Consider the following 922,746-nt stretch of genomic DNA (forward strand, 5'->3'; position numbering starts at 1 on the left):
AAAACAAAGAGCCTTTTGTTTCGAAAGAATGGAAGCTAATTTTAACATATAAATATTTGAGAAATTCATTAGTTCACGAGAATGGAAAAATAGAAAAACTAAAAGGAGAACACCCCAAAGGCCTTGTACTCACGGAACACGAGCTATATGATAAAAAAATCGGTAAATACAAAAAGTCTAAATACACGTTCTATTTTGATGAAACTTTTATCAACCACATGTTTGACACTTACACTGGTTTCATTAAGCGCTTAAATCCAAAATAGAATAGATTGTGGTAAAATAGAGTGCTTTAAAAGGAGCTCTCCTTTTTTTCAATCTCTTCGACCTTATTAAGGATGAGATCATTTATTTCTTCAGGAGATATGTTTGAAAGTTTGTCTAAATTATCTTGTAACATCTTTGTTGCTTCATTAAGTTTCTTTATGCTCTCTTCAGGAAAGCTGCTTAGAATCAGAGGGAAAAATTCGGAATCTACAAGATTGTGAAACCATTTGACTCGATTCTTAATATCATTTGGGATTCCTAAATCCGCAAATTCTTTAATAAGTGAAAAAGCTATCCAATCAACAAAATTGATTTTCTTAAAGTCAATCCCTTTTTCTTCAGCTTGTTTTTGGTCAGAAAGTATCTGTTTAAACAAGTTGGATAAACGAGAAGGGGAGAAGTAAGGGTAAATAAAAACATGAACGTCATCAGTAAGTTGCACTTTTTCTTTCTTGTCGTATTTGCTTACACTTTCTTCGATCAATCCGAGATTTAATTTTTTAGATGTCATTTAATTTCTCCTTTGTTTTCGTAAGGCTTGCCTACAATTTCTTCATACTGTTCGGGTGTAATCCAGTCTATTTCAACATACGTCCTTATATCGTCGTCATCATAGCACTTCCAGTCATAGAACTGCTTAATATCTGCAAATTCGGGGTATGAAGCCATTTACTTACCTTCCTTCAAGTCAGTAATATCTTTTTGTAGTTGTGCGATTAATAGAGCTGTATCAGCTTCTCTTTGTCTTCGTTGAGCATTTTCCTTTTCAGCAGCTGCCACTTGCAATGATAATTTAGCATTCTGCATTTTCAAAAGGTCAACTGGTGATGAAACCCGCCCATTTTCAATTTGTTTTTCTAGTTCCTCTTTTTCTTCCTCCGTTGCGGCTTCTGTCCATAACTTATCTGATGGATGATACATCGCCTTTATGAAAGAAGGAGGCTGAATGACCGTGCAATTCTCAGGGATTGAATAGTCTCCTTCTTCATCCGGTTCAATAATAACGGGTTTGGTCAAAATGAAATTTTCATCATATTCATAAACCTGAATCATGTTATGTCTCCTTCTTGAAAGCCCACTTCTACATCAAGGTAATAACCTCCGCCCATCTTGTTTGAGTCAGCTGGGTCTGGGTATTTTATTTTCAAATCACCATTATCGTAAATTATCAGATTGGCTGTCCCACCTGTTCCGCTGAGCGGTACTGATTTTACTGCACCGCCAAATGGTACTAATTCTGCAGGTATTGAGCCGAACACAATCTCTGGTTCAGTTCTAACATGACCTCTTAAAACTAACAGCGCTCCCCATTTTGCGTAAATGGGCGTTCGTGTGCCTACTGTAGCTCCATTTTTTAGCATGATGTTGGCATATTTGACGGCTCCATTCCATCTATCTTTATCAGTTTTTGTTACGTGAATATCTGTATTATCCGAGTGAGCTGCTAAACGCTTAATTGATCCCTGTTCTGTTTCATAATTTGTCCAATCAGACCATACGCCGCTCGATAAAGACTTTCTCCATAAGCTTCCATCATTACCGAAAGCTGTAGCTTCTCCATTCGTTGAGGAAGAGTAGAGGTACATTCCACGGGTTGGTACGGGTGGTGTATTAATACCTGTTTCAGCCGTATAGAAGGTAAATGTCTTTCTCTGGCCTATTGCGACACTCTGAAAATCAACTCCTTGGGATACATTGATTAGAACAGAACCGTTATCCTTGGTTATTTTAGAGAGTTGAGCAGCGTCCCATCTATCCCGATCAGATTTGTTGATATGGACATTGGTGTCATTCAGATGATTATCAAAATCACTTTTAGTAGCTTGTTTTACATTGTCTACATTCTCAAGTCCAACCTGTTCAGCAGTTACCTTGTGAGGATTTGAAGTATCTGAGGTGTGTTTGTCAAAATCTGCTTTCTTTGCTTGCACATCGTTAGTGACGGCTGATAACCCTATTTGTGCTTTTGTTACACCATGTGGGTTGTCTTTATCTTCTAAATGAGCGTCAAAATCAGTTTTTGCTGCTTGCTGAATGTTATCAACTTTAGACAAACCAACCTGGCTTTTTGTAACTGCATGAGGATTTTCCTTATCGTCAAGGTGACTATCAAAATCTACTTTTGTAGCTTGCTCTTCATTTATTACATTTGATAATCCGACTTGTTCTTTAGTGACATGATGTGGATTCTCATTGTTTTGAATATGCATTTTTAAATCAAAATTCTGCTTCTCCATGAAATCATCAACTTTTTCAGATAAACGGTTTTCGTGAGCAGACATATGAGCTTCAGTTCTGTAAAATTGATCTTTAAGGTTATTGATTTGTATATTGTTTTGTTTAAGCTGACCTATAAATTGTGAATTAGACATAATCATTCCTTTGAGTTAGTTAATTTAAAAAGCTCCGATTAAATAACGTTTGCATATTTCTTTTCTTTTAATATTTCTGAAACCGCTCTATATGACTTATTAAATGTGACACTAATAAACCGTGCTACATTGAAAAAGTCTTCCGGGTCAAACATGTTATAGCCCTCATTTTCAAATTGTTGTCTAAGTGAGATGATTTTCTTTGCAGTATCTAATCTGTTTTGAAGTTTCTTTCTCTGTATAGTGATTTTTTCACAAAGGTTGTCTTTCCTTGAAAGGCTTGTGAGGTTAGCGGGGTTATTATTGAATGTAAAACCGTCAATATGATGAATATCAAGATTATTTTCTTTTAAATAAGAGAGCGGCATATTTTCTTTAGCACTCCAGATCACTTTATGTAAAGCAACATTGATGACCTTCTTATTATCATCAATTAAATTAACGTAAACGTAACCTGTGTTGTTTGGGAAATGGGATAAGTACATTTTTGTTTTAAGGGAGTACACCCTACCGTAACCTGAAAAGTCAACACGGTAACCTGAAAACGTGGAGTTTCCAGTGGGTGGGATTGGGTGTAAATCGGGGGAGTTTGAGATAGGAGTATTCATTTTTATTCTCCTAAATTCCAGTCGTATCTTTATTTAAGTTGACCAAGGCGTTTTCAACTTCAGCAGATACATTACACTTTCCATTGAAATATCTTGAGATAAGGGAAGGGGTGCGATAAACTGATGCTGCAATTTCTTTAATTTTCATTTTTCTTTGTTTTGTAAGTTGCATATGAAGCAAATAACGTTCCTCAATATTTAGCAAATTTAAATCCTCCTATTTAAATTAAATTTATGAATGTAATTAATTTAATGAAAAAAAGGTGATCAGCAACCCCAAGCTTAAAGTTGCTGATCGAGCCAAGCCCTTGAATGCACCTCTAAGACCTAAAGGTGATAGTGCTTCCTATTATTGACTAGAGATCGAGAACTGGAAAGACAAGCGATTAACCAGTATAAAGAGCAGCTTCAAAAAGACGAAGATTCAAAACGCTCTCATTAGATGAAGAACAAGAATACCTTCAAGCTGTTATAGCAAGTGGAAACGCAAAGGTTAGAGACAGTGTCCTCTCAATTTACTCAACAATTGCAAATGCTCAAGACTGTTCAAGACGCTTATAAAATGAAGTCTGAGCTTGAAGACAACAAGAAAAAGGTATACGACGAAGATTTGTCATCAACTACTTTACCTGAAACAGGAACGCCAATAATAGGAAGCTAGGGGGGAGCGAAGCATTCTCCCCTTACGTCCATTATCTCGGCTATATATCCAAGTGGAAAAGCTAGTCATACCAAGGGTTTTCTCATTTGAATAAATTTAAAATAGCTAATTAACCGTGACATTTTTTAAAATTTCTACTTTTGTTTTTTCTCCTTCTGTTCATTTTTGTATCATGAGCTTTCTTGCAGGCTTGGCATCTCGACTGGTTTCTCTGAGGGTTCTCAATCGCACAGCCACAATCCAGACAAGATGTGATATTTAGAACATTCCTATTTAAATTCCGTAAAAGCACATTACCAAAGCTGCGCCAAAGGGTTAATTTATAAGGCGCTTTTTCCTTTGTAGAGTATAGATAGGTTACAAGCGTATTCACAACAAAATCAATATCTTTATTATGCTCATTACCTTTATCCAAAAGCTTTTCCTTAATATGATTGTAAAAGAACTGATTCATTTCGCTTTTCTTCTTATCTCTATATTCTTTATTCTTCCGCTTGTCTTTAAGATACCTCCTTTTGCTGTCTTTGAGTTCACAATAAAGGCTTACAATTTCCTGCGCTGCTTGTATATCTTCCTGTGAATTAGAACCCTTCTGAACGTTTAAAAGGTTTTTGTAATCCAGTTTCTTTTTAATATCCCTAAAGTAGATACGTGAAGGGTTAATAATTTGCCTTAAACGGTTTACCACAGAACTATTTAATGGCTCAACTTCATCTTTCGCTTTTCCTTTTGCATACACGAAGAAATGGGGAAGATCCAGTTTTGTATATCCACTTATTTTATTTTTAGCCTTATGAGGTCTTTCAGGCATCCATAAGGTTTTAGCGTAATCAATAGTTGCATTTGATTCCATGCATAAGAATTTGACTACATCCAGTTTTTCAGCGTCAAGCGCCGCCCTTTCTTCATCAGTGGCATTTTCTTGAGCAACATAGTTCCAAACCTTGCTTATCTCATTTGATACAATGCCTATTTGCTTTGAATAGGCAGCAACTAAACCATCATAGATATTCTGTTTATTTAATTCCTGTGACTTTGCCACAGAAAGCTCATACTCAAGCGGAACAATCCCTTTCATATGTCTTTTAGCAATATCAATAAAGCGCCTATTGCTAACAATTAAAGCATCGTCTCCGTCTACATCAAACATTAATAACTTTGAGATTAAATCATGGATACTGGTGTAAATGCTTTTAGAGACGAACCACTTTGCTTTCTCTTCACCCAATGTGTTTTTTCTTATAGCGTGTTCTCTGTATAGGTGAGGGGAGCGGAGGACGTCTAACTCCTGTTCTTCAAAGAGGCTACAATAAACTTCACCATTCTTTAAAAGGCCGGCCGGTTCCTGTTGTTTTAAGAATAGCCATTGGGCAAAAGCAAATACATCAGGAGCAATATAGGTTCTTTTTGAATTTTTAAGTTTAATTTTACCCGCTCTAGCATTATTGACCATACTTCTTTTAGAGTCTTTGATGATCTGTTTTGAATATTCATCTGAAAGCAGAGGGGGATATATTGCTATTGCGCTTTGATAAAAATCCTTTTTTTCATTTGAATCATCAGCCCGTAAAAAACGGAGCATTGTTTCTTCTGATTCACCAATTTTGGACAATTCATCGTTTGTATTTTGAGCAAAATACGTTAAATCTTCATCACTCATGTCACCTAAAGTCTGTAACACTTGGTAGTTGAGCGGTTGATCTTTGAATTTATCGGGTTCAACATCACATTTTGAAGCTTCACAGCCCTCACTAATAAATGTGTTTTTGTAATGCTGCCATGAATCATAATACTTCCACATTTTAAACTGGCTTTTAGTAAAGATGATTTGGATACCATCTTTGATAATGTCCCATTCTTTACCGTATATATCTTTGACTAAACATGAATCTTCCTCGACATACTCAGCTATAAAGTCATCAAAAGGGAAGGGGACAAGCAATCCTTTAAAAAAGGGCAATCTAAACTGAAAGCATTTATTATTCTCAGTCACTTTGGGCAGCATTATTCCCGCTCCATCCATATGTTCAATAGCAATGTCCATGCGCTTTCTTTGAATACTATACTGCTTATCTATGTAATCGACATTTCTGCCTTTTAGGACTGTTTTAAAGTCATCAACAACAATGCACTTGTTAATATCAAAACCCTGCCAGACAGTGCTTGCAGTAAGGCAAAGGGCTAAATAGGCGTTGAACTTGTTTACATTCATTCCGCCTTTATTATTAATAACATCTTCATTAAGACCACACATTATTTTATTTTTATGCTTATTTAAAACAGAGGAGCGGATGAAGATATTCTTTTTATTGCGAATCATTCCAGCACTTGATGTGAAATATTCATATTTTTGATTATTGTACTTGAACCCTTTAGTGACAATATCCTTGAATACCGCATAACTGAATACCTCAACAGATATGATATCCTTTGTAATTTCGTTTTCTTTAATACCTAATGTCCGTATTAAGGAGGAATCAAATTGGTTTATAATACTCTTCATGTTAAGGGCATCAGGACGAAGAGAGCGGATTTTCTTGTTCTTTGGATAACATTCTTTTAACTTTTTAGTGCAAGCATCAATTGCAGTTTCGCACACCTCAAAATACTTGTACAGACGGGAATTGGGATTGGGAACAAGTTTTCTCTTGTCTAAACTGCAAATAACGTACTCAAGAAAAATCTCGCTGTACTTTCTATGATTAAAGGTTTTTTTCTGGAGGCCATGAAGTAGTTGTTTCTCTTGTTTAGTTAATTTATTTTTACTCTCAATAATACTATTGTATTCCCAAATAAACTTGTCTAACCGCTTCTTATACTTCTTAATTCTGCCTTTCATGTTCAAATACGCATCTTTTTTTACTTGATACTCCTGTTCTTCAGGCGTGTGAAATGCTTCGGTTTTTACAGCATACATGTAAATTTGCTTAGAGAGGTTTTGAGTTGTTTTATTCAAGGGCTTGGCTCGACTCCTTATTTTTTATTTTTATGGATAAACAATACACATACAACCAAAACAAGAAAGTTGGCGAACAATTTTAATTGTGAGACAGGACAGCAATTTTTAATTGTTGGCCAGAAGATTCTTTAGAATCTTCTAAAGGGTATTCTTAAATTTTTCTAAAGGCTATTATTTAAACTATTCTAAAGTGTATTATTAAGTTATTATAGCGAGTCACGACCCCCCTTGAACCTTAGAGTCCCATGGGGTTGAAAACCCATCAAAAAAATTGAATTCACATTTTAAATAATCGGTTTCTGATTTTTGAAATTAGGTTCTTCATTAAAAAAACTGAATTCTTAAAAAGGCAAATCAACTTCTTCTAATAAAATATCATCTTCCTTATTATAAAAACTGACTTCCTCTTTTTCTAACTTCAGTTCCCCCATGGTTTTTATATTAAAGTCTGGAATGAACTTGGACGAGGTTTCATGTCCCGATTCCATTTGTATTTGATAGTTATTAGGGTACATCTGTCGGATTAGCTGAGCACCGTCAATATTTAATGATTTCAATTTTTCAATATGATCTTGTGTTGTCTGCGGTAATTTCCTGCGTGTTTTTGAAGCGATAAGGCTATATCTCATCCACACCTGGTCTTTGTCTTTTTTGCCATATGCATATGTTTTTAATAAAAATAAGTATGTAATGAACTCTGTGCGGCTCAATTGTCCTTGCGTGAACAAATTAAGGTCTTTTAATGATACGAGAAAGAAATTTACAGGTACGGGCTTATCCTTGCCTTTTTTATGATCTGGAATTAAATTGGGATACCAATGTTTTACTTTCTGATTGCTTTTTGTAGAAGGGTTATAAACAACTTGATTTTTTTCAGTTATCAGGCTTACTATTCTTCCCTCTCCATTATCTGTTAGAAACACTTTCGATTCATAAGGAGAGTAGCGACAGTTGCACGATACTTTGTATTCTTTCAGTCTATTAATTACTACTCTTATTTGCTTTTCGCTACAGCCAATCCAAGAAGCCAATTCTTTTGCGCTTAAAGTAATCTTGTTTAGCATCATGATTTGAAGATGAATATATGTGATTAAGTCTAACTCTGACATTTTGAGCTCTTCATTAACATATAGTTCATCAAATATCTTATTGTTGACCAAGAGGTACTTAATGCCGCTTGACTCTATAATTTTTTGAATTTCTTCTTTCCCCTTAATATGTTTTCGCTTTGATTTCAATAAACATTCTCCTTTTGTGCTTATTATTCTGGTGCTTAGACTTCCTTGTGGGAGCTTCTAGTAATCACATTTCATTTAGTACCCTTTGAACAGTTTCGTCTTTCTCATAAAGCCAGAACCGCTTATTTCGAGTGCTTAAAGCTTCACAGATTGATGACGCTCCTGCTGCTCTCAACTTTCGGTGTAAGTTTACCGAGTAGCAATAGAAATACTTCGATTGCTTCATATTGTCACCCCTTTCTGTATTTTATTTTTACTCTTAATAGATATGAAGTTGTCAAGGAGCGGGGCAGGGATAAGAGATATTTGCTTTAAATAGAAAAAACTCAACATAAACTATTTTAAATTTACTCTAAAAATAGTTACAGTGATTCCTGCCTAATTGAATTATAGCACCTTTTAGATGACGATAAAAGTGAAAAATAAGGATTTTTAGAATAAAAATAAAATAACTTATTGACTCTGAGCGAGAGTCTGAGGTATATTGTTAACAGAGACAAAAACAAAAAATAAGGATGGTAAAACGAAGAGATAAATTTATATTGAGAATCAAAAAAAATTGCTACTGACCTTGTATGAGCCTTTGGAAAAAAGAGAAGAGGGGCGTTACAATTGATCAAAGAGAAACAAGCAAGCCTTATAAATGTACATCATGGTGTTGAGCATTTCATCAAACAGAACCGCAATAATAATTCTAAGTACGAGCTGTTTTCCACATACGCAAAGGCTTTAAAGCCCGATTCTTATTACATATTAGAAGCATTAGAATATGCTGATACAAATAATTGGCACGACATATTTGATTTATTAATTGAAAGAGCAACCAACAAAGAATGGACAGAGCTTTATAAACTGAAGAAGCGATCTCAGTCATTGTCAATTGGAGAGATGGAATTTCAAATCAAAAAAATCAATCCAAAGTCAGACGAAATGAAAATATTCTCTAAGCTTATTATGGTTTATAAAACTTGTGATACAACTAATTTTAAATTGATGAATAAGTATGCTGACAGCATTGATACAGAAGAAATGGAAGATGGTTTTATCAAAAGTTCATTTAGATCAAGGCTGCTGGTTCTCTTGGCAAACACTTTCCTGTTTGAGGGAAATCTTTACGCAGCAAGATATTATGCAAGTCTTGCAATCATAGAGTCAAATATTGATAGGTTTTCAGCGTTCGGATATCTTCACATTGGTAACTCATACATGCTGACAGATTACAAAACAGCTAAGGATAACTTTTTAAGCGGTTTAAAATTTGCTAAGCCAGGGGACAACCATTATAAGCAATTAATACGGTCATTAAGCTTCTTGGAAAACTATTGGGAAAATGATCACAAATACACTGATTTTCAAAGTGGTTGCACGGAGGATGTACATGAACAAGCGTTCTATTGGATTAAGAGAAATGAGCACGAAAAGGCTCTGAACTTATTGAATGGAATAGATAGAAGTGCCTTATCAAATGGACAACTTGCATTTCATTATTTTTATAGAGGCTTAATTTCTTCTGATAAGTCTGATTTTTATAATTCTATAAAATACTTTAAATTATCTGGAGATAAATTCTTTGTCGAATGTCCTTTAAGAGAGTTGAACAAGCTTGGAGAGGATAGAAAAATTGTAGACATCTTTGCGATTTAATAAAGAAAACTTGAGGGGAGGTGAGCACATGAAGAAAAAAATAACTATGTCAGTAATAGTATTAGCGGCTATCGTAACAGTCGTGTTAGGGTCTGTCCAACATCAAGAAGCAAAATCACATACAGTTAATCAGTTAGCTGACCCAGGTCGAGGGGGATAAGCTACATAGTGTATCCAACTAAGTACCGGAGGGCTATTTCTTAGCTCTCCCCTTTATTACATCTTTTTAGAATAAAAATAAAATAACGATTTTATTTAAAAATGAAATAAGAGGAGCGGAAAATATGAGTGAAAATAAAGTAAAAGACCTTATTGGTGAATACGATGATCCCTATGCCCAATTAGACAGATACGATGAATTTCTTGAAAGTTTCGTGAAGTGTTATGGACTTGAAGAACATCTGTTATCATTCCTAACAGCATACGAACAAAACGGTTTGCTGGATGAACGTGACCGAGCAACGATGTGGGATTGGATGCATACAATTGCACCGCACTTATTTAAAGATGTGGAAAACAAAAAGGAAGTTTAAAGTGCTTTGAAGGTGGGTTACAAGACAACTTAAGAGTGAATTATTCACTCTTAAGTTGTGTTAGAATCCATCCAAGAGGCGATATCTAACAATAAACAAGAGGAGTGCTTGCAATGAAAAATGTCTTTGAATTAAAGCTGCGGTTACTTAAAGAATGCAATAAATTAGATAGCCTAATCCAGAAAGGTAAAGAGTTTTTAGAAATAGTTCCTGATTTGGAGTCGGAATTATTGAAACTTTATAAAAAACTTCACGAAAGCCATATAGCAACGGCAGGTATCAACATGAAAGGAATCATGGAGGGATTTTTGAACAGCGATTTCACAGATGAAGACTTGGACTCATTAAGACAACGATTCACAGAACTAAAAAAGAAAAACATAACCAGCTACTCTCCATTCAATCTTTTGCCTACTTATAAACGTTTTTTTCGAGGATATCAACTAATCAGAAATAATGATTTACCATGGGAAATTGAAAGAGCATCAAATAAAGTGGGCGCTACGATGATTGAACTTGAGCGGTTAATTAGTTATTCAGACAAGGATGTCGATGAGTTGTCATCCGAGGCGGATAAAGTGTTCGATGAATTAATTAAGTACAGACCTGTGTTTGTATCTGTGATGCCGTATATTAACACGATCTTTGCTATACATGATAATAAAGTGAAGAAGCATGATATTTTAAATTTTCTTTCCATTGATAAAAGCCCTAATACATTAAAAGCAATTAATGAGTACCCCGATTACATTACATTAGAAGATTTTGAAAATATGATTTTTGTTGATTACATTGAGTGTGAAAAAGAAGCATATGTGCATGAAAGTATGACAAAAGAGGCTATGAGAGAGATAAAAAACAACAAAGAACTGCGTGAAAAAGTATATGAAGCAACAGGAATTAACCGAATACCAACATATTCAATCTATCAAGACGTTGAGGGGAACACTTACGTTAAACAAAATCCGCCAAATTTAAAGTTAGTTAAACAATAATAATGAGTTGATTTATGTTGATTAATACAAAAAAGATCGCTAAGGAATTTGGATTTGTCCAAAGTACAGTTGAAAACACTTTCTACAATGAATCTTTGAAAGCACAAATGATCTTTACACACAAATATCCTGGGACACATGTTGCAATAATTAAAGAACTTGGCGACAAAAGGGTAACCATTGATATGCCGTACAACTTAAAACACGGAGTATGCAAGAAAATAAAATATAGACATAATGAAGAAAATCTCAAAAAAGACATTAAAGGAATGTTGAGCGCCCTTAATTCCTTTACTGAAGATGGTTTTCACGAAATGGAGTTATGGCAATTGGGCAAAAACAAGGATTATGGATTTGTGAGGTCTGAATATTGCCCTAAAGCTTTTTTGGATAAAAATAAAATTAGTGAAGAATTAATGGGTGAGATAAAAAGGGATGGGCATTATCAGAAGAAGTTGTTATGTAAAGTTGAAATAGATGAAACCGATCAACCTTATGTGGCTGCAACAAAATAGCATTAAAACAAAAGGAGCTAATAAAAAATGAAAAAAAATATTGAACAAGACTTTTGGGACAAACTTAGCAAAAGAGAAATTTCCCTTCAAAAAGAACTCGGAGAAGAAAAAAATAAGAACATGCTTTTAACACAATCAAACCTAGAGAACTCAAAGCAATTAGAAATAGAAACAAATAAAAATAAACTTCTGATTCATTTTCTCGCATGTGTGAATTTGGAAGATGTCTTCAAGCATTTTTTGGGTCATATTGAACTTAACGAAGAGCGGGCGGGCTACATTAAAGCACTAGATGCTTTAAAAGATGAAGTTTCGCCACATTTATATGATTCTTACGGAAGAATTCGAGATGAAGAAGGGTATAGTAAGAACGATCCAGAATATTACAAGCCGTTTAGAGGCGGGGATTACGAAGGCCTTAAAAAGCAAGAAGCGGAGTATGAAGTGCTTAACTTGATTCGTGGGAATTTCATTTGCGAAGAAGACTACAGCAGTAAATATGTTGAAAAGTTAAGGGAGATGCTAGATGACGAAGTTTGGGAGAGTCATCAAGGTGCAATTGAATATGAAATCCATAGATTTGATGAAGAGTTTGATGAGGAGTTTGATAAGGAGTCATCGGAACCGTTTAAATATATTGTAGCCTTTAACTATGTCACTCATGAGTGGGAGCTCTCCACTACAAATTTTAAAAAAGTTTTTTGTGCTTTTCCCAAATCTCATTTTGTTAAAGCTTTAAGACATTTACAAAAAAGAGTTTACTACCCTAATAGATGTAAAGGGGTAATCGTTAAAGAGGGTACATCAACATTTGAGTATGACTCAGAAGAATTTCGTGAATTGAATCTTGATCAGTTTGACACTAAAAAATAAGGAGAGGAATACACTAGATCAGGCATTATTATGTGCTTATCAATCAAATGGATTTTATAAATATAAATAGAGTAAAAATAACATTAAAGGGATTGGTAATGATTATTCCACAGATTAAAACAAAAGAAGAGCGTAATAAATATAAGAATAAAATTAATGTTCTGCGTAAAGTGAAAGACTACACTCTGTTAAATGATGGGGAAAGCATGACATTAGAGATGGTTAGCGAATATTATGAAGCGGACAAGGTGGATATTGGAAAAATTGTATCTGGGTATAGGAATGAACTAACTGAGGATGGGATGGAGTTTTTAAAAGGAAAGGGTCTCAATGCTTACAAACTTACATATTTAAAAGAAAACAAGAAGTACGAAGGGATACAATCCCTTGCAATTATGCCTTTGGAGGCTGTGTTGAAAATTGGAATGTTGCTAGAAAACTCTATAATTGCTAACCAAATTAGAAATGCCTTAATTGGTGAAAATAATTTTCCTATTGTGCGTTTTATAAGAGACAAAGCAGGATTAAGAATAGATTGGTATAAAGAGCTTGAAGACTTCGTGTTTTGTTACACAGATAAAGGAATCAAAGAGTGTAAATCTCTTAAACAACTTCATAAGGAGTTAGCAAGTTTACTGTTAATAGAACCTAATCTCATTTCCAACAGGTGGTATAACCCAACAAAAGAAGGGGCTCCATTGAGAGATAGACTTGATAAGGACACTCTAGTGGCTGTATCTAAGGGAGAGCATTTACGCAAAAATCATGATATGGAGCAGCGAGTGAAAAAATTAGAAGATGAGATTTATACTTTAAAATCTTTTATTAGAGAAAAATTAGTAGACCATGACATTCTAGTTCTGAGACGTGAGGAATTAAAGGAACAAATCACAGGAGTAAAACGGTCGATCTCTAATCATCCAGAAAGCCAGCATGATAAATGGGCACTCTAATTAATTTACATAAGAAAACACTTGAAAATAAACAAGCAGCTCTCAAGGATTTGCAAAAACAAATAGACGAAGAATATGAATTAGAGCCAAGAATCCCGCTCGAACAAAAAGAAGCTGTATTGAAACGGGAAATTGAAGACCTAAAACAATTGATTAAAGGTGAAAACAGAACTGTGTTAGATATTGTAATAAGCGGCATGCTTGATGGCCAATACTACGAGAACATGAAAAAAGTTGCTGGCTACACAGTGGATTACATAATTAATGACTGTTTTATCATGGAATATGTAAAACAAACACCTGCAGATGACGTGGAAAGAATCCAGGCTGTCAAGAAAGAACTATGGAGCAAAATCCTTGAAGATTCGCCATTTATGGAGAGGAGCGGAATTGATAAACATGTATTTTATATCCCAGTGCAAAAAGGGTATGAGGGTGAAGGGATAAGAAAATTTATTAGCATTTATGAAAATGAAATCGGCAATGAGATTACAATTTTATTTAAAAAGGAGCTACATAATGAACACAACATTGATTGAGAAAGAGTTTAAAGAAGTTATGATTGAGAACCACGATTTGAAGAAGAATGAAAAGTTTTGGAAAACAAGGTTCAATACAATTGAAGACCAGCTTTTCACCTCGTATGAAATTGTTAGAGACTTCATGAAAGCCAAAGGTATCACCGATGAATTTAAAAGCTATGTTAAAACAATGATTTTATCCAATAAATTAGATGAGAGATATCGAGATTTCTTTGAAGCGATGCTGGACGATTTTTCTGCGGGACAATCGAACGCAAAACAAAACGGAGAGAATCTGGAAGGTGCTTTAAGATGGCTCCAGGAAAAGAAAGCTCATTTATTGATGGAATTGAATAACGCATCGGATATAGGGCGGATAAATAATATTGGAAACGATCTTGTGCTTGTTATCAAAGAAATAGTGAAGATCAGAGATAAGACTGAATAAGACAGCCGCTCGTTCGGCATGAGTTATAAACTTCATCTTTAGACTAAGTGAGGTGAACAAATGGGAGGAGTCCGAAATAGACCGAAAATGGGGGAGATTATCTATAGTGATAATGAGAACGAGAAATATGAACAGTTCGTTAAACAAGTCAGCAGAATGGTTATTGATTACATAGATAAAAAACAAAATAATGAAGGGTAAGCTTTAATGGCTGCCCTTTTTAATATTATATAATACGTGTAGTTAAATTTTGGGGTGGGGTTAAATTGACTGACATTAAAGACGTTTTTAAATATCATAAAAGTCGTGTCGATAAAATTGACACAATAGAGGAAAAGACAAAGAAAGACACTTACGGTGTTCTAATTAGGGTTTCTGATGTTAAACAGGTAACTAAGGATTCAATACCGATGCAGAGAGAAAGAGCCTACAAGTTTATCAAGGAACGTGATGGTATTCTTTATAAAGAGTATATTGAAGAAGCGGTATCCGCATCAAAGAATTCCATTAAACAAAGGCCAGTGCTTCAGGAACTTCTTAAAGATATAGAAGATGGAAAGATTAATAAAGTAATTGCGTATAAAAGGGACAGGCTATCCAGAATACAAAAAGATTGGCTTACAATCCTTGATACAATCTTTAAAAATAATTGTGACATTGAATTTACATCAGCGGAAGAACAGCCGATTTCCTCAAACCCAATGGTAAGGGGGATAATGGAACCAGTTTTAGGTTTCTTGGCAAACATGGAGTCAAACAATACCTCAATGCGGGTAAAAGAGACAAGGGCTAGTATAGCAGCAAAAGGAAGATGGACAGGCGGAACATTACCATATGGATATGATTTAAATAAAAACAAGGAAATTGTAGTCATAAAAGAAGTTATCCCTTCATTAATTGAAATTGAGGATCTTTATTTAAATGGTATTGGAGTAGGGTCAATTACAAGGTATATGAACGGGCACGAAGTGAAGCATTTGGGTAAAAGAAAGAAAGGGGCTGATATAAAAAGAGTTGTATATAAGGGGAGAAAAACGTACTGGACTGAGAGTGCAGTTGAAGGTGTTCTTTTCAACCCTTTTTATGCTGGTATCATAGAGTATTCAAAAGAAGGCAATAAACACCTACAGTATGACCAAGATAAATTTGTTCGGGAAAAAGGATTCCATGAGGCGATAAGAACACTGGACAAACAAGAAAAGATTTATGAAATGAAATCTAAGAAATCAATATCAGCTCCCCGTAAATTTAGTACAACTTTTTTACTAACTGGATTAGTATATTGCTCCGAATGCGGAAGCCCTATACAATCAAGAACTGTTTTAAAAAAAGAACGGAACAATGAGAAGTATTGCTATTATGTCTGTGCTTCTAAACAGAATAAAGACAAAACAAGCAGAAATGAAATATGTCCAAGTAAGAATTTTAAACAGAATATCCTTGAGGATTTTGTTGTCAGTAAATTACTTGAAATGTTTGACGGCTTTAATAAGGACAATTTAAAAGAAGAAATACTAAAAGGGATAGACCAGGGAAAAAGCACAATTGAAACGGATATCGTCTCCGCTCAAGCTGAGTTAAAAGAGCTTCAAAGTGAGCTTGTTTCAATAATGAACTTGATGAAAAGGGTAAGCCCAGAGAGTCCACTTTATGAAGAAATAATAACTGATTACGAAAAGAGTTACACTGAAACACTTTTAAAGAAAAAAGAAATTGAAGAAAAGCTGGAGTCTCTACAACAATCAATAAAAGAGAACAATGATAAAGAGATTGAACAAAATATTGTTTTAGATGCATTAAAGAATTTTTCTATTGTGTTTAAGGAAGCTAGTCAAGTTCAACGGAAAATATTGCTGGATTCGATAATTAAGCGAATAGACATATCGCAAGATGGGAAACTAAATATATTGTGCAATTTTGAAATACCCAAAGATGAAAAAAGTTATGTTCATTCCATTAACCGGCGACCCGTTTAATTCTATGATTAAGCTTGAGACAGTGAATCCGGGCAAGCCTTTAAATCCGATGATTAATGCGGGAGCTCTCGTCGTTACGAGTTTAATTAAGGGGCATTCGCCGAAAGACCGGCTGAATTATCTGCTCGGATTCATCAGAAGACTTGCGAATAATCAGGAAATTACATACTGCAGACATGTCGCAGAATCGGAATTCAGTTCATCCATGATCAATCGGGCAATGTGTTATTACATGAAGCAATATGGCATTTTTAAAGGCGATGTTGAAGAGGTTATGGATTTGTATACAAAACAGTGCGCGATTAAGATGAGCAGTCTTGATTTAGCCAAAATCGGCTGCGTATTCGCACTTGACGGCAAGCATCCGGAAACCGGGGAGCAGGTCATTAAAAAAGATGTGGCGAGAATCTGCAAGACGTTTATGGTGACATGCGGTATGTACAATGCGAGCGGTGAATTCGCAATCAAGGTCGGCATTCCAGCCAAAAGCGGCGTTTCGGGAGGCATCATGGGCATTTCGCCGTATAATTTCGGAATCGGTATATTCGGCCCGGCGCTTGATGAAAAAGGCAACAGCATCGCGGGTGTGAAGCTTTTGGAAATCATGTCTGAGAAATACAGGCTGAGTATTTTTTGAAACATTTTTATCATAACATCTGCTTAAATCCTCTTGCAATTTCACCTGATACCCTTTATGATAAATAGAAGAATTAGGTACTCGCCTGGGGAACGGAGGGATACTTTTGGCTTCAGAGATTATAGTTGACCATCAGCAGAAGGCATTCGAGCTGTTGAAGCTGGATGCTGAGAAGATTTTGAAGCTGATCCGAGTACAAATGGATAACTTAACGATGCCTCAATGTCCTCTGTACGAAGAGGTCTTGGATACTCAGATGTTCGGACTGTCGAGGGAAATCGATTTTGCTGTCCGCCTGGGATTAGTTGATGAAAACGACGGAAAAGAACTGCTGGACAGACTTGAAAGAGAACTGTCTGCTTTGCATGACGCGTTTACAGGAAAATAAATGATCAAACTCAAACTATTTAACGGTTTGGGTTTTTTTATAACCGTAAACCGTTATTTTTGCATCTTCTTTTCGTAAGACGGTCTCTTAATCTGCATTTCATCCGAAAAACTATAAAGAAACTGCGTAAATTGTTTATGAATTATAGTAAAATATAATACGCAATAAGTATTAAACGTAAGCTTTAAGCAGGAAAGAGGATGTTATGTTTAAAAGAATGTTAAAATCTTACGATTATTCATTGATATGCGCTATCATTCTGCTGTGCAGTTTCGGATTGGTAATGGTATACAGCTCAAGCATGATTACCGCCGTTATGCGTTACGGCGTGAGCAGCGACTATTTTTTTAAACGGCAGCTGTTCGCCGTCATTGCAGGGCTCGTGCTGTTTATCATCGCGGCCGTTTTTCCGTACAAAGTGTTTGCCCATCAAAAGATTCAGAAAATAATACTGCTTGCGTCAGTGGCTGCGCTGTGCGCGCTGTTTGTTTTCGGACATGTTGCCGGAAACGCGCAAAGCTGGTTTAAAATCGGCGGAATGGCCATTCAGCCGGGGGAATTTGTCAAGCTGACCCTGATTCTGTATCTTGCCGCGGTGTACGCGAAGAAACAAAGCTACATCGATCAGCTTTTGACAGGAGTTGCGCCGCCGGTGATCGTTACCGTCGTCATTTGTGCGCTTATCGCCATTCAGCCTGACTTCGGAACGGCGATGATTATCGGTCTAATCGCGTTTTGCGTCATTATGTGCTCGGGATTCAGCGGAAAGACGCTGCTGAAACTGGTTCTCCTGGCGGGAATCGTATTACTCCTTGTCAGCCCGATCATCTATCTGAAATGGGATGATATTTTGACACCCGGGCGCATGAGCCGGTTTGAAAGCCTTGAAAATCCGTTTAAATACGCCAGCACATCAGGCCTGCAGATTATAAATTCGTATTATGCGATCGGCTCAGGCGGCTTTTTCGGCCTCGGTCTCGGAGAAAGCATTCAAAAATACGGATATCTGCCGGAGTCGCATACAGACTTTATTATGGCGGTTATTTCAGAGGAGCTCGGTATATTCGGCGTCCTGTTCGTCATTGTGCTGCTTGCTTTTATCGTGTTAAAAGGCTTTTATATTGCGAGAAAATGTGAAGATCCGTTCGGGAGCCTCTTGGCAATCGGGATTTCCAGCATGATTGCGATACAGACTTTCATCAATCTCGGCGGTGTCAGCGGTTTAATTCCGATCACAGGTGTTCCGCTGCCGTTTATCAGCTACGGAGGCTCGTCAATGTTCTTGTTATTAACGAGCGCCGGTATTTTGGTGAATGTGAGTATGCATGTCAAGTACTCGGAAAAGAAGAAAAAGAGGGAACCGATTCCGTCTAAGGGGGTAAAAAGACGGCAGGCGGAAAAAACTGTGTATCTGTAAAAAACAAGTGTATACACAGGGCGGATATTCCTTTATTATAAACTACATATTTATTAGGCCAAGGGGGAGAAAAGTTTGTCACAACAATCCATCCAAAAAGTGTTAGTAGCAAACAGGGGAGAAATTGCGATCCGGATTTTCCGGGCGTGCACAGAATTGAACATCAGAACGGTAGCCGTTTATTCAAAAGAAGATTCAGGTTCCTACCACCGCTATAAAGCGGATGAAGCCTATCTTGTCGGAGAAGGCAAAAAACCGATTGACGCGTATCTTGATATTGAAGGGATTATTGAGATCGCGAAAAGAAACGGCGTTGATGCCATTCATCCGGGCTATGGATTTCTGTCTGAAAATATCCAATTTGCGAGACGCTGTGAAGAAGAGGGCATCGTATTTATCGGACCGACGTCAGCGCATTTGGATATGTTCGGAGATAAGGTCAAGGCCAGAGAGCAGGCGGAAAAAGCCGGCATCCCCGTTATTCCGGGGAGTGACGGGCCTGCCGAAACATTAAAAGATGTCGAACAATTCGCAAAAGTACACGGATTTCCGTTTATTATTAAAGCGTCGCTCGGAGGCGGCGGCCGCGGAATGAGAATCGTCAGGAACGAAAACGAATTGAAAGATTCGTTTGAGCGGGCCAAATCCGAAGCGAAAGCCGCATTCGGAAACGACGAAGTGTATGTTGAAAAACTGATCGAAAATCCTAAGCATATTGAAGTTCAGGTGATCGGAGATAAAGAAGGAAATGTCGTCCATCTGTATGAGCGGGACTGTTCCGTTCAAAGACGGCATCAAAAGGTCATTGAGGTGGCGCCGAGCGTGTCCTTACAGCCTGAATTAAGAGACGAGATCTGTGAAGCGGCTGTCGCACTTGCGAAAAATGTCGGCTATATCAACGCTGGAACAGTGGAATTTCTCGTAGCGGACGGTGAATTTTACTTTATTGAAGTGAATCCGCGCGTACAAGTGGAGCATACGATTACGGAAATGATTACGGGGGTTGATATCGTTCAGACGCAAATCCTCGTCGCGCAGGGCCACGGTCTGCACAGCCGTGCCGTCAACATCCCTCATCAGAAAGACATTTTTACAAACGGGTATGCGATACAGTCACGCGTGACCACTGAAGATCCGCTGAATGACTTTATGCCTGACACGGGTAAAATTATGGCTTACCGCTCAGGCGGCGGCTTCGGCGTGCGTCTTGATACTGGGAACAGCTTCCAAGGCGCCGTCATCACGCCTTATTATGATTCACTGCTCGTCAAGCTGTCGACATGGGCGCTGACGTTTGAACAGGCATCCGCAAAAATGGTCCGCAACCTGCAGGAATTCAGAATCAGGGGCATTAAGACCAATATCCCGTTTCTTGAAAACGTGGCAAAGCATGAAAAATTCCTGACGGGACAATACGATACATCGTTTATCGACACAACGCCTGAGCTGTTTGTTTTTCCTAAACAGAAGGACCGCGGAACAAAAATGCTTTCCTATATCGGCAATGTAACGGTGAACGGTTTTCCGGGAATCGGAAAAAAAGAAAAACCTGCGTTTGATAAGCCCCAGACTGTTACGTTAGGTATCGGCGAAAAGCCGGCAAGCGGCACGAAGCAGATTCTTGATGAAAGAGGCGCTGAAGGGCTTGCTGACTGGGTGAAAGAGCAGAAATCCGTACTTCTGACCGATACAACGTTCAGGGATGCCCATCAGTCCCTGCTTGCAACCCGGATCAGATCCAATGACTTGAAAAAAATCGCAAACCCTACGGCTGCTCTGTGGCCTGAACTGTTCAGCCTTGAAATGTGGGGTGGGGCGACATTTGATGTAGCGTACCGTTTCTTAAAGGAAGATCCTTGGAAACGCCTTGAAGATCTCCGCAAGGAAGTGCCGAACACATTGTTCCAGATGCTGCTTCGTTCATCAAATGCCGTCGGCTATACAAACTATCCGGACAATGTCATTCAAAAATTTGTCCGGCAGTCAGCAGCATCAGGTATTGACGTATTCCGGATCTTTGACAGCCTGAACTGGGTGAAAGGGATGACGCTGGCCATCGATGCCGTCCGTGAAACCGGAAAAGTGGCGGAGGCTGCGATTTGTTATACGGGAGATATTCTTGATAAGAGCCGGACGAAGTATGATCTGAAATACTATCTTTCTATGGCAAAAGAGCTTGAGGCATCGGGAGCGCATATTCTCGGCATTAAAGACATGGCCGGTCTTTTGAAACCTCAAGCCGCATACGAACTTGTCTCAGCGCTGAAGGAAACGATTGATATTCCCGTTCATCTTCACACGCATGATACGAGCGGCAACGGCGTCTTTCTCTATGCCAAAGCCGTTGAAGCGGGTGTGGATATCGTAGATGTCGCCGTCAGCTCAATGGCGGGTCTGACTTCACAGCCGAGTGCAAGCGGATTTTATCATGCGCTTGAAGGAAACAGCCGCCGTCCTGAAATGGATGTCCGGCAGGTTGAAAGACTGTCACAATATTGGGAATCCGTCCGTCAATATTACAGTGAATTTGAAAGCGGGATGAAGTCTCCGCATACTGAGATTTATAATCACGAAATGCCGGGCGGACAGTACAGCAATCTGCAGCAGCAGGCAAAAGGAGTCGGCCTCGGCGACCGCTGGAATGAAGTGAAAGACATGTACAGCGTCGTCAACCGCATGTTCGGCGACGTCGTTAAAGTAACGCCTTCTTCCAAAGTCGTCGGAGATATGGCGCTTTACATGGTGCAAAACAATTTAACGGAACAAGATGTTTATGATAAAGGCGAAACTCTTGATTTTCCGGATTCTGTTGTTGAGCTCTTTAAAGGACAGATCGGCCAGCCGCACGGCGGATTTCCGGAAAAACTGCAAAAGCTCGTTCTAAAAGGACAGACGCCGATTAAGGTAAGACCGGGTGAACTGCTTGAACCGGTATCTTTTGAAGGCATCAAAGAAGAATGGAAAGAAACTCATCAGATGGAATTGAGTGATCAGGACGCAATCGCGTATGCTCTTTATCCGAAGGTATTCACTGAATACGTTAAAACGGCTGAACGCTTCGGTGATATTTCCGTATTGGACACACCGACTTTCTTCTACGGCATGAGGCTCGGTGAAGAAATCGAAGTGGAAATCGAGCGAGGAAAAACGCTGATCGTAAAGCTTGTGTCTATCGGTGAACCGCAGCCTGATGCGACACGTGTCGTTTATTTTGAGTTGAACGGCCAGCCTCGTGAGGTGGTCATTAAAGATGAAAGCATTAAATCATCCGTACAGGAAAAATTAAAGGCCGATCGGACAAACCCAAGCCACATCGCAGCATCAATGCCGGGAACCGTTATTAAATTGTTAACGCAAACCGGTGCGAAGGTGAACAAAGGGGATCATCTGATGATTAATGAAGCGATGAAAATGGAGACGACGGTGCAGGCGCCGTTCTCCGGGACGATTCAGCAGATTCATGTGAAAAACGGTGAACCGATTCAGACAGGCGATTTACTGATTGAGATTGAAAAAGCGTAGAATTTAAAAAAACCTGATCCGCACCATTGCGGTCAGGTTTTTTGTATGTAAAAAGGCCGAAGCTCTAACGCTTCGGCCTTCTCATGTACCTCAGATGTTCCGCTGTTTTGATTCGTAACGGAAGCGGGCGATTAATAATAAGAAATAGCATAAGACGCCGAACAAGCCGGCAATAAAGAGTGAATGGGCGAGTGCAAAGCCGGTGGCCATTTCTGAATAAACAACCATGATTCCGGAAAGCGCCTGTAATAAAACAAAGGCAAGAGCCGCTATCCAGCCTCCGAGAATCTGTTTTTGGTCTTTGTAGGAGCGCACAGCATGCGCGAAAGCGATAAGAATCCAGACAAACAGAAGCAGGGCTGCCGTTCTGTGGCCCATCTGCACCCACTCCTGAAATTGGGACGGAAGCCCGTGGTGCAGCCTGCTGCAAAGCGGAACGTCAGGACAGGCAAGGCTTGATTTCGTATGACGCACATAAGCACCCGTATAAACGACGATATACGTGTAAATCGAAAGGCCGATCATATGAAACTGCATTTTTCTGCCGATTCTGAGCGGCTTGACGAGCTTTTTGTCTGATTTATCAGCTTCAAATATGAGCAGCGTCAAAATCAGAACCGAAGCGAAAGAGATCAGCGATATGCCGAAATGAAGCGCCATAACGAGCGCATTTGATCCGAAGACAACCGCTAGTGCGCCGAGAAGCGCCTGTAAAAATAAAAAGATAATGGACATAATGGCGAGAAAGGTTGTTTCACGGAATACAGGCGTGACTTTTCTCCATGCCCAAAAAGCGAGACTCAGCACGAGAACGATTGAGACACCGCTTGCGAGTCTGTGGCTCCATTCAATGATAGAAGCGGCGTTAAGCTCCGGGAAAAAACGGCCGTGGCAAAGCGGCCACTGTCTTCCGCATCCGAGACCTGACCCTGTCTTTGTGACAAGAGCCCCGCCGATCAGCACGACGAGCATGACAAATGTCGTCAGCACACCGAGCGCTTTTAAAGCTTTATTCATTTTACATTCACCTTCTTAACAAACTGGACAAAATGATATACGTACCAAGTGTAAGCGAATATGTGTTTTGTGGCAATTCTCAATTCTGTTTGTTCACAAAAATATAATAGAATTAAGACTTCTTAGATAATGGGGTTGATTATTCCAAATGGGTCTGATAGAAATAAAGTAACCGCTTTATTACGAAATCGGCGGAGATGGTAAAATTCATAAAAAGTTCACAAATAAATTCCTGTTTCTCGTTTAATATTTAAGAGGATGTTTTTTTACAGGTCATTATCTTGTATGATAGAGTTGCAGGTCTTAAAAAACCTGCTTTAGGTTTGTAAGGGAGGTTTGCGTTATGGCTAATTCCAGAATTTTAAATGATACAGCTATAGACGGACAGATTGAAGAGACGACGGCGTGGAAGGATTTTCTTTCACTTATCAAAATAGGAATCGTCAATTCGAATTTAATTACGACTTTTACCGGCATGTGGCTTGCGTTACATATATCCGGTCTGAGTTTTTTAGGCAATTTAAACACTGTGCTTCTTACATTAATAGGGTCTTCTTTGATCATCGCCGGTTCTTGTGCGATTAACAACTATTACGACCGTGATATTGATCATTTAATGGAACGCACGAAAGTAAGACCGACGGTTACCGGAAAGATTCAGCCGAATCAAGCGCTGTGGTCAGGAATTTTACTCATTGCTTTAGGACTTATCATGCTTTTGATGACCACCGTGATGGCTGCAGTCATCGGTTTTATCGGCGTGTTTACGTACGTTGTTCTTTATACAATGTGGACGAAACGCCGCTATACGATTAATACGGTTGTCGGAAGCGTATCAGGCGCCGTGCCGCCGTTAATCGGCTGGACAGCGGTTGAAGGGCACATCGGTGTTGTCGCATGGGTATTATTCATGATTTTATTCATCTGGCAGATTCCGCACTTTTTAGCGCTTGCGATTAAGAAGACGGAAGATTACAGAGCAGCGAATATTCCGATGCTTCCGGTCGTGCACGGCTTTGAAGTGACGAAAAGACAGATTATTGTCTGGGTTGCATGTCTGCTGCCGCTTCCGTTTTTCCTCGGCAGTCTCGGTCTTCCGATCGTGATTCTCGGCACTCTGCTGAATGTCGGATGGCTTGTTCTCGGACTGATGGGATTCCGTATGAAAAACATCATGAAGTGGGCAACTCTTATGTTTGTCTATTCGCTTAATTACATGACCATTTATTTTGTAGCGATGGTGGTCTTCACGCTGTTTTAATTGAATAATGAGCTTGTTTGATCGCCAAAACAAACAATGACAACTAGTAAACGCCGCCTTGACCTTTTGTTTAATCAGGCGGCTTTGCTTTTATACATAGATGGAATTTTAAGTAAAAAATCTCATATTTTAAGTAATGAGGAAATGAAGTATTTCAGCTGGAAGCAGATTTACTGCTTGTGCATCTTGTACTGATTCAAAAAAGGGGTTGGGTGAAATGTTAAAGCGTTGGCGTCTTTTATCATTATTAGCCTTAGTGCCGCTTTTATTGAGCGGCTGTGGAAAACCGTTTCTGTCCACACTCAAGCCTGCCGGCGAAGTGGCTGATAAACAGTATGATCTGACGGTGCTCAGCACACTTATCATGGTTGTCGTCGTTGCGGTCGTAGCAGTTATTTTCTTTTACGTCATTGTGAGATTCAGACGGTCGCGTGTCGGAGAAGACACGATACCGAAACAGGTGGAGGGGAACCGTTTTTTAGAAATCACCTGGACCGTTATTCCGATCCTGCTTCTGATTATTCTTGTCATCCCGGTTGTCATCCAGACATTGGCGCTGGCGGATACGTCGCCGATGGATAAGAAAAACCGTAAAGCAGAGGATGCGCTCGTGATTAATGTAAGGGCGAATTTATACTGGTGGGAATTCGAGTATCCTGATTACGGATTTGTGACAAGTCAGGAGCTGATCGTTCCCACAGATGAACGCGTTTATTTCAAGCTGAAGTCATCCGATGTGAAACACTCTTTCTGGATTCCGTCAGCCGGAGGAAAAATCGATACGAATACGGATAACGACAATACTTTCTTTTTGACCTTTGATTCTAAACGCAGCAAAGAAGCGGGAGAATACTTCTTCGGGAAATGCGCGGAGCTGTGCGGACCTTCACATGCGCTAATGGATTTCAAAGTGAAACCGCTGCCGTCAAAAGAATTTAAACAATGGACGAAAGCGATGAAGAATTATAAGCATACAACAGATTCCGGTTTAGCCGCGCAAGGAGAAGAGCTGTTTAAGGAAAAAAACTGCCTGAGCTGTCATGCGGTTGAGCCTAATGACAAACGGGCTGAAGCGGCAAGAACGGCTCCGAACCTGGCTACCTTCGGCGAACGTGTCAAAGTGGCCGGCATTAAGGATGCGAATAAAGAGAATATAAAAGCCTGGCTGAAAAATCCGGACAGCATTAAACCGGGCAATAAAATGACAGGCACGTATCCGAAGCTCTCGGACGCTGAAACGGATGCGCTGTATGAATATTTAAAAGGTCTGAAAGCGGAGAACAAGTAAGGACAGGGAGATATCAGGGGGGAGGTCGCAAATGATGAATACGCTTACAGGACAGCAGAGAAAAGGCTCTTTGCTTTGGGATTATTTGACGACGGTTGACCATAAGAAAATCGCGATTTTATACATGATCGCCGGGGGATTTTTCTTCGTCGTCGGCGGACTTGAGGCCATGCTTATCAGGATTCAACTCTTGAGGCCAGGGAACGATTTTGTAGGTGCGCAGCAGTTTAATGAAATTATGACGATGCACGGGACGACAATGATCTTCCTGGCGGCAATGCCGCTGTTATTCGGGCTCATGAACGCGGTTGTCCCGCTTCAGATCGGGGCGCGTGACGTATCATTTCCATTTCTGAATGCGCTTGGGTTCTGGCTGTTTTTCTTCGGGGGAATCTTTTTGAATCTGAGCTGGTTTTTAGGAGGGGCTCCCGATGCAGGCTGGACGTCATATGCGTCGCTTGCGCTGAATTCAAAAGGGCACGGCATTGACTTTTTCGTGCTCGGGCTGCAAATATCGGGCTTAGGAACGCTGATTGCGGGGATCAACTTTCTCGCAACCATTATTAACATGAGGGCGCCCGGTTTGACATATATGAGACTGCCGCTGTTTACATGGACGACATTTGTGGCGTCGGCACTCATTTTATTCGCATTTCCTCCGCTCACCGTCGGTTTGGCGCTGATGATGCTGGACCGTTTGTTCGGAACGAATTTCTTCAATCCTGAATTGGGCGGAAATACGATTATCTGGGAGCATCTGTTTTGGATTTTCGGGCATCCGGAAGTATACATTTTAATTCTTCCTGCCTTTGGGATTTTTTCGGAAGTCATTCCCGTATTTGCGAGAAAGCGCCTGTTCGGTTATTCCTCAATGGTCTTTGCGATTGTTTTGATCGGCTTTCTCGGATTCATGGTATGGGTTCACCACATGTTTACGACGGGACTCGGACCGATTGCCAATGCGATATTTGCGGTTGCGACGATGGCGATTGCGGTGCCTACGGGCATTAAGATTTTCAACTGGCTATTGACCATCTGGGGAGGAAATGTCAAATTCACGACGCCTATGCTGTATGCCGTCGCCTTTATTCCTTCTTTCGTGCTCGGAGGAGTGACGGGTGTCATGCTGGCGGCCGCTGCGGCGGATTATCAGTTCCACGATACGTATTTTGTCGTTGCGCATTTCCATTACGTCATTATCGGCGGCGTTGTGTTCGGCATCCTGGCGGGCGTGCATTTCTGGTGGCCGAAAATGTTTGGAAAGGTGCTTCATGAAACGATGGGGAAAATTTCGTTCGTCTTATTTTTCATCGGGTTTCATCTTACCTTCTTCATCCAGCATTTCCTGGGCTTGATGGGAATGCCGCGGCGCGTTTACACATATCTGCCCGGCCAGGGGCTTGATACCGGCAACCTGATCAGTTCAATCGGTGCGTTTTTCATGGCGGGCGCGGCTGTTTTACTCGTCGTCAATATTGTTTATACCTCTATAAAAGGGAAATACGTCGGGAACGACCCGTGGCTGGACGGACGTACGCTCGAATGGGCGGTCTCTTCGCCGCCGCCTGAATATAATTTTAAACAGCTTCCGTTTGTACGGGGACTTGATCCGCTGTGGATCGAAAAGCAGGCCGGAAATGAAGGGATGGCGCCTGCAGAGCCAGTAGAGGACATTCATATGCCGAACGGCTCCATCATGCCGCTTATCATATCCTTCGGGCTCTTTGTCGCAGCGTTCGGGTTTTTATACCACTCCGATTATTCATGGGGGCTTCCGGTTATCTTTATAGGGCTCGGAATCACATTCTTTACTATGCTGCTTCGCTCTGTGGTCGATGATTACGGCTATCATATTCACAAAGAAGATCTGCCGAATGATGATAAAGGGGTGAAGGCGTAATGCAGCTGCAGGAAAAAATGACTGCTGAAACCTTTCCGGCTTCTCCTGAAAAAGCAACGCTGGAGGGGAAAAATAAGTTTTTAGGATTTTGGCTGTTTCTCGGCGGGGAAACGGTTCTGTTCGCCTCGCTTTTTGCGACATTCCTTGCTTTGCGGGAATCAAAAGCAGGAGGGCCGTCAACGGCTGATATGTTTGAGCTGCCGATCGTGTTTATCGCCACGATGCTTCTTTTAACGAGCAGCTTAACGAGTGTGTATGCGATGTATCATATGAAAAATTTCTCCTTTAAAAAAATGCAGGTGTGGCTTTTGATTACCGTTTTATTGGGAGCCGGATTTTTAGGGGTTGAAATCTATGAATTTAAGCATTACACTCACGAGTTCGGATTTACGATCACAAGCTCTGCGCTCGGCTCAGCGTTTTATACGCTTGTCGGCACACACGGAGCACACGTGGCCTTCGGGCTGTTATGGATCAGCGCTCTGATGATCCGGAATGCTAAAAGAGGGCTCAGCCTTTATAACGCGCCGAAATATTATGTGGCCAGTCTATATTGGCATTTTATCGATGTCGTGTGGGTCTTTATCTTTACCGTTGTATATTTGATGGGGATGGTGGGATAACGATGGACGATAACAAAAACAGAGGGACTGTCAGTACGGATCTCGAATATCGGAAAAAGAAAAATGCCGAGGAGATGAAATATCAGGTCATATCCTTCGGTTTAATGATCGGCCTTACGCTCGTCGCGTTTTTGACGGTGGCTGCTGACGGCATTGCCGGGTGGTTTACGATGCCGTTTCTTATCCTGCTTGCGGTCATCCAGGTCATTTTTCAGCTGTTTTACTTTATGCATATGAGCCAGAAAGGGCATGAAGCGCCGTCACTATTTCTGTATTCGGGAATATTTGTCGCGTTTATCACCGTGCTTGCATTTGTCACGATTATTTGGTGGTAATCGGGGCGGCGGGGAGTGAGAGAGTTGATTAATTTGGAAATGTTCGGGTTTCGCGCAATGTGGAGCCCTTATCTGTTTTGTATAACTGCCGTGATAACAGGTATTTACTTTTACTGGTGCAGCCGGCATAAAGGGCGTGTGTCCGCTAAGGAGAAGGTGCTGTTTGTGCTTTCCGCGTTATTTTTTTACGCGGCTGCTGGAAGTCCCGTTGATTTATTGGGGCATGTGATGTTCAGCGCCCATATGGCGCAAATGGCGGTTTTGTTTTTAGTCGTACCGCCGCTGTTGATTTCCGGAATTCCCGGCTGGGCATGGAAAAAAGTGATTTTCCGTCCCGTCGTAAAGCCGCTGTTTTCGTTCTTTTCACTGCCGCTTATCGCTTTGCTGCTGTTTAACGGCATTTTTTCACTGTATCATATCCCGTTTATATTTGATGCCGTCAAAACGGATTCGCTGTATCACACGCTGATGAACGGACTCATCTTTGTAACGGCGTTTTTTATGTGGTGGCCGCTTGTGCATCAGGTGGAAGGTCTGCCCCGTCTCAGCGGTTTAATGAAGCTGGGGTACATTATGGCAGACGGGATTCTGTTAACGCCGGCCTGCGCGCTCATTATGTTCAGCGGGGCGCCCATGTATGCCACGTATACAGACCCGGCGGCTTGGGCCGAAGCAATGAAGCTTTGTGTTCCTTTAGATCTGCTGGAACAGATCCCTTTATCCGGACCGGAGATGTTTAACACGCTTCCTCCTTTGGAAGATCAGCAGCTTGGGGCAGTGCTGATGAAAATCATTCAAGAGGCGGTTTACGGAACATATTTGGCTGTCATCTTTTTTCAGTGGGTCAGAACGGAACGGGAAAAAGATACGCCGTCAGAGCCGCCGTATATCGAGCATACCGTCTCATAAAAAAAGTACAGCAGAATATGCTGTACTTTTTATTACATTTGCACTGTTTTTAAAGACTCTGCCAATTCAAGCAGTAACGCCTTGCTTTCTGCGACGACATGTTCCGGAAATTCTTCAGCGCTGCCGTATTCTACCCCGTGCGGATAATAATGCTTTCCTAAAAGAGGGGCCTTCAGCTGAATTACGGCACGGCTGCCGCCTACATCGCCCTCTTGTGCCGTTCCTTGAATCCGCAGATAAAATGTTCCCTCAGGAACTGAAAACTTTTTGTCGTAAGTCACTCTTTCATAATCCCATTGTCCCGCCAGAATGAGCCCTTTGCTTTCCATCAGATCATTCAAGCGGCTGAGCTCCGCTGTTACCCCTTCAAGACCGCTGTTTTCAAACTTCAAACCTTCCCCCTCCTTTTAAAATTTACCTTTCCTGACAATCATAGTATGAAAGCGTTACACTTTCAATGATTCATACGGTGAAAGTATGCAAAAAGAAAAATTTGACGACAATAGTAGCAGAAAAAAGGAGGAATTCCGCAATGACAAAGATCAATAAGCTCATGACGTCAAACTTGCAATATTGTACAGTATTAGATAATGTATATGAAGCTGCGGTGAAGATGAAAGACGCGGATGTCGGCGCCATTCCGATTGTGGATGAAGACGGCGAAACACTTGTCGGGATCGTGACAGACAGAGATCTCGTATTACGGGGAATTGCTTCAAAAAGGCCGAACTCTCAAAAAATAACAGACGCAATGACTGAGCGGGTTATCAGTGCAGAAGAAGACGCTTCTGTGGAAGAAGTGCTCCATATGATGGCTGAGCATCAGCTCAGAAGAATCCCCGTCACAAGGGATAAAAAACTGGTCGGCATTGTCACGCTCGGCGATCTTTCCTTGGCTGAGCAATCAAATGAGCAAGCAGGCCGGGCGCTGTCTGACATTTCTGAAGACGGAGGTCCGGAGGGGTTTATTCATTAAACATAAACCACGGACGTTACAAATAGGCTGTACTGTATAAGAATAAACAATAACTGAACGGTTTGATTTCATGGGGGTGAGAGGTTGAAAAATATCGCCAGGGCTCTCGTTATCCTTTTGCTTATTTACGGAGCGTATGTTCTGATTATACAATATGGATCGGCTCCTCAGAAAAAGACGAATCAGGAGGAGCCTCATGCTGCCAATGAAGAAGCGAGCGGAAAACGGCTGAAAATCCCGTCATCCGGACTGCTTTCTCTCATGGGGAAATCTGCTGCCGATGTGAAAAAGAAACTTGGGGAACCGTCCCGGAAAGATCCTTCTGCCTATGATTATGAATGGTGGGTGTACAACCAGGGGAAAGACCAATATGTACAAGTCGGTATTCTGAATGATAAAGCCGTGACATTATATGCTTCGGGAAGCGGCATCAACGCAAAACCGTTTAAGATCGGCGAATCGACAGGCGAAGTTTTTAAAACGACGCAGGTTGCCCCGTTTGTCAATGTGACTGACAAGGGAAACACGTACCGGTTTGAGTTTTCTGAAGAAGATATCAATACCCGTCCCACTGTTAAGATAGGCGGTATGTATGTTCAGCTGTATATGGACAAATTTGACGGGAATCTGTCAAGCATCAGGGCATTTGATGCCGAAACGCTTGTAAAACAAAGGCCGTATGAGGTCATGTACAGAGGAAGACTGACAGAACCCGAGCCTGTTTCCGATAAAAAATGGGACGACATTGAACGAGCGAGTGAGCAGCAGATTCTCGATATTACAAATGTCATTCGCGTGAAACACGGACTTGCAAGGTTGAAATGGGACGAAGGCGCTGCAAAAGTGGCATTCGGCCACAGCAAGGACATGAAAGACAACAAGTATTTCTCCCATGTCTCAAAGAAATACGGGACTCTGAAAGACCGCTTGAAAAAAGGCGATGTGAAATATCAGGAGGCCGGTGAAAATATTGCGTACAACTATGTGGACGGTCCTGCAGCCGTGGAGGGCTGGCTGAACAGCGAAGGACACAGAAAGGCGCTGTTAAGCCCGGATTACACGCACCTCGGTGTCGGCGTGGACCGGAAATATTATACGCAGAACTTTATTAAGCCTTGGGAGTAAAAAAACGCAGAGGGGCGCGTCCCCCGCGGTTTTTTTGTTTTTCGCGGGCGGGCTCCTGCCGGAATCAATAAATTTTACACATACCTGCTTTTTTTCGTAATTTAGGCGAACATTAAGGCGCCTGAACCGATACATTATAGCAGGCAAAACTTTTCGGAGGGGGTGAGAATTGTGGCGAATCAGCAATCACGGCAATCAATCGATGATTTTAAACAATTCGTAAAAAAGCATCCCAAACTGATTCAAAATGTTCGCAAGGAACAAAGAAGCTGGCAGGAAGTCTATGAAAATTGGGTTCTCCTCGGTGAGGACGATTCGATGTGGGAGCCTTTTAAAGACGAGACCGTTCAGCCTTCTTCTGAAGCGGAAACCAAAAAGGAATCAGCTGAAAAAAACGATTTCGTTTCAAAAATGGTCACTGCCGTCAAAAAGATGGATATAAACCAAATGAATGAGCAGATCAATAAAATGAGCCAGTCCATTTCATCATTGCAAAGCCTTTTAAGCCAATTTTCGGGCAGCAGCACAAAGCAGCCCCGGCAAGGCTCCGGACAACATCCTTTTTCGTTCAGGAAGGATTAAAGAAGGGGATCGTGTATGCGAAAAGAGGTTCAGGAATTCATATCTGCAGATGAGGAACGAAAACGGTTTATACGGCAGCGCCCCGTCTGGTACCGCAGACTTGCGAGAAAACCGGACGATCTCAATTCCTTTCAGCTGGACATGATGAATTTTTACGAAAAAACGATACCGCATCGGGTAAGCCAATTCTCAAACGGGATTCAGATGGCGCAGATGATGATGCAGATGGTTCACGCCATGCGTTCGCAGGATTAAAAGGCATTTTAACGCCCGCATTTTCCAATTGGCTGGTTTCATGGTAAACTAACAACTGGAGGTGCGTATTGATGTATGCAACAGTTGAGTCCGTCAGGCTTCAAAGTGAAGCGGAGCAGCTTGCCGGCATGATTCTGCAGTCTGAGACGGCTGAAAATTACCGCGATTGTTACAAGCGTCTCCATGAAGATGAAGAGGCACGGCGGATTATTCGTTCTTTTATGAGCATTAAAGAGCAGTATGAGGATGTGCAGCGCTTTGGCAAATATCATCCTGACTATAGAGAGATTTCCCGCAAAATGAGAGAAATGAAGCGGGAGCTGGATTTAAATGATAAGGTGGCCGAATTTAAAAAAGCGGAGACTGAGCTTCAGTCGCTGCTTGACGAGATCAGCATTGAACTCGGAACGGCCGTCTCGGAGCATGTAAAAGTTCCGACGGGGAATCCTTATTTTGACGGCCTGTCATCCTGCGGCGGCGGCTGCGGTTCCGGCGGCGGGTGCGGATGCAAAGTTTCCTGACGAGACGGCCGTCTCGTCTTTTACATAAAATGAACAGAAAGTCAGGCGGGTGATCATGATGGAAAGCAAGCGCCAAGGCATAATCGTATATCTGCATTCTTTAAAACACAGTAAAATGCTGAGAAAATTCGGCAACGTTCATTATGTTTCCAAACGGCTGAAATACGTTGTGCTGTATTGCGATATGGAGCTGATCGAAAAAACGATGGAAAAGATTTCATCTTATTCATACGTGAAGAAAGTAGAGCCTTCTTATAAGCCTTTTTTAAAGCTGGAATTTGAATCAAAGCTTGATAAAGCGAAAGAGTACGATTATAAGATCGGCATATAAAAAAATCCCCGCAGATACCTGCGGGGTCCTTCTATTCCTTAACAAGTTAAGGAGAAGGCAAAGGGAGAGGAGAAACCGGAGGAAGAACTTATGGGGAAACGTAAGTCTTCTCCGCGGTTGGCAACAACATCATTCATTGATGCTGTTACACGTAGTCTTGACAGGAATGTGAGTATGTATACATGATTTCGCGTTCATTGTTTGAAAGAATGCTTTATGTTAAGATAAGGATTGTTTTTGTACATAACGGCTCAGCCGAAGCGAAACATCAAAGTTTTCAGAAAAAGTGGTGTGAAAAATGAGAGTAATTTCCGGTTCGAGAAAAGGACGAGCCTTAAAGGCTGTGCCGGGCACATCAACAAGGCCGACGACGGATAAAGTAAAAGAGTCTATTTTTAATATGATCGGCCCGTATTTTGACGGAGGAACGGGGCTGGATTTGTTTGCGGGGAGCGGCGGTCTCGGGATTGAAGCGCTGTCGCGAGGATTTGACCGCTGTATCTTTGTGGATCGTGATTTCAAAGCCATCCAGACGGTAAAAGCGAATATAAAAGCGCTTGATCTCCTGTCTTCAGCGGAGGTATACCGCAATGATGCAGAGCGGGCTCTCTATGCCGCGGCGAAACGGGAAAAAGGTTTTGACGGAATTTTCTTAGATCCTCCGTATAAGGAACAAAAGCTGAAAGCGCTTATCGAAATGATTGATGAGCAGAACATGCTGAATGAAGACGGTTTTGTCGTAGCGGAGCATGATAAAGCCGTTGCGCTTCCTGAAGCTGTCGGCGCGCTTTCCGTAACAAGAAGGGAAATTTACGGGCTTACAGGAGTGACGATATACCGAAATAGGGGGTAATGATGTGGCAAGTATAGCTGTATGTCCCGGAAGTTTTGACCCCGTCACCTACGGACATCTGGACATTATCAGACGGGGAGCAAACGTGTTTGAGCAGGTGTACGTATGCGTGCTCAATAATTCTTCGAAGCAGCCGCTGTTTACAGTCGAGGAACGCTGTGAGCTGTTAAGAGAAGTGACAAAAGACATACCGAATATTACGGTCGAGACGTCACAGGGACTGTTGATCGACTATGCGAAAAAAAAGCAGGCGAAGGCGATTATCAGGGGGCTCAGAGCCGTTTCTGACTTCGAGTATGAGATGCAGGGGACTTCTGTCAACCGCGTGCTTGACGAATCAATAGAAACCTTTTTTATGATGACGAACAATCAGTACTCTTTTTTAAGTTCAAGCATCGTAAAAGAGGTCGCAAAATATAACGGGCCTGTTTCAGAGTTTGTTCCTCCGGAAGTCGAACAGGCGCTGCAGCAAAAATTTAAAGGATGAGAACGCTGTTTAGCGTCTCATCCTTTTTTTATCCGTGCAGACAGCCTGTAACAATAAATCAGTGCGTATACGGACAGAGCCGCCAGCGTTACGGTGGGACCGATTTCGATCAGTGTGTTCCACCCGCTAACTGCAGCCGTGGCCGCGTTTTGATCACGGAAAGGCAGGAATACCGACTGATAAGGTTCGTCCAATGCGAGGTAAAGCGGCTTCCACAGTAAAAGAACAAATAGAGCGGCATAAATGCCCTGAAGGATACGCGCCGTAAAAAACGGTTTAAATCGGATATCTGTTTCCGATAAAATGCCGGCTACCTGCGCCTGTACGGAAAGGCCGCTGAACCCGAGAATAAAACTCACAATCATTGCTTTCGGCAGCAAGGCGGCATCCGCTTCACTGACCAGCTTGCTCCCAAGCGTAATTTCAAACATTCCGCTGATAAGAGGAATGTCCAGGCTTACAGGAAGATGGAAGAGCGAAAGCAGCGCGTTTGTAAATACAGAAAGTACATCCATGACTTGTACGATTGATAACAAGCGGCTGAAAACCGAAAACAATATAATAAAACCGCCCACCATCAGCAAGGTTTGTACAGAAGAGGTGACGGCGTCGCCCAAAATTTTACCGAGCGGCCGCTTTTCCGAAAGCCGCGCCTTGTGGAGGGCCAGAAATGCTTCTTTCAGCGAAGGAAGCACGATCGTCTTTTTACCGGTATACGCCGCTTCTTCTTTCCGTCCGTATGAACGCATCGTCAAACCGACGGCGATGTTTCCGAGATAGTGAGCCGATGCCAAAAGAATGCCGAGTGACGCGTTATGAAAAAAGCCGACCGCCACAGCCGCGAATATAAATAACGGATTGGATGAATTGGTAAAAGAGACGAGGCGTTCAGCCTCTACTCTGGAGATTTGTTTTTCCTGGCGCAGCCGTGCAGTCAGCTTTGCGCCGGCCGGATTGCCTGAAGCCATGCCCATAGCCAGTACAAATCCGCCGACCCCCGGCACTCTGAAAATCGGGCGCATAAAGGGTTCGAGTAAAAGGCCGACAAACCTGACGATGCCGAATCCGATTAAAAGCTCAGAAAGAATAAAAAACGGAAGCAAAGAAGGAAAAACTACCTCCCACCACATGGAAAGACCGGTTTTGGAGGCTTCGAATGAGGCCTGCGGGTGTGAAATAACCGTCGCCGTCAAAAAAATAAAAAACAATGAAATCAAAAATGTATGAAACTTAGACAAATTCATTCTTACCTCCCCGATGCTAAAATTGCGCACTGATATTTATATCATGATAAAATATAGAACAGACCTTAGGACGGCCGGGCAAGTACCTATTCGTCATCCTGTACTAATATACGAGCATAGGGGTTCAATTTAGACCATAGAATTCATGTATAGGATTTCTATAGGGGGTTCATCGCGTTGGCCAAACCTACAATCGGGTTAGCGTTAGGTTCGGGAGGGGCAAGAGGCATTGCTCATCTCGGAGTGTTATCCAGTTTACATAAGCATCAGATTCCAATTGATATGATTGCCGGCAGCAGCATGGGGGCGTTAGTCGGCAGCTTTTATGCGGCCGGGCATGATGTGGCCACGATGAAAAAAGTCGCCAAAGCATTTAAGCGGCGGCTGTACGCGGATTATACGATGCCGAAGCTCGGATTTTTAAAAGGGGACCGCATCAGGCAGCTCGTTCATGCGTATACGTTCGGCAAGCCGATAGAAGAACTCCGGATCCCGCTCGGCATCGTGGCCTGCGACCTCCAGACCGGAGAAAAACTCGTTTTTACGAAAGGCTCCGTATCCGAAGCCGTCCGCGCGAGCATCAGCATACCGGGCGTTTTCGTCCCGCAAAAAATGAACGGGCGTATTTTAGTCGACGGCGCGGTAGTCGACAGAATCCCGGTTTCCGCCGTAAAGGATATGGGCGCTGATATCGTCATCGCCTCTGACGTATCCAGGGTGAAAAAAACGGAAAAAGCGGCACATATTTTTGATGTAATCATGCAAAGTATGGATATACTGCAAAATGAATTGGTCCGTCACCAGACCATTGCCGCAGACGTCATGATCCGCCCTTCTCTCGAATCATTCAGCTCAAGCTCTTTTGCCAACATTGATCATATGATCACAGCAGGCGAAGAGGCCGCAGATCGGATGATCGGCCGGATTAAACAAGAAATAGAGAACTGGGAGGGCTAACTCATATGAAAGCAAAACATTTTCGCTGGGTGTTTATCATCCTGATCTTATTAATCGCTATTACATTTATTAAGCTTCCGTATTACATTACACAGCCGGGAGAAGCATCAGAGCTGAGACCGCTGATTAAGGTGGACGGAGGCTACCCTGAAAAAGGAAGCCTTTCCTTGATGACTGTCAAAGTAGGCCCCGCCAATCCGTATACATATCTTTGGGCGAAGGTGCATCCTTACGATGAAATCGTCCCTGATGAAAGCATAAAAGAAGAGGGCGAAACTGATTCAGACTATATGAAGCGCCAACTGCAGATGATGAAAAGCTCTCAAGAAAACGCGGTCATTGCCGCTTATCAAAAAGCCGGCAAACAGGTAAAATACTCATTTAACGGCATTTACGCCAGCTCAGTCGTCTCCAATATGCCGGCAAAAGGAAAAATAAAGGTCGGTGATAAAATCATCAGCGCGGACGGGAAAAAATATGAATCCGCTGAAAAGCTGATTGATTATATCAGCAGCAAAAAAGCGGGAGAAAAAGTAACGTTTAACATTGAACGTGACACGAAAGAAAAGACAGTTACCCTTAAGCTGAAATCATTCCCGGACGATCCGAAAAGAGCCGGAATCGGCGTAGCATTATATACGGACCGGAACGTGAAAGTGAAGCCGGATCTTCATTTCAGTATTGAAAACATCGGCGGGCCTTCTGCCGGTCTCATGATGTCTTTGGAAATTTACAATCAGCTGACAAAACCTGACGAAACAAAAGGCTACAATATAGCCGGAACGGGAACAATCGACGTTGACGGCAAGGTCGGACCGATTGGCGGAATCGATCAGAAAGTCGTCGCCGCAGACAAAGCGGGAAAAGATATTTTCTTTGCGCCGAACCAAAACGGAGCTGAAAACTCTGATTATAAAAATGCAGTAAAAACGGCGAAAGCGATTAAGTCCGATATGAAAATCGTTCCTGTCGATACGATGCAGGACGCACTTGATTATTTGGATAAGCTGAAAGTAAAAAGCACCTGATACAGTCAGGTGCTTTTTTTCTATGCATTTAAAAAACGTTTTTCGTCTTCATCATAGCGGATCGGTGCTTGTGAAAATTCCTGCTTCTCAAACAGTGTGCGTTCAGGTTCTTTTATCGGCAGGCTGTAAATCCGTCCCGCTGATATGTCCAAATCCAGAGCGGGATGAGAGAAAGAAGAGAGCTTGCTGACAAGCGGTGCGGTAAGCTCTTTTTTCTTTGCTGACAGGTATGCCTGTCCTTTTTTAGTCATTCCGAGAAGACGGATATAAGGAGCGCTTGAAGGCTTTAAGAGCCGGTGCATATCTTCTTTTTTTGTCCGTGTCAGAATATGCGTGTTCATCCTCTGCAATCTCGTCCACGTATAGCGTTTTGTTTTCAATAATTCCATCATTTCGCGGTAGGACAGGGCTTGTCTGATGGTGCGCAGAATTCTGTGCTCTAAGCCTTCTTCCACTTCATAGATTCGGCTTAATTCTTCTGCGGACAAAGTGCTGAGGCTGTATTTTACATATGAAAAATAGTCTTCAGTGCTGTGCCATAATCCGTATGAGTTTTTGTATGCGTCCAGCTCGCGCACAGACGCTTCGGGGAGAAAGTTCTTAGCGGCCGCCGTTCCTTTTTCTATCAGCGCCTTTCGGATGCTTGTGGCGCTGGCTATCCGGCTGTTATCTCCGGGAAGCTCGGCGTCATGATACCCGGAAGCGATTCTGGCTGTCGTATAAGGCTTCATGGCAGACCCGGAGGCTTGTATGGCTTTGACGTAGTGAAAACCGAGAATATTGTTCGGCTTAGACAGGTCAAGCATGTCCTCACCTTTGAATACGTGTGAAAATGCTTTTGAGGCGGCGGCCGGATAGCTGAGCCCTTTTTTTAATTCCTCTTTCAGAATCACGGTGCAGTCAGCTTCCTTTCGGCTGAACGCTTCAGTCGCTTCAATAAATGGTTCGATCCGGCCGTTTTCACTTCCGAAAAACAAGCTGCTGCATCCTAATTGATGAAGAAGCGAAACACTGCCGCGCGCAAATAATTCCGCTTTTTGCACAGCATACATATAAGGGAGCTCAATGACGATATCCACGCCGTTTTCAAGCGCCATTTTTGTCCGGGCCCACTTTGAGACGGCGGCCGGTTCCCCGCGCTGCAAAAAAGGGCCGCTCATCACCGCCGCCGCAACGCTGCTGTCCGTATTGATTTTTGCTTGTTCCGCATGATAGCGGTGTCCGTTATGAAAGGGATTATATTCAACAACCAGGCCGACTGCTTTCATATTTGTCCCGCCTTTCTTGCTATGTTTTGCTTCGTGTGGTACATTTGCAAATGAAGTGCATTTTGCGTCCGTTTTGTTTAGTGTATGCATAGCCCATCCGGCTGTCAACGATTGCATGACGGCGGCATTATGCTGTAAAGAAAAAATATTGACAAAAACATTCTGAAAAGCTATAATCATGTTTGTTGCTTTCCTGAGGTGATACAAATGAAATGGACGATTTATCAGCTTCATCAAATGGCGAAAAAGAGCTTTGAATTTGATGAAACAGTTGAGTTGAATGAGCTGACAAAATTGAATTCTGACATCCGCCGCATTTCTCCCGTCCGGGTAAAGGGCCGCGCGGAGATTGAATCCAAGCAGGTTTCGTTTGACTTTACGATTTCAGGCGAAATGGTTTTGCCGTGCTCAAGAACTTTAGTTGATGTGCCGTATCCATTTACAATCGCGACAAAAGAACTGTTTAGATTTCATAAGACGGATGATATAGAAGATGAGGACGTTCATATTGCTGAAGACGATACCGTCGACTTAACTCCGATCGTAAAAGAAGAGATTCTTTTAGAAATTCCTATGCAAATCTTTTGTGAAACTGAACAAAAAAAAGGAGCCGCTCCCCAAGTGGGTAAGGATTGGCAAGTGATTTCTGAGGAAGACAAGAAAAATCAGATCGACCCAAGACTTGCGGATCTGAAAAAGCTCTTAACACAAGATGATGAATCTTAACTCTTTAAGGAGGTGGGAATAATGGCTGTACCTTTTAGAAGAACTTCTAAAATGAAAAAAAGATTGCGCCGTACACATTTCAAACTAAATGTACCTGGTATGACAGAATGCCCGTCATGCGGAGAGATGAAATTGTCTCACCGTGTATGTAAAGCATGCGGATCATACAACGGCAAAGACATAAATGTAAAAAGCAATTAATGTATGAAGAAAAGCGCGGGAATCTCGGTTCCTGCGCTTTTCTTTTTTTCTCCCTCCGGCCTGCTTCCGGCGAAAAAATTGTGAGCGCCAATAGTCTATCTAATCTACCAGCGGCATATGTATGAGGTAAATGAGCAAATATGGAGGGAGATACGATTGACGATAACGAGACAAGACGCGTGGACGCAAGATGAAGATTTGCTGCTGGCTGAAGTCGTGCTCAGGCACATTCGGGAAGGCGGGACCCAGCTTTCCGCTTTTGAAGAAGTGGGCAGAGCACTGACGAGAACGGCTGCCGCCTGCGGATTCAGATGGAATTCTTATGTCAGGAAACAATATCAGTCAGGGATAGAACTGGCGAAAAAACAGCGGAAGGAATTAAGAAAGCAGATCGGGGTGCATTCCGCCAATCTGCCGGGAACCGTCAAGCAGCCTCCGATCCGCAGGACGGAAGGAGAAAAAGAGCTGTCCATTGATGATGTGATTTTGTTTCTGCAGCAATTTAAAGAGTCGCCAGCCGCAGCGGATGTGCGTCATGAAAAAGAAAAACTCGCAGAGCAGCTGACCGCGCTGCAAAAAGAAGTCGAGGATCTGCGTGAGGAAAACGAAAGCTTGAGAAACAAGCTGGAGATGACAGAAGAAGATTACAAAGCATTAATTGACATCATGGACAGGGCGAGAAGGATGGTCAATTCGAAAGATGACGAAAGAAAATCGGCGCAGGGCCTGTAAGATCAACCGGCCTGAGGGCAGTGTCCCGGCCGGTTTTTTATTATGCTGTTTCCCCGGAAGTCATTTCACCGTCCATATCAGGATGCCAGATATAAGGATTTTCTCCTTTATCACGCGCCATATCATATTTAACGGGCTCAAAATTCATCTTATCCCAGAATTCTGCTGATTTCATGCGTGAATTTGTCCTGATCGGCATTCTGAAGGATTTGGCAAAATCAACAAGCGCTTTGCCGTACCCGTTGTTTTGATAGCCCGGAAGAACTTCAAGCTTCCAAAGTTCCAAAAAGTCCTGACGCTGATCAAAATACGGATTCGCACTTCCGTTTACCTGATATAAACTCATTCTCGCCACTAGTTTATCCCCGAAGTAAATCCCGTAAAAAGGCGAGGTGCTGTCATTTTCAATGATATTATCCTGAAGATCTTCAAGCATCGACAATTCCTGCATCCCGTATTCCTTAAACCTTTTAAATTCTTCGAGTGTTTTAAAGTTGATGAGCAGGCGCTCTATTTTCAACACAAACTCCCCCTTTGTTGTGTTCTACCATTATTTTAAACGCTTTAATTGAAAATTCCAACTATAATATGTTTGTCTGTCTTATTGCTCAAAACGAAATTGAAGTAATTTGGAGCGGCTTCTGCTATGATAATATGGAAAAATGCAGATATAGGGTGTGACAGTGTGAAAATCGGAATTATCGGCGGCGGAGCGGTGGGCCTTTTATGTGCTTGCTACTTATCGTCCCGCCATCAGGTAACGGTCATAACGCGGCGGACGGAGCAGGCTGATGCGATTAACACGTGCGGTATACGGCTTGTGAAAGACGGAAAAGAATTTACGGCGTCATGCAGAGCGCAAACAGGCATCACTTCCGGATACGACCTCTTAATCGCAGCTGTGAAACAGCATCAGCTCAGCGTCGTTTTGCCGGATCTTGAGACAATAAAAGGGACGAATGTGTTGTTTTTGCAAAACGGCATGGGACACATACACGACATCAAGGAATGGCGTACGGATCATTCACTTTATGTCGGCACGGTTGAGCACGGGGCGAAAAGAATATCGGATCATGCCGTTGAACATACAGGAGCCGGAGCCGTAAGATGGAGTGTATTCCGCGCGTCCCGTCCGGAAACGCTCAAAAGCATCTTTTCCGGCATGCACCGGGATTTTCCCGTATATGATGAAAACGACTGGTATCGTCTTCTAACGGGAAAACTGATCATAAATGTGTGCATCAACCCGTTAACTGCATTGCTGCGCGTGCAAAACGGAGAGCTGCTGACAAATGCCGCTTACAAAAAATATATGAGAAACGTGTTTGAAGAAGCGGAGGCAATACTTGGCCTTGCCGATAAAGAGGAAGCGTGGAACAGGGTTTGCGAAGTTTGCGGCCTGACGGAAAAAAATCATTCTTCCATGCTTGTTGATATCATGGCAGGAAGACGGACAGAAGCTGACGCGATTATCGGCTACCTTGTAAAAGAAGCGGAAAACCGCGGATTGCCGGCCGTTCATCTCCCGTTTTTACACCGCAGCATAAAAGCGTTAGAAAGAAACTGAAACAAAGTCTTTTGAGGTTTTCCGGTAACATGCTATACTCATTTCGGAAACCTAACTATTTATTGGAGAAAGGAAGTTCCAGACAGATGCAGCTAACTGAACTTTCCATCAAAAGTCAAAATACGTTTGTGCAGCACTATATAGATGGAGAAAACATGTCTTCATTTTTTGATTATGATATTCATTCTGAGGATGTATGGCAAGAGCGGCTTCGTGACCTGTCTTCACGGCCGTTTGCCAGAGAGGAATTAGCGGATTACCTATCCTCCTATCACGAAAAATTTCACTCCGCAGCCATGCAGGCCTCCATCGAAAAACTAAGAGATCCAAAAAGCACAGCGGTTGTAGGCGGGCAGCAGGCCGGTCTTTTAACGGGGCCTCTTTACACCATACATAAAATTATCTCCATTATCGTACTTGCCAGACAGCAGGAAGAGGCGTTACAGATACCTGTCGTTCCGATTTTCTGGGTGGCGGGTGAAGATCACGATCTGGAAGAAATTAATTATGTGCACACGTCAACAGAGAAAAAAGGGCCGGTGAAACAGAAACTTCCGCAGTCTTACTGGAAAAAAACATCGGCGGCTAAAACCCCGCTTGATCAGGAAAAATGTGCGGCGTGGATTGAAGAAGTGTTCGCTGCGTTTGAGGAAACGGATCATACAAACGCGCTCCTTCAAAATGTGATGCGATGTTTACGCTCATCAGAGACGTTCACGGACTTTTTTGAGCTGTTGATCGCCGACTTGTTTCAAGAAGAAGGCCTTATCCTGTTGAATTCGGGAGATCCCGGGATTAAAAAGCTGGAAACGGGAATGTTTCAGCAGATTTTAAAACACAATAATGAACTTGCCAAAGCCGTGTCAGATCAGCAGCGTCTTATGCGGGAAGCCGGTTATCACCCGATTATTGAATCAGACAAAGAACAAGCCAACCTGTTTTACGAACATGAGGGAGAGCGCTTCTTAATTGAAAAAGAAAATGGCGTTTTTGTCATTAAGGAGCTTGACCTGAAGTGGACGAATGACGAACTTCATACCCATATGGAAGAAAAACCGGAATGTTTCAGCAATAACGTTGTGACAAGGCCGCTTATGCAGGAGTTTCTCATCCCGACTCTTGCGTTTATCGCAGGACCGGGAGAAGTCAATTATTGGGGCGAGCTGAAGCAGGCTTTCTCATTAATGGGCTTCGCCATGACACCGGTAGTGCCGAGACTAAACATTACGATCCTTGAGCGCCATATTGAAAAGAAGCTTTCAGAACGGAATATCCCGCTTCAGGAAGCGATCGAACACGGCACCGGACACCTGAAAGACACTTATTTTGAAAAGCAGATTCCGGAAGAGTTTTCTACTGTGATGGAGCAGGCGAAGTCGCAGATTGAAGCTGTCCATAAAAGTGTAAGGAACGAAGCGCTTAAGGTCGATTCAAGCCTTGAGCCGCTCTTACAGAAGAATGCCGCTTTCATTCAAGATCAGCTCTTGTTTTTGGAACGGACGGTAACGAAAAGAATTGAAGAAAAAGAAGGTTTTGTGCTGCGAGACTATGAAAGAATCCAAAACAGCATCAGACCGCTCGGCGCACCGCAGGAGCGGATCTGGAATGTGATGTATTATTTGAACCGCTATGGTCCAAAATTCTTCACAACCTTCAAACATCTGCCATTTTCTTTTCAAAACCAACATCAGATTGTCAAACTTTGAAATAAAGTTTTAAAGAACCCTGAATAGTTCAGGGTTTTTTTTTATGTTTAAACAGTGTAAAATGAGGTTGTGGAGAGAAGTGGCGGATAGTGGTGAGTTTAGGGGAGAAAGTGGGGGTCCTTATCATGTTTATGGGTGAATACCAGCATACTATTGATGCAAAGGGCCGCATGATCGTACCCGCAAAATTCAGAGAAGGCCTCGGTGAGCAATTTGTGCTGACCAGAGGGCTTGACCAATGCCTTTTCGGATATCCGATGAATGAATGGAAGCTGATTGAAGAAAAGCTGAAGGCTCTGCCGCTCACCAAAAAAGACGCCCGCGCGTTTACCCGTTTCTTTTTTTCCGGTGCGACCGAATGCGAACTGGACAAGCAGGGAAGGGTTAATATTGCGTCATCTCTTCTGAATTACGCAAAACTGGAAAAAGAATGTGTTGTCATCGGGGTTTCCAATCGAATTGAATTGTGGAGCAAGGTAATCTGGGAACAATACACAGAAGAGCAAGAAGATTCATTCGCTGAAATTGCTGAAAACATGATTGGATTTGATATATAATGGATCTTCGTGCATCACAACAACAACTGACAATTCAATTCATTCCTGATAAAGGTGGGACCGACACAAATGTTTCAGCATAAGACAGTACTTCTTCGTGAAACCGTCGACGGTTTAAATATCAAACCGGACGGAACCTATGTGGACTGCACCCTGGGGGGCGCCGGGCACAGTACATATTTATTGCAGCAATTATCGGAAAAAGGACGCCTGATCGCCTTTGACCAAGATGACACAGCGCTTGAGAACGCAAAGCAGACATTGTCCGAATATAAGGGACAGCTCATCTTGGTGAAAAGTAATTTTCGTTATTTAAAAGAATGTTTACATGAACACGGCATTACGAGTGTCGACGGGATTTTATTTGATTTAGGAGTATCCTCTCCGCAGCTTGATACACCGGAACGGGGATTCAGCTATCATCATGACGCACCGCTGGACATGAGGATGGACCAGTCGGCCGCCCTTACGGCGAAAGAAGTCGTAAATGAATGGCGGTATGAGGACCTTGTACGGATTTTCTTTAAATACGGAGAAGAGAAATTCAGCAAGCAAATCGCCAGAAAAATTGAAGAGGCAAGAGAGAAATCGCCTATTCAAACAACCGGCCAACTGGTCGATCTAATAAAGGACGCGATACCGGCTCCGGCCAGAAGAAGCGGAGGCCATCCGGCCAAACGCGTATTCCAGGCTATTCGAATCGCCGTAAACGACGAGCTTCAAGTATTTGAAGAGGCCCTCTTGCAAGCGATAGAGGTGCTGAAGCCGGGCGGAAGGGTATCTGTGATCACTTTTCACTCGCTGGAAGACAGAATGTGCAAGACGACATTCAAGGAAAAATCATCACTTCCCGAACTGCCTCCGGGTCTTCCTGTGATACCGGAAGAATTTGAGCCGGAATTAAAACTGATTACGAGAAAACCCATTACGGCATCAAAAGAGGAGCTTGAAGAAAATAACCGCGCCCGCTCAGCGAAGCTCCGCATTGCGGAAAAACGAAAATAACGGGCAGCAAATGACAAGATTAAAGGAGGTCATCAGCCTATGAGCAACTTAGCTTACCAGCAGGAAAAACAACAACGGCCAGTGATAAGCCCCGAAAAAAAGGTGATTGTCAAAAAGAGGGCTTCCATTACACTTGGGGAAAAGGTGCTGCTCGTCCTATTTGCCATTGCCGTTCTCTCCACTTCGATGTTTATCGTATCAAAGGCATATGCGGCATACCAATCCAATATTGAGGTGCAAAAACTGGAAGAGAAAGTATCTGAGAAGAATAAGCAGATCGCTGATCTCGAAAAAACGGCGGCTGACTTGAGCCAGCCTCAGCGCCTGATGGATATCGCCAAAAAGCACGGTTTGAATCTGAAAGATAAAAAAGTGAAAAACATACAGGAATGATAACCCATGCCTAAAAAAAATAAGTTTATGAACAGAGGAGCAGCGATACTGAGTATTTGTTTCGCTCTCTTTTTCTTTGTCATTCTCGGGAGAATGGCGTACATTCAATTAACCGGTAAAGCAAACGGGGTAGAACTTGCAACAAAAGCGACCGAGCAGCACGAAAAAAAGCGGACGATAGAAGCGAGCCGCGGCTCCATTCTTGACCGGAACGGCAAAGTGCTGGCTGAGGACACGGCGACATATAAGCTCATTGCCATACTTGATAAAAAGATGAAGCCTCAGTATGTCAAGGATAAAGAGAAAACAGCGGAAAAGCTGGCGAGTGTTATTAATCTTGATAAAAGCGAGATTCTGGACATCTTAAACAGGGATGGCGCGAAGCAGGTGGAATTCGGTTCAGCCGGCCGTGATATCTCTTATGCGAAAAAACAAAAGATCGAAAAAATGAATCTTCCGGGTATTTCTTTCTTAAGAGATACGAAGCGCTATTATCCGAATGGCGTATTTTTGTCAAATGTTCTCGGCTATGCCGATGTGAACGAAAAAACAAACCAGATCCAAGGCTCTTTAGGGCTTGAAAAAATACTGAACAACTATCTGACGGAACGCGACGGGTCCGTCACTTACGAAAGTGATAAATCCGGCTGGAAACTTCCGAACAGCAAAGAAAAAATCACCGCACCTAAAAATGGTGACAATGTATATTTAACCATTGATCAGAAAATTCAAACCTTTTTAGAAGACAGCATGACAAAAGTGGCGGAAAAATATAAACCGAAAAAAATCATGGCGGCTGTCGTAGAACCGAAAACAGGCAAAGTGCTTGCGATGGGGCAGCGCCCGAGTTTTGACCCGAATATCAGAAACGTCACCAATTATTATAACGACTTAGTGTCGTACGCGTATGAACCGGGTTCGACGATGAAGATTTTCACCCTTGCCGCGGCGATGCAGGAAAATGTGTTTTCTGCAAACGAGAAATACAAATCAGGAACCTATAAAGTGGGCGGCAAACATGTTAAAGATTGGAACAACGGTGCCGGCTGGGGCATGACAAGTTTTCATGACGGTCTCATGAGGTCGTCAAATGTCGCCTTCGCCAAACTGGCAAACGAAAAACTCGGATTTGACCGGTTTAATGAGTATCTGCACAAATTTGGACTTTATCAAAAAACAGGGATTGATCTGCCTGGTGAAGTTTCAAGCAAAATTAACTTCAAATATGATTTTGATAAAGCGTCTACGGCTTACGGCCAAGCATCGGCGATAACGCCGATCCAGCAGCTTCAGGCGGTCACTGCGATTGCCAATAACGGAAAAATGATGAAGCCTTACGTCATTGATCATATTGTTGACCCTGATACGAAAAAAGTCGTCAAGCAGACAAAGCCCGAACAAGTAGGCACGCCGATCTCAGCCGATACGGCCAAACAAGTCCGAAACCTGCTCGGAGAAGTCGTGACGTCAGACATCGGAACGGGAAAACCTTATAAAATTGAAGGTTTTGATGTCGCGGGGAAAACGGGAACCGCGCAAATCGCCGGAACGGGCGGATATTTATCGGGAACGAGCAACTATGTGTTTTCATTCATGGGCATGGCGCCGAAAAATGATCCTAAGCTCGTCATTTATGTAGCCGTTCAGCAGCCGCAATTAAAAGAGGGTCAAAGCAGTTCTGATCCTGTCGCGGAAATTTTTAACCCGACGATGAAAAACAGCCTGCACTACCTGAACATCGAACCGACGGAAAAGTCAGATGCCGGTCAGGAGGAAACGAAAAGCCAAAAAATGCCTGACCTGACAGACAAGACAGTTACAAATGCTGAGAAGGAAGCGAAAAATGAACATCTCACACCGATTGTCATCGGCAGCGATGTTGCCGTAAAAGAGCAGTATCCGAAAGCCGGGGAAGATGTGATCACCAATCAGAAAATCTTCTTAAAAACAGACGGGAAGGTGACGATGCCGGATATGTCCGGATGGTCGAGACGTGAAGTGCTTCAATTCAGCAAAGTATCAGGCATTCACATTGATGTGAGCGGCGAAGGTTACGCTGCAAGCCAAAGTGTCAAAAAAGGTAAAGAACTGAAAGAAAATACCGTGATTAAGGTGAAATTTAAAAATCCTGATTAACGGAACAGAGAAGCCCGCAGCTGCTGCGGGCTTCTTTTTTATGCTCCGCCGTTCTATGTGTCCAAGCTGAGGCATAAATTGAAACAAGCCTAAATAAGGAGTGGACGGTCCCTTGCGCGTTTCAAATGTAACGGTTCGAAAACGTTTATTACTGGTTTTGCTTTTTGGCGTGATCATTTTTTTGATCATTGACAGCAGATTAGGCTATGTCCAATTTGTAATGGGAGAAAAGCTGACTTCGCTGGCTAAGGATTCTTGGAGCCGGAATCTGCCGTTTGAGCCTGAACGGGGAGAGATCCTTGATCGGAACGGCGTGAAGCTGGCAACTAATAAGAGCGCGCCGACCGTCTTTGTCGTACCGCGCCAGATCCAAAATCCCATCAAAACGGGCAAGCTCCTTGCGTCAGTTTTAAATATGTCGGAAGAGAAGGTCTACAAACACATTACAAAGAAAACCTCTATAGAAAAAATCTCACCTGAGGGCCGGAAAATTTCTAATAAAAAAGCGAAAGAAATCAAAGCGCTCAACTTAAAAGGTGTTTATGTGGCTGAAGACAGCATCCGCCATTACCCGTACGGAAGCTTTTTGTCCCATGTTCTCGGTTTTGCCGGTATTGATAATCAGGGCCTTCTCGGATTGGAGGCTTATTATGATGATGACTTAAAAGGTGTAAAGGGATCTGTGAAATTTTATACAGATGCCAAGGGGAAGAAAATGCCGGATGAAGCAGATGATTACACCCCTCCGAAAGACGGACTTGATATGAAATTGACGATTGACGCCAAAGTTCAGACGATTATAGAAAGAGAGCTCGACAATGCAGCGGCGAAATACAACCCGGACGGAATGATTGCGGTCGCGATGAATCCAAAAAACGGGGAAGTGCTCGGAATGTCAAGCCGTCCTGATTTTGATCCGGCCGACTATCAATCAGTGGATCCGTCCGTTTACAACCGGAATCTGCCGGTGTGGAGCACGTATGAACCGGGTTCGACCTTTAAGATCATTACGCTTGCGGCAGCGCTGCAGGAGCAAAAAGTAAACCTGCAAAGAGACCACTTTTATGACAGAGGATTCGCCGAGGTGGACGGCGCCCGCCTCAGATGCTGGAAAAAGGGCGGCCATGGTTCGCAGTCTTATCTTGAAGTCGTCCAAAATTCCTGCAACCCGGGGTTTGTAGAGCTTGGGGAGCGGCTCGGAAAACAAAAGCTGTTTCAATATATTAAGGACTTCGGCTTTGGAAAGAAAACAGGCATCGATCTGCAAGGGGAAGGAACGGGAATCTTATTTCCGCTTGACAGAGTAGGTCCGGTCGAACAGGCGACAACCGCTTTCGGACAAGGGGTTTCCGTCACGCCGATTCAGCAGGTGGCAGCCGTATCCGCAGCAATAAACGGCGGAACGCTTTACACGCCGTTTATCGCCAAAGAGTGGGTTGATCCCGTTACGAAAAAAACCGTTAAGAAACAATCACCGATTGCGAAAAGGCAAGTTATTTCCCAGGAAACGTCAAAGCAGATCAGATACGCTTTAGAAAGCGTCGTCGCTCAGGGAACGGGACGGAATGCCTTTGTGGAAGGATATCGCGTCGGCGGTAAAACAGGTACGGCACAAAAAGTCAAAGACGGCAAATATCTCGAAAACAACCACATTGTCTCCTTTATCGGCTTTGCGCCGGCTGATGACCCCAGCCTTGTCGTATATGTCGCGGTTGATAATCCGAAAGGCACAATTCAATTCGGGGGAACCGTCGCCGCGCCGATTGTCGGAAATATAATGAGAGACAGTCTGCCGGAGCTCGGCATTAAACCGCGAAAAAATCAAATCGAGAAAAAATATCAATGGAACGACACAAAAACAATAGAGGTTCCGAATGTTGTAGGGATGTCTGTCTCTGATCTTGAGTCGCTGCTTGTCAATTTGAATATTGACTCCTCAGGAAAAGGCAGCAAAATTGTAAAACAATCACCTGCAGCCGGAACGAAAGTAAAAGAAGGCTCTAAGATCCGGGTTTACTTGAGTGAAGAATGAGTCTTTTTGAGGCAGCCGATTGTTTTCGGCTGCCTCTTATCATAAAGAGAAAAAAAGAAGATAACTTTTAAGATTAACTGGATGTATCCTTTTATTTACGCTAAAATATGAACTGTATGTTTAAAAGCCATTCTGACTTTTATAAACGGTTATCATGATAAAAGAATGAATAGAATTTCTGAGAGGTTTGATACAATGAAACTTACAAAGCTGCTTACATATTTAATGACCGAACCTGTTCAAAATGACTTTCATGACCCTGACATAACTTCAATCGAGATGGACTCCAGGGAAGTGAGAAAAGGGAGTCTTTTTGTGTGTATAAAGGGGTATACGGTAGACGGGCATGATTTCGCCCAAAAAGCCGCAGAAAACGGCGCAGCGGCCATCGTCGCCGAGAAAGAGCTTGACGTCGATGTTCCTGTCATTATCGTCCGCCGGTCACAGCGGGCGCTCAGCGTTCTTTCTGACGCGTTTTACGGGCAGCCGACAAAGCAGCTTCAGCTTATCGGCATCACCGGCACAAACGGCAAAACATCAACGACGCATATGGTGGACGAGATTTTCAAAAAAGCGGGAAGACAGACCGGTTTAATCGGAACGATGTACATCAAAATCGGCGATGAGACATTCCCGGTCAAAAATACAACGCCCGAAAGCGTCACACTGCAAAAAACGTTCAAGAAAATGAATGATGAGCATGTTGACACAGCTATTATGGAAGTGTCTTCTCACGCTCTGTCACTCGGCAGGGTTCACGGCTGCGATTATGATATCGCCGTGTTCACGAACCTGACGCAGGACCATTTAGACTATCACAAGACGATGGAAGACTACAGACAGGCTAAAAGCCTCCTGTTTTCCCAGCTGGGCGGTTCCTTCAACCATGAAAAGCCGAAGCGGGCCGTCTTAAACGCAGATGACAAAGCCAGTGCTTACTTTGAAAGAGTGACGGCGGCGCACATCCTTACATACGGAATCGAAAACGATGCCGATGTCATGGCGAAACAAATTGAGATCTCTGCGCAAGGCACAAGCTTTGAACTCGTTACGCCAAAAGGAACAAAGCAGATTACGGTTTCACTCGTCGGCCGGTTCAATGTGTATAACGTACTGGCTGCAGCGGCGACAGCGATCGCAGCGGGTCTGCCGTTTGATACGATCACAAGCGCTCTTGAAGAGCTGCAAGGTGTCAGAGGCCGTTTTGAATTGGTGAACCACAATCAGCCGTTTCCTGTCGTCGTCGATTACGCGCACACGCCCGACAGTCTGGAAAACGTCCTGAATACATGCAAAGACATGACAGAGGGCAAGCTTTTCGTCGTCGTCGGCTGCGGCGGTGACCGGGACAAAACGAAACGCCCGAAAATGGCGGAAATTGCGGTGCGGATTGCCGACGAACCGATCTTTACTTCAGATAACCCGAGAAGCGAGGACCCGCTGGCCATATTAAGAGATATGGAAAGAGGAGTAGAAGGAACCTACTATCACAGTATCGCAAACCGCGAGCAGGCCATCTTTTTCGCTATTGCAAACGCGAAAAAGGGAGATGTGGTCCTGATTGCCGGAAAAGGGCATGAAACTTATCAGCAGATCGGCAATGAAACATTCGATTTTGATGACGCCGAAGTAGCGGGAAGAGCTATTGTTGAGCTGAATAAAAAGTAAAACAGGAAAGAGTGTTAGAATGAGGGAAATGAAAAGAATTACGGGGAAACAATGTGAATATGATAACTACGTATGTCGTTTGAACGAAACGGGAGGAGAAAAGAGCAATGCTTGAGCAAGTGATTTTATTTACAATAATAATGGGATTTTTAATCAGTGTTCTGATATCTCCGATTCTTATCCCGTTTTTAAGACGCTTAAAATTCGGCCAGAGTATCAGGGAAGAGGGGCCGAAATCACATATGAAAAAATCAGGGACGCCGACGATGGGCGGGGTCATGATTATCGTATCCATCGCCATTACAGCAATTGTGATGACGCAGAAATTTTCGCAGCTGAGCGCGGAAATGTTTCTTCTGCTGTTTGTCACAATCGGGTACGGCCTGCTGGGCTTTCTTGATGATTATATTAAAGTGGTAATGAAACGGAATCTCGGATTAACATCGAAGCAGAAATTGATCGGCCAAATCATTATCGCCATTGTATTTTATGGAGTATATCATTATTGCCATTTTTCAACCGGCATCAGAGTGCCGGGCACACATCTGTCAATCGATCTCGGCTGGGGGTACTTTATCCTCGTTCTCTTTATGCTTGTCGGAGGTTCAAATGCCGTCAACCTGACAGACGGTCTGGACGGTCTCTTGTCCGGTACCGCGGCTATCGCATTCGGCGCTTTTGCGATCCTTGCGTGGAATCAGTCACAATATGATGTTGCGATTTTCTCGGTTGCCGTTGTCGGCGCCGTTCTCGGTTTTCTTGTATTCAACGCCCATCCCGCAAAAGTATTTATGGGGGATACCGGTTCGCTTGCGCTCGGGGGAGCGATCGTGACCGTTGCCATTCTGACGAAGCTTGAAATTCTGCTCGTCATTATCGGCGGAGTATTTGTTATTGAGACATTATCTGTTATCTTACAAGTTATCAGCTTTAAAACGACAGGAAAACGAATCTTTAAAATGAGTCCGCTTCACCACCATTACGAATTGGTCGGATGGTCTGAATGGAGAGTTGTCGTCACATTCTGGACTGCGGGACTGCTGCTTGCCGTTTTAGGAATTTACATCGAGGTGTGGTTATAAGTGGAAAACGAACTTTTTTTGCAAAAACAAAACTTTCTGGTCCTCGGACTGGCGAAAAGCGGATATGCGGCTGCGTCAATTCTTCATGAAAAAGGCATTAACGTCGTCGTGAATGATCAAAAAGCCTTTGAAGAAAACGAACCTGCCCAGAGGCTTTCAGAAAGAGGAATTGAGGTCATCTGCGGTGAGCATCCGACATCACTTTTTGACAAGCATGACATTACCATTCTGATCAAAAATCCCGGAATCCCGTATGAAAATATCATGGTGGAGGAAGCGCAAAGAAGAGGCATCCCGGTCTGGACGGAAATCGAGCTTGCGTATTATATCACCAATGCTAAATTCATCGGCATTACAGGCTCGAACGGGAAAACAACAACGACGACCCTGGTCTACGAAATGCTGAAGGCTGACTCGATAAAGGCGCTGATCGCAGGAAATATCGGCACTGTCGCCAGTGAAGTGGCTTATCATGCTGACGGTGATGAATGGATCGTCACGGAGCTTTCTTCGTTCCAGCTGATGGGGACCCATGCGTTCAGACCTGAAATCGGCCTGATTTTAAATGTGTTTGACGCTCATTTGGATTACCACCACAGCCGTGAAAATTACGAAAAAGCAAAGCAGAAGGTGTATCTGCATCAGCTTGAGAGCGATACGGCCATCGTGAACCAAAGCGATGAAACAGTCGTGCGGCTTGCCGAAGGCGGAAAAGCCGGCACTGTTCCGTTTTCAGTTTCTCAGGAGCTGTCAAGCGGCGCATTCATTAAAGACGGAATGCTGATGTTTGGCGATGAAGCGATTCTGCCTGTTGATGACATCGTACTGCCGGGCGCGCACAATTTAGAAAATATTTTGGCCGCTGTGGCCGCGGCAAAAACGGCGGGTGCGTCTAATAAAGCGATTCAGAAGGTGCTGACAAGCTTTACAGGTGTCAAACACCGTCTGCAGTATGTGACTGCGATTCAGAATCGTAAATTTTATAATGACAGCAAAGCGACGAATATTTTAGCCACAAGCAAAGCGCTCTCCGCTTTCAAAGCACCGGTTATTCTGCTTGCAGGCGGACTTGACCGCGGCAACGGGTTTGACGATCTGAAACCGTATATGGACAATGTCAAAGCGGTTCTTACGTTCGGACAGACAGCGCCGAAGATAGAAAAACTGGGCAATGAGCTGGGAATACAACATGTCAAACGTGTCGATAATGTTGAACAAGCAGTATCTGCGGCGTTTGCGCTCTCAAATGAAGGAGACGTCATCCTCTTGTCACCTGCGTGTGCAAGCTGGGATCAATTCAAAACATTTGAAGAACGCGGTGACATGTTTATAGATGCCGTGCATATGCTTAAGTAAGGGCTTGTCTCTGTTTATCCGGCAGCCCTAAATGACTTATGCTTGGGGTGTCGATTGCTTTGACTACTAAAAAAACATCGCCTGATTTGTTATTAGTTATCATTACGTTATTGCTTTTAACAATAGGATTAATTATGGTTTACAGTGCAAGTGCGGTTTGGGCGGATTATAAATTTGACGATTCGTTTTTCTTTGCGAAACGGCAGTTGCTGTTTGCGGGAATCGGCGTCATTGCCATGTTTTTCATTATGAATGTAGATTATTGGACATGGCGCACATGGTCGAAGCTGCTTCTGATCATTTGTTTTTTTCTGCTCGTGCTTGTGCTGATTCCGGGAGTCGGAATGGTGCGGAACGGTTCAAGAAGCTGGATCGGAGTGGGAGCGTTCAGCATTCAGCCTTCGGAGTTTATGAAACTCGCGATGATTGCGTTTCTGGCTAAATTTCTTTCTGAAAAACAGAAGAACATTACGTCATTCAGACGCGGATTCGTTCCCGCGCTCGGAATCGTGTTTTCTGCATTTATTATTATCATGTGCCAGCCCGACCTTGGAACGGGGACGGTGATGGTGGGCACGTGCATCGTGATGATTTTTGTTTCCGGTGCGCGAATCGCTCATTTCGCGTTTCTCGGACTCATCGGTTTAAGCGGATTTGCGGCGCTTGTTCTGTCCGCTCCTTATCGGATTAAACGGATCACCTCTTACTTAAACCCGTGGGAGGATCCGCTTGGAAGCGGGTTTCAGATCATTCAGTCGCTCTATGCCGTAGGTCCGGGCGGCCTGTTCGGGATGGGGCTCGGCCAAAGCCGGCAAAAGTTTTTTTATCTGCCGGAGCCGCAAACCGATTTCATTTTTGCTATTTTATCTGAGGAACTCGGCTTTATCGGAGGCTCGCTCATATTGCTGCTGTTCAGTATTTTATTATGGCGCGGCGTCAGGATCGCGCTCGGCGCTCCGGATTTATACGGCAGCTTTGTCGCCATCGGTATTATTTCTATGATTGCTATTCAAGTCATGATTAATATCGGCGTTGTGACGGGGCTGATCCCTGTAACAGGAATCACGCTGCCGTTTTTAAGCTACGGAGGCTCATCATTGACGCTGATGCTCGCAGCGGTCGGCGTGCTTTTAAATGTAAGCCGGTACTCGAGGTATTGATCTTGTATCTTGCCTCATCACTCATGATCTATTCGTTATTTATAAAAAAACAGACAACATCAATAACCCTGTCCTAAAAAACAGGGTTATCGCTATGTGATTAAGGGGGACATACAAATGCGTATTGCAGTAAGCGGGGGCGGAACCGGAGGACACATTTATCCGGCTCTTGCTTTTATTAAAGAAGTTCAGCGCCGGCATCCGGATGTGGAATTTTTGTATATCGGAACAGAGAACGGTCTTGAGAAAAAAATTGTTGAACGGGAAAATATTCCGTTTCGCGCCATTGAAATTACTGGTTTCAAACGAAAGCTTTCTTTTGAAAATGTAAAAACCGTCATGCGTTTCTTAAAAGGCGTGAAGAAAAGCAAATCGTATTTAAAAGAATTTAAACCTGATGCTGTTATCGGTACAGGCGGCTATGTATGCGGACCGGTTGTATACGCGGCGGCAAAAATGGGGATTCCGACGATCATTCATGAGCAAAACAGCCTTCCCGGCATCACAAATAAGTTTCTCTCGAAATATGTTAATAAGGTGGCGATTTGCTTTGAAGAGGCAAAATCGCATTTTCCTGCTGAAAAAGTTGTTTTTACGGGAAACCCGAGAGCCTCTGAAGTCGTCTCAATTAAGACAGGCCGCTCATTAACTGAATTCGGGCTGAAAGACAATCAAAAAACGGTGCTCATTTTCGGCGGAAGTAGAGGTGCGGCTCCTATTAACCGTGCCGTTATCGATATGCAGGAAGAGTTGAAAACGAGACCTTACCAAGTGCTTTATATTACCGGGGAAGTGCATTACGAGAAAGTAACGGCTGAGCTGAAAGGCGGAAAAGCCGCTGATAATATGGTGACAAAACCGTTTTTGCATCAAATGCCGGAGTACTTACAGTCAATTGATGTCATTGTGGCAAGAGCCGGAGCGACAACGATTGCGGAAATCACCGCACTCGGCATTCCGAGTGTGCTCATTCCGAGTCCGTATGTGACAGCCAATCACCAGGAAGTCAATGCACAGGCGCTCAGCCAGCATGACGCTGCGATCGTACTGAAGGAAACCGAGCTCAGCGGAGAAAAACTGATCGCTGCGCTGGACAAAATCGTAATGAATGACGAAACGTTAAAAGACATGAGTGAGCGGACAAAATCACTCGGTGTTCCGGATGCGGCAGCCAGACTGTACAGTATCATGGAAGACATTAAAAAATAGAGCAAATGGAATGCGGAGGTTTACGATGGAGAACGTAATTCAGGAATTAAGAGACCGCGAAGTCGGCAAAGTGCTGGAACAAGAACCGCTCGCGAATCATACAACGATGAAAATCGGCGGACCGGCGGATATTTTGATCATCCCAAACCGTGTGGAAGCGGTCAAAGATATTATGAATATTGTGAAAAAATATGATCTGCCATGGACGGTTATCGGCCGGGGTTCAAATCTGCTCGTCCTTGATGAAGGCATAAGAGGAGTTGTCATCAAGCTGGGAGCGGGTCTCGATCATTTGGAGATTGACGGCGATCAGGTGACGGTCGGAGGCGGTTATTCAGTCGTCCGCCTTGCGACTTCCATGAGTAAAAAAGGAATGTCCGGTCTCGAATTTGCAGCAGGCATTCCCGGGTCAATCGGCGGAGCCGTCTATATGAATGCCGGGGCGCACGGATCTGATATGAGTGAGATTCTTGTGAAAGCCCGTATCTTATTTGAAGACGGCACAATCGAATGGCTGACGAACGACGAGATGGATTTCAGCTACAGAACGTCTGTGCTGCAGAAAAAACGTCCCGGCGTGTGTCTCGAGGCAGTTCTTAAGCTTGAGCAAAAGGAACGGGAAGCCATCACGGCGCAGATGCAGCAAAACAAAGATTACAGAAAAAATACTCAGCCGTACTCCAGCCCTTGCGCAGGAAGCATATTCAGAAATCCGCTGCCGAATCATGCCGGCAATCTCGTTGAAAAAGCGGGATTAAAAGGACATCAGATCGGCGGAGCGAAAGTGTCCGAAATGCACGGGAATTTTATCGTCAATGCCGGAGGAGCGACTGCCAAGGACGTCCTCGATCTGATTGAATATGTGAAAAAGACAATCCGTGAGCAGTATGATGTCGAAATGCATACAGAAGTTGAAATCATCGGCGGGAATCGTTAAAAGGTTCTCTGATTTACATGAGCTCATGTGATATACTTTTAACAAATGTCAAACGGCATCACAGCATGCCGTTTGTTTTTCAATCAGACGAATGTCAAGCTGTTTCATTCTTAGTGAGGTGGACAGGCAGTGAACCCAAATCATGAAAGAGAAAAAATCGTAAATATTGAAGAACGGATTCCGAAAATCAAAGAGCAGCGGAAACAAAAAGCAAACCGCCGGCTGATTTCATTCATTGTGCTCTTTTTTATGATGGTGCTGATCATCGTGTACTTGCAGATGCCGATCAGCAAAGTCTCTTCTGTCACCGTTTCCGGAAACGAAAACGTATCTGAAAAAAAGATCACCGAGCTTTCTGATATACATAACGGACAAACCGAGTTCTGGAGTCTGAACAAGAAAAAAACAGAAGAAATGATTGAGCAGAACAAGCTGGTGAAAAAGGCGGACCTTTCAAAAGCATTTCCTAACAAAGTCAAAATTCACATTGAAGAATATAAGACCATCGCGTATCTGCAGCGAAACGATGTGTATTATGAAGTGCTGGAGAACGGGACCGTGCTGCCGAACGAAGTCACGCCGGATGACGCGGGCCCGATTTTAGTTGACTGGACAAACGCGAAAAAGCGGGTCAAAATGGCGGAACAGCTTGATAAGCTTTCCGGTTCGTTAAAACAGTCGATTTCTGAAATCTACTACACTCCGGTAAAAATGGATCAGGACCGGATCAAGCTGTATATGAACGACGGATATGTAGTTACAGCTTCCATTAAAACGTTTGCCAGCCGGATGAAGACCTATCCTTCTATCGTTTCTCAGCTGGACGGCGGGAAAAAGGGAATTATCCACTTAGAAGTCGCTACGTATTTTGAAGAATTTAACAAAGGTAAATCTGACAAGAAAAAAGAAACTGAATAGTTCTAAAGAACTATTTTCAAGGTGATTCAAAAGAATCTATTGCAATCAGCGGGGCAGCCGATATAACCGATAGCGGAATAATTATGACTATGTTTGTTTCTGCCGGGGATATGGCTGCCGAACAAGCGGAAAATTCTCAATGCAATGGGCGTGTTTTCTGCAGTGAGCATTGCATTTGGAATTTTCCTCCTGTTTCTTCTTTTTTCGGATGTTTCTGGCAATATCTATAGCTTTTCTGAAGATTCATCTTAGTGTAGACTAGTGGAAAGCGGGTATATTTGCATCTGAATTGCACAGTGTGATCCGTGACAAGAAATTTTACGGTAAGGTGGGCCGTCTCTAAAAAAAATAAAAAAAATGCGATATAAAAGAGGATATACATAGAATATAACGAATAGTTTCATTAAACATAAATTGTGAGAAATCAGATAAGAATTTGTTGATGCTGTTGTTTTTGTTACACACTTGTAAAGCCACATTCATTGTATTGTTGTTCCGCAAATAATAGAATAGAATTGATCGAAATGTGAGGAGGTGCCATAGAATGAACAACAATGAACTTTACGTCAGTCTTGACATCGGTACGTCCAATACAAAAGTGATCGTCGGAGAAATGACAGATGATTCCCTTAACATTATCGGAGTGGGAAATGTACCGTCTGAAGGGTTGAAAAAAGGCTCAATCGTTGATATAGATGAAACCGTTCATTCTATAAGAAAAGCGTTTGACCAAGCTGAAAGAATGGTAGGTTTTCCGCTGAAAAAAGCCATTGTCGGCGTTAATGGAAATTATATTCATATTCAAGATACGAACGGCGTTGTCGCTGTTTCCAGTGAAAACAAAGAAATTCACGTTGAAGACGTCCGCAGGGTGATGGAAGCGGCACAGGTCGTGTCAGTGCCGCATGAGCAGCTGATCGTTGACGTCATTCCTAAACAGTTTATCGTTGACGGAAGAGATGAAATTACCGATCCGAAAAAAATGCTCGGAGTGCGCCTGGAAGTAGAAGGCACGCTGATTACCGGCTCCAAAACGATCTTACATAATTTACTTCGCTGTGTGGAGAGAGCGGGCGTTGAAATTACTGATATCTGCCTGCAGCCGCTTGCGGCCGGTTCGGCGGCTTTGTCAAAAGACGAAAAAAACCTCGGAGTCGCCATGATTGATATCGGCGGCGGCTCGACGACGGTGGCGGTATTTGAACAGGGGCACCTGAAGGAGACAGCCGTCATTCCGCTCGGAGGCGAAAACATCACTAAAGATGTATCGATCGGATTGCGCACTTCCACCGAAGAGGCTGAAAGAGTAAAAAAACAATTCGGACATGCATTCTACGATGAGGCTTCAGAAGATGAAGTATTCGAAGTCACCGTCATAGGAACGAATCAAAAGCAATCTTTTACACAGCAGGAAATTGCGAATATTATTGAAGCAAGAGTGGAAGAGATTCTGGAGATTGCCGCAACCGAAATTGAGCATATGGGAATTACAGATCTGCCCGGCGGCTTTGTGCTGACCGGCGGACAGGCCGCAATGCCCGGAGTGCTTTCATTGGCACAGGAAGTGCTGAGGCACAATGTAAGGGTCGCAAGCCCGAATTATATCGGTGTAAGAGACCCTCAGTATATGACGGGTGTCGGCCTGATACAATTTGCCTGCCGAAATGCCAGAATTCAGGGGAGAAAAATAGGCTTTCATATGCCGGAAGAAGCCGTGCAGGAAATCGCGGTCTCTTACGAAGAAGAACATCATCAGCGGCCAGAGGCGCAGCAGCGTCCAAAAGCAAAACAAAAAACACAAGCCGAACACAACAAACCGAGCAAAATGAAAAAACTATTAAGCATGTTTTGGGAATAGATTGATAGTCATTCGGCAGATTAGGAGGATTTAGCATGTTGGATTTCGAAACAAACATAGACGGCTTAGCATCAATTAAAGTAATCGGAGTAGGAGGCGGCGGTAATAACGCGGTCAACCGAATGATTGAAAACGAAGTACAGGGTGTAGAGTATATCGCGGTAAATACCGATGCCCAAGCTCTTAACCTGTCAAAAGCGGAAGTGAAAATGCAGATCGGAGAAAAGCTGACCCGCGGTCTCGGAGCGGGAGCGAATCCGGAAGTCGGCAAAAAAGCCGCTGAAGAAAGTAAAGAACAAATCGAAGAAGCGTTAAAAGGCGCTGACATGGTGTTCGTTACAGCCGGAATGGGAGGCGGTACCGGAACGGGAGCCGCACCGGTTATTGCGCAAATCGCCAAGGACTTAGGAGCTTTGACTGTCGGAGTCGTAACAAGACCGTTTACATTTGAAGGGCGAAAACGCCAGCTGCAGGCTGCAGGCGGTATCACGGCAATGAAAGAAGCCGTTGACACGCTGATCGTTATCCCGAATGACCGCATTCTGGAAATTGTCGATAAAAACACACCGATGCTTGAAGCATTCCGTGAAGCTGATAATGTGCTTCGCCAAGGGGTGCAAGGTATCTCTGACCTTATCGCGACACCTGGTTTAATCAACCTGGATTTTGCCGATGTCAAAACCATCATGTCCAACAAAGGTTCAGCATTGATGGGGATCGGGATTGCTACAGGCGAAAGCCGTGCTGCGGAAGCTGCCAAAAAGGCAATCTCCAGCCCGTTACTGGAAGCGGCAATCGACGGCGCGCAAGGTGTTCTAATGAACATTACGGGAGGTACAAACCTAAGCCTCTACGAAGTGCAGGAAGCAGCCGATATCGTCGCTTCTGCGTCTGACCCTGATGTAAATATGATTTTCGGTTCAGTTATCAATGAAAATCTGAAAGATGAAATCGTCGTCACCGTCATCGCGACCGGTTTTATCGAACAGGAAAAAGATGACTCAAAACCGCAGCGTCCGACTTTGAACCAAGGATTGAAGTCTCAAAGTCAGCCTGCTGCGAAACGTGAGCCGAAACGAGAAGAAACACAGCATCAAAATACGGTGAACCGTCATACGTCACAGCCGGCTGATGATGCCCTCGATATTCCTACATTTTTAAGAAACCGCAACAAACGCGGATAATGCAAAAAGGACAAGACCACATGGTTTTGTCCTTTTTCTTTTTCACGACCAGTCTTCCTTCCTATCCCCAATGATTCATACAGCGGAAAAAGAAACTTTATTCCTACGACGATTTGATTGTTTTTTGATTTCGGGTGACCATCTGACAGAATGTGACAATATCTGAATAGAAGATTGTCTACATTTAACGTACAACATCGAAATTACAAACGATTCCAATTATGAGGGGGGATACCAATTTAATATTGCGTTTCCAGATAAGGGGGGATACGATTGAAGAAAAAAACGAGAAAAAGATGGACAGGCTCCGTTTTAAGCGCGATTGTCGTCAGTTCACTGCTGTTTCCGGGTACGGCCGGAGCGAACAGCACACCGGGAGCGGTTTCTTTCACCAAAGATCTTTCTGCCTCTAAGAGCATTCAGCATAAGATTTCCGATTCAGTCAAAAAGCGTTTTGAAAAAAGTGATAAAGTCACGTTTCTCATCAAATTTAAAGAGAAAGCCAATACGAAAAAAGCAGTTAAAGAAGCAGAAAAAAACGCCAAGTCTCAATCGCTTTCCGTGGCAAAAACCGAATATCAAAAGCGGTCAGCCGTCATCTCTTCTTTAAAAGTGGCGGCTCATGATGCGCAGCAAAATATGAAAACATATTTGGAAAAACAAAAAAAGAAAGGCAAGGCGGATCATATCCATTCCTATTATATTGTCAACGGAATGGCAGTCACTGCTTCGAAAGAGGTAATGGAAAAAGCCGCCTCATTTCCTGAAGTAGAAAAAGTTCTTCCGAATGAAAAGCGTCAGCTTACTCAATCAAAAGCTCCTTTTCAAATGAAGAAAAAACAAAAAGAGATCAAAGCAAAGGGAGGCATTGAATGGAACATCAGTCAAATTGACGCGCCGAAGGCATGGGCCTCAGGGTACGACGGCACCGGTACGGTTGTCGCCTCCATTGATACAGGGGTTCAGTGGGATCATCCGGCGCTTAAGGAAAAATACCGGGGGTACGATCCTAAAAACCCCGCAGTGCCGAACCATGAAATGAACTGGTATGATGCCGTGGCTAAAAAAGACGCGCCCTACGATGACCTTGAACATGGCACTCATGTAACAGGCACCATGACGGGTTCAGAACCTGACGGCTCAAATCAAATCGGTGTGGCCCCTGGCGCGAAATGGATCGCAGTAAAAGCATTTTCGGATGATGGAGGAACCGATGCCGACATTTTGGATGCCGGTGAATGGGTGCTTGCGCCAAAAGATAAAAACGGTACTCCTCATCCCGAGATGGCGCCGGATGTTGTCAATAATTCCTGGGCAGGCGGCTCAGGAATCGATGAGTGGTACCGCGATATGGTGAATGCATGGAGAGCAGCAGGGATTTTTCCGGAATTCTCTGCGGGAAATGTAGACTTGTTTACACCGGGGGGGCCCGGTTCAATCGCAAATCCGGCCAATTATCCGGAAGCATTTGCGACAGGTGCGACCGACAGCCAAAAGAAACTCGCTGATTTCTCACTTCAAGGCCCCTCACCGTATCATGAAACAAAACCGGATATTTCGGCACCGGGAGTGAATATCCGTTCCTCTATTCCTGGGGGAACATATGAAGGCGGCTGGAACGGAACTTCAATGGCCGGACCGCATGTGGCAGCGACGGCGGCTTTGCTACGGCAGGCGAACGCTTCTATTACGGTCGATGAAATGGAAGACGTTTTGACGCGCACCGCCGAAAAGCTGACAGACTCCGATTTTCCGGAATCACCGAATAACGGTTACGGCCACGGCTTAGTCAATGCTTTTGACGCTGTTTCTGCTGTAACAGATGGAATAGGAAGCATAGAAGGCAAGGTATCCTCTGCGGGTGAAGATCACAATCCGCCCAGCTGGCATCATGAACCCGTCTCAGAAGCTTACAAAGGTGCAAACCTCCCGTTAACGGTTACGGCGGAAGATGATGTAAGTGTGACGGAGGTGTTACTTTCCTATCAGTTTGATAAAGGAGAGTGGAAAACGATCGCCGCCGTTCGAAAAAGCGGTGATGAAAAAAAGGGAACATACCAGGCGGACATTCCGCACGTAACGGGCAGCACGGTAAGTTATAAATGGACAATAAAAGATTTCGGAGGTCATTCCGCAGAATCTGATACGTACCGGGCTGACGTAAAACCAAGCATTACGGCGGGGTACAAAGAGGATTTTGAATCACAGCCGGCCGGCTGGTTCAGTTACGGGACACATGACCAATGGGAATGGGGAATCCCGAGTTCAGGGCCAGGCGCTGCATTTTCCGGAGATAAAGTATATGCGACGAACCTGTCCGGACCTTATGCCGATTCAGCCAATATGAATTTGGTGATGCCTCCGATCCAGGTTCCGGATTCAGGAAGGTTGTTTTTGCAATTTAAAAGCTGGCACAAGCTCGAAGAATTCTTTGATTACGGGTATGTGTTCGTTCTTCCGGAAGGAAAATCAAATTGGGAGCAGGCGGCTGTTTACAATGGTGACTCCGCCGGATGGAACGATGAAGAAGCAGATTTATCTGCGTATAAAGGCCAAAACATAAAGCTTATGTTTAATATGCAGTCAGACGAAGTACTCAATGAAGACGGATGGTATATCGATGATGTCCGGCTTTCAAGCAGCTCTCTCGGCAAAGCAGCCGAAAAAAGGAAATCCAATAGACAAACAACGCCCGGTCATCTGAAGAAAAAAGCTGTCAGTCCGAAAGAGGCTAAACCGGCGGTGAAATCACCCGAGAAAACGGTGAAACGTGAAACCAATCTCCTGCCGCTCAGAGCGCAAATCAGTGTCGCCGAGACGGGGAAATCCGTGTATTCCGACCCTGCAACCGGAAGCTACAGCCTGTCTCATAAAGCGGGAAACTACACGCTGAAAGCTGAGGCTTACGGATTTAAGCCAGCTGTGAAACAAGTTTCCATTCAATCAGACAAAACCGCACAGGCAGACTTTACCTTGGAGCAAATGCCGTCCGGTACGTTAAAAGGAACCATCACCAATCAGTCAACAGGCGAACCGGTGGAAGGGGCTGTGCTTTATGTTGTAGAGGATGCCGCAATTGAGCCGGCGGTGACAAATGATAAAGGGGAATATTCGCTTCAGGCGTACGAGGGCTCCTATACAATCAAAGCAGCCGCAAAAGGCTTTTACAACAGTGAATTTTCTGTTGATATCAAAGGAGATGCTGAAAAAAACGCCAAGCTTAAGCCGTATATCGGCTATGAAGGGGAAATTGCCTATGATAACGGGACCGAAGAAGCCGCGCTGTCATATTTTAAGGCAGGCAGCAAATCCGCGGTCAAGATGACGCTTAAAGACGGAAAAGAACACGGTATGCTGACAGGAGGCCTCTTTAAATTTTGGGGCGCGGACTGGCCTGATCCGGGCGGCACCGAATTTCAAGCGGAAGTTTACGATGCATCCGGACCTGACGGGGCCCCGGGCAGCAAAATTGCCGGCCCGTTCCAAGCTGAAGCGCTTCGAAACGGAGAATGGACGAAAGTGGATCTCAGCTCAAAAGGAATCGCAGTCGGAAAGGATTTTTATCTAGTGTTCCGCCAGACGAAACCCAATCCTTATTCACCGGCCCTGTCATCTGATGACGGCAGTCCGTATTCGAACAGAAATTGGGAATATCTCGACGGCAGCTGGTCAAAAGCCGATAAATCAGACGGAAACTTTATGATCCGGGCTCTGGTCAACTACGAAGCTATTGTGCCTGACATTACGTCACCTGATGACCGGTCGTTTACAAACAAGAAGACAATCACGGTAAAAGGAACGGCCTCTCCGGGAACCGCTGTCCGCCTTACCAATAACGGTAAAACCGCCGCTGAAACGAAAGCCGGTGCAGACGGCAATTTCCAGGCGGATGTCACACTCCGTAAAGATGCCAATCGGCTGACGGCGGCATCTGTGACAGACAGGGGATCAACAGATGAGTCACGCCCTGTCACGGTCATATTGGACCAGGATAAGCCGGATGTGACGATTGACAGTCCGGCAAACGGAGATAAAACAAATAAAGAAGCAGTGACCGTAAAAGGAAAAGCTTATGACGCCCATTTAAAAGAGGTAAAGGTGAACGGCAAAAAAGCAGAAGTGAATAACGGCTCTTATCAAGCAAGAATCCTTCTGGAAAACGGCAGCAATGAGATCAAGGTTACGGCCTCAGACGAAGCGGGTAACAAAACAACGAAAAAGACGGTAATCGATGTCAATTACAACGCTCCCGTCATTTCGGGGCTGGTTCCCGGAGCGGATAAAGAATTAAAAGCCGGAGAATCAGTGAAAATCGCCTTTTCAAGCGGGAAGAAATTAGACGCAACCTTCGTTATCCGTCTGCCTCTGACAAACGCGCGGGCGGGGAGCCAAAACGCAACGGAGCTTCCGCTGAGAGAAATTTCTCCGGGAAGATATGAGAGTTACTGGACGGCGACCTCTTCTATCAAAGCAAGCGGAGCAAAAATTGACGTTATCGTAAGAGATGACTACGGAAATGAAACGAGACAGACGGCAAAAGGAAAACTTTATATTAACGATTAAAACAGAGCGCTGCCAAGACACGGCAGCGCTTTTTTTGTTGCGGCGGTCAATAGGAATCAATCCTCCCGGCCCTCGACAAATAAAACGATTATCCCTTAAAAATTGTACTTTCCCCTCAACATTAATTGACAGACTTTCCCACAGAGCTTGCTTTATACTTATGAAACAAGAGAGAGAAACAGATATGTAAGACAAAAGAGGAAAGGGGTCAGATGTGAAAATCTATCTGGATGTCATTTGGCTGTTGAACTTTTGTTTTGATTCTCTTTTGCTTTTATTAACCGCCTTTATTTTAAAACGCCAGGTAAAAAAAAGAAGAGTGGCCGCCGGCGGTTTCATCGGGTCAACCATTGTACTTCTGATGTTTACGCCTGTTTCTCCCTTTGTGGAGCATCCGGCGGGAAAAATGGCATTTTCAGTTGTGATCGTGCTTACGGCTTTTGGCTTTAAACGGTTTCGGTACTTTTTTCAAAATTTGTTCGCCTTTTATTTCGCGACCTTTCTCGTCGGCGGGGGAATGATCGGCGTACATTCCCTGCTGCAGACAGAATCAATTGTGCAAAACGGCGTTATGGTCACGAGCCAGACCGGCTTCGGCGACCCGATCAGCTGGATGTTTGTTGTCATCGGATTTCCGGCTGTATGGTTTTTTTCAAAAAAGAGAATCGAAGACATCGAGACGAAGTCCATTCAGTACGATGAACTTGTCATGGTTCAGGCAGAATTCAGCGGACAGACAATCCGCGCGAAAGGTTTGGTGGATTCCGGAAATCAGCTGTATGATCCGCTGACGAAAACGCCGGTCATGATTCTCCACATTGACAAATTCGCTCCGATTCTCAGCGAAAAGGAAACGGACATCATCAATTCCGCCGGTCCGCTTGAAGTGATAGAGCAGCTTGATGAATCGTTCCGGCATGCGGATAAGCTGAGGCTGATTCCATACAGGGGCGTCGGCCAGGATAATCAATTTTTACTCTGTTTAAAGCCGGATTACGTCACGATTTTAACAAAAGACGAGATGATCGCATGTGAAAAATGCCTGATCGGCATCAGCACGAAACCACTATCAGCGGACGGTGAATTTGACGGAATCGTTCATCCGAAGATGCTGACCGGAAAGGCTGTGAAACATGTATCCTGACGAAAAGTCTGTTATTCATCATACTCAAAACGCGTTGTATTTAGAAGGGGGAGGAAGATGAAAAAACTTAAGCTGCGTCTGACATATTTGTGGTATAAATGGCTGATGAAACTCGGACTGAAAAGTGATGAAGTGTATTACATAGGAGGAAGTGAGGCGCTGCCGCCGCCTTTGTCTAAAGAAGAGGAGCAGGTGCTCTTATTAAAGCTGCCGAGCGGGGATCAGGCGGCGCGGGCCATCCTGATTGAAAGAAACTTACGCCTTGTCGTTTACATTGCCCGCAAATTCGAAAACACGGGCATCAATATCGAGGACTTAATCAGCATCGGCACCATCGGTTTGATCAAAGCGGTAAACACTTTTAATCCTGAGAAGAAAATAAAACTTGCGACGTATGCGTCACGATGTATTGAAAACGAAATTTTAATGTACTTGCGCCGAAATAATAAAATCCGTTCAGAGGTGTCTTTTGATGAACCGCTGAACATTGATTGGGACGGAAACGAACTGCTCCTTTCGGATGTGCTCGGTACAGATGATGATATTATTACAAAAGACATTGAAGCCAATGTGGATAAAAAACTTCTGAAAAAAGCGCTTGAGCAATTAAACGATAGAGAAAAGCAGATCATGGAACTGCGTTTCGGACTTATCGGAGAAGAAGAAAAAACCCAAAAAGATGTAGCCGACATGATGGGCATTTCACAATCTTATATCTCACGGCTCGAAAAGCGGATTATCAAAAGACTGCGAAAAGAGTTTAACAAAATGGTGTAAAATTTTTTCCATCTGACGGCCCTTACTGCTGCAAGGATTGTCGGAGGCGGATGTTTATTTCTGTAAAAAGCCGGTGCATATTTTTCCCACCCGAGGAGATACTTAACGTTGTACAGCAGCTCCTAGTGGGAGGGAAAAACGTGTCAAGAAATAAAGTCGAAATTTGCGGGGTTGATACCTCCAAATTACCGGTGCTCAAGAATGAAGAGATGAGAAAGCTGTTTAAGCAATTGCAGGATGAGGGCGATGATTCAGCGAGGGAAAAGCTTGTAAACGGCAATCTGCGCCTTGTCTTAAGCGTCATTCAGAGGTTTAACAACAGAGGAGAGTATGTTGATGACTTATTTCAGGTCGGCTGCATCGGACTAATGAAATCCATTGATAATTTTGACCTCAGCCATAATGTTAAGTTTTCAACATACGCTGTACCGATGATCATCGGAGAAATCCGCAGATATTTGCGGGATAACAATCCGATCCGCGTCTCGAGGTCGCTTCGCGATATCGCATATAAAGCGCTTCAAGTAAGAGAGCGGTTAATCAGTGAGACAAGCAGGGAGCCGACAGCAGAGGAAATCGCCAAAGTTCTTGAAGTGCCCCATGAAGAAATTGTGTTTGCCCTTGACGCCATCCAAGATCCGGTATCACTGTTTGAGCCGATTTATAATGACGGCGGCGATCCGATCTACGTGATGGACCAGATCAGTGATGAGCGCAATAAGGATACACAATGGATTGAGGAGCTGGCTCTGAAAGAAGGCATGAGACGACTGAACGAACGGGAAAAAATGATTTTGCGAAAACGCTTTTTCCAGGGGAAAACCCAAATGGAAGTCGCAGAAGAAATCGGCATATCCCAAGCTCAGGTCTCAAGGCTTGAAAAGGCAGCCATTAAACAAATGAATAAGAATATCCATCAATAACGGAAAAAGCCTTTAAACATTGTGTTAAAGGCTTTTTTCATGCGCCGGTTTACGTCTGCAAAAAAGTAATGTATTCTAATATGAAAAGTTTTAAGAAAATTTGAATAAATAAACGGGGGAAAGCGCAATGATTTTACATCTGGACAATGTATCATTAAAAAGAAACGGCAAATGGATCTTGAAAGATATCAACTGGCGCGTTGAGAAAAACGAAAATTGGGTGCTGTACGGATTAAACGGAGCCGGAAAAACCGCTTTGCTGAATATGTTATGCTCATATTACTTCCCCACTTCAGGAGAGATGCAGGTGCTCGGCCACCATTTCGGCAAAACAGAGCTCGGTGACAGACTCAGAAGGAAAATCGGCCTTGTTTCAGCAGGACTTCAGCACAAATTATATGCCGCGGATTCCGCTTTTGAAATCGCCCTGAGCGGCGCGTACGCCTCAATCGGGCTGTACGAAACCCCGAGTGAACAGGTGAGGGAAAAAGCGATCGGTCTTCTGAAGGATTTAGGCGCCATCAGTTACGCCGACAGAAGGTATGAGACGTTATCACAGGGGGAAAGGCAAAGAGCGCTGATTGCGCGGGCGCTTATGGCTGATCCGGAACTGCTGATTTTGGACGAGCCCGTGACGGGTCTGGATTTTATGGCAAGAGAGCAGCTGCTGGACACGATTACGTCTATCGCTGAAAAAGAAAATGCGCCGTCCATCCTTTATGTCACCCATCATGCTGAAGAAATTCTGCCGGTATTTGATCAGGCGCTGCTTTTAAAACAAGGCGAGGTGTTCGCATCAGGGAAAATCAGAGACATGCTTTCTGATGAGCGGCTTACAGCGTTTTTCGATATGCCTGTCAATGTCATATGGAACAACGGCCGCCCGTTTTTAACACGTGCAAAAGCGGCATCATCCGTAAAATAACATAACGTTCACCCTGGGGGTGCTGCCATGCAGCTGAGAGAGACGTTTGTCTCAACCCTTAACGGACCTGATCCGGATCATGCCGGCGGAGGGAAGCGGTGAAAAAAGCGGAGGAAGATCCGTTTTTTACCCGTTTCATTTGATGAAACGGTTTTTTTGATACAGCCAAAGGAGAGATTTTCAATGAATCAGCTTGACATGCTGCTGCACCAGGCGGAAAAACGGCGGGACGACTTAATACATATTGCTGAAAGGTTGATAGCCTTTCCGACTCCGGCCCCGCCGGCAAGAAATACGGCAGAAGCTCAGAAGTGGGTCGCCGGATTTTTAAAAGAAACCGGCTGCTCGGTCGATATGTGGGATGTGTATCCGGAAGATCCGAACGTAGTCGGCGTTTTAAAAGGGACGGATTCATACCGGCATCAAAGCCTGATTTTAAACGGACACATTGACGTGGCCGAGGTTCAGGGTGAAGACTGGGATACTGACCCGTTTCAGCCGCTCGTAAAAGACGGCATGCTGATCGGAAGGGGCGCTGCTGATATGAAAGGGGGATTGGCGTGTGTTCTTTTTGCTCTGCAGCTGATACATGATGCGGGCATTAAGCTTGCGGGCGACCTTATTGTACAGTCTGTGATCGGAGAAGAAGTCGGTGAGGCGGGGACGCTGGAATGCTGCAAACGCGGCTATTACGCGGATTTTGCGGTTGTCGCCGATACGAGCAGCCTGCATATTCAAGGGCAGGGCGGTGTAATCACCGGCTGGATAGAATTGAAAAGCAAAAAAACATTTCATGACGGCATGAGGCGCAATCTGATTCATGCGGGCGGTGGCGCATTCGGAGCGAGCGCAATCGAAAAAATGGCGAAAATCATCACTGCCTTGGGTGAGCTGGAGCGCCACTGGGCGGTAACGAAAAGCTATCCCGGCTTTGCGCCCGGCACCAATACAATCAACCCCGCCGTCATTGAAGGGGGAAGGCACGCAGCGTTTGTCGCCGATGAATGCAGATTATGGATTACCGTCCACTTTTATCCGAACGAAACACACGAACAAGCAGCCGCTGAAATCGAAGACTATATAAATCGTGTCTCTGACAGCGATCTGTGGCTCAGGGAGAACAGGCCGGTGTTCAAATGGGGCGGCTCTTCCATGATTGAAGACAGAGGCGAGGTGTTCCCGGCGCTTGAAATCGACCCGGAGCATCCGGCAGTTTCTGTCCTGGCGGCCTCACACTCAGCCGTCAAAAAACAGGAGCCGGTCATTGATGTTTCCCAAACCGTAACTGACGGAGGGTGGCTTTATAATGCCGGGATTCCGAGTGTAATATACGGGCCCGGTGATTTAAAAAACGCCCACTCCGTAAACGAGGAAGTGTCCGTTGATGAGCTTATAGACTATACGAAAGTCATGCTGAGCTTTATCCTCACCTGGTGCAGCCGCAAAAAAGATTGCCCGATGTGACAAGGTTCAGCCCGGCCGTTCATATAATAGGAAAAAGAATGGGCGAAGGGCGTGATACGAATGATCAGCATATCTGAATTTCAAATAAAAGATGTGGTAAACGTGTCGAACGGAAAAAAACTCGGCAGCATCGGTGATATTGATATTAACGTGACAACGGGGAAAATTCAGGCGATTATTTTAGGCGGGAGCGGAAAAGTTCTCGGTTTTTTCGGAAAAGAAGAGGAAATGATCATTCCTTGGCGAAATATAGTTAAAATTGGGGAAGATGTCATCTTAGTGCGTGTAAACGAACCAAAGGGGGGAGCGTAATCCTCCCTTTACTTGTAAAATTCCGGAAATCTCAATGTTTCCGGCACATTTATTTATCCGATTTTTCAATCAGCCGCTAAACGTATGCTTGAAATTGTGTTAAAATGAGTGGGAAATTACGCTTTTTTAATGTTTGTCGAAAGGTTGGATCCTCATGAATACATATCACCCGTTTAGTTTTACCACCCCCTCGGCACTCATGATAGAAGACTGGAATCATGTGAATCAGCATAACACAAAGGTCATCGCCGGATTCACAACCAAAAACGGAGGTGTCAGCAATCCTCCGTATGAGTCATTAAATACCGGATTGCACGTCCGGGACGAAGCTCATGATGTTGTGAAAAACCGTGAAGTCATAGCGTCCTTATGCGGTACTGATCTGGATTCCTGGGTATTCGCAGATCAGACACATGAAAACCGCGTCCGACACGTGACGGCCGGGGATAAAGGAAAAGGGGCGAGAGACTATTCCTCCGCATTCCGCGGGACGGACGGGCTCTATACGAAAGATACGAATCTTTTTTTGGCCCTGTGTTTTGCAGACTGTGTGCCCTTGTATTTTTATGACCCGGTAAATTCCATTATCGGCGCTGCCCATGCCGGATGGAAGGGGACGGTCAGACAAATCGGGCGCATCATGACGGAACGCTGGGTAAACGAAGAAGGCTCACGCTTAACAGATATTCAGGCTGTCATCGGTCCGTCTATCAGTGCAGTAAGCTATACCGTCGACGACCGCGTCATTAATGAAGTCCGGGCGCTGCCTTTTTCGGCTGAATCCGCCATATGTGAAACGGAAAAAGGCCAGTATCAGCTTGATTTAAAAGAGGTAAACCGCCTTCTTCTGATACATTGCGGCATTCCGGAAGAAAACATTTCAGTCAGCGGTTTATGCACTGAACGAGAGCATGAATTATTCTTTTCACACCGCCGCGACAAAGGGAAAACGGGACGCATGATGTCCTTTATCGGAATGAAGGAGGCATAAGTTATCTTGCGTGTTGCTGATCAATTACGACATATAAACGAAAGAATAAACGAAGCATGTAACAGATCGGGCCGAAGCCCCGAAGATGTAACCGTCATCGCGGTTACAAAATACGTATCAGCCGAAAGGGCTCAAGAGGCCGTCGATGCTGGTATTACAAGTCTGGGAGAAAACCGGGATACGGAGCTTATCCGCAAGCAGGATGTCATCAAAGGCAGCCCGGAGTGGCACTTTATCGGCAGTCTTCAGACCAGAAAGGTGAAGGCGGTCGTTGACCGTGTATCTTATATTCATTCCTTAGACAGACTGTCATTGGCAAAAGAGATTGAAAAACGGGCGCCGCATGCGGTTCGCTGTTTTGTGCAGGTGAATACTTCGCGTGAGCCGTCTAAGCACGGTTTGAAAACAGAGGAGGTCATCCCCTTTATCAGAGAGCTTTCTGACTTTAGAAACATTTCTGTAGAGGGCCTGATGACGATGGCTCCCCTGACAGACGATACAGAAACGATCAGAGCCTGCTTCCGGCAATTGCGTGATCTGAGGGATCAGGTGCAGCAGCTGAATCAGACAAACGCACCGTGCCGGGAACTTTCAATGGGCATGTCAAATGATTATGAAATCGCTGTTGAAGAGGGCGCTACTTTTATCCGAATCGGCTCTTCATTAGTCGGAAATGAAACGGGGGGTGTAAACAAATGAGCATGAAAAATAAATTGAAAAACTTTTTCTCAATGGATGAGGAGGAGTACGAGTACGAATACATTGAAACAGAGAAGGATCATCCGGAAGAACACGAACAGCAGAAAGATAAACAGCCTGCCTACGCCCAGAAGCCGGCGGGGAAGCAGAACGTAGTAAGCTTGCAAAGTGTTCAGAAATCCTCTAAAGTGGTGTTGAGTGAACCTCGTGTATATGCGGAAGCGCAGGAAATCGCCGATCATTTAAAGAACAGGCGGGCGGTTGTCGTCAATCTTCAGCGCATCCAGCATGATCAGGCGAAAAGAATCGTCGACTTTTTAAGCGGAACCGTCTATGCTATCGGCGGCGACATTCAAAGAATCGGTTCGGATATTTTTCTGTGCACGCCTGATAATGTCGATGTTTCCGGCACGATTTCGGAGCTCATAAATGAAGACGAACATCAGAGGTGGTAAAGCAGGATGATTCTTTATCAAATTTTTTCCGTTCTGAGTTATTTAATTTACATCTACTCGTTTGCCCTGATTATCTATATCTTTATGTCATGGGTGCCGAGTACGAGAGAAACGGCGGTCGGACGGTTTCTCGCAGCGATTTGCGAACCGTACCTAGAACCGTTCAGAAGGATCATTCCGCCCATTGCCATGCTGGATATATCCCCGATTGTAGCGATTATCGTGCTTCGATTTGCCACGACGGGACTTTGGGGCCTGTACCGCATGATCGCAATGTATACTTGAATGTGACAGTTTGATACGGGCTTGGCACCAGCCAAGCCTCTTTACATAGAAAGGAAAGAACATGAGCGATATTTACCAGCACTTCAGACAAGACGAGCGGCCTTTTATTGATCAGGTGCTTGAATGGAAACAGATTGTCCAGGACCAGTACCGGATGAAGCTGACTGATTTCTTAGATCCCCGGGAACAGGTGATTGTAAAAGCCGTTATCGGTGATGCCTGCGGCCTTGCGTTTTTCGGAGGCTATGACAGGGCTGAACGCAAACGCGCGATTTTATACCCCGAATATATGGAACCTGAACAGGATGATTTTGAGCTCCGGGCTTTTGAAGTTCAATACGCTGAAAAATTCGTCAGCATCGACCACCGCTCTCTTCTCGGGTCATTAATGGGAATCGGCTTAAAGCGGCAGAAATACGGTGATCTGATTTTCTCAGAGGAAGCCGTGCAGCTTATCGTCTCAGGTGAAATCGCCGATTTTGTCGGCACCCAGCTGACCAAAGCGGGCAAAGCGCCGGTAAAGCTTGAGAAAATCGAGCTTTCCGCACTTCACATTCCCGCTTCAGATGTCGAAATAAGGGAAGACACGGTTTCTTCATTACGCCTTGACGCCGTCTGCGCTTTAATGAGCAGGCAATCCCGGCAGAAAGCGCAGGCGCTTGTGAAAAACGGGCTCGTTAAGGTGAATTGGAAAGCCGTTGAGGATCCTTCCTATCAGGTTGCTGAAGGGGACATGCTTTCGATTCGGGGCTTCGGACGATGCAGTTTGACAAAAGTTGACGGAAAAACGAAAAAAGACAAATGGAAAGTTACGTTTGAACGGCAAAAATAAGTCGTTTTTTCAGTTTTTTTCTCCATCTGTGCCGTATTTGTTTTATAATGTGAACTAGATAACCGTACTGAAATGTAAAAATGGAGGTGGCAATATGCCATTAACGCCGAATGATATCCATAACAAAACGTTTACAAAAGGTTTTCGCGGATATGATGAAGATGAAGTAAATGAATTTTTAATGCAGGTCAGAAAAGATTACGAAATTGCACTCCGTAAAAAAACGGAGCTTGAGGCGAAAGTGAACGAGCTGGACGAAAAAATCGGCCACTTTGCCAATATTGAAGAAACGCTGAATAAATCAATTCTCGTAGCCCAGGAAGCGGCAGAAGACGTAAAGCGCAACTCGCAGAAAGAAGCGAAGCTGATCGTCCGTGAAGCTGAAAAAAATGCCGACCGCATTATCAATGAGTCGCTTTCCAAATCAAGAAAAATCGCAATGGAAATTGAAGAGCTGAAGAAACAGTCTAAAGTGTTCAGAACGCGTTTCCAAATGCTGATTGAAGCGCAGCTCGACCTGCTGAAAAACGATGATTGGGATCATCTGTTAGAATACGAAGTCGACGCGGTATTTGAGGAAAAAGAATAATTTTCTGATTTTCTTGACATTCTCCGGCCCGTTCGAATATAATACGTTCATAAATTCAGATGAAAAGACGATTGAAAGGGACCGGCATGACTCAAAACAGGCTATAAAGCGAACCGGGGAAGGTGAAAGCCCGGGATGGCCGGAAGCATGCAGATCAGCCCTTTAGTTTCCTTTCTGAACCGCCAGTAGGAAAGGACGTTCCATCACGTTACGATGTTCGAGAGGAAAGGACGGCTGACCGTTTTTTCTAAAAGGGTGGTACCGCGAGATAAGCTTTCTCGTCCCTTATGGGATGAGAGGGCTTTTTTTATTTTCTGAAAAATGTTGTGGAGGAATGAAAATGGATTACAAAGATACGCTGTTAATGCCGAAAACAGATTTTCCGATGCGCGGAAATCTTCCGAACCGTGAGCCGGACATGCAAAAAGATTGGGAGGAGCAGGACATTTACCGTCTTGTTCAAGAACGGACGAAAGACCGCCCGAAATTCGTACTGCATGACGGACCTCCTTATGCAAACGGAGACATCCACATGGGCCATGCCCTGAACAAAATCCTGAAAGATTTTATCGTCCGCTATAAATCAATGAGCGGCTATAACGCACCGTATGTGCCTGGCTGGGATACACACGGCCTGCCGATTGAAACGGCGCTGACGAAAAACAAAAAAGTAAACCGGAAAGAAATGTCCGTAGCCGATTTCCGCAAGCTTTGCGAAGAATATGCATGGCAGCAGATCGAAAGACAGCGCGAACAATTTAAGCGTCTCGGCGTCAGAGGCGATTGGGAAAACCCATATGTGACCCTTCAGCCTGAATTTGAAGCGCAGCAGATCCGCGTTTTCGGCGAAATGGCGAAAAGAGGCTATATTTATAAAGGCCTGAAGCCTGTCAACTGGTCGCCTTCCAGTGAATCTGCCTTAGCAGAAGCGGAAATTGAATATCAGGACAAACGTTCCGCGTCTATTTATGTTGCATTTAAGGTGAAAGACGGCAAAGGTGTTCTGGAAAACGGTGAAAGCTTTATTATCTGGACGACGACGCCGTGGACGATCCCTGCCAACCTCGGAATTTCCGTTCATCCTGACCTTGAATACAATGTCATCAAGGTTGGAGACAAGCGTTACGTAGTGGCGGCTGAATTAATCGAAAGCGTCGCGCAGGCATGCGGATTTGAAAATCCGGAAGTTGTCGCATCATATAAAGGCAGAGAATTAGAATACATCACTGCAGAACATCCACTGTACGGCAGAGATTCACTCGTCATGCTTGGTGACCACGTCACAACCGATGCCGGAACAGGCTGTGTTCATACTGCTCCGGGCCACGGGGAAGATGACTTTATCGTCGGCCAAAAGTACGGCTTAGAAGTACTGTGCCCTGTTGATGAAAAAGGTAACATGACTGACGAAGCGCCGGGCTTTGAAGGAATGTTTTACGATAAAGCCAATAAACCGATCACGGAGAAGCTTGAAGAAAACGGCGCGCTCTTGAAGCTCGAGTTTATTACACACTCCTATCCGCATGACTGGAGAACAAAAAAACCGACCATCTTCAGAGCGACAGCGCAATGGTTTGCATCAATTAAAGATTTCAGATCCGATCTGCTTGATGCCATCCAACAAACGAAGTGGGTGCCGGAGTGGGGCGAACAGCGCCTTTACAACATGGTGCGCGACCGCGGTGACTGGTGTATTTCAAGACAGCGCGTCTGGGGCGTTCCGATCCCGGTATTTTATGCTGAAAACGGTGAGCCGGTCATCACTGACGAAACGATTGAACACGTTTCTGAGCTGTTCAAAAAACACGGCTCAAACGTCTGGTTTGAAAGAGAGGCAAAAGACCTCCTGCCGGAAGGGTTTACACATCCGGGAAGCCCGAACGGTATTTTCACGAAAGAACAAGACATTATGGATGTATGGTTTGATTCAGGATCTTCTCATCAGGCCGTTCTTGAAGAACGTGATGATCTCGTCCGCCCGGCTGATTTATACCTTGAAGGCTCTGACCAATACCGCGGCTGGTTTAACTCATCTCTTTCAACCGCTGTTGCAGTCACTGGCCAAGCACCGTATAAAGGCGTATTAAGCCACGGATTTACACTTGATGCAAACGGCCGTAAAATGAGTAAATCACTCGGCAATACGATTGACCCGACAAAAATCGCAAAACAGCTTGGAGCAGAAATTCTGCGTTTATGGGTATCTTCCGTAAACTATCAGGCCGACCACCCGGTTTCTGAAGACATTCTGAAGCAGGTCGCTGAAGTATACCGGAAAGTCCGCAACACGTTCCGCTTCCTTCACGGCAACCTGTTTGACTTCGATCCAAGTGTCAATGCCGTTGCTGTTAAAGATCTTCGCGAAGTGGATCAATATATGCTGATCAAGCTCAATAAGCTGATCGATAAGGTGAAAAAAGCGTACGATGAATACGAATTTGCGGTTGTTTATCACAGCATTCACAATTTCTGCACGATCGAGCTCAGCTCTTTCTATCTTGATTTCGCAAAAGATGTTGTGTACATCGAGCATGCGGATCATCCGGACCGCCGCAGCATGCAGACCGTCTTTTATGAAACGCTGCTGGCGTTAGTGAAGCTGACGGCGCCGATTCTCCCGCATACAGCGGATGAAATGTGGTCTCACTTATCATTTGTTGAAGAAGCGAGCGTACAGCTGACAGATATGCCGGAAACCATCTCTGTTCCGGACAGTCAAGCGACAGAAGAAAAATTCGACCGCTTCATGGAGCTTCGCAACGACGTGCTGAAGGCTTTGGAAACAGCCCGTAACGAGAAAATTATCGGAAGATCATTGGAAGCGAGCCTGACTTTGTATCCGAACAAAGAAAACCGCGACCTTTTGTCATCCATTAAAGAAAATATCGCGCAGCTGTTTATCGTCTCAGAACTGACAGTAAAAGACGAAAGTGAAGCGCCGGAAACAGCGCAAAGCTTCACGACAGGAAAAATGACCGTAGAAAAAGCGGAAGGCCAGATGTGTGAGCGGTCCCGCGTGATTTCTAAAGATGTCGGAGCCAATCCGAAGTATCCGACATTATCACTGCGAAATGCGGAAATCGTTGAAAAATATTATCAAAAATAATGAATGAGAAAGCGCCCGGTCAGCCGGGCGCTTTTTTACATGCCAGCAATGTCATCGATTAGAACGATAGGAAAAATCTTATGGGCTTCAAATGACGCAGCCGGGGCAACAATAAAGCTATAACATCAAGAGCAGGAGTTGTGATGAATGAATGAATGATCAACTGACCGCAATCCACACGGAGCTTCTCATGATGAAAGAAGAACTTCAATCAAGATTATTCGAATATTCTTGCTTTCACATGTCAGCATCTGTTGAACCTTCAATGAACGACCAAGAAGCAACTCTGATCTATCATATAAAAGAAGAACTTCAGGACGTTCTTCTTGCCCTGTCTAAGTTTGAAAACAATACGTACGGTTATTGTGAAAAAACAGGCGCCCCCATTCCGATTGACAAGCTTGCGGTTTTGCCGACGGCCAGAACCGCTGATGATTTTTATTATCCCGCTCAATTTGAAAAGAAAACCCTTCCATACTGGGTACCCGGAGATTATGCATATGATCAGGCGCTGTATGAGTGACAGCGTCTGTCTGCATGCGCTTATGATCTGCCTTTACTCCGCCATCTTTTACTGATAAAATTCATAAAGGATAAAAGTAACTGTATACTGGAGGAACGTGTGTGCTTTATTATCTTATCGCTCTTTTTATTATTATTGCCGACCAATTGACCAAATGGCTTGTCGTCAGCCATATGGAATTGGGACAAAGCATACCTGTCATCGATCAGGTGCTTTATATCACTTCTCATCGCAACACGGGAGCGGCATGGGGGATTTTAGCCGGGCAAATGTGGTTTTTCTACGTCATTACCATCGCCGTGATTATCGGAATCGTTTATTACATACAGCGTTATGCAAAAGGGCAGATGTTACTCGGGATTTCTCTCGGCTTAATGCTGGGAGGTGCGGCCGGAAACTTTATTGACCGGGCGGCGCGCCAGGAAGTGGTGGATTTTATTCATGTCATCATCGTGAATTATCAATATCCGATTTTTAATATCGCGGATTCATCACTGTGCGTCGGTGTGATACTTTTATTTATTCATATGCTGTTTGACAGCGGGAAAAAGAAGGAGCAATAACATGAATCAATTTGAGATAACCGTTCAGCCTGAACAAAAAAGCGAACGGATTGATAAATTTTTGGCTTCAACAGGAGAAAACTGGTCACGCACTCAAGTGCAGCAATGGGTAAAAGAGGGATTGGTATCCGTTAACGGCAAATCCGTCAAAGCCAATTATAAAATGCAGCCCGGCGATCAGGTAAACGTCACCATTCCTGAACCGGAAGAACTGGACGTGCTTGCAGAGCCGATGGACTTGGACATTTACTATGAGGACCAGGATGTCTTGGTTGTGAACAAACCGCGGGGGATGGTCGTACACCCGGCGCCCGGCCATGTGACAGGGACGCTTGTAAACGGGCTGATGGCTCACTGCAATGACCTTTCCGGTATTAACGGCGTAATGCGCCCGGGAATCGTCCACCGGATTGATAAGGATACTTCCGGCCTGTTAATGGTCGCCAAAAACGATATGGCGCATGAGTCACTCGTTAACCAGCTCGTCAATAAAACCGTGACCAGAAAGTACACAGCGGTTGTTCACGGAGTGATTTCACACGATGACGGAACGATTGACGCTCCGATCGGAAGGGATAAAAAAGACCGTCAAAGCATGACCGTAACAAGAGAAGGCAGCAAAAACGCCGTCACGCATTTCCACGTGCTTGAGCGTTTTCAAGATTTCACGCTCGTAGAGTGCCGTCTTGAGACTGGGAGAACGCATCAGATCCGCGTCCATATGAAATATATCGGATTTCCTTTGGCGGGCGATCCGAAGTACGGGCCGAGAAAAACGGTTGATTTCAACGGCCAGGCGCTGCATGCCGGAATATTAGGCTTTGATCATCCGCGGACGGGCGAATACATGGAGTTTGAAGCGCCCCTTCCTGAAGATATGAAAAAACTCATTGAACTTTTGAGAAATAGTCATTGACAGCGAGTTTCTTTTCTGAAATAATAAAAACAAGCTGAATAGATTCTTTAACACAGTCCAGAGAGGCTGAGAAGGATAACGGATAGGACAGAAGAGATACGTGTGTGTCTTCGTCCTGGAAAGGAACCCCTCTATGCTCTGGCAGGAGGGGTTTTTTCTTCTTATATACGAATGGAGAGGTGTCACGAGTGAATCAAAAAGCTGTTATTCTCGACGAACAGGCCATCAGACGGGCGCTGACAAGGATAGCCCATGAAATGATTGAACGGAATAAAGGAATGAATGACTGCATTCTTGTAGGGATTAAAACAAGAGGCATTTATTTAGCAAAGCGGCTGGCCGAACGGATTGAGCAGATTGAAGGGAATCCGGTCACCGTGGGAGAAATCGATATTACCCTTTACCGTGACGATCTGACGAAAAAAACGAGCAATGAAGAACCGCTTGTAAAAGGTGCGGACATTCCGGCCGATATTACAGATCAAAAGGTCATTGTGGTTGATGATGTGCTTTATACCGGCCGGACGGTGAGAGCGGCGATGGATGCACTCGTTGATGTCGGGCGGCCGTCATCGATACAGCTTGCCGTGCTTGTCGACAGAGGGCACCGGGAGCTGCCGATCAGAGCGGACTATATCGGGAAAAACATTCCGACCTCAAAAGCTGAAAAAGTGATGGTTCAGCTGAGCGAAGTTGATCAGACTGATATGGTCGCCATTTACGAAAATGAATAATCACCCTTTTTAAATGCATTCCAGAGAGTTTGCGAAGAGGATTTTAAAACACAAAGCCGGGCGGATCGACGCGGCCGGGTTTTGTATGCCTCTTTGCAATAAAAGCAAAGAGGTTTTTTTATACCATTTGAAAGTCAACCGGGAGGAAACACGCCATGAGTAAGAAAAAAGTAAACCTGGGAGTCAGGGACGTCCCCAATCCATTGTCTTGGCTGTCATTCAGCCTGCAGCATTTATTCGCCATGTTCGGCTCAACCATTCTCGTGCCGAAACTGGTCGGGATGAGCCCGGCAGTCGCGCTTGTCACAAGCGGAATCGGAACACTCGCTTACCTCTTGGTGACAAAAGGCCGGATTCCCGCTTATCTCGGCTCATCATTCGCTTTTATCTCACCGATTATCTTGGTGAAAGCGACGGGGGGACCGGGGGCTGCCATGGTCGGCGCTTTCCTGGCGGGAATTGTGTACGGGCTGATCGCGCTCCTTATCAGGCAGCTTGGAACGGGGTGGCTGATGAAGCTGCTGCCGCCGGTGGTCGTAGGGCCGGTCATCATCGTCATCGGACTCGGACTGGCAAGCACAGCCGTCAATATGGCAATGTATGCCGATCCGAATGCGAAAGAACTCGTCTACAGTCTGAGGCATTTCAGTGTAGCCGGTGTCACCTTGGCAATCACCATTATCTGCGCCATCTTTTTACGGGGATTTTTAAGCCTGATCCCGGTATTGATCGGCATTATAGGCGGCTATCTGTTTGCGCTGACACAGGGAATCGTCAATTTCCAGCCGGTCATTGATGCAAAATGGTTCGCCGTTCCTGAATTTATCATACCTTTCAAAGACTATACGCCGTCAGTGACATTGGGCATTGCGGCTGCGATGGTGCCGGTCGCTTTCGTGACGATGTCAGAGCATATCGGCCATCAAATGGTGCTGAGTAAAGTTGTCGGACAGGATTTCATTAAAAAGCCGGGGCTGCACCGCTCCATAATGGGGGACAGTGTTGCGACGATCATCGCTTCGTTAATCGGCGGCCCGCCGACGACAACGTACGGCGAAAACATCGGTGTACTGGCAATTACAAGGGTTTTCAGCGTCTTTGTCATCGGCGGCGCGGGTGTGATTGCGCTGTGCTTCGGATTTATCGGCAAAGTTTCAGCGCTGATCAGCTCTGTTCCGTCCGCAGTTATGGGCGGCGTTTCCTTCCTGCTCTTCGGAATCATCGCCTCCAGCGGCTTGAGAATGCTGATTGACAACAACATTGATTATGAAAACAAGAGAAATTTAATTATCACATCCGTCATCCTCGTGATCGGCGTCGGCGGTGCTTTCATTCAAGTATCAAAAGGCGGGTTTCAAATATCCGGCATGGCGCTTGCGGCAATCGTGGGAGTCATCCTGAACCTTATCCTGCCGCACACAAATGATGAAGACGCGGACGCAGCAGAACAACAAAATCATATGTAAACCTTTTAAAGAAAGTCCAGAGAGGCTTGGAAGGGTTATAACGGGAAGAAGCTGTACGCTGCTTCTCTCTTTAACCGCACCCCGAGTCTGTAGGCCGGGGTGTTTTTTTACGGCCTTCAATCGGAAACGGAGGAGAAAAAAACATGAATCATTTAACGGCGATGTCTGAACTGAGCACGGCTGAAATTACAGAATTGCTGCGTGAGGCAAAAGCGATAAAAGAGGGAACAGAGTGCCCCGATCTCTCGGGAAAATTCGTTGCGAATCTGTTTTTTGAACCAAGCACGAGAACGCGGTTCAGCTTTGAAGTGGCGGAAAAAAAGCTCGGTATGAACGTGCTCAATTTAGACGGCACGAGTACAAGCGTTCAAAAAGGCGAGTCTTTATACGACACGATCAAAACACTGGAAGCAATCGGAGCGGACGCCTGCGTCATCAGGCACAGCACGGATGAATATTACAAGGATCTGACTGGCAAAGTAAATATTCCGATCTTAAATGCGGGCGACGGCTGCGGCCAGCATCCGACCCAATCATTGCTCGATCTAATGACGATTCAAGAGGAATTTGAGAATTTTCAGGGTCTGACCGTTTCCATTCATGGCGATATCAAACACAGCAGGGTGGCAAGGTCAAATGCCGAGGTGCTGACAAGGCTCGGCGCACGCGTGCTGTTTTCTGGTCCGCCGCAATGGCAGGATGAGAACAACTCCTTCGGCACCTGTGTTCAGACGGATGAAGCCATACAAGCTTCAGATGTCGTCATGCTGCTCCGCATTCAAAATGAAAGACATCAGACAGAAGCGGACCAAAAAGGCTACCTGGAAGCATACGGGCTGACCGCAAAGCGTGCGGAAAGCATGAAGCGGCATGCCATCATCATGCATCCCGCACCGGTAAACAGAGGGGTCGAAATTGACACAATATTAGTGGAATCCGGAAAATCACGAATATTTAAACAAATGGAAAATGGTGTGTATATCAGAATGGCAGTCTTAAAAAGAGCACTGCAAACCAATGCGAAAAGGGGAGAAGCGGCTTATGTCTTATCTCATTAAAAACGGCTGGATGTTAAATGAACAGGGAGAAAAAGTGGCGCAGGATATCCGGGTAACAGGAGAAATCATTGCGGAAACCGGCATACTGACGGCAAAAGACGGGGAAACCGTGATCGACGCTTCCGGTCTGTTCGTCTCACCGGGGCTCGTAGACCTTCATGTACACTTCAGAGAACCGGGCGGTGAGAAAAAAGAAACGATTGAAACGGGCTCTAAAGCTGCGGCGCGGGGCGGTTTTACCACTGTCGCCGCCATGCCGAATACAAGGCCCGTGCCGGATACGAAGGAGCAGATGGAATGGCTGCAAAACCGGATCAAAGAAACCTCATCTGTCCGGGTTCTTCCTTACGCTTCGATCACGATCAGACAAACCGGCGAACAAATGACAGATTTTGAGGTGCTTCATGAAGCCGGCGCATTTGCTTTCACCGATGACGGCGTCGGCGTTCAGACTGCCGGAATGATGTATGAAGCAATGAAACGGGCGGCTTCAATGAATAAAGCGATTGTCGCTCATTGTGAGGATAACTCACTGATTTACGGCGGAAGCGTACATGAAGGTGCTTTTTCAAAAGCGAACGGCCTGAATGGCATACCTTCCATTTGTGAAGCGGTACATATCGCTCGTGACGTGCTGCTGGCGGAAGCGGCGGGCTGCCATTACCATGTGTGTCATATCAGCACGAAAGAATCCGTCAGAGCCGTAAGAGACGCAAAAAAAGCGGGAATTCGCGTGACAGCCGAAGTGTCGCCGCACCATCTGCTGCTTTGTGACGAAGATATCCCAGGGCTTGATACCAATTTTAAAATGAATCCGCCGCTTCGCAGCAAAGAGGACAGAGCGGCACTGATTGAAGGGCTATTGGAAGGCACGATTGATTTCATCGCCACTGACCATGCGCCGCATACCGAAGAAGAGAAAAACACGGACATGAAGCTTGCGCCTTTCGGTATCGTCGGTTTAGAAACAGCCTTCCCGCTTCTGTACACACACTTTGTGAAAAGCGGATCGTGGACGCTGAAGCAGCTGGTTGACTTCATGACGAAAAAACCTTGCGAGGCGTTCGGTCTTCCGTACGGAACGCTTGCACCGGGCGCGCCGGCTGACATTACCCTGATCGACCTGGAAAAAGAAGCGGCAATTGACAAAGATACATTTTTATCTAAAGGAAAAAATACGCCATTCAACAAGATGAAGTGCTTCGGCTGGCCTGTCGCAACGATGGCTGGCGGGAAGCTTGCATACGAAGAAGGGAGACTCGTCAAATGAAAAGAAGACTAGTGCTGGAAAATGGAGCGGTATTTGAGGGGGAAGCATTCGGGAGCCTTGAGCATACCGCCGGTGAAGTCGTATTCAATACGGGAATGACCGGTTATCAGGAAATTTTATCAGACCCTTCCTACTGCGGGCAGATCGTGACGCTGACGTATCCTCTGATCGGCAACTACGGGATTAACAGAGATGACTTTGAATCCATTACTCCTTTTGTAAAAGGGCTGATCGTAAAAGAATTGTGCGAGCTGCCATCCAACTGGAGATCGGCTTACACGCTTGATGAGTATTTGAAGATGAAAAATATCCCCGGCTTACAAGGGATTGACACGAGAAAGCTTACAAGAATGATCCGCACGGCAGGTGCATTAAAAGGAACGTTTGCATCATGTGAGGAGAATGTCGAAGCGGTTCTTGCACTTCTGAAAGAAACGGAACTTCCGAGAAATCAAGTCGCTCAAGTATCAGCGAAAACGGCATATCCGAGTCCGGGCCGCGGAAAACGCATCGTACTCGTTGATTTCGGCATGAAGCATGGCATCTTAAGAGAATTAAACAAACGAAAATGTGATGTCATCGTTGTGCCGTACAATGTAACGGCGGAAGAAGTGCTCCAGCTGAAGCCTGACGGCATTATGCTTTCTAACGGACCCGGAGATCCGAAAGATGTGCCGGAAGCCATTGAGATGATAAAAGGCATACTCGGGAAGGTGCCGTTATTCGGAATCTGCCTCGGCCACCAATTATTTGCACTGGCATCAGGAGCGGATACGGAAAAAATGAAATTCGGACACAGGGGCTCCAACCATCCGGTTAAAGAGCTTGCGACCGGGAAAGTCGCTTTAACCGCCCAAAACCACGGATATACAGTCTCTTCTATAGACGAAACAGAGCTTGAAGTGACACATATTGCGATCAATGATCAAACGATCGAAGGACTCAAACATAAAACATTGCCGGCATTTACCGTTCAGTACCACCCTGAAGCTTCACCGGGGCCGGAAGATGCCAATCATTTATTTGACAGATTCATCGACTTGATCGAAACAACTGAGAAAGAAGGGGAAGCGGCATGCCAAAACGCGTAGACATTAAAAAGATATTAGTGATCGGATCAGGCCCGATTATTATCGGACAGGCGGCGGAATTTGATTATGCGGGCACACAAGCGTGTCTGGCTTTAAAAGAAGAAGGTTATGAAGTCATTCTCGTCAATTCAAATCCGGCAACGATTATGACGGATACGGAAATGGCCGACCGGGTATATATCGAACCGCTGACGCCGGAATTTCTCACGCGTATTATCAGAAAAGAACGGCCGGACGCCATCCTGCCGACTTTGGGAGGACAGACAGGGCTGAATCTTGCGGTCGAGCTGTCTGATCTCGGAGTTCTTGCAGAATGCGGAGTGGAAGTGCTCGGCACAAAGCTGTCAGCCATCCAGCAGGCGGAAGATCGCGACTTGTTCCGTACGCTGATGAATGAGCTGAATGAACCGGTGCCCGAAAGTGAGATTATCCGCACTTTGCAGGAAGCCGAGGAATTTGTCAGCCGGATCGGGTTTCCGGTTATCGTCCGCCCCGCTTACACATTAGGCGGAACGGGCGGCGGCATCTGCTCAAATGAAGCGGAATTGAAGGAGATCGTCGAAAACGGATTAAAACTAAGCCCCGTTCATCAATGCCTTTTGGAAAAAAGCATCGCCGGTTACAAAGAGATCGAATATGAAGTCATGAGAGACAGCAGAGATCATGCGATCGTCGTCTGTAACATGGAAAATATCGATCCGGTCGGCATCCATACGGGCGACAGCATCGTCGTTGCTCCGAGTCAGACGTTGAGCGACAGGGAATATCAGCTTTTGCGCAATGTTTCATTAAAGCTGATCCGCGCACTCGGCATAGAAGGCGGCTGTAATGTTCAGCTCGCGCTGGATCCCGACAGCTTCCAATACTACATTATCGAAGTGAATCCGCGGGTGAGCCGCTCATCTGCCCTCGCTTCAAAAGCAACGGGTTACCCGATCGCAAAACTTGCGGCGAAAATCGCAGTCGGGCTTTCTCTTGATGAAATGATGAACCCCGTAACGGGAAAAACATATGCGGCTTTTGAGCCCGCGCTTGACTATGTCGTTTCTAAGATCCCGCGCTGGCCGTTTGATAAATTTGAATCGGCAAACCGCAGACTCGGAACACAAATGAAAGCGACCGGAGAGGTCATGGCCATCGGACGCACCCTTGAAGAATCACTGTTAAAGGCAGTCCGCTCACTGGAAGCCGATGTCTATCATCTCGAACTGAAGGATGCGGAAGAGATTTCTGACGGGCTTTTGGAAAAACGGATCAGAAAGGCCGGAGACGAACGGCTGTTTTACCTCGCTGAAGCTTTCAGAAGAGGCTACACGGTAGAGCAGCTTCATGAGTTTTCCGCAATTGACGTTTTCTTTTTGCACAAGCTCTATAAGCTGGTCGCCTTTGAAACAAAGCTGAAAGCGGAAAAAGGCAGCCTCGCCGTCCTTCAGACAGCGAAGGAACTCGGCTTTTCCGACAAATATATCAGCCGGGAATGGAACATGCCGGAACAAGAGCTGTATCAAATGCGAAAAGAAGCAGCCATCAAGCCTGTATATAAAATGGTGGACACATGCGCGGCGGAATTCGAATCAGAAACTCCGTACTTCTACAGCACATATGAGGAAGAAAATGAGTCTGAGGTTACACCAAGAAAAAGTGTCGTCGTCCTAGGCTCAGGTCCGATCCGCATCGGACAGGGCGTCGAATTTGACTATGCGACCGTTCATTCTGTCTGGGCGATCAAGCAGGCAGGCTATGAAGCGATTATTATCAACAACAACCCTGAGACGGTGTCCACTGATTTCAGCATATCAGACAAGCTGTATTTTGAACCGCTGACGGTTGAAGATGTCATGCACATCATCGATTTGGAACAGCCGGAAGGAGTTGTCGTCCAATTCGGCGGCCAGACGGCGATCAACCTTGCGGAAGAATTAAGCGCCCGCGGCGTCAAAATCCTCGGCACATCACTTGAGGATTTAGACCGTGCGGAAGACAGGGATAAGTTTGAGCAGGCGCTTGAGGCGCTGAATGTGCCGCAGCCGCTCGGAAAAACCGCTGTATCGGTGAGCGAAGCGGTCAAAATTGCCGCATCCATCGGCTATCCGGTTCTTGTCCGCCCTTCATACGTGCTCGGCGGCCGGGCGATGGAAATCGTCTATCATGAAGAAGAGCTGCTTCACTATATGAAAAACGCGGTCAAAATCAACCCGCAGCATCCGGTGTTAATCGACCGTTATCTGACGGGAAAAGAAATCGAAGTCGATGCCGTATCTGACGGCGAAACAGTCGTCATCCCGGGAATTATGGAGCATATCGAGCGGGCCGGCGTCCATTCAGGAGATTCAATTGCCGTCTATCCGCCTCAGTCTTTAAGCGAAGACATTAAGAAAAAAATCGAACAATACACTGTAGCTTTGGCAAAAGGACTCAACATCATCGGCTTGCTGAACATCCAGTTCGTACTGTCGCAAGGTGAAGTGTACGTGCTCGAAGTAAATCCGCGGTCAAGCAGAACCGTGCCGTTCTTAAGCAAAATCACAAAGATTCCGATGGCGAATCTGGCGACAAAGGTCATTCTCGGCCAAAAGCTTGCTGATTTCGGCTACAAAGAAGGGCTGCAGCCTGAACAGCAGGGGGTATTCGTGAAAGCGCCTGTCTTCTCATTCGCGAAGCTGAGAAGAGTGGATATTACATTAGGGCCTGAAATGAAATCGACGGGAGAGGTCATGGGCAAAGATTCAACCCTGGAAAAAGCGCTCTACAAAGCGCTGATTGCCTCTGGCATTCAAATCCCGAATTACGGCTCAGTGCTATTGACCGTTGCCGATAAAGATAAAGAAGAAGGACTTATGATCGCGAAGCGGTTCCACGCAATCGGCTATAACATCTTGGCGACGGAAGGAACGGCGGCTTATTTGAAAGACGCCCGGATTCCGGCTCAGGTCGTCGGGAAAATCGGCGAAGAAGGAAAAAATCTCATCGACGTCATCAGAAACGGTGAAGCGCAATTTGTCATCAATACGCTGACAAAAGGCAAACAGCCGGCCAGAGACGGCTTCAGAATCCGCCGTGAATCCGTTGAGAACGGAGTCGCCTGCCTGACATCTTTAGATACGGCCGAAGCCATTTTGCGGGTATTGGAAAGCATGACTTTCTGTGCGGATCATATGCCTGCATCTGAAACCAATCAAAAGGCGGCTGTCACGATATGAAAAAAGCGCATTTGACTGTTCAATCCAATTCGGAAATTGCCGACCAGATCTATAAGATGGTGCTGAAAGGAGAACTTGTCCGGCACTTTACCGAGCCGGGACAATTTCTTCATTTAAAGGTGAGTGACGCGGTCACGCCGCTTTTAAGAAGGCCGCTCAGCATTGCGGACGTCGATTTCGCCGTGAATGAAGTATCCGTTATCTACAGAACTGACGGTGAGGGAACGCGTCTTTTGTCCGAGAAAAAAGAGGGCAGCATGATTGACGTTCTCGGCCCTCTCGGCAACGGATTCCCCGTCCGGCGGATTGAACCCGGCAAAACCGCGCTGTTAGTCGGAGGCGGAGTCGGGGTTCCGCCTTTGCAGGAACTGTCAAAGCGCCTGACGGAAAAAGGCGTAAACGTCATTCACGTGCTTGGGTTTCAATCAGCAAAGGATGTTTTTTATGAACAGGAATGTCTCGCGTACGGAGACACCTATGTGGCAACGGCTGACGGGACATATGGAGAAAAAGGATTTGTCACTGACATCATCCGCGAAAAGCAGCTCGAATTCGATGTCCTGCTCAGCTGCGGTCCGACACCGATGCTGAAAGCACTGAAGCAGCAGTACGGCCATAAAGAGGTTTATCTCTCGATGGAGGAGCGGATGGGCTGCGGCATAGGGGCCTGCTTCGCCTGCGTGTGCCGTACGGGCGAAAGCGATACATCATATGTGAAAGTCTGCCTTGACGGGCCGGTATTTAAAGCTGAGGAGGTGGCGCTGTAATGTTAGAGGTGAATTTGCCGGGTCTCCGATTGAAAAACCCGATCATCCCCGCTTCCGGATGTTTCGGTTTCGGAAAGGAATATGCCGGATTTTATGATTTATCATGCCTCGGAGGCATCATGATTAAAGCCACTACGAACGAAGCGCGTTTCGGAAATCCGACACCGAGAGTGGCGGAGACAAGCGCGGGAATGCTGAATGCCATCGGCCTGCAAAATCCCGGACTTGAGCATGTACTCAAACATGAGCTGCCTTGGCTTGAACAGTTTGACACGCCGATTATCGCAAACGTCGCCGGTTCTCAGGTGGAAGACTATAAAGAAGTGGCCGAGCACATCAGCAAAGCGCCGAATGTGCATGCGCTTGAACTTAACATTTCGTGTCCGAATGTCAAAACGGGCGGGATTGCTTTTGGCACTGATCCCGCCATGGCGGCCGATCTGACAAAAGCGGTGAAAGAAGTTTCCGCAGTGCCTGTATATGTGAAGCTTTCGCCTAATGTCGCCAACATAACCGAAATTGCCAAGGCGATTGAAGCAGCCGGTGCTGACGGCCTGACGATGATTAATACACTCGTCGGGATGAGGCTCGATCTTAAGACAGGACGGCCGATTTTAGCAAATAAAACGGGCGGACTGTCAGGCCCGGCAATCAAACCGGTCGCCATCCGGATGGTATACGAAGTCAGCCAGGCCGTTCAAATTCCGATTATCGGGATGGGCGGCGTCCAGACCGCGGAGGATGCACTGGAATTTCTTCTTGCCGGGGCGAGTGCTGTTGCAGTCGGCACGGCAAACTTCGTCAATCCGTTTGTCTGCCCGGAAATCATAGAACAGCTCCCTCGTGTGCTGCGCCAATACGGCTTTCAATCTGTAAGTGAATGCATCGGAAGGAGCTGGAAGCATGAAAAACAACCTGCCCATCATCGCGCTTGATTTTGCATCAGGGGAAGAGACTTTAGCGTTTTTAGATTTGTTTGAAAAGGAAAGGCTGTTTGTCAAAACGGGGATGGAACTTTTTTATCAGGAAGGCCCGGCCATCATTCACCAATTAAAAGAACGGAATTGTGACATATTTTTAGATTTGAAGCTTCACGATATTCCGACTACAGTCAATAAAGCGATGAAACGGCTTGCCGGCCTCGGCGTTGATCTCGTCAATGTCCATGCAGCGGGAGGCGCACGGATGATGCGCGCGGCTCTAGAAGGGCTTGAAGAGGGCACGCCGAGAGGCAAAAAACGCCCGTCTTTAATTGCAGTCACCCAGCTGACCAGCACTTCAGAGCAGATGGCGAAGGAAGAGCTTCTGCTGCAAAAGCCGCTTTTAGAAACGGTTGTTCATTACGGAAAAATGGCGGAAGAGTGCGGGCTGGACGGAGTGGTATGTTCGGTTCATGAAACAAAAGCCATTTATGAAGCGGTCCGGCCGTCATTTCTGACAGTCACGCCCGGCATCCGCACCGCTAGTGACGCATCTGACGATCAAGTCCGGACGGCGACTCCGTCATTTGCGAAAGAAAACGGCTCGTCAGCCATTGTCGTGGGCCGCTCAATTACAAAAGCGGAAAATCCCGTTAAAGCATATGAAGCAATTAAACTGGAATGGGAGGGTGTTCGCCGATGAAACAAGCTATCGCAAAACATCTATTACACATTGAAGCTGTCTTTTTACGTCCGAATGAGCCATTTACTTGGGCGAGCGGCATTTTATCACCGATCTATTGTGACAACCGTCTGACATTGTCGTATCCGGAAGTGAGAAATGACGTGGCGGACGGGCTCAGCAAACTGCTGAAAGAGCATTTCCCCGAAGCGGAGATGATCGCCGGAACTGCAACGGCAGGCATTCCGCACGCTGCGCTTCTCGCAGACCGTACTGGCGCGCCGATGTGCTACGTCAGAAGCAAGCCGAAAGCGCACGGCAAAGGAAATCAAATAGAAGGCGCCGTTAAAAAAGGGCAAAAAACAGTCGTGATTGAAGACTTGATTTCTACCGGAGGCAGCGTGCTCGAAGCTGCGGCGGCCCTTCAAAAAGAGGGTGCGGAAGTCCTCGGCGTCATCTCCATTTTTACATACGGACTGCCGAAAGCAAGAGAAGCCTTTAAAAAAGCGGGTCTGCCGTATTACTCATTAACGGATTATGACACGCTGATTGAAGTGGCGCTAGAAAACGGAACGATTCATTCAGATGACGTTGAGAAACTGAAATCATGGAAACAGAATCCCGAGTCAAAAGATTGGTTTAAAAAATAATAATAATAAAAACAGGCCTCAGGGCCTGTTTTTATTATTCCTATCAAAAAACTCGGGTTGACTTCTGTTAGAATTGTGCTAAAATTTAGTACAAATCTAAAAAGCTTATCAAGAGCGGCTGAGGGACTGGACCGATGACGCCCGGCAACCTGCATGTATTGCAAGGTGCCGCATCCAGAAAAATGCACAGCATTTTGAAGATAAGGGCTATATCGGGTCACTGTCTTTCATTCCGCTGGATTGAAAGTTTTTTTATGAAAAAAAGATTGAGGGATAAGACAACCGGCAGAAAACAACAGCTGTTTGATTGTCTCCGGGAGGAGGAAAGAAAAAATGCTAACGTATGACACATGGGAAGAACCGGCGATTACATTTCCGGAAGACGATTCCTATAAAGGCGCGCTATCCGTTTTAAAATGGGCGTACGGCCACTACGGAGACCAGCTTGTTTACGCGTGCAGCTTCGGGATTGAGGGCATCGTCCTGATCGATTTGATTTCTAAAGTGAAAAAAGACGCGGAAATCGTGTTTCTCGATACGGGCCTTCACTTTAAAGAAACCTATGAAACGATCGAAAAAGTGAAAGAACGTTATCCGGGACTTAACATCATCCTGAAACAGCCCGGCCTTACGCTTGAGGAACAGGCCGAGGCTCACGGGGATAAACTATGGGAAAGAGAACCGAACCAGTGCTGCTTCATCAGAAAAATTCTGCCGTTAAGAGAAGCGCTCGCCGGGCGTCCGGCATGGCTGTCAGGCCTTCGCCGCGATCAAGGGCCGAGCCGGGCGAATACGAATTTCCTGAATAAAGACGACAAGTTTCAATCAATTAAAGTCTGCCCGCTGATCCATTGGACATGGAAAGACATCTGGAGATATACATCCAAGCATGAGCTGGATTACAATATCCTTCATGATCAGGGCTATCCGAGCATCGGCTGTGAACCGTGCACTTCACCTGCGTTTACCGCAGAAGATTTGCGCAGCGGCAGATGGAACGGCATGGCGAAAACAGAATGCGGACTGCATGAATAAAGGAGCTGCAAGATGGAATTAGCCGCTATTTTATTCAGCCTGTTTTTTGCCATGAATATCGGAGCCAGCGGAGCCGCAGCTTCAATGGGAGTCGCTTACGGGTCAGGCGCCGTTAAAAAGAAAACGTATGCGCTGATCATCTGCGCAGCCGGCGTCCTGTCAGGGGCGGTTATCGGCGGCGGAGAAGTCGTTAAGACGATCAGCGGCGGAATCATTCCCGAACAGACAATTACGCTCACCATCGTCTGCATTATTATCGGGGCGGCGGCGCTATCGTTATTCACGGCGAATGTGCTCGGCATTCCGCTGTCGACGAGTGAGGTCACTGTCGGAGCGATTGTCGGTGTCGGCGTCGCATACAAAGTGTTGTTTTTACAGCATCTTCTGGTGATCGTGATCTTTTGGGTGCTTGTTCCGTTTGTCGCATTCTGTTTCACGTTTCTCGTATCGAAGGTATTCAGTTATCTGAATATTCGGGTCGTTTCGAATCGGAAACAGAAGATTTTGGGGATTGTGCTGCTTGTTGCGGGGTTTTGGGAAGCTTTTTCAGCCGGAATGAACAACGTCGCAAATGCGGTAGGCCCGTTGGTTGCGGCCGGCGTGCTCAGCGTGTCCAAAGGGACGCTGTACGGAGGCGTATTTGTCGCTCTCGGCGCTCTGCTATTAGGACGCAAAGTGCTTGAAACCAACGGAAAAAAGATTACGAGATTTTCAGCCGGCGAAGGCATCCTGCTTTCCGGAACCGGCGCGGGGCTTGTCATTATCAGTTCCGTCTTCGGTCTGCCTGTCCCTTTGGCGCAGGTGACATCATCATCAATTATCGGTATCGGAATGGCCAAAAACGGGCCGAACGTTTTTCATAAAGAAGTCGTAAAAACGATGCTCAAAGTATGGGTCGTTTCCCCGTTCTTGTCACTGTCGATTTCGTATCTGCTTGTCTCACTGCTGTTAAAAGGAGATTACTATTCCATCTTTATGATGGCCAGCGTGCTTTTGGCATTTGGCGGAGCCGCCAGTCTGATGAAAGCCATCCGAAAAGAGAAACGCTCTGTCCATGAACAAGGCGGGGGCATCTAACTATTAATCTGAGTTTATTTATCTGTTAACTGGGAGGAATAATGAATTATGAGTTTAGCACCGCACGGAGGCACATTAATTAATCGGGTGAATGAGCAGTATGATCTTACATCCGTTCAAAAAGAAATTGAGCTTGATTTGATTTCGTTCGCTGATTTAGAACTGATCGGAATCGGGGGCTACAGCCCGATTGAAGGATTTTTCACAGAAAAAGATTACGTGTCAGTCGTAGAAAATATGCGATTGGCATCCGGTGCCGTCTGGTCTTTGCCGATCACGCTTCCGGTCGATTCGGAAAAAGCGGCTGAGCTTGCCGTCGGAGACACCGTGAAACTGACTTACGGCGGAGAAACATACGGCGTCGTGGACATCGAAGATATTTATACGCCGGATAAACAAAAAGAAGCCGTTCACGTATATAAAACCAATGATGCCGCGCACCCCGGCGTGAAAAAACTATTTTCACGCGGCGATACGTATGTCGGCGGGCCGATCACATTAATTAAAAAAGCGTCAAAGCAGTTTCCGGAGTTTACGTTTGAACCTGCTGAAACGAGACGAAGCTTCGAAGAAAAAGGCTGGAAAACCATCGTCGGTTTCCAAACGAGAAATCCGGTTCACCGCGCTCACGAATATATCCAGAAAACCGCTCTTGAGACGGTTGACGGCTTGTTTTTGAACCCGCTCGTCGGTGAAACAAAATCAGATGACATTCCGGCGGATGTCAGAATGGAAAGCTACCAGGTGCTGCTCGATCATTATTATCCGAAAGACCGCGTTTTCCTCGGCGTATTTTTGGCGGCCATGCGGTATGCGGGACCGAGAGAAGCCATTTTCCACGCGCTTGTCCGCAAAAACTACGGCTGTACGCATTTTATCGTCGGCCGCGATCACGCCGGCGTCGGTGATTACTACGGCACATATGAAGCGCAAGAGCTGTTTGATCAATTTACAGCGGAGGAGCTCGGGATTACACCGATGAAATTCGAGCACAGCTTCTTCTGCCAAAAATGCGGCAACATGGGAACGGCCAAAACATGTCCGCATGACAGAGAAGACCACGTCATTCTGTCAGGAACAAAGGTCAGAGAAATGCTGAGAAGCGGCGTCATGCCGCCGGCGGAATTCAGCCGTCCCGAAGTTGTCGAGGTGTTAATTAAAGGGATGAAAACGAAAGAAGAAGCAGGCGTTTCTTAAGGAGGAAAAAAGAGTGACAAATCGTGATATCGTATGGCATGAAGCTTCAATAACGAAAGAAGAATACCAGCAGAAAAATAAGCATAAAAGCTCTATCCTCTGGCTGACGGGTTTGAGCGGCTCAGGGAAATCCACGATTGCAAACGCAGCAGCGCGCGAACTGTTTGAACAAGGCTATCAGGTCATTGTGCTTGATGGCGATAACATCCGCCACGGTTTAAACAAGGACTTAGGCTTTTCTGATGATGACCGCAAGGAAAATATACGCCGAATCGGGGAAGTGGCAAAGCTTTTCGTTCAGCAGGGCACCATTGTCATTACAGCCTTTATTTCTCCGTTCCGTGAGGACAGAGATCAGGTGAGAGAGCTCGTGGCAGAAGGCGAATTTAATGAAATTTACGTGAAATGCGACCTCGATATATGTGAAAAGCGCGATCCGAAAGGTTTATATAAAAAAGCAAGAAACGGTGAAATCCCGTTCTTTACGGGGATCGACTCACCGTATGAAGAGCCGAAAGCGCCTGAGCTGGTACTTGATTCAGGCAAATATGAACGTGAGGAATGCACCGGCAGACTGATTGATTTTGTGAAAAACAGCTTAGCATAATAAGTCCAAAAAGGCCGCGCAATCAGCCGGATATCCCCGCGAATGGCGGGATATGGTAAAATAGCTGAAGTGCGGCCTCGCGGCTGTTCTGAGAAGATGTCAAAACGGATCGGGGAGACATGCTATGGGGAAAGTATTTATCGTTGGAGCCGGTCCGGGAGATCCGGACTTATTAACGGTGAAGGCAATGAAAGCCATACAGAAAGCGGACGTTATTTTATATGACAGATTGGTAAACAAAGAGATTTTACAGTATGCAAGAGAAGGAGCGGACCTGATTTACTGCGGCAAGCTCCCGGATTTTCACATAATGAAGCAGGATACGATCAACCGTTTCCTCGTGAAGTATGCGAAAAAGGGAAAAACCGTTGTAAGGCTCAAGGGGGGCGACCCGTTTGTTTTCGGCCGCGGGGGCGAAGAAGCGGAGGCTCTCGCGCAAAACGCCATTCCGTTTGAGATCGTTCCCGGCATTACATCAGGAATTGCGGCAGCTGCTTACGCCGGCATACCAGTGACGCACAGGGAGGCGAGCTCCAATGTCGCTTTCGTTACAGGACATTATAAACAAGAAGACGACTTTGAAGAAAAATGGAAAGCGCTGGCGACGGGCATTGATACGCTGGTGATTTATATGGGAATTAAAAATATCCGGCAGATTGAAAGAATGCTGCTGGAAAACGGCAGAGACGGCGGCACCCCGGCAGCCTTTATTCACTGGGGGACGACGGACAGGCAAAAAACAGTCGTCTGCACCGTCAGCACACTTTCAGACACAGTGATAAAAGAAGAGATCAAAAACCCGAGCTTAATTGTCATCGGTGATGTCGTCAATTATCACTGTAAGCTGGACTGGTTTGAATCTGAACTGAAAAATCTGGATCTGAGCGAGGCGTTGTAAATGAAGCAGGCGATTTTATACATCGGGCACGGAAGCCGGCTGAAAGAAGCGCAGACAGAGTCGGCGGCATTTTTAAAAGGGTGCAGGCCGCACGCAGACGCTCCCATTCAGGAAATCTGTTTTTTAGAACTGCAGGAACCGTCTATTGAAGCGGGATTTGAAGCATGTGTCAAACAAGGCGCCACTCATATTGCCGCAGTGCCTTTGCTCTTGTTGACCGCTGCCCACGCAAAACATGATATCCCGGCTGAAATCGCCCGCGCAGCGGCCCGGAATCCCGATATAAAAGTGACATACGGCGTTCCGATCGGAGTGGATGATGAAGTCGTAAAAGCGGTCCATCATCGCATTGAGGATACCGGAGTGCCGATTGAGCAGGCGAAAGTGGTGCTGATCGGAAGAGGAAGCAGAGATCCGGCGGTTAAACATGCCGTCAGTGAGATTGCCGGAAAACTTGAGGCGATCACATCTGTTAAAGAAGTCATTCCTTGTTTTTTAACAGCCTGTGATCCGCACTATAAAGAAGTGTTTACCAGCCTTAGAGTCGATGACGGAGCACCCGTTTTTATCGTCCCGTATCTTTTGTTTACCGGGCTTTTGATGACTGAGATTGAACGGGAAGTCCAAAAGCTTCAAGCGGTCAATCGGAATGTGCATCTCGCTTCATACTTAGGTTTTCACCCGCATATTAAGCAGGCGTTTTTGAACCGTGTGACAGAAGCTGTTCGAAACCCCGGCGGGCGGTTTGATTTTAAGGGGGGACAGTATGCTGCCTCTTCACATTAATCTCAGCGGAAAAAGAATCATCATTGCTGGCGGGGGCAATGTTGCATTAAGAAGGCTGAAAACGGTGCTTCCGGAAGGCGCTGATATTACCGTGATCAGTCCTGAGGCCCTGCCTGAAATTAAAAAGCTGGCGGATGAAGGACGCATCCGCTGGATTCCCCGGAGAATTGAAATGAAAGATCTCAAGCCCGCTTTTTTCATTATTGCCGCGACAAATGACCGAGGCGTGAATCAGGAGATAGCCGCAAACGCTTCTGAAACGCAGCTGGTCAACTGTGTAAGCAAGGCTGAACAAGGCAGCGTATATATGCCGAAGATCATCCGCAAAGGGCGCATTCAAGTATCAGTATCAACAAGCGGGGCAAGCCCCGCACATACGAAAAGACTGGCTGAAAACATTGAGCCTTTGATGACTGATGATTTGGCTGAAGAAGTGGATCGATTGTTTGAGAAAAGAAGAAGACCATAAAAATACCTTGTCTGTCATCAGACAGGGTATTTTTTATGCTGTCCAGACTGTCCGCTGTGTAAAAAATAGGAATAAAGGGGGGTTGTTATTATTTTACTGATATGTAAAATATAATTTGTATAAGAAAATGAGAGGGAGAGAAAAATGATTCAAAAACGAAAGCGGACAGTTTCGTTCAGACTTGTGCTTATGTGCACGCTGTTATTTGTCAGTTTGCCGATTACAAAAACATCAGCCGTAAATGGCACGCTGATGCAGTATTTTGAATGGTATACGCCGAACGACGGCCAGCATTGGAAACGATTGCAGAATGATGCGGAACATTTATCGGATATCGGAATCACTGCCGTCTGGATTCCTCCCGCATACAAAGGAACGAGCCAATCCGATAACGGATACGGACCTTATGATTTGTATGATTTAGGAGAATTCCAGCAAAAAGGGACGGTCAGAACGAAATACGGCACAAAATCAGAGCTTCAAGATGCGATCGGCTCACTGCATTCCCGGAACGTCCAAGTATACGGAGATGTGGTTTTGAATCATAAGGCTGGTGCTGATGCAACAGAAGATGTAACTGCCGTCGAAGTCAATCCGGCCAATAGAAATCAGGAAACTTCGGGGGAATATCAAATCAAAGCGTGGACGGATTTTCGTTTTCCGGGCCGTGGAAACACGTACAGTGATTTTAAATGGCATTGGTATCATTTCGACGGAGCGGACTGGGATGAATCCCGGAAGATCAGCCGCATCTTTAAGTTTCGTGGGGAAGGAAAAGCGTGGGATTGGGAAGTATCAAGTGAAAACGGCAACTATGACTATTTAATGTATGCTGATGTTGACTACGACCACCCTGATGTCGTGGCAGAGACAAAAAAATGGGGTATCTGGTATGCGAATGAACTGTCATTAGACGGCTTCCGTATTGATGCCGCCAAACATATTAAATTTTCATTTCTGCGTGATTGGGTTCAGGCGGTCAGACAGGCGACGGGAAAAGAAATGTTTACGGTTGCGGAGTATTGGCAGAATAATGCCGGGAAACTCGAAAACTACTTGAATAAAACAAGCTTTAATCAATCCGTGTTTGATGTTCCGCTTCATTTCAATTTACAGGCGGCTTCCTCACAAGGAGGCGGATATGATATGAGGCGTTTGCTGGACGGTACCGTTGTGTCCGAGCATCCGGAAAAGGCGGTTACATTTGTTGAAAATCATGACACACAGCCGGGACAGTCATTGGAATCGACAGTCCAAACTTGGTTTAAACCGCTTGCATACGCCTTTATTTTGACAAGAGAATCCGGTTATCCTCAGGTGTTCTATGGGGATATGTACGGGACAAAAGGGACATCGCCAAAGGAAATTCCCTCACTGAAAGATAAGATAGAGCCGATTTTAAAAGCGCGTAAGGAGTACGCATACGGGCCCCAGCACGATTATATTGACCACCCGGATGTGATCGGATGGACGAGGGAAGGTGACAGCTCCGCCGCCAAATCAGGTTTGGCCGCTTTAATCACGGACGGACCCGGCGGATCAAAGCGGATGTATGCCGGCCTGAAAAATGCCGGCGAGACATGGTATGACATAACGGGCAACCGTTCAGATACTGTAAAAATCGGATCTGACGGCTGGGGAGAGTTTCATGTAAACGGAGGGTCCGTCTCCATTTATGTTCAGAAATAAGGTAATAAAAAAACACCTCCAAGCTGAGTGCGGGTATCAGCTTGGAGGTGCGTTTATTTTTTCAGCCGTATGACAAGGTCGGCATCAGGTGTGACAAATACGGTATGCTGGCTGTCATAGGTGACAAATCCGGGTTTTGCGCCGTTTGGCTTTTTCACATGTCTGATTTTTGTATAATCAACAGGCACGGAGCCGGAATCTTTCGCCTTGGAAAAATAAGCGGCGATCGCAGCTGCTTCCAATATGGATTGTTCATCGGGATCGCTGCTTTTAATCACAACGTGGGATCCCGGTATGTCTTTCGTGTGGAACCATACATCATCCCTTGCGGCGGCTTTTGTCGTTAAATACTCATTTTGTTTATTGTTTTTGCCGACCAGGATCGTCAATCCCTGTGAAGATTCATACTGCTCCAAAACAGGAACGTGCTGTTTCTGTTTTTTCTGTCCTCTCTGCTGTTTCGGACGCAGATATTTGCCTTCAACAAGCTCCTCCCTTATTTCGTGAATATCCTTTGTGGAAGCGGAGGAAAGCTGCTGAATCAGCTGGTCGAAATAAGCGATTTCCTCCTCGGCCAGACGGATCTGTTCTTTTACAACCTCAACGGAATTTTTCGCTTTTTGATACTTTGTAAAATACATCTGCGCGTTTTCTGACGGTGTTTTGTTCGGATTTAAAGGGATGGCCACCGTCGGACTCTCTTCATCATAATAATTGATGACATTCGCTTCTTTGTCACCTTTTTTCAGCATATACAAATTCGCCGTCAGCAGCTCGCCGTATAACTGAAATTCTTTCGCGTTCTCTGAGTAGTCCAGCGTCTTTTCCAGCTTTTTAATCTTATTGGCGTTCTTTTTCCGTTCATTTGCGACAAACCGCTCGAGATCTTGAGCCTGCTGTTTGACGCGGTCGCGCTCCGCTTTGCCGAAATAAAACCGGTCTAACAGCTCACTCAGTGAGTGAAAGGTGCGCTCCTCTCCATTTACATGCGTGAGAGACAGAAGATAAAAGTATTCCTTTCCGGCTGCTGTCGTAATGTTCGGTGTAAACCTGCAATCCTTCACGGCATGGAACATGTCTGTCAGCGTCTTTGGCAGCGTTATTTTGTTCGCGAGGCCCGCTCTGTGAACGGCTTCTTTTGCAAACAGCGGAGAAACCCCGGAGAAATGTCTGACAATCTGCTGGTCAAGCCGTCCTTCCTGAAAACTGAGATAACGCAAAATGTCCTCTTCGTCCGCGGCCAGCGGTGAAATTTTTTCCTGAGCGGGAGGGAGCTTGTAATCATAGCCCGGCAGAACGGTCCGGTAGCTGTTCATCGATGGAGATAAATGCTTCAGCCCGTCGATGATGGCTCCTTCTCCGTCAGTCAGAATAATATTGCTGTGCCGTCCCATAATTTCAACATACAGCGTTCTTACGGTCTCGTCGCCGATTTCATTTCTGCTTTTTATGCGGAATATCATAATCCGGTCTAATCCGGCCTGTTCTATTTTCTCAATAAATCCGCCTTCTATATGCTTTCTGAGCAGCATACAAAACATCGGGGGCTCGCTCGGATTCTCATAGGCCTGATTCGTCATGTGCACCCGTGAATAGCTCGGATGCGCCGATAATAATAATTTATGGTTTTTTCCGTTAGCGCGGATATGGAATATCACATCGTGCTTAAAAGGCTGATGGACTCTCGTAATCCGGCCTCCGGCGATCCGGCTGTTTAATTCATGTGTCATTCCGTATGTAAACATGCCATCAAAAGACATATAAAACACCCTTTCCTTCTTCCTGCATTCGATAATTATAGCATGAAAAGGGACGAGTCAGAATAAGCTTGTTTGTAGAGTGACATCTCTAAAGCGAGCAGGGGGAGTGGACGAGAAGAATGAAGTTTCATGAAATGGGACAAACCGATTTACTGAAAGCAACAAATACGTCCATTAAACAGGGATTGACCGAAAAAGAGGTGAAAAAACGCCTTGAAAAGCACGGACCGAACGAGCTTCAGGAGGGCAAGAGGACACCGGCGATCGTCGTGTTTTTCGCCCAATTTAAGGATTTTATGGTGCTCGTGCTGTTGGTGGCAACCTTAATTTCCGGGTTTTTAGGCGAATATGTAGATGCCATAGCTATTATGGCGATTGTATTTGTCAATGGGGTGCTCGGTTTTTTCCAAGAGAGGCGGGCGGAAAAATCTTTACATGCATTAAAAGAATTGTCAACGCCGTATGTGTCAGCATTACGGGACGGGAGCTGGAAGAAAATTCAGTCCAAGGAGCTCGTTCCCGGCGATATCGTGAAATTTACAAGCGGCGACCGGATTGGCGCGGATGTGAGGATCGTTGAAGCGAAGAGCCTTGAAATTGAAGAATCGGCGCTGACCGGGGAATCAATTCCGGTTGTCAAACAAGCTGATAAGCTGAGAAAACCGGATGTTTCTTTAGGCGATATTAATAATATGGCGTTTATGGGTACGATCGTGACGCGCGGCAGCGGTGTCGGCGTCGTCGTCGGTACAGGAATGAATACGGCAATGGGGAAAATCGCCGATATGCTGGAATCCGCAGGCAACCTTTCAACACCGCTGCAGCGAAGACTTGAAGAGCTCGGCAAAATTTTAATCATCATCGCGCTGCTTTTGACGGTATTGGTCGTTGCGGTCGGCGTCTTACAGGGACATGAGCTTTACAGTATGTTTTTGGCCGGGGTGTCATTGGCGGTCGCTGCGATTCCGGAAGGGCTTCCCGCTATTGTCACGGTGGCTTTATCAATCGGCGTCCAGCGCATGATTAAACAAAAATCAATTGTCAGAAAGCTCCCGGCAGTTGAAACATTGGGCTGCGCCTCTGTCATTTGTTCTGACAAAACCGGCACGCTGACACAAAACAAAATGACCGTCACCCATATGTGGTCAGGCGGAAAAACATTTAAAGTGTCAGGCATCGGCTATGAGCCAGCGGGTGAGTTCACGTGTGATGAGCGGGAAATCAAGCCGAAAGATGAGAAGATTCTTGAACAGATGCTGGTTTTTGGCGCATTATGCAATACGTCAGAAATTGAACTGAAAGACGGTCATTATGTGCTTGACGGCGATCCGACAGAAGGTGCGCTGCTGACGGCTGCGAGAAAAGGCGGCTATTCAAACGACTGGCTCAGTGAACAATACCGGGTGGTTGCCGAGTTTCCGTTTGACTCCGTCCGCAAAATGATGACCGTCATCGTAGAAGATAAAGAAAAAAAGCAGTTCGTCATTACCAAAGGAGCGCCCGATGTGCTGATTGACCGTTCGTCACATATGATGCACGGCGGCAGAAGCGCGCCTTTTTCAGGAGAAATGAAAACAGAAACAGAAACGATCCTGAAAGAGCTGGCATCGCAAGCCCTCCGGACGATCGCGATTGCTTATAAACCGCTTAAGTCCGGCGAAAAGCCGACAATGGAGCAGGCGGAAAAAAATCTGACGATGCTCGGTTTGTCAGGCATGATTGATCCGCCGCGTCCGGAGGTCAGACAGGCCATTAAAGAATGCCGTGAAGCAGGCATTAAAACGGTAATGATTACAGGTGATCACGTCGAAACGGCAAAGGCAATTGCAAAAGATTTGCGGCTTCTTCCGAAAAAAGGACGTGTGATGGACGGCAAGACGCTGAATAAGCTTTCGGAGAAAGAGCTTATCGAGACGGTCGATGATATCTACGTATTCGCCCGTGTGTCACCTGAACATAAATTAAAAATCGTCAAAGCGTTCCAGGAAAACGGACACGTCGTCGCCATGACGGGTGACGGGGTAAATGACGCACCAGCCATAAAGCAGGCTGATATCGGCGTTGCCATGGGCGTGACGGGAACGGATGTGGCGAAGGAAGCCTCCTCTCTCATTCTTGTAGATGATAACTTCGCCACAATTAAATCAGCCATAAAAGAGGGGAGAAATATCTATGAAAATATAAGAAAATTCGTCCGGTATTTGCTCGCCTCCAACGTCGGTGAAATTTTAGTCATGCTGTTTGCGATGCTTCTCGCTCTGCCGCTGCCGCTCGTTCCGATTCAGATCTTGTGGGTGAACTTAGTGACTGACGGGCTGCCGGCGATGGCGCTCGGTATGGATCAGCCGGAAGATGACCTGATGAGGCGGAAGCCGCGGCATCCGAAAGAAGGGGTATTTGCGAGAAAACTGGGCTGGAAAGTCGTCTCAAGAGGGTTTTTGATCGGGGCCGCAACCATTTTAGCGTTTATCATCGTCTATCACCGCAACCCTGAAAATCTGCCGTATGCACAGACCGTCGCATTCGCGACTCTTGTCCTCGCTCAGCTTATACACGTGTTTGACTGCCGGAGCGAAACATCTGTTTTTTCCCGGAATCCGTTTGAAAATATCTATCTGCTCGGCGCCATCGTTTCTTCTATTTTCCTGATGGTCATCGTCATCTATTATCCGCCGCTGCAGCCTATTTTCAAAACAGTGCCGATTACGCCGGGCGATTGGATGCTTATTGTCGGTATGTCGGGCATACCTACTTTTTTGCTGGCGGGTTCACTTTTGACAAGAAAAAAATAATTCCATATGATATAATCTTAGGGGTAATAGCATGTCTATTGCCCTTTTATTTTGATAACGGGAAAGAATTGGGTGTTTCATATGATACGGAGTATGACAGGCTTCGGCAGCGCAAGCAGCACAAAAGGCGATCTCTCGGCAACCGTTGAATTGAAATCCGTCAATTACCGGTTCAAAGAAGTGAACGCCCGTCTGCCACGGCCTTTGCTATATGTAGAGGATAAGCTGAAACAAATGATATTGCAGCATATACAGCGCGGAAGAGTAGAGCTGTTTCTCACTGTAAACAGTGACGCGCTCATAAAAAGAAGCCTGAAAATTGATTGGGAGCTCCTTGATGAATATGTGAGCGCCGCACGTGTCATGAAAGAGCGCTACAGTCTGGCCGCGGAACCCGATGCAATGGATTTCTTTACTTTTGAACATATTGCGCAGATTCACGAAGAGCAGATGCGTGATGACAAGCTTGAAGAAGTCATCAGGGAAGCCGCTGAACTTGCGGTAAAGGAACTTTGTGACATGAGGGAAAAAGAAGGCCGGCTTTTGGCGGAAGACTGTTTTCTGCACATTGGGCGGCTTGAGACGCTGTCCGAACAGGTGAAAGACCGCGCTTCGGCCGTTGTTATGCATTACCGCGAGCGCCTTTACGCCCGCATGAAGGAATGGACGGAGGACGCACTCGACGAAAGCAGGCTGGTCACGGAATGCGCCATTTTCGCCGACCGTTCTGATATTACGGAAGAAATTACCAGATTGAAGAGCCATTTTGTTCAATTCCGTGATATATTAAAAGAAGGCGGGGCAGTCGGACGCAAACTTGATTTCCTCGTGCAGGAGCTTAACCGCGAAGCGAACACGATCGGCTCAAAAGCCAATGATCATCAAATCACAAAGCTTGTCGTGGAAATGAAAAGTTCTATTGAAAAATTGAAGGAACAAGTGCAAAATATAGAATAGCGACTGTGCGTATTGTTTACAGACGGTCTCTTCGGGTTACACTAGAGACGTCTATTTTACAGGGGGAACGTAGAAGATGACGATTAAACTGATTAATATCGGATTTGGCAATATCATCTCCGCCAATCGGATGATTTCGATTGTCAGCCCGGAGTCTGCGCCAATAAAGCGAATGATTCAGGATGCAAGAGACCGCGGAATGCTAATAGACGCTACATACGGACGAAGAACCCGTGCAGTTGTCGTCATGGATAGTGATCACATTATCTTATCTGCCGTCCAGCCTGAGACAGTTGCACACAGACTTTCTGTGAAAGAAGAAATTATGGATGAAGGGCAGGGGTAATTGCCGCATGAAAGAAAGAGGGTTATTAATCGTTCTCTCAGGTCCCTCAGGAGTTGGAAAAGGAACGGTTCGGCAAGCAATATTTTCACAAGAAGACACGAAATTTGAATACTCAATTTCAGTCACGACGAGAAACCCGAGAGAGGGCGAGGTCGACGGCGTCGATTATTTCTTTAAATCAAGAGATGAATTCGAACGCATGATTGAAAACAACAAACTGCTTGAGTGGGCGGAATATGTCGGCAACTATTACGGAACGCCCGTCGATTATGTCGAACAGACGCTTCAAGAAGGAAAAGACGTCTTCTTAGAGATTGAAGTGCAGGGCGCGCTCCAAGTGCGGAATGCATTTCCGGAAGGCCTGTTTATCTTCTTAGCGCCGCCGAGTCTTTCTGAGCTGAAAAACAGAATCGTGACAAGAGGAACTGAAACCGACGATTTAATTGAAAACAGAATGAAGGCCGCAAAAGCTGAAATCGAAATGATGGACGCGTATGATTATGTCGTGGAAAACGATGATATCCAAACGGCTTGTGATAAGGTTAACGCAATTGTTCTCGCCGAGCACTTAAAGCGTGAACGCGTTGCTCCGAGATATAAGAAAATGCTGGAGGTAGAATAACTTATGTTAGATCCGTCAATTGACTCTTTAATGAATAAATTAGATTCTAAATATACGCTGGTCACTGTGTCTGCAAGACGCGCGCGCGAAATGCAGATCAAAAAAGACCAGCAGATTGAACATACTATTTCTCACAAATATGTAGGCAAAGCTTTGGAAGAAATTGACGCGGGCCTGCTTTCGTTTGAAAGAGAAGACAGCGAATAACAAGCACACGTAGCAACCTATCTCTACATAGGTTGTTATTTTTTTCCGTTTAGGATTTGTCCAATGTTTTCATAAAGGGGAGAAGACTTCATGAAAAACCGAAACATTCTGCTATGCGTCAGCGGAGGGATTGCCGTTTATAAAGCTTCTGCGCTTACCAGCAAACTGGTTCAGGCCGGTGCGAACGTAAAAGTGATTATGACTGAGTCCGCGCGTGAGTTTGTTTCTCCGCTGACATTTCAGGCGCTGAGCCGGAATGAAGTGTATACAGATACATTTAAAGAACAAAATCCGAAGGTTATTTCGCATATAGATGCCGCTGACTGGGCGGATTTAATCATTGTCGCACCCGCTACGGCAAACGTCATCGGCAAGCTTGCCAACGGAATTGCCGACGATATGCTCACAACGACGGTGCTGGCAGCGGAGGCCCCGGTCTGGGTGGCGCCTGCGATGAATGTCCATATGTATGATCATCCGGCGGTGAAGCGGAACATCTCCGTGCTTTATCAGGACGGCGTCCGCTTTATCGAGCCGAGTGAAGGCTATTTGGCATGCGGATATGTCGGCAAAGGAAGATTAGAGGAGCCGGAGCTTATTGTTGAGCGTGTCAGAGAGCATTTTAAGAAACCTGAAGACGATGCGCCGCTGAAAGGAAAACATATTGTCATTACAGCCGGCCCGACGCGCGAAGCAGTGGACCCCGTCCGTTTTTTCACAAATAAATCCACCGGCAAAATGGGCTATGCCGCTGCCGAAGCTGCCGTCCGTCTCGGTGCGCGGGTGACGCTGATTTCAGGCCCGGTGTCGTTAGAGCCGCCTCGGGGGCTGTATCAGTTCCTTCCGGTGCAATCAGCAGCAGATATGAGAGAAGCCGTGCTTTCTGTGTTTGATTCATGCGACATCGTGATTAAGACGGCGGCCGTGGCCGATTTTACGCCGGCGGCTGTTTCTGATCACAAAATGAAGAAGAAAGACGGTTCACTCGTGATCGAATTCAACCGTACGGCAGACATACTGAAAGAACTGGGCGAACGGAAAACACACCAGCTTCTGGTCGGATTCGCGGCTGAAACGCAAGACGTCGAACGCTATGCGCGCAGAAAACTCGAACAGAAAAACCTTGATATGATCGTTGCGAATGATGTGAAAGCCGAAGGAGCGGGGTTTGGCACAGATACGAATGTCGTCACCTTCTATTTCCGGGACGGAAGAAAACGGGAGCTTGCGCTTATGTCTAAACTTGACGTTTCCTTTGAAATGCTGAAGGAAATGACCGCTTTGAAAGCAGAGGACCAAAAACCCGTATGAATGTGGCAGAAGTCATTGTCGATGTCAGCTCCAAAAACATTGACAGGCCCTTTGATTACAAAATTCCCGATCATTTAAGAGGGATGATCGAAGTCGGCATGCGGGTGATTGTCCCGTTCGGCCCGCGCAAGCTTCAAGGGTTCGTGACCGGTTTGAAAGATTCGTCTGAATTAAACGGCGGGCAAATGAAGGAAGTCGAGAAGCTTCTTGATTTGACACCCGTTCTGACGGAAGAGCTGATGCAGCTGTCTTCATGGCTTTCTGACAAAACGCTATCGTTTAAAATCACGGCACTACAGGCAATGCTGCCGGCCGCACTGAAGGCGAAGTACGAGAAAGAGCTGAAAGTCGTTGACGAAGAAGCGCTGACACCGGACATCAGGCAGCTTTTCAGAAATCAGAAGAGCCTTCTGTACTCAGATATTACCGATGAACGTATTCTTTCGGCACTGCAAAAATTCGTGCGCAAAGGAAGCATTGATGTCACCTATAAAGTCGCCCAGAAAACGAATAAAAAAATGATCCGCATGATTGAGGCGGGGGCAGACAAAGAAGAACTCGCCCGGCACGCAGATTCATTGACAAAACAGGCTTTTAAACAGCTTGCCGTGCTTACTTATTTTATTGACGGGGGAGCAAAAATTTCCGCGGCTGACCTTTGCCAAAAGACCGATTCCAGTTCAGCGACGCTGAAAACGCTTCTTAAAAAGGGGCTTCTTACGGAAAGCTTTGAGGAGGTTTACCGCGATCCTTATCAGGACAGAATGTTCAAAAAAACAGAGCCTCTCTCTCTTACTGAAGAGCAGCATGCCGCTTTTGAGCCGATTAAGAAGGCCGTAGCCGATCATGTTCATCACGTCTTTCTGCTTCACGGTGTGACAGGGAGCGGCAAAACGGAAATTTACCTGCAGTCTATCGAAAAGGTGCTGGCTAAAGGAAAAGAAGCCATCGTGCTTGTTCCGGAAATCTCATTGACGCCGCAAATGGTCAATCGTTTTAAAGGCCGCTTCGGCTCACAGGTTGCGGTCATGCACAGCGGATTATCAACAGGTGAAAAATACGATGAATGGCGCAAAATTCAGCGTAAGGAAGTAAAGCTCGTCGTCGGAGCCAGATCGGCTATCTTTGCCCCATTTGAAAATCTCGGCATGATCATTATTGATGAAGAGCACGAATCCTCCTATAAGCAGGAGGAAATGCCGCGGTACCATGCAAAAGACGTAGCCATCCGCAGGGCCGAGCATCACAGCTGTCCGGTCGTCCTCGGGAGCGCCACGCCGACATTGGAGTCATTTGCACGGGCCAAAAAAGGCGTTTATGAGCTGCTTCCGTTAAAACACCGCGTAAATCGCCAGCTCATGCCGGATGTATCTCTCGTTGATATGAGAGAAGAACTGCGAAACGGCAACAGATCGATGTTTTCAAAAGAGCTGATGGAACAGCTGGAGGAGAAGCTTGCGAAAAAAGAGCAGGCCGTTCTCTTTCTGAATAAACGGGGATATTCTTCGTTTGTGATGTGCCGGGACTGCGGTTATGTGCCCCAATGTCCGCATTGCGACATTTCAATGACCTATCACCGCTACGGACAAAGGCTGAAATGCCATTACTGCGGCCATGAGGAGCCTGTTCCGGGAACGTGCCCGGAATGCGGCAGTGAGCATATCCGCTTTTTCGGCACGGGAACGCAGCGTGTAGAGGAGGAGCTTACCAAAGTGCTGCCTCAGGCGCGCGTGATCAGGATGGATGTGGACACGACCTCAAGAAAAGGCGCTCATGAAAAGCTATTGTCAGCTTTCGGTGAAGGAAAAGCGGATATCCTGCTCGGTACGCAAATGATCGCAAAAGGGCTTGATTTTCCGAACGTGACGCTCGTCGGAGTATTAAGCGCAGATACGACGCTTCACATCCCTGATTTCAGGGCGGCGGAGAAGACATTTCAGCTGTTGACGCAGGTAAGCGGACGGGCCGGGCGGCATGAAAAGCCGGGAACGGTAGTCATACAAACGTACACACCGTCTCATTACAGCATTCAGCTGACGAAAACGCATGACTATGAAACTTTCTTTCAGCAGGAGATGGCGCACAGGCGGGCCCAGTCATATCCGCCTTATTATTACGTGGCGCTGGTGACCGTTTCTCATGAAGAAGCCGCAAAAGCCGCGGTCACCGCTGAAAAGATTACAAACTATTTAAGAGCGGGATGCGGACCGGACACGAAAATTCTCGGGCCGGCGGCTTCCCCGATTGCCAGGATCAAAGATAGATATCGCTATCAATGCGTGATAAAATACAGACAGGAAAACGAGTTGCAGATTCAGTTGAAAAAAATTCTGGAGCATTATAAACGCGACATTGCGCAAAAGCATGTAATGATTTCAATTGATATGAATCCGTACATGCTGATGTAACATTAGTTTTGGAGGGCAAAATTTTGGCTGTGAAAAAAATCGTCACACACCCGGCGGAGGTTCTGGAAACACCTGCCGAAGAAGTGACAGTGTTTGATAAAAAATTAAAAAAACTGCTTGATGACATGTACGATACGATGCTCGAAATGGATGGCGTCGGCCTTGCCGCGCCGCAAATCGGCATTTTAAAAAGAGCGGCCGTCGTGGATATCGGTGAAGAAAGCGGCCGGATCGATCTTGTAAATCCGGTCATTCTTGAAAAGAGCGGTGAACAGATCGGAGTCGAGGGCTGCTTAAGCTTTCCGGGAGTATACGGTGAGGTCACCCGCCCCGATTACGTAAAGGTGAAAGCTTATGACCGTAAAGGAAAACCGTTTATTGTAGAAGCGGAAGGTTTTTTGGCCAGGGCCATCCAGCATGAAATGGATCATTTAGAAGGCATTTTATTCACATCAAAAATCACGGCTTACTACACTGAAGAAGAACTGGCAGAAATGGAAGGATGATTGGATGACAAGGATCGTTTTTATGGGAACACCCGACTTTTCAGTTCCCGTGCTGCGCACACTTATTGAAGACGGATATGAAGTGGCAGGGGTCGTTACGCAGCCTGACCGCCCGAAAGGCAGAAAAAAAATCATGACGCCTCCTCCTGTAAAGGCTGAAGCTGAACGCCACGGTATTCCCGTGCTTCAGCCCGAAAAAGTAAGGCTTGAAGAAGAAATAGAAAAAGTGCTCAGCCTGAAGCCGGACCTGATTGTTACGGCGGCATTCGGACAGATTTTGCCCAAGCAGCTGCTGGACGGCCCGAAATACGGCTGTATCAACGTGCACGCTTCACTTCTGCCTGAATTAAGAGGCGGAGCGCCGATACATTATTCGATTCTTCAAGGCAAAAAGAAAACGGGCGTGACGATCATGTATATGGTTGAAAAGCTTGATGCGGGCGATATGATTTCTAAAATCGAAGTGGAAATTGATGAAACAGATAACGTCGGCACGCTCCACGACAAATTAAGCGTAGCGGGGGCGAAGCTTTTGTCAGAGACCGTTCCGAACGTCATTTCCGGAAATATTAAACCGATCAGGCAGGACGAATCAAAAGCGACTTACGCGCCTAACATTAAGCGCGAGCAGGAGCGGATTGATTGGACAAAGCCCGGAGAAGACATTTACAACCAGATCAGAGGCTTAAACCCTTGGCCTGTCGCCTATACAACGTTGAACGGACAAAACATCAAAGTGTGGGCATCTGAAAAAGTTGCGGCCAATACTGAAGCAGCGCCGGGAACTGTCATCCGTGCGGAGCAAAACGGCATTGTCGTTGCATCAGGAAACGGCACCGCCCTTTTGATCACAGAGCTGCAGCCGGCGGGAAAAAAACGGATGAAGGGCGAGGATTTTGTAAGAGGCAAAAATGTGCAGTCCGGTGACGTGTTAGGAGCAGCAGATGAAGAAAATTAATGTCCGGGAGCTTGCCCTTGAAGCGCTTGAAAAGCTTGAGCAAAATCAGGCATACAGCAACCTGCTTCTTACATCGGTTATCAAAACGAACACGCTCAGCGATCAGGACCGAGGACTGCTGACAGAGCTTGTCTACGGAACGCTGCAAAATAAAATCGCTTTAGACTATATGCTGAAGCCTTTTATCCGCAAGCCGAATAAGGTGAAGCCATGGGTGATTCAGCTGCTGCGTCTGTCCGCATATCAAATGGAGTATTTAGAAAAAATTCCGGACCGCGCCGCAATCCATGAAGCGGTTGAAATCGCCAAAAAACGCGGGCATAAGGGCATCGCATCCTTTGTCAACGGCATCCTCCGCTCTCTGCAGCGTGAGGGGGCGCCGTCATTCGCTGAAATCGAAGACCCGGTTCTCCGTCTTTCAACAGAGACGAGCCATCCCGAATGGCTCGTAAAAGAGTGGGTCGAAGCGTACGGCTTTGAGACGGCTGAAAAGATCTGCCGGATTCATCTCGTTCCGCCGAAACAGACGCTCCGTGTCAACCGGATCAAGGCTGACAAGGAAACGCTGCTGAATGAGATGGAGAATGCTGGTCTGGAAGCGGAAGCCGGAGACCTTTCTCCTGATGCGATTAAGCTTTTAAAAGGAAGCATCGCGAGCACGGAATTTTTCCAAAACGGGCAAGTATCCATTCAGGATGAGAGCTCAATGCTTGTCGCGCGGGCGCTGGATCCGAAACCGGGGGAAACCGTGCTTGACGCATGCGCCGCACCGGGAGGAAAGTCGGCTCACATCGCGGAACTGATGAAGAACGAAGGCAGCCTGACGTCACTTGATCTTCACCGACATAAAGTGAAGCTGATTCAAGAGGGAGCAGAACGGCTCGGACTTACGATCATCGACGCGCAAACGATGGATGCAAGGAAAGCGGGGGACGCTTTTGGCGCAGAACGGTTTGACCGGATTCTCGTTGATGCCCCGTGCTCAGGCTTCGGAGTTATCAGAAGAAAACCCGATATGAAATATACGAAGACGCCGGAGGACAGCAGACGGCTGTCAGAGATCCAGCTCGGCATTTTAAGGGAAATCGCCCCATTAGTAAAAAAAGGTGGCACACTCGTATACAGTACGTGTACAATGGATCGGACAGAAAATGAAGAAGTTATGCATGCGTTTATACAAGAACACCCTGAGTTTGAACCCGATTTGTCTCTTGAAAAGCGGCTGCCTGAAAAGGCGAGACCCTTTGTTCAGGATGGAAGCCTTCAAATTCTTCCGCATTATTTCGGAACAGACGGTTTCTTTATTAGCAGCATGAGAAAGAAGGGATAAAAAATGACACAATTAAAAAAGACAAGCGTACGGAAAGAGCTGCGGACTGAGCAGCCGTCCATTTACTCTTTTGAATTAGATGAAATCAAACAATGGCTGACCGAGAATGGCGAAAAACCGTTCCGAGCAGCACAGATTTTTGAATGGCTGTATGAAAAACGGGTGTCTTCATTTGATGAAATGACAAACCTTTCAAAAAGCCTGCGTGAAAAACTCGAGAGCAATTTTGTGATGACAACGCTGAAAACGGCTGTAAAGCAGACGTCACAAGACGGCACAATGAAATTTTTATTTGAGCTTCATGACGGTTATACAATTGAAACGGTTTTAATGAGACATGAGTATGGCAATTCTGTATGTGTAACGACACAGGTCGGCTGCCGCATCGGCTGCACATTTTGTGCGTCAACGCTCGGCGGATTGAAACGGAATCTTGAAGCGGGAGAAATCGTCGCTCAAGTCGTGAAAGTGCAAAAGGCGCTTGATGAAACGGATGAACGCGTCAGCTCAGTCGTTATCATGGGTATCGGAGAGCCGTTTGATAATTTCAATGAAATGCTCGCTTTCTTAAAAATCATTAACCATGATAAAGGGCTGAACATCGGAGCGCGTCATATTACGGTTTCCACAAGCGGCATCATTCCGAAGATATACGATTTCGCAGATCAAAAAATGCAGATCAATTTCGCGATTTCTCTGCATGCCCCGAATACGGAGATCAGAAGCCGCCTGATGCCGATTAACAAAGCTTATAAGCTTCCTGACCTTATGGAAGCTGTCAAATATTATATTGAGAAAACAGGCAGACGGATCAGCTTTGAATACGGCTTGTTCGGAGGCGTAAATGATCAGGTCGAACACGCAGAAGAGCTTGCAGAACTGTTAAAAGGCGTTAAATGCCATGTCAACTTAATTCCTGTAAACTATGTGCCTGAACGGGATTACGTCCGCACACCGAGAGATCAGATTTTCGCATTCGAAAAAACGTTAAAATCCCGCGGTGTAAATGTCACGATCAGAAGAGAGCAAGGCCATGACATTGACGCGGCCTGCGGTCAGCTTCGCGCGAAGGAGCGTCAAGACGAGACGAGGTGAAGAGGTTGATTACAGCCTTGAAAACAGATACAGGTAAAGTCCGCCAGCATAATGAAGATGCGGCGGGCATTTTCACAAAAGAAGAAGCGGCGCTTGCGGTTGTCGCCGACGGCATGGGCGGTCACCTAGCCGGAGATGTGGCGAGCAGGATGGCGGTTGCAGCGATGGAAGAGCAGTGGAACCAAGCTGAAACGGTTCCTTCACTGCCATCTGATTGCGAGGTTTGGCTGAAAGACCGGATTCATGAGGCGAATGCCAAGGTATATGACCACGCTAAAGCGAATGAAGAATGCCGGGGAATGGGCACAACCGTTGTCTGCGCCTTATTCACGGGGAAATTTGTCACTGTCGCCCATATCGGAGACAGCCGGTGCTACCTGCTTCAAGACGGGGAATTCACTCAGCTGACTGAAGACCATTCGCTTGTGAATGAGCTGGTCAAGACGGGAGAAATTTCAAAAGAGGACGCCGAGCATCATCCGCGGAAAAATGTACTGACGAGAGCGCTGGGGACTGATGAAACCATCAGCCCCGACGCCCGTTCGTTTGAGCTTTCTGACGGCGATCAGCTGCTTTTATGCTCTGACGGACTGTCAAATAAAATAGAAGATCACGAGATCAAACAAATGCTTCAAGCCGAATCTGCGCCTCAGGAAAAGGTAGACCTTCTCATCAGCAAAGCGAATCAAAACGGCGGCGAGGACAACATCACGGCTGTATTGATTGAGCTTTCCGCAGATGCAAAAGAGGGTGAAGACAAGTGCTAACCGGCAAGCGGATCAGCGGGCGTTATCATATCCTCCGGCCCATTGGCGGCGGCGGAATGGCGAACGTTTTTTTAGCTGAGGACATCATTCTCGAACGTGAAGTCGCAATTAAGATTCTGCGGTTTGACTTTGTGAATGACATTGATTTTATCAGGCGTTTCAGAAGAGAAGCACAGTCGGCATCAAGCCTTGATCATCCGAATATCGTCAGTATTTACGATATCGGGGAGGAAGGCGACATTTATTATATTGTCATGGAATATGTGGAAGGCATGACGTTAAAGGAATACATAACCGCACACGGACCGCTTCATCCGAAAGAAGCGCTGTCTGTTATGGAGCAGATCGTCTCAGCCATCGCCCATGCCCATCATAACCATATCGTGCACCGGGATATCAAACCGCACAATATTTTGATAGATCATTTAGGACATATTAAGGTGACGGATTTCGGCATCGCCACAGCTCTCACTTCGACGACAATCACACATACGAATTCTGTGCTCGGCTCGGTTCATTATTTGTCTCCGGAGCAGGCGAGAGGCGGTCTGGCAACGAAAAAATCGGATATTTACGCGCTCGGCATCGTGCTGTTTGAGCTTTTAACAGGCAAAATGCCTTTTGACGGAGAATCAGCCGTCAGCATTGCGTTAAAGCACCTGCAAGCAGAAACGCCTTCCGCCAGAAAGTGGAACCCTTCCATTCCGCAGAGCGTGGAAAACATTATTTTAAAGGCAACCGCCAAAGACCCGTTTCACCGCTATGAAAGCGCAGAGGACATGGAAGCGGACATCAGAACGGCTTTTGACGCCGGCAGGCTGAATGAACAAAAATTCTCCGTGCAGGATGATGAGGAAATGACGAAAGCGATTCCCGTTATTACTGACGGTGCGATAGCCGCGCCGCAGGCGGAAACGCCGGCAGAGACGGATGATAAAGAACAGCCGTCCGCCAAAAAGAAGAAACGGAAATGGCCGTGGGTTTTGCTGGCTGTCTGCTTTATTTTCATAATGGCGGCTGTTCTTGCGGTCACCGTGTTCCCGTCTTTGTTTATGCCAAAAGAGGTAAGCGTCCCCGATGTACGGGGCATGAAGTACGAAAAAGCGGAAGCCCTGCTTGAAAAGAACGGCCTCCAAGCGGATCCTGATATGACGGACATTGAAGATGAAAAAATCGAAGAGGGATTAATGGTCAAAACTGATCCGAAAGCGGGTTCTGCCGTTAAAGAAGGCTCTTCTGTAAAACTGTACAAAAGCATCGGGAAACCGAAAACCCGGCTGATTGACGTGAAAGGCCGGCCGATCGATGATGCGAAAAAAACGCTTAAGGATAAAGGCTTCAAACATGTCAATGTAAAAGAAGAGAACGATGACAGTGCGGCTGGCACTGTAATTGATCAGAACCCATCAGCCGGCACCGACATGGTCGCAAGTGATGATGAAGTCAGCTTAACAGTCAGCCTCGGACCGGCGGACGTTACGCTGAGAGACTTAAAAACATACAGCAAAGAAGCGGCTTCCGGGTATCTTGAAGATAACGGCCTGCAGCTTGTTGAAAAGGAAGCTCACTCAGATGACGTGCCTGAGGGACAGGTCATGAAGCAAGAGCCGTCAGCCGGCACTGCGGTTAAGCCGGGAAGTGATGTTGAAGTAACGTTTTCGCTCGGGCCTGAAGAAAAACCGGCCAAAACGGTAAAAGAAAAAATCAGCATCCCCTACGAACCCGAACATGAAGGGGACGAGCTCGAAGTGCAAATCGCCATCGATGATAAAGACCACAGCATCTCTGATACGTATGATTCGTTTAAAATAAAAGAACCGACTGAAAAAACAATTGAACTGAAGATTGATCAGGGACAGAAGGGGTATTATCAAGTGATGGTCGATCATAAAGTCGTCAGCTACAAAACGATTGAATACCCGAAAGATAATGACTGACAAGGAGGGACCGTATGCCTGAGGGCAAAATTATTAAAGCGTTAAGCGGATTCTATTATGTCCTGGATGAATCACAGGACAAGATCATTCAATGCAGAGGCCGGGGCATTTTCAGAAAGAATAAAATAACGCCTCTGGTCGGCGATTATGCCGTTTATCAGGCTGAAAATGATAAAGAAGGCTACCTGTTGGAAATCAAAGAACGAACAAACGAGCTGGTCAGGCCGCCGATATCAAATGTGGACCAGGCCGTTCTCGTCTTTTCCGCCGTTCAGCCGGCGTTCAGCACGTCCTTATTGGACCGGTTTCTCGTTCTTGTGGAAGCCAACGGCATTCACCCGATCATCTGCATAACAAAAATGGACTTAGCTTCAGACGGGGAATCGAAAGAGAAGATTCTATCTTACATGAAAGACTATCAGGCGATCGGTTATGACGTATATGTGACGTCGTCAAAAGAAAACAGCGGCTTAACAGGCATTGTGAAACACTTCGCGAATAAAACCACGGTGTTTGCCGGGCAGTCCGGAGTCGGAAAATCTTCGCTTTTAAATGCGATCAGCCCGGAGCTTGAGCTGAAAACAAACGAGATTTCCACTCATTTAGGACGCGGGAAACATACGACACGCCATGTAGAGCTCATTCATACATCAGGCGGTCTTGTGGCGGATACTCCGGGGTTCAGTTCGCTTGAATTCACCGGCATTGAGAAAGAAGAGCTGGGCAGCACGTTCCCTGAGATCAGAGAAATAAGCGCCTCATGCAAATTCAGAGGCTGTCTGCATCTGAAGGAGCCGAAATGCGCGGTAAAGCAAGCGGTGGAAGAAGGAGACATTCAGCCGTACCGCTATGAGCATTACAAAGAATTTATGCAGGAAATAAAAGAGAGAAAGCCGAGGTATTAATATGATTAAGGTTGCGCCATCAATTCTTTCCGCCGATTTTGCTTCACTGGGCGAGGAAATTAAAGACGTGGAAAAAGGAGGAGCGGACTATATCCATATTGATGTCATGGATGGCCATTTCGTCCCTAACATTACAATCGGACCGCTTATCGTTGAAGCCGTCCGTCCAGTGACTGATCTGCCGCTGGATGTCCATCTTATGATTGAAAACCCGGACCGCTACATCCCAGCATTTGCAAAAGCCGGTGCGGACATCCTTTCCGTTCACGCTGAGGCGTGTCCGCATCTTCACCGGACCATTCAATTGATAAAAGAGCAGGGGATAAAAGCGGGAGTTGTGCTCAATCCGCATACGCCCGTTCAAATCATTGAACATGTGATCGATGAGTTGGACCTTGTGCTGTTAATGACGGTGAACCCCGGTTTTGGAGGTCAGCGCTTTATTCACTCGGTTCTTCCGAAAATCCGTCAAGTCAAACAGATGGCAGAGGAGAAAGGCCTCTCTGAACTTTTAATCGAGGTGGACGGGGGCGTTAATAAAGAAACAGCTCCTTTATGCGCTGAAGCGGGCGCTAATCTGCTTGTTGCCGGGTCCGCCGTATATAATCAGCCGGATCGGAAAAAAGCCATCGCTGAGATCCGAAACGCAGAATAAACATGCTGATAAAGAGCCCGGTGAAAGCCGCCGGCTCTTTTCGCGTCTGAGAGGGAAAGGAAAACATATGAAGACAATCAATATCGTTGCGGGCGGCCCTCGGGAGTTTATTCCCGATCTGTCCGAGTACACAGACGGAGATACGACGTGGGTCGGAGTGGATAAAGGGACGGTCGCTCTTTTGGAGGCCGGAATCGTTCCGCAGGAAGCTTTCGGTGATTTTGACAGCATTACGGAAGAAGAGCTCCTGCAGATTCAAAAAGCGGCGCCGGCCCTCCATGTGTATCAGGCGGAAAAAGATTATACCGATCTTGAACTCGCTCTTGACTGGGCTTTACAAAAAGAACCGGAGAACATTCGGATATTCGGTGTGACGGGCGGAAGAGCAGATCACTTTTTAGGGAACATTCAGCTTTTGTATAAAGCTTTAAATAAGGATACGGTTGTCAAGCTGATCGACCGGCAGAATGAGATTCAGATGTTCGAACCCGGCCGCTATACAATTGAAGAAAAAGTGCGCAGACGCTATATTTCTTTTATTCCGTTTTCGGAAGCCGCAGACGGCCTGACACTCATCGGTTTTAAATATCCCCTGGATAATTGTCATATTCCCCTGGGTTCCACACTATGTATTAGTAACGAACTCATTCATTCACGAGGTACTTTTTCGTTTGCAAAAGGCATATTAATAATGGTAAGGAGCGCGGATTAGAAAAGCGGCTTCTGCCATATGCGGAAAAAACCATGAATCCTAAAGTGATGAACGCAGCGGATACGGGACTTATAGGAGGGGACAAAATGAAATTTTATACCATTAAATTGCCGAAGTTTTTAGGAGGAATTGTCCGGGCGATGCTGGGCTCATTTAGAAAAGAGTAAGCCCAAGAAGCTGAATTGCCCTCTTTGAACGCATAAAAAACGCCTGCCGCATAAAAGGGCAGGCGTTCATTTTTGCTTATACACGCTCAACTTTACCGGATTTTAAAGCCCGGGCAGATACATACACTTTTTTAGGTTTGCCGTCAACGAGGATGCGGACCTTTTGAAGGTTGGCGCCCCAAGTACGCTTAGAAGCGTTCATTGCGTGAGAACGGTTGTTTCCGGCTTTTGTTTTTTTACCTGTAATAAAACATTTACGTGCCATTTGTTTCCCTCCTAACTGCGCGAAACATCTTTTCAAACATAGTGTCTCAGATGCTTTCGTTATACAATACTTTAAATAATTTACCACAGCTAAAAACCGTTTGCAACTATTGTTTCCCTTACTTTCAAGAAAAATCACTTGACATGTAAAACCAATCACATCTCCCGCGCTGAAGCGCCGCTTCTGTATCTTTTCTTTTCATAATGGGATACATATAGTAGAATAATGATAACTCTATGCACCTGAAGGAGGAACCTGTGTGTCCATTGAAATGAAGACAAAATACGGACAGATTGATATATCCAACGAAGTCATCGCAATGGTTGCCGGAGGCGCTGCCATTGACTGTTACGGAATAGTGGGGATGGCCTCCAAAAACCAGATTAAAGACGGTTTGTCTGAAATCCTCCGGAAAGAGAACTTCGCAAGAGGCGTACATGTCCGTCAGGAATCAGAACAAATACATATCGACATGTACATTATTGTCAGCTACGGCACTAAAATATCCGAAGTAGCTCACAATGTTCAGACGAAGGTAAAATACACAGTAAATCAAACAATCGGACTTGCAGTTGATTCTGTAAATATTTATGTCCAAGGCGTACGAGTAACGAACCCGTAGTGAGGAGGATGAGTATTGTCTAGACGAAACTTAGATGGGAGAGCTTTTGCGGCAATGATTCTGGCGGGGGCTGAGACATTGTCTCAAAACGCATCCGCGGTGGATGCGCTGAATGTGTTTCCCGTGCCGGACGGCGATACCGGAACAAACATGAATTTATCGATGTCATCAGGTGCAAGAGAGGTAGAGCACCTTGACTCACCTGACATCGGCAAAGTCGGCATCGCCCTGTCAAAAGGCCTGCTTATGGGAGCGAGAGGAAACTCAGGGGTGATCTTGTCCCAATTATTCAGAGGCTTCACAAAGAGCATTGAAAACAAAAAAGAAATAAACGCCCAAGAATTTGCCGCTGCACTCCAAGCGGGAGTGGATATGGCATATAAGGCGGTCATGAAACCGGTTGAAGGAACGATTTTAACCGTGGCGAAGGATGCGGCTAAAAAAGCGGTCGCCTCGGCCAAAGAAGAAACCGATATCATTGCGGTCATGGAGACTGTTATTGAAGAAGCGGAAGCGTCGCTGAACCGCACGCCGGACCTGCTGCCTGTTTTAAAGGACGTCGGTGTCGTTGACAGCGGCGGAAAAGGTCTGCTTTGTGTATATGAAGGCTTTTTGGCCTCCTTAAAAGGAGAGTCCGTACCGAAAAAAGCGGTTCTTCCGGCTCTGGATGATATGGTGAATGCCGAGCATCATAAAAGCGCGCAGAGCATGCTGAGTACAGAAGACATTGAATTCGGATTCTGTACGGAAGTGATGGTAAGGCTGGATCAAGATAAACGGACGTTCAAGGAAGAAACGTTCAGAAACGAACTGAGCCGTTACGGCGATTCATTGCTGGTTGTAGCTGATGATACGCTGGCGAAAGTTCACATTCATGCCGAAGAACCCGGGAACGTGCTCAATCTTGCACAGCGTTACGGCGATTTAATTAAAATCAAAATTGAAAACATGAGGGAGCAGCATACTTCCATTATCAGCCAAGAACATGATGAAAAAAAGCCGGCCGGCGTTATGAAAGAAGCCCGCAAGCCTTTTGGAATCGTGACCGTGGCAATGGGAGAAGGCATTTCTGAACTGTTTACGAGCATCGGCGCTTCACACGTAATCGAAGGCGGCCAGACAATGAATCCGAGCACGGAAGATATTGTGGAAGCCGTTCAGTCTGTCAATGCGGAAACGGTTTTCATTCTTCCGAACAATTCAAATATTGTGATGGCTGCCAATCAAGCGGCGAGTGTGGCTGAAGAAAATGTAATTGTCATTCCGGCAAAAACGGTGCCGCAAGGTATGACCGCCCTGCTTGCGTTTAACCCTGACCAGCCGGCTGATGTAAATGAAGCCAATATGCTTGAGGCCATCCGGAATGTGAAAAGCGGACAGGTGACATATTCAGTCAGAGACACCCATATTGACGGAAAGGATATTAAAAAAGGTGATTTTATCGGCATTTTAAACAGTTCGATTATCGGCAGCGCCGAAGATCGGATAAGTGCGGCGAAATTGCTGCTGGATGAAATGATCGGGGAAGAAGATGAAATCGTCACCATCCTGTACGGAGAAGACGCGCCGGAAGAAGAAGCTGAGAAACTCGCAGAATATATTACAAGCGTCTGTGAAGATATCGAGGTTGAAATCCATAACGGCAGACAGCCTCTGTACCCATATATAATTGCGGCAGAATAGAAGGGCTTATCAGGCCCTTCTATTCTTATGCCTATATTTACCTGCGGCAGTGCGGCAGTGCGCCTGCTTGCCAATTTATAAATGTTCAATTAGTCTAAAGAAAAGCGCTGAATCAAGTGATGTTAAGGAGGAACAAACCAGCATGAAATATAGAAGCGTTTTTGATATTATCGGCCCGGTAATGATCGGTCCGTCCAGTTCACATACCGCAGGCGCCGCCCGTATCGGCAGAGTGGCCAGAAGCTTATTCAGGCGGGAGCCCCGCCGGATTGTTGTGTCTTTTTACGGATCATTTGCAGAAACGTATAAGGGCCACGGCACTGATGTCGCGATTATCGGCGGCCTGCTTGATTTTGATACATTTGATGAGCGGATTAAAACAGCGATTCAAATTGCTGAAGACAAGGGCATATATATAGAGTTCCGCACAGAGGATGCTGTGCCCGTTCATCCGAATACGGCGCGTATCGTCATTTCTGATGATGAAGGGGAGCTTGCCCTTACCGGTATTTCAATCGGCGGCGGAAAAATAGAAATTACGGAGCTTAACGGTTTTGAGCTGCGTCTTTCCGGAAACCATCCGGCTATTTTAGTCGTTCATAATGATAAATTCGGCACGATTGCAGGCGTTGCCAATGTGCTTGCGAAATTCTCCATCAACGTCGGACATATGGAAGTGGCGCGCAAGGATGTCGGACAGCTTGCGCTGATGACGATTGAAGTCGATCAGAATATTGAAGAAGAAGTGCTGGACGAACTTTCAACACTTCCGAATATTATACAGGTTACTAAGATAGCTGACTAAAAAGTCAGGAGGAAAATGACATGTTTCGTAATGTAAAAGAATTAATAGAAATCACTCAAGAAAAACAGATTCCGATTTCAGAAGTAATGATCACTCAAGAGATGGAAGTGACGCAAAAAACACGGGAAGAAATCTTTCAAGGAATGGAGCGTAATCTCTCCGTCATGGAAGCTGCGGTTGAAAAAGGGCTGAAGGGTGTCACGAGCCAGACCGGTTTAACAGGCGGAGACGCCGTGAAACTTCAGGCATACATCCAATCGGGTAAAAGCCTGTCAGGCAATCTGATTTTAGACGCCGTTTCTAAAGCTGTGGCGACAAATGAAGTCAATGCGGCGATGGGAACGATCTGCGCCACGCCGACCGCCGGTTCTGCCGGGGTTGTGCCGGGAACGTTATTCGCCGTAAAGCATAAGCTGAACCCCACGACGGAACAAATGATCCGATTTCTGTTTACGGCCGGAGCGTTCGGTTTTGTCGTAGCAAATAATGCGAGTATTTCAGGAGCTGCCGGAGGCTGTCAGGCGGAAGTCGGATCAGCATCAGGTATGGCGGCCGCTGCGATTGTGGAAATGGCGGGCGGAACGCCTCAGCAATCAGCAGAAGCAATGGCGATTACGCTTAAAAATATGCTCGGTCTCGTATGTGATCCGGTCGCCGGCTTGGTAGAAGTGCCGTGTGTCAAACGAAACGCAATGGGAGCATCCAACGCAATGATCGCGGCAGATATGGCGCTGGCCGGAATTACAAGCCGAATTCCTTGCGATGAAGTAATTGACGCGATGTACAAAATCGGCCAGACGATGCCGACAGCATTGCGTGAAACGGGACAAGGCGGTTTAGCCGCGACACCGACGGGAAGAGAATTAGAGAAGAAAATTTTCGGAGGAGCGCTGAAATCAAGTGAAACACCATCAGCAAACTAGTATAGCGGAGATTAAGGGCATTGGGCCGGAAACAGAAAAAACATTGCAAGAATTGGGTATCTATGACATTTCTGATCTTCTGAATTATTTCCCTTACCGTTATGATGACTATGAGCTGAGGGATTTGGAAGAAGTTAAACATGAAGAAAGAGTTACAGTAGAAGGGAAGGTTCATTCAGAACCTTCTCTTACCTATTACGGCAAAAAACGAAACAGGCTGACATTCAGGGTGCTTGTCGGCAATTATTTAATTACCGCGGTCTGCTTTAACCGTCCGTACTTAAAAAAGAAACTGACGCTCGGTTCTGTCGTCACGATATCCGGGAAATGGGATAAACACAGGCAGACCGTTTCTGTGCAGGAATTAAAAAACGGGCCTCATCAAGAAGATAAAAGCATTGAGCCTGTTTATTCCGTTAAAGAAAACGTCACCGTTAAAATGATGAGGCGGTTTATTAAGGAAGCTTTGAAGCACCATTTGGACAATATTGCCGATCCGCTTCCTGAAAAATTGAGAATCAGTTACAAGCTGCCTGATTACAAACAAGCCCTGCAGACGATGCACCAGCCGGAAACGAGGGAATCGTTACAGCAGGCAAGACGCAGGTTTGTTTACGAAGAATTCTTATTATTTCAGCTGAAAATGCAGGCGTTCCGTAAAGCGGAAAGAGAACAGTCAAAAGGCATCAGCCATGTGTTTCCGGCTGAAAAGCTCGCCGCTTTTACAGCCAGCCTTCCGTTTTCGCTCACGAACGCACAGATGCGCGTGCTCCGTGAAATTACCGCTGATTTGACATCTCCTTACCGTATGAACCGTCTGCTGCAAGGCGATGTCGGGTCAGGGAAAACGGCCGTCGCCGCCATCGCTTTGTACGCTGCGATCCTGTCGGGGTATCAGGGGGCTTTAATGGTGCCGACTGAAATTCTGGCCGAACAGCATGCCGACTCTCTCGTATCGTTATTTGCAAATGAAGATGTGAACATCGCGCTTTTGACGAGTTCTGTTAAAGGAAAGCGGCGCAGAGAGCTTTTGGAGCGGCTTGCTCTCGGAGAAATTGATATTTTAGTAGGGACCCATGCTTTAATCCAGGATGAAGTGGAATTTAAAGCGCTGAGCCTTGTCATTACGGACGAGCAGCATCGGTTCGGGGTCGACCAGCGCAAAAAACTCAGGAATAAAGGCCAGGACCCGGATGTGCTGTTTATGACAGCCACCCCGATACCGAGAACATTAGCCATTACCGTCTTCGGAGAAATGGATGTTTCCGTTATAGATGAAATGCCCGCGGGACGAAAACAAATCGAAACGTATTGGGTGAAACACGACATGCTGGAGCGGATTTTGGCTTTTATTGAAAAAGAGCTGAAGCAGGGAAGGCAGGCCTATATTATCTGCCCGCTCATTGAAGAGTCGGATAAGCTGGATGTTCAGAATGCGATTGACGTATATAACATGCTGTCTGAGGTTTACCGCGGCAAATGGAATGTCGGTCTGATGCACGGGAAGCTCCATTCTGATGAAAAAGATCAGGTGATGAGAGAATTCAGCGCCAATCAATGTCAGGTTCTTGTGTCAACAACTGTCGTAGAAGTCGGGGTGAACGTGCCGAATGCGACGATTATGGTCATCTATGACGCCGACCGTTTCGGGCTGTCTCAGCTCCATCAGCTCCGCGGCCGGGTCGGACGGGGAGACCATCAGTCTTTCTGCATCTTGATGGCCGATCCGAAATCCGAAACCGGGAAAGAACGGATGAGAATCATGTCGGAGACAAACGACGGCTTTGAACTGTCTGAAAAGGACCTTGAGCTGCGCGGTCCCGGCGATTTCTTCGGGAAAAAACAGAGCGGTATGCCCGAGTTCAAGGTGGCGGATATGGTTCATGACTACAGAGCTTTGGAAACGGCCCGCCAGGATGCGGCCAATCTGGTGTCATCAGAGGCTTTTTGGAAAGATGACGAGTACCGCATGCTCCGCGCTCAACTGCTCTCAAGCGGTGTCTTAGAAGGGGAGAAATTAAGCTGATTCTGCAAAATTGGGCGGCTTTCAAAAAACAATCATTGCATTCCAATCTATGAAATTATATACTACTATTAGTACCTAGTCTTAATTGTCCGGATGGTGTTTACAGATGAGAAGAAGCAAGAAAGAACGCCAAAAATTATTGCAGCAGACGATCAAATCGACACCCTTCATCACAGATGAAGAATTAGCGGGGAATTTCGGCGTCAGCATTCAGACGATCCGCTTAGACCGCTTGGAGCTCTCAATACCGGAGCTGAGAGAAAGAATTAAAAACGTGGCAGAACAAACGCTTGATGATGAAGTGAAATCACTGTCGTTAGATGAAGTGATCGGTGAAATCATTGATCTGGAGCTTGACGGCCAGGCCATTTCTATATTAGAAGTAAGACGCGAACATGTTTTCAGCCGCAATCAAATTGCGCGGGGGCATCATTTGTTTGCGCAGGCGAACTCACTCGCCGTAGCCGTCATTGATGATGAGCTGGCGCTGACCGCAAGCGCAAATATCCGCTTTACAAGACAGGTGAAAGAAGGCGAGCGCGTCGTTGCGAAAGCCAAAGTGACGGCAGTCGAAAAAGAAAAAGGCAGAACGGTAGTTGAAGTCAACAGCTATGTGGGAGAAGAAGTCGTGTTCTCCGGCATCTTTGACATGTACCGTTCAAAACAATCATAAAGGTGGAGCATGCATGAGAATAGCTGTAGATGCAATGGGAGGAGACAACGCACCCAAAGCTGTTATTGACGGAGTAATGAAGAGTATTGAGGCTTTTGACGATATTCATATTACGCTGGTCGGTGACAAGACAACGATAGAATCACACTTGCCAACAACATCAGACCGCATCACCGTATTGCACGCCGATGAAGTGATTGAACCGACGGATGAACCGGTCCGCGCCGTACGCAGAAAGAAAAACTCTTCTATGGTGCTGATGGCGCAGGAAGTGGCTGAAAACAGAGCGGACGCCTGCATCTCAGCGGGGAATACGGGCGCTCTCATGACAGCGGGACTGTTTATCGTCGGCAGAATTAAAGGAATCGACCGGCCGGCTCTTGCGCCGACGCTTCCGACCGTATCAGGGGACGGTTTCCTTCTTTTGGACGTGGGAGCCAATGTCGATGCCAAACCGGAACACCTTGTCCAGTACGGAATTATGGGATCTGTATATGCACGGCAGGTTCTCGGAATCAGCTCGCCCCGCGTCGGCTTGTTAAATGTCGGCACAGAAGAAAAGAAAGGAAACGACCTGACAAAAAAGACGTTTGAATTATTAAAAGAAACAAACGTGAATTTTGTCGGAAACGTTGAGGCGAGAGACTTGCTGGAAGGCGCTGCTGACGTCATAGTCACAGACGGCTTTACGGGCAACGTCACTCTGAAAACATTGGAAGGTTCAGCGTTATCGATTTTCAAAATGCTGAAAGATACACTGACGTCAAGCTTTGTTTCTAAGCTGGCAGCGGGAGTGCTAAAGCCGAAGCTGATGGAAATGAAACTGAAAATGGACTATTCTGAGTACGGCGGAGCGAGTCTTTTCGGACTGAAAGCGCCTGTGATTAAAGCGCACGGCTCTTCTGACGCACGCGCTGTTTACCACGCGGTGCGCCAGGCGAGAGAAATGGTGAGCCAAAACGTGGCCGCATTTATAGAAGAAGAAGTAAAAGAAGAAAAAACAGATGAGTAGTCTGGAGGTTACCGCATCATGAGTAAGATTGCATTTTTATTTCCCGGACAGGGATCACAATATATCGGTATGGGAAAAGACCTGTACGAACGTGAAGAAGCGTCAAAACGTATTTTTGATGAAGCGGATGAAACGCTTGAAACAAAGCTGAGCTCGCTCATTTTTGAAGGTGACGCTGAGGAATTAACCCTTACATACAATGCGCAGCCTGCGCTGTTGACAACAAGCATTGCCGTATTGGAAAAGTTTAAAGAATCCGGCATCACACCGGATTTCACAGCCGGACACAGTCTCGGAGAATATTCGGCGCTTGTTGCGGCGGGAGCGATGACATTTAAAGATGCCGTTTACACGGTAAGAAAACGGGGAGAATTCATGAATGAAGCCGTGCCTGCGGGAGAAGGCGCAATGGCCGCTATTCTGGGGATGGATGCGGAGTCCTTGAAAAAGGTGACGGATCAAGTGACAGAAAACGGCCATCTCGTACAGCTTGCAAACCTGAACTGTCCCGGCCAGATCGTGATTTCCGGAACGGCAAAAGGCGTGGAGCTGGCTTCAGAAGAAGCGAAGAACAACGGCGCAAAACGGGCGATCCCATTAGAAGTAAGCGGACCGTTCCATTCTGAATTAATGAAGCCCGCGGCGCAAAAACTTGAAGACGTGCTCAGTGCCTGTGATGTAAAGAATGCGGCTGTTCCCGTTATTTCAAACGTTTCGGCTGACGTCATGACAGACAAAGACGATATCAAAAAGAAACTGATCGAACAGCTGTATTCACCTGTACGCTTTGAAGAAACGATTAACAAACTGATTGACGAAGGCGTCACGACGTTTGTTGAAATTGGGCCCGGCAAAGTGCTTTCAGGCCTTGTGAAAAAAGTGAACCGCCGCCTTAAAACAATCGCGGTTTCTGACCAAGAAACCATTGAACTGGCGATTCAAACGCTGAAGGAGGAGAATCAGGATGCTTAATGAAAAAACAGCAGTGGTAACAGGAGCGTCCCGCGGAATCGGGCGGGCGATCGCGCTTGATCTTGCGAAAAACGGCTGCAACGTAGTAGTCAACTATTCCGGAAATGAAGCGAAAGCGAACGAAGTCGTAGATGAGATCAAATCTATGGGCCGAAACGCGATCGCGGTAAAAGCTGATGTATCAAATTCCGAAGAAGTACAAAACATGATGAAAGAGGCTGTCGCTGAATTTTCTTCAATCGACATTCTCGTCAACAATGCGGGGATTACAAAAGACAATCTTCTCATGAGAATGAAAGAAAATGAATGGGATGACGTCATCAACATTAACCTGAAAGGTGTTTTCAACTGCACGAAAGCCGTGACAAGACAGATGATGAAACAGCGCTCCGGCCGGATTATCAACGTATCATCAATCGTCGGCGTCAGCGGAAACCCCGGTCAGGCGAACTATGTGGCGGCCAAAGCCGGTGTGATCGGCTTGACAAAATCATCAGCCAAAGAGCTTGCAAGCCGCAATATTACGGTCAATGCGATTGCTCCGGGCTTTATTTCCACGGATATGACGGACAAGCTTTCTAAAGAAGTCCAAGATGAAATGCTGAAGCAGATTCCGCTCGCGCGTTTCGGGGAACCTTCCGATATCAGCAGCGTTGTCACGTTCCTTGCTTCTGAAGGATCGCGTTATATGACGGGCCAAACCCTTCATATTGACGGCGGAATGGTGATGTAAAGATTTGTTTTTAAAATTTCATCCTAGTTTCTCTAGTTTTTTAAAAACGAATCCACTATAATACTTGAGGGGAGGTGAATTGCTATGGCAGATACATTAGAGCGTGTAACGAAAATCATCGTAGACCGCCTTGGCGTTGATGAAGCTGACGTCAAACTTGAAGCTTCTTTCAAGGAAGACTTAGGTGCTGATTCCCTAGATGTAGTTGAGCTTGTTATGGAACTTGAAGACGAGTTTGATATGGAGATTTCTGACGAAGATGCTGAAAAGATTGCAACAGTCGGCGACGCTGTGAACTACATACAAAACCAGCAATAAGCTGATGCTAAAAGTCCCGCCTGACAGCGGGGCTTTAGCCCTTTAATCGTGCGGTTACCGGCGTCTGACGCTGTACGCGCTGCCGATTCCGTTTACGGCGGGGAGCGCGGTGAACCTGATGTGCCTATGGAGGTTACTATGTCAAAACACTCACATTTTAAAGATAAAAAAAAGTTCTATAAAAAAATAGAGCAGTTTAAAGAGTTCCAAGAACGGATTTCGGTTCATTTTCAAAACGAGAAACTTTTGTATCAAGCATTTACACATTCATCTTATGTGAATGAGCATCGGAAAAAGCCGTATGAAGACAATGAAAGGCTTGAATTTTTAGGTGACGCTGTTTTGGAACTGACGATCTCCCAATTCTTATTTGCCAAATATCCGGCCATGAGTGAAGGAGATTTGACGAAGCTGAGAGCCGCTATCGTATGCGAGCCGTCACTCGTCTCCCTTGCCCACGAATTGTCATTCGGCGATCTTGTTCTCTTGGGTAAAGGAGAAGAAATGACGGGCGGCAGAAAGCGTCCTGCGCTTTTAGCGGATGTGTTTGAAGCGTTTATCGGCGCACTGTATCTGGATCAGGGCCTTGAGCCGGTTCAGCAATTCCTGAAAGTGTACGTGTTCCCTAAAATAAACGATGGTGCTTTTTCTCATGTGATGGATTTCAAAAGCCAGCTTCAAGAATTTGTACAGCGGGACGGGAAAGGATCGCTTGAGTACAAAATTCTCAATGAAAAAGGGCCCGCCCACAACCGGGAATTCGAGGCGCTTGTCTCTCTTAAAGGTGAGGCGCTCGGTATCGGGAACGGACGTTCCAAAAAAGAAGCCGAGCAGCATGCGGCACAGGAAGCTCTTGCAAAATTGCAAAAACACCATACGAAACAATAAAATCCCCCTGTACCCCTAGGGGGATTTCAATATGTATGCGCCTGATATAAGCGGTTGATTATGATAATATTGAGATACTTATACGATAAGGAGGATCTGGGATGTTCCTCAAACGTTTAGACGTTATAGGATTTAAATCATTTGCAGAACGGATATCCGTTGACTTTGTAAAAGGCGTCACGGCCGTTGTCGGGCCAAACGGCAGCGGAAAAAGCAACATCACCGAAGCCATCCGCTGGGTGCTCGGCGAACAATCAGCCCGCTCGCTTCGGGGCGGAAAAATGGAAGATATCATTTTTGCAGGAAGTGACTCACGCAAGCGGCTGAATCTTGCCGAAGTCACTTTAACACTTGATAATGAAGATCATTTTCTCCCGATCGATTATCACGAAGTCAGCGTGACGAGACGGGTATACCGTTCCGGAGAAAGTGAATTTCTCATCAACAATCAGCAGTGCCGCCTGAAAGACATCATTGACTTATTCATGGACTCCGGGCTCGGAAAAGAAGCGTTTTCCATTATCAGCCAGGGGAAAGTCGAAGAGATTCTCAGCAGCAAAGCGGAAGACCGCCGCAGTATTTTTGAAGAAGCGGCCGGCGTGCTGAAATATAAAACAAGAAAGAAAAAAGCGGAAAACAAGCTGTTTGAGACGCAGGATAACTTAAACAGGGTGGAAGATATTCTCCACGAGCTTGAAGATCAGGTCGAACCGCTTAAAATCCAGGCATCAATCGCCAAAGACTACTTAGAAAAAAAGAAAGAGCTTGAGCATGTCGAAATCGCCCTTACCGCTTTTGATATCGAAGAACTGCATGGCAGATGGTCGGGTTTAAAAGAAAAGGTGCAGGCGGCAAAAGAAGAAGAATTGGCGGAATCATCGGCGATATCTGCTAAAGAAGCGATGATAGAAGAGACGAGAGATAAAATTCACGCGCTTGATGAATCCGTCAACGAGCTGCAGCAGGTTCTGCTCGTGACCAGTGAAGAGCTTGAAAAGCTGGAAGGCCGGAAAGAAGTGCTCAAAGAGCGCAAAAAAAACGCCGCGCAAAACCGGGAACAGCTTGAGGAATCCGTTACACATTACACGAACAAAGAAGCCGAACTGAAAGCGGACATCGAAAAACAGTCTGCCGTCTTTGATAAGCTGCGTGCGGAAGTGAAACGGTTAGATGCTCAGGTGAAAGAAAAGCAGCAGGCTCTCAGTCTGCATAATGAAAACGTAGAAGAGAAAATCGAACAATTAAAAAGCGATTACTTTGAATTGTTAAACAGCCAGGCGTCGATCCGCAACGAGCTGCAGCTTTTAGATGACCAGATGTCCCAATCTGCCGTTCAGCAGGCGAGACTGACCGCAAACAATGAAAAATATCTTCAGGAACGAAATGATATTTCCGTCCGCAAAGCGGCGTGCGAAGAAGAATTGGCCGCCGTTGAAGCGGACATTCACAATCAGGTCGGCCGCTACCGCGAAGTCCAGACCGCATATGAACAGAAAAAACGCCAGTATGAAAAGAAAGAATCAGCGCTGTATCAAGCGTATCAATTTGTACAGCAGGCCAGATCCAAAAAAGATATGCTTGAAACGATGCAGGGCGATTTTTCAGGGTTTTACCAAGGTGTAAAAGAAGTGCTGAAACAGAAAGAGCAGCTTGGCGGCATCCGCGGCGCCGTTCTCGAACTGATTTCCACCGAACAAAAATATGAAACGGCGATCGAAATTGCACTCGGCGCAGCGGCGCAGCACGTTGTCACAGACGATGAGCAGGCGGCGCGGAAAGCGATTCAATATTTAAAACAGAATTCCTTCGGCCGCGCGACGTTCCTGCCGCTTACGGTCATGAAGCCGCGCCAGCTCCAAACCCGTGATGAACAGACGGCTTCGAAGCATCCTTCTTTTCTCGGCACAGCGAGCGGGCTTGTCACGTATGATGCGGCATATCGAAATGTCATTCAAAACCTTCTCGGCACCGTGCTGATCACTGAAGATTTAAAAGGCGCGAATGAACTGGCCAAGCTTCTCGGTCACCGCTACCGCATCGTGACGCTTGAGGGCGATGTCGTTAATCCGGGCGGATCAATGACGGGCGGCGCAGTCAAAAAGAAAAACAATTCTCTGCTCGGCAGAAGCCGGGAGCTTGAGACGGTAACTGCGCGGCTTGCTGAAATGGAAGAAAAAACAGCTCTGCTTGAAAAAGAGGTCAAAACACTGAAACAGGCTATTCAAGAGCTTGAACATACGCTGAGCAGTCTCCGGGAAGACGGTGAAGCTTTCAGAACAAAGCAGCAGGATGTAAAAGGCAGGCTGTATGAACTCGAAGTCGCTGAAAAGAACATCAATACCCACCTGGAGCTTTACGATCAGGAGAAAGCATCACTAACGGAAAGCAGCCGGGACAAAGAGACGCGTAAATCAGCGCTGGAAGAACAGCTGAGTGAGGCATCAGGCCAGCTGAAAGAACTTGAGGAAGAGATGGACAGGCTGACAAAACAAAAGCAGACCCTATCCTCAACAAAAGAAACGCTCTCTCATGAACTGACAGAATGTAAAATTGCCGCAGCGAAAAAAGAACAGGCGTGCTCGAGTGAAGAAGACAATCTCAAGAGGCTGAGAAAAGAGCTTGAAGAAACGCAGCTCGCTCTGAAAGAAACACGGGAAGATTTAAGCCTGCTGACCTCAGAGATGACGTCCAGCACAAGCGGCGAGGAGCAGCTTGAAGAAGCGGCTCAACACAAGCTTCACGATAAAACGAGAACGATCGAATTGATTGCCAGCCGGCGCGACCAGCGCGTAAAGCTCCAGCGGGCTCTTGATACGAATGAGCTTGAGCTGAAAGAGATGAAGCGGCTGTACAAGCAAAAAACAGAAATTCTGAAAGATGAAGAGGTAAAACTCGGCCGGATGGAAGTTGAGCTTGATAATCTGCTGCAATATTTACGCGAGGAGTACAGCTTATCTTTTGAAGGGGCAAAAGAAAAATATCAGCTCGAAATCGAGCCTGAAGAGGCGAGAAAACGGGTCAAACTGATCAAACTTTCAATTGAAGAGCTTGGCGCGGTCAATCTCGGCAGCATCGATGAATTTGAAAGAGTGAACGAACGGTATCAGTTTTTAACAGAGCAGAAAAATGATCTGACGGAAGCGAAAAATACACTGTTTCAAGTCATTGAAGAAATGGATTCTGAAATGTCGAAGCGATTCCATGAAACGTTTATACAGATCCGTTCGCAATTCAACGACGTGTTCCGTTCCCTGTTCGGAGGAGGACGAGCTGAATTGAAGCTGACCGAACCGAATGACCTTCTCAACTCCGGCGTGGACATTATCGCGCAGCCTCCGGGCAAAAAACTGCAAAACTTAAATCTTTTGTCAGGGGGAGAACGGGCGCTGACGGCCATTGCCCTTTTATTCTCCATTTTGAAAGTAAGGCCAGTGCCGTTCTGCGTGCTTGATGAAGTGGAAGCTGCGCTTGATGAAGCCAATGTATTCAGGTTTGCGCAATACTTAAAAAAATACAGCGGCGACAGCCAGTTTATCGTCATCACCCACAGAAAAGGCACCATGGAGGAAGCGGATGTCCTTTACGGTGTTACAATGCAGGAATCCGGCGTTTCCCGAATGGTGTCGGTCAAACTGGAAGAAACAAAAGAATTCGTTCAGTAACGAGGAAAGAGGTTGAAAGATGAGCTTTTTTAAAAAATTAAAAGAGAAAATCACGAAACAGACAGACTCCGTCTCTGAAAAATTTAAAGATGGCCTTGAAAAAACAAGAAATTCCTTCTCAAATAGAGTGAACGAACTCGTCTCCCGCTACCGAAAAGTCGACGAAGATTTCTTCGAAGAGCTTGAGGAAGTCCTGATTGGCGCTGACGTCGGTTTTACAACGGTCATGGAGCTGATTGACGAGCTCAAAAAAGAAGTGAAGCTGAAAAACATCCAGGACCCTCAGGAAGTGCAGTCCGTCATTTCTGAAAAACTCGTCGAAATTTATAACAGCGGCAACGAAGAGATTTCTGAATTGAATATTCAGGACGGGCGCTTAAACGTTATTCTGCTTGTCGGCGTAAACGGCGTCGGAAAAACGACAACGATCGGAAAACTTGCCCATAAGCTGAAGAATGAAGGTAAATCCGTTGTGCTTGCTGCCGGAGACACCTTCAGAGCCGGAGCGATTGAACAGCTTGAAGTGTGGGGAGAGCGTACAGGCGTGCCTGTCATTAAGCAGGCTGCCGGAAGCGACCCTGCGGCGGTTATTTACGATGCCGTACACGCGGCTAAAGCAAGAGGCGCGGATGTGCTGATTTGTGATACGGCCGGCCGCCTTCAGAATAAAGTAAACTTAATGAAAGAGCTTGAAAAGGTCAAACGCGTCATCGAACGCGAAGTGCCTGAGGCTCCGCATGAGGTTCTGCTCGCGCTCGACGCGACGACTGGCCAGAACGCGATGGCGCAGGCGAAAGAATTCTCCAAAGCGACGAATGTGACGGGTATCGCGTTAACGAAGCTTGACGGCACCGCAAAAGGCGGAATTGTTTTGGCGATCCGCAATGAGCTTCATATTCCCGTGAAACTGGTCGGCCTCGGAGAAAAGGTTGACGATCTGCAGCGGTTTGATGCAGAATCTTACGTATACGGTCTCTTTTCGGATTTAGTTGAAAAAGCGGAAGAATAGACAGTCTGTTTCAGCCGGGCGCAAAAAAGCGCTCCGGCTGTTCGCTTATAAAAGCGGCGGAAAACACCAGCAAACTGACAGGGCGAATACCTGCATTCATTGACAAGATAAAAACTTGACAGACGCTCTGAAACCATGTAAACTATGTTTTTGTAAAGGGATTTGACTTAACAAAGGGGAGAGCTCAAATGTCGCTCGAAAAAACGACGAGAATGAACTATTTGTTTGACTTCTATCAGTCGTTGCTGACGTCAAAACAAAAGAGCTATATGTCGCTTTATTATCTGGACGATTTCTCCCTTGGTGAAATAGCCGAAGAGTATGACGTTTCAAGGCAAGCCGTTTATGATAACATCAAACGGACAGAAGCGATGCTTGAACAATATGAAGAAAAACTGCTCCTTTTTAAAAAGTTTCAGGAGCGTAAAGAAATGTTTACAAAGCTGAAAGAGCTTGCTTCCGGCTTGCAGGAAGAAGAAAAAATGACGGCTCTGATTGAAGCGCTTGAGAAATTAGATTAGGAGGCGGCAAACAATGGCATTTGAAGGATTAGCCGACCGACTGCAAAAGACGATTTCAAAAATCCGCGGAAAAGGAAAAGTCAGCGAACAAGACGTAAAAGAGATGATGCGTGAAGTTCGTCTTGCGCTTCTTGAGGCTGACGTTAACTTTAAAGTCGTAAAGGATTTTGTGAAAAAAGTAAGTGAACGGGCTGTCGGACAGGACGTCATGAAGAGTCTGACACCCGGCCAGCAGGTTATTAAAGTCGTAAAAGAAGAGCTTACCGAGCTGATGGGCGGCGAAGAAAGCAAAATTGCCGTCGCCAAACGCCCGCCGACCGTTATTATGATGGTCGGGCTCCAAGGTGCCGGTAAAACGACAACCACGGGGAAGCTTGCCAACCTGCTGCGCAAAAAACATAACCGCAAACCGCTGCTCGTGGCTGCGGATATTTACCGCCCCGCTGCGATTAAGCAGCTGGAAACACTGGGGAAACAGCTTGATATGCCGGTCTTTTCTCTTGGCGATCAGGTCAGCCCGGTGGAAATCGCCAGACAGGCGATTGAAAAAGCGAAGGAAGAGCATCATGATTACGTGATTTTAGATACCGCCGGACGGCTGCACATCGATCACGAACTGATGGATGAGCTCTCCGGCGTAAAAGAAGTCGCAAATCCTGAGGAAATTTTCCTTGTCGTCGACTCGATGACCGGTCAGGATGCGGTAAACGTCGCCAAAAGCTTTAATGACCAGCTCGGTTTAACGGGTGTTGTTTTAACAAAGCTTGACGGGGATACCCGCGGAGGTGCGGCGCTTTCTATCCGCGCAGTCACTGAAACGCCGATTAAATTCGCCGGAATGGGAGAAAAACTCGACGCTTTAGAAGCGTTCCATCCTGAGCGGATGGCATCCCGGATTCTCGGAATGGGTGACGTGTTAACCTTGATTGAAAAAGCTCAGGCGACTGTTGATGAAGACAAAGCCAAAGAGCTTGAGCAGAAAATGAGAACGATGAGCTTCACATTGGATGATTTTCTGGAGCAGCTCGGTCAGGTCCGAAACATGGGGCCTCTTGACGAACTGCTGCAAATGATGCCCGGCGCAGGCAAAATGAAAGGCTTAAAAAACATCCAAGTGGATGAAAAACAGCTGAATCATGTGGAAGCGATCATCAAATCAATGACTGTTCTTGAAAAAGAACAGCCGGATATCATCAACGCCAGCCGGCGGAAGCGGATCGCTAAAGGAAGCGGAACATCCGTTCAGGAAGTCAACCGTCTTTTAAAGCAGTTCGAGGAAATGAAAAAAATGATGAAGCAGATGACAAACATGTCAAAAGGGAAGAAAAAAGGCTTTAAATTACCTTTTATGTAATCGGTTATACATGATAAAACCGTTGTTAAGAAAAAACACTTTACAAACACTTTTATCATTGTTAATATACTATCTTGTTGAAATATTTTCGGAGGTGCTAGTAAAATGGCAGTAAAAATTCGTTTAAAACGTATGGGAGCAAAAAAATCTCCTTTCTATCGTATTGTTGTAGCAGATTCTCGTTCACCGCGTGACGGCCGTTTCATCGAAACAGTCGGCACATACAACCCGGTTGCAAAGCCGGCTGAAGTGAAAATCAACGAAGAGCTTGCTCTTAAATGGCTGCAAACAGGAGCTAAACCTTCTGATACAGTCCGCAACTTGTTCTCAAGCCAAGGAATTATGGAAAAATTCCACAACGCTAAACAAGGCAAGTAATGACTGATCAGAACTTGGAAGATTTGATTGTCAGCATTGTGGCTCCGCTTGTCGACCATCCGGAAGACATAACGGTCACAAAAGAAGAGACCGATCAAAAGATTGCGCTGCGCTTATCTGTCAATAAGTCAGATACCGGTAAAATTATCGGAAAGCAAGGCCGGACTGCAAGAGCGATTCGAACCGTCGTTTTTGCAGCTGGCGCACAGTCTTCTAAGAAAGTTCAATTTGAAATATTTGACTGAAAGGGAGAGGGCCGGCACCTCCCCTTTTTTTACACGTAAAAAAAGCAAATGAACAGAAATATGTTGGAAGAGTGGGGAGTCTGGTGCTATGCAGATTATTCACAGGGTAACCGTTATGCAGGTTCTGACCGAGCAAAGTAAAGAAAAGCTTTTGGCCTCTTTTGCAGAAAAAAAGCAAACGCTTGAACGAGAATGCAGCCAGCTCTATTTTCAGCTTAGAAAACATGAAAAAGATCAGCAGAATCCCGATGTGGCGGAATCTTTTAAAAAAGCCATTGAAAAGAGACAAGACAAAATCAAAATGATCGATTTCCAAATAAGCCAGACACACTCGCTCCCGCTCGGAAGCGAAGTGAAGGAAAAGGAGATCGATGCGCTGCTTTCAATTGACGTCGGTGATAACTGGCATGAAAAAACAGCGGCAAATACCATCGTCATAAAAGACGGGGTAGTGATTGAAATTCGCCCGAGGTGATAATATGACAAACAGATGGTTTAATGTAGGCAAAATTGTAAATACCCACGGCATTAAAGGCGAAGTGCGGGTTATTTCTAAAACGGACTTTGCCGAAGAACGGTACAAGCCCGGCAATACGCTCTATTTGTTTGCGGAAGGAGCCGCGGAGCCTGTTAAAGTAACGGTCAACACCCACAGGCTTCACAAACAGTTTCATCTGCTGCAATTCAAAGAAATGCCGAGCCTCAATGAAGTCGAGCACCTAAGAAACATGATCATCAAAGTCCCTGAAGAAGACTTGGGAGAGCTTGAAGAAGACGAATTTTATTTTCATGAAATCATCGGCTGCGAAGTTGTATCAGAGGACGGGGAACTGATCGGCACAGTAAAGGAAATCTTGACGCCCGGAGCTAATGACGTATGGGTAGTTGCGAGAAAAGGAAAAAAAGATGCGCTCATTCCGTATATTGCTTCTGTGGTAAAGGATATTAATATAAATGAGAAGAAAATTATGATTCATGTAATGGAAGGGTTAATAGACGAATGAAAATCGACTTTTTAACACTGTTTCCCGAAATGTTTCAAGGGGTGCTCGGCTCATCCATCCTGCAAAAAGCACAGGAAAAAGAGGCGGTTCGTTTTGACGTCATCAATTTCCGCGCTTTTTCGGATAATAAACACCAAACGGTTGATGATTACCCGTACGGCGGGGGAGCCGGGATGGTGTTAAAGCCGCAGCCCGTATTTGATGCCGTTGAAAAGCTGACAGCCGATACGGACGCCAAACCGCGCATTATTCTCGTCTGCCCGCAGGGTGAACGTTTTACTCAGAAGAAAGCCGAGGAGCTGGCGGAAGAGGAACATTTGATGTTTATCTGCGGACATTACGAAGGGTATGATGAACGGATCCGGGAACACCTTGTCACTGATGAAATCTCCATCGGGGATTTTGTGCTGACCGGGGGAGAGCTCCCCGCGATGATGATTGCCGACAGCGTTGTCAGGCTTTTGCCGGGCGTCCTGGGAAAAGAAGCATCTCACATGGAGGATTCCTTCAGCACGGGGCTTTTAGAGCATCCGCATTATACAAGGCCGGCAGATTATAAAGGCTTAAAAGTGCCTGAGACCCTTCTGTCCGGAAACCATGCCAAAATAAACGAATGGCGCAATAAAGAATCAATCAGAAGAACCTTTTTAAGACGTCCGGATCTTCTTGAAAACTATCCTCTTACTGATGAGCAAAGAAAATGGATTTCCGAGTGGGAAAACGAATAGATTCTATTGCGCGGGCAGTGAAGATATGATAAGATACTACTTGTGGCTTAAGAGGGCTTATCCTTCAAAAGCTTGAAAACGATGTTCCGCTGTGCCTTGCAGTTGTGGCTAAGAGCATCTGTTGGAAGGAGTTGAAAACGATGCAAAAACTAATTCAAGATATCACAAAAGAACAGCTTCGCACTGATCTTCCTGCGTTCCGTCCTGGTGACACTTTACGTGTACACGTAAAAGTTGTTGAGGGTAACCGTGAGCGTATCCAGATCTTTGAAGGTGTTGTGATCAAGCGTCGTGGTGGTGGAATCAGCGAAACGTTCACAGTTCGTAAGATTTCTTACGGTGTTGGCGTTGAACGTACATTCCCTGTACACACACCAAAAATCGCGAAAATCGAAGTTGTACGTTACGGTAAAGTACGTCGCGCTAAGCTTTACTACCTGCGTGAACTTCGCGGAAAAGCGGCTCGTATTAAAGAAATCAGACGATAATGATAACGAACGAAAAGAGCTTGTTACCCGTAACAGGCTCTTTTTTTATATGAAATTTGTAAAAGCAGAACAAGCAACGTAAAATACATAAGAGATCACCGGAACATACGGTTCCGGCAAATAAGGCAGGTGTCTAAGTCACATGACCATTCAATGGTTCCCGGGCCATATGGCTAAAGCGAGACGGGAAGTAACAGAGAAACTGAAATTAATTGATATCGTATACGAATTGGTGGATGCAAGAATACCGATGTCATCGAGAAATCCGATGATTGAGGAGATTTTAAAAGATAAGCCGCGCATTATGCTTTTAAACAAAGCCGATAAGGCGGATGCGGCTGTGACTGCCCAGTGGAAGGACCATTTTCAGGAACAGGGCATTCCCTCTCTTTCAATAAACTCCGTTAACGGGCAGGGACTGCATCAAATCGTCCCGTCCTCGAAAGAGCTTCTGAAAGATAAGTTCGATAAAATGAAAGCAAAAGGCATAAGGCCAAGAGCCATCCGCGCATTAATCATCGGTATTCCGAACGTAGGGAAATCTACGCTCATCAACCGGCTGGCCAAAAAAAACATTGCCAAGACGGGAGACAGGCCCGGCATTACCACTTCACAGCAGTGGGTAAAGGTAGGCAAGGAATTAGAGCTGCTCGATACACCGGGAATTTTATGGCCTAAATTTGAAGATGAGCTTGTTGGCTTGCGCCTGGCGATCACCGGGGCGATTAAAGATACTATTATCAACCTGCAGGATGTGGCCGTCTTCGGACTGCGCTTTCTGGAAGAGCATTATCCTGACCGCTTAAAGGAGCGCTACGGACTTCAGGAAATCCCTGAAGACATTGCCGCCCTATTTGACGCGATCGGTGAAAAACGCGGCTGTTTGATGGGCGGCGGGCTGGTTGACTATGATAAAACCACAGAAGTCATCATTCGGGACATCCGGACGGAAAAATTCGGCAGGCTTTCGTTTGAAACACCATCAGAATAAAGACGCGCAGCGATGCGGGTCTTTATTTTTTCCGCAGAATACCGATATACATAATGTAAGGGAGAAGAGAACGTGAATACATTAACCGTAAAAAGCGTAAAAGAACGCCTGCAAGAGGTCAGGGACGAAAGCGACCCTTTCCTTGCCCAATGTGAAAAAGATCCGAGAAAAAGCGTACAGACGCTTTTAGAGCAATGGCTGAAAAAGCATGCGAAGGAAAAAGCTCTTAAAGAGCAGTGGCTGAACATGACGGCATACGAAAGACTGTCATACAAAAAGGGCTTCCGCCTGATTGCTGGTGTTGACGAAGCGGGAAGAGGGCCGCTTGCCGGACCGGTTGTCGCCGGCGCTGTCATTTTGCCGGCACAGTGCGAAATTCTCGGTCTCACGGACTCGAAGAAATTATCGGAAAAGAAGCTCGAGGAGTATTACACCCGGATCACGGAAGAAGCGGCGGCTATAGGAGTCGGCATTGTCCATGCGGATGTTATTGACCGAATCAACATTTATGAGGCGGCAAGACTGGCGATGGTAAAAGCGGTCAATGCTTTAGCGGAAACACCAGATTATCTGCTTGCAGATGCCATGACGCTTCCGCTTGACATTCCGCAGTCATCTGTCATAAAAGGGGATGCCAAAAGCGTATCAATTGCCGCCGGAGCCTGCATAGCAAAAGTAACGCGGGATCGTCTCATGGCTGAATACGCCAAAACCTATCCCATGTACGGCTTTGAAAAAAATAAAGGCTACGGAACGAAAGAACATCTTGAAGCTCTTCAGGCATACGGACCGACAAATATTCACCGAAAAACGTTCGCTCCCGTTCAATCTTATTGTTAGAAAAGAGGCGTAAGACATGAACATAAGCGGCGAAATCCAAGCGGCTTTCAGACAGCTGATAACAGAAACCTCTCCGGAAAGGCAAGACGGCAGCAAAGACAGCGGTACCCAAAGGCTGCTGTTAGGGAAGGTTCTCCGCTTGTTGGATGATCAAAGCGCCCTTATCCAAATCGGCGGCCGGACGATGCAGGGAAAGCTTGAAACTGCCCTCCGGCCGCAGGCGTATTACTGGTTTTCTTATGAAAAGCAGCCGGCTGAAAAAACGGGCCGGCTTCATGTCGTTGACCAATTCGAAGGAAGCCCGAAAACCGTTCAAGAAGCGGCGGGAAGACTGCTGAACGCCCTTTCCGTCAAACCGGGACCGGTGTCTCAGCATATTGCCGAAACGTTTATGCATCAGAAACTGCCGATGACGGAAAACAGCCTCAAAGCCTGTATCCGCTGGGCTGAATCGCTCCCGGCAGCCGAATTGAAAAAAGCGGCAGAAACTATTGTATTTGCACTTAAACGGGAACTGCCCGCGCATCCGGAAGTCTTGTCAGCCATTCATGCCGTCAAATACCCGTTTCCGACCCGCCGCCTTCTATCAGGACTGCTTCAGGCAATCAATCAGGCTCCGCAATCGGCAAAAGAGCTGTCTGTGCTTAAAGAGGCGGTTTCTGACGTGTTAGACGCGGAAACAGATCTTCATGCAGAACGTCTCTTGAAGAAGCTTGCTTCGGCCGCGCGCATGCCGATTTCAGAAACCGGGCTGACAGAAGAAGGAGAAGGGACAGAATTAAAACAATCACCATTTGTCCGAGTGACTCGTGAAAACGGAAAGACAGCCCCGAGCCAGCCTTCTCTTCCGAATGCCAGGACGGATACGGAACTGCCTGAAAAAGAGGCAAAACAGATTATCGAAAAATTAATGGCATCAGCCGAAAAGAATGAAAACCGCCCCGTAAAAGAAACGGCGGACATCATCAAGGCTTTTATTTCGCAAGAAAAAACATCCAAAACAGCACCTGTTCTTCAAAAAGCACAACTGACAGAACAGGAGACGGCTGTTTTCGAAAAAGCTGTCCAGCTTACCGAACTGAAATATACGGAAAAACATGATGTATTAAGCCTTTTGCAGAGAATCAAAAAAGGGCTGGGCACCCGTGATGAATTATCATTCATTACAGCGCTTGAAAAGGGAATGTCTCCGCAGCCGGAGAAACAAGCGCTGAAAACGGCCCTCCAGGCTGTCCGGACGCTTCAAGAAGCACCCCAAGCCGTTAAACAAGAGGCAGAACCGCTTATTCATAAATTAAACGGCCAACTGTTTATTGAGCAGCATAACCCTTCTTTTACGCAGATGGTGCTGTCATTTCCATTGGGAGCGTCCGCATATGAGAATGATATTACAGTTCTTTTTAAAGGACGGAAGAAGCCGGACGGAAAACTCGATCCGTCACATTGCAGGCTCCTGTTTTTACTGCATCTTGAAACGCTGCAAGAAACCGTCGTGGACTGTATGATTCAGCAAAATGTAATGACCATTACAGTTGAGACCGATTTTGAACTTCAGGCGGCCATCGACCCTCTCGTGCCGGCTTTGAAAGAAGCCGTAAAAGAAACGGGCTTCAGCCTGTCAGGCATCACGGCAAAAAAACGGCGTCCGAAAGACCAGAGCGCTCTTGTGGATGAGTTTATGGAAAAAGACGGCGGACGAAAAGTGGATGTGAAAGTATGAAAGAGCAGACTCGGTTAAGAAGAGCTGTCGCCCTGCATTACGACCGGCAGAAAGATCAAGCCCCGAAGGTTATCGCAACAGGCAGGGGGCATGTGGCGGAAAATATCATAAAAGAAGCTGAGAAGGCGGGGGTCCCGATTCAGGAAGACAGGACCCTTGTCGAATTAATGCGGCATTTGACGGTCGACGATCAGATACCGGAAGCGCTTTATGAAACCGTCGCTGAAATTTTTTCATTTGTTTACCGGCTGGATGAAAGCCTGAAAAACGAAAAATAAGGATCAATCATTTCCCAGACTCCGTTTAAATTTATATTTTCAATAAAATAAAAGTTAGAATGTTTGGAAGGATATAAAGATTTTGTTTTGAACCCTAGACAATTCTTCCAGTATTATATAGAATGAAAGCGCAGTCTATTTTTAGTTTTGCTACATAAGTTAGGAGGATGGGAAATGAATATCCATGAGTACCAGGGAAAAGAAGTCCTCAGAAAATACGGGGTGTCTGTTCCTGAAGGTAAAGTGGCTTTTACAGCAGAGGAAGCAGTTGAAAAAGCAGAGAGCCTGTCAAGCTCGGTTTATGTCGTAAAGGCGCAAATCCATGCTGGCGGCCGCGGCAAAGCTGGTGGGGTAAAGATTGCAAAAACAACGGATGAAGTGAAGGAGTATGCCGAAGAACTGTTAGGCAAGACGCTCGTCACACATCAAACGGGTCCGGACGGACAAGTAATAAAACGCTTACTTATTGAAGAAGGCTGCGATATTAAAAAGGAATACTACGTCGGGCTTGTACTTGACCGCGCCACTTCAAGAATCGTTTTAATGGCGTCTGAAGAAGGCGGAACGGAAATTGAAGAAGTAGCGGAAAAAACACCTGAAAAAATTAAAAAAGCGGTTATTGATCCGGCTGTAGGCCTTCAGGGCTATCAAGCGAGGGAGATTGCATTCGCAATTAACATCCCGAAAGAGCTTGTCGGCAAAGCCGCTAAATTTATGCTCGGACTATATAAAGCATTTGTTGAGAAGGACTGCTCCATCGCCGAGATCAACCCTCTCGTCGTCACGGGAGACGGAAACGTCATGGCGCTTGATGCTAAGCTGAACTTCGACAGTAATGCGTTATACAGACAAAAAGACATTATGGAATACAGAGATTTAGATGAAGAAGATCCGAAAGAAATCGAAGCCTCAAAATACGATTTAAGCTACATTTCCCTTGATGGAAATATCGGCTGTATGGTAAACGGCGCGGGTCTTGCAATGTCTACAATGGATATCATTAAACACTACGGCGGAGAACCTGCAAACTTCCTGGATGTCGGGGGCGGCGCAACCGCTGAAAAAGTTACGGAAGCTTTTAAAATCATTCTTTCCGATCAAAACGTAAAAGGAATTTTCGTTAATATTTTCGGCGGCATCATGAAGTGTGATGTCATTGCCGAAGGCGTTGTTGAAGCGACGAGACAAGTCGGATTGACATTGCCGCTGGTCGTGCGCCTTGAAGGGACAAACGTAGATTTAGGAAAGAAAATCCTGAATGAATCAGGCTTAAATATCACATCTGCGGAATCAATGGCAGACGGCGCGCAGAAAATCGTATCCTTAGTTTAGGAAAGAATGAAAGGCAGGGGACCAGATAATGAGTGTTTTTATCAATAAAGATACAAGAGTTATTGTACAGGGGATTACAGGTTCTACCGCTTTATTTCATACAAAGCAGATGCTGGAATACGGCACGAATATCGTTGGCGGTGTAACACCTGGAAAAGGCGGAACTGAAGCGGAAGGCGTGCCGGTATTCAATACGGTCGCAGAAGCGGTTCACACAACGGGCGCTGATGCGTCAGTCATTTATGTGCCGGCTCCGTTTGCGGCAGACGCAATTATGGAAGCGGTTGACGCGGAAATTGATCTTGTCATTTGTATCACTGAGCACATTCCGGTTTTGGACATGGTGAAAGTGAAACGCTTTATGGAAGGCAAGAAAACGAGATTAATAGGGCCGAACTGCCCGGGTGTTATTACGCCTGAAGAATGTAAGATCGGCATTATGCCGGGATACATTCATAAGAAGGGGCATGTAGGCGTTGTATCCCGTTCAGGAACATTGACATACGAGGCTGTCCATCAGCTTTCAGAAGCCGGCGTAGGCCAATCTACCGCTGTAGGTATCGGCGGCGACCCGGTCAACGGCACGAACTTTATTGACGTGTTAAAAGCATTCAATGAAGATCCTGAAACACACGCCGTCATCATGATCGGAGAAATCGGCGGCACAGCTGAAGAGGAAGCGGCTGAGTGGGTGAAAGCGAACATGACAAAGCCTGTTGTCGGCTTTATCGGCGGTAAAACTGCCCCTCCTGGAAAACGCATGGGCCATGCGGGCGCCATCATCTCCGGAGGAAAAGGCACGGCAGAAGAAAAAGTCAAAACGATGAACGCCTGCGGGATTGAAGTGGCGGAAACCCCTTCTGTAATGGGTGAAACACTGATTAAGGTGTTGAAAGAAAAAGGCTTATTTGAAACGTGCAAAACTCACTGATCAAAGCAGGGGCAGCCGTAACGGCTGTTCCTGTTTTTGCTGTACAAAAGAGGAGGTTGCCAGATTTGGATCAAGCGTCGCGCTGTTTAATGGTCTGCAGTATCAATCAAATCATTTCCCCGTCTCTTCTATTAAAATGGTGGAAAGCTGATCACTCTCTGTCTTTTTTACGAGATCCGCATCCATTAACTGTTTTGTCAGAAGGGAAAACAGCTCCGAAAGCAATTTTTCGAGAAATAGAGCGCAAGGAACCGGAACTTGATAAAGTTCTGTCCGATTACCGCCGAGAAGGCAGTACTGTCATCCCGATTTCATCAAGCCGCTATCCTTCATGGCTTAAAACAATTTATGATCCGCCGGCTGTCTTGTTTGCAAAAGGGCATACGTCACTTCTTGAAAAAGGCAGAAAAATAGGGATTGTAGGAACGCGGAAACCGACGGAAGACGGAATAAAAGCGGTTGGGCATCTTACCGCTGAACTCTCAAAAAAAGGCTGGGTCATAGTAAGCGGGCTGGCATCCGGCATAGACGGATTGTCTCATAAGGCGAGCATCAGGGCAAAAGGGCTTACGATCGGCGTAATAGCCGGCGGATTCCATCATATCTATCCCCGGGAAAATCTCCTGTTAGCAGAATATATGGCTGAACATCATCTCCTACTCTCAGAACATCCTCCTGAAACAAAGCCGAAAAAGTGGCATTTTCCGATGAGAAACCGCATAATCAGCGGATTAAGTGAAGGAATTGTAGTTGTGCAGGGAAAAGAAAAAAGCGGTTCATTAATCACGGCTTATCAAGCCCTTGATCAAGGGAGAGAGGTATTTGCCGTTCCCGGTTCCATTTTTAATCCATATTCCGGAGGACCTATAAAACTCATTCAAGAAGGGGCGAAAGCGGTATTATGCGCAGAGGATATTGACGGAGAGCTGACCGCCCGAGGCGTTCAGTATACGGAACCCTTTTGAAATATCGTTTGACAAACGGTATTGTAATATTTAATAATAGTGAGGATTTAAAGTTGCACATTATTTTCATGTATAAAATGACGTTCATCATAAAGAATGAAATGTTGAAAGCCATAAAAAGGCAGCTCTAAAATGAATTGATACTTGAAAAGAGAGAGAACACCTCTTGAGGGGGATGAAAATGTCTGATTATCTAGTCATCGTGGAATCGCCGGCAAAGGCGAAAACGATTGAACGTTATTTAGGGAAAAAATATAAAGTCAAAGCTTCAATGGGACATGTCCGGGATCTTCCAAAAAGTCAAATGGGAGTTGACATCGAACAGAACTTTGAACCGAAATATATTACGATCCGCGGGAAAGGCCCTGTTTTAAAAGAATTAAAAACAGCGGCCAAGAAAGCAAAAAAAGTCTATCTCGCGGCCGACCCCGACAGAGAAGGGGAAGCGATTGCATGGCATCTCGCGCACAGCCTTGATCTGGATCTAAGCTCGGACTGCCGGGTCGTCTTTAATGAAATAACAAAAGACGCCATTAAAGAATCATTTAAACATCCGCGCATGATCAATATGGATCTTGTCGATGCGCAGCAGGCGCGCCGCATATTAGACAGACTCGTCGGATACAAAATCAGTCCGATTCTTTGGAAAAAAGTAAAAAAAGGCCTCAGTGCGGGCCGTGTGCAATCCGTTGCGCTCCGGCTGATCATCGACCGGGAAAAGGAAATCAACGACTTTAAACCTGAAGAGTACTGGACGATTACCGGCTCATTTTTAAAAGGAAAAGAGACGTTTGAAGCCGGCTTTTTCGGAAAAAACGGCAAAAAGCTTCCTTTAAAAAGCGAAGAAGACGTGAAAGCTGTTCTTGCTGAGCTGAAAGGCAATAAGTATACGGTAGACAAGGTTACGAAAAAAGAACGTAAACGAAATCCCGCTCTGCCGTTTACAACGTCCACCCTGCAGCAGGAGGCTGCAAGGAAACTGAATTTCAGAGCGAAGAAAACGATGATGATCGCTCAGCAGTTATATGAAGGAATTGATCTCGGCAAAGAAGGAACAGTCGGGCTCATCACGTATATGAGAACGGACTCAACGCGGATTTCCAACACAGCCGTTGAAGAAGCGTCAGCTTTTATTGATCAGGCATACGGAAAAGAGTACTTAGCGGGAAAACGGAAAGCGGCAAAGAAAAATGAAAACGCACAAGATGCCCACGAAGCGATCCGTCCGACTTCAGTACTCAGAAAACCTGCCGAGTTAAAAGCGGTGCTTGGAAGAGACCAGCTCAGATTATACAAGCTGATTTGGGAGCGCTTTGTTGCAAGTCAGATGGCGCCAGCCGTTCTGGATACGATGAGTGTTGATCTCAGCAATAACGGATTGACATTCCGGGCAAACGGCAGTAAAGTCAAATTCGCCGGCTTCATGAAAGTCTATGTAGAGGGTAAAGACGATCAGCTGGAAGAAAAAGACCGCATGCTTCCGGACCTTAAAGAGGGAGACACGGTTTTATCCAAAGATATTGAGCCTGAGCAGCACTTTACTCAGCCGCCTCCGCGTTACACAGAGGCGCGCTTGGTTAAAACCCTTGAAGAACTGGGTATCGGCCGTCCTTCAACGTATGCGCCGACTCTTGACACCATCCAGCGCCGCGGTTACGTGGCACTAGACAATAAACGGTTTGTGCCGACTGAGCTAGGGCAGATCGTGCTGGATCTGATCATGGAGTTTTTCCCGGAAATCATAAACGTTGAATTCACGGCAAAAATGGAAAGAGATCTTGACCATGTTGAAGACGGCGAGACAGAATGGGTTCAAATCATTGACAGCTTCTATACCGACTTTGAAAAGCGCGTGAAAAAAGCGGAAGCCGAAATGAAAGAAGTGGAAATTGAACCTGAATACGCGGATGAAGATTGTGAGTTATGCGGCTCCCGGATGGTTTACAAAATGGGCCGGTACGGGAAATTCATGGCGTGCTCCAACTTCCCTGACTGCCGGAATACCAAGCCGATAGTCAAACAAATCGGCGTTAAATGTCCTAAATGCCATGAAGGAAACATTGTCGAACGAAAATCAAAAAAGAAACGCGTTTTTTACGGCTGTGACCGTTATCCAGAATGCGACTTCGTATCTTGGGACAAACCGATTGAACGAAAATGCCCGAAATGTGAAAATATGCTCGTAGAGAAAAAGCTTAAAAAAGGCATACAAGTCCAATGCGTCGAATGCGATTATAAGGAAGAACCACAGAAGTAGCGGTGAGCAGAGCCTTGCTCACCTTCTTTGTGTGGAAGGGACAAACAACAGGAGATGAAAAGAAATGAACCAGCAAACAGTAAATGTAATCGGAGCGGGCCTAGCCGGAAGTGAAGCGGCATGGCAGCTTGCAAAACGAGGAATTCAAGTAAAGCTATATGAAATGCGGCCCGTAAAGCAGACGGCAGCCCATCATACTGACAAATTCGCGGAACTGGTATGCAGCAACTCATTGCGTTCAAATACGCTCGCCAATGCGGTAGGCGTATTAAAAGAAGAAATGCGGGCGCTTGACTCAGCAATCATTCAATCTGCTGATAAGTGCTCGGTTCCGGCAGGGGGAGCGCTTGCCGTTGACCGCCATGAATTTGCGCAAAGCGTGACGGATCTTGTGAAAAACCATCCGAACGTAACGGTTCTTCACGAGGAAGTAACTGAGATTCCGGAAGGCCCGACAGTTATCGCGACCGGTCCGCTTACGTCAGAATCGCTTTCACAGCAGCTGAAAGAGCTCACAGGAGAAGAATATCTGTATTTTTATGACGCGGCGGCGCCGATTGTTGAAAAAGACAGCCTTGATATGGATAAAGTGTACTTAAAATCCCGTTATGACAAGGGAGAAGCGGCATACTTAAACTGCCCGATGACTGAGGAAGAGTTTGACCGTTTCCATGAAGCGCTGACGACGGCTGAGACGGTTCCGTTAAAAGAATTCGAGAAAGAAATCTTCTTTGAAGGCTGCATGCCGATTGAAGTCATGGCGAAAAGAGGCAAGAAAACGATGCTGTTCGGACCGATGAAACCGGTCGGACTGGAAGATCCTAAAACAGGCAAGCGGCCTTATGCAGTCGTTCAGCTCAGACAGGACGACGCGGCGGGAACGCTTTATAATATTGTAGGTTTTCAGACACATTTAAAATGGGGAGATCAAAAAGAAGTGCTTAAACTGATCCCGGGCCTTGAAAATGTTGACATCGTCAGATACGGCGTTATGCACAGAAACACATTTATCAACTCGCCGAGCCTCTTGAATCCGACATATCAATTTAAACAGCGGAACGACCTGTTTTTCGCGGGCCAAATGACCGGCGTAGAGGGTTATGTTGAATCTGCTGCGTCAGGTCTTGTAGCGGGAATCAATGCGGCCAAACTTGTTCTCGGTCAGGACCTTGTGACATTCCCGCAGGAGACGGCGATCGGAAGCATGGCTCACTACATTACGACGACAAACCAGAAGAACTTCCAGCCGATGAATGCAAACTTCGGCTTATTAAAAGAATTGCCTGTTAAAATTAAAAACAAAAAAGAACGAAACGAAGAATACGCTAAACGCGCAATTGAGACTATTCAAACTATTTCGAAAACGATATAGCTTTTCATTGCAACTTCAATGCATAATATGATACCATTTAAAAGCCCTTCGGAGAGGGAGGTCTTCATAATGGCTGAGAATGTTAACTTTTTTTTAAAGTTATTCGTTGAATATTTACAAATTGAAAAAAATTATTCACAATATACTATTGTGAATTATGTTAATTCGATTGAAGAATTTGGGATGTTTCTGCATGCTCAAAATATAAATGGATTGAATGAAGCTGCATATCATGATGTGAGAATATTTTTGACAGAAGCTTATGAAAAAGGCCTGTCAAGAAAAACAATCAGCAAGAAAATTTCAGCTTTGAGAAGCTTCTATAAATTTTTAATGAGGGAAAAGCTTGTTGAAGAGAATCCGTTTCAGCTTGTTCATCTGCCGAAACAAGAGAAACGGATTCCGAAGTTTCTTTATGAAAAAGAACTTGAGGAACTATTCGCTGTTTCAGACAGAAGTCAGCCGTCAGGGATGCGCGATCAGGCCTTGCTTGAGCTTCTTTATGCGACCGGAATGAGGGTCAGTGAGTGCTGTACGCTCACTGTCAGTGATCTTGACCTGTTCATGGATACGGTGCTCGTTCACGGGAAAGGCAGGAAGCAGCGCTACATCCCGTTCGGCTCATATGCCCGTGATGCGCTGGAGCTGTATATCAACAGCGGCAGACAGTGCCTGCTTGAAAAAGCAAAAGAGCCTCATGATGTGCTGTTTGTCAATCAAAGAGGCGGTCCGCTTACCGCCAGAGGAATCCGGTATATTTTAAGCGGGCTTGTAAAAAAGGCATCCGGCACTTTACATATACACCCGCATATGCTTCGGCACACGTTTGCGACCCATCTGCTGAATGAAGGGGCTGATTTAAGAAGCGTTCAGGAACTTCTGGGCCATTCCAATCTGTCTTCTACACAGATATACACGCATGTATCGAAGGAAATGCTGAGAAACACATATATGTCCCACCATCCGAGAGCTTTTAAAGAAAATTAAAAGGAGGCCCTTCTCATGTCATCTTTTCATGCGACAACGATTTTTGCCGTCCAGCATAAAGGAAAAAGCGCTATGTCAGGAGACGGCCAGGTCACATTCGGTCAGGCTGTAGTCATGAAGCATACTGCCAGAAAAGTGAGAAAGCTGTTTAACGGAAAGGTTCTTGCCGGCTTTGCAGGATCTGTTGCAGACGCTTTCACACTTTTTGAAATGTTTGAGGCGAAGCTTGAAGAATACAACGGCAATTTAAAACGTGCGTCGGTTGAGCTTGCGAAAGAATGGCGCAGCGATAAAGTGCTGCGCAAGCTGGAAGCCATGCTGATTGTCATGAACCAGGATACCTTGCTTCTCGTATCGGGAACAGGTGAAGTGATTGAGCCGGATGACGGCATTATGGCGATCGGCTCCGGCGGAAACTACGCCCTGTCAGCAGGAAGAGCGCTGAAAACCTATGCCGGAGAGAACCTGTCCGCCAAAGATATTGCACATGCCGCTTTGAAAATCGCGGGCGAGATTTGTGTGTACACAAACGATCAGATCATTTTGGAAGAACTTGAATAGAAAGGACTTGAGGCGCATGGAAAACAAACCGTTAACACCGAGACAAATTGTAGATCGGTTGGATCAATACATTGTAGGACAGCAGGATGCGAAAAAAGCTGTCGCCGTGGCATTAAGAAACCGCTATCGCAGAAGTCTTCTTGATGAAAAACTGAGAGATGAGATCGTTCCCAAAAACATTCTGATGATGGGCCCGACCGGGGTGGGGAAAACAGAGATCGCCAGACGGATCGCCAAGCTTACCGGTGCGCCATTTATAAAAATTGAAGCGACAAAATTTACAGAAGTCGGCTATGTAGGCAGAGATGTCGAATCAATGGTCAGAGACCTCGTTGAGACATCAGTGCGGCTCATTAAAGAAGAAAAAATCAGCGAAGTAAAAGAACAGGCTGAAGAAAATGCAAACAAACGTATTGTGCGGCTTCTCGTACCGGGAAAGAAAAAACAAGCGGGAGTGAAAAACCCGTTTGAAATGCTTTTCGGGGGAGGCCAGCCGACAAACGATGATGAAGCCGATCAGCAGGAAGAAGCTAGTCTTGAAGAAAAAAGAAAACGCATGGCGCATCAGCTCGCATTGGGAGAGCTCGAAGACCATTACGTTTCCGTAGAGGTGGAAGAGCAGCAGCCGTCGATGTTTGACATGCTGCAAGGCTCGGGTATGGAGCAGATGGGCATGAATATGCAGGATGCGCTGAGCAATCTGGTGCCCAAAAAGAAAAAGCGCCGTAAAATGACGGTCAGAGAGGCTAGGAAGGTTCTGACCAATGAAGAGGCAGGCAAATTAATTGATATGGATGAAGTCAGCCAGGAGGCTGTGTTAAGAGCTGAAGAGGGCGGCATCATCTTTATTGACGAAATAGATAAGATTGCTAAAAACGGAGGAGCTTCTTCCTCAGCCGATGTATCGAGAGAGGGTGTGCAAAGGGATATCCTCCCGATTGTCGAAGGTTCTACCGTCGTCACGAAATACGGCTCCGTCAAAACAGATCACGTGCTGTTTATAGCCGCCGGAGCATTCCATATGGCCAAACCGTCCGATCTGATTCCGGAGCTGCAGGGCCGCTTTCCGATTCGTGTAGAATTGAGCAAGCTGACGGTGGATGATTTTGTGAAGATTCTCGTGGAACCCGATAACGCGCTGTTAAAACAATATCAGGCTTTATTGCAGACAGAAGGTATATCTCTTGAATTTTCTGACGAAGCTATTCGTAAGATCGCCGAAGTGGCTTATCATGTGAATCAGGATACGGATAACATCGGAGCGAGAAGGCTTCACACGATATTGGAAAGGCTGTTGGAAGACCTGTCGTTTGAAGCGCCGGACGTGACGATGGAAAAAGTCGCCATCACGCCGCAATACGTTGAAGAAAAGCTCGGAACGATTGCAAACAACAAAGATCTAAGTCAATTTATATTGTGAAAATTTAATAAGAGGAATTCTAGGAGGATTATTTAACATGGCTTTACTACAAAAAACACGAATTATTAACAGCATGTTGCAGGCTGCGGCAGGCAAACCCGTAAACTTTAAAGAAATGGCTGAAACGCTTCGTGACGTCATTGATTCTAATATTTTCGTCGTCAGCCGCAGAGGAAAGCTTTTAGGCTACTCTATTAATCAGCAGATCGAAAATGACCGCATGAAAAAAATGCTGGAAGACCGCCAGTTCCCGGAAGAGTACACGAAAAATCTGTTCAACGTTCCGGAGACGTCTTCAAACCTTGATATCAACAGTGAATACACGGCATTTCCTGTTGAAAACAGAGACCTGTTCCAGGCAGGCTTAACGACGATTGTCCCGATTATCGGCGGAGGCGAGCGTCTGGGCACATTGATTCTGTCCCGTCTGCAGGATCAATTTGAAGATGATGATCTCATTCTTGCTGAATACGGAGCAACCGTTGTAGGAATGGAGATTTTAAGAGAAAAAGCGGAAGAAATCGAAGAAGAAGCACGAAGCAAAGCAGTCGTTCAAATGGCGATCAGTTCTCTGTCTTACAGTGAACTTGAAGCGATTGAGCATATCTTTGAAGAACTTGACGGAAACGAAGGCTTGCTTGTGGCAAGTAAGATTGCGGACCGTGTGGGCATTACGCGTTCAGTAATCGTTAACGCGCTGAGAAAGCTGGAAAGCGCCGGCGTCATTGAATCCAGATCACTGGGAATGAAGGGAACTTACATTAAAGTTCTGAACAACAAATTCCTTATTGAATTGGAAAATCTTAAATCACATTAAACCAAAAGCAGGATCCCCTGAAAATGGGGGTCCTGCTTTTTTTATGAACAATGGGTGAAAAGTTGCAATTTAAAGTTGATTATTGGAATCTGATCTGAGATAATCCATCTTGCTGTGTGAAAAAAGGGGAAAATACAGAAATTGAGCTATTTTCAGTCTTATATTAAACAAATGCTTGTAGTACAAATACTCTAGGACTTAATACCTACTTACAAAATAGATATAATTGAGCACTTTTTTTTAGCCTAACTTCATAGACTTTAAGCCTGTTATTTCTTACAATAAGCATATGGTTTTACAATTATCGACAAGGATTTTTAGGAGAAAAATATCTGAAATGGAGGTAAGTGGATTTGGACTTATTTTCTGGAACTATACAAAATCTTGAGAATGCCTTGGGGAGAGCGGACATTAAGCAAAAAGTCATAACTAACAATATCGCCAATATAGATACACCGAACTATAAGGCAAAAAAAGTCTCTTTCCGAAATTTGTTAGATCAGGAAACATCTAATCTTGAGGCTGTAAAAACCGACTATCGGCACGTTGACTTTACGGATTCGGGGGCCGATTATTCCATTGTGTCCAGCGGTGATACATCGTACCAGCAAAACGGAAACAATGTGGATATAGACAAAGAAATGACAGATTTAGCCGAAAACCAAATTAATTATCAGGCTTTGGTTGAAAGAATGAGCGGCAAATTCAATTCCCTGAAAACCGTCTTGACAGGAGGAAAATAATGAGTGGCTTTCAAAGCTTAAATATTTCCGGCTCTGCTTTAACCGCACAGCGTGTCCGGATGGACGTCGTATCGTCCAATCTGGCCAATATGGATACAACGAGAGCGAAGCAGGTAAATGGCGAGTGGGTGCCTTACAGAAGAAAGCTCGTATCTCTCCAATCCGGAGGCGAATCATTTTCGTCCCTTTTAAATTCCAAGATGAACGGAATCGGAAGCGCGGGAAATGGCGTAAAAGTATCCGCGGTTACGGAAGACCCATCCGCTTTTAATCTTGTTTACGACCCGGAAAATCCGGATGCGAATAAAGACGGATATGTACAAAAACCAAATGTAGACCCATTAAAGGAAATGGTGGATCTTGTCAGCAGCACGAGATCATATGAAGCAAACGTGACGGCATTGAACGCCTCCAAAGGCATGCTTTTAAAGGCTTTAGAAATCGGAAAGTAAGGTGATGTAAGTGGTTAACGCTATTACTCCTTTTCAGCTTCAACAAACGCAAAACACTCAAAACGTAACGAATCAATTAAACCAAACGCAAAAAACTGATTCTTCAAACCAAACAAGCTTTTCGGAGCTTTTAAAAAACTCAATTGATTCGTTAAATGAGTCACAAGTAAAATCTGACCAAATAACGAACGAACTGGCTGCAGGAAAGGATGTAAACCTTGACGAGGTCATGATCGCTGCCCAAAAAGCAAATATTTCTCTGACGGCCGCTACCGAATTCCGCAATAAAGCCGTGGAAGCCTATCAGGAAATCATGAGAATGCAGATGTAGTGGTCAGATTGAAGAGAATGACTGGAATGACCGGGGGTTAACATGAATCGTACTCTAATGCAAATGAAAACCAAAACGTCAGCGTTTTGGAATAACAGATCAAAAACACAGAAGATACTCATGGTAAGCGGCTTGGCCGCATTCATAATTTTACTCATCGTCGTTATTATTTTTACTTCGTCTGAAAAGATGGTGCCTCTTTATAAAGATTTGTCCGCGGAAGAAGCGGGGCAGATTAAAGAGGAGCTCGATACGAAAAAAGTGTCTTCTGAACTTGCAGACGGCGGCACGGTCATTATGGTTCCTGAGAGCCAAGTGGATTCGCTTAAAGTCCAGCTTGCCGCGGAAGGCCTGCCGAAAACGGGATCAATTGATTATTCGTTTTTCGGAAAAAATGCAGGCTTCGGCCTGACAGATAATGAGTTTGACGTTTTAAAGGTTGATGCGACTCAGACTGAATTGTCAAACCTGATAAATGAAATGGACGGTATTAAAAGCTCGAAAGTCATGATCAATATGCCGAAAGAAGCCGTGTTTGTCGGTGAAGATCAGCCGGAAGCATCCGCATCGATCGTTTTGCAGATAAAACCGGGCTACTCACTTGATCAAAGCCAGATCAACGGGCTGTACCATCTTGTTTCTAAAAGCGTCCCGAACTTAAAAGAAGATAATATCGTCATAATGGACCAAAACTCTACATACTATGACAAAAGTGACAGCGGTGCAGGGTCCGTTTCTGACAGTTATGCTTCTCAGCAGGGTATTAAGTCGCAGGTCGAAAAGGACATTCAAAAACATGTTCAGTCACTGCTCGGCACAATGATGGGGCAGGATAAAGTCGTTGTATCCGTTACGGCTGATATTGACTTTACGAAAGAAAAACGCACTGAAGACATCGTCGAGCCTGTCGATAAAGATAACATGGAAGGCATAGCGATAAGCGCCGAAAAAGTGGCGGAAACGTATAAAGGCGACGGAGCAGCCAACGGCGGCACGGCCGGAACGGGAAGCAATGACACCGCAAACTATGCAGCGGCCAACGGCGGTTCAAACAGCGGAGACTACGAAAAAAGCAGCAATAAAATCAACTATGAAGTCAACCGCATTCATAAAGAAATTGCGGAAAGCCCATATAAAGTGCGCGATTTAGGCATTCAGGTCATGGTGGAGCCGCCGAATCCGAAAAATGCCGCGTCTTTAACAGCTCAAAGACAGGCTGATATTCAAAAGATTTTAGGAACCGTCGTCAGAACGTCTCTTGATAAAAATGAGGCGCAAAATCAAAAACTGACGAACAATGATATCAACAACAAAATCGTCGTATCGGTTCAGCCGTTTGACGGAAAAGTCAGCACGAATACTGCGTCGGCAAACTCATCAGGTCTCCCGATCTGGGTATACATTACAGGCGGCGTACTGCTTGCGGCCATTATTCTGCTTATTATTCTTCTCATCAGAAAGAAACGCTCACAAGAAGATGAGTATGAAGAATACGAATATGAAACACCGCCGGAGCCGGTTCGATTGCCTGATATTAACGAAGAGCAAAATGAAACGGAAGAAACAGTCAGACGAAAACAGCTTGAAAAAATGGCTAAAGAAAAACCGGAAGACTTTGCAAAATTGCTTCGAAGCTGGCTGGACGAGGATTAGGGGGAATGGAAAATGGCGAAACGTGATCAGAACAAGCTTACAGGAAAACAAAAAGCAGCCATCCTCATGATTTCCTTAGGTCTTGATGTATCAGCCTCTGTTTACAAGCATTTGTCTGAAGAAGAAATTGAAAGATTGACACTTGAGATTTCGGGAGTCAGAAGCGTCGATCATCAGAGAAAAGATGAAATCATTGAAGAATTTCATAATATCGCAATCGCTCAGGACTATATTTCTCAAGGCGGTTTAAATTACGCCCGCCAAGTGCTTGAAAAAGCGCTCGGAGAAGACAAAGCGGTAAGCATTTTAAACAGGCTGACCTCTTCTTTGCAGGTAAAGCCGTTTGACTTTGCGAGAAAAGCGGAGCCCGAACAGATTTTAAATTTCATTCAGCAGGAACATCCGCAAACGATGGCGCTGATTTTATCCTACCTTGATCCGGTGCAGGCCGGACAAATTTTGTCTGAGCTGAACCCGGACGTTCAGGCTGAGGTGGCAAGAAGGATTGCGGTTATGGACAGGACGTCTCCTGAAATCATCAATGAAGTGGAGCGGGTCCTTGAACAAAAGCTGTCCTCCTCCTTTACGCAGGATTATACGCAGACCGGCGGCATAGAAGCCGTTGTTGAAGTATTAAACGGCGTAGACAGAGGAACGGAGAAAACAATCCTTGATTCATTAGAAATACAAGATCCTGAATTGGCGGATGAAATCAAAAAACGGATGTTTGTCTTTGAAGATATTGTCACCCTTGATAACCGTGCGATTCAGCGCGTCATCAGGGACGTTGAAAACGACGACCTTCTGCTTTCATTGAAGGTTGCGAGCGAGGAAGTCAAGGAGATCGTCTTCAGCAATATGTCACAGCGTATGGTTGAAACGTTTAAAGAGGAAATGGAAATTATGGGGCCTGTGCGTTTGCGTGATGTGGAAGAGGCGCAATCAAGAATCGTGGGCGTCATCCGCAAGCTTGAAGAAGCCGGTGAAATTGTAATCGCGCGAGGCGGAGGAGACGATATTATTGTCTAATGTCATTAAACAGCAATCATCATTTTCTCCTGAACAGAAACGTCGTAAGCTTTCCTTGCAGGAAGTCAGAAATACGCATCCCCAGTTTGACCTGGAGAAAGCCGAAAACCCTGAGGCTCTCATGGCTTTTGCCAAGGCCGAAGCCGACCGGGTGTCTGAAGAAGCGAAAAATCAATTGGAGTATACTCTTCTGCAGATTGAAGAAGAGAAAAGCCGCTGGGCGGAAGAAAAACAAAGACTGATGGAAGAAGCAAAGGCAGAAGGTTATCAAGAAGGCATGGCTTTGGGAAAAGCCGAGGCTGAAACCCAATACGCAAATCTCATCAGCCGCGCCAATGCGGTTACGGAAATGGCGAGACAGTCAGTCGAGGAAAAACTGGAAAGCGCTGAGGAAGAAATCATTGAGCTTTCCGTTGCGCTCGCCAAAAAAGTATGGCAGCAAAAAAGCGATGATAAAGAAGCTTTCCTTCTGCTGGTCAAACAGGTAATAGCCGAAGTGAAAGATTATGATGACATCTCCATCTATGTAGATCCTGAATATTATGAAACGGTTCATCAGCATATGGACGAAATTCAGCAGCTGTTATACAAAGAATGCAGGTTAAGCTTATATGCCGATGAAAAAGCTGCAAGGGGAACGTGCTCGATAGAAACTCCGTTCGGTCGGGTAGATGCCGGTATAGACACCCAGCTGATGCAATTAAAACAAAAGCTTTTAACGGCGCTTGAGGCGGGAGCGGAGCAATGAAGACACAGTATTTAATAGACTCGATTGAAACAGCCGATCCGTACAAACGCTATGGCAAGGTTAAGCGTGTCATCGGGCTGATGATTGAATCAAAAGGGCCCGAAAGCTCGATCGGAGATGTTTGTCTCATTTATCCGAAAGGCCATGCGAAAAAAGCAATTAAAGCTGAGGTTGTAGGCTTCCAGGATGAAAACATTCTGTTAATGCCTTATCTGGAAGCGGCCAGCATCGCACCGGGCAGCATAGTAGAGGCTACTGGCGAGTCGCTCCGCATCAAAGTAGGCGCAGGTTTAATCGGACAAGTTGTCGACGCGTTCGGCGAACCGCTTGACGGCCGGGCGCTTCCGAAAGGTTTGTCTCCCGTTTCGACGGAACAGCCGCCGCCAAACCCGATGAAACGGCCGCCGATACGGGAAAAGATGGGTGTCGGTGTCAGGTCGATTGACAGTCTGCTGACAGTGGGAAAAGGGCAGAGAATCGGAATTTTTGCCGGGAGCGGAGTCGGAAAAAGCACCTTGATGGGCATGATCGCAAAGCAGACCGAAGCCGATTTAAACATTATCGCACTCGTCGGCGAACGGGGGCGCGAGGTGCGTGAATTTATCGAGAAGGATTTAGGTGAAGAAGGCCTGAAACGTTCGATTGTCGTAGTCGCGACCTCTGATCAGCCCGCATTAATGCGCTTGAAAGCGGCATATACGGCCACCGCCATTGCGGAATATTTCCGTGATAAAGGCCGGAATGTCATGTTCATGATGGACTCCGTCACGAGGGTCGCGATGGCCCAGCGGGAAATAGGGCTGGCAGCGGGTGAACCGCCGACAACAAAAGGATATACACCTTCTGTGTTCGCTATTTTACCCCGTTTGCTAGAAAGAACGGGTGCGAATGAACAAGGGACGATAACAGCTTTTTATACCGTTCTCGTTGACGGAGACGATATGAACGAACCGATTGCCGATACGGTGCGCGGAATATTAGACGGACACATCGTTCTCGATCGGGCGCTTGCCAACAAAGGGCAGTTCCCGGCGGTGAATATTCTGAAAAGCATCAGCAGGGTCATGTCTAATATTTCAGACCCAGCCCATATAAAGGCGGCCAACAAATTCCGCGATCTTCTGTCAACTTATCAAAACTCTGAAGATCTCATTAATATCGGAGCTTACAAAAGAGGGTCATCGAGAGAAATTGATGAAGCGATTCAGTTTTATCCGCAGCTTATTCAATTTTTAAAACAAGGAACGGAAGAACCCGCTCAATTGGAAAATAGTATTGCGGCATTGACGAGTCTGACAGGAAAAGAGGAATAACATCGTGGCGTACCAATTCAGATTTCAAAAGCTGCTGGAATTAAAAGAAAATGAAAAAGACCAAACATTGACTGAATACAGACAGTCGGTTTCCGAATTTGAAACAGTAGCTGAAAAACTATATGAAAATATGAGCAAAAAAGAATTGCTCGAAAAAGACAAAGAATCAAAGCTGAAATGCGGGATGAGCGTTCAGGAAATGAGACATTATCAGCAATTCGTTTCCAATCTTGAGAACACCATCTATCATTATCAAAAGCTTGTCATCATGAAACGAAATGAAATGAATGAGAAGCAGGAACAGCTCACCGAAAAAAACATCGAAGTAAAGAAATTCGAAAAAATGCGGGAAAAACAATTTAATATGTTCGCACTTGAAGACAAAGCTGCAGAAATGAGAGAAATGGACGATATTTCAATCAAGCAGTTTATGATTCAGGGGCATTAGGAGCGAATGAAATGGCCGATAAAGAAAAGGGATCTGGAAAGTTCGGTTCAATCCTGCTTTTTATCATTATCCCGCTGATTTTTCTGATCATCGTCGCAAGCATCGTCCTTTGGGCTGCCGGCGTAGATGTGATGAAACCGATTCAGGAAACAGCAGCTAAAACGCCTGTTTTAAAAGAATTGGTTCCTGAAACGAAAGAAACGAAAAGCGCGGCGGAAAAGCAGAAGGAAGACAGAACGGCTTCTCTTGAAAAGACCATAAAGGAACAAAAAAGTGAAATTAACATTTTGAATAAAGATTTGGACACAAGCAAATCCGAAATCGACAATCTGAATCAGAAAATCCGTTCACTGAAACAGGAAGCTGAACAGCAGCAGAAAACGGATGAGACGAAAAAAGCCGCTTCGGATTCAGCCGGAAAAGATAAAATGATCAACATCTATAAAAGTATGGACAGCGGTAAAGCGGCAAGCATTATCGTAAAGCTGAAAGAAAAAGAAGCCCTCGATATTTTAAACGGATTAAGTAAAAAGCAGCTTGCTGACATCTTGACGAAATTGACTCCTGAACAAGCGGCTAAGTATACAGAAAAACTATCCGCTGACGGAAATAAGGAGTGATGTAAGTTGAAGCTGCTTGAAATAACGGGGAATCGTACACAGACTGCGCAAAACAGCAATGTGAAGTTGAATGTAAACAGCTTAGGCCTATTTCAGAACTGGCTTCTGTCGGAAATCAGTTCTCAACAGCAGCCCGGAGATGAAGCAAAAACAAGTGATGCAAAGCTGAATGAAGCTCTTTCGAAAATCGGTGATTGGCTGAAGGCCGGCCCCGAAGATCAAGAACTGCAGCTGAAACAGCTGCTTGAGGCGGTAAAAGCCCTTGAAGGGAAGCAAACGACTGAAACAGCCCTTCCTTTATTGAAACAGCTTGCTGAATCTGTTCAAGACATGTTAGCCGGCAAACGGCATGGGGTGAAGCCTGAAAAAAATGAGCCGAATTCTTCCGCAAAGGATGAGAATTCCGCCCGCGATGCGCTGGAGACGGGTCTTCTATTCATTCAAGAAGCTGTAGCCCGGCTCTTCACGCATCAAGAGGAGCTGCCGGACAGCGCACAGGCAAAGGCAGTTTACCAGGAAGGCACCCGTTTATTAGATGCGTTGAAAAAACAAGGCGTACCGGACCGTGTGATTCAAGATCTGCGGCAGACGCTGTTTCCGAAAAACGAATCTGCATCTAAGCTTTACTCCATGTCGGCCGCTGAGCTGAAGAGCTTTCAAAGCGTCACTGAGCAGCTTGCGGGCCTTTCTCAAAAAGGGACAAAGGAATGGAACATGGCTGAAACTGAGCTGAAAGCTTTTGTGTTATCTCAATCATCTGAATCGTCCCAAGAGTCAGCCGGGAAAACCGATCAGCAAAACGGCGGCACAGTTTCTCACGTAAAGGCGCCTGACAGCAAATTGTCTGCGCATATCCTGTTTTCGGGAACGAGAAGCATTGCCGGCATTCAGCAAGCGTCCGCAGGAGCTGAACAGCAGCCGGCAGAAAATAAACCGTTAACGGAACAGGTCATCAGCGGCTGGAAACAGATGAAATATACGCCTTTCGGGAAAACAACCGGAAGCTTTACGATTCGTCTTAATCCCGAGAACCTCGGATTTGTCACAATTAAGGTGACAAACGAAAACGGGATGTTTCAAAGCAAAATCATCGCATCAAGCCAGTCTGCGAAAGAGCTGCTGGAACAGCATCTTCCTCAGCTGAAACAGTCGCTTCCGAATATGTCGGTCCAGATCGACCGTTTTACCGTCCCGCTTCAAAGCGGGGATCAGCAGCCGGTTTACGGGCAGACGGCCGACCACAATAAACAGCAGCATCAGGGACAGAGAGAGCAGAAGAACCAGCAGCAGTCAGGGGATTTCGGAGATATGCTGGAGGAGCTTTCTCTCAATGAAATGGAGGAAGAATAGTTGACATCAGTAAACTCGGATTATGCCGCGGCGGGTGCTTCAAGCACGAAGAGCACCGCCGCCGTGAACAGCAGCACGAATTTAGGAAAAGACGAATTTCTAAAGATCTTAATGACGCAGGTTCAGAACCAGGACCCGCTCAATCCGGTTGATGACAAAGAATTCATCAGCCAGATGGCGACATTTTCTTCATTGGAACAAATGATGAACCTGAATACGACGATGACAAAATATGTCGAAAATCAAGATCCGTTTACGATGTATGTGAACTGGATCGGCAAAAGTGTCACATTCAGCGACAGCGACGGGAAGGATCAGACAAGCCCCGTCAATTCAGTAAAACACTCAAACGGCAATTATATGCTCGTGCTTGAAAACGGCAAAGAGGTCAGTCCGTGGAATGTCACGGCAGTCAGCGAAACATCTAAATAAAAAGAAACCCAGGGGGAATTTAACATGTTACGTTCATTATATTCCGGTATCAGCGGCATGAAAAACTTTCAGACAAAACTAGATGTAATCGGCAATAACATCGCCAATGTCAACACAGTGGGATTTAAGAAAAGCCGCGTTACGTTTAAAGATATGATCAGCCAGACAGTCGCCGGCGGTTCAAACGTGACCAATTCAAAACAAATCGGCTTGGGTGCCGCGACTTCTTCCATTGATGTCGTTCATTCTACCGGCGCGCCGCAGGCTACACAGAATAAAAGCGACCTTGCCATTGACGGAGACGGCTATTTTCAGATTAATACAGGTTCGGGAATCGTTTACACACGGGCAGGGAATTTCGGAAAAGACAATAAAGGCAACCTTGTTACAACTGACGGATACTATCTTGAAAAAATCGGCGGCGGCAAAATCAACATTCCGACTGATGCGAAAGATTACAGTATCGGTGCGGACGGAACCGTTACATACACTGATGCAGGGGATGCGGTTCATAATGCCGGGCAAATCGGTCTTGTCACGTTCCCTAACAGCTCCGGTCTGGAAAAAATCGGAGGAAACCTTTACAGAGAATCGTTAAGTTCAGGAGCTGCGAGCGCTGTTACCACTCCGGGCGAAAATGGCACGGGTAAGCTTTTGGCGGGCTATCTTGAAATGTCAAACGTTGATCTGACAGATGAATTCACCGAAATGATCGTTGCACAGCGCGGTTTCCAATCAAACTCAAAAATCATTACGACTTCAGATGAAATCCTTCAGGAGCTGGTTAATCTGAAACGGTAAGGAGGGAGGAGAAGCGGCTAGGCCGCTTCTCCGGATAGCATGATTCAAGTCACCCGTTTAAACGGCCAGCCTTTTACGCTGAACGCGCTGTTTATCGAACAGATTGAGTGCTTCCCCGACACGACGATTACACTGTCAAACGGCAAAAAGTTCGTAGTGAAAGAACCGGAAGAAGCAGTTCTCGAAAAAGTCATATCGTTTTACCATAGCATACAAATATTTTCACTGGATCAGGGAATAGAGGAAGAAGAATGAAGAAAAAATTAGTCATCATTATGCTGATTATTTTAATTGTCATCGCCGGCCTCGGAACGGCAGCGTATTTTGTCGTCAGCGGAAATTCCGATAAAGACAAAAAGCCGACAATCGACGAAGTCGTTGCAGCCACTGTGTCTGTCGACGATATCACGACAAATCTAAAATCTGACAGCATCATCCGCATCGGCATCAAACTTGAGACCGACTCGGCTAAAGCGAAGGAAGAACTTGAAAAACGCGATTTTCAAGTGAAAGACAACATTATTTCCATTTTAGCCGATACAAGCGCCGGAGAGATTGAGGGAGATAAAGGAAGAGAAGCGTTTAAACAATCATTAAAAGAAAAAGTAAACAGCTATCTCCAAGAAGGAAAAGTTCAGAAAGTGTACATTACCTCCTTTAATCTGCAATAAAAACAAATTTGACAGAATACGGAGGTGAAGAAGATGTCAGGAGAAGTTCTCTCCCAAAATGAAATAGACGCACTGCTTTCCGCCATTTCGACGGGTGAGGCGGATGCGGAAGAGCTGAAAAAGGAAGTTAAAGAGAAAAAAGTAAAGGTATATGATTTTAAACGGGCGCTCAGGTTTTCGAAAGATCAGATACGAAGTTTAACCCGGATACATGATAACTTTGCGAGGCTTCTCACAACACATTTTTCCGCCAAGCTCAGAACGTATATTCATATATCTGTCAGCTCAGTCGACCAGGTGCCGTATGAAGAATTTATCCGCTCCATACCGAACATGACGATCCTGAATTTATTCGATGTTCATCCGATGGAAGGCAGAATCATGATGGAGGTTAATCCCACCATCGCCTACGCCATGCTTGACCGCGTCATGGGAGGCATCGGCATCACGCATAACAAAGCTGACAATCTTACGGAAATTGAAACAAACATTATTTCTAACTTATTTGAAAATGCACTGGGCAACTACAAAGAAGCTTGGCAATCCATTGCTGATATTGACCCTGAAATGACTGAATTCGAAGTGAATCCTCAGTTTGTACAGATGGTTTCGCCAAATGAAACAGTCGTGGTCATTTCTCTCAATACGCAGATCGGTGAAATCAGCGGTGTCATTAATCTTTGTATTCCCCATGTCGTGCTTGAGCCGATTATCCCTAAGCTTTCCGTACACTATTGGATGCAATCAGACCGGAATGAAGCGAAGCCCGAAGAAACGAAGTCGCTTGAAAAGCGCATCATGACGGCTCAAATTCCCGTTGTGGCTCTCTTGGGCGCTTCTGAACTGACAATAGAAGAATTTTTAAGTTTGGAAGTCGGGGACTGTATAACTCTGGACAAATCAGTGACTGATCCTCTTACTGTATTGGTCGGAAACAAACCGAAGTTTTTAGGGCAGGCCGGCCGGGTGAATCGAAGACAGGCAGTGCAAATTTTAGATCACGACATAAGAGGTGAACAAGATGAACAATAGATTATCTCAAGATGAAATCGATGCTCTTCTTAATGGCACAGGCAGTCACTCAGAGGATACAGAACAGCCTCAAGAAGCGAACTTGTCTGAACTTGAGCGTGATGCGATCGGAGAAATCGGGAATATTTCGTTCGGCAGCTCGGCTACGGCGCTGTCCACTCTTTTAAATCAAAAAGTGGACATTACGACGCCGAGTGTGACCGTCATTTCAAAAAGCAAAATCAGTGATGAATTTCCTCATCCGTATGTTGCCATTGAAGTGAACTACACAGAAGGATTTGACGGCAGCAATTTGCTCGTCGTAGAACAAAGCGACGCGGCTATCATCGCGGATTTGATGATCGGGGGGGACGGCCAAGGCGCCGATCCGTCACTCGGTGAGATCCACCTGAGCGCCGTGCAGGAAGCAATGAATCAAATGATGGGCTCGGCTGCTACGTCAATGTCGACCGTATTCAGTAAAAAGATCGACATTTCTCCGCCAAGGGTTGAACTTCTGGATGTGACGGAAGAAAAAGGGACAGACAGAATACCTGAGGATGACCTGCTTGTAAAAGTTTCATTCCGTTTGAAAGTCGGTGAACTCATCGATTCGAGCATCATGCAGCTTTATCCGATCACATTTGCGAAAGATCTGATCGCAGAGCTGATGGATACAGATCAGCCTGAGGCCGATGAAACCGTATCAGAACCGCGGGAAACATACGAAACGCCGCAGCCGGAACCTGCCATTCAGCAGGAGCCGCAGGCAAAACCCGAGCTTCCGAAGAGACAGGGAACTGCTAAAAAAGCCGCTCCTGTTCAAGTCGCTCCGGTGGAGTTCCAGGCGTTTGATCAAAACGCAGCGGATGGGCACGGTTCAAGGAATAACCTTGATATGCTGATGGATATCCCGCTTTCCGTTACGGTCGAGCTCGGCAGAACGAAGAGAAGCGTTAAAGAAATCCTGGAACTTTCTGCGGGAAGCATTATTGAACTTGATAAGCTGGCGGGTGAACCCGTTGACATTCTGGTCAATCAGCGGATCGTAGCAAAGGGCGAGGTCGTTGTCATAGAAGAAAACTTCGGCGTGAGAGTCACTGATATTTTAAGTCAGGCAGACCGCCTTAACAATTTAAAATAAGCGAACATAGAGGAGAGAAACAGATTATGGCACACAGAATTTTAATTGTAGACGATGCAGCATTTATGAGAATGATGATCAAGGATATTTTAGTGAAGAACGGTTTTGACGTTGTAGCTGAAGCTTCGGACGGAGCACAGGCAGTCGAAAAATTCAAAGAGCATTCACCCGACCTTGTGACAATGGATATTACAATGCCTGAAATGGACGGGATTACCGCATTAAAGGAAATTAAACAAATCGATCCGCAGGCGAAAATCATCATGTGTTCGGCTATGGGGCAGCAGTCAATGGTTATTGACGCGATTCAAGCCGGCGCAAAAGACTTTATCGTGAAGCCATTCCAAGCAGACCGCGTGCTTGAAGCCATTAATAAAACATTAAGCTAAAGGGTGTACGACTGTTGAAAAAGAGTCATGGTTTACTAGCTTTGATTTGTTGTTTCGTTTTACTCAATGTACATCCGTTCCCTGCTTTTGCAGCGGAGTCTGACAATTCCACTGTCAACGAATGGTTTGACAAACAATCAACAAACAAAACAGAGAAAAAAAGCGATACATCGAAACAAACGGCTGATCAAGAGATAGGGGATGCTTCTGCATCTTCTGTCTCCGCTTTTGATTTTGTAAAGATGATTGGGGCGTTATTATTTGTCATTCTGCTGATCTACGGAGTTGTCAAACTGATGAATAAAAGAAACCGCCTTCTGAAGCCGTTTCAATACGTAGAAAATATCGGCGGAACGTCAGTCGGCCAAAACCGCTCCGTGCAGCTGATTAAAGTGGGAAACAGCGTTCTCGTAGTCGGTGTCGGCGAGACGATACAGCTTTTAAAAGAAATTGAAGATGAAAAAGAGCGCGAGGCGATTCTGAGCCAATACGAAGAGGCGATGTCCTCAAAAGTGGAATGGACCAAACTCGTAAATCCGCGTAAGGATGGAGAAAAGAAGCCGCAAACGATGCTTCCGTCGTTTTCAAAAGCGCTGAAAGAACAGCTGAACGAGCTGAAACAAAGCCGTTCTGAAGGAAAGAAGAAAGGCCCGTATCATCATGAATGAATTCATTAATCTTTTTAATTCAAGCAGTCCGACCGAAGTCAGCTCCACTGTTAAATTACTGCTGCTTTTGACTGTCTTTTCAGTGGCGCCGGGGATTCTGATTTTGATGACCTGCTTTACGAGAATCGTCATCGTCCTGTCCTTTGTGAGAACTTCACTGGCGACGCAGAACATGCCTCCGAATCAGGTTTTAATCGGTCTTGCGCTGTTCTTGACGTTTTTTATCATGGCTCCGACTTTTTCAGAGATTAATAAGGATGCCTTAACGCCGTTGATGGACAACAAAATCAGTCTCGATGAAGCATATACAAAAGCCGAGAAACCGATTAAAGAGTATATGAGCAAGCATACAAGGCAGAAGGATCTGGCGCTGTTTATGAACTATGCCAAAATGAAAAAACCCGAATCGATTCAGGATATTCCTTTGACGACGATGGTGCCCGCTTATGCGATCTCAGAACTCAAAACCGCTTTTCAAATGGGCTTTATGATTTTTATTCCGTTTTTAATTATCGATATGGTCGTGGCGAGCGTCTTAATGTCAATGGGAATGATGATGCTTCCGCCGGTTATGATCTCTCTGCCCTTTAAAATATTGCTTTTCGTTTTGGTCGATGGATGGTATTTAATCGTGAAATCTTTGCTTGACAGCTTTTAGGGTAGGTGCTAATTGTGAGTTCAGAATTTGTAATTTCCATGGCGGAAAAAGCCGTATATGTAACACTTATGATCTGCGGGCCGTTACTTGCGATCGCGCTGATCGTCGGTTTGCTCGTCAGTATCTTTCAAGCGACAACTCAAATCCAGGAACAGACGCTTGCGTTCATTCCGAAAATCGTGGCGGTGATGCTCGGACTGATCTTTTTCGGTCCTTGGATGCTGTCGACGATTCTTTCGTTTACAACTGATCTGTTCTCTCATCTGAACCGATTTGCAGGGTAGAATCAAATGAATTCCATCATTGATTTATTTCCCGCTTTTTTATTGGTTTTTATCAGAATTTCTGCTTTTTTTGTAACGGTGCCGGTGTTCGGGCACCGGAATCTGCCGGCGGTTCACCGAATCGGCTTTGCTTTTTTTCTTTCGGTGATCTGCTTCAGCACACTGAAACATGCGCCGGCAATTGACATAGGGGAACAGTATATGCTGCTTGTCATAAAAGAGGCCGTTGTGGGCTTGAGCCTTGGGCTGATTGCTTTCATGATGATGGCAGCGATCCAGATAGCGGGTTCCTTTATTGATTTTCAAATGGGCTTTTCCATCGCCAATGTAATTGATCCGCAATCAGGCACGCAAAGCCCGCTGATCGGCCAATTCGTTTATACGCTGGCGCTGTTATTTATGCTCAGTGTAAACGCCCATTATCTTTTATTGGACGGGATTTATTACAGCTTTCAGTATATCCCGCTTGATCAGGCATTTCCGTCGTTTGGAAATGATCGCTTTGGACTTTTTATCGCAAAAAGCTTCAATGCCATGTTCATTATCGCTTTTCAAATGTCTGCGCCGGTTGTGGCCAGTCTGTTTTTAGTTGATTTGGCGCTCGGCATTGTGGCGCGAACAGTGCCGCAGCTGAACGTTTTCGTGGTCGGGCTTCCCCTGAAAATAGCTGTGAGCTTTATTATGCTGATCGTTTGTATGGCGGTGATGTTTGTCATCGTCCGCAATATCTTCAGCCTTACCGTTGAAACAATGCGGAATCTATTGGCATTGGTCGGTGTGACATGATGAGACTCAGACTGAATCTGCAATTCTTTGCCGGTGAAAAAACGGAAAAAGCCACCCCGAAAAAACGGAAGGATACAAGAAAGAAAGGACAGGTCGCGAAAAGTACGGATGTAAATACAGCCGTTTCTTTACTGATTATCTTTCTTTCGCTGATCGCGCTCGGACCTTATATGCGGGACAGGCTGCTGTCCTTTATTAAAACGTTTTATACGAAATCGATAGCATTAGAATTGTCTGAATCTAACGTGCATGAGCTTTTCGTGGATACAGTGAAAGATATCAGCCTCATCCTTGCGCCGATTATGCTGGTCGCACTTTTGGCAGGAATCGTGTCCAATTACATGCAGGTCGGTTTTCTGTTTTCCGCGGAAGTCCTCAAGCCTGACCTGAACAAGCTCAGTCCCTTGAAAGGATTTAAGCGGATTTACAGCATGAGGGCGATAGTTGAACTGGTCAAATCGATTTTGAAGATTACCGTGGTCGGTTTTGCCGCTTTTATGGTGCTCTGGCTGCATTATGGCGATATTCTCCGCCTTCCGCTTTTAACGCCTGCGGAAGTGCTCACTTTCGTTTCTAAACTCACTCTTTGGATGGGGCTTGCGGGCTCGGGGGCTTTAATGCTGCTGGCCGGGCTTGATTACTTATACCAGCGTTTTGACTATGAGAAAAATATCAGAATGTCAAAGCAGGATATAAAAGATGAATATAAAAAATCGGAGGGTGATCCGATTATCAAGTCCAAAATTAAGCAGAAGCAGCGGGAAATGGCAATGAGGCGAATGATGCAGGAAGTGCCGAAAGCCGACGTCATCATTACCAACCCGACCCACTATGCGATTGCTTTAAAATATGATGAAAAGAAAATGGACGCCCCCTACATTGTTGCTAAAGGGGTCGATCATCTCGCATTAAAAATCAGGCAGATCGCCAAAGAGCACGATGTCATGACGATAGAAAACAGGCCGCTCGCGCGTGCGTTATATGATCAGGTTGACATTGACCAGGCCGTGCCGGAAGAGTTTTTCAAAGTCATTGCGGAAATTTTGGCTTATGTATATAAAACGAAACAAAAAGTATAGTGAATTTCAGATTCAAAAGGAGAGAAAAACAGCATGTCAACAAGAGATTTATCGGTTTTAATAAGTGTTGTCCTCATTGTGGCAATGCTGGTGATTCCATTCCCTCCATGGTTGTTAAGTATTTTGATCATCATTAATATCTCTCTTGCGTTGATCGTGCTTCTCACCACAATGAATATGCAAGAACCGCTGCAATTCTCGATCTTCCCGTCATTGCTGCTGTTATTGACGCTTTTTCGCCTTGCGCTCAATGTGTCGACGACACGTTCGATTCTTTCTCATGGAGAAGGGGGAAAGGTTGTTGAGACATTCGGGAATTTCGTTGTCGGCGGAAATGTGCTGGTAGGGCTTGTTGTCTTCATTATCTTGATTATTATTCAGTTTATCGTCATTACAAAAGGCGCCGAGAGGGTATCGGAAGTCGCGGCGAGATTTACGCTCGATGCGATGCCCGGAAAACAAATGAGTATTGACGCGGATTTAAACGCCGGCATGATTACGGAGCAGGACGCAAAGCACAGACGTGAAAAAGTCGCCCGGGAAGCGGATTTTTACGGTGCCATGGACGGTGCGAGCAAATTCGTCAAAGGGGATGCCATCGCGGGTATCATCATCGTGATGATCAATATTATTTTCGGGATCGTAATCGGCATGCTGCAGCAGGGGATGAGCATACAAGAAGCTGCTTCTCACTTTACAATGCTGACGGTCGGTGACGGTATCGTTTCTCAAATGCCGGCCTTGCTCATTTCTACGGCTACGGGGATTGTCGTGACGAGAGCGGCATCTGAAGGAAACCTCGGTCATGATATTACAGGCCAGCTGTTCGCTTATCCGAAGCTCTTGTATGTAGCCGCGGGAACTGTTCTTTTGCTTGGTCTTCTTACACCGATCGGCATTCTGCTGACGGGGCCGATTGCCGGCCTGCTTGCATTCGGCGCCTACACGCTGTCCAAAACGGATAAGCCGAGCGAAGAAGAGGAAGAAATTCTTGAAGAAGAGGCTCAGGCGGATGAACTGAAAAGCCCGGAAAGCGTTGTACAGCTTCTACATATTGATCCGATTGAATTTGAGTTCGGATACGGGCTTGTGCCGCTTGCAGACGCAGGGCAGGGCGGTGATCTTCTTGACCGCATCGTCATGATCAGACGTCAGCTTGCGCTTGAATTGGGGCTTGTCATTCCGGTTGTGCGCATCAGAGATAACATCGCGCTTCAGCCGAATGAATACAGATTGAAAATTAAAGGCAACGAAGTCGCTAAAGGAGAGCTTCTGCTTGATCATTACTTAGCGATGTCGCCTACGCCTGAAGATGATGTCATTGAAGGAATTGAAACGATTGAGCCGTCGTTCGGACTGCCCGCAAAATGGATCAGTGAAGCAGCGAAGGATGAAGCGGACATGCTGGGGTATACCGTTGTTGATCCGGCGTCTGTCGTATCCACGCATATTACAGAAAAGATTAAGCAGCATGCCCATGAACTGGTCGGCAGACAGGAAACAAAGCAGCTGATCGATCATCTGAAGGAAAATTATCCTGTGCTTGTTGAGGAAGTCACGCCAAACCCTCTTTCTGTCGGCGATATTCAAAAGGTGCTTGCCAAATTGCTGAGAGAAAAAGTTTCAATCAGAAACTTGGTGACCATTTTTGAAACACTTGCCGATTACGGAAGATTAACAACAGATTCAGACCTTTTGACAGAATACGCGAGACAGTCGCTTGCCAAACAAATCACGGCTCAATATGCGAGAGAGCATGAAACGCTAAAAGTCATGACATGCTCAGGCCGGGTGGAAAAAGCAATTGCAGACGGGGTTCAGCAGACTGAACAAGGCAATTACTTGTCGCTCGATCCCGAGGTTTCAGACAGTATCATCCGTTCTGTCGCTAAAGAGGCCGAGCAGCTTTCCATCCGGCAGGAGACGGCAATTCTTCTTTGCTCGCCCGCTGTCAGAATGTATGTAAAACAGCTGTTAGAACGCTATTTCCCTGATCTGCCGGTTCTTTCTTATAATGAGCTGGAAGCAAACGTTGAAGTACAGAGCATTGGAGTGGTGGATATTTAATGAAGATAAAAAAATTTACAGCCGCTTCAATGCAGGATGCCGCGAAGCAAATCAAAAAGGAACTCGGTAACGATGCCGTTATTTTACATTCAAAACAAGTAAAGAAACGAAAATGGCTGGGGCTGCGGTCACAGCAAGCCGTTGAAGTGATAGCCGTTTTAGATCGTGACGTCAGGGAAGCGAGAAAAACTCCGCCTGCTGCCGGTGAAGAAATGAAAAAGACGGAAAAGGCGGAGAAAGCTGAGCCCGTTCAGCCGCCGCGTCTTTCTGATCACAGTACTTCAGACGATCTGGCACATTACAAAGAGGTGCTCCCTGAACCATTAAAAAAAGCCGAGAGACTATTGAAGCAAGCCGGGCTTCCTGATCATACGCAAAACGCCGTGCTGAGTGAATTGCTCCGTTCTTCAATTGCTTCCGGCGATTTAACTGATGAAAATGTCAACTCGAAACTGCAGGATTTGTTAGTGAAAAAACTCCCTTCAGCAGACAGGTGGCAGGAAGGAATTCAATCAAAATATGTCGTGCTTTTCGGTTCAACCGGAGCCGGCAAAACGACTACACTTGCAAAACTCGCAGCCTCATCAATGCTGACAGAGCATAAAAAAATTGCATTTATGACGACGGATACGTACCGTATTGCCGCGGTTGAACAGCTGAAGACGTATGCTGAGCTGCTTCAGGCTCCTCTTGAAGTATGTTATTCAAAAGAAGAATGTCTGAAGGCGCAGGAAAAATTCGCTGAATATGACCATGTTTTCATTGATACAGCCGGAAGAAATTTCAAAGAAGAGCAGTATATTACGGAATTACAAGAGATGATTCCGTTTGACTCAGGTTTACAATCCTTTCTCGTATTATCGGCATCTGCAAAATATGAAGATATGAAACAGGTGCTGAAACAGTTTTCCGGTGTGCCGGTCAATCAATTCATTTTTACGAAAGCGGATGAAACCGCCTCGCTCGGTTCCGTGTTTCAACTGCTGTCGGAATCAAGAATCGGCGCGGCCTATCTGACAAATGGACAGGATGTGCCTGAAGACATCCTTTCGGTTTCACCAAAAGAGTTTGTAAGGATGCTTTTGACATGAAACCCGATCAGGCAGAGTCATTAAGAAGGAAAATGAGGCAGCGGCAATTGATCAAGCCGGAGCTTTATGAAAAAAAAGCGAAGACATTGGCCGTCATCAGCGGTAAAGGCGGCGTCGGAAAATCTAATTTAACATTAAACATGGCAGTTGCCCTGCAGGAAAAAGGGAAAAAAGCACTCATCATTGATCTTGACATCGGAATGGGCAACATTGATGTGCTGATCGGCGCTGCTTCTTCCCGCACCATTATTGATGTGATGGAGAATCGGTATGCGCTCGCTCATTCACTGTCCTCCGGTCCGAAAGGCCTTCGCTACATATCCGGAGGAACAGGGCTTGAGGCGATTTATCAAGCTGACAGAGAGAAGTGGTCGGCTTTTATGAACGGTCTTTCCGCTGTATTAAGCGATTTTGATTACGTCCTGTTTGATATGGGAGCGGGACTTTCAAAAGAACAGCTGCCGTTTATTTTATCGGCGGAAGATATTCTCGCCGTGACAACGCCTGAGCCGACGGCAATTATGGATGCCTACAGCGCGATCAAACATCTCTTTCTCGCGGATGAGCGGCTGACCGTAAATATTGCCGTCAATCGCGCCCGCGCCCAAAAACATGCGCTGGACACGTACACCCGCCTTTCTCACGCGATTCATACGTTTTTAGGCGCGGAGGTGCGTTTCGCCGGCTCCATACCCGATGATCCGCTAGTAAGTCAAGCTGTCATTGACCAGGTGCCTTTTTTAATAAAAAGTCCTCAAGCAAAAGCCAGCAGGTCCGTCCGTCTTTTGACGGATGTCTTGTTTCAAACGGAAGAAAACAAACCAAGAGAAGAGAAACCGGCATTTATTGAGAGATTATCTTCTTTTTTAATGAGGAGGACTTTACAGTGATTCGTGTGCTTGTCGTTGATGACTCAGCTTTTATGAGAAAGATGATTACCGATTTTCTGGCTGCGGAAGGGCAGATAGAAGTCATCGGGACAGCCAGAAACGGAGAAGAGGCGCTGAAAAAAATAGAGCTTCTTAAGCCGGATGTTGTCACGCTTGATATTGAAATGCCGGTCATGAACGGAACGGATACATTGCGGAAAATCATCAGCATATATAAACTTCCCGTAATCATGGTATCGAGCCAGACGCAGCAAGGAAAAGACCGGACGATCAACTGTTTGGAAATGGGCGCTTTTGATTTTATCACCAAGCCTTCCGGAGCGATTTCACTTGATCTTTATAAAATTAAAGAACAGCTGATTGAAAGGGTGATTGCCGCCGGACTGTCCCGCGCAAAAAAAACTGAGGCGGCAGTAAAAGAGCCTCTCACCCCGGAACGTCCGGCTGCGGCGGGATTTGAAAGGCCGAAAGCAAAATCCGCTAAGCAGGCCGTATTCATTGCGACTTCTACAGGCGGACCGCGGGCTCTGCAAAAGGTGATTCCGAAGCTGCCGAAGGATTTAAAAGCGCCTGTATTTGTCGTGCAGCACATGCCTGAAGGCTTTACCGCTTCACTTGCAGACAGGCTGAACCATTTGTCGGACATTCAGGTGAAGGAAGCGGAAAACGGTGAAGAGGCTAAAGACGGATGGGTGTACATCGCGCCCGGCGGAAAGAATATGACGGTTGCAGAGGACGGCGGAAGACTCCGCATCATTCTAGACGTTCATGATACGGAAAGCCGGCATAAACCGTCAGCCGATTATTTGTTTCGTTCGGCAAGCCGATTGTCCGATTATGAAAAGGTAGCCGTCATTATGACCGGCATGGGCAGTGACGGAACCGAAGGCGTCAAAGAAATGCTCAGAACAGGCGGCGTAAAAACGATTGCGGAATCCGACGAATCCTGTGTTGTGTTCGGAATGCCGAAGTCAGCGATCAAAGCGGGCCTCATTCATGAGATTAAACATGTGGAAGAAATCGCGGCATCCATCACCGGATGTGTGAAAAAAGAGAGGGTGTGAATCAATTGGATATGAATCAATATTTAGATGTCTTTATTGATGAAAGTAAAGAGCACTTACAGACATGTAACGAAAAGCTGCTGCTGTTGGAAAAAGATCCGTCAGACCTTCAGATTGTGCATGACATCTTCAGAGCCGCCCATACGCTGAAAGGCATGAGCGCAACGATGGGATATACAGATCTGGCGCATTTAACCCACCTGATGGAAAATGTGCTGGACGCAATCCGCAACGGAGAAATGCCGGTTACATCAGACTGGCTGGATGTGCTGTTTGAAGCGCTTGATCATCTTGAAGAGATGGTGCAGTCCATTATTGACGGAGGAGACGGCAAGCGCGACATTTCTGAAGTGAGCGCGAAGCTCGACGTAAACGCGGTGCATGAGACTGCCGCTTCAGCTGAAACGGCAGAGCCGCCGGGCTCAACGCAACAGGCTTCAGCTGAATGGAATTATGATGAGTTCGAACGGACTGTCATTGAAGAGGCAGAAGAGCAGGGGTTCAGCCGCTATGAAATAACGGTTTCCCTGAATGAAAACTGCATGCTCAAAGCCGTCCGCGTGTATATGATCTTTGAAAAGCTGAATGAAGCCGGTGAAGTCGCAAAAACGATACCTGCCGCGGAAGTGCTTGAGACGGAAGATTTCGGAACGGATTTTCAGGTGTGTTTCCTGACGAAGCAGCCTGCTGAAGAAATTAAAGAGCTTATCAGCGGCATTTCAGAAGTGGAGAAGGTCGAGCTTTCTGTCGGCGCGCCGTTAAAAACGGCTGAAAAACCGCAAGCGCCTGAACCGGTGAAAGAAGTTCCGGCTAAAACAGCCGAGAAACAGCCAAAGCCGCAAGCGAAAGCGGAAGAACAGCCGAAGCACCACAGCGGATCGAAAACGATTCGTGTCAACATTGAGAGACTGGATTCTTCGATGAACCTTTTTGAAGAACTTGTCATTGACCGCGGACGCCTTGAGCAGATCGCCAAAGAGCTTGATCACAATGAACTGACTGAAACCGTTGAACGCCTGACAAGAATCTCCGGGGACCTTCAGTCTATTATTCTTAATATGCGGATGGTGCCGGTAGAAACCGTCTTTAACCGTTTCCCGAGAATGATCCGCCAGCTTCAAAAGGAATTAAACAAGAAAATTGAATTGTCCATCATCGGTGCTGAAACGGAGCTGGACCGCACGGTGATTGATGAAATCGGCGATCCGCTTGTCCATTTAATCAGAAACAGCATCGATCACGGCATTGAATCACCTGAAGTGCGGGTGAATAAAGGAAAACCGGAATCAGGTCATGTCGTGCTTAAAGCGTATCACAGCGGGAACCATGTCTTTATTGAGGTTGAAGATGACGGGGCAGGCCTGAACAGAAAGAAAATTCTTGAAAAAGCGCTTGAACGGAACGTAATCACTGAACGTGATGCTGAAACGCTTGAAGATAATGAGATTTACGAGCTTATTTTTGCACCGGGCTTTTCGACTGCCGATCAAATTTCTGACATTTCAGGGCGGGGTGTCGGCCTGGATGTTGTGAAAAATAAACTCGAGTCCCTCGGCGGCTCTGTCAGTGTCAAATCCGCGGAAGGCCAAGGTTCTCTTTTCAGTATTCAGCTTCCGCTGACACTTTCAATTATATCCGTCCTTCTCATTAAACTTGAAGAAGAGACTTTTGCGATTCCGATTTCTTCTATTATAGAGACTGCTGTGATTGATAAGAAAGATATCCTGCAGACGCATGACAGAGAAGTGATTGATTTCAGAGGGCAGATCGTCCCGATCGTCTATCTGAAAAAAGAATTCGGCATTACGGATTCAAAACAGGATGCGGATCAGTTCCATGTGATCGTCGTGAAAAAGGGCGATAAATCTACTGCTTTTGTCGTGGACTCTTTTATCGGCCAGCAGGAAGTCGTACTGAAATCACTCGGTGACTATTTAACGAACGTCTTTGCGATTTCCGGCGCTACGATTCTTGGAAACGGAGAAGTGGCGCTGATTATTGATTGCAATGCGCTGATCTACTAAAACGACATGAGGAGGTGCCCGCATGACTGCTGAAATCAAAACAGGTGAAAAAATGATTGTGTTTATGATAAACGGAAAAGAATACGCTATTTCAGTTTCCCAGGTAAAATCAATTGAAAAGTGGCAAAAACCGACGAGAGTCCCTGGAGTGGAATCTTATATCCGCGGTGTTATCAACCTGCGCGGGGTGATTACGCCGGTTCTTGATTTAAGAAAACGTCTGAATCAGCCTGAACAGGACATTACAGAAGAGACACGGATAATAATCATTTCTTACCGTGACGCCGATGTCGGCTGGGTCGTGGATGAGGCCAATGACGTCATCACCGTGCATGAAAATGAAATTGAATCCGCGCCAGAAAGCCAGACAAAGGAAGCGGATGTGTGGATTAAACAGATCGTAAAGCAAGATAACAGGCTCCTCAATATTATCGATGCGCATGCGGTGCTGGATAAAGGTGCTTCGGCATCTGCGTCCGGAGAACCGAATGCTTAAAGGGGATAAGACAACATGAGTAAGTTTGAAGCGATCAAAGAAGAGCAGATGGATATTTTGCGGGAAGTCGGAAATATCGGGGCTGGTCATTCAGCTTCTGCCATGGCTCAGCTGCTGAACAGAAAGATTGATATGGAAGTGCCGTTTGCGACTTTATTGACATTTGATGAGCTTGCTGATTTTTTCGGCGGTGCCGAAACGCCGGTCGCCAGTATCTTTTTAAGAATGGAAGGCGACATGACCGGTTCTATCTTTCTCATCATGCCTTTTCATCAAGCGGAACAGTTTATCAGAGAGCTGATCGGAAATCCGAATTTTGATATTGACCAGTTGGGCGAAGATCATTTGAGTTCTTCTGCTTTACATGAGTTCGGCAATATTTTAGCAGGTTCCTATTTAACGGCATTGGCTGATTTGACGAAGCTTGAGATTTACCCGAGCGTGCCGGAAATCTCGCTTGATATGTTCGGCGCGGTTATCAGCGAAGGACTGATGGAGCTCAGCCAAGTCGGAGAACATGCCATTGTCGTGGATACTTCTATTTTTGACCAGGGCAGCCGGCAGGAGCTCAAAGCCCATATGTTTATGCTCCCGGACTATGATTCTTTTGAAAAGCTCTTCGTCTCATTGGGTGCGGCTTTATGAGCCGTGCGGAAGCCGCAGTCGTTAAAGTGGGGATTGCGGATGTTCAAGTCGCGCGTTACCCGGATAAAATCCGGACTTCGGGACTCGGTTCATGTGTGGGGCTGGTTTTATACGATAAAGACAAACAAACGGCAGGACTTGTTCACGTCATGCTGCCGGACTCCGGTTTATCGAAAACGGCGGAGCTTAACCGTGCAAAATACGCAGACACGGCCGTTAAGACGACGATTGACATGCTTTTGAAAGCCGGATGCCGCAAGTTTGCCCTGAAAGCAAAACTCGCCGGGGGAGCGGAGATGTTTAAGTTCAAAATGACAAACGATCTGATGAAAATCGGCCCAAGGAACGTAGCGGCCATCAAAGAGCAGCTTTCAATGTATAACATCCCGGTCATCAGTGAAGATACCGGCGGCTCAAGCGGCCGGACGATTGAATTTGAGCCAAAGTCCTGCATGCTGCACATCCGAACTGTTAAACAAGGTGAAACAACGATTTAATAAAGGTATGAGGTAGGGGGATAACGATGCAATCCTTGAATTATGAAGATCAGGTGCTGTGGTCGCGCTGGAAAGAGTGGAAAGATCCTAAAGCCGGTGATGATTTAATGCGCCGTTACATGCCGCTGGTCACATATCATGTCGGCAGAATTTCCGTCGGACTGCCGAAATCGGTGCATAAAGACGATCTAATGAGCCTTGGTATGCTCGGTTTATACGATGCCCTAGAAAAATTCGACCCCGGCCGGGATTTAAAGTTTGATACCTATGCCTCGTTTAGAATTCGCGGTGCAATCATCGACGGGCTGCGTAAAGAAGATTGGCTGCCCAGAACTTCACGGGAGAAGACAAAAAAAGTCGAAGCGGCGATCGAAAAACTTGAACAGCGCTACCTACGGAATGTGACGCCTTCAGAGATCGCCGAAGAGCTGGGGATGACGGAGCAGGACGTAGTATCAACGATGAATGAAGGCTTTTTTGCCAATCTCTTATCAATTGATGAAAAGCTTCACGACCAGGATGACGGTGAGAATATTCAAGTGATGATCAGAGATGACAAAAATGTGCCGCCGGAAGAAAAAATTATGAAGGACGAGCTGATCGCCCAGCTTGCAGGCAAAATCCACGAGCTTTCTGAAAAAGAACAGCTTGTCGTCAGTTTATTTTATAAAGAAGAACTGACTCTGACCGAAATCGGACAAGTCCTGAACCTTTCGACCTCACGGATTTCGCAGATTCATTCAAAGGCGCTGTTTAAATTAAAGCATCTGCTTGAAAAAGTAATTCAATAATGAACTCATGGTTAGCGAGTGAAAAACATGTCAACACTATTATGGCTTTTAAGCTTTGTGCTTCACGGCGTACTGCTTTATGCCGTCATTATTCTGTACACGAGGTTTTCAGCCCTCAAGGAGACGGAGCGTCAGCAGAAGAAGATTCTTGAGGAGACGGAAAACACCCTTGCTGCGTTTCTGCTTGAATTAAAAGAAGAAAATGAAAGACTTGAAGATACAAAAAGCCGGGCTGATCAAGACCCGGGTGCAGAAGACGCACGGCCTAGGCCAGAACCGCAAAAAGAGCCTGATATTCCGGACCACATGGAAAAGCTCATCAGTGCAACGGAACGGGCTGAAAGCGAGGAAAACAGCGGGGCGCCTTCGTTTGAAGAACGTGTTTCGGAATTATATGAACAGGGGCTCACTCCCGCGGAAATTGCCAGACGGATGAAGAGCGGAAAGACCGAAATCGAGCTGTTTTTAAAATTTCGCGGCAAAGCTGTAAAGGATTCTTGATTGTCGCATAAAGCTGTGTTATATTATGTCTTGGTGTTAAATACACACGCTTAACGATTTATGCAGAGGGTGCTGCAGGCGGCAGTTCTGCACAAAAATGACCTAAGCGGAGGGAAAAAACCATTTTATTAGGAGGAAATCACATGTCAGTTATTTCTATGAAGCAATTGCTTGAAGCTGGTGTTCACTTCGGCCACCAAACACGCCGCTGGAACCCAAAAATGAAGCGTTACATTTTCACGGAGCGTAACGGAATCTACATCATTGACCTTCAAAAAACAGTGAAAAAAGTAGAGGAAGCTTACAACTTCACGAAAAACCTTGCTGCTGAAGGCGGAAAAATCCTTTTCGTCGGCACAAAAAAACAAGCTCAGGATTCTGTTAAAGAAGAAGCTGTACGCTCTGGCATGTACTATGTCAACCAACGCTGGTTGGGCGGTACACTGACAAACTTCGAAACAATCCAAAAACGCATTAAGCGTCTGAAAGACATCGAAAAAATGCAAGAAAACGGTACGTTTGAAGTACTTCCGAAAAAAGAAGTTGTTCAATTGAAAAAAGAATTAGAGCGTCTTGAAAAATTCCTCGGCGGAATTAAAGACATGAAGGATCTTCCTGATGCATTATTCATCATCGATCCTCGCAAAGAGCGCATCGCTGTTGCGGAAGCTCGCAAATTGAACATTCCTATCATCGGAATTGTAGATACAAACTGTGATCCTGATGAAATTGATGTCGTAATCCCTGCAAACGATGACGCAATCCGCGCTGTCAAACTTCTTACTTCTAAAATGGCAGATGCTATTCTTGAAGCGAAGCAAGGCGAAGAAGAAGCGGAAGCTGCTGAAGAGACTGCACCTGAAACAGAAACGACAACTGCGTAACCTAATCAAAAGGTGATAAGAGGGACTGCCTTTTATCACCTTTTTTTAAGAAAAATGTATCTATACATATCTTGTTTACACATATAAGGAGGAATTCAAATGGCTATTACTGCACAGCAGGTAAAAGAACTGCGTCAAAAAACAGGCGCTGGTATGATGGACTGTAAAAAAGCGTTGACTGAAACTGACGGAGATATGGACAAAGCAATCGACCTTCTAAGAGAAAAAGGGATTGCGAAAGCGGCTAAAAAAGCTGACCGTATCGCTGCTGAAGGTTCTACTCTTATTAAAACTGACGGCAACAAAGGCGTTATCCTGGAAGTAAACTCTGAAACTGATTTCGTTGCGAAAAACGAAGGCTTCAAAGAGCTTCTGAACACACTTGCTGACCACCTTCTTGCAAACGCTCCTGCTGATCTTGAAGAAGCAATGGGTCAAAAGATGGAAAACGGTTCTACTGTTGAAGAATACATCACAAGCAACGTTGCTAAAATCGGAGAGAAAATCACTCTTCGCCGTTTTGCTGTTATTACAAAAGAAGACAGCGAAGCGTTCGGTGCTTACCTTCATATGGGAGGCCGCATCGGCGTATTATCTGTTCTTAGCGGAACAACTGACGAAGATCTTGCAAAAGACATCGCGATGCATGTTGCAGCGGTAAATCCTCGTTACATTTCACGTGACCAAGTGTCTGAAGAAGAAGCAAACCATGAGCGTCAGATCCTGACTCAGCAAGCTCTTCAAGAAGGCAAACCGGAAAACATCGTAGCGAAAATGGTTGAAGGCCGTCTGAACAAATTCTTCGAAGAAATTTGCTTATTAGACCAAGCTTTCGTTAAAAACCCAGACGAAAAAGTGAAACAAGTTGTGGCTGCGAAAAACGCATCTGTTAAAACTTACGTCCGCTACGAAGTTGGAGAAGGTATTGAAAAACGCCAAGAAAACTTTGCTGAAGAAGTTATGAACCAAGTGAAAAAATAATGGCGGAAAGCCTTGGCGAATCTTTCGCGGCTTTTCAGGCAGTATAGGGGACACTACTTGTGTTCCCTATTTTTAAAACTATATTTACAAACCTTTTTTTCTCTTGCATAATAGGAAACGGCAATGTTTACACTTGGAGGTTATTATGGAAAAACCAAAATACAATCGTATCGTTTTAAAGCTTAGCGGAGAAGCACTGGCAGGAGAGCAGGGAAACGGGATTAATCCGACTGTCATCCAATCCATCGCTAAACAGGTAAAAGAAATCGCTGAGCTTGACGTCGAAGTGGCCGTAGTCGTAGGCGGCGGCAACTTATGGCGCGGAAAAACAGGCAGTGACTTAGGAATGGACCGTGCGACGGCCGATTATATGGGCATGCTTGCTACTGTCATGAACTCACTTGCCCTGCAGGACAGCCTTGAAACTCTCGGAATTCAGTCCAGAGTGCAGACATCAATTGAAATGCGTCAGGTCGCTGAGCCTTACATCAGAAGAAAAGCCATCCGCCACTTGGAGAAAAAACGCGTTGTGATTTTTGCCGCGGGAACAGGAAACCCTTATTTCTCTACGGACACAACCGCAGCGTTGCGTGCCGCTGAAATCGAAGCGGATGTGATCTTAATGGCGAAAAATAATGTCGACGGTGTGTATAATGCTGATCCGAGAAAAGATGAGACAGCCGTTAAATACGAAAAATTATCTTATCTCGATGTGTTAAAAGACGGGCTGGAAGTCATGGATTCTACGGCTTCTTCACTATGTATGGATAATGATATTCCGCTGATCGTCTTTTCTATTATGGAAGAAGGAAATATTAAGCGTGCCGTAATCGGCGAATCAATCGGAACGATCGTAAGGGGGAAATAACGTTGTCAAACGAAGTATTAACTCAAACAAAAGAACGCATGGAAAAAGCGGTTGCCGCTTATTCACGCGAATTGGCGTCAGTACGCGCGGGACGTGCCAACCCGTCTCTATTGGATAAAGTGACAGTAGAATACTACGGTGCCCAAACACCTTTAAACCAGCTGTCTTCTATCAATGTGCCTGAAGCGCGTATGCTTGTTGTCACACCGTATGACAAAACAGCAATCGGTGATATTGAAAAAGCGATTCTGAAAGCTGATCTTGGCGTAACTCCGACAAGTGACGGCACAATTATCCGCATCGCGATTCCTGCTCTGACGGAAGAAAGACGTAAAGAACTTGTCAAAGTCGTGAAAAAATACGCGGAAGAAGCGAAAGTAGCAGTTCGTAATGTCCGCCGTGACAGCAACGATGAACTCAAAAAGCTTGAGAAAAACGGAGACATTACAGAAGACGAGCTTCGTGCTTCCAGTGAAGACGTTCAAAAGCTGACAGATGAATTTGTGTCAAAAATTGACAGTGTTACAAAGGACAAAGAAAAAGAAATCATGGAAGTTTAATGAAAAACTATGTACAATAGATAATGTGAAAAGACCCTCTCATGTTTACAGGGGGTTTTTTTGTTAATACTGTTGATTACATTGATCATCAGCAACGCAACCTTTTTGGGTGACGGAGGAATCTCATGCTCAACATACTCAAAAATTGGAAGAATCAGCAGAATGCGGCTTCCAACTTAGAACGGTATACAAAAGAAGACATACTGAAGGGTGAAATTCCCGCACACATCGCCATTATTATGGACGGTAACGGACGCTGGGCGAAGAAGCGCTCACTTCCGCGGATTGCCGGACATCATGAAGGAATGAAAGTGGTAAAAAGAGTGACAAAGCTCGCAAATCAGCTCGGCGTCAAAGTTCTGACTCTTTACGCGTTTTCCACGGAGAACTGGAAGCGCCCGAAGATGGAAGTCGACTTTTTGATGAAGCTTCCGGAAGAGTTCCTGAATACGTATCTTCCTGAATTGATAGAGGAGAATGTACGTGTGAAAATAATCGGAGATGAATCCGCGCTCCCTTCTCATACGTATAAGGCGATTGAGAAGGCCGTAAAAGATACAGAACAAAATGACGGGCTGATTCTCAATTTCGCTTTGAACTACGGCGGACGCACGGAAATCGTCAATGCGGCAAAAGCATTGGCCGAACAGGTGAAAAGCGGTACGCTGAATATCGAAGACATTGATGAAGCGCTCTTTTCCAAGCATTTAATGACAGAATCAATCCAGGACCCGGAGCTGCTCATAAGAACGAGCGGAGAAATCAGACTGAGCAACTTTATGCTTTGGCAGGTGGCTTACAGTGAATTTGTTTTTACAGATGTCCTGTGGCCCGATTTTAAAGAAGATCACTTTCTGAAGGCAGTGGGAGAATTTCAGCAGCGGGGCCGGAGGTTTGGCGGAATTTAGAGGATGGTGGAAATGAAACAAAGATTGTTAACGGGTGTTCTGGCAGCGGCACTATTTTTATTTTTGGTTATTTTCGGAGGATTGCCGTTCACCGTATTTGTTTATGTGATGGGCAGTATAGCGCTTTTTGAGCTTTTGCGGATGAAAAAGCTCAAGTTTTTTTCTTTTCCGGGTCTGATCAGCCTCCTGTTATTATGGCTGTATATGATGCCGGACAAATATCATTTTTTTGACGCGAAAATGGAAGTAACGATTTTCGCCGTTTTGATATTGCTCAGCTATACGGTGCTTGTGAAAAACACCTTTACGTTTGATGAAGTCGGGTTTATCGTCCTAGCGACGGTATATATCGGACTGTGTTTTCATTATTTTATCGAAATCAGAAACATTGAAACAAACGGGCTTTTGTATATTTTTTATGCCTGCGTTGTCATATGGTCAACGGATTCGGGCGCATATTTTGTAGGAAAGTCGCTCGGAAAGCGGAAGCTGTGGCCTGAAATCAGTCCTAACAAAACGGTGGAAGGGTTTCTCGGCGGTATTGCCATCGCCCTTATTTTCACGGCTGTTTTTCAGCTGTTTGCCGGTCTTCCGATTTCATACCCGGTTCTTTTGGTCATCACACTTGTTCTGTCTGTTTTCGGACAGATCGGGGATTTGGTGGAATCAGCGCTGAAACGGCACTATGATGTGAAGGATTCGGGGAAAATCCTTCCGGGGCATGGCGGCATTTTAGATCGATTTGACAGCTTTTTGTTTGTCATGCCGTTCTTGTACTTTCTGCTTGCGCTTTTTTCATGAGAAAGGCTAATATGAAAATAAGACCGATCTGGACGCATAGAATGGGAGTGGCATTTTGAAGAATATTTGTCTTTTAGGAGCAACGGGATCAATAGGGGAGCAGACATTGGATGTATTGCGCATGCATGAAGACCAATTCCGTCTCGTCTCGATGACTTTCGGTAAAAACGCCGAAAAAGCAATCCCGTTGATCAGAACGTTTCAGCCGAAATATGTAGCAGTCGGCGACATGGATACATATCGAAAAGTGAAAGAAGCGTCTTTTTCTCATGAGTGTCAAATCGGCATCGGAGAAGAAGGCCTGATCGAAGCGGCGGTCATGGATGAAGTGGATATCGTGGTCAACGCGCTGCTCGGAAGCGTCGGTTTAATCCCGACTTTGAAAGCGATTGAACAGAAAAAAACAATTGCGCTTGCAAATAAGGAAACTCTTGTCACTGCCGGGCATATAGTGAAAGGACACGCAAAACAATACGGCGTGCCCCTTCTTCCGGTCGACAGCGAACATTCCGCTATTTTTCAGGCGCTGCAAGGAGAACAGAGCAAAAATATCGAGCGTCTGATCATTACGGCATCAGGCGGCAGTTTCAGGGATAAAACACGGCAGGAGCTTCAGTCTGTAACGATTGCCGACGCCCTTAACCACCCGAACTGGTCGATGGGTGCAAAGATTACGATTGATTCGGCTACAATGATGAATAAAGGGCTTGAAGTCATTGAAGCGCACTGGCTGTTTGACATTCCGTATGAACAGATTGACGTTGTTTTACATAAGGAGAGCATCATTCATTCGATGGTTGAATTTCACGACAGAAGCGTCATTGCCCAGCTCGGAAATCCGGACATGAGGGTGCCGATTCAATACGCGCTGACATACCCGGACCGGCTGCCTCTGCCTGAAACAAAAAGGCTTGAATTATGGGAGATCGGAAGCCTTCATTTTGCGAAAGCTGACTTTGAAAGGTTCCGCTGCTTACAATTTGCCTTTGAATCAGGTAAAATAGGGGGAACGATGCCGACGGTTTTAAATGCAGCCAATGAAGAAGCCGTCGCCGCTTTTCTTGCCGGACGGATTTCGTTCTTATCGATTGAGGATCTGATTGAAAAAGCATTGAACCGCCACAGCGTAATTCAGGATCCGAGTCTTGCGGATATCCAAGAAGTGGACAAAGACACCCGGGGATACGTTAATTCAATACTCACATAAGGTGGTATGTTCGTGAATACAGTTATCGCGTTTATTATTATTTTCGGAACGCTCGTTTTTTTCCATGAGCTGGGGCATTTACTGCTCGCCCAAAGAGCGGGAATCCTTTGCCGTGAATTTGCGATCGGCTTCGGGCCCAAAATCTTTTCATTTAAAAAGAATGAAACCGTGTATACAATCAGGCTCCTTCCGGTCGGCGGGTTCGTCCGCATGGCCGGTGAAGACCCGGAGATGATTGAAGTCAAACCCGGTTATACCGTCGGGCTTCTTTTTAATAAAGACGACGAAGTGGAAAAAGTCATCATTAATCAAAAGGAAAAATACCCCGACGCTTTAATTGTCGAGGTGGAGACGGCTGATCTTGAGCACGAAATGAAGATTACAGGGTATGAGCAGGGGAAAGAAGATGAACTGTCGGGCTTTACTGTCAGTCAGACCTCTTTTTTCATCGTAGACGGAGAAGAAGTGCAGATTGCGCCTTACAACCGCCAATTCGGGTCAAAACCTGTATGGCAGCGGATTAAGGCGATTGCTGCCGGTCCGATTATGAACTTCATCTTAGCATATGTCATTCTCGTCATGCTTGGATTCATTCAAGGCGTGCCTTCGAATCAGCCTGAGCTCGGAAAACTGACAGACAATGGACGCGCAGCGGCTGCCGGTTTAAAAGAAGGCGACTATATCCAGAGCATTAACGGTGAAAAGATGCGGTCATGGACTGACATCGTGACAGCGGTAAAAGACAATCCCGGGAAAAAAATCGATGTCGCCGTGAAACGTGACGGCAAATCGTTTCATATCTCGGTTACCCCTGAAGCCGTAAAAGATGAAAACAAAAAAACAATCGGCCGCTTCGGCTCTTATGCGCCGACTGAAAAAGGCGCGTTTGTTGCGATCGCTTACGGCGCGACATCTACGGTTGATGTCACAAAGGCGATCTTGACCAATCTGAGCAAAATCGTGACAGGCCAGTTTAAGCTTGATATGCTTTCAGGCCCTGTCGGAATTTATGATATGACGGATCAGGTTGCAAAAACCGGTATTATCAACCTATTCCAGTTTGCGGCGTTTTTAAGCATCAACCTTGGAATCGTCAACCTGCTGCCGATCCCGGCGCTTGACGGCGGAAGACTGCTGTTTTTATTTATTGAAGCAATCCGCGGCAAGCCGATTAACCGTGACAAGGAAGCATTTGTCGTATTTATCGGCGTCGCTTTCTTAATGCTTCTTATGCTGGTTGTCACATGGAACGATATCCAGCGTTTATTCTTATAATTGACTAGTAAAAAAATCAGAGGTGCGAAGACATGAGACAAAGTTTGACGCTTATTCCGACCCTGAGAGAAGTGCCGGCTGATGCTGAAGCAAAAAGCCATAAGCTTCTGCTGAGAGCGGGATTTATCAGACAAAATACGAGCGGGGTTTACAGCTACATGCCCCTGGCTTACAGGGTCATTCAAAACATTCAGAAGATCGTGCGTGAAGAAATGGAAAAAATCAACGCGGTGGAAATGCTGATGCCGGCCCTTCAGCAGGCTGAAACTTGGCAGGAATCAGGCAGATGGTATACGTACGGGCCTGAATTGATGCGTCTGAAAGACCGTCACGGCCGCGAATTTGCTTTAGGCGCGACACATGAAGAAGTCATTACTTCTCTCGTGCGCGATGAGGTGAAATCTTATAAGCGTCTGCCGCTCACTCTTTACCAGATCCAGTCTAAATTCAGAGATGAAAAACGCCCGCGTTTCGGGTTATTGCGGGGACGCGAATTCATCATGAAAGATGCGTACTCTTTCCATGCCTCTGAAGAAAGTCTGGAAGAAACGTACCAAAACATGTACGGCGCATACAGCAGCATTTTCGCACGCTGCGAATTAAATGTCCGTCCCGTTATTGCCGACTCAGGCGCAATGGGCGGAAAAGACACGCATGAATTTATGGCTCTTTCCGAAATAGGGGAAGATACCATCGCATATTCCGATGGGTCCTCTTACGCAGCTAACACGGAAATGGCGGAAGTTGTCATGAACACCGAGCCGTCAGATGAAAAACCTGAGGCGCTGGAAAAAATTGATACGCCGAATGTTAAAAGCATTGAAGAGCTGGCTTCTTTCTTGCAGATCGAGCCGAGCGCCTGCATCAAATCAATGCTGTTTAAAGCGGATGACCGATTTGTTCTCGTGTTAGTAAGAGGCGATCATGAGGTCAATGACGTAAAAGTGAAAAACCTTCTGAACGCGGAAGTGGTTGAGCTTGCGTCTCATGAAGAAGTAGCGGAGAAGCTTGGCACGGAGCCGGGATTTGCGGGGCCGATCGGCGCTGCCGGCGACATTGAGATTTATGCCGACCAGGCTGTCAAAGTGATGGTAAACGCCGTAAGCGGCGCGAATGAAAAAGACCGCCATTACCGAAACGTAAACATCGAACGCGATGCGTCTGTAAAAGCATATGCCGATCTTCGAATCATTCAGGAAGGCGATCCGTCACCTGACGGAAAAGGCACGATCCGTTTCGCTGAGGGAATTGAAGTCGGACAAGTCTTTAAGCTCGGCACGCGTTACTCAGAAGCTATGAATGCGACATACCTTGATGAAAACGGGCGGGCGCAGCCGATGCTGATGGGATGTTACGGAATCGGCGTGTCCAGAACGCTTTCAGCAATCGCTGAACAGCATCACGACGAAAAAGGCCTGATCTGGCCGAAAAGCGTTGCTCCGTATGATCTTCATATTTTGGCGCTGAATATGAAAAACGAAGCGCAAAAAGAGCTTGCTGAGAAGCTTTACGGCAAATTCCAAGCGGAAGGTTATGAGGTGTTATACGATGACCGCGCAGAACGCGCAGGCGTGAAATTTGCTGATTCTGACCTGATCGGCCTTCCGATCCGCATCACTGTCGGTAAACGTGCCGATGAAGGCATCGTAGAAGTGAAAATCCGCAAAACCGGTGAATCCGCCGAAGTTTCAGTGGATGAGCTTTCTGAATTTATCAAGACGAAGTAATCGCCATAACGAATCGTACAAAATCATGTTAAAATAGAGAAAAAAGAAGGTACCTCATCACCTGCGGAGGTACCTTCACTTATGATGTTTTAAGGGAGGGATACTGTCTGAATGGAACAGTTATCAGTAAACAGAAGACAGTTTCAGATTCTTCTGCAGCAGCTTAATATGACAGATGATACCTTCATGACATACTTTGAAGATGGAGAGATTGATAAACTGACAATCCATAAAGCAGAAAAGGCCTGGCATTTCCAATTTCGCTTCAAGGCTCTTTTGCCGTATCAAATATATGATTCATTCATGATGAGGTTAACACAATCGTTTGCTCACATCGCCCGTGTCACATCATCCATTCAAGTCATTGACCCTAGCGTGTCAGAGGAGCTTGTACAGGATTATTGGACGCGCTGTATCGAAGAGCTTGAAGGAACCTCGCCGCCGATGGTGGCCCTTTTGAATCAGCAGAAGCCGAAGCTCAAGGGAAACAAGCTGATCGTGAAAACAAAGACGGATACAGAAGCATCGGCGCTCAAAAATAAATACAGCGCACTGATTCAGCACAGCTATCGCCAATTCGGCTTTCCTGAACTGCAGCTGGATACCGAAATTTTCGTGTCTGACCAAGAAGTTCAGAAATTCCGCGAGCAAAAGCTTGCTGAAGATCAGGAGCGGGCGATGCAGGCGCTTATCGAAATGGAGAAGAAGGAAAAAGAGGGCGATGAGGATCAGACGCCATCCGGACCGCTTGTCATCGGCTATCAAATTAAAGAGAACGAAGAAATCCGGACGCTTGACAGCATCATGGATGAAGAAAGAAGAATCACGGTGCAGGGCTATGTGTTTGATGCTGAAACACGCGAGCTGAAAAGCGGACGGACGCTCTGTATTTTCAAAATTACGGATTATACAAACAGTATTCTAGTGAAAATGTTTGCAAGAGAAAAAGAAGACGCCGCCCTCATGAAAACACTGAAAAAAGGCATGTGGGTGAAAGCGCGGGGAAGCATCCAAAACGATACATTCGTCAGAGACCTCGTCATGATTGCAAATGACGTGAATGAAATAAAAGCCAAAACCCGGGAAGACACCGCTCCTGAAGGCGAAAAACGGGTAGAGCTTCATCTGCATTCTCCGATGAGCCAAATGGACGCCGTAACGGGCATCGGAAAGCTTGTCGAACAGGCGAAAAAATGGGGACACGAAGCGATTGCGTTAACTGATCATGCCGTCGTGCAGTCCTTCCCGGATGCATATTCCGCCGCGAAAAAGCACGGTATTAAAATGATTTACGGAATGGAAGCCAATATCGTAGATGACGGCGTTCCGATCGCATACAATCCCGCTCACCGTCTTCTGGAAGAAGACACATATGTCGTCTTTGACGTTGAAACGACGGGTCTGTCAGCAGTGTATGACACCATCATTGAGCTTGCGGCAGTCAAAATAAGAGGCGGAGAAATCATTGATAAATTCGAAGCGTTCGCCAATCCGCACCACCCTCTGTCAGCAACGACGATAGAGCTCACCGGAATTACGGATGACATGGTCCGCGACGCGCCCGATGTCGTTGACGTTGTCAGGGATTTTAAAGAATGGATCGGCGATGATGTGCTAGTGGCTCACAACGCCAGCTTTGATATGGGATTTTTAAATGTAGCGTATAAGCGCCTTTTGAAAACCGAAAAAGCGAAAAATCCGGTCATTGATACGCTGGAACTCGCGCGTTTCCTGTATCCTGAATTTAAAAATCACCGCTTAAATACGTTATGTAAGAAGTTTGATATCGAATTAACCCAGCACCACCGAGCGGTCTTTGACGCTGAAGCAACAGGATATCTGCTGTTAAAAATGCTCAAAGACGCGGCTGAAAAAGATATTTTTTATCATGATCAGCTGAATGAGAATATGGGACAATCCAATGCTTACCAAAGATCAAGGCCTTATCACGCTACATTGCTTGCCGTGAATGAGACCGGCTTGAAAAATCTGTTTAAGCTCGTGTCCATTTCTCATATTCAATATTTCTACAGAGTGCCGCGCATTCCAAGGTCGCAGCTTGATAAATACAGAGAAGGCCTGTTAATCGGTTCTGCCTGTGACAGGGGAGAGGTCTTTGAAGGCATGATGCAAAAATCACCTGAAGAGGTTGAAGATATCGCATCTTTCTATGACTATCTTGAAGTGCAGCCGCCGGAAGTATACAGGCACCTTCTGCAGCTTGAGCTCGTCCGGGATGAAAAAGCGCTGAAAGAAATTATCACAAACATTACGAAGCTCGGGGAAAAACTGAATAAGCCGGTCGTTGCGACAGGAAATGTCCACTATTTAAACGATGAGGATAAAATTTACCGGAAGATCTTAGTTTCTTCTCAAGGCGGCGCCAACCCGTTAAACAGACATGAACTGCCTAAAGTGCATTTCAGAACGACAGATGAAATGCTGGATGCTTTCTCCTTTCTGGGTGCGGAAAAAGCGAAAGAAATCGTGGTTGAGAATACACAAAAAGTCGCTTCCATGATCGAAGAGATCAAACCGATTAAAGACGACCTGTACACGCCGAAAATTGACGGAGCCGATGAAGAAATCCGTGAAATGAGCTATCAGCGCGCCAGAAGCATTTACGGTGAAGAGCTTCCTGAAATTGTTGAAGCGAGAATAGAGAAAGAATTAAAAAGCATCATCGGCCATGGATTCGCCGTTATATATCTCATTTCTCATAAGCTTGTAAAACGGTCTCTGGATGACGGCTATCTCGTCGGCTCCCGGGGATCCGTCGGTTCATCACTTGTGGCGACTTTAACGGAAATCACTGAAGTGAACCCGCTCGCTCCGCACTATGTGTGCCCGAGCTGCCGGTATTCCGAATTCTTTAATGACGGATCCGTCGGTTCCGGTTTTGACCTTCCGGATAAAAGCTGCCCGTCTTGCGGCACTCCTTTGAAAAAGGACGGACACGATATCCCGTTTGAAACGTTCTTAGGCTTCAAAGGCGATAAAGTACCCGATATCGACTTGAACTTCTCAGGTGAGTATCAGCCGCATGCGCATAACTACACGAAAGTGCTGTTCGGTGAAGATAATGTTTACCGTGCGGGAACGATCGGCACCGTTGCGGAAAAGACGGCTTACGGATATGTGAAAGGCTATGCGGGCGACCACAACCTTCACATGCGCGGCGCTGAAATCGACCGCCTCGTACAGGGCTGCACCGGTGTTAAGAGAACGACCGGCCAGCACCCGGGGGGCATTATCGTTGTGCCTGATTATATGGATATTTACGATTTTTCACCGATTCAATTCCCGGCTGATGCGACGGGTTCTGAATGGAAAACAACTCACTTTGACTTCCACTCCATTCATGACAACCTGCTGAAGCTTGATATATTAGGACACGATGATCCGACAGTCATCCGGATGCTCCAGGATTTAAGCGGAATTGATCCGAAGACGATTCCGACGGATGATCCTGAGGTTATGAAGATTTTCCAAGGGACAGAATCACTCGGCGTCACTGAAGAGCAGATCGGCTGCAAAACGGGGACGCTCGGCATTCCTGAATTCGGGACGCGATTTGTGCGGCAGATGCTCGAAGATACGAAGCCGACGACGTTCTCTGAGCTTGTTCAGATTTCCGGGCTTTCTCACGGGACTGACGTATGGCTCGGCAATGCGCAGGAACTGATACACAACAATACGTGTGAACTGAGCGAAGTGATCGGCTGCCGCGATGACATCATGGTTTATTTGATCTATCAGGGCCTTGAGCCTTCACTGGCCTTTAAAATCATGGAATTTGTCCGTAAAGGCAAAGGCCTGACGCCGGAATGGGAAGAAGAAATGAAAAAGAACAATGTGCCGAACTGGTATATTGATTCATGCAAAAAAATCAAATACATGTTCCCGAAAGCCCACGCCGCCGCATATGTGTTAATGGCGGTACGGATTGCATACTTTAAAGTGCATCACGCGCTTTTATACTATGCTGCGTATTTTACCGTACGTGCCGATGACTTTGACATTGATACGATGATTAAAGGCTCGACTGCCATCAGGGCGGTTATGGATGATATCAGCTCTAAAGGGCTTGATGCTTCGCCGAAGGAAAAAAACCTCCTTACCGTGTTAGAGCTTGCGCTTGAAATGTGTGAACGCGGCTATTCCTTCCAGAAGGTCGATCTATACCGTTCAAGCGCTTCGGAATTTATCATTGACGGCAACAGTCTGATCCCGCCGTTCAACTCAATTCCGGGTCTCGGAACCAACGCCGCTCTCAATATTGTAAAAGCGCGGGAAGAAGGAGAGTTCCTTTCAAAAGAAGACCTTCAAAAACGCGGAAAAGTGTCAAAAACCATTTTAGAGTATTTAGACCGCCACGGCTGTCTGGAGTCGCTTCCGGACCAAAACCAGCTGTCACTGTTTTAAGCTTTGGCAGCAAGCCTTTTAGGCGGAGTTTGATTTGCATTAAATATATGGTTATGGTATAGTTTTATTGGAAATGCTAACGATTACCGAGGCCAAAGAGTGGGGAAACCCGCTCTTTTGTATTGAACAGGCAATTTTGCCTCGACATGTCCATCGTTTTCTCAAAGCCCCTGCTCTTTAGAAGCAGGGTTTTTATGCAGAGGAACGGCTGATATGATATCGACAGCACAAGGAGGAAAAACATGAGCAAAAAAGTGACTGATACCGTTCAAGAAATGGCTCAGCCCATACTAGATGACCTTCAGCTTGAACTCGTAGACATTGAATTTGTCAAAGAGGGTCAAAACTGGTTCCTTCGCGTGTTTATTGATTCCGATAACGGTGTTGATATTGAGGAGTGCGCCAAAGTCAGCGAAGCGTTAAGCGAAAAGCTGGATGAGGCCGATCCGATCACTCAAAACTACTTTCTTGAAGTATCTTCTCCTGGAGCCGAGCGTCCATTAAAGAAAAAAGCCGACTTCGAAAAATCACTGGGCAAAAATGTGTACATGAAAACGTACGAACCGATTGACGGTTTAAAAGTGTTTGAAGGCAAATTGGCTGAATTTGATGGACAAACTGCTACAATAGAGATGACGATTAAAACAAGAAAGAAACGGGTCAATATTCCGTATGAAAAAATAGCTAACGCAAGATTAGCTGTAACTTTTTAATGAATGAAGTATTAGTGTTTAAGGGGGGAGACCGCTAACATGAGCAGTGAACTATTAGATGCCCTCACGATTCTTGAAAAAGAAAAAGGCATCAGTAAAGACATTATCATCGAAGCAATTGAAGCTGCCTTAATTTCTGCGTATAAGCGAAATTTTAACCAGGCGCAAAACGTACGGGTCGATCTGAACCGTGAGACGGGCACCATCCGCGTGTTCGCAAGAAAAGATGTCGTAGACGAGGTATACGATTCAAGGCTTGAAATCTCGCTTGACGACGCCCAGCACATCCATCCGAACTACCTTGTCGGAGATGTCGTTGAAATAGAAGTAACGCCGAAAGACTTCGGCCGCATTGCTGCGCAGACAGCAAAACAAGTTGTGACGCAGCGTGTCCGTGAAGCTGAGCGCGGCGTGATTTATTCAGAATTTATCGATCGTGAAGAAGACATCATGACGGGAATTGTACAGCGTTTAGACAGCAAATTTATTTACGTGTCTCTCGGCAAGATTGAAGCGCTGCTGCCCGTTAATGAACAAATGCCGAATGAGAGCTATAAACCTCACGATCGTATTAAAGTATTCATTACAAAAGTCGAAAAAACGACAAAAGGGCCGCAAATCTATGTATCAAGAACACATCCCGGTCTTTTGAAGCGTCTTTTTGAAATCGAAGTGCCGGAAATTTATGACGGAACGGTCGAACTGAAATCCGTTGCCAGAGAAGCGGGCGACCGCTCTAAAATCTCCGTCCGCACTGATGATCCTGACGTCGATCCTGTCGGTTCATGCGTCGGTCCTAAAGGCCAGCGCGTACAGGCGATCGTCAATGAACTGAAAGGCGAAAAAATTGATATTGTCAACTGGTCTGACGATCCGGTTGAATTTGTTGCCAATGCGCTCAGCCCATCTAAAGTGCTGGATGTCATCGTCAACGAAGAAGAAAAAGCCACGACTGTCATCGTTCCTGATTACCAGCTTTCTCTGGCAATCGGAAAAAGAGGGCAAAACGCCCGCTTAGCCGCGAAACTGACAGGATGGAAAATTGATATCAAAAGTGAAACGGATGCAAGAGACATTGGCATCTTTCCGAGAGAGCATGAAGAAGATGACGATTTAGAGCCGCTCTTTATGGAGCCTGAAACAGCCGAATCGGATGAATAAGAGGTGACTTTAGGTGAATAAGCGAAAAAAAATTCCTCTGCGCAAATGTGTGGTAACGGGGGAAATGAAGCCTAAAAAGGAACTGATCCGAATTGTCCGTTCAAAAGAAGGAGAGATTTCAGTCGATCCGACAGGCAAGAAGAACGGGCGGGGTGCCTATATCACCCTTGAGAAAGAATGCATCTTAGCTGCGAAAAAGAAAAACACATTGCAAAATCAATTTCAATCACAAATCGATGACCAGATTTTCGAAGAATTGCTGGAACTGGCGGAAAAGGTGAAAAAATAACATGTCTGGAATGGAATGGTTTCCCTTGCTGGGTCTGGCCAATCGAGCTCGTAAGGTCGTGTCGGGCGAGGACTTGGTTATAAAAGAAATTAGAAATGCGCGTGCAAAACTTGTTCTGCTGACAGAAGATGCATCTGCGAATACTGCAAAAAAAGTATCCGATAAATGCAATTATTATAAAGTACCTTATAAAAAAGTCGAAAGCCGCGCGGATCTCGGCCGCTCTATCGGCAAGGAATCACGTGTCGTTGTCGCCGTCACTGACCAAGGTTTTGCGAATAAGCTGATCAGCTTGCTCGATTAATATTTTTGGGGGTGAACGAATGGCTAAAATGAGAGTATACGAATATGCAAAAGCCATCAATGTTTCAAGTAAGGAAATTTTGACGGCGCTGAAAAACATGGATATAGTAGTAAATAACCATATGGCAACGCTTGAAGAAAAGACCATTAAGCAGCTTGATGCGAAATTTAAAAAAGGCGGCGCCGGCGTTAAATCTCAAAAGCCTGCGGAAACGAACAAAAACAAGCAGCCGCAAGGGGTTAATCAGCAGCCTGCTGGGAATCAACCAAACAAAATTCGAGACGGAAAGAAGAATGACGTGCAGAATAATCAATTTAACAAAAACAAGAAGAATAACAACAACAACAAAAACAAAAACAAACGCAATCATAACAACAAAAATCAGCATCAGCAAAAACCGCTGAAGCCGAAAAAAGAGCTTCCTGAGAAAATTACGTTTTCCGGCTCTTTAACAGTCGGAGCCTTAGCCGAAGAACTGGGCAAAGAACCGTCTGAAATCATTAAAAAGCTGATGCTTCTGGGCGTAATGGCTACGATTAACCAGGAGCTTGACAAAGACACAATCGAACTGATCGCATCTGAATACGGTGTAGAAACAGAAGAAGTGATTGTGCTTGAAGAAACTGAGCTTGAAAAATATGAAGAGGCTGACAAAGAAGAAGATCTTCAAATCCGTCCGCCTGTCGTAACGATCATGGGCCACGTTGACCACGGGAAAACGACCCTTCTTGACAGCATCAGAAAGACTAAAGTTGTTGAAGGAGAAGCCGGCGGAATCACCCAGCATATCGGGGCTTACCAGATCGAAGAAAACGGCAAAAAAATCACTTTCCTTGATACACCCGGACACGCAGCGTTCACAACGATGCGCGCACGCGGAGCGGAAGTAACCGATATTACCATTTTAGTCGTAGCGGCTGATGACGGCGTTATGCCGCAAACAGTCGAAGCCATCAACCATGCGAAAGCGGCTGAGGTTCCGATTATCGTTGCCGTGAATAAAGTGGATAAAGAAAGCGCGAACCCTGACCGTGTTATGCAGGAACTGACTGAATACGGACTCGTTCCGGAAGCATGGGGAGGAGAAACGATTTTCGTTCCTCTGTCCGCTCTTACAGGTAAGGGAATTGACGAGCTTGTCGAAATGATTCTGCTTGTCAGTGAAGTAGAAGAGCTGAAAGCCAATCCGAACCGTCAGGCAAAAGGAACGGTTATTGAAGCTGAGCTCGATAAAGGAAGAGGATCTGTTGCGACACTTCTCGTTCAAACGGGAACATTGCAAGTCGGAGATCCGATCGTTGTCGGAAATACATTCGGCCGCGTGCGGGCCATGGTCAATGATCTCGGCCGCCGCGTGAAAACAGCCGGACCGTCCACACCTGTGGAAATCACGGGCTTAAATGACGTACCGCAAGCTGGCGATCAATTCCTCGTCTTTAAAGACGAAAAAACAGCCCGTTCTGTCGGTGAAGCGCGTGCTTCCAAGCAATTGGAAGAACAGCGCAGCGACAAAGCGAAGCTGAGCCTTGATGATCTGTTTGAGCAAATTAAACAAGGCGATGTCAAAGATATCAACTTAATCGTAAAAGCGGACGTTCAAGGTTCTGCCGAAGCGTTAACGGCCGCTCTTCAAAAAATTGAAGTAGAAGGCGTAAAAGTGAAAATCATTCACACAGGCGTCGGTGCGATTACGGAATCAGACATCATTCTCGCATCTGCTTCAAATGCAATCGTTATCGGGTTTAATGTGCGCCCAGACGGAAATGCTAAGAGCACGGCTGAAGCTGAAAATGTAGATATCCGTCTTCACCGTATCATTTACAAAGTCATCGAAGAAATTGAAGCGGCGATGAAAGGAATGCTTGATCCTGAATACGAAGAAAAAGTCATCGGTCAGGTTGAAGTGCGCCAAACATTCAAAGTGTCGAAAATCGGCACGATTGCCGGCGGATATGTAACAGACGGCCACATTACACGTGACAGCGGACTTCGCTTGATCCGTGACGGCGTGGTAATCTTCGAAGGGGAAGTAGATGTTCTGAAACGCTTCAAAGATGATGTGAAAGAAGTTTCACAAGGGTATGAATGTGGTATTACGATTAAGAAATACAATGACATCCGCGAAGGTGACATCCTTGAAGCGTATGTCATGCAGGAAATCGAAAGAAAGTGATCGGATTTGCGGAATGTGAATGCATCATTTACGATGCGGGATCATTAAAGGAGAAACGAGCCGTTCTGAAGCGGATTATGACGAGGGTTCAGAATAAGTTCAACGTGTCGGCAGCTGAAATCGGCTATCAGGACACTTGGCAGCGGACCAGCTTCGGAATCGCCGTCGTCTCCTCCTCTCACGTTCAGGCGGGAAAGGAGATTCAGCGCGTACTCGCGTTTATTGACTCCTTTCCCGAAATAGAACGGACGATCACTAGAACAGAGTGGTTTTAACTTAGAGGTGATTGAATTGAGTATGAGAGCAAACCGTGTCGGAGAACAGATGAAAAAAGAGCTTGGGGATATTATCAGCCGAAAGCTGAAAGACCCGAGAATCGGATTTCTGACTGTAACAGACGTACGTGTTTCAGGTGATTTGCAAATAGCGAAGGTGTATATCTCCGTTCTCGGCGGAGAGAAAAAGAAAGAGGAGGCGCTGAAAGGCCTTGAGAAAGCGAAGGGATTTATCCGTTCCGAAATCGGCAGCCGAATCAGACTCCGTAAAACGCCTGAGCTTGAATTTGAATTTGATGAATCAATTGAATACGGCAACCGTATTGAAACATTGATTCACGAACTGCATTCAGATAAACCGTCTGAATAACGGGAAAAGAGGATGGGCGTTGTCGTCTGTCCTCTTTTCTGCGTTTTACGGGATACAAATGATAACAAAGGAGCGAAAGACAGATGGTTAACGGAGTTCTCCTTTTACATAAACCGGTCGGCATGACTTCTCACGACTGTGTAATGAAAATAAGAAAACTGTTAAAAACAAAGAAAGTCGGTCATACGGGCACACTTGATCCGGAAGTGTCAGGCGTACTGCCGATCTGTGTCGGACGGGCCACAAAGATCGTTGAGTACGTTACCGACAAGTCAAAAACGTACGATGCTGAGATCACTCTCGGCTTCTCCACCTCGACTGAAGATCAGACGGGGGAAACCGTCAGCGTAAAACCTGTCAAGGAGCCGATAAATGAAACGGACATCAAAGCCGTTTTAGACGAACTAAAGGGACCGCAGGAGCAAGTGCCGCCGATGTATTCCGCGGTGAAGGTGAACGGGAAAAAGCTCTATGAATACGCCCGAGCGGGTATTGAAGTGGAGCGGCCGAAGCGGAATATCACGATTGAAGATATCTCCCTCACTTCACCTGTCACTTATACGGATGATACAGCGTCATTCCGCTTCACAGTCACGTGCTCAAAAGGGACTTACGTCAGAACATTGGCAGTGACAATCGGTGAAAAGCTCGGCTATCCCGCGCATATGTCGCATCTTATCCGGACTGCTTCCGGCGATTTCAGCCTTGATGAGTGTTTCACGTTTGATGAGCTTGAGCAGCAGGCTTCAGACGGCACGGTTGCAGAGCATGCGGTGCCGATTGAAAGAGCGCTCAATCATTTGCCGAAATGGGTCATAAGTGATACATTAGCTAAGAAAGCTGAAAACGGGTCAGTGTTTGACATCCCGGCTGAATTTTCTGCAATGACAGCTGACGCCCGTATAGCGGTCTGTACCGAAGCCGGAGAATGTGTGGCCATTTATATGCCGCACCCTTCAAAAAAAGGACTGCTGAAACCGGCTAAAGTGCTGATGCAAAAAAGCGAACAATAAGAAAAAAGGTGACCGTTCTGTGAAGACGATACATATTTCTCATCCGCATCATTTACAAAAAGAAGAGCAGCCGGCGTCTGTCATGGCGCTCGGCTACTTTGACGGCGTTCATTTAGGGCACCGGAAAGTAATCGGAACAGCCAGACAAATTGCCGAAGAAAAAGGCCTGTCGCTGGCCGTCATGACGTTTCATCCCCACCCTTCCCATGTTTTGGGCAGGGACAAAGAGCCAAAGGATCTGATTACGCCGCTTGAAGATAAAATCAGCCAGATCGGACGTTTAGGCGCCGATGTGCTGTATATCGTAAAGTTTGATGAAGCGTTTGCGGCTTTGTCTCCAAAACAGTTTGCCGAGGATTATATTTTAGGATTAAACGCTCAGCATGCTGTGGGAGGCTTTGATTTTACGTACGGAAAATACGGAAAAGGCACGATGGCCACACTGCCGGACGATTTAAACGGCAAGGCTGAATGCACGACTGTCGAAAAACAGACCGAGCAGGACAGAAAGATCAGTTCCACTTACATCAGGTCAGCGCTGCAGGATGGCGACGTTGAGCTGGCACACACTCTCCTCGGCCAGCCGTATTTTATCCGGGGCACTGTGATTCACGGAGACAAAAGAGGCCGCACCATCGGCTTTCCGACGGCCAATATCGGCCTCAACAACAGTTATATCGTGCCGCCGACAGGCGTTTATGCCGTGAAAGCCGAAATAAAAGGCGAGAAGTATGAAGGCGTCTGCAATATCGGCTATAAACCTACCTTTTATGAAAAGCGTCCCGATCAGCCGTCAATTGAAATTCATTTATTTGATTTTCAACAGGATGTATACGGGGAAGACGTTAAAATCGAGTGGTACAAACGCATCCGCAGCGAACGGAAGTTTAACGGCATCGATGAACTGACGGCCCAGATCGAGAAAGACAAACAAGAAGCGATCCGTTTTTTCAGCAAATAACGGAAAAATCATCAAAAGTACACAAATTTTATTCTAAAAGATTTGCATATGGGCGCGATTTTTAGTATCATATGTTTCGTAGTCTTAAAACCATTGCTTGGCAATCCGAAGTCACCGACGGTTGCTAGGTAACTGGGGCTAATTATGATATGGAGGTGAAACAGGATGGCAATTACTCAAGAGCGTAAAAACCAACTCATCAGCGAGTTCAAAACACACGAATCTGATACTGGATCTCCAGAAGTTCAGATCGCTATCCTAACAGACTCAATTAACAACTTGAACGAGCATTTGCGTACTCACAAGAAAGATCACCACTCACGTCGCGGTCTTCTTAAAATGGTAGGTAAACGTCGTAATCTTCTTACGTATCTGCGTAATAAAGACGTAACTCGTTACCGTGAGTTAATTAACAAACTAGGCTTACGTCGATAATCGTAAAAAGCGGGAGGATTCCCGCTTTTTTATCGTATTAAAGCGAAAAAATAATGATAAAAAACAATGAAATCCTTTTACATACTACTTTGACATTGATATGTTCAATTCATTTCGTTCATAATAGGAGTAATTGATTATTTCACACATTAAGAGAGGAGCTCGTAATCGAATGGGACAAGAGAAACATGTCTTTACCATAGATTGGGCCGGCAGACAGCTTACAGTAGAAACCGGCCAGCTTGCCAAACAGGCAAACGGCGCTGTTATGGTCCGCTACGGCGATACCGCAGTGCTCAGCACAGCAACCGCATCAAAAGAACCGAAACCGCTAGATTTTTTCCCGCTTACCGTTAATTACGAAGAAAGATTATATGCAGTAGGTAAAATTCCCGGCGGCTTTATTAAAAGAGAAGGCCGTCCGAGTGAAAAGGCCGTATTAGCCAGCCGTCTGATCGACCGTCCGATCCGTCCGCTTTTCGCCGACGGATTCCGTAACGAAGTACAGGTTATCAGTATTGTCATGAGTGTTGATCAGAACTGCTCATCTGAAATGGCTGCAATGTTCGGTTCATCACTTGCTCTTTGCGTTTCCGATATTCCGTTTGAAGGTCCGATTGCGGGTGTGACGGTAGGCCGCATTGACGGACAGTTCATCATCAATCCGACGGTTGACCAGCTTGAAAAAAGTGATATCAACCTCATCGTTGCAGGCACAAAAGACGCCATCAACATGGTGGAAGCGGGAGCGGATGAAGTTCCTGAGGAAATCATGCTTGAGGCGATAATGTTCGGCCACGAAGAAATTAAGCGCCTGATCGCATTCCAAGAAGAAATTGTGGCGGCAGTCGGCAAAGAAAAAACCGAAATTGAACTGTATGAAATTGATGCAGAGCTCAGCGAAAAAGTAAAAAGTCTTGCGGAGCCGGATCTTCTCAGCGCCATTCAGGTTCACGAAAAGCATGCGCGTGAAGATGCGATCAATAAAGTGAAAGATGCAGTCGTCGCGAAATTTGAAGAAGAAGAGCACGATGAAGATACGATCAAAAAAGTGAAACAGACACTGTCTAAACTTGTGAAAAACGAAGTGCGCCGTTTGATCACAGAAGAAAAAGTCCGTCCTGACGGCCGCGGTGTCGATCAAATCCGCCCGCTTTCTTCAGAAGTCGGCCTTCTGCCGAGAACGCATGGCTCCGGGCTGTTTACGAGAGGACAGACGCAGGCGCTCAGTGTTTGTACATTAGGTGCTCTTGGCGACGTTCAGATTCTTGACGGTTTAGGCGTGGAAGAATCAAAACGGTTTATGCATCATTATAACTTCCCGCAATTCAGCGTAGGGGAGACAGGCCCGATGCGCGGACCGGGACGCCGTGAGATCGGTCACGGGGCTCTTGGAGAGCGTGCGCTTGAGCCGGTCATTCCGAATGAAAAAGACTTCCCGTATACGGTTCGTCTCGTATCTGAAGTGCTTGAATCAAACGGTTCCACTTCACAGGCCAGCATTTGCGCGAGCACGCTTGCCATGATGGACGCCGGTGTTCCGATTAAAGCGCCTGTTGCGGGTATCGCGATGGGACTTGTGAAATCAGGCGAGTACTATACGGTATTAACGGATATTCAAGGGATGGAAGATGCCCTCGGTGACATGGACTTTAAAGTAGCCGGCACGGAAAAAGGCGTGACAGCGCTGCAAATGGACATTAAAATTGAAGGCCTTTCAAGAGAAATTCTTGAAGAAGCGCTTCAGCAGGCGAAAAAAGGAAGAATGGAAATCTTGAACAGCATGCTCAGCACGCTTGGTGAATCAAGAAAAGAACTTTCTCAATATGCGCCGAAAATCTTAACGATGACAATTAATCCGGATAAAATCCGTGACGTTATCGGACCGAGCGGCAAACAAATCAACAAAATCATTGAAGATACCGGTGTTAAAATTGACATTGAACAAGACGGCACCATCTTTATTTCTTCTACTGATGAAAGCAGCAACCAAAAAGCGAAAAAAATCATCGAAGATCTTGTCAGAGAAGTCGAAGTCGGCCAGCTTTACCTCGGTAAAGTCAAGCGGATTGAGAAATTCGGCGCTTTCGTTGAAATCTTCAGCGGAAAAGACGGTCTCGTTCACATCTCTGAACTTGCGCTCGAACGGGTCGGCAAAGTTGAGGATGTTGTGAAAATCGGTGACGAAATCCTTGTGAAGGTAACTGAAATCGACAAACAGGGACGAGTCAACCTGTCGCGTAAAGCAGTGCTGCGCGAAGAGAAAGAAAAAGAACAAGAACAACAACAATCTTAAATGAAAACCTAACAAGGAGCCTGGGAGACCCGGCTTCTTTATTTTGAGAAAGACAACAGCGGGTTCTACCTTGTCCTCCTCATACATAATGTGTGATGAGGGGGGAAGGACATGTTGAAAAAATTCGTGCCGTTTGCCGTTTTTTTATTTCTTTTTTTTGTTTCGTTTGAGATGTTAAAAAACCCGTATACAGTTGATTACATAGACGCAATGAAAAAAGACGCAGTGACTGTGTCAGCATCAAAAGATCCGCTTTATGAGGAATTGCTCCAAAAAGCGCCGGAGTATGAAGTGAAGCCGCAAGATGCGAGGATTGATAAAATATGGAAGGCGATACCTGGTTATAACGGTTTAAAGGTCAATGTGGAAAAATCCTATAAGCAAATGAAAAAGGATGGAGAATTTCACGAAGATGACCTTGTCTATGAACAGGTAAAACCGAAAGTCCATCTCGATTCTCTTGCGCCCGAACCCATTTATAAAGGAAATCCCGACAAGCCGATGGTCGCTTTCCTGATAAATGTAGCTTGGGGAAATGAATACGTGGAGCAAATGCTGCCTATTCTGAAGCAGCATCAGGTCAAAGCAACTTTCTTTCTTGAAGGAAAATGGCTCAAAAACAATCAGGAACTTGGGAAAAAAATAGCGGCAGACGGACATGAAATCGGAAATCATTCATACAATCACCCTGATATGAGCAAACTGACATCAGGAAGCATTTCCGAACAGCTTGACAAAACCAATGCACAAATCAGCGAGACGCTCGGCATGAAGCCGAAATGGTTTGCGCCGCCAAGCGGCAGCTTCAGAAAAGCCGTGGTCGACCTTGCGGCGGAAAAAGGAATGGGCACCATCATGTGGACCGTTGACACCATTGACTGGCAAAAACCGTCTCCGGCTGTTTTACAAACAAGGGTGTTGAGCAAAATACATAACGGAGCCATGATTTTAATGCATCCGACTGATCCGACTGCGAAAAGCCTGGAAACGCTGATTACAAAAATCAAAGAAAAAGGCTATGCGCTCGGCTCAGTGTCTGACTTAATGGATGAAAACAGGCTGATGAAGTAGCAGGCGGTAGTTTGCCTGTCTTTGAATAGGAGGAACAAACTTGATAAAACGCTATACATGCCAAAACGGTGTAAGAGTTGTGCTTGAAAATAATCCAACGGTGCGGTCCGTGGCAATCGGCGTCTGGATCGGAACGGGATCACGCCATGAAACGCCGGATACAAACGGTATTTCGCACTTTCTTGAGCATATGTTTTTTAAAGGAACAAATACGAGATCCGCACGGGAAATCGCAGAATCCTTCGATCGGATAGGCGGTCAAGTGAATGCCTTCACTTCAAAAGAATATACGTGCTATTACGCCAAAGTGCTGGATGAACATGCAAACTACGCACTTGACGTGCTGGCCGATATGTTCTTTCATTCTGCTTTTGATGAAGATGAACTCAAAAAAGAAAAGAACGTCGTATATGAAGAAATTAAGATGTATGAAGACGCGCCGGATGACATTGTCCACGATCTGCTGAGCAAAGCGACATACGGAAATCATTCGCTCGGCTACCCGATACTCGGGACGGAGGAAACGCTTTCTGCTTTTAACGGTGATTCTCTCAGACAGCATATGGATAACTTTTACACACCGGACCGCGTCGTCATTTCTGTCGCCGGAAATGTAACAGAACAATTTATTAAAGACGTGGAGAAATGGTTCGGTACATACGAAGCAAAGGGCAAGGCAAGCGGTATCAGCCAGCCTGAGTTTCATTATGAAAAGCTGACCAGAAAAAAAGACACCGAACAGGCGCATCTCTGCCTCGGTTTTAAAGGCCTGAAAGTCGGAGACCCGGACATCTACGATTTAATCGTCTTAAACAACGTGCTGGGCGGAAGCATGAGCAGCCGTCTTTTCCAGGATGTGCGTGAAGATAAAGGACTGGCCTATTCTGTATACAGCTATCACAGTTCCTATGAAGACAGCGGTATGCTGACGATTTATGGAGGCACCGGCGCTAATCAGCTCGGGCTTCTGTCTGAAACCATTCAAGAAACGTTATCGGTTCTAAAACGTGACGGCATTACCCCGAAAGAACTGGAAAACAGCAAAGAGCAAATGAAGGGAAGTTTAATGCTCAGCTTAGAAAGCACAAACAGCAAAATGAGCCGGAACGGGAAAAACGAACTCCTGCTCGGAAAGCATAAGACGATGGATGAAATTATCGCTGAATTAAATGCAGTCAGCCTGGAGAGCGTCAACGGCCTGAGCCGCCGCTTATTTACGGATGATTACGCATTATCGCTCATCAGTCCGACCGGCAATATGCCGGCCTCATCTTAAGCGGGAAGTCTGCCTCTGTACGGGGCAGGCATTTTTTTTTGCTCAGGGTCATATAGTACAAGGGGGTGGCTATCATGAGGCTCAGTGAACTGTCAGGTAAAGAAATTGTAGACATTAAACGGGCAGAGCGACTCGGCGTGCTCGGCCAGACCGATTTGGAAATTAATGAACAGGACGGACAAATTACCGCGCTGTTGATACCGACGGTAAAATGGTTCGGGTTGAGAAAACAAGGCCACGACATCCGTGTTCCCTGGAATCATATTCAAAAAATCGGGTCAGACATGATCATTTTAGATGTTCCCGGGGAGATCACTCCTCCAGAAGAGTAGACCGTATTCATTTTTCGCAAGCACCGGCTCAAACAGCCGGTGCTTTTTTTATGAAAAAAACGCTGTACATTCACCGCCCTTTCTCTTCGCACATACGATGAAGAGGAGGATGACACTTATAAGATCCAGTAACTGTAAAGAAGGTGAACGTTTCAAATGTTAACCGGATTGACAATTGCGATCATTGGCGGTGACGCAAGACAGCTTGAGATTATAAGAAAACTGACAGAACAGCATGCCGATATTTATCTTGCAGGGTTTGACCAATTGGATGACGGTTTTACGGGAACCGTCAAATGCAAAATTGATGAGATTCCATTTCCGAAAATAGACAGTATCATCCTGCCTGTATCGGCAACGACCGGAGAAGGCGTTGTTTCCACGGTTTTTTCAAATGAAGAAGTGGTATTAAAGCAAAGCTATCTCGAGCAGACACCGGAGCATTGCGTTATTTATTCCGGCATCTCTAACGCATACCTCGAGGGCATCGCCAGCGAAGCCGGCCGCAAGCTTGTTAAATTATTTGAGCGGGACGACATCGCGATATTCAACTCGATTCCCACTGTCGAAGGTACAATCATGATGGCGATTCAGCATACGGATTATACCATTCACGGGTCAAATGTCGCCGTTCTCGGCATGGGGCGCACCGGTATGACAATCGCCCGGACGTTTGCAGCGTTAGGGGCGAAGGTAAAAGTGGGAGCGCGGAGTTCGTCTCATTTGGCCCGTATATCGGAAATGGGGCTTTTTCCTTTTCAAATTGAAGAGATTACTGATCATGTAAATGATATCGATATCTGCATTAACACCGTACCGAGCCTGATTCTGAATCAAAGGGTTTTATCGCGTATGACGCCGAGGACCTTGATTTTGGATTTAGCATCCCGTCCGGGCGGAACGGATTTCAAATATGCTGAAAAGCAAGGCATTAAAGCGCTGCTTGCTCCGGGGCTTCCGGGGATTGTGGCTCCGAAAACAGCGGGACAGATTATTGCGAACGTACTGAGCAAGCTTTTGGCAGACTTAAAGAAAGAGGGGAGATAGCCATGTCTTTGAAAGGGAAAAGAATCGGATTCGGATTAACCGGCTCTCATTGCACATATGAAGAGGTTTTTCCGCAAATAGAAGCGCTTGTCAGTCAGGGGGCTGAAGTCCGGCCGATTGTGACGTCGACGGTCCAATCGACCGATACGCGCTTTGGAGAGGGGGAAGATTGGGTCAGAAAAATTGAAGAAGCAACAGGTTTTGAGGTCATTGATTCCATCGTAAAAGCGGAGCCTCTCGGGCCGAAACTTCCGCTCGACTGCATGGTCATCGCCCCCTTAACCGGAAACTCAATGAGCAAGCTCGCAAATGCGATGACTGACAGCCCTGTCCTTATGGCGGCGAAAGCCACGATCCGCAACAGCCGGCCGGTCGTGCTCGGAATTTCGACAAATGACGGCCTTGGTTTAAACGGAACGAATTTAATGAGGCTGATGTCCGCAAAACATATATTTTTCATCCCGTTCGGCCAGGATGACCATGTGAAAAAACCGACATCGCTTGTCGCCAGAATGGATCTCCTTCCGATTACGGTGGAAAAAGCTCTTTTGCATCAGCAGGTTCAGCCGGTGCTCGTACAGCATCAAGAATAAAAAATCATGATAGAGAAAATCATTCCGGAATAAAAAAATTCGGTCAATCCGTGACTATTCTATGGTAAAATAAAACGTAAAATGCAAAGTCAATTCAACAAATGATGCTTAATTGGCGGAAGGAGTTTTACAGATGGGAAGAGGATTACACGTAGCAGTTGTCGGAGCGACGGGAGCCGTAGGACAGCAAATGCTGGAAACATTGGAAGACAGAAACTTTGAAATCGAAACACTCACACTACTATCCTCAAAGCGTTCTGCTGGTACGAAAGTAACGTTTAAAGACGAAGAATATACAGTGCAGGAAGCTGTTCCGGAAAGCTTCGAAGGCGTTCATATCGCGTTATTCAGCGCCGGCGGGAGCGTATCACAAAGCCTGGCGCCTGAGGCTGTAAAACGGGGAGCCATCGTGATTGACAATACCAGCGCATTCCGTATGGACGAAAATACACCGCTTGTAGTGCCTGAGGTGAACGAAGCTGATCTGCATCAACATAACGGCATTATCGCCAACCCTAACTGTTCAACGATTCAGATGGTGGCGGCGATTGAACCGATCCGCAAAGCATACGGTTTGAAAAAAGTCATTGTATCTACTTACCAAGCTGTGTCCGGGGCCGGCAATGAAGCGGCGAAAGAGCTGTACAGCCAGACAAAGGCGATTTTAAACAATGAACCTATAGAACCGTCCATTATGCCGGTTAAAGGGGACAAAAAGCACTATCAAATCGCTTTTAACGCCATTCCGCAAATTGATAAATTCCAAGATAACGGCTACACGTTTGAGGAAATGAAAATGATTAATGAAACGAAAAAAATCATGCATATGCCGAAGCTGGAAGTGGCTGCGACATGTGTCAGACTGCCGATTGAAACAGGCCACTCAGAATCTGTTTACATTGAGCTTGACCGTGATGACGCAACCGTTGAAGACATTAAACAGCTTTTAAAAGAGGCTCCGGGTGTTACGCTTCAGGATGATCCGGCGGAGCAGCTTTACCCGATGCCTGCTGATTGCGTCGGTAAACGTGATGTATTTGTAGGAAGAATCCGTAAAGATTTGGACAGAGCAAACGGTTTTCATTTGTGGGTTGTTTCTGATAACCTGTTAAAAGGCGCCGCTTGGAACTCAGTTCAAATTGCGGAAAGCCTGCAAAAACTGAACCTCGTATAAAACAAACGTATTTTCTATAGGCGATCAGAAGAGAGTAAGGCTCTGCCTGCTCTCTTCTGTTACGTCAGACTAATTTGGAGTGAAAATAGTGAAGATCATTGTTCAAAAATTCGGCGGAACATCCGTAAAAGATGACAAAGGCCGCAAGCTTGCGTTAGCACACATTAAAGATGCCATCAGTGAAGGTTATAAAGTTATCGTTGTCGTATCGGCGATGGGAAGAAAAGGAGACCCGTACGCGACAGATTCTTTGATCGGGCTTCTTTACGGCAGCCAGTCCGATATTTCTCCGAGAGAGCAGGATATGCTTTTGTCTTGCGGAGAAACGATTTCGTCTGTTGTTTTTACCAGCATGCTGAAGGAAAACGGCATAAAAGCCGCAGCTTTAACAGGAGCCCAGGCAGGGTTTTTAACAAACGCCCAGCATACTGACGCCAAAATTATAGAAATGAAAACAGAGCGGCTGTTCGAGACACTCGCCAGCCATGATGCCGTCGTTGTCGCAGGATTTCAGGGAGCGACTGAAAAAGGCGACACGACGACGATCGGCAGAGGAGGAAGCGATACATCAGCAGCGGCGATCGGCGCTGCGGTTGATGCGGAATTTATCGACATTTTTACGGACGTGGAAGGCGTCATGACGGCCGACCCGAGAATCGTGGAAAATGCTAAGCCGCTTCCGAATGTCACATATACGGAAATCTGCAATCTTGCCTATCAAGGAGCGAAAGTCATTCATCCGCGCGCGGTGGAGATCGCCATGCAGGCAAAGGTGCCGATCCGAGTGCGCTCCACTTATTCAAAAGACAAAGGCACTTTGGTGACGTCTCATCATTCGTCCAAGGTCGGCAGCGATGTGTTCGAACGGCTGATCACGGGGATCGCCCATGTAAAAGATGTGACGCAATTTAAGGTTCCAGCCAAAATGGGGCAATACAATGTTCAGACAGAAGTCTTTAAAGCAATGGCGAATGCCGGCATCAGCGTGGATTTCTTTAACATTACGCCGAGTGAAATCGTATATACCGTAGCCGGCAGTAAAACGGAAGCCGCGCGCGGCATTTTGGCCGAATTAGGCTATGAGCCGACAGTGACGGAAAGCTGTGCGAAAGTGTCAGCGGTCGGTGCCGGAATAATGGGTGTGCCGGGCGTGACGTCAAAAATCGTCTCAGCACTTTCGGATAAAGGCATTCCGATTCTGCAATCTGCCGACAGCCATACGACGATCTGGGTGCTCGTTCATGAAAAAGATATGGTAACAGCCGTAAATGCGCTGCATGAAGTGTTTGAACTTTCAAAGTAAATGTGATTGAATCATGATGAGGTGAAAAAAATGAATGTCGGAAATATATCTACAGCGATGATTACCCCCTTTGACAGTAAAGGGAATGTAGACTTTCAAAAACTGTCTACATTAATCGACTATTTGTTGAAAAACGGCACGGATTCTTTAGTCGTCGCAGGAACGACCGGCGAATCTCCGACACTTTCAACGGAAGAAAAAATTGCACTCTTTGAATTTACAGTCAAAGAAGTGAACGGACGAGTGCCTGTTATTGCGGGTACGGGAAGCAACAATACGAAAGACTCCATCAAACTGACAAAAAAAGCTGAAGAAGCCGGCGTTGATTGTGTGATGCTTGTCACGCCGTATTATAATAAGCCTTCACAAGAGGGCATGTACCGTCATTTTAAGGCGATAGCTGAAGAAACGTCTCTTCCTGTTATGCTTTACAACGTGCCGGGCAGAACGGTCGCTTCACTTGCGCCGGAAACGGCCATCAGACTTGCGGAGATTCCGAATATCTCTGCGATTAAAGAAGCAAGCGGCGATCTTGATGCCATTACGAAAATCATTGCCGAAACGCCGGAAGATTTTTATGTCTATTCAGGTGATGACGGGTTAACGCTTCCTATTCTTGCAGTCGGCGGAAGAGGGGTCGTGTCAGTGGCCAGCCATATCGTAGGTTCTGACATGCAGCAGATGATTAAAAACTATACGAACGGGCAGACGGCAACCGCGGCACTGATTCATCAGAAGCTTCTGCCGATCATGAAGGAGCTCTTTAAAGCGCCGAACCCGGCTCCGGTCAAAACGGCGCTTCAGCTGAAGGGACTTGATGTCGGATCTGTGCGTCTTCCTCTTATCCCGCTGAATGAAGATGAACGTCTGAGCCTGAGCAGCGTCATCAGCGAACTGTAAGAAAAATTTATACAGTTAAAATACGCGGTCATTCTCATTTTTATCGTGAGTTTGACCGTTTTGTCTACATATTGGTTTTCCCTAAACCTTCCGCTTCTTCTTGTTTTCTAAAATTGATATCAGTTATAATAGGAACAAGTGATGATGGACGGGTATGAGACTAGGAGGATACAGATTTTGAAAAAGAAAAATACAGAAAACGTCAGAATTATCGCCCTTGGCGGTGTCGGAGAAATTGGGAAGAACCTATATGTCATTGAAATTGACTCAGACATATTTGTAGTAGATGCGGGGCTGATGCACCCTGAAAATGAAATGCTCGGTATTGATGTCGTCATTCCGGATATTTCCTACTTAGTAGAACGGGCTGACCGCGTGAAGGCCATCTTTCTGACACACGGACACGATGAAAACATCGGAGGCGTCTTTTATTTATTGAACAAGCTGTCGGTACCGGTATACGGAACGAAGCTTACGCTTGCTTTGCTGAGAGAAAAACTCAAGCAGTACGGGCATAATCGAAAAGCTGATTTACGTGAAGTTCATTCTAAATCAGTCATTACATTTGAATCAACAAAAGTATCGTTCTTTAAAACGATTCACAGCATTCCGGATTCAGTGGGAGTCAGCTTCAAAACATCACTTGGCTCTATTGTATGCACGGGAGACTTCAAATTTGACCAGACGCCTGCATATCACCAATCATGTGATATTGGCGAAATCGCTAAAATCGGAAACAGCGGTGTGCTTGCCCTGCTTTCTGACAGTGCCAATGCGGAGCGCCCGGGATACACTCCGTCAGAAGCAGATGTAAGCGGTGAAATTTCCGATGCGATGTACATTTCAGAAAATCGCGTCATCGTTGCCGTATTCGCGTCTAATATCAACCGGATCCAGCAAGTGATTCAGGCTGCCGCACAGAATGGCCGCAAACTTGCAATCGCCGGAAAAAATCTGCAAAACGTACTTCAGCTTGCACGAAAGCTCGGCTATATTGAAGCCGATGATGAACTGTTTATTCCGGTGCAGGATGTGAAAAAATATCCGAAGCGCGAAGTGGCAATTGTTACGGCAGGAAGCCATGGTGAGCCGTTAGCCGCTCTTACGCGGATGGCGAAGCAGGCGCACAAGCAGCTTAACATTGAAGAAGGAGATACCGTTGTCATTGCATCAACACCGATCCCGGGGCATGAATTGGTATATTCCAAAACCGTCAACCAGCTTGTCCGCGCCGGCGCTCAAGTCATTTTCGCCCAAAAACGCGTGCATGTGTCCGGCCACGGTTCACAGGAAGAATTAAAACTAATGCTTAATTTGCTAAAACCGAAATATTTAATTCCGGTAAACGGTGAATTCAGAATGCAAAAAGCGCATTCCAAAATCGCTGAAGAAATCGGCATGAAACGCAGCGACATTTTCTTAATTGAAAAAGGCGACGTCGTTGAATTCCGCGGCCAGAATGTGAAAATCGGGGATAAGGTCACATACGGAAATGTCCTGATTGACGGCCTCGGTGTCGGCGACATCGGCAACATCGTGCTGAGAGACCGCCGCCTGCTGTCACAAGACGGCATTCTCATCGTCGTGATTACGCTTGATAAGCAGAAAAAGAACCTCGTATCGGGTCCTGAAATCATTACGCGCGGTTTCGTATATGTCAGAGAATCAGAAGGTTTAATTGTACAAGCTACTGAGCTCGTCCGCTCCATCGTGACTGAAGCGACGGAAACATCTGCAGTGGAATGGTCCACGCTGAAACAAGCCATGCGCGATGCGCTGAACCAATTCCTTTATGAAAAAACAAAACGCAAGCCGATGATCATTCCGATCATTATGGAAGTATAATATACACAAAAGCCGGAGCGCATGATGCTGCGGCTTTTGTTTTTGTTCATCTCCGGATGGAAATCCGCATCTTTGTTCATAATACAAAGAGACATTCGGAAAGGGTGAAAAATAAAATGGATCATCGTATGGAAAACACCGAAGAACAGCAGCCCGAAAAATCAGATGCGAAAGACAGCCTTATGAGCAAAATTCAGCAGCTGGGAGAGACATCTCTGCCGCAAATGTCTCAGGATACCAATATTCACTGTCTGACAATCATCGGCCAAATTGAGGGGCATGTCCAGCTCCCGCCGCAAAATAAAACAACCAAATATGAACACGTCATTCCGCAAATCGTCGCCATTGAGCAAAATCCGAAAATTGAAGGCCTTCTGATCATTTTAAACACCGTCGGCGGCGATGTGGAAGCAGGTCTTGCGATTGCGGAAATGCTCGCATCCTTGTCAAAACCCACCGTCTCAATCGTACTTGGCGGAGGCCACTCTATAGGTGTGCCGATTGCCGTGTCATGTGATCATAGCTTTATCGCGGAAACAGCGACAATGACCATTCACCCCGTTCGGCTGACAGGTCTGGTTATCGGCGTCCCGCAAACGTTTGAATACTTGGACAAAATGCAGGAGCGGGTCGTCAACTTTGTGACCAATCATTCCAATATTTCCGAAGAAAAATTCAAAGAACTGATGTTTTCAAAAGGAAACCTTACCCGGGATATCGGAACGAACGTAGTCGGCAAAGATGCGGCTGATTACGGCTTAATTGACGCCGTCGGCGGCGTCGGACAGGCGATAAAAAAGCTGAATCAGCTGATTGAGGAACGAAAGGGCGAGGAAGGAAGGATGATTCAATGATCCTTTATACCGTCATGCCCCAAGAAGTCGTTTACGGTCATGAAGCAGAACAAAGCGTGCATGAACAGGTAGATTACGCCGGTGTGCCGCTGTTAGTTGAAATGAAGGGAAATGAAGCTGAAGTCGTACAGATTCTAAGTACGAACCCGATGGATTTTCTGAATCCGGACATCGCTCCGGGACAAAAAATTAAGTTGAAAATCTAACCGGCATTCAGTCCGTTTCTCAGGGGCAAAATATGCTATAATAGGGGAATCCTACAGAAAAATGCAGCCGGTAAAAGGCTGCTTTTCTTCATGATGTATGGTTTTACATTTTTTAACGCAGTAAGGTGATGAGTGTGGCAAAGAAAAAACGGAAATCTAAAAAGAAACAAGAGAGTAAGCTCAATATAAAATACGAGCTAAGCGGACTGCTCTGTGTTGCAATCTCGATTATTGCTGTTTTGCAGCTCGGCGTTGTGGGACAGACATTTGTGTACCTGTTCCGTTTTTTTGCCGGAGAGTGGTTTATTTTATGCTTACTGGCGCTGTTCCTTCTGGGAATTTCGCTGTTTTGGAAAAAGAAGAGTCCGAGTCTTTTAACGAGAAGAAAGGCGGGATTGTACTGTATTATCGCCAGTATTTTGCTGCTGTCTCACGTACAGCTCTTTAAAAATCTGTCCCATCATGGGTCGATTCAGTCGGCAAGTGTCATCGGCAACACGTGGGAGCTGTTTATGATCGATATGAAACAGCAGGCTGCCTCACCTGACTTGGGGGGCGGTATGATCGGCGCGGTACTGTTTGCAGCTGCCCACTTTTTATTTGCATCAACGGGTTCACAGATTATGGCGATCGTGCTGATCTTAATGGGACTGATTCTTGTAACGGGCCGTTCGTTGCAGGAAACGCTCAAAAAGTGGACGAGCCCCGTCGGCGGGTTTATCCGCGGGCAATGGCAGGCATTTCTTGAAGATATGAAAACAGTCAGAACGAATATGTCTTCGCCGAAAACGAAAACAAAAAAACGTGTTCAAAAGAAAAAAGAAGAGCCTGAACCGGAGGAAGAGGATGAGGAAATCATTTCGCCGATCATCCATTCAGAGCCGATTATTTCAAGCTTTTCAGATCGTGAGGAGCAGCGCGACGAGCCGCTGATTCCTGAAAAGACGCAGGAGACGGCACAAGCGGCACAAGAAGAGCCTTCCGGCGGCGTCCAAGACAGTGACGAAACGCCCGCGGCTCCGCCGATGACGTTTACAGAGCTGGAAAATAAGGATTATCAAATGCCTTCCTTGGACATACTGGCTGACCCGAAACATACCGGCCAGCAGACAGATAAGAAAAACATTTACGAGAATGCAAGAAAACTCGAGCGCACCTTTCAAAGCTTCGGCGTAAAGGCGAAAGTGACGCAGGTTCATCTCGGTCCGGCCGTCACAAAATATGAAGTATATCCGGACGTCGGGGTCAAAGTCAGCAAAATCGTCAATCTGAGCGATGACCTCGCGCTCGCGCTGGCCGCGAAAGATATCCGGATAGAAGCGCCGATTCCGGGCAAATCAGCAATCGGCATCGAGGTGCCGAATGCTGAAGTTGCGATGGTTTCCTTAAAAGAAGTGCTTGAATCCAAGCTCAACGACAAGCCGGATGCGAAGCTTCTGATCGGCTTGGGGCGAAATATTTCCGGAGAAGCCGTGCTTGCCGAACTGAACAAAATGCCCCACCTGCTTGTAGCGGGAGCAACGGGAAGCGGGAAAAGCGTATGTGTCAACGGAATTATTACGAGCATCCTGATGAGAGCCAAACCGCATGAAGTGAAAATGATGATGATTGACCCGAAAATGGTTGAGCTGAATGTATATAACGGCATTCCTCATCTGCTTGCGCCGGTCGTGACAGATCCGAAAAAGGCCTCACAGGCTTTGAAAAAGGTCGTCAATGAGATGGAGCGCCGCTATGAGCTGTTCTCCCATACGGGCACGAGAAATATAGAAGGCTATAATGATCATATCAAGCGGTCAAATGCCTCAGAAGAAGTAAAGCAGCCTGAGCTGCCGTACATCGTCGTGATCGTTGACGAGCTTGCCGATCTGATGATGGTCGCTTCTTCCGACGTGGAAGATTCGATTACGAGACTTTCCCAGATGGCACGGGCGGCAGGCATTCATTTGATTATCGCGACACAGCGGCCTTCAGTCGACGTCATTACCGGAGTGATTAAAGCCAACATCCCGTCGAGAATCGCCTTCAGTGTCTCATCTCAGACCGATTCACGGACGATTTTAGACATGGGCGGCGCTGAAAAGCTTCTGGGGCGCGGAGATATGCTGTTTCTGCCCGTAGGCGCGAATAAGCCGGTTCGGGTGCAGGGGGCATTCTTATCGGATGAAGAGGTTGAGCATGTCGTAGATCATGTCATCACACAGCAAAAAGCGCAGTATCAAGAAGAAATGATTCCGGAAGAAACTGCGGAAACACACAGTGAAGTAACGGATGATCTGTATGATGAAGCGGTCGATTTGATTATCGGCATGCAGACGGCTTCTGTCTCTATGCTTCAAAGACGGTTCAGAATCGGTTACACGAGGGCTGCCCGTCTGATTGACGCAATGGAGGAGCGGGGCGTCGTCGGGCCGTATGAAGGAAGCAAACCGAGGGAAGTACTATTATCAAAAGAACAATACGATGAGCTCTCTTCTTAAAAAGAAGAGGGCTTTCACTTAAAATAATACTGTCAAAATCATCCCTGTTTATTTTTTTATCAAAACATGATATAGTTGTCCCAATTGTTCAATAATTTAAGAAAGTGGTTTACGGAGGGGAAACATGTCTACAAAAGCTGACAATCGTCACTTGTATTTAAAAGTGATTGAGCGAATCAAAGAGGATATAAAAAACGGAATTTACACCGAAAAGGAAAAGCTTCCTTCTGAATTTGAGCTTTCAAAATCGATGGGTGTCAGCCGGGCGACTCTGCGTGAAGCTTTACGTATCCTTGAAGAGGAGCATGTGATTATCAGAAGGCACGGTGTGGGCACTTTCGTCCATACAAAACCGCTGTTTCTTTCAGGTATTGAACAGCTCAACAGCGTGACGAAAATGATTCAGCAAGCGAACATGGTGCCGGGTACGATTTTTTTGTCGTCCCAGGTCATTACACCGTCTGATGAAGATATTGCAAGATTCCGGCTTGAGCCTGAGCAGGAGCTTTTTTATTTGGAGCGCGTGAGAACGGCAAGCGGCACTCCGGTCGTTTACTGTTTAGATACGATTCCGATGGACATTCTGCCGAATTCTTTCTGTCATGAACAGGAGTCCATTTTTGATCTCTTGGAAAAAAACTCGGGATCGGTGATCAGCTATGCCGTTGCTGATATTGAACCGATCGGATATCACGATACGATTTCACCCGTTTTGGAATGTGAGCCGGAGACGTCGCTTTTATTATTGAAACAAACCCACTATAATCAGCATGATGAACCTGTATTATATTCATTAAATTATTTCCGCGCTGATAAGTTCCGCTTTCATGTTGTAAGAAAACGTTTTTAAAACAGACGCGTCATGTGTCTGTTTTTTTATTTGCGCCGTTCGTACATACTTTGTTTGCCGCAAGGCACAATAAAACAGGAAACAACCAAGTATAGTGAATGGGTGAATAAGTTGAGTAAGAAGAAAAATGGAACGAAAAATATCATTGCTTTGGCTTCTGTACCGCTCGTCATGACACTCGGGAATTCCATGCTGATTCCAGTGCTTCCGATGATTGAAAAGAAGCTGTCCATATCGTCTTTTCAAGTATCGTTAATTATAACGGTCTATTCGATTGTGGCGATTATTTGTATTCCGATTGCCGGATATCTGTCCGATAAATTCGGAAGAAAAAAGGTTCTTCTGCCTTGTCTTCTCATAGCCGGTGCGGGCGGTGCGCTTGCCGCAATAGCTTCCACCGCGTTCAAGCATCCATATCCCATTATCTTGGCGGGACGGGTGCTTCAGGGAATCGGTTCGGCAGGGGCGGCTCCTGTGGTGATGCCGTTTATCGGTGATTTGTTCAAGGGGGATGATGAGCGGATTACCGCGGGGCTCGGCGACATTGAGACGTCTAACACCGCCGGGAAAGTATTAAGCCCGATTATCGGGTCGCTCTTGGCCGCTTGGTTTTGGTTTATGCCATTTTGGTTCATTCCGTTTTTTTCGCTCATCAGTTTTTTTCTCGTTTTGTTTTTGGTGGCAAAGCCGGAGGAACAAAAAGAAGCGCCTTCTATTTCTGAATTTGTGAAAAATGTGGGCCGCATATTTAAGCGTGACGGACGCTGGCTCTTTACGGTGTTTATTATCGGCTGCGTGATTATGTTTTTGCTGTTCGGGGTTCTGTTTTATTTATCAGACTCGCTGGAGAAGAAATACGGAATTGACGGTGTGGCTAAAGGAGCGCTTTTGGCAATCCCGCTTTTATTTCTATCCGTCAGTTCATATATATCAGGCAGAAAAATCGGGAAAGACCAAGGCAAAATGAAGTTTTGCATCGTTTTCGGAATGAGTGCCGTGACACTGTCATTTATCGGCCTGTGGTGGAATCACAGTTTTTATTTATTATTTATCTTCTTGTGTGTCAGCGGTATCGGAATCGGAATGGCATTACCGGCTTTAGACGCTGTCATCACAGAAGGTGTAAACAACGAAGAATCGGGAACCATCACCTCATTTTATAACAGCATGCGGTTTATCGGAGTAGCGGCGGGACCGCCAATATTTGCTGCGCTGATGTCAAATGCGGGCTGGCTGATTTTTATTTTATCCGCTTTTTGCGGCATTGTATCAGTATTCTTAGCGCTGTTAAATATCTCTTCTCAAGCAAAAGAAAAAAAGGAATCATTAAAGACGGTGTAATCTGCACTTTCTTTTTTTATTTTATTTTGAATATTGACATGATACCGTCTGCTCGTTATCCTTTAATAGTTAAACATATTAACTATTAAAGGAGGGGGAAAAGAGTGCACGAAGAAAAAGTAAAACAGCTGATTCAGCGTTATTCTGATGTATACCTGCACGTCTTAAAAAAAATTGACAGCATTATCGCCGAGAAAGTGAACAAAGAGCTTACATTGGATCAATATTACATACTCCGCTATATTATGCTCAATCCCGATTGCAAATCAATTGAACTTGCCGCCGTGTGCCACGTCAACAAAAGCGCCATTACCTCTATGACGAACCGCCTGCATGAAAAAGGATACATCAAAAGAGAACGGAGCCAAAGCGACCGCCGGAGCATCCTGTTAAACGTCACGGAAAAGGGGACGGAAGTATTTCACCGTGTGGAGCGGCGGATTGAGGATCTCGTCCGTTCATATATTATGTATTTTGATGAAGACGAGGCGGAAATGTTCGTTAATACATACGAAAAATTATACAGATTGATGATGGCAGAGGAGGATCAGCAGACATAATGAAAAAAATTATCCAAGCCCGCTGGATCATCGCCGCGGCATGGATCGCCGCAACGGTGATATTTATGCTTACAGCGCCTGATATGGCTGAATTGACACGGGAGAAAGGCCAGATTTCCGTACCGGACGGATATTCCTCTTCAGACGCCCGCAAACTGATTGATGACATGTCTGATTCAGATGCACCGTCTTCTTCCGCCGTCATCGTCTTTCACGAAAAAGGCTTAATGACAGACAAAAAAGATCGTTTACAGAAAGCCGTCAGCACTTTGTCTGAACATAAAGAAGCGCTTCATATTAAAACGGTGACCTCATATTTCGGGGAAAAAAATGACGACATCAAAAAACAGCTGCTGTCAAAAGACAAACAAACGATGCTTGTTCAGCTGCAGCTTGATACATCAAAAAACAATATCATTGCAATAAAAAATAAAATTGATAAAGAGCTCAAACCGTACGGCGTATCATACGGCATTACAGGCCAGTCGCTGATTGACGAAGATGTGTTAAAAAGCTCTCAGGACGGCTTGAAAAAGACTGAATATATAACGGTTGCCTTTATCCTGATCGTGCTGATCCTTGTATTCCGGTCAGTGGTCGCGCCGTTTGTGCCGCTATTATCAGTATTAATCTCTTATTTAGTCAGCCAATCCATTGTCGCTTTTTTAGTCGATCAGCTGGATTTTCCGCTTTCAACCTTTACTCAGATTTTTATGGTTGCGATTATGTTCGGAATCGGCACAGACTACTGCATTCTGCTTCTCAGCCGGTTTAAAGAAGAACTGTCTCACGGCGCTGATATTAGAGAAGCGATCGTTGTGACCTACAAAACGGCCGGAAAGACGGTTTTGTACAGCGGCGGAGCGGTGCTGATCGGATTTGCCTGCATCGGATTTGCGACATTTAAGCTGTATCAGTCGGCAGCCGCCGTTGCAGTCGGTGTCGCAGTGCTGCTGCTTGCACTCATGACGATTGTGCCGTTTTTTATGGCTGTTTTAGGAAAAAGGTTGTTTTGGCCTGTCAGAGGCGATATTTCCCATCCTCAAAGCAAAGCATGGGAAACAGCAGGAACGTTCTCGTTTAAGCGGCCGCTTATCAGTCTGGCAATCGTCGCGGTATTTACCGTCCCGCCGATCCTTCTTTACAAAGGCGCGCTATCTTACAACAGCCTTGACGAGATCGGGGATAAATATGAATCCGTCCGCGCCTTCAATACGATTTCAGATGCATTCGGACCGGGAGAACTTCTTCCGGCAACAGTCGTCATAAAAAATGACGAGGCATTAAATAGCGAAAAACACCTGATTGATATCGAAAAAATCAGCAGGGAACTTGAAAAGACAGAGGGTGTGAAAACGGTCAGAAGCGCCACGCGCCCTACAGGGAACGGATTGAATCAATTATTTGTCACAAATCAGGCAAAACAGCTCCAAGAAGGTCTAGGCAAAGGCAATACAGGGCTTGAAAAAATAACAGACGGATTAGGGAATGCCGCAAAGTCGTTAGCTGATTCACAGCCGCAGATCGAAGAGTCGGGGAAAAGCGTCAATCAGCTTATTGACGGGACATTGTCTCTGAAATCCGGGCTTTCTGATATAGGAGAGAACCTGAATAAGCTGCAGGCTGGCGTGAACAAGAATAAAGCCGGTGTCGCTCAAATGAGAAAGCAGATTGAAGAGCAGAAACAAATGCTGTCTGCGCAGCTCAGTCAAAGCAGCGGTCTCGCATCAGAAACGCAAAACGCTTTAAAACTGGTAAAAACCCTTCTGCCGATGAAAAATGAAGCCAGCAGGCAGCTTGCCGATCTGAACAAGCAGCTTGACCGGCTGCCGTTTGCAAAATTGGAAGCGTCGGTACCGGCAGTAAAAACCGATCCCTCCTATCAAGAGATCAAATCGGCTTTTACAAGCGTTCAGTCAGCCGTTTCCAAAGCAAATGCAGACGCAGAAGCGTTTTCTAAACAGGTCGACAGTCAAAAGGATAATCTGCAGCAAGCGGAAAAACAATTTGCCCGGCTGTCAGCCGCTCAACAGAAGATTGACACTCAAATTAACGCAATGATCAACGGCCTGACCAGAATTGAAAACGGCCTTCAGCAAGTATCAGACGGACAGGGGGCTCTCGCCGGACAAATGCCGCGTCTTGAATCGGCGGCAGGACAGCTTGCGGAGGGCCAGAAAAAAATGCAAAGCGGCCTCGGTGATTTTTCTTCCCAGCTCAGTGATCTTTCTTCCGGGCTTAACGATAGTGTAAAAGGGCTTAAGAAGGTTTCAAGCGGCATGATGGGGGCGAATGATTATCTGGGTGAACTTCATAAGGCGTCAGACAAAGAAATGGCGGGCTGGTTCGTGCCGCAAGACGCATTGAAAAGCAGTGATTTCAAAAGCGTGTTTAATACGTACATGTCAGAAGACAGAAAAACGACAGAATTGACCGTCGTTCTTGATAACAATCCTTATTCAAATACGGCCATTCAAGATATTCAAGCGATCAAAGCGAGCGTAAAAAGGGTCATTCCGAATACGGATTTGAAGAATGCCTCTTTCGGCGTCTCCGGGGTCTCGAGCATGAATGCCGATTTAAAAGAAGTATCGGATTCAGACTTCAAACGGACGGCGATGTTTATGCTGGCGGGCATTTTTCTGATTCTCATCGTCATGCTGCGTTCCCTCATTATGCCTGTTTATTTAGTGGCTTCGCTCGTCCTGACGTATTTCGCATCCATCGGCGTGACGGAGTACATCTTTACACACTTTTTCGGGTATCCGGGGGTGAACTGGGCCGTGCCGTTCTTCGGCTTTGTCATTCTGATGGCTCTGGGCGTGGATTATTCCATCTTCCTGATGGACCGTTTTAATGAGCTGAAAAAAGAAGGAACGGAAGCGGCAATGATCAGCAGTATGAAAAATATGGGCTCAGTCATCATTTCTGCGGCAATTATTTTAGCGGGAACCTTTGCGGCCATGCTGCCGTCAGGCGTTCTTTCCCTTTTGCAGATCGCAACCGTGGTATTAACCGGCCTTCTCATGTACGCAATTGTTGTCCTTCCGTTTTTTGTACCGGTCATGGTGAAAATATTCGGAAGAGCCAACTGGTGGCCTTTCAATTTGAAAAAATAACGTACAATGCCTCTGCCTGGTTTTCGGGCAGAGGTTTTTTGTTTCCTTATAAATCCTCCAGTTGATATAATTACATCTGCGCACTCTTTTTTGCGAATGCTGAAATTTGGTCATAATACATAATATGAAAGAATGAACGAAGGAGGTTTCACATGACTTACGTAAATGAAATGAAGTCAAAACACGGCGGAATCACCGCCCACATCGTAAAGACTGAAAAATTTAAAACCGTTTCACTGACGTTTAAAATGCTGGCTCCTTTAACGAAAGAGCTTGTAACAAAAAGGGCGCTGTTTCCGCATGTGCTTCTCCGCGGGACAGAAAGCCGGCCGAAAACGGCTGATTTGCGTTCTTATTTTGATGAACTGTACGGCACATCCGTTTCCGCTGATTTGACAAAAAAGGGAGAACGTCATGTTATTACGTTCCGGCTTGAGATTCCCAATGAAAAGTATCTGAAGGACCGCACACCGTTATTGGAAAAAGGTCTTCAGCTTTTATCAGAGCTTGTCTTTTCGCCTGCTTTGGAAAACGGCGCCTTCCTGCCCCTTTATGTCACGCAGGAAAAACGGACCCTGAAACAGCGGATTCAAGCCGTATATGACGATAAGATGAGATATTCTAATCTTCGTCTCGTTCAGGAAATGTGCAAAAGCGAACCATATGCCCTTCACGTCAACGGTGAGTTCGATGATGTTGAACACATTACTCCGGAAGACCTGTATGAAGCCTATCAAAAAGCCATACGCGAAGATCAGCTGGACCTGTATGTCATCGGCGACGTTGACACAGATCAGGTGAAAACAGCCGTTGATACGTATTTTAAAACGGACGAACGGGCGCAGCAGCCTTTAGAAAGAAGCATGGCGAATGAACAGCCTGATCCGAAGGAAGTTATTGATGAAGAGGACGTCAAACAGGGCAAGCTGAATATCGGATTCCGGACCAATACGACATACACAGACCCGGACTATCCTGCATTGCAAGTGTTTAACGGGCTCTTTGGAGGTTTCTCTCATTCAAAACTGTTTATGAATGTCCGTGAAAAAGCGAGTCTCGCATATTATGCAGCCTCAAGGGTGGAAAGCTTCAAAGGGCTCTTGATGGTCATGTCGGGTATTGAAGTGAAAAATTACAAGCAGGCCGTCACCATTATTGAAGAACAGTTTCAGGCGATGCAGAACGGTGACTTTTCAGAAGACGATATCGCCCAGACAAAAGCCGTTATTAAAAACCAAGTATTAGAAACGATCGATACGGCATACGGCTTAGCGGAATTTCTGTACCAGCAGGCCTCAGCCCAAGTGGAGATACCGATCGAAACATTCCTTGACAATATTGAGAAAGTGACAAAAGAGGACATTGTCAATGTCGGAAAGAACATTAAGCTGGATACGACTTATTTCTTAAAAGGGACGGGGGGAGCATCTTGACTAAACCGATAAACTTCGAACAGCTTCAAGAAACGCTGTATCATGAAAAAATGGCAAACGGCCTTGATGTCTATGTGCTGCCGAAACAGGGCTTTAATAAAACATACGCCGTGTTTACGACAAAGTACGGTTCCATTGACAATCAATTCGTTCCTTTAAAAAAGGAAGAAATGGTTCACGTCCCTGACGGAATCGCGCATTTTCTTGAGCATAAACTGTTTGAAAAAGCGGACGGCGACGTGTTTCAGGACTTCAGCAAGCAGGGGGCATCGGCAAATGCCTTTACGTCATTTACACGAACCGCTTATCTGTTCTCCAGTACCTCAAATGTAGAGCAAAACCTGGAAACGCTCGTGGATTTTGTCCAGGACCCGTATTTCACGGAAAAATCAGTGGAAAAAGAAAAAGGCATCATCGGCCAAGAAATTAACATGTATGATGATAATCCGGATTGGCGGCTGTTTTTCGGCCTCATCGAAAATATGTATAAAGACCACCCTGTGAAAATTGACATTGCCGGAACGGTGGAAAGCATCTCTCATATTACGAAAGATCTTCTGTATGAGTGCTACGAAACGTTTTATCATCCGAGCAATATGCTGCTCTTTATCGTCGGCCCTGTAGATCCTGAAGCGATCATCAGCCAGGTGCGGAAAAACCAGGAGAAAAAGCCGTTTACAGATCAGCCTGAAATCAAACGTGAAGAAGTTCGGGAGCAGGAAGCGGTTTTCCGCCGGGAGCAGGAATTAAAAATGAACGTCCAAGGCTCAAAATGTCTGGTTGGCCTAAAGGCGAAAGACCCATATAAAACGGGACGGGAGCTATTGAAGCACGAGCTCAGCATGAACCTCATGCTTGAGTGTCTTTTCGGAAAAAGCTCACCGCATTACGGCGACCTATACGACAAAGGCTACATTGATGAAACCTTCAGCTTTGATTATACGGCTGAATACGGATTCGGTTTTGCCTCTGTCGGAGGAGATACACCGGAGCCGGATAAGCTCGCTGACGAATTAAAACAGATGCTGCTTGATGCAGGATCTGCCGTGACCGAGGAAAAACTTGACCTGGCGAGAAAAAAGAAGATCGGGTCATTTTTAAAAGCGCTGAATTCGCCTGAATATATCGCCAACCAATTCACACGCTACGCCTTTTTAGACATGAGTCTGTTTGATGTCGTAACCGTATTGGAGCAGATTACGCCGGAAGACGTGGAGCGGGTCATCAAAGAAGAAATATCAGAAGACAGGCTGACAGTCTGCAAAGTCGTGCCGAAATCATAACAAAACATCCCTCGCGCCCTGAGGGATGTTTTTCTGGGGAAAGAAGGAATGTTGATTGATGAAACAGACAGCGCTTGTAACCGGAGCAAGCGGCGGAATCGGACAAAGTATAAGCGAAGTCCTCGCAAAAAACGGATATGACGTACTTTTGCATTATCATTCTAATAAAGAAGCAGCAGCCGGGCTTGCGGAAAGACTGAGCGCATCATTCGGAGTAAAAGCTTCCGTTATTCAGGCGGATCTGTCCTCACCAGACGGCGCGAAAACACTCAGCCGCTCCGTCAAACAGCCTGTGGACGCTCTGATATTAAACAGCGGCAAAAGTCATTTCGGCCTGATTACGGACGTTACGGATGACACGGCGCGGGAGATGGTTCAGCTGCATGTGACGAGCCCCTTTCTTCTGGCGCGTAATCTGGTGCCCGGCATGATCCGGAAAAAAAGCGGGGGCATCGTCGCGATCGGCTCCGTCTGGGGTGAAACAGGCGCGTCGTGCGAAGTATTATACAGCATGGTTAAAGGAGCGCAACATTCGTTCGTCAAAGCGCTTGCCAAGGAGCTTGCTCCGAGCGGCGTCCGGGTGAATGCAGTCTCACCGGGCGCCGTTGATACGAATATGCTTGATCAGTTCACGTCTGATGAAAAAGAAGCATTAGCAGAGGAAATTCCCGCGGGCAGGCTGGCAAGGCCGGAGGAAATCGCCGAAGCGGCGGCCTTTTTATTGTCGGACAAGGCCTCTTATATTACGGGGCATATATTATCCGTAAACGGCGGCTGGCACTGCTGAAAAAAATGTATGTATAGTTTACATCTGCACGGACAAAATAATTTTGTAACAACAGATGAAATGGAGGAAGCCAACATGTCAGTATTAGAAAACTGGGATAATTGGAAGAATTTCCTTGGCGACAGATTGAACTATGCACAGGAAAAAGGGATGAGTGATGAAACGATCACTGACCTCGCTACAGAAATCGGCGGTTACCTTGCAAACGAAGTCGACTCGAAAAACCATCAGGAAAAAGTGCTTGCTGATCTTTGGAGCGTTGCTTCTGAAGATGAACAGCGCGCCATCGCAAATATGATGGTGAAGCTTGTTGAAAATAACAGCACTCATTAAGAGGGGGGATTTCTCCTCTCTTTTTTTATGTTTTCCTCTATAGAGCAACATTCTTCTTTCTAATTAGAGAAAAATGTTTTATGATAAAGGAAGGTAAAAATTTGCCACAATGGAGGGGGTATATCATTTGGCAAAGCTCGAATGGTATTTTGAATATGAAATTCAAGTGAACCGCCCCGGCCTGCTCGGGGATATTTCATCTCTTCTCGGGATGCTGTCAATTAATATTGTCACAATTAACGGTGTCGACCTTTCCAGAAGGGGAATGCTGCTCAGATGCCGGCATATAGATCAAATTAAACGACTGGAATCAATTTTAAAAACAATGGAGACCATTAAAGTAACGAAGCTGAGAGAACCGAGGCTTCGCGACCGTCTCGCAGTCCGCCACGGAAGATACATTCAGCGTGATGCCGATGACAAAAAAACCTTCCGTTTTGAAAGGGACGAGCTTGGTCTTTTGGTTGACTTTATGGCCGAGCTGTTTAAAAAAGAAGGACACAAACTGATCGGAATCCGGGGAATGCCGCGGGTCGGAAAAACGGAGTCCATCGTTGCGTCAAGCGTCTGTGCCAGCAAAAGATGGCTTTTCGTATCATCAACGCTGTTAAAACAAACGATCCGGAGCCAGCTGGTTGCTGATGAATACAGCACGGAAAACGTGTTTATCCTCGATGGCATCGTTTCGACAAGACGCGGATCTGAGCGCCATCTTCAGCTCGTCAGTGAAATTATGAGGCTTCCGGCGACAAAGGTCGTGGAGCACCCCGATATTTTTGTGCAGAATACGGAGTATACGCTCGATGATTTCGATTATATTATCGAACTCAGAAATGATCCTGATGAAGTCATTACATATGAACATGCAGAAGAACCGCAAATGTTTGATCAGGCCGGTTTTTCAAGCTTTGATTTTTAATATTGGAAGGTGTTTGTTGTGACAGAATTAGCAATCCGGCTTAAAGAAGCCAGAGAGGAAAAAGGGATGTCATTGGATGAACTCCAGGCGGCGACCAAAATTCAGAAAAGATACTTAACCGCTCTGGAAGAAGGCTCTTATGACGTCATTCCCGGCAATTTTTATGTACGGGCGTTTATCAAGCAATACGCTGAGGCTGTCGGGCTTGATTCAGACCAATTATTTGAAGAATATAAAAAAGACATCCCTAACACGTATCATGACGATGTGTCGGAAAAAATCTCCGGCCTCGCCATGCAAAGGGAACTGCCTAAGTCCGCTTCAAAGGCGGCAGAATGGCTTCCGACCGTCCTTATTGTCATCGGTGTCATTATCGTCATTGCGATCGTGTATGCGATTATTCAGCTCGGAATGAGCAAGTCCGGGCAGACAGACGGGGATAAGGCCGCCACCCAAAGCGAGAGCAAGTATGAGATTCCTAAGGATTCCGCGCTGAAAAATGACGGCAATACAAATGACACGCAAACTGACAGCAAAAAGGACACAAAAGAGCCAGAGCAGAAAAAGAAAGAAAAAAGCAGTGAAAAAACAGAGATCAAAGCGGCCGGAACGGAAGGATCCGCTTCTTCATACGACGTTTCCGGGGCTGATAAGTACAAGCTTGAACTGATTGCTTCAGATAACGCATGGATACGCGTCCGTGATGACAGCGGCGGTTCTTTAAAAGAAGGAACGCTGCAAAAAGGTGAAACCTATAAAAAAGACATCACGGATCAAAAGCAGATTGAAATACGCACGGGCTATGCCCCTAACCTGAAAATTAAAATCAACGGAGAGGTTCTGTCTTATGAACTCAATCCGCATGATGTGATGGCGCAGACAATCACAATCAAGATGAAAAAATAAAAGGGGAAAAAGTCATCTGAACGATTAAGATGACTTTTTCTTCACGTCCGAGTACATATATTGGAGGGGCTTTATGTTTAACTTACCGAATAAAATCACACTGGCAAGAATCGCTTTAATTCCTGTATTTATGATTATCATGCTTGTTCCTTTTCAATGGGGCAGCCTTCATATAGGAGATGAATCGATTCCGGTCGCACATCTTGCGGGAGCTGTTTTGTTTATTATTGCATCAACGACTGACTGGGTGGATGGCTACTACGCCAGAAAGCTGAACCTCGTGACAAACTTCGGAAAATTTTTAGATCCGCTGGCTGACAAACTGCTGGTGTCCGCGGCATTAATTACGCTTGTGCAGTTTGACCTTGCGCCGGCGTGGATGGTCATCGTCATCATCAGCCGCGAATTTGCCGTAACGGGGTTAAGGCTTGTCCTGGCAGGAACGGGAGAAGTCGTAGCCGCCAATATGCTGGGGAAAATTAAAACATGGGCCCAGATCATCGCTGTTGCCGCGCTTTTGCTTCATAATCTTCCGTTTGAGCTCGTTTCTTTCCCATTCGGCGATATCGCTTTATGGGTGGCCGTGCTCTTCACAGTCATTTCCGGCTGGGATTATTTTGCGAAGAACTGGGATGCGTTAAAAACATCTAACTGAGAAAGAAGGACGTAAAGATGGAAATAGCAAAAAAAGCGGAAATCATTGCAGTCGGCTCAGAGCTTCTGCTCGGCCAGATCGCCAATACGAATGCGCAGTTTATCAGTAAAGAGCTGGCGGAAATCGGTGTAAATGTGTTTTATCATACCGCTGTCGGAGACAATCCGGAGCGGCTTAAGCAAGTCATCCGCATTGCGGAAGAGCGCTCAGACCTGATTATTTTTTCTGGCGGGCTCGGACCGACCAAGGACGATTTAACAAAAGAAACCATTGCAAACACTTTGGGGCGCCCGCTCGTTCTGAATGACGAAGCGTTCCGGTCGATTGAAGAGTATTTTGCGAAAACAAAACGGACAATGTCGCCGAATAACCGCAAACAGGCACTCGTCATTGAGGGCTCAGACGTTTTGGCGAATCATTTCGGCATGGCGCCGGGAATGCTTGCAGAGCACGGCTCAAGACTTTATATGCTGCTCCCTGGGCCGCCGAGCGAGCTGCGTCCGATGTTTGAAAATGAAGGGAAGCCGCTGCTTCTTAAAAAGCTCGGTTCAAATGAGAAGATCGTTTCAACCGTGCTGCGGTTTTTCGGAATCGGTGAATCGCAGCTTGAAGCTGACTTAGAAGATATCATTGATGCGCAGACGAACCCGACGATTGCGCCGCTTGCTGCCGACGGCGAGGTCACGCTGCGTTTAACGGCAAAACATGCCGACGAAAAAGAAACCGAGCGGCTTTTAAAAGAAACGGAAGCCGCCATTTTGGAACGTGTCGGTGAATTTTTCTACGGATATGATGATACGTCGCTGGTGAAGGAGCTTTCAAAAGCATGCAGACAAAACGGAATCACGATTTCCTCTGCCGAAAGCTTTACCGGCGGCCTGTTTTCAGAGTGGGTGACTGATTTAAGCGGCGCTTCTCAACTATTTGCGGGGGGCGTTGTCTGCTATTCCGACAGCGTGAAACAAAATGTGCTCGGCGTGAAAGCTGAAACGCTCGCAGAAAGCGGAGCGGTCAGCAAAGAGTGCGCGAAAGAGCTTGCCGCCGGTGTAAGAAAGCTGACCGGAAGCGATATCGGCATCAGCTTTACCGGTGTTGCGGGCCCTGATCCGCAGGAAGGGCATGCCCCGGGCCTCGTCTTTATCGGTATTTCCGCTGAAGGCAAAGAAGAGGTGCACGAATTTAACTTTGCCGGCTCAAGAACCGGAGTCAGAAAGCGCGCCGCTAAATACGGCTGCCATCTTATTTTGAAAATGCTGGATCAAAAATAAAGTTTTAAAGAGACGTTTTCTCTGATTTTTAAGTTTTACAAGGGGAATAATGCTCTTTTTAAGAAAAGCGAACGCGGAAAAAATCCGAATATGCGTTCGCTTTTTTCTTGGCAAATGTCAGTAAACAAGGTATAGTATATGTAGTGGCAAGATAAAGGAGGAAAAAAATAAATGAGTGATCGTCAGGCAGCCTTAGATATGGCTCTTAAGCAAATAGAAAAACAATTCGGCAAAGGTTCCATCATGAAGCTCGGAGAAAAAACGGATACAAGAATTTCAACGGTGCCGAGCGGTTCCCTTGCACTTGATACCGCTCTCGGAATAGGCGGATACCCGCGCGGACGGATTATTGAAGTATACGGACCTGAAAGCTCAGGTAAAACGACTGTAGCGCTTCACGCAATCGCTGAGGTTCAGGAAAAAGGCGGACAGGCAGCATTTATTGATGCCGAGCATGCTCTTGATCCTGTGTACGCGCAAAAGCTCGGTGTCAATATCGAAGAGCTGCTGCTTTCTCAGCCGGATACGGGAGAGCAGGCGCTGGAGATTGCTGAAGCGCTGGTGCGAAGCGGAGCTGTCGATATCGTAGTCGTTGACTCTGTTGCGGCGCTTGTTCCAAAAGCTGAAATTGAAGGTGACATGGGTGATTCACACGTCGGTTTACAGGCGCGTCTCATGTCTCAGGCGCTCCGTAAGCTTTCCGGCGCCATCAATAAATCTAAAACAATCGCAATCTTTATTAACCAGATTCGTGAAAAAGTCGGCGTTATGTTCGGAAATCCGGAGACGACACCGGGCGGCCGCGCGCTGAAATTCTATTCTTCCGTGCGTCTTGAAGTGCGCCGTGCCGAGCAATTAAAGCAGGGCAACGACGTTATGGGGAATAAAACGAGAATTAAAGTCGTAAAAAACAAAGTCGCTCCTCCGTTCCGTACGGCTGAAGTGGACATTATGTACGGTGAAGGAATCTCCAAAGAAGGGGAAATCATCGACCTTGGAACTGAACTTGATATCGTGCAGAAAAGCGGCTCGTGGTATTCTTATGAAGAAGAACGCCTCGGACAGGGCCGTGAAAACGCCAAGCAGTTCTTAAAAGAAAATAAAGACATCATGCTGATGATTCAAGAACAAATCCGTGAACATTACGGTTTGGACAATAACGGTGTTACGGAAAAAGCGGAAGAAGTTCAGGAAGAGCTTGAATTCGAAGAATAAAAGCACGATAAAAAGAGCGGAATAAGCAATTTCCGCTCTTTTTTTGTGTGTTTCAAAAAACACTGGCTGTTTCGGAAAATTTTATCTGAAATGTTACAACTTTTTTCACCCTTCACTCGTCTAACATCATGGCGAAAGTTGAAATTATATCTGAGGAGGAAAAAAGATGACGAGCCCCCGCCGCACAAGAATTAATAAACATAGAAAGAAAAAGTTGATGAAAACGGGAGGGCTGTTTCTTTTTCTGCTGCTTGTCACTGTTTTTATTATGATCTGGACCGTCACAGCGCATCACCGGGAGAAGGAATCCGTTAAAAGCGCTCCCGCTGCTCAATCTGATTCTTCAAAAGACCAGACTCAACAAAAAAAAGAAAAGACGCAAAAAGAGAAAACACCTAAATCAATCGATCACAATAAACAGATCAGCAATTACTTGCAACAGATCGGGTTCAGTGGCACAGCAATGGTCGTAAAAGATGGAAAGGTTGTGCTGAAAAAAGGTTTTGGCTATGCGGACCGAAAACAAAAAATTAAGAACAATCCGGAGACATCATATTATGTTGGTTCTTCACAAAAAGCGTTAATCGCGACGGCTGTCTTGCAGCTTGAAGAAAAAGGGCTGCTTCAGACGAGTGACACCGTCAGTACATACTTGCCGAATTTTCCTAACGGCACGCGCATTACACTGAAAAACCTGCTCAATCATACGTCAGGAATAAACGGACATATTGAGGGACAGGGACCGATTTCTCCTATTGATTTAATCAAGGATATAGAATACCGCGGAATTAAACGGCAGCCTGGGGTTTGGGAGTACAGGGATTCCAATTATTCAGTGCTCGCCTATATCGTATCTCAGGTCAGCGGGGAGTCATACGAACAATATATTAAAGACCATGTGTTTAAACCGGCCGGAATGAAGCATGCCGGATTTTACAAAACTTTTGCTGAAGCCAAATATCCGGCTGTCGGCTACAAAGTTGATGAGAGCGGCCGGCTTGTCACGCCTCACCTTTTGGACTTATCGCAGCTCTACGGGGCGGGCGATATGTATATGAGCGCTGAAGATCTTTACAAATTTGATAAAGCGGTCGTAAACGGCACGCTCCTTTCAAAAGAAAGCTTTACAAAAATGTTCACAGCAGGAAGCAGTTCCGCTTACGGCATGGGATTTTACATTGATCCGGGAAGCTATTCCAATCACGGCGTAATGCCCGGTTACAACATCTTGAACAGCTTCAGCCATTCGGCAAGCAAATATGTCATTTTATTGTCAAATATTCAGAATAACGCCAAATTAGGGCAGGTGAACAACAGAATTTACCAATTGCTTAACCAGGCGAACTAACGAGCCGCCATTCACGAAAAGCAGCTGAAGGTATGGTATGATATATACATGGCGAAGATTCCGAGATGAAGGCGAATCGTTAAGCTGGCAAGCTTGACAAGTATTTCCGACACAATTACAATGAAGTTGTAACATTTGTTTTTTAACATGATTGTTAAACCATTTAAACTTGACAAGGGCATGAAAGACTCATTCCCTGTGAAGGTTCTGTATGTTGAGAAAATCAGACAATGTACATGCCGGCACTTATTTAAGCAACAACCAAGTTCATAGCAAGAGGAGGTGAAAGTATGACCCCAATGACGGTTCTCATCTCCATTTTGCTGACTCTGCTCGGTTTAGTTGTTGGCTACTATGTTCGTAAAACCATTGCCGAAGCAAAGATTGCGGGCGCACGCGGTGCTGCCGAGCAAATCCTTGAAGATGCAAAGCGTGATGCTGAAGCACTGAAAAAAGAAGCTCTGCTTGAAGCAAAGGACGAAATCCATACACTTCGAATAGATGCTGAACAGGAAGTTCGTGAAAGACGAAATGAGCTTCAAAAACAAGAAAACCGTTTACTTCAAAAAGAAGAAAATCTTGACCGTAAACATGAAGGAATTGATAAACGGGAAGCGATGTTGGAGAAGAAAGATCATTCTCTGAATGAACGACAACAACATATTGAAGAGATGGAAAGCAAAGTGGATGAGATGATTCGTATGCAGCAGTCAGAACTCGAACGCATTTCGAGCCTGACACGGGATGAAGCGAAACAAATCATTCTTGACCGGGTTGAAAATGAGCTTTCACATGATATCGCCATCATGACAAAAGAAACCGAAAACCGTGCGAAAGAAGAGGCAGACAAAAAGGCGAAAAACATTTTGTCGCTTGCTTTGCAGCGCTGTGCAGCAGATCATGTTGCCGAAACGACGGTATCGGTCGTCAATCTTCCGAATGATGAGATGAAAGGACGTATCATCGGCCGTGAAGGGCGTAACATCCGTACGCTTGAAACGCTTACAGGTATTGACCTGATTATTGATGACACACCTGAAGCAGTCATTCTTTCCGGATTTGATCCGATCAGACGGGAGACGGCAAGAATCGCTCTTGATAAACTCGTTCAGGATGGCCGTATTCACCCGGCTCGTATTGAAGAAATGGTTGAAAAATCCCGCCGCGAGGTTGATGACTATATCCGGGAAATGGGTGAGCAGACCACATTTGAAGTCGGCGTTCACGGACTCCATCCGGATCTGATCAAGATTCTCGGCCGGTTGAAATTCCGTACAAGCTATGGGCAGAACGTACTGAAACATTCAATGGAAGTTGCGTTTTTAGCCGGTTTAATGGCTTCCGAGCTAGGAGAAGATGCAAAGCTTGCTAAGCGGGCAGGTCTTCTGCATGACATCGGAAAAGCAATTGACCATGAAGTGGAAGGAAGCCACGTGGAAATCGGAGTGGAGCTTGCGACCAAATATAAAGAGCATCCAGTCGTCATTAACAGTATTGCGTCACACCACGGAGACGAAGAGCCGACTTCCATTATCGCCGTTCTGGTCGCTGCAGCTGATGCACTGTCAGCCGCAAGACCGGGTGCGAGAAGTGAAACGCTCGAAAACTATATCCGCAGACTTGAAAAGCTTGAAGAAATCTCCGAGTCTTACGAAGGTGTTGAAAAATCATTTGCAATTCAGGCCGGCCGTGAAGTTCGCATCATGGTGAAACCGGATTCCATTAATGATTTGGAAGCCCATCGTTTGGCGCGTGATATCCGTAAACGAATTGAGGACGAGCTTGATTATCCGGGCCACATTAAAGTGACCGTGATAAGAGAAACTCGGGCCGTAGAGTATGCAAAATAAAGTGATGCTTAGCGCATCACTTTATTTTTTTGAGTCTCCAGAAAAGAAAGGAATGGAATTTATGAGAATTTTATTTATCGGCGATGTTGTCGGTTCTCCGGGCCGCGATATGGTAAAAGAATATGTCCCGAAATTGAAAGCAAAACATAAGCCGCATTTTACGATTATTAACGGAGAAAATGCAGCACACGGAAAAGGACTGACGGAAAAGATCTACCATAGCCTGATGGAAGCAGGAGCCGACGCCATTACTATGGGAAACCATACGTGGGATAAAAAAGAGATCTTTGACTTTATTGATGATGTGCCGCATCTTGTCCGGCCGGCGAATTTCCCGGAAGGCACACCGGGCAAAGGCATTACTTATATTAAATCGAACGGAAAAGAGCTTGCCGTCATTAATTTACAGGGGCGGACGTTTCTTCCGCCGCTTGATGATCCGTTTGCTAAAGCAGATGAACTAATAGAAGAAGCGAAAAAACGCACGCCGTACATTTTTATTGATTTTCACGCTGAAGCGACAAGCGAAAAAATTGCGCTCGGCTGGTACACAGACGGAAGAGCCTCAGCCGTTGTAGGCACGCATACACACGTACAAACGGCAGATAACCGCATTTTGCCGAAAGGAACGGCATATATTACTGATGTAGGCATGACGGGTCCGTATGATGGAATTCTCGGTATGGACAGAGAAACGGTCATTAAGCGGTTTAAAACCAATCTTCCGGTCCGTTTTACCGTTGCGGAAGGGAAAACAACGCTGAGCGGGGTGCTCATCGACATCGACGATCAGACGAAAAAAGCCGTAAATATCGAACGGATTTTAATCAATGATGACCATATGTTCTTTGAATAGGTGATCATGTGTTTATTTTATAAAAATATTAAAAGGAAAAGCAGGAATATAGCAACTTCTTAGTGAATATAGTAGAAATGGAAGGTAGCCCGCTATTTTTGAAAAGCATTGTGGGGATGGCTTTTTGGATAGCAACATCTAATAATGATTGTTCTAATGAACACTCACTTATCCATTGTAAAACTAAGGGGGAGCAGAAATGGAAATCTTAAAAGTTTCAGCAAAATCAAGTCCAAATTCAGTAGCAGGCGCGCTTGCCGGCGTATTGAGAGAACGCGGAGCCGCCGAAATTCAAGCAATTGGGGCGGGTGCCTTAAACCAGGCTGTTAAAGCGGTTGCGATTGCCAGAGGCTTTGTCGCGCCAAGCGGCGTAGATTTGATTTGTATTCCGGCTTTTACAGATATACAGATTGACGGAGAAGAAAGAACGGCGATTAAGTTAATCGTCGAGCCCCGTTAAAACAAAACATGTACATTCTCAACCTGCTTGCGTAAGGCGAGCAGGTTGTTTTTATTGCTGTCAGATTTTCTCACAATATTATATTAATAGTACGAAGAGATGATAAACGACTTTATTCATATAATATTCAAAAAAAATCCCGCCCATTTTTTCGGACGGAAGCAATTGTTTTTATCAGGTGGACGCTGGTATTTACCTCCTTCTGATACCATGTTACAATCCAGTTATTACAGTGTTTTTTTGAGGAGGAGTGTACATGTTGGGAGGAAAGATGAAAGCTATCGTTAAAAATGAAAACGCTTTCGGAGCAACTCTGAAAGAAATTCCCATACCTTCCATTAATGAGAATGAAGTTCTCATTAAAGTACAGGCCGCATCTATATGCGGTACAGATGTTCACATTTATAATTGGGACCAATGGGCGCAGGAGCGAATCAAAACACCTCAAGTATTCGGACATGAATTCAGCGGTATCGTAGCAGAAACGGGTAAGCACGTCACAAATGTCAAAATAGGTGACTATGTATCGGCGGAAACCCACTTCGTCTGCGGAACTTGTGTCCCCTGTTTAACAGGAAAACATCATGTGTGCACTCATACAAAGATCCTTGGCGTAGATACAGCCGGGTCATTCGCTGAATATGTCAAAGTGCCGGCTCAAAACATTTGGAAAAACCCCGCTGACATGGACCCTGCCGTCGCCTCTGTTCAAGAGCCGCTTGGCAACGCTGTTCACACGGTGCTGGAAAACAGCCATCTGGCAGGCGGTTCCGCCGCAATTATCGGCTGCGGGCCGATCGGACTGATGGCGGTGGCGGTGGCTAAGGCAGCCGGCGCATCCCGCATTGCGGCCATTGATAAAAATGATTACAGGCTGGCTCTTGCAAAGAAATTGGGAGCCACAATCACCATTTCAGCTGACAAAGAAGATCCGCTTGAAGTCATTGACACCTTAACGGGCGGAGAAGGGATAGACCTTGTCTGCGAAATGTCAGGCCACCCGGCAGCCATAACACAAGGATTAAAGATGGCGGCCAACGGGGGAAGATTCCATATGCTGAGTCTGCCGGAACATCCGGTGACGATTGACCTGACAAATGACGTGGTGTTTAAAGGTCTCACTGTCCAAGGGATCACAGGCAGAAAAATGTTTGAAACATGGCGGCAGGTATCGCATCTGCTTGAATCCGGCCTTGTTGATCTGACGCCGGTGATCACCCATCAGTTTCCGCTTGAAGAATTTGAAAAAGGGTTTGACCTGATGAGAAAGGGCCAGTGCGGCAAAGTCATTCTGATTCCATAAGGGGAGGGTTCTACAATGAAAGAATTTGAATATCTAAAAGCAGAGCTTGATAAAATGAAAGAAAATAAAACATGGCAGGAAATGAAGCAAATTGAAACGAGGCAGGGGCCGTCGGTGGCAGTCAAAGGGGAAAACGTGATTCAGCTTTCATCGAACAATTATCTCGGTTTGACGTCGCATCCAAGACTTGTCGAAGCGGCAAAACGCGCCGCGGAGGAATTCGGAGCGGGCACGGGGTCCGTCCGGACAATCGCCGGAACATTTACGATGCACAATGAGCTGGAGAAAAAGCTGGCAAACTTTAAAAAAACAGAAGCGGCACTTGTGTTTCAATCGGGTTTTACAACGAACCAAGGCGTCCTATCAAGCATTCTGACAAAAGAGGATATCGTTATATCTGACGAACTGAACCACGCTTCCATCATTGACGGGATCAGGCTGACAAAAGCAGATAAGAAGGTGTACCGCCATGTCGATATGGACGATCTGGAAAGGGTGCTGAAAAAATCAATGAATTACCACATGCGCCTGATCGTCACGGACGGCGTTTTCTCAATGGACGGCAACATCGCTCCTCTTCCTGACATCGTCAAACTTGCAGAGGCGTACGATGCTTTTGTAATGGTCGACGATGCGCATGCTTCCGGGGTACTCGGGAAAAACGGGAGAGGAACGGTTAATCACTTCGGGCTTGACGGAAGAGTCCATATTCAGGTGGGCACATTAAGCAAAGCCATCGGAGTGCTTGGCGGATATGCCGCAGGGTCCAAGGTTCTAATCGATTACCTGCGCCATAAAGGACGTCCTTTCTTATTCAGCACCTCCCATCCGCCTGCGGTGACGGCCGCATGCATAGAAGCCATTGACGTCCTGCTGGAAGAGCCGGAGCATATGGAAAAGCTTTGGGACAACACGGCGTATTTCAAAGACAAACTGGTTCAAATGGGGCTGACCCTTACAAAAAGCGAAACGCCGATCGTGCCGATATTAATAGGTGAGGAAGAAAAAGCCCAGAGATTATCAGACCTTTTATTGACCCGCGGCGTTTTTGCTCAAAGCATCGTGTATCCGACGGTCGCCCAAGGAAAAGCGAGAATCCGCACCATTATTACGGCGGAGCATACAAAAGAGGAGCTTGACCGGGCGCTTGAAGTAATCCGTTCCGCCGCAAAAGAGCTGCAGCTTGTGTAAGAGGGAAATGATTCCCTCTTTTTTATTTCTTATTGATTCTTATTCTCAATAAGGTGTACAATAATAGGCTGGCGGTTGTGCCAAATGCTTTTAACCAGTATACTTGAGGGTGGAAGTTTCGGTTGAAAGGAGACATTCGAACATGAATGAAAAGCAAAAGCAGGAAAGCGGACAAGTAAATCCAGCGGACAAAAAATCCGAAAAGGATTACAGCAAGTATTTCGAAGCCGTATATATTCCGCCTTCATTAAAAGATGCGAAAAAACGGGGCAAAGAATCCGTTCAATATCATAACGATTTTAAAATCTCAGAAGAATTTAAAGGCCTCGGGGAAGGCAGGAAGTTTTATATCCGCACTTACGGATGTCAGATGAATGAGCATGATACGGAAGTCATGGCAGGTATTTTTATGGCGCTTGGATATGAAGCGACAAATTCAGTTGATGATGCGAATGTCATTTTATTAAACACCTGCGCCATCCGGGAAAATGCTGAAAACAAAGTGTTCGGCGAACTCGGCCATTTAAAAGCGCTCAAAAAAAATAACCCGGACCTGATTCTGGGCGTATGCGGCTGTATGTCACAAGAAGAATCAGTCGTAAACCGCATCCTTAAGAAGCACCCGTTTGTCGATATGATTTTCGGCACGCACAACATTCACCGTCTGCCGGAACTGTTATCAGAGGCATACTTATCAAAAGAGATGGTGATTGAAGTGTGGTCGAAGGAAGGGGATGTCATTGAAAACCTTCCGAAGGTCCGCAACGGCAAAATTAAGGGCTGGGTCAACATCATGTACGGCTGTGATAAATTCTGCACATACTGCATCGTGCCGTATACCCGCGGAAAAGAACGAAGCCGCCGTCCTGAAGAAATTATCCAGGAAGTCAGAAGACTTGCAAGCGAAGGTTATAAAGAAATCACGCTGCTCGGTCAAAACGTTAATGCGTACGGAAAAGATTTTGAGGACATAACGTACGGACTCGGTGATTTAATGGACGAACTGCGTAAAATTGATATTCCGAGAATCCGTTTCACGACAAGCCATCCGCGTGACTTTGATGACCATCTGATCGAAGTGCTCGCCAAAGGCGGCAACCTGCTTGACCATATCCATCTTCCGGTTCAATCAGGAAGCTCGGCCATGTTAAAAATGATGGCGCGCAAATATGACAGAGAACGCTATCTGGAGCTTGTCGGAAAAATTAAAGCGGCGATGCCGAACGCTTCACTCACTACCGATATCATTGTCGGTTTCCCGAATGAAACCGATGAACAGTTTGAGGAAACCCTTTCTTTATATCGTGAAGTGGAATTTGACAGCGCGTATACGTTTATTTACTCTCCTCGTGAAGGCACGCCTGCGGCGAAGATGAAAGACAACGTTCCGATGAGGGTCAAGAAAGAACGTCTTCAGCGCCTCAATGATTTGGTGAAAGAAATTTCCGCCAAAAAAATGAAGGAATATGAAGGCCGGACTGTCGAAGTATTAGTTGAGGGAGAAAGCAAAAATAACCCTGACATTCTTGCCGGCTATACGGAAAAAAGCAAGCTCGTCAACTTCAAAGGGCCGAAAGACGCCATCGGCAAGATTGTACGCGTCAAAATCGAACAGGCGAAAACATGGTCGCTTGACGGTGTGATGGCAGGAGAAGCAATCGAGGTGAAATAATAATGACGCTTTACTCTAAGAAAGACATTGTACAGCAGGCCAGGAACCTTGCGAAAATGATTTCTGAAACAGAAGAAGTTGATTTTTTCAAACGCGCCGAGGCGCAGATTAATGAAAATGAAAAAGTCTCTGTGATTATTAATCAGATTAAAGCCCTGCAAAAGCAAGCCGTTAACCTGAAGCATTACGAAAAGCTTGAAGCTTTGAAACAAGTGGAAAGTAAAATTGACGCCCTGCAGGAAGAGCTTGAAGCGATTCCGATCATTCAGGAATTCAGAGATTCCCAGATTGAGGTTAATGACCTTCTTCAGCTTGTCGCTCACACGATTTCCAATCAGGTGACAAACGAAATCATTACGTCTACCGGCGGCAACCTGCTGACGGGAGAAACCGGTTCAAAAGTAAAACATTCGAATAACAGCTGTTCCTTTTAAACACGGGGCCTTCATCGGCCCGTGTTTTTTTGTTTTGAAAGAACTAATTATATCATGTACTAAATATTCATCATTTTATCGTTTCGCCTGATCTTCCCGAAAAAGTTTTATCAGACTTAAAAGTAAAGTTTCTGGGCAGGGCTGCATACAATGAAACAGAAACTTTGTATTTTTATATTTTTATTATAAAAATGCACATGAGACAAATGCCCAGCATAAGATAACACGAAGAAGAACAAGGAGGCCTACGGGAATGTCTGAATACAGGGAAATTATTACGAAAGCGGTAGTTGCGAAAGGAAGAAAATTCACCCAATGCACCAACACGATCTCACCTGATCAAAAACCGTCAAGCATATTGGGCGGCTGGATTATCAATCACAAGTATGATGCCGAAAAGATTGGGAAAACGGTAGAGATTGAAGGGTATTATGATATAAACGTCTGGTACTCTTACGCCGATAATACAAAAACGGAAGTTGTAACCGAGAGAGTGAAGTATGTTGACGTGATTAAACTCAGATACAGAGATACAAATTACTTAGATGACGAGCACGAAGTCATTGCCAAAGTACTGCAGCAGCCGAATTGTCTTGAAGTCACCATTTCTCCTAACGGAAATAAAATCGTTGTTCAGGCCGAGCGGGAGTTTTTAGCGGAAGTGGTCGGGGAAACGAAAGTAGTCGTAGAAGTAAATGCTGATTGGGAAGAAGACGATGATGATGATTGGGAAGACGATCTTGACGAAGAATTAGAGGACATTAACCCTGAATTTTTAGTCGGAGATCCTGAAGAATAAGCAGAGGCTAGGGGAGATAACACCCCAAGTCTCTTTTTTATATATAAAGATATCACTCTTTTGTTTATGTTATAATGGGATGCGGAAAAGAAGATACATAGTGAGGGATTAAATGATGGCTAGTTACACGCCTATGATACAGCAATACTTGAAGATAAAGGCAGAATACCAAGATGCCTTTTTATTTTTTCGGCTTGGTGACTTTTATGAAATGTTTTTTGAAGATGCAAAAAAAGCGTCACAAGAGCTTGAAATTACACTGACAAGCAGAGACGGAGGATCGGCTGATAAAATTCCGATGTGCGGCGTGCCTTATCATTCCGCGGCGGCTTATATTGAACAGCTGATTAAAAAGGGCTATAAAGTCGCGATCTGTGAGCAGACGGAAGATCCGAAGGCGGCCAAAGGCGTTGTCAAAAGAGAAGTCGTCCAGCTGATCACACCGGGAACCGTGATGGACGGAAAAGGCATTCATGAGTCGGAAAACAATTTTATCGCTTCCGTTTCCGCATTTCCTGGCGGATACGGCCTTGCTTTATCAGACTTAACGACTGGAGAAAACCTCGCCGTATTTATTGAACGGATTGAAGATGTCATGTCAGAAATTTATTCAGTCGGCGCAAAGGAAATTGTCGTATCAAGCAAGTTTAATGAAAATACAGCGGCCCAGCTGAAAGAACGGTGCGGCGCAACGATTTCCATCGAAGACGGGAAAATGACAGACCGGATTGAAATCGCAAAGCACTTACCTGGCGAAGAGCTGACAGAGACGTTTATGCGTTTATATACGTATTTGCAGAAAACGCAAAAACGGAGCCTGGATCACCTGCAGCCGGTTCAAGTGTATGAATTGGAAGAAGCGATGAAAATTGATCTGTATTCAAAACGGAATCTTGAACTGACAGAAACGATTCGTTCGAAAAGCAAAAAAGGGTCACTGCTCTGGCTTTTAGACGAGACGAAAACAGCAATGGGCGGCAGGCTCCTCAAACAATGGATTGACCGCCCGCTGATCAGGGCATCCCAAATCGAAGAACGTCAGGAAATGGTCGAGACGCTGATCAATCATCTGTTTGAGCGTGAAGATCTGCGCGAACGCCTGAAGGAAGTGTATGATTTGGAGCGTCTTGCGGGCCGGGTCGCATTCGGAAACGTCAATGCAAGGGATTTAATCCAGCTGAAAGAATCGTTAAAACAGGTGCCGAGCATTAAAGAGCTTGTCGGGTCTCTTAACCATAAAAAAGCAAAAGAACGCGCCGGCTTGATTGACCCGTGCGGAGATCTGCTTGACCTGTTAGAAGATGCGCTGCATGAAAACCCGCCGTTATCTTTAAAGGAAGGCAACTTAATAAAAGACGGCTATCATCAGAAGCTTGATGAGTACCGTGACGCCAGCAAAAACGGAAAAGACTGGATTGCCAGACTGGAGCAGCAGGAACGCGCGTATACAGGCATCCGTTCATTAAAGGTCGGCTTTAATAAAGTGTTCGGCTATTATATTGAAGTCACAAAAGCAAACCTTCATCTCCTTGAGGACGGGCGGTATGAGCGGAAGCAGACGCTCACAAACGCCGAACGGTACATTACGCCGGAATTAAAGGAAAAAGAAGCGCTTATTTTAGAAGCGGAAAACAACATTTGCGAGCTGGAATATGAGCTTTTTGCCGGACTGCGTGAAAAGGTTAAGCAATTTATTCCGCGCCTGCAGCGTCTAGCCAAGCAAATGAGTGAGCTCGACGCACTGCAATGCTTTGCCACGATCAGTGAAAACAGGCATTACACAAAGCCCGTCTTTTCCGATAATGAGGTAAAAGTCATTGAAGGCAGACATCCTGTCGTTGAAAAGGTGATGGACAGTCAAGAATATGTGCCGAACAATTGCCTGATGGGCGAATCACGGGAAATGCTTTTGATTACGGGTCCGAATATGTCAGGTAAAAGCACGTACATGAGACAGATCGCACTTTTATCAATCATGGCCCAGATCGGCTGTTTTGTGCCCGCAAAAGAAGCAGTTCTGCCGATTTTTGATCAAATCTTTACGAGAATCGGGGCTGCGGACGATTTGATCTCCGGACAAAGCACCTTTATGGTGGAAATGCTGGAAGCGAAAAACGCGATCGTAAACGCCACAAAAGACAGCCTGATCCTGTTCGATGAAATCGGACGCGGGACGTCAACGTATGACGGAATGGCGCTGGCACAGGCGATTATTGAATATGTCCATGATCATATCGGCGCTAAAACACTGTTCAGCACGCATTATCATGAACTGACGGTGCTTGAAGATAAGCTTCCTCAGCTGAAAAACGTTCATGTGCGCGCCGAGGAATATAACGGAACGGTCGTGTTTCTCCATCAAATTAAAGAAGGAGCCGCCGATAAAAGTTACGGCATTCATGTCGCCCAGCTTGCCGAGCTCCCGGATGATCTGATCAGCCGCGCGCAGGAGATTCTGAAACAGCTAGAGCAGTCAGGAGATAAACCGGAGCTTCCGGCGGCACCTGAGAAAAAGCCCGTCGTCAAGGAAGAACCGGCACAGCTGTCCTTTTTTGCAGACGGTGAAAAAGAACAGAAAGCACCGGCTGTTTCTCATAAAGAAAAACAAGTGCTTGAAGCCTTTAAGTCGATCAATATTCTTGATATGACGCCTCTTGAGGCGATGAATGAAATGTACAAGCTGCAAAAAAAATTAAAATAGAAAGAGGTGACGGACTTGGCAAAAGTCATCCAGCTGTCAGATGAGCTTTCAAATAAAATAGCGGCCGGTGAGGTGGTGGAACGGCCCGCCTCTGTCGTTAAAGAATTGGTGGAAAACGCAATCGACGCAAACAGCACAGTCATTGAAATCGATATAGAGGAAGCGGGGCTTTCGTCGATTCGGGTGCTCGACAACGGCGAAGGTATGGAAACCGAGGATTGCAAGCGGGCTTTCCGCCGCCATGCGACCAGTAAAATCAAAGATGAAAATGACCTGTTCCGGGTGAGAACACTCGGTTTCCGCGGAGAAGCTTTGCCAAGTATCGCGTCTGTTTCTCATCTGGAAATCAAAACGAGCATCGGCGAGGGAGCGGGAACTCATCTCATTCTTCAGGGCGGGAATATGATTTCTGAACAGAGAACTTCCAGCAGAAAAGGGACGGAGATCATCGTCACTAACCTGTTTTTCAATACACCCGCCAGATTAAAATATATGAAAACCGTGCATACGGAGCTCGGCAATATTACGGATGTCGTCAACCGGATCGCTCTTGCGCATCCGGAAGTATCGATCCGCCTCCGCCATCAGGGGAAAAACCTGCTGCAGACAAACGGAAACGGGGACGTGCGCCATGTGCTGGCCGCAATTTACGGGACGGCGGTTGCGAAAAAAATGATACCGCTCCATGTCAGCTCACTTGATTTTGAAGTCAAGGGCTACATTGCGCTGCCGGAAATCACGCGTGCATCCAGAAACTACATGTCATCTGTCATTAACGGAAGATACATTAAGAATTTCCCGCTTGTAAAAGCGGTGCATGAGGGCTATCACACGCTTCTGCCGATCGGCCGCCATCCGATTACGTTTATCGAAATTACGATGGATCCGATTTTAGTCGATGTCAATGTCCATCCGTCGAAGCTTGAAGTCCGCCTCAGCAAAGAGACGGAACTGCATGAGCTGATCCGTGACGGCATAAAGGAAGTTTTTCAAAAGCAGCGGCTTATTCCAAGCGCCCAGCTTCCGAAAAAATCAGCGCCGGCACCGATCAAAAATGAACAGCAATTTATGACGTTCGGTGAAAGTGAGCCTGAGCGGAAACTGCCTGAAAAAACGCCGGAGCCGTCTTACTCGCCGATGAAGCTGAGTTCGGTCGTAAAAGAGCCGGCGCCGGTAACAGAAGAAGAGTTTCACCCAAATGAAGCGGATCATGAAGTGCCGTCGGAAACCAGCATGCCGGAAATGGCTGCGCCTGTTTCTGATATTCCGGCGCCGGAAGAGGAAGCTGTCTCCGAAGAAATACAGGAAGAAAGAGTTCCGGTCATGTATCCGATCGGCCAAATGCACGGGACATATATTTTAGCCCAAAACGAAAACGGCCTGTATATCATTGACCAGCATGCGGCCCAAGAGCGGATTAAATACGAATATTTCCGGGAAAAAGTCGGGCAGGTTGAGCCTGAAGTGCAGGATATGATCGTGCCGCTCACCTTTCACTATGCGGCAAATGAAGCGCTTATCATTGAACAGCATCAGCATGAGCTTGAAAGTGTAGGGGTATTTTTAGAAGCTTTCGGCACTAACAGCTATATCGTCCGCTGCCATCCGGCCTGGTTTCCAAAAGGGGAAGAAGCTGAACTGATTGAAGAAATCATTCAGCAGGTGCTTGACGCCAAACAGATCGACATTAAAAAACTTCGGGAGGAAGCCGCCATAATGATGAGCTGCAAAGGCTCGATCAAAGCGAACCGTCATTTGCGCAACGATGAAATCAAAGCGCTCTTGGACGATCTGCGCCGAACGGCAGACCCGTTCACATGCCCGCACGGCCGGCCGATCATTATTCACCATAGCACGTATGAGATGGAAAAGATGTTTAAACGCGTGATGTAGAACGTGTAAGATGAAAAGAAAGGAACACTGGATGAACAGTCTGGTGTTCCTTTTTTTTGTTTTTGAGAATCTGATATTTTTGCCTTTAAAGACCAACTGAATACTATGCTGATATTAACGTTGAAACATTTTGATAATTGAAATAAAAAAGAATCAGGTCTAAATAACTAGTTCTATAGTTTTGGCTTACTTTTCGTTTTTCTTCTGCCGGAAACCCGAATAAATGTTTCAGCTTTAATGAATAAATATCCCTAAAGAATTCATCTATATGAATATTCTGATTTCCTTATATATCAGCATAGCAATTTGTGAAAGGGCACAGCCTGGTGCTTTTGACAGGAGCAGAAAGTTTTTTAACTTTACCGGAAAATCCATGGAAAAACGTGGTGTCATCTGGTAAAGTGGTTACAGTCAGCTGGGCGGCGGCAGCAGTCTGCCCGGATCTTTTAAATGGGAATGGTGACAATGGATCATACATATGAAGTGCATCAAATCAAAACGTATCATCAGATGTGGTCCAACTATTGTTATATTATCGCAGACCGTGCCAGAAATTCTGCGATAGCGGTGGACCCGTCTTGGGAAATCGGCAAAATAACCGATAAACTGCATGAGTTGGATGTTGATTTATCAGCTGTTTTATTAACACATTCACATTATGACCATGTAAACTTGGCGGAGCCGCTTCAGCAAATCTATCATTCTGATATATACATGTCGTCGGCTGAAATCGATTTCTATCAATTCCGGTGCAGAAACTTAATAGCGCTTGAAGACGGTCAGACCTTTGCCGCGGGGGGATTTATCATCAAAAGTATACTGACCCCGGGACATACGGCCGGGGGAATGTGCTATTTGCTTTCTGATCATCTTTTTACCGGTGACACCGTGTTTACAGAGGGTTGCGGTATATGTGAGGACAGGGGCAGCTCGGCGGAGGATATGTTTGACAGTATACAGCGGATCAAAGCCTCCATTCCGCCGTATGTGCGTGTATATCCGGGACACTCTTTCGGGGAGAAGCCGGGACAAAAAATGGAGAGTCTTCTGAAAAACAATATTTACTTTCAGATTGACAAGAAAGAACATTTTGTGAATTTTCGCAACAGAAAAAATCAAAAAGGGCTGTTTCATTTTAAGTAGCGTATAATTAGTTCTATTTATCTACTTTTTCTTTCGGAACTAGAAACAACTGAAATGGAATGATAGTTATTGCTTAATTTTTGGTAATAATCACTTGGGTGACGGGAGTTTTCCTGAAAAAAGCCGGGCGGGACATTCGCCTTATGCCAGTTCCGAAAGACCTGAATCCGCCTTCTGGGCAGGGTTAAATAGGCATTCTTCAGGAGTCCGCATAGGATAAATTAACTTGACATGGTATTTTTGTGAAGTTACTATCAATTTGAACATGCTTCTTATCTGAATCCGAGAAAGGATGGCTGAGAAAATGATCACATACTTATTCCCCGGACAAGGTTCTCAAAAACAGGGAATGGGAAGTTCATTGTTTGACGAATTTAAAGACTTAACTGAGCAGGCTGATGAAACACTCGGATATTCTATGAAACGGCTTTGTCTTGAGAATCCGTATTCCAACCTTCACAAGACGCAGTTCACTCAGCCTGCTTTATATGTTGTAAACGCGTTAAGCTATTTGAAAAAAATCCAAGACAATGACATAAAGCCGGATTATGTGGCCGGCCACAGTTTGGGAGAATATAATGCGCTGTTTGCCGCAGGCGCTTTTGATTTTATTACAGGCCTGCAGCTTGTCCGTAAAAGAGGCGAATTAATGAGTATGGCCACTGACGGAAAAATGGCCGCCGTTATGGGATTAACTCCGGCTCAAGCGGAAGACGCCCTTCAAACGCACGGGTTACATACGATTGACATTGCCAATATGAATTCTCCTCACCAAGTTGTCATATCCGGACGCAAAGAAGACATTGAAAGAGCCAAAACCGTATTCGAAGGAATAAAAGATGTTACGCTGTTTCATCCGCTGAACGTAAGCGGTGCTTTTCACTCGAGATATATGAGCGAAGCAAAACAAGAGTTCGAAAAATTTTTACAGTCATTTCATTTTTCTGCTATATCAATTCCTGTCATTTCTAACGTGTATGCCAGACCTTATGAGCAAGACGGAATCCACTCCGTTCTGGCCGATCAGATCGACCATTCAGTGCGATGGAACGACAGCATCCGCTATCTGCTGAACAAAGGGCCGATGGAATTTGAAGAAGTCGGACCGGGCCATGTGCTGACAGGGCTTATTCACCGCATCAAAAAAGAAACTGAAGCTTCACCCGCCATGTAGCGGATTGTAAGACGAAATTCTTATCTCACACAACATTGCCAATCATACAACATCACGGCCACATCACTTCACATGACATCACGAAAACTCATAAATCAATATTTTAAAAAAATAAGCAATAAAAAGGAGAACAAATGAGCCAGCCAATTGTTTTCATGTTTTCCGGACAGGGTTCTCAATACTATCAAATGGGAAAAGAGCTGTTTGCACATAACGCAGCTTTTCGGCGGAAAATGCTCGACTTGGACGATTTTGCTGTCAGCCGTTTCGGTTTTTCTGTCGTTAAAGAGATTTATCATACAGCCAATCGTCTGTCCGATCCATTTGACCGCCTTCTTTTCAGCCATCCTGCCATTTTTATGGCTGAGTACGCACTTGCGTATGCTTTGGAGCAAAAAGGGATACGCCCCGATTATGTGATCGGAGCGAGCCTCGGAGAATATGCCGCGGCCGCTGTGTCGGGAGTGCTTAGCGCCGAAGATGCTTTAGATTGCGTCTTGGAGCAGGCCGAAATCATTACGGAAACATGCCGTAACGGCAGCATGCTTGCGGTACTGGGTGATCCGAGATTATATCAAGATGATCCGCTGCTGCGCGAACATAGTGAATTGGCAGCTGTAAACTATCATTCTCACTTTGTCATCTCTGGAGAGCGGGCACACATCAAAAAAATCATGGACGATTTGAGAGAAAAGCAGATTCCTCATCAGCTATTGCCGGTATCATACGGATTTCACTCGGCGCTGGTTGATCAGGCGGAGCTGCCGTACAAGCGTTTTTTAGCCCGGAAATCAATCCGGACTCCGTTTATACCGTACATTTCCAGTATGACCGGAGAGGCTGAGACCGATATTCAAGCAGACTTTTTCTGGGATATCGTCAGAAAGCCGATTCGATTCCGAGAAGCGCTTCAATTCGCAGAAAGCCGTGAAAAAGGCTTGTATATTGATGCCGGGCCGTCCGGCACATTGGCCGCATTTGCCAAACAGATCCTTCCCGCAGGGTCGGCAGAACGCATACGAACCATTATGACGCCGTTTCATAAAGAACAAACACATTTGCAGCAAATCGAAGACATCATTTTATCATCGCCCGGAAGGAGACTGTAAGATGATCAGCTTTGTTTTTCCCGGCCAAGGTTCGCAAAGAATAGGGATGGGAGAGGACCTGTTCGCCCGCTATCCTGAATTAACCGCAAAGGCCGATCATATTCTCGGATATTCCATTCAGGAGCTGTGCAGGGACGGAGAACGTCTCAATCAGACTCAATTCACTCAGCCGGCACTCTATATCGTCAATGCCCTCAGTTATTTGAAAAAAACAGAAGACACCGGCTTGACACCGGATTTTACCGCCGGTCACAGTTTAGGAGAATATAACGCGTTATACGCCTCAGGAGCTTTTAATTTTGAAGATGGTTTGCAGCTGGTCAAAAAAAGGGGCGAACTGATGAGCCGTGCAAAAGGCGGCGGCATGGCGGCGGTGATCGGCCTGACTCATGAGCAGGTCACGGACGTTTTAAGAGAATATCATTTAGATATGATTGATATCGCCAACATGAACACACCGCAGCAAATTGTCATTTCCGGATATAAAGAAGATATTGAAAAGGCCGCATCCGTATTTGAAGCTGTAAAAGGCGTGAAAATGGTTCACCGTTTAAATGTCAGCGGCGCCTTTCATTCCAGATATATGCTGGAGGCGAAGGAAGAGTTTACCCGGTTTATTGAATCTTTCCGTTTCAAGCCGCTGTCAATTCCGGTCATTTCAAATGTGACGGCAAGGCCCTATGACCAATCAGAGCTGAAAGAGACACTTGCAGCGCAAATAACAGGGTCGGTGAACTGGACAGACAGCATCCGCTTCTTAATGGGAAGAAAAAACATGAGCTTTGAGGAAATCGGTCCCGGAAAAGTGCTGACCGGGCTGATTCAAAGAATTACAGCTGAAGCGGAGCCGATAACAGAGGAAATCAACGTCCCGGCCGCGGCTGAAAAAAGCTCAATTACGGCGGCATCTTTAGGAAACGAAGAGTTTAAGCGTGATTATCAACTGAAATACGCCTACTTGGCCGGCGGCATGTACCGCGGAATCGCTTCGAAGGAAATGGTCGTCAGACTGGCCGAAAAAGGAATGATGGGCTTTTTCGGAACGGGCGGTTTGAACATCGCGCACGTTGAGGACGCCATTTTGTCAATTCAGCAGGAGCTTCGTGACGGCGGCGCCTTCGGCATAAATATTGTACATAATATGAAGCATACAGATTCAGAAGAAAAAATGATTGATCTTTTACTGAAGCATGGGGTTCAGAATTTGGAAGCATCAGCGTTTTTAACGGTTACTCCCGCTTTAGTCAGGTTTCGCGCTAAGGGGTTAAAGCGAGGTGCCGACGGACAAGTGATAGCGCGGCAGCGGATTATCGCCAAGCTGTCCCGTCCGGAAGTAGCGGAAGCATTTCTCAGCCCGGCGCCTGATCACATTCTGCAGAAGCTTGCAGCTGAAAACAAAATTACCGCTGAAGAAGCAAGTCTGATGAGAGAAATACCCGTTGCGCATGACATCTGCGTGGAGGCGGATTCAGGCGGACACACTGACGGCGGAGTTGCTTACAGCCTCATGCCGGCGATCGTCCGTTTAAGAGATGACATGATGAAACAATATCGATACGGCAAAAACGTCCGCATCGGAGCCGCAGGGGGAATCGGGACGCCTGAGGCAGCCATGGCCGCATTTATGCTCGGCGCTGATTTTATAGTGACCGGATCAATTAACCAATGCACCATTGAAGCGGCGACAAGCGGTCTCGTCAAGGACCTGCTCCAGCAGATGAATGTACAGGACACGGCTTACGCGCCGGCCGGCGATATGTTTGAATCAGGCAGCAAGGTGCAGGTATTAAAGAAAGGGCTGTTCTTTCCGACCCGCGCCGCTAAGCTGCATGAACTGTATCAGCGCCACGGCTCAATCGAAGAAATTGATCAAAAGACAATCAGACAAATAGAAGAGAAGTATTTCAAGGCAAGTATAAGCAGTATTTATGAAAAGGTGAAGGCGCATTATTCGAGTGAGGACATTTCAAAAGCCGAACGGAATCCGAAACAGAAAATGGCGCTCATATTCAAATGGTATTTCAGGCAAAGCTCTGCTTCAGCGATTAAAGGAGATCCGGATGCCAAGGTAGATTACCAGATTCATTGCGGGCCGGCATTAGGCGCTTTTAATCAATGGGTGAAAGGTACGGAGCTGGAACCATGGAAAAACCGCCATGTCGATGGCATCGGCCTGCGTCTTATGGAAGAGACGGCCTCACTTTTGAATCAGAAGTTAGGTTCATTTCTGCAAAGTTGACAAGACGAAATGATAGATTGAAAACATCGAATATTCATAAAAAGAATGAAACAGGGAGGAACTGACAATGAGTAAAGAAAGAATCTTTGAATTGCTGCAGAACACCATTTACGAGGTTTTGCCGGATTTAGAAGGCGAACAGCTTTCACATGAAGACCGTTTAGTTGATCTTGGGGCGGATTCAGTGGATCGCGCTGAAATAATTACGATGATGCTGGAAGAATTATCTTTGCAGATTCCGCGTGTTGAGCTGACAGGAGTGTCAAACATCGGCGAACTGGCAGAAAAGCTTTATGAAAAGGCGCAGGCCGTCTGATAAAACGGTGCGAAAATCGGAAGCTCAAAATTCTTATTGGAGGCGAAGTTCATGGCTGCTGCCGGAATAGAAGCGATAAATGTGTTTGGCGGGACGGCATACCTTGATGTCATGCAGCTGGCGGAGTACAGAAACTTAGACCCTGCCAGATTTGAGAATTTACTGATGAAAGAAAAAGCGGTGGCGCTCCCATATGAAGACCCCGTTACATTCGGCGTTAATGCGGCAAAGCCGATTATCGACCGATTGACAGAGGCTGAAAGAGACAGAATCGAGCTGCTGATTACCTGCTCGGAGTCCGGCATTGACTTCGGAAAATCACTCAGTACATATATTCATGATTACTTAGGCCTTAATCGGAACTGCCGTTTATTTGAGTTGAAGCAAGCCTGCTATTCAGGAACGGCGGGCCTGCAGATGGCACTTAACTTTATTTTGTCACAGACCTCCCCAGGAGCGAAAGCGCTTGTCGTTGCGACGGATATTTCCCGGTTTTTAATTGCCGAAGGCGGCGATGCGCTAAGCGAGGATTGGTCTTACGCAGAACCGAGCGCCGGTGCGGGTGCGGTTGCCTTATTGATCGGTGAAAATCCGATCGTATTTCAGGCGGATGCCGGCGCAAACGGCTACTACGGCTATGAGGTGATGGATACATGCCGTCCGATCCCTGACAGTGAAGCCGGTGATGCCGATTTATCATTGATGTCTTATCTCGATTGCTGCGAACAGACATTTCGCGAGTACAAAAATCGTGTGCCGGACGCTGATTACAAAGAGACGTTTCACTATCTTGCTTTCCATACACCGTTTGGCGGCATGGTAAAAGGAGCCCACCGGACGATGATGCGCAAGCTTGCAAAAGCGAAAAACGCTGAGATCGAACAGGATTTTCAAACCAGGGTGGAACCGGGGCTCCGCTACTGCCAAAGAGTCGGAAACATTATGGGGGCAGCCTCTTTATTGGCCCTTGCCAGCACGATTGACCAAGGGGCATTCGACACTTCTAAGCGGATCGGCTGTTTCTCCTACGGGTCGGGATGCTGTTCGGAATTTTACAGCGGCGTTGTGACGCCTGAGGGACAAGCACGGCAGCATTCTTTCAAAATAGAAGAGCATCTGAACAACAGATACAGGCTGTCCATGGAGGAGTATGAAGAACTGTTTAAAGGCAGCGGTTTGGTAAAGTTCGGAACACGGAATGTCAAATTGGATATGAATATGATTCCGAAAATATTAGACCATCATGCCGGAAGCCCTCGTTTATATTTGGAAGAAATCACAGAATTTCATCGGAAATACAGGTGGATCTCGTGACCTATGAGACGATAAACGTCCGTTTTCAGCAAAATGTCTGTTTCATCACCTTTTATCGGCCTGAAGCCAACAATACGATTAATGAACGTTTAGTGGAGGAATGTCTGCATGTTCTTTCTGAATGTGAAGACTCCGTGACCTCCGTGGTGCTTGAAGGGCTGCCGGAGGTATTTTGTTTCGGGGCGGATTTCGATGAGATGTACGGGAAAATGAGGCAGGGTATGCAGCATGCGGAATCCCAGGAGCCGCTTTACCGTTTGTGGCTGGCATTAAAATCCGGGCCGTACATCACAATCGCCCGCGTCCGCGGAAAAGCAAACGCGGGAGGTGTCGGATTTGCCGCCGCGTGCGATATCGTCATTGCAGACGAGAGCGCTTCATTCAGTTTATCTGAACTGTTATTCGGGCTTTATCCCGCCTGCGTTCTGCCGTTTTTAATTCAAAGAATCGGCTTTCAAAAGGCGCATTATATGACGGTTATGACAAAGCCCGTGCCGGCACGGCAGGCGCTTGAATGGGGACTTTGTGACGTATGCGTCCCGGACAGCGCAACAGAGCTGAGAAAGCATTTGCTGCGCCTCCGCCCGCTGTCGAAAAAAGCAGTCACCCGCTATAAACATTACATGGATTCCTTAAACGACCTTGTTCATCGTTCGAAATCCATTGCTTTAGCCGAAAATCAAGCGATGTTTTCAGATCCGGATAACCAAACAGCCATCATCCGTTATGCAGAAACGGGGCGGCTTCCTTGGGAAACGGAGAACAGTTAGGAGGATATCATGCCGAACGCCGCAGTTGAACTGCTCGAAATTGAACCGGATATTATCCAAGTGACCATGCAGGATAAAGCCCACAAAAACGCCTTCTCCAAAGAGCTGACGGATGGATTGATGGAGGCCTTCACCCGTATAAAAAAATCGTCAGTCTATAAAGCTGTGATTTTAACAGGCTACGGCCATTACTTTGCTTCCGGAGGCACACAGGAAGGCTTGCTCAGGATTCAGCAGGGCATCACGAAATTTACGGAAGACCGCATGTACTCTTTGGCGCTGGAATGTGATATTCCCGTCATTTCCGCCATGCAGGGCCACGGAATCGGAGGCGGGTTTGTCATGGGGCTGTTCAGTGATTTTGTCATTTTAAGCAAAGAAAGCGTGTATACCGCAAACTTTATGAAATACGGTTTCACCCCCGGAATGGGCGCTACCTTTATCGTTCCGAAGAAGCTTGGGACAAGCCTCGGACATGAAATGCTGTTAAACGGCGGCCACTACCGCGGCGGTGACCTGGAGAAAAGAGGAGTGCCTTTTCCGGTGCTTCCGCGGCAGGAAGTATTAGGCTATGCGCACGAATTGGCCCGCGAGCTTGCGGAAAAACCGAGAAATTCTTTAATTACATTGAAAAGGCACTTGGTGACGCCGTTACGCGAGCAGCTTCCGGCCGTCATTGAGAAGGAGTTAATCATGCACGACCAGACGTTTCATGATGATGAAGTGAAAAAACGAATCACGACGATGTACGGAGTATAAGAAATACATCATACATACAGATGAAATGGAGGCAGCTCTATGAAAAGTGATATGACGGCAAGCGGGTTACTCAAGCCATCTGTCAGCTATGGAAAATCATTGCGGCTTTCAGCGGATCAGCCGATGACGATTCCTGAAGTCCTGCATAAAACCGCCGCGGCAGCGGGAGATCAAAAGGGCATCACATATATACAGCCTGACGGCACCGAAGTGTATCAGACTTACAGCGGCTTGAAAAAGATCGCTCTTTCGATTGTGAAAGGACTCCGCCAATCAGGAGTGAAGGCTCAGGATGAAGTCATTTTACAGCTAAGTGACAATTCTCAGCTGATTCCTGCTTTTTGGGGCTGTGTTTTTTTAGGAGCGATCCCGGTTCCGCTTGCGGCCGCTCCGGCTTACACAGAAATGAACAGCGGGACGCAAAAACTGAAAGACGCCTGGACGCTTTTGAATCAGCCGTATGTCATCACGAGCCGTGAAGTGCTGCCGGAGATGACTGCATGGGCGAAGGAGCAGGAGCTTTCCGGGTTCTGCGCTTTGGCGGCAGAAGATCTTTCAGCGGAGGAAATGGCTGAGGACTGCCATCATCCCCGTCCGGATGATCTGGCGATGCTGCTTTTGACCTCGGGAAGCACGGGCACGCCGAAAGCCGTGATGCTCAGCCATGAAAACATCGTCTGCATGGTTAAAGGAAATATTCAGATGCAAGGCTATACAAGTGAGGATGTCACGTTTAACTGGATGCCTTTTGACCATGTCGGCGGCATCGGGATGCTCCATCTGCGTGATGTTTATCTCGGATGTGAAGAAATCAATATACCGAGCGAATCCATTCTGATGGATCCTTTAAAATGGCTTGATCTGATTGATCATTACCGCGCTTCGGTCACGTGGGCGCCTAATTTTGCCTTCGGACTGCTCGCCGATTTCGCAGAAGACATTCAAAACCGGAAATGGGACTTATCCTCCATGCGTTACATGCTGAACGGAGGGGAGGCCACGGTTGCGAAAGTCGGGCGCAGAATTATGGAGCTTTTAGAGCCGCATGGTCTGCCGGCTAATGCCATCCGTCCCGCATGGGGAATGTCCGAAACATCTTCAGGCGTTATTTTCTCAGATGAGTTTACACTGGAAAACACGAGTGATGATGATCGTTTCGTGGAGATCGGTCTCCCGATTCCGGGGTTTAATATGAGAATTACGGATGACCGCAATCAGGTGGTGGAAGAAGGAGAAATCGGACGTTTCCAAGTGTCGGGTCTGACTGTAACAAGCGGTTATTATGAGCGTCCGGACTTAAACGAGAGTGTCTTTACAGAAGACGGCTGGTTTGAAACGGGAGATCTCGGCTTTCTGCGTGAAGGCCGCCTGACGATAACGGGCCGAACGAAAGATGCCATCATTATCAACGGTGTGAATTATTACAGCCACGCCATTGAATCAGCCGTTGAGGAATTACCGGAAATCGAAACGTCATATACAGCGGCATGCGCCGTCCGGCCGAATCAAAGCACGACAGACGAGCTGGCGATTTTCTTTGTGACATCCGTTCCGTTGGATGAGAACCGCATGACGAAGCTTCTTCATCACATTCACCAGCATGTGACACAGAAAATCGGCGTCACCCCTGATTATCTGCTTCCGGTCGCAAAAGAAGACATTCCTAAGACGGCGATCGGGAAAATCCAGCGCACTCAGCTGAAACATTCATTCGAACAAGGACAATTTGATTCATTACATAATAACAAGCAAGAAGACGGCCGTTCAGAATCGGCTTCTGCGGAGAAAGAGATTGAACGGGATTTTATCCGTTTTCTGAAAGAGGAACTTTCTATCGCGGATGAACTCGTTGATCCGCATACACCGCTTCAAAGTCTTGGCGTCAATTCCATCAAGATGATGAAACTCGCCAGATCGATTGAAAAAACGTATCATATCCGGCTGACGGCGCGAGAGCTGCACAAGAACCCGACCATTGGCGCTTTAGCGGCTTATACCGCTGAAAAAGCGGGTAGCACCTCCGCTGATCATCATCCCGCAAAAGCCGAGCTGCCGGCAGAACGTGAGAAACAGAAAACGGCGCCAGCGCTTTCAGAAGTGCAAAAAGGGCTGTGGACATTGCAGAAAATGTCGCCTGAAACGACTGCATACCATGTCCCGCTCTGTTTCCGATTCACATCAGGAATCAACAAAGAGAAAATGAAGCAGGCGTTTCAGCTCGTATTAACACAGCACCCGATGCTTAAAAGCGCCGTGAAAGAAACAGACGGCGGGCTTTATTTCATAGAATCGGCAGATCCTTTTGTATTTATGGAAGAAGATATTTCTGACGTAAATGAATCACAAATACCCGCTCTGATACGGAAAAAAGTGAAAGAGCCGTTTGTCAAAGAAGGCGGACCTTTGCTGCGTGTGCAGCTGCTTTCAAAATCCGATGCGGAACATTATGTTTTGACAGTCATTCATCACATCGTGTTTGACGGCATTTCATCCATTACATTTATTCACAGCCTGCTGGATCACTATCAGGCGCTGCTTCAGGGAAAAGAAGAGTTTGCGGCTGCTGCTTCCGGCATTCAGCCCGATTACGCAGCTTGGGAAAAGCGGTACTTGGCAAGTGAAGAAAGCAAAGCTTCCCGCGCTTACTGGATGAAACAGCTCGGGGGCGATCTGCCCGACCTCCAGCTTCCGCCGATGCGCACGGACAGCAGTGCTCCGGAGTTTACAGAAGATACGCTGACACGACGCCTTCCTGAACGGCTGCTGAAAAATGTCACGGCGTTTGCCGCATCCCGTTCGATTCACTTGTCCACCGTCATGCTGAGCTGCTACATGGTGCTTTTAGCGAAATATACAGATAAGGAAGATATTGTGGCAGGCATGCCTGCAATGGTCAGACCTGAAGAACGCTTTGATGGTGTGATCGGTCATTTCCTCAACATGCTTCCGATCCGAAGCAAAGCCGGACGAAAAGAAACGTTTGCTGACTTTGTTCAAAAGGTGCAGGATGCCGTTTTGGACGGATTGGATCACTCATTTTATCCGTTTCCGAAAATGGTGCGTGATGTTCATGCGAAACCCCGGCAGAACGGTTCGCCTATTTTCAGCAACGCCTTTTTCTATCAGAACTTTCTGCAGGATTCAAGCTATCAATCGATGCTTGATGAATACAATGAATTCTCCTGTGAGTTTGTAAAAGACATTCATCAGGAAGGGGAATATGACCTTGTATTTGAAATGTGGGAAGAAGCATCCGGCATGGATCTTACGATTAAATACAGCACTGAATTATTCGATGAAGCAGGGGCAGCGAGACTTTTTAACCAATTTGTACAGGCCGCTGAATCTTTGACGGCAAATGCGGATATGCCGCTTGAGGACGTTTCTCTCATGAAAAAAAGAGAGGAGCAAATGATTCTTAAGACTTGGAATGAAACAAGCCGTGAGTATCCGGATGCCTGCTTCCATGAATTATTCGAACGTCAGGCGGCAGAAACGCCTGATGCTTGTGCGGTTGTTTATGAACAGCAAAAGCTGACATACCGCGAGCTGGATGAAAAAAGCACGAAGCTGGCGCTCTTTTTGCAGGCGCACGGCGCAGGGCCTGACGAACTGATCGGCATTTACACAGACCGTTCATTGCATATGGCTGTCGGCCTTCTCGGTATTTTAAAAGCCGGGGGAGCGTATGTGCCGCTCGATCCTTCTTACCCCGCTGACAGATTGGAATATATGATCGCTGACAGCAGGATTTCAATGTGCCTGACGACAGCTGATTTAGAGCATTCATTGAACTGGGGCGGCGTGCAGACAGCTGCCATTGACCGCGATTGGCATGACATTGAACAGACAGCGGCGGAAAGAACGTCGCTGAAGCGGCTGGTAACACCTGACGACCTGGCGTATGTCATTTACACGTCAGGCAGCACGGGCAAACCGAAAGGCGTCATGATTCCGCACCGGGCGCTGACGAATTTCTTATTATCGATGGCGCATGAGCCGGGTCTTTCGTCCGAAGATAAACTGCTTGCCGTTACGACATATTGCTTTGATATCGCGGCGCTGGAGCTGTACCTTCCTTTAATCAAAGGAGCTGAGTGCAACATCTGTAAGACAGAAGTCGCTAAAGACGCACGGAAGCTGAAAGAGCTGATTCAAGAGTACAAACCGACGATCATGCAGGCGACGCCGTTTACGTGGAAAATGCTCTTTCATTCCGGATGGACAAATGAAGAGAAAGTGAAAATCCTTTGCGGCGGCGAGGCGCTTAGCGAACAATTGAAGCAGCAATTCCTTGATACGAAAAGTGAGGCCTGGAATATGTTCGGGCCGACAGAGACGACAATCTGGTCCGCCGTGCAGCGTATAACGGAAAATGAGAGTGCGCTTACGATCGGGCGCCCGATCGCCAATACCCGTGTGTATATTATGGATTCGGGCCTCAATCCTGTTTTAGAAGGGGTGCCGGGAGAACTTTGTATCGCGGGAGACGGATTGGCTAGAGGGTATTTCAACAAGCCTGAGCTGACAGATAAAGCCTTCGTCAGCCATCGGCTCGAACTGGGGTCAAAGCTTTATAAAACAGGCGATATGGCACGTTTTCTTCCCGGGGGCCGCATTGAATACATGGGACGGATGGACAGCCAAGTCAAAATCCGCGGCTACCGTATTGAACCCGGAGATATTGAGAGCAGGCTGAATGCCCATCCGGCCGTTCAGGAAAGCGTAGTTGTTGTGAACAATCACTCCGGAAATGAAAAGCTTTGCGCGTTTTATATCCGGAAAGACGAAGAGCCGCTTCCCTCTTCAAAGGATTTGCGCAATCATTTGAAACAATCGCTGCCGGCCTATATGGTGCCAGTTTCCTTTATCCGCCTGAAAGAGCTTCCGCTCACACCAAACGGAAAAGTTGACCGCAAGCTTCTTGCAGCACGCGATCTGACAGAAAAACAGCCGCAAACAAAAACACGTTCTTCATCTCATATTCAGCAGGCGGTGCTGGCCATTTGGCAGGACGTATTGAAAAGCAGTGACATAGAGCTTGATGACCGCTTTTTTGATGCAGGGGGTGATTCGCTCCTTGCCGTGACTGTAACTGATCGGATTACGCAGGAACTGGATTGTGAATTCAGTGTGACGGAGCTGTTTGAATACGCGACGGTAAAAGACATCAGCCGGTTTATCGCTGAACAAAAACCGAAAGAAGTCATTTCTGCTCCTGTGCCGCAAAAGAAAGTGAATGCAGAAGACCGGAAAAACCCGCCGGGGGAATTTCCTGATTATTACGAAGACAGCGTAGCGGTTATCGGTATATCCTGTGAGTTTCCGGGAGCAAAGGATCATTATGAATTTTGGAATAATATCAAAGAAGGCAAAGAAAGCATCACATTCTTTTCAAAAGAGGAGCTCCGCCGATTCGGTATTTCTGAGGAACTGGCCAGTCATCCCGGCTTCGTTCCGGCGAAATCAGTTTTAGAGGGGAAAGAAATGTTTGATCCCGGTTTCTTCGGCTTTTCACCGAAAGATGCCGAATATATGGATCCTCAGCTGAGAATGCTTTTGCTTCATTCCTGGAAGGCGATCGAGGATGCGGGGTACGTTTCAAAAGAAATTCCGGAAACAAGCGTGTATATGTCTGCAAGCACGAACTCTTACCGCAGCCTGCTGCCGGAGGAGACGACAGAACAGCTGGAAACGCCGGATGGCTACGTGTCATGGGTGCTTGCCCAAAGCGGGACGATTCCGACGATGATTTCTCATAAACTCGGGTTGAAAGGGCCGAGCTATTTTGTTCATGCCAACTGCTCATCTTCCTTAATCGGCCTGCATTCGGCTTTTCAAAGCCTGCAGTCCGGGGAAGCTAAGTACGCCCTTGTCGGCGGTGCGACTCTTCATACGGAATCAAATGCCGGGTATATTCATCAGCCGGGGCTGAATTTTTCAAGCGACGGGCATATTAAAGCGTTTGATGCGGCTGCTGACGGAATGATCGGCGGTGAAGGAGCCGGCGCCGTACTCTTGAAAAAAGCTTCGGATGCCGTTAAGGATGGCGACCATATTTATGCGCTGCTGCGCGGAATCGGAGTCAATAACGATGGAGCGGATAAGGTCGGATTTTACGCGCCGAGCGTTAAAGGACAAGCTGACGTCATTCAGAAGGTTATTGATCAGACGGGCATCCATCCTGAAACGATCGCATACGTCGAAGCTCACGGCACAGGAACGAAACTCGGCGACCCGATTGAACTGTCCGCTCTTCAATCAGTGTACGGCCGATATACAGATAAAAAACAATACTGCGGCATCGGATCAGTCAAAACAAATCTCGGACATTTGGATACAGCGGCCGGAATGGCTGGCTGCATCAAGGTTGTCATGAGCTTATACCAGCAGGAAATCGCGCCGAGCATCAATTACAAAGAGCCGAACCCGAATCTTCATTTAGAAGACTCTCCGTTTTACGTTGCGGAAGCCAAGAAAGAGTTAGGCCGGGAGAACACGGCACACCGCATGGCTTTGAGTTCATTCGGGCTTGGCGGAACAAACACACATGCGATTTTTGAGCAATATCCGGATGCATCTGAAGCAAGAGACTGGGGCGGTCCGTTCATCATTCCGTTGTCTGCCAGAAAAAAAGACCGTCTGAAGGAATACGCAAAACAGCTGCTTGCTTTTCTGGAAGGAAAAACGGATGCTGATCTCGCTGATCTTGCCTACACTTTCCAAGTCGGAAGGGAAGCGATGGAGGAACGTGCGGCTTTTATTACAAGCGGAACAGCGGAGCTGAAGCAGCAGCTTACGGATTTTATCAATGAAAAGCCGGCTATAACAGGCTGCTATACGGGAGAAAAACAGCAGGCGAAAGACATTGCCTGGCTTTCTGATGATGATGACAGCGCTGAACTTATCGAAAAATGGCTTGCGAAAGGAAAAGGATCGAAGCTCGCTGAGATGTGGAGTAAAGGTGTCGCCATCAATTGGCGCAAGCTTTACAAAGACAAGCATCCGAAGCGAATCAGCGTGCCGGTCTACCCGTTTGCAAAGGAACCGTACTGGCCGAAAAAAGCAGGAAAGAAAACATCTGCCGCACACAACGGAATTTCAGTTTTACACCCGCTCGTGCAGCAAAACACGTCAGACTTGGCCATTCAGCGGTTCAGCTCACTGTTTACAGGCTCAGAATTTTTCCTGAAGGATCATGTGGTCAGGGAAAAAGCGGTGCTGCCGGGAGCGGCATATTTGGAAATGTCTTATGAAGCGGTAAAACGGGCGCTTGGCGGTTTATTAAAAGACGGCGACAGAATTACGCTCCATCATACGGTCTGGCTGAAGCCGATCGTCGTTCACGAACAAGAGCGCCAAGTCCATATTGCGCTGTCTCCAGAAGAAGACGGAATCATCTCGTATGACATTTACAGCGTAAACGCTGACGATGAAGAAGTGCTGCACAGCCAAGGACGGGCCGAAATCATAAAGGCTGAACAAGAGCCTGAGGCAGACCTTTCCGCCATACAAAATAGGTGTACAGCTGACATCCTTGATCCGGCGGCCTTTTATCGGGAAGGCAGAAGCAGGGGGATGTTCCACGGAAAAGCGTTCCAAGGCATCAAATCCGCCTTGATCGGCGAAAAAGAAGTGTTTTCGGACATACAGCTTCCGGCTTCGGTTTCTCACACGAACGGGCAATTTACACTTCATCCGAGCATTATTGATTCGGCTATTCAGACGGCGACAATCTGCATTATGCAGGAGTTTTCCGGACAAAAGCTGATTCTGCCGTTTGCGCTTGAATCCCTTGAAGTCGTCAAAGCATGCACGCCGACTATGCGGGCGCATGCACGCTTCAGCGAAGGATATCAAGCCGGCGATTCCGTGCAGAAAGCCGACATTGACCTGTTTGATGAAACAGGAGCACTTTGTGTGAAGATAAGAGGCTTCTCTACGAGAGTGCTTGAAGGGGATGCGGAATCGGCTCAGTCGCCATCCGGCTCGGAAAAGGTTTTATTTGAACCGGTCTGGAAAGAAGCTGCGGCATCCGATGAAGCTTCGGTCCATGCTGATGAGCATTTGATCATACTTTGTGAAGAGGCCGGCCATGTAAAAGATAAAGTGGCATCCGTCCTGAAAGACGCCAAACTGCTGTTTGTTGAAAGTGAGGACGAAACAGCCGCTGAACGTTTCCAAAGCTATGCGCAGACGATCGCTGAACACATCCAGCGGATCATCAGCGAAAAAAGGCAAGGCCGCATTCTGATTCAGACCGTTATTTCAGCAGACGGCAGCCAGCAATTGTTTGCCGGATTAACAGGTCTGTTAAAAACAGCCGAGCTGGAATACGGAAAACTTGACTGCCAGCTCATCGAAATAGACTCAATCGGCAAAATGACGGCTGTCGCTCAAAAACTGAAAAACGACAGTCATCGGCCGCATGATAAACATATCCGTTATAAAGGAGAAAAACGGTATGTGAAGGCTTGGGAAGAAATGAATCCGGCAGGAAGCGGCACCGTCTGGAAGGACGAAGGCGTATATTTGATTACCGGGGGCGCCGGAAGCCTGGGCTTGATGTTCGCACAAGAAATCGCAGGTCGCGTAAAACACCCGAATGTCATTCTGACCGGCCGCTCTGATCTGACTGAAGCCAAGCAGCGCGAGCTCGCTATGCTTCGGCAGGCAGGTGCAAATGTCGTCTATAAAAAGCTGAACGCGGCAAACCGGCGGGAAAACGAAGCGCTGATAAAAGAACTGACGGCGGAATTCGGGAAGCTTAACGGAATTATTCATGCTGCGGGAGTGATACAAGACCGCTTTCTGCTGCAAAAAACGAAGGAAGAGTTCAGTGAAGTGCTGGCTCCGAAAGTGATCGGCACCGCTTATTTAGACGAAGCCAGCAAAGATTGCAACCTTGACTTTTTCGTATTGTTCTCCAGTGTTTCCGGTGTTCTCGGCAATGTCGGACAGGCTGATTATGCCGCCGGCAACGCGTTTATGGATGCGTACGCCGCTTACAGGCAATCCCTTACGGAGAATGGCCTGCGGCACGGAAAAACGATCGCCTTTAACTGGACGCTGTGGAAAGACGGCGGCATGCAGGCAGGAGATGAGACCGAGAGAATGATGAAAAAATCCTTCGGCATGGTTCCGCTGCAGAAGGCGGCAGGTCTGGCTGCATTTTATGAAGGAATGGCTCAGGAAAAGCCGCAGCTATTAGCGGCTGAAGGACACGCAGCAAAATTGAAACGGACGTTCCTAACCGTTTCTGAATCTGAAAAACCGCAGGAGAAGACGAACGAGCCTGTATCCGCCGGCTCAGCAGGCAAATGGCACGATTCGCTTATCCGAATGGTGAGTGCAATATTAAAAGTCGGCCAAGAAGAGATTGATATAGATACGGAACTGAGTGAATACGGTTTTGATTCTGTATCGTTTACCGTCTTTACGAATCAATTAAATGAAACGTATCAGCTGGAACTGGCGCCGACAATTTTCTTCGAGCACGGAACGATCCGCAGTTTAGCGGAGTATTTGACAGATGAGGCAGAAGGCGGGCTTCCTTCTCAGCCGGAAGAAACACAAGATGCGGAAGAATTTCTTCAAACGCTTCATATCGCTTTGACAGCTATGGTAAGCGAAATTTTAAAAGTCGGCCGTGATGACATTGATATAGAAACGGAATTGAGTGAATACGGTTTTGATTCTGTATCATTTACCGTCTTTACGAATCAATTAAATGAAGCGTATCAGCTGGAGCTGGCACCGACGATTTTCTTTGAGTACGGGACGGTCAGCGATCTCGCCGGATATTTGGCAAAAGAGCATCCGGGCCGTTTCGGCGAAAAGAAGAAAGAGTCACCGAAAGAAGAGCAGCCAAAAGCCCGTAAGCCGAAAATGGAGCGAAGAAAGCGATTCGCGACGGTAATGAACGCTGCGGCAGAGACAAAAGAGCCGCGCCGCTTCGATCCGGTTGCCATTGTCGGAATCAGCGGCCGATTCCCGGGCGCGAAGGATATAGAGGAATTTTGGCGCAATCTGAAAGAAGGAAAAGATTCTATCACAACCATCCCGAAAGACCGCTGGGATTGGGAAGCGTTTGATGGCGATCCGAATCTAGAAGGAAACAAAACGAACATCAAGTGGGGCGGCTTTATTGACGGAATAGCTGAATTTGATCCGCTGTTCTTTGGCATTTCAGCGCGGGAAGCCCAATATTTAGATCCGCAGCAGCGGCTGTTATTGACTTATGCATGGCGGGCGATAGAAGATGCGGGCTGTAAGCCGGAGAGCCTTTCCGGTACAAATACGGGCGTCTTTATCGGCACCGGAAATACCGGGTATAAAGATTTGTTCACAAGAGCGGGTCTTGCGCCGGAAGGACATGCGGCGACAGGCAGCATGATTCCTTCCATAGGGCCGAACCGTTTGAGCTATCTGTTAAATCTTCACGGGCCGAGCGAGCCGATTGAAACAGCATGCTCAAGCTCGCTTGTGGCGATCCACCGGGCGGTATCCGCTATAGAAAACGGAGAATGCGACATGGCGATTGCCGGAGGGATCAACACGATTCTGACGGAAGAAGCACATATCAGCTACAGCAAAGCAGGCATGCTCAGCAAAGACGGAAAATGCAAAACCTTCTCCAAGGATGCCAACGGGTATGTCAGAGGAGAAGGCGCGGGAATTCTGATGCTGAAGAAATTGACAGATGCCGAACGGGATGGAAATCCGATTTACGGCGTGATCCGCGGTACGGCGGAAAATCACGGCGGCCGGGCGAATACGTTAACCTCGCCGAATCCGAAACTGCAGGCTGACTTATTGGTGAGAGCTTATCGGAAAGCGGGAGTGGATCCGAGCACCATCACGTATATTGAAGCGCACGGTACAGGAACGGAATTGGGTGATCCGATTGAAATAAACGGTTTGAAAGCGGCGTTTCACGAGCTTTCGAAAACAAATCAGCAGCCTGAAGTCTCTGATCACCGCTGCGGCATCGGCTCGGTCAAAAGCAACATCGGCCATTTGGAGCTTGCCGCGGGAGTATCAGGCGTAATGAAAGTGCTTTTGCAAATGAAGCACAAAACGCTGGTTAAAAGCCTGCATTGCGACACAATCAATCCTTACATTCAGCTGGATGACAGTCCTTTCTACATCGTGCAGGAAAATCAGGAATGGACGGCAGCGGAAGATAGAAACGGAAATGCCATTCCGCGCCGGGCCGGGGTCAGCTCATTTGGCATCGGCGGGGTCAACGCCCATATTGTCATTGAAGAGTATGTCCCGCAAGAAACCGCTCAGCCTGAGCACAGTCCGGAAAATCCGGCCATTATCCTTCTATCCGCCAAATCAAAAGAAAAACTGTTTGAACAGGCGCAGCAGCTGCAAAAAGCGATCCGACAAACACCGTACACAGATCAAGACTTGGCGGCTGTCGCTTATACACTGCAAACCGGAAGGGACGAAATGGAAGAGCGTTTGGCCATTCTCGCAGCGACGATGGCGGAATTGGAAACAAAGCTGGAAGCATTTACGGGAAATGAGAAAAACACCGCCGGGCTGTATACCGGCCAGTCTCACCGCAATAAAGATACGTTTGCCTTGTTCACGGCGGATGAAGATATGGACATCGTTATTGATGCCTGGATCAGAAAAGGAAAATTCGCCAAGCTGGCAGAGGTATGGGTGAAAGGCGGCGTGTTGAATTGGAACCGCCTGTATGAAAAAAAGACGCCGCGTTTAGTCAGTCTTCCGTCTTATCCGTTTGCCAAAGACATGTATTGGGTGCCGGAGAATCCCGAAAAGAATCAGGCTCGTACAGAAGAGCGGATCAAACGCATTTTGACGAAACAATGGGAGCTGAGCCCGCTTGAACTGCGTGAACCGTGCACACGCCCCGTTGCGATTTTGACAGGCGGGGACACGATGAATCTCGCAGAAGAGATCGCCGGGCATATGCCGAACAACCGGATCATCACAACAGCAGACCTTACTGGTGAATATGACTGGCAGGCGTTTGACGGAGTCATCGATCTCCTTGGTGCAGCGAAAGAAGATCCTGAAGGCATGACCGGTATCCAATGGCTTCAGCAATTGATTGAGCATGGGCATAAAGACGGACTGACACTGCTTTGTGTCACGAAAGACCTTGAATCAATAGGAAAAGAGGCCAATCAAACAACCGGATCAGAACGGGCCGGTCTGTACAGAATGCTGGCATACGAGTACAGTCATCTGTCATCAAGGCACCTCGACCTTGAAGGAGTGCTGCCGGATGAAACACTGGCGAAGCAAATTGCTGATGAGTTTCATGCCCGCACTGATGACGCGGAGGTTTGCCGGAGGGACGGCTTGCGCTACCGGGGCGTATTGAGAGACTCAGAAAACATAGATTTAAAAGTCGGGAGAATTGAATTTCCGCAAAACCATGTGCTTTTGATCACCGGGGGCACAAGGGGTATCGGCCTTTTATGCGCACGACATTTTGCCGAACATTACGGTGTGAAAAAATTGGTGCTTACAGGCCGTGAGACCCTTCCGCCGCGAAATGAGTGGACAGGCAGCCTGAATGGGATGCCGGCTTCTGTAAAAGCGAAAATAGAAGCTGTTCTCGATTTGGAATCCAAAGGTGTACAAGTGAATGTCTTGTCAGTTTCGTTAGCGGATGAAGCCGGGCTGAGACAGGAACTGAATCAGATAAAGCAGACGCTCGGGCCCATCGGCGGCGTTATCCACTGCGCAGGTGTGACAGATAAAGAGACGCTCGCATTTATCAGAAAAACCGATGAGGATATACAGCGGGTGCTTGAGCCGAAAGTAGACGGGCTTCAGGCGTTATACAGTGTGCTGAGCGGTGAACCGCTGGAGTTTTTCGTCCTGTTTTCTTCCGTGTCAGCTGCGATACCGGCGCTTTCGGCAGGACAGGCCGATTATGCCATGGCCAATGCGTATATGGACTATTTTGCAAACTCATTCAAAGAGCAATTGCCAATAGTGAGCATTCAGTGGCCGAACTGGAAAGAAACCGGAATGGGCGAAGTGACGAACAAAGCTTATAAAGAGAGCGGCTTATACAGCATCACGAACGCAGAAGGATTACAGCTCCTTGACGGCATACTTCTGGAATCAGCAAGGGGCCCGGTGATGCCGGCCGTTCTGAATCCTAAGCTGTGGAAACCGGAGCAATTCATGCGGCGGAGCAGGCAGGATAAGCCAATAAGTCCGGCTATGGTAAAACCGGCGGGAAAAACCACTGATACTGCCGGAGACAACGCACAATTAGCAAGCAAAACAGAAGAATGGCTCACGGGATTATTTTCTGAAGAACTGCGGATTGATCAGGAGCAGCTTGAGACAGATGTATTATTCCAAGAGTACGGAGTGGATTCTATTATCCTTGCCCAGCTTCTGCAGAGGATCAATCGGGATCTCTCGGCATCTCTTGACCCGTCAATTCTGTATGAATATCCGACCATTCAATCTTTCGCAAATTGGCTTCTCAAGGGACACACAGAGGTGTTGTCAGATCTGTTTAATTTGAAGGCGGACAATCCTGTTTCAAAAGCGCCGGCTGAGCCGGCAATTGAAACACAAGCGGTATCGGTGCAACTAGAGCCGGCCGGAAAACAGATTCACGGTGAAGATATTGCGGTCGTCGGCATGTCCTGCCGGTTTCCGGGGGCGGCTTCCTTAGAGGAATACTGGTCGCTTTTGGCTGAAGGCCGTTCGGCCATCCGTCCTGTTCCGGCTGAGCGATGGGGTTTTAAGACGCCTTATTACGCGGGAATGCTTGATGGAATTCATCAATTTGATCCGGACTTCTTTTTACTGGCTGAAGAGGATGTAAAGGCAATGGACCCTCAAGCTCTGGCTGTTCTGGAAGAGTGTCTTAACCTGTGGTATCACGCGGGCTATTCGCCGGATGAGATCAAGGGGGATGCGATAGGTGTGTATCTTGGCGGACGGAGCCGTCACAGACCGGGTGAAGAGAAACTGCTGGATGCGAAAAATCCGATTGTCGCGCTTGGGCAGAACTATTTGGCTGCAAATCTCTCCCAATACTTCGATATGCGCGGCCCGAGTGTTGTTCTGGATACAGCCTGCTCTTCTGCCTTAGTCGGAATGAATATGGCCGTGCAAGCCCTTGTAACAGGAGAAATAAAAGCGGCCGTTGTCGGCGGCGTGAGCCTGTTTGAATCTGAAGAAACCCATAAATTGTTTGAACAGCGCGGCATTTTAAGTAAAGCGCAGTCGTTCCATGTGTTTGACCAACGCGCAGATGGAGTCGTGCTGGGCGAGGGTGTCGGAATGGTTCTTTTAAAAACCGTGTCTCAGGCCATTGAAGACGGAGATTCGATTTATGCCGTAGTGAAGGCGGCTTCTGTCAATAATGACGGAAGAACGGCAGGACCGGCTACGCCGAGTCTGGAAGCGCAAAAAGCCGTCATGAAGACGGCACTTGAAAAAAGCGGAAAACGGCCGGAAGAAATCACCCATATTGAAGCGAACGGTTCAGGTACGGCCGTTACTGATCTGTTAGAACTGAAGGCCATTCAATCCGTCTACCGCTCAACAGACGCCGGCCCGCTCGGAATCGGCTCTGTGAAACCGAACATCGGGCACCCGCTTTGCGCGGAAGGAATTGCAAGTTTCATAAAAGTTGTGCTCATGCTGAAAGAGAAAAGCTTTATCCCGTTTTTATCAGGCGAGCATGAACATACACACTTTGACAGAGAAAAGGCCAATATTCAGTTCACCCGCACTCTGGCAGACTGGCCGTCACCAATACCGGCGGCAGGAATAAACTGCTTTGCCGACGGCGGTACAAACGCCCACGTCATTGTGGAAGCGTGGCAGAAAGACGAAGGGCGCCGCATCAAGCGCCATCCTTTAACACCGCCAGTATTAAATAAGCGGCTGATTTCGCCGGACAGCAAAGAAGAAGCGAACGAAAAAGCTGCGGCAAACATCTGGGATACCTATGAAGTGGAGGTTTAACGTGAAGAACTTCAATAAGCAAATCACTTTATCGCTGAAAAATCCGTTTATTTTCAATCATGACGTGTACGGACAAAAAGTCCTTCCGGGATTGGCTTATATTGATATGTTTTATCAGATTTTCAAAGAGCGCGGCTATTCATACAACGGGCTTCAGCTGCGCCATTTATCCATTTATCAGCCGCTTATTGCGAAAGAAGACAGTGCCGTCAAGCTTACGGTTGAATGTACAGAGGTAAAAGAAGGGCACTGGAAACTTACCGCAAAAGGAGCTGAAGTCAGCGGCGGACGCGTGCAGCCGGACGAACGTATTTACGTCAAAGCGGAAATGCATGAGACGGCTCCCGCGGTATTCAGTGACACGATTGATCTTGACTCTGTGAAGCGTGAGGCGGAACGCACAATCGATTTAAACGAGCTGTATGCACAATGCAGAAGCCAGGAATTGGTTCACAGCGGATATATGAAAGCAGAAGGAGATGTTTTTGAGGAGCGGGACGGCGTCACATTTGATTTATCGCTCGGAAAAGACGCGATGGGACAGGCCGAAGGGTTTTTGTTCCATCCGACTCTCCTTGACGGAAGCGGCGTCGGCGCAAACCTATTGATTTCGTCGCTGTTAAATGGGGAAAAGAGGCTGTTTCTGCCTCTTTTCTATGAATCTTTTACAGCTTCCGAACCTTTGCAGGCCGGCTGCGTCACGAGAATCAAACGTTCATCGCTCCGGCAGGAAAAGGAGCTCATTTACATTACGCTGGAGTTTTTTAACGCATCCGGCCGGAAAGTCGCTGAGCTGAAAGATTTCACAAGCAAGCTCGTGCGGGATGCCGAACTGATCAATACAGACCGAAAGCCTGCTGAGAAGTCTCCTGAAAAAGCGGCTCTGCCGGAAGTTTCGGCATCATTTGAAGACGGACACCCGCATGAGGAAGCAGAGCGGTATGTCAAGAAGCTGATGGCTGAAAAAATGGGCAAGCCGCTTGAACAGATTGATTCTCAGGCCGGCTACTATGAAATGGGGCTGACATCGTCCGGACTGCTTGACGTAGTGGAAACGATCAGCGAAAAAATCGGCGAAACCCTTTCTCCGACTTTGCTGTTTGAATATACGACGGCAGCAGAACTGGCGGCTTTTCTGACTGAGCAGTACGGAAGCTACTTCAGCGCTGCTGCTCCAAAAACGGAGAAGCCGGTTGTGACGCAAACAGAAAAAAGGCGGAAAAGCAGTGTTCCGCAAGATGAAGATATCGCCATTATCGGCATGGCCGGCCGCTATCCGCAGGCCGAAAACATTCACGAATTCTGGGAAAATCTAAAAGAAGGAAAAAACTGTGTCACCGAAATTCCGGAGTCTCGCTGGGACTGGCGCCGCTTTGAAAACGTAAAGTCGCCTTCCGGAAAGACCATTTCAAAATGGGGCGGATTTATTGATGATCCGGACTGCTTTGATCCTCAATTTTTCCGCATTACGCCGCGTGAAGCTGAAACAATGGATCCTCAGGAGCGGCTGTTTTTACAGACATGCTGGGAAACAATTGAGGATGCCGGATATACGCCGAAGTCGCTTGCAGAGGCGCGCGGACGGAATAGAAGACAGCGCGTCGGCGTCTTCGCCGGGGTGATGCACAAGGATTATACATTGGTCGGAGCGGAGGCTTCTTCTGAAGATCATGTATTCCCGCTTTCTCTTAATTATGCGCAAATCGCAAACAGAGTTTCATATTTTTGTAATTTTCACGGACCGAGCATGGCGGTCGATACGGTCTGTTCATCTTCGCTCACTGCGGTTCACCTAGCTGTGGAAAGCATTCGGCGCGGGGAATGTGAATCGGCGATCGCTGGCGGCGTCAACTTATCGCTGCATCCCAATAAATATGTGACATACGGTTTATGGGATATGTTTTCATCAGACGGGGTTTGTCATACGTTCGGGAAAGACGGAGACGGCTATGTCCCGGCTGAGGGAATCGGTGCTGTTTTATTAAAACCGCTGCAGGAAGCGGTAAACGACGGAGACCGGATTTATGCGGTTGTAAAGGGCAGTGCCGTCAATCACGTGGGAACAGTGAGCGGGATTTCCGTGCCGAGTCCTGTCGCTCAAGCCGATTTGATTGAGGAATGTCTGGATAAAGCGGGCATCGATCCGCGCACGGTCAGTTATATTGAGGCGCACGGGACGGGAACTTCTCTAGGTGATCCGATTGAGGTTCAAGGCCTTGTAAAGGCGTTCCGTCAGTATACACAGGATAAGCAGTTCTGTTCCATCGGATCAGTGAAGTCGAATATCGGCCATGCTGAATCGGCGGCGGGCATCAGCGGCTTAACCAAGGTTGCCCTGCAGCTTCACCATAAAACTTTGGTGCCGTCGCTTCATTCCGAAGAACTGAATCCGTATTTAGATTTTGAACAATCACCGTTTTACGTCCAGCATCGTACCGAAGAATGGCATCAGCCTTCAGTGACGGAAAACGGGAGCGAAACAGTGTATCCGCGGCGTGCGGGCATCAGTTCTTTCGGGGCCACAGGTTCAAACGTGCATCTCATTCTGGAGGAATTTATCCCGGAAGAATCACACGGAACAAATGCTGAACCGGCGGAAGAACAGACTTTCATTTTCCCGGTTTCCGCTAAAAGTGAAGAACGGCTTCATGCATATGCGGCGAAGCTGTCTGCCTTTATCCATCCCGATCTGCCCCTTAAGGATCTGGCTTACACGCTTCAGGTCGGGCGTGAGCAGATGGAGGAGCGGGTTGTGTTCACCGCTCAGAATATGACGCAGCTCAAAGAACGACTGAAAGGCTTTCTGGATGGAGACGCGGTCAGCGGATGCTGGCGGAACAGAGCCGATAAAGGCAAACAGGCAGGGCTTGCTCCGGACTTAATACATAAATGGCTTTCTAGCGGAAGTCTGGAGATGATTGCCGAAAAGTGGGCCGGCGGAGGAATGATGGATTGGAATCTCTTATACGGAGAAAACAAACCGAATCGGATCAGCCTGCCGACATATCCGTTTGAAAAAACACGGTATTGGGTGCCAGAGGCGGAAAAAAGAGAAACGGTACTTCAAAAAAATGCCGGCATGCTGCACCCGCTTCTGCATGAAAATGTATCAAACATGTCAGGCGTCCGTTTCAGGACTGCCTTTAGCGGCGGAGAATTTTTCCTGAAAGATCACGTCGTCAAAAACGAACGGACGTTACCGGGCGCCGCTTATCTGGAAATGGTCCGAGCGGCTGCTGAACATGCGGCAGAAATGAAGGAAGAAGGAACAGTCCGCCTGAAACATGTCGTATGGGTGCGTCCGTTTACAGCGACGGACGAAACCGCTGAATTGTATCTCCGCCTTTATGACGAAGAAAATGGGGAGATGGGATTTACGGTTTATGGTGAACCGGCTTCATCAGAACAAGAGCCTGTTCTCTATGCGCAAGGAAGCGCATCGTTTGTCAGAGCGGATGAACCGGCCAAAATAGAGATTGACAAATTGAGAGAATCGCGACGTCTGATCGCGCCTGAAGATTGCTATCAGGCATACAGACAGATGGGGATTGAATACGGGGATGCTCATAAAGCGGTCACGGAAATCTATGCAAAAGACGGCGAAGTGCTCGCAAAGCTCTCACTCCCGTCATCTATTTCTCATACAAAAGATCAATTTGTCCTCCATCCGAGTCTCTTGGATGCGGCATTTCACGCGACGATCGGTTTAATGCTTGACAAAGACGGGACTGACATAAAGCCGATGCTGCCGTTTGCTCTCGAACAGATCGATGTGCTGAAACGCTGTGAAAGCAACATGTGGGTTTCCATTGCGTACAGCGGCGAAAGCAGGCCTGAAGATGCCGTGCAGAAGCTGGATATTGTTTTATGTGACGAACAAGGCCATGTATGTGTGAAGATGACTGGTTATTCAGCGAGAGAAATTGAAACGGATAAAACAGATACACTATTTTTTGAACACATATGGGAAGAGAAGACTGCTTCGCATGAAAAAGCGGCGATCAGTTTCAAAGCCCATCACGTGATGATATCTGATCGGTTTACGGATCAAATGAACAGCATACAGACAGACTTCAGCTGTAACGTTCTCCGTGATCAGCATCAGAGTGAAGACGAACGGTTTGAAACCTGTGCACTTCAGGCTTTTGAAGAAGTGAAGAAAATCCTCGCTTCAAAATCCGGCGGCCGCGAGCTCATCCAGATTGTCGTGCCTCAAGAAGCTGATACGCAGCTCCTTTGCGGCTTAACGGGACTTTTAAAAACAGCGGCGCTGGAAAATCCGAACCTGACGGGCCAATTGATCGAATTGGAGCCGGACATCAAGGCAGACACGCTGACCCGATATTTGAAAGAATGCGGCGCTCATCCTGATGACAAGCATATTCGCTATGAAAACGGCAAGCGCTATGCGGCACAATGGCAGGAAACGGGTCTTGAACCGCTCGGCGCCGAAAAGCCGTGGAAGGATAATGGTGTTTATCTGATCACAGGCGGTGCGGGCGGTCTCGGATTTTTGTTCGCCAAAGAAATCGCTCGGCATGCAAAAAACGCCGTTCTTATTTTAACGGGACGTTCTGTGCTGGATAACCGTAAAAAAGCCCAGCTTCAAGAGCTGTCCGATCTTGGTGCGCAAGCCGTGTACAAACAAACGGACATGACTGATAAACAAGAAGTTCGATCACTCACAGCGGACATCTGTCGGCAGTACGGCGGCTTAAACGGTATCATTCACAGCGCCGGGACGATAAAAGATAACTATATTCTGAAAAAGCACAAAGATGAAATTCGTGATGTGCTGGCGCCGAAAGTCGCCGGACTGGTCCATCTTGACGAAGCGGTTAAGGACATTGAGCTTGATTTTCTGATTCTTTTCTCTTCTGGAGCGGGAAGCGCCGGAAGCGCGGGCCAAGCGGATTATGCGATGGCCAATGCGTTTATGAATGCCTTCAGTGAAAAAAGAAACCGGCAAAAAGCCCGAAATGAACGCTATGGACACACCCTTTCAATCTGCTGGCCGCTCTGGAAGGACGGCGGCATGACGGTTGATGCCGAAACGGAGGCAATGCTGACAAAAGAAAGCGGCATGGTCCCTATGAAAACAGAAAACGGCATTCAAGCTTTGTACCGCGGATGGGCGGCAAAAACATCTCAAGTCATGGTGACGGAAGGCTACGCCGCAAAAATCCGGGCGTTTCTGAAAAGATCAGCGGATGATCAGCAGGACACAGGAAGCGATACCGAAGCGCCGGCTGGCCTTTCATCAGGCGGAGAGAATATGCTTGCAGAAAAAACAGAGCATTTCTTGAAACATGTGCTTTCGGAAGTAACCAAGCTTCCGGTCGGCAAAATTGACGCCAAGGCGCCTATGGAAGATTACGGAATTGATTCTATTATGATTATGCATTTGACGGGCCGGCTGGAAAAGAGCTTCGGTTCATTATCAAAAACATTGTTTTTCGAATATCAGAATATCGAATCGCTGGCGCAATATTTTATGAAAGCACACCGCGACACGCTGCTGGACTTGACCGGGATGAAAACGGAAGAAATCCCTGCAGCCAAACCGTCTCTCCCTGAGAAAACAGAGGTAAAACCTGTTTCCAATCGGGGTGAAGGCAAAAAAGGCTTTGCGGCAGTCCGCACAGACACGCGGAAAAATCAGCAGCTGCCGGAGCGTGAGGATATCGCGATTATCGGTCTGTCAGGCCGGTATCCGCAGGCCGAAAATCTTCAGGAATTTTGGAAGAACTTGAGTGAAGGCGTTGACTGCATAACCGAAATTCCAAGCGATCGCTGGGATCACAGTCTTTATTACGACGCTGATAAAGATAAAGAAGGCAAGACGTACGGAAAATGGGGAGGATTTTTGAAAGACGTGGACAAATTTGATCCGCAATTCTTCTCAATTTCGCCCCGGGATGCAAAATTGATGGACCCGCAGGAGCGGTTATTTCTGCAATGTGTCTACGAAACGATGGAGGATGCCGGTTATACGCGCGGAAAGCTGACCGGAAAATCGGGTGACTTGCTGGGTGCCAATGTCGGTGTTTACGTCGGCGTCATGTATGAAGAATATCAGCTTTACGGAGCCGAAGAACAGGCGCGCGGAAAATCGCTTGCGCTGACTGGAAATCCGTCATCAATTGCGAACAGGGCTTCCTATGTATTCGGTTTTAACGGCCCGAGCATGGCTCTTGACACGATGTGCTCTTCTTCTTTAACAGCCATTCATCTGGCATGCCAAAGCTTGCGGAACGGGGAATGCGAAGCAGCATTTGCCGGGGGCGTCAATGTATCCATCCATCCGAATAAATATTTGATGCTCGGCCAGAACAGATTTTTATCTAGTAAAGGCAGATGTGAAAGTTTCGGAGAAGGCGGAGACGGTTATGTGCCCGGTGAAGGAGTGGGCGCTGTACTCCTTAAGCCGCTTTCTAAAGCGAAAGCGGACGGTGATCATATTTACGGTCTGATCAAAGGAACGGCCGTGAACCATGATGGAAAAACAAACGGGTATTCCGTCCCGAATCCGAACGCCCAAGCCGCAGTGATCAAACAGGCGTTACAAGATGCAGGAACCGATCCGAGGGCGGTCAGCTACATCGAAGCCCACGGCACCGGAACCTCACTCGGCGATCCGATTGAAATCACGGGTCTGACTAAAGTCTTTTCAGAACAGACACAAGATAAACAATTTTGTGCCATCGGCTCAGCGAAATCCAATATCGGGCATTGTGAAAGCGCGGCGGGCATCGCGGGCCTGACGAAGGTGCTTCTGCAAATGAAACACAGAAAGCTTGCACCGTCCCTGCATTCCCGGACGCTTAATCCGAATATTGATTTTCTCAGTACGCCGTTTAAAGTGCAGCAGACGCTTGAAGAGTGGAAACGACCGGTCATCAACGAGAACGGAGTAAATAAAGAACTGCCGAGAACCGCAGGGCTATCCTCTTTCGGAGCCGGCGGCGTCAACGCTCATATTGTCATCGAAGAATATGCCGCTGATGAGGATAAGGAGACGGCTTTTGCCGCACCTCATCCGTCAATGATCGTCCTTTCCGCGAAAAATGAGAATCGGCTTCAAAAACGCGCGAAACGGCTTCTTGATGCACTGCGGAGCGGGCGTTACCGGGAAGCGGATCTGAGCCGGATCGCTTATACGCTTCAAATCGGACGTGAAGCGATGGAAGAGCGCCTCGGCCTGATTGTCAGCAATTTGCGCGAGCTTGAAGAAAAGCTTGACGAATTTACGAGCGGCAAGGATTCAATTGACCAGCTCTACCGCGGACAAGTCAAACAGAATAAAGAAACGATGGCGCTCTTTGCGGCTGATGAGGATATGGAAAAAACCATTGAGGCATGGCTTGAAAAAGGCAAAGCCGCGAAGGTATTAGAGCTTTGGGTGAAGGGTCTTCCGCTGAATTGGGATGTGCTGTATCAAATGGGCAGACCGCGAAAAATCAGTCTCCCGGCTTATCCGTTTGCAAAGGACCGTTATTGGATCGACACATCAGCAGATTTACCTGTCAAAAGACAGGCAGAAACACAGCCGGCGCCGGTTGTGGCGGCGGCCGTCCCGGAACCGGTCATTGAAGCGGCGCCTCTTCACGAGGAGACTGCGAAAGAAAAACCGACAAACATTATGTTGCAGCCTTTGAGCGGCACGGAACCGAAAAGAACCGTATTGTCCGCTTACCGTCCGGCGGTTTCCGCTGAAAAAATAAGTGCCGTATTAACGGAAAGTTTGGCGGACGTTTTATATATGGATGCTGACGATATCGACGCAGACGACACATTTATTGATATCGGTATGGATTCAATAACCGGTCTTGAATGGATAAAGGCCGTCAATAAAACGTACGGCACGTCCCTTACGGTGACGAAAGTATATGATTATCCGACAATCCGCCAGTTTGCGGCCTTCTTGCAGCAAGAGCTCGGAACAGAACCGAACTTTGAGGAAACCGAACCGCAGAAAACAGAGGCGGTGAAAAAACCGTCCAACATAATGCTGCAGCCTGTAACCGCTCAAAAGCAGCCGGTGTTACAGGCCAAGGCGGATATTTTGGAGGCGATGTCTGAAACGGCAGCTTCCGCCGAGCCGGAAGAACCGATTGAACCGATTGAAGCGGTGCATGCAGCGTTATCAAAAGCACTGGCTGATGTATTGTACATGGAACAGCATGATGTAGATATTGATGAGGCTTTTATTGATTTGGGCATGGATTCGATAACCGGTCTTGAATGGATAAAGGCCGTCAATAAACGGTACGGAACGGACTGTAACGTAACGAAAGTGTATGATTACCCGACAATCCGTCAATTCGCCGATTTTCTGCGTACGCAGCCGTCTGTCCGCGGCAGAAAAAAAGAGGCGGTTCCTGTGCGTCCAAAGCCGCTGAAGCAGGAATCTGCCCCGCAGGAGAAACCATCTGCCGGGCCGGACAGATTGACGGTTCAAAAGGAACCTGAACCGGTGCGGGCCAAACGGGAGCCTAAAGACGAGACGGCGGACGCAATCGCCATCGTCGGCATGTCGGGCAAATACCCGGACGCGCCGGATCTTAAGACGTATTGGGACAATTTAGTCCGTGCGAAAAACGCCATTCGCGATATCCCGCTTTCCCGCTGGGATGTAAACAAGTACTATGATCCGGCCTTAAATAAGAAAGGCAAAGTGTACTGCAGATCAATCGGTATGCTTGACGGTATTGAAGAATTTGATCCGCTGTTCTTTAATATTTCTCCGTCTGAAGCGGAACTGATGGACCCGCAGCACCGAATATTTTTACAGGAAGGCTTTAAAGCCTTTGAAGATGCGGGCTACAGCTCAAAAGAATTAAACGGGAAAAATTGCGGCGTTTACTTGGGGATTATGAACAATGAATACGGCATGATGTTAAACAAACATCAGACAGGAGGAAGCGCCACTGGCAACAGTTTCAGCATCGCGGCGGCCCGCCTTCCGTATTATCTCAATTTGAAAGGACCGGCCATTCCGATCGATACGGCATGTTCATCTTCTCTTGTCGGAACTCATTTGGCGCGTCAGGCGCTCTTGAATCATGAAATTGACCTGGCGCTTGTCGGCGGTGTGACCTTGTATCTAACGCCTGAATCATACATCAGCATGTGTGAAGCAGGAATGCTGTCTCCTGACGGCCAATGTAAAGCATTTGATAACAGTGCGAACGGATTTGTGCCTGGTGAGGGCGCGGGGGCGCTCGTGCTGAAGCGGCTGAAAGATGCGGAAGCCGATCAAGACCATATTTACGGAGTCATTATCGGGTCCGGAATTAACCAGGACGGAAAAACAAACGGCATCACCGCGCCGAGCGCGAAAAGCCAAATGGATTTAGAGCGTCAAGTGTATGAAGCGCACAACATCCACCCTGAGAGCATCACCTATGCGGAAATGCACGGCACCGGCACAAAGCAGGGGGATCCGATTGAATTAGAAGCTTTATCTTCTGTATTCAAGGAAAAAACGGACCGCAAACAATTTTGCGCCATCGGTTCGGTTAAATCAAATATCGGACATACCTCTGCGGCGGCAGGCGTAGCAAGTGTGCAGAAAGTTCTGCTGTCGATGAAGCATCAGAAGCTCGTGCCGACTCTTCATTTCAGCACGCCGAATGAACATTTTGATTTCGATGACTCGCCTTTATTTGTCAATACTGAAGTGAAACCTTGGGAATCCGGCGGAACACCGCGGCGGGCCTGTGTCAGCTCATTCGGCTACAGCGGCACAAACGCTCATCTCGTCATTGAAGAGTATCAGCCGAAAGACAGGGGCCGCCGTAAGCCTGATGAGACAAACATTTTTGTGCTGTCGGCCAAAAAAGCGCCGCAGGTAAAAGCCTATGCCGAGTCGATGATCGATTTTGCAAAGGCCAATCAGGATATCCATCTTTCAGATATGGCGTATACACTTCAAACCGGACGTGATCCAATGGATTACCGTCTTGCGGTTACAGCGAATTCGAGAGAAGAGCTGATCAGCCGTTTAACCGATTTTGTAAACGGCAAAATGGGTGAAGGGATATATGAAGCTCACGTCAAAACGGCAAAAAAAGAAATCAAAGCATTTGAAACGGACGATGATCTGAAGCTGCTTGTCAAATCATGGTTCGATAAGAAAAAATACGGCAATTTAGCGGAATTGTGGGCCAAAGGGCTTCAGGTGGACTGGAACAAGCTCTATCAGGACGAAAAACCCCGCAGAATCAGTCTGCCGGCTTACCCGTTTGCAAAGGAGCCGTACTGGCTGCCTGAGCCGAAAGCCGTATCGCAGAGTACGGAAGACCGGCGCGAGGCTGTGCTTTTAGAAAAGCAGTGGGTTCCGTGTGAGATTGAGTCGGCCGGCGGCAACATCGGCAAGAAGGTCATGATTCTGGCTGACAGTAGGACAAGGTGGCTTGCCGAAGAGACTGCGAAGTATTTCGCTGACTCTTTCATTCTCCCGATTGATTCCGCCGATACCGGAGAGGCCGATTGGAATCACATAGATGGCGCGATCGATCTGACGGGATGCGGTGACGAAGACCTTTCTTCAGAAGGGCTCAGCCGTCTCCAGATTCTGATTGATACAAGCCGCCGGCAAGCGCGGCCGCTGATGCTGCTATATGTAACTAAAGGCTTGGAGCCGTTTCAGCAGAAAACGATTCACCTTGCAGGAGCAGAAAAAAGCGGCCTGTACAGAATGCTGCAAAATGAGTATCAAAACGTGACTTCAAGACACATGGACGCCGATACTGATACGGATCAGCAGACGCTTGCCAAACAGATTGCAGATGAATATTCGGCGGACAGCACAGAACCGGAAGTCTGCCGCCGAAACGGACAGAGATACCGTGCTTTATTCAGGGAGATTCCAAAACGGGAGCCATCAGAACATAAGCCCGTAACGTTCCCTGAAGACCATGTGCTTTTCATTACCGGAGGGACGAGAGGACTCGGTCTTTTATGCGCCCGCCATTTCATAGAAAAACACGGCGTGAAAAAAGTAGTGCTGACAGGCAGGGAGCCGATTCCTCCACGTCATGAACGATCAGCCGTTCATACACGGATAAAAGAGAAAATTCGGGCGATTGAAGAGCTCGAAGCAAAAGGCGTGCAAGTGGCAGTGCTCAGTATGAAATTGTCTGACCGTGTTGCCGTAGCAGCGGAAATTGAAACGATCCGGCGCACGATGGGGCCGATCGGCGGCGTCATTCACTGTGCGGGATCTGTTAATTCAGTAAACCCGGCGTTTATCAGAAAGACTGCGGATGACATACAAGAAGTGCTTGAGCCGAAAGTCGCCGGGCTTCAAACATTAAGCAGCCTTTTTACAAATGATCCTTTACAATTCTTTGTCTTATTTTCATCAGTATCTGCGGTCGTTCCGGCGCTTGCGGCGGGACAGTCGGATTATGCGATGGCAAATGGGTATATGGATTATTTCGCTTCGGCTCATCAGCATCAATACCCGATGGTCAGCATTCAATGGCCGAATTGGAAGGAAACCGGATTGGGTGAAGTCCGCACAGAAAGCCTGAAGCAAACCGGGCTGTTAGGACTGACTAATGCAGAAGGGCTTGACTTGCTTGACCGCATTTTGTCTGAAAACATCCGCCCGGCCGTTCTGCCGGCCATCGTTGATCGAAGCGAATGGCACCCTGACAAGCTGCTCTGTCAAAAGAAAAAGCAAAAAGAGGCTGAAGCCGAATCAAACGGCCAAATCGAGGTAAAACAATCAGGCTCAGACCTTCTTCTTGATACGAAGGAGTGGCTTGTGAAATTGTTTTCGGATGAACTGAAAATCGCTCCGGATGAACTGGAAACAGACGAACCGTTTCAGGATTACGGAGTTGATTCGATCATTTTAGCCCAGCTGTTGCAGCAAATGAATCAAGCTCTCAAAGAGGACTTAGATCCGTCTGTTTTATATGAACATCCGACGATTGACGCGTTTGCCGAATGGCTCGTATCAAACGGGCAGCCGCTGTTTACAGAAAGGAAGGAATCTAATACAGAACCCGCGGTTTCTGATGCCGTACAAACGGTTCACACTGAACAAAAGCGTTTTGCCGAAAGTGAAGACATTGCCGTTGTCGGAATGAGCTGCCGCTTTCCGGGAGCTGAATCATTAGAACAATATTGGGATTTGCTGAGATGCGGAAGGTCTGCAATCGGTTCAGTGCCAAAGGAGCGATTCGGATATGCAAATCAATATGTTGCAGGATTGATTGAAAGTATGAATCACTTTGATTCCGAATTCTTTTTCATTCCGGAAAACGATGCGAAAGCGATGGATCCCCAGGCATTGGCGGTGTTGGAAGAGAGCTTAAGGCTTTGGTGCCATGCCGGCTATACCCGTGAAGAAATCAAGGGCATGGAGGCCGGTGTGTACATCGGAGGCCGCAGCCAGCATCAGCCTGATCCTGAAAGTCTTGCGAATACGCGCAATCCGATCGTTGCGGGCGGGCAGAACTATTTAGCGGCAAACGTTTCGCAATTTTTTGATCTGCGCGGGCCGAGCATCGTGCTTGATACGGCTTGTTCATCAGCTTTGACAGGAATGAATATGGCCGTTCAGGCACTGAGAAGCGGCGATATTAAAGCAGCGGTAGTCGGCGGCGTCAGCCTGCTGAACACGGATGCGGCGCACCGGATGTTCCAAGAGCGCGGGCTGTTAAACGAGAAACCGTCCTTTCATGTATTTGACAAGCGGTCAGGCGGAGTTGTCCTCGGAGAAGGCGTCGGCATGGTGCTGTTAAAAACGGTAAGCCAGGCGCAAAAAGACGGTGACACGATACACGCAGTCATTAAGGCCGCCGCTATGAACAATGACGGCAGAACGGCAGGACCGTCAGCCCCTAATATGCAGGCGCAAAAAGACGTCATGCAAAGCGCGCTTTTAAAAAGCGGCAAAAAGCCGGAAGACATCACTTATATCGAAGCGAACGGATCGGGTTCTGCGGTGACTGATTTACTTGAGCTGAAGGCGATTCAATCCGTATACCGCTCTGATCAGCATGTCCCGCTCGGAATTGGGTCAATCAAGCCGAACATCGGGCATCCGCTTTGCGCAGAAGGGATCGCAAGCTTCATTAAAGTCGTATTAATGCTGAAACATAGACAAACGGTTCCATTTCTCTCAGGAGATGAACCGATGCCGCATTTTGATATAACAAAGACAGATTTTTATTTTCAAAAGACAGCGGGCGAATGGGATGCAGCCAAACCGTGCGCAGCCATCAACTGCTTTGCCGACGGCGGAACGAACGCCCACATCATTCTGGAAGCTTGGGAAGAAAAAGATACCCGATTAAAAAGAAAGCCGCTGCCGGTACCGTCTTTAAGACGGAAGGCTCTGGTAAAAGAATCTGCCGTACAGGTGAAACAAGAGCTTCCTGCGAAAAAAATGTTCTGGAAAGCATTTAATTGAGAGAGGAGTGGGAAGGAATGATATCGGAAAAAATCAATATCTCACTGGATCACCCTATCATGAAAGGCCATATGGTCTTTGGTGAAGCGGTATTGCCCGGTCTTGCTTATATCGACTTGATTTATCAGGTTTTTCAGGAACACGGTTATTTATACAATGAGCTCGAATTGAAGCACGTCACGATTTATCAGCCTTTAACCGTCAGTGAAACGGCTGCAATCATTCTGACCATTCAATGTTCTGAAAGCGGAGATGGAAAATGGTTCATCTCCCTTTCCGGGCAGAAACAGCAAGGTGACGAGCTGTCAGACAATATACAGTATGCGACGGCTGAAATGGTGAAAAGAGCCGCTGTCACATTTGATGAAACCCTTGATTTCGGCGATGTGAAGCAGTCAGTCCGATCTCTGGATCTTGATGAGATGTATAACCGCTGCCTGGATCATGATTTGGTTCATTCCGGCATGATGAAATCAAACGGACGATTATACGAAACAGAAGACGGCATGCTGGCTGAGCTATCTTGCGAAGAGGGAAAGGATTTCTTTTTATTTCACCCGGCCCTTTTGGATGCGAGCGGAATCGGGGCGAGCGGTTTGCTTTCTGAAACAAACCGGCTCCACCTGCCTTTATATTATGAATCATTCACGGCCGCCGACAGGCTTCAATCAGAGTGCACGGCGCGTATCGCAGCTTCCGGCGTCCGTCAGGAAAAAGAACTCACCACTATGACAATCGAGTACTTCAGCCGATCCGGACAGAAGGTCGCGGAGCTTAAAAACATTACGGGAAAAGCGGTGCGGTTCGAAGAAGACGAGAATACAGCCGGACAAGATAAACAGGATGCAAAAGAGCCGGAAAGCGCAGATGAAAAAGACATCATTCTGTTTTTAAAGAAGCTTTTGGCTGAAAAGCTGGGGCAGCCTTGGGAGCCGCTTGACATTCTTGCCGGTTACTACGAGCTCGGGCTGGATTCATCTTCTTTGCTTGAGATTGTTCAGGATATCAGTAAAAAGGCGGGTGTGCCCCTCGCGCCCACTCTTCTCTTTGAATATACAAATATAAAAGAACTGGCTGCCTATTTGAAAAAGACCGTTTCATTTGAAAGGGAAGATCATGCAGCCGAACCATCAGTACTTGAAACTGAAACACCAAGTGTGCCAAACCAACATGAAAACACCGGAGACATTGCGATTATCGGAATGGCGGGCCGGTATCCGAAAGCGAAAAATGTGGAGGAGTTTTGGGAAAACCTTAAGGCAGGCACGGATTGCATCACTGAGGTTCCGAAGTCCCGCTGGGATTGGAAAACATATAAAAACGTAACGTCACCATCTGGAAAAAAAGTATCAAAATGGGGCGGTTTCATCGACGATGCCGATTGCTTCGATCCGCAGTTTTTCAGAATCTCACCGCGTGAGGCGGAAATGATGGACCCGCAGGAACGCCTGTTTTTACAAACCTGCTGGGAGACGATTGAAGATGCGGGCTATACGCCTGAAACGCTTGGAAATAAAAAAAATAAACAGCGTCCTGTCGGCGTTTTTGCAGGGGTCATGCATAAAGATTATTCCTTAATCGGCGCAGAACAATTATCGGAGACTGATCCTTTTCCGGTTTCACTGAATTATGCGCAGATTGCCAACAGAGTGTCCTATTATTGTGACTTCCACGGGCCGAGCCTCGCGGTGGATACCGTTTGTTCTTCTTCTTTGACCGCCGTTCACCTGGCCATTGAAAGCATCCGCCGCGGCGAATGTGAGGCCGCGCTTGCGGGAGGGGTGAACTTGTCGCTGCATCCGGCGAAATATCTCAGCTACGGAAGCGTCGGCATGCACTCGAGTGACGGCCGCTGCCGTACATTCGGCGAGGGCGGTGACGGCTACGTTTCCGGAGAAGGAGTGGGTGCCGTATTACTCAAGCCGCTGGAAAAAGCCGAACAAGACGGCGACCGGATTTACGCGGTTATTAAAGGAAGTGCCGTTAACCATGTCGGAAAAGTAAGCGGAATTACCGTCCCGAGCCCTGCTGCACAGGCAGAAGTTATTAAGGCATGTCTGAAAAAAGCAGGCATCAGCCCGCGGACTGTCAGCTATGTGGAAGCCCATGGAACAGGCACTTCGTTAGGAGACCCGATTGAAATTGAAGGCCTGTCAAAAGCGTTCAGCGAAGGGACGCAGGATCAGCAATTTTGTTCCATCGGTTCAGTCAAATCAAATATCGGCCATGCAGAATCTGCGGCGGGCATCAGCGGCTTAACAAAAGCGGCGCTGCAGCTTCATTACAAAACGCTTGTCAAATCTCTGCATTCCGGTGAATTAAATCCATACGTGAAATTTGAGAAATCGCCTTTTTACGTACAGCAGCAGACTGCTCCGTGGAAGCAGCCGGCAGCCGAAGAAAACGGAAAAGTCACGCATTATCCGCGCCGGGCCGGACTCAGTTCCTTCGGGGCATCAGGTTCGAATGCTCATATCATTTTAGAAGAATACATTCAGCCTGAACAAAAAGCGCCTGCGCCTGAGAAAGAAGCAGCCAAAATCTTCCTGCTGTCCGCAAGAAATAAAGACAGGCTGCTGGCCTATGCGGAAAAAATAGCCCGGACACTTTCCGAAAAGACGGCGCTGTCTGAACTGGCCTACACCCTTCAGACAGGGCGTGAAGCAATGGAGGAGAGAGCTGTCTTCCTTGCAAATGACACCCGCGAATTGAAGGGAAAACTGAACGATTTCGTAAAAGGAAACGAAAATATCCCGGGATTTTGGCGCGGACAAGCCGAGATGCCGGAACTGAGCGAAAACGCTCCGGAAACGGATGATCCGCTGCGGCTTGCCGAGTTATGGGCAGAAGGGAAAACAGTGGATTGGAATAAGCTGTACGGTCCGGATAAACCGCGCAAAACAAGCGTTCCGACGTATCCGTTTGCAAAAGAGCGCTATTGGATTCCGCAGCGGGAAAAACAGGATAAAACCCTGTCAGACACTGTACTGCATCCGCTTTTACAAGAAAATACGTCAGATTTTTCACAGCAGCGCTTCACTTCTCTTTTTACGGGAGATGAATTTTTCCTTTCTGACCATGTCGTCAACGGACAAAAAATTCTGCCGGGCGTCGCCTATCTGGAAATGGCCGGGGAAGCAGTGAAAAAGGCCGCGGCCGTGACGGACAAAGGCCATAGCGTCACACTCAGACAGATCGTTTGGGTCCGGCCGGTCATTGTTGAAAACAAACCGAAGGAAATACATATTGCCCTTTATCCAGAGGATAACGGTGAGATTACCTATGAAATATACAGTGAGGCAGAAGAAAACGGCGAAGATCTGGTCATTCACAGCCAAGGTGAAGCAGTCATTACCGCACCGGGCAGCGCTCAGTTAGATATTGAGTCTGTCAAGGCTTCCTGCAATTTAGGGATAGTGACTGCGGATGAATGCTACGGAGCTTTTGAAAAGATCGGCTTGGATTATGGAGAAGCATACAGGGGCGTACAGCAATTGCTGATCGGTGAAGACCGATTGCTGGCCCGTATTTCACTCCCGGCTGCCGTACATGACACGAAAGAACAGTACGCGCTTCACCCGAGTATGATGGACGCCGCTTTTCACGCCTCCGTGGGTTTGCTTGTCCGTTCGATTCATGACGATGCGGGAAGCCGCGAGCTTTCTTTGCCGTTTGCGATGCAGGAAGTGGAGGTGTTCGGGAAGTGTCCTGAGCATGTCTGGTCATATATCCGGTACAGCGAAGGAAGCAAAGCGGATGACACCGTAAGAAAATTTGACATTGATATGTGTGATGATGCCGGTACCGTTTATGTACGGATGAAAGGCGCGTCTGTCCGGGCGCTTGACACAACCCAAACAGCGGGAGGCGAAACCTTGGAGGCGCCTGTCGGACACACGATGATGATTCCGGCTTGGGAGCCCGTTTCACTTGAAAAAACGAAGAAAGTGAATACGGTGAATAAGCAGACCGCAGTTTTCGGAGGAACTGACAGACAGCATTCACGTATAAAAGAGCATCTGCCAAACGCTTCATATTATCCAATCAGAGGTACGGATGATATCGCATCTCTTACGCACATGCTTGAAGGGCATAAAGAGCTGGAGCAAATTATTTGGCTCGCGCCTGAGGCTGAGGGTGCTGACAGCCTTAAGGAACAGGAGCGCAACGTTTTTCATGTGTTTAAGCTGATGAAAGCATTGCTTGCCTCAGGGTACGGAGAAAGACACCTGGACTGGTGCTTTGTCACAGCAAATGCTCAGCCGTTTTCGGATCAGGACAGCGCCGATCCGTCACAAGCCGCAGTCAGCGGCCTTGCCGGGACGATGGCGAAAGAATATCCGCATTGGAATGTCCGCATGATTGACACAGAAACGGACGGTATCTGGCCGATCGGAGAGGCGCTTTCTCTTTCTGCCGGGAAAAACGGCCAAGTTTGGGCATACCGCAATCAGCAGCTGTTTGAGCGGCAGCTGATCCCGCTTGACAATATGCCGAAAAACGGCACGCTATACCAAACAGGCGGGGTTTATGCCGTAATCGGAGGCGCCGGGTATCTCGGCGAGGCATGGAGCGAATATATGATCCGCCGCTACAAAGCACGCGTCATTTGGATCGGAAGAAGCACGCTGAATAAATCCATACAGGCGAAACTCGACCGGCTCAGCGCATTCGGTCCGGCGCCTGAATATATTTCCGCCGATGCCGCTGACAGTGTTTCCTTAGAGCGGGCTTATCAGCTCATAAAAGAGCGTCACACAAAAATTAACGGCGTTATTCACTCGGCAATGGATCTGTCTGAGCAAAGCTTAAATAATATGAAGACAGAAGAGTTCAAATCGGTGCTGAGAGCAAAAGCCGACGTAAGTGTGTCCATGGCGGAGGTATTCGGACGGGAGCCGCTTGACTTTGCGCTCTTCTTCTCCTCGCTTGTGGCATTTATCCATAATGTGAAACAAAGCCATTATGCCGCAGGATGCGCCTTCAGTGACGCATTTGCGAAGGAACTTGATCAGAAATGGAACTGCCCGGTCAAAGTCATGAATTGGGGCTACTGGGGCAACAGCGAAGCGGCTGAAGACGGCAATTTTATTCAGCTGATGGATCAGATCGGATTGGGACTGATCGAACCGGACGCTGCGATGGAGGCGCTTGAAACACTTATGACGATACCGGTTGATCAAGCAGCCTTCATTCATACGACAAAACCGGTCGCAGTAGAGGGGATGAATGAACGAGAAACGATTTCCGTTTATCCGCCTCATCCGCTTGTAACCGGACAACAGCCGAAGGCCGCTCCGCCCGGCGCGCGTCTTGTAAGAGAGGCTGAACATCAGGAGCTTGATGATTTTCTGTATCAGCTTTTGATCGCCCAGCTTAAAGAAGCGGACTTGCTGACGCCGCAAAGCCTTAAAGCGTATGAGCCTGAACACGAATATTTTAAAAAATGGCTCGATCAAACGATCACCTTCCTTCTGGAACACGGCTATCTGGAAGGGAATGCCGATTCATTTACACTGTCAGCCCGCGCTGAAAACGCAACCGCCTCGCTATGGCGAAAATGGGAGCAGGAAAAAGCGGAATGGCTCAATAATACTGATACAAAAGCAATGACTGTTTTAGCCGAGACGATGCTTAAAGCACTGCCGGACATTCTGCGCGAAGACATGCCGGCCACAGATATCATGTTCCCGCACTCTTCAATGGAACTTGTTGAAGGAATTTATAAGCATAATCAAGTCGCGGATTACTTTAACGGCGCCCTGTCAGATACATTAACGTCCTATGTGAAAGAAACCATCAGTAAAAACTCAAAAACCGCCATCCGCATACTGGAAATCGGAGCGGGCACAGGCGGCACAAGCGCAGGCATATTTGAAAAGCTAAAGCCGTATCAAAACCATATAAAAGAATACTGTTACACCGATGTATCGAAAGCTTTTCTCGTGCATGCGGAAACAGAATACGGCAAACAGAATCCTTATCTGACTTATAAACTTTTTAACGCGGAAGCGCCGCTTTCCGGTCAGGACATAGAGCCTGGCGCATACGACATCGTCGTTGCGGCCAACGTGCTCCACGCGACGAAAGACATCCGCCAGACGCTGAGAAACGCCAAAGCCGTTTTAAAAGACAACGGCCTGCTGCTCTTAAATGAAATGGCGGGAAACAGCCTGTTCCCGCATATTACTTTCGGGTTGCTTGAAGGCTGGTGGCTGCATGAAGATTCTGACCTTCGTATTCCGGGATGCCCGGGCTTGTATCCAAAAAGCTGGAAGCACGTGTTAGAAAGCGAAGGCTGGCATTCTGTCTATTTCCCGGCAGAAGCTGCACATGATTTAAGCCATCAGATTGTAGCGGCAAAAAGCAACGGCATTGTCCGCCAAAAAACGCTTAAAGCAGGAGGCGTAACACCGGCCGCACTGCCAAAAGCAGCACAAGCGCCGGAACTTCAGCCGCAAACAACGGCCGAAAAAAGCGATACAGCTTTAACAGAAAAAAGCACCGAGTACTTAAAAACGTTAATCGGAGAAACATTAAAAATTCCGCCGGCTCAAATTGATCCGAAAGCGCCGCTTGAAAAATACGGAATTGATTCTATCGTCGTCGTACAGCTGACAAATGCGTTACGAAATGTGTTAGACCAAGTCAGCAGCACCTTATTTTTTGAATATCAGACGATCGAGGCTCTCGTCGGCCACTTAATCAAAACAAAAAAAGACGCGATGATCAAACTGACGGGACAAGCGCCTGTTCATGAAGAACCAGAGGCGGCATCCGAACCGCAGGCTGTACAGCCGGCTAAGCCGCTTCGCACTGACTGGCGGCGGAGAGAAAAACGGGCAGCAAAAGAGGCCGTCCGGCAAAGTTCGGTTCGCGACGTGGCCATCATCGGCGTTTCAGGACGCTACCCGCAGGCAAAAACAGCGGCTGAGCTTTGGGCTAACATTAAAAAAGGAAAAAACTGCATAGAAGAAATCCCGCAGGAACGCTGGAACTGGCAGGATTACTATGATGTAGAAAAAGGTAAAGAGGGCTCTATTTATACGAAATGGGGCGGATTCATTGAAGATATGGACAAGTTTGATCCGCTGTTCTTTCAGATTTCTCCTTTGGAAGCGGAGCGCATGGACCCGCAGGAGCGATTATTTTTAGAAACGGCGTATGCGAGTATCGAGGATGCCGGCTATACGCCTGACAACCTGTGCCAAAGCAGAAAAATCGGCGTTTTTGCCGGAGCGATGAACAAAAACTACCCGACAGGCTACGGCTACTGGTCCATTGCCAACAGGGTGTCTTACCTTTTTGATTTCCAAGGACCGAGCATTGCGGTTGACACAGCCTGTTCTTCTTCTTTGACGGCCATTCATCTGGCGCTTGAGAGCCTATACAGCGGTTCAAGCGAATGCGCGATTGCCGGCGGCGTAAATATCGTAACCGACCCGATCCATTATATGAATCTGTCAGTCATGAACATGCTTTCTGCAAGCGACACATGCAAATCGTTCGGAGACCGCGCGGACGGTTTTGTAGACGGAGAAGGAGTGGGCGCGGTCGTGTTAAAGCCGTTAGACCAAGCGATTGCCGACAACGATCACATTTACGGTGTGATTAAAGGAAGCACCATTAACAGCGGGGGCAAAACGAACGGGTACACCGTTCCGAACCCGAACGCGCAGGCCGCCTTAATAAAAGAGGCTTTCCAAAGGGCAAACGTCCCGGCGCGCACCGTCAGTTATATTGAAGCCCACGGCACGGGGACCGCATTAGGGGACCCGATTGAAATCGCCGGATTAACGAAAGCATTTGAAGAGGATACAACAGATAAACAGTTTTGCGCCATCGGCTCCGCAAAATCCAATATCGGCCATTGTGAAAGCGCCGCGGGCATCGCCGGTCTGACAAAAATATTGTTCCAGCTGAAAGACCGCCAAATTGCGCCGTCCCTGCATGCCGGGCAGCTGAACCCGAATATTGAGTTCGCATATACACCGTTTGTCGTTCAGCAGGAACTCGGCGAGTGGAAACGTCCCGTCATCGGCGGCAAAGAGATTCCGAGAAGGGCCGGATTAAGCAGCTTCGGCGCAGGAGGAGCAAATGCCCACCTCGTCATAGAAGAATATATTGCAGATAAAGAGCCTGTTGAATCGCCGGGTGATCAGCCCGCTATTATCGTCCTGTCCGCGAAAAACAGCGAACGGCTCACTGAAAAAGCAAAACAGCTTACAGCCGCCATCCGTGAAAAACGATACAGCAGCAGTGATCTTATGAGTATAGCCTATACTCTTCAGACGGGCCGTGTGCCGATGGAAGAGCGTCTCGGCTTTATCGTTCATTCACTTCATGAACTTGAAGAAAAACTGACTGGATTTATCTCCGGAAAAGACACCGCCGAAATGCACCGCGACGGTACGGAAGAAAACAAACGGATGCTTGCCGTATTTGCGGCGGATGATGATATGGAAGCAATCTTAGACGCTTGGATCAGCAAACGGAAATATTCTAAGCTGCTTGAGCTTTGGGTAAAAGGATTAGATATCAATTGGGCGAAATTATACGGAGACCGTCTTCCGGCCCGCATCAGCCTGCCTGCTTATCCGTTTGCGAAAGAGCGCTTCTGGCATCAGCAGCCTGCTCAAAGTAAGGCAGCGCCCGTTAAAGCAGCGGCCGATGAAAATGATCCGGCAGAACAGTTTGAAGTGATGGCTTTCCGAGAAGTTCTTAAAGAACAGGCTTTGCCGGCTGTTGGAGAAAAGAAAATCAAGACGGTGATTTCTTTCTTATCTGATCAGAAGAAGCAGCAGGAAGCCGTCTCGGCGATCAGATCGTACGACAGTGAAGCTGACGTTATATTTATCGCTCAGGGCGACCGGTATGAGGCTTTATCCTCCGGCCGCTGCCAGGTGGTGCGGGAAGATCCGCAATCATATGTGAACGCTTTTGCGGACATTCAAAAAGAGTACGGTGAAGTTTCTGCCATTTTGTATTTATGGGCGCTCGAAGATAAAAGCTGCATAGAAGATTATTCATGTATCGTCTATATTCTCAAGGCAATGGCCGAGACCGGTCTGCTGCCGGAAAAATTGTTATTGGCGGGTGAATATGCATCCGGTCTGGAAAAGTGCTACTTGGAATCATGGATCGGCTTTGAGCGTTCGCTCGGCATTGTTCTCCCGAAAACAAGCATTACCGGCCACTTCAGAAAAGCCGGCGCGGCCATGACAGACTGGATGGGAACCATTTTGGACGAGCTGAAGGCTGAAACAGACCATACCGTTTTCTTGGAAGAGGGGAAACGGTATGTCTATCACACTGAACCAACCGGATTAACGGAAGAAAACAGCAGGATCAGAACCGGAGGAACCTATCTCATTACAGGCGGATTAGGAGGGCTCGGCTACTTATTTGCCCGCCACCTCGCCCGGAATTATCAGGCAAATGTCATTCTCACGGGGCGGTCGCCGATCAATGAAGAGAAGAAAGAAAAAATGAAAGAGCTGGAAAATCTCGGGGCGGGTGTTCTTTACGCCGAAGCCGATGTTTGTGATCCGATCGGAATGGGCGACTGCATTAAGCGCGCGAAAGAACGATTCGGAGCCATTCACGGCGTCATTCATGCGGCGGGCATCGAAAGCAGAACATCCGTCTTTGAAAATGAAATCGGGAATTTCCGCGGTACACTTGAACCGAAAATAAACGGAAGCCTGCTTCTTGACGAGTGGCTGAAAAATGAAACGCCGGATTTCATCTGCTACTTTTCATCCACATCGGCTGTTTTAGGGGATTTCGGCTGCTGTGATTACGCAGTGGCGAACAGGTTCCAAATGGCGTACGCCCACTATAAAAACGAACAATCAGAAAGCGGAAACGCTTTTGTCATAAACTGGCCCGTCTGGAAAAACGGCGGAATGGCCGTCGGCGGTGAAGAGACGACAGGCATGTACCTGAAATCAAGCGGCCAGCGCCTGTTAGAAACAGATGAAGGCATTGAGCTGTTTGAGCGCATCATTTCTCAAGAAAACACCCAGTGTCTCGTCATTGCAGGCAAAAGAAGCCGCGCCGAACGATTTTTAGGTATCCGGAAAGATGAGTCATCAAAACCGGAAGCTTTGCCGGAAACCGTGAGCAGCCGCATCCCGGCAGAAAGCACGGAAAAACGGCTCGAAGCGGATTTGAAAGAGCTGATACACAGTCTGCTGAAAATATCCAAAGATAAGCTCGTCCTGCATAAAAACTGGGCGGAATTCGGATTTGATTCCATCTATTTAGCCAAATTTGCCGCTCTTTTGTCGCGCCATTACGGCATTGAAGTCACTCCGGCGTTATTTTACAGCTATGCCACGCTAGGGGACGTTATGAACTACTACCTGACAGAACACAAAGAAACGATCGAAACGTTTTACAGAACGGAAGAAACCGAAACAGAAGACGCTGCTCCGGAAAGCAAGGAGTATACGGATCAGGAGATCATCGCCATGATGAAACAGGTCTCTGAGGGGACATTGGATTTTAAAAGAGTGCAAGACATCATAGAAGGGAGTAAGACTTATGAATCATAAAGAACTTCTCGATGCCTACAGATCAGGAACGCTCACCATCGCTGAGGTAGAACAAGAGCTTCAGGCTTTCAAGCGGACAACTGCAAAACGTCCGCTTTCAGAAGGCCAGAAAGGTTTGTGGATGCTTCAGAAAATGTTTCCGGAGATGAGCGCATATAACATTCCGTTATGCTTTCGATTTCAAAAGCTGGATATCGAGACATTCAAAAACGCCCTTTTGTTTGTGAAGCGCCAGCACCCTATTTTGACCAGTGTGATAAAAGAGGAAAACGGCCTTCCGTATCAGATTGAAGATTCGGAGATGCATTTTCCGATTGAAGAAATGGATCTTTCTGAACTAAGCGGGCGTGACGCTCTAACGTTTATTAAAGAAAAGGCAAAAGAACCGTTTGCGTTTGAAACCGGTCCGCTCCTGCGCGTTCAAGTGTTCCGGAGGGCGAAGCGGGAATCGATCGTGTTAATCACCATTCATCATATCATTTTTGACGGCGTGTCTCTTATGACGTTTATGTCGGCGCTGCTGGACGCCTATGTAAAAGCAGGCGAAGGCAAAGAACCTGAAATGCTTCGGCAGGCCGCAGATTATCATGACTTTGTGAACTGGGAAAAAGAACTGCTGGAAAGTGAAGCGGGAAAAACGCATCTCTCTTATTGGAAAGAGCAGCTGGAAGGACCGCTGCCGGTGCTAGAGCTTCCGTCGGATTACCCGAGATCATCGGTTCAAACTTGCAGGGGGCAGGCGTATCAGCGCTTGCTTCCTGATGAACTGAACCGGCAGATTAAAGTTTGCGCCCAAAAAAATAATGTCAATGAATCGGTTGTGTATCTCGCTATTTTCAAAGGCCTGCTCTATCAATATACGAATCAGGAAGATATCATCGTCGGCATGCCGACAATGGGGCGCTCTGAGGCTCAATTTGAGTCTATGATCGGATACTTTATTAATATGATCGCGGTCAGAAGCAGGGAGACGGGCGCAAAAACCTTTACGGCCTTTTTGAAAGAGCTTCAGATGACACTTGCAGAAGGGTTAAACCATGCCGCGTATCCGTTTCCGGCGCTTGTAAAAGAATTGAAGACAGAACGTTCGCCTGCTGTTTCACCTGTTTTTCAAACCGCGTTTTTCTATCAAAACTTCTTCCGGACAGAAGGAGCGGAAAAGCTGGCCGAACAATATCAATCACTCGGGATTGAAATGATAGAAGACATTCATCAGGAAGGCGAATTTGAGCTTGCGCTTGAAGTCTATAAAAAAGAAAAAGAAACAGTCCTGCAATTTCTGTACAATCCGGATGTCTACAGCCCCACTACTATCGAACGGATGGCGGAGCATTATATGAAACTGGCAGAAAAAGTGCTTTCTGACCCGGAGATCGCTTTTGAAGCATGCTCCGGCCTGCTCAATCAGAATCAGGAACGGGAAAAAAGCCGCACATCCCATCAGCCGAATGAGCGCTGTATTCATGAAGTGTTTGCGGAAAAAGCCGGGCGGCACCCTGAAAGAGAAGCCGTCACATTCGGTGAAAACAGCCTTACATATCGCGAATTAGATGAACGAAGCACGGCGCTCGCTGTGTATCTGCAAGAAAAGGGGGTCACACCGGAATGCCCGGTCGGCATTTGTACGGAGCGTTCTTTTGAGATGGTCATCGGCATCCTCGCCATTTTAAAAGCGGGAGGTGCGTATGTGCCGCTGGACCCGGCTTTTCCAAAGGAACGGATGTCACACGTCTTGCTTGACAGCGGCGTTTCAATCGTCTTAACGCAAGCAAAAACACGCGGCATGATTGAACGGTTAACCATCGGCGGTGTGAGCACGGTAGAGATCGAAAACAGCGGACGCCCTGCCGGCGGGGCAAAATTGGCGCAGCGTTCAAAACCGCATCACCTCGCTTATATCCTATATACGTCCGGAAGCACGGGAAAACCGAAAGGCGTCATGGTTGAGCACAGGGCCATCATGAACACACTGCAGTTTTTGGAAGCGGAGTATCCGGTCGCGCAGGAGGATGCCTATCTGTTAAAAACGAACTACGTGTTTGACGTTTCGATTTCTGAATTATTCGGCTGGTTTATCGGAAACGGACGGCTTGTCATTTTGCCGCCCGGTGCAGAAAAAAATCCGCAGCTTTGCATGGAATACATCCAAACTCACCAGGTGACGCATCTGAATTTTGCTCCTGCTGTGTTTAATGTATTTCTGGAAACGGTAAAGCGGCATACGTCATTTACAGAGGAAGGTCCTGTGAAATATGTGATGGTGGCCGGAGAGGCGTTTCCGAAAGACTTGGTCAAAAAGTCAGTATCCATCTTCAAAAACGCCAGAATTGAAAACATATACGGCCCGACGGAAACATCCATTTATGCCGCTTACTACAGCTGCGGCGATAAGGAAATCACAAGCAGAAATACGCCGATCGGAAAACCGATCCAAAACACGCGGCTCTATATCGTCGATGAAAAGCTCAGCCCCGTCCCGGACGGTGTGGCCGGCGAGCTTTGCGTGGCCGGCGCCGGTCTGGCCAGAGGCTATTACAATCAGCCTGAGCTGACGGCGGCATCATTTATTGATAATCCGTTTAGTGAAGGAGAAAAACTTTACAAAACAGGCGATTTGGCCAGATGGCTGCCTGACGGAAATATAGAATATGCCGGACGTATTGACAGTCAAGTAAAAATCCGCGGCTTCCGCATCGAATTGGGAGCGATTGAAGCAAAATTGAGCGAACATCCGGATATCCTTGATCAGGCGGTTGTCGTTCAGGAAAAGAACGGACATAAAAAGCTGACCGCTTATTATACGGCCCGCTCCGGTCATGCGGCAGATGAAAAAGCGCTCCGCAAACATCTTTTATCAGGCCTGCCGGATTATATGGTGCCTGCCCATTTTATCCGACTGGATGCGCTGCCGTTAACACCGAGCGGCAAAGTGAACCGCAAAGACCTGGAAAAGCGCAAGGTGATCGTTCACCGGTCTGAAAAGACGGGCAGTCTGCCGTTATCAGAGGCGGAAGCGAAGGTGACTGAAATATGGGAAGACCTGCTGAATACCGCGGGGATCAAAACCGAAGACGGCTTTTTCGATGTGGGAGGCGACTCGCTGCTGGCTGTCGCCGCGGCAGAACGCATTAAACAGGAGCTGGAATGTGATTTTACCGTCACGGATTTATTCGAACACTCTACCATTCAGGCGATCAGCCGATTTATTGTTGAAACAAAACAGGCCGCTGAGAGAGAGGCGCCCGCCCAAGATGAGAGAGAAAGAGAACAAACGGCTCAAAACGGGGTGCCGTCTTACTTTGAGGACAGCGTAGCGATAGTGGGGATTTCCTGTCAATTCCCCGGCGCGAAAAATCATCATGAGTTCTGGAAGCAGTTAAGAGAAGGAAAAGAAAGCGTCCGTTTCTACTCGGAAGAAGAACTTCGGGAAGCAGGCGTACCGGAAGATTTGATCGAAAATCCCGATTATGTGCCGGCATTATCGACGATAGAAGGAAAAGATCTCTTTGACCCTGAATTCTTTCACATTTCTCCGAAAGACGCAGAATTTATGGATCCTCAGCTTCGGCTTTTGCTGCTTCATTCTTGGAAAGCCGTCGAGGACGCGGGATATGTATCCAAAGAGATTCCGAAGACAAGCGTTTATATGTCGGCAAGCAATAATTCGTATCGGTCGCTTTTGCCGGAAAAAACGACAGAAGGCCATGAATCTCCTGACGGCTATGTGTCATGGGTGTTGGCGCAGAGCGGCACGATTCCGACGATGGTTTCCCATAAGCTCGGATTAAAAGGGCCAAGCTATTTCGTTCATTCAAATTGCTCGTCATCATTAGTCGGTCTTTATTCAGCCTATCAAAGCATAACGAGCGGAGAATCGGAATACGCGCTCGTCGGCGGAGCAACTCTGCATGCTGCGACAAGCATCGGCTATGTACATCAAACAGGATTGAATTTTTCAAGCGACGGGCATGTCAAGGCATTTGACGCTTCAGCCGACGGTATGGCGGGCGGAGAAGGAGCTGCCGTCATTCTCCTGAAAAAAGCGTCACAAGCCGTTCAGGACGGAGATCACATTTACGCTATGCTAAGAGGCATCGGTCTGAACAATGACGGAGCGGATAAAGTCGGTTTTTACGCACCGAGTGTAAAAGGACAGACTGACGTCATCCAGCAAGTTTTAGACAGCACGAACGTTCACCCGGAGACTGTTTCCTATATCGAAGCGCACGGCACAGGAACGACATTGGGTGACCCGATTGAAATGTCCGCGCTGCAGCAAGTGTATAAACGTTACACGGATCAGGAGCAGTATTGCGGGATCGGCTCCGTAAAAACGAATATCGGACATTTGGATACAGCGGCGGGCCTTGCCGGGTGCATCAAGGTCGCGATGAGTTTATATCATCGGGAGCTGGCGCCTACCATTAATTACACGTCACCGAATCCGAATATCACATTCAGCGGTTCGCCGTTTTATGTAGCGGACAAGAGAAAACCGCTTCCGGAGAGAGAGACGCCGCACCGCGCAGCGTTAAGCTCATTCGGGCTCGGAGGAACAAACGCACACGCCATTTTTGAACAATATGAAAACAAAACGATCAGCAGCTCAAATGACGGCCGGCCGCCTTATATCGTTCCGCTGTCAGCAAGAAATAAGCAGCGCCTGACTGCCTATGCATCTTGTTTATCCGACTTTCTGAATGAAGCCGAAACCGATGTTTCCTTGCATGATCTGGCGTTTACGTACCAGACCGGACGTGAGGCGATGGAAGAGAGAGCCGTCTTTATCAGTAACGATCGTCACGATTTGAAGCGTCAGCTGCAGGATTTCATCAATGGTAATAAACAAAACATCTTACGGGGCGAAAAAGTGAGAAATAAAGAAGCGTCACCTCAGGAGATGGAAAAGCTTGCGGCGTGCCAGACACAGGAAGAAAAGCTGAAAGCAATCGCGGCGCTCTGGATAGAAGGGGTGCGTGTCGATTGGGGCTTATTGTATCAGGATTCCGCACCGCAACGAATCAGTGCGCCGACCTATCCGTTCGCCGAAGAGCGCTTCTGGCCGGAAGAAGCTGTGAAGCAAACGGATACGAAGCTTTTGCACCCGCTGATCCATCAGAATACATCAGTTTTGCAGGAGCAGCGGTTCAGCTCGGAATTCACGGGCAAAGAGTATTTTATTGCCGAGCATATCATTAAAGGAATGGCGATCGTGCCTGCCGCCGTTACCCTTGAGATGGCACGGGCCGCGGCGGAGAGAAGTATCGGCGGGGTATCAGAGGAATCTTTGGGCCTTCGCTTAAAGAATATCGTGTGGGTCCGCCCGGTGATAGCCGATCAGCAGACTGTCAGTGTCCATGTCGGACTTTATGAAGAAGAAGACGGGCAGATTCAATACAGAATGTACGGCGGGAACGATTCAAGCGGTGAAGCAGCTCCTCTTTATAATCAGGGCATCGCTGAAATCATCCGAAAGGGACCGGAAGAAACGGCGGATCTTGAGCAGATGAAGCGCTGGTGCACGCAGGGAACAATCGAATCTGAAGCGTTTTATAAAGGAATGATCGGAGCTGATTACGGACCCGGATACAAAGGTGTGCAGCTTGTATACAAAGGCGAAGACCGGCTGCTTGCTAAATTGAAGCTTCCTGAATCCGTCTCTCACACAAAAGCTGATTATATCCTTCATCCGAGTATGATGGACGGTGCGCTTCAGGCCGCCGAATATTTGCAGAACGTAACAAGAGCGCTGCTTGCAGAAAGCGGGGAACCATTCAAAGCCGCATTACCGTTTGCTTTAGAGGAGCTGGACGTACTGAAGCCATGTGCTGCTGACATGTGGGTGTACGTCACATTCAGCGCGAACAATAAAGCCGGCGATTATATCCAAAAAGCTGATATCGATTTATATGACAATAACGGCGGGCTTTGCGTGCGGATGAGAGGATTCTCAACGCGGATCATGGAAGAAAACGCGGGTGCCGGCGTCCCTGTCAGCCGTACTGATACATTGCTGGCTGAGCCGGTCTGGAAGGAGCAGCAGAAACCGGCGCAGGAGCACGCGCCTTCGTATGAACAGCATATCATCTTCCTTTGTGAGTACGATGAAGCCGTTAAACAAGCAATTGAAGCCAAGCTTGAACACGCAAGCGTCTTTATTTTGGACGAGCGCCCCGCATCTATTGCAGAGCGGTATCATTCCTATGCGGGTCAGCTGTTTGATCATATTAAAACCATAATGAAAGGCAAGCCGAAGGGCCGAATTCTTCTTCAGGCTGTTACGCGTTCAGCAGGCTTACAGCAGGTGTTCTCAGGCATTACCGGCCTTTTCAGAACCGCATGCCTTGAACATTCCAAGCTGATTTGTCAAATGATAGAAGCCGATGAAAAAGAAAGTGCTGAAGACATAGCGGAAAAAGTGTCCGAAAACCATATGCATGCCGAAAGCGTCCATGTGAAATATGAAAACGGCAAGCGCTTTGCTGCTGATTGGGAAGAGGTGGACATTTCTCAAGCGGAGCCGGACATTCCGTGGAAAGACGAAGGCGTTTATCTCATCACCGGAGGTGCCGGAGGTTTAGGCCTGATCTTTGCAAAAGAGATCGCAAACCGCACAAAAGACGCCGTCATCATATTAACCGGCCGATCCGCTCTCGGAGAAAAGCAGCAAGATCTGCTGGAAACAGTACGTGCTGCCGGCGCTTCTGTCTTCTACGAGCAAACTGATGTCACGGATGAAGCAGAAGTATACCGATTCATCCGCAATATCCGCAAACGGCACGGCAAGCTGGACGGAATTGTTCACAGTGCCGGCATTATAAAAGACAACTACATGGTGAAGAAGCCGGCAGAGGAATATCAAGACGTTCTCGCTCCGAAAGTGAAGGGCCTTGTGTATCTTGATGAAGCGTCACAGCATGAGAAATTAGATGTCTTTATTGTCTTTTCATCCTTATCAGGTGTGCTTGGAAGCGTCGGCCAGGCTGACTACGCGTCTGCAAACGTCTTTATGGAGATGTATGCCGCGTACCGCCGTTCTTTACAAGCCGCAGGACAAAGATACGGAAAGACGCTTTCTGTCAGCTGGCCGTTATGGAAAGAAGGCGGAATGCAGGCAGGAAAGCAGACAGAAGATATACTGATGCAAGAGGCGGGAATCGCACCGCTCAGCACAGAAGCCGGCATCAAGGCTTTATATCAAGGCTTGATGAGCGGGGCAGTCCGGGTGACGGTTCTTGAAGGAGACGTGAAAAACATGAAAGCAAAACTGTTCCGAAAAGAGAATGATCATCCGGAAGCTGAGTCCGGCGTACATCATGAGATTGACGCTGACAGCCTGCTTGAAAAAGTCAAGCATCTCTTAAAACAGCAGACAGCCTCACTGTTAAAAGTGAAACTTGACAAAATTGATGCACATGAAGAAATGACAAAATACGGGCTTGACTCTATCTCGATGACCGAGTTTACGAATCAGTTGAATAAAACGTACCGGCTTAGATTAACGCCGACGATTTTCTTTGATCATCCGACGATTCATGAATTTGCCGTTCATTTAATCAGTGAATATGAGGATGAATTCGCCGGACGGTTTGCGGTTAATACAAAAACGGTTCAATCGTCAAAACCGGTAAAAGAGACTCAAAAAACACGCCCGGCCGTTAAGCGCCGCCGCACTCTGCCTGAGACACTTCCGCAGACAGTACAGCGGGGTCAGAAGGCGGAGCCGATTGCAATCGTAGGCATCAGCGGAATTTTTCCGATGGCTGAAGACATTGATGCTTACTGGCAAAACCTGAAGGAAGGCAAAGACTGCATGACCGAGATTCCGAAAGACCGCTGGGACTGGCGGGACTATTACGGGGATCCCGCAAAGGAAGTTAATAAAACAAATGTCAACCAAGGCGGATTTATTGACGGAATTGCTGAATTTGATCCGTTATTTTTCGGGATTTCACCCCGGGAAGCGGAGCAAATGGACCCTCAGCAGCGTCTCCTGCTGACGTACGCATGGAAAGCGATTGAAGATGCCGGATACGCGTCAAAGAGTCTCTCAGGCACAAAAACAGGTGTGTTTATCGGGACTGGAAATACCGGCTACGGTTCTCTATTAGCCAATGCCGATGCGACGATTGAAGGGTCATCCGCGGCGAATACAAGTCCGTCTGTCGGACCGAACCGTGTCAGCTATACGCTCAATCTGCACGGGCCGAGCGAACCGATTGATACGGCCTGCTCAAGCTCGCTCGTTGCCATTCACCATGCCGTTTCTTCAATAGAAGAAGGGACGTGCGACATGGCTTTAGCCGGAGGAATCAATACGATTGTTCTTCCGGATGTGTATATCAGCTTTGATAAAGCGGGCGCGCTGAGCAAAGAAGGACGATGCAAAACGTTCTCCGATCAAGCTGACGGTTTTGCCCATGGTGAAGGGGCCGGACTCTTTTTCCTGAAAAAACTGTCAGCGGCAGAGGCCGATGGAGACCATATTTACGGCGTCATTAAAGGAAGCGCAGTGAATCATGGCGGCCGTGCGGCATCTTTGACAACGCCTAACCCGAAACAACAGGCGGAAGTCATTAAAGCCGCATACAAAAAAGCGGGCATTGATCCTAAAACAGTCTCTTATGTCGAAGCTCACGGCACCGGAACAGAACTTGGAGATCCCGTTGAAATTAACGGCCTGAAACAAGCGTTCAGCTCGTTTGCAGACGGAAAAGAGAAAGCGTCCGGCTATTGCGGCTTAGGCTCAGTCAAAACAAATATCGGCCATTTATCCCTTGCCGCGGGAGCAGCGGGCATCATTAAAATTTTGCTGCAGATGAAGCATCGAACATTAGTCAAAAGTCTTCACTGTGAGACGGTAAATCCGTACATTCAGCTTGAAGACAGCCCGTTTTATCTGGTGCGGGAAACGATGGAATGGAAGACGCAGACGGACGAACGAGGAAACGAGCAGCCGCGCCGCGCGGGCATCAGCTCATTCGGCATCGGCGGGGTAAATGCCCACGTCGTCATCGAAGAATACATTCCGCAAGAAAGAGCGGAAGCAGATCATTCTCACATCGATCCATGCCTTTTCGTTCTATCCGCCAAAAATGAAAAACGCCTGAAAGAACAAGCCGAACAGCTGAAACGTGTGCTTTCAGAAAAGCGGTTCGGTCAATCCGGCCTTGTTTCTATGGCTTATACCCTCCAAATCGGAAGGGACGCCATGGAAGAACGCCTGGCGGTTATTGCCGGATCCGCTGAAGAACTGCAGGAAAAACTGTCGCAGTTTGTCAATGGAGATAAGAACGCGGACTTGTACAGAGGAAGAATAGACAAAGGCACGCTGCAAATGCTGACGGAAGATGAAGAAATTCAAGAAGCCGTTGAAAAATGGATGGCACGCGGCAAATACGCGAAGCTGCTCGAATTATGGGTGAAAGGGCTGAACGTCGATTGGGCGAAGCTGTACGGAGACCGGCCGCCTAAACGCATAAGCCTGCCGACATATCCGTTTGCAAAAGACCGCTATTGGGCGGCAAAACGCATCGGAAAGCACGAAAGAACAAGCGCTGTTTCTGCCGGAACGCAGGACGTGCTTCATCCGCTTCTGCACAGAAATACATCAAACCTTGCCGAACAGCGATTCACTTCAACCTATACCGGAGAAGAATTTTACCTTGCGGACCATGTTGTACAAGGCGTGCCGATCTTACCGGGAGTGGCGCATCTTGAAATGGCGCGCGCTGCAATGGAACAGGCATCTGAAGTGCCGACCGGACAGGGAAGCGTCAAGCTTAAGAATACGGTTTGGGTGCGGCCGATCACCATTGAAGACGAGCCGATCCATGTCAATATCCGTCTCGTTCCTGATACTGCAAATGACGTTCACTTTGACATTTACAGCGGCCTTGAAACAGATCAGCCGACCGTTTACAGCCAAGGTGCAGTATCAGTCCGTCCTGACGCAGAGGCTCCGGTTATTGATCTGCAAAAGCTGAAATCACGATCCGCCGAGACACCGTTTTCTGCAGACGAAGTGTACGATATGTACCGCAAAATCGGTTTTGATTACGGCCCGGCTTTCCGGGGTGTCAAAGCGATTTATACAGGGGATGATTTCGTATTGGGCCGACTGTCGCTTGATCCGGCTTGTGCGGACACGGTACGGCAGTATGTCATGCATCCGGGCTTAATGGACTCTGCATTGCAGGCATCAAGCATATTGACCGGAACAAATGATGAAAAACTGATGCTTCCGTTTGCGGTTCAGGAGCTCGAAGTATTCAGCGCGTGCACTGCCGGGATGTGGGTATACGCCAGACTTTCTGAAGACCATAAAGCCGGACAGGTGGAAAAACGCGATCTTGATATTTGTGATGAAAACGGCAAGGTTTGCGTAAGGCTGAAAGGTTTGTCGTTCAGAACGGCTGAAAAAGAACCTGAGAAAAAAGAAGAAGCCCCGGAAACGCTTATGCTTGAGCCCGTATGGACCCAAAGCACTGAAACTGCCGCTCAAACGGAACCTGTTTTTGCCCGGCATATCGTGATGCTTTGTGACACAGAACCCGGATTGAAACAAGCCGTTGAAACTGCGGGAGCCGAATGCATTGAAATGACCTCCCCGCATGAGAAACCGGCAGCGCGCTTCCGTGATTATACCGGGCGGATATTGGAGACGCTGCAAAAACTGCTGAAGGAAGAAACGGAAGGAGACGTACTCATCCAGGCGGTTCTTTCTAAAACAGGTAAGCATCAGCTGCTCTCAGGGATTTCAGGTCTGTTAAAAACAGCCGGCCTGGAACATAAAAGGCTGAAAACCCAGCTGATTGAAATAGAGCCGGCAGAAAACGGCAGAATCACAGACATCATCAGAGAAAATAAAACATGTGCTGATGACGGCCATATCAAATATGAAAACGGCATTCGATACAGGGCTGATGTCAAAGAAACGGCTGTGTCCGGCAGTAAAATACGCACTCCTTGGAACGACGGAGGCATTTACCTTATTACCGGAGGAGCCGGGGGCCTTGGCTTTATTTTCGCGAAAGAAATCGCCCGTAACGTCAAAGAGCCGACACTGGTTCTGACCGGCCGTTCCCCATTAAGCGCGAATCAGAGGCAGCAGCTCCAATCGCTTGAATCACTCGGAGCGACAGCGGAATACAAACAGGCTGACGTGACAAACGCTCAAACTGCGGCGGATCTGGTCAAAACAATTGAGACGGAATATGGCGGACTTCACGGCATCATTCACAGCGCTGGTGTGATGAAGGATCAGTATATCGCGAAGAAAACAACTGAAGAGTTTCACAGTGTATTAGCGCCTAAAACCGATGGATTTGTCAACCTTGATGAAGCAACCGAGCATTTAGCGCTGGACTTTTTCATCGTTTTCTCCTCCATCTCCGGCGTCACGGGGAATGCGGGACAGGCGGATTATGCTGCGGCAAACGCGTTTATGGACAGCTATGCGGCATACCGCAACGCGCTGGTTAAGGCAATGTACCGCCATGGGCATACATTGTCAATCAATTGGCCGCTTTGGAAAGACGGCGGAATGCAAGTCAATGAAGAAATGGCGAAGCTCACCGAAAAAAGAACCGGCGTGGCGCCGATGCGCACTGAAACCGGAATAGAAGCGCTTTACAAAGCATGGAGCACGGGGAAAACAAGTGTGCTCGTCATGGAAGGAAATCTCGCCGTTATGCGGGAAAAACTGCTTCAAAAGACGCCAATAGCCGCTTTTTCACCGGTTAAAAAAACGGAGGAAACGCCTGCGCCGAAAGACTTGACGGCAAAACTTCAGGAATTGCTGGCAAAAGAGGTTTCCGGACTTCTGAAAATAAATATTGAAGAAATAGATATCGATTTGGAGTTCAATCAATACGGATTTGATTCCATTACGCTGACGGAATTTGCCAACAAACTGAATGACTCTTACCAGCTTGATTTGACACCGACCGTGTTTTTTGAATATGCGACGATTCAAGCCTTGGCTCATCATTTAGCAGAAGACTATCAAACACAATTTACCGGCAGCACACAGCCGAAAAAAGAAGAAAACCAAAGCCGAGTAACAGATGACGGCGGCATCAGGCTGACAGGGAACAAACGCTTTGCAAAAACTGCCGTACAGCCTGTTCAGACAGCGGTTGAACATAAACCGGAACCGATCGCTATCGTAGGTATGAGCGGAGTGTTTCCGAAGGCCGCAAATATTGATGAGTATTGGAGTAACTTGGAAGAGGGAACAGATTGCATAACAGAGGTGCCGGCGGACCGCTGGGACTGGCGGGAGTATTACGGTGACCCGCTTTATGAAGCCAACAAAACAAATGTAAAGTGGGGCGGATTTATTGACGGAGTTGCGGATTTTGATCCGCTGTTCTTCGGAATTTCACCGCTGGAAGCCGAACAGATGGATCCGCAGCAGCGCCTGTTAATGATGTATGCGTGGAAAGCGATAGAAGATGCGGGATATTCCGCTAAAAGCCTTTCCGGCACGAGAACGGGCCTTTACATCGGCACTGGGAATACCGGATACGGCTCACTATTTTCAGACTTGGATATCGGCGGTGCGTCAGCCGCAAATATGAGCCCGTCAGCGGGGCCGAACCGTGTCAGCTATATGCTCAATCTGCACGGGCCGAGTGAACCGATCGACACGGCTTGCTCCAGCTCACTGGTCGCGATTCATCACGCCGTATGCGCCATTGAAAACGGGAACTGCGATATGGCGATCGCCGGCGGCGTGAATACCGTCGTCACCCCGCAAGGCCACATTGCTTATGACAAAGCCGGCGCGCTGAGCAAAGAAGGGAAATGTAAAACGTTCTCCGACCGGGCGGACGGATTTGCCGTCAGTGAAGGTGCCGGAATTCTTTTCCTGAAAAAGCTGTCAGAAGCAGAAAAAGCGGGCGATCATATCTACGGCGTCATCAAAGGCAGCGCGGTTAATCACGGCGGACGCGCGAACTCCTTGACGACACCGAACCCGAAAGCCCAAGCCGAAGTCGTCAGAACGGCTTATGACAAAGCAGGTATTGATCCGAGAACAGTCACTTATATTGAAGCGCACGGAACCGGGACGGAGCTTGGCGATCCGGTCGAAATCAACGGCCTGAAATCCGCCTTTCAAAAGCTGTACGAAAAAACCGGCGATCCCGCCGTTTACGCGAGTCATTGCGGATTGGGTTCGGCCAAAACCAATATCGGACACCTATCGCTGGCAGCAGGTGTCGCGGGTGTGATCAAAGTGCTGATGCAGATGAAGCATAAAACACTCGCAAAAAGCCTCCACAGCGAGGTCATCAACCCGTATATCAAACTGAAGGACAGTCCGTTTTACATCGTACAGGAAAAAAGAGAATGGACGGCATTGAAAGACGAAAACGGCAATTACCTGCCGCGCCGCGCGGGAATCAGTTCTTTCGGCATCGGCGGCGTAAACGCCCATGTTGTCATTGAAGAATATATCCCGAGGGAAGAAAGAAAAACCGTCATTGTCAAACATCCTCAAATCTTTGTGCTGTCGGCCAAAGAAGAAGAACGTCTGCAAGAACAGGCGCAACAGCTGGCACAAGCTCCTTTTACGGACGAGGATCTTGCCGATATTGCTTACACGCTTCAGCAGGGACGTGATGCCATGGAAGAAAGAGCGGCCATCATCGCTTCCTCGGCCGAAGAGCTGCGGGACAAGCTGAATAGCTGTGCAAAAGGACATTATGACGCGGCGGGTATTTATAAAGGCAAAGCGGGTAAAACCGCGCTGAACGCCGTTGCCGCAGGCGGAAACGGCGAATCGGATATCGAAGAGCTGATCAGCCGCCGAGAGAATGACAAGCTTGCGGAATTATGGGTGCAGGGCAGTGATATCAAATGGGACGGCCTATATGCTGATATCAAGCCCCGTCGAATGAGCCTCCCTACTTATCCGTTTGCGAAAGAGCGGTATTGGATCACGGACAACCGGCCAAAAGCAGAGAAACCGCAAGCCGTGGCGACGGCCCGGGTGCTGCATCCGCTTCTTCACGAAAACGTATCGGATTTAACAGAGCAGCGTTTCCGCTCCGAATTTACGGGGCAAGAGACGATTTTCACCGATCATCTGATTAAAGGCAAACCGGTCATGCCGGGTGTCGCTTACTTGGAAATGGCCCGGGCGGCAGTTACTCAGGCAGTCAAAGGACAAAAGGAACGTCCGTCTGCCATCCGCCTGAAAAACATCGTCTGGGTTCGTCCGATTGAAGCGGGGAGCCGTCCGATTGAAGCGCAGATCAGCCTCGTTCCGAGGGAAAACGGTGAAATCGTATATGACATTTACACGGCTTCAAAAACAGAAGCAAGCGGCAGGCAGATACACTGTCAGGGGGCTGCCGGCATTCTCAGCGACGGGAAGGCTCCGCAGCGTAATATAGGCGCACTGAAAGCTCAATGCGGCCACAACATGCTGACTTCTGAGCAGTGTTACGGCTTATTCAGCAAAATCGGCATTGATTACGGTCCCGGACAGCAAGGAATTAAGCAGATTCACATCGGAAACAATCAAGCATTGGCTGAGCTCCGTCTGCCTTCCTTCCTCGAAGAAACGGCAGATCAATATGTTCTTCACCCATGCATGCTTGATTCAGCTTTGCAAGCGACAATCGGACTGAAACTGCACGCTGATGATAACCAGCTGTCATTGCCGTTCGCTCTTGAGGAACTGGACATTTTCAGTCCATGCACAACAAGTATGTGGGCGTATGTCAGCTCCCGGGGAACGGATGAAAAAATTCAGCGGCTGGACATTGATTTATGCGATGAGGACGGCAGGGTCTGTGTCAGGATTAAAGGGATTTCTTCCAGAATGATGGAAGGCCCTGCGCCGGAAACATCATTAAATGGAGCAAACCTTCTGGCTCCGGTATGGGATCTAGCGGAATTCCGCGGCCAGAGCCCTGCATGTGAGACGGAAGAGGTTGTCTTTATCGCGGGGGATGAGGAGAGCGCGGCTTTTCAAATGCATCATCCTGCTGCAAAAAGGCTCCATATCACTCCGGAGGATGAAATAGAGGCTGTTGCGGCAGAAATGAAAGCCAGAGGGCCATTCGGCCATATCGTATGGATCGCCCCTTTTCACACCGCCAGTGACATGGTGAAAGCCCAGGATGCGGGCGTCATCCAGATGTACAGAGTGATCAAGGCAATGCTTGCTTTAGGATATGGAGGCAAGCGGATCAGCCTGACCGCAGTCACAATAAAAACACAGTCCGTACAGCCGGACGACACTATTGATCCGGCTCATGCAGGCATTCACGGTTTGGTCGGCTCGCTTGCAAAAGAGTATCCAAGCTGGCAAACAAGGCTGATTGATGCCGGAAGCCCGGAAGATGTTTCAAAGGCGGAGCTGTTCTCAGCGCCGTTTGATGAGCAAGGCAATACATGGGCGTACCGGAACAATCATTGGTACAAACAGCGTCTCATTCCTGTGCAGCAGCCGGTGTCAAACCGGCCTGCTTACAAAAAAGGCGGCGTCTATGTCGTGATCGGCGGCGCCGGCGGCATCGGCGAGGCTTGGAGCGAATATGCCGTGAAAACGTATCAGGCACGCGTCGTTTGGATCGGCAGACGAAAACATAACAGCGCTATCCGGGAAAAAATCGACAGACTCAGCCAATTCGGGCCGACGCCAATTTATATTGAAGCAGACGCGGCAAATCCGGATGAGCTCACATGTGCGTATGAAACGATCAAACGCACGCACCCGCATATTAACGGAATCATCCATTCCGCAATCGTTTTAGAGGATCAGGGTCTGGCAAATATGCCGGAAAGCCGTTTTAAAAGTGTGCTCGCTGCAAAAGTCAATGTCAGCGTGAATATGGCCCGCGTTTTCCGAAATGAGCCGCTGGACTTTGCTTTGTTCTTCTCGTCTGTTCAATCATTTGCACGCGCGGCCGGACAAAGCAATTATGCGGCCGGATGCAGCTTCAAAGATGCCTTTGCCGCTCATTTGGCTCAAGTGTGTCCGTATTCGGCGGCGGTGATGAATTGGAGCTACTGGGGCAGCGTCGGAATTGTATCATCTGCTGAATATCAAGAACGGATGAAACAGGCGGGAGTCGGATCGATTGAAGCGCCGGAAGCGATGGCGGCGCTTGAGCGGTTGCTCGGCGGCCCATTGAATCAATTCGTCATGATGAAACAGGCGGAAGAGCCTGTGGAAAAACCGGAAGAAATGATAGAAGTATACCCTGAACATCACGGCTCGGCGATGCAAAAACTGCGAAGCTATCAGCCTAAAGTAACAAGACATGTACAACAATTGAGTTAAGGAGGGGACGGCTTTGCAAAACACGGAAGATCTTCTTTACAAACTATTGGCAGGCCAGCTGAAATCTGTCGGATTTTTTACAGAAAACAAGACGCAGCCTGTATTGCAGGGGTTTTACGGCAGGTGGCTGGAAGAAAGCATCTCCATCTTGGTGCAAAATGGCTTTTTAAAACAGTCAGGCAGTACGTATGTGTTAACGGGGCCGATAGAGCATGCGGACGTGCTGTGGCAAGAATGGGATGAAAAGAAAGCTCCTTTACTCAAGGACAGCAGCAAACAGGCGATGATCACATTGGTGGAGACAGCCCTCAGAGCTTTGCCGGATATTTTATCCGGCAGAGTTTCTGCCACTGATGTTCTGTTTCCTGATTCCTCAATGGAATTGGTGGAAGGAATCTATAAAAATAATGAAACGGCAGACTACTTTAATGAGGTGCTCGCTGACACATTGACAGCTTTTATTGAAGAACGCCTGAAAGAAGACCCGAACGCAGAAATCCGGATATTAGAGATCGGAGCGGGTACGGGCGGGACAAGCGCGACCGTTTTTAAAAGATTAAAAGAGTACAAGCATCACGTAAAAGAATATTGCTATACCGATCTGTCAAAGGCCTTTTTCCTGCATGCTGAAAAAGAATACGGGCCCGACAATCCGTATTTGACCTATAAGCGGTTTAATGTGGAAGAGCCGCCGGCTTTGCAGGATGTAGACGCGGGCGCATATGATGCCGTGATTGCGGCAAATGTGCTTCACGCGACAAAAAATATTCGGCAGACGCTTCGCAATGCCAAAGCCGTGCTCAAAAAGAACGGGATTTTGCTATTAAATGAGATCAGCAGCCATTCGGTTTATTCTCACCTGACATTCGGTCTTTTGGAAGGCTGGTGGCTTTATGAGGACGCCGAGCTGCGCATCCCCGGATGTCCGGGGCTCTATCCTGAAGCGTGGCAGTCTGTGCTGGAAAGCGAGGGATATCGATACGTTACATTTATGGCGGAATCGTCACATCAGCTCGGTCAGCAGATCGTGGCGGCAGAAAGCGACGGCGTCATCAGGCAAAAGCAGCCGGACGCGCAGGCCGTTGAAGAAATTGCGGCTTCCAAAGAGCCGGCTGAATTCACAGAACCGGCTTCCTCAGTCACAGACCGGACGGTGCAATTCATAAAAGAAACGTTAGCCAAGTCGATAAAGCTTGCGCCCGAGCGAATTCAGCCGGAAACCAGCTTTGAAAAATACGGCATCGACTCCATTTTGCAGGTGAATTTTATCCGTGAATTGGAAACATTGACTGGCGAGCTGCCGAAAACGGTCTTATTTGAACACACGAATACGAAAGAACTTGCCGAGTATCTGCTGGACACTTACCCCGATAAGCTGCAGCAGGCATTTGGAGCTGAACAAGCGCCCCCTGAAACGAAGAAGCAGGAACCCGTAATAGAGGAACCGGTGCCGCTTGTAACGGAAACACGGCGATTTATCACTGAACCGAAAGAGGCGGAAGCGCCCAAGCCGGACACAGAAACCGCCGACACTAATCGCTCTGATCGGGATGACATCGCCATTATCGGCATCAGCGGCCGCTACCCGGAGTCCGAAACACTTGATGAGCTGTGGGAGCATTTAAAAGCCGGAGACAGCTGTATTACAGAGGCTCCGAAAAACAGATGGAAGTCGGGCCTTCTGAAAACAATGGCAAAAGAAACACGAAAAGAAGACCGAAAAACACGGTACGGCGGCTTTCTGCAGCATATTGACGCTTTTGACCATCACCTGTTTGACATCAAGGAAGACCATGTGATGGAGATGACACCTGAGCTCCGGTTAAGCCTTGAAACCGTATGGGAAACATTTGAAAACGGGGGCTACTCGTTAGAGAGATTAAACAAGTGGCAGGAAGCAGACAGCGGCATCGGTGTTTTTATGGGCAGTATGTACAATCAATATTTTTGGAATATCCCGTCATTGGAAAAAGCAGCGCTCAGCTCTAACGGAGGGGATTGGCACATCGCCAACCGGATTTCTCACTTTTTCAATTTAACGGGTCCGAGCATGGGCGTGACGACCGCATGCTCCAGCTCACTGAGCGCCATTCATCTCGCCTGTGAAAGCCTGAAGCTTAACAGCTGTTCCATGGCAATTGCCGGAGGGGTTAATCTCACGCTTGAACCGTCTAAATATGATGCGCTCGAACGGGCGAATTTGCTTGAACAGGGAAGTGAAAGTAAAAGCTTCGGAACAGGCACGGGTCTGATGCCGGGCGAAGGGGTCGGGGCGGTGCTCCTGAAGCCGCTCTCCAAAGCGGTTGCCGACAAAGACCATATTTACGGCGTCATTAAAAGCAGCGCGTTGTGCCATAGCGGAGGAAGGCAGATGTATACGGCGCCGGATCCGAAACAGCAGGCGAAGCTCATGGCGGCTTCCATCAGCAAGGCCGGAATAAATCCGGAAACAATCGGTTATGTTGAATCAGCGGCAAACGGCTCGGTATTGGGAGATCCGATTGAGGTCATTGCCCTGACAAACGCGTTCTCGCAATATACCGATAAAAAACGTTTTTGCGCGCTTGGATCCGTCAAGTCAAACCTCGGCCATTTAGAGGCGGCCTCCGGCATGTCCCAGCTCGCAAAAGTGCTATTGCAAATGGAGCGGGAAACGTTAGTTCCGACCATTAACGCTAAACCGCAAAATCCGAATATCGCGCTTGAACAAACAGCCTTTTACCTGCAGGAAAAAACCGAGCATTGGGAGCGTATGAGGGATGCCGGGACGGGAGACATCATACCGCGGAGAAGCATGATTAATTCCTTCGGGGCAGGCGGGGCATATGCGAATCTGATCATAGAAGAATATATCAGTCCAGATTTCCATCAGAACCGCAACAGCTCTGAGGAATATATTTTCCCTGTGTCAGCGAAAACGAAATGGAGTTTTGAAGCCTATCTTGACAGACTGGCGGCCTTTTTAGAAAAGACGCCATCTCTTCATCCGGCCGCTGTCGCATCCGCGCTACAAAAAAGAACGCATCATTCGGAGTACCGGGCGGCATTTACGGCTTCAACCGTTCAGGAACTGGTGAAAAAGCTGGCCGCTTACCGCTTGGATCAGCCGAATCTCAATTTCTCCGATTCTGCTATCGCCAATCGTGCGCGGCAATGGGAAAAAGGAGAGAATATCGCATTTGATCAGGTGGAGCAAGAGCACGCCGTTCATCTGCCGGCCTATGCTTTTGACCACCGGACTTCTTTTCATTTCGGTGAAGCAGAAAACGCGGCCGGCGTTCAGGCGAAATACAATGATGATGATCCATATGTGCAAGGGCATCAATTCAACGGAGAACCTGTACTCGTCGGCGCTACATACAAAAGTCTGGCGGCCGAGCAGTTTTATCATCTCTTTCCCGATGCAGAAGGAGGACAAATTAAAAAACTGAATTACGTCAATCCCATTACCGTAAAAAAAGGCGATCGCATCGAGCTGAAAACAGAATCAAAACAAAACGGGGATGCTTTTGAACTGCGCATGATGTACCGCAGCCGTACATCTCCTGATTGGAGCGCAGCGGCGTATGCCGAGTGCAGTCCGTATCCGTTTCAGAAGCGGCACGCGGATCTGGCGGCCATTCAGCGCTCTTACAGTGAAGTGGGACGGATAGATGAGTTATACGGAGACGGAACGGGAACCGTCGTGTGGGGAGAAGAATTTAAAACGATCACCCGCCTATACAAAGGCACTGATGCCGTTTTAGCAAAGCTGAATCTGAACAATGGCGACTCGCAAAATTATGCTATAAATCCGTTAATCGCCAACAGTGCTTACTTGTCCGCGCTTTCTTTATTGGATCAAGCGGATGCAGAAAGCTATCTGCCGTTCGGCATTAATTCCGTCACCTTCGGCAGCCCGGAAAATCTCACCGATTGCTGGCTGCACATCAAGCTGGCCAAACAAACAGGGGAGATGATCCTGTTTAACGCAGATGTAATCAACAGCCGGTCTGAAGTGGTTATGTGTTATGAAGGCTATGCCCTGAAACGGTTCCGCCCGGAAGCGTTTCAGATGAATCAGCCGGCTCGAACGACTGTGAAAAGCGCGGGAGAATCGATTTCTGCCGGCAGTCTGACAGATCATATCCGCAGCTATGTCCTTGGCAAGCTCGCCAAGATGATGGATGAACCTGCGTCATCCCTGCGTTCTGATGCTAATATCATGGAATTGGGGCTTGATTCCGCAAGCCTGATCGGACTGACAAAAGAGATCGGCGAAGAGGCAGAAATCGATGTGAATCCAACATTGTTTTTCGAGTATCCTACGGCGGAAGAGCTGACCCGCTACTTTGCGTCAGCACATGAGAGCAAATTTTCTCAATTGCTTGCCGATCACAAGCATACAGAAGAGGCTTCGGTAACAAAAGAAGCGCCAACTTTGCCGAAGGAACAGCATCCACCCTGTGATAACAGTAAGATCAAGCAAGGAATCGCCATTATCGGTATGTCAGGTCAGTTTCCGCAATCTCCGGATATCCAGTCTTTTTGGGAACACACCGTAAACGGAGATCACTGTATTTCAGAAATTCCGGCGGAGCGCTGGGACTGGCGCCGTTACGCCGATGATGAGGATGACACAAGCCTCAGATGGGGCGGTTTTATTGACGGAGTCGGAGAATTTGACCCGCTCTTTTTCGGAATTTCTCCTAAAGAGGCTTCGCAAATGGGGCCTGAGCAGTTTCTGCTCTTGATGCATACGTGGAAGGCAATGGAGGATGCGGGCCTGACCAATAAGGCGTTATCAAGTAGACCGACAGGCGTTTTCGTTGCCGCGGGCAATAGCGACCCAAACAATGGAACATCCATTCCGTCCATCATTCCGAACAGGATATCATATGCCTTGAATTTACAAGGGCCGAGTGAATATTACGAGGCTGCCTGCACGTCAACGCTTGTGGCATTGCACAGGGCGGTTCAATCGATCCGTCATAACGAATGTGAGCAGGCTGTCGTGGGCGCCGTCAATATTCTGCAGTCACCGAAGGGCTTTATCGGATTTGATTCAATGGGATATTTAAGCAAAAACGGCCGGGCGAAATCTTTCCAAAAAGATGCCGATGGTTTTGTCAGAAGTGAAGGGGCGGGCGTTATCATCGTAAAACCGCTCGAGGCGGCAATTGAAGACGGTGATCACATTCACATGGTCATTAAAGGAACCGGGGTGTCTCATGGCGGTAAGGGCATGTCGCTTCACGCGCCGAACCCGGCGGGAATGAAGGCCGCGATGAAAAAAGCGTACGAGGGCACCGATGTCGATCCGCAAACCGTCACATACATTGAAGCCCACGGCATTGCCTCCGAAATGGCAGACGCGCTGGAGTTCAATGCCATCAAAGCGGGCTACGGCGAGTTTGCGAATGAGGAGGAAAGCGCGCCTTGTTATATCAGCACTGTGAAACCTTGCATCGGCCATGGCGAACTCGCTTCCGGACTGGCAGCCCTTATGAAAGTGGCGATGGCCATGAAGCATCATACTATCCCGGGCATTCCCGGCTTTACAGCTGCAAATGAGCAAATGACCATTCAGCAAAGCCGCTTCCGTTTCACCGAAGACAATCAAGAATGGACACAGCTCACCGACGATAATGGCAGTCTGATTCCGCGCCGGGCCGCAATTAACAGCTATGGCTTCGGCGGCATGAATGCGCATGTCGTCTTGGAACAGTACAGCCCTCGTCTGAAAGACACGGAATCTGCACATGAACCGCAGCTTATCGTGCTTTCTGCTAAGAGCGAAGATCGGCTTAAGGCGGCCGCAGGTCAGCTGGCTGCTTTCATACAAACTGAATATATTCCGTCATTGCGGGATATTGCTTACACGCTTCAGACCGGGCGTGAGGCGATGAACTGCCGCCTGGCACTCGTTGCCCGCAATCAAGATGAACTGCTGGAAAAACTGACAGATTACAGAGAGTTTTCCGAAGAAAGCAAAGGAATGAAAAGCTTCTTTACAGGCAGTCAGCAGACTGGATCAGGAGATATCGGGGTTTTACTGGAAGGGACACTCGGTACAGTCGTTACGGAGACGCTTCTGGCAGAAAATAATCTGGAAAAGCTGGCGTTTTGCTGGGTTAAAGGCGCGGACATTCCATGGGACAGACTCCACCAAGGTAAACCTGTTCGACGAGTCCCGCTTCCGACATACCCTTTTGAAAAACACAAGTATTGGAAAGGCGGTCGGACAGAAGACATCAGCCTTCCGCCGGTTTCACAGAACCCTCAGTCCCGCCGCGGGGATGCGGCTGACATTGTGGCTGACATTTTGGGGATGGAGGCGGCGGAAATTGATCAAAATAAGCCGCTGACTGAATACGGCTTCGATTCATTCTCCTGTATTCAGCTGCTGAAAAAACTTGAGGACGCAGACAGCCGCATAAGTCTGGAAGCTCTTCAGAACTGCGGTACTCTTCAGGAGCTCAACGTGCTGTTAAAAACGAACCAATCGCAAGGTGCGGGCGGGAATTTTCCCGAACTCGTCAAACTGAATGAAAAGGAAACAGGCCGTCCTGTTTTTTGGTTTCACGGAGGAACGGGAGGCGTTGAAGCGTATCAGCCTTTCGCCAAAAAGAGCCAGCGCCCTTTTTACGGCATCCAGGCAAGGGGTTTGACAGGGAAAGACCCGCTGCAAGGAATTGAAGAGATGGCCGCTTCTTATGTGAGAATCATCCAAGCTGTACAGCCGAAAGGCCCATATGATCTTGGCGGATATTCCTTGGGCGGCATGCTTGCATATGAAACAGCGCGCCTCTTGCAGGAGAAAGGGCATACGGTGAAAAGCGCCGTCATGATCGATACCCCGTACAGTGAAAAATGGAAAGAAAGAAAACCATCTATCAAGTCAGTCATGCTGCAAACGATCAATACGATGCTTACGGCATATCTCAAGCCTGAAAACCCTGAAGAGGCATTAATCAGCAGGGAAGACATTACCGTTCAGGCTGAGGAAGAAGATGTACTGAAAGAATTGATCACACTTGCCAAAGAGCGCGGCCTGCCCAAATCAGAAGAAGCGATACGGATGCAGCTGGAGCAAATGATGAAGACGCAGCTCGCTTACGGAATGGAAGAGTATGACATGAAGCCGCTGCCTCATCCGGAAGCGCTGCAATGCTACTATTTCCGAAATAAAAGCGGTTTGTTTCTCGGGGATCTTGAACGTTATCTCACAGCAGAGGAAGAACAAATTCCGTTAGACTATGATGCGTATTGGAAAGAATGGGAACGGCAGATAAAACAGTTTCACCTGCTGGACGTGCATTCTTCCAATCATGTTACAATGCTGACGGAAACAAAGCCGCAAAACGCCATTAAGGCATTTTGCGAAAAGCTGTACGCAAACAAAGGGACGATAAGCGCCAATTTTCTTAAATCTTTCAGGAAAAAGCTGGACGAAACAAATGAGTTGGTAAAACGGTAATAGAGAAAGCTGCCGGAGCAATCCGGCAGCTTTTTTGCCTAAATCAGAACTAAATTTACTATGTACTAAATATTCATATAAATTTATTGTTTCCTGTTTATAAGACATTTAAAAAGCCCCCAAAAAGGGGGCGGGTATCAAAATTTGACAGGCAATGTTTCAAGCCCTCTTAAAAACACATTTTTTCTCCATGTCAAATCCTCGGACGAGCCGTTCAGCTCTATATTCGGAAACCGTTTTAAAAGCGCATTAAAGGCAATGGATGCTTCCATCCGGGCGAGCGGGGCTCCGAGACAGAAATGAATGCCGAAACCGAAAGAGATATGACGGTTCGGTGTTCTCGCCACATTTAATGTATCGGGTTCATCGAAATATTCCGGGTCCCGATTGGCTGAACCGATGCCGATAAAAATCATATCGCCTTTTTTAATGGAAACATCTTTATACGTGAAATCTTCAATCGCCCATCGATTCGCCATCATGATGACGGGAGAGGTATAACGCAAAAGCTCCTCGACCGCCGTCTGGATAGTGTCGGGCTGCCGCTTTATGTTCTCCAGCTGGTCTTTGTGGAGAAGAAGCGCCAGTGTGCCGGAGCCGAGAAGGTTAACCGTTGTTTCAAGCCCGGCGACGACTAACAAAAACAGCATGGAATACAGCTCTGATTCACTCAGCTTTTGGCCGTCCTCTTCTGCGTAAATAAGCTTGCTTGTCAGATCCTCACCCGGGTGGTTTCTTTTTTCTTCAATCAGTGTTTGCATATATTGTTTAAACTCTCTGAGCGCCTGGTTGGTCGCATCTTGTCCGCTTTCTGACGTGTCGACCATCGCGCTTGTCCACACTTGAAATTTGGCACGGTCTTCTTTCGGAATTCCGAGCAGCTCGGAAATGACGATAAACGGGAGCGGTGCGGCGAAATCTCTCATGATATCAGGATCTGCTTTTGTTTCCATTTCATCCAGCAGCTCTTCTGTGATCCGTTCTATCCCGGTGCGAAGCTGCTCAATCATCCGGGGAGTGAATCCCTGATGCACCAAAGATCGAAGGCGTGAATGATCGGGAGGGTCTTTTGCCAGCATATGCTCTGATACAAAATCTATATCTTCACTGACATTCAGCTTCGCGATCAGCTCCTTCGGCATGACCCGTTTGACATCTCTTGTAATTCTTCCGTCCTTTAAAAACGCCATACAATCATCATAACGTGTGATGAGCCAAGCCGGAAAGGTGCCTCCGAAACGCTGCAGTTCGAATTTATGTATAGGATCCTGCTCTCTGAATCTGCTTAGTACCGCAAAAGGGTTTTCGTGAAACTCGGATGAGTGTGGGTGAAACATTATTTTTTCCATCTTGATTTCCCCGCCTTCATGTTTTTGAAAAAGACATAACAAACAGCCGGTGCCTGTCGACCGGACGGCATTCCTCCTATTATCCGCCGAAGAACCTGATTACAACGGCTCATAAGTATGTCTAAACTATATAAGGAAACAGAAGCCGGTTCAACAGACAAATCGTAAAGCCGCCATTTTCGTTGATTATCAACAAAACAACATACTTTTTTTTCCATTCCATCATGTGCGCTAAGTCCGGCTAATATACATATTTACGCTTCATATCAACTTCTTAAGGAGGCTGTGAATGGCTGCGTTTATGAAATGGACGGCAAGTCTGCTTTTGGTGATCTTTCTTCAGTTCGGCTTTATGGGCGCCGGCATCCATTCGGAGAATACTGCTGAAGCTGCATCCCGATATGATCATGTGCTGTATTTCCCGCTGTTAAAATATCCGGAGACGGGGAATCATATAAAAGATGCCATTTCGGCAGGGCATTCTGACATTTGTACAATTGATCGCGGCGGAGCTGAGGAAAGAAGGAAAGAATCATTGAAAGGCATTCCGACAAAGCCTGGGTTTGACCGTGATGAATGGCCGATGGCAGTCTGTACGGAAGGCGGGGCAGGGGCTGACATCAGATATGTAACCCCTTCGGATAATCGCGGAGCCGGTTCATGGGTTGGAAATCAAATGAGCGGATATTCCGACGGTACGAGAGTATTATTTATCGTTCAGTAACCTTCTCCGGTTCGCCGGAGTTTTTTTGCTTTGAAAAAGAGGCGTGCCGGCTGGACATATGAAATCGCGAAGAGTAAACTTATATGTTGGAAATCGGCATGAGAAAGGATTGGATCACATTGACAGTGACTACATACCGAAATATTGCACTTTTGCTTCTTTGTTTAACTGCGGGAATTGTGGATGTGATCGGTTATTTAAGTTTAGGGCATGTCTTTACCGCCAATATGACGGGGAATATCGTTCTGTTCGGCCTTGCGATCGGCAATTCATGGCACCTTGCCGTACTCAAATCTTTAACCTCGTTAATCGGATTTATTGCCGGCGTTATTGCCGCCGCCGTGCTTGTCGGCAATAAAAAGAAGTCATTCTGGCCGCCTGCCGTAACTGCGGCTTTGGTTATTGAAGGAGCTGTTTTGCTCCTGTTTGCTCTGTTCTCTTGTTTTTTTGCAGAGAGCATTTCTGTTTATGTGCTGATTATGCTGCTCAGCTTCGCAATGGGAATGCAGACGACAGCCGCGAGAAAACTTGGTGTAGCCGGGATTTCCACGACCGTATTAACGGGAACGCTTGCTAATTTTTTTGAAGATCTCACCGCAAGGTTTTACAAATCGGACAAGCGGAAGCAGTTTACGAGAGATGCTGTTTTGCGCGCGCTTGCCTTGGTGCTGTATTGCTTCGGGGCGGTCATTGGCGCCTTTGCCGAACCGGATTATAAATTTGCCGTTATCTGGCTCCCGATTATCATTATTTTAGGTATTATGCTTTGCGCATTCACGATGTTCCACGGTTATTCGGAAGAAAAAAACCAATAAAAAAACGCCGCTGATTCAGGGCGTTTTTTTCGTTTTATTGCTCTTGTCGGGTCCCGATTGTATAAACGGCCCGATCTGTATGTACCTTTAATCCGTTCTGCTCTTTTTGAATGGTAATGTCACCAAGCAAAGGGATTTCATACGCATCTTGAGGGAGCGGTACATTGCCTTCCTCCGTATAGGTTGTGCCGTGCCCTTTTAAGACGAGTTCTTCGTCCGCTACATAGTCATCGGGATGATTTGTTCGGCGGACGAGAACATCATCAAGGTGAAGCATGATTTGATCCATATCAGAAATCTCATTCCGGCTGTCTGTCAGCTCTCCTTTTCTGATATCAAGCGTTTGTCCGATTTGCTTTTGCAGCCATTCAGACAGTTCGGTGTTTGTGAGTGCCATTGTCATTCCTCCTTTTATCTACACCATACTTATTCCCTATTTTTTCAGAAATACACTGTCTTGCATTCATCTTTTATTCTGACAGCAGGATATGAAGAGTTCCGAGTTTCTTCATTATAATGTTTCTGCTGTTTACTGAAAAACGGGGTCATCTGCTGATGCAGACGATCCCGTTTTCTCATGAGAAAAAGGTTATTCTTTCGGTACGGCGTTTTCGGCGTTCACTGCGCCTGCTCCGTAAATGTTCGGATCTTCATTTGTCCATTTATCCGGACTTTGTTTGATCAGTGTTTTCACTTCGTCAGGCGTAAGCTGCGGGTTCTGCTGAAGGATTAAGGCGGCGATGCCCGCACAGATCGGAGTGGCCATGGATGTGCCCGACAAACTGAAATACAAGGACCCTACACGGTTTGATTTTTGTAATTTGTCAAGATATGAACGCGGAGAACGAAGGGATACGATATCGACTCCGGGTGCAAGAATATCAGGCTTCTCTTTTCCGTATACCGTCGGGCCGCGGCTTGAGAAAGAAGCAATCGTATCATCTTCATTGCTCGGCGTATCATTGTCATCATAGGCGCCTACCGTGATGACCTTCTGACTGACGCCGGGGCTTGAAATCGTTTGTGCTTCCGGACCGGAGTTGCCCGCGGCGACACAGACGACGATTCCTGCGTTCCATGCTTCTTCAACGGCCTTGACGAGCGGATCATCCGTTTCTTTGTCATATCTGAGCGCTTCTCCGCCCAGCGACATGCTGATGATCCGGATCGGGTTCTCGGTGTATTCTTTATTATATTGTATGCACCATTCCACTCCTTCAATGATATCAGCCAAGGTTCCTGATCCTGATTTGTTTAATACCTTGACACCGATCAGATTGGCTTCCGGCGCCGGTCCTTGATATTTTCCGGAAGAGGATGCGCCGCTGCTCGCAATATCACCGGCGCAATGAGTGCCGTGGCCATTGTCATCATACGGTTCTGTCCTTTGGTTTACAAAGTCGGCAAATCCGGTAATTCTGCCTTCTAAATCGGGGTGCTGATAGATTCCGGTATCAATAACGGCAACGGTTACGCCTTTCCCTGTTAATACGGTGCCGTTTCGGGTCACTTCTTTTGCATGGGATGATTCCGCTGCCGTATCAAGAAGTGCTTTTACTTCACGGTTTAAATAGATTTTACGGATATCCCGGCATTGAGAAAGAAGCATATGAAGGGCGGACGGGGTGACTTCCGCGCTGCAGCAATTAAATGTTTGAAACTGCTTTTTTATAGTGCAGCGTTTCTCATTTGATAGGACCTGACCCGTGCTGTGAAAACCGGATTCGTGGCATCCCTCTTCGAATTCAATGATGACTGACATTTTCTTTCTGTTTTTTACCTTCTCTTCGAAAAAGCTGTGCAAAAAGCAAGGCGTCCATTTGAAAGGTTTATATAACTGTAATACGTTTTCTCTGAGCGGCCAGTCCAGTTTATGAGCATTTGACCGCACCATTTGTACCATTGAGTAACCAAACATATATACTTTTCCTCCCATTCTGGCGATTCTCTCTATACCATATGAACAGGCTGTATGTTCGGTCAGTTTGTTTGTCCTTCAGAGAGCTGGTTACTTGCGGCTTTTTCAGATGAAAAAGAAACGAATAAGTTGAAATCGAACACTTGTTCGTTTATAATAAAGCCGACAGAAGGAGGTATAAATATGAACATGATATTGAGACATTCCTTGGAAAAGCAGCTTCCAATTGATATTATATATATGAAAAAAGACGGCTCGATTTCAAAACGGACCATTATTATTAAAAAAGGGGATGAGCGGGCTGTGAAGGCATTCTGCTGTACAAAAAGGCAGATGAGAACCTTTTTGACGGAGTCCATTCTGTCCTGCGCATTTGCTTCGGGAGGCGGATCTGCATTTTTAAGAGCGTATTCTTGATGTTTTCTGTTTCCTCTGTCAATCTCCCGTCCGTGAAAATTCGGGCATTCCTCCCTTTTTTTTTGCCTTCTCTCAACCTTTTTTCACTGATGCCCGGCATCTGAAGGCTTGAACCGTGACAATCCATTGATTTTTTGAAACCGGGAAGTTTTTCACTGATGATAATGTGAATAGAATGTTAAGATAAGACCTATTGACAAAAAACCATATAATGAACATTTCATTTTTCAGAAAGGAGAACAAAAGGAAAACTGATGAAGAGAATTTTACTTAATGTCATCATTATCGTAGCAATGGTCTTACTAATAAGATGTGTTCATTATGCGTCAGACCCTGATCCCTCGAATTCCTCTGATACATACACAGATTTTAAAGATCTGGCTGAACACGAAGACCCCGATGATTATCATATATCGTACAATAAGCAAGAGGGGAGCTCTGTATTGATTATGTCGCCGCACGGGGGCAGAATTGAGGGCGGGGTGAGCGAGATCGTCCGCTCTTTCAGAGATGATTTTTCAACCTACCTGTTTGAGGGATTAAAAACGCATGATAACCAGACCCTTCATATTACGAGCACCAAGTTCGATGAGCCTTTAGCAGTCAAAAGCATTAAACAGCACCGTTATGTTATCGCAGTTCACGGTTATAAAAGCGACGAGAAAAACACTCTTGTCGGAGGAAGTGACCGGAAGCGGGCGAAAAAATTGGTGAAAGCTCTTAAACGAAACGGATTTTCTGCAGAATTGGCAACCTCAAGAACCGGGCTGTCCGGAGTTGACATCGAAAATATCAATAACCAGACCCAAACCGGGCTGAGCATACAGCTTGAGATCAGCAGAGAACAACGGGAAGCGTTTTTTGATAATTTTGATTACCGCGAAAGAGAATTCACAAAAACGGAGGAATTTTACCGGTATGTCCGTACGATAAAAAGAGTGATCAATCAAGAGTATTCTTGAGCTTAAAATAAGACAAACCAGTGAAAGTTGAGTAAACTGAAAAAAAGGAGGATTGTCCCTTGGCAAAACACCATTTTTATTTAAAAGCAAATTGGCCCGGAAATCGGAACGGCGTCGGCGATATTAAAAGCGGCCGGCTGGAAACAGCTGTGTCCATTCCTAAGGAAATGGACGGACCGGGAGAAGGCACAAATCCTGATGAAATGCTGCTTGGAGCGGCCGCGACCTGTTATATTATAACGCTTGCGGCAATGATGGAAAGAAGCGGTCTGGATAAAGAAGATCTACATATGGAATCTGAAGGAATTGTAGACGTAACAAACGGTGTATTTACATATCAAAAAATCATTCACCGCCCGTTTATAGTATTAAAGCCGGGTGCAACTGAAACGGAGTTTACGCTGGCCAGAAAGCTGGCGCAAAAAGCGGAGTCCTCGTGTATGATTTCACGAGCGGTCCAGGGAAACGTGGAGATGGAGCTTGAAGTGGAAGTAAAAGCCGCCCGCGATTGATGAGTTCAAACGGTCAGCTCCGGGCCGTTTGATTTTTTTTAGCTTTTTGAGACTTGGAACGGTTCAGCAGGATAACGCCTGTGATGACCAAAACGAGACCGATCATCATTTTGACTGTCATGGCCTCCTTAAAAACGATAAAGCCGACAATCGCCGTTAAAGCCGTGCCGACACCTGACCATGTCGCGTATGCGGTGGATAAATCAAGGCTTTTCAAAGAGAAGCTCAAAAACATAAAAGAGGCTCCGATTCCGGCAATGACGCCGAGAGCGGGCCATAGGTGGGTAAAACCGTCCGACAGCTTCAGCATCGTGCTTCCGAACACTTCTGATACAATGGCTAATGCCAAGCAGAGTAATCCTTTCATTATCATGCCTCTCCTTTCTACCAATTCATCAAAATGACACCGGCCAATAAGAAAAAGAGCCCGATAACAGCCTGCTTGTCCAGTTTTTCATGAAACCACTTCGCTCCGATAATGGACGCAAGCACCGTTCCGGCCCCGCTCCATGTGGCATAGGATAAGCTGAGCGGAATGAGATTCAGTGTCAGTGAAAGCATATAAAAGGCCAATGAATAGCCAGCCACTACAAGTGCGCTCGGCACAAACCGCGTAAATCCGCGGGAGACCTTCAGCATGGCCGCACCCATTGACTCTGATAAAATAGCAATTGTGAGGAAGATATAACCCAGAATCATATCCAATCCCCCTCTCATCATCATCTTCATGCCTTTTGTTTAAGGCAGTAAAATAAAATAATATCCGAACTTTACCCGGCAAGTCAAGACATTCGGCCTATATAAAAAGGCCCCTGAAAGGAGCCCTTTTTGATTGTCTTAGTAGTAATACGGATAGTAAGGGTAGCCGTAACCCCCGTACAAATACGGATTTAATAAGGCGCTTCCGACCAGACCCCCGACAAGCCCTCCGGCAAACGGACCGCCGAAAAATCCAAACGGACGTCCGAATCCATAGCCAAACCAAGGGCGGCCAAACCAAGGGCGGCCAAACCAAGGCCGGCCAAAACCAAAACCCGGCCGTCCGAACCCGAATCCCGGCCGGCCAAAACCAAATCCAGGACGTCCAAACTGTCTCATATCACTATCTGCTGCGTATGCGTATTCTTCATTCATAATTTAGGTACCTCCAAGAATAAATTTGAGATGATAACAGAGTATTCAGCCCACCAATTTTTGATTGGGCGTTTATCAAAAAAATAAAGGAGTGAGCTTTTGTGGGCCTGTATCAGTCCGACTGGTCAAAAAAACCTCCGCATACACACGCATACCGGGCTGTAACGGATGTAGTGCAGGGGCATTACCATTTGATCGAAGGCTTTTCACAGCCGGAGAACGGCAGCAATACAGATGAGCATACACATTTTTATTCGGGCATCACCTCTTTTGAAAACGGCCATTTCCATAGGTATTACGGTATTTCCGGCCCTGCCATTCCGAGGGTTGACGGAACACATTATCATGAGCTTGCAGAGACCACCATTGCCGCTTACAATGAGCCGATTCAGATCCGCTACGGCGGGGTCGTTTACGATCCGCGGGAGCAAGACCGGAAAACACACCACCACAAGCTCAAAGGAAAAACGAGAGAGGTTGTCGGCAACGAGCCGCTCGGGTGGTAATTGACGTTTAGCGCTCAGAAAAAAGGGCAAAATGGATAGGTGCCTGGAGAAATGAATGCTATAATCAGGGGGAGATTTATAAAAGAGAGTGATACATATTGAAAAATACAAAACAGCCTGTCGTCATACTCGTCGGCCCGACGGCAGTCGGAAAAACAAAACTGAGCATCGGACTCGCAAAAATGCTGAATGCGGAAATCATCAGCGGAGATTCCATGCAGGTATATAAGGGGATGGATATCGGTACGGCCAAAGTCACCGAAGAAGAGACAGAAGGCGTGCCGCATCATCTGATTGATATTTTGGACCCGTCCGACACTTTTTCAACGGCGGATTATCAGAAAATGGTGAGGGAAAAAATCAGCGAGATTGCCGGCAGAGGAAAGCTCCCGATGATTGTCGGAGGGACTGGTCTGTACATTCAGTCTGTGCTGTATGATTATACGTTCACTGAACACTCCGGTGATCCTGTATTCCGGGAGCGCATGGAGAAACTGGCGACAGAAGAAGGGGCGGAAGCTCTTCATGCCAAGCTTGCGGCAGCCGATCCGGAAGCGGCGGCGGCCATTCATCAAAATAATACGCGAAGAGTCATCCGCGCGCTCGAAATTCTCCACATATCAGGAAAAACAATGTCAGAGCATCTTAAAACCCAAAAACGGGAGCTGCTTTACAATGCGGTACTCATCGGTCTTACAATGGACAGAGAAGTGCTGTACGGCCGGATTAACGATCGTGTTGACCTGATGATGGAAGCCGGCCTTCTTGCTGAAGTCAAGCGGCTGTATGATATGAATATCCGGGACAGCCAATCGATTCAGGCGATCGGCTATAAAGAGCTGTATGAATATCTGGATGGAAAAGTGCCGCTCCCTCAGGCTGTGGAACAATTAAAGCAAAATTCAAGACGTTATGCGAAACGCCAGCTGACCTGGTTTCGCAATAAAATGTCCGTCTCATGGACCGATATGACCCCGCCTGTGGATATCGAACAGAAAATAAAGGAAATTTTCGAGTGTATAGCAGGAAAACTGGAAATTTAATCGAAACAGTATTGTATTGAGAACCAAGGAGGACGAAACATGAAACCGATTAATATTCAAGATCAGTTTTTGAATCAAATCCGAAAAGACAATACGTTCGTCACGGTGTTTTTACTCAACGGCTTTCAGCTTCGCGGCCAGGTAAAAGGCTTTGATAACTTTACCGTCTTGCTCGAAACGGAGGGGAAGCAGCAGCTTATTTATAAACATGCCATCTCCACGTTCGCCCCGCAAAAAAACGTTCAGCTTGAGCTTGAATAGACTTTTTTGCCAAAGACCATGAAGCATGGTCTTTTTTTATGCGCGCCTGTATATTGCCGGCTGGAGATCGGAAACATAAAAGGGGGCTCGGAACACCATGTTTGAAAGTGAGAATGAACTGAGAAGAATCAGGATTACGCTCGTTTGGATCGCTGTTTTTTTGCTGTTTGGAGCATGCAGCAATCATGAGACGGTGGTGACGGATCATGACGGCGGCTCAACGGATACCGAACCGCAGACTGAAAGCACGGTGCAGCTGGAACATAACCATTTCGGCGTCGTTGAGGACGGTTACATGAAAATATACCGCTACGATGAAAAAACGAATAAAATCAAACTGAAAAAAGAAACGGCGCTGGATGAGCTTGAATAAATTTCACAAGCGTTCGAATTTACAAAGCAGGCCGCACAAGCTACACTAGGTACTGACATTGATCATGCAGAGGGTGAGACGATTGAAACACAAGGTGATAATCAACCATTGGGAAGAAACCTGTGAAGATGATTCCTGCTATGAATATGGAACCAGCATCATCGTTGACGGCAAAGAACTGATCAGAGAGGCTTCCATTACAAGCGCTCTGAAATCCGTACTGAAAGAAATCGGTGCTGATGTGGAAATAGAAGAAACCGTTGAAAGCGAAAAAAAATGTGATTCTTACAAAAAATAAGAATAAAAGTCTAGACTACTAAGCAGTTTTTTTTCATGTTATGATAGACATCGGCTTACACATGACACCTTGAGTAGGATGAGAGATGATTCTCGTTCTGCTCTCTTTTTTGGGCGTTAATCGGGGCAGAACCAAGGTCCGCTCTTTCAAAAATATGAACTTTTTATAAATCGATCTCAATATGTTGTGTTTTTCTGAGAGGTTAGTATACTATATATAGTGTTAAGAGATTCATTATTTTTGATAGGTCGTGATATGGATGGTTCAAATCATATTTGATTCAAAGACAGGGAATGTTCAGCGTTTTGTGAATAAAACAGACTTTCAGCTGATCCGCAAGGTGGACGAAATTGAAGATCTGGACACTCCGTTTGTACTGGTGACCTACACGACAAACTTCGGACAGGTGCCGGCATCAACGCAGGCATTTCTTGAAAAAAACGCCCATCTTCTGCAAGGAGTCGCAGCGAGCGGAAATAAAATCTGGGGTGAGAATTTTGCCAAAAGCGCCGACACGATCTCAAAGCAGTATCAGGTGCCGGTCCTTCTTAAATTTGAACTCAGCGGCACAGCGAAAGACGTTGAATTGTTTACTCAGGAGGTAGAAAAAGTTGTCACAAAACCAAGTGCCAAAATGGATTCAGTTAAATAACGAAATTATGATCCAACAAGATGGAAAATTCCAGTTTGATAAAGATAAAGAGGCTGTACATAGCTATTTTGTTGACTATATCAATCAAAACACGGTATTCTTTCACGATTTGAAAGAGAAGCTGGATTATCTGATTGAAAATCAATATTACGAAGAAGAGTTTTTGAGCCTCTATTCGTTTGAAGAGATAAAAGATGTTTTCAAGACAGCTTACGCGAAGAAATTTCGTTTTCCATCCTTCATGAGTGCTTTTAAATTTTATAACGATTATGCATTGAAAACGAATGATAAGAAAAAAATCCTTGAGCGTTACGAGGACAGAATTTCAATCGTGGCCCTGTTTTTTGCAAACGGCGACGCGGAAAAAGCGAAAGACTATGTGCGCTTAATGATTAACCAGGAATATCAGCCGAGCACGCCGACATTCTTAAATGCCGGACGCAAACGCCGCGGCGAGCTGGTCAGCTGTTTCCTTTTGGAAGTCAATGACTCGCTGAATGATATTTCAAGAGCGATCGACATCTCCATGCAGCTTTCGAAGCTCGGAGGAGGCGTGTCACTTAACCTGTCGAAGCTCCGTGCCAAAGGCGAAGCGATTAAAGATGTGGAAAATGCCACAAAAGGCGTCGTAGGCGTGATGAAACTTCTTGATAATGCGTTCCGCTATGCTGACCAAATGGGGCAAAGACAAGGCTCAGGCGCGGCATACCTGAACATTTTCCACCGGGATATTAATGATTTTCTTGATACGAAAAAAATCTCGGCTGATGAAGACGTCCGCGTTAAAACCCTTTCCATCGGCGTCGTGATTCCGGACAAGTTCGTCGAGCTTGCGAGAGAGGATAAAGCCGCTTATGTCTTTTATCCGCATACGATTTATAAAGAATACGGCCAGCATATGGACGAAATGGACATGACGGCGATGTATGAGGAGCTTGTCGACAATCCGCGCGTCAAAAAAGAAAAAGTGAATGCGCGCAAATTGCTTGAAAAGCTTGCCGTTCTCCGCTCTGAGTCAGGCTATCCGTACATTATGTTCCAGGACAACGTAAATAAAGAGCACGCGAATAACCACGTCTCAAAAGTGAAATTCTCAAACCTTTGCTCTGAAGTGCTTCAGGCGTCACAAGTTTCAGCTTACACAGATTATGACGAAGAAGATGAAATCGGCCTGGACATTTCCTGCAACCTGGGTTCTTTAAATATTTTGAATGTCATGAAACATAAATCGATTGAGCGCACGGTGAAACTTGCGACGGATTCCCTGACTCATGTGTCCGAGACGACGGATATCCGCAACGCGCCGGCAGTCAGACGCGCGAACAAAGCGATGAAATCGATCGGTTTAGGCGCGATGAACCTGCACGGCTACCTTGCCCAAAACGGCATCGCTTATGAAAGCCCGGAAGCAAGAGACTTCGCGAATACGTTCTTTATGATGGTAAACTTTTATTCCATCCAGCGTTCAGCTGAGCTTGCGAAAGAAAAAGGCGAAACGTTTGAGCATTATGAAGGCTCCACTTATGCAACGGGAGAATATTTCAATAAATACATCGAGAAAGAGTTCTCGCCGGCATACGAAAAAATTGCTGCGCTCTTTGAAGGCATGCACATTCCGACAATCGAAGACTGGAAAGAGCTGAAGGCGTTTGTCGCTGAAAACGGCATGTACCACAGCTACAGACTGTGTATCGCGCCGACAGGCTCCATTTCCTACGTCCAATCCAGCACGGCATCCGTTATGCCGATTATGGAACGGATCGAAGAAAGAACATACGGAAACTCAAAAACGTATTACCCGATGCCGGGGTTAGCGTCTAATAACTGGTTCTTCTACAAAGAAGCTTATGATATGGACATGTTCAAAGTGGTGGATATGATCGCGACAATCCAGCAGCATATCGATCAGGGAATCAGCTTCACCCTGTTTTTGAAAGATACGATGACAACTCGTGATCTGAACCGTATTGATCTGTATGCCCACCATAGAGGCATCAAAACCATTTACTATGCAAGAACGAAAGATACCGGGCAGGACAGCTGTCTTTCTTGTGTTGTTTGATTAAAGGAGAGTTTACAGTGACAAAAATTTATGACGCAGCAAACTGGTCAAAGCATGAAGATGATTTCACCCAAATGTTTTACAACCAAAACGTAAAGCAGTTTTGGCTTCCGGAAGAGATCGCATTAAACGGCGATCTTCTCACTTGGAAGTATTTGGGTAAAAATGAACAGGATACGTACATGAAGGTTCTCGCCGGCCTGACACTGCTTGATACAGAGCAGGGGAACACGGGCATGCCGATTGTGGCCGAGCACGTAGAAGGCCATCAGCGAAAAGCGGTTCTTAATTTCATGGCGATGATGGAAAACGCGGTGCACGCAAAATCATATTCAAATATTTTTATGACGCTTGCTCCGACTGAAACGATCAACGAAGTGTTTGAATGGGTGAAGCAGAATAAATACCTGCAGAAAAAAGCCCACACCGTCGTCGGACTGTACCGCGCCATAAAAAAAGATGATGAGATTTCGCTGTTTAAAGCGATGGTCGCTTCCGTTTACTTAGAAAGCTTCCTTTTCTACAGCGGTTTCTATTATCCGTTATATTTCTACGGACAGGGCAAACTGATGCAAAGCGGTGAAATCATCAACCTGATTCTTCGTGATGAAGCGATCCACGGTGTCTATGTCGGACTGCTTGCTCAAGAAATATACAATAAACAAACAGAAGCGAAAAAAGCGGAACTCCGCGAATTTGCGATTGAGCTTTTAGAAGAGCTTTATCATAATGAGCTTGAGTATACCGAGGATCTGTACGACCAAGTCGGGCTGTCTCATGACGTAAAGAAATTTATCCGCTATAACGCCAATAAAGCGTTGATGAACTTAGGATTCGATCCTTACTTTGAAGAAGAGGATATTAATCCGATCGTATTAAACGGATTAAACACCAAAACGAAATCACATGATTTCTTCTCCATGAAAGGGAACGGCTACAAAAAAGCGACGGTAGAACCGATTAAAGACGAAGATTTTTATTTCGGCCAAGATGAAGAGCAGATATAATATCTGCTCTTTTGGCTTGAATGGAGAGGTAAGACAGGAGGAACGGACATGAATAAAATGGATGAAATCATCTTGGCTGCACCGCGAAGCGACGTCTTTCAAAATGAAACGCTGGCATTTCAGGGAGTCAACAGCGAAGATGAATGTATCGTAAAGATCATGGCTCAAATTGAGGAGCATTTTTTTGACATCAGAAGAGGCGACGCGGAAGAGGACCCGCGTTTTAAACAGCCGATTCCATATGTCGTCATCCGCCGTGATGATGAGGTGTTTGTGTATGAACGGCTCGCGGGCGGCGGGGAATCGCGCCTCCATAATAAGCTTTCCCTCGGTTTCGGCGGACACATGAATCCTATGGAAGGGGCGGCTTCTTTTTCAGAGGTGCTGAAAGAGAATACCGACCGGGAGCTGGCGGAAGAACTGTACATTCGTGAGGAGGACAAACAAAACATTGTCACACTCGGTTTAATCAACGATGATGAAAACAATGTAGGGAAGGTACATATCGGCATCCTTTCTGCGCTCCAATTAGCGTCTGGAGCGCAAGTCGAAGTGAAAGAAAAAGATCAGATCGCCGGCCGCTGGATGAAAGTGAGCGAATTAAAAGAACAAGACGTGTATCAGCGTCTTGAAACTTGGTCACAGTTTGTCGCCGATATTCTTCAATAACAGAAAAACCCCTGTTCCTCCTAAAAAAGGGAGAACAGGGGTTTTTCGTTAGTTTAGTGTAATGACGGTATCAAATCCCGCTTTTTTTGCCCGCTCTGCTAACGATTCAGCATTATCTCTGGAAGAGAATGCGCCAATCTGCACTTTAAATAAGCCGCCTGTTGAAAGCACTATTGCATCAAAACCTTTAGACACCGCATTGGCGGCAAGCGCATCAGCATTTGCTTTCACTTTGAAAGCGCCGATTTGCACTTTATATAAGTCAGCCTTTTTTTTAGACTGAAAGCTTGCTCCAAGCCCTTGGCATGTCCTCTTGCAAGGCTTTCAATAAAACTGGATGTTTTCAGGTTGTTTGCGTCAGCTGTCGTATCAATAAAACCATTCTCCGTCAAAATCGCCGGCATATTTGACTCCCGCAGCACATGGAAGTTGTCTGTTTTTTTTCCGCGGTCATGAAAACCTGATGCGTGGATCACTTGTGTGTGGACGGCTGATTGGTAAGTCGAGGTCGGCGCTCCGACTCCCGGGTAAATATAGCTTTCAAATCCGGTTCCGCCTCCTGAGTTAATATGAATGGATAAAAAATAATCTGCGCCCCAGCTGTTGGCGGCATCTGTTCTTTCCGTCAGGCTGACCGTCTTATCGCTTGTCCTGCTCATCATGACAGAAACCCCTACATACTCATCCGTCAGAATTGTGCGCAAAGCCAGCGCGATCTCCAGAGTGACCGCTTTTTCCTGGAGGCCGTTCCCGGTTGCACCTGAATCAGTTCCGCCATGACCAGGGTCTATAAAAATTTTAACCATTCTCCATCACCTCATTACAGCATATGATGAGATTCAAAAGGTGCTTGTACGGCTGTCATTCATGAGAAAAATAAGAAATCCGCCTAACATTTCCCGGAAAATAAAAATAAATGGTTTGTCCCCCCGTTTCAGCTGAATACAATAAGAAATGAAAAATATTTCTCGGGAAAGCGCAGGATTCAGCATCATTCCCGAAGAGAACGGAAAATGTGACAGATATAGGAGAAAACGGGCCTCATGATGTAGGCGGATGTCACAGAACGTCTTCATCATGAATAAGATAAAGAGAGAACAGAGAGGTGAGCATGTTGGAGCGCGCTGTAACCTATAAAAATAACGGACAAATTAACATCATTCTTAATGGCCAAAAGCAAGTGCTGACAAATGCGGAAGCTGAGGCGGAATACCAGGCCGCCCTGCAAAAAAATGAAGCCAAGCACAGCATCCTGAAAGAAATTGAAAAAGAAATGAACACATTAGTGGGAATGGAAGAGATGAAACGCAACATTAAAGAAATTTACGCATGGATCTTCGTCAATCAAAAACGGGCCGAACAAGGGCTGAAAGTCGGGAAACAAGCTCTTCATATGATGTTCAAAGGGAATCCCGGCACCGGGAAAACAACCGTCGCGAGACTGATCGGCAAGCTTTTCTTCGAAATGAACGTTCTTTCAAAAGGACATCTGATCGAAGCAGAACGTGCTGATCTGGTCGGTGAATACATCGGACACACGGCGCAAAAAACGAGAGATCTGATTAAAAAGTCGCTCGGCGGCATTTTATTCATTGATGAGGCGTACTCACTTGCAAGGGGCGGAGAAAAGGATTTCGGTAAAGAGGCGATCGATACGCTTGTCAAGCATATGGAAGACAAACAACATGAATTTATCCTGATTCTGGCAGGATACTCGAGAGAAATGACACATTTCCTTTCATTAAACCCCGGCCTGCAATCGCGTTTTCCTATCAGCATTGATTTTCCGGATTACTCTGTCACTCAGCTGATGGACATTGCCAAGCGCATGATAGCAGAACGGGAGTATCAATTAAGTCAGGAAGCCGAATGGAAGTTAAAAGATTACTTAATGACAGTAAAAAGCACGACAAGCCCCATTAAATTCAGCAACGGTCGCTTTGTCAGAAATGTGATTGAAAAATCAATCCGCGCTCAGGCCATGAGGCTTTTAATGGGAGACCAATACTTAAAAAACGATCTGATGACGATCAAGAGCCAGGATTTATTTATAAAAGATGAGACGGCAGCTCATGAATAATCCTCTCAGCCGGTCTGAGAGGCCTCTTTTTTATTTCTCTCTTTAAAACCCGCCGGATGTGTGGTATACGCCCTGCGGGTTTGGTATGATAGTACTACTGCCCAATACGACACAGAAAGGAACATCCATTTGAACGAACAGGAAGAAAAAAAAGAAACGGTCATTCTGGTCGGCTGCCAGCTTCCGCACGTGACCGACGAGCACTTTGACCATTCGATGGACGAGCTTGCTTCATTGACAAAAACGGCTGACGGAACGGTGCTGACCCGGATTACGCAAAAACGGAACAGAGCGGATGCCGCTACATATATAGGCAAGGGGAAAGTAGACGAGCTGAAGGCGCTGTGTGAAGAGCTTGAAGCGGATCTGGTCATTTTTAATGATGAACTGTCACCGAGTCAGCTTAAATCACTCGCCACGGCAATTGAAGCGAAAATCATCGACCGCACGCAGCTTATTTTGGATATTTTCGCAAAAAGGGCGAAGACGAGGGAAGGAAAGCTTCAGATCGAATTAGCCCAGCTACAATACGCACTGCCGCATCTGAGCGGACAAGGAATCAATCTCTCCAGACAAGGCGGCGGAATCGGGACGAGAGGGCCCGGTGAGACAAAGCTTGAAACAGACCGGCGCCACATTAGAAACCGCATACACGAAATTAACGTACAGCTGTCAACGGTTATCCGCCACAGAAGCCGTTACCGGGAGAGACGCAAGAAAAATGGCGTGCTTCAGGCGGCGCTTGTCGGGTATACCAATGCCGGGAAATCAACGTGGTTTAATAAATTAACAAGCTCAGACAGCTATGAAGAAGATCTGCTGTTTGCAACACTTGATCCGATGACGAGAAAGATGGCGCTCCCGAGCGGCTACAGCGTCCTGCTGTCTGATACGGTCGGCTTTATTCAAGATCTCCCGACCACGCTGATTGCCGCTTTCCGTTCAACGCTTGAGGAAGTGAAGGAAGCGGACTTGATCATTCATGTCATTGATTCTTCCAATGAAGATTATGCCGGGCATGAACAGACTGTTCTCGGCCTGTTAAAAGAGCTTGAGGCAGATGATATTCCGGTGTTGACCGCTTATAACAAACGGGATGAAACATTTCCTGACTTCATTCCGACAGCAGGGGAAGGCCACATTATGATCAGCGCTAGAATCGCCGGGGATGAAGCGAAACTAAAAGCGGAAATCGAAGCTTATTTACGCCGGGAGCTGATGACGGCGTATGAAGTTCATGTGCCTGCGGCTGAAGGCAAATTGATGTCACGCATCAAATCAGAGACTATGATCGACGGCCTTTATTTTAATGAAGAAAATGAGCGATACGAAGTCTCGGGGTACGTACAAGAAGAACAAAGCATACTTGGAGAACTGAAGAAATTCATGTAAGGAAGGTATACACAACATGTTTGAGACACTGACACACGGCGCTCTTTTACAAAAAACCGCCGAAGAAACAGAAGCGGAAATCGCCGCCGTTCATAAAAAAATAGAAGAGATCAGTGAACGGAATGAATGGAGAGTTTTGCAAAGCTACAGAAAGCATAAAGTAAGCGATACGCATTTTACGCCTTCAACCGGGTACGGCTATGATGACATCGGCCGAGATACACTGGAAGAGATCTATGCTGATGTGTTCGGAGGAGAGGCTGGGCTGGTGAGGCCGCAAATCATTTCCGGGACGCACGCGATTTCAATCGCGCTGTTCGGTGTGCTGAGACCCGGAGACGAATTGCTTTATATAACAGGCAAGCCTTACGATACACTTGAAGAAATCGTCGGGGTGAGAGGCGGGGAGTACTCAGGCTCGCTTAAGGAATTTCAAATCGGGTATAATGCAGTCGATTTAACCTCAGAAGGCAAGGTTGACTTCGAAGCGGTCCGGGCTGCAATCCGTCCGAATACGAAAGTGATCGGTATTCAGCGTTCAAAAGGATATGCGAATCGTCCGTCCTTCAGAATAAATGAAATTGAAGAAATGATTCGTTTCGTAAAGGAAATCAAAGAAGATGTCATTGTTTTTGTGGACAATTGCTACGGAGAATTTGCGGAAGAGCGGGAACCTTGCCACGTCGGTGCGGATCTTATGGCCGGCTCCTTAATTAAAAACCCGGGCGGCGGCCTTGCCAAGACGGGCGGCTATCTTGTAGGAAAAGCCAAGTGGATTGAAGCCTGCTCTTACCGGATGACCTCACCGGGAATCGGAAGTGAAGCCGGCGCCTCGCTTTATTCATTGCAGGAAATGTATCAAGGTTTCTTTCTTGCTCCGCATGTAGTGGCGCAAAGCTTGAAGGGAGCGGTATTTACCGCCCGTTTTCTCGAAAAGCTGGGCTTTACGTCAAACCCGGCCTGGAATACGCCGAGAACGGATCTGATCCAATCAGTTGAGTTTCAGGACCCTGATAAGATGATCGCTTTTTGCCAGGCGATACAATATGCTTCTCCGATTAATGCGCATGTGACGCCGTATCCGAGCTATATGCCGGGATATGAAGACGATGTCATCATGGCAGCGGGCACTTTCGTACAGGGAGCAAGCATTGAATTATCAGCAGATGGCCCTATCAGACCGCCTTACGTTGCTTATGTCCAAGGGGGATTAACTTATGCGCACGTGAAAAATGCGATTTGCAGCGCCGTAAATGCTTTAATGGAGAAAGGGCTGATCTAATTCGTTTGCAATTTTCAAAGAATTAGATGTTAAGTTTCCTTACATTGTGTTGACACAAAATATAACATCACCTATAATGAGACTAAGATAAGAAAAGGGGGAAATTGAGATGAGTGATAATATTCGCCGCTCAATGCCTTTATTTCCGATTGGGATTGTCATGCAGTTAACAGAACTGTCTGCCCGGCAAATTCGATATTATGAGGAAAATGGACTGATATTTCCAGCGAGAAGCGAAGGGAATAGACGATTATTTTCATTCCATGATGTAGATAAACTGTTAGAAATCAAAAATTTGATTGAACAAGGCGTCAATATGGCTGGTATCAAACAAATTCTGGATAAGGCATCTGCCGAACCGGAAGAAAAATCCAAAACGGCCAAACCGATGAAGCATGATCTGTCTGATGATGAACTCAGAAAGCTTTTGAAAAACGAACTGATGCAGGCAGGCCGTTTCCAGCGGGGGAATACTTTCCGCCAAGGTGACATGTCCCGATTCTTTCATTAATCCGTTAGCAACTGTTTTGCTATATACATTTACCTTTTAGAGGAGGAGTTTTACGAAATGGCAAAGTACACAAGAGAAGACATCGTAAAATTAGTAAATGAGGAAAACGTAAAGTATATCCGCCTTCAGTTCACAGACATTCTCGGAACGATTAAAAACGTAGAAATTCCTGTGAGCCAGCTTGAAAAAGCACTTGATAATAAATGTATGTTTGACGGTTCTTCCATCGAAGGATTTGTCCGCATCGAAGAGTCTGATATGTACTTATATCCTGATCTGAACACATTTGTCATCTTCCCGTGGACGGCTGAAAAAGGTAAAGTAGCACGCTTCATCTGTGATATCTATAATCCGGACGGCACGCCGTTCGAAGGTGATCCGCGTAACAACCTCAAACGGATTCTGAAAGAAATGAAAGAACTCGGATTCAGCGATTTCAATCTTGGACCTGAGCCTGAATTCTTCCTGTTTAAATTAGACGAAAAAGGCGAACCGACGCTTGAATTGAATGATAAAGGCGGATACTTCGACCTCGCTCCGACCGACTTGGGAGAAAACTGCCGCCGCGATATCGTGCTTGAACTTGAAGAAATGGGCTTTGAAATCGAAGCATCTCACCATGAAGTTGCTCCGGGTCAGCACGAAATCGATTTTAAATATGCCGGTGCCATCCGTTCTTGTGACGACATCCAAACTTTCAAACTGGTTGTCAAAACGATTGCCCGCAAACACGGTCTGCATGCGACATTCATGCCAAAACCGCTGTTCGGCGTAAACGGATCCGGTATGCACTGTAATCTATCACTCTTTAAAGAGGGCGTTAACGCATTCTTTGATAAAGACGCTGATCTTCAGCTGAGTGAAACAGCAAAACACTTCATTGCCGGTATTGTAAAACACGCGACAAGCTTTACAGCTGTCACAAACCCGACAGTGAACTCTTACAAACGCCTTGTTCCGGGCTATGAAGCACCTTGTTACGTGGCATGGAGCGCGCAAAACAGAAGCCCGCTGATCCGTATCCCGGCTTCCCGCGGCATCAGCACGCGTGTTGAAGTCCGCAGCGTAGACCCGGCGGCAAACCCGTACTTGGCGTTAAGCGTATTGCTTGCAGCAGGTCTTGACGGAATCAAAAACAAACTTGAAGCGCCGGCTCCGATTGACCGCAACATCTACGTTATGAGCAAAGAAGAGCGCATGGAAAACGGAATCGTAGATCTTCCGGCGACACTGGCGGAAGCTCTCGATGAATTCAAATCAAACGAAGTTATGGTTGCAGCTCTCGGCGAGCACCTGTTCGAACACTTCATCGAAGCAAAAGAAATCGAATGGGATATGTTCCGCACACAGGTTCATCCGTGGGAGCGCGAACAATACATGTCTCAATATTAATCTCTCAATCCCTTGGCACTCTTGGTGTCAGGGGATTTTTTGGTTTATTAACAAGTTTAATAACTTAATATAAATCATGTATCACCCACAAAACACCCACAAAACACCCACAAAAAATCAATAAAAAATTACTTCATAATTGTGGAGATATAATCCTCGTACTTATTCATTGAATCTCTGTCAATTTTTTTGATGATGTGAGTAAATATTTGACGTCACTTGAATACTCTTATGGCCCAGTCGTTCTTGTACATATTTCATTGATGCAGCTGTTCATCATTGATTCCCTATTAATTTGGATGAAAATTCAGGAAGAGGTATCCATAAATAGGAACAAGAAAAATGAATGAATGGAGAGAAGAGATGTCAAAGGAATATGTGGACGAAAAGGCTGTCCGTAAAATAGTTATCAAATAATTGAAAAATTATCGCGCGCTCAAAGTCCACTTAGAAAATAAAAAGAGTGTTCATCTACCGATATTAACATTTTCCCTTCCCTCCGAGATTCGCTTACCGTTAATGAACTAAAGGTGAAGCAGATGGAATGTGCTTTAAAAAACATCTTGGATGATGAGGAACGTTTGATTATCGAGAAGAAGTACCTGACAGCTGGTAAAGGTGAAAGACATTCATATTTATATGGAACTTGGCATGAAGAAGGATACCTATTATGAAAAAAACAGCGTGCTATCCTCATATTGCCACAGCACTTGGGATTAATTGACGAAAAATTCACTAAAATGACAAGAAAAATATGGTTATTGTTAGAAAAAATTGGTTTAATAAAAGTGTAAATAAAAAAAGGAGATGAGAAGCATGAAGAAAGTTTTGATGATTTTCGCTGTTTTTGCTTTGACTTTAGGTGGTTTAGGAATTTTTAAACCTGGACAGGCTTTTGCAGCAACTTCCGGGTGGGAGACACATAATGGAGTAAAAGCTAAAATTACAACAGATCGTTCAGGTAATTATCCTTCAACTGATACTTATATCGGAATAAACATTCAAACCCAGTATTCTAAGAAACTCTCCTATCAACTAATGATTAATGATGTTAACAAACATGAGTTACTCGCAGAAAGAAGAGGTACCATTGATGCCAATGGTAATATTGATAGACAGATATTAATTAGTGACTTTTTAGGAAAAGGGAAAAGTGGGAAATTTAAAGTTCTCTTTAAAGCTTACAAGTATGGTGATTATGACACTTGGTATGGAGACTGGTTTACGTCTGAGTTTACAGTAACACGTTAATAAAATAGCTTTTTGCGCTCTGTTTTTTTTAGCAGGGCGTTTTTTTTCAACAAAATCCCGACAAAATTGGGGGACTATTTATGTTTGAAATGTCGATAAACTTAACCTATCAACAAAACAAGGGTGACGCGTCTAACCCTTATCAATGGCGTATCCGGATACGGAACAAAGGTGTTGAGGAATGAAGCCGAACGAGAGGAACATTCTGAGCCTGGATAGCAGCTAGTCTGCGACGGCCATAACGGGGAAGTAATTTCGTTTTACTGCGATCTTACTGTACTTGGCTTCCTCTCGGAGTATGTGTAAGGCGCAATTCTTATTAAGCGATTAGCACAAGGAGTTGATAAAAAAGAGCAACCCGTGGGCTGCTCAATTTATATCATTATCCGTATCACTTGTCATTGTTTATTTCAATGGTTTTGTTTAATGCAAAAATCTTTATAACCTTGGATTTTTATGAATGCCTAGATGTTCTTTAATGGCTTTTGAAGTAACTTAGAATAATTCACTTTATGTTCTTTTGCGATGTCATCCATTCAGCGGGGGGAAACGATTAGCGGTTAACCGCTTGATCGTAGGGGCAGTTTAGAAAGAATATATAGAGGGGATTGTACTGCCGCCTAAAAGATGTAGCGCGCCTGATTGCCGCAGCTATGTGGATTGGGCGGAGCGTTATTGTGAGAGAAGCACAAGGGGGATACCGACAAGCAGTACCACAAAAATTTGAGATACAACAGGGAGAACAACAAGCTCTATTCCTATTACCATTTGACAGAGTGGAAATCCCTTCGAAAACAGAAGCTTAGAGAAAGTAACTATCATTGTGCTGTCCGTGCCTTAACAGGGATGTTTAAACAAGTCTCAAAGGTTAGTAGAGCTTAGAGACATCATAAACGATATTCAAGAGCATACCGACTTAAGTATTCTTGAGGTGCTTTGTCATCATAATCAGATTACTTTTGATACCTGAAAGGCTATAATTGGTCAAAAAAAGGAGTAATTGATTATGAATAATATTAAAAATTTGTCATTTCATTTTTTGGTTGCTGGGAAGTTAGAGATGTTTAGGGAGTATGCTGGATACATTGAGCAAAGTCTCGGCAGGGAGATTTATGATTTTGAAGAGTCTATGAAGGAATTCAGTGATGAAGAAAAAGAAGAATTTGTTGACTGGCATTATGATGAAATAGTCAATTTTAGAGATGTCTTTCCTTCCATTATGAGAAATTCATTATTCATTAGCGTGTATTCTTTTTTAGAGGAAAAGATTATAGACTTATGCGGTCAGCCGGATGAGACAAGTATTAAGCTAGAAGATTTACAGGGTAACGGTATTACCAGAGCAGCTTTATATATAAAAAAGATTAAGAAAGAAGTTTTTCCTGATGATATTAAAGAATGGCACTTCATTATTAATGCCAACCATATTAGAAATTGTATTGTCCACTGTGGGGGAGATATAGAGAAATCGAAAAACCCCAAAAAAGTTAGACATGCAATCCAAGAGTTAAAATATGTTCTTGAAAATAGTCATCACAAAATAATACTTAGTGAAGAATTTTGCATGGAGTTTATTAGCGTTATAGAAAGGTTTCTTTTTATTCTTTATAAATAAATTAAGGTTATAAGTCCCCCGCCGTTTCATCGGGTGTTTTTTTCATTTTCCTGTACATCGGCGCCCCGTTAATTTGTAAAAAATGTTGAAATGAAAATTTTGATTTATACTTTTTTTGCCTTGTTTTTGACCGGTGGCCGAACCTTGACAGGTATAGGGCGATCTTCATTCCTTTCATTGCACTGCTCTTGCATAATCGCCTGATTTATCAAGTGCGTTTGTCAATTCATCTTCAAGGAACGATTCTTCTACATAAGAATTTGCAAGCCCGGTTTCTTCAATCATAGCTTCTATAATTAGAGAGTCATATATTCTCAGATTTAGAAACAAGAATTGTGATTTCACGAAAAAAGTAAGGCCATGGGGAAACAAGACACCTATAATATAATTTTTTAGGCCTTTGTAATTAAATTACAAATATTCATAATATTCACTCGTTGATTCGTGCTATTATATTGAAGGGAACGATCAAAAGCTTTGGCGTAAGGGCAACCTCATGTCAAAGCCAGAAAAATTTATAGGAGGTAACATATGTTTAAGTTTAAAAAGAATTTCTTAGTTGGATTAACGGCAGCATTAATGAGTATTAGTTTGTTTTCAGCAAGCGCTTCTGCAGCTGGCACAGACTACTGGCAAAATTGGACTGATGGGGGCGGAACAGTAAACGCTGTCAATGGATCTGGAGGAAATTACAGTGTTAATTGGTCTAATACCGGAAATTTCGTTGTTGGTAAAGGTTGGACTACAGGTTCGCCATTTAGGACAATAAACTATAATGCCGGTGTTTGGGCGCCTAATGGCAATGGATATTTGACTTTATATGGTTGGACGAGATCACCTCTCATCGAATATTATGTAGTGGATTCATGGGGTACTTACAGACCTACCGGAACGTATAAAGGTACTGTAAACAGTGATGGAGGTACATATGACATCTATACAACGACACGTTATAATGCACCTTCCATTGATGGCGATAACACTACTTTTACGCAGTACTGGAGCGTCCGTCAGACGAAGAGACCAACTGGAATCAACGCTGCAATCACTTTCAGCAATCATGTTAACGCATGGAAGAGTCATGGAATGAATCTGGGCAGTAATTGGTCTTACCAAGTCTTAGCGACAGAGGGATATCAAAGTAGTGGAAGTTCTAACGTAACAGTGTGGTAACAGATCATTTTTAATCAGGGTTAGCTAACGGGCTGCTGATCGTTCTTTGAGAAATTTTATTTAAAGATTATCATAACCTTTCATAGAGATGGAGGTTGAATCAATGTTTTCAAAACAAAACGAGAGTTTAACGGTTTTGACGGAAAGTCAATTGTCTTCCAGAGCATTTAAAGATGAAGCGTATGCTTTTTATAAAGAACTGCGAAAATCCCGCCCTCTCTGCCCATTATCTTTAGGAAGTCTTGGGGAAGGCTGGCTTATATCGAGATATGATGATGCAATACAGTTATTAAAGAATGAAAAATTAAAGAAAAACTATGAAAATGTATTTACCGCAAAAGAAGAGAAACGACCTGTTCTATTTAAGAATGAAGGGCCTTTAAGAAAGCATATGCTTAATTCAGACCCCCCTGATCACAATCGCTTGCGAACTCTTGTTCAGAAAGCATTTACTCATCGGATGATTTTACAGCTGGAAGACAAAATCCAACATATAGCAGATTCTTTATTGGATAAAGTACAGCCCAGCAAATTCATGAACCTAGTGGACGATTATGCGTTCCCTTTGCCGATTATCGTCATAAGTGAAATGCTTGGTATTCCCCTGGAAGATCGTCAAAATTTCAAAATTTGGTCGCAAGCAATTATTGATTTTTCAGATGCCCCTGAAAGACTTCAGGAGAATGACCATTTGTTAGGGGAATTTGTTGAATATCTGGAATACTTAGTTCGTAAAAAAAGGAGCGAGCCTGCAGGAGATTTAATCAGTGCATTAATTCAGGCGGAAAGTGAAGGCACACCATTAAGTACAGAAGAATTGTACTCGATGATTATGCTGCTTATCGTTGCAGGTCATGAAACAACCGTAAACTTAATCACCAATATGACATATGCTTTGATGTGTCACCATGATCAACTGGAAAAGCTCCTCCGGCAGCCGGATTTGATGAACTCAGCCATAGAAGAAGCATTGCGGTTTCACAGCCCGGTTGAGTTAACGACGATTCGCTGGACGGCTGAACCGTTTATACTGCATGGGCAGGAAATTAAGCGGAAAGATGTGATCATCATTTCCTTAGCATCAGCAAACCGCGATGAAAAGATATTTCCAAATGCCGACATGTTTGATATTGAAAGAAAGAATAACCGCCATATTGCTTTTGGCCATGGCATCCATTTTTGCCTTGGTGCTCAGCTTGCCCGCTTAGAATCAAAGATTGCTATTTCCACCTTATTACGCCGCTGTCCAAATATACAGATAAAAGGCGGAAAGGAACAAATAAAATGGAAAGGGAATTTTCTGATGCGAGCACTCGAAGAACTGCCGCTAACTTTTTAAGGGACATGTGATTTTCACATATTATCTCGTTATTAAGAGTGAATCATTATAAACGCTGCAACATAAAAAAACATGTCTCCAAACACCAATAGTTTCATTCTATCGGTGTTTTTAATTGTTTTCAGTCTCATTCAAACTTATCTCATTTGGACAAACCGCTGTTACAGATGCATTTCATGAAGATAATAATCATTGGGGGACCGCAAACTTTCCCAAAAAGCTTTGGTGTTTCCTCCGAAATACGGGGAGTAGGGGGAGGAATCATTTTATTTCAGCCAGATTTAAATTTTCTGAAAAAAACATTGAAAAAGCCGAAAGGATTTTATAATATTAAATCAAGTTAGTTTGTTCATGCAACAAACTAACAAAACTCACTTTAATCGTCCATGAGATAAGGATCTTTTAAACATGGATGGAAGGGGGATAAGAGGCACGATTTAGCTGGAGGCAAAATGAAAAAGGCTTTTATCCTTTTTCAGGAATATCATGAATGTACTGCTTGCCGATCATCATTTGCAGGTGAAAATGCTCTGTGAAAGGTAATCTCTATCGTTTTGTTGAAAGCGCTTACTGTCTGGTGTTTTTAAAGAAGTGTTCCATTTCTCACTGTTCCATATTAAAGGGCCGAAAAGGAGAGGAAATCATGCTCAGTGAAAATGTAAAGAAGATTAGCATGGTTGAAAAAGTTGGATATGCGTCTGGAGATTTTGCATGTAATTTGATTTATGCAACAGTATCTACTTACCTTTTGTTCTTCTATACAGATATATTTGGTTTATCAGCAGCAACAGCCGGTACTATGTTTTTAGTGGTCAGAATCATCGACGCTCTCGCTGATCCTTTTATTGGAACAATAGTAGACAGAACAAATAGCAGGTTTGGACGCTTTAGACCATATCTTTTATTCGGGGCATTTCCATTTGTCATCCTGGCAATACTCTGTTTTACAACTCCGGACTTTTCGGATATGGGGAAATTAATATATGCCTATATAACCTATGTCGGCTTGTCGCTTACATACACAACGATAAACGTTCCATATGGCGCGTTAACTTCCGCAATGACCAGAAATAATCAAGAAGTTGTTAGTATAACCTCTGTCCGTATGTTATTTGCGAATCTTGGCGGACTTGTTGTTGCATTTTTTGTTCCTTTACTGGCTGCTTATTTAAGCGATACTTCGGGTAACGAATCCCTTGGCTGGCAGCTGACCATGGGTATTATGGGAATAATAGGCGGGTGCCTTTTAATCTTTTGTTTTAAAAGCACAAAAGAGCGTGTCACTCTTCAAAAAACTGAAGAAAAAATTAAATTAACGGATATATTTGAGCAATTTCGTGTTAATCGTCCGCTTGTTGTATTAAGTATTTTCTTTATTATAATTTTTGGAGTGAATTCAATCAGTAATTCAGTTGGCATCTATTATGTAACGTATAACTTAGAAAGAGAGGATTTAGTGAAGTGGTACGGTTTGATCGGAAGTTTGCCTGCTTTGGTCATTTTACCGTTTATACCTAAGCTTCATCAATTATTGGGGAAGAAGAAATTACTAAACTATGCATTATTACTGAATATGATCGGCCTCTTGGCTTTACTGTTTGTTCCGCCAAGCAATGTGTTTCTTATACTCTTCTTTCGATTAATTGCCGCTGCCGGAAGTCTCACTGCCGGGGGATATATGTGGGCGCTGATTCCTGAAACAATAGAATATGGAGAGTACAGAACAGGGAAAAGAATGGGGGGGCTCATATACGCTATTATCGGATTTTTCTTTAAATTCGGCATGGCCTTGGGAGGCGTTGTACCGGGGCTGGTTTTAGATAAGTTTGGATATGTGGCAAATCAGGTGCAAACGGCGGAGGCATTGACTGGAATTTTAATTACAACAACCATTATTCCCGTGTTCTTACTGGTTTTAGCTATGATTGATATTAATTTCTATAACTTAGATGAGAAAAAATATAAAAACATGGTACGGGAATTAGAGAATAGAGACAAAGTTTATTTGGATCATATTGATGATTTCAAAGCTTAAAACATGATGAATCAACAGAAAACAGCTGAGGGGGAGTCCAAATGAAGATTATCAATCCAGTACTTAAAGGATTTAATCCGGATCCGAGTATTTGCAGGGTTGGTGAAGATTATTATATTGCTGTATCTACATTTGAGTGGTTTCCGGGAGTCCAGATACACCACTCAAAAGATTTAGTGAATTGGCACTTAGTTGCCCATCCATTACAGAGAGTTTCACAATTAGACATGAAAGGAAACCCTGATTCAGGCGGGGTCTGGGCACCATGTTTAAGTTACAGCGACGGAAAGTTTTGGCTCATCTATACGGATGTTAAGGTAGTAGAGGGCGCATGGAAAGATTGTCACAACTATTTAGTTACTTGTGAAACCATTAATGGTGATTGGGGGGAGCCGATTAGATTAAATAGCTCGGGGTTTGATGCGTCTTTGTTCCACGATACGGATGGGAAAAAATATTTATTAAATATGTTATGGGATCAGCGTATTGATCGGCACTCATTCGGAGGCATTGTCATGCAGGAATATTCTGATGAGGAGCAAAAATTAATTGGAAAACCGAAAGTGATATTTAAAGGCACTGATAGAAAACTGACAGAAGCTCCGCACCTTTATCATATCGGGAACTATTATTATTTATTAACCGCAGAAGGGGGAACACGGTTCGAACATGCTGCTACAATTGCCCGCTCTGCAAATATTGAGGGCCCATATGAAGTTCATCCCGATAATCCAATTTTAACGTCATGGCATGATCCGGGAAATCCGCTGCAAAAGTGCGGTCATGCATCCATTGTTCAAACACATACAGGTGAGTGGTATTTAGCTCATTTAACGGGACGCCCTATTCATCCTGATGATGATTCCATTTTTCAGCAGAGAGGATATTGTCCTTTGGGCAGAGAAACAGCTATTCAAAAACTTTACTGGAAAGATGAATGGCCCTATGTAGCAGGCGGAAAAGAAGGAAGCTTGGAGGCAGAAGCACCTTCTATACCCGAAACCATGTTTGAAGCAACGTACCCGGAAGTCGATGAATTTGAGGATTCAAAATTAAATATAAATTTTCAAACGTTAAGGATTCCATTCACGAATGAATTAGGTTCATTGACTCAAGTGCCAAATCATTTACGATTATACGGTCATGAATCATTAACCTCGACATTTACTCAGGCATTTGTAGCCAGACGGTGGCAAAGTTTCCATTTTGAAGCGGAAACTGCTGTTGAGTTTTATCCTGAAAATTTTCAGCAAGCCGCTGGTTTGGTGAACTATTACAATACAGAGAACTGGACGGCTCTTCAAGTCACGCATGATGAAGAACTTGGCCGTATTCTTGAATTAACAATATGTGATAACTTTTCTTTTTCACAACCATTAAAAAATAAAATTGTTATTCCTCCGGAAGTCAAATATGTATATTTAAAAGCGATAATTGAAAAGGAAAAATACAATTATTTCTATTCATTGAACAAAGAAGACTGGCACAAAATTGACATTGCATTGGAATCGAAAAAATTATCAGATGATTACATCCGTGGAGGAGGATTCTTCACGGGAGCCTTTGTAGGGATGCAATGCCAAGATACCAGCGGTAATCATATTCCGGCCGACTTCAAATATTTTCGCTATAAAGAAAAATAATGCGCTTTTGAAAAAGGAGGCTTCTATTTCAGAACTCCTTTTTCATATTAGAAAATGACCTATGTGAAAAATCCCTTCATAAATTCTCCTGCTCAGTTTAAAAAACAAAAAAACTCATCTTAAAAGATGAGCGTAAAACATAGAGATTCAAACATTTTAATTAATGATTAACCATATCAAGAAAATGATCAATCACAATAGAGGACATTCCTAAAGCCGGTGCATTTTTTCCTAAGAGGGATGGTAATAATTCATAGTTATTGCCTAATTGAGAATAAATCCTGGACGACACTTCACTTCTGATTGAATTTAAAACCATAGGGTGCGATTCAATGATGCTGTTTCTTAAAATGATCGCTTGCGGATTGAATGTATTCAGAATATTGGTCAGGCCTATTCCTAAATAGAATCCAAAATTCTGTAATGCATGTAAAGTTTCAATATCATTCAGATGGGCGAGATCTATGATATCTTGGCAGGACACTTTTTTCCCTTTAGTCTGAAGAGATTTTAATAAAGCCTTCTCTGAAGCGTACAATTCCCAGCAGCCTCGGTTCCCGCAGCTGCATTTAGGACCATTAAAGTCTATTGTCATATGTCCCATTTCACCGGAGAATCCGCCAACCCCTCTATATAAATGATTGTTGATAATAACACCGATCCCTATTCCTGTACTGATACTTGCATAAATCATGTTATCGTGATTTTTTGCGGCGCCAAATACTTTTTCACCATATGCACCGGCATTTGCCTCATTTTCAATAAAAACGGGCACATTGAACTTCTCTTGTATGAAAGACTTTAAGTCAATATCTCTCCAATTGGAGTTTGGAGTGAAAACAATTTTTTGATTTTTATCAATGAGTCCGGGCACGCATATGCCTATACCGATAAGCCCGTACGGAGATTGCGGCATATTGGCAATAAAGTGATGAATCATATCAATTAAAATGTCTTTTGTTATTTCTGGAGAACTGCATTCCAAATGATGGTGCTGATCAAGAACGATCGTCCCTTCAAGGTCTGTTAAAATGCCATTAATATAATCCACACCAACATCTATTCCTACGGAGTATCCTGCTTTTTTATTAAAAACAAGCATGACAGGTCTTCTTCCGCCGCTTGATTGTCCCTGACCTATTTCAAATACAAGATTTTCTTTCATTAATGTGTTTACCTGTGATGAAACAGTTGATTTATTTAATCCGGTCATTTCGGATAATTTTGCTCTTGAAATAGGTGAATTCTTAAGTATTTCTTTTAATAATAACTTTTGGTTTACTTTTTTGACAAAGGTTTGATCAGCGATATCCACTTAATCCACTCCATTTGTATAATCTTTAAATTAAGTTGAAATTTTATTGTAGTGAGAAACATAGTACATACTGAATCTAATCTTTATTATATCTAATGTATCCATAAAAAACTAAAAAAATATTGAAAATACTGACGAGGTTATATAAGATAAAAATATGTTAGTTTGTTTGAGCAACAAACTAACATAAGCCGTACTTACAGTATGTCATAAAATGCGCCTGAATTTGAATTATCATGTTTTGAATTTATTTTTAAGGGGGAAACCACATGGCTCACTCTCATTCTGGTTCAGTCAACTATTTTGAAAGCGTAAACAAAGTGATTTACGAAGGGAAAGATTCGACTAATCCTTTAGCATTTAAATATTATAATCCTCAAGAAGTAATCGGCGGAAAAACGATGAAAGAACATTTGCGATTTTCTATTGCTTATTGGCATACCTTTACTGCTGACGGCACAGACATTTTTGGAGCAGCTACGATGCAAAGGCCGTGGGATCACTATAAAGGTATGGATCTCGCGAGGGCGAGAGTAGAAGCGGCATTTGAAATGTTTGAAAAACTGGATGCGCCTTTTTTTGCTTTTCATGACCGGGATATTGCACCGGAAGGCAGTACGTTAAAAGAGACAAATCAAAATTTAGATATTATCGTGAGCATGATAAAAGAGTACATGAGAAACAGCGGCGTTAAGCTATTATGGAATACTGCAAACATGTTTACGAATCCGCGTTTCGTCCATGGCGCCGCGACTTCTTGCAATGCAGACGTATTTGCATATGCTGCAGCACAAGTAAAAAAAGGGTTAGAAACGGCAAAAGAGCTTGGCGCCGAGAACTATGTATTTTGGGGCGGCCGTGAAGGATACGAAACATTGCTAAACACCGATTTGAAATTTGAGCTTGATAATTTGGCCAGATTCATGCATATGGCAGTGGATTACGCGAAGGAAATCGGGTATACCGGGCAGTTTTTGATTGAACCGAAACCAAAAGAGCCGACCGCTCATCAATATGATACAGATGCAGCTACAACCATTGCCTTTTTGAAGCAATATGGCCTGGACAATCATTTTAAATTAAATCTTGAAGCCAATCATGCCACATTAGCCGGACATACATTCGAACATGAGTTACGCATGGCCAGAGTGCATGGTCTTCTTGGCTCTGTTGACGCAAATCAGGGTGATCCTCTTTTAGGCTGGGACACGGATGAATTTCCGACAGATTTATATTCTGCGACATTGGCAATGTACGAAATTCTGCAAAATGGCGGCCTTGGAAGCGGCGGATTAAACTTTGACGCGAAGGTCAGAAGATCTTCTTTTGAGCCTGATGATCTATTATATGCCCATGTTGCAGGGATGGATGCATTTGCAAGAGGATTGAAAGTCGCCCACAAATTAATCGAAGACCGTGTGTTTGAAGATGTGATTCAACACCGTTACCGCAGCTTTTCTGAAGGGATTGGCCTTGAAATTGCAGAAGGAAGAGCTAATTTCAAGACACTTGAGCAATATGCGCTGAATAATAAACCAATTAAAAACGAATCAGGAAGACAGGAGCGATTAAAAGCGATATTGAACCAATACATTTTAGAAGTATAACAAATGAAAAAGAAGCTCCAGATCCCGCTGAAAAGTTATAGCAGGGATAGCTGAGCCACCCCTGAACTGCCCGTCATGATTCCTTTATAGTTGTGTTATGACGGGTAATTTCTATAATTGGGGATTTATTTAGAGGGGAAGGAGTAAAAAAATGAAGTATGTCATTGGAATAGACCTTGGAACGAGTGCTGTTAAAACCATTTTAGTTAATCAAAACGGCAAGGTTTGTGCGGAAACGTCCAAAAGTTATCCGCTCATCCAAGAGAAGGCGGGATATAGTGAGCAAAATCCTGAAGACTGGGTGCAGCAAACAATTAATGCATTGGCTGAATTGGTTTCAATATCCAACGTTCAAGCCGAAGATATTGACGGGATAAGCTATTCAGGACAAATGCATGGGTTAGTCCTGCTTGACCAAGATTCGCAGGTGTTGCGTCATGCGATTCTTTGGAATGATACCAGAACGACGCCTCAATGTATCAGAATGACGGAGAAATTTGGTGATCGACTGCTTGACATCACAAAGAACCGTGTTCTGGAAGGGTTTACATTACCTAAAATCTTATGGGTGAAGGAACATGAGCCTGAACTCTTTAAAAAAGCTGCTGTTTTTTTGCTTCCGAAAGACTATGTGAGATTCCGCATGACTGGAGTCATTCACACCGAATACTCCGATGCGGCAGGAACTTTGCTTTTACATATTACCCGCAAGGAGTGGAGTGATGAGATTTGCAAACAATTTGGTATTTCAGCGGATATTTGTCCCCCGCTCGTTGAATCCCATGATTGTGTGGGATCACTGCTTCCGAACGTTGCAGCGGAGACCGGGCTGTCGGATAAAACAAAAGTGTACGCTGGGGGAGCAGATAATGCTTGCGGTGCTGTTGGAGCCGGTATCCTTTCTCCCGGAAAAACATTATGCAGTATTGGGACGTCAGGGGTCATACTTTCCTGTGAAGAAGACAAAGGAAGAGACTTTAGAGGGAAAGTGCACTTTTTTAATCATGGAAAAAAAGATTCTTTTTATACGATGGGAGTCACGCTCGCTGCAGGATACAGCTTGGACTGGTTTAAAAGAACGTTTGCACCAAACGAATCGTTTGAGCAATTACTGCAGGGGGTGGAATCTATTCCGATAGGAGCAAATGGACTGCTGTACACTCCTTATTTGGTTGGTGAGAGAACGCCGCATGCTGATTCATCCATTCGGGGAAGCTTGATTGGAATGGATGGAGCCCATACAAGAGAGCATTTTTTGAGGGCAGTAATGGAAGGCATCACATTCTCTTTACATGAATCAATTGAGCTGTTCCGTGAAGCGGGAAAATCAGTTGATACTGTTGTTTCTATCGGCGGGGGAGCTAAAAATGAAACGTGGCTTCAAATGCAAGCAGATATTTTCAATGCGCGGGTGATTAAGTTAGAAAGTGAACAAGGTCCAGCCATGGGGGCTGCTATGCTGGGTGCCTTTGGAAGCGGGTGGTTTGAATCCCTTGAAGAATGTGCAGAGCAATTCATTCGTGAGGCAGCTGCATTTTATCCGAAAGAACAAAATGTTCAAAAATATAAAACACTATTCGATTTGTATAAGAAAATTTATACTCACACAAAGGATCTCAATACAGCTTTGCAGAGCTTTCGAAAAAACTAATGATAAGTGTGGTTCGTAATGGGCTGTGAAAACTTTTCTGACATACCTACAGCTGCAACACAGATAAGTTGGTGTTAATAAGATTGAAAGCGGCTTCAAAAAATCATTGAATGCAACTCTATTTCCTATACATTAACCGATCTGGCTGCCTTCTTTTGAAAGGTGGTGAGGATAAACAAAACATGACGGTAAGACCTGAATACAATCTGATCAAACGGGAGGAATGCCAAATGAAACAAAAAAGAATGAAGTTTTTATTAGCAGTTTTATTTAGTCTGGCGCTGACATTACCTGCATGGTCCGCACAGGCGGCAACTACAATCACCTCAAATCAGACTGGCACACAAGATGGCTATGACTATGAATTGTGGAAGGACTCTGGGAATACCAGTATGACGCTTAATAGCGGCGGTGCGTTCAGTGCCCAGTGGAGTAACATTGGGAATGCTTTATTCCGAAAAGGCAAGAAATTCGATTCAACGAAGACTCACTCACAACTTGGAAACATATCAATCAATTACAACGCAACCTTCAATCCCGGGGGGAATTCCTATCTGTGTGTTTATGGATGGACGAAAGATCCGCTCACAGAATATTATATCGTCGATAATTGGGGCACCTACAGACCGACTGGAACGCCGAAGGGAACTTTTACTGTTGACGGGGGCACATATGACATTTATGAAACCACTCGAATCAACCAACCTTCCATTATAGGTATCGCCACCTTTAAACAGTATTGGAGTGTCCGGCAGACAAAACGAACGAGCGGAACCGTATCTGTCAGCGAACATTTCAAGAAGTGGGAAAGCTTAGGGATGCCAATGGGTAAGATGTATGAAACCGCGCTTACGGTAGAAGGATATCAAAGCAATGGCAGTGCTAATGTAACTGCAAATGTACTGACTATTAGCGGAAAATCCTTTTAGGTTCTGATTCAAATTCTGATGTGGTATCAGTCTAAACGTACGATGAAATCGGAAGGTATGATATTTTTGTAAACCTTTTCGCGTTCTTTCCCTGGATGAGATCGCTTTGGGATATAGCGGGAAACTAAGAAAGAACCTGGCCAATTAGGCCAGGTTCTTTTTATATTGCGCAAAAACAGACACGGTGATATAATCAGTCTACGTGCGCTTTCTTGATAAATAGTTATATATGTCCATCTTATATTATAATTATATCATGCTAGGAAGCTCTTGTCAATTTTTTTTGAAGGGAAGATGCAGAATGAGTTCTTTGGTACTTGGTTTACATGAAATGGAAAAAACACAGCGTTTGCTCGTTGGGGGAAAAGGGTTACATTTAGGAGAATTATCAAAAATTCAAGGTATACAAGTCCCAGAAGGATTTTGTGTCACAACAGCAGGATATCGAAAAGCCATCGAACAAAACGAAACGTTACAATCGTTGTTGAATCAATTGACCATGCTGAAAGTTGAGGATCGAGATCAAATTGGTAAAATCAGCAGAAAAATTCGGCAAATCATTATGGAAGCAGAAATTCCTTCCGATGTCGTTGAGGCAGTTTCTCACTATCTCTCCCGGTTTGGCGAGGAACATGCATATGCCGTACGTTCTAGTGCGACTGCTGAAGATTTACCACATGCCTCTTTTGCCGGTCAACAAGACACCTATTTAAATATTATCGGCGTCGATGCAATCTTGCAGCATATCAGCAAATGCTGGGCTTCCCTATTTACAGATCGCGCGGTGATCTATCGGATGCAAAATGGATTCGGCCACAGCCAAGTTTATTTATCAGTTATCATTCAAAGGATGGTGTTCCCTCAGGCTTCGGGGATTTTATTTACCGCTGATCCGATTACCTCCAACCGAAAGGTGTTATCCATCGATGCCGGTTTTGGACTTGGTGAAGCATTGGTCTCTGGGTTGGTCTCTGCCGATTGTTATAAAGTACGGGACGGGCAAATCGTCGATAAGAGAATAGAAACCAAAAAATTGGCTATCAATGGACGAAAAGAAGGCGGAACAGAAACACAGCAAATCAATCCTGATCAGCAAAAGACTCAAACACTGACTGATGAACAAATTTTACAGCTGTCACGCATAGGAAGACAGATCGAAGCTTATTTTGGCCAGCCGCAAGATATCGAATGGTGTTTGGTCCGCGATACTTTTTATATTGTCCAGAGCCGTCCGATCACAACGTTATACCCCGTTCCTGAAGCGAGCGATCAAGAAAATCACGTCTATATTTCTGTCGGTCATCAACAAATGATGACAGATCCCATAAAACCGCTTGGATTGTCTTTTTGGCTGCTGACTACTTCTGCACCCATGCATAAAGCTGGCGGAAGATTATTTGTTGATGTCACACATCATCTGGCATCACCTGACAGCAGAGAAGGATTATTAAATGGCATGGGACAGCACGATCCGCTCTTAAAAGACGCACTTATGACCATAATAGAGCGACGGGATTTCATTAAGTCGATACCTGATAAAACAGCACCGAATCCCTTCAAAGGCAATACAGATATGCTGGCTCAAGTTGAAAACGATCCGACAATAGTTACGGATTTGATCAAAAGAAGCCAAACATCGATCGAAGAGTTAAAACAAAATATCACAACGAAATCTGGAGCGGATTTGTTTGAATTTATTCTGGAAGATATCGGGCAGCAATTAAAGAAGATTTTATTTGACCCAAAAAGTTCGGCTGTAATTCGAGCTGCCATGAATGCTTCATCATGGATTAACGAAAAAATGAACGAGTGGTTAGGTGAAAAAAACGCAGCAGATATGCTTTCTCAATCTGTACCGAGCAATATTACTTCGGAAATGGGTTTGGCATTATTGGATGTGGCAGATGTGATACGTCCTTATCCAGAAGTCATTGATTATTTACAACAGGTAAAAGATGATCACTTTATGGATGAGCTGGTTAAGTTTGAGGGCGGGCAGGAAACCAGGGACGCTATTGATGATTATCTCAACAAATACGGAATGCGGTGCGTCGGAGAAATTGATATTACAAGAACTCGATGGAGCGAAAAACCGGTTGCACTTATCCCAATGATTCTAAATAATATCAATAACAGTGTGCCTAATGCCAACCATCGGAAATTTGAGCAAGGGCGACAGGAAGCTTTGAAGAAAGAACAAGAGTTATTAGATCGATTGAAGCAATTACCGGATGGTGAACAAAAAGCCAAAGAAACAAAACGAATGATCAGCATCATCCGGAATTTCAGCGGGTTTAGGGAATATCCGAAATACGGCATGGTCAGTCGCTACTTCGTTTATAAGCAGGCTTTACTGAAAGAAGCCGAACAACTCGTGGAAGCGGGCGTTATTCATGAAAAAGAAGACATATACTATCTCACTTTTGAAGAACTTCATGAAGCCGTACGCGCAAATAAACTGGATTATCAAATCATCAGCAAACGAAAAAACGAGTACAAATTATATGAAAAACTATCCCCGCCGCGTGTTATCACGTCTGATGGTGAAATCATTACAGGCAAGTACAAACGAGAAAATCTTCCCGCCGGTGCGATTGCAGGTCTGCCTGTTTCCTCCGGAGTTATAGAGGGGCGAGCACGTGTCATCTTAAATATGGAAGATGCTGATCTGGAAGAGGGAGATATATTAGTCACCTCCTTTACTGACCCCAGCTGGACACCGTTGTTTGTATCCATAAAAGGTCTGGTCACCGAAGTTGGCGGACTGATGACCCATGGAGCGGTTATAGCGCGTGAATATGGCTTACCTGCAGTTGTCGGAGTTGAAAATGCTACCAGATTGATAAAAGATGGGCAGCGAATCCGCGTTCATGGAACAGAAGGCTGCATTGAAATATTATAAGCCGTCAGATACCCCCTTCATATGCCCTAAACTAGGGGTTACTGGTGATGGAAGCAGCATTTGTACCAATGATAAAAAGTTTCCACTGAACTGACAAAGATCAAACAATAAAAAAAGCTGGAACCTCTTAAGGAGGATTCCGGCTTTTTTTATGGGGAATGCCCTTGTAGCTGGGCTTTTATTTGGACATATTATAGTAGGACAAAAGAACAAGTGCAGGAAATTATAAAACCTTTCCGCTTCACATGAGTCCAGGTTTATTTTATTCTTCTCGTTTCATAATTATTATTAATTTAGGCATAAGAAAATAGGATTATGCAAACTATTAAAATTTCAATCATTACTTAGGAGTTAAATATAGGAGGAAACTTGAATTGAGTAATTTTACACGTTTACGCACACAAACCATAATAAAGGATGCGTTTTTGGAGTTATTAAAAGAAAAAACATTTTCATCTATCACAATTAATCATATTTGTGAAAAAGCAATGATTCATAGAAGCACATTTTACCGTCATTATGAAGATAAATATGAGCTATTTAGTGATGCATCAAATTCCATCGCGATAAACCTCTTTGAACAAACAAAGGGAGGTTTAGATCAAGAACATACATTGTTTGAGGAAATAATCGAATACGTAGATCTTAATCGGGAATTGTTTTTTAATCTTACCAGTAAAAATAATAGCCTTGAGTTATACGAAAAATTGATTCAATTTGGTGCAGAAAATTTATATGAAATTTCAATGGAATATAATGATCCGCTTTCTAAACAAATCCAAAATTCTGATTACCCAATGGTACTATGCGATTTCTACTGCAGTGGTTTTTTTGAGATTATAAAAAAATGGTTAAGCAATGAATATTCATATACAAAAGAAGAATTAATTCAGATTTCTAAGAATTTATAGATTAATGAACCACTTTAAAACACATGTCTCACTTTGAGACATGTGTTATTTTTTGCTCATCGTTTTCGTCAAAACCTGTGATAGATTAATGAACATAGCAAAGGAGGAAAGGAGTTATGAGTCAAGTAAGAGCAAAAGAAAATTGCTTTCATGCTTGAAAAATGAATTAAAGGAGGATTTTTGATGAAAGCTGCAGTGTGGTATGGTGAAAGAGATATTCGTATTGAGGAAAGAGGAACGAAAGAATTACAACCAAATGATGTAAAAATTAAAGTGGCATGGGCTGGTATTTGCGGTTCTGATTTGCATGCATACTTGCATCCAGATTCAGTACCAATGAATAAGAAGACGGTACTTGGACATGAATTTTCTGGTGAAATTGCAGAGGTTGGCTCTCATGTAACAAAATTTAAAAAAGGTGACAGAGTATGTATCTACCCAATGATGCTTAAAGATCCTTCAAATGCTGAAACTGAACGTTTCATCACTTTAGACGCAGTTGGTGCACAAATCGACGGAGGGTTTGCTGAATATGTGATACTTCCACAAAAAACGATTTTTAAAATTCCAGATCATTTACCGCTAGAATTGGCAGCCATGGTTGAACCAGCAGCTGTATCTTTCCAATCCATTAAGGATTCAAATGTAAGAGAAGGCGATACTGTCGTTGTCTATGGAGCAGGTCCTATTGGGCTATTTGCTGTTTTAGGTGCAAAAGCTGCAGGCGCGTCTAATATTATTGTTATTGATCTATTTAATAGTCGACTTGATAAAGCAACTGAAATGGGTGCGACACACGTTTTTAATGCTAAAGAAGTAAACCCTGTTGAAGAAATTCGAAAATTATTCCCAGATGGAGCAGATGTTGCAATTGAAGCTGCAGGTGTCGAGTCAACATTTCACCAAGCTATTCAATCAACTAAAGTTCGTGGCACAATGATGGTTATCAGCTTCCACACGCAAGATATCCAATTTAATGTTCCTGCTTCACTAATCTTTAGTGGTGCAAAATTAATGGGGTCTGTAGGATACAGCAATGAAACTTACAATGAGGTCATTGAATTATTTGCTAATGGAAGATTACCCGCGCAATCAATTATTACAAGTAAAATTGATATAGATAATATCGCTGAACAAGGGTTTGATGCGTTAATTAATGATAAATCTCAAGCAAAAATTCTAGTTAAATTAAGTGGCGCACATTAATTTAAATATTGGAGCTTACCTTTTGCTTATGTGGTGATGAAAGTCGGATGGCTCAGGTGTAAAAGATACCTTTTGTCAAGCATATCAAGCATTTATGAAGTCAGTTAACAAGAGACAAGGAGTTGCTTGAATCATTTGTAACTTGAAGGACGATACAAGATGTTTAGGCTGGAATCTGAATTTTTCTTTAACTAATGAATTTTTTTCGAATAAGTGTTACGTTAAACAAGAAACCGAATTATTAAAATCCCGTATTTTTAATTAATATGGGATTTTCCCGTTTTTAAATAAACTGACCTTATATTTTAGAAAAATCTCACGTAAAATTAAATTTAAACAGGCTTAGCTGGATAGGCATGGGCGGGACACAGGGAAATTTTATTACCCCACATTTAAATTGAACCTTTGTTCTTGTTTTGGTCGAATAAAGAAGAGTTGAATTGGAAGAAATTTAGAATAATAATGTTTCAACTGTATTATCATGTATAGGGAATTATTTGTCGGAAATTGGCGCTCCCCGAGGAAGGGGTTAAAGCTGTTCTCTTGGAGATTTGTGAGGAAGTCGCAAGAAGGCACGTGGACATAATAAAGTTGGTCAAAAGTGAGCTTTGCAGTGGATGTCATCGAACCAAAACAATAGTTGAGTTTATTTGAATTGGATAATGAAAAGAAAAGAAACACCTGAAGGAACTGCGCTTTCACAGAGATGGGCTGACTGGTGGAGACAAAATAAAAAGCCCACTCATATGAGCAGGGCTAAATTCATTTTTTAACCTCCGACTGGCCTTTCAGCTACTTGGATGTTAGATGGTGAATCCGTACTCAATTGCGTTAAAGCTGCCCCGCTTAAAATTACAGTTAAAATAGATACGCAAAGCACAATTTTTTTCATAAGATTCCCTCCACCTGATTCATTTTCTGTTCAGCCCAAATCTTTTCATTGAAAAAGCTTGTTGCTTCTTCAAAAGCACCTATTGATTCAAACCTTTTTGCAGCTAAGTAGGCCAATTCATCTACACTTTCAAGGTCATTTTGTTGTTTTAAAAACTCAATATAACGAATGCAATTATTGAAGTTATTTTTTAACTCACCACAATAAAGGTGGTATAGGATGCTGATTTTGGCTTCGTATATCTTATTCTCCATTAATATGAGTCTTCCCTGTGCTTTATTGTAAAAATCAATGGCTTTCATTTTTTCGTCAATTTTAAATAGCTCCTTAATCATCATGAATAAAGAATTTATATAATAAATTGAATTCAACCAGGATTCATTTCCTACAGCTTTTTCAAGAGATTTAATGCATTTATCAGGTTTGTCCCAATCAGAATAAACAATGCTAAGGTTGTGAAATAACTGAGATTCTAAAAATTCATCTTTTGTTTCTTTTGCAATATCAATTGCTTCTAAGTAATATATTTCTGATTCCTCAAACCGTTTCATATCAGCATAGTTTGCAGCCGCAATCATTGTTGAAGTAGCCAGTTTGCATTTATAATCAGGGTGTCGTTTATATATTGTAATTGCATTCTTTATATAGTGTTGTGCCACAATGCTTTGTTTAACTAGAGTGTATAAGTAGGAGACTTTGGAGTAAAATTCAGCTGCTTCGATTTCATCTGGAATTTCTGCAAGTTTTTTCTCAGCTAATCCATATAAGTTAATTGCTCGATCATAGTTTTTGTTGTATGCCTCGTACATTCCTTCAAATAAATAAAAGTTATATTCCAATTTATCGTTTGTTCTTTTTATGAAACTTTCATTGTCTGCAGTGAAATAAGTGTGTTTTGGTAATGGTTCTCCACGTGAGGAATGCAGTAACATTTTATGTCTTTCTTCTAACAAACTGTAATATGCAAGAACTTCTTGATCCTCTTCCATCTCATCAAACAGTTTCTTTATCTCTGAGTAATATTTTATTGACTCATCTACCTTTTGTTTCTTTATAGCAATGTACCAATCATTCAGTGTAGTTGCAACAACTTCTGAAGCGATCTTGCTCATCCAAACCCCTCTTTCTGAAAATTTCAAAAATCTCTCGAGGATAATCATAACATAGCTATTGAAAAAATTGTAAAAGGATGTAAGGTTTTCGGGGGTTTCTCATTTGAAAATCCCTTACTCTCATTACGAGGAGGAGATCGTTTGTTTAATTTATTGATTTTAACTGAGCAAGCCACTCATCTAATGTTCCAATGAATCCTTGCTGAACAGCTAAATCATATGCAGATTTTCAATCTTTACCGGCAGCACCTGTTGCGCCAGTATCACCTTTGTCCCTCCAGAAACATAAGAGCGCCTGGTTGCTTTTCCCAAGAAAAGTTCGTGCTTTGTTTAGCTATTGAGATTTTGTATGTAGCCAAATCAAGACAATAGCAGCTATAGAAAGGGAGAAAACTCTCCTAATATTTATTTATCTGTTTTCAAAAGTAAAAACGCCATAAAAAGATCTTATGGCGTCTGTCCGAACTGAGAGATGCAATTTTCTTGGGAGACGAATATGGTTCGTCAATGTACTAATAAAGGAAAGAAGCACCTACAATGATCAACAAAATGAAAAGCACAACGATCAATACGAAAGAGCTTCCACCATAATTTCCACCGTAGTTTCCCATATTGCCACCTCCTGTTGTTAGGATAGTATATAATATGCCGAACGATAAATTTCGACATAGATGTAAGTCTAAAGGAGAAAAAATGAAGATTTTGTCTAAATTGAGGGTTAAAAAGAAGGATTGATGAATGAAATATCACTTTCGGTTCTTAAGCAATGGACATGAATGTTTAGTTAAGAGTAAGAACCTTTAAAGAGGGGATGCCATTTTACCTTTGCGATTTCTTAATTGGAACATGTTCACTCCTTTAGGAAGTTACCTCGCATGAATGAATAAGGTAAGGGAAATAAATCAGAAATAATGATTCTTCATTTCCCGGGCAAGCGCAATATACGACAAATAACAAAAAAGAATCAAATGAGTGGAAGTGCGAGGCCGTTTGGAGACACATTATCTATCAGGTTTGAAGAGAATGGCTGGCTGTAAAAGGAAGTCGGCAAAACAGCCGACTTCCTAAAAAATTTAAATCTCAACAGATCTAAAGAAACCATCGACACTATCACCAGTGCCGCTATCATATTTCAGGAGGTATTCTCCTTTTTGGTTAACACTAAATTCTTGAATAAAAGTTTTCCCTGCATTCAGTGTCGTAGTGGATAAGAGTGTATTCCCATTAGGATAATAAATTGTGAATTTGAAAGATTTGCTGCCGTCATTCGCAACAAAAACTCTGATTTTCCCCGGAGAGCTGCCCTGATAGTTGAATGAAACCTTACCAGTACCACCAGAAAAAGGCTGACAAGCAATATACGGAGCGTCACATGACCAGCCAGCAGGTTTCATGACTTTATCTTGATTTGGCAAGGCTTTTGCAGATACATCTGCAGTCCCCATCAGTGGAATTAATCCAAAAGCAAGAGCACCGGCAATAATTTTCTTTTTCATTAGTATTCCTCCTCTTAATAGTGAATATGATACAGTTATATATTTACAATATTTATAAAAAAATCCCTCCTTTTTCAGTCTAAGGAAATAAGGAAATTTTAAGGTAGACAAAAAAATGTCATAATATACTGGAGCAGACTGGTTCAAAGCATGAAGATGATTTCACCCCCATGTTCTGAAGCCAAACTTATAGCAGAACCGGCGCAGCTGCAATCAAAATTAATCGCTGAAGCCGAAAAAATAATGAAAGTTTATAAACATGTATGACAATCTGCTGTCATACATCTTTTTTTATAATGCAAGTATCAACTTAAAGGAGAAGATGTTTAAATGAACCATGCGAAAAATATGTATCAGTACCATGTTTGGGCGAATAAGGCGCTATTAGAAAGAATGAAGGAATTACCAAGCGGCGTTCTTTACGAAGAGGTTCGCAGTTCATATCCTACAATTGCACAAACGTTTAGTCACATCTACGCGGCGGATGTTATGTGGCTGCAAGTACTTAAAGGAATAGACATGCAGGAAGCATTAGAACCTTCTATGGCTTATGCAGAAAGGTCTCATTTATATTCTGCAGAAGAATTTACTAAGTCTTATGAAGAACTGGCTTCACAGTTTGAAGAATGGATTAATAGCCAAACAGATTTCGAACAAAAAATAAATTTGAAGAATCCTTGGTTAGGTTCCAGAGAAACTGCTTACTCAGAAATTTTATTCCATGTTGCGAATCACGGTACTTATCATCGAGGTAACATAACAACTATGTTAAGACAACAAAGTTACGCTTTGGCAATGAATGACCTTTCTTTATATTGGTATCAGGATGAGGCCAGATAGTCATTGCAAATTAATAACCGTCAAGCGGCTCTTAAAACTTCTTTTTTAAATTGGCAAGTCTCTTTCAGTCAAGATGGGGCAATGAGCAAGAATAGAACCAAAAGCTGCCGGCTTATTCCCGGCAGCTACAATGATTAGAAATCTTATATATTAACAAGTAAAATCTATAACCATACGGCCGGTCACTTTACCTTGCTCCATTTCTTCAAATATATCATTCACGTCTTCGATCGGGCGCTTTGTCACTTTAGGTACAACTTTACCGTCTGCAGCGAATCGGAAAGCTTCCTTCAGGTCTTCTCTGGTACCTACTAATGAACCTACTACCTGAATTCCATCTAACACAAGACGGGGAATATCTAAGTCCATCTTATCTACCGGTAAACCGACAGCAACTACTCGCGCTCCTGCTTTTACAACATCAATCGCTTGATTGAAAGGGGTTTTAGAGACAGCGGTAATGACCGCAGCATCAAGTCCTAAATCGCTGGTCACTTCTTTAGCCTTCTCGACAGGGTCTTCGTTTAAACTGTTTACAACCGCGTCAGCACCTAAGCTCTTAGCAAAATTCAACTTTTCATCGCTAATGTCGAAAGCAATCACTTTAGCGTTAAAGACATTCTTTGCATATTGAACAGCCAAGTTGCCCAAACCGCCGACTCCAAATACACCGATCCATTGACCAGGCTTAATTTCACTGACTTTTACTGCTTTATAAGTTGTTACGCCTGCACAAGTAATGCTGCTTGCTGCTGCCGGATCTAAATGTTCAGGCACTTTCACTGCATAATCAACCGCTACGATTGCTTCTTCAGCCATCGCGCCATCAACTGTATAGCCGGCATTTTTTACATCACGGCACAGGGTTTCACGGCCTGTTAAGCAATATTCACAGCGGCCGCAGCTTTCAAACATCCACGCAATAGAGACGCGGTCTCCTTTTTTCAGGCTTGATACGCCTTCACCAATCTCGGTTACAATGCCTATTCCTTCATGACCTAAAGTGACGCCTGTCACATCCCCGAAATCAGCATTTTTAACATGCAAGTCAGTATGACATACACCGCAGTATTCCATCTTAACTTTGGCTTCACCATGTCGCAAAGGACGTAATTCTTTTTGTACGATCGCTATATTTTTGTCTTTCGTCGCTATTACGGCTTTCAAAAAATACACCCCTTTCATTTATTGGAAAAATAATACTTGGATTACAATTTAGCACAATAACCTCCTTTTGAAAACCCTTACATTTATTTGCAGACAAGTGTTTCTAAAAATCGATTGAGGCGGCATGCAGGGAAGTTCCCACGGATTTTTTGTCGTCTTCCATGAACGGAATTTCCATAGTATAGACACGCTCTCAAAGGAGGCCGCGAAGTGCACCAAATCGTTTATTCCCTACGGAGCCGACGTAGATACACAAGAAAAAGCTGACAGAAAATCCCCATCTCATTAGAAGGGGATTGTTTTTTGTGAAGTACGTATCATCGGATTGTTAAAATTGTATAATCTGGAAGAGGAGGAACAAAAGATAAGCATAAGGTCAGCTTTAAAATGACAGAGAATGAAGCGGGATTTTTTATGGCCGATGACACAAATGAGCGGTATTGGCCGACTAAGCTGGGGTACAGGTTTACCATTTTCAATGCAGAAGGCTGTACGTTGAATGTTAAACTTCAGAGCGAATCACGCTGGCAGGGTATGAGTTTACTCTTAGTGAAAAGAATTTTACGGGTAATCACTTACATTTAAGCGCATCTGACAAGGTGAATGGTGATGCAAACAGAAACCATTACTTAAAGATCACAAAAGGAGCCGGATGCGGTGACGTATGGATTAAAGGCTTTTACGGTTTCGAACATGATGAGCCGGATGAAGATTGGTGAGCCTGATACATAGTCGAGGTACATCCTTGACCTTTTTTGTCTGAAGCTTCTTTTTTAGAAAAATTCATTGAATAGTGCATGAATATGATCTCCATAGACACAATACAAACAGACTATATTCTATTGGTAAGGGAGTGAGAACCAATGAGCAAAAAAGGAATTCAAAATTCAAGTATTGAACAATTGAAAAAAGACCATGAGACCGAAACAGCTTTTAAAGCGGATGATCCCAAACAAAGTTCAAACCGTAAACAAATGAAATAACAAAATTTTTTAATATGGAGTGAATAACATGGCTGAAAAAAATGGAGCAGACAGACCGGACGACTATAAAAGATTTTCTTCTTTGGATAAGGATTATGATTTTCAGCAGCAATCATCGGCCGGCGACACCAAAACAAACCAGGCAGACACGGAAACACAAACTAATCATAAAGAAACTGAAACAACAAATGTCGCTGGAAAATATTTTGATTCATCAGATTATGAGGGAACAACGCAATTGGAAAAAGGATTGGCTGAAACACATGAACAAGTCAGCGATGACTATTTTGAAGGAACTATTGATCAAAACTTGGAATAGTCATATAACGGGGCTTTCTTGAAAGAGTTAGTTCCGTTTCACCATTCAAAGAATGTCTTGGGTGATTTTTTGAAAGAGCGCGGCTGACACCATGTAGGATTACTACAGGTTACAAGATCATAGTCAAGGTATAACCTTGACCTTTTTTCATGCCATAAAATTTACAGGTATTTAGATATTAAACTGATTGAATTGCTGATCTGCAAGAAAGGTCTAAAAAAACATAGATCTTTTAAAGCGATCAATATATACTGATTTAAACAATGGGGAGAAATTGTAAATTCGAGACCTTAGTTTAAAAAGCAGGTGAAATAAATGAAAATGGCGACTTGGAGCAAAATCAAATGTTATGCTCTCACATTGGCTTTTTCAAGCTTCTCGTATGGTTTGATCTTCGGATTGTATATGTTTGTATACTCAGGTTTTGTGCCGATTGCATTAATCACGGTAGTTATCATTGCTTTTTACGCGTTCATCACTTACTTTTTATTTGCTGTTCCTGTGCAGTTATGGCTAAGAAAGAAGCCTGAAAAGTTTAGGTTGATTCATCTTTTCATTTATACAGCAGCCGCTTTTTTAGCTGTGTACTTGTTTTGGTGCATTGGCAATCCGTCTATTGATGTTAGAGTTTTCGAGAATTTCATTTATTACATAATGAGCATTGTTGCTGCGCTAATATATTGGTTTTGGGACTCTATATTTCTGCGAAAGTAGTGTGTTTTATAGACAATTTATATCGCCGGGTAAAAAAGACGGACCGAAACTACTAATATAGATGCTCACTCATTCCGCCATGCCCAGTCTGCATTGTACAAGTTGAAATCATGTGATGAATCCAGAAAGCAGGTGAGGAGAAAATGGAATACATTGAATTGAAAAAGGAGAATATTGATGACAATCATATTTGCTGCGCATTAGGTGCGAAACAATATGAGGGGGCGGTAAATGAAAAAAAGAGCTGGCTCAAAGATCGAATGGCTGATGGCTTGGTATTTTATCGATTAAACGAACGGGCAAAAGTTTTTATTGAATATTTACCTGCAGAAAAAGCGTGGGTTCCGATAAGCGCACCTAATTTTATGTTTATTAATTGTCTTTGGGTGTCGGGGAGATATAAGAATAACGGCCATGCGAAACACTTGCTAGATAAATGTGCGGCAGATGCAAAGGCCCGCGGTATGGATGGAATCGTTCATATAGTCGGTAAGAAAAAACTCCCTTATTTAAGTGATAAGCAATTCTTCGAGCATATGGGATTTACTTTGCAAGATGAAGCAGAACCCTATTTTCAGTTAATGTCATTGACCTGGAATGAACATGCAGCTCCTCCTGTATTTAAAAAACAGGTTAAAAGTTATTTCGTTAATGATGAGGGCATCACAATATTTTATACAGCTCAATGCCCATTTGCAGTCGGAGTGTTAGAGGATTTAAAGAAACTGACTGAAAAGAAAGGGCTTCATTTTCAGGCCCATCGATTATCCTCAAAAGAAAAGGCGCAAACATCACCGGCCATCTGGACAACTTTCAGCGTGTTTTATAATGGAGAATTTCTCACTCATGAAATTATGAGCGTGAATAAGTTTGAAAAATTACTCAATAAGCTTAATTAATGGCTTAATTTGATTATTATCCATATTATAAGAAATGAGGATGGTTTTAAAAAACCGTATAGTACAAATAGATTGAGATAGTTCTTTAACAAACGGGCGAGGCCTGTTGAAGATGTTCATTTCAAAAATAGGAGACTAACAAGTGCAAAAAATTGAAACCCACCGCTTAATTTTAAGAAATTTTACCGAGGCAGATTCGCAAGGCCTTTTGGAATATTCGGCACATCCGAGAGTGAACTGCTTTCTTGATGACAGAATTTCTACGATAGAAGAAGCTTCCTTAACCGTTCAAAAAAGAAGCAGAGATGATTCTTATATTGCAGTTTGTTTAAAAGACAGTAATGATTTGATCGGAGAACTATTTTATTTAAAAGAAGAGCCTGATACTTATTCCGTTTGTTGGAATTTCAATGCTCGATTTGAAGGGATGGGATACGCCAGTGAAAGTGCAAAGGCTTTCTTTGAGTATCTCTTTATGCAAAAAGACGCAAGAAGGCTTTATGCATATGTTGAAGATGATAACTACAAGTCACAAAAATTATCTGAAAGATTAGGTATGCGTAAAGAAGGTTATTTTCTTGAATTTATTTCATTTACGAAATACGAGGATGGAACACCTAAATATGAAAACACTTTCCAATACGCACTGCTAAAGAAAGAATGGTTAAACCAAAAACATAGTTAATAGAATTTGTGGGGAAATAATCTCCCATTTTCCTCCTGCGTTTATGAAGAAATCTTTAGCTGAATAACGAGCACAGCAGCTTTTTGTCCAGGCGGCTGTTTTTCATATCTCTTCTATTTCGTTCAACACGAAAAAAACCTTGCCGGAGGCAGGTTTTTTTGCATTTAAGTTAAATTCTTCAATTAAATTACCGATAATACCAATGGATTGCGAAATTGGAGAAAAATGCTTAGTTTAGTAACGATCAAACGTTGTAAAATTCGAGAGAGGGTGAATGTGATGGAAGGCCTAAATAACTCTTACAATATCACGAAAGATCCGAAGTTTTTAGCGTTTTGCAGTTTAGCGACAGAAGGTGCAGGAATCAGTTCGAATCAGCAATGTTCAATTAATTTTGATGAATTTAAAGATGCGCTGGAGAATGGGAAAGTGGTTGATCATAAAAACCTTAAAAGCAGTTCAGAGTTACATCACCAGTTCGATTACTGGAAGTCCAGAATAACTGGAGGACGAGCTGTAACTGAAACTGATAATCAAGTGTTGGCTATAATCAAACAAGCATACAATCTTGGAATGGTTACGAAAGATAATATGCTTTTGAGAAATCAAGCAATGAACGCGTATAAAACATCTATTTAATTTTTAAAAAGTCCCTGCCGTCAATCTCATTGGAAATGATGGGGAAGTACATCTGCGTTCAGTTAAAACTTATTTGAAGATGGTTTTTATTGTATTGCTCACATTAATTATGATCAGGAGCTAATGATGAGAAGGCGTTGTCCGAAGTCGTTGCTAAAAAATAAAACGTATGATGAAAGGAACTCTGACTTGAAGTCAAATTTAGTTTCGCTCGTATTAGCTTTGATAGGATTTATATTCAGCATTTATATGCAATCAATGGCTTATTGGAGCAATGACTCAATGCTATGGTATTGGATCGGCGCGATTTTGTCGTATATATTTGCTGCCGGAGCAGCAGTTACTCTGATTCTTAACAAAAACAAAGACTCAGTTCTATCGATAAGTTGTCTCATTTTAATGATTGTAACTGTTATGCTTTTTTTAGTCACAATTTTTTGGACGACTTTTATCATGATCGCGTGGCAATCTGCTAAGGGGGAATATGGCCTTATTTTTCGTATTTTTTTGATGACTGGAATCTGAACCTCTATTTATTAAGTTTTTGAATTTAAATGTAACAATTCTAATGTCCATACGTTCTAAATGATAAAGGCGGGATGCAATGAAGAAGTATAAAGTCATTAAAAAATTGCTGATTATTATCACTGTTCTGACCATAACGGCCGGAATTGCACTGTTTTCTTTAATTTCAGGAGAGAAAGTCAAATATATCGGCTATAGCCAGAACAAGACGTGGGAAGCGTCAATTGAAAAATCAGGCAAGACCTCTATCGGTCCTAATTATTTCTTGAATTTGTACTACAGAGGCAATAAAGAGAATGAAAAGAAAACGGTGATTAAGAGATTAACATTATTTATTGACGGCCGGAAATATGAAGAAGATAAAGACTATCATCTTTCAGAATACACTGGAGAGAAATTAGAAGGCGGCGGAACGGGGGAAGATCATATTCAGACGTTTGAATATATGCCGGAAAATGAAGTAATCGGTCATGAAATCACTGTTGAAGCAGCATGGAAAACCGATCATGAGTCCTATAAAGAAAAATTTAAACTGAAAAGAATACATTGGTATGACTGAAGTAAAAAGGGCGGTATAACCCTCTCTTTCATCCAAAACCATTAGTTTTGTCTGTTTTTTCTCGATTTTCTAAATTGATCTGGGTCGATAAAAGAGTCACTTGCTGCTTATGTATAAGAAAGTAATACCCTGGAATGTGTAAAATCAATGAGCAGCTTCGGAAATGGAAGGGTCCGCAGTGGAGGTGAGCTTGTGAAAAAAGGATCAAGATGAATGTGACCAGCATCCATCCTGATCAATGGGGTTTACAGTGTTCTATTTCATTGTATTCCAATCGGAATAATATTACAACAGCGAAAAAGAAAAAAGTGAGCCGATCAATAACAGAAAGTGAGTCTGTTTAAATGGAAATAAAGGATTATCTGAAGGAAAGGTTTCCAACTCTAAAATTAATGCCCGGCATTTATCACCAATGGGGCGTTGGGATCCATTTTTCTCTTGGCGGCAATATGTATCAATTTGATGAAAGCGGGGGTTTGAATCTTGATTATTTTCAGCTTGTCCATCATCAAACTGCCGCTATTTTCGATGAACTGTTTGAACAAAATGATGACTTATTTCTTGTTGCAAATGTATATAAGTACAAAACTAAGGATATTTACGCAAGAAAATTAAAAATTTATCAGCCGTTTCTGAAGTGTAAGGATGATTTATATCGGATTCAGGTGAAAACATGCCCGTACCCGTTTGAAGCAGATGATGCAGAAGAATACGAAATGCAGCAGTTTTCTTTAATATGTAAACGGAAAGATTTGCGTATTACTCAATTACTTAAGGCAGCTGCCCACGAAGATTTTCCGCTGAAGCCAAGATTCGGGGGTTACTCTGTTGATTATCCCGATGTTTTCTTTGTGAATATCACAAAAGACATTATTTTCTTTATATATGATGACAGAGGGTGTGAAGTCATCGCTCGTGATGCCGGAAGAATACGTCCGCTTTATGATCAATATCATGATTGGATTGAAGATTGAACGCATGACATGAATTCGAATGGCTGTGTTCTTGCTCGGGACGGTATCCCATCCGGGTCTATCCGGCAGCAGGAATCTAATGAGCAGAGCATAAGCATAAGGCGGCCAGAAACATCGGAACTTCTGGATTCTAGTCTGTTGTATTTATTTGGATGAATTCCTTTTTGAAAACGGCTGAATAGAATAACAAATAAAAGCTTTTTTTACACAGTGCAGGAGGAGAGAAATGTGAGGGCTGAACATCATGATTGTATGGAAATTGGAATTTATTCATTTGCAGAATTATACCCCGATCCTCTGACAGGGAAAACAGTCAGCGCAAAGCAACGGTTAGATGAATTGATAAAGCTGGCAAAATTGGCTGACGATGCGGGTCTTGATGTATTCGGCGTAGGCGAGCATCATCGTCTGGATTATGCGGTGTCATCGCCGCCCGTCATCTTATCAGCGATTTCACAGCTCACCGAAAACATTAAGCTGACGAGTGCCACGACTGTATTATCTACCGAAGATCCCGTTCGTTTATTTGAGGATTTTGCAACACTTGATCTGATATCAAACGGCCGGGCAGAAATCATTGCGGGACGGGGGGCATTTTTAGACTCGTTTCCTCTTTTCGGTTATGACGTGGGTCATTATAAAGAATTGTTTGAAGAACACATTGAGCTTTTTTTAACATTAAACTCCGAGGAAGAAGTGATTACCTGGAAAGGATGTTACCGGCCGCCGCTTAACAATGCAGAAATTTCCCCGCAGCCTTTTCACGGAAGCATTCCGCTGTGGTTAGGTGTTTCGGGCACTCCGGAAAGTGCGGAACGGGCCGGAAGTGCAGGGGCCGGTCTGGCATTAGCTGTACTGAGCGGTGATCCGAGGTCATCTAAACCGCTTGTTGACAAATATCGGGAAGCGGCTTCTAAAGCCGGTCATCCGCCGGAAAATGTGAAGGTTGCCGTAACCGGACATACGTTCATTTCAAAAACGAATGAACAGGCAATACAAGAATTTTATCCGTATCATTCTAATTACTGGTCCCGTGTACATTCATATCACGGGATTCATGAGCCTTTAACGAAGGAAGACTTTGAGCGGGCAGCCGGTAAAGAAACAGCCTTATTTGTGGGAAGCTCACAGCAGATCATTGAAAAAATCATGCACCAATACGAGCTGTTCGGACATCAGCGGTTCCTCGCGCAAATCGATATAGGCGGTATGCCGTTTAAAAAAGCCGCGGAAAACATCGAACGATTAGCAACAGAAGTAGCACCGGTTATCCGAAAAGAAACCAGTAAAGCAAGCGATTGAATGAAGTCAGGCGGAGCGGGCCGGTTTTTCGACCACAGAAACGGCCCGTCTTTTTTTATGATTATAAAAAACAAAGGGAAGAGCGCAAACCTCATTGCTTTTTCCTATCAAGAAAAGGAAGGTCTTTTCATTCTCCATCGTGAAATGTATATACTGAAAGGTTTTCATTAACAAAAAAGGGAGGATGACGTAGAGATGAAGGGTTTAGTCAAAGCTGCAGTTTTAACTGTTACTCTTGGTATTGGAGGCGCTTTCTATTCAAGTGATGCGTCTGCACACGGGTATATAAAAGAGCCCGTCAGCAGAGCGTACATGGGGGCATTAGAGAAGCAAACAATGGGCTGGACGGCTGCTGCGCAGAAATATGGCTCCGTCATTGATAATCCTCAGTCTGTGGAAGGGCCGAAAGGATTTCCGGCTGCAGGTCCGCCGGATGGTAGAATTGCGTCTGCAAACGGAGGATCTGGACAAATTGATTTCGGTTTGGACAAGCAGACTGCAGATCATTGGGTAAAACAAAACATCCGCGGCGGCTTTAACACCTTTACTTGGCACTACACCGCACCTCATGCGACATCAAAGTGGCACTATTATATCACCAAGAAAAACTGGAATCCGAATAAACCTTTGTCAAGAGATGAATTCGAATTAATCGGGACGGTAAACCACGACGGCTCCAAGGCAGATACGAATCTGACTCATAAGATTTTTGTGCCGACTGATCGAAGCGGTTACCATATCATTTTAGGGGTGTGGGATGTTGCGGATACTTCTAATGCCTTCTATAACGTCATCGATGTAAACCTCACAAAATAATCTATGAAATTACTGATCGGCAGCATGTTCATGCATTGCCGATCTTTTTCGTTTGAAAAAGTTAGTTAAATGAGGAAACAGCAAAGCGCCATAAAAAATTCATTATGGCGCCGTACGATCATGAAGGTGCTGCTCACATGGATGCAGAGGCAAGGGGACTCTTAATAACCGCCGAGGAAAGAAGCCCCGACGATGATTAATAAAATGAATAGCACCACGATTAACGCAAAGGAGCTACCATAACCGCCCATATGATCTCACCTCCCTTAAGAGGATTAATACATATTATGCTGAATGTAAAAGTTTGATAGGGATGCTAGTTTATTTTTCTGAAAAATTATAAAAAGAAATGAAAAAATCGATAGAGGAGTATGCAGAACTTTAAACTGATAAGACGTCATTAAGCATTCTTTCAGCTGTGCTACCTGCGGAAGGAGTTTGATTGTAAGAAACGATTCCGATAATCACTAACAAGATGATCAACACCAATATACTCCACAAAGTTATTTTTAAAAATTTTGACATGACGCACCCTCACTTTGAAACACTTTACTGGGTCCGCGATCGGAGGCCCGCACTTCAAGTATAGTCGTTATAAGGGTGAAAAATGTGTAACAATCCGGTGCAATAAAAAAACTTGCGGTGCGCAGCCGCAAGTTTTTTCGTGTTAAGGTCTGTGGAATTCAATATGCTGATTATCACGATCGAACCAGCCTCTGAATGCCCAGTTAATCCAGCCTCCGTCTCCCTTGTTATCAAAGGACCCGTCTTCGAAGACCCAGATTCCGTAAGTAATGCCGTCATAAACGGCTGATCCGTAAAATTGAACGCCGTTAAAGCGGTCTTCGTATTCTTGATTTAAATTAAACACCATGACGTTATACTTCTGTCCTGATGCGTAAAATGTTGTTTCCATGACATTTTTTACCCAGCCGGTTCGATTTTGATTTGATTTAACCGCTTCAGCAATGCGATCAGAGATTCCGAGAACATCTACGTCTACATTCAGCCCGGCATCCACACCTGCTGCTTTCACGTTTGAGTCTGCTTTTTGGGATAATTTACTTTCTAACGGATTTGCAACGGGTGCAACTTGAGGCGCATTCGCGTGTTCAGACTGACTGGCTGCTGAGGCACTGGCTGTGAAAGGAATTGTTAGAGATAAAGCTAAGCATGATCCGATTGCTGTTCTGGCGATTTTCATGACTATGACCTCCTGAGGGAATTTTTTGAAAAATTGTTGCAAATTCATGGTAGCGCAGAAAAATTAATCAAGCAAAGAGCACATCCTCTCAAATGTCATGTCATTCTATTTGTGTTGTTTTCTGTAAATAAAATACTTTTAATTCGGCGGGGATGGGAAGAAGATAATAGAATGCTTTTATGTATCGTGATAGGATGACCGGATTTTAGGTGAAAATGGCCCGGAAACCTGAACTCTTTTGGCTGTATTCCTTCCATGCCTATACAGAAACGCATAATAACAAAAACACCCGGTGTTTACCGGGTGTAACAAGCGTTGATATATCAGGTCAGCAGTATTTTTTGCATTTTCTTTTATAGACGACGATGTAATCATAATCAAGATGCTTTTTATCTTGTTTCTTTTTCTTTTGTTTAGGCTGCTTTTGTTCTTTTTCACCGTGATCATAATGCATATCCATATCCATATCCATATCCATATCCATCCTCCTTTTTCATCTGACGGTAATATTCTATGACTGAAGGACCTGATGGCTTGGACAAATGAAACGATAGGCTTAAAAAGAGGCGGCTCGTTCGGTATAAAAGAACAGGACCATACCCGCCGATAGATAAGAGAGGAGATGATCCTGATATTAAAACCGCTATTTGATAACCGCAATGGCAATGCCGTACCCTTTTTCAGGACTGTATAAGGCCGTCAGTTTCAATACCTTCCAGCCTTCCGCGGCTTTAGTTCCGATTCCGTTATGAGCCGTGATATAATCTCCCGGGTTGACCGTACTGTCAATCCGTACGTAATGCCGGCCGCTTAGTCCGACAATATGCCATTCGTCCCTGGCAGCACGTGCTTCATAGTCAGCTTCAAGAGCCGGGCTGTAGTCTGGGTTTTGTTTCGGCACGCGTATCGTTTCTCCTGTTTCTTCGTCAGTCACGCTTTCATATATAAAACCGCCGAACTCGTTCGTCAAAAAGCGGCTTTGCCATCCGAAGCTTGCAGCTCCTGATATAAAAGCGGCTGTTTCTGAAATGACGCCGAGCATATAATCTCCAACGTGAGCCGGTTCGATTTTTTCTCCCCTTACTGTGACGATCGTCCCGACGGGGATAAACTGGCCGTTTACACTTTCAAAATATTCTCCGTATCCTGACAGGGAAGAGGTGACAGCTCCGGCGAAAGTTCCGTGGGCGCCCGCTGAGTCCAGTTTCCATTTAATGGACTGATGCCCTCCGGCAACTGTGTACGGTTCTTCCAAGGTAATGCTTTCTGATGACAGAATTGTTCTGGAGACTTTACTGCCCGTAATATGGGCATTGTTTGAAGCGGCGATAAATGCCCTTGAACCTTCAGAACTTGAACCTCCAGAAGAGCTGATGATCGCATTTCTGTCACCCTTTGCCGTAATATCGCCTGTTCCCGCAATAACGGCGCTTGTCGGGTTAAATGCAAAACCAGAGCTCGTCGCAAGCTGTGCGCCTCCCTTTAAATTGACCGGGATCTGCTCGTAAGTCTGTCCTTTTATAGAAGCGGCAGCGCTGTAACCTTCCGCCTGCACGCCGAGAATGACAGCCTGACTGTTAGGGGACGTAATTCCGACGGAACCGCCGTCTCCGATCATCGTTCCGTTCATAATATTTACGTTATATTGCCCTCCGCCGATTGAAATCCCTTTAGGAGAAGACTTGTAAATATCAAAATTTGAAATTTTAACATAATCGGTTTTATTTGATCCGCCGGATATATTGATGTCAACACCGGCTTGTGTAAAGCCGCGTATTTTAATGCCGCTGATCGTAATATTTTGACTGCGGTATTGAAGAGCTACGACAGGGTTCCCTCCATAGTCGTATGAAGGGTCGCCAATGGCTGTGAATCCGTTTACATTGACATTTTTATAGGCGGAGATGACCAGCGCCCGCGGGGTTACACCGTCATAGAGAGCATTGAAAACCGGTTCAATCGCGGTGCAATCGGTTAAAGTAACATCATAAGCCGTCGTGCTTTCAGGGTCTGAGGCTTGGTGGTGACCGATATGACGAATATCAAAAGAACGTACATCACGATATGACACATGTCCGATAATATGAACATTTTGAGAAGCCGGCCACAGGCTGTGCGCTTTTACTTCAATCCCGCGGATATTTCCGCTCGTATAGTTATTCAAAAGCCACACATGTTTAGAGCCGTCATCAATTTCAATACCGTTCGAATTTGCGCTGCCCTCGGCATGCTCTGTGCCGCGGGGATTTCCGGAATGGCAGTTGGAAATGAAAATATATTCGCTGTAATGGGTGGTAATGCCGTCGTCTCCGGCGCCGTACGCCACACAGTTATCTATCCATATATAACGGCAGCCGTCTTTTGTCCATTCAGTTTCAGGCAAATGATCGTAAGCGGGAGATGTGATATCAATACCATGCAGACCTGCATTAACCGCTTCAACATTCTTAATCCAGCCGTATTGCACGTTAGCAAACGTTAAACAGCTGGAAAACTGTCCTCCCGGGTTTCTGACTCCGCATTGACGATCCGGATTCCAGTCTAAAGTCATGCCCTCTACAAAAATATTACGATTTCCATTTTCGTAATCATTGTTAGTTATAACCCATTCATATGCGGGAGCGTCCTCATGGAGTTTAATCACGGTAATCCCTTGTCCCTCACCGGAGATGGTTGTCCACGAAGGGAGTTTTATCCCTTGAACCAAAAATTCTCCTGAGGGAACATTAACTTTGACGCGGCCGTTCCCGATCGCTCTCCGAAAGGCTTCCGTATTGTCCCGGCCGTCAGGGACCGCTCCGTAATCCTCCACATTCACTTCCCGGGTGATTTTATTCATAAGCATTTTGTATTCTGTATCAAGCCGATCTTTTAAAAGTGAGGTGACCATTCCTTCCGCCGTCACCCGGGCATCTGCGATCTCAAGATTATCATCTGTTGCGGAATGCTTAATAAAATTCTGCATCCTTGCTTTGAGATGTTCCAATTCAGAGGAATGGGCAGGGTGAGACTGCAATGCGGCGTTTAAAGACGGATCAGGAAAGTTTTTAAATTGAACCATTCTAAAGACACCTCTTTCTTTTGATATAAGCGCCTGACGCAGAGGACAGAAAATAGCCGCGCGCCTTTATGCGCTTATTCATCAAATTCTTTGTTCGGGACGAAATTCCTTTTTGCACCCGGGTGAATTTTAAAAAAATGCCAATATTTCAGTGAAAAGAACGGATCTGAAAAAGTTCTGGGAAAACCAGTAACAATATATAAAAAATTTTACTCTATATAGAGAAATTGTATTATAATTAGAGCTGTCATATGAAAATGACGAAAAAAGACTCATAGGAGGACATGATGGTAAGTAAGAAAAGCAGGATTGTGGCTGCAATATTAGCATTTTTTCTAGGCGGTTTCGGCATTCATAAGTTTTATTTAGGAAGAGTCGGACAAGGAATTCTCTATCTTTTGTTTTGCTGGACTTCAATTCCTTCAATTATTGCATTTATTGAATTTATTATTTATCTGTGCGGAAGCGAAGAAGCATTTGATCAAAAGTATAATTTTTATTATTACCAACAGCAATCAAAAGCCTGACAGGGGGTGTCCCCCTCATTTCAGGCTTCTTCTCAATTCTGCATTTTCTTTTCCTCACGGTTAATCCTCCTTCAGCTGCTCCGGCTTCAAAAAGCAACGTTAAATGGTATAATGGGGCACGGATTGGTCATAAATACGACTAAAATAGGGAATCAAAAGGAGCAGCGAACATGACTTTACAAATCAAAATTAAATATTCAGATGATACACAAACGAGAATCAGTAAAATTGAACAGGGCGATTGGATTGATCTGCGGGCAGCAGAGGATATAACAATCAAAAAAGACGAATTCAAACTTATTCCGCTGGGAGTTGCGATGGAGCTGCCGGAAGGATACGAGGCCCATGTCGTTCCGCGTTCAAGTACATATAAGCATTTCGGTATTATTCAGACAAATTCAATGGGTGTCATTGATGAATCTTATAAAGGTGACAATGATTTCTGGTTTTTTCCTGCATACGCACTTCGGGATACCGACATTTCCAAAGGAGAGCGGATCTGCCAATTCAGAATCATGAAGAAAATGCCTCAAGTGGAGCTGATCGAAGTAGATAACCTCGGGAACAAGGACCGCGGAGGACTGGGATCAACAGGCACAAAATAAAATGAAAAAAGACTGCTCAACGGCAGTCTTTTTTCTATGGAAATAAAAAGTCATATGTCACGTTCAAATATAATTTCGAAATAAGCCGCTGCCCCATATCCGTCTATGCTGGGAGCAAATATTTGAACCAGACGCCAGCCGCGTTCAGCATATTGATGAATGATTTCCCGGTAGTCCTCCTTCGGTCTTCTTCTCATCGTGCTTAGCTCAACTTTTACAAATTCGTATTCTTTCATAAAAAAATCCTCCTCTTGTTTTATACGGAACAAAGGGAGAAGGGTTTCATGTTTATCATGTAAGCATTCCGTTTTCTGAACAGAAAGGCTTTTTACGTAAAGGATGGAGGCTGCTCTGATGTTTTTATTCTTTAAGATGAACGGAGGTCTTGTCCAACGTATATAATATTGTGACAAAAGTGTAAATAAAAGAAAGGATGATGTTATGAAAAAAAGGGTTAGAAGAGAAAACCGAGCTGCTGGCAAAGAGGCAGAGCAGAAGAAACCGTCCAAAGTCACCCTGTTCTGCCGTTCGCTTCAAAGGCTGAAGCATTTGTATTGTAACATAAACATACAATTGCCATCAATAACCAAAAAAGGAATTTTAGTTTTAATTTTATCGTTTTTGCTTCTGCCGTTTTTACGGGCTGATGCCGCTTCAGATACTTACGGCAGTTTCGAGAAATTAAAGCTGCATGAGAATCCCTCCGTTTATTCTATTTCAACGAAAGAGCATGACCCTTATGTTCTCATATTAGCTATACACGGCGGAGGCATAGAGCCGGGGACCAGTGAGTTAGCCAGAGAAATTGCTGAAAACCGGAGCTTGTATTTATTTGAAGGATTAAAATCAGCCGGTAATGCTGATTTGCATTTGACCAGTTCGCATTTTGACGAACCTAGGGCTGTTCAAATGGTGCAAGAGCACTCAAATGTCATTTCTTTGCACGGCTACGGCAGCGTCGATAAAAAGATAAAAATCGGCGGTACAGACAGAGCACGGGCCGAACTTTTGACAGATGTGCTGAAAGGGCATGGGTATCCTGCCGTTTTTCTCGACACGAATGATAAGTATGCAGGCGTCAGTCCGAATAACCTTGCCAATCATTCTTCATCCGGGTTGAGTATTCAAATCGAAATGAGCACCGGCTTCAGAAAATCACTATTTGATACTTTTACGCTGAAAAGCAGAGCGTCCACACAGAACAATACCTTTTACCAATTCACAAAAACGATTTCTGATTTTATCAGTGACAATTATAAATAAGCACGCCGCATTTGGGTGGCGGAGCTTTTTCTTTTGAAATTTATGAAACTTTAAGTTCTTAAGATCGTATACATAACTGACAGGATGAAAGAAAAGAGGTGGGCAAATGAAAGTGATGATCGGGTCTATCATTCTTCTTGTCATTATCGGATTCGGTTTATGGCTGATGCTGAGTCCTATCTTTAAACAAGTGGGAAGCAAAGCCAAAAAATTCAAAAAGTCATGGGAGGAAGAAGATCAGCATGAGCGAAAATAAGCGGAGAAACACAAAAAAAATACTCGGCGGTGTGATAATAGGCGCAGCCCTTTTGATTGCGGGCGTTACAGCGTCACTATTCATTGAAAAAATACCGAATGGTTATGTCGGGGTTGTATATTCACCGAACGGCGGGGTAAAATCCGAAACATTGGACCAAGGCTGGCACTTAGTCGGTTTATTTAATAAAGTAACGGAATATCCGGTGCGTATGCAGACAGTGAATAATGAAAATATAAAAGTGGCAACTTCAGACGGTAAAAATATTGAAATGGATATCGCTTACAACTATGTCGTTCAGCCTGACAAAGTAGTGGATCTGTTTAACAAATTCGGAGCGGTAGACGTTGAAACGATTGAAAATACATATTTAAAAACAAGGCTGTGGGACGCGGCGCGAAAATCAATCAGCAAATACTCGGTTATTGACACATACGGGCAAAAATCTGCGGAAGCAGCTGCAGATGTTCAAAAAAGGTTTGCTGATGATATGAAGAATCTCGGATTTTTAATTGATGATCTGACGCTTGGCGTACCGAAGCCGGATAAAGCCACACAGGAAGCCATTGATGCAAGGGTGAAGTCTTCACAGGAGCTTGAACGGACACAAACTGAAATTAAAATAGCCGAAGCCGAAGCGAAAAAGAAAAAAATTGAAGCGGAAGGGATCGCTGATTATAACGAAATTATAAAAAAATCAATGTCTGATGAAATGATCAAATATAAATGGATTGAAAAATGGGACGGAAAAACACCGAAAGCGACAGGCACAGACTCACTGCTGCAGCTGCCGCTGGACGAGCAGAAGCAAAAATAAAAAGAAAAGGAGGCGAATGCCTCCTTTTTATGTTTTTTCCTGAGGATCCTTTTCCGGCATTAACTCTTCAGACGCCTCGGTTTGATAGCTCAATAGCGTGTTGTCTGTCTCTGTTGTGGCCTGATAATCTTCAGGCAGCACATATTGCTGCAAATACCGATGAAAAAATGCTTCAAAAACAGTAAGGCAAAGTGCAGAAATAACCGATGCCGCGGCAGGAGAAACATTAAAACCGCCAATATTCATAAGGAATATCCATAATATAATGAATGAAATTCCGAAATCAGCTGCAGCGGCTGTGAAATTGCTTGTTCTCGGCAGAATCATGTAATCACCCGTAAAATAAGTGATCAAACTCAAGATCAATGTAATAAACAGAACGTTTAAAAAAGTTACTTGGTACATAAGATCCAGAACAATGTACAGCAAAGCAAGTGTGAGCGCTGTTTTAGAAGCGAAAGCAATTACGTGTTTCATTTGAACCACCTTCGTTATTTCGTTTATTCTTCATTGTAGGCAATCCGTAATTTTTTAAACTGGTATATTGTGGTTATAAAGTATGCGATTTCTTAAAATATGGATAGACGTCATTGTGTTCACGAGTTAAAATATGTAAAAAAAGGGGGATGCAAATTGAAAAGGTGCTGGATATGTATTGCTGTTTTTTTATTATGTTTTTGCGGAATACACTCAGCCAAAGCGGCTACCACTGAATTCGGATCAAAAACGAGCTTCACACTAGCGGGAAATGCAAAAGAGTTTTATATTGAAAATCCGGGGACTGTATCAGCTGACGATTACTTTTTAGGATACAAGTTCACCATTATGAACAACTCTTCATGCGGTTTAAACATGAAACTCCAGCGGATGGCGCTGAACGGAAATTTTTATACATTAAGTTCTAAAAGCTACAGCGGCAGCTGGTTAAATCTCAGTGCGCAGGATAAAAAATCAATTGACCCGTATCACAAATACAGGATTTTGATTGAAAGCTCTTCAAACATCTGTGAACCTGTCTATATTAAAGGGTTATACGGCGTAGAATATTATCATTTTGATTAAAAATTGATACCCGCTAAAAAGCAGCGGGATTTTTTACGCGTAATCAAAACACGTTGTACCATGTACTAAATATTCATATATAAATTTGATTTCCCGCCCCAAGTAAAGATGACATAAACAAATTCAGCCCGAACATCTATACAAAGTTGAAAATTATACAAAAAGTTTCTTTAGGGAAACATTATTTGTTGACTTCAAAAGTCAGATGTCGGATAATAAGAATGTAAGCATGATGTAAGTTTTTCCTCCTTAGCGGGTTCGTTTCTAAGCCAGGGCGAACCTGCTCTTTTTTATGCAAAAGAAAAACCCCTATGTGAGGGGTTTTACGATAAAAAAAGTTTAATAGAATTAATGGACGGCTCTGAATACGCCGATGACTTTCCCTAAAATGCTTACGTTTTGCAGGATAATCGGTTCCATCGTCGGATTTTCCGGCTGCAGCCGCACATAATTGTCCTCTTTATAGAAGCGCTTGACCGTCGCTTCATCATCTTCGGTCATAGCCACCACGATTTCCCCGTTATTAGCCGTGTTCTGCTGTTTGACAATGACGTAATCTTTGTCAAAAATGCCGGCGTCAATCATACTTTCTCCCATGATTTCTAACATAAATACATGTTCGCCCGGAGGAACCATCCGGTCAGGAAGCGGAAAATACTCATCGATATTTTCAACAGCCGTAATCGGAATACCCGCCGTCACTTTCCCGATTACCGGAACATTTACGACCTGGCTTTTCGGAATTTGGACTTCTTCTTCATCCAATACCTCAATTGCCCTTGGTTTAGTAGGGTCCCGTCTGATCAGGCCTTTTGTCTCAAGCCGTGCCAAATGTCCGTGCACGGTTGAACTGGAAGCCAGTCCTACTGCTTCTCCTATCTCTCTTACAGAAGGCGGATATCCTTTTGTTTTTACCTCTTCTTTAATAAAACGCAGGATATCAAGCTGCCTTTTTGATAGCTTCGTCATATTTCGCACCTCAAAACGTCGATTTTAAGTAGATTATAGCATGATTTTCCTGACAGTACAAACATAGGTTCGAAAAAAACGATTGACAGAAACATTTGTTCGTATATACTGAAAGATATAAAAAGCGAACAAACATTCTTATCGGAGGTTGTATAAATGGCGAAGGAATCTATCATATTTGTCGGACTGTTTACTGCGATTTTAAGTGCCGCTATTTTACTTGTTTCATGCGCGGGGAATGATCAGACGCTCAGCCAATATGTTAAAATAAAGGTTCAGGACGGCGATACTCTCTGGTCACTTGCGGATCATGTAGCAGAAAAGAAAAATATTAATAAAGAAGATTTCATTGAGTGGGTGACGGAGAATAATCATCTTCAAACTGCTGATATAAAGCCCGGAGACGAACTTATTCTTCCGGTTAAGAAGAAGCATCCGGCCGTATATCAGCTGGCCATTGTTAATTAGAGAGGAAAGAGAGAAATGAAGGCGATCATTTATGCCAGGGTTAGCACAAACAAAGAACAGCAGCAAACGTCTTTAAAAAGACAGGAAGAGGAGCTTAGGGAGATCGCTGCGGCAAACGGCATGGAAGTCGTAAAAGTCATTTCTGAGAAAGCAAGCGGTTACGAAATGGACCGCGACGGAGTATTTGAAATGCTTGATGATATTAAAAAATCACATATTGACGCGATATTGGTGCAGGACGAAACAAGGCTGGGAAGAGGAAACGCCAAGATCGCGCTTTTGCATTGTATTTACAGGGAAAACGTAAAAATATATACGATGGCTCATAAGGGTGAGCTGGAGCTTTCCGAAGCTGATACGATGGTACTCGAAATCGTCAGTATTGTTGAGGAGTATCAAAGAAAAATTCACAATATGAAGATCCGGCGGGGAATGAAAAGAGCCGTAAAAAACGGCTATAAACCTGAACGGAATCTGAAAAACAGGCATGAAAACAGCGGTAAAGAAAAAAAAGAGGTTCCGGTTTCGGAAATTATCAGACTGAGAGCCAACAAGCTCACCTTTGCAGAAATCGCAGCCACCTTAAGAGGATTTGGATATGATGTGTCCAAAGCCACGGTTCACCGGCGTTTTCAGGAATATACCGCAGACAGCGAAGGCAGCTGACGTGCATCAGTTGTAAAAACGACTACGTTTTAGTAGTATATAATCAACACGCACCAAAGGAGCTTATTATGATTTCTAAAGAAAAAATCGCGAGAATAAACGAATTGGCTCAAAAAGCTAAATCAAACACGATAACTGATGAGGAAAAAGCCGAACAGCAAAAGCTTCGCCAGGAGTATTTGAAAGGATTCCGCTCCTCAATGAAAAATACGCTTAAGAGCGTAAAAGTTATTGATCCGGAAGGTAATGATGTCACTCCTGAAAAATTAAAAAGGGAACAACAGAAAAATAATCTTCATTAAACAGAAAGAATACGGCAATACGTATTCTTTTTTCGTATATACTAATATCAGACTGTGCTTTACGACAATTTTCAACAAGTTTATCTCAAATTTAAGCTGAAAGAGTTGAGAAAAAGTCAGCATCGCTTTATGATGAAAAGGTACAACAATAAGGAAGGGGATTATAATGGATACAATTGAAAAGAAATCAGTTGCCACCATACGTACACTGTCTATAGACGCAATTGAAAAAGCTAATTCCGGACACCCGGGCATGCCGATGGGAGCCGCTCCGATGGCTTACACGCTGTGGACGAAATTTATGAATGTGAATCCGCAGAATCCAGGCTGGTTTAACCGCGACCGTTTTGTTTTATCAGCAGGACACGGTTCAATGCTTTTATACAGCATGCTGCATTTAAGCGGATATGACCTCAGCATTGATGATCTGAAACAGTTCCGTCAATGGGGAAGCAAAACACCGGGACATCCGGAGTTCGGACATACAGCAGGAGTAGACGCAACGACCGGGCCTCTCGGACAGGGTATCGCGATGGCAGTGGGAATGGCAATCGCAGAACGCCATCTGGCTGAGACATATAACCGTGATTCATTCAACGTAGTTGATCATTATACATACAGTATTTGCGGAGACGGCGATTTGATGGAAGGCATTTCTTCCGAAGCAGCTTCTCTTGCAGGCCATCTGGAGTTAGGCCGCCTGATCGTATTATACGATTCTAATGATATTTCTTTAGACGGTGATTTAGACCGTTCTTTCTCTGAAAATGTAAAACAGCGTTTTGAAGCAATGAACTGGGAAGTCCTTTATGTTGAGGACGGAAATAACATCGCTGAATTGACGGCTGCAATTGAAAAAGCGCGCCAGAATGATAAAAAACCGACTTTAATTGAAGTGAAGACCACAATCGGTTTCGGTTCTCCAAACCGCGCGGGTACATCTGGCGTTCACGGCGCTCCATTAGGACAAGAAGAGAGCAAGCTGACGAAAGAAGCGTACGCTTGGACATTTGAAGAAGATTTTTATGTTCCGGATGAAGTATACGCGCATTTCAACCAAGCTGTAAAAGAAGCCGGCTCGAAAAAAGAACAGGAATGGAATGAACTGTTCGCGGCTTATCAAGAAAAATATCCTGAGCTTGCTGAACAGCTGTCACTCGGAATGAAAGGCGAGCTTCCGAAAGACTGGGATCAGGAAGTTCCTGTTTATGAAAAAGGCAGCAGTCTTGCTTCCCGCGCATCTTCAGGTGAGGTGCTGAACGGCATCGCTAAGAAAATTCCTTTCTTTGTCGGGGGATCTGCTGACCTTGCGGGTTCAAACAAAACGACAATCAAAAATGCAGGAGACTTCACGGCCAGAGACTACGCCGGGAAAAACTTCTGGTTCGGGGTCCGTGAATTCGCGATGGGCGCTGCTTTAAACGGAATGGCGCTTCACGGCGGCCTTCGCGTATTCGGCGGCACATTCTTTGTGTTCTCTGACTATTTAAGACCTGCCATTCGTCTGGCGTCATTAATGGGGCTGCCTGTCACTTATGTATTCACGCATGACAGTATTGCCGTAGGAGAAGACGGACCGACTCACGAACCGATTGAGCAGCTTGCTTCTTTACGCGCACTTCCTAACCTTTCTGTGATCAGACCTGCTGACGGAAATGAAACCGCAGCTGCGTGGAAGCTTGCCGTTCAAAGCCAGGATCACCCGACAGCTCTTGTATTGACACGCCAAAACCTGCCGACAATTGATCAGCAGGCTGAAGAAGCGTATGCCGGAGTGGAAAAAGGGGCTTATATCGTTTCCAAAGCACAAACGGATGCACCGGACGCACTTCTTTTAGCGACGGGTTCTGAAGTCGGACTCGCGATTGAAGCTCAGGCGAAGCTTGCTGAAGAAAACGTTCACGTTTCTGTAGTCAGCATGCCGAGCTGGGACCGCTTCGAAAAACAATCGGCTGAGTACAAAAACAGCGTACTTCCTCCGAACGTAACGAAACGTCTTGCGATTGAAATGGGATCAAGCTTCGGATGGGGCAAATTTACCGGTCTTGAAGGAGACGTTCTCGCAATTGACCGTTTCGGCGCTTCAGCTCCGGGAGAAACAATTATGAAAGAATACGGGTTTACTGCAGAAAACGTGGCTGACCGCGTAAAAAAACTGCTAAACAAATAAGAAGACAAAAGAGGATGAGTCAAATCATCCTCTTTTTCCTGTTTATACGACAAAAATAGAAGTGGCGCCGTAACAGTAATAGACAATTCTTTCTTTTCTCCTTTTGTATAATAGAAAGCAATACGAAGCGCTGTAAAAGGGGATGAGGAAATGGAACGTCATTACTATACACACCTGATTAAGGATGAGTTTGCGAACCACTACTTCGGACGGGAAACCGCTATGTTTGAATTGTTTCGAGACTACCATTGGACAAATCTGACACCCCAAGAATATCAAATGACAAAAAAGCAAGTTCAATATATAACAGAGCCGATTCCGGTGATACATATGCATCAGCATCTCCAGCTTCATTTAAACCGTATGAGTTACAGCCGCTTGGATTCAATTTACCGGCTTACACTGCCCCGGGAAAAGGGCCGCGCCACCTTCATGATGAAAGACAGCTTAATTGAGATTGCGGCTTCGGGAGATTATGAGGCGGAAACGATTTTCTTTGAGATTCTGCGTAAAATCAGCCCCTGTTTTCTTGCGATGGATTTTAAGACAAGGCGCTACGGGTGGTTAAATCCGGTCAGAGAAAGAAATTTTGTCTAAAATCGAGGAAAAAGAGATGTAAATGTTGTATAATAGCCTTTGGTTTAGTACACTTTAAACTAGACAACATGAAGGAGGAAATAAAATGACTTTATGGGTTGGCATCCTAGTGGGCGTTGTCGCATTGCTCATAGGTGTTGCACTCGGGTTTTTTATTGCTCGTAAATATATGATGAGCTATTTGAAAAAGAATCCGCCTATTAATGAACAAATGTTACGCATGATGATGATGCAAATGGGAATGAAACCTTCTCAAAAGAAAATTAATCAAATGATGAAAGCCATGAATAATCAAGCGAAATAATACGTAAAGATTATGATATAGAGATACATGGTTATAAAATAAAAAACCCGGAGAGGGTTTTTTATTTTGGCGTCATGTTTCACCCCAACTGCCGGTGTGCAGTTCCTTTTGATATTGTATGAGAAGGTGGTCAAGCTCCTGGCTGAGTTCTATCGTAATGTTTGATGTCATTCCGTTTGACATGACGATTTTAAGCAGCTCTGCCCGTTTTTTTTCAATTTCATTTAATAGATGCTCTCTAATCACAGGGATATATCCTTTCATACATAAATCTTTCACCTGAGTTTCTATTATTATATCCACATTTATACTGTTTTTCAAATAAGAAGGAGTATAATATCTTGATGTCAAATTAAATTATATAAGCTTTTTCTATAAAAAGTAATCCTTCTCAGGAAAGTGTTAAAAAAATGAAATGATTTTGTCATAACTTGAAAGGAGTGTGTCATCGTGAGTTTTAATTACTTTCTGACATTCGGGGCCGGGTTTCTGTCTTTCATTTCTCCATGCTGTCTGCCGCTGTATCCCGCTTTTTTGTCGTACATAACTGGTGTCAGCATGGACGAGGTTAAAACAGAAAAGGTGATGCTGCAAAAGCGGGGACTCGTGCATACACTTTGTTTTTTGCTCGGTTTCTCCGTGATTTTTATTGCACTGGGGTACGGAACCTCGTTTATCGGCAGTTTTTTTACCCATTATCATGAAGCGATCCGCCAGTTCGGGGCTATTATGCTGATCCTTTTCGGACTGATTACTGCCGGAGTGTTTCAGCCGAAATTCATGATGAAAGAGCGGCGCATTCACTTTAAGCACAGGCCGGAAGGGTTTATCGGTTCCGTTCTGATCGGTCTTGCGTTTGCAGCCGGCTGGTCGCCGTGCAGCGGGCCTATTTTAGGAGCGGTTTTTTCGCTGGCCGGTACAAATCCTTCTTCAGCAGTACCATATATGTTTTTATATGTTCTCGGATTTGCGATTCCCTTTCTTGTCCTTTCATTTTTTATTACCAGAATGAATTGGATTCGTAAGCACCAGCTGATTATCATGAGAACCGGCGGCATTCTTATGATTGTCATTGGCATTATGCTGTTTTTTAACTGGATGAGCTATATTCTGATCGTTCTGTCAAATCTTTTCGGAGGGTTTAAGGGGCTGTAACGAAACGATAACTTTTGAACTATTATATACCCTTTCGTTTTTGGTACAATAAGACTAGTTAATGTTAAATATGTGGAGGGGAATATGACACGAGTTTTAGTTGTAGATGACGCCAAGTTCATGAGGGTGAAAATCAGAGAAATTCTGGAATCGGCGAATTACATAGTGGCCGGAGAAGCGGCTGACGGCGAGGAAGCCCTGGCGGTATATCAAAAAATCCGTCCCGACCTGGTGACAATGGATATTACCATGCCGGTCAAAAACGGTATACAGGCGCTGCAGGATATTTTAGCTTTTGACCCGAAAGCCCATGTCATCATGTGCACGGCCATGCGGCAGCAGCGGATTGTTCTGGAAGCGATTGAATTAGGCGCTAAAGACTTTATCGTTAAACCGTTTGAAGCTTCTAAAGTGCTGGAGGCAGTAGGCAGGGTGACGGGAACGTAAACGTGTTTTCTTTTCAAATTGGTTTTTTTTATGTTTTTGGAGTATAGTATATAGTATCAAACTCCGTGCAAGCAAAGGAATGATAAAGATGATGATTATAATTTCATCCGTTATTGCAGCGGCTATGGCAATTTGCGTGATGATCGTCAGGATTAAATCCTCCGACAAGCCCGCTTCACCTAAAAAAATAATTCTCCCGCCGATTTTTATGAGTACGGGAGCGCTTATGTTTCTTTTTCCGATCTTCAGAGTGACGGGCGAAGAATTTTTGGAGGCCATTACGCTGGGCGTGATCTTCTCTATTTTTCTGATAAAAACATCTAAATTTGAGATTAAAAATAATGAAATCTATTTAAAACGGTCAAAAGCATTTGTGTTTATCCTGATTGGGCTGCTGGTTATCAGAATCGCTATGAAATCCATTTTGAGCACGACGATTGATTACGGAGCTTTAAGCGGAATGTTTTGGATTCTGGCGTTCGGAATGATTGTCCCGTGGCGCATCGCGATGTTTATGTCATACCGCAAACTTTCCAATGAACTGAAGACCGCTGATATTCAGATGAATTAAAACCTTTCCGTCCGCCGGAAAGGTTTTTTATTTGAGCAAGGTTTGATAAGGTGTAAGATCAATCTGTTTTTCGCGGAGATGCTTTTTTAAAAATTGATGATCCCGCTTAGGAGTAGCCAGAATGTAGCCCCTGATGATTAAATCCAGATTTATTTGTTCAGCTTCCTCCTGTAAGGAAAGTTCACCGATTTTTCCGGCGATTTTAGCTTTGGCTACATCCCGAAAGAGCTCCGGTACGGGGGCGACCAATTCATCCAAAAGCGCCTTGTCAGCCGCATTCCATAAGTGTCTGCTTTTTTCAATATAATAGTCCTGCCAATCCAGTTCTGATCGGCCGTCTTCTTTCGGTAAGCGCTTTAAAAATTTTCGGAACATAAAAAATCCGCCGATGGACAGCAATCCGATCATCACGACGACCCAAAATAAAATTAACCACATAAACCAGCCTTCAAGCATTGTTCCACCTCCTCCTTACTTTAACCATATTGTAAACGAAGACAGAATAGAAGAACACATGAAAAAAAGAATAGAAAAAATGATAGATGTCCAGTCAATCCGGTTGCTAGAACATATTCTATCGTATAGTGATTCTGCTATTTGGCCATGGGAGTTTCACTTTGAGGGTATATGACTGATATGAACGGACAAAAAAAGCTGCTTTCATTGAGGGATGAAAGCGGCTTTTTTATGTTACAGAGGAAATTGAAAGGAAAAAGAGGCAGGGGTCTCATTTGGCTCCTTGTTCATGGAGACGGTCAGAATATGGTTTGTGAAATCAGTGAGAATATGTTTGTCATTCAGATAAAAAGGAAGCATCATTTGTTTGTTTAACGTCCGTTCAAGCGTTTTAACAGAGAGCATGAATTCAAGTCCCGAAAGAGTGACGGTCATCGATTGCACCGGCTTTAGCGCCGTCAGGTCAGCTTCAATGATATATTGACGGCTTGTTTCATATAGATCAATCGGCAGCGTCTCGTCATACCAAGCATACGGATCCTCGTAAAACTGCCGCAGCCATTCCTCGGTATCATCAAATTCTTCAGCGTTTTTTGAATGATTCATGGAAGCATCCCTCCATATTAAAAGCCTTGCTATAACGTATGCAGACACTTTGAATGGGTGAATGACATAAAAAAACAGACACCAAGGTCTGTTTTACATATCGTGGCTTGTATTATGTTTTTGTCTTGTATGGTTGCGGTTTTTCACTTTTTTGCTTCCGCTTAGCGGTTCCGGCTGGCCGGGATTATGGCCCTTCGGAGCATTTTTATGCATATCTTTGCTCGTGTTTTTATTTGTCATGTTAAAGCCTCCTTTTTAAGGTGTGACGGCTATTGGTTTGTTTTTCTTTTTTTATTGTTCTGCCGTTCTTCTTCCGTCAGGACAAGCTGGTCATTTTCTATATAACCCGCGCCTTTGCCTTGGCTTTTCGCGTCATTCATGCCGTTTATTACATGATTGGCTTTCCGTTTTACCATGATCATCACCTCAACATTAATATGGCTCTTTGCAGCCCGTTATATGAGGCGTAAATCAGGACAAAATTTACCGAAAATCATACTGATAAGACGATCTTATTGTATTTAATAAAAACATTGATATTTACTTATGTATGATTTTATACTAAGATGAAATTGTGAGAAAATTGTGATGCAATGTGAACATTCATCTAAAGAACGATCTTGATCTTTGAAGGGGGATTTTGGGGAATGACAAACCAGCAAAAAGTCGCAACACAAGACGTTTTCCAAGCAAGAAAAACATTTTCTTCAAATGGGAAAACATACAACTACTATTCATTAAAAGCATTGGAAGACGCAGGCGTCGGCAATGTTTCAAAACTTCCTTATTCTATTAAGGTTCTTTTGGAATCCGTTTTGCGTCAGGTAGACGGACGCGTCATTACAAAAGAACATGTTGAAAATTTGGCAAGATGGGGTACTGCTGAATTAAAAGATATTGATGTGCCGTTTAAACCGTCACGTGTTATCCTTCAGGACTTTACTGGCGTTCCGGCAGTAGTTGACCTGGCATCTTTAAGAAAAGCAATGGCCTCTGTCGGCGGAGATCCGGATAAAATCAATCCGGAAATTCCGGTTGACCTTGTCATTGACCACTCCGTACAAGTAGACAAAGCCGGTACGGAAGACGCGTTAGCCATTAATATGGACTTAGAATTCGAAAGAAATGCAGAACGTTATAAATTTTTAAGCTGGGCAAAGAAAGCGTTTAACAATTATCAGGCTGTTCCGCCTGCAACAGGAATCGTTCACCAGGTAAACCTTGAGTTTTTGGCAAGTGTCGTCCATACGAAAGAAGAAAACGGAGAGCTTGTGACATATCCTGATACTTTGGTGGGGACAGATTCCCATACAACAATGATTAACGGAATCGGCGTTCTCGGATGGGGTGTCGGCGGTATTGAGGCGGAAGCGGGAATGCTCGGCCAGCCTTCATATTTCCCTGTTCCTGAGGTCATCGGCGCGAAACTTGTCGGAAAATTGCCTAACGGAACAACGGCAACTGACTTGGCGCTGAAAGTCACTCAAGTGCTGCGCGAAAAAGGTGTAGTCAATAAATTCGTTGAATTCTTCGGCCCAGGGGTTGCTGAGCTTCCGCTTGCGGATCGGGCGACTATTGCCAATATGGCGCCGGAATACGGAGCGACTTGCGGATTCTTCCCTGTTGATGAGGAAGCACTTTCTTACCTGCGTCTGACCGGCCGTGAAGAAGAACAGATCGATGTCGTAGAAGCATACTGCCGCAACAACGGTTTATTCTATACGCCTGACGCAGAAGAGCCGATTTTTACAGACGTTGTAGAAATTGATCTGTCAAAAATCGAAGCGAACCTTTCAGGCCCGAAACGTCCGCAAGATTTAATCCCGCTCTCTGTCATGCAGGAAACGTTTAAAAAACATCTCGTCAGCCCGGCAGGCAACCAAGGATTCGGAATGGATGCGGCTGAAGAGAACAAAGAAATCTCATTTAAACTTAACAGCGGCGAAGATGCAGTTATGAAAACAGGGGCTATCGCGATTGCCGCCATTACAAGCTGTACGAATACATCAAATCCTTATGTATTAATCGGTGCTGGATTGGTAGCCAAAAAAGCGGTTGAATTAGGACTGAAAGTGCCGAATTACGTTAAAACATCACTTGCGCCGGGATCTAAGGTTGTTACCGGATACTTAGTCAATTCAGGCCTGCTTCCTTACATGAAGGAGCTCGGTTTTAACCTTGTCGGTTACGGCTGTACGACATGTATCGGGAACTCCGGCCCGCTTTCTCCTGAGATTGAAGAAGCGGTCGCTAAAAATGATCTGCTGATCACTTCCGTCCTGTCAGGAAACAGAAACTTTGAAGGCCGGATCCATCCGCTTGTCAAAGGAAACTACCTTGCTTCACCGCCGCTTGTTGTCGCGTACGCATTGGCAGGCACTGTGAATATCAACTTAAAATCTGATCCGATCGGCGTTGGAAAAGACGGACAAAACGTTTATTTCGATGACATCTGGCCGTCAATGGATGAAATCAATTCTCTCGTTAAACAGACTGTTACGCCTGAATTATTCCGTAAAGAGTATGAAACGGTATTTGATGACAACCAGCGCTGGAATGAAATCGAAACGACGGATGAAGCACTATATAAATGGGATCAGGATTCCACTTATATCCAAAATCCGCCGTTCTTTGAAGAAATGTCTGTAGAGCCCGGAAAAGTTGAGCCTTTAAGAGGGCTTCGCGTTGTCGGCAAATTCGGCGATTCCGTGACGACTGACCACATTTCTCCGGCCGGAGCAATCGGAAAAGACACACCGGCGGGCAAATACCTGCAGGAAAAAGGCGTTTCTCCTCGGGACTTTAACTCTTACGGCTCACGCCGCGGAAACCACGAAGTCATGATGAGAGGAACATTCGCCAATATCCGTATTAAAAACCAGATCGCGCCGGGCACAGAAGGCGGATATACAACACACTGGCCTAGCGGTGACGTGACATCTATTTATGATGCCTGCATGCGGTATAAAGATGATAAAACGGGTCTTGTCGTCCTGGCCGGCAAAGATTACGGAATGGGCTCTTCACGTGACTGGGCTGCAAAAGGAACAAACCTGCTTGGCATCAGAACAGTCATCGCAGAAAGCTTTGAAAGAATTCACAGAAGCAACCTCGTCTTCATGGGTGTGCTGCCGCTCCAGTTCAAACAGGGTGAAAACGCAGATACACTGGGCTTAACCGGTAAGGAAGTCATTGAGGTGGATGTTGATGAAACTGTACGTCCGCGCGACTTGCTGACTGTCAGAGCAATCAGTGAAGACGGTACGGTAAAAACATTTGAAGTTGTTGTCCGTTTTGACAGTGAAGTGGAAATTGATTACTATCGCCACGGCGGCATTTTACAAATGGTGCTTCGCGATAAAATGAAACAGTAGCAGAATGAACAAAAGAGAGAAAGCAATCCGCTTTCTCTCTTTTTATGCGGGAGGCTTTGAGATGCTTGCGAAATGGCTGGGCGGAGTGTTGCTTATCGGGTTGTTGGTATATGCGGGCTGGAATATTTATTCCGTACAAACAAGTCCGAAAGAAGGGACAGAAGAAGGGATGAAGGCTCCTGACTTTACACTTGACACACTGGCAGGAAAAAGCAGCTCCCTTTCTGATTATAAAGGAAAAAAAGTGCTTCTTAATTTCTGGGCGACGTGGTGCAAGCCATGCCGAATGGAAATGCCCGATATGCAGGAGCTTCAGAAGGAATATCCTGATATTGCGGTAGTAGCCGTTAATTTCACATCCTCTGAAAAAAATATACAGGCTGTGAAATCATTTGCTGAGACTTATCAGCTGACTTTTCCAATTCTGATTGATAAAAGCGGAATTAACGGAGATTTCAACGTGCTTTCTTATCCGACATCATACATATTAGACGAAAAAGGAACCATTCAGCACATACGAGTAGGCACGATGACGAAAAAAGAAATGAAAGAAAAACTGGATCTCAAGTAGAGGTTCAGTTTTTTTATGTGCGAAAGGCTAATCTTTTAAAAAATTGGAAAAAATGAATGAAAACACGGAGGTGAGAAGATTGAAAAAAATGAGAAAACGCTCTTTTCATGAGTTGGTTATGGAGAATAAACGTGAGTTGATGACCAATACCGAATATTTGAATCAGCTTGAAGAAAAGCTGGAGCAGCGGTTCAAACAAAAATAACCTTTAATTTGCAGTCATGTTTGCGCCTCCTTTTGCGAAATATACTCTTAAGGAGGGATGAACATGGGCACAAACAAGAAAGACGGCCAGCCGCAATACGCTCCGAGCCACTTAGGGACAAAACCCGTTAAATATAAACGCAACAAAGGGGAAAAGTTTCATGACAAGTCAAACGGACATCCGATTGTCATGCAGACGAAAGGCGAATAACATCAACAAAGGAGAGCAGACATTATGAAAAACAATTACAAAAAACCGAATCCGGATGACCGTTCCGATAACGTTGAAAAGTTGCAGGATATGGTTCAGAATACAATTGAAAATATAGAAGAAGCGAAAGAATCAATGGAATTTGCGACAGATGAGGAAAAACAGCGCATTCAGGAGAAGAATGCCAGACGCAATGAAAGCATTGAATCGTTCCGTAATGAAATTCAGGATGAATCAGCTGCGAGAGAAAACGGATATCAATCGTAATAAAAACCAGGGAAACCTGGTTTTTTCTCTTTCTGTCTTGTTGTGATAAAATAGGGCTATCTGATAATAAGGGAGCAGAGAACGTTGCATGTGTCAAAAAAAGAAATAGAAGTGCGGTATGCGGAAACAGATCAAATGGGCATCGTCTATCATGCCAATTACTTAGTCTGGATGGAGGTCGGCAGAACGGCATTGATTAAAGACCTCGGATTTCTGTACAAGGATATGGAAGAAAGAGGGGTGCTGTCACCTGTAGTGGATATCAGCATTTCTTATAAAAAACCGCTCCGCTACGGAGAAACGGCTGTCGTACATACGTGGATTGAAGAATATAACGGATTTAAAACCGTTTACGGCTACCATATCTATAATCCGGATCAAGAGCTTGCGATCGAAGCGACATCCTCGCACATATGCGTTGATAAACAGAGCTTCAAACCGATTCAGTTCCGCAAGGCCTTTCCTGATTGGCACGCCGCTTACGAAAAGGCAAAAAAATAAGGAGCGGCTGCAGTTATGGCATTTGGAATTACGCGCAAAGAACTGGAAAGATGGAAGCGGGATGTATCGGAAGGAAAAATCGCTTTTTTAACGCATTACTGGCTGGACGACCGCTTTCCGCAGGCTAAGACCGTGACGAAGGCCGGTTCAAGCGATCTCAATAAGCTGATCAGATGGGGAGCTGAATACGGGCTGAAGCCCGAGTGGATTCACCATAAAACTGAGTTTCCGCACTTTGATCTGCTCGGTGAAACCCAAAAACGCATATTAGAAAAAGAACGTCTGACTGATCATATCAGAAGGTTTGAGCTGTAAAAAAAGAACGCATCCGCTGCGTTCTTTTTTCTTACACGTAATTAAATACCGGCTCTTCTGACTGATCTGAATATGTGACGGACAAATCGTGGTTATCAAAGTACCATAAGTCGCTTTCTTCAATAAAAAAGGTAATGCCTTCAACTTCCGTACTGATGCCGGCGTTCACCGGCTGGTCTTTTGATACACCGAGAGAAAAGCCTTTCTGGACATTGCTGCACCCTCCGTAACGGACAAAGAAACGGACCTGATCGCCTGTTTCCAGTTCAAGCTCTTCTTTATACCAATCCAGCGCGTCTTTGTTTACTTTCATGTTCATCCGGAACACTCCCTTTTTGTTTCTCATAAAGAAATTATCTCTATTATAAACGCATACGGCATTTTGATGTCAAAAATGAAGTTTCATCAAAACCATTTGATCTTCGGTTCTGTTTTGTTTATAATCCGTTTGATGTTTGCCCTGTGTCTGTAGATAACAAACGCCGTCAGGAGCGTCACTACGATTAATAAATAAGGATCTTTTACAAACAGACAGTAAATAATCGTATAAATCCCTGTTAACATTGAAGACAGAGAAACAAATTTCGTAAGGAATAAAAATACGAAAAACACTGCAACCATCGTTACAAATAACAGCGGAGCATAAAACAGCAGGACGCCTCCCGATGTGGCTACGGCTTTTCCGCCCTTGAATTTCGCGAACACGGGGAATACATGGCCGATCACTGCTGCCACCCCTGCGAGAAGAGGATGAATGGGAACGTGCAGTAAGTACGGCAGCGCCGCGGCTAAGGTGCCTTTTAAAATATCGGCTGCAACGACGACAGATCCCGCTTTAACGCCAAGCGTGCGAAAAGCATTTGTCGCGCCTAAATTTCCGCTTCCGTGTTCTCTAATATCAATCCCTTTTGCAAGTTTGCCTACCACTAAACCTGACGGGATGCTGCCCAATACATAGGCCAAAATAATCAATAAAGCAATCAACATCTACATTTCTCCTTTTCAATGTCCCTTCACTCTATTTTAACACGAGTTGTTACCATCTGATGACAAGTTTTTTTGAGAATTAAGCTGACAAACCGCTTTTTTTGATTCCGATGAAGCTGTCGTGTACAATAAATCAAAAGGAGATGGTAAAGATGCAAAATCCTTCAAAATCAGAGATTAAAGACATTCTTGACCGAAGCAAACGGATCGCAGTCGTCGGGCTGTCAGACCGTCCCGACCGGACTTCTTATATGGTCTCCAAAGCGATGCAGGATGAAGGGTACGAGATTATCCCCGTCAATCCGACGATTGATGAGGCGCTTGGCGTGAAAGCGGTCGCTTCGTTAAAAGACGTGGAGGGACCGATTGATATCGTGAATGTGTTCAGACGCTCTGAGCAGCTTCCGGGTGTCGCTGAAGAATTTTTACAGACAGACGCTCCCGTTTTTTGGGCGCAGCAGGGCCTTGCAAATGAAGAAGCGTATCGCATGATTACAGACAAAGGAAGGACGGCTGTTATGGATTTATGTATAAAAGTCGCCCGCGCTGTTATAAAATAGGAACAAAAAAAGGCAAAAATCCTTGGCAAATCAGGGGTTTTTGCTTTTTTATTGAAAGAATACTCTTTGCGTATGGTGTTGAAACAGATACAATAAAGCATGAACAGTTTTTTTAGAAACCCCTTTATACAGGGGTTTACAGTCTGTTTGCGATGGCCGGCAAAAATCTATATAATAGAAAGCGAACTCATGTTCTTATTTGCCGAAAAGGGCACCAAAAAGATGAAAAGTCGTTCGAATGTATGTCTTGCGGCCTAAAAAACGAGCCATTCGCTTAAATATGTTGCGAAATCAAGCATATTGGTTATAATTGTGAGTCCGAGGAGAATTGGACCGAAGCTTGCGCATACTGAAAAACAAAGACATGAAAACACTTAAAAAAGAGAATGATTAAGAGCAGGTTTTTTGAAAGGGGTTTGTACGTTTGGCTAGAAAACAGCAATTTGATTACAACGAAGATGCCATACAGGTGCTTGAAGGCCTGGAAGCCGTCAGAAAACGACCGGGAATGTACATCGGTTCGACGGACGCACGCGGCCTGCACCATCTGGTATATGAGATCGTCGACAATTCCGTCGATGAAGTTCTTGCCGGCTACGGAGATCATATTATCGTAACGATACATAAGGACAACAGTATCTCCGTGCAGGACAGGGGGCGCGGAATGCCGACCGGGATGCATAAGCTCGGAAAGCCGACACCGGAAGTTATTTTCACCGTGCTGCATGCGGGAGGTAAATTCGGACAGGGCGGCTATAAAACAAGCGGAGGTCTGCACGGCGTCGGCGCATCTGTCGTAAACGCTTTATCAGAGTGGCTGACAGTTACCATTGAGCGTGACGGCCATGTTTATAAACAGCGGTTTGAAAACGGCGGCAAGCCTGTGACTTCACTTGAAAAGATCGGAACGACCAAAAAAACGGGAACGCTTACCCATTTTAAACCTGATCCGTCAATGTTCAGCGCAACGGTTTATAATTTTGACACGCTGTCAGAACGTCTGCGCGAATCCGCATTTTTATTAAAAGGCTTGAAAATAGAATTAATTGATGAGCGGAACGATGTGAAAGAAGTATTTTATTATGAGAACGGAATTGAAGCATTTGTCGCTTATTTAAATGAAGAAAAAGACGCTTTATGCGAAGTGGTTTCCTTTGAAGGCGAGCATCATGACATTGAAGTCGATTTTGCGTTCCAATTTAATGACGGATACTCAGAAAATATGCTGTCATTCGTTAATAACGTCAGAACAAAGGACGGCGGAACCCACGAATCAGGAGCCAAAACGGCAATGACAAGAGCGTTTAATGAGTATGCGCGAAAGGTCGCGCTTCTGAAAGAGAAAGACAAAAACCTCGAAGGCGCCGATATCAGGGAAGGTTTGTCCGCGATCATTTCCGTGCGGATCCCGGAGGAACTGCTGCAATTTGAAGGCCAGACAAAAGGAAAGCTTGGCACAAGTGAAGCGAGATCAGCCGCAGACGCTGTCATTTCTGAGAATCTTGCTTATTTCTTGGAAGAAAACCGCGATACGGCGACCCTGCTCGTCAAAAAAGCAATTAAAGCAAGCCAGGCCCGTGAAGCGGCCCGTAAAGCGAGAGAAGAAGCGAGAAGCGGCAAAAAACGCAAAAAATCAGAAGCGACGCTGAGCGGAAAACTCACACCTGCCGGTTCCAGAAATCCGGCGAAGAATGAATTGTATCTCGTGGAGGGAGACTCTGCAGGAGGTTCTGCAAAGCAGGGAAGAGACCGGAAATTCCAAGCCGTCCTGCCTCTTCGCGGAAAGGTCATCAACACAGAGAAAGCAAAGCTTGCTGACATCTTCAAAAATGAAGAAATCAATACGATTATTCATGCGATCGGCGGCGGAGTCGGCGCAGATTTTGAGATAGAGGACATTAATTATGACAAGATCATCATCATGACGGACGCGGATACCGACGGCGCGCACATTCAAGTCTTGCTGCTAACGTTTTTCTACCGCTATATGAAACCTTTAATTGAGCAAGGAAAAGTCTTCATCGCGCTTCCGCCTCTTTATAAAGTGAGCAAAGGGAGCGGCAAGAAAGAGATTATTGAATATGCTTGGTCCGATGAAGAAATGGACGGCGTTTTAAAGAAAGTCGGCAAAGGCTACACCATTCAGCGCTATAAAGGTCTGGGAGAAATGAACGCAGACCAGCTCTGGGAAACGACGATGAATCCTGAATCGCGAACGCTCGTCAGAGTCAAGATTGACGATGCGGCACGCGTAGAGCGCCGCGTAACGACATTAATGGGAGACAAAGTAGAACCGAGAAGAAAATGGATTGAAAAGAATGTTGCCTTCGGATTAGACGAGGAAAGCAATATTTTAGAAAATGAAAACTTGTCGGTCGCTGAGGAGGTTTAATAGTGGCACAGCCAGAATTATTTCATGATTTACCGTTAGAAGAAGTAATCGGCGACCGTTTCGGACGCTACAGTAAATACATTATCCAAGACAGGGCGCTGCCTGATGCACGTGACGGTTTAAAGCCGGTGCAGCGAAGAATTTTATACGCCATGCACGCAGACGGAAATACATTCGATAAAAATTTCCGGAAAGCGGCGAAAACGGTCGGAAACGTTATCGGTAATTATCATCCGCACGGAGACAGCTCCGTTTATGAAGCGATGGTGCGGATGAGCCAAGATTGGAAAGTGCGGAATGTGCTGATTGAAATGCACGGCAATAACGGCAGCATTGACGGTGATCCGCCGGCTGCCATGCGTTATACGGAAGCGAGATTATCTTCTATCGCATCAGAGCTTTTGCGGGACATTGATAAAAACACGGTTGAATTCGTTCCGAACTTTGATGACACAAGTAAAGAGCCGGTTGTTTTGCCTGCCATGTTTCCTAACTTGTTGGTCAACGGATCAACCGGGATTTCGGCGGGCTATGCGACTGATATTCCTCCTCATCATCTGGGTGAGGTCATTGATGCCGTCATTAAGCGGATAGAATCGCCCGATTGCACCGTCGATGACTTGATGCAGGTGATTAAAGGGCCTGACTTTCCGACAGGAGGCATTATTCAAGGTGTCGACGGTATTCGGAAGGCCTATGAAACCGGTAAAGGCAAAATTATCATCCGCGGAAAGGCTGAAGTGGAAGCTGTAAGAGGCGGACGGGAGCAGATCGTCATTACAGAAATCCCGTTTGAAGTAAACAAAGCCAATCTTGTAAAGAAAATGGACGAATACCGCATTGATAAAAAAGTCGAAGGCATTTCTGAAGTCCGGGATGAAACGGACCGCACGGGACTTCGGGTGGTCGTTGAATTAAAGAAAGAAGCCGACGCAAAGGGCATCTTGAATTTCTTATATAAAAACACGGATCTGCAGACAACGTATAACTTTAATATGGTCGCCATACATAACCGCCGGCCGATGCTGATGAGTCTTACGGCCATTCTGGATGCGTATATTTCCCACCAGAAGGAAGTTGTGACAAACCGCTCCGTCTTTGAATTGCAAAAAGCAAAAGAGCGGCATCATATCGTTGAGGGACTGATGAAGGCACTGTCTGTGTTAGATGAGGTCATTGCCGTTATCCGGGCAAGCAGCGATAAAAAGGATGCAAAACAAAATTTAATTTCTAAATTCTCATTCACGGAGCCTCAGGCGGAAGCGATCGTATCCTTGCAGCTGTATCGTCTGACAAACACGGATATTACGGCGTTAAAAGAGGAAGCGGAAGAGCTCAGCAAGAAAATTCAGGAGCTCGAAGCCATTTTAAGTCATGATAAAAAGCTGTTAAAAGTCATTACCAGCAGCCTGAAAAAATTGAAAAAGACCTATGCTGACAGCAGACGTTCGGTCATTGAAGAGAAGATTGAGGAAATTAAAATCAATCTGGAAGTCATGGTTGCCTCTGAGGACGTATATGTGACAGTCACGAAAGACGGCTATGTAAAACGAACAAGCCAGCGGTCATTTGCCGCTTCCAACGGCCAGGATTTCGGGATGAAGGACACGGACAGGCTGATTCACCAATTTGAAATGAATACAACGGATGTTCTCCTGCTCTTTACCAATAAGGGAAGCTATATATATTGTCCGGTTCACCAGCTTCCGGATATCAGGTGGAAAGACATGGGGCAGCACGTAACGAACATCACCACGATTGACCGTGATGAAACGATCGTGAAAGCTATACCGGTAAAAGAATTTAATCCAGCTTCATATTTATTGTTTATGACGAAAAACGGTATGGTGAAAAGAACTGAAATGACGCATTACAAAGCGCAGCGCTACTCGAAAGCGCTTGTTGCTCTTAACCTTAAAGGGGACGATGAGCTGGTTGATGTTCATGTCACAGACGGCGGCTGTCAGCTGTTTATCGCCACCCACCTCGGGTACGGCTTATGGTTCGGTGAAGATGAAGTGAATGTAGTCGGAGCCCGTGCGGCCGGCGTGAAGGGCATTAATTTAAAAGACGGTGATACCGTCGTATCAGGACAAATCCTGCATGAAACAGATTCGCTTGTCCTCGTCACACAGCGGGGAGCCATCAAACGGATGAATCTCTCTGAATTCGAAAAAACATCCAGAGCAAAGCGCGGCGTCATCATGCTGCGTGAGCTTAAAAAGAACCCGCATCGTGTTGTCGGAGTATTCGCTTGCGCTTTAGCCGACACGATTGCTGCAGAAACAGAAAAAGGCGAGAGAATTGAAACCACCGTGAAATCCTTGCGGGCTAATGACCGGTACAGCAACGGCTCCTTCTTTACAGATGAAGATGAGACAGGGCCGGTAACAGATGTATGGCGCATACCCGCGTCTGATGTTTAAGAGTAAAAATAAAATAAAAAAACCTCCGCTCAATTGGTCCTGAGCGGAGGTTTTGCTTTTTAGCTTTCGTGGCTGCCGAATAAGTCAGTGATAGCGTGAACGACTTCAATTCCCTGCCATACAAATAAGTTCAATGCAGTGAATGAAAATAAGCCTAAAATCACCATTCGTAAGATAAACAACATGTTTAACGACCTCCTCATTTTATGTTACATAGACAGGCGATGTTGAACATGAAGCTTATCGAAATACGAGGACTGATAAAATTTAGCGATTAAAAAGCTTTTCTTTCGCTGTCTTCTCCGGGAAGCGGGGCGTTTTCTGTCTGATATCACCATCAGTGAGACAGAAGCGGCAAAAAGCGCCGTCAAAATAAATGAGCCCGTCAGCGATTTTTTGTCATCATCAACGTTTTGGCCGGCCTTCATTTCGTGCATTTCCTGCTGATCGGCTACCGCTTTAAAATGATGAGCAGTGTCAAACGCATGGGGAATGGAGAGCAAATGAAAGCTTGCAATCGCTAAAAATAAAATAGATGCTTTTAGAAACAAGATTTTTTTCAAATGTTCTCCCCCCTTCATAAGTCTGAATATTTTTATTATAATACCCTAATTTAAATTAAAAGTAAACACATTTATTAAATTTAAAAAATTATTATCCTGGTTAAGTATATACCATTCCGTCCGTCTTTTCATCTCTTTTTTCTTAAAGGCTATTTGTTATCATATGCACGCAAGCCTTCTGACGTGACAACATTTTTCAGTCTGAGGGATAAAAAAAGAGCATACCAATAAGGAAAGCGTAATGGAGAAACCAAAACATTTTCTTAAAAAAACTTCTCAACACCTGTTTGTGTGATATAATAATACTCGTTGTGTTAAAAAATCTAACATATGCAGCAAAATGACAGTAAAAGATATGTAAAAGGGAGGTTAAACATGGAGGCTTTCATCAGTGAAATCATAAATGTTCCAAATGATTTTATTTGGAAGTATCTTGTTTATATTTTAGTAGGAATCGGATTGTTTTTTACGTTCCGTTTTCGCTTTATTCAATTCCGATACTTTATTGAAATGTTCAGAATCGTCGGGGAGAAGCCGCAAGGAAATAAAGGAGTGTCTTCAATGCAGGCATTCTTTATCTCGGCCGCTTCCCGTGTCGGAACCGGAAACTTGACCGGTGTCGCGCTGGCGATTGCAACAGGCGGTCCCGGCGCAGTATTTTGGATGTGGATCGTAGCGATTGTCGGTATGGCTTCCAGCTTTGTGGAAAGTACGTTGGCGCAGCTTTATAAAGTGCGTTCAGGCGAAGATTTCCGCGGCGGACCGGCATATTACATGGCAAAGGGCCTCGGCGCCCGCTGGCTCGGTATTTTATTCGCCGTATTGATTACCGTTTCTTTCGGGCTTATATTTAATGCCGTACAGTCAAATACGATTTCCGTCGCGTTTGACGAAGCATTCCATGTGAATAAAACAGTTATCGCAATCATTTTAGCTGTATTAACGGCTTTCATCATATTCGGCGGTCTGAAACGTGTTGTATCCGTTTCACAATTAATCGTTCCCGTCATGGCGGGTATGTATATTCTGATCGCGCTGTATGTCGTTATTGTGAATATTACGGCGGTACCTGAGCTGCTGGTTACGATTGTGAAAAATGCGTTCGGTCTTGAGCAGATCGTCGGCGGAAGCTTAGGGAGTATCATTATTATCGGAGCGCAGCGCGGCCTGTTTTCAAACGAAGCGGGTATGGGGAGCGCGCCGAATGCCGCAGCAACTGCACACGTGTCGCACCCGGCTAAACAGGGATTCATCCAGACGCTCGGCGTGTTTTTTGATACTTTTATCGTTTGTACATCGACTGCTTTTATCATTTTATTGTACAGCGTTACGCCTAAAGGCGACGGCATCCAAGTGACACAAGCCGCACTGCAGCACCATCTTGGCGGCTGGGCGCCGACATTTATTGCGATTGCGATGTTTTTATTCGCATTCAGCTCAGTCGTCGGCAACTATTACTATGGTGAAACGAACATTGAATTTATTAAAACAAGCAAAACATGGCTTAACATTTACCGCGTATTCGTCATCGTGATGGTGGTATACGGATGTTTGGCTGACTTCCAGATTGTCTGGGATATGGCAAACTTGTTTATGGGACTCTTGGCTCTCATTAACTTAGTGGCAATCTTGCTGCTGAGTAATGTAGCCTACAAGATCTATAAGGATTATGCCGCTCAGCGCAAAAAAGGTCTTGATCCCGTGTTCAAAGCTGAGAATGCCCCAGAGCTGAAGCATATTGAAACATGGGCGGAAGAAGAAGGTACAAGCCCTGAACGCAAGACTGCTAACTAAGGAAATTTGCATATATTTTTCAAAACCCCTCACAGAAAAATGTGAGGAGTTTTTTATGTGAAAAACTGTTCTTGTAAACAGACTTTTTTGAATTTATTGTATTTTCATCTTGTATCTGTAAGGGTTTTCGTGTAAAGAAGGATCTCACATTGGCAACCCAAAATGGGGCTGATTTTCACCAATTTCTCTGTCGGATTTGCTATGTTTAACTGAAGATAAAAAGACAAAATCACTTATATATAAGTCAACAAAGTCACAGAGGCTCTCCTGCTGGAAACGGGATGGCCTTTTTGTTCTGCCGCTTTATCTGTTCCTATGATAATATAGGAATTGTTTACAAAAGAAGGGAAGAGGAGGGGGCATGAAACAGAAGCCGATATATGTCGAAATCAATATTGCATCTGATATAGAAACGCTTTGGGAATATACGCAAAACCCGCTTCTTCATAAGGAATGGGACCTGCGCTTTTCTGACATTACATATCTTCATAGGTTGCCAGGTGAACCGCAAAGATAAAGATTCCTATATGAAACACGGATCGGTTTTGGGCTGAAGGTATCCGGCACAGGCAAATCAATGGGTGACAAAAGGCCTCAATCGTCAGAAAGGGTCTCAGCGCTTGCATTTGCCTCTGATCACCCGCTGTCTCTGATAAAAGAGGGCAGAGGCTATTGGAAGTATATAGAGCGGGATAACGGAAACATACATTTTTGACTCAATATTAATATGAAACGGCCCGCGGTCTGCCGGGAAGATTGATAGACCGGTTTTTATTTCGTCCTCTGCTGGGCTGGGCTACCGCATGGAGCTTTGATGCGTTACGGCTTTGGATAGAACAAAACAGACATCCTAAGATATCCATCCGTTTTGGATTTGTCTATGTCTTGATGTGTCTGATATTCAGTCTGTATTGGTTTTTTCAAGGCTTTTATGATTGCTTTGCCGATGCAGAGATAGTGAGGGGCGCGCTGGAGACAGGGTTAGGGGTATTATGGCTGCTTCCCATGCGGAGAAAGCGGCTGATTCACGCCGGGCAGTCAGTCTTCTTTTGTATATCGGCAATGCTATATTCCGGCGGCGGATTCGCGATCCCGTTAGGAATACTTACGATAGCTGGTTTGATTCTTGAGCTTAAGCTGCCGAGCGCCGGACATACAAAACGAAAGAGAGAGAAGCGAAATGACGGATTCAATGTATGAAAAAGCAATTATTCATTATCAATCACTGCATCCAATGCTGCAGAAAAGGTACAGGCTTGGCGGATCAAGCACATTTTGCGGAGAAGGAGTTATGTCAGAAATTAAGGGAGGATCTTTGTTTGTCAGAATGCTTTTAAAGACCGGCGTTTTTTTCAGATGTTTTTTCTCAGAGAGGGGCAAAGATATCCCTTTTACCATCGAAAACAAAAACAGGCTAAATGGCGTGGAATGGAACCGTACCTTTTTCTTTAAAGGAAAAACGCGTTATTTTGATGCAGTCATGGAATATGACGAGCGGGAAAATAGAATTCTTGATTACTTCGGCAAGCCTCACATCCTTCTGTCTGAACTGCATTTAGAAGCGTCTTCAGCCGGAGGGCTTGTCATTACATCCGGAAAGCAGTGGCTCCTGATAGGCGGAAAGAAAATCCTGCTGCCGGCATGGCTGTGCGGCAGTTCAACCGTTTATGAGGCTTATGATGAGGAGATGAATTGCTTCAGCATAAAGGTACATGTGAAAAACCGGATACTCGGCACACTTTTCTTTTACCGGGGGACTTTTCGGGAAACAGAGGGAGAAATATGCTGAAACGTCATCTTATTGTAAGTGCGGTTTGCTTTTTGGGATTTGCGGCGGCTGAAGCTCCGCATCTATCAGCTGCTGAGACGTTTGTTTTATTATCCGTCCTTCTTTTCGTTCCTGCTGTATTCCCTTTTGCTTTTCGGTCTTCAAAAACTTTAGAGAACGTGTTATTACGGAGTTATCCTATTGCCGCTTTAAGTGCGGCGCTTGCGCTGATCACAGACTTCAGCTTTTTTGCCGTTGTGTGGTTCATTTATACGCTTGGTTTGGCGCTGTATGCTGTACTGCGGCTGGTGAAAACAAATATTCATAGAACAGAAGAGATGTCAGTTATGGCAGGCTTTGTTTATTTAGCCGGCGGCGGAGTCTGGTTTTTCGCATACGTTCTTCAGATTCCCGTCATGGATTTCAGTCCGCTTATCGTGCTGCTGACGGCTGTGCACTTTCACTATTCCGCATTTCTTATTCCGATCTTCAATGGTTTGCTCGGAAGGATCATCCGGGAGAACCGCGTCCTTTACAGGTGGAGCACGGTCATCATTTTGATTTCGCCGATTCTTATTGCCATGGGGATTACATTTTCAAAGACACTTGATGTGATTGCCGTCGCTCTGTATCTGGCGGGTCTGTATGTTAATGCGTATCTCGTCTTTAAGGCGCCGTTTGTTACGAAAACAGGCAGTATCTTAATCAGGGGCTCTTCAGCTGTGTTAATGATAACAATTGCTTTTTCTTTAATATATTCGTTCGGTGTCTTCCGCGGGGAGGCAACGTTTACGATCAGCCAGATGATTTGGATTCACGGGGCCGTCAATGCATTCGGCGTTATTCTGCCGGCTTTGGCCGGCTGGAGAATAGAAAACCCAAGACCGTTCGATGAAGGCAGTGAACGAACGTTCAGCCGTATTTACGGAAAGAGGACGATAGGCAAAAATTTTTTGAATGATATTCATGCAGCAAATGACATACATTATACCGGCCTTCTAGATCAGATGAGAGAGCTGCATTCTGAAGACTTTTCTGCCGAAAAACTGTCGCCGGCCGTTATTTCCTTTTATGAAAAGACAATTGATTATGACATCAAGGCGAAAGTGACGTGGAGCAGATGGTTTCGTCCGTTTGCGCGCATGTACGAGCCGTTCAGCAGAAGAGCGGGGCAGATCCATCTGTCAATGAATCCGGATTGGTATATCATGCACAGCGATATGAAAGGTGTTGACTCTGACAGAGACGGACGAAAGCATGTCCGTGCGTGGATCAGAACTAATGAAAGGCAGGAAACCGTCTTTACTGCACTGTATTCAGTGTACAGGTCAAATGGGGAGGGATACATAAATATTTCTCTCCCGCTGCCGTACAGCCAAATGACGGGCATTTTAAAGCCTTATGCGCATAAGCAGAATCTTGTTTTGACGAGCAGACGCCGAAAAAGCGGAGCGGGTGATGAAGGAATTTATCTTCAAACGAAATGGTGGGCATGTCATCTTCCGCTGGCAGAGACATTTCTTATTGCGGCCCAAAACGAAACAACACTAAAGGCCGTTCATCATATGTGGCTGTTCGGCCTGAAGTTTTTAACTGTGCATTATCGGATCACTCACGCTCCCTGAAGCAAATAACAAGCTGCAAAGCCGTCTGTTCATCAGGCGGCTTTTTCTCATCATATGGGTGCGGGAATATTTATATTGACTGAAAGCGCTTTTGTTATTGTGATGTACTCAAGCAGCCCAATGGCGCTTTATTTCGTTCAAGTTTGCATAGGCTTTCAATTGGCTTTATTTTTCCATTGCTGCTTGGAATGTCGATTGAAACTGTTCCGCAAGACATGAGAGCAACAACGATGGGGGCGTATCAGGCGCTTTATGGACTATGTGGGAAGCCGATGCGAGAAAATCGGCGGAAACGAGCAGGGAAGGTGCGGCAGAGTATTATCAGACATGAATTTTTCATTTGTGCGCGTTTTCATTGGATAATAAAATGCAGAAAACAGCAATGGTTTGCTTTTGATAATTTGAAAATTGCTTTTGTACCGTTTGCAGTGTCAGGTTTGATTCAGCTGTATCTACAACAGGTTAACAAAATGACCGCAAACGCAACAGACCGCTTATTTTGTTATAAATTTCTTTTCTGTCTCAATAACTAAAGTATACTTAAGTGTTGAGACACAGATTTTATTCTTTTGTGCAACTTCCTAGAATATATATTATGTAAACTAGAAAATGAAATTCATATTGGGTTCTTTTAAGCCTGGGTCTCCTTCCTCTGATTATTTAAGCGGTGCTTGTTAATTTAAGGTTGATGTAAGGTTCGGATTAATACAGGTTAAGGTTGAGATTGTACAATAGGTTTGTACTTCAGTAAGGGATTCAGTCAAAGGAATTCCCCTTCAATAAATGATAGAGGTGAAAAGTTTTGAGAGAAAATAAAATTTTGTCTTCATTATGTTACTTCAGTATATTTTTTGCGCCGTTTTTGTTTCCGATTATCGTCTATTTCTTAGGTCAGGACGATGTGAAATATCATGCGAAAAAATCTTTGTGGACGCATTTGATACCTTATTTAATTTTCGGAATTGGCATCATCGGTTCAGGTTTACTTGGTATGAAAGACATCAGTCATGCTGGGCCTTTCCTGCTTGCGACATATGCCGTTACATTTATTTTGGCGATCTATTTTTTCATCTGGAACATTGTCAAAGGAATCAAAGTGTTTTCGGAACAATAAGTAAAAAAACGGTTCTGTTATTGATGAGCAGAACCGTTTTTTTTGTGTGGCCATTAGGATAATTGGATATCTATCGTTGTCCCTTTCCCCGCGGTGCTGTGAATGGTGATGTCCCCGCCGTGCTTTTGGATAATATCCTTTGCTATGGCCATCCCTAGACCAGAGCCTGCATGCGCTGTTCCTGTATTTGTCCCTCTGTAATAGCGGTCAAACACTTTCTCCAGCTCCTCCTCTTCTATCCCTTTGCCGTTGTCCTTAATTGTCACATGGGTTCGTTCTTTTTGTTCAAGCTGTACAACGATCTTCACATCAGGATCATTGTGAACGAGAGCATTTAAAATGAGATTCGTGACCGCTCTTCTGATCAATATTACATCAAGGTTCAGAATCAGCTTTTCCAGGCTGGTTTGAAGCTCAATAGTCTTATCCGCATATCTGGAATCGTTTAAAATATCAATTAATGTTTCCCGCAGCAGCAAAACAAGGTTTACCTGCTCTTTATTTAACATCACATCGTTGTTTTTCAGCCTTGTCGTTAAATTTAAATCTTCCACAACTTCTTTCATATAGAGGGATTTATTCTCAATGATTTGGGCGTAATCTCTGATCTGATCGACTGAAAGATGGTAATTTGGATCTTTGATGATTTCTGCATAGCCTTGTATAGAGGCTAATGGTGTTTTAATGTCATGAGAAATATGACTGATCCATTCTTCACGCATTTGCTCTAATTTATCTTTTTCTTTTTTGCTTGACGATAGTTGTTCCGCTAAGTGATTGACATTATAGAACACATCTTTATAAATTCCTTTGGATGTCAATTTGATCGTGTAATCTCCATTAGCTAATCTTTGGATTCCTTGAATGACACTGCCTAGCGGTTTTGTGAGCTGCCGGCTGAATAGATATCCGATCAATAACGCGATCATTGCATCTATTGATAATAAAATGATGGTCCCTGCATTGAACTTCGTCACTAATTCCTTGGTGTCATATGAGAGGATATACTTTGCGAGAGAGGGATTTTTAAACCCTATAAAGTAACTGTACTCCTTGCCGTTCACTTTTTTTCCGCTGGCGTAAATGGTTGATAATAATTTCTTATCCTTATATTTATGTAAATTCACTATTTCTAAAGGCGTATATTTTTCCTTCAGGCCTTTAGGTGCTCTAGCATGATACACATCTTGTCCGTTTTCATCCAATATCTGAATCCAAGCATTCTGTTCTTTTAAGGCTTGTTGGCCCTCTTTGTTTACTGAAATTCCATTATTGGAAAATGTGACATATTGCTGAAATGATCTTGTGAAGGATTCTGGCGTATTTTCTTCCTCATGTTGACTGTTCGCTTGAAAAATGAGCCAAATCATGAAAACAAATAAATTAATGAAAACAGTAATGATGGTTACTATGATGACAGATACCATGTACCTGCCTGTTAATCGCCAATTCATACTTAAGCATCCTTTACAACAAATTTGTAGCCTAACCCTTTTACAGTGACGAGAAAGTCTGGTGTGGATGGGATGGTTTCTATTTTCTCCCGGAGTCTGCGTATATGAACCATCACCGTATTGTCAGAACCGAAGAAATCTTCTCCCCATACAGCTTGATAAAGTGTTTCTTTACTGATCACCCGATTGGGATGCTGCAAAAAATATGTCATGAGCATGAGTTCTTTAGGTGTTAACTCAATAGCCGCTCCGTTTTTGGTGAGCTCGGCTTGCTGCTGATGTAATTCAAAGGGCCCTGCTTTTATCAGGGTGTCGGTTTGAGATGGCTGTAAGTAAGAAGATCTTCTTAGCTGTGCTTTGACCCGATATGCGACTTCCTTAGGGCTGAAGGGTTTTGTAATGTAGTCGTCCCCACCGATGGCAAGTCCTACAATTTTGTCCGTTTCCTCTCCTTTTGCAGACAAAAAAATAATCGGAACATGTGAAATATCTCTTATTTGCTTACAGATATCATAGCCTTCACCGTCTGGGAGCATGATATCCAATATAACCAGATCTGGATTTTCTTGATGAAATTGAGCCAATCCATCACGGGCAGTAGAAGCTGTAATCACGCGATCAATGCCTTCTCTTATTAATACGGTTTTGATCAGTTCCAAAATTTCTCTTTCGTCATCTATTATTAATACTTTGCTTTGAGTCTGCGACATACATTGATCACTCCTTGAAGTCATTGTCTTTATTATACCCAATGTCCGTGCATAGTTAAAAAATCAATACTTCTCTTGTACCACAGAAAATAAGCCAATTTTCTTTTTTGTGTGAGAAAATTGGCTTATTGCTATGATGTTGTCTTTAACGCTTTACAACAAATGTTGTCACGCTTTGAGCTGGAAGATGAGCCCAGAAATGATTGTCGGTTACATTGAGGTCTGTTCCGGGTTGAAGATTGCTGCTGCTGCTCGTGACCCATCTGGACACTTGTGAAGCAGATCGGTTCTGCAATACAAAGTTTTGGTTGACCCCTGTATTGGTTTTGTTAATGGCCACAATCACGACTTTGTTGTCACCTTTATAGGCTGACACGTAAACATTCGGATTAGGGTTTTTCGTTGCATCAATCCTTACATAGCCGGGGCGCACAAACTTTGAGAAATGAGCCATATTGTAGCCTCGTTTGCTGATCGTGCCATCTTCTTTCATAGGACCGTATGATCTTCGGATGTACCACCAAACATAAGCTTGAAAATCCCCTTCTGTCATCGAATTGTGAATATGCTGTGAAACATCCAAGGCCTCGGGCCATCGATCCGCCGAGTTGTTATCACTGTTCGGATAGTATACTTCCGTCATCCAAAGGTCCTTCCCCGCTCCTTTTTGTTTGAAAAGAGGATAAGGAAACTGACTGACCTGCGTACCGTACAGGTGGGTTCCGAGAATATCCATATTCCTAAGCGCCTGCGGATCGTTCAAAATGGGGTCCGATATATTTTTCAAGTATTGAAATGATTCTGGCGCAATCACGCGGGCATTAATGGAACTGGCATTTTCTCTCATGAATCGAAGTATTTCTTGCGGCGTCCACCATGTCCATTCGTGTGCGTAATCAGGCTCGTTTTGCATAGAAATCGCATAAAGATTCACACCATTATTCTTCATGAAGGTAACAAAATCGTTAAGATGCTGCGCGTATGCGGCGTACTTATCGTATCTCAGCCGCTTAGCTGAAGTGTCACCATTATGATTGAAAGTCTCAACCATATCATTTGGCGGATTCCAAGGGGAAGCAAAAACGATTGCTCCATGTTTGATCGCACTCTTTGCAGTCTCTACCTCTTTGTACCAATTATTTCTATTTTCATCCACATGAATTCTTAAGATCGAAAAGCCTAACTGATTCTGTCCATTGCCAAATGCAGTTTCTCTTTGAGCAGCTGTCAAATCTCCAACCCAAGCAGGGTGGTTCATTCCTCCGAAACCGCGAATTACTTGTTTTTCTGCAGATACATTAATTGTTACATCACTTGCCGCTAAGACCTCAGCAGCGCCTGGGCCCATTAACAGTACTGACAGCATAGTGAAACATGCCAATAATAGACAAATTGGTTTTTTTACGCCCGACATCATTTTTTCCTCTCCTTCATATATCTTTTATCTTTTGCCGTATTAGAAAAATGTGTTCTGTCTGCTTTTATTTCGAAAACAAGCGGTGCCATAACTGGTGTTATCTTTGCGTAAACTGCCAGTAATCAAAATTAAACAAGTTTCCTGTACCTGTTCCGGTAAATACAAAGAATACGTTGTGTACACCGGTTACGCCGCTTACCGCAGTTTCTATTTCTCTCCAATTTTGCGTTCCGCCTGTGGAAGGGACATTCAGTGTTCCTGCAAGCTTTCCGTTTACACTGTCAAGCCGCACTTCTATTCTTCCGCCTGCAGCGGATGCTACATTTGCTTTGAACGCCCTGGCACCGCCTGACCCGAAGTCTGCATTCCCTACAGCAATCCAGTCTCCGTTATGAATGTTTGTTATATGTTGATTATTTACCGGCCCGCCGGGTGCAGAGGAATTCTCGGTCAAAATCCGTCCATTCCAGGCAAACGTTTCAGCTTCTACCCGGTTATATGGATTCAAATTAGAAAGCTGTGTTACACCTGTATAATTTGCCGCTACCTCTTGAATGGATCCGTCTGGATTATGCACCAGCTTATTAATATGGGGCGAACGGTATCCTTTCCCGGCTCCGAACAGAGCGGAGCTGACAGTTTGAGTATGATACACCACATACCACTCGTTTTTAAAATTGAAAACAGCATGGTGGTTGTTTCCGCCGCCTCCGAAAAATGCTCCCGGATTTTTCAGAAAGTGCCCTCTATACGTAAAGGGACCCATGGGACTTGAGCCGGTCATGTAGCCGATCTCACCTGGAGGTTTATCGGCCGGGTGCGCGCCCCCGAAATTGAGGCAATAGGAATAGTAATATGTTCCGTTGTGCTTATGCATTCCCGAATCTTCAAACATAAAAGGCGCATCAATCGTAGATGCACTTCCGACAACACTGGTCATATCAGGCCCTAATTTCATGACTCTTGCTGTTTTAGGATTGGCCCATTGCCCCTGTGTGGGATTTGAACCGCCTGGAACGCCTCCGCCGGCATATAGGTAACCAGTACCGTCATCATCTACGAACACTGCCGGATCAAAAAGCCATACAACACCGGACATTCCTGGTGTACTTGGCGTTACCAGCGCTTTTCCGATCGGATCTGTCCATGGGGCGGTCGGGCTGTCTGCGGTGAGAACACCGATGCCTCCGCCGCTGTTTGCGAAATAAAGGAAGAATTTATCCTTGCCATTGATTTTTTTAACTGCGATTGATGGTGCCCATGACGCCCCTGCCCATTTTGCTATCCCACGGCCGCCATTAGCTCCATTAGCACCTGCTACTGGAATGGCTCCGTGGTCTGTCCAGTTCACCATATCCGCTGAAGAAATGACGAATACTTTATTTAAATTGGCAAATGAATTATCTTTAATCGTTCCGTTGCTATTATATTCATAGTCATCACTTGACATATAAATATAGACTCTTCCGTTATAGGTCAGCGCAAACGGATCTGCTCCCAAATGATGGTCGATAAGCGGGTTTGAATTCCCTGCATGTTTTGCAATTGGAGCGCTTACCGCATTCGCATATTCCCCAGGTAAACAGCTCAATAATAAAGCAAGAATCAATAAACATACGCTGCACTTTTTCATCAGCTTAACATCCTCCTGTTTCCACATATTTGGTTTTTGAAAAATATTACAACAATAGGTCATGAAGAATGCGTAAAATGAATGATTTTTAGAGTGAAAACGTTGCAAATATCTGACCCTCTTTTATAAAAAATGCCGCCGATTGCAGTCAGCGGCATTTTGCACTGGATCATTTACATTTTGTCAAACTTTGTGTCTCCCGCAAACGATCCCAATAACAGTTGTTCTTCAAGAACAAGCCCGTGCTGGTGCCGTTCTTCAATCCTTTTGATAATAGATCGAATGGCATCCGTATTTTCTTCGATATTGTGAGGTTCAAAGATCGTCACATGGTCTCCTTTTAATTTGTATTCAAGGTAATGCTGTGCAGCGGATTGCGCCCAGCCTCTATCGGTCAAATCGCCGCATAATAAATGATGGATATTGGCATTAACGTTGCCGGAATTGATCAGTTCATTGTGATACGTGAGATAGCTTCTGATTTTATCCTTAATCGAAGGTATGGTTAATATTTCTCTGTAATAGTCCGGAATGATATCTATATTCAAACGGACGATCTCTTCAATTTCCGTTTCCGATAAATGCGTTACCGAATCGGTGATTTTAGAATCCAGCATCAGCACATCAGATACGGTGCGTCCCCGATTCTCCAAAGCTTTGGCAACCTCAAACGCCAAATTTGATCCTGCAGAGTATCCAAGCAAAACAAAAGGTCCTTGTTCCTGAATGTTTATCATGCTTTCTGCATACCGGGCAACGATCTCCTTCTCATGAGCCGGCTCTTCTAAGAAATCAGCGGCATAGACGGTGCATTCGCCATCAAGCCTTTTCGCCATTTCATTATAAACCAGCCCGTACCCGATTAAAGGCGGGAAACAGAACACAGGGATTGAACCTTCCTGATTCAGCTTGACGAATACGTTATCCGTCTTGGATTCAAAAACTGCCGCTTGAATGGCGCGTGCCATTGTTTCGATGGTAGGAAAATCGTATACGGCTTGATAATGCATGTTGATTCCCATACTGGCGTTAATTTGATGAATGAGCTGCAATACTTTGAGTGAATGGCCGCCGGCGTCAAAGAAGTCATCTTTAATCCCCGGTTCAGGAAGCGCTAAAATATCTTTCCATATATCGGCCAGCTGCTTTTCAATCAGCGTTCCCGGTGCTGCGTATTCAGTTCCGGTCACTCTATTTTCTTCAGGAGCCGGCAAAGCTTTTCGGTCAATTTTGCCGTTAGCCGTTATCGGCATCTTCTCTACTTGTACAAAATAGGCCGGAATCATATACGCGGGCAGTTTGTTCAGCAAATGCCGCTTCAGCTGCGCCGTATTGAATGCTTCGTCCCCTGTCAAGTAGGCGCACAGCTGCTTGGAGCGCTCTTCTTCAATCGCGATGACGATCGCTTCTTTGACAGATTCCAGTTGCAATAAAGCTGTTTCAATCTCGCCGAGTTCAATTCTGTAGCCCCGGATTTTCACCTGATGGTCAATTCTCCCCAAATACTCAATATTGCCGTCGGGCAGCCATCTTGCTAAGTCTCCTGTCCGGTACATCCGCTTTCCTGCTTCAAGCGGGTGATCTGCAAACTTCTCTGCTGTCAGCTCCGGACGGTTCAAATATCCCCGCGCGAGCCCGTCTCCGGCGATACACAGCTCTCCTGCCACACCAAGCGGCTGAAGATGTTCTGATTCGGGCTGTACGATATACAATTGAATGTTGGAAATCGGTCTGCCTATCGGAACTGAGGCATGCTTGTCTCCCTCTTCGCATTCAAAATACGATACATCGATCGTCGCTTCGGTCGGTCCGTATAAATTGATGATTTGAGCCTTGCCTGCCGGTGTGATCAAACGGTGAAACCCGGAAACGTGCGCAGGCGTCAAAGCCTCGCCGCTTGCAAATACATATCTTAATGTTTCAAGCTTTCTTTTTAATTCCCCGGAGGATTTCTGCTCCATGGATTCAAGAAAAGCGTGCAGCATCGCAGGTACAAAATGCATAACGGTGATATCTTTCTGCGCAATCGTATCTAAAATGACGTCAGGGTTCTTTTCTCCTCCGTTTGGCAGCAATACCGCTTTTGAACCCGTCATCGACCACCAGAACAATTCCCATACCGATACATCAAAAGTGATTGGGGTTTTTTGCAGAATGGCATCCCGTTCATCCAGCGGGTAGTGTTCCTGCATCCAAACGAGACGATTGATGACAGATCGATGCTCAACCATAACCCCTTTCGGTCGGCCTGTTGATCCCGATGTATAGATGACATAAGCTAAGTGATTCGGACCTGCCGTCTGTTCCAGGTTTGAAGCATCTTCCCCGGAGAATCGCGGATCTTCCAGATCAAGCACTTTTCCTCTAAAAGGTAAGCCTTCCCTCAAATGACTCTGTACTAACAGCAGCTTCGTGCCTGAATCCTCCAAGATATACTGAATCCGGCCGTCCGGATAACTCGGGTCGATCGGTACATACGCACCGCCGGCTTTTAGGATTCCAAAGATTCCGATGATCATTTCCAGTGAACGTTCGACCATCATTCCGACCGGCTGATCTGGCTGCACGCCTTCTGATTGCAATGTCCGGGCAAGTTGATTCGCCCTTTCATTCAGTTCCCGGTAAGTCAGCCGGCTTTTTCCGTATACGACAGCCGTTTGCTCAGGCGTTCGCTCAGCTTGTTCCTCAAACAATTGATGAAGCGTCTTTTCCTTTGGATAATCTGCGGCCGTATCATTAAATGCCTCTATGAGGAGCGAGTGTTCGTCCGCCGTAAGTATATTCAGGTCTTGGACGCGGGCCGCCTGATTGTTGACCATTTGCTTAATGATTTGCATCAAATGCTCTTCCATCCGCTTGACGCTTGCATGATCATAGACATTGCCATTGTAGACAAAATGAATGTCAATTTCCCCCGCCGGCATGACAATGAAATTGAAATCATAATGGGTATGCTCTTCCATATGGAAATTGATAATGTCCAGCGCGTCATGGTCCTGTTTCATATGCTCCATTTGCTTCTCGACCGGGTAGTTTTCAAACACCATGATGTGACTGATCAGCTGCTGTTTTTGTTCGGTTTGAGCCTGAATTTCGTACAACGGAAAAGTATCATATGCCTGAGAGGCCAATGCCTGCTCCTGGCTCAATTTCAACACTTCTTCCACGGTCATTTCAGACTGTGAAGTAATACGTACGGGAATGGTGTTGATAAATAAGCCGACCATGGATTCGATACCCGGAATTTCCGCCGGGCGGCCGGATACGACCGTTCCGAAAACCACATCCTGACTGTTGTTGTATCTTTGCAGCAACAATCCCCACGCACTTTGCATGAAGGTATTCACAGTGACGCCGTGCTTACTTGCGGTCCGTTTGATTTCTTCTGAGAGCTGCTTTCCGAGCGGGAATGCGAGCATTTGTTTTTGATATCCTTCAGCTTGGTTTGGAACTGATTCTTTCGGCAAAACGGTTTGCCCTTCATAACCGTTCAAATATGTTTGCCAATAGGCTGAAGCATTCTTATGATTCTGGTCTTCCAGCCATTCGATATAACGGCTGTACCGGGTGACGGTCTTCCGCTCGGGACTTCTTCTGTCAAGAATCGCATAATAGGTTTCAAATACTTCTTTCGTAATAAGCGGCAGACACCAGCCATCCATTAAAATATGATGGAAGCTCCATATCAATCGGGCTTGATCATCCTCTGTAAGAAGGATTGATACGCGCATTAACGCATCTTGGGTAAGATCGAATCCTCTTGCCTTATCTTTTTGTACAAAGTCGGTAATGAACTCGCCGCGTTCTTCATTCTCCATGCTTCGAATATCTTCTACGGTTATTTCGATAGGTTTTTTTCGGAATACGATCTGCAAAGGCTGATCTTTCCATTCGGTGTAAAAATGAGTCCGGAGTATCTCATGTCTTTCTGCCAGCTGTGACAAACTCATCGTAAATGCCTCGATATCCAAGTCGCCTTTGAGATCAAAAGCGGCTTGTTCAAAGTAAGCTCTGGAAGCCGAATCGATTAAGCTGTGGAACAGCATGCCCTTTTGCATGGGTGTTAAGGGATATATATTTTCAATCTCTCCGATATGCTGTGTTTGCTGAACAAATTGATCTAATTGCGCGATTGTGATGCCTTTCAGCGAAATATCGCTCGGCGTCAGCTGAATTTGTTCTTGAACTGCACAATGTTCGATGACTTCTTTCAGGCTGCTCTTTAAGAGATCGGCACATATTTCCATTGTTTCTCTTCGATATTGTTTACCGCAGTAACTGATGGCCAATGACAGCCGGCTGTCTGAAATCATGCCGTTGATGTCAAGCGTATAGGTAATGGGATGCCTGTCACTCGCAATTTTCCCGCCGGAGTAAGGAGATACCTCGATCCCTCCATTTTCGAGATCTTGATCAAATTGACCGAGGTAATTAAAGCTGATTTCCGGATGTCCGGTCCATTCAGATGCCTTCGGATGATCGGACAAATATTTAATCAGGCCGTATCCTATTCCCTTTTGGGGAATTTGACGCAGCTGTTCTTTCACCGTCCTAATCCGCTGTGAGACGTCTTGATCTGCCTGAATTTGAAGAGAAACCGGGTATTGGCTTGTAAACCAGCCCACCGTACGTGAAATATCAAGGTCTTGAAAAATAGATTCCCTGCCGTGTCCTTCCAGATGAACATGAATCTCTTCATGTCCAGTCCAGCGATGAACAGCTGTACCGAGTCCGGTCAGCAATAAATCGTTAATGTCAGTCGTATAGGCCCGGTTCGATCTTTTTAATAAACATTCGGTTTCTTCCTCTGTCCATTGGACGACGATGGTTTCCCGGTCTTCGGCCAGACCGGCCTCCTGCTCATTGTCCTTTGGCAATTTGTATTGCGGGATATGGCTCTGCCCGAACCAGTATTGATTTTCCGCTTCACATTCTGCACTTTCTGCATAACGTTTCAATCGTTCAGCCCATAGCAGGTAGGAATCCGTCTTCTTAGGAAGCCTGATCGCTTCGCCGTTTTGGAGCTGCCCATAGGCTGACGTTATATCTTCAAGTAAAATTCTCCACGATACGCCGTCGACGACCAGATGATGAATCGCAATCAGCAAATGATCTCCATCCTGACATTGAAACAATCCCAATTTCATGAGCGGTCCTTCGGCTAAATGGATGGATTGCTGAATATCATCGGATATCGTTTCAATCGTTTGGGCAGGGTTGTTTTCTTCGAGTAAAGAGATAACTTCGAGGCTGAATAAATCTCCTTCACCGATCCCCCGGTTTCGGGCTTGGTATCCATGATCTGCCGGAACAAAGACCATGCGCAAAGCATCATGATGTTCTGCAATCTTCTTCATGACTTCCCGAAGCTTCGATTCAACCAAACCCTCTTTAAAATAAAGCATGACGGCTTGATTATAATGGTGCGGATCAGGGTATTGCCGGGCGAAAAACCAATGCTGAACCGGTGTCAGTAAAGCCTGGCCTTTCATTTCCCCTTGTTCTGCGATCCGGGTGACCGGCTCTGCAAAAGGAGCAAGTCTGGAGATTGTCGGGTGTTTGAACAAGTGTTTGATATCAAGCTTATATCCGGCTTGATACAGGCTTGAGGTCACTTGAATCGACTTAATCGAATCTCCCCCCAGCTCAAAGAAATGATCGTCGATACCGACCTGTTCTGTGCCTAATACCGATTCCCACACCCCGGCTAGTATTTTTTCCAGTTCCGTCCGCGGAGCTGTATAGGTATTGCCAGTGAGATTTCCCGTTGGAGCAGGCAGCGCCTGACGATCTATTTTTCCGTTGGAAGTAAGCGGCATCGCTGTCAGCTGTACGAAATAAGCAGGGATCATATAGGCCGGAAGCTGCCGGGACAGATGTTCACGGATCTCACCCGCGGTTAAAGAATGCTGGGCGGTATAATAGGCGCACAAAGTCGTTTCCCCATTGGTTTCTTGTGCGATAACGAGAGCTTCTTGAATCGGCGGTATCTGATAAAATGCCGCTTCGACTTCCCCGATTTCAATGCGGTACCCGCGGATTTTTACCTGATGGTCGATCCTTCCGAGGTACTCGATATTACCGTCCGGCAGCCATCTTGCTAAGTCTCCCGTCCGGTACATTTTCGCCTCCGGTACAAAGGGGTTCCGCATAAACCTTTCAGATGTTAATTCCGGCCGGTTCAAATATCCTCTGGCGATGCCGTCCCCGCTGATATACATTTCCCCCGGGACGCCGATCGGCACCGGTTTCATGCTCTTATCCAGCACATAAATGTTCATGTTGTCCGCGGCGGTTCCGATCGGCACTGATTCCCGTCTGTCGTTTTGCGGGTCAAAGGAATAAATCATACAGCCGACGACCGTCTCTGTAGGACCGTATTCGTTAAAGATTTCGATTCTGCCGCCGAATTTCCCGGTGATGTTTCGGGCGAGACGCGTGCTTAAATTATCGCCGCCAACAATGAATTTCCGAATGGTGCACTCAGGAGAGATGTTCATTTCATTCAATAATTGCAAATGAGCCGGGGTCAGCTTGATTATATCCACCCTTGAATCCTGAATAATGGAATCAAGCAAGACCGCCTTGTTTTCTCCTCCGTAGACAATGATGGTATTTCCGGTAATAAGCGGAGTAAAAACAGACGTTACCGTCAGATCAAAAGCGATGGACGAATATAGCGGAAAATTGGTTTTTTCTCCTTTGACATATACCCCGCGGGCCCACCAAATATAATTGGTTAAACCCTGATGCTCAATTGCTGCACCTTTCGGCTTGCCTGTGGAACCTGACGTGTAAATGACATAGGCCAAATCCTTTGTACTGCTGATCGGTTCAAGGTCAGATCCGTCTTCGTGGTAAGAGCTTTCCTCATCGATGAAAACCATTGTGCCTGCAAGTTCCAATTGTTTTGAGAGATGGCTCTGCGTTAAGACGATATCAGCTTGGGAGTCATCTACTATATACTGTATGCGATGCTTCGGATAATCCGGATCAATCGGCACGTAGGCTCCGCCCGCTTTTAAAACGGCCAGTATTCCCACAACCAGTTCAATCTCGTGTTCGCTGATGATGGCGGTAAGCCGGTCCGCCATTACGCCCTTGGCCCTTAACGTTCGGGCTAATTGATTGGCACGTTCATTGAGCTGGCGATACGTGAATTGCCTATCTCCGCAAATAATGGCTGCTTGATCCGGTGTCCGTTTCACCTGTTCTTCGAATAACTGATAAATCGTCTTATCTCGCGGATATTCAGTTTTCGTATGATGATAGTCAACGAGAAATGTATTTGTCTCCGTTTCTGACAAAATATCCACTTCGCCGAGGGTGAGATCGGGCTGAAATAATATGACGGAAAACAGGCGGTTTAAATGCCCGAGCACCTGCATCATATACTGACGGTCATAGACTTGTTCATTAAAAAATAACTTTACATCAATCGAGTCTTCTCCCATAGCAAACTGAAACAAAGCATCTGAAGCAGCCGTTTCTATGAAACGATCAGGATGAATTTGCTCTAACGAAACAACTGTATGGACGTTCGGCAAATGATTTTCATTGTAGTTCAGCTGCAGCTGTCCGGCCATTTTATCAAAGGGAACGTCCTGATATAAGATCTCTTCATCCAGCGTATGTTTCAGTTCATGGAATATCGATTTAAACGTACTGTCGGCATTGATATGCTGTTTAATTAACATGAGCTGATCTGCACGAAGATCTTCATCAGTTTCGTCTTCAAAAGTTGGAACTCCTGTAATCACGTCCTCTTCCCCTGTGTATTTATACAATAGGGATTCAATACCGATCAGAAGAACCAGATAGACGGCCATTGGCGTTTGATGCGTCATGGTCAGGATGCGCCGTGATACATCCGCACTCAATGTACTGTGAATACAATCAGATGCACCCGTTACATCACGCTTTACTGTTGAGTCGGACACTTGAAACGAAGGGAATGCACTGGGGCGGTCTTCCGCATGAAACATTCGGCCCCAGAACAACTCCTGTTGTTTGAATTCTGACATTCATATCCCTCCAGTTGGTTTCATTCCTGTTTTGAAGAAGGCTGGCGGCAGCCGCGGCATTCGTGCCGGGACAGCCGCTGCCGGCCATGATTAAAAATCCAATTCGATTGTGCTTGCGAGATGTTTACTTTTCTTTACTTTTTCACTTAATTGAATCTCTTTTAAAGGAATGGATGGGTTTCGTAAAATCGCCGAAAGGATCATGATGTAATCCTTGGCCAATACAGCAATGGTATTCTTTTTAAATAGCTTCGTGCAGTAATCAAAGCTGCCTTGTATCTCATCTTGTTCCATTACGAAGGTCAGCTGTAAATCAAACTTGGCAGCCGTGCTCGTTTGTTCATAAGGTCGGACAGCGAGAGAGTCCACCTCAATATCCGTTTGTTCCGTATTTTGGAGTACGAACATCGTATCGAATAACGGATTGCGGCTTAAATCACGTTTCACTCCCAATTTCTCAACTAATTCTTCAAAAGGATACTCTTGATGTTCATAAGCCTTCAGCATTGTTTCTTTCGTTTCCGTTATATAATCCAAAAACGTCTTCTCCGCTATTGGAGCGGTACGGATGGCTAATGTATTGACAAACATTCCGATGATATGCTGTAAATCTTCATGCATTCTTCCCGCAATAGGTGTGCCGACGACGATATCATCCTCACCGCTGTATTTAGCCAGCAGTATGGAGTAAGCCGAAAACAAAATCATATAAGCGGTTGTACCTGTCAATTCTTCCAGCTGTTTTATACCTTCGATGACAGTCTTATCGAGCGTAAAATTGTGCCGCTTCCCTTCGAAGCTTCTCACCGGCGGTCTTGCAAAATCCTTCGGCAGCTCGAATGTCGGCAGCTCTTCTTCAAATACACCGAGCCAATACTCTTCCTGCCTCTTGATTCGTTCTCTTTGTTCTTTTTGGTGTTTCCATTCAGTAAAGTCTTTGTATTGAATACGGAGCGGAGCTAATTCTTTGCCGTCATACAATTGAATCAGTTCTTCGACAAAAATATTCATGGATGCTCCGTCCGTAATGATGTGGTGCATGTCAAACATAAAAATTTGCCGGTCTTGTTCTAGTTCGATGAGTCCGGCCCGAAGTAACGGAGCCCGGCTGAGATCGAACGGCCGCACGAAGGCGCGGAAAAGTTCCTCAACCTCGTCCGATGCTGCCTTGTCCCTTTCTATAGAGAAATTTATCTCCGGCTTGATCACCTGCATCAGTTCCCCGCGGATCATTTCAAATCCGGTACGCAGTGATTCATGACGCTGAATCAGTCTTTGAAAAGCGGTTTGCAAGCGATTCATGTCGATTTTTCCTTCTAATGTAAGGATTCCCGGCATGTTGTAGCTAAGTTCGCCGCCTTCAATTTGTGTTGACAGGTAAACCATCTTCTGCACGGAGGATACAGGATAGACATCTTTTTCCTCGGCTGCCGGAATGTAATCCGGCCTGTCGGCTTCAGCTTCTGCGATAGCCTTTGCCATTTCTTCAATGGTCGGACATTGAAATACCTCTCTTAATGAAATGTTTTTGCTGAATTGCTTATGAATTTTGGCGATGAGCGTCATCCCCCGTAACGAGTGGCCGCCCAGATCGAAAAAGTTATCTTTTACGCCAATTTCTTTTACTTTCAAAACGTCTTGCCAGATGCAAACCAGCTGCTCTTCCATACTCGTCCGCGGAGCAACGTAGTCGATTCCGGTTTGCAAACCGGCTTCAGGCATCGGTAATGCTCTTCGATTGACTTTTCCATTGGAGGTTAACGGCAGTTTCTCCAGTTGGATGAAGTATGAAGGGATCATGTAGCTCGGTATTTGATCAGCAAGTTTTTCTTTCAGCTGACTGATCGGCAGTGATTGCTCCATTGTAAAGTAGGCATACAAATCGCTTTGCCCATCTGCATTTTCTCTTGCCAGAACAACTGCTTCCTGTACAGGCTCGAGACTTAGCAGAGCGGCCTCCACCTCGCCGAGTTCGATCCGGTAACCGCGGATTTTGACTTGATGGTCCATCCTCCCCGCATATTCAATATTTCCGTCGGGAAGGTAACGGGCCAGATCGCCTGTTTTATACATCCGTTGCTTCTTGTCATATGGGTGCGGAACAAATGCTTCGAGCGTCAAAGGCTCTCTGTTATGATAACCGCGGGCTAAGCTGACTCCTGAGATACAAAGTTCACCGACGATTCCGACAGGCTGAAGGGTTCCCGATTCATTCAAAATGAAAATCTCCGTATTTGAAATCGGTTTGCCGATCGGCTGAAGTTCCTGATCTGTATCCGGGTCAACGGTATACATGGTCACGACATGCGTCTCCGACGGACCGTAATGATTATGCAATGTAACATGGTGGCGTACCAGCATGTCTCGCAGCATCCTTGTTACGATGAGCTGTTCTCCCGCAGCGATGATGTGATCCACGCACTCGGCAAACGGTTCGAAATAGTGTTTCTCCGAGGCAAGGAGCTTCAGGAACGCAGTCGGAAGAAATGCGGTTTGGATTCTGTGCATTTTGACAAAATCGTTGAGCTGGCGTATGTCCCGTTTTGCCTCATTGCTGATGATATAGAGTGTTCCTCCGCTTGAAAGCGCGGAGAAGATTTCTTGATAGCAAACATCAAAGCTCATTGCAGCAAATTGCAGCACCCTGTCAAAGCGCAGCTGCGTATGGTCCTCTTCATAAGCGAGCAGATTCGTCATGGTCTTGTGCTCCAGCTGAACTCCTTTTGGTTTCCCTGTTGTGCCTGACGTGTAAATGATGTACATTACATCATTCTCCGAATAGGAAAGATTAAGATTGTCCGCTTCGCCTTGATATAATAACGGATCGTCAAGCAAAAGCACTTCCCCTTCAAAGAGCGGCGGAATGGTGTGGCCCGCACCAGTCAAAAGCACTCCGGCGCCGCTGTCTTTCAGCATAAACGCCCGCCGTTCATCAGGAAGTTCCGGATCGATAGGAAGAAATGCTGCGCCGGCCTTTAATATGGCTAAAATGCCGATCATCATATTTGCTGAGCGATCCGTGAGAACGGCCACCACCTGATCAGTGCGTGCACCTTTATCTTGAAGGACGCGCGCCAGCTGATTGGAACGTTCATTCAGCTGGCGATAAGTCAGTGCCTGATTTCCAAACAGGACGGCTTCATGGTCTGGGTTAAGCTCAGCCTGCTGCTCAAAAAGCTGATGAACCGTTGTCGGAATTCGTTTATCTGCGGTATCGTTAAAGAGTTTCTGAATTTCACTATTCTCTTTTCGAGTCATCATATTTAACCTAGCCAGTTCGGCTTCAGGCTGTTTGATAATCGAATCAATCAGCTGTACAAAATGCCCCATCATACGTTCGATCGTTTCCGGTTTAAACAGAGACGTCAAGTATTCCATCGTAAAATGAATACCCGACTCTTCTTCCACAGCCGTTAAGGTTAAATCAAATTTCGCCATCGTATGTTCGTTTGGATATGGTTTAAAAGATACGTCTTTTATCTCTAACTGTTCCTGCTCCGTGTTTTGAAGCACAAACATGGTGTCGAACAACGGATTACGGCTTAAATCTCTGGCGATATTCAGTTGATCGATCAGTGCTTCAAACGGGTAATCTTGATGCTCATAGGCTTTTAGTGCATTCTCCTTCACTTCGGACAGATACTGAGTGAACGTCTTCCCTTTTTCTGGGTAATTTCTCATTGCCAGTGTATTGACAAACATTCCGATAATGGGTTCCAAATCCGCATGCGGTCTTCCCGCTATAGGACTGCCGACAATAATGTCTTCCTGGCCGCTGTATTTTGAAAGCAATAATGTATAAGACGCAAGGAGCACCATATATAAAGTAGATTCGGTTTGGGATGCCAGCTGCTTCAACCCGGCGCTTTTTTGCTTATCCAGCGTAAAATGCATCGTGGCTCCCGCAAAACCCCTTGCCGACGGCCGTATATAATCGGTCGGCAGATGAAGGACAGGAACGTCGCCGCTGTACAGCTCTGACCAATAGGCTTCTTGATTTTGCATCTCCTTTAATCTCGCTTCTCCGGTCTGCCATACTGCGTAGTCCTTGTACTGGATGCGCAGAGGCGGTAATGTCTCTCCTTCATAAATCCGGATAAATTCTTTGATCAATACGTTCATGGATGTTCCGTCAGAAATAATGTGATGCATATCAAACATCAGAATTCCGCGATCTGGTTGAAGTTCGATCAGCCCCACGCGAAGCAGCGGCGGCTCCTCGAGGTGAAACGGACGGATAAATTGGCGGATATAAAGATCCGCATCATTTTCTTCCGCCTGATACCACTCTGCTTCGAACGCTGCGTGATCCAAGACATACTGGACAGGTTCTCCGCCGGCCATTTTAAAACCGGTACGCAAAGATTCATGACGCTGAATCAGTGTGAGGAAGGCTTGTTGCAGCTTTTCACGATCAATCGTTCCTTCGACAGCCATCAGGCCCAGCATGTTATAACTGAGTTCTCCTCCTTCCAGAGAATTGAGAATGTACAACCGTTTTTGTGCTGAGGATACCGGATAATAAGGTCTTTTTTCAATTGCAGGAATAGCGGCATATCCGGTTGACTCCGTTTCTGTGATCATCCGCGCGAGCTGTTCAATGGTTGGAAAAAGGAACACGTCCCGCAAAGGAATTTGGACATGCATTTGCTTTTGTATTTTTGCTAGCAGCGCCGTTGCACGCAGGGAGTGTCCGCCGATATCAAAAAAGTTATCTCGAATCCCCACCTGCTCTAACCCGAGAACATCCTGCCAAATTGCCGTCAGCTGAATTTCTGCAGAAGTCCGCGGCGGCACATATTCTATGCCCCTGTCCCGCTTGTTGACCGGAGCCGGTAATAACTGACGGTTCAGCTTCCCGTTTGGCGTAAGCGGCATTTGATCCAGCTGCACAAAATAAGCCGGTATCATATATCCCGGTAAATGCCGGGCCATATTTTCGCGAAGTTCATTGATCTGTATTGGCTTGTCCGCAGAATAGTATCCGCACAGGTAATATTCTTCATCTGCATCTTCAAGGGCGATTACGGCGGCTTCTTGAATATCAGGAATGGTCAGCATCACCGATTCGATTTCACCGAGTTCAATCCGAAAACCGTGAATTTTCACCTGATGGTCAATCCGGCCGATAAATTCAATATTTCCATCCGGCAGAAGGCGGGCCAGATCACCGGTTCTGTACATTCGGTCTGTCGGGACAAACGGATCGGCAGCAAATTTTTCATTCGTTAGTTCCGGCAGGTTCAAGTAACCCCGCCCGACACCGTCCCCTGCAATATACAGCTCGCCTTGGACGCCCGCCGGTTGCAGCCGTTTTTTTGAATCAAGAATGTACATGCGGTTGCTGCCTAACGGCTTGCCTATAGGGACATGAATTTGACTGCGTATCCAAGCATCTGCAGAACATTCAATGTGGAACAGGGACGCGTCTACGCAAGTTTCTGTAGGCCCATATACATTGGTAATCCTTGGCGCAGCGCCATGGTCGCCGAATAATCGCATGAATTTATTTACCGTCATCTTGGAAAGAGCCTCTCCGCCGATTAAAAGGTGTTGAAGCGGGACTCCCTGCAAATCACCTGCAGCTATTAAGAGCTTTAAATGGGCAGGTGTTCCGTCGGTAATATCAATGCAATGCTCCCGATAGTAACGACATAATGCAGTACCGTCTGACACGACCTCTTTCGGAACAATAAACAAGGTATGTCCTAACAGCAAAGAAGCATATATTTGCTGAACAGAAGCATCGAAGTAATAGGGAGCGAGCATGGCTACATTCAGCTCCCCCTTATGAGCAGAGTAAACTTGGCGGCTCAGCCCTTCAATCAGGTGAATGACTTGGCGATGTTCAATTAACGTGCCTTTAGGCTTTCCAGTCGTGCCGGAAGTATAAATGGCATAGGCCAGTTGAGTCGACTGATGAGAGAGCGCAAGGTCGTTTCCTTCTTCGTGGCAGGCATGCTCCTCCAAGAGATCGATACATGTCCGCGGGCAGCCGATGTTATCCTGCAGTTTTCCGCGATAAAGCAATACGCTGATGCCTGAATCACTTAAAATATAACGGATGCGTTCAGGCGGAGAATCGGGATCTATCGGCAGATATGCGCCGCCCGCTTTTAACACTCCTAAGATGCCTACAATCATCTCCAGCGAGCGTTCAGTCATAATGCCGACAAGCTGATCCGCCCGCACACCTTTCGCCTGCAAGGTTCGCGCAAGCTGATTGGCACGCCTGTTTAATTCTTCGTAGGTTAGTTGCTTACCCTCGTATACAACGGCCGCTTGGTTCGGCGTACGGTGCGCCTGTTCCTCGAACATCTCATGAATCGTTTGTTCAAGGGAGTATTGCATGCCGCCAGATTGAAAATCGCTGAGCAGTTGTTCTTTTTCTTGCTGAGAGAGAAGCTCCAAATCTTCTATTTTGACAGACGGCTGCTGCAATACTTGCTGCATGAGCTGTTCAAAATGTCCGCGAAGCCGCTCCACATCAGATTTTTCATATTCGTTTTCGTTAAAACCGAAATGAACGGCCAGCTGTTCGCCAGGAATGACAACCACATTCAAATCATAGTGGGAGTGTTCCTGCATATGAAAGTTCGTGATGTTCAGCTCTGTATCATGATGGCCAGCCTCTTCGACCTGCTCCCCTATCGGATAGTTTTCAAAGATCATGATATGGTCAATCAGGTTTTGCTTTTGATCCGTTTGTGTCTGAATTTCATATAAAGGATAGGTATCGTATGCTTGGGAAGCCAATGCCTTTTGTTGAACCATTTGCATCGTGTCGGTAAAAGAGCTGTCCTCATCACAGCGGATGCGGACCGGAATGGTATTGATGAACAGGCCGATCATCTGTTCCACCCCAGGAATTTCCGCCGGTCTTCCGGACACGACGCTGCCAAAGACAACGTCTGGGGAACCGCTGTATTTCTGTAATAAAATTCCCCACACCGTTTGGATCAGTGAATGTAATGTAACTTGATGCTGATTTGAGATCTGCTGCAGCCGTTTTGTCTGTTCTCGGTCTAATTCGCAGATCACATTGGCATAGGCATAGTCTTTTTGTTCATGCTGTGTTCTTTTATGAAGAAGCCTGGTTTCACCTTTATAACCGTCAAGATACTCGCTCCAGTACCGTTTGGCCTCTCTGTGATCTTGTAGGTCAAGCCATTCGATATAGTCGCTGTAAGGAGCTGCAGATGAAAGGTCTGTTTCCCTGCCTTCTTGCAAGGCTCTATAATGCTCAAACACTTCCTTCGTGATAAGAGACAGGCACCAGCCGTCCATAACAATATGATGAAAGCTCCAAATCAAATGATATTTGCGGTCTTCCATACGGAAAATCGCTATGCGCATCAGCGGACCCCGAGCCAAGTCAAATCCTTTTTCCTTGTCTTCTCTTTGATAGGCTGCGATTTCATCCTCGCGGTGGTACTCCTCTTTGTCGCGCAAATCTGCAAAATGAATCTGCGGTTTTTGCGTTTTATAGACAATTTGTAAAGGAGTATCGTTCCAGCCGCTGTAAAAACGGGTTCTGAGCACGGCGTATTTTTCAAATAATCGTTCCAGGCTTGCTTTAAACCAATCAATCTTTAACTCTCCCTGTAAATCGAACGATGCTTGTTCGAAATAAGAATGCGAGTCCTCATCCAGCAAGCTGTGGAAGAGCATTCCTTTCTGCATCGGAGTGAGCGGATAAACGTTTTCAATCTCACCTGCATGCGGCAGTTGAATGAGGAGCTGATCCAATTCGTCAATGGACATGCCTTTTAACAAAATATCGCTTGGCGTCAGTTCCGATTGTTCTTTCTGCACGCAATGCGTAATAATTGTCCGCAGGCAGCTTTGAATCGTTTCCGCTAACCGCTTGATCGTTTCTCTTGCGTACTGTTTGCTGCTGTAGCTGATCGTAAGCGTCAGCCGGCCGTCGGTTATCATTCCGTTTATATTCAATACATATGGTCTGGCTTGATTCCCGCTTGAGTCTGAACCGCAGGAGTAAGAAGATAATTGAACCCTATGCTGCTGCAAATCTTGGTCAAACTGCCCCAGGTAGTTAAAACTAATCTCCGGATTCAGTTTTGATGGCATCCCGCCGCTTAAGTACCTTGCTATCCCATATCCGATCCCTTTATCCGGAATTTGGCGCAGCCCTTCTTTGGTCATCTTGATATAATCAGAGATTTCTTTGCCTGGCTGCGCGTGAAGCACAACCGGATACAGGCTTGTAAACCATCCAACCGTGCGGGAGATATCCATATCTTGAAAAATCTGTTCTCTTCCGTGTCCCTCTAAATGAATCGGAATGTGTTCAAGTCCTGACCAGTGTGATATGGAAAGACCAAGGGAAGTTAAAAGCAAATCGTTTATTTCAGTGTTATAGGCGCGATTCGCTTGTTTTAATAACAGCTCCGTTTCCTCTTTAGTCCATTCCACAGCTGCCGTTTCACTGTCTTTTGCAGTAGTCTGTGTTTCATGAAAATCTGTAGGCAGCGGTTTTACTTCGGTTTGTTCGATCTTTGTCCAATACTCCTGTTCTTGTTTTATCGTTTCACTTTGCGCATATTCTGAAAGTCTCTTGGCCCATAATTGGAAAGAGTCTGTTTTTTGCGGCAGTTGAACCACTTGCCCGTTCTCAGCTTGCCTGTAGCCGCTGACGATATCCTCCAATAAAATGCGCCATGAAACCCCGTCTACAATCAAATGATGAATGGCAATCAGTAAATGATCTCCATCTGCACATTGAAACAGCCCGGCTTTCATTAACGGCCCGTCACTTAAACGCATACTGCCTTGTATCTCGTCAGCCTTGGCCTCAATTATCTGCCCCGGGTCGGACTCTGCTTTCAGATTCAGGACTTCAAGGTGGTACAGCCTGCTTTGGCCGATCTCTGCATTTTGTGCCTCGTATCCTTTTTCTGTCTGCCGGAACGTCATGCGAAGCGCGTCGTGATGTTCAGCGAGCTTTTGCAGGGTTTGACGAAGCGGCGTTTCCTGAAAACCTTCCGGCGCAAACAGCATGACGGCTTGATTATAATAATGCGGATCTACCGTTATGTGATCAAAGAACCAATGCTGAATAGGAGTCAGGCTGACTTTTCCTTTGACTTCACCCTGATCGGCTATACGTACATTCTGCTTGATATGCGGACTCAATTCGGCAATCGTTGCATATTGAAACAAGTCTTTGATTTCCATTTTGTATCCGCTCTGTTTTAATCTGGATGACACTTGAATTGATTTAATCGAATCTCCGCCGAGATCAAAGAAATTATCCAGAATACCGACGTTCTCTGCGCCTAATACCGATTCCCAGACGGAAACTAATATTTCTTCCGCTTTCGTTCGGGGAGCCTTATACTCTGCTCTGTCCTGCAGCCCGAAATCCGGAGCCGGCAGCCCTTTTCTGTTTATTTTTCCGTTGGAGGTTAAAGGCATTTCATCCATCTCGATAAAATAAGCCGGAATCATATAACTTGCCAGGGTTTGAGACAATTGTTTTCGAAGCTTGGATACCGTTATTTGTCCGCAGCTCACGTAATATGCACACAATTGTTTGAACCCGTGGACATCTTCTCTGGCTGTCACGACCGCTTCTTTGATTGCTTCTTCTTGGTGCAGTGCCGCCTCGATTTCTCCTAATTCGATACGATAGCCTCTGATTTTTACTTGTTCATCTATTCTCCCCGTATATTCGATGTTTCCGTCGGCCAGCCACTTCGCCAAATCTCCGGTCTTATACATCTTGGCTCCGGGTTCAAACGGGTCATCGACAAATTTCTCTGCCGTTAATTCCGGCCGGTTTAAATATCCTCTTGCCACGCCGGCGCCGCTGATATAGATTTCCCCAGGGACACCGACCGGCACGGGTTTCCTATTCTCATCAAGGACATAAATGCTCATGTTTGCTGCAGCGGTTCCGATCGGTACCGATTCCCGCCTGTCCTTTACGGCATCGTAACGGTAAATCATGCAGCCGACAACGGTTTCAGTCGGCCCGTACTCATTGCATATTTCAATCCGGCCTTCGAACTGTTCATGAATACTTTGGGCTAACCGGGTGCTTAGATTCTCCCCGCCCACAATCATTCTTCGGACAGCCGTTTTATCGGCGAGGTTCATTTCTTTTAAAACCTGCAAATGGGCCGGGGTCAATTTAATGATATCCACCCTCGGGTCCTGCACAATTGATGCAATCAGTGCTGTTTTATCCTCACCGTCGTAGACGATGATCGTATTGCCCGTGACTAGCGGTGTGAAGATAGAAGTCACCGTCAGATCAAAAGAGATTGACGAATACAACGGGAAGTTGGTTTTCTCGCCTTTTACATAAACCTCTTTCGCCCACCAAATATAATTGGCCAAGCCCCGGTGCTCGATTAATACGCCTTTCGGCCGGCCTGTGGAACCTGACGTATAAATGACATACGCCAAATGGCTCGCATCACTTAGCGGTTCAAGGTCAGCGTCATCTTGGTGATACGAACTTTCATCATCCAGTAAAACCGTGACGCCTTCGCAGGAGAGCTGCTCCCTGACATCCCGCTGCATCAAAATGATTTCGGCTTGAGAGTCATCCAGCATATACCGAATTCGGTCTTGCGGATATTCCGGATCGATAGGGACGTAGGCTCCGCCTGATTTTAAAACGGCAAGGATTCCGACCACCGATTCGATACTGTTTCGGCTGATGACAGCCACAGGATGATCCGCCTGCACGCCCTTCGCTCTTAACGTTCTCGCCAATTGGTTTGCCCGCTTATTGAGCTCTCCGTACGTGAGCTGCCTGTCCTTATCGATCACGGCCGCTTGATCGGGCGTGCGCTGTGATTGCTCTTCAAATAATTGATAAACCGGTATTTGCGGAAATGGCGCAGACGTGTCGTTAAGCGTATGAAGAAGGGTTCTTTTTTCACCTTCCGTTAACAATTCCACTTGCTCCACCAGGATATCCGCATCTGTCACGACTTGATGCAAAATTTGCATGAAATGCTCCCGAATCCGTTCTATACTTGATCGATCATACACATTGGCGTTGTATTCAAAATAGATGTTCATCGCGTCACCCGGTATAACGGTCAAATTAAAATCATAGTTCGTCTGTTCTTCCATTTGCACGTTGGAAATGGTGATGGATGATCCGTTTTGCCGGCCTATGCTTTCCATATACTGATCAACGGGATAATTTTCGAATATCATTAAATGTGTAATTAAATCTTGCTTTTGCGTTGTCCGCGCCTGAATATCGTACAACGGGTGCGTCTCAAATTTTTGCGACGCTACTGCCCTTTCCTGCGCCTCTTTCATAAGCTCGGCAAACGTTGTTCCGGCTTCACATCGGATTCGGACGGGAATGGTGTTAATGAATAAGCCGATCATGGTTTCCACGTTTGGAATTCCAGCCGGTCTTCCGGAAACGACACTTCCAAAAACAACGTCTTTACTCCGGTTATATTTCTGCAGCAGAACCGCCCAAGCCGTCTGCAGCAGTGTATTCAGCGTGACGTGGCGCTTGCCGGCCGTCTGCTTCATTTTCAAAGTGAGATCAGAGCTTATTTCACACGTCACTTTCTCGAGAATGTATCGTTCATCCGCCGAATGGTGATCCTTGGGAAGGCCGGTTTGCTCTTCATATCCCTCTAAATACTGATCCCAATAACGCATGGCCTCTTCTGCATCTTGCCGGCCGAGCCATTCAATGAATCGACTGTAGGGAGTAATTGACGATTGCTCAGGCTGCTTTTGCTGAAGCAAAGCAAAGTAATGTTCGAATATTTCTTTTGTGATCAGCGGCAGGCACCAGCCGTCCATCAAAATATGGTGAAAACTCCATATAAAACGGTATGCCGTATCATCCGTACGAAGAATGAGTAACCGCATTAACTCGCCTTTCTCTAAGTCGAACCCCTGTAACTTATCTTCTCTGGCGTATTTCTGAATCATCTCTTCTTTTTGTGATTTTTTCATCTCACGTAAGTCAATGAATTGAAAACCGATCTTTTTCGTTTTTAAGATGATTTGCAGCGGCTGATCTTTCCAGCCTCTGTAAAAGTTCGTGCGAAAAATATCGTATTTTTGCGATAAGCCGTCCAAGCTTTTCGAAAATGAATCAATATCCAGATCTCCATGCAGATCAAACATCGTTTGCTGAAAATAAGCGCCTGAACTCGGGTCAAACAAGCTGTGAAACAGCATACCCTTCTGCATCGGTGTTAGCGGATAAATATTTTCCGCTTCGCCCAATTCACGTGTCTGCTCCAAAAGTTGTTCCAGTTCATCTATTGTGATGTTCTTTAACAGGATGTCACTCGGCGTCAGGGAAGTCTGCTGCCGGCTTACGCAATGCGCAATGACTTCTTGCAGACTTTCTTTCAAACTTCGGGCAAATTGCGCCATAGTCGATTTTTCGTATTGTTTGCTGCTGTAGCTCAGTGTCAGCGATAATTTCCCTTCAGCTATCATGCCGCTTACATCAAGCACGGCCAGTCTCTCTTGGTTTTCATTCATCGATAACCCAGTGGAAAAAGGCGATATGCGCAAAGCTTGATGCTTCAGATTTTGGTCAAATTGCCCTAAGTAATTAAACGATATTTCCGGATTCAGCTGAAGGGTTTCCGCTTCCGGACGCCCGGATACATATTTAATGATGCTGTAATTCATTCCTTTATCAGGGATACGGCGCAGCCCTTCCTTCACGGCCTTAATTCGCTGTGACAGGTCTTTGCCGGCTTCCATCCTCAGTACGACAGGGTACTGGCTTGTAAACCATCCTATCGTCCGGGAAATATCCGCATCCGGAATAATCGGTTCTCTCCCGTGGCCTTCCAAATTTACGACAATGTCTTCCATGCCAGTCCACCTGTGAACGGCGAGTCCTAATGAAGTCAGCAGCAGATCATTGATTTCCGTGTTGTATGCGCGGTTCGCTTGTTTTAATAATTGCTCTGTTTCCTCTTTTGTCCATTGAATCGTCAATTCTTCGCTGTCTCTTAATAACGAACCTTCGCTTATTTTGTCCTTAGGCAATGGCTGCGGCTTCGTGCTTGAAAGCTCGGACCAATAGGCAATCTCCTGCTCCAAGTCGGTTTCCTTCGCATATTTGGACAATTGATCAGCCCAGAATGGAAAGGAGTCTGTTTTTTGCGGAAGGCGGATCGTTTGCCCTTGCTCTGCCTGCTCATAACCGCTTGCAAAATCCTCAAGTAAAATTCGCCATGATACCCCGTCAATCACCAAGTGGTGAATCGCAATCAGCAAATGATCTCCGTCCGGACATTGGAACAAACCAAGCTTCATTAAAGGCCCCTGCTCTAATACCATGCTGCTTTGAATCTCATTCGCTTTTTCGGCAATTGCTTGAGCCGGATCTGTTACCTCTTTATAATTCAACACTTCCAGATGGTATAATTCATGTTCATCCGTTCCTGTGATTCGCGCGGTGTATCCATTCGGCGTTTCTTCAAAAATCATCCTTAAGGCATCGTGATGCGATGCGATGCTTTCCATCGTCCGGCGAAGCGGATCCTCTTTAAAGCCTTCCGCCGAATATAACATGACGGCCTGATTGTAATGGTGTGCATGCGGCATTTTTTGCTCAAAAAACCAATGCTGAATCGGAGTCAGATTTGTCCTGCCGCTCACTTCCCCTTGATCGGCCATTCTGCTGACCGGCACTACAAACGGACTTAGTTCAGCAATCGCGGGATATTTAAACAAATTGTTCATATCAACCTTGTATCCGGCTTGATACAATCTGGAAGACACCTGAATTGATTTAATCGAATCTCCGCCAAAATCAAAGAAATTATCCAGAATTCCTATACGTTCTGCCCCCAATACTTCCTGCCAGATAGACACCAGCAGTTCTTCTGTTGTGTTTCGCGGGGCTATGTATTCATTTTCCGTCCGCGTTTTTTCTTCGGCAGCAGGCAAAGCTTTCAAATCAATCTTTCCATTGGAAGTGAGCGGTATGTGTTCCAAATGGATAAAGTAAGAGGGAATCATATAATCCGGCAGTTTACGGGATAATTCGTCTCTGAACTGCGCGGCGGTCAAAGAAGGCTCGCCGACATAATAGGCATACAATTGCCTGGCTCCGTCTTCGTCTTCCCGCGCAACGACTGTAGCTTCACGAACGTTCTCCAGATTGAACATGGCTGCCTCTGCCTCGCCGATCTCAATCCGGTAGCCGCGAATTTTCACTTGGTGATCAATTCGTCCTAAATATTCGATCCTTCCATCTGGCAGCCATCTTGCGAGATCACCCGTTTTGTACATCTTTTGAGCGGGGAGATGCAAATGCTGAACAAACTTTTCCTCCGTCAATTCAGGCCGATTGAGGTAGCCGCGGGCCACTCCCGCTCCTCCGACATACAGCTCTCCCGGTACGCCGATCGGCTGGATTTGCTGGTGCGCTCCTAAAATATAGGCTTGATGGTTAGCCACCGGTTTGCCGATTGTGATCTGTTCATCAGCGGACTGAACAGGGTGAAACGTAGAAACCACGCTATTTTCTGTCGGTCCGTATTCATTATTGATTCGAATATGAGGCTGCAGAGAATACAGCTTCTCAACTGTATCTGTTTCCAGCTGCTCTCCGCCTACAACAACATGCTGGACATCAATGAAGTCCTCTGCGTTCATCTGTTCGATCATCGTTTTCAGAAGACGGGGAGAAGTTGAGAAATGTGTAATTCTCTCCTGTTTCATGACATTTTGAATGGCGAAAAGGTCTTTATTCTCTTCATTCGGCAAAAGATGCAAGGTTGCCCCCGAAATAAGCGGGCCGAAGAAATTTAAAATAAATGCATCAAAAACATAGGGGTACAAGACAAGCACACGGTCCTTGGCAGAATGCTTAAAAAACGCCTTCTTCCACTGCAGCGAGTTCGCAATGCCGCCGTGTTCAACCATAACCCCTTTCGGCTTTCCTGTTGTGCCTGAAGTATAGATGACATAGGCTAAATGGCTGTGTTCGGCTATAGGTGATAACAATGAGCAATCGGCATGGTAAGATGTTTCATCATTCAGATCAATCGTCGGACCGTCAAAGGTGAGGCTGTTTTTAAAATGATGCTGTACAAGGAGAACATCTGCATTCGCATCATGAAGCAAATATTGAAGCCGCTCATTTGGATATTCAGGGTCCAGGGGCACATAAGCGCCCCCCGCTTTCCAAACGGCTATAATAGACACGATCATCTCCAATGAACGATCAGCCAGAATAGCGACCAACGAATCGGCTTGAACCCCGCAGTTGCGCAATGTTCTTGCCAAACGGTTGGCTCTTTCATTCAATTCTCTGTACGTCAAATGGCAGTTTTTAAACTTCACGGCTGGATGCTCGGGCGTTCTTTCTGCCTGCTCTTCAAATAATTGATAAACGGTTCTGCTCCCGGAGTAATCTGCGCCGGTGTCATTGAAATCAAACAATAGTTTCTGTTTTTCCGTCTCGGGTATCATTTCTGCCGTATGGATTGCAGTTTGAGGCTGAAACAAGATCACGGACAGCAGCTGATCCAAATGGGCTGCAATTTGATCCATATAGCGCTCATCGTACAGATTGCCGTTATAAAAAAGCTTCAAGTGAACCCCGTTGTTCTCCATATCAAAGTGAAACAGCGTATCGGTTGCAGCGTCTTCCTTAAATTTTAAGGAATGAATTTCGTTAAGCGAAACGACGGTATGAATGAACGGAATATGCTCATCATTGTATTGCACGTTTAGATTCTGAACCATTTTCCGGAACGGCAGGTTTTGATTTTTCAGCGAATCATTAACGGCTTCTTTCAGTTGCTGGAATACGCTTTTGAACGTGCTTTCGCTTGTAAGCGTATTTTTTAAGAGGACGATGGTATTAACGGCTGACTGGCTGCTTTTTTGCTTCGATACCGTTGGAATGCCGAGAATCAAACTCGCTCGATCCGTATATTTATACAGCAAGCATTCAATACCAGCCAATAAAATCAAATAGGCTGCCATTTCGGAATGATTCGCCATTGTCATGATTCTCTGAGATACTTCCGGAGATAAGGAACGGCAGATGCATTTTTCCTGATAGCCGATACGGGCCAATGACGCATTATCCTCTGCTTTGAAGTAAGGGAATACGCTTAGGCCGTCATCTTCATCAAACAGGTTATCCCAGTACGTTTCTTGATTTCTAAATACCGACATTGGAGCACCTCGTTTTGTATAATTTAAGGAACTAAATAAATGCTTTTCCTAAAAGTTCAATTGAATAGAATCCAGCATGTTCTCTTCTTCCTCATCGCCGCCGCTCAACCCGATATATTCGATTGTTATGTTCGGTTGTTCTAGAATCGCTGATAGGATGTGTAAGTAGTCGTTTGATAAAGCCTCGATTCTGCTTTTTTTAAACAGCTTTTTAGAATATTCAAACAGACCGTGATAGTTGTCCTGGTCCGCCTGAATCGACAAGGTCAGATCGAATTTGGCAACCGGATGATGAAATTGATACGGCTTGAGCTGAAGGGAATCGAATGTCAATTCAGCCTGATCGAGATTTTGCAGCACAAACATCGTATCGAACAAAGGATTGCGGCTTGAATCTTTTGGGAAATGCAAGTGCTGAATCAATTCTTCCAACGGATAGTCTTGATTTTTATAGGCATTCAGCATGTTTTCCTTTACTTCGTTTAAGTAGGCATCAAATGTTTTACGGCCCGCCGGGTGATTGCGAATGACTAACGTATTGACGAACATTCCCACGACTGACTCTACATCCAAATGAGTCCGCCCGGCAGATGGCGTTCCTACGACAATATCCTCTTGTCCGCTGTATTTGGATAAAAGAATCGTATAGGCTGCCAATAAAATCATATACAGTGTTGCTCCTGTGTTTTCTTCAAGTTGGCTTAAACGCTGTTTCAAGTGTTCCGGTATAACAAATTCAAAGGATTCTCCTTCGTAATCGCGTATATCAGGTCTCTCGTAATCCGCAGGCATTTCCAGTACAGGAATGTCATCACGAAACTGATCCAGCCAATACGCTTCCTGGCTCTCGATATTCCGTTTCTGAATGTCAGATTGCTGCCAAACCGCATAGTCTTTATATTGAACAGAAAGCGGCTCCGGTTCGTTCCCCGCGTAAAGCAGGCTTAAATCCTTCATCAGAATATTCTCGGACACCCCGTCAGAAATGATATGATGCATATCAACCACAAGCACATGCCGCGCAGGTTCAACTTCAATCAGACCGGCCCGCATCAGCGGCGGCTTGGCTAAATCAAACGCTTGGATGAAATCAATCACACGGTCTTTCGCTTCTTCTTCGCTAGCTTGAATTCGTTCTATTGTAAATTCGACGCTCTGATGAATACGCTGTGCCGGTTCGCCTTTGTATAATTCGAAGCTTGTCCGCAAAGCTTCATGACGTTCGATTAATTTTTGAAAAGCGGCGTTTAACCGGTCGGGATCGATCGTCCCTTCCACACTCATGGCACCCGTCATATTGTAAGTCAGCTCGCCGCCTTCTGTGTGACTTAACAAATACATGCGCCTTTGAGCTGAAGAAACCGGATAATAGGGCATTTCCTTTGCGGCCGGGATCGGTACATATTGATTTTTGCCCATGTGTAACGCTTTGTCAGCCAATTGTTCAATGGTAGGAAACTTGAATATGTCTTTTAACGTCAGGTTCACATCCAACTCTTTATGAATTCGTGCGGCTAAGGCCGCTGCACGAATGGAATTTCCTCCGAGATCAAAGAAATTATGTTTGATCCCCGCACGGCTTATTCCGAGCACTTCCTGCCACAAATCTGTCAGTTTGGACTCGACCTCATTGCCCGGCGGAACATATTCAGCTGTCTGCTGCAGACTTGCTTCGGGTGCAGGCAGTGCTTTACGGTTTATTTTCCCGTTGGACGTTAACGGCATATGCTCAAGACGGACAAAATAGGACGGAACCATATAGTCCGGGAGCTCCGATGACAATTGTTCCCTAAGCTGCGCAGCCGCTATAGGTTTGTCGCTTACGTAATACGCGCACAATTGTTTTAAGCCGTCTTCTGCTTCTCTGGCTGTAACCGCGGCTTTTTGCACCGTTTCCACGTTATGCATCGCTGCTTCGATCTCGCCAAGTTCGATTCGGTGTCCCCTGATTTTGACTTGTTCATCGATGCGGCCCACATATACAAGATTTCCATCCCTCAATCGCTTAGCCAAGTCCCCTGATTTGTACATCTTCGCTCCCGGGATAAACGGGTTTTCAACAAATTTTTCTGCCGTTAAATCCGGGCGATTCCAATACCCTCTGGCAACACCGGGTCCGCTGATATACATTTCACCGATTACCCCGATTGGAACCAGATTTCTGCTTGCATCAGCCACATAAATGTCCGTGTTGGCAGCCGCAGTGCCGATCGGTACAAATTCCTGCTTGTCCCGTTTTGCGTCGTAACGGTAAATCATACATCCGACGACAGTTTCCGTCGGACCGTACTCATTGAATATGTCCAGCCGTCCTTTAAACTGCTTGCTGACACTTTTGGCCAGACGGGTGCTAAAATTTTCTCCGCCTACAATCATTTTCCGTATTGTGGTGTGACTTGCTATATTCATCTCCTTGATGACGTGCAAATGTGCCGGGGTCAATTTGATCATGTCTATTCTTGAGTCTTGCATAATCGCAGAAAGAACAGCGCTTTTATCTTCTCCGTCATAGACGATGATGGTATTTCCCGTCACCAGCGGTGTAAATATCGAAGTCACCGTCAGGTCAAAAGAGATGGAAGAGTATAATGGGAAGTTGGTTTTCTCTCCCCGCACATAAACTTCTTTCGCCCACCAAATATAATTGGCCATCCCCTGGTGCTCAATGAGTACACCTTTCGGATTGCCGGTCGAACCCGACGTATAGATCATGTACGCTAAATCATGCGCATCGCTGAACAATTCAAGATTTGAGCGGTCTGCATGATAAGAGTTTTCCTCATCCAGAAGCACAACGTCACCATCATACGGTAACTGAACTTGCAGGCTGCGGTGTGTCAACACAATCTCCGCTTTTGAGTCACTCAGCATATAATGGATCCGGTCCTCCGGATATTCAGGATCAATGGGCACGTATGCGCAGCCGGATTTCAGAACAGCCAAAATTCCAACAATCAGCTCGATACAATGCGGAGAGATGATGGCAACGAATTGATCCGCTTGTATGCCTATTGTCCGTAACGTCCGCGCCAATTGGTTTGCCCGTTCATTGAGCTGTCTGTACGTATACCGCTCATTGCCGAAAATAACGGCTTCATGATCAGGCCGCAGGTTTGCCTGGTTTTCAAACCACCGGGATACCGTTTCGTTATGCGGATACGGAGTCTTTGTGTCATTAAACTCCGTCAGCAATTGATACCGTTCGGTTTCAGACAGCATAGGAACGGAAGACAACGTCATCTCCGGCTGCTTCACAAGGCTCTTTAAAATACTGACATAGTGTCTTGTGATCTGTTCAATGGTGTCTTTTTCAAACTGTCCCGGTTTAAAATCAAAGTGCATCTCAATCTGTTGCCCGGCATCTTCAACCGTCAGCATCAAATCATATAAAGAGACCCCTGGATTTCGTTCTTTCACCTTAAATGTACATTCATCGTGCCGGATTTCATGAAATTCAATATTTTGAAACACAAACATTGTGTTAAACAGTGATTTGCCTGTTGTTTCCCGTTGTACATTTAATTTTTCCACCAGCCGGTCGAATGGATAGTCTTGGTTTTCGAAAGCGTCAAGCGTCTGCCGCTTTACTTCTTCCAGATAATCCGTAAACTTTCTATTAGCGAGCGGCTTCGTCCGGATTCCGATGGTTTGAATGAAAATCCCGATGATATTTTCGACATCCGGATGATTTCTTCCTGAAGCAGGCGTGCCTACGACAATATCTTCTTGTCCTGTATATTTATGAAGCAGCACTTTGTAGGCGGCCAGAAGCACCGTATAAAGCGTCGTTCCCGCCTTTTGCGCCAGATCTTGCAGCGAACGGATTACATCCGGCTGTAAGGAGCACGTTACGCGCTGCCCGTCGGAAGACCGTTCCGCCGCTTTTGAACCGTCTGTCGGCAGTTGAAGAACCGGGATTTCTTCTTGGAATTGTTCAAGCCAGTATGTCTCCTGCTGCTTCATGGCATCCTCATTCAGCCATTGGTTCTGCCATTCTGCGAAATCTTTATATTCAAATTCAATGTCCGGTAATGGTTTCTGATGATATAAAGCCAGCAATTCATTTGTAAGTATGTTGATGGAATAACCGTCCGAAATGATATGGTGCATATCGATGAGCAGCTCGGCCTGCCCGTTATCAATTTTGATCAGCTCCGCACGGACCAAAGGAGCTTGCTCCAAGCGGAACGGTTTTACAAACCGGTCTGCATAGGCATCAAATTCGTCCAGACTCATTGTCCGGACATGAATGTTAATATCAATTTCGTTTTCAAGTTTCTGGACAATTTCGCCATCTGAAATGTCAAAATACGTGCGAAACGCTTCATGCCGCTGCATGACTTGCTGAAGAGAAGAAATCAGGGCTTGCTCATCGTATTGCCCTATAATTGATATTTGGCCGAACATATTCTGAGCCAGCTGATCCGGTTCCATTTGGTGAAGGAAATATACTCTTTGCTGCGCCGGTGATGTCGGGTAATGCGCTTTTTTCTCAGCCGCCTTCATCGGGAGGTGCATGACTTTCTTTTCATTCTGAATGAAACTTGCTAATTCCTTAACAGTCTGGTGATTGAAAAATTGTCCGATGGAAACCTTTTGATGAAATGTCTTCTGAACTTTGGAAAGCATAAGCGTCGCTTGGAGTGAGTTTCCTCCCAATGCCAGGAAGCGATCTGATCTGCCAACCCGGTCAAGGCCGAAAAGTTCCTCCCAAATCTGCGCCAGCTGCCGCTCCGTTTCATTTGCCGGCGCCTCGTAGGCGTCAGCGAAGTTTGCCGTATTGCTGACTATTGAAGAGATCCGATTTTGATGGTCGGCATACAGTTGTTGTAAATCATGCTGTTCTTCATCGGAAAACATCGTCAGGGCGTCAAGAGGGACTGAATCCCCCTCAACCATTTTTTGCAGTAATTTCGTAAAGCCTGCTCCCCACTTTTTCATGATCTCCGGACTGATGACATTCGTATTAAAGTCGAAATCAAGAACATATTCTTGGCCCACATCCGTAGCATTAAGAAATAGATCATATGAAATGCATTTCATAGGGTAAGCAACGAGCTCGGCTTCCGCCTTTCCGAAATGAAGCTTTCGAAAAGGCCTGTCCAAATTAAAAATAATACGCATTTCCGGCACTTGATCGTGCGGAAGTTCTCTGGCTATCAGTGTCATTGGAACGGCCTGATGAAGCATTGCATGGTTCACGCTTTCTTTCATACTGCCAAGATAACCGGATAAGGTGCTTTCTGAAGAAGATGTGGTCTTTACCGGAATCATATTGACGCAATTTCCAATCAGATCATGCTGTTTCATATGCGATTGACCGGCTGTAGGAATTCCGATCACAAGACCGGACTGTTTGGTAAGCTGGTGCAGAAAAAGATGAAATGCCCCCAGCATCGTCACAAATACGCTATTTTTCCTCCGAATGCTTAATGACTTTAAAGCCTCGCTTAAAGGCCGCCCAAGCCTGACGGTGAACCGGTCACCCTCATACCCGTTCGGAAAACGGGCAGAAGCGATGCTCGGCAGGACTGCCTGCTGTATCGGTTCAGAGAAATGGTGACGCCAATAACGGACTCCTTCATCATAATGGCCGCTGTCAATCTGGGCCTGCTGCCAGTCTAAATATTGGCGAAATGAAGCAGCGGCCGCTTTCGGAGGAATCGGTTTTCCTTCTGCCATTGCCGCATAGCTGCTCTCCAGCTCTTGAACAAAGACAGCAATTGACCATCCGTCGGCAATGATATGATGGAATGTAAGCACAATCAGATGTTCGTCTTGGCCCGATGTAAGCACATGGATTCTAAACAAGGGTTTTTGTTCTTGGAAATGAAACGGCCGCTTGGCATCTTCTTGCAGCCATTTCTGAATTTCCGGCTCCCGTTGCTCTTCCGGGTAACCGGTAAAATCAATGACAGGAATTTCTACATTTATCCGCTCCTGCACTTGCTGTACTTCGTCATCAACATGGATCACCGTACGTAAAGCCTCGTGGCGGCCGACGATATGCCGGACTGCTTGTTTTAAGGGCGTATGCTGCAGTTTCCCCTTCACTTTCAGCATAATGGACTGGTTTAAGGCTGCAGAAGCTTCATTCCCATAATGTGATGCCAGAACCAATTGTTTTTGTTCAGGTGAAAGCTCGTGTATTCCGGTTTTGTTATGGCCTCCGTCATCAGGGGAATCCGGGCCACCCGGAATAAATCCGCCTCGGCGAAGATCCTTCACCGTGTCTTTAACGGCTTGAATGATGTTTTCAATATCATCCGCGGTATGCGCCGTGGACAAGAAGCAGTTGCGTCCTTCCCATACATAGATCCCTTTAGGATTGAGGTGGTAAAAGAACAAGTCGTTATCAAGCGATGAAACAAACCGGAATAAAGAACCGAATCGAACCATGCGGATAGGCACTTCTGATTGTTCAAAGCAGCGATTTAGCTGATCGACCAGATAGGCTGTTTTTTGATTTAACTGCTCATACAGGTGTTCTCCCTCGGTTTGTAAATGGCGAAGCACGGCTAATGACATTCTCATGGTAAGCGGGTGAGTATTGAAGGTGCCGGCCACAAAGGTGCGTTTCGCCTCGTCTTGCGGATAGGAATCATCCCCATACTGCCAGGTTCCCCCATCGATCGCATTCATGAACTCAGCTTTTCCGGCAACAATCCCTAACGGCTGTCCGCCTCCGATGATTTTTCCGTAGGTCACTAAATCGGCTTGAATGCCAAACCATTCCTGCGCGCCGCCGAGACCGATCCGAAATCCCGTAATAATTTCATCCATAATCAGAGCCGTCCCGGATTGCTGTGTAATCGCCCGCAGTTCTTTCAGAAATGCTTTCGGCTGCAAATCCGGTCTGCGGCTTTGTACCGGTTCCACCAGTACGGCGGCCAATTCATCCCCGAGACTGCGAATCACGTCCAGCGAATCTGGATTGTTGTAATGCAAAATAATCAAATCATCCATAAAGCTCTGCAGTATGCCCGGAGCCAGCGGATTCGCAGACGCAGCCCCGCCTTTTGTGCTCGCAACTCCCAATACGCCGTCAAACGTCCCGTGATAAGAGCCCGAGAACGCCACAACTTTCTTTCTTCCTGTTGCCGCCCTTGCCAAACGTAGGGCAACCATGACGGCCTCTGTTCCGGAATTATAGAAAGCGACCCTTTCTACGCCAGTGCATGTGCGGATTCGGTCGGCAACTTCCCCGGCGACATCCGACATCGGTCCGAGCGGTGGCAAGGATGAGCGGGTTGAATCATCGATCACCTGTGTAATAAACGATGGATGATGTCCGAAAAGATTAACTCCGAATCCCATGGTGATATCGATATATTCGTTTCCGTCAATATCCCACATCTTGGAACCGTCAGAACGTTCGGCAATAATCGGGTACACGATTTCCTTCCAATATGAACGGAAGCTGGACAGATTACGGTTGTTTGCATGAGCAAATCGTGTTTTGTCCGTATATTGTTTGGAACCTTTCGTTTTGTCTGCGTATTTCCTGATGAAATCTTCTAAATATTGTCTTTGCTGTGCGGTATAGTGTCCCTGTTCATGCAGGCTCTGAGGCTGAAAAGGAACATAGGGTTTCGCTTCTTGAGTCAATTTCTTTTCTCCGGCAGCAGCAGGAGGCCCCTGCTCGACTGAAGAAATTGATTTTTTTTGCGCTTTAGAGTATTCTTTCACATCGGAATGATGCCCGCTGGTTCTCAGTAAATTAAAGCTATTTAATTGAGCCTGTAAGGTATCCTGAATTAATTGATTCTGAGAAGCGATTATTTTTTCGAGCATATGCTCTTGGCGGTCTTCTCTGTGCTCCGACTCAGGCTGTGCTTCTGAAATGACCGGTTTTTCTCGCGCCGGAACATTTTCTTGAGGCGGAGCGGATGCAAAGGATGTTGGAGCGGTCTCAGCCAAGTAATCTATGACACTTTGAAGGTTGTTCATCGTATCAAAAAAACGATCCATCGGGATGTCTTCCCCAAATTCGTCCGCAATGGCCTTTTTGACCTGTGACAGCATGATGGAATCCATTCCGAGTCCGATAAAATGGGCATTCAGATCGATTTCATCCGCTCTGATCCCCGAAGCATTACTGATTACAGTTTTCAGGAAGGATTCAATATGCGCCTTCGATTGATTGATATTCAATACTGCTTCTCCTCTCTCTTCTCCCTCGTTTACGCTCAAAGGGGCAGCTTCAGCCCAACAGCGATTCCGTTCAAACGGATACAAAGGCAATGGCGTTTTTTGTACGGTTTCCCCGGAATAAAACGCGCGCCAATCTATAACGGCTCCTTTCACAAATAATTCGGCGGCGCGATTCAGCCGTGTGTTTCGTTCATCCTGTGTATGTGTACTCCGCTTGATCAGATCAGCGGTTTGTTTATTCAGCTCTTCTTTATGAGCAGGCAGCATTTCCTTCATATTCTGATAACCAACGTATGCTCCGGGGATATTTCTGTCTCCCTGAACCAGACAGGTCAGCTTATCAGATAACTCTTGTTTACTTGATACAATCATGGCAATCCTATGATCCAAATGAGCCCTGCCCGTACTGGCTGTATAGCAAATGGACTTCAATGAGGCTTGGCTGTCATTCGATACATATTGCCGGTACTGTTGTACGAGCTCATAGAGTGAATTTTCTGTTTGAGCAGACAAAACAAATAGGTGCGGCTCATTTTCGTCCTCGGGAGCATACTCATTTTGGGCAGTATATTCCTCCAACACCACATGCGCATTCGTTCCGCTAAAACCAAACGAGCTGATTCCGCCCCGCAGAGGCCCGTCACCAGGTGTGAACTCCGCAGCTTCCTGATTTACATAAAAAGGTGAAGAGTGAAAGTGAATGAGCGGATTAGGTTCATTAAAGTGCGCTAACGGCGGGTTTTTCTTATGATTCAGCATGAGGACAGATTTGATCAGCCCCACGATGCCTGCCGCTTCAAACAAATGACCGATGTTTGATTTAACAGAACCAATCGCACAAAATTGTTTTTTTGACGTATGCTTTTCAAACGCTTTACAAAGTCCGTTAAATTCAACCGGATCGCCGAGTTTGGTCCCGGTGCCGTGCGCTTCGATGAAAGACAGCGTTTCAGGAGCAACACCCGCGTCTTTCCAAGCCGTCTCAATGACCTCAGTCTGAGCTGCCGGATTCGGGGCGGTAATGCCGGCAGTTGTTCCGTCTTGATTCATCGCGCTTCCCTTGATCACACCGTAAATATGGTCTCCGTCGCGAACCGCATCCTGCAAAGGTTTTAACAGGACTGCAGCCGCCCCTTCTCCTGTGCCCGTGCCGTCTGAATCTTTGCTGAACGTTTTGGTGTACCCGTCCGAAGATTCCATATCAAGCCCGATACAGATCGGCAGGAGCGATGTTCGGACACCTCCGGCAATAGCCATTTCACATTCGCCGGAAATGATAGATTTGCATGCCATATGAACGGCGGCAAGCGATGAAGAGCAGGCCGTATCCACTGTGACCGCCGGCCCTTTTAAATTTAAGAAATAAGCGATTCGGCTGGCTAACACGGAAGGAAGATTGCCTACAATATATTGATGAAGTTCCTCCGGGTAACTCGCAGAAAGGAGGCGTTCATAATCGTAGCCCACCTTCGAATACCCTGCATATACCCCGACCTGACTCCCGTTCATACTGTCGCCGGCATAGCCCGCATCTTCAATCGCATGCCATGCAGACTGTAAAAACAGTCTTTGATTAGGGTCCATAAACTGAGCCGTTTTAGGAGCTAACCCGAAGAACGAATAATCAAATCGGTCGATTTCATCTAAATAGCCGCCCTTCACAAACTGATTCTCATTGAAATCACTTTGGATGGCCTTTACATAATCCGCCGCATCTTTCATCCGAGATACAGGGTATTCTCGAATGCTGTGCTCCCCTTTTTCAAGGAGATTCCAAAAATCACTTTTAGTCGATGCTCCCGGAACATTGAGCGACATCCCGATAATGGCGATATCTTTCGGAGAAACATGGTTTGGCTCCGCTGTCACATCAGGCTTGATTTCAGCACGGCCTTCAGACAGATATGCCGCTAAATCAGTGATAGAAGGATACGTAAAGAGGTCGGAAACGGCAAGCTCGCGTCCGAATTTCTGTTCTATGCGCTCGGCAATCTGCGATAACTGTAAAGAATTTGCGCCCATATCAAAATAACTATCAGTAAGGTGAACCTTTTTCCCGGCCAGTACTTCGGAAAAGATAGACAGCAATTCCGTTTCTATCTCATGAATCGGAGTCTGTCCTGATTTTTCCGGGCTGCCCTCTAAAAATTCATTGATGGCGGCAGACTCTACCGAGAATTCCCCTGCTTCGTACTGTCTGGCCAGTTCATATCGCTTCACTTTTCCGCTGGTTGTTTTTGGAAGCTTGCGGATCGGAAGGACTTCTTTTATGCTCCAGCCGCCCCGCTGGTACAAATGCTTTTTAATCTCTTTGACAAGCGGCGCAAATTTTTCAGGTGATTTTTTGAAAACAACAAAGAGCACGATTTCTCCGCTTCGCGTATTTTGATCATATACACCGCAGGCGGCAACCCTTCCTAAGTCAACCTCTTCCATTTCAATCGCAACCCGTTCAATATCGTGAGGGTAGATATTTTTTCCGTTCACGAAAATAATGTCCTTTTCTCTTCCGGTTACGACTAAGTTGCCACTTTCACTAATGAATCCGAGGTCTCCCGTTTTTATCCAGCCGTCAGAAGTCAGCGCTCTGTCCGTACTTTCGGGGTTGTTATAATACCCTTGAGTCACGTTGTCTCCTTTGATCTGGATATGGCCGATGATTCCGTCTTCTATTCTTTCATTTTCTCCGTCGGAGATTCGAATCTGACAATAGTCAATAGGCTGTCCCACTTCGACGAATGAAGCGCAATTTTGATCCTCTTTGCTGACTTTTACAGCTCTTTCACCGAGGTTTAAATAGTCGCGATGCAGATAAACGGGAACGAATTCTTCTCCTGTTTTAGAGAACGCTGCGCCGACCGAAGCTTCCGCTAAACCGTAAACATTCAAAATGGCCGATCTTTTCATATTGAATGCTGCGCATCTTGTTAAAAATTCGTCACAGAGCTCCGGCAATATCGGTTCTGCACCGTTTGCGATGACTCTGATGTGGGATAAATCCCAGTCTGGTTCGTTTTTCAAAAATTTAAGGAAGTAGTTGTATCCGAAATTAGGAGAGGATAGAATACTGGCTTTATGTTCATGAGCTTTTTTCATCCAAAGAATAGGTCTGCGAATAAATAATTCTGTAGGCATTAGATTTTGATTGATTCCGACTATGAAGGGAACTAGGTGGCAGGCGATGAGCCCCATATCATGCGTTAAGGGCATCCAAGATAAGAAAGAGTCTTTTGAGTCAATGGACAGAGCATTTCGAATGGCGCACGTATTATGTATTAAGTTATGATGCGTTAACATGACTCCTTTTGGATCTCCTGTCGATCCTGAAGAAAATTGGATAAAAGCCAGTTCATCCGCATCAGGTTCATAAAACGAAGCGGGGTAATCGTAGGTTTGATCTTGAATAATGTCAGATTTCTCGTTTAATTGATGATGGAAATCCTGTAAATCGTGTTCTGCAGCGTATTTCTTTATTTTGTCCAATACTTTTTCAGAGGCAATCAGAAACGGATGATTTAATATATTCCAAATCCGCCAGACCTTCAGCTTATGGTCATCATCTTCTCCGATACTGACCGGAACCGGGATCATTCCTCCTAATAAACAAGCCCAAAAAGCAACGACAAATGATTTGTTTTCCTGGATTTGAAATACAATTTCCTGCTTCGGCTGAATGCCGATATGCTGTAAATAGCCAAGAAACCCTTGCGCCTCTTCAAACAATTGGCGATAAGAGACAACTGTCTCGTTTTTATCGGATTCGATAAAACGGATTCCGCGATCAGAAATATTGCTTCTTTCCCGAATGACATCGACTAAGGTTTGGAATTGACTGGTATACATAGGTCCCCTCCTGGGCGCTTTATTTTAAAATCCGTAATTGTTCCTGAGCCGGAAGCTGTTTAGCCTCGCAAATTAATTTGCACAAATGGATTGAATGTTCGAGCTCTTGTTCTGAAAGCTCATCTTCATTTCTTTCCATTCTCTTTTTCAGCTCTTGGATTTGCGTAAATAATCGCGTCGTCATGTTGGAATAAGCCAATGAATCTTTGTTGTAATTTCGCGAAATGACGGATTGAATCATCAATTTATTCAGTTGTTTTTTGCGTAAATGGACAATATTTTTATTTCTTTCCCCTGAATTCGACAGCCGGTGAACATCAGATGTCTGTCCTAAAGGGTAAGGAGCAATATGATTCGTTATTTTTTTCAGCAGACTGCCTAAAACATTCTTCGGGCCCATTTCGATAACTTCCGTGACTCCGTGTAAAAGCAAGTAATGCATTGATTCCGCCCATCTTACCGGCATCGTCATGTGCTGCTTGAGATGTTCGTTGACCGAATTGCCGGTGCTGTAAGGCCGTGCGGTGACATTCGAAATAATCGGCCATGCGGCATCCCGAAAGGAATACTGGTGTAGTACGGTCTGGAATTGTTCGGATGCCGATCGTATCATCAGACTGTGAAAAGGCGCACTGACATTCAAATAAGTGTATTCAGCTCCCTTTTCCTCAGCCATCCTGATGACACGTTCCACAGCTTGCCGGTGTCCGGAAATCACATGCTGCTGATCTGAATTCATACAGGCTACACCTGCCGGAAAGTCTTCCGTCGACACTTTCGAACATATTTCTTGTAATGTTTGGAGAGAGAGATGCGTCACGGCGGCCATTGTCCCCTGCTGCTGAGGATCCGCATTTTGCATAAGAATACCCCGCCGCCTTACAAGTGTAACGGCATCATGAAAAGAAAGGGCCCCGCTACAGACGAGCGCTGAGTATTCTCCTAAGCTATGACCTGCAAGAAAGCGCGGTTTAACCCCTATTTCCTGCATATACACTTGAAAAGCAATCACACTGACTGTTAAAATAGCGGGCTGCGCATTCATTGTCTTTGTCAATTCATTCATATCACCGTTAAAGCACAGCTTTTTTATATCCAAGGAGATCGCATCGCTCGCTTCTTCAAATAATCTCTTTGCAAGCGCAAATTCATTCCAAAAATGTTTGCCCATTCCTACAAATTGAGACCCTTGTCCAGGAAATAAAAAGGCAAGATTGTTCATGAGTTCCCTCCGATCGCATCGAGATCCAATATCATACAATATATCCCTTTATCTAACATCCTAGCATGATTATAACAAAGGTGTATAGAATACTTTCGGAGGAGTTATTGTTCGATTTTACAAACGAACCGGTTACAATTATTCATAAAATATAAGTTGGGGCTGACACTGAAAAAACAGTCTTAAAAAGAGGTGATAAGAGCCGGAATGGAAGCCGGTTACCGACTCTTCTTCACTTAGTGCACGCCCTTGATGCTGCTTATTTTTTAGGTCTATTGGCATAATTGTGTCAGAAATTACATATTTTATGTTTATTGTAAACATTCATTTGTATATCTGTGAAGGATTGTAAACTGATGCGCTTTGATGCGCAAGGAATGGATCTGGATGAGGAAAATCTGTAAAGATAAAACGCGATGCAGAATATATGGATGACCTGCCCGGATACCGATTGCCGCAGTAAATCGGCCCATCACACAGCTGAATACGAGCTGCTTCATCATAAGAGGAATTTATCGGTAGAAGCAAAATGTTTTTGGTTGAGTCTTGCTGGAGGCTCATATGGAATCATGACGCGGAACTTATCAATCTATTGAATTCCGGCTATTTCTTCTGCTTATCGTTATTTCGTAAATTCCTTGTGAAAACCGTCATATGTTGTCATCTTGTTTCTCACGAAACCGCTTTATCATAAATTCCGTTTTTTCATCGCGTCGGTATTCGTCTCTTCAGCCAAACTGAAAATCAGGTCACGGGAGCGGGGTTGAACAGACATAAATCATTGTGAAGCCCCCAATGATCCGCCCATGTTTGTTTGCGGCCGCTGGCGATATCAAGCACCATTCGGAAGATTTCAATATGTTTATTTTAAGGCACAAAAAAACAGCCGTTCAGTGCGGCTGTTTTTTCAAACGAACTATTGAGCGGTATATCCTCCGTCCATGACGACGGCCTGACCGGTGACGCCTTTTGCTTTGTCGCTGGCCAAAAACACGGCGTAATCAGCGATTTCCTTCACTGAGAGCAGCCGTTTTTGGGGAACGAGCGGAAAGATGACGTCCTCCAGAACACGTTCATACGGCACATTTCTTGTGTCAGAAATGTCCTTCAGCTGATTGTGGACGAGCTGTGTGTCAACATACCCAGGACAGAGGGCATTGACGGTGATGCCGTCAGCCGCGCCTTCAAGTGCGCCGACTTTCGTTAAGCCGATGACGCCATGCTTGGCGCTGTTATATGCGGCTTTTCCGTAAAAACCGATGAGCCCGTTGACAGACGCCATATTTATGATTCGTCCGAATTGCTGTTTTTTCATGACGGGAAATGCATGTTTCATGGCGATAAATGGCGCGGTCAGCATGACACGGATGAGCCGTTCAAATTGTTCCGCGGGAAATGCCTCAATGGGGGCGATATGCTGAATGCCCGCGTTATTCACGAGAATATCGAGTCGCCCGAATTCTGTCACGGCTTTTTGAATCATATCAGCCGTTTGCTTTTCATCGGTTACATCACACGTGATGCTTTTGGCATGAGCGCCTTCTTCACTGAGTTTTGCTGCGGCTTCTTTTCCCGCCTGTTCATTGACATCCGCTATGATTACGGCGGCTCCTTCACGGGTGAATTCTTGAGCGATTTCAAATCCGATTCCTCTGGCTGCTCCTGTCACTACAGCCGCTTTGTCTTTCAGCAATGGGTCCATGAAAATGCCTCCTTATTTCCGCCCGGACGTTAATGCTTCACTGACAGTGAAACGGCCTTCTGTTTTCTCAATGACTTCCTCTAATGACGCACCTTCCTGCAATTCTGTCAGCATCATGCGGCCTTGGTGAAATTCGAACACCGCCAAATCTGTTATCAGCCGATGGACGACTTGTCTGCCGGTCAGAGGCAGAGTGCATTCCGATTTCACCTTAGATTCACCGAATTTATTTACGTGCTCCATAATGACAACGATCCGTTTTGCTCCGTGAACCAAGTCCATAGCCCCGCCCATTCCTTTGATCATTTTTCCGGGTATCATCCAGTTGGCCAAGTCCCCTTTTTCGGATACTTCCATGCCGCCGAGGATGGCGACATCTATATGGCCCCCGCGAATCATAGCAAACGATTCGGCACTGTCAAAATAAGAGGCTCCTTTAACTTCGGTGATGGTTTCTTTGCCGGCGTTAATGAGATCCGGGTCCTCCGCTCCCGCAAGAGGATAAGGGCCGATTCCGAGCAAGCCGTTCTCCGACTGAAGCAGCACGTTATAATCTTCCGGTATTTCATTTGCGACAAGCGTCGGCATGCCGATTCCCAAATTCACATTCATTCCGTCCTTAATTTCTTTTACTGCCCGTGCGATCATTCGTTTTCTGCCATCTTTCATTTGATCAGCTCCTTTCTTCATGCTTCCCGGACGGTGCGGCGTTCGATCCTTTTTTCGAGATTCGTGCTTTTGAGCACATGCTGGACAAAAATACCCGGCGTATGAATGTGATCCGGGTCAAGCTCACCTGCCTCGACGATTTCCTCTGCCTCGGCAATGGTTACCCTGCCTGCCATAGCGGCGAGCGGATTAAAATTTCTTGCCGTTTTTCTGAAAATCAAATTGCCGAGCGGATCAGCTTTCCACGCTTTTACAATGCTGGCGTGTCCTTTAATGCCTCTTTCCAAAAGGCAGGTCCGTCCGTCAAATGTTTTCTGCTCTTTTCCTTCAGCGACTGAGGTCCCCGCGCCGGCCGGGGTATAAAACGCCGGGATACCCGCTCCTCCCGCGCGAATCCGTTCGGCGAGCGTACCTTGGGGAACCAGCTCAACTTCCAGATCTCCGTTTAAAAATTGCCGTTCAAAAGTTTTGTTTTCTCCGACATAGGAAGCGATCATCTTTTTAATCTGACGGTTCGCAAGCCCCCAGTCGTCAACGCCGCAGTTATTACTGACGACAGTCAGGTTTTTTGTCCCCCGGTCTCTGATGGCGAGAATTAACTGCTCGGGGATGCCGCAAAGACCGAAGCCCCCTGCAATAAGAGTGTCACCGTCATTGATCAGCTCCGCGGCTTCTTTAAATGAATCCATGATTTTCCCTTTTCCCATATTCACTTCTCCTTTCAGTTATATCTTCATAAGGACTGTCAGGCGGCAGATCTGTAAGCGGTTGCAGTTATATTGAAGGGTTTGAGTGCAGGTGTGTTGTGACATGTTTCCGGTACATGATAAGAGGAACTGTTTCATCTTAGAGAAGGGGCTTGATAAACCTGCCCCTTCTGCAATGTCATCAGCTGAGAACAACCGGAAGCGCTGAAAGCGACCTGAAACCGAAGAGTTTGCGGTATGTAACATCTGTTTTCACAAGGCGAATATCAGGGGCCCGCTCCAGCAGTGTGAGGATGGCCGTTTGGGCCTCAATCCGCGCTAATGAGGAGCCGATACAGACGTGGGCGCCTTTTCCGAATGCCAGATGCGGATTGGGATTTCTCGTAATGTCCAGCTGATGGGGACGATGAAATACCTCCGGGTCGCGGTTGGCTGCGCCTAACAGAATATATACCTGCTCTCCTTTTTTTATGAGGTGCTGATTGATGACGCAGTCTTCTGAAGCTGTACGAGCCGTCAGCTGCGCCGGGCTTTCAAAGCGTAGAAATTCCTCAGTTGCAGATGCAATCAGCTGCGGATTTTCCAGCAATTTGCTGAGCTCGGCCGGATGTTTCAATAATGAAAACACGCCATTGCAGATCAGATTCACCGTCGTTTCGTGTCCGGCGATAATGAGCAGGATGCAGGATGCGAGCACTTCTTCTTCTGTAAGCTGTTCTTCGCTGATAAGTGTGGTGATGACGTCTTTTTGGGGCTCTGTTTTCCGTTTTTGAATCAAATCTTTAAAATACGCCGTCAGCTTGCCGGCTGTACCGCCGGCTTTAAGCAGCGACTTTTTAGAGCGTGTCAGGTCAATGGCCTGAATGACGTCCGCGGTCCACTCCCTGAAGCTTGCTCTGTCTTCTTTCGGCACCCCGAGTATGTCCGCAATGACGAGACTCGCCACTGGGAAGGCGAAGTCTGATACAAGGTCTGCGGTTTTACTGTGATCTATTTGGTCTAACACATCATGAACCGTTGCTGTTATAAAGGGTTTCAGCCGCTCCGCTTTTTTCAGAGTGAATGCTTTGCCGATCAGCATGCGAAGCCGCTTATGGTCTGAGTGATTCGTAAACAGCAGCATATCCTTCTGCAAGTTTTTCAGGTGTTTATATTTAGCTGATGCTTCAGGCATCGGAATGCGGTTTTTAAATCTGGTGTCTTTCAGGACGGCTTCCGCTTCTTGATATCCGGTGATGTAGCGCCCCGGGTATTTTAAAACGGTTCCTTGATACACGGGATCAACGGCCCGCAGTTTGTCATAAAACGGATAAGGGTTATTCCAAAAATCTGAATCCGCATGGAGGGACGGATGTGCAATCGATAGGCCCGCCGTCATTTTATATCTCCGTATTGCAGGCGGATTGTAAGTCGGCTTTCATTTCTTCAACGGATTCGACTTCAAACCCTAAATCATGGAGCATTTTATGATCCTCTGTTTCGTGCTGCCCTGAGGTTGTTAAGTAATCGCCGACGAATATGGAATTTGCTGCGTACAAACCGAGCGGTTGCAGTGAACGAAGATTGACTTCCCGGCCTCCTGAGATGCGGATTTCTTTTGCCGGATTGATAAAACGGAACAAAGCGAGCACTTTCAGGCAATATACCGGGTTTAATTCGCTTACCCCCTCTAACGGGGTTCCGTCAATCGCATGCAGAAAATTAACAGGGATGCTGTCGGCGTCAAGCGCTTTTAAGCTGTTCGCCATATCAACGACATCCTGTTTCGTCTCTTTCATGCCGACGATGACACCCGAACAAGGCGACATCCCCGATTGTTTGGCCGTTTCCACCGTATTAACCCTGTCGTCATACGTGTGAGAGGTTGTAATGTTTGAGTGATTCCTTTGTGATGTATTGATGTTATGATTGTACCGGTCTACTCCTGCCTGTTTCAGCCGCTCTGCCTGTTCCGGCTTCAGCAGACCGAGGCATGCGCAAATTTTTAAACCGTACGTTTCTTTAATTTCTTTGACGGCATCAACCACTTGGTCTACTTCTCTGTTTGACGGGCCCCGTCCGCTGGCGACGATACAGTATGTTCCTATATTCAGGTCATGGGCGCGTTTTGCCCCCTTAAGCAATATATGCTTATCCACCATCCGATAAGACTCAATCGGCGCTTTTGATATTGAAGATTGTGAACAGTACCCGCAATTTTCCGGACACAGCCCTGATTTAGCATTCATAATCATATTCAGCTTTACTTTTTTTCCGTAAAATCGTTTTCTGATATGGAAAGCGGCATGCATCAGCAATAAAAGATCATCATCAGGACAATTTAAAATGGCAAGCGCTTCCTGATTCGTTACTTCCGCCCCGTCCAGCACTCTCTCTGCAAGATCCATCCATTGATTCATGTTTATCTCCCCATTTGTGTCAGATTCATGAAAGTAGAAACATCTACATGTTTCTCAATCATGTGTTGAATGTTTTCCGCTGAAACGTGTTCCAGCTTCGGTGTGATTCCTAAAATCGGAACTCCGCACAGCGCTTCAATTATGTTCGGGTTTGTCTTTTCATCCAGCCCCGGCCGGCTTTTTACGCCGTTGATGATGATGCCGATAATGTCTATTCCCATGTTTTTCGCATATTCAACGGTTAAATATGTGTGGTTGATGGTTCCGAGATCAGGCCTGGCCACAATCACCGCCGGCAATTCCAGGGCTTTTATCAGATCACTGACTAAGTAATTTTCACCGAGCGGTACGGAAATGCCGCCTGCTCCTTCGACGATGAAACACTCATGACGATTTTTAATCTTTTTCCAGTGAACCGTGACCTCCTCCATACTTACGGATTTTCCCTCAAGCATGGCGGCCGTGTACGGTGCAAGCGGCTCTTTCCATTCAAATGGCGTAATTTCTTCATGAGACAGTGCGGTTTGTGACATATCTTTCAACAGAGAAGTGTCACTTTCCGGATGAGTCCGCGGCACTCCGCTTAAAAACGGCTTAAATACTCCGACATCCGCCTGTCTCTGCCTGAATGCCGCGGCAAGTCCGCAAGAGACGATGGTTTTTCCGACGCCGGTATCTGTTCCTGTGACAAAAAAACTTCTCATTGGTTGATGTTCAGCTCTTTTCTAATGGAATCAAATGCTTCTGTCAGCTCATCTATGTCCTGTAAGCTGCGGTCCGCCGTGACGGTCAGCCTGATTCTGCTTTCACCATCCGGAACGGCTGGCGGGCGGATGGCAGGGGCGCAGATCCCCTTTTTCTCCAGTAACGCAGCGGCTGAGACCGTTGTTTTTGCATCACCGATGATGACGGGGAGAATCGGTGTATCTCCGCCTCTTACGGTAAATCCCATGTCGGCGAGACGGGTTTTTATCGTTTTGATAGATGACAGCAGTACACGGCGTGTACCGTGCATGCCCTTTATGATGTCAAATGCCGTATGCGAAGCCGCACAAATCGCCGGCGCGACGGCCGTCTGAAAAATAAACGTCCGCGCATGATTCAGCAAAAAATCAATGAAAATGTTTGATCCTGCGGCAAAACCGCCCTCCGTTCCGACAGCTTTACTTAATGTGCCGATGACAACATCAGGCCTAACACCAAAATATTCACTGGTTCCTCCGCCGTTTTCCCCGAGTACCCCGGTTGCATGCGCGTCATCTACTATTACAAATGCCTGATACTTCTTTGCAAGCGCCATTATGCTGTCAAGCGGGGCAATGGTGCCGTCCATGCTGAATACGCCGTCCGTGACGATAAAGCGGCGGTTCCGAGACTGGACGGAGGCAAGTTTGTTCTCGAGATCTGCCATATCAATATGTCGGTACACAATGGTTTCCGCTTTTGATAAACGGCAGCCGTCCACAATGCTCGCATGGTTCAATTGATCGCTTAAAATGACATCGCCTTTTTGCGGCAGTGAAGCAAGCACGCCGATATTTGCCAAGTAACCGCTTGAAAACAATAAAGCAGCTTCCGTCTGTTTAAAGTCCGCGATTGTTTTTTCAAGTTTTTCGTGCCATAGCGTATTTCCGGTGGTTAACCGTGAGCCGCTGCTTCCTGCCCCGAATCGGCTCAGCGCCGTTTGCGCGGCTGTGATCAGCCGTTCGTCTTTTGACAGACCCAAATAGTCATTAGACGCCCAGATCTGCCGCTTTTGCCCCTTGGTTTTGAGAGCGGTTTCCTGTGTTCGCAGCGTCCGATACAGCCCGTCTGTTTTCACCGCATCGAGCCTTCCGAGGAGCCATCCGTCAAAATCCACGGCCGGTCACCTCGGCTATCGCTTCTTTCATAATGGAGATCATGGCTTTTAACTGATCAGCTGTGCTGGCAAGCGGCGGAAGAAAGGCGATTACGTCTCCGAGCGGTCTCGTCAGCATACCAAGCTCTCTCATTTTTAAAGATACCTCGTATCCTATCCTCTTTTCAGGCGGATAAGGCTGTTTCGTCTCCTTATCCTGCACAAGCTCTATGCCGCACATCAAACCGAGCTGACGGATATCGCCGACATGAGGAAGCTGCTTCAGATCATGAAGAAACATCGCTGCTGTTTTTGATTTTTCGGCGACCTGTTCAACGATGCGCTCTGATTCAAATAAACGCAGATTTTCAATTGCCGCGGCACAACCAAGCTGATTTCCTGTATAGGAGTGACCGTGGAAAAATGTTTTCATTTTGTTATAGTCATCGTAGAAGGCTTCATAAATCGCTTCTGTGGCAAACGTCACGGCAATCGGCAAATAGCCTCCGGTAATTCCTTTCCCTGCCGCCATCAAATCAGGCTGGACATTTTCATGCTCACAGGCAAACATTTTTCCGGTACGGCCGAAACCCGTCGCCACTTCGTCAACGATCATTAACACATCATATGCCGTACACAGCTTTCGTACGCCTGCCAGAAAGCCTTCAGGCATGACGATCATGCCGGATGCCCCCTGCACCATCGATTCAATCGTAAGTGCCGCAATCTCTTCGTGATGCTCCGCAAGCAGCTGTTCGAGCGCGCTAAGACATTCATCCCGGCACTGAACGGGGTCGCCGTTTTCAGATCTGTATACATAAGGAATCGGGGCTTTGTAGCTTTCAAACATCAGCGGGCCGTACACATGATGGAAAAGTTCAATAGAGCCGACGCTGACGGCTCCGATCGTGTCGCCGTGATAGCCGTTCTGCATAGAAATGAATGTCTGCTTCTCAGGCCGCCCTATGTTTTTCCAGTATTGAAAGGCCATTTTCAGAGCGATTTCCATCGCTTCCGCTCCGCTGTCAGAGTAAAAAACGCGCGTCAGCTTTTCCGGTGTGATGCTCGTCAGCATCTCGGCAAGTTCTGTTGCGGGAACGTTCGTCATGCCCAGCAAAGTAGAATGAGCGATTTTTTCAAGCTGTTTTTGAATCGCCTCATCCATTTCCTTTTTGCGGTGGCCGTGTACATTGAGCCATACTGAAGAAAAGCCGTCATAATATTCTTTGCCGCTTGTATCTTTCAGCATAATTCCGTTTCCGCTTTCAATGATTAACGGATCTTCATCGTAATCTTTCATTTGTGTGAAGGGCAGCCAAAGATGCTTTTTGCTTTTTTCAATCATTGATTGTTTCATATTTTCCCCTCCCTCTGAATGAATACAGGCTGCTTCTCTAAAAAATGTATACAGCTCTCTGTATCTATGGCTCCATCTGTAAAGAAAATCCGGCAGCCGCTTTCATCTCCGGCATTCTTCATCTTGGTAATCCGCTGATAGCCCAGCTTCTTTGCGGCAACGTAGCCTGTTATGTAATCAGGGTCATCCGACCAGCACAGTTCAGCTATGATGCCCGGATGCGCACAAACCTTTGCCGCGATGGCATGCGCTTCTTTTATTCTTGGATTTTCCGGCATTTTGTGCTCGAGAGTCCATTTTTGAAAATCGTGTGCCGGCCAATCCATGCGGGATACCCGTACACCTCTTTCCTTTCTGCCGTCAATGCGTTTTCCCGTCTGAATGTCGAACAGGACCGCTCCTCTTACTTCTGCATATTCCGCGATATTTTGATAGGCTTTCTCTATCATGTGCGGAGGAATCCCGGCTTTTTGCAGAAGCTTCCGGGCGACTGCTTGTCCTTTCTCTGCCGTATCTGTTTGATGTACGGCAACCGGTAACGGGCGGATCGTTTTGATCGGTTGATTGATGCTTTCAAGCTGTATCTGCATAAAATCAGGTGTCCCTCTTGAATGCGAGAAGCCTTTATGTAATAAGCCATTCACCGCTTCTTGTAATCCGCTGTAAGTGATGAGCCGTTCTCCGCCGGAAATGTGTTTTCCTCCCTGCTCATGAGGTGCGTCCCGGGAAGCTCTCATTCTGACGCTGTAATATATCTCTTCCTCCATTCTCTCCCCTGCTTTCTCTTACCTTGAAAATTAATGTAAACCAAAATAAATATAGGTTAACACTTATACAGAATATTAGTGTCCCTCACGAAATATGTCAACCAAAACTATTAAACTGTTAACATAATGGAACGGCAAGGCCTCATTACGTTTTCATGTTTTGTTCATATTTTAGTAATTGTTTATTCAACACTGTCCGCTAAAGTAATCCCTATCAACAACTATGACAGCCATCCGCATTTTATTATGAAGGGAGGTCAAAACCGGGTGCCGTTATGCTGAAAGAAAAAATAAAGACGTTAGGCCGTTTTTGCACCGTGGGCGTGGGAAATACGCTAATAGATTTTGGTGTCTTCTTCCTTCTCACCGCTTGCCATGTCCCTTATCTGCCGGCTCAGATCTGTTCCTATTCGGCGGGGATCATCAACAGCTATGTGTGGAACCGAAACTGGACGTTTCGTGTAAAACGCAAGGCCGACGGGAAAGAGATCGTGCGCTTTCTCATGATTAATGCCGCCGCGTCGGTGATCACCTTTTTATTGCTTTACGCGTTTCAAAAAAGCGGCTGTACGCTTTTGGTGAGTAAGCTTGCCGCCACTATCGGCGGAATGATGATGAATTTTATCGGAAACCGAATCTGGGTATTTGGGGATTCGCTGAAAAACATACAGGATCAGGAGTGAAGATGAATGAGAAAAAAAGTGAGAAAAGCGGTCATCCCCGCAGCGGGTTTAGGCACGAGATTTCTGCCGGCGACAAAGGCGCAGCCGAAAGAAATGCTGCCGATTGTCGACAAACCGGCAATCCAATATATTGTAGAAGAGGCCGCAGAATCAGGAATTGAAGATATACTGATTATTACGGGGAGAAACAAACGCTCGATTGAAGATCATTTTGACCGGTTGGCGGAATTGGAATTCAATCTGCAGGAAAAAGGCAAGACGGAGATGCTTAAGGAAATGCAGCAGATTGCCGATTTGGCCAATATTCATTACATCCGCCAGAAAGAGCCGCTCGGCTTAGGACATGCGGTATTGTGTGCGGAGCATTTTATCGGAGATGAGCCTTTTGCCGTTCTCTTAGGAGATGATATTATGGTATCTGACACCCCCGCGCTTTCGCAGCTCATAGACGTCTATAACCAGCACGGCACAGAAACAATCGGCGTACAGCCCGTCGAGCCTGCTGATGTCAGCAAATATGGTATTATACAGACGGGGCGGCAAAGCGGTCATGTGTATCAGGTTGAAGACCTGATTGAGAAGCCGGCTGCTGAAAAGGCGCCCTCACGTATTGCCGTGATGGGCCGATACATATTAACCCCTGCCATTTTCCAGGCGCTCAAAACGATCGGACGAGGCGCGGGCAGCGAAATCCAATTAACTGATGCGCTGCGCAAAGTGTGCCGCACCCGGAGCATTTACGCGCGGGAACTTGAAGGAAGCCGGTTCGATATAGGCGATAAGCTCGGGTGTTTTAAAGCCGGGACGGAGATCGGGCTTCTGCGGAAAGAAATGAGACCGAAACTTTTAGCTTATTTAGAAGAGGTGTTAAAAAGAGAATCTGAAGAAATGACGCATTAAAAAATAATTTGTAACCATTTTGCTTGTCAATCAGTCATATAATTGGGTAAAAAGATAAAGAGGTTGTGAACAGTGTGGGCAATTTTATTAGTGAAATATTATCCTGGCTGACAAGTATGGGCTATTTAGGGATTGCGCTCGGGTTAATGATCGAAATCATTCCGAGTGAAATCGTTCTGGCTTACGGAGGCTATATGGTGTCAGAAGGTACGATCAGTTTTATCGGCGCCATTATCGCCGGTGTCATCGGGGGAACGATCGCGCAATGTTTTATTTACTGGATCGCCCGTTATGGAGGACGTCCGTTTTTGGACAAGTACGGCAAGTACTTACTGCTGAAAAAGCATCATATTGATGTTGCGGAAAACTGGTTTCGCCGTTACGGCGCGGGCGTGGTATTCTCGGCACGGTTTATCCCGGTCGTCAGACACGCGATTTCCATCCCTGCCGGACTCGCGAAAATGCCTCTTTCCAAGTTTGTCACCTTGACGACGCTTGCGATTATTCCGTGGTCTATCATTTTCGTTTATCTCGGGTATCAGCTCGGCGGACAGTGGAAAGATGTAGACAGCTATGCCGGAATGTATACGACTCCGATCATTATATTGGCTCTTGTATTTATTGTTGTTTATTTTGTCGTGAAAAAGATGAGATCAAGACTATGAAAAAAAGACTGCATAGAAGAACGGCCGCGGGCCGGATCTATGCGGTCTTTTTTCTTTATACCGGGTATACGGGGTGTTTCCGGTGTGTGAATGTCAGTTGTTTGGACATGTAAGCAGTGAGGCGTTTATTGAGTTCTTCCCGCAAGGAATCAGCGGGAACGATGCCGTCAATCACCATTTCAGAGGCGAGGCGGTAAAGGTTGATGTCTTCCTTGTATTCATCACGCTTTTCTTGAATAAAAGCCGATCTTTCTTCAGGAGCGAGTTCGCTGATTTTGTTTGCATATACCGCATTCACCGCTGCCTCAGGCCCCATAACGGCAATTTGCGCAGTCGGCAGCGCTAAGCAGCAATCCGGTTCAAAAGCCGGGCCCGCCATCGCATATAATCCGGCACCGTAGGCTTTTCTGACAATAACGGAAAGCTTCGGAACAGTCGCTTCGGCCATTGCGGAGATCATTTTTGCGCCATGTCTGATGATGCCCGCCTGCTCAACCTTCGTTCCGATCATAAAGCCGGGGATGTCTGCCAAAAACAGAAGCGGAATATGAAATGCGTCGCACAAAGCGATGAATTTTGCGGCTTTGTCCGCCGAATCGAGAAATAAAACCCCGCCTTTGACACGCGGCTGGTTGGCGATAATGCCGACCGGCTGTCCGTGAATCCGCGCAAGCCCCGTTATTAATTCCTGCGCAAATAATGGTTTGATCTCAAAAAAGGAGTCTTCATCGATGACACGTTCAATTAAATCCATCATGTTGAACGGCGCGTTTTGATGTGCCGGAATGACATCTGAGAGCGGTTTTTCAAAAGCTTTCGGATTCTTGGATGTGTTGACGGGTGCTTTTTCAGTATAATTTGCCGGAAAATAGCTGAGATATGTCTGCGCCATCGTAATTGCTTCCTGTTCCGTCCGGGCGAGAAGATCACCGCAGCCTGATACGGAACAATGCATACGGGCGCCGCCCATTTCTTCAAGCGATACCTTTTCGCCGATTACCATTTCCGCCATGCGCGGAGAGCCTAAGTACATGGATGCATTGCCTTCAACCATAATGACGATGTCGCAAAATGCCGGGATGTAAGCGCCGCCCGCAGCGGAAGGACCGAACAATAAGCAGATTTGCGGAATGCGTCCCGACAGCTTTACTTGATTATAAAAAATGCGTCCGGCTCCCCTCCTGCCCGGGAACATGTCGACCTGATCCGTAATTCTCGCACCTGCTGAATCGACTAAGTACAGAAGCGGACACTGCAGCTTTTCCGCCGTTTCCTGAATGCGGATGATTTTTTCCACCGTTTTCGCGCCCCATGAACCCGCCTTTACGGTTGAGTCGTTTGCCATCACACAAACGGTTCTGCCGCCGATAGTTCCGATTCCGGTGACGACCCCGTCAGCCGGCAGTCCGTCTGACATACATTCGGCGAAAAAAGCATCTTCTACGGATATGCCGTCATCGAATAGAAGCTTCAGCCTGTCTCTTACAAACAGTTTTCCCTTTTTTTCGTTGCTTGCGTGATATTTCTCCGCTCCTCCTTTTTCAATCGTTTTGCTGCGTGTCTGCCGTTCTTTTTCGTAATCCATCCGAGTCCCTCCATGTTTTATTTTCCTTTGTATTCAGGGGGTCTTTTTTCTTTAAAGGCGCGCAGGCCCTCTTCTCTGTCAAGTGTCGGGATGACTTGTTCATATGCTTTTCGTTCGATGGTGAGCCCTGTATTGAGATCTGTCTCCAGACCCTTGTTTATCGCGAATTTTGCTTGTCTGACGGCGATCGGTCCATTGGCGGCGATGCGTCCGGCCAGTGCTTTTACTTTTTCCATAAGCTCCCCGGCTTCACATACATGCTCGACCAGCTTCATGTCTTTTGCTTCTTGAGCCGTGAGTCTTCGGCCGGTGTAAATCAATTCTTTTGCAGCGCCGGGACCGATAAGCCGCGGCAGTCTCTGTGTTCCCCCCGCCCCGGGAATGATCGCAAGGCCTGTTTCAGGTAGGCCGAGACCCGCCCGGCTGACGGCTGTTCTGATATCGCAGGCGAGAGCAAGTTCAAGACCTCCTCCTACAGCAGTTCCGTTCAGCGCTGCAATGACCGGCTGCGGGAGAGCTTCAATTGAGGCGGCTGTTTCGCCGATACGCCTGACGCTTTGCTTGACTTGTTCATGATTCATTCCTGCTCTTTCTTTTAAATCAGCACCGGCGCAAAATGTGTTTCCGGAGCCGGTGAGAATGACGCAGCGAATAGCCGGCGAGTTTCTGATGTCTGTAATTACACGCTGTAAATCATCAATCATTTCAGAAGACAGCGAGTTGGCTGCATGCGGGCGGTTCAGTGTGATCAGACCGATCGTTTCTTGACAGACGGAATACAAGACACAATCTCCCATGGCTTCTCCTTTCTCATTTCGTTCTGAATACCTGCAGGTTTCTGCTTGGCAGGTCTTTGCCGATTTTGTCCCCGATCCAGCCGGCGGCCTCAAGAAGTTTATTCAAGTCCGTCCCGGTATCAATCCCCATTTGTTCAAGCATATAAATGACATCTTCTGTGGCGGCGTTGCCTGCTGATCCCGGGGCATACGGGCAGCCGCCAAGCCCGCCTGAGGAGGTATCAAAGGATGTAATGCCCATATCAAGGGCGGGAATGATATTCGCAAGAGCCGTGCCTCTTGTATCATGGAAATGGAGTGCGATGTTTGATGCCGGAATTCTCGGCAAAAGGGCTTCAAGCACGGCGATGACCTGCAAGGGATTCGCCGCGCCGATTGTGTCGCCGAGCGATAATTCATCAACACCCATTTCGATCAGGGTGTCTGCCAGGCGGACGACTTGTTCGACCGGCACGTTCTGTTCGTACGGGCAGCCAAATACAGTGGACAGATACGCTCTCGTCGCCATTTTTTCAGCTTTTGCTTCAGTAATGACCCGCCTGAGTTCTTGAACGGTCCGGTCAATCGGTTTGTTTACGTTTTTTTGGTTATGGGTTTCGCTTGCTGATAAAAACACACAGGCTTGATCAATTCTGCCTTCTGCTGCATGTTCCAGTCCGATGAGGTTTGGAACGAGAGCCGCGTAGACCGTATCTTCTGATCTGGCAATCCCCTTTGCGACATCCAGACTGTCACGAAGAGCCGGAATCCATCTCGGATGCACGAATGATGTCACTTCGATATAGGGAAGTCCTGTCTTTGACAGCATATTGATCCACTCAATCTTATCTTCTGTATCCACCCACGCCGATTCATTCTGCAGGCCGTCACGAGGCCCTACTTCGTTGATGCGGACATGCTTCGGACAGTTCATGCTGCACCTCCCGTTTTATTGAAGCTCAATCAGGACCTCTCCTTCATCAGTGAAATCGCCTTCCGTTTTTTTCACTTCTTTCACCGTTCCGGATGCATCAGCGATGATCGGAATTTCCATTTTCATAGATTCCAAGATAGCCACTTCCTGTCCTTCCTCAATGACATCGCCCGGTTTCACATGAATTTTCCACAGGTTACCGGCCATTTGAATTTTTATGACGCTCATTTTGACGCCTCCCCGTTTATTGTTTGTAAAAATCCGGTTGTCGCTTCACCCTTTTCAAACGCTTCTGAACAGGCGATTTTTGTCAGCAACGGAATATTGGTTTTAATTCCTTCTACATGATATTCGCCAAGGGCGGTTTTCAGTTGTTCAATGGCTTGTTTTCTCGTTTTTGCCGTAACAATCATTTTGGCAATCATCGGATCGTAAAACGGAGAAACGGTGCTGCCCTTTTCAACGGCGCATTCGTGTCTCACTGACGGATGCCGTAAAACGGAGAAAGAGGAGATAGTGCCGGGTGACGGATAAAAGGTGACCGGATCTTCCGCATAAATCCGCACTTCTATCGCATGCCCGTGATGGGTGATGTCTTTCTGCGAGAAAGTCAGCGGCTGTCCCGCGGCAATTTTCAGCTGTTCTTCCACAAGATCCAGTCCCGTAATTTCTTCTGTCACCGGATGCTCTACCTGCAGTCTTGTATTCATCTCTAAGAAATAGATTTGTTTCTTTTGGTCGACAAGAAACTCTATTGTGCCCGCATTTTGGTAGCCGATAGATTTAGCGGCTTTAACGGCGGTTTCACCGAGTCTTTGTCTTAATTCCTCATCAACAAACGGCGATGGCGCTTCTTCTATCACTTTTTGATGGCGCCTTTGCACTGAACAGTCACGTTCAAACAGGTGAACGGTATTGCCGAAAGAATCTGCGAGAATCTGAATTTCAATATGACGGGCGTTTTCAATGACTTTTTCCATATACATTGCGCCGTCGCCGAAAAAAGACGCGGCCCGCTTTTGATTGCCTTCAAACGCTTTTGCCAGTTCTTCTTCCGAATGTACGATCTGCATGCCGATTCCGCCTCCTCCTGCGGACGCTTTCAGCATGACCGGAAAGCCGATGGCACGGGCTTCGGCTAAGGCCGAGTGAACATCGGGCAATGGCTCTGAAACACCGGGAACGATCGGGACTTTTGCCTGCTGCATCGTTTTTCGCGCTTCTATCTTGCTTCCCATCTTAACGATGATGTCACCTGGCGGGCCGATGAATGTGATGTGTTCCTTTCGGCAGCGTTCGGCGAACCGGCTGTTTTCTGACAGCAGCCCGTAGCCGGGATGGATGGCGTCGGCTCCGGCGGCTTTAGCGGCTTCTATGATTCTGTCAATATGTAAATAGCTTTCATTTACTCTCGATTGACCGATCAGGTAGGCCTCATCAGCCGCTTTTACATGGAGCGCATCCCGGTCGGCTTCTGAATAGACAGATACCGAGGGGATGCCGAGACGTTTGCAGGTGCGGATTATTCTTAAGGCGATTTCTCCTCTATTGGCAATCAGAACTTTTTTAAACAATTGTGAAGCACTCCTTTTTCATTAAATTAACTTGAGCTCTTCAATCGTTTTTTCCCGCAGTTTGAATTTCTGGATTTTTCCTGAGGCTGTCATGGGATATTCATCTGTGAACAACACATACCGGGGGACTTTATAGCGGGCTATATTTTCTTTGCAAAAGGTTCTGATGTCTTCTGCAGAAGCGGTTTGTCCGTCTTTGAGCCTGATCCACGCCGCGGCCTCTTCGCCGTATTTCGGATCAGGGACACCGACGACCTGAACGTCTGCTACCGCTGGATGCCGATATAACATTTCTTCAATCTCCCGGGGATAGATATTTTCGCCGCCCCTGATCAGCATGTCTTTCAGACGGCCTGTGATTTTGCAGTACCCGTCCTCGTCCATGACCGCCAAATCACCGGTATGCAGCCAGCCGTCTTTATCTATCGCTTCTTCGGTTGCTTCTTGATTTTTATAATAGCCTTTCATGACATGGTATCCGCGGGTGCAGAGCTCTCCCTGTTCGCCCCGTGCAGCCTCCTCGGATGTTCCGGGCCGAACAATTCTGACTTCGATATGGGGAAGCGCGCGCCCCGCTGTTTCCACTCTTCTTTCAAACGGATCATCCGTTCTAGTCTGCGTAATGACAGGTGATGCTTCAGTCTGTCCGTAGGCAATGGTAATGTCGGTCATCCCCATTTTGCCGATTACTTCTCTCATGACTTCCGCCGGGCATGGCGAGCCTGCCATAATGCCGGTTCGGACGTGAGAAAGGTCATAATCAGAAAAACCGCTGTCATGAAGCAGGGCGATAAACATCGTCGGCACACCGTGCAGAGCCGTGCAGGCTTCTTGTTCCACCGTTTTCAGAACGGATGGCGGAGAAAACTGCTCGATCGGAATCATCGCCGCCCCCGCGGATACACATGCCAGCACGCCGAGCACACACCCGAAGCAGTGGAAAAATGGCACGGGGATGCATAAACGGTCACTTGAGGTAAGCTTCATACATTCTGCGATGTTGGCCGCGTTATTTACGATATTAAAATGTGAGAGCATGACGCCTTTCGGAAATCCCGTCGTACCTGACGTATATTGCATATGAATGCAATCATCCTTTTTCAGGCTGTCCATCCTTCTGTCAAGCTCTGCATCCGTTACGGTTTCTGCATCCTTCAGCAGAGCATCCCAATGATGCATTCCGGGCGGGCTTTGATCACCGATATATAACACTGTCTGTAAAAAAGGATAACGTTTCGAACGCAGTCTGCCGCGCTCACAAGTTTTCAGCTCCGGAATCAGTTTATTCACCAACTCGACATAAGATGTCTGCCGGTAGGAGTCCATGATTATCAGGGCCGAGACGTCTGAATGGGTCAGCAGGTAATCCAACTCTGCGATTTGAAAATTCGTATTGATGGTGATCAGAACGGCGCCGATTTTCGCCGTTGCAAATTGCGCCGCGAGCCATTCCGGTATGTTGGATGCCCATATGGCCACATGATCTCCTTTTTCAATTCCCAGCTTCATCAGCCCTTTTGCGGTCTGCCGGCATAACCGGTCAAACTCGGCATACGTATAACGGAGGCCGCGCTCAGGGTAAACAACCGCTTCATGGTCCGGGAAAAGCTCCACGGTCCGCTCAAGCAGCTTTCCCGCTGTTAAATGGATAAGTTCAGCCATATGACCTGCCTCCTTCCATCATTGCTTTGGTAAACGTTTTCATTTCACTTCAACAGCTGTCTCGCGATGACCATTCTTTGAATTTCTGACGTTCCCTCGCCAATCTCCATCAGCTTTGCGTCACGAAGCATGCGTTCGACCCCGTATTCCTTCATGTATCCGGAACCGCCGTGAATTTGAATGGCCTGAAGGCACGTTCTGACGGCCATTTCTGAAGCATAGAGCTTGGCGAATGCCGCTTCTTTCGTAAATGGCAGGTTTTGATCCTTCAGCCATGCCGCTTTAAGCACCATTTGTCTGGCAAGGTCAATTTCCATCGCCATGTCAGCGAGTTTAAATTGAATGGCTTGAAATGATGAGATCGGGCTGCCGAACTGCTTGCGTTCTTTCGCATATGACAGAGACGCCTCCAATGCCCCTTGAGCGATACCGACAGCAAGCGCCGCAATTGAAATCCGTCCGCCGTCTAACGTATATAAAAATTGTTTAAACCCCTTCTCAGGATCGCCAAGCAGGTTGTCGGCAGGCACCCTGACATCTTCCAGCACAAGTTCGGCCGTATCCGATCCTCTCACACCCATCTTGTCGTACGGGTTTGTGATCGTAAATCCCGGTGTGTCTGTCGGAACAATGAGGGCTGAGATGATCGGTTTTCCGGCGGAGTTCTTTCCCGTCACGGCGGTGACAATGACCGTGCGGGCGTAATTGGCGTTTGTGATCCAGCATTTCTCACCGTTTATTACATAGTCATCGCCTTTTTTCTCGGCTTTTGTCTGTGTTCCGCCAGCGTCTGAACCGGCATTTGGCTCTGTCAGCCCGAATGATCCGAGCGCTTTTCCGGAAGCAAGCGGAGTAAGGTGTTCTTGTTTTTGCTGTTCAGTACCGAAATAGTATAATGGGCTTGCGCCGAGTGACACGGCCGCCGCGTAGCTTAGCCCCGTGCTTCCGCAGGCTTTTCCGATTTCTTCAACCGCTATTGCATATGAAATGGTGTCACCGCCCGCCCCGCCGTATTCTTCCGGAAACGGAATTCCGAGCAGACCGAGTTCGCCTATTTTTTTAAATGTGTCTGCCGGGAAGACGGCTGATTGATCAACCTCATGGGCTTTCGGGGCAATTTCATTTTTGGCAAAATCTCTGACCATTTCGCGCACCAGCTGCTGTTCTTTTGTCAGTTGAAAATTCATTAATCTTCCTCCTTCTGCTGCTTTCTACATTTTATTAATGGGGGTCTTTATTCATTCCATTCAAATAAAGTCTGAACATTCCGACTCATCTGCAAAAAAACTGACAGCTCAGGAGCTGTCAGTTTTGTAAAAATGTTATTTAACCGTCCGTTTTGCGGAGGGACGGCTCTCATGGTGGAGCCTGTCAACGGAAGTAACGATATAGGTGCAGGCGCCTTTCGCCCGGATATCAGTATCAGTATCTGAAAATGTTTGCGTCCGTGACGCTGTTTTTCTGACTGTATCCACTAAATAAGGCTGCTTTCCCTTTTCTGCGCGGTAAATGGCGTAATAAGCCGTTTTCTTACCGTTGGATTTCGCATCTTCGATATAGAGTGTATTGCCTGAAGCATTTTTTTCCGCTCGTTTGACAGCCGGCTTTTTTAAAGCGGAATGTCCAAGCCATGGCATCTCGGGAATTAATGCTGGACGGCTGTACATGTCTTTGAGCAAACGGCTTTTCACATTGAGCGGATTACGGTTCAGATCCTTTAAACTGAAATGCATGCTGCCTTTAACCCATGCCGATCCCCTGTTAAGAGCAATCTGTCTTCCGTATTCCTCCGGGTCGGCCCAGGCAGGATCAGCGTTGTTATTGATTTTATAAGCCGCCTGCCCGATATATAAATGCACCGGGCGATTGTTCACTTCTTTCCCCCACCAATCCGTCAAGACGTCATATGCTGCTGCTTTAAACCCGATGCTCCAGTAAATCTGCGGTGCGATGTAATCAATATATCCTTTTTGGATCCATTCTCTTGTGTCAGCGTATAAGTCATCGTAGTTCCGCACCCCGGCGGCCGTTTTGGAGCCTGTCGGGTCATCTGCGGCGTTTCTCCATACGCCGAACGGGCTGATTCCGAATTTGACATAAGGTTTTTCTCGTTTAATGGTCTGATTGATCTCTTTTACAAGACGGTTGACGTTATCCCTGCGCCAGTCATCAATTGATGCAAAGTGAGCTTTTCCGTACCGTTCGTATTCCGCCTGATCGGGGAATTCCTGTCCGGCAATTTTATAAGGATAAAAATAATCATCCATATGAACCGCATCAATGTCATAACGGCTGACCACCTCTTTGATCCCATCCGTTATAAATTGCCTTACTTCCGGAATGCCCGGATTATAATACAGCTGGTTTCCATATGTAGCGACCCAGTCCGGATGGGAACGGGCGGGATGATCACTTGAAAGCGCATTCAAATTTGTGTGATTCATCGTGATCCGGTAAGGATTGAACCAAGCATGGAATTCAAGATTCCGTTTGTGTGTCTCTTCAACTAAAAAAGCAAGCGGATCGTACCCCGGATTTTTACCTTGAGTTCCTGTCAAATACTCTGACCAAGGTCCGTAATCTGATGGATAAAAAGCATCAGCCGTCGGCTTAATTTGGACGATAACGGCGTTCATCCCCATTGCCTGAACGTCATCCAGCAGCTTGCTGTATTCTTTTTTTTGCTCATCAGGTGACAGCCCTTTTTTAGAGGGCCAGTCGATATTGGTGACAGACGCGATCCATACGGCTCTCATTTCTCTCTCCGGCTGAGTGCCGCTTGCTTTTGCTGATGCTGACATTGTAAAGATGCCGGCTGTCAGTAAAACGGCCAAAAACCATATCATGCTGGAACGGCAGCCTTTCATGTTTTTCCCCCTCTCTGCTTTACGGTATTCCGAAGCATTCCGGGCGGTGAATCAGAAAGTCTTAGACTAAAAGAGAAAGAAAAAAGTCCTAAAGCGAAACAAATCGCTTCAGGACTTTTTATGTTTTATGGCGGCCAGCACGTCAATGACCTTCGTTCCGACGCCGACGCAAGTCTCAAGAATGGCCTGCGCTCCGGCAATGGACAAAATGAAAATAACCGGATGAGCAAAGCGGGGCCAGACCAAATAGCAGATGCCGATTAATATGGCGCACCAGACACCCGCACACCAATAACATTGCAGCATATAACCGAATGTGGAGGACGGGACTTTTTTTTGCACGGTGCGCCCGTTTTGATCGACGGTTTTTTCTTGCTTTAAAAAGGGTTTTCTTATGAATTCCGTAATCTTATCAAATACAATTAAATGGGTCAGCCGGTAGCTGGCAAGGATGATCATTACATACGTAAGCCAAGATAGGTTCGTCATGACAAGCCTCCAAAAAACTGGGTTTGATTCCCCTATCTTGCCCTCTGTCTTCTTGAACCATTCTGCCGGATGTTACAGATTCCGTTCCAAGCGTCTGCCGCTGTTTGCAACGATCTCCAGTATGACCTCAGCATTTTGGTGTGCAAAGGCCGGTTCAAACATATCTTTATGGGCGCCCTCGCCTTGATATCCTGATAGAGACCCGTTGTGGCGCCTTCCCATTTCTTCGGCTCGGGCTTATCGCTGTGCTCTTCCTTTATGCCGGCCTCAATAAAGTGGAGGTTTGCCGCGATTTGGCCGTCATTTATCAGTTCCGCCCAGTACGTTTGATAGCCCTCTGTCTTTTTGATGACCGCTTCTCTGACCGCTTCCGGGACATTTTCGGCTGTTGCGTTCATTGGCTGCGGCGGAAGTGCGTCAAGCTTTCTGTACGCGTCTGCGATAATGACATCGCTGACTTTTAAGCCCCGTTTTTCCATCGCTTTTGCCGCCTCAAATGCCGTATTGCCGCCTGCCGAATATCCGAAGAGGATATAAGGGCCTTCCGGCTGGATTTCCAGCATTTTATCAATGTATTGTTCCATTCTGCTGTCTTCTTCAATAAAGTTAAAGCCGTACACAGCAGCCCGTCCATTTAATGCCGCCGCAAGATCTTTGAAGAAAATCCCGAAACCTGAGATAGGCGGAAAACAGAAAAGATTGCGTCCTTTCGGCTGATTCAGTCTGCTGATATGCTGTTCGGCAGCTTCTGATAGTTTGCTGGAATACAGTTTTTCAGCCAATTGCTCAATTGTCGGATATTCAAATATCATTTCAATCGGCACATCCATCTGCTGCCTCGTCTTCAGCTGATGAATGACTTGCAATGCTTTTAAAGAGTGGCCGCCCAGCTCAAAGAAGTCATCCTGTATGCCCAGCTCCCCGCAGCCGAGGATCGGCGTCCAAATGTCGATCAGCTCACGCTCGACCCAGTTTCGGGGCGGAACGGCTTTTGATGAGGCTTTTTTTCGTTCTGGCGTAGGCAGTCTGCGGCGGTCCACTTTGCCGTTTGCGGTTAGCGGCATACGGTCAAGCTTAGTCACATACTGCGGAATCATATAGTCGGGAAGCGACCTTGCCAATAGGGATCGAATGGTCCTTTCTTCAATATGTGCGCCCGTATAATACGCGCATAGAATGGCTTCTTGTCCTTCTTGTGACACGGTGACAGCCGCTTCCCTGATCCCGTCAATTTCAGTCAGCCGCGCTTCAATTTCGGCCGGCTCGATCCGCTTCCCGCGAATCTTGAATTGGCGGTCGATACGGCTGATGTACCCGATGCTTCCATCAGGCAGCCAGTGCGCCAAGTCGCCTGTTCTGTAGATTTTTTCTTCAGGGTGAATCGGGTGGCTGACAAATGCTTCACTTGTTAATTCAGGCCTGTTTAAGTAGCCTTTGGCAACCCCGTCACCGCCGACGCAAAGCTCACCCGGCACGCCGATCGGCGCAAGCCCGCCATTTTTATCGATAATGAATGCGGTTGAATTGCTGATCGGTTTTCCGATTGGGATCGGCTGAGAAAAATCATGCGTGATTTCGTAAAAGGTGGAAAACGTCGTATTTTCCGTCGGTCCGTATATGTTATAAAGGCTGAGATTCGGGCAGCGGTGTCTGACCTTATTGATGAGTGCCGGCGACAAAGCTTCTCCGCCGACATATAAGGTGTGCAATCCGGAAAACATCTCCGGGTCTGCCTGGGCGAACTGGTTAAAAAGCGCCGTAGTCAAAAACAGAATCGTAATACGGTTGGCAGAAAGATAGCTGCCGAACCTCTCAGGGGCAAGCATTGTCGAGCGGTCAACCACATGAAGGCATGCCCCGTTTAAAAGCGCTCCGAATATTTCAAACGTCACTGCGTCAAAACCGATGGACCCTGTCAGAATGAGACGATCCGTCGTGCCGGCCGACGAGTAATTGCTGTTTGACACGAGTGATACGACGTTTCGGTTGGAAATCATCACGCCCTTTGGTTTTCCTGTTGAACCGGATGTATACATAATATAGGCAAGGTCATCAGGTGCTGTAACGGTATTCAGCTTTCTCATGTCAGCGGTTTGTTTCTCAGCTGCAACCGGGATTGAAATGATACTGGAAAAGTCAATGTCAGTCTCAATCCCTTTTTGTACCGTTAACAGCTGTGCCCCGCTCTCACTGAGCATATCGGCGATTCTGTCGGAAGGCAGATCTGCATCAAGCGGAAGGTACGTCCCTCCCGCTTTTAATACAGCGAGAACAGCGATGATAAATTCCGGTGAGCGTTCGGCCAGAATCCCGGCGATTCCCTTTTGCGTCAAACCGTTTTCCAGCAGGATGCCGGCGAATTCAGTTGACCGTTCATCAAGCTCCCGGTACGTCAACGTCAGCCCGCCGGCGTGCAGCGCCTGATGATCCGGAGTTTTTTCCGCCTGCCGGCTGAACAGGCTGATGATGCTTTCATCTCTTTCATAAGTTGTTTTCGTATCATTAAATTCGCCGATTATTCTTGATTTTTCCTTTTGTCCGAGCATCGGAAGCCGGTCAGCCGGAACATCGGGATTGAAGGCGGCGCCGCGCAGGGCTTCTTCTAAATGTCCTTTTACGCTCTCTATCCATACTTCATCATAAACATTCGCATTGTAGCTGAATTTGATGAGCAGCTCATCGCCGGGCGCTATGATCAGGTTAAAATCGTAGCCTGATTGTTCCGACACGTTGACATTCCCGATTCGAAACGGTGCATCCGATTCCTTTTCCGCGTCTTTCATCTGCTGCTGAATCGGATAATTTTCAAACACGATGATATGGTCGATTAAATCCTGTTTCAGCTCAGTCTGAGATTGGATGTCAGCAAGCGGATGGTAGCTGAACGCCTCTGAATCAAGCATTTCTTTCTGGCAGCGGCCCAGCAGTTCTCTAAAGCTTTCATCACCGGTTTTGATGCGTACCGGCACGGTATTGATAAACAGCCCGATCATGTTTTCCACTCCGGCAATAACGGAAGGCCGCCCTGATACGACGGCTCCGAAAACGGCATCGTCCGTCCGATTGTAGCGCTGCAGCATCAGGCCCCATACGGTCTGCATAAGCACCGCGAGTGTAGCACCCTCTTCTTTGGCAATGGTTTTCAGCTTGGCTGTCAGGTTTTCGTCTAAAGAAAACAGCAGCTCCTTCTTCCGGTAGCCTTTTTCCTCCGGGGGACGGGCCGATATTTTCGGGAGTCCTGAGGGTGTCTCACAGTCCGATAAATATCCTTTCCAATAATCAGAAGCTGCGTCTTTGTCCTGATCAGTCAGCCATGTAATATACGTGCTGTAAGGCTTTGCGGGCGCCAGTGTGACGGGCGAACCTGATTCAATCGTCTTGTAAATATGCATAAATTCTTGAAGGACGATGCCGAGGCACCAGCCGTCCATGAGGATGTGATGATGGCTCCAGACACATACATATTCTTCGTCTGCCGTTTTAAACAAAGAAACACGCATCAGCATATCCTTTTGCAAATCGAAGCCTTTTAAGCGGTCACGTTCCTTAAACTGCTGTATAAAGCTGTTTTGTCCCGCTTCATCCAAATGTGTAAGATCTTCGCTGCGCAATCGGAATTCCCGCTCACGCAGCACGACTTGGCGGGGTCCGTTCAGCTGAGCGACATGAGGTGAAAAAACCGTTCTGAAAATGTCATGGCGGCTGATGACAGACTGCACGCTTTGTTCAAACAATTCCGGACGAAGCCGGCCTTTTATGGTGAAGACGGATTGCTCGATATATGCAGACCCCTCCTTTTGCAGAAAGGAATGGAAAAGCATTCCTTCCTGCATTCGGCTGAGGGGATAAATGTTTTGGATATTTTTCGTTTTGTCCATGTTTTCCTCCCGCTCGGTTTTAGTGAAAGCTGAGTAAGTCGGCAATATCCTGTAATGCTTCCTCAGTCAGCTCCCGATCATCAAAATCAGTGACCGTTTTCTCCGTATCGGTTTTGCCGAGGCAGTGTTCCGACAGTTTCAAGAGAAAATACCGGCAGCTTTCGGACAGCCGTTCGATCGTATCTTGCCGGAAGCGTCCTGTATCATAGGACATGTTAACGGTTATCCGGCCTTGTGCCGCAATCGCGCTGATCTCAAGTGACTGCTCCCGTTTCCATGTATCCGTCATATCATCTCCGCCTCCCAAAGGAGAAAACAGAAATGCGTCAGGCTGTTCGGTTTCTGCCGGATTCCCGCCGGGCGCATCGAATTGTCCGAGATAGTTAAAGCTGATCTCAGGTGCTTTCCCGAAGGTCATCCCGGCAAGCTTCGGCGGGGTCAAATATTTGAGGACGCCGTATCCGTTCCCTTTCTCCGGAATGCGCCGCAATGTGTCTTTGACAGTTTTCAATGTGCGAATTTCATATTCTTCAAGAGGTTCATAAGCCCCGCTCCGGAAAAGCACCGGGTAAATGGAAGTGAACCACCCTACCGTTCTGCTGATATCCGCACCGCCCTGCTCCGTTTGGCGTCCGTGTCCTTCAAGGGCAATTTTCAAAGCATGCCGCGGCGACCATTTTTGAACAGCCAGTACGGCGGAAGCCAAAAGTATATCTTGCGTATCCGTATTGTAGGCGCTGTGCACATCTCTCAGCAGGGCGTCTGTTTCACTTTCCGTCAATGTGAAAGATACCGTGTTTCGTTTTTTCGCAGAAGCTTGATATAGATCTGCCTGCTCGTAAGGGAGACTTTCTGTTTCATAGTGTTCAATCTCCCGCCAATACTCCGCCTGCTGAAGCAGCTGCCGGCTTTCGGCGTAATCGGCCAGCTGCTCCGTATATGTTTTGAATGACACTGTTTTCGGAGGAAGATTGATTTCCTTTCCTGAAGCCGCCTGTTCATAGACAGAAGCCAAGTCTTCCAGTAAAATCCGCCATGACATCCCGTCGACGGCGAGATGATGGACGGAAAGAAATAAGTAATCTTCCGATTCAGAGCGGAACAGCCCCGCCTGTACCAGCGGCCCGTTCTCTAAATCCATGTTTCTTTGAAGCTCTGAAACGCGGCGCTTTATAAAACGTTCTTTTTCATGCTCTTCGCCTGACACTTCTAAAATAGCCAGGTTGTAAAGCTGCTCATCTGCGAGATCAGCCGGTCTGTTGAAGAGGAAAAAGCCTTTCTCTCCATCTTTTTTGCACACAAGTCGCAAGGCATCATGATGAACGGTAATGGCTTTTAACGTTTTCCTTAAGGCCTCTTCATCTATTGGATTTTTTCTCGTCAGCATAACGGATTGGTTAAAATGGTTTGCTTCCGTCATGTCTTGTGTGAAGAACCATTTTTGAACAGGCGACCACTTCACTTCTCCTTGTGCGGGAGCTTGGCTGACCGGCTGCCGCTCTGTACGGACATAAGGCGCCAGCTCTTTAATTGTAGGCCGGCTGAAAATGTCTTTTACAGCTATCTGTTTTCCTGCCTGGTGTAATCGTGCCGATACTTGCAGGGCTTTGATGGAATCGCCGCCAAGCTCAAAAAATGATTGATCCGCTGCAATATTTTCAGTTCCGAGCACTTCGCTCCAAATCGCTGCCAGCTCTTTTTCAATGGCGCCGGCAGGTTCCGTAAACGCCCGTCCCGTCTGTGCTTTTTTCCGCGGCTCAGGAAGCGCGCGGCGGTCAAGCTTCCCGTTTGGTGTGACAGGCAGTGACTCAAGCGTTTCAAAGAACGCCGGCACCATATAAGCGGGCATTTCATTTCTGAGCGCCTGCTGCACGGTTTCGCTGTCTGTTCCTTCTTCTGTCACGATATAAGCGCATAGTTCCGTTTGGCCTGCTGATGCGGGCTGAGCGGTGACGGCTGCTTCTTTAACGCCTTTTATGCCTGTTAAGGCGGCCTCAATTTCTTTCAGCTCCACCCGGTAGCCTCTGATTTTGACTTGCTCGTCCATTCGGCCGATATATTGCAGCGTGCCGTCCGGCAGCCATTTTGCCAGATCGCCCGTCCGGTACATGCGCTGATTCTTACGAAACGGATCTTGGACGAAGGCTTGAGCCGTTTGCTGAGGAAGATTACGGTACCCTCTTGCAAGGCCGGAACCCGAGATGCAAAGTTCCCCTGTTACACCGATCGGCTGCGGATGATCTCCGTTTAAAATATAAACTTGTGAATGATCAATCGGCCGGCCGATCGTAATGTCCTCATTTTGTTCTATATGCCTTGCCGCTGTAGTAGCGACGCTGTTTTCCGTCGGGCCGTACTCGTTGGCAAGCTCCGTATGAGGACAAACCGATAAACTGCGGCTGATAATGTTTTGATCGACAGCTTCTCCCGCTAATGTGACAAACCGGAGAGACTCGGCATCTCCCGGCTCTAGTACGTCAAGCAGTGTACGGTACAGCACAGGAACAATAATCATGTGTGTGATGCGCTGCGAAGCGAGATAGTGTTTAATGGCAAGAATATCTTTCGCTTCATCTTCAGCTAAAACGGCCACTTTCGCACCGGAAATCAGCGGTGTGAACATACTTGTTACAAATCCGTCAAAGGAAAATGAAAAGAGCTGAAGAACGGTATCTTTCTCATTCAGATCATAAAAACTGCTTCGCCATTGAAGCGTTTGGCTGACGGATCGATGTTCAACCATCACCCCTTTCGGCCTTCCTGTCGTCCCGGACGTATAAATGATGTAAGCCAAATCCCCCGGCGCTGACAGTGACTGAACCGGTGAAGCGTCCGATTCTTTTATATCTTCCAGCGCGAGTACTTCACCGTTGAAACCGTCAGGCACTTGATCTATCGCATCGTCTACGGTAAGGAGAAGCGCTGTGCCGCTGTCTGCGATGATATATTGCTTGCGATCCTCAGGATATTCAGGATCTATCGGGACGTAGGCGCCTCCTGCTTTCCAAACTCCGAAGACTGCCGCGGCTTGTTCCGGTGATCTTGGTATCACAATGCCGACGGCGGCATCTGGTCCGATCTGCCGTTTTTGCAGAGCTCTGGCGATTTTATTCGACCATTCATCTAATTCTTTATATGTGACTGACTTATCCCCGCTGATAAGAGCCGCCCTATCAGGTGTTTTTCGCGCCTGGGTGATGAACAGTTCATGAACTGTGTTTTCCGGCAGCTGTTTATCCGTCATGCCGTTAAAGTCTGAAAGAATCCGGTTTCGTTCCGGGACAGTCAGCATATTGATCTCCCGTAAAGAGGATTCCGGTTCACGGACAATGTGTTCAAGCATCGTCAAAAAGTGGGAAGCCCAGCGCTCCATCGTTTCTTTTCGGAATAGAGCCGACGCATATTCAAACAGAAAATGAATCTGTCCCCCGCCTTCAGAAGCCTGCAAAGTGAAATCAAATTTGGAAACCGGGCGGGACATGTCCGCAGGCTGAATATGCAAATCGTCCAGCAGCAGTTCCGCATGCTCCATATTCTGAACGACAAGCATCGCATCAAACAGCGGATTGCGGCTTGTGTCACGCTGCACGCCGAGCCGTTCCACAAGCTCTTCGAACGGGTAGTCCTGATGCTCGTACGCTTCAAGCGCGGCCTGGCGGACTTCCGCCAAGTAATCGGTGAACCGTTTGTCCGCTTTCGGCTCCGTTCTGATGGCGAGCGTGTTGACGAACATCCCGAGAATCGGTTCAAGGTCTTTGTGCGGGCGCCCGGCAATCGGCGAGCCGACGATAATATCTTCCTGCCCGCTCAGACGCGCGAGTAACGTATTGTACGCGGCAAGAAGCACCATATACAAAGTGGAGCCGTGATCCCGGGCGATGCGGTGAAGTCCGGATGCCGTTTCAGCGTCAAGCGCGCACGATACCGTGCCGCCCGCAAAGCTTCTGACAGCCGGACGGGGCTTGTCAGCCGGCAGTTCAAGCACCGGAAGCTCTCCTTCAAGCCGCTTCAGCCAATAGTCTTCCTGTTTCCGGTACCCTTCTTTCTGTTGAAATTCCCGCTGCCAGACGGCATAGTCTTTATATTGAAGGCGCATCGGCGCAAGCGTACGGCCGGCGTACAGCTCGCCGAATTCTTTAATCAGGGTGTTGACGGACACACCGTCTGAAATAATGTGATGCATATCCGTCAATAAAAGATGGCGTTCATCCGATTCTTTCACGAGGGCCGCACGGAAGAACGGCGCTTCATCCAGACGGAACGGCCGGACAAATGCGTCAGCTGACCCGGCATCCTCCAGCTGAAACGGCACGCTGGCATGGATGCGCTGCACCGGTTCGCCGTCAGGCCCCGTTTCAAAGGACGTTCTGAGCGAGTCATGCCGCTCAACAAGCTGCCGGAACGTCTCCTCCAGCCGCACGCGGTCAAGCGGGCCCGTCAGTTCCAGCACAGCCGGCATATTGTAGCCGACACCGCCGTCTTCAAGCTGCTGGAGCACATACATCCGTTTCTGTGCCGAAGACACCGGATAGATGGCCTGTGTTTTTGCAGGCTGAATCGCTTCATACGGGCTCTCTTCGAGGTCCTGAATGACCGAAGCGAGCTCTTCCACCGTCGGCCGGGCGAAGATGTCCTGTAACGGCACCTGAACGCCGAACTCTTTGGCGATGCGGGAGACGAGAGCCGTCGCTTTCAGCGAATGGCCGCCCCGCTCAAAAAAGTGATCCCGGATGCCGACGGGGCCGTTTTTCAGCACCTCTTCCCAAAGGGCGCAAAGCTTCATTTCCGTGACGTTCCGCGGTGCGGTGTACGCCTGTCTGTCTGCCGCTCCGTCAGGAGCCGGCAGCGCGCGGCGGTCAAGCTTTCCGCTCGGCGTGACCGGCCACTCGGTCATCTCTATGAACTGAGCCGGCATCATGTAAGCCGGAAGGCGTGCCGCAAGCTCCGCCCGCACGTCATCGCTTTTTCGGCCTTCGATATAAGCGTAAAGCGCGGTATCGCCGTGGTCGGTCCGGGCGGTGACCGCCGCTTCACGGATGCCGTCAATACGCCGGATCGCCGCTTCGATTTCTCCCGGTTCAATCCGGTAGCCGCGGACTTTCACCTGTCCGTCTGAACGGCCGAGCCATTCGACAAGCCCGTCTTCTGTCCAGCGGGCGATGTCCCCTGTCTGATACATGCGCTCCCCCGGATAAAACGGATCATCGAGAAAACGCTCCTCCGTCAGCTCAGGGCGGTTCAGATAGCCCCGCGCCACACCTGTCCCCGCGATGTACAGCTCTCCGGCCACACCCGCAGGCTGAACGGTTCCTCCGCCGTCTAACACATACAGACGGGCACCCGGAACGGGTTTTCCGATCGGAAGCCTTGTCCTGCCGCTGTCCCGTTTTCGGTCACAGACGTAAAAGGCCGCATCAACCGTCGCTTCTGTCGGCCCGTAGCCGTGAATGAGCACGGTCTCCGGCAAAAGATCGGCAAAACGGGCAGCCGTAAGCGGTGAAAGTGCTTTCCCTCCGGCAAACACGCGAGTCAGTGTTTTGCCGAGGCGGATTCTTGTTTCCTCAGGCTCCGTTTCCAGCGCGTCTAAAAAGCTGTTGACCATCGCCGGAATAAAATGCGCGGTCGTCACCTTTTCAGAGACAAAGGCTTCAATCATCAGGGCAGGATCTTTCTCCCAGCCGGACGGAAGCAGATACACAGAAGCGCCTGACATCGTCCACCAAAACAATTGCCAGATGGAAGCGTCGAAAGAAAAGGATGATTTCAGCACGATAATATCCTCTTCCGTTAGCGGAAACTGCCCTTGCATGCCGGATAAAAAGGCTGCAGCCTGTCGGTGTTCAACCGCCACTCCCTTCGGTGTTCCCGTCGACCCGGACGTATAGATAATATAAGCGAGCGAATCGGCAGCCGCTTCTTCAGAGACAGCCCCTGTCTCCGTCTCACATGCAAGAGCAGAAAGAGAAACCTCAAGCGTCTCACCGGAGAAACCGGGAACGGATAACCCGGACTGTGCTAGCAGGAGACAGGCCCCGCTGTCAGCGAGCATATAACGCAGCCTTTCCTCAGGATATTCCGGATCAAGCGGCACATAAGCGCCGCCCGCTTTTAACACGGCAAGCACAGAAATCACCATCTCCGGCGAACGTTCAGCGAGCACGCCGATGATGCTTTCTTTACAGACGCCTTTTTGATGAAGCTGGACAGCGAGTCTGTCTGTGTACTGATCAAGCTCGGCATACGTCAGCATACCGCCCGGAAACCGGAGCGCCGGCCGATCCGGCGAAAGCGCGGCGCCTCGGGTAAACAGCCCGTGAAGCGTCGGAGCCGGCGGTTCAACCATTTCTGTACGGTTAAACTCAGTTAACACCCGTTGTTTTTCTTCTTCATCCGCCATATCAATATGCCGAATCAGCTGGTCTGGATTTCTAACGGCATTTTCAACGAGGGTCAGCAAATGAGTTTGAATGCGTTTGATTGATTTTTCAGTAAATAAAGCGGATTGATAATCAAAATTCAGCTCAATCAATCCCGTATCTGTCCGCTCCTTAATTAAAATGGAAAGCTCGTTTGCAGTATGCCCGCTGAAAAACATGGCCGTTTCAAAATCGAAGCCCTCTGCCTGACGCCATTCAAGGGGCTGGTACTGCATCGAAATACCGATGATATTTTGCAGGTCGTGATGAACCTGCCTTAATTCATTGACGAAAAGATTGTAAGGATATTTCTGGTGCCGCATAACAGACAGCTGCTCTTTTCCTACACTGCGGACAAAGGACAGGAACTCCGCCTCAGGATCTGCCGTCATTCTGATAGGCAGTGTGCTGACAAACATGCCGAGCATATCCTTTTCGAGCTTGGAACCCCGGTTTCCGTAATAAGTACCGATGGCAATATCCTTTTTAGCCGTCAGACGGCTGATGCATATGTATAACGAAGCCATAAACAGAGAGATGATGCTGAGATTATTTTCTTTGCAAAAACGCCGGATTGATTGTTCTAAGGAGTGAGAAAGAGTAATTGTGTCTCTGGAAGCTGCAGTGCTTTGTCTAAGGTGAGAGGTTCGTTCCGCCAATGAAAGGTGTTCCGGAACAGTTCGGTACGTTTCAGTCCAAAATGAACGATCTTTTTGAAAACGGGAGGACTGTAAATATTGCTGTTCTTTTTCCATGTAGCTGAGATAGGAAGGTCTGTGATGATCAGTTAAATCCTCGCTCCGCATGATCTTTTGGTAGATATCAATAAGCTGGTTACCGAGCAGATTGAGCGAGATGCCGTCCATGATAATGTGGTGAAATTTTGAATAAAGCCAAACTTCTTCGTCTGACATGACAAGCAGAGTAAATTGATACAGAGGTGAATGAAACAGCTTGAACGGAACACGCGTCTGTGTGTCAATCCATGCATCCCGCTCTGATTGATCAGTATGAGTAAAATCAACGGTTTCTAAAGAAATCGGCGAATGCCCGGCCAGATACAGCTGGGGTTCTGATCCGTCGCCTTCCGTCAGTTGAAACCTGAGCGAATCATTTTGCAAGATAGAGAAATCTAAAGCACGGCGCAGTACGTCAAAATCGATGTTTCCCCTGAATTTGACGCACGCCGCAAGATTGCAGATACTTGTGCCCGGCTCGAGCAGCTCCGTAAACCACACTCTTCTTTGGGCGTGAGTTAAAGCATAAACAGTATTCTTCAATGGAATCCCTCCGCTTCAATTTAAGAGGATAAGAAAGTGAAATAATTACAATTAAAATTCGACAGCATATGACTAAATCATCCATATAAGCATTATTTTAAAACATATTTTAGAAATCACAATAAAAAATTAAATTTTTTCTAACATTTTTTAGAATATAGTATAATCTCCTTACTTCGATTCTTCATTTCTATTATCTTTATACCATGTAAAACGGTATGTATGCACAATGCAAACCAGTTCTTAAACACTATAATAAGGAATAAAATGTATAATAAATCGCGTCTTTAAAAAGATTTTGCCTCCCGGAAAGAAGTTTTTATGATAAAAATGAAAAATCGGTGAACATATAAGAAAAGAAAGTGTAAAAAAAAGCTTAATTTTGAATATATTACTTTTTGAAGAGATTGATTCATAATGGCAATATAATGTTTTGCAGATTTCGTTCTCCATCAAAAAAAGCCGGATCCTGTAAGGATCGGCTTTTCTTATTGATTTGCCAGCACGACTGCGATTTTGTCTTCAATGTCTTTTCCGTCATCTTCGTCTAGCAGCCCATTTTGAAGCACGGAAAAAATAAGAGTATCTCCTGTTTTTGTATCTGCATAGCCGGCTATCGAACTGACTGACGTTAATGACCCGGTTTTCGCTTTAATTTTGCCTTCTGCCGGAGTATCCTTCAGCCGATTCCGAAGGGTGCCTCCCGTCATTCTGTCACTCGCCCCGGCGACGGGAAGAGAACGAAGGAAAGCCGGGTACCACTTTTCTTTTTGAACCGCATACAAAAGCTCTCCGATTTGGCCGGCGGATACACCGTCAATATGAGAAACGCCGGATCCGTCTCTTGCAATCAATTCATCCGGATTCAGCCCGAACGATTTCAGCTCTGATTTCATCACATCTAAGCCCTTTTCCCAGCTGCCCTCGCCTTTTTTCACTTTTCCCATTTCCTTGATCAAAATTTCGGCGTGGCCGTTGTTGCTCAGTTTCATAAACGGAATCAATAATTCTGAAAGAGGCATGGATGTCCGTGATGTGACTAGCTTGGTGTGACGGGGCATGCGCCCGGTTTTGACCTTCCCTTTTACTGTGATCCCCTGTTTTTTAAGCGCTTGTTTCCATAAATCTAAAGCATAGGACGACGGATCCCACACTGCAGCCCATTCTTTTGCCTTTGCCACGCCCGCCGGTATGGTACCCTTTACTGTAATCACATTGCCTCCATGCTCCCGTTCAATCGTCAAATCTTTCTTTTCATCAGAAGCGACGGTCTTCACTTCATTTTTCACGCGAACGACGTCCGTATTGGGGGAAATCGAAATACGCGGTTTTTTACCGGGCTGTTTTGCCGGGCTGATTTCCGCCATCACCGTTCCGGTATCATAATCCTCGTTTGGGGAAGCGGTAAGAGCTGATACTTGCGCGCCATAGTATTGGCCTTCATCGCTCCACGGAAGATCAACTGAATACCTGGTATCGTCATACCACGAATCATCCCCGATCAGTTCTCCTTTAATGACGCGGATGCCTCTTTCTTTGACCTGTTTTGCCATCTTCTCAAAATCAGAAGCCAATAGAGTCGGATCGCCTTTCCCTCTCAGATAAAGGTTTCCGTGCAGCTGTTTCCCTTTCACGGCGCCATCTGCCCGTACTTCTGTCTTAAACCTGTAATCTTCTCCGAGCACAGAAAGCGCCGCAGATGCCGTCAGCAGCTTCATCAGTGATGCGGGCCTCAGCCGCATATCTTCCCCGCTTGCAAACAGCACTTCTCCCGTTTTTGCTGACCGTACACTGACACCCGCTGCAGCGCCTTTTAAAGCAGGTTCTTCATTCAGGATTTGTTGCAGCTCTTTTTGCAAAGCATTTTTTTGTTCGGCCGCTTTCGCGGAATCATCAATATAAGGAACTGCGGCTATGATCAAAAGCAGAATCACCGCGCTCAAGCGTTTGACATATGTTTTCAATATTATCCTGCCTCTTTCCTATTCTTCGTCATGCAAAATGGTGATCCGGGATGTCGCAGCCGCTTCTTCGCCCGGTTTCAGAATCTGAAGCCCTGTCAGTGATGCAGGCTGATTCAGATTAAACGCATCTGTGACGGAAGTATATGGCTCGAGACTGACAAACCCTTGCTTACCGTCACCGTTAAATACCACCCAATGCTTGAAAGACGTGTCTGCCTGATACAAAACGGATATCTGCTCATCCGGATGATAAATAACCGCTTCATTATTGCCGCCATTCCGGCCGGAAGAAAGAAAAACATCATCAAATTGCTTATTTTTCAAAGACATCCCGTTACGAAATGCTTCTTTATCAGGAACATCCAATAAACGGCCCGTCGGCACGAAACGTTCATTTAATTCCCACATGCGGTCAGCCGTCAGAAAAAGGCGTGCCCGCTCTTCATTAAAAACAAAAGAGGAGTGATAGCCGAGCCCCCACGGAAAAGCCTCCGTTCCCTTATTGATAATCAGCGCCCGCTGGGTAAAGACATTGTCTTTTAATGTATATGTCATCCGCACAATGACATCGTGCGGAAATTGTTTATGGACACGGGGAATTTCTGTAAGATCAATCTCTGTTTCGACTGTCAATTCATCCCCCTCTTCTTTCGCACCCGCCAACTTCCAATGCTGATTGTAAAGAAAGCCGTGAATATGATTATGTTTATCCTCTTCATTTATCTCAAATTGATATGTGCGGCCGTCAAAACGAAACGTCCCGTCCGTAATCCGGTTCGGCGGGAATAAAACGGGAATACCGTACAGCATCGGTGTTTCACGGAATTGTTCCGCAGTTTCCGGTTCTCTCAGAAGCCGCATACCTGTTCTTTTATCCCGAATCGATATGACATTTGAGCCCCATTCCGGCACAATGATGCATTCAGCCTGGTCAGTCTCCGCTTTTACGGCTGAAACCCCTAAATAAGTCGTATGTTCAATCTTCATAAGCACCTGCCCTTTCCTTGTTTTCTAGCATGTATAGGAATTCCATTTTCTAAACTCATTTTCCTTCTATAAAAAAACATCGCCCGTATGAACTGAGCGATGTGCTGTAAAATCTTATTGAATCAGCCGGGTAATCTGCTTTTTCTTCCATACAAATCGGTAATACCCGTATTGCAGCAGCAGGCTGACGACGAAAGCCGCCGGATAACCGACCCAGATGCCGAGAATACCGAGTGTTGTGTAATGAGAAAGAATAAAGGCGACAGGCACTTCAATTCCCCAAATTGTAAAAATGCTGATAATCGTCGGCCATAACACCGTACCGCTCGCCCGCATTGTCGCTGAAACAATCTGAGCGTGACCGAAAATCAAATAGCTCCAAAGTGTAATCATAATAAGATTGCGGGCAATATGGAGTGTATCCTGATCTGTTAAAAACAAGGCCAGTATCTGCCGGGTGAAGGTATAGATCAGCAGAATCAGCACCCCGCCGATCAAATAATTCAGGCCGATGCCTACTTTGATGACCTGTTTCAGCCGGCCGAATTGATTAGCCCCTATGGACTGGGCGGCAAAAATTGAAACGGCGATACCGAGGCTTACCGCCGGCATCTGCACATAACTCGCCACTTGGTTGACGACCCCGTAAGCCGCCGTCGCGTTTGATCCGTAATGATTAACAAAAGAGATGACCGCGATTTCAGAAAGTGATACGAGAATCATATTGATGCTCGACGGAATACCGAGCCGCAGTAAAAGCGCAAGCAGCTTTCTGTCCATTTTAAGAGAGCGGAAAGCAGCCCGGTCAAATGCCAATGGATGCTTCTTTTTCCTCAAATAAACCATGAGTACGATAAATGTCACGATGTTTGAAATCACCGTTGCATACGCCGATCCGTAAATGCCGAACTTCGGAAGCCCGAAAAGTCCGAGAATCAATAACGGCAATAGCCCTATGTTAATGACTGTACTGACGATTAACGTATAAAACGGGGTCTTTGAATCTCCCGTTCCGCGTAAAAATGTCGTATAAGCAAAATATAAAAACATCAGCGGCATTGCACAAAACAAAATGCGCGCATATCGGACACTGACATCTATTACATTTTCCGGCGTTCCCATCAGCCGTAAAATATCAAGTGTAAACACACTGCCGACAACTGCCAGCACAATCCCGAGCATAAAGGTAAAAGTCAGTGTCGTGCCGACAATCGCCTTCATCCTCTCTTCGTTTTTCGCGCCGTAAGCCTGCCCGATCAGAATGGAACTTCCTGAACCGATTCCGATCGTAAAGGAAATCAGCAGAAAAAACAGCGGAAAAAAAGATGATACGGCGGCAAGCGCATCGACTCCGAGCCACCTTCCGACGAATACCATTCCGACCAATTGGCCGACAGATTGCAATACATTACTTAAAAGCAGCGGCACTAAAAACAGTGACATCGATCGCCAGACAGATTGGCCGCGGTCTTCCGATGTCTCCAGATTATCTTGTACTTCCATATGTAGGACTCCTTTTTTGATTTTCTTCCATTTTATTATTCAGCAGACAGCTTGTAAAAACCTTTTGTTCAATGAAACTCTTTATCTTTTTCTTGCGTCTTACAGGAAATCAATCATAAAAATAAAAAGTACGGAAAATATTTCTGAAAAGGTATTGTAATCTTACCGTAATTATTGTAACATTTGTAACATAAGAGAAAGAGATTCGTTGAAGGAGAGATTAAATCATGAAAAAATGGCTATTATTCCTTACTACTATTACATTGATTCTATCACTGGGCACTGCGGCGACTGCCAAAAATACGCCCAATGACCTTACACAAAAACAGGCACTGCAGCTGGCTCTGTCAGCAAGAGAACATTTCTGGAACACGATGAGCGGAGGCGCGCTTAAATCAAACGCAAACTGTACATCTGAACAGTTCGAATATCAAAATATGCAATATGTGTTCATGTGCAAAGAGCTCGGAACAAAAGCGAAAGCCGTAAAATACCTGACACCCGCATTCACAAAGCAAGCGATTGATAAAGGGCTCAAAGATTACCACTTCACTGTAAAAGACGGCAAATTGGCTGTTCCGGTCGGCGACGGAGACAACCTCCTGAATTGGAAAAAAGCAAAAATGACCCTTCTTTCTAAAAAAGGAAGCGTCCAAACATACCGCTTCACTGTACCGACTCTTGACGGCTCTCCGTCAGCAAAACGCGACGTTACATTCGTAAAAGAAAACAACGTTTGGAAAGTCAATCAATTTGATGCTGTTATATAAAGAAAAGCCCGCTTACAGCGGGCTTTTTTGATATTTCTCTGGATAAATCAGCACAAAAACGACAAAAACCCTTGTTACACAAGGGTTTTTCTGTTTTGCCGACATTATTAATCTGCACCTATCTTATGTGGAAAACGCTCTAGGAGAGATTCGAACTCCCGACCTGCAGTTTAGGAAACTGCTGCACTATCCGCTGTGCTACTAGAGCCTGCTTCTATTATAGTAACGCTGGCGGCTGTTTTTTTCAAGCCTACAGTCCTCCGAATACTTTATAGGCGGCTCTCGTCGTATCTTCATCTATTCCGATATAACGCATCGTAATAGACGGAGAAGAATGATTTAATATCCGCTGGAGTTCAGCAATATCTTTCGTCCGCTGATAAAAATGGTACCCGAACGTCTTTCTCAGCGTATGCGTCCCGATTTCCTCCAATCCGCACGCAGCAGCCGCTTCTTTTAAAATTCTGTATGCCTGAATCCGGGAAATAGGCTTGTTCGTCCGTTTCGATTTAAACAAATAGTCATTCTCTTTCATGTCTTTTGTGTAAGCGTATATGTCTGCCTTTAGAGACTCCAATATCAGAATTTTTCTTTTCTTTCTCGTTTTGCTTTCGGTTGCCCAGACATGATCTTTGTTCCTGACATCTCTCACACGAAGCGGCAGAACGTCAGAAATCCTCAGTGCACTGTTCATGCCGAAAATAAATAAAAAATAATCACGTTCACTTTTCTTCTTTAAATACTGTTTGACTTCCTGGATCTTCTCCAAACTTCGGATCGGCTGTACGATGTGCATCAAAAAACCCCTTATAAATGGTAAAGTAACATATTGATCTTTATGTTACTATTATAGCCGAAACCCATTGAATGATAAAGGATAAAGCCTCTTACGTAACATAATATACATAGTGTTACATAAGAAGAAATAGACACGTATTTTCAGCGTGATCCTCATAAACACCATTTTTACCCCCGTGACGGGATTTTAACCAAATAGATACACATGGTATTAAAAAATAAAAATAACGCCCTTAAAACGAAATCTGAGCATCCGTTTTTTGAGAACAACCGAAAAAAAGATACAAAAAAAGACACAATATGAAATTGTGTCCTAATCCTCATCTTTTACATCAATATCTTCAGGGAGCGGTTCATTTAAAAACTCCTGAATCATTTCCTTATATTTTTCCAGCTGTTCGAGATGGGTGTGAAATTGTTCCTTGTTGATTAAATATTGCTGTCCGTCATGGACGGCCCTTATTTTATTCGTTAAAACAAGATTATGCACATATTCTTCAGGAAGATTGGTAAACTCCGCTGTCTCTTTAATGGTTAAATACATGGCTCACGTTCCTTTCATATGTCATGTGAGTGAATTCTGTTTTGTTTATTGTAGCTTATTTTTTGTCTTTATGCTTGTTTCACAGCTTTTACTGTCCGGTTTCCCATTTATCCCATTCCCGACTGATTACATTCACACAGAAACCCTGACTTTTTGCACACCGGACTATTCCGTTTGTCACTTGTGAAAACACCACATTTTACTTACTCTATAATTGTAAGCGGAAAACAAAGGAGGCAGACTATGAAAAAGAAAAAGTTTATGAATCTCTGTTTTATCGTTCTGCTCAGTGCTTTGCTCACGGCCGGCAGCATCCCTTATCACGCCCAGGCTAAGAAACACCCGTTTTCCTATGATGACTACAAACAGGTGGATGTCGGCAAAGACGGCATGGTCGCCACCGCCCATCCTCTCGCTTCACAAATCGGTGCTGACGTGCTGAAAAAAGGCGGCAATGCAATTGACGCTGCGGTTGCTATTCAATTCGCATTAAACGTAACTGAACCGATGATGTCAGGGATCGGCGGCGGCGGATTTATGATGGTTTATGATGCGAAGACAAAAGACACCACCATTATCGACAGCCGGGAACGCGCACCGGCAGGCGCAACACCGGATATGTTCCTTGACGAAAACGGCAAAGCCATTCCTTTCTCTGAACGGGTTACAAAAGGGACTGCCGTCGGTGTTCCGGGAACATTAAAAGGCCTTGAAAAAGCGCTCGACAAGTGGGGCACACGCTCCATGAAACAACTCATCACCCCTCCCATTGCACTTGCCTCAAAGGGCTTTCCGATTGATTCGGTTTTAGCTGATGCCATCTCAGATTATAAAGACAAATTATCACACACTGCTGCAAAAGACGTGTTTCTTCCGAACGGAGAACCTCTGAAAGAAGGAGACACACTCGTCCAAAAAGACTTAGCCAAAACATTCACTGCCATTAAGTATAAAGGCACAAAAGCATTCTATGACGGAGCATTCACCAAAAAGCTTGCGGAAACAGTGCAGGAATTCGGCGGCTCAATGACAGAAAAGGATATTAAAAACTTCAACGTAACGATTGACGAGCCGATCTGGGGCGATTATCAGGGCTATCATATCGCGACTGCTCCTCCTCCAAGTTCCGGCGGTGTTTTCTTGTTACAAATGCTGAACCTCCTGGATGATTTTAAGCTTTCTCAATATGATATCCGTTCTTGGCAAAAATATCAGCTTCTCGCTGAAACAATGCATTTAGCTTATGCTGACCGGGCTGCATTTGCCGGAGATCCCGAGTTCGTCAACGTTCCTCTCAAAGGTCTCTTGAATCCAGATTATATCAATGCCCGCAGACAGCTGATAGATATTAATAAAGTGAATAAAAAACCGAAAGCCGGCGATCCTTGGGCCTATCAGGAAGGTTCTGCAAACTATAAACAAGTGAAGCAGCCGACTGACAAACAAGAAGGCCAAACGACTCACTTCACGGTAGCCGATCGCTTCGGAAATGTCGTATCTTACACGACAACGATTGAACAGCTGTTCGGTTCCGGCATTATGGTTCCCGGATACGGCGTTGTTTTGAACAATGAATTAACAGACTTCGATGCGGTGCCGGGCGGCGCAAATGAAGTGCAGCCGAATAAACGTCCGCTCAGCAGCATGACCCCGACCATTTTATTTAAAAATAACGAACCTGTCCTGACTGTCGGCTCCCCTGGCGGAGCAACGATTATCTCTTCCGTTCTGCAAACGATCCTGAACAAAGTCGAATACGGCATGGATCTGAAAGCGGCGGTCGAAGAGCCGAGAATTTACACAAACAGCATGACATCCTATCGATATGAAGAAGGAGTGCCGGAAGCCCGCACAAAACTGAACGAAATGGGACATAAATTCGGCGCAAGCCCGGTTGATATCGGAAACGTGCAAAGCATACTAATCGACCGTGAGAACGGCACCTTCACCGGAGTTGCCGACTCAAGCCGAAACGGAGCCGCAATCGGTGTAAACCTGAAAAAATGTGAAAAATAACAAGACAAAAAGCCTCGTTTCTCAAGCTGAGAAATGAGGCTTTTGTTTATTCTGCGCTGTATTCAGATGAAGTTTTTTCAGATGCTAACGATGCAAGCGAAAGCACGCTGCACATCGCAACGATAACACCGGCTGCTCCGATCCATGTCACTGACGCAAGAGACAGATGAGTGACAACAATGCCTCCAATTCCGGCCCCCGCCGCCATAGCCAGCTGCATCACAGACTGGTTAAGGCCAAGTAATACCCCCGATGATTCAGGCTCCATCGTTGCCAAATGATACTGCTGGGCAGGCCCTGATGACCAGGCGGCAAAGGACCAAAATATAAGCACGGCCGCCGCTCCGGCAGCAGAATGTGTAACAAACGACAACAACATGAGCATGATAGCATGAAGCGCCATTCCGCCGGTTAATGTGACACGCGCCCCCCATCTGTCTGCGCTGAAACCGCCGGCTTTAGAACCGGCAAGACTGGCGACACCGAAAATAAGCAGCAATGTACTCAGCATTCCGCTGCCGATATGAGTGACGTTCAGTAAATACGGAGAAAGGTACGTATACGCAACTGAATAGCCTCCGAGCCAAAAAAACGTGATGGCCAGGCCGACAGCCACCTTTCGTCTCTTTAAGAGAGAGAATTGCTTGATGAGCGGCACGGGTTTATCCCCTTTTATCTCAGGCAATGCGAAACGTATAATGAACATAGCAATGATTCCGATTGCCGCAATACCGGCGAAGACCATCTTCCAGCCAAAAGCTTCCGACACGGTTCTTCCGATCGGCACACCGATAATAAGTGCTGCCGTAAATCCCATAATGACTGTCGCGAGAGAGCTTGCCTGCTTTCCCGGGGGAGCGATTTTTGCTGCGATCGTAAGCGCGGTAACCACCACAGTTCCCGCTCCAAGCGCCATGATCACCCGAGCTGCAGCAAATAAGGCGTATCCCTGCACAAGAAACGAACTTATATTCCCGATAACAAACAGTCCAAGAGCATAGATCATGAGCTTCCTTCTGTCCAGCCTTGCTGTAAGAGCCATCATGACGGGCGTTCCGATTGCATAAACGAGCGAAAAAATCGTAATCAGCTGCCCTGCCGCTGCTACAGTGACTCCCAAGGAACCAGCAATTTTATCAAGCACCCCGGATATCACATATTCAGACGTCCCCACCAAAAAGCTGATAATCGCCAAAATATAAACCTTCCATGTATTTTGCACATGACACACTCCTTCATAGATGTTTTATATAAAGATATATTGGAATATATCGATATAAAATATTAAAGAAACAAATCGCAATATGTCGATGTAATGTTGGAAAAGAAAACTGAATCCCTTTTCTAAAGGATTCAGCCCTACATTTCGCGCTGAAAATAATCGGCCATCGCCTTTATCGCTTCTTCATCTCTTTTATAATAGGTGTATTTGCCAATCCGTTTTGTTTGGATAAGGCCCGCCCGCTGAAGGATGGAAAGATATTGAGACGCCGTTGACTGTGTCATCTGAAGCTTATCGGTGATCTGACTCACACATACTCCGATCTCATTCATATCAATGCCATCATGCGGGGCGAAATGACGGTCCGGCTCTTTCAGCCATTGTAAAATCTCAAGCCGCGACTCATTAGACAACGCTTTAAAAACATCAATAGGTTTCATACGTATTATTATATCGTGATTTTACGATATGTCAATGTCGATTTACTTCTATCACTTGTTTTGTTTCATTTATGATCCGGGAAATAAAATCACTCACACTCTCTTCAAATGTGTTTTCCTGCCCGTATTGTCTTACGTGTACAGTATGATGACGGCACTCTTGATCCCCCACAACAGCAATATACGGTATTTTTTTCATTTGTGCTTCTCTGATTTTATAGCCGAGTTTTTCATCCCGCTGATCAAGCTCAGCACGGATGCCCGCTTTCTTCATCTGCCGGTGCACCTGTTCTGCGCAGTCCCGGTGTGCGGTGTTTGACACGGGGATGATTTTTGCCTGTACCGGAGCGAGCCATAAAGGGAACGCTCCCCCGTAATGTTCGGTAATGATTCCGAGGAATCTGTCGAGAGATCCGAATACTGCCCGGTGAATGACAACAGGACGCACTTTTTGGTTTTTTTCATCAATATATGTTAAATCAAATTTCTCCGGCATTTGAAAATCCAGCTGGACAGTGGCGCATTGATGGCTTCGGTTCAGCGCATCTTTTATATGAATATCAATTTTCGGTCCGTAAAATGCGCCATCCCCCCGGTTAAACCGAAAATCATATCCCTGTTCTTTTAATACTCTTTCTAATGCGCTCTCAGCCCGGTCCCACAAGTGTTCGCTTCCCATGTAATCTTCCGGTCTCGTTGACAGCTCAATATCATAGGAAAAACCAAATGCGGTGTACACCTCGTGAATCAGCTGCAGCGCTGAAGCGATTTCACTCTCGATCTGCTCCGGCGTTACAAAAATGTGTGCGTCATCCTGGCAGAAAGACCTGACGCGGAGGAGGCCATTGAGCGCCCCGCTGAATTCGTGGCGGTGCACCTGGCCGAACTCAGCCATCCGAATCGGAAGTTCCCGATAAGAACGAAGCCTTTCTTTAAAAATGAGCATGTGGCCGGGGCAGTTCATTGGCTTTAACGCGAAGCGCTGTTGATCGGCTTCAGAGAAATACATATTCTCTTTATAATGATCCCAATGGCCGGATTGCTCCCACAAACGCTGATTCATCATCATAGGGGTGCGCACTTCCTGATAATGATAGGCATCCTGCTTTGAACGCAGAAATGATTCAAGCGTATTTCGGATGAACTGACCGTTCGGCAGATAAAAAGGCATACCCGGCGCTTCTTCTGAAAACATAAAAAGTTGTAATTCCGCTCCCAATTTCCGATGATTTCTCTTCTCAGCCTCTTTCAACAGCTGAAAATGCCTGTTCAGCTCCTTTTTTGAAGCAAAGGCCTTTCCATAGATTCGCTGCATCATTTTTTGATTGCTGTCGCCGCGCCAATAAGCCCCTGATACATGAGTGAGCGAAAAAGCTTTTATCTGTCCGACAGACGCCAAGTGCGGTCCCCGGCATAAATCCACGAATTCGCTCTGACGGTATATACTGACTGTATCAGTCTGCGGAATATCTGCTAAGAGCTCGAGCTTCAGCGGATCGTGCGCAAACAGCTGCTCTGCCTCTTCTCTGGAGATTTCTTCTCTAGTGATTTTCGGATTTTCTGAAATAATCCGGTTCATTTCTTTCTCAATGACGGGCAAATCTTTTTCAGTAATCGTATCATCCATATCAAAATCATAATAAAACCCATTTCTATAACGGGACCGATTCCTAAACAGACCTTCGGATACAGACGTTTTACAGCTTGCGCCAATACGTGCGCTGCTGTGTGTCTCATCACTTCCAGTCCTTCTTCAGACTGAAAGCTGCACAGTTCAATTTCAGCGTCTTCATGGATGCTTCTTCCAAGGTCATATAACGATCCGTTTACCTTGCCGGCTGCTGACGTCTTTTTCAAACCCGGACTGATGGATTGGGCAATCTCTTCTAACGTAATGCCTTTCTCGTATTCTTTTTGTTTCCCGTTAGGAAAAGTAATCACAATATATGGTTTCTTCACGGTCTGATCTCTCCTTTATTTTTGATAAAAATAAAAACACACTCATCCCAAAGCAAGGGACGAGTGTGTGTCAGACCCGCGGTTCCACCCAAATTCCCGTCACTTCAAGTGACGGCTCATTTTTGCCGTAACGCGGCTATACGGTATCGGCTGCTTTCGTTCACCGATACAGCTCAAAAGGCGGTAAGCTCATTCTTCGTGCCGGGAAGGTCTCAGCCGCGCCCTCCCTCTCTGTATGCCGGTTAGAATGACTCATGTCCTTATCATTGCCATTTTTCTAATATAAAAATAAAAACACACACTCATCCCAAAGCAAGGGACGAGTGTGTGTCAGACCCGCGGTTCCACCCAAATTCCCGCCACTCAAGTGACGGCTCATTTTTGCCGTAACGGGGCTATACGGTATCGGCTGCTTTCGTTCACCGATACAGCTCAAAAGGCGGTAAGCCCATTCTTCGTGCCGGGAAGGTCTCAGCCGCGCCCTCCCTCTCTGTATGCCGGTTAGAATAGCTCATGTCCTTATCATTGCAGATTCTTTATCAGAAAAAACTTTCTTTTATTATACATAAATTTTCGGAAAAAGAAAGTTTTTTTGAAAAATATCGGTAAGAAAAGGTTGGCGTCTACAGCTTTCCGGTTTTCTCATCTTCCGTTCTGTAATGCTTTTAATCCATTCAGCAGTTCTTCAAACGCCGTAAATGAATGATATCTTCATATCTCTGACTGCTGATTGATTTCTATGAAAATAATCTCTCCAAGCTGTAAAACGAAATTCCATTTGTTATCCTCCATTTCCATCATGTTACCCTTATATGACCAACGCAGGAAGAAAGAGGTTTCGTTTCAATGCAAAAAACCGGCTGATTCCAGCCGGTTTTATAAATAATCCCCTTTGTTTACGGTAAAACAGTGCTCCCCATTAAATAACTGTCGACTTCGCGCGCTGCTTCCCGGCCTTCATTAATCGCCCATACAATCAGGCTTTGGCCCCTTCTCGCATCCCCTGCGGCGAAAACGCCGTCAACATTCGTTTTATAATCCCCATATGCTGCCTGAATTTTATGATTTGCCGAATCGACACCGAACTGTTTCAATAATGGCTGTTCGGTTCCTTCAAAACCGATGGCGATGAACACCAGCTGAGCAGGCCATACTTTTTCCGTTCCCGGCAGTTCATGAAACTCGTACTTTCCGAATTCATTTCTTACTTTTTCCATTTGAACGGTGTGAATCTCTTTTAAGCGGCCCTGTTTATCGGCCACCATTTTTGTCGTCTGAATTGAATATTCTCTCGGGTCTTTGCCGAACTTTGCCTGCGCTTCTTCATAGGCGTATTCAAGGGTAAAGACGTGCGGCTGTTCAGGCCACATATTGTCGTTCGTGCGCGTCTGCGGAAGCTTAGGATGTTTCCCGAACTGGTGCACACTGCGCGCTTTTTGGCGCAGGGCGGTTGCTACGCAGTCAGCTCCTGTATCCCCGCCGCCGATCACGATGACATCTTTCCCTTTAGCGTCTATAAATTGTTTATCTTTGAAATTAGAATCTAAATAGCTTTTCGTCGCCAATGTTAAATAGTCCATTGCGTAATGAACGCCTTTTGCGTCCCGGCCTTCAATCAGCAGATTGCGCTGTTTTTGGGCGCCTGTGCACAAAATGACGGCATCAAATTGTTCTTTGAGCTCATCAGCTGTTATGTCTACGCCGATTTCGGTATTTGTCACAAAATCTATGCCTTCCTGCGTCAAAAGTTTAATCCGGCGTTCGACGACATTTTTCTCAAGCTTCATGCTCGGAATGCCGTACATCAGCAGGCCGCCGGCTCTGTCAGCACGCTCATAGACCGTCACGGAATGTCCCGCTTGGTTCAGCTGATCAGCGCTTGCCAGACCTGCCGGGCCTGAACCGACGATTGCGACTTTCTTTCCTGTGCGTTTCGCAGGAATTCTCGGCTGAATCCATCCGTTTTCAAAACCTTTGTCAATGATCGTCCGCTCGATGTTTTTAATTGAAACAGCCGGATCTGAAATGGCCAGCGTACAAGATCCTTCACAAGGAGCGGGACAGACCCGCCCTGTGAATTCAGGAAAGTTATTCGTTTTCAGAAGACGCTCCAATGCTTCTTTCCAGCGCCCCCGATAGACGAGATCATTCCATTCCGGGATCAGATTGTAAATCGGGCACCCGGATGTAAAACCGTTGATATCAGCGCCGATTTGGCAAAACGGTGTGCCGCAATCCATACACCGTGACCCCTGCCGCTTGGACGCTTCATCTGAAAATGGAGCCGAATATTCTTTCCAATCTTTTAAGCGAGTGAGAGGGTCCCGCTCAGCCGGTTTTTCTCGTTTTTCTTCCATGAATCCAGTTGGTTTCCCCATGTTCCTCTCCCCTTTCTTACTGCACTACCGCTTGTTTTTGATCTTTGGCCGGCGTTTGCTGAGCCTTTGTATTGGCTTCAAAAGCATACATAATTGCGTCTTCTTCTGATAAACCCGCCGCTTTTTGTTCTTCGATGCTGAGGAGCATTTGTTTATAGTTTTTCGGAATGACTTTGATAAAGGTTTGTACGGCTTCTTCCCAATTGTCCAGGAGACCTGCTGCTTTTTTGCTGTTTGTCAGCGCCGAATGCCGTTTCACCATCTCTTTCACTTCTTTGATCTCCGTCTCATCCGTCAGTTTTTCAAATGAAATCATTTCTGTATTGCATTTGCGTTTAAATGCCTTGGCATCATCACAGAGGACGTATGCGATACCGCCTGACATCCCCGCTCCGAAGTTTTTGCCGACCTCACCGAGGACGACAACCCGGCCGCCTGTCATGTATTCACAGCCGTGGTCCCCGATGCCTTCAACAACGACATTGACACCGCTGTTGCGGACTGCAAAACGTTCACCGGCACGCCCGTTAATGTAAGCTTCTCCGCTTGTTGCCCCGTAAAAGGCGACGTTCCCGATAATAACGTTATCATGTGTTTCACAATTGAAGGCATCAGGTGCTTTTACGATAATTTTTCCGCCTGACAGCCCTTTTCCTACGTAGTCATTTGAATCGCCATTCAAATGAAGCGTCATCCCTTTAGGGACAAATGCCCCGAAACTCTGGCCTGCTGACCCTGTGAAATGAAGTCTGATCGTATCATCCGGCAGTCCTTCCGCTCCGTAGCGTTTAGAAATTTCGCTTCCCGTCACGGTTCCGGCTACGCGATTTGTATTATTGATCTTGATGTCAGCTTCCGCTTCCTGACCGGCTTCAATTGCAGCCTGCACTGCCGGAAGAATATCCGTCATATCAAGCGACTGGTCGATTTTATGGTTTTGCGCCGTGCGGAAAGTGCGAATGCCTTCAGGCTGATACAGCAGCGTGGATAAATCAAGCTGCCCCGCTTTCCAATGCGCTTTTGTACGTTCACTGACACGAAGAACGTCAGTACGGCCGATCATTTCATCAAGCGTTTTAAACCCTAACTGCGCCATATATTCACGCACTTCTTCCGCGACAAACAGCATGTAGTTTACGATATGGTCAGGATCGCCCATGAATTTTTTCCGAAGCTCCGGATTTTGCGTCGCGACCCCTACAGGACATGTATCTAAATGGCAGGCGCGCATCATGACGCAGCCGAGAACGACGAGCGGCGCTGTCGCAAAGCCGAATTCCTCCGCTCCTAGCAAGGCGGCCATCACGACATCACGCCCTGTCATCAGCTTACCGTCCGTTTCCAATACCACGCGATCCCGTAAACCGTTCAGCATCAGCGTTTGATGAGCTTCTGCAAGACCCAGCTCCCACGGGAGACCGGTATGTTTAATACTCGTTTTCGGGGAAGCACCCGTTCCGCCATCGTATCCGCTGATGACAATGACATCTGCGGTGCCTTTTGCCACACCGGCTGCAATAGTGCCGACGCCGGCCTTTGATACGAGCTTGACACTGATTCGCGCGTTTCGATTGGCATTTTTCAAATCATGAATCAGCTGCGCCAGATCTTCAATTGAATAAATGTCATGGTGAGGAGGCGGTGAAATCAGCCCGACACCAGGTGTAGAACCGCGGACATCCGCGACCCAAGGATATACTTTGTTGCCCGGAAGCTGGCCGCCTTCTCCCGGCTTCGCTCCTTGCGCCATTTTGATCTGCAATTCATCCGCATTGACGAGATAATGGCTCTTTACCCCGAAACGGCCGGATGCGATCTGTTTAATCGCACTTCTTCTGTCGTCACCATTTTCATCCGGAGCAAAACGTTTCGGGTCTTCGCCGCCTTCTCCGCTGTTGCTTTTTCCGCCAAGCCGGTTCATCGCTATCGCCAAAGCCTCGTGGGCTTCCTTGCTTAATGAACCGAATGACATCGCCCCTGTTTTAAAACGTTTCACGATGGACGCAGCTGATTCAACTTCTTCTAATTTCAAAGGTTTGCGGTCTTCTTGGAAGGCGAACAGATTGCGTAAAAATCCGATTCGTTCTTCATCCGCTACATGAGAATACTGCTTAAACAGGCTGTAATCATTCTTGCGGCACGCCCATTGCAGAGTATGGATGGTTTTCGGATTGAAAGCGTGATGCTCTCCTCCGTTTCGCCATTGGAATTCACTTCCCGGCTCAAGCGTTTGGCTGTAATCATCCTTATATGCCGCTTGATGACGCTGTTTAGCTTCTTGCGCGATAGTTTCGATATCGATTCCGCCAAGCTGGGATGCAGTCCCTGTAAAGTATTTGGCGATCACATCTTCACCAATGCCGACCGCTTCAAAAATTTGCGCGCCTCTGTAACTTTGCACAGTTGAAATCCCCATTTTTGACATCACTTTAACGACGCCTTCTGTCACACTCTTTCCGTATTTGCTGACTGCTTCTTCATACGGAATGTCAAGCCGGCCTTCATCGATTTCCTGCTTATACGTAGCGTAAGTCAAATACGGGTTGACAGCATCGGCCCCATATCCGATGAGAGCCGCAAAGTGATGAACTTCACGCGCTTCGCCTGATTCAACGATAATGCTTGCTTTTGTACGCAGGCCTTGGCGGATCAAATGCTGATGCAGCGCACTGACAGCCAAAAGCGGAGGAATCGGGTACAATTCTTTACTCATTGCTCTGTCAGATAAAATTAACAGAGATACACCTTGCTTGATCGCTTTTTCCGCCTGTTGAAACAAATCCTTCAGGCCTTTCTCAAGATCATCGGAAAACAGCGTGCGGATGTTCTGGCTCTTAATATCTGGATGCACAAGTGTTTTCAGCGCATTAAACTGTTCATTTGATAATACAGGAGTGTACAGTTTTATGCGGCGTGCATTTCTTTCATTCGGATGCAGCAGATCGCCTTCAGCTCCCAGCCAGGTTACCGTAGACGTCACAAGCTGCTCGCGGATCGCGTCAATCGGCGGGTTTGTGACTTGCGCAAACAGCTGTTTAAAGTAATGAAACAGTGATTGGGCGCGGTCGGATAAAACGGCGAGCGGCGCGTCATTTCCCATGGAGCCGAGCGGGTCCTTGCCTTCTTTAATAATAGGAATTAAATATTTCTGAATATCTTCATACGTATAGCCAAACGCCTTTTGACGGACGAGAAGATCATCAAATTGTTCCTCTTCCCGAATTTCCGGATCAGGATTCACTTGAACCAATTCTTCTTCAAGCCATTTTTGATACGGGAATTCATTGGCGATTTCTGTTTTCACTTCTTCATCTGAAATAATCCGGCCTTCCTCTAAGTCAATAAGGAGCATTTTCCCAGGTTCCAGGCGTTTTTTATGAAGAATGTTCTCCTGCTCCACTTCAATAACACCGACCTCAGATGAGAAAATAATATGGTCATCTTTTGTCACATAGTAACGCGCCGGGCGCAGGCCGTTACGGTCAAGGATGGCGCCGATTTGTTTTCCGTCCGTAAATGAAATGGCGGTCGGTCCGTCCCACGGCTCCATTAAAGAGCTGTGATATTCATAAAAAGCCCGTTTCGCTTTAGACATGTGAGTGTTTTCCGTCCATGGTTCCGGAATCAGCATCATTGCCGTATGTGCCGGTTTCCGCCCTGCCATCACGAAAAATTCAAACGCGTTATCAAGGATGGATGAGTCACTGCCCTCGGCATTTAAAATCGGCAGCACTTTATGAAGATCGTCTCCGAAGCTTTCTGAAACGAATTGCTGCTCTCTCGCTCTCATCCAATTGATATTGCCACGGAGCGTATTGATTTCTCCGTTATGGATCAGATAGCGGTTCGGATGGGCCCGTTCCCAGGTAGGAAAGGTATTCGTGCTGAACCGTGAATGCACGAGTGAAAATGCAGATACGAATGTCTCATCCTGCAAATCCAAATAAAACGCGTCAACCTGCTCAGGCGTTAACAAACCCTTATAAACAATAGTCTGGCTTGACAGGCTTGCGAAGTAAAAATCAAGCTGTTCTTGAATGCCCCAATTTTCCGCCTGTTTCCGGATGACATACAGTTTGCGTTCAAAAGCTAGGCTGTCCTGCAAATCGTTTGCGGCACCGATGAATACTTGGCGAACATACGGGCAAGTACTTTGTGCCACTGTTCCGATTTTTCCGACATTAACAGGGACGGTTCTCCAGCCGAGCACGGTCTGTCCTTCCTGCTCAATGAATGTATTCACCTGTTTTTCTATCTTTTTTCTTTCTTCTTCATTTTGCGAGAAAAAGACCATTCCTACCCCGTAACGGCCTTTTTCCGGCAGCTTCATTTCTCCGCACTCTGTCTTAAAAAAAGCATCAGGGATCTGAACCATCAGGCCGGCGCCGTCACCCGTATTCGGGTCACTGCCCTGCCCTCCTCTGTGATCCAGCTGGCAAAGCATCTGCAGTCCTTTTTTGACAATGTCATGTGAAGGTTTCCCTTTTAAATGGGCATACAAGCCGATTCCGCATGCATCATGCTCAAATTCCGGACGGTAGAGACCTTGTGCTTTCGGCATTTGATTGTAAGTCATAATTCCTCTCCCCCGATCAGTTTCCGTTAATTATCGGTCATAAAATCTGACAACTTTAAATTAATTGTAAGTTTTCAAAACAATATAAACAATATATAATTTAGATCAAATACATCTCAAAATGAGATAGATGGGTGTGGACGCAATGGAATTACGCCAGCTTCGGTATTTTATGGAGGTAGCAGAACGGGAACATGTGTCAGAAGCGGCTGATCATCTGCATGTCGCACAATCCGCCATCAGCAGGCAGATTGCAAATCTTGAAGAAGAGCTGAGGGTCACTTTATTTGAACGGGAAGGCAGAAATATTAAATTAACGCCGATCGGCAAACAATTTTTAGAACATGTTAAAACGGCAATGAAAGCAATTGATTACGCGAAGGAACAAATCGATGAATACCTTGACCCGAATCGCGGAACCGTCAAAATAGGATTTCCGACGAGCCTTGCGAGCCAGCTATTACCGACGGTGATTTCGGCATTTAAAGAGGAATACCCGAATGTCGAGTTTTTGCTCCGCCAAGGATCTTATAAGTTTTTAATTGAAGCCGTAAGAAACAGGGATATAGATGCGGCGCTGCTCGGCCCCGTTCCGACGGAATTTCCCGACATAACAGGCAATATCTTATTCACGGAAAAGATTTACGCGCTTGTTCCGCTGCATCATCCGCTTGCAAAACAGAAAAATATCCATTTAATTGATCTGCGCGGTGACCAATTTGTTTTATTTCCTGAAGGATTTATTCTCCGCAACATGGCAATTGACGCTTGCAGACAAGCCGGCTTTGCGCCGCTAGTATCAACGGAGGGCGAGGATTTAGATGCCATTAAAGGATTAGTCTCCGCCGGGATGGGAGTTACTCTATTACCTGAAAGCACTTTTGCAGAAATCACACCTCGGTTCACGGTCAAAATTCCCATTGAATTTCCTCAAGTGAAGCGCACCGTAGGCATTATTAGACCAAAAAACAGAGAACTGGCTCCATCTGCGAATGATTTCTATCATTTTGTCATTCAATTTTTCTCCAAACTTGAACAATATCAATAAAACCCGGGCTTCAAAACGAAGCCTCGGGCTTTTTTATGTTTATATTGAATTTTGTCAGCCGATCGGGATGGACAGTTCAACGTGGCAGACAAACGCTTCTGGATCAATAACCGATTGCTCGGTCTGTTTGTGCGGCGTTTCTTTAAATGTCATCAGCTGGGCCGAGGAATAATTGACGATGCCGAGCCCGAGCTCTTCTCCCTGCTGATCAAGCAGTCTGACAACCGCCCCGCTGCTGAATTTGCCCTTAATCTGTTCAATGTCCTGCGGTGACAGCGCCACATTTCCGTTCGCTACATCGCGGCTGCTTTCCTTTTCCATTACAATTTCGCCCTCGGGGCCGGAATTAAATGCAAGCCATTGTTCTTTGTGGCTTAACGGCAGGGTTCCTTCCGCTTCAAAATAAGTTCCTTCAGCCGCCTCTTCTACCGCCTCCAGCAGTATGTCCGGAGCGTTAGCCTGCCCGAGAAAGCCTTTAATACCGGAGGCCATCACAATTTTAAAAGCATCCAGTTTTGAGCGCATTCCGCCGGTTCCCATCTCACTTCCGGCATCTCCCGCGCTTGCTTCTATTTCCGGGGTGATGTCACTTACATGCCGGATTCTTTGCGCTTTCGGGTTGCTGCGCGGATTATCATTATATAATCCGTCAATGTCTGATAAAATCACAAGCATGTCGGCATCAATTAAACCTGCCACCTTTGCTGCGAGTGTATCGTTATCACCGAATTTCAGCCGGTTGACTGTGACGGTGTCATTTTCATTAATAATCGGAATAATGCCTCGTTCCAAAAGGACGTTCATCGTATTGCGGACATTGTGGTAGCGGTATTCATCGGAAAAGTCGCTTCTTGTAATTAAAATTTGTGACGCGACATAACCGTGCGCTAAAAACAGCTTTGAATAGGCCTCCATTAATAATCCCTGCCCGATGGAAGCAGAAGCCTGTTTCTCAGGGAGGCTTTCCGGTTTCTGAATAAATCCGAGTTTTCGATAACCTGCCGCCACCGCCCCGGAAGATACTAAAATCACTTCATAGCCTCTGTCTTTCAGCTGTGCGATTTGATCCACCAAAGTTTCCAGTTTTCTTCTGCTGATTTCTCCGTGCAGGCTCGTCAGTGAGCTGCTGCCGATTTTCACCGCGACTCTTTTGATCTCTGTCCGAGACGTCACTGTATCACTCCTGTTATTGTCTTTTATAGTGCTGCTGTTTTTTCAAATGTTTTACTGATCTCAATAGAACGTTCGGTTGCGTGTTTAATGGCTTTGGCGATTGCTTCCCCGCCGCCTTCTGACCTGAGCGCATCGAGGCCGGCTGCCGTCGTGCCGTTTGGAGAGGTAATGTTTTCCCGCAGCACATCCGGCTTTTCTCCCGTCTCCATCAGCATTTTAGCTGCGCCTAATAACGTTTGCGCGCCGATTTTGCGGGACAGCCGTTTATCTAATCCTGCATCTTCACCTGCTTTTTCGATAAACTCCATTAAATAATAAAAGTACGCCGGACCGCTGCCTGCGATGCCTGTGAAAATGTCCATCTGTTCTTCCTTGATCACATACACTTCTCCGAGACATTCCAGAAGGGATACCGCGGTTTTTGCTGCACTGTGAGAGACATGGTCTCCGAAAGCCGCAGCTGTTGCCGATTCGCCGATCATGCTGGATGTGTTCGGCATGACTCTGACAACAGGCTGGCGATCATGTAATGATTGTTGTATAAATGAGGTCGTTATGCCTGCCAGGACAGACAGAATGATTTGATGGGGTTGAATACGCCGTTTCAGCGTCGTCAGAGCGATTGCAGCATCCTTCGGTTTCATGGCTAAAATAAAAACATCAATGTCTTCGGTTTTCATGCTGTCAAAAGGCACGCCTTGAATTCCGTATTGATGTTCCAATTCAGCGAGACGCTCTGTATTGCGGCGGTTTGTCACGCAGATATTTTGGTTGGGAATTTTTTTTGCTCGGACCATGCCTGATATCATTCCTTCAGCCATTGATCCTGCTCCGATAAAAGCAATTTTCTTTTGATCAAAGATCGGTAACATCTCCCTTGTTCGTATTTTGTTCGTATTTTTCACACGTTTTTTATGTTACCATGTCAGGACTCGATGTCAAGTTTGAGGTTTTATTAAATGTATTGTCCCCTGCCTGTCATTATGTATAATGAAACACAGAACACACCGTTTGAGCCCGGGAGGCCGATGTGTTCCGGACGGATTTAAAAATTATCGGAAATGGCTTTTTCTATCAGCTTTTTGCAGCGGTCGAGCTCAACTTTCAGCTGCTTTTTATAAAGCTTCGCAGCTTCATAGTCTTTAAATTGATAGAGAACGACTTCCTGGAGTTTGGCTCCTTCTTTTTTGACTTTTACCTGCTTTAAAATCCCGTCATCCAAAAGTTCATGGAGTGAACGGTACACCTCGGTATGATTCGGCTTAAAACCGATGGGTTTAAATTCAGAGCGCAGCACCTCAAGAAGCTTCAGTCCGTAAAGCCGTTCCTGCTCTGTCATCGTAATCATGTAAAGCTTTAAAAAAGCCCTTTGTTTCACTAAAAAACCGGTTGAACTTCTTTTTTCTTCTTTCAATATGTGCACGCCCTTCCCTCTAACAAATTATTCCATGTACTAAATATTCTCTTTATATCCCGTTTTTCCTTTTATTGCGCGAACAGTTTGACTCATGTTTATTTGTTTTTTTGGCAGCGGGGAAAATAAATTTAATGAACATTTGGTACATAGTTTATTTAGTTTAATTATAACTGATCTCGGTTCCTTTTTCACTTCTTTTGTCTGTTCATTCGGTTTGCGGTAACAAAAAAAGACCCGTCATGAAGACAGGTCCCCTTTTGTTTAAGGATTTGTTGACCACAAACCGGCAGTTTTGATAAAAATGCGCGGATGTAATTTCAATTGAGCCACCATATATTCTGCAAGGTCCTCAGGCTGCATAACTTTTTCCGGATTGCCGTCTGTCAGATTTAATTCAATAGACATGTCGCTGGCAACCGTGCTCGGAGTCATTGCGCTGACACGGATGTTGTGTTTTCTGACTTCCTGCATGAGAGATTCAGTCAGGCCGAGAACGGCAAATTTTGAAGCGCTGTATGCGCTTGTCGCCGCGGCGCCTCTTTGGCCTGCCGTAGAAGAAATATTAATGATATCTCCTGATTTTCTCTCAATCATTTCAGGAAGAACAGCGCGTGTCACATGGTATACACCCATTACATTGACTTGAATGATGTCTTCCCACTCTTCAGGCGTGAGATCCAAAAATCCGCCGAATTTGCTGATTCCTGCATTGTTAATAAGAATATCAATCTCACCAAGTTCTTCTTTAATAGAGGAGACGGCTTGTTCAACCTCGTTTTGTTTTTTCACATCGGCAGCAGCGAAGGATGCCTTTACACCAAGGGCTTTCACTTCTTCTGCAACCTTTTCGACATTTGCTTCAGTGCGGCCGATTAAACCGATATTGACTCCTTCTTTGGCTAAAGCGATAGCGGCGGCGCGTCCGATTCCTCTGCCTGCGCCCGTGATAAGAGCCGTTTTGTTCTGTAAGCTTTCCATGTCTTTCACCCTTTCTGAATGTCCTTATGTACGATTTCACATTATAAGCAGAAAAAAAACAATTAGCAAATAAAACGATTCAACACTCTCCATAAAGGGTATCAACAGAGAAAAAGGAGTGAAAAAGAGATGATCATCATCTTGTATATCAGTGCTGCCGTAGCAGCTGCCGCATTGATTTATTTAGCCGTATCCGCCGTGCGTTTTAAAAGAAACACAAAGCCGGATATAAAGAAGATCAACGGGACGGCAGCGTCCATGCAGACGTCCGTTGAAGAAATCAAAACAGAAACCCAGCTGTTATCGCAAAAGCAGAAAGAACTGCAGGAAGACTTTCTCACTAAAAAAACAGCCATGCAAACAACGGCTGCCGAAGTCAAAGGAACGCCCCACGTCCTGAAAATGCTCTGGAATGCCGGAAAAAGCGATATATGAGCCTGGATGTCATCCGCCGTTTTTGATGACACTATAAGGAACTGACGGATTCAAGGAGGCGTAACATGATATGCGGCCGTGAGCGGCTTTCGCTTTATTTGCAGAAGCTTAAATCACCTTCGTTTTCGGGAGGATTTACAAAGGCGGATTTGCTGACTGCGAATTTCCATTTAGCCAAGGACGGAGATCTGGACATGTTTTATTCCCCCCATAATGAATATATCAACCCCCGTGCAGTGATTGCCATTTCCGGAATCACACCCGGTTTTTCTCAGATGCAGCGGGCTTACAAAGCAGCGGCGCATCTTTTAAAAAGCGGTGGCTCTCTTGAGACGATAGCATATGAGACAAAAAAAGCGGCCGGCCTTTCCGGTTCAATGAGACAGCATATCATTGAAATGCTTAATGAATGCGGTCAGCCGGCCGCACTTCACCTTGAGGATTCATCCCAATTATTCAATACGAAACGGGAGCTGCTTCATACAACGTCTGTTATCAAACACCCTGTTTTTTATAAACACAAAAACTATACGGGACATCGGCCGACAATCAGCAGGTCGGCTCTCCTCAGCCGTTATGCGCTGAAATGTTTTCCGGATGAAATAGAAATGATAAAAAAGGATATTCTGCTCATCCCTCTCGGCAAAGCAGCAGAAACCACCTGTCGCACGCTAAAGAAGAACGGCAGGATGAATCATGCGGTCATTTTAGAAGGCTTTCCCCATCCGTCCGGCGCAAATGGACATCGTTTCAAACAATTTGACGAAAACAAACAATCGTTACGGGAACAAATTCAGCGCTTTGACAAGTTTATTTAGCAGCTGTCAAAAAAACGCCCCGAGTCTTCGGGACGTTGCTGTTAAGAAGCGTATTCAGGCAAACCTTGATTCTCTTTTGCCGTTTTCTCTTCAGGTATTTTGATTTGGTTTGTCAAGATCGCACTTGCAAAATATAATGCCGCGAAAATCCATACGACACCTTGTGCGCCGACAAGGGGTAGCGTCAGGAAAATGCGGATTTACAACGTTAAGGAAACCAAAATATAAAAAGTCTAATTTCTCGGTGTTATAAGTGAAAAATTAGGCTTTAGTTACTTCATTAAAGCGCCTGATTGTTGAAGACTAAAGTTTATATTCACCAAGAAAATTGATGTGCTCTTATCCTAACAAATTTTATTTAGGACTTACATGTATGCCTTCACTCTCTCGCCAATCTGCGTAAAGTATACGCTTTACATTATCATATCCATTGGTAGTTAATTGGTTATCTAACCACTGTTGATCAAATCCGAGTTCATGTAAATTATCCCATAAAATTTCCCCATCTATAATTAACGATGTTGGGAGGTCTACTGGACTTTCTGGAAGATTGAGATCTGGTTTTTGATACTTGGATTTTAATAATAAACTTATTTGCCCATTAGCTTCCAATATACCGTATTTGACTTCGCGAACTGAAAAGACATTATTTTGACGGAGTATACTCAATACTTGATTTACATCTCTGTCCATAACACCATCTCGAATGATGATGTTAGGATTGCCTAATAAGAGAGAACGTGTCGATTTATTTTTTAGAGTCATAAACTCTATTCCCAACATAAGAAACGTCCACAATCCGATGGCATATAAAAAATGAAAAATCCCTACCTTATCTTCATAAATGTTATTTCCTAAAAAATCTCCAAGTACTAACACAAAAACTAAGTGAAACGGGGTTTAACTGATAGATGGATGTTCTGCCTGTTATGATAATGATAAAAAATAAAGTTGCAAAACCTACTATGACTTTGATTGTCAGTAAACCCAAAAAAACTTCACCCAAAATTTATTCCTCCATTTTATATTTCACTCGATTTCAAAAATCCTCATGTTTTAAAATATTTATATTACAACATGTAAGCTAATTAAAATCAGAAAGATAAATAATACCGGTTTTTTCAACTTATAATAATGGAGAAAGCACGCGAGCACCCTGTTCAACAATGCGCTCGGTCAGGGATCGTTGCAACAAGTCTTCAATTCTTAATGGTACAGAATCAGTAAGATCCCTCTCGAACTGCTCTGTGAGTTCCCTTGCCACATCAGCACTGTACACGACTTGACACACCTCATAATTCAGGCGAAAACTTCTCATATCATAGTTTGCTGAGCCTACGGCAGCAATCTCCTCATCGATGGTCAACACCTTCGCATGTATCATTCCTTTGTCGTACTGGTAGATTTGAACTCCAGCTTCTATAAGTTCTCCGTAATAAGTACGGCTTGCAAGACCCACGATTTTTTGATTATTGTGGCGAGGAACCAGCAATCTTACACGGACACCACGAGTTACTGCTGTCTTTAATGCCATGATAATATCCGTTTCTGGTACAAAATAGGGTGTTGTTAAATCAATAGTCTTGGTCGCCTGTGTTATACATATAAAGTAAGCTTGCCGAATGACTGGGGTAGGAATTCCAGGGTTTCCTTCCAACGTATGGATATACGCTTTATGCAATGTCCTAGTTTTTCCGGATATGTCCATTTCTTTATCATCAAGGGTGCTCAACTCTGATCCCAATTCGGCTGACCATTTGGAATGATCTGCTCTGCCGATTGAATTGATTTTCGTTACCTCTGATTTTGTTTTCAAATTTGTTTTTGATTTTATCCTTTCCGGCACAGCGATTTCCCAATGAACATCAAAAACAGTCTGCAAGTCGCCTGTTGCTTCCCCTATAATTTGCAAATGAGTGTCCCTCCAAAATCCTACGTCTGGCTTTAATCCTGTATATTCATACCCAACGTTCATACCGCCAGTAAAGGATTCCTTTCTGTCAATCGTCACAATCTTACAATGATCCCGATAATTCCAATTGGACAAAATCCAGGGAAATCGCAGAGGAAATATTGTCCTGCATTCTATCCCTGCTTCAACCATCTGCCGGATTTTTTCACGCGGGAATTTATAACTCCCCAAGCTATCTCTCATAAAACGAACCTGCACTCCATTTAATGCTTTTTCGATTAGCAGTTCTGTGATTCGATTACCAATTTGGTCGTTCCGATAGATGAAATATTCCAGATCAATGGTTTCTTGGGCTTTTTGCAGGGATACAAGGAGTTGATCATATTTTGCTATCCCATTGTTAAACACTTGGACTTGGCCCATTCGAAGCCCATTCACAGTGAAATGCCGTAAAGCATTGGCAATTACCGATGCTGAAGCACCGAATGTCTCAGGTAATTTGTTAGATTCATTTTTAGAACAGGTCAATCTTTTTCGATGAATAAACCTAGGGTTTGATATGCTAAGATATAGCCAGAAACCAATGACAGGTAAAAAAAGGACGATTATTATCCAATTCAAAGCCTTGGCAGGCCGACGAACTTCCCAAATTGCTATGAATAAGATAAAGAACGTATTTAACAGGTATAGATAAAAAATCCACTCCAACTGGAATCCCTCCTTCTGTTACTCTTAACATGTACAAACTATGTAACCAGTATACGTATGGAATATGAAGGGATTGTCTGTTATATATTATGGACTACCTTTATAAGAACTTGTATAAGATATTAAGAACGAAAAAAAGAGAATTAAGGTTGGGAAAGTTCTGACATCAAGAAAGGCGTAATGATCTGGGCACTGTCCTAACTAGAGACTTAGTGATTTTGAAAATTACCATCTGGTAAATTCCTAAATATAGGTATAATTTTTTATAAATTTGGAAAATGAAAGTGGTAAATGCAACAAGAAGTAAATAAGAGAAAACATTAATTTATATTGGGAGGAAATCGTCTTAAAATTAGTCGTTAACATCTTTTTTGTTAATGGTTAATGAATGATCGGTATCTCTAACAGCAGCATAAAAAAAATCTTTGATTTGAAGATATCCCTTTGCCTTTAGTTCTTCCTTTAACCACTTTTCATTTTTGTTGATAAATTTTAATTTACGCTTTTGCACTTTCCCTTCAATGACAACGGCTATGGGTAATCCGCGGTATTCCACTTTCATATGTAAATCTTTTGGAGTAATAGGAACTAATTCTTTTCTTGGAAAAATGCTAATTTCACCTGTTGCTTCCAAAATCGCATATTCATTATCGTGAATATCCGGATATCCTGTTGTTCTTAAATTAGACAACAGCTCAGGTAAAGGATATCTACTTTCCTTTAACTTTCGATTAAGATAAAAAAAGAATCGCTCCAAAATCATGAGGGGTAAGTTGGGCTAGAGCTGATTTCCCTAAAATATTTACTGCTACAATAAACACAATATAGATAAAAATAACTTTAACTAAAAAAATAGACACTTCTAACACCTCGTAAAAAAATTCACCTTAGTCCGAAATTGGACTAAGGTTTTTAAACTTATTTCAATTAAAAATGGTATCTTTTTTTCGTCATGTATGAATCTAAGCTAAATCCTTATCCTTTTAAAATAGGGGTCACTTTATCAATGGCTTCTTGTAATTTTTCACTGTTTAACCTATACATTTGTTTGGCGTCTTTTGATTCCGTTCCAAGAGCAAATAGTTCTAAGTCTGCTTGACATTTTTTCAAGGTTGAAAGAATTAAGGGTCTTTCTTGTGGGGGTGCGACTTGTAATTTATCGTCAAACAGATCAATCGTTAACTCTCCGTAAGAATTAACCTGTCCCAGAAATACATTTTCAATCGTTACCCCTAGTTTTTCTAATTCAGTTTGTAGCCAAGCCCGACTTCGTCCAATCGTGGCTAGTGGTTCATCCATTATTGTACCATCCATAATAATGGTCTGAGGCTCCTTGATTGAAGCAACCTTCAAGTTTATATCCTTTGCTGTTAAAGGTTGATTTTCTTTCTTTAGCATCACAGATAAATCACCTGTTGCCTCTAAAACAGCAAATTCTACATCAGAGACTTGAAAGACATCCTTCTTGCGAAGGAGATCTAACAGTTCATCTGTCGTATATCTTTCCTTTTTTAAATTATCTTCCATAATCTTCCCATCTTTGATAAATACAGTTGCTTTTCCTTCTATAAAATTGCGAAAACGTTTACTTTTTAATGAAATTAAACCAGCGAAAAAGGGAATAACCGCAAAAATGACAATTCCAATAATTCCGTGAAAAATGTTCCGTTCAAGTCCTATAGCCACTTCTGCACCAATATTCCCAATAGAAATACCGGTGACATATTCAAAGAAAGTTAGTTGGGAAATTTGCTTTTTCCCTAACCATTTTGTAATGAAAAGTAAAAGAGCAACAAATAATGCTGAGCGTACAGCTACATCTAACCATTCAGGCACTGCTTACACCTCCTGTAAATATAGTTTTTCTAGAAACCTTTGTACTGAAGTTCCTCTCCTTCTAGTTCTCCTACTCTTTTTTTTAAATCTTTTGTTACTTCGTGTACTACCATCATAGCCTCATGCAAAGTTCGCTTCGATTCATCATCAAGAGTCCGTAATGCTAAACTTGAGAGACTTGCTTCTACCCCTTTTAGACTGGCAAAACACTGTTTAACATCTGATCCTACTGTCATCCTAATTCTCCTTATCCTTTTGGCTTAAAAATTAAAGCTCCTATCATGCCGAAAACAATGGCAGCTGAAATACCAGAACTAGTTACTTCAAACATTCCTGTCAGTACACCAACTAACCCATGTTTTTCTGCTTCCTGCATCGCACCATGAACAAGCGAATTCCCAAAATTTGTAATCGGAACGGTAGCCCCTGCCCCAGCAAAATCAATCAAAGGCTCGTATAGTCCAAATCCATCTAAAAGCGCCCCAATCACTACAAGAGCACTTAAGGTATGACCTGGTGTCAATTTAAATACATCAAACATAATTTGCCCAATGATACAAATTAAACCGCCTACGACAAAAGCCCAAAAATAGATCATGTTAATTGTTCACCTCCGTATTCAATTGACACTGCATGGGCGATACAAGGAATTGTTTCATTTTGCTGAAAGGACAACGGTGAAAGCAAAGCACCTGTAGCCACAACTAACATGCGTTTAAATTCACCATTTTTCATGCGGTTTAATAAATGCCCATAAACTACCGTTGCTGAACAGCCTGCACCGCTTGCCCCTGCAAGAACGGGTTGTCCTTCCCGATAAATCATAAGGCCACAATCTTGGTATTGTTCTTCACTAATAGGAGTTCCATGCTTTTTAAATAGATCCATGGACACTTCCTGTCCGATTTGGCCAAGGTCACCGGTTACAATTAAATCGTAATAAGATGGCTCAACATTTCGTTCCTTTAAATGGGCTTCAATGGTATCAACCGCAGCTGGCGCCATAGCTCCTCCCATGTTAAATGGATCTGTCAATCCCATATCGATTACACGACCAATTGTGGCAGATGTGACATGAGGTCCTTCCCCAGAATCACTTAATAGGGCTGCACCTGCACCAGTAACCGTCCATTGTGCCGTAGGTGGCTTTTGTCCACCATACTCAGTTGGATACCGAAATTGTTTTTCAACAGCTGTATCATGACTGGAAGCTCCTGTTAACAAATATTTCGCTCCTTTTGTATTTACAATATAAGCACCTAGAGCCAGTCCTTCCATCGAGGTAGAGCAAGCACCGAATAAGCCAAAATAAGGCGCTCCAATCGTTCTGCTAGCGAAACTTGTTGGGGTGATTTGATTGATTAAGTCCCCAGCTAGGATAAATTGAACTTGATCCTTTTGTATGCCCCCTTTTTCCATGGCTTTTTGGCAAGCCTCTTCAAAAAGGATTTTATGTGCTTTCTCATAGGAATCCTGCCCAAGCCATAAATCAGCATGAAGAGTATCGAAATCATCTGGGATAGCACCATTGGCTTCAAATGGTCCACCAACGGTTCCAGTGGAGATAATGACAGGCTTTTGTTCGAAGATCCATGTACGATGACCTGCTAGCATTATAAACCACCCCACTGGATTAAAGTGGTTTTAATTAAGGCAATGACAAAAGCAGAAAAAACACCAAATAAAATAACCGCCCCCGCTAATTTAAATATGTTGCCACCTACGCCCAGTACAAATCCTTCGCTTCGATGCTCAATGGCAGGCGATATAACCGCATTGCCAAAACCTGTTACAGGTACAGCTGTTCCAGCCCCACCAAATTGGGCCATTCGATCATATACGCCAAAACCAGTAAGAAGCATTGTAATAAAAATTAACGTACCCACCGTCGGATTTCCGGCCGTTTGCTCAGTAAAATCGAAATAATAAATGTAAAAGTCTGAAATAAGCTGACCAATCAAACAAATAAGTCCACCGATTAAAAAGGCCTTAATACAATTTTTAACAACCGGTCTTTTGATCTCTCGTTGTTTTTGCAATTTTTGATATTCCTGTTGCACAGGAGTAAGTTGTTTCTTTTGATTGTTAGACATAACTCGATCCTTCCTCTTTAGGTTTGTTCCTTCATAAGACTTTTCAGTTTGTTCAAATCATTTTTTAAGTTCTTCTTATTCATATCGTTTTTTTTCAGTCTTTGCTCGACCTTTTCAAGTTCCCAGAATATTTTTTTATCAGTCGAAACAAAAACTTTATAGTCGGGATATTTTTTTTCTAAGTCGGATTTTACTGACTTCTCGATACTCTTTAATCGAAATCGATCAAAATTCTCAACTTTAATCGCTGCCATAAGCTCTTTATCAGTATTCACAGCTTTTACGTCTGTAATATCTTCCTTGGCAATTATCTTTTCTTTCGCATGATTGGCAACGGATTGATCAATTGGCTTACTTGTATGTACTTGCGAAATACCAAAAGTACTATTACCTTGAATAAATTCATTTTGATTACCATTACATCCTGATGCGAAACCAATGACCATTATAATAAAAAGTAGGTTTTTCAATGTGGTTATTTTATCTTTCAAAAAAATCACCTCCATGTTTTTCCATTATTTGAACAGCTGAAAAAGGTTGGTTAAGAGGCCAACCTTTTTTCGCCTTACTAATTACTGTTGTTTGTATTGAGGTTCTTCTTGTTCGATTTGTTGAACACGTGGTTCAATGCTGTCTACAACGGATTGGGTTTGCTTAGCTGCATCTTGGTAAAGTTGCTTAGCTTGTTGATTATCTGTACTAAGAGCAAATGTTTCAAAACTTGCTTGAGCACTTTTCAATCCTGCTAGAGCTGTTTTAACGTCATTTATTACTGTCATGATAATTTCCTCCTTCTTGAATTTTTTTTTACTCTTTTATTTTGCTTTATGGAGAATTTTTTATTCAATGATTTTTGGGAAATTTAAATCTAAATTATTTTTGACGTATAGCTCCATTTTTTCGATAATAACCCCTTTTCCATATCCCCATCATTTCTTCTATTTCTCGTTGACAGCAATAGCTCTTATAACTTTTCATTTTTTCTTTTCTCAACTTCAATTTCTTTTACACCCCTACCTTTATAAAATAAGATGATTGTATTTCCTGAAAGGACTAATATTTTTCCCATTTTTCGGATATTGTCCCAAAGTTTTAAGAGTTTCTCCCTCTTAATCATCCTATTTATGGGTATTTAACATTGAAAATGTAATAACAAAGATAAACGCATGCATTTGTCGCCGTATTAAGGTTTGTCTAATACATAAAAAGGAACTGTTTTGTTATTAAACATCAAATTTTTCATACATTTTAGAAGGTGAAAAAATGACAACAAAACAAAAAAGGAAATCCTTTCAACGTTTAACGTTAAAACCAAAAAAGGACATTGAAGAAATAAAACTTGGGATTAAACTGGGAGAAAAAAAGGAAACCAAAAATCCGAGATTGGGCGAAAGAGATGTATAGCTATATTTGATGGGGATTAATACAGAATTACAGGTAGGTGACATTGTCAAATTAAAAGTTGGAGATGTGAAAGGGAAAAATTCTTTTATATTCTGGAAGGCAAGACAACAAAAAACAGAAAGTAAATATTAGTATGCTATCTAATAGAATTGATAAAAAAATTGGATACATAATTGTTTCAAACTGGTAGAGACCATATGTATGAGCAGCAATTAATGTTCCATATTTTTCGTGGGTCAGGCAAACTCTTGTTCATCTAGACAGTAGGCTGATTGATTATTGATGCTTCTTTCTTAACAAAACACCTAAGTGATTCTCTGTGCATATACTGTATCATTACTACAGGATTATGATTAAATACAACTCAATCCATACATAAAATAATCAAGGAGAGGTTAATTTTGAAAATTCCAAAGACAGCCAAAGTTAGTATCCCCTTTCCATCCGTATGGGGGATTGATGCTTCTATTGCGGGGAGATCCATTATTAGAGGTATACTTACCATTGATTCCATTGTAGACAACAAAGTAGTAGGTACAGTTAATTTTCGTGGTATACCTATTCCGATTAATGGGTATTGGGACGAAAGCGCTAAACAAATAAGTTTCGATTCACCATATGCCTCCTTTTTTGGCAACTTGACAATAATTGATGAGACCGCTATAAGCATTCGGCATTTCATTTTAAGTGGACGGTTTATAATGAAACCTCCCTCTTTGCTGGCTGGTGAATACGGAAATTGGATTGCTACAACCTTTACAACCCGTTTGGGACCTCCCATATATACTAATGTTTTACCACCTGCTGGTGCCTTTACAGTCTCAAGTATGCTCTTGGGACAGCAATTGTTTTAATTAGACCATGACTTTATAAAAACAACCTTCCTTTGTGACTAAGGTTGTTTTTTAAAAGTGTTCTCGAAAAATACAGCCTTGCTTTAAATCTGAGTTTAGCGTATATCTCCGTTAAAATGTACTCGGAACCCTTTGATGATCGTGCCTAGTTAGATAAACAAATATTGATACTTCCTTATAGAAATAGCCTGCTTGGTTAGGTACGTTGTTTCACAATCCCCGGAAATTTTTAATATAAGTAATGAATGCTTATTTTTTTCCTTCCGATAGCTTTCTATATAAAGAAGCTCTAGATACATTTGTAATTTCACAAATTTGATTTACAGTCATATTTCCTTCTTTATATAGCTTTACTGCATAATTCATTCCTGCGTGATTTTTATGATATTTCTTTAACCGTCCTTTAAACTTCCCTTCTTTCTTTGCGAGCTCAATTCCTTCACGCTGACGCATACGAATAAGGTCTCGCTCTAATTGGTTAACACCAGCCATTACCGTAATTAAGAATTGGCTATATGGATTATCTTCTGATAAATCTAGCCATGTATCCTTAAGTGATTTTAAGCTTGCCTTTTTATTTCGTATTAAATCAATCAATTCAAATAAATCTTGCGTACTTCGAGTGATCCGAGTTAAATCTGTAACATAAATAATGTCACCTTCCTGTAAATCCTCTAACATTTTTTGAAGTTGTTCACGATCTTTTGTGGCTCCTGAAATTTTTTCTTCATAAATAATATCCATTCCAATTTCGTTCAATTGCCGAAATTGCCTTGAAGGATTTTGGCTAGTCGAACTGACGCGTACATAACCGATTTTCTGCAAAATTTCACCTCGTTTTTGAGACAAGTCTTATGAGACACTCTTAACTATGATTTTATCAGTCTACTATACTTGTATCAATAGAGTACACTCTATTGATATATAATTGAACTAATTAACTGAATAATTATGGAAATGGGATGATACTGAATGAAAATTGCGAGAGGTAGAGAATTGCTTACACTGGAACAGAGGCAGGATTTTATGCAAATCCCTGAAGATGAATGGATATTGGGGACCTACTTCACTTTTTCCAAACGGGATTTAGAAATAGTTAATAAGCGAAGGAGAGAAGAAAACCGTTTAGGGTTTGCTGTTCAATTAGCTGTTCTTCGGTATCCCGGTTGGCCATACACTCATATCAAAAGCATCCCGGAATCAGTCATACATTATATATCGAAACAAATCGGTGCCACTCCATCTTCGATTAGTCTTTATCCTCAAAGAGAAAATACACTTTGGGATCATTTGAAAGAACTTCGAAGTGAATACGACTTTGTAACTTTTACTCTAAGAGAATATCGAATAGCATTTAAGCATCTTCATCAATTAGCTTTTGAAAATGGCGATGCCATACATCTACTACATGAATGTATAGATTTTCTAAGAAAAAACAAAATCATACTGCCTGCTATTACTACACTTGAAAGAATGGTGTGGGAGGCAAGGGCAATGGCTGAAAAGAAACTGTTTAATACTGTTAGTCAATCTCTTACAAATGAACAAAAAGGAAAGCTTGAAGAGATCATTACTTCGCAGCATCCATCCGAATCCAATAAAACGATATTGGGTTGGTTAAAGGAACCGCCGGGTCATCCTTCACCCGAAACATTTCTAAAAGTAATAGAACGACTCGAATACATACGAGGAATGGAATTAGAAACGGTACAAATTAGTCATTTGCATCGCAATCGCCTGTTTCAACTATCTCGCTTAGGCTCAAGATATGAGCCATATGCATTCCGTGACTTTCAAGAAAATAAGCGATATTCGATATTAACCGTCTATTTATTACATCTTACTCAAGAGTTAACGGATAAAGCTTTTGAAATTCATGATAGACAAATACTTAGTCTGTTATCAAAAGGCCGTAAGGCTCAAGAGGAAATTCAGAAACAAAACGGTAAAAAGCTGAATGAGAAAGTTATACACTTTACGAACATCGGACAAGCTTTAATCAAAGCAAAAAAGGAAAAATTAGACGTTTTTGAGGTTTTAGAATCCGTTATCGAATGGAATTCTTTTGTCTCTTCGGTCGAAGAAGCTCAGGAGCTTGCACGCCCTGACGACTATGATTATTTAGACTTACTGCAAAAACGATTTTATTCACTTAGAAAATATACGCCAACGCTATTAAGGGTATTGGAATTTCATTCTACAAAAGCAAATGAGCCACTTTTACAAGCTGTTGAGATTATCCGTGGAATGAACGAATCCGGAAAGCGAAAAGTGCCTGATAACTCACCTGTGGATTTTATTTCAAAACGTTGGAAAAAGCATTTATACGAGGATGATGGTACAACAATCAATCGTCATTACTATGAAATGGCTGTTTTAACAGAACTTCGGGAGCATGTTAGGGCAGGAGATGTTTCCATTGTTGGCAGCAGACAATATAGAGACTTTGAAGAATATTTGTTTTCAGAAGATACATGGAATCAAACGAAGGAGAATACAAGATTATCAGTTAGTTTATCATTCGAGGATTATATGACGGAGAGAACCAGCAGCCTTAACAAAAGGTTAAAGTGGTTAGCTACCAATTCCAACAAGTTAGACGGGGTTTCTCTTGAAAAAGGAAAGCTGTCAATTGAACGCTTAGAAAAAGATGTTCCAGAAGAAGCAAAAAAATTTAGCGCAAGCCTGTATCAGATGCTACCAAGAATAAAATTAACCGATTTACTGATGGATATTGCTTATATAACAGGATTTCATGAGCAATTTATTCATGCTTCCAATAATCGAAAACCGGATAAAGAAGAAACAATTATTATTATGGCTGCTCTTTTAGGAATGGGAATGAATATTGGTTTAAGCAAAATGGCTGAAGCAACACCCGGACTTACATATAAGCAATTGGCCAATGTATCACAATGGCGCATGTATGAAGATGCAATGAATAAAGCCCAAGCCGTATTAGTAAATTTTCATCACAAATTGCAATTGTCCTCCTATTGGGGAGACGGTACAACATCCTCGTCCGATGGTATGAGAATGCAGATAGGCGTTTCATCGCTACATGCAGATGCAAACCCACATTATGGAACTGGAAAAGGAGCCACCATCTATCGTTTTACAAGTGATCAATTTTCTTCTTATTACACAAAGATTATTCATACTAATTCAAGGGATGCGATTCATGTTTTGGATGGTTTGTTACACCATGAGACGGATCTAAATATAGTAGAGCATTATACAGACACGGCTGGTTACACAGACCAAATATTCGGACTGACCCATTTATTAGGATTTAAATTTGCTCCAAGAATACGAGATTTATCAGACTCGAAATTATTTACAATAGATAAGGCAAGTGAGTATCCAAAATTAGAAGTCATTTTACGTGGACAAATAAATACAAAGGTCATTAAAGAGAATTATGAGGATGTTTTGCGATTAGCTCATTCTATAAGGGAAGGAACAGTTTCAGCATCCCTTATTATGGGGAAATTAGGTTCTTATTCAAGACAAAACAGCTTGGCTACAGCCTTACGTGAGATGGGCCGAATAGAAAAAACGATCTTTATTTTGAATTATATTTCGGATGAATCATTAAGAAGAAAAATACAAAAAGGATTGAATAAAGGAGAAGCCATGAATGGACTGGCAAGAGCTATTTTCTTCGGAAAACAAGGAGAGCTTAGGGAACGAACCATACAGCATCAATTGCAAAGAGCCAGTGCCTTAAACATCATTATCAATGCCATCAGTATCTGGAATACTTTACATCTAACAAAGGCAGTTGAATATCAAAAACGGTCAGGTAGTTTTAATGAAGAATTATTGCACCATATGTCACCTCTAGGTTGGGAACATATTAATTTACTTGGAGAATACCATTTTAATTCGGAGAAAATGGTCTCGTTAGATTCTTTAAGACCCTTGAAACTTTCTTAACGTTGTTAAAACTGGGGGAATAGTCGGGGAAATGGGCTTAGCGTTGTAAATCCGCATTTTCCTGACTGTACCCCGACAAGACCGATAAATGCCCAAGCCAGCGCCGGGCCGACAAACGCTGACAGGCCGGCAGCCAGATTTAATACAGACATGGCCGCCCCCTTATCTTGGCCAGCTGCTGTCGGGACAATGGCTCCAATCGGAACGAACCCGGCAAGAAGGCCTCCCCAAATGAAGCCGATAATGCTGACGAAAAGCAAGTTCCCATGTGATATAACAGGAGCGTAATATAATAAAAGGGTAAAAATGCCGCAGCTCACTCCTCCGAACCACATGACGGTCTTTTTCCAGCCGAATGCATCGCCGACTGCACCGAATATTAAGTTAAAGACGATATTGCCTAGAAAAATCGTTCCCCATATCTGCAGCCATACATTTGTAGAGATACCGTGCTGTGCCATATGCATGGGGAGAAATACCGGAAATCCGTATGTTCCGATGCTGTTGATGATCCGAATAATACCCCCTGAGAGCACACGCGGATTTTCAGCAAGAATGGTGATTCCCTTCATTAATTCCTGCGCCTTTTCCTGCTTATCTGCTTTTTTCTTTTCAAAGCGGTCCCTATTTAAAATCAATGCAAAAAACGCGCCGAGGCATACCCAGAAAATCGAACTCCAAAGGGTATTCAAATAGCCGAATGATTTGATCGCCCAGCTTGAATACCAGGCTCCAAACACAAACATGCCGCAGCAATAAGCAATCCAGAACCAGCCGACCGCCGTACTGAGCTTGTTTTTCGGCGACCGGTAAATCACCCAAGTCAAAAAAGAATAGGCAAACAGCGGATACCCCAGCCCTTTAATAAAATACGTGACATACATCACCGGCAAATTAAGATATTCAAATCCGTATGCGATAAACGCGGCTGTTCCGATGACGTAAAATAACAGCCCCATAAACATCGTCCGCTTTGCCCCGAAGGCTTCGAGGCAGACGCCTGAAAACCAAGACGCTGCTGCAAGAGAAATACCGTAAACCGTAAACAGGGACGCTGATTGCTGAACCGTCAAGCCGTTTTCAACTAAAAACGGACTGAGCCAGCCTTGCTCAAGGCCGTCTCCCATCATAAACAGCACCACTCCCAAAAACCCCCAGGTAAGCTGTTTCGGAATTCCTATTTTATTAAGCATTTTTTGTTCCTCCTCTGCAGACTTTCATGTTGTCATTAATTCATTCAGAAATATATCCCAGCCCCGAGTCAGGCTTTCACCGCCGGCTGAAAATGCGTAAATAACCTTTGCGTATGTTTCCATTCTTCATATAGGAAGAGATCCGTCTGATCCGATTCCGGTTCAATAACTTTTGTGTTACTCGAAAGCTCTTCTTTCACACCGAGAGCCTCGTTGCAAATCACCGCCGCCCCCATCACGGATGCCTGACTGAAGCCTTCTCTCTTATAAATCTTCTTTTGCAGAAGGTTAGCAAGAAACTGTGTCAATGCATCACTTTGGAAACCGCCGCCGCATACTTTCACATCATTCTGTGAAAAGGAAGTTACCTCTGTTAACGCCTCATAGTTCCATTTGATTGAAAAAGCAATTTCCAGCAGTGCTGCTTTGACAAAATGCGCTCTGCTTAAATTTTGAGACAGCGGGGCGTCAAAGATAAATCCGCCTTTTGCAAGTGCGTTTTTCTCAGGCGATAAATAGGAGCCTAGCGCAGAAACACAGGCATGATCATATTTCGGCAGCTTTGCGATTTCCCGTTCCATGACGCCGTAGGATTCATTCGGATAAAAAATGGATTTTAATTTTTGATAATTGAGCCCGGTTACACCCGGATTTGTCTCAAGAAGCCATTGACCTTCTTCTGTGTGGCAATTCAGCCATGCTTTCTCTAAACTTTCAGTTCCGGCCTCTGCCGTTATCTTTGTAATCGGCGTTGTCGTGCCGGATATGATGACGATATCCCCCGGCTTTGCATCCGCACTTTTGATGGCAAGCTGTGTGTCTCCCCCGCCTGCAATCACAGGCACTCTTTCAGAAAGACCGAGAACCGCAGCTTTCTTAAACGTTAACATTCCGACAACCGTCCCGGATCGGACGAGTGAAGGCAGAATGGAAGAAGGAACACCGAAGATATTGCATAATTTTTCTGACCACGCTTTTTTCCTTACGTCAAACAGCAGCGTTTCGGCAGCCTGTGACGGCTCATAGCTCAAAATTCCGCTTAGCTCAAATGTCACCCAGTCACTGATGCTCGTGATATACGTCACTTCTTTCCATAATGACGGCTGTCTTTCTTTTAATCCGACAAGTTTCATTGCGGAAAATAAAGCGCTCGGGAGACGTCCGGTTTGCTGATGCACTTCATCTTTTAACTCAATTCCGCTTTCCCATTCGCGCCCTCTGTTATCAATATTGGGCAGACCGAGAAATGCTTTTTTATCTTTATTGATCAGAACAACTCCCTGCCTCTGGCTTGTTGAGGTAATTCCGATTAATGTAATATGAGGACTTTTGGCAATAACCGTCCTTGCCATCGCGCTGATTTTCGTCCATATTCTTTCCGGCGAGAAATAGCGGCCGTCTGGATAAAGCGGATCTGTCACATATTCAATGTCTTCCCTTTCAAGTGCGGTCACTTCGCCGCCGGCAGTCACAACCGCGACTCGCGCATTCCCCGTCCCGATGTCAAATACAAGGTAGCCTTTTTGTCCAGCCATTACAGCTTCCTCCTTTTCCTATCCCTTTGTTTCAAGTTCTCTTTTGTTATAAAGTTCACGTATTGAGCAGGTTTGATCTTTTTTCCATTTGAAAAGCGCTTCATTTAAAATCCTCACATGATGATCCTCCACTTCAAATGGTGCCCCCGCTAAATGGGGAGTCGCTAACACATTCGGCAAAGAAATGATTTCATAATCAGAAGATTCAGGCGGTTCGTGATAAAATACATCAAGGATCGCTCCTTTAATCCGCCGTTCTTTCAGCACCCGCAACAGCTCTTCTCTGTCTGTTACCGCCGCTCTTGACGTATTGACAAAAACAGCTTCTTGTTTCATCAATTGAAAGTGCTTGGCGCCGATAAGGCCGATGGTTTCTTCTGTGCGCGGCAAGTGAACGGAAACAATATCACTTTCAGAAAATACCCGTTCCATCGTCGTTTTTTCATACTCCCGGTTTTCATGATTGACAAATGGGTCATAGTACAGCACCTTACAGTCAAAGGCGGCCAATAGCCGGGCGATTCTCTGTCCAACAGCTCCGAAACCGATAAGACCGACTGTTTTTCCCGTCAGCTCATTTCCTCTGAATTTGACGTAAGCCTGCAAATAATCACCATTCCATTTCCCATCCTTCAGCCACTGATGGGAAGAATACGTATGACGCAAAAATGAAATCACATTTCCGATAAACAGTTCAGCAACGGCCTGGGCATTTCGGGCCGGTGTAAAGAAAACAGGAATCTTTCTTTTAGTCGCCGCCTCAATATCCACATTAGACGGCATCCCTCTGCAGACGCCGATAAAAGCGGAATCCGGCAATATGTCAATGACACGCTCAGATACCTCATCAAGTTCAGTAATAAGGCCCGCCGCATTTGTCTCTTGGATCATCCGAATTAATTCGTCTTCCCGATAAGCCCGGCCGTGCTTCTTCCACGGCCTGTGCACAGTCCGGCCGAACAGCTCTGTCAGCTCCTTCAGCCCCTCGTCGTGATATGGTGCGGTAATTACAACCGTCATGGTGCAAAACATCCTTTTCACATAAATTTTTTCACAAAAAAATCTCTTTCCCCGAAGAAGGAAAGAGATTCATATACCGTCTTTATCCGCTTGAAGCGTACAAATATGTATAGATCATTCTTTCCTATCTTTCAAGCGTACGCTTGCTGGAATTGGCACAATAAATGTTGCCGAGGTTTCATAGGGCCAGTCCCTCCACCTCTCTTGATAGAAAATAAAATGATGAAATTGTCAGGCTGTTTAAAAGAATAAACCCATCATAGAAAAGTCTTTCCTGGATGTCAACACTTTTTTTCAGAATTGACGTTCGATTTTGAAATGTTATAATGCTTACAATATAAAAAAAGAGGAGAAATGGGCTATGAATTCTGCAGCAGAACAGCCAAACGGGGTCTTTAAGTCGGTATGCTCACTGGACTGTCCCGATCAATGCGGTTTGCTTGTGACAAAAAAAGACGGAAAAATCGTTAAAATTCAGGGAGACCCAGATCACCCTGTCACATCAGGAAACATATGCAACAAAGTCAGACACATGGCTGAGCGCATTTATGATGAGAAGCGGTTAACCGCTCCGTTAAAGCGGATTGGTGAAAAAGGCGAAGCAAAGTTTGCGCCTATTTCTTGGGAGGAAGCGATCAATACGATCAGTGCGCGCTGGAAAGAGCTGATTGCCGAAGAAGGAGCAGAAAGCATTCTTCCGTACAGCTTTTACGGCAATATGGGAAAACTGGCTGCAGAGGGAATGGACCGCCGTTTTTTCCATCGTCTCGGGGCGAGTCATCTTGAACGTACGATCTGCAGCAAAGCCGGATCTGAAGGCTATAACTATACAATGGGAGAAGGCGCGGGTACTGATCCTGAGGAGACCATCCATGCAAAGCTCTTTATTTTTTGGGGAATCAATGCTGTCAGCACAAATATGCACCAAGTCATGATTGCTCAAAAAGCCCGGAAAAAAGGAGCTAAAATTGTCGTTATCGATGTACATAAGAATCAAACCGGCCGGCTTGCCGATTGGTTTATTCCCATTCGTCCCGGCACAGATGCCGCACTCGCTCTCGGTATCATGCATGTCTTATTCGATGAGAACCTTCACGATGAAGCATTTCTCACAGAATACACCGAAGGCAGCGAAGAATTAAAAGCGCATATCAAACAGTATGATCCGGAAACGGTTTCTGTTATTACAGGCGTTAAAGCCGACAATATCAGACGTCTTGCGAGAATGTACGGTGAAGCCTCCCCTTCCCTTATCAGGATCGGAAACGGCATTCAGCATCATGACAACGGCGGAATGATCGTCCGCACCGTTGCCTGTCTTCCGGCTGTAACAGGACAATGGCTCAACACCGGGGGAGGCGCAATCAAACATAACAGTGCGGTATTAAACTATAACAGACAGGCGCTCCAGCGTCCTGATCTGCTATACGGCAGAAAGCCAAGATCATTTAATATGAACAGGCTCGGAAGCGTTCTTTTAGAAACAAATCCGCCCGTGCGCTCCCTGTTTATTTACGGCACCAATCCCGCAGTGGTTGCCCCGGAAGCGAATAAAGTCAGAAAAGGCCTGCTGCGGGAGGATTTATTTACAATCGTTCATGATTTATTTTTAACGGAAACCGCCAAATATGCGGATATTGTGCTCCCTGCTGCATCTGCTTTTGAAAGTACGGATTTTTACACGTCTTACTGGCATCATTTTATTCAGCTGCAAAAACCGGTGATCGAACCGTATGGAGACAGCAAATCGAATACAGAAGTGTTCCGTTTGCTTGCCGGGGCGATGGGCTTTACCGAGCGGGAGCTTCAGGATTCTGATGAAGAATTAATCAGACAGGCGCTGGACTGTCCCGACAACCCGTATATCGAGGATATTGATTACGATTCGCTCTCACGCCATTCCTTTATGAGAGCCAAACGGAAAAAACCGCTTTTCCCGGGCAAGCTCAAGACACCAAGCGGAAAAATTGAATTATATTCTGAAAAGATGAAACAGGAAGGTTATCCGGCGCTGCCGACGCACAGTCCTCTGAAGAGCGATGACGATTTTCCGTTTCTATTTGTTCCGGGACCGAATCATAATTTCTTAAATTCAACGTTTTCGAATAATGAAAAACACGTAAAACTGGAAAAGGCGCCAAAGCTTTTTATTCATACAGAAGATGCTGCCCGCCTAGACATAGAAGACGGAGAAACTGTAAGAGTTTGGAACCACCGCGGTGAATGTGAATTGACAGCTTCCGTCGGCGAACAAGTCCTTCCCGGCGTTGCAGTCAGCCAAGGTCTTTGGGCCGACATGGATGATAAAAAACAGCTGGTCAATTCGCTCACCCCCGATCGGCTGGCGGATATGGGCGGAGGCGCTGTTTTCTTCTCCGGAAAGGTGCAGATCGAAAAGCTCGGAAAGCAAAAATAAGCTCCCCCGGTCTTACTGAAGGTGAATCTTTTCGGCGGTTTTGACCGTATAAAACATGATAACTTTTATTGGAGGTTTGCTGTATGGATATATTTACCGGCATCGGCATCGCTTTAGCCGGATATTTCATAGGAGACGGATTAAAAAACTTTAAATCACCTGATTCTCATGAACACACTGACCAAATTCTTATTAAGGAAAAAGATCTGCACTTCTATATTGGCCATTATTTAGGAGTTACAAAGGAAGAAGCGAAACAAATCGTGCCTGACACTTCCGGCATTCCGCACATTACCAGAAACGGAAAGCGGTATGTACAAAAGACTGCATTAAGAGAATGGCTGACTACTATGCTGGAAAAAGATTAACACCTGCCACGAAAAGCGGGAAGAGTTCTTCTCTTCCCGTTCATTAAGACATGCCGCCCTTTTTCTCCTCAACCCCAAACATACACCGGATATCGTCCTTATTTAAGGAAACATTCCCTTCTTTTGATTTCAAATAAAACCCTTTCTTGTATAATCGTAAGATCTCACCATATGAAAGCTCATGACGAAGAAGCGCCATCAAACGCCCGTCTTTTTCATCCTGTTTATTGAACCATTCATACTGTTCTGACCAGTTCACTTTCTGCATGTCAAACACCTTCTCACTTTGGATTCAGCTTTGAGTCCTCTACTATTTCTCTTACCTGTGATATCTTTGTTTCCTAATAAAGTATCCTTCAAACTTTTCCAAGGGTTTTGCATCCCTCTCCCCTGTGAAAACAAACCGTAAATCCCTATTAGTCACCATGTTGACTTATTTTCTATTTCGATGTATATTATAACTGTCAACAAGGTGACAATTTAGATTGGAGATAACTATGGATATTAATTTACTAATGAAGGAACTGCATTTTATGCAACAAAGTTACGCATCATTATTTTCGGTTGTCAATAAGGTGCAAACTCGGGGGGACGAATACTTAGAAGCGTTGACTTCCCGACAGCACATGACTCTTATTGCTATTGCCCATTTACCGACGGAAGATACCACACTTATGAATATCGCTAAAAAGCTGGGCACAACAAAACAAACCGCTAACAAATTAATTTCAAGCCTCGCGAAAAAAGGATATGTTCACACTTTGCCAAGCAAACTGGATAAACGTTCAATCAATATTGAAATTACCCCTGAAGGAAAAAAAGCGTTAATTTCCTACACAGAAAAATCCACCTATTTTTTAGCGGATATGTTTCATGACTTCACAACTGATGAAATTGAAACATTCTGGAGGCTGCTGCAAAAACTTTATCGTTTTGATGGTGAAGAACAGGTTGGTTTTGAAGAAAAAGCACATTTACAAGTTAAAGATCAGGCACAATTCATCTCAGATGGCTATGAAGAAAAAATCATGGCTGAATTTTCAAAACGGCGATATGGGAGTGCAGACGGTGAATAATATGCTTTATCGAAAAGTAAAAGAGACAGAGGATAAGATGAAGGAAAAAAGCGATGAGCTGAAAGATAAAATCTATCAATTTATTTCTCATGCCAAATATAAAATTCATTGCAAACGTAAACTGAACCGAGCCGGCAATTATATATCAATTGCCATTGGACTCTTTATCCTAACTGCCTCATGGCTGACTGCAGCACAATGGCTACTTTGGATAGGAGTGGCAAGTATTTTGAGTAATACTTGTATGCTCATTATTAATCCGGTTAGAAAAATGTGATTTTTGTGGTGACATATTTTGTCGCTTGCAGTATGACTTAATAGCTGTTTTAAAGTAATCATCTTTTGAATCCATTCGTAAATCCCTCCTTCGTTTCTCTGACCAGAACACATATCCACATTTTGACGCACTTTGTTTTTACTGACCGAACGGTGTCGCAATATACGGCATCCCATTCCGTTACTCCATCATTGCTTTCGGGTATATCTGACTGAACGATTCGTGCACCCTTTGCCATTATACGAGTGGACAGTAGCACTGAATCAAATTGAGTTGGTTCGAAAGAATGTTACGATCCTTTTACGCCTCCCAATTTGGGGTGGTTGATTCTGATAGGAATAACGTTCCGATCAACTTTGTCCTGGACTGAACATTGTTCGTTTCAGCTGATCGAAACATTACTTACCTCAGGTTGTTGTTATTTCTTTAGATTAAATCGGCCTTTGATCTTTTCCGGCAGTTTATCGGATTTAATAGCTTCAGGTTCCCCAGTATATCCGTCATGGCTCCTCGGCACACGTACAATGTCCCCTTCTTGATAAGGCTTTTCAACAAAGAAAGAGACCATTTTTTTCTTACCTTTCTCGTTATACCCTTCTAAATTGTAAACGTAATTGTCTTTGTTTTCGTTTTTTTCTGCCTTTCCATGAATTTGAACATAATAATCGCTTTCTAGTACAGCGCCTCGATCAGCGCAACCTCCTAACATGAAAACCGATAGACAGCCTAATACTATAATAAAAACGGTCATTTTTTTCATTTTTCATCACTCCTTACTCCTTTTATAGTTCTTATCTAATACTTTATTGTGAAGAAATGCGGTTATCTTACACTCACCTTACTTTTTTGTAAGAATTCCTATACAAAAGTCGTGATTGTTTTACCCACATGATCATTGATGATGTGCTCGTTGGTAACAAAATGTGACGACCTCTTCACTTATTCCTCTATTTTGAGGACCGACAGAACTACATGATGTCTCTCTGTTTCGTTCTCCACTTCTGGATAAAGCAATGGTTCAGGCTGAACTATCGTTTATAGACTTATTTAAGTATATATACTTAACCAAGGGTCGGGTTCATAATGAGCTATACCTCGCCAGGTTCACAAAATTATGCTTCCAATTCCTCAAAGTAACTCTGCTTGAATTTTCGTTCCAATATACCAAAGAAATATCCCTTTAATCCCTTCTTAATCTGACCTAATTTAAACGCCCTGACGAGAGGTCATGCGGTAATTCAGCCCTCATTTCAATAATTTCTCTTGCATTTCTGCACCCGCCATGCTATATTCATATAGCGATGAGCTGAATTGTGTAAGCCGATGCACATGCCCTTGCGGCACACACGAATGTGGCGTGTGGTGTATCGCCTCAATACGCAAAAGACGTTTGCTTCTGCAAACGTCTTTTTTTATTATCCGATTTTCGTTCCGTTCGGTACGGTCTGCTCGGGCGTAAGCAGAACCACGTCTCCTTCTTCCGGGATGCCGCCGAGAACGAGTACTTCTGACTTAAATCCGGCAATCCGGCGAGGCGGAAAGTTGACAACAGCGGTGACCTGCCTGCCCGTCAAATCATCCGGTTCATACCGTTTTGTAATCTGGGCGCTTGATTGCTTCATACCGATTTCTTCGCCGAAATCTATTGTCATCTTTATGGCCGGCATCTTTGCTTCCGGAAATACTTCTGCTTTTACGACCGTTCCTATTCTGAGATCGAGCTTGATAAAATCTTCCATGACTGCCATTTCAAAAACTCCTTTTTTTACAATCATGATACCAAAAAAAGACGCAGTTTATTTAACCGATCTTCGGGTTTATTTATCCGTTTGAAAGGTGTTTCGGTAAGCGCGCGGCGTTATTCCCTTATGTCTGACAAACCATCTGGTAAAGGAAGACAAATTTTGAAAGCCGACCTCATACCCGATGTCTGTCAGCCGGTCTTTTGTTTCAATAAGCATTTGCTCCGCTTTCTTCATCCGAAGCTCGGCAATATAAGCTTTGGGGCTTTTCCCCGTCTGCCTTTTAAACCAGTCGGAATAATAAGCCGGGTGGTAATGTTCCATTGCGGCGAGCTCTTTGATTGTAAATGTCTTTGAGAGATTTCGGCGGATATACGCGATTGAATCATTCGCAGCGCTTTCTTGCATCTTTTCAGCAATATATTCTGCGAGCAGACTCAATGAATGAACCGACTGCTGCTTTGTCTCTTCTGTCAGCAGAAACCGAATTGATGCCCAAAAAGAATCAAGCTTATTGATAACGCCGGGTTCAAATGATCCTTTTAAAAAATATGCCGGCATGTCAAGTACGAGACATTCATTTCGTTCCAAAGAACGGAACCGGTGTTCATGCCCGGGCGGAATATACAGCATTTGATCCGGTTTTAATCTAATCTCACAGCTTTCTGTCTCCAAGTCCAGCTGTCCTTCAAGCGGAAAGAGCATTTGACAGTAGGAGTGAGTATGAGAATCAAAAATATGTGAATACGTGCGCCGTTCACAAATGAGGTGCTGTAATGAATCCATTTGTCCCTCCTTTTGGATAATCCGTTTTATTCATTAGTTTACATAATATTATTATTGTTCACTCGTTTGTAAACCTCTTAAAAAAGCAACAACGGCAAACTTCCGGCTTTCCTTAATTGATTCCGTTAATTCAAATGCACTCTGTTTTCTTAGCACGGCAAAGCCGTGAAGAAGGCTTCTCAGTCCTCTTGCGGCATGGATTGCGTTTTCGGGACGTGCATAACCATTTGCTGTCAGCTGCCTGACAACAAGATCCACAAGCAGGCTGGACAGCTTCTCAATTCGGCCGTCTTTTACTTTTTGAAATGTCGCTTCATATAATCCGGGATTGGCTTCGGCGAAATGGATATAGGCATCAGCAAGAGCGAGCAAAGCCGTTTCACCTGACAGGCCTGCTGAGGAGGCCGCCATTTTTTCATATAACATGGTTAAACCGGAGACGGCCAGCTCTGTTTTAATTCCATGAAGACCATCGACAAAATTATAAAGGGAAGGCGGTTTTACGTTTAAGGACTTTGCTACCGCCGCAAGCGTCACTTCGTTAAGCCCTTTTTCGTCAGCAATGTTTGATGCCGCTCCGATAATCATGTCAAGGCTCATTCCGACTCTCGGCGACATTATGATCGGCCTCCCGGCAGGCTGCGTTCGGCTTCATCAGCCGCCTCAGCCATCAAATCAGCGGGATTGTGGAGAACGTTTCCATGCCCGGCGGCCAAAATGCTTGGTTTATGAGAGATAAGTGTTCTTGCGGTTTTGACAGCTTCTTCTTTATTCCATGTAGCAAAAGCCGGAAACGGAAATCTCCATTTCAGCTTACCTGAAACAGCGAGGCCTCCCCGTACTTGAAAAGCATCTCCGACGATCAGCATATCGTTTCTCAGATCTTTAAAAGCGAGGCTTCCCGGCGTATGCCCGGGGGCGGGAATGACAAGCAAAGATCCGACCCGCTCGCCGCCTTTCAGCAGATGATCAGGCTCGGTCTGAATATGTTTCGGCACTCCTCCCTTTATCGGCGTTTGTGCTTCATGCTCAAATAAAGCAGTGTCACCTTTCAGCAAGAAAGAATCCCGTTCAGAAATATAGACGGAAGCATCCGGAAATTCCGCGGATAATGAGTCAAGCGAACCGACGTGATCTCCATGCGCGTGGGTGAGTAAGATGTTATTCAGCGGTTTCTTAAGCTTCTGTAATGCTTGTTTGATTCCTTTATGACTGTTGGGCAGTCCGGCGTCAATCAGGGTTACTCCTTCTTCCTCTTCAACCAAATAACAATTCACCGGGAAAAGCGCAGGAAAAAAGGTCAGTTGCCAAACGGTTCCGTATTGTAAGATTCTCATCAATATCCCCCTAAAAACTAATAGTGTTAGTTTTATTATAACTAATACCATTAGTTTTTCAAGAACTTTCTGTTTAAATCCTGATAAAGGCGCGGCGCTTCTCTTATACCAAAAAAAGAAACGCGCATACTGTGATAAAAGATGCTTTCAGCCTGCGAATAAATCAGACTACTAAAACCAGCCGGATAAGCATACACTACTCAACGGAGGGGGAGTTCCGCACCATGCATATCACACTTCAAAGCATCTGCCCTGTCTTAATGATTGCCTTTTTTCTGTATAAAAAGGTGAAACGGTCCGTCGGCTTTCAGCCTTTGAAGCCCCGCTGGCTTTATACAAGAATGATTTTGTTTTCATTGCTGGCCGCCGCTCTGGCGTTTTTCAGCATCACACACCCGGCTTTATACGGCCATCTGATATTCGGAACTTTTTGCGGCTGGCTTCTGGTCCTTTTTGCCAAACGGAACCTTTCTTTTGAAGAACGCCGCGGAAAAATGATTTCGCACTCATCTGTGGATTGAACTTATTCTATTAACGTTATTCATCTCGAGGTTTGTTTATCGGGTTATTGAAATTTACCGAGTCACAGCGGATTTCACCCATCCGGAGGCGTACAGCCAAACGGTCGGCGCAGATCCGCTGACCATCAGTGTCTTTTATTTCATTGCTGTTTATTACAGCGGATTCTCTTTTTATGTTTTAAAAACGAGCAGAGACCAAACCAATAACGGTCAGTACGGCTGACATCCCTGTCTAAAAAGCAGGGATGTTTTTTAATCGTGCCGCGTATGGTGAATCATTTGCTGAAGCACATCTAACACATGTTCATCCTCAGGAGAATAATAAATGGATGTGCCTTCTCTCCGTGATTTGACGAGGCGCAGATTTTTAAGAAAACGCAGCTGATGAGAAACGGTGGACTGCAGCAAATTCAGCTTTTCTGCGATATCATTTACCGCGTGCTCACCCTGTGACAGTAAATGGAGGATTCTGATTCTTGTCGGATCACACAGCGCCTTAAAGGTCTGGGCAACCAAAAATAATGTTTCCTCATCTAAATCGACAGCGGGGTCATTCTTGTTTCCGGATTCGTGAAATTCAGTCATATACCTCACCCTTCTTTTTTTAAGTAGCCCAATTATACCAAATGTCAATTGATGCTGATACATCCTGCGCCTGGCAAAAGAACCGTTATTTTAAATTTATGTTTCAAATACGGGTTTCTGCTTGGTTTCGCGCGGTTATCTGTGTCATAATGAAAAAGTCATAATGCTCCTGAAATTGAGGGTGAAACACAGTGGAGAAAAAGAAAAAAGGCTGTTTCGCTGCCGCGGGTCTTATGATGATATGTGTTTTTGTCATGGTTTCCTTCTTTCTCATCCTGTTATTTTCAAATAATGAATTGCTCAAAAGTCTTCCGTTTGATGTCAAACCGATCGTGCTTGAACGGCTGACAGATTACAAACCGCTCGTAGAAGACGAGCTGGATGAAAAAGGACTCACCAAATATACATCGCTGGTACTCGGCATGATATATCAGGAGTCAAAAGGAAGAGGAAACGATCCCATGCAGTCTTCAGAATCTCTGGGTTTAAAGCGAAATGAAATTAAAAACCCTCAAACCAGTATCAAACAGGGAATCAAACAATTCACTCTCATGTATCAAGCAGGCAAGAAAAAAGGCGTAGATTTGGATACGATTATACAAAGCTACAACATGGGAGTCGGCTATATTGATTTTGTGGCTGAACATGGAGGATCGCATACTGAGGAACTGGCAAAACAATACTCCGAGCAGCAGGTCAAAAAGAATCCGAAATTATACACTTGCGGAGGGAATAAAGACAATTTCCGTTATCCCTACTGCTACGGTGATTACACGTACGCAGAAAAAGTAAAAGCAAAAACCAAAACCGTTGAACAATCCTTAAATGTAACAACACTTGAAACGCTTGAAGAGTAAAAGGCGCCCTGTATGAGGGCGCCTTTTTTCAATAAAAAAACCGCGCAGAGCACGGTTTTTTTAATAATACGGCGATATCATTAAGTATACAATGACACCCGTCAGACTGACATACAGCCAGAGCGGCATCGTCCATCTGGCGATTTTTTTGTGACGCTCCACCTGCATGCTGAAGCCTCTGATCAGCGTAAACAGCGCAAGCGGCACGATAATGGCGGAAAGACAAATATGCGTAATCAAAATAAAGAAATAAATTCCGCGAATAATGCCGTGACCGCCGAATAAAGTGTTCTCAGCTATCGAGTGGTACACGACATAGCAGATCAAAAACAGCAGAGTCGTCGTAAACGCCGCTAAAATAAAGCGTTTATGCGCCTGAATGTTTTTTTGCTTAATCATAAAGAGCGCTGCCAGCAAAAAGATAAAAGTAAAGCTGTTAAAAATAGCATTTAACATTGGCAGAATATGAATATTGGCTATGCTGACCTCACCCGATTTCGGCATAAAAAACAGCACCGCAATTAACCCGTTGATCAGAACGGTCAATGTCAGCACGATACCGGTATAACTTTTAGGTTTGTTTTCTGTCTGGTTCATCTTATGACCTCTCTCAATTTTACTGACTATCCAAATGGTATGAGAATTCAGCTTTGATGTCAACGGTTTCGCCCGCTTCGTCAGAAATTAGACAAACTTAAGCCCTAAAAAGACCGGGTCTTAAGAAACCCGGCCTTTCGTTTTATTACGCTTCCTTTAACAGTTCTTCTATGACCTTATGCTCATTTTCATTCAGCAGATTTTTTTGGATGATTCTATCAATCGGTTTGTTCATATGGTGATCGAGAATATCGGCTGTTTCCTTATCCCCCGCGATTACGAGACGCTCCCATTTGTGTGATGCGGCCTTTTGATCAAGGTTTGAAGCCAATCGTTTATACAGCCTTTTTTGGTTTTCTTCGACATGGGCTTTGGCAGCGTCTTCGTCCATCGATGCGGAACTTTCACTTACATCCTGCGGTTTCCACGATTCATTGATGACATCGTATTGGTAATGCTCCACACCCTCAATCTTTCCGAGTACTGTTTCTATGATCTTCACTTCATTCTGCTGTGTGAGAATAAAAGCCGTGCTCGGATATTGTTCACGAAGATGTTCTAATTGGTCAAGAACAGCCGTTTCTTCCCAATAAAACCGTGTTTCAACAGGCACCTGCAATTCAATCGTCTCCCAGATACCGCCTTCTCCAGATGCAAAAAATACGAGACTTCGCGGCATCTCTTTACCGAGCCCATCAATATATTGATAGACACGTTCCATGATGCGGACGAGAGATTTTTCTTCTTCCGGATCACTGGCAGACAGATACTCCTTTAATCTCCGAAAACCGGTTTTTAAGGCGATTTTCCACTCTCCCCCCTGCTGGTCCGGATTTCTCATATCCGTGTTTACATATAAGGAGAGCATTTTATCAGGAGATTCCGTCATCACGTACTTCAATTTGCCGATGAGTGAGTCAATTGCCATTATAGATTCCTCCTTTTTCCGCTGCTCACTGTTCCTTTCCCTAACCTGGCGGCTTTAAAAACGTCAATCCACATATACACGGCAGACTTTTCTAAGAAAAGTTTTTGCAAAACCCATTTACAAACCAAGACATCATTTACTACAATGGATACTTGTGTTTGACTAAGATGTTTTGCACTGTGAAAGGAGTATGAATTTGTTTACTGCAGAAGAAAGAGACCAGAAAGAGCTGGAAAAAGAACTTCATAAGCTTGAATTTCAGATTTTCAGGATGCGGGAAAATCTGAAAGATGTATCTAAAGACGCGCGAGTGCTTGGTATTGATCAATCGAACAATGACGATTGGATCATTGTTTCCTCGATTGATGATGGCCAAACATGTAAGATTATGCTGACTGATTGTGAATCAGCCTACCTGGGAAGAGGATGTTTTTCACTGATCGCTTCCTATTATGAAAATGCCATTCATATCGGGGACATTAAAGGCCCGCCAAACCACGGATACGGCTCAATCTGCATGAAGTTTTTAAAACATATCGCCAGAGAGCAGAATATCCCGAAAGTGACGGGTGATATTGCTAAGCGTGATTGGGATCATGTCGACAGACTCATTCATTTTTATGAGAAGCATCAGTTTGATGTCTGGATTGACAATGATACGCAATCAGGCGGCATTAAATGGGTCGACCTGTAAAAAACAATAGAAAAACCCTCTTTTATATGGTGTAATAGATAAAACCATAAGAGGAGGGTTTTTTCTTGTACCCGGAAAAATTGAAAAAAGGTGACGGCATTCGTATTGTTTCTCCGGCAACAAGCATGTCCGTCATGTCAGAAGAAAATATAAATGCCGCAAAGACAAAATTGGAGGAGCTGGGTTTTTGTGTCTCTTTTTCAGAGTATGCGAAAGAAATAAATGAATTTGATTCATCATCCATTGAATCGCGTGTCCGGGATCTGCACGAAGCTTTCGCTGATCCTGACATCAAAGCCGTTTTGACGACACTCGGCGGATTCCAATCAAATCAGCTGCTCCGTTATCTTGATTATGAAATCATCAAGCGGCACCCGAAAATCCTTTGCGGCTATTCAGATATTACCGCCCTCGGCCATTCGATTTATCAAAAAACCGGGCTTGTTACATATTCTGGCCCCCATTTTTCTTCATTCGCCATGAAAAAAGGATTGGACTATACGATTGACTCTTTCTTAGCCTGCTGTGCTTCTGACACTCCGTATGAAGTACTGCCTTCAGCCGAGTGGAGCGATGACAAATGGTATATGGACCAGGAGGACAGACGTTTTTATCGGAATCCGGGACCGCTCGTCATTCAATCCGGTTATGCGGAAGGAACACTGATCGGAGGAAACCTATGCACCCTGAATCTTCTGCAAGGCACGGAATACTTTCCCGAGATGGAACAAGTAATTCTGTTTATAGAAGATGATCATATGTCTAACATTCATATGTTTGATCGGGATTTGCAGTCACTCATCCATCTCCCCGCTTTTTCAGCCGTGAAAGGAATTGTTATCGGACGGTTCCAGCATGCTTCAAATGTGTCTGAAGAGGCTCTGCGTGCCGTCATCCGTACGAAAGAAGAACTGTCGTCCATGCCCGTTATCGCAAATGCTGATTTCGGCCATACCACACCTCTGATGACATTCCCGATCGGAGGAACATGCGGGATAGAAGCCGGCTCAGAAGGCGGACGGATATGGATCGACCAGCATTAACACAAGAAGACGGGGCTGCTTTCCCGTCTTTTTGTGTTAATGCCCCGGCGTGCGCGGAGCGATCTTGAACCGGCCGTCAGCCGCTGGCATCACCCATACGGGCGCTCCTTCATAAAAACGGCTGATTTCTTCATGACACACGGCATGTGCCAGTTCGCGTTTATCATACGTTCCGTCTTGATTTTTCATGTCTAAAAGGAGAACAAGCCCGCACCTGCCATTCATCGTTACGCCGGTGTGTCTCACCTTTTCAATAACGGCGGGCCTTCCCTTCCCTCTTTCAAGCGCCTGAAACATCCTCAGAGCTGGCATAGACAATCCGATGACCAGCACAATGGCGCAAGCTGTGCATATACCTGCTTGAAATATCGGTGATTCTGTGAAGGCATTCCATAAAAATATAAGTTCCGGCTCCATTCGAATCATCCCTTCAGATGCCGTTTTCAAAATCATTGTCTCCATATCATATTCGAGGAACGCTTTTTCTTTTTCAGCATATAACGATTATACACAGACAAAAAAGGGAAGAAAAAAGAACACAAGGCATTTTGCCTTGTGTCCTTCACTCTCTATATGAAACTAGTCTAATACTTTAACATTTACTGTTCTGACGCCCCAGTTGTTAGCGTCACTTTTCTTTGCAACAAATACGTCAATTTTATTTCCTTTAATTGCGCCGCCTGTATCTGCTGCTGTTGCTACTCCGTAACCTTCAACATAAACCTTAGAGCCCAGCGGAATGACACTTGGGTCTACCGCGATGACTTTTGCATCAGGGTTTTTGTTTAAGTCAACTCCGGTTGCCGTTACACCGGAAATGCCGCCGTCGTTAGCAGAGTAAGCAGTTGCAGTCATTGTCAGCTGCTTTTTAGGCTCTTGTTGGTTTGTATTTGATTGAACAGGCTGCTGTTTTGCTTCGACAGCCTTCGCTTCTTGTTTAGGTTGTTGTTGTTCTTGAACAGGTTCTTGTTTAGGCTGCTCTTTTTGGACAGCTTCTTGTTTTGGCTGTGCTGTCTCTGCAGCTGGTTTTTGTTCAGTTTGCGGCTGGCTGGCTTCTTGAGCCGGCTGTGCAGCCTGAGCCTGACCTTTTACCTTTAAGGTTGTGCCTGCGTAAATGATATCTGATTGCAAGTTATTCAAGCTTTTCAGATTGTTGACTGATGTTCCGAATTTCTGAGCAATTTTCCAGAGGCTGTCGCCCTGCTTCACTGTGTACTGCCCAGATGTGGTTGTTTCTACTGAAGAAATAGTCAGTTTCTCTCCTTCAATGATTAAATCAGAAGATAACTGATTCCATTCTTTTAGGTCCTTTAGGTTCACTCCGTTTTTTTGCGAGATCCCCCAGAGCGTATCACCCTTTTGCACCGTGATTTCTTTTGCAGAAGCGTGAGCTCCAAATGCAGTTGTTGAAATTGCTGCAACTGCCACAAAGGACATAATCGTCTTCTTCATAAGTAAATCCTCCCTTGTTAGCTTTTTATTGGCGGCTAACAGGTGATATCGTAACATATGAAAATGTCAGTTCAATAACAAAACGATTTGATTTAGATTACAGTTCCTTTACATGAAACATTTCTCTCGCTTGGTAAGTCTTGCTGAAACCCTGATACAGCAAGGGTTTTCAAGCTTCTGATTTTTCCGTTGCGACCGGAAAACATAATGTGTAAATCTCTAAAAAAACTTTTTTTCACTCTGTTTCTCTTACATAATTTCGGATTTCTTCTAAAAAAAGCGCTCCGTATTTCAATCTTTTTTGTTCCCCTACCCCTTTTACGGAAAGAAGATCATGATCTGTTTTCGGAAGTTTCGCCGACATTTCTTTTAACGTCTGATCTGAGAACACGACAAATGGAGGCACGCCTTGTTCCGCTGCGATCTCTTTGCGGAGACGCCGGAGAATCTCAAATAATTCATCGTTTTCGGTAACGGCGGCGGCCTCTAAGGCTTCTTTTCTCGCGACTGCGCTCTTTCCAAGCAGAACATCCCTGCCTTTTTGTGTGACCATAAGCGTCGGAAATGTACCGTCCGCCATTCTGATATATTCATCTGAAATCAGGAATTCGATAAAATCACTGATTTCCCCTGTTGTTTGATGCTTCATAATGCCGTATGTGGACAGGCTGCTGAAGCCGTTTTCCAGCACTTTTTTATTTTTTGACCCGTTAAGCACCTGTGCGACCATCGTTTTTCCGAAACGCTCATTCATTCTGATAATACATGACAATACCATCTGCGCTTCTTTTGTGACGTCATGGGCTGTCCTTGTATCAGTGCAATTGCCGCATGCTCCGCAAGCTTCTGCCTCACTCTCGCCGAAATACTTCAGAATAAACCGCTGCAGGCAATCTTCCGTATGACAGTAATCCACCATCTGTCTCAGTTTTTTGAGATCCTGCTTTTGTTTTTCTTCTCCGGCTGCCGATTGGTCTATTAAAAAGCGCTGCACCATAATATCCTGCGGAGAAAACAAGAGCACGCACTCGCTATCGAGACCGTCGCGCCCGGCCCGTCCGGCTTCCTGATAATAGCTCTCCATATCTTTTGGAATCTGTGCGTGGAGAACGAATCTGATGTTGCTCTTGTCGATTCCCATTCCGAAAGCTGACGTGGCAACCATTACTTGTATCTGATCGTTAAGAAACCGCTCCTGCTGCTCTTTTCTGTCATCATCTGCCAATCCGCCGTGATAACGGCCGGCATTAATGCCGCTGCGTTTTAATTTCTCATATATACGGTCGGTTTCTTTTCTGGTCGCTGCATATATAATGCCGGCTTCGTGTTTATTTCTGTCCAGGTACTGCTCGATAAAACGGTCTTTGTTTTCGCCCTTTGCTACTTTGAACGTTAAATTCTCTCTGGCAAAACCGGTATAGACAGTATGTTCTTTATGAATATGAAGCTGCTTGCAGATATCATCATGAACCTCAGGCGTAGCCGTCGCCGTTAACGCGATAATGACGGGAGGTTCTTTTAATTCATTAAAAAGGATTTCAATATTCCGGTAACTCGGCCTGAAATCATGCCCCCATTGCGATATACAGTGAGCTTCGTCTATGGCGACAAGAGGAACCGTAATATTCTGCAGGATGTGAATGAATTCAGGAGAAGTCAAACGCTCCGGTGTTATGTAAAAGAGCCGGTAAGCCCCTTCTTTCAAACCGGTCAGTCGCTCATGAATGTCCCGGCTTGTCTGAGTGCTGTTAATATAAGCTGCCGCGATACCCGCTTCTTCAAGCGCGTCGACTTGATCTTTCATTAAGGAAATAAGAGGGGAAATAACGATAGTGGTACCTTCAAACAGAAGTGCGGGAATCTGATAGCAGATTGATTTTCCGCCCCCCGTCGGCATAATGCAGACCGTGTTTTTTCTCTCCTCTGCAACTGATTGTATCGCCTGCTTTTGGCCCGCGCGAAGACTGTCGTAGCCAAAATAATGCGCCAGAAGGGATTGGGCTTTATCCAGCATATGTTGTAAAACCTCACTTTGTCTTTGATTCTTTCATTTTATCATACTGATAAAGAGTTAAGCTCATAGGCATTCCAAAATAAAAAGCCATCTCCGCAAGGGAAATGGCTTTCGCTACGTATGCCGTACGCAAGTAAGAAAGTTTTAAACCACCACTCCTCAAAGTGGGTGTTTGCAGAAGCGTTCCTGTCGTCCTCTGCAATGGAGGCATGACATTCCGGCTCCGATATAAAACTCCCTATTACAGCTTAAAGGTTAAAACTTAATTAACAATACGAACACTGTAGCTTCTCTTATATCCTACACCATCAGTCGTATTTTGGCAAGAGGGTTAATTCTTTTACAGAAAACCTTTTTTCTGTGTAAAAAATGCTTTTATCTCCATAAAAGTTGTTTTTTCGACAAAATATCAATATATCAATATAAGATCACTGCGAAAGTTGTCACCAGTTTCTTCTATATATAATAGAAAAAACTCTTACACCCTAAAGGGCGCAAGAGTTTTTGGAAATTAGAATTTTGCAGCCAGATCTTTCGCTTCTTGCAGTCCTTTTTCAATGATCGCTTGAGCGTTATCCGGTGCGGCGTTATGGCCTTCAACGACAACAGTGTGCAGATCTTGAACTCCCCAGAAGCCGAGAACGGTTTTCATGAAGTTTAATGACATTTCAAGAGATGCCATCGGTCCTTCAGAATATACGCCGCCGCGTGCATTTAAGAGTGCTACTTTTTTATCCCCCATCAAACCTTTAGGCCCTTCAGGCGTGTATGTGAAAGTAACCCCTGCGCGAGACAGGTAATCAACATAAGTATGAAGCACAGCAGGCACTGTGAAGTTCCAAAGCGGGAATGCAAACACAACTTTGTCAGCTTTGACGAATTGGTTTAAGTAAATGTCAGCAGTTGATGCTTGTTTTTTCTCTTCGTCTGTCATTTCAATTCCTTTTGAAGCTTTGAATGTTCCGTTAATCATATCTCTTCCGAGGTAAGGAAGGTTTTCATTATGAAGATCAAGTTCGATCACTTCATCATTCGGATTGTTTTCTTTATAAGCAGCCAAAAACGCTTCGTATAATTTTACGGATACGCCTTCTTCAGCCGTACGGTCACTTGATTTTACAAATAATACTTGAGACATTCTAAATTCCTCCCGGTAATCTTTTAATATTTACTTACAAATAGTATGTTACTTTCTTTTTTATATAAAGTCAACGTTTTTATTTCGATTCCGAGATTTTTTTATGGAATAAAAAAACAGGTACATGTGAATGTACCTGCTGATATTATTGTGAATCCTGCTCGCGATCCAGGATTTCGTAAGTTTGTGAGCTTTTTTGATCAACGGTTTCTTTATTTGAGAGGTCTTTCACCTGCTCGTGGAAATCCCTTTCATATGACGGAGCGTCTGTTTTCACATCTCCCTCTGCTTCTCGCTGCGCTTCGACAGTCATTCTGGCGTACGGAACGGCTTCAAGCCTTTCATACGGAATTTCTTTTCCCGTTTTTTCGCATATTCCGTATGTTCCTTTATCGATTCGCTCGAGGGCGTCGTTCACTTCATCTAAAAGATTCTGATCGACTTCATCCAAGGTCTGATTCGTGACCCTGTCCAAATAAATGCTTCCGTGATCAGCTAAGTGATTATCTACTCCGTTCGACAGTTCCCCTGTGTCTTCACTCATTGAATGATTTTCTTTTGATTCTCCCTGAAGACTTTCCTTTAAATCGATTAATTTATGATAAAGACTGTCCCGCTGTTCTTTTGATAATGACATATTCAGCATCTCCTTTTTCGTCTGTATTCCTAGAGTCACAGTTATTACATACCCTCGAAAAAGGCGGCTGAAACAATGGAGATCAGTGCTTTCTCCCCCTGATCGTGACATTCGGGGCCGGCTGCTTTGTCTGTCTTTCTTCTTTTGCAGCATCATTTTGCTGGTTGTCCCGAAATTCTTCAGGGCAGGCTTTTTTGAGCTGATGCTCCGGCGTATGGTATGTGGCGCCGATATTCAGCATTCCGCTCAGCTCTCCTATATTCAGCTTTTCAAAATCAATGTTGTAGACGACTTTGTCCACTTTGACGCGCTCGATATGGACATATGTTTTTTCCCCTTCAATCGTTTGCGGCTCAGGATGACATTTATCCTGAAGCTCATCAAGCTGTTGCTCTACTTTCTTAAGCCTGTCTAGTTCTTCTTCACATACTTTTTTGAAAAGCTCTTTCATTATTTTTTTCAAGAAAAATCACTTCTTTCCCCGTCACTCTTGGAAAGTTCTATGCGTCCTGCATTACGAATATATAAACATGGTATACAAAAAGGAGGTGAATCATGATGTTTTTTCCATCCGTTATCAACTTTGAGCATATAAAAATGAACGGTGTCAGCGGCGGAGCGACGTTTAACACCGGTTCTTCCGTGATACTGAGGCGCACAGCCGTTAATAAAAGAAATGAAGGGTACGGTGAACAAAGCGGAGATTGCACCGTTGTCGTTATCCCTATCATGAGTATCGATGATACAGATCTAATCGACAGCACCGCCAATAAGGTCAGCCTTCGATAATGATTTGGCTTGCATCCCCCAGATGTTTAGCAATTGATATATATAAAATTCCGTCTTTGAACACCGCCTGCATTCCCTTCGTTCCCTGAGCGGAATGAGGAAGGTCGAGTTTTTTTTCGAAATCGCCGTATTTTCCGGTCTTCTGTTTAAAATCCTGTTCATTGAAGAAGGATTTTCTCGTGCCTTTTACGACAATATACTCTCCGTAGGACAGCAGCTGAACATCTTGTTTCCGGTAGCCGGGCAAATACAGCAAAAATTGGAGCTCATCATGGGTTTCCACAATATCTATAAGAGGAAAAGCATCCTCATTCTTTCTCATTTGCCCATCTCCCTGTTGAAAGGGAAAGTTAGAATGGCCGTTTTGAAATGATTTCAATTGTTCATCATCAAAAACGTTTTTCCAAAAATCGCCGCCGGACATGTTTTGCGCCATTTCCATCCATTGCTTCATCTTGTCGAAGTCCATTTTTATCGCCCCCTGTTTAAGCATACGGTCATAACAGCCGGCATACACCTGTATTAAAGGAGGTTTGCCTGTGGTTCAACCAACTCCATATATCAATATTAATATTTTCATGTTGAAAATTAATTCCTTTGAAAATGCTTCAGCGGTGAATGTCGGACAAAATTTACTGGCAGAATGGCAGAATTCTGATAAAAAGAATCAGGGATACGGACAGAATTTTGGGGATGCGAGCGGCTTTTTTGGCACGAACGGCAAAGTGGATGACAGGGATTAAATTGATTCTCCGTCTACCTTCGAGTCAGCATGCGATAAAATTCCCGCCGGGAAAGGAGGCCCATTATGATGTTTTCGCCGGTTTTGGTAAATGTAGGGGGCTTTAAAGTGAATGCGGCCGACCGCGGTTCTTCCATTACGATCGGCCCCTATCAGCAAATCGATTATTTTTTATCCAATAAGATCAACTACGGATTCGGTGAAGAAAATGGTGATTTGGCACCGATTTATATTCCCATCAGTTCTATTGCTGATCCGGATCTTATTGACTCGAACTCCGGAAAAACAAGCATTATCTAATAAAAAAGCCATCCGCCTGCATTCGGATGGCTTTTATGTCATATTTAACTGCATAAGTATTTTGTTAAGATGGCTTGAACCTCGGTCAAGTCCGTTTCTTTTGCAAATTCCAATTCGAATGTTTTTCCTCTTGTCATTAAAACAAGACCTGTATCGGGATCAAACATCCCAGCTTCTTGAATGGCGAAGCTTTCAATTGTTTTATATGGAAGGAAGACGCGCACTTTCTTTTTGGAGAACATTTTATTATCAAAGAAAATCACTCGTTTATTTGTAAAGCATATTTGGTCAACCCGCAGTTTATAAATCGTTTCGATCCGTTCTCCCTCAACGAGCAAAGCCTCCAGCTTTTTTGTGTCGGTTGATCTGCTGACAGAAAAAATTCCCAATGAAGAACCCCACTTTCTGCTTCTATACTATTGTTTTATTACAATCATAAAAAATAAGTTCTTTATCCCTATATAAGAATACGACATAGGCGGCATTTAAACCATTACGAACAGATTACATTTTTAGAACGTTCATTAGATAAGCCTTTTCGCGAAAGGTGCTCTGTTATGTAGTAATACGGTTCAGCGGATGAAAAGGTTTCAAGAAAACCATATTTTTTTCGAAAAGTCAGTTTTTTCTTTTCACGGTAAAAAACCGCGGCTTCTGAATGCCGCGGTTTCTGCAGATCCGTACCATTGTTCATTCTTTATAGGTATCTGAGATTTGATCCATCGCAGTGTCAGCCTTCTTTTGATTACACCCGCTGAAGCTGTGAAAATAAATTCATTCAGCTTCAGACTTCTTCAAAATACTCTTTATAGAAACCGCCGACTTTATTTGTATTGTCCACCACAAAAATGAACTCTTCTGTTTCATTTTTGACTTCGTACTCTTTGCCGGGCGTCAGCACGTTTTTGACAATGTATTTTTTCGCATCTGTATGTACGCATTTTACTTTTTTGACGCTTTCTTTTGTCTGCCAATTATTATGAATCATCTGTAAAACTCCTTTTCTTCATCGATAAGCTTATTGTAGCCGTTTTTTCCTGCGAATTGCAATAACGGTTATCAATTGATTTTACCGGGGTCTATATTATAGAATGACTGTATGCGCTTACTTTGCGCGGACATCAAGATGCTCAAAACAGACCATAAAAAATTTCGGGAGGTTTGTTACGAATGAGTTCTTTAACGATGCAGATCACAAAAAGGCTGGAAACATTTTTACAGGGCACGAAGAAGCTTTATATTGACGGAAAATTTGTTCCGAGCGCTTCAGGAGCAACATTTGTCACGCCGAATCCGGCAACCGGAGAAACATTGATGACGCTTTACGAGGCACAGGCTGAAGACATTGACAGCGCAGTGAAAGCTGCACGCAAAGCCTTTGATCACGGCGAATGGCGCACTATGCCGGCCGCTTCCAGAAGCAGGCTGATGTATAAGCTTGCCGATTTAATGGAAGAGCACAAAACTGAACTCGCGCAGCTTGAAACACTTGATAACGGAAAACCGATTAATGAAACGACGAATGGAGATATCCCGCTGGCAATCGAGCATATGCGTTATTATGCCGGGTGGTCCACAAAGATAACCGGACAAACGATCCCGGTCGCCGGCTCATATTTTAATTACACCCGCCATGAGCCTGTCGGCGTCGTGGGGCAAATCATCCCTTGGAACTTCCCGCTCCTTATGGCGATGTGGAAAATGGGCGCCGCCCTTGCCACAGGCTGCACAATCGTTTTGAAACCGGCAGAGCAGACACCCCTGACCGCCCTCTATTTAGCGGAATTAATAGATCAGGCGGGCTTCCCTGACGGCGTCATCAATATTGTTCCCGGGTTCGGCGAGACAGCCGGGGAAGCGCTGACCAACCATGACGATGTTGATAAACTCGCTTTTACCGGTTCTACAGAAATCGGCAAAAAGATCATGGAGAAAGCCGCGAAAAATATTAAGCGCGTAACGCTGGAGCTTGGCGGTAAGTCACCTAACATCATTTTACCTGACGCCAATTTGAAAAAAGCCATTCCCGGCGCTTTAAACGGGGTTATGTTTAATCAGGGGCAGGTATGCTGTGCAGGCTCCCGTGTCTTCATTCACAAAGACAAATATGATGAAGTCGTAAGCGAAATGGTTTCATATGCGAAATCACTTCGGCAAGGAGCCGGCCTTCATCAGGATACCCAAATCGGGCCGCTCGTCAGCCAGGAACAGCATGAGCGCGTGCTTTCTTATATTGAAAAAGGAAAAACGGAAGGCGCCAAAGCTGTCACAGGCGGAAGCTGCCCGTTTGAAGAAGGGTATTTTGTCTCCCCGACCGTATTTGCGGATGTGGATGACAGCATGACCATCGCAACAGAAGAAATTTTCGGCCCGGTTTTAGCCGCCATTCCGTATGATACGGTTGATGAAGTTATTGAGCGGGCGAACCGCTCGGAATACGGCCTTGCAGCCGGACTATGGACCGAGAATGTGAAAAACGCCCATTACATTGCTGACCGTCTACAGGCCGGCACCGTTTGGGTCAACTGCTACAATGTTTTTGATGCGGCGTCACCTTTCGGCGGCTATAAGCAATCCGGCCTCGGACGGGAAATGGGCTCTTATGCGCTGGATAATTATACAGAAGTGAAAAGCGTCTGGATCAGTCTGGAAGATTGATTGATAAAACAAGAAACTGCTGCCTGCCAGCAGTTTCTTTCTTTTGTCATGCCGCCATTTGCATATGAATATATATGCTTCTGAAGGAGTTGAGCGAGTGTGAGCACTATTCATGAAAAAGTCAGAAGCCGCCAAAGGAAAACCATCTCCCTATTAAGAGAAAAGCAAAATGCGGACGGCTCATGGTCATTTTGTTTTGAAGGTCCGATTTTGACTAACGCCTTTCTGATCCTCCTCCTCACTTCTCTCGGAGACAATGATAAAGAACTGATCGCTGAGCTTGCTGAAGGCATCCGCGCGAAGCAGCGCCCTGACGGAACATTTGCCAACTATCCTGATGAACGGAAAGGAAATGTGACCGCCACTGTACAGGGCTATGTCGGCTTGCTGGCTTCCGGCTTATATAACCGTTCTGAAGCGCATATGATTCAGGCCGAACGCTTTATCATCTCAAACGGCGGCTTGCGTAACGTACACTTCATGACAAAGTGGATGCTGGCGGCAAACGGCCTATATCCATGGCCCGCACTGCACCTGCCATTATCTTTCTTAGTGATTCCCCCATCCTTCCCGCTGCATTTTTATCAGTTCAGTACATACGCGCGTATTCATTTTGTTCCGATGGCTGTGACGCTAAACAAAAGATTTTCGCTGAAAAACCCAAACGTTCCGTCTCTCGAGCATTTAGATCAGCATATGACCAAAAATCCGTTTACATGGCTTCGTTCCGATCAGGCAGAGGACAGAGACCTCGCTTCTCTTTTCGCACACTGGAAGCGGCTTTTGCAGATTCCTGCCGCTTTTCACCAGCTTGGTCTGCGTACGGCCAAAACGTATATGCTTGACCGGATAGAAGAAGACGGCACATTGTACAGCTATGCAAGCGCCACTATTTTTATGGTGTACAGCCTGCTCGCTCTCGGTGTATCACGCCACTCCCCCGTTATCAGAAAGGCGCTTGCCGGCACGAAAGCTTTACTCACGTCTTGCGGCAATATACCGTATCTGGAAAATTCAACGTCAACTGTTTGGGATACAGCGCTTCTTAACTATGCGCTTATGGAAAGCGGCATCTCAGATAACGATCAGATGATCACCAGCGCCGCTCGATTTTTGCGTGAACGGCAGCAGACGAAAGTAGCGGATTGGGCCGTTCACAACCCGCATGCAGAACCGGGAGGATGGGGTTTTTCAAACATCAACACGAATAATCCTGATTGTGATGACACAGCCGCAGTGCTTAAAGCCATCCCGCGAAAACTTTATCCCGCCTCATGGGAGCGCGGACTGAGCTGGCTTTTGTCAATGCAAAACAGTGACGGGGGCTTCTCTGCTTTTGAGAAAAATGTAAATCATCCCCTGATCCGCCTGCTGCCGCTTGAATCGGCTGAGGAAGCTGCCATCGACCCTTCAACAAGCGATTTAACTGGACGGGTGCTGCACTGTTTAGGAAAAGCGGGGCTTTCATCGGATCATCCCCAGGTTGAAAAGGCCGTTCAATGGCTGATCCGCCATCAAGAGGAGGACGGATCGTGGTACGGCAGATGGGGTGTCTGCTATATTTACGGAACATGGGCGGCGCTGACGGGCATGAAGGCTTGCGGTGTCAGCCATAACCACCCGGCCGTGAAAAAAGCGATCCGCTGGCTGAAGTCCATTCAAAACGAGGACGGAAGCTGGGGAGAATCCTGTAAAAGCGCAGAAATCAAAACCTATGTCCCGCTTTCTTACGGGACGGTTATACAGACGGCGTGGGCGGCGGAAGCTTTGCTACAATACGAAAAACCTCATCACCAAGCCGTCACAAAAGGTATATCGTTTCTTATTGAAAACCGGCATTACGAAGGAGCTCATTTCACCTATCCGACTGGAATCGGCCTTCCGAAGCAGTTTTACATCAAGTATCACAGCTACCCGTATGTGTTTTCTTTGCTTGCGCTCAGCACTTTCATGAAAGTGAGTGAAAAGGAGGAAGAAAAATGAAACGGCACGCTTATCAAACCGAGATGCTGAATTGGTGTGAAACCTTGAAGGAACAAGTCATTCAGCAAGGGCGGTTCGATCGCTTCGCGGCACAAATCGACCGGATTTTTCACACCCTTCAGGATGATGGATTAACGGAGGCGGAATGGTACGAACAGGCATCAGCTCTTTACCGGGACATTTCCGAATCGGAAGAGCCGGAGGAGCGCAGAGCCTATGTGCCGATCGGCAAGCATGTTCTGCCTAAACTGCCTTACAGTTATTCCGCCCTGGAACCGTATATTTCAAGGGAGATTATGAAGCTTCACCATACAAAACACCATCAAAGCTATGTTGACGGCCTGAATAAAGCTGAACTTGAGCTGAAAAACGCGCGCCAGACGAAACAGTACGACTTAGTGGCGCATTGGGAGCGGCAATTGGCATTTCACGGCGCCGGCCATTATCTGCACAGTATTTTCTGGTTTTCCATGAATCCAAACGGAAAAAGACGGCCGACGGGCGCTCTCTTTCAAATGATTGATGTGTCATTCGGCAGCTATTCTGCTTTTAAAGAACAATTTTCTCAGGCAGCGAAAAAAGTCGAAGGAGTCGGCTGGGCCATCCTTGTCTGGGCGCCGCGCTCGGGACGGCTGGAGATTTTGGCCGCTGAGAAGCATCAGCATTTCAGTCAATGGGACATCATCCCTTTGCTCCCTTTGGATGTGTGGGAACACGCTTATTATTTACAATATAAAAACGACCGCGCGGCTTACGTGGATCAATGGTGGAATGTCGTGGATTGGCGTGAGGCGGAGAAACGGTTTGAGCAAGCGCACCGCGTGATGTGGCCGCTTTATTAAAAAAGCCCCCGTTTAGAACGGGGGCCTGCTTCTTTTGATTTAAAAAATACCGAGCACGTGCAGAAAAACGATAATAATGGCTACAGGAGACACATAACGGATTAATAGGAGCCACACTGCAAACCATTTTCGTTTTATGCCTGAACCGCTTTTCAGTTCGTCAAACAGCGCCTGTTTCGGAATTTTCAGCGGTACGAAAACGGCAATTAAAAGCGCGCCCAGCGGCATTAAGACATTGCTGACCAGAAAATCCGCAGCGTCAAAAATACTGCGGTGAAAAATGGAAACATCACTCAAAATTCCGTATGACAGCGCCGAAGGCACTCCGACAATAAATATTGTAAGCCCCCCGAGCCATGCATACCGCTTTCGTTTTGCCGAATCGCCTTTTGACAAAACGGCAACCAAAATCTCAAGCATTGAAAATGCTGATGTCAGCGTCGCAAATAAAAACAGCAGCAAAAAGGCGAGTAAAAACACGATGCCGAACGGCATTTGGTTAAAGATGGTCGGAAGCACGTTAAATAAAAGCTGCGGGCCTTGATCCGGCTTGAGGCCGAATGAAAACACCGCCGGAAAAATCGCCACTCCCGCCATCACGGCAACAAGAACATTTAATACCGTCACCGAAACTGCGGATTGAACAATATTTTCTTTTTTTTCTAAATAGGCGCTGTATGTAACCATTACGGACACACCGACGCTTAACGAGAAAAATGACTGTCCCATCGCGTATAATATGGTATTGGCATCCATCGCGCCAAAATCAGGCATGAAGAAGAATTTTAACCCCTTCGCTGCGTCATGGAGCGAAACGGAGCGGATCATTAAGAGAATAAACAGAATAAACAGAGCCGGCATAAGCACCTGGCTTACTTTTTCGATGCCGCTGCTCACCCCTTTTGCAACAACTAAAATCGTCATCACGATAAACAGCAGCTGTCCGAAAACCGCTGCATAAGGGTTTGAAATGGTGTTGATAAATAACGTATCAAATCCGGATGAGAGCGATAAACCGCCTGTAAAGCCTTTTATAATGTAGATTAATATCCATCCCCCCACTACGCTGTAGAAGGATAATAGAATAAAACACGTAATGATTCCGAGATATCCGATCCAGTGCCACTTTTTCCCCGGCGCAAGCGCCTTGTAGGATTCAACGGCGTTTTTTTGTGTTTTTCTGCCGATAATAAATTCAGCAAGCAGAAGCGGCAGTCCGATTAAAATCGTAAATAAAATAAAAACGAGCAGAAAAGCGCCGCCTCCGCTGGTTCCCGCTACGTAAGGGAACTTCCATATTGCGCCGAGCCCGATTGCAGAGCCGGCCGTAGCTAAAATAAATCCCAGCTTAGATGACCATTGATTAGCTTCTTTCACTTCAGCACTCCCAATTCATTTCAGTGTAAAAATTAATTGTAAGAATATATGTCTGAATAGTCAAGAAGATATTAGTTTACATAATATCATTATTTATAACTAATGTTTAATATTGAATTATTCAGAATATTATTTATAATGGAATACAGAAAAGTCAGTCTCATTTTTTGACTGATTGGATGAAAAAGGAGCTGTGTTTATGGAATGGTTGAAAAAAATAAGCGGGTTTGCGGGACAAACTTTCGGCTTATGGGTGATCGTCTTTGCTGGTTTAGGATTCGCCTGCCCTGATTTGTTTTCTTGGATCAGTTCTTATATGACAATTTTTCTGGGTATTATTATGTTTGGTATGGGGCTTACTCTTCAAGCAGACGATTTTAAAGAATTAATCAGAAAACCTTGGCATGTCGTAATCGGAGTCATTGCCCAGTTTACGATTATGCCGCTTACGGCTTTCTGTTTATCAGTCGGGCTCCGCCTGCCCGCAGAAATTGCAGCGGGCGTCATTCTGGTCGGCTGCTGTCCGGGCGGCACCGCCTCAAATGTCATGACCTTCTTAGCAAAAGGCAATACGGCGCTTTCGGTTGCGGTCACCACGATCTCAACATTGCTTGCTCCTATTGTAACGCCGGCACTTATTATGCTGTTTGCGAAAGAGTGGCTCCCTGTTTCTTTCGGCTCACTGTTTGTTTCAATTATGCAGGCCGTGCTTTTACCGATCGTCCTCGGAGTGATTGTGAAGCTGTTCTTCAAAAAACAGGTCGGACAAGCCGTTCACGCGCTTCCACTCGTGTCAGTAATCGGCATCGTAGCGATTGTTTCCTCTGTTGTCAGCGTAAATCGTGAGCACCTGCTTCAATCAGGACTGCTGATTGTATCCGTCGTCATCCTACATAACGGAATCGGCTATTTGTTAGGATTCCTGGGTGCAAAGCTGTTCAGAATGGATTATGCTTCGCAAAAAGCGATTGCGATAGAAGTCGGAATGCAAAACTCCGGATTGGGCGCGGCGCTTGCAACAGCGCACTTTTCCCCCCTTTCAGCCGTACCGAGCGCCATTTTCAGCATATGGCACAATCTGTCTGGATCAATTCTCGCCACTTATTGGTCAAAGAAAAAAGAGAAAAACAGCACCGAGAGGATGAAAATGTAAAGATTCCGCTTTCATAACTGAACAAGGATAGGCGGCTGCCGCCCCTATCCTTGTTTTTTCTGCAGGTCACGAAGCAGGTGCAGGAGCGCTTTTTTTACATTCCCCTGAAACACACCTCCATGATAACAAATCAATTGACGGATATCGTAATCAAGCAGGCGCTGTACGGAACGGACCGCATCATCCATATGTAACGTATAGCGGGGATTAGCAAGGTTCAGCTTTCCGTCTTCAATGACGACCGCATCACCTGCGATCATTGTTTTTTCGGCAGGCAGATAAAGGCTGATATGGCCGGGTGTATGGCCCGGCGTGGCTACAATGCGAATGCCTCCGCACCAAGGCAGCAGCTCGCCGTCAGTTACTTGCCAGTGAACAGGAGCCGCTTCGACTGATTGAAGCGAGCGGATAAACTGTTTTGCATAAGGTTTTGCCTCCTCTGGCAATGAACAAAGCGTTGATTCAGCCTGCTCAAGCCGTAATGATTTTTTAGATCCGTCAATATACGGCGCTTCATGTTCATGTGCTGTCACGCTGATACCCGGGTACAGACGGTGCAGTGCAGCGAGTGAGCCGATATGGTCTATATCGTGATGTGTTGCAATGATTTTTGACAGTGACTGAAGCGACAATCCATGCCGGGCAGCAGCATTTTGAAGATGATTTATAAAACCGGGATATCCGCAGTCTATTAAAACCGTGTCATGTTCGTCTTGCAGAAGAACCGGAGTGATAGAATGCAATTCTTCATTATACTCAAATTCAATCTCAAGCGGATAACAGCTTTTCATATACATCTTCCCTTCTCTCAAATAAAAAAGTACACCGCTCCATAAGGGCAGTGTACTTTTTGTCTGTCTCACATTATCCTTCCAATAACAGCTGTTCCGGATCTTCCAGCAGGTTTTTAATTGTGACAAGGAATCCGACCGCTTCTTTACCATCTACGATTCTGTGATCATATGATAAAGCAAGGTACATCATCGGACGGTTTTCAGAACGCTCTGCATCGATCGCTACAGGGCGCAGCTGAATTTTGTGCATACCTAAGATTCCGACCTGAGGGCTGTTTAGGATTGGTGTTGACATAAGCGAGCCGAATGTACCTCCGTTTGTGATCGTGAAGGAACCTCCTTGCAGCTCACCTAATGTTAATTTATTGTTTCGTGCTTTCTTCGCAAGTTCGCCGATCTCTTTTTCAATGCCGGCAAATGTCAGACGATCAGCGTCACGCACGACTGGGACGACAAGCCCTTCTTCAGCCGCAACGGCGATACCGATGTCATAGAATTTTTTCACGATCAGCTCATCGCCTTGAATTTCAGCGTTAAGGAGCGGGTACTTTTTCAAAGCTGCCACTACGGCTTTTGTAAAGAAAGACATGAAACCGAGTTTTACTTCGTTTTGCTCAAGGAATTGGTCTTTACGGCGTTTTCTTAAATTCATAACAGCCGTCATGTCCACTTCGTTAAATGTCGTCAGCATCGCAGAAGTCTGCTGCACTTCAACCAATCGTTTCGCGATCGTTTGTCTGCGGCGGGACATTTTTTGCACTTCAACAGGTTTGTCAAAGCTTTGCTGTGTTTTTTGAGCCTGCGGTTTCGTCTGTGCCGCAGGTTTTGAAGCCGGTTTTTCATAAGCTTCCACGTCTTGTTTGCGCACGCGGCCGAGCGGGTCCCCCGTCGGAATTTGTGAAAGATCAATTCCTTTTTCCCTTGCCAGCTTGCGTGCAGCCGGAGACGCTACCGTTCTGGATTTCGCTTCTGATTGTGCTTCCTGGCTGACTTCTTGTGCAGCCGGTTCAGCTTTTGCTTCCTCTTTCGTTTGTTCTTTGGCTGGAGCACTTTCGGAAGGGGCAGGTGCAGAACTTTCGCCAGCGCCTTCTGTAATGGTACCGATAATTTCTCCTACTTGGACGGTATCACCCGAATCTTTCAATACCTCTTTTAGAACACCCGATTCTTCTGCTGTCAATTCAACATTTACTTTGTCCGTCTCAAGTTCAAGCAAGTACTCACCCTGTTCTACATAATCACCGGGCTGCTTTAACCATTGGGCTATCGTTCCTTCTGAGATTGATTCTGCTAATTCAGGTACCTTAATTTCCGCCATTTTTTCATTTCCCCCTTAGTTTTTGCGAGTCAAGCTATCAGATACAATGCGTTCCTGTTCTTTTTTGTGGACAGTCGGATCTCCTTCTGCGGGACTGGATCGTCTTCTTCGGCCGATGTATTGAACATTTACTCCTTTTGGCGCGATTTCCGTCAGATACGGGCTGATATAACTCCATGCCCCCATGTTCTGCGGCTCTTCCTGAACCCAAACGATCTCTTGCAAGTTCGGCAGTTTGGCGAAAAGCTCTTTCGCGTCTTTTGCCGGGAACGGATACAGCTGTTCGATTCTGGCAATATGAAGCCAATCCTTATCGCCTTCCATTTTGTTGAAGTGATCGCTGATGTCAATTGACACTTTTCCGCTTGATAATACAACGCGAGTCACTTTTTCGTAAGCGTGGGAAAGACCGGATTGCTCATAGACAGGCTTGAATCTGCTTTCGCTCAGCTCCTGTACTTCAGATACCGTATTCGGGTTGCGGAGCAGGCTTTTCGGCGTCATGATCACAAGCGGACGGATTTCTTCACGAAGCAGCATTTTCGCTTGTCTTCTTAAAATATGGAAATACTGAGCCGCACTTGTCAGGTTGGCCACCGTCCAGTTGTTTTCCGCCGCCAGCTGCAGGAACCGTTCGACGCGTCCGCTGGAGTGTTCAGGCCCCTGTCCTTCGTAACCGTGAGGAAGCAGCATGACTAATCCTGATTTTTGTCCCCATTTTGCCCGTCCTGCAGATATGAATTGATCAAAATAGACTTGAGCCGCATTGGCAAAGTCCCCGTATTGCGCCTCCCACATCACAAGAGTTTCAGGCGAATACACGTTGTAACCATACTCAAAACCGAGAACCGATCCTTCAGAAAGCGGGCTGTTATGCACCGCAAATGAAGCAGCGCAGTCGTCTAAATGATGGAGTGCAACAAATTCTTTGCCTGTTTCGCTGTCATGCAGCACAAGGTTTCTTTGAGCGAACGTTCCGCGCTCTGAGTCCTGCCCGGTCAGCCGGATCGGAGTGCCGTCTTTCAAAATGGAAGCAAACGCAAGCGATTCAGCCAATGACCATTCCACTTTACGGTCATCATCAAACGCTTTTGCACGTCTTTCCAAGATTCTTTTCAGCTTGCCGAACACGTTAAAGGATTCCGGCCAATTGATGAGTTCGCCGTTCAGCTTGCGGAGAACATCAAAATCAATGGCTGTGTCAACGTCAGGAAAACCGTTGGATACCGGTTCCGGCAATTCGATTTCCCGTACGGCATCTTCTTTTTTGGCGGGCACCTTTTTATAGGCGTCTTCAATTCGTTTTGTCACTGTCGCTTCAATGTTTTGCGCTTTTTCCTCGCTGATCAGTCCTTCACTTACGAGTTTTTCCGCAAAGATCCGCTTGACAGTCGGGTGTTTTCTCACGGCGTCATACAGCATCGGCTGTGTCGTGGACGGCTCATCCATTTCATTGTGGCCGTACCGTCTGTACCCGATTAAATCGATTAAGAAATCTTTATTAAACCGCTTCCGGTATTCCACCGCAAATTTAACGGCTGACAGACACGCTTCAGGATCATCGGCGTTGACGTGAACGATCGGGATTTCATAACCCTTCGCCAAATCACTGGCATATTTCGTAGAGCGTGATTCATCGCTTTCAGTTGTGAAGCCGATCATATTATTGGCGATGATGTGAATGGCCCCACCGACCTGATAGCCTTTCAAAGAACTTAAGTTCAGCGTCTCAGCGACAATTCCTTCTCCCGGGAACGCTGCGTCACCGTGAATTAAAATGGCGAGCGATTTTGTTTCGTCTTGAACCGGGTACCCCTTTTGCGTTCTTGTTTCCTGTGCCGCCCGCGTGCTTCCTTCAACAATCGGATTGATGAATTCCAGATGGCTCGGGTTATTTGCAAGCGTAATCCGGGCGCTTTTGGTTTCAGCATCCTGTAACTGTCTGTCTGCACCGAGGTGGTATTTTACGTCTCCCGTCCAGCCGTAGCTGATTCCGGTCGAGCCTTCAGACGGTACAAGGTCTTTATTCGGCGCGTGCTGGAATTCTGAGAAAATAATCTCATACGGTTTGCCGAGCACGTGCGCGAGGACATTTAAGCGGCCCCTGTGCGCCATCCCGATATTGACATTGGTTGTGCCTGCTTTCACAGACTGGGCGATAATGTCGTCAAGAACAGGCACAAGTGCGTCTAATCCCTCAATTGAGAAACGCTTCTGGCCGACGAATGTCCGGTGTAAAAATTGTTCAAATCCTTCTACTTCCGTCAGTCTTTCTAAAACGGCTGACAGTTTTTCCGGTGAATTTTTCCGGAACAGTTCTCCGGATTCGACCATTTTTGTAATCCATGCCCGCTCTTCGAAATCATGCACATGGTCAAATTCGAAGGAGATGGTTCTTTTATACGTATTGCGTAAATGCTGGATGGCTTCTAAGCCGTTCGTTATATTGGCAGGTGCGTCTTTACAAATGACAGACGCGGGTATTGCTTTCATTTCTTCTTCTGTAAGCCCGTACTCGGATAACGGAAAGAGCTCGCTCTTTTTTTGATCCTTTCTGAGCGGATTGACGGAAGCGTTCAGATGGCCATAGGTTCGAATATCTTCTGCAAGTTTAACTGCTGCTGCGATCTTTTGAATCAGATCTGCGGTGACTCGTCCCTGTTCCTTTGTTCCCGATGCCTCTTTTATTTGGCTTGGCGGAGCGCCGAGTTCGTCAAACATGTCTTTCAGATCCGGATCAATACTGTCTGGATCTTCAGCATATTGGTCGTACAGCTCCAGTGCGTAGCCGAGGTTCGGTCCGTAAAAATCTTCCCAATTCATTCTTTGTTTCATATTATTTTGAAACATTTGAATATTACCCCCAACCTAGATAATCAAGTGATCAATTCACTATCTTGAAATAACTTTTGAACGCTGTGCCCAAAATTATGTAATAAAAACGCTTCCAAGGGTATTTTACCACTGATTGCGTTTGGATTCTACCTTGATTGTTCACAAAATAGTAAAAAAAACAGATCCATAACGAAAAAATTAAATCATTTTAAAATAAAAAGCGAAAAAGCATAGGAAAAAGCCTATCCTATGCTTTTATGAAGCAGTTTTTTCAAGAGCGGATACAGCACATCAGGCAGCTGATCGACATCCGGAACAAAAATACTGTACTTTCCGTACATATCCTGAATGGTTTTCATCTGTGATTCTTCTATCGCAGTATTGGACAGAAAAACATTTATGACTTCTATCCCTCTTTTTCTCGCTTCGATGACAGCCTCGCTCGTATCGACGATGCCGTTTTGCTCGTAGCCGAATGCCGCCGGCTCTCCGTCTGAAAACACGATTAAAAACTTTTGCGCCTCACTCCGCCGCATCAGTTGTTTCGTCATTTGTCTGATGGCATATCCGTCTCTGTTATCTTCCTCCGGCGCAAGCTGCATGATCAGCGGTCCCGCCGCCTGCAGCAGCGACTCTTCAAACGGAATCACGGTATTGAAGAAATTCGGCTGGCTCGTTTCGGTCGCTTCGTTTGTATCCTCCCAAAATCCGACGATTTGGTGCGGGACGGACACTGATTTCAGGGCTTCATGGAATAGAACAATCCCTCTTTTTGTTTCATCCATTTTGTCGAACATGCTGGCCGAACAATCGACAAGCAACGTAAAAACGGCGTCAATTTCCGAAGAGGGGTCTTGCTTTTTATAGAAAAGACGCGGATTCCGTTCTGTAAAGTAGCGGAGCAGCTTGCGATTCAGCCGGCCCGCGTGAAGGTCGGTCCGCGGGAGCGTTTTTTTGTGTTCAAGTGTCTTTTGTATCATCTGCTTCAGGCGTTTTTGATATGATTCTATCGTTTTCGCCTGTTCTTTATAAGACTGCTCCTCCTCGGGCGATGCTTTATGAGGCGTTTGGTAAACCGGGAAAGCGAACTTGTTTTCTTTTCCGTCGGCAAGCCCCGCGCCCTCATGTTCATCCTGTCTGGATTCAAGCGCCTCAAGCTTGGAGTAATCCTCTCTTTTCGTCTGCCGTGCGGAGCCTTGAACGGAGCCGAGCGCCTGATCACCGTCATCCCCTTCTCTGGCGGCGCCTTTCCCAATATCTGATTTCGCGCCGTGCTCAATATCAAATTGAAGGAAACTTTTCGACGGCGCTTCGGTTTCCCGATGCCACGTATTCATTTTCTCTTCATGGATATCTTCATCTCCGTCGGAAGACTCAGGGAGCGTGATGTCGTCGCTTAATGACGGCGCTCTTTTGATGCTTTCGAATAAAGGCTCTTCAGCCGCTTTCTCATAATCAAGTTCCGGCAGAAAAAAGTATGTGTTCAGCATATCTTTCTCCAGCACTTCATCAAGGCCTTCCATGAGGTCTTCTGTTATTCTTGCGATCTCTTTCGTAGAATCCGCCTCATACACCCGGATGAGCTGGCGTTCAATATATGGTATCATCATATCAATATCTTCCTGCATGGAAGGAATGCCTTCAAGCGGAGACTCCGCCGTCAGCTTGACAAATATCGCGCAGTACAAAGCGTCAGTGAAAATGCTTCGTTCTAAATTCAGTGTCAGCTGCGTTGTGAAATGTTTCCTGTACATCTCCCTCCGCTTCTGAAATACACGTTTCGTCCCCGGCCGCTCTTTTTTGATCAGCTCTTCAATTCTGATATCCTCAAGCAGCATGAACAGCTGCTTTGCAAAGCTTTGGCGGTTGAAGCGCCGGTGAACGTCATTTAAAAACCCGGCAAATTCCCGGAATGAGCTGCTGCGTGTGCCGACAGCGCGCAAATACACATCGCTTTTCAGGCCGGCTTCCATATCCCCGGCTGACCTGTCTTTCCAAAAGTGGCTCATATAAATTTTCTTTTCAAAGGGATTGTAGTAAGACTGCACGCCGTATTCCACTTCCACTTCACTGCTTCGGGTCAGTGTTTTGGCCAGATCAGTCAGCATCATGAACAAAAACGAATCGATCGTGCTGTCGTTAAATTTGATAAACTTCATTGTACATTCCTCATTCGAACAGCGTTTCTGCAATATTTCTGACAGCGGCTTTTTCCCTGTCGTCATCAAGTTTTTCCACAATGCCTCTTTCAATCGCCCGTTTCGGCGGAATGTACGCAGCCAAGTCGCACGTATCAATGAGAGCCCTGATGGACGCCGCTTCCTCTGACACTTGTCCGTTATGCGCTTGTGCGATTAAATCAGAAGACAATGTCATAAACCGCTCAATTAATTTATCATCTTTTAAAACAGATTGAGAGGTCAGAACCTGTTTCAGAAGGCTTCCTTTAATATACGGCACATCAATAATGACAAAACGGTTTTTAAGGGCTTCGTTCAGCGGCACGGTGCCGACATATCCTTCATTAATAGCGGCGATGACACCGAATCCTTCGTTTGCCTTAACCACTTCTCCTGTAAACGGGTTTGTCATCATTTTTCTGTAATCAAGCACGCCGTTCAGAATCGGAAGGGTTTCAGGCTTCGCCATATTGATTTCGTCAATGTATAAAAAATGTCCCTCGTTCATTGCGGTTGTTACAGGTCCGGGAACGAATTCAATTGTCGCCTGGCCCTGTTCATTTTCAATCGTTTTATAGCCGACAAGCGCTTCTGCATCGAGGTCTACGGAGCAGTTGACGCTGTGCATCGGTTTATGAAAATAGTTCGAAAGCGTTTCCGCCAATTTTGTTTTCCCTGAACCCGTCGGTCCTTTTAATAGAATATTTTTTCCCATTGTCAAAGCGATGACCGCATCGAATATAATCGCTTTATCTTCGGCTTCATAGCCCGATGATCCGATTAAATCCTGAAATTCTTGGGAAACGGGATGATTTTGATAAGCTTGCAGTTTGTTTTGTATATCTTCCGGCAGTGATAAGTGCTGTAATTCTGAAGTCATAGGTGATGTTTCCTTTCCATTTGGATTCCATAACCGAGTATACTAAAAAAGCCCTTGTATTCTCAATACAAAAGGGCTTATTCCCTGCGGGCGCTTTTTTTCAGAGGAGCGCAGGCGATTCTGGCTCCGGAATTTCCGCTCGGGTTTGTTAAATAATCGTCCGTATGTTCATGAATGATGAACGCGCTCCCGTCCCGGTCAAGCAGGCTGAGTCTGCTCCCTTCTTTTAACGAAGTTTGCGGCGCATTCATAATGACATCCACTTTACCGTCGGCACCCACTTCAAGATTGGGAAGATCTCCGGCGTGATGCCCCATCGGATTGTTGAAGCCGTGTTCTTTATTCAAAGGGTTGAACGGCCCGCCGGCTGATTCGAAATCAGGTGTCTGACACACCCCTTTTTCATAAATGTGAAATCCGAGAGAAGCGCCGGGGGGCAGATGTCCCGCTGATATATGAATGTCTGACCCTTCATCATCAGATTCTTTCACTTCAATATAACCGATATTTTTTCCGTTTTGATTGATGAGTCCGGCATGCTCACGGTATGCAGACGCTTCCAATGCGCGGCTTTCTCCATGTTTTTTGGACGGAACAGGAGCGGGTCCGCCCCCGCAGCCGCAAAGCGTAATTGATGCGAGCATGAGAAAAAACAAGAGACGATTCATGGATTCTCCCCCTTATTTTTACCCATCAGTCTTGTCAAAACGTAAAAATGATAAACAAAAAAAGCCCCGAAAGGCTTTTTTTAAAAATAACTGCGTGCTCCTAAATAAGCTTTTTTCCAATATGGATTGCTTAAGTTTGAAACTTCAACCCCGGAGGAGCTGGCGTGAATGAAATCTCCTCCGCCCAAATAAATTCCCATGTGAGATGGGCCCGCTTTATATGTCGTAAAAAAGACGAAGTCGCCTGCTGACGGCTGGCTGATATGTTTCATTGTATTCCAGTATCCGGCCGTGCTCAGACGGGAAACGGAGCCTACCTTATTTAAGAGGTAATAGATATAGCCGCTGCAATCGAATCCCGCAGGCGTATTGCCCCCCCAGCGGTAAGGCACGCCGACATATTTTTTCGCTTCGCCAATCATTCTGTCAATCTTTGATCCTGTCACCGGAGGTTCCGGAGTATTTGGTTTGTTTGGCTTGGCCGGTTTGTTTTCCGGCTGGCGCACAGGGTCTTCTGTTTTTTCCGTCCCGTTAATCACCAGAACTTGTCCGATTTGAAGCACATCAGTTGTCAGTTTATTTTTTTCTCTGATGAGCTGGGCGGTGATGCCGAACCGATTGGCAATTTTCCAGAGGGAATCGCCTGGTTTTACTTTGTAAGTGGATGGCTTCTCAGAAGGGTTTGAATGAGATGGCGGTGTTGCGCCGCTGTTTCCGTTATGTGAAGAGCCTTTGGTTTTTAATACTTGATTCGGATACAGCATGTCTGACGTTAATTGATTCAGCTTTTTCAATTCAGCTATCGTAATGCCGATTTGATTGGCGATTTTCCACAGCGAGTCACCCGGTTTTACAGTGTAAGTCCCTGATGCGCCTTTATCAGGCTTTGTCTGTTTGCCGCCTCTGTCCGTGCTGCCGGCGGAACCTTTAACTTTCAGTTTTTGGCCCGGATAGATGACATCTGAACTCAAACGGTTCAGGCTTCTCAGCTCAGAAACACTCATGCGGTATTTTTTTGCGATCACCCATAAGGAATCTCCGTATGTAACTGTATAAGCACCTGTGCTTTTTTTTCCTTTTTGGTCCGTTTTATGTGTGCTGCCATCAGGAATATTCAGCCGCTGTCCGGGGTGAAGTATTGTAGATTTCAATTTATTTTCCGTCTGGAGGGCTGAAATGCTTGTATGATATTGTCGGGAAAGCTTCCAAAGAGAGTCGCCGCTTTTTACTTGGATGGTTTTTGCTTCAGCGGGATGCACGGCGAAGGTTGAAGTCATTACTGCAGATACAGCCAGACCGGCTGCGATTTTTTTCTTCATATAACGAAAAACCTCCTATTTATCATTGCTGAAAGGGACGTTCCTTTTCTTTGAACGCCGTCTGTTATTCAGAATTCATTCAGAAGTCGACATCATTTCTGTTTCATTTGACCTTAGATCATCACCAATGCCACACATTTTACATAAATTGAGAAGATTTCACAAAAGACTTTGGAATCATTTTCATAACATGGCTTTTTTCCGCGACATTCCACCTTTCTTGTCTGTTTTTCATACAATTCTCTTTGTGTCAGGAAAAATCCTTCCCGAAAAACAACCAAAAAAACCCGCTTCCTATAAAGGAAACGGGAGATGGCTGATTACAGAACCCGGGTCTCGGCAGTTTTTACGTCTTCCAATATCAACTCTGCTGCACGCTGTGCTCCCCCGGCCGCTTTCAGGGATTCTCCGATTTCATCAGCTTTTTTCTGATATTCAGGGTTTTCGCTCAACTCTTTTATTGCTTCAGTGAGCAGTTCCGCCGTCACATTTTCTTTTTTAAACATCTTGCCCGCGCCTGTGTTTTCCACTTGGCTTCCGACGGCGAACTGATCAGCGCCCATCGGAATGACGATCATCGGGGTTTTGAAGTAAACCCCTTCGCTCGTACTGTTCATTCCGCCGTGCGTGATAAATAAGTCCGCTCTCTTTAAGATCTCAAGCTGCGGAACATAAGGCTTTACAATAACATTCGCCGGGATTTCATCAAGCTCCGCCGGATCAAGATGTTTGCCGATTGACATGACGACTTTTCCTTTAAAGTCCCTGACCGCTTTTAAGCATTTATTAAACAATTCCTTCTGGTTGTTAAAAATCGTACCCATTGAAATAAACAGGACGTTTTCTCCTTCAAGCTGTTCAAACGGAAAATCATGAGCGGCCGCCCTGTCAGTTATGGACGGACCGACAAAGAGGTAAGAATCACCGAACTCTTCTTCTTTCGGCTGAAAAGCTCTTGAAGTAAACACGATGGTTTTTCTGCCGTCATTTGAGAAAATATCATACGGCGTTTTAATGTCTGCGCTGAATTCTTCATTGAGCAGGCTGACCGCTTCGGTATAAGCCGGATAATGGGATGATTCCTCTGATACAAGGTTTGTATTTGAGAAGACCTCTTTAATAAATGCTTCATTCATTGCAAATGTCGTGCAAAGTGAATATGCCGGCAGTTTCAGCATGTTTCTCACGAGCCTGCCTGCCAGAAAATGATGATCATACATGATGTAGTCGTAGGATTCATCTTTTACTTCCTCAAGAATACGGAGTGCGGCTTTTTTAGAAGTCTCAATCATTAATAGCAAAAACTCTGTAGCGTCCCGCTGTTCATCACCCGTTGCGTTTTTTCCGAATTCATCTTTCCGGAAATCCTCATATTCACGGAATTCCGCTCCGCTTGCCGCGATTTTGTTCTCATATTCCTTCACGCCGTAATATACGACATGTTCGCCCTTTGCCTTTAATTCTTTTACAACGCCTAAAGACGGGTTAATATGGCCTTCTCCCGGAAAACCGATCATCAATACATTTGCCATCTTTCCACTCCCTATTCTTTTAAATTTTATGTATATTTAAACGATAACATCAATACAGAAAAAGGTAAAGATGTTCACTTCATTAATATTAAATAGGTACAATATTCCCATTTTCTTATTATTTCGTGTGAAGCGCCCGCGGCGAAACAAGCGGATACAGTCCGCCGTCTTTAGCAAAGGACATTTTTCCCGTTTCTTCTGAAACAACGAGGACGAGTGCATCAGTCACGGCTGAAAGCCCCATCGCGGCCCTGTGGCGCGTTCCGTATTTAAGATCAACATTTTTTGTTGTGAGCGGAAGCACATTGGCTGCTGATACCACACGGTTTTCTCTCACCAATACGGCTCCGTCGTGAAGCGGATTGCCGGGATAAAAAATACTTTCAATTAAAGCTGAACTGATCTCGGCATGCAGACTTGTCCCTTTTTGTATCATTCCGTCCAGCGGTTCTGTACGTTCAATCACAATCAGCGCCCCATGCTTTTCTTCTGCCAGATGCTGCACGGCTTTCGCCAGCTCTATATAGGAAGGCGTAAAATGTTCGATATATGACTGCAGGTAAAATGACGAAGCAATAGCCTGCATTTCCTGAAAGGTATGTCCCAGTTCATCTAGTTCGCAAAGAAGGCATTGATCTTTTTCATCCAATGTCCCCAGTATCATTGCGGCATCCTCCGTAATTTGTTTCAAATACGTTTGAACGGCAGCGGTAAACGCACTTTCCGACATTTGAATGTGTTGCATGTCACTTCAGCTCCTTTCCCTTATTTTCTGCATCGCGCGCATGGATATGCGCCGCAGTGTGCACGATAATTATGAAAGGAGGCGGACTTGATATGGAATTCGCACGACTGATGCAGTATATTTGCACCTTTTTAGGGGTCATTTCACTTTCATTCATTTATGCCAAGATGTTTAAAAGGCCGAAACCGGATAAAAAAGAGTAGACCGGGCCTCATTGCTTTTTATACATAAAATGTTATAATTTCTCTCGTTAAAATAAAGAAACGGGGAACCTAACTTGAGAGAAACAAACACGATCGGCCAAAAGGTCAGACAGCTGTTACATATCTTTATTCCGATTTTAATTACACAGGCGGGTCTTTCTTTGATTACCTTTTTGGATACGGTGATGTCAGGGAAAGTGAGCGCCGCTGATTTAGCCGGCGTTGCAATCGGTTCAAGCCTGTGGACACCGGTTTATACGGGGCTTGCAGGAATATTGATGACCGTTACGCCCGTTGTATCGCAGCTGTTTGGAGCCGGCAGACAAAAGGAAGCGCCGTTTTCCGTCATCCAGGCCGTTTATGTAGCAGCCATTCTCAGTGCGGCAGTTATCGTTATCGGCTTTTTGACTGTTGATTTGATTTTGGGACATTTGGGCCTGGAACCGCATGTCCGGACGATCGCCAAACACTTTTTAGGATTTTTATCCCTCGGCATTTTTCCTTTGTTTGTCTACGCCGTTTTGCGATCGTTTATTGATGCGCTCGGCAAAACGAGAATCACTATGCTTATTACGCTCTGCTCATTGCCTATCAATTTTGTCTTGAATTATGTGTTTATTTTCGGGAAATTCAACATGCCGGCATTGGGCGGAGTCGGTGCGGGTCTTGCCTCCGCCCTGACTTACTGGTGTATTTGCGCCATCAGCTTTTTTATCGTCTGCAGATTTGAGCCGTTTGCCGGATACTCTGTATTTCGGAAGCTGTACCGGTTTTCTCCGTCAGAATGCAGAAAGCTTTTGAAAATCGGGTTGCCGATCGGTTTTGCCGTATTTTTTGAAACGAGCATTTTTGCGGCTGTCACACTGCTCATGAGCCATTTCCAGACGGTGACGATTGCAGCCCATCAGGCGGCAATGAATTTTGCTTCCCTGTTGTATATGCTGCCGCTCAGCGTATCGATGGCGCTCACCATATTGGTCGGCTTTGAAGCAGGCGCAAAACGCTACAGGGATGCCCGTTCATACAGCTATATCGGGATTGTGATGGCCCTTTGTTTTTCTTTATGCACGGCGGCTTTCATTTTGCTGTTCAGACCGCAGATCGCCGGAATGTATACATCAGACCCGGACGTGCTCATTTTGACGCAGCATTTTTTAATCTATGCACTCTTTTTCCAGCTTTCTGATGCCGTAGCAGCTCCGATACAAGGCGCTCTGAGAGGATATAAGGATGTCAATTATACACTCGGTGCGGCGTTTGTTTCTTATTGGATCATCGGGCTTCCTCTCGGTTACGCAGTCGGCACCTGGACAAGCCTCGGGGCATTCGGCTATTGGATCGGGTTAATTGCAGGACTCGCCGCAGGAGCTGCCGGTTTATTCTTCAGACTGCTCAAGCTGCAAAAGCGTTATATGAAAAAAATGATGATTTCATAAAGGAGGCGCAGCATGCCAAAATATATACTGCTGTACGATTATTTAACCGAACGGGCAGAAGACATCAGTCAGACATGGTTTGATACCCTTCATGATACGGATCCTGATTCTGTTTACGCTTCTTCTGACCCGGCGGTGCTCACGAATCTGAAAAAACAAAATCTGGCGTTTAATTATCAAATCAATCGGATTTTTTCTGAGGAAAAAGAAGTTTATACGGCGGCATTGGAAAAGTGGGCGTTCGAAGCCGCACAGGATAAAGAACATTTAAAAACTCCTATCCATTACATCATTCGCGAGTTTATCAGAGTTCGTGATTTGTATGTCGGCCATGTGAAGCAGTTTACCAGACTGCATTCAGACACCGTGACAGAGGAAGATGCCGAAGATATATTCCATACGCTGATTAAATCATTTGATGTGGTCATTCATATTTTCATAGAGGAGATGTATAAAAACACAAACATTCAGCTTGAAGCTCAAAAAGAATTGATTACCGAACTGAGCTCACCTGTCATTGTGCTTTTTGACAACGTCGGACTGCTGCCTCTGATTGGGGATATTGACACGGCAAGGGCCAAAATGATCTTGGAGAATACGCTGCACCAGTGTTCAGAGAAGCGGATAACACAGCTGTACATTGATTTATCAGGCGTGGCCATGATTGATACGATGGTTGCCCAACAGCTTTTCACCTTAATTGAATCACTCGGAATGCTCGGCGTGAAAGCGACATTATCCGGAATCCGTCCTGAAATCGCCCAAACCGCGGTGCAGCTCGGACTTAGTTTTTCAAATTTGTCAATACGGTCTTCGCTCGCTGAAGCGATCGCTTCCGATCTGACGTAAAAAAGGATAAGGCTAAATGCCTTATCCTTTTTTTATCAGTCTTTCCACGGATATGTCCAATACACTTCTTCTTCAAACCAGGTCTGGAGAACCGGCTCATTATTTTTTATTTTTTCTTCCAGCTCTCTCAGCATGCCTTCCGTTTGAGTGCGGTGTGCTTTTAAGGCATTCATTTTAATATCGGCGACCTCTTTAATATCAAGAATAACATCAGGTTTGCCGACAGCTTCCTCCCTGTTACGGGTAATTGCCATGCAAAGCGTGCGCGGGCGGTCTTCTTTTTTCTTTCTGTAAAGCGCTCTGATGACCGCTTCGCCGCATGCATCATGATCCGGATGGACGCCGTGTCCAGGATAGAATGTGACAATCAGACTCGGTTTTACATCGTCGATAATCTCCTCCATCATATCCGCGAGCCACTCGTCATCTTCAAATTCAAGTGTTTTATCACGAAGCCCGAGCATTCTCAGGTCAGTGACGTCCATTGCCTTGCATGCGTCAATCAGCTCTTGCTTTCTTAACAGCGGCAGTGTTTCACGGTTCGCGAAAAAGGGATCTCCCATGTTCCGGCCCATTTCGCCAAGCGTTGCGCATGCGTACGTAACGGGAATATCTTTTTGTCTGTGTAAAGCAATCAGTCCTGCCACTCCGTATGATTCATCATCAGGGTGAGGCAGGATGACGAGTACATGTTCTTTCATGATTTTCACCCTTTTCTTTAAACTGTAAACGGTTTTTCGCTGATTTGAAGCGAAATCGCCAATTTACCGCCCGGCAGATGCCCTGCCATTAACAGGCGGTTTTCGTCATCCACTGTATATTCAGTCAAACCTTCTGCATAAATCCAGCCCTCTTCTGTTTTCAAACCGACGCGGTACGGGCCGTTTCCTTTGATTTTCGCCTGATGGTACGTCACTTTGGCATTGCGTATATAGGCTACAACCGTCATGTTTTTCTCATTCAGATGCGCTGAATAAGACCCGGTCGTTGTTTCCAAATGGATATATACAGGACGATCGGCATATCGTTCTAAAGAAGTTTGCACATCTTCTTTTATGATCGCTTTCATAGCTGCTCCCCTCTTTCTTCTCGTAAAAATTGCAAACGCTTCGTATGTAGTTCAACCAATTCATATTTCTCAATCGGCTGCAGCCGGGAATCTACAATTCGCTGCACCGCCAGAGCAAACTTTTCCTCGGGCGTCTTCCGGAGCCTCGGATGTGTTCTTTGATCAAGCAGTTCAAGATCAATTGCCTTCTCCGCTTCTTCAAGAGTTGAAGCCGGGAGTGTGCGGTTATTCCACAGTGCTTGATAAGCTTTGGCTATGTCTTTATCAGTGCCCATTGTACAGCTCCTTTACATACTCGTAATGATTATACATAATTTACGCTTCCGCTGGAAAGCGAAAGGCTTAGCGGCTTTTTAACGGCCGTTTCCATTTTATCTGTGAAAAGGTAAATAAGAGCAATGCCGCCCATATACAAATAAAAGTAAACGCTTTTTGACCGGAAAACGGTTCATGATACACAAATACGCCGAGCATAAGGGTGATGGTCGGCGATATATATTGCAAAATGCCGACTTGATACAGCGGCAGACGCTTTGCCCCCTCCGCAAACATTAACAGCGGCAGGGCCGTAAATACGCCTGCGAAAAAAAGCAGCGTCCATGTTCCTGCACCCAAAGACCCAGAAGCGTTCCCGTCAGCTGTATAACCTAAATAAATAAGGGCAGCCGGAGTAATCAGAAGCGTCTCCAGCGTCAGCCCGATCATACTGGACATGCGCGTTCTTTTTTTGCATAAGCCGTAAAGGCCGAAGCTGAATGCAAGCAGCAATGCGATATAAGGAACCGCGCCATACTGAAACGCAGAAATAATGACGGCCGCCCCGGCAATAGAAACGGCCGCCGCTTGCATCCTGTTCAGCTTTTCTTTTAAAAATAGGATGCCCAAAAGAACGGAAACAAGCGGATTAATATAGTACCCGAGACTTGCTTCAAGCAAAAAGCCGTGATTGACGGCCCATATGTACACAAACCAATTAACGGAAATTAAAACGGAAGCAAAAAACAGCGCCAGCAGGCCTCCTTCAGATTTCAAAAGACGCAGTTCACGCCATCCGGTTTTCCACTTCTTAAGAACAGTTAAAAGCACGCACATGAAGACAAACGACCATAAAATCCGGTGAGCTAAAATGTCCAGTGCGGGTATATGTTCAAGAAGTTTCCAATAGACCGGAAACAGCCCCCACATGGCGAAAGAACAAGCGGTATAAATGATTCCTTTTCTTGCGGTATTCCCTTCCACGGCCTTCCCCTTCCTTTCTGTAAACAGATTATATTATATCACGGGAAGCTTCCGGCGGGCATATACTATGTTGTCCGTTAAGAAAGGGTGAGATGCCGTGTTTGATTGGAACAGATATTTTCCCTTCCAAAATCAGTTCTCGAAAGAAACGTTTAAAAATGCTGATCCGAAAGATGTCGAGACCTATGTCAACCGAGTAATGGAAAGCGTATTCGGTGCCGATTATGCCGGGCAATTCCCTTTTCGTGATCCGATGTCGAAGAAAGCTGAGCCGGTCGAAGCAGAACCGCCCAAGCCGGAAATTGACATGTTTGAAACATCAGATCATGTTTTTGTGAAAATTCCCGCCGAACAGGATGAACTCGACCGGATCAGGATTAAGCATACGTCACACAGCCTTGTTGTAGAGAACAGCAGTCTGGCGGAGGGAAAAAAAGAAATCGTTCTTCCGAGCCTCGTCAAACGGAAAGGAACAAAAGCAGTCTACAAAGACGGGATGATTGAAGTCATGTTTTCAAAACAGGAAGACTACAATTTATCGGAAGTGGAGATTTTAAGATAAAAAAAACGGCCCGCGATATGGGCCGTTTTTTCTTTAATAAAATGGCGGATAACCGCCAACTCCCGGACCGAAACCGCCGTATGGGGCGCCTCCGTATCCGTAACCGGCGAAACCGTACGGATACCGGGGTCTCGTAAAACCTGTGGCAATCACGCCTCCGAGAAGGCCGCCTAAAAACCCGCCGAATAAAGGAGCGCCGAACAAAAAAGGACTTCTCGCCGGAAATCCGGCAGGTCCGAAATTCCCGCGATACAATGCATGACGAGGGTACATGTTTTTTCCTCCTTTATGTCTGCCTATTCTTAAAGGTATTCACAAAGTGAGGAAATTGATTGGGCGATTGTAAAACGATGTGTTCTCTCAACCATTACATCAATATATAAAATCATGGTTATAATTTGAATATCTTTTGATTAACTGTTATACTTTTTTCACAAACTGCGACAATATAAAACCAACAGGAGGAAAAAAATATGCCATTACTTCGTTTTGACGTCATTGAGGGACGGGATGACGCAGCATTAAAAAAATTACTGGATACCGCCCATGGCGCCATGGTTAAAGCGTTTAACGTCCCTGTAACAGACCGTTATCAGATCGTCCACCAGCATCCGCCCCATGAGCTCATCATTGAAGATACCGGGCTCGGATTCAAAAGAAGCAAAGACCTTGTCATCATCAGCATTGTCAGCAAAGCCCGCACCGAACATCAAAAAGAAACGTTGTATAAACTGATGGCTGAACAGCTTGAAACAGAATGCGGCATATCACCCGAGGACGTCATGATTTCCATTACAGAAAACGGGAACGCCGACTGGAGCTTTGGGCTTGGGGAGGCTCAGTTTTTAACCGGAAGTTTGTAAAACGCCGCCCGGCTTAGCTAGTGAGTTGTATGTATCCTTGTTTCGTATGCGGAAGTAAAGGATTAAAGAAAAGTCCTGTTTATAATGACATTCGATATCTGCTCCTGCTGCGGGATTGAGTCCGGCTATAGCGAGGTCTATGACGTAAGATTTGGTGTTACTGCAACGCCTTATCTTTTCATTGAAACAGCATTTCAGTTGTACTGGAAACATGGTTTTGAGGAAAGAATCTTCTCCGGGGGAATCATTTCCTTCTGGACATTTTTTTATATCAACGGTTTTTACGAAGAGTGAACATCATATTATGAAGAAAAGGCTGCCTTTGGCAGCCTTTGTTATTCATGGCATGTTTCGTCTTTGACAGATGCCCCGGGCTCGCAAAAACTGTCTGCCCATTTTTGCATTTCCTGAAAAACGGCTTGCAGGGCCATGCCTTTATCAGTCAGCTTGTAAATGACTTTGACAGGTGTTTCAGGCAGCACCTGGCGCTCGATGATTTCATTTTGTTCCAGCTCTTTGAGCCGCTCCGCGAGCATTTTTTGGCTGATCGTCGGTATGGTTTCGGTCATATCTTTAAAACGTTTCGGCCCGTCCATCAGTACATGAATAATAAGGCCGTTCCAGCGCTTTCCCAAAAGCGAAAAAGCGGATTCCATTTTAGGACACATTGTATATCCCACGTAAGTTCATCCCTTCATCTATGAATTGACAAGTTTTCTGTAATCCATTAAAATTAGTTCCCGAGTTACATTTAGTAAGCTTCTAACTTTTCTATTATGATAACACGTTTATCCGAAGGAGGAAACATGATGACATCCGTATTAGACGTTTTAAAAGAACGCGCATCCGTTAAAGAATACGATAAAGATGCGGTCATTACAAAAGAGGAATTAACAGAACTTCTGGACATTACGACGCAAGCCCCATCTGCCTGGAACCTTCAGCATTGGCATTTCCAAGTATTCCACAGTGATGAAGCAAAAGCCGCCCTGCTACCGGTTGCTTTCAATCAAAAACAGATTATTGATTCATCAGCAGTCATTGCCGTATTAGGCGACTTAAAAGCAAACGAAAATGGTGAAGAAGTTTATTCTGAACTGGCTGAGCAAGGCAATATCACAGAAGAGATTAAACAGACGCTGTTAGGCCAGATTAACGGCGCATACCAAAATGAACAGTTTGCCCGTGATTCAGCATTTTTAAACGCTTCTTTAGCAGCGATGCAGCTGATGCTTGCTGCTAAAGCAAAGGGCTATGACACTTGCGCGATCGGCGGATTCAATAAAGAGCAATTCGTTAAGGAATTCGACGTGAGTGAACGTTTCGTGCCCGTCATGCTGATTTCAATCGGTAAAGCCGTTAAACCGGCGCACAAAAGCAACCGGTTGCCTGTATCACAAGTGTCAACTTGGCTGTAAGCCGAAAAAAACCTTAGTCCGCTTATGCAGACTAAGGTTTTTTTATAAGAATCGCTCACTGTACCAAATTCGTGCCTGCTCGGCTTCCTGCTGTGTGAGCTGATGGCCGCCCTCCTGCCAAACAAGAGAAACGGATGCACCAGCATCTGTCAGATACTGATAAAGCTCCTCCGATTCTTCTTTTGTACACAGCGGATCCCGTTTTCCTGCCCCGATAAAAACAGGCTGCCCTGCCATATCAGGGAGCTTCACTCCGCGAATCGGCACCATGGGATGATGCAGAATCGCTCCTTTCAGTACGTCTTTGTAATGAAACAAAAGACTCGCTGCAATGTTGGCGCCGTTTGAATAGCCGGCAGCAATCACTTTTTCTCTGCTAAATCCGTACATTTGCGCCGCTTCATCGATAAAATTCTTTAATTCTTCCGTCCGTTCAATTAAATCTTTCTCGTCAAATACGCCTTCTTTCAGCCGCTTAAAAAAACGGGGCATGCCGTTTTCAAGCACTGATCCTCTGACCCCGAGCAAACTTGCATTCGGGTCGATAAAACGTCCGAGTGAGAGGAGATCATGTTCATTTCCCCCCGTTCCGTGCAAAAGCCGCAGGACATTTTCTGACGTTCCCTGTTCAAACACATGTTTCATTAGATCAATCTCCTTTCACCATTTTGGGTAGAATGGCGGTAATTTGACTGCGGTGCTCTTCCAGCCATTCCGGAAGCTTCAGCTCTGTTCCGAGATTTTCAAAGGATTCATCCGTCATAAAGCCCGGTTCATCGGTTGCCATTTCAAATAAAATGCCGCCGCTTTCTCTGAAATAGATTGATGTAAAGTAAGACCTGTCAAGAATGTCAGATGAAGCAAGATGAGAATCAGCAAGAATGTCCTTCCATTCCGCCTGCTCTTTTTTGGTGGTGCGGAATGCGACATGATGCACTGTCCCGTAACCGCCGGCACCTGCTTCTTTCGGTGCAAGGTCAACATCTATGATATGTCCGATCCGTGCCTCCGATTGCAGTCTGACAATCTGATTTTCTTCTCCTGTCTTGGAATAACCGAAGCGTTCCATCAGAAATTGAATGGTTGCTTCAGGACGGTACGAGTACAGAAGAACACCTCTCATGCCTGTAATCGCTTCTTTTTCAGTAATTCCCGAAGGGGTCCATTCACTCTGTCCGCTTCTTTCATCTTCCATTATGGCAAGCGGCAGATCTTCTGTATCATCAAAGAGGAGAACTTGTTCAGACAGCATGGTCTCCTCTATTACAGATACGCCGTTTTCTTCAAGCCGGCGCTGCCAAAACGGGAGTGCTCCTTTCGGCACAGAGAAATAAATTCTTCCGGCCTGTCCTTTTCCCACGGTTCCCGGGCGGCTTCCCTGAAAAGGGAAAAATGTAATAATCGTGCCCGGTTCTCCGTTTTGGTTGCCGAAATAAAAATGATATGTGGCCGGGTCATCAAAATTAACGGTTTTCTTAACGAGCCGCAAGCCCAATACTTCAGTATAAAACCGAAGATTTTCAGCAGGATCTTTCGCAAATGCGGTAACATGGTGTAATCCTTGTGTATTCATTGTACTCACTCCTAAATATCTTGAATTCAAGATATTAATTATTTTAATTTAATATGAATGTTGTTGCAACTAAAGTGTTTTAATTAAAAAAATTATAGAATTCTTTTTTTTCTGAAAAATATCTTGTGATCTTATCTGACAACTGCTATGATAAGGAGCATTATCAGGGTTCAGGAGGAAAGTAAATGGTCAGAAAAGCACTAATTTTCATTCTTATTTTAATCCCTTTCAGCCAGCTGGCCTTTCTGTCAGTCGCTAATCGGGTTCATCCGATCATTATCGGGCTGCCTTTTTTTCATTTCTGGCTGCTTTTATGGATCGCAGTCACTCCTTTATGTTCGTTTCTTATTTATAGGCTGCAGAAGAAGCAAGGAGGATTGGACTGATGCCCGCAAATATAACAGCATTGATCATTACTGCCATCATCGTTTTAACTGTTGTCTGCATCGGCTTTATAGCCGGGAGAGACAAATCATCACGCACTTCTGTTGAGGAATGGTCTGTCGGCGGCAGACGGTTCGGGGGGCTCCTCGTCTGGTTTTTAGTCGGTGCGGACCTTTATACGGCTTATACGTTTTTAGGCTTGACCAGCACCGCCTATACAGGGGGAAGTGTTGCCTTTTTTGCAATCCCGTATTCTGTTTTGGCGTATTTTATTGCTTATTTCTTTTTGCCGAAGCTGTGGAAAGTGGCAAAAATCCACAAATTAACGACACTTGCCGATTACGCCCGTGAGCGCTTTGACAGTAAGCTTTTGGCAAGTCTTGTCGCCATTGTCGGCGTTCTTATGCTCATTCCTTATATCTGTCTCCAGCTGAGCGGCATTCAGGATACGCTTCAGGTGGCCGGAACGGGTGTCATAAATGTCAATATGGTCGTTATCATTTCCTTTATGCTTGTAGCGCTGTATACCTTTTTCAGCGGAATTAAAGGGCCGACGTTTACGGCTATTATTAAAGACATCCTGGTGTGGGTGATTATGCTGTTTATGGTCGTGTCACTCCCGCTGATCCATTTTCACGGCTGGACGCCGATGATTGACACGTTGGCGGAAAAAGCGCCGCAAATGCTGACGATTCCTACCGCGGGGCCGAAAGGAATTCCTTGGTTTATCACCGCTTCCATCGTATCTGCGCTGGCGCTCTTTATGTGGGCTCATGCGGCGACTGGCGTATTCACGGCAAAAAGCGCAGATGCCGTCCGCAAGAACAGCATGTTTCTGCCGCTTTATAATATTGTTTTGATTCTTGTTATTTTTCTCGGGTTTATCGCGTTTCTTGTCCTGCCGGACGATACCAATCCACGGCTCGCTTTATTGAAGCTGATCCAAATGTCTTACGGAGGGGTCGCTCAGGGCTTTGCTTACTCCACGATCGCTCTTGCGTCTTTGATTCCCTGCTCTATCATGGCGATCGGAGCATCAAACTTATTTGCGAATAACTTATATCGGGATTTGATTCATCCGAACGTATCACAAAGCAAGCTGACGATCATCACCCGTTCAATGGTATTTGTCGTCATCGGGCTCGCGCTATTATTCGGCATGCTGTTCCCGACGGCGCTCGTTACGCTCCAGCTTCTCGGTGTTTCCGGCATGGTTCAGATTTTTCCGGCTATCGCCGTCAGTCTGTTTTGGAAAAATCAGACGAAGGAAGCAACCATCATCGGACTTCTCGTCGGTCTTATTGTGACATTCACCGTAAACATCACCCAATCGGCCCACGGTGTTTATGAAGGCTTCTGGGGTTTGACTGCTAACATGGCAGCCGTTATCATCCTGAACCCGTTTTTTGTAAAAAAAGCGGCTTCAAACGCTGTCAAAGACGGTTTATTCGGAAAAGCGCCCTCTGATAAAATGAATCAAAAAGGCGCTTAACAGAAAGAAGCCGGCACGTAAATGTGCCGGCTTTTTTTACTTTTTGTGCTGCCATTTGTAGGTAGCGACGGTTTTAGCCGGGATAACGGCTTCGAACTGCCGATCCTCTGAAACGACATGGAATTTTTGCTCCGCAGATGTCTGGTTGATCACGACTGTTACAATGGATTGATCAGGATTAAGAAACGATACGTTCGAAACTGTGTTTTTGGAGCCGTAATTACTTTCTATCCGTTTTGCTCCGCGGTCGACAAATTTTGAAAAGTTGCCTGTCATATGATAGATCGGGATATTCCAATAGCGGTCAGGATTTTTAGCGTCCTGAATAAACAGCGTCGGATCCGGGGTGCCTATCCAATGATGCGTCTTAATTTGACTGTCGAGCATCGTCACCCACGCATTGTAGCTGGACGCGCCGTTGCGGAAATACTGCGCGATCCGGTCCGCTCCTTCTGTCCCCCAGACAGACCGCTCCGTTAAGTGAATAGATTTATCAGGATATCGCCTTCCGATTTCCGACATGACGGAAAGGTCTCCGTCATAATCATGAAAAGCAATGCCGTCTGCCGCCTGGTTTCCTTTTTTATCATCTAAAATCGGCGGAATATAGTTCCACGCCCCGCTTGCATTGTGATCATAAATCCAAATTTTCGTGTCAATTAAATGTTTCTTCATTTCTTTTTTTAAGGCCTGCGCCAGTTTGCGCTGCTGAGACGGCGGCATATACATGCTCGGATAGTCAATTTCCAGCAAAGGTTCATTTTGAAGAGTCATCGCATAAATCGGGATCCCTTGCTTTTCGTACGCTTCAATAAATTTGCGGAAATAAACGGCCAGCTCGCTGATATATTTATCTTTCAGCTTTCCTCGCTTGAGATTTTCATTCGTTTTCATCCATGCGGGCGGGCTCCACGGTGAGGCAATGATTTTCAGCTTCGGATTTATCGCCAGCGCTTCCTTGATGGTTGCTGTAATGTGTAAATCAATATCCTTTTGAATCGAGAAATGTCTGAGCTTAGGATCTTTTCGGCCTTCAGGCATATCGTCATACGTATAAAATTCCTGGGCCGTAAAATCTGATGTCCCTATCGTTATGCGCATGACGTCCATGCCGATGCCTTCATTGGGATCAACCAGTTTTTTCAACACTTCTTTTCTTTTTCCGGGCGACATTTTCGATAAATTAGAGATAGTGGATTCTTCCAGAGATGATCCTATGCCTAATACACTTTGATAGCGGTGCGACGGATCAATATACACGGCAGTGGAGTCAGAAGCCTTCTTTTTTGTCAAAGTCAGTGGGGTTTGTTCATCTAAGGCGTATTTCACTTCTTTCGGACCGTCATACCATGTACGGGAAGCCGGATCTTTTTCCGAACTGTACCACACCCTTACTTTGTTTTTGTCCGGAGCTTTCCGATCAGTCGCATACACTTCGGTTTCCATGCTGCCTGATAATAAAAAAGAAAGCAAAAGAAAAGCCAGCGTCATGTACAGACCTTTTTTAAAAAACATAACCTCATCATCCCCTTCCTGGGTTTTATAAAAGATTCAGAATGAAAAGCCGGACAGTCACCTCCTTTCCACCAAAATGAATGCGCTTTCAAAAATACTGATAAAAAGGGCGGCTTCACACAGTCGTGAAGCCTTCTCTTTTAACATACACATTTAGAATATATATGAGCCGTTTGTTTCAATCACTTTTTTATACCATTCAAATGAGTCTTTCTTAAACCGCTTCATTGACCCGCTGCCTTCATTATCCCGGTCAACATAAATCATGCCGTAGCGTTTTTTCATTTCTCCGGTTGTAAATGATACGATATCGATAATTCCCCACGGTGTATAGCCCATTAGATCCACTCCATCATATGTGACTGCTTTTTCCAAAGCTTTTATATGTGACGCTAAATATTCAATTCTCGCTGTGTCATGAATGGAACCATCCTCTTCTACCGTATCAATGGCGCCGAATCCGTTTTCCACTATAAATAACGGAATCTGATAGCGGTCGTATAAACGGTTTAATGTGTACCGTAAACCGGTCGGGTCAATCGCCCAGCCCCAATCACTCGCTGTAATATAGGGGTTTTCCACGCCGTTTGGTAATCCTCCGTTTACGACATCCCCCGTATTATCGTTTAACACATCACTTTTTACGGTTGTGGACATGTAATAGCTGAATCCGAGATAGTCCACCGTGCCGTTTTTCAAAATCTCTTCATCACCGTCTTCAAAGTGTATCTGATAGCCTTCTCTTTCAAACTCTTTTAACGCATAGCTTGGATAATATCCGCGCACCTGCACATCCGGGAAGAAAAAACGCTGTCTCATCGTTTCTTCAGCCAGCATCACATCATCCGGGTTGGAAGAGTACGGATAAATCGGAACATGTGACACCATCGCGCCGATCCGGAAATCAGGGTTGATTTCTTTTCCCTTCGAAACAGCCAATGCGCTTGCAAGGAGTTCGTGATGGCCGGCCTGATACATGACTTCTTTTGCGTTTTCGTTTTCTTTGACGGCGACACCTGAATTCGTCCATAAAAAGATCGGATTATTCACATCCATCTTGTTGTTGATTTCGTTAAACGTCATCCAATACTTCACTTTATGTTTGTATCGTTCAAAACACACTTCAGCGAATTTTACAAAAAATCCGACCGTTTTTCTGTTTCTGAATCCGCCGTATTCCCTTGCGATATGCAGCGGCATCTCAAAATGTGACAACGTGATAACCGGTTCAATCCCATTCTTCAGCAATTCGTCAAAAACCCGGTCGTAAAAAGCAAGTCCTTCCTCGTTAGGCTCTGTTTCATCACCTCTAGGAAAAATTCTGCTCCAGCCGATGGACGTTCTTAAGCATTTTAGTCCCAGCTCGCTGAATAATGCGATGTCCTCTTTATAACGATGATAAAAATCTATAGCTTCGTGATTCGGGTAAAATTCCCGCTCTTCAATTGTATCTGTTATTTTCCGGGGCACACCATGCGCGCCTGCCGTCATGACGTCCACTACACTCGGCCCTTTGCCGCCTTTGTTCCATCCCCCTTCAAATTGATGGGCGGCTAGAGCGCCTCCCCATAAAAAGTCTTTTGGCAATGTTCCCATCGTTCATATCCTCCTTTATTTGACCGCCGCTTGTTTTGCCGAATAGTCCTCCGCGGCAGCTCACACATCCGCTTTGCAAGTTTGGAAGAATTCAATCCCTTACTTTTCATATTATACACTCACATTATAATTGTACCGGTACAATTTTTCAATACATAAACAGTTATACTTATTTTGCGAAATGGCTTTTAAAAACGATTATGCTATAATTCTGAAATAGCGGGACAATAAATAAATGAGGAATGTATATGTTAAAATACCAGCAAATCGCGATGGATATTGAAAAATATATAGAAGAGCATCAGCTTCAGCAAGGGGATAAACTGCCTGTGCTGCAAACTTTAATGACTCAGTTTAACGTGAGCAAAAGCACGATCACCAAGTCCTTGGATTTATTAGAAAAAAAGGGGATTGTGTTTCAAGTGAGAGGAAGCGGCATTTTTGTCAGACGGAATAAAAGAAAAGGGTATATCAGCCTGCTTTCTAATCAGGGATTTAAAGAATCACTTGAAGATTTTAATGTCACCTCAACATTATTAGCGCTGGAAGTGAGAAAGCCCACGCCTGAGGCTGCGCAAAATCTGAATATGCCGTCTGACGGCGACGTGTATTATGTCAAACGAATCCGGTATATTGACGGGAAGACATTATGTATCGAGGAGTCATTTTATAACAAATCGATTATTACGTATTTGAATAAAGAGATTGTGTCAGATTCAATTTTTGATTATATTAGGGATGGTCTCGGATTGAAGCGCGGTTTTTCAGATTTATACTTGTACGCGGGGATGTTAAATGAGGAAGAAGCGGAGTACTTAGGGCTGTTTACAGGAGCGCCTAAGCTTTGCGTTGAAACGATTTTTCATTTAACCAACGGCCAGCCGTTTGACTTTTCAAAAGTCACCTATCACTACGAACAATCACAGTTTTTCATCCAGGCGAACAGCCACCTATTTGAACAAGAAACGACGTAAGCTGTGGTGCTTGAACAGAAAACACCCAATGCGCAAACAGACGCACTGGGTGTTTTTTTACTTCTTCATGGCTTTATTTAATGTTTCAACGGCTTTTTTCATTTGTGTATCGTTGTCTGCAAGCTGTTTTTGCAGGTCCGTCATCAATTTTGCCGTTGTGTCTCCTGTTAAAATGCCTGTTTCTTTCAGTTTCTCTTTTGCTTGGAATTGTTTGACCGCTTGTTCAAACGCTTTATCATACGTGCCGTTTACATTCACGCTGTATCCCAGCGCCTCCAGCATTTTTTGCGCATTTGTGACGGTCGTTCCGGAATCTCCGTATTGATACGTTTTTTCCGCATCTAAATAAGGCAGGTTTGCATAATCAGGAAGCTTGACTTGATATTGCGGTTCGATGCCTTTTTTATGAATCCATTCTCCGTCCGCTGTCAGCCATTTTGCGATTGTCAGTTTAACGGTGGATCCGTCACTGTAATCTTTTGCCGTCTGCACGGTCCCTTTTCCGAACGTTTTCTCGCCGATCAGCGGGATGCCCGATGATTCATGCAGCGCAGCCGACATGATTTCCGCGGCGCTCGCGGTGCCGTCATTGACGAGAACGACTGTCGGTTTTGTCACTTTGCGCTCTTTCGTCGCTTTCATGACCTCTTTCGTGCCGTCCTTATATTCAACCTGCATGATATTTTTTCCTTTATCGATAAACATGTTGCTCATTTTGATGGCTTCATCCATCAGTCCGCCCGGGTTGCCTCTTAAATCCAAAATATACCCTTTCGCCCCTTGTTTTTCGAGGCTGTCAATGGCTGAATTCAGCTCTTTTGCCGTCGATTCGGAGAAGGATGTGATTTGGATTTCGCCGATGCCGCCTTTTTTCATTTCAGAGTACACCGTTTCGACCGGAATGGTGTCACGTTTGATCGACAGGTTCAGATCGCCGACACCCGCTCTGTGCAGCACGAGCTTGACGTTTGTTCCCTTTTTGCCGCGGATTAACGCGACGGCTTCGCTTACATTAAGGCCTTTGACGCTTTTACCGTCGACTTTCAAGATCTGGTCATTCGGTTTAATTCCCGCTTTTTCCGCAGGCGACCCTTTGATCGGTGATACGATCAGGATGCTGCCGTCCTTTTCTTCCACTTGTGCGCCGATTCCTTCAAACGAAGCGGAAATGGTTTCTCCAAACGACTTTCCTTCCTGCGGGTCCATATAAGAAGAATACGGATCATCCAAGGAACTGATCATACCTTTTATCGCTCCGTCTACTAATTTGCTGTCATCTGTTTTTTGGTAGTAATCACTTTTAATCTGCTCGTAGGCTTTATTGAATTTCTCAAATTTGCTGTTCGACAAAGCAGCCGAGCCTTGTCCTAAAATGGTCGTATTGCCCGTGATAAACAGCGTAAGCGCCGAGGCTGCGACCGCAGTGATCAATATGATAAAAAACAGTTTAAATTGCCGCTTCAAGAAAACACCACCTTTTTATTCTTACATTATTATCATAGACGAACGCTCATTCGTCAACTTCAAACGTGAAGCGCCCTTCTTTCCCGTTTACCCAAACCTATGCTTTTCTCTCAACATATGCTGAGGAAGAAAGGAGGATTCGGACTTTGAGCAAATATTTAGAAATGCTGTCCTTATTCGGAGTCGGAGGAGCCCACCCCGGCGGGCTCGCTTTTTCTAAATCCGTTCTCACAAAAGCGGCCCCTCCTTCTGGCGAGCCGATCCTTGACGCCGGCTGCGGAACGGGACAGACAGCCGCTTATCTCGGCCATCTGATGTATCCCGTCACCTGTGTCGATAAGGACCCCCTCATGCTTGAAAAAGCAGCAAAGCGATTTGCCGCTGAAGACTTAACCATTCCGGTCTATTTGGCGGAGCTTGAGCGGCTTCCGTTTGCGGAAAATCAATTTTCGGCCGTTCTTTCTGAATCAGTTCTCACCTTTTCAAATCTTGATTCATCGCTCTCTGAAATACTGAGGGTTCTTAAACCCGGGGGCATGCTAATCGGCATTGAAGCAGCTTTAAAAAAACCCCTGCCGAAAAACGCCATCACGCAGATAAAAGACTTCTACGGTTTTACCGTATTGCAAGATGAAGCGGCATGGAAGCAGAGATTGCTTCAGCAAGGCTTTCAAAAAGCGGAATTCATTCCCGCTTCCTATGAAAACAATGCGCAGGATCCCACTACAGAAATGGATTTGTCGCCCGTTATCGAGCCTGCCCACTACGATACGCTGACGGCTCATTACGAACTTATGCAGACGTACAGTGAGTATATGGGACACTGCGCTTTTGTCGCTTACAAGTAAATCGGCAGTTGTCCTCCTGTTTTCGTCCAACCTTTTTATGGCACTCTATCATAAGCTGACATAGAAAGATAGGTTAGATAGGATAGGAGGAGAAAAGATGCAAAACTATTATCATATTTGCCGACAGCACCATGGAAAAGTAGCAAGAATTACAGAACGAAACGGCAGAGTGCATGTAGGGAGAATCGTACGGGTAACACGCAGCAAAGTGTATATCTCCCCGGTCGGTCACGGAGGCCACAGAGGTTACGGATACGGATACTGGGGCTGGGGAGGCTGGGGAGCAGCCTACGGTATCGGTCTTGGTTTAATTACCGGATTTGCGCTTGGAGGTTTACTTTTCTGGTAATAAAAGAAAGCCCGCTTTCTGTTTTTCAAGCGGGCTTTTTCTTATTACACTTTCTTTACTTCATTAAAGTATTCTTCAAGCGTTAATTGATGGTCATGGATGGCTTTTGCCGCTTTTTTGCCTACATAACGCAAATGCCATGGTTCATACTCATACTTTGTCACATTTTCTTTGCCTTTAGGATAGCGGATGATAAAGCCGTATTCATACGCATGGTCTTTCACCCATTTGCCATCTGCCGTGTTTCCGAACGCTTCGTTCAGCTCATATCCGTTGCTTTTGCTGGAAATGTCCATGGCAAGCCCCGTCTGATGTTCGCTTTGTCCCGGATATGCAACTGCTTCTTTCGCCTTCTTTTCACCTTTCAGACTGACTTCATTATCGAAAATCACTTTCTGTCTGTCATATGAGCGGTATCCTGAAACGGCAACAAGATCATAGCCTTCTTTTTTCCCCGCGTTGAATAGTTCCGCCAAAGCATCGGCGGCAGGTTTGCGGATATATCGTTTCTCGATTTTCTCAGTGAAAGAAAATTCAACTTTCGGGATGACGAGATCATTCGGTTTATATTCTCCCGGCAGCGTGTATGTCTTATTCACGAGCGCAAGTGTATTTGCCGGGTTTTGAATGGTCTCAAGCCCGTTCACTTCTTTAATATCATTAAAATATTTGCTCTCCAATACAAAATCGCTGTCTTCTGTCTTCGTTGTTTTTTTGCTAGATGTGTCATCTGATTGTTTTGTTTCGGCTGCTGTTTTTGTGTCCTTATGGCTGTCGCCGCCTGAAATGCTGCAGCCGGTTCCCACGATTGCAGTTACGCTGAGAGCAGCAGCGAGCGAGAACCATTTAGTGGATTTCTTCATTTTACCCTTACCTTTCTATTTTTGAATCAGGGCGATGCATAAAGAAGAGGGCTGCTTTTATCAGCATGACCCTCATCCCAAGTTTACGATACAGTATGCAGCGCCAATTTTATCATATCATGAAAAGTGGTTTGACGCTCTTCTGCCGTTGTCTCTTCTCCCGTTAACACGTGATCGCTTACAGTCAGGATAGACAGCGCTTTTTTGCCGTATTTTGCGGCAAGCGTATATAAAGCAGTCGTTTCCATTTCTACGCCGAGAACGCCGTATCTGGCAAGCTTTTCAATTTGAGAGTCTTCATTGTAAAACTGATCGGCGGTGAATACGCTTCCGACCGCTACAGGAAGATTGTTTTTTTGCGCTTCCTGATACGCTTTATGAAGCAGTTCGAAGTCTGCGCAAGGAGCATAATCTACACTTCCGAAGGCGACACGGTTCATCTGTGAATCCGTTGAAGACGTCATCGCCAAAATCACGTCACGCACCTTCACGTCATTACGGATGGCTCCGCATGAACCGACTCTGATTAAGTTTTGAACATCATAGCTTTGAATCAGTTCATTCACATAGATAGAGATAGACGGAACACCCATGCCGGTGCCTTGCACTGATACTTTTTTGCCGTTAAATGTACCCGTAAATCCGTACATTCCTCTGACTTCATTATAACATTCCACATTTTCAAGATACGTTTCCGCAATAAATTTCGCTCTCAGCGGATCTCCCGGCAAAAGCACTGTATCCGCAATCTGACCTTTTTCTGCGTTTATATGTACACTCATTTCCTTTTCCTCCTGCCTATTCAAGCTCCCACCCATTGTACACTGAATAACGGTAAGAGACAATCATCAGCATTGATCAGGGCGATCTTGGGCAGAATATGGCGGGAAGACAAGCCTAAGAAAAAGGAGTGAGCATAAATGGGCAAAAAACAGCGCAATCGGGTGACCGGCCAGAAAAAGAACAATCATGTACCCGTTTCAGACGTGATTGCAGCTGATGAAGCGCACGGAAAAGAGCATTCCGCTGCTAAACGGAAGCCTTAAAACTGCCTTTGAAGACAAAACGGAAGCCGGCTGAAGATTCAGCCGGCCCCGTTTTACCTCGGCTGGACGAGCAGACGGTTAATTTTGCTCCATCCCGCAGGGTTAAGCCTGTAATAGGTCTTTCCTTTTCTTCCTTCGTCTATGAGTATGACATCTCCGGTCGCTATGAATCTGGCTTGATAGTCGTTTGGAACCGTATCAGGCACATTAAAAACAGAAAATGCCCTTTCCAGTGCGTCTTGATGATTGTCAGCGGCCAGCTCTGTCCGATAGACGACCCTGTATCCCTTTTTCTCACCGTAGCGGGGTGTTTGAAAAATCGTCACATCATAGGCACAAGTCTTTTTTTTAAACACAGGCAGCGATAACAGCATCAAGATCCCTCCCTCTTATTTCTTAATAGTATTAGCGTTTTTTCTCATTTTTCCTGTCTCTATTTTTGTCGAAACGGGTGATACTTTTCGTCAAAGAGCGCAAAAAGCGAGACGAGGCATAGTCCGAGACTGAATCCCGCAAGGACATCCGTCGGAAAATGCGCGCCCAAATAAATTCTGCTGAACCCGATGAGGAGGACGAGACCTCCGGTAAAGACGGAGACAGCCCGCTTTCTTTTCGTAAAAAAAGGAACATGCTTGATCAAAAACCAGGCGATGACAGGATATATCACTGCCGCATTCATGGAGTGGCCGCTTGGAAAACTGTATGAAGTTTCATGGACGAGCGGCTCAAAAGCGGGTCTGGCTCTTTCAATCAATTCTTTTATTTTAATGTTTACAATTCGTTCAATGAGAAAAAGAAGCGGCAAAAAAACAACATCCGGCGTTTTTTTGTACATATACAGGGCCGCGCCTGTCAAAAGAAGAAGCGGCAAAAGCACCGCGGTCGTGCCGAGCTCCGTTATCCATAGCATCAATTCATTCAGCCAGGCAGCCCTGATCCTGACCGCCGCTTCTATCACCCGCTCGTCAAAAGCCTGAACGGCTTCTATCCGGATCGCTGCTGCGAGCAGAATAAACAATGCGAAAAGACTTGCTGGCTTGTACAACGTTTTCCCCCCATTTATCATTCTCCCGAGCCGATTGAAAAAACCGAAGCATTTTTCACTTCGGTTCCGCAGTTTCAGTCTTCATCAAGCTCTTCGTCTATCATACATTTTTCTAATAAATAATCAAAGGTGATGTCGGCTATTTCAAAGATCTCCTCTTCACTCGGTATGTACCCGCGCATTGCAAGCTGGCTGTAAAAAAAATCAGCTATCTCTTCTGTGTCAATCACAAGATCTATTTCTTTCATGCTAACACCGCCTCCTTTTTTATGTTTTATGAAAAAACCCTTCAAATTATACCCGAAAGTTCTAAACGTTTTGTCCGCTCATATACTTTTAAAAAAACAAGCCCCGGAGGGAGAAAAGATGATGACGAAAATGATGGCTTTATTGGACGGAGATGGATTTGATATCGTATTGGAAAAAGTGCTGAAAGGAATGTCGTTTGTGATCTTTGCCGGCTGTCTGCCCTGGTTTTTATATGTCACCGTCCGTTTTTTTGCCGGCTAGCTGAAATGCTCCCCGAGGCTTTCCAGCACAAAATTCATCATATCTTTATATTCTTCGTCACCGAACATTTCATAAAGGATCTTATAATCGTTATAAATATCAAGCAGCTCATCTACGATCGATACCGCCAGCACATGCAGTGTATCGGGATCATCAGCATCGCCTTCAAACTGAAGAAGAGCAGACGCAGCGGTATCCTCGCCGATCTCATGAGATGCTTCCCCAACATAGTGGACAAACAGCAGCTGATGCACAAACTGATCCATTTCATATTTTCTCAGAACCAGCGTGAGATCCTCTTCCTCCGTTTCAAGCCACTCTCCGTCTTTCAGCCGAGTCAGCTCATAAATAATGTCCTCCCAGCCATCCTCTAAATATCTCCATATTTCAGTTCTGTGGCCGATGACACGGAATAATTCCTTTCCGTAGTCCTTTACATATACTACGTCGCCGATCAGAAATTCATATTCAATATCTAATTTTTCCATATCGACGATCACGCCCTCATAATCTTTATAAAGCTGGATGGACGATTCGAAATAAAGCACTTCATTATGATTGACTTCGTAAAGATAATGTTTATCAATTTGATGAACCTTCGTAATGGTGCCGACGGTTCCGTACATCACGACGACCACGATATCTCCCACTTGAAATTTCGGTTTATTTTGCTTCATGCTGTCTCCCCCTTGCCGCGGACTGTCATACGCTATCGTATGCCGGCCGCCATTATTTCGCATGGGCATGAAAACCACAGGAAATATCCATTTCTGCGCATGTTCAAAAGTCAAAAAAACCGCACCAAGTCATGTGCGGTTTTTCACGTACTGTTAAAAATAGTTTCAAATGATGCATGATCCCCTATTTTGAAGAGGTTTTTGTTTTTTTCTCCATAACGGCAAAGTAATTGTTTTCATGATCAGCAAAGTTAAATACCCGGCCAGAAGGCATGTCGACAATATCACCGACTGTGATATTCTGATTTGAAAAATCTTGATATAACTGATCAAGATCTTCAGTAAAAAACATAATCGAAGGAGTATGGAGTTCTAATTCCGGCTGCAATTTTGCAATGGTTTGTTTATCATGAAGAACAAAACTCGTTTCGGCTTTCAATGAAGGCGCAATTTCAATCCACTTCATGCCTTGTCCGTTATCTTCTTTGGCAACCACATGAAATCCCGCTTTTTCCGTCCAAAACGTCAGTGCCTCATCCTGATTATTGACGTACAGCATGATCTGCCCCACCTGATGGATCATTCGATTCCCCTCACTTCATTAGATTGTATGATTATTTCCCATGAAAAGAAGCTCCTTACACAGGGCACCGCTTGCAGAAACAGGTCTGTCGGGTTATATCGCCGGGATATAAAACAGCTGCGGTTCCGCCTCTGACGGTTCCGGTAATTTTACCGTTTTTCACTTCAAATATACCATTTACGGCTTGATTTTGATACGTGCCGTCGTTTCAGTGCTGACCGAAATGGAAGACGTACCGGTGCGTTTTTTAGGATTTGATCATTCTGCGCCTCACAATCAATCACCGCCTTAAGTCAGCGGGCGGTTTCAACAGAAAAAACCGCACAATGTGCGGTTTTACGTCAGGCGTGATGCACCTCGGTCTCATATTTTTCCCAAGCTTCATCAAATGTCGACATCGTTTCCAAATAGTCGGCGCTCAGTTCTAAATAAGAACTGAGCTCGTGATAATCGCTTGACGTTTTCGGAAAACCGTGATCTTCGTATGCCTGGTTCGCAAACTGGCTGATCGCGTCCTTCGGCTTAGGGTGCCTGTATTTCATCAAATAGTGGTAAAAGGATTTCATGGGTTTCCCCTCCTGATGACTGTCTTTTGTTGTACTATTATACATTTCAAGAGTGAAATTACAACAAAAGAAAACTAGGAGAAGTCAAAATAATTCCGTTTCAATATCCGTTCTGTCTGCATCAGCTCTTGATATGTGAGTGTTTCCGGTAATTTTTTTGCGTCGACTAAAAAAAGCTGATTTTCAATTTCGCCGATGACCGCTTCCTCCTGATAAGTCATGCCGCAGGATGAACAGGCGAACGCGGGTGTGTCTTTAATTTCTATAGCCCTCGTACCGTCAGGAAGCTCCCAGTATACAGTCGCCTGACAAGCTGACGCCTTTTGATTGCTGCACCATTCGCATGGCTTCACGGCGACTCACCTCCGACTTCCGTTTCTTCTTTTTGCTCTTTCTTTTGCTGTGCTATAAATTTCTTTTCTTTCAATTCATCTCTCTTTTCCCTGCGGTCTTTCAGCGTTTCATGCTCAGGATTAGATGTAAACGCTTTCCTTCTGTTGATTCTCGATACATTTTCCGGTGTGAAAGAAACCTCTTTGTCCGCGAAAATAGCGCTTAGTCCGACCGGCTCGCGTTTGGCCATCGTTCCCGGAAAAACAGATTCGAAATAGTCGTCGGCCTGATTCGGGATATAGTTTTCCGGTTCGGGATAAGACGTAATCACCCCTTCAAAGTTTCTGATCACAACTTTCTCCGGACTCTGGGAGAGCAAGTAGTTCGGCTGCAGGGCGATTTTACCGCCTCCGCCCGGGGCATCGACGACAAAGGTCGGAACGGCAAAGCCCGTTGTATGTCCCCTCAGTCCTTCGATGATCTCCAGACCTTTTGATACAGGCGCTCTGAAATGCCCGATCCCCTCCGACAAATCACATTGATAAATATAGTACGGGCGGACGCGGATTTTCACTAAATCATGCATGAGCTTTTTCATAATCGGCACCGAATCATTAATACCCGCTAAAATAACGGCCTGGTTACCGACCGGAACACCTGCGTTGACAAGCTTTTCACACGCCTCAACCGATTCTTCCGTCAGTTCGATGCTCGTATTAAAATGAGTGTTCAGCCAGACCGGATGATATTTTTTCAAAATCTGACAAAGGTTATCCGTTATCCGCTGCGGAAAAACGACGGGCGCTCTCGTTCCGATCCGGATAATTTCAAGGTGGGGAATGTCACGAAGGTTTTTCAAAATATATTCCAGAATCTGATCATTAATTAAAAGCCCGTCTCCGCCGGAAATCAGGCAGTCACGTATTTCAGGCGTTTCCCGGATATAAGCGATCGCCGCATCAAGCTGTTTTTTCGGCACACCCATTCCGATCTGTCCGGAAAAGCGTCTGCGGGTGCAGTATCGGCAGTACATCGAGCATTGATTTGTCACCAGAAAAAGAACGCGGTCGGGATAGCGGTGCGTAAGGCCGGGCACCGGTGAGTCTTCATCTTCAAACAGCGGATCTTCAAGGTCATATTTCGTTTTGTGCATTTCTTCTGACAGCGGCACGGACTGCATGCGGATCGGACATCTCGGGTTGTCGGGGTCCATTAAAGAAGCATAATAAGGCGTAATGTTCAGGGGAATCGTTTTTACAGACATTCTGACGCCTTCTTCTTCCTCTTCAGTCAAATGAATGACTTTTTTCAGGTCATCGACGGTTCTTACAGTATGGGTGAGCTGCCACAGCCAATCATTCCACTTTTCTTCCGGCACATCTTTCCACAATTCAATCTCCTTCCAATGACGCTTCGGCTGAAACCATTTGTTTGTCAAACGAATTCCTCCTTATGAATGGCTAAAACGTAATGTCTTGCACCATATATTCATATTTTCGAGCCCTTCTGAAATCCGGCAGTTGTTCACAAGCCTGCCCCTGTAGCCGTATCCCGCATGATACAAAACGGCATTCATCCCGTAAGACGCTGCACGGGCCAAGGAAAAAAGATGAATGATTCCCTGGCCCGCTAGTTCCTGCTCTAAGGCTTTAAACAGGCGTGCCGTTACGGAATTCCCTCTGTAATCTGACAGAACCGCGCAATCGGTCATTTCAGCGTGCCCCAATACGGGATTGATATCTGCGCTTGCCGCGCCGATGAGACGCTCCTGATCGAATGCGGCAAAATAGATGGTGTTTTCTCTCATTGTTTTTTTAATGTAGAGGGGATTAAAGACAGGAGTCGGATAGGTCTGAAAAACATGTTTATATAAGAGCGATAATCGGTCTGCATCACCTTCACCCGCTTTTCTGAACAACAGCCCGCTTTCTGTCTGAGTCACTCCCCGCTGCGGTGTCTCATAAATACGGTCAACCGTAGAATCTTCAGATACATATGAATCTGACTGTCTCCGTTTCTCTGATAAATAGCGCACCATCACAGCAGCCTCATGCCCGTTGTAATATCCGTCTATGACCCCCTCATGAATAAAGAGATGCTTGACAAGTTCCGGCTGATCGCCGCGCTTGGCAAAGAAAATCACCTTTTGGGCTTCTTCTTGCTTTGCTTCTGCCAAAACGGCCGGAATCAGCGACGCGAGCTGCCCGTCATAACGAATGACCCTGATCCGCTCATTGAAACGGTCTGCATCAATCTCGGCCGATCCGCTTTCAGCCCTCAGTTCCTTTATCAGCTCCGTCACCCCCATCTGCCACCCCGCACCATTCCATCATAAAAAGAGAAATGATTTTGACAGCATCGATTAACGCCCGGACTTCAATGTATTCATTTGCCTGGTGAGCCGCTTTGACTTCTCCCGGCCCGAAGACGATGACAGGCGTCTGTCCCGCATGGTGCAAAAGCCCTCCGTCTGTTCCCCACGGGGATGCTTCACGGATCGGTTTTGCCCCTTTCATTTTCTCAAAAGAAGATTCCAAAGCGGAAATCAGCGGATGCTCATCCGGGAGATCATTCGGAAGCCACTGAGCTCCAAACCATTCAATTTCCGCCGGATGGTGTTTAAACCATTCATCCCGGTACTCCAAATCTTTGAGCCAGCTTGTAAGCTCTTCTTTTACTGCCTCAGGCGTTTCATCCGGAGCTATTCCGCATCTGCCTTCTATCACAACCCGGTCAGCTACCGAAGATGGCCACGTTCCTCCTTGGACGGTGCCGATATTAATGGGAACCGGAATCGGAACATCCCGGTAAAGCGGGTCAATGATGCGGGCGTTGCGGACGTGTTCCAGTTCTTTAAGGGCCGTGATGACATGCAGGCTTTTTTCAATCGCGCTCACCCCTTCATAGCGGGTGCCGCCGTGTGCGGACAATCCTCTTACCGTAATGCGGAACCACATTGACCCTTGCTGCTTAACAAATAGCTTTAAATTAGTCGGTTCCGGAATAAGCGCCCCGTCAGCCTTGTAGCCTCTCATTACTGCCGACAGCGTTCCGGCGCCGCCGCACTCTTCATCTACGACACTTTGAAACAGAACATCTCCTTTTAACGTAACGCCGCAAGCTTCAAGCGCTTCTAACGCTAACAAGAGGGCTGTATTGCCGCCTTTCATATCCGTTGAACCGCGTCCGTAAATTTTGCCGTCCTTTTCAACAGCGGTAAACGGTTCATACGTCCACGCGGCGGGATTTCCTTCAGGGACAACATCAATATGTCCGTTCAGTATCAGTGATCTTCCTCCGCCGGCTCCTTTCTTTACGGCGGTGATATTCGGGCTTTCATGAAAGTCTTCGCGTTCCGATACAAAATAAGGATGTTCTTTCAATTGTTTAATACTCGGCTCCCACACATCAATATCCATGTCAAACTGTCTCAATTTTTCTAAAACAACTGCCTGTGCGTTAAATTCATTTCCGAACATACTTTTTTCCCCGATCAGCCGTTTCAGCAGGCTTACCGCTTTTGCTGCGTTTTCTTCCGCCCACTCAGTGACTTTCTTTTCTAATTGATCCATGGACAGGCCCCCTTTTAAGAAAACATTCTCCCAATCTGATTTCAGCATCCGTTGTTTGAATCACATCGTCTATGGTCGAGCCATTCAGCAGTTCCTCAAGAACAAAAGCCTTATCATCGATGCTGATTACGGCTTTCTCTGTAATGATGAGGTCTGCACATCGCGCGGCCGTAAGCGGCAATGAACAGCTTTCGACCAGTTTCGGCCGGCCCTTCTGATCAGTGTGGCTCATGACCACAACCACTTTTTTCGCCCCTTGGGCCAGCTCCATTGCCCCTCCCATTCCGGGCACTTTTTTCCCCGGCACGAGCCAATTGGCGAGATCTCCGGTTTGGCTGACCTGCAGCGCGCCTAAAATAGTAATATCAATCAGCCCTTTTCTGATCATGGCAAAAGACAAACCTGAATCAAAATAGGAAGCTCCCTTTACCGTACTGACAGGATATCCGGCCGCATTGCATAAAAGCTCATCCTCCGCTCCTCGCTCGGGACTTCCGCCTATCCCGAGGACGCCGTTTTCCGCCTGCAGCATCACTTCCATGCCGGCCGGCAAAAAATTCGGCACTAAAGAAGGAATGCCGATCCCCAAGTTGACGATCATGCCTGAGGTGATTTCACTGGCGGCCCGCTTCGCGATACTCTCTCTTTCCGCTATTCCCAAGCCCATTTCCACTTCACTCCTTCAGTTTGCACGACGCCCTCTACAAAAACGCCCGGCGTCACAATATGCTCGCTGTCAAGTTCGCCGGCCGGCACAATCGTTACCGCCTCGGCAAAAGTTCTTTCGGCCGCGGCCGCCATCAGAGGGTTCATGTTGCGCGCCGTTTTGTCATACGTCAGATTTCCGAATTCATCAGCAGTATGTGCGGACACAAAAGCGAAATCAGCCGTCAGCGCTTTTTCAACTAAATAGGGCTTTCCGTCAATCGTTACGGTTTCTTTGTTTTCACAAACGGTTGCGTTATCAATGCCGATATCAGTTAAAATACCGCCAAGCCCGGCTCCGCCTGCGCGAATCCGTTCGGCAAGCGTCCCTTGAGGCGAAAATTCCACCTCAAGCGTTCCGTCAGTCATTTGTCTGCCGGCTACAGGGTTTGAGCCGATATGGGAAGCGATCAGCCTTTTCACCCGCCCGTGCACGATAAGCGGGCCGATGCCAATTTCCGGAAATCCGGCATCATTGCAGATGACGGTCAGCTCTTTAACGCCGCTTTCTAAAATCGCTTCGATTAATGACGGAGGTGACCCCACTCCCCCGAAACCGCCGAACATGATGACAGATTCGTCATTGACATCGGCAATTGCTTCATGGATATCGATTTGTTTATGAAAAATAGACATGTCAGCTCAATCCCTCTTCATCATTTTTTCAACTTCTTCTGCAGCCTGTGAAAATAGATCTGACAGTTCATCCAGCTCAGCATGCGAAATCGTGAACGGCGGCGCGATGATGACGGCGTCTCCTTCTCCGCTGTCAATACCGGGCTTTGAAGGATAAATAAGCAGGCCCCGTTTTTTTGCTTCTTTTATCATTTTTTCTGTGAACCCCTGTTTCTTCGGAAAAACTTCCTTCGTCGTTTTATCTTTAACGAACTCAACCCCGATCAGCAGGCCTTTACCGCGGACATCTCCGATTATCCCGCTGCGCTCTTTGATTTGTTCTAATTTCCGCATCAGTATCGCGCCTTTTTCCTCTGCCTGCCGAAGCAGCTCGTGTTTTTTGACATAGCGAAGCACCTCAAGCGCCGCTCTTGCACAGTATGGATTGGCGCTGTACGTATGTCCGCTCATAATGACTCCGGAGCCCCGCTTGATCGTATCAATGATGTCATCAGACGCGACGGCTGCCGCGATCGGAGCGTAACCGGCGCCTAATCCTTTTCCGAGCACCGCGATATCAGGTACGATCCCCCAATGCTCAGATGCAAGCATTCGCCCTGTTCTCCCGAGCCCCGTCATGACTTCATCTGCGATAAACAAAATACTGTGCCGGCGGCAGACATCCTCAAGCGCTTCATAATAACCTGGCGGCGGAGTGATGGCCGCCCCGGCGGCCCCGACAATCGGTTCTGCGACAAAACCCGCGATAAATGAAGCACCGATCCGATTAACAGCCGTTTCCAGTTCAGCTGCCGCAGCTTTCACAAATTCCTCTCCCTGCAGCTCAGAACGATACATATTTGGCGCTGAAACGGCTGGAAACCGCTCGAGCAGCTGGGTGAAGCGGTATCTCCGTTCATAAAACCCCGATAATGAAAGCGCTCCCAAAGTAATACCGTGGTAACTGCTCCATCTCGATAAAAAGACGGATTTTTGGTATTGGCCTTTTTCCTGCCAATATTGAATGGCCATTTTCATCGCTGTTTCGACTGCCTCTGAGCCGCTGTTTACAAAAAATGACCAGTTCAGTCCGCCCGGCAGATGATCGGCCAGAAATAAAGCCAGCTCCTCTGCGGGTTCACTGGTGAATTGCGAGCGATACACAAACGAAACAGAGTCAAGCTGCTCTTTTAAAGCTTGTATAATATCCTCCGTCCCGTGGCCGATATTGCAAGTGACCGCTCCTGATGACCCGTCTAGATACTTGTTTCCCCCCAGATCATATACATATGATCCTTTTCCATGGCTGACTGTCGGATAAATCCCGTCAAGCTCCGGTTTAATTAAATAGCTCCCCATATCTTTCCACCTCAAAAACCCATTTGCTTCATTGTATGAACAGATGAATAACGGCATTCTTATCCTTCAGAAAGTTTTTTTACAGAAAAAACCTTTCTGAAAAACAGACTGCCGGAGAAGCGTTCTGAAAATATTACCAAACAGACTACTTTATGATAAATTGTAAGAGAGTATTAATAAAGGAGTGTACATTTGCTGAAAATATTAAAAATCTGCAGTTTATTGATTCTTTTCCTATTATTCATTTATTCCGTCATCAGTTCGAATTCACTATTATATTTGTCTGTACAGCTTATACTCATTACCATTTTGATCGGAATCGGCATTAGCTGTTTTAAGAAAAAAGAATATTATCGAGGTATGCTGTATGTTGTAATTGCCATGAGCAACCTTTCAATCTCGATAAAATAATCCTTTGAAAAAGACGCTTCAGGTCTGACGTGCATCAACAGAAAGGCGGGACATTTCCGTCTTCTTTACTGTATGGGAATCAATATTTCACACAAATGATGATTCATCTTTTGTAAAGTATATCTTTCGATTATGGGCTGTTCTCTGATTGACAGATTATTTTTTTCGATCTCAGAAAAAACAGTGTTCCAAAATCCACTGACTGCCTCTTCTGCATGATCAAGCAAGAAAACAGCGTACTTCCCTCCGGAAAATGTACCGATCCGAGCCGGTTCAGGCACATGAAAATCTTGCTTGACAACAACACAAACATCATAGCGGCATTTTTCTTTAGGTGTACGATGGGGATGATCTTGAGGTATTCCTAAAATGGCTGAATGATCAAGCAGACCATTCAATTGCGCCCAATTTTTAAAAGACTCCATGAGTTCTTTGTTTTGCTTTTCACCATACTCCCCGACATGTCGAAAATAAGCAATTCTTGATTCAGGTAATTCTTCAATCGTTATTTTCACATTTTCGCCCCCTTCTCCAGAAAGATAATGTGTATTAAAATGTTTTTCAACCTGCTTTTTTTAAAAATGAAAACAACAAAAAGCCTGCAGAAAGTTCTCTGCAGGCTGATTTTCATGATAGGATTTTTCAGTCTAACAAATAAAAGCCGCACCGACGATGATTAATAAAATAAACAATACCACGATCAGTACAAATGTGCTGGTTCCGCCTCCGCAGCCGCCATACCCATAACCGAAGCCATAACTGCCGCAGCCCCCATATCCGTACATACGAATCATCCTTTCTTCTTCCGATATACGGCATTGTATGCGGGCCAACTCCCAATTGTTTTATGCGAATGCCCATCTATGTAAGAAAATAATGAAAAATCGTATGCACACGCCGAAATCTTTTGAAGCCGAGTTTTTCATAAAAGCGGTTTACACCGTCCATCCCGGACGTCACAAGATATACGGTTTCCATGCCGTTCAGCTTTGCCGCAGCCATCAGCTCGTTCATCAATATTGACCCGTAGCCTTTTCGTTGGAATTGGTCCAGAATTGCGACTTCTTCAATTTTGGCGGTTTTATCCGCTTTGTTGATGAAAAGCTCTCCGCAGCCGATCGGAATCGTTCGGGAGGCGTCGCTATAGCACACGACAAGCATAACCGTCCCGTCCTTATACAAAGGATATTTCCGCTCAAGCTTTTGTTCGGCCGCCGCCTCGCCAATGTAAAGGGCATCATAAATCTTCATAATAGACGACCCGTCAGCGAGGCTTTTTTCCGTCCCCCAAGCGGTAAGCGGATGTCCGGCCTGCCGATCCCCATTTTCCAGTTTCCTTGCAAAAAACAGCTCATCTTCCACTACGTAGCCCTGCTTTACCAATGTTTGTTTCAGAAGAAGCGGAAATGTGTGCTCAGGAGCCGCTTTCACATGAATATAATTGGCTTGAAGCATGTTCGGAACGGATGCAAAAAACGGCAGCAGTCTGTCTAACGGAAATGTACGGTGCAGCTGAACAAAGTTATGCGAAAAAATCTGCGGCAGCAAAGGGTCCGTACATACACTGTAATGTTCAAACCCCTGAATGCCAGAAGTAAGCTCTATATATTGTTTCTCGGTTTTAGCAAATTGATCGGTCATAAAAGCTCTCCTTTTCCTTACACATCCAACTGCATCTCTCATCCTTTTGTTATATTGAGATTTCTTATAATTTCATCGTACACCGGATAGAACGGCTTTCCAATTGGTAATTGTTTAATTTGCTGAAAGGAAATGGGTATCGCCTTCTGCTTTGCAAAAAAGCGTTTCACTACATCATGACTGATCGGATGGAGAACGCCTCTCAAATAAACATAAAATTCCCGTTCAATGCGAAACAGCATTCTACCGGGAAGGTGCTGAATACAGCCCGATCTCTCCCAGCTGATCGGCGGACCGTCCGGCAGCGCTTGTATTTCGTCCCGTTCTAAAGCCAGAATGTCATGCCGTTTAAATTGGTAAAAGCGAAATGCGCCAGAATCAACCAGCCTTTTCACCCCGTCTTCTAAAAAATAGACATGAAACTGATCACGAACGAGCTGAAAATTCGGAATACTGACGGAGCTGTCTTCCTCGTATTGAAATAAAAACGGATCAGGAATGATGACGGTTCTTCCTTCATATAACGGACGCCAGCGCTCGTTTACAGGCTTTCTTTTATTTCGGTCAAGCTGATATACTTTCTGATCCGTCCCCTTAACGAAAGCCCCGTCAATCAGCACTGACGGAAGCGATTGATACGTGTTCTGAAATGAGTGGGGTGTTTTATAGGTTGTATCCAACACTTCTTTTATCGGCAGAAATGATGTAAATGTGTTGAGCCTGCTCCAAAAAACAGAGTCTCCATGGTTCCAATGCATGACATCTTCGTCCCAAAAACTGCCGAACTTCTCCTTCACACGCCGAAGCAATGATCTCCGGTGCATCACTGAACAGTGATCAACGAGAAAAGCGGCCTGATCAAGCACGTCATCAGCAAAACGATAGAAGTGGGATTGTTCTGTTCCGCGCTCGTTTACATGTATCACCTTCTGACTGGAATAGACGGCATCAAATTCCGCGCATTGATTAAGCGCTTCCGCCATGAGGCTGAGCCTATCCGGATGAAATACGGTGTCGTCTGTCAGATAAGTAATGTATTCGCCTGAGGCCTGTGAAAGCGCATTATTAATCAAAACGGCATACCGGGTCGATTTCAGCCGGTCGGCCGGTTTGATAAAACTGTTGTAATAGTATATGCGGTGATCTTTTATATACGGGCTGATAGCGGCCGAGGTTTCTTCATTTGAATGATCATCCATTACAAACAGCTCCCAATTGCTGTAGGTCTGATGCAAAACACTTTCAATCGCCTGTGTAACAAGATCCGGTTTGTTATAGCTCGTTAAGATAATTGAGACCTTCTTTTCCACCGCCATCCCCCCTTCTGTTCACATAAAAAACGGCTCCGAAAGAGACAGAGCCTGATATCTGTTATTAAAAAGCACCCCAGCTGACGATGCTTGAAATCGCCACATTTGATCTCGTATTATTAAGCGGATTTTGAAAAACGGCCAAATCAGACAGCACTTCTTTGACAATCACGTTTTGCAGTGTGCTGCCGTTAATCAGATTGACCCGTGATACAGGAACTCCAAGCTCTTTTGCCATCACAAGTTGGCGCCGTATATCTGATTGATCTCCGGACGGCTGGCGTGATAACAAAAGAAGAAGCAGCAGTAAGAGATGAAATTCCTCCTCAAAACCCCCGTGCTTTACAGTTTCTTCTGAATCCAAAATAATTCCTCTCCTTCATTTTTTAATCTATACAACGTATGTCGCACTTTTCTAATCCGCATAGGCAAACAAAGCCTGATTCTAAAATTCAGCTGTTTTCTTAAATATGAAAAAAATCCGGCAAAACGGCATTCGACTTATACCAATCTCATCAATCAGGAATATGAATAAACGTGAGGTTGAAATTGTTAAAGGAGGTGTATGTCCCCATGAGCGAAGATCGTTCAGAGCTCAAAAAGAAGCTATTGAAAACTCTTTTGGCCCCTATATTTGACAACAGCGCCTTATCTAGCGGCACAGATGGAGGAGATAACGTGGAAAACAAGGTAAAAGATTTATTAGAATCTGCAATTGATGCAAAAGTGGATGAAGCTGCTGCGAAAGACAGTCTCAGCACTCAATCTGTTCTGGGAAGCGGTATTTCACTAGCCGCGAGATGGATTTTTGCAAGAGTTCAGCCCGGCACTGTCATCAGCATTGTGATGGATTCTGGAGACATGATCGGCCCGGTTCAATTTGTTTTCTTTGACGAAGTTCACGGCATCGTTTATGTGACGCAGGAAAATTCCGTTACACCGGCAGGCTCTTCTACAACATTGCTTGACGTTGACAAAGTTGAAAGTGTCACGTTCACTTCGTAAAGCAGATGAAAGTTTTATATATCCGTTCAGGATATAAAGGCATTTACACGTATTTTGACCGCTGGGTCGAGGAAGGCTTTTTACAGTCTTCCGTCCGCTTTTTTTCTGTTTCTGAGCTTCAGGAAGATTCAATCCGCAGTATACGGGCATTCAAACCTGACATCAGTCTCATGATGGCGGGCGACCGTATTCCGTCTGAATGGCTTCAATGGCTGAGGACAGAAGAGATTCCCGTCTATCTATGGTTGACGGAGGATCCTTTTTATTTCGATGTGAGCAAGACAATCGCCCCGCTCGCCGATGCCGTTTTGACCATAGAACAAAACGCTATTGATGCTTATCGGCAAATGGGCTTACAGCACGTATATTATGTCCCGATTCCCGTTAATCAGCGGATTTTTACAAAACAAGCGGCTGACGCTTCTCTTCACACAAACCTGCTTCTGATCGGATACCCGTACCCGAACCGGGTTGAACTGGTGAAAGCAGCGGCGAAGCTTCCGTATACGCTTCGGATCATCGGGAAGGGATGGCGCAGACATCTGCCTAAAAAAATCGCCAGACAGCAAAATGTGCTCATCATGGATGAATGGATTGAACCCGAACATGCCGCATTGCATTACAACAGCGCAGATGTGGTTTTGAACCCGCACCGTTCTTATCGGTTTGCGCTCAATCAAAATAGGAGCGGCATCCGAAATATCAGTTTAAATACGAGAAGCTTTGACATTGCGGCTTGTCAGGCATTTCAGCTGACAGACCTTTCTCCCGCGCCCCCTTTTTCATCCTTTGTTTCTTACAGCGGGCTTGCGGATTTTGCGGAAAAGATCCATTTTTATATGACAAACCCACGTGAACGTGAACAAATCGCGGCGCTTAATTATCAAGAGACAGTGCCGGCTTACACGTACGACCGGATTCCGGCTGTGCTCACGGCTATCCGTTCCAAAACTTTCTCATGAAACGTTCTTCACATGCAAAAAGCAGCTTGTATAAGCTGCTTTTTGCATGTTTATTTTCCGCTTCTGTCGGTCAGTTTTCTCGGGTCAACCTGTTTATTTGCCAGCGGGCGGAAGCCGATTTGATCAGCAATTCTTTCCCACGGCACGATTTTAAAATTTTGATTGGCCTTTTGGCCGTGATCTATATTTTCACCGTCCTGTGCGACAAAAATACCGAACGGATATTCAGGCCCCAGTCCGAAACCCAGAACGTCAATTCCGTCTGTATCGCTTGTGCCGTCTGTTTCAGGACCGTCTGTTATGCGAAAATCCGCAACATATTTGTTCTTTCCTTGTCTGTCATAAATGGCGTAGCTGCTGTTTCCCTGGCTTGATGCCATCAGATAGCCTTTCCCGTCAGCAGCGTAATAAATCGTCAATCCTTCAATATCAGGAGTTAAATGCCTGCCGTCGGCACGGTCGATAACCGTTCCGTTACTGCCGCCGTCCGGCTCGGCGCTGAACTTCCAAATGGCCTCATCTTCTTCTGCGATATAAAGCCTGCCGTATTCATCGTCTGCTGCCATCCCTTCCGTCTGGGAATTCATTTTAAACGCCCGTACCTTTTTGCCGGATATGTATCCATTTTTGTCCGCCTTTAATTCGTATTGTTCAAATTCACCCTCTTTTCCTGTCACCATCGCGTAATATTTTCCTGTTTTTTGACTGTGGTATAAGGTAAAACCGTATACCTCATTAATTGCTGATGCAATCGGATGGTCTGGATCTGTTATGCTTTGCAATGTGCCGTTTTTCCCGTCAATGGCGTAAATCTCAATGGCGTTTTTTCCTTCAGAGCGATTGGATGCTGCCGCGATATCGACTTTTTTTCCGTTCAACGGAAAATCATAACGGATATCGACATTGTTCAGCTTCCCGGTATTATAGGAATGAAGCATCTTACCATCGAGGCTGTAAACGACTAAACCTGATTTTTTATTGGTTGTAATCAATTTGCTGTTCTGAGGAGTCTTGGGGTCCAGCCAAATCGCAGGATCATCAGCCGCGTCACCGGCCGTATCAACCGGTTCCGTTTCCGCCGCCGCATTCACGGTAAAATGATAAGGATCTGACAGCTTATGCTTTGCCTGGGAAGACACCGCACCGCATGTGAGCATCAGTCCGGCCGCCGCGGTTAACAAAAGTGTTTTTGAATGATTCATTTTACTTCCTCCTTTTATGAACGTGCACTTCAATTGTAAAATACATACATGATTGTCAGTGTTAAGTTTTTGTGAAAATTGTCGAATGTGTAAATTTTTGATGAAGGAAGAAAAAAGGACGGGAGCAAAATTATAAATGAATATTTAGTACATTGTTTTGTTAGTAATTTACTTTCTATTAATCAAGTAAAGCGAAATAAAAGCGCATCAGATTAATGATTTTCTCTAATTTTTGATTTATTGGTTGCTTTCATTAACTCGCTGAAATTGTTCAACATATGATGCATGGTAGAGAAACGAGAGTTGGAGGATAAGCCATGCCTAAACAGCAAGCAGTTGAGCTAAAACCATTTTTTCACGATAAAACTGTTCTCGTTACCGGCGGGACAGGGTCAATCGGAAGCCAAATTGTAAAACGCCTTTTGCTCTTAACACCTAAAGAAGTCATTGTGTTCAGCAAAGATGACAGTAAACAATATGTGATGAAACAAAAATATGCGGATGAAAAAAGATTGTCATTTGTGCTCGGCGATGTACGTGACTACAGAAGAGTAAACCAAGTGATGAAAGGTGTTGATATTGTCTTTCACGCCGCTGCGCTGAAGCAGGTTCCGACTTGTGAGGATCATCCGTTTGAAGCCATTCAAACCAACCTTATCGGCGGACAAAATGTCGCAGAAGCCGCTTTGCTGCAAGAGGTGACGCATGTGATTAATATCAGTACCGATAAAACGGTTTTTTTAGATATGAACGATAAAACAAACAAAAAGAAAGGGCTATTTTGATTTCTTCAGAGCCCTTTCAAATAACAGCCGCGCTAATTCCTGATAAAACACTCTTTCATTTTTTGTTCCGTCTGTCTGATCGACAATCCTTATGCAATAATTTCCCTTTTGAACGGTCTTTATCGTTCTCTTCTTATATTTTTCATATTCCTCAGAAGGCATCTCATAACCCCCCGTTTTCACAGGAGCATTATATGTCAGCAGATGATTGTCTCTTGACTGCTCTTTAGTGATGCGGCATGAGGGGTAGTTTGACGTCGGCGTTTCAACCAATCAATTTCACAAAAAATCCACTTATTTCTAATATTTTACATGCTATACTGGCGTTGTACCGCGATTAAATTTATGGGGAGGCATTTCTGATGAAAAAGTGTTGCAAAGGATTGATTGTATCTGCTTTGTCCATTTCCGCATTGGCTCTTCCGTCATTTACCGGTTCTGTGTCAGCTCATGAAGCCGCAGGCCCTGATCAGGTTGTACAGCTCGGCAGTCCCATTACCACCGTTGATTATCATATGCTGAGAAACTCCAACGTGTCCTTATTAAACGGCTATAAGCGCTGGGAAATTATATCCGGAAGCAATCTGATCAGCATCAGCTCTTCCGGTGTTGTATCCTCCCATTCGTCACTTGGCACCGCTGTCGTATACGCCTATGATGTGAATGATAATTACGTCATATATAAAATTACCGTCGAAGCCCGCTGACTATAGAACTTTTTGGACAAACATCCGCAGACACTGCGGGTGTTATTTTTTTGGACAATCTTTACATTTAGCTGTTCGCACTTATCCGTCGGCCGCTTGGAAGAATTCTTTTAATCGGTATGAACAAGGACTGGGCAGGTTTCATACCCTAGAAAAAAATGAGCGGGGGGTTTGATGAATGAACAATGAGTTTGATTCACGGGACAGGAAAGTTTCCTCTCATGCCCAAAAGCTCCCCGTGTCGCATGACGAATGGGAGTACAGGGCGCGCCGGATTTTGCCTGACGGCCCGTTCGGCTATATCTCAGGCGGAGCAGGCTCAGAGGATACGATGCGCTCAAACAGAGAAGCGTTTTTTGAATGGAATATCCGCCCCCGCAAACTAAGAGATGTATCCAAACGGAATATAACTGTGTCTCTGTTCGGTCAGACGTTCCCCGCCCCCTTTCTTCTGGCTCCGATCGGGGTGCAGGAGATCGCTCATCCTCATGGTGACTTGGCATCGGCAAAAGCGGCGGCTGAAACAGGGATTCCGTTTATATTAAGCACTCACTCCTCTTACTCAATTGAGGACGTTGCGGCGGTTATGGGAAAATGTCCCCGCTGGTTTCAGCTGTATTGGCCGAAAGACCGGGATATCATGATCAGTTTCGTTCGGCGGGCAGAGCAAGCGGGGTATTCAGCCATCGTTGTCACGCTCGATCTGCCGGAACAAGGATGGCGGGAAAGAGATATACGCAACGGTTATCATCCGTCAAAAAAAGGATTGGGAATCGCAAATTTTCTGACTGATCCCGTCTTTCGGTCTAGGCTTAAGCTGCCTCCCGAAAAAGACATGAATACTGCAATCGCTTTTTTTATAGATATTTTTCACGAACCCTCTCTGACCTGGGACGATCTTGCCTGCCTGCGAACACATACAAACCTCCCCATTCTGCTGAAAGGCATTCTCGATCCCCGCGATGCGGAATTAGCCGTACAATACGGCGCAGACGGCATCATCGTTTCCAATCACGGCGGAAGACAGCTGAATGGAGAAATAGCTTCACTCAAAGCTCTGCCGAAAATATCTGAAACGGTTCAAAACCGTATACCCGTCCTTTTAGACAGCGGAATCCGAGGAGGCAGCGATGTCATTAAAGCACTCGCCCTCGGGGCCTCGGCGGTTTTTTTAGGCCGCACCTATGTATATGGCTTAGCTGTCGCGGGGAGTTCCGGCGTCAGGCGCGTGATAAGTCATTTCATAAGAGATATTGATATAAGTATGACAAATGCCGGGATCAAGTCCATTTCAGATATCGACCGTTCCCTGCTTCAGCATATTTCTGAATGACACAGATAAGGAGGAATATGATGTATTGGCACCCGCAATTTTTTTACTGCTGCATAGGCCAGCCTGACTGCATGAATCAAAAGCAAATCCGCCGCCTGCACAAAATCATGACACAGCAACTGGCGGCCACAAATGAAATATTAACGCTTGTTAAAAGGCATGATCAATGGTTGACAATGCTCTATTCACGTCAATTCGGCGCTTATCCGCCGAGTTATGGAGATGAGGGAGACAGTCAATAACACGGCTCTCTCCTTTTATTTCCAAAACGTGATAAAATAGCGAAAACAATGGTGCGGGGGTGTCGTGAAGCCATGTCCTGTAAAAACTCAAAATATAAAATCAACACAGCTGTCATTCTTGGATTCTGCCTGCTCATTCTGATCGCCCTCATATTATTTGCTTTTCCTTTATTTTTCGGCGTTATCGGCTTTTTCAAACTTTTCGGGATTACATATGAATCAAACCGTTCCATTTTCCTCTTGATCCTGTCGGTCATTTTGATCGGAAGCTTTTTTGAGTTTATCGGAAAAATCCTGCTGACGGCGGCCGCTGTAACGGTCAAAAACAAAGCGCTGTACCGTTTGCTGAAAATGATAACCGATTTCATCATCAGCTTCATTACCTTATATATTGCTGACAGCATCGTAAGCGGTATTTTCATTCCGCAACATGTTCTCACCGTTGCTGCGGCCATCCTTTCACTTACCGAAGCTGTATTTGACCGGAAACAGACGGCTTGAAACCCTTCTGCGCAACTATGAACATGTATGGGGGTGAAGTTTTGGACTTGCGATCCATTGTTCAATCTTATGAGATTACGAGTATTTTAGGGTATATCAGACGCTCACGCCAGGATGCGGAACGCGAAAAAAGAACCGGCGAAGATACATTGACGGAACAAAAGGAACTGATGGAAAGCGTGTTAACCGCTATTCAAGTCCCTTTTACTTTAAAAATGGAAATCGGATCAGGTGAAAGCATTGAAGGCCGGCCGATTTTTCAAGATTGTTTACGGGACCTTGAAAATGGTGCATTTCAAGCGATTGCAGTCAAAGAAATCACTCGTCTCAGCAGAGGAAGCTATAGTGATGCCGGGCGGATCGTCAATCTGCTGCAGAGCCGCAGACTTCTGATTATTACGCCTTATAAAGTATATGACCCGAGAAATCCTGCCGACATGAGACAGATCCGCTTCGAGTTATTTATGGCCAGAGAAGAGTTTGAAATGACAAGAGAACGGATGACGGGCGCCAAATATACTTACGCCGCTCAAGGAAAATGGATATCCGGTATGGCGCCGTACGGGTACACTTTAAACAAAAAACAATCCAAGCTGGAAGCGGCTGATGAAAACGCGAAAGTCGTCCGATTGATCTTCAATCTTTTTTTAAATGGGCTGAATGGGAAAGATTACAGCTACACTGCGATTTCTTCCCACTTAACGGCGCTTAAGATCCCCTCTCCATCCGGTAAAAAGAAATGGAATCCTTCCACCGTTAAAGCCATTCTTCAAAATGAAGCTTATATCGGCACTGTTAAATATAAGGTCAGGGAAAAAACAAAAGACGGCAAACGCCTGATAAGACCTGAAAGCGAGCAAATATCTGTTCCTGATGCACATGCTCCTATTATTGATAAAGAACAATTCGATCAGGTGCAAAAAAAGATCCGGCACAAAATCCCTCTTCTCCCCGCCAGAAGTGATTTTCAATTAAATGCCTTAGCGGGTGTCTGTACATGCGCTGAATGCGGAGCACCGCTGTCAAAATATGAAGCCAGACGAAAACGCCGCAATAAGGACGGCACAACCAGCGTATATCATATGAAGCTGCTGAGGTGCCGCAATACATGTATGAACGTCAGATATGATGATGTCGAAGATGCGATCTTGGATTATTTGAGGTCTCTTGACTCATTAAACAAAAAAGAATTGTTTACACAAATCGAATCAATGATCACTGCATACGAAAGCAGAAACAGCATAAAGGCCGAAGAACAAATGAAAGAACAGCTTAAGCGGCGCGAGAAGGAACTTCACAATAAATTACATTTCATTTTTGATAAATACGAGAACGGAATCTATTCAGATGAAATGTTTTTACAGAGGAAGTCTGCCTTGGACGAGGAAATGAACGGCCTAGAGCAAGTGAAAAAGGAAATGAATCATTCCTCCGGCCGCAAACCGGAAATTGATACTGCCTGCTTCAGCTCCCTTATACCGTATGCCGCACATATATATGAAACCGCGGAAAGCCGGGAAGAGAAAAATAAACTTTTAAGAATCATTTTTCAAAAAGTGATAGTCAAAATGACTGCCAGACGAAAAGGACCCATTCCAGCTCAGTTTGAAATCCTTCCTGTACTCCGATATCCTTTTTTGACAGGGAATTCTTCGCCTTCTGGTTAATATCCTAAAAAACCGATAAAGCCGTTTCTCCGGTAAACACAATGGGAGCTACGAAGCTGTTGTCCGAGAAGCTGTTTCATCAGGCAAATCACCATGTTCAAAACCGCGGTACGGTGTTTTGTTCGGTCCGCTTCGGCAATGTGCTCGGTTCACGCGGTTCCGTTATTCCTATTTTATTTGAACAGATGATGGAAGGCGGCCCGCTCACCATTACGGATAAAAACATGACGAGGTTTTTTATGTCGATTGATGACGCAGCGATGCTTACCCTGCAATCTGCGGTGATCACAAAGGGCGGAGAAACGTTTATTTTTAAAATGGAGTCCCTGAGGCTTGAAGAACTGCTTCACGGATTTGAGGAATATGCGATCCGGCACGGTCTGCCGCGTCCCGCCGCTGTTGAAGTAGGAAAACGCCCCGGTGAGAAGCTTCACGAAGAACTGACCTCTCCGCATGAGACAGAAGCTTTGTATGAATGGGGCAATCTTTACGCGATTTTGCCGGACCCCGCCAAACATCCGGAATTCCGGAAGGTCAATCTCCCCAGATATCAATCCGATCAAGCGCCGCTCATCACAAAAGACACAGTCGTAAAGATTATTGAACGATTACATGAAGAAAAAAAAGCATAGAAAAAAGGCCTGTCTGATAGGCAGGCCTCATTGCCGAGCTCTATTTCTCAAATAAATGCTGATAGGATTCATAGCCTTCTTCTTTCAGCTTGTCTTTCGGAACAAAACGGAGTGCCGCAGAGTTAATGCAATAACGGAGACCGCTTGGCCCCGGGCCGTCGTTAAAAACGTGGCCTAAGTGGGAATCCGCTGTTTTGCTTCTCACTTCCGTCCGGATCATACCATGGCTTGTGTCCAGTTTTTCGTCAACCTCTTCTTCCTCAATCGGTTTGGTGAAACTGGGCCAGCCGCAATGAGAATCGAATTTATCCAGAGAAGTAAACAGAGGTTTTCCTGATACGATATCAACATAAAGCCCCTCTTCTTTGTGATCCCAGAATTCATTTTGAAACGGCGGCTCTGTTCCGTTATTTTGTGTGACTTCATACTGCATGCGGTTTAATGATTTGATTTTTTCTTCTTTATTAAGAGCCATCTATCTGTCCCTCCAATGTTCATCCAGAAATCCTTGACGTCCGGATCCTACACGGTAGCGCCCGTAGTGATCAGGATTTTTTTTATAAAAGTGCTGATGATAGCCTTCCGCTTCATAAAAAGGCTCAGCTTTTAAAATGTCTGTCACAATCGGCTTTATAAAAATGCCGCTTTCTTCAAGCCGTTTTTTTGAGGCTTCAGCAATTTCTTTTTGTTCATCATTATGGTAATAAATCGCCGCTTGATATGAACTTCCCCGGTCTGCAAACTGGCCGCCTGCGTCAGTCGGGTCGATTTGCTGCCAAAACAGTTCGACAAGCTTTTCATACGGGTAAATATCAGGATTAAAGGTGATTTGAACGGCTTCTCTATGGCCGGTCGTTTCACTGCACACTTCTTCGTAGGTCGGATTCTCAGTATGGCCTCCTGTATAGCCGGACACCACTCTTTCAATTCCGGGCTGTTCGTCAAACGGCTTTACCATGCACCAAAAACAGCCGCCTGCAAATGTGGCGATTTCTTTTTTTTCTGACATACGGGTGCCCTCCTTTGTTCATACGTGGTATTATTATATTATAGCATGTATAAACAGAATAAAAATAATTCTGCTTCCTTCAGGGGAAGCTTAAGCCGAATGCCACGCTGACTACATATTGGAGGTTCATGATTTGAAAGTAAGGACACAAATGATGTATGATATGGAAGCTTTGCTTCGAAAAGTGTTTAAACAAATCAGAAATGAAGTTAATGAAATTCTAGATAAAGAGCTGTCCAGAAACGAATTCACCATTTTGCGGATTCTCAGTGAACAAGGACCTAAAAAAGTAACGGAATTCGCTCCCATTCTTGAGGTCTCCGCAAGCCACATTACCGCAGTGACCGACGCTTTAGTAGAAAAGGAATGGATCACCCGCATCCGTTCTAAAGAGGACAGACGTATTATCAGAATCCATATTACGGAAGACGGGGAGAAAATTGTCGATCACTTCAACCAGAAAAAAACAGAATACTTTTTTAAACGGTTTGACTGCTACTCTGATGAAGAGCTTGCAACGTTAATCAAACTGTTCAGCAAACTGGACAAAAAACGCTGAAACGAAAAAACACAAATCCCCGAAAGGATCTGTGTTTTTTTAATGAAAACTTATCGTTTCGGATGATAATAGGAAAATTCAATTTCATCCGTGTCGAGATTGATTTTATCTGCCTTTACATACATGCCGTTGTCTAACGGCATTTCCGACAGACGGACCTCGATGCTTTTGTCACTTGGATGGACGTGCACAAATGACGGCAGTTCGTAAAAGCTGTCCATATAATTCAGCACAAAGCTGATCGGCAGGCTTAATTCGCCTAAGGAAAACTTCGTCACTTTCAGAACCACATCACCGTTCTTTTGCACGGACGGTTCAAATGTGACAACCGCATTAATAGATGTTGAGAATGCCTTGATTTTACCCGCTACGTGCACGTCGTTATTGATGTCCACTTTGTAGTCAAGCTGATTCGATGCCTTCTCTTTTAAGTACGCATTCACAAACCTTGAAAGTGATTCTTTGGAACTTGTGATATGAAAACCGTACTCGCTTTTTGTCTGATCTTGTATTTTCGCCTGCTCTCCCGGCATAACCATCAATGTCACGATTACCGCGGCGGCAATCACATTGAGTGCGAGAAGAACAAAAAACAGCGATTTCCACTTCTTCATTATTTCACCCTATTCTGCTGGTAACCCTTGTTTTTCAATGATGCCGTACAATCGATCGGCGATGAGTGCATATCCTTTTGCATTCGGATGAAAATCATCATCCTTTGAAATCCGTCTGCTGCCGCTTTTTTGACTGAACAAGTCTTCAACATTCACCGCGGCGGCGTGAGGATCTTTTTTCAGCTCTTTTGCGGCGATCTGATTCCAATCGGTCACAACCCCGTTAATCTCTTTTAACTCAGGCAGCGTAAATGTGAAGGGATTATACATGCTGACATACACCAGCTCAGCGTTTTGATTATACTTGCGGATTTTTGATATGATCGCCTTAAACCGTTTTTCAAAAGGTTTCTCTTCCTTTTGAAACGGCTGAACCGTCAGCTGCATGACGTTCTGGCGGAGCACCTTCATTAAATCATTACCGCCGATGGTAAAAAAGATATAGTCGGCGCCATTCAATGATTTCTGTACTTTTTTATCATCAAGCTTTTTCAGCAGGTCCGACGTTTTGTCGCCCTGCACCGCATAATTTTTAATATCTACCGTTTTCACATGTCCCTTTTTCTTGAGGGAATCCGCTACCTTGCCGACGTATCCTAAACCCTCCGGATCTCCTACTCCTTCAGTCAACGAATCACCGACCGCAGCTATGACAATATGATCTTTCGTTTTCGGTTCTTCAGCATGAGAACCGGTGCGCTGGACAGAACAAGCTGATAAAAGCAAAGCCAGTCCGGCGATCAATGAGAACATTCGCAGCTTCAATCTTGTTGCTCCTTCCCCGTCTACTAGTGGAAAGTGTAACATGTTTTTTCAGATTTGAAAATGTCTAATCTGCCAGTTTACTTGAGCTCCTCAGCCGCTTTGACATCTGATAGGATATCATCATACGGAACTTTCTGCACGCCGTCATAATCCTTAAGCACCTTGCCCTCAGGCCCGACTAAATAAAAAGAAGTTTTATGTATGACCTGATCTTCTCCCTCCGGCTTTTTGACGATGGCTTTAAAGCTGTTCAGCGCAAAATCCTCAATGTCCTTTTGACTGTAACCGGTCAGAAAATCCCAGTTGCGAAGTGAAAGCGGGTATTTGGAAGCAAATGCTTTCAGCTGTTTCGGCGTATCATTCTCAGGATCTACACTGAATGACACAATCCGCACGTCCAGGTTCTCAGCCTTCAGTTTTTTTTGCAGTTCAGTCATATGGGCTGTCATGGGCGGACAGACAGAATTACAATTTGTAAACATAAAATCGGCAATCCAGACCTTTCCCTTCAGGCTTTTCAGTGACACTGTTTTCCCGTCTTGGTTCTGATATGAAAACGGCTCAATCTGATAGTTCAGCGGGTCTTTTATCGTCTTCCCCCCGCAGGCGCACAAGAGCAGCAAACAAAAGACAGCAGCGAAGCTTTTCATTATTTTCATTTTCATTCCTCCCATGGATAAAACGCTTACAGCTTACGTCATAAAAAAATTCCCGCACCCTCCTTTATCGAAAGGAAGGCGCTAAGGAATGTGCACCGTTATGCGTTATGTTTTAATATCTCTTGGTTGAAAACGGCCTCGTAATCTTTCCACTTCATACGGCGCTTAACATATTGTCGGAATGAATACACTGTTCTCACACTTTGTGAAGCAAAAACTTCTCTCAAATAAAGCTCAAGGTGCTGATGGATTTGAAAAAAATAATGTTCACCTTCCGTGACAACCGGTATTTCTGTCACTTTTACCTGAATCCCGTCCCGTCGTTTGAACTCTAGGCTTTTGAGTAACAAGATATCAATCCTTCTTTTTCGATTGTTTTCTTTTTATTATATACAATCTGAGAAGGCGTGTCTGTCATTTTGCGCGGCCGTTCTAAAAAAAGTCAGATTAACAGGTGAAACAGATCCTGATCTTTATTCACCTCTACGTAATGAAATCCTTTTTTGTTCATACGGGCAATGAGCGCGCCATAATCTTCCCGATGCTTCAGCTCAATGCCGACCAATGCAGGACCGCTGCTTTTGTTATTTTTTTTCGTATATTCAAACCGGGTGATGTCATCATCAGGCCCGAGCACTTCATCGAGGTATTCGCGAAGCGCCCCCGCTCTTTGCGGAAAATTAACGATAAAATAATGCTGCAGCCCCTCATAAATCATGGAGCGCTCCTTCATCTCCTGCATTCTGCCGATATCGTTATTCCCTCCGCTGACTAAGCAGATGACGTTTTTCCCTTTAATCTCTTCCTTGTACAGATCAAGTGCTGCTACGGACAATGCACCCGCCGGCTCAGCTACAATGGCGCATTGATTATATAATTCGAGAATCGTGCTGCACACTTTTCCTTCCGGGACAAGCAGAACGTCATCGACGACTGTTTCAAGCGTTTGAAACGTTTCCGCGCCGATTTTTTTTACGGCCGCCCCGTCGACAAATTTATCGATTTTCTCAAGTTCAATGACTTGTCCGGCTTTTTTCGATTCAAAATAGGAGGCTGCACCCTCCGGCTCTACCGCTATGATTTTTGTATCCGGCGAGATGTTTTTCATGTAAGTGCCGAGACCGGATAGGAGTCCTCCTCCCCCTACGCTCGCAAAAAGAAAATGCGGTTCAACATCAATGTCATTTAAAATTTCAATGGCAGCCGTTCCCTGCCCGGCCATGACGTCCGGATCGTCAAACGGATGAATAAACGTGCGGTTTTCCTTTTCACAGCATTCCGCAGAACTTTTATACGCATCATCGAAAGTGTCACCCGTCAATATGATTTCAACAAATTCTTTTCCGAACAGCTCCACTTGGGATACCTTTTGTCTCGGTGTGGTTGACGGCATAAAAATCTTGCCGTGAATGCCGAGATGTTTGCATGAAAACGCAACCCCCTGCGCATGGTTTCCCGCACTTGCGCATACAATTCCGTTTTCAGTCTGCTCTTTTGAGAGCTGCCTCATTTTATTATAAGCCCCTCTGAGCTTAAATGACCTGACCACCTGCAGGTCTTCTCTTTTCAAATAGATATTGCAGTCATATCTTTCAGAAAGTCTGTCATTCCTCTGCAAAGGCGTATGTATCACAACGTCCTTTACGTTTTGGTGCGCTTTTAAAATGTCTTTTACCTGGATGAGAGAGTCTTCTTTAAGCAACGGTTTCATTTACAGAGTCCTTTCTTATTTAAATCCCTATTTAATATGCCATTATAACATGAATATTCAAATAATAAGACAATTATTTTAATTTTGTAAATAAACATAAATGAACCGATTTATGAGAAAAAGATATTTCTGCAGACACAAACGTGTTATACTTGAACCAATTAGAACCAAAAGGAGCCAATTAATGAATGTAATTGAACAGACTGACCCTTTTCATCAACTAGCCGGCGAACATAAATCTTTTTTAGAAGCGAAACGATTGGCCGCCAAATTTGCATTATCGGATTTGCCGGTTTTCATAACGGGTGAAGTCGGAACCGAAAAAAAACAAATGGCCGCAGCGATCCACCATAAATCCCGCAGAAACAGCGAACTGTTTATTACCGTTCACTGCAGCCAAAGCGAAGAGCGGCTTGAGCATGAACTGTTCGGTGCTGAAGGCGCATTAAACAGAACCCGATACGGAACATTATTCTTATATGAAATCGGAGACATGCCGCTTTCAGTACAGGCCCGCCTTCTTTCCGAGCTGGACGCCGGGCTTTCCGCCCGCATCATTGCAAGCAGCACGGCGGATCTTGCCGATGCGGAAAACACGTTCAACAAAGATTTATTCTACAGGCTTCACGTGTTATGTCTTCCGCTCCCTGCTTTATCTGAACGAAAAAGCGATATACCGCTCCTTCTTCAGCATATTCTGGCAGCTTCGGGGCAGCATTTGCATATCGATCCGTCCGTTTATCCTCTATGTGAACGGCACACCTTTAACGGCAACATCAGAGAGCTTCAAAATGCGGCGTATTATATGGCTGCGGCAGCATCCGGCGGCACGATTTATCCCGAGGATGTCCCGCCGTATATTAAAAACAGCCAGAAAGCGAAAACAGCCAAGAAAAAAGAAAAACGACTGACACTGATGGAAAAAGAAGAATTTTTGTTTATTTTGGAATCAATTAAAGACTTAAATGCAAAAGGCGAACCCGCCAGCAGACGGAGCATTTCCGAATTAAGCGAAAACAGCACAATGACATTGACGCCCCAGCAGGTCAGAAACAGGCTTGATTACTTAGAAAAGATGAATTATGTCACAAAGGGACGGGGACGCGCAGGAACAAAAATCACATTAGAAGGGTTGGGCTTTTTGCAATCACTGCAAAAACAAATCCTTTAAAAAGGAGGACATTTAATTGTTCACGATAAAAGAAGAAATCGCAAATGCCGTTACACACGGAATCGGTGTATTGCTGTCAATCCCGGCGCTTATTTTTCTCATTATCTTCGCGGTGAAATACGGTTCGCCGACAGACATCGCCAGCTTTTCGATTTTCGGCGCCTCAATGCTGCTGCTGTATCTCAGCTCGACTCTTTTGCACAGCATTCAGCATAAAAAAACGAAAGACATTCTTGAGATTGTTGACCATTCCGCTATTTACGTATTAATAGCGGGGACATATACGCCATTTTTATTAGGGCCGCTTAAAGGCGCACTAGGCCTGACTTTGTTAATTATCGTTTGGTCCCTTGCCGTCGGAGGTATCGTGTTTAAAATCTTTTTCGTGAAGCGGTTTATCATTTTTTCAACGCTTGTCTATTTAATGATGGGCTGGCTGATTATTGTCGCCATTAAACCGCTGTACGCCTCGCTGTCAGGCCCGGGCTTCGGCCTTCTTCTTCTCGGCGGCTTATTGTATTCCGCCGGCACGATTTTTTACATTTGGAGAAAGATTCCGTTTCATCACGCCATTTGGCACAGCTTTGTTTTAGGCGGCAGCGCCTCGATGTTTTTCTGTATTTTATTTTATTGTGTCAAAGTTCCTTTTATCTGAAATAAAAAAGCACAGTCTCTTTACGAGAGACTGTGCTTTTTTTATGCACGGAGCCGTTTTTGAACAGCCGGATAATAAGCGGGCTTTACATGCAGTTCAATGTCTGCCGGTTTCAGACGTTTCAGCAACCTGCCCCGAAGCAGCCGGTCTGTTCCCGTTGTGTTGACCGGAACAATCGGAAGATCGAAACGCAGGGCCAGCTCCTCCGGATTGATTTTTCCGTCTTCAGAAAGAATCAGGCTTTGCCCTTTTTGCAGGCGGACTTCCGCCTCCTGAAGCACGGCATCCCGGCTGTCTCCGTCACAAATGACGCCCATCAGTTTCAGCCAATTTCCGAGAAACGGCATCCGGAAAGCTTTCTCGCCGGCGATAAAACCAGCCGGCTCTTCAAGATGTCCCGCAAGCAGCACAAGATCAGCCGGGCCTAATCCCGGGTGCACATACAATACAGGGCCGTCCGGTATCGGCTGCTCATGATGAATGCTGATGACCGATCCCGACATGTCAATGCATCCTCTCATAAACGCTTTCGGCCGCTCGTACACCAGCCTCATCTGTTTTTGAAAAGAAAGCCGCGGGTCAAGCTCTTTTTGATTGAAATATTCCTGAATATTTTTCATGAACATAAATACAACGTACATTACAAGGCAGCCGTAACGAATCAATTCTTGTCCCCCTGCTTTATCTCAATTCTTTTTCTCGTATACAAGGTACTCATAATCGTAAGGGTTTTTTTCATCTTTTACTCCCTGATGGCGGGATGTCAATTCCCATTCATCTTCATTAAACTCCGGAAAAAAACGGTCTCCTTCAAAGACATGGTGAATGATTGTCATGTAGAGCCTGTCCGCATAAGGGAAGAGCGCACTGTACAGCTGAGCTCCGCCGATTACAAAGCATTCTTCATCAGCCGGGATCAGCTTGAGCACTTCCTCAGCCGAGCCGGCGACAGTACAGCCCGGGAATAAGGATGCATCCCGCGAGGTTACTACGATGTTACGCCGGTTCGGAAGCGGACGCCCGATTGATTCAAATGTTTTCCGCCCCATCACAATGGTGTGTCCCGTCGTCACTTTTTTGAAATATGCGAGATCATCCGGAAGGTGCCAAGGCAGATCGTTATCTTTTCCGATCAGCCGGTTTTCATCCATCGCAAAAATAAACGATATCATACGCTGACAGCTCCTTTTATATGCGGATGCGGGTCATAATCCTCAATGATAAAGTCTTCGAACGCAAAATCAAAAATAGAATCCACGTTTCGCGCAAACCGCAGTTTCGGCAGCGGACGGACATCCCTTGTCAGCTGCAAATTCACCTGCTCCACATGGTTTTGGTAAATGTGGACGTCTCCGAACGTATGAACGAACTCACCCGGTTCAAGCCCCGTCACATGCGCGATCATCATTGTTAAAAGCGCATAAGACGCAATATTAAACGGCACGCCGAGAAATACATCCGCTGAGCGCTGATAAAGCTGGCACGACAGCTTTCCGTCCGCGACATAGAACTGAAACAGACAGTGGCAAGGAGGAAGCGCCATACGATCAATTTCGCCGACATTCCACGCGCTGACGATTAAACGTCTGGAATTCGGATTTGTCTTGATGTCGTGAATCAGCCGGGAGATTTGATCAATCGTCTCGCCGTCCGCTCCGCGCCATGAACGCCATTGAGAGCCGTAAACCGGTCCGAGTTCTCCGTTTTCATCCGCCCATTCGTTCCAGATGCGGACTCCGTTTTCCTGAAGGTAGCGGACATTCGTGTCACCTTTTAAAAACCAAAGCAGCTCATGGGCGATTGATTTAAAATGGAGTTTTTTCGTCGTAAGCATCGGGAAACCTTCCTGAAGGTTAAACCGCATTTGGTAGCCGAACGTGCTGATCGTACCCGTTCCCGTACGGTCTCCTTTTTTTTCTCCGTTTTCTAACACATGACGGCACAAATCTTTATATTGTTTCATCTTTTTCATCCTTTTAAAGTAGTCTTTTAGTAGTGTAACACAATAAAAAATCATTTCTGCAAAATTTCTCAGAAATGATTTTTTTATTTCTTCACGGTATTATACGCTCATCCAGTCAGGCGGCGTATTGCGGTCCCAGTAAATGCTGCCGAGCTCATGATGTGATTGAAATCCGTCTTCAGCGGTATGGTAATGAAAATTAAACCAGTAGCCGTCTTGCGGAGGATGATCCCGGCGGACGTGGAACCTTAAAAGATCTTCACCCGTCAGCCTGTTATACACGTGAAAAATTTTTTCAGTTTTTCCGGCCGACGGTTTGCTGGAAATGACCACATCCTGATACGCTTCATCATCCTGAAACTTGGCTAAATGCCCTGTAATCACATCTTCGATTTTCGGCAGAATTTCATTTCTGTAATCATCTTCAATGACCGGAGAAATTTTGCTGCCGAATTTTAAAAATGATTGATTTTCAGCGGCACCGAGAAGCTGCTCCTGATACGATTGAAACAGTAATTCAGGCTCCCGCCTTGCCTTCTCATCCCCCTGCAGGGCGTGTTCATCATAAAAAGCGGTGTAATCATTCTGCTCAAGACTGCTCGACTGTCCTGAAGGCTTGTCTGTCATCAAAGCAGCCGGAGGAGACACGAGGCCGAACGTTACAATGGTAAACAGAACCACAAGGGTCTTTTTCATCCACAATTTCATGATATTGTTCCCCTCTGTTTTATTGTCCTCTTTCCCTCTATTTTAGCATAGATCAAAGAGCGGCGTCATGTCCGGCAGCGCATGATCATACAATATGGGAAATTAGTAACTGTGACCGAGCGGATAAACCGCTTACAATAAGAAAGAGAAAAAGGAGGGGATGAGATGATTAACGCCTTATTTGCGACTGTATCACTTCTCACGCTGCTTTATTTTGTCGTCATGGAAATCACTGATTAACAACATATAAGCCCATGACATCATGAGCTTATATGAATGACACCGAAATGGAAAAGCGCCGTCTTTCTTTTCAGCACCTTGAAGCCGTATCGTTCAAACCGCGGGCTTTTCCAATGGTCTTTAAGCACTACGCATTTTTTCGCCGCCCGAACGGCATGCGTGATGCACTCTTCGTTAAATCCCTCTTCTGCCAGCGCACGGAGCGACGCAATGCCGTCAGACGTTTCAACTGGTTCGTGAAACATCGGGTCAAAATAGATGACATCCACCGATGAATCAGGAAGATTCCGCAAATAATCGGAGCAGTCGGCATGCTTGACTTGAATGCGTTTCATAGCGGTTTGCAGCGGTTCAATACCGGTTTCCCACGTTTGGAGCCCTGTTTCAACAAGCAATGAAACAAGCTTGTTTTTCTCCAGGCCGATTACTTGTCCGCTTTTTCCAACTGCCATGCTTGCCAAAATCGCATCAGATGCCAGACCGAGCGTGCAATCTAAAAAAGTGTCGCCCTCGCGTAATCCGGCTGCTTTTATCATCGGCTCGGCTTCCCCTCTCAAAAAACGCTTTGCACGGAACATCGCTGTATTCGGATGAAAAAAGAACTTCTCCCCTTGCTTCGTGTAAAGTTCGAACCGTTCCTTTCCGATGACCAAAAGATCGTTTGCTGAACGTTCCAGCATTTTTTCAATGGGCTGTTTATTGCGGCTGCAGTAAGTGTCACCCAGCTTGTCACTGAGTGACTGCGCTGTGTGTATCGTATATTCGCTTGGTCTGTAACTGGTTGTAATCATCATTTTCTCCAAAAAGAAAATGCCCGGAATTCGGGCATTTAGCAGTGTGCATCGAAGGCATCCGTCAGATTTTTCATAATTTCCTCCATGTCATGTCCTTCGATTTCGTGGCGGGGAATAAAGTGAACGACATCTTTCCCTTTTAACAGCGCCATTGAAGGTGAGGAAGGTTCCTGCCCCGTAAAATATTCACGCATTTTTGCAGTTGCGTCTTTATCTTGACCGGCAAATACGGTAACCGTATGATCAGGCGCTTTTTCATGCTGCAAAACAGCTTGAGTCGCAGCCGGACGGGCAAGACCGGCGGCACAGCCGCACACGGAGTTGACAACGACCAATGTCGTGCCCTCTGCTTGTTCCATAAAGCTTTCCACTTCTTCTGCGGTCGTTAATTCCTGAAAACCCGCGCCCGTCAGCTCGCGGCGCATCGGCACGACCAGCTGGCGCATATATTCTTCATAAGCCATTGACATAAAAACAGCCCCCTCTAAAATCCTTATATGAAGTCAAGGATACTATAGAGGGAGCCGGAATTCAATTGTTCAGGCCGCTGATTTAAATTTTCATGATTCCGCCCGTATTGGCGCTTGTCACGAGTTTGGAATACCGGGCAAGATATCCTGTTTTGACTTTCGGTTCAAAACCTTTCCATTCCGCCTTGCGTTTTTCCCATTCTTCTTCTGGCACTTGCACGTCCAAAATCCGTTTTTCTATGTCAACGATGACATGGTCGCCGTTTTCAACGAATGCGAGCGGGCCGCCTTCAGCCGCTTCAGGCGATACGTGCCCGATCGAAAGGCCGCGGGACGCTCCTGAAAAACGGCCGTCTGTAATAAGCGCTACTTTCGGGCCAAGCCCCATTCCGACAATCTGAGAAGTCGGTGCGAGCATCTCCGGCATGCCCGGGCCGCCCTTTGGCCCTTCATAACGGATAATGACAACATCTCCTTCTTTTACTCTGCGGTTTATAATGCCTTCAAGCGCGGCATCCTGTGAATCAAAGACGACAGCAGGGCCTTCGTGTCTTGTAATCCCGTCCTGCACGCCGCCTGTTTTGATAATGGCGCCGTCCGGAGCCAAATTCCCAAACAGCACGGCCAAACCGCCTTTTTCAGTAAACGGATTGTCGAGCGGATGAATCACATCATAATCCTTCACTTCATGACTTGCTATTGTTTCTCCGAGTGTCCGGCCTGTTACGGTCAGCGCGTCAAGATGGAGCGCGCCCTCTTTTTTCGATAATTCATTAAGAGCCGCCGAGACTCCGCCTGCTTCATGCAGATCCTCTATGAATACGTCCGAGGCCGGTGCCAATTTCGATAAATGCGGTACGCGTTCAGCCACTTCGTTAATGCGTTCTAAAGAGTATTCAACGCCCGCTTCGTTGGCAAGCGCAAGCGTATGAAGCACTGTGTTGGTTGAACCGCCGAGGGCCATGTCTAGCGCAAAGGCGTTATCGATCGCTTTTTCGGTGACGATATCGCGCGGCTTAATGTCTTTTTTGATAGTCTCCATCAATTGGGCCGCTGACTTTCTCACAAACTCTCTTCTTTCCGGAGAAGCCGCAAGAATTGTTCCGTTGCCCGGAAGCGCCAGACCGAGCGCTTCAGACAGACAGTTCATCGAGTTTGCCGTAAACATGCCCGAACAAGATCCGCACGTCGGACAGCCGAACTGTTCCAGCTCCTGCAGTTCACTTTCGCCGATTTTCCCGGCTTGGTATGCGCCTACACCTTCAAATACTGAAGAAAGCGAGATCTTGCGGCCGTCGCTTGTGCGGCCGGCTGCCATCGGCCCCCCGCTGACAAAAATGGTTGGAATATTAATCCGCATAGCCGCCATAAGCATCCCCGGCGTAATTTTGTCGCAGTTCGGAATGCAGACCATTCCGTCAAACCAGTGAGCCGAGACGACCGTTTCAACTGAATCGGCAATGATTTCACGGCTCGGCAGCGAATATCTCATGCCGATATGCCCCATTGCGATTCCGTCATCTACTCCGATCGTGTTAAATTCAAAAGGCACTCCTCCCGCTTCCCTGATTGCTTCTTTTACGATTTTTCCAAATTCCTGCAGGTGAACATGCCCGGGAACGATATCGATGTATGAATTGCAGACCGCGATAAACGGCTTGCCGAAGTCTTCTTCTTTTACGCCGGCAGCGCGAAGAAGGCTGCGGTGCGGCGCTCTGTCAATTCCCTGTGTGATCATGTTGCTGCGTAATTCTGCCATGGTGATCCTCCTACTGTTTTTAGACTCTGTGTATTATTTTTAAAATTTTCAGTTTATTTCAGGGCGCATTTTGCATACCGCTGTTTACAGCGGCTCCGCCCTGTTTCGCTTTTATTTCTTTCAGAATATCGATAAAAACCCTCCAACAATTAATATTGTACTTACTATATAGAGTTTTGAATCATTTTTCAACAATATTCTAAATAATTTTTATAAAAAGTGAATTCAAACAAAAAAGGTGCACGGCGCACCTTTTTTGTTATAACTGTTCTTTTTTTCTGCTTTCAGTCATCTGTTTCCAGACTGAACCTTTCGCCTCTTCTCCGTGCTCAATCCGTTCAATCGCCATTTTGACTTGCAGGCTGACTTCGAATTCCGGATCGTCTTCCGCCGCTTTTAATGCTTCAAGCGCGCTTTCATCACCGACTTCATATAAAAACATGGCCGCACGCCAGCGCACGAGTTTGCTTGAGTCACTGAGCGATTTCATCATTGCCGGGATGGCGCTCGCATCGCCGATATCCGACAGGCAGTCACCAGCCGTTCTTCTGACCGTCACCGTTTTGTCTTCAAGCGCTTTGTATAAAAGCGGAAGCACAGACGGCTTTTCAATCATTCCTAAATAAACGACGGCTTGTCTTCTAATCGAGGTTTTCGGATCATGAAGCGCCTTTTCCAACACAGGTAAATCGTCTTCATCCGGATCCATTTGCTCAAGATGGGCATATCGCTGCTTCCAGTCTTCATCATCAAGCATATCAAGTGTCACTTTATAAGCCTTCCGCTGCACTGCCGGTTTGGCTTCACCCTTTTGCTGTGCAGCTGCTTCTGTCAAGCGTTTGAGCCGCTCATCACTGTAAGCAGCCTGAAGCTCTTCTGTGACATCGTGCCCGATTTCGGTAAAATCTCCGAAGCGGACGCCTTGTTCTTTCCAGGCGCGCTCAAATACAACATTTGATGCTTCGGAACGCAGCTTTAATATGGCTTGTTGAAAACGTTCCGGAAGACCGAACCGTTCTTCACGTTCGCCGTCTGTCAATTTGACCTGCATCGGAATTCCGCTGAACATTTGTACGAAAACCTTCACTTCACCGAATGATTCCTGTTCAGAACGGCTTTCAGACTGCTCTGTTTGTTCCATTCCGAAGGCAGATCGGACTTGCGGCAGAATTTCTTTCCAGTCAAAACGGGCGTTTCTCTCCACAGCCAGGAAATCGGCAACATGATAAACACCTTTTACTCCCTCAATGTTTAAAATATCACGTACGACGGCCGGAGCACCTTCTGTCTGGTCCAGCTTGTAATTATTGCTTTTGCCTGCCGGAAGCTCTTCAGTCAAAATCACTTTCATCGTATTGGGACTCGGCGTCGGTTCTATTGATTTAATCTTCATATTGGGTCCTCCTATGCACAATCTGACACTTATTCTAACATAGTCGGCACAAGCGTTCTATTGCGCCGCTTAGCTTTTGTCCACGGCCTCTTTTTGAATCCGGGCAACAAACTGCAATAGAAATTGATGCCGCTCCTCTGCCAAATCGGCCCCCGTTTTTGTATTCATTAAGTCTTTAAGCGTGATTAATTTATCCTCTATATGAGCCAGCACACTTGTTGGAGTTCCGTACATCGGATGACCCTTCGCGCCGGCAAACATAAACGCCCTGCCGATGCCCGCAGCGCCGATCGCATCAAGCATGTCTGCATCCTGAACAACTTTCCCCTCCAATGAAAGCGGCCGCTTTTTCAGCAGTTTCCTGTGTCTGAATGACATCCTCGTGATAATATCCGCGATCTCCTGAATGGGGCCCTCCGCGATGTTGAAAGCAGCCAGCCGTTCTGTTACTTCGCCTGCCGTCAGCCTTTCGCTTTCATCGAGCTTGGCATCAATGAGATCATGAACCAGCGCGGCCGCCTCAGTGACAAATAAGTCTGCGCCTTCTTCCTTTGCAATATAAACAGAAAGGTTTACGACCCGGGAAATATGAAGCCAATCATGTCCCGTACGTTCATTGATAAGCTTTTCTCTGACCCAATCCCTGACGTTTTCCAGCTGCTCTTTTTCGTTCACCGTATCACCTCTTATCGGGCCAAAAGCCTCTGCACCGTATCTTCAAGCTCTTTCGGATTGACGTTTGAAGAAAAACGCCCTTTGACATCACCGTTTCGGTCCACAATAAACTTAGTGAAATTCCATTTAATCGCCTTTGTGCCGAGCATCCCCTTCGCTTGCTCTGTCAGATATGTGAAAAGAGGATGAGCACCTGCTCCATTGACATCAACTTTCGCAAACATCGGGAATGTGACTCCGTAATTTTTCACACAGAACTCCTGAATCTCCGCCTCGTCTCCGGGTTCTTGGTTCATAAATTGGTTGCAGGGAAATCCTAATATTTCAAGACCTTCCTGCTGATATGTATCATAGAGCTCCTGAAGCTGCTTAAGCTGGGACGTGAATCCGCATTTGCTCGCTGTATTCACAATGATCATCACTTTGCCCCTGTATGCCGATAACGTTACGTCTTCGCCTGTTATGGTCCGTACGTTTATATCGTAAATTGTCATCTGCGGCCCTCCTTCTTTCATTCTTCATTTATTTTACCTGTTTTACACTGCAAAACAAACGGAAAGCGCTTTTTCCTTCCATTTAACGGTAAACGCTTTTTTCGCGGAACCAAACGTCTCTTTACCCGTCATAATAAAGAGCCGCTCCGATTTTATGCCCATTTGCCCCTTTTATCCTGTCATTATGCGCTAATTGCGGTTTATTACGCCGGGATGGATTGAAAAATGGCTTAAAAATTTCTATAATGAAGAAAATTAACGGGGAATAACGGAGGTGGCATGTTGCCTATCAATATACCAAATCATCTGCCGGCTAAGCAGGTGCTTGAAAGTGAACACATCTTTGTAATGGATGAAAGCCGGGCTTTTCATCAGGATATCCGGCCGCAGAAGATCGTCATTTTAAATCTGATGCCGAAAAAAATCCAAACGGAAACCCAGCTGCTCAGGCTGCTGGGGAACTCGCCTTTACAAGTTCACTTTACATTCTTAATTCCGAGCACACACACTCCAAAAAATACAGCAAGGCAGCATTTGGATGAATTTTATACGGAATTTTCCAGCATCCGCCACAAACGGTTTGACGGAATGATTATTACCGGGGCTCCGATTGAGCACCTGCCGTTTGAAGATGTTTCTTACTGGGAAGAATTGAAGGAAATTATGGAATGGAGCAAAACGAACGTCACTTCAACGCTCCATATCTGCTGGGGCGCTCAAGCCGGTTTGTACTACCATTACGGAATTGAGAAAGTGGAGATGCCGAAAAAAATATTCGGAGTGTTTGAGCATACCGTTCTTAAAAAACATGAGAGATTAGTAAGAGGATTTGACGAGCTATACTATGTGCCCCACTCACGGCATACAGATATTAATACGGAGCAGCTGCAAGCGGCTTCGGATCTGGATGTGCTGAGCGTTTCTGAGGAAGCCGGGGTCTGTTTAATCGTATCAAAAGACGAAAAGCAGATTTTCTTAACGGGACACCCGGAATATGATACCGATACGCTTCTTCAGGAGTATGAGAGGGATATAGAAAGAAATCTTTCAAACGTAGAAGCTCCTAAGCACTATTTTGCACCCGGCGGGAAAGAACCTGTAAACCGCTGGAAAGCTCATGCGACGTTATTGTTTATGAATTGGCTGAATTATTATGTATATCAGGAAACCCCGTATGAATGGGATTAATTTTTGTTTTGAGTGATACGGTGACAAAAATATGATAAAATACTCTTGATTCAGTATGGGTATAACAAAACTTTAAAATACTGGAACATATCAATTAAATTTAGTTTAAATATGTTGCCGCGCTTATTATAAAATGATGTACTTGTGTTATGTTTATCTATAGACAATAACTCCTTACGATGCATGAAGCTTGCTTGTTGTTGATTACATTGAGGTGAATTTACTTGAATACCAATAAAAAAGTATTAATTTTGACTGCAAATTACGGAAACGGACATGTTCAAGTGGCCAAAACGCTCTACGAACAATGTCTCCGTCTCGGCTTGAATGTGACGGTTTCCAATTTGTATCAAGAGTCAAATCCGATTGTTTCAGAGGTTACTCAATACCTTTATTTAAAAAGCTTCTCAATCGGGAAACAGTTTTATCGTTTGTTTTATTACGGAGTTGACAAAATCTATAATAAACGCAAATTCAATATTTATTTTAAAATGGGAAATAAACGTTTAGGCCAGCTCGTCGAAGAGCATAAGCCGGACATTATTATCAATACATTTCCGATGATTGTCGTACCGGAATACAGACGGAGAACCGGAAAAGTGATCCCGACGTTCAACGTTATGACCGATTTCTGCCTTCACAAAATCTGGGTTCATGAAAATGTTGATAAATATTATGTCGCCACCGATTACGTGAAGGAAAAACTGATTGAAATCGGCACTCATCCGAACAACGTAAAGATCACAGGCATTCCCATCAGGCCTCAATTCGAGGAAACAATGCCAAAAGAGCCGATTTATAAAAAATACAATCTCTCTCCCGACAAAAAAGTTCTTCTTATTATGGCGGGAGCGCATGGTGTGCTGAAAAACGTAAAAGAACTGTGCGAAAACCTCGTTCATGACGATCAGGTGCAGGTTGTGGTGGTATGCGGCAAAAACAGCTCGCTGAAAGATTCACTCAGCAGCCTGGAAGGTGACAATACCGACCGGCTGAAAGTGCTCGGCTATGTAGAAAGAATTGACGAGCTGTTCCGGATTACGGACTGCATGATTACAAAACCAGGCGGTATCACACTGACGGAAGCGACAGCGATCGGCGTACCGGTCATTCTGTACAAACCGGTGCCCGGACAGGAAAAGGAAAACGCCATTTTCTTTGAAGACCGCGGTGCGGCTGTCGTGGTCAACCGCCACGAAGAAATTTTAGAGTCTGTCACCTCCCTTCTTGCCGATGAGGAAAAGCTGAACCGGATGAAGAACAATATTAAAAGCCTTCATCTCCCCAACTCTTCTGAAGTCATTTTGCAGGACATTATAAAAGAATCTGAACTGATGGCCGGGAAGGCAGATATGGCATTATCATAAAGAAAAGCACACGAACGCTCGTGTGCTTTTTGTTTTTTCCGTATAAGGTTTGCTGCTGGAAAAATAAAGATAAAAAATAGGGAGCGGCCGCTTGACGCCCGCTCCCATATGGTGTATAGTTGAACCATCATTTAACAACGTTTACATACGTACGGTTGGATGATGACAAAATTTTTTTTAGCACGAAGGTGCTACAGTACTAGGAGGAATTAAGCAATATGCAAAACGGTAAAGTAAAATGGTTCAATAACGAAAAAGGATTCGGCTTCATCGAAGTTGAAGGCGGAGACGATGTATTTGTTCACTTCACTGCTATCGAAGGAGAAGGATACAAATCATTAGAAGAAGGACAAGAAGTTTCTTTTGAAATTGTCGAAGGTAATCGTGGACCTCAAGCTTCTAATGTTGTAAAACTCTAAACTCAATACATGTTGATCAGATGACAAATAGAGGAGAGGCGTATGCCTCTCCTATTTGATTGCCGTCTGAATCTCGATCGCTACAAGATTCTGCTTGCACCGCTGCTCGATTTCTTCAATTTGTTTCTCCATTGACGGCATTCCTTTTTTCGCCATTTCCGCTAAACTTCCCAAATCACCGTATATTTCTTTAAATGTCTGCTGAAGGATTTTTTTTAAATCATTATCATTCACGGCTGGTTTTTCCCTTCTCTCCCAAGATACCCTGAATAATAGTAAATAAGACCTAATTAATCAGGTTCAATAGTTATATCGGCTTATTTTCTGTATTTTTTTCTATTTTTCGTACATATTTCTAAAAAAAATCTCCAAACTATTCACGGAGGTGTTTTTTAATGGATTCTGAATTTTTTCCGAACGGACTGACGGATAAACGCCAGCTTGAATTAGCGGTGGAAACGGCCCAGAAAACAACAGGAGCGGCTACTCGGGGACAAAATTCCACACTGCTTGAATCTGCTTACCAGGCGATTCAGGATGCGAGAACGATGTCACAATCGAGTGAGCTGCAAGCTCTCGACCAAGATTTCCTGCAGCAGCAGCGAATGCTTCTGGACGATTGCCAGCATCAGCTCGATGAATTCAAAAAATAAAACCGCAGAAGCTGCGGTTTTATTTTTTATTGATTTGTCAGCACCTTGCCGTAGGCTTTCAGCTTCTCCCCCACTGTGCATTGATTGATGCAGAAAGAATGTGCGTACGCTTTTCCGAACTCCTTACGGAAATGCTTTTTCACGAAGCAGTCTTTGCAATATTCATCCTGAAGCTCTGTCAATTCTTTATAAATGCTTTTTTTATCCAATATCAGTCATCTCCGTTACCATCTAATGTTATGCGGCTTTCAATCTGCCGGCCTGAAAGAATTTTTTTGGCAAGGTCATCCGCTTCTTGATTTTCCTTTCGGTTTACGGCTTCATATGCCGGTGTCAGCTTTAAGGATTTGAGAAGCGCTTCAATTTTATCGAGCCATTCATTTTGCGTTTCGTCATAGCACGGCCAGCTGCCGTCAAGCTGATGCAAAACGACGAGGGAATCCCCTTTTATCGTGATTGAATTTCTGCTTGCGCCAAGATCCTGCACTTCCTTAAGCGCTTCGTACAAAGCGGCATATTCCGCCTCATTGTTCGTTTGAAGCGTTAGGCTTTTGTTTTTCCGCACGCGGTGGCGCTTGCCTCCGAGAGAGTAATACACGACAATTCCGAGTCCGGCGAGGCCGCTTTTTTTGTCAAAGCCGCCGTCGAAATACACCGTAATGTCGTCAGGTTCTTGCGCAAGCTCTTCAGTAAGCTTTTCCAGCTCTTTAAGCGTCCAGCTTGCGCCTTTTTCATCCTCAAAATAAATGTCTTTTATATAAGGAAAGCGGCTGACTTCTCTTGCAAGCATGCGCGCTTTCGGAACGGTCAGCCAATCTTCTGAAAAAAACGAGACAGGGCCTGTTCCTTTTGCTTCTATTTCGATATACGGCTTAAGATTCATTGAAATCACCTTACCATTCATTAGTTGACGGGCGTATGCTATAATCAAACCATTCTCAAATTGAAAGGAAGTCAGCAGGTTTTGTTTAATGATGTATTATGGATTTTATTTGCGATCATTCATTTTATCATTGTTCTTTTGTTTTATAAAGGATTTGGCAAAACGGGCCTATTTGTATGGATCGGTTTCGCCACGGTGTGCGCCAACTTGCAGGTTGTCAAAACAGTTGAGCTGTTCGGGCTTACGGCGACATTGGGAAATATCATGTACGGCACCGTTTTCTTCGCAACGGATGTGCTGAATGAAAAATACGGTCCCCGGGAAGCGCGCAAGGCCGTCTGGCTCGGCTTTTCCACTTTGCTGGCTTTGACATGCGCCATGCAGGGAGCTCTTTTATATAAACCGGCTGCTTCAGATATCGCGCAGCCTGCCCTTGAGACGATTTTCGGTTTTCTGCCTCGTGTTGCGCTCGGGAGCCTCTTGGCTTTTATTTTCAGCCAAACGATAGATGTTTATGTATATTCCGCCATTCGGCGAATCTTTCCTTCAGACAGGCTTCTCTGGCTCAGAAACAGCGGAAGCACGGCGCTCAGCCAGCTGCTGGATACATTTATCTTCACTGCCGTCGCCTTTATCGGCGTTTATTCCGCGGGAGTGTGGTTCAGCATTTTTATTTCAACTTATCTGATTAAATTTGCGGTATCACTCATTTCTGTCCCTTATGCATATGCGGCAAAACGAATGACACCGAACGGAGAGTGACGGATGATGCCCGCTGAAATTTATGTAGACGGTGCGAGCGCCGGAAACCCGGGCCCGTCCGGTATCGGTATTTTCATTAAGCATGACGGGAAAACAGAATCTTTCTCAATTCCGATCGGCGACCATTCAAACCAGGAAGCTGAATTTCTCGCCTTAATTGAAGGAATGAAGCTGTGTGCCGCCCGCGGATATGAGTCGGTGTCATTCCGGACGGATTCGGATATCGTGGAGCGGGCCGCAGATCTGGAAGCGGTGAAAAACAAGACTTTCCAGCCGTTTGTTGACGAAATCATCCGATTAAAGGCCGGATTTCCATTGTTTTTTATTAAGTGGATTCCGGGCAGACAAAATCAAACAGCCGATCAGCTTGCAAAAAAAGCGATTCGGCTGAATAAATAACCGGAATGAAATTGTGTCTTACTGTTCATCCTACAAATGAGGTGAACAGCTATGAGAAAAGAAAATAAAGGCCGGCTGACCGGAGGCGTGAATCCTCAGGGAAATATGGAGGGAAATGCGCACAAAGACCCGAAATCAGCCCTTGAAAACAACGCAAAAAAAAGCAATACAAAACGCTAGAGGGATCAGCTGATCTCTCTGGCGTTCAGCTTTTCGAGCATTCTTTCAATTCCTTTTATCTGGTGGCGTCTGAGCATGAGAGCTGCCTCTTCCATCTTCAATGAAAAAAGCGCTTCTTCAAACGTACAGACTAACGGCACTTCGCAATGTATTTCAGCAAGCTGCCTTGACAGCTCCAATTCTTTTAAGCTTTGCTGAATTTTTGTTTGCTGGCCCTTCGGTAGTAAAGAAAGACTTTCTAATAAACGGTCAATGTTTTCATACTCACGGATCAGCTTGTACGCCGTTTTTTCTCCGATGCCTTTAACGCCGGGGTAGTTGTCGCTTGTGTCTCCCATCAGCGCCTTTATGTCAATCAGTGCTTTTGGCGGAACCCCTGTTTCTTCTCTGAAAATTTCCTCTGTATATACTTTATAGTTGCCGATGCCCTTTTGCAGCAGCGCTACTTGAACTTGTTTATTCAGCAATTGAAGCAGGTCTTTATCACCCGTTACGATTGTAATTTCCGCTTCACCGGAAAATAAGGCAGAGAGCGTGCCGATACAGTCATCCGCTTCATAGCCTTTTATGCCGATATTTAAAATACCGAGTTCAGCTGCCGCTTCCTTTGCTAAATCAAATTGCGGAATCAGCTCAAGCGGCGGTTCGCTTCGATTGGCCTTATAATCCTGAAACAAATCATTACGGTACGTTTTGCTTCCCATATCCCAGCAGCAGACGACATGTGTGGGCTGAAACGTTTCAACCGCCGTAATGAGATGCTTTAAAAAGCCATTGACGCCGTTTGTCGGAATTCCGTTTTCATTTATCATAAAATTGCGATGAACGGCCGTCGCGAAAAATGATCGGAATAAAAGCGCCATGCCGTCAACGAGCAGTAATTTGTTATTCATATATCGAAACTCCTTCTTTATTCAATGTTCCTATTTTACCAAAGAAGGCCGTAAAAAAACAGCATCCTCCCTTTTGGAAGATGCTGCCGCTTCGTCAATCACCGTGTCTTTTATTGCTTGCCATCAGCTTTTCAGCTTCACGGCCGGCATAGGAATCAAATTTTTGTCCGAAGCCGTTTTTCTTTTTGGCATTGTTATTCTGCTGAGCATTTCTGTTTCCCAGTTTTGTTCTGCCCATTGTCGTATCCCCCCTTAGAGAAGATACGGATAGTATGCGCAGTATGCGCTGATGCCACACGCGGCATGTTCATCCATTACTGTCTGCTGACGAATTCTTTTACCATCTCTTCAGTCACAAAACGTCTTGCCGGCACAATGCCTTTTTTGGCCAGCTGGTTCATTTTTGCGGTAATTTCATTAATGGCGTCCGTCGTGAACGGTTCATTTTGTCTGCATTTGAGAACGGCTGCTTCAATGGCTTGTTCACGCTGATATTCAAGCTCTACAAATGACTTGACGTGATGATGCTGTTTTGCGGAGTGTGCTGAAATTGCTTTATGGACTTCTGACATAAAAGGTTTCATCTCGCTTTTTTCATTTTAGTCTACCACGACTGTTATATACCCGCCAACCTGATTTTTAAATTTTCAGCATTTCATCTTTCTTTTTCCATGCTTTTTCGGCCTCATAAAGGTACTCAATTTCCCCAGCATTGGTGTTCTCCGCAAGCCCCTGTAAATAAGTGTCCCGCTGCTCGCGGATCTGCGACAGGCTTTTATCCGCCATATCTTCTTGCAGACGGCGCACCTGCTCAGTATAGCGTGCTGAAAGGCTTTCTTTCTCCTGCTCAAGCCATTTTTCTGTCACTTTTTGCAGGCTGAGCCTGAGTCCTTCCACAAATGCCGCTTTTCCGTTCTGTTCAAAAAATTGCTTCGGCGATTTAACTTCTTTTACGTGATGAGTGAATGCCGAGGCGTCAATTACCGGAGCGACCTCTTTCAGCTGAACGGCAAATTCGTTTTCAGCGCTGACATAAATGGAGAAATCCCCGTCTTCCATAAGCTGCTTCCGGCAGTTTTCCATCCATTCCGCAGTCATATGGCGTTCAATAAAGCCGGTCATCCGGATATCGAGTGTCTTCAGCTCTTGAATGTATTCAAAACGGAATTCCTTGAGCGCTTCCTTGAGCGCCGCTGATATATTCTGTTTCCAATCACCGTTTTGAAGGCCCGGATGGAAAGCGGTTTTCAGCATATCATTCGCATAAAACGACAGGCGGTGTTTAATGTGATAAAGCTGTTCTTCCGTATCTTTCATCACTTTTCGAATGATGACCTCAGACGTACGGCGCTTTGAAATAGCGGCAAGAGCTTTTTCATAAGAAGACTCCAGACGCTGTTTCTTTTTTTCTTTTTCTTCTGCCGACTGGTGAAGAGATTCGTGAAGCTGTTCCACCATATCGCACAATTTGTCAGCTTCTGTTTGCAGCTGGGCGCAGCTGGCCCTCATTACATCTTCTTCAATAAAGTGCGCAAGTCCGGTTCTTACATCAGAGAACTTGTTATAGAAAGCTTCTTTTTGCCCCGCAAGCTCTTCTTTACTTGACACATGAAATAATGTCGGCCGGTTAATTCCTTCTTTAGAAAGTTCAGAGCGAACGTAGTCTTTGACGGTTTCCAGCTCGCTTTCCGTTTTCGCCAGATCGGCGGCGTTAATGACAAAAAACATTTTATCCATGCCGAATGATTCTTTGACGAGGCCGAGTTTCTTCAGAAAAGACCTGTCTCCTTTTGAAAAAGAATGCTGATAGTACGTCATATAAAAGAAAGCGTCAGCATCTTTTATATATTGAAAGGCAAGCTCCGTGTGGCGCTTGTTGATACTGCTTGCTCCCGGCGTATCAACGATGGTGATGCCTTTTTGCGTGAGAGGGCAGTCATAATATACGGTGACTTCTTTCACACAGCAGGCCGTTTTTTCTTCAGCTGCGTACGGTTTTAAATCTTCAACCGGCACCGTCAATGTCAGCCTTTGACGGATCTGCTCTTCATACGTATGAAACGCCTGAAGCATCGTCTGAATCACCGGCGTAAGATCTTCCGGCACTTTTCCCTTTTTAATGGCATAATTCCATCTCTCGTTCAGTGAACGCCCCTTTACGTCAGCATCCTTCAGCTCTGTCAGCTGAAGCATTTCAGCGTCAAGCTCCTCTTCCGTTTTAAAAACGATCTCCGCAGATTTATGCGGTTTGCCGCCTTGCGGTTTGGTTATTTTGTTGATGGTGGCCGTTGTCGGCGTCGGTGATGAAGGAAGCACGTATTCACCGACAAGCGCATTGGCAAAAGACGATTTACCGGAACTGAAGCCGCCGAATAACGCCAAAGTAAATTGGCGGTTTTCAAGCCGCTTAACCCTGCTTCGAAAGGCTTCTGCCTGTTTTCCTAACAGGCTTGATGAGTCAAGAATCCCGGCAAGTTCATAGAACCGATCGACCTGCTCTTTTATGGGAAGTTCCTTTATCGAATTTTTCTCAGGCTGGATTACTTCATGATGTAGAGTCTCTTTTGGTTTCTCTTTTTGGACAGGCGCATTCGCAAGGCGTTTTTTTCGCAAATACCAGTCGCTGCTTTCCGTATCATAGGCCGATTCTCCTTCCCACAAAGCGCGGACGCGGGCGGCTTTTTCTTCGGCATTGCGTTCTTCTGTTGCCGATAGCGCGAGCTCATCCCTTATCTTCCTCTCTTTCTCAAGTCGTTTTTTCAGGCTCTCTATGAGCGGTCCGTTTTTTGCCTGAATATAAGCGGTCAGCTCCTCAATAAGTTCCGCCGTCTGTCTTTTGGCTTCCCGTCTGATCATTTCCGCGAGGTCTTTCGTATAGGTTAATACGTATTCAGATGAAAATGCCGCTCCCTGCTTAAGGGCCTGAGCGGTGATATCGCCAGAAAGCGGTGTGCGGTACGCCTGTATTTTCTTGATCAGTTCGTCAGATTCCGCTTCATACCGCTTGGCCGCTTTCGTAAATGTGTCGATAATATGCCAATCCGCTTCCCCTTCCGTTCTTTTTTTGATATCGGCAAAGAATTCAGCCTGCCTTCTCTCTTTTTCCGCTGCCGTTTTCGCTTTTGAAAAGAAAAGTCCGGTTTTGAATGAGGGCTGCTGCGATTCGATATAAGCAGATGCAAGCTCCCTCATCTCAAATGGTGTCAGATTAGCGTTTTGCAATATGTTCTGTACGTCGTTTCTGATGTCTTTCTCTGCTGTTTCAGCCTGTTGAATGGTATTTTCAAGCTCAGCTTCGACAGAACGGACGAGTGCTTCTTGTTTGTCAAACAGCTCTTGGCCGCCGCTATTATCATCTTTTACGAGCATGTCTGTATGCTCTTTGACTAAGCGGGCGACCTTTCGTTCCGTTAAGGACCATAAATTTGCTTTTGCCTGCTGTTTCAGCTGCTGCAGATGTTTTTTCAGCTTTTCAATGCCGTTTAAAGGATGATCAGGCTCTGTGACAGACGTAAAGAAAAGCGATTCCTTCGGTATTCCCGCGCCTTCGAGCATATCTTCCACCTGTCTCCGGTACTCTTCAAACTTCGTCTCGTTTTCATCATGCCTGTCAATTTGGTTGACGATCAGAAACAGATTCGGAGTACGGTCTTTAATGGAGCTGAGAAACAGCATATTTTCTTCTGAATGAACATGATTATAATGGACGACGTAAAATAAAGCGTCTGCCTGGTGAAGAATCGAAGCGGCTGATAAAAAATGCGCCTCGTCCGTCGAATCAATCCCCGGTGTGTCAATGTAGGCCGCATGAGGCTCTGACTCCTCAAAGCCTGCATAGACTTCCACCGTCTCAATTTGCTCACCGTCTTTACAGAATTGCTGCACTTGTTCTTTATCGTAACTTCCTTTGATTTCTGCATAAGCCCCGTCAGTCGTATGAAGCACGACTTTATCTGCACCGTGCCGGATGACAACAAGGTTGGCGCTTGTGGGAATCGGGCTTGTCGGCAGTATGTCTTCACCGAGCAATGTGTTTAATAGAGAGGACTTTCCCGCCGAATAATGCCCGGTAAATGCGATATAAACCTCTTCATCAGCCGCTTTTTTCATAATGGCCGCGAGCTGATCGGCCCGTTTTTCATCCTGATGATCCAAAAATTGTGCGTATAAGGCACCCGTTCTGCTGAAAATCTCCCTGTTATGGCGTTCTGCTTCTGTCATGTGTCTTTACCCCTTTGTGTCTGTCGCATCAAATGACGTTTTCGTTTTTAGAAAGCTCTGAAAAAAACCTCTCTCCCATTTTACACAAGAATGGTTCACTTTTCTTCAGGAAACGGCAAAAAAGCCGCCGATATCGGCAGCTGTTAAAGAAAAAAACACCCGCGGCAGGAAAAACCGCAGATGCTTAAGAGGACATCGATTTATTCGAAACTTTTTTCAATACAAAACCAATTAAAAAGCTGTATGTACAAACGGCTGCAAATAAAAATAACATTGTCATTTTTGGCACCACCTTGAATGAGAATCATTTTCATATTTACATCTTATCATGAGTGAGAATGATTTTCAATCGCTATTTTGCGGTGTTTTCTTCTAAAGCCTTCTCTTCGGCGCGAATCCTCACAGTAAGCATGCAGGCATTAAGGATTGAAAAGAGAAACAGTGTCCAATACGCCCCGTATAACAGCGGTAGCAAGATAAATTCTAAGATGACAACCGCATAGTTCGGGTGCTTCATCCACCTGTACGGCCCCTTTTTGACAAGCTCCGCATCCGGCACGACAAGGATTTTCGTATTCCAATATCGCCCCAGCGATAAAAGCGCCCAATACCTGATCCCCTGCACAAATAAAATGATACATATAATGGCGGCCCACCTTGGAGAATGCGCTTTATGAAACGCCGCCACCTCGGCAATAAGAGAGACAAAAAAGAGCACGTGCATCAGAACGAGAAAGGGGTAATGCCCTTCTCCGTATTCGACGGCGCCTTGTTTTTTCACTTTCCGCTCATTGCGCCGGGCCACGATCATCTCCGCAATCCGCTGGGCAGCAAGGAGTATGATAAACAGCCAAAACATTAAGATGCCCCCCTTTCCCAGCTGAACAGCAAAAGCTCAGACGAAAATCCCGGCCCGAGAGCGCCGATCAGCCCTTTTTCGTTTTCTTTCTGCCGTCCGTGCAACAACTGTTCTTTTATGACATGAAAAATAGTTGCTGAAGACATGTTCCCGTGTTTTTGCAGCACCTTCTGAGATGCCGCCAGCTGCCCGGCGTCCATTGAAAGGCTCGTTAAATAGGCGTCAATGACCTTTTTCCCGCCGGGATGGGCAAGAAAGGTTTTAATGTCGTGAGACAGGACTCCATGTTCATATAAAAATTCATCAACATTATCCTTCAGCCAATGTGAAACAAGAGTGGGAATGTCTCTGGAAAAAATGACTTGAAATCCGCTGTCGGTGAATTCCCAGCCCATCACATCTTCCGCATCCGGCATCATCACCGATTGAGTGGCGAATATCCTCGGAACGAGCGGCTGTTTGACGTCTTTCCGGCTCGCCTTCTCCCCTCCGATTAGTACGGCGGCAATTCCGTCCGCAAACAGGGAGGTTCCGATTAAATTGCTTTTTGACTTGTCCTCCGGCTGAAACGTTAAGCTGCAAAGCTCAGCCGCGATAACAAGCACGTATGCTTCAGGGTAGGCACGGCAGTATTCATACGCCCTGGACAGCCCGGCCGCTCCGCCCGCGCATCCTAAGCCCCAGATCGGGATCCGTTTTGTTTTCGCAGAAAAAGGAAGCTGATTCATCACCTTCGCTTCAATGCTGGGTGTCGAAAGCCCGGTGCTGGAAATAAAAAAGATCGCATCTACTTTTTCATATGGAAAGGGATTTGTTAAACATTCCGGGTTTGTTAAACAATCAACCGCCGCATCCACGCTGTGCTTAACGGTTTCTTCCGTATACAGCCGGTTCTTTTCTGAAAAACCCCGTTCCGTTTTATACCATTCAATCGGCCGTACAAACTGTCTTGATTCAATTTCGCCGTTTTGAAAGGCTTTTAACAGCCGGTCAATATCCTTAAATGAATTGGCAAACATCCCTCTCGCAAATTCCGCCGCCTTTTCTTGCGAGACGTGATGCTCCGGAATACTCGTTCCGACCGATAACACATATGCCATACCCATCACCTCTTCACATAAAGGTTTCCGCTTTTTTCCTGAATGTATGCACGAGGTTTGAATGAAGGATTTCGCTGACCTGCCATTTTCATTGCAAATTGGCCCTTTTGAATGACAAACCGTTCGATTATACTTGATCCATTCATAAAAAAGGTTGTGATAGGAATGCTGACACCCGTCATACTTAAAGGGTCACTCGTTCAGTTAGAGCCGATGAAGCTTGATCACTCTCAGGCACTCTGCGAAGCGGCTTCAGAAAATAGAACAACTTACGCTTACAGCCATGTACCTGACGGAATCCAAGAAACAAAGCGTTATATTGAGCATGCGCTTTCCGATTATGGAAAAGGGCTTGCATTGCCTTTTGCAGTACGGAGCCTTAAAACGGATCGAATCGTCGGAAGCACGAGGTTTATGGATGTGGGAGTGTTTACGCGGCCGCCCGATGCAGCTCCGGAAGTGTGTGAGATCGGCAGCACGTGGTATGCCTCTTCCATGCAGCGGACAGGTGTCAATACGGAGTGTAAACTTTTGATGCTGACCCATGCGTTTGACGTGTGGCAAGCTGTCAGAGTGACGCTGAAAACCGATGTTCGCAACCAGCGCTCACGGACTGCGATTTTACGGATCGGAGCCCAATTTGAAGGAATCCGCCGCGCGCACATTCCGGATGTCGACGGCGGCCTCAGAGATACCGCCTACTACTCCATCCTTCATGAGGAATGGCCTTACATCCGGCAAAACCTTTCTGACCGGCTCGGGGCATACAACTGAAAAACCTGCCGATATATACGGCAGGTTTTTTACATTTCCGGATCATATGCGTATAAATTGAGATTGATCCGTCCTTCTGGCGTGACCTCTACCCCCTCAGCCTCAAGAGACAGCTTCTGTACTGAAAACAGCTCTTCATCTTTTAACCCGATTTCACCCTTTGCATTGATGACCCGGTGCCAAGGAAGACGATGCTTTTTACTCATGGAGTGAAGTATCCTCACAACCTGCCTCGCTCCCCGCGGACTTCCCGCAAGGCCGGCAATTTGCCCATACGTCATCACTTTTCCTTCAGGTATCTGTTTGATAATGGCTAACGCCCGTTCCGTAAATGTCATGGAAACCCTCATTTCCCGAAATACAGCAGTATTCTTAGCTTCTTCCGCACTTATCATACAACAGTTTTGAAGGTGAAGTCACTTGAGCGGCAGCCTGCTGTTTGTACTAGGTTTTAGAGAAGCGTCTCAGTACCTATCCGAAGAAAAAGAAAAGGTTTGTACTGCTCATGCCTAAAGATGGTCAGAAGCAATAGCTGAAAAATTAATCATCATACTGGTGAGTTCTGTAATAATTCTCAGCGGGATAGATATTCCACTCCCAAAACATTTGAGCCCTGAGATAAAATATTCCGATCTATAAAAATTTCAAAATTAAGGAGCATTCGTTCATATTCAATTTAGTTAAGAATCCATAGATAGTTCCGATCAGCAGAAATTTTTGTTTTGACAATTAACAAATAGCAGCCATCAAAAGATGTGCAATTGTAATATACTCCGTCTTTTAAAAAACATTTTTCAATTTCTTCTAGATTAAGTATATGAAGCCCCCGCGTGCATTTCTGCCATAAATCAGCACAGCAAATATTCTAGCCTCGTTATGATGCAGTTTCAAAAAAACTCTATAGTCATCGTGGAACGAAACATTCAATTTCTCGATTGTTTGCACCTTTAGAAGAGGTGCATTTCACTTCAGCCAAAATTCCCTCACTCTTTTAAAGTTTTAATTGTCCTTTTTCAACAATGAATTCTTTTAAACCTTTTATTTCTTTTCAGGTTTTATAGCTATCTTTTTTGATAGTTATATGATGGTGCTTATTCTATCACCCTTTCATGAACCACGATTTAAGTAAATTATTAGTATGTTCACAAAAAGTTAACAAAAATGATCATGGACACTTTTAACATAATATGTAATAATACAGTTGTATCAAAAAAAGAAAAGGAGTGTTTAAAATGAAAATGAAAAAAGTCTTAACTGGTTCCGCCTTGTCTCTTGCTCTGCTTGTTTCAGCTGCACCTGCATTTGCAACCGCTGCTTCAGCAACATCTAACACAGTCAGTGTTGAAAAGGAACAAAAAGTAATAACACCACAAGCATATTTAAAAAGAGTTCCTCTTACTGGATATCCATCTAGATGGAGCATTCCTAACAAAACAGTTTTCATGGGAGTGACACTATACTTGAAAGAAGCTAGACAGGAAAGTGATGGTACATGGACTGGAATATTTGAAGGTTGGATTAACGACTAAATAATATTGGAGTATCTTGAACATTTGTCCTTTAGGACACGTTACAAATAAAATGAAAGAGGATGCCTCACAAAAAGTTCAGCAAACTTTCGGAAGCATCCTCGATCTCGGGATTTCATAAAGAAATATTATTAAAATGTTATTTTTTTAAGAAAAACGGGTGACTAACCCTCTTGAACCCTTGTCACATCAAGGGTTTTTTTCGTTTTAGGAATCATATTATAAACAATATTCAAGAGCACGGCGGTAAAGCTGCCGGCGACGATTCCGTTTGTGGTCAGTAGATTTAGGTAAGACGGCAGATGCTTAAACATATCGGGAACGACGGTTACACCGAGTCCCAATCCGACCGAACACGCGACGATCAGAAGGTTTTCCTGCTTTTTAAAGTCAATGTGGCTAAGCATTTTAATGCCGTAAGAAATGACCATGCCAAACATAGCTACCATCGCGCCGCCCAGCACCGAAGATGGGATGATTGTCGTGAAGGCTGCGATTTTCGGAAAAAGGCCGAATAGCATTAAGAGTACGCCCGTGACTCCGATGACCGCGTTTTTCTTAATTCCCGTCAGCTGTACGAGCCCCACGTTTTGGGAATAGGCCGTGTACGGAAACGCGTTGAAAATGCCGCTAATGAATACCGCCAGCCCCTCCGCGCGGTAGCCTTTTGCTAAATCGCGTTCAGACAGGCGCCGGTTTGTCAGATCACCGAGAGCGAAATAGACGCCGGTTGATTCAACAAGACTGACAATGGCAACGATGGACATCGTAATAATCGGTGCCGCATGAAATGTAGGCGTCCCGAAGTAAAACGGTTTAATCATCTGAATGGCGTCAGCGTTCGCCACATTGTCAAATTGCACTTTTCCCATAAAATAAGCGATAGCCGTCCCGATGACAATACCGATTAAAATCGAAATGGATTTCAAGAACCCTTTTGTAAACCGGTAAAGCAGCACAATGATGACAAGCACCGTAAATCCGAGAGCAAGGTTAGCCGGATCACCGAAATCCTTGCTCCCTTCCCCGCCGGCAATGTGATTCATCGCAACCGGCATCAAGGTCATTCCGATAATCGTTACAAGCATTATTGTTTAAGTACAACAAAAAGAGCCGGCTTAATGGCTCTTTTCTTTTGCTAATAAATTAGACATTACTTCATTCACTTTTAGATTCACTTTCTTAATTGCATCAGCCGATGGTTGATTCATGCTTTCAATCGTTATACGATATTTTTCTATTTCAAACGATTGCTTTGACGATGATTTAACGAATTCACTCATACAGCGCTCACACTCTGCTGTTCTTTTTTAATCAAATCATCGCAAAGCTTGTTCAAGTAATATGTATAGTTAACTTTTTTCTTCATCGAACGGACTTCTGTGCCGATCTCTTCACATATGGAGATCGGGATACTGGATTTGTTTACTTTATTCCTATATGTATGTTTCAATTGTTTTTCAGCTATGTTCTTATATGTAAGGAAATCATTAATATGTACGAAATAAACTTTGTTTTCCGGCTCTCTAAACTGAAATAGAAAACCAGGAATTATGTTTGGATATTGCGCTGCCTCTTTTAAGTGTTTAATCTGTTGTGGCTTGATGATCTTTTCACTGAAGGATACAGACTTGTTCTTTGTTGATTTAAGTTCAAAAGGAAATAAGCATCCTTTAAAGTGCAGGAAGCAATCGTATTTGTTTTTTGATACAGCTGCTCCCCTTTTCAAAAACATTGGGTTAACATCTTTAATTCTATAGAAGAACAGCTTTTGATCTGCAGCTGATTTTTCTATATTTGCTTCAAAAACCTTGCCTTGGTTTGTACCTCCCAATCAATCACTCTCCTAAAATATTGAAACCAAAATTGATATTAAAATAAACCTTTGTTACACTGTTTTATGTTAATTAATATTGAAAGAAGTGTACGAAATGAAGCAATGGACACCCCTACGCCCTCGTTTAAATGAATTAATGTTTGAATATGACCTCACAGTTGATGACCTTTTCAAACGCACAGGATATCCGAGACAACGTATCCACGATTATATAAGTGGAGCCAAAGCAAATATGAATTTAGCTACAGGCATGACTTTTGCTGATGCCATTGGTTGCTCAATTGAAGAGCTGTACGAATGGAACCATGAAGCAAGAAGAAAAGTTAAATCTTAATTCCTTTTCGAGCCCATCTGATTTCCTGCATCAATTCTTCCTTATTATCCGAAAGGTTGATTAGGTTACGGTGGGCTCTTTCGTATTCTTTGTTCTCGAGAGCTTCTTTCACCGTACCCATTTGTCTTTCCATTTTGTTGAACAGTATTTGAATTGTTTTATGTTCTTCAGCTATTATCCTCCACCTCTAATCATCTAATTTTATTTTTACTCTAAATAGAAGACCGATTTTATTTAGAATTCTCTGTTCTTGAAAATGTCACGATAAGTAAGTCCAGAAATCCCACGATCCTTTTTCGTTTGTTCATTGGCTTCTTTCCAATCATTTTCAGTTAAATTGGAAAACTTATTTTTAGATAGCTTAGGTTTCTTGACTGCTTTAAGTTTAATAAAACTAACCCCCTAAAAATTCTTTAATTTTATTTATGTCATCGGTATTCAAACAAATCGACACTTTCTTACTGTACTTCTTGTCTTCAATAGTCATTAAAACATGGTCTCTTCCTTTCTCGAAAATAACTTTATCTTCTTTAGGAAAAGTACGACATTTAAAAACTTTTTTCATTGAAACAATCCTCCCCAAATTACTCCAGCAGCAACTGCTACAATAATCATTGAAATAAACTTAGCTATTCCAACCCATACCATCAACTTCATATTGCCTTCTGAATCCCAATCACCTAACACAACTAGACCAAATGCAATTAACAAAACCCAAGCTGTTACAATCATCTACTTAGAACCTCTTTCGACTGTGTAACCACTAGTAATGTCATTTAAGATCGTGCTGCTTGGGGACAGCTTTTCACTCTCAATATCTTTATTTTTAGTGTAATTAATGAAATCCTCGAACTGGATCAAATACACTCCGTAAGCTGTGTTATTCAATCTTTCAATGGTATCTTCACTAGGTTTAGAAAACCAGCTGTCAGTACCTTGGCCATACACTTCAAAAATCTGAATTATCTCGTCCTTATACTCAAAGTAAGCCAGTTTATTTTCAAGTTCACATTCCTCATCAACTGGATTTCCTACATGATTTGTCGCATATTCCATCATTGAAGTAAGCATGTAGCCTAATTCAATGTCCGAGAAACTTAACTGTGGTTTAGGTGTTCCATAATAAATATCTGCTTCATTTAGTGATCCTCTTTGGTTCACTTCTTTAATGATCTCTTCGATAGCTGTGTAGCCTTCATGAATGATGAATTCCCTACGTTCCTCATCTCTTCGTTTATACTCCTCTAATAAACTTGTTACCTTAAACTCTGTATTCTTCATCTAATTCCTCCTTGTATGAACCGATTATTTCTGGTATCCGTTGAAAGAAAGTAATAATGCAATCCCTAGCATCATGTGGGTATTCGCAATCAATTTCGGCACCTGATATGTAAATATCATATTGGATGCTGCATATCAGGTGAGGATTATAGGGTAGCTCGTATTGTAAATACCTCTTCAAATTAGGTAACTGCTCATTGACAAACTTCAAGAATTTCTTTTCATACTCTGGAACCTGTTCATATAATTTTTTTACATGTTCTTCAATTGTGTCGGCTTGCACTTTGTAGAGATTCTCGAACAGTGCTTTGTTGATATCCATAAGTTCACTTAAAGCCTTGACAGCTTTCTCATCTCCGCTAAGGGTAACTCCCCACCATTTATCCAAATGCACTTAATCATCCTTTCTATATAGAATCAACATTTTATTCATTCTCCGAAAATTGCCTATTAAAAAGTTCAATCGCTCTATCATAGGTTGCTAATTGTGCGATGTGTTTGTCAATATTAGTGCCATTTCCCTGTAATCCATCCGAGATATATAATTGCTGATTGTTTTTTAACTTTGATTCTAAATTATCTAACATGTTACGAATACTTGAAATTTGATTTTCTAATCGCAGTTTAGCCTGTTCTCTTTCTGATTCAAGTATAATTAAGTTTCTATTTTCTTTTGTCATATTATATTATTCTCCTTCAGTATAAAATTAGAATTTCATTTCATTTGATTTCAAATGTCTTCAGTTCAAACGTTTTATACGTATCAACTTGCTTACCTGGTATCTCATTTACTCTAGGATACATATCATAGTCATATGGATATCCAATGCAGTTCATGTGAAAGCTCGTTCCTTCTTTATAAAACTCAGCTTGTAAATGATCGTGTCCACAAACCCAATGTTCAGCATTAATAAATGGCAAATCGACCATATAGCAGCTGTTAGGCTCAAACGGAGAATAAGGATTGTGAACAGGTGGGACATGAGATACAAATACATCAATATCAGAGTTTTCAAGAGTGTCATACCAGTCCATTGATTCTTTCCACATTGCTCGTACCCCATCTTCTTTGCTGTATCCATTAAGGCTGATATAGTTTGAATCATTAGAGACACCTTTGAAGAAATCCCATCCTTCATTTCCTTTTGGAAGATACCACATAACATCTCCTGCAAAGACTTTCCCTTTGTATGTATCCGTAGACTTTATTAATGGAGTGACATTATTGATGTCTGTAGCCTTCTGAATTAAATCATTCACCCTTCCCAGTGAATCGGAATATTTTCGTTGCTGATTTTTACTGAGTAAATAAAGATCATGATTACCATATGTGAAGTAAACCTTTTCATACTGCTTTGCTACTTCATCAAGTACCCACAGTGTCTGTTGATTCCACTCAGTAAAGTCACCGGCAATGATTAATACCTCACCATTTCCATTCGATATTAACCTTCTAACAATCTCCCTTGTTCGCTTTTCCCACTTGATTTGGTTATTGTTCCAAGGGATCCAGTGATTAATATGCAGATCTGAAACATAATCAATTTTCATTTTATCCCCCTTCTTTGTTTAAGTACGTGTTAACTCATGCTCCATGACCAATTGACATTTAAATCACCTCACTTCAAATTTAATGTGTATATTTTCAAAACATCTCCACACAATACAATTGTACAAACTTGTTTACATACTACTTTAGGAGATGATCATATGGCTAAACAAAACAGATCAAACAACAGCAATGAATTACTTGTGCCTCAAGCTGCTGGTGCTCTTGAACAAATGAAGTATGAAATTGCTTCTGAGTTCGGTGTGAACTTAGGGCCTGAGACAACAAGTAGAGCAAACGGATCAGTAGGTGGAGAGATCACAAAACGTTTAGTACGTTTAGCTCAACAAAGTATGAATGGCCAATTTCATTAATGTATGAGGGGTTAATCCCCTCTATTTTTATACTCCTTTCCCAAACCCGAACACCCAGATCATCTCTTCTCTCAACCATTTATAAATTTTTTCTCTGACCTCTGTGTCATGCCATCCCCACTCTTCTGCTAACAAATGAATATCTTTCGGCAGGTGTTTATGTATTTGAACAATAGATGCTGGGTCTGGTTTTTTGCCATAATAATCATAATAACAATCGAAAATCTGGTCGTACGCATCTTCGTCTATCCATAAATAATGACAAACAGCACATCCTGAAATTCCCTTTGGACAAGGTGTTTTAATCCTATACCTGCCATTGATTTTCTCCATAGCTCACTATCCTTCTCTTTAAAATACAGATTTTATATTAATTTAAAAGTGATCGTTTTCTTTTATCACTGCCTTTCACTCTTGTTTTTTCAAACATTCCGTCGTAAGTCCAATCATATCCGCTATACTTTTTAAACACCGTCGTCTTCAGGCGGCTATGATACGTCACTCACCGCCCGCCTCTTCGCGTGAGTCGTCGATGATTTTATAGCCGTATTTACGCGCATCTTTCAAGTATATTGCTGCACCGCCGGAAAAAGGCGGCCAACTGTCGTCTTCAATAACTAGTGCTTTGTGAACCCCGCTATCATCCGATATAAAATCGCCCACACGAACCTCAGTCGGCTGCGGAGCGTTCAAGTATTCGTCAGGCACCGCCAAGCCTAGCGCACGTCTTAGCGCGATTGCTTTACCAATGTGAACGTTGAAACAGTCGGATGGTGCGGCTTTGGCGATTCCTTTCGACTTCACTGTGCCCCTTCCTACCGATTTAAGGAGAGCGACAACAGTACTTTTCTTTTTATTAATAACGAACTCTACGTTACAGACAATGCTTCGGTAAAAATATCGTAATTCTCCATAGAATGTCCCAATATGATCCGCCAATAACGATATCTCCAAAACGAGATTTATAACCGAAATATTTATCGTCCTTCTTTTCAAATACCGTATTCGCATTATTGATTACCGTTTGATTTACGTTTTCCATTCCTATCTCCTCCTCGTTTTTAACTTCGCTATTGACGATAACTTCGTATTCCCTTGCTATTACAAAATTAGAGTGTTCTTTCACGGTAATCGTACCGTAGATGTCTACTACTCTTCGTACCGTGCAGATATCGCCAGTCTTATAGTCGCCTGATGACGATAGTCCTTCTGTGATTAACACTCGCTCGTCGGTTTTGGGGCGACGATTTTCAGTGATGATAAGCTCAGCATCCTCTTTTCGAATATACAACGCCCTATCCGGACTATCGACCTTATACGCGTTCTCCCACGTTCCTAACGATGGGAAAATTCGACCTATCTTATCTGCATACCATAACGATCTATAGGACGCCTTCTTAATCCTCACATACTCTTTCGTTTCAACCATTACGCAACCACCTCTCAGCCGTCTTAATCGCGATTTCTGCGTGCTCAATCGTCAATGGTACCGTGTTTTCGTCGGTCATAAATAGTGCGTTACCGACCTTTCCACGCTCTTTGTACCACATCATTACGATATAGCCTCCGTAATCGTTGTAAGTATCCGACGCATAATTATCACTTAAAGGTACGTATCCTATTGATCCGCAAGAATCATCATCACGGTCAGAATGTCCGAGTTCCTCCGATAATCTGCGCAGTTTACCCATCGTTGCGCACGCCCAGTTATCCGGCGAAAACACGCCATTTTCAAATGCACATATCGGATCGGAGCCTTCCCACGTTTTTCCGCGTTCCTCACATAAACGACATACCATTACGCAATCCCTCCCGAAATTTTTATAAAAAATCGAACACACATTCGTATTTATGTGGTACAATATACCTGAGTTACCGAAAGGAGGTTCGATTCATGAAAATATCAACCGAAGATAAAGTAGTTATCGCTCTTACAGCGGCATTTGTTTTCGCATTCAGAAAGCCTATTTTCGCTCTTCTTGGACGCTAATTCTTGGCGTCCAGCCGCCGGGCGCACTAGAACCACGCATCATCCTCGCCGCTCTTCTCATCTCCTCCACTTTCAATTAAATTAATTTGATTCTCAATTTCCTCAATAAATCTCTCTAAAGCTTCTTCATCAACCAATACTTGTCCATGATGGACTTTGATGATTTCTTTCATTCGGTCATCCATATTTCTAAATTCTTCTGCTTGTTGCACAGTAAACATTACTCTGTATTTCTTTATGTATAAAAGAAAATCTTTAAGTACTCCGATCTCCCCAATTTTGTGGAGATTGGAATCTTCTTGTTCCACTTCTAGCCGGAGTAAAGATGCTTCCTTTTCTAAAACATCAATTTCAAGCTGTTTTTTCTTTGACAACAATTCTCGCTCTTTTTGTTGCAATCAATCACCTCCTTATAAGGATTCAATATGTATTCACAGTATGAATGTGGATTATGTCTTTAAACCGATTCATACTTTAAATGCTTGTTTTTCTTTTTGCTAATTCTATACTCTGCAATTTTCAGTGATTCAAGAGTCCATCCATTATTGTTTAAGCTTCCGAAAAGTGTGTTCAATAATTGGAGCTCTTGTTTTAAGCTTCTTCGCTTTCTCAATATCTTTTGACCTTTTAACGAAAGATGATATCCCTCTGAAGCATTAAATTTTGCCTCTTCTAACTTGTGATAAAATTCATTGAGCTCTTTATCAACTTTCCCCAGCTCTTTATCAACTTTCCCCAGCTCTTTATAAAGGTTATCAATTTCATTTTGAAGTCGTTGTTTAGTCTCCTCAATTGCAACAAGAGGTTTGGAAATGGAAACAAGATAATCTTTTGCAGTTTTCATATCGTCACTCCTATATATTATTTTATTTTTATTCTTAAAGTATGTAAAAAAAAGACAAGCTTTTAACTTGTCTTTATCTTATCATTCAACTTCTCAAAAGTCTATAACTATTTTATTTTTATCCTTAAATTATTTTGAGTAAGTCACAAATGAATAATTAAATGTGGTATTGTTGTCTACTTTTTTGTGATCCTTTTCAATTACTCTCCAATCGTCATTTAACCTGGGAAAATATGAATCTGCCTTCTCAGCAACTGAATCAACAATCGTCAAATAAACCTTATCAGCATGTGGTAAGAATGCCTCGTATATAGCGCCTCCTCCAATTACCATTACTTCTTCATTTGTATCCAGTTGACCACGTATAAGCTTCAACACATCGTCAACCGAATGATAAACGAATGAAGAGTGATCAGGCTTGAAATCCTTATTTTTAGTCAGTATGATATTCCTTCGGTTCTGAAGTGGTTTTCCTGTAATGTTTACGATTGATTCGTATGTAAGCCTTCCCTGTATACACAGCTTTCCTGTAGTGAGTTCTTTAAAACGTTTCATGTCTTCAGGAATATTGTACAGCAAATTATTCTCATACCCGATGGCCATTGATTTGTCGCAGCAAGCAATAAGAGATAGCATTATACTGCTACCTCAAAGTAAAGCTTGTCTCCATGTTTATAATTAATCAATTTGAAATCATCAATTGTGAAATCATAAAAGTCTTTTACGTTTGGATTGATCCATAGTTCAGGTGCTTCATATTGCTCTCTGTCCATTTGAATTTTTAAATTGTCTATATGACGAGTGTACACGTGACAGTCTCCAATATTGAAGATATACTCACCTAGCTCATATCCAGTAACTTGAGCAATCATACGCTGCAATACATTGTACTGGAATACATTAAACGGATTCCCGAGCGCGAGATCATTACTGCGACAGAAAACTTCTAAATGCAACTTCCCGCCTTTTACAAGCCATTGAGTGCCATAAACACAGGGCGTCAATGCCATAGAGTCTAATTCATCAGGATTCCAAAGCGTTGTAATATGTCTGCGTGATGATGGATTATTTTTCAACTGATGAATAAGATAGTCAACCTGGTCAACTTTCTCACCGTTTAGCATTCTGTTCTTCTTACCAAGCTGATATCCATATGCTTTGCCGATCGTACCGTCTTCTTGTTTCCATTGATCCCAAATATGTACGCCCATCTTGTTTAACTCATTAACATCATTTGATTTACATTGCCATATCCAAAGCAGTTCCTTGATTGCCGTTTTCCAGGCGACTTTTTTAGTCGTTAAAATTGGTATTTCGGAATTATCAAACCGCATTTGTTTACTGATTACACTTAGTGTATGTGCTGGTGTTCCATCTGTATCCCACTTGGTTCTGACATCGAATTCTTCGTCTGATGCCCCATTATTAATAATGTCATTTATGATTGTGTTGTACTGCATATCAAATTGACTCATAATTTCCTTCCTTTCAATTCCATCGTTTGGTAAAATATTCTTGCCTACATAATGGAAAGAGGTGATCTTTTTGTCTATTTACAAATACAAGCCAGCAGTGGTTAAAGAAGTACTGGACTGTAAAACTGAAAGATTAACAGACTCAATTGAAGCAAGATATTGTTTATCAATAAAGCTTAACAATAATTTAGATTCTTCATATGTGTTTATTATGTTAAATCCAAGTATTGCTGACAAAGAAGTATCCGACCTCACTATAACTAAGTTGTGTAATTTTAGCCACTCATTAAATGAAGTTGGATCCATTCATATTGTCAATCTCTATCCTTTTTACGAAACAAATTCAGCGGAATTATCCTCAATAATTCATAAGCTTCAAAAAGAGAACAGGAGCCTGTATGAAGCTACCGTTAAGACTAATCATCAAATTATAGCCAATTTAGCCAAAGAATCTAAAAAGGTAATCTTTGCTTGGGGTGATTGTCCAAAACGATTCGATAAACGAAGTTTTAATAAACAATGCCAAAATGTTAAACAGCTCCTAAAAGGAATAAATAAAGACGAGGCATTTGTTATCAAAACCCATTACAACAGGCTTCTCACAGTTAAGAATTCGCCAAGACATCCCTCTAGACCTGGACTTAAATGGCTCGAACCGTTTCATGAATTAGACGCTTAAATGAAACGACCAATAATAAAGTTAATCACGAAGATAATATTACCGCAAACAAATAGCATGTACACAAACTTGTTTTGTTTATTGTTTGAGTCACCTTCCAAAACATCAAGAATTTTAAACATTGTTAAACCGGTATAGATTAAAGCAAAGGCTGTCCAAGCTAACATTAGCAAGTTACCGTGCGTGATCAGTCCAATAGTAGCCAAGGGGATAATGAACGAAATCCCCTTGAACAATGTAATGGCATATACTAAGTTCTTATTTTTCTTCAGTTCTTTATACGGTGAGTTAGAAAGCATATGCGTAACTTTAGCGTATACGTTCTGATCTCCTCGTGTAATTAATCTAATTTCATTAATATTTAGTGCAAATAAGTATGCTGCAAGTAATAACGTAAAGTATGTAATTCTAATACATCCCCTTATTTTATTTTTATTCTATAAATAACTAAAACTAATCAAACAACTCTCCAGCTCTCTTCATGTCTTTGATGTCTTCACTAACACTTTCTTTGATTGTCTGAGGTAGCTGGTCAATTCCTCGTTGTATTCTTTTCTGACCTGTATTTCTTATATGTAAAGTTAATTCTTTAAACCCTTCCATTGATTCATCTGAAATTAAATCAAACTGATGTTGAATCTTAGCTAGTAAGCTTATATGTTCTTCTTCATCCTCGCTGAATAATTGGAGGCCTTGTTTAAGATTTTCTATTTCTTTTAGATGGGCTTTTATTTTCTCTATGTGTTTATCCATGATTGCTAAACCTTTCAACAATTTCTAAAACTTCAGCGAGCTTATCTGTTAGCTGTCTTCCCAGGTCTGTTTTTTGTTTCTGATCGAGTTTGTTCATTTTTCCTTTGCCCCTTTTTGCTTTAATTTGATTCTGTCTCATATAATCAATGGAATTTTATCTAAAACACATAGTTGCACACAACTGGGATTGAGACTGCAGTTTTCTGCTTAGCTCTATAAAAATCATTCACCAGCTCAATGTCACCAACTACATAGCTAATGTCTCTAAGTTCTTCGATTTTTTTATCAACCGGAAAAGTGTTTGGACAGTATGTTTTTCGATTTATCAATTTAATTAGAGCTTCTTCAATGGTTTGAATTTCAAATAACAGAGTCCCATCATGTGTGCTATTTGCAGTCAGTTTATAATCAAATTCTTCGTTAACACTTTCATCATAAGACACATGTCCAAGCTTAAGATTTTTTAAGTCTCCATGATAATCATCTAAATAACCGCTTCTTTTAAAAAAGAAGGCAATCTGTTCATTTGGATTTAAGTATTCTGTCCGTTTATTCATGTTTTTCCTCCTTATTGTTTTAGATAAAAGTCTTCTTTTATTTAGCCCTTTTTCCTGATTACTGGTATAATATACTTGTCTTAAAATTCTCAATATACGAAAAGGTGGTAATATTTAATGAGCATTACTCAACATCCTATTATTCAAGGTTCCATTAAAAATGTAGGTTTCCATAGCAAGAGCGAGTTTACCTACACATATGAAATGGACAAGGAAATTCTTCATGTTTATGACAACTTAAAACATAAAAGCACATCTGCCATCAATTGCATTGAAGAAGTTGTTTCGTTGCTAAAAGAAACACTTCAACCAAATAAAACTGGTGTTAGTAGAATTTTAGAAGTAATTAAAAATGCAATCTCACCTACTTCTCCATTTAAGAAGGTCATTATTTATACGGAGATGGATGAATTTGCATCAAACTATACCAATAAAGGTCAGCAAGTTAATATTTCCGCATATATTCCCGAGCAAAAAGACTTTAATGGCTGGGAGGATTCAGAGCTTTACCAATTGTATTGCGATAATGCCAAACAAGAAGCAAAATCTTAATCTTAATAACAGGGTAATTTATAAAGAGTCCTGACTGCGACCCTCCACTGGATAGACATACATCATTAGACCTCAGTCAGGACTTGACTTGTATTACTTAGTTCCAGTCGATCCGTGCCCACCGCGATCATCGTTACCTAGATGATCTACCTCTATCAATTCAACTTCAGGCATCTTCTTCATAATTCTGAACTGACAGATACGATCCCCTTTTTTAATTTCTGTATCCCGTAATGCATAAGCCGGAAAGAACCAGAAATCATTGTCTCCCTTGTAGGACTCATCAATAATACCCATTGAGTTTGTTTCAATAATGCCGAAGTTTTTAAATGTGCTTGAACGAGGGACGACATGGGCCTCATATCCTTCTGGCAGCTCCATTGCCACTCCTAACGGAATAAGTTTAAATTCGTCCTTTTTGATGGCTACATCTTCAGCTGCTCGAAGATCAATCCAATCCCCTTTCTCAATTTTGCTAATTCTCGTTTGAGTTTCGTCTAGATATTTGATTTTAATTTGCATTATGTATTAACTCCTTTAGTTTTTAATGTATGCACGTACCTGTATTACCTTCTTCAGTTAAACAAACAGCTCATTATTGTTCGAACTTTGCCATCAACTCTTCATATAGTTTACGATCATTTTCTTCTTTCTCTTTGAGATACTTTTCTCTTTCCGCCTCTTGCTTCTTTTTTAACTAATTTTCATACTCTTCCCACTCTGTTTCATCGATCACACCTTTTTCATGTAATTCTCTTTTCAGAGGGTGTAAGATCTTCTTTGCTTCATGCGGGTATAAAATCCTTGTCTCATAGCCATCATCCCAGTCATCTTGTTGACAAGCCATAAACACGCCTCCATCCTTAGTAATAATTGTTGTTTGTTCACAAAACTGATTTGCCCAAACATAAGAAACTTCTTTTCCAATTAATCCTTCTTGAGTTTCAATGAAATACATTTATTAGCTCCTTTAAATTTAAGTTTGTTTAAAATTACCCTTTTATCGTAATTCCTTTAATAACAAATCAAGTTCATTGGGCTTAAAACCAATACTTCGGTTTACTTCTTCTCCTTGATCATTCAGCAAAATGGTTACCGGTACTCCCATAACACCAAATCTAGCTGCCACTTCTGGTTCCTGTGTAACGTCAACTGTCTCAAATTGAATATTTGCTTGTTCTAAGTAATTGGACACCATTTTACATGGATTGCAATTAGGCTGCTCTAATTTAATTACTCTCATTATACTGATACCTCCTCAAAGTACTTAAGCACTTTTATTTTTCCAATTAGATTTCTTAATTAGTTTAAAAGTCCAGCCATTGTAGTTCGAGCGCTCCCCTCGTAAGCATTTCTGTATTATTGCACGGTGCAAGCCGAACTTTTTAGAAAAAGGTCGAAGGCCCTCTACTCGTATAATTTCACCATCAGGGGATTTGGCCATAAAGTGCAAACAAGCATTCGTTAAATCTCGATATGCATTATTGATTTCCCTGGTGACAAAGCAACAAGTTTCTAGGGAATAAATCTTTTGACTTTTCGGTATTCTTTGTTGTTTCATGTCTTTATCAAGAAAGAGTTTTCGCTTATTGAAAAGATCCTCATCATATCCCTCTATCTTTGAAACATCTTCTAGAAAATTCTTAAAACAATGCCATCTCTCACAAACTCTAATCCCTGAACCGCCATAGTTAGAATACTGTGGGCAACTGACATCGTAACACCGTTCTAGCATCCCCTTCCAAACGGAGTATACATTCTTCACATCTACCATCTTTACATCACCAAGATACCCTACTCCGAACACTGAGCGCTCATATCGGTCTTTTATTTTTCCACGTTTAATTTCAATCTTTTCTACGTCCCGTTCGTATCCGGTCTTTATGAATCGTATTCTAAATAATTTTGTTCCATTTTTCTTTTGTCCATTTGTCCGTAGAACCTTATATTTCTGACCATGATTATTCGAGAACACGCTCCCGATCAGATCTTTTTCAATCCTCAAAATAAAAATCCTCATTTTTTAAGGCTTCAGCAGTAGCCTTCCTGTAAGAATTCCCTTTTTGACTAAAGAAGTCCATAGACTTGGTTTTTGTACTCAATCCGTTCAACACTACTGGATTAATTTCTTCTTCATGGAAATAGTGGTCGAATCCCAGATTATTTAAGGCTTTATTTGCGTTATAGCGAATAAACTTTTTTACATCATGAGTTAGCCCAACTGGATCATATAAATCTGTTGTATAATCAAGCTCGTTTTCATATAAGTCGAGCAGCAAATCAATAGTCCATTTATACAGCTCTTTTTTCTTGATTTCAGTTTGTTTGCTATAGATTTCCTGAGCCAGTAATCCAGTGTATACGCCGTGCAGTGCCTCGTCACGGATAATAAGGTTGACTATTTCTCCGCTATTCATTAGCTTCCCTTGTCCGTAGAAATATAACGGATAATAGAAACCGCTGTAGAAAAGGAAGCTTTCCAGATAGACGGAAGCAACCATCGCTTTAAACAGCGAAATCTCATCATCTTTTTTTATGGCGCGGTACAGTCCGACGACGGTGTGGGCTTTTTTCTGCAAGTATTTATTCTGCTTCACCCATTCAAAGACTTCATTGATCTGCTCGGTTGGAGCCAAAGTTAGAAAGATGTTGCTGTAAGACTTCGCATGGACAGCGTTTTCCATCATGGCCATAAAGTTTAATACTGCTTTTCTTTGATGTCCCTCAACGTGCTCGGCCACAATCGGCATGCCCGTGTTCCCCTGCTCTGTGTCTAATAAGGTAAGCCCAGCTAAAACTTTCATATAAGTATCTTGTTCCTTTGTTCCAAGATACTTCCAAGTGAGAAGATCGCCGTTTAATGCGATCTCTTCCGGAAGCCAAAACTGCTTTACGTTTTGGTTGTAAAACATTTGGGTGAAATCATCTTCATGCTTTGACCAGTTTGCTGCTGTATACTGAATTTTTTTATTAATGAGATTTTCCTCCCCTGTTATTTGCTATAATTATCATAAATAAAATGAAAAGAGGTTTTTGTATTGTTTATTTCTGGAGCTCTACCTTCTGAAACTCCTTGCGGTAATACTGTTATTTATCCAATTAAAATTGACTCTATGAACATCCAAGAGAAAAAATCTATTATTTTTATGATTCATTGCTTTGAGTCTGCCAAGTCGTATCTTGTTAAGCCAAAACCTAGAAACGGTTCTCGCGTTGGTCTTGAATATATAAAAAAAGGAGATCCTAACACTATTGCAAACGAATACGCTAAGTTACCTTGGCCAGAATTTGAGATAAACGATGATAATGGAACATTCACCTATAAAGTAGCTCCTTCAGATGAAGAGCGAGACTCATTCTTTAAACAACGCAACTAAGACACCCTTCTTGAGTCGTATCCTTTGTTCTTGCATAATACAGTGTTTTAATTCCTTTATGATGAGCGTAGAGATCTATTCTATTTAGGTCTCTTGTCGTCATCGTATCCTTTAAGAACAACGTAAAAGAAATTCCTTGGTCGACGTGCTGCTGAATTGTTGCAATAAGATCAACTACCTTAAACATATCCATGTCGTATGCTTCCTTATAAAAGAACCAATTCTGAGCCGATAAACCTGGCATTGGATAATATGTCTTACTGTTTCCGTATGTACGTTCCTCAATTCTCTCCATAATAGGCATTACACCGGCCGTAGATGATTGAACATATGAGATGCTTCCTGTAGGTGCAACAGCTTGCCTATACGAATGATACAACCCATATTTCATAACATCCTCTTTAAGCTTCATCCAATCTTCAATGTTAGGAATATGTTGATCTCCAAACAGGCTTTTAACCTTTTCATATTTAGGGCTATAATCAATTGTCACGTACTTATCAAAATACTCGCCTGATTTGTAAGTTGATCCGTGAAACTTGTAGTACGTCTCCCCTGTTTCTTTTGCAATTTCCATTGAACGTTGCAGGGAGTAGAAGTTAACCATCATAAAGTATGTATTTGCAAAGTCCTTAGCTTCTTCACTTTCATAAGCAATTTTATTTTGAGCTAAAAAACCATGTAGATTCATCTGCCCAAGACCAATTGATCGCATTAGTGTATTTGCTCTCGCAACTGCTGGAGCATTTACAATGTTTGTTTTCCTTGTGACAGTTGTCAGTGAGTCAATTGCTATTCTGACTGTTGAAGCAATTGATTGATTACTCATTACATTTACAATGTTCATTGAGCCAAGATTACAAGAGATATCTAAGCCAATTTCATCTACCTGATCGTAATCTGTATAAACTGACACTTGTGACGCTTGGAGCACCTCTGACTTTAATATTCAACGAAAGGCGCAACACTCTCGTCCGTTCTCTTATGAACTGCTTACGATCACTCGTAAGAATAGACTATATCATCGACCTATAAGGCCGCCCGCCGTTTCCATCGCCATATGCTTGCGATGTACTCTACTCCCTTACGCGTATACGTGGTTTCGATAGTCGTTCGGCATTTCCGCAAGGTGCGGTTTAGCACGGTATTGTCTATTGAATAGAGTTTCACCGTTTAGACGGGTTTGCTACGATCATTGCTGACCGAAGGTGCTACAGTTAACACAAATTAGAAAACTTCACTTTTGAAATATGTTCATTTGGATGCACTTTATTTACATTGTCAGCAAACATGATATAAGGATAGCCAGATTCGCTTCTTAGAATGGCCAATTGCTCCAACAACTTTCGAGCATTGCCCTTTGTTTTCCTAACTTTAGGGTTTTCAACAAGCTCATCATACATTTTGTTGATATCCATCTCATCAAGATACTGCCCATATTCTTTGTAAACTGAATGAGGATAGAGCATGTAAAAATCCTTATCTTCTCTTGCCAATTCAATAAATTTATCAGGAAGCACTACACCAATAGACAGTGTTTTAACTCGAACATCTTCATCTGCTGAGATTTTTTTGGTCAACTATCCCCCTATTTCTAAGGGGGCTGGACTATATCTTCATCTTAGTAAGATGCTTTGCGCTTCAACCGGCGCTAATCTCCGGCTTACAATTAGTCTCTACACCTTCCGAGCACCTGTAATAATTTTTGAATTTGGGGTTGTTTACACGACTATTTATTGTGTTTCTACTAATATTTAGTCGCCTACCTGCTTCTGACATAGAATGATAGTAAACTCCGTCTACAATAATCCCGACCCTATTTCCGTTGTTAAGACTAAGCTTAAGACAAGTTTCTTTTGTCTTCTTTCTTCCCTTACGAGATAAAGACATTTTTTGCTTAGTTTCCTCAGTGTGCTTCCTTCCATCAAAACGCTTCTTTATTTTGCTCCGCATTTTCTCCATATGTTCAGGCTTGTCGTACCAATAATTTTTTTTCCCTGAATTAATTTTGGATGAGTTACGTCTAACTTTCTCTGAATGAGTCTTCCCAAACATAGGATTTTTTTCTCCCTTGTAAGACATTCCAAATGCATTGTCATAAAGATTGTATAACTGTTCTTTTTCAGAATTGGATAGGAATTCTTGTTCTTTTTTATATAGATCAAAACGATTTATGCAATCAGAGTGATACAAAACTTCAAATCGAAAATTATTCTCTCCATATGTATTAAAGTCTTCTTGTAATGGCTTATTGTGATGTGAACCAGCTTTTAGTAATCCTAAATGCGCTGTCTTCCTTTTCCTGAAATTTGCGCTACTTCCTATGTAGAACTTGTCGTTTTTAATATTTCTTATTTTATATACAGCCTTCAATGTTTCACCTCCTTTCGTGCTCGGCTTGGCACGGGATTGCCACCACCATTATGTGCTGAGGTTCCCCCGTTAGCCCTGAATCAGGACACCGCTTTTGCTTGCGTTCACAAAGTTTTCACTGCCATATTGCTATAACAGGCGACTACCAATTAATCGAGAAAATCAATAATATCTGGATGGAATACATTTAGATAAGCTGCTCCAGACCCTTGCCTTTGCAGACCATTCAGACGTGTTCGCTAAGCACGCCTCGCCATACGGCTGCTTCATGTTACCATGAAGGTTAGACTATATCTTCACCCTCTAAGGGTGCCTCCTGTTTCGACTGCCAATAGCTTGCAGCCTACGCCTTTCGGCTAGTCGTTGCACGTTCAAGACGTTTGATCTAAGTGTTTCCACTTTTGCCGCAAACAGATTTTTTTAATGATTGTTTTACTCGCATATGTATGTATTTCAGAGAGTTCTTTAATGGACTTACCACTTTTAAAATCATTTAAAATTGACAGTGCTTGAATTTCAGTAATTTTAGCCTTTGGGCTTTTTTCTCCAATCAAAAGCAGTTCATGTTTTAAAGCATGCTGAGCATTTCCTTTTGGTGTAACCCACTCTAAATTTGAGAGCTTTGGATTCGCTTTGTTACCGTCGATATGATTTACATAAGGCAAATTTTCAGGATTAGGTATAAAATTGAGTGCAACTAACCTATGTACTCGTTTACCAACCTGCTTACCTTCCTTATATAAGGTCACTTTTACATATCCTTCACCATCAATCTTAGTCTTTAAAACAGTGTTCTTTTTCAAATTAATCACTCTGCTATGATTTGTAATCCCGTACCCAGGGAAATCAGGAATTGGAGTAACTATCTCTCCCTTCATTAAAACAAAGGGAATTTGTGTTTTCCTTAGCCCCATCTTTATTGCACGGTGATTAATTGCTTCTCTGGAAACGCCCAATTTTTCTCCTATTTCTTTTGCAGTCATTGAACTATAATTTTCGCGAATAAAATTCTCATCAATATCTAACTTGTTATGCGGTCGTCTTGCTTCGCTCATGATTGTCCCCCTTTATTTTGGCTTGTGATTGACCCAAACCATCTGAGGAGTTCCCATGAATTAAAGAGGTTTTCGATCGCCATTTCTGACGAAAGGGGCCAAATCAACCCATTTGGTCAGCGTAGCGGAACGCATTATCCAATAGTTTCATAACACCTACGACGCCTTTAGTTGCATTCTCTACGTCTTTAATTGCTTCACCCTTGGCTCTTAGTTTGTTTAGGTTCAATGCAACACCGCCGCCCAATTTAGACAGCTGCATGGAAATATCGATCGTTCTTGAAATGTCGTTTAAACTGTCTCCCACTTCAAGCAAGAAACAGCTCACCATTTCGCCTCTTCGCTTACGTCCCGCATTAAGAAAAGTAGGTGTTGCCGGTTGATACTCTTGTTTCATCATTGCGTGTACTTCCTCAATAGCCTTATCGTAATCACCATCTGCACAATACAAAGCTACAATTGAGACGCGATCCTCATATCTCTCCAGGATCTTTGTTTTATCGTTTGTCTTCAATGCATAGTCATTGTAGAACTTAAATGCACTCATGAAAGAAGGGAACCTGAATTTGTAACTGTAAGCAATTTTAAAAATCGATTTAATCTGCTCAAATGTGTATTCACTTAAGAATTCTTCTTCGTAATAATCATTTTTAATCAGATAATCCAGTTTCTCTTTTAAATCATGGAAAAAGACTGTATTTTGATTAATGTAATCAACAAAGTAACTGTGCACGGCCTCCTTATCCTTCTCAAATTGAAACTTACCGTCTTTCTGAATCATGATCTCATTATTGAGTTTGATCCACTTTGGTATTGTGTTTGTCAATAAGTTGTACCTCCCGATTAATCTTCTGCAAATCTTGTTTTGTTCCGCTTAGTTCAAACTTTAATAACAATGGTACGTGGAACATTGCTGAAAGCTTGTCCCCAGCTAAACCATAGTTATCACCCCAAACCTTGTTACCACTCACCGCAACTCCTTTTATTTTATTTTTATTCTTATTGATAAAACTCAAAGTCCTTTCAGGTACTTCCCCAAAGCCTATCGTATATGTAATATGTATGAACTCTTGAGTGATGATCGTATCATCAGTTATTTCAATTGCCTCAATGTCTAACTCTTGTTGCAACGCTTTTACAAACCTTCTTACATTGCCAGTTTTACTCTCATATGTAATGATCACTAATCGTTATAGGCTCCTGTAATTAATCTTGTAGTTGCACATTCAGCTTCATTTTCAACATGATTAAATACTTCTGATATCTCACGATTAATGTCGCCCATTTCCATGTAGCCCTGTGCCATACTTTCATATAAGGAACTCTTCTTAACTGGAACGTAATCATCTAGATTCTTTTCTAATTCAACAAATTGATTTCCCTGTTGGTCAGTTGCAATAATCTCTCCTTTTAATACAGGAAAAGATTGCCCATCAGCTAAATGAATATGAGTGTTCTCATCGGCTATTGTAAAGCTAATAATGTTCTTCTTTTTTACATATTGTTGAGTTGGATCAATACGTCTAGCTGCCCCCATTTTACATCTCCTTATTTTTTAATTTCATTTTGAATAAAGCTGTGATTTTATTTAAACTAAAACCAAAACATTGTTTTTGATGTACTTGTCTATTTCTGATTTTGTATAAGTAAGAGTACTGTCGGTTGTAGTGTCAGTTATTTCGAATTGTTCAGTATTATGATTCATTCTTGCTGTGTATACAGTATTGCTGACTACAGCAATAGCTTCTTCTGATAGCTTAAATTTAAATTCGTTTAAATCAGCTACTTCATCAATCTCTCTTACCTCATGCGGTACTCCGCTTTCTTCTTGAGCGTACACAGCATCTTTATGAGCCTCAATAGCATCATCATAAGTGCCAACAAGTGTTCCCATGCAATAAAGTCCGTGTTTTTTATTCATTGTCATCATCCTTTTAATTTATTTTTGTGAACCTCTTAATCTCTTTACCTTCAACAGCCACATTTCCAAAGAACATTTCTTTAGGTCTTGCCCAAAGTAATCCGTCTTGGTCTTCATATGTAACCAGCTTTTCTTCTGTTTCAGTGTGAATGACCTCTCCAATAACCTTATACAGACCGCCTTTATAATGTCTAAACCAGCAACCAACTACTTCGTATGTATCCTTCAAAGCATTCAACAACTTCTGTGCATCTTGAGCACTTTTTGAACTGCTGTCATATTTGCTGAGATGTAAAACCGCTTCCTGCATTTTCAAATTCACTTTGTTCATCCTTCCCGGTTCCTCGAAGTACATTAATTCTATTCACCATTTCTCTAAGCTCTTCAAGCTTCACTTTTGCATTTTCATATTCCCACTCTGGATAATACAAAGATTCCAGCTCCAAAATTCTTCTCTTGAGTAGATTGAGAACTTCTGATAATGCCTTATCCATTCCAATTTCCTCAGCAGTTGTGTTTGAATTTATCAGAGCTTCTCGAATACGTTGAGACTTCCTTTGACTTATACTAATGTCTAATCATCTCCTTAAAATCATCCTTTTATGCAGTTTCCAAAAGCTCTTTCATTTAGCTTCTCTCCACTCAAAACCGATATTAACGTTTGCTTGTTTAGGTCTGATAACTTCAACTGTGCTACCTCTGTCAGACAACCTGCTTTTTAATGCCTTCATATCCTTGTATGGCGATATTTGAAAGGAACTCAGATTGATAAGTATAACTTCATGTTTATCTTTAGCGGCATACTCTCTGTCTAGTGTTCTAACAATGTATACATGAGCATCATTTATTTTAATGAAGTACCCGTCCTCTATCTCTTTCACCTTCGGCTTATCTGCTTCGTTCTTTCTAATCTTTAAATTTATTGGCATTCTCTTCCCCCTTATTTCTATAAAATAAAACTTTTAATTAAATCTCAATCAACTGATTCGTATTTAACCCTTGGATAAGTTGTTTGCATATAAACTTTTTTCATGCACAATGGACATTGAAACGGATACTTCGGTGGGTTTGATGTGAGCATCATATTTGCAAACACGAGCTCTGGAGCTTCCTCGCATTCATCACAATGCAACGTCTCTCTAAAAACTTTAACTTGCTGCGATTTAATCATATTCAGATTCCTCCTTCGTTAAATAAACAATGTACTAACATACAGAACAATCAATGCAAAAGCTGAATACAGTAAAGACTTACCTGCTTTCTTGAAGATATTCTCGTTTCTTTCTTGATCTGACTGTTTTACACCTTTGACAAATATATTAAGTAAAACACCGATAACAAATGAATGAGATAAAGTAACATGAACATTTTGAATATTGTATGTATCAATAAGCAATGGATTTAACACATGATTTAATCCGTAATAAACAACTAGTGACATAGTCAATGCTTCAACAAAAATGAGCAATCCAACTACAATCAGAGAACCTGATCCGATAAAGAAACCGTTCCGAATATCTTTTGTATCCTTATTCAATAAATATCTCTCCTTTAGTCTTTTTTAATTAGCCTCTTCCACCAGGAAGTTTTACGTTTTTCTTCTTGCTCTTTAAAGCGTTCATATTCTTGTTTAAGTTGCTGATTAAATTCCTCTATTTTATCTTGTGTTTGAATCGCTTTTTCAAGGCTTTCTTTATCTTCAATTGTTTTAATTACCTTGTCAGTCTGATATGTCCATTCATTTTTTGTATTGCGCTGCCTGTCTGTTACGACTACGTATTCGTTAAACCCTGGGATATACACTTTCCCTTCGATTTCAATTGGGTCTAAGTCAATGATCCCTTCAAAAAATGGCTGGTATCTACATTGCTTCTCAATTGGGACAAGGGCATCACACAGGTCTAATGTCCAACTTTTCTTAATTACCTTACCTTCAAATGTTGCTTTATGGCGTCCCACTTATTCACCTCCTTAAATGTAACTGCCTAATGTGTAATCTGAGATAATTCCCTCTTCAATTAAGTAGGACATAATTTCTTGGACTTTATCATGTATGATATGTGGAAATTCAAGTTTTTCTCTTGTATAAGCATTCATGTAGTACTGATAATCATATGGTTGCAAACATCTTTCATTTAAAATATCTATTTCACCTTTGAGACTGTTTTTATGTATTGTTAAATTAAATGTGATGTTAGGCTGGATTGATTTTATGAAGTACCACTTTGATTTCACGTGATCTGTAAAACCAATATCCCTCATTTGTTTCTCTTCAAGTATGTGAAACCTCATTTTTCTCCCTCATTGATGATTTTCTTTAAGGCTTTTAAAAGCATGTTTAGTGATTTCTTGTCACCCATTTCATCCCGATTGACCTCAATAAAGTGAATTGCTGACGTTAATTTATCCTGCATTTCAGTTGCTCCTTTCACCATAAAAATTGAATTTTATCTAGACATTGTTGATAATCAGTAAAACCAAACCTGCCAAGAATAACAAACCAGCTAAAACTAATAATCCTAGAGCTATTTGAGCTTTTATTCTCCTTTTAATTCCATATGTATCTAGTGAAACTATTCCAATCAACAAAAGACCCGTGATTTCAAGAATGTTAATGACTAGCTGCAATATTTTCACACTCATCCAGTTTTGCAAGCTTGCACCATACTCCTAATGAGCCTCCTGCTTTCAGTTCTTGGGCTGCAGTCATTGCTTGCTCTCCTTTATTAAATACTGCTACCTTTCCATCTAAGCCAGTCATCTTTCCAACGAATTCTTTACCTGCATAGACCTCAACTACCCATTTTTCATTGTTCATGATTATTCTCTCCTCATTATTTGTTTTGATTTGTCGTATACTGCGCTTGCCCGGGAAATTGTGAATATTCCTTCTGAACATTTTCCTTGCTCTTGTTCATATCACTGTAAGAATAACTCCGAGAAGGAGTGAACATCCTCCGATTAAGAAAACCGTAAGATAAAATGGTTTGCCTTCTTTAAAGTTCTTATTCTCAACCAAACATGCCATTCCATTGCCTAAGAATATTGATCCGAATAAGATCAGACCCAGTATCAAATATGAAATTACATTCATCGCAGATTATCTCCTTATCTACTCATGAGTTGATTCGCGATTAGCTTTCATTGTAGCCACAAAGCTATCATCAAAAGCTTTTTCAGTTAATACATGCTTGCTATACGGTTCCACTAATGTCCAGATTCCTCTTCCTTCTTTTTCAACCCTCAATGCCAACTTTTCTGCCACTTCCAGAGAATCAAAAATCAAATCTTCTCCTGTGACAAAGTTGTTGTACACTCTGCCTTTATTTGTCTCCCCATCACGTCTAACCACTACTACCCATTGTTCTTGTTTCATTTAACATCTCTCCATTCTAGATAAAAGTAATATTTTATTTTTACTCTTAAAGTAGTTGCAAGTATTCCAACGTCTTTTCTAATTTCATGTCTTTACAATTCTCAATGCATTCTTTCTTGATTGCTTCTCCGCATTCTTTATGTACCTGGAATTCCCTGTATTCTTTGTTGTCGGATATTCTTATGTAATAAACGATCTCGCCTATGTGATCCTTGCATTTAACACACTCCAATGCATCACCTCGCTTCCTATATTTCTAATATACTCGCATTCTCTCGAACAATCAACAACTATTTTATTTTTATTCTCAAAAAGTTTCTTTTAAATTTCTTAGCTTTACTGTTGCAGCCAAAATATCCGAATCACACCTTTTCCATATACGGTCATCCTCTGGCCTTAAATTGTTCTCTAAGTAAACCCAAAGCTTATCCAGTATCTCCTCAATCTCATCAACGTCATTATTAATGATATCCCTGGCAATATCCCTAATTACCCGAAACCTCCTCTACGAGAATATGATTATAGCTTTCCCGTTGTCATTCTTTATGTACGGCGAATGTTTTCTCTGAAGGTAATTTGTCTCCTTACCTTCCCCAGTGCTCACGTTATAAACAGTCTTTACCTTATGTATGTCTAATGCCTTCCGTTTAGCCTCTTCTGTAGACGTTGCTTCAATTACCAAAGACGCGTTTTCGCCTTTGTGATTCCTACATCTAACATAGTACCTTTTCAATAAACATCCCTTTATCCTTTCTTTTTATCCTGTTGTATTAATCCTCTTTTAGGTAAGTCTTAAAAAACTCTTCTAGGTTTGCAGCAATTGCACCGGCAACTTCTGCACAATGAGCATGACTCTTTTCTTGAGATCTTAAAAACTCAACCGCAGACTTAGCAATGGCTTTTATTTTCCCCTCGTCTAATTTGCCGCTTCTTACTTCATCTTTAATTTTTTCGGCTTCCTCTTTTAAACTTTCTGGATAGTTAACCACAGGATCGATTCACCTCTTGTATTTTATTTTTACTCTTTAAAAGACAAATTTTATTCAGATTCTTTATTAACGTATGTATGTATTAATTCCTTGAATATTGACTCAAGTACAGTTACAGTAATTGAATTGCCGGCTTGCTTGTACAACTGCGAATTACTAATTCCCACTGATAAAGCTTTCTCAAAATCTTCTTCATCAAATGCTTGCAGCCTCCAACATTCTAATGGAGTGAGCTTTCTAATTCTGTATTTTGGGTATTCACCAATTGCTACACCATGACGATCAATTGTATTAACAGTGAAGGCCGGTTCATCGTCTTCTTTAAAGCGTCTGCCATTTTGTCTTTTTTCTTCCCTTTCTGGAGTTAAGACGGGTCTTATTTCAGGGTTTGGCACAGAAATTTTCACCCCTTCACCCTTATTTGTTGTTATAGTTGGACTTAGCCCATTTGAATTGTAAACCTGGCCATTCATTCCTTTTCCTGAAGGATTAATATTACCAACATACTCAACAGCAATTTTAGGTTCTCTATGACCTCCTCCCATAGTTGTTAATGTTGGTGACACCCCATCAGGCGAGTACACTCTTTTAATTGCATCATGTCCTTTTAGATCAATGTGACCAATCATGATCGGGTCTTCCACTTTGTATAGCGAAATCTGCCCTCCAAGACCACCTACCGATTGGGATGTCAAAGTTGTTGCAATGCCATTTGAATCATAGACTCTATTGCCTTGTTTAAAGTTTCTGGAATATGTTTTTCCGTTATTCAGCCACCTCTTTCCTACGTTAATGCCACCAACAAACACCACATCTTTTTCTTTTGGTTTTTCAATTTGTTCAATCAGTTTAGATGTTTTTTCTTCGCTTAAGTAATACTTCTCATCTACATATTCCTCAAGAATTTCTCGCAATCTCTGTCCAACAATATCTTGTGCAGACCATTTAAAATTGAAACTTTTTATATTTAATTCTTTTAATCTCTTTTTTCCCTTACTTAAAACATCGTTCCTTCCCTTTTCCAAAACCCATTCGTCATTTTCAATTAGATCTTCTCGAACTCCAATTATGTATATACGCTCACGATTCTGAGGAACATTGAAAAATTTTGAATTAAGCAGCTCTAGGTCAATTCTGTAACCAACCTCACTAAAAGCTTCTGCCATCACATTCAAGGTGCTGCCTTTATCATGATTAATTAACCCTTTAACATTCTCAAAAACAAAGAACTTTGGTTGCTTTTCCTTAAGAGTTTCAATGTATTGAAAAAACAACGTCCCCCTTGTATCTTCAAATCCTTTCCGATGCCCGGCTACACTAAAGCTTTGACAAGGAGATCCTCCAACTAAAAGATCAAATTCAGGCAAAAACGTTTTATCTATCTTACTTACATCACCGTAGTTTAGCTGCTCATCAACGTTGTGAATTGCACAATATGACTTAATGGCATACTTATCAATTTCGCTAAAGCCAACCAGTTCATATTCGACCCCAATGTTTCTTAGCGCAGCTTCAAATGCACCGATTCCACTAAAAAGACTCATTACACGTAGTTTACTCAATAAACAACCTCCATATATTTTATTTTTATTCTAAATAAAATTGATCTTTTATTTAGAATTTGCGTACCCTCTAAGTCTTTCGTTTGCAATCTCAATATATTTTGCTTCAGTTTCAAATCCAATCCATTTCCTCCCAAGCATCTCACTTGCAATTGCAGTTGTCCCGCTCCCCATAAACGGGTCTAACACAACTTGCCCTTCATTAGTGAATGCTTTTATAAAAAACTCAGGAAGTTCCACTGGAAATACTGCTGGATGTTTAGATTGTAATGTGTATTGGTTTGATTTTTGTGGAATATGTAAGTGGTTTGATGGTAACGCCAAACTCCTGTTAACCATGGTTTCATTTCTTCTCATGCCAGCAAATCCGCTTCCGTTTTTAGTAAGACCCGTCGCTTTTCGATTAGCTCTTTTTAAGCTTTCTTCTTTCATCGGAACGCCAACTGCATATGGATTAAAAACAATTTCGCTTGATTTTGCAAAGTGGAAAATTGGTTCGAACCCATTTTTAAAGCGACCTTTAAAACGACCAGGGACTCCATTTTTTGTCCAGGTAAATTCATCAACAAACCTCCAGCCTAGTTCTTTCTTCAGCGCGATTACTAATTCATAAACATATAATTCACGCTCACCCTTTGAACAATGTGATTTAATGTTTATAAAGAAACTTCCGGAAGGCTTCAATACTCTATAAAGTTCTTTAGCAATAGGAATAAACCAATTCACATACTCACTAGTTTTAATAGACTTATATTCTCCCTCTCTTCTATCTGCATATGGTGGGCTGGTTACAATTAAATCGATACTTTCATTTTTTAGTTCCTTTAATCCATCTAAGCAATCTATCTTATAAATTTCATTAAATTTTAATTCGTTTATTTTCAAAAGCCTCTTCCTTTCTCTATAAAAGAGATATTTTAATCAGATTCACAAACACTTCACACATTTCAAATATTTAACATGCTAGACTGGAGTTGTAATCACAATCAAAACCTAGGAGGTAATTCTTATGAAAAAGTTTTACAAAGGATTGATTGTTTCTGCTCTATCGCTTACAGCACTAGCACTCCCTGCATTCACATCACAGGCTTCTGCTTTAACCCCTGTCAAATCAGTTGATCAAGTTAAGCAGCTAGGTGATCCGCTTGGTACAGTTGATTTTCACATGCTGAGGAATTCTAACGTATCTCTATTAAAAGGCTACACCCGTTGGGAAATCGTATCTGGAAGCAACCTTATAAGCATTAGTTCCAGTGGTGTCGTATCCTCTCGTTCAACTTTGGGCACTGCATTGGTTTACGCGTATGACATTAACGACAATTATGTGATTTATAAAATTACAGTAGAAGCACGTTAGTTTACTAAGGAGTGTTAATTCACTCCTTTTAACTTTATTTTCACTCTAAATCTAATCTATTTTAAAGTAATTTCCGTTCAATCTCTTCCCAATTCATAACACGAATAAATCTATTGTCATTCCTGTTATGGGGAGCATCAAATAGTATCTTCATTCCTTCAAATGTTTCTAAATTATGTATTCCGTCATCAATCATGATGTCTGCTTTAATTATGTTTTTATTGCCACAAAGCACAACATTGCTATGTGGAATAAATGGAAAATGCTCTGTGAGCCATTCTAACTTAGCTTTAAGGGATTCTGGATGGTTTGTTGCTGTAGTAACAACATATACTTCATATTTTTTCGTCAGCTCCTCAACTGCCCTCTGACTCCCTTCTATAACATCCAGATTCCTGAACAATTCGTAATCCAAATGTCTATAAACATTGTTTTGGGTATTTGAATATTTGCTGATATCCCAGCACAGTATATCTTCCTCTTTTAGAAAAGGATCGTCGTAGACGTTAATGTAGGCTACCCAATCACTTAGTAAATCAGCTAAAACTTGATCCATATCAATTGCAATTACTTTCTTCATAAATCACCCCATCCACTAAAAAGATTATGTCTTCAGCAATTTCTTTACTAGACCACTGCTCAGTATCCCATGAATATGTATGTAATCCTGCATCGCTCATTACTTCTCTATATAACTCTAAGACCGGTTCAATGTCTCGATCATTTATGTATTCGTCACCCCGTTCAAGTAAACGTTGCTTAATAACTTTTGGATCAGCATGTAAGTAGATCACTTTGGCTTTATCTCTAATCTTCTTCTCGATTGTTCTTTGCTGCTCTTCCGTTAAAATTGAGTAATCCTTGAACTTCTTCGCATAAACCAGATTTGAATATATGTATCGATCAATAATTACATTGTCCTCATCGGCCAGCTTGTTGAAGTGTTCAAACAGCTTCTCATTTCCGCTCTTGGCCAATTCAAAGCTGGATCCCTTTATTACCGGATATCCGAGTTCTTTGCTTAGCTTATCTGCTATTGTTGATTTGTAGCAGCAGTCAGTGCCTTCTAAAATAATCATCGTCATTTATCTTCCACCCTTCTTACATTGCTGAAGCCTATCACTCTATATGAGCCGTCTGGAAACTCAACTTCTAATTGCTCATGTCCTTTATCAACTTGCGCAACAACACCAATCTCACCCGTGAAACCTGCAATCACCTTCTCTCCCTTTTTAAACAAACAATTAACCTCCTTTAGCTGGATTTATTTCATGCTCCTTGAAGAATGTAATATCACCTGTTTCATCACTGACCGCGTAATCATATATGGCAGAGTGCATCAACTCAACAATCTTCCCTTCCCGTCCAACATGATGAGGACAAGCACTCTTTGCATTCTCATTTATGATGACTTTTAACCCTTCTGGATAAGACCAAAACTTCGGCAATTAACCGCCTCCTAACTAATAATCGAGATTGTCCCACTTTGTTTACCAAAATTAACTGCGTCACGCTCGGTTGCTACGAGCAAGTCCACTTTATTTCCAACAATTGCGCCACCAGTATCAATTGCTATTGCTTTAAATGTTCTCCCACCAATTCTTACTTCAACTATTGAATTCAATGGAATAACACTTGGATCAGTTGCAATTACACGATACCCTTTGTAATAGATTGATTGAGTGACATTAACACCTGTTCTAGTTGTTCCTGTGCATCCTTCTTGGCAGTGGGCAATATAAGCACTCAGCTTAACCTGGATGGTTTTCTTTGCGGCCGGTGGCTTGTTTTCTTTTTCTTCAATACTAATTTTATTTTTATTCTTAAAAAGTTTATGCTTTACCGTCTCACCTCCCTTCCTGTGCCTTTTCTTACTTTGCTTAGGTTTAATGAGTTTTGCTGAGATAATCTTCTCTGTATGCCTTTTTAATTGTTGTTCTTTGTTCGTTTGAGCTTTTTTAAATAGCCGTGAGACAATATTCTCACTTGATGGTATCCTAATCTGTCTAGGCTTCTTATAAAATGATTCTTTCATTAAGTCTTCATTTCCCTCTGTTTTATGTAAATGCTGCTCATAACTTATGTAAGAAAAAGTGGTTAAGGGAATTAAAATCATCATACCATAAACAGACTTGAAAATGTGTGTTTTAATTTTATTTTTACTCTTAATGGCGATGCATATCACTTCTCCTTCTTTGTTTTCTTTCTATTCGATATTCCTAAATAATCATTTATTCGTTTTTTGGCTATCTCTATGTAATATTCCTTATCAAGATAAGCAGGAACTTTTAAATCAATAACGTTATCATTATTTATAAAGCAGCGCGGTGGAGTATTTCCGATTTTTTCAATTCGTTCTTCTGTTTTAACCTTGAAAACACCTTTAGCATCTTCATCATTAGAAGCAAAAACTCTTAAAACTTTTTCAGGTAGCCTCTCTTCTCCATAGAGAGCGTACATATATTTGTTTGAAACCTTGGATATCTTTTGAAATTCTCTTAACTGATCACATTCATTGATGGTTTTTTCAACTGGAATGTCTTTTGTAAAATACTCAATCATGGCTTTATTTACAATTGGTAAGTCATAATCCAGGTTGTTTAGTTTTTTAACATAGGCACCTTTAGATTTATACTTATGGTCTTTATCAATGATTATATAGTTGTTTACATCCTTCTGATAAATCTTCTCATAAACATCCCACTCTAAATCTAATCGTGTTCTGGTTTCCCACTCCTTTGCCACTTCCTTAATTAAATCAATATCAGATTCCTTTTCAACTTTCATAAACAACCCATCAGTATTTGACTGAATCAGTTTACAATACGGTTCAATTTTCTCGATTAAATCTAATAACAACAGCTGCCCGGCTAAACATACGTTATTGGCCATTAACGGGTCGTAAAGTGGATTATACTGATCTTTCATTGCTCCATACGTTGAGTTTAGGACGATCTTGTAGGGAGCCTGCTTAGGATCTTTTTTGCGTTTAAGTTCTAACCGTGTATCTCTGATTTCAGTATATTTCAAAGGGTTTTTCACGTTACGACTAATGTAATCATATTCAATCATGATTGAAGGGTATAGAGATGCAACATCACAACATAAAATTATCCCTTCATCTTTATACTTTGGTAATGCCCCATGTAAACCTCCCCAGGCAAAAATATGAGGTACACCTGCAACATCAACCTTTAATTTTTTTTTATAATCTAGATTTTCAGGATTTCTATACCAATCAACAATGTGTTTGTATTTTTCAATTTTTAATGTATTAGGAAATCTAAGCTCAAACTCATCTCCCCTGTTTCCTTCCTTTTCAGCCCCCAAGATAAATGCAGATAATTGGGCTTTTGTCTTTGTAAACATGGACATTTCCAAATCAAAGGCTTCAATTAGAGCCAATTGGCTTTCGAATTCCTCCTTTTTATTATCAAACACTTCAATTGTTTGTTTCACATCGTGAATACAGTACTCAACAACTTCCTTAATTTCTTTTTCTGTTAATACTCTTGCGATATCAAATGGTACTGATGACTCCTTAATCCTTGAACCCATAAAGCCTTCTAGCTGCTTTAAGCTGTGGAAACCAGTTGTTATGTCAAAGTTATTCAGTGGGATCTTATAACCTTCTCTAACAACATTAAATCCCTTTACATTATCATTAATAATTCTTGAACTTATATAATAAGGGTTCATTCCTAACAGGATTCCCTTTAAAATGTATTGGTCGTACATTCTAGAGTTGTAACCAATCCAAATATCATCTTTAAACAGCTTATAGAATCGTTTCAGTTCATCAACATCATCTACAATAACCTTACCCTTTTTAGTATCATAATCGATCAGCACAACCATCCAGTTATGTTTAAAAACTTCAAAGTCATAGAATATCTTCCTCATCATTACCCCCTAAGAAAATAGGTTATCAAACAAATCGATCTTATCCTTTTTCTTAAATTTATTTGATGATTTATTTAAAAAATCCTTATAAAACTTGCATGTTTTTCGGTGACCACATAAGACACTGCAATAAAAGGAATTGTATTTATCTATTTTCACTGGTTCCCATTGGGTTTCATCTTCACGGTCTTTATTTTCAATCTTTTTAACAGTATCAGTAATATAATCTTTCAGTTCATTAATTTTCTCTTCAGTAACTTCATATTCAACCATACAATCTTCAAGCCAATACTTATTTTTTATCTCTTCAGGTAAGCAGTCTATGCTATTTTCTTTTACTGCGTTATCTAACAACAAGTCAATTTCGAAATCATCATATTCCAGGCTGTGCATCTCTTTTTCTAGCTGCTTTCGTATCTCCTTTACCCACTTACCTCTGTTACACATTTTCTTTTTCACTTTGGTTTTTCCTTGAGTACATACATAAACGTATTTCACCATGAACCATAGGATTTTATCCACTTTTAAGTCAGTTGTTTGCTCCAATGCAAGCTTGTACATCAATAGCTGTCTTCCTGCTTCATTTAATTTCTTGCCGGCAAACTTACTTGATGTCTTCCAGTCATAAATACTAACATATGGTTTTCCTTTTTTACTGGGAAGGATTGCATCTACATATCCTTGAAGATAAATCCCATCTGATATTTCAAATACAAACAGCTTCTCTAAAACCATTTTGCTGTCAATTTTATTAAAATTGTTTAGGAAATGACCAATGTCTGCTTTCCAGCTGTCCCTGATTGAGTCACTCGGAAAGTTGACTCCATTCAGCTCTAATTCAATTAATCTATTTTCAAATCCCTTTTTAAATTCTCCAATGTCTAATTCATTTTTATAAATCTGTTCAATTCCGTTATGTAATTCAGAACCCATAAGGGTGTAAATATTATCTATGCCTTTCTTTTTCAAAACGTATGTATTGTAGTATTCATATTCACAGTTATTAAAGGTTCCAAGCTTTGAAAAGGAATAAATGTTTTTCCCTTGTTGTCTCAATTCATTTAATTTTTCTTTCAATCAATCATCTCCTTTTCATATCCAAACTGTACAGTCTCTAATTAGACGGTGTAGAGTGCTTTTATCAAGGTCTGCTGGTGCCATTTTTGATCCCTTAGGCAGATACTTGTTTTCACGATCAAATATGTACCCAACTTCATTTTCAAAGAAATTTTCAAACTTTAGGCTGTTGGCAATTTCTACGCTATGTTCTTCACCTAATCCTTCATCCATCATGACTAAAGACTTTTTCGGAAACATTGATTTTATGTGATTTGCTTGAATTTCACTTAAAAAGCTACCTCCTAAAGAAACTCCAACATTCAATCCCTTACTTGCTAAGGCCATTGAATGTTTTTCGGATTCCCCGATCATAACAATGCTCTTTTCTCTAATTGAACTGTAATTTTCAACAAACCCGTATAGCGTTTTGGACTTAGGAAATGAAATAATAGGTAGCCATTTTGTTTCCTCATCATTAACTTCCTTCTTATTAAGACGCCCCATTACACCACACAATTCACCACTAAGAGATTTCCATGGAACCGTTATTCTTCCGGAAACACTATCGTAACCAACCTGGAACAAAGATTGAGTTAAAGGTAATATTCCATCCTCATAAAACAACTTATTTGGAACAGATACAAATTGATCTAAAATGTCTTCGGAATACGTTTCTAGATCCAAATCCATTGGATTACTTAGCTTTCTTATCTTCTTATAAAAACCTCCGAATGGTAACTCAGGTGGTTTATATTCTTCTTCACTTTTATAATCAACTATTTCAGATATCCTTTTGATTGTTTTGGGAAAAGATAAACCCAATTTATTTTGAACAAGTGTTATCAAGTCACCTTTTAAGTTGGTTGAAAAACAGGTTGCACCTAAAGTGGTTTTATTTACTTTTACTGATGTCGGATTTCTTCCTTTTTTTCTTGCACATCTGTACTCATTTCCGCGTTCATCAACGTTGTAAAACCCCGTCTTTTCTAAAATAAGTACTATGTATTCTGGCTTTTCAATAATGTGATTCTTAAGATCATATACGTCCATGATTTCACCGTCCCTTGGTAATCATGTCCGCTCTGTAGTTCTCTGATGTTTAGGAGTACAATAACCGAGCTCAATCCATTTATTCCATGCACCGTCAAATTGATATAGCAACACTGTATCGCCTTCGTCATTCCGTGTCTTATTCAAAAAGAATAATCTATACTTCTTATTTGGGTCTAGCTGAATTTCTTCTTTACTGTTTGTAAATTTTCCCGACGAGTCTTTTTTGAATCTATAGGGTTTAACATCGAATTTTCTTCCTGGGAATTCATCCTCCCATAAAGGTCTTGTTAGAACTAACTCTGAAACAATCTCCTTAACTGCTTTGGCATTTGATAAACAAGACGCTGTTAGATATCTCGTATTCTCCATATAAATGGCCAATTGCATTGTAATGATGATGCAAATATCCTCTTTTTCCGCAACTTGCAATAACTGTTTTGAGGCTTCAATTAGCTCACCTGTTACATTGGTTGAAGCCGCGTCTTCAGCTTTAAATGTATCGTAAAGCATATAACCGAAGCCTTGTTTTGCCATTCTTCTCATTATTCTCTTTACATCATTAATGCTGTAATCATATATCTTGGCAAATTTGATACGCCCCTTGTAATGCTTCTCATAATATTCAATTGCCTTTTGTAACATTTCCTTTTGCTCATTCTTCAGGTTGCCCATTTTTTGTTTCTTTCTTGGCAAACCATAATAACCAAGTTTATGACTTAAAATTGTTGCCATAAAAATATGTTGCCAAGCCCTTTTATTCATTTCATTGGCGATAATTGTTACCTTTTCACCCTGATCTAAAATTGACATGATATAAGAAGAAACACAAAAACTTGTTTTCCCTGTCCCACTAAATCCAGCAAAAATTTGAACATTAGATTTATGAAGTCCTAGCGTGTGATAATTCAATAATGGACATGCAGCTGAATAGCTTAATCCCATTTCTTCCCCGTTTTCAATTGATTCGACAAACTCTTCATTCAAATCAAGATCCTCAATTTTTACTCCTGAACCGCGACCTAGAAAAACATTATCTAATTGAAATTCAAAGTAACTGTACAATTGTTGACTCGTCATCTTCTTGAATTTATCAAGCTCGTTCGAAACATTGAATCCCTTATCATGAAGCTTTAGTATCATGTTAAATTTAATTAGTTCATCATAGTATGTCTCAACGTTTTCATCGTTTAGTACGTGCTTAAGTTCATCAATGGTTTTCATTCCACCTCGCCGAATAAAACCATTTTTTAATGTTTCTTTACCTTCTATGTAGCTGAAAACACTCGCATCATCAAAGCTCTTATAATTCATGTTGCTCAGTTCTAAACCTAGAGAGTAATAAAATTTCCCGTCTTCTGTTAGAAAATCTCTATCCGCTCTCACGTGGTCTTTATAATCCTCATACAAATCAGGGTTTTTCCATAAACAAAATATAAAGCTTCCTTCAATTTGTCCCCTGTTTTCAACTAATTCCTTTGGATAAGAATCTAAGTTGTTCAATACTCGTCCTCCCCATCCAGAAACTCTGTTATATTTTTTGGTGAATTGTTTTGTTTTAAAGATGTGGAATCAACGATATTAGTTTGATTTACAATTGCAATATCAAGATTATGATTTTTTTCAATCATTCTCTGATTTTGTTCATGCAGCCATTCCTTATAAACATCATTGATGTTACTTTCAACAATCTTAAAAATATAGCTAATCATTCCATACTCGTTGTAAAACTCTTTACTAGTTAACCAATATTGAATTGTTTGTTGGTTCTTCTCAAAGCAAATTTGTATCACTTCATAATCATAAAATCTGTTTAGTTCAGCTATCTTTTTTAGAAAAATTGGAGGAATGACTTGACCCTCTCTATAATTCAAGACATCTTTCGCTATGTAATTTAAGAGGTTTTTTCGTTTCACCTTATCATTGATATAGGTTTCATATTCATCCTTAGTACAGTAGTATTTATTTTTCCCCTTATCGTCAGAAACCCTAAAAAAAGTATCAACAGTTCCATTAGCTTTACATATTTGACATACACATCTTCTGGCCAAGAATACCCTCTCCTATTGATAAGGGGGAGACTCTCCCCCTCTTTTCCTTCAGTTAGATAATGCTTCGACTATCTTTTCGAATGCTGTAGTTGGTACAATGTCTACTCCTTTAAAATCTTTCATATTAAATTGATCCATAATTTTCTTCATTTCACCCTTAGCTTTGTCAGTTGCATTAGGGAATAGTACCTTAATCTCTTCTGCCAACCTCTCATTCTCTTCTTTATCAATGAAAGAGGAGTTGTTAACTTCGTTGTGAATTTGAATTTCTTTAATTTGCTCTTGTTCTTTTCTTTCTTCTTCAATGTTATTTGTGTTATTTTTTTGTTTATCAAAAGCCTCATGGATAGCTTGTTCAATTGCTTTAATAAATTCATTCGGATCTAATGGAATAGACGGTGTGATATCTGAGAACCTCGACTTTGAATCAATATTAAAGTTGTCATCTCTAAAAGTGATGATTCTTGATTCGTCAACAACTGTTCCCACTGTTTTATCAGGCCCAATTTTTTGTTTAACTGTTTTCTTTTCAATCGACCGATTAATAGATGCTACTCCTAAGACGTGTAGCTTAGTTTTAATCGCATTGAAATATTTATGTGTCATATTGGTTGTCAGCATGTCATACTCCAAACCAGTAACTACGTCTGTCATTGTTCTCTTTTTCGTATGACCTAAAATAAACATGCTAATACCGACCTTTTTAAGTTCCCACATCTTTTCAAGAATTAACTCGATAACTTTGTCCTCTCCTGCCTGGAAACCACCAAACGCTGCTTTAATGGTATTCACTCTTTTTTCAGGATTTGCTTTATTATGTAGTCTAATAACTTCTGGTTCTGTAATTTTAATCAGCTCATCAAATGTGTCGTATACTAAAACCTTTAAATCAGCATAATCTGTTGTTCTGTTTTTAATAATATCTTTAGTGATTTCATTAAAGGTTGTCCAATCAGGAACATCTTCATAGGAGGCATTGGGGATGGCATCAATACCATCCTCTTTACCAATATTCAAGATTATATACCCGTCTTCTCCGACTAATTTTTCGCAAACTTCTTTAGCTAGAGTTGTTTTACCGATCCCCGATTCACCAATAATTCCAGTGTTATAATCGAGAGGATTAACTTTAATTTTATTCTTTTTACCAAATTTTCTTGCCATATGGATAAACATCTCCTTATTGTTTTTAAATAAATGTCAGTTAGGTCTTTTCAAATCAAGCAAATAAATCATCAAATGCATTATCTTTTTCTTCTTCAGTCACTTTAGGTTCTTCTTTTTCTACGGGTGGTGTAGAATTTTGAATCTGTTGTGGAATATATGTAAGATCTTCAACGTCATATGTAGATTTTACAGCACCTTCTGTAAAATCATTAAAATCATTTCGTTTTTTTAAAATGGGTTTTAAAAGTCTATTTTCTTCCCGGTTTTCACCCAATAACCCTCCCTTAGGTTTAAAGTCATCCAGTGTGTTTAAACCTAAAGCAATCATTTCCTTTTGACTCACTGTGAGTTCATCTTCAGTAAACTCAACCTCTTCTGCACCTCTAAAGATATTCACAACCCATTGAAGGTGATACACTTCATCATTTTCAACTTTAAAGAAGTTTTTCAATAGATATAACTGTTTCATATGTAATTCATTTTCAAAGTCCAATTTTTGTGCATTAATGACTAATTGCTGAGGAAAAAATCGATCTTTTTTTGCCTGATTATCATAGCTAAGCACGTATGCATCTACAAAGTACTTTTTTTCTTCTTCAAATGAAGATTCATCTAAAGATTCACTTGTGAAAAACACATCCATAGTTGCTCTTAGTTGAGATGGTGTATCACTACTAACGATTTCAATAGTTTTAATTCTAAACTTCCTATAATCACGTCCATTCCACGAATTGTATTCAATATTACCTGTAATTTTAAACTTGTTATCCTTATGCTTTTCAAGGTTTTGGGACAAGTATTGAATTGCATCGTATTCATGAATGAATTCTGCACCGTTTACGTTCAATTGTTTATATTCTTCCTTGAGGGTAGATAGGGTTTTATTTTCTTCTTCGGTTAGGGGGTTCTTCATTTCTAATCCTCTAATTTTATATTTCAAATCATTCAACTTGGATTTTGTTGACTCATCGTTTAAGTTAATTAGTATCTTAGAAAAATCAGCAACCATGTCCACAGTTTCTTCTTTCAATCGATCTTCCCATGGAATCTCAAGTCTTGTTCCTTTTTCATTTTCCGTTCCCTTACTAAATGCGGATACTTTATTCGGTTTGCTCTTTGAGTACCCGCCTTTCATTTCAACAGAAACACTGTTTGTTTTTGACTCTTGAATTGCGAAACTTAATCTTTCATTAACCCATCCACTGTCATATTCCTTAATTTCATGGAATTTTTCTTTATTGTTTGAAATAAAAAGGTTACCGATAAATTCAAATTTATTATAAAGTTTGCTCAACATAACGCCTCCGTTAATATTATATTTTATTTTTATTCTTAAAATACTTATAATGAGACTTGCTATTAAACTTACAATCCTTGATACCAAGTAGCTTATTTAATTCTATGTATCTCTTTTTTGGAAAGTCCCAAGGTTCAGGATCACCTTTTACATTTTCAATCCTTATTACTGTTCCATGCCGAATTGTGATCTTTAAGTTTCCATATGAATATGTTTTAGAAAAAAGACCTCTTTTAATTCCTCTTGGCTTAAATTCCTTTACCAACATTACATTCCTGGTTAATTTTCTTCTTGCTTGGTCTTCGTCAATGTCGTAATTCCTTTTGACATCATTTTTGTAGGTATGTAAGGCTTCTGCAGATACTTTCAGTATCTTTAATTCCTTTTTCATCTCTTTCCTCCTTTCTCTCTTTGGGATAACTTAATCTTACATCATCAAAACGAAACGGTCAACAACTATTTTATTTTTATTCTAAAAAGTTTTAAAAAGAGTTGAGCTGCAGATAACAGCTCGACAGAGTGCTTAACTTTAGCTGGGAAAGTTGTTAACCCTTTTAAGGTGGTTATCCATATGTTTTAATATATGAAGTTTTTCATTAAAATTCATATATTCTTCTTTAGTAATTTTCTTTGCTAATTGATATTGACGTGAATCTAATTGAACTTTATGTCCGAGTTTATCTTTAATAATTACGTGTTTAACATTAAAAATCTTGTATACTTCATAAAAGGAGTTCATATCTAGATCATCATATTTGTTTGCACCATTGCCACTTTCTTTAATTCTGTTACCATCATTGTCTATACGTCGTGTATCGATTGGCTTCACAAAATCACCCAATCGAGGTCTTCTATTAAGAGTTTGAAAGTAAACCGTTTCACCGTGCTCGTTTTTTGCTGTTAAGAAGTTCATTTGCTTCTCCTTTATCGACGATATTTTTTAGAATACCTCATAAAAGAAGAGCCGCTTAAATAGCAACTCAAAATGTTTATCTTATTAGCCTCCCACTCTAACTCCCATGACTCAGCCTCCAATAGAATTGATGGACATAATACCACTCCTTTATTAATTCAATTATACCATTTACAAAGGAGTTTGAATAATCAAATAACCTCACTCCAAGACCACATGTTCATTGTTTGCAGCGTAAACCCATCAGGAAGCTTTTTCATTTTAACATTCACATTGTATCTCTTCCCAGTAGTCTTATGGATCACAGCAAGTTCTTCACCATCATAGAACCGCACAATTGCTTCATTAAATTCAATTGGCTGATCAACCACATAACCTTCTTTAAGCGCTCTGATATACAGATAAGGGTCTGTCTTATAAAGCTCATATAGTCTATTACCAAAGTCTTCGTGTTTATCTCTAAGCAGATTAAAATTAATCAGGGATATGTACAGTTTTTCAGATATGTTCAGCTTGTTCTTGAAATACCGGATTGCTTCATCTTGTTCTTTGGTTAAAATATTGGCCATATATCCATCTCCTAAACTTGTTAAAACTACAGTTTTATTTAGACCACAATATCTCCTTCTGCAGTCTTCAGCGTTCCACTGTCATATGTGTTATAAATTAAGGTTGTATTCTTTGCTTTATCTGTGCAATATGGGTGGGATAATAACTTGCCACCAATTCCGCGCACATCGTTTCTTACGAGACGTACCTTGTTTGTATTCTCTAAATAAACGCCATATCCTTGGTCTGCTGAACGATTGAACATGATCTCATTATCCTTTAATATATGTTCTGAACCGCCAGTCAGTTGGATGGCTATCAATGATTTACAGAAATAAATCTGATTTTCACTAATTTGGCAACTATATTTATCAGGAGTGCCTTTAATTGCAACATTCCTAGGCTCATGAATTTCATTTCGATGTAGTGAGACAGAAGAGTCTTTATCCCAAAAGATGCCGTACCCACTTCCACTTAACAACAAGTCATTTCCCTTTAAACGAACTGACTGAGACCTTTCGCAATAAATTCCACCATATACATTAGCAAACTCATTATTAACGAGACTGACTCGGCTAGAGTCCATTATCTTTACAGCGTATGCTGAGATTGTTCCTTTCCCTTTGTTGTTCACAACCCTTACATCATTTGAGTTTCTAACCTGGACTTGAATGCAGTCACTGTTCTCTATTCTGTTGTCTGTGATTAATACATCTTCTGCCTGATGTGTTGCAATTGGACATGCCTTTATCCCTTCTAGAGTATTATTTGATACGACACGCCTTTTCCTCTTGCGCAAATTCCTACTTCAAACCCTCTTACCGTATTGCCCTCAATTTGAACTCTGTTTCCGGATTCCGTACTTGATACACCAACCGAGTCAATTCCGTATTTCTTAACCTCTGCATCATTGATTATCTTGTTGTTTTTAATGCTGACATCAGTGCTGAATCCGTAAGAAATAACATTGTCACTGTAGTTTCCCTCAAGATTTACTTCACCGCTTGTGTGGGCTGTAACGGATCCACGCCCATTATTTTTAAACCTGCAGTTTCGTACAGTTAATTTGTATGGGTGATCATACTTAATTCCGTTTTCTCCAAAACCCTCTAAATCAATTCCTAATTGTGGCCCAATGGTATCTCCCCCAGCTTCCTCTATATCACAGTCGTCTACAAGAAGACCTTCACAACCATTGGTAGCCAGATTATTTCTTCTCCCTCTTAAAAGAGTACACTTTCGAACGGTAACATTCTTTGAAGGCGTATACGCTCCTGAAGTGTTCATCATCCCATCGGCAGCTATCCAAATGTTATCTCCAATACAGTCAGAGACTTGCACATTTTCAATTAATACATTACTGCAGCCATGAATATGAATTCCGTATCCCCATTCATGTGTCCTTTTAATTGAAGTTACTTTTGAATAATCATGCTCGTATCGATCCCCTATAATTTGACCGCCACGAATCGTTACATTGCTCGCTTGGCCAATATAAAAACAGGAGTAGCCTTGAGAATCATTAGGCAACACTTTAAAAACAGCCTCTGGATGAAGTATTAACTCAATATTCGAAGGAATATTAATACCTCCGCCGAATTCAGGCAACCGCCTTGATGTATTCACAGCATCAATTAGATAGGTACCTTTTGGTATATGTACTTTATAGAATGATTTTGAGCTTGCGTACTTTAAAGCTCGGTTTATCCCTTCTGTCGTTTCAATAGCATTTGACCCTTTATCATCAATTCCCCAATCCAGAGCATCAACAAAATAGTATAAGGGCTGCTGCATATTCATGTTGTCAAACCCTTCCCTTCTACATTTTCATTGAGAAACCCTGACAGAGTGTCAATGAAATTATAAAAGACCTCATTTCTTGTGCCTGACCGTCCTTTTAGAGAAAAGGTGTTAAACATTGATTTTCGCAGTCCAGTGCTTAACTCAAGTTGAATGCTCTTTCCTGTTTTATTTTTATTCGCAACATTGTTCGGACTGCTGCCAGATAACCTTGTCCCCTCATCAAGAAGCTCTGCAGAGTAGCCGGCATTATTTAATGTGATTGTTATCGCTTCAGCTTTGTTCCGATCTGTGCCGCCAACTAAAACATGTTGATCATTGCTTGCGTAGCCGTGAAGTGACAGTGTGAACTCATGCTCCTTCAACATTTCAAGTGCTTGAGGTTCATCGAAATTTGTACTGGTTAAATGTAAATCAAATGCTCCTGGTGTCTTTAAAGCTTCAAAAAGATATGTAGAGTATGTTTCGCTTAATTCCTTTGCAAGCTCGCTTGTTCCCCCTTCTATACCACCTCCATGGGGAGCAAGAATTAATACATCAGAGTCTTGCTCTTTTGAAAATACGCTAAAATTGAACGGTGATTCATTCGCTTTAAGCTCTTCAAAGTTCCGATACTTGTCCGCTGCTAAAATACTCACTGGATTCAGGAATGAGACCAGAGCTGTCACCAAGAATGGAAAAGTCTTCTTAACTATGTTATACTTTAATAGCTTCACTTCGCGGTGAGGTGGGCAGATTAGAGTGTACCGTCCAAAGTCTCTCTTCTCTGCTCCTTTAGTCTTTTTTAGCAATTCCACTATTCTGTTTTTAATCTTCAATTAAATAAACACTCCTTTTATTTTTATAAACTTCAGATAGCTGAAATAAATTACATCTCAATCACCTCCTTTTAAGTTAAAAATCACTTTTGACGCACGCAATCTCAAAATTTTGATTTAAATTTATTGCATACTACACCATAGTATTTAAAATATTGCTGATGATTAGCTTTTTCCAATAAAGTTATGAACTCATCTCCATGTTGTTTTCTCGCTGAGGAATGTCTTAGGTCGACAATGTTTATTTCTTGTGCTTTTACACTATGAATAAACTGTTTTACTTGATTAATCAATCTTTTGGGAACTGTTCCGTCTTCAATCATCAATTCAAGCTCTATCAAAGTACGATTTGTTCTATCTATATTGCTTCACTCCATTCCTCTATAAAATATCGTTTTTATTCAGTTTCTTTTCTTACCCATTTTCTAACCTTAACTTCCTTAAGCTCAACTTCAAAACACTCAACCTGGTCATCGTATTCCCACGGTCTCTCCTCTTGTAACTCTGTAGCGCCTTCCCTGTAAGTTGTCTCATAAAACTTGTCTTGATATGCAAACACAATACGATAATGAATACTCCACCTAGACGTATCAGTGATTTCTTCTAAAATTGAGGATTCAGGTAGCCCCAATTCATTTACCATGTAATCTTTGTCCAATTTAATTTTCATTCAAAATAACCCCTCTTCCTTTGCAGCATTCACATTCGACTAAAGGCTCGTTGATTTTAGCCATCAGATCATCTAAAAATTTCTTAATATTACTCTTCAAATCCTCAACGTCCTTACCACTAAAAGGCTCTACAATTGGGTAGCTCTGATAGGCTTTAGGTGCAACATTGTAAATTTCAACTTCCCGCTTTGTTTGAAATCTTTTCTCAAGTTTAGGCTTTCTTCGTTTGTACATTGCATTAAGATCAACTACATACTCGTGAGGTTTGTAAAGCTCCAAAACTTTGACCACAGTTAAACAGAAATCATAATCACTCGTGATTCTTGCCAATTTAGGGTTAATATTGGCTTTAATATGGTTTCTGATAATCTTATAACTTTCTTCTCGGGACAAGTAACACGGCTTTGTTTCAAGAAGCATTGGATGAGTTTGAATCCTATCCAGTAAGTTATAATTCAAGTTAAAATTATGGCTTTGCAACTTAAGTTCTCCGTCAATTTCTTCAATTACATTCATTTCAAACTCAATTTTTTGATTCTCTTGCGGGACTTCTTCAAATTTTAAATCATATAGACCCTTCACTTCATAGTATTCACTGTCTTCACCTATGTAAGAAGTTTTAATTACTTGTGGCGTCAAATCAGTTTCCTGGAATCCCTCTTTTAATTCATACCTATAATTGATTTTTTTAGCCGGCATTTGTTTTTCAATAACACTTGGCTCCTTATCAAGCTTAAACCAGTCTGATTTATACGTTTGGGTTGCTCGTTTCCCATCGAAAAACAATTCATCTAATTGACTATGAAAATATTTATTTCCTTCAATATTGTCAGACACCAAAAAACAGTTACTTGTTTTAATACCAATTAGCTTCATCAAATTTCCCCTTTTTAATTTTATTTTTATCCTTATAAAATCTCTGTTTTATTTAGATTCGAAAAGCTCAGTATCTTCGTAAATATTACCGATTACTTCATAACTGATGACAGTCGGGTCTGATTCGCTTTTTAACCAACTCAAAGCATTCATCTCACAATCAATCCAAGGCCTTAAATCAAATGCTGGATAGTTTTCGCTATCCAAGAATTTAACTTCTCCAACGTAATAAGGTTCTTCAGCCCATGTGGTGTCGAAAGTAATCCGAATTATATCCCCTTCATAAATCTCCTTGCCGTTATTGTCCTTCAATCCGGTGTATTGTCGAACCGCTTTCAAACTTTTATCAGCAAACGAATATTCATCACCGTCTTTATCTGTAACGTAATCTATTTTTCCGTTATCAAAAGAAATGTCATGAACATCAATAATTTCTTCGTAACTGTCTATACCTGCCCAATGCATATTAGAACCCAAATTGCTTAATGCATGTTTAACTACCAACGCCTGAAATTTAATATCTCTCATTCTCTCCACCTCCTGTTATTGTCTCCACTCAAAACCGATATTAACGTTTGCTTGTTTAGGTCTGATAACTTCAACTGTGCTACCTCTGTCAGACAACCTGCTTTTTAATGCCTTCATATCCTTGTATGGCGATATTTGAAAGGAACTCAGATTGATAAGTATAACTTCATGTTTATCTTTAGCGGCATACTCTCTGTCTAGTGTTCTAACAATGTATACATCAGCATCATCTATTTTAATGAAGTACCCGTCCTCTAAATCTTTCACCTTTGGCTTATCTGCTTTGTTCTTTCTAATCTTTAAATTGATCGCCATTATTCTCACATCCACTTATTTTATTTTTATCAAATAAATCAATTATGTAGGCTTCGTACATCTCATCCCAATAAGGATCTGTTCTTGCTATGTATTTCTTTGCTTTTCCATTCTCCTCAATTTTAAAGGTTTGCCCCTTTTGGATATCCGTGAACTTCTCCTTTGTCCATATACCTCTAATCAACACTTCAACTTCTTTTACCTCAACTGTTTGCCGCTGCATCACATTCCTCCTTTTTGATTTTCGTGTATCAAGCCTGTACAATATTCAAAAACCCTAAAGGATGATGAACATGTGCGGCAGGTTCACTTTATTCTCTGAGTTTGACGACATTATCGAACAGTTCAATATAGATCAATTTTTGTCTGAAAACGAATACCATCCAAGCTATAACGTTGCTCCTTCACAAAACATCCTGACAATCATTAATGATGGATCAAACAACCGTATGGGTAAGCTTAGATGGGGTCTTATCCCTCCTTGGGCCAAAGATGAAAAGATCGGCTATAAAATGATCAATGCTCGAGCTGAGACATTGGCCGAGAAACCCAGCTTTCGAAAGCCACTCGTAAGCAAACGTTGTATCATCCCAGCTGACAGTTTTTATGAATGGAAGCGTCTTGACCCAAAGACTAAGGTTCCTATGAGGATTAAACTTAAATCATCCAACCTCTTTGCATTTGCCGGCTTATATGAAAAGTGGAATACGCCAGAAGGCAATCCGCTATATACCTGCACAATCATTACTACAAAACCCAATGAGTTGATGGAGGACATCCATGATCGGATGCCGGTCATTCTCACTGACAAGAACGAAAAGGAATGGCTAAACCCCAAAAACACCGATCCTGATTATCTTCAAAGCTTACTGCTTCCGTATGATGCTAATGACATGGAAGCTTATCAAGTTTCATCCTTAGTTAACTCGCCTAAAAACAACTCACCGGAACTGATTGAATCCCATTAAGTACCACAGTCATTTTGCTTTATATATCACCTTCGCTTAGCTATTATGTTCTAAGTAGGAGGTGATATTTTGTTTGTATCGCCAATGTTATTGCATTCAATCAAAGAACCATTTGATGACGATGATTATATTACCGAGCTGAAGTTTGATGGAATTAGACTGATCCTCTCCAAGTTTAATGATCAGATAAAGCTTTATACTCGTCACAACAATGAAGTAACAAGCAAGTTCCCAGAACTGTTGGATCTTGATATACCCAATGGAACTGTTTTAGACGGTGAAATCATTGTAGCTACCCCAGGCGGTGCCCCTGATTTCGAAGCAGTCATGGAACGCTTTATGTCTAAGAAATCAGCTCATAAGGTGGTTTACTGTGTATTCGATGTAGTTTATATTGATGGACATTCAATCGCTAATAAGCCGCTCACTGAACGTAAGAGCATGCTTTCAGACCTAAACCTTGACCACGATAATGTCTTTGTGATCGAAGGCCTGCAAGGAAACGGATTAGCTTACTTCAATCTGGCCAAAGAAAAGAATTTAGAGGGAATCGTACTAAAGAAAGCTAACTCCCCTTATGAAATCAATAAACGTTCCCATAGCTGGCTGAAAGTGATTAATTATGATTACACAGATGTGCTTATCACTGGCTACACCAAAGAGGATATAAAGTTTCTTCTGTCTTATCCTGATGGTACAACAGCTGGATTTATGGAATTCATGCCGAATGCGGAACGAAGTAAGTTCCACTCTATGAAACAAGTAAAGTCTGAATCTGATGAATATGTATTTGTAGAACCGATCTTATGTAAGGTTAAACACAGATTTAAGACTAAGCATGGCAAACTCCGTATACCTTCCTTTGAATCCTGGAGAGTCTAACCTCTCCGTTACATAATTCCTTAATGTCTCTTTCTTAACAAAATTCAAAATCTATTACATTAACACTTTAAGTTAGTTCTATTCCATCTCAATCCACTTATAATATTTCCCTATATGACAATCAAAGCGCCAACCATCCTCAATGACTTTCGTATGACTATTCTTATATTTCGAGTGATTTAATAACACCCTAGGAGAAAACATTATTCTCTGCCAATTAAATAATTCTTTCATTTTTCATACCCCTTTCCTTGTGAATTTTCACTTTTGATAACAATGTTATCTTTACAGTTCGTTCAATTAAATATTCTGCATTGCAGTAATCGCATTTTACTCTAAATTCAAGAGATGGCTCATAAACAATGGTTTCTCCACAAATCTCACAAGGAAAAACATCTTCATTGATTCTCCCCATAAATAAATCACATCCTTTAAAATAACTATTTTATTTTGATCCCATAATAATCACCAAATATTTTAGCCCACAAAATCATTTAGAATATTCTCATTCATTCTCCTCCATCTCCATATCCGCTATGAGAACTACTTCCGAATAACCCGAGGGAAACGACTAATGCTGTTATAAACGACGACAATATAAGGGGAAGCAAAAATACTGCCAAGCCGGTATAGTTAGACTCAAACGTTATAAGCTGTGTGATCGAATATGCGAAAAAGAAAACATACAATCCATATATAATCCAAAACCGCATTTATTCACTCTCCAATCGTTTTAATGCTTCACTGTTTTCGCCAATAGTTTCGTTAATCAATAATCTGCGAGCTTTCTTTATCGTAGTTATTTGGAATGTGCAATCGTCTCTTCCATACATCTCACAGGTAACAACATAATCTCTAAATAGATCGTTCATATACTCCATGTCACCACAACCATATAGTTTGCCGTTTAGAAAGCACGCATATATTTGCGCCATTGACTTTCCTCCATATCACCTATGGCTATCACCGCCATTTGATTGTGTTTCTGTCATTTATTCCATCTCAATTTTTTTGAATTCTTTTTTGATTTTTCTATTGCTTTTCACTCTTTTATTAATAGAGGCGTTGTCTTACCCATGCCATCTAAAAGAGAAAGGACATTTTTGTCTCGGAGGTGAAAGGTAATGAAATTTCTAATGGATCTTTTCACAAATTGGACTTTTGATAAAGTCATGGATTACATGCTAGCTGCTGTAATTTGGTTTGTATTCAAGTCCAAATCAAAGCAGAATGAGTATCCTGATAACTTTAAGGAAAGAAGGCGTTATAGAGATTGATATTCTCTCTATGATCGTTATCTATATGGTTACTGCTTTAGATAGCGATCTTCTAGTGGTTTAATTTAAATTCAACACCCAAAAAGTCACATAGCTCTTCCTTAAAATCCGGTTCTCCAAATGTTCCATTCAACAATCTGTGTTCTAAAACATTGAGAGTAACCTCTTCAGGTTCCCACTGATCTTCTAAACCGTGGCATGAACAGTGGGAACCATTAACCTCGAACAATTTCCCTCTCTCTTCAAATAGAACCCATGCGTGCCCTTCACAAATGTCACCATCATAAGAGGCAAACAGAATGTTTACATCAGTTTCTTTTTCTTCAAAGTCTGACAAAACGTCAACCTTTTCTTTTCCTTCCCAATCGTTCAGAAGTACTGATTTTTGCTTAATGATTTCTTCAAATTTTTTCATTGTCCCTAACTCCCCCATTTCATTTTAAAAACTATCTTTTATTTAGACCTTCTCATAAGTCTGATGAAATATGTCAGGTTTACAAGGATAAAACTCACCTTGGACTCCTTTAATAACAAAATCATTAGGCGAAACGATCATACTGCCTTCTAAAGTTTGTATATGACGCATTGTTGTAAGTAAATCATGCCAGATACCAACTACATCACCGCAGAATTCCCGTAATTCATCATAAGAATCTTGTGATCCGTCATATTGGATAGCATCAACTTCAACTGGTTTTTTATATTTCACTTCCCACCTCTTCCTTTAAAATCACGATTTTAATTTAACTTTAATGTGTATTGCCTTGAGAAAATCCCCTTGAATTGGTAAACTCATACCTAACTTACATACGAGTGGGTGATTCCTTGAATAAAACAATCGGTATTACTGGATTAATCATCAGCATAGTAGTGCAATCATTTTCGGCCGATGATTCGCTAACCCAAAAGATTGCTACGGGTTTGTTATTTGTATCAATAATTATCTATAATTTTGAACATGCTAAAGATTATTCTATAAAGTCACTTGTAATTTTAGGTGTTTCCTTTATTGTTTTTATGCTAGGGATTTATAAAATCCTCTCTATTACCAGCGATTACTTTGAAAAGCTTAATGTGAATTTTGGATACATCCTCTTATTTGAAATAGCATTGATTATTGCATTAGTGTCGATTGCAGTAAACGTAATGAAGTACATTGCGAATCGGTTAAAGAAATCACCTAACGGTAAAGAGTGTTAATCCCTCTTTGCCTTTTTTAAGCTAAATATTTCTTCTTATGTGGTCTTCTATGTACAAAATCAAATGCGATATCAACTTTTGCCGGTTCCTTCTCTTCTGCTACTCGTTCCGTAATAACAATCAGTTGTCCATTTTCCTGGCGTTCAATGCTATGGACTGAATATCCTTTTCCAGCGTAATATTCACCAATAATCTCATCAACGTGGTTGCTAAGCAGATTCCTCTTCATCATCCTTACAACCTCCACTTATTTTATTTTTACCCTTTAAGTATTTATATGTACTCCATCCGCAGCCATCAAATATGCTTATGTCCGCTCCAAGATGCCATCTAAACCAAACTAAGTTAAACCAGGCTGTATCAACTATGTACTTGAGATATCCTATGCCATCGACACCCTTTCAGCTAATTTTTCAATGAATTTATTCTTTGTGATTTCCGTTAAACCTACGGACACCGGCTGGGCTTCTAACATACCCATTGTTCGGTTTAAATGGTTTTAAAGGCCTCAACCTTAGTTCTAAAACCTTCAATTTTTATACCTTTGTTCATTGCAAATTCAAACGCCCTTTGTTTCATAAAATTTATTGTTTCTTCACAAGGTAAGCATTCGAAATGAATAAGAACAGACTGAAATGCTTTGTGTTTTTTTGGTTCAGTAAGTTTAAGAGATTCATTTATTTCTCTTTTATATCTTTCCATTTGTGCTTCTGCTCCGTTTAATCTTTTGATTTCAGGTTCGTAATACCTCTTTATAGATTGTCTATATTCTTTAAGTGCAATATCCTCTTCACCTTTTCTGAAGTGAAATCCCATACCATTATTCCAAATATCTGGAGTTTCGATTATTTCAACAGGTCTATAAATTCCAGTAATATTTTCTTTTTGAACTACGCCTTTAATTTTTTCATACTTACTTAAGTAATCTTCAGCTTCTTCAAATCCAACTAGACAATCTCCTATATGTCCCGTAATGTAAGCACACATTTCTCGCTCAAAGTTCCCTGAATAACTGTCAGTGTCAATAATAAATCCGCATCCCATATTCGTACCCCTCTCTAATAGGATTCACTTTTACCTTGCATACCCTCTTGGGATTTCACTTATTCCATAGACTCCTTTGATTTAATTGTGCACCGTGTTTTACAATCCTTGCTAACTTGTTGCAATTCAGCAGTGAAACAGTCAAGACAAATATTTTCTTGTTTTCGATGATCGCCGGTGTTTTGTTTTAACTTTTTAATGTCTGATCGCAAAGCAAACCTTAAAGGCTTTTCAAAGATAGGTGCAGTATTTTCATGAGTATCTAATCCGCACGTTTCACAACATAAATTCTCCATAATAATTACTCACTCCTCATCTTGTCATATGTTCTGAACTTGGTGTTTATTAATTAATCCTTTATTTCAATCTCTGTAAAATAATCCTTTTATTTAGATTCCAATCGTTTAATTAGTTCGGGAGCCATACACGCTACTAATGACTCTTCATATGTAACCGGCTTTCTCTTTAAAAAGATATTCTTCAGATGGTACTTAGCTGCGTATATAAGCGCCTCATTATTTAGTTTGGGATAAAGTGCTTCGAACCCCTCGGAATTCGCCCTAGTATTCTTATATTGTTCTAGAGTTACACTACCTTCTTCAAGATAATTTACACCAACTCTTTCCCCATTGATTTCAACATGAACCTCATCGCAGCCCTTAATTTTAAACTTCACATGCTTTCCCCCTATTCCCAACTGCCAATTTCGACTTCAACAATTCCTTTAAATACGTCTTTTGCCTTAACAGCTTTATTGGTTTTTGAACGTCCATCATAAGTGGAAAAACTAAAAGATTCTCCTTTATTATTGTGAACAAAGCCTAGTTCTGGTTCTGACCAATTCCCATTTGGAAACCGCTGTCTAACTCTGACAGGTGTTGAACGTTTTACGATGTCTGGATCAAAAACCAATGTCTTAACTTCTTTTAACATTGCATGCCCTCCTATAAACAAATCTTTTTAAGCTGATCATCTAGCTTTCTGAACAATAGCTGAACTTTATCAAGCTTTTCATCCTCAAAAACAATAGCATCTTCTTTAAGAACTGCGGCTTTTGAAAAAGCTGTGTTTGAATCATGTTGTACGCTGTGGGCGATCCCACCTTTATTTAATACATCATAATACATGCCTATCTTATCTCTGTACCAGTAGCTTGTATCTGAACATTTCATTATCCTCAATTTCATTAACTGTTCACCTCTCATTTCCGTTAAAACAGTCTTTTTATTGAAAATATTTATCTGATGTGTGGGCCATGTCTTCCCCGCCTAAATAGTTTTTTATTTCATTTAAGCTATAAATGACCTTATCGAATTTATCCCTAATGTGCGGTGCATATTCAACTGATGAATCAGACATCCCTAACTCCTTTAGATTTGTGTCTAATTCTTTAAAGTAACCTTGTAACTTTACGTTCACTGAAAACTCTCCTTTTTTGTTATTATTTAATCTCAACAATTAGACTGTCTGGAAAATTCTTCACATCAAGTGCATTTACATGACAGTAGCCTACATAGCCTTCTTTATCCACATACTTATAAAAGAAGTTTTCCCCATTATTGATGATGACTTTACCATGATGTGTATACTCCATCTCTGACCCCTTATACCAAATCACTTTAACTCCAGTTCCTGGTTTGATTTTATCCAGGTCAAATACGGTTACTTCTTTTAGCAAGTTCATTTTTAATCCTCCGATTCATTGCTTATTTTACAAAATGGCTTTACACAACTCATTTATATCTGTTGAAATCTGATCAATTTCAAACAACCTATCCTTTAAAATTTCTTCACCGGATGCTGCATTAAAGCTTGCCAATCGTTCAAGTTGCTTTGAACAGTGCTTAATCTTTTTAATGCTTAATTCTAAATCCAAGGAACCCTCTTTAAGTTCAACCTCACACATGTACTCCATTGTTGAACGAGTCCCGCATATTCCACAAAACGCTCTCTGTCTCTTATAATATTTATCAATAATAGTGGTATGGCCGCAACCAGTTCTGCAAATGTACTTGTAATGTGTCAAAAATCTCTTCCTTTCTATTCCAATGAAATTTTACTTTTATCCAAACTGCTTTCTCCAAGGGACGTTGCCCACAACACTGTGATCAAGCATTTCTTCGCAACTTTTACACAGGGTTGATTTTGTTATTGTCATATGGAAGGAGTCCCACTTACCACAACAGTGACACGTATTCTCAAATGCTGCTGATTCCTTCTGTTTTTTTCTTTCAGAGCCGTTGCCAGTTAACAATAGGCCGTTACTATAAAGGTCGTTCTGTCTTACTTCTGCTTCTACACTCCATGGGTATATTCGCTTCTTTAAGTGCCTTTGCACTAACGACTCGCTTCGGCTATTTCCAATCTTCATGAACTCTCTATTTGCAGTAAGGTCAACTGTTCTTTTCATCACTTCGGCCTTTTGAACAGCTTTTTAAACCAATTTTCTTTTTCATTAACCATTACAAATCCGGGATTATTCATCCTAAACCCATTTCCTGTCTTGTCCATGTTGTTTAACTGCTTCTTCAATTGCTCAATATCTTGGGGTGTATTGATGGTCATTGCAATATTTGATTCTTTTACTTCCTGCACTTTGGAAATCATCTTATCTAAAGTGAGATCACATTACTCATCTTCGCAGTCGCCTATGAAATAAAAACGTTCAATTAAAGTACCACTCGACTCATCTTGAAAAGTGCCGAATAAAATTGGATCCTTATCTCTCCGTTCTTTTTTGATCTGCCTTTCAACCTTCCCCGTATAATCTGTAAACACCACATAAAACCGATCCAATTTGTCTTTCACTTTGTTGTATTTAATGATTACATCATCAGGGATTTCACGTTCGTAATTTTCAAGCTCAATAATTTTGACAGTATCTTTTGCAATGTTATCTATGTATTCTTCAATGTCATATCGATAAACAAACGTATCAATGCCAAGCTTTACAATCTCGCGTTCTTTTTCAATTGATTCTAAGTGGAATATCAGTTTCTTTGCAGCTTTAATTTGATTAGTTTGCTTATACTTATTGAGTAACCAGCAATTGTCGTAATATCTTTGAAGTTCTTTGTCTGTAACCTTATTTTTCTTTGATTTAATCATGTCAAAATATTGATTTGGTTGTAAAACTTCCATCTTTTCACTCCTTTACTTAATCTAATTCCCTCATGTCCTCCCGCTGCTCAATATAACTTTTAAAGTCCTCCCATTCCCTATCGATTTCTTTAATATTCCTAGCAATATAGCTTTCTGCAATGTCTGGATCAACCAACTTTTGAAGAGACAGCTGATACATAAATTCAATCTTTGACACTGTTTCTAGAAATGACTGGGCATAACTTTTTGCTCTATTTAAGCGATATTGACTCATTCCATGTTTTGATTCCATTATTATTCTCACTCCTTTTAATCACATTAAAATGCATCTTTTAATCACTTCTTTGCAGCATAGCTCTCAAAGAATTCTTCAACTGATCTTAGATAACGGTATTTATTTGGATCTTCTGGATTTCTGAATCTTTTCGATAGCACCAATGACCAATTAAACATCAATGGGGAAAACCTTGCCCATTTGCTAAAGCTTAACTGAAGGCCTTTCCATTCTCTCCCCGCTAATTCTGCTAATTCTAGAATTTGATCTTCTTTTAGATTCACTTCCTCTTCAAACATCACTTGAATTTCTTCGTATGGCTTATGCCCAAAACAACAATGACGTGTTTTCAAACCAAACTTGAAATTTAAGATATCAATTAAATTAATCATTTGTGTATCAAGTTCATCATATGGTATACCATTTGCAATGAATTTTTCTCTTTGATTTGATTTCACATTATTCCTTAATAACAGGTTAGACCTCTTACTCATTCCGCGCCCTCCCAATGTCCATGCCTTCTCATGATGTCCGTTACCTCATCGATATAGGGTTCATCCCGGTTGATAACGACATAATCATTAAGTGCTTTCCCTTCGGTTTCTCTACACAAATTGATCCTGTCAATGAATATCCCAAGAAAAAGTTGTTCCTCAAAAGTTAAATGATCTTTGACGTCATCCATTTTCAAAACGATGAACTTACTCATTCTGAATCACCTACAATCTGTAGATTTTTATAGTGAGCTACATGTCCGCAGGGGTTCTCCCAAATATGAACTTGTCCGAAGAATCCGTCCTCAGCGTGTTGCATCAGCTGTGGATTCCCCATTTCCTCGCCACAAGTAGGACATTCCCAAAGTGCGTTCATTTCTTTAAACCCGATCATGAAACCTTTGGAATCGCGGGCGGGAATCGTTACTTTTTTTTGCATTCATTCCCCATCACCTTCCCATGTAGCAGGAAACTGACCGTTTAAGACCTTACTTACCACTCCGAAAGGATCGTCCTCTTTATCGGTGAATGTAGCAAGCAACCTTCTGAAATTGTCATTCTCGTATTTAAGTCGCTGAATCTCTTCCTGAGCCTGCCGAAACTGAATGACCGTGACTTCCTGCTGGCGCTTGTGTTCCTCAATAGTAGCCTGCTGCTTTTTCATAAAACCGATCATTATGTCTTTGACATAACTTTGCTCGATGATGTAACAAGGCCCTGCGTTTAAATCAAATGGCTTCAACTCTTCTTCAGAAGCTAAATGCCACAATGACAAGTCACATATAATTTCCTTTAATTTATCCATGCTCTTCCTCCTTATTTCAATCTCAATAAAACTTACATTTTATTTTTATTCTTAAAATAACCGTGCTGATTTACAACATCTCCAAGTATGTATTGTATTTCCTCTAAATTGTCTTTAACGAAATCTAGATCTCCAATTGCCATTCTGATTTCATTATTCTCTATGCTGCGTAAAGACCTTTCACATGATACTAAGAGCTTTGTATATTTCCTTAAAACCATAGTTCTTATTTGATCGTTAATTGGTTCATTAATCAATAATTAAAGCTATCTCCTTTCCTGATTCTAATTTGATTATATAACCTCAACCATATGTTGTAAATACTTATTTTATTTTTACTCTAAATAATTTTAAAAAGATCAGCTTTACTCATACTGTAAAGCTGCTGTCTTCATAAACGTCTTCATGCCGTCCAGTTTCCAAAGAGTTTCATTTATTTTATCTCTAAATTCTAAAACTGAAGCATGATCCATTCTAATCCTCAAACAATCCCCATTGTTTTTAAAGATAATGTCTATGTAGTACTCTCCACTTTGTATGTTCTTAGAACCAACACTCATGGAAACTGATCTCATAATGTCTTTCAAGTCAATTTCAAGATTAAAATCCATTGTATGCTCCAGTCTGACTAAAAAGTCACCAATTTTTTATGTCTCATGATGACTGGCAAGATGTGTATGTGAGTTTATTTTATTGATAACAGTTGAGAAGATTTATAGCCATCATTTTCAAACGAATCGTCTATTTCTTCGGCATAAGAGGTTGTTATTTCAGCATCCTCTGTACACATGATGTCTACATCAAATAGTGCCTCATATTTTTCTTGATCTTTTTGAAGAAACCCCATTTTCCCTGTTTTATTTCTTAATTTCTTTTTAATTGATTGATATGCGAACAAAAGTGCTTCCTCTTCATTCTTGGCTTTTATTCTGCCGAAAAAAGGAATGCACAGCTCCCCTTGAATGAAATAATCCTTTTCTGACATACGTTTCCCTCTCTCTGGTAGCAATTAACCGAACTTACGTTCCCTTTTTGTTAACTTAATTATAACCTTTTACCTAGTTAGTGGCAAATCTTTTTTCTTTCATTTAAAAACTTGGAAAGAATTGATATAGTATGATAAGCAATACTATAACAGGAGGTTGTCCGATGCTTGAGGTTGAAATCGGACAATGTTTGATTTCCATTCTCCTCGAAAGTAAAGGAATGTCATTAGGAGAACTTTCAAAGCGAACAGGCATTAGTACGCAAAGATTAAGTGACTATGCAAACGGCTTTAGACCTTCTATGAATATAAAAACAGCGAAAATCATTGCTATTGCCCTTAACTGTTCAATTGAAGATCTCTATGAATGGAAAATCAAACATTGACTTTATCGCTAGGGAGTTTGGCCTAGCGAACCTCCTTGTACCCTTTTTAGGGTATAGAACTATTTTACTGCATATGTACAAATTTGTCTCTGTCTAACTTTGTCGAATTCTGAAAAATGTGAACAAAATCCTGATATTTTTCGAAAAAATATCACGAGTTTATCCGCACGTGTTTTATTTTTACTCTAAAAGTTATGTAAAGATAATCCCTGCAACAGGGATTAAGAATTATTCTCAATTACTTCAGACTTGATACAATATTTTTCTAAGTTATCCATATTCACTACTTTCCTCAGTGATTGTGAATTAAACTCCGCGTCTTCATTCAGAAACCCGTATTGTCGAGTTATTTTTTTATAATCAGGTACTTTTAATTCACCCTTCTCTTTGTATATCTCATACGCCATGTTGAGCTTTCCTGAGTTGATGAGATTCTTGGGTGAAAAGAAGGGTTCTTCTAAAAATTTTTGAAACTGACTAAAAGATCGGTGAACTAAAAATTTATCAGCTTTCATACTCTGATTAGAACTCTTATATTTTAGCCTAAAAATGTTTTCGCTTTTAACTAATGTAGCAAATTTGTTTTTAAGTCCACTCTCTGGCGAACCATTGCTAAGATGATATGTTGTTTGATCATTAGCGCGCTTAAGCAACTCATAACATTTATCGCTTACAGTAATTATTCTTACACCATGTTTATCATCTACCAGCTTTACCTTGTTATCATCAAGTAAATCGTCACCTGTTAAATTCAGTAACTCTGAATGCTGATAACCATCTATACCTTCATAAATAGCCTGTATCATCGCTTTATCCTGATCATTAACCATAAAATCAACATATTCTTCTACTTCTTTATTGGTGAATAGTGTTTTTTTGTTTTTATCTATAAACTGCTTTAAGTCACCATCCTGTATCTGATACACTTTGTTGATGTTACTGTTTGCCAAGCCATTTTCCATTGCCCATGTTGTGTATTGTCCAATTACAGCTCTTGCTCCTCTTAGTGAATCTATAGATTTACTATCTAAATCTAAAAATAACGTACGCAGCTCTTCCAAAGAAAAATTAAATATGTCTTTTTGAAGTATTTTTTCTGTAGCTGAGAAATCCCTTAGCCTTAGCCAATAGTGGTTTCTTGTTGCTTCACTTTCGTATTTCTCTAAAAACTTTTCCTTCAATTCAGCATTATACATTTCACTCATATTAAATTCTCCTTTAGGCTTTAAACAACAGCAATTTCATCATAAAATATTCGCTTAAGTTTCTTCTTCATAACATTCTTTAGTTGATTTTCATTATTTTGTCTTCCTAATTCTTCAAACACTCTTCCGCTTTTACTAAAGTCAATCGTATTAAGGATATTTTCAAGCTTGTTTAGTTCTACATTGTTTTCCTTCATCTTCTTGGCCAAATAAACATAACCGTAAAACATTACGTTATGGTTAATGTATGATTGCTTTCTAATGGACGATAAATCATCTTCAAGAAATTCATCTGGGAAGGCATAAAAAAGGTTATCGAAAAAGTCTACCAAGTATTTCGCAATTTTCAACGCATCTTTTCGAGATTTCAACTCAAATGCATCGTCTATAGCTTCCGATAAAGTATAATATGTCACAAGAAAATTGCTATCGATACCAATTTCACTTTGTGGGCTTATTTTATTTTTAAGTTCACTTTTAAATTTCAGCTGCTCGACAACGGTTGAAGAATACCGTTTTTGTCCCAATTCTTCAATTCTGGATTTTTCAACTGGGTTTATGGTATTCATTTGAGCAAAGTGAACCTTAGCCTTTTCTTCATCGTAATTGAGCACATTTAAAATGAATGGTTGATCTAATTCAGGGACTTCAGCAATGGCCTTAACAATACCTGAAATTCGATGATATCCATCAAGAGCATCTAATAAGGTTCCTCGTGTTACAGTGAGGGATTGGTCGCTTGGATCATATTCAACTTCTTCATCACCATCAGATGTTCCAAGACGAGCGTTAAAAGTTAACATTGATACAATTAAATCGCCTTTAATAAACAATTCTTTGATCTCATCAACTGATTTAGGGTTTGTTTTAGGTACAGGAATAAGGCTACCCTTAATGTACTTTCCTTCACGCTGAGTGTTGTAATTGTACTGCAGGATGGAGCTATTATATAACTCACTCAGTTCTTTGGCAGTAATGGAAGTGACATAGTTATCCTCTTTAATTTTAATCACATTTTTAAACTTGTATGGGAGCTTAACTACTTCTTCACCGGCGAATACCCTCCCACCTTCAAGCTCTTTTGCCAATCTGGTTGGAAAATAATTTGACGGATCTAAGGCTTGCGTCCCAAGAATTGAATACATCTCTTTTGAAACAATGTACACTTCTTTTTCGTTTAAACGCTGTACGTTGTTATCATTATTATTTAAAATTTCTTGGATATAACCAGGGAGTGCCTTGTATTTGTCCGCCATTGTGGCTTTTAATTCCTTCACCATATTGGGATCATTTTTAATATCATTAAGATTTTCCTCTATTTCAGTTTTTAACTTATAAAGTTTATCCGTTGTCAACAAAACTTCAGACACATTATCACCTCACATAATCATATTAAATTTATCATTATTTTCATAAGCAAGTAAAGCTTTTATATGATTATTTGTATCACTTGTTCAAAAACATTTTAAGTTTATTCTGTATATACATGTCTGATTTTAAAAAGAATTCTTTATATTGCTCTAAGGTAACTTCATCTAAAAAGGACATATCTTCTTTTTGATCAACCAAAACCCCTGGATCTTGAGAATAATCCCTTTCATTGTTTAAATAATGATCATTCAAAACATTGATATTGCTGTGACCAGAGAAAGCTGCCACTTTTTTAATATCACCATTAACGCTGTAAGAAAAGTTTGTTGCAGTATTGCGTAAACTATGCGGAGTTATCTTTCTTTCTTTGGGAATACCCATAACTCTACATACGCGATTCCACATATCCTGTATTGAATCAACTGTTAACTTATGAAATAACAGTTCATGTTCCCCATACTCTTGCTTTAACAGCAACAACTCTTCATAAAAAGCTGTGGAAATTCCAACTGGCCTAGCCTTTTTTTGCTTAGTTTTTTTAAAGTTGACGAGATAACATTGGTGCTTTTCTGAATAAGTAATATCATCCCACCCAACTCTAAGCACCTCTGATTTACGCCCTCCAGTGCGTGCACTAAACAAAATAAACATCTTTTTCATTAATCTGTTCTGACGCTCAGTAGCATACGCTACCTCAGCAAATTCATCAGCTTCAGATATTCCTTCAAAAGAACCTGCTGGGTTCTTTTCTGTTGGAAGAGGCCTAAAATTAAATACAGATGCATCACACTCATGTTCAGATTCAAGGTACTTAATCATACTTTTCAGTGCTGCAATCTTATTGTTAATTGTTGAATTGGAGTTGCTTTTATTTTTAGCCAAATGGGTTCGATAATCATACAGGTCGCTTTTCTTGATCGCCAGGTCACTCTCAGTTAAATATTCAATATCCTTGGCAGCATAATGGTTGAAAAACTCTCTTATATGCCTTTCATACGTGGCTCTAGTATTAGACTTTTCAATTTCTCCAGTTTCTCGATCCCTGTTTCTTAAATCTAATTCATCAAACCACCTATTTATGTTATTGTATATTGAATAATCCCTTAGTGTTGACGCTTTCTTTTGAGCTCCCATAATGACACCTCATATCATTTTTTTCATTAAGTATTGATCAAATTCTTGCCATGCAACAATCCATTCATTTTCACCTTGAATATTACTCAGTAGCATTATATTGGCGTTACAGATTTCCATTTGCTTTAGCATGTCGTATTCTTTAAGAGCGTTAATTAAGATGTCTGTATTCATTTTATCACACCTAATTTATTTTTATTCTATAATAAAATTTAGTTTAGGACATTTACCCTTTCGTCCTTACAGACGTTTATAATTGGCATCCCCGTTAATTCCTCATAAAGCTCCTCTTCGAATCCAACCCATTCATCACTTGTCGCTTCTCTTCGTAGGAACTCATTATAAGCTACTGCTATCTCAGGCTGCTCTAAAAACTTTAAAACGATCATATGCTTTTTCCAAACTTTAGCCTTGTTTTCTTCTGTATAATATTTATTATTCATTTTATTTTTACTCCTTAAATACATTTTATTGAATTCTTTTGTTCTTTAATGAGGTTATATTCTTTATGATTTTTTCTCATTGTAGTTACATTATTAGGTGTAAACACATCTGGATCCTCTAGGTGGAGATTGACTCGTGTGAAGTTCTTTAGTTGTTTTATGTATTGATATTGTCTTAATGATGTAATCTTCAACTCTTCCTTTTGAGTGGCACTTGTTGTTTCCATTGTTTCATCTCCCAACAACGTTCATCTTGTAACTTCATTATATATGTTCCCACAATAATATGCAATAATTATTTTATTTTTACTCACGACAAATAACACATGCCCTTTGTATGTGTTAAAATGTCTGCTAGTTTGTCTTTAATCCTCATTAGGATACCTTTGCTTTATATTTTGATCTAATCATTTCTGCTTCATTTTCAAGATGATTGTCTTCCTGGGAAATTACAAGATTAATAGCTGCCATTTCTTCGTAACCTTTGGCCATATCCTCATAAGAAAGTGATTGTCCGAAATGCTTTTTCATTTTAATTCCTCCATGTTCTTGTTTTTTATATTATGAATTTCTGGAACATTCTCTTAAAATTAGAAAAGACGCCTGATCCACTGGATCAAACGTCTAACCATTGATTATGTAGTATCCTGTTGTATTATTAAGCTCCCCGAATTGCACTTGCTACAGAGATCTCATCAGAAGCTGATGCCGTATTAACTGAATGTTGACCTGCAATGAATGAAATTGCTAATGCTGCTAAAATGGCTGTACCGAAAATAATTTTCTTCATTAAATTCACCTCCTTTCAAGTGCTAAATTCTAAATTAAATTTAGTAGCTCCGGATCACAGCCTAATTTTTCGAGTTCTATTATAGTCAATTGGATAAAATATTTATCATCTGATTTTTTGAAATATGTTATTGATTTATAAAAATCAGATTTTTGTTTTGATATCAAACCTTTATAATAAAAATAAAATCCTAATTCATTTTCATCTTGATCCCTATTTGATAAGCTTTCCAATAATTCGTTAGCCTTGTCGAGATTATTATTTTTTATGTAATAAAAAGCCCTAAGCTGCTGATATTTGATATCATCTGATTCATAGTTAACCCATGGATTTTCCTTGTTCCATACGTTAGCTAGGAAGCAAAGAGCGCCGTTTAGCATTTCTTTATGGGTATCATTAAGAACATACTTCTTTGCCTCAATATACGCCAGCATAGCTTCTTCATAGTTTTCGAAAATTAGGGTATTTCCTATAGTCAGATGCGCAAAAAAACATATTCGGTTCACATTGGACTGCATTATTGCAATATTTGAATGTTTCCTCGCTTCGATTAAATTGTTTTCATTTAAGCTTATATTCGCTTGTAACATTGACACTCTACTTTTGTACGAATCTTTTATAAATCCTTCTGGCAAGCTGCTAAAATCTAAAAGTGTTAAGGTGCTTTTCATCAATCCAAACTCACCAATATTCAAGTATTTATACATCAGCATTGCATCTGAGAAAAATGACATTTCTGGGGCTTTGCATCTTCCGCACTCTCTTATTGCTTCTGGTATTGAGATTTCGTTTTTATAAAGCTTTCTATGTATGCTGTAGATGTTGCCCCATTCTTGACTTGTGGTGTTTTTTGAGTTGCTTAAATTTAAAATAATCTTGTCTGTTAACGTATCCCATTGATTAATATCTGAGTATTCAACAGACTGTCTTGCGCTTTTTTTATTGGGATCCAGTGATAAGAAGTAATCACTTAGAAGCTGCTCTTCATTATCAGGAAACAAGCTTTTAACAATATTAATTAAACCGCCTAAGTTGTCCATTTCTTTCTCTGGGGTGTTGATGAATTTGTAAAAACCATTAACCTTTTCGTACCCTGCTATTTTTGAGAGTTTCGCTGCGAGCTGGTTGTCTTTTTCACATTCATTCTTAATCATCTGCTTAAGATTCATTGGTTACTCCACCCCTTCCCAACTAATGTTCTCTTGTTTATAATATACATTAGAGTTGTCAGAATTACAAGTATTTATTTTATTTTTATTCTAATTATTTTTTAAGGAATACTTATCTGTTTGAAATTCGTATTTTATTTAAAAAAAAGGGGGATCGCCCCCGACTTTTATTTGTCCAGAATAATTTTTGCTTGTGAAAATTTTCGGTTTAAATTCCTGTTTTCTTTCATACTATTTAAAATGATTTCTTCATCCAATCCTATCTTTTTCAGGATTAAAAATGTTAATAGTCCATTCATTCTTAAGGAGGCGTAATATTTCTCAACTGCTCGATGGAAAACCTTAGTTTTGTTTGTTAGATCATAGTGAGTAAGATAGTTTCTAGTCTCAACAAGTCCAAAAATAAAACTGTCCCTTTTTTTATTATTACCCGAAAGGAAGTTTTTTGTATCTGTTGATTGTTGATTAAATAACTCCTTTAGTCGCTTCATAAGATTAACTTCATTAATATGCTTTAACTTATTTAAGAAAAATTGCTTATGGTCAACTGAAACATTAGAATTAATAAACTCTCTTACTTTTTCAGTTTCAAATGTTAGTTCTTGGTTAAATTCTAAGCTGGAGCAATATCTTCTGTGAAATATCTCTAAACACTGAATATTTTTAATGAATTTGGTTTCCACGAACTCTTTCTGATCTTTACTGTTCATAAATAAACTAACTATTGTACTCAGCTTTTCTCTTTCTTGAAACCAGTTATTTAACAAAGTTTCATAATTGTGTCTTACCTTATTATAATCAAACAAGAAATTTGTATTCTTCTGTTTAAGGGCTTCTCTGTGATGTTGAAAGTATTTATATTTCAATTGTTTTTTATCTTCTGTCACGTTTAATGTGATATTTATATCGTAGTTAATGTTGTTCATTAGAATGTTTATAAGTCTAACCTGATGATTTACATTCTCATGAAACCATTTCAAATCTTTCCTTTCTGATGGGATTATATTAAATCCACTAACATGCTCCATAGATACACACTGTCCAGATTTTTGATTCTTAATCTTTACCCCACTAGTTTCTTGTACTACAAAATCTTTGACTGTAACCTTGTTTATGTTTATTCTCTCATAATGTATTTCATGTTTTTCACCATTAGAGTCAAATATTTGAGTGAAGGCGCTCAAACCCATCCATTCTGTTAAATTCCCAGTTGAAAACTCAGCAGAGTCAAATTTTTCTGGAAATGCCTCTGTGTAATCTCCTACTAAAAAGCTCCTAATTTCATAAACTGAAGTGGGTATTCCAGGTGATCTAAAGTTTGATTTTCCTATTGCAAGAACATCAAGTTTATACAATTCGCCATCTACTGATATTCCATTGATAACTTTTGGAGTGTCACCAATATCAATAAAGTCATTAACTAATGTACCCATTATCTCTAATGTGATTTCTTCTGGTTTATATATTAACGTACCTGGAACTTGATTTTCTTTATCTTTATCAATCCACCAATACCCTTGTACAGAAAAAACATCAAAAATATCTTTATTTACTATGTTTTTCATAACTAAACTCCTTTTGCAATTAATGATTTTAATAAGGGTTAATACTCAGAAGGGAGCTTGTTTGTTCCTTTTAATCACTCACTTAAGTCGTAAATACAACTTTAATTGTTTCTCTCTTTCAATTTATTTCTCTTTAACATGATTATTTCATGGCCTTACTCTACATTTAAAGCCGCTTCCATTCAACATACTCAAATCGCTGCTGATAAAGTTCTTCAAGGATTGCGGCCCATTCAACCCAGCCGTCCGCAACAATGCTTTTCTTCTCTCCATCCTCAATCCATTCAATCCAGTACACCTGAACACCCCTTACCGAGTAATAACTTCAATCTGTCTTATAGCAGAAGTGACTTTAAACTCTGTATGTAGCTCGTTTGAGATCACTAAAGCTTCTGACATTGTAGTAAACTTAGAAGCGCCATGAAGCCCCTTAGATGACTTATAACCACTACCATCCAACTTAAATGACCTGAAGTAATCATTATTTTCAAATTGAATGACAAAAAAGTTATCGATTACCGGCATGATTATCCCCTCTTCAGCAGCCCAACAATTTTTATCCCTAATGGCAGAAATCCAATTAGTATATAAAACACCATGATATTTATTTTATTCTTAAAGAACAATTCAATCATGTTTTGCTCCATTCCTGGTGAAAAGGAATTAATAAGCTCCTGTTTAAAATCCTCATCGTAAACTTGATCAACGAATAAGGCTTTAAATCCCGTCAGGAAGCCAACACCAAGCCAGAGTATTAAGAAATACGAAAATCCAATCATAAAACCCTCCTCCTTATATACATCGTCTGGTATTATAGTAGAGTTAAATATCCTATGTAGGTGAATTTGTATGGAAGAGAAAAATTTTGAGACAAATGGGTATGATGTTTCTGTCATTTACGATTATAAGGAGTACCCTGATGTTAAGTATGGTCGCTGTGACAACTGTGATTACACTCTGTTTAAGAGTTCAGTGAAAAGTGGCGTGTTTTTACGCGAGTGTCGTAGATGTGGGATGAAGAAGAGTATCTAAACACTCTTCTTCATTTATTTTTAGGCTTGATTTCAATTTCAAGATCTAAGCCGTCTAGAATTTTGAGTAAAGTGTCCACATTGTAGTTCTTACCGTTAGTAACTCTAATAATTTGTGGATGTTTTAAATTAACCTTTTCAGCTAATTTCCTGACTGAAAGCTTATTTTTATCTAGTCCATCTTTAATTGCATTAATGATCTTAAGTTTAGGTACAGAGATAGAATAATATTCTTCAGGAACTTCCATAATGTCTTCAATATTCATTTCAATAATATCGTCTTTATTTGATACCATAAATCCATCAATCCTTTCTAGATAGAATGGTACCATATGAGTTACCACTTTGCAATCTTTTATTTCACTGGAATCATGTAGCTTACATATACTTCAATTCCATCTTCAGTTCTATATTTTGCAATCTTGTCTGGATCAGATTCAATCTTTTCAATAAGTCGCTTTGCGCCTTTATTTCCCTTTTCACTATTGGTTACAGCAATCCAAGACCAATAATATTAAAAAATAGATGCAGCTTTTTAGTATTAAAGCAAGTTCCCTGTCTTAATTTTTTCCATTAACTATGTCGTTGATCAATAAACTCGCTTGCATATCGGTATAGCTCTTTATATTCCGTTTCATCAACTGGAGACTCTATTAATTCAACCCCGTTCTTTACGGCAGTGTAGGTTCTTCCATCATGGGGATACGTTTCCCAGACAACTGGGATTGTAATATTTTTGAAGTTTGAAAGTTTTTTAGATTTTTTAAATTCTTCTCTTTCAGTTATCCTAGAAGCTGCGATGTCTATTATCTCGCCATGCAGTAATACCCACATATGAAATTCGAACGGAGGATTCCACTTGTATTGAACTGGTAATGATGGAAATATAACTGATCCTGCTTTTAATTTTGCATTTTTATTGTATTTCTCTTTCAATAAATCTTTTGTTAGATAAGATGTATAAACACACGCGTCGCCTATTCTTATCCCAGATTTATCAAAAGCAAAGAAAATACTTTCCACAATATTTTTTTGAATAAGCTCTTTATTGTTCATTTTGCCCCTCCGTAGTCGTTAAAAGAATGATTTTATTCAGTAACACCATTTTCATATTCAAGGTTGTATGTTGATATTTCGTGTACTCCTATATCCCCTGCAAAGTTTCCATCCTCATGTTCCTGTTGTAAATAAACCTCTTTATCTTTTTCGAAGATTTCTCTTGCTTCATCTAATTCAGTTACAGCTTGCGATCCCATTCGATCTGTTACAGTAAAAACTAAGCACCGTTTTAACTCGGTACCATCTTTAAGGACTACGTCTGCCATGACGTACCCATTTGGCTTTAGTTCGCCAATTTCATTACGTCTTTTATCGATTGCCTCTTGAAGAACCACAGAAACAGTATTGTTATCAGACTCACTTAAAGCCATTTCTAATTCTTCAATTTCCTCAAGTAACACTTGAATTTCCTCTCTCATTTTCATCTCTCCCTTTGTTGTTAAATGAATCATTATCTCTATTTAAGCACCCTGAGTATAGCCTGATTTGTCAATAGTTACGAGATGTTCAATGTCATCATAGTACTCTGCGTTCATGACCTCATATATATCAATCCCAAGATTCTTTTCCAAATTTCTTTTGGCATGTAAAACAATCATATTATCTGCATTAATACCATTAGGCATTTGTGGTACACCCGCATCTGTTTTGATTTCTACACCGTTTACATTGAAAGTTACTTTTACTGTATTTTGCATTGTAACCTCTCCTATTCCCTATGAAAGTACGATTTTATTTAAACATTGCATTTAATATATTCGTCAAAATCCGGAAAGATAAGCCAGTCATTTGTCATCAGCTCATCCACTTTTTGCAAAAATTCTTTTGATCTGCCTTTCAATTTAAAATCGCCGTCTCCTCCATAAAATTCGCTCAAGCCTTCATAACCGCCTGATTTGTAGTCTGATATAAAACATCTCCCATCAAAATTCCTATTGTTTCCTGCCTTTTCTGAATCTATAATTGCACGAGTTTCTTCCTCTATTGCTTCAAAATTGTAACTCTTTGCAATCCGATTTACCTCTGTCAATCTGGAGATGATTTCATCTGACCAGTTACCCCTCACATCTCTTAGAAGTGCTTCCATTAAGATGATTTCTTCTTGCTTTATCATGGCCTTTCCTCCTCTAATTAAGTTTGTATTCCTACTCCATAACCTTCCCTTCAAGTACAACCTCACTTGCAGTCCAAGTGATCTCATTAACTCCATTCTCATCCATCAAGGTTTTCGCTTTACTATCCGCGCTCACTTTTAGGTCTTCCAAACTTTCGGCTTTAATTATATCGGCTAATAGCATATAGTCCTGATCGTAAAATTTTACTGAATAATCCTTCATATATTCTCTCTCCTTTTGTTGTAATGTGCGCTTTAACTTAACCTTGAAAATTTTCATTCCCTTACTTTTTTTGTAACTTTAGTATACCATGATCACTTTAAGTGATCAATATCTTTTTAATCTTTTTTGTAAATCAACAGCTCATGCAACTCAATATCTAAATATGTACAAACTTTATCAAGCAGATCCCTTGGATACCGCTCCATTTCGTCATGATACAGCTTTCTAACTGTGTTGAAACCATGGTCAATATCATTGGACAGCTTTCGAATACTGATATTCCTTTCGTCTAATATCGGCTTTAAATTTGATTTAATCAATTTAACTACCTCGCATTCATTATGTATGATCACTTTAAATTATCATTATATCCATAAAAAAGGTCAAGGATATACCTTGACTATGTATTAAGCTTACCAATCAAATGAATCTTCATGTTCAAATCCATAAATACCTTTAATCCACACGTCTCCGCAGCCTGGATTCTTTGTAATCTCTAACACATGATTACGATTTGCATCTCCCTCTACTCGATCTGCAGCAGTATAGTCGGCATAGTTCCCTACAAACTGCTTTTCACTACGTGGGAATACCCAGCCAGAAAGAGTTATCCTACTGATTTTCATATTTAGAGTACACCCTTCAGCATTGTTAATTGTGAATTTGTAGAAGAGCCAAGTGCGATCAAAATTCCGATCAAAATAATCTGCCATTGAAAAACTCTCTGAATCCTCACTCATGTGAAAATCCACATTTTTGTAGTCTAATGTAAGCTTCGCCTCAGCACTTGGTGTCGTGAAACACGAGATGAAACCAATGCAAATTACAGCCAAAAAGATTAGCTTTTTCATTTACTCTCCCCCTTTTCCAAATTATACTATATTTGAAATAAAGGCGAAAGAACAGGCAGAAGCTTCGTGATTCATCTGTATTCTTCATGATATAGCTAGATATACATGTATCTATGAATATCTACATGTATTTATAAGTATCTATACCTCCCTACACCATACAAATATACCTTATTGAGAACAAAAAATAAATATTTTTGTTCATTTTAAAGAACAATTCTTCCATTTTTATGATATAATCATCACTGCTTATAGGTAGCCTTACTGCTTATTCGCCATATGGTATAGGAAAGAGGTTCTTAAAAATGAACGTAAAGCATTTTAATTGTTTCTTTGTTATCAGGCTGTTTGCTGCTCTGTGTGTGCTGGTTGGCCATGCTACAAGAGACTTAAACATTTCTGTCTTTGGTTATACCCCAGAGAGTAAAGCATTGTTTCACACCGGCATATCAATCTTCTTTTTTCTAAGCGCATTTTTTCTTTTCACTTCTTATGAAAGATCCAGGCTTAAAGGAAATAATGTAACCGATTTTTATTGGAGCCGTATTATCAGGATCGCGCCCGCAATTTACACCTATGCTATTGCCTCCACCATCCTGTTAATTGTTCTAGGAGCTCTTTCATTAACAGTATTCACTACTAAAGAGTACTGGACATGGCTTCTTAGCAATTTTGTGTTATACCCTCAATACTTCCCTGACATATTCCATCACATTGGCACAGGTCGCCTTAACGATTCACTTTGGACAATTCCTGTTCAGATTAGCTTTTACCTTGTTTTACCCGCAATTTATTGGTTTTATAAACGTTTCGGATTCCAAAAAATGATTCTTTGCTCTTTTGCTGCTGCCGCTTTCAGTGTGTTAGTCTCTTTCATAATTTTAAAGTTCGCCCCTGGCAGTGTTTTCGGCAACCTGTACTTACATTCTTTCCTGCCGCAGATGTTTTATTTCACTTTAGGTATCTTCTGGGCTAAGGCATGGAGTAAGTCACCGCAGCACCTTGTTTTATTTTTATCGTCTGTTACTTTATTTTTATTCTGTAAAATTGACCCTTTACATCTGAGCTCAATAAACAGCACATTATGGAGCTTTTCATGGTTCGTGCCTTTGAGTTATGCAATTGTCTGGTTCGGTTACAATGGGCCGAAGATATTTTGGCAGCTGAACCGGTTAGATGATATCAGTATGGGGATTTTCATATGGCACATGGTGATTATCAACGTCTTCCTATACACCGGAATTAATAAAACACTGTCTGATTACCCGTTGATCATAGTTCTAATTGCTGTCACTGCTGCAATCGCATTTCTTTCGTACAGAATAGTGGAAAAACCCGCTCTTAAATTGCGTAATATCAAGAAAAACAAACCAGTCAAAACAAGGATTGCGAGCTAATGGCCAAGGGCTGTTCATGTAGGCAGCCCGTATCCCATTTAGCATGAAATGGTGTTTTTATTTAGAGTGCTCAGTTACTTAACCGCAACTTTTTGTACAAGTATAGAGTCCCAAATCCAAAAGATCAGGGCAAAAAATACGCTGAATAAATATATCTCATAACTCGCTAATATAGACCCTATGGGATTATAAGGTTCAAAGAGAACGACCATGATTAGCCATACAACAAATGAAGACACTGTGTATATAAAGAGATAATTAATATTGAACCTTCTAGGTTTTCGGTTTAAGATAAGCTGCAATGGCAATTCAAAAATTAAATAACATGTCAACATGATCCCACTAATTATAAGATAAGGGACATATTCAGCTTGATTCAGGATGATCACATATACCAGTGTGGCACATATGACCGACAAAATAAGGACAGCTAGGTATCTTACTGCAATCAAATCTATCTCCCCTTAAACGCTGTATTTCATTCAAAGAACGAATTATCAAATTTAAATTTTAAAATTTTCATTGAAATTGCGTCAATATGGACTAAAATTATAAACCAATCTCAATCGCTTTTTCATATGCTGAATGGAAAATGATTTTGTTATCTTTCCATTCGGCATTACCTACCCCTAACACATCAAGGTCGTCTTCACCCTCAGTATTTCGTGTCATAATATATACGGTGTCCTTATTCACTTTTCTCATTAAACCAGGGTATAAACTAGGAACATGCACATAAAAATCGTAAAAGTGATTCGTTTCCCCTAAGGTGGCGTTTCTATGCTCTATTGTTACTATTACATTTTTAGTTGGCGAAGAAATGGTACCGTATGAATCACCAGTTGCCACCAACAATGCAACTATAAGTACCACTGGAATTGTTATGCAAATTACAAATAATCGCCGTATTTTATACCACCGAGCTAACACAAAAAAACCGACTAAAGTAAGTAGTACAGGAAAAATACAATTTGTTTCCAGCACAAAGCTTAAGTAATAACCATCATGAGACATCAAGAAAACAGCTAAATCAAATGCTAAAATCAAGACAAAGAAGATTGTTGCTGCATTTATTTGGCGCAATACTTTGTTTACCATATTCATTCCCCATGTTTTATTTAATCTTAGCTTCTATTTGTACAAACTCTCCCAGAGGCTCAACACATGCTACTTCGTACATGCAGTCGTCATATGTATTGAGTAGAACCTGTGTTTCCTCTGTTATTTGACTTCTCTCTAACATGGTTTGTAATGAATTTATTAGCTGCTTTATGTTCATAGACATTAATTAATCTCCCCTTTCTACTGAATTTCTCTGTATATTTCTTAGCCTTTTAGACAATGCCTGTTGATACTTCTTCCCTTCAATAGTTGCTGAACAATCAATTAGGTTAAGCGTGTGGCATTCTTTTTCAACAGTAGACAATAATTGATCACCTACATCACGATTAACCCATTTTTTATGCCTTCTTTCTGCCATGTATGAAAAACCAAAATTATTTTGTGTGTGTAAATTCACTATACAGCTGGTTGATAAACTTTCGATTGCAGTTTTAGCAGCAAGAATTATTGATCTGTTTTGCGTTCGCTCTAAACAGGTGAAATATGTTTCTTTCATAATTCCTTTGTATCTAAATATCGCGATAGCTACCCCAGTTTTTGCAGGTGCTTTTTGTAGCACTCTGATAAAAATATCAATTTCTTTAGACATAATATCCACCTTTTCAAGATTTTATATTATATCTAATTATCACACATTTAGACTAAAGCTCAATATATTTTTCGTTTTAGTCGTAGCCAACTTTTCACTCATCTTTATAGCATATCCGCTCCCTTTAAAAAAAGTGAGCGAAAGTATTTTAGTTTAGAATAATAACATTTAGTTATACATCTGTTAAGCTGGCTTACGCTTACTAATTAAATCGGTTATGTAGTCTGCACCTTTAGCAGTTAGATACGTTTTTGAAACATATCCAATCTTAGATGTTGGCACACTTTTAACTTCAAATAAACCACGACCCATATATTTCTGGTATGGAAGGTTATTTGCCATCAGGATTTTCTGATCCTTAAGAAAAGTGAATAACTTATTACGTCCAAATCCTTTGATATTTAATTCCTTAGCAAGTGAACCAATGTCCATTAGCCCGTCAGCGTCCAAGAACTGATGATACTTCTCCACTTTTGGTTGATACTCAGTTACCTGCTGTTCCAAAAGGAGTTTTTCAGATTCAATTCTCTCACGTTCCTTTTGTTCTTGAATCCATCTCTCTGCCCGTTGGATTGAGTTATCAATCATATAGGAAGGAACTAATTGTTTTTTAAGCTGTGTTTCCATTTCTTCAAACCGAGTGACATAATGTGCCGTAAACAAAACGCCTTTTGTGCCATTCATTTTATTAGCCACCATGTCGCAACCTTTACGTGTTAGAAGATAATACTTGTAGGATTTATTGTTGCCCTCTGTTTTATAGTGATCTTTAATGTAAAAATCCTGAGAGCGCAATTCTGCGCTTTCTAAAATTTGGATATGATTATGAATTGTTCTAAGAAATTCTTTATGTTCTTTCCCTACCATATCAGCCACTTCACGACTATCCATTAAAAGTTGTCCATCCCGTTCAATTACAGTTAAATTTTTTTCCAATAAAATCCCTCCAATTAATTTGATTTATGTATATTTAGATCTTTATCAAAAAGTTTACATTTCACATTCAAATCACCCCCCTTACGTCCATTATCTTCTTAATAAAACAGCAACAAGAACCCTTATGATAAAAAGCTTTTAGAGGTCTGTTGTATCCTAAAAAAGAAGAATAACCATTAGGATTTTTTCAATTCATATAAAATATGCATTTTATTTAGATTCTTAACAAACAAGATCATGTTGCCTATACTCATCAAAAAACATATTACAGTGACCAATTTGACTAAGATACAGGCTCTCCTTAGGTCTTGTTACGCCGACATAAAATAATCTTGCTTCGTCTAAAAGATCGCTTTTTCTATGAGGAAACTTACCATCTTCAACCCCAATTAAGAACACATGTTTAAATTCTAGACCCTTGCTTGCGTGAATAGTCATTAATCGCACCGCATTTTCATTTTTCTTTTTACTTGGCTTGTTGCCGTATACAAAATTAATGAACTGCTCTAAGTTATTATTCTTAACAAATTTCTTCATGGTATTGAGAGATTCTTTTCTGTCAGTTATCTCATCTTCATCGAGGTATTTCTCTTCTATGTAATCATTCATTCTGAAAGTTTTAACTACATTGTCGATCAATTCTTCCACGGCAATCCCTTTAAGCACTTGCATTTGGAGTTTATTAATCATACTTTGGAATTTCAAGACGTTATCGTTTTGAGTCGGACGATCAAATCTCATATTTAACATGGCCTCATATAAGGACATATTTGTTTGTCCGGCAAATGACTCAACATCTTTTAAATTCTTATTGCTAAAATAACGAAATGGATCATTCCTTAGTGTGAAAATATCTCGAAAGGCTGCATCATCATGTGGATCACGAATTAATCTTAAATAAGCTACAATCCCTTTTACCTCTTTTCTCTTGAAAAAGCTCCCATTATTAGTAATATCATATTCAATTTCACGCCTTTTTAATTCATTCTCAACATAGCTAGAATGAGAGTTTAATCTATAAAGGACACAAATTTCTGATGGTTTTTCACCGGCTTTAAGCAATGTTTCAATTTTATCAGCTGTATTCAGACCTTCTACTTCTCTGTCCTGATACGTTAGTGTTTGAATTTCGCCATTGTTATGAATATTAGGGACGGAGTCTGCGTAATGTTCATAGTCACCATAGTATTCCTTGATAAAGCTGTTTGCGTTATCAACTATGTTTTTATTTGATCTATAATTTGTATCCAGGTTAATCACAGTGGCGTTTTCCCAATCCTTTTCAAACTCCATACAATACTCAGTATTGCCGCCTCTAAATGTGTAAATAGCTTGTCTATAATCGAATAAGCAGAATATGTTACCAGAGGCGCAAAGTTCTTTTAAAATGAGATTTTGTACTAAGTTAGAATCTTGATGCTCGTCTACAAGAATAAATTCATACGTATACTTATGTTTATTGTTTTTTAGCACCTTGTAACACTCCAATAAATAATCATCATAATCGTACAGTCCGTTTTTGGATTTAAAAGCCTCATACTCCTTATAGAAGAGACGTAATTGCTCCTCGGTATATTTACTCTCTTTAATTAAAAACTCGTCTGTGTAGCCCCTTAAAAAGTTCTTTTGGTAGCTGATGAAACCCGTAATGTCTTTAATGTCAGGTTTCTCTTCAAGTGATTTAAAACAGTTTTCTCGCTGCCATTCTTTAATCGTATTTTTCTCGTTAATTTCAATTCCCTCTTTGAGAAGAATGTTGCGGCATACTGAATGAAATGTACCTACATTCACACTAGTTAATTTCTGCTTATGTAATTTCTTCTTAAGCTCATTTGCAGTATTACGCGTAAAACTGATGGCTAAAATATCCTCTTGATCTTCACCGTAATCCCTCACCAATGTTTTAACACGGTTAAGGAGAACGGTGCTTTTACCGCTCCCTGCCCCTGCAATGACTGCACAAGCCCCTTTATAAAAATTAATCGCTTCTAATTGTTGTTTGTTAAACTTTAGAGTCATTCTAAATAATTCCCCCTTTTGTTCCTTCTTCTGTTTTTTCTAAATATGTAAATAAAGCATTGACTTTCTCTTGTTGAAGTGAATTATTTTCATGCATAGCTATGTATTCGTTAATTTTCTTGTCAATATATTTTCTGCTCGGTGTCCATCTTTTAACAATTTTCAAAGCAGCTTCAAAGTCATTAATGTTAATGCTCGAAGTATTAGGTACATTTAGAGCTTCAGATACTTTTCCATAGCATTGCATCAACAACCCTCTATAAAATAAAAGGTGTTCTGGACTGCCAATTGGTTTTACATAATCAAACACTCTGCTTTTAGCAGCATTTTTAAACTCTAGAAATTTTCCTGATTTATCATGTTGGAAGGTAAAGAATGTTTCATCGTATTCTTTAAACTTGCCTTCCATCTTTGAAATTTCTTCTGCATTTTCACTTTCTTTTAAAGACAACTGCTCAACTTGAAGTTCCAGCTCTTTTTGTTTATCAGCCATTTTTATAAAATCTTCACTTAATCTATTAACTTTTAAACTTAATACCTTGTCCATGAGCATATCAATTTCTCCATTTGACATCTTGTTCAATTCCAATTCATTAATCGCCATATTAAACCACCTCAATAATATTATTTTTATTCGTAATTTTTCTCATTTCTTTGCACCAGGATTCCACATGCCCGATTACAGAATCAAGATTGTTCATTATAATTTGATTGTCACTCATATCCCTAATGGCCTTTGCATACTTTACAGGCGCTAAACTACCTTTTAATACTTTTTCAATCTCCCAAACCATTTCAGAAAGCTCAGAAGTGGCCTCAACCTGCCTACCTAAATCATCCTGTTCTCTTGTTACAGCCTTTAATTTATTTGTTAGCTCCTCGTATTCTTTTACTTTCACATCACTCCTTTCAAGTTGTTGCTCTAAGATCAATTTTTGTTTAGATATATTTTCATATTTTTTATTTTGATACTCTAATTCTTTTTTTAATGCGTCTATTTGTTTGTAGTCAGTGTTATCAATGACTTTTTCAACAACTGTCTTCTTCTCCTTTTCTCGTTTTAATTTAGTTTCCAACAAACAATTATCCTCTTCAGCTTTCCTCAGCTTAGCTTCAAGCTCTTTGTATTCCTTTAGTGTTTTGACTTCACCATTTAGGACTGCTTCCTTAGCTTGTTTCTTTGGTTCGGTTGATTCTGATGAAGGTTTAGCTATTTCATATGTTAGAGATACTGGCAGGTCTTCGATTATTTTTTGGTCTTCGCAATTTGCGATGAGCTTAAATCTGTTGATTAATCTATAAACCAAGTCCTTTTTCAATCCTATTGAATTGCACCATCTTTCAAACAGTCCATTATACTGATTGTTTCCAGCTAACTTTTCTTGTGCTTCCTTTAGCTCTCTCCCCAGCTCTGTATAGGCCTTGCCAACAATCTCACGCATGTTAAATTCTTTTTGTTTAAGGAAATCAGCAGTTGATTGATCAACTAAATCATATTTGAACTCTTTTGATAATTCATTTGTCATGTCTTTACATCCTTTCCAAGTTACCATTTCGATCCATTTTTAGCTTTATATTCTTCAAAGGGTTATCCTCTTTTTTCACTTTTGTTGATTTGGAACCATCTTCATCAAGATCAATCAACTCGCTTGCAATAAGCTCTTGAAGCTTGTCTATTCTTTTCTTCTGGCTTTTTACTTTGTTACTAAGTTTATTGATCTTGTCATCTTTATCAGCTAATAGTTTGTTTGTTCCAGTCTTTTCATGTTTCAAAGACAAAATTTCGTTTTTAAGATCAAAGATTTCTTTTGTTGAGGTTTCTGTCATGTTTTGCACAGATTGCTGCATATTAAAAATCGGCGTTAACAATTTACTCATCTCATGTAGAATTTGTATATTGTTCGACTTCATCATTTCCTTAATCACATTTGTATTTGAAGGAGGCACAACAACTTCTTTTCTTACCTTAATGGCTGTATCTGAATTTTTAAGGATCATTGCCAATCTTAAAGCTGCTCTTTTAGGAACGATATATAGCTTAATGAATTTCCCAGGCATATTATATTTATGCTTAAATCCTTCAAGCTCTAATCCTTCTAGTTTCTTCAGTCCGTCTTCAACCAAAACCTCATTATTTCTGTGGATGTATGTAGTTAATGTAGGTACTTTCATTCCGAAATACTCTGACAAGAATTTTATTGAAGTATGTTTTTTGTCACCTAGCATCTTTAACTTTTTCACTTTGTCCAAGGCATCAATTCGATCCATGTACTGCTCTCTTTCACTTTCTTTGATTAAATATAGATTGGTATTCTTCATGTTATGTATTCTCCTCTTTAAATTTTTTAAGTTTAATGCGCCCTTAAAACATTATATTTTATTTTTATTCTTAAAGTATATTCACTTCACTGTTGCTTTAACTTGATTAGAGTATAGCATGAGTATTTAAAATTAACAATAGTTATTTTATTTTTATTCTAAAAAAAGAAGAACATATTATCGAGGTTCAGCTTGCTGAAACGAGACGGCCGTAAAGGCACTTTACGGACGAATTTATTATTTTTTTATTTAATTATTTTTCTGGTTCTCCTTAAGACTTAGGCTCTAAAACCCTTGATATGACTGGCTTATTTTTTAAGTTTAAGAGGTTTGTCCTCTTTATCAAGTATCGAGCCAGTTTGTGAGCAGCTTCCTCATTCTCAAAGAAGGTATGTACAAAGTTATTTCTTCTCCATCCCTAATAGCAGACCTCCATACCCATTGCACTAACTCAGACAATGCAAATGCGTCCTGGTCTATTGTAATACTGTACTTTTCTTTAAAATAATTATACAGAACAGTATTCGTATATCTGTTTATTGTATATGCTAAGTGTTTCTTATGCTTAAACTCGTTTGTAGCACGTGCATTACATGAGACAAACCCCTTTGTATACCCATTGCCCTTTATTCTGTTCTTATGGTCTGAATAAGTCGTCCACATAGCTTCATCACTTGACGACTTAACAATATTATTAAAGTAATTGAATACATTGTTCTTCACCTTTTTGATTGTGTAAGGTGATTTATTTTTATACCAATTAGAAGACAGTGAAAACTCCAGTTGTCCTATTGTATTTAGGTTGCCTTCATATATTTTTATTTTATTTCTTAACTCTTTTTTAAAGTTCCTTTCAAAATCAGTATCATGGTCAATGAACCTATACTGTCCATCTATGTAAGCTGAAATATACTTCTGATACTCAATATTGTTCACATCGTAATAATATTTTTGTATTTGAGCATCAAACATATATGTAAGTATGTAAACCTCCTTGAATAACTGGAATACGTCGGCAGGAAAGTTCCAAATCAATATATTATCTTTAAAATACATTAGGTTGTTATTTAACGCCATATCTCGAATATCATCGTATCGTGTTTCATAATCTTTTTTCTCTTCATTCCATTTGACAAAACCGTTTTCAACATAAATCAAATTGGAATCAAACAGTGTTGTTAGATCATGTTTCTTTACCTGTAATTGTTCCACTACTTCCATGACTTCATCTAATATTAGTGTGTAATTGCCTGCAAGTATAAGTTCCTTTGTCTCGTCGTTTGCGTTTTTAAAAAGGTTATGAGTTGCCACAATGTTTTTATTCTGTGATAAGAGTTCGTGAAAGGATTCAAACTTATATTGTGTTTTATCACCTTTCTTCTTTACTTTAGGTTCGAAAAATTGTTTGGACTTTATGCTTTTCTTTATGCGCTCAACTTCATTTAAATAAGGTGTGATGAATATAAAGGTTTCTTCTTTGCCAGCAGAATTCATTTTGTTAATCGCTGCAGATGTTTTACCGCTCCCCATAACCGAATCGACTATTTTAATTTTATTCATAATATAAACAGACTTCCCCCTTTAATATTAAAAATAAAGGAACGGATAAATGTTTTACCGCTCCTTCTCATGTATGAAATTCAATTGTTGATTCTTTCTTCAAGATCATGAATACGTCTTTCAAGTCCAGAGAATTTCTTATCATTGTATCGGTGGTCACTTTCAATATTCTTGTTAATAATCTTAAGCATGGATACAACCTCTTCAGGTTCATTTTCTTCGATTCGTTTAACCGTTTCTTTAATATCCTTAACGTCCTGCTTAATTGTGTTAATATCCTTGGAAAGTTGCTGTATCGCTTCAAGGATCTGATTTTCCATTCCGCTCACCTCTAATAAGCTTAGTATAGCATGATGTCAGTTAGATTTGTTTACCTTCTTTTGGCGTATAACAAAGTAAGCGATCCATAACAAAATGATAATGATACACGTTACTATGAAGATAGCCATAATAAGCGACTGTATTCCGCTGCTGAAGTAATCTTTGATGAAGAGGAACAATAAGAATAAAACAATAAATGTTATGTTCGTAAACCATAATGAGAATCGTTTCATATTTACAATGTGCTTGTCCATGTTATAATATGGGTAGTAACTAAAGGGGAATTAATCCCCTTTAGCGTGTTATCTGCGTATACGTTTGCGTTGTCTCTCTGGTCGGAGACGCTTGCGTGTACGCTTTTTCTTTTTGCTTTCTTTATTCTTCATCAGGTTTTGAATCTTCTCAGCTATCGTTAAACAGTTGATGATTAAAACCGTGATAGGAATAAGGAAAGCAATTGTTATACCCACTTTCTCAAGCACTATGTACACCTCCTTTCCTATAACTCTATTATAACACATTTTTCCTTCGAAGTCATTTTATTTTTACTCTTAAAATGGATTTTTTTAAATTATTTTGGCACTATTATTTATGGGTGTTTATAAGCTTTATGAGGCGTGTATGTGGATTGGATACCCAATGTACTATGATTCATTTAAAATTGATTCTAGGTGCATTAGAATGCTTCTGATGATGTGTGGTGAATGGAAACGGATAGAGATGATTAGGTAAGATTAAGGGTGGATGTAATGAGGGGATGAGAAGGAATATTATTAGAGTGAATATAAAATAGGTATTCGGATTAAGATAAAAAATTGTATAGATAACACTTCGATTCATTCCCTTTCGTTATACACACGATTATTTTTAATGAATGGGTATTCACTTTTATATTGACCACTTAATTATTTTTTCAAAAATAAATATTGTTTTTCATTTGAAATTGTGTTAGTTGTGCAAATTTATCAGCCAAATCATAAAAACCCTACATAACGTATCTTATATAGGGAATTCAATACCAATATATAGGGGGTATATTAACATCTAAAGGCCAAAAAACAGGAACAAATGTACCCCTAGCACTTCCATTTCCACACCCAACTTATTTTTTCACTTTCCCATTTTTCAGCCTATTTTCACATCGTAATCGCTATCGTAAAAGCCTATAATATCAATGTTTTTCCACCCCTCTTTCTCCCCTTTTTCATCAGACTTTCAACATATCGACCACTTTTCCTCTCTCCTGCCTACGTTTTACGATCACAAAACACCTATTACCCCTTTGACAGCTCTAAAACATTGCTATATCAACTAGATAACCCTTTCCGATCTTCATTTACGATAAGCACTTTTTCAACTCACGATCACCAAGTAGGGTCATTAAAAATCAAAATAAAAAAGCCACCTTAATAGGCAGCTTCCCTTTAAAATTAGCGCTTTAGTCTCTTCAGTGCCTCCATATACGAGGTCTTTTTCGATTCCTTGTTCTCCAGTTTTTTCGGTTTAAATAAATCCTCTCTACGGCGATTCTTCGCTTTATAAACAGTTGTTTCTTTAACTTCAGTGTTTCCATTTTCAATTAGATCATCTAACTGCTTCATCCGTTCATTGATCCAGGTTAACCCGCTAAGAATCGTTATCGCCCTATTACCTTTATCATAATGTCCTTTAAATAAGTCTAGGGGCATCTTGTTCTCAAAGACATTAAACAGCTCATTATACGATATATGCTCCGTTAAGAACTCATGAACATCTAGGATAACTCCAGCTCTCATCACATTTGTAAACTCAACAGGAGTAAATATCGAATTGTTCCACGACTTCTGTATATCTTCCTGCAGCTTATCAAAATACTTGCCCTCATTTGTAAATTCATTGAGGTTTGTTTGGGCAATAATCATGATTCCTGGTGTATCAAACAGCTGATTTAAATCCTTCCTGTCTAAGGTGCTGATCTTTGATCCTCTGTCCGTGTAATTGAGTAAGACTTCAATTAAATTCAGGAACATTTTGTTTGTTTCCTTATATAGTCTGCTCTCAGAAATCTTCCCTTCATGTTTACTCAAAACCATTTGATTATCCAAAGGTAAAACACATGTCTCTGGCATAGATAAGTCTTCAAGTAGCTCCAGTGAATTCATCTGGTTGACCAATACCTCATTGTTGTCAGGAAGGATTGGTACAGCAACTATTGTTTTATGTGTAAGACATTCGTTTAACAATTCTAATAATATAGGGGCTACCCCTGAACCGGTTCCACCAGCAGCAGAGAAAACTACGAAAATAACTTGTACTGAAGGCTTTTCCATTGTGTTCTTTATGAACTCAATAGAGGACTCCCAGTTATTTTTCATATGTTTCGCTGCTACGCTTCTGTCTTTACCCACTCCTTCTGTCCCAACCAAATGAAGCTTATCTTGAATATTGACCAATGAATTAAGGTCTGAAAGTGAATAATTTATTGCGACAGAATGAAATCCCCTCTTCATTGCTTCATCTGCTATACTTCCACCGGCCTGACCTACTCCAATAAATCCAAACATTAAACCCTCTCCCCTTCTAACTGATATCTCAAAGCTTCTTGTCCAAATTGAGTAATAAAAACTGTATGCTCTTTAGTGTTTTTAACTATATTAATAAACTGCAAGGCCTCTAGACGATCGATGCTCTTTCTAAAGGTAGCATCAGTCAACTGAGTTTTTTCTTGAATGGTTTTCTTTCTAATTGATTTAAACTTTAAATCTGCCCCTTCATCGCTCAATAAGCCTAGAATATACAAATCATTTCGAGTTAAATTATCAATGACTGAATCAAAATAAGTATCCATGTAACCCCTCCTTAATATCTGATGATTTTGAAGTATCTTGGTTGATATACGATTATTATATTGTTTATTTGTATTTAAATGCAAATATTTTTGTATCTTAATGCAAATAATTACACTCTGCTTGTATGTAAACCAGTGATTTTATAAAATTTATTCAAACAGCAAAAGGATGATTTAAATGGAATATAGGGTTAAAAGTAAGTTGGATTCATTTCTAAGCAGCAAAGGTATCGAAAAAGGCTGGTTAGCAGAGCAAATAAAAGCTGAAAGAGCAAGTATATCTAGATGGTGTAAAAATGACAGCGAGGGATTTGCAACCGTCCTCCCTAGTACATACAATCTTTTATTAATGGCACATATTCTAAATTGTAAAGTTGACGATCTTTTTGAATTAATCGAAATTAAATCCAATTAACTTTGGATTTTTATGTTTACAAGAGTAAAAATAAAATATATAATAAAGACACAACCACGTGAAGTGGTCTTTATTTTAATCATTTTAAGAGTAAAAATAAAATAGTATGGAGGTGTAAGATGAAAAAGCAGTATTTATTTAGTCATTTAATGGGGTTTATTGAGGGAAAAGTAGTCGATGGGACAGCAACACCCGAAGAAGAATACCTTTATCAGGATTACAAATGGTACGGAAAGATTAATAAGCAAAGCTTTACATATCGAAGTTTAGTAAATCAATATCTTAATAGCGAATATTAAGCACTTTCAGAGTAAAAATAAAATAAACGGAGGGGATTGATTGAAAAGAAAAAAAGACGGATTGTCTAAGCAAGTTCACATTTACAGTGTGGATACATCAGCATTTTATAATGACAAAGAAAATTTATTACATAATAAGATTTTAAAGTCTTATAGATACAGAGATTATCTTAAGACATTAGACAATGTACATAATAAACATAAGAAATACATTTCACAAAGAATTACATACCTTAAAGAATGTCTCTATTCTGCATTCGAAGAACATAATGACATAAGAACACTTCGAACTGACAGCTTAAGGGACAATAAAGTGATTTCTTTATTTGATTCAGTGTTGACCCGAACATTAGGGATTAAAGAAAATACCCTTTCAGAGGAAATCATGGTTGTCCAGACTTATCATTTTGAAGTATTGAAGGACATTATTGATCAAGGATTTTTACATAACAATGAAAAATACGTTTATTTCACAAGCAGCGCCGGTCAAATTCGTACAAAGAAGTCATGTTTCATTAAAAAAAGCACCTACGATAAGTATCAGGATGCTTTGACATGCGGCTTAAGTATTGAAAAGATCAACTCCCTTGGTGGTAGCAGCATTAACAAATGGAATAGCTACATGGCCTTATCTAACAGCGCCAGTAGCCCTTGGGAGATTGATATTGATAAAGCTATTGTAGTCAACGACTTAGAAACCGATGTGTCGAGTCTCGTTGACTACATTGATCGAGAATACGAGATCACTCGAAAAACAATGAACATTCCCATTGAGCATACAGATGGCTGCGGAATGATACTCCCCACTCTAAGTCATAAAAGCTTCATGGTAAGGCTCCCGTGGGTAAAGGGTTTATTAGTCCCTTTTGATTTTCGTAAATTTGCTGAGGAAAACAAAGCTTTTAAAGTAACTGATATATACGGCAAGGAATGGGACATAGTGAAAGATGATGTTCAAATTATCTTCACTAAAAGTCAGTTTAAAATGTGGAAGTATTATTCATCGTGGGAAGAATATCAATTCAATTATAAAAAATATGGATGCTTAGGGGCAAAACTCAACGAAGAAGATCCTTCTGTTGAAGGCAAGCTCACTTATCAAATGCTCCAGACACTTACAGATATCTCTGATGAAGAATTAATTCAAATGAGCTCAAAGACTGTAAAAGAAATAACCACATTGGGCACTGATAAAGAGACCATGTTAAGAGTTCTTGGAGCTACGGAGAAAAAGAAACATCGGACAGCTCTTCAGGACGCTTTACTTCTATATCCAGAACTTCTTAACGATGATCACACGAAAGAAATTATTAAAAATAAAAAGAAAAGCATGATCAAAGATGCCAAATCAGGAAAATTGCTTGTGGATGGAGCTCGTTATACATACTTATGCCCTGATCTATATGCTTTCTGCGAAAAATTATTTCTGAACATCCAGAATCCAAAAGGACTGCTTTCAGGAAGTGAAGTCCATTGTTCTTTATATGATGAAGGGTATATTGATATCCTCCGCTCCCCTCACTTATATAGAGAGCATGGTGTTAGGTGGAACAAAAAAGATGAGAAATATGAAAAGTGGTTCATTACCCCAGGTGTTTACACCAGCATTCATGATCCAATATCTAAACTGCTGCAGTTCGACAATGACGGGGATAAGGCCTTAATTATTCCTGATGAGTTAATCGTCAATATTGCCAAGCGTAATATGGAAAACATCGTTCCGTTGTATTATGAAATGTCTGTAGCCCAGAAACAAGAGATTAATAGCAAGAACATCTATGAAGCACTAACTCTTGCTTATGGGATCAATATCGGGGAGTACAGCAACAACATCACTAAGATATGGAACAGTGACAACATAAACCTGGACGTGATCAAATGGTTATGTATGGAAAATAACTTTACTATCGATTAAATTTTTAGTCGCGTCGCATAGCGATATGCGGATGAAAAGTCAGTGAACCTAGAAATCTAGGGTGTGCATTCAGCGAAAAGTAGCGATAGGAAATGATCGTCAATGAGTGTGCTAACAGGGGAATTCTAAGTCCTTATCGATACGATAACCCTGTGCCAAGCGTTTACATCATGCTGGGAAGCACTTGTAAATGAAGGTGCAACGACCATCCTTTATGGAGTAATAATAAGGTGAAATTCCTTATTATGAAGCGCTGACTATCTGTCTAGCACAGATGATGATATGGTCTATTCCCTAATAAAATATCGGGAAACCGAGGGTATCAAAGTTCGCAAAAACCTTATTCATGCCTACCCGACCTGATCATGTCGATGAAAAAATCAAAGACTACATAAAAAATAAAGTACCCCACTTCTTCATCAATGCAAAGGATAAAGAAGAACATAGCGTTGAGTTAATTAATGAAAGCACAGTAAACAAGTTAGACTCCATTATCCCCTCTGACCGAATTAATTTTGCAGCTGTTGCAGGGAAGTTCGATTATCGCTTCCTGCTCAAGAACAAAGAGATTAAGTTGGACGAGGCAATTATTAGTGAGTACAAACGATTAGACCAAAACAAGAAATGGCTCATGAATGATGAAGACATTAAGCCTGGACAAAAACTTTATGTTTATAAGGTTATCAAAGACAGATTGCTGAAGATACATGAAGACGAACAATATGTTGCTGATGTTCTGATTAAGTATCTGTATAAAAAGAAGAGTAAGTTCAAATCGACACTGTGGGAATGTTTCGGTGCTTGTATATTAAATAATCTAACACACAACCTGAAAACACTAAGAGTTTGCAGTGATTGTAAAACGCTATTTAGGGCTAAAACAAGCAAGAAACTTTTCTGTGGGAAATGTACAGTTAAGAGGAATAAACAAAAAACAAAGGAACGTGTCATTCGATTTAGAAATCAAAATGTGTAACGGTAATAAAAGTACCATGAGCCTTACTCCCACAAGGGGTACAGCGATTTTACCGAAAAAAGTATAACAAAAAAAGTGCCTTGAACCCTTGATACGACTGGTCTGAAAGCCCCTTTTGAGATAATCGCCATAAGGGAGAAAGAAAGCTAATTTCCACATATAAGGGTGAGTACGTCTCCCATTTTTCAAAAAAAGCACAAACGTTACCGTAATTATACTTTAACACAAAAATAAACAAAATCACTAGGAGGAATTAAAACATGAACAAAACAGAATTTGTTGGAGCAGTTGCAAACGAATTAGGAGTTACTAAGAAAGAAGCCACGCCTAATGTAGAGGGAGTGTTTAAAGTGCTTTCAGAAACATTGGCAAAAGGTGAATCAATCAAGATTCCTGGAGTTGGAACATTTGAAGTTCGTGAACGTGCAGCTCGTAAAGGGAGAAATATTCAAACTGGTGAGGAAATCGAAATCCCTGCTTCAAAAGTAGTGAAATTTAAGCCTGCTAAAGCACTAAAAGACGCAGTAAAAGCTTAATAAAATTAATGAGGACGACAGGAAAGGCTTCCTGCACGCTTTGTCATGTCACATAGAGCTTATGCTCCTAAAAGTGGCAGAGTTAGATGTTATGGAGGAAATTGTCGCCCTCCCCTCTTTTTACATGTGTTCATCTCCTGGTTTATTAATTAGAGTTCTTTTATTGATGGCATGGGGGTGTCGTCGATAATAAGCTGTTTACTGATATGTGGGATATCAGTTCTCCGCTAATACTCATTTGTTTGAGGACTTGGAATGCCAGGGTTTCGGATAAGTGGATATTAACGGGGTATTGCCCTTGCGTGGAAGAAGCTTTTTCTAAACATGTCTATTCTCACTTTCAAACGAACAAAAGCATTAAGTTCGACTTCAAAACTACAACTGGTCATTGTGGTTAGTCGGATAATGGTCATTTATGAGGGTGCGAGGTTAACTCGGATGTCTGTATCTTAAGGAGATAGGTAAATGGCTATTATCGGGCTAAACATGTCGGTAAGACCTTTGCTACTCAAGCTGTTTATGTAGGGTGAATCCCATCACAGTCTTACTATGGGTGACATGTAGCCTGAATAATAATTGCGGTGCACTGCTTCGGCTTGCACTTAGGGAAGGGTAGATGCGTCTCCCTTCCCTTTAAATAATGCCCTTGTAAGCTTTGATGCTTATTATGCGGTCAACAAAATTTTTCCGGGTTAGCGAGGCTTTGTAATTACATACCCTCGTAAAATAAGTGATATGGTTTTGGGCGCTTGATCACCGCTCTCATTTCACAGAAAAGGATTATTTTCGGTCTTGCCTTTTCATTTTCACTTAGGAACATATTCACTATTTATTCGCTACTTCTCCTTCAATGTTCTGAATGGAGACTTACCTTTCCCATGCACATACCTCCTTACACGGGTCAGAGAAAACTGTGCAAAATAAATGGCGAGCGTTTGAGACGCTTTGTTTCTCAATAAGGCGTGTAACCTGACAAGAGAGACTGAAAATGCCATTGAGAAGGCTTATAATGGGTCTTTCCTTCTCGTAATTTGTTTTAGAATTCATTAAACGAGAGTAGCTGTTTAATCCCGCGTGGGTGACATAAAAGATACCTCGATACGTCAAGCTTTGGGATTCCATCCAAAGTCAGTTTACTATAATAATTATTTCAACTCATAAGTTTATTGAAAAGCGCAAAAAAGGTTTTCCTGGTCGCGACTCCAGAAAAACCTTTTTTGTTACAGCATGCTGTTTTCTATCCTTGTTAATTTCACTATACAATTTTGTTGTCTAAATGTCAACCACGAAGGAATTTGGCTGGCGGCGTCCTACTCTCACAGGGGGAAACCCCCGACTACCATCGGCGCTGAAGAGCTTAACTTCCGTGTTCGGCATGGGAACGGGTGTGACCTCTTCGCTATCGCCACCAGCACAGCGCATCTTTTTATGCGTTCATTTCTTTGCAAAATGAACACGTATCAGCATTAACAGAATTGCCGTCTTTACTGTACGTTCCGCATTCCGGACACGCGGGTCTTGCATCAACAAGGACAGAAAACAACATGCAGTGGCACCTCCTTACCGGCGGTATACCGGATCGCGAGTCCAGTAGAAGTCCGCCTGTCCAAGATCACAAACTGTTGAGCGCCTGGACAGACAGACCTCGTACCTTCCCCTCCCCAAAAAGGTTGAAGCATGTACTGTTCCTTGTGTATTTTTGTTACATAGACATATTACTACATAAACCACTATATATCTAGTATTTTTTTTACAAGTGATCCTTATTTACTGGAATCTGTTTACATCTAAACATACTCAGTTATCGATAATCTCCTTCGGGCGTTTCCCCAACGCCTATCCGACTTATCTTTCATCTCCTTTATATCCCCTTCTCGGACGTTACCGATGCTTCGGATCATCGGGCTTCCGAAGGAGCTTATTGTACGTAAATAGAAAATTATTGGAGGAATTTAAATGGCAAGCAAAAAAGTACATCAAATTAATGTTAAAGGCTTTTTCGATATGGACGTAATGGAAGTTACTGAACAAACTAAAGAAGCTGAATACACATATGACTTCAAAGAAATTCTTTCAGAGTTTAATGGAAAGAACGTTTCAATTACTGTAAAAGAAGAAAATGAACTTCCTGTTAAAGACGTTGAGTAAGGCGGTGACTGACTGAATGATCGATCCTGTTCAAACTAAGCGTCACTCAGATGAAAACCTTAAAGAATGGAAAATAAGAATCTGCTCTAATAAAGACATTTATAATCTAAACTGGGAAGAAATCAAAGAGTTAATCAACAAGGAAACCGGCGAATCTAAAGGTGAATCAGCTTATAGAAAATGGTTCAACAACTTCATTGAAGGAGTTGAATACCAAAAAGAAAAGTCAGCTGAATCAAATAATTCTCTCCTTGAATTGGAACTGAAAAAGGTTGAAATCATGGAAGAGAGAAAAAAGCTTCAAGCTGTAAAGCATGAAATACATAAAAATACACGTGTCAAAGGTCGAACAGAGCTTCTATATGAAAATGTAACTGAAGCAATTGAGAAAGTAGGTACTCTCCCTCCCCCTTCCTTCTATCCATTAAATAAGAGCAAAAGAAAAAGAGCTGCTGTTCTAGGGTTTGGAGATGAACACTTCGGGAAGCAATTTAAAAGCAACAACAATGAATACAACGAACAGATTTATTTGCAGCGTATGAATCAGATTCTTTCTGAAACTGTTGAGTACATTCAAAAAGAAAATTTAGATGAGCTGGTCGTGTTAAATGGTGCTGATAGTGTTGAAGGTATGGCATTGCGCGTATCGCAATTAACTGCCCTTCAGTACGGGTTTATTGACCAAGTGATAAAATACTCTAGGTACAAAGCTGAATGGCTACTAGAAATTTCTAAGTACGTCAAAATTAAGTACATACATATCCCTTCTGCAAATCATACTGAACTAAGATTACATAATACAAATCGCTCGGAAATGCCTAAAGAAGATGTAGAGCGTATTATAGCTACTTATATCCATGACGTACTCAAAGACAATGAGCGAATTGAAGTTCCTTTATACGACGAAGGAATTGTGGATTTTAAATTACTTGAATTTGAAATTGTGGCATGTCACGGACACCAGATTAAAAACAAAAAGAATGCCATTCGTGACATCTCACAGATGAAACGAAAATTCTACGATTACATGTACATCTCCCACTTCCACCACGGAAACATGCTCACTGTAGGTGAAGCATCCACTCATAATATCCAAGTTATACAACTCCCTTCTGTAATGGGTTCCGATGAATACAGTGACAGCTTAATGACAGGTGCCAAAGCTGGAGCAAACTTATCAATTTATGAGTCTGGCAAGGGTCGGACTATTCAGTACGATTACATATTGAATTAATAAGAAGGAGTAAAAATTAAATGAAGACAAAAAGTTTTATTAACGAATTAAGTGGTCATTGGGTTAATTTCTCAGATGAATTTAAGACGGAGCTTTCCTTAATTATTGCTGGTTAATTTCTACAACTTAGCCTAACCGAAGTGTTAGGACATTATTTTTTCAACTAAGGGAGCCTCATGTAGGCTCCTATAAACTTTGTTTAAAACTTTAATTTTATAAAGATGAGGATGAGGAAGATTGAAAGAAGAAACTAAAATTCTTTGGGAATATGTAAAGCTACTAAAAGAAATTAATGATAGTGGTTATCTATGTAACAGGGAATTAAAAGACGCCCTAACAAGTCTACATAAAAGCATGGGATTTGAGAAAAACACTAAAAGTGAACAATTGAACCAAGATGTCAAATTCTCTACTAAACCCTTAAACGGAAATAGCTACACATTGAGCTCGGGCTATAGTCCTGAAAGAATTGCTGTAATTAATCCTGGAAGAGAAGAAACAACCTTTTTAATTATTGATTTATACAATTCCCGTATTGAGGACATTTCAAAGAAAGTGGAATATGGAACGTTTAAACATCAGGCTAGTCAAATAAAAGCCATAATTATAGACAAACGACCGAGTAAATTAATAATTGATGCAAACGGTATTGGAAAAGGTTTGCTTGATGCTCTTGCTGATACCTTAAAAGGAACCAAGGTTGTTTTGTCCGAAAATGGTGCCTTAACTTATAAATAAAATACTTTTTTAGAACGTCCAGTGATGATTTGAGAAATCTCGACTCCCTCTCTATTACTGGGCGTTTTATAAAACGTGTTTACATCAACTAACTTTATGGAGGTGAAATATGTCTGCTGAAAAAATAAAATGCTCATGCTGCGGCAAAGAACAAAATGCCAATCAATATTATATTTCTGAATCCGCTTTTAATGCTGCAACCGGCAAACTATCAGTATGTAAGAGTTGTCTCCAAAACGAATTCCAAAAAGACAAAGATAACTTGAAGAATGTACAAAACATCTTGAGGATGATTGATCGCCCATTTGTTTACGACTTGTGGGTTTCTGCTGTTAACGAATCAGTTTCCAAGAAAAAATCAGATGGCAATGTGTTAGGTACATATATGAAGAATATCGGAATGAAAGATTACAAGTCAAAAACTTGGGCTGACAGTGAATTTGACTTTGAAGAAGAACAAGAATACACAACACAGTTATTACTCGCTAAAAGTACAGAAGATATATCTAAGGAAGACATAAATGAATTAATGCAATTCTGGGGTCGTGGTCTTGATGTTGAAGATTACATTTGGCTTCAAAATGAATATATTGATTTCACGAATAGGTATGAATGTGACTCTAAAGGAATGGAACTTCTTATAAATGAAATATGTTTGACGCGGCTAGATATCCGCAAACGGCGGGAGAATGGTGAAAAAGTCGATCAGCAACAAAAAACTCTTCAAGATTTACTTGGCTCAAGTAATTTAAAACCGGTTCAAGAAACTGGAGCAAGTGGAGTTGAACAAGAGTCATTTGGTACTTTGATAAAAAAATATGAGAATGAGAGACCAATACCTGAACCAGAGCCTAGATGGAAAGATCCTGATAAAATTGGTAAATATATTAAGGTGTTTTTCCTTGGTCATCTGTCTCGAATGCTTGGTTTGAAAAATCAATATTCCTCTGAATATTGGGAAGAAATGAATAAGCATACTGTTGAAGAGCCCGTAGCAGAAGAAGAGGATCGAGAAAATGACCTCACATAAAAATTTTACAACAGATCGCAACAAGCATAGTCGAGGAATTAATATCTTTAAAAAAGGAAACAACTTTAAAAAGAAATCAAAATCTGAGCGATTAATGGATGGTATTGGCGCATGGACTTCTTTCTATAGAGCAAATCCACATCGTTTTGTGAAAGAATACTTGGGCATTACGCTTAAATTGTTTCAATGTATTTTAATTCACATGATGGTACATAACCATTATTTTATGTACCTGGCCAGTCGTGGTCAGGGTAAGACTTGGTTAACCTCTGTGTACTGCTGTGTGCAAGCTATTCTTTTCCCAGGTACTAAAATAGTTATTGCATCGGGCACAAAAGGACAAGCTCGTGAAGTCATAGAGAAAATTGATGACTTACGTAAAGAATCGCCTAATTTAAGGCGAGAAATAGAAGATTTAAAAACCTCAACAAATGACGCTAAAGTTGAGTTTCATAACGGCAGCTGGATTAAAATCGTCGCCTCAAATGATGGTGCACGTTCCAAACGTGCAAACCTCCTAATTGTAGATGAATTCAGAATGGTTGATTTTGAAATCATCAGTAAAGTACTCCGAAAATTCCTAACAGCTCCCCGTTCTCCTAAATATCTTGAAAAAGAAGAATACGCCCATCTCAAAGAGCGAAACAAAGAAATTTACCTCTCATCCTGCTGGTATAAAGTTCATTGGTCATTTAACAGGTTCATTACATACTACAATGCAATGATGAAAGGTTCTAAATACTTTGTTTGTGGCCTCCCTTATCAAATCGCAATAAAGGAAGGTCTTTTGGATAAAGATCAGGTTCGAGATGAAATGGCTGAAGAAGACTTCGATCCTATTGGTTGGTCAATGGAAATGGAAGCTCTCTGGTTTGGTGAATCTGAAAAAGCTTATTTTAAATTTGAAGACATTGAAAAGAACCGGAAACTTGCTTCTCCCCTCTTCCCTCCAGACTATTATAGCTTAATCAAGGATTCCAACTTCAAATATGAATCCAAGAAACCAGGAGAGATTAGACTGGTAAGTAATGACATCGCCGGAATGGCCGGTAAGGATAACGATGCCAGTGTTTACACAGTATTCAGACTGATTCCAAACTCCAATGGATATGATCGTCATATCGTATACATGGAAAGCATTGTAGGGGGTCATACAGGGACTCAAGCAACAAGAATTCGACAAATATACGAAGACTATGATTGCGACTATATTGTATTAGATACCCAAAGTATCGGACTTGGCGTGTATGATGCATTATGTCAGCCTCTATATGATAAAGAACGCGCTAAAGAATATGAGCCGTTTTCATGCATTAACGATGAAAGAATGGCTGAGCGTTGTACTTATCAAAATGCTGAAAAAGTAATTTATAGCATTAAAGGTAATGCACAATTGAACAGTGAAATTGCGGTATTGCTCAAAGATGGATTCAAACGAGGGAAAATCAAAATCCCTATCAATGAAAATGAAGGAAAAGAATACCTGAAAAGATTTAAAGGCTATGAAGGCTTATCCCCTGAGGTTAAAGGGAAATTCCTTTCAAGCTATGCTCAGATTACACTTCTAATAAATGAAATGATCAACTTAGAAGCTGAATATAGCGATAATGGACAAGTTAAGCTTAAAGAGCCAAAAAGTAAACGAAAAGACAGATATAGCTCAGTGGCTTATGGCAATTATATTGCCACAGTATTAGAAAGACAGTTAAACAAACAAACTGAATATGACGTTGAAGATGAGTTGGTCTATTTTTAAAAGAAATGAGGTGAAACATGGTTTCCTTAAATAAAGTTGACATTGAATCAGAAGAGTATAAGCAAATGCTGAATGACTATTCAACTTATACTGCTACATTTGCTTCCGGCTTTATCTCGAATATGTTTTCCAGTGGCATTGTTACGGAAGTTGAGGCCGAACAATTAAAAAACTATTTTTCTAACCCCGATCAATTTCAAGAAGAAATCGAAGATCTTGCAGAGTACTTTTACATTTCTACTGCAGAGATTCACCAACTGTTTGAATTGATTGAAGCCCTCCCTACCCTCAACTATAAAATTGACTCCTTTTATAAATCTAAGTCTTCAGATAAGCATATTTCCCTTTTAAATAAATCCTTACATAAAGTCAAACATAAAAGACTTACTAGAGATTTGTTAAAACAGGTTGCTACAGCCGGCACTCTTGTTGGTATATGGCTTGGAGACGATAAGAGTCCCTATCCGTTTATCTTTGATGAGATTAAGTATGTGTTTCCCTCTTTTAGGAGAAATGGAGACTGGGTATGTGTAGTTGACATGGAGATGTTCACTAAGTATAAAGATGATCGCAGGAATGAATTGTTAAAAAGCCTCTCCCCTTTTATTAAACAAAGCGATTATGAAAACTTCATGAAAGATCGAGAGAAATATCGATACAAGGAATTGCCGCAAGAGAGAACTTTCCCACTACGCACAGGAACACTAAAGAGAAATCAAGGCTTGGGAACATCTTGGGTTACCCCAGGTCTATATGATGTGCTTCACAAAAAGAAACTTAAAGATGTCGAGAGGTCTATTGCAAATAAGATTATTAACGCTGTTGCAGTATTAACAATTGGTACAGACAAAGGTAACGGAGAATATACAAACATGAAGTTGCCTAAAGCAGTTAAACAAAAAATTCATGGCGGAGTTAAGTCGGCTTTAGAAAAAAACCAAAAAGATGGAGTGACCGTAGTATCAATCCCTGACTTTGCTGACATCAACTTTCCAGATGTTAAAGCAGATGGATTAGATGGAGCAAAATTCAATCATATTAATAGCGACATTCAATCTGCTTACGGCTTGTCCGGATCCCTCCTGAACGGTGATGGAGGTAACTACGCAACATCATCATTAAATTTAGATACATTTTATAAGCGGATTGGCGTTTTAATGGAGGATATTGAACAAGAGGTTTATCAAAAGCTATTCAACCTTGTTTTACCGGGCAGTCAAAAAGACAACTATTATATGAATTATGACAAAGACAAGCCGCTCACTCTAAAAGAGAAAATGGATATCCTAATTAAGTTAAACGATAAAGGCTGGTCTATTAAGCATGTAATTGACAACTTAGCTGGAGTATCCTGGGAGAGCTATCTCGAACAAACTCTCTATGAAACTGAAGAGCTTAAACTCCAAGATAAAATTAAACCATACCAAACATCCTACACAATGGGTGATGGCTCTTCAAACAATGGAGAAGCTGGACAATCTTCAACCGAAACTCCTACAAATGAAAATACAATAAAATCAAGAACATCAGATGGAAATAATACGCCTGAATAGTGTTCTCTTTTGAAAGGGGGTGAATTTCATTTGACAAAGAAGCAAAAGAAACGATCATGCCAGTTGCAGCTTAATGAAATTAAACAATCAGATGATCCAACAAAGTTACCTTGTACCTTCATCATATTTGATTTTGAAGTATCGCATAACAACACAATAATCCCCAAAGAAGTAGCCTTGGAAGCCTCCCCTACTATTATCAATAAGCCCATCGTTGCCAAATATCATGAAGTTGAAGATATAAATACTTCAACAGATGCACTTGGTTCTCATGAAGCCTATTTAGGAACAGATAAGCATGGCGAACTTGAAGTAAAGATGGACACAACTCCAATTGGAGTTTTCACTTCTGAAGGATACATAATGGAAATTGATACACCAGATGGGAAAAAAGAAGTTCTTGCAGCAGATGCTGTATTGTGGAGGTCTCGTTTTAATGATGCCTGTGAGTTACTACAAGAATGGTATAGCAGAGGGATCAACATCAACACAAGCTGCGAAATCTTATATTCAAACTATACAGTACAGGATGGTATTGAGTTTATTCAATCCCCTGTTTATTTGGCTGGACATGCAATTTTAAATTCCGAAAAGCGAGGCGAACATGATGTTGTCCTCCCTGCTTACGAATCTTCTAAACTTCTAAGCTTTAATGAACTACAGCGATTCGAAAAATTAGTGTTCCAAGCAGCAAGTAAAGAAAATCAAAAGGAAGGTGAAACCGTGGATAAATTTAAGAAAGTGTTTGAATTATCTCATTCAGACATTAGAACATTGCTTTATGGTCAACTAGACCCTACTCTTGACAAAGAGTCAGATTCATATATAGCAGAAGTTTACGATTCATATTTCATCGCAAACGTTTATAGCTGGGCAGATGAAAATAGTTATGACAAATACTATAAGTTTAATTACACCAGAACAGGCGATGTTGTTTCAATTGATTTTGAAAGTAAAACCGAAGTGTTCATGACGCGGAACTGGGAGGAAGTTGTTCCTGAATCTGTTCAATTGCAACTTAACCAGAAAGAAGAACAGATTAAGGATTTGACGAAACAAGTAAATCAAATCAATAAGGATAAAGCAGAGGTTGAACAGCAATTCAACTCTGCTAGTGAAAAGCTTATCAAGCTGAACTCTGAAGTGGAGCAATTGAAACCTTTTAAAGAAAAACACGAGAAAGCATTATTTGAGCAAAAATTGAATGAGAAAAATGAATTTTATAAAGCTAAATTTGAAGCTCTAAAGGCCGAGGATAAATTCAGTTCAGAAGAAGTGCAAAACCTTATTCATGCTTCTATTAAACAAGATGAGGAAGGTGAAAAAGCTGTATTGCAACTAAACACTATGTTAGTTGATTTAGTTAGTACTCCTGCTGAAACAAATACAACCATTAGAGAATTTTCAAGTAAACGGGAAAATCTAATCCCTAATGATGACTCTTTTGAATCCCGCTTTTCACAATAAATTTTAAACTTGGAGGAATAAAACATGGCTACAAGATTGCAAAAAGCTCTTACTGAAGTAGGCAATCATACTACTGGAAACTTGAATTCTTTAAAAATCAAAACAGTTGCTCACGGTGCAAAAGTGACTGGATCAGATATCGACAACTTCATGCTTGTTGAACTAGGTTTTGACGCTGAGGGAAATAGAACAGCTGCGAAGCTATCAGATAAAACAAAAAAAGCATATTTAATTGCTTCCCCTGAAGCACGGTATCTTGGTGAATCAATGCGAGACTTTTATAACGGTGTAGGAGAACATGCTCGAATTGTTATCCTTGAGCCAGCTTATACCCGTTTTGATGTTTCTGCATTTTCATTAAATGCGGGCGTAACCGAGGTTAAACAAGGTCAATTGGCGCACTTTGATATTGCTACGCAAAAGTATATTCTTAGTGATCCCGCATCACCCCATGAAGATTATGCTGATTCTTCTGCTAAGTTCCTGGTTGTAAATAACGAAGATGACCTTGTTTACACAATGGGGCAAAAACTTGTTCGCCTCGAAGTAATCGAAGCCTAATCCATAACAAATAAATTTCAATAAAAGGAGTATTCAAATGAAATTAGATACTGTGAAAATCAAAGGCTTGTTTAGCCGTGTATTAAACAACAAAATGGATGGTACTGATCAAGCTGATATTCAAACTTATATTAAGAAAGTGTTTGGCGATGGTGGAACGACACCTGATCCTTCCATGCTCCATCAATTTAATAACCTTGTCGTTGAACAAGCTGATGAAATCGCAAAACCAAAAGTAACCCAGTTGCTTTCCCTTTTGGCTAATGTCCAACAAGAAAAACGAGGTAATATTAAACAAATTAAAATTCCGAAAAAGAATAAAGCAAAAGTCATTTGGTCTGCTACAGGTTCTGGCGTTGATTTAGTTCGTGTTGAAGGTCAAGAAACTGTTCCAGCCGTTCCAAAAACTATGTCAACAGGTTTTTACTATGAGCCTCTAGACCTCGTAACAGATTCAATTACTTACTTTAATAAATTGGTGAATGATATTGCAGATGCTAAAGTCCGTCTATACCTCGATAAAATTCATCAATTAACTGCAAGTGCAATTACAGCAGGTAAAATCCCTGCAAAAAATGTTCAAACAGGCTCAAACCTTACTCTTCAACAATACAACAAAGTAGCCTCTGTGCTTCAACGTTATGGCGGGAAGCCTATCTTCGTAGCTGACACCCTTCTCATTGACTACTTCGCAATCCAACAAGGAACAGACTCAACGTATAAGAACTTCTTAACAGAAGAAATTAAAGGAGAGCTCCTTACTGCATTAAACCCTGCTACAATCGGTAGAACAACTGCTGTCAACCTCACTAACCCATTTACTGACGATACAAATAGCAAAGTTGAACTCCCTGTCAATAAAGGATATATGTTTGCCGGCGGCGTTTCTCAGAAACCATTTTCTGTTGTTGAGTATGGCGGATTGCGTCAATTGACAGAGCAAGATATTGAAGATGAAAGAATCAAAATGAAAATTGTTCAAGATGCTTCTGTTAATCTTCTGTTTGGAGAAGCGATCGGAATTATTGAAGAACAAGCTGCAGTATCAATTTAAATCAAATATGAGGATTTTTTAGGAGGATATGATTTTGACTGAGAAAATTAAGTTAGCTCGACACAGAAGCACATCTTATTTTGTTGGATTTACTGGTGATGGTGGACATAAACAATATACCTGGGCTGGAAGCAAAAATGGTAAGGTTGATATTAAAGAAGTCCCAAAAGAAGTTGTTGAGTGGCTCACAATGAATAGCGTTTGTTTTGATAAAGGTGAATTAGTTATTGTAGATGACAATGAAACAACAAAAGAGATTAAAGACTCTATTGTTGAATCAGAGGCTTATGAAAACAATATTCACACTAAAGAAGAAATAGAAAAGATGATTAAATCGGGCAATATTGCTCAACTTAAAAATAAGCTCGATAAAATCACGGTCGATTCTGAGAAACAATTTATTATTGATGTTGCTTCAGAATTTAGCGATGACATTGCTGCGGGCAAATTAAAAGTATTGGCTGATTGGATGGGAGTCGCTGATCCTTCCCTTCTCTTTGACTAAGAGGAGGGGTTTTTATGACATCTTATGATCAAATATGGGAAACCTTTTTAAACAACTGTGAAACATCTGATTTTGATGTTCCTCAAGAAGAAGAGGACATTTATAAATCAATTCGAAATGCAATCCTTCATTTCAATAACAGATTGAGAGACAATTTAAAAGCTGATGATTCAACAGAAACTGTAAGCAGAGAATTATCTGAGGATGATATTCTTATTCTTGCACACTTCTTGAGATACATCTTTTTGTTAAATAAAAAGACCTTGTTTGAGAATACATGGCAACCCTTCACGAATGATGTGGGTATTAAGAACTTTGGCACACAGATCAATTCACTTAAACAAAGTGTAGTTGAACAGAAAAACGAAATTGAGCGTTTGATATTAAATGCTGCGGTGGATTATCTATGAGTATGATTCAAGTTAAATCGGTATTAAACAATGGACAAATTAAGATTGAAGAATTAGACGTGTATTGCAATACGCTCAGCAAGAAAAACAATTCGGTACTTTTCAAATTGGAGAAATACCTTAACAAAAAGCTACTGAGTGACCCTGACCTTATAGAAATCAGAGACACTATTTTAACAGTAAGTGGTGAGTTAAACAGGCTTAATGATTGCTTATTGACAGACGGTGATTCAATTGAAGGATTACAGTAATTATCACAAGGTTAACATTAATGAGAAGCTTTTGCATGATGGAAAGCTCATTTTCAAGCAAGGTCTAAAAGGTTTTGAATCTGAGAAAGTTACGATTGATGGAATTGAAAAAACAGTAATGATTACTTCAAAGTATTCTAGTGGTGATGGAACTTCTAAATATATATTAGGTGAAATATCTGACATTTATTGTGGTGGTGTGGTTAAATATAACGGCGAAACATGGCTCATCACTTCGCTTCCTCATAGTAACAAAATATATAAGAAGGCCGAGATCAAAATATGCGGTGCTGTATTCACTCTAACCTCAGATGACAAGTCTGTTGAATCAGGTAAGGTTAACGAAATAACGGGTAAGCCAATTTACAAAAAGATTCCAGGTGAAAAGACTGAAGTTCCCTGTATTTTTGAAAGGTCTACTTCGATAAATGGAACTGAATTGGCGGTAAATCTTCCAGATGGACAAGCAAATATTACAATCCCTTATTTTGTACATGAAAAATTAAAAATTGGCCTTACTCTTACTTTCTTTGGTGAAACCTACCAAGTCAATGATATAGACTACTCCAAGGTCTATGGAGACATCGGGACAATTAAACTTATAGCCAAGAAGAAAGTTGGAGGTGATAGCGAATGAGTATGATGGTCGAACATATGACAACTGTATTCAGAACTATTATGAATGATACAGAATTGAATCGTCTTTTATATTATAAAGATGACCCTCTCTCCTCTTCTCTCCCTGACGTTCAGACATTGGAAAATTATTATGATCCAGTTGATGATTCCCCATCGATATTAAGCTCCATAATCAAACGTGCTCCCAAAACTGATGATTTAACCGATCAACCAATTTGCAGGCTTTGTGTCTATCTTGGTAATGGAATCCCTAAACCCTCAACCCAAAGTGTGATGCTACTAGATCAAGATTTGATGATTGATGTTTATACACACATTAACACCTATGAAGAGACTGAATTCAGGAACCTGAAAATTACGGATCGTATTTGTGACATGCTCTTCAATCAAAATTTTGCTGGTATCGGTAAAAATGTTAAATACACAAGACTGCTCATATCAAACGCACCTGAAGGGTATTTGGGATACAAATTAATATTCACTTTCGGAGCTATGAAATGATTGATATGGAGTTTTTCATTACTGGAGAACCTATCTCCACAGAACTTGGTGAATGCAGATTCATCAAAGTTAAAGAGTACGGTCAGTTAGCCAATTATTTAAGGCTAATCAAAATGTCCAAAAAAGAGATCATTTATGTTTATAGCAAAGAAGATGTTAATCGTTTTGGGGAACTTGATGAGCTTATTGCTGAATTAAAAAAAATGACTCTTTATGAAATTTCGGGTACCCTTCCTAATTTTCAAGAAGCCTATAGCACAGTGTTTTCTAAAATGTTCAATGGAGAAGAAATACTGGATAAGCTTACTCCAGACAACTTCGATTCCATTAGAGACCTTGTATTAAAAATGTGTTGTTTGAAGGAAGAAAAAATAAGCTCCAATCCTGAGATTCAAAAAGCTAATGAGCGAAGCAAAAGAGTCAAGAGTCAAGATGTTGATTCAGTTGATATGGCAGATATCATTAGCACAGTGTCAACTTATACAGGCTATCTTTATAAAGACATTAATGATATGACACTGTTTCAACTTTATATGACTTATCACCGGATTGCTCAATTCAAGCAATATGACACTTCTACCCTCTTTGCTACAGTTTCACCAGAAGCAGGTAAAAACATTGTGAACTGGGATAAACACATTGACTTATTTGAGGAAGAGAAACATTACATAAGCCGAGATAAGTTTATGAAAGAGACCAAAGGTTTTTCTAAGGGCAGCTAATAGCTGTTCCTTTTTTATTTTAAGGAGGAAATCTATAGATGAAAACAGTTATTCAAGATACAGCTGATGTTTATTTCAGAAAAAAATCTGATGGTCAGCTTGTATTCACAGCAGAAGCACAAACAGCTTCATTCTCCCAAGCCATCTCCGAAGACAAGCTTCGTGGTGGTATCGGGAATAAACCACTCTATATCTTGAAGTCTGAAAAAGAAATCAACCTTACTGTCAAGAATGCATTTTTCGACCTTGAATGGTTGGCAATGACACAAGGTGAAACAATTGAGGAAGAAGCAAAAGTTCAGGTTTTTGACCGTGAACATGGTCTAATTGTTGATGGTAAAAATGCGGTTACTCTTAAAGGTAAACCGGTAAGTGATGTAACCTTCTTCAACAAAAAAGGATTAACTTATAAGACGCCTGTATCTACAGATGGCACATATTTAATTCCTACTGGATTTGCTGGTACGAAAGAGAAATTAACAGCCGTATATCAGATTAACAAAATCGGCAGACGGCTCGCTATTAAAGCAAGTAAATTCTCTGAGCGATATGAAGTTGAGTACCGTACAATTGCGTATAACCCTGATACCGAAGAGGTCTATAGCGATATCTACATTCAATTCCCTAACGTATCCCCTTCAGGCGAGTTTGAAATGTCTCTCGAAAACGGTAATGCATTAGCTCCAGAAATTAAATTTGAAGCGCTGGCCGACACTGACACAGACGAAATGGCTGTTGTTATTGAAGCGAGTAGAGATGATAATGTAGCCGCTCCAGATCCTGACCCTGATACAGAAACTCAAACTAAATCCGTAGACGTTGGCAATTAATTTTACAGGAGTGATTTTTAATGGCAGCAAAACTTAATGATTTCGATGGTGTAAAATCTTCAGCTAGAGATGATGGAAACGGTGGTTTAGTAACTGACATTCATCTCAAATCACAAGAAAAGCCTCTACAAGTTGACTTCCCTCAAGCTGGTTTAGATGCTATCAAAGGCATCCAAGTACAATCCCCTTCCGTGACCTTGAATGAAAGAGATCCTGGTTTCTCCTCTTTTAAAACGGATAAATTCACTGTTACTTCAACAGCTCAAAAAGTTACTGCAGGCATCACTGACAGAACAGCACTTACTATTTATCCTCCTGCAGAAGGCACGATTTACATTGGAAACTCTACTGTGACTGCTGATACAGGTATCCCATTGACAGCTGGTGACAAACCTTTTTCAGTTCCTGTCGCTACTGGTAAAACACTTTATGTCTATGTGATTAATGACGGTACTGACAGAGATGTAAGAGTGTTTGAAGCTAAATAATTTGAGGGGATTCTTCCCCTCTCCTTTTTAAATAAAAGTCAGTTTTTAAACAGACTTAGGAGGTGGAGTTGTTGACAGAAACCGATGAAAATATTTTAAAAACCATTCCAGATAAAGCAACCTTTACATTCCACGAAGCAACAACTGCCCCGTCTGAAGGTGAAGAATTTGTAGTATCACATTATCGGGATATTACTGTTAAGATCTCTGGTTCCTCAACTTCAAGAGAAATAAAATTCTTTGCCGTAGATGAAAATGGTGAAAAGACAGAAATTGCTGGAACAAACAAAACTGATTTTCAATTAGGTACAGGCACATTGAATACAAATGAAAACTGGGATTTCGATATTGCGGGGCTTTTCAAATTCATGGTTGAGGTCATTTCCGTAAATGGAGATGTTACGGTTAAAGGAATTGCGGTGAGTTAATGAGCAGCAGTAAATTTGTAGGTCAGCTCAAACAAAACAATATACAAATCAATAACCTTAAAGATCAATTTTTCAGAACTGAATCTCATATGTCTGATCATGAAAAACGTTTATCTGACAAAGTCGATGAGTTCATGGAAAAGCAAAATTCGGAATTAAAGTCGCATATTCAGAATACAGAAAACCCGCACAAAGTGACAAAAGAGCAAGTCGGATTGTCAAATGTACTTAATGAAGAGCAAGCCACAAAGGTGGCTTTTGATGACCATCTTGACGATAAGAAAAATCCTCATGCAGTTACTAAAAGCCAAGTTGGCTTGTCTAAGGTTGATAACATTCAGCAAGCAGCAAAAACTGATTTTGACGCTCACGATGCAGACCTCGATCGACATATCACAAAGGATGAGCGCAGTTATTGGAACAGCTCTGATGAAAGGTCAAAGTCTTTTTTAGCTGAACATACTAACGATCAATCAAACCCACACAAGGTTACTGCTGAACAGGTTGGGCTTGGGAATGTAGACAATGTAAAACAAGCTACTAAAAATGATTTTGATAATCATCTAAATGACACTAATGTCCATATCAACAAATCTGATCGGGATAAATGGAATGCTGCTCAACTCTTCAAACTCACTGCCGATGATGGAAAAGTAATCTACAAAGACAGTTCCGAAAAAACAGAGTACAACGATTTGATTAATACTGGGTTTTATTTAATCGCCAACCAAGGGCTTCACTCCCCTGCCAACTTATCCAATGTCTATTTAGTTGTCATGAACTATGGAACTACAATTGCACAATTTGCATTAGAGGCGTATTACGGAACGCATACTTATTTCCGTTTTAGAAAAAGCGATTCAACTTGGACTTCATGGCAAACACACGAAACAACTGACGGGGCACAAGTAAGAGCTACTACCGCACTCAACTCAGCGAAATCCTACACCGATGCCCACGAAGCAAAAACTGATATTCACGTTACTTTAGATGACAAAGCCAGATGGAGTGGTACATCAGGTTCTTGGAACCCAGTTACACTTATTAATGGAGCTACACAATACTCCACTTACCCTTTCAAATTCTCAAGTGTAAACAACGTGTTATGGCTAAGAGGATCTTTCGGAACATTGCCGGCCATTGGAACTGCAGTTGCTAAATTCTCAACCAAGCCAACACAGCTGGTGGATTTTGTAGTACCCACAATTGGATCATATGGAACAGCGAGATTTGCCTTCACAACAGATGGAGATTTACGTTTTGATGGATTGTACGCTAATGACATTAACAGTGTTTCCAGAGTTTCATTTAATATAGGAATTCCTTTATGGTAGTAGGTGAAAATATTATGCATGTTCTTTATTATGATGAGAACTTTATGTACGCTGGAGAAGACTTCATTGAAGGCGATGATCTTCCTCCAAACAGTACAACTGCTGTCCCAGACCCCACAATAATCTTGCCCAAATATGATCCCAAGAAAAATAAATGGATTGAATCAGCAACTGAAGAATACAAGGATAGCGTTAAACCAAGTATCCCTGAACCTAACGATTTTGAAATAATAGGACAGACCCTATCCCAACTCCGCCTAAGCTTGCTGCAAGTCAACGAAACAATAAACACAATGTTAAAAGATATTGCTGATCTAAAGGGAGGTTCATAAAAATAACTACATACAATTATTGGGTTAATGCCCTTAGTCGAAAATGGGCAACCGTCGATCAAGTCAAAGAAGCTTACCAGGAATTCAACGATGTGACAAAAGAAGAGCTCCAATTAGGAGTAAAGAATGGTTTAGTCACTTTAGAAGAGTACAAAGAAATCACTGGCGAAGACTACGAAGAAGCAGAGACAGAATAAAATACAAGTTTTATTTAGACACCTCTCCCCTTTTGAGGTGTCTTTTTTAATGTGTGCAGAGGATATATGAGGAGGAATTGAAATGGCATCGAAAAAATTAAATCTTGGGTTAATCGAAGAAAGTGTAAGTAAATATGACAAGAAAGAACGAGTTCAACTAACTGATGACGTTCATGTTTTTATTTACCCGTACTTCTCCCCTACCCGCTTAACCAAAATGCTTACTGAATTAATTACGGATCCACAAAATGCTCAAGAAAAAAACATTGACTTTAAAAGCATAAATCCTGTTCAATGGGGATTCTTTTCACTAATTAAAGAATTTACAGACTTGGGTATTCCAAGTGATATCAAAAACAAAGTTAAGTGGTTTGTTAAGCTTGTGGACTCTGAATTTTTCCCATTGATTATTAGTAGCTTCCCTGAAGAAAGCATGAAGAAATTTGGAGAAGCAACAAAGATGATGCAAGAGAATTTAGACAAGCTTTCAAACATATCTCCTGAAGAAATAAATGATCTCATCCTTAATAAGGTCGAAGAGGTTGAAAATGAACAAGAGGCTGAATAATGGCCAAGAACATAAAAGAAATAGCAGCACTAATTGAATTTGCCGCAAAGCAAGCCGTTCAAAAACAATCCAGCACAAAAAATACGATGATTAAAACGGGTCAAGAGCATGTACAATCTGATGTATATGACGCCTACGATCCCCTTGAATATGAACGTACAACTCTTTTGAAGGACTCCTTTGTCATTCAAAACGAATCTAACGGAATTTCATTAGACAATACCCGTGAAGACAACAGTAAGGATGTTGCCACGGTTGTTGAGACTGGTCAAGGGTACACGTATCCAGATAAATACGGTTATGGTTATGGAAAACCTCGCCCATTTATGAAGAATACCGCTGAATCGTTAAAAGATGGACGATTAGCTGCTGCTATGAAGAAAGATTTAAATGCAAGTGGTATTAAAACAGAATAACGGTGGTGTATTAATGGCCAGAGAAATAAAACAAAACATGATGCGCTCTAGAGCCGAAAAGTTGCCCGAAGTCACGGATGAAATGTGGGGTCAGGTTGATGACGAGCATAGAAGCTTAACTCAAGAGTTTCTTGACGCCCACTCATTCCGAGATAAAACCAGGAAGCAATACAACTCCTCTCTTCGTCAGTTCTTCTGGTGGGTACATAATTCCTTGAATGGGAAGAAGCTTTACAAAATATCCAAAAGGGATTTCATCAGATATCAAAGCTTCCTGAAAAATAGAGGGATGTCTTCAAGTGGAATAGCTTTAAAAAAGGCTGGAGTATCTTCTTTAAATAACTACATTGAAAATGTTGTTGCTGAAGATGACGATAATTACAAATCATTCAGGAACTTCACAAGAGGTCTCCCTGCCATCCCTAAAACAACCACGTATGAAAAAGTAAAGGTCACTTACGATGAATACAGAACAATGATGAAAGTGCTTGAAGAAGATAAAAACTATTTGGGGATGGCTTGGTTAGCTACTGCCTTTAATGTAGGTGCCAGAAGAGCTGAAATTATTCAGTTTAAAACCGAAATCCTGAATTATGAGATACCTGAAGGTCAATCTTATGTCATGGCTCACAAAGTTCTTGGAAAAGGAAAAGGCGAAGGAAAACCCCTCGACTACATGATTAACACAGAAGCTCTGGAATATTTGAAGCTTTGGCATGAACAACGGGGATATGACCATGAATATTTATTTACTACACAGTACGGTGGCCAACCAAGACAAATGTCAGAGGGTTGGGCTGACTATTTTTGTTCTGATGTTCTTTCTGATATCCTCGGTCGCCGCATTAACCCTCACCTATTTAAGGCCTCCTGTATTACTTACCTTCTTGAAGTCAAGAAAATTAAGATTGAGCTCGTGAGTAAATATGTTGCACAGCATAACGATGTGTCTACAACAATTAAGCATTACGACCTTCGTGATTTTAAAGAAGAAAAGAATCAAATCTTCTCGTAAACATTATGAGCCTCTTCAATCCTCACCAAAGTTCAATTGAGAATATGCAACAGCAAATTAATAAATTGAACGAAGCTGTTGCTGAATTAACTAGGCAGCTTGATACTAAAGCTGATAAGAACCAATTCGGATATAAACAGATTGATGAATCCAAGATCAGTGACGGTAAAGTTCTTGTTTACAACGCAAGCACCGGTAAACTTGAATACGGGAAGATTAAGAAAAGCTTGTTGGGTGACATATCAATTGATTTACTTTAGGTAGCACTCTTTATGAAATCCCTCTTTTATGCAGAATCAAGATTCCTCAAATCAGAGGGATTTTGCTTATGTATAGAATTCACGAATTGCTTTCACAGTAAGAGTTAATTTGAGTGACAATACCTTTGATCATTTTTAAATAAAATTGTAAAGTATCTAATACAGGCTTTCTAGTTTTCTCAAACGAAAAGTATGCATTTACTTTCCCATTATATTCAGATAAATACGGATTGTTATTTAAATCTTTGACAGGGACACCATTAACCGAAAACGGATGCTCAGATCCCTTAAACTGCAAATTAGACATATTAATTCCTGGAATTGTAGCATAGTTAATAACACCCGACTTTAATTTTTTATTCCTTGTCAACTTTATATGCTTACTTTCATTTGTAATATTCTTAAACTCTTTTAACCAAAAATCCCCATAATAAAAAGGTTGACTTTTTTTAAGCAAGTGAAAGATCTCCTTATGATCAGACTCTAATCCAACAAAGCACTTGTTCACCTCTTTATCAAAAGTTTTTTCCTGAGGATAGCATGGAAAATAGATTTTCCGTTTAATATGATTTATGTTACTGTGTCTTAATTTTGCCTTTTCCAAACAAAAAATTTCAAATAAATCATATGCTGCATAATCTAATGATGAATTTAAGGTTTCTAAAAAATTCTTAACTTTAAAACTCAATGAACGATCTAGGTCTTCGATCAGTGCCTGTTCATGTAATGTAACAATTTTTTCAAAAATATCAGTTGCTTCTTCTATTAAATAAAGTGAATCGCTCATGGTTTACCCCCCCTTAATTGACCAATAATAACTAACTATAGCAAAACAAGGAGGGAAAAACATGGAAAAGAACGAAATTATAAAAATTTTTGAAGAGGTTCTTGAAGATTGGTTTTCAATTGAATTATTGGTTGAAATGCAATGCGGTGGTGAAAGCGAGTATTTAGAAGCAAAAAGAGATTTTATTAAAACAAGGTTTATGGAAGCGATAAATAAATGATTGTTTTTCAGTTAGATACGCTTAACACTTTATCTTGTATGCCGATAGTAAGATGAGGTGTTGATAATGTTTAACAAAACAAATGTTCGACGGAAATTGGCTGAACTGGATGCAACAGAGTTAATAAAATTTATAAGAACAGAATTTCCGTCCACTGGACAAGATATCAATTCATTAAATATAAAGCTTCAGGTTTTAAAATCTTTGAATCATGAGGAATTATCTGCAGCTATAGCAAGGATGTCAAGAATTGAAACAGCGTGCGATGTTTCAAAAACGATATCATTATCCGCAATCGTTGTAACAAGTATAACTCTTTTATTTAAAACAGTGTTCGGTGATAATAGCTCAGTAATGTCCTTTTTGGTAATTCTTTGTGTAATAGCCGTATATAGATACACTGCACTTGATAAAAATACTCATACGACTGCTGTGTATTTTAAAGACCTCCTCATTAGAATAAAAAGTGATAAATAAACAATCTGCATTCATACTACCCTAATGGAAACCATGATATAATGTAGGAAAATAATACTGGTGGTGGTTTGATGATCTGGGCTATCATTCTAATTTTAGTGGTTGGCGCTTTCATTATCATTGGGGTTAGCGCTTCGGATAAACAAAAAGAAATGGACAAAAAAAGAGCTGGCGAGATTGAGAGCATCGGGAACTTTCCTTCTAATTACAAGTCAATTATTAATCCCGATAAAAATGCAAAGCTTACATTGGTTGAACCGGATGATAAGTTTATGATCCACAAATTCAATCAATATGGAACACTGGAAGAAAAAATTATTCCCTTTGAAAAAATCATTGAAGCCGAGGTTTCAATTGATGATTGTACAGTTACAAAAGTATCCAAAGGAAGTCAAATAACCGGCGCTGTTGTTGGTGGATTAGCAGCAGGAAGCATTGGAGCTTTAATTGGTGGGTTATCTTCCAATAAGACAGAAACAAAATACTTCAAAAAAATTGATTTGAAATTAAAACTCGATGATTTCTCCTCCCCTATTTACAGATTTGATTTCCTGCCGAGTAAAGATGAATTTGGCCTAGAGAATGTTAAAGGGTTTAAACAGGATGATCCAAAAGTTAAAGATGCTTTATCAAATGCTGAAGTATGGCAAGGGATTATGGAGATTGCAATACGGAAAGCAAACAAAGTCGCTCAATAATGAGTGGCTTTTTTATATGCCCTATTCGAAAGGATGTGACCTATATTTGAGTCAAGATTTAAAGATCGTACTCACACCCAAAGCTGATACTTCTTCAAAAACTGTCGAACAGTTAAATCAGCAAATTAAATCTTTAGAGAAAAAGCTAAATTCCCTTAATTTAAAGACCAATATTGATGCCTCTGCTTTAAAGACTCTCAACGATTTCTCCTCTGCAATTGAAACTTATCAAAAACATCTCAAATCCTTCAATCAAACAGTTAAAGAAACCACAACGATTACCAGAAATGCTGATGGTACTGTTGAAAAGCTTACGCAGCAGTATAAGAAAAATGGCGAAATCATTCAGCGTGAAAAGAAATTCATCGACAATCGTAATCAATCACTACGTGAACAAACGCAAGAAGTTAACAGGCTTGCTCAAGCGACTGAAAAACTTGGTCAGGTACAGAAGAAAACAGAACAAAAGAATGCTCAAGGACAAACGACAAGGGTTACTCAAAAGAACCGCAATGGCTTTGACGATATTACCTATACAACTGATCCAAAAACAAACGCTACTACATCTAAAGTAACAACGAATTATGATCAGCAACGAAAAGCAATTGAACAATTAAAACTGGATTTAGAAAAACTTAGACAGCAAGGAATTGTAACTGACACCACCCTCTCTTCCCTTGGACGGAAATTAAATACTGCTCAAACAGCACAACAAATTGAAGCATTACAAAACAGAATCAAAATGCTCGATGATAAGTCTGCTGCTGTGGCGAAAAATAATGAGCTCAGAAAAACTATTGAGCTTTATCAACGCCAAGCACAAGTAAACGTACAAAACCTTAATACGCGTTATGGCGATACGATGGGTGCTGGAAATAGACAAGCTATTCAAGAATATCTGAATGCGGTTAATAGTCTTAACGTAAGTGCCGGCGGAAACAATGTCAGATCTCAAATGCAAAGCTTGAACATGCAATTCAGGGAATTAGCTTCAAATGCTCAAACAGCGTCTAGTCAAGCCTCGTCTTTTGGTGCGGAGCTAACGCAAGCTTTCAAAAGTATGTCGACATATTTGATCTCCGGTTCTTTATTCTACGGTGCTATATCTGGGCTTAAGGAAATGGTCTCCCAGGCTGTTGAAATTGATACTCTAATGACAAACATCAGACGTGTAATGAATGAGCCTGATTATAAGTACAATGAGCTACTCGAGGAATCAATAAACCTAGGCGACACCCTTTCAAACAAGATCACTGACATACTCCAAATGACTGGCGATTTCGGGCGTATGGGTTTCGATGAAAGTGAACTGTCTACGCTTACTAAAACCGCTCAGGTTCTACAAAACGTCTCTGATTTAACTCCTGATGATACTGTTAACACCTTAACTGCCGCAATGTTAAACTTCAATATTGCTGCGAATGATTCTATTTCAATCGCAGATAAGCTTAATGAAGTCGATAACAACTATGCTGTAACCACTCTTGACCTGGCGAATTCTATTCGAAAAGCAGGAAGCACCGCCTCTACTTTTGGCGTTGAATTAAACGATCTAATTGGTTACACTACAGCAATTGCAAGTACCACCCGTGAAAGTGGAAATATAGTCGGTAAAGTGATTGCTGACTTTAAATCTCTTCTGATTGACTTGGAACTCCTAACGTTAAGACGAGGACGACAAGGGGCAAGCGTTATTGCAGCCTGAACGACTGAGCGAAGAGACGCTAAATTGCGAAGCGACAGTCTGAACTTCTATGGAAACATAGAGAGTATGATTGAAGTATCATACCGCCACATATAGTGGTCAGTAGCCTTTAAGGTGAAAGTAACAGAATTGAACTCACTTAAAACCATTTTCGCACGTATCGGGAATAATGATAGCTCAATTAAAGCCTTAGAACAGATTGGCATTTCTGTGAAAACAGCTAGTGGTGAGGCGAAATCTGCTACTGAATTAATTAATGAGTTAGCAGACAAATGGAATAACCTCAGCGATGCTCAAAAACAAAACACCTCGATAGGTGTAGCGGGCATTTATCAGCTTTCTAGATTTAATGCCTTAATGAACAACTTTTCCATATCACAAAACGCAGCGACTACTGCGGCTAATTCCGCAGGAAGCGCTTGGAGTGAACAGCAGAAATACGCTGACAGTTTACAGGCAAGATTAAATAGGTTGTCAAATGCATTTACAGAGATGTCAGTTGCCTCAAGTGAAGCTTTCATATCAGATAGTATTGTTGTTTTTGCAGATGCACTTAAAGGTTTAATGCAAATAAGTGCTCAAATCACTAAAACAGTCGGTCTCCTTCCTCAAGTTATAGGAGCTGCTACAGCTGCAGTTATGCTTTTTAACACTTCTTTACGTACAAGTGCACTTACCTCAGGAATGGCAATGGGCGCAGCCCTTAAAAATTTAGTACTCAACTTTAATGCTGTAACTGTTGGAGTAACTGCCGCCTCTGCCAAAACAGTTGTTTGGAATAGAGCTGTAACTGCATTTAATGCATCCCTAGTTGGACTTAAAAGAGTGGCGATGACCACTGGAGCTTTCTTAGCAGGAAGTTTTCTTCCTATGGCAGCCATGGTTGGACTGGGCGTCGTTATTGAGAAACTCATTTCCTCTTATTCTGATTTAAAACAAGCTAGAGAAGACTTTGAACAAGCTAAAACTACTAGCATTGAAGCAATTACAACGAATAAAGATGAAACAGACAAACTGATTAGTCAATACAAAGAATTACAAAAGGCTAAAGATGGCGGAGCTTTATCGGCTGACCAAGAGCAAGAATATCTGCAAGTAACACAACAATTAGCACAAACATTCCCGAATTTGATCGCTGGTTATGATTCTCAAGGGCAAGCAATCTTAAAGAAAAACCAAGCACTCAAGGATGCTATAAAGTACACTGAAGACCTTAGTAATTTAAACAAAAAAGACATTCAAACAGGTGCCAATAGTAACTTTAAGGAAAGCTTAAAAGACATTGATAAACTCAATGATAAGATTAAACAGTATAAGCAGGTTGCTGATTATTATAAAAACGGCAAGAGCTGGGATATTTTCTCTTCTGAAAATGACAAAAAAAATCAAGGTATTAAAGCTGAAAAAGATGCACTACGTACTGAACAAGAGCTATCCAGCTCACAGGCTAAAATTAGAGAGCAAGTGCAACAGACAATTGATGCCTTTAACTCAATAAAGATAAATCCGAATCTTTCAAGGGAAATATCTAACGCATTCGATAAAATCGACTTCAGCAAAATGAATGCAGATGAACTTGAGTCATTTTCAATAAATGTTTCGAAATACATGGATAATATCCAAAAAGCTCTGCAATCGGGAAATAAAAATAATTTTGATTCCGCCTCTAAAAGCTTAGAACAGCTTGTTAATCAATATATGAGTGGCAAAGATAAAGCTAATGGTTTGGCTTTATCTTATGATGACCTTAAAACTGCCATTGACTCTACAAACGATTCTGCACAAACTGCAAAAGTAACATGGGATGAAAATGGTGAAGGTGTAGATGCATTAGGTGAGCAAGTCGGGAATTTATCTGACAAGCTCAAAGAAGCTAAAGGTGATTTTGAAGCAATTAAAGGAATCATCGATGAATTAGTTGAATCGAAGCAAAATGATGCTGCTATATCTGCTATTCAAAATGAAGCTTATGACACTATGTCTGACAGCATCTCCCCTTTAAACAACCTCCTTGAAAAAATGTCTGAAGGTAAAAGCATATCTGCAACAGAAGCCATGAAGCTTATTCAGAAAGAACATGATCTTGCTGATGCAATTTCAGTTGAAAATGGTGTTGTAAAAATCAACAGAAATGCAGTTGTTAAGCTTCGGGACACAAAACTCAAAGCTTACAATGATATGCAACAATCTGTAAGACAAGATCTAATTAATCAGGCTAATGCATTAAATAAAAAGATTAATATGTATAAGTCTGAAGTCAAGGCTATCAAGACTGTTCAAGACGCTTATAAAATGAAGTCTGAGCTTGAAGACAACAAGAAAAAGATATACGACGAACTAAAAAAAGGGAACAGTGGTGCACTGCAGTTCCTACCCAAAACACAGGATGATTTAAACCAGGTCACTGATATCACTGATCAGCTTAAAGAGCTTGATAAACTAGCCGATTTGGCTTCAACTTCCCTATCTGAAACAGGAACATCTCTTGATGACCTTTCTTCTTCAAGTGATAAAGCCTCTGAGGAAATGAAAACATCTATGTACGTGGCTGATAAATACAAGGAAGCTCTGGAGAAAGTTAATGCCGAAGTTGAAAAGTACAATAAGCAAGTAAATGACTATCCAAAGTATTCTCAAAGTTATCGAAATGCCCTGCAAAAAGAAATTAAAGCTCTTCAACAAAAGAAAAAGCTTATGCAGGAGCAAGCCAAACTCCTCAAGGATCAAATTAAGTCAGGGAACATTACACAATACGGTATTGTTACCTCTTCCCTTTCTGGATCATCTTCCGGTGGTTCTTATTCTTCCGGTGGCGGGTCTTACTCCGGTAAATACTCCAGCTACATTAATTCTGCCGCAAGCAAATACGGTGTTGATCCAGCTCTAATTGCAGCTGTAATCCAACAAGAATCAGGATTCAATGCAAGAGCTCGTTCTGGAGCCGGAGCTGCTGGTTTGATGCAGCTGATGCCATCCACAGCTAAGAGTTTAGGTGTAAACAATGTTTATGATCCTTATCAGAGCATTATGGGTGGCACGAAATATTTAGCCCAACAACTAAGCAAATTTGGTGGCAATGTTGAGAAAGCACTTGCTGCTTATAACGCAGGGCCTGGCAATGTAATTAAATACGGCGGCATCCCTCCTTTCAAAGAAACGCAGAATTATGTTCAGAAGATCATGTCTAATTACACTAAGTCTATGACTTCTGCTAATTCCTCCATTGCAAGCTACTACACGAAGAACAGTGCGTTTAGAATAAGTTCTAAATATAATGCGCAAGATGGCGCTTACCGATCAACTCCACATAAAGGTATCGACTTCGCAGCAAAAGCTGGAACCGCAATTAAATCGGTTCAGAGTGGAAAAGTTCAAATTGCTGGTTATAGTAAAACTGCCGGTAACTGGGTTGTCATTCAGCAGGATGATGGAAAAGTTGCTAAGTATATGCATATGCTTGATACCCCTTCTGTTAAAGCCGGTCAAACTGTTAAAGCTGGACAGACCATTGGTAAAGTTGGCAGTACGGGTAATTCAACAGGAAATCACCTTCATCTTCAAATTGAGGAAAACGGAAAGACAATTGACCCTGAGAAGTATTTAAAAGGTGTCGGTACATCTATTTCAGATGCGTCTCAAGCCGAAGCAGAACGACAGCAAGCAATAGCCCAAGCTAAATCCGATCTTCTCTCCCTCCAAGGTGATATTAATTCAGTAAACGATCAGATACAGGAACTCAGATATGAAATCGTTCAGTCGAAGCTTGATGAATATGACAAGCGTATTGGTGATTTTGATGTAAGAATCGCTAAAGACAAAGCCCTCGCTAGTCATTATCTGAGCGACAGTAAAGAATTCCGCAAGTATACCAATGATCAGAAAAAAGCTTTAACTGAACAGCAACAGATTCAGAGTCAGAAGGTTTCTTTTATTGAAAAAGAAATCAAAACAAACAAAACTCTGAATGCCGCTCAAAGAGCGCAGCTTGCTGAGGAATTAAAACAAGCTAAGATTGATCTCATCAATTTCCAAGAAGAAGTAAGAGAACTCCGAGGACAGCTCATTCAGTCTGAGGTTGATCAAACGCTTAACGGTATTGAGAAATCAACCAAGAAAACTGAATCCAAGCTTAAAGATGTTAGCAACAAAATATCCATGACCGAGGAAGATAAAGACAAGGTTAAATTTTATAGCCAACAGATTAAGCTTATTCAGCAGCAACAGAATGAAGCGAAGAAGTATATCAAACAGTTGGAAGCACAAAAGAAAGCTGCTAAAGGGTTCCCGGATATTCAGAAACAAATTACTGAAGAGATCGAGAACTGGAAAGATAAGCAGAAGGATTACAACCTGGAGCTTTACAACACAAAGAAATCAATCAAAGATGTGTACAAATCTCTTGCTGATGAAGTTGTCTCTATCTACAAAGAGATGTACGAAAAGATGCGTGATATCGAATTAAAAGCACACCAAAAAGCTACACAAGACTTGATTGATGAGATTGATAAAACTGATGATGAAGCTAAATACCAAAAAGAACTCAAAGAAAAGAATCAGGCTATTCAGGAAACCAAAGATAAGCTAAATAAACTGTCTCTCGATGACTCAGATGAAGCAAAATCACAGGTTAAAGACTTAGAAAAGCAACTTCAAGAACAGCAAGAAGCATTAGATGAGTTTCTTAAAGATCGTGAAAACAGTAAACGAAAAGAATCGTTACAAGATCAGCTTCAAAAAGATGAAGATTCAATTAACAAGAAATACGATGATCTCGTTAATGATGAGCGTGGGTTTAAGGAACTTGAAAAAAAGCTAATGGATGGGAAGATTACTGATATTGCTAAGCAACTGAATGAATTCTCTAAGTTCATTAACAGCAATATGGAGTCCATAGGGAAAAGCATCTCCAATAACCTTATCGATAAGCTTAAAGAAGCCTCCAATGCCCTGAATACTGTGACCAAAGGTAATAAAACTGGGAAAAAGGTATCCTCTTTTGCATCGGGTGGATATACAGGCACAGGACTAGGCGCAGGTAAACTCGCTTTCCTTCATGATAAAGAACTTATCCTTAATAAAACTGATACTGCAAACATCTTAGATACAGTAAAAGCTGTACGTGAGAACAATACTCCAAGTGAAGAGACACCTAAATGGGGGCAAAGTGGAAAATTAGCTGCCTTGATTAACAAAGGGATTACTTCTATTCCATCAATAATTCCGAATATTAATCAATCCAGTCTTTCTAATAGTTTGATACCGAGTATTCAAAGCCTCTCTTCCCCACCAGATGCTACTAAGTCAGTAAACGGCACTGTAAACAACAATAATTTTAAAGCTACATTTAACATTAATGAATCAGAAAATCCTCAGAAAACAGCTGATTTTGTATTCAATAAATTTGCAAATGGTCTTAAAAACAAGGGCATAAATTTCAATAACTCATGAGCCAGTGTATATGCTGGCTCTTCTTATTTTTGAGGTGATAAAAATTGATTAGAGAAAGCCTCTATTTTTTATTTAATAACGAAAAATCAAGTGACTATGGCGTCACAAATGTTAATACTGATTCAGGCTTAGTTGAGGAACCGTTCTTAGGCTCAAGAACAGTCAATGAAACTTATGTAAAGGGTCGACCTGAACCCTACACTGAAGGTGTTAAACAGGAACCTAAGCAATTCCCATTGAATTTTTATCTCGGTGATCACTTTGATGAAAAGAATGTACGAGCAATTAAACGTTGGTTAAGTGTAGATGATTACAAGCCTTTTGCGTTTAGCCAAAACCTTGATATCGTTTATTATGCAATGCCAGTAGATACAGCTGATTTAGTTCATAATGCCGCTCGTAATGGCTACGTCCGGTTAACTATGAAATGCAACTCCCCTTACGCTTACAGTCGAAATGCAATCACTCATGCATTTGATATATCCTCTGGTACTGAAATTGTTGAGTTGCAAAATAAAGGCGATGTAAACATCTTCCCCTCTTTAGAAATATTGAAAATTGGTGATGGTGACATAAAAATCGAAAATCTCAGTGATTTCAGCGAACCGTTTTTATTCAGCAACTTGAAAGATAAAGAGCTCTTAAAAATAAACGGCGAAAAAGAAATTATTGAGTCTAATCTTTATGGCAATGAGCGCTATGACGATTTTAATGACCAGTACTTGAGATTGGGCTTTGGAAGGAACAGATTAAAGGTTACAGGCAATTGTAAATTAAGATTTTCATTTAGATACAAGTATTTGTAGGAGGGGTTAGACATTTGATTACAATTCGTAAAGACACGGAAATTAAAGATATTCGTCTTTCCCTAGCTAAACCAAATAAAACAAAGATCGCAAATATTGATGAAGTAATCAATCCTATGGTAACGCTCAATCACGGCAGCAATGTACACGAATTAACATTCTCAATCCCTTTAACTGCCACTTACGATGGTGTAAATAAACGGAATCATGTTGTTGATCTATTGAGGCCCTGGTACTTAATAAAATCAGAATTTTATGGACTTACAATCTGGTTTACAGTAGTCAAGAAAACTAAATCATACAGCAATGATATGGACACTATCCAGGTTGAATGCAAATCACTTCAATATGTACTTTCTAAGCAAGGTGTCATTAAGTATGAAGAAACTTCGAAAAATCTTAAAGAGGCCGTTACCGACTGCCTAAAAAATACTGAATGGTCTATCGGTTTCATTGATCCCCTCTTCAATTTAAAATACAGACAGTTTGATATTTCTTCTTCAAACAAGCTTGATTTTATGTATTCGATTTGCGAGAAATTCGAAGCGATTCCTGTTTTTAATACAATTGACTGTACTGTTGATTTTTACAAAGAATCTGCTGTGTCTAAATATAAGGGACTCAAAATAACCCCTGCTCAATATATGATTTCTCTAGATGACATTGAGGATATGGATGATGTCGTTACAAGGATTTATGCTACAGGCAAAGATGGATTAAGCATCAACTCCGTAAATCCAACCGGGCAATCATACATAGACGATTTTTCGTACTTCCTCTACCCTTTTCAGCGTGACCAGAAACGAAATGTAATCGAAAGAAGCAACTACATGTCTGATGCACTTTGTCATGCAATTTTAGATTACAACGACCTGGTTAATAATGAAGGCAGTTCTTTCTACAAACTTTTAGATGAGAAAAAGAAAGCTGAGGAAAAAGAAACATCATCGAATAATGACCTATATACATTGCAGCTTGATTTCCAAAAGATATTGGACAGGATTACTGTTGCAAGTAAAGCCGGCGATGATACTACTGTTCTAATAAAGCAAAGAGATGCTAAATCAAAAGAAGTTGAATCAAAAAAAGAAGAAATTAAAGCAATACAAGCTTCTATTACACAAATTTCAACACAGATTACCGCCCTTAAAGATAAACTGTCTTTTGAAAAGAACTTCAGCACTGAACTCCAAAAAGAACTTTCAAAATACATTATTACAGCCGAATGGTCTAATGACAGTATCTTTGATGAGAATGAATTATATGACGCTGCAAACGAAGAACTTGAAAACCGAAATGCACCAGCTGTTAATCTGGCATTAGGTTTAGTGAACTTTTTCAATTGCATTAGTGAAAAACATAACTGGGACAGGTTTTCTCTTGGCGACATCGTAAGGGTGCAACAGAAAAGCTTCTATACCGATGTAAAAGCAACAATAACAGCTATTTCGATTGATTTTGAACAGTCTAACTTGAGCGTTACAGTTTCAAATGGTAAACGCGCTTCATCGGATTTTGAGAACATGCTCAAAACAGTTTATCGAACAAATAAAATCAGCACTGAGACAAACAAAAGGAAAATCAAGTACGATAAGGTTACTGAAAACTTCAACCTACGCAATGACAGGATTGCTGTTAAACCAGCCTCCCCTATTATAGCAAAGGACGGAACTGCTATTTCTCATACGACCAATGATGATGGTTCTGTTGATGTAACTTTCCAATGGGACTATGTTGAATCAGACGAAGATCAATACAATATTGATGGTTTTGAAATATATCTCCATGGAAGCAATAAAAATGAAGAATATGTTTTCGGCTCAAAAATGGCAAGTGAAGACCTGAAGAATGTAAAGTATGACAAACGAGCCGCTACATTTACAGGACTCCCCTCCAATATGTACTACACCATTGGCATTCAAGCCTATCGACGAGTTGATGCAGACATAGAGATAACTCAGTTTATTGGATCTGACATTGTAAAATCTCTTCATCCAAACGAAAATCCTTACCTCCCCTCTAATTCCGTTGAAGTGAAAGGAAGTCTCGATGGAAAAGTTAACGGACTTTATACAATATCTACAGAGACAAAGCCCATTGCGCCAGAATCGGGAACGATTTGGATCGATCCAAAGACTAATAAACAAGAGCTTTTTAATGGCGAAGAGTGGATTGTGTCTTCTGCGGGATCGGCTGATTCATTAAATGGTTACACGACTTCAACGCTATCCACGCCTAATACAATACCTGTACGTAATGACCAAGGAATCATTATAGGTTCCATAGATGGCAACGCTGAGTTTCTTGGTGGTAAACTACACTCGGAATATGCGTTATCCTCTGATATTCCTCAGACTGCTAAAGGAACGTATGTAGGCGATGGAACAATTAGTAAACAGATATTGCTACCTTTCATTCCAACACATGTGAAAGTGTGGCCAGTGTCTTCTAATGATTCCATATTATTAATTGATGAGACAGGAGGTTATACGTATCAGGTAAATGAAATGGGAATATACCTGGTTGGAGGAAACTCTACATACGGAAGTATAAACGAGCTTGGATTTATAACAGGCTCAGACAGCAATCAAAGAGGGAATAAATTAAATACAAAGTACATCTGGGAAGCATATAGGAATGTAAACTAAACAGGCATATCCTTATTGGATGCGTCTTTTTTTATTTCAACTGTCTATAAATAAAATTCTACTTTATGCAAAGACTTGACCGTTTTCATACGATAATACCCCTTCTTCACTTAAAAATACTTTGTAAATTATAAACCATTTTACCACTTGATCCCATAGCAGAAATTGTGTCATGATGGATTTTGGTATATAAAGTGTTTAACAGAAAGAGTGAGGGGATCAGCAATGAGTGACAAAAAATATGAATTTATACACTGGTTTGCGTCAGTACTAGCGTTTTTATTAATAATTTTGAATAGTTTTTTTATAAAAATTGAGGGTGTAACTGTTGGTATTGCGATTGTATATATAGTGATCATGGGAATTGTTAGGAGTACATGGAAAAAGGCTTAAAGAGAAAAGACTGCAGAGTTTAGAAGAGAGAGTCGCGCACTTGGAAGAATTGCTCAAATCAATTACACAATAAGAAAGGACGGTGAATTTAGTTTGGATTTTCCTCAGCTCTATAACGACCCTACCCTTTCTCAAAAAAGGAAGGGTTCAATCGATGACCCTTATTTAAGCTATAGTGAAACTTTAACTGTTTACAATAGTCGAGTCTTACTTACAGAAGTGCCTAACCGTGAGTACAGAGTCGAGGTTAGTGGTGACAGTAAAGAATGGCGAGAAATTGAAGATGGTGAATTAGAAGACAACTACTTTAAGGTTGATTACCTTATGGGAGTTGTCTTTTTCAATGGTTCAAACGAAGGTAAATCACTTACTTTTACATATCACGGAGAAGGCGCATCCTTCTTCCCTGCCTCAAGAATTTGGATTAAACGGCAAGGAAATATGGTCATTGAAACACTTCAAGGCTTAATTGATGATGCTGAAGATGCCATTATTCGTATCAATGAACGTATTGCTGAATGTGAACGTGTCACCAAGCGATGTATTGAAATAACAAATTGGTGCAGACAAGCAACATCAGATTATGAATATGTAGTTGAAAATACTAGGAAGATTTACTTGCCGTTTGTGTACACCTATCAGGATTTATTAAACACTTATCCTTCCCCTCAAATTGGTTGGACTGTCACTGTAAAAGAAACAGGCATTGAATATAGATGGGATGGTTTCGACTGGATAAATATTAGCATCTCAGATAAGTATGATGGTTTCAACATTGTTTCTAGTTATGTAGAGCCTTACAACATCAGGTCAGTATGGTTGAGAACGAACAATGCTCCCAAAAAGATGAGGATAAAACCTTCTGTAGAACCCCCTGACGGAAGTATGGTTTGGATTAGAAAAGGATAAGGAGGAGTATATATTGAGCGACAATTTAATTCCCGTAAACACAATGGGTTATATGGACGAAGAAACAGAGCAATGGATACCCATTGATGCTATAGGGTTAAAATCAAATAATATCAGATATACTGCAGACGATATTCAAGAGGCTTTTGATAAAGCTTCTAAGGATATAAAAAACGTAATAAGCACAGTCGATTCTGGCTTAACAGATATAACAAACACTATTGGAGATATTTCAAAAATCCCTGCATCCGGTGCAACAATTGTTGATAAAGTCTTAAATGAATTTATCAGACGAAGTGTCAATGTTCAGGATTTTGGAGCTAAGGGTGATGGTGTTACTGATGACACTGAAGCTTTCAAAGCTGCCTTTGCAAGTGGGAAACGAGAGGTTTTTGTTCCGGCAGGGATTTACATGGTTCAAGGATTACATATCCCCTCTTATGTCAGACTTTACGGTGTTGGATCAGGATCTATTATCAAGCTTCACCCAACTGCTGCCGGCACATCTTGTGTGTTAACCAATAGCGACTACACAAACGGAAACGAGTACATCTTAATTGAAGACTTAGACCTCGATTGGAATTTAGACAAAAAGGACAACACTATTACAAATGGAACAAATGCAAACTGTGTGGGTATTGTTAACTCTAAATTTGTTCGGGTTAGAAACGTCAATGCTCGAAATCCAGGTGTGCACGGTTTTGATGTAAGTTCCCCTGTTTGGAACTCTTCCTCTGATGGAGCAGATCATTATCAGCCAAATGGTAGCAAATATGTGTGGATTGAAAATTGTACTGCAACTAATTATGGTGATGATGGCTTCACAACTCACTATTCTGATTACATCTTCTTCACTAACTGTTATGCTTATGACGCTAATGGGTCTGCCCACGATAAAGGCTCTTCAAATTCAAATGGTTTTGAAATTGATGATGGCTCTAAAAACGTATGGCTGGTGAACTGTTACAGCCGAAAAAACTGTAGAGGATTTGAAGTTAAAGCGCACAGCAGAGCCCCAGCAGCAAGAAACGTAAATTTAATAAACTGCTACTCTGAAAACGATATTCGCTCATTTGACTTCAGACACGTTGGCTTCCATCTTGCCACCGAAAAGATCTCCACAAGTGCATTCGATATTAATGTTGTTAACTGTACTGCCAAGTACCCTATTTATAATGACCTTTATACAGGGTTAAATCCCCGTGCTCTTGTTATTTCCGCATATAGAAATGTCAACGTATCAAACTTCAATGCAATTGGCGACCCAGCCTATGATTACAAGAACACTCCTATTATCACTACTCAATATAAGAGTAGAAACATCAACCTAAATAACATTTCAGTTTCGGGATTTACAACAGCGAGTAACGATATTTATGTTATCGGCGGAGCTCAAAAGTCTGACAATGTAAACATTTCAAATGTCACCATTCATCAATCTGCATTAGTGGGGATTGCGGTTGGGAGCAGAGTAGACTCAGTTAATATCAATAACGTGAACCTAACCGGAACAAACAAAGCAGGTTCGATAGGTGTTTATTGCACTAACTCACAAGCCAATATTAGCGCTGCGATGTGCGAACAATACGCTACTCCCAGTAAAATTGCCGGAAAAACCTACACTTTTATCCCGAATAATTTCAAAGGCGGTTTACGCGGGGCTACGACTTCTGGCTATGCTAAAACAAATACTAGTGCAGTATTAGCTTCATCGGGTGAACCTCAAGCACTTGGAGATGCTACTTTAGTTGGAGCCACTACTGGAGGATGCGTTGCAAAAGGAACAAGAACCAACGTTTTCGGATCATCAGGGGGAAGCTCTGTAGATGGATCTCGTAGCGGTGTTTACAACTCCAATGATTCTCATATCGAGGGGCAAAATGTATCACGTGAAATCCACGCTTCTGGCGGGGTAAAACTTGGTGAAAATGATCGCTATATGGTGGTTGGCGGATTTGGCGCTACTCCATCCAGAGCGAATATTAAATGGATGCTAAACTCCATAAATGGGGATATAACATCTGCAGGAAAGATGAATGGCGGAGCCACCTTTAGTGATTACGCTGAGTATTTTGAAAGCCTTGACGGAAAAGCGATTCCGACAGGGACAATTGTCACTCTTGAAGGAGCTAAAATTCGCCCGGCGAGAAAAGGTGAAGATGTACACGGAGTAATCTCCGAAACTGCAGGAACTATTTTAGGCGGAGCTGATATTCACTGGCAAGGTAGATATTTAAAGAATGAGTTCGGTGGATACATATATGAAGATGTGGTCAACCCAGAAACCGGTGATGTTAAGAAACTGCCTAAAGTAAACCCTGAGTGGATTGAAAAAATAGATTACGTCCCTCGTGAAGAACGCCCTGAATGGAATATAGTTGGATTGCTTGGACAGGTTTATGTGAAAGTGGACAACACCGTTTCTGTTGGAGATCGGATTGAAGGTAATTATGGCATCGGCACAAAAACAGAAGACAGGTTTTACTCTTGGAAGGCTATGGAGATTGTAACCCCATATTCAGACAAGCTTGGCTATGGCATTGCCATCTGCTTAATTAAGTAATCCCTCAAAATTAAAGGAGGTGGTTATGTTCTAGTTAAAATATAAATTTTATTCAATTTACAGCATTCAAAAACAGAGATAACAAGAGCATACGTGAGATAAAGAGAGATTGGGATTCCCCCTTCTCTCATTTTGTGTTCTTAAAACTAAGATTATTGGAGGAATAATTTTTATGAATATCACTCAGAACCTTTTGACTCCGAATAGTTATTCAAGACCTCGCACTGGTTTGAATAAAGTTAAAGCTGTTGTAATTCACTGGGTTGCAAATCCTGGTTCTAGCGCTGAAGGAAACCGAAATTTCTTTGAAAGCCGAAAAAGTGGAACGAACGGATACGGATCAGCACACTACATTGTAAAAGAGAACACAGTTATTCAATGTATTCCAAACAATGAAATGGCTTATCATGTAGGCTCAAATGTGTATACTCAAAGTGCACTGCGAAATCTTAGCTCGTATCCAAATAACTGCACTATCGGGATTGAAATGTGCCATAACGATATGACAGGTAAGCCTACAGACGCAACTTATAAAACAACATTAGAGCTAGCTTGCTCCCTATTGAAAAAATATGATCTGACTCACGAAAATCTTTGGACTCACCATCAGGTTGTTGGGTGGAAAGATTGTCATAGATATTACACTAACAATCCATCAGAATGGGTTCGATTTGTGCAAGACGCTTCTAAAATTCTAACTGGTAAATCTGTCACAATTCCTACCCCTACTCCTGCTAACAATAAAGACCTTGAAGCTCCTGATGTTAAAACGAGAGAGTCATATATTAAGAACACAGTTATCGCAGACAGTCTTAATGTGAGAACACAACGCAATTCAAACTCCTCTATAGTACTTACCCTTCCTAAAGGCTCTACTGTTCAATACCAAAAAGGATCAACTCAAAATGGTTGGGGTTATATCAAATATACAAACTCCAAAGGTGCTACATATAGTGGGTACGTCAATGTAAGTTATATTAAGAGTGATGCTGAGCTTGGGAAAGGTGGCTCAAAACCCAAGACAACTCCATCTAAATCACCCGGAGTGACAAAGAAACAGGTAGTTCTTCCCGCTTCAGCTTCTTCTTGGAGAATCTATCCTCTTGGCAAAGCCCCAGTTAAAGCAAACGCTCTTTCTACTCAATTGAATCCAAAAAAATTTGGTGGATTAACCTACGACATTTTAGATAACCCTCAAGCAGACGTTTACACAATTAAGACTGATCAGTTTGGTAAAGTGAATATTTATGCCGCTGCTTCAACAGGAGCTAAGATTGTGGGTACGTCTTCCCCAAAGTCTAAATCCACTCCTAAGCCTAATAGTAGTGGGGTCAAATCTGCAGGCAAAATTAAAATTGTCGGTGTAAAAAGCGCTGCAATCGTTATGGACAGACCCGATAAAAACAAAGCAAAGAATCTCGGCACTGTGGAGCTAGGTGATACCGTCAGCATTTCTGGCTCAGTGAAAGGGTTAAACAATGCTAAGGGTTACTGGGAAGTTATCTACAAAGGTAAACGCGGCTACATCTCAGGACAATTTGGGTCAAAAATCTAAATATATTTAAATATCTTTGAGGATGATTGTTGATGAGGTATATCAATGATTATCCTCTTATTATAGGAGGTGATGTAATGTCACCTTTCTATTTTATCAAAGGTTGGTGACAAATGGATAACTTTGAGCAAAGCACCATTTCAAGATTAAGTGCACTTGAAGAAAAAGCTAAGCACACTGATAACAAAATCGACTCTCTTGAAGAAAGAACAAATGTTATTGGTCGTATTGCTACGCTTGTTGAGCAGCAAGTCGAAATTAATAAGGATTCTCAAGCACAATCGAGAGAACAGTTCAGCACTCTGAACGAAATGAGCAACAGTTTAAAAAATCTAAGTAAATCATATGAAAAACTGGACAATCGAGTTGAAATATTGGAACGCTCTGATTCTACTCGCAAAATTGATCCTTCTCAGTTTACTAAAGACCTTGTGTTTAAGGTGCTACCAAGTGTAATTGCGTCTATTATCGCGGCTTGGTTACTCATACATTTTGGACTTAAATAAAAAGAACAGGAGACGATTTAATGACTAAAATTAACTGGAAAGTAAGACTTAAAAAGAAAACATTCCTTGTTGCAATCTTTTCTGCAACTCTTTTGTTTGCACAATCCATTGCATCTGCAATTGGTTACGACATTTCTGTATTTAGTGATGATCTCACTGAGAAATTTAATGCTTTGCTTACATTTTTAACTGCAATGGGGGTTGTAGTGGATCCAACCACTACAGGTATCTCAGACAGCGATCAAGCAATGGAATACACAGAACCAAAATAACTTGGGGAGTTTGTCTCCCCTTTTTTTCATTTTCAAGAAGAAAGGAATGATTTTTGATCATGCAAATAGGATCTGGATATATCGGAAGTCCAATGCTTGAGAAGTCAGAATCTAACCATGAAGTAATCCCCTCCCCACCTGCAACCTGGACGATTAAATATTCTTTCTATAAGTTCAGCTTTTCGAATGATCAGGAATGCCACGTATCAATCAATGGTGGAGATCCTATCTATTTAAGGGCTGGACAAGGCTTTCAAATGGACGCTCACGATTCACCTATCACAAGCTTCAAAATTTCTGAGTCAGGAATTACATATAACTTTTTGGGGGCGCATAAATGAGTTTTTTCAATCCAATGGTTAATGTCTCAATTGTCACTGGGAAGTCTGCTTATGAAATCGCAGTGGACAATGGTTTTTCAGGAACTGTAGAGGAATGGTTAGCTTCACTAAAAGGTGAAAAAGGCAACACTGGAGCTACTGGCGCTAAGGGAGACAAAGGTGATACTGGTGCAACCGGTGCTAAAGGAGCTACTGGTGCTGCCGGTAAAGATGGAAAATCAGCATATGAATTAGCCGTTCAACAAGGCTTCACTGGAACATTAGATGAGTGGCTTGCTTCTCTAAAAGCAACAGCAAACTGATCATATACCCTTCTCTAACGAGGAGGGTATTTTTTTCGTTTCGTTCATAATCGAATTATTGATTTGTTTTTAATTTTCACTCAAATTCCCTTTACATTTCTTTCCTCCAATGCAACTATATAATAAAATGGATTTGAAAGGGGTTTAGGACTTGGAGAACGAAAAGGTCATTCCTTATGATTTAGTAGCAACAAAGATGAATCATTGGTATGTGGCTATTAAAAAGAATTGGGTCGGTAGAGCAGAAGAAATGCGTAAAGAAGTTATGCAGGAAATAAAAATTATGGAAGAAAACCAAGATGTTTTACTATACTACTCCCTACTTGAGTTTAGACATAAGCTAATGTTGGCATATATGTATCCTAACGCTATAAAAGACATTGAGAAAAATTATGGTGAGTTAAAAGCATATGAAGGCCATGAAAACTTAACAGGAATGCTCGAATATTACTATTATTTTTTCATGGGCATGTTCTATTTTAGACAAAAGGAGTTGGCATTCTCCCTTAATCACTATAGACAAGCTGAGAGATATTTGGATTCAATTGAGAGCGAAGATATTGAAGTTGAAAAAGCTGAATTTTATTTTAAATTGTCAGAAGTGTATTACCACATGAAACAGACTTATTTTTCAATGAATTATGCCATGAGGGCTTACGATATATTTAAAAAGCAACCTGTTATTGACGGTAACCCTACATACGGGGTACAAAAGGTACGCTGTCAATTCGTCATATTTGGTAATTTATTGGACAGTATGAAGTTTGATGAAGCTTTAAAGCAAGCATACAAAGCGTATCAGGAAGCAGTAGAGCTAAACAAAAGTGAAAAGAATCGTGGGCATTTGATGCGTTCAGCACTGTTTAATATTGGATTATGTTATAATCAAATGGAAGAACTTGATAAAGCATTTTTTCACTTTAATAAGTCACTTCAAATCATTGAGCCGGTAAATCATGATTACGCTGCTAAAACATTATTTGTTATCTCCTTCTTAAAGGGAAGGCAAAATGACATTGAAAACACAAAAAAATTTTATGAACAGGCCAAACAGTTGGCTGAACGGCATAACAATGAAATGGTACTTGAAAAGTTAAAAATGGTTAAAGGACTTTTCTTGGACTATGATTTAGACTTAGTTAGGAAAACATTCGAGTTCTTCAAAGAAAGAAGTATATACCCTGACATGGAAAGCTATGGTGTCTCTGTAGCAGATTTTCTCACTGGAAAACAGGATGCTTGGGGTGCAGTTGAATTTTATCGTTTAGCAAATGAAGCAAGAAGACAAATCAAAAGGGGAGAAGCAATATGAAAACTAAACTATTTATCTGTGCAGTTCTATTATTCGGCGTTGCCGGAACAGTGGGTGCTTCCTATCTCCAACAACAAAATGATACGTTCAAGGTTGCTGAAAGAGCCGAAACGTAAAAAACTAATGACTTTGTAAGGAGAACAGAGGGAGTTGCTCTCTGTTCTCATGATTTATGTCCACCCGTCAATCCTGCTCTATGCAATGCTGTTCCTCCAGGTGTATAAGAAACAGCTCGTAAGATCGCTTTTGATCCGTATTTATTTCTTATCCCGTCCATAACAAATCCAAGCTTTCTTCTCTTCTCATTATCTTTTTCAAACAGACTTAATTGTTGATTTACATCATCTTCAATATTGGATAAGGTAACTGAAACACTTCGTACCGTTTTGCCTATATAGAACTTATCAAATAACATCAAGCAATTTCGATAAATATCCATTGTGATATTTGTAGGTAAATCAATTGTTTTAGCTCTGTGAAAGCCACCCCCGAACTCATCTTTACTATAACCAATTCCTAAGCTGATCGTACGCCCTACTTTATTATGTGTCCGTGCTCTTCGTGCAACCTCTTCACAAATCTCCAAGAGAACCGCCTTTATGTCCTCTTTCTTCGTATAGTCTCTAAGTAATATCTGACTTTTCCCGTAGCTTATTTGCCCCTGCATCAAAGGAGCTCCAATTTCAGAAAGGTCGATTCCATGGGCATGATAATAGTAGGATAAGAACCCGACGCCTTGGCATATTACTATGCTAGGTTTCCAAATGCTCTCCCCCAAACCGTACGTACGCCTCTCAGCGTATACGGCTTTCCACTTGTCAGTTTAGTTTCCCATTGTGTAAGTCCCTATGACAGTCTACACATAAAGCAAGAGTTTTCCTTTGTCTTGCAATCATGTGTTGTTCCCATAAGGTCTTACCTTTTAAGTCTTTAAGTTTTCTAACATGATGCATTTCAATCGCTACATCTGCTTTTCCGCAGTATTCGCATTTTTTAGCGCTCAATCTGTCGATTAGACTCGTTCTCCCAACATACCTTACGAAATTCGGAAGCGTATCGCACCTTATGTCTGCTTCATTATCCACTCGTTTAAAACCTTCTCTATAGAAATACCTTATTTTCGTTCCCGCCTTAGTTTTATAAGCAATCCCCAACTTCCCATTCAGCCTGAATCGACTATATATGCTTGCAACGGACGCCTTATACTTAGCCCCAAGGGTTCTAAGAAAGCTGTATTTCATAAAATAATAGAAATCATTCAGTGTGTGAACGTTATGAGCGAGCTTGTAATAGTTGTACATTCCTCGGATTTCCGAGTTATACATGTTGATGATTTCAAGGTCATCGTGGTTTATAAGGTATGTCCTATGAGCAGCCTTCCATTTTCCATCGGCGGTGATTTTGAGAGCTTTATATTCCTTTAGTTTATTAATCCACTTTTCAGCCGGCATATAGAGTTTACATCTAAGATTTTGTGTTTTCCTAAGGTTCCCATTCTTGTCTGTTTTGGTATGTGAACTTCTCTTGATTTGAATGTCATATCCTAGGAATCTCGCTTTTTTTGAACTGTTTGTGATTAGTGTCTTTTCTTGGGACAGATTTAATTTAAGATTTTTATTTAGAAAAACCGTAAGGTCTTCCTTTATCTTCAAACAGTCCTTTTTGCTTCCGATAATTCCAACTATGAAATCATCGGCGTACCTAACATATTGTATTCGTTTATAATTCGTGTCCATAGGATCAGCAAAATCAACAGCTAAAAGTTTCTGTTTCAGCGACTTGTACGTTCTCAGCTCTTCTCTTTTTCTCTCTAAAGGTAGTTCGTCCCAGCACGCTTTAAGTTTTTTTCTGTGTTTGTAAACTAGATACTCACGGCGCTTGTATTCCTTGTTTGTTGCTCTTTTTTTGGCTTTATTGAAACCACTAGCATAGTCCCTCAGGTACTTGTCTAATTCATTCAAATAAATGTTAGACAATAGTGGGCTGATAATTCCCCCTTGCGGTGTCCCACTATAAGTGGAGTGGAATTTCCAGTCGTTTATAAAGCCAGCTCTAAGGAATTTCCATATAAGCCTAATGAATTTTGAGTCTCTAATCCTTTTCGCCAGAATACTAATTAGCGTATGATGGTCGATGTGATCAAAGAAAGATTCTATGTCCCCTTCAATAAACCACCGCACCCCTGTAAAGCTGTGTTTTACTTGTTTAAGTGCAGTATGACAACTACGATTCGGACGAAAGCCATGAGAACTGTCTTGGAACGTTCCTTCATATATCGCTTCTAAGATCATTCGTACAACTTCTTGTACGAGCTTATCGTCGAAAGATGGAATTCCAAGTGGACGCTTCTTTCCATTGGATTTTGTAATATAAACTCTTCGAGATGGTTTAGGCTGGTAAGTTTCATTTTTGAGTGAATCAATTAACGAATCAATGCGTTTATGACTAAAACCGTCAATAGTTTTTCCGTCCGATCCCTTCGTCATGTTACCTGGCTTAGCATATATTTTGGCATAAGCCTTTAGGTAAAACTCAGGATTATAGAGATTCCTATAAAGACGGTCAAAAACATAATTTTCTTCTTTAGACTTGGAAACTAAATTGTTCAACACTACGTCTGGACTTCTCACAGAGCCTCGCGCTCCTTCCAATGTTGTATTAAACTAGACAAGCTGTCTCCCTTCGCCATGTAGCAGGCTTTCCCTACCCCAGACTACTACGGAGACTCCGTTACCTTGTCGGATATTCAGGATCGATATCCATAGCCTATATCAGGCATTCCGATTTAGGTAATCCCCATTTAGACATATGTTGACATAGCTTTATGCGGTGTCGGATGTGACGTTCGCCCTTTAACCCTTATCGGGATTGTCCAGTCATTGAGTTGCTTAGAGAAAGCTCAACTATAATTCTTCCTCCCTATGACTGTATAACGTTAATGGATACCTTCCGTTATAGACGGTAGTTTTGACGACTCGGACTGTCATTCAAGCAGTGTAGCTTTCATCCTTATCCACATATCTCATCTTGCCATTCAGTCGTGACTTGGTATCTAGCCAACTTATGACTTTTCCAACATGCTACACTCCCCGTTCAGTTTCCTTCCCGGATAAGTTGGATGATGACAGATCGTTGCAACTTAATCTGTTGTCTTGCTATCGACAAATTCAAACATATGCCCTTATGGGCGCACAAGCTGATTGCCCATGATGCCGAAGCGTTTTTCAAGCAGCTCTAGTGGATATTTAGCTAATTGGCCAACAGTTAATATCCCCATCCGGTTTAAATTCCTCTCCATCCTCCCTCCTATTCCCCACATTTCAGATAACGGATGAACACACCAAAGCTTTTTAGGAACATCTTCATATCTCCACCGTGCAATCCCAGTCTTTGTTTTCTTGCTCTCTAAATCAAGAGCTAACTTACTCAGTAGCATATTGTCACCAATACCAACAGTACAAACTAAGCCAAACTCTCTCTTCATACTGCTCTGAATTGCTTCTGCCATGACTTCAGGATTTTCTTTTCCTGCATCTAAAAAAGATTCATCAATTGAGTACGTGTGCACACATGTTTCAGGAACGAACCTGTAAAACAATTTAGTGATTTCAGTTGAAACTCTGATGAAAAGTTTCATTTGCGGGTTTACTATATGAATTTTTGGATCATCTGGAATCTCAAATAACCGGGAGCCAGTCTTGATTCCATAATCTTTTTTAAGTGCAGGAGACGCTGCTAAGACAACACTTCCCTGTCTATCCGTGTTTCCGACTACAGCGAGATAACATGTCATTGGATTCAATCCCATTGTTACAGCCGATACTGAAGCATAAAAGGATTTCATATCTACACAAAGTATATTTTTACGTGGAAACTGTGAGTAATCAATCATTGTAAGCAACTCCTATGATGTCATTCATGGTGATGTATACGGTTTGATCGTGATGATCTTTTACATGTAATTTGTGTTGTTCGTAATTGAGATATTGAACTGTACCGATTAAATCCTCGGCAATTCCTTCTTTAAAGAGTTTAAACTTCAGTTCTTTATTGAATGCCATTGCTTCAGAAACCAAGATGTCAATCTCCTCAATTTGCTGTTCATCTAAAGATGGCTTCTCCATTTTCGAAACATCTAACAAGTCCTGTTTTAATTGCGTTAAATGTTCTGGAAGCATCATGGAAGTCCATTTGATCGCTCCTCGATCTCTAAGCATTTTGAATCACTCCTTTATTGATCTAATATTAACAGAACAAACGTTCTTTATTCAATATAAACAGGAACAATCGTTCGATGTAATTGTTGGAAATGATTATTCAGCAAGTATCCACTAAGCTTTATGAGCTTCTCTAGTCGATACTTTGAGTTCAGTTTCAAGAAATCCACAGGAAAAAGTAAAAACAGCCGCCAGAAGAAAATGCGGCTGTGTGTCTTTATTTGTCTTTCTCCTTTTTTTCATTCGGCAACTGGACGGAAGGCGTCACACCTGATCCGCCGCTTCCGTTATAAAACTGCGGCACCTCTCCTTGAATCGCTTTAATGGAGACCGGAATATTATTTGTGACGACTGATGTCTTACTGGCAAACGGAATAATGACCTTCACTTTAATTTCCACAAAAATACTGATATCGATCAGGGCATTGTTAATGCCGTACGGCTTTATTTTTGTTTTCACATCAGTTAACGCATCACCGATCAGGTTAAAGCGCACGGGGATTTTCGGCCCCAGATTTCCGAGAATGCTGTTTCCCGTGACCTGCCCTAAAGGAATATCAATCATAATTGCATCGGCCGTTTTCGCGCCTTTTTCTGTTTCATGCTGCTTATTGTTCGACTCCACTTCCTTCAGATGAGCCTGGAGCTGCTTTGTCACTTTCGCCTTCATACTGTTGACCATTTGTGTATTAAAATCCATCGTTGTGACTTTTCCGTTTTCATCCGTTTTCATATCGACCATATCTTTCACATTGTCACTGTGAGACATGTATTCTTCAATGGATTCCGTAATGACCTCTGTCGCCACCCGTTTGGTTTCCATTTCTCCTATGTTCATCAGCACCGGTTTGATTGAGGAGTTGATCATCCAAAGGCTAATGACCGTCGATATGGTGAAAAAAGCAAACGACAGAAGAAGCACATACCGAAAAGGCAAAGGCCCTCTCTTGCGAAGAGCGCTCCGGTATCTAGGCAAGAAAAATCCCCCCCTTACATATCACAATGTATGCTTGTAAGGGGGGACATAGTAATTTATTTTCACACTTAAAAACTCCGGCACAAAGTATTGCTTTTCTTTCGGATCACGCAAATGACGGGCTATTTTTATAGCCTGCTTATTTTCGTTTTTCTAATCCTTTTTCTTTTCATATCTTCATTAGATATTTTTGTTTGCATCTCCATAACAATTAATTGACTTTTTAATATCTTAATGTCTTGTTTATTGAGCACTGGTGGCACATTTATTTCTGCCCTTTTGCCACTTGTTAATGAAAACTTTAAAACCTGTTTAGCTAAAGTAAATTCCAACGTCAGATTCTCCCTTAGTTAATTTCAACAATTTAAAATTATAATATCCCAGATGCACTTACACAATAAAGATTACATGATATTGTCCTAATCATTAAACTTTGATGCTCAAGTGACTGATTCACCTTGGCAATATAATTGCTATAATCACAGACATATATTTGGAATTAGTGTATAATGATTCCTGTACATTGAAGCATGCTCACTCAAGGGAGTCTTGCTCATCCCCTATAGAAAGGGGGTGGGAAAATGACTGTTTACGAATCATTAATGATAATGATCAATTTTGGCGGATTGATATTAAATACCGTCTTGTTGATCTTCAATATAATGATGATTGTAACGTCAAGCCAAAAGAAAAAATAGACCTTCCCTTGAGCTTAGGAACCTTAAAGGGTTAGGTCTACGCAGATTCAACATCGAGCAAGCCCTTTGATGGGCAGCTTTTCGTACAGAGCCGGGGTGCTACCAACACCCTGGTCTTTTTATTTTATGCATTTCTTATGAAAGAAATACACTGTAACCGATCAAATATCTTACAGTTCTGATTATAACACATTAAGTGAAACCATTGAAATAATTTGCAATACTTTGTTTATGGAAAAAACCATTATTTTATTTTGATTACGAATGCTTACTTTTGCATCATCTCATACAATTGCAATACTTTTGCTTAACTGTTTAATAAATCATCATCTAGCTCAATAGATAAAATACCATCGTCTTCATCGTCCCCATCTGTTGCCTCTTCTATAAACAGACTTTGAATGAAGTCAGAGAAAGAGTTTGCGACCAAAAATGTGTCTTTTACTCCATTTGTCAATTCATGATCCCAAAAATAAACTTTTCCTGCTGCTTCTCCTTTCACACCAAGACAAATTTGATCTCCTCCGTCACCATCAGCAATCGGTATAATCCAGTCCGGCATTTGTTCTGAAAGATTCTCTTTTAATTTGATAATATTAGCATCATTGTTATTAAGACCGTAGAAATATCCTAACCGGAGATTACCGTTATCTGCTAGTGGATTGTCCTCTAAAACAGGGAAAAACACATTATCTTCCTCTATCCAGCATTCCCCATATAAATTGAGAAACTCTTTATAATCATCTGTTATGTCGAAAGAATTTTCGTCCTCAAATTTTTTAAGGACTTGATGAGAGTTTATGTTCTTATCAATTCTTATATCTAAATAAAATTCACTCATTTTTTTCTTGATTGCCTGTATGCTCATTAAAATCCTCCTCTTAAATCAGATGCCGAACCTACGTGAGGTATATTACCATGTAAATCCATAGGGATTAATTGGATGGTGTTATTGTCTAAATGATGCGGTGTTAATCTAACTACTTCTTTCAGCCATTTTTCAGCTTCTTTTTGGGTTTTAAAGCCTTTCATTTTTTGAATACGTTTATAAACTGCTGGAAAATCCTTTTTAGTACCTTTCAGTTCTCCTGATTTAAACTTAATCGTCCCTTTGCTCCATGGTGTAAAAATCGGTCTGCCATCTATAAAAGTGACGGGTTCTCCTTTAGTAACTGCATTAACGTCAGGTCTATCTGAGTGCCATTTACCGTTACCAGGAGTCCCTTCCCATCTCCCATGATTTCTAGGCAACCTTGTTCTAGGATTGGCAGACTTTATTAACTGAAGCAGACGATCCTTTAAATTCTCACCGTTAACTACATTATAAGGAACTCCTCCAGCCGGAACAACATCGTAACGTGGATTATAAGGCAATAAATCAGCAATTGAGACATCTTTCAGCTTTTGGCCTGCTTTACTGACTTTAGAGGTGACTTTTCCTGCTACGTCAGCTTTTGTAAGAGAACCGGCTCCCTTTGTGCCTACTACAGAGGTAACTACCGTACCTATCGCATATGTCACCCATCTTGATCTGGAGTAAGCATCTCCATTTACCATATCTTTTTGATACGATTCCTCAATAGCTGTTGAAATGGAATTATACGTGTTAATCGGATGAGCAACTGCCCCTATGATACCTTCAACAACTTCATCAGGCTTGCTGATCAGCTGCCATAAACCTGTTACCGTGTCTTTCCCGACATCATATAAACCAACGCCGGCTCCTTTTAAAATATCCCAAGTCACTTCTCCGGCTTCTTCCATCTGTTTTGCTTGTTCAAGTTGCATCACATATTGTTGTTGGGAAGGTTCAAGGTTTTCATAGCCGATCTTCTTCGCGATTTCTAAATATTCATCCGGATCGGTCACACCGTCAGCGAGCTTTTTCTTCAGATCCTTGATTTCCCGCTCTTTCGCTTCTTCCTTTTTAATCGTCAAATAAGCATCCGAATGTCTTGCAATCTCGCCTTTTTTCTTATGTATGTCACTTTCTCTGTACGCCTTGGCGTTATAGTGAAGTGGTGTTGCGTTTTTCCCTTTACCCGTGGCATTTTGAAGCTGTTGAAAGTCGGCTTGGATGAAATGCTCGTTCGCTTCGGTTTCTGCATATTCCTTCGTTAGATCATGATCGAGCTTTCCGAGCTTGTGTATGGTATTGTCCCGTTTCTTATCTGCTGAATCCAGCTTTTGATCGACATCCTCTGTAGAGAAAACATCAAGATGAACAATATCACTTATCTCATTAAGAATATCCCTCATTTCATTCCGTTGCTCTTGCATGATGGCTTTTGACTTATTCTTCGCATGAATCAACTCATGCTCTAAAAATGACTCTTCCACAAACGAATCGGCTAATCCGGCATCAGCTACTTTTCCTGAAATACTGTTAAGAAAAGCAATCTTCATATCGATCAGATCAAGCCAGCTGTCTGTAACACCAGCGTGATCTTGGAAGAATGCTTTAATGTTATCAGCACCTTTACCTGAAAACTCGCTGTCATCTAAATCAGCCATTCCTTGAAATGCTTTTCTGAGATTGATAAATTGTTCTCTAATCTGATCGTATTCTTTTGCCCGCTTTTCCGCTGCTGAGATTAACGAGGATGCTTCAAATACTTGCATACCTGTCTCCTTCCCACTTAATCTTATCTAAATTTTACCATAGTTTTAGGTTCTTCGATTTTCAAAATCAGATGTTTATCTAAAATTAAATTTACAATCTTTGGTTCTATAATTATAATTAGGAAGGTTTGTCCGATATAAAGACAGAACAAACAATTTGGGGGAATTACATTGAAGAAATGGTTATTAGGCATTGGTGCATTATCTCTAAGTTTTTCTTTGGCTGCGTGTGGATCTGACTCTGCTTCTACAGATAAATCAGATTCAGATAAAGCTAAAACAACGCAGCAAGAAGAAAAGAGTGAAAAAGAGACAACACAAAAGAAAGAGAATCAATCAAACAACAAAAGTGATGGCAAGAATGAAAAAGCCGAAGATGCTTCAAAGAAGAGTTCGTCGGATAAAAAGGCATCTGACAATAAGAAAAAGCTGGTCGATGTAACATTAAACAGAACGGTTGATGGGGACACGATTAAAGTTAACTATAAAGGCGAGGTCAAAACTGTTCGTTATTTGCTTGTTGACACGCCTGAAACTAAGAAACCATACTCTTGTGTGCAACCATATGGTGAGGATGCTTCAGCAAGAAACAAACAGCTGGTTAACAAGGGAAAACTTCAACTGGAGTTTGATAAAGGAGATCGTACAGACAAGTATGGCAGAATGCTGGCTTACGTTTACGCAGATGGCAAATCAGTACAAGAAACACTGCTTAAAGAAGGATTAGCACGAGTAGCTTATGTATATGAGCCAAACACGAAGTATTTAGACACGTATAAGAAAGATGAGCAAGCTGCGAAAGATAAAGACTTGAAGATTTGGAGTAAGAATGACTATGCAACTGATAAAGGATTTAATGGCTGCGTAACTAAACCGAAGAAATCAGTAAGTGTATCTAAGCCGGCTCAAAAGTCAGTTACAACACATCAATCTGAGACACATAAATCGAACTCAAGCAGTTCCCATTCAAGTAGTTCAGCATCAAGTAGCTCTTCTAACTCTACACAAGCCTCCCCTTCTACTGGAGGAACAGAACACTTTGCAAACTGCACAGAGCTGAGAAAGAAATATCCGCATGGAGTACCAAGCACTCACCCTGCTTATACATCTAAGATGGATCGGGATAATGACAACTTTGCATGTGAGAAGAATTAATCAATTTGAAGCCCTCTGAGGCTTCTTTTTTCATTTGGGTATATTCCAATCTAAACAAAAAACCACAGAGCGTGTGAGGGACTCTGTGGTCTATAGTGGCTGATTAAACCCCCTATGATACATCAATTAGGATACTTTAAATTAGATTAATAAGCAAGTTGATCTAAAATATTTCGTTAAAATGAGGATTTTATAAAGAAATTCCAATGCACATGATATAATCTAACTACACTTACAATAAGAAGAAAGGATGAAATACTTGGCGTTACACGAAAATTCAAGAATAGCAGTTTATTCAAGAAAATCCAGAGAAGACAGAGATTCAGAAGATACACTCGCCAAACATAGAAATGAGCTAGAATATCTCATAAAAAGAGAGAACTTTAAAAATGTTCAGTGGTTTGAGGAAGTTGTCTCAGGTGAGACTATTGATGAACGACCAATGTTTTCATTATTGTTGCCAAGAATCGAAAATGGTGAGTTTGATGCAGTCTGTGCTGTAGCAATGGACAGACTCTCTAGAGGATCACAAATTGATTCCGGACGTATACTTGAAGCATTTAAGCAAAGTGGGACATTGTTTATTACACCAAAAAAAACCTATGATTTATCAATCGAAGGCGACGAAATGCTTTCTGAGTTTGAATCAATTATTGCTCGAAGTGAATATAGAGCAATAAAACGGAGAACGATTAACGGAAAGAAAAATGCCACAAGAGAAGGCAGACTGCATTCAGGGTCTGTTCCATACGGTTATAAGTGGGACAAGAATCTCAAAGCTGCAGTAGTTGTTGAGGAAAAGAAAAAAATATATAGAATGATGATTAAATGGTTCTTAGAAGAGGAATATTCTTGCACAGTAATTGCTGAGATGTTAAACGAACTGAAAGTCCCTTCCCCATCCGGCCGTTCCATTTGGTACGGAGAAGTTGTTTCAGAAATTCTGTCCAACGATTTTCATAGGGGTTATGTATGGTTTGGTAAATACAAGAAAAGCAAAAGCAACAACAGTATTGTTCAAAATAAAAATCTAGATGAAGTATTAATTGCAAAAGGTCATCATGAAACCATGAAAACCGATGAAGAACATGCCCTAATCCTGAATAGAATAGAAAAACTTAGAACATATAAAGTGGCTGGAAGACGTTTAAATATGAATACCCACAGGCTTTCTGGTATTGTTAGATGTCCTTATTGTCATAAAGCACAAGCTATAGAACAACCCAAAGGCAGAAGAAAACACGTTAGAAAGTGTTTACGAAAATCTGCTGAAAGAACAAAAGAATGCGAAGAAACAAAAGGAATTCATGAAGAAGTACTGTTCCAGTCAATTATGAAGGAAATAAAAAAATACAATGAATCTCTCTTCTCCCCTACTGAGCAAGATGTTAATGATGACTCTTATACAGCTCAGCTTATTGGTTTAAGAGAAAAAGCTGTTAAAAAGGCAAAGGGAAGAATAGAACGCATAAAGGAAATGTACTTAGATGGGGACATCAGTAAAACAGAGTACAAAGAAAAGCTGAAAATTTCACAAGAGACACTTCAAAAAGCTGAAAATGAATTAGCAGAATTAATTGCATCTACTGAGTTTCAAAATGCTCTTAGCGCTGAGACAAAAAAAGAAAAATGGAGTCATCATAAAGTGCAGGAGATGATTGAGTCTACTGACGGGATGTCTAACTCTGAAATAAACTTAATACTAAAGATGCTCATTAGTCATGTAACGTATACGGTCGAGGATTTGGGAGATGGTACGAAGAATTTGAATATCAAGGTCTACTATAACTAGGTTTATGTCGTACTCAATCAATAATTCTTACAACAGATCCGGTTACGACAGGCGGAAAAAAGGCGACGAGCTTGCCGAAGAAAAAAGACAGCAGAATGACTAGCAGACCTGATGCCAAAATGCTTCCGTAAATAGCTGAAATCCCGTATTCCTTACCGATGGAAATAATCGGCGCCACCGCTGTGAACGTACAGCCGAGCACAACGGGCAAGCCGATGCCGAAAAATTTGTTTCTCCACACTTGAAGCAGCGTAGCCGCCCCGCACATAAAAATGTCAATTGAAACGAGATAAGTCAGCTGTTTTGCGTTCAGCCCCAGTGCCGCTCCTACAATTAAGGGAACGACAACAGCGCCGGCATACATGGCAAGCACATGCTGAATACCGAGGGAAAGTGTTTTGGCATAGCCGTTTTTCATGAACGGACCTCCTGTACAAATGTCACTTTTCCGTCCTCAAGCGATTGAATTCTCGCCAGTGATTCGACCCGGCATCCTTTTTTCACGAGCTCATCTCTTCCCGGCTGAAATGATTTTTCGATAACGATGCCGATTCCGCTAACTGCTGCACCAGCTTGTTTCACGATGGACAAAAGCCCTTCTGCCGCCTGTCCGTTCGCTAAAAAGTCGTCAATGATTAACACGCGGTCTTCTTTAGATAAGTGACTGCCGGAGACGGCAATCTGACTTTCTGTTTTTTTCGTAAAAGAATAGACGGACGCCGTCAGCAGATCATCCGTTAACGTGAGAGACTTCCTTTTTCTCGCAAAGATGACGGGAACACCGAGCTCAAGACCGGCCATCACCGCAGGGGCAATGCCCGAAGATTCAATCGTGACGATTTTTGTGATACCGTCTTTTTCGAAACGGCGCGCAAATTCTTGACCAATCTGCTGCATGAGAACCGGATCAATTTGATGATTTAAAAAAGAATCAACTTTCAGCACTTGGTCAGAAAGAACGATTCCGTCTTCTTCTATTTTTCGTTTTAATGCTTCCACAATGATTACCCCCGCTTATATAAAATAAAAAAAGCATTGCCCGCTCTCAAAAAAGAGCAAGCAATGCCGAATAATCTACACGTAACGGCGAATGAAAGCCGTCCCATTGCTCACTCATAGTCGGTCATTTACGGTGACCGGTAGAAACTTGCGTGCCATATCCACGCGATTATATGAGTGTTCGTATGATATTAATCAAATTATAACAAGATACAGTCCTTTTGCATAGAGAAATTTGAATATTTCCGAACTTTTACAAAGAATCAGTTTCTATTATTCGTCTTTTTGGAATTTTTAGAAAAACACCCGGCGTATACCGGGCGTTTCGTTTATAAATATAAATTTGAATATTTGCCGACGAGATACTCAATAAGATATTGGACGTTCAGCTCTTCTCCCGTTGCATCTTTAATGATGTCTAGCGGCATTTTACGTCTTCCGTGCTGATGAACCTTTTCTGTCAGCCATTGCTTGATCGGCTCAAAATCGCCCCGTTCTATTAATTGATCAAATTCAGGCAGATCGTCAAGCATGGTATTCTTCAGCTGAGCCGCATACATATATCCGAGCGCATAGGAAGGGAAATAACCGAAATCTCCGCCTGCCCAATGAACGTCCTGCAAAATGCCTTTCGCGTCAGATGGCGGCGTAATGCCTAAATAATCATGATATTTTTGATTCCACAATGCAGGCAGTTCTTCAACTGTCACTTCATTGCTGAAAATCGCTTTTTCAATTTCATAACGGATAATAATATGAAGCGGATATGTCAGCTCATCGGCTTCAATTCGGATAAAGGACGGTTTCGCCTCGTTGACGGCGCGTACAAAATCCTCTCTTTTTACATCTTGAAATTGATCAGGCGAAGCCTCAATCATTTTTTCATAATATGCGGTCCAAAAATGTTGATTTCTGGCGATAAAGTTTTCATAAAATAACGATTGGGATTCATGAATGCCCATGGATGCACCGTCAGATAAGTTCGTTCCGCTAAGCGCTTCGTCAATATTCTGCTCGTAGATCGCATGCCCGCATTCATGTATCGTTCCGAAAATCGCGGTGCGGAAATCGTTCTCGTCATATCTGGTCGTGACCCGCACATCGCCGCGGTTGATTGTCGTCATAAACGGATGCACCGTCTCGTCCAGGCGGCCGCCGTCAAACTCATATCCGAGCTCTTTTAAGAAATACAATGATAGATCTTTTTGTTTTTCTTTCGGAAATGTTTTTGTTATAAAGGAGGTGTCCGGTTTATTGCCGGATGCCGTCACTTTTTTGACAAGCGGAATAATCGCTTCCTTCAATTCAGAAAACAGCTGATCCAGCACCTTTACCGTAACACCCGGTTCGAAAATATCGAGCAATGCGTTATACGGGTGGTCTTCATAACCCCAATAAGAAATAAACCGCTTATTAAAATCAATCAGCTTCTCAAGGTAAGGAGCAAACATAGAAAAATCAGAAGCCGCCCTTGCCTCCTCCCAAGCCGTTTCAGCTTTCGATGTCAAAATGACGTATTCTCTATATTCATCTTCAGGAATTTTTTTATTATGATCATAATCTTTTTTTGCAAGTTCCGCCGCTTTCACTGTATCTTCAGGCAGCTCTTCGGCATGCGCGAGAAGGATGTCAATCAGCTCTTTCATCCGGTCGGATGTCTGGATTTGAAAAACGTCAGCCGACAGCTGACCGATGCTTTCCGCACGGTCATCAGAGCCTTTTTTCGGGGCTCCCGTTCTTGAGTCCCAATGCATAAGCGCAATGGCTTCTTCATAGTGGGATACCCTTTTCAGCAGATCAAAAAATTCTTTTTCATATGTATGTAAATCCATAACCGTTCCCTCCCTTTTCACTATCAATTACAGGCTAATGGAACGCCGTGATAAAGTCAACTTCCCGGATTTAAAAAAAGCCGCAGGATGAAAATCCCGCAGCATGTGTTTTTATACGATTTTCGGTGTAACAGGCAAGACCTTTTTGACTTCGGCCAGAACCCGTTCGCTTTCTCCGCCCGCGTAAATGGATATGGTTCCTCTGTCTTGATTAGAGCGGATAAGGCGGCCGATTCCCTGCCGGACTCTCAGCAGCATGTACGGCAGATCAACTTCCTCAAACGGGTCTTTTTTCGCTCCGTTCCGCTTTGCGGTAAATACAGGGTCATGCGGCGGATAAGGCAACGCCCAAATGGTCACATTTCGGAGTGAGTCACCCGGAATGTCAAGACCCTCCCATAAGTGGACGGAACAAAGCACTGATTCTTCATCCCGCTGAAATTTTTCGACCAGGCTGCTGATCTCTTCGTCACCTTCGTAGTATATCGGATACGGCAGTTCCCATGCGGCAGCCTGTTCTTTAAATTCCTTCATATCTTCAAAAGAAGGGAAAAGAACGAGGGTGCGGCCTTCATTCTCCTTAATCGTTTCAATGGTTCTCGCTGTTTTCTGCTCAGACGTCATATCACCGTGAAGCGTAACAGACATTTGCTCCTCGTAGTCGTACGGAGATTCAACGGTAAATGATAAAGGATCGCGGATTCCAAGACTGTCTGCAATATAATCAAATGAACCGCCCTCAGAAAGAGTGGCTGATGAGAAAATATAAGGGATCTTTTTAGAAAAGACCTTTTCTCCCAGCACTTCGGCTACAGTTCTCGGCATCACGACAAATGTTGAGTCTGTATCCTGCTTTTCAAGCCAGCTGATGGCATCCTTTTGATACAGCGAAAGTGAATATGCCATTTGTTCGACGTATTCTTCTACGACTGACAGCTCGTACTTATCAATCGTATACATTTCGGATTCAAATACGAGCGCCTCGCCGATTTTATCAAGCAGACGGCACAGTTCGTCAGCTGCACGCTTAACGCGCTGGTCGTTTTGGATATCCAATCGGTGGGAGCCGGCGATTTCCTTCGATTCCTCTGACAGCACATAGAAAAACTCATCATTTGCGGCAAGGGAATCTTCAATCAATTCGGCAAATTCCTCCCTGATGTCATTTTGAAGCAGGCGCTCTAAAAACAGCTCAAGCGTCGATTGCTTCACACGATAGGTTAACGCTTTTTGCGCGGCGAATTCCAGCAGATGCCCTTCGTCAAACACGACGGCGCTGTGATCCGGCAAAAGCGGCAGCTGCCCTTCCCTTTTGCGTGATTCTTCTGTCCATACATGTTCCATGTAGAAATCATGGGAACAAACAATCAGATCCGTTGATTTTCTGTAATGATCTCTTGAAAGTGTTAAACCGCATCTATGTCTCATATCACATGTTAAACAATCCTGGAAGGAATCATAGCTTACGCTTGACCACTCTTCATTCGTCAAATCAGCGTACTGCTTGCGGTCGCCGTACGGATAAAAGCGCTGCATCGCTTGTGATTCATGCACGAATGAAGGCAGCGACTCATAAAGATCCAGCCACTTTTCATCATCAGAACGCTGCATCGTTTTCTCAAGCTTTTTCAGACACAGGTACTGCTCATGGGATTTTGACAGCCTTGTATCAATCTGTAAATCCAAATGTTCTGTCAGCTTGGAAATATCGCCTTCTTTTTTGACAAGCTGTTCAATTAACGTTTCATCGGCGCATGCAATAATGGCCGGTTTCCCCGTATATCTGGCATAGCTGATGGCAAACAGCAGATACACCAGCGTTTTCCCCGTACCGACTCCTGCCTCAGCGAACATGACCTTTTTCTCTTTAAATGCCCGTTCAAGCTGAAACGCCATAAATACCTGCTCATCCCGAAGGTCAAAGCCTTTTTCGGGAAGGATATCGTAAAACACGTCACCAATCCAATTGTTCAATTCTTCGTAAAAATTCTTTTCTTTTGTTAAAGCAAAAGGCAAACGTGATGTTGTCACCCAACTCCAACCCCTAACTATTCGGCATTCAGACCATCTATAATATCATTTAACCCTTTTCAATACAACAAAAAAACTTGGCCGCGCCAAGTTTTTGTAATTGTTATTTCCGATTAATGACATGTGAACATAAAAACGGATGGTCTGTTGAATGTGTGTGTTTTACCGCATTTTCAAGATTTTCCTGTGCGTGTGTCACGGCGGAAGGATCTAGCTCCGCTCCGGCTTCCTGCAGCTGGGACGCAGTTGCTTCTAACGCCTTTTGTATTTTACTGAAGTACTCACTGTTCAGCATAAAATAAGATCACCTCTCAAATAGAAATAATCATCATTCTATGCCGATGCCTCACTTTCTATACATGCCTTCCTGAATGATCCGCACCTGACCTGCACAAACTACAACAGATATTCGATCGAATATCCATCTTCACAAATTTATTCTATCCGGGAGTGATGGTTACATGAGTTATAAAGATCGATTAGATCAGCATTCTGAATTGTTTCATCACAATTGGACGCGGCCGAAACGCTCTAAATCGCAAGTGAACGGCCACACCGAAATGTCCCAGACCAACATTATTTTACGGAGCAACGCAAAAGCGCACCGCTGGTAATGGCAGAATAAAACGTAAAGATGTTAAAAGGCTGTCGATATTCGACAGCCTTTTAAAATTATTTCTAATGAAATTTTTTCTGACTATTTTCTTTTCTCCACATAAATAGTTTTAGATTGAACTGCATCTTTCATTTTCCCACCTTTGTATAACTCAACATTAACCTGCCATCTCTCTTTAAATCCAGGTTTTAGTAGTTTACTAAAATAAAACTTCTTAACAGGTGTTTTATTCGAGAATGAACCTTTATAGGAAAAATCACCAATATTGTATTCTCCATCTAAGGTGGTAACACCCATTCGATAGTTCAATGTCCCACATTTTCCATTTGTCTGAGCATATACATCAATAGAAGTAGCATTTCTTGTATACGTTGTTGCGTCAGTCCAAACCCTAGCTTCACAACCTTTAATTCCATGAACTGTTTGCCATGAACTCATGGCTGCTTCTGCTTTAGGACTGCAAATAAAAGTAGACCCTGCTATCAGTAATGCAGAAGCACCCATCAAGATTTTCGATACTTTTTTCATTAATTCCAACTCCTTCATATTTTTACATAAAATATTATAAAACGATATTATATATATATCAAGACTAGTAGGTAAATTTTAAGAAATTAGTAAACTAAAGATACTTATAAAAAAGCAAATCCATTAAGGTTTTTTCTTTATTTTGAGGAAATTTACAGCCAATTTATGTATTTACTTTATTATCCAACAATACCTCACAGATATTTATATTTAAAAGTATAATAAATAGCCGAAAAACAAGAACACTAGTTCCTGTTTTTCGGCTATAACTTGAAAGACTTATTCATAACCTATTTTTAAAATCATGTTGTCACAAAAATTCTGCTATAAAAGGGACTATATTTTTGAAATTGTTTTTTTCTTTTTTGCCCAATACTGATAATAATCCGCTTTAATAAAACCGTTAAAGAGCTTGCGTTTTTTTGTCGCTTTTCTTCCGTAGGCTTCTTCAAATTGTTCATTTGACGTCAGCATGTAAACAGACCATGTATCAAGAGATTCGAATGCCCGGCCCATTTCTTTATACATCCGCTCGACTTCCTTTTTTTCGCCGAGCCGTTCGCCGTACGGAGGGTTTCCGACGATTACGCCGAATTCGAGTTTCGTCGTGAAATCCTGCACCCGCATTTGCTTGCATTCAATCAGATCCCCGAGCCCCGCTTCTTCTGCATTTTCTTTGGCGATGTTTACCATCCGGTGATCCACGTCACTTGCAAAAATCTGCAGCGGCTGATCATAGTTCGCCTTTTCTTCCACTTCAAGACGCGCCTTGTCCCACAGTTCTTTTCCGATCCATTCCCAGTCTTCTGAGACGAAATCACGATTAAATCCGGGAGCAATGTTTTGCCCGATTAAGGCGGCTTCAATCGCTATCGTGCCGGAACCGCAGAACGGATCAACGAACGGACGGTCAGGCGTCCAGTTGGTTAACAGAACTAACGCCGCAGCGAGCGTTTCTTTAATCGGAGCTCCGCCCTGATCAACCCTGTATCCCCGTTTGTGAAGACCTGTTCCTGATGAATCCAGCGTGATGACGGCTTTATCTTTCAAAAGCGAAATCTCCACTTTGTACTCGGGACCCGTTTCTTCAATCCATTCATTTTGTTTTCCTGATTGCAGCTTCAGATTTTCCGCTATCGCCTTTTTGACGATGCGCTGGCAGTCAGGCACACTGGCAAGTACTGATTTCACGGACTTTCCGATTACCGGGAACTTTGCGTTTTCCGGAATATATGCGCGCCAGTCAATCGCTTTTGTTTTTTCAAACAGCTCATCAAACGTTTTTGCCTGAAACTCGGCGACCTGTACTTTAATGCGGTCAGCCGTCCGCAGCCATAGGTTAGCGCGGCAGATCGCAAGCGCGTCTCCTTCAAAAATGACTTTTCCGTTGTCTACTTTGCATTCATATCCTAAATCACGCACTTCTTTGGCGACAATCGCTTCAATTCCCATCGGCGCCGTCGCTATTAGTGTGTACTTCTTCATCGTATCACCCTGTCTCTTTTCAGCTTTCGTTTCATTCAAGATAAAAGCTCCCCTTTAAAGGAGAGCTCTAATTTGTCATATCAATAAATGTTTAACGTTCTGTAAGCCATGTTTTGTTCCGTCGTACTGCAATCGGCTCATCACCTCGTACTCAGGCGGCAATCATCTATCTACAGAAAGTATTCTGTCCTTCTATCCGTTCAGTTCCTTCAAGAAGGTTCCCCTACCAAAATTTGGGTTTCTCGCTCGAGGGGTTTACCGCGTTCCACTCTCATCATTTCTGATGAGACTTCGTCACTGTGGCACTTTCAAGGATACTCAGCCATATCCGAAGACGTAGGCTTTTTTCCTGCCGTCAGCCTATCAAGGCTGCCCTAGCTTATTTCTTCGCTAGGCACGAACACTACGGGCATCTCAGCACCGTGCGAGCATGGACTTTCCTCTACAGATTCAAAGATCTGCAGCGATTACCCGAACGTTAAGAACACTTGTTCATTATAAAGCAACTTGTCTCATTTGACAAGTGCATCTGTCTTATTCGTCATAAAGCTTGCTGCCGAATACATGTTTCTCAAGGTTGGACAGCCTTTTCAGAATATCAAAGTTGGTCGTATTGGACTGCACCGGCTGTTTTTTGCTTGCTTCTTCAAGCTGTTTTTTCAGCTGCAGATTTTCCTGCTGCAGTTCTTCAATTTCTTGATGGAAAGTTTCATAATCCTTAATAATCATATCTAAAAATTTGTCAACGTCTTCTTGTCTGTAACCTCTAACACCTGTTTTAAATTCTTTTTCCAAAATGTCTTTCGCAGAAAGCTTTACTTTATCAGCAAGCATCTTTTTCACCTCGTATCGTGAATCATCATGTTATATTTTATTCAGAAACACGTCCCGTTGTCAAATGTTCTCTGGCATGTTATGTAAAGAAGTCTTCTTCTTCAACGGCAGCCCGGAGATCGTCCATCGTAATCGAATAAATCGGATAACCGTCTTTTTCGCGGCGTTTTTCCGCCTGCTGCAGCATATATTTCGGCGACCCTTCCATCTCCGGATCATATAAAAGCAAAAGCGCGTCTGACTTTTCAATAAAGAACGCGTTTTTCTGCCGGAATTGAAGCGGGCTTTCGTACGGCCGATGCGTCAGGCTCTCCTCATAATCTGCCTGTGCAAGCACCGATTCATACATTTCTTTATTCGGTTCCTTCCACTTTTCCTCCTGGCCGTAGAACGGCGTGATAACGGCAACCTTTAATTCCGGATACTCTTCTCTGAGATCGTACGCCGTTTCTGCCGCCCAAAGCTCCGTCCCCAGCTGTCCGGATATGAGAATCCATTCCAAGCCTTCGTCAAGAAAGCTTCTGAGTCTGGTTTCTATCGCCTTTTTTATATAAATAAGCGCCCGGTCATCATGTTTAAAGATACCGAGTTCAAACGGCTTGTACCCCGTTACGGCTAATACTTTCAATTGATCACCTGCTTAAAAAATGGGGCTCCCCATCGGGCCCCATTTTGATTGATATCCTTACCGACTTTGCTTAAGCGTTCAATACTAATAATCGCAGCAAGGGCTTCCGCACTGAAAATGCTGGTGTGTCGTCGGATCAACATTTGAAAAAGTATGCGGATAGTAATGAACGTGCTCAAAGTTGTGGTGATTTACGTTAGTTGTATGTTGCGGATGAATATGCGGCACAACTGTGTTAGTAAAACAAAGGTGTTCACAGCAATTAGTCGGATGGACAATCGGCGGCATTACGTTTGGGCAACAATGATGATGATGATGATGAAACATGCTAAATCCCCTCTCCATTAACTTTTATTACACTGTTAAGTTATGAAGAAAAGCGGGTGCATGTTCTAATTCAATCACCCAATTTAGAAATGCATCAGCAAGCTGTCTTTAAAATTCGTAAATACAAACGCAATCAAAAAAACCACGACAAAGAACAAGTAAAAAACACCTTTATACATACCAACTCTCCCCTATAAATAACTAACGCTATTTTACAGGATGCGGCACCATTCTACAACAAAATCGATGCGGATTCAGAAAAAAATATTTTTGGCGAAACAGCTCGGCTTTTGCGCTTTCCCGGGCAATATTTCAAGAGGAATATTTCCTCCTCAGCCGGGCAATTCTCACTTGGAGTTTCTCGGCTTCTTTTTCCGATATTTCATCGTCTTTTGCAGCCTTTTGCGCGGCCTGCAGAGCTTTTTTGAAATCTTTTGCGTGATGCTCAAAATAGATTGCCAGCTCTACCGCTGATTGATGTCTGCATATGTGAAGAGCGGAGTCCGTCAGTTTCTCCCAAAGGGGCACTGCTTCTTGCCTTCGGTTTTGTTTTTTATAAAGCATCGCTAAGTCAAAAAGGGCCCGATCCGAATCTTCAAAGTCTTTGCCTTGCAGCGCTTCCAGCTGCGAAACAGCGCGATCGGTTTCTTTATGAGCGATAAACCACTTCGCCATGGCGTACGCTTCCTGACGTTCTGACGTCTGATCAGAGGAGGCAAAAATCTTTTTTGACATATGAATGTAAAGAGCGATAAGGGAGAGCACATCTTGTTCATTATGGGAGAGCACTCCTTCCAGGAGAGCCGGGTCCTCCGCCTTTAAAAATTGGAAATACAGCATTGGAGCCAAATACCCGGGTGTATCTTCATCCCTTTTAAAGGCCAGCTCTTCATTTTCAACAGCCGAAAGCGATACACGCTCTAATTTATGTTTCCAAAGCCGTCTCGCCCCGTGCAGAAGATCAAAGTGGCCGAATTCAGGAAGTTTCGGAAGCCTGTCCCGAAGCAATGTGTGCCTTGTTTTTACCTGCGGCCAATCAAAGGCTTTGCCGTTATACGTCACAAGGGACGTAATATCAACCTCACTCAAAAAGCTTTGGTAAAGAGCCGCCTCGTTTCCCGGCTTGGGAAGCAGATGCTGTTTTACTATAACACGGTCTTCATATACTCTCGCATGACCGAGCAAAAAGATCATATTGCCGGCCCCGCCGCCAAGTCCGGTCGTTTCCGTATCAAAGAAAAACAGCTGGTTTTTTTCGTATCCTTCGGCTGATAAAGTATGCGTCAAACCGCCTTTATTCCATAACGCCATGACGTCATCAAGTTCATTGAAGCTATACCGTCCGTGGCGGTGCGAAAGCGGATAGACGGTTTCACGGATAAGGCAGTATTCATCCTCAAAGAAGAAAGGCTTCACTCCCAATGCCTCCCAATCTTCTCTAAACGGGACTTGAATATCAGGCACCGGAAGCGAAGAAGCTGCCGGCTTTTTCTCAGTTTCCGGGAGATTCAGGTGGTTTTTCATCCGCTTTAATTTATTTTTCAAGGACATCTCTCGTCCCCCTTTTCTTTTACACGTAATTTAAGAGCCGGAGAATCGCTTTCTTTGCATCAATTCCCTCTATTTCAGAGCCGATGCAGGAAGGACATCCGTCTTGACATGGACATTGTCTGATCAGACGCTCAGCCCCTTCATTGATTTCATCAAATCGTTTGTATACTTCATCAGCAAGTCCGATTCCGCCCGGATAATGATCATACAGAAAGATTGTCGGCAATCCCGTATGAGCGGCTTTGATCTGCGGCACGACATGTACATCATTTCGGTCGCACATGACGTATACAGGCACGATATGCTGCAGGACGTGAGCAATGCCTAAAAGGAGCTGTTCAAGCGTTTTTTCACCGATCTCCGAATCCGTCTCTTTTAATTCAAGCCACGCTGCACTGGTATGCAGCTCTTCTTCAGGAAGATGAATCGGTCCTGATCCTATATTTTCAAATGTCGTCATTTTAATTTTTTTAAATATCGTCGGAAGAGCGTTTACTGTCACGTCACCGAAATGTATGGCCGTTTTCCTTCTGCTTTCTGATCTGTCAATTTCCAGCACTTTCAGCTGCACCGCTAAATTGGCATCCGTATAATATTCGACATCGACTTTTCGCACGTATGCTTTTTTGTGCTCCCAATCAAGCTTTTCAACCTGGTACTGCACTCCTTCATGAAGATAAATCGCTTCATCATGAAGAAGCGTCATCGCGCTGAATCTGTCCATTTCTCCGATAATTTTTACATCAGCCGTTTCTGACCGATCAACGATGACCACGTTTTCCTGTGAGGCCGAACGGAGACTGATGTTTGAAGCGGGAAATGATTCGCTCGCCCAGTGATAGCGTTCACGGTTTTCGTGAAGGACGCCTTCTTCCTCTAAATACTCGAGAATGTCTCTTGCATCATTTTCTCCGAATGTTTCATCGGCTCTGAAAGGCAGCTCATACGCAGCGCATTTCAGATGATCGACCAGTATAATGAGATTATCAGGGTTTATCCGTGCAGATTCTGGAGAGCGTTTAAAGAAATAATCAGGATGGCGCACAATATATTGGTCAATCGGATCAGAATTCGCCACCATTACAATCAGCGCCTCTCCCTGCCGCCGTCCGGCCCGGCCCGCCTGCTGCCATGCGCTCGCGACACTGCCCGGGTATCCCGTCATCACACAGACCTGAAGCTGGCCGATATCAACGCCGAGCTCCAGTGCATTTGTGCTGACAACACCGAGAATGCTGCCGTCTCTTAACCCCCGCTCTATTTCTCTTCTTTCTTTCGGAAGATATCCGCCGCGATAGCCTCTGACAGACTTCGCGCCGATTTCTTTTTTTACGATTTCCTGAATGTGGCTTAAAATAATTTCAACCCGGACACGGCTTCTTGCAAAAACAATCGTCTGAATCTTATTTTTCAAAAACGTTTTGGCAAGTTCGTTCACTTCCACAGTGGCGCTTTTTCGAATATGCAGCGGTTTATTCACAATCGGAGGGTTGTAAAAAGCAAAGTGCTTTCTTCCGCTCGGGGCACCGTTGTCGTCAATCAGTTTCACAGAATTTCCCGTCAGCTGCTCCGCCAATTCTCTCGGATTGGCGATTGTGGCGGATGTGCAGATAAATAACGGCGTGCTTCCGTAAAAAGCGCAGATTCTCATTAAACGGCGGATGACGTTCGCCACATGGCTGCCGAATACGCCGCGGTACGTATGTAATTCGTCAATGACGATATATTTCAGGTTTTCAAACAGACTCACCCATTTTGTATGGTGGGGGAGAATCGCTGAATGAAGCATATCGGGATTTGTAATGACAATGTGTCCGGCTTTTCTGACCTTCTGCCTGATGGCCGGAGAGGTATCGCCGTCATAAGTGAAGCTTTTGATGTCCATGCCCGTCTCATCTATGATTTCGTTCAGCTCGCTTTTTTGATCCTGCGCGAGCGCCTTTGTCGGAAATAAATAAAGCGCGCGGCTTGAGGAATCTTCCGCGATAGACTGGAGAACCGGAAGATTATAGCACAAAGTTTTACCGGAGGCCGTCGGTGTGACGGCCACAATGCTTTCTCCGGTTTGAACCGTTTGAAAAGCGGAGTATTGATGTGTAAACAGCCGCTCGATCCCCCTCTTTTTGAGAGCCGCCCGGATTTTCGGGTTTACCTTATCCGGCATTGGCATGGTTTTCGCCTCCCGCGGCTCCTCTTCATGCCAATGCACAATATTTTCATGATCTTTTAATTCCTGAATCAGTTCGCTCAGTGATTTTTTCTTCATCGTCCACACCTCTTTATGAGGTACAGTTTACCGAATATTTGTTTGCCTGGCTAGATGAAAATACTGCACAAGAAAAAAAGCAGGGGAATAGCCCCCTGCCTACTTCATTTTTATTGTAAAAAGCTCTGTTTGTCCTTTTTTCGCCTCATTTGCGCCTGCAAATTGCAAAGGCTCTGCGGCATCACCGTTCATAATTACCATAGGGATGACGGTGCTGCTTGCTTTTTCTTTTATTAAATCCAGATTGCAGGTTAAAAGCAGGTCGCCTGTCTTGACTTTGTCTCCCTCTTTTACATGGGCTTCAAAACCTTCGCCGTTCATGTTTACGGTATCTAAACCGACATGTATCAAAAGTTCCGCTCCGGAAAGGGTGCGGATGCCGACAGCGTGTTTTGTATGAAACAGCTGAATCACTTCCCCCTCAACCGGTGAAACAATGTCTCCGTTTGCAGGTTCGACGGCGATCCCGTCCCCCATCATTTTTTGTGAAAATACGGGATCCGGCACTGAAGCCAAATCCATCACCGCTCCGTCAGCCGGAGAAAAAATCACTTCCTCGGCCGGCTTTTTCCGGCTGTCTCCCAATCCGAATAATTTTTTCAGCAATGTGTTGTGCTCCCTTCCTAAATCTGAATCCGTTACCAGTTTATTCTCCACTATTTAACCATACTTTCTTTTTTCCTTCAATTCTTAACCATACGGGATAACATCGCATAGTCTGTTGTAAAAAGGCGGTGGTCATATGGATCAAAATGAAAACGATAAACGTTATTTAGAAAGAAATGAAGACATCATCAGCCATGCGATGGATCAATTTTTTCAATCAGGCACCTTCTCAGAATTGATGCAGGGCTTTCAGCATCTTGTCAATTCGGCTTTCACTGAAGCACAAGTGACGATTGACGTCAGGGAAGAGCCTGCGGGCCTCTCAGTTGACATCAGCATCCCTCAGACATTCCGTGACGGGGATATGCTGGTGGAAACGAAAGAACGCTACCTTCACGTGACTATTCGGCATGATCATAAGCAGGCGCATTCATCCCATATGTCTTCAAGCATGACAAGAACCGTTGTCCTCCCTTATGAAGTGCGTGAAGAAGATATGGAAACATCCTGGAATGAGCAGACGCTTACCCTCTTTTTCCCTAAAAAATAAGCATGAATGATATCTATCATTCATGCTTTTTATTTAAAGATACTGGTAAATCCTTTCACAAGCGATCCGACCTGGTTTACGGCGCTTACCATCTGCCCTGTCGTATCCATCATTTTATTAAAGTCAAACTGTCCGTTCGTCTTTTTAAACTGAGAGAGTATGCCTGAGAATTGGGAAGGCTGCTGCTGATTCGGTCTGGGAACGGGGTAAGGATTCACAAATCCCGGCGGTCCCCCGGGCATGCCTGCCTGAGGAGGAGCGAGATTATACGTCTGCTGCATTTGACCATATTCCTGATTTGGATAAAATTGCGGCGGAAACTGCCCTTGCTGATGATACTGCTGCTGCAACGGCTGCTGCAATGGCTGCTGCAACGGCTGCTGCAATGGCTGCTGCAATGGCTGCTGCAACGGCTGCTGCAACGGCTGCTGCAACGGCTGCTGCAACGGCTGAATCTGCTGCGGATAGAAATAGCCCATTGGCTGCTGCTGGTACATATTTTGATATGGCTGCGCTCTCCATTGCATGTGACATTCCCCCTATACCTCTCACTAAGTTTTCTTCTATATATGTATGAATTCCGCCTTGGTTATGTGCTTTCGGAGAGCCTCATCTTTGTCAAATGCTGTCGAAAGTCTTAATTTTTTAAAAACAGAAAAAAGTCGAATCGTTATGTTAACATAATCTCAACATACATGAGAGGGGATGCACCATTATGAACGTATCATACTTAAGAAAACGTTTTGCAGAAGTGAAAAAATATGAAACAGATTGTGCAGATAAACTGATGGACTTTGCAAAGTTTCTCTATATTCAAGGCCATCTCACGGCAACCGAATTTCGAAACAGTATGAAGGTTCTCGAAGCAAGTGGAGCAGAAAACCCGGCGTATGAATAACATACCCGCCCCCTTTATATAAAAGAAGGCAGCTATTTTCAGCTGCCTTCTTTTTCAATTTCATCCCTTAGTATACGAAGCGTATATAAAACAGATTCAGTTAAATCCTTGTATCTTTTTTTATGAATATGATGAACATATGATTGGAGCATCAGCTCTCCGAAATTTTCTGTAACGGCCTGAATTTGTGCATGATGAACGTATTTCGGACGGTTTTCCTGAATAAACGCAAGCGCTGCTTCAGTCCAAAACGCGCAAAGCCGGTCTTTTTTTTCAACGTCAGGTTTAATGATGTCAAAAAAATCATATGAACGGCCGGTTTCTTTTCCTTCCTGATACCTACTTTCGGCTTCAAGAGCCGCCTCTATCATTTGTTCTGTCAGTTCCAATAACGACTGTGTCTGCAAACGGACTCACCTCAGTACATATCGTACCAAAGATTTCGCACAAAATCAGCTAATCCGGCAGGCTCTCGGCAAATCTTTACGCCGGTCAGGCAAAAACAGATCATCAATACAAACATGAAGCTCGCGGGCCTCTTCCTCAAGGCGGGCAAGCCGTTCCTGCCTGATTTCTTCAGCTTCCGCCTGACAGGACTTAACTGCCTTGGTAAGTGTCTTTTCAGCGGCAGAAATCCGGACTTCGATATCAGAAAGCAGACGGAGAATATCGGCCTTACTCGTGTAAACAGACATTCATGTTCCTCCCTTTTATCACTTGCGTCTCTCCGAATATAATTCTCGTTTTTATACCGCTCTCCTCCGCACATGACAAAACTAGAAGGAGTTCGGCAAACAAACAGAGATTATCCTAAAAGGCGGACTTTTCGACAAAAAAGTGCCGCAAACTTTGTATGAACCGGCACGTTAATGCAAACGATACAGTTGAGGAGGTGCCGTATGAAAACGAGACCGAAAAATGCAGGTAAACAGCAAAAAAATGAAGCAAAAACAACTGATACGCTTGATAAAAAATTAGGCGGCCCAAACCGCCCTTCCACGTAAGACACCAGAGCCCGAAACCGCAGCGAACGGTTTCGGGCTTTTTCATTTCGTCAGCCACTCTTTTACCGCGAAAAGCGCATGGAGCTCACGTCTTTTCTGTAAATACCAGTCGGTCAGTTCAAGCTGTTCCGGCATTTTCTCCTGTAAAAAAGCCCCTTTCCATAACCTTTTTTGAAACCAATCCGTTTTTTTGCCGTCTAATGAGTGGGCAACAATGGGATAGGTTGTCCTCAGCATCGGTGATGTTCTTTTTTTGATGCCGATCATTTTCTCCATATCAAAGCGAGAGCCGGTATGAGGAACGGTATCAAGAAATCGGTAAAAAGAAGCGTGAAGATCAGGGCTGAACAAAAGACGGGCAAGCTGTTTTCCGAGCGTAATTCTTTCTTCCGTTTTTGAGAACCGTTTGACGGAAATTCCGTATAAACATCCGTCAAATGAGGGAAATATCACCGTATTAAAGTGAAACCAATCACTTAAATAAAAAGGAATCGTGCCAAAAACATTCTTTTTAAACGAAGGATTTTGTATAATAGGTGCTTGGATAGTGTTTTGTTCATTTATAATAAGAGCATACATGAGCCGTTCCGTATCTCCGTCACGCCAAAAACGGAGCCATTCTTCCTGCATAAAAGCCGAGACGCGGAAATAAGGGAGATGGCGGAAAAGAGGTTCGCCGATTTGTTTTGACCACTGGTAGACCAGAAGCTGAGGATAGGCATCAGAAAAAATAAGCCAATTCGCCCTTTCATACGAAAGGAAAAACCAGTTTTTCTGCCTGCTGTCAAGGCCCTCCTGGTAGAGAATGCCTCTTAAATCAGTCATCGACCAGCCCGCATTGCGGGACACAAAGGATGCCAAAAGCGACCACTTGATCTCAGGGTGGCGGTCATAATATGCTTTATAGGCATTCGTCCGGGAAACGTTATCGGCATTTTTTCTTTTCGTCTCTTTTTCAATCTGGCGAAGAATGGCGGTTACGGTCTGTCGTTTATGCACGTTCATTCACTTCCGTCACTATTAGTTTGATAAGGAGGATGGAAAAAGTGATTCGGTATCCGAATGGAAAAACTTTTCAGCCGAACAAAACGGTTTCATCCCAAAACAGCCAGAAACGGTCCCATTCATACAGTAATCGCGGCATGACCCTCGAAGACGACCTGAATGAAACGAATCAATATTATCTGGCTAACCAAATTGCTGTCATTCACAAAAAGCCGACACCCGTCCAGATTGTAAACGTCCATTATCCGAAAAGAAGCGCCGCAGTTATTAAGGAAGCTTATTTTAAGCAGTCTTCGACAACCGATTACAACGGAATTTATAAAGGGCGCTACATTGATTTTGAGGCAAAAGAAACAAAAAACAAAACGGCATTTCCCCTGCAGAATTTTCATGATCATCAGATTGAGCATATGAAGCAGGTAGTCAGGCAAGACGGCATTTGTTTTGTTATTATATCCGCTTTCGAAAAGGTTTATTTCCTCGAAGCTGACAAGCTGTTTGTCTTTTGGGAAAGAAAGGAGAACAACGGCAGAAAGTCAATTCGCAAAGACGAATTAGAAGATGCTTCCTTTCCGATTTCCCTTGGATACTCACCGAGAATTGATTATATTAGTATTATTGAACAGCTTTATTTTTCGCAGGAACAGTAGACTGAGCGAAAGGTTGATTAACGAAAGGTTGAGATGTTATGTCAGATCAATTTAAGAGCCGTGAAGAACGCCGAAAGGCAAGGCAGACGAAAAGCCCCAAGCCTTCTTCACCGAAAAAAGGCAAGAAACAGCGTAAAGGCGGTTTATTCAAAAAGATTGTACTGTCCTTGGTTATTCTGTTTGTCCTCGGCATAGTCGGCGGAGCTGCGGCATTTGCCGTTTTAGTTTCCGGTGCGCCGTCTTTGGACGAAGCCAAGCTGAAAACGCCTTACTCTTCAACAATTTACGATAAAAACGGCAAAGAAATCGCGGAAGTGGGCGGCGAAAAACGAACCTACGTCCCGATTAAGGATATACCCGATGTTGTGAAGGAAGCTTTTATCGCAACAGAGGACGCCCGTTTTTATAAGCACCACGGAATAGACCCGATCCGGATCGGAGGCGCCTTGGTCGCCAACTTTACGGATGGTTTCGGTTCAGAAGGCGGAAGCACAATCACCCAGCAGGTTGTGAAAAACTCGCTTCTGACCCACCAGAAAACGATTAAACGGAAAGCTCAGGAAGTATGGCTTTCACTGCAGCTGGAGCGCCATTATTCTAAAGATGAAATTTTAGAAATGTATTTAAACAAAATTTATTTCTCACCGCGCGCCTACGGCGTCGGTAAAGCCGCTGAAGACTTTTTCGGCGTGAAAGATTTGAGCAAGCTTACGGTTGAACAGGCAGCAACCCTTGCCGGAATGCCGCAAAGTCCGACCGGATACAACCCGGTTAAAAATCCGAAGGCTTCTGAAAAACGCCGGAACATCGTTCTCAGCTTAATGGAAAAACAAGGATTTATCTCAAATTCTGAATACCAAAAAGCAAAGAAAGTGTCCATGAAAGATGAAGGCGTCGTCAGCCAAAAGGAATACGATAAAAAGGACACAAATAAATACAGCGCTTTTGTCGAAGAAGTTATGAAAGAAATTGAGACAAAAGAAAAGAAAGACGTCGATATTTCAACTGACGGATTAAAAATTTACACGACTCTTGATACGAAAGCACAAGATTATCTTGATCAATTGATGAACGGCGACACAGTCGGCTTTACCCAAGGCATGCAGGGCGGCGTCACCCTCCTTGATACGACAAACGGAGAAATCCGCGCCATCGGAGCAGGACGAAACAGAACTGCCGGGGGATTTAACTACGCGACAGACACTCAACGCCAGCCAGGTTCAACGATAAAACCGATTCTTGATTACGGTCCGGTCATTGAAAATAAAAAATGGTCGACGTATGAGCAGATTGATGACTCAGCCTATACGTACTCTGACGGCACTCCGATTCATGACTATGACAATAAATACAGACAAATGATAACAATGCGAGAGGCTCTCTCAGACTCACGTAATATTCCTGCTCTGAAGGCATTCCAAGCAGCAGGTAAAGATAATGCCGTCGACTTCGCAAACGACTTAGGACTAGGATTAAACAAAGACAGTGTAACAGAATCTTATTCGATCGGCGGTTTTGGAGCTGATAACCCGGGCGTTTCCCCGCTGACTATGGCTGGTGCCTACAGCGCTTTTGGAAATAACGGAACGTACAATGAACCGCACGCGGTCACATCGATTGAATTTAATGACGGAACTAAGCTTGATTTAACACCGAAACCGAAGAGTGCTATGAGCGATTACACGGCATTCATGATTACCGATATGCTAAAAACAGTGGTGCAGTCAGGAACGGGTAAACTGGCTCAAGTACCGAACGTGGAAGTCGCCGGTAAAACGGGTACGACAAACTTTACTAAAGAGGATATTCAAAAATATAACATTGCTCCAGGCGGAGTACCGGATTCATGGTTTGTCGGCTACACCCCTCAATATACAGCGGCGGTTTGGACCGGTGTTGAGTCTGGTAACAAAGCAGGTAAAAAATCATTATCTTATGCAGACCAGCAAGTTGCAAAACGGATTTTCCAAAAGCTGATCTCCTATGTTGATGACGGTAAAGGAAGCTTCAAGCAGCCTGACAGCGTCGTGAAAGAAACAGTTGAGAAAGGCTCGAACCCCGCCGCTTTAGCCGGACCGAATACGCCGGATGATAAAAAAGTGACGGAGTACTTCGTGAAAGGAACGGAGCCTACTGCCGTTTCTAAAACGTACAAGAAAGAAAAAGCCAATAAACCGACAGGCTTGCAAGTGAAGTACGACAAAGACAAAAAATCATTAAACTTAAGCTGGGATTATGATGGTGATGCAACATTCAATGTCAAACAATCTGTTGATGGCGGAAGCTACAGCGACATTCAAAACAGTTCGGCAAAAGAAGCCGTCGTCTCAGATGTCACCCCTGGGTCCACATACAGCTTCCAGGTGACAGCGGAAAATGATGACGGAAAGAGCGATACGGCATCAGCATCTTTCAAAGTTCCGAAAGATGAAGAAGACAATGCAGATAAAGATAAAGCGACTGACGATGAACAGAAACCTGATGATAAGGATAAAGACAAGACCCAAACCGATGATTCAAAAACGGACGACAATCAGACGGATACGTCAGACGGATCGGATCAAACACCTACTGATGACCCGAATAAAAATCCGGATCAATCCAATCAGGATCAAACGGATAATAACAATCCGAATCAGCCTGGTAACGGGACGGATAACAACGGACAGCAAGATAACAGCTCTGACAATAGTTCCGATACCGGTTCAGATGGTTCAAAAAATCCTGACAGCGGCCAGAAGGATAAAAACCAAGACTCATCTTCAACTGTCAACGGCCAGTCAAATTCGTCAACCATCCAGTCAAATACCGCTAATTAGCGTGCGAAATCCTTCACCTCAAACAGGTGAAGGATTTTTTCATGCAAAAAAACCTCCTTAAGAGAAAAGGAGGTTTTTTATAATTTGTTCATGACTTCATATTTATGATATTGCTTTTTCATCTCCGTCATTAATTCATCCAGCTGAATAAACGAGTGAAATTGAGTCGGTTTTGTTAAAATAAACGCCATTCTCTCCGCCCAATTAATCGGTTCCGCGGGAAAATGCTTTGTTTCAAGGACAGACCAATCGAGTGATGTGACCCGCTCCCCTGCCGTCCAATGAAAAGCGGCAATCAGACAGACGATCCCTTTCAGCATGTCGTTTTGATCACATCTCGATTTCCTTGTTTGAAAAACGGGGAGCAGCGCTTCTTTCGTCTCGTTCCAAATCTGAAAAAGAAACGGAACATATTCACTCCTTTCCCTCCATGGCTGCACTTTCGGCTGGCCGCTGAAATCCATATACAGCGGATGGCGGCGCAGCACCGTTTTGATCTCGAGGTTTTCCAGATCTGTAAGACTGCGCAGGTATGTTTCATAGCCTGCCAGAATGTCAATCGCCGTCACCGTTTCACCAGTCCTTTTTTGTCACGCTTCTGCCCTTCCCTGCATAGCGAAAGCAAAGGACATTCCGCACAGCGGGGGGATTGCGCTTTACAATGATAGCGCCCGAAAAATATTAGTCTGTGATGTGTGACAGACCAATCCTCTTTCGGCACTTTTTTCATTAATGTTTTCTCTACTTCTAATACAGAGTCCTTCCAGCGGCAGATGCCAAGCCGTTTCGAGACCCGTTCCACATGAGTGTCTACTGCAATTGCAGGTACACCGAAAGCAACGGACACGACCACATTTGCCGTTTTCCGTCCGACACCCGGCAGCTTCACAAGCTCATCTCGGTCTTTCGGCACTTCTCCGCCGTACTCTTCGATAATCATTTTGCTCAGCTTTTGAATATTCTTGGCTTTATTTCGGTACAGTCCGATTGATTTAATATCCTGCTGGAGTTCTTCCAGCGGTACGGCCAAATAATCTTCGGGCCGTTTATATTTTTGAAATAGCGTTTTTGTCACTCTGTTGACGAGAGCATCCGTACATTGCGCAGATAAAGCGACTGCCACAACCAGTTCGAAAGGATTTGAATGGACAAGTTCACATTCTGCGTGCGGAAACATATCGCTGATTTTATCAAGACAATATTCAATCTGCTTTAAATTTAACACGTTTCTCTCCTTCTCATGTTACTGTTCCAGCCAATTGTAAAAAGGCACCTGCCTCGTATACTCTTTTTGCGGTTCATTTTGTTTCGTTTGAACGCGCCGGAATTTTTGGCTGTGCGCCTTCGCCTGCTCAACCGTTTTGAAGCCGTTCTTTTTCCATTCAAATAAAATCCGGTCAATATAGCGAAAACTGAGCTTTCCTGATAAAACAGCTTCTTTTAACGCATGTTTAATCAAAATCGCATCATGCTGATCCTGGTCCTGCCATATGGCCAGCGTCTCACATTCAAGCGGAGACAGCGGTCTTCCGAATTCTTCTTCAAAGATGGTGTACAGGCTTTTTTGCTCTCTTTCTGACGTTCTTTCCTGCGTTTCGTTTTGTGAATGCTGAATGTAATCATACAGCTTCGCCCATAGCGGCTGCAGAGAATATTTTTCGAACTTTATGCCGTTATGATCTTCACATTCTTCAATGAACAGAAAGCCTTTTTGAATGAACATTCTCAGACAGCTTGTACATTCTTCAGCAGAAATGGACATGCCTGATTGAAGTTCAAACGGCGTCGGAAAATAAGAGCCCTTTTCCAAATGCATTTTAATCTTCAAAAGCAGGATCAATTCGGTTTCATTCAGCCCGAGCTGCCGATAATGTGTCAGCAGCAGGTTAGGGATGCTTGAAATGCCGAGTTCCTGCATATCTATAAATTGCTGTTTTTTCATGCTTACACCTCTTACTGTAAAAGGTTATCTCCGGGAGCTTTCCCCTTTACTTAGAAAAAGTCTCCCTTACAGGAGACTTCGTTTTTTATAACTATTACGGATACAGACGGTTCAGAAGTCTTGGGAACGGAATCGTTTCACGCACGTGAGGCGCTCCGCTAATCCAAGCCACTGTCCGCTCAAGTCCGAGGCCGAAGCCGGAGTGCGGAACAGAACCGTATTGTCTGAGTTCAGCATACCATTTGTACGCATCTGAATCCAGACCGTGCTCTTTTAATCTTTCTTCCAATAAATCCATATCATGAACGCGTTCTGAACCGCCGATGATTTCCCCGTAGCCTTCCGGAGCGATCAAGTCCGCACATAACACGACATCGTCACGATCTTTAGCAGGCTGCATATAAAACGGTTTTAATGACGTCGGATAATGAGTGATAAACACCGGTTTGTCATAGCTTTCCGCGATCGCTGTTTCATGCGGCGCACCGAAGTCATCTCCCCATTCAATATCGTCGAATCCTTTTTCTTTCAGGAATTCGATCGCTTTATCATACGTAATGCGCGGGAACGGCGCTTTGATTTGTTCAAGCTTGGACGTGTCTCTACCTAATGTGTTCAGCTCGATCTTACAATTTTTCAGGACGCTTTGTACGATATAAGCAACATAATTCTCCTGAACTTCAAGGTTTTCTTCAAATTCGACAAATGCCATTTCAGGCTCAATCATCCAGAATTCGATGAGGTGGCGTTTCGTTTTTGATTTTTCCGCTCTGAATGTCGGTCCGAATGAGAATACTTTTCCAAGCGCCATTGCTGCAGCTTCCATATACAGCTGGCCGCTTTGAGACAAGAAGGCGTCTTCATCAAAATATTTCGTCGCGAACAGCTCAGTCGTGCCTTCAGGAGCGCTTCCCGTCAAAATCGGCGGATCAACTTTCACGAAGCCTTCTTTGTTGAAAAATTCGTAAGTCGCACGGATGATTTCGTTGCGGATTTTCATAATCGCATGCTGGCGTTTCGAACGGAGCCATAAATGTCTGTGGTCCATTAAGAATTCCGTGCCGTGCTCTTTAGGTGTAATCGGATAATCAGTCGCTTCGTGAATGACTTCAATGGACGTAACCGCAAGCTCATAGCCAAGCGGTGAACGCTCGTCTTCTTTTACAATCCCTTTTACGTAAAGTGACGTCTCCTGCGTCACTGATTTTGCGATTTGGAAGATGTTTTCTTCAACTTCAGCTTTGACGACAACTCCCTGAATGAAGCCCGTACCGTCTCTCAGCTGTAAAAATGCGATTTTACCGCTTGAGCGTTTATTCGCGACCCAAGCTCCAATCGTTACTTCCTCGCCTGTGTGTTTATACACTTGGTTGATTGTTGTTTTCAAAATCTTTCCCTCCAGAACAAGAAAGACATTCAGGAATCTGCCTGAATCTCTTTTTTCATCACTTTATTATACCCGTTCTACTCTTACGGGGTCAATGCAGATGAAAAGCGGCTTCAAAAGCCGCTTTTTCAGAATCAGCTGTGTTTTTCCGTAAAGCGGCGGATTCTCTCGACCGCTTCTTCTAAAAGATCAAGTGACGTTGCGTAAGATAAGCGGACGTTGTCTGGTGAACCGAAGCCCGAGCCCGGCACGATGGCGACCTTTTCTTCTTCCAGAAGCGCCTTCACGTATTCATCGACATCTTTAAATCCGCAGTTTTCTGCTGCCGCTTTGGCGTTAGGGAACAAGTAAAACGCCCCTTCAGGCTTGACACAGGTAAATCCGGGAATTTCACTGAGCTGAGCGTAAATCGTATTCAGTCTGTGCTCAAATGCCTGCCTCATCTCTTCCAGCGGCTCAGCCGGCCCGTTGTATGCCGCAATGGCGCCGTATTGAGCGATGGACGTCGGATTTGATGTGCTGTGGCTCGCAAGGCTCGTCATCGCTTTGATAATCGGCTCGGAACCGGCCGCATAACCGATTCTCCAGCCCGTCATGCTGTGGGATTTCGACACGCCGTTAATGATGATCGTCTGCTCTTTCAATTTATCTGAAAGCTGTGCGATTGAGACGTGTTTTTTTCCTCCGTATGTAAGCTTCTCATAAATCTCGTCAGAAACGATCAGAATGTCATGCTCCAGGCACACTTTTCCGAGTTCTGCAAGCTCTTCTTTCGTATACATGACACCTGTCGGGTTGCTCGGTGAGTTGATAATGATTGCTTTGGTTTTCTCCGTGACCGCCTGCTTCAGCTGCTCCGGTGAAATTTTAAACTGATTGGACTCCAATCCTTCGATATAGACGGGACGCCCTCCCGCCAATTTCACCTGCTCTGGATAGCTTACCCAGTAAGGAGTCGGTATAATCACTTCATCCCCTTCATCGAGAATGACCTGAAATAACGTATACAGGGCGTGTTTCGCTCCGGTGCAGACAATGATTTCAGACGGTTGATATTCAATTCCCTGATCATTTTTGAATTTTTCAGCGATACTGTCTTTCAGCGCCGGCAGACCGCCAGAAGGCGTATATTTCGTATGTCCTTCATTCATGGAACGCACCGCGGCATCTATAATGTGCTGAGGCGTATTAAAATCCGGTTCTCCTGCTCCCAGGCCGATGACATCATGGCCTTCTGCTTTCAGCTGTTTCGCTTTTGCGGTAATTGCAAGTGTTGCAGACGGTGTTAATGCGGATACTCTTTTTGCCAATTTCAACTTGAACTCCCCCTAATACGTCTCACGGTGTGATGTTTTTGAGAATCTTGCCGCTTGTAAAGTCCACATAGCTAAAACTATATTGCCCGTTTTTGTTGATGTAGGTCACTTCCCACAGCAGGACATCATTTTCTCTCGCCAGGTGGACGTCATTCAGCTTGGAAACAAGCCCTGCGTCCTGAACGATCTTGGCAGCCTTGCCGCTTGAAATGCCGTCACTGGCTTTTTTCGAGAGAATTTTTGCTTTTTTGTCGGCCGGAACCCATACATACATGTCTTTTCCTTGTTTATCCGTTCCGGAAACAACGTAATACTTCTGTTTACCGACAAAGGTTTCCACTTTCTCAGCATCTGTCAGATTCGTTTTTTCTTTAGCGGCAGCGGCAGCTGTTTCGTGGCCTTCTTCTTTTTGAGCCATTGCAGATTTAAAAATGCTGGCCGAAAATAAAAGAACTGCTAAAAAAATAATACCAAATACGGCTGTAAATATTAATGCTTTTTTTCTCATCTTTTTTCACCTATGTGCGATAAATGGTGAAGACCGCTTCATTTTGATTTTCTTCGTCAAGCGCAAGTCCGAACATCAGATTGTCCCTTTTCAAAGTCCGGTTTAATGTATCGACGATTTTATATAAATCATCCGAATGCTCCACATTAATCGTAGAAAGAATCTCAATTTTGCTTTCCATTTTTATACCCTCCATCGGTCGAACAAATTTTGTTAGTCATAACGGGATACACGCGCGGCATAATAAAATCACAAGGCGGCATGAACCCGCTTTTACTATATAAACAATTCCTCATCCCACACCACGAAAGCCGCGTTTATGCGGCTTTTATTCCGTTTGGCTGACGTAATCTGCGAGTTCGTCATCCGTCAGTTCCAAAAGGGATGACGTCGGGAGCGCTTCAAGAAACAGCCGTCCGTACCCAGCCGTCTTGACACGCTGATCTAACAGAACGATCGTTCCTTTGTCTCCCGCCGTACGGAGCAGGCGCCCGATTCCCTGTCTGAACGTTAATACGGCCTCAGGCAGAGAAATGGTCTGAAACGGGTTTTTCCCCTGCTTCTTAGCGTATTCGCATTTTGCGGCATGAAGCGGGTTATCAGGCGCCCGGAAAGGAAGCCTTGCGATCATGACGGTTGACAATTCATCTCCCGGAAAATCAACGCCTTCCCAGAAATGATTCGTCCCGAGCAAAATCGCCCGGCTGGCCGTTTTAAAGGTTTTCATTAATTTACCGGGACTCCCGCCCGAGATGCCTTGGCCAAGAAGCTGAATGCCTGAGATCTCCATACTGAGTTTCAATTCCTGATACACTTTTTTCAGCATATCATGAGATGTAAACAGGATAAGGATCTTCGGCTGTTTTCCCTTTGACATGATTTCTGCATACTTAGCAATATGCTCAATGACTTCCCGCTCTCCGTCATATTTGACGGATTTCATTTCTTTCGGAATGATGACGTTCATCTGATCATCATAAGAAAAAGGAGACGGGATGCTTTTGGTGCGCGGATAAAAGTCCGAAAGTCCCAGCCTTTCAATCATAAATTGAAAAGACTGCTCCACCATTAAGGTCGCTGATGTGAGCACAACGCTTTTTTTGCGGGCGAAAAACTGGTCCGCCAGCATTTCACCGGGCTCCAGGGGCTGTGCATAGATGCTGACGGCGTTTTTTGCGCCTTTCGCATCAATTTCAACCCAAACGGCCTCTTTCTCATCATTTTCAAACAGCAGCCGGCTGAACGTATCACGGTATTCTCTCAGCCCTCTGATACACTTTACATATTCGGCCGCTAAAAAAGCCGCTCCGCTTTTCATCTCATCAAGCTTTTGATGTAACATTTTCTCCTGTACGGAAAACAAGTCGAGCAGCTGATCAAGCATCGCACAAAGCCGCTCCGCTCCGTCCGTTATCATGAAAAGCCCTTTATCCTGGCTTTTATGATTCAGACTATAGACGAGACGGTTCAGATCGTCTTTAGGTTTTCTTCGTTTGACAAAAGAATGCACTGAACTGAAAAATGCGTCGCTTTCAGATTGAATATGCTTCATCCACTCATCGGCGTCAAAAAAACTTTCCGCCGGCAAATCATACGTATAAAACAGTTTTGTCATCCGCTTTAACAGCCCGTGTTCCTTCAACGTTCCGATTCGGCTGAGCTTTGTGTGCAACCCGATGTATGAAGCTCTGCGTCCTAAATGCTCGCTGGCGGCGCGTTCGAAATGATGCGCTTCATCAATGATGACCGTTCCGCTTGCAGGCAGTTTTTTTGTTTCACTGCTTTGATCTGAAAACAGCAAAGCATGGTTTGTGATAATCAGATCTGCGGCCTGCGCTTTTTCTTTAGCCCGTTCATAAAATCCGGCGGCCGATTCCTTCCCTTTTTTCAAAAAAGAATCCTCATCATAAGACATGCGCTCCCACAGCAATCTCCCGCCCGAAGGAAGATTCAGCTCAGCTGAGTCGCCCGTTTCAGTCTCCGTCAGCCAGATGAGAAGCTGCGCCTTCGTCAGAACCGCATCATAGTTGTCATCTTCCTCATGCAGAATATGTTCAAACTTGCGCAAGCACAGATAATGCGATTTTCCTTTTAAAATAGCGGCCTGAACCGGCCAAGGAAACATACACTCCAAAAGCGGAAGATCTTTAGACATGATCTGCTGCTGCAAAAGAGTAGAGTACGTGCTGATAATGACGGGAGTTTGTTCCGCTTTGGCAAATAAAACAGCCGGAACGAGATAACCGATCGTTTTTCCGATGCCGGGCGCCGCTTCAATAAGCGCATGCTCCCGATTGCGGAAGGCACCAAGGACTTCATCCATCATCGAAAGCTGCCCTTCCCGCCTTTCATAGCGGGGGATGATGTCAGATAAGAGCCGTTCTTTTTCTTCGTTCCATTTTTCAAGGTCAATGGCAGCGCTCACCGGCCGGGATGCCGGGATTTGTTCGGGCTCTTTAATTGAAAAAGAGGCATATGGAATGCAGCTCTCTTCTGCCGCCGGCCTGTTTTCATGAATAAAAGAATCCAAAAGCAGCGTCAAATCGCTGATAAAATGCTGTGAAAGCCTTCTAAGCTGCTTTAACGTCGGCAAAGGCAGATGTTTCAGTTTATGTAAAATGTCTAAAAAGATCAGTCCCGTAACCTCCGCATCACTGTCTGCGCGGTGAGGCCGGTCATGAACAATATTCAGCTCCGCGCACAATTCACCGAGCTTATACCCTTCAAATCCCGGGAAAACAATACGCGAGAGCTCAACCGTATCAAGCACTTCGCAATCCGTCAGCTCATAACCCGCTTCGCTCAGTTCATGCCGGACAAATCCGAGGTCAAAATGAATATTGTGCGCAACAAAATACGCGCCGTCAAGCAGATGAAAAATCTCTTCTGCGACCGCTTCAAACGGCAGTTCATTTTCAACCATACCGGTTGAAATTCCGGTCAGCTGTTCAATAAACGGCGGGATGTCCTGATTCGGATTGATATATTTTGAAAACCGCTCAGTTATTTGTCCATTTTCAATGACAACCGCTGCGATTTGAATGATTTTATCGCCCTTTTTCGGCGAATTTCCTGTTGTTTCGACATCTATGACAACGAACCGTTGCTTGTTCATTAAAATGGACACCTCAATTCTTGCATACGAGAAAAGTGTAACACGTTTTGTTCAGAAATGGAGCGGAAAAACAGCTTTTGCCCCTAAATCTTAAAAGAAAACCCCCATGAAGGGGGCTCTTTTACAAAATCGTGTGCGCCGGCTCCTGGCCCAGCATCTGCTCGATTTTATTCTGATCATCAAGCACCGCCACCTTCGGCTGATGGGTTTTTGCTTCCTGATCAGACATCATTTGATAAGAAATAATAATAACTTTATCTCCCTCTTGGACGAGACGGGCGGCGGCTCCGTTTAAACAGATGACGCCGCTCCCCCGTTTACCGGGAATAATATACGTTTCAAGTCTCGCTCCGTTGTTATTATTTACAATTTGAACTTTTTCATTAACGAGCATTCCGACGGCATCCAAAAGATCTTCGTCAATCGTAATGCTGCCGACATAGTTTAAATTGGCTTCCGTCACGGTAGCGCGGTGCAGTTTTCCGGCCATCATAGTACGGTACATATTATGATCTCTCCCATTCATCAATATCAATAATGATATTATCAATCAGTCTTGCTTTAGAAAATTGAACGGCGCAGGCCAGAATGATCTTCCCGTTTAACGTTTCAAGCGGAGTCAGCTCCGGATAAGCGTACAATTCGGCATAATCAATGACGCCGCTTGTGTTTTCGATGATGCCGGTGACGGCTTTTATGACGTTTTCCGGGTTTCTTTCACCGTCTCTGATCAGCTCGGCGCCTTGTTGCAGCGCTTTATAGATCATCGGCGCTTCTTTTCGTTCCTGCTCAGTCAGATAGACGTTGCGAGAGCTTTTAGCAAGCCCGTCTTCTTCTCTGACCGTGTCCACCGCAACCAATTCGATATCCATAAAGAAATCCTCAATCAATCCGTCCACAACTGCTGCCTGCTGGGCATCTTTCAGGCCGAAGTAGGCGCGGGTCGGTTTAACGAGATTGAAAAACTTCGTCAAAACAGTAGCCACTCCGTCAAAATGGCCGATGCGGGAGGCGCCGCATAACACGTCAGTTCTTCTTTTTACATGCACGGCAACATTTTGCTCACCCTTATACATGTCACTGGCAGACGGCGTAAACAATACATCTGCCCCCGCCTGTTCCGCAAGCCGGGCATCGCGGTTTAAATCACGCGGATATGCTTCAAAATCCTCGCCCGGTCCGAATTGAGTCGGATTGACAAAGATGCTCATCACGACAATATCGTTTTCTTTGGTCGCTTTTTCAACCAGCGTCAGATGCCCTTCATGAAGAAAACCCATCGTCGGTACGAATCCGATCGTCCGGCCTTCTGAGCGGTATTGTGCAATCAGTTCTTTCAGCTGTTGAATTTCTGTCACTTGTTTCATCGCTTACTTTCCTCCGTACAAGCCTTGCAGCACAGTTTGATTCAGCTGAAAGGAGTGCTTTTCTTCCGGGAAAACCCGTTCTTTCACGTCACGGACGTAACCGCTGAGCGCGGACTCAATCGTCCCGTCGATTTTGGCGTATTGCTTCACGAACTTCGGTGTTCTGTCCACGCCGTGGCCGACGACGTCATGATAAACAAGGACTTGGCCGTCCGCTTTTGAACCGGCTCCGATTCCGATAACGGGAATGGATACTTCTTCTTTTATTTTAGCTGTCAGTTCAGCAGGCACACATTCAAGGACCAGCATCATCGCTCCAGCCTGTTCGCATTTGATGCTGTCTTCAATGAGCTTTTTCGCGCTTTGCTCATCTTTTCCCTGTACCTTATATCCGCCTAATACTCCGACAGACTGCGGTGTAAGCCCTAAATGGCTGACAACAGGAATGCCGCCGAGAGTCAGCGCGCGGATGGATTCAAAAACGCCGTCTCCGCCTTCAAGCTTTAACGCGTCAGCGCCGCTTTCCTGAATAATGGCCGCGGCGTTTTTCAATGTATCCTCTTTTGAAAGGTGGTAAGACATAAACGGCATATCAGTTACGATAAACGTATTTTTCGCACCGCGTTTGACCGCTTTTGTATGATGAATCATGTCACTGACCGTTACACCGACGGTTGAATCGAGCCCGAGCACGACCATTCCGAGCGAATCCCCGACCAAAATCATGTCGACTCCAGCCTGTTCCGCGAGCTTGGCCTGCGGATAATCGTAAGCGGTCAGCATCACGATCGGCTCTTCGTTTTCCTTCATTTTCATAAAATCCAGTTTTGTTTTCATTCTGATTCTCCTCCTCTAAACGGTGAGGAGATGAGCCGCCAATTCTTTGCAAGCAAAAAAGCCTTCTGTAAAATAAGAAGGATTCCCACTTGTTTAACGTTCGGCGAATGTCATCCCTCTGTCCCAGTCCTTTTTTGGATCAAGGCAGACTTTTCGTAGTCTCTGTTCTGCTGATCAGGTGCAGTTCATTATGATACTGCCCATAGGAAGTATACCAAATTCGCGAGACTTGTACCAACTAAGATTAATTGAGCTCAATATCAGCAGAATATATTTTCTTTATGCCGTCTTTCGTTTCCAAGAGAAGAACTCCTTCATCATCAATGCCGAGCGATTTTCCGTAAAACGTCCCTTGCAGCGTTCTCGCTCTGAGCTCGTTCCCCAGTCCGACTGCGTAACTTTCCCATAACAGCTTGATCGGTGTAAAGCCGTGCTTTAAATAATCCTGATAGCGTTTTTCAAAAGTCAGCAGAATCTCTTGTATCAGACCCGCTCTGTCAATTTTTCCGCCGGCCTCCAGGCTGAGACTTGTCGCAATTTCCTGAAGCTCGCCGGGAAAATCGGTTTCCTGCTGGTTCACATTGATACCGATCCCGAGAATAACCGAACGGACACGGTCTTCTTCCGCTTGAAGCTCAGTTAAAATCCCGACGGCCTTTTTACCGTGAATCATTAAGTCATTCGGCCATTTAATGGCGGGCTGTACACCGGTAAAGGCCTCAATAGCCTGTACGACCGCAACGGCAGATAACAGGGTAAGCTGCGGCGTTTTTTGCAACGGAACGTCCGGTCTCAGAATGAGGCTCATCCATATCCCGTTTCCTTCCTGTGAATGCCACACTCTGGACATTCTTCCTCTGCCTGCCGTTTGTTTATCGGCGACTACGAGCGTCCCTTCCGGCGCACCGTCATTGGCAAGTTCATGGGCCGTTTTTTGGGTGGACGGCAGGACGTCCCGGTAATACAGCTGTTTGCCCAAAACCTCTGTTTTCAGCCCGAAACGGATTTCGGATTCACTGAGTTTTCCCGGCTTTTTGATGAGCCTGTACCCTTTCCGCCTGACCGCCTCAACCTCATAGCCCTCTTTGCGGAGCTCTTCTATATGTTTCCAAACGGCAGTTCTCGAACAGCCGAGCGCGTCACTTATTTTCTGCCCGGAGATAAAGCCGTCGCCCGCCTCAGAAAATAAATCAATTAATTGGGTTCTTAATGTTGATCCCATGATGCGAGCCACTCCTTTATGTCATGTTTTCGGTTGGGGAGCTTTCCTGCTAATACCGCTTCTTCAATCCGGCTCAGTTCTTCGGCCACCCATTTACCCGCGCGGCGGTTTCTGAACTCCATCAGATCAGCGCCTGAAATGTCGAGGTCACGGAGACTTTTGATCGGCAGCTGCTCATAGAGGCTCTGAACCTCTTTCAGCTTTTGTTCATCAATCGTCTTATGCTTTTTCAGCATTCCGATTTTAACAGCTGAAAACAGCGCCTCTCCCGCCCGGTACATCGCTTCTGCTTCCAGCTGCGCCGGATACACGCTTATGATCCGCACCGCTCCTTTTATGACTTTTCCCGGCAGTTTCCATTGTTTTAAAAACGGCTCGGCGTTTTTCGGACTAAGACCGAGAAATAATAACAGCGCTGCCCAGCGTTCTTCGCGCGCATCCAAGGAAGAAAACGAAAATTCACTTGCTTCGAGCATTTGCTGCTCATAACCGGAAAGACCGGGCAGCTCCTGTATCAGACCCGTCTGCACCATCGTTTGAATCGCTTCATTTGAGGATGTGCCAAGGAGAAGCTTTTCAAACTCGACGGTCTTTCGTTCTACTGATACGTGCGCCAAAAGCTCCCTGTCTTTTATGACGGCCTTTTTTGTTTTTTCCTCTAACACAAAGCCGAGCTGGCTCATAAAACGGACGGCTCTCATCATCCGCAGAGCGTCTTCCCGAAAACGGTCTTCAGGGTTTCCCACCGTACGGATCAGCTTTTTCCCGATATCGTGAGCGCCTCCGAAATAATCAAGCAGCTCTCCTTCGGCAGACATCGCCATCGCATTAATCGTTAAGTCTCTCCGCTTTAAGTCTTCTGATAAAGAAGTAATGAACCGTACAGCTTCAGGGCGCCGATAATCCTTATATTCTGATTCGGCACGGAAGGTGGTAACTTCATAGGTTTCATCTTTCCATAAGACAATTACGGTGCCGTGTTCCTTTCCTACATCGACGGTCCGCTCAAAGAGGCGCTCCACCTCATTCGGCGAAGCGCTGGTCGCGATGTCCACATCACCTATTTTTCGTTTCATATAGCTGTCTCTGACGGCTCCCCCGACAAAGTACGCCTGATGGCCAGCCTTCATCAGATGGTGAAGAATGGGGAGGGCTTTGACAAATTCCTGTTCCATAAAATCACTCCGGTCCTGCCAATTCGTCATAAATCCGTTCATATTGACTGACGATTCTTTGCGAAGAAAAGGCGGTCTCCACCATTTTGAGCGCATGGTCAGTCAAACGTTTGCTGAGCTGTTTGTCTTCTAAAATCGCAAGCGCTTTTTCAGAAGCCGCCTGAATATCGCCGACTTCCACCAGAAAACCGCTTACTTGATCTTTAATCACTTCCGGTATCCCGCCGATATTAGTTCCGATGCACGGCACGCCGCAGGCCATCGCCTCAAGGAGAACGAGTCCGAAACTTTCTTTTTCAGACAGAAGAAGCTTAAGGTCGCTGATGGAATACAGCTCTTCCACCCTGTCCTGATTTCCTAGGAGCAGCACTTGATCCTGCAGACCGTATTTCTCGACAAGCTGCCAAGCGACGCACTTTTCCGGTCCATCGCCGACAAGCAGAAGCTTTGCCTTTGTTTTAGCTGCAATATTACGGAAAACACGGATGACATCCTTCACGCGTTTTACCTTCCTGAAGTTTGAAACATGAATGACGACTTTCTCATCCGGCAAAATACCGTGTTTCTCTTTTATACTCTCTGTATTTTTCTTAAGATAAACACGTTCATCAATAAAGTTGTAAATGGTCTCAATTTTTTTATTCGGCTTAATTAAGTCATATGTTTCACCGGCAAGCGCGGTTGATACCGCCGTCACTCTATCGGACGATTCGATGGCAAAACGGATTAAATCTTTTAGTGACGGATCATATCCTAAAACGGTGATGTCCGTACCGTGAAGCGTCGTAACGATCCCGATGTCGCGCTTGAGCATCTGTTTGGCGAGATAAGCGCATACCGCATGCGGCAGCGCGTAGTGCGCGTGGATGATATCAAGGTTTTCCCTTGCGGCAACCTCGGCGATTTTGCTCGCCAGCGAAAGGTCATACGGCGGATATTTAAATACCGCGTATTGGTTGACCTCCACTTCATGAAAATGAATATTCGGATGATATGTATTTAATCTGAACGGGATGCTTGATGTAATGAAATGAACCTGGTGCCCTTTTTCCGCAAGCAGCTTGCCGAGTTCCGTCGCAATAATACCCGAGCCTCCGACACTCGGGTAGCATGTAATCCCTATTTTTAATGGTCTCATTGTCCGCCCCCAAAAACATCATCATTCAAAACGGGAAGCTGTTTTGAAAAGAAACCTTCGGCGTACCCCGTCCCGGCTTCTTTGCCATACAGTCTTTCCCGCGCTTCCACCATTTCGATATAACCGTTTGTCAGCGGTGTGTTCACTGACTGCGCCGTAGAAATAAACTGGCTTTGATAGGCATTCAGGCTTTCCTTTTTCAGATCGATGGTTTCCGTTATGTCGATTACAAAGTCCGGACGGTGAAATCCATTGATCATATAATAGTATACTTTCTGAGCTTTGTGAGCCGGAAGTTGCTGATGGTCTTTGTATTTATGAATTCCCGCTGAGAACACCGCCTCTTCGACCAATGCCGCAGCATTGCCGTGGTCTGGGTGGCGGTCTTTCGGATAAGGCATGAAAACGGCTTTCGGCCGGCAGGCTCTGATGACACTGACAATCCTGCAAATGGCATCTTCACTTTTCAAAAGCCCGCGGTCGGGAAGCGTAAGCTGGATTCTCTCTTTTACGCCGAGAATTCGGGCCGCCTCCGCCGCTTCTTCTTTTCTTATACTTACCGTCCCGTTAGATGATAATTCAGCCTCGGTCAGGTCGCATATCACCGCGGTTTTTCCTTGTGCCGTAAATTTTGCGATCGTGCCGCCCATACCGATCTCGACATCATCGCTATGAGCGCCGAACGCAAGAATATCAACGTGTTCAGGCATTCGGCTCTCCTCCGCGCACAAGATTGCGGAAATCAAACGCCCCGCCGTCCAGCGTACGGACGAGGATTTCCGCTGTTCCCATATTTGTGGCGAGCGGGATCGCGTATACGTCACACAGCCGGATCAGCGCCGAGACATCCGGTTCATGAGGCTGCGCAGTTAACGGGTCGCGCAGAAAAATGACGAGATCCAAGGCATTTGCCGCAATTAATGCGCCGATTTGCTGATCTCCGCCGAGCGGGCCGGATTGAAAACGTTCAATGGACAATCCGGTCGCTTCCTGGATTTTCAAGCCTGTCGTACCCGTCGCGTATAACTCATGATGGCTCAATATATCTTTATATGCGGTCGTAAACTGAACCATATCCTGCTTTTTTTTATCGTGAGCAATTAAAGCGATTTTCATTTGATGTTCTCCCCCTTGCCGATTCAGTCGATAATATTTTCGAGTCCGTATACAAGCTGGTCGATTTTCATCACTTGCTCTACTGACAGCTTCACTCCTGACATAAAGGAAGCCCGGTTATAGGAGTCGTGGCGCAGCTTCAGCGTCTGGCCGTCCATGCCGAACATGACTTCCTGATGGGCGATAAGGCCCGGGAGACGCACACTGTGAAGGCGGATTCCGTTTAATTCGGCACCGCGGGCGCCTGGCAGAATTTCTTTTTCATCTGGATGACCCTGCTGCTTTTCTGAACGGACATTTGAGATCATTTCCGCAGTTTTCAGCGCCGTTCCGCTCGGTGCATCCAGTTTTTGATCATGATGGAGCTCAATGATCTCTACATCTTCAAAATAGTTGGCGGCCATTTGTGAGAATTTCATCATCAGCACCGCGCCTAACGCAAAATTCGGGGCGATGATAGCGCCGATCCCTTTTTCTTCGGTGAGAGCGTGAAGTTCCTGTAAATCCGCTTCAGAAAATCCAGTCGTTCCCACAACAGGGCGAACGCCGTGTTCAAGAGCGGCTTTCGTATGTTTTTTGCCGATTTCAGGCGTTGTCAAATCGATCAGCACATCCGGTTTTGTTTCCTGGAAACATGCGCGGATATCCGTATAGATAAGAGCGTCTGAATCAGCTGACATCACTTCCCGCAATGTTTGCTGATCGTATGTATGGTCAATGGCGCCGACAAGCTCAAAATGAGGCGTGCGGACAGCAAGTTTTACGGCCTCCTGGCCCATTCTGCCTCTCGGTCCGGCAATGACGACTTTAATGGTTTCATTTGACATGGTTTCTCCTACTTTCCTTCTTCTTTTCTCGTCCAGCGGTCTTTATCCCGTGTATTAAATTTATGCATCACGCGGTTATGAGCTTCCTCCAATGAAATATCAAGGGAGTTGGCGAGGCAGATCAGGACGAACAGCACGTCGCCCATTTCCTCTTCCATGCTTTTCTCATTTTCCGTCGTTTTCTTCGGCTTTTCCCCATAGTAATGGTTGACTTCTCTTGCGAGTTCGCCCAGTTCTTCGGTGAGACGGGCCATCATGGCAAGCGGGCTGAAATAGCCTTCTTTGAATTGGCCGATATATTCATCGACCTCAGCTTGTAAGTCTTTCATCGTTTTGTCACTCACTGTGCGAATACCTCCTGTCATCTCTTCCATGTTAGCTAATTCAAGTACATTTGACAAATGTTAAAAACGGCAGTTTGCTGTTTTCTTTTGTATCCACTATAATATTTACGCAATCTAATGGAAGGAAAAGGGGTTTGATGCAATGCTTGGAGAAATCAGAATCAAAAATATTTGCTTTATTTTAATCGGCGCCGCTGTTTTTTCATTCGGACTGGTTCACTTTAATATGCAGAACAATTTGGCGGAAGGCGGATTTACCGGCATTACGCTGCTCTTATATGCGTTATTCCACATCAGCCCTTCTATTTCCAACCTGGTATTAAACATTCCTATCTTTTTCATCGGCTGGCGCATGCTCGGCCGGACGATGTTTGTCTATACCCTGATCGGCACCGTCTCTCTTTCCGTTTTTCTGAGTATTTTTCAGCGTTACGAAATTCATATGCCGCTGTCGCATGATTTAGCTCTGGCGGCCTTGTTCGCGGGTGTATTTATCGGCGCGGGTCTCGGCATTATTTTTAAATACGGAGGCACGACGGGCGGAGTCGATATCATCGCCAGGCTGATCAATAAATTTTTCGGCATCCCGATGGGCCGGACGATGTTTGCCTTTGATGCCTGCGTCATTCTGCTTTCTTTGTTTACGTATCTTTCTTACAAGGAAGCGATGTACACGCTTGTAGCCGTTTTTGTCGCTGCGAGATTGATTGATTTTATACAGGAAGGCGGTTATGCGGCAAAAGGCGCAACGATTATTTCTTCGAAGAACGATTTGATCCAGCAAAAGATCATTGAAGAGATGGAGCGCGGCGTCACCGTTTTAAAAGGACAAGGATCATATACAAAGGAAGACAGAGACGTTCTTTACTGCGTCGTTCCGAAAAACGAAATTGTGCTTTTGAAAAGCGTCATTACTTCTGTTGACCCGCATGCTTTTGTTGCTGTAAGCGATGTCCATGATGTGCTCGGCGAAGGATTTACGCTTGATGAAAATAAAAATCCGATCAGACGATAATAAAAAGGCGGCTCTTGCCGCCTACTCCTCGTGTTTCCATTTGACAACCGGTGATTTTTTCTTTCTCAACCGGCGGGCGAATGCCGGGCTGACATTGAGCGTCTGCTCGACAAAGCGCTGCGGCGTCAGCGCCAGCCATTGGTTTAAGGAGATGTCCTCGAAACGGTCGCTTTTGAAAATTTCCAGAAAGCGAAGCACGGTGTCACCGGTATTCTGGACATAATGACCCATCGCAAAAGGAACATATCCTACGTCACCCGCTTGATAGTTAAATGTCCGCGCTCTTCCCTCCGCCGCAAACACCGTCATTTTTGCTTCTCCTGAAAGATAATACTGCCACTCGTCCGTATTCGGATGCCAATGCAATTCCCTCATGCCTCCGGGCTCGACTTCCACAAGAGCGGCGGCAATCGTTTTTGACACCTTAAACGTTTTTGAATCGACGATCTTTACTTTTCCTCCGCTGGTAACAAGAGGTTCCTGCAGTGAAAGCTTGTAGCTGAACGGTTCCAAAACGGTGCCTTCCGGGGAAGAAACTGCTGCCTGTTCAATAGGGGGAGGCGGTTCCAGCTGGAACATGTAACGCTCTTTTGCAGGGATGTAAGCCAAATCATATCCCGAAACACCGAAATTCGCCTGCAGCACGCTGCGCGGAGTATGAGCAAACCAGTCCGTTACTGAAAAGGTGCTGTTCTCTGAAAAAGAGCCGTCATCAAAGACAAGCAAAAACTCACTGCCCTGCTCCATTCCTTGAATGGAGTGAGGAATGCCCGAAGGAAAGTACCACAGATCGCCCTCACTGACGTTATCAATAAAATTCCGCCCATTTTGGTCGACCGCGGTTAAACGGACTTCTCCGCTTATCACATATCCCCATTCGGCTTCTTTATGCCAATGAAGCTCCCGCACCGCTCCCGGTTTCAGTCTCATGTTCACCGCCGCGATGTTTTTGGACACCGGCAGTTCTCTGACCGTCACCTCTCTTGACCATCCGCCGTCTTCAAGCCTCATATGCGTATCAGAAAAAGAGAATTTTAAGTTTTGAACCGTTCCTGCATCCGTTGAGGGCGGAACGAGCATGTCAGGATTCTGGAAGTCACGAGCGAGGTTTCGCGGTCCTTCATCAGTCGCCCCTTTTCTGCCTCTGATCGGCTGCGGGAGGTGTTTTGAAGCCAATTGCTGGATGAGTTTTTTCACCTTCTTTAGCTCCTTTACAGCAATTTGTGTTTATTTAGACTTAGGATATTCACGCTTTTTCTCTTTCTTTTTTTCCGCTCTGTATTTTCGGTAGCCGACATATGTCAGCGCAGTAATAATGATACCGCCTGTTGTCAGAATGACCCAGAGCAGCGAAGGATCAGCGTCATCCCGTTCTACCTTGTCAAATACCTTTTTTAAATCCTTCTGGAGAAGCGTCAGCCGTTCAAGCTTTGTTCCTTTTGTCATCTGCTGAAACCCTTCCTGCTCAATCACCTCGATATGTTTCGCCACCGTATCAAGCTGGCCGGCCGACACATCCATTGTCAGGCTGGGATAAATTAAATCATATAATGATATAAATTCATTCCACTTTTCATTGAAATTCTCACTTCCGTTCCCGCTGACATCTTCTTTTAAGGCGCTGAATGTAGCCATAATCGGTCGTTCAAGCGAACCCCACAGCGGATCGGAGTGATCTTCCATCGCATCCATTACCAGCCTGAACTGGGCGGCTGCCCGTATTTTTTCGGTATTTGAGGCATCTGCCTGTTTCAAGACCCGCACTAAATCATTGTAGCCCAGAGTCACCTGCCTGACTTCGGCGCCGGTCAGTGAGTTTACGTGTGTCATTTTTTTCTTAAAGTAGCCAAGCACTTGCAGGGCCTCATCATACTGCGAATGCCGCGTCATTTGGAAAACGGTATCCGAAAGGTCGTTCAGTTCCTTGAGACCCCCCTCACCTTCAGCTTTGGCAGTTGTGATGAAACACATAAGAGCAAGCAAAAGACAGATCGTCAGCTTTCGTTTCATAGAGGTCCCTCCCACTCCTTCTCTTTTACAGAATATGAGGAGCGGGACAAGGTTAGACCAAGATTCTATCAGTGTAAGTCAAGCTTTATCCGCCTTTTGGAAATCACCAAAAAGTATGCAAGACCGAGAGAACAAATGCTCAGCCAGAATGTGGCATAGCCGATCTCTTGCATATAGGCACTAAGCATTGAGTAGCGGGGCATCATGCCGAAAAGATAATCAATGACGTCATTATGAAGCGTCCAAACAGCGGCAAGGATGAGATGCCATAACCGGAACCGAAAATACGGGCTGTATAAAACGCCTTGAACGGCCATGGCGAAATGTGAAGCAATCAGCATGTACCCTTCCCAAGGCATCTGGCCCATTTTGATCAGCACAAAGATATTCATTCCGACCGCCCACAGCCCGTATTTCACAAGGGTTACAAGCGCAAGCGCTTCAAACAGCGGCGCGTTTCTTCCGATGAGAAATGCCAAAAGCACAAACAGGAAGAAAAACGTCGCCGTCGGGCTGTCAGGCACAAACACCAGAAAACGCAGCGGCGTGTCCGCAAGCTGCGGCAAATACCAATAATAGCCGTATACCGTACCGATAAAATTAACTGCAAGAGCAAGCAGAAGCATGCCGCGCCGCCCTAAAAGATAAGAAATCCACCTCATACCATCAACTCTCAGTCCTTAAAAGATATGTATCATACAAAAAAAGCTGACATCTGGTCAGCTCTTTTCATAAAAGTATATCCTGCTATTGTCTGCTTCACAATACGTTATTTCGATGTTGTTTCAGAAATGAACTTCGCCAGCTGATCAAGCTGTTTGTCATTCCCTTTAAAAACACCGGCAGGCATCTGCCCTTTTCCTTTGACGGCGATCTTTTTTATTTCTTCCGGGCTCAGCCCGTTATCTATCAGAGACGGACCGGCGCCTCCGCCTTGAAGATTATCCCCGTGACAGGATATACAGCCTTGTTCTTTAAATACTTTATAACCGTCTGATTCTGTATCAATAGCGGCTTCTTTTTTAATTTTCCCTTGCTCCTCCGCCTTCGCCCAGTCATGCGTCGCGACTGACTGCCACGTTAAAAAGATCGTAGCGCAAAGCGCCAAAAGCATCATGCCGACCGCAACCGGACGCTTCCACGGCCTTCTTTCAGAACCCCGGTCGAGAAACGGAGCCAAAAGCAGCGACCCGAAAGCAAGCCCCGGTATTATCATCGCGCCGATTACGGTGTAGCTCCCTGCGGCATATTCATATTTTAAAAGCTGGTATAAAAATAGAAAATACCAATCCGGCAGCGGAATATACCCCGTATCCGTCGGGTCCGCAACCCGTTCCAAAGGCGGCTCGTGCACAATCGTTAAAACGAGAAATCCGACGAGGAAAACGGCTCCGACCATCCATTCTTTCAGCAGGAAGTTCGGCCAAAACGCCTCCGTCTTTCCCGGATACTCTGAATAGTCTTTCGGTATATTCGGTTTTTTTTCAGCCGGTATCCTTGAATCTCCTACAAACTTCATTCCTTTCCCCCGATGCATGTCATCCCCTCCCTTTTATATCAGATCTGTATTAAAGCGGTCCTGAAATTCCCTGCTTGCGGATCATGACAAAGTGGGCGCCCATGAGCGCAAACAAAGCGGCAGGGAGAAAAAACACGTGAATCGCAAAGAATCTCGTCAGTGTTTGGGCCCCGACAATATCGTGGTGGCCGGCAAGAAGGGTTTTCACCTGCGCTCCGATCAATGGCGTCGCTTCCGCAATCTGAAGGCCTACCTTTGTCGCAAACAGCGCCTTCATATCCCACGGAAGCAGGTACCCTGTAAAACCGAGACCGAGCATCACAAAGAAGATTAGAACACCGACGATCCAGTTCAATTCCCGAGGCTTTTTATAGGCTCCCTGAAAGAAAACCCGCAGTGTATGTAAAAACATCATTACGATAACTAAACTTGCGCCCCAATGATGCATTCCTCTTACAATCTGTCCGAAAGCGACTTCATTCTGCAAATAATACACAGATTCCCACGCGTTTTTAATATCCGGCACATAATACATGGTTAAGAACATCCCGGACAGCACTTGGATAACGGTTACAAAAAACGTCAATCCGCCGAAACAATAGACAAAAGCTGAGAAATGGTGAGCTGGATTCACATGTTCCGGCACTTCATGGTCAGCGATATCCCGCCACATCGGCGTAATATCGAGACGTTCATCCACCCAGTCATATATTTTGTTCAGCATGTCACCCTTCCCCCCTAGGCTTTGCTTTTCCAAGATACAAAAAGCCGTCCTTTACTTTATGCTCATAACGGTCAAGAGGCGCGAGCGGCGGCGTGCCCGGAACGTTCGTGCCGTCTTTTTCATACAGCCCGTAATGGCAGGGACAAAAGAATTTGTTCGGATTTTTAGGATCATTGTTCCAGTTTACGGTGCAGCCTAAATGTTTGCAGATAGGCGAAAGCGCTATAATTTCATCCCCATGCTTGTAGACCCAGGCTGATCTGGATTCTTCCGATTTGTGCCAGGCGTCGACTTGATGAATTTTAAAGTCAAAACGCTTCGGCTCCTTCGTCAGCTCATCCACGCTGACAACCTGCACCATTTTTTGATTTCCCGTCGGTTTTAATACCGGGTCCAGCGCAAAACGGACCATAGGCATAAGCGCACTGGCGGCCATAAATCCCCCCACGCCGGTGAGCGCATAGTTTAAAAATTGCCTTCTTGATATATCTTGTTTTCCGCCCATCTCTTCCCCCCCTAAAGATTGACCAAAAATTAACTAAAATAGAAAATAATTCTGAGATTTGACACCCTCATAATATATGAATCTTTCAGCAAGGTCAACAGAGGCAAAACGGCTGTTTTGCGGGATGTGCGGAGTTTTTAAGAATTGTTCCACTTCTGTAACAAAACGTTCAAAATTTCTCCGCACTTGTCATCCGCTATTTTTCTCTTTAAAGAGTCTTTCATATGTTCAAACGGAACGGCAGGTATGCAGATGACATCAGAGCCTATTTCAGAGTCCTTCCATTTTTCGTCTGCCGTCAGAAACAAGGCGTGCCGGAAATTGATCATCACCTCTTCTTTGAGTTTTTGAAGCAGGGCGATCTGTAATTGATCTATATCAACATATGTATAAGAGGGGAATAAATATACCCGTCCCTTCAATTGGCGCTCAAGCTCTTCAGAAAGCAATTGGGTGCTTTCCCCCTGCTCAACGGCTTCTTTTAAGCCTCCTGAAGATGATATGGAAATTAACGGAATGATAGCGGTATCAATGTAATCTACAGATTGTAAATAGACCTCGGCATCAGCGGCCCTCCATCTCATGTCTGGTTCCTCCTCTTTACGCAACAAGCCTTGCATATTCTGCAAGGCTGTCATTTATGTGAGCTGATTCAACTGGCGGGAAAGCTTTTCAAATGTTTCTTTGTCGTGGCGGTCCAGCGCCTCGTCGATATCTCTAAGCAGCTTTTCCCGCTGGAAAGTGGAAATGGCGTGTTCTAATATTTTTTCAGCCATCCCCTGATCCTGTTTATTTTCAAACAGGTCTTTCGGCAGATGCGGATTTGATTCAAGAACAGCAGCATATTCAGGCGAGCTGTAAGCCGAACGGAAATTCAGCTGGATAAATAAATCCTGCTGTTTATTCAGCCGGATGTCGTGAAAAGATTTTTCCGCGTCCGTGGTCATGACATTTTCTTTGTAAAACCTAAACGGCACCTCATCAACGCAATGAGTAGACATGATGATGCCTCTCGGGCAAAATTCGGCTTGTTCTACAAAATGGACTTTTTCCATTAATGTATCATGACTCATTAAATAATTTAAAATCCAGACGCACTCCCGGCGTTTAAGCTGATAATGATTTAAAAACCAACGGATAAAATCCTTTTTTTCATTGACAGAAACAGGGGTCTGCATGTAATTCCCTCCTCTATCGATCGTATAATCTGACATCACTTATACATTCAGCAAGCATGGTCCAAAATCCTGCTTATCTCAAAAATTCATCCTCTATCCGTAAGATTGTTTCTTCAAGCTCTTCGTTTGTTCCATCCATTGAAAGCACTTGTTTTAAAAGCGGCAGCGCTTCTTTCTGAAGGCCTTCTTCCAATAAGAAGTGAGCGTATTCATACAAGAAGTCCCGATCCTCCTGATAATGGAGATACGCAGCTTCGAAGCTTTTTTTCGCTTCCGCATACTGCTCGAGACCCGTATAGGCACTTGCCAAATACCAATTGTATTTCGGATCTTCCTCTCCGTAACCGCGGACTTCCTGAATCAGATCAATAATCTCTTCAAAGCTTTCTTCTTTATGATAGACGGCTAAAAGCGTATGGAGCGCTTCCACATAACCCGGATCGAGCGCCAGCGCTTCCTGAAGAAGCTTTTTGCCTTCGTCTTCGTTCCCGAGCTTTAACGCCATTTTCCCCGCATAGAGAAAAAGCTCTTTATTGTATTCATCGTAAGTAATACCTTCTTTAGCGGTTTTTAATGCATCCTCATACATGCCTTCTGCTTCGAAGCTTTTTGCAAGCGGCATATAAAGCGATGAATAAGAAGGATCAAGCCCTTTTAAATCAGACAGCTGCTTGATGGCGGTTTTGAGCATTCCCGCCTGATAGGCTGTGAACCCGTATCCGAAAATCGTATTCGGTTCTGTATGTTCTGCAGCCGCTTTTTCATACCATGAAAGCGCTTCTTCAAATTCCCCCGCCGCGCTCAATGACTCAGCCAGCCTCTGATGAACATTTACGCCGCCGATTTCGTTCCGCTCTTTTGCCGTCTCTTCGTAATACGGAACGGCTTTCGCGTATGCTCCCTGTGTGAAGTATAATTCCCCCAGAGCGAAATCAATAACAGGCTCATCTTTTAACATCGCTTTCGCCTGTAACAGCTTTTGCTCACTTACTTCGAATAAGCCCTGCATCTGATACAGATCAGCCATTAAAAGAAGGCTTTCCGCGTAAGACGGGTCTTCCGGAGAAATCGTCTCCAGCACCTCGAGAGCTTTTTCTTCTTCATCAATATCTATTAACAATTCGGCGTAAAAATTCGTCAGCTCAGACTCCTCAGGATAAAGGTCATGCAGATCACTGATCAGCGTTAACGCTTTTTCTGCGTTTCCCCATTCATAGTAGAGCTGGGCTGCAATGGCTTTGTCTTCGTCATGAAGCTGTGTTTCAGCTTTTGAAAGCGCTTTGAGTCCCTTTTCGGTTTCACCTGCTTCAACTAATTTTATGGCTTCTTGAATCAATGTATTCAAATCAGACCGGTCCTTTCTTTTCCTATACCTCATCAACCAATGAAAAGGGTTTTTATTCGGGTTATTCTTATCATAATTCAGACAGGAGCTGCCCGCAAATAAGATGCTTCACCCGGCATTATAGTTTATCAAAAAATTGTTAAGAGGAAAACGACAAAAAAGGGGACGGCATCTTTATACGCAAACAGCGCGATTGATTCCGGCTGTTTCTGTAACGAAAACGCATCCCCCCTTCCTTTTCGTTTAAGACAAGCTATGTCAAAGCCCAAGACTTTATGACACATGAAGAAAAACCCGAAGAATCATCTTCAGGCTTTTTTGGATAATTGATCTAAATGCTCAAAAAATGTCGGATATGAAACGCGGATCGCATCTGTATCATGGATCTCAATCGGCTCTTCCGTCAGACATGAAGCGATACCGAGCATCATGCCGATGCGGTGGTCGCCGTGGCTTGATACACCCGCGCCGCCAGCAAGCGTTTTTTTGCCGTGTATTTTCATGCCGTCTTCAGTCGCTTCAATGTCTGCGCCGATTTTCCGGAGCTCTGATACGACGGTATCGATCCGATTCGTTTCCTTCACTTTCAGCTCTGCCGCGTCTTTAATGACAGTTGTGCCTTCAGCCTGCGTGGCCAAAAGAGCGATAATCGGAATCTCGTCAATTAAACGGGGAATGATTTCTCCGCCGATTTCTGCCGCTTTCAAAGCTGAAGTTTCGATAACCAGATCACCGTAAGGCTCCGCGCTGTCCGCTTTTGACAGAATCACTTCAAGTGAAGCCCCCATTTGCTTTAAGACATCAATAATTCCCGTGCGTGTCGGGTTCAGGCCGACATTTTTCAGCACAATCCGGCTTCCGGGAACGACAGCGCCTGCCGCAAGGAAAAAGGCCGCTGAAGAAATATCGCCGGGCACGAAAATATCAGCTGCCCGAAGCTTCTGACCGCCCGTTACAGAAGCGCTCGTCTCTGTTTCCGCAAGCTCAGCGCCAAAAGCATTCAGCATCCGTTCTGTATGGTCTCTTGATTTATGGGGCTCTGTCACTGTCGTCGTTCCTTCTGCCTGCAATCCGGCAAGCAGCACGGCAGATTTGATCTGCGCGCTTGCGACGGGGGAAACGTAATCAATGCCTTTTAATTGTCCGCCTCTTACGGATAATGGCGTAAATTCTCCGTCCGCTCTTCCGTCAATCACGGCTCCCATCTGTTTTAAAGGCTCCGTTACCCTCTTCATCGGGCGCTTTGCAATACTTTCGTCGCCCGCTACCGTACTGTGAAATGGGCGTCCGGCTAAAATGCCTAGCATCAGGCGGATGGTCGTGCCGGAATTTCCGACATCAAGAAGGCTGTCAGGCTCACAAAGTGCGTCAATGCCGTTCCCGTGTATCGTTACATCACTTCCGTTCTGTTCAATGGAGACACCCATTTTTCTGAAGCAGGCAATGGTGCTCAGGCAATCGGCTCCGGGCAAAAAGTTTTTTACCGTAGTGGTTCCTTCTGCAAGCGCTCCGAACATAACAGAACGGTGGGAGATGGATTTATCTCCCGGAATATGAATTTCACCGTTTAAAGACGTCACTTTTTCTCTTTTCAATGTTCTCCACCTCAGTCAGCGTAAAATGTTTCATATTTGGCGCGGGATTGAATGCAGGTTTCCGCCCGCTTGCGGTCATCATCAGTCTGGAAACTGATTCTCAGAATTCCGTTAATATCTTCTCTTGTTTCGATAATGCGGATGTTGGTGATACTGATTTTTTCATCAGCCAAAATCGCCGTAATTTCCGAAATGACCCCCGGATGATCGGGAACATCGACATAAAGGTCATAAAAGGACGGGATCGCCCCTTTTTGACGGAGCGGCAGGCCGTCGCGATAATCCTTCGCTTTTTTAAAGTAACCGAACAGGTTGTCCGCATCTTCATTTTCTACATAAGATTCAATCGTGTCAATCTCCCGTTTCCATTCTTTGAAGCGGTCAAGCAGTTTATCTTTGTTATGAAGGAGTATGTCCCTCCACATCGCCGGACTGCTTGAGGCTATCCTTGTGATGTCCCGAAAACCGCCGGCTGCAAAACGCTGCAAAAACGGATAATCTTCTTCAGATTGGTGAGCCTGATGTACGAGGCTTGCGGCAACGATATGAGGGAAATGGCTGATGACGCTCGTTACGCCGTCATGCTCCTCGGGAGTCATCTCCACAAAGTGGGCGTTTGCCGCTTTCAGAAGTTCCTTCAAATGCGATACTGACTCTTTAGAAGTTGATTTTCCCGGTGTTAAAATGTAAAACGCGTTTTCGAATAAAAATTCTTTCGCGGCAGCAGCCCCGGATTTATGAGACCCCGCCATCGGATGGCCGCCGACAAATTGATAGTGAGCCGGTAGCACTTTGTCAGCATAGCTGACGACTTTCTGCTTTGTGCTCCCCACATCTGTAATCAAGAGTTCATGGGTAATGCCCGATGCGGCAAGCATATCAAGCATTTTCAGCGTTTGCGCGACAGGCGTGGCGATAATGACAACTGACGCCTGCTGCGCCCCTTCCGTAAATGAGCCGGCCCGTTCGTCAATAATCCCGAGCTTCAGCGCGGCAGTAAGCTGTTCTTCCGAAATATCTACACCGATAATCCGTTTATGCGGATGCTCTTTTTTAATGGCCAATGCAATCGACCCGCCGATCAGCCCGATTCCCGCAAGCAATATTGTGTCCTTCATTTCACTCATTTCCTTTTTCATCTAGTTTAATAGAGTAAAGAGGTGACGCTTGATCACCTCTTATAATATTTCAGCTAAAATTGTCAGAATTTCCTCATTCTGCTCTTTCGTACCAACCGTAATCCTCAGTGCAGCAGGAAATCCGAGCGCCTGTCCTGAGCGGACGATATACCCTTTTTCCAGCAGGGCTTGGAACAGTTCATCCGCAGGGCGGTTAAATTCAATGAGCACAAAGTTTGTTTGTGAAGGATAACAAGTTAAACCATGGGTTTCGGCAAAATCATAATACTGCTTAAGACCCGCTGTATTTTTTTTGACACATTCCTTAATAAACGACTGGTCGTCAAGCGCAGCCAGTGCCGAAGCCTGGCCGATTCTGCTCGTATTGAACGGCTCTCTCGCCGGTTCAATCTGGCGGATCAGCGCTTCATTCGCAATACCGTAACCGACGCGAAGCGCGGCAAGTCCGTATGCTTTAGAAAATGTGCGGAGGATCATGATATTCGGATATTGCTTTAAAAGCGGAATACTTTCAGGGTAATCTTCCGCTGTGACATACTCGTAGTACGCTTCATCAAGTACAACGAGAATATGCTCGGGAACTCTGTCTAAAAAGGCAATTAACTCTTGTTCAGAAGTATACGTCCCCGTCGGATTATTCGGATTACATACCCATATGACTTTCGTCTTGCTGTCAATGGCTTCAAGCATCCGGTCCAAATCATGAGCGCCGTCACTGCGGAGCGGCACCTCGCGCACTTCAGCGCCTTCAATCACCGCATTGTGTCTGTATTGCGGGAAAGTCGGAGCAGCGGTAATCGTGTTTGCCTGATCATTTAATAAAGAACGGCAGATAATCTGCACAAGCTCATCAGAGCCGTTTCCGAAAATGATCGAAGATTCACTGACCTGCAGATGTTCACTGAGCCGCGTTCTCAAAGCGGCACTGTAACCGTCGGGATACAGCGCAAGCTGCTCAATCTCCTGATGCAGCGCATCTTTAGCGGCCTGTGAACAGCCGAACGGATTTTCGTTAGATGCGAGCTTTACTACTTTCTCAAGCCCGTACTCCATTTTCACTTCTTCTATTGGTTTGCCCGGCTGATACGGTTTCAGCTGCCGCAGCTGTTCTTTAATCTGCAAATCCAGTCACCTCATTTTACACTGTACAGTTGTCCGAACGTCTTTGCGTATTCCTCAAATTCAAGAAGCGCATCGGCTCTTGTGCCGGAATTCACAAGCTTTGTTTTAAGCTCTTCAACCTTTCTGACAAGCGCGCTTCCGACAACGACACCATCTGATATTTCATTCATCTCGTCAACCTGTTTGCGGCTTGAAATGCCAAAACCGACCGCAACCGGAACCGAGCTGAATTCTTTCACTTTACGGATGAAAGAGTATACAGACGGATCGAATTCGCTGCGTACGCCCGTCACTCCTAAAGAAGATACACAATACACAAAGCCGCCGGCCTGTTCAGTAATTATTTTCAAACGGTTTTCACTTGTCGGCGCGACCAGCGAGATATAAGCGATGTTCTCCTTTTTGCATGTCTTTTGCAAAAGGGCGCTTTCCTCTAACGGAAGATCCGGTACAAGCAGACCGTCTATGTCGTTTTCCCGCAGTAAAGCGAAAAAGCATTCTTTTTCTAATTGTAACACAGGATTATAATACGTAAAGAGGATAATTGGAATATGAACGCCGTTTTTTTTCATTTTGCCGCCAAGTTCAATGGCTTTTACGATATTCATTCCGTTTTCCAGAGCCCGTTTTGAAGCCCGCTGTATGACGGGGCCATCCGCGAGCGGATCTGTGTAGGGGACGCCGATTTCAAGAGCTGAAGCGCCTGCATTCTGCAAAGATTTTGCCAGTTCAACAGAAATTTCAGGAAGCGGATCGCCCGCCGTAATAAAAGGGATAAATAATTTTTCAGAGTCATGCAGATTAAACATGTGTCTTCACCCCGTTTTCCAAAACATTCATCAGCGTATGAACATCTTTATCTCCTCTTCCCGACAGACTGACGAGAATGATTTTGTCTTTATCCATGTCTTTCGCCATTTCAAATGCTTTTGCCAAGGCGTGTGCAGATTCAATAGCCGGAAGAATGCCTTCTGTTTCAGAAAGCAGACGCAACGCGGCAATCGCTTCTTCGTCTGTCACACTTTCATATGTTACACGGCCGCTTTTATGCAGATAGGCATGCTCAGGCCCGATCCCCGGGTAATCGAGGCCTGCTGAAATGGAATACGGTTCGATAATCTGTCCGTATGCATCTTGTATTAAATAGGTCATTGAGCCGTGAATCACCCCGAGCGTCCCTTTTGCTATCGTCGCCGCATGCAGAGGCGTATCAATTCCTTTTCCGGCCGCCTCGACGCCGATCAGCTCAGTATCTTCGTCTAAAAAGGCCTGAAATATGCCCATCGCATTGCTTCCGCCGCCGACACATGCAACAACCTTGTCCGGGAGCGTCCCTTCGACCCTGAGGAGCTGTTCTTTCGCTTCCTCGCCGATGATTTTCTGAAACTCGCGCACAATGTACGGATACGGGTGCGGACCTACGACAGAACCGATCAGGTAAAAATGGTCTTCACAATGCTGAACCCAATATCTGATCGCTTCATTCGTCGCATCTTTCAGTGTGCCGTTGCCGCTAGAGACCGGCACGACCTCCGCGCCGAGCAGTTTCATTCGGAATACGTTCAGCGACTGGCGCGCAACGTCCTCTTCACCCATAAAAACCGTACACTCAAAACCGAATTTTGCGGCGGCTGTCGCGGCTGCAACGCCGTGCTGCCCCGCACCGGTTTCGGCGATGATTTTCGTTTTGCCCATCTTTTTGGCAAGCAGAATCTGTCCTAACGCGTTGTTGATTTTATGAGAACCGGTATGGTTTAAATCTTCCCTTTTCAAATAGATTTTCGCCCCGCCCAAATCATCCGACACCCTGTCTGCAAACGTCAATGCAGTCGGTCTTCCGGAGTAATCAAACAATAGTTTTTTATATTCTGCATGAAATACGGGATCATTCTTTAATTCTTTGAAAGCCGTTTCGATTTCTTCGAGAGGCCGCATCAATGTTTCAGGGACAAATTTGCCTCCGAATTCGCCGTATCTTCCGATTTCATTTGGATATGGATACATAATGGTTCATCCTTTCTTCTAAAAGCCGGATCAGTGTTTGATCCTTTTGTCCGTTTTTTTCAATCCCGCTGGCAAGATCTATACCGCACGGGCCCGACTTGAGTAAATCAGTAATCGTTTCAGGATTAACGCCGCCCGCGATAAAACAGCGCTTGTTTGCATTTTGAGCCCGCTTCCGGTACAAGGGGACACGGGTCCATGAAAACGCGATTCCCGTGCCGCCTCTCATTCCTTTCACTGAAGAATCAATGACATAGCCGTCGACGGCGGGTGCAAATTGATCCATCTGACGGAGCGTCCCTTCCCCGTGACGGAGCGCTTTCCATATCTCCGAGCGCACAAGCGGACGGAGACGGAGGGCATCCTCAGGCGATTCATCACCGTGCAGCTGGATGACGTCAAGGGACAATTCAGAAGCGATTTGCGCAATGTTTTCTATCGTTTCATTTACAAATACTCCGACATGTTTCTTATCTGTCCGGATTTCCTGTTTCCATTTCCGTACTTCATACGGCGTGACCTTCCGTTTGCTTGCGGCAAAAATGAATCCCAAATAATCCGCTTCTGAGGCTGCCGCAAGCTCATAATCACGCTTTGAGCAGATGCCGCAGTACTTTATTTCAGGCTTTTTCATGCCCTCACTCCCCGAACAGCCCGCAGATCGCCTTTTGCTGCGAATCCTCTCTCATTAAAGATTCTCCGATCAATACAGCCCGCGCCCCGTGCTTATTGACGAATTTCAGGTCAGCCAAAGAACCGATGCCGCTTTCGCTGACCAGCAGACAGCCGTCCGGCACAAGATCCGCCATTTTTTCCGTTTGTGAAACAGAAGTACGGAACGTTTTTAAATCCCGGTTGTTTATGCCGAGAATTTCCGGCTGAAACACCTGTAAAATCCGTTCAAGGACGGTTTCATCATGGACTTCCACGAGAACGTCCATATCCTTCTCACGGGCCTCCAGATAAAGCTCATGAAGCTTTGAGGGTTCCAACGCTTCCCCGATCAGCAAAATCGCATCGGCGCCGATCCGGTACGATTCCTCCACCTGCAGGGAATCAATAATAAAATCCTTTCTCAGCACGGGAAGAGAAACGGTTTGTTTCACATCTGTCAAAAATTGATTTCTTCCCTGAAAAAAACGGGTATCCGTCAGAACAGAGATGGCATCCGCTTTGGCAGCTTCATAATCCGCCGCAATCTTTTCGGGAACAAAATGCTCTTTAATCAGTCCTTTAGACGGCGAAGCTTTTTTTACTTCGGCAATCAGTCCGATAAAACGGTTCGGGTTCAGGATCGCTTCTCTAAAGGATCTCCGTTCAATTTGACGGTTTTCCGGCAGCACGATGGATTTGATTTCTTCTTTTTTCTGCTGAATGATTTGATCAAGCATATATTTCTTCCTCTTTCTGTTTCAGACGTTCGAGCTGCTTTTTGGCATCTCCGTTTTGAATGGTTTCTAAAGCTGTTTTTGTTCCTTCTCCCAGATCTTTTGCAAGACCTGCCGTATAAATGGCCGCGCCCGCATTTAAAGCGGTAATATGCAGAGCGGATGACGGGGCTTCATTTGCAAAAATATTCTGAATGAGGAGCGCGCTTTCTTCCGCTGAACTCACCTGAATATCCTTCAGTGAACCTTCTGCAAAACCGAATTGTTCGGGTGACACGGAATATTCCAGACGTTCCCCGTTTTTCAGCTCAATGACATCGGTCGGTGCTGTGATGGACAGTTCATCTAATCCGTCACGCGCCGATACAAGCATGACGTGCCTGACATCAAATTGTTCCAGTGCGCTTGCCATCAGGCGCGCTTTTTCAGATGAATAGACGCCGATCACCTGCCGCTTCGCCTGCAGCGGGTTGCTGAGCGGGCCGAGCAGGTTAAATACGGTTCGGAAGCCAAGCTCTTTTCTCGCGGCAGCGACATGCTTCATTGACGAATGAAACAGCGGCGCAAACAAAAACCCCATTTGCTTCGTTTCAATGCTGCGTTTGACGCTGTCCGGAGTGGCTTGAATGGAAACCCCCAGTTTCTCCAGCACATCCGCGCTGCCGCTTTTAGACGAAACGGAACGATTTCCGTGCTTGGCAACTTTAGCTCCGGCGGCAGAGGCTGTAATTGCCGCTGCCGTTGATATGTTAAACGTAGAAATCCCGTCTCCGCCTGTCCCGCACGTATCAACGACATCCTCGAGGCCATCTGCAGCTTGTGCACGCGCCCGCATCACTTTCACAAATCCGGCAAGCTCCTCCGCCGTTTCACCCCGATGGGCTAATATTGATAAAATACCGCCGATTTCACACTGCGACATATCTCCGTTCATCATCATCTCCATCAGCTTTTCGGCTTCTCCGGTTTTCAGCGTGCGGCCATTAACGCACAATTGCAGAAATTTGTTCATCAGTCTTCTCCTCCCCGTCAGAAAAGATGTCTTCTGCAATTTGAATCGTTTTTAAAAGCGCCCCCGCTTTGCTGCAGCTCTCTTCATATTCAGCTTCCGGGACGGAATCAGCGACTATTCCCGCCCCCGCCTGAACCGACGCCGTACCGTTTTTGACACTCATGGTCCGGATGGTAATACACGAATCAATCGAACCGTCAAATCCGATATAAGCGATACATCCGCCGTAGGTCTCTCTTGAAGTCGGTTCTAATTCATTTAAAAGCTGCATCGCGCGGATTTTCGGAGCGCCCGTGAGTGTTCCTGCCGGGAATGCCGACATCAGCGCGTCAACGGGATGGACGCCCTGTTTTAAACGGCCGGTTACAACGGAGATGATGTGCATCACATGTGAAAAAGAAACGACCTTTGTGAATTCAGGAACGGTTACGGAACCATACTCCGCGACTCTGCCGATGTCATTGCGCGCCAGATCGACGAGCATGTAATGTTCAGCTTTTTCTTTTTCGTCATTCATCAGCTCTTTTTTCAGGCGTTCGTCTTCTTTTTTTCCGGCGCCCCTTCTTCTCGTTCCGGCAATCGGATGAATTTCCAGATGCCTGTCATGCACACGGATCAGCCGCTCTGGCGAACTGCCGACAATGTCTCTGTCCGGCAGTTTGATATAGTACATATAAGGTGAAGGGTTGACGATGCGAAGCACCCTGTACAGCTCAAATGAATTTCTGGATACCGGAATATCAAACTTTTGCGACAGCACCCCTTGAAAAATGTCTCCCGCTTTTATAAATTCTTTCAGTTTATTGACGCCGGCCATAAACCCTTCTTTCGTATAATTAGATGTCACATTGGCAAAGCTCGGCGTGTCAAACGTTGCCTTTGAAAAAAACGGCTCTTTTATATCCTTCGGTTCTGTTAAAATACCGATAAGCTCCCGAAGTTCCGCACAATTTTCTTTAAAAACGGCCCGTTTTTCTTCTTCCGTCTCCCGGCCGTTAAGCGTTGCATATTGAATAAAATGCACTTGTTTCGTTTCATGGTCGTACGCAATGATTTTCCGGCAGACAAACAGCATGCATTTTTCTAGATCTGTTTCTTTCGCATGCCTTCGCACAGAAGGCTCGATCAGAGGAATCATATCATAGCTCAGGTAGCCGACTGCCCCTCCCGAAAATGGAATATCAAGCTCGGGCGTTTTAATGCGGAAGCTTTCATTCATCCAGTCAAGCACCGCTCTTAATTCTCCGGCTTCAAACAGCGTATGCCCTTTCGGATCAGCAGCAGCGAATGTGTTATGACTCTCTTTAATCGTGATAAAAGGATCGAGGCCGATAAAAGAATATCTTGACCAGCTTGACGACTCATCCTTGCTTTCCAGCAGATACGTAATGTTTCTGTCCAGTTTTTCAACCATCTGAATGGGTGTGATCGTGTCGACTGTAAAAGTCTCTGCGATTGGAATGGTGCGGTGTGTCAGACTGTCCTTTAAAAATAAAGAAACATCCGATTGTAAATTCATGATTCTCCTCCTTGCGGTAAGGAGAATGAGATGAAGAGTGAGAGGAGTGTTGCGTATAAGAAATAAACCCAAAAGAAAGGCTTCTTTTGGGCAGAATAAAAACGTGTTTATCTCAGCTCAGCTAAACTCATTCTCTGCTACCCTATTCTAAACTCAACTGTTCAATATCTTGCTTATCAGCTTTATACACACTCTTGTGTATTTCTAAGCTTTGTTTATCGTATTACATGTCAGTATTTTTTGTCAATGATAAATCCGGTCTTAACACAACGGCTTTTTCTAGATAAACATGTTTGATTTCATCCTGAGGCGTATCCGTCTGAACCGTCATCAGGACGCGGACACACTTTTTCAGAGCGCCGGCGACATCCATTTCCTGCATGCACGTCACCGGGACGTACTGCCATCCGGAAAGGCTGCGGACCGCTTTTGCCGGAAATACGGAATGGATATCAGGCGTGGCGGATAACAGGATCTGCACAACGTCTTCCGGTTTGCATCCATTTTGTTCAATGATTTTTTCAAGCAGCTGCTGTGTTTTTTCTAAAATTTCTTGTTCGGTGTCTTGCTCCACCGTTGTTGCTCCGCGAATGCCGCGTATCATCATGCTGTTTCCTCCATTCGCCATTTGTTCAGCAAGTTTTCAAGCTCATCTTTTGAAAGCATACAGTCCTGTGCTTCGCCTAATTCCTTCAATACGATGAACTGAGTCATGCCTCCGCGCGTTTTTTTATCATTCATCATTCTGGCGGAGAGAACCAGCGTTTCAATATCCTGTCTGATGCTTCCCGGGTAGCCGAGTCCTCTCAGCCATTGCGTGAGTTCTTTTCTGTTCATCTTGCATCCCGCAACCTGTTCACTTACGTAAAGAGCAAACTGCATGCCGAGGGCGACTGCATCTCCATGTGTAATCCGGCCGTAGCCGTATTCCGCCTCAACGGCGTGGCCGAGCGTATGGCCGAAATTCAGGAAAGCTCTTATCCCCTCTTCCTTTTCGTCCTCACGCACGACGGCCGATTTTATTGAAATTCCTTTATAAATCATTTCATTCAGCTCAGCGCTTGTCAGTCCGTGTAACGTATCAAACGTGAGCAGCTTTTCTAAAAAAGCGTGATCTGCAATAAACGCATGTTTGATCACTTCAGCCATGCCCGATCTCAGCTCTTGTTCCGGCAGGGTTTTCAGAAGCTCTGTATCATAAATCACCGCTTTTGGCTGATAAAACGCGCCGATTAAGTTCTTTCCGAGTTTGTGATTGACAGCCACCTTGCCGCCGACCGCGCTGTCATGGGCCAGCAGCGTCGTCGGCATTTGGATGAAATCAATTCCGCGCATAAAAGTCGCTGCGCAAAAGCCGGCCAAATCACCCGTCACGCCGCCTCCGAACGCGATCATACATGAGGAACGGTCCATATGGAAAGCGATCGCTTCCGTTTGAATCCGTTCATACTCTTCCAATGACTTCGCTTCTTCTCCGCTTGGAACGATCACTTTTTTCACGTCCCATGTTTCGTTTAAAAGCGTGAACATTTCATCACCGTAAAGCCGGTCGACTTCAGCGTCGATAACGAGCAGAATTTTTGTCAGCGGCCTGTTCAGCGAAGCCAAAAGTGCAGCGGCCTGTTTCCTAATGCCTTCACCGATATACACGGGATATGCGGAGGAAGCTGTCCGAACCTCAAGCTCCTTCATCAGAATTCCCTCGATAATTTTCTCATATTTTCTACATTTTCTTTAATGCGGTCGATCTGGTCGAGGCCGAATTGTTCTACGACGGCATTTGCGATTTCCCAGGCCACTGCTGCTTCTGCCACTACGCTTGCTGCAGGAACGGCGCAGCTGTCTGAACGTTCAATACTCGCTGAAAACGGTTCTTTCGTTTCAATGTCGACGCTTTTAAGCGGCTTGTATAAAGTCGGGATCGGCTTCATAACACCGCGTACGACGATCGGCATTCCTGTCGTCATACCGCCTTCTAATCCTCCGAGCCTGTTTGTCGCGCGTGTATAGCCTTTCTCTTCATCCCACACGATTTCATCATGGACATCACTGCCGTTTTTGCCGGCCGCTTCAAAACCGATGCCAAACTCTACGCCTTTAAACGCGTTAATCGACAGAACGGCAGCGGCGAGCTTGCTGTCAAGTTTACGGTCATAATGGACATAGCTTCCGACACCGACGGGCATGCCTTCGACAATCACTTCAACGATTCCGCCGATTGAGTCGCCGTTTGCCTTCGCTTCATCAATGGCTGCCATCATTTGACGGCCTGCTTCTTCGTCGTAGCATCTGACCGGTGATTCCTCAGTTACCCGCTTGAGATCTTCAATAGATGTGTAATCGGTTTTCTCGGCTTTTACCCCGCCGATTTGCAGAACATGTCCGGCGACTTTAATGCCGAGCTCCGCTAAAATCTTTTTAGCGACGGCTCCGGCAGCCACGCGAACCGTTGTCTCACGCGCGGAAGATCGTTCTAACACATTTCTCATATCGCGGTGATTATACTTAATGGCCCCGTTTAAATCTGCGTGCCCAGGTCTCGGTCTTGAAATCTGGCGTTTCATTTCACTTTCTTCTTCTTCTGTAATCGGTGCTGCGCCCATGATTTTTGTCCAGTGGGTCCAGTCTTTATTTTCCACAACGAGCGCGATGGGTGAACCGAGTGTCCGTGCATGCCGCACGCCGCTCGTGATCTTTGCCCTGTCCGTTTCAATCTGCATGCGGCGTCCGCGGCCGTGCCCTTTTTGACGTCTGGCAAGCTCAAAATTAATGTCTTCCTCAGTTATATAAAGCCCCGCTGGCACACCTTCTATAATCGTCGTCAGCTGCGGACCGTGTGATTCTCCGGCTGTTAAGTATCTCATTTCTTTCTTCTCCCTTCATCGCATTAACGCTTTTAAGTAAAACTATAACACAAGTTTTCATAAAATGTCTTCTATCTTTTTTGATAAAAAAATGTATCGGTGCTTTCAAGGCCGAATTTTTCCGGGCTGAAAATCTGTTCTGTGCTTCCGACAAACAGAATTCCGTTCTTTTTCAGGCTGCCCGCCATTTTCACATACAGCTCTTCTTTCGCTTTTTCAGTAAAATAAATAAAAACGTTGCGGCAGACGATCAGGTCAAAATCCTGTTCATAGCTGTCAGCAAGCAGGTTGTGCCGCTTAAAGCGGATGTTTTTCTGTATCTCTTGCTTTACTTGATAGCTGTTGTCGTCCTGCTTGGTGAAAAAGCGGCTTTTTACGGAAGCCGGCACCTCTTGCAGCGAGCGCTCCTGATAGATGCCCCGCTTGGCTTTGCTGAGCGCCTTTTCATCAATATCTGTCGCCAATATATCAAATCCGGCCAGTCCCGCCTGCTGGTTGAGAATCATCGCCAAGGTATAGGGTTCTTCCCCCGTTGAACAGGCCGCGCTCCATATTTTTAACGGTTTGTTATGGTTTAATAACGGAAGAATGGAAGTTTCAAGAACTTCCCACCGTTTATAATTTCGGTAAAATTCAGAAACATTGATCGTCATTCTGTCCAATGTTTCATTTAATAATAGCTTGTCTTTTTCCAAAGCGGCCGCAAATTCCTGAAAATCCCTGAATCCCTTTTTTTCATAAAGGGACGTCAGCCGCCTTTTCATCTGTGCTTCTTTGTATAAAGATAAATCAACGCCGGTTATTTTTTTCCACTTCGTGATAAAAATTTCGTAAGGCTCCATTGCTTCTCTCCCAATCTCGCTGTCTTTTGTCCTAGTATAGCCTGTTTTCTTTCTAAATTGTACGATTTCAATAAAAAAATCAGCCCGCAGGCTGATTTGTGAGAAATGAAAAGACAGGACAGCAAGGCCTCTGTCTTTCTTAAACGATGTAAACCCTTTCATAATACGAGAAAAAGAAAGGCTGACGGCTTAGTACACCCAGTCGGCCATTAATTTTTGATACGGTACAAGCTCTTCCTGTTTAAAGAAAATCTGAATTTCCCGCTCAGCGCTTTCTAAGGAGTCTGAACCGTGAATGATATTTTTGCCGACAAACATGCCGTAATCACCGCGAATCGTGCCCGGCAGTGCGTCTTTCGGGTTTGTTTTTCCGATCAGCTGTCTTGTGATCTCTACTACATTTTCCCCTTCCCATACCATTGCAAATACGGGTCCTGATGTAATGAATTCCACAAGCTCGCCGAAAAACGGTTTCCCTTTATGTTCAGCATAATGGTTTTCAGCCATCTGTTCTGAAACTTGCATTAGCTTGGCTCCTGCCAATTGTAAGCCCTTACGTTCAAATCTTGATAAAATCTCTCCGATCAGCTGGCGCTGTACGCCGTCCGGTTTTACCATGATAAAAGTTTTTTCCATAAGATTCTCCACCCCATCATTATGTATAGGCTTTCAAGTTGCACACCGAAATCGTAACATCTTTCTGACAATTAATCAATCCAGGGCGGAGAATGTTCACATCTTGTTCGTAAAAGGGGGTTAAAATTTTCGTTTGCCGATATATTTCGCGATTGCGGCCAATGATGAGCGCGCACGGCCTCTCGGCAGTGTATTCAGCTTTTCAAACGCTTTTTTTAAGTACCTGTCACTGACGGCCATTGATTTTTCAATCGCGTCTGTGCGTTTTATATTTTTAATAATGGGGGCAAGCTGCTCCTGTGTTGTTTCACTGTTAATTAATTTCAGCTGATTTCTCAATTCAGGCTGACGCAACGCGTACAAAACGGGCAGAGTGACATTTCCTTGCAGCAGATCTCCTCCGACAGGTTTTCCCAGTTCCTCTTCAGTGGAAGTGAAATCAAGAATGTCATCAATAATTTGATAGGACATGCCAACGTAATAGCCGAACCAATATAATGCTTTATGAATCTTCTCATCAGCTCCCGAAGCGATGGCGCCGAGCTGGCAGCTGACGGCGATGAGAAGAGCCGTTTTCCGTTTGATGCGGCGCAAATAGGTTCTGAGGTTTTGTTCCATATTGTATTTATCTCTGATCTGTTCAATTTCTCCGAGGCAAACTTCTACGATGGTTTTGGACAGGATCCGGTGGGCTTTCGGCTCATCGAGTCTCGTCATCATCTCAAGCGAGCCCGCAAGCATATAATCACCGGTATACATGGCAATGCGGTTGTCCCATTTGGCTTTAATGGTCGGCTTTCCTCTCCGCAGCTCGGCGTCATCGATGACGTCGTCATGCACGAGGGATGCCATATGAATCATTTCCAGCGTCACCGCTACATATTTTATTTTATTAATGTCATAGTCACCGAACATGCCGGAAAGCAATACGAAAACAGGGCGGATGCGCTTGCCTCCCGCCTGAAGCAGATGGAGCCCCGCTTCGCTCAGCAAGGGATAGTCAGACCGCACCGTCTGCTCAAGCTCCCTTTCGATCACATCAATATCGTCATTTAAAAAAGAATAGGCCATTTTAAATTTCATATCATTCACCCAAACATCTGTATATTCATCATTTCCAACCGATATGCGTAGCGGCCACTCCGCCGGTAAACGAATGGTATTTGACATTCGTCAGGCCCGCTTCTTCAAACAGACGCGCAAGCTCTTTCATACCGGGAAATTCTCTTGCTGATTCTTGCAGCCAGGAATATTCTTTATAGCTCTTTGCAAACATTTTTCCGAAGAAAGGCATGATGTATTTAAAATAGAGGAAATATGCCTGTCTGAAACCGAACATTTCCGGCTGGGATGTTTCCAGGCATACGACCTGCCCGCCCGGTTTGACGACCCGCCGCATTTCTTTCAGCACGGTCAGGTAGTCGGGAACGTTCCGCAGTCCGAAGCCGATGGTGACAAAATCAAAAGAATTATCATCGAAAGGAAGTTCCATCGCATTCCCGTGTAAAAGCTCAATTTGGCTGTAACCGCCCTCTTTTACTTTTTTCTCGCCGATGCTCAGCATATTTTTGCTGAAATCCAGTCCTTTGATTTCGCCGCTTTTACCGGCCGCTTCTGCGAGGGCAATCGTCCAGTCAGCCGTTCCGCAGCAGACGTCAAGCGCTTTTGCGCCTTCTTTCACATTCATGATCTGCATCGTTTTGTCGCGCCATTTTTTATGCTGCTGAAAACTGATGACAGAGTTCATTTGGTCATAATTTTTGTAGATTTTTTCAAATACGCCGTGTACGCGCTGTTCTTTTGACTCCTGCATGTTGATTACCCTTCTTCCACTTTCTGATGATATGTTTTGTCTTGGCTGATCGCTTGAAGCCGGTTCAGCATTAGATTTTGGATTGGTGAATTGAGCGGCAGCAGCGTTTCAATGCTTTGCTTCGCCTTCCGGAAGCTTTCTTCCAGTATGTCAGCCTTTGATTTTCCTGACTTTACAATATTGCCGATGACATCGAGAAATATAGCATTGCCGTTCATCAGCCGCTTATATACAAAAAAATCACTCGCCAGCTCTTTCCAGCGCGGAAGATTGAAGTGGTCTGACACTCTGTGAAACAGGGCCGCTTCCACAATCGCCATGCTTTCAATCAATTGATTCAAGTCATTGACAGACCGATCGTACAGACGGATTTTATGTTCATTGATTTCTTTAATTGCCGTAGCGAGCGTCCGAATCATATAGATATCCTTCATTTCAGATAAAAGCGAATAGTACAGTCCGCTGAAATAGTCGCCGGCAAGCACGGTGAGCTGCCGGTTTTTATTTTCGTCTCGCTTTAACGCTCTGGCTGTTGTCACTTCATCGTGGGTATCAAGGGCGCTTTGGACAAGCATCGCAGTTACTATGTAATTTTCTCTGTCGTTGTTCTTAATGTCAGCTTCTTCAAACAAAGCGTGAAAAAGAAGCAGCTTATCCTCATCGATTTTCGGCGCAGAAATATGTTTCGCTAAATAAGGATGAGACAGCTTTTGTTTTAATTTCGTATTTAAATTCGCTAAAGTTCCGTAGATGTCTTGCAAAAATATCACCCTTGTCCCCAAATTCACATTTATTCTAATATGTATGAGATTTATTCGTCATTATTATACGCAGGTATCATTATAGCATAAAAAAAAGAAATTGGCTGTATTCTCCCGCCGTTTGCGGGCAATCAGCAAAAGCGGGAAACAGCCGGCTTATTTTTTTTCGCTGTTCATTTCTCCGTAAGCGGTCTGGATGAGGGCGTTGCCTCTCACTTTGATGGCGGATGTATGCTCTGTAAACTGAGCGATAATCACTTCACCCTTGTCCAGTTTTTCGGAATGGTGGAATTTCGTATCCGTTCCTCTCGTTAAACCGATGACGTTCACACCGTCCTCGACCGCTTTAATGACGACAAAATCACTTGAATGCTTTGAATTCATATCTGCACCCTCTATCATTATTAATCCGCACGTTTAATATGTTCTAACACTTCAGAACGCGCCGCTGCGTCATCTTTAAAAATACCTCTTACGGCGGAAGTTACTGTTTTTGCCCCCGGCTTTCTAACGCCTCTCATCGTCATGCACATATGCTCAGCTTCGACGACAACCATGACGCCGTGGGGATCTAAGGTTTCTACGATGCTTTCTGCAATCGTTGACGTAATGCGCTCCTGCAGCTGCGGGCGTTTTGAGACGGCTTCCACCGCACGCGCCAGTTTACTCAGGCCCGTCACTTTACCGCCGCGCGGAATGTAGGCAATATGCGCTTTTCCGTAAAAAGGAACAAGATGATGTTCACACATAGAATGAAACGCGATATCTTTTACAAGAACAAGCTCCTCATGATCCTCGCCGAAAACGGTTTTAAAATGCTCTTTCGGGTCTTCGTTTAATCCCGAGAATACTTCAGCGTACATTTTTGCTACGCGTTTCGGCGTATCTAAAAGCCCTTCCCGGTCCGGGTCTTCTCCAATCGCCTCTAAAATCTGGCGAACTGCCTGTTCAATCTGTTCTTTATTAACTTCTTTCATTGTCTGTGTCCTCCACCATTGAATACATTTAATTTCGATTCTAGCACATTTGCCGCGCCAAAAGCAAAACGAAAGTCCTGCCCGGAGACCGAGGCTGCTTAAATATGAAAAGCCCCTTTATCAAGGGGCTTTTCTGTGAAGAAACAAAGTGTATGTATCAGATGCATACACGATCTATATTCACAATTATTTTCCTGCAACAGCGTCTTTAAGAGCTTTACCTGGTTTGAAAGCAGGTACTTTGCTTGCAGGGATTTCGATTTCTTCACCTGTTTGCGGGTTACGTCCTTTACGTGCAGAACGCTCGCGCACCTCAAAGTTACCGAAACCGATCAGTTGGATTTTATCACCATTTTTAAGTGCATCTAAAATCGTATCAAAAACAGAATCAACTGCTTTTGTAGCGTCTTTTTTAGACAATTCGCTTGCTTCTGCAACCGCATTGATTAGTTCTGTCTTGTTCATGCCTTTCACCTCCTCCCAAAAGGGTATCAATTCAGCAGTTTATTATCATTTCTTCACAGTTCAGTCTGATTCTAAACCTGTATGATAAAAAATCAATCCAGGGAAGAACAGACAAGTAAACGGCTTTTCATAAGAAAACAGACACTTCGAGGAATGTTTGTCCAACAAAGTGAAGATTTTCTGTAAGTAGAGTAACACATATAAAAAGCCATATCAAGCATTTTAAAGCCCCAATCCCTTGCTCGTCAAGGTTTTCACGTGTTTTCCCGAACAAATATTCCTTTTTTTGCTTTTTTCCTCCTAATCCTTGATTGATTTCCAGTATCTAAATAGACATAAAAAAAGACCCCCCGTATCAGGAAGAGGTCCTTCAGCTTACAAAATAATTGCGATCAGGCCGCCTGAGCCTTCGTTTATAATTCTCTCCAGCGTTTCTTTCAGTTTATATCTCGCATTTTCAGGCATGAGCGACAGTTTTGCCGAGATTCCTTCTCTCACAATCGAGCTCAATGATCTTCCGAAAATATCAGAGTTCCAGATAGAAAGCGGATCATCCTCAAAGTCCTGCATTAAGTAGCGGACAAGCTCTTCACTTTGTTTTTCCGTCCCGATGATCGGAGCGAATTCACTTTCCACATCCACTTTGATCATGTGAATGGACGGGGCGACCGCTTTCAGCCTTACCCCGAACCTTGATCCCTGTCTGATGATTTCCGGTTCATCAAGGCTCATATCCGTTAAGGCCGGAGCGGCGATGCCATAGCCGGTCTGTTTCACCATTTTCAGCGCGTCTGATACCTGATCATATTCCTTTTTCGCGTGGGCGAAGTCCTGCATTAATTCAAGCAGATGGTCTTTTCCGCGGATCTCGACGCCGACCACTTCTTTTAAAATCTGGTCATATAAATGATCCGGCGCGTATAAATCAATTTCCGCGACACCCTGGCCAAGTTCAATTCCGGCCAAGCCTGCGCTTTCAATAAACTCAAATTCACTGAAGTGGCCGACAACCCGGTCGACGTCACGCAGGCGTTTGATATCTTTTACGGTTTCTTTCACTGATTCCTGGTAACTCTCTCTGAGCCAGTGATTTTCTTTCAGCACCATGACCCAGCTCGGAAGGTTGACATTCACTTCCAGCACAGGGAACTCGTAAAGCGCTTCTCTGAGGACGCTTAACACATCTGTTTCCCGCATGCTTTCAACACTCATGGCGAGGACAGGAATATCATATTTCGCGCTTAATTCAGCCCTGAGCGCTTCTGTTTCCGGGTGATACGGCTTCACCGAGTTGATGACCATAATAAACGGTTTGCCGACTTCCTTCAGCTCGTCAATGACTCTTTCTTCCGCTTCTACGTAATCGCCCCGCGCAATATCGCCGATTGAACCGTCTGTCGTAATGACGACCCCGATTGTGGAATGTTCCTGGATGACTTTTCTCGTACCGATTTCCGCTGCTTCATGAAAGGGAATCGGTTCTTCGTACCATGGTGTATTGATCATTCTCGGACCGTTTTCATCTTCATATCCCTTCGCCCCGGGAACAGTGTATCCCACACAATCCACAAGGCGGATATTGACATCAAGTCCTTCCGCCACATGTACGGACATGGCTTGATTCGGCACAAATTTTGGTTCTGTGGTCATAATCGTTTTTCCTGCTGCGCTTTGCGGAAGCTCATCCTGCGCCCGCGCTCGGTCGGCTTCATTGCTGATATTCGGGAGCACCACGAGCTCCATAAATTTTTTAATGAATGTAGATTTCCCTGTACGGACAGCGCCGACGACTCCTAAGTATATATCGCCTCCTGTTCGTTCAGCGATATCCTTGAAAATATCGACCTTTTCCAAGTGATCCCCTCCCGGACTTCCTATCCTTATCATTTTTCATTCACCATTCTTCAATCAAATACAGGACACTATATGTGTATGACGTTGTCCCATTTCAATATGACATCTTTAGAAAATTTTCAGGCAATCTTTTCTATCGGAATCAAAAAAACCTTTCTCCCTATTTGTATGCGCGGGAGAAAGGTTCATTCCTGTTTCGTTTTACTTTCTAAAAAAACGGGTTCCTGTTTTTCATTTACGGTGTATTTGACTGAAAAGGCCGGGACGAAAGGAGTCTCTTCCCATAAAATATCCTGAATTTCCGCGCCCGGTTTGATTTTCTTTTTGTTTTCTTTCAGACAGCGGGCGAGATCGACGCGATAGTCGGCATAGATTTCTCCATCAGCTCCGATTAAAAGCGGCAGAGACGCGCCTGAAACCGGACTTTCGACAGAAGGAGAGTCTTTCATGCCGAGCTTTTTTTTATTTAAAGTGAACAGCCCTTTTGAAACGGCGTCCTCATAGGGTGGATATGTATGCTTTTCCTGATACATTTTGACACGCAGCTTTATGTCGCGGATTGCCTCCGCCATTTGGAGATCGATCAGCTTCACAGTCGGCTTATTTTCCACATCGACAAGCACGTATTGGTACATTCCTCCGCTTTCAAAAGCAGAGGACGGCGGCTCCTCTATATATCTGGGCGCGAGCCGCTTAAAATCTATCGGATATTTTTGATAGATCGGTGTTTTCATATCTTTTGTCTGAATCGGCAGAAGTCCGCCGTTCGCCTTTTTAAATTCATCCACCGCCGCTTGAACCTGCTGAAGCTGATGCTTGTAAGATACTTTATTTTCAGTTTTTTCCGCTTCAGGATACAGACAGCCGGACAGCAGAAGCACCGCAATTGCCGTTATGACGGCCATTTTTAACTTATGCATTCCGCGCCCCCTTTTTTTGCTTTATTCATTGACAGGTCCGCTGAAAACGACCATTAACACGATCAATCCCGAGATGACCATACAGGCATAAGCGAGTGAAGAAACTGCTGCTTTTATCAGCCTGTTTTTAACTTTGTACCTGCTGACATAAATAGAGGCCACCGCCACAAACATTAATCCCATAGCACCAAGCGCAAACCACATTTTCATCAATGCCACACTCACGTCCGTGCCCCCCGTCCAATCATTGTAAGCGTTATATTTCATTTTAATATACAAATGTTGAAAAGATCAACAGGTTTTCCATCTATTGAAAAAAACAAAAAAACTGAAGCAAAGAGGGGGACTTTGCTTCAGTCAAGTTGACTATATTCACCTATACGCCTGAGATACACTCTCTTGGACTTCGATGCTATAGTATGCGTAGATGCGTACGTCTGCATCCTCTTCTGCCTAAATCAGCAAATGTTTTGAGCGATTTCAGCCGGAGAGTTCCGCGTTTTGGACTTTCGTCACTTCAGAATATGCTGACGGCATGTTATTGTCACTTTACCCGGTTTTCGAATGTGTTGACCAAGTCTTCCATCTCATGGGTTTTCACTCTGGCCATTAAGGATTCTACGGCCGTTTCTACCTTCTGCCCGTTAAATAACACTTGGTGAAGCGCCTCTGTAATCGGCATTTTCACTTGATATTTTTGAGACAGCTGATATGCCGCTTTCGTCGTCCGCACACCTTCAACAACCATTCCCATCTGGTCAAGGACTTCTTCAAGCTTATACCCTTTTCCAAGCAGGTTGCCGGCGCGCCAGTTCCGTGAATGAACGCTTGTACACGTCACAATTAAATCGCCTACGCCTGTCAGGCCGGAAAAAGTAAGAGGATTTCCGCCCATCTTTGTTCCGAGTCTGGCGATTTCAGCAAGACCGCGGGTGATTAAGGCCGCTTTTGCATTATCTCCGTATCCCAATCCGTCTGTAATTCCCGCTGCCAGAGCGATGATGTTCTTTAGCGCTCCCCCTATCTCAACACCGATCATATCCGGATTGGTATACACGCGGAAATGCTGGTTCATAAATAAATCCTGAACCGCTTCTGCAGCCTCGATATTTTTTGAAGATGATGTAACGGTCGTCGGGTGTCTTAATCCGACTTCCTCAGCGTGGCTCGGTCCTGAAAGCACGACGATGTCTTTTCTGTACTCCTCAGGCAGCTCCTCCTCCATTAATTCTGAAATGCGGAGAAGCGAATCCGGCTCAATCCCTTTGCTGACATGAACAAAAATTGATTTCTTCGGGATGTAAGGCAGAGCCTTTTTCAGCACTTCCCGAATGGCTTTTGTCGGAACCGCCACAATGATGAAGTCAGCTCCATTTAAAGCCTCGCTTACATCAGCTGTTCCGATGATAGAACTTGATAGCTCCACCCCGGGCAGATAATCTTTGTTTTCATGCAGTTCGTTGATTTGATCGATCAATTCGGCACGATGTCCCCACATCATGACTTGATGTCCGTTATCAGCCAGCACTAAAGAAAGTGCAGTGCCCCAGCTTCCCGCTCCAAGCATTGCCACTTTTTTCATCTCTGTATCACACCTTTTTATTTTCTTGCTCTTGCAAATATTTTAATTGGCGTACCTTCAAATCCGAAAGCATCCCGGATTCGGTTTTCTAAAAAGCGTTCATAAGAAAAATGCATCAGTTCCGGATCATTGACAAAAACAACGAAGCTCGGTGGCTTAACAGCGACTTGAGTCGCATAATAAATCTTCAGGCGTGAGCCGTTGTGCGTCGGAGTCGGATTCATGGCGACCGCATCCATGATGACGTCATTTAAGACATTTGTCTGTACGCGGAGAGAGTGGTTTTCACTCGCTTTAATAATCGCAGGCATGAGTGTATGAATCCGCTTTGTCGTCAGTGCCGACATAAACAGCACCGGCGCATAATCGAGAAATTGGAAATGCTCGCGTATATTCTGTTCAAATTCTTTCATCGTGCTTTCGTCTTTATCAACGGCATCCCATTTGTTTACGATAATGACGACGGCTTTTCCGGCTTCATGGGCGTATCCGGCGATCCGCTTGTCCTGTTCGAGGATGCCTTCTTCTGCATTCAGCACAACGCCGACGACGTCTGAGCGGTCAATGGCTTTTAACGCCCGAAGCACGCTGTATTTTTCTGTTGTTTCATATACTTTTCCCTTTTTTCTCATTCCCGCCGTGTCGACGATCACGAATTCCTGCTGGTTATAGGTGAATGCCGTATCCACAGCGTCTCTTGTCGTACCCGCCACGTTGCTCACGATAACCCGCTCTTCTCCGAGCATCGCATTGACAAGGGAGGATTTCCCGACATTCGGGCGGCCGATCAGACAGAATTGAACGACATCATCATTATACTTTGTTTCCGGAATGTTTTTAAAATGCTCGGCACATGCATCGAGCAAATCTCCTAATCCCAAACCGTGAGTACCCGAAATAGGGTACGGCTCTCCAAAGCCGAGCGCATAAAAATCATAGATGTTCGCTCTCATTTCGGTATTATCTAATTTATTAACGGCTAATACGACCGGTTTTTTCGTCCGGTACAGTATTTTTGCCACTTCTTCATCCGCAGACGTCACACCTTCACGGCCGTTCACCATAAAGATGATCACATCAGCCTCGTCCATGGCAATTTCAGCCTGCTGGCGGATCTGTGTCAGAAACGGTTCGTCTCCGATATCAATTCCGCCCGTGTCAATCAGGTTAAAATCATAATTCAGCCATTCCGCCGAACTGTATATCCGGTCCCGCGTCACTCCGGGGGTATCTTCTACTATTGAAATTCTTTCACCCGCAATCCGGTTAAAGATTGTGGATTTTCCCACATTCGGTCTTCCGACAATGGCTACGACAGGTTTACCCATAGTACCCTTCCTTTCAATCCAGCCGCTTACATTTTCACAAAAATTGTTCAACCGGTTATTAAAAATCATCTTCGCTATGAAAAGAACCCTTCAAACAGAAGGGCTTAACTCATTTATTATATCAGTTTTCACTGAGATCACAATGTATTCTTCAAAATGTTTCGCATTCATGTAACAGTCTCCGTCCGTTTTCAAGACATTTTTGTCGCCCCTTTGCCCTGCTTTTTGCTTTTTTGGCTGATGCGTGCGGCGAGCTGTTCATATGTAGTCAGCCCGACAAGCAGGATCACTCCCGCCGAGCAGCCTGAAAGCCATTGATAGCCGCCGACGGCTGCCGCACCCGCAATTTTGTGAATGACCGCCGAATACAATAGCTCTCCTTGGCACATGCCGAGAACAAAAAGACAAAGCCTTTCAGGAAATCGCCCCTCAACAGAGACCGTAATCACGGTAAGCAGTATGACCGCCGCCCACTCAGGTTTTATGATAAACCAAACAGGGTCATATAATGCAAAAAGAAAAATAAAGCCGTACGCTGCCGAAGCCGTCAGATGAATCACAATATAACGAAGCCGTTTATGCATGCCGAGACTCCCCGCGTAAACAAATGCCGCAGCAAAAAACATGACATATGCCGCGTTCAGCGTAAAATAAGCCGTCATCTGATGTATGCTTGCCATCATATTAGTCAAAATAAAGACTGATACGTAAAAACGGCTTTTCGTTTTGGCAAAAATAAAAGTCGCAAGTATCCATAAAAACCACATCGACCAGTAATAATAAAACGGTTCCATAATCGCTCCTCCTCTGACCAGTATGGAGCGGTAACGTACTTTTTAAACCAATAAAGCTGAAAGGAGCAGATGAAGATGGGTAAAGACAGACAGGAGAAAAAACTGAAAGCCTCCCGCCGGGTGGAATCGGATCGCGATGAATCGATTCACCATAAAGGTGCGACAAGCCTCGAGCAAAACGGGGAATTCCGAAAAAGAAAATCGCAAACAGAAAAAAAGGCATGCGGGTACGCATGCCTTTTAACGTCTGCTGAAACGGGATGTGTCAATTCCCCGTTCAGAAAGCCAGTGATGTGTGTCACCTTTTATGACCAAAGGCGCCTTTTGCAATTGGGCAACCGATTGACAGCCGAGAACGGTCATAATCATTTTCAGCTCTTCCAACAGCGCCGTCATCTCGTCAAACAGACCCTCTTCTCCTTTTGAGGTGAGAGCTTTCAGGAAAATGCCCGCCATTCCCGCAGAAGAAGCGCCGAGGGCAATCGTTTTAGCGACATCAAGCGCACTTTGCAGCCCTCCGGATGCGATAATTGATTGATCAACAGAAAGCGAATGGATTTCCGCTAAGCTGGCTGCAGTGGAAATTCCCCACGTATTAAAAAATTGAAGCGCCTTCTCTCTGCGCATATTTTCAATTTTAGAAAAATTTGTCCCGCCGTACCCGCCGGCATCAACAGCCGCCGCCCCAGCATCAAATAACTGCCGTGCCGATTCCCTGCTCATGCCGAAGCCGACTTCTTTAACGAAAACGGGCACTCCCGCTTCATCTACAATCTGCTCAATACGGCGGAGAGCGCCCGTAAAACTTCTGTCGCCTTCAGGCATGACGATCTCCTGAATCACATTTAAATGAATCTGCAGGGCGTCCGCCTCAATCATATCAACCGCCCTTTTCGCCTGCTCGGCGTCCGCCTCGCTCCCTAAATTCGCAAATATTAACCCGTTCGGATTCTCTTTTCTGACGATCTCGTAAGAATACCGTTCAGAGGGATCTTTTAAGGCTGACATTTGCGAACCGACAGCAAGCGGCATGCCGGCTTTGCGCGCGGCTCTTGCCAGTGACCTGTTAATTTCGTATGTAAGCTGTCCGCCGCCGCCTGTCATCGCATTGATAAAAATCGGCGAACTGCTTGTGAGTCCGCCGATTTCCGTTGAGATATCCACTTTTTCCAATGCAAGGTCTGGCAGGCTGACATGAACAAACGTAATATCATCAAGCCCCGTTTCCCGGTTTTGGCCGGTAGACAGCGCATGATTTATATGTTCTCTTTTTCGTTCTGCTCGTGTCACGTTTTATCACCAATTTATTTTAATTTATTGAGCTTGTCCCCGATTAAATCGCCAAGCTGGAAGCCGGTGCTCGGCTCTTCTTTCGCCTGGTATTGACGGAAGTCCTCCTGATCGGCTTTCGGCGCTTCCTCAAGCTCACGCATGCTTAAGGAGATGCGTTCTTCGCTTTCGTTCACGTCAAGGACTTTCACTTTAACAGTCTGTCCTTCTTCCAGCACTTCATGCGGCGTTCCGATATGTTTATTGGAGATTTGTGAAATGTGCACAAGACCTTCCACGCCCGGAAGAATTTCAACGAAGGCGCCGAAGCTTACAAGGCGCTGCACTTTTCCTTCAAGCACATCTCCCTGCTTTACCTTTTCGCCGATCTGGCTCCAAGGTCCCGGCAGCGTTTCTTTAATAGATAAAGAAATACGCTCGTTATCACGGTCTACGGACAATACTTTCACTTTTACGTCCTGACCTTCTTCCACCACGTCTGACGGTTTTTCGACGTGTGAATGAGACAGCTGCGAAATATGAACGAGTCCGTCAATTCCGCCGATGTCGACAAATGCGCCGAAATCAGTCAGGCGCTGTACTTTTCCTTCAAGAACGCTTCCAACCTCAAGCGTTTGGAGAAAATCATGTTTTTTGGCAGTCTGTTCTTTTTCCACTACAGCACGGTGTGACAGAATCACCCGGTTTTTATCACGGTCAAGTTCAACGACGATAAGAGAGAGGGTTTTCCCTTTATAGTCAGTGAAATCCTCGACGAAATGAGCTTCGACAAGTGATGCGGGAATGAAGCCGCGAACGCCGATATCAACGACGAGACCGCCTTTCACCACATCTTTCACTTCAGCTTCAAACACTTCTTTTGTTTCGAATTTTTTTTCAAGGTCTTCCCAAGCGCGGTCAGCATCAACGGCACGTTTAGATAAAATCAAAGCATCGTCTTCCACTTTTGTTACTTTCAGGTCAAGCTCGTCGTCAACATTTACGACATCCGATGCTTTCTCTACATGAAGACTTGATAATTCACTGATTGGAATGATTCCGGACTGTTTGACATTGATAATTTCGACATCTACATGCTTGTCCTCTACCTTTGTCACAATCCCTTTTACTACATCTCCAACCTCTGGCACTTGAACATCAATTTGATTCATTTCCTCTGTCATTTGAATAACCTCCTTGGTCCAAACCTACACAGCTTAATTAAAACGGTTTGAAAGCTGAACATGTGAATGTCCGCTTTTCAGCCGAATATGTATTAAAGAATCATCCAAAAATATTTTGAATGATCAATAAAAAGTTTTATTAGTATTAACTTCTAATAAAAGGACTGGTTTGTCAAGCAATAACATCTTGTTCTTATGAAAAAAATTTAAAATGCGCTCCGGCCAAGTTAACGTGATTTCTGTTCAACGATCTCCAGAATTTTTCCTGCGACTTCGGCAATGCTGAGTGACGTCGTATCGATTTCAATCGCGTCCTCCGCTTTGCGCAGCGGGGAAAATTCCCTTTCTGAATCGAGTTTGTCGCGTCTTGCAATTTCTTCAATGAGCGTTTCGTAATTCACGTCATAGCCTTTTTTCTTATTCTCCTCAAACCGGCGCTTCGCTCTTTCCTCTACGGACGCCAGCAGGAAAATTTTCACTTCCGCATCAGGCAGCACGTGAGTACCAATATCACGGCCGTCCATGACGACGCCGCCTTTTTCTCCGAGCTGCTGCTGTCTTTTCACCATTTCTTCTCTGACGCCTTTATGCTTGGCGGCGATGGATACTTGGTTGCTGACTTCGTCTTTTCTGATTTCTTCTGTCACATCTTCTCCGTTTACCAGAACGATTTGTCCTTCCGGAGCGGATACAAGCTCAATCTTCGTATGCTTTAACAGCTCTGTGAGCGCGGCTTCATCCGTTAATTCGGCATTTTGCCTGAGCGCCGTATATGTAATGGCACGATACATCGCTCCTGTATCAATGTACACATATGATTTCTTCTCAGCTACTATTTTAGCAACGGTGCTTTTTCCGGCAGCCGCCGGACCGTCGATCGCAATTGATAATTTCTTGTCCATAATCTCTCTCCTTGCTCTTTACTCCTCTATGGATTGTATCATGAACTGCCCGAAAAAGGGCGAAAAAAATTGAGCTGACTTACCGCTTTACCGTTTCAATCCATTCTTTTTTATCCATTTTATCAACTCCCTCATATTTCACGGCTTTCGAAATATAAGGTTCAATAGGCTGATAATGAAGCAAAAATTGTACCGCGCCCAAAATCACGAGCTGAATGCAGACCAATTTGACCAGCAGACGTTCAAACGTTTTCATACACGCGCACCTCCATTAGGATTAGTATGGAAAAGTACGCTGCTGTTTATTCCGGCTGACTGTTTCTTCTCTGCTGCAGCTGCGCGCGCATACAGTATTGGAGTAATTGCTGCTGCGATCCGGCATCGATTTCTGTAAATTCAAGCGTCATTTTTTGTTTATCCGCCTTTTCATCATAAAAAAACCGCTGGGTAACCGCTTCAGCTGATATATCGTCTGTATTTTCCTTACCCGGAAGAGAGAATGAGACATACAGCTTTTCACCCGGTTCCACGGAAATATGCTCAGGCATCACAACTGCGATTCCGCCGGCGCTGATATTAGAGGAAACCGTTTGAAAGGCGGTTTTTTTCGCTTTTATTTTGACGGATACATTCAATACAGCGTCTGCACGGACGTACCGGCGTCTTTGAATCCGCTTCATTTCCTTTTTAGGGGGGATATCCAATCCGATCATCGGGATAGGATCTTTTTTCTTTCCTTTGATTATGCTTTTAAAATGATACGGCACTTGGCCATTCCCCATAAATTCCGCTGTTATTTCCAGCCCTTTGTGCAAAAAGACCGTCCGTCCCGAATCCAGATCGACGGGATATGAGATATGCAGTTCGCCGTTTTCAACGCTGACAGCCTTGCTCCTCGCTTTTTTTGGCTCATTGTTCTCTATGTATTCAATCCAAATATAATCTCCGACAGCTATCATGGGCCTTCACTCTTTCATTCTTTATGCTTTTATTAAAGCATGTAATGAAAAAAAGGAAAAGACTTTTAGTCCTTTCCTCCTTTATTTTTATAGGTCTTTATATATAGGTTCTGCACTTTTTAATTTTTCTATTTTTTCCTCTTTTCCATCGTCTGCATTTATGAACATTTGATACGTGTCTTTCCCGATCGTCCCGAGTATTTCGTAGCAAAGCACTTCCTGACCGAGTTCATTCGTGATCAGTGCCTGCCGCGTCTCCCGCACTTCAACATTTTTATTCAGCTTCGCTTTCGCTTCATCAGCCGATAAAGCCGGAGTCGGAATCGTTCTCGTGTGATGCGCGGCCAGGTAATCACGCGCGGAAAAACCGACGACTTCACCGTCATCCAGCGCCACTTTCATTCGGATGGCTTCCGGATATATGCGGACGTTTTTCTCAACGGGAATAAAAGAGAAGACGCCGATGTTATTGTATTGCGCGCTTTCATCAATTTCGAGGCCTTTTGTTTCATAACCGTTTTTCTTTAAAAACGCGACGGCCCGGTTAGATGCTTCATTAAGGCTGATCTTTTGTTTCTTCACGGCCCGCTTTTGAATTAAATATACCGGATGTCCGCCTTTTTGGGTAATATCCATATAGATCAACGATTTGTGATCGGCATCATTCATGCGGATGCTGTATACGTCCCGATTCGTCTTCCGGCCGCTCTTGACCACTTTAATGGAATAATTATGATCAGGCGCAAACCGTTCCGCGATTTTTACCGCTTCTTTTTCTGTAATTTGTTTGCCTTTCAAATGCGTAAAACCTTTTCGTTCTGTATTTGTTGCCGTAAACGTGGGGCTGGTGTTGTCTTCAGAAAAAGCGCCTACGTTTTTTTCGACTGTTTTAAAGCTGTTGACGATCGTGTTATCGCTTTGTTTTTTGTCAGAAGCGAGCGCCATTTCAACATCCATCCACCGTAAATTTTTGCTCATGACGAGATGCTGAACGCTGCGGAGCTGGTTTTGAATGTTCTCCGCCTGTTTATACAGGCTGTTCAATGTCGTATATTCTTTTTTATCAAGCGGTTTTTGATCTAAATCCCGGACGGATGTTTTATAGCTGAAATCTCCTATATTGGATAAAAACTCCTCCGTCTTATTAAAAGGCATAAGTGTCAGCGGCAGCTGGCTCACATTGTTATGAGCTTCAGATGTTATTCTCCATACATCAATGAGCGCCGGTGACAGAGATTTTTTACTGTTCATGGCAAGCGTCGTCCCGATTTTGTCGTGAAGCTGATCAACATGGTAAGTCAGTTCATGAAAAGCCCTCTGATAATTATTTTCCGCGTGCAGAAGGACCGCATCCTTTTCCTGATGCTCTTTATAACCCCAGTATCCGGTTGCGACGATCACGACAGCGAGAACAGCGATAATAATTCCTCTAATCATGTTAACACCTCATTTTTCGTACTTTTACTCACAGAAAATGTGTTTTCCGATTCTTTTAATCTGCGGCCGTCCCCAAATCCATTTGCTTGTCGCCGTATCAGGGTTAAAATAATAAAGCGCGTTTTCAGAAGGGTCCCAGCCGTTAATCGCATCAAGAACCGCTTCTTTTGCTCTTTCATTCGGCTGCATATATATTTGCCCGTCGGCAACGGCGGTAAAAGCGAGCGGTTCGAAAATGACGCCGGCCACCGTATTCGGAAATAACGGGCTTTTAATACGGTTTAAAATAACCGCGGCGATGGCAACCTGTCCTTCAAACGGCTCACCGCGGGCTTCCCCGTACACAGCCTGCGCCAGAAGATTGATATCGTTGTTTGAGAAACCGCCCGGCATATTGGCCGCTGTCGTGTTTTGCTTTTGTTCTGACTGACCGCCTGTATTGTTTTGCGGTTTTTGAGCAGGCTTATTCGTTCCCGCCGCCGGCTTCTGTGCGCCTGCTGACGGTTTCGTTTGATTTTTTAAAGGGACGTTGCCGTAATGGGTGAACGTATTCCCTTTTTGAATCTGCTCCATTACATATTCGCGGTAATATTTTGATTTTGAAATCAGCACCTGTTTGGTTTTCGCACCGACGAGACCGTCAACCGCCTTCATGCCGAATTTCTCCTGAAAATTTCGTACGGCCCAGTATGTGGTCCACCCGTAAACACCGTCGATTTTCCCGTTATAAAATCCGTTATATTGAAGACGTGCCTGCAATTCTATAACATCATCACCAGTCGCGCCTCTTTGAATCACTTGATTTGAAAACGCATGGGCCGTTTCATGTTCGAAAAAAGCGGCAGCGAAAGAAAATAGAATGAGACATGCCATAAACGCTCCTTTGCACTTCATCTTTTCAAGCCTCCTCAGCAAAATTTAAACTGTACCCGTATTGTCTGTCACGCGGTTATTTTTATACACCGTTTCCTCTTATCCCCCCTAAGGCATAAAAAAAGAAACTGCACGCGATGCGCAGTTTCTTCACACTTGAATCATATTGACGGAACGTGCTTTTTTTGCCTTCCGCAGCCCGAACCACCATAAAAACAGCATAAACGGCAGCATATAATATACCCAATGATTGAGGGCGGTCAGAATAAAATCGTAAGAACCGTGCAGACATGAAGGCACGATCAGCGAAATCACAAGCCACTTAACGCGGGCTTTTTTCTGTGAAAAGCGGGCTTTTCCGAGATAAAAGCCCATAATCACCCCGATCAGCGCGTGGCAGGAGACCGGCAGAAGAGCCCTGATGAAAGCATGCTCAACACCGTGGCCGAATAAATAGAGAATATTTTCAAGCGTGGCAAAGCCTAACGACACACTGGCCCCGTAAACGATTCCGTCATAATGCTCATCAAAATGAGCATGCGGGTACACACTGATCATCAGAACAAACCATTTCACCGATTCTTCCAAAAAACCTGAAGACAAAAAAGAAACGAAAAAGCTTCCTCCCCCTACATGCTCTTTTTCAAGAACATATTGGATAAACATGGTCGGAAACACGAGTACAACTCCGAGAAAAAAAGACCTCAGCACCATATGTACGGGTTCATTGTCATACTGATCTTTTAAATAAAAATAGCTTAACAGCGCAATGCCGGGAGCGATTCCTGCAGAGATGATTGCAAACATCAGGCAACCTCTTTCCTTTATATTCCTATATCTATCGTACCATGTTGTTCATATTTTTACATCTTTCAATTTCTAAAAAAAGAGCATATGAATGATCATATGCTCTCTGCACCCAGCCGTTTTGAAATTTCTTTTGCGATCAAGCCGCCGTGAAAACGGCCGTTTTCGATAAAAATTTCATTGGCGTTATTTCCTGCCGCAATGACTCCGGCAATAAAAACACCGTCAACATTTGTTTCCATCGTTTCTTCCCGGAAAAACGGTCTGCCTGATTCTGCATCAATCTGGACACCGATTTTTTCGAGAAAACCGTGATCCGGATGATATCCCGTCATGGCAAATACAAAATCGTTTTTCAGCCTGACCGTCTCATTCCGGCCTGAGCGGAAAATGATCTCATCTTCCGTCACTTCTTCAAGACAAGCGCCGAATTCCATCCGGATCGTGCCGTTTCTGACGAGGGCCTCAAACTCGGGCAGAATCCACGGCTTGATGCTCGGGGAGTATTCATTCCCTCTGTAAAGCACCGTGACGCGCGCGCCGGACTTCACCAGTTCCAAAGCCGCGTCCACGCTTGAATTTTTCCCGCCGATTACGGCAACATCTTTATCAAAATAAGGATGGCCTTCTTTAAAGTAATGAAATACCTTAGGAAGCTCTTCACCCGGTATGTTCATATAATTCGGATGATCATAATATCCTGTCGCAATAATACAAAACGGAGTGAGATAGCGGTCTTTTGACGTTTCTACAAGAAAACGGCCGTCTTCCTGTTTTGTCACGCGCTCCACCGTTTCAAAGGCGTTTACGCGCAGCTCTTTTCTTCTGACAACCTCTCTGTAGTACGAGAGAGCCTGAATTCTGACCGGTTTTCTGTTTTCCGTAATAAAGGCGACATCGCCGATTTCTAATTTTTCACTTGAACTGAAAAACGTTTGGTGTGTCGGATAGTTATAAATGCTGTTTACGACATTTCCTTTTTCGATCACAAGGGCGTTCACGCCGATTTGCTTCAGATGTATAGCCGCCGATAATCCGCAAGGACCTCCGCCTATTATAATTGCTTTTTCTTCTGTCATGTCCTTCAACTCCTGCGATTGGCATTTCCATCATAAGTTTCCACTCATATAAAAAATCTCCTATATCATCATAGGAGATTTTTTTTGTTTATGCAAACGATTGGTTTATATCCAGCCTCTGAAGCGCGAAGCCTCCGCCATTTTCCGCACGCCGACCATGTAAGCCGCAAGCCTCATGTCAATCCGGCGGTTTTGGGACATTTCATAAATATTATTAAACGATTTTACCATCATATTTTCCAGTTTTTCTTCGACTTCTTCTTCACTCCAGTAGAAGCCCTGGTTATTTTGAACCCATTCGAAATAAGAAACCGTTACACCGCCGGCGCTCGCCAAAACATCGGGAACAAGCAGCGTTCCTTTATCTGTCAGGATTTTCGTTCCTTCCAGTGTCGTCGGTCCGTTTGCCGCCTCTACCACGATTTTCGCTTTAATGCGGTCAGCGTTTTCATCTGTAATTTGGTTTTCTATCGCTGCCGGGACAAGTATATCACAGTCAAGCTCAAGCAGCTCCTGATTCGTAATGGTGTCATTGAAAAGCTTCGTCACTGTTCCGAAGCTGTCTCTGCGGTCAAGCAGATAATCAATATCAAGACCGTCCGGATCGTAAAGACCTCCGTACGCGTCAGAAATTCCGACAACTTTCGCGCCGGCGTCATGCATAAACTTAGCCAGATAGCTGCCCGCGTTTCCGAAACCTTGTACGACGACGCGCGCGTTCTGAATATCAAGACCTTTTTTCTTGGCCGCTTCTTTTATGCAGATGGTGACGCCTTTTGCTGTAGCTGATTCCCTGCCGTGGGATCCGCCCAGTACAAGCGGTTTTCCCGTAATAAAGCCAGGTGAGTTAAATTCATCAATTCTTGAATATTCATCCATCATCCAAGCCATAATCTGCGAGTTTGTAAATACGTCTGGTGCCGGGACATCTTTAGTCGGTCCGACAATCTGACTGATTGCTCTGACGTATCCTCTGCTCAGTCTTTCAAGCTCTCTGAATGACATATTTCTCGGATCACAAACAATTCCGCCTTTACCACCGCCATAAGGAAGATCAATAATTCCGCATTTTAAACTCATCCAGATAGAAAGTGCTTTCACCTCTTTTTCAGTTACATTCGGGTGAAAACGAATACCGCCTTTTGTCGGACCTACGGAATCATTGTGCTGTGCACGATAGCCTGTAAATATTTTCACAGACCCGTCATCCATCCGAACCGGAATTTTAACCGTTAATAATCTGAGCGGCTCTTTCAGCAGTTCATACACTTCTTCTGGATACCCCAATTTTTCCAGAGCTTTATGTATTACGGTTTGGGTTGATTTTAATACATCATGTTTGTCTTCTTCATTATGACCGGTGAATCGATCGGCTTCCATTTGAGTTAACCTCCTAAAATCTTCTGTTTCTCTCATGCTCCCTTTCAGTGACTAGTATACACCTTCAATATCTCCGTGCATAGAAGAAAGACAATGATTTTTCCATTATTTCGCTTAAAAAAAGACGGCCGCTGAAAACAGCTGCCGTTTCGTCTCTTTTTTTATGAAAAATGTCTCTCGATGGTCTCCACAGCATTGCCGTCCATGATGAGTTTTCCGTACTCATGGAGCCTGTAAATCGTAATCGTCGCAGGGTGCCCGTATTCGGCCAGCACCGCGACAACGCCTTCTGCAGAACGGGAGCCGAGGTCTTCAAGACTTACATAGTACTGGTCCTCATAGTGGTAGACGGTTCCGCCGGTAATCCCGATGCGATGAAGGCTCCCGGCAAGCTGAATGATATCTTCAAACGAATGGAACTGATAAATAATATCCGGGCTTTCGTCAAGTTTGACCTGCATCTCGATATAATCGTCGTCATATTCGTCGTCTTCTGCGTCCGCGTCATGATTTTTCGTGACAATCACAACCATGCCTTGTGCCTGAAGAGAATATACTTCCACCGCGATCGGACCATTCGCTTCAAAGCCGAGCTCTGTATTTGCTTCATTCATCATATCTTTAAATAACTGGTGGACTTTAAACGAGTCCTTCCAGAGGTCTTCTTTTGTCAGTCCCCGATCAGTCAGATCGTCGAGGGTTAAAAAGATTTTAATCTTATTATAGTTCAGACGCTCAAGCCGCATAATGTTCCCTCCTGCCTCTTCTTGCACACAAATCATATAACACAGTATATGAATAAATGAGTCATAGGTTCTTAATTTGTTATCAGTTTACACCGTGTACAGCGGGAAGACAAGCAGAATGCCGTTTTTTATCGACTCGGCCGGATTTGTTTCAGGAAAACGGCTCATCCGGTCCGCACAGGGTGATGATATGCGTCTCAGGTTTCGCTCCGAGCCTCAGCGGAACTTTTGTCGTCCCGTAGCCGTTGCTGATCAGGTAATGCGCTTTCTTTACCGTTCCCGTCCCGCCCAATTCATACGGACCGAACCGGCCGAAACGGATTTGGCCGCCGTGCGTATGGCCGCTGAACACAGCGTCAATTCCGTCAGACTCATTCATCTGCTCATGGATGCCCGGGTTATGGCATAGCAGAAGGTTTACTTTGTTTTCGTCCGTATGTCTGATTGCAGATTCGTAATCATCCATCATCATTCTGATATCATCCACCCCGCAGATCGTAACCGTTTCCCCTTTATAAGCAAACTGAACCGATTCATTTCTCAGCGGGATCACTTTATATGCCTGAAGAAGAGAAAGCAATTTTTGCTGGCTGACCTCGTAATCATTATTTCCCCACACATAAATAACAGGCGCAAGAGCAGTCAGACGTTTGATGTTTTCCTCGATTCTGGCGTATGGAACTCCGCCCTCCGCCAAATCACCGCCGAGCAAAACGGCATCCGGCTTATAAACTGATGCTTCCCGGAGAAGCTTTTCATCAATTAAACGGCGGTGCACGTCAGATATAAAAAAGATGGTGAGCGGCTTCATCCCTTTCATTTTATCAAGCATAAATGTATGTGTTTTCAGGTGGCTGCCGTTTGCCGTTTTGTACATGACAGCCGCCATAACCGCAGCCGCTCCCGCCAATGAGCCAAGAATTCCCGCTGTAAGCTTCATAAACGCACTCTCCATTCTGTCATTGTCTTACATTAGACGGACAAACAAAAAAAGACGTTTCTATCCTTTCCGGAAAACGCCTCTTTTTATTTGCTTTCAAAATAAAGATTGATATCATACCGATGTTTCATCAGGTGAAAAACAGATTCTCTCGCCCCCCATTTTTCCGGCTGGGGCCATAAATCCGTGCTTTTTTGGATAATTTCACATCTCAGCTTATGAAATTCACCCTCGGCTTTTTCTTCCTTTTTTTTAAAATAATAAGAAGTGCAGTACGCAAAAGCGGAAGCCATAATCCAGCACAAATAAACCGTATGGCCTAATATTTCCTGCAGAATCAGCTGCGGAGAAGCTTGAGGGGCATTGAAGCTTTTAAAAATCAGCAGTACGCACATCAGGGAAAAGCAAACGAGGGACGCCCACTGCCATCTTCGGCATTGCTTGGCATAATTTTCGTATTTTAATTTCCGTTTAACCAGCGCCTGAAGCATTTGTTTCGTCGGTCCGTCAGCAAATCGGTCTAATTGCTTCCATAAAGAATCCATTCGCTTCACACCTTGTCCGTTTTCATTGGTACACTATATGAAAGCCGCGGTGAAAATATGTATTTATTCGGAAAGCGGGATGTTCAGAACCTGGCCTGTATACACATCGTTTCCGTTTAACCCATTGTAACTGCGGATTTTTTCTTCGCCTGCACGGCTTTTATAATATTTCATTGAAATGCGGTAAAGCGTTTCTTTCGGCTGGACAGTATGCTGGACGGTCCGCACTTTTTGCTGGACGGTCTCCGCTTGATCACTGCCGGCAGCCGGAACTCGCTTTTCACGGACAGCCGGCGGAGACTGCTGTTTTGTCTCCGCGTATTCGGTTTCTGTCGGCTTTACCTGTTTTTCTGAAGCTGTTTCCGTTTTTTTCGGTGTTTTTTCACTCGGTTTTTCTTTCGTTTTTTCAGATGGAGCCGCTTCTTTCTTTTCTTTGTCCTCAGACTTTTTTTCCGGCTTTTTTAAAAGAGCGGTTTCAGATGTTTCTTTCTGCACGTCCGCTTTCGGAATCACGGCAGGCGCGCTTTCACTGTGGTCTATAAAGACATCTTCATAATCCTTCGGGTCAAATCTGCTGCTGTTTGTCATATACAGAAGACCGAAAAAGACACCGATTGTCACAACAATAAACAGGACGGTCAGAAAAGTGAACAGCGGCGTTTTTGTTTTGGTTTTTTCCTTCACCTGTTCTTCCTTTTTTTTACGCTCCTCTTTTACAGATTGTCTTGTCGGGAGGCTGTCTTCAAGATATTCAATTTGTTCATCCGCGGCCGCGGCAATCTGCTGCTCGGCACGCAGCTGCTGAGCTTTTTTTCTTTCAACTCTTGACATTTCCGTCATGCAAACCCCTCCTAACATATTGAAAACGGACCTGACAGGCAAATACCGCATCAATAATAAAATGTGCTGTAACCGGAACGAATAAATTACCGGTCCATTCATAGATAAGCCCCAGCAAAAGACTGATGCCCGCAACCATAATAAACAGAAGCCATTTCGCCAAGTATCTGAAATGAAGCACGGTAAAAATAAAGCTGGCCGCCCATAAGCCGATATGTGTCTGCAGAACGCCTCTGAATAAAATCTCTTCGCTGAACGCAATGAGAAGCGTCAAAAACAAAATGTGCAATACCGGCCTTTTCTTAAAAAGCAATACATTAATACCGCCGTCATCATATAAATGCGAAGGACACCATTTCATCACCGCCAGATCGGCAAAAATGACAAGGACAGCAAGAGTTACACCGTACCATATGATATTATCGTCACGTATATGCCACAGCTTTAAAAAATCGTGAACATCGGTAAAACAGAAAAAGCCGATGACAGCAGAAGCCGCCAATATGAGCAATTGGGTGGCATAAAGCTGTATAACAATCTCCCTGTCTGAGAGCTGATGGATCAATTCGCTTTGCCGTTTCAGCTGAACTCACCCGCAGACTCTAAACCGAAAATCCGGTCTAATTCCAGCTTCCAATCTTCAAACCGCTCCATGTTTTTCCGTTCTCCTTTTTGCTCGTATGGGGTCAGATCCATTCCGCAGCTGCTGCAGCATTGCCCGGTTGGACCTTCAGGCTCATACGATTCATCAAAGTAAGCTAATAGCGCTTCTCTTATACATTCTTTCCGCTCCAATAACGCCGAAAAGCGGTTCATTTTATGCAGCTTCTTTTCCACGCGGCATGTCAGTTCTTCTTGCAGCTGCTCTTTATTGGTTTTTCCTTGCAGGTACAGGTGGATGGCCGTTCGCGCCTGTGTTTCCTGAACGCCCTTGCTTATCAGAACATCCCGAAGCTTTCGCTCATCGCTTGTACCGGCGTCCCGTATGACGGCCAGAATGCCTTCCAGGTCGTAATCGGACAAACTTTCTGTCTGAATAATCTGCTGCTGAAGCTCGGTATCGCCCGGCGCTCTCAGCAAAATACTGACACTTGGGCTGCCGTCGCGGCCCGCTCTTCCGATTTCCTGCATAAAGGCCTCGGCCGTTTGGGGAGGATAAAAATGAATAACAAAGCGGATATCAGACTTATCCACACCCATGCCGAACGCATTGGTGCAGCAAATGCAATCAAGCTGGTTATGGATAAATTGCTGCTGAATTAATATCCTGTCGCCTGTATCCATTCCCCCGTGATAATAATCCGTCCGCTTTCCCGTTTTTTCGTTCAGCTCGGCCGCAAGCTCTTCCGCCCATTTTCTGGTCGGACAATATACGATGCCCGGGCCCTCGAGCTTTTCGGCAAGCTCTGTGACCCTGCTGATTTTTTCGGCATTATCAGCCACATGTTCAATCGCCAAGAGAATATTCGGCCGGTTGACCGAATATAGATGGCGCACCGCATGCTCAAGTCCGAGCACATCCGTCACATCCCTGAGCGTTTCTTTCGTCGCTGTCGCGGTCAGCGCCAATACAGGCGGCTTGCCGAGTGCTTGCCTGAAAGGTCCGAGCTTTGAATAATCAGGCCTGAAATCATGTCCCCACTCTGATATGCAATGAGCCTCATCAATGACAAATAAACTGACCGGGACGTTTTTCAAACGATTCAGCACATAAGGTGACGAGAGGGCTTCAGGAGACATATAAAGAAATTTGTAACGGCTGATGTTGCTGAGGACAAAATGCCGCTCGTCAGAATTCAGCATGCTGTTTAATGCCGCAACCCGCTTTTCTCCTTTCGCTTTCAGCTGCTGCACCTGATCTTCCATTAATGAAAGAAGAGGTGAAATAATCAGTACCAGCCCGTCCATTATGTAACCCGGAAGCTGATAGCATAATGATTTCCCCCCGCCTGTCGGAAGCATGGCAATCGTATCCTTCTTTTGAAGCACGCTGGTGATGATTTCTTCCTGCCCTTTTTTAAACGAATGCAAACCAAAATTCCGGTATAAAGCTTTGTGCAGCTCAGTCATGCTGTTTCACCGTCTTTGCCAGCGCCAGCCTGATCTGAAAATAGCTGAAGCGCATCTGCATTCCTTCGCGAATCCGTTTAATTTTATTCGTTTGATGCTGTTTTGCAAATGCCGTTATCATACGCTGTTCCTCTTCAGAAATGTACTGTTCTATAAAAAATGCAGGCTGATGCAGCGATATTTCTACGATATGATCTTCGATTGTGGCAGTTTTTAAATTTCTGATTGCGGCGATCCGTTCAATCGGAAACCCTTTTTCCAAGAGCTCATAGGTTTTTCTGGCAGACTGCGTGAGCGCGCTTTCCGACTGCAGGTCGGACAACAGTTCGCGCAGAGCTGGATGTGCACATTGCGGAAGCGATTGAATAACATAATGTACCGCTCCCCAAAACTGAACGGACACATACCATTCATCTTCGTTCAGCTGAAGAGCGAGCTGCTTATTCGTGCTGCCGATTCTGTCGAATGAGGTTAGAGAATAGACGAAAATAAGCGCCTGCCGTTCACTTACGCCTTGCAGAAGCTGAAACAGCGTGTCATGCATTTGGACGGAGAGTTCTTTGACATCTCTGGTTTTCCGCATAAACCGTTTGACCCATCTCAGCGTCTGTACATCGTTTGTAACCGGGATATATTGACTGCATTGATGCTCTTTGTTTGACAGGACTTGAATGAGCAGGGACAGCCGCTTCCAGAGGATGACAGCCGGCGTTTGATAATTCGCGCCGTGGCAGTGCTTCGGCCAAGGCCGCTCTGCAAACGCCCGTTCAAGCGTTTGAACGCCGCGTGCAGTCACTTTCCACGTTCCCTCTTCTTTTCCGGCTGTAATGTATGAGTCTCCGGTGAGTTTATGCATCGAAGCAGCAATATCGCCGCGTTCGCACTGTGAAGCCATGCCGAAATATTTAGCGATCTGAAATAAGCCCGCATCCTGAATGGTTTGAGACGACTTTTTTCCTTTTAATAAATGAAACACGGCACTCGGAGTCCGTTCGCCGTCTATTTTGTCCAGACAGTCGAGAACCACGGTATCAAAGTAGTTTATCGCCAATCTCAACACACCTACATTTCTTCTCTCAACAAGTTTCGTTTTTTTGTTCTTTTTATTTTAACAGATTTTCATATAAATTTGACGTTTAAAGTCATCTTTTAGGGGGAACTGCTATAGAGAATCCCTTATGTGATAAGCATTCTCAATCATTTTTCTGTTGAAATTTGACACCAACATCATTACAATAAGTAAGAGGAATAGGTGTTATATTTAAAAATATATAAGGTAAACCATTTGTTCCAACACGAACAATCTGGGAGGTTTTTTTCATGGCAAAGTACACAATCGTAGATAAAGATACGTGTATTGCATGCGGCGCTTGCGGAGCTGCGGCACCAGACATTTATGATTATGATGATGAAGGCATTGCATTCGTTACGCTTGACGAAAATAAAGGTGTCGTCGAAGTTCCGGAAGTGCTGGAAGAAGATATGATTGACGCATTTGAAGGATGCCCTACTGATTCAATCAAAGTTGCGGATGAACCGTTTGAAGGCGACCCGCTGAAATACGAATAGAAAAGCCCTCCCCGTGAGAGGAGCTTTATACGTGAATAAGACTCCGGCTGTTATCGGCCGGAGTCTTATTTTTTTGCCGATCCAACAAACAAAAAAAAGCGCCCGGCCTGTGTTTTACGAGGCGGACGCTTTCAGTCATTATTGTGTTTGAACGCTGCGTTTTTGCTCAATCCAAGGTTTAAGCTTCGTAAAGATGAACGTAAATACGATGGTGATGATAATGCCTTTCACAATGTTAAACGGCAGAATTCCCGCAACAACCGCTGTTTTTAACTGGCTGTTTGACAGTGCCGGTGAATGCAAAAACCAAGTATACGCGGGCAGGATGAGAATATAGTTCAAAATACTCATCAGAACAGTCATCGCCGCGGTTCCGGCCAGCAGGCTCACCGCAAGCCCTTTTGCAGACTTGAGTTTTTTAAACATAAACGCCGTCGGCAGGATAAACAGCGTCCCCGCGATAAAATTGGCCGCCTGCCCGACAGGCACGCCGGCCATGCTTCCTTGAATGATATACTGCAGAATATTTTTAATCGCTTCAACCGCAATCCCCGCCGCAGGCCCGTAAACCAAAATGGCGATAATTGCAGGAACGTCACTGAAATCAATTTTCAAGTAATCCGGCAGACCCGGAAACGGGAAATTTAACAGCATAAGCACAAAGGCAATGCTGCTAAGCATACTGATAACAACTAATTTTTTTACTTTCACAATGCTCTCTCCTTTTCGATCAAATCTCTCGAAAAGAGGAAAGGTTCTTTACACCTCAATAAAAAAACCGCTTTTATAAAAAAGCGGGAGTTTACTAAGGCTTAGCAAAGAAACGTTTGATATGAGCATCAAAACGTCTGCTGAACCTCCATCTTCTCCCATCCAGACTATACTGTCGGCTCCGGAATCTCACCGGATCCTGCCGCCGAAGCAGCTCGCGGGCTTAGAGTATGATACTCATCACCGCCGGTAGGGAATTTCACCCTGCCCCGAAGATTGATCTTATGAATTTATTCACATTATATATGATCACATTGCAATTGTATAGCGAACTGCTCAATTTTATATAAAATATTGGCGAAACTCATTTTTTAACTGAATGAGCGGTTTCCTTTTCTCCTTTACTGCGTCAATACGCATTGACACTCTATTGAGAATATGATAAATTATCAGATATTTAGTCAGCTAAACTAGGAGGAAATCTAACAATGTTTCGAGTTTTGGTCTCAGATAAGATGAGCAATGACGGCTTAAAGCCGCTGATGGAATCAGACTTTATAGAAATTGTTCAAAAAAACGTCGCGGATGCAGAAGATGAATTACATACCTTTGATGCCCTGTTAGTCCGCAGTGCCACGAAAGTAACCGAAGAATTGTTTGAAAAAATGACCTCTTTAAAAATCGTCGGCAGAGCCGGTGTCGGGGTGGATAACATCGACATCGATGAGGCCACAAAACATGGAGTTATCGTGATAAATGCGCCAAACGGAAACACGATTTCAACGGCAGAGCATACATTCGCGATGATTTCTTCATTAATGAGACACATCCCGCAAGCCAATATCTCAGTAAAATCTAGAGAATGGAACCGGACGGCTTTTGTCGGGGCGGAACTCTACGGAAAGACTCTGGGAATTATCGGTCTCGGCCGGATCGGAAGCGAGATCGCCCAGCGCGCCAGAGCGTTCGGTATGACGGTTCATGTGTTCGATCCGTTCTTAACCGAAGAAAGAGCCGGCAAAATCGGGGTAAACAGCCGGACCTTCGAAGAAGTGCTTGAAAGTGCGGATATCATTACCGTTCACACGCCTTTAACAAAGGAAACAAAAGGACTGCTTAATAGAGAGACCATCGCCAAAACGAAAAAAGGCGTCCGCCTTATTAACTGCGCAAGAGGCGGAATCATTGATGAAGCGGCGCTTTTGGAAGCACTGGAAAGCGGGCATGTCGCAGGCGCTGCGCTTGACGTGTTTGAAGTGGAGCCGCCTGTTGAATCTAAACTTCCCGACCATCCGTTAGTGATTGCCACACCTCACTTAGGCGCTTCAACGAAAGAAGCACAGCTGAATGTTGCGGCGCAGGTTTCTGAAGAAGTGCTTCAATTTGCAAAAGGCCTGCCTGTCATGTCAGCGATCAACCTGCCAGCGATGACGAAGGATGAATTCAAAAAAATTCAGCCTTATCACCAAATTGCCGATAAAATCGGAAGTCTCGTGTCACAATGTATGAAGGAACCCGTCAAAGATGTTGCGATTCAATATGAAGGCACCATCGCCAAATTTGAAACATCGTTTATTACAAAAAGCCTGCTGTCCGGCTTCTTAAAACCGCGTGTAGACTCAACGGTCAATGAAGTGAATGCCGGCGGTGTCGCAAAAGAACGCGGAATCAGCTTCAGCGAAAAGATTTCCTCCAATGAATCAGGATATGATAACTGCATCAGCGTAAAAGTGACCGGAGACCGGAGCACCTTTACGTTAACGGCTACGTATATCCCTCACTTCGGTGAAAGAATCGTTGAACTGAACGGCTTTAATATTGACTTACATCCTGCCGGCCACCTCGTATATATCCAGCATCAGGATACGACTGGCGTAATCGGACGCGTCGGACGCATCCTCGGCGATAACGATATCAATATCGCCACCATGCAGGTAGGCCGTAAAGAAAAAGGCGGAGAAGCCATTATGATGCTTTCTTTTGATAAACACCTGGATGATAAAGTCGTCAATGAGCTGGCTTCAATTCAGGATATTGTCTCAGTTAAATTGATTGACCTTCCGTAACAGACAAAAACCCAAAACATATAAATGTTTTGGGTTTTTAACGTTTAATGGATGGGAAGCGGATTAGGCGCGGCAGGCACAGCGATTGGTTTTGTCACATCATAATTACCGACTTTCTTTGCACGCGCATGTGTGAACAGCACCTCAGAAAAACCGAATTCCTTCGCGGTTAACAAAAGTCCTTCGATCATTAAAATCCCTTCTAGCGAATCTTCCACCGTATGTTTTTCGGACAATTGGATTTGCAGCTGCCGGCCGTTTTTATTTTCGGATACTGATGCAATCGCATCTGCTTCAATGACGCCTGCGGTCTGTGAGTCTTTATCTGTTTTCATTCCGTCAATGGCTTGCTCTACTGAAGAATAGGTTTGTTCCGACGGAATGAGATACTCTTGTCCCAGATTGTCACGGTAAGAAAAATACGCCCGTTTTGCCTGCTTATGTACGGACATCTCAGCGGCAATACCGTATGCTTTATAAAGATCCTGTCCTGCTCCATTTTGAATCTTTGTCATTTTAATCCGCTCGTAAGGACTCCAGGTCAAAGTCTCTTTCAGCACCTTTTTCAATAAATCAGCTTCGGCCACTGATTCAATTGATAGCCGTCCGTTTACTTGTACAAGCAGATCCTTCTTATCCGCACTTACTTGAACACCGTCCAAAAGCCGGGGTACAGACAGGAAAGATTCGGGCACTTCCAGGTTTTCTGCCTCGGATAAAGCCTCTGAAACCGATTCGTCGGGCTTCCTTTTTTCAAAACTGATCGGAATAACGGCGGATGTTTCTGAATCGGCAAACGCCAACGTAATGTATTTGTTTTTGTTTTGGTTTGAGACGACAAACGTCTTCTGTTCCGGCTTGACTGAAGCTGACTGACTGGCTTTTTCAGCCTGACTGCTGTCAGCTGTAAGATCACCGGAAGATTCGTTTCTTGTCAGCAGGTGAGGAGATATAATCAGAGCGATGCACAATGCGCAGATGGCGGCTGTTGCGGGGCCGATCCTGCTTCGGGCCGGTTTTTTTCTATACTGTTTACCCGTTTCAATATTCCGGTAAATGGCCTCTGGTGAACGATGATCTCTAACCGCCGGAAGTTGTCTTAACAACTCCTCTACTCTTTCTTCGTTCCAATATGACTTCATCATCCATTAGCTCCTCCCTCAAAAGCTCCATCTGTTTCCGAAGTATTTTGAGCCCTCTGTGTTGGGTCGTTTTGACTTTGCTTTCCGAGAAGCCGAGAGCGGCAGCTGTTTCCTGAATGGAATATCCCTGAATAAATCTCAAGATAATAACAGCTCTTTGATCAATGGTGCAGTGATCAAGCGCGGTATAAATTTCCCGGACATTTTCATGCTGTACGGCGAGTTCGTCCGGAAGCAAATGCTGATCTCTGACATCTTGTGTATCCCAATCAAACGTACCCATAATACGCTGTCTGATCGTCTGCTGCTTGCGGAACCAGTCAATCGCCACATGGCGCGCGATGGACAACAGCCATGTTTTTTCACTGCTTCTACCTTCGAATGTATGATAGGAATTCAAGACGCGGATATACACTTCCTGCGCCAAATCCTCAGCCTGTGTTTTATCTTTTACCATATAAAATAAAAATTGGTATAAATCTTGATGATATGCATCATATAATATCTGAAAGGTTTCTTCCATGGGAAGCCCCTCCGTTCACTTTTTTGTCGTATAAATGCGTTGAAAAGTTACATTACAACTATATTACGAGAAACTGGAATTTGGAAGGGAATTTATATTAACATATTCTTAAATTTTTAAAGGGGAAATTAACAAAAAAACACCCGCATGTTCTGCGGGTGTTTCGTATGGAACAAGATTGTTCGTCAATTTCAGACGCCATCCTGCACTTTTGTCGGAATATAAAATGTAAACGCCGTCCCTTTGTCGATGCTGCTGTGCACCGCAATTGAGCCGCCGTGCGCTTCCACGATATTTTTTACGATAGCGAGCCCGAGTCCGGTTCCCGCCCTGCCCCTTGTTCTCGCCTTGTCCGCTTTATAAAAACGTTCAAAAATAAAAGGCAGGTCCTCTTCAGGTATTCCCGAGCCGGAATCTTTAATATCGATTTTCAGTCCGTCTTTTACGGTCTGAGCCGCGATATGAACGCTTCCGCCTGACTCTGTATGACGCAGCGCGTTGTCTATAAGATTGGTAAACACCTGTTCCATTTTGTCTTCGTCAAAGACACACTCCGGCTGAGACACCGCAATGTCTTCTGTGAGCGAAACCCCTTTTTCCTTCGCTACCCCGGAAAATTTGCGGGAAATCTTCTCCAGAAATTCATGCAGGTTCACCGTTTCATAGTGCAGACCCGTATGTCCGGATTCCATTCTGGCCAAGTCCAGCAAGTCATTGACAAGCCGGCCCATGCGAAGGGATTCATCATAAATGATCTGCGCGATTTCTTTTTTCTCCTCTTCGGTACTTGCAATGTCGTCCACTATTGCCTCACTGTATCCTTGCAGCATAGAAATCGGAGTTCTGAGTTCATGACTGACATTGGCAATGAAATCTTCACGCAATTTATCAAGCCTGCGCTCTTCGGTCATGTCACGGAGCACGGCCACGGCGCCGCGGACGTGTGATTCCGCATAAAGAGGCGACATCAATAAAACCCATGACCTTCCTTGAAGCGTCATTTCAATCATTTGCTCTTTTTCTGTGCTCACGGCATTTTGAAAAAGCTCTTTTGCTTCAGGAGGAAGGTTGTCTCCTTCTTTAATGTTCATATTCTGCTCGTAATACCAAGCCTGCAGAAAACGTTCGGCCGGCGGGTTCGTCACCAAAATGGTGCCGTCGATATTAATGGTGATGACCCCGTCTGCCATACTGCTTAAAATATTCGACAGCTGTTCTTTTTCCTGATTCAGCGCGTTGATATGGAAATTGAGCTGCCGGCCCATCTGATTAAAGGCAATGGCCAGTTCCCCGATTTCATCTTGAGTCAGAATCGGAATTTTTGTATCAAACTTCCCTTTCGCCAAGTCCTGGGCGCCTTCCCGCATTTTCCGAAGCGGGTACGTCACCCTGCTGGATAAAAAGAACGCGAAAAACGTTGTCAAAACGATGGCAATTCCCGCCGCAAGAAAGATATACCGTGTCGTATGTTTCGTCGTATCTTTGACGGCAAGCAGCGACTGAGATAAAAAGACCATGCCTTTTTTGCCGTCTTTTTCATACGGCACGCCGACGATCAGCCGTTCGTTATCGGAACCGGCATCATTGGGCGCCGCGCGTTTGCTTACTTTTTTGCGGTCTGTCAGCGCCTTGTGCAAATCCCGGTCGCGTTTGATCTGCTCCAATGTAATAGATGATAAATGATTATCGTCATTCGGCGAATACCAGACGTGCTGATCATCCTGAATGATCGCGATGCTCGTTAAGTTGTCCGCCAGCTCCCACGTGATGGATCTGGCAAGCGGCTGGTCTTCATGATTTTCTATAATGACCGCTATTTTATCGGCAAGCTGCGTTAAATCTTTTTCCGCTTCTTCTACGTGGTAATTCTCTATGAATTCGAGAAGCAGCACCGTTAAAATAAATAAAACAATTAATACGAGTGAAAGAATGGTAAACCAAAGCTTTCCTACTACGCTTTTCCAAAACTTCATTCAGCGCCTACCTCAAATTTGTAACCCACTCCCCAGACGGTGACGATTTTTTTCGCCGCTCCCGGAGATACTTTGTTTAATTTTTCACGGAGCCGTTTTACATGGGTATCCACCGTTCTAAGGTCTCCGAAAAATTCATACTGCCATACTTCTTTTAAAAGCTTTTCTCTGTCATACACTTTGTCCGGTGTTTTCGCCAGAAAATACAGCAGTTCGTATTCCTTCGGCGTCAGGCTCACTTCCGTGCCGTCCGCAGTCACTCTGTGAGCATCGTGATCGATGGAAAGATGTGAAAAAACGAGCACATTTTTTGTCGGCGTATTTGCTGTCAGATAGGATGTTTGAGAAGCTCTTCTTAAAAGCGCCTTTACCCGAAGCACCACTTCTCTCGGGCTGAAAGGCTTCACGATATAATCGTCCGTACCCGCTTCAAACCCCTGAACGCGGTTGGCTTCTTCCCCTTTTGCCGTCAGCATGATAATCGGCGTCGCTTTTTTTTCTCTGAGCTGCCGGCATACTTCTATTCCGTCTGTTCCCGGCATCATTAAATCCAAGAGCACCAGATCATAATCTGAGGCCAGCCCCATTTTAATGGCCTCATCGCCGTTTTCCGCTTCTTCAATCACATAGTTTTCCCGTTCAAGGTACATTCTTAAAAGGCGGCGAATTCTGGCTTCATCATCTACTACTAATATTTTAGTTTCATTTGTTTGATCCATCGTTTTCCCCCTGCTTTCCTTCTGTTACTTTCATTTTAACAAACTGTGCGGCGGCTTGAGAACTGTATCGGCTTTCGGCATCTATGCGTACGAATGAAGTCCGGCAAGCACGAGATTTACAAAAATTAAGTTAAACATAATAATGGCAAAGCCGATGACGGCGAGCCATGCCGATTTTTCGCCATGCCAGCCTCTTGACAGCCGCAAGTGCAAGTATGCTGCGTAAAATAAAAAGGTGATCAGCGCCCATACTTCCTTAGGGTCCCAGCCCCAAAAACGCGTCCATGCAAGCTGCGCCCAAATCATCGCAAACACAAGCGCGCCGAGTGTAAATACCGGAAATCCGATGGAAACGGCGCGGTAGCCGACTTCATCTACCAAGTCGAGATTCACATTTTTGACGAGCGGGCTTAAAAGAGCGCTGATTCTCTTTCTGAATATCAGCCTGAGCGCGCCGTATAAGACGAGACCTGCGCCAAACGACCAGATCACCGTATTAACCTTTCTGCCTGAAAAAATGGCCGGGAGCTCAACAAACGGCTTCATTGCGCCTTCTGTAAGCAGTTCTCCTTCATGCGGACCGACAAGCGCAGGCATATCATATACCATGACGCTTTTGGCATCTTTTTTATCCACCCAATTAAATTCGGCTTTGTAGTCCGCCAGCCGGAATGCCGACGTGACGGCGATAAATGCCACGGTCGTCACGAGGATAAACATGATGACTTCGAGCCAGAACGTTTTTTTGCCCGGTCTGGACTGATCGACATGCTTTAACAGGAAAATGACTCCGGCTACAAAGCTGATCGCAAGAATCGCCTGCCCGAGCGCCGCCGTCGTGACGTGAATGTACAGCCAATTGCTTTGCAGTGACGGAATAAGCGGCGTAATGTCGGTCGGAAACATGCTTGCGTATGCAATAAGCAACAGCGCGATAGACAATGTGAACATGCCTAAAGACGGCAGTCTGTAAATAAAGTAAATAATAATAAAAGCGAGAACAAGCATCATGCCGAATGACGTGGTAAATTCAAACATATTGCTGACAGGCGCGTGTCCGCTTGCCGACCACCTCGCAATGAAGTAGCCGAGATGGCAAATAAATCCGAGAATGGTTAACGTGATTCCGATTGCCGACCAGCGGCCCTTACCGTCCTTTGCACCTTTTGTTCCCCGGATGGCGCCGCCGAAAACCGGGACGGCAATTAAATAAATCAAAAAGGCAGCATAAAGAAAATTTGCGCTCAGCTCCGCCATGACACCACTCCTTTTTCATTAGGCCTGATTTTTGACCAGTTCTTTTTGATCGGCCGGCTCTTTAATCCCGGTCCCGTTAAGAACATATTCAATATCCTTTTTCAAACCGAACCAGTTTTTGTTCGTATGACCCGCCACAAGCACTTCATTTTCACCGGTTTTGATCCAGATTCTTCTGTGCTGCCAGTACATTCCTTGAATGACGCCGATCATAAAAATCGCGCCGCCGACGGCAAGCACCCATAAGGTTAAATCTTTTCTGACGGTGAGTCCTGTAATGTTTTTCGTTTCCACGTGGTCGAATTTTAATTTGTACTTGTTATTCGCGGAACCTTCAACAGTCTGCTGAATCGCAACAAAGCTTTTCTCCCCTTTCGGCTTGTCAGGAGCCGTAACTTTAAAGACAAAAGCCGGATTGTTCGGAACCTTCGTTTTCGTGCTCGGTTCTCCGTCCTTGTTAAAATAAAAATCAGGAAGATAACTGGCGATCTGCACTTTGTAACCGTTACCAAGATCATAGTCCGTGTCTGGATCAAGAAGATTGATCTTCAGTCTGCCGAATGACTGTTTTGTTTTTTGGTCGATCAGCTGAAACACCATCTGATCGAGCTGGTTTTCTTTATAGTCCACCTGATACACGGAATAGGAGTCGAACCGCAGCGGTTCATTGACGCGGATATTGTTTTCTTTGACTCTTTTAAGCTTCGGCTTTTCACCGAATACAATGTCGCCTTCCCTCTTGTACAAAATTGCATCCGTATTGAAGGATTTGGCGACTTTGCCGTTTCCGGCTCTGTCAATGGCGTCGGCGAATACTTTTTTCTCAGTGTTTTTGTTATATGTCTGCATGGTGAACCGATTGTTTTTCAAGTAATATTTGCCGTCAGTGCCGGGAATCTGGGCGGTTTCGCCTTCACGGACCCAGAGGGTTTCATCGACATACATCCCCGGGACAAACCTCAGCATGGCTCCGATCAGAAAAATGATCAGGCCGATATGATTGACGTAGGGCCCCCACCTTGAAAAGCGCCCTTTTTCCGCCAGAATGCTTCCCTCTTGTTCTCGCACTCTATAATGCTTTTTTTTCAAACGTGTTCTGATGCCATCAGCCGCCTCCGCGCTCAGACCGGTTTCCGTCCGGCTGTATAGACGCTGCCTCTTCAAAAAGACCGGATTCCGCTGAACTCCTTGATTTTTCAGCGCTCTGTACAGAGGAATCACCCGATCCAGGCTGCAGATGACAAGTGATATGCCGATGGATGCGATCAGGAGCATATACCACCATGAACCGTACAGGTGATGAAATCCCAGCAGATAATAGATTTTGCCGATTATACCGTACTGCTGTTCATAATATGTATCCGGCTGGGCGCCCGGCGGCAGATAAGCTTCCTGCGGAAAAACCGTGCCGAATGCTGAAGCCGCCAGAGTAATGACGATCAGCCATATTCCGACTTTAACGGAAGAAAAGAAATTCCATACTTTATCTACGATTGTTTTGTTATATGTTTGCGAACGTCTTGCGCTGCCGTCGTACCGCATATCGGCAAGCGGCGACTTTTGATCATCAAGAGGCTTCCCGCACGACTCGCACAAAACTGTTCCGGCTGGATTCACGTGCCCGCATTCACATTTGACCTTTTTCATGAAGACGCCTCCAGCTTAATTAAATTCATATAGTCATGAACCATGCGTTCTGTCATCGTGCCGGTCACCACTTTCACGACTTTTCCGTCGGGATTGATCAAAAAAGTCGTCGGTATAGGCGATACGCCGTACGCGTCCAGCACTTGCCGGTCAGTATCAAGCGCAACCGGGAAATTGACGCCGTATGTTTTCATAAAATTATGTACTGCAATTTTTGATTCGCCGACATTTACCGCAACCACCTCTACACCGAGGTCTTTAAAATACTTATATTGGTTTTCCATATAGGGGAATTCCTGCTTGCAAGGCTCGCACCACGTTCCCCAGAAATTCAGAAAAACACCTTTTCCTTTTAACTGACTCAGTTCTATGTTTCTGCCCTCTGTATCTTTCAGCGCGAAATTCGGGGCTTTGGACCCCTCAGATATACGCTCGCCGTTTGTGTAAACAGCGTTATAGATGGTATATCCGAGCGCGCAGAGTAAGATGAGAAGGATGCCGGTCCGAATGAATAAACGCCGCCGTTTTTTGTTCATTGTACACTGCTCCCCTCCCCTGCCTGCAAATCCATTCAATTATATCATCTTCACGTTTTGTAATTTTTGAAGGTTATGTGAAAATTAGAAAGCGTTTTTACCGTGGTCGGCTAAAGCCCGCAGCCTTTTCACCTCATGCGGCGTCAATTCTCTTGCGTCTCCTGTGTGAAGGCCTCTTAAATCTAAAAATGCGTATTCTTCACGTTTGAGTTTCAGCACGTCATGACCGATCGCCTCGAACATGCGGCGGACCTGTCTGTTTCGGCCTTCATGAATCGTCAGCTGAATGATGCTCGTCTGCTTTCTTTTGTCCAGGGAAAGCATTTTCGCTCTGGCCGGAGCCGTCTTGCCTTCTTCAAGCTGAATGCCGCGCTCAAGCTTTCTCAGAAGTTCCTTGGAAGGAATCCCTTTCACTTTGGCGACGTATGTCTTATCAATTTCGTATTTCGGATGCATAAGTTTGTTGGCAAACTCGCCGTCATTTGTCAGCAATAAAAGACCGCTCGTATCATAATCAAGCCTGCCGATCGGATAAATGCGCTGCGGCACTTCTTTAAAGAAGTCGGTCACCACTTTCCGCCCTTTGTCGTCGTCAGCTGCTGAGATCACTCCTCTCGGTTTATAAAGCAGAAAGTACACGGGTTCTTCCCGTTCCACCTTTAATCCGTTTACTTCAATCTGATCAGAACCGGTCACTTTTACGCCGAGCTCTGTTATTACTTTTCCATTCACCTTTACTTTTCCTTCTTTTATCAGCTCTTCTGCCTTTCTGCGTGATGCCACGCCGGCATGAGCAATAACTTTTTGCAGTCTTTCCATGTCGTTCACCTCAAGTATAATCTTACTTTTTTCCACTTGAACAAACAAGCTTTTTCAAGGAGAGTTATTCTGATATATAAAAAGCGCCTGATTCAGGCGCTTCCAAATAATAACGTAACTATGATGATTGATGCAACCACTCCGATCAAATCAGCAAGAAGACCGACCTTTAGAGCATCCCCCATTTTTTTAATGCCGACCGCCCCGAAGTATACCGTCAGGACGTACAGCGTCGTATCAGTCGATCCCTGCATGACAGAAGCCAGTCTGCCGATAAATGAATCAGGCCCGTACACGGCGATCAAATCTGTCGTCATCCCGAGCGCCGCCGTACCTGAAATCGGACGGATCAGAGCAAGCGGCACGACCTCTGCCGGAATGCCGAGCGCCGTAAAGAAAGGCTTGCAAAGTCCCATGACAAAATCCAGCGCGCCTGAAGCCCGGAATACGGTGATCGCCACAAGCATCCCGACCAAAAACGGAATGATGGAAAACGCAATCTCAATTCCTTCTTTTCCGCCTTCAACGAATGATTCATACGTCGGCACTTTTTTGATCGTGCCGTATATCAATATACCGGCGATAATAATCGGGATCATGGCTAAAGACAGCCAATTCACCATTTCCATTCGCTTACCTCCCTTTTCTTTTGCGGCGGTACCAGAAGTAGCGGTCAATGAAAATTGCGCCGATTCCCGAAATTAAAGTCGCTAAGATGGTCGGTCCGACGATATCGGTCGGTGATTTCGCCGAATAAGCCATGCGGACGGCAATGACGGTTGTCGGTATCAATGTAATGCTCGAAGTATTTACCGCCAAAAAGGTAATCATGGAACGGCTGGCCTCAGACTTGTTGCCGTTCAGCTTTTTCATCTGCTCCATAGCTTTAATGCCGAGGGGTGTCGCAGCATTTCCCAACCCGAAAAAATTCGCCATGAGATTTGATAAGATGTATCCCATAGCCGGATGATCAGGGGGAATATCGGGAAACAGCTTAGAAATAAACGGGCGGCACATTCTGCTGAATATATCCAAAAGGCCGGACTGCTCGGCTATTTTCATCAGGCCGAGCCAGAACACGAGGACGCTCATTAATCCGAACGAGATCGTAACAGCTTCTTTCGCTCCTTTAAAAACAGCTTCATTCACATCCTGCAAGGTACCGTTAAACATCGCAAAAACAAGTCCGATTACAGTCAGACAGACCCAGATTAAATTGACCATACTGAACCGCCCGCCGTGCTCATAAAAAGGCTCGTAAATGTTTCAATGAAATGCTTTTTCGGCTTTTTATGGCGCTCATTTTCATAATAGACGGGGATCTTGGCGATCACTTTCCCGTCATGCATAACGGTCATCCGGCCGACAACATCAGGAATGAGAGAGGCATCCTTTTTCCAGGCTTTTTTCGGTTTTATTAAGGTTGTGCTGATTTTCACATCATCGATTTCATCCTCTTTTAACAAATATTTAACATCACGGGTAATAAAAGCGTGTTTTCCGTAAAACGTCTTTTTCAGCTTCGGGATGCCGCCTTTTTTGGCGACGACATAGGTTTTATAGTTCTCAAAGACATAATTAAACATATTCATATGGTCATCCCAGTCATCCGGATCATTAATAGTGACTGCGATGAGATCCGTTCCGTCTTTTGAAGCCGTCGAAACGAGGGTCCGTTTCGCGATTTTTGTGTAACCCGTTTTTCCGCCAGTGCTGTAAGGATAGAGCCCTGTCAAAAGCTTGTTTTTATTTTTCCACACCCGGTCCATCGTTTCCGCTTTATACACTTTTGTGCCTGAAACGGTCCGGTATTCCTTGATCTTCATCGCGTATTTGGTCAAAAGCGCCATGTCATACGCCGTTGAATATAAATTTTCGTGGTCATCCAGTCCGTGCGGGTTTTGAAATTTTGTATTTTCCATCCCGATTTGCTCGGCTTTTTGGTTCATCATAAATACAAAACCGTCAAGGCTTCCGCCGACATATTCGGCTATTGCCGCAGCGGCATCATTTCCTGATCTCAGCATAAGCCCGTATACGAGATCTTTCAGCTTAACTTTCTGTCCCGGCTGAAGATAAATTGCTGAACCTTCCGTTTTTACGGCATTCGGGGAAACAGTCACGGTCTTTTCCATCTTCCCTGATTCAATTGCCAGCACCGCCGTCATGATTTTAGTAATGCTTGCGATCCGCCGCTTATGATGTTCGTCCTTAGCGAATAATACCCTGCCTGATGTTCCGTCAATTAAAATCGCGCTTTTTGCGCTGACATGTATTTGGGCATGTGCCGTATTTCCGTCTGTAATGGAAAAAAGGATAACAAAAGTCAAAAGAAATACGGCAGCTTTTTTGAGAAAGCGCATGAATGCTCACGTCCTTGTTGTGGGTTTGTACAAGTTTATGCGCATGTCCATGACTTATGAATACCAATTACATCACTTTACATAAAAAAACTCTCCCAAAAGGGAGAGTTTTTATCTGGCTGATACCATATTTGAGCCTGATGCTTCATATTGCGCCAATTCTTCCCGCATGCGCAGAAACTCACTGCTGAGCGAAAGCAGAAGGCTCCGCAGCGAGTCCGGCACTCGCTGGTAAAATTCAATCGCGCTTTGGCCTGTATATGCGGCGCGGCTGTTTTCATACCATGTATCCTTTTTCGGCATGAAAAACTCTTCCACGCACTGATGATACACTTTATACAGGGTTTTCTCCGCTCTCGACTCATGAAACGGCTCCTGCATTAAGAGCCGGCGGCAGGCTTCCTGGGCGCCTTCGCAAAAGACGGTCATCCGTCTCAGCACACTGAGCACATCGCGGCAGTATGCCTCATCCGCCTTTCCCGAAGCCTGCATCTCCGGTAATGTTGTATGATTTAAATAGCTGCTGACCATCGTGACAACCTCGGCTAAAAATTTACCAGTTTCTTCAGTATGGGCCCTCACAATCGAATTTCCCATTTTCGTCCGTTTCCTTCCTCTCTTGTACTTCGTCAATGTGCGTCATTCATCAATGGCCTTTCCCTACTATCGTATGATGAAAAACCGTTATTATTTAATATCCTCAAAAGTTTGGTTGAAGTTTTCAAAGAACAAGTCGGCTTCCTCCTGGAGAACGTCTTCTTCCGCATTTTCAGGAAGCGGCGGGAGCTCGTCCAGTGTTTTTAAGCCGAATTGTTCAAGAAATACAGGTGTCGTGCCGTATAAAATCGCACGGCCGGGACCGTCGGCGCGGCCAACCTCACACAGCAGCGCTTTTGACACGAGGCTGTGCAGAATCCGTTCAGACTTCACGCCCCGGATATCTTCAATTTCTGCCCGTGTGATCGGCTGCTTGTACGAAACAATCGCCAGCACTTCTAAAGAAGCCTGTGACAGCCCCTTTGACGGCACTTCGATTAATTTTTTTAAATAAGGCACGAATTCTTTTTTCGTTCCAAGCATATACGTATCCGCATATTCGGTCAGCTCGATACCCCTGCCGTCTTCCTTGTACTGTGCGGCCACTTCTTCCATAATTCCGGCCAGCTCCGCTTCTTCTATTTCAAGCACCGTCACCAATTGCTTTTTGGTAAGCCCCTCATCACCCGCCGCATACAGCAGGGCTTCCACAATCGCTTTCCAATTCACGATATCAAGCGCCATGAATGGATTCACTCCCCGTAATGTATATATCTGAAAAGTTTTCTTCCTGTTCAAGGATAATCTGCTGATTTTTCATCAGCTCCAGAACTGCTAAAAACGTCACGACGAGATGGTCTTTTTGCCGAGAAGGAAAAAGCTCCGTGAAGTTTATTCTTCTTCCCGCCGTTTTTAAACTTTTTACGATTTCGTTCATTCTGTCTTCAATCGGTATTTCCTGTCTTGTAATGGTCGTTTCTTTCGGCCGCGTGATTTTTTTACGCTGAAGCACTTTTTGAAACGCGCCGATCATGTCATAAACGGTCACCGAAAGCTTCTGCTCCGTCTGTTTGATTTCTTTTGCATATTCACTTAAATCACTCGGCGGCTTCGTAAATGACTTTTGTCTTTCTTCTTCCCGCTCTTTTAAATCTTTCGCAGCGGTTTTATATTTTCTATACTCAATCAGCTTTTCAATCAGCTCGTCCCGAGGGTCTTCTTCTTCAAGCATTTCGTCTTCAAACAGCTCTTCCTCTTGTTTCGGAAGCAGCATTCGGCTTTTAATGCTGAGAAGAGTCGCCGCCATGACCAGATATTCACTGGCGACATCAAGTTCAAGCACTTGCATTGTATGTACATATAATAAATATTGTTCAGTAATGGTTGCCACGGGTATGTCGTATATGTCGATTTCAAGACGGTTAATCAGATGAAGCAGCAGGTCCAATGGGCCTTCAAACGTATCAATTTTCACTTGATATTCTACCATTATCTCACCATTTTCAATATCACTCTCATTGCCGGAAAAACTGGCTACCCATTAGTATAATCCACCGAAATGCTCGCGTCCAATACTTTTCTAATCGTGCTCCGTTATTTAGAAAATACTGAAAAAGAAGATATACGCCTATACCTTTAAAGGCGGATGCACATATGATAGCCGTGTAAACATGAAACAAAGGGAGGCTGATTTCACATGGGCGGAGCTTGTTTCGGCGGAGGATTTGCATTAATTGTCGTTCTGTTTATATTGCTCGTTGTCGTAGGGGCATCTTACATCTGCTAGTTCATCAGGCTTCAGACACCAAGCCGCTCTTTTTTCCTTTTCATAGCGCTGTGGTACACTGGGTTTAGCATAAAAGGAGGAAGCGGCTTGTATCCAAAAGCTTATATCGGCTTTTTGGCCGAATTTCACGCATCAAGAGATTATTTTGAGTGTCATGAACTGTTAGAGGAATATTGGAAAGAAAGCCCGCCTGGGGAGCGGAGCATTCATTGGGTCGGCCTGATTCAGCTTGCCGTCGCTCTGTATCACCAGCGAAGGGGGAATGAAGCCGGGGCTAAACGGCTGATTGCCAACAGCTTACGTATTCTGCGGTCTGAAAAACAGGCTGTCAGCTCTCTCGGTCTCAGTCATCCGAAGCTGATTGAGCTGATAGAATCGCTGTCAGACAACATAGAAGCGGGCCTGCCGTACAAAAGTGTTATGCTGCCGATTACAGATGAAACTTTGAAAGAAGCATGTCTTGCCGAATGCCGCCGCAAGGGCTATATATGGGGGCAAGACGGTGTATCCGATACCTTTCTTATTCATAAACACCGCCTGCGGGACAGGACGGATGTCATCATGGAACGCGAACGGGAAATTGAGAAAAGAAAAAAAAGCAGAGGCTGACGGTCAGCCCTGCTTTTTCTATATAAAAACAGCTCCCGAAACCGTGATGATTCCGGGAGCATTTGTCAGTTATTATATGAAATATCCTGATCTTTTTGATGTTGACAGCGTTCAAAAAAGCTTTGCGTTAATTCATTCGGAACGAGTGCCTCCGTTTTGAACAGACGTTTTAAGGCGTCCATCATTTGCTTTCCGATTCCTTGATGGCGGTGAGAAGGATTCACGCTGATATGACGGATTTCAACCTCCGAGTCTTTTTTTTCGACTCCGATCGCTCCGACGATATCTTCATCCTCTTTCCAAAGAAAGAGCTGGCGGCCAGTATCCGTTTCATAGTCCTTCATTGTCTGCTGAAGCTGCTTAAGATCTTTTTCATTCGGCATAAATGACAGAAGACCCATCGCAATCTTTTCAAACGATTTTTTATAACGAATTAACATAAAAACCCCTCTATATCCAAAATGTCCATTCATGTCCTATCAAACGGATACATAAAGGCGATCCGTTTTCTCACATTATATCATTTTCGCCGCGGTTTTAAACGCTTTTCAACAAATTATTCAAATGAGCGGTTTAAATTTGCCATTTCAATGGCGGATACTGCGCAGTCCGCTCCCTTATTTCCGGCTTTTGTTCCGGCGCGTTCGATAGCCTGCTCAATGGTTTCAGTCGTCACGATGCCGAAGATAACCGGGACGCCCGTCGCCGTTCCCGCCTGAGCGATGCCTTTTGCCGCTTCGTTGCAGACATAGTCATAATGCGTTGTCGCTCCTCTGATCACCGTGCCAAGTGTAATGACGGCATCGTATTTTTTCGTTTCCGCCATTTTTTTTGCGGCAAACGGGATTTCAAACGCTCCCGGCACCCAAGCGACATCAATGTCATTTGATTCTACACCGTGGCGAATCAATGTGTCTTCTGCTCCGCTTAACAGCTTGCTCGTAATAAATTCATTAAATCTGCCGACGACGATTCCGATTTTAAGTCCTGTTCCTACTAGGTTTCCTTGTATGATATTCATATGTTATCCATCCTTTTTTGTGAGATTTGTTTTTAGAAATGAAGCAAGTGTCCGAGTTTTTTCATTTTGGTTTGTAAATACTGCTTGTTGTGCTCACTCGCTTCCATTTGAAGCGGCACCCGATCTGAAATGCTTAGTCCGTACCCTTCAAGGCCGGCGATTTTCCGGGGGTTATTGGTTAAAAGTTTCATATGCTGAACCCCTAAATCGCGGAGAATCTGGGCGCCGATGCCATAGTTGCGCAAGTCAGGCAGAAAGCCGAGCGCTTCGTTCGCTTCAACCGTGTCGTACCCTTGTTCCTGCAATCGATACGCTTTCAGCTTATTGATGAGACCGATTCCTCTGCCTTCCTGACGCAAATACAATAGAACGCCGCGGCCTTCTTCGGCAATTTGCGCAAGCGCGGCATGAAGCTGAGGCCCGCAATCACAGCGGTGGGATGCAAACACATCGCCGGTCAGGCATTCTGAGTGCACTCTGACAAGAACGGGTCCGCTGTTAAACGGGACATCGCCCATGACAAAGGCGAGATGTTCTTTTCCGTCCACCTCGTTTGTATATCCGTAAACCCGGAACGTGCCGAAGTCAGTCGGCAGCGTAATGTCAACTTCTCTGTTCACAAGTGTTGTAATGTTGTAGCGGTATTCTATTAAGTCTTTTATCGTAATCATTTTCAGCTGGTGGCGTTTGGCGATCTCGGCTAACTCTGGCACTCTGGCCATTGTGCCGTCTTCATTCATAATTTCACAAATGACGCCCGCTCCTTGAGAACCGCATGCTTTTGCAAGGTCAACGGCTGCTTCCGTGTGGCCCGCCCGCTTCAGGACGCCTCCTTTTTTTGCGATTAAGGGAAAAATATGACCCGGACGCTGAAAATCGTCAGGCACAGATTCTTCGTCCAAAAGCGCCTGAATCGTAAAGGAACGTTCCTGAGCGCTGATTCCCGTTTTTGTCAGCTTGTGGTCAATGCTGACTGTAAACGCGGTCTCATGTGAGTCTGTATTATGATCGACCATTGGATGAAGATCCAGCCGGCCGGCGATGTCTTCAGAAAGCGGCGTGCAGATCAGGCCTCTCCCGTGGGTCGCCATAAAATTCACCACTTCAGGCGTAGCATGCTCAGCGAGCGCTACGAAATCTCCTTCGTTTTCTCTGTCTTCATCATCGACAACGATGATGACTTCACCTTTTTTCAGCGCTTCTAATGCCTCTTCTATCGGATGAAACATATTGATCTCCCTTTCTAAAAGCCGTTCTCGCTTAAAAAGGCTTCTGTGATAGTTTGATTGCTTTTCGTTTGTTCTGTTTTGTGCAAAAAGCGGTATAAGTATTTGCCGATCATGTCGCACTCAATATTGACGATCGAGCCGACTGCTTTCGTCCGGAAAATCGTTTCTGAGATGGTATGCGGAATGACAGATACCGTCACACTTTCGTCTGATAAGCCGAAAATCGTCAGGCTCACGCCGTCTACCGTAATCGAACCTTTCAATACGAGCGTTTTCGTCAATTCGGGAGACAGCTTTAAGTCGTAATAGACCGCGTTGCTTTTTTTCTCGATCCGTGTAATTTCCGCCGTCCCGTCTACGTGCCCTGATACAAAGTGGCCGCCGAACCGTCCGTTGGCGGACATTGCTCTTTCCAGATTCACTTTACTGCCTTTTGACAAGCCGTTCAGCGAAGTGGCTTTAACTGTCTCCGGCATGACATCTACCGTAAATTGATTGTCAGAAAATCCGGTCACGGTCAGGCAGATGCCGTTTACCGCGATGCTGTCGCCAAGCCTCACATCACTTGTCACTTTTGAAGCGGCAATTGTTAATGCCATGGAAAGGCCTGTCTTTTTGATTGCTTGGATCGTGCCTGTTTCTTCAACGATTCCTGTAAACATCGTCACCATCCTTTCCATCTTTAGGTATGGCCGTCAGTTTTATATCCGGCCCGATTTGGGTAATTTGTGTGAATTGTAAATGGGGGACATCTTTCATTGATTGAAAACCTTCACCGGAGATCAAGCTGGGAGCAAGCGTTCCTCCGATTAATGTAGGGGCGAAATAGAAATGAAGCTCGTCGAAACAGCCCGCCTTGACAAAACTTCCGTGTACAGATGCTCCTCCTTCCACATAAACGGACATTATGCCGTTTTCAGCGAGAATGCTGAGCACCTCAGGGATGTGAATGCGGTCTGTTTCAAGCGTAAAGACTTTTATTCCGAGTGCGGTCAGCCGGTCTTTCTTTCGGACGTCAGAACCTGCGGCTGTAAATATCCATGTCGGCGCAGCCCCGTCAGTGAGCACATTTGCCGTTTCAGGAACGGTCAGCTTTGTATCGAGAATGACTCTGACCGGCTGCTTCACCGCATCGGGGAGCCTGCATGTCAGGCTCGGATTATCGGCTTTGACTGTGCCTGCTCCGACAAGAATGCTTTGATGCGATTTCCTGTATTGCTGGGCATCAAGCCTTGCCGCCTCTGATGTAATCCATTTGCTGTCACCGGTTTCAGTCGCTGTTTTCCCGTCAAGGCTTGCGGCCGCTTTCAAGGTGACATACGGAAGTCCGGTCCGCATGAAGTGAAGAAACATTTTATTCAGCTCTTCTGCCTGTTGCCTGAGAAGCCCCGTTTTCACTTCGATGCCCGCTGCTTCCAGCATTGTGATGCCTTTTCCGGCTACAAGCGGATTGGGATCTTCCACAGCGATAAACACCCTTTTTATCCCTGATTTCATGATCAGTTCGGCACATGGCGGTGTTTTTCCGTAATGGCTGCAAGGCTCAAGCGTCACATACAAATCAGCGCCTTTTGCATGGCTGCCTGCCATATTGATCGCGTGCACCTCAGCATGGGCCTCTCCGTATTGCAAGTGGGCGCCCATTCCGACGATCTGTCCGTTTTTGACGACGACGGCGCCGACAAGAGGATTCGGCTGTGTCTGTCCTTCACCGCGTCTGGCAAGCTCTATTGCCGTATTCATATAATATTCTTCCATCGTTATCCCTCCCTTCTTCCACGCAATTTGGCGTCAAAAAAGCCCCGAATGTTTACACAGTTCGGGGCTTTACCAGTTTTAATCCATAGGAAATAAGACTATACAGTATGATTATTTTTTGCATAGCTTCTCTCATCCTTCTCCCATCCAGACTTTCACTGTCGGCTTCAGCTTTTCACTGAATCCACCGTATACAGATGCATACGGGTCACGGGCTGTAAAGCGCAGGAGCGCCTTATTACCGCCGGTCGGGATTTTCACCCAGCCCCGAAGGATACAATCAATATTTTTTTGTCCTTATCCGCTATTATAACATCCTTTACGGGAGGCGCAATGAATTTGCACCTAATTATTCAGAAAAAATAAAAAGCGCCTTTTTTCCAAAAAGGCGCCTTCATTTATTCGTTTACTTTAACGACCTTCAATAAGCCGTCAATCCGGTTCGATTTGCTGAAATACGCTTTAATCTTATCTCCTTTTTTCACATCGGAGAGATCCTGTTTCAGCTTGTCGCCGTTAAAAATGATTTTTGTGCCGTTTGCTGCCGTACCGTGGTATTCATTTCCTTCTATTTTCGTAATTTTATATGTTTTCACTGTATATTCTTCTTTTTCCTGAGACAGGGTTTGTCCGATCGCAGTAGGCACGTCTTTCAGTTCAATATCGTTTATGACCATAAAACCGCCCGCCAATAACAGCAGCAGTACAAGTAAAATGGCTGCTTTTGTTTTAATTCTTTCCATTTTTCTACCTCCAGCCCGTATCAATCTATTCATTACTATGTCATATTCCTTTTTTTCATGAATAGAAAACCGTTCTTCCCTGCGTGAGTTATTCATATAACGATTCATAAAGGGAAGATGTTTCATGTATCTGTAAAACTTTCTATCTATTAAATAGATATACGAATTTATGTTCTGTTTTTGTGGGTGGAAAGATAAATTTATATAAAAAAAGCAGTTTTCTCTAAAGAAAACTGCTCGTACGGTTTATTTCGTCTTGCGAATTTCATTAAACGGGAAGAAGACGAATTTTGATGTTCCCGCTATTTGTTTTTTCGTAAAAAGACCGAGGCCGTTGCGGCTGTCCATAGAGTTTCTGCGGTTATCACCCATGACGAAATATTTGTCGTCCGGCACTTTCACCGGGCCGAAGTCATCCGTCAGCGTGTCATAGCCGTCCTGCTTCGCTTTTTTCTTGTTTGCCGCTAAATACGGTTCGGACACTTTTTTGCCGTTGATGTACAGCTGATCGTTTTTCATTTGCACCGTGTCGCCGGGAAGTCCGATAATCCGTTTGACATAGTGCTCGTTTTCTCCGTTCAAAACGACGATCTGGCCGCGTTTGAAGTCGCTTATGTATTTGACCGTCATATTGACAAAGATTCTCTCACGGTCATGCAGAGTCGGTTCCATTGATTCCCCGTCAACGACATAAGGAGCAAATAAAAAGTTGCGGATGAGCACTGCCAGAACGACAGCGATGATAATGGCTTTCGCCCAATCAAGTACGGCGCTTTTTTTAGAAGTTTTTTCTTTTTCTGATTTCAAGTGATTTCCTCCCATTAGCCATGGTTGTTTTTATTTTACCATGAATCCCTGCACAGAGGGCAAATAAGCCCCGCACCTCATCCATTTTTTTCATTTCACAAGCCGGATCTGCTGATTTTACGGTATTTCACGAAGCTTCCGATCCGCCAAATGCACAAATACACAAAAGCAAGCTCCATTGTTAAAACGGCAAATTCCGCCGCGTCAATGTTTTTGAAATATTGACTGAGCACGATACGGATCGCAATAATCGCGATAATGACATATTTAAAGTTTTTATTCCGTTTGGAGTAGACAAAGCCGTCTTCCCGGATTTCATATGCGGTTTGCGACAGCATAATGACGCCAAATACCGCGCCTAACAGTCCGGCGATGGCGAGCTCCCAAACAGCGGGAAGATGAAACGGCTTTCCCGGAATATGCATGAGCTGGCTGATGCTGAACGAAAAAATGACGGCGATAATCACAAGCGGGAGAATGATGCCGAAGCCGCCGCCTTTAATCGGCCTGTTTCCCTTTTTCATTCTGAACCAAAAAATAAGTGCAATAATAATAATGACAAATAAAACGGTTGCCAATTGAACCAACGTTTTTACCTCTTTTCATTGTTGTAATCGGTCTTTTACACTATACCAGAGTGACCGCTATAGTTCATATATGTATTTTTTCATGATTTACACATGAGAATTTTCATATACATAAAAAAACCCGCCTGAAAAGGCGGGTTTTCCGTCATTAACCTTCTACACGGACTTCTTTCATTTTGTCTCCGTTAGACATGTTTTTCGCGTGCTCTAAACCGCTTGTCACTTTTCCGAATACAGTGTGAACGCCGTTTAAATGCGGCTGCGGCTCATGTACGATGAAGAATTGGCTTGAACCCGTGTCTTTACCGGCATGCGCCATTGATAAAGAACCGGCTTCGTGCTTATGCGGGTTGCCTTCTGTTTCACATTTGATCGTTTTTCCGCTTCCGCCCATGCCTGTCCCAGTCGGATCTCCGCCTTGGCTGACAAAGCCCGGAATCACGCGGTGGAAAATAACGCCGTCATAAAAGCCCGTATTCGCCAGGTTTTCAAAGTTAGCGACTGTATTAGGCGCTTCATTCGGGTAAAGTTCAAATTCGATTCTGCTGCCGTTTTCCATTTCGATGTAACCAGTTTTCATTCTCATTCCTACTTCCATATGTTTTTTGTCAAAGCCTTCTTCCACATGAATTTTCAATTGTAAGCCGGCTTTCTTTTTGATATTCTTTTGAAGGAAGATGCGTCTGCTCTTCTTTTCGCGGCTTATTATACCATACCTTCAGCCGGAAAACGAATCTCCCAGCTTCCAAAGAAAGAAAATGAAACCAGAACAGCTTCACAGCCGTCTATGTAACGGAACTGCTTCACGCAGGGCCTCACAAACCGCTTCAAAACGGCATTTGTGAAAAGAAGGAGGTTAACCGCTTTGAAAAAAATGTGGATTGGATTGCTGGCGGCGGCCGTTGTATTGTGCACAATACCGAAGATCAGCCTGGCCGATGCCGCAGTCGGAGATGTCATCGTCACACTGGGAGCAGATCTGTCAAACGCAGACCGTCAAAAAGTGCTTGACGAATTAAATGTTCCTGACAACGCGACAAAAGTGACGGTCACTAATAAAGAAGAACATGAATATCTGGGAAAATATATATCGAATGCCCAAATCGGCACAAGAGCCATTTCTTCATCATCCATCACGGTGGAAAAGAAAGGGTCCGGGCTTGACGTCCAAACCCATAACATCGATTCCATTACGGATGAAATGTACTTAAACGCCCTGATGACAGCAGGCGTGAAAGATGCGAAAGTATACGTAACGGCGCCGTTTGAAGTATCAGGAACCGCTGCATTAACAGGGGTCATTAAGGCATATGAAGTTTCATCAGACAAAGCGATTTCAGAAGATGTAAAACAAGTCGCCAACCAAGAGCTTGTCACAACATCAAAACTCGGAGATAAAATCGGAGATAAAAACGCCTCCGCGCTTATCGCAAACATTAAAGACGATTTCGCGAAAAACGGTGTGCCCGATACAAAAGAAGGAATCGAGAAAAAAGTCGATGATGCGGCATCAAACCTTAACATTACACTGACTGACGCTCAAAAAGACCAGCTTGTTTCATTGTTTAATAAAATGAAAAATGCCAAGATTGATTGGGGCCAAGTCGGCAATCAGCTTGATAAGGCTAAAGACAAAATCACAAAGTTCATTCAATCCGACGAAGGCAAAAGCTTTATTCAAAAAGTCATTGATTTCTTCGCGTCGATTTGGAATGCGATCGTGTCTGTATTTACAGGAGACAGCGGATCAAGTTCTAACAGCTAAAACAAAAAAGAGACCGGGACTGTATCGTCCCGGTCTCTTTTTTTGTTTATTGTTTGACTCCCGTCTTAAACGGCAGATCCAGCTTGACAATGTCTTCATAGGTTTCTCTTTTAATGACAAGATGCGCTTCGCCGTCTTCCACAAATACAACCGCGGGACGCGGAATGCGGTTATAGTTGTTAGCCATGCTGTATCCGTATGCCCCCGTGCAGAAAACGGCGAGCAGATCGCCTTCTTTCACTTCCGGAAGGTCTATATCCCAGATGAGCATATCTCCGCTTTCACAGCACTTACCCGCGATGGATACCGTTGTGTCATGGTGTTCTGAGATTCTGTTTGCCGATACGGCTTCATATTTCGCCTGATAAAGCGCAGGACGGATATTGTCGCTCATGCCTCCGTCAACGGCTGCATATTTACGGGTGCCGGGCACTTCTTTTTGCGAACCGATGGTATAAAGCGTCGTTCCGGCGTCTCCGACGAGCGAACGTCCCGGTTCAATCCAAATTTCCGGAATGTCAAAAGCGTACAGTTCTGCGTTTTCTTTTACCGCTTCAATAATTTTTTCCACGTAGACGGCGGGATGAAGAGGTTCATCCTCTTCTGTGTAGCGGATGCCGAAGCCTCCTCCTAAATTCAGCACTTCAGAGACAAAGCCGAATGATTCTCTCCATTCATTCAGTTTTGCAAAGATTTTTTCCGCGGCCAGGACAAAGCCCGCCGTATCAAAAATTTGCGATCCGATATGGCAGTGAACGCCGAGAAGACGGATATGGTCTGACTGTAATACTTGCTCAATCGCCTTTTCTATTTGCCCGTTATGCAGATCAAAACCGAATTTGGAATCTTCCTGCCCCGTCGTAATATAATCATGCGTGTGCGCCTCTACCCCCGGGGTGATCCGCAGAAGCACATCCATGGCGCGCCCTGATTTGCGGCACAGTTCCGCAAGTAAGGATATTTCATGAAAATTATCAACGACGATGCAGCCGATTTGATGATCGAGCGCCATTTGCAATTCTTCCCTGCTTTTGTTATTGCCGTGAAAATGTATCCGGTCAGCCGGAAAACCGGCCGAAACCGCCGTAAACAGCTCTCCGCCGGACACAACGTCCAATGAAAGCCCCTCCTGCTCAGCGAGCTGTATCATTGCAACGGAAGAAAATGCCTTGCTCGCGTATGCGACCTGCGCTTTTAAATCCGCGTCAATGAATGCCTGTTTAAAGCTTTTAGCGCGCTCACGTATTAAAGCCACGTCATAAACATAAAGAGGCGTGCCGTAATGCTCCGCTAAATACAGCGCATCCACACCTCCGATTTCCAGATGACCTAGTTTGTTTTGTCTGCTTGTGCCATGTAAGAACAATGCTCATTCCCTCTTTCTGATCCGCATATGGGTGAAAAGGACAGCTTTTGTTGAGCTGTCCTTATACAGGTCCCGTATAAGTTAAGACATACAATATCATAATCTTCTGTCGGTTTCAATGCGATTATGAACCGCTTGGCTGTCTTTGACGGTCTTTCGGGTGAACAATGCTCGGTCTGACTTTTGCTCCCGGCACTGTCGTCCGGACGAGCACCTGCCACAGCGCCTTGCCGTTAAATGGTAAAAACGGCCATAAATACGGCGTATGAAATGAGCGGATACTCGCCATTACGATCAGCAGCAATGTAAAGCCGATAACAAAGCCTTTCACTTTGAAAATGGCCACGAGAATCATTAAGATGAGACGCATCATTTTATTGGCGAGGCTGAGTTCATAGCTCGGCGTTGTGAATGATCCGATGGCGGCGATCGATACGTACAAAATCACTTCGGCTGAAAACAGCCCCACCGCTATGGCGATTTGTCCGATCAGCACCGCCGCAATCAGCCCCATGGCGGTCGATAAAGCGGTCGGCGTATGGATCGCGGCCATCCTGAGAAACTCAATGCCCAGATCGGCCAAAAAGATTTGCAGAATGATCGGGATATGCGTATTTTTATTTAAGCCGATAAAATCCAATCTTTCTGGCAGAAGAGACGGTTCGAGAACAAACAGGAACCAAATCGGAAGCAGGACAGTTGAAGCAATAATACCAAAAAACCTGATCCATCTTAAAAATGTCCCGACAGAAGGAGCCTGCCTGTATTCTTCCGCATGCTGAACGTGGTGAAAAATCGTTGTGGGCGTTATGATAACGCTCGGTGACGTATCGACGACGATAATGACGTGACCTTCCAAAATATGATTGGCGGCCACATCCGGGCGTTCTGTGTATCTGACCATAGGAAACGGGTTGTAGCCCTGCTTGACGATAAATTCTTCCACCGTTTTATCAGCCATCGTCAGCCCGTCAATGTCAATCGCATTCACTTCGTTTTCGACGATGCTGACAAGATCAGGGTCCGCGATGTCCTCTATATACACAATGGCCAGATCGGTCTTAGAGCGCTCACCGACTTTCGTAATTTTGACGCGGAGCCTTTCGTCTCTGATTCTTCTTCTGATCAACGCTGTATTAATGACGATACTTTCTATAAAACCGTCTCTTGCCCCGCGCACGACCTTTTCTGTATCCGGTTCTTCGGGCGTGCGTCCGGGATAATTCCTGACGTCGACGACGAAAGCGAAGCCGGCGTCTTCAACGATAACGGCGACAAGTCCGGAAAGCACTTGATCCGTTGCTTCGTCGAGTGTTTTCACTTTTTGGACCTGCTGATTGACGAGCCTGTTTTCAACGACATCAATCGCTTCATCCGCGTTCTCGTCATAATTATTGACATCGACGAGCTGCTCTATTAAATGAATGATAAACAAAGTATCGGTTAACCCGTTGACAAAGTAAATCTGGACTTCCCGGCCTAAAACTTGAACTTTGCGGACGCCGACATCATAGCTCGTCCCCATACCGACACGGTCTTTAAAAAATTGTTCATTTTTTCTAGGATCCCGGTATACTTTTATCATGTTTTCCGGTTTTTCCGGCATGATATTCGCTCCTTTCTAAAATGAATTCGACAGCCTTCATCGTAATCGGCGAGCCTTTGGATATATCATCTTTTCTTCCCATCTTTCCTATGTCGCCGATGCCTACAATGAGGGGAACGTCCAGTTTGTCAAGACAATACACCGTGTCTCCGTTCATTCTGTGCTCGTCCATTTCTCTCATTCCGATTTTGTCGACGCCAAACTCCGTCACTTCTCCATCACGGTCAATGGAGACATCTACTTTCGTCCATTCAGCCTGATGGGTTTTAGAAGCGACCGCAATCACTCCCAGCACTTCAATGTCTTGATGTGAGGCGACATATTTCAGCGCCGTTTCGCCCGGTCCTTCACCTTGCAGGCCCGAATCGTCAAACATGACAAACACCGGGTCATTCGGCGCGGTTTTAATCAGCTGAACAAGTTCCGGACCGCTTCTGGTTGAAGGATTGCCCTTTGATTGGGAAATACACCGTCCGCCTGTTTTTTCCGCGGCATATTCAATCGTTTTGGCGGCGTATACGTCCCCGTCTGTCACAAGGATGACTTTCCGTTTCGTCATCAGACATTATCCTTTCGGTTTAAAAATAACAGCCACAAGAAATGCGAATAAAATCGCTGAAGATATGCCGGCGGAGGTAAGTTCAAAAATCCCCATGCCGATCCCGATAAATCCATGCTCGTGAGCTTGATGCATGGCGCCGTGCAATAAGCTGTGTCCGAAGCTGACGATGGGAACCGTCGCGCCCGCGCCTGCGAACTCGATAAATTTGTCATAAATGCCGAACCCGTCTAATAAGGTGCCGATGACCACAAAAGTTGTCATCACATGGGCGGGTGTCAGTTTAAAAATGTCCAGCAGCAGCTGACCGATAATACAAATGATTCCTCCGCAAACAAAAGCCAACAGATATTCCATTTATGATGCACCTCCCGCTCGCTCAAATACCACACCGTGGGCGATGGTCGGAATGGTTTCCTTCTGCTGAATCATTGTCGGACTTAAAAGCGCTCCTGTCGCGACAACGAGAACCCTGTTGAGAGACCCCGCTTTTAATTGATTAAAAATATGTGTGTACGTAACAAGCGCGGAGCAGGCGCAGCCGCTTCCGCCCGCAAATACCTGCTGATCCGGCGTATAGATGAGAAGACCGCAGTCATCGTGTTTCGTTCCGGCGGGATAGCCTTCTTCTTTAAGCAAATCTTTTAAAATCGGCGAGCCGACGCCTGAAAGGTCTCCCGTTAAAATCAGATCGTAATCATCCGCCGTACGGTTCAAGTCCTTCAGGTGCTGTTTGATTGTATCTGCAGCAGCGGGCGCCATGGCAGAGCCCATATCAAACGGGTCTGTAATCCCGAGGTCGCTTACTTTTCCCACTGTCGCGCTTGTAATCTTGATATCAGAAGGGTTTTGGCTGATGATGACCGCCCCTCCCCCCGTAACCGTTGAAGTGGCGGTATCCGGTTTTTGCCCGCCATACTCCGTCGGATTACGGAATTGCCGTTCTGCCGTCGCATTATGGCTGCTCGTGGCCGCAATCGCCCTGTTCGCAAAACCGCCGTCAATGAGTGCGGATGCGACGGCAACCGTTTCCATTGACGTCGAGCAGGCGCCGAACAGACAGAGGAACGGAATTTTCAGATGTCTTGCGACGTAATTGGCCGTCACATTTTGATTTAAAAGATCACCTGCGAGCAACAAATCAATATCGCTTTTTTTCAGGTTTTGTTTTTGCAAAGCGGAGTTGATGGCATCTTCCATTAATTGACGTTCCGCCATTTCCCAGTTTTTCTGATTGCAATGCATTTCATCGTATGTCTTATCAAACAGCGAGCCGAGCGGGCCGTCTTTTTCTTTCGGTCCGGCTGCCGTCCCCGCCGCATTTATAAATAACGGGTTTTCAAACACCCAGGTTTGCTTTCCGGTCAATTTCATTTTTTCTCCTCCTATGAAAACAGTTTTTCACAAGCAAACCGTATCAGGCCTACGATATAGGCCGCCACGACGCCGAATACAATGACGTTTCCCGCCAATTTAAACATGTTTGTCGCCACTCCGAGCACAAGCCCTTCACTTCTGTGTTCCAGAGCCGCGCTTGTCATACTGTTTGCAAATCCCGTCACCGGCACGGCTGAACCCGCTCCGGCAAATTGACCGAGTCTGTCATAAATGCCGAATCCGGTCAGCAGGGCTGAAATTAAAATAAGAGTGGCGGACGTCGGGTTGCCCGCTGTTTTTTCGTTAAAATTAAAAAAGTGGATGTAAAAATCTTGAAGAGCCTGCCCGATCAGACAGATCAAACCGCCGATCAGAAAAGCTTTGACACAATTCCAGACATATGGCGGTTTCGGCTGATAGTCTTTCACTTTTGTTTTGTAATTTTCTTTTAAGTTTGTCACGTCTGTTCCTCCTTATGAATGATGGATAAAATACAGCCAATGAAATAAAGAGCCGGCTATTTTGCCGAACACAATGGCCATCAGCAAAATGATGATTTTGCTGCCGAAGCCGATCCGTTTGGCAAGAATGGGAAGCACATTCAGCACTTCTGTAAGCGCGGCGGCCAGCATGCCGATAAACATGCCGGCCAAAAGCCCGACCGGAACGGCTAGCCATTCAGATAAAAAAAAATGATTGATATTTAAGGTTTCCCAGCCGCCAAACACAGCCCCTGAAATAACAGCCCCTTCGTAGGCCTGTACAAAGCGCATTGTTTTTGTCAGCTGCATAAGGCGGGGGACGATTCCCATAACGGTTAAAAAAGCCACAAAGCCCGCTCCCACGGTCAGCCCGCCGCCAAGCCCGACAAATATAACGAAAAGAATGCTAACGATCATGCAGATCTTTCATCGTTTCTTCATTTTCGTGCATTGCGACATAATGATCGAGATCAAGCTGATAATTAAACATCTCGACCTCCAGCGGGCTTGGCTCTTCATTCAGGCGTTTTTTGAAGATGTGATTGAAAAAGACGATCATACCGAGACCGAGGCCGATGCTGTACGGAATCTGAAGCAGATACGGATATTCATTCCGTCTGCCCGTTATGATTTCATATAAGGCGATATGAACTTCTCTCATACTCACATCTTCATGAAAATTCATAATGGCGAGACATGAACCGATAAAAAGCAGCAGCCAGACACCGACAAACAAAACGGCTGACAGCTGCTTTTTCTGGTAATGAATTTCCACTATCGTTTCAGCGCCGCCGACGGTCTGTACATCAAGAGCGGGAAAAGCGGTATGAATGGCCTTCAGCACTTTTATAATGTCCAGCACTACGATATTTTTGTCTTTTTTCGTGATCTGATACAGCGGCAGTGCCGACAGTTTTTTTTTCAGCTTTTGCTGTCCCGCGATCTGCGCGGCGTCGCCGACTGTGATGATATCTCCGGTATGAGCCTTCACGCGGTGGCGAAGTCTGAGGAATATTCGTCTTTCCATCTTGCATCACCATCTTTCGGGTGGTTATATATGTAGTATGTGGTTCACTTTTGTTCTCATTCATCAGCGGCAAAAGACCATAAATTACCACTTGTGCACAAATAAAAAAAGCCGGCCCGTAAAAGGTCAGCTTTCCGTATGATCCATCTGCACTTTAATCTGCTTTAATATTTTTTTCTCCAGCCTCGATACCTGGACTTGTGAAATCCCGAGCCGTTCGGCTACTTCCGACTGGGTCTGGTCTTTGTAATACCTCAGATAGACAATGAGTTTTTCCCGTTCTTCCAAATCACTGATCGCTTCCTTGAGGGCGATTTTGTCAAACCACTTCTCTTCTGAATGATCGGCGATCTGATCGAGCAGGGTGATCGGGTCTCCGTCATTTTCATATACCGTCTCATGAATGGATGAAGGCGCCCGCACCGCTTCCTGCGCAAGCACCACATCCTCCGCATCAATTTCTAAATGATCCGCGATTTCCTGAACGGTCGGCACTCTTCCGTATGTTTTTGACAGCTCATCTTTCGCCCGGCGGATTTTATTGCCCAGTTCTTTTAAAGATCTTGACACTTTGACGGTTCCGTCATCACGGATGAAGCGCTGGATTTCTCCGATAATCATCGGCACGGCATAAGTTGAAAAACGGACATCATAGGACAAATCGAATTTATCAACGGATTTTAACAATCCGATACAGCCGATCTGAAACAGATCGTCCGGCTCATAGCCTCTGTTTAAAAACCTTTGCACGACAGACCACACAAGACGCATGTTTTTTTCTATGAGGAGGTCTCTTGCCTGCTGGTCGCCCTCTTGGCTCTTTTTGATTAATTCTTTGACTTCATGGTCCTTGAGCTGCGCGTTTTTGCTGTTTTTCTTAACCTCCACATCCATAACAAATCTCCTTAATTACAAAGCGCTTTGCTTTTTGATAGGTGTTTTGTTAAGCGTATCGTCGTCCCCATCTCCGGCGAGGAATCAATCGTGACATCATCCATGAAGTTTTCCATAATGGTAAAGCCCATTCCGGAGCGCTCAAGCTCGGGTTTTGTCGTAAAGAGCGGCTGGCGCGCCTCCTCCAGATCCGTGATCCCGAGGCCTTCATCCCGTATGGTCAGATAGACGACGTGATCCTCCAGCGTGACGGAGATGTACACCTTTCCGTCGCAGTTTTCTTCATAGCCGTGGATGATCGCGTTTGTTACCGCTTCTGATACGACGGTTTTGATTTCCGTCAGCTCGTCCATCGTCGGGTCCAGCTGTGCGATAAAAGAAGCAACCGTTACACGCGCAAACGATTCATTCTGACTGAGGGCTGAAAATTCAAGATGCATCTCGTTTTTCATGATGCCACCCCCAGCGTTAAAAGCGCTTTTTGTTCTGATTGTTCGAACCTGATAATTTTAAACAGGCCCGACATGTCAAACAGACGTCTCACCGCAGGCGAAATCGCGCACACGACCATTTCTCCGCCGAGCTGTTTAATTTGTTTATAACGTCCTAAAATCACGCCGAGGCCCGAGCTGTCCATGAAGGAAAGATCTTCAAGGTTCAGCACGATGTGACGGATGCCGTCAGCCTCCAGCGATTCAGTCACCTTTTGTTTTAATGATTCTGCCGTATGGTGGTCAAGTTCACCTGTTAATCGAATACAAAGCACGGATTCTTTGACATGAAAGTCAATTCCAAGGCTCATGCTCATTCCTCCTTGATATGATCGGATAATGAGTGTTTCGATTTTCGGGAAAGCAATTCCTTCACTATGACAAAACTAGTGCCCATTCGCCACGATTATTTAAATTTTGTCCAATCTCCCATCGTCCGCTTCAGAAAAGTGAGAAAACCCGCTTTTTCCATGTCGTCTTTTGCCGTGACGGGGCTTTCAACGAGCACTTTTCCGTCTTTTTTCAGAACGAGGCTGCCAAGCACCTCTCCTTTTTTAACCGGAGCCGTTACATTGCTGTTGATTTTCACTTCTTTTTTAACTTTGTCCATATTCTCCCCCTTTTTGGCTAAAAGGGAAATCGGTTCAGACGTGGTCAGCTTGATCAGTTTCTGCTTACCTTTTTTGACTTTGACCGATCCGACGATTTGATTCCGTTTATACAATGGATGTGTTTTGAACTGGCTGAAGGCATAATCAAGCATTTTTGTCACTTGGGCATTTCTTTCTTTCGGAGTGCTGGCTCCGAAAACGACTGCGATGACCCTCATATTGCCTTTTTTAGCGGTGGCAGTTAAACAATACTTCGCTTCGCCTGTAAAGCCGGTTTTCACACCGTCTACACCCGGATAAAATTTGATCAGCCGGTTTGTATTGACGAGCCAGAACTTTTTGTCTGTATTTTCTCTTAAATAATCCTCATACGTTCCCGTAAATTGAGTGATTTTGTCATACTTCAATAATTCCTTCGCCATTTTTGCCATGTCGTAAGCAGAGCTGTAATGGCCTTTTTCAGGCAGGCCTGTCGGGTTTTTGAAGGAGGTATCTTTCAATCCCAATTCTTTTGCTTTTTTGTTCATCCGGCTGACGAAATCCTCTTCCGAACCGGCGATATATTCTGCCATCGCGACAGATGCGTCATTTCCGGAAGCGATCGCAATTCCTTTGAGCATTTCTTTTACCGTCATTTCCTCTCCGGGTTCAAGGAAAATCTGCGAGCCGCCCATGGACGCGGCATGTTCACTCGTCCTGACTTTATCGCTCATCTTAATGTTTCCTTTGTCAAGCGCTTCCATGATTAAAAGCATGGTCATGATTTTTGTCATGCTTGCCGGCGCCAGGCGCTCCCGGCTGTTCTTATTGTAAAGAATGCTTCCCGTATCGCGTTCAATCAGCACGGCGCTTTTGGCTTCATGAGCGAGCTCCGATGTATGTTTTCCGTCCGGCTTTGCAAAAGCGGACGGTGCCGATGCGGTTAATAAAATGCCAATCAACAAAGTGGATATAAGACGTTTCATCTCCAAAGCCCTCCATTTCATAATCCTTTTTATTTTTTCCAAGCCCGGTGGTTTTATACGCCTCATCTGGAAAATGTTTCGTTTTGAGGGCACAAAAAAACAGCTGCTCCCGAAGAAACAGCTGCCTGATGTTTATTTATTTTTGAGATCGTGCGACTACGGCTTTTACAAGCTTCAAAAAGCCGCCTTTTACTTTTTCCGTCATTTCCATCACTTCATCATGGGATAACGGCTGGTCAAGAATACCGGCCGCAGCGTTGGAAATGCATGAGATGCCGAGAACTCGCATACCGGCATGGTTTGCGACGATAACTTCCGGCACAGTCGACATGCCGACAGCGTCAGATCCCATCGTTCTTAAAAACCGAACTTCTGCCGGCGTTTCGTAAGATGGTCCCGTAACAGCTGTATACACACCTTTTTGAACCGGAATGCCAAGCTCATCCGCCGTTTTTTCAGCCAAGTTTGACAGCTCTTTGTCATAGGCTTCTGACATGTCCGGGAATCTGACTCCGAATTCAGCTTCGTTCGGTCCGATTAACGGGTTGGTGCCCGTAAAGTTGATATGGTCGGTAATAATCATCAAATCACCGGCGCGGAATTCAGTGTTGATACCGCCGGCTGCGTTCGTCACGATGAGAGATTCAACGCCGAGCGCCTTCATCACGCGGACGGGAAACGTTACCTGATCCATTGAGTAGCCTTCATAGTAATGAAAGCGGCCCTGCATCGCGATAACCTGTACACCTTCAAGCGTACCCATCACAAGCTGGCCGGCATGGCCTTCTACCGTTGAGACCGGAAAATCAGGAATCGTTTCATATGTAAGCTTAACAGCTCCTTCAATTTCATCTGCCAATACTCCGAGCCCTGACCCTAAAATCAGACCGATCTTCGGTGTTTCTTTCACGTGTTCTTTAATAAATGCAGCAGCACGTTCGATCTTTTGTTTCAAAAAAAGTCCCCCTACTGTAATCTTGATAAAAAGCTTTTTCCGTATTCCGGCTTTTCTGTTTTGAAATTATCCGCAATGGTTGCGCCGATATCGGCAAATGTATCCGCAAGCGGCAGTTGTTCAGTGTGCTTATGCTTTTTGCTGTAGACAAGAAGCGGCACATACTCCCGCGTGTGGTCTGTCCCGTGATGGACAGGGTCGTTGCCGTGATCCGCCGTAATGATGAGCAGGTCGTCTTCTTTCATTTTTTCAAACACTTCCGGAAGCCTCGCGTCGAATTCCTCAAGCGCTTTTCCGTACCCTTCCGGATCACGGCGGTGTCCGTACAGCGCATCAAAATCAACGAGGTTGGCAAAGCTCAGACCCGTAAAATCTTCGCCGATCGTTTCAATGACTTTGTCCATGCCGTCCATATTAGATACTGTGCGGCGTGACGAGGTAATGCCTTCTCCATCATAAATATCAGAAATTTTGCCGATGGAAATGACGTCAAATCCGCTGTCCTTCATTCCGTTCATTACCGTGCGGCCGAACGGTTTGAGGGCATAATCATGGCGGTTCGGCGTACGCGTGAAGCTGCCCGGTTCTCCGACGAACGGTCTTGCGATAATCCGGCCGACCATGTATTTCGGATCAAGCGTCAGTTCTCTGGCCGTCTCACAGATGCTGTACAGCTCGTCAAGCGGAACGACATCTTCGTGAGCCGCAATCTGCAAAACGGAATCTGCTGATGTATAAACGATCAGCGCACCCGTTTCCATATGTTCTTTACCGAGCTCGTCCAGAATCGCCGTTCCTGAAGCCGGCTTATTTCCGATGATTTTCCGTCCCGAACGCTGCTCAAGCTCCTGAAGAAGCTCATCCGGAAATCCTTCCGGGAACACTTTAAACGGTTTTTCAATATAAAGGCCCATAATCTCCCAGTGGCCTGTCATCGTATCTTTCCCGTTTGACGCCTCCTGCATTTTACCGTAGTACGCAAGAGGGTGCTCCGTTTTTTCCACTCCCTTAATGTCTCCGATCAGTCCGAGACCGAGCTGAGCCATATGGGGCATATGTAAACCGTTCATGTGCTCTGCGATATGTCCGAGCGTATTTGCGCCTATATCATTAAAATCGGCCGCGTCCGGCGCTTCACCGATTCCGACAGAATCCATTACGATCAAAAATACACGTTTATATTTGTATTCAGACATCATAAAAGCCTCCTTTTCTTCCATCTGTCCATTGTAGCTTACAGAGGTCAGACAACTCAAGTATAAACCGTTTACATTCTTATTGACAATGCCCATTCAAATAATAAGAACCTTCTCTGTATTCCGCCAATCCGACAGAAAAAAGCCGCAGCCCCTCTGGCAGCGGCTCCTAAGCGCGCGGATGATACTGCTTGTACACGTCCTTCAGCCTTGTTTTCGACACATGCGTGTAAATTTGCGTCGTGGAAATATCGGCATGTCCGAGCATCTCCTGTACGGCGCGCAGGTCCGCCCCGTTTTCAAGCAGGTGCGTTGCAAAAGAGTGCCGGAGCGTGTGCGGTGTCAGTTCTTTTTTAATGCCCGCCTCAAGTGCGATTTTTTTCAGGTTTTTCCAGAATCCCTGCCGGCTGATCTGGCGGCCGTGATGATTCAGAAAAAGTGCTTCGGTCACGTTTTTCTTTAATAATTTCCCTCTGGCTTTTTCAATGTACGCTTCGATCGCATGGGAGGCGGCTTCACCGATGGGCACAATCCGCTCTTTCCGCCCTTTTCCGAAGCAGCGGACAAATCCCATCGTCAAATGGACATCAGATAATTTCAGCTCGATCATCTCGCTGACCCTGATACCCGTTGCATACAGCAGTTCAAGCATGGCTTTATCCCTGAGACCGAACGGACTGTCAAGCTTAGGCGTGTCCAATAACCGCTCTACTTCTTGCAGCGCCAGCACTTTTGGAAGCGCCCGCTCTGTTTTTTGTGTTTCAATATGTACCGAAGGATCTTTATCCGCGGCTTTTTCCCTTAACAGAAACTGATGAAAAGACCGGATCGACGCCAAATGTCTGGCAGACGTCTTACCGGATTTTCCGGAGTCCTTTAAATGCTTTAAATATTGAATAATATGAAGACGGGTCACATCATTCCATGAAGTGATCTGAAGGGTTTCAGTTAAGAAGAGAGAATAACTTTTCAGATCACGCTCATAGGACATCATCGTATTTTGGGACAGCCCTCTTTCAACCCTCACATAATGGATGAAATCCTTAATTTGATCCTTCACTCTTGATCTACTCCCCGTTTTGGTAAAAAAAGATCAATCGGCCGAACCAGCCGTCTTTCTCCTCATGTTCCGTTTTGGCCACTTTGACGGCGGAGCCTTCCGGTTTATCGTACCGATGATAGTTTTCATACTCTGAATTCACCCATATCATAGCATAATAGAACAGTGCGGTAAAACCTGTGAACAGAATAAACACTTTGATCGTATCCGCGGCTGTTTTTATGAATCTGCCCATCTTTCGATCGATCCTTTCTTTGGCGGCTGTTAGTACACCTTATGCCAATTTCAAAGGCTTTTATACATAAAAACAGCAAAAAACCCTTTCCTGACAGAAAAGGTTCATAGGCTTTTATTCTGTTTCATCCTCGCGGCAGCGGTGGCAGATTCCGTGAAAAGTCAATCTATGATCTTTAATTTTAAATTTCCAATCACGTTCAATCACTTCTTCAACGTCTTCAAGCAGATCTTCTTCAATTTCATCGACGGCTCCGCACTCCATACACACCAAGTGATGATGAAAATGGGCTGCGCCTTCTTTGCGAAGGTCGTAGCGGGATACGCCGTCCCCGAAGTTAATTTTATCAACGACTTTTAATTCTGTTAATAATTCTAATGTACGGTATACTGTAGCGAGACCAATTTCAGGAGATTTCTCTTTTACGAGGAGGTATACATCTTCTGCGCTTAAATGGTCTTCTTCGTTTTCAAGCAGCACTCTTACCGTTGCTTCACGCTGTGGCGTAAGCTTGTAGCTTGACGAGTGCAGCTGCTTTTTAATTCGATCAATACGGTTTTCCATGTCTTTCCCTCCTACGCCGCATTCCATGACTCATTATAACAAAATACGCGGAGAGTTCCAACTATAATTATTATAAACTGATAAATAAAAGTATTATTTTGTGATAATCATTCTAAAATATGCGCGATGACAGCTTTTCCATAAACACCGGAGACACGTAGGCTTCCAGCAGCGAAGCGATGACTGAGAAGAACACGATAAGAATCAGCACGAAGGCGTAGCGTCCGAACCATTGGATCGGCGCGTCATGAAGGCTGCGTTTGACAAACAGCTGCCGGATCAGTTTCAGCGAAAAAGCGATGGAGCATGTCCCCATGATAAGGTATGCCGGAATGAGAACGATGTTTTGCGGCAGCACCGAAATGAATGACAGGAAAAATCCGTTCATCCCCATTTGATTCACTAAAAATCCGACCGTGAAGCCGACGACGATTCCTTTCAAAAACACCATAATGAAAATAACCGGAAGACCGATAACGGAAATGCCGAGGATCCACATCAGACCCAAATATTTTACATCATGAAAGACGGCCTGCCAAAACATTTCTGAAGAGCCCGCATGTTTTCCGTCAGACAGCTGTCCGAAAAACTTGCTTAAATAGTAATACAAATCTTCTTTCTGCGTGATGGTCATGCTGTTGACAATGATTGCGCCGAAAATGACGCCCATTAAAAACAAAACGAACACAAATATATAAAGTGACAGATGATCCTTTACATGGCGAAAAAACAGTTCTTTGTACGATTGTTTTCTCATACCGCTTTCCTCCCGCTAATCTATTGACTTGATTTAGTAGATTGTATGAAAGAAAAGAGAAAACATGACAGAGAATCATAGAAAGGCGCGAGATTCCGGCATAAAAAAAGAACCCCCGTCATCACTCCGGTGATCACAGGGGTTCCTTTTTTTATGTTTTATTCTTTCCAGCCTGTCTTTTTTCGTTTTTGTCACTCTTTCATGCGTGCTGAAGGACGGCGCCTCCCCCCTTGACAAGACTGCGTCACGCATTCCGTTTCTTCTGAGATGCTCCCGCATTTTTTTCGCTTTGCTCTTCGCCATGTGCCGATCGCTCCTTTTCCTTTTCTCTATCATAACAAAAAAATCCAAGTGCGTTCATGAATACGGCTTATGTTTCGTCCGGTAAGCGCGCAGAGACGTTTTGGCAGATGAAAAGCTCCCGATCGCGGCGTATCCGTAAAAGAATCCCATAAAAATCCCCGCATACACGTGTTCGTGGTGACCGAAAACGATAGACACAACATTTCCGACAACAAGGGCAATCGTAGGAACGAATATGCCAGGAACCCGGCAGAACACTTTGATCAGCTGTGTGACGCATAAGACGATCGGCACGCCGATCACAGCATCCCAAATATTTGTATGGATCAGCGGAAAATAATCCACATTGACACCTCTTTACTCCGTCTTTTGCTTTCTGTTAGCCTGCCAAAGAATTCCGCTTCCTATTCATATAAAAAAACAGCACCGGACACATATCCGGTGCTGCAAGCATTATTTATTTTCCCGCCGCGGCCCGTTCTACGGCTGCTGATACGGCCCGATGCACGTCCGCGTCCAAAGGCTGAGGCACGAGATCACCGTGTTTCGTGCAAGAGGCGATGGCTTCTGCGGCCGCCACAAGCATTTCATGGTCAATTTTCTTGCTTTTAGCGTTCAGCGCGCCGCGGAAAATACCCGGGAAGCCGAGAACATTATTGACTGAACGGCCGTCGGCTGCATAGGCGGCTCCGGCTTGTAATGCCTCTTCCGGTTCAATTTCCGGTTTCGGGTTAGATAAGGCCAGAATAACTTGTCCCTTTCTGACATCTTCTTTTTTAATTAGACCCGGAACTCCGGTAGTGCTGATCACGATGTCACACGTGTCCATTAAATCCTTGATGCTTCCGAGCGGCTGACCTCCGTATTGAGCGAGGCGGTTCATTGCGTCTTCCGACTTGTCCGTTCCGCAGACCGCTTTGACCCCGTATGCCATAAACATGCGGCAGATGGCGACGCCTGCCGCGCCGAGACCGATCTGTCCGACCTTCGCTTCTTTTAAATCAAGGCCGGCGCTTTTACAAGCGGAAATGGCGGCAGCGAGAGTGACGACTGCCGTGCCGTGCTGGTCATCGTGCATAACCGGAATGTCCAATTCTTCCTTCAGGCGGTCCTCAATGTCAAAGCAGTGAGGCGAACCGATATCTTCAAGCAGAATTCCGCTGAACCCCGGAGAAATATGTTTTACCGTGCGAATGATTTCTTCCGGATCGGAAGTATCGAGCAAAATCGGAATTCCGCTGATGCCTGCCAGCTGGTCAAAAAGCGCTGCTTTCCCTTCCATTACGGGCATTCCGGCGACAGAGCCGATATTGCCGAGACCGAGAATCGCAGTACCGTCGGTGACAATGGCGACAGAATTGCTGATTGTCGTATAGATGGACGCTTTTTCAGGCTCCTTTTCGATCAGTCTGCACACATCAGCGACGCCCGGTGTATAAACACGGCCAAGCTCAGCCAATGTTCGGATCGGCATTTTGCTCTTCATCTGAATTTTCCCGCCTTCATGGGCAGAGAGCACTTCATCTGAGACTGTGTGAAGCCGGATGCCTTCACCGAGAGCTTCAATGGCTTGAATGATTTCCTGCAGCTGCTCCTCATTTTCGGCCTGCACCGTAATGTTGCGCATCGTGTAGTTCGGGCCGACTTTTACGGTTTCAACTTCCCCGATATCTCCGCCCATCACTCCGATGGCGGTTGCCACTTTTCCGAGATTTCCGGGAACAGTCGGCGTTTCAATCATTAAAGTCCGAATCATATGCTTTGTAATCATGAAATGAACCTCCTAACCCAATTTTTGAGATTGCATGGATTTTTCTTTCGTATACCAAATGAATTTTCCAGTGTATCCGTACAATATTGCCAGTCCGATAGACACGAAACTGAGCCACATGAACGGCAGATAAGAAAATGTGGATACTCCGAGAATGCCGGCCATATAAATTCCGTTGTCAGACCACGGCACCATCCCTGAAGTAAGCGTACCGCCCACCTCTGCGTTCCGGGATAAAATTCTTCTGTCAAGTTTCAGTTTATCATAACTGTTCTCCATGATTTTTGGCGTCAGAATCAATGACACATACATCGCACAGCCGAAAATGTTTCCTAAAAGAGCGACGATCAACGTCGAAAGCGTTACATTTCCCGGTGTGGTCAGTTTTTTCTCAAAAGTTGAGACAATCACTTTTAATACGCCGAGCTTTTCAAGAATTCCTCCAAAACCGAGACCGAACAGGATAACGACCAACGTATCCAGCATACCGGTGATACCCCCGCGGTTTAACAGGCCATTCAGAAATTCGACGTCCGTTTTAATGGAAAAACCATTATAAGCAGTCGCGATGGCACTGGCAAAATTCATTCCTTGAAACACAGAGGCCCAGATTGCGCCAAGCAAAGCTCCGATGACGATGACGGGCATAGACGGCTTTTTCAAAATCAGAAGGACAACGACGATAACAGCCGGAATGAGCATCCATATATGAATATCAAACGTTTTCTGCAATGAAGATTTTAAGAATTCAACTTTATCAAGATCAATATTTTTTCCGCCGTATATAAATCCCGTTACGGTAAAAAGAATGGCCGTAATAATATAGGACGGAATTGACAGATACATCATCGCTCTGACGTGTGACAGCACATCCACCTTAGAAAGCGTGGAGGCAAGCACCGTACTGTCAGACAGCGGTGAAAGCTTGTCCCCGAAGTAAGCGCCGGACAAAACGGCTCCCGCTACGATCGGAAGCGGTATGCCCATTCCCTCTCCGATGGCCATCATTGCGATTCCCGCCGTTCCCACCGTTCCCCAAGACGTTCCGGTCGCAACAGACATAATGGAACAAATAACCAGTGTAGCAAGCAGGAAAACATGAGGATTAATAAACTCTAAACCATAATAAATTAAAGTCGGCACAACCCCGCCGGCAATCCATGTTCCGATAAGCGCACCGACCGAAACAAGAATCAAAACCGCTTCAAGACCGTTCGATATCCCGGTGACAATAGAGGACTGCAAGTCTTTATATGAATAGCCCAGCCTGACTCCGAGAATAATAGCAATAAACCAGGATATAAACAGAGCAAGCTGGATCGGCAGGTCTAAAAACACCGTAAATGATAAAACAAGCGCTAAAAACCCGAATAATAAGATGATAATTTCCAATAAATTTGGCAATCTGACCTCTTTCACAAGAAAATCCCCCTAGAAGAAAAAAGCTAAAACGCTTTCATCAAATAATATAACAAATTATACTATACTGCCTCATCCCTTTGTATGGCAACCGCCTATTCACCAAAAAACGTGAAAAGGCGGCTGTTGTTGCTTAAAAATTTATTTTTCCAAAAGATCTTTTCCAGCGATCCCCGGTTTTGTCATTTCATATGGATTCAAAATGATATCCAATTCTTCTTCTGTCAATACATCATTTTGAAGGCAGAGATCCCTTACAGATTGCCCCGTCATGATTGCTTCACGGGCAATTCGCGCAGCCGCCTCATACCCAAGGTGCGGATTGACCGCTGTAATGACGCCGACGCTTTTTTCCACGTATTGCTTCAGGCGTTTTTCGTTGGCTTCAATTCCCGCCAGACAATGATCGGTAAATGAGCGGAAACCGTTGTTCATAATGCTGATGGATTGCAGCAGGTTAAATACGAGTACCGGCTCCATTACGTTAAGCTCCAGCTGGCCCGCTTCTGAAGCGAGGCAGATCGTATTGTCATTCCCGATAACCTGGAAGGCGATTTGGTTGATAAGCTCTGCCATTACAGGGTTGACTTTCCCCGGCATAATGGATGATCCCGGCTGACGGGCGGGCAGGGAAATTTCCGCAAGTCCCGCGCGCGGGCCTGAAGCCATTAAGCGCAGATCGTTGGCGATTTTAGACATGTTCATCATGCATACTTTCAACGCAGCTGAAACTTCCGTATACGCATCGGTGTTTTGTGTGGCATCAACCAAATGGCCTGCGCCGACAAGCGGCAGTCCGCTGATGTCAGCAAGGTGCTTCACAACCTGTTCTATGTAGCGCGGATCAGCGTTAAGTCCCGTACCTACGGCCGTTGCTCCCATGTTTACTTCATAGAGATGCTGGCGGGATTGTTTAATTCGTTTTATATCACGCTCAAGCACGCGGCTGTATGCTTCAAATTCCTGTCCGAGACGGATCGGCACAGCGTCCTGAAGGTGTGTGCGTCCCATTTTAATGACGGAATCAAATTGTTTCGCTTTATCTTTAAAGACACTCAGCATATGCGCCATCGTATCAAGAAGCTTATCAAGAAGTTTTAAGGTAGAAATATGAATCGCTGTCGGGAACACGTCGTTCGTCGATTGTGACATATTGACGTGTGTGTTCGGGCTGAGGTGAATGTATTCACCTTTTTTATGGCCCATGATTTCAAGCGCTCTGTTGCCGATTACTTCGTTGGCATTCATGTTCATGGACGTTCCGGCTCCGCCTTGGATCGGATCGACGATGAATTGGTCATGCCATTTTCCTTCAAGAATTTCGTCTGCGGCCTGGACAATCGCGTTTCCGATTCCTTCATACAGCCGTTTTACATCCATATTGGCTAGCGCCGCCGCTTTTTTGACGATGGCGAGCGCATTAATCATTTCTTCATGGATGCGGTAGCCGGTAATCGGAAAGTTTTCTTTTGCGCGCAGCGTTTGGATCCCGTAATACACATCAGCTTCAATTTGTTTTTCTCCAAGGAAATCTTTTTCCTGACGATATTCTTTTTGCGCGTTTGTCATGCTAAAACCCTACTTTCTCTTTGTCTTGGTCATATTTTTACAGTACTACGTCGTCTGCGATCGGTGTCTCCATAATACTTTTAACTTCAGCCAAATTGTGAGACTGGCCGAGTGCCCACATTAATTTCGGCACGATGGCTTCTGTGTTCATATTTCTGGAGCGGATAATGAGATCTTGATTGACTCTTCGTCCGACTTCATAGACGCTCATGTCCTCTCCTTCTTCAAGGCATTGGGTCGTAATGACAACGACAATGCCGCTTTCAATCATTTCATTGACTTTGGCGAGAATGTCTCTACCTTCAAACGGTACGCCGCCGCTGCCGTAGCTTTCAATGACGATTCCTTTGTACATGCCTTTTAACGCGTCAAACATTTCCGGTTTAAGTCCCGGATGGAGCTTGAGGAGACACACGTCCGTGCAAAGTGAAGTATTCACCGTAAAGGCATCGTCTTCCGGCAAGTGCACGTGTTTATTGTATTCAATTCCGTTTTCGGTAATAAACGCGATATACGGATAGTTAATGCTCTCAAATGCATCATAGCTTTTCGTTCTTAATTTAATGGCGCGGGTGCCTTGAATGACTCTGCCGTCAAATACGACATATACGCCGCCCACACCTTCACATGCGAAGCGGATCGCGTCCGTGATATTTTTTTTGGCATCGGTTTTTTGAAATGTAATCGGGATTTGCGAACCCGTAATGACGATCGGTTTATCAGCATGCTGAAGCATATAAGACAATGCCGCTGATGTATAAGCCATTGTGTCTGTACCGTGTGTAATGACGAACCCGTCGTAAGCGTCATATTTTTCTTTGACAGCATCAGCTATTTGGACCCAATATTCAGGCTGCATATTTGTGCTGTCGATGTTCATTAACGAATGGGTTTCCATCGTGTAATCGTTATCAAGTTTTGATACGTAGGTTAACAATTCATCTGCTTTCACTCCGGGTGCAAGCCCGTTTTCTCCTTCGACTGAGGCGATTGTTCCTCCGGTTGTTAACAGCAATAATTTTTTCATACCCTGCACCTCTTCATCATTTCTCAAGATGTGTTAAGCATTCGCTTTTCGCATACTTTTAATCAAATTATAGACAGACAAATGAAATTAATCAAGTGATTATTATTCAATTCGCGTACACTTTTACATATCGATATGATATAATTTGCTCAAGTGAAAAGGAGCGGTTTTTAATATGAATTTAGATCGTTTAACTGAACTGAGAAAAAAGAAAAATTGGTCTCTTCAATATACGGCTGACCGGCTCGGCATCGCCAAGAGCACGTACGCCGGGTATGAATCAGGCTACCGGCGTCCGTCATTCGAGGCGCTGGGAACGCTTGCCGATCTGTTTGACACGACGTGCGACGATTTACTGGGGCGCACTGAAAAAAAGGCGGAGCCGTTTACCCAGACCATCGAATTAACAAAAGCCGCACAAGGCCGCGGCACACTGACCGTTGACGGGCAGCCGCTTAATCAGGATGAAATCATCGAATTAATTGCGTTTGTCCGAACGAAAAAGAAGGTACAGGAGGAGCTCCGCTGAAAAATTGCTTTACGGCTTTATCCGGCCGTACGTTCCCCCGCCCCCGGCCTCAAGGGCGAGCTGTCCGGTGCGCGCTTTATGAATGACGGCCGCTATTTTAGGCTGTACGACACGCGCCAAGTCCTCTTCTTTTGCCCGATGAAGAATCGCCATCTCCGTCCCGAAAGCCCGCTTCAGTTTTTCTAATGTTTTCGGCCCGACTCCGGGAATGAACTGCAGCGGGATTTGATGAATATACGGAGGCCGCGGCACGCGGCTTTTTTCCGATCCGCTCAGTTCCTCGAGCCGTTCACTGACCCCTTTTGTCATTGTTTTTCCCCCGCACTCCGGACATGCGGAAGCTCCTTTTTCAACCGGGCTGCCGCAGCGGTCGCAAGCCGTCCGGTAATACTTCCCTAGCTTCGGATTCAGTCCGTAATTCGCCGTGATTTTTCTTCCGTCCTTCCCTTTTAAAGCCAGCGAAAATTCCGTGAAATTCGCTTCCTTAAGAAGCATTTCATTATATTCTCTGCCGATTTTCCCTAAGGAATGCGCATCAGAATTTGTTAAAAATGTATACGGGTCAAGTTCTGTTAACCGCGAAGCCATATCGGTGTCGCAGCTTAATCCGAGTTCCGCCGCATCAATGAGCGCCGGGTCGAATACTTCTCTTAAAGAAGATCTGACCCCTTTTCCGTACAGGCTTTTATGCGGGGTGAACATATGGGCGGGAATAAACAGCCCGCCCAATTCCTTTGTTTTCTTTTGGAGATTCAAACCTGTTTCATAAATGCGCTGTGAACTGAGATGGATGTTTGTAAGCCTTTTTGCGAGCCACTCGGAAAACATCTTCATTTCGGCAAGAGCCGGCATAAAGACGAGAACGTGAATCGGCCCGAGGCATGTATGATCATAGATTTCAAGCTCACTTCCCAACAGAAGCGTGGTATTCCGATACCGGATGCCGCCTTCTTTCAGTTCACGGTATCTGCCTTCTTCAATTCCGCGCTCGATTTCTTCAATGACTTCCGGGGAATGGCAGTCGATGATGCCTAAAAGTTCAATTCCCTTCCCCTCGCTTGCTTCTTCTAATATCCGGTGCAGCGTCAATGTTTTGGCTCCAGTGATTTTGACCGGTTTTCCCGTATGGGTGCGCCCGATATGAATATGCAGATCCGCATAAATGGTTTTCATCATTTTTCCTTCAGCGCTTCTTTCAGCTGGAGATACTGAATCGCGTACGCCGTTTTAGCGTCATACACCCGGCGCTCTTCGGTCAGTTTCACGGCCTCATCAAGCGTGACCTGCATCACTTCGACAAATTCGTCCTCATCCAGCTCGCGCTTTTCTTCTAGCGGCGAAAGCCCTTCAGCAAGAAAGAGGTGCACGATTTCATCAGCAAATCCGGGTGATGTATAAAAAGCGGTAATTTTCGTCAAGGTTTCCGCCGTATATCCCGTTTCTTCCTCCAGCTCTCTTAAAGCGGTATGCTCGGGCTCTTCCCCCTTTTCAAGCTTGCCGGCCGGGATTTCAACGATAGTCCGTTCCAGCGGCTTTCTGAACTGGTTCACCAAAATGATTTTTCCTTCTTCGGTCACCGCAAGCACGGCCACCGCCCCCGGATGCTTGACGATTTCCCGCTTGCTTGTTTTTCCGTTCGGAAGCTCTACATCTTCTAAGTAAAGGTCTATGACTTTCCCGTCATACAGCTTTTTTTTCGCTAGTGTTTTTTCTTCTAAATGTTCCATCATTTCATCTCCCGTTCTGTCTCTCTATTATGCCTCATATATTTTATCATACATGCATACGAGGGAGGTGCTTTTCGATTGAAGGTATACCGGAAGGATAACAGCATCGTATTGGTCGGAAAGGCTTGGGAAGTGCGGGCTAAACTGAAAGAGTACGGGCGGACATTCCGCTATGTCGGAGATTGGATCACCGGGCCTTAACAGTTGAAAACTTCGCGCCTTTATATTACGGTCAATAAAAGACCATAAAAAGGAGCGAAACAATGAGAAAACGCACGCTAGGACGTTCTGATTTAGAAATAAGCGAAATTGGGCTCGGCTGCATGTCGCTGGGCACGGATAAAGCTAAAGCGCTGTCTATTTTGGATGAAGCGATTGAGCTTGGAATCAATTATTTAGACACTGCCGATCTTTATGATTTCGGCAGAAATGAGGAAATTGTCGGAGAGGCCGTCAAAAACCGCAGGCACGATATCATTTTAGCCACGAAAGCCGGGAACCGCTGGAATGATGAGAAAGACGGCTGGCATTGGGACGCTTCCAAAGGATACATAAAAGAAGCGGTCAAAAACAGCCTGCGCCGGCTGAAAACGGACTATATCGACCTTTATCAGCTGCATGGCGGCACGATGGAGGATAACATCGACGAAACGATCGAAGCATTCGAGGACTTAAAACAGGAAGGTGTCATCCGGTATTACGGCATTTCCTCGATTCGTCCGAATGTCATTAAAGAATATGTGAAAAAATCAAATATCACCAGCATTATGATGCAGTACAGCCTGCTGGACCGGCGTCCCGAGGAGTGGCTGCCTCTTTTAGAGGAGAACGGAATCAGCATAGTCGCCAGAGGACCGGTCGCTAAAGGGCTTCTTACGAAAAAACCGCTTGATCAAGCGGCCGCAAGCATAAAAGAGAACGGCTATTTAACATATTCTTTTGAAGAACTGGCAGAAACCAAGAAAGCGATTAACGCTGCCGCCCCTGATCTGAGCATGACGGAGCTTTCTCTTCAATACTTGCTTTCACAGCCGGCCGTCGCTTCTGTCATAACGGGAGCCAGCTCACTTGAGCAGCTGAGAGAAAACTGCTCGGCAGCAGAGGCCCGGCGTTTAAGCAGCCAGGAAATCAAAGCCCTGCAATGTCATACAAAACGGGACGTATACGAAGCCCATCGTTCTTAAACAATAAAACCGGCACCTTTTCAGATGCCGGTTTTATTTATATTTGTGCCAATCGAGACTGCTTTCATTCAGCAGCTCTTCAAAGCTTTTATTTTTTTCTATTTCTTTTCGCTTTCTGATTTGTTCGGCCTTTTTCTGTGCCTGTTTTTTCTCGTCTTCTTCCTTCAGCTCACTTTTCATTTGCAAAAGCTTGGCCTTCAGATCTTCCTCCAGATCGTCTTTTAAGCTGTGTTTTTCTTTAGGCAGCTGCTTTTTCATCATTACGCCCCCGTATCTGAATATGCTGAAGCAAGTGTACCACGGAGCGCCGGAGGCCGGCAACTGTCCTTCTTTTGTTCAGCTGCCTGAAAACCCGGGAAAGGATTTTCTATATTTCTGTCATTTAAAGGAGGGTTCCTGCGTGAAAAAATGGCTGGCGGTGTTCGGTTCGGCTTGTGCAGTCTTTTTAGCTGCCGGATTTGCTCTTACGAATCTGATTATGTTTATTAAGAAAAAAACGGATGAAGATATCATGAAAAGAGAAACGGCGGACGGACATGATCTATTTGATTCCTTTCAGACCATGGAAAAAGAAGAGGCCGTCATCTTGTCACGCCACGGGTATGAGATCAAAGGCTTTTACATTGCCCCGTATGATACGGCAAACACCATGATTATTTGTCACGGCGTTACCATGAATTCGTTCAACTCATTGAAATACATGGATTTGTTTTTAGATTTAGGCTGGAATGTGCTTATGTATGACCACCGCCGGCACGGTAAAAGCGGCGGCAGAACGACGAGCTACGGCTATTTTGAAAAAGATGATTTGGAAGAAGCCGTGAATTGGGTGAGAAACAAAACCGGAGACGGCGGTCAAATCGGCATCCACGGCGAATCGATGGGGGCGGTGACGGCCTTATTATATGCGGGCGGGCATCAGAACGGCGACGGCGCTGATTTTTATATTGCGGACTGCCCTTTCGCAAGCTTTCACGATCAGCTCGCCTACAGACTGAAGCGGGAATTCCGGCTGCCTCCGTGGCCGATTCTGCCTTTGGCTGATTTCTTTTTGCGGATGAGAGAGGGATACCGTATCCGTGATGTATCGCCTTTGTCGGTGATCAGCCGCATCCGGCAGCCCGTGCTGTTTATTCACAGTAAGGAGGATGATTATATACCTCCTTCTTCTTCCGAATTGCTGCACCGCAGAAAACGCGGCCCGAAGATGCTGTATCTTGCCGAATCGGGCGGGCATGCCATGTCGTACACCAAAAATCCGGAAAGCTACCGTAAAGCCGTTCAAACCTTTTTAGATACCATGACGCAAACGTAAAAAAGCGAAAGAACGTATGCTCGTTCTTTCGCTTTCCCGTCATAAAACGTCGGTAATCCCGTCCATATTTTCTCCGATCCAGTCAATGGCGAGGTCGATTGTCGTAAATTCCTGCGCTTTGAAGGTCATCTCATCCTGAAGCAACCAGACATCCTTCTGAACGGATTCAGCGCCTCCAATGGACCAGTGCAGCAGACTGTACGGGTGGTTGTTGTTCAGGAAGGATACCCACGTCTTATGCTGTGCCGTCTGTTTAATGGCTTTCAGCTTTTGATTCACTTTCCGTTTCTCCCTGCTTTACTAATATGCTCATTCTCGGGCTCAGCATCTCTGCCGGGCTTTTTAAGACGAGCGTTTTCGCCTTTTCATTGTAATCGATTGTCATTTCCTCGTCAAAAAACACTTTTTGAGAGGTCTGGATGTAAAGCGGAAGTCCGTTGGTTTCAATGCGTTCGCATTGCCCCGTTAATTCGTCCGTCAGCCAGATGGTCGGCACGCCGCTGACAGCGCATCCGCAGCCTTCTGCGTCATAGCGGAGCTGCGCTTTTTTCTGCGGGTTGGCGTCCATCGCCTGCTGGAATGTATGTTTCGCCGCATCCGTCACATGTATTTGCATAGATGATCCTCCGTTTTTCATTTTCGCCAATTGTAGCATACCGCGCCGCTGTATGCATTGTTTCTGCTTTTTTACAGCAGACCGCTCTCCCAGTCCTTCGCCTCTTGTTCAGCCGCCTTGATCCAGTCATTTTTCCCTTCAATATACTTTCCCATATCGTACGGGTATGTCTCGGCGAGCTGCTGTTTCAGCTCCATGTATTGAGCCGCTTTTTCAGGTCTTGCGGTGAGGTAATCCCGGAACAGCAGATGACGCTTTACGTCCGCATGTCCTGTTTCGTATATGTGGACGTGGTGTGTGCGCTTGTTGCCGCCTTTTTGAAAAAAACGCCTTCCCTTTATCCCGTTCTCCCCTTTTGCCTCATAGCCGAGTGCTTCCAGCTGCGGACGGTATCGGTCAGCATCCAAAATATCTTTGACCTCCGCCAGTATATCAATGACCGGTTTTGCGGCCATCCCCGGGATGGAGGTGCTTCCGATATGGCTGACAGAATGGAGTGCGGGTCCGAAGATTCGGATCAAAACCGCCTTCTCTCTCTCTCAAACATCTCTTTCCATTCCGGCTTGTACGGAATGACTTCCGCTTTCCTCTTCGGATAAAAATGAAAAAACGAGAGGGTCAGCCCTTCCGGCGTCTCAATCTGTCCGGCTTCCGTGAACCCGGTTTTTAAATAGAGAGAGACTGCCGGAACGTTTTGTTTAGCGGTAGCCACCTCTATTTTTTGAGCGTCCCGGTTCTCGTCTATCACAAATTGAAGAAGCGCCCGTCCGATTCCTTTCCGAAAGCCGGACGGGTGCACCGTCAGCCGGCATATGACAAGTTCATATCCCTTTTTTTCATACGAAATGACGCCTATGAGCTGATCTTTTGCCTTGAAACCGGCAAACGTCTCCCGTGACCGCTGTATGTCACGCGGTGTCTCATGCAGAGCGGGAATGCCGAAAAAGCCGATCAACTCGGCTTCTTTTTGATAAGAGCAGCGCTGAACCGCTGCAATTTCCCGCGCCGTCTGTTCTTGTGTATGCTGTAAAAATGTAATCAATCTTCCACTCCTTTTGGTGCAAACCGCTATGACTCCGTTTTCGTTATGCGGATCGCGTACGCACTTTTTCCTTTTTGTTTTGCCGTCCGGTGGCCGGTATGGTCTTTCCGCGGTTTCATCGCATCCATGAACGCTTTCTTCGCCTAAAAGCCCCGCTGTCAGTATGCTCAGATTCTCCCTTTATTGATGAAAAAATGACCGCATAATAAGGCGGTTTGGGCGTGTCAGCTAAAAAACCCATATTCGGCCTCCTCTATATGTATTTCACAAACAGAATCCGGTCTTGGCCCGGGCCGTCATAATTCGCAAAAACAGGGATTCCGTTTACGGTTTTGGTTCCTTTTTCAGGTTCAAAGCCTAACTTTGTATGATAAGCAATTGACACTTTATTAACAGGCGCCGTCACGCAATTGACTTTTGTGCAGCCCCTTTTTTTCACCGTCTCCATAAATCGGTCGTAGAGCTGTTTTCCAATTTGCATTTTTCTGAAATCCGGGTGCACACCGGAAAAATGAATGTAGGCCGTCTCAGGGTCTGACTGTGACTGAAACCCAATTAAAAAACCGGTCATTCCCTCCGGCCCGTATGTAATAAAGCTTGTGTCCTGAAAATGTTCAAAAAACAAGCGCGGCAGTTTTTCTTTCATTTGCCTGCCGCCCCACCATTCATTCAAAACAGACGTAACCATTTCATAGTCTTCAGAGGTGATTGTTCGAATATCCATTTTCGATTGACTCTCCTTTTCGTCCGGCAAAATGAATGTCAGCTCTTCTCATTGGAATATAAAAAATTATATGTGGGTTATTTGCAATTGTAAATGATTTCTTTTTATGCGAACGAATCAGCCGTCTCCCAATCGGGGAATGATTTACCAGTATAAACGCGGTCATTGTTCGGGTACAATGAAAAACAGAACAAACGTTCCCGGAGGTTTTTTTTATGGCTGATATTCTTCTTGTTGATATGCAATCGTTTTATGCGTCTGTAGAAAAAGCGGAAGCGCCTCATCTTAAAAACCGGCCCGTCATCGTTTCGGGAGATCCCGAAAGACGCAGCGGGGTCGTGCTTGCGGCTTGTCCGCTCGCCAAACGATACGGCGTAAAAAACGCCGAACGGCTGTGGGAAGCGCAGGCCAAATGCCCCGACGCCGTTATCGTCCGTCCGCGGATGCAGCGGTATATTGATGTATCCGTCATGATTACCGAACTGTTTGAGCGGTATACCGACCTTGTAGAACCCTACTCCATCGATGAGCAGTTTCTCGACGTGACCGGAAGCAGGCGGCTGTTCGGTGATCCTTTTACAATCGCCGAAAGCATTCAACAAGCGATTATGCGTGAATTCGGTATTTATGCCCGTGTCGGCATCGGGCCGAATAAAGCGCTCGCGAAAATGGCTTGCGACCATTTTGCCAAAAAAAACGCATCCGGCATCCACAGGCTGGATATGTCAAATATCAGGCAGGATCTGTGGCCTCTGCCGGTCGGAAAACTATTCGGCATCGGAAAACGGATGGAGCATCATTTAAGACGGATGGGCATCAGCACAATCGGCGGGCTTGCCGGGCATCCTGCCGAACTGCTGAAAAAACGGTGGGGCATTAACGGCGAATTGCTTCAGCGGACGGCCCGCGGCATCGATCCCTCTCCAGTCACCGTAAACACGCACAGCCGGCAAAAAGCGATCGGCCATAACATGACGCTCCCCAGGGACTACTGCCGCTTTGAGGATATCAAAGTCGTTTTGCTGGAGTTAAGCGAAGAAGTGGCCCGCCGCGCCCGTTTCAAACAGTACATCGGCCATACGGTTTCGGTCAGCATCAGAGGCGCAGATTTTGATTTTCCTTCAGGTTTTCACAGACAGAGAAAGCTCGTCTCTCCGACCAATTTCGGAATGGATATTTTTAAAGCGGCGGTCAAGCTCTTCAAAGAGCATTGGAACGGTGAGCCCGTCCGCAGCGCCGGCGTCGCCCTTTCCCAGCTGGAGCCCTGTGATTATGTTCAGCTGAGCCTGTTTGATTCCCTGGAAAAAAAGATCAGCCTCGGCAAAGTATTGGATGATATTCATGAGCGGTACGGCCCCGCGTCGCTGCTCCATGCCGCTTCGCTGACAGAGGCCGGCCAAGCCTTTCACCGGGCCGAAAAAATCGGCGGGCACTACAAATAATTGAGGTGATATACATGAATCCGAACAAATTAACCCCCGGGTATAATGTCATGTGGGAGTCAAGCCGGATGATGCTGCCCGAACATCGGGAGCAGCTGCTTGCAAAAAAACGAAAAGAACGGGAATTCCGGCCTCCGGAACTGAGCGAAGAGCAAATGAACGACATGAACCGCACCATTACGGCGTCGATTGAAGAAGACAGGGCCATTTCGGTCACCTACGCTTCAGCACACGGCCCCCGCCGGTTTTGGGGATGGGTAAAACAAGTGATGCACGACGAAAAGCGTTTAAAAATCATAAACGATGAAGATGCATTATCGCTGCCGTTTCATCTTATTCTCTCAGCTGAATTGGAATAAAAAGCCCATCCCGTCCTGACAGAAAATATGATAGAAGAGTGGGAGGATCATATGATATTTAGTAGAATAGATGAATGATAAGAATAGGAGAATATATGATGGATCAATTTATAGAAAAAATGCTGGGACAGGCCCTCCGCCAGTATGGACGGAATGTGTCGACAGATCCGCTGAGCCCCTATGAAAAACAGCGTTTAAAAAAAGCTTTAGAAGAAAGAAGGAACGAAGAACCCGATGAGGATCTCCATGCCCATGTAGAAGATATTATCTACGATTACGTCACCAACCAGGGCCAGTTCTCCTGACACTGACGTTTATGCACCGGGCGATAAGGGAAACGGTCGAGAGTAAACCCTTAAAGATTGCGTGGTGCAGGAGATGCCAGTCGGGCCTTATTTCAAGATCGGATATGCCGTTCTTTTGTTATTCCTCATTATTTATCTCGGAACATTAATAGACTTTTTGTTCCAGCCTGTTGTGATTACGGCTAAAACCTTGTTTCCGCCCATTGTATTATCGGGGGTCCTTTACTATTTGTGCCGCCCGATCGTCAGAGTGCTGCATGAGAAAGTAAAGCTGCCCGAAGGCATCGCGATTTTAGCGATTTATGCGGGAACAGCCGGCCTTTTTGTCCTCTTCCTTTATACGGCGGGCCCTGCCGTTCAAAAACAGTTTGCAGCCTTCACAGATCATATCCCTGAGCTTTCCGCAAAAGCTGAAAATTGGATCAGACACCTTCAGGACAGCAAATGGTTTTCCCGGATTCAGCATGAGGATTCCTTTAAAAAAGCAGCGGACAAAGCCGCAAATTATTCAGGTTCAATCGCTGATTCTCTCAGCAGCCTGGCCGGTGCGGCTGCCAATGCCGCCATCACCGCCGCCATCATTCCGTTTGCGCTGTATTACATGTTAAAGGAAGGAAATAAAGCGCCCCGGCGGCTGCTGCGGCTTCTTCCGGAAAAACATCAGAAAGAAGGAAAACAAATCCTTCAGGACATGGATGAGGCTCTCAGTTCATACATACAAGGACAGCTGCTCGTCAGTTTTTGTGTCGGTGTTCTCGTTACGACCGGCTATTTCATAATCGGGCTCGATTATCCGCTCGTCCTGGGTGCGTTCGCCATGGTGACAAACCTGATTCCGTTTATCGGGCCTTGGATCGGCACATTTCCGGGAGTCATTGTCGGATTGTTCGATTCACCGACGCGAGCGGTGCTGGTGGTTATAGTCGTCGTCATTGTCCAGCAGCTTGAAAGCCAGCTGATTTCCCCGCAAATTATGGGCCGGAAGCTTGACATTCACCCGCTGACCATCATTTTTCTTCTGCTTGCCGCCGGTAAATTCTCGGGTATTGCCGGGATGCTGCTGGCCATTCCCGGCTATGCGGTTGCAAAGGTGATCATAAGCCATATGCAGAAACTGTTCATTCTCAGAAAAAAACAAGGCTAGAGAGAAACGATTCACCCCTCATGCCTTCACATCGGTTAAAATAAAAAAAAGGCGGGCTGAAGAATCCCGCCCCACACGGAGGTCAAAAGATGAACATCGGTGATGTCATTTTTCAATTCGTTTCATTTATTGCAGCCGCGATTTTCCTGTTTGCCGTGATATACGTATTCAGAAGCATGAAGCAGCGCCGCCAGCAATTGGACAGGATCGAAAAGAAACTCGATGCGCTGCGCGAAGAAAAAAACCGCAAATAAGGGGGTCGCGGGATTTGTGTCACACCCGTCTTACCAGCACCTCTTCAACTTTATGGCCGTCACCTTTTCTCAAAATCAAATCTGATCTGAATTTTGTCGGCAGAATATTTTCATACAGATTCGGACGGTTGACGCTCTCCCAAATGGAGGCGGCCATGGCATCCGCTTCTGCATCAGACAAATCCTTAAATTTATGAAAATAAGAAGCCGGGTCCTGAAAAGCGGTTTCTCTTAAAAGGCGGAAGCGCTCCAAATACCACGTGAAAATCCGGCTTTCTTCCGCATCCACATAAATCGAAAAATCAAAGAAATCCGATACAAAAATCCGCGGATCTTCCCTGTCGTCCTCTAAAGTCGGCGACTGCAGGACATTGATTCCTTCGATAATGACGATATCCGCACCTTCGACAACTTCGACGGCGCCCTCTTCCCTGTCATAAGTAAGATGGGAATATAGGGGCGCCTCCACTCTCTCTTTCCCTGATTTTATATCATTCAGAAACTCAAGCAGCGCTTTTACGTCATAACTTTCCGGGAATCCCTTTCTGGACAGAAGGTTCTTCCTTTTTAATTCCGCCGTCGGATACAAGAAACCGTCGGTTGTCACCAGACTCACCTTCGGCCTGTCCGGCAGACGGGAAAGAAGCTTTTGCAAAATTCTCGCCGTCGTGCTTTTGCCGACGGCGACGCTGCCCGCGATCCCGATAATAAACGGGATTTTCGCTGAATGCGGATGCTTCAGAAACACGTTGACATGCTGATTCCGTCTTGCGGCAGACGTGACATGAAGGTGGAGCAGGCGCACAAGCGGAATGTAAATCGTTTCTACTTCTTCAACCGATAGGTAGTCGTTCAGCCCCTCTACGGCCTTGGCTTCTTCCTCTGAAACGGCAATGGAAAGATGGCCGCCGAATCCGGACCACGACTCGCGGCTGTGCTGCGTGTACAATGTATGTAAGTTCAATTCTTTACTTTTCACAATTCACACCAATCTCTCTGTATGGCTTTCCGGTTAAAAAACAAACGCTTACAAAGATTGTAACGGAAAACCGCTTCACTGTCTGCCCATTTTTTTCGCAAACGAGGAACCGATGCGGCTGTACTCTTCCATTTCCTCGTCCGGAACCATGCTCCCGCCGGTGCTCCACACAAGATGCACGGCATTTTCCATCTCAAGCCCCCGCTCTTTTATATAACGGTTTCCCGCTTCGGTCTGAACGAACTTGACAGCTCCGGCCATACCGGCGAGGGCAGAAGGCTCAAGGCTCTTATTCTCGGACGCTCTTAATTGATAAAGCAGCGAAAAAAGCGTGCTGTCATCAGCGGTATAACAGCCGCTGAGTATAGGTTCC

893 protein-coding genes, 1 tRNA gene, 1 rRNA gene, 2 other RNA genes, 34 pseudogenes, 6 riboswitches and 1 other annotated feature (2 of these 938 cut by a window edge) are annotated in these 922,746 nt (G+C 44.2%); of the genes and pseudogenes, 458 read left to right on the top strand and 473 right to left on the bottom strand.

Annotation, left to right across the window (positions count from 1 at the left end):
• Positions 1-266, top strand: partial view of a hypothetical protein gene (locus tag MHH91_RS07830; protein WP_340977453.1) — the final stretch only. The gene continues 385 nt to the left of window position 1, outside the view; 266 of the gene's 651 nt are visible here — the last part of the coding sequence; the start codon falls outside the window, past its left edge; its stop codon occupies positions 264-266.
• 26 nt (positions 267-292) lie between these two features.
• Here the strand turns inward: MHH91_RS07830 and MHH91_RS07835 are convergent, their stop codons facing one another.
• The 8 genes from MHH91_RS07835 to MHH91_RS07870 form a co-directional block, all read right to left on the bottom strand.
• Positions 293-778: a hypothetical protein gene (locus tag MHH91_RS07835; RefSeq protein ID WP_340977455.1), complete on the bottom strand. Its 486-nt coding sequence runs from the start codon at positions 776-778 to the stop codon at positions 293-295.
• Positions 775-936 (bottom strand): XkdX family protein, encoded by a 162-nt coding sequence (locus MHH91_RS07840; protein ID WP_014471786.1) that lies wholly within the window; start codon positions 934-936, stop codon positions 775-777. Before MHH91_RS07840 ends, MHH91_RS07835 begins: the two co-directional genes overlap by 4 nt.
• On the bottom strand, positions 937-1,320 hold the full coding sequence (locus tag MHH91_RS07845; RefSeq protein WP_101293908.1) for a hypothetical protein: 384 nt from the start codon (positions 1,318-1,320) through the stop codon (positions 937-939).
• Positions 1,317-2,639, bottom strand: coding sequence for a hypothetical protein (locus MHH91_RS07850; RefSeq protein WP_340977457.1), 1,323 nt, complete (start codon positions 2,637-2,639; stop codon positions 1,317-1,319). Before MHH91_RS07850 ends, MHH91_RS07845 begins: the two co-directional genes overlap by 4 nt.
• Before the next feature lie 38 nt (positions 2,640-2,677).
• Positions 2,678-3,247 carry an HNH endonuclease gene (locus tag MHH91_RS07855; protein ID WP_224960742.1) on the bottom strand — a complete coding sequence of 190 codons (570 nt, stop codon included), beginning with the start codon at positions 3,245-3,247 and terminating at the stop codon, positions 2,678-2,680.
• Positions 3,248-3,257: 10 nt separating this feature from the next.
• Complete coding sequence (locus MHH91_RS07860) at positions 3,258-3,452, bottom strand: hypothetical protein (protein ID WP_057079931.1); 195 nt, start codon at positions 3,450-3,452, stop codon at positions 3,258-3,260.
• Positions 3,453-4,017: 565 nt separating this feature from the next.
• Positions 4,018-6,864 (bottom strand): RNA dependent RNA polymerase, encoded by a 2,847-nt coding sequence (locus MHH91_RS07865; protein ID WP_340977462.1) that lies wholly within the window; start codon positions 6,862-6,864, stop codon positions 4,018-4,020.
• Between the two features lie 344 nt (positions 6,865-7,208).
• Entirely contained in the window at positions 7,209-8,105 is an 897-nt protein-coding gene (locus MHH91_RS07870; RefSeq protein ID WP_340977465.1) for a hypothetical protein, read from the bottom strand.
• Positions 8,106-8,717: 612 nt separating this feature from the next.
• Here MHH91_RS07870 and MHH91_RS07875 point away from each other — a divergent pair.
• The 14 genes and pseudogenes from MHH91_RS07875 to pyc all read left to right on the top strand — a co-directional run bounded on the left by MHH91_RS07875 (position 8,718) and on the right by pyc (position 22,527).
• Complete coding sequence (locus tag MHH91_RS07875) at positions 8,718-9,749, top strand: AimR family lysis-lysogeny pheromone receptor (RefSeq protein WP_215532418.1); 1,032 nt, start codon at positions 8,718-8,720, stop codon at positions 9,747-9,749.
• 28 nt (positions 9,750-9,777) lie between these two features.
• Positions 9,778-9,909, top strand: coding sequence for a hypothetical protein (locus MHH91_RS07880; protein WP_266023022.1), 132 nt, complete (start codon positions 9,778-9,780; stop codon positions 9,907-9,909).
• 124 nt (positions 9,910-10,033) lie between these two features.
• Positions 10,034-10,282 (top strand): hypothetical protein, encoded by a 249-nt coding sequence (locus MHH91_RS07885; protein WP_257730800.1) that lies wholly within the window; start codon positions 10,034-10,036, stop codon positions 10,280-10,282.
• Positions 10,283-10,395: 113 nt separating this feature from the next.
• The gene (locus MHH91_RS07890) at positions 10,396-11,277 is read left to right on the top strand and encodes a hypothetical protein (protein WP_340977473.1); all 882 of its coding nucleotides are present in this window, start codon (positions 10,396-10,398) and stop codon (positions 11,275-11,277) included.
• Positions 11,278-11,291: 14 nt separating this feature from the next.
• On the top strand, positions 11,292-11,792 hold the full coding sequence (locus tag MHH91_RS07895) for a hypothetical protein (protein WP_234034278.1): 501 nt from the start codon (positions 11,292-11,294) through the stop codon (positions 11,790-11,792).
• 27 nt (positions 11,793-11,819) lie between these two features.
• Positions 11,820-12,665, top strand: a complete 846-nt coding sequence (locus tag MHH91_RS07900) for a glycosyl transferase family 2 (RefSeq protein WP_340977476.1) — start codon at positions 11,820-11,822, stop codon at positions 12,663-12,665.
• A 32-nt stretch (positions 12,666-12,697) separates the two neighbouring features.
• A complete protein-coding gene (locus MHH91_RS07905; RefSeq protein ID WP_335463945.1) occupies positions 12,698-13,618 on the top strand; it encodes a hypothetical protein in 921 nt (306 codons plus the stop codon).
• Positions 13,606-14,157 (top strand): hypothetical protein, encoded by a 552-nt coding sequence (locus MHH91_RS07910; protein WP_340977481.1) that lies wholly within the window; start codon positions 13,606-13,608, stop codon positions 14,155-14,157. Before MHH91_RS07905 ends, MHH91_RS07910 begins: the two co-directional genes overlap by 13 nt.
• Positions 14,138-14,587: a hypothetical protein gene (locus MHH91_RS07915; RefSeq protein ID WP_340977483.1), complete on the top strand. Its 450-nt coding sequence runs from the start codon at positions 14,138-14,140 to the stop codon at positions 14,585-14,587. The genes MHH91_RS07910 and MHH91_RS07915 overlap by 20 nt, the downstream gene beginning before the upstream one ends.
• Positions 14,588-14,853: 266 nt before the next feature.
• On the top strand, positions 14,854-16,563 hold the full coding sequence (locus tag MHH91_RS07920) for a recombinase family protein (protein WP_340977485.1): 1,710 nt from the start codon (positions 14,854-14,856) through the stop codon (positions 16,561-16,563).
• Positions 16,544-17,200, top strand: a pseudogene (gene glsA / locus MHH91_RS07925) (glutaminase A); the annotation flags it as partial. The gene MHH91_RS07920 and the pseudogene glsA, both read left to right, overlap by 20 nt.
• A gap of 106 nt (positions 17,201-17,306) precedes the next feature.
• Complete coding sequence (locus tag MHH91_RS07930) at positions 17,307-17,588, top strand: YlaN family protein (protein ID WP_003154494.1); 282 nt, start codon at positions 17,307-17,309, stop codon at positions 17,586-17,588.
• 205 nt (positions 17,589-17,793) lie between these two features.
• Positions 17,794-19,005, top strand: coding sequence for an FtsW/RodA/SpoVE family cell cycle protein (locus MHH91_RS07935; RefSeq protein ID WP_013352140.1), 1,212 nt, complete (start codon positions 17,794-17,796; stop codon positions 19,003-19,005).
• Between the two features lie 75 nt (positions 19,006-19,080).
• The gene (pyc, locus tag MHH91_RS07940) at positions 19,081-22,527 is read left to right on the top strand and encodes a pyruvate carboxylase (protein ID WP_013352141.1); all 3,447 of its coding nucleotides are present in this window, start codon (positions 19,081-19,083) and stop codon (positions 22,525-22,527) included.
• A 90-nt stretch (positions 22,528-22,617) separates the two neighbouring features.
• On the opposite strand, the gene ctaA is transcribed toward pyc, so the two are convergent.
• Positions 22,618-23,544, bottom strand: a complete 927-nt coding sequence (ctaA, locus tag MHH91_RS07945; RefSeq protein ID WP_013352142.1) for a heme A synthase CtaA — start codon at positions 23,542-23,544, stop codon at positions 22,618-22,620.
• 343 nt (positions 23,545-23,887) lie between these two features.
• Here ctaA and cyoE point away from each other — a divergent pair, with 343 nt between their 5' ends.
• The 6 genes from cyoE to ctaG all read left to right on the top strand — a co-directional run bounded on the left by cyoE (position 23,888) and on the right by ctaG (position 29,860).
• Positions 23,888-24,805, top strand: coding sequence for a heme o synthase (gene cyoE / locus MHH91_RS07950; protein WP_013352143.1), 918 nt, complete (start codon positions 23,888-23,890; stop codon positions 24,803-24,805).
• Between the two features lie 217 nt (positions 24,806-25,022).
• Positions 25,023-26,093, top strand: a complete 1,071-nt coding sequence (gene coxB, locus MHH91_RS07955) for a cytochrome c oxidase subunit II (protein ID WP_014470439.1) — start codon at positions 25,023-25,025, stop codon at positions 26,091-26,093.
• 31 nt (positions 26,094-26,124) lie between these two features.
• Positions 26,125-27,993 (top strand): cytochrome c oxidase subunit I, encoded by a 1,869-nt coding sequence (gene ctaD, locus MHH91_RS07960; protein WP_013352145.1) that lies wholly within the window; start codon positions 26,125-26,127, stop codon positions 27,991-27,993.
• Positions 27,993-28,616 (top strand): cytochrome c oxidase subunit III, encoded by a 624-nt coding sequence (gene ctaE / locus MHH91_RS07965; RefSeq protein WP_013352146.1) that lies wholly within the window; start codon positions 27,993-27,995, stop codon positions 28,614-28,616. Before ctaD ends, ctaE begins: the two co-directional genes overlap by 1 nt.
• Positions 28,617-28,618: 2 nt before the next feature.
• Positions 28,619-28,951, top strand: coding sequence for a cytochrome c oxidase subunit IVB (ctaF, locus tag MHH91_RS07970; RefSeq protein ID WP_007409686.1), 333 nt, complete (start codon positions 28,619-28,621; stop codon positions 28,949-28,951).
• A 24-nt stretch (positions 28,952-28,975) separates the two neighbouring features.
• Entirely contained in the window at positions 28,976-29,860 is an 885-nt protein-coding gene (gene ctaG, locus MHH91_RS07975; protein ID WP_014471807.1) for a cytochrome c oxidase assembly factor CtaG, read from the top strand.
• Between the two features lie 32 nt (positions 29,861-29,892).
• On the opposite strand, the gene MHH91_RS07980 is transcribed toward ctaG, so the two are convergent.
• Positions 29,893-30,252 (bottom strand): YugN family protein, encoded by a 360-nt coding sequence (locus MHH91_RS07980; RefSeq protein ID WP_013352148.1) that lies wholly within the window; start codon positions 30,250-30,252, stop codon positions 29,893-29,895.
• Positions 30,253-30,392: 140 nt separating this feature from the next.
• On the opposite strand from MHH91_RS07980, the gene MHH91_RS07985 reads away from it, so the two are divergent.
• From MHH91_RS07985 to coaD, 8 genes are all read left to right on the top strand, one after another.
• A complete protein-coding gene (locus MHH91_RS07985; RefSeq protein WP_013352149.1) occupies positions 30,393-30,836 on the top strand; it encodes a CBS domain-containing protein in 444 nt (147 codons plus the stop codon).
• Positions 30,837-30,920: 84 nt separating this feature from the next.
• Positions 30,921-31,961, top strand: coding sequence for a CAP domain-containing protein (locus MHH91_RS07990; RefSeq protein WP_013352150.1), 1,041 nt, complete (start codon positions 30,921-30,923; stop codon positions 31,959-31,961).
• A 171-nt stretch (positions 31,962-32,132) separates the two neighbouring features.
• Positions 32,133-32,543 carry a YlbD family protein gene (locus tag MHH91_RS07995; RefSeq protein WP_013352151.1) on the top strand — a complete coding sequence of 137 codons (411 nt, stop codon included), beginning with the start codon at positions 32,133-32,135 and terminating at the stop codon, positions 32,541-32,543.
• A 15-nt stretch (positions 32,544-32,558) separates the two neighbouring features.
• Positions 32,559-32,798 (top strand): YlbE-like family protein, encoded by a 240-nt coding sequence (locus MHH91_RS08000; RefSeq protein WP_003154475.1) that lies wholly within the window; start codon positions 32,559-32,561, stop codon positions 32,796-32,798.
• Positions 32,799-32,869: 71 nt separating this feature from the next.
• Positions 32,870-33,319: a YlbF family regulator gene (locus tag MHH91_RS08005; RefSeq protein WP_013352152.1), complete on the top strand. Its 450-nt coding sequence runs from the start codon at positions 32,870-32,872 to the stop codon at positions 33,317-33,319.
• A 58-nt stretch (positions 33,320-33,377) separates the two neighbouring features.
• Positions 33,378-33,650: a YlbG family protein gene (locus MHH91_RS08010; RefSeq protein WP_013352153.1), complete on the top strand. Its 273-nt coding sequence runs from the start codon at positions 33,378-33,380 to the stop codon at positions 33,648-33,650.
• Between the two features lie 298 nt (positions 33,651-33,948).
• On the top strand, positions 33,949-34,503 hold the full coding sequence (gene rsmD, locus MHH91_RS08015; RefSeq protein ID WP_007409693.1) for a 16S rRNA (guanine(966)-N(2))-methyltransferase RsmD: 555 nt from the start codon (positions 33,949-33,951) through the stop codon (positions 34,501-34,503).
• A 4-nt stretch (positions 34,504-34,507) separates the two neighbouring features.
• A complete protein-coding gene (gene coaD, locus MHH91_RS08020; RefSeq protein WP_013352154.1) occupies positions 34,508-34,990 on the top strand; it encodes a pantetheine-phosphate adenylyltransferase in 483 nt (160 codons plus the stop codon).
• Between the two features lie 17 nt (positions 34,991-35,007).
• Here coaD and ylbJ read toward each other — a convergent pair whose 3' ends face one another.
• Positions 35,008-36,234 carry a sporulation integral membrane protein YlbJ gene (gene ylbJ / locus MHH91_RS08025; RefSeq protein WP_014471810.1) on the bottom strand — a complete coding sequence of 409 codons (1,227 nt, stop codon included), beginning with the start codon at positions 36,232-36,234 and terminating at the stop codon, positions 35,008-35,010.
• Positions 36,235-36,411: 177 nt separating this feature from the next.
• Between ylbJ and MHH91_RS08030 the strand changes: the two genes are divergently transcribed.
• Both MHH91_RS08030 and MHH91_RS08035 read left to right on the top strand, forming a co-directional pair.
• Positions 36,412-37,191, top strand: a complete 780-nt coding sequence (locus MHH91_RS08030; RefSeq protein WP_013352156.1) for a patatin-like phospholipase family protein — start codon at positions 36,412-36,414, stop codon at positions 37,189-37,191.
• A gap of 5 nt (positions 37,192-37,196) precedes the next feature.
• Entirely contained in the window at positions 37,197-38,219 is a 1,023-nt protein-coding gene (locus MHH91_RS08035; RefSeq protein WP_013352157.1) for a SepM family pheromone-processing serine protease, read from the top strand.
• Between the two features lie 20 nt (positions 38,220-38,239).
• Here the strand turns inward: MHH91_RS08035 and MHH91_RS08040 are convergent, their stop codons facing one another.
• The gene (locus tag MHH91_RS08040) at positions 38,240-39,487 is read right to left on the bottom strand and encodes a nucleotidyltransferase (RefSeq protein ID WP_340977497.1); all 1,248 of its coding nucleotides are present in this window, start codon (positions 39,485-39,487) and stop codon (positions 38,240-38,242) included.
• A 207-nt stretch (positions 39,488-39,694) separates the two neighbouring features.
• On the opposite strand from MHH91_RS08040, the gene MHH91_RS08045 reads away from it, so the two are divergent.
• The 3 genes from MHH91_RS08045 to gerR all read left to right on the top strand — a co-directional run bounded on the left by MHH91_RS08045 (position 39,695) and on the right by gerR (position 41,146).
• On the top strand, positions 39,695-40,213 hold the full coding sequence (locus MHH91_RS08045) for a YceD family protein (protein ID WP_013352159.1): 519 nt from the start codon (positions 39,695-39,697) through the stop codon (positions 40,211-40,213).
• 21 nt (positions 40,214-40,234) lie between these two features.
• The gene (rpmF, locus tag MHH91_RS08050) at positions 40,235-40,414 is read left to right on the top strand and encodes a 50S ribosomal protein L32 (RefSeq protein ID WP_003154457.1); all 180 of its coding nucleotides are present in this window, start codon (positions 40,235-40,237) and stop codon (positions 40,412-40,414) included.
• A 156-nt stretch (positions 40,415-40,570) separates the two neighbouring features.
• The gene (gene gerR, locus MHH91_RS08055; protein ID WP_013352160.1) at positions 40,571-41,146 is read left to right on the top strand and encodes a sporulation-specific transcriptional regulator GerR; all 576 of its coding nucleotides are present in this window, start codon (positions 40,571-40,573) and stop codon (positions 41,144-41,146) included.
• A 40-nt stretch (positions 41,147-41,186) separates the two neighbouring features.
• On the opposite strand, the gene MHH91_RS08060 is transcribed toward gerR, so the two are convergent.
• Complete coding sequence (locus MHH91_RS08060; protein WP_013352161.1) at positions 41,187-41,669, bottom strand: N-acetyltransferase; 483 nt, start codon at positions 41,667-41,669, stop codon at positions 41,187-41,189.
• Positions 41,670-41,831: 162 nt separating this feature from the next.
• On the opposite strand from MHH91_RS08060, the gene MHH91_RS08065 reads away from it, so the two are divergent.
• From MHH91_RS08065 to amyS, 51 genes are all read left to right on the top strand, one after another.
• Positions 41,832-42,713, top strand: a complete 882-nt coding sequence (locus MHH91_RS08065) for a 2-dehydropantoate 2-reductase (protein WP_014472569.1) — start codon at positions 41,832-41,834, stop codon at positions 42,711-42,713.
• An 86-nt stretch (positions 42,714-42,799) separates the two neighbouring features.
• On the top strand, positions 42,800-44,419 hold the full coding sequence (gene bshC / locus MHH91_RS08070; protein ID WP_014470433.1) for a bacillithiol biosynthesis cysteine-adding enzyme BshC: 1,620 nt from the start codon (positions 42,800-42,802) through the stop codon (positions 44,417-44,419).
• 125 nt (positions 44,420-44,544) lie between these two features.
• Positions 44,545-44,976, top strand: a complete 432-nt coding sequence (gene mraZ / locus MHH91_RS08075; protein WP_013352164.1) for a division/cell wall cluster transcriptional repressor MraZ — start codon at positions 44,545-44,547, stop codon at positions 44,974-44,976.
• Positions 44,977-45,045: 69 nt separating this feature from the next.
• Positions 45,046-45,981 (top strand): 16S rRNA (cytosine(1402)-N(4))-methyltransferase RsmH, encoded by a 936-nt coding sequence (rsmH, locus tag MHH91_RS08080; RefSeq protein ID WP_013352165.1) that lies wholly within the window; start codon positions 45,046-45,048, stop codon positions 45,979-45,981.
• Positions 45,982-46,020: 39 nt separating this feature from the next.
• Entirely contained in the window at positions 46,021-46,374 is a 354-nt protein-coding gene (gene ftsL, locus MHH91_RS08085) for a cell division protein FtsL (RefSeq protein WP_013352166.1), read from the top strand.
• A gap of 6 nt (positions 46,375-46,380) precedes the next feature.
• Positions 46,381-48,510, top strand: a complete 2,130-nt coding sequence (gene pbpB / locus MHH91_RS08090) for a penicillin-binding protein 2B (RefSeq protein ID WP_013352167.1) — start codon at positions 46,381-46,383, stop codon at positions 48,508-48,510.
• Between the two features lie 112 nt (positions 48,511-48,622).
• Complete coding sequence (locus tag MHH91_RS08095) at positions 48,623-50,542, top strand: stage V sporulation protein D (RefSeq protein ID WP_013352168.1); 1,920 nt, start codon at positions 48,623-48,625, stop codon at positions 50,540-50,542.
• Positions 50,543-50,737: 195 nt separating this feature from the next.
• Positions 50,738-52,210 carry a UDP-N-acetylmuramoyl-L-alanyl-D-glutamate--2,6-diaminopimelate ligase gene (locus tag MHH91_RS08100; RefSeq protein WP_014470431.1) on the top strand — a complete coding sequence of 491 codons (1,473 nt, stop codon included), beginning with the start codon at positions 50,738-50,740 and terminating at the stop codon, positions 52,208-52,210.
• 107 nt (positions 52,211-52,317) lie between these two features.
• Positions 52,318-53,292, top strand: coding sequence for a phospho-N-acetylmuramoyl-pentapeptide-transferase (gene mraY, locus MHH91_RS08105; protein WP_013352170.1), 975 nt, complete (start codon positions 52,318-52,320; stop codon positions 53,290-53,292).
• The gene (gene murD / locus MHH91_RS08110) at positions 53,293-54,648 is read left to right on the top strand and encodes a UDP-N-acetylmuramoyl-L-alanine--D-glutamate ligase (RefSeq protein WP_014470430.1); all 1,356 of its coding nucleotides are present in this window, start codon (positions 53,293-53,295) and stop codon (positions 54,646-54,648) included. It begins immediately after the preceding gene.
• 59 nt (positions 54,649-54,707) lie between these two features.
• Positions 54,708-55,808: a stage V sporulation protein E gene (gene spoVE / locus MHH91_RS08115; protein WP_013352172.1), complete on the top strand. Its 1,101-nt coding sequence runs from the start codon at positions 54,708-54,710 to the stop codon at positions 55,806-55,808.
• Between the two features lie 117 nt (positions 55,809-55,925).
• Positions 55,926-57,017, top strand: coding sequence for an undecaprenyldiphospho-muramoylpentapeptide beta-N-acetylglucosaminyltransferase (murG, locus tag MHH91_RS08120; RefSeq protein ID WP_013352173.1), 1,092 nt, complete (start codon positions 55,926-55,928; stop codon positions 57,015-57,017).
• Positions 57,018-57,042: 25 nt separating this feature from the next.
• Positions 57,043-57,954 (top strand): UDP-N-acetylmuramate dehydrogenase, encoded by a 912-nt coding sequence (murB, locus tag MHH91_RS08125; protein ID WP_013352174.1) that lies wholly within the window; start codon positions 57,043-57,045, stop codon positions 57,952-57,954.
• A gap of 129 nt (positions 57,955-58,083) precedes the next feature.
• Positions 58,084-58,872, top strand: a complete 789-nt coding sequence (locus MHH91_RS08130; RefSeq protein ID WP_014470429.1) for a cell division protein FtsQ/DivIB — start codon at positions 58,084-58,086, stop codon at positions 58,870-58,872.
• 544 nt (positions 58,873-59,416) lie between these two features.
• Positions 59,417-60,730 carry a cell division protein FtsA gene (gene ftsA / locus MHH91_RS08135; RefSeq protein ID WP_013352176.1) on the top strand — a complete coding sequence of 438 codons (1,314 nt, stop codon included), beginning with the start codon at positions 59,417-59,419 and terminating at the stop codon, positions 60,728-60,730.
• Positions 60,731-60,765: 35 nt separating this feature from the next.
• Entirely contained in the window at positions 60,766-61,914 is a 1,149-nt protein-coding gene (gene ftsZ / locus MHH91_RS08140; RefSeq protein WP_013352177.1) for a cell division protein FtsZ, read from the top strand.
• Between the two features lie 273 nt (positions 61,915-62,187).
• Positions 62,188-66,477, top strand: a complete 4,290-nt coding sequence (locus tag MHH91_RS08145) for a S8 family peptidase (protein WP_014470428.1) — start codon at positions 62,188-62,190, stop codon at positions 66,475-66,477.
• Positions 66,478-66,691: 214 nt separating this feature from the next.
• Positions 66,692-67,621, top strand: coding sequence for a sigma-E processing peptidase SpoIIGA (gene spoIIGA / locus MHH91_RS08150; protein WP_013352179.1), 930 nt, complete (start codon positions 66,692-66,694; stop codon positions 67,619-67,621).
• A gap of 57 nt (positions 67,622-67,678) precedes the next feature.
• A complete protein-coding gene (sigE, locus tag MHH91_RS08155) occupies positions 67,679-68,398 on the top strand; it encodes an RNA polymerase sporulation sigma factor SigE (protein WP_013352180.1) in 720 nt (239 codons plus the stop codon).
• 140 nt (positions 68,399-68,538) lie between these two features.
• Entirely contained in the window at positions 68,539-69,321 is a 783-nt protein-coding gene (gene sigG / locus MHH91_RS08160; RefSeq protein WP_013352181.1) for an RNA polymerase sporulation sigma factor SigG, read from the top strand.
• Positions 69,322-69,448: 127 nt separating this feature from the next.
• Entirely contained in the window at positions 69,449-70,246 is a 798-nt protein-coding gene (locus tag MHH91_RS08165; RefSeq protein ID WP_013352182.1) for an ABC transporter ATP-binding protein, read from the top strand.
• Between the two features lie 5 nt (positions 70,247-70,251).
• A riboswitch (TPP riboswitch) is annotated at positions 70,252-70,357 on the top strand.
• Between the two features lie 72 nt (positions 70,358-70,429).
• On the top strand, positions 70,430-71,710 hold the full coding sequence (locus MHH91_RS08170; protein WP_340977516.1) for an acetylornithine deacetylase: 1,281 nt from the start codon (positions 70,430-70,432) through the stop codon (positions 71,708-71,710).
• A gap of 60 nt (positions 71,711-71,770) precedes the next feature.
• Positions 71,771-72,022: a YlmC/YmxH family sporulation protein gene (locus MHH91_RS08175; protein ID WP_003154415.1), complete on the top strand. Its 252-nt coding sequence runs from the start codon at positions 71,771-71,773 to the stop codon at positions 72,020-72,022.
• 154 nt (positions 72,023-72,176) lie between these two features.
• Entirely contained in the window at positions 72,177-73,013 is an 837-nt protein-coding gene (gene pgeF / locus MHH91_RS08180) for a peptidoglycan editing factor PgeF (protein WP_013352184.1), read from the top strand.
• Positions 73,014-73,019: 6 nt separating this feature from the next.
• The gene (locus MHH91_RS08185) at positions 73,020-73,712 is read left to right on the top strand and encodes a YggS family pyridoxal phosphate-dependent enzyme (protein ID WP_013352185.1); all 693 of its coding nucleotides are present in this window, start codon (positions 73,020-73,022) and stop codon (positions 73,710-73,712) included.
• A complete protein-coding gene (gene sepF, locus MHH91_RS08190) occupies positions 73,709-74,167 on the top strand; it encodes a cell division protein SepF (protein ID WP_013352186.1) in 459 nt (152 codons plus the stop codon). Before MHH91_RS08185 ends, sepF begins: the two co-directional genes overlap by 4 nt.
• Before the next feature lie 6 nt (positions 74,168-74,173).
• Complete coding sequence (locus tag MHH91_RS08195) at positions 74,174-74,452, top strand: YggT family protein (protein ID WP_003154408.1); 279 nt, start codon at positions 74,174-74,176, stop codon at positions 74,450-74,452.
• A 61-nt stretch (positions 74,453-74,513) separates the two neighbouring features.
• On the top strand, positions 74,514-75,284 hold the full coding sequence (locus MHH91_RS08200; protein ID WP_013352187.1) for a YlmH family RNA-binding protein: 771 nt from the start codon (positions 74,514-74,516) through the stop codon (positions 75,282-75,284).
• 94 nt (positions 75,285-75,378) lie between these two features.
• A complete protein-coding gene (gene divIVA / locus MHH91_RS08205) occupies positions 75,379-75,873 on the top strand; it encodes a septum site-determining protein DivIVA (protein WP_003154406.1) in 495 nt (164 codons plus the stop codon).
• Positions 75,874-76,213: 340 nt separating this feature from the next.
• Positions 76,214-78,979 (top strand): isoleucine--tRNA ligase, encoded by a 2,766-nt coding sequence (gene ileS, locus MHH91_RS08210; protein WP_013352188.1) that lies wholly within the window; start codon positions 76,214-76,216, stop codon positions 78,977-78,979.
• 151 nt (positions 78,980-79,130) lie between these two features.
• Positions 79,131-79,502, top strand: coding sequence for a TraR/DksA family transcriptional regulator (locus tag MHH91_RS08215; protein ID WP_013352189.1), 372 nt, complete (start codon positions 79,131-79,133; stop codon positions 79,500-79,502).
• Between the two features lie 101 nt (positions 79,503-79,603).
• Positions 79,604-80,065 (top strand): signal peptidase II, encoded by a 462-nt coding sequence (gene lspA / locus MHH91_RS08220; RefSeq protein WP_013352190.1) that lies wholly within the window; start codon positions 79,604-79,606, stop codon positions 80,063-80,065.
• Position 80,066: 1 nt separating this feature from the next.
• Entirely contained in the window at positions 80,067-80,981 is a 915-nt protein-coding gene (locus MHH91_RS08225; protein ID WP_013352191.1) for an RluA family pseudouridine synthase, read from the top strand.
• A 188-nt stretch (positions 80,982-81,169) separates the two neighbouring features.
• Entirely contained in the window at positions 81,170-81,715 is a 546-nt protein-coding gene (gene pyrR / locus MHH91_RS08230) for a bifunctional pyrimidine operon transcriptional regulator/uracil phosphoribosyltransferase (RefSeq protein WP_003154392.1), read from the top strand.
• Between the two features lie 155 nt (positions 81,716-81,870).
• Entirely contained in the window at positions 81,871-83,181 is a 1,311-nt protein-coding gene (pyrP, locus tag MHH91_RS08235; protein ID WP_013352192.1) for a uracil permease PyrP, read from the top strand.
• A 143-nt stretch (positions 83,182-83,324) separates the two neighbouring features.
• On the top strand, positions 83,325-84,239 hold the full coding sequence (locus MHH91_RS08240; protein ID WP_014471818.1) for an aspartate carbamoyltransferase catalytic subunit: 915 nt from the start codon (positions 83,325-83,327) through the stop codon (positions 84,237-84,239).
• Complete coding sequence (locus tag MHH91_RS08245) at positions 84,223-85,509, top strand: dihydroorotase (protein WP_013352194.1); 1,287 nt, start codon at positions 84,223-84,225, stop codon at positions 85,507-85,509. The genes MHH91_RS08240 and MHH91_RS08245 overlap by 17 nt, the downstream gene beginning before the upstream one ends.
• A complete protein-coding gene (locus MHH91_RS08250) occupies positions 85,506-86,600 on the top strand; it encodes a carbamoyl phosphate synthase small subunit (protein WP_013352195.1) in 1,095 nt (364 codons plus the stop codon). Before MHH91_RS08245 ends, MHH91_RS08250 begins: the two co-directional genes overlap by 4 nt.
• The gene (carB, locus tag MHH91_RS08255; protein WP_013352196.1) at positions 86,585-89,800 is read left to right on the top strand and encodes a carbamoyl-phosphate synthase (glutamine-hydrolyzing) large subunit; all 3,216 of its coding nucleotides are present in this window, start codon (positions 86,585-86,587) and stop codon (positions 89,798-89,800) included. Before MHH91_RS08250 ends, carB begins: the two co-directional genes overlap by 16 nt.
• Entirely contained in the window at positions 89,797-90,567 is a 771-nt protein-coding gene (locus tag MHH91_RS08260) for a dihydroorotate dehydrogenase electron transfer subunit (protein WP_013352197.1), read from the top strand. The genes carB and MHH91_RS08260 overlap by 4 nt, the downstream gene beginning before the upstream one ends.
• Complete coding sequence (locus MHH91_RS08265; RefSeq protein WP_013352198.1) at positions 90,567-91,502, top strand: dihydroorotate dehydrogenase; 936 nt, start codon at positions 90,567-90,569, stop codon at positions 91,500-91,502. The genes MHH91_RS08260 and MHH91_RS08265 overlap by 1 nt, the downstream gene beginning before the upstream one ends.
• On the top strand, positions 91,471-92,190 hold the full coding sequence (pyrF, locus tag MHH91_RS08270; RefSeq protein ID WP_013352199.1) for an orotidine-5'-phosphate decarboxylase: 720 nt from the start codon (positions 91,471-91,473) through the stop codon (positions 92,188-92,190). The genes MHH91_RS08265 and pyrF overlap by 32 nt, the downstream gene beginning before the upstream one ends.
• On the top strand, positions 92,187-92,819 hold the full coding sequence (pyrE, locus tag MHH91_RS08275) for an orotate phosphoribosyltransferase (RefSeq protein ID WP_013352200.1): 633 nt from the start codon (positions 92,187-92,189) through the stop codon (positions 92,817-92,819). The genes pyrF and pyrE overlap by 4 nt, the downstream gene beginning before the upstream one ends.
• 102 nt (positions 92,820-92,921) lie before the next feature.
• A riboswitch (SAM riboswitch) is annotated at positions 92,922-93,026 on the top strand.
• Positions 93,027-93,152: 126 nt separating this feature from the next.
• Positions 93,153-93,854 carry a phosphoadenylyl-sulfate reductase gene (locus tag MHH91_RS08280; RefSeq protein ID WP_013352201.1) on the top strand — a complete coding sequence of 234 codons (702 nt, stop codon included), beginning with the start codon at positions 93,153-93,155 and terminating at the stop codon, positions 93,852-93,854.
• Between the two features lie 12 nt (positions 93,855-93,866).
• Complete coding sequence (locus tag MHH91_RS08285; protein ID WP_013352202.1) at positions 93,867-94,931, top strand: inorganic phosphate transporter; 1,065 nt, start codon at positions 93,867-93,869, stop codon at positions 94,929-94,931.
• A 48-nt stretch (positions 94,932-94,979) separates the two neighbouring features.
• Positions 94,980-96,128, top strand: a complete 1,149-nt coding sequence (gene sat, locus MHH91_RS08290; RefSeq protein ID WP_013352203.1) for a sulfate adenylyltransferase — start codon at positions 94,980-94,982, stop codon at positions 96,126-96,128.
• Positions 96,129-96,141: 13 nt separating this feature from the next.
• Entirely contained in the window at positions 96,142-96,735 is a 594-nt protein-coding gene (cysC, locus tag MHH91_RS08295; protein ID WP_013352204.1) for an adenylyl-sulfate kinase, read from the top strand.
• Positions 96,736-96,859: 124 nt separating this feature from the next.
• Positions 96,860-97,633, top strand: a complete 774-nt coding sequence (cobA, locus tag MHH91_RS08300; protein WP_013352205.1) for a uroporphyrinogen-III C-methyltransferase — start codon at positions 96,860-96,862, stop codon at positions 97,631-97,633.
• Positions 97,634-98,419, top strand: coding sequence for a sirohydrochlorin chelatase (locus MHH91_RS08305; protein WP_013352206.1), 786 nt, complete (start codon positions 97,634-97,636; stop codon positions 98,417-98,419).
• The gene (locus MHH91_RS08310) at positions 98,400-98,888 is read left to right on the top strand and encodes a precorrin-2 dehydrogenase/sirohydrochlorin ferrochelatase family protein (RefSeq protein WP_013352207.1); all 489 of its coding nucleotides are present in this window, start codon (positions 98,400-98,402) and stop codon (positions 98,886-98,888) included. The genes MHH91_RS08305 and MHH91_RS08310 overlap by 20 nt, the downstream gene beginning before the upstream one ends.
• A gap of 144 nt (positions 98,889-99,032) precedes the next feature.
• A complete protein-coding gene (gene amyS / locus MHH91_RS08315) occupies positions 99,033-100,577 on the top strand; it encodes an alpha-amylase (protein WP_014470419.1) in 1,545 nt (514 codons plus the stop codon).
• Between the two features lie 53 nt (positions 100,578-100,630).
• Here the strand turns inward: amyS and MHH91_RS08320 are convergent, their stop codons facing one another.
• Complete coding sequence (locus MHH91_RS08320) at positions 100,631-102,337, bottom strand: Rqc2 family fibronectin-binding protein (RefSeq protein ID WP_014470418.1); 1,707 nt, start codon at positions 102,335-102,337, stop codon at positions 100,631-100,633.
• 119 nt (positions 102,338-102,456) lie between these two features.
• Here MHH91_RS08320 and MHH91_RS08325 point away from each other — a divergent pair, with 119 nt between their 5' ends.
• The 17 genes from MHH91_RS08325 to spoVM all read left to right on the top strand — a co-directional run bounded on the left by MHH91_RS08325 (position 102,457) and on the right by spoVM (position 120,012).
• On the top strand, positions 102,457-105,129 hold the full coding sequence (locus MHH91_RS08325; RefSeq protein ID WP_014470417.1) for a calcium-translocating P-type ATPase, SERCA-type: 2,673 nt from the start codon (positions 102,457-102,459) through the stop codon (positions 105,127-105,129).
• A gap of 81 nt (positions 105,130-105,210) precedes the next feature.
• Positions 105,211-106,086: a YicC/YloC family endoribonuclease gene (locus tag MHH91_RS08330; RefSeq protein ID WP_014470416.1), complete on the top strand. Its 876-nt coding sequence runs from the start codon at positions 105,211-105,213 to the stop codon at positions 106,084-106,086.
• Positions 106,087-106,162: 76 nt separating this feature from the next.
• Positions 106,163-106,432: an extracellular matrix/biofilm regulator RemA gene (gene remA, locus MHH91_RS08335; protein ID WP_003154355.1), complete on the top strand. Its 270-nt coding sequence runs from the start codon at positions 106,163-106,165 to the stop codon at positions 106,430-106,432.
• A 7-nt stretch (positions 106,433-106,439) separates the two neighbouring features.
• A complete protein-coding gene (gene gmk / locus MHH91_RS08340) occupies positions 106,440-107,054 on the top strand; it encodes a guanylate kinase (RefSeq protein ID WP_014471821.1) in 615 nt (204 codons plus the stop codon).
• A 3-nt stretch (positions 107,055-107,057) separates the two neighbouring features.
• Positions 107,058-107,261: a DNA-directed RNA polymerase subunit omega gene (rpoZ, locus tag MHH91_RS08345; RefSeq protein WP_003154346.1), complete on the top strand. Its 204-nt coding sequence runs from the start codon at positions 107,058-107,060 to the stop codon at positions 107,259-107,261.
• A gap of 90 nt (positions 107,262-107,351) precedes the next feature.
• A complete protein-coding gene (gene coaBC, locus MHH91_RS08350) occupies positions 107,352-108,572 on the top strand; it encodes a bifunctional phosphopantothenoylcysteine decarboxylase/phosphopantothenate--cysteine ligase CoaBC (RefSeq protein ID WP_014470413.1) in 1,221 nt (406 codons plus the stop codon).
• Entirely contained in the window at positions 108,569-110,980 is a 2,412-nt protein-coding gene (priA, locus tag MHH91_RS08355; protein WP_014470412.1) for a primosomal protein N', read from the top strand. Before coaBC ends, priA begins: the two co-directional genes overlap by 4 nt.
• Positions 110,981-111,003: 23 nt before the next feature.
• Entirely contained in the window at positions 111,004-111,486 is a 483-nt protein-coding gene (def, locus tag MHH91_RS08360; RefSeq protein ID WP_013352215.1) for a peptide deformylase, read from the top strand.
• A 4-nt stretch (positions 111,487-111,490) separates the two neighbouring features.
• Entirely contained in the window at positions 111,491-112,444 is a 954-nt protein-coding gene (gene fmt / locus MHH91_RS08365) for a methionyl-tRNA formyltransferase (protein WP_013352216.1), read from the top strand.
• Positions 112,431-113,774: a 16S rRNA (cytosine(967)-C(5))-methyltransferase RsmB gene (rsmB, locus tag MHH91_RS08370; protein ID WP_013352217.1), complete on the top strand. Its 1,344-nt coding sequence runs from the start codon at positions 112,431-112,433 to the stop codon at positions 113,772-113,774. The genes fmt and rsmB overlap by 14 nt, the downstream gene beginning before the upstream one ends.
• 3 nt (positions 113,775-113,777) lie before the next feature.
• Complete coding sequence (rlmN, locus tag MHH91_RS08375; RefSeq protein ID WP_014470411.1) at positions 113,778-114,869, top strand: 23S rRNA (adenine(2503)-C(2))-methyltransferase RlmN; 1,092 nt, start codon at positions 113,778-113,780, stop codon at positions 114,867-114,869.
• A 5-nt stretch (positions 114,870-114,874) separates the two neighbouring features.
• The gene (locus MHH91_RS08380; RefSeq protein WP_014470410.1) at positions 114,875-115,636 is read left to right on the top strand and encodes a Stp1/IreP family PP2C-type Ser/Thr phosphatase; all 762 of its coding nucleotides are present in this window, start codon (positions 114,875-114,877) and stop codon (positions 115,634-115,636) included.
• The gene (pknB, locus tag MHH91_RS08385) at positions 115,630-117,573 is read left to right on the top strand and encodes a Stk1 family PASTA domain-containing Ser/Thr kinase (RefSeq protein ID WP_014470409.1); all 1,944 of its coding nucleotides are present in this window, start codon (positions 115,630-115,632) and stop codon (positions 117,571-117,573) included. Before MHH91_RS08380 ends, pknB begins: the two co-directional genes overlap by 7 nt.
• Positions 117,574-117,587: 14 nt before the next feature.
• Positions 117,588-118,478: a ribosome small subunit-dependent GTPase A gene (gene rsgA / locus MHH91_RS08390; protein ID WP_014471823.1), complete on the top strand. Its 891-nt coding sequence runs from the start codon at positions 117,588-117,590 to the stop codon at positions 118,476-118,478.
• Between the two features lies 1 nt (position 118,479).
• A complete protein-coding gene (gene rpe / locus MHH91_RS08395; RefSeq protein ID WP_014470407.1) occupies positions 118,480-119,133 on the top strand; it encodes a ribulose-phosphate 3-epimerase in 654 nt (217 codons plus the stop codon).
• Positions 119,134-119,200: 67 nt separating this feature from the next.
• Positions 119,201-119,845, top strand: a complete 645-nt coding sequence (locus MHH91_RS08400) for a thiamine diphosphokinase (protein WP_013352223.1) — start codon at positions 119,201-119,203, stop codon at positions 119,843-119,845.
• A gap of 86 nt (positions 119,846-119,931) precedes the next feature.
• Positions 119,932-120,012: a stage V sporulation protein SpoVM gene (spoVM, locus tag MHH91_RS08405; protein ID WP_003154329.1), complete on the top strand. Its 81-nt coding sequence runs from the start codon at positions 119,932-119,934 to the stop codon at positions 120,010-120,012.
• A gap of 76 nt (positions 120,013-120,088) precedes the next feature.
• Here the strand turns inward: spoVM and rpmB are convergent, their stop codons facing one another.
• Positions 120,089-120,277, bottom strand: coding sequence for a 50S ribosomal protein L28 (gene rpmB / locus MHH91_RS08410; protein WP_003154328.1), 189 nt, complete (start codon positions 120,275-120,277; stop codon positions 120,089-120,091).
• Positions 120,278-120,536: 259 nt separating this feature from the next.
• On the opposite strand from rpmB, the gene MHH91_RS08415 reads away from it, so the two are divergent.
• The 136 genes from MHH91_RS08415 (at position 120,537) to MHH91_RS09090 (ending at position 318,919) form a co-directional block, all read left to right on the top strand.
• Complete coding sequence (locus tag MHH91_RS08415) at positions 120,537-120,899, top strand: Asp23/Gls24 family envelope stress response protein (protein ID WP_013352224.1); 363 nt, start codon at positions 120,537-120,539, stop codon at positions 120,897-120,899.
• Positions 120,900-120,914: 15 nt separating this feature from the next.
• Positions 120,915-122,582, top strand: coding sequence for a DAK2 domain-containing protein (locus MHH91_RS08420; RefSeq protein WP_013352225.1), 1,668 nt, complete (start codon positions 120,915-120,917; stop codon positions 122,580-122,582).
• Positions 122,583-122,724: 142 nt separating this feature from the next.
• Positions 122,725-123,387 (top strand): L-serine ammonia-lyase, iron-sulfur-dependent subunit beta, encoded by a 663-nt coding sequence (sdaAB, locus tag MHH91_RS08425; protein ID WP_013352226.1) that lies wholly within the window; start codon positions 122,725-122,727, stop codon positions 123,385-123,387.
• 20 nt (positions 123,388-123,407) lie between these two features.
• Entirely contained in the window at positions 123,408-124,310 is a 903-nt protein-coding gene (gene sdaAA, locus MHH91_RS08430) for an L-serine ammonia-lyase, iron-sulfur-dependent, subunit alpha (protein WP_013352227.1), read from the top strand.
• On the top strand, positions 124,288-126,336 hold the full coding sequence (recG, locus tag MHH91_RS08435; RefSeq protein WP_014471825.1) for an ATP-dependent DNA helicase RecG: 2,049 nt from the start codon (positions 124,288-124,290) through the stop codon (positions 126,334-126,336). The genes sdaAA and recG overlap by 23 nt, the downstream gene beginning before the upstream one ends.
• A gap of 106 nt (positions 126,337-126,442) precedes the next feature.
• Complete coding sequence (fapR, locus tag MHH91_RS08440) at positions 126,443-127,009, top strand: transcription factor FapR (RefSeq protein ID WP_013352229.1); 567 nt, start codon at positions 126,443-126,445, stop codon at positions 127,007-127,009.
• 13 nt (positions 127,010-127,022) lie between these two features.
• Positions 127,023-128,021, top strand: a complete 999-nt coding sequence (plsX, locus tag MHH91_RS08445; protein ID WP_013352230.1) for a phosphate acyltransferase PlsX — start codon at positions 127,023-127,025, stop codon at positions 128,019-128,021.
• 18 nt (positions 128,022-128,039) lie between these two features.
• Positions 128,040-128,993, top strand: a complete 954-nt coding sequence (gene fabD, locus MHH91_RS08450) for an ACP S-malonyltransferase (protein ID WP_013352231.1) — start codon at positions 128,040-128,042, stop codon at positions 128,991-128,993.
• Positions 128,986-129,726, top strand: coding sequence for a 3-oxoacyl-[acyl-carrier-protein] reductase (gene fabG / locus MHH91_RS08455; protein ID WP_013352232.1), 741 nt, complete (start codon positions 128,986-128,988; stop codon positions 129,724-129,726). The genes fabD (MHH91_RS08450) and fabG overlap by 8 nt, the downstream gene beginning before the upstream one ends.
• 84 nt (positions 129,727-129,810) lie before the next feature.
• Complete coding sequence (gene acpP, locus MHH91_RS08460; RefSeq protein WP_003154310.1) at positions 129,811-130,044, top strand: acyl carrier protein; 234 nt, start codon at positions 129,811-129,813, stop codon at positions 130,042-130,044.
• A 138-nt stretch (positions 130,045-130,182) separates the two neighbouring features.
• Positions 130,183-130,932 carry a ribonuclease III gene (gene rncS / locus MHH91_RS08465; protein WP_013352233.1) on the top strand — a complete coding sequence of 250 codons (750 nt, stop codon included), beginning with the start codon at positions 130,183-130,185 and terminating at the stop codon, positions 130,930-130,932.
• Positions 130,933-131,033: 101 nt separating this feature from the next.
• Complete coding sequence (smc, locus tag MHH91_RS08470) at positions 131,034-134,594, top strand: chromosome segregation protein SMC (RefSeq protein ID WP_014470405.1); 3,561 nt, start codon at positions 131,034-131,036, stop codon at positions 134,592-134,594.
• 19 nt (positions 134,595-134,613) lie between these two features.
• Positions 134,614-135,603 (top strand): signal recognition particle-docking protein FtsY, encoded by a 990-nt coding sequence (ftsY, locus tag MHH91_RS08475; protein WP_013352235.1) that lies wholly within the window; start codon positions 134,614-134,616, stop codon positions 135,601-135,603.
• A 188-nt stretch (positions 135,604-135,791) separates the two neighbouring features.
• The gene (locus tag MHH91_RS08480) at positions 135,792-136,124 is read left to right on the top strand and encodes a putative DNA-binding protein (protein ID WP_003154299.1); all 333 of its coding nucleotides are present in this window, start codon (positions 135,792-135,794) and stop codon (positions 136,122-136,124) included.
• A 13-nt stretch (positions 136,125-136,137) separates the two neighbouring features.
• The gene (gene ffh, locus MHH91_RS08485) at positions 136,138-137,478 is read left to right on the top strand and encodes a signal recognition particle protein (RefSeq protein ID WP_013352236.1); all 1,341 of its coding nucleotides are present in this window, start codon (positions 136,138-136,140) and stop codon (positions 137,476-137,478) included.
• Positions 137,479-137,583: 105 nt separating this feature from the next.
• Positions 137,584-137,856: a 30S ribosomal protein S16 gene (gene rpsP, locus MHH91_RS08490; protein WP_003154296.1), complete on the top strand. Its 273-nt coding sequence runs from the start codon at positions 137,584-137,586 to the stop codon at positions 137,854-137,856.
• Positions 137,856-138,101, top strand: coding sequence for a KH domain-containing protein (locus MHH91_RS08495; RefSeq protein ID WP_007611392.1), 246 nt, complete (start codon positions 137,856-137,858; stop codon positions 138,099-138,101). Before rpsP ends, MHH91_RS08495 begins: the two co-directional genes overlap by 1 nt.
• A gap of 88 nt (positions 138,102-138,189) precedes the next feature.
• Positions 138,190-138,576 (top strand): YlqD family protein, encoded by a 387-nt coding sequence (locus MHH91_RS08500; protein ID WP_013352237.1) that lies wholly within the window; start codon positions 138,190-138,192, stop codon positions 138,574-138,576.
• Between the two features lie 4 nt (positions 138,577-138,580).
• Complete coding sequence (rimM, locus tag MHH91_RS08505) at positions 138,581-139,105, top strand: ribosome maturation factor RimM (RefSeq protein WP_013352238.1); 525 nt, start codon at positions 138,581-138,583, stop codon at positions 139,103-139,105.
• Entirely contained in the window at positions 139,102-139,833 is a 732-nt protein-coding gene (trmD, locus tag MHH91_RS08510; RefSeq protein ID WP_013352239.1) for a tRNA (guanosine(37)-N1)-methyltransferase TrmD, read from the top strand. Before rimM ends, trmD begins: the two co-directional genes overlap by 4 nt.
• A 140-nt stretch (positions 139,834-139,973) precedes the next feature.
• On the top strand, positions 139,974-140,321 hold the full coding sequence (gene rplS, locus MHH91_RS08515; RefSeq protein ID WP_003154288.1) for a 50S ribosomal protein L19: 348 nt from the start codon (positions 139,974-139,976) through the stop codon (positions 140,319-140,321).
• A gap of 142 nt (positions 140,322-140,463) precedes the next feature.
• Positions 140,464-141,312, top strand: coding sequence for a ribosome biogenesis GTPase YlqF (gene ylqF, locus MHH91_RS08520; protein WP_013352240.1), 849 nt, complete (start codon positions 140,464-140,466; stop codon positions 141,310-141,312).
• 72 nt (positions 141,313-141,384) lie between these two features.
• On the top strand, positions 141,385-142,152 hold the full coding sequence (locus MHH91_RS08525) for a ribonuclease HII (protein WP_013352241.1): 768 nt from the start codon (positions 141,385-141,387) through the stop codon (positions 142,150-142,152).
• Between the two features lie 16 nt (positions 142,153-142,168).
• A complete protein-coding gene (locus MHH91_RS08530) occupies positions 142,169-143,872 on the top strand; it encodes a hypothetical protein (RefSeq protein WP_014470403.1) in 1,704 nt (567 codons plus the stop codon).
• Positions 143,869-144,150 carry a FlhB-like flagellar biosynthesis protein gene (locus MHH91_RS08535; RefSeq protein WP_013352243.1) on the top strand — a complete coding sequence of 94 codons (282 nt, stop codon included), beginning with the start codon at positions 143,869-143,871 and terminating at the stop codon, positions 144,148-144,150. The genes MHH91_RS08530 and MHH91_RS08535 overlap by 4 nt, the downstream gene beginning before the upstream one ends.
• A 174-nt stretch (positions 144,151-144,324) precedes the next feature.
• Positions 144,325-145,482, top strand: coding sequence for an ADP-forming succinate--CoA ligase subunit beta (sucC, locus tag MHH91_RS08540; RefSeq protein WP_013352244.1), 1,158 nt, complete (start codon positions 144,325-144,327; stop codon positions 145,480-145,482).
• A gap of 28 nt (positions 145,483-145,510) precedes the next feature.
• Positions 145,511-146,413 carry a succinate--CoA ligase subunit alpha gene (gene sucD / locus MHH91_RS08545; protein WP_003154281.1) on the top strand — a complete coding sequence of 301 codons (903 nt, stop codon included), beginning with the start codon at positions 145,511-145,513 and terminating at the stop codon, positions 146,411-146,413.
• Between the two features lie 65 nt (positions 146,414-146,478).
• Entirely contained in the window at positions 146,479-147,378 is a 900-nt protein-coding gene (gene dprA, locus MHH91_RS08550; protein WP_013352246.1) for a DNA-processing protein DprA, read from the top strand.
• Between the two features lie 181 nt (positions 147,379-147,559).
• Entirely contained in the window at positions 147,560-149,635 is a 2,076-nt protein-coding gene (gene topA, locus MHH91_RS08555; RefSeq protein ID WP_014470402.1) for a type I DNA topoisomerase, read from the top strand.
• A 64-nt stretch (positions 149,636-149,699) separates the two neighbouring features.
• Positions 149,700-151,007 (top strand): FADH(2)-oxidizing methylenetetrahydrofolate--tRNA-(uracil(54)-C(5))-methyltransferase TrmFO, encoded by a 1,308-nt coding sequence (trmFO, locus tag MHH91_RS08560; RefSeq protein WP_013352248.1) that lies wholly within the window; start codon positions 149,700-149,702, stop codon positions 151,005-151,007.
• A 69-nt stretch (positions 151,008-151,076) separates the two neighbouring features.
• On the top strand, positions 151,077-151,994 hold the full coding sequence (gene xerC / locus MHH91_RS08565; RefSeq protein ID WP_013352249.1) for a tyrosine recombinase XerC: 918 nt from the start codon (positions 151,077-151,079) through the stop codon (positions 151,992-151,994).
• 15 nt (positions 151,995-152,009) lie between these two features.
• Positions 152,010-152,555: an ATP-dependent protease subunit HslV gene (gene hslV, locus MHH91_RS08570; RefSeq protein WP_013352250.1), complete on the top strand. Its 546-nt coding sequence runs from the start codon at positions 152,010-152,012 to the stop codon at positions 152,553-152,555.
• A gap of 16 nt (positions 152,556-152,571) precedes the next feature.
• A complete protein-coding gene (gene hslU, locus MHH91_RS08575; RefSeq protein WP_014470401.1) occupies positions 152,572-153,975 on the top strand; it encodes an HslU--HslV peptidase ATPase subunit in 1,404 nt (467 codons plus the stop codon).
• 37 nt (positions 153,976-154,012) lie between these two features.
• Entirely contained in the window at positions 154,013-154,792 is a 780-nt protein-coding gene (gene codY, locus MHH91_RS08580; RefSeq protein ID WP_013352252.1) for a GTP-sensing pleiotropic transcriptional regulator CodY, read from the top strand.
• A 353-nt stretch (positions 154,793-155,145) separates the two neighbouring features.
• Positions 155,146-155,535, top strand: coding sequence for a flagellar basal body rod protein FlgB (gene flgB / locus MHH91_RS08585; protein WP_013352253.1), 390 nt, complete (start codon positions 155,146-155,148; stop codon positions 155,533-155,535).
• The gene (gene flgC / locus MHH91_RS08590) at positions 155,535-155,987 is read left to right on the top strand and encodes a flagellar basal body rod protein FlgC (RefSeq protein ID WP_013352254.1); all 453 of its coding nucleotides are present in this window, start codon (positions 155,535-155,537) and stop codon (positions 155,985-155,987) included. Before flgB ends, flgC begins: the two co-directional genes overlap by 1 nt.
• Positions 155,988-155,997: 10 nt before the next feature.
• Entirely contained in the window at positions 155,998-156,318 is a 321-nt protein-coding gene (gene fliE / locus MHH91_RS08595) for a flagellar hook-basal body complex protein FliE (RefSeq protein WP_007409777.1), read from the top strand.
• Between the two features lie 42 nt (positions 156,319-156,360).
• Positions 156,361-157,971, top strand: coding sequence for a flagellar basal-body MS-ring/collar protein FliF (fliF, locus tag MHH91_RS08600; RefSeq protein WP_013352255.1), 1,611 nt, complete (start codon positions 156,361-156,363; stop codon positions 157,969-157,971).
• Between the two features lie 12 nt (positions 157,972-157,983).
• Complete coding sequence (gene fliG / locus MHH91_RS08605) at positions 157,984-159,000, top strand: flagellar motor switch protein FliG (protein ID WP_013352256.1); 1,017 nt, start codon at positions 157,984-157,986, stop codon at positions 158,998-159,000.
• Positions 158,993-159,748, top strand: coding sequence for a flagellar assembly protein FliH (gene fliH / locus MHH91_RS08610; RefSeq protein ID WP_013352257.1), 756 nt, complete (start codon positions 158,993-158,995; stop codon positions 159,746-159,748). The genes fliG and fliH overlap by 8 nt, the downstream gene beginning before the upstream one ends.
• Positions 159,745-161,061 carry a flagellar protein export ATPase FliI gene (gene fliI / locus MHH91_RS08615; RefSeq protein ID WP_013352258.1) on the top strand — a complete coding sequence of 439 codons (1,317 nt, stop codon included), beginning with the start codon at positions 159,745-159,747 and terminating at the stop codon, positions 161,059-161,061. The genes fliH and fliI overlap by 4 nt, the downstream gene beginning before the upstream one ends.
• 4 nt (positions 161,062-161,065) lie before the next feature.
• Positions 161,066-161,509 (top strand): flagellar export protein FliJ, encoded by a 444-nt coding sequence (gene fliJ / locus MHH91_RS08620; RefSeq protein ID WP_003154253.1) that lies wholly within the window; start codon positions 161,066-161,068, stop codon positions 161,507-161,509.
• An 11-nt stretch (positions 161,510-161,520) separates the two neighbouring features.
• On the top strand, positions 161,521-162,129 hold the full coding sequence (locus tag MHH91_RS08625) for a MotE family protein (RefSeq protein ID WP_013352260.1): 609 nt from the start codon (positions 161,521-161,523) through the stop codon (positions 162,127-162,129).
• Between the two features lie 6 nt (positions 162,130-162,135).
• Positions 162,136-163,479, top strand: coding sequence for a flagellar hook-length control protein FliK (locus MHH91_RS08630; RefSeq protein ID WP_014470399.1), 1,344 nt, complete (start codon positions 162,136-162,138; stop codon positions 163,477-163,479).
• Entirely contained in the window at positions 163,480-163,911 is a 432-nt protein-coding gene (gene flgD / locus MHH91_RS08635) for a flagellar hook assembly protein FlgD (protein ID WP_013352262.1), read from the top strand.
• Between the two features lie 24 nt (positions 163,912-163,935).
• Positions 163,936-164,712, top strand: a complete 777-nt coding sequence (flgG, locus tag MHH91_RS08640; RefSeq protein ID WP_013352263.1) for a flagellar basal body rod protein FlgG — start codon at positions 163,936-163,938, stop codon at positions 164,710-164,712.
• 39 nt (positions 164,713-164,751) lie between these two features.
• Positions 164,752-164,967 carry a flagellar FlbD family protein gene (locus MHH91_RS08645; protein WP_013352264.1) on the top strand — a complete coding sequence of 72 codons (216 nt, stop codon included), beginning with the start codon at positions 164,752-164,754 and terminating at the stop codon, positions 164,965-164,967.
• On the top strand, positions 164,964-165,383 hold the full coding sequence (gene fliL / locus MHH91_RS08650) for a flagellar basal body-associated protein FliL (RefSeq protein WP_013352265.1): 420 nt from the start codon (positions 164,964-164,966) through the stop codon (positions 165,381-165,383). The genes MHH91_RS08645 and fliL overlap by 4 nt, the downstream gene beginning before the upstream one ends.
• A gap of 33 nt (positions 165,384-165,416) precedes the next feature.
• Positions 165,417-166,415 carry a flagellar motor switch protein FliM gene (gene fliM / locus MHH91_RS08655; protein ID WP_013352266.1) on the top strand — a complete coding sequence of 333 codons (999 nt, stop codon included), beginning with the start codon at positions 165,417-165,419 and terminating at the stop codon, positions 166,413-166,415.
• Positions 166,405-167,538, top strand: coding sequence for a flagellar motor switch phosphatase FliY (gene fliY, locus MHH91_RS08660; protein ID WP_013352267.1), 1,134 nt, complete (start codon positions 166,405-166,407; stop codon positions 167,536-167,538). The genes fliM and fliY overlap by 11 nt, the downstream gene beginning before the upstream one ends.
• Before the next feature lie 26 nt (positions 167,539-167,564).
• Positions 167,565-167,927, top strand: a complete 363-nt coding sequence (gene cheY / locus MHH91_RS08665) for a chemotaxis protein CheY (protein ID WP_003154238.1) — start codon at positions 167,565-167,567, stop codon at positions 167,925-167,927.
• Between the two features lie 14 nt (positions 167,928-167,941).
• A complete protein-coding gene (gene fliZ, locus MHH91_RS08670; protein WP_013352268.1) occupies positions 167,942-168,595 on the top strand; it encodes a flagella biosynthesis regulatory protein FliZ in 654 nt (217 codons plus the stop codon).
• A complete protein-coding gene (fliP, locus tag MHH91_RS08675; protein ID WP_013352269.1) occupies positions 168,588-169,253 on the top strand; it encodes a flagellar type III secretion system pore protein FliP in 666 nt (221 codons plus the stop codon). Before fliZ ends, fliP begins: the two co-directional genes overlap by 8 nt.
• Before the next feature lie 14 nt (positions 169,254-169,267).
• Complete coding sequence (fliQ, locus tag MHH91_RS08680; RefSeq protein WP_013352270.1) at positions 169,268-169,537, top strand: flagellar biosynthesis protein FliQ; 270 nt, start codon at positions 169,268-169,270, stop codon at positions 169,535-169,537.
• Between the two features lie 6 nt (positions 169,538-169,543).
• Positions 169,544-170,323 (top strand): flagellar biosynthetic protein FliR, encoded by a 780-nt coding sequence (fliR, locus tag MHH91_RS08685; protein WP_013352271.1) that lies wholly within the window; start codon positions 169,544-169,546, stop codon positions 170,321-170,323.
• Complete coding sequence (gene flhB / locus MHH91_RS08690; RefSeq protein ID WP_013352272.1) at positions 170,323-171,402, top strand: flagellar biosynthesis protein FlhB; 1,080 nt, start codon at positions 170,323-170,325, stop codon at positions 171,400-171,402. The genes fliR and flhB overlap by 1 nt, the downstream gene beginning before the upstream one ends.
• 33 nt (positions 171,403-171,435) lie before the next feature.
• Positions 171,436-173,469, top strand: coding sequence for a flagellar biosynthesis protein FlhA (flhA, locus tag MHH91_RS08695; protein WP_014470398.1), 2,034 nt, complete (start codon positions 171,436-171,438; stop codon positions 173,467-173,469).
• A complete protein-coding gene (gene flhF / locus MHH91_RS08700) occupies positions 173,469-174,560 on the top strand; it encodes a flagellar biosynthesis protein FlhF (RefSeq protein WP_013352274.1) in 1,092 nt (363 codons plus the stop codon). Before flhA ends, flhF begins: the two co-directional genes overlap by 1 nt.
• Positions 174,557-175,450: a MinD/ParA family protein gene (locus MHH91_RS08705; protein WP_013352275.1), complete on the top strand. Its 894-nt coding sequence runs from the start codon at positions 174,557-174,559 to the stop codon at positions 175,448-175,450. Before flhF ends, MHH91_RS08705 begins: the two co-directional genes overlap by 4 nt.
• Complete coding sequence (locus tag MHH91_RS08710) at positions 175,447-176,514, top strand: protein-glutamate methylesterase/protein-glutamine glutaminase (protein WP_014470397.1); 1,068 nt, start codon at positions 175,447-175,449, stop codon at positions 176,512-176,514. Before MHH91_RS08705 ends, MHH91_RS08710 begins: the two co-directional genes overlap by 4 nt.
• 5 nt (positions 176,515-176,519) lie before the next feature.
• Positions 176,520-178,538, top strand: coding sequence for a chemotaxis protein CheA (gene cheA / locus MHH91_RS08715; RefSeq protein WP_014470396.1), 2,019 nt, complete (start codon positions 176,520-176,522; stop codon positions 178,536-178,538).
• 22 nt (positions 178,539-178,560) lie between these two features.
• The gene (cheW, locus tag MHH91_RS08720) at positions 178,561-179,034 is read left to right on the top strand and encodes a chemotaxis protein CheW (RefSeq protein ID WP_013352278.1); all 474 of its coding nucleotides are present in this window, start codon (positions 178,561-178,563) and stop codon (positions 179,032-179,034) included.
• 15 nt (positions 179,035-179,049) lie between these two features.
• On the top strand, positions 179,050-179,679 hold the full coding sequence (gene cheC / locus MHH91_RS08725; RefSeq protein WP_013352279.1) for a CheY-P phosphatase CheC: 630 nt from the start codon (positions 179,050-179,052) through the stop codon (positions 179,677-179,679).
• Positions 179,676-180,176 carry a chemoreceptor glutamine deamidase CheD gene (gene cheD, locus MHH91_RS08730; protein ID WP_013352280.1) on the top strand — a complete coding sequence of 167 codons (501 nt, stop codon included), beginning with the start codon at positions 179,676-179,678 and terminating at the stop codon, positions 180,174-180,176. Before cheC ends, cheD begins: the two co-directional genes overlap by 4 nt.
• 26 nt (positions 180,177-180,202) lie before the next feature.
• The gene (gene sigD / locus MHH91_RS08735) at positions 180,203-180,967 is read left to right on the top strand and encodes an RNA polymerase sigma-28 factor SigD (RefSeq protein ID WP_003154217.1); all 765 of its coding nucleotides are present in this window, start codon (positions 180,203-180,205) and stop codon (positions 180,965-180,967) included.
• A gap of 27 nt (positions 180,968-180,994) precedes the next feature.
• The gene (locus MHH91_RS08740; RefSeq protein WP_013352281.1) at positions 180,995-181,468 is read left to right on the top strand and encodes a DUF6115 domain-containing protein; all 474 of its coding nucleotides are present in this window, start codon (positions 180,995-180,997) and stop codon (positions 181,466-181,468) included.
• Positions 181,469-181,611: 143 nt separating this feature from the next.
• Positions 181,612-182,352, top strand: a complete 741-nt coding sequence (rpsB, locus tag MHH91_RS08745; protein ID WP_003154215.1) for a 30S ribosomal protein S2 — start codon at positions 181,612-181,614, stop codon at positions 182,350-182,352.
• A gap of 99 nt (positions 182,353-182,451) precedes the next feature.
• Positions 182,452-183,333 carry a translation elongation factor Ts gene (gene tsf, locus MHH91_RS08750; protein ID WP_007409794.1) on the top strand — a complete coding sequence of 294 codons (882 nt, stop codon included), beginning with the start codon at positions 182,452-182,454 and terminating at the stop codon, positions 183,331-183,333.
• 145 nt (positions 183,334-183,478) lie between these two features.
• Positions 183,479-184,201 carry a UMP kinase gene (gene pyrH, locus MHH91_RS08755; RefSeq protein WP_013352282.1) on the top strand — a complete coding sequence of 241 codons (723 nt, stop codon included), beginning with the start codon at positions 183,479-183,481 and terminating at the stop codon, positions 184,199-184,201.
• A gap of 2 nt (positions 184,202-184,203) precedes the next feature.
• The gene (frr, locus tag MHH91_RS08760; protein ID WP_013352283.1) at positions 184,204-184,761 is read left to right on the top strand and encodes a ribosome recycling factor; all 558 of its coding nucleotides are present in this window, start codon (positions 184,204-184,206) and stop codon (positions 184,759-184,761) included.
• 125 nt (positions 184,762-184,886) lie between these two features.
• The gene (locus MHH91_RS08765; RefSeq protein ID WP_013352284.1) at positions 184,887-185,669 is read left to right on the top strand and encodes an isoprenyl transferase; all 783 of its coding nucleotides are present in this window, start codon (positions 184,887-184,889) and stop codon (positions 185,667-185,669) included.
• A 3-nt stretch (positions 185,670-185,672) separates the two neighbouring features.
• A complete protein-coding gene (locus MHH91_RS08770) occupies positions 185,673-186,470 on the top strand; it encodes a phosphatidate cytidylyltransferase (protein ID WP_014470393.1) in 798 nt (265 codons plus the stop codon).
• A gap of 55 nt (positions 186,471-186,525) precedes the next feature.
• Entirely contained in the window at positions 186,526-187,677 is a 1,152-nt protein-coding gene (dxr, locus tag MHH91_RS08775; protein WP_013352286.1) for a 1-deoxy-D-xylulose-5-phosphate reductoisomerase, read from the top strand.
• Between the two features lie 6 nt (positions 187,678-187,683).
• Positions 187,684-188,952 carry an RIP metalloprotease RseP gene (rseP, locus tag MHH91_RS08780; RefSeq protein ID WP_088030506.1) on the top strand — a complete coding sequence of 423 codons (1,269 nt, stop codon included), beginning with the start codon at positions 187,684-187,686 and terminating at the stop codon, positions 188,950-188,952.
• A gap of 32 nt (positions 188,953-188,984) precedes the next feature.
• Positions 188,985-190,679, top strand: a complete 1,695-nt coding sequence (gene proS / locus MHH91_RS08785; protein WP_013352288.1) for a proline--tRNA ligase — start codon at positions 188,985-188,987, stop codon at positions 190,677-190,679.
• A 111-nt stretch (positions 190,680-190,790) separates the two neighbouring features.
• Positions 190,791-195,104, top strand: a complete 4,314-nt coding sequence (locus tag MHH91_RS08790) for a PolC-type DNA polymerase III (protein ID WP_013352289.1) — start codon at positions 190,791-190,793, stop codon at positions 195,102-195,104.
• Positions 195,105-195,346: 242 nt separating this feature from the next.
• The gene (gene rimP / locus MHH91_RS08795) at positions 195,347-195,817 is read left to right on the top strand and encodes a ribosome maturation factor RimP (RefSeq protein WP_013352290.1); all 471 of its coding nucleotides are present in this window, start codon (positions 195,347-195,349) and stop codon (positions 195,815-195,817) included.
• Between the two features lie 39 nt (positions 195,818-195,856).
• Positions 195,857-196,978: a transcription termination factor NusA gene (gene nusA, locus MHH91_RS08800; RefSeq protein WP_013352291.1), complete on the top strand. Its 1,122-nt coding sequence runs from the start codon at positions 195,857-195,859 to the stop codon at positions 196,976-196,978.
• Between the two features lie 13 nt (positions 196,979-196,991).
• On the top strand, positions 196,992-197,267 hold the full coding sequence (gene rulR / locus MHH91_RS08805; RefSeq protein WP_003154193.1) for a glucose-induced regulator RulR: 276 nt from the start codon (positions 196,992-196,994) through the stop codon (positions 197,265-197,267).
• A 1-nt stretch (position 197,268) separates the two neighbouring features.
• Positions 197,269-197,571: a YlxQ family RNA-binding protein gene (locus MHH91_RS08810; protein ID WP_003154192.1), complete on the top strand. Its 303-nt coding sequence runs from the start codon at positions 197,269-197,271 to the stop codon at positions 197,569-197,571.
• Positions 197,572-197,590: 19 nt separating this feature from the next.
• Entirely contained in the window at positions 197,591-199,744 is a 2,154-nt protein-coding gene (infB, locus tag MHH91_RS08815) for a translation initiation factor IF-2 (RefSeq protein WP_013352292.1), read from the top strand.
• Positions 199,741-200,019 (top strand): DUF503 domain-containing protein, encoded by a 279-nt coding sequence (locus tag MHH91_RS08820; RefSeq protein ID WP_340977561.1) that lies wholly within the window; start codon positions 199,741-199,743, stop codon positions 200,017-200,019. The genes infB and MHH91_RS08820 overlap by 4 nt, the downstream gene beginning before the upstream one ends.
• A gap of 16 nt (positions 200,020-200,035) precedes the next feature.
• Entirely contained in the window at positions 200,036-200,389 is a 354-nt protein-coding gene (gene rbfA / locus MHH91_RS08825; RefSeq protein WP_003154185.1) for a 30S ribosome-binding factor RbfA, read from the top strand.
• Between the two features lie 83 nt (positions 200,390-200,472).
• Entirely contained in the window at positions 200,473-201,402 is a 930-nt protein-coding gene (gene truB, locus MHH91_RS08830; protein WP_013352294.1) for a tRNA pseudouridine(55) synthase TruB, read from the top strand.
• A 19-nt stretch (positions 201,403-201,421) separates the two neighbouring features.
• Positions 201,422-202,363 (top strand): bifunctional riboflavin kinase/FAD synthetase, encoded by a 942-nt coding sequence (ribF, locus tag MHH91_RS08835; RefSeq protein ID WP_014471831.1) that lies wholly within the window; start codon positions 201,422-201,424, stop codon positions 202,361-202,363.
• A 165-nt stretch (positions 202,364-202,528) separates the two neighbouring features.
• Positions 202,529-202,798 carry a 30S ribosomal protein S15 gene (gene rpsO, locus MHH91_RS08840; RefSeq protein WP_003154182.1) on the top strand — a complete coding sequence of 90 codons (270 nt, stop codon included), beginning with the start codon at positions 202,529-202,531 and terminating at the stop codon, positions 202,796-202,798.
• A gap of 172 nt (positions 202,799-202,970) precedes the next feature.
• Positions 202,971-205,094 carry a polyribonucleotide nucleotidyltransferase gene (gene pnp, locus MHH91_RS08845; RefSeq protein ID WP_014470391.1) on the top strand — a complete coding sequence of 708 codons (2,124 nt, stop codon included), beginning with the start codon at positions 202,971-202,973 and terminating at the stop codon, positions 205,092-205,094.
• Positions 205,095-205,205: 111 nt separating this feature from the next.
• Positions 205,206-206,165, top strand: coding sequence for a polysaccharide deacetylase family protein (locus tag MHH91_RS08850; RefSeq protein WP_013352297.1), 960 nt, complete (start codon positions 205,206-205,208; stop codon positions 206,163-206,165).
• A 40-nt stretch (positions 206,166-206,205) separates the two neighbouring features.
• Positions 206,206-207,441: a M16 family metallopeptidase gene (locus MHH91_RS08855; protein ID WP_013352298.1), complete on the top strand. Its 1,236-nt coding sequence runs from the start codon at positions 206,206-206,208 to the stop codon at positions 207,439-207,441.
• Between the two features lie 74 nt (positions 207,442-207,515).
• On the top strand, positions 207,516-207,773 hold the full coding sequence (locus tag MHH91_RS08860; RefSeq protein ID WP_003154176.1) for a YlmC/YmxH family sporulation protein: 258 nt from the start codon (positions 207,516-207,518) through the stop codon (positions 207,771-207,773).
• 156 nt (positions 207,774-207,929) lie between these two features.
• Positions 207,930-208,820 carry a dipicolinic acid synthetase subunit A gene (gene dpaA, locus MHH91_RS08865; protein ID WP_013352299.1) on the top strand — a complete coding sequence of 297 codons (891 nt, stop codon included), beginning with the start codon at positions 207,930-207,932 and terminating at the stop codon, positions 208,818-208,820.
• Between the two features lie 2 nt (positions 208,821-208,822).
• Positions 208,823-209,413, top strand: a complete 591-nt coding sequence (gene dpaB / locus MHH91_RS08870) for a dipicolinate synthase subunit B (RefSeq protein ID WP_013352300.1) — start codon at positions 208,823-208,825, stop codon at positions 209,411-209,413.
• Positions 209,414-209,546: 133 nt separating this feature from the next.
• Positions 209,547-210,587 carry an aspartate-semialdehyde dehydrogenase gene (gene asd, locus MHH91_RS08875; RefSeq protein ID WP_013352301.1) on the top strand — a complete coding sequence of 347 codons (1,041 nt, stop codon included), beginning with the start codon at positions 209,547-209,549 and terminating at the stop codon, positions 210,585-210,587.
• 88 nt (positions 210,588-210,675) lie between these two features.
• Positions 210,676-211,890, top strand: coding sequence for an aspartate kinase (gene dapG, locus MHH91_RS08880; protein WP_014470390.1), 1,215 nt, complete (start codon positions 210,676-210,678; stop codon positions 211,888-211,890).
• Positions 211,891-211,920: 30 nt separating this feature from the next.
• Complete coding sequence (gene dapA / locus MHH91_RS08885; RefSeq protein WP_003154166.1) at positions 211,921-212,790, top strand: 4-hydroxy-tetrahydrodipicolinate synthase; 870 nt, start codon at positions 211,921-211,923, stop codon at positions 212,788-212,790.
• Positions 212,791-212,967: 177 nt separating this feature from the next.
• Positions 212,968-214,635 (top strand): ribonuclease J2, encoded by a 1,668-nt coding sequence (gene rnjB, locus MHH91_RS08890; RefSeq protein WP_014470389.1) that lies wholly within the window; start codon positions 212,968-212,970, stop codon positions 214,633-214,635.
• 116 nt (positions 214,636-214,751) lie between these two features.
• Positions 214,752-215,489, top strand: a complete 738-nt coding sequence (locus MHH91_RS08895) for a ClpP family protease (protein WP_013352304.1) — start codon at positions 214,752-214,754, stop codon at positions 215,487-215,489.
• Positions 215,486-215,695 carry a YlzJ-like family protein gene (locus tag MHH91_RS08900; protein WP_013352305.1) on the top strand — a complete coding sequence of 70 codons (210 nt, stop codon included), beginning with the start codon at positions 215,486-215,488 and terminating at the stop codon, positions 215,693-215,695. Before MHH91_RS08895 ends, MHH91_RS08900 begins: the two co-directional genes overlap by 4 nt.
• 134 nt (positions 215,696-215,829) lie before the next feature.
• Entirely contained in the window at positions 215,830-218,175 is a 2,346-nt protein-coding gene (locus tag MHH91_RS08905) for an FtsK/SpoIIIE family DNA translocase (protein ID WP_013352306.1), read from the top strand.
• A gap of 124 nt (positions 218,176-218,299) precedes the next feature.
• Positions 218,300-219,025: a GntR family transcriptional regulator gene (locus MHH91_RS08910; RefSeq protein ID WP_013352307.1), complete on the top strand. Its 726-nt coding sequence runs from the start codon at positions 218,300-218,302 to the stop codon at positions 219,023-219,025.
• 111 nt (positions 219,026-219,136) lie between these two features.
• The gene (locus tag MHH91_RS08915) at positions 219,137-220,366 is read left to right on the top strand and encodes an MFS transporter (RefSeq protein WP_013352308.1); all 1,230 of its coding nucleotides are present in this window, start codon (positions 219,137-219,139) and stop codon (positions 220,364-220,366) included.
• 104 nt (positions 220,367-220,470) lie between these two features.
• On the top strand, positions 220,471-220,926 hold the full coding sequence (locus MHH91_RS08920; protein WP_013352309.1) for a MarR family winged helix-turn-helix transcriptional regulator: 456 nt from the start codon (positions 220,471-220,473) through the stop codon (positions 220,924-220,926).
• Positions 220,926-224,045, top strand: coding sequence for an MMPL family transporter (locus MHH91_RS08925; RefSeq protein ID WP_014471834.1), 3,120 nt, complete (start codon positions 220,926-220,928; stop codon positions 224,043-224,045). The genes MHH91_RS08920 and MHH91_RS08925 overlap by 1 nt, the downstream gene beginning before the upstream one ends.
• Before the next feature lie 152 nt (positions 224,046-224,197).
• On the top strand, positions 224,198-225,478 hold the full coding sequence (yfmF, locus tag MHH91_RS08930) for an EF-P 5-aminopentanol modification-associated protein YfmF (RefSeq protein ID WP_013352311.1): 1,281 nt from the start codon (positions 224,198-224,200) through the stop codon (positions 225,476-225,478).
• Positions 225,475-226,761: an EF-P 5-aminopentanol modification-associated protein YfmH gene (yfmH, locus tag MHH91_RS08935; protein ID WP_013352312.1), complete on the top strand. Its 1,287-nt coding sequence runs from the start codon at positions 225,475-225,477 to the stop codon at positions 226,759-226,761. Before yfmF ends, yfmH begins: the two co-directional genes overlap by 4 nt.
• Before the next feature lie 58 nt (positions 226,762-226,819).
• Complete coding sequence (gene ymfI, locus MHH91_RS08940) at positions 226,820-227,548, top strand: elongation factor P 5-aminopentanone reductase (protein ID WP_013352313.1); 729 nt, start codon at positions 226,820-226,822, stop codon at positions 227,546-227,548.
• A 75-nt stretch (positions 227,549-227,623) separates the two neighbouring features.
• Entirely contained in the window at positions 227,624-227,881 is a 258-nt protein-coding gene (locus MHH91_RS08945) for a DUF3243 domain-containing protein (protein ID WP_003154150.1), read from the top strand.
• A gap of 127 nt (positions 227,882-228,008) precedes the next feature.
• Complete coding sequence (locus MHH91_RS08950; RefSeq protein WP_013352314.1) at positions 228,009-228,800, top strand: DUF3388 domain-containing protein; 792 nt, start codon at positions 228,009-228,011, stop codon at positions 228,798-228,800.
• Positions 228,801-228,818: 18 nt separating this feature from the next.
• Positions 228,819-229,706 (top strand): helix-turn-helix domain-containing protein, encoded by an 888-nt coding sequence (locus MHH91_RS08955; RefSeq protein ID WP_013352315.1) that lies wholly within the window; start codon positions 228,819-228,821, stop codon positions 229,704-229,706.
• Between the two features lie 73 nt (positions 229,707-229,779).
• On the top strand, positions 229,780-230,361 hold the full coding sequence (pgsA, locus tag MHH91_RS08960; protein ID WP_013352316.1) for a CDP-diacylglycerol--glycerol-3-phosphate 3-phosphatidyltransferase: 582 nt from the start codon (positions 229,780-229,782) through the stop codon (positions 230,359-230,361).
• A gap of 17 nt (positions 230,362-230,378) precedes the next feature.
• Entirely contained in the window at positions 230,379-231,629 is a 1,251-nt protein-coding gene (locus tag MHH91_RS08965; RefSeq protein ID WP_013352317.1) for a competence/damage-inducible protein A, read from the top strand.
• A gap of 171 nt (positions 231,630-231,800) precedes the next feature.
• Entirely contained in the window at positions 231,801-232,844 is a 1,044-nt protein-coding gene (gene recA, locus MHH91_RS08970) for a recombinase RecA (protein WP_013352318.1), read from the top strand.
• A gap of 166 nt (positions 232,845-233,010) precedes the next feature.
• Complete coding sequence (locus MHH91_RS08975) at positions 233,011-234,192, top strand: serine hydrolase domain-containing protein (protein WP_013352319.1); 1,182 nt, start codon at positions 233,011-233,013, stop codon at positions 234,190-234,192.
• Between the two features lie 290 nt (positions 234,193-234,482).
• Positions 234,483-236,042 carry a ribonuclease Y gene (gene rny / locus MHH91_RS08980; protein WP_003154140.1) on the top strand — a complete coding sequence of 520 codons (1,560 nt, stop codon included), beginning with the start codon at positions 234,483-234,485 and terminating at the stop codon, positions 236,040-236,042.
• A gap of 61 nt (positions 236,043-236,103) precedes the next feature.
• A complete protein-coding gene (gene ymdB, locus MHH91_RS08985) occupies positions 236,104-236,898 on the top strand; it encodes a 2',3'-cyclic-nucleotide 2'-phosphodiesterase (protein WP_013352320.1) in 795 nt (264 codons plus the stop codon).
• A gap of 199 nt (positions 236,899-237,097) precedes the next feature.
• A complete protein-coding gene (spoVS, locus tag MHH91_RS08990; RefSeq protein ID WP_003154135.1) occupies positions 237,098-237,358 on the top strand; it encodes a stage V sporulation protein SpoVS in 261 nt (86 codons plus the stop codon).
• Between the two features lie 256 nt (positions 237,359-237,614).
• Positions 237,615-238,661: an L-threonine 3-dehydrogenase gene (tdh, locus tag MHH91_RS08995; RefSeq protein ID WP_014470388.1), complete on the top strand. Its 1,047-nt coding sequence runs from the start codon at positions 237,615-237,617 to the stop codon at positions 238,659-238,661.
• Between the two features lie 15 nt (positions 238,662-238,676).
• The gene (locus MHH91_RS09000) at positions 238,677-239,852 is read left to right on the top strand and encodes a glycine C-acetyltransferase (RefSeq protein ID WP_013352322.1); all 1,176 of its coding nucleotides are present in this window, start codon (positions 238,677-238,679) and stop codon (positions 239,850-239,852) included.
• Positions 239,853-239,994: 142 nt separating this feature from the next.
• Positions 239,995-241,524, top strand: a complete 1,530-nt coding sequence (miaB, locus tag MHH91_RS09005) for a tRNA (N6-isopentenyl adenosine(37)-C2)-methylthiotransferase MiaB (RefSeq protein WP_007611533.1) — start codon at positions 239,995-239,997, stop codon at positions 241,522-241,524.
• Between the two features lie 2 nt (positions 241,525-241,526).
• On the top strand, positions 241,527-241,958 hold the full coding sequence (locus tag MHH91_RS09010) for a RicAFT regulatory complex protein RicA family protein (protein WP_013352323.1): 432 nt from the start codon (positions 241,527-241,529) through the stop codon (positions 241,956-241,958).
• Between the two features lie 253 nt (positions 241,959-242,211).
• Entirely contained in the window at positions 242,212-242,757 is a 546-nt protein-coding gene (cotE, locus tag MHH91_RS09015) for an outer spore coat protein CotE (protein WP_013352324.1), read from the top strand.
• A gap of 115 nt (positions 242,758-242,872) precedes the next feature.
• Positions 242,873-245,458 carry a DNA mismatch repair protein MutS gene (gene mutS, locus MHH91_RS09020; RefSeq protein ID WP_014470386.1) on the top strand — a complete coding sequence of 862 codons (2,586 nt, stop codon included), beginning with the start codon at positions 242,873-242,875 and terminating at the stop codon, positions 245,456-245,458.
• A 15-nt stretch (positions 245,459-245,473) separates the two neighbouring features.
• The gene (gene mutL / locus MHH91_RS09025; protein WP_013352326.1) at positions 245,474-247,351 is read left to right on the top strand and encodes a DNA mismatch repair endonuclease MutL; all 1,878 of its coding nucleotides are present in this window, start codon (positions 245,474-245,476) and stop codon (positions 247,349-247,351) included.
• Between the two features lie 465 nt (positions 247,352-247,816).
• Positions 247,817-248,494: an MBL fold metallo-hydrolase gene (locus MHH91_RS09030; protein ID WP_013352327.1), complete on the top strand. Its 678-nt coding sequence runs from the start codon at positions 247,817-247,819 to the stop codon at positions 248,492-248,494.
• A 304-nt stretch (positions 248,495-248,798) separates the two neighbouring features.
• Positions 248,799-249,668: an ACP S-malonyltransferase gene (fabD, locus tag MHH91_RS09035; RefSeq protein WP_013352328.1), complete on the top strand. Its 870-nt coding sequence runs from the start codon at positions 248,799-248,801 to the stop codon at positions 249,666-249,668.
• 134 nt (positions 249,669-249,802) lie between these two features.
• The gene (locus MHH91_RS09040; protein ID WP_013352329.1) at positions 249,803-250,777 is read left to right on the top strand and encodes an acyltransferase domain-containing protein; all 975 of its coding nucleotides are present in this window, start codon (positions 249,803-249,805) and stop codon (positions 250,775-250,777) included.
• Position 250,778: 1 nt separating this feature from the next.
• Complete coding sequence (gene fabD / locus MHH91_RS09045; RefSeq protein WP_014471838.1) at positions 250,779-253,016, top strand: ACP S-malonyltransferase; 2,238 nt, start codon at positions 250,779-250,781, stop codon at positions 253,014-253,016.
• Positions 253,017-253,083: 67 nt separating this feature from the next.
• Positions 253,084-253,332: an acyl carrier protein gene (locus tag MHH91_RS09050; protein ID WP_013352331.1), complete on the top strand. Its 249-nt coding sequence runs from the start codon at positions 253,084-253,086 to the stop codon at positions 253,330-253,332.
• A gap of 51 nt (positions 253,333-253,383) precedes the next feature.
• Positions 253,384-254,646: a hydroxymethylglutaryl-CoA synthase family protein gene (locus MHH91_RS09055; protein ID WP_013352332.1), complete on the top strand. Its 1,263-nt coding sequence runs from the start codon at positions 253,384-253,386 to the stop codon at positions 254,644-254,646.
• Positions 254,643-255,416 carry an enoyl-CoA hydratase/isomerase gene (locus tag MHH91_RS09060; RefSeq protein ID WP_013352333.1) on the top strand — a complete coding sequence of 258 codons (774 nt, stop codon included), beginning with the start codon at positions 254,643-254,645 and terminating at the stop codon, positions 255,414-255,416. Before MHH91_RS09055 ends, MHH91_RS09060 begins: the two co-directional genes overlap by 4 nt.
• Positions 255,417-255,425: 9 nt before the next feature.
• Positions 255,426-256,175 (top strand): polyketide synthase, encoded by a 750-nt coding sequence (locus MHH91_RS09065; RefSeq protein ID WP_013352334.1) that lies wholly within the window; start codon positions 255,426-255,428, stop codon positions 256,173-256,175.
• 39 nt (positions 256,176-256,214) lie between these two features.
• On the top strand, positions 256,215-271,166 hold the full coding sequence (locus tag MHH91_RS09070; protein WP_014471839.1) for a non-ribosomal peptide synthetase: 14,952 nt from the start codon (positions 256,215-256,217) through the stop codon (positions 271,164-271,166).
• 1 nt (position 271,167) lies between these two features.
• Positions 271,168-284,598, top strand: a complete 13,431-nt coding sequence (locus MHH91_RS09075) for a type I polyketide synthase (protein ID WP_013352336.1) — start codon at positions 271,168-271,170, stop codon at positions 284,596-284,598.
• Positions 284,599-284,615: 17 nt separating this feature from the next.
• Positions 284,616-295,157 (top strand): SDR family NAD(P)-dependent oxidoreductase, encoded by a 10,542-nt coding sequence (locus MHH91_RS09080; protein WP_014471840.1) that lies wholly within the window; start codon positions 284,616-284,618, stop codon positions 295,155-295,157.
• Positions 295,147-311,460 (top strand): non-ribosomal peptide synthetase, encoded by a 16,314-nt coding sequence (locus MHH91_RS09085; protein WP_014471841.1) that lies wholly within the window; start codon positions 295,147-295,149, stop codon positions 311,458-311,460. The genes MHH91_RS09080 and MHH91_RS09085 overlap by 11 nt, the downstream gene beginning before the upstream one ends.
• 13 nt (positions 311,461-311,473) lie before the next feature.
• A complete protein-coding gene (locus MHH91_RS09090; RefSeq protein ID WP_013352339.1) occupies positions 311,474-318,919 on the top strand; it encodes a beta-ketoacyl synthase N-terminal-like domain-containing protein in 7,446 nt (2,481 codons plus the stop codon).
• Positions 318,920-319,056: 137 nt separating this feature from the next.
• Here the strand turns inward: MHH91_RS09090 and MHH91_RS09095 are convergent, their stop codons facing one another.
• Positions 319,057-320,268: a cytochrome P450 family protein gene (locus MHH91_RS09095; RefSeq protein WP_013352340.1), complete on the bottom strand. Its 1,212-nt coding sequence runs from the start codon at positions 320,266-320,268 to the stop codon at positions 319,057-319,059.
• A gap of 352 nt (positions 320,269-320,620) precedes the next feature.
• Between MHH91_RS09095 and MHH91_RS09100 the strand changes: the two genes are divergently transcribed.
• On the top strand, positions 320,621-320,992 hold the full coding sequence (locus MHH91_RS09100) for a NucA/NucB deoxyribonuclease domain-containing protein (RefSeq protein WP_232469737.1): 372 nt from the start codon (positions 320,621-320,623) through the stop codon (positions 320,990-320,992).
• An 83-nt stretch (positions 320,993-321,075) separates the two neighbouring features.
• Positions 321,076-321,807 (top strand): YoaK family protein, encoded by a 732-nt coding sequence (locus MHH91_RS09105; RefSeq protein ID WP_013352342.1) that lies wholly within the window; start codon positions 321,076-321,078, stop codon positions 321,805-321,807.
• A gap of 34 nt (positions 321,808-321,841) precedes the next feature.
• On the opposite strand, the gene MHH91_RS09110 is transcribed toward MHH91_RS09105, so the two are convergent.
• Both MHH91_RS09110 and MHH91_RS09115 read right to left on the bottom strand, forming a co-directional pair.
• Positions 321,842-322,204 (bottom strand): hypothetical protein, encoded by a 363-nt coding sequence (locus tag MHH91_RS09110; RefSeq protein WP_013352343.1) that lies wholly within the window; start codon positions 322,202-322,204, stop codon positions 321,842-321,844.
• Positions 322,205-322,396: 192 nt separating this feature from the next.
• Positions 322,397-323,725 (bottom strand): S8 family peptidase, encoded by a 1,329-nt coding sequence (locus MHH91_RS09115; RefSeq protein ID WP_013352344.1) that lies wholly within the window; start codon positions 323,723-323,725, stop codon positions 322,397-322,399.
• 183 nt (positions 323,726-323,908) lie between these two features.
• Here MHH91_RS09115 and MHH91_RS09120 point away from each other — a divergent pair, with 183 nt between their 5' ends.
• The 3 genes from MHH91_RS09120 (at position 323,909) to MHH91_RS09130 (ending at position 325,616) form a co-directional block, all read left to right on the top strand.
• A complete protein-coding gene (locus MHH91_RS09120; protein ID WP_014471844.1) occupies positions 323,909-324,142 on the top strand; it encodes a hypothetical protein in 234 nt (77 codons plus the stop codon).
• 254 nt (positions 324,143-324,396) lie between these two features.
• Positions 324,397-325,104: a poly-gamma-glutamate hydrolase family protein gene (locus tag MHH91_RS09125; RefSeq protein WP_013352345.1), complete on the top strand. Its 708-nt coding sequence runs from the start codon at positions 324,397-324,399 to the stop codon at positions 325,102-325,104.
• A 59-nt stretch (positions 325,105-325,163) separates the two neighbouring features.
• A complete protein-coding gene (locus MHH91_RS09130) occupies positions 325,164-325,616 on the top strand; it encodes an OsmC family protein (RefSeq protein WP_013352346.1) in 453 nt (150 codons plus the stop codon).
• A 13-nt stretch (positions 325,617-325,629) separates the two neighbouring features.
• Here MHH91_RS09130 and erbB read toward each other — a convergent pair whose 3' ends face one another.
• The 3 genes from erbB to MHH91_RS09145 form a co-directional block, all read right to left on the bottom strand.
• Complete coding sequence (gene erbB / locus MHH91_RS09135) at positions 325,630-325,983, bottom strand: SMR family multidrug efflux transporter EbrB (protein ID WP_014470379.1); 354 nt, start codon at positions 325,981-325,983, stop codon at positions 325,630-325,632.
• 17 nt (positions 325,984-326,000) lie between these two features.
• Complete coding sequence (gene erbA / locus MHH91_RS09140) at positions 326,001-326,315, bottom strand: SMR family multidrug efflux transporter EbrA (RefSeq protein ID WP_013352348.1); 315 nt, start codon at positions 326,313-326,315, stop codon at positions 326,001-326,003.
• 138 nt (positions 326,316-326,453) lie between these two features.
• Positions 326,454-326,750, bottom strand: a complete 297-nt coding sequence (locus MHH91_RS09145; protein ID WP_013352349.1) for a hypothetical protein — start codon at positions 326,748-326,750, stop codon at positions 326,454-326,456.
• Positions 326,751-326,851: 101 nt separating this feature from the next.
• On the opposite strand from MHH91_RS09145, the gene MHH91_RS09150 reads away from it, so the two are divergent.
• The 9 genes from MHH91_RS09150 to MHH91_RS09190 all read left to right on the top strand — a co-directional run bounded on the left by MHH91_RS09150 (position 326,852) and on the right by MHH91_RS09190 (position 333,621).
• Positions 326,852-327,256: a YmaF family protein gene (locus MHH91_RS09150; RefSeq protein ID WP_014471846.1), complete on the top strand. Its 405-nt coding sequence runs from the start codon at positions 326,852-326,854 to the stop codon at positions 327,254-327,256.
• A gap of 98 nt (positions 327,257-327,354) precedes the next feature.
• Positions 327,355-328,299 (top strand): tRNA (adenosine(37)-N6)-dimethylallyltransferase MiaA, encoded by a 945-nt coding sequence (gene miaA / locus MHH91_RS09155; RefSeq protein WP_013352351.1) that lies wholly within the window; start codon positions 327,355-327,357, stop codon positions 328,297-328,299.
• 39 nt (positions 328,300-328,338) lie between these two features.
• Positions 328,339-328,560, top strand: coding sequence for an RNA chaperone Hfq (gene hfq, locus MHH91_RS09160; protein ID WP_003154064.1), 222 nt, complete (start codon positions 328,339-328,341; stop codon positions 328,558-328,560).
• Between the two features lie 97 nt (positions 328,561-328,657).
• Positions 328,658-328,933 (top strand): YmzC family protein, encoded by a 276-nt coding sequence (locus tag MHH91_RS09165; protein ID WP_013352352.1) that lies wholly within the window; start codon positions 328,658-328,660, stop codon positions 328,931-328,933.
• A gap of 82 nt (positions 328,934-329,015) precedes the next feature.
• Positions 329,016-329,231, top strand: coding sequence for a hypothetical protein (locus MHH91_RS09170; protein WP_013352353.1), 216 nt, complete (start codon positions 329,016-329,018; stop codon positions 329,229-329,231).
• A gap of 259 nt (positions 329,232-329,490) precedes the next feature.
• Positions 329,491-329,883 carry a class Ib ribonucleoside-diphosphate reductase assembly flavoprotein NrdI gene (gene nrdI / locus MHH91_RS09175; protein ID WP_013352354.1) on the top strand — a complete coding sequence of 131 codons (393 nt, stop codon included), beginning with the start codon at positions 329,491-329,493 and terminating at the stop codon, positions 329,881-329,883.
• Positions 329,843-331,945 carry a class 1b ribonucleoside-diphosphate reductase subunit alpha gene (gene nrdE, locus MHH91_RS09180; protein ID WP_013352355.1) on the top strand — a complete coding sequence of 701 codons (2,103 nt, stop codon included), beginning with the start codon at positions 329,843-329,845 and terminating at the stop codon, positions 331,943-331,945. The genes nrdI (MHH91_RS09175) and nrdE overlap by 41 nt, the downstream gene beginning before the upstream one ends.
• 17 nt (positions 331,946-331,962) lie before the next feature.
• Positions 331,963-332,952, top strand: coding sequence for a class 1b ribonucleoside-diphosphate reductase subunit beta (gene nrdF / locus MHH91_RS09185; RefSeq protein WP_013352356.1), 990 nt, complete (start codon positions 331,963-331,965; stop codon positions 332,950-332,952).
• Between the two features lie 48 nt (positions 332,953-333,000).
• Complete coding sequence (locus tag MHH91_RS09190) at positions 333,001-333,621, top strand: hypothetical protein (RefSeq protein WP_013352357.1); 621 nt, start codon at positions 333,001-333,003, stop codon at positions 333,619-333,621.
• A gap of 48 nt (positions 333,622-333,669) precedes the next feature.
• Here the strand turns inward: MHH91_RS09190 and MHH91_RS09195 are convergent.
• Positions 333,670-334,427 (bottom strand): annotated as a pseudogene (locus tag MHH91_RS09195) (N-acetylmuramoyl-L-alanine amidase).
• Positions 334,428-334,732: 305 nt separating this feature from the next.
• Between MHH91_RS09195 and spoVK the strand changes: the two are divergent.
• From spoVK to xynB, 12 genes and pseudogenes are all read left to right on the top strand, one after another.
• On the top strand, positions 334,733-335,701 hold the full coding sequence (spoVK, locus tag MHH91_RS09200; protein WP_038462785.1) for a stage V sporulation protein K: 969 nt from the start codon (positions 334,733-334,735) through the stop codon (positions 335,699-335,701).
• A 129-nt stretch (positions 335,702-335,830) separates the two neighbouring features.
• Positions 335,831-337,093, top strand: coding sequence for a GTPase HflX (gene hflX / locus MHH91_RS09205; RefSeq protein WP_014471848.1), 1,263 nt, complete (start codon positions 335,831-335,833; stop codon positions 337,091-337,093).
• A gap of 16 nt (positions 337,094-337,109) precedes the next feature.
• On the top strand, positions 337,110-338,375 hold the full coding sequence (locus MHH91_RS09210) for a methionine gamma-lyase family protein (RefSeq protein WP_013352361.1): 1,266 nt from the start codon (positions 337,110-337,112) through the stop codon (positions 338,373-338,375).
• A gap of 109 nt (positions 338,376-338,484) precedes the next feature.
• Positions 338,485-338,886: a MerR family transcriptional regulator gene (locus tag MHH91_RS09215; RefSeq protein WP_013352362.1), complete on the top strand. Its 402-nt coding sequence runs from the start codon at positions 338,485-338,487 to the stop codon at positions 338,884-338,886.
• Positions 338,887-338,943: 57 nt separating this feature from the next.
• Complete coding sequence (gene glnA, locus MHH91_RS09220) at positions 338,944-340,278, top strand: type I glutamate--ammonia ligase (protein WP_013352363.1); 1,335 nt, start codon at positions 338,944-338,946, stop codon at positions 340,276-340,278.
• 417 nt (positions 340,279-340,695) lie between these two features.
• Positions 340,696-341,000 (top strand): annotated as a pseudogene (locus MHH91_RS20820) (ArpU family phage packaging/lysis transcriptional regulator); the annotation flags it as partial.
• Between the two features lie 94 nt (positions 341,001-341,094).
• Positions 341,095-341,529, top strand: coding sequence for a hypothetical protein (locus tag MHH91_RS09225; RefSeq protein WP_014470376.1), 435 nt, complete (start codon positions 341,095-341,097; stop codon positions 341,527-341,529).
• Between the two features lie 1,006 nt (positions 341,530-342,535).
• Positions 342,536-343,144: a histidine kinase gene (locus MHH91_RS09230; RefSeq protein ID WP_014470374.1), complete on the top strand. Its 609-nt coding sequence runs from the start codon at positions 342,536-342,538 to the stop codon at positions 343,142-343,144.
• Positions 343,145-343,675: 531 nt separating this feature from the next.
• Positions 343,676-344,317, top strand: coding sequence for an endo-1,4-beta-xylanase XynA (xynA, locus tag MHH91_RS09235; RefSeq protein WP_014470371.1), 642 nt, complete (start codon positions 343,676-343,678; stop codon positions 344,315-344,317).
• Positions 344,318-344,420: 103 nt separating this feature from the next.
• Positions 344,421-345,656: a cytochrome P450 family protein gene (locus tag MHH91_RS09240; protein WP_014471852.1), complete on the top strand. Its 1,236-nt coding sequence runs from the start codon at positions 344,421-344,423 to the stop codon at positions 345,654-345,656.
• Between the two features lie 643 nt (positions 345,657-346,299).
• Entirely contained in the window at positions 346,300-347,691 is a 1,392-nt protein-coding gene (locus MHH91_RS09245) for an MFS transporter (protein ID WP_014470369.1), read from the top strand.
• A gap of 41 nt (positions 347,692-347,732) precedes the next feature.
• Entirely contained in the window at positions 347,733-349,334 is a 1,602-nt protein-coding gene (gene xynB / locus MHH91_RS09250; RefSeq protein ID WP_014470368.1) for a xylan 1,4-beta-xylosidase, read from the top strand.
• A gap of 160 nt (positions 349,335-349,494) precedes the next feature.
• On the opposite strand, the gene xylR is transcribed toward xynB, so the two are convergent.
• Positions 349,495-350,649, bottom strand: coding sequence for a transcriptional repressor XylR (xylR, locus tag MHH91_RS09255; RefSeq protein ID WP_014470367.1), 1,155 nt, complete (start codon positions 350,647-350,649; stop codon positions 349,495-349,497).
• 269 nt (positions 350,650-350,918) lie between these two features.
• Between xylR and xylA the strand changes: the two genes are divergently transcribed.
• The 7 genes and pseudogenes from xylA to MHH91_RS20825 all read left to right on the top strand — a co-directional run.
• Positions 350,919-352,256: a xylose isomerase gene (xylA, locus tag MHH91_RS09260; protein ID WP_014470366.1), complete on the top strand. Its 1,338-nt coding sequence runs from the start codon at positions 350,919-350,921 to the stop codon at positions 352,254-352,256.
• 151 nt (positions 352,257-352,407) lie between these two features.
• Complete coding sequence (gene xylB, locus MHH91_RS09265) at positions 352,408-353,907, top strand: xylulokinase (protein ID WP_014471855.1); 1,500 nt, start codon at positions 352,408-352,410, stop codon at positions 353,905-353,907.
• A 230-nt stretch (positions 353,908-354,137) separates the two neighbouring features.
• Positions 354,138-354,836, top strand: coding sequence for a glycoside hydrolase family 11 protein (locus MHH91_RS09270; protein ID WP_014470364.1), 699 nt, complete (start codon positions 354,138-354,140; stop codon positions 354,834-354,836).
• Between the two features lie 301 nt (positions 354,837-355,137).
• Entirely contained in the window at positions 355,138-357,738 is a 2,601-nt protein-coding gene (ppsA, locus tag MHH91_RS09275) for a phosphoenolpyruvate synthase (protein WP_014470363.1), read from the top strand.
• A 374-nt stretch (positions 357,739-358,112) separates the two neighbouring features.
• Positions 358,113-358,649: a TetR/AcrR family transcriptional regulator gene (locus tag MHH91_RS09280; protein WP_014470362.1), complete on the top strand. Its 537-nt coding sequence runs from the start codon at positions 358,113-358,115 to the stop codon at positions 358,647-358,649.
• A 183-nt stretch (positions 358,650-358,832) separates the two neighbouring features.
• On the top strand, positions 358,833-359,855 hold the full coding sequence (locus MHH91_RS09285; protein ID WP_013352381.1) for a 2,3-butanediol dehydrogenase: 1,023 nt from the start codon (positions 358,833-358,835) through the stop codon (positions 359,853-359,855).
• Between the two features lie 432 nt (positions 359,856-360,287).
• Positions 360,288-360,454, top strand: a pseudogene (locus MHH91_RS20825) (hypothetical protein); the annotation flags it as partial.
• 170 nt (positions 360,455-360,624) lie between these two features.
• Here MHH91_RS20825 and MHH91_RS09290 read toward each other — a convergent pair.
• The 4 genes from MHH91_RS09290 to MHH91_RS09305 all read right to left on the bottom strand — a co-directional run bounded on the left by MHH91_RS09290 (position 360,625) and on the right by MHH91_RS09305 (position 363,355).
• Positions 360,625-360,747 (bottom strand): PhrK family phosphatase-inhibitory pheromone, encoded by a 123-nt coding sequence (locus tag MHH91_RS09290; RefSeq protein WP_038462791.1) that lies wholly within the window; start codon positions 360,745-360,747, stop codon positions 360,625-360,627.
• On the bottom strand, positions 360,744-361,859 hold the full coding sequence (locus MHH91_RS09295; RefSeq protein ID WP_013352382.1) for a response regulator aspartate phosphatase: 1,116 nt from the start codon (positions 361,857-361,859) through the stop codon (positions 360,744-360,746). Before MHH91_RS09295 ends, MHH91_RS09290 begins: the two co-directional genes overlap by 4 nt.
• A 512-nt stretch (positions 361,860-362,371) precedes the next feature.
• Positions 362,372-362,470: a YjcZ family sporulation protein gene (locus tag MHH91_RS09300; protein WP_014470361.1), complete on the bottom strand. Its 99-nt coding sequence runs from the start codon at positions 362,468-362,470 to the stop codon at positions 362,372-362,374.
• A 462-nt stretch (positions 362,471-362,932) separates the two neighbouring features.
• Complete coding sequence (locus MHH91_RS09305; protein WP_013352390.1) at positions 362,933-363,355, bottom strand: hypothetical protein; 423 nt, start codon at positions 363,353-363,355, stop codon at positions 362,933-362,935.
• Positions 363,356-363,685: 330 nt separating this feature from the next.
• On the opposite strand from MHH91_RS09305, the gene MHH91_RS09310 reads away from it, so the two are divergent.
• Positions 363,686-364,195, top strand: a complete 510-nt coding sequence (locus MHH91_RS09310; RefSeq protein ID WP_013352391.1) for a DinB family protein — start codon at positions 363,686-363,688, stop codon at positions 364,193-364,195.
• A 150-nt stretch (positions 364,196-364,345) separates the two neighbouring features.
• On the opposite strand, the gene adhP is transcribed toward MHH91_RS09310, so the two are convergent.
• Entirely contained in the window at positions 364,346-365,362 is a 1,017-nt protein-coding gene (gene adhP, locus MHH91_RS09315) for an alcohol dehydrogenase AdhP (RefSeq protein ID WP_013352392.1), read from the bottom strand.
• 863 nt (positions 365,363-366,225) lie between these two features.
• Here adhP and MHH91_RS09320 point away from each other — a divergent pair.
• The 11 genes from MHH91_RS09320 to MHH91_RS09370 all read left to right on the top strand — a co-directional run bounded on the left by MHH91_RS09320 (position 366,226) and on the right by MHH91_RS09370 (position 373,777).
• Entirely contained in the window at positions 366,226-366,345 is a 120-nt protein-coding gene (locus tag MHH91_RS09320; protein ID WP_014470359.1) for a hypothetical protein, read from the top strand.
• A gap of 28 nt (positions 366,346-366,373) precedes the next feature.
• On the top strand, positions 366,374-366,664 hold the full coding sequence (locus MHH91_RS09325; RefSeq protein WP_013352395.1) for a YozQ family protein: 291 nt from the start codon (positions 366,374-366,376) through the stop codon (positions 366,662-366,664).
• Between the two features lie 315 nt (positions 366,665-366,979).
• Entirely contained in the window at positions 366,980-367,378 is a 399-nt protein-coding gene (locus MHH91_RS09330) for a UPF0715 family protein (protein ID WP_013352396.1), read from the top strand.
• 143 nt (positions 367,379-367,521) lie between these two features.
• Positions 367,522-368,277, top strand: coding sequence for an N-acetyltransferase (locus tag MHH91_RS09335; RefSeq protein WP_013352397.1), 756 nt, complete (start codon positions 367,522-367,524; stop codon positions 368,275-368,277).
• A gap of 142 nt (positions 368,278-368,419) precedes the next feature.
• A complete protein-coding gene (locus tag MHH91_RS09340) occupies positions 368,420-368,962 on the top strand; it encodes a GNAT family N-acetyltransferase (protein ID WP_013352398.1) in 543 nt (180 codons plus the stop codon).
• Between the two features lie 279 nt (positions 368,963-369,241).
• The gene (locus MHH91_RS09345; protein ID WP_014470358.1) at positions 369,242-369,601 is read left to right on the top strand and encodes a hypothetical protein; all 360 of its coding nucleotides are present in this window, start codon (positions 369,242-369,244) and stop codon (positions 369,599-369,601) included.
• Positions 369,602-369,727: 126 nt separating this feature from the next.
• Positions 369,728-370,126 carry a DUF3902 family protein gene (locus MHH91_RS09350; RefSeq protein ID WP_014470357.1) on the top strand — a complete coding sequence of 133 codons (399 nt, stop codon included), beginning with the start codon at positions 369,728-369,730 and terminating at the stop codon, positions 370,124-370,126.
• A 79-nt stretch (positions 370,127-370,205) separates the two neighbouring features.
• A complete protein-coding gene (locus tag MHH91_RS09355; protein WP_013352400.1) occupies positions 370,206-370,685 on the top strand; it encodes a DUF4944 domain-containing protein in 480 nt (159 codons plus the stop codon).
• 344 nt (positions 370,686-371,029) lie between these two features.
• On the top strand, positions 371,030-371,659 hold the full coding sequence (locus MHH91_RS09360) for a DUF3885 domain-containing protein (RefSeq protein WP_013352401.1): 630 nt from the start codon (positions 371,030-371,032) through the stop codon (positions 371,657-371,659).
• Between the two features lie 228 nt (positions 371,660-371,887).
• Positions 371,888-372,961 (top strand): LLM class flavin-dependent oxidoreductase, encoded by a 1,074-nt coding sequence (locus tag MHH91_RS09365; protein WP_014470356.1) that lies wholly within the window; start codon positions 371,888-371,890, stop codon positions 372,959-372,961.
• Between the two features lie 195 nt (positions 372,962-373,156).
• Complete coding sequence (locus MHH91_RS09370; protein WP_013352403.1) at positions 373,157-373,777, top strand: lytic polysaccharide monooxygenase auxiliary activity family 9 protein; 621 nt, start codon at positions 373,157-373,159, stop codon at positions 373,775-373,777.
• Between the two features lie 161 nt (positions 373,778-373,938).
• Here the strand turns inward: MHH91_RS09370 and MHH91_RS09375 are convergent, their stop codons facing one another.
• The 4 genes from MHH91_RS09375 to MHH91_RS09390 all read right to left on the bottom strand — a co-directional run bounded on the left by MHH91_RS09375 (position 373,939) and on the right by MHH91_RS09390 (position 378,042).
• Positions 373,939-374,028, bottom strand: a complete 90-nt coding sequence (locus MHH91_RS09375; RefSeq protein ID WP_016935991.1) for a YjcZ family sporulation protein — start codon at positions 374,026-374,028, stop codon at positions 373,939-373,941.
• 416 nt (positions 374,029-374,444) lie between these two features.
• On the bottom strand, positions 374,445-374,981 hold the full coding sequence (locus MHH91_RS09380) for a hypothetical protein (RefSeq protein ID WP_013352404.1): 537 nt from the start codon (positions 374,979-374,981) through the stop codon (positions 374,445-374,447).
• Between the two features lie 328 nt (positions 374,982-375,309).
• Positions 375,310-375,459, bottom strand: coding sequence for a hypothetical protein (locus tag MHH91_RS09385; RefSeq protein WP_014471863.1), 150 nt, complete (start codon positions 375,457-375,459; stop codon positions 375,310-375,312).
• Between the two features lie 165 nt (positions 375,460-375,624).
• Positions 375,625-378,042 carry a peptidase G2 autoproteolytic cleavage domain-containing protein gene (locus MHH91_RS09390; protein ID WP_014471864.1) on the bottom strand — a complete coding sequence of 806 codons (2,418 nt, stop codon included), beginning with the start codon at positions 378,040-378,042 and terminating at the stop codon, positions 375,625-375,627.
• Between the two features lie 287 nt (positions 378,043-378,329).
• Between MHH91_RS09390 and MHH91_RS09395 the strand changes: the two genes are divergently transcribed.
• Positions 378,330-378,569 carry a TM2 domain-containing protein gene (locus MHH91_RS09395; protein ID WP_013352407.1) on the top strand — a complete coding sequence of 80 codons (240 nt, stop codon included), beginning with the start codon at positions 378,330-378,332 and terminating at the stop codon, positions 378,567-378,569.
• A 170-nt stretch (positions 378,570-378,739) separates the two neighbouring features.
• The gene (locus MHH91_RS09400; protein WP_013352408.1) at positions 378,740-379,174 is read left to right on the top strand and encodes a dUTP diphosphatase; all 435 of its coding nucleotides are present in this window, start codon (positions 378,740-378,742) and stop codon (positions 379,172-379,174) included.
• 50 nt (positions 379,175-379,224) lie between these two features.
• Here MHH91_RS09400 and MHH91_RS09405 read toward each other — a convergent pair whose 3' ends face one another.
• A complete protein-coding gene (locus MHH91_RS09405; protein ID WP_013352409.1) occupies positions 379,225-379,410 on the bottom strand; it encodes a DUF4177 domain-containing protein in 186 nt (61 codons plus the stop codon).
• A 205-nt stretch (positions 379,411-379,615) separates the two neighbouring features.
• On the opposite strand from MHH91_RS09405, the gene MHH91_RS09410 reads away from it, so the two are divergent.
• The 3 genes from MHH91_RS09410 (at position 379,616) to MHH91_RS09420 (ending at position 381,510) form a co-directional block, all read left to right on the top strand.
• A complete protein-coding gene (locus tag MHH91_RS09410) occupies positions 379,616-380,437 on the top strand; it encodes a poly-gamma-glutamate hydrolase family protein (RefSeq protein WP_013352410.1) in 822 nt (273 codons plus the stop codon).
• A 106-nt stretch (positions 380,438-380,543) separates the two neighbouring features.
• Positions 380,544-380,693: a hypothetical protein gene (locus tag MHH91_RS09415; protein WP_013352411.1), complete on the top strand. Its 150-nt coding sequence runs from the start codon at positions 380,544-380,546 to the stop codon at positions 380,691-380,693.
• Positions 380,680-381,510, top strand: a complete 831-nt coding sequence (locus MHH91_RS09420; RefSeq protein ID WP_013352412.1) for a prohibitin family protein — start codon at positions 380,680-380,682, stop codon at positions 381,508-381,510. Before MHH91_RS09415 ends, MHH91_RS09420 begins: the two co-directional genes overlap by 14 nt.
• A 27-nt stretch (positions 381,511-381,537) precedes the next feature.
• Here MHH91_RS09420 and MHH91_RS09425 read toward each other — a convergent pair whose 3' ends face one another.
• On the bottom strand, positions 381,538-381,987 hold the full coding sequence (locus tag MHH91_RS09425; protein ID WP_013352413.1) for a YndM family protein: 450 nt from the start codon (positions 381,985-381,987) through the stop codon (positions 381,538-381,540).
• A gap of 156 nt (positions 381,988-382,143) precedes the next feature.
• Between MHH91_RS09425 and MHH91_RS09430 the strand changes: the two genes are divergently transcribed.
• The gene (locus MHH91_RS09430; protein ID WP_013352414.1) at positions 382,144-382,572 is read left to right on the top strand and encodes a hypothetical protein; all 429 of its coding nucleotides are present in this window, start codon (positions 382,144-382,146) and stop codon (positions 382,570-382,572) included.
• A gap of 348 nt (positions 382,573-382,920) precedes the next feature.
• Here the strand turns inward: MHH91_RS09430 and lexA are convergent, their stop codons facing one another.
• A complete protein-coding gene (gene lexA / locus MHH91_RS09435; RefSeq protein WP_007611720.1) occupies positions 382,921-383,541 on the bottom strand; it encodes a transcriptional repressor LexA in 621 nt (206 codons plus the stop codon).
• Between the two features lie 156 nt (positions 383,542-383,697).
• Between lexA and yneA the strand changes: the two genes are divergently transcribed.
• The 6 genes from yneA (at position 383,698) to MHH91_RS09465 (ending at position 388,048) form a co-directional block, all read left to right on the top strand.
• Positions 383,698-384,009, top strand: a complete 312-nt coding sequence (yneA, locus tag MHH91_RS09440) for a cell division suppressor protein YneA (protein WP_013352415.1) — start codon at positions 383,698-383,700, stop codon at positions 384,007-384,009.
• 15 nt (positions 384,010-384,024) lie between these two features.
• A complete protein-coding gene (locus MHH91_RS09445; protein ID WP_013352416.1) occupies positions 384,025-384,675 on the top strand; it encodes a YneB family resolvase-like protein in 651 nt (216 codons plus the stop codon).
• 68 nt (positions 384,676-384,743) lie between these two features.
• Positions 384,744-384,977: a DUF896 domain-containing protein gene (locus MHH91_RS09450; RefSeq protein ID WP_003153997.1), complete on the top strand. Its 234-nt coding sequence runs from the start codon at positions 384,744-384,746 to the stop codon at positions 384,975-384,977.
• A 166-nt stretch (positions 384,978-385,143) separates the two neighbouring features.
• Positions 385,144-387,147, top strand: coding sequence for a transketolase (tkt, locus tag MHH91_RS09455; protein WP_013352417.1), 2,004 nt, complete (start codon positions 385,144-385,146; stop codon positions 387,145-387,147).
• Between the two features lie 150 nt (positions 387,148-387,297).
• A complete protein-coding gene (gene sirA, locus MHH91_RS09460; RefSeq protein WP_013352418.1) occupies positions 387,298-387,744 on the top strand; it encodes a sporulation inhibitor of replication protein SirA in 447 nt (148 codons plus the stop codon).
• A gap of 85 nt (positions 387,745-387,829) precedes the next feature.
• Positions 387,830-388,048, top strand: coding sequence for a YneF family protein (locus MHH91_RS09465; protein ID WP_003153994.1), 219 nt, complete (start codon positions 387,830-387,832; stop codon positions 388,046-388,048).
• A 72-nt stretch (positions 388,049-388,120) separates the two neighbouring features.
• Here the strand turns inward: MHH91_RS09465 and MHH91_RS09470 are convergent, their stop codons facing one another.
• Positions 388,121-388,294 carry an aspartyl-phosphate phosphatase Spo0E family protein gene (locus MHH91_RS09470; RefSeq protein WP_088030684.1) on the bottom strand — a complete coding sequence of 58 codons (174 nt, stop codon included), beginning with the start codon at positions 388,292-388,294 and terminating at the stop codon, positions 388,121-388,123.
• Positions 388,295-388,495: 201 nt separating this feature from the next.
• Here MHH91_RS09470 and MHH91_RS09475 point away from each other — a divergent pair, with 201 nt between their 5' ends.
• From MHH91_RS09475 to MHH91_RS09485, 3 genes are all read left to right on the top strand, one after another.
• Complete coding sequence (locus MHH91_RS09475) at positions 388,496-389,203, top strand: cytochrome c biogenesis protein CcdA (protein ID WP_088030531.1); 708 nt, start codon at positions 388,496-388,498, stop codon at positions 389,201-389,203.
• 84 nt (positions 389,204-389,287) lie between these two features.
• Positions 389,288-389,650 (top strand): response regulator, encoded by a 363-nt coding sequence (locus tag MHH91_RS09480; RefSeq protein WP_013352421.1) that lies wholly within the window; start codon positions 389,288-389,290, stop codon positions 389,648-389,650.
• A gap of 79 nt (positions 389,651-389,729) precedes the next feature.
• Entirely contained in the window at positions 389,730-390,221 is a 492-nt protein-coding gene (locus tag MHH91_RS09485; RefSeq protein WP_088030532.1) for a CcdC family protein, read from the top strand.
• A gap of 27 nt (positions 390,222-390,248) precedes the next feature.
• On the opposite strand, the gene MHH91_RS09490 is transcribed toward MHH91_RS09485, so the two are convergent.
• From MHH91_RS09490 to sspO, 4 genes are all read right to left on the bottom strand, one after another.
• On the bottom strand, positions 390,249-390,677 hold the full coding sequence (locus MHH91_RS09490) for a DUF2621 domain-containing protein (RefSeq protein ID WP_013352423.1): 429 nt from the start codon (positions 390,675-390,677) through the stop codon (positions 390,249-390,251).
• A gap of 234 nt (positions 390,678-390,911) precedes the next feature.
• Positions 390,912-391,283, bottom strand: a complete 372-nt coding sequence (locus MHH91_RS09495) for a spore coat protein (protein WP_013352424.1) — start codon at positions 391,281-391,283, stop codon at positions 390,912-390,914.
• 93 nt (positions 391,284-391,376) lie between these two features.
• Positions 391,377-391,523, bottom strand: coding sequence for a small acid-soluble spore protein P (locus MHH91_RS09500; protein WP_003153984.1), 147 nt, complete (start codon positions 391,521-391,523; stop codon positions 391,377-391,379).
• 29 nt (positions 391,524-391,552) lie between these two features.
• Entirely contained in the window at positions 391,553-391,699 is a 147-nt protein-coding gene (gene sspO / locus MHH91_RS09505) for an acid-soluble spore protein SspO (RefSeq protein ID WP_003153982.1), read from the bottom strand.
• A 231-nt stretch (positions 391,700-391,930) separates the two neighbouring features.
• Between sspO and acnA the strand changes: the two genes are divergently transcribed.
• The 7 genes from acnA (at position 391,931) to MHH91_RS09540 (ending at position 396,726) form a co-directional block, all read left to right on the top strand.
• Positions 391,931-394,657 carry an aconitate hydratase AcnA gene (acnA, locus tag MHH91_RS09510; protein ID WP_014470353.1) on the top strand — a complete coding sequence of 909 codons (2,727 nt, stop codon included), beginning with the start codon at positions 391,931-391,933 and terminating at the stop codon, positions 394,655-394,657.
• A gap of 61 nt (positions 394,658-394,718) precedes the next feature.
• Positions 394,719-395,228, top strand: coding sequence for a TlpA family protein disulfide reductase (locus tag MHH91_RS09515; protein WP_013352426.1), 510 nt, complete (start codon positions 394,719-394,721; stop codon positions 395,226-395,228).
• Positions 395,229-395,307: 79 nt separating this feature from the next.
• On the top strand, positions 395,308-395,433 hold the full coding sequence (locus tag MHH91_RS09520; protein ID WP_012117651.1) for an FbpB family small basic protein: 126 nt from the start codon (positions 395,308-395,310) through the stop codon (positions 395,431-395,433).
• Between the two features lie 63 nt (positions 395,434-395,496).
• Positions 395,497-395,643 carry an acid-soluble spore protein N gene (locus MHH91_RS09525; protein WP_013352427.1) on the top strand — a complete coding sequence of 49 codons (147 nt, stop codon included), beginning with the start codon at positions 395,497-395,499 and terminating at the stop codon, positions 395,641-395,643.
• Between the two features lie 24 nt (positions 395,644-395,667).
• Entirely contained in the window at positions 395,668-395,910 is a 243-nt protein-coding gene (tlp, locus tag MHH91_RS09530; RefSeq protein WP_013352428.1) for a small acid-soluble spore protein Tlp, read from the top strand.
• Between the two features lie 84 nt (positions 395,911-395,994).
• Positions 395,995-396,411, top strand: a complete 417-nt coding sequence (locus MHH91_RS09535) for a YbgC/FadM family acyl-CoA thioesterase (protein ID WP_013352429.1) — start codon at positions 395,995-395,997, stop codon at positions 396,409-396,411.
• Between the two features lie 15 nt (positions 396,412-396,426).
• Positions 396,427-396,726, top strand: coding sequence for a hypothetical protein (locus MHH91_RS09540; protein ID WP_013352430.1), 300 nt, complete (start codon positions 396,427-396,429; stop codon positions 396,724-396,726).
• 31 nt (positions 396,727-396,757) lie between these two features.
• Here MHH91_RS09540 and MHH91_RS09545 read toward each other — a convergent pair whose 3' ends face one another.
• Entirely contained in the window at positions 396,758-397,045 is a 288-nt protein-coding gene (locus MHH91_RS09545; RefSeq protein ID WP_013352431.1) for a HesB/YadR/YfhF family protein, read from the bottom strand.
• Between the two features lie 86 nt (positions 397,046-397,131).
• Positions 397,132-397,713: a glycerol-3-phosphate 1-O-acyltransferase PlsY gene (plsY, locus tag MHH91_RS09550; protein ID WP_013352432.1), complete on the bottom strand. Its 582-nt coding sequence runs from the start codon at positions 397,711-397,713 to the stop codon at positions 397,132-397,134.
• 152 nt (positions 397,714-397,865) lie between these two features.
• Between plsY and MHH91_RS09555 the strand changes: the two genes are divergently transcribed.
• The 3 genes from MHH91_RS09555 (at position 397,866) to parC (ending at position 403,091) form a co-directional block, all read left to right on the top strand.
• Positions 397,866-398,273: a CoA-binding protein gene (locus MHH91_RS09555; protein WP_013352433.1), complete on the top strand. Its 408-nt coding sequence runs from the start codon at positions 397,866-397,868 to the stop codon at positions 398,271-398,273.
• A 424-nt stretch (positions 398,274-398,697) separates the two neighbouring features.
• On the top strand, positions 398,698-400,665 hold the full coding sequence (gene parE, locus MHH91_RS09560; protein WP_013352434.1) for a DNA topoisomerase IV subunit B: 1,968 nt from the start codon (positions 398,698-398,700) through the stop codon (positions 400,663-400,665).
• A 2-nt stretch (positions 400,666-400,667) separates the two neighbouring features.
• Positions 400,668-403,091, top strand: coding sequence for a DNA topoisomerase IV subunit A (gene parC / locus MHH91_RS09565; RefSeq protein ID WP_014470352.1), 2,424 nt, complete (start codon positions 400,668-400,670; stop codon positions 403,089-403,091).
• 59 nt (positions 403,092-403,150) lie between these two features.
• Here parC and MHH91_RS09570 read toward each other — a convergent pair whose 3' ends face one another.
• Both MHH91_RS09570 and MHH91_RS09575 read right to left on the bottom strand, forming a co-directional pair.
• Positions 403,151-403,276 carry a hypothetical protein gene (locus MHH91_RS09570; RefSeq protein ID WP_013352436.1) on the bottom strand — a complete coding sequence of 42 codons (126 nt, stop codon included), beginning with the start codon at positions 403,274-403,276 and terminating at the stop codon, positions 403,151-403,153.
• Between the two features lie 24 nt (positions 403,277-403,300).
• On the bottom strand, positions 403,301-403,654 hold the full coding sequence (locus tag MHH91_RS09575) for a hypothetical protein (protein ID WP_013352437.1): 354 nt from the start codon (positions 403,652-403,654) through the stop codon (positions 403,301-403,303).
• Positions 403,655-404,029: 375 nt separating this feature from the next.
• Between MHH91_RS09575 and MHH91_RS09580 the strand changes: the two genes are divergently transcribed.
• From MHH91_RS09580 to MHH91_RS09600, 5 genes and pseudogenes are all read left to right on the top strand, one after another.
• Positions 404,030-405,448 carry an alanine/glycine:cation symporter family protein gene (locus MHH91_RS09580; protein ID WP_013352438.1) on the top strand — a complete coding sequence of 473 codons (1,419 nt, stop codon included), beginning with the start codon at positions 404,030-404,032 and terminating at the stop codon, positions 405,446-405,448.
• Positions 405,449-405,809: 361 nt separating this feature from the next.
• A pseudogene (locus tag MHH91_RS09585) lies at positions 405,810-406,648 on the top strand (hypothetical protein).
• On the top strand, positions 406,629-407,237 hold the full coding sequence (locus tag MHH91_RS09590; protein WP_013352441.1) for a DUF4166 domain-containing protein: 609 nt from the start codon (positions 406,629-406,631) through the stop codon (positions 407,235-407,237). The pseudogene MHH91_RS09585 and the gene MHH91_RS09590 overlap by 20 nt, the downstream one beginning before the upstream one ends.
• A complete protein-coding gene (locus MHH91_RS09595) occupies positions 407,231-408,841 on the top strand; it encodes a YndJ family protein (protein WP_013352442.1) in 1,611 nt (536 codons plus the stop codon). The genes MHH91_RS09590 and MHH91_RS09595 overlap by 7 nt, the downstream gene beginning before the upstream one ends.
• 802 nt (positions 408,842-409,643) lie before the next feature.
• Positions 409,644-409,955: a DUF4870 domain-containing protein gene (locus MHH91_RS09600; protein ID WP_013352443.1), complete on the top strand. Its 312-nt coding sequence runs from the start codon at positions 409,644-409,646 to the stop codon at positions 409,953-409,955.
• A 53-nt stretch (positions 409,956-410,008) separates the two neighbouring features.
• Here MHH91_RS09600 and MHH91_RS09605 read toward each other — a convergent pair whose 3' ends face one another.
• The 18 genes and pseudogenes from MHH91_RS09605 to MHH91_RS09690 all read right to left on the bottom strand — a co-directional run bounded on the left by MHH91_RS09605 (position 410,009) and on the right by MHH91_RS09690 (position 462,029).
• Positions 410,009-411,409 (bottom strand): HAMP domain-containing sensor histidine kinase, encoded by a 1,401-nt coding sequence (locus MHH91_RS09605; protein ID WP_013352444.1) that lies wholly within the window; start codon positions 411,407-411,409, stop codon positions 410,009-410,011.
• Between the two features lie 2 nt (positions 411,410-411,411).
• Entirely contained in the window at positions 411,412-412,119 is a 708-nt protein-coding gene (locus tag MHH91_RS09610) for a response regulator transcription factor (RefSeq protein ID WP_014470349.1), read from the bottom strand.
• Positions 412,120-412,264: 145 nt separating this feature from the next.
• The gene (locus MHH91_RS09615) at positions 412,265-413,536 is read right to left on the bottom strand and encodes a glycoside hydrolase family 30 beta sandwich domain-containing protein (RefSeq protein ID WP_014471870.1); all 1,272 of its coding nucleotides are present in this window, start codon (positions 413,534-413,536) and stop codon (positions 412,265-412,267) included.
• Between the two features lie 97 nt (positions 413,537-413,633).
• A complete protein-coding gene (locus tag MHH91_RS09620; RefSeq protein WP_038463229.1) occupies positions 413,634-415,172 on the bottom strand; it encodes a glycoside hydrolase family 43 protein in 1,539 nt (512 codons plus the stop codon).
• A 170-nt stretch (positions 415,173-415,342) separates the two neighbouring features.
• A complete protein-coding gene (locus MHH91_RS09625) occupies positions 415,343-423,193 on the bottom strand; it encodes a non-ribosomal peptide synthetase (protein ID WP_014471872.1) in 7,851 nt (2,616 codons plus the stop codon).
• 90 nt (positions 423,194-423,283) lie between these two features.
• Positions 423,284-439,369, bottom strand: a complete 16,086-nt coding sequence (locus tag MHH91_RS09630) for a non-ribosomal peptide synthase/polyketide synthase (RefSeq protein WP_014471873.1) — start codon at positions 439,367-439,369, stop codon at positions 423,284-423,286.
• Between the two features lie 48 nt (positions 439,370-439,417).
• Positions 439,418-451,366 (bottom strand): non-ribosomal peptide synthetase/type I polyketide synthase, encoded by an 11,949-nt coding sequence (locus MHH91_RS09635; protein ID WP_013352450.1) that lies wholly within the window; start codon positions 451,364-451,366, stop codon positions 439,418-439,420.
• Positions 451,367-451,385: 19 nt separating this feature from the next.
• Positions 451,386-452,588 carry an ACP S-malonyltransferase gene (fabD, locus tag MHH91_RS09640; protein WP_014470342.1) on the bottom strand — a complete coding sequence of 401 codons (1,203 nt, stop codon included), beginning with the start codon at positions 452,586-452,588 and terminating at the stop codon, positions 451,386-451,388.
• 744 nt (positions 452,589-453,332) lie between these two features.
• A pseudogene (locus tag MHH91_RS09645) lies at positions 453,333-453,443 on the bottom strand (hypothetical protein); the annotation flags it as partial.
• A 61-nt stretch (positions 453,444-453,504) separates the two neighbouring features.
• A complete protein-coding gene (locus MHH91_RS09650) occupies positions 453,505-454,290 on the bottom strand; it encodes a 3-hydroxybutyrate dehydrogenase (RefSeq protein WP_014471876.1) in 786 nt (261 codons plus the stop codon).
• Positions 454,291-454,302: 12 nt separating this feature from the next.
• The gene (locus MHH91_RS09655; RefSeq protein WP_014471877.1) at positions 454,303-454,959 is read right to left on the bottom strand and encodes a 3-oxoacid CoA-transferase subunit B; all 657 of its coding nucleotides are present in this window, start codon (positions 454,957-454,959) and stop codon (positions 454,303-454,305) included.
• Between the two features lie 17 nt (positions 454,960-454,976).
• Positions 454,977-455,666 (bottom strand): CoA transferase subunit A, encoded by a 690-nt coding sequence (locus tag MHH91_RS09660; protein WP_340977671.1) that lies wholly within the window; start codon positions 455,664-455,666, stop codon positions 454,977-454,979.
• Positions 455,667-455,847: 181 nt separating this feature from the next.
• On the bottom strand, positions 455,848-457,044 hold the full coding sequence (locus MHH91_RS09665) for a cytochrome P450 (protein WP_013352456.1): 1,197 nt from the start codon (positions 457,042-457,044) through the stop codon (positions 455,848-455,850).
• A gap of 1 nt (position 457,045) precedes the next feature.
• Complete coding sequence (gene bioB, locus MHH91_RS09670; protein WP_013352457.1) at positions 457,046-458,065, bottom strand: biotin synthase BioB; 1,020 nt, start codon at positions 458,063-458,065, stop codon at positions 457,046-457,048.
• A gap of 2 nt (positions 458,066-458,067) precedes the next feature.
• Positions 458,068-458,769, bottom strand: a complete 702-nt coding sequence (bioD, locus tag MHH91_RS09675) for a dethiobiotin synthase (protein ID WP_013352458.1) — start codon at positions 458,767-458,769, stop codon at positions 458,068-458,070.
• On the bottom strand, positions 458,766-459,926 hold the full coding sequence (bioF, locus tag MHH91_RS09680) for an 8-amino-7-oxononanoate synthase (RefSeq protein ID WP_013352459.1): 1,161 nt from the start codon (positions 459,924-459,926) through the stop codon (positions 458,766-458,768). The genes bioD and bioF overlap by 4 nt, the downstream gene beginning before the upstream one ends.
• Positions 459,916-461,262 carry an adenosylmethionine--8-amino-7-oxononanoate transaminase gene (gene bioA / locus MHH91_RS09685; protein WP_013352460.1) on the bottom strand — a complete coding sequence of 449 codons (1,347 nt, stop codon included), beginning with the start codon at positions 461,260-461,262 and terminating at the stop codon, positions 459,916-459,918. The genes bioF and bioA overlap by 11 nt, the downstream gene beginning before the upstream one ends.
• Positions 461,259-462,029, bottom strand: coding sequence for a 6-carboxyhexanoate--CoA ligase (locus MHH91_RS09690; protein WP_013352461.1), 771 nt, complete (start codon positions 462,027-462,029; stop codon positions 461,259-461,261). Before MHH91_RS09690 ends, bioA begins: the two co-directional genes overlap by 4 nt.
• 223 nt (positions 462,030-462,252) lie before the next feature.
• Here MHH91_RS09690 and MHH91_RS09695 point away from each other — a divergent pair.
• The 3 genes and pseudogenes from MHH91_RS09695 to MHH91_RS09705 all read left to right on the top strand — a co-directional run bounded on the left by MHH91_RS09695 (position 462,253) and on the right by MHH91_RS09705 (position 464,277).
• A pseudogene (locus MHH91_RS09695) lies at positions 462,253-462,712 on the top strand (GtrA family protein).
• A 6-nt stretch (positions 462,713-462,718) separates the two neighbouring features.
• Positions 462,719-463,612: a UTP--glucose-1-phosphate uridylyltransferase GalU gene (gene galU, locus MHH91_RS09700; RefSeq protein WP_013352463.1), complete on the top strand. Its 894-nt coding sequence runs from the start codon at positions 462,719-462,721 to the stop codon at positions 463,610-463,612.
• Positions 463,613-463,686: 74 nt separating this feature from the next.
• Complete coding sequence (locus tag MHH91_RS09705) at positions 463,687-464,277, top strand: DedA family protein (RefSeq protein WP_013352464.1); 591 nt, start codon at positions 463,687-463,689, stop codon at positions 464,275-464,277.
• A gap of 55 nt (positions 464,278-464,332) precedes the next feature.
• Here the strand turns inward: MHH91_RS09705 and MHH91_RS09710 are convergent, their stop codons facing one another.
• From MHH91_RS09710 to MHH91_RS09775, 14 genes and pseudogenes are all read right to left on the bottom strand, one after another.
• Complete coding sequence (locus MHH91_RS09710; protein ID WP_013352465.1) at positions 464,333-465,862, bottom strand: acyl-CoA carboxylase subunit beta; 1,530 nt, start codon at positions 465,860-465,862, stop codon at positions 464,333-464,335.
• A 17-nt stretch (positions 465,863-465,879) separates the two neighbouring features.
• Positions 465,880-466,659, bottom strand: coding sequence for an enoyl-CoA hydratase (locus tag MHH91_RS09715; protein WP_013352466.1), 780 nt, complete (start codon positions 466,657-466,659; stop codon positions 465,880-465,882).
• A gap of 13 nt (positions 466,660-466,672) precedes the next feature.
• Positions 466,673-467,572: a hydroxymethylglutaryl-CoA lyase gene (locus tag MHH91_RS09720; protein ID WP_013352467.1), complete on the bottom strand. Its 900-nt coding sequence runs from the start codon at positions 467,570-467,572 to the stop codon at positions 466,673-466,675.
• Positions 467,573-467,587: 15 nt separating this feature from the next.
• The gene (locus MHH91_RS09725; RefSeq protein ID WP_013352468.1) at positions 467,588-467,800 is read right to left on the bottom strand and encodes an acetyl-CoA carboxylase biotin carboxyl carrier protein subunit; all 213 of its coding nucleotides are present in this window, start codon (positions 467,798-467,800) and stop codon (positions 467,588-467,590) included.
• Positions 467,797-469,146, bottom strand: a complete 1,350-nt coding sequence (locus MHH91_RS09730; protein ID WP_013352469.1) for an acetyl-CoA carboxylase biotin carboxylase subunit — start codon at positions 469,144-469,146, stop codon at positions 467,797-467,799. The genes MHH91_RS09725 and MHH91_RS09730 overlap by 4 nt, the downstream gene beginning before the upstream one ends.
• Positions 469,147-469,167: 21 nt before the next feature.
• Positions 469,168-470,808: an AMP-binding protein gene (locus MHH91_RS09735; RefSeq protein WP_014470337.1), complete on the bottom strand. Its 1,641-nt coding sequence runs from the start codon at positions 470,806-470,808 to the stop codon at positions 469,168-469,170.
• Between the two features lie 44 nt (positions 470,809-470,852).
• Positions 470,853-471,995 (bottom strand): acyl-CoA dehydrogenase, encoded by a 1,143-nt coding sequence (locus tag MHH91_RS09740; protein WP_013352472.1) that lies wholly within the window; start codon positions 471,993-471,995, stop codon positions 470,853-470,855.
• Positions 471,996-472,130: 135 nt separating this feature from the next.
• The gene (locus MHH91_RS09745) at positions 472,131-473,675 is read right to left on the bottom strand and encodes a glycoside hydrolase family 10 protein (protein WP_340977682.1); all 1,545 of its coding nucleotides are present in this window, start codon (positions 473,673-473,675) and stop codon (positions 472,131-472,133) included.
• 108 nt (positions 473,676-473,783) lie between these two features.
• Entirely contained in the window at positions 473,784-474,164 is a 381-nt protein-coding gene (locus tag MHH91_RS09750) for a DUF1360 domain-containing protein (RefSeq protein WP_013352474.1), read from the bottom strand.
• 72 nt (positions 474,165-474,236) lie between these two features.
• Positions 474,237-478,042 (bottom strand): annotated as a pseudogene (locus MHH91_RS09755) (non-ribosomal peptide synthetase).
• A 19-nt stretch (positions 478,043-478,061) separates the two neighbouring features.
• The gene (locus MHH91_RS09760) at positions 478,062-485,738 is read right to left on the bottom strand and encodes an amino acid adenylation domain-containing protein (protein WP_340977684.1); all 7,677 of its coding nucleotides are present in this window, start codon (positions 485,736-485,738) and stop codon (positions 478,062-478,064) included.
• Between the two features lie 488 nt (positions 485,739-486,226).
• Positions 486,227-487,702, bottom strand: a complete 1,476-nt coding sequence (dacB, locus tag MHH91_RS09765; protein WP_014470334.1) for a D-alanyl-D-alanine carboxypeptidase/D-alanyl-D-alanine endopeptidase — start codon at positions 487,700-487,702, stop codon at positions 486,227-486,229.
• An 18-nt stretch (positions 487,703-487,720) separates the two neighbouring features.
• A complete protein-coding gene (locus MHH91_RS09770; RefSeq protein ID WP_014470333.1) occupies positions 487,721-488,689 on the bottom strand; it encodes an aldose 1-epimerase in 969 nt (322 codons plus the stop codon).
• Between the two features lie 114 nt (positions 488,690-488,803).
• Complete coding sequence (locus MHH91_RS09775; RefSeq protein ID WP_014470332.1) at positions 488,804-490,192, bottom strand: MATE family efflux transporter; 1,389 nt, start codon at positions 490,190-490,192, stop codon at positions 488,804-488,806.
• Between the two features lie 227 nt (positions 490,193-490,419).
• Here MHH91_RS09775 and MHH91_RS09780 point away from each other — a divergent pair, with 227 nt between their 5' ends.
• Positions 490,420-490,962 carry an IseA DL-endopeptidase inhibitor family protein gene (locus MHH91_RS09780; protein ID WP_014470330.1) on the top strand — a complete coding sequence of 181 codons (543 nt, stop codon included), beginning with the start codon at positions 490,420-490,422 and terminating at the stop codon, positions 490,960-490,962.
• A gap of 135 nt (positions 490,963-491,097) precedes the next feature.
• Here the strand turns inward: MHH91_RS09780 and MHH91_RS09785 are convergent.
• The 3 genes from MHH91_RS09785 to MHH91_RS09795 all read right to left on the bottom strand — a co-directional run bounded on the left by MHH91_RS09785 (position 491,098) and on the right by MHH91_RS09795 (position 492,304).
• Positions 491,098-491,170 (bottom strand) — tRNA-Arg (locus MHH91_RS09785).
• A 42-nt stretch (positions 491,171-491,212) separates the two neighbouring features.
• Positions 491,213-491,758 carry a site-specific integrase gene (locus tag MHH91_RS09790; RefSeq protein WP_013352481.1) on the bottom strand — a complete coding sequence of 182 codons (546 nt, stop codon included), beginning with the start codon at positions 491,756-491,758 and terminating at the stop codon, positions 491,213-491,215.
• A gap of 315 nt (positions 491,759-492,073) precedes the next feature.
• Positions 492,074-492,304, bottom strand: a complete 231-nt coding sequence (locus MHH91_RS09795) for an excisionase family DNA-binding protein (protein WP_013352482.1) — start codon at positions 492,302-492,304, stop codon at positions 492,074-492,076.
• 243 nt (positions 492,305-492,547) lie between these two features.
• Between MHH91_RS09795 and ggt the strand changes: the two genes are divergently transcribed.
• A complete protein-coding gene (ggt, locus tag MHH91_RS09800) occupies positions 492,548-494,320 on the top strand; it encodes a gamma-glutamyltransferase (RefSeq protein ID WP_014471880.1) in 1,773 nt (590 codons plus the stop codon).
• A 46-nt stretch (positions 494,321-494,366) separates the two neighbouring features.
• On the opposite strand, the gene MHH91_RS09805 is transcribed toward ggt, so the two are convergent.
• From MHH91_RS09805 to gltB, 5 genes and pseudogenes are all read right to left on the bottom strand, one after another.
• Entirely contained in the window at positions 494,367-495,542 is a 1,176-nt protein-coding gene (locus MHH91_RS09805; protein ID WP_014471881.1) for an MFS transporter, read from the bottom strand.
• A gap of 137 nt (positions 495,543-495,679) precedes the next feature.
• A complete protein-coding gene (locus MHH91_RS09810; RefSeq protein WP_007407355.1) occupies positions 495,680-495,982 on the bottom strand; it encodes an ArsR/SmtB family transcription factor in 303 nt (100 codons plus the stop codon).
• A gap of 31 nt (positions 495,983-496,013) precedes the next feature.
• Positions 496,014-497,941: pseudogene (thrS, locus tag MHH91_RS09815) on the bottom strand (threonine--tRNA ligase).
• A 52-nt stretch (positions 497,942-497,993) separates the two neighbouring features.
• Positions 497,994-498,217 (bottom strand) — a binding site (T-box leader).
• Between the two features lie 620 nt (positions 498,218-498,837).
• Positions 498,838-500,319, bottom strand: a complete 1,482-nt coding sequence (gltD, locus tag MHH91_RS09820; RefSeq protein ID WP_014470321.1) for a glutamate synthase small subunit — start codon at positions 500,317-500,319, stop codon at positions 498,838-498,840.
• A gap of 16 nt (positions 500,320-500,335) precedes the next feature.
• Complete coding sequence (gltB, locus tag MHH91_RS09825) at positions 500,336-504,895, bottom strand: glutamate synthase large subunit (RefSeq protein ID WP_014471884.1); 4,560 nt, start codon at positions 504,893-504,895, stop codon at positions 500,336-500,338.
• A 145-nt stretch (positions 504,896-505,040) separates the two neighbouring features.
• Here gltB and MHH91_RS09830 point away from each other — a divergent pair, with 145 nt between their 5' ends.
• A complete protein-coding gene (locus tag MHH91_RS09830; protein ID WP_013352488.1) occupies positions 505,041-505,943 on the top strand; it encodes a LysR family transcriptional regulator in 903 nt (300 codons plus the stop codon).
• A gap of 54 nt (positions 505,944-505,997) precedes the next feature.
• Here the strand turns inward: MHH91_RS09830 and proB are convergent, their stop codons facing one another.
• The 4 genes from proB to MHH91_RS09850 all read right to left on the bottom strand — a co-directional run bounded on the left by proB (position 505,998) and on the right by MHH91_RS09850 (position 509,511).
• Positions 505,998-507,116 (bottom strand): glutamate 5-kinase, encoded by a 1,119-nt coding sequence (gene proB / locus MHH91_RS09835; protein ID WP_013352489.1) that lies wholly within the window; start codon positions 507,114-507,116, stop codon positions 505,998-506,000.
• 23 nt (positions 507,117-507,139) lie between these two features.
• On the bottom strand, positions 507,140-507,988 hold the full coding sequence (proC, locus tag MHH91_RS09840) for a pyrroline-5-carboxylate reductase (RefSeq protein WP_013352490.1): 849 nt from the start codon (positions 507,986-507,988) through the stop codon (positions 507,140-507,142).
• 173 nt (positions 507,989-508,161) lie between these two features.
• Positions 508,162-508,530, bottom strand: a complete 369-nt coding sequence (rtp, locus tag MHH91_RS09845) for a replication termination protein (protein ID WP_014470319.1) — start codon at positions 508,528-508,530, stop codon at positions 508,162-508,164.
• A 264-nt stretch (positions 508,531-508,794) separates the two neighbouring features.
• Positions 508,795-509,511 carry a 3-ketoacyl-ACP reductase gene (locus MHH91_RS09850; protein WP_013352492.1) on the bottom strand — a complete coding sequence of 239 codons (717 nt, stop codon included), beginning with the start codon at positions 509,509-509,511 and terminating at the stop codon, positions 508,795-508,797.
• A 129-nt stretch (positions 509,512-509,640) separates the two neighbouring features.
• On the opposite strand from MHH91_RS09850, the gene MHH91_RS09855 reads away from it, so the two are divergent.
• Together MHH91_RS09855 and MHH91_RS09860 are read left to right on the top strand one after the other, a co-directional pair.
• Positions 509,641-509,946: a DUF948 domain-containing protein gene (locus MHH91_RS09855; RefSeq protein ID WP_013352493.1), complete on the top strand. Its 306-nt coding sequence runs from the start codon at positions 509,641-509,643 to the stop codon at positions 509,944-509,946.
• A 65-nt stretch (positions 509,947-510,011) separates the two neighbouring features.
• Entirely contained in the window at positions 510,012-510,764 is a 753-nt protein-coding gene (locus tag MHH91_RS09860; protein ID WP_013352494.1) for a hypothetical protein, read from the top strand.
• Positions 510,765-510,805: 41 nt separating this feature from the next.
• Here MHH91_RS09860 and MHH91_RS09865 read toward each other — a convergent pair.
• From MHH91_RS09865 to MHH91_RS09920, 12 genes and pseudogenes are all read right to left on the bottom strand, one after another.
• Positions 510,806-510,940, bottom strand: a pseudogene (locus MHH91_RS09865) (MFS transporter); the annotation flags it as partial.
• Between the two features lie 178 nt (positions 510,941-511,118).
• Positions 511,119-511,529 carry a DUF421 domain-containing protein gene (locus MHH91_RS09870; protein WP_076983292.1) on the bottom strand — a complete coding sequence of 137 codons (411 nt, stop codon included), beginning with the start codon at positions 511,527-511,529 and terminating at the stop codon, positions 511,119-511,121.
• Between the two features lie 60 nt (positions 511,530-511,589).
• A pseudogene (locus tag MHH91_RS09875) lies at positions 511,590-511,643 on the bottom strand (hypothetical protein); the annotation flags it as partial.
• A gap of 247 nt (positions 511,644-511,890) precedes the next feature.
• Positions 511,891-513,384: a phospholipase D-like domain-containing protein gene (locus MHH91_RS09880; protein WP_013352389.1), complete on the bottom strand. Its 1,494-nt coding sequence runs from the start codon at positions 513,382-513,384 to the stop codon at positions 511,891-511,893.
• 352 nt (positions 513,385-513,736) lie between these two features.
• Positions 513,737-514,244, bottom strand: a pseudogene (locus MHH91_RS09885) (DUF421 domain-containing protein).
• Positions 514,245-514,359: 115 nt separating this feature from the next.
• The gene (locus tag MHH91_RS09890; protein ID WP_013352388.1) at positions 514,360-515,220 is read right to left on the bottom strand and encodes a DUF421 domain-containing protein; all 861 of its coding nucleotides are present in this window, start codon (positions 515,218-515,220) and stop codon (positions 514,360-514,362) included.
• A gap of 29 nt (positions 515,221-515,249) precedes the next feature.
• Entirely contained in the window at positions 515,250-515,456 is a 207-nt protein-coding gene (locus MHH91_RS09895) for a DUF1657 domain-containing protein (RefSeq protein ID WP_009336483.1), read from the bottom strand.
• 11 nt (positions 515,457-515,467) lie between these two features.
• The gene (gene spoVAE / locus MHH91_RS09900) at positions 515,468-515,818 is read right to left on the bottom strand and encodes a stage V sporulation protein AE (RefSeq protein WP_013352387.1); all 351 of its coding nucleotides are present in this window, start codon (positions 515,816-515,818) and stop codon (positions 515,468-515,470) included.
• Positions 515,815-516,834 (bottom strand): stage V sporulation protein AD, encoded by a 1,020-nt coding sequence (spoVAD, locus tag MHH91_RS09905; RefSeq protein ID WP_013352386.1) that lies wholly within the window; start codon positions 516,832-516,834, stop codon positions 515,815-515,817. The genes spoVAE (MHH91_RS09900) and spoVAD (MHH91_RS09905) overlap by 4 nt, the downstream gene beginning before the upstream one ends.
• The gene (spoVAC, locus tag MHH91_RS09910) at positions 516,834-517,313 is read right to left on the bottom strand and encodes a stage V sporulation protein AC (protein WP_013352385.1); all 480 of its coding nucleotides are present in this window, start codon (positions 517,311-517,313) and stop codon (positions 516,834-516,836) included. Before spoVAC (MHH91_RS09910) ends, spoVAD (MHH91_RS09905) begins: the two co-directional genes overlap by 1 nt.
• Before the next feature lie 17 nt (positions 517,314-517,330).
• Positions 517,331-517,804, bottom strand: coding sequence for a YhcN/YlaJ family sporulation lipoprotein (locus tag MHH91_RS09915; RefSeq protein ID WP_009336487.1), 474 nt, complete (start codon positions 517,802-517,804; stop codon positions 517,331-517,333).
• An 81-nt stretch (positions 517,805-517,885) separates the two neighbouring features.
• Positions 517,886-518,092: a DUF1657 domain-containing protein gene (locus MHH91_RS09920; protein ID WP_013352384.1), complete on the bottom strand. Its 207-nt coding sequence runs from the start codon at positions 518,090-518,092 to the stop codon at positions 517,886-517,888.
• Between the two features lie 484 nt (positions 518,093-518,576).
• Between MHH91_RS09920 and MHH91_RS09925 the strand changes: the two genes are divergently transcribed.
• Together MHH91_RS09925 and MHH91_RS09930 are read left to right on the top strand one after the other, a co-directional pair.
• Positions 518,577-518,717, top strand: a complete 141-nt coding sequence (locus tag MHH91_RS09925; RefSeq protein ID WP_013354185.1) for a hypothetical protein — start codon at positions 518,577-518,579, stop codon at positions 518,715-518,717.
• 401 nt (positions 518,718-519,118) lie between these two features.
• Positions 519,119-519,571 carry a hypothetical protein gene (locus MHH91_RS09930; protein WP_041481646.1) on the top strand — a complete coding sequence of 151 codons (453 nt, stop codon included), beginning with the start codon at positions 519,119-519,121 and terminating at the stop codon, positions 519,569-519,571.
• 249 nt (positions 519,572-519,820) lie between these two features.
• On the opposite strand, the gene MHH91_RS09935 is transcribed toward MHH91_RS09930, so the two are convergent.
• Complete coding sequence (locus MHH91_RS09935; protein ID WP_001169292.1) at positions 519,821-520,396, bottom strand: recombinase family protein; 576 nt, start codon at positions 520,394-520,396, stop codon at positions 519,821-519,823.
• Between the two features lie 147 nt (positions 520,397-520,543).
• Between MHH91_RS09935 and MHH91_RS09940 the strand changes: the two genes are divergently transcribed.
• Positions 520,544-523,510: a Tn3 family transposase gene (locus tag MHH91_RS09940; RefSeq protein ID WP_000684982.1), complete on the top strand. Its 2,967-nt coding sequence runs from the start codon at positions 520,544-520,546 to the stop codon at positions 523,508-523,510.
• A gap of 65 nt (positions 523,511-523,575) precedes the next feature.
• Here the strand turns inward: MHH91_RS09940 and MHH91_RS09945 are convergent.
• The 3 genes and pseudogenes from MHH91_RS09945 to MHH91_RS09955 all read right to left on the bottom strand — a co-directional run.
• Positions 523,576-524,703: pseudogene (locus MHH91_RS09945) on the bottom strand (RbtT/DalT/CsbX family MFS transporter); the annotation flags it as partial.
• 68 nt (positions 524,704-524,771) lie between these two features.
• A complete protein-coding gene (locus tag MHH91_RS09950; RefSeq protein WP_013352496.1) occupies positions 524,772-526,238 on the bottom strand; it encodes an FGGY-family carbohydrate kinase in 1,467 nt (488 codons plus the stop codon).
• 18 nt (positions 526,239-526,256) lie between these two features.
• Positions 526,257-527,258, bottom strand: a complete 1,002-nt coding sequence (locus MHH91_RS09955; RefSeq protein WP_014471890.1) for a 2-hydroxyacid dehydrogenase — start codon at positions 527,256-527,258, stop codon at positions 526,257-526,259.
• Positions 527,259-527,379: 121 nt separating this feature from the next.
• Positions 527,380-527,472: riboswitch (SAM riboswitch) on the bottom strand.
• Positions 527,473-527,619: 147 nt separating this feature from the next.
• Here MHH91_RS09955 and MHH91_RS09960 point away from each other — a divergent pair.
• Together MHH91_RS09960 and MHH91_RS09965 are read left to right on the top strand one after the other, a co-directional pair.
• Entirely contained in the window at positions 527,620-529,674 is a 2,055-nt protein-coding gene (locus MHH91_RS09960; RefSeq protein ID WP_013352498.1) for a molybdopterin oxidoreductase family protein, read from the top strand.
• Positions 529,675-529,757: 83 nt separating this feature from the next.
• Positions 529,758-530,042: a hypothetical protein gene (locus MHH91_RS09965; protein ID WP_013352499.1), complete on the top strand. Its 285-nt coding sequence runs from the start codon at positions 529,758-529,760 to the stop codon at positions 530,040-530,042.
• A gap of 43 nt (positions 530,043-530,085) precedes the next feature.
• On the opposite strand, the gene MHH91_RS09970 is transcribed toward MHH91_RS09965, so the two are convergent.
• Complete coding sequence (locus MHH91_RS09970) at positions 530,086-530,310, bottom strand: hypothetical protein (protein WP_014471891.1); 225 nt, start codon at positions 530,308-530,310, stop codon at positions 530,086-530,088.
• Between the two features lie 229 nt (positions 530,311-530,539).
• Here MHH91_RS09970 and MHH91_RS09975 point away from each other — a divergent pair, with 229 nt between their 5' ends.
• Positions 530,540-531,118, top strand: a complete 579-nt coding sequence (locus MHH91_RS09975; protein ID WP_013352501.1) for a MarR family winged helix-turn-helix transcriptional regulator — start codon at positions 530,540-530,542, stop codon at positions 531,116-531,118.
• Positions 531,111-531,395, top strand: a complete 285-nt coding sequence (locus MHH91_RS09980; protein WP_014470312.1) for a hypothetical protein — start codon at positions 531,111-531,113, stop codon at positions 531,393-531,395. The genes MHH91_RS09975 and MHH91_RS09980 overlap by 8 nt, the downstream gene beginning before the upstream one ends.
• Positions 531,396-531,813: 418 nt before the next feature.
• Here MHH91_RS09980 and MHH91_RS09985 read toward each other — a convergent pair whose 3' ends face one another.
• The 5 genes from MHH91_RS09985 to MHH91_RS10005 form a co-directional block, all read right to left on the bottom strand.
• Entirely contained in the window at positions 531,814-532,155 is a 342-nt protein-coding gene (locus tag MHH91_RS09985) for a YxeA family protein (RefSeq protein ID WP_013352503.1), read from the bottom strand.
• 655 nt (positions 532,156-532,810) lie between these two features.
• A complete protein-coding gene (csaA, locus tag MHH91_RS09990; protein ID WP_013352504.1) occupies positions 532,811-533,143 on the bottom strand; it encodes a chaperone CsaA in 333 nt (110 codons plus the stop codon).
• 69 nt (positions 533,144-533,212) lie between these two features.
• A complete protein-coding gene (locus MHH91_RS09995) occupies positions 533,213-533,923 on the bottom strand; it encodes an AraC family transcriptional regulator (RefSeq protein ID WP_013352505.1) in 711 nt (236 codons plus the stop codon).
• Positions 533,924-533,974: 51 nt separating this feature from the next.
• Positions 533,975-534,541, bottom strand: coding sequence for a TetR/AcrR family transcriptional regulator (locus MHH91_RS10000; RefSeq protein WP_013352506.1), 567 nt, complete (start codon positions 534,539-534,541; stop codon positions 533,975-533,977).
• Positions 534,541-535,260, bottom strand: a complete 720-nt coding sequence (locus tag MHH91_RS10005; protein WP_013352507.1) for an MBL fold metallo-hydrolase — start codon at positions 535,258-535,260, stop codon at positions 534,541-534,543. The genes MHH91_RS10000 and MHH91_RS10005 overlap by 1 nt, the downstream gene beginning before the upstream one ends.
• 224 nt (positions 535,261-535,484) lie before the next feature.
• Here MHH91_RS10005 and MHH91_RS10010 point away from each other — a divergent pair.
• Positions 535,485-536,004: pseudogene (locus MHH91_RS10010) on the top strand (kinase).
• A gap of 29 nt (positions 536,005-536,033) precedes the next feature.
• Here the strand turns inward: MHH91_RS10010 and czrA are convergent.
• The gene (gene czrA, locus MHH91_RS10015; RefSeq protein ID WP_013352509.1) at positions 536,034-536,366 is read right to left on the bottom strand and encodes a Zn(II)-responsive metalloregulatory transcriptional repressor CzrA; all 333 of its coding nucleotides are present in this window, start codon (positions 536,364-536,366) and stop codon (positions 536,034-536,036) included.
• 191 nt (positions 536,367-536,557) lie between these two features.
• Here czrA and MHH91_RS10020 point away from each other — a divergent pair, with 191 nt between their 5' ends.
• Positions 536,558-537,223, top strand: a complete 666-nt coding sequence (locus MHH91_RS10020) for a lysozyme family protein (protein ID WP_014470309.1) — start codon at positions 536,558-536,560, stop codon at positions 537,221-537,223.
• A 60-nt stretch (positions 537,224-537,283) separates the two neighbouring features.
• On the opposite strand, the gene MHH91_RS10025 is transcribed toward MHH91_RS10020, so the two are convergent.
• Complete coding sequence (locus tag MHH91_RS10025; RefSeq protein ID WP_013352511.1) at positions 537,284-537,820, bottom strand: DUF420 domain-containing protein; 537 nt, start codon at positions 537,818-537,820, stop codon at positions 537,284-537,286.
• Positions 537,821-537,965: 145 nt separating this feature from the next.
• On the bottom strand, positions 537,966-538,748 hold the full coding sequence (locus MHH91_RS10030) for a VLRF1 family aeRF1-type release factor (protein ID WP_014470308.1): 783 nt from the start codon (positions 538,746-538,748) through the stop codon (positions 537,966-537,968).
• A 190-nt stretch (positions 538,749-538,938) separates the two neighbouring features.
• Between MHH91_RS10030 and MHH91_RS10035 the strand changes: the two genes are divergently transcribed.
• Both MHH91_RS10035 and MHH91_RS10040 read left to right on the top strand, forming a co-directional pair.
• Complete coding sequence (locus tag MHH91_RS10035) at positions 538,939-539,442, top strand: N-acetyltransferase (protein ID WP_013352513.1); 504 nt, start codon at positions 538,939-538,941, stop codon at positions 539,440-539,442.
• Positions 539,443-539,507: 65 nt separating this feature from the next.
• Positions 539,508-540,485 (top strand): S66 family peptidase, encoded by a 978-nt coding sequence (locus tag MHH91_RS10040; protein WP_014471897.1) that lies wholly within the window; start codon positions 539,508-539,510, stop codon positions 540,483-540,485.
• Positions 540,486-540,521: 36 nt separating this feature from the next.
• On the opposite strand, the gene MHH91_RS10045 is transcribed toward MHH91_RS10040, so the two are convergent.
• The 7 genes from MHH91_RS10045 to MHH91_RS10075 form a co-directional block, all read right to left on the bottom strand.
• Complete coding sequence (locus tag MHH91_RS10045; RefSeq protein ID WP_013352515.1) at positions 540,522-540,902, bottom strand: hypothetical protein; 381 nt, start codon at positions 540,900-540,902, stop codon at positions 540,522-540,524.
• Positions 540,903-541,064: 162 nt separating this feature from the next.
• On the bottom strand, positions 541,065-541,937 hold the full coding sequence (locus MHH91_RS10050; RefSeq protein ID WP_013352516.1) for a 3D domain-containing protein: 873 nt from the start codon (positions 541,935-541,937) through the stop codon (positions 541,065-541,067).
• 235 nt (positions 541,938-542,172) lie between these two features.
• The gene (gene recQ / locus MHH91_RS10055) at positions 542,173-543,951 is read right to left on the bottom strand and encodes a DNA helicase RecQ (protein ID WP_013352517.1); all 1,779 of its coding nucleotides are present in this window, start codon (positions 543,949-543,951) and stop codon (positions 542,173-542,175) included.
• A gap of 107 nt (positions 543,952-544,058) precedes the next feature.
• Positions 544,059-544,244, bottom strand: a non-coding RNA gene (gene ssrS / locus MHH91_RS10060) — 6S RNA.
• 218 nt (positions 544,245-544,462) lie between these two features.
• Complete coding sequence (locus tag MHH91_RS10065) at positions 544,463-545,089, bottom strand: FMN-dependent NADH-azoreductase (protein ID WP_013352518.1); 627 nt, start codon at positions 545,087-545,089, stop codon at positions 544,463-544,465.
• Positions 545,090-545,234: 145 nt separating this feature from the next.
• Positions 545,235-545,726 (bottom strand): TraR/DksA family transcriptional regulator, encoded by a 492-nt coding sequence (locus MHH91_RS10070; RefSeq protein ID WP_014470304.1) that lies wholly within the window; start codon positions 545,724-545,726, stop codon positions 545,235-545,237.
• A gap of 82 nt (positions 545,727-545,808) precedes the next feature.
• Positions 545,809-546,189: a hypothetical protein gene (locus MHH91_RS10075; protein WP_013352520.1), complete on the bottom strand. Its 381-nt coding sequence runs from the start codon at positions 546,187-546,189 to the stop codon at positions 545,809-545,811.
• A gap of 92 nt (positions 546,190-546,281) precedes the next feature.
• Here MHH91_RS10075 and MHH91_RS10080 point away from each other — a divergent pair, with 92 nt between their 5' ends.
• Positions 546,282-546,515, top strand: coding sequence for a hypothetical protein (locus MHH91_RS10080; protein WP_014471901.1), 234 nt, complete (start codon positions 546,282-546,284; stop codon positions 546,513-546,515).
• Here the strand turns inward: MHH91_RS10080 and MHH91_RS10085 are convergent.
• On the bottom strand, positions 546,502-546,984 hold the full coding sequence (locus MHH91_RS10085) for an Hsp20/alpha crystallin family protein (protein ID WP_013352522.1): 483 nt from the start codon (positions 546,982-546,984) through the stop codon (positions 546,502-546,504). The genes MHH91_RS10080 and MHH91_RS10085 overlap by 14 nt on opposite strands.
• A gap of 70 nt (positions 546,985-547,054) precedes the next feature.
• On the opposite strand from MHH91_RS10085, the gene MHH91_RS10090 reads away from it, so the two are divergent.
• Positions 547,055-547,258 carry a hypothetical protein gene (locus MHH91_RS10090; protein WP_013352523.1) on the top strand — a complete coding sequence of 68 codons (204 nt, stop codon included), beginning with the start codon at positions 547,055-547,057 and terminating at the stop codon, positions 547,256-547,258.
• 65 nt (positions 547,259-547,323) lie between these two features.
• A complete protein-coding gene (locus MHH91_RS10095) occupies positions 547,324-547,557 on the top strand; it encodes a hypothetical protein (protein WP_013352524.1) in 234 nt (77 codons plus the stop codon).
• A 44-nt stretch (positions 547,558-547,601) separates the two neighbouring features.
• Here MHH91_RS10095 and MHH91_RS10100 read toward each other — a convergent pair whose 3' ends face one another.
• Together MHH91_RS10100 and MHH91_RS10105 are read right to left on the bottom strand one after the other, a co-directional pair.
• The gene (locus tag MHH91_RS10100; protein WP_003153783.1) at positions 547,602-547,946 is read right to left on the bottom strand and encodes a PH domain-containing protein; all 345 of its coding nucleotides are present in this window, start codon (positions 547,944-547,946) and stop codon (positions 547,602-547,604) included.
• A 395-nt stretch (positions 547,947-548,341) separates the two neighbouring features.
• Entirely contained in the window at positions 548,342-548,545 is a 204-nt protein-coding gene (locus tag MHH91_RS10105) for a DUF6501 family protein (RefSeq protein WP_007407979.1), read from the bottom strand.
• A 182-nt stretch (positions 548,546-548,727) separates the two neighbouring features.
• Here MHH91_RS10105 and MHH91_RS10110 point away from each other — a divergent pair, with 182 nt between their 5' ends.
• The 3 genes from MHH91_RS10110 (at position 548,728) to MHH91_RS10120 (ending at position 553,040) form a co-directional block, all read left to right on the top strand.
• Positions 548,728-550,215 (top strand): aldehyde dehydrogenase family protein, encoded by a 1,488-nt coding sequence (locus MHH91_RS10110; RefSeq protein WP_013352526.1) that lies wholly within the window; start codon positions 548,728-548,730, stop codon positions 550,213-550,215.
• Positions 550,216-550,314: 99 nt separating this feature from the next.
• Positions 550,315-552,198, top strand: a complete 1,884-nt coding sequence (locus tag MHH91_RS10115; protein ID WP_013352527.1) for a terpene cyclase/mutase family protein — start codon at positions 550,315-550,317, stop codon at positions 552,196-552,198.
• A complete protein-coding gene (locus MHH91_RS10120; protein ID WP_013352528.1) occupies positions 552,195-553,040 on the top strand; it encodes a superoxide dismutase in 846 nt (281 codons plus the stop codon). Before MHH91_RS10115 ends, MHH91_RS10120 begins: the two co-directional genes overlap by 4 nt.
• 39 nt (positions 553,041-553,079) lie before the next feature.
• Here the strand turns inward: MHH91_RS10120 and MHH91_RS10125 are convergent, their stop codons facing one another.
• Positions 553,080-554,417, bottom strand: a complete 1,338-nt coding sequence (locus tag MHH91_RS10125) for a sodium-dependent transporter (protein WP_014470301.1) — start codon at positions 554,415-554,417, stop codon at positions 553,080-553,082.
• A gap of 199 nt (positions 554,418-554,616) precedes the next feature.
• Here MHH91_RS10125 and MHH91_RS10130 point away from each other — a divergent pair, with 199 nt between their 5' ends.
• Positions 554,617-555,570: a bile acid:sodium symporter family transporter gene (locus MHH91_RS10130; RefSeq protein WP_014470300.1), complete on the top strand. Its 954-nt coding sequence runs from the start codon at positions 554,617-554,619 to the stop codon at positions 555,568-555,570.
• Positions 555,571-555,614: 44 nt separating this feature from the next.
• Here the strand turns inward: MHH91_RS10130 and MHH91_RS10135 are convergent, their stop codons facing one another.
• The 9 genes from MHH91_RS10135 to cdaS form a co-directional block, all read right to left on the bottom strand.
• On the bottom strand, positions 555,615-556,361 hold the full coding sequence (locus MHH91_RS10135; RefSeq protein WP_014470299.1) for an MBL fold metallo-hydrolase: 747 nt from the start codon (positions 556,359-556,361) through the stop codon (positions 555,615-555,617).
• Positions 556,362-556,434: 73 nt separating this feature from the next.
• Positions 556,435-557,682, bottom strand: a complete 1,248-nt coding sequence (gene odhB / locus MHH91_RS10140; RefSeq protein WP_013352532.1) for a 2-oxoglutarate dehydrogenase complex dihydrolipoyllysine-residue succinyltransferase — start codon at positions 557,680-557,682, stop codon at positions 556,435-556,437.
• Positions 557,683-557,697: 15 nt separating this feature from the next.
• On the bottom strand, positions 557,698-560,532 hold the full coding sequence (gene sucA, locus MHH91_RS10145) for a 2-oxoglutarate dehydrogenase E1 component (RefSeq protein WP_014470298.1): 2,835 nt from the start codon (positions 560,530-560,532) through the stop codon (positions 557,698-557,700).
• 227 nt (positions 560,533-560,759) lie between these two features.
• Complete coding sequence (locus MHH91_RS10150; RefSeq protein ID WP_014470297.1) at positions 560,760-562,676, bottom strand: vWA domain-containing protein; 1,917 nt, start codon at positions 562,674-562,676, stop codon at positions 560,760-560,762.
• Between the two features lie 10 nt (positions 562,677-562,686).
• Entirely contained in the window at positions 562,687-563,577 is an 891-nt protein-coding gene (locus MHH91_RS10155) for an AAA family ATPase (RefSeq protein ID WP_013352535.1), read from the bottom strand.
• A gap of 77 nt (positions 563,578-563,654) precedes the next feature.
• Positions 563,655-564,245 carry a superoxide dismutase family protein gene (locus tag MHH91_RS10160; RefSeq protein ID WP_014470296.1) on the bottom strand — a complete coding sequence of 197 codons (591 nt, stop codon included), beginning with the start codon at positions 564,243-564,245 and terminating at the stop codon, positions 563,655-563,657.
• Positions 564,246-564,325: 80 nt separating this feature from the next.
• Positions 564,326-565,564, bottom strand: a complete 1,239-nt coding sequence (locus MHH91_RS10165) for a C40 family peptidase (RefSeq protein WP_013352537.1) — start codon at positions 565,562-565,564, stop codon at positions 564,326-564,328.
• Between the two features lie 320 nt (positions 565,565-565,884).
• A complete protein-coding gene (locus tag MHH91_RS10170) occupies positions 565,885-567,096 on the bottom strand; it encodes a macrolide family glycosyltransferase (protein ID WP_340977718.1) in 1,212 nt (403 codons plus the stop codon).
• A 118-nt stretch (positions 567,097-567,214) separates the two neighbouring features.
• Positions 567,215-567,841, bottom strand: coding sequence for a sporulation-specific diadenylate cyclase CdaS (cdaS, locus tag MHH91_RS10175; protein ID WP_013352539.1), 627 nt, complete (start codon positions 567,839-567,841; stop codon positions 567,215-567,217).
• Positions 567,842-568,118: 277 nt separating this feature from the next.
• Here cdaS and MHH91_RS10180 point away from each other — a divergent pair, with 277 nt between their 5' ends.
• Positions 568,119-569,480, top strand: coding sequence for an MATE family efflux transporter (locus MHH91_RS10180; RefSeq protein ID WP_340977720.1), 1,362 nt, complete (start codon positions 568,119-568,121; stop codon positions 569,478-569,480).
• 12 nt (positions 569,481-569,492) lie between these two features.
• Complete coding sequence (locus MHH91_RS10185; RefSeq protein WP_013352541.1) at positions 569,493-570,329, top strand: STAS domain-containing protein; 837 nt, start codon at positions 569,493-569,495, stop codon at positions 570,327-570,329.
• A 35-nt stretch (positions 570,330-570,364) separates the two neighbouring features.
• On the opposite strand, the gene bshB2 is transcribed toward MHH91_RS10185, so the two are convergent.
• From bshB2 to rarD, 4 genes are all read right to left on the bottom strand, one after another.
• The gene (bshB2, locus tag MHH91_RS10190; RefSeq protein ID WP_013352542.1) at positions 570,365-571,030 is read right to left on the bottom strand and encodes a bacillithiol biosynthesis deacetylase BshB2; all 666 of its coding nucleotides are present in this window, start codon (positions 571,028-571,030) and stop codon (positions 570,365-570,367) included.
• 17 nt (positions 571,031-571,047) lie between these two features.
• Positions 571,048-571,398 (bottom strand): YojF family protein, encoded by a 351-nt coding sequence (locus MHH91_RS10195; RefSeq protein WP_007407960.1) that lies wholly within the window; start codon positions 571,396-571,398, stop codon positions 571,048-571,050.
• Positions 571,395-571,673: a hypothetical protein gene (locus tag MHH91_RS10200; RefSeq protein WP_013352543.1), complete on the bottom strand. Its 279-nt coding sequence runs from the start codon at positions 571,671-571,673 to the stop codon at positions 571,395-571,397. The genes MHH91_RS10195 and MHH91_RS10200 overlap by 4 nt, the downstream gene beginning before the upstream one ends.
• A gap of 67 nt (positions 571,674-571,740) precedes the next feature.
• Positions 571,741-572,637 carry an EamA family transporter RarD gene (gene rarD, locus MHH91_RS10205; protein ID WP_013352544.1) on the bottom strand — a complete coding sequence of 299 codons (897 nt, stop codon included), beginning with the start codon at positions 572,635-572,637 and terminating at the stop codon, positions 571,741-571,743.
• Between the two features lie 97 nt (positions 572,638-572,734).
• Here rarD and MHH91_RS10210 point away from each other — a divergent pair, with 97 nt between their 5' ends.
• Positions 572,735-573,199: an Hsp20/alpha crystallin family protein gene (locus MHH91_RS10210; RefSeq protein WP_013352545.1), complete on the top strand. Its 465-nt coding sequence runs from the start codon at positions 572,735-572,737 to the stop codon at positions 573,197-573,199.
• Positions 573,200-573,232: 33 nt separating this feature from the next.
• Here MHH91_RS10210 and MHH91_RS10215 read toward each other — a convergent pair whose 3' ends face one another.
• Positions 573,233-573,472 carry a hypothetical protein gene (locus tag MHH91_RS10215; RefSeq protein ID WP_013352546.1) on the bottom strand — a complete coding sequence of 80 codons (240 nt, stop codon included), beginning with the start codon at positions 573,470-573,472 and terminating at the stop codon, positions 573,233-573,235.
• A gap of 200 nt (positions 573,473-573,672) precedes the next feature.
• On the opposite strand from MHH91_RS10215, the gene MHH91_RS10220 reads away from it, so the two are divergent.
• Positions 573,673-574,062, top strand: coding sequence for a tautomerase family protein (locus MHH91_RS10220; RefSeq protein ID WP_013352547.1), 390 nt, complete (start codon positions 573,673-573,675; stop codon positions 574,060-574,062).
• 335 nt (positions 574,063-574,397) lie between these two features.
• On the opposite strand, the gene MHH91_RS10225 is transcribed toward MHH91_RS10220, so the two are convergent.
• On the bottom strand, positions 574,398-574,742 hold the full coding sequence (locus MHH91_RS10225; protein ID WP_014470291.1) for a winged helix-turn-helix transcriptional regulator: 345 nt from the start codon (positions 574,740-574,742) through the stop codon (positions 574,398-574,400).
• A gap of 129 nt (positions 574,743-574,871) precedes the next feature.
• Here MHH91_RS10225 and MHH91_RS10230 point away from each other — a divergent pair, with 129 nt between their 5' ends.
• The gene (locus MHH91_RS10230) at positions 574,872-575,480 is read left to right on the top strand and encodes a nitroreductase family protein (RefSeq protein WP_014470290.1); all 609 of its coding nucleotides are present in this window, start codon (positions 574,872-574,874) and stop codon (positions 575,478-575,480) included.
• 42 nt (positions 575,481-575,522) lie between these two features.
• On the opposite strand, the gene MHH91_RS10235 is transcribed toward MHH91_RS10230, so the two are convergent.
• Positions 575,523-576,125, bottom strand: a complete 603-nt coding sequence (locus MHH91_RS10235; RefSeq protein WP_340977727.1) for an alpha/beta hydrolase — start codon at positions 576,123-576,125, stop codon at positions 575,523-575,525.
• Between the two features lie 4 nt (positions 576,126-576,129).
• Positions 576,130-577,053 carry a ring-cleaving dioxygenase gene (locus tag MHH91_RS10240; protein ID WP_014470288.1) on the bottom strand — a complete coding sequence of 308 codons (924 nt, stop codon included), beginning with the start codon at positions 577,051-577,053 and terminating at the stop codon, positions 576,130-576,132.
• A 185-nt stretch (positions 577,054-577,238) separates the two neighbouring features.
• Between MHH91_RS10240 and MHH91_RS10245 the strand changes: the two genes are divergently transcribed.
• Together MHH91_RS10245 and MHH91_RS10250 are read left to right on the top strand one after the other, a co-directional pair.
• Positions 577,239-577,439, top strand: coding sequence for a DUF3311 domain-containing protein (locus tag MHH91_RS10245; RefSeq protein WP_013352552.1), 201 nt, complete (start codon positions 577,239-577,241; stop codon positions 577,437-577,439).
• On the top strand, positions 577,439-578,929 hold the full coding sequence (locus tag MHH91_RS10250) for a sodium:solute symporter family protein (protein ID WP_013352553.1): 1,491 nt from the start codon (positions 577,439-577,441) through the stop codon (positions 578,927-578,929). Before MHH91_RS10245 ends, MHH91_RS10250 begins: the two co-directional genes overlap by 1 nt.
• Before the next feature lie 36 nt (positions 578,930-578,965).
• On the opposite strand, the gene MHH91_RS10255 is transcribed toward MHH91_RS10250, so the two are convergent.
• Positions 578,966-580,444 (bottom strand): glycoside hydrolase family 30 protein, encoded by a 1,479-nt coding sequence (locus MHH91_RS10255; RefSeq protein WP_014470287.1) that lies wholly within the window; start codon positions 580,442-580,444, stop codon positions 578,966-578,968.
• A gap of 153 nt (positions 580,445-580,597) precedes the next feature.
• Complete coding sequence (bglA, locus tag MHH91_RS10260) at positions 580,598-582,040, bottom strand: 6-phospho-beta-glucosidase BglA (RefSeq protein WP_013352555.1); 1,443 nt, start codon at positions 582,038-582,040, stop codon at positions 580,598-580,600.
• A 248-nt stretch (positions 582,041-582,288) separates the two neighbouring features.
• On the opposite strand from bglA, the gene MHH91_RS10265 reads away from it, so the two are divergent.
• Positions 582,289-583,014, top strand: coding sequence for a GntR family transcriptional regulator (locus MHH91_RS10265; RefSeq protein ID WP_013352556.1), 726 nt, complete (start codon positions 582,289-582,291; stop codon positions 583,012-583,014).
• A 57-nt stretch (positions 583,015-583,071) separates the two neighbouring features.
• On the opposite strand, the gene ctpA is transcribed toward MHH91_RS10265, so the two are convergent.
• Positions 583,072-584,478, bottom strand: coding sequence for a carboxy-terminal processing protease CtpA (gene ctpA / locus MHH91_RS10270; protein ID WP_013352557.1), 1,407 nt, complete (start codon positions 584,476-584,478; stop codon positions 583,072-583,074).
• A 146-nt stretch (positions 584,479-584,624) separates the two neighbouring features.
• Between ctpA and MHH91_RS10275 the strand changes: the two genes are divergently transcribed.
• Complete coding sequence (locus tag MHH91_RS10275; protein ID WP_014470286.1) at positions 584,625-585,326, top strand: class I SAM-dependent methyltransferase; 702 nt, start codon at positions 584,625-584,627, stop codon at positions 585,324-585,326.
• 97 nt (positions 585,327-585,423) lie between these two features.
• Positions 585,424-585,675, top strand: a complete 252-nt coding sequence (locus MHH91_RS10280) for a hypothetical protein (protein WP_013352559.1) — start codon at positions 585,424-585,426, stop codon at positions 585,673-585,675.
• Between the two features lie 44 nt (positions 585,676-585,719).
• Here MHH91_RS10280 and MHH91_RS10285 read toward each other — a convergent pair whose 3' ends face one another.
• Entirely contained in the window at positions 585,720-586,538 is an 819-nt protein-coding gene (locus MHH91_RS10285; protein WP_013352560.1) for a M15 family metallopeptidase, read from the bottom strand.
• 83 nt (positions 586,539-586,621) lie between these two features.
• Complete coding sequence (gene deoD, locus MHH91_RS10290) at positions 586,622-587,320, bottom strand: purine-nucleoside phosphorylase (protein WP_014470285.1); 699 nt, start codon at positions 587,318-587,320, stop codon at positions 586,622-586,624.
• A gap of 138 nt (positions 587,321-587,458) precedes the next feature.
• On the opposite strand from deoD, the gene MHH91_RS10295 reads away from it, so the two are divergent.
• Positions 587,459-587,584 carry a hypothetical protein gene (locus MHH91_RS10295; RefSeq protein ID WP_003153701.1) on the top strand — a complete coding sequence of 42 codons (126 nt, stop codon included), beginning with the start codon at positions 587,459-587,461 and terminating at the stop codon, positions 587,582-587,584.
• Between the two features lie 53 nt (positions 587,585-587,637).
• On the opposite strand, the gene MHH91_RS10300 is transcribed toward MHH91_RS10295, so the two are convergent.
• The 3 genes from MHH91_RS10300 to MHH91_RS10310 all read right to left on the bottom strand — a co-directional run bounded on the left by MHH91_RS10300 (position 587,638) and on the right by MHH91_RS10310 (position 588,877).
• A complete protein-coding gene (locus MHH91_RS10300) occupies positions 587,638-587,958 on the bottom strand; it encodes a YodL domain-containing protein (RefSeq protein ID WP_003153700.1) in 321 nt (106 codons plus the stop codon).
• A gap of 59 nt (positions 587,959-588,017) precedes the next feature.
• The gene (locus tag MHH91_RS10305; RefSeq protein ID WP_013352562.1) at positions 588,018-588,629 is read right to left on the bottom strand and encodes a phosphatase PAP2 family protein; all 612 of its coding nucleotides are present in this window, start codon (positions 588,627-588,629) and stop codon (positions 588,018-588,020) included.
• Positions 588,630-588,703: 74 nt separating this feature from the next.
• The gene (locus MHH91_RS10310) at positions 588,704-588,877 is read right to left on the bottom strand and encodes a YozD family protein (protein ID WP_013352563.1); all 174 of its coding nucleotides are present in this window, start codon (positions 588,875-588,877) and stop codon (positions 588,704-588,706) included.
• 118 nt (positions 588,878-588,995) lie between these two features.
• On the opposite strand from MHH91_RS10310, the gene MHH91_RS10315 reads away from it, so the two are divergent.
• Positions 588,996-589,139, top strand: coding sequence for a hypothetical protein (locus MHH91_RS10315; RefSeq protein WP_012117771.1), 144 nt, complete (start codon positions 588,996-588,998; stop codon positions 589,137-589,139).
• Here MHH91_RS10315 and MHH91_RS10320 read toward each other — a convergent pair.
• The 15 genes from MHH91_RS10320 to cgeC form a co-directional block, all read right to left on the bottom strand.
• Positions 589,136-589,816: a hypothetical protein gene (locus MHH91_RS10320; protein WP_013352565.1), complete on the bottom strand. Its 681-nt coding sequence runs from the start codon at positions 589,814-589,816 to the stop codon at positions 589,136-589,138. The genes MHH91_RS10315 and MHH91_RS10320 overlap by 4 nt on opposite strands.
• Before the next feature lie 184 nt (positions 589,817-590,000).
• Entirely contained in the window at positions 590,001-590,399 is a 399-nt protein-coding gene (locus MHH91_RS10325) for a VOC family protein (RefSeq protein ID WP_013352566.1), read from the bottom strand.
• Between the two features lie 341 nt (positions 590,400-590,740).
• Entirely contained in the window at positions 590,741-590,965 is a 225-nt protein-coding gene (locus MHH91_RS10330) for a YozE family protein (protein WP_013352567.1), read from the bottom strand.
• 74 nt (positions 590,966-591,039) lie between these two features.
• On the bottom strand, positions 591,040-591,318 hold the full coding sequence (locus MHH91_RS10335; RefSeq protein WP_013352568.1) for a YokU family protein: 279 nt from the start codon (positions 591,316-591,318) through the stop codon (positions 591,040-591,042).
• Positions 591,315-592,736, bottom strand: coding sequence for a lysine 2,3-aminomutase (ablA, locus tag MHH91_RS10340; RefSeq protein ID WP_014470283.1), 1,422 nt, complete (start codon positions 592,734-592,736; stop codon positions 591,315-591,317). The genes MHH91_RS10335 and ablA overlap by 4 nt, the downstream gene beginning before the upstream one ends.
• 12 nt (positions 592,737-592,748) lie before the next feature.
• Entirely contained in the window at positions 592,749-593,591 is an 843-nt protein-coding gene (gene ablB / locus MHH91_RS10345) for a putative beta-lysine N-acetyltransferase (protein WP_038463238.1), read from the bottom strand.
• Positions 593,569-594,870 (bottom strand): peptidase, encoded by a 1,302-nt coding sequence (locus MHH91_RS10350; protein WP_014470281.1) that lies wholly within the window; start codon positions 594,868-594,870, stop codon positions 593,569-593,571. The genes ablB and MHH91_RS10350 overlap by 23 nt, the downstream gene beginning before the upstream one ends.
• Entirely contained in the window at positions 594,842-595,537 is a 696-nt protein-coding gene (locus tag MHH91_RS10355) for a 3-oxoacid CoA-transferase subunit B (RefSeq protein ID WP_013352572.1), read from the bottom strand. Before MHH91_RS10355 ends, MHH91_RS10350 begins: the two co-directional genes overlap by 29 nt.
• The gene (locus MHH91_RS10360; protein WP_014470280.1) at positions 595,522-596,211 is read right to left on the bottom strand and encodes a CoA transferase subunit A; all 690 of its coding nucleotides are present in this window, start codon (positions 596,209-596,211) and stop codon (positions 595,522-595,524) included. The genes MHH91_RS10355 and MHH91_RS10360 overlap by 16 nt, the downstream gene beginning before the upstream one ends.
• A 6-nt stretch (positions 596,212-596,217) precedes the next feature.
• Positions 596,218-597,549 (bottom strand): aspartate aminotransferase family protein, encoded by a 1,332-nt coding sequence (locus tag MHH91_RS10365; protein WP_014470279.1) that lies wholly within the window; start codon positions 597,547-597,549, stop codon positions 596,218-596,220.
• A 476-nt stretch (positions 597,550-598,025) separates the two neighbouring features.
• Positions 598,026-598,475 carry an AraC family transcriptional regulator gene (locus tag MHH91_RS10370; protein ID WP_014470277.1) on the bottom strand — a complete coding sequence of 150 codons (450 nt, stop codon included), beginning with the start codon at positions 598,473-598,475 and terminating at the stop codon, positions 598,026-598,028.
• A gap of 132 nt (positions 598,476-598,607) precedes the next feature.
• Positions 598,608-598,745 carry a YjcZ family sporulation protein gene (locus MHH91_RS10375; protein ID WP_013352577.1) on the bottom strand — a complete coding sequence of 46 codons (138 nt, stop codon included), beginning with the start codon at positions 598,743-598,745 and terminating at the stop codon, positions 598,608-598,610.
• Positions 598,746-598,821: 76 nt separating this feature from the next.
• The gene (locus MHH91_RS10380) at positions 598,822-599,601 is read right to left on the bottom strand and encodes a GNAT family N-acetyltransferase (RefSeq protein ID WP_014470275.1); all 780 of its coding nucleotides are present in this window, start codon (positions 599,599-599,601) and stop codon (positions 598,822-598,824) included.
• Positions 599,602-599,639: 38 nt separating this feature from the next.
• Positions 599,640-600,911 carry a glycosyltransferase family 2 protein gene (locus tag MHH91_RS10385; protein ID WP_014470274.1) on the bottom strand — a complete coding sequence of 424 codons (1,272 nt, stop codon included), beginning with the start codon at positions 600,909-600,911 and terminating at the stop codon, positions 599,640-599,642.
• Between the two features lie 64 nt (positions 600,912-600,975).
• Complete coding sequence (gene cgeC / locus MHH91_RS10390; RefSeq protein ID WP_014470273.1) at positions 600,976-601,275, bottom strand: spore maturation protein CgeC; 300 nt, start codon at positions 601,273-601,275, stop codon at positions 600,976-600,978.
• 209 nt (positions 601,276-601,484) lie between these two features.
• Here cgeC and MHH91_RS10395 point away from each other — a divergent pair, with 209 nt between their 5' ends.
• Positions 601,485-601,916 (top strand): hypothetical protein, encoded by a 432-nt coding sequence (locus MHH91_RS10395; RefSeq protein ID WP_014470272.1) that lies wholly within the window; start codon positions 601,485-601,487, stop codon positions 601,914-601,916.
• 5 nt (positions 601,917-601,921) lie between these two features.
• Positions 601,922-602,878 carry a CgeB family protein gene (locus tag MHH91_RS10400; RefSeq protein WP_014470271.1) on the top strand — a complete coding sequence of 319 codons (957 nt, stop codon included), beginning with the start codon at positions 601,922-601,924 and terminating at the stop codon, positions 602,876-602,878.
• Between the two features lie 50 nt (positions 602,879-602,928).
• On the opposite strand, the gene phyC is transcribed toward MHH91_RS10400, so the two are convergent.
• On the bottom strand, positions 602,929-604,080 hold the full coding sequence (phyC, locus tag MHH91_RS10405) for a 3-phytase (RefSeq protein WP_014470270.1): 1,152 nt from the start codon (positions 604,078-604,080) through the stop codon (positions 602,929-602,931).
• 317 nt (positions 604,081-604,397) lie between these two features.
• Here phyC and MHH91_RS10410 point away from each other — a divergent pair, with 317 nt between their 5' ends.
• The 7 genes and pseudogenes from MHH91_RS10410 to MHH91_RS10440 form a co-directional block, all read left to right on the top strand.
• Entirely contained in the window at positions 604,398-604,865 is a 468-nt protein-coding gene (locus tag MHH91_RS10410) for an SDR family NAD(P)-dependent oxidoreductase (protein WP_014471907.1), read from the top strand.
• 362 nt (positions 604,866-605,227) lie between these two features.
• On the top strand, positions 605,228-605,572 hold the full coding sequence (locus MHH91_RS10415; RefSeq protein ID WP_013352585.1) for a hypothetical protein: 345 nt from the start codon (positions 605,228-605,230) through the stop codon (positions 605,570-605,572).
• A gap of 178 nt (positions 605,573-605,750) precedes the next feature.
• Entirely contained in the window at positions 605,751-606,905 is a 1,155-nt protein-coding gene (locus MHH91_RS10420) for an alpha-hydroxy-acid oxidizing protein (RefSeq protein ID WP_014471909.1), read from the top strand.
• 20 nt (positions 606,906-606,925) lie between these two features.
• On the top strand, positions 606,926-607,147 hold the full coding sequence (locus MHH91_RS10425; RefSeq protein ID WP_014470268.1) for a hypothetical protein: 222 nt from the start codon (positions 606,926-606,928) through the stop codon (positions 607,145-607,147).
• A 72-nt stretch (positions 607,148-607,219) separates the two neighbouring features.
• On the top strand, positions 607,220-607,648 hold the full coding sequence (locus MHH91_RS10430) for a YrvL family regulatory protein (protein ID WP_013352588.1): 429 nt from the start codon (positions 607,220-607,222) through the stop codon (positions 607,646-607,648).
• A 41-nt stretch (positions 607,649-607,689) separates the two neighbouring features.
• On the top strand, positions 607,690-609,315 hold the full coding sequence (locus tag MHH91_RS10435; protein ID WP_013352589.1) for a recombinase family protein: 1,626 nt from the start codon (positions 607,690-607,692) through the stop codon (positions 609,313-609,315).
• An 11-nt stretch (positions 609,316-609,326) separates the two neighbouring features.
• Positions 609,327-609,947: pseudogene (locus tag MHH91_RS10440) on the top strand (polysaccharide biosynthesis protein); the annotation flags it as partial.
• A gap of 40 nt (positions 609,948-609,987) precedes the next feature.
• Here MHH91_RS10440 and msrB read toward each other — a convergent pair.
• Both msrB and msrA read right to left on the bottom strand, forming a co-directional pair.
• Positions 609,988-610,422, bottom strand: coding sequence for a peptide-methionine (R)-S-oxide reductase MsrB (msrB, locus tag MHH91_RS10445; protein ID WP_013352590.1), 435 nt, complete (start codon positions 610,420-610,422; stop codon positions 609,988-609,990).
• Positions 610,423-610,956 carry a peptide-methionine (S)-S-oxide reductase MsrA gene (gene msrA / locus MHH91_RS10450; RefSeq protein ID WP_013352591.1) on the bottom strand — a complete coding sequence of 178 codons (534 nt, stop codon included), beginning with the start codon at positions 610,954-610,956 and terminating at the stop codon, positions 610,423-610,425. It lies immediately after the preceding gene.
• Between the two features lie 133 nt (positions 610,957-611,089).
• On the opposite strand from msrA, the gene MHH91_RS10455 reads away from it, so the two are divergent.
• The gene (locus tag MHH91_RS10455; protein WP_013352592.1) at positions 611,090-611,515 is read left to right on the top strand and encodes a MarR family transcriptional regulator; all 426 of its coding nucleotides are present in this window, start codon (positions 611,090-611,092) and stop codon (positions 611,513-611,515) included.
• A gap of 50 nt (positions 611,516-611,565) precedes the next feature.
• On the opposite strand, the gene MHH91_RS10460 is transcribed toward MHH91_RS10455, so the two are convergent.
• The 5 genes from MHH91_RS10460 to ilvA form a co-directional block, all read right to left on the bottom strand.
• Positions 611,566-612,129: a YpmS family protein gene (locus tag MHH91_RS10460; protein WP_013352593.1), complete on the bottom strand. Its 564-nt coding sequence runs from the start codon at positions 612,127-612,129 to the stop codon at positions 611,566-611,568.
• 9 nt (positions 612,130-612,138) lie between these two features.
• Complete coding sequence (locus MHH91_RS10465) at positions 612,139-612,894, bottom strand: SGNH/GDSL hydrolase family protein (RefSeq protein WP_013352594.1); 756 nt, start codon at positions 612,892-612,894, stop codon at positions 612,139-612,141.
• A gap of 77 nt (positions 612,895-612,971) precedes the next feature.
• Positions 612,972-613,553, bottom strand: a complete 582-nt coding sequence (locus MHH91_RS10470; protein WP_013352595.1) for an SCO family protein — start codon at positions 613,551-613,553, stop codon at positions 612,972-612,974.
• 98 nt (positions 613,554-613,651) lie between these two features.
• Positions 613,652-613,903 carry a DUF2535 family protein gene (locus MHH91_RS10475; protein ID WP_013352596.1) on the bottom strand — a complete coding sequence of 84 codons (252 nt, stop codon included), beginning with the start codon at positions 613,901-613,903 and terminating at the stop codon, positions 613,652-613,654.
• A 92-nt stretch (positions 613,904-613,995) separates the two neighbouring features.
• Positions 613,996-615,264: a threonine ammonia-lyase IlvA gene (gene ilvA, locus MHH91_RS10480; RefSeq protein ID WP_013352597.1), complete on the bottom strand. Its 1,269-nt coding sequence runs from the start codon at positions 615,262-615,264 to the stop codon at positions 613,996-613,998.
• A 184-nt stretch (positions 615,265-615,448) separates the two neighbouring features.
• Here ilvA and MHH91_RS10485 point away from each other — a divergent pair, with 184 nt between their 5' ends.
• Entirely contained in the window at positions 615,449-616,435 is a 987-nt protein-coding gene (locus tag MHH91_RS10485) for a sigma 54-interacting transcriptional regulator (protein WP_013352598.1), read from the top strand.
• Between the two features lie 16 nt (positions 616,436-616,451).
• Positions 616,452-617,090 carry a PAQR family membrane homeostasis protein TrhA gene (trhA, locus tag MHH91_RS10490; RefSeq protein ID WP_013352599.1) on the top strand — a complete coding sequence of 213 codons (639 nt, stop codon included), beginning with the start codon at positions 616,452-616,454 and terminating at the stop codon, positions 617,088-617,090.
• Between the two features lie 41 nt (positions 617,091-617,131).
• Here the strand turns inward: trhA and MHH91_RS10495 are convergent, their stop codons facing one another.
• From MHH91_RS10495 to MHH91_RS10540, 10 genes are all read right to left on the bottom strand, one after another.
• On the bottom strand, positions 617,132-617,755 hold the full coding sequence (locus tag MHH91_RS10495; RefSeq protein ID WP_013352600.1) for a lysophospholipid acyltransferase family protein: 624 nt from the start codon (positions 617,753-617,755) through the stop codon (positions 617,132-617,134).
• 21 nt (positions 617,756-617,776) lie between these two features.
• Positions 617,777-618,262 (bottom strand): dihydrofolate reductase, encoded by a 486-nt coding sequence (locus MHH91_RS10500; RefSeq protein ID WP_013352601.1) that lies wholly within the window; start codon positions 618,260-618,262, stop codon positions 617,777-617,779.
• A complete protein-coding gene (locus MHH91_RS10505; protein WP_013352602.1) occupies positions 618,259-619,053 on the bottom strand; it encodes a thymidylate synthase in 795 nt (264 codons plus the stop codon). Before MHH91_RS10505 ends, MHH91_RS10500 begins: the two co-directional genes overlap by 4 nt.
• Before the next feature lie 99 nt (positions 619,054-619,152).
• Complete coding sequence (locus MHH91_RS10510; protein ID WP_013352603.1) at positions 619,153-619,761, bottom strand: YpjP family protein; 609 nt, start codon at positions 619,759-619,761, stop codon at positions 619,153-619,155.
• A 260-nt stretch (positions 619,762-620,021) separates the two neighbouring features.
• Positions 620,022-620,792: a class I SAM-dependent methyltransferase gene (locus MHH91_RS10515; RefSeq protein ID WP_014470266.1), complete on the bottom strand. Its 771-nt coding sequence runs from the start codon at positions 620,790-620,792 to the stop codon at positions 620,022-620,024.
• 38 nt (positions 620,793-620,830) lie between these two features.
• Positions 620,831-621,265 carry a BrxA/BrxB family bacilliredoxin gene (locus MHH91_RS10520; protein ID WP_013352605.1) on the bottom strand — a complete coding sequence of 145 codons (435 nt, stop codon included), beginning with the start codon at positions 621,263-621,265 and terminating at the stop codon, positions 620,831-620,833.
• 82 nt (positions 621,266-621,347) lie between these two features.
• A complete protein-coding gene (gene ilvD / locus MHH91_RS10525) occupies positions 621,348-623,024 on the bottom strand; it encodes a dihydroxy-acid dehydratase (RefSeq protein ID WP_013352606.1) in 1,677 nt (558 codons plus the stop codon).
• 259 nt (positions 623,025-623,283) lie between these two features.
• The gene (locus MHH91_RS10530) at positions 623,284-624,417 is read right to left on the bottom strand and encodes a conserved virulence factor C family protein (RefSeq protein WP_013352607.1); all 1,134 of its coding nucleotides are present in this window, start codon (positions 624,415-624,417) and stop codon (positions 623,284-623,286) included.
• Positions 624,418-624,486: 69 nt separating this feature from the next.
• Positions 624,487-625,092 carry an HD domain-containing protein gene (locus MHH91_RS10535; RefSeq protein ID WP_013352608.1) on the bottom strand — a complete coding sequence of 202 codons (606 nt, stop codon included), beginning with the start codon at positions 625,090-625,092 and terminating at the stop codon, positions 624,487-624,489.
• Between the two features lie 11 nt (positions 625,093-625,103).
• Positions 625,104-625,586 (bottom strand): glutathione peroxidase, encoded by a 483-nt coding sequence (locus MHH91_RS10540; RefSeq protein ID WP_013352609.1) that lies wholly within the window; start codon positions 625,584-625,586, stop codon positions 625,104-625,106.
• A gap of 282 nt (positions 625,587-625,868) precedes the next feature.
• Between MHH91_RS10540 and metA the strand changes: the two genes are divergently transcribed.
• The 4 genes and pseudogenes from metA to cspD all read left to right on the top strand — a co-directional run bounded on the left by metA (position 625,869) and on the right by cspD (position 628,560).
• Positions 625,869-626,774 carry a homoserine O-acetyltransferase MetA gene (gene metA, locus MHH91_RS10545; protein ID WP_013352610.1) on the top strand — a complete coding sequence of 302 codons (906 nt, stop codon included), beginning with the start codon at positions 625,869-625,871 and terminating at the stop codon, positions 626,772-626,774.
• A gap of 224 nt (positions 626,775-626,998) precedes the next feature.
• Positions 626,999-628,141 carry a diglucosyl diacylglycerol synthase gene (locus tag MHH91_RS10550; protein ID WP_013352611.1) on the top strand — a complete coding sequence of 381 codons (1,143 nt, stop codon included), beginning with the start codon at positions 626,999-627,001 and terminating at the stop codon, positions 628,139-628,141.
• Positions 628,142-628,232: 91 nt separating this feature from the next.
• Positions 628,233-628,344 (top strand): annotated as a pseudogene (locus tag MHH91_RS10555) (hypothetical protein); the annotation flags it as partial.
• Positions 628,345-628,359: 15 nt separating this feature from the next.
• Positions 628,360-628,560, top strand: a complete 201-nt coding sequence (gene cspD, locus MHH91_RS10560) for a cold-shock protein CspD (protein ID WP_003153604.1) — start codon at positions 628,360-628,362, stop codon at positions 628,558-628,560.
• Positions 628,561-628,611: 51 nt separating this feature from the next.
• Here cspD and MHH91_RS10565 read toward each other — a convergent pair whose 3' ends face one another.
• Positions 628,612-628,794: a hypothetical protein gene (locus tag MHH91_RS10565; protein WP_013352612.1), complete on the bottom strand. Its 183-nt coding sequence runs from the start codon at positions 628,792-628,794 to the stop codon at positions 628,612-628,614.
• Positions 628,795-628,955: 161 nt separating this feature from the next.
• Between MHH91_RS10565 and MHH91_RS10570 the strand changes: the two genes are divergently transcribed.
• A complete protein-coding gene (locus MHH91_RS10570) occupies positions 628,956-629,213 on the top strand; it encodes a DUF2564 family protein (protein ID WP_013352613.1) in 258 nt (85 codons plus the stop codon).
• 26 nt (positions 629,214-629,239) lie between these two features.
• Here MHH91_RS10570 and MHH91_RS10575 read toward each other — a convergent pair whose 3' ends face one another.
• Together MHH91_RS10575 and MHH91_RS10580 are read right to left on the bottom strand one after the other, a co-directional pair.
• Positions 629,240-629,422 (bottom strand): zinc-finger domain-containing protein, encoded by a 183-nt coding sequence (locus MHH91_RS10575; RefSeq protein WP_013352614.1) that lies wholly within the window; start codon positions 629,420-629,422, stop codon positions 629,240-629,242.
• 2 nt (positions 629,423-629,424) lie between these two features.
• Positions 629,425-630,096, bottom strand: coding sequence for a ribonuclease H family protein (locus MHH91_RS10580; protein ID WP_013352615.1), 672 nt, complete (start codon positions 630,094-630,096; stop codon positions 629,425-629,427).
• 81 nt (positions 630,097-630,177) lie between these two features.
• On the opposite strand from MHH91_RS10580, the gene MHH91_RS10585 reads away from it, so the two are divergent.
• From MHH91_RS10585 to sspL, 3 genes are read left to right on the top strand one after another with little or no spacing between them, the layout of a single operon-like run.
• Positions 630,178-630,858, top strand: a complete 681-nt coding sequence (locus MHH91_RS10585; protein WP_013352616.1) for a queuosine precursor transporter — start codon at positions 630,178-630,180, stop codon at positions 630,856-630,858.
• 6 nt (positions 630,859-630,864) lie between these two features.
• Positions 630,865-631,257 (top strand): reverse transcriptase-like protein, encoded by a 393-nt coding sequence (locus MHH91_RS10590; protein WP_014470262.1) that lies wholly within the window; start codon positions 630,865-630,867, stop codon positions 631,255-631,257.
• 51 nt (positions 631,258-631,308) lie between these two features.
• A complete protein-coding gene (gene sspL / locus MHH91_RS10595; RefSeq protein ID WP_003153575.1) occupies positions 631,309-631,437 on the top strand; it encodes a small, acid-soluble spore protein L in 129 nt (42 codons plus the stop codon).
• A gap of 5 nt (positions 631,438-631,442) precedes the next feature.
• Here the strand turns inward: sspL and MHH91_RS10600 are convergent, their stop codons facing one another.
• The 7 genes from MHH91_RS10600 to MHH91_RS10630 form a co-directional block, all read right to left on the bottom strand.
• Positions 631,443-632,330 carry a 5'-3' exonuclease gene (locus MHH91_RS10600; RefSeq protein ID WP_013352618.1) on the bottom strand — a complete coding sequence of 296 codons (888 nt, stop codon included), beginning with the start codon at positions 632,328-632,330 and terminating at the stop codon, positions 631,443-631,445.
• 94 nt (positions 632,331-632,424) lie between these two features.
• Complete coding sequence (locus tag MHH91_RS10605) at positions 632,425-632,568, bottom strand: hypothetical protein (protein ID WP_013352619.1); 144 nt, start codon at positions 632,566-632,568, stop codon at positions 632,425-632,427.
• Positions 632,569-632,644: 76 nt separating this feature from the next.
• A complete protein-coding gene (locus MHH91_RS10610) occupies positions 632,645-632,902 on the bottom strand; it encodes a YpbS family protein (RefSeq protein ID WP_014470260.1) in 258 nt (85 codons plus the stop codon).
• A 67-nt stretch (positions 632,903-632,969) separates the two neighbouring features.
• A complete protein-coding gene (locus MHH91_RS10615) occupies positions 632,970-636,551 on the bottom strand; it encodes a dynamin family protein (RefSeq protein WP_013352621.1) in 3,582 nt (1,193 codons plus the stop codon).
• Positions 636,552-636,735: 184 nt separating this feature from the next.
• Positions 636,736-636,831 (bottom strand): Fur-regulated basic protein FbpC, encoded by a 96-nt coding sequence (gene fbpC / locus MHH91_RS10620; protein ID WP_118977655.1) that lies wholly within the window; start codon positions 636,829-636,831, stop codon positions 636,736-636,738.
• 72 nt (positions 636,832-636,903) lie between these two features.
• Positions 636,904-637,410 carry an isoprenylcysteine carboxyl methyltransferase family protein gene (locus MHH91_RS10625; RefSeq protein ID WP_013352622.1) on the bottom strand — a complete coding sequence of 169 codons (507 nt, stop codon included), beginning with the start codon at positions 637,408-637,410 and terminating at the stop codon, positions 636,904-636,906.
• Positions 637,410-638,510 carry a type III polyketide synthase gene (locus MHH91_RS10630; protein WP_013352623.1) on the bottom strand — a complete coding sequence of 367 codons (1,101 nt, stop codon included), beginning with the start codon at positions 638,508-638,510 and terminating at the stop codon, positions 637,410-637,412. The genes MHH91_RS10625 and MHH91_RS10630 overlap by 1 nt, the downstream gene beginning before the upstream one ends.
• Before the next feature lie 165 nt (positions 638,511-638,675).
• On the opposite strand from MHH91_RS10630, the gene MHH91_RS10635 reads away from it, so the two are divergent.
• On the top strand, positions 638,676-639,284 hold the full coding sequence (locus MHH91_RS10635; protein WP_014470258.1) for a GNAT family N-acetyltransferase: 609 nt from the start codon (positions 638,676-638,678) through the stop codon (positions 639,282-639,284).
• A gap of 29 nt (positions 639,285-639,313) precedes the next feature.
• Here MHH91_RS10635 and MHH91_RS10640 read toward each other — a convergent pair whose 3' ends face one another.
• Complete coding sequence (locus MHH91_RS10640) at positions 639,314-639,622, bottom strand: MGMT family protein (RefSeq protein ID WP_013352625.1); 309 nt, start codon at positions 639,620-639,622, stop codon at positions 639,314-639,316.
• Positions 639,623-640,516: 894 nt separating this feature from the next.
• Here MHH91_RS10640 and MHH91_RS10645 point away from each other — a divergent pair.
• On the top strand, positions 640,517-640,813 hold the full coding sequence (locus tag MHH91_RS10645; RefSeq protein WP_013352626.1) for a hypothetical protein: 297 nt from the start codon (positions 640,517-640,519) through the stop codon (positions 640,811-640,813).
• A gap of 164 nt (positions 640,814-640,977) precedes the next feature.
• Here the strand turns inward: MHH91_RS10645 and pbuX are convergent.
• A pseudogene (pbuX, locus tag MHH91_RS10650) lies at positions 640,978-641,898 on the bottom strand (xanthine permease PbuX); the annotation flags it as partial.
• Between the two features lie 194 nt (positions 641,899-642,092).
• Positions 642,093-642,647: a Holliday junction resolvase RecU gene (locus tag MHH91_RS10655; protein ID WP_014471917.1), complete on the bottom strand. Its 555-nt coding sequence runs from the start codon at positions 642,645-642,647 to the stop codon at positions 642,093-642,095.
• A gap of 97 nt (positions 642,648-642,744) precedes the next feature.
• Here MHH91_RS10655 and MHH91_RS10660 point away from each other — a divergent pair, with 97 nt between their 5' ends.
• Positions 642,745-642,984 (top strand): helix-turn-helix domain-containing protein, encoded by a 240-nt coding sequence (locus tag MHH91_RS10660; RefSeq protein WP_041915545.1) that lies wholly within the window; start codon positions 642,745-642,747, stop codon positions 642,982-642,984.
• A gap of 394 nt (positions 642,985-643,378) precedes the next feature.
• Here the strand turns inward: MHH91_RS10660 and MHH91_RS10665 are convergent, their stop codons facing one another.
• The 6 genes from MHH91_RS10665 to MHH91_RS10690 are packed head-to-tail and all read right to left on the bottom strand — an operon-like array spanning position 643,379 to position 645,816.
• Positions 643,379-643,549 (bottom strand): hypothetical protein, encoded by a 171-nt coding sequence (locus MHH91_RS10665; RefSeq protein WP_014471919.1) that lies wholly within the window; start codon positions 643,547-643,549, stop codon positions 643,379-643,381.
• Positions 643,546-643,716 (bottom strand): hypothetical protein, encoded by a 171-nt coding sequence (locus tag MHH91_RS10670; protein WP_041915546.1) that lies wholly within the window; start codon positions 643,714-643,716, stop codon positions 643,546-643,548. Before MHH91_RS10670 ends, MHH91_RS10665 begins: the two co-directional genes overlap by 4 nt.
• Positions 643,717-644,265, bottom strand: coding sequence for a hypothetical protein (locus MHH91_RS10675; RefSeq protein ID WP_014471920.1), 549 nt, complete (start codon positions 644,263-644,265; stop codon positions 643,717-643,719). It lies immediately after the preceding gene.
• On the bottom strand, positions 644,246-644,653 hold the full coding sequence (locus tag MHH91_RS10680) for a hypothetical protein (protein WP_041915547.1): 408 nt from the start codon (positions 644,651-644,653) through the stop codon (positions 644,246-644,248). Before MHH91_RS10680 ends, MHH91_RS10675 begins: the two co-directional genes overlap by 20 nt.
• 37 nt (positions 644,654-644,690) lie before the next feature.
• The gene (locus MHH91_RS10685; protein ID WP_014471921.1) at positions 644,691-644,945 is read right to left on the bottom strand and encodes a hypothetical protein; all 255 of its coding nucleotides are present in this window, start codon (positions 644,943-644,945) and stop codon (positions 644,691-644,693) included.
• A gap of 40 nt (positions 644,946-644,985) precedes the next feature.
• The gene (locus MHH91_RS10690) at positions 644,986-645,816 is read right to left on the bottom strand and encodes a metallophosphoesterase family protein (protein ID WP_014471922.1); all 831 of its coding nucleotides are present in this window, start codon (positions 645,814-645,816) and stop codon (positions 644,986-644,988) included.
• A 159-nt stretch (positions 645,817-645,975) separates the two neighbouring features.
• Here MHH91_RS10690 and MHH91_RS10695 point away from each other — a divergent pair, with 159 nt between their 5' ends.
• Positions 645,976-646,188, top strand: a complete 213-nt coding sequence (locus tag MHH91_RS10695) for an alpha/beta-type small acid-soluble spore protein (RefSeq protein ID WP_038458497.1) — start codon at positions 645,976-645,978, stop codon at positions 646,186-646,188.
• A 27-nt stretch (positions 646,189-646,215) separates the two neighbouring features.
• On the opposite strand, the gene MHH91_RS10700 is transcribed toward MHH91_RS10695, so the two are convergent.
• From MHH91_RS10700 to MHH91_RS10740, 9 genes are all read right to left on the bottom strand, one after another.
• Positions 646,216-646,521: a hypothetical protein gene (locus MHH91_RS10700; protein ID WP_014471923.1), complete on the bottom strand. Its 306-nt coding sequence runs from the start codon at positions 646,519-646,521 to the stop codon at positions 646,216-646,218.
• Between the two features lie 37 nt (positions 646,522-646,558).
• Complete coding sequence (locus MHH91_RS10705) at positions 646,559-646,690, bottom strand: hypothetical protein (RefSeq protein ID WP_014471924.1); 132 nt, start codon at positions 646,688-646,690, stop codon at positions 646,559-646,561.
• Positions 646,687-646,992, bottom strand: a complete 306-nt coding sequence (locus MHH91_RS10710) for a hypothetical protein (RefSeq protein ID WP_050807609.1) — start codon at positions 646,990-646,992, stop codon at positions 646,687-646,689. Before MHH91_RS10710 ends, MHH91_RS10705 begins: the two co-directional genes overlap by 4 nt.
• A gap of 70 nt (positions 646,993-647,062) precedes the next feature.
• The gene (locus MHH91_RS10715; protein ID WP_050807610.1) at positions 647,063-647,617 is read right to left on the bottom strand and encodes a hypothetical protein; all 555 of its coding nucleotides are present in this window, start codon (positions 647,615-647,617) and stop codon (positions 647,063-647,065) included.
• Positions 647,610-647,987 (bottom strand): hypothetical protein, encoded by a 378-nt coding sequence (locus tag MHH91_RS10720; protein WP_041915548.1) that lies wholly within the window; start codon positions 647,985-647,987, stop codon positions 647,610-647,612. The genes MHH91_RS10715 and MHH91_RS10720 overlap by 8 nt, the downstream gene beginning before the upstream one ends.
• Before the next feature lie 217 nt (positions 647,988-648,204).
• The gene (locus MHH91_RS10725; protein WP_014471927.1) at positions 648,205-648,576 is read right to left on the bottom strand and encodes a hypothetical protein; all 372 of its coding nucleotides are present in this window, start codon (positions 648,574-648,576) and stop codon (positions 648,205-648,207) included.
• 59 nt (positions 648,577-648,635) lie between these two features.
• On the bottom strand, positions 648,636-649,022 hold the full coding sequence (locus tag MHH91_RS10730; RefSeq protein WP_014471928.1) for a hypothetical protein: 387 nt from the start codon (positions 649,020-649,022) through the stop codon (positions 648,636-648,638).
• A gap of 129 nt (positions 649,023-649,151) precedes the next feature.
• Positions 649,152-649,658: a dihydrofolate reductase gene (locus MHH91_RS10735; RefSeq protein WP_014471929.1), complete on the bottom strand. Its 507-nt coding sequence runs from the start codon at positions 649,656-649,658 to the stop codon at positions 649,152-649,154.
• Complete coding sequence (locus tag MHH91_RS10740; RefSeq protein ID WP_014471930.1) at positions 649,658-650,497, bottom strand: thymidylate synthase; 840 nt, start codon at positions 650,495-650,497, stop codon at positions 649,658-649,660. The genes MHH91_RS10735 and MHH91_RS10740 overlap by 1 nt, the downstream gene beginning before the upstream one ends.
• Positions 650,498-650,567: 70 nt before the next feature.
• Between MHH91_RS10740 and MHH91_RS10745 the strand changes: the two genes are divergently transcribed.
• A complete protein-coding gene (locus MHH91_RS10745; protein WP_041915549.1) occupies positions 650,568-651,176 on the top strand; it encodes a DUF1643 domain-containing protein in 609 nt (202 codons plus the stop codon).
• Here the strand turns inward: MHH91_RS10745 and MHH91_RS10750 are convergent.
• From MHH91_RS10750 to MHH91_RS10760, 3 genes are all read right to left on the bottom strand, one after another.
• Positions 651,173-651,475 carry a hypothetical protein gene (locus MHH91_RS10750; RefSeq protein WP_237701432.1) on the bottom strand — a complete coding sequence of 101 codons (303 nt, stop codon included), beginning with the start codon at positions 651,473-651,475 and terminating at the stop codon, positions 651,173-651,175. The two genes, MHH91_RS10745 and MHH91_RS10750, sit on opposite strands and share 4 nt — an antisense overlap.
• Positions 651,476-651,629: 154 nt before the next feature.
• Positions 651,630-651,929, bottom strand: a complete 300-nt coding sequence (locus MHH91_RS10755; RefSeq protein ID WP_014471932.1) for a hypothetical protein — start codon at positions 651,927-651,929, stop codon at positions 651,630-651,632.
• A gap of 158 nt (positions 651,930-652,087) precedes the next feature.
• Entirely contained in the window at positions 652,088-652,486 is a 399-nt protein-coding gene (locus MHH91_RS10760; RefSeq protein WP_014471934.1) for a hypothetical protein, read from the bottom strand.
• 117 nt (positions 652,487-652,603) lie between these two features.
• Between MHH91_RS10760 and MHH91_RS10765 the strand changes: the two genes are divergently transcribed.
• Positions 652,604-653,038 (top strand): hypothetical protein, encoded by a 435-nt coding sequence (locus MHH91_RS10765; RefSeq protein ID WP_014471935.1) that lies wholly within the window; start codon positions 652,604-652,606, stop codon positions 653,036-653,038.
• Between the two features lie 93 nt (positions 653,039-653,131).
• Here the strand turns inward: MHH91_RS10765 and MHH91_RS10770 are convergent, their stop codons facing one another.
• The 5 genes from MHH91_RS10770 to nrdF (MHH91_RS10790) form a co-directional block, all read right to left on the bottom strand.
• A complete protein-coding gene (locus tag MHH91_RS10770) occupies positions 653,132-653,560 on the bottom strand; it encodes a dUTP diphosphatase (RefSeq protein WP_014471936.1) in 429 nt (142 codons plus the stop codon).
• A 175-nt stretch (positions 653,561-653,735) separates the two neighbouring features.
• Positions 653,736-653,996: a hypothetical protein gene (locus MHH91_RS10775; protein ID WP_014471937.1), complete on the bottom strand. Its 261-nt coding sequence runs from the start codon at positions 653,994-653,996 to the stop codon at positions 653,736-653,738.
• Between the two features lie 42 nt (positions 653,997-654,038).
• Positions 654,039-654,281 (bottom strand): thioredoxin family protein, encoded by a 243-nt coding sequence (locus MHH91_RS10780; protein WP_014471938.1) that lies wholly within the window; start codon positions 654,279-654,281, stop codon positions 654,039-654,041.
• A 24-nt stretch (positions 654,282-654,305) separates the two neighbouring features.
• On the bottom strand, positions 654,306-655,043 hold the full coding sequence (locus MHH91_RS10785) for a hypothetical protein (RefSeq protein ID WP_014471939.1): 738 nt from the start codon (positions 655,041-655,043) through the stop codon (positions 654,306-654,308).
• Complete coding sequence (nrdF, locus tag MHH91_RS10790) at positions 655,033-656,001, bottom strand: class 1b ribonucleoside-diphosphate reductase subunit beta (RefSeq protein WP_429625325.1); 969 nt, start codon at positions 655,999-656,001, stop codon at positions 655,033-655,035. Before nrdF (MHH91_RS10790) ends, MHH91_RS10785 begins: the two co-directional genes overlap by 11 nt.
• 75 nt (positions 656,002-656,076) lie before the next feature.
• Here nrdF (MHH91_RS10790) and MHH91_RS10795 point away from each other — a divergent pair, with 75 nt between their 5' ends.
• Positions 656,077-656,415, top strand: coding sequence for a hypothetical protein (locus tag MHH91_RS10795; RefSeq protein ID WP_041481780.1), 339 nt, complete (start codon positions 656,077-656,079; stop codon positions 656,413-656,415).
• Here the strand turns inward: MHH91_RS10795 and MHH91_RS10800 are convergent.
• The 20 genes and pseudogenes from MHH91_RS10800 to MHH91_RS10895 all read right to left on the bottom strand — a co-directional run.
• A pseudogene (locus MHH91_RS10800) lies at positions 656,399-657,355 on the bottom strand (ribonucleotide-diphosphate reductase subunit alpha); the annotation flags it as partial. The gene MHH91_RS10795 and the pseudogene MHH91_RS10800 overlap by 17 nt on opposite strands.
• Before the next feature lie 277 nt (positions 657,356-657,632).
• Positions 657,633-657,995 (bottom strand): hypothetical protein, encoded by a 363-nt coding sequence (locus MHH91_RS10805; RefSeq protein WP_041915552.1) that lies wholly within the window; start codon positions 657,993-657,995, stop codon positions 657,633-657,635.
• A 61-nt stretch (positions 657,996-658,056) separates the two neighbouring features.
• Complete coding sequence (locus MHH91_RS10810; RefSeq protein WP_014471941.1) at positions 658,057-658,788, bottom strand: NUMOD3 domain-containing DNA-binding protein; 732 nt, start codon at positions 658,786-658,788, stop codon at positions 658,057-658,059.
• A 149-nt stretch (positions 658,789-658,937) separates the two neighbouring features.
• Positions 658,938-659,018, bottom strand: a complete 81-nt coding sequence (locus tag MHH91_RS10815; RefSeq protein WP_340978685.1) for a hypothetical protein — start codon at positions 659,016-659,018, stop codon at positions 658,938-658,940.
• A gap of 141 nt (positions 659,019-659,159) precedes the next feature.
• A complete protein-coding gene (locus MHH91_RS10820) occupies positions 659,160-659,843 on the bottom strand; it encodes an HNH endonuclease (RefSeq protein ID WP_014471942.1) in 684 nt (227 codons plus the stop codon).
• A 106-nt stretch (positions 659,844-659,949) separates the two neighbouring features.
• Positions 659,950-660,669, bottom strand: a pseudogene (locus tag MHH91_RS10825) (ribonucleotide reductase N-terminal alpha domain-containing protein); the annotation flags it as partial.
• Positions 660,632-661,027 carry a class Ib ribonucleoside-diphosphate reductase assembly flavoprotein NrdI gene (gene nrdI / locus MHH91_RS10830; protein WP_014470230.1) on the bottom strand — a complete coding sequence of 132 codons (396 nt, stop codon included), beginning with the start codon at positions 661,025-661,027 and terminating at the stop codon, positions 660,632-660,634. The gene nrdI (MHH91_RS10830) and the pseudogene MHH91_RS10825, both read right to left, overlap by 38 nt.
• Positions 661,027-661,380 (bottom strand): hypothetical protein, encoded by a 354-nt coding sequence (locus tag MHH91_RS10835; RefSeq protein WP_014471944.1) that lies wholly within the window; start codon positions 661,378-661,380, stop codon positions 661,027-661,029. The genes nrdI (MHH91_RS10830) and MHH91_RS10835 overlap by 1 nt, the downstream gene beginning before the upstream one ends.
• A gap of 255 nt (positions 661,381-661,635) precedes the next feature.
• Positions 661,636-661,764, bottom strand: a pseudogene (locus MHH91_RS10840) (hypothetical protein); the annotation flags it as partial.
• Positions 661,765-661,777: 13 nt separating this feature from the next.
• Entirely contained in the window at positions 661,778-662,086 is a 309-nt protein-coding gene (locus MHH91_RS10845; RefSeq protein ID WP_237701433.1) for a DUF1653 domain-containing protein, read from the bottom strand.
• Positions 662,040-662,258, bottom strand: coding sequence for a hypothetical protein (locus MHH91_RS10850; protein ID WP_148230871.1), 219 nt, complete (start codon positions 662,256-662,258; stop codon positions 662,040-662,042). The genes MHH91_RS10845 and MHH91_RS10850 overlap by 47 nt, the downstream gene beginning before the upstream one ends.
• Before the next feature lie 129 nt (positions 662,259-662,387).
• Complete coding sequence (locus MHH91_RS10855; RefSeq protein ID WP_014471947.1) at positions 662,388-662,693, bottom strand: hypothetical protein; 306 nt, start codon at positions 662,691-662,693, stop codon at positions 662,388-662,390.
• Between the two features lie 260 nt (positions 662,694-662,953).
• Positions 662,954-663,301 carry a hypothetical protein gene (locus tag MHH91_RS10860; RefSeq protein WP_014471948.1) on the bottom strand — a complete coding sequence of 116 codons (348 nt, stop codon included), beginning with the start codon at positions 663,299-663,301 and terminating at the stop codon, positions 662,954-662,956.
• 14 nt (positions 663,302-663,315) lie between these two features.
• Entirely contained in the window at positions 663,316-663,663 is a 348-nt protein-coding gene (locus MHH91_RS10865) for a hypothetical protein (protein ID WP_373419140.1), read from the bottom strand.
• Between the two features lie 389 nt (positions 663,664-664,052).
• A complete protein-coding gene (locus MHH91_RS10870) occupies positions 664,053-664,178 on the bottom strand; it encodes a hypothetical protein (protein WP_014471951.1) in 126 nt (41 codons plus the stop codon).
• A 197-nt stretch (positions 664,179-664,375) separates the two neighbouring features.
• The gene (locus tag MHH91_RS10875; protein ID WP_014471952.1) at positions 664,376-664,582 is read right to left on the bottom strand and encodes a hypothetical protein; all 207 of its coding nucleotides are present in this window, start codon (positions 664,580-664,582) and stop codon (positions 664,376-664,378) included.
• A gap of 294 nt (positions 664,583-664,876) precedes the next feature.
• Positions 664,877-665,140: a hypothetical protein gene (locus MHH91_RS10880; RefSeq protein ID WP_041915554.1), complete on the bottom strand. Its 264-nt coding sequence runs from the start codon at positions 665,138-665,140 to the stop codon at positions 664,877-664,879.
• Between the two features lie 770 nt (positions 665,141-665,910).
• Positions 665,911-666,129, bottom strand: coding sequence for a hypothetical protein (locus tag MHH91_RS10885; RefSeq protein ID WP_014471955.1), 219 nt, complete (start codon positions 666,127-666,129; stop codon positions 665,911-665,913).
• A gap of 50 nt (positions 666,130-666,179) precedes the next feature.
• Positions 666,180-667,691: a DNA (cytosine-5-)-methyltransferase gene (gene dcm / locus MHH91_RS10890; RefSeq protein WP_014471956.1), complete on the bottom strand. Its 1,512-nt coding sequence runs from the start codon at positions 667,689-667,691 to the stop codon at positions 666,180-666,182.
• A gap of 48 nt (positions 667,692-667,739) precedes the next feature.
• Entirely contained in the window at positions 667,740-668,576 is an 837-nt protein-coding gene (locus tag MHH91_RS10895; protein ID WP_014471957.1) for a DNA-methyltransferase, read from the bottom strand.
• 124 nt (positions 668,577-668,700) lie between these two features.
• Here MHH91_RS10895 and MHH91_RS10900 point away from each other — a divergent pair, with 124 nt between their 5' ends.
• Positions 668,701-669,048: a hypothetical protein gene (locus tag MHH91_RS10900; protein WP_041915557.1), complete on the top strand. Its 348-nt coding sequence runs from the start codon at positions 668,701-668,703 to the stop codon at positions 669,046-669,048.
• Positions 669,049-669,109: 61 nt separating this feature from the next.
• Here the strand turns inward: MHH91_RS10900 and MHH91_RS10905 are convergent, their stop codons facing one another.
• From MHH91_RS10905 to MHH91_RS11015, 23 genes and pseudogenes are all read right to left on the bottom strand, one after another.
• The gene (locus MHH91_RS10905) at positions 669,110-669,628 is read right to left on the bottom strand and encodes a 5' nucleotidase, NT5C type (RefSeq protein WP_014471958.1); all 519 of its coding nucleotides are present in this window, start codon (positions 669,626-669,628) and stop codon (positions 669,110-669,112) included.
• Positions 669,606-670,133 (bottom strand): ATP-binding protein, encoded by a 528-nt coding sequence (locus MHH91_RS10910; protein WP_014471959.1) that lies wholly within the window; start codon positions 670,131-670,133, stop codon positions 669,606-669,608. Before MHH91_RS10910 ends, MHH91_RS10905 begins: the two co-directional genes overlap by 23 nt.
• Complete coding sequence (locus tag MHH91_RS10915) at positions 670,130-670,288, bottom strand: hypothetical protein (RefSeq protein WP_014471960.1); 159 nt, start codon at positions 670,286-670,288, stop codon at positions 670,130-670,132. Before MHH91_RS10915 ends, MHH91_RS10910 begins: the two co-directional genes overlap by 4 nt.
• A 4-nt stretch (positions 670,289-670,292) precedes the next feature.
• Positions 670,293-670,496, bottom strand: a complete 204-nt coding sequence (locus MHH91_RS10920; protein WP_014471961.1) for a YorP family protein — start codon at positions 670,494-670,496, stop codon at positions 670,293-670,295.
• An 11-nt stretch (positions 670,497-670,507) separates the two neighbouring features.
• On the bottom strand, positions 670,508-671,233 hold the full coding sequence (locus MHH91_RS10925; protein WP_340977810.1) for a 3D domain-containing protein: 726 nt from the start codon (positions 671,231-671,233) through the stop codon (positions 670,508-670,510).
• Complete coding sequence (locus MHH91_RS10930; RefSeq protein WP_340977813.1) at positions 671,230-672,954, bottom strand: hypothetical protein; 1,725 nt, start codon at positions 672,952-672,954, stop codon at positions 671,230-671,232. The genes MHH91_RS10925 and MHH91_RS10930 overlap by 4 nt, the downstream gene beginning before the upstream one ends.
• 6 nt (positions 672,955-672,960) lie before the next feature.
• Positions 672,961-674,028 carry a PD-(D/E)XK nuclease family protein gene (locus MHH91_RS10935; RefSeq protein ID WP_340977816.1) on the bottom strand — a complete coding sequence of 356 codons (1,068 nt, stop codon included), beginning with the start codon at positions 674,026-674,028 and terminating at the stop codon, positions 672,961-672,963.
• A 15-nt stretch (positions 674,029-674,043) separates the two neighbouring features.
• Entirely contained in the window at positions 674,044-675,060 is a 1,017-nt protein-coding gene (locus MHH91_RS10940; protein WP_259429501.1) for a hypothetical protein, read from the bottom strand.
• A 21-nt stretch (positions 675,061-675,081) separates the two neighbouring features.
• Complete coding sequence (locus MHH91_RS10945) at positions 675,082-676,563, bottom strand: DnaB-like helicase C-terminal domain-containing protein (RefSeq protein ID WP_340977821.1); 1,482 nt, start codon at positions 676,561-676,563, stop codon at positions 675,082-675,084.
• Complete coding sequence (locus MHH91_RS10950) at positions 676,560-677,111, bottom strand: hypothetical protein (RefSeq protein WP_340977823.1); 552 nt, start codon at positions 677,109-677,111, stop codon at positions 676,560-676,562. The genes MHH91_RS10945 and MHH91_RS10950 overlap by 4 nt, the downstream gene beginning before the upstream one ends.
• Positions 677,112-677,159: 48 nt before the next feature.
• Positions 677,160-678,275: an ATP-binding protein gene (locus MHH91_RS10955; RefSeq protein ID WP_259429504.1), complete on the bottom strand. Its 1,116-nt coding sequence runs from the start codon at positions 678,273-678,275 to the stop codon at positions 677,160-677,162.
• Positions 678,276-678,330: 55 nt separating this feature from the next.
• Positions 678,331-679,572: a hypothetical protein gene (locus MHH91_RS10960; RefSeq protein WP_340977824.1), complete on the bottom strand. Its 1,242-nt coding sequence runs from the start codon at positions 679,570-679,572 to the stop codon at positions 678,331-678,333.
• 19 nt (positions 679,573-679,591) lie between these two features.
• On the bottom strand, positions 679,592-679,966 hold the full coding sequence (locus MHH91_RS10965) for a hypothetical protein (RefSeq protein ID WP_340977825.1): 375 nt from the start codon (positions 679,964-679,966) through the stop codon (positions 679,592-679,594).
• A gap of 138 nt (positions 679,967-680,104) precedes the next feature.
• Positions 680,105-680,488 (bottom strand): hypothetical protein, encoded by a 384-nt coding sequence (locus MHH91_RS10970; protein WP_041915559.1) that lies wholly within the window; start codon positions 680,486-680,488, stop codon positions 680,105-680,107.
• A gap of 191 nt (positions 680,489-680,679) precedes the next feature.
• A complete protein-coding gene (locus MHH91_RS10975) occupies positions 680,680-681,057 on the bottom strand; it encodes a hypothetical protein (protein ID WP_014471971.1) in 378 nt (125 codons plus the stop codon).
• Positions 681,058-681,095: 38 nt separating this feature from the next.
• Positions 681,096-682,837, bottom strand: a pseudogene (locus MHH91_RS10980) (right-handed parallel beta-helix repeat-containing protein).
• A complete protein-coding gene (locus MHH91_RS10985) occupies positions 682,834-683,655 on the bottom strand; it encodes a poly-gamma-glutamate hydrolase family protein (protein WP_014471973.1) in 822 nt (273 codons plus the stop codon). The pseudogene MHH91_RS10980 and the gene MHH91_RS10985 overlap by 4 nt, the downstream one beginning before the upstream one ends.
• Positions 683,656-683,759: 104 nt before the next feature.
• The gene (locus tag MHH91_RS10990) at positions 683,760-683,978 is read right to left on the bottom strand and encodes a hypothetical protein (protein WP_014471974.1); all 219 of its coding nucleotides are present in this window, start codon (positions 683,976-683,978) and stop codon (positions 683,760-683,762) included.
• 74 nt (positions 683,979-684,052) lie between these two features.
• Positions 684,053-684,325 carry a hypothetical protein gene (locus MHH91_RS10995; protein WP_014470192.1) on the bottom strand — a complete coding sequence of 91 codons (273 nt, stop codon included), beginning with the start codon at positions 684,323-684,325 and terminating at the stop codon, positions 684,053-684,055.
• Complete coding sequence (locus MHH91_RS11000; protein ID WP_014470191.1) at positions 684,315-685,202, bottom strand: hypothetical protein; 888 nt, start codon at positions 685,200-685,202, stop codon at positions 684,315-684,317. The genes MHH91_RS10995 and MHH91_RS11000 overlap by 11 nt, the downstream gene beginning before the upstream one ends.
• 48 nt (positions 685,203-685,250) lie before the next feature.
• Positions 685,251-685,730 (bottom strand): YopX family protein, encoded by a 480-nt coding sequence (locus MHH91_RS11005; protein ID WP_014470190.1) that lies wholly within the window; start codon positions 685,728-685,730, stop codon positions 685,251-685,253.
• A 15-nt stretch (positions 685,731-685,745) separates the two neighbouring features.
• Positions 685,746-686,045 carry a hypothetical protein gene (locus tag MHH91_RS11010; RefSeq protein ID WP_340977835.1) on the bottom strand — a complete coding sequence of 100 codons (300 nt, stop codon included), beginning with the start codon at positions 686,043-686,045 and terminating at the stop codon, positions 685,746-685,748.
• Positions 686,023-686,268 (bottom strand): hypothetical protein, encoded by a 246-nt coding sequence (locus tag MHH91_RS11015; protein ID WP_014470188.1) that lies wholly within the window; start codon positions 686,266-686,268, stop codon positions 686,023-686,025. The genes MHH91_RS11010 and MHH91_RS11015 overlap by 23 nt, the downstream gene beginning before the upstream one ends.
• Before the next feature lie 70 nt (positions 686,269-686,338).
• Between MHH91_RS11015 and MHH91_RS11020 the strand changes: the two genes are divergently transcribed.
• The gene (locus MHH91_RS11020) at positions 686,339-687,013 is read left to right on the top strand and encodes an SOS response-associated peptidase (protein ID WP_014470187.1); all 675 of its coding nucleotides are present in this window, start codon (positions 686,339-686,341) and stop codon (positions 687,011-687,013) included.
• A 69-nt stretch (positions 687,014-687,082) separates the two neighbouring features.
• Positions 687,083-687,895 (top strand): ATP-dependent DNA ligase, encoded by an 813-nt coding sequence (locus MHH91_RS11025; protein ID WP_014470186.1) that lies wholly within the window; start codon positions 687,083-687,085, stop codon positions 687,893-687,895.
• 217 nt (positions 687,896-688,112) lie between these two features.
• Here the strand turns inward: MHH91_RS11025 and MHH91_RS11030 are convergent, their stop codons facing one another.
• Positions 688,113-688,310 (bottom strand): hypothetical protein, encoded by a 198-nt coding sequence (locus tag MHH91_RS11030; RefSeq protein ID WP_014470184.1) that lies wholly within the window; start codon positions 688,308-688,310, stop codon positions 688,113-688,115.
• Positions 688,311-688,608: 298 nt separating this feature from the next.
• Positions 688,609-688,830: a hypothetical protein gene (locus MHH91_RS11035; RefSeq protein WP_041915561.1), complete on the bottom strand. Its 222-nt coding sequence runs from the start codon at positions 688,828-688,830 to the stop codon at positions 688,609-688,611.
• Positions 688,831-689,019: 189 nt separating this feature from the next.
• Between MHH91_RS11035 and MHH91_RS20830 the strand changes: the two genes are divergently transcribed.
• Positions 689,020-689,172 carry a hypothetical protein gene (locus tag MHH91_RS20830; RefSeq protein ID WP_014471976.1) on the top strand — a complete coding sequence of 51 codons (153 nt, stop codon included), beginning with the start codon at positions 689,020-689,022 and terminating at the stop codon, positions 689,170-689,172.
• A gap of 52 nt (positions 689,173-689,224) precedes the next feature.
• On the opposite strand, the gene MHH91_RS11040 is transcribed toward MHH91_RS20830, so the two are convergent.
• Positions 689,225-689,587, bottom strand: a complete 363-nt coding sequence (locus MHH91_RS11040) for a hypothetical protein (RefSeq protein WP_014471977.1) — start codon at positions 689,585-689,587, stop codon at positions 689,225-689,227.
• A 42-nt stretch (positions 689,588-689,629) separates the two neighbouring features.
• Positions 689,630-689,881 carry a hypothetical protein gene (locus MHH91_RS11045; RefSeq protein WP_014470180.1) on the bottom strand — a complete coding sequence of 84 codons (252 nt, stop codon included), beginning with the start codon at positions 689,879-689,881 and terminating at the stop codon, positions 689,630-689,632.
• Between the two features lie 116 nt (positions 689,882-689,997).
• On the opposite strand from MHH91_RS11045, the gene MHH91_RS11050 reads away from it, so the two are divergent.
• On the top strand, positions 689,998-690,372 hold the full coding sequence (locus MHH91_RS11050) for a YoqO family protein (protein WP_340977840.1): 375 nt from the start codon (positions 689,998-690,000) through the stop codon (positions 690,370-690,372).
• Between the two features lie 16 nt (positions 690,373-690,388).
• Here MHH91_RS11050 and MHH91_RS11055 read toward each other — a convergent pair whose 3' ends face one another.
• The 17 genes from MHH91_RS11055 to MHH91_RS11135 all read right to left on the bottom strand — a co-directional run bounded on the left by MHH91_RS11055 (position 690,389) and on the right by MHH91_RS11135 (position 697,076).
• Complete coding sequence (locus MHH91_RS11055) at positions 690,389-690,604, bottom strand: hypothetical protein (protein ID WP_340977841.1); 216 nt, start codon at positions 690,602-690,604, stop codon at positions 690,389-690,391.
• 257 nt (positions 690,605-690,861) lie between these two features.
• The gene (locus MHH91_RS11060) at positions 690,862-691,416 is read right to left on the bottom strand and encodes a hypothetical protein (RefSeq protein WP_340977843.1); all 555 of its coding nucleotides are present in this window, start codon (positions 691,414-691,416) and stop codon (positions 690,862-690,864) included.
• 385 nt (positions 691,417-691,801) lie between these two features.
• Positions 691,802-692,092: a hypothetical protein gene (locus MHH91_RS11065; RefSeq protein WP_340977845.1), complete on the bottom strand. Its 291-nt coding sequence runs from the start codon at positions 692,090-692,092 to the stop codon at positions 691,802-691,804.
• A gap of 11 nt (positions 692,093-692,103) precedes the next feature.
• On the bottom strand, positions 692,104-692,349 hold the full coding sequence (locus MHH91_RS11070) for a hypothetical protein (RefSeq protein WP_340977846.1): 246 nt from the start codon (positions 692,347-692,349) through the stop codon (positions 692,104-692,106).
• Positions 692,350-692,360: 11 nt separating this feature from the next.
• Positions 692,361-692,603 carry a hypothetical protein gene (locus tag MHH91_RS11075; RefSeq protein WP_340977847.1) on the bottom strand — a complete coding sequence of 81 codons (243 nt, stop codon included), beginning with the start codon at positions 692,601-692,603 and terminating at the stop codon, positions 692,361-692,363.
• Positions 692,604-692,640: 37 nt separating this feature from the next.
• A complete protein-coding gene (locus MHH91_RS11080) occupies positions 692,641-692,835 on the bottom strand; it encodes a hypothetical protein (protein ID WP_340977848.1) in 195 nt (64 codons plus the stop codon).
• 22 nt (positions 692,836-692,857) lie between these two features.
• Positions 692,858-693,100, bottom strand: coding sequence for a hypothetical protein (locus MHH91_RS11085; RefSeq protein WP_208556672.1), 243 nt, complete (start codon positions 693,098-693,100; stop codon positions 692,858-692,860).
• A 27-nt stretch (positions 693,101-693,127) separates the two neighbouring features.
• Positions 693,128-693,292, bottom strand: coding sequence for a hypothetical protein (locus MHH91_RS11090; protein ID WP_340977854.1), 165 nt, complete (start codon positions 693,290-693,292; stop codon positions 693,128-693,130).
• A gap of 533 nt (positions 693,293-693,825) precedes the next feature.
• The gene (locus tag MHH91_RS11095) at positions 693,826-694,011 is read right to left on the bottom strand and encodes a hypothetical protein (protein WP_041915565.1); all 186 of its coding nucleotides are present in this window, start codon (positions 694,009-694,011) and stop codon (positions 693,826-693,828) included.
• A gap of 33 nt (positions 694,012-694,044) precedes the next feature.
• Positions 694,045-694,557, bottom strand: coding sequence for a hypothetical protein (locus tag MHH91_RS11100; RefSeq protein WP_014471985.1), 513 nt, complete (start codon positions 694,555-694,557; stop codon positions 694,045-694,047).
• A 16-nt stretch (positions 694,558-694,573) separates the two neighbouring features.
• On the bottom strand, positions 694,574-694,810 hold the full coding sequence (locus MHH91_RS11105; protein WP_014471986.1) for a hypothetical protein: 237 nt from the start codon (positions 694,808-694,810) through the stop codon (positions 694,574-694,576).
• Positions 694,811-694,854: 44 nt separating this feature from the next.
• Positions 694,855-695,286 (bottom strand): hypothetical protein, encoded by a 432-nt coding sequence (locus MHH91_RS11110; protein WP_340977858.1) that lies wholly within the window; start codon positions 695,284-695,286, stop codon positions 694,855-694,857.
• Positions 695,283-695,501, bottom strand: coding sequence for a hypothetical protein (locus tag MHH91_RS11115; RefSeq protein ID WP_340977861.1), 219 nt, complete (start codon positions 695,499-695,501; stop codon positions 695,283-695,285). The genes MHH91_RS11110 and MHH91_RS11115 overlap by 4 nt, the downstream gene beginning before the upstream one ends.
• Positions 695,498-695,725, bottom strand: coding sequence for a hypothetical protein (locus MHH91_RS11120; protein ID WP_340977862.1), 228 nt, complete (start codon positions 695,723-695,725; stop codon positions 695,498-695,500). Before MHH91_RS11120 ends, MHH91_RS11115 begins: the two co-directional genes overlap by 4 nt.
• Positions 695,726-696,091 (bottom strand): hypothetical protein, encoded by a 366-nt coding sequence (locus MHH91_RS11125; RefSeq protein WP_340977864.1) that lies wholly within the window; start codon positions 696,089-696,091, stop codon positions 695,726-695,728.
• Positions 696,092-696,456: 365 nt separating this feature from the next.
• Positions 696,457-696,702 (bottom strand): hypothetical protein, encoded by a 246-nt coding sequence (locus MHH91_RS11130; RefSeq protein ID WP_020954128.1) that lies wholly within the window; start codon positions 696,700-696,702, stop codon positions 696,457-696,459.
• A 74-nt stretch (positions 696,703-696,776) separates the two neighbouring features.
• On the bottom strand, positions 696,777-697,076 hold the full coding sequence (locus MHH91_RS11135; protein WP_014471993.1) for a hypothetical protein: 300 nt from the start codon (positions 697,074-697,076) through the stop codon (positions 696,777-696,779).
• A gap of 164 nt (positions 697,077-697,240) precedes the next feature.
• On the opposite strand from MHH91_RS11135, the gene MHH91_RS11140 reads away from it, so the two are divergent.
• Entirely contained in the window at positions 697,241-697,462 is a 222-nt protein-coding gene (locus tag MHH91_RS11140) for a helix-turn-helix domain-containing protein (RefSeq protein WP_014471994.1), read from the top strand.
• Positions 697,463-697,683: 221 nt separating this feature from the next.
• Here MHH91_RS11140 and MHH91_RS11145 read toward each other — a convergent pair whose 3' ends face one another.
• The 13 genes from MHH91_RS11145 to MHH91_RS11205 all read right to left on the bottom strand — a co-directional run bounded on the left by MHH91_RS11145 (position 697,684) and on the right by MHH91_RS11205 (position 705,918).
• Positions 697,684-698,667, bottom strand: coding sequence for a phage lytic cycle repressor MrpR family protein (locus tag MHH91_RS11145; protein WP_014471995.1), 984 nt, complete (start codon positions 698,665-698,667; stop codon positions 697,684-697,686).
• A 20-nt stretch (positions 698,668-698,687) separates the two neighbouring features.
• Positions 698,688-700,037, bottom strand: a complete 1,350-nt coding sequence (locus MHH91_RS11150) for a DNA sulfur modification protein DndB (RefSeq protein WP_014471996.1) — start codon at positions 700,035-700,037, stop codon at positions 698,688-698,690.
• A 76-nt stretch (positions 700,038-700,113) separates the two neighbouring features.
• Complete coding sequence (locus MHH91_RS11155) at positions 700,114-701,172, bottom strand: tyrosine-type recombinase/integrase (RefSeq protein WP_014471997.1); 1,059 nt, start codon at positions 701,170-701,172, stop codon at positions 700,114-700,116.
• A 9-nt stretch (positions 701,173-701,181) separates the two neighbouring features.
• Positions 701,182-701,346, bottom strand: coding sequence for a hypothetical protein (locus MHH91_RS11160; protein ID WP_014471998.1), 165 nt, complete (start codon positions 701,344-701,346; stop codon positions 701,182-701,184).
• Positions 701,347-701,384: 38 nt separating this feature from the next.
• Entirely contained in the window at positions 701,385-701,615 is a 231-nt protein-coding gene (locus tag MHH91_RS11165) for a hypothetical protein (RefSeq protein WP_014471999.1), read from the bottom strand.
• A gap of 14 nt (positions 701,616-701,629) precedes the next feature.
• Complete coding sequence (locus tag MHH91_RS11170; RefSeq protein ID WP_014472000.1) at positions 701,630-701,842, bottom strand: hypothetical protein; 213 nt, start codon at positions 701,840-701,842, stop codon at positions 701,630-701,632.
• A gap of 148 nt (positions 701,843-701,990) precedes the next feature.
• Positions 701,991-702,146 (bottom strand): hypothetical protein, encoded by a 156-nt coding sequence (locus MHH91_RS11175; protein WP_014472001.1) that lies wholly within the window; start codon positions 702,144-702,146, stop codon positions 701,991-701,993.
• Positions 702,147-702,273: 127 nt separating this feature from the next.
• Positions 702,274-702,405, bottom strand: coding sequence for a lysogeny pheromone AimP family peptide (locus MHH91_RS11180; protein ID WP_014472002.1), 132 nt, complete (start codon positions 702,403-702,405; stop codon positions 702,274-702,276).
• 29 nt (positions 702,406-702,434) lie between these two features.
• Complete coding sequence (locus MHH91_RS11185) at positions 702,435-703,574, bottom strand: AimR family lysis-lysogeny pheromone receptor (RefSeq protein WP_014472003.1); 1,140 nt, start codon at positions 703,572-703,574, stop codon at positions 702,435-702,437.
• Positions 703,575-703,741: 167 nt separating this feature from the next.
• Entirely contained in the window at positions 703,742-705,139 is a 1,398-nt protein-coding gene (locus MHH91_RS11190; protein ID WP_014472004.1) for an ApeA N-terminal domain 1-containing protein, read from the bottom strand.
• A gap of 166 nt (positions 705,140-705,305) precedes the next feature.
• The gene (locus tag MHH91_RS11195) at positions 705,306-705,437 is read right to left on the bottom strand and encodes a hypothetical protein (protein ID WP_014472005.1); all 132 of its coding nucleotides are present in this window, start codon (positions 705,435-705,437) and stop codon (positions 705,306-705,308) included.
• A gap of 11 nt (positions 705,438-705,448) precedes the next feature.
• A complete protein-coding gene (locus MHH91_RS11200) occupies positions 705,449-705,664 on the bottom strand; it encodes a hypothetical protein (protein ID WP_041915567.1) in 216 nt (71 codons plus the stop codon).
• Positions 705,665-705,666: 2 nt separating this feature from the next.
• Positions 705,667-705,918 (bottom strand): hypothetical protein, encoded by a 252-nt coding sequence (locus tag MHH91_RS11205; protein WP_014472006.1) that lies wholly within the window; start codon positions 705,916-705,918, stop codon positions 705,667-705,669.
• A 70-nt stretch (positions 705,919-705,988) separates the two neighbouring features.
• On the opposite strand from MHH91_RS11205, the gene MHH91_RS11210 reads away from it, so the two are divergent.
• The gene (locus MHH91_RS11210; RefSeq protein ID WP_041915568.1) at positions 705,989-706,171 is read left to right on the top strand and encodes a hypothetical protein; all 183 of its coding nucleotides are present in this window, start codon (positions 705,989-705,991) and stop codon (positions 706,169-706,171) included.
• A gap of 10 nt (positions 706,172-706,181) precedes the next feature.
• Here the strand turns inward: MHH91_RS11210 and MHH91_RS11215 are convergent, their stop codons facing one another.
• From MHH91_RS11215 to MHH91_RS11250, 8 genes are all read right to left on the bottom strand, one after another.
• Complete coding sequence (locus MHH91_RS11215) at positions 706,182-706,502, bottom strand: XRE family transcriptional regulator (protein WP_237701434.1); 321 nt, start codon at positions 706,500-706,502, stop codon at positions 706,182-706,184.
• Positions 706,503-706,743: 241 nt separating this feature from the next.
• Complete coding sequence (locus tag MHH91_RS11220) at positions 706,744-707,226, bottom strand: hypothetical protein (protein ID WP_014472008.1); 483 nt, start codon at positions 707,224-707,226, stop codon at positions 706,744-706,746.
• A gap of 32 nt (positions 707,227-707,258) precedes the next feature.
• Positions 707,259-707,648, bottom strand: coding sequence for a hypothetical protein (locus tag MHH91_RS11225; RefSeq protein WP_014470141.1), 390 nt, complete (start codon positions 707,646-707,648; stop codon positions 707,259-707,261).
• A gap of 42 nt (positions 707,649-707,690) precedes the next feature.
• The gene (locus tag MHH91_RS11230) at positions 707,691-707,927 is read right to left on the bottom strand and encodes a hypothetical protein (protein WP_014472010.1); all 237 of its coding nucleotides are present in this window, start codon (positions 707,925-707,927) and stop codon (positions 707,691-707,693) included.
• Positions 707,928-707,965: 38 nt separating this feature from the next.
• Positions 707,966-708,343 (bottom strand): hypothetical protein, encoded by a 378-nt coding sequence (locus MHH91_RS11235; RefSeq protein WP_014472011.1) that lies wholly within the window; start codon positions 708,341-708,343, stop codon positions 707,966-707,968.
• A gap of 31 nt (positions 708,344-708,374) precedes the next feature.
• Positions 708,375-708,566, bottom strand: coding sequence for a hypothetical protein (locus tag MHH91_RS11240; protein WP_014470138.1), 192 nt, complete (start codon positions 708,564-708,566; stop codon positions 708,375-708,377).
• Between the two features lie 116 nt (positions 708,567-708,682).
• Positions 708,683-708,886 carry a helix-turn-helix domain-containing protein gene (locus MHH91_RS11245; protein WP_014470137.1) on the bottom strand — a complete coding sequence of 68 codons (204 nt, stop codon included), beginning with the start codon at positions 708,884-708,886 and terminating at the stop codon, positions 708,683-708,685.
• 93 nt (positions 708,887-708,979) lie between these two features.
• Positions 708,980-709,417 carry a hypothetical protein gene (locus MHH91_RS11250; RefSeq protein ID WP_014470136.1) on the bottom strand — a complete coding sequence of 146 codons (438 nt, stop codon included), beginning with the start codon at positions 709,415-709,417 and terminating at the stop codon, positions 708,980-708,982.
• A 305-nt stretch (positions 709,418-709,722) separates the two neighbouring features.
• On the opposite strand from MHH91_RS11250, the gene MHH91_RS11255 reads away from it, so the two are divergent.
• Positions 709,723-710,814: an acyltransferase family protein gene (locus MHH91_RS11255; RefSeq protein ID WP_014470135.1), complete on the top strand. Its 1,092-nt coding sequence runs from the start codon at positions 709,723-709,725 to the stop codon at positions 710,812-710,814.
• Positions 710,815-710,888: 74 nt separating this feature from the next.
• On the opposite strand, the gene MHH91_RS11260 is transcribed toward MHH91_RS11255, so the two are convergent.
• The 13 genes from MHH91_RS11260 to MHH91_RS11320 all read right to left on the bottom strand — a co-directional run bounded on the left by MHH91_RS11260 (position 710,889) and on the right by MHH91_RS11320 (position 722,507).
• The gene (locus tag MHH91_RS11260) at positions 710,889-711,203 is read right to left on the bottom strand and encodes a UPF0715 family protein (protein WP_237701450.1); all 315 of its coding nucleotides are present in this window, start codon (positions 711,201-711,203) and stop codon (positions 710,889-710,891) included.
• A 160-nt stretch (positions 711,204-711,363) separates the two neighbouring features.
• Positions 711,364-711,912 carry a hypothetical protein gene (locus MHH91_RS11265; RefSeq protein WP_014470133.1) on the bottom strand — a complete coding sequence of 183 codons (549 nt, stop codon included), beginning with the start codon at positions 711,910-711,912 and terminating at the stop codon, positions 711,364-711,366.
• 190 nt (positions 711,913-712,102) lie between these two features.
• A complete protein-coding gene (locus tag MHH91_RS11270) occupies positions 712,103-712,525 on the bottom strand; it encodes a hypothetical protein (RefSeq protein WP_014470131.1) in 423 nt (140 codons plus the stop codon).
• Positions 712,526-712,708: 183 nt separating this feature from the next.
• Complete coding sequence (locus MHH91_RS11275) at positions 712,709-713,461, bottom strand: Rha family transcriptional regulator (protein ID WP_014472013.1); 753 nt, start codon at positions 713,459-713,461, stop codon at positions 712,709-712,711.
• A gap of 222 nt (positions 713,462-713,683) precedes the next feature.
• Positions 713,684-715,480, bottom strand: coding sequence for an ATP-dependent helicase (locus tag MHH91_RS11280; RefSeq protein ID WP_014472014.1), 1,797 nt, complete (start codon positions 715,478-715,480; stop codon positions 713,684-713,686).
• Position 715,481: 1 nt separating this feature from the next.
• Positions 715,482-716,084: a hypothetical protein gene (locus MHH91_RS11285; protein ID WP_014472015.1), complete on the bottom strand. Its 603-nt coding sequence runs from the start codon at positions 716,082-716,084 to the stop codon at positions 715,482-715,484.
• Position 716,085: 1 nt separating this feature from the next.
• Positions 716,086-717,006, bottom strand: coding sequence for a hypothetical protein (locus MHH91_RS11290; protein WP_014472016.1), 921 nt, complete (start codon positions 717,004-717,006; stop codon positions 716,086-716,088).
• Positions 717,007-717,010: 4 nt separating this feature from the next.
• Positions 717,011-717,799, bottom strand: coding sequence for a hypothetical protein (locus MHH91_RS11295; protein ID WP_041915570.1), 789 nt, complete (start codon positions 717,797-717,799; stop codon positions 717,011-717,013).
• A gap of 342 nt (positions 717,800-718,141) precedes the next feature.
• Positions 718,142-719,359, bottom strand: coding sequence for a hypothetical protein (locus tag MHH91_RS11300; protein ID WP_220176556.1), 1,218 nt, complete (start codon positions 719,357-719,359; stop codon positions 718,142-718,144).
• An 80-nt stretch (positions 719,360-719,439) separates the two neighbouring features.
• A complete protein-coding gene (locus MHH91_RS11305) occupies positions 719,440-719,679 on the bottom strand; it encodes a hypothetical protein (protein WP_014472020.1) in 240 nt (79 codons plus the stop codon).
• Positions 719,680-719,982: 303 nt separating this feature from the next.
• Positions 719,983-720,162, bottom strand: a complete 180-nt coding sequence (yonT, locus tag MHH91_RS11310) for a type I TA system toxin YonT (RefSeq protein WP_041915572.1) — start codon at positions 720,160-720,162, stop codon at positions 719,983-719,985.
• Between the two features lie 948 nt (positions 720,163-721,110).
• Positions 721,111-722,223, bottom strand: coding sequence for a tubulin-like doman-containing protein (locus MHH91_RS11315; protein ID WP_014472021.1), 1,113 nt, complete (start codon positions 722,221-722,223; stop codon positions 721,111-721,113).
• Complete coding sequence (locus MHH91_RS11320; protein ID WP_041915573.1) at positions 722,223-722,507, bottom strand: hypothetical protein; 285 nt, start codon at positions 722,505-722,507, stop codon at positions 722,223-722,225. Before MHH91_RS11320 ends, MHH91_RS11315 begins: the two co-directional genes overlap by 1 nt.
• Positions 722,508-722,685: 178 nt before the next feature.
• Between MHH91_RS11320 and MHH91_RS11325 the strand changes: the two genes are divergently transcribed.
• The 6 genes and pseudogenes from MHH91_RS11325 to MHH91_RS11350 all read left to right on the top strand — a co-directional run.
• A complete protein-coding gene (locus MHH91_RS11325) occupies positions 722,686-722,922 on the top strand; it encodes a helix-turn-helix domain-containing protein (RefSeq protein WP_020954165.1) in 237 nt (78 codons plus the stop codon).
• Between the two features lie 119 nt (positions 722,923-723,041).
• A complete protein-coding gene (locus tag MHH91_RS11330) occupies positions 723,042-723,221 on the top strand; it encodes a hypothetical protein (protein ID WP_014417885.1) in 180 nt (59 codons plus the stop codon).
• 40 nt (positions 723,222-723,261) lie between these two features.
• Positions 723,262-725,133, top strand: a pseudogene (locus MHH91_RS11335) (RNA dependent RNA polymerase); the annotation flags it as partial.
• 331 nt (positions 725,134-725,464) lie between these two features.
• Positions 725,465-726,112: pseudogene (locus MHH91_RS11340) on the top strand (hypothetical protein); the annotation flags it as partial.
• Positions 726,113-726,372: 260 nt separating this feature from the next.
• A complete protein-coding gene (locus MHH91_RS11345; RefSeq protein WP_265426495.1) occupies positions 726,373-726,648 on the top strand; it encodes an HU family DNA-binding protein in 276 nt (91 codons plus the stop codon).
• A gap of 581 nt (positions 726,649-727,229) precedes the next feature.
• Positions 727,230-727,341 (top strand): annotated as a pseudogene (locus MHH91_RS11350) (hypothetical protein); the annotation flags it as partial.
• A gap of 604 nt (positions 727,342-727,945) precedes the next feature.
• On the opposite strand, the gene rrf reads toward MHH91_RS11350, so the two are convergent.
• Positions 727,946-728,061: ribosomal RNA gene (gene rrf / locus MHH91_RS11355) — 5S ribosomal RNA — on the bottom strand.
• A 543-nt stretch (positions 728,062-728,604) separates the two neighbouring features.
• Here rrf and MHH91_RS11360 point away from each other — a divergent pair.
• The 25 genes from MHH91_RS11360 to MHH91_RS11480 all read left to right on the top strand — a co-directional run bounded on the left by MHH91_RS11360 (position 728,605) and on the right by MHH91_RS11480 (position 747,085).
• Entirely contained in the window at positions 728,605-728,796 is a 192-nt protein-coding gene (locus MHH91_RS11360) for a YonK family protein (protein ID WP_010328101.1), read from the top strand.
• A 16-nt stretch (positions 728,797-728,812) separates the two neighbouring features.
• On the top strand, positions 728,813-730,030 hold the full coding sequence (locus MHH91_RS11365; protein ID WP_014472023.1) for a hypothetical protein: 1,218 nt from the start codon (positions 728,813-728,815) through the stop codon (positions 730,028-730,030).
• A gap of 237 nt (positions 730,031-730,267) precedes the next feature.
• Positions 730,268-730,768, top strand: coding sequence for a hypothetical protein (locus MHH91_RS11370; protein WP_014470112.1), 501 nt, complete (start codon positions 730,268-730,270; stop codon positions 730,766-730,768).
• Positions 730,769-730,877: 109 nt separating this feature from the next.
• Positions 730,878-731,798, top strand: a complete 921-nt coding sequence (locus MHH91_RS11375; RefSeq protein ID WP_014472024.1) for a hypothetical protein — start codon at positions 730,878-730,880, stop codon at positions 731,796-731,798.
• Positions 731,785-733,554 carry a terminase large subunit domain-containing protein gene (locus MHH91_RS11380; protein WP_014472025.1) on the top strand — a complete coding sequence of 590 codons (1,770 nt, stop codon included), beginning with the start codon at positions 731,785-731,787 and terminating at the stop codon, positions 733,552-733,554. Before MHH91_RS11375 ends, MHH91_RS11380 begins: the two co-directional genes overlap by 14 nt.
• A 17-nt stretch (positions 733,555-733,571) precedes the next feature.
• The gene (locus tag MHH91_RS11385) at positions 733,572-735,107 is read left to right on the top strand and encodes a hypothetical protein (RefSeq protein ID WP_014472026.1); all 1,536 of its coding nucleotides are present in this window, start codon (positions 733,572-733,574) and stop codon (positions 735,105-735,107) included.
• A gap of 30 nt (positions 735,108-735,137) precedes the next feature.
• The gene (locus tag MHH91_RS11390; RefSeq protein WP_014472027.1) at positions 735,138-736,574 is read left to right on the top strand and encodes a hypothetical protein; all 1,437 of its coding nucleotides are present in this window, start codon (positions 735,138-735,140) and stop codon (positions 736,572-736,574) included.
• A 24-nt stretch (positions 736,575-736,598) separates the two neighbouring features.
• Positions 736,599-737,135, top strand: coding sequence for a hypothetical protein (locus MHH91_RS11395; protein WP_014472028.1), 537 nt, complete (start codon positions 736,599-736,601; stop codon positions 737,133-737,135).
• 37 nt (positions 737,136-737,172) lie between these two features.
• Positions 737,173-738,189, top strand: coding sequence for a hypothetical protein (locus tag MHH91_RS11400; protein ID WP_014472029.1), 1,017 nt, complete (start codon positions 737,173-737,175; stop codon positions 738,187-738,189).
• 34 nt (positions 738,190-738,223) lie between these two features.
• Positions 738,224-738,694: a hypothetical protein gene (locus MHH91_RS11405; protein WP_041915576.1), complete on the top strand. Its 471-nt coding sequence runs from the start codon at positions 738,224-738,226 to the stop codon at positions 738,692-738,694.
• A 14-nt stretch (positions 738,695-738,708) separates the two neighbouring features.
• The gene (locus MHH91_RS11410; protein ID WP_014472031.1) at positions 738,709-739,104 is read left to right on the top strand and encodes a hypothetical protein; all 396 of its coding nucleotides are present in this window, start codon (positions 738,709-738,711) and stop codon (positions 739,102-739,104) included.
• Positions 739,101-739,355, top strand: a complete 255-nt coding sequence (locus MHH91_RS11415; protein ID WP_014472032.1) for a hypothetical protein — start codon at positions 739,101-739,103, stop codon at positions 739,353-739,355. The genes MHH91_RS11410 and MHH91_RS11415 overlap by 4 nt, the downstream gene beginning before the upstream one ends.
• A complete protein-coding gene (locus tag MHH91_RS11420; protein WP_041915577.1) occupies positions 739,339-739,992 on the top strand; it encodes a hypothetical protein in 654 nt (217 codons plus the stop codon). The genes MHH91_RS11415 and MHH91_RS11420 overlap by 17 nt, the downstream gene beginning before the upstream one ends.
• Positions 739,989-740,495: a hypothetical protein gene (locus tag MHH91_RS11425; RefSeq protein WP_014417869.1), complete on the top strand. Its 507-nt coding sequence runs from the start codon at positions 739,989-739,991 to the stop codon at positions 740,493-740,495. The genes MHH91_RS11420 and MHH91_RS11425 overlap by 4 nt, the downstream gene beginning before the upstream one ends.
• Positions 740,492-741,217, top strand: coding sequence for a hypothetical protein (locus tag MHH91_RS11430; protein WP_014472034.1), 726 nt, complete (start codon positions 740,492-740,494; stop codon positions 741,215-741,217). The genes MHH91_RS11425 and MHH91_RS11430 overlap by 4 nt, the downstream gene beginning before the upstream one ends.
• A gap of 38 nt (positions 741,218-741,255) precedes the next feature.
• The gene (locus MHH91_RS11435) at positions 741,256-742,047 is read left to right on the top strand and encodes a hypothetical protein (protein WP_014472035.1); all 792 of its coding nucleotides are present in this window, start codon (positions 741,256-741,258) and stop codon (positions 742,045-742,047) included.
• 20 nt (positions 742,048-742,067) lie between these two features.
• Entirely contained in the window at positions 742,068-742,535 is a 468-nt protein-coding gene (locus tag MHH91_RS11440; protein WP_014472036.1) for a hypothetical protein, read from the top strand.
• A 71-nt stretch (positions 742,536-742,606) separates the two neighbouring features.
• Entirely contained in the window at positions 742,607-742,963 is a 357-nt protein-coding gene (locus tag MHH91_RS11445) for a hypothetical protein (RefSeq protein WP_022553073.1), read from the top strand.
• Positions 742,963-744,297: a pyocin knob domain-containing protein gene (locus tag MHH91_RS11450; RefSeq protein ID WP_326970052.1), complete on the top strand. Its 1,335-nt coding sequence runs from the start codon at positions 742,963-742,965 to the stop codon at positions 744,295-744,297. Before MHH91_RS11445 ends, MHH91_RS11450 begins: the two co-directional genes overlap by 1 nt.
• Positions 744,291-744,629, top strand: coding sequence for a hypothetical protein (locus MHH91_RS11455; RefSeq protein ID WP_326970051.1), 339 nt, complete (start codon positions 744,291-744,293; stop codon positions 744,627-744,629). Before MHH91_RS11450 ends, MHH91_RS11455 begins: the two co-directional genes overlap by 7 nt.
• 2 nt (positions 744,630-744,631) lie before the next feature.
• Positions 744,632-744,826: an XkdX family protein gene (locus MHH91_RS11460; protein WP_326970103.1), complete on the top strand. Its 195-nt coding sequence runs from the start codon at positions 744,632-744,634 to the stop codon at positions 744,824-744,826.
• An 82-nt stretch (positions 744,827-744,908) separates the two neighbouring features.
• The gene (locus tag MHH91_RS11465; RefSeq protein WP_014472039.1) at positions 744,909-745,394 is read left to right on the top strand and encodes a hypothetical protein; all 486 of its coding nucleotides are present in this window, start codon (positions 744,909-744,911) and stop codon (positions 745,392-745,394) included.
• Complete coding sequence (locus tag MHH91_RS11470) at positions 745,394-745,810, top strand: hypothetical protein (protein ID WP_014472040.1); 417 nt, start codon at positions 745,394-745,396, stop codon at positions 745,808-745,810. Before MHH91_RS11465 ends, MHH91_RS11470 begins: the two co-directional genes overlap by 1 nt.
• Positions 745,811-745,823: 13 nt before the next feature.
• The gene (locus MHH91_RS11475) at positions 745,824-746,825 is read left to right on the top strand and encodes a tyrosine-type recombinase/integrase (RefSeq protein WP_014472041.1); all 1,002 of its coding nucleotides are present in this window, start codon (positions 745,824-745,826) and stop codon (positions 746,823-746,825) included.
• A 44-nt stretch (positions 746,826-746,869) separates the two neighbouring features.
• A complete protein-coding gene (locus tag MHH91_RS11480) occupies positions 746,870-747,085 on the top strand; it encodes a hypothetical protein (protein ID WP_014472042.1) in 216 nt (71 codons plus the stop codon).
• Positions 747,086-747,164: 79 nt separating this feature from the next.
• On the opposite strand, the gene MHH91_RS11485 is transcribed toward MHH91_RS11480, so the two are convergent.
• A complete protein-coding gene (locus MHH91_RS11485; protein WP_014472043.1) occupies positions 747,165-747,872 on the bottom strand; it encodes a hypothetical protein in 708 nt (235 codons plus the stop codon).
• Between the two features lie 61 nt (positions 747,873-747,933).
• Between MHH91_RS11485 and MHH91_RS11490 the strand changes: the two genes are divergently transcribed.
• From MHH91_RS11490 to MHH91_RS11560, 15 genes and pseudogenes are all read left to right on the top strand, one after another.
• Positions 747,934-748,092 (top strand): hypothetical protein, encoded by a 159-nt coding sequence (locus MHH91_RS11490; RefSeq protein ID WP_014472044.1) that lies wholly within the window; start codon positions 747,934-747,936, stop codon positions 748,090-748,092.
• A gap of 66 nt (positions 748,093-748,158) precedes the next feature.
• Positions 748,159-748,569, top strand: coding sequence for a hypothetical protein (locus tag MHH91_RS11495; RefSeq protein WP_014472045.1), 411 nt, complete (start codon positions 748,159-748,161; stop codon positions 748,567-748,569).
• Positions 748,570-748,640: 71 nt separating this feature from the next.
• Positions 748,641-749,267 (top strand): hypothetical protein, encoded by a 627-nt coding sequence (locus MHH91_RS11500; protein ID WP_014470085.1) that lies wholly within the window; start codon positions 748,641-748,643, stop codon positions 749,265-749,267.
• A 46-nt stretch (positions 749,268-749,313) separates the two neighbouring features.
• Positions 749,314-750,879, top strand: a pseudogene (locus MHH91_RS11505) (phage tail tape measure protein); the annotation flags it as partial.
• A 207-nt stretch (positions 750,880-751,086) separates the two neighbouring features.
• Positions 751,087-756,420 carry a phage tail tape measure protein gene (locus MHH91_RS11510; protein WP_308727129.1) on the top strand — a complete coding sequence of 1,778 codons (5,334 nt, stop codon included), beginning with the start codon at positions 751,087-751,089 and terminating at the stop codon, positions 756,418-756,420.
• A gap of 44 nt (positions 756,421-756,464) precedes the next feature.
• Positions 756,465-757,226, top strand: coding sequence for a phage tail domain-containing protein (locus tag MHH91_RS11515; RefSeq protein WP_014470084.1), 762 nt, complete (start codon positions 756,465-756,467; stop codon positions 757,224-757,226).
• Positions 757,227-757,240: 14 nt separating this feature from the next.
• Positions 757,241-759,874 carry a DUF7359 domain-containing protein gene (locus MHH91_RS11520; RefSeq protein ID WP_014472046.1) on the top strand — a complete coding sequence of 878 codons (2,634 nt, stop codon included), beginning with the start codon at positions 757,241-757,243 and terminating at the stop codon, positions 759,872-759,874.
• A gap of 225 nt (positions 759,875-760,099) precedes the next feature.
• On the top strand, positions 760,100-760,267 hold the full coding sequence (locus MHH91_RS11525) for a hypothetical protein (protein WP_014470082.1): 168 nt from the start codon (positions 760,100-760,102) through the stop codon (positions 760,265-760,267).
• A 93-nt stretch (positions 760,268-760,360) separates the two neighbouring features.
• Entirely contained in the window at positions 760,361-761,176 is an 816-nt protein-coding gene (locus MHH91_RS11530) for a hypothetical protein (RefSeq protein WP_014472047.1), read from the top strand.
• Between the two features lie 13 nt (positions 761,177-761,189).
• Positions 761,190-763,739 carry a peptidase G2 autoproteolytic cleavage domain-containing protein gene (locus MHH91_RS11535; RefSeq protein ID WP_014470080.1) on the top strand — a complete coding sequence of 850 codons (2,550 nt, stop codon included), beginning with the start codon at positions 761,190-761,192 and terminating at the stop codon, positions 763,737-763,739.
• 172 nt (positions 763,740-763,911) lie between these two features.
• Positions 763,912-765,294, top strand: coding sequence for an N-acetylmuramoyl-L-alanine amidase (locus MHH91_RS11540; protein ID WP_014472048.1), 1,383 nt, complete (start codon positions 763,912-763,914; stop codon positions 765,292-765,294).
• Positions 765,295-765,407: 113 nt separating this feature from the next.
• Positions 765,408-765,800, top strand: coding sequence for a hypothetical protein (locus MHH91_RS11545; protein WP_014472049.1), 393 nt, complete (start codon positions 765,408-765,410; stop codon positions 765,798-765,800).
• A 20-nt stretch (positions 765,801-765,820) separates the two neighbouring features.
• Positions 765,821-766,072, top strand: a complete 252-nt coding sequence (locus tag MHH91_RS11550) for a phage holin (protein ID WP_014472050.1) — start codon at positions 765,821-765,823, stop codon at positions 766,070-766,072.
• A gap of 337 nt (positions 766,073-766,409) precedes the next feature.
• Entirely contained in the window at positions 766,410-766,715 is a 306-nt protein-coding gene (locus MHH91_RS11555) for a hypothetical protein (RefSeq protein ID WP_099762739.1), read from the top strand.
• A 151-nt stretch (positions 766,716-766,866) separates the two neighbouring features.
• Positions 766,867-768,027, top strand: a complete 1,161-nt coding sequence (locus MHH91_RS11560) for a response regulator aspartate phosphatase (protein WP_014472052.1) — start codon at positions 766,867-766,869, stop codon at positions 768,025-768,027.
• A 163-nt stretch (positions 768,028-768,190) separates the two neighbouring features.
• Here the strand turns inward: MHH91_RS11560 and MHH91_RS11565 are convergent.
• The 6 genes and pseudogenes from MHH91_RS11565 to MHH91_RS11590 form a co-directional block, all read right to left on the bottom strand.
• Positions 768,191-768,742, bottom strand: a pseudogene (locus MHH91_RS11565) (DinB/UmuC family translesion DNA polymerase); the annotation flags it as partial.
• 103 nt (positions 768,743-768,845) lie between these two features.
• Entirely contained in the window at positions 768,846-770,657 is a 1,812-nt protein-coding gene (locus MHH91_RS11570) for a reverse transcriptase/maturase family protein (protein WP_014472054.1), read from the bottom strand.
• A gap of 563 nt (positions 770,658-771,220) precedes the next feature.
• Positions 771,221-771,919 (bottom strand): annotated as a pseudogene (locus MHH91_RS11575) (Y-family DNA polymerase); the annotation flags it as partial.
• Positions 771,912-772,244 (bottom strand): YolD-like family protein, encoded by a 333-nt coding sequence (locus MHH91_RS11580; RefSeq protein ID WP_014472056.1) that lies wholly within the window; start codon positions 772,242-772,244, stop codon positions 771,912-771,914. The gene MHH91_RS11580 and the pseudogene MHH91_RS11575, both read right to left, overlap by 8 nt.
• A 217-nt stretch (positions 772,245-772,461) precedes the next feature.
• Positions 772,462-773,220, bottom strand: coding sequence for a sporulation protein YunB (gene yunB, locus MHH91_RS11585; protein WP_080558536.1), 759 nt, complete (start codon positions 773,218-773,220; stop codon positions 772,462-772,464).
• 128 nt (positions 773,221-773,348) lie between these two features.
• Positions 773,349-773,552, bottom strand: coding sequence for a hypothetical protein (locus MHH91_RS11590; protein WP_041915578.1), 204 nt, complete (start codon positions 773,550-773,552; stop codon positions 773,349-773,351).
• 249 nt (positions 773,553-773,801) lie between these two features.
• Here MHH91_RS11590 and bsrG point away from each other — a divergent pair, with 249 nt between their 5' ends.
• On the top strand, positions 773,802-773,918 hold the full coding sequence (gene bsrG / locus MHH91_RS11595) for a type I toxin-antitoxin system toxin BsrG (protein ID WP_009967548.1): 117 nt from the start codon (positions 773,802-773,804) through the stop codon (positions 773,916-773,918).
• 307 nt (positions 773,919-774,225) lie between these two features.
• Here the strand turns inward: bsrG and MHH91_RS11600 are convergent, their stop codons facing one another.
• Positions 774,226-774,786, bottom strand: coding sequence for an SMI1/KNR4 family protein (locus MHH91_RS11600; RefSeq protein WP_014472060.1), 561 nt, complete (start codon positions 774,784-774,786; stop codon positions 774,226-774,228).
• On the bottom strand, positions 774,786-776,540 hold the full coding sequence (locus MHH91_RS11605; protein ID WP_014472061.1) for a T7SS effector LXG polymorphic toxin: 1,755 nt from the start codon (positions 776,538-776,540) through the stop codon (positions 774,786-774,788). The genes MHH91_RS11600 and MHH91_RS11605 overlap by 1 nt, the downstream gene beginning before the upstream one ends.
• A 417-nt stretch (positions 776,541-776,957) precedes the next feature.
• Between MHH91_RS11605 and MHH91_RS20835 the strand changes: the two are divergent.
• The 3 genes and pseudogenes from MHH91_RS20835 to MHH91_RS11615 all read left to right on the top strand — a co-directional run.
• Positions 776,958-777,407 (top strand): annotated as a pseudogene (locus MHH91_RS20835) (thermonuclease family protein); the annotation flags it as partial.
• A gap of 183 nt (positions 777,408-777,590) precedes the next feature.
• Positions 777,591-777,695: pseudogene (locus MHH91_RS20840) on the top strand (excalibur calcium-binding domain-containing protein); the annotation flags it as partial.
• A gap of 250 nt (positions 777,696-777,945) precedes the next feature.
• Positions 777,946-779,487 carry a recombinase family protein gene (locus MHH91_RS11615; RefSeq protein ID WP_014472063.1) on the top strand — a complete coding sequence of 514 codons (1,542 nt, stop codon included), beginning with the start codon at positions 777,946-777,948 and terminating at the stop codon, positions 779,485-779,487.
• 19 nt (positions 779,488-779,506) lie between these two features.
• Here the strand turns inward: MHH91_RS11615 and MHH91_RS11620 are convergent.
• The 5 genes and pseudogenes from MHH91_RS11620 to MHH91_RS11640 all read right to left on the bottom strand — a co-directional run.
• Positions 779,507-779,905, bottom strand: a pseudogene (locus tag MHH91_RS11620) (solute carrier family 23 protein); the annotation flags it as partial.
• The gene (gene xpt / locus MHH91_RS11625) at positions 779,902-780,486 is read right to left on the bottom strand and encodes a xanthine phosphoribosyltransferase (RefSeq protein ID WP_013352628.1); all 585 of its coding nucleotides are present in this window, start codon (positions 780,484-780,486) and stop codon (positions 779,902-779,904) included. The gene xpt and the pseudogene MHH91_RS11620, both read right to left, overlap by 4 nt.
• Positions 780,487-780,583: 97 nt before the next feature.
• A riboswitch (purine riboswitch) is annotated at positions 780,584-780,683 on the bottom strand.
• A 132-nt stretch (positions 780,684-780,815) separates the two neighbouring features.
• Positions 780,816-782,318, bottom strand: coding sequence for a carboxypeptidase M32 (locus MHH91_RS11630; RefSeq protein ID WP_013352629.1), 1,503 nt, complete (start codon positions 782,316-782,318; stop codon positions 780,816-780,818).
• Between the two features lie 111 nt (positions 782,319-782,429).
• Positions 782,430-784,349, bottom strand: a complete 1,920-nt coding sequence (locus MHH91_RS11635; RefSeq protein WP_013352630.1) for an ATP-dependent DNA helicase — start codon at positions 784,347-784,349, stop codon at positions 782,430-782,432.
• A 103-nt stretch (positions 784,350-784,452) separates the two neighbouring features.
• Positions 784,453-784,644: a hypothetical protein gene (locus tag MHH91_RS11640; RefSeq protein WP_013352631.1), complete on the bottom strand. Its 192-nt coding sequence runs from the start codon at positions 784,642-784,644 to the stop codon at positions 784,453-784,455.
• Positions 784,645-784,810: 166 nt separating this feature from the next.
• On the opposite strand from MHH91_RS11640, the gene MHH91_RS11645 reads away from it, so the two are divergent.
• On the top strand, positions 784,811-784,963 hold the full coding sequence (locus MHH91_RS11645; RefSeq protein ID WP_003153548.1) for a YpzG family protein: 153 nt from the start codon (positions 784,811-784,813) through the stop codon (positions 784,961-784,963).
• A gap of 83 nt (positions 784,964-785,046) precedes the next feature.
• On the opposite strand, the gene MHH91_RS11650 is transcribed toward MHH91_RS11645, so the two are convergent.
• The 10 genes and pseudogenes from MHH91_RS11650 to MHH91_RS11695 all read right to left on the bottom strand — a co-directional run bounded on the left by MHH91_RS11650 (position 785,047) and on the right by MHH91_RS11695 (position 793,190).
• On the bottom strand, positions 785,047-785,493 hold the full coding sequence (locus MHH91_RS11650; protein ID WP_013352632.1) for a hypothetical protein: 447 nt from the start codon (positions 785,491-785,493) through the stop codon (positions 785,047-785,049).
• Positions 785,494-785,829: 336 nt separating this feature from the next.
• A complete protein-coding gene (locus MHH91_RS11655; protein WP_041915622.1) occupies positions 785,830-786,978 on the bottom strand; it encodes a THUMP domain-containing class I SAM-dependent RNA methyltransferase in 1,149 nt (382 codons plus the stop codon).
• 97 nt (positions 786,979-787,075) lie between these two features.
• An RNA gene (rnpB, locus tag MHH91_RS11660) (RNase P RNA component class B) lies at positions 787,076-787,457 on the bottom strand.
• A 55-nt stretch (positions 787,458-787,512) separates the two neighbouring features.
• Entirely contained in the window at positions 787,513-787,812 is a 300-nt protein-coding gene (gpsB, locus tag MHH91_RS11665; RefSeq protein ID WP_003153541.1) for a cell division regulator GpsB, read from the bottom strand.
• Positions 787,813-787,891: 79 nt separating this feature from the next.
• Positions 787,892-788,440, bottom strand: coding sequence for a DUF1273 domain-containing protein (locus tag MHH91_RS11670; RefSeq protein WP_013352634.1), 549 nt, complete (start codon positions 788,438-788,440; stop codon positions 787,892-787,894).
• An 84-nt stretch (positions 788,441-788,524) separates the two neighbouring features.
• Positions 788,525-788,767 carry a spore coat protein CotD gene (gene cotD / locus MHH91_RS11675; RefSeq protein WP_080558537.1) on the bottom strand — a complete coding sequence of 81 codons (243 nt, stop codon included), beginning with the start codon at positions 788,765-788,767 and terminating at the stop codon, positions 788,525-788,527.
• An 83-nt stretch (positions 788,768-788,850) separates the two neighbouring features.
• Positions 788,851-788,958, bottom strand: a pseudogene (locus MHH91_RS11680) (hypothetical protein); the annotation flags it as partial.
• Between the two features lie 121 nt (positions 788,959-789,079).
• On the bottom strand, positions 789,080-790,318 hold the full coding sequence (locus tag MHH91_RS11685) for a ribonuclease H-like domain-containing protein (RefSeq protein ID WP_013352636.1): 1,239 nt from the start codon (positions 790,316-790,318) through the stop codon (positions 789,080-789,082).
• Between the two features lie 19 nt (positions 790,319-790,337).
• Positions 790,338-792,584, bottom strand: coding sequence for a DEAD/DEAH box helicase (locus MHH91_RS11690; RefSeq protein ID WP_013352637.1), 2,247 nt, complete (start codon positions 792,582-792,584; stop codon positions 790,338-790,340).
• Between the two features lie 99 nt (positions 792,585-792,683).
• Positions 792,684-793,190 (bottom strand): PTS sugar transporter subunit IIA, encoded by a 507-nt coding sequence (locus MHH91_RS11695; RefSeq protein ID WP_013352638.1) that lies wholly within the window; start codon positions 793,188-793,190, stop codon positions 792,684-792,686.
• A 136-nt stretch (positions 793,191-793,326) separates the two neighbouring features.
• On the opposite strand from MHH91_RS11695, the gene MHH91_RS11700 reads away from it, so the two are divergent.
• A complete protein-coding gene (locus MHH91_RS11700) occupies positions 793,327-793,740 on the top strand; it encodes an Hsp20/alpha crystallin family protein (RefSeq protein ID WP_014470060.1) in 414 nt (137 codons plus the stop codon).
• A 29-nt stretch (positions 793,741-793,769) separates the two neighbouring features.
• Here MHH91_RS11700 and MHH91_RS11705 read toward each other — a convergent pair whose 3' ends face one another.
• Positions 793,770-794,267, bottom strand: a complete 498-nt coding sequence (locus tag MHH91_RS11705; RefSeq protein ID WP_061573792.1) for a YppG family protein — start codon at positions 794,265-794,267, stop codon at positions 793,770-793,772.
• Between the two features lie 188 nt (positions 794,268-794,455).
• On the opposite strand from MHH91_RS11705, the gene MHH91_RS11710 reads away from it, so the two are divergent.
• A complete protein-coding gene (locus MHH91_RS11710) occupies positions 794,456-794,638 on the top strand; it encodes a YppF family protein (protein ID WP_003153532.1) in 183 nt (60 codons plus the stop codon).
• Positions 794,639-794,676: 38 nt separating this feature from the next.
• Here MHH91_RS11710 and MHH91_RS11715 read toward each other — a convergent pair whose 3' ends face one another.
• On the bottom strand, positions 794,677-795,045 hold the full coding sequence (locus tag MHH91_RS11715; RefSeq protein ID WP_013352641.1) for a YppE family protein: 369 nt from the start codon (positions 795,043-795,045) through the stop codon (positions 794,677-794,679).
• A 45-nt stretch (positions 795,046-795,090) separates the two neighbouring features.
• The gene (locus MHH91_RS11720) at positions 795,091-795,333 is read right to left on the bottom strand and encodes a DUF5446 family protein (RefSeq protein WP_013352642.1); all 243 of its coding nucleotides are present in this window, start codon (positions 795,331-795,333) and stop codon (positions 795,091-795,093) included.
• A 204-nt stretch (positions 795,334-795,537) separates the two neighbouring features.
• Between MHH91_RS11720 and sspM the strand changes: the two genes are divergently transcribed.
• Positions 795,538-795,642 carry an acid-soluble spore protein SspM gene (gene sspM, locus MHH91_RS11725; RefSeq protein WP_013352643.1) on the top strand — a complete coding sequence of 35 codons (105 nt, stop codon included), beginning with the start codon at positions 795,538-795,540 and terminating at the stop codon, positions 795,640-795,642.
• A 42-nt stretch (positions 795,643-795,684) separates the two neighbouring features.
• Here the strand turns inward: sspM and MHH91_RS11730 are convergent, their stop codons facing one another.
• Positions 795,685-796,647 (bottom strand): DUF2515 domain-containing protein, encoded by a 963-nt coding sequence (locus MHH91_RS11730; RefSeq protein WP_013352644.1) that lies wholly within the window; start codon positions 796,645-796,647, stop codon positions 795,685-795,687.
• Between the two features lie 41 nt (positions 796,648-796,688).
• On the opposite strand from MHH91_RS11730, the gene recU reads away from it, so the two are divergent.
• Positions 796,689-797,297 carry a Holliday junction resolvase RecU gene (gene recU, locus MHH91_RS11735; RefSeq protein WP_014470057.1) on the top strand — a complete coding sequence of 203 codons (609 nt, stop codon included), beginning with the start codon at positions 796,689-796,691 and terminating at the stop codon, positions 797,295-797,297.
• A gap of 38 nt (positions 797,298-797,335) precedes the next feature.
• The gene (locus tag MHH91_RS11740; RefSeq protein ID WP_013352646.1) at positions 797,336-800,116 is read left to right on the top strand and encodes a PBP1A family penicillin-binding protein; all 2,781 of its coding nucleotides are present in this window, start codon (positions 797,336-797,338) and stop codon (positions 800,114-800,116) included.
• A 77-nt stretch (positions 800,117-800,193) separates the two neighbouring features.
• Here MHH91_RS11740 and MHH91_RS11745 read toward each other — a convergent pair whose 3' ends face one another.
• From MHH91_RS11745 to MHH91_RS11830, 18 genes are all read right to left on the bottom strand, one after another.
• Positions 800,194-800,685: a YpoC family protein gene (locus MHH91_RS11745; protein WP_013352647.1), complete on the bottom strand. Its 492-nt coding sequence runs from the start codon at positions 800,683-800,685 to the stop codon at positions 800,194-800,196.
• A complete protein-coding gene (gene nth / locus MHH91_RS11750) occupies positions 800,682-801,341 on the bottom strand; it encodes an endonuclease III (protein WP_013352648.1) in 660 nt (219 codons plus the stop codon). The genes MHH91_RS11745 and nth overlap by 4 nt, the downstream gene beginning before the upstream one ends.
• Positions 801,342-801,359: 18 nt before the next feature.
• The gene (dnaD, locus tag MHH91_RS11755) at positions 801,360-802,058 is read right to left on the bottom strand and encodes a DNA replication protein DnaD (RefSeq protein WP_013352649.1); all 699 of its coding nucleotides are present in this window, start codon (positions 802,056-802,058) and stop codon (positions 801,360-801,362) included.
• Positions 802,059-802,152: 94 nt separating this feature from the next.
• Positions 802,153-803,445, bottom strand: coding sequence for an asparagine--tRNA ligase (gene asnS / locus MHH91_RS11760; protein WP_013352650.1), 1,293 nt, complete (start codon positions 803,443-803,445; stop codon positions 802,153-802,155).
• 134 nt (positions 803,446-803,579) lie between these two features.
• Positions 803,580-804,761 (bottom strand): pyridoxal phosphate-dependent aminotransferase, encoded by a 1,182-nt coding sequence (locus tag MHH91_RS11765; RefSeq protein WP_014470056.1) that lies wholly within the window; start codon positions 804,759-804,761, stop codon positions 803,580-803,582.
• Positions 804,762-804,783: 22 nt separating this feature from the next.
• Positions 804,784-805,269, bottom strand: a complete 486-nt coding sequence (gene tseB / locus MHH91_RS11770) for a cell wall elongation/penicillin-binding protein regulator TseB (protein ID WP_013352652.1) — start codon at positions 805,267-805,269, stop codon at positions 804,784-804,786.
• A 10-nt stretch (positions 805,270-805,279) separates the two neighbouring features.
• Entirely contained in the window at positions 805,280-805,450 is a 171-nt protein-coding gene (locus MHH91_RS11775) for a YpmA family protein (RefSeq protein ID WP_003153512.1), read from the bottom strand.
• 147 nt (positions 805,451-805,597) lie between these two features.
• Entirely contained in the window at positions 805,598-808,384 is a 2,787-nt protein-coding gene (gene dinG / locus MHH91_RS11780) for an ATP-dependent DNA helicase DinG (protein ID WP_013352653.1), read from the bottom strand.
• 121 nt (positions 808,385-808,505) lie between these two features.
• On the bottom strand, positions 808,506-808,889 hold the full coding sequence (gene panD / locus MHH91_RS11785) for an aspartate 1-decarboxylase (protein ID WP_013352654.1): 384 nt from the start codon (positions 808,887-808,889) through the stop codon (positions 808,506-808,508).
• A gap of 1 nt (position 808,890) precedes the next feature.
• Positions 808,891-809,751, bottom strand: coding sequence for a pantoate--beta-alanine ligase (gene panC, locus MHH91_RS11790; protein ID WP_013352655.1), 861 nt, complete (start codon positions 809,749-809,751; stop codon positions 808,891-808,893).
• A 3-nt stretch (positions 809,752-809,754) separates the two neighbouring features.
• Positions 809,755-810,588, bottom strand: coding sequence for a 3-methyl-2-oxobutanoate hydroxymethyltransferase (panB, locus tag MHH91_RS11795; protein ID WP_013352656.1), 834 nt, complete (start codon positions 810,586-810,588; stop codon positions 809,755-809,757).
• A 244-nt stretch (positions 810,589-810,832) separates the two neighbouring features.
• Entirely contained in the window at positions 810,833-811,810 is a 978-nt protein-coding gene (locus MHH91_RS11800) for a bifunctional biotin--[acetyl-CoA-carboxylase] synthetase/biotin operon repressor (RefSeq protein ID WP_013352657.1), read from the bottom strand.
• The gene (locus MHH91_RS11805) at positions 811,795-812,985 is read right to left on the bottom strand and encodes a CCA tRNA nucleotidyltransferase (protein WP_013352658.1); all 1,191 of its coding nucleotides are present in this window, start codon (positions 812,983-812,985) and stop codon (positions 811,795-811,797) included. Before MHH91_RS11805 ends, MHH91_RS11800 begins: the two co-directional genes overlap by 16 nt.
• Positions 812,986-812,989: 4 nt before the next feature.
• Positions 812,990-814,123 (bottom strand): N-acetyl-alpha-D-glucosaminyl L-malate synthase BshA, encoded by a 1,134-nt coding sequence (gene bshA, locus MHH91_RS11810; protein ID WP_014470055.1) that lies wholly within the window; start codon positions 814,121-814,123, stop codon positions 812,990-812,992.
• The gene (gene bshB1 / locus MHH91_RS11815) at positions 814,120-814,833 is read right to left on the bottom strand and encodes a bacillithiol biosynthesis deacetylase BshB1 (protein ID WP_013352660.1); all 714 of its coding nucleotides are present in this window, start codon (positions 814,831-814,833) and stop codon (positions 814,120-814,122) included. The genes bshA and bshB1 overlap by 4 nt, the downstream gene beginning before the upstream one ends.
• Entirely contained in the window at positions 814,826-815,239 is a 414-nt protein-coding gene (gene mgsA, locus MHH91_RS11820) for a methylglyoxal synthase (RefSeq protein ID WP_013352661.1), read from the bottom strand. The genes bshB1 and mgsA overlap by 8 nt, the downstream gene beginning before the upstream one ends.
• A 23-nt stretch (positions 815,240-815,262) precedes the next feature.
• Positions 815,263-816,066 (bottom strand): 4-hydroxy-tetrahydrodipicolinate reductase, encoded by an 804-nt coding sequence (dapB, locus tag MHH91_RS11825; RefSeq protein ID WP_013352662.1) that lies wholly within the window; start codon positions 816,064-816,066, stop codon positions 815,263-815,265.
• Between the two features lie 8 nt (positions 816,067-816,074).
• On the bottom strand, positions 816,075-816,410 hold the full coding sequence (locus MHH91_RS11830; RefSeq protein ID WP_003153495.1) for a nucleotide pyrophosphohydrolase: 336 nt from the start codon (positions 816,408-816,410) through the stop codon (positions 816,075-816,077).
• A 142-nt stretch (positions 816,411-816,552) separates the two neighbouring features.
• Here MHH91_RS11830 and MHH91_RS11835 point away from each other — a divergent pair, with 142 nt between their 5' ends.
• Positions 816,553-817,425, top strand: coding sequence for a YitT family protein (locus tag MHH91_RS11835; RefSeq protein ID WP_013352663.1), 873 nt, complete (start codon positions 816,553-816,555; stop codon positions 817,423-817,425).
• Between the two features lie 21 nt (positions 817,426-817,446).
• On the opposite strand, the gene MHH91_RS11840 is transcribed toward MHH91_RS11835, so the two are convergent.
• The 35 genes from MHH91_RS11840 to MHH91_RS12010 form a co-directional block, all read right to left on the bottom strand.
• Positions 817,447-818,622 (bottom strand): oxalate decarboxylase family bicupin, encoded by a 1,176-nt coding sequence (locus MHH91_RS11840; protein ID WP_013352664.1) that lies wholly within the window; start codon positions 818,620-818,622, stop codon positions 817,447-817,449.
• A 30-nt stretch (positions 818,623-818,652) separates the two neighbouring features.
• Positions 818,653-819,435: a sporulation protein YpjB gene (gene ypjB / locus MHH91_RS11845; protein ID WP_013352665.1), complete on the bottom strand. Its 783-nt coding sequence runs from the start codon at positions 819,433-819,435 to the stop codon at positions 818,653-818,655.
• 68 nt (positions 819,436-819,503) lie between these two features.
• Positions 819,504-820,097, bottom strand: coding sequence for a DUF1405 domain-containing protein (locus MHH91_RS11850; protein ID WP_014470053.1), 594 nt, complete (start codon positions 820,095-820,097; stop codon positions 819,504-819,506).
• Positions 820,098-820,204: 107 nt separating this feature from the next.
• Positions 820,205-820,972, bottom strand: coding sequence for a menaquinol-cytochrome c reductase cytochrome b/c subunit (locus MHH91_RS11855; protein WP_013352667.1), 768 nt, complete (start codon positions 820,970-820,972; stop codon positions 820,205-820,207).
• Between the two features lie 31 nt (positions 820,973-821,003).
• Complete coding sequence (gene qcrB, locus MHH91_RS11860; protein WP_003153485.1) at positions 821,004-821,678, bottom strand: menaquinol-cytochrome c reductase cytochrome b subunit; 675 nt, start codon at positions 821,676-821,678, stop codon at positions 821,004-821,006.
• Position 821,679: 1 nt separating this feature from the next.
• Complete coding sequence (locus MHH91_RS11865) at positions 821,680-822,183, bottom strand: ubiquinol-cytochrome c reductase iron-sulfur subunit (protein ID WP_013352668.1); 504 nt, start codon at positions 822,181-822,183, stop codon at positions 821,680-821,682.
• A gap of 137 nt (positions 822,184-822,320) precedes the next feature.
• Positions 822,321-822,767, bottom strand: coding sequence for a DUF2487 family protein (locus tag MHH91_RS11870; protein ID WP_013352669.1), 447 nt, complete (start codon positions 822,765-822,767; stop codon positions 822,321-822,323).
• A gap of 54 nt (positions 822,768-822,821) precedes the next feature.
• A complete protein-coding gene (locus MHH91_RS11875) occupies positions 822,822-823,361 on the bottom strand; it encodes a ReoY family proteolytic degradation factor (RefSeq protein WP_013352670.1) in 540 nt (179 codons plus the stop codon).
• Positions 823,362-823,434: 73 nt separating this feature from the next.
• On the bottom strand, positions 823,435-824,706 hold the full coding sequence (locus MHH91_RS11880) for a tetratricopeptide repeat protein (protein ID WP_014470051.1): 1,272 nt from the start codon (positions 824,704-824,706) through the stop codon (positions 823,435-823,437).
• A 308-nt stretch (positions 824,707-825,014) separates the two neighbouring features.
• A complete protein-coding gene (gene aroA / locus MHH91_RS11885) occupies positions 825,015-826,301 on the bottom strand; it encodes a 3-phosphoshikimate 1-carboxyvinyltransferase (protein ID WP_014470050.1) in 1,287 nt (428 codons plus the stop codon).
• Positions 826,302-826,312: 11 nt separating this feature from the next.
• Complete coding sequence (locus MHH91_RS11890; RefSeq protein WP_038463260.1) at positions 826,313-827,428, bottom strand: prephenate dehydrogenase; 1,116 nt, start codon at positions 827,426-827,428, stop codon at positions 826,313-826,315.
• 51 nt (positions 827,429-827,479) lie between these two features.
• Entirely contained in the window at positions 827,480-828,562 is a 1,083-nt protein-coding gene (gene hisC, locus MHH91_RS11895; protein WP_013352674.1) for a histidinol-phosphate transaminase, read from the bottom strand.
• 11 nt (positions 828,563-828,573) lie between these two features.
• The gene (trpA, locus tag MHH91_RS11900) at positions 828,574-829,371 is read right to left on the bottom strand and encodes a tryptophan synthase subunit alpha (RefSeq protein WP_013352675.1); all 798 of its coding nucleotides are present in this window, start codon (positions 829,369-829,371) and stop codon (positions 828,574-828,576) included.
• Positions 829,364-830,566: a tryptophan synthase subunit beta gene (gene trpB, locus MHH91_RS11905; RefSeq protein ID WP_013352676.1), complete on the bottom strand. Its 1,203-nt coding sequence runs from the start codon at positions 830,564-830,566 to the stop codon at positions 829,364-829,366. Before trpB ends, trpA begins: the two co-directional genes overlap by 8 nt.
• Positions 830,547-831,200: a phosphoribosylanthranilate isomerase gene (locus MHH91_RS11910; protein ID WP_013352677.1), complete on the bottom strand. Its 654-nt coding sequence runs from the start codon at positions 831,198-831,200 to the stop codon at positions 830,547-830,549. Before MHH91_RS11910 ends, trpB begins: the two co-directional genes overlap by 20 nt.
• 4 nt (positions 831,201-831,204) lie before the next feature.
• Positions 831,205-831,957, bottom strand: a complete 753-nt coding sequence (gene trpC, locus MHH91_RS11915) for an indole-3-glycerol phosphate synthase TrpC (RefSeq protein WP_014472073.1) — start codon at positions 831,955-831,957, stop codon at positions 831,205-831,207.
• Positions 831,950-832,966, bottom strand: coding sequence for an anthranilate phosphoribosyltransferase (gene trpD / locus MHH91_RS11920; RefSeq protein WP_013352679.1), 1,017 nt, complete (start codon positions 832,964-832,966; stop codon positions 831,950-831,952). Before trpD ends, trpC begins: the two co-directional genes overlap by 8 nt.
• Positions 832,938-834,485, bottom strand: coding sequence for an anthranilate synthase component I (gene trpE / locus MHH91_RS11925; protein WP_013352680.1), 1,548 nt, complete (start codon positions 834,483-834,485; stop codon positions 832,938-832,940). Before trpE ends, trpD begins: the two co-directional genes overlap by 29 nt.
• Positions 834,486-834,708: 223 nt before the next feature.
• A complete protein-coding gene (gene aroH / locus MHH91_RS11930; protein WP_013352681.1) occupies positions 834,709-835,092 on the bottom strand; it encodes a chorismate mutase in 384 nt (127 codons plus the stop codon).
• Positions 835,089-836,177 carry a 3-dehydroquinate synthase gene (gene aroB / locus MHH91_RS11935; RefSeq protein ID WP_014472074.1) on the bottom strand — a complete coding sequence of 363 codons (1,089 nt, stop codon included), beginning with the start codon at positions 836,175-836,177 and terminating at the stop codon, positions 835,089-835,091. Before aroB ends, aroH begins: the two co-directional genes overlap by 4 nt.
• Positions 836,177-837,349 (bottom strand): chorismate synthase, encoded by a 1,173-nt coding sequence (aroC, locus tag MHH91_RS11940; RefSeq protein ID WP_013352683.1) that lies wholly within the window; start codon positions 837,347-837,349, stop codon positions 836,177-836,179. The genes aroB and aroC overlap by 1 nt, the downstream gene beginning before the upstream one ends.
• 71 nt (positions 837,350-837,420) lie before the next feature.
• Positions 837,421-838,191 carry a protein-glutamate O-methyltransferase gene (locus tag MHH91_RS11945; protein WP_014470048.1) on the bottom strand — a complete coding sequence of 257 codons (771 nt, stop codon included), beginning with the start codon at positions 838,189-838,191 and terminating at the stop codon, positions 837,421-837,423.
• A gap of 189 nt (positions 838,192-838,380) precedes the next feature.
• Positions 838,381-838,827 (bottom strand): nucleoside-diphosphate kinase, encoded by a 447-nt coding sequence (gene ndk / locus MHH91_RS11950; RefSeq protein ID WP_013352685.1) that lies wholly within the window; start codon positions 838,825-838,827, stop codon positions 838,381-838,383.
• A 120-nt stretch (positions 838,828-838,947) separates the two neighbouring features.
• Positions 838,948-839,910, bottom strand: a complete 963-nt coding sequence (gene hepT / locus MHH91_RS11955) for a heptaprenyl diphosphate synthase component II (protein WP_013352686.1) — start codon at positions 839,908-839,910, stop codon at positions 838,948-838,950.
• Between the two features lie 28 nt (positions 839,911-839,938).
• Positions 839,939-840,640 (bottom strand): demethylmenaquinone methyltransferase, encoded by a 702-nt coding sequence (menG, locus tag MHH91_RS11960; protein WP_013352687.1) that lies wholly within the window; start codon positions 840,638-840,640, stop codon positions 839,939-839,941.
• A 5-nt stretch (positions 840,641-840,645) separates the two neighbouring features.
• The gene (hepS, locus tag MHH91_RS11965; protein ID WP_014470046.1) at positions 840,646-841,401 is read right to left on the bottom strand and encodes a heptaprenyl diphosphate synthase component 1; all 756 of its coding nucleotides are present in this window, start codon (positions 841,399-841,401) and stop codon (positions 840,646-840,648) included.
• 156 nt (positions 841,402-841,557) lie between these two features.
• Positions 841,558-841,785, bottom strand: coding sequence for a trp RNA-binding attenuation protein MtrB (mtrB, locus tag MHH91_RS11970; protein ID WP_003153449.1), 228 nt, complete (start codon positions 841,783-841,785; stop codon positions 841,558-841,560).
• A gap of 20 nt (positions 841,786-841,805) precedes the next feature.
• Complete coding sequence (gene folE, locus MHH91_RS11975; protein ID WP_003153448.1) at positions 841,806-842,378, bottom strand: GTP cyclohydrolase I FolE; 573 nt, start codon at positions 842,376-842,378, stop codon at positions 841,806-841,808.
• A gap of 186 nt (positions 842,379-842,564) precedes the next feature.
• A complete protein-coding gene (gene hbs, locus MHH91_RS11980) occupies positions 842,565-842,843 on the bottom strand; it encodes a non-specific DNA-binding protein Hbs (RefSeq protein WP_003153447.1) in 279 nt (92 codons plus the stop codon).
• 375 nt (positions 842,844-843,218) lie between these two features.
• Complete coding sequence (spoIVA, locus tag MHH91_RS11985) at positions 843,219-844,697, bottom strand: stage IV sporulation protein A (RefSeq protein ID WP_003153438.1); 1,479 nt, start codon at positions 844,695-844,697, stop codon at positions 843,219-843,221.
• Between the two features lie 185 nt (positions 844,698-844,882).
• Entirely contained in the window at positions 844,883-845,617 is a 735-nt protein-coding gene (locus MHH91_RS11990; protein ID WP_013352690.1) for a hypothetical protein, read from the bottom strand.
• A 21-nt stretch (positions 845,618-845,638) separates the two neighbouring features.
• Positions 845,639-845,842, bottom strand: coding sequence for a DUF2768 domain-containing protein (locus MHH91_RS11995; RefSeq protein WP_014470045.1), 204 nt, complete (start codon positions 845,840-845,842; stop codon positions 845,639-845,641).
• Positions 845,843-846,161: 319 nt separating this feature from the next.
• Positions 846,162-847,199, bottom strand: coding sequence for an NAD(P)H-dependent glycerol-3-phosphate dehydrogenase (locus tag MHH91_RS12000; protein ID WP_013352692.1), 1,038 nt, complete (start codon positions 847,197-847,199; stop codon positions 846,162-846,164).
• Positions 847,200-847,216: 17 nt separating this feature from the next.
• On the bottom strand, positions 847,217-848,527 hold the full coding sequence (gene der, locus MHH91_RS12005; protein ID WP_013352693.1) for a ribosome biogenesis GTPase Der: 1,311 nt from the start codon (positions 848,525-848,527) through the stop codon (positions 847,217-847,219).
• A gap of 191 nt (positions 848,528-848,718) precedes the next feature.
• Positions 848,719-849,321: a YphA family membrane protein gene (locus MHH91_RS12010; RefSeq protein ID WP_013352694.1), complete on the bottom strand. Its 603-nt coding sequence runs from the start codon at positions 849,319-849,321 to the stop codon at positions 848,719-848,721.
• A gap of 75 nt (positions 849,322-849,396) precedes the next feature.
• Here MHH91_RS12010 and MHH91_RS12015 point away from each other — a divergent pair.
• Positions 849,397-849,525: pseudogene (locus MHH91_RS12015) on the top strand (YpzI family protein); the annotation flags it as partial.
• A 36-nt stretch (positions 849,526-849,561) separates the two neighbouring features.
• Here MHH91_RS12015 and fni read toward each other — a convergent pair.
• From fni to MHH91_RS12100, 17 genes are all read right to left on the bottom strand, one after another.
• Positions 849,562-850,611 (bottom strand): type 2 isopentenyl-diphosphate Delta-isomerase, encoded by a 1,050-nt coding sequence (fni, locus tag MHH91_RS12020; protein WP_013352696.1) that lies wholly within the window; start codon positions 850,609-850,611, stop codon positions 849,562-849,564.
• Between the two features lie 14 nt (positions 850,612-850,625).
• Positions 850,626-851,774: a 30S ribosomal protein S1 gene (gene rpsA, locus MHH91_RS12025; RefSeq protein ID WP_013352697.1), complete on the bottom strand. Its 1,149-nt coding sequence runs from the start codon at positions 851,772-851,774 to the stop codon at positions 850,626-850,628.
• Between the two features lie 227 nt (positions 851,775-852,001).
• Positions 852,002-852,676, bottom strand: a complete 675-nt coding sequence (cmk, locus tag MHH91_RS12030) for a (d)CMP kinase (RefSeq protein ID WP_013352698.1) — start codon at positions 852,674-852,676, stop codon at positions 852,002-852,004.
• A 79-nt stretch (positions 852,677-852,755) separates the two neighbouring features.
• Positions 852,756-852,932, bottom strand: coding sequence for a YpfB family protein (locus MHH91_RS12035; RefSeq protein WP_013352699.1), 177 nt, complete (start codon positions 852,930-852,932; stop codon positions 852,756-852,758).
• Positions 852,933-852,978: 46 nt separating this feature from the next.
• On the bottom strand, positions 852,979-853,635 hold the full coding sequence (locus MHH91_RS12040) for a flagellar brake protein (RefSeq protein ID WP_013352700.1): 657 nt from the start codon (positions 853,633-853,635) through the stop codon (positions 852,979-852,981).
• 87 nt (positions 853,636-853,722) lie between these two features.
• Positions 853,723-855,072, bottom strand: a complete 1,350-nt coding sequence (gene ypeB / locus MHH91_RS12045) for a germination protein YpeB (RefSeq protein ID WP_014472076.1) — start codon at positions 855,070-855,072, stop codon at positions 853,723-853,725.
• Positions 855,073-855,096: 24 nt separating this feature from the next.
• Positions 855,097-855,966, bottom strand: coding sequence for a spore cortex-lytic enzyme (gene sleB, locus MHH91_RS12050; RefSeq protein ID WP_013352702.1), 870 nt, complete (start codon positions 855,964-855,966; stop codon positions 855,097-855,099).
• Between the two features lie 129 nt (positions 855,967-856,095).
• On the bottom strand, positions 856,096-856,752 hold the full coding sequence (gene prsW / locus MHH91_RS12055) for a glutamic-type intramembrane protease PrsW (protein ID WP_014470043.1): 657 nt from the start codon (positions 856,750-856,752) through the stop codon (positions 856,096-856,098).
• 95 nt (positions 856,753-856,847) lie between these two features.
• The gene (locus MHH91_RS12060; RefSeq protein ID WP_013352704.1) at positions 856,848-857,831 is read right to left on the bottom strand and encodes a YpdA family putative bacillithiol disulfide reductase; all 984 of its coding nucleotides are present in this window, start codon (positions 857,829-857,831) and stop codon (positions 856,848-856,850) included.
• Positions 857,832-857,936: 105 nt separating this feature from the next.
• On the bottom strand, positions 857,937-859,211 hold the full coding sequence (gene gudB / locus MHH91_RS12065) for an NAD-specific glutamate dehydrogenase (protein ID WP_013352705.1): 1,275 nt from the start codon (positions 859,209-859,211) through the stop codon (positions 857,937-857,939).
• Positions 859,212-859,372: 161 nt separating this feature from the next.
• Positions 859,373-859,957: a genetic competence negative regulator gene (locus tag MHH91_RS12070; RefSeq protein WP_013352706.1), complete on the bottom strand. Its 585-nt coding sequence runs from the start codon at positions 859,955-859,957 to the stop codon at positions 859,373-859,375.
• Positions 859,958-860,108: 151 nt separating this feature from the next.
• Positions 860,109-860,897: a metallophosphoesterase gene (locus tag MHH91_RS12075; RefSeq protein WP_013352707.1), complete on the bottom strand. Its 789-nt coding sequence runs from the start codon at positions 860,895-860,897 to the stop codon at positions 860,109-860,111.
• Positions 860,898-860,983: 86 nt separating this feature from the next.
• Positions 860,984-861,442, bottom strand: a complete 459-nt coding sequence (locus tag MHH91_RS12080) for a YpbF family protein (protein WP_013352708.1) — start codon at positions 861,440-861,442, stop codon at positions 860,984-860,986.
• Positions 861,443-861,505: 63 nt separating this feature from the next.
• On the bottom strand, positions 861,506-862,282 hold the full coding sequence (locus MHH91_RS12085) for a LysM peptidoglycan-binding domain-containing protein (RefSeq protein WP_013352709.1): 777 nt from the start codon (positions 862,280-862,282) through the stop codon (positions 861,506-861,508).
• A complete protein-coding gene (locus MHH91_RS12090) occupies positions 862,260-862,847 on the bottom strand; it encodes a CPBP family intramembrane glutamic endopeptidase (protein ID WP_014470039.1) in 588 nt (195 codons plus the stop codon). The genes MHH91_RS12085 and MHH91_RS12090 overlap by 23 nt, the downstream gene beginning before the upstream one ends.
• A 14-nt stretch (positions 862,848-862,861) precedes the next feature.
• Positions 862,862-864,352, bottom strand: coding sequence for a RecQ family ATP-dependent DNA helicase (locus MHH91_RS12095; RefSeq protein ID WP_013352711.1), 1,491 nt, complete (start codon positions 864,350-864,352; stop codon positions 862,862-862,864).
• Positions 864,345-865,403 carry a helix-turn-helix domain-containing protein gene (locus tag MHH91_RS12100; protein WP_013352712.1) on the bottom strand — a complete coding sequence of 353 codons (1,059 nt, stop codon included), beginning with the start codon at positions 865,401-865,403 and terminating at the stop codon, positions 864,345-864,347. The genes MHH91_RS12095 and MHH91_RS12100 overlap by 8 nt, the downstream gene beginning before the upstream one ends.
• A 269-nt stretch (positions 865,404-865,672) precedes the next feature.
• On the opposite strand from MHH91_RS12100, the gene MHH91_RS12105 reads away from it, so the two are divergent.
• The gene (locus MHH91_RS12105; protein WP_003153403.1) at positions 865,673-865,921 is read left to right on the top strand and encodes a ferredoxin; all 249 of its coding nucleotides are present in this window, start codon (positions 865,673-865,675) and stop codon (positions 865,919-865,921) included.
• A 138-nt stretch (positions 865,922-866,059) separates the two neighbouring features.
• Here the strand turns inward: MHH91_RS12105 and MHH91_RS12110 are convergent, their stop codons facing one another.
• Entirely contained in the window at positions 866,060-866,632 is a 573-nt protein-coding gene (locus MHH91_RS12110) for an ECF transporter S component (protein WP_013352713.1), read from the bottom strand.
• A 146-nt stretch (positions 866,633-866,778) separates the two neighbouring features.
• Positions 866,779-866,913, bottom strand: a riboswitch (FMN riboswitch).
• Positions 866,914-867,120: 207 nt separating this feature from the next.
• Between MHH91_RS12110 and serA the strand changes: the two genes are divergently transcribed.
• Positions 867,121-868,698, top strand: a complete 1,578-nt coding sequence (serA, locus tag MHH91_RS12115; RefSeq protein ID WP_014470037.1) for a phosphoglycerate dehydrogenase — start codon at positions 867,121-867,123, stop codon at positions 868,696-868,698.
• A gap of 44 nt (positions 868,699-868,742) precedes the next feature.
• Here the strand turns inward: serA and MHH91_RS12120 are convergent, their stop codons facing one another.
• From MHH91_RS12120 to MHH91_RS12185, 14 genes are all read right to left on the bottom strand, one after another.
• A complete protein-coding gene (locus MHH91_RS12120; protein ID WP_014470036.1) occupies positions 868,743-869,804 on the bottom strand; it encodes a hypothetical protein in 1,062 nt (353 codons plus the stop codon).
• Positions 869,779-870,363 (bottom strand): RNA polymerase sigma factor SigX, encoded by a 585-nt coding sequence (gene sigX / locus MHH91_RS12125; protein ID WP_013352716.1) that lies wholly within the window; start codon positions 870,361-870,363, stop codon positions 869,779-869,781. Before sigX ends, MHH91_RS12120 begins: the two co-directional genes overlap by 26 nt.
• A 191-nt stretch (positions 870,364-870,554) precedes the next feature.
• The gene (locus tag MHH91_RS12130; protein ID WP_013352717.1) at positions 870,555-872,336 is read right to left on the bottom strand and encodes an ATP-binding protein; all 1,782 of its coding nucleotides are present in this window, start codon (positions 872,334-872,336) and stop codon (positions 870,555-870,557) included.
• On the bottom strand, positions 872,333-873,055 hold the full coding sequence (gene resD / locus MHH91_RS12135) for a DNA-binding response regulator ResD (RefSeq protein ID WP_003153397.1): 723 nt from the start codon (positions 873,053-873,055) through the stop codon (positions 872,333-872,335). The genes MHH91_RS12130 and resD overlap by 4 nt, the downstream gene beginning before the upstream one ends.
• An 81-nt stretch (positions 873,056-873,136) precedes the next feature.
• Complete coding sequence (ccsB, locus tag MHH91_RS12140) at positions 873,137-874,312, bottom strand: c-type cytochrome biogenesis protein CcsB (protein ID WP_013352718.1); 1,176 nt, start codon at positions 874,310-874,312, stop codon at positions 873,137-873,139.
• A gap of 18 nt (positions 874,313-874,330) precedes the next feature.
• The gene (resB, locus tag MHH91_RS12145) at positions 874,331-875,959 is read right to left on the bottom strand and encodes a cytochrome c biogenesis protein ResB (protein ID WP_013352719.1); all 1,629 of its coding nucleotides are present in this window, start codon (positions 875,957-875,959) and stop codon (positions 874,331-874,333) included.
• The gene (resA, locus tag MHH91_RS12150) at positions 875,956-876,495 is read right to left on the bottom strand and encodes a thiol-disulfide oxidoreductase ResA (RefSeq protein WP_013352720.1); all 540 of its coding nucleotides are present in this window, start codon (positions 876,493-876,495) and stop codon (positions 875,956-875,958) included. Before resA ends, resB begins: the two co-directional genes overlap by 4 nt.
• An 84-nt stretch (positions 876,496-876,579) precedes the next feature.
• Positions 876,580-877,314 (bottom strand): 23S rRNA pseudouridine(2605) synthase RluB, encoded by a 735-nt coding sequence (gene rluB, locus MHH91_RS12155; protein ID WP_013352721.1) that lies wholly within the window; start codon positions 877,312-877,314, stop codon positions 876,580-876,582.
• A 92-nt stretch (positions 877,315-877,406) separates the two neighbouring features.
• On the bottom strand, positions 877,407-877,943 hold the full coding sequence (locus MHH91_RS12160; RefSeq protein ID WP_013352722.1) for a spore maturation protein: 537 nt from the start codon (positions 877,941-877,943) through the stop codon (positions 877,407-877,409).
• Between the two features lie 4 nt (positions 877,944-877,947).
• Positions 877,948-878,538 (bottom strand): nucleoside recognition domain-containing protein, encoded by a 591-nt coding sequence (locus tag MHH91_RS12165; RefSeq protein WP_013352723.1) that lies wholly within the window; start codon positions 878,536-878,538, stop codon positions 877,948-877,950.
• On the bottom strand, positions 878,526-879,677 hold the full coding sequence (locus MHH91_RS12170; RefSeq protein WP_013352724.1) for a D-alanyl-D-alanine carboxypeptidase family protein: 1,152 nt from the start codon (positions 879,675-879,677) through the stop codon (positions 878,526-878,528). The genes MHH91_RS12165 and MHH91_RS12170 overlap by 13 nt, the downstream gene beginning before the upstream one ends.
• 111 nt (positions 879,678-879,788) lie before the next feature.
• Complete coding sequence (locus MHH91_RS12175; RefSeq protein WP_013352725.1) at positions 879,789-880,274, bottom strand: DUF3907 family protein; 486 nt, start codon at positions 880,272-880,274, stop codon at positions 879,789-879,791.
• 90 nt (positions 880,275-880,364) lie between these two features.
• Positions 880,365-880,958 (bottom strand): SMC-Scp complex subunit ScpB, encoded by a 594-nt coding sequence (scpB, locus tag MHH91_RS12180; protein WP_013352726.1) that lies wholly within the window; start codon positions 880,956-880,958, stop codon positions 880,365-880,367.
• Positions 880,948-881,703 carry a segregation/condensation protein A gene (locus MHH91_RS12185; protein ID WP_013352727.1) on the bottom strand — a complete coding sequence of 252 codons (756 nt, stop codon included), beginning with the start codon at positions 881,701-881,703 and terminating at the stop codon, positions 880,948-880,950. Before MHH91_RS12185 ends, scpB begins: the two co-directional genes overlap by 11 nt.
• Before the next feature lie 207 nt (positions 881,704-881,910).
• Here MHH91_RS12185 and MHH91_RS12190 point away from each other — a divergent pair, with 207 nt between their 5' ends.
• Positions 881,911-882,000 (top strand): YjcZ family sporulation protein, encoded by a 90-nt coding sequence (locus MHH91_RS12190; RefSeq protein WP_076983148.1) that lies wholly within the window; start codon positions 881,911-881,913, stop codon positions 881,998-882,000.
• A gap of 87 nt (positions 882,001-882,087) precedes the next feature.
• The gene (locus MHH91_RS12195) at positions 882,088-882,609 is read left to right on the top strand and encodes a DUF309 domain-containing protein (protein ID WP_013352728.1); all 522 of its coding nucleotides are present in this window, start codon (positions 882,088-882,090) and stop codon (positions 882,607-882,609) included.
• 65 nt (positions 882,610-882,674) lie between these two features.
• On the opposite strand, the gene ribT is transcribed toward MHH91_RS12195, so the two are convergent.
• From ribT to MHH91_RS12240, 9 genes are all read right to left on the bottom strand, one after another.
• The gene (gene ribT, locus MHH91_RS12200) at positions 882,675-883,049 is read right to left on the bottom strand and encodes a GNAT family N-acetyltransferase RibT (protein WP_013352729.1); all 375 of its coding nucleotides are present in this window, start codon (positions 883,047-883,049) and stop codon (positions 882,675-882,677) included.
• A 116-nt stretch (positions 883,050-883,165) separates the two neighbouring features.
• Positions 883,166-883,630: a 6,7-dimethyl-8-ribityllumazine synthase gene (gene ribH / locus MHH91_RS12205; protein WP_013352730.1), complete on the bottom strand. Its 465-nt coding sequence runs from the start codon at positions 883,628-883,630 to the stop codon at positions 883,166-883,168.
• 32 nt (positions 883,631-883,662) lie between these two features.
• The gene (locus tag MHH91_RS12210) at positions 883,663-884,859 is read right to left on the bottom strand and encodes a bifunctional 3,4-dihydroxy-2-butanone-4-phosphate synthase/GTP cyclohydrolase II (protein WP_013352731.1); all 1,197 of its coding nucleotides are present in this window, start codon (positions 884,857-884,859) and stop codon (positions 883,663-883,665) included.
• 14 nt (positions 884,860-884,873) lie between these two features.
• Positions 884,874-885,521, bottom strand: a complete 648-nt coding sequence (gene ribE / locus MHH91_RS12215; protein ID WP_014470033.1) for a riboflavin synthase — start codon at positions 885,519-885,521, stop codon at positions 884,874-884,876.
• Positions 885,502-886,617 (bottom strand): bifunctional diaminohydroxyphosphoribosylaminopyrimidine deaminase/5-amino-6-(5-phosphoribosylamino)uracil reductase RibD, encoded by a 1,116-nt coding sequence (gene ribD, locus MHH91_RS12220; RefSeq protein ID WP_013352733.1) that lies wholly within the window; start codon positions 886,615-886,617, stop codon positions 885,502-885,504. The genes ribE and ribD overlap by 20 nt, the downstream gene beginning before the upstream one ends.
• A 131-nt stretch (positions 886,618-886,748) precedes the next feature.
• Positions 886,749-886,896, bottom strand: a riboswitch (FMN riboswitch).
• A gap of 119 nt (positions 886,897-887,015) precedes the next feature.
• Positions 887,016-887,360, bottom strand: a complete 345-nt coding sequence (locus MHH91_RS12225; protein WP_013352734.1) for a hypothetical protein — start codon at positions 887,358-887,360, stop codon at positions 887,016-887,018.
• Positions 887,361-887,606: 246 nt separating this feature from the next.
• Positions 887,607-888,182 carry a signal peptidase I sipS gene (gene sipS, locus MHH91_RS12230; protein WP_038462897.1) on the bottom strand — a complete coding sequence of 192 codons (576 nt, stop codon included), beginning with the start codon at positions 888,180-888,182 and terminating at the stop codon, positions 887,607-887,609.
• An 80-nt stretch (positions 888,183-888,262) separates the two neighbouring features.
• Positions 888,263-888,754, bottom strand: coding sequence for a CcdC protein domain-containing protein (locus tag MHH91_RS12235; RefSeq protein ID WP_013352736.1), 492 nt, complete (start codon positions 888,752-888,754; stop codon positions 888,263-888,265).
• Positions 888,755-888,902: 148 nt separating this feature from the next.
• Positions 888,903-889,334: a peptidylprolyl isomerase gene (locus tag MHH91_RS12240; RefSeq protein ID WP_038463262.1), complete on the bottom strand. Its 432-nt coding sequence runs from the start codon at positions 889,332-889,334 to the stop codon at positions 888,903-888,905.
• 285 nt (positions 889,335-889,619) lie between these two features.
• Between MHH91_RS12240 and MHH91_RS12245 the strand changes: the two genes are divergently transcribed.
• On the top strand, positions 889,620-890,519 hold the full coding sequence (locus MHH91_RS12245) for a DUF1002 domain-containing protein (RefSeq protein ID WP_013352738.1): 900 nt from the start codon (positions 889,620-889,622) through the stop codon (positions 890,517-890,519).
• A gap of 46 nt (positions 890,520-890,565) precedes the next feature.
• Here the strand turns inward: MHH91_RS12245 and lysA are convergent, their stop codons facing one another.
• From lysA to MHH91_RS12365, 24 genes are all read right to left on the bottom strand, one after another.
• A complete protein-coding gene (gene lysA, locus MHH91_RS12250) occupies positions 890,566-891,885 on the bottom strand; it encodes a diaminopimelate decarboxylase (protein WP_014470028.1) in 1,320 nt (439 codons plus the stop codon).
• A 124-nt stretch (positions 891,886-892,009) separates the two neighbouring features.
• Positions 892,010-893,491 carry a spore germination protein gene (locus MHH91_RS12255; RefSeq protein WP_014470027.1) on the bottom strand — a complete coding sequence of 494 codons (1,482 nt, stop codon included), beginning with the start codon at positions 893,489-893,491 and terminating at the stop codon, positions 892,010-892,012.
• A complete protein-coding gene (locus MHH91_RS12260) occupies positions 893,445-894,053 on the bottom strand; it encodes a stage V sporulation protein AE (protein WP_088030539.1) in 609 nt (202 codons plus the stop codon). The genes MHH91_RS12255 and MHH91_RS12260 overlap by 47 nt, the downstream gene beginning before the upstream one ends.
• Before the next feature lie 3 nt (positions 894,054-894,056).
• Positions 894,057-894,407 carry a stage V sporulation protein AE gene (gene spoVAE / locus MHH91_RS12265; protein WP_013352742.1) on the bottom strand — a complete coding sequence of 117 codons (351 nt, stop codon included), beginning with the start codon at positions 894,405-894,407 and terminating at the stop codon, positions 894,057-894,059.
• On the bottom strand, positions 894,408-895,424 hold the full coding sequence (gene spoVAD, locus MHH91_RS12270; RefSeq protein WP_013352743.1) for a stage V sporulation protein AD: 1,017 nt from the start codon (positions 895,422-895,424) through the stop codon (positions 894,408-894,410).
• 11 nt (positions 895,425-895,435) lie between these two features.
• Positions 895,436-895,888, bottom strand: coding sequence for a stage V sporulation protein AC (spoVAC, locus tag MHH91_RS12275; RefSeq protein WP_007612334.1), 453 nt, complete (start codon positions 895,886-895,888; stop codon positions 895,436-895,438).
• Between the two features lie 12 nt (positions 895,889-895,900).
• Positions 895,901-896,326 (bottom strand): stage V sporulation protein AB, encoded by a 426-nt coding sequence (locus tag MHH91_RS12280; protein WP_014472080.1) that lies wholly within the window; start codon positions 896,324-896,326, stop codon positions 895,901-895,903.
• Positions 896,316-896,936 (bottom strand): stage V sporulation protein AA, encoded by a 621-nt coding sequence (locus MHH91_RS12285; protein WP_013352744.1) that lies wholly within the window; start codon positions 896,934-896,936, stop codon positions 896,316-896,318. Before MHH91_RS12285 ends, MHH91_RS12280 begins: the two co-directional genes overlap by 11 nt.
• 126 nt (positions 896,937-897,062) lie before the next feature.
• Positions 897,063-897,830, bottom strand: coding sequence for an RNA polymerase sporulation sigma factor SigF (sigF, locus tag MHH91_RS12290; protein ID WP_003153348.1), 768 nt, complete (start codon positions 897,828-897,830; stop codon positions 897,063-897,065).
• A gap of 11 nt (positions 897,831-897,841) precedes the next feature.
• Positions 897,842-898,282, bottom strand: a complete 441-nt coding sequence (gene spoIIAB, locus MHH91_RS12295) for an anti-sigma F factor (RefSeq protein ID WP_003153347.1) — start codon at positions 898,280-898,282, stop codon at positions 897,842-897,844.
• On the bottom strand, positions 898,279-898,632 hold the full coding sequence (spoIIAA, locus tag MHH91_RS12300) for an anti-sigma F factor antagonist (RefSeq protein ID WP_013352745.1): 354 nt from the start codon (positions 898,630-898,632) through the stop codon (positions 898,279-898,281). The genes spoIIAB and spoIIAA overlap by 4 nt, the downstream gene beginning before the upstream one ends.
• A 95-nt stretch (positions 898,633-898,727) precedes the next feature.
• Positions 898,728-899,897 carry a D-alanyl-D-alanine carboxypeptidase family protein gene (locus MHH91_RS12305; protein WP_013352746.1) on the bottom strand — a complete coding sequence of 390 codons (1,170 nt, stop codon included), beginning with the start codon at positions 899,895-899,897 and terminating at the stop codon, positions 898,728-898,730.
• Positions 899,898-900,033: 136 nt separating this feature from the next.
• On the bottom strand, positions 900,034-900,852 hold the full coding sequence (locus tag MHH91_RS12310) for a purine-nucleoside phosphorylase (RefSeq protein ID WP_013352747.1): 819 nt from the start codon (positions 900,850-900,852) through the stop codon (positions 900,034-900,036).
• Positions 900,853-900,863: 11 nt separating this feature from the next.
• On the bottom strand, positions 900,864-902,048 hold the full coding sequence (deoB, locus tag MHH91_RS12315; RefSeq protein ID WP_041915579.1) for a phosphopentomutase: 1,185 nt from the start codon (positions 902,046-902,048) through the stop codon (positions 900,864-900,866).
• A 169-nt stretch (positions 902,049-902,217) separates the two neighbouring features.
• Positions 902,218-903,108, bottom strand: a complete 891-nt coding sequence (gene xerD, locus MHH91_RS12320) for a site-specific tyrosine recombinase XerD (protein ID WP_013352749.1) — start codon at positions 903,106-903,108, stop codon at positions 902,218-902,220.
• Between the two features lie 7 nt (positions 903,109-903,115).
• Positions 903,116-903,343: a YqzK family protein gene (locus tag MHH91_RS12325; RefSeq protein ID WP_013352750.1), complete on the bottom strand. Its 228-nt coding sequence runs from the start codon at positions 903,341-903,343 to the stop codon at positions 903,116-903,118.
• 114 nt (positions 903,344-903,457) lie between these two features.
• The gene (gene fur / locus MHH91_RS12330; protein ID WP_013352751.1) at positions 903,458-903,907 is read right to left on the bottom strand and encodes a ferric iron uptake transcriptional regulator; all 450 of its coding nucleotides are present in this window, start codon (positions 903,905-903,907) and stop codon (positions 903,458-903,460) included.
• 112 nt (positions 903,908-904,019) lie between these two features.
• Entirely contained in the window at positions 904,020-904,664 is a 645-nt protein-coding gene (spoIIM, locus tag MHH91_RS12335) for a stage II sporulation protein M (protein WP_013352752.1), read from the bottom strand.
• 75 nt (positions 904,665-904,739) lie between these two features.
• Complete coding sequence (locus tag MHH91_RS12340) at positions 904,740-904,967, bottom strand: hypothetical protein (RefSeq protein WP_014470621.1); 228 nt, start codon at positions 904,965-904,967, stop codon at positions 904,740-904,742.
• 54 nt (positions 904,968-905,021) lie between these two features.
• The gene (locus tag MHH91_RS12345; protein ID WP_013352754.1) at positions 905,022-905,312 is read right to left on the bottom strand and encodes a hypothetical protein; all 291 of its coding nucleotides are present in this window, start codon (positions 905,310-905,312) and stop codon (positions 905,022-905,024) included.
• A 112-nt stretch (positions 905,313-905,424) separates the two neighbouring features.
• Positions 905,425-906,738: an NAD-dependent malic enzyme gene (locus MHH91_RS12350; protein WP_013352755.1), complete on the bottom strand. Its 1,314-nt coding sequence runs from the start codon at positions 906,736-906,738 to the stop codon at positions 905,425-905,427.
• A gap of 12 nt (positions 906,739-906,750) precedes the next feature.
• A complete protein-coding gene (gene nhaC / locus MHH91_RS12355; protein WP_013352756.1) occupies positions 906,751-908,157 on the bottom strand; it encodes a Na+/H+ antiporter NhaC in 1,407 nt (468 codons plus the stop codon).
• Positions 908,158-908,298: 141 nt separating this feature from the next.
• Positions 908,299-909,726 carry an aspartate ammonia-lyase gene (gene aspA, locus MHH91_RS12360; protein WP_003153322.1) on the bottom strand — a complete coding sequence of 476 codons (1,428 nt, stop codon included), beginning with the start codon at positions 909,724-909,726 and terminating at the stop codon, positions 908,299-908,301.
• A 37-nt stretch (positions 909,727-909,763) separates the two neighbouring features.
• The gene (locus MHH91_RS12365) at positions 909,764-910,753 is read right to left on the bottom strand and encodes a type I asparaginase (RefSeq protein ID WP_013352757.1); all 990 of its coding nucleotides are present in this window, start codon (positions 910,751-910,753) and stop codon (positions 909,764-909,766) included.
• Between the two features lie 175 nt (positions 910,754-910,928).
• Here MHH91_RS12365 and MHH91_RS12370 point away from each other — a divergent pair, with 175 nt between their 5' ends.
• The gene (locus MHH91_RS12370; protein WP_013352758.1) at positions 910,929-911,282 is read left to right on the top strand and encodes a helix-turn-helix domain-containing protein; all 354 of its coding nucleotides are present in this window, start codon (positions 910,929-910,931) and stop codon (positions 911,280-911,282) included.
• 9 nt (positions 911,283-911,291) lie between these two features.
• Here the strand turns inward: MHH91_RS12370 and MHH91_RS12375 are convergent, their stop codons facing one another.
• Both MHH91_RS12375 and MHH91_RS12380 read right to left on the bottom strand, forming a co-directional pair.
• Complete coding sequence (locus MHH91_RS12375) at positions 911,292-912,455, bottom strand: TIGR00375 family protein (protein WP_013352759.1); 1,164 nt, start codon at positions 912,453-912,455, stop codon at positions 911,292-911,294.
• Positions 912,455-913,009 carry an NUDIX hydrolase gene (locus MHH91_RS12380; protein WP_014470622.1) on the bottom strand — a complete coding sequence of 185 codons (555 nt, stop codon included), beginning with the start codon at positions 913,007-913,009 and terminating at the stop codon, positions 912,455-912,457. The genes MHH91_RS12375 and MHH91_RS12380 overlap by 1 nt, the downstream gene beginning before the upstream one ends.
• A 78-nt stretch (positions 913,010-913,087) precedes the next feature.
• On the opposite strand from MHH91_RS12380, the gene mciZ reads away from it, so the two are divergent.
• Complete coding sequence (mciZ, locus tag MHH91_RS12385; RefSeq protein ID WP_013352761.1) at positions 913,088-913,210, top strand: Z-ring formation inhibitor MciZ; 123 nt, start codon at positions 913,088-913,090, stop codon at positions 913,208-913,210.
• A 62-nt stretch (positions 913,211-913,272) separates the two neighbouring features.
• Positions 913,273-914,193 carry an aldo/keto reductase gene (locus tag MHH91_RS12390; RefSeq protein WP_013352762.1) on the top strand — a complete coding sequence of 307 codons (921 nt, stop codon included), beginning with the start codon at positions 913,273-913,275 and terminating at the stop codon, positions 914,191-914,193.
• 33 nt (positions 914,194-914,226) lie between these two features.
• On the opposite strand, the gene MHH91_RS12395 is transcribed toward MHH91_RS12390, so the two are convergent.
• Entirely contained in the window at positions 914,227-914,451 is a 225-nt protein-coding gene (locus MHH91_RS12395; RefSeq protein ID WP_014470623.1) for a YqkE family protein, read from the bottom strand.
• Positions 914,452-914,593: 142 nt separating this feature from the next.
• Here MHH91_RS12395 and MHH91_RS12400 point away from each other — a divergent pair, with 142 nt between their 5' ends.
• On the top strand, positions 914,594-915,508 hold the full coding sequence (locus MHH91_RS12400) for an alpha/beta hydrolase (protein WP_014470624.1): 915 nt from the start codon (positions 914,594-914,596) through the stop codon (positions 915,506-915,508).
• A 39-nt stretch (positions 915,509-915,547) separates the two neighbouring features.
• Here MHH91_RS12400 and MHH91_RS12405 read toward each other — a convergent pair whose 3' ends face one another.
• The 5 genes and pseudogenes from MHH91_RS12405 to MHH91_RS12425 all read right to left on the bottom strand — a co-directional run bounded on the left by MHH91_RS12405 (position 915,548) and on the right by MHH91_RS12425 (position 917,890).
• Positions 915,548-915,787 (bottom strand): DUF2552 family protein, encoded by a 240-nt coding sequence (locus MHH91_RS12405; protein ID WP_003153307.1) that lies wholly within the window; start codon positions 915,785-915,787, stop codon positions 915,548-915,550.
• Positions 915,762-916,124, bottom strand: coding sequence for an iron-sulfur cluster biosynthesis family protein (locus tag MHH91_RS12410; RefSeq protein WP_013352765.1), 363 nt, complete (start codon positions 916,122-916,124; stop codon positions 915,762-915,764). The genes MHH91_RS12405 and MHH91_RS12410 overlap by 26 nt, the downstream gene beginning before the upstream one ends.
• 71 nt (positions 916,125-916,195) lie before the next feature.
• Positions 916,196-917,166: pseudogene (locus MHH91_RS12415) on the bottom strand (GNAT family N-acetyltransferase).
• Between the two features lie 26 nt (positions 917,167-917,192).
• A pseudogene (locus tag MHH91_RS12420) lies at positions 917,193-917,407 on the bottom strand (hypothetical protein).
• 12 nt (positions 917,408-917,419) lie between these two features.
• A complete protein-coding gene (locus MHH91_RS12425) occupies positions 917,420-917,890 on the bottom strand; it encodes a GNAT family N-acetyltransferase (protein WP_013352768.1) in 471 nt (156 codons plus the stop codon).
• A gap of 215 nt (positions 917,891-918,105) precedes the next feature.
• On the opposite strand from MHH91_RS12425, the gene MHH91_RS12430 reads away from it, so the two are divergent.
• The 5 genes from MHH91_RS12430 (at position 918,106) to MHH91_RS12450 (ending at position 921,394) form a co-directional block, all read left to right on the top strand.
• On the top strand, positions 918,106-919,332 hold the full coding sequence (locus MHH91_RS12430) for a DNA polymerase IV (protein ID WP_014470627.1): 1,227 nt from the start codon (positions 918,106-918,108) through the stop codon (positions 919,330-919,332).
• A gap of 14 nt (positions 919,333-919,346) precedes the next feature.
• Entirely contained in the window at positions 919,347-919,691 is a 345-nt protein-coding gene (locus MHH91_RS12435; protein ID WP_013352770.1) for a YolD-like family protein, read from the top strand.
• 98 nt (positions 919,692-919,789) lie between these two features.
• Positions 919,790-919,996 carry a YqzH family protein gene (locus MHH91_RS12440; protein WP_014470629.1) on the top strand — a complete coding sequence of 69 codons (207 nt, stop codon included), beginning with the start codon at positions 919,790-919,792 and terminating at the stop codon, positions 919,994-919,996.
• A gap of 73 nt (positions 919,997-920,069) precedes the next feature.
• Entirely contained in the window at positions 920,070-921,140 is a 1,071-nt protein-coding gene (locus MHH91_RS12445) for an AI-2E family transporter (protein WP_014470630.1), read from the top strand.
• Between the two features lie 89 nt (positions 921,141-921,229).
• Positions 921,230-921,394 carry a DUF4083 family protein gene (locus MHH91_RS12450; RefSeq protein ID WP_014470631.1) on the top strand — a complete coding sequence of 55 codons (165 nt, stop codon included), beginning with the start codon at positions 921,230-921,232 and terminating at the stop codon, positions 921,392-921,394.
• Positions 921,395-921,413: 19 nt separating this feature from the next.
• Here MHH91_RS12450 and coaA read toward each other — a convergent pair whose 3' ends face one another.
• Together coaA and dsdA are read right to left on the bottom strand one after the other, a co-directional pair.
• Positions 921,414-922,373: a type I pantothenate kinase gene (coaA, locus tag MHH91_RS12455; RefSeq protein WP_013352774.1), complete on the bottom strand. Its 960-nt coding sequence runs from the start codon at positions 922,371-922,373 to the stop codon at positions 921,414-921,416.
• A gap of 75 nt (positions 922,374-922,448) precedes the next feature.
• On the bottom strand, positions 922,449-922,746 hold the 3' portion of the coding sequence (gene dsdA, locus MHH91_RS12460; RefSeq protein ID WP_013352775.1) for a D-serine ammonia-lyase. 1,052 nt of this gene lie beyond the right edge of the window; 298 of the gene's 1,350 nt are visible here — the last part of the coding sequence; its start codon lies beyond the right edge, outside the window; the stop codon is at positions 922,449-922,451.

The sequence above is a fragment of the Bacillus sp. FSL K6-2819 genome, assembly GCF_038008305.1.
Lineage (GTDB): Bacteria > Bacillota > Bacilli > Bacillales > Bacillaceae > Bacillus > Bacillus amyloliquefaciens.

Coding starts and splice junctions, on each gene's coding strand:
- MHH91_RS07835 (WP_340977455.1), bottom strand. CDS start 778: ATGACATCTAAAAAATTAAATCTCGGATTGATCGAAGAAAGTGTAAGC.
- MHH91_RS07840 (WP_014471786.1), bottom strand. CDS start 936: ATGGCTTCATACCCCGAATTTGCAGATATTAAGCAGTTCTATGACTGG.
- MHH91_RS07845 (WP_101293908.1), bottom strand. CDS start 1,320: ATGATTCAGGTTTATGAATATGATGAAAATTTCATTTTGACCAAACCC.
- MHH91_RS07850 (WP_340977457.1), bottom strand. CDS start 2,639: ATGTCTAATTCACAATTTATAGGTCAGCTTAAACAAAACAATATACAA.
- MHH91_RS07855 (WP_224960742.1), bottom strand. CDS start 3,247: ATGAATACTCCTATCTCAAACTCCCCCGATTTACACCCAATCCCACCC.
- MHH91_RS07880 (WP_266023022.1), top strand. CDS start 9,778: ATGAAGAAAAAAATAACTATGTCAGTAATAGTATTAGCGGCTATCGTA.
- MHH91_RS07885 (WP_257730800.1), top strand. CDS start 10,034: ATGAGTGAAAATAAAGTAAAAGACCTTATTGGTGAATACGATGATCCC.
- MHH91_RS07890 (WP_340977473.1), top strand. CDS start 10,396: ATGAAAAATGTCTTTGAATTAAAGCTGCGGTTACTTAAAGAATGCAAT.
- MHH91_RS07895 (WP_234034278.1), top strand. CDS start 11,292: ATGTTGATTAATACAAAAAAGATCGCTAAGGAATTTGGATTTGTCCAA.
- MHH91_RS07900 (WP_340977476.1), top strand. CDS start 11,820: ATGAAAAAAAATATTGAACAAGACTTTTGGGACAAACTTAGCAAAAGA.
- MHH91_RS07910 (WP_340977481.1), top strand. CDS start 13,606: ATGGGCACTCTAATTAATTTACATAAGAAAACACTTGAAAATAAACAA.
- MHH91_RS07915 (WP_340977483.1), top strand. CDS start 14,138: ATGAACACAACATTGATTGAGAAAGAGTTTAAAGAAGTTATGATTGAG.
- MHH91_RS07935 (WP_013352140.1), top strand. CDS start 17,794: ATGTTTAAAAGAATGTTAAAATCTTACGATTATTCATTGATATGCGCT.
- ctaA (WP_013352142.1), bottom strand. CDS start 23,544: ATGAATAAAGCTTTAAAAGCGCTCGGTGTGCTGACGACATTTGTCATG.
- cyoE (WP_013352143.1), top strand. CDS start 23,888: ATGGCTAATTCCAGAATTTTAAATGATACAGCTATAGACGGACAGATT.
- coxB (WP_014470439.1), top strand. CDS start 25,023: ATGTTAAAGCGTTGGCGTCTTTTATCATTATTAGCCTTAGTGCCGCTT.
- ctaD (WP_013352145.1), top strand. CDS start 26,125: ATGATGAATACGCTTACAGGACAGCAGAGAAAAGGCTCTTTGCTTTGG.
- ctaE (WP_013352146.1), top strand. CDS start 27,993: ATGCAGCTGCAGGAAAAAATGACTGCTGAAACCTTTCCGGCTTCTCCT.
- ctaF (WP_007409686.1), top strand. CDS start 28,619: ATGGACGATAACAAAAACAGAGGGACTGTCAGTACGGATCTCGAATAT.
- MHH91_RS07985 (WP_013352149.1), top strand. CDS start 30,393: ATGACAAAGATCAATAAGCTCATGACGTCAAACTTGCAATATTGTACA.
- MHH91_RS08000 (WP_003154475.1), top strand. CDS start 32,559: ATGCGAAAAGAGGTTCAGGAATTCATATCTGCAGATGAGGAACGAAAA.
- MHH91_RS08005 (WP_013352152.1), top strand. CDS start 32,870: ATGTATGCAACAGTTGAGTCCGTCAGGCTTCAAAGTGAAGCGGAGCAG.
- MHH91_RS08010 (WP_013352153.1), top strand. CDS start 33,378: ATGGAAAGCAAGCGCCAAGGCATAATCGTATATCTGCATTCTTTAAAA.
- rsmD (WP_007409693.1), top strand. CDS start 33,949: ATGAGAGTAATTTCCGGTTCGAGAAAAGGACGAGCCTTAAAGGCTGTG.
- ylbJ (WP_014471810.1), bottom strand. CDS start 36,234: ATGAATTTGTCTAAGTTTCATACATTTTTGATTTCATTGTTTTTTATT.
- MHH91_RS08035 (WP_013352157.1), top strand. CDS start 37,197: ATGAAAGCAAAACATTTTCGCTGGGTGTTTATCATCCTGATCTTATTA.
- MHH91_RS08040 (WP_340977497.1), bottom strand. CDS start 39,487: ATGAAAGCAGTCGGCCTGGTTGTTGAATATAATCCCTTTCATAACGGA.
- MHH91_RS08045 (WP_013352159.1), top strand. CDS start 39,695: ATGAAATGGACGATTTATCAGCTTCATCAAATGGCGAAAAAGAGCTTT.
- rpmF (WP_003154457.1), top strand. CDS start 40,235: ATGGCTGTACCTTTTAGAAGAACTTCTAAAATGAAAAAAAGATTGCGC.
- bshC (WP_014470433.1), top strand. CDS start 42,800: ATGCAGCTAACTGAACTTTCCATCAAAAGTCAAAATACGTTTGTGCAG.
- mraZ (WP_013352164.1), top strand. CDS start 44,545: ATGTTTATGGGTGAATACCAGCATACTATTGATGCAAAGGGCCGCATG.
- rsmH (WP_013352165.1), top strand. CDS start 45,046: ATGTTTCAGCATAAGACAGTACTTCTTCGTGAAACCGTCGACGGTTTA.
- ftsL (WP_013352166.1), top strand. CDS start 46,021: ATGAGCAACTTAGCTTACCAGCAGGAAAAACAACAACGGCCAGTGATA.
- pbpB (WP_013352167.1), top strand. CDS start 46,381: ATGCCTAAAAAAAATAAGTTTATGAACAGAGGAGCAGCGATACTGAGT.
- MHH91_RS08100 (WP_014470431.1), top strand. CDS start 50,738: ATGAAACTTACAAAGCTGCTTACATATTTAATGACCGAACCTGTTCAA.
- mraY (WP_013352170.1), top strand. CDS start 52,318: ATGCTTGAGCAAGTGATTTTATTTACAATAATAATGGGATTTTTAATC.
- murG (WP_013352173.1), top strand. CDS start 55,926: ATGCGTATTGCAGTAAGCGGGGGCGGAACCGGAGGACACATTTATCCG.
- murB (WP_013352174.1), top strand. CDS start 57,043: ATGGAGAACGTAATTCAGGAATTAAGAGACCGCGAAGTCGGCAAAGTG.
- ftsA (WP_013352176.1), top strand. CDS start 59,417: ATGAACAACAATGAACTTTACGTCAGTCTTGACATCGGTACGTCCAAT.
- ftsZ (WP_013352177.1), top strand. CDS start 60,766: ATGTTGGATTTCGAAACAAACATAGACGGCTTAGCATCAATTAAAGTA.
- sigE (WP_013352180.1), top strand. CDS start 67,679: ATGAAAAAACTTAAGCTGCGTCTGACATATTTGTGGTATAAATGGCTG.
- MHH91_RS08165 (WP_013352182.1), top strand. CDS start 69,449: ATGATTTTACATCTGGACAATGTATCATTAAAAAGAAACGGCAAATGG.
- MHH91_RS08170 (WP_340977516.1), top strand. CDS start 70,430: ATGAATCAGCTTGACATGCTGCTGCACCAGGCGGAAAAACGGCGGGAC.
- MHH91_RS08175 (WP_003154415.1), top strand. CDS start 71,771: ATGATCAGCATATCTGAATTTCAAATAAAAGATGTGGTAAACGTGTCG.
- pgeF (WP_013352184.1), top strand. CDS start 72,177: ATGAATACATATCACCCGTTTAGTTTTACCACCCCCTCGGCACTCATG.
- sepF (WP_013352186.1), top strand. CDS start 73,709: ATGAGCATGAAAAATAAATTGAAAAACTTTTTCTCAATGGATGAGGAG.
- MHH91_RS08195 (WP_003154408.1), top strand. CDS start 74,174: ATGATTCTTTATCAAATTTTTTCCGTTCTGAGTTATTTAATTTACATC.
- MHH91_RS08200 (WP_013352187.1), top strand. CDS start 74,514: ATGAGCGATATTTACCAGCACTTCAGACAAGACGAGCGGCCTTTTATT.
- divIVA (WP_003154406.1), top strand. CDS start 75,379: ATGCCATTAACGCCGAATGATATCCATAACAAAACGTTTACAAAAGGT.
- ileS (WP_013352188.1), top strand. CDS start 76,214: ATGGATTACAAAGATACGCTGTTAATGCCGAAAACAGATTTTCCGATG.
- MHH91_RS08215 (WP_013352189.1), top strand. CDS start 79,131: ATGAATGATCAACTGACCGCAATCCACACGGAGCTTCTCATGATGAAA.
- MHH91_RS08225 (WP_013352191.1), top strand. CDS start 80,067: ATGAATCAATTTGAGATAACCGTTCAGCCTGAACAAAAAAGCGAACGG.
- pyrP (WP_013352192.1), top strand. CDS start 81,871: ATGAGTAAGAAAAAAGTAAACCTGGGAGTCAGGGACGTCCCCAATCCA.
- MHH91_RS08240 (WP_014471818.1), top strand. CDS start 83,325: ATGAATCATTTAACGGCGATGTCTGAACTGAGCACGGCTGAAATTACA.
- MHH91_RS08245 (WP_013352194.1), top strand. CDS start 84,223: ATGTCTTATCTCATTAAAAACGGCTGGATGTTAAATGAACAGGGAGAA.
- MHH91_RS08250 (WP_013352195.1), top strand. CDS start 85,506: ATGAAAAGAAGACTAGTGCTGGAAAATGGAGCGGTATTTGAGGGGGAA.
- carB (WP_013352196.1), top strand. CDS start 86,585: ATGCCAAAACGCGTAGACATTAAAAAGATATTAGTGATCGGATCAGGC.
- MHH91_RS08260 (WP_013352197.1), top strand. CDS start 89,797: ATGAAAAAAGCGCATTTGACTGTTCAATCCAATTCGGAAATTGCCGAC.
- MHH91_RS08265 (WP_013352198.1), top strand. CDS start 90,567: ATGTTAGAGGTGAATTTGCCGGGTCTCCGATTGAAAAACCCGATCATC.
- pyrF (WP_013352199.1), top strand. CDS start 91,471: ATGAAAAACAACCTGCCCATCATCGCGCTTGATTTTGCATCAGGGGAA.
- pyrE (WP_013352200.1), top strand. CDS start 92,187: ATGAAACAAGCTATCGCAAAACATCTATTACACATTGAAGCTGTCTTT.
- MHH91_RS08280 (WP_013352201.1), top strand. CDS start 93,153: ATGCTAACGTATGACACATGGGAAGAACCGGCGATTACATTTCCGGAA.
- MHH91_RS08285 (WP_013352202.1), top strand. CDS start 93,867: ATGGAATTAGCCGCTATTTTATTCAGCCTGTTTTTTGCCATGAATATC.
- sat (WP_013352203.1), top strand. CDS start 94,980: ATGAGTTTAGCACCGCACGGAGGCACATTAATTAATCGGGTGAATGAG.
- cobA (WP_013352205.1), top strand. CDS start 96,860: ATGGGGAAAGTATTTATCGTTGGAGCCGGTCCGGGAGATCCGGACTTA.
- MHH91_RS08305 (WP_013352206.1), top strand. CDS start 97,634: ATGAAGCAGGCGATTTTATACATCGGGCACGGAAGCCGGCTGAAAGAA.
- MHH91_RS08310 (WP_013352207.1), top strand. CDS start 98,400: ATGCTGCCTCTTCACATTAATCTCAGCGGAAAAAGAATCATCATTGCT.
- amyS (WP_014470419.1), top strand. CDS start 99,033: ATGATTCAAAAACGAAAGCGGACAGTTTCGTTCAGACTTGTGCTTATG.
- MHH91_RS08320 (WP_014470418.1), bottom strand. CDS start 102,337: ATGTCTTTTGATGGCATGTTTACATACGGAATGACACATGAATTAAAC.
- MHH91_RS08325 (WP_014470417.1), top strand. CDS start 102,457: ATGAAGTTTCATGAAATGGGACAAACCGATTTACTGAAAGCAACAAAT.
- MHH91_RS08330 (WP_014470416.1), top strand. CDS start 105,211: ATGATACGGAGTATGACAGGCTTCGGCAGCGCAAGCAGCACAAAAGGC.
- remA (WP_003154355.1), top strand. CDS start 106,163: ATGACGATTAAACTGATTAATATCGGATTTGGCAATATCATCTCCGCC.
- gmk (WP_014471821.1), top strand. CDS start 106,440: ATGAAAGAAAGAGGGTTATTAATCGTTCTCTCAGGTCCCTCAGGAGTT.
- rpoZ (WP_003154346.1), top strand. CDS start 107,058: ATGTTAGATCCGTCAATTGACTCTTTAATGAATAAATTAGATTCTAAA.
- coaBC (WP_014470413.1), top strand. CDS start 107,352: ATGAAAAACCGAAACATTCTGCTATGCGTCAGCGGAGGGATTGCCGTT.
- priA (WP_014470412.1), top strand. CDS start 108,569: ATGAATGTGGCAGAAGTCATTGTCGATGTCAGCTCCAAAAACATTGAC.
- fmt (WP_013352216.1), top strand. CDS start 111,491: ATGACAAGGATCGTTTTTATGGGAACACCCGACTTTTCAGTTCCCGTG.
- rsmB (WP_013352217.1), top strand. CDS start 112,431: ATGAAGAAAATTAATGTCCGGGAGCTTGCCCTTGAAGCGCTTGAAAAG.
- rlmN (WP_014470411.1), top strand. CDS start 113,778: ATGACACAATTAAAAAAGACAAGCGTACGGAAAGAGCTGCGGACTGAG.
- rsgA (WP_014471823.1), top strand. CDS start 117,588: ATGCCTGAGGGCAAAATTATTAAAGCGTTAAGCGGATTCTATTATGTC.
- rpe (WP_014470407.1), top strand. CDS start 118,480: ATGATTAAGGTTGCGCCATCAATTCTTTCCGCCGATTTTGCTTCACTG.
- MHH91_RS08400 (WP_013352223.1), top strand. CDS start 119,201: ATGAAGACAATCAATATCGTTGCGGGCGGCCCTCGGGAGTTTATTCCC.
- spoVM (WP_003154329.1), top strand. CDS start 119,932: ATGAAATTTTATACCATTAAATTGCCGAAGTTTTTAGGAGGAATTGTC.
- rpmB (WP_003154328.1), bottom strand. CDS start 120,277: ATGGCACGTAAATGTTTTATTACAGGTAAAAAAACAAAAGCCGGAAAC.
- sdaAB (WP_013352226.1), top strand. CDS start 122,725: ATGAAATATAGAAGCGTTTTTGATATTATCGGCCCGGTAATGATCGGT.
- sdaAA (WP_013352227.1), top strand. CDS start 123,408: ATGTTTCGTAATGTAAAAGAATTAATAGAAATCACTCAAGAAAAACAG.
- fapR (WP_013352229.1), top strand. CDS start 126,443: ATGAGAAGAAGCAAGAAAGAACGCCAAAAATTATTGCAGCAGACGATC.
- plsX (WP_013352230.1), top strand. CDS start 127,023: ATGAGAATAGCTGTAGATGCAATGGGAGGAGACAACGCACCCAAAGCT.
- fabD (WP_013352231.1), top strand. CDS start 128,040: ATGAGTAAGATTGCATTTTTATTTCCCGGACAGGGATCACAATATATC.
- fabG (WP_013352232.1), top strand. CDS start 128,986: ATGCTTAATGAAAAAACAGCAGTGGTAACAGGAGCGTCCCGCGGAATC.
- acpP (WP_003154310.1), top strand. CDS start 129,811: ATGGCAGATACATTAGAGCGTGTAACGAAAATCATCGTAGACCGCCTT.
- rncS (WP_013352233.1), top strand. CDS start 130,183: ATGTCAAAACACTCACATTTTAAAGATAAAAAAAAGTTCTATAAAAAA.
- smc (WP_014470405.1), top strand. CDS start 131,034: ATGTTCCTCAAACGTTTAGACGTTATAGGATTTAAATCATTTGCAGAA.
- ftsY (WP_013352235.1), top strand. CDS start 134,614: ATGAGCTTTTTTAAAAAATTAAAAGAGAAAATCACGAAACAGACAGAC.
- MHH91_RS08480 (WP_003154299.1), top strand. CDS start 135,792: ATGTCGCTCGAAAAAACGACGAGAATGAACTATTTGTTTGACTTCTAT.
- ffh (WP_013352236.1), top strand. CDS start 136,138: ATGGCATTTGAAGGATTAGCCGACCGACTGCAAAAGACGATTTCAAAA.
- rpsP (WP_003154296.1), top strand. CDS start 137,584: ATGGCAGTAAAAATTCGTTTAAAACGTATGGGAGCAAAAAAATCTCCT.
- MHH91_RS08495 (WP_007611392.1), top strand. CDS start 137,856: ATGACTGATCAGAACTTGGAAGATTTGATTGTCAGCATTGTGGCTCCG.
- MHH91_RS08500 (WP_013352237.1), top strand. CDS start 138,190: ATGCAGATTATTCACAGGGTAACCGTTATGCAGGTTCTGACCGAGCAA.
- rimM (WP_013352238.1), top strand. CDS start 138,581: ATGACAAACAGATGGTTTAATGTAGGCAAAATTGTAAATACCCACGGC.
- trmD (WP_013352239.1), top strand. CDS start 139,102: ATGAAAATCGACTTTTTAACACTGTTTCCCGAAATGTTTCAAGGGGTG.
- rplS (WP_003154288.1), top strand. CDS start 139,974: ATGCAAAAACTAATTCAAGATATCACAAAAGAACAGCTTCGCACTGAT.
- ylqF (WP_013352240.1), top strand. CDS start 140,464: ATGACCATTCAATGGTTCCCGGGCCATATGGCTAAAGCGAGACGGGAA.
- MHH91_RS08530 (WP_014470403.1), top strand. CDS start 142,169: ATGAACATAAGCGGCGAAATCCAAGCGGCTTTCAGACAGCTGATAACA.
- MHH91_RS08535 (WP_013352243.1), top strand. CDS start 143,869: ATGAAAGAGCAGACTCGGTTAAGAAGAGCTGTCGCCCTGCATTACGAC.
- sucC (WP_013352244.1), top strand. CDS start 144,325: ATGAATATCCATGAGTACCAGGGAAAAGAAGTCCTCAGAAAATACGGG.
- sucD (WP_003154281.1), top strand. CDS start 145,511: ATGAGTGTTTTTATCAATAAAGATACAAGAGTTATTGTACAGGGGATT.
- topA (WP_014470402.1), top strand. CDS start 147,560: ATGTCTGATTATCTAGTCATCGTGGAATCGCCGGCAAAGGCGAAAACG.
- trmFO (WP_013352248.1), top strand. CDS start 149,700: ATGAACCAGCAAACAGTAAATGTAATCGGAGCGGGCCTAGCCGGAAGT.
- xerC (WP_013352249.1), top strand. CDS start 151,077: ATGGCTGAGAATGTTAACTTTTTTTTAAAGTTATTCGTTGAATATTTA.
- hslV (WP_013352250.1), top strand. CDS start 152,010: ATGTCATCTTTTCATGCGACAACGATTTTTGCCGTCCAGCATAAAGGA.
- hslU (WP_014470401.1), top strand. CDS start 152,572: ATGGAAAACAAACCGTTAACACCGAGACAAATTGTAGATCGGTTGGAT.
- codY (WP_013352252.1), top strand. CDS start 154,013: ATGGCTTTACTACAAAAAACACGAATTATTAACAGCATGTTGCAGGCT.
- flgC (WP_013352254.1), top strand. CDS start 155,535: ATGAGTGGCTTTCAAAGCTTAAATATTTCCGGCTCTGCTTTAACCGCA.
- fliF (WP_013352255.1), top strand. CDS start 156,361: ATGAATCGTACTCTAATGCAAATGAAAACCAAAACGTCAGCGTTTTGG.
- fliG (WP_013352256.1), top strand. CDS start 157,984: ATGGCGAAACGTGATCAGAACAAGCTTACAGGAAAACAAAAAGCAGCC.
- fliI (WP_013352258.1), top strand. CDS start 159,745: ATGAAGACACAGTATTTAATAGACTCGATTGAAACAGCCGATCCGTAC.
- MHH91_RS08625 (WP_013352260.1), top strand. CDS start 161,521: ATGGCCGATAAAGAAAAGGGATCTGGAAAGTTCGGTTCAATCCTGCTT.
- flgG (WP_013352263.1), top strand. CDS start 163,936: ATGTTACGTTCATTATATTCCGGTATCAGCGGCATGAAAAACTTTCAG.
- MHH91_RS08645 (WP_013352264.1), top strand. CDS start 164,752: ATGATTCAAGTCACCCGTTTAAACGGCCAGCCTTTTACGCTGAACGCG.
- fliL (WP_013352265.1), top strand. CDS start 164,964: ATGAAGAAAAAATTAGTCATCATTATGCTGATTATTTTAATTGTCATC.
- fliM (WP_013352266.1), top strand. CDS start 165,417: ATGTCAGGAGAAGTTCTCTCCCAAAATGAAATAGACGCACTGCTTTCC.
- fliY (WP_013352267.1), top strand. CDS start 166,405: ATGAACAATAGATTATCTCAAGATGAAATCGATGCTCTTCTTAATGGC.
- cheY (WP_003154238.1), top strand. CDS start 167,565: ATGGCACACAGAATTTTAATTGTAGACGATGCAGCATTTATGAGAATG.
- fliP (WP_013352269.1), top strand. CDS start 168,588: ATGAATGAATTCATTAATCTTTTTAATTCAAGCAGTCCGACCGAAGTC.
- fliR (WP_013352271.1), top strand. CDS start 169,544: ATGAATTCCATCATTGATTTATTTCCCGCTTTTTTATTGGTTTTTATC.
- flhB (WP_013352272.1), top strand. CDS start 170,323: ATGAGACTCAGACTGAATCTGCAATTCTTTGCCGGTGAAAAAACGGAA.
- flhA (WP_014470398.1), top strand. CDS start 171,436: ATGTCAACAAGAGATTTATCGGTTTTAATAAGTGTTGTCCTCATTGTG.
- flhF (WP_013352274.1), top strand. CDS start 173,469: ATGAAGATAAAAAAATTTACAGCCGCTTCAATGCAGGATGCCGCGAAG.
- MHH91_RS08705 (WP_013352275.1), top strand. CDS start 174,557: ATGAAACCCGATCAGGCAGAGTCATTAAGAAGGAAAATGAGGCAGCGG.
- cheW (WP_013352278.1), top strand. CDS start 178,561: ATGACTGCTGAAATCAAAACAGGTGAAAAAATGATTGTGTTTATGATA.
- cheC (WP_013352279.1), top strand. CDS start 179,050: ATGAGTAAGTTTGAAGCGATCAAAGAAGAGCAGATGGATATTTTGCGG.
- cheD (WP_013352280.1), top strand. CDS start 179,676: ATGAGCCGTGCGGAAGCCGCAGTCGTTAAAGTGGGGATTGCGGATGTT.
- sigD (WP_003154217.1), top strand. CDS start 180,203: ATGCAATCCTTGAATTATGAAGATCAGGTGCTGTGGTCGCGCTGGAAA.
- MHH91_RS08740 (WP_013352281.1), top strand. CDS start 180,995: ATGTCAACACTATTATGGCTTTTAAGCTTTGTGCTTCACGGCGTACTG.
- rpsB (WP_003154215.1), top strand. CDS start 181,612: ATGTCAGTTATTTCTATGAAGCAATTGCTTGAAGCTGGTGTTCACTTC.
- tsf (WP_007409794.1), top strand. CDS start 182,452: ATGGCTATTACTGCACAGCAGGTAAAAGAACTGCGTCAAAAAACAGGC.
- pyrH (WP_013352282.1), top strand. CDS start 183,479: ATGGAAAAACCAAAATACAATCGTATCGTTTTAAAGCTTAGCGGAGAA.
- MHH91_RS08765 (WP_013352284.1), top strand. CDS start 184,887: ATGCTCAACATACTCAAAAATTGGAAGAATCAGCAGAATGCGGCTTCC.
- MHH91_RS08770 (WP_014470393.1), top strand. CDS start 185,673: ATGGTGGAAATGAAACAAAGATTGTTAACGGGTGTTCTGGCAGCGGCA.
- rseP (WP_088030506.1), top strand. CDS start 187,684: ATGTTCGTGAATACAGTTATCGCGTTTATTATTATTTTCGGAACGCTC.
- proS (WP_013352288.1), top strand. CDS start 188,985: ATGAGACAAAGTTTGACGCTTATTCCGACCCTGAGAGAAGTGCCGGCT.
- MHH91_RS08790 (WP_013352289.1), top strand. CDS start 190,791: ATGGAACAGTTATCAGTAAACAGAAGACAGTTTCAGATTCTTCTGCAG.
- rimP (WP_013352290.1), top strand. CDS start 195,347: ATGAGCAAAAAAGTGACTGATACCGTTCAAGAAATGGCTCAGCCCATA.
- nusA (WP_013352291.1), top strand. CDS start 195,857: ATGAGCAGTGAACTATTAGATGCCCTCACGATTCTTGAAAAAGAAAAA.
- MHH91_RS08810 (WP_003154192.1), top strand. CDS start 197,269: ATGTCTGGAATGGAATGGTTTCCCTTGCTGGGTCTGGCCAATCGAGCT.
- infB (WP_013352292.1), top strand. CDS start 197,591: ATGGCTAAAATGAGAGTATACGAATATGCAAAAGCCATCAATGTTTCA.
- truB (WP_013352294.1), top strand. CDS start 200,473: ATGGTTAACGGAGTTCTCCTTTTACATAAACCGGTCGGCATGACTTCT.
- rpsO (WP_003154182.1), top strand. CDS start 202,529: ATGGCAATTACTCAAGAGCGTAAAAACCAACTCATCAGCGAGTTCAAA.
- pnp (WP_014470391.1), top strand. CDS start 202,971: ATGGGACAAGAGAAACATGTCTTTACCATAGATTGGGCCGGCAGACAG.
- MHH91_RS08850 (WP_013352297.1), top strand. CDS start 205,206: ATGTTGAAAAAATTCGTGCCGTTTGCCGTTTTTTTATTTCTTTTTTTT.
- MHH91_RS08860 (WP_003154176.1), top strand. CDS start 207,516: ATGAGGCTCAGTGAACTGTCAGGTAAAGAAATTGTAGACATTAAACGG.
- dpaA (WP_013352299.1), top strand. CDS start 207,930: ATGTTAACCGGATTGACAATTGCGATCATTGGCGGTGACGCAAGACAG.
- dpaB (WP_013352300.1), top strand. CDS start 208,823: ATGTCTTTGAAAGGGAAAAGAATCGGATTCGGATTAACCGGCTCTCAT.
- asd (WP_013352301.1), top strand. CDS start 209,547: ATGGGAAGAGGATTACACGTAGCAGTTGTCGGAGCGACGGGAGCCGTA.
- dapA (WP_003154166.1), top strand. CDS start 211,921: ATGAATGTCGGAAATATATCTACAGCGATGATTACCCCCTTTGACAGT.
- MHH91_RS08895 (WP_013352304.1), top strand. CDS start 214,752: ATGGATCATCGTATGGAAAACACCGAAGAACAGCAGCCCGAAAAATCA.
- MHH91_RS08900 (WP_013352305.1), top strand. CDS start 215,486: ATGATCCTTTATACCGTCATGCCCCAAGAAGTCGTTTACGGTCATGAA.
- MHH91_RS08910 (WP_013352307.1), top strand. CDS start 218,300: ATGTCTACAAAAGCTGACAATCGTCACTTGTATTTAAAAGTGATTGAG.
- MHH91_RS08925 (WP_014471834.1), top strand. CDS start 220,926: ATGAAAAAAATTATCCAAGCCCGCTGGATCATCGCCGCGGCATGGATC.
- yfmF (WP_013352311.1), top strand. CDS start 224,198: ATGACTTACGTAAATGAAATGAAGTCAAAACACGGCGGAATCACCGCC.
- ymfI (WP_013352313.1), top strand. CDS start 226,820: ATGAAACAGACAGCGCTTGTAACCGGAGCAAGCGGCGGAATCGGACAA.
- MHH91_RS08945 (WP_003154150.1), top strand. CDS start 227,624: ATGTCAGTATTAGAAAACTGGGATAATTGGAAGAATTTCCTTGGCGAC.
- pgsA (WP_013352316.1), top strand. CDS start 229,780: ATGTTTAACTTACCGAATAAAATCACACTGGCAAGAATCGCTTTAATT.
- MHH91_RS08965 (WP_013352317.1), top strand. CDS start 230,379: ATGGAAATAGCAAAAAAAGCGGAAATCATTGCAGTCGGCTCAGAGCTT.
- recA (WP_013352318.1), top strand. CDS start 231,801: ATGAGTGATCGTCAGGCAGCCTTAGATATGGCTCTTAAGCAAATAGAA.
- MHH91_RS08975 (WP_013352319.1), top strand. CDS start 233,011: ATGACGAGCCCCCGCCGCACAAGAATTAATAAACATAGAAAGAAAAAG.
- rny (WP_003154140.1), top strand. CDS start 234,483: ATGACCCCAATGACGGTTCTCATCTCCATTTTGCTGACTCTGCTCGGT.
- ymdB (WP_013352320.1), top strand. CDS start 236,104: ATGAGAATTTTATTTATCGGCGATGTTGTCGGTTCTCCGGGCCGCGAT.
- spoVS (WP_003154135.1), top strand. CDS start 237,098: ATGGAAATCTTAAAAGTTTCAGCAAAATCAAGTCCAAATTCAGTAGCA.
- tdh (WP_014470388.1), top strand. CDS start 237,615: ATGTTGGGAGGAAAGATGAAAGCTATCGTTAAAAATGAAAACGCTTTC.
- MHH91_RS09000 (WP_013352322.1), top strand. CDS start 238,677: ATGAAAGAATTTGAATATCTAAAAGCAGAGCTTGATAAAATGAAAGAA.
- miaB (WP_007611533.1), top strand. CDS start 239,995: ATGAATGAAAAGCAAAAGCAGGAAAGCGGACAAGTAAATCCAGCGGAC.
- MHH91_RS09010 (WP_013352323.1), top strand. CDS start 241,527: ATGACGCTTTACTCTAAGAAAGACATTGTACAGCAGGCCAGGAACCTT.
- cotE (WP_013352324.1), top strand. CDS start 242,212: ATGTCTGAATACAGGGAAATTATTACGAAAGCGGTAGTTGCGAAAGGA.
- mutS (WP_014470386.1), top strand. CDS start 242,873: ATGGCTAGTTACACGCCTATGATACAGCAATACTTGAAGATAAAGGCA.
- MHH91_RS09030 (WP_013352327.1), top strand. CDS start 247,817: ATGGATCATACATATGAAGTGCATCAAATCAAAACGTATCATCAGATG.
- fabD (WP_013352328.1), top strand. CDS start 248,799: ATGATCACATACTTATTCCCCGGACAAGGTTCTCAAAAACAGGGAATG.
- MHH91_RS09040 (WP_013352329.1), top strand. CDS start 249,803: ATGAGCCAGCCAATTGTTTTCATGTTTTCCGGACAGGGTTCTCAATAC.
- fabD (WP_014471838.1), top strand. CDS start 250,779: ATGATCAGCTTTGTTTTTCCCGGCCAAGGTTCGCAAAGAATAGGGATG.
- MHH91_RS09050 (WP_013352331.1), top strand. CDS start 253,084: ATGAGTAAAGAAAGAATCTTTGAATTGCTGCAGAACACCATTTACGAG.
- MHH91_RS09055 (WP_013352332.1), top strand. CDS start 253,384: ATGGCTGCTGCCGGAATAGAAGCGATAAATGTGTTTGGCGGGACGGCA.
- MHH91_RS09065 (WP_013352334.1), top strand. CDS start 255,426: ATGCCGAACGCCGCAGTTGAACTGCTCGAAATTGAACCGGATATTATC.
- MHH91_RS09070 (WP_014471839.1), top strand. CDS start 256,215: ATGAAAAGTGATATGACGGCAAGCGGGTTACTCAAGCCATCTGTCAGC.
- MHH91_RS09080 (WP_014471840.1), top strand. CDS start 284,616: ATGATATCGGAAAAAATCAATATCTCACTGGATCACCCTATCATGAAA.
- MHH91_RS09085 (WP_014471841.1), top strand. CDS start 295,147: ATGAATCATAAAGAACTTCTCGATGCCTACAGATCAGGAACGCTCACC.
- MHH91_RS09095 (WP_013352340.1), bottom strand. CDS start 320,268: ATGGAAAAAATAATGTTTCACCCACACTCATCCGAGTTTCACGAAAAC.
- MHH91_RS09100 (WP_232469737.1), top strand. CDS start 320,621: ATGGGCGCCGGCATCCATTCGGAGAATACTGCTGAAGCTGCATCCCGA.
- MHH91_RS09105 (WP_013352342.1), top strand. CDS start 321,076: ATGTTGGAAATCGGCATGAGAAAGGATTGGATCACATTGACAGTGACT.
- MHH91_RS09110 (WP_013352343.1), bottom strand. CDS start 322,204: ATGGCACTCACAAACACCGAACTGTCTGAATGGCTGCAAAAGCAAATC.
- MHH91_RS09115 (WP_013352344.1), bottom strand. CDS start 323,725: ATGTTTGGTTACTCAATGGTACAAATGGTGCGGTCAAATGCTCATAAA.
- MHH91_RS09120 (WP_014471844.1), top strand. CDS start 323,909: ATGAACATGATATTGAGACATTCCTTGGAAAAGCAGCTTCCAATTGAT.
- MHH91_RS09125 (WP_013352345.1), top strand. CDS start 324,397: ATGAAGAGAATTTTACTTAATGTCATCATTATCGTAGCAATGGTCTTA.
- erbB (WP_014470379.1), bottom strand. CDS start 325,983: ATGAAAGGATTACTCTGCTTGGCATTAGCCATTGTATCAGAAGTGTTC.
- erbA (WP_013352348.1), bottom strand. CDS start 326,315: ATGATTCTGGGTTATATCTTCCTCACAATTGCTATTTTATCAGAGTCA.
- MHH91_RS09145 (WP_013352349.1), bottom strand. CDS start 326,750: ATGAATGAAGAATACGCATACGCAGCAGATAGTGATATGAGACAGTTT.
- hfq (WP_003154064.1), top strand. CDS start 328,339: ATGAAACCGATTAATATTCAAGATCAGTTTTTGAATCAAATCCGAAAA.
- MHH91_RS09165 (WP_013352352.1), top strand. CDS start 328,658: ATGTTTGAAAGTGAGAATGAACTGAGAAGAATCAGGATTACGCTCGTT.
- nrdI (WP_013352354.1), top strand. CDS start 329,491: ATGGTTCAAATCATATTTGATTCAAAGACAGGGAATGTTCAGCGTTTT.
- MHH91_RS09190 (WP_013352357.1), top strand. CDS start 333,001: ATGAATAAAATGGATGAAATCATCTTGGCTGCACCGCGAAGCGACGTC.
- spoVK (WP_038462785.1), top strand. CDS start 334,733: ATGTTGGAGCGCGCTGTAACCTATAAAAATAACGGACAAATTAACATC.
- MHH91_RS09210 (WP_013352361.1), top strand. CDS start 337,110: ATGTTTGAGACACTGACACACGGCGCTCTTTTACAAAAAACCGCCGAA.
- MHH91_RS09215 (WP_013352362.1), top strand. CDS start 338,485: ATGAGTGATAATATTCGCCGCTCAATGCCTTTATTTCCGATTGGGATT.
- glnA (WP_013352363.1), top strand. CDS start 338,944: ATGGCAAAGTACACAAGAGAAGACATCGTAAAATTAGTAAATGAGGAA.
- MHH91_RS09225 (WP_014470376.1), top strand. CDS start 341,095: ATGAAGAAAGTTTTGATGATTTTCGCTGTTTTTGCTTTGACTTTAGGT.
- MHH91_RS09230 (WP_014470374.1), top strand. CDS start 342,536: ATGAATAATATTAAAAATTTGTCATTTCATTTTTTGGTTGCTGGGAAG.
- xynA (WP_014470371.1), top strand. CDS start 343,676: ATGTTTAAGTTTAAAAAGAATTTCTTAGTTGGATTAACGGCAGCATTA.
- MHH91_RS09240 (WP_014471852.1), top strand. CDS start 344,421: ATGTTTTCAAAACAAAACGAGAGTTTAACGGTTTTGACGGAAAGTCAA.
- MHH91_RS09245 (WP_014470369.1), top strand. CDS start 346,300: ATGCTCAGTGAAAATGTAAAGAAGATTAGCATGGTTGAAAAAGTTGGA.
- xynB (WP_014470368.1), top strand. CDS start 347,733: ATGAAGATTATCAATCCAGTACTTAAAGGATTTAATCCGGATCCGAGT.
- xylA (WP_014470366.1), top strand. CDS start 350,919: ATGGCTCACTCTCATTCTGGTTCAGTCAACTATTTTGAAAGCGTAAAC.
- xylB (WP_014471855.1), top strand. CDS start 352,408: ATGAAGTATGTCATTGGAATAGACCTTGGAACGAGTGCTGTTAAAACC.
- MHH91_RS09270 (WP_014470364.1), top strand. CDS start 354,138: ATGAAACAAAAAAGAATGAAGTTTTTATTAGCAGTTTTATTTAGTCTG.
- ppsA (WP_014470363.1), top strand. CDS start 355,138: ATGAGTTCTTTGGTACTTGGTTTACATGAAATGGAAAAAACACAGCGT.
- MHH91_RS09285 (WP_013352381.1), top strand. CDS start 358,833: ATGAAAGCTGCAGTGTGGTATGGTGAAAGAGATATTCGTATTGAGGAA.
- MHH91_RS09290 (WP_038462791.1), bottom strand. CDS start 360,747: ATGAAAAAAATTGTGCTTTGCGTATCTATTTTAACTGTAATTTTAAGC.
- MHH91_RS09295 (WP_013352382.1), bottom strand. CDS start 361,859: ATGAGCAAGATCGCTTCAGAAGTTGTTGCAACTACACTGAATGATTGG.
- MHH91_RS09300 (WP_014470361.1), bottom strand. CDS start 362,470: ATGGGAAACTACGGTGGAAATTATGGTGGAAGCTCTTTCGTATTGATC.
- MHH91_RS09305 (WP_013352390.1), bottom strand. CDS start 363,355: ATGAAAAAGAAAATTATTGCCGGTGCTCTTGCTTTTGGATTAATTCCA.
- MHH91_RS09310 (WP_013352391.1), top strand. CDS start 363,686: ATGAACCATGCGAAAAATATGTATCAGTACCATGTTTGGGCGAATAAG.
- MHH91_RS09320 (WP_014470359.1), top strand. CDS start 366,226: ATGAGCAAAAAAGGAATTCAAAATTCAAGTATTGAACAATTGAAAAAA.
- MHH91_RS09325 (WP_013352395.1), top strand. CDS start 366,374: ATGGCTGAAAAAAATGGAGCAGACAGACCGGACGACTATAAAAGATTT.
- MHH91_RS09330 (WP_013352396.1), top strand. CDS start 366,980: ATGAAAATGGCGACTTGGAGCAAAATCAAATGTTATGCTCTCACATTG.
- MHH91_RS09335 (WP_013352397.1), top strand. CDS start 367,522: ATGGAATACATTGAATTGAAAAAGGAGAATATTGATGACAATCATATT.
- MHH91_RS09345 (WP_014470358.1), top strand. CDS start 369,242: ATGGAAGGCCTAAATAACTCTTACAATATCACGAAAGATCCGAAGTTT.
- MHH91_RS09350 (WP_014470357.1), top strand. CDS start 369,728: ATGAGAAGGCGTTGTCCGAAGTCGTTGCTAAAAAATAAAACGTATGAT.
- MHH91_RS09355 (WP_013352400.1), top strand. CDS start 370,206: ATGAAGAAGTATAAAGTCATTAAAAAATTGCTGATTATTATCACTGTT.
- MHH91_RS09360 (WP_013352401.1), top strand. CDS start 371,030: ATGGAAATAAAGGATTATCTGAAGGAAAGGTTTCCAACTCTAAAATTA.
- MHH91_RS09370 (WP_013352403.1), top strand. CDS start 373,157: ATGAAGGGTTTAGTCAAAGCTGCAGTTTTAACTGTTACTCTTGGTATT.
- MHH91_RS09375 (WP_016935991.1), bottom strand. CDS start 374,028: ATGGGCGGTTATGGTAGCTCCTTTGCGTTAATCGTGGTGCTATTCATT.
- MHH91_RS09380 (WP_013352404.1), bottom strand. CDS start 374,981: ATGAAAATCGCCAGAACAGCAATCGGATCATGCTTAGCTTTATCTCTA.
- MHH91_RS09385 (WP_014471863.1), bottom strand. CDS start 375,459: ATGGATATGGATATGGATATGGATATGCATTATGATCACGGTGAAAAA.
- MHH91_RS09390 (WP_014471864.1), bottom strand. CDS start 378,042: ATGGTTCAATTTAAAAACTTTCCTGATCCGTCTTTAAACGCCGCATTG.
- MHH91_RS09395 (WP_013352407.1), top strand. CDS start 378,330: ATGGTAAGTAAGAAAAGCAGGATTGTGGCTGCAATATTAGCATTTTTT.
- MHH91_RS09400 (WP_013352408.1), top strand. CDS start 378,740: ATGACTTTACAAATCAAAATTAAATATTCAGATGATACACAAACGAGA.
- MHH91_RS09405 (WP_013352409.1), bottom strand. CDS start 379,410: ATGAAAGAATACGAATTTGTAAAAGTTGAGCTAAGCACGATGAGAAGA.
- MHH91_RS09410 (WP_013352410.1), top strand. CDS start 379,616: ATGAAAAAAAGGGTTAGAAGAGAAAACCGAGCTGCTGGCAAAGAGGCA.
- MHH91_RS09415 (WP_013352411.1), top strand. CDS start 380,544: ATGAAAGTGATGATCGGGTCTATCATTCTTCTTGTCATTATCGGATTC.
- MHH91_RS09420 (WP_013352412.1), top strand. CDS start 380,680: ATGAGCGAAAATAAGCGGAGAAACACAAAAAAAATACTCGGCGGTGTG.
- MHH91_RS09425 (WP_013352413.1), bottom strand. CDS start 381,987: ATGAAACACGTAATTGCTTTCGCTTCTAAAACAGCGCTCACACTTGCT.
- lexA (WP_007611720.1), bottom strand. CDS start 383,541: ATGACGAAGCTATCAAAAAGGCAGCTTGATATCCTGCGTTTTATTAAA.
- yneA (WP_013352415.1), top strand. CDS start 383,698: ATGGCGAAGGAATCTATCATATTTGTCGGACTGTTTACTGCGATTTTA.
- MHH91_RS09445 (WP_013352416.1), top strand. CDS start 384,025: ATGAAGGCGATCATTTATGCCAGGGTTAGCACAAACAAAGAACAGCAG.
- MHH91_RS09450 (WP_003153997.1), top strand. CDS start 384,744: ATGATTTCTAAAGAAAAAATCGCGAGAATAAACGAATTGGCTCAAAAA.
- tkt (WP_013352417.1), top strand. CDS start 385,144: ATGGATACAATTGAAAAGAAATCAGTTGCCACCATACGTACACTGTCT.
- sirA (WP_013352418.1), top strand. CDS start 387,298: ATGGAACGTCATTACTATACACACCTGATTAAGGATGAGTTTGCGAAC.
- MHH91_RS09465 (WP_003153994.1), top strand. CDS start 387,830: ATGACTTTATGGGTTGGCATCCTAGTGGGCGTTGTCGCATTGCTCATA.
- MHH91_RS09480 (WP_013352421.1), top strand. CDS start 389,288: ATGACACGAGTTTTAGTTGTAGATGACGCCAAGTTCATGAGGGTGAAA.
- MHH91_RS09485 (WP_088030532.1), top strand. CDS start 389,730: ATGATAAAGATGATGATTATAATTTCATCCGTTATTGCAGCGGCTATG.
- MHH91_RS09490 (WP_013352423.1), bottom strand. CDS start 390,677: ATGCTTGAAGGCTGGTTTATGTGGTTAATTTTATTTTGGGTCGTCGTG.
- MHH91_RS09495 (WP_013352424.1), bottom strand. CDS start 391,283: ATGAATCATTCAAAAAACGCTGAAGAATTTGATGATACCGAGGAATGG.
- MHH91_RS09500 (WP_003153984.1), bottom strand. CDS start 391,523: ATGACAAATAAAAACACGAGCAAAGATATGCATAAAAATGCTCCGAAG.
- sspO (WP_003153982.1), bottom strand. CDS start 391,699: ATGGTAAAACGGAAAGCCAATCATGTAATAAACGGCATGAATGACGCG.
- acnA (WP_014470353.1), top strand. CDS start 391,931: ATGACAAACCAGCAAAAAGTCGCAACACAAGACGTTTTCCAAGCAAGA.
- MHH91_RS09515 (WP_013352426.1), top strand. CDS start 394,719: ATGCTTGCGAAATGGCTGGGCGGAGTGTTGCTTATCGGGTTGTTGGTA.
- MHH91_RS09525 (WP_013352427.1), top strand. CDS start 395,497: ATGGGCACAAACAAGAAAGACGGCCAGCCGCAATACGCTCCGAGCCAC.
- tlp (WP_013352428.1), top strand. CDS start 395,668: ATGAAAAACAATTACAAAAAACCGAATCCGGATGACCGTTCCGATAAC.
- MHH91_RS09540 (WP_013352430.1), top strand. CDS start 396,427: ATGGCATTTGGAATTACGCGCAAAGAACTGGAAAGATGGAAGCGGGAT.
- MHH91_RS09545 (WP_013352431.1), bottom strand. CDS start 397,045: ATGAACATGAAAGTAAACAAAGACGCGCTGGATTGGTATAAAGAAGAG.
- plsY (WP_013352432.1), bottom strand. CDS start 397,713: ATGTTGATTGCTTTATTGATTATTTTGGCCTATGTATTGGGCAGCATC.
- MHH91_RS09555 (WP_013352433.1), top strand. CDS start 397,866: ATGCAAAATCCTTCAAAATCAGAGATTAAAGACATTCTTGACCGAAGC.
- MHH91_RS09570 (WP_013352436.1), bottom strand. CDS start 403,276: ATGTTGTTTATCTTACGAATGGTGATTTTAGGCTTATTTTCATTCACT.
- MHH91_RS09580 (WP_013352438.1), top strand. CDS start 404,030: ATGGAGGCTTTCATCAGTGAAATCATAAATGTTCCAAATGATTTTATT.
- MHH91_RS09590 (WP_013352441.1), top strand. CDS start 406,629: ATGACGGATTCAATGTATGAAAAAGCAATTATTCATTATCAATCACTG.
- MHH91_RS09595 (WP_013352442.1), top strand. CDS start 407,231: ATGCTGAAACGTCATCTTATTGTAAGTGCGGTTTGCTTTTTGGGATTT.
- MHH91_RS09605 (WP_013352444.1), bottom strand. CDS start 411,409: ATGAATTGGCGATTAACAGGCAGGTACATGGTATCTGTCATCATAGTA.
- MHH91_RS09610 (WP_014470349.1), bottom strand. CDS start 412,119: ATGTCGCAGACTCAAAGCAAAGTATTAATAATAGATGACGAAAGAGAA.
- MHH91_RS09615 (WP_014471870.1), bottom strand. CDS start 413,536: ATGATGTCGGGCGTAAAAAAACCAATTTGTCTATTATTGGCATGTTTC.
- MHH91_RS09625 (WP_014471872.1), bottom strand. CDS start 423,193: ATGTCAGAATTCAAACAACAGGAGTTGTTCTGGGGCCGAATGTTTCAT.
- MHH91_RS09630 (WP_014471873.1), bottom strand. CDS start 439,369: ATGTCGGTATTTAGAAATCAAGAAACGTACTGGGATAACCTGTTTGAT.
- MHH91_RS09635 (WP_013352450.1), bottom strand. CDS start 451,366: ATGTATACCAGTCAATTCCAAACCTTAGTCGATGTCATTCGGGAAAGA.
- fabD (WP_014470342.1), bottom strand. CDS start 452,588: ATGAACAATCTTGCCTTTTTATTTCCTGGACAAGGGTCTCAATTTGTA.
- MHH91_RS09650 (WP_014471876.1), bottom strand. CDS start 454,290: ATGGACCCATTGCTGAAAGACAAAGCGGCTGTAGTGACAGGAGCAGCC.
- MHH91_RS09655 (WP_014471877.1), bottom strand. CDS start 454,959: ATGAAAGATGGCAGAAAACGAATGATCGCACGGGCAGTAAAAGAAATT.
- MHH91_RS09660 (WP_340977671.1), bottom strand. CDS start 455,666: ATGGGAAAAGGGAAAATCATGGATTCATTTAAAGAAGCCGCGGAGCTG.
- MHH91_RS09665 (WP_013352456.1), bottom strand. CDS start 457,044: ATGACGGCGGGCCTATCGATTGCACATCCGTCCCTCCATGCGGATTCA.
- bioB (WP_013352457.1), bottom strand. CDS start 458,065: ATGAATCAATGGATGGATCTTGCAGAGAGAGTGCTGGACGGGGCGGAA.
- bioD (WP_013352458.1), bottom strand. CDS start 458,769: ATGAGAAGTTTTTTTGTCACAGGAACAGATACCGGCGTCGGAAAAACC.
- bioA (WP_013352460.1), bottom strand. CDS start 461,262: ATGAAACAATCAATGATTGAAAAAAGCAAAAAGCATCTTTGGCTGCCC.
- MHH91_RS09690 (WP_013352461.1), bottom strand. CDS start 462,029: ATGGAGGAAGAGATATATTACAGCGTCAGAATGAGAGCTTCCCGGGAC.
- galU (WP_013352463.1), top strand. CDS start 462,719: ATGAGAAAAAAAGTGAGAAAAGCGGTCATCCCCGCAGCGGGTTTAGGC.
- MHH91_RS09710 (WP_013352465.1), bottom strand. CDS start 465,862: ATGGATTACGAAAAAGAACGGCAGACACGCAGCAAAACGATTGAAAAA.
- MHH91_RS09715 (WP_013352466.1), bottom strand. CDS start 466,659: ATGGGAGATTGTGTCTTGTATTCCGTCTGTCAAGAAACGATCGGTCTG.
- MHH91_RS09720 (WP_013352467.1), bottom strand. CDS start 467,572: ATGAACTGTCCGAAGCATGTCCGCATCAACGAAGTAGGGCCTCGTGAC.
- MHH91_RS09725 (WP_013352468.1), bottom strand. CDS start 467,800: ATGAGCGTCATAAAAATTCAAATGGCCGGTAACCTGTGGAAAATTCAT.
- MHH91_RS09735 (WP_014470337.1), bottom strand. CDS start 470,808: ATGGCTGAACTTATCCATTTAACAGCGGGAAAGCTGCTTGAGCGGACC.
- MHH91_RS09740 (WP_013352472.1), bottom strand. CDS start 471,995: ATGAATTTTCAACTGACAAAAGAACAGCAGCTGGTGCGCGAAATGGTC.
- MHH91_RS09745 (WP_340977682.1), bottom strand. CDS start 473,675: ATGAAAGGCTGCCGTTCCAGCATGATATGGTTTTTGGCCGTTTTACTG.
- MHH91_RS09750 (WP_013352474.1), bottom strand. CDS start 474,164: ATGACGAACCTATCTTGGCTTACGTATGTAATGATCATCCTTGCCAGC.
- MHH91_RS09770 (WP_014470333.1), bottom strand. CDS start 488,689: ATGAAGATTGAACATACGACTTATTTAGGGGTTTCAGCCGTAAAAGCG.
- MHH91_RS09775 (WP_014470332.1), bottom strand. CDS start 490,192: ATGGAAGTACAAGATAATCTGGAGACATCGGAAGACCGCGGCCAATCT.
- MHH91_RS09780 (WP_014470330.1), top strand. CDS start 490,420: ATGAAAAAATGGCTATTATTCCTTACTACTATTACATTGATTCTATCA.
- MHH91_RS09790 (WP_013352481.1), bottom strand. CDS start 491,758: ATGCACATCGTACAGCCGATCCGAAGTTTGGAGAAGATCCAGGAAGTC.
- MHH91_RS09795 (WP_013352482.1), bottom strand. CDS start 492,304: ATGTATTTAACCATTAAAGAGACAGCGGAGTTTACCAATCTTCCTGAA.
- ggt (WP_014471880.1), top strand. CDS start 492,548: ATGAAAAAGAAAAAGTTTATGAATCTCTGTTTTATCGTTCTGCTCAGT.
- MHH91_RS09810 (WP_007407355.1), bottom strand. CDS start 495,982: ATGAAACCTATTGATGTTTTTAAAGCGTTGTCTAATGAGTCGCGGCTT.
- gltD (WP_014470321.1), bottom strand. CDS start 500,319: ATGGGGAAACCAACTGGATTCATGGAAGAAAAACGAGAAAAACCGGCT.
- gltB (WP_014471884.1), bottom strand. CDS start 504,895: ATGACTTACAATCAAATGCCGAAAGCACAAGGTCTCTACCGTCCGGAA.
- MHH91_RS09830 (WP_013352488.1), top strand. CDS start 505,041: ATGGAATTACGCCAGCTTCGGTATTTTATGGAGGTAGCAGAACGGGAA.
- proC (WP_013352490.1), bottom strand. CDS start 507,988: ATGTTACCGATCTTTGATCAAAAGAAAATTGCTTTTATCGGAGCAGGA.
- MHH91_RS09850 (WP_013352492.1), bottom strand. CDS start 509,511: ATGGAAAGCTTACAGAACAAAACGGCTCTTATCACGGGCGCAGGCAGA.
- MHH91_RS09855 (WP_013352493.1), top strand. CDS start 509,641: ATGATCATCATCTTGTATATCAGTGCTGCCGTAGCAGCTGCCGCATTG.
- MHH91_RS09860 (WP_013352494.1), top strand. CDS start 510,012: ATGATATGCGGCCGTGAGCGGCTTTCGCTTTATTTGCAGAAGCTTAAA.
- MHH91_RS09870 (WP_076983292.1), bottom strand. CDS start 511,529: ATGACTCTAAAAAATAAATCGACACGTTCTCTCTTATTAGGCAATCCT.
- MHH91_RS09895 (WP_009336483.1), bottom strand. CDS start 515,456: ATGACAGTAGGATCAGATGTTAAACAGTGTTTTGCCAGTCTAAAAGGG.
- spoVAE (WP_013352387.1), bottom strand. CDS start 515,818: ATGATCTATTTTTGGGCTTTTGTCGTAGGCGGTTTAATTTGTATCATT.
- spoVAD (WP_013352386.1), bottom strand. CDS start 516,834: ATGCTAGCAGGTCATCGTACATGGATCTTCGAACAAAAGCCTGTCATT.
- spoVAC (WP_013352385.1), bottom strand. CDS start 517,313: ATGTCTAACAATCAAAAGAAACAACTTACTCCTGTGCAACAGGAATAT.
- MHH91_RS09920 (WP_013352384.1), bottom strand. CDS start 518,092: ATGACAGTAATAAATGACGTTAAAACAGCTCTAGCAGGATTGAAAAGT.
- MHH91_RS09925 (WP_013354185.1), top strand. CDS start 518,577: ATGACAACAAAACAAAAAAGGAAATCCTTTCAACGTTTAACGTTAAAA.
- MHH91_RS09940 (WP_000684982.1), top strand. CDS start 520,544: ATGAAAATTGCGAGAGGTAGAGAATTGCTTACACTGGAACAGAGGCAG.
- MHH91_RS09950 (WP_013352496.1), bottom strand. CDS start 526,238: ATGGCTGGACAAAAAGGCTACCTTGTATTTGACATCGGGACGGGGAAT.
- MHH91_RS09955 (WP_014471890.1), bottom strand. CDS start 527,258: ATGACGGTTGTAATTACCGCACCATATCACGACGAGGGGCTGAAGGAG.
- MHH91_RS09960 (WP_013352498.1), top strand. CDS start 527,620: ATGAATTCTGCAGCAGAACAGCCAAACGGGGTCTTTAAGTCGGTATGC.
- MHH91_RS09965 (WP_013352499.1), top strand. CDS start 529,758: ATGGATATATTTACCGGCATCGGCATCGCTTTAGCCGGATATTTCATA.
- MHH91_RS09970 (WP_014471891.1), bottom strand. CDS start 530,310: ATGCAGAAAGTGAACTGGTCAGAACAGTATGAATGGTTCAATAAACAG.
- MHH91_RS09975 (WP_013352501.1), top strand. CDS start 530,540: ATGGATATTAATTTACTAATGAAGGAACTGCATTTTATGCAACAAAGT.
- MHH91_RS09985 (WP_013352503.1), bottom strand. CDS start 532,155: ATGAAAAAAATGACCGTTTTTATTATAGTATTAGGCTGTCTATCGGTT.
- csaA (WP_013352504.1), bottom strand. CDS start 533,143: ATGGCAGTCATGGAAGATTTTATCAAGCTCGATCTCAGAATAGGAACG.
- MHH91_RS09995 (WP_013352505.1), bottom strand. CDS start 533,923: ATGGATTCATTACAGCACCTCATTTGTGAACGGCGCACGTATTCACAT.
- MHH91_RS10000 (WP_013352506.1), bottom strand. CDS start 534,541: ATGTCGCCGAGAGTCGGAATGAGCCTTGACATGATTATCGGAGCGGCA.
- MHH91_RS10005 (WP_013352507.1), bottom strand. CDS start 535,260: ATGAGAATCTTACAATACGGAACCGTTTGGCAACTGACCTTTTTTCCT.
- czrA (WP_013352509.1), bottom strand. CDS start 536,366: ATGACTGAATTTCACGAATCCGGAAACAAGAATGACCCCGCTGTCGAT.
- MHH91_RS10025 (WP_013352511.1), bottom strand. CDS start 537,820: ATGAACCAGACAGAAAACAAACCTAAAAGTTATACCGGTATCGTGCTG.
- MHH91_RS10030 (WP_014470308.1), bottom strand. CDS start 538,748: ATGGCAATTGACTCACTCATCGGCAAATTGAAGTACGTGATGACGGAA.
- MHH91_RS10035 (WP_013352513.1), top strand. CDS start 538,939: ATGAATTTGTTTACTGCAGAAGAAAGAGACCAGAAAGAGCTGGAAAAA.
- MHH91_RS10045 (WP_013352515.1), bottom strand. CDS start 540,902: ATGGAGCCGGAACTTATATTTTTATGGAATGCCTTCACAGAATCACCG.
- MHH91_RS10050 (WP_013352516.1), bottom strand. CDS start 541,937: ATGAAGAAGACGATTATGTCCTTTGTGGCAGTTGCAGCAATTTCAACA.
- recQ (WP_013352517.1), bottom strand. CDS start 543,951: ATGCTGGATAAAGCCCAATCCCTTCTGGCGCATTATTTTGGCTACGAC.
- MHH91_RS10065 (WP_013352518.1), bottom strand. CDS start 545,089: ATGTCTCAAGTATTATTTGTAAAATCAAGTGACCGTACGGCTGAAGAA.
- MHH91_RS10070 (WP_014470304.1), bottom strand. CDS start 545,726: ATGTCATTATCAAAAGAACAGCGGGACAGTCTTTATCATAAATTAATC.
- MHH91_RS10080 (WP_014471901.1), top strand. CDS start 546,282: ATGATGTTTTTTCCATCCGTTATCAACTTTGAGCATATAAAAATGAAC.
- MHH91_RS10085 (WP_013352522.1), bottom strand. CDS start 546,984: ATGGACTTCGACAAGATGAAGCAATGGATGGAAATGGCGCAAAACATG.
- MHH91_RS10095 (WP_013352524.1), top strand. CDS start 547,324: ATGATGTTTTCGCCGGTTTTGGTAAATGTAGGGGGCTTTAAAGTGAAT.
- MHH91_RS10105 (WP_007407979.1), bottom strand. CDS start 548,545: ATGATTCATAATAATTGGCAGACAAAAGAAAGCGTCAAAAAAGTAAAA.
- MHH91_RS10110 (WP_013352526.1), top strand. CDS start 548,728: ATGAGTTCTTTAACGATGCAGATCACAAAAAGGCTGGAAACATTTTTA.
- MHH91_RS10120 (WP_013352528.1), top strand. CDS start 552,195: ATGAAACGGCACGCTTATCAAACCGAGATGCTGAATTGGTGTGAAACC.
- MHH91_RS10130 (WP_014470300.1), top strand. CDS start 554,617: ATGGAATGGTTGAAAAAAATAAGCGGGTTTGCGGGACAAACTTTCGGC.
- MHH91_RS10135 (WP_014470299.1), bottom strand. CDS start 556,361: ATGAAAAGCTGTTATCCGCTTGAGATTGAATTTGAGTATAATGAAGAA.
- odhB (WP_013352532.1), bottom strand. CDS start 557,682: ATGGCGGAAATTAAGGTACCTGAATTAGCAGAATCAATCTCAGAAGGA.
- sucA (WP_014470298.1), bottom strand. CDS start 560,532: ATGTTTCAAAATAATATGAAACAAAGAATGAATTGGGAAGATTTTTAC.
- MHH91_RS10150 (WP_014470297.1), bottom strand. CDS start 562,676: ATGAAGTTTATCAAATTTAACGACAGCACGATCGATTCGTTTTTGTTC.
- MHH91_RS10155 (WP_013352535.1), bottom strand. CDS start 563,577: ATGACTTCAGAATTACAGCACTTATCACTGCCGGAAGATATACAAAAC.
- MHH91_RS10160 (WP_014470296.1), bottom strand. CDS start 564,245: ATGAATCGTCTCTTGTTTTTTCTCATGCTCGCATCAATTACGCTTTGC.
- MHH91_RS10165 (WP_013352537.1), bottom strand. CDS start 565,564: ATGAAGAAAAAAATCGCAGCCGGTCTGGCTGTATCTGCAGTAATGACT.
- MHH91_RS10170 (WP_340977718.1), bottom strand. CDS start 567,096: ATGGCAAATGTATTGATGATCGGTTTTCCGGGAGAAGGCCATATTAAC.
- cdaS (WP_013352539.1), bottom strand. CDS start 567,841: ATGCAACACATTCAAATGTCGGAAAGTGCGTTTACCGCTGCCGTTCAA.
- MHH91_RS10185 (WP_013352541.1), top strand. CDS start 569,493: ATGCCAAAATATATACTGCTGTACGATTATTTAACCGAACGGGCAGAA.
- bshB2 (WP_013352542.1), bottom strand. CDS start 571,030: ATGAAAGAACATGTACTCGTCATCCTGCCTCACCCTGATGATGAATCA.
- MHH91_RS10195 (WP_007407960.1), bottom strand. CDS start 571,398: ATGAAAGCGATCATAAAAGAAGATGTGCAAACTTCTTTAGAACGATAT.
- MHH91_RS10200 (WP_013352543.1), bottom strand. CDS start 571,673: ATGGGCACTGATAAAGACATAGCCAAAGCTTATCAAGCACTGTGGAAT.
- MHH91_RS10215 (WP_013352546.1), bottom strand. CDS start 573,472: ATGTACCCTCGTCATGCATTGTATCGCGGGAATTTCGGACCTGCCGGA.
- MHH91_RS10220 (WP_013352547.1), top strand. CDS start 573,673: ATGCCATTACTTCGTTTTGACGTCATTGAGGGACGGGATGACGCAGCA.
- MHH91_RS10230 (WP_014470290.1), top strand. CDS start 574,872: ATGACATCCGTATTAGACGTTTTAAAAGAACGCGCATCCGTTAAAGAA.
- MHH91_RS10235 (WP_340977727.1), bottom strand. CDS start 576,125: ATGAAACATGTGTTTGAACAGGGAACGTCAGAAAATGTCCTGCGGCTT.
- MHH91_RS10240 (WP_014470288.1), bottom strand. CDS start 577,053: ATGAATACACAAGGATTACACCATGTTACCGCATTTGCGAAAGATCCT.
- MHH91_RS10245 (WP_013352552.1), top strand. CDS start 577,239: ATGGTCAGAAAAGCACTAATTTTCATTCTTATTTTAATCCCTTTCAGC.
- MHH91_RS10250 (WP_013352553.1), top strand. CDS start 577,439: ATGCCCGCAAATATAACAGCATTGATCATTACTGCCATCATCGTTTTA.
- MHH91_RS10255 (WP_014470287.1), bottom strand. CDS start 580,444: ATGTTTTTTAAAAAAGGTCTGTACATGACGCTGGCTTTTCTTTTGCTT.
- bglA (WP_013352555.1), bottom strand. CDS start 582,040: ATGGGAACATTGCCAAAAGACTTTTTATGGGGAGGCGCTCTAGCCGCC.
- MHH91_RS10265 (WP_013352556.1), top strand. CDS start 582,289: ATGTTAAAATACCAGCAAATCGCGATGGATATTGAAAAATATATAGAA.
- MHH91_RS10280 (WP_013352559.1), top strand. CDS start 585,424: ATGCAAAACTATTATCATATTTGCCGACAGCACCATGGAAAAGTAGCA.
- MHH91_RS10285 (WP_013352560.1), bottom strand. CDS start 586,538: ATGAAGAAATCCACTAAATGGTTCTCGCTCGCTGCTGCTCTCAGCGTA.
- deoD (WP_014470285.1), bottom strand. CDS start 587,320: ATGAGTGTACATATAAACGCAGAAAAAGGTCAGATTGCGGATACAGTG.
- MHH91_RS10295 (WP_003153701.1), top strand. CDS start 587,459: ATGGGCAAAAAACAGCGCAATCGGGTGACCGGCCAGAAAAAGAACAAT.
- MHH91_RS10300 (WP_003153700.1), bottom strand. CDS start 587,958: ATGCTGTTATCGCTGCCTGTGTTTAAAAAAAAGACTTGTGCCTATGAT.
- MHH91_RS10310 (WP_013352563.1), bottom strand. CDS start 588,877: ATGAAAGAAATAGATCTTGTGATTGACACAGAAGAGATAGCTGATTTT.
- MHH91_RS10315 (WP_012117771.1), top strand. CDS start 588,996: ATGATGACGAAAATGATGGCTTTATTGGACGGAGATGGATTTGATATC.
- MHH91_RS10320 (WP_013352565.1), bottom strand. CDS start 589,816: ATGAAGCAAAATAAACCGAAATTTCAAGTGGGAGATATCGTGGTCGTC.
- MHH91_RS10325 (WP_013352566.1), bottom strand. CDS start 590,399: ATGATCCATCAGGTGGGGCAGATCATGCTGTACGTCAATAATCAGGAT.
- MHH91_RS10330 (WP_013352567.1), bottom strand. CDS start 590,965: ATGAAATCCTTTTACCACTATTTGATGAAATACAGGCACCCTAAGCCG.
- MHH91_RS10350 (WP_014470281.1), bottom strand. CDS start 594,870: ATGGATCAATTAGAAAAGAAAGTCACTGAGTGGGCGGAAGAAAACGCA.
- MHH91_RS10355 (WP_013352572.1), bottom strand. CDS start 595,537: ATGGGCTTGGGAATAGCGGAAAGAGAGAGTATCGCGAAGCGGGCCGCC.
- MHH91_RS10360 (WP_014470280.1), bottom strand. CDS start 596,211: ATGTCTATTTTTCATAAACAAATCGATATCCATGAAGCAATTGCCGAT.
- MHH91_RS10365 (WP_014470279.1), bottom strand. CDS start 597,549: ATGGGGAGCTATTTAATTAAACCGGAGCTTGACGGGATTTATCCGACA.
- MHH91_RS10375 (WP_013352577.1), bottom strand. CDS start 598,745: ATGTACGGATATGGGGGCTGCGGCAGTTATGGCTTCGGTTATGGGTAT.
- MHH91_RS10380 (WP_014470275.1), bottom strand. CDS start 599,601: ATGACCGATCAATTTGCTAAAACCGAGAAACAATATATAGAGCTTACT.
- MHH91_RS10395 (WP_014470272.1), top strand. CDS start 601,485: ATGAGCGAAGATCGTTCAGAGCTCAAAAAGAAGCTATTGAAAACTCTT.
- MHH91_RS10400 (WP_014470271.1), top strand. CDS start 601,922: ATGAAAGTTTTATATATCCGTTCAGGATATAAAGGCATTTACACGTAT.
- phyC (WP_014470270.1), bottom strand. CDS start 604,080: ATGAATCATTCAAAAACACTTTTGTTAACCGCGGCGGCCGGACTGATG.
- MHH91_RS10410 (WP_014471907.1), top strand. CDS start 604,398: ATGCCTAAACAGCAAGCAGTTGAGCTAAAACCATTTTTTCACGATAAA.
- MHH91_RS10415 (WP_013352585.1), top strand. CDS start 605,228: ATGAAAAAGTGTTGCAAAGGATTGATTGTATCTGCTTTGTCCATTTCC.
- MHH91_RS10420 (WP_014471909.1), top strand. CDS start 605,751: ATGAACAATGAGTTTGATTCACGGGACAGGAAAGTTTCCTCTCATGCC.
- MHH91_RS10425 (WP_014470268.1), top strand. CDS start 606,926: ATGTATTGGCACCCGCAATTTTTTTACTGCTGCATAGGCCAGCCTGAC.
- MHH91_RS10430 (WP_013352588.1), top strand. CDS start 607,220: ATGTCCTGTAAAAACTCAAAATATAAAATCAACACAGCTGTCATTCTT.
- msrB (WP_013352590.1), bottom strand. CDS start 610,422: ATGGCTCTTAATAAAGAAGAAAAAATCAAATCATTAAACCGCATGCAG.
- msrA (WP_013352591.1), bottom strand. CDS start 610,956: ATGTCAGAAAAAAAAGAAATCGCCACATTTGCAGGCGGCTGTTTTTGG.
- MHH91_RS10460 (WP_013352593.1), bottom strand. CDS start 612,129: ATGAAGAAGTGGAAATCGCTGTTTTTTGTTCTTCTCGCACTCAATGTG.
- MHH91_RS10470 (WP_013352595.1), bottom strand. CDS start 613,553: ATGAAAATAATGAAAAGCTTCGCTGCTGTCTTTTGTTTGCTGCTCTTG.
- ilvA (WP_013352597.1), bottom strand. CDS start 615,264: ATGAAACCGTTGCTTAAAGAAGACTCTCTCATCCAGGTAAAAGACATT.
- MHH91_RS10485 (WP_013352598.1), top strand. CDS start 615,449: ATGAATGTAATTGAACAGACTGACCCTTTTCATCAACTAGCCGGCGAA.
- MHH91_RS10500 (WP_013352601.1), bottom strand. CDS start 618,262: ATGATATCGTTTATTTTTGCGATGGATGAAAACCGGCTGATCGGAAAA.
- MHH91_RS10505 (WP_013352602.1), bottom strand. CDS start 619,053: ATGAAACAATATAAAGATTTGTGCCGTCATGTGTTAGAAAACGGAGAA.
- MHH91_RS10510 (WP_013352603.1), bottom strand. CDS start 619,761: ATGAAATTGTGGATGAAAAAGACCCTTGTGGTTCTGTTTACCATTGTA.
- MHH91_RS10515 (WP_014470266.1), bottom strand. CDS start 620,792: ATGATTACAACCAGTTACAGACCAAGCGAATATACGATACACACAGCG.
- MHH91_RS10520 (WP_013352605.1), bottom strand. CDS start 621,265: ATGTCAATGGCTTATGAAGAATATATGCGCCAGCTGGTCGTGCCGATG.
- ilvD (WP_013352606.1), bottom strand. CDS start 623,024: ATGGCAGAATTACGCAGCAACATGATCACACAGGGAATTGACAGAGCG.
- MHH91_RS10530 (WP_013352607.1), bottom strand. CDS start 624,417: ATGAAGATTAAATCAATAGAACCGACGCCGAGTCCCAATACGATGAAA.
- MHH91_RS10540 (WP_013352609.1), bottom strand. CDS start 625,586: ATGACAATTTACGATATAAACGTACGGACCATAACAGGCGAAGACGTA.
- cspD (WP_003153604.1), top strand. CDS start 628,360: ATGCAAAACGGTAAAGTAAAATGGTTCAATAACGAAAAAGGATTCGGC.
- MHH91_RS10570 (WP_013352613.1), top strand. CDS start 628,956: ATGGATTCTGAATTTTTTCCGAACGGACTGACGGATAAACGCCAGCTT.
- MHH91_RS10580 (WP_013352615.1), bottom strand. CDS start 630,096: ATGAATCTTAAGCCGTATATCGAAATAGAAGCAAAAGGAACAGGCCCT.
- MHH91_RS10590 (WP_014470262.1), top strand. CDS start 630,865: ATGCCCGCTGAAATTTATGTAGACGGTGCGAGCGCCGGAAACCCGGGC.
- sspL (WP_003153575.1), top strand. CDS start 631,309: ATGAGAAAAGAAAATAAAGGCCGGCTGACCGGAGGCGTGAATCCTCAG.
- MHH91_RS10600 (WP_013352618.1), bottom strand. CDS start 632,330: ATGAATAACAAATTACTGCTCGTTGACGGCATGGCGCTTTTATTCCGA.
- MHH91_RS10605 (WP_013352619.1), bottom strand. CDS start 632,568: ATGGGCAGAACAAAACTGGGAAACAGAAATGCTCAGCAGAATAACAAT.
- MHH91_RS10610 (WP_014470260.1), bottom strand. CDS start 632,902: ATGTCAGAAGTCCATAAAGCAATTTCAGCACACTCCGCAAAACAGCAT.
- MHH91_RS10615 (WP_013352621.1), bottom strand. CDS start 636,551: ATGACAGAAGCAGAACGCCATAACAGGGAGATTTTCAGCAGAACGGGT.
- fbpC (WP_118977655.1), bottom strand. CDS start 636,831: ATGACAATGTTATTTTTATTTGCAGCCGTTTGTACATACAGCTTTTTA.
- MHH91_RS10625 (WP_013352622.1), bottom strand. CDS start 637,410: ATGTTTTGGCTGTTTATCATACTCCTTGCTGCCCAGCGGATTGCGGAG.
- MHH91_RS10630 (WP_013352623.1), bottom strand. CDS start 638,510: ATGGCATATGTGTTATCGGTCGGAACGAGTATTCCGGAGCATCACGTC.
- MHH91_RS10635 (WP_014470258.1), top strand. CDS start 638,676: ATGCTGACACCCGTCATACTTAAAGGGTCACTCGTTCAGTTAGAGCCG.
- MHH91_RS10640 (WP_013352625.1), bottom strand. CDS start 639,622: ATGACATTTACGGAACGGGCGTTAGCCATTATCAAACAGATACCTGAA.
- MHH91_RS10645 (WP_013352626.1), top strand. CDS start 640,517: ATGAAAATGAAAAAAGTCTTAACTGGTTCCGCCTTGTCTCTTGCTCTG.
- MHH91_RS10660 (WP_041915545.1), top strand. CDS start 642,745: ATGAAGCAATGGACACCCCTACGCCCTCGTTTAAATGAATTAATGTTT.
- MHH91_RS10665 (WP_014471919.1), bottom strand. CDS start 643,549: ATGAAAAAAGTTTTTAAATGTCGTACTTTTCCTAAAGAAGATAAAGTT.
- MHH91_RS10670 (WP_041915546.1), bottom strand. CDS start 643,716: ATGATTGTAACAGCTTGGGTTTTGTTAATTGCATTTGGTCTAGTTGTG.
- MHH91_RS10675 (WP_014471920.1), bottom strand. CDS start 644,265: ATGAAGAATACAGAGTTTAAGGTAACAAGTTTATTAGAGGAGTATAAA.
- MHH91_RS10685 (WP_014471921.1), bottom strand. CDS start 644,945: ATGACAAAAGAAAATAGAAACTTAATTATACTTGAATCAGAAAGAGAA.
- MHH91_RS10690 (WP_014471922.1), bottom strand. CDS start 645,816: ATGAAAATTGATTATGTTTCAGATCTGCATATTAATCACTGGATCCCT.
- MHH91_RS10695 (WP_038458497.1), top strand. CDS start 645,976: ATGGCTAAACAAAACAGATCAAACAACAGCAATGAATTACTTGTGCCT.
- MHH91_RS10700 (WP_014471923.1), bottom strand. CDS start 646,521: ATGGAGAAAATCAATGGCAGGTATAGGATTAAAACACCTTGTCCAAAG.
- MHH91_RS10715 (WP_050807610.1), bottom strand. CDS start 647,617: ATGGTTGAAACGAAAGAGTATGTGAGGATTAAGAAGGCGTCCTATAGA.
- MHH91_RS10720 (WP_041915548.1), bottom strand. CDS start 647,987: ATGGTATGTCGTTTATGTGAGGAACGCGGAAAAACGTGGGAAGGCTCC.
- MHH91_RS10730 (WP_014471928.1), bottom strand. CDS start 649,022: ATGAAAACTGCAAAAGATTATCTTGTTTCCATTTCCAAACCTCTTGTT.
- MHH91_RS10735 (WP_014471929.1), bottom strand. CDS start 649,658: ATGCTATCTCTTATTGCTTGCTGCGACAAATCAATGGCCATCGGGTAT.
- MHH91_RS10740 (WP_014471930.1), bottom strand. CDS start 650,497: ATGAGTCAATTTGATATGCAGTACAACACAATCATAAATGACATTATT.
- MHH91_RS10750 (WP_237701432.1), bottom strand. CDS start 651,475: ATGCTTTCTAACTCACCGTATAAAGAACTGAAGAAAAATAAGAACTTA.
- MHH91_RS10755 (WP_014471932.1), bottom strand. CDS start 651,929: ATGGATAAACACATAGAGAAAATAAAAGCCCATCTAAAAGAAATAGAA.
- MHH91_RS10760 (WP_014471934.1), bottom strand. CDS start 652,486: ATGAATAAACGGACAGAATACTTAAATCCAAATGAACAGATTGCCTTC.
- MHH91_RS10765 (WP_014471935.1), top strand. CDS start 652,604: ATGAGCATTACTCAACATCCTATTATTCAAGGTTCCATTAAAAATGTA.
- MHH91_RS10770 (WP_014471936.1), bottom strand. CDS start 653,560: ATGCAAATTAAAATCAAATATCTAGACGAAACTCAAACGAGAATTAGC.
- MHH91_RS10775 (WP_014471937.1), bottom strand. CDS start 653,996: ATGTATTTCATTGAAACTCAAGAAGGATTAATTGGAAAAGAAGTTTCT.
- MHH91_RS10780 (WP_014471938.1), bottom strand. CDS start 654,281: ATGAGAGTAATTAAATTAGAGCAGCCTAATTGCAATCCATGTAAAATG.
- MHH91_RS10820 (WP_014471942.1), bottom strand. CDS start 659,843: ATGAGCGAAGCAAGACGACCGCATAACAAGTTAGATATTGATGAGAAT.
- MHH91_RS10835 (WP_014471944.1), bottom strand. CDS start 661,380: ATGGGGGCAGCTAGACGTATTGATCCAACTCAACAATATGTAAAAAAG.
- MHH91_RS10850 (WP_148230871.1), bottom strand. CDS start 662,258: ATGGATAAGGCATTATCAGAAGTTCTCAATCTACTCAAGAGAAGAATT.
- MHH91_RS10855 (WP_014471947.1), bottom strand. CDS start 662,693: ATGCCAATAAATTTAAAGATTAGAAAGAACGAAGCAGATAAGCCGAAG.
- MHH91_RS10870 (WP_014471951.1), bottom strand. CDS start 664,178: ATGCAGGATAAATTAACGTCAGCAATTCACTTTATTGAGGTCAATCGG.
- MHH91_RS10875 (WP_014471952.1), bottom strand. CDS start 664,582: ATGAACAATGAAAAATGGGTAGTTGAGGTCTATGCAGGTAAAGAATTC.
- MHH91_RS10880 (WP_041915554.1), bottom strand. CDS start 665,140: ATGAAACAAGAACAATGGGTAGTAGTGGTTAGACGTGATGGGGAGACA.
- MHH91_RS10900 (WP_041915557.1), top strand. CDS start 668,701: ATGAAAAAGTTTTACAAAGGATTGATTGTTTCTGCTCTATCGCTTACA.
- MHH91_RS10905 (WP_014471958.1), bottom strand. CDS start 669,628: ATGAAGAAAGTAATTGCAATTGATATGGATCAAGTTTTAGCTGATTTA.
- MHH91_RS10910 (WP_014471959.1), bottom strand. CDS start 670,133: ATGACGATGATTATTTTAGAAGGCACTGACTGCTGCTACAAATCAACA.
- MHH91_RS10930 (WP_340977813.1), bottom strand. CDS start 672,954: ATGATGAGGAAGATATTCTATGACTTTGAAGTTTTTAAACATAACTGG.
- MHH91_RS10940 (WP_259429501.1), bottom strand. CDS start 675,060: ATGGACGTATATGATCTTAAGAATCACATTATTGAAAAGCCAGAATAC.
- MHH91_RS10955 (WP_259429504.1), bottom strand. CDS start 678,275: ATGGCAAGAAAATTTGGTAAAAAGAATAAAATTAAAGTTAATCCTCTC.
- MHH91_RS10965 (WP_340977825.1), bottom strand. CDS start 679,966: ATGAAAAAGGAATTAAAGATACTGAAAGTATCTGCAGAAGCCTTACAT.
- MHH91_RS10970 (WP_041915559.1), bottom strand. CDS start 680,488: ATGAACTTCTTAACAGCAAAAAACGAGCACGGTGAAACGGTTTACTTT.
- MHH91_RS10975 (WP_014471971.1), bottom strand. CDS start 681,057: ATGGCCAATATTTTAACCAAAGAACAAGATGAAGCAATCCGGTATTTC.
- MHH91_RS10990 (WP_014471974.1), bottom strand. CDS start 683,978: ATGATTGAAGACGGAACAGTTCCCAAAAGATTGATTAATCAAGTAAAA.
- MHH91_RS10995 (WP_014470192.1), bottom strand. CDS start 684,325: ATGAAAATTAAATTGGACAAAGATTACATGGTAAATGAATTGGGGCTA.
- MHH91_RS11000 (WP_014470191.1), bottom strand. CDS start 685,202: ATGAAGCTAATTGGTATTAAAACAAGTAACTGTTTTTTGGTGTCTGAC.
- MHH91_RS11005 (WP_014470190.1), bottom strand. CDS start 685,730: ATGAGAGATATTAAATTTCAGGCGTTGGTAGTTAAACATGCATTAAGC.
- MHH91_RS11010 (WP_340977835.1), bottom strand. CDS start 686,045: ATGGCGATCAATTTAAAGATTAGAAAGAACAAAGCAGATAAGCCAAAG.
- MHH91_RS11015 (WP_014470188.1), bottom strand. CDS start 686,268: ATGCAGCGGCAAACAGTTGAGGTAAAAGAAGTTGAAGTGTTGATTAGA.
- MHH91_RS11020 (WP_014470187.1), top strand. CDS start 686,339: ATGTGCGGCAGGTTCACTTTATTCTCTGAGTTTGACGACATTATCGAA.
- MHH91_RS11030 (WP_014470184.1), bottom strand. CDS start 688,310: ATGGGGAGAATCAATGAAGATGTTTTTCCTTGTGAGATTTGTGGAGAA.
- MHH91_RS11035 (WP_041915561.1), bottom strand. CDS start 688,830: ATGGCGCAAATATATGCGTGCTTTCTAAACGGCAAACTATATGGTTGT.
- MHH91_RS20830 (WP_014471976.1), top strand. CDS start 689,020: ATGAAATTTCTAATGGATCTTTTCACAAATTGGACTTTTGATAAAGTC.
- MHH91_RS11040 (WP_014471977.1), bottom strand. CDS start 689,587: ATGAAAAAATTTGAAGAAATCATTAAGCAAAAATCAGTACTTCTGAAC.
- MHH91_RS11055 (WP_340977841.1), bottom strand. CDS start 690,604: ATGATGAAGAGGAATCTGCTTAGCAACCACGTTGATGAGATTATTGGT.
- MHH91_RS11060 (WP_340977843.1), bottom strand. CDS start 691,416: ATGGGATGCGGATTTATTATTGACACTGACAGTTATTCAGGGAACTTT.
- MHH91_RS11070 (WP_340977846.1), bottom strand. CDS start 692,349: ATGTTAAAAGAAGTTAAGACATTGGTTTTTGATCCAGACATCGTAAAA.
- MHH91_RS11075 (WP_340977847.1), bottom strand. CDS start 692,603: ATGAAATTGAGGATAATGAAATGTTCAGATACAAGCTACTGGTACAGA.
- MHH91_RS11085 (WP_208556672.1), bottom strand. CDS start 693,100: ATGAACTTGCTAAAAGAAGTAACCGTATTTGACCTGGATAAAATCAAA.
- MHH91_RS11100 (WP_014471985.1), bottom strand. CDS start 694,557: ATGGAAGTTTTACAACCAAATCAATATTTTGACATGATTAAATCAAAG.
- MHH91_RS11105 (WP_014471986.1), bottom strand. CDS start 694,810: ATGGAATCAAAACATGGAATGAGTCAATATCGCTTAAATAGAGCAAAA.
- MHH91_RS11110 (WP_340977858.1), bottom strand. CDS start 695,286: ATGAGTAAGAGGTCTAACCTGTTATTAAGGAATAATGTGAAATCAAAT.
- MHH91_RS11115 (WP_340977861.1), bottom strand. CDS start 695,501: ATGAGTAAGTTCATCGTTTTGAAAATGGATGACGTCAAAGATCATTTA.
- MHH91_RS11120 (WP_340977862.1), bottom strand. CDS start 695,725: ATGCAAAAAAAAGTAACGATTCCCGCCCGCGATTCCAAAGGTTTCATG.
- MHH91_RS11125 (WP_340977864.1), bottom strand. CDS start 696,091: ATGGATAAATTAAAGGAAATTATATGTGACTTGTCATTGTGGCATTTA.
- MHH91_RS11130 (WP_020954128.1), bottom strand. CDS start 696,702: ATGGATTTTAATCTTGAAATTGACTTGAAAGACATTATGAGATCAGTT.
- MHH91_RS11135 (WP_014471993.1), bottom strand. CDS start 697,076: ATGTCAGAAAAGGATTATTTCATTCAAGGGGAGCTGTGCATTCCTTTT.
- MHH91_RS11140 (WP_014471994.1), top strand. CDS start 697,241: ATGCTTGAGGTTGAAATCGGACAATGTTTGATTTCCATTCTCCTCGAA.
- MHH91_RS11145 (WP_014471995.1), bottom strand. CDS start 698,667: ATGAGTGAAATGTATAATGCTGAATTGAAGGAAAAGTTTTTAGAGAAA.
- MHH91_RS11155 (WP_014471997.1), bottom strand. CDS start 701,172: ATGGGAGCTCAAAAGAAAGCGTCAACACTAAGGGATTATTCAATATAC.
- MHH91_RS11160 (WP_014471998.1), bottom strand. CDS start 701,346: ATGAATACAGACATCTTAATTAACGCTCTTAAAGAATACGACATGCTA.
- MHH91_RS11165 (WP_014471999.1), bottom strand. CDS start 701,615: ATGAATAATAAATATTATACAGAAGAAAACAAGGCTAAAGTTTGGAAA.
- MHH91_RS11170 (WP_014472000.1), bottom strand. CDS start 701,842: ATGGAAACAACAAGTGCCACTCAAAAGGAAGAGTTGAAGATTACATCA.
- MHH91_RS11175 (WP_014472001.1), bottom strand. CDS start 702,146: ATGAAAAAGCATTTCGGACAATCACTTTCTTATGAGGATATGGCCAAA.
- MHH91_RS11180 (WP_014472002.1), bottom strand. CDS start 702,405: ATGAAGAAAATTATTTTCGGTACAGCCATTTTAGCAGCATTAGCAATT.
- MHH91_RS11185 (WP_014472003.1), bottom strand. CDS start 703,574: ATGAATCTTAAGCAGATGATTAAGAATGAATGTGAAAAAGACAACCAG.
- MHH91_RS11190 (WP_014472004.1), bottom strand. CDS start 705,139: ATGAAAAACATAGTAAATAAAGATATTTTTGATGTTTTTTCTGTACAA.
- MHH91_RS11200 (WP_041915567.1), bottom strand. CDS start 705,664: ATGCCGGTAATCGATAACTTTTTTGTCATTCAATTTGAAAATAATGAT.
- MHH91_RS11205 (WP_014472006.1), bottom strand. CDS start 705,918: ATGATTGGATTTTCGTATTTCTTAATACTCTGGCTTGGTGTTGGCTTC.
- MHH91_RS11210 (WP_041915568.1), top strand. CDS start 705,989: ATGGAAGAGAAAAATTTTGAGACAAATGGGTATGATGTTTCTGTCATT.
- MHH91_RS11215 (WP_237701434.1), bottom strand. CDS start 706,502: ATGGTACCATTCTATCTAGAAAGGATTGATGGATTTATGGTATCAAAT.
- MHH91_RS11220 (WP_014472008.1), bottom strand. CDS start 707,226: ATGAACAATAAAGAGCTTATTCAAAAAAATATTGTGGAAAGTATTTTC.
- MHH91_RS11225 (WP_014470141.1), bottom strand. CDS start 707,648: ATGAGAGAGGAAATTCAAGTGTTACTTGAGGAAATTGAAGAATTAGAA.
- MHH91_RS11230 (WP_014472010.1), bottom strand. CDS start 707,927: ATGCAAAATACAGTAAAAGTAACTTTCAATGTAAACGGTGTAGAAATC.
- MHH91_RS11235 (WP_014472011.1), bottom strand. CDS start 708,343: ATGATAAAGCAAGAAGAAATCATCTTAATGGAAGCACTTCTAAGAGAT.
- MHH91_RS11240 (WP_014470138.1), bottom strand. CDS start 708,566: ATGAAGGATTATTCAGTAAAATTTTACGATCAGGACTATATGCTATTA.
- MHH91_RS11250 (WP_014470136.1), bottom strand. CDS start 709,417: ATGAAAAAGCTAATCTTTTTGGCTGTAATTTGCATTGGTTTCATCTCG.
- MHH91_RS11255 (WP_014470135.1), top strand. CDS start 709,723: ATGAACGTAAAGCATTTTAATTGTTTCTTTGTTATCAGGCTGTTTGCT.
- MHH91_RS11265 (WP_014470133.1), bottom strand. CDS start 711,912: ATGGTAAACAAAGTATTGCGCCAAATAAATGCAGCAACAATCTTCTTT.
- MHH91_RS11270 (WP_014470131.1), bottom strand. CDS start 712,525: ATGTCTAAAGAAATTGATATTTTTATCAGAGTGCTACAAAAAGCACCT.
- MHH91_RS11280 (WP_014472014.1), bottom strand. CDS start 715,480: ATGACTCTAAAGTTTAACAAACAACAATTAGAAGCGATTAATTTTTAT.
- MHH91_RS11285 (WP_014472015.1), bottom strand. CDS start 716,084: ATGGCGATTAATGAATTGGAATTGAACAAGATGTCAAATGGAGAAATT.
- MHH91_RS11290 (WP_014472016.1), bottom strand. CDS start 717,006: ATGACAAATGAATTATCAAAAGAGTTCAAATATGATTTAGTTGATCAA.
- MHH91_RS11295 (WP_041915570.1), bottom strand. CDS start 717,799: ATGAAGAATACCAATCTATATTTAATCAAAGAAAGTGAAAGAGAGCAG.
- MHH91_RS11300 (WP_220176556.1), bottom strand. CDS start 719,359: ATGAATAAAATTAAAATAGTCGATTCGGTTATGGGGAGCGGTAAAACA.
- MHH91_RS11305 (WP_014472020.1), bottom strand. CDS start 719,679: ATGGAAAATCAGATCCTTGAAGCGATACAGCAACTTTCCAAGGATATT.
- MHH91_RS11315 (WP_014472021.1), bottom strand. CDS start 722,223: ATGTTTGGATTTATTGGAGTAGGTCAGGCCGGTGGAAGTATAGCAGAT.
- MHH91_RS11320 (WP_041915573.1), bottom strand. CDS start 722,507: ATGGATACTTATTTTGATTCAGTCATTGATAATTTAACTCGAAATGAT.
- MHH91_RS11325 (WP_020954165.1), top strand. CDS start 722,686: ATGGAATATAGGGTTAAAAGTAAGTTGGATTCATTTCTAAGCAGCAAA.
- MHH91_RS11330 (WP_014417885.1), top strand. CDS start 723,042: ATGAAAAAGCAGTATTTATTTAGTCATTTAATGGGGTTTATTGAGGGA.
- MHH91_RS11345 (WP_265426495.1), top strand. CDS start 726,373: ATGAACAAAACAGAATTTGTTGGAGCAGTTGCAAACGAATTAGGAGTT.
- MHH91_RS11360 (WP_010328101.1), top strand. CDS start 728,605: ATGGCAAGCAAAAAAGTACATCAAATTAATGTTAAAGGCTTTTTCGAT.
- MHH91_RS11365 (WP_014472023.1), top strand. CDS start 728,813: ATGATCGATCCTGTTCAAACTAAGCGTCACTCAGATGAAAACCTTAAA.
- MHH91_RS11375 (WP_014472024.1), top strand. CDS start 730,878: ATGTCTGCTGAAAAAATAAAATGCTCATGCTGCGGCAAAGAACAAAAT.
- MHH91_RS11380 (WP_014472025.1), top strand. CDS start 731,785: ATGACCTCACATAAAAATTTTACAACAGATCGCAACAAGCATAGTCGA.
- MHH91_RS11385 (WP_014472026.1), top strand. CDS start 733,572: ATGGTTTCCTTAAATAAAGTTGACATTGAATCAGAAGAGTATAAGCAA.
- MHH91_RS11395 (WP_014472028.1), top strand. CDS start 736,599: ATGGCTACAAGATTGCAAAAAGCTCTTACTGAAGTAGGCAATCATACT.
- MHH91_RS11400 (WP_014472029.1), top strand. CDS start 737,173: ATGAAATTAGATACTGTGAAAATCAAAGGCTTGTTTAGCCGTGTATTA.
- MHH91_RS11410 (WP_014472031.1), top strand. CDS start 738,709: ATGACATCTTATGATCAAATATGGGAAACCTTTTTAAACAACTGTGAA.
- MHH91_RS11415 (WP_014472032.1), top strand. CDS start 739,101: ATGAGTATGATTCAAGTTAAATCGGTATTAAACAATGGACAAATTAAG.
- MHH91_RS11425 (WP_014417869.1), top strand. CDS start 739,989: ATGAGTATGATGGTCGAACATATGACAACTGTATTCAGAACTATTATG.
- MHH91_RS11430 (WP_014472034.1), top strand. CDS start 740,492: ATGATTGATATGGAGTTTTTCATTACTGGAGAACCTATCTCCACAGAA.
- MHH91_RS11435 (WP_014472035.1), top strand. CDS start 741,256: ATGAAAACAGTTATTCAAGATACAGCTGATGTTTATTTCAGAAAAAAA.
- MHH91_RS11440 (WP_014472036.1), top strand. CDS start 742,068: ATGGCAGCAAAACTTAATGATTTCGATGGTGTAAAATCTTCAGCTAGA.
- MHH91_RS11450 (WP_326970052.1), top strand. CDS start 742,963: ATGAGCAGCAGTAAATTTGTAGGTCAGCTCAAACAAAACAATATACAA.
- MHH91_RS11455 (WP_326970051.1), top strand. CDS start 744,291: ATGGTAGTAGGTGAAAATATTATGCATGTTCTTTATTATGATGAGAAC.
- MHH91_RS11465 (WP_014472039.1), top strand. CDS start 744,909: ATGGCATCGAAAAAATTAAATCTTGGGTTAATCGAAGAAAGTGTAAGT.
- MHH91_RS11470 (WP_014472040.1), top strand. CDS start 745,394: ATGGCCAAGAACATAAAAGAAATAGCAGCACTAATTGAATTTGCCGCA.
- MHH91_RS11475 (WP_014472041.1), top strand. CDS start 745,824: ATGGCCAGAGAAATAAAACAAAACATGATGCGCTCTAGAGCCGAAAAG.
- MHH91_RS11480 (WP_014472042.1), top strand. CDS start 746,870: ATGCAACAGCAAATTAATAAATTGAACGAAGCTGTTGCTGAATTAACT.
- MHH91_RS11485 (WP_014472043.1), bottom strand. CDS start 747,872: ATGAGCGATTCACTTTATTTAATAGAAGAAGCAACTGATATTTTTGAA.
- MHH91_RS11490 (WP_014472044.1), top strand. CDS start 747,934: ATGGAAAAGAACGAAATTATAAAAATTTTTGAAGAGGTTCTTGAAGAT.
- MHH91_RS11495 (WP_014472045.1), top strand. CDS start 748,159: ATGTTTAACAAAACAAATGTTCGACGGAAATTGGCTGAACTGGATGCA.
- MHH91_RS11500 (WP_014470085.1), top strand. CDS start 748,641: ATGATCTGGGCTATCATTCTAATTTTAGTGGTTGGCGCTTTCATTATC.
- MHH91_RS11525 (WP_014470082.1), top strand. CDS start 760,100: ATGAGTGACAAAAAATATGAATTTATACACTGGTTTGCGTCAGTACTA.
- MHH91_RS11540 (WP_014472048.1), top strand. CDS start 763,912: ATGAATATCACTCAGAACCTTTTGACTCCGAATAGTTATTCAAGACCT.
- MHH91_RS11545 (WP_014472049.1), top strand. CDS start 765,408: ATGGATAACTTTGAGCAAAGCACCATTTCAAGATTAAGTGCACTTGAA.
- MHH91_RS11550 (WP_014472050.1), top strand. CDS start 765,821: ATGACTAAAATTAACTGGAAAGTAAGACTTAAAAAGAAAACATTCCTT.
- MHH91_RS11555 (WP_099762739.1), top strand. CDS start 766,410: ATGAGTTTTTTCAATCCAATGGTTAATGTCTCAATTGTCACTGGGAAG.
- MHH91_RS11580 (WP_014472056.1), bottom strand. CDS start 772,244: ATGCTTAGAGATCGAGGAGCGATCAAATGGACTTCCATGATGCTTCCA.
- bsrG (WP_009967548.1), top strand. CDS start 773,802: ATGACTGTTTACGAATCATTAATGATAATGATCAATTTTGGCGGATTG.
- MHH91_RS11600 (WP_014472060.1), bottom strand. CDS start 774,786: ATGAGCATACAGGCAATCAAGAAAAAAATGAGTGAATTTTATTTAGAT.
- MHH91_RS11605 (WP_014472061.1), bottom strand. CDS start 776,540: ATGCAAGTATTTGAAGCATCCTCGTTAATCTCAGCAGCGGAAAAGCGG.
- MHH91_RS11615 (WP_014472063.1), top strand. CDS start 777,946: ATGAAATACTTGGCGTTACACGAAAATTCAAGAATAGCAGTTTATTCA.
- MHH91_RS11630 (WP_013352629.1), bottom strand. CDS start 782,318: ATGGATTTACATACATATGAAAAAGAATTTTTTGATCTGCTGAAAAGG.
- MHH91_RS11640 (WP_013352631.1), bottom strand. CDS start 784,644: ATGCTGAACAGTGAGTACTTCAGTAAAATACAAAAGGCGTTAGAAGCA.
- MHH91_RS11645 (WP_003153548.1), top strand. CDS start 784,811: ATGAGTTATAAAGATCGATTAGATCAGCATTCTGAATTGTTTCATCAC.
- MHH91_RS11650 (WP_013352632.1), bottom strand. CDS start 785,493: ATGAAAAAAGTATCGAAAATCTTGATGGGTGCTTCTGCATTACTGATA.
- MHH91_RS11655 (WP_041915622.1), bottom strand. CDS start 786,978: ATGAAGAAGTACACACTAATAGCGACGGCGCCGATGGGAATTGAAGCG.
- gpsB (WP_003153541.1), bottom strand. CDS start 787,812: ATGCTTGCTGATAAAGTAAAGCTTTCTGCGAAAGACATTTTGGAAAAA.
- cotD (WP_080558537.1), bottom strand. CDS start 788,767: ATGTTTCATCATCATCATCATCATTGTTGCCCAAACGTAATGCCGCCG.
- MHH91_RS11685 (WP_013352636.1), bottom strand. CDS start 790,318: ATGTCCTTGAAAAATAAATTAAAGCGGATGAAAAACCACCTGAATCTC.
- MHH91_RS11690 (WP_013352637.1), bottom strand. CDS start 792,584: ATGAAGAAAAAATCACTGAGCGAACTGATTCAGGAATTAAAAGATCAT.
- MHH91_RS11700 (WP_014470060.1), top strand. CDS start 793,327: ATGGATCAAAATGAAAACGATAAACGTTATTTAGAAAGAAATGAAGAC.
- MHH91_RS11705 (WP_061573792.1), bottom strand. CDS start 794,267: ATGCAATGGAGAGCGCAGCCATATCAAAATATGTACCAGCAGCAGCCA.
- MHH91_RS11710 (WP_003153532.1), top strand. CDS start 794,456: ATGAACGTATCATACTTAAGAAAACGTTTTGCAGAAGTGAAAAAATAT.
- MHH91_RS11720 (WP_013352642.1), bottom strand. CDS start 795,333: ATGTCTGTTTACACGAGTAAGGCCGATATTCTCCGTCTGCTTTCTGAT.
- sspM (WP_013352643.1), top strand. CDS start 795,538: ATGAAAACGAGACCGAAAAATGCAGGTAAACAGCAAAAAAATGAAGCA.
- MHH91_RS11730 (WP_013352644.1), bottom strand. CDS start 796,647: ATGAACGTGCATAAACGACAGACCGTAACCGCCATTCTTCGCCAGATT.
- MHH91_RS11740 (WP_013352646.1), top strand. CDS start 797,336: ATGTCAGATCAATTTAAGAGCCGTGAAGAACGCCGAAAGGCAAGGCAG.
- dnaD (WP_013352649.1), bottom strand. CDS start 802,058: ATGAAAAAACAGCAATTTATAGATATGCAGGAACTCGGCATTTCAAGC.
- tseB (WP_013352652.1), bottom strand. CDS start 805,269: ATGAGAAAAAAAGCATTAATATTTACAGCCGTATTTGGTATTATTTTT.
- MHH91_RS11775 (WP_003153512.1), bottom strand. CDS start 805,450: ATGGAAAGCAAAATTGAGATTCTTTCTACGATTAATGTGGAGCATTCG.
- dinG (WP_013352653.1), bottom strand. CDS start 808,384: ATGAACAAGCAACGGTTCGTTGTCATAGATGTCGAAACAACAGGAAAT.
- panD (WP_013352654.1), bottom strand. CDS start 808,889: ATGTACCGTACTATGATGGCCGGAAAACTGCACCGCGCTACCGTGACG.
- panC (WP_013352655.1), bottom strand. CDS start 809,751: ATGAAACAAGTGACAGAAATTCAACAGCTGAAAGAACTGATTGCACAA.
- panB (WP_013352656.1), bottom strand. CDS start 810,588: ATGAAAACAAAACTGGATTTTATGAAAATGAAGGAAAACGAAGAGCCG.
- MHH91_RS11800 (WP_013352657.1), bottom strand. CDS start 811,810: ATGGGATCAACATTAAGAACCCAATTAATTGATTTATTTTCTGAGGCG.
- MHH91_RS11805 (WP_013352658.1), bottom strand. CDS start 812,985: ATGGAACAGGAATTTGTCAAAGCCCTCCCCATTCTTCACCATCTGATG.
- bshA (WP_014470055.1), bottom strand. CDS start 814,123: ATGAGACCATTAAAAATAGGGATTACATGCTACCCGAGTGTCGGAGGC.
- bshB1 (WP_013352660.1), bottom strand. CDS start 814,833: ATGCCTGAACACGTTGATATTCTTGCGTTCGGCGCTCATAGCGATGAT.
- mgsA (WP_013352661.1), bottom strand. CDS start 815,239: ATGAAAATCGCTTTAATTGCTCACGATAAAAAAAAGCAGGATATGGTT.
- dapB (WP_013352662.1), bottom strand. CDS start 816,066: ATGTCAAATGAAACCATTAAAGTCGTCATTGCCGGACCGAGAGGCAGA.
- MHH91_RS11835 (WP_013352663.1), top strand. CDS start 816,553: ATGCTTGGAGAAATCAGAATCAAAAATATTTGCTTTATTTTAATCGGC.
- ypjB (WP_013352665.1), bottom strand. CDS start 819,435: ATGAAACGAAAGCTGACGATCTGTCTTTTGCTTGCTCTTATGTGTTTC.
- MHH91_RS11850 (WP_014470053.1), bottom strand. CDS start 820,097: ATGAGGTGGATTTCTTATCTTTTAGGGCGGCGCGGCATGCTTCTGCTT.
- MHH91_RS11855 (WP_013352667.1), bottom strand. CDS start 820,972: ATGCATCGGGGGAAAGGAATGAAGTTTGTAGGAGATTCAAGGATACCG.
- qcrB (WP_003153485.1), bottom strand. CDS start 821,678: ATGCTGAACAAAATATATGACTGGGTGGATGAACGTCTCGATATTACG.
- MHH91_RS11865 (WP_013352668.1), bottom strand. CDS start 822,183: ATGGGCGGAAAACAAGATATATCAAGAAGGCAATTTTTAAACTATGCG.
- MHH91_RS11870 (WP_013352669.1), bottom strand. CDS start 822,767: ATGAGATGGAGGGCCGCTGATGCCGAGGTCTATTTACAATCTGTAGAT.
- MHH91_RS11875 (WP_013352670.1), bottom strand. CDS start 823,361: ATGCAGACCCCTGTTTCTGTCAATGAAAAAAAGGATTTTATCCGTTGG.
- MHH91_RS11890 (WP_038463260.1), bottom strand. CDS start 827,428: ATGAGTGAAATGAAGGACACAATATTGCTTGCGGGAATCGGGCTGATC.
- trpA (WP_013352675.1), bottom strand. CDS start 829,371: ATGTTTAATCTGCATGACTCTGAAAAATTATTTATCCCTTTTATTACG.
- trpB (WP_013352676.1), bottom strand. CDS start 830,566: ATGTATCCATATCCAAATGAAATCGGAAGATACGGCGAATTCGGAGGC.
- MHH91_RS11910 (WP_013352677.1), bottom strand. CDS start 831,200: ATGAAAAAGCCTGAAATAAAGTACTGCGGCATCTGCTCAAAGCGTGAT.
- trpC (WP_014472073.1), bottom strand. CDS start 831,957: ATGCTTGATCAAATCATTCAGCAGAAAAAAGAAGAAATCAAATCCATC.
- trpD (WP_013352679.1), bottom strand. CDS start 832,966: ATGAACAAATTTCTGCAATTGTGCGTTAATGGCCGCACGCTGAAAACC.
- trpE (WP_013352680.1), bottom strand. CDS start 834,485: ATGAATTTACAATCGGATGTTTCTTTATTTTTAAAGGACAGTCTGACA.
- aroH (WP_013352681.1), bottom strand. CDS start 835,092: ATGATGATACGCGGCATTCGCGGAGCAACAACGGTGGAGCAAGACACC.
- aroB (WP_014472074.1), bottom strand. CDS start 836,177: ATGAAGGAGCTTGAGGTTCGGACAGCTTCCTCCGCATATCCCGTGTAT.
- aroC (WP_013352683.1), bottom strand. CDS start 837,349: ATGAGATACTTAACAGCCGGAGAATCACACGGTCCGCAGCTGACGACG.
- MHH91_RS11945 (WP_014470048.1), bottom strand. CDS start 838,191: ATGGAGCCTTACGAAATTTTTATCACGAAGTGGAAAAAAATAACCGGC.
- ndk (WP_013352685.1), bottom strand. CDS start 838,827: ATGGAAAAAACTTTTATCATGGTAAAACCGGACGGCGTACAGCGCCAG.
- hepT (WP_013352686.1), bottom strand. CDS start 839,910: ATGAAATTTAAAATGGCCTATTCTTTTTTAAATGACGATATTGATGTG.
- menG (WP_013352687.1), bottom strand. CDS start 840,640: ATGCAGGAGTCAAAAGAACAGCGCGTACACGGCGTATTTGAAAAAATC.
- mtrB (WP_003153449.1), bottom strand. CDS start 841,785: ATGAATTCAAAGCATTCAAGTGATTTTGTCGTCATTAAAGCGGTCGAG.
- folE (WP_003153448.1), bottom strand. CDS start 842,378: ATGAAAGAAGTTAATAAAGAACAGATTGAACAGGCAGTTCGCCAGATT.
- hbs (WP_003153447.1), bottom strand. CDS start 842,843: ATGAACAAGACAGAACTAATCAATGCGGTTGCAGAAGCAAGCGAATTG.
- MHH91_RS11990 (WP_013352690.1), bottom strand. CDS start 845,617: ATGCATAAGTTAAAAATGGCCGTCATAACGGCAATTGCGGTGCTTCTG.
- MHH91_RS12000 (WP_013352692.1), bottom strand. CDS start 847,199: ATGAAAAAAGTGGCAATGCTTGGAGCGGGAAGCTGGGGCACTGCACTT.
- der (WP_013352693.1), bottom strand. CDS start 848,527: ATGGGTAAACCTGTCGTAGCCATTGTCGGAAGACCGAATGTGGGAAAA.
- MHH91_RS12010 (WP_013352694.1), bottom strand. CDS start 849,321: ATGGAACCGTTTTATTATTACTGGTCGATGTGGTTTTTATGGATACTT.
- rpsA (WP_013352697.1), bottom strand. CDS start 851,774: ATGACAGAGGAAATGAATCAAATTGATGTTCAAGTGCCAGAGGTTGGA.
- cmk (WP_013352698.1), bottom strand. CDS start 852,676: ATGGACAAGAAATTATCAATTGCGATCGACGGTCCGGCGGCTGCCGGA.
- MHH91_RS12035 (WP_013352699.1), bottom strand. CDS start 852,932: ATGAAAACGTTTGAACGTCTGCTGGTCAAATTGGTCTGCATTCAGCTC.
- MHH91_RS12040 (WP_013352700.1), bottom strand. CDS start 853,635: ATGATAGCTGTCGGAGATTATATTTGGATTGAATACATAGAGAACAAT.
- ypeB (WP_014472076.1), bottom strand. CDS start 855,072: ATGATTAGAGGAATTATTATCGCTGTTCTCGCTGTCGTGATCGTCGCA.
- sleB (WP_013352702.1), bottom strand. CDS start 855,966: ATGAAGTGCAAAGGAGCGTTTATGGCATGTCTCATTCTATTTTCTTTC.
- prsW (WP_014470043.1), bottom strand. CDS start 856,752: ATGTTTGCAATCATCTCTGCAGGAATCGCTCCCGGCATTGCGCTGTTA.
- MHH91_RS12060 (WP_013352704.1), bottom strand. CDS start 857,831: ATGACAGAAGAAAAAGCAATTATAATAGGCGGAGGTCCTTGCGGATTA.
- gudB (WP_013352705.1), bottom strand. CDS start 859,211: ATGGAAGCCGATCGATTCACCGGTCATAATGAAGAAGACAAACATGAT.
- MHH91_RS12070 (WP_013352706.1), bottom strand. CDS start 859,957: ATGCGGCTTGAGCGTCTGAACTATAATAAGATTAAAATCTTTTTAACC.
- MHH91_RS12075 (WP_013352707.1), bottom strand. CDS start 860,897: ATGAAGCTTACAGCGGGAATTCTTGGCTCATTGGCGGGAGCGGCTGCG.
- MHH91_RS12080 (WP_013352708.1), bottom strand. CDS start 861,442: ATGGATTCTTTATGGAAGCAATTAGACCGATTTGCTGACGGACCGACG.
- MHH91_RS12085 (WP_013352709.1), bottom strand. CDS start 862,282: ATGACGGAAATGTCAAGAGTTGAAAGAAAAAAAGCTCAGCAGCTGCGT.
- MHH91_RS12095 (WP_013352711.1), bottom strand. CDS start 864,352: ATGACTGAGCTGCACAAAGCTTTATACCGGAATTTTGGTTTGCATTCG.
- MHH91_RS12105 (WP_003153403.1), top strand. CDS start 865,673: ATGGCAAAGTACACAATCGTAGATAAAGATACGTGTATTGCATGCGGC.
- serA (WP_014470037.1), top strand. CDS start 867,121: ATGTTTCGAGTTTTGGTCTCAGATAAGATGAGCAATGACGGCTTAAAG.
- sigX (WP_013352716.1), bottom strand. CDS start 870,363: ATGGAAGAAACCTTTCAGATATTATATGATGCATATCATCAAGATTTA.
- MHH91_RS12130 (WP_013352717.1), bottom strand. CDS start 872,336: ATGAAGTTTTGGAAAAGCGTAGTAGGAAAGCTTTGGTTTACCATTCTT.
- resD (WP_003153397.1), bottom strand. CDS start 873,055: ATGGATCAAACAAATGAAACTAAAATATTAGTAGTAGATGATGAAGCC.
- ccsB (WP_013352718.1), bottom strand. CDS start 874,312: ATGGCGGAGCTGAGCGCAAATTTTCTTTATGCTGCCTTTTTGATTTAT.
- resB (WP_013352719.1), bottom strand. CDS start 875,959: ATGAAAAAGGTCAAATGTGAATGCGGGCACGTGAATCCAGCCGGAACA.
- resA (WP_013352720.1), bottom strand. CDS start 876,495: ATGAACAAAAAACGGCGGCGTTTATTCATTCGGACCGGCATCCTTCTC.
- rluB (WP_013352721.1), bottom strand. CDS start 877,314: ATGGAAAGACTGCAAAAAGTTATTGCTCATGCCGGCGTGGCATCACGC.
- MHH91_RS12160 (WP_013352722.1), bottom strand. CDS start 877,943: ATGGAAATGGTGAATTGGCTGTCTTTAGCCATGATCCCGATTATTATC.
- MHH91_RS12165 (WP_013352723.1), bottom strand. CDS start 878,538: ATGGTCAATTTAATCTGGGTCTGTCTGACTGTAATCGGACTTGTTTTT.
- MHH91_RS12170 (WP_013352724.1), bottom strand. CDS start 879,677: ATGCGCTTTCTCAAAAAAGCTGCCGTATTTCTTTTGACTTTTGTTATC.
- MHH91_RS12175 (WP_013352725.1), bottom strand. CDS start 880,274: ATGGGAAATTCGATTGTGAGGGCCCATACTGAAGAAACTGGTAAATTT.
- scpB (WP_013352726.1), bottom strand. CDS start 880,958: ATGGCGCTTGATATCGTGAATTGGAAAGCGATTGTGGAAGCCCTGCTG.
- MHH91_RS12185 (WP_013352727.1), bottom strand. CDS start 881,703: ATGGTAGAATATCAAGTGAAAATTGATACGTTTGAAGGCCCATTGGAC.
- MHH91_RS12190 (WP_076983148.1), top strand. CDS start 881,911: ATGGGCGGAGCTTGTTTCGGCGGAGGATTTGCATTAATTGTCGTTCTG.
- ribT (WP_013352729.1), bottom strand. CDS start 883,049: ATGTTAATTCGTTATAAAAAATCGTTTGAAAAGATTGCGATGGGTCTT.
- ribH (WP_013352730.1), bottom strand. CDS start 883,630: ATGAATATCATACAAGGAAACCTAGTAGGAACAGGACTTAAAATCGGA.
- MHH91_RS12210 (WP_013352731.1), bottom strand. CDS start 884,859: ATGTTTCATCCGATAGAAGAGGCATTAGAAGCGCTGAAAAAAGGTGAA.
- ribE (WP_014470033.1), bottom strand. CDS start 885,521: ATGTTTACAGGAATCGTTGAAGAAACAGGCACGATCCAAGCAATCAAA.
- ribD (WP_013352733.1), bottom strand. CDS start 886,617: ATGGAAGAATATTATATGAATACGGCAATAGAGCTTGCCAGACGCGGT.
- MHH91_RS12225 (WP_013352734.1), bottom strand. CDS start 887,360: ATGGAAAGAATTAAAACAAAAGCAGCCATTTTACTTGTACTGCTGCTG.
- sipS (WP_038462897.1), bottom strand. CDS start 888,182: ATGGGAGGAAATCACTTGAAATCAGAAAAAGAAAAAACTTCTAAAAAA.
- MHH91_RS12240 (WP_038463262.1), bottom strand. CDS start 889,334: ATGAAAACTGGTTACATCGAAATGGAAAACGGCAGCAGAATCGAATTT.
- MHH91_RS12255 (WP_014470027.1), bottom strand. CDS start 893,491: ATGCCGGAAAAACCGGAAAACATGATAAAAGTATACCGGGATCCTAGA.
- spoVAE (WP_013352742.1), bottom strand. CDS start 894,407: ATGGAATATCTGTTGGCTTTTGTTTGCGGAGGAATCATTTGTATTATC.
- spoVAD (WP_013352743.1), bottom strand. CDS start 895,424: ATGAAATTGACCGGAAAGCAAACCTGGGTGTTTGAAAACCCGTTATTT.
- MHH91_RS12280 (WP_014472080.1), bottom strand. CDS start 896,326: ATGATCGTTAGCATTCTTTTCGTTATATTTGTCGGGCTTGGCGGCGGG.
- MHH91_RS12285 (WP_013352744.1), bottom strand. CDS start 896,936: ATGGAAAGACGAATATTCCTCAGACTTCGCCACCGCGTGAAGGCTCAT.
- sigF (WP_003153348.1), bottom strand. CDS start 897,830: ATGGATGTGGAGGTTAAGAAAAACAGCAAAAACGCGCAGCTCAAGGAC.
- spoIIAB (WP_003153347.1), bottom strand. CDS start 898,282: ATGAAAAACGAGATGCATCTTGAATTTTCAGCCCTCAGTCAGAATGAA.
- spoIIAA (WP_013352745.1), bottom strand. CDS start 898,632: ATGAGCCTTGGAATTGACTTTCATGTCAAAGAATCCGTGCTTTGTATT.
- MHH91_RS12305 (WP_013352746.1), bottom strand. CDS start 899,897: ATGAAACGTCTTATATCCACTTTGTTGATTGGCATTTTATTAACCGCA.
- deoB (WP_041915579.1), bottom strand. CDS start 902,048: ATGTCTGAATACAAATATAAACGTGTATTTTTGATCGTAATGGATTCT.
- MHH91_RS12325 (WP_013352750.1), bottom strand. CDS start 903,343: ATGGGCAGATTCATAAAAACAGCCGCGGATACGATCAAAGTGTTTATT.
- fur (WP_013352751.1), bottom strand. CDS start 903,907: ATGGAAAACCGTATTGATCGAATTAAAAAGCAGCTGCACTCGTCAAGC.
- spoIIM (WP_013352752.1), bottom strand. CDS start 904,664: ATGAGAAAACAATCGTACAAAGAACTGTTTTTTCGCCATGTAAAGGAT.
- MHH91_RS12340 (WP_014470621.1), bottom strand. CDS start 904,967: ATGGCGAAGAGCAAAGCGAAAAAAATGCGGGAGCATCTCAGAAGAAAC.
- MHH91_RS12350 (WP_013352755.1), bottom strand. CDS start 906,738: ATGATTACAAAGCATATGATTCGGACTTTAATGATTGAAACGCCGACT.
- aspA (WP_003153322.1), bottom strand. CDS start 909,726: ATGACAAACGCGCAAAAAGAATATCGTCAGGAAAAAGATTTCCTTGGA.
- MHH91_RS12365 (WP_013352757.1), bottom strand. CDS start 910,753: ATGAAAAAATTATTGCTGTTAACAACCGGAGGAACAATCGCCTCAGTC.
- MHH91_RS12370 (WP_013352758.1), top strand. CDS start 910,929: ATGAATTTAGATCGTTTAACTGAACTGAGAAAAAAGAAAAATTGGTCT.
- MHH91_RS12375 (WP_013352759.1), bottom strand. CDS start 912,455: ATGAAAACCATTTATGCGGATCTGCATATTCATATCGGGCGCACCCAT.
- MHH91_RS12380 (WP_014470622.1), bottom strand. CDS start 913,009: ATGGAACATTTAGAAGAAAAAACACTAGCGAAAAAAAAGCTGTATGAC.
- MHH91_RS12390 (WP_013352762.1), top strand. CDS start 913,273: ATGAGAAAACGCACGCTAGGACGTTCTGATTTAGAAATAAGCGAAATT.
- MHH91_RS12395 (WP_014470623.1), bottom strand. CDS start 914,451: ATGAAAAAGCAGCTGCCTAAAGAAAAACACAGCTTAAAAGACGATCTG.
- MHH91_RS12410 (WP_013352765.1), bottom strand. CDS start 916,124: ATGCAAATACATGTGACGGATGCGGCGAAACATACATTCCAGCAGGCG.
- MHH91_RS12425 (WP_013352768.1), bottom strand. CDS start 917,890: ATGGATATTCGAACAATCACCTCTGAAGACTATGAAATGGTTACGTCT.
- MHH91_RS12430 (WP_014470627.1), top strand. CDS start 918,106: ATGGCTGATATTCTTCTTGTTGATATGCAATCGTTTTATGCGTCTGTA.
- MHH91_RS12435 (WP_013352770.1), top strand. CDS start 919,347: ATGAATCCGAACAAATTAACCCCCGGGTATAATGTCATGTGGGAGTCA.
- MHH91_RS12440 (WP_014470629.1), top strand. CDS start 919,790: ATGGATCAATTTATAGAAAAAATGCTGGGACAGGCCCTCCGCCAGTAT.
- MHH91_RS12445 (WP_014470630.1), top strand. CDS start 920,070: ATGCCAGTCGGGCCTTATTTCAAGATCGGATATGCCGTTCTTTTGTTA.
- MHH91_RS12450 (WP_014470631.1), top strand. CDS start 921,230: ATGAACATCGGTGATGTCATTTTTCAATTCGTTTCATTTATTGCAGCC.